We start from the raw sequence: 922746 nt of genomic DNA, 5'->3' as shown, positions 1-922746 counted from the left end.
TCGACCGTCAGCACCCCCTCCCGGCCCACGAGGCAGGCGAACTCCCCGGTGCTGCCGCCGTCCACGACCACCACGTCGCCGTGGAGCAGCGCCTGGAGCGTGAGCGAGCGCAGCAGGGTCGTGGTGCCGGCGGCGGGCCGGCCCAGGACCAGCAGATGCGGTTCGGTGGAGCGCTGGCCCGTGCGCCAGACCACCGGGGGCGCGTCCCTGGGCACGTCGCCGTCCAGCACCGGAAGGGTGCGCTGGACGGCCGTCGCGTCGGTGAAGCCGAGCACGGTCTCGCCGGGCGCGGTCACGAACGGCTGGGCCCAGATGCCGGTCGACAGCTCCGGCAGCGCGGTCAGGGTCAGGTGGTTGGTGGCCTCGTCCCAGTCGAACCGGTACTCGCGGCCCCGCCCGGCCTTCAGGTGCAGCAACTGCTCGATCCTGGCCCGCGATTCCGCCTCGCCGTCGGTGAAGTAGCCCGGGTAGCGCAGCCGGAGTCCGGTCAGCTGCCCGAGGTCGTCGAACTCGTGGTCCTCGAAGGCGTGCCGCCAGCTGCCGCCGTGCCCGTACAGGGGCCGGGGGTCCTGGGGGGCGGAGAAGTACGGCACGAGGGCCTCGTACAGCCCCTGGAGCCGGGCGCCCTGCTCGTCGCCGTCGATCCGCTCCACCACGTGCCCGGCGCGGGCCGGCCGGCCGCCGCGCTCGCGCCCCGCCCAGACGCCCGCGATCACCAGCGACACCGTGGCCAGCGTCGGTCCGTAGGGGATGAGGGCCACGATGACCAGGCACGAGACGACCAGCAGCACCGTGGGGCCGCGCCGGTCCTTGGGCATCCGCTCCCAGGAGCGCCGCGCGGAGGCGGCCAGGGCGCGCATCCCGCGGGCGATGATGATCAGCGGGTGGAACATGTCCCTGGCGTTGTCGGCGACCGCGTGCGCGAGATCCCGGCTGTGGGGGAGCTGGGTGCTGTCGGTCAGGGGACGGGGGAGACCTCGCCTGCCCACGTCGGCCTCCTCACGTCGGTGCGGCGGTGGGCCAGGCGGCTAGAACCTGATGCCGCCCAGCAGGCTGGCGAGGCTGGCGCCGCCCGCCCGGATGCTGGGGGCCACGGCAGTGCTGGAGAGGTAGAAGCCGAAGAGGGCGCACACCAGTCCGTGTGAGGGCTTCAGGCCGTCCTTGCGGAAGAACAGGAACACGACGACACCGAGCAGTACGACGCCCGAAATGGAGAGGATCATGGGAATCTCCTGGAACTGGGGGCGGTCACCACGAGCACCTCCAGCTTCACAGAAAGTATTGATCCGGCAACTGGGAACAACCCGTACGGAGGACCGCAGACCATGCCCGAGCAGACTCCCGAGACCGACGAGCCCGCACACGACCCCGAGGTGCTCCAGCTCGCGGCCAAGGTCTTCGACCTGGCGCGACACGGGGACACCGACACCCTCGCCGCTTATGTGGACGCGGGCGTTCCGGCCAATCTCACCAACGACAAGGGCGACTCGCTCGTCATGCTCGCCGCCTACCACGGCCACGACCGGGCGGTCCTCGCGCTGCTCGAGCGCGGTGCCGATCCCAATCGGCCCAACGACCGGGGCCAGACCCCGCTCGCGGGTGCCGTCTTCAAGGGCGAGAGCGAGGTCGTGCGCGTCCTGGTCGAGCACGGCGCCGACCCGGCCGCGGGAGTGCCCTCGGCGCTCGACACCGCGGCCATGTTCGCCCGCCAGGACCTGCTGGACCTGCTCCAGGGCGGCTGACCCGAGCGGGCCGGGGGCGCTGACACCCGTCACGAGCCGGTTGACATATCCTCTCAGCGCCCTTGGCACGGCGGCCGCCGCGGCACGTTCCTTAGAAGCCTCTTAAAGCGGTTCGTTATCAACTCCTCATGCACTTCACCAACTCCAGCCGCACCGCTCGTGCCGCCGCGGTCGCCCTCGCGGTGACCCTCCCCTGCGTCACGCTCGTCACCGGCGCGGCCGACGCCACCTCCCCGCCGGCCCAGGCGGTCCGCGTCCACGACCACCTCGTGGACGTCCCCGTGGCCGGCGGCACCGCCACGATCGACACCACCACCCTGCGCGTCACGGCCCGTACGGCCTCCGGCAGCGTCGAGCTGTCCGCGCCCGCCGCCGGTGCCCCCGGCACCCCCGGCCGCGTGACCACCACGGCCGACGGCGCCCGCTGGACGTACGGGAACACCGGACTGACCGTCACCGCCCGCGCCGAGAAGGGCCGCCTGCTGGTCTCCGTCCGGTCCACCGGCAGCGCCGACCACACCCTGAAGTGGCCCGTCACGGGCGGCGATCCGGCCGCCTCCGCCCTCCAGCTGCCGCGCGGGGAGGGCCTGTCCATCCCCGTCGGCGACACCTTCTGGAACTCGCCCGAGGCCGGCCTGGCCGGCAGCTCGACCGGCATGGACTCCGGGCTCACCCTGCCCCTGTGGGGCTACACCACCGGCCGCACCGGCGTCAGCTACCTCGTGCCCACCGACATCGGCACCACGCTGGACATCGCCTCCGAGAAGGGCAGGCTGCGCACCACCGCCGCCCACACGTTCTCCCGCGGTGACGGCACCACCGACTACACCGTCGCCTTCAGCCTCACCGACGGCTCCCCGGTCGCCCCCGCCGTCGACTACCGCGCCTGGATGAAGGAGCACGGCCAACTCGGCAGCCTCAAGCGCAAGATCGAGGCCGTCCCCGCCAACAAGAAGCTGCTCGGCGCCTTCCACGCCTACGTGTGGGGCAAGGCCCGTACGCCCGAAGGCATACGGAAGCTGCGGGCGCTCGGCGTCGACAGGATGTGGATCGGCTACGACTCCGGCCCCAACCCCATGAACGCCGCCGCCGTCAGCGCCGCCAAGGAGGCCGGCTACCTCGTCGGTCCCTACGACTCCTTCGCCAACGGCCAGGACCCCGCCACCTCCGACACCCCCACCTCCACCTGGCCGGACAAGGTCTACCCCGACTTCTGCGTCCAGCGGGCCGACAAGACCCCCGAGCCCGGCTTCCACGACCGCGGCTGCTACCTGAGCACCGAGGCGTTCGAGAAGGCCGAGCCCACCCGCCACTACCTCGCCGACCGCACCCGGCAGATGACCGCCAACGGCGCCGACAGCTACTTCCTCGACGTCGACGCGGCCGGTGAGCTGTGGCGCGACCACAGCCCGTCCCACCCCCAGACCAAGGCCCAGGACCGTGCGAACCGCCTCGCCCGCATGAAGCGCCTGGCCGACGGCGACAAGCTGGCCCTCGGCTCCGAGGCCGCCGGCGCCTGGTCCAACCAGGTCCTCTCCTACGACCACGGCTCGGGCACCCCCGTGCACGACGGCCTGTGGAAGGCCGAGCGGGACAAGCAGAAGTGGGGCGGCTACGCCCCCGAGAAGGCTCCCGACACCTTCTTCAAGCCCGCCGAACTGCCGGCGGACGTCGCCAAGGCCATGTACGACCCCACGTACCGCGTCCCGCTGTTCGAGACGGCCCTCCACGACTCCCTCGTCAACGTCGAGCGCTGGGAGCTGTCGTACGACAAGCTGCCGCGCCAGAAGACCGACCGGGCGCTGCTGGCGATGCTCTACAACACCCCCCTCAACTTCGTCATCAGCGGCGACTCCCTCGACAAGCAGGGCGGCGAACTGGCCGCTCTCCAGAAGTACTTCGCCCCCCTGCACCAGGCGGCGGGCACCGAGCCGATGACCGGCTTCCGCACCCTCACGCCGGACCGCACGGTCCAGCGCACGTCCTTCGGCGACGGCACGCTCACCGTGACCGCGAACTTCGGCCCGAAGACGTACGACGGACTGCCGGGCGGTTGTGTCGACGCGAGGCTGAAGGGCGACAAGGAGGCGCGCCGCCTCTGCCCGGCGGACGTCAACCGGTAGGGGCCGCCCGCCGCGTCGTCCCCGGGGCGGGTCAGGGGAGGAAACCCAGCACCGTCTCCACCGTGTCGGCCTCCTCGGCCCGCTTGTCCTCCCGGTACCCGAGCACCCGCGCGAACCGCAGCGTCACCCCCGCCGGGTACCGGGTGGACCGCTGGAGACCGTCGAACGCGACCTCCACCACCAGCTCGGGCCGCACCGTCACCACGAAGCCGTCGTCGTTCAGCGCCAGGCCCAGCAGCCGCTCCGTCTGCCAGGTCAGCATCGCGTCGGTCATGCCCTTGAACGTCTTGCCGAGCATCGCGAACGAGCCGTCCGGCCGGCGCGCCCCCAGGTGCAGGTTCGACAGCTTCCCCCGCCGCCGCCCGTGCCCCCACTCGGCCGCCAGCACCACCAGGTCCAGCGTGTGCACGGGCTTGACCTTCAGCCACGAGGCGCCCCGCCGGCCCGCGCTGTAGGGGGCGTCCAGCGCCTTGACCACCACGCCCTCGTGCCCGCGCCGCAGCACCTCCGCCGAGAACTCCCGCGCCGCCGCCCGGTCCCGCTGCTCCGCCGGGTCCGCGACGACCAGCCGCCGTACGCGCAGCGGCCCCGGCACCACCCGGGCCAGCACCGCGTGCCGCTCGGCGGCCGGCAGCTCCAGCAGCTCGCGGCCGTCCACGGCCAGCACGTCGAAGAAGACCGGCGAGAGCGGCAGCGCGGTGCCCGCCGCCGCCACGTCCAGCCGGGACCCGACCCGGCCGGCGGTCTCCTGGAACGGCCGGGGGCGGCCCTGCGGGTCCAGGGCGATGACCTCGCCGTCCAGCACCACCGAGGAGACCGGCAGGTCCAGGGCCGCGGCCGTCAGCTCCGGCAGCCGCTCGGTGATCTCGTCGAGGGTGCGGGTGTAGACCCGCACCGTGCCGCCGTCCCGGTGCACCTGCACCCGGATGCCGTCCAGCTTCTCCTCCACCGCGCACGGGCCCAGCCGGTCCAGCGCCTCGTCGACGTCCTTGGCGCTGTGCGCCAGCATCGGCAGCACCGGCCGCCCCACCTCCAGCCGGAACCCCGCCAGCGCCGCCGGGCCCGCGGCCAGCAGCGCCCGGGCCACCGCGCCGAGCGAGCCGCCGAGCATCACCGCCCGCCGCACCTCCTGCGGCGGCGCACCCACCGCGGCCGCCAGCCCCTCCACGGCCAGCGCGTCCAGGGCGCCCTGCCGCAGCTCGCCCCCGATCAGCCGGAGGAGGAAGTGCTGCTCCTCGGCCGTGGCCGCCGCCAGCAACGCGCCGACGAGCCGCTTGCGTTCGCCCTGCGCCCCCGGACCCGTCACGGCGGCGATCGCGCTGAGCGCCCGGTCGACCTCCCCCACGGTCAGGGTGGCCCGGCCGGCCGGAGCGGGGGCGTGCCGCAGGGTGCTCCAGCCCACGCCGATCCTGCGCTGCGGCAGCCGGCCCGCCAGGTACGGGATGACGACCGGCGCCTCGTCCGGCTCGGCGTCCCGGAACAGCCCGGCCAGCAGGGCCACCTTCTCCGACCGGGCGCTCGTGGCCGCGATGCGCCCCGACACCTGTGCGATCTCGGCCAGCAGCATGCCCTCATGGTGCTACGGGCCCGGCCCGACCGGCGGGATTTCACCTGTGCCGGATGCGAACGGCTGAACACCTGCTGGTGTCGCTGATGCGCGCGTGGTTGTCTGCGCGTGCTCGTACCGTTTCCTCAGGGGGAAGGAAAACCCATGAAGTCCCTTGCCCGTACCGCGGCCGCCGCCGCGGCCGCCGGGGCGCTGACGCTGCTCGCCGCGCCCGCCTCCCAGGCCGCGCCCTCCGCCGCCTCCGCCTGCGTCACCGCCGCCGACCAGCGGTCCTTCGGGCGTGGCGAGATATCGCTGTGCCCGCAGAGCGACGGCACCACCCGCGTCACCGGCTACGTCGAGGACCTGCTGCCCGGCAGCGGCTGGGGCGCGCCGGACGGCCGCTGCGCCGGCTGGTACCTCCACATGGGTCCGGACGACGGGATGATCGGGCCCATCGTCTGCCCGCACTTCAGCAGCGATCACCAGGCGAAGAAGACGTTCGACTACGCGTTCAAGCCCGCCTCGCCGGTGACGTCCGCCTCCCTCGGGGCGTTCTCCCTCTGACGACCCCACGGGAAGGGCCCCGGTCCAGGCCGCGACGGCCGGACCGGGGCCCCTTCCCGTGGTGGGACCAGCTGTTCCGTACGCATCTCGTATGAATGCTCCTATGAACATCCGCGCGTCACGGTGCGTGATGTCGGGCACACCTAGTGGAATTGTCGTAACCGGGTGGTGCGGTGCCGAGTTTGACGCACCGGCACCGCAGGACGACGACGCAGGACGGAGCAGTGGTTCAGCCATGAGCAAGCGCCAGAAGGGCCGCCGACACCGCAGGGTCAACCGCACCCCACGCCCGGTGGGGTCCTCCCGCCCGCGCACCCCGCGCCCCGAGAGCAGGCCGGAGGCGCGGTCCGAGCCGCGCCAGGTGCCCGACCTCGGCCGGCACGAGGCGCGGACCTGGGACGGGCTGCGCGAGGCCGGTGACGGCGGGGCGTCCGTGGACGACCTGTGCGCCACCGTCGGCTATCAGGCGCGCACGATCGTCAAGCACGTCACCGGCCTCGCCGGCCACGGCCTGGCGGAGCTGCGCGGCGACCGGTGGTACGCGACGGCCGAGGGGCGGCTCGTCTGCCGGTGACGGCGGCGGGCCGGGGGAGCGGGGTGCTCCCCCGGCCCGCCCTCAGCCGATGTTCCGGGCCGCGCCGCCCTCCCGCCGCCTGCGCGCGAGGGCGGCCAGCACCGCCTCGTGGGCGAGCAGGTCGTCCGCCGCGTGCTCCAGCGCCGCCGCCGCCGTCTCCGCGCGGTCCGCCTGGCCCGTGATCCGCCGGCGCACCGCCGCGCCCTCCGCGCCGGGCAGCGTCACCGCCGCGGCGGCCTCACGCAACCGCCCCGCCTGTTCCCGCAGCCGCAGGGCCTGGGCCCGCACCGCCTTTGACCAGGACGCGCGGGCCGGGGCCGTCACCGCGGCCCCGCCCACGGCGCGAAGGGGTTGCGCACGCCCTCCAGGGCGGGCGCCAGCTCCGGGTGGTGACGCAGCAGGACGTCGCGCATGCTCGTGCGGTCGATCCACTCCAGGCCCTCCGGCGTGTAGACCTCCGGCCGGTAGTCGCTGGTGAAGAAGCGGTCGCTCTTCAGCCGCCGGGACGCCATCAGGACGAACACCCGGAACGCCGTGTCGCTGAAGGCGAAGCCGCGCGGCTTGGGCTCCGCGTACATGCCGACCATCGTGTCCACCCGCTCCAGCCGCCCGTCGTAGACCTCGCGCAGCTCCGCGGCCAGCCGGACGTCCCCGCCGGTCAGTTCCTCGAAGGTCCGCACCGGCGGCCGGTGCAGCGCGGCGCGGAAGGCGGTGTAGCGGGGGACGCCGCGCTCGCGGTCGCGCAGGACGTCCACGGTGCCCAGGTCGACGCGCTCCCCGGACACCCGGGCCAGATCCCGTAGGCAGTCGGGATGGTTGTGCAGGGTGATGGCACCGGGGTGCATGGAGCCGAAGGAGTAGAACAGGTCGGCGAAGCCCCAGTGGTCCACCGCCTTGCGGGTGGCCAGCGCCTGTAGCGGCTCGAAGCCCGTACGCTCGATGAGGGCGCCCGTGCGGTGCGAGCGGATCTCGTACTCGTCGCGGATCAGCGGGTGCAGCCGGTAGGAGGTGACGAACTCCTCCGTCATCGAGTACGGGGCGGCGTGGTGCCGGGTGGGGGAGCCGGGGATGCCGAAGAGCGCCTCGCCGCGGCCGAAGCGCCGCATCCGGCGGCGCAGCCGGGCCGGCAGCACCCCGTACCAGTTGACGTGCATCGCCGCCCGGGTGACCGGCTGGTCGATGACGGCCGGCGTCCACTCCACGGTGTGGATCTTCGCCATGACGGCCGCGTTCACCAGCCGCGCGGTGTGGAAGAGCCGCTCGTCGTCCCAGGTCGGGTGGCAGGAGGCGATGCGGTCGCAGATCGCGTTGTGCTCCTTGGCGAAGAGTGTGTGCAGCAGCGACAGGCCCACCCAGTAGTTGTCGTTGAAGCCCGTGGCGTCGATGCCGGAGAGCCCCGCGCGCCTCTCGTCCGGCAGCCGGCCGTCCACGACGGCCAGCTTGCCGCCCTCACCCGTGCGCAGCGCCCGGCACCGCTCCTCGGTCGACCCGTAGACCTGCGAGCCGTCCCACCAGTGGGTGACCGTGTTCTCGTACGTCGGCGGCCGGCCGGTGCCGGTGTGCGCGAGGGGGTCGGGGCGGGTGCGGCGTACGAGCATGGGGCACTGCGGCCAGTCGTCGTCCGGGGCGAGGGGGACCTCCAGCGGCCGGTCGACCTCGTTGTCGCCGTGGCTGAACCAGCCGTGGTTCTGGAACTGGATCCAGGCCGCGGCCAGCAGGTTGAGGGTGCGAGCCGGCCGGAACCCGGCGTCCCGGCTCAGCAGGCGCCTGCTGACCTCGCGCGGGGCGGGCGCCAGCAGGCCGTCGCGCTCCGCCTCGGGAAAGGTCTGCGGCAGCGCGCAGTTGCGGTCGAAGCGGGTGCCCGCGCGGCCCATGTCGAGGTCGTCGGGGTCGTAGCCCGAGCCGTCGTAGCTGCGGTGGGGCAGCAGCTCGGGGCTCGGCCGGCGGGGGCGCTCGCCTCCGGCGCCGTGGGTGTCGTGCAGGTTGTGGGCGCGCAGCAGCTCCCGCTGCCGTCTGATCTCCCACAGCGCCAGGGGGAAGGGCAGGTCGTGCCACTCGCGGCGGGGCCGGGGTGCCGGGGTCATCTCGCTCCAGAGAGGGGGAACGGTCGGTTCGGTGGTGGTGGGAGGGGGGCGACGGCTTCCGCGCTCACCGGTCGTGGAGGCGGAGGACGACGGTCTCCTCCACCCGGCCGCGGTAGGGGGCCAGCAGGGCGTCCACCTGGTCGCGGGCGTGGGGCACCACCTCGTCGAGGCCCTGCGCGTACGCCTCGGCGCCGTGACACCGGGGGAAGTCGTGCGAGGGGTCGGCCCAGGTGATCTCCAGCCAGTCGGCGGGCACGGGGAAGACGGAGACCGGGCTGCGGCCCTCCAGGTTGGGCACCACGTCGTGCTCGTTGACGAGGCTGACCACCCGCGTCTTCGGGTCGTACGGGCGTTTGAAGTCGACCGGCGAGCCGACGGCGACCACGTGGGTGAGCCGCCACCGCTGGTTGACCTGCGGGATCTCGGTGAGGTTCATGGCCGCGATGCCGCCCAGGCTGTGGCCGACCAGCGCCACCGACGCCCCCTCCGGCACCGTCCGCACCAGGGCCTTGCGGACCGAGCGGGTGTACGGCGAGTCGTTGCGGCCCACGGCGGTCACCGCGCCGACCAGGTCCTGCGGAGTGGGGTTGCGGGGCCGCCCGAAGGCCATGCCGGGCAGCAGCACCACGTACCGCGTGACGTCGTCCGGGCCGGTCACCCGCTGGACCAGCATCCGGCCGTCGTTGCCCAGGACCGCCAGGTTCCGCAGATGGGCGCCGATGCCGCCGCCGGGATCGAGCCGGTCCAGGAAGCCGGCGTCCGGGGGCTGGACGACGGCCCTACCGGGGCCGCGGTCCCAGCGGGCCCACGCCCCGATCGACAGGCCCAGCAGCGGATCGCCGTCCGGGCGGGTGCCGGTGACGATGTGCCAGGCCGCCGCGTCGTTGAACGGGTTCTCGTCCACCAGCGCGTTCCACGCCATGACCTCGGTCAGCGACGGCGCCAGCCGGGACAGCACCCGGTCGGCGCCCTGCGCGCGGACGCCGTCGCGGAAGATCCGCAGCGCGAGCGTCTGCCGGTCCGCCTCGACGGCCTCCAGCAGCCGCCGCACCAAGCCGTCCTCGGCGAACTCCGGATGCCGCGCCGAACACAGCCGGATCCGCAGCTTGAGCGAGGTCACCGCCACGTCCACCGCCAGGTTCGCCCGGCCCGTCAGCAACCCGCCCAGCCGGGCCGCCCGGCCCAGCCGTCCGCCGTCCGGCGCGTAGCCCAGCCCGGAGGGGGCGGTCAGCGCCCCGCCCAGGGCCCGCAGCGCCCGCAGGCCGCTGCGGGGGGAGCGGCCCAGCGAGGCCGCCAGCGCCGGGTCGCAGGACACGGCCGTCACCACCCGGCCCGCCTCGCGGATCGCGCCCGCCACCTCGCCCAGCGTCCGGGCCACGGCGGCCAGGGCGGCCGCGTCCGTGCCGGCTCCGGCGCGGGTGCCGCTGTCGGTCGTCACCGCTCCTCCGGCGCCGGGCAGGGGCGGTAGCCGATCCGCAGCCGCGTGGCGTCGAAGCCGTGCGGCAGCGGCCGGCCGGGGTCGAGCCGCACGCCGGCCACCGCCAGTTCGCCGCCCCGCAGGAACTCGGCGACGAAGCCGGTGGCCAGCAGGATCCCCAGCTCCGTGCCGCTGCACCGCGCCTCGCCCCGGCTGAACGGGCTGACGGCCCAGTCCTCCCCGGCCGTGCCGTCCAGCCACTTCTGGGGAGCGAACCGGTGCGCGTAGTCGATGCGCTCCTCGTCGCGGGCGTGGAACGCGGCCGGCACCAGGACGTTCACCCCGCCCGGCGCCACGGCCGTCCGCCACCGGGTCTCCGCCGTCGTGCGCCGCATCAGGCTGGGTACCGGCGGCCACAGCCGCACCGCGTCCTGGACGCAGGCGCGTACGTAGTCCATGGCCTCGAACCCGGCCACCGTGTGGGCGCCGTGGCGCCGGTCCGCCTCCCTGACCTCGCGGACGGCCCGCGCGTGGTGGCGCGGGTGGGTGGCGAGCAGGGAGAGGGTCTGCACCACGGCGGCGTGCACCACGCCCAGCGCCATGAACCAGTGGGCCACCTGCCCCTCGGGCGCGGTCTCCGGGCCGCGGGGCGCCGTCCGGAACAGGCCGGTCAGGCTGCGCGGGTCGGCGTCGCACAGGTACCGGGCCTGGCGCTGCATCATCCGCCGGCGCAGCCGGCGGGTCCGGGCCGCCCTCCAGCGCCGGGCGCCCATCCAGTTGGCCTCCGCCAGCAGTTCCCCCAGCAGACGGGAGAACTCCTCGTCGTCGGCCGCCGCCTCGCCCAGGAAGCAGCGCCGCCCCACGCGTTCGACGCGCTCACGGATCTGCCCGGCGGTCAGCCCCGCCTCCGCCTCCGGGCCCAGCAGCGCCCTGGACTCCTCGCCCACGACCCGCAGGAAGTGCCCCGCGAGCCGGTGCACGGGCAGGCCGGCGTCCAGCACGGCGTCGTTGAACGCACGGCGCGCCGTGCGCTGCCGGCCGTGCGAGGCGACCAGCGCCTCGGGCTGCACCGCGGCGAAGCCGCTCACCTTCTCCCACGTGTCGACCGCGTACACCTCGACGGGCCCGGACAGCACCTGCCGGGCGTCCTCGGCGTCGAGCACCAGCAGCGTGGGCCCGGACGTGCCGCGCACCACGACCGGTCCGCGCCCGTGCCGGCGGCGCAGCCGCCGCATCGTCTCCGCGCCGTGCCGGCCGGGGTCCAGCCGGGCCACCAGCCGGCCCACGCGGGGCCGGGCCCGGAAGACGCCCTTGAGGTAGTTGGGCAGGAAGTAGAGGAGCGTCAGCCGGAGGTTCTCGCTCCGGGAGGCGGTGGGCAGGGCGGTCCGGATGGCCGCGTCCGTCCGCGCCTCGCCGCCGAAGGTCTGGCTGGTCCAGGTCATGCCAGCACCTTCCCGGGGTTGAGCAGCCCCTCGGGGTCGAGCAGGCGTTTGACGTCCCGGTGCAGGCGCAGGCTGCGGGGGGAGAGCTCCCGGGCGAGCCAGTCCCGCTTGAGGGTGCCCACGCCGTGCTCGCCGGTGATCGTGCCGCCCAGTTCGAGCGCCGCGGCCATGATGGCGTCGTACGCGTCCTTCGCCCGCCGCACCGCCGACGGGTCGGCGGGGTCGAAGACCACGGTCGGATGGAGGTTGCCGTCACCGGCGTGGCCGACGGTGGCGATGAACAGGTCGTGCTCCTGGGCGATCTGCTCGATCTGTTCGATGAGCACGGCGAGCCGGGCACGCGGCACGGCCACGTCCTCGATGAACGCCGTCACCTCGCGGTCGCCGGCCCCCGCGTGCGCGGCCAGCGCGGGCATCACCATCCGCCGGGCCCGCAGCACCTGCCCGGTTTGCTCCTCGTCCTCGGCCGCGGTGACGGACAGCGCCTTGGCGTCCCGGCACAGCTCCGTCATGGCGCGCACCCGCTCCCGTGCGTCGGGGGCGTCGCTGGCCACGATGAGCGTCGCCGCGGCCTCCGTGCGGTCGCCGCCCAGCAGGGGGTGGCCCAGCGCCGCGACCGCGCGCGTCGTCGCGCGGTCCAGCAGCTCCAGCGCGGACGGCACGTGGCCCTCCCGGATGATCGCCCCCACGGCCTCGCCCGCGTCGGCGGTGGACGCGAACCGGGCCAGCAGCGCGAGGGCCGGCGGCCGCGGCGGAACCAGCGCCAAGGTCGCCTCGACGATGACGCCCAGGGTGCCCTCCGACCCCACGAACAGCCGGGTGAGGTCGTAGCCGGCCACGCCCTTGACCGTGTTCCGGCCGACGCGCAGCACTTCGCCGTCCGCCAGGACCACCGTCAGCCCCAGGACGTAGTCGGCGGTCACCCCGTACTTCACACAGCACAGCCCGCCCGCGCCGGTGGCGATGTTCCCGCCGATCGTGCACGTCTCGAAGGACGCCGGATCCGGCGGGTAGCACAGCCCCTCCCCGGCGACGGCCGCCGCGAGGTCGGCGGTCACCACGCCCGGCTCGCAGCGCACCAGGCGGTTGCCGGTGTCGATCTCCAGGATGCGGTTCATCCGCGTCATGGACAGCACCACACACCCGGTCACGGCGTTCGCGGCCCCCGCGAGACCGGTGCGGGCGCCCTGCGGCACCACGGCGACGCCCCGGGCGCGGGCGGTGCGCACCACGTGCTGGACCTCCTCGACGGTCTCGGGACACACGACCACGGCGGGTCTCCCCGCCGCGCCGAAGGGGGCCGCGTCGCGGCTGTGGCGGGCGAGTTCGGCCTCGTCGGTCAGCAGGGCGTGCGGGGGCAGGACCTCGCCGAGGGCTGTGAGCAGGGGGTTCTCGACGGAGACGGTCATGGGCAGCTCCATGCGGTGGGGCCCGGAAAGGGCGTCAAGGAGTGGTCGCGGGCAGGCGGATGCCGCCGGGTGACGGAAGCGGGGCCGTGCGGAGGAGCGGTCAGAGCGTGGGCGGCACGGTCGTGACCGGTGCCTCGATGAGGACGGGCCCGTCGGAGCCGGCGGTGGCGGCACGGACCAGCTCGGCGAGGTGCGCCGGGCCCGTGGCGCGGTGTGCCGGCACGCCGTAGCCCTGGGCCAGCGCGCACAGGTCGAGGCCGGGCAGGTCCAGGCCCGGCACGCCGGGGGTGTTCTCGAAGCGGCCGAACCACTTGAGGATCGCGTACTCCCGGTTGGCGGGGACGACGAACGTCACCGGTACGTGGTAGGCGGCCGCCGTCCACAGGGCGCTGATCGCGTACTGCGCGGAGCCGTCGCCCACGACCGCCACGACCGGCCGTTCCGGCCGCCCGAGCCGGGCCCCCACGGCCGCCGCGAGCCCGAAGCCCAGGCCGCCGCCGGTGGTCATCAGGAAGGAGCCGGGCCGGTCGACGCGCACGTGGTCGCGGAAGACCTGGAGGTTGGAGGGCGACTCGTTCACCCACACCGTGTCCGCCGGTGCCGCGCTCGCGACGGCGGCCAGGGCCGTGGCCGCCGACATCGGCTCGCTCCCGTCCTCAGCGGGCGCCGGCGCGGGCTCTGGCCGCCGCCCGTCGGGTGTCCACGCCGTCTTCTCCACCAGCTCGGTGAGCAGTTCGAGGGTGGGCCGCAGCCCCGCGACCAGCGCGTCGCCGACGGGGGCACGCGCCGCCTCGCCGGGATCGCTGGTGAGCAGCACCAGCTCGGCGCCCTCGGGCAGCAACGGGCCCGGCACGTAGGGGTAGTAGCGGAAGACGGGCGCACCGACGACCAGCACGAGGTCGTGGCCCGCCAGAGCCTGGGACAGCGGCCCGATCGCCGGGGGCAGCACACCCCGGTAGAGGGGGTGGTTCTCGGGGAAGCCGACCCGGCCCTCCACCGGGGACGCCCAGACGGGCAGCCCCCGTCGCTCGGCCAGCGCCACGGCCGCGTCCCACGCGCCCTCCGCGTCCACCGAACCACCCGTCACCAGCACGGGGGAGGCGGCCCGCGCGAGCCGCCGGGCCAGTTCCTCGACGGCCCTCCCGTCCGCCGCCGTGACGTCGCCGACCCGGCGCCGCGCCGCCTGCCGCGCGGCCAGGGCGGCGGCCCCGTCCATCTCCGCGTCGAAGTCGTCCATGGGAAGCGAGAGGAACACCGGGCCGCGGGGGCGCTCTCGGCGATGTGGAAGGCCCGGGCGAGCGCGGCGGGCACGTCCTGCGGGCGGGGCGGTTCGTAGGCCCACTTCACGGCGGGACGGGGCAGGACGGTGGCGTCGACGTTCGTCAGCAGCGCCTCCATGGTCATCATGGCGCGCACCTGCTGGCCCGCCGTCACCACCATCGGGGTGTGGTTGGCGGCGGCGGTCACGATGGCGCCCATGGCGTTGCCCACGCCGGGGGCGGTGTGCAGGTTGACCAGTGCCGTGGTGCCGGTGGCCTGGGCGTACCCGTCGGCCATCCCGACGACGACGGCCTCCTGGAGGCCCAGCACGTAGCGGAAGTCCTCGGGGAAGTCCTGGAGGAAGGGGAGTTCGGTGGATCCGGGGTTGCCGAACACCGTCGTCGCTCCACGGGACCGCAACAGCTCACGCGTGGCTGCGCGTACGGTCGTCATGCCTGGCACCTCTCGGGTCGTGTGGGCCGATCGGGGGAGGGGAGCATTGCCACTTCCCGTCCGGCGAAGCACGAGCCCTGGAAGATCACCTGAGTATTCATCCGGGCGGGTGAATACCCGCTGGCCCGCGCCGCGTTGCGGAGCGACGGGTTCTACCGTCGCCCGCATGCCTGACATGGATAAGATCATCCGACGTATTCGCCGGGAGATGGACTCGGAGCTGCGCAAACGGGCGCGACGGGCGCTCGTCGGTCAGGACGGCTGGGCCGTCTCGGGAGAGGCCGCCGCGACCGACGGGGAGGGGCACCCCGCCGTGGACGGCCGGCTCACCACGGCGGGCAGCGGTGCCGCTTCCCCGGCCGGCGCCGCCCACCGGCCGCCGGGCGCGGACCGCGCCCCGGCCTCCGCGGCCGGCCAAGGCGGGGTGGCCCAGGGCGAGTAGCCGTACGCGGCACGCCCCGCCGCGCGGGCGGCGGGGCGTGCCGGACGGGGTTCCGGGGGGCGGGGACGCCCTCAGCGGACGGGTGGGCGGGTCACCGTCGTGCTCGGCGTCCGAAGCCCAGCCCTGCCAGGGCGAGGGCGACCACGCACGAGACGATGCCGACGACCACGTTGCTGACGTTGGCGGCGGTGATGAAGGCGTGGCCCGAGACGATCCACGGAGCCATGATCGTCCACGCGGCGAGGCACAGCGCCGCCCAGCTCATGGCGTGGGTGCGCTCATATGCCGAGCCGAAGCCGCCGACCAGGCAAGCGAAGGCGATACCGGTGATCAGGTTGTTGGCGGTCAGGGTGGAGAACCCGTTGAAGCCCACAATCCATGGTGAGGCGGCCAAGTACACGCCGCAAAGGACTGCGAGTGCCTCAAGGCCCTGGGCGGCGGGAGTCGCCGTCGTCTCCTCGGAGTGCGCACGAAGCGCCAAGATGTCCGGGTGCTGGTCGATCCGGGGCGACGTAGGGGCGGTCACGTCAGCCACCTTCTTTCCGTGTCAGTTCGGACCTGCTTGCATTTTAACTCAATTGGGTGTGGATTCACCCGAATGCCGATGGAAAGTGACGCCTGGTTCGGAGATGCGGCATATTGCGCGAGCGAGCCGGGAAGGCTTTCCCCTCAGGAACATCAGCGCGAGGGGGAGGAGGAACGCCATGGACGAATCAGAGGATCCGCGAGGGGCGCAGGAGTCCCTCCAGGGGTCGGCCGACACGTCGGACGGCTCGCCGAACACCGCCCGCCACCCGGCCGGCGGAGACCACCTGGGCGGGTGCGCCGCCGTCGACGAGGACGACCCCGAGTCGCACATCATCCGGGGCGTCGACTGACAACGGCGCCGACGGAGGGCGTGGGCTGACGCTCACGGGACGTTCCCCGGCCGGAAAGATCCACGTGGCCCGGGCCACGCGCGGACGGCCGACAACAGCCCTATGCGTGTCGTCATCGTCACCGAATCGTTTCCACCCGACGTCAACGGCGTCGCCCACTGCGCCTGGCAGACCGCCCGGCACCTCGTGCTGCGCGGCCACGAGCCGCTGGTCGTCGCACCGGCCGGCCCCCGCGGAGACGAGCCGGACACCGGTGCCCGGCAGCCCGGGGCGGACGGGCCGTGCCCCGTCGTGCGCGTGCCGTCGGTGCCGCTGCCCGGCCGCCCGCAGGTCCGTGTCGCCCTGCCCGGCCGGCGTCTGACCGACGCGCTCACCGCCCACCGGGCGCAGGTCGTCCACCTGGCGAGCCCCTTCGTGCTCGGGGCCCGCGCCATGACGGCCGCCACGCGGCTCGGTCTGCCCGCCGTCGCCGTCTACCCGACCGACCTCGGCGGCCATGCCCGTGCGTACCTGGGCGTGGGCGAAGGGCTCGCCCGGCGCCGGTTGCGGGCCGTCCACCGCGCCGCCGACCGTACGCTCGCCCCCTCCGCCGCGGCCGCCCGCGACCTGGCCGGGCACGGGGTGCCCCGGGTGTGGCTCTGGCCGCGCGGCGTCGACTCCGAGCGCTTCCACCCCGCCCGCCGGGACCCCGAGCTGCGCCGCGCCCTCGCGCCCGGCGGCGAGCTGATCGTCGGATATGTGGGCCGCCTCGCCCCCGAGAAGCACGTCGAGCTGCTGGCGCGGGTCTGCGCGCTGCCGGGTGTCCGCCTCCTCGTCGTGGGCGGGGGCCCGCGGGCGGCCCGGCTGCGCGCCGCGCTGCCCGGCGCCCGCTTCCTGGGCACCCGCACCGGCGACGAACTCGCCCGGATCTTCGCCTCGCTCGACGTCTTCGTCCACCCCGGCACCCAGGAGGCCTTCTGCCACACCGTGCAGGAGGCGCACGCCAGCGGGGTCCCGGTGATCGCACCCGCCGCGGGCGGCGCCCTCGACCTCGTCCGGCACGCCCGCACGGGCCTGCTCGTGCGCCCGCACGACGCCGAGGCCCTGCGGGAGGCGGTGCAGACGCTGGAGTCGGCCCCCAGGCTGCGCGCCGCCTACGGCAGCGCCGGACGGGCCTCGGTCCTCGGCCGCACCTGGGCGGTCGTCGGCGACCAGCTGCTCGGCCACTACGACGAGGTGCTGGACGAACGCGCCGCCCGGGGCTGCCCGGCCCGCCGGGCGACCGAGGGCGAGCGGCTGTGAGGAGGCGGCGCGGAAGGCCGGGCGCCGGCCGTGCCCCTCATCCCCGTACCGGCACGAACCGCACCGCCACTCCGGGCACCGCCTGGGCCGCCCCGGCCAGCGCCGGCGCGGGCACCACGCCCACGACGGGATAGCCGCCGGTCGTGGGGTGGTCGGCCAGGAAGACCACCGGCCGGCCGTCCGGGGGCACCTGCACGGCTCCCAGGACCACGCCCTCGCTCGGCAGTTCGCCCTCCCGGGCCCGTCGCAGGGCCGGGCCCTCGGTGCGCAGGCCGACGCGGTTGCTCGCCGGCGACACCCGGAAGCCGCCGCCCGCCAGCGTCCGCAGCGCGTCGCCCGTGAACCAGTCGTCGCGCGGACCCGGGACGAGCGGGAGGACGAGTTCGGCCGTGGGCGGCGCGGCACAGGGCACGGCGTCGGCCGCGCCCGGCGGGCCGCACACGGGCCCCAGCGGCAGTGAGGCACCGTCCACGAGCGGCTCGGGCCCGAGCCCCGACAGCAGGTCGCGGGAGCGGCTGCCCAGGACGGGCGGCACGGCGACGCCGCCCGCGAAGGCGAGGTAGCTGCGCAGCCCCGCGCTCGCCGGCCCCACCTCGACGACCGCCCCCGCCGGTGCCCGCACCGGCGCGCCCCACGCCCCCGGGCGCCCGTCGACGCGCACCGGACAGGGGGCGCCCGTCACGGCGAACGTGACGGCCGCACCGGTGCGCAGGGCGCAGCCGTTGACGGTGGTCTCCAGCGTGGCGCAGCGCGCGGCGTTGCCGACGAGGCGGTTGGCGAGCCGGTGCGCCGGTTCGTCGAGGGCCCCCGAGCGCGGGACGCCCAGATGCGCGTACCCGGGCCGGCCGAGGTCCTGCACGGTGGTCAGCGCCCCGGCCCGGACGACGGTGAGGGCGTTCACGGGCACGCCTCGAAGCGCACCCGGGTACCGGGCGAGAGCAGCGCGGCCGGCTCCCGGTCCGGGTCCCACAGCACCGTGTCCGTACGGCCGATGAGCTGCCAGCCGCCCGGCGAGGCGCTCGGGTAGACGCCTGTGTACGGGCCCGCGAGGGCCAGCGAACCGGCGGGCACGGCGGTGCGCGGGGTGGCCCGGCGCGGCACGTGCAGCCGCTCGGGCAGGCCGGTGAGATAGCCGAATCCCGGCGAGAAGCCGCAGAAGGCCACCCGGAACTCGCAGCCGGAGTGGATCCGCGCGACCGCGTCCTCGGCCACGCCCCACAGGGCCGCGACCTCCGCGAGGTCGGGGCCGTCGTAGTGGACGGGCAGGACGACCGGCGCGGAGCCCTCGGTGGTCAGGGGCGGCACCGCGCGGCGTGTGAGGTCGGCGGCGAGGGCGCGCGGGTCGGCCACCCCGTCCAGCAGGACGGTGCGGGCGGCGGGCACGATCTCGCGCACCGGCGGCAGGTCGCCCGCCGTCCGCCGGCGCAGCAGCTCGGCGTGCAGGGCCTGGGCCTCCTCCGGGCCGCCGACCTCCAGCAGCAGCGCGTCCCGCCCCACTGGCAGGGCGCGCGGTCTCCCGGGGCCGGGCGTCGTCATGTGAACGCCTCGACGCGCACCCCGGCGGCCACCAGGCCCTCCCGCACCCGCCGGGCGAGCTGGGCTGCCCCGGGCGTGTCGCCGTGCACGCACAGCGAACGCGCACGGACGGCGACCTCCTCGCCGGTGAGCGCGGTGACCCTCGCGGCCCGGGCGATGCGGACCGAGCGGGCGACGACGGCGTCGGGCCCGGGGATGACGGCCCCCGGCTGCCGGCGCGGTACCAGAGTGCCGAGCGCGGTGTAGGCGCGGTCCGCGAACGCCTCGGCGACCACGGGCAGTCCGGCGCTCGCGGCCGCCTCGTGCAGGCGCGAACCGGGCAGCCCCAGCACGGGCAGGCCGCCGCCCGCACGCAGCACGCCCGCCACCACGGCGGCCGCCTGCTCGGCGTCGCCGACCGCGCGGTTGTAGAGGGCGCCGTGCGGCTTCACGTACGTCACGTCCGAGCCGGCCGCCCGGGCGAACACGCGCAACGCGCCGATCTGGTAGGTGATCTCGTCGGCCAGCTCCTCCGGGGGCACGTCCATGGCACGCCGCCCGAAGCCCGCGAGGTCCCGGTAGGAGACCTGGGCGCCGATGCGCACGCCCCGCTCGGCGGCGCGCTCGCACACCCGGCGCATCGTCGAGGGGTCGCCGGCGTGGAAGCCGCAGGCGACGTTCGCGCTGGTGACGACCGACAGCAGGGCGTCGTCGTCCGTCAGCTGCCAGCGGCCGAAGCCCTCGCCGAGGTCGGCGTTGAGGTCGAGGACGGGCCCGGGCGGGGCGTTTGTGGCGGCCGGGGTCATCGCTCCTCCTCCCGCATGGTGTCCAGGATGAGCCGGCGGGCGTCGTCCAGATAGGCGGTCAGCTCCGCCTCGGCCCGTGCGTGCTCACCCTTCGCGAGCAGTCCGGCCAGGGCGCGGTTGCGGCCGACGAACGGCTCGTGGAAGTGCCGGGGCGAGGGCATCTCGTGGAAGGCCAGGCGCAGTTCGGCCATGAGCCGTTCCATCGCGGCGTCGATGCGGGCGCTGCCGGCCAGGGCGGCGAGCGCGCGGTGGAAGCGCAGGTCGGCCGTGCCCACCCGCTGCCAGTCGTCGGCGCCCGCGGCCTGTTCGGCCTCCTCCACCGCCGCCGTGACGGCGTCCCGCAGGGGGGCCGGGGCGGTGGCGGCGGCCCGGACGCCGGCGGTCTCCAGGGCCGCGCGGACGCGGTAGATGTCCGTGACGTCGGCGGGCTCCAGGACCCTGACGAACACCCCGCGGTTCAGCAGGTGCACCACGAGACCCTCGTGGACCAGCAGCCGGAAGGCCTCGCGCAGCGTGTTGCGGGACACCCCGAGCTCCCGGCCCAGGGCCTCCTCCGACAGCTGGGTGCCGGGCGGCAGGTCCCCGCCCTCGATGCGGTCGCGCAGCGCCGCGGCGACGCGTTGCGCGGTGGAACGGGCCATGGCCTCTCCCACGGGCTCGACGGGGTGGCTGCACCGGCCGGCACCGAATAGGACCGGACGTCTCAGCCTTCGACGGGTTCAGCATTGCCTATTGAGGATTGTTGAACAATATCTTAGCGTCCTGCGCAGTCGCCTCACCTCGTCGAGTGAGGTCCGAGAATGCGGAAGGCGTGACGCATGCTCGTACTCCTGGGCGTCCTCGTGGTGGTGGCCGGCTTCGCCACGAGACGCAACCCCCTTCTGGTCGTCGGCGCGGCCGGCATCGTCACCGGCCTGCTGGGCGGCCTGTCGCCGCGGGAGGTCCTGGCGGCCTTCGGCACGGGTTTCGCCGGCAGCCGCGCGGTGACCGTCTTCGCCATCACCCTCCCCGTCATCGGCCTCCTGGAGCGCCACGGGCTCCAGGAACAGGCCCGGAACCTGATCACCCGCTTCAGCGGCCTCACCACCGGCCGCTTCCTCGCCCTCTACCTCCTGCTGCGCCAGATCACGGCCGCCCTCGGCCTGGGCGGCGTGTTCGGCCACGCCCAGACCGTACGGCCGCTCGCGGCGCCCATGGCCGAGGGCGCGGCCCGGGGCCGCCACGCGCTGACCGACAAGGCCCGCGAGAAGGTGCGCTCCTACGCCGCCAGCGCCGACAACGTCGGCTTCTTCTTCGGGGAGGACGTCTTCCTCGCCGTCGGCTCGATCCTGCTGATCACCGGCTTCGTCAACACGACGTACCACACGCACCTGGAACCGCTCGACCTCGCGCTGTGGGCGATCCCGACGGCCCTGTGCGCCCTGGCCGTTCACGGCTGGCGGCTGCTGCGCCTGGACCGCACGCTGGAGCGCGCGCTCCCCGGCGCACCGCGATCCGCACCCGCTGACGAGGTGGCCAAATGATCAGAGCGGAGTGGTTCTTCTGGCTCGTCGGCGGCGTCTTCCTGGTGATGGCCGCCCAGATGCTCGCCGACCGCACGAACCCCAAGCGCCTGGGCACGGCGGCCTTCTGGGCGCTGCTGGGCCTCGGCTTCTGCTACAGCACCGGGGTGGCCGACAAGAGCGCGCCGGCCGAACCCCTGGGCGCCGCCGTCCTGGTCATGATCTGCCTCGCCGGCTTCGGCTTCACCGGGCGCGGCGCGGCCCGGACCACCACGGCGGAGGAACGCGCCGCCAGCGCCGCGCGGTACGGCAACAAGCTCTTCGTGCCCGCCCTGACCATCCCCGCCGTCGCGCTCGTCTGCGCGGTCGTCGTCAAGAAGGTCTCCGCCGGCGGCCAGCCGCTCCTGCAGAAGGGCAGCGAGACCGTCCTGGGGCTCGGCATCGGTGCGCTGATCGCGCTCGTCGTCGGCATGGTGATGCTGCGGGAACGGCGCCTGTCGATCCCCGTGCACGCCGGGAGGTCGACACTGGAGTCCGTGGGCCCGGTCATGCTGCTGCCCCAGCTGCTCGCCACCCTCGGGGCGATCTTCGCCCTGGCCGGAGTCGGCGACCAGGTCCGCCGCGGCACCACCGTGCTGCTGCCGGAGGGCTCGGTCCTCCTCGCGGTCGTCGTCTACTGCGTCGGCATGTTCCTCTTCACCGCCGTCATGGGCAACGCCTTCGCCGCCTTCCCCGTGATGACGGCCGCCGTCGGCTGGCCGGTCCTCGTGGAGCAGGCCCACGGCGACGCCCCCGCCGTCCTCGCCGTCGGCATGCTCGCCGGCTTCTGCGGCACCCTCGTGACCCCCATGGCCGCCAACTACAACATCGTCCCCGCCGCCCTGCTGGAGCTGACGGACCAGTACGGGCCCATCAAGGCCCAACTCCCGACGGCGTTCGTCCTACTCGGTTGCAATATAGCCATCATGTCCGTTTTCGCCTTCTGAGGCTCGGGTGCCCGCACGCCCACCCGGGGTGACGTCCTAGACTGGTGCGCCCCGGACGGGGCGAGCCCGTGCCGTTTCGTCCGTTGTCACTGCGACCGCCTAGTCTGTGCGACGTGACTTCTCCAGCCCCGGCGGCCGTTCCGCCCCAGCTCAACGGGCCCGCGCTCCCCGGAGCTCCCGGCTCCGCCCGAGCTGGGGGAACCCCCGTCGCCCCGGGCCCGGCCGCCGACGAGGGCCTGGCCCGCCGCCTGCGCGCGCTCGCCTGCACCGCGCCGCTGCACGACCTGGACGTGCGCAAGGCCAACCTCGCGGGGGAGTTCGGCGTCTACGCCATGGCCGAGGTCGCGCTGGCCGCCATCGACCTCGTCACGCTCAACATGGACTTCGACACCGGCGCCGACCACGAGCAGATAGTGGCCAGGCTCCTGCCGCGCGTCGCCGCCCAGGCCCCCGGACGCCCCCAGGCCGAGCACGAGCGCGTCGCCCGGTGGGTCCTGGAGAACCTCATCAACGTCGGCAGCGTCGACCGGGGCTTCCGCGCCGTCTACGGCACCTTCGGCGCCGACGGCGCCTACGTCCGCCGCGACTACGACTTCAAGCTCGTCGAGGAGGTCCCCGGCCCTGGCGGCACGGTCTTCCTGCGCACCACCGACGAGGCCGTCAACGTCCTGGTCGGCGCCCTCGACACGGACGTCACCAGCGCCCAGATCGCCGCCGAGGTCAAGCTCGAGGTCCTCATCAGGCGCGGCCGTCTCGCCGACGCCCAGCTCGCCGCCGAGCAGGCCCGCTACCGCACCGTGCAGTACGCGGAGACCCTGCGCAAGACCCTCGACGCCACCCGGCGCAACGTCCGCGCCGTCGACTGGCTGCGCACCGTCCCCGACATGATCGCCGAGGCGCTCGACCACGTCGCCGACCGCTACCGCCACGAGAACGCGATCCTCACCAACATCCGCAAGGCGCGCGACGAGGCGGAGGACCCGGAGAACAAGCGCCGCGCCGCCGAGCTGGTCGACATCGTCAAGGACTGCATCCGCCGCCACACCCAGCTGCAGTCCCGGCTCCTGGAGGCCGGGCCGCTGTTCCGCGCCGAGCAGGACCGCCAGGCCTTCTCGGCCCCGGCCGCCCGCTCCGGCCTCGACCTCTACGGCCAGCTGCTGGCCCCCGTGCTGCCGCTCCCCGTCGAGCAGGCCGGCCGGGTCACGGACGCCTTCTTCGCCCGCGGCACGGGGCTGCGCACCCCGGCCTCGGTGCGCGTCGGCGACCTCGTCGAGATGCTCCTGACGCCGCCGGCCGAGCGGGAGCACCTCGGCGCGGAGATGCCCGAGCCGGACCTGGTCGAGACGCCCGACGACAGCCGCTTCAGCGAGGAGCAGCTCGCGAGCGCCATGGAGCTGCTGACCCTGCCCCCGGACGCCCCCCGCCGGCTGTCCGGCCTGCTGGCCGAGGCCCGCCTCCGCGACCCCGAACTTCCCTACCTGGTCGCCCTGCTGGCCGTCCACGCCGCGAGCCCCTCGGTCGGCACCGCCTACCGTCAGGGCGAGCGGTCCCTGCTCTTCGCCGTCGACGACGGCACCCGGCTCGACGACGTCGAGTTCGGTGGCGCGGACCTGATCGTGGGCACCGCCCTCCTGGACGCGGCCGGTATGGCGGCGGACCGCGCGGAGGCGTCGTGAGCGCCGTCGCCCGCGGCCGGTCCCGCGCCGCCGGGCTCCCCGGTGGGGGCGGCCCGCCGTCGCGGTGGGCCGGGGGCCCCGGCCCCGCCCTCCCGCCGTCTCCCGGGGCTGACGCCCCGGACCCACGGCGCTCCCGGGCGGGGGCGAAGCCCCTCGCCCCACCCCACCGGGGACGCCGGGGCCCGGTCCCCGGTTCCGGGAAGGGGCCCGATGGGGGGCCCACCCCCGCCGCCACGGCGCTCTGCCCCCGGCCGCGTGCCCGGCGGTGCCGAACCGACCACACCCCATGGACTTCCAGCAGGAGCACCAACCGTGACTGAGTACGACGCCGAGGCCCCGGCCGACGAGCCCGGCACCGGCGAGACCGGCGAGATCCGCGCGGCGAGCGGCACCGTGACCCCCGCCGACGCCGCGGACGCCGCCCGGCTCATCGCCTTCGGGCTCCAGCCCAAGCTCCAGCCCGCCCGCGACGCCGAGTACGCCGAGCTGCTGCAGCGCCACCGCGACGACCCCGCCTTCGCGCGCCTGGCCGACGCCGTGGCCGCCGGCCTCGGCCTCGTCGTGCTGGAGGTGTCCACCCGCGCCGGCATGGCCGTCACCGCCGCCGAGGACTCCGTCTTCGCCGTCCGCATGGGCGACTACGCCCGCCGCGCCACCGTCGACTCCGGCGACCGCTTCCTCCACGGCCTCGCCCACCTCGCGGTGGCCGCCATGGCCTTCCCCCGCCCCGAGGACCTCGCCGACGACGGCTACATCGGCCGCGTCTCCGTCAACGGCGTCGACACGTTCGTCCGCCAGGCGTGCCGCCGCCTGGAGGAGAGGGCCGCGGAGCAGGGCGAGAACACCGACCCCGCCACCGGCGCCCCGGGCCTGGAGGCCGCCTGGCGCGTCTACGCCCGCCGCAGCGCGACCGGCGCCACCAAGGACGCCCGCCGCCTCGCCGGCTCCACCACCGGCATCATCGCCAAGGCCGTCGCCTTCCTGGTCGACTCCGGCTTCCTCCAGCGCACCGGCGACGACTCCGGCGGCACGTTCCGCACCACGGCCCGCTACCAGCTCCAGGTCCGTGACATGGGGGGCGGCGCCGCCATGACCGAGCTGCTGGAGCTGGGCGTGGTGCCGGTCGGCGACGGCAGCGCCACCCTCCTGCCGCCGGACGACGCCGACGTCCTCGACCTCGTCGCCGACGCCGGCCTGCCGTTCTTCGACAACCAGCACAGCCCCTCCGCCTGACCACCGTCCCCGCGCTACACGAGAGTCCGCCATGTACGAGCTGTCCCGGGTCCGTCTCTACTCCATCGGACCCGCCGGTGCGCGCTACGCCGACACCGTGCTGGACCTCCGGGGGGTGGGCGCGCCGGTGCCCAGCCCCGCGCCCGCGCAGGCGGAGTTCTTCGAGGAGGAGCCGGTCGGCCCGCCCCGCCGGCCGGCGCCCGCCGGCGTGCTCTTCCTGGAGAACGGCGGCGGCAAGTCCGTCCTGCTCAAGCTGATCTTCTCGGTCATGCTGCCGGGCCACCGCAACACCCTGGGCGGCGCCAGCTCCGGCGTGCTGCGCAAGTTCCTCCTCGCCGACGACTGCGGGCACGTCGCCCTGGAGTGGCAGCACGTCCTGACCGGCGAGTCCGTCGTCGTCGGCAAGGTCAGCGAGTGGCGCGGCCGCCAGGTCTCGGGCGACCCCCGCAAGTTCGCCGAGGCCTGGTACTCCTTCCGCCCCGGCCCGGGCCTCAGCCTCGACTCGCTGCCCGTCGCCGAGTCCACGGCCATGCGCCCCAGGGCCGACGGCGCCTCCGGCGCGCGCGGCCGCCGCCGCACCATGAAGGGCTTCCGCGACGCCCTCACCGAGGCCGGCAAGGCCTACCCCCACCTCGACGTGGTGTGGGAGGAGATCCACGAGCGGTGGAACGAGCACCTGGGCGAGCTGGGCCTGGACCCCGAACTCTTCCGCTACCAGCGCGAGATGAACGCCGACGAGGGCGAGGCCGCCGGCCTCTTCGCCGTCAAGAACGACTCCGACTTCACCGACCTGCTGCTGCGCGCGGTCACCGACACCCGTGACACCGACGGCCTCGCCGACCTCGTCCACGGCTTCGCCCACAAGCTGGGCCGCCGGGCCGAGCTGACCGCCGAGCGGGACTTCACCGCCGGCTCCCTCGACCTGCTCTCCCGCATCGCCGAGGCGGCCGTCCACCGCGAGCAGGCGCGCGGGGTGCACGCCGGTGCCGAGCGCCGCACCCGCCTCCTGGCCCACCGCCTCTCCGCGCGCGGCGCGGAGGAGCGCGGCCGTGCCCAGGAGCTGGCCGGCCAGGTCGCCGCCGCGGCCCACGCCGTCACCGACGCCGAGACGGCCCGCGGCCGCAGCTCCCTGGTGGCCGCCGAACTCGCCTACCGGCACGCCTCCCTCGCCCTCGCCGCGGCCGAGAAGGCCGCCGCCGCCCAGCGCCGCGAGCTCAACGACGCCCGCACCCTGCACTCCGCCTGGCAGGCCGCCGAGACCGTGCTGCGCCACCGCGCCGCCGCCGACCGCTCCGCCCGCGTGGCCGCCGCCATCCACGAGGCCGAGCGCGACGCCGCCCCGGCGCTGGCCGCCCGCGCCCAGGCCGCCGTCGAGCTCGTCCGCGCCCTCAACGCCGCCGCCGAGAAGGGCGAGCAGCTCGCCAACGAGCAGGAGGAGCGCTCCGCCGCCCTCCAGGAGACGAGCGAGGCCGCCCACCGCGACGCCACCGCCGCCGCCACCGAGGCGCAGCGCGCCCGCAGCGAGACGGGCCACCTGCGCCAGCGCCTGGCGGAGGTCGAGCAGGAGACCGCCGAGGCCGTCCGCGCCGGCTGGATCGACGACACCGGCCCCGACGCCGACCCCGCCCGCGCCGCCCTCGCCGCCAGCGACGCCGAGAAGCCCGCCGTCGCCGCGTACGAGACCGCCCGCGACGCCGCCCGCCAGGCCGCCGAGCGAGCCAAGGAGGCCGCCGCCGCCGAGTCCCGTGCCGAGCTGGCCGCCCACCGCGCCGCCGACGCCGCCTCTGCCGCCGGCTCGGCCTACGACGCGGAGCGCCGCGCGGCCGAGTCCATCGGCGCCGACCAACGCCTGGTGGAACTGCTGGGTCTGCCCCAGCCGGTGACCGCCGGCCAGGTGCCGGGCCAGCGCGCGCCCGGTGACGACGGCGCCGACGCCTCCGGCGCCGCCCTTCCGGCCACCGGCGGCCCGCTCACCGCCGAGGAGCTCGACCGCAACGCCGACGCGCTGCGCGCACTGCTCGACGAGAACGTCGCCGCGGCCGAGCGGCAGCTGTTCGACCTGCGCACCGCCGCCGCCGACGACTCCCGCATCCTGGGCGCGCTCGGCGACGGCGGCCTGCTGCCGCCCAGCCCCGACGTGCTGGCCGCCGTCGAGTACCTGGGCGAGCACGGCATCCCCGCCCTGCCCGGCTGGCGCTACCTCGCCCAGGCCGTCGACCCCGCCGACCACGCCGCCGTGCTCGCCGCCCGCCCCGAGCTCGTCGACGGCGTCGTCATCACCGACGCCGACTCCCACGCCCGCGCCCGCGAGGTACTGGGCGCGGCCTCGCTGCTGCCGCGCTCCGCCGTGGCCGTCGGCACGGCCGCCGCCCTGCTCGCCCCGGCGTCGGGCACCCACGCCCCCGACACCCCCGACGTCTTCCTCGTGCCGCCGAACCCCGCGATGCACGACGAGCGCGCCGCCGACGAGGAGCGCCACGCCCTGCGCGAGCGCGCCATGGCCCGCGACGAGGAGATCCGCGCCGTGGCGGCCCGGCTGGCCGGCGACCGCACCCTGGCCGCCCGGCTCTCCTCCTGGCGCTCGGGCTGCCCCCGGGGCCGGCTCGCCGAGCTGGCCGCCGAGGCCGAGCGGACCCGGTCCGCCGCCGACACCGCCCAGGAGGCGCTCGCCGAGGCCCGCACGGCCCGCGCCGAGGCCGAGGAGACGGCGGCCGAGACCGCCCGCGTCCGCGACGAGCGGCAGGAGACCGCCCAGCGCGCCCGCCGGGTCGCCGACGCCCTCGCCGGCCTGGCCTACCGGCTGCGGGAGCGCGCCACCTGGCAGACCCGCCTGCGCGAACTCGCCGAGGAGGCCGCCGAGGCCGAGGAGCAGGCCGCGACGTACGTCGACCGCGCCCGCGCCGCCGACGAGGACCGCCGCGCCGCCCAGCGCGCCGCCGACGACGCCCGCCGCACGGCCCGCGCCCTGCGCGCCGAGCGCGCCGAGATCGCCGGCGCCCCCGACGACGTCTTTGAGGGCACCGAGCCGCCCACCGCCTCCCTGCCCGCCCTGCGCGAGGCCTACCGCGCCGCCTCGCAGGTGTACGAGAAGGTCGGCGTCGGCGCCGACCTGCGCGCCGAGCAGGCCCGCGCCGAGAGCGACGAGAGCGCCGCCCGCGCCGAACTCGACCGCCTCACCAACAAGGTGCGCACCCGGGCGGCGCAGCTCCTGGAGGGCACCGACGGCGCCGACGGCCCGTCCCGGCAGGCCGCGGCGGCCCGCGCCGAGGCGCTCGTCCAGATGCTGGAGACCCGCGCCTCGACGGCCAGCGAGCAGCTCGGCCGGCTGCGCGGCGAGGCCGAGCGCCTCGCCCCGGACGACGCGGAGGCCCACACCGAGCTCCCGGACGAGCTGGTGCCCGCGGACGCCGACCGGGCCAAGGAGCTGCTGCGCACCGCCACGGCCGAGCTGGCCGCCCGCACCGACGCCCTGGAGAGCGCCCGCACCGGGCACGGCGACCTGCTGCGCGCCCACCGCTCGGCCGAGGACGCCGCGGCGGGCTTCGACGACACCGCCGCACTCCTGCGCGACCTGCTGCGCGACAACTCCCCCGAGGAGGACGCCGAGCAGCCCGAGCCGTACGCCGGGACCCTGGAGGAGGCCCGCCAGGCCGCGGCCGAGGCCCGGCGCTCCCTGCGCGGCTGCGCGGCCGAGCTGTCGGCCGCCGAGACGGCGGTCCGTGAGGCGAGCGACGTCCTCGTGCGGCACGCCAACTCCACCCGCTACGAACACGTCCGCACCCCGGCCCGCCAGCAGATCCGGGAACTGCCCGCCGCGGCCCTGCCCGAGCACGCGACGGCCTGGGCCGAGGCGTTCGCGCCCCGGCTGCGGGTGCTGACGGACGAGCTGGAGCAGCTGGAGCGCAACCGCGACAGCATCGTCGACCGGCTGCGCGGCCTGGTGGAGTCCTCGCTGGCCACCCTGCGTTCGGCGCAGCGCCTGTCCCGGCTGCCCGAGGGGCTGGGGGAGTGGTCCGGCCAGGAGTTCCTGCGCATCCGCTTCGACGAGCCGGACCAGAGCACGCTCACCGAGCGGCTCGGCGAGGTCATCGACGAGGCCACCCGGTCCGCCGTCAAGAAGAACTCCGACCTGCGCCGCGACGGCATGTCGCTGCTGCTGCGCGGCGTGGGGGCGGCGCTGCTGCCGCGCGGCGTGGCCGTGGAGATCCTCAAGCCGGACGCGGTGCTGCGCGCCGAGCGGGTGCCGGTCGGTCAGATGGGCGACGTCTTCTCCGGCGGCCAGCTGCTGACCGCGGCCATCGCGCTGTACTGCACCATGGCGGCGCTGCGCAGCAACGACCGTGGCCGCGACAAGCAGCGGCACGCGGGCACGCTGTTCCTCGACAACCCCATCGGCCGCGCCAACGCCACGTACCTGCTGGAGCTCCAGCGGGCCGTGGCCGACGCCCTGGGCGTGCAACTGCTCTACACCACCGGCCTGTTCGACACCACCGCACTGGCCGAGTTCCCGCTGGTCATCCGGTTGCGCAACGACGCCGACCTGCGGGCGGGCCTGAAGTACATCAGCGTCGAGGAGCACTTGCGGCCCGGTCTGCCGCAGCCGCAGGACCCTAAGGCAGAGAAGGTGCACGGCGAGATCACGGCCACGCGGATGTTCCGCCGTCCCGTGGAGGACGAGCGGCGCACGGAGGCGGACGCCGCGCGGAACGAGCCGCTGCCGGCCGGGCGGTAGCCGCCCCCTCGCCTCCCCCGGCCGCCGGGCCCCGCCGTCCGGGGGAGGGGGCTCCTCAGGCCCGCTGCCGCGGCAGCGGGCCGAAGCCCGGCCGCTGGGCCCGGTGCACCCTGCGGGCCGTGCTGCTGGGCACGGACACCACCCCGTGCCGCTGCCGCCACACCTGCCGGGTCACCCACACGTCGAGCACTCCCCAGGTGGCCGCCACCGTGCAGGCCACCGCGCAGAACACGGCGGGGAAGGCGAACCACGAGCCCGACAGCGCGAAGAGGAGCGTCACCACCGTCACCACGAGCGTCACCGAGACGATGAGGCCCGCGCGCACCGCGGCGTCCCGGACGGGATCGGGCATTCTCGGCCTCCTGGCCGGCTCCTCGACCCACAACGGCCTGCGGGCGCACGACGGATTGTCGCGATCCAGGTCCATGGCGGCTCACCTCCCCCAGCGGCTGCCCTGAACGGGCTCTTCCCAAAAACGCCCCAGATCAGTCCGGACGGTGGGACACCGGGCGCTGCGACGCCCCCCTTCCGTCCGTCCCCGTCCTCAAGAAGGAGCGAACCACGGGGTGCGAAGGTTCCCAAGGGAGGGGAAATCAGGCCAGACCCGCGCCCGTCGGCCGTACTGGCCTTCGAGTCGCGCAGCGCGCAGTAGTAGGCTCACGCCGCATTACTGTCGGAACACCACCCCCGTACGGCGGGGTTGACGTAGGGGAGGCCATGCGCTTTCGCGGGAAGTCGATCCGCCGGAAGATCGTGGCGCTGCTGCTGGTGCCGCTGGTGTCCCTGACCTCCCTGTGGGCCTTCGCCACGGCCATCACCGGCAGCGAGGCGCTCCAGCTGCTCGCGGTGGCCGACGCCACGCGCAAGGTCGGCTACCCCACCGAGAGCCTGGTCCGCGCCCTGCAGAAGGAGCGCCGGCAGACACTGGTCCTCCTCGCCGACACCCGCCGCGCGGACGTCCTGGCCGAACTGCGCGCCCAGCAGCGCAACACCGACAAGATGATCGCCGCCTTCCGCTCCCACGTGGACGGGGACGTGCGCGACGTGATGAGCGCCGACGCGACGCGGCGTTTCCACGCCATCGAGAAGGGCCTCGACGGCATCGAGGGCCTGCGGCGCCAGGTCGAGGACGGCACCATCGCCCGGCACGCCGCCTTCGCGGCGTACAACGACCTCGTCGATCCCCACTACGACTTCCTCGACAGCCTCAGCGTCGTCCGCGACAGCGACATCGACCGGCAGGGCCGCGCCCTGATCGGCATCGTGCGCGCCCGCGAGGCCGTCGCCCGCGAGGACGCCCTGCTCGCCGCGGCGTTCGCCGACGGCACCATGAGCCGGCAGGACCTGCGGGCGTTCTCCGACCGGGTCGCCGAGCGCAACGTCCTCTACAGCACCAACCTGGCGGTCCTGCCCGCCGGCGAACGCAAGATCATCAACGACTACTGGCGGACCGCCCACGCCCGCGCGCTCGTCGCCGCCGAGGACACGGTGATCCTCGCCGGGGCCCAGCGGGCGGCCCACTCGCTCGAACCCCAGCGCTGGCAGGCCACGGTCACCCCCGTCCTCGACGACCTCAGCCGGATGGCCACCGAGTCCGGCCAGCGCTACGGCGACCGGGTCGAGCCCGTGGCCCTGGGCATCCTCGGCAAGGCCGCCGTCGCGGGCGTCCTCGGCCTCGCCGCCCTCGTCGCCTCGCTCGTCATCTCCTTCCGCGTCGGCCGCGGCCTGGTGCGCGACCTGCGCCGGCTCCGCAAGGAGGCCCACGAGGTCTCCGGCGTCCGGCTGCCCAGCGTGATGCGCCGCCTCGCCGCCGGCGAGCAGATCGACGTCGAGGCCGAGGCCCCGCGGCTCGCGTACGGCCCCGACGAGCTCGGCCAGGTCGGCCAGGCCCTCAACACCCTCCAGCGGGCCGCCGTCGAAGCGGCCGTCAAACAGGCCGACATGCGCCGCGGCGTCTCCGATGTCTTCGTCAACCTCGCCCGCCGCGCCCAGGTCCTGCTGCACCGTCAGCTGAACCTCCTGGACACGATGGAGCGCCGCACCGAGGACACCGGTGAGCTCGCCGACCTCTTCCGCCTCGACCACCTGACCACGCGCATGCGCCGGCACGCCGAGGGCCTGGTCATCCTCTCCGGCGCCGCCCCCTCCCGTCAGTGGCGCAAACCGATCCGCCTCATGGACGTCGTGCGCGCCGCCGTCGCCGAGGTGGAGGACTACGAGCGCATCGAGGTGCGCCGGCTGCCGCGCCTGGCCCTCAGCGGCCCGGCCGTCTCCGACCTCACCCACCTCCTCGCCGAACTCCTGGAGAACGCCACCGTCTTCTCCCCGCCGCACACCGCCGTCCAGGTGCACGGCGAGCGCGTCTCCAACGGCTTCGCCCTCGAGATCGACGACCGCGGCCTCGGCATGACGCCCGAGGCCCTCCTCGAAGCCAACCTCCGGCTCGCCGAGACCCCCGAGTTCGAGCTGTCGGACACCGACCGCCTCGGCCTCTTCGTGGTCAGCCGGCTCGCCCAGCGCCAGGGCGTACGGGTCTCGCTGCAACCCTCCCCGTACGGCGGCACCACGGCCGTCGTGCTCATCCCCTCCGCCCTGCTCATCGAGGCCGGCCCGGGCGCGGCCGACGAGGACACCGGGAGCCAGGTCCTGCCGCCGCACGCGAGGCCGGCCGCCAAGGCGGTGGGCCCCGGCGCCCGGCAGGCCGCCCCCGACGGGCCGGCCGAACCCGCGTCCCCGCACCGCCGCTTCGTGGCGGACCCGGGCGACGGGGCCGGCGGCGAGGGCGTCAGGTCCCTGCGGGGCCTGCCCGCCCCGCCCGTGGCGGCCGGCGAGGAACACCACCAGGCGGCCGACACGGTCGCGCCCCTGCCCCGCCGCAGGCCGCCCGCGCTGGTCTCCGAGAACGGACGCACCGTCACCGGGCGCCCCGGACCGGCCGGTCCGCCGGCCGCCGGTCCCGAGGACGAGCGCACGCCGACCGGCGGACTGCCCCGCCGCGTGCGCCAGGCCAGCCTCGCCCCGCAGCTCAAGGACTCTGCGGCCGCCGGGGCCCGGACCGCCCCGCAGCCCGGCGGGCCGGCCGCCGAACGCGACGCCGAAGAGGTCCGGGCCCGCATGGCCGCCCTCCAGCAAGGATGGCGACGCGGGCGGGAGGACAATGGGACGACGAACTCACCGAGCACAGCAGCACCAGGAACAACAACTGAGGGGGACGGTCGATGACCGCACCGAAGGCCGTGATACGCAACGCCGAGCCGGGCCACCACGGGGCATCCGCCGGCTCCGGCGACCTGAACTGGCTCCTCGACGAACTCGTCGAGCGCGTCACCACCGTCCGCAAGGCGCTCGTCCTCTCCGGCGACGGCCTGGCCCGTGGCTCCTCGAAGGACCTCACCCGTGAGGACGGCGAGCACCTCGCCGCCGTCGCCTCCGGCTTCCACAGCCTCGCCAAGGGTGTGGGCCGGCACTTCGAGGCCGGCGAGGTACGCCAGACCGTGGTCGAACTGGACCAGGCGTTCCTGTTCGTCACCGCCGCCGGCGACGGCAGCTGCCTGGCCGTCCTCGCCGACGCCGACTCCGACATCGGGCTGGTGGCCTACGAGATGACGCTGCTCGTCAAGCGCGTGGGAGCCCACCTGGGCACGGCTCCGCGAACCGGCGTCGCCGACGAGTGACGGACGGCATGACCGGAGACCGGGGGCAGGCGGCCCACTGGTACGACGACGCGGCGGGCCCGGTGGTCCGCCCGTACGCCATGACCCGTGGCCGCACCCGCAGCCCCGCCGAGGACCGGCTCGACCTGATCGCGCTGGTCGTCGCCGAGGAGTTACTGGTCGCGCACCCCGGCGGTGCGCACGCCATCGCGGACCACACGCTCTCCCCGGAACACCTCGACATCGCCGACCTCGCCCGGCAGGGGCCCCAGTCCGTCGCCGAACTGGCCGCCGGGCTGGACCTCCCCGTGGGCGTGGTGCGCGTCCTCGTCGGCGACCTGATGGACGGCGGGTACGTCCGCGTCTCCCGCCCCGTCCCGCCGGCGGAGCTGCCCGACGAGGGCATCCTGCGCGAGGTGATCGACGGCCTGCGTGCCCTGTGAGGCACCACCCGGGCCGGCCACCCGGCCGGCCCCGGTGGGCCTCACAGGGCACCGGCCGGGGCTTGTCGGAGCGACCCTCGATGCGGAACGATCATCACCCCGGGGGAGGGCGATGCCGCACCCACCCCTATCGGAGGAGAAACACCCATGGTTTTCGGGCGCTCTGACCGCCGTGAACGGTCCGCGGTCGCCCCGGTGGCCCTCAAGCTCCTGGTCGCCGGCGGCTTCGGCGTGGGCAAGACCACCCTGGTCGGTGCCATCAGCGAGATCAAGCCGCTGCGCACCGAGGAACTGCTCACCGAGGCGGGCCGCCCGGTGGACGACACCTCGGGCGTCGAGGGCAAGCGCACCACCACCGTGGCCATGGACTTCGGACGGATCACCCTCCGCGACGACCTGGTCCTCTACCTCTTCGGCACGCCCGGCCAGGACCGCTTCTGGTTCCTGTGGGACGAGCTGGCGCAGGGCGCCCTCGGGGCGGTCGTGCTCGCCGACACCCGTCGGCTCGAGGACTGCTTCGCCGCCGTCGACTACTTCGAGCGGCGCGGCATCCCCTTCACCCTCGCGGTCAACTGCTTCGACGGCGCCGTCCGCTACCCCGAGGAGGCCGTGCGCGACGCGCTCGACCTCGACCCGGGCGTACCGGTCCTGCTGTGCGACGCCCGCGAGCGGGAGTCGGTGAAGGACGTCCTCGTCTCCGTCGTCGAGCACGCCATGGCCGGAGGCCTCACCGGCGCGCGGGCCGCGGCTGTCTGACGGGCCGGAGCCCGCCGGGCCGCGGCGCCCTCAGCGCACGGGGAAGTCGAAGTAGGTGGCGGGGTAGGGCTCGTCGCGGAGCGTGTAGTGCCACCACTCCTCGGCGAGGTTGGTGAAGCCCGCCTTCTCCATGGCGGACTTCAGCAGCAGCCGGTTGGCCCGCTGCCGGCCCTGGATCCTCGGGTCGAGCGTGTGGGACAGGGTGTCGAAGCAGTCGAATCCCGTGCCCATGTCGACGGAGTTGTCGGGGAAGCGCTCGGACCGGGGGGCGAAGCAGGGGGCGAGCCGCTCGCCCGGTACGTACGGCCGCGTCGGCAGGGCCGGCAGCCGCACGATCGTCAGGTCCATCGTGCTGCCCCTGCTGTGGCCCGACTTCTCCGCGATGTAGCCGTCCGCGAACAGCCGCGACTTGTCCACCCGCGGATAGAACTCCGTCTTCATCCGCGTGTCGTCCAGGTCCTTCGCCCATGCCACGAAGTCGTTCACCGCGCGCTGCGGCCGGTAGCAGTCGTAGACCTTGAGCGAAAGGCCCCGCCGCAGCATGGCCCGCTGCACCCGGTGCAGCGACTCGGCGGCGGGTCTGGTCAGCAGGCACGTGGGACGCCGATAGCCGTCGACGCGGTGACCGGTGAAGTTGTGCGGGGTGAAGTAACGCATCTCCTGAACGATCGTCGGGTCCACCTCGGCGAGGGAGACGAACCCCGGGGGCGCCTTCGGCGCCGGCCCCGCCTGCGCTGCCGGCGCGGACACCAGCGAGGCCAGCACGGCGAACGGTAAGGCGAGGGCACGGCACACAGCGGAAAGTTTCACCATGGCCCCTTCCCCTACCACCCGCGGCACCCCAGGAGGAAGAGCGGAGCCGACCCCGCCGGCTCACCCCCGCACCCGCACCGGATACCGCACCTCCGCCGCACCCTCCTGCTCCACCGTCACCGCCCCGCCCCGCAGCCGCGTCGTGAAGCGCACCGCCTCCGGGCTCGCCCAGCCCGGCCCCGCGTCCGGGACCAGCACCCCGCCGCCGCACCGCCCCGGAGCCGGCGTCCACACGTCCAGCTCCACCGCACCCCCGGCACCCGCCACCGGAATCACCGACCCCGCCCGCGCCAGCACCGGAACGCGCGACAACGGCGCGTCCAGCAGCACCTGCCCCGGCCCCTCGTACGCCCGGCCCGTCGCCGTGTCGTACCAGCGCCCCCACGGCAGCCGCACCGCCCGCTGGTCCGCCCCCCGCTCCAGCACCGGCGCCACCAGCAGCGAATCACCCAGCAGGAACTCGTCCTCACAGTCCCGCAGCGCCCGGTCCTCCGGCGACCGCCACCACACCGGCCGCACATAGGGCGCCCCCGTCCGCCGCGCCAGATGCGCCAGCGTCACGAAGTACGGCAACAACCGCATCCGCTCCCGCAGCGCCGCCCCCGCGCACTCCAGCGCCTGCGCCCCGAACTCCCACGGCTCCCGCCGCCCCGCCGAGATCGCCGCATGGGTGCGGAACAACGGCAGATACGCCCCCAGCTGGAACCAGCGCACATACAGCTCCGGCGACGGAGACCCCGTGAACCCCCCGATGTCGGGCCCCGAATACGGCACCCCGCACAGCCCCAGGCCCAGCACCAGCGCCAGCGACGCCCGCAGCCCCGGCCAGCCCGTCGCCACGTCCCCCGACCACGTGCCGCCGTAGCGCTGCATCCCGGCCCAGCCCGACCGCGAGAACAGGAACGGCCGCTCGTCCGGCCGCAGCGCGCAGAGCCCCTCGTACCCGGCCCGCGCCATCGCCAGCCCGTACACGTTGTGCGCCTCCCGGTGGTCACCGCCGCGGCCCTCCAGCGAGTGCCGCGCCGAGCGCGGCAGCGTCGGGTCGCCGAACGCCGCGAACGACACCGGCTCGTTCATGTCGTGCCACACCCCGGAGAAGCCCTGCACCAGCCGCTCCGCGTACAGCCCGCCCCACCACTCGCGCACCTTCGGATCCGTGAAGTCCGGAAACACCGACTCACCCGGCCACACCTCCCCCCGCACCCGCCGGCCCCGGGCGTCCCGCACGAAGACGTCCTCCTCGTCGCCGGCGTCGTACACCGCCAGCCCCGGCTCCACCTTCACCGCCGGGTCCACGATGGACACCAGCCGCACCCCCTCCCGCCGCAGGTCCGCCGCCAGCCCCGGCAGATCGGGGAACCGCTCCCGGTCCACCGTGAACACCCGGTGCCCCCGGTAGTGATCGATGTCCAGGTGCACCGCCGAGAGCGGCAGCCCCCGCTCCCGGTAACCGGCCACCACCCGCCGCACCTCGCCCTCGCTGCCGAACCCCCAGCGCGCGTGGTGATGCCCCAGCGCCCACGTCGGCGGCAGCGCCGCCCTGCCCGTCAACGCCGCCCAGCCGTGCAGCACCCGCGCCGGAGTGCCCGCCAGCACCCAGTACCGCAGCGGACCCCCGTCCATCCGCACCTCGCACCGGCCCGGCCTGTCGTGCCCCGACCCCGCACCCTCCTCGCCCTCCCACACCGTGACGTGGCCGTCCCAGGAGTTGTCGTGGAACGCCAGGTGAGTCCCCGCGTCCGCCACCACCAGCTGCACCGGCATCGTGATGTACAGCGGATCGTCCCCCGGCTCGAAGGCACCGCCCGGGTCCGTGTTCCACAGCCGGTACACCCCGTCCCGCAGCCGCGGACCGGCCGCCCGGCCGCCCAGGCCGAAGAAACGCGCGTCCGCCGCCACCTGGGACCGCTGTACCCAGCGCGCCCCGCCCCCGGCCCGCCCCACCGGCTCCCACCAGCGCGGCGGCAGGTCACGCCGCAACATCACCCCGCCCGGCGTGCGCACCTCCACCGTCCCGTGCCGCGAGACCGCCACCAGCACCCGCTCCGACACCACCCGCCAGCCGCCGTCCGTGTCCGGCTCCAGCACGGCCCGCTCGTCCCCCTCCGGACACCCGCCCGCCAGCGCGTACGACGGCTCGGGCTCCGCCCCGTCCCACCCGCAGAACACCGCACCCCCCTCCGCCACCCGCACCCGCAGCGACGACCGGGCGAACCGCACCACCCCGCCCCCCGGCCCCGGCTCCGCCCCCAGTGCCACCCCCGGCACCCGGGCCCGCTCCGTGCCCTGTCGCGGCAGCCCCACCGAGTCCGCGCGCCGCCGCCGCCACGCCGACCGCACGGACCGCAGCCCCTGCGTGCTCCCCGCCGCCCGCAACGAAGCCATCCACTTCACCGATCGCACAAGGTCACCCGCGTCCATGCCGCTCACCCTGCCACCGCCGCCCTCCCGTGCGCGCACCGTTCAACCGCCGTTCACCCCGCAGGGCCCCCTCGCCCACCGACCGGTGTGGCCTCGCCCCTGGTGCGGGAGTCGATCACATGGCATCGTCCTGCCCAGCCGCGTCACGGGGCCACCCCGCCCTGCCGCGGCGCCGCCCACGACGCGCACAGCCCGGGAGCAACCATGACCACCGCACCGCACCCCGCCGACCGGCCGGAGCCCCTCCGGCGCCCCGGCCAGGACCGCGTCGCCCGCGCGCAGGTCACCCGCTTCCACGCCTGGGCCGCCGACCGGCACGGCGCGCCCGCCCCCCTGCCCGGCGACCCCGCCGCGAGCTACGCCGCCCTGCACCGCTGGTCCGTCGACGAGCTCGAAACCTTCTGGCAGGCCGTCACCGAGTGGTGCGACGTGCGCTTCACCGCCCCCTACGAGCGCGTGCTCGCCGACCGCGCCATGCCCGGCGCCCGCTGGTTCCCCGGCGCCACCCTCAACTACGCCGAACACGCCCTGCGCACCGCCCAGGACCCCGCCAGAGCGCAGGAGCCGGCCCTCCTCCACGTCGACGAGACCCACGACCCCCGCCCCGTCACCTGGGGCGACCTGCGCCGGCAGGTCGGCTCCCTCGCCGCCGAGCTGCGCCGCCTCGGCGTACGCCCCGGCGACCGCGTCAGCGGATACCTGCCCAACATCCCCCACGCCGTCGTCGCCCTGCTCGCCAGCGCCGCCGTCGGCGCCGTCTGGACCTCCTGCGCCCCCGACTTCGGCGCCCGCAGCGTCTTGGACCGCTTCCAGCAGGTCGAACCCGTCGTGCTCTTCACCGTCGACGGCTACCGCTACGGCGGCAAGCGCCATGAGCGCGCCGACGTCGTCGCCGAACTGCGCGCCGAGCTGCCGACCCTCCGTGCCGTCGTCCACATCCCGCTGCTGGGCACCCCGGCTCCCCAGGGCGCGCTGGAGTGGGACGACCTGACGGCGGCGGACACCGAGCCCGTCTTCGAACAGATCCCCTTCGACCACCCGCTGTGGGTGCTCTACTCCTCCGGCACCACCGGCCTGCCCAAGGCCATCGTCCAGTCCCAGGGCGGCATCCTCCTCGAACACCTCAAGCAGCTCGCCCTGCACTGCGACCTCGGACCGCAGGACCGGTTCTTCTGGTACACCTCCACCGGCTGGATGATGTGGAACTTCCTCGTCTCCGGCCTCCTCGTCGGCTCCACCGTCGTCCTCTACGACGGCAGCCCCGGCCACCCCGACACCGCCGCCCAGTGGCGCGTCGCCGAACGCACCGGCGCCACCCTCTTCGGCACCTCCGCCGCCTACGTGATGGCCTGCCGCAAGGCCGGCGTCCACCCGGCGCGCGACTTCGACCTCTCCCGCGTCCACTGCGTCGCCACCACCGGCTCCCCGCTGCCCCCCGACGGGTTCCGCTGGATCCACGACGAGTTCCACCGGGAGGGCACCGAGGACATGTGGATCGCCTCGGTCAGCGGCGGCACGGACGTCTGCAGCTGCTTCGCCGGCGCGGTGCCCACCCTCCCCGTGCACATCGGCGAACTCCAGGCCCCCTGCCTGGGCACTGACCTCCAGGCGTGGGACGCCCACGGAAAGCCCGTCGTCGACGAGGTCGGCGAGCTGGTCGTCGCCAACCCCATGCCCTCCATGCCCCTGCGCTTCTGGAACGACCCCGACGGCTCCCGCTACCGAGAGAGCTACTTCGACATGTTCCCCGGGGTGTGGCGGCACGGCGACTGGATCACCCTCACCTCGCGCGGCACCGTCGTCATCCACGGCCGCTCCGACTCGACCCTCAACCGGCAGGGCGTCCGCATGGGCTCGGCCGACATCTACGAGGCCGTCGAACGCCTCCCCGAGATCCGCGAATCCCTCGTCATCGGCGTCGAACAAGCCGACGGCGGCTACTGGATGCCCCTCTTCGTCCATCTCGCACCGGACGCCACCCTGGACGACGAACTGCTCGACCGCATCAAGAGCACCATCCGCCGGCGGCTCTCCCCGCGCCACGTCCCCGACGAGGTCATCGAGGTTCCGGCCATCCCCCACACCCTCACCGGCAAGCGCATCGAGGTCCCCGTCAAACGCCTCCTCCAGGGCACCCCGCTCGAGAAGGCGGTCAACCCCGGCTCCGTCGACAACGTCGAACTGCTCGGCTTCTACGAGCGCCTGGCGCGCGAGCGGTCCTGAGAGGCGTTGTCAGTGGTCCCCGTTACTGTGAGTGAGCATCGATCACTCGCGCTGAGGGGGAGTTCATGGCGCACACCGACAACAGCCGGCGACTGACCGCGCGCCGCAGACTGCGCGGCGAAGCACCCAGCACCGTGGCCGTCCTGGCCGACGAGCGGGACTTCGCCGCCATGCGGCGGTACGACACCTTCACCTTCGACGATCACGCCATGTACCTGCGGCAGGTGGAGGGACTGCTGCGCGCCATGGCCGCCAAGGGCACCTACACCAGCGTCGCCCTCTTCGACCCCGACGCCTACGAGCAGTACTGCACCGAGCGGCGCCTCGACCCCGACACCCCGGCCAGCCGCACCCGCTACACCGCCGACATCGCCGCACAGGGCGTCAGGGTCCCCTACGAGGGACAGCCCATCGCCCGCCTGCTGCCCGACCTCGTCGACCAAGCCGGCCGGCAGACCACCTGGGAGCGGGCCTCCCGGCTGCTCGCCCGCGCCGGCGGCCCCGCCGCGCACGCCACGGACAGCGGCCAGGTCGCCTTCGCCCGTGCCTCAAGGACGCTCCGGCGCCTCATCGAAGCCGTGGGAACCGGCGCCCACCACCTGGTGTGCACCGTCCCCGCCGAAGGGACCACCCGCCTCGTCGCCGTCCTCCACGCCGAGCGTCACGAGGACGGCCACGTGCACATGGGCCACCCGGCGGCCACCGTCTTCTGCACGGTGCTGGCCGCCGGCTTCACCGCAGAACGTCCCGGCGGCCTCGCCCTGCGCAGCATGGTGCCCGGACGGCCGGCCGTCCTGCGGGCCTGGGGCATCAAGCACGGCACGCTGGTCCCCATGTCGGAGGCGGAGGTCTTCTCCGCCTACTGCACGGACGCCCTGAACGGCGATCCCGTACCGCCCGAGCACGGCGTGGAACACCGCGCGGGCATCGAGATCGACACGGAGCTCGACATGGACCTGGACGCGCACTTCATCAAAGACCTCGACCGGGACCTCGGCGTGGGCCTCGACAAGGGCCCCGACACGGGGGAGGACGACTGAAAGAAGAAGGGGTGCCCCGCCGGCAGGCGGGGCACCCCTTCACTTCACGCGCACGTCACCACGCACGCCTCGGCTCACTCGCCGGACAGCACCGCCTGCGCGGCCAGACGGGCCTCCTCGGCCGTGTCCGTGGCACGCGCCGCAGCCGCCGCACGCTCGCACTGGGCCAGCGTGTGCTTGGCCAGCGTGGCCCGCACGTACGGAATCGACGCGGCGCCCATCGACAGGCTCGTCACGCCCAGACCCGTCAGCACACAGGCCAGCAGCGGGTCGGACGCGGCCTCACCGCACACGCCACAGCTCTTGCCCTCGGCCTTGGCCGCCTCGGCCGACGCCGCGATCAGGTCGAGCAGCGCGGGCTGCCACGGGTCCTGAAGGCGGGAGACCGCACCGACCTGACGGTCGGCGGCGAAGGTGTACTGCGCCAGGTCGTTCGTACCCAGCGACAGGAACTCCACCTCCTGCAGGATCGAACGCGCCCGCAGCGCGGCGGAGGGAATCTCCACCATCGCACCGAACTTCGCCCGGAGCCCGGCCTCACGGCACGCGTCCGCGAACGCCTTGGCGTCCGTGCGGTCCGCCACCATCGGGGCCATGACCTCAAGGTAGACCGGCAGGCCCGCGGCCGCCTTCGCGAGCGCGGTGAGCTGCGTACGCAGCACCTCCGGGTGGTCCAGCAGCGTCCGCAGACCGCGCACGCCCAGCGCCGGGTTGGGCTCGTCGGCCGGCGTCAGGAAGTCCAGCGGCTTGTCCGCGCCCGCGTCCAGCACCCGCACGACCACGCGGCCCTCGGGGAACGCCTCCAGCACCTTGCGGTAGGCCTCGACCTGCTTGGCCTCCGACGGTGCCTTCGCGCTGTCGTCCAGGAACAGGAATTCGGTGCGGAACAGGCCCACGCCCTCCGCGCCCGCCTCCACCGCGGCCGGCACGTCGGCCGGACCGCCGACGTTGGCCAGCAGCGGCACCTTGTGCCCGTCGGACGTCGCACCCGGACCCGACGACGCGGCCAGCGCGGCCTTGCGCGCCTCGGCGGCCTTCGTCAGCTCGGCCCGCTTCTCCGCGCTGGGGTCGACGAAGATGTCACCGGTGCTGCCGTCCACGGCCACCACCGTGCCCTCGGCGAGTTCACCGGCGCCCGGCAGCGCCACCACGGCCGGCACGCCCAGGGCCCGCGCCAGGATGGCGCTGTGGCTGGTCGGCCCGCCCTCCTCGGTCACGAAACCGAGCACCAGCGTCGGGTCGAGCAGTGCCGTGTCGGCGGGCGCGAGGTCGCGCGCGATGAGCACGTAGGGCTCGTCGCTGTCCGGCACACCCGGCATCGGCACGCCCAGCAGGCGCGCGACGATGCGGTTGCGCACGTCGTCCAGGTCGGCCACCCGGCCGGCCAGGTACTCGCCGGCGTTGGCGAGCAGCGCACGATAGGCGGCGAAGGCGTCGTACACCGCGCGCTCCGCGGTGCTGCCGACGGTGATGCGCCGTTCGACGTCGGCCATCAGCTCGGGGTCCTGCGCCATCATGGCCTGGGCCTCGAGCACGTGCTGGGCCTCGCCACCGGCCAGGTTGCCGCGCGCGATGAGGTCGGCGGCGACGGCCTCGACGGCCTGGCGGGCGCGCCCCTGCTCGCGCGGCGCCTCGTCCGCCGGAATCTGCTTGGCCGGCGGCTCCAGAACCGCCGTGCCCATGTGCCGCACCTCGCCGATCGCCACACCGTGGCTCACGCCGACGCCTCGCAGCGTTGTCTCCATTTCACCCGTCTCCGGTTGGATGCGGCGGATCGTCGCCGCCGCGGTGGATGTCGTACCGCCGTCCCCGTGGGACGGCTCAAAGTCACCGAAGGTGAAACGTCACTGCCAAGAGAAGAGCTGGTCGCCGGCCTTGAGGTCGCCGTCCTCACGGAGGTCGGCGAGGGAGTCGGCGGTGGCCTCGAGCGCGACGATCGGGCAGACCGGCGACTTGCCGGCCTCTTCGACGGCGGCCGGGTTCCAGCGCACGACCTCCTGGCCGCGCGAGACGGTGTCGCCCTTGTTGACGAGCAGCTCGAAGCCCTCACCGTTGAGCTGGACGGTGTCGATGCCGAGGTGCGTCAGTACGCCGTGCCCCTCGGAGTCGACGACGACGAACGCGTGGGGGTGGAGCGAGACGATGACGCCGTCGACGGGGGAGACCGCGGCGTGGGGCTCACGGATCGGGTCGACAGCGGTACCGGGTCCCACCATCGCGCCGGAGAAGACCGGATCGGGCACTGCCGCGAGTCCGATGGCACGTCCGGCGATCGGGGACGTCACGGTGGTCATGGGAAGCCTCCCAGAGGTGGAGATTCATCACGCGCCGTCACTGCCTGTCCTGGACGGCGCACTGCTCGGAAGCCTAAGTCATAGGAACTGACGATTCCGCACGAGCGCGCGAGGGGGCGCCGTGTGCGGTGCGTAATCGATTTGCCTCGTGTGGGACAGGCATGTACTGTCAGATTCCTGCCCACGACCGAGGCCCGCAGAGATCTGCGAGCAAGGCGAGGGCGGCCTCCATCGGACGAGATCCAAACTTCCCGGATCTGCTCATGGATTCCGCATGTCTTCGTGCATGAGGGATAAACGAGCGGTAAGGGAGCGGGAAAACGCCTGATAGAGTGTGGAACAACGAAGGGAAGCGCCCGGAGGAAAGCCCGAGAGGGTAAGTACAAAGGAAGCGTCCGTTCCTTGAGAACTCAACAGCGTGCCAAAAGTCAACGCCAGATATGTTGACACCCCGTCCATCTCGATGGATGAGGTTCCTTTAAAAGTCCTGCCGGGTCCGTATGGATCGGGTAGGCACACACAGCGAGGACGCTGTGAACGACCGGGCTTATTCCGCCTGGTTGTTCCGCTCTCGTGGTGTCGACCCGATTACGGGTAAACATTCACGGAGAGTTTGATCCTGGCTCAGGACGAACGCTGGCGGCGTGCTTAACACATGCAAGTCGAACGATGAAGCCCTTCGGGGTGGATTAGTGGCGAACGGGTGAGTAACACGTGGGCAATCTGCCCTGCACTCTGGGACAAGCCCTGGAAACGGGGTCTAATACCGGATACGACCGCTGACCGCATGGTTGGTGGTGGAAAGCTCCGGCGGTGCAGGATGAGCCCGCGGCCTATCAGCTTGTTGGTGGGGTGATGGCCTACCAAGGCGACGACGGGTAGCCGGCCTGAGAGGGCGACCGGCCACACTGGGACTGAGACACGGCCCAGACTCCTACGGGAGGCAGCAGTGGGGAATATTGCACAATGGGCGAAAGCCTGATGCAGCGACGCCGCGTGAGGGATGACGGCCTTCGGGTTGTAAACCTCTTTCAGCAGGGAAGAAGCGAAAGTGACGGTACCTGCAGAAGAAGCGCCGGCTAACTACGTGCCAGCAGCCGCGGTAATACGTAGGGCGCAAGCGTTGTCCGGAATTATTGGGCGTAAAGAGCTCGTAGGCGGCTTGTTGCGTCGGATGTGAAAGCCCGGGGCTTAACCCCGGGTCTGCATTCGATACGGGCAGGCTAGAGTTCGGTAGGGGAGATCGGAATTCCTGGTGTAGCGGTGAAATGCGCAGATATCAGGAGGAACACCGGTGGCGAAGGCGGATCTCTGGGCCGATACTGACGCTGAGGAGCGAAAGCGTGGGGAGCCAACAGGATTAGATACCCTGGGAGCCCACGCCGTAAACGTTGCGAACTAGGTGTGGGCGACATGCCACGTCGTCCGTGCCGCAGCTAACGCATTAAGTTCCCCGCCTGGGGAGTACGGCCGCAAGGCTAAAACTCAAAGGAATTGACGGGGGCCCGCACAAGCAGCGGAGCATGTGGCTTAATTCGACGCAACGCGAAGAACCTTACCAAGGCTTGACATACACCGGAAACGGCCAGAGATGGTCGCCCCCTTGTGGTCGGTGTACAGGTGGTGCATGGCTGTCGTCAGCTCGTGTCGTGAGATGTTGGGTTAAGTCCCGCAACGAGCGCAACCCTTGTTCTGTGTTGCCAGCATGCCCTTCGGGGTGATGGGGACTCACAGGAGACTGCCGGGGTCAACTCGGAGGAAGGTGGGGACGACGTCAAGTCATCATGCCCCTTATGTCTTGGGCTGCACACGTGCTACAATGGCCGGTACAATGAGCTGCGATACCGCGAGGTGGAGCGAATCTCAAAAAGCCGGTCTCAGTTCGGATTGGGGTCTGCAACTCGACCCCATGAAGTTGGAGTTGCTAGTAATCGCAGATCAGCATTGCTGCGGTGAATACGTTCCCGGGCCTTGTACACACCGCCCGTCACGTCACGAAAGTCGGTAACACCCGAAGCCGGTGGCCCAACCCTTGTGGAGGGAGCCGTCGAAGGTGGGACTGGCGATTGGGACGAAGTCGTAACAAGGTAGCCGTACCGGAAGGTGCGGCTGGATCACCTCCTTTCTAAGGAGCACATAGCCGACTGCAAGCGAATGTCTTGCACGGTTGCTCATGGGTGGAACGTTGACTATTCGGCACAGTTCTTGAGGGTTCACTAGTACTGCTTCGGCGTGGAACGTGAAATTTCTGAGGGGCTGGGTCGGGCACGCTGTTGGGTATCTGAGGGTACGGAACGTAAGTTTCGAACCTTCGCGATGCCGGCCCCAGTGCACTCACTGCTTCGGTGGTGGGGTGATGGGTGGCTGGTCGTTGCTTGAGAACTGCACAGTGGACGCGAGCATCTGTGGCCAAGTTTTTAAGGGCGCACGGTGGATGCCTTGGCACCAGGAACCGATGAAGGACGTGGGAGGCCACGATAGGCCCCGGGGAGCTGTCAACCGAGCTTTGATCCGGGGGTGTCCGAATGGGGAAACCCGGCAGTCGTCATGGGCTGTCACCCGCTGCTGAACACATAGGCAGTGTGGAGGGAACGCGGGGAAGTGAAACATCTCAGTACCCGCAGGAAGAGAAAACAACCGTGATTCCGGGAGTAGTGGCGAGCGAAACCGGATGAGGCCAAACCGTATGTGTGTGATACCCGGCAGGGGTTGCGCATGCGGGGTTGTGGGATCTCTTTTTCATAGTCTGCCGGCTGTGAGACGAGTCAGAAACCGTTGATGTAGGCGAAGGACATGCGAAAGGTCCGGCGTAGAGGGTAAGACCCCCGTAGCTGAAACATTGACGGCTCGTTTAAGAGACACCCAAGTAGCACGGGGCCCGAGAAATCCCGTGTGAATCTGGCGGGACCACCCGCTAAGCCTAAATATTCCCTGGTGACCGATAGCGGATAGTACCGTGAGGGAATGGTGAAAAGTACCGCGGGAGCGGAGTGAAATAGTACCTGAAACCGTGTGCCTACAAGCCGTGGGAGCGTCGCGCATCGAGCTTGCTCGGTGCGTCGTGACTGCGTGCCTTTTGAAGAATGAGCCTGCGAGTTTGCGGTATGTTGCGAGGTTAACCCGTGTGGGGAAGCCGTAGCGAAAGCGAGTCCGAATAGGGCGTTTGAGTAGCGTGCCCAAGACCCGAAGCGGAGTGATCTAGCCATGGGCAGGTTGAAGCGGAGGTAAGACTTCGTGGAGGACCGAACCCACCAGGGTTGAAAACCTGGGGGATGACCTGTGGTTAGGGGTGAAAGGCCAATCAAACTCCGTGATAGCTGGTTCTCCCCGAAATGCATTTAGGTGCAGCGTCGTGTGTTTCTTGCCGGAGGTAGAGCACTGGATAGGCGATGGGCCCTACCGGGTTACTGACCTTAGCCAAACTCCGAATGCCGGTAAGTGAGAGCGCGGCAGTGAGACTGTGGGGGATAAGCTCCATGGTCGAGAGGGAAACAGCCCAGAGCATCGACTAAGGCCCCTAAGCGTACGCTAAGTGGGAAAGGATGTGGAGTCGCAGAGACAACCAGGAGGTTGGCTTAGAAGCAGCCACCCTTGAAAGAGTGCGTAATAGCTCACTGGTCAAGTGATTCCGCGCCGACAATGTAGCGGGGCTCAAGCGTACCGCCGAAGTCGTGTCATTGCAGTATGTACCCCCAACGGGGACTGTGATGGGTAGGGGAGCGTCGTGTGCCGGGTGAAGCAGCCGCGGAAGCGAGTTGTGGACGGTTCACGAGTGAGAATGCAGGCATGAGTAGCGATACACACGTGAGAAACGTGTGCGCCGATTGACTAAGGGTTCCTGGGTCAAGCTGATCTGCCCAGGGTAAGTCGGGACCTAAGGCGAGGCCGACAGGCGTAGTCGATGGACAACCGGTTGATATTCCGGTACCCGCTTTGAAACGCCCAATATCGAATCAGGCGATGCTAAGTCCGTGAAGCCGCCCTGGAGTCTTCGGACAAAGGGGAGTGGTGGAGCCGACGAACCAGACTTGTAGTAGGTAAGCGATGGGGTGACGCAGGAAGGTAGTCCAGCCCGGGCGGTGGTAGTCCCGGGGTAAGGGTGTAGGCCGTGTGATAGGCAAATCCGTCACACATTAAGGCTGAGACCTGATGCCGAGCCGATTGTGGTGAAGTGGATGATCCTATGCTGTCGAGAAAAGCCTCTAGCGAGTTTCATGGCGGCCCGTACCCTAAACCGACTCAGGTGGTCAGGTAGAGAATACCGAGGCGTTCGGGTGAACTATGGTTAAGGAACTCGGCAAAATGCCCCCGTAACTTCGGGAGAAGGGGGGCCATGTCTGGTGAGGGAACTTGCTTCCTGAGCTGGGTGTGGCCGCAGAGACCAGCGAGAAGCGACTGTTTACTAAAAACACAGGTCCGTGCGAAGCCGTAAGGCGATGTATACGGACTGACGCCTGCCCGGTGCTGGAACGTTAAGGGGACCGGTTAGCTCCATTTCGGTGGGGCGAAGCTGAGAACTTAAGCGCCAGTAAACGGCGGTGGTAACTATAACCATCCTAAGGTAGCGAAATTCCTTGTCGGGTAAGTTCCGACCTGCACGAATGGCGTAACGACTTCTCGACTGTCTCAACCATAGGCCCGGTGAAATTGCACTACGAGTAAAGATGCTCGTTTCGCGCAGCAGGACGGAAAGACCCCGGGACCTTTACTATAGCTTGATATTGGTGTTCGGTTCGGCTTGTGTAGGATAGGTGGGAGACTGTGAAGCATGCACGCCAGTGTGTGTGGAGTCGTCGTTGAAATACCACTCTGGTCGTGCTGGATGTCTAACCTCGGTCCGTGACCCGGATCAGGGACAGTGTCTGGTGGGTAGTTTAACTGGGGCGGTTGCCTCCTAAAGGGTAACGGAGGCGCCCAAAGGTTCCCTCAGCCTGGTTGGCAATCAGGTGTTGAGTGTAAGTGCACAAGGGAGCTTGACTGTGAGACCGACGGGTCGAGCAGGGACGAAAGTCGGGACTAGTGATCCGGCGGTGGCTTGTGGAAGCGCCGTCGCTCAACGGATAAAAGGTACCCCGGGGATAACAGGCTGATCTTCCCCAAGAGTCCATATCGACGGGATGGTTTGGCACCTCGATGTCGGCTCGTCGCATCCTGGGGCTGGAGTCGGTCCCAAGGGTTGGGCTGTTCGCCCATTAAAGCGGTACGCGAGCTGGGTTTAGAACGTCGTGAGACAGTTCGGTCCCTATCCGCTGTGCGCGTAGGAGTCTTGAGAAGGGCTGTCCCTAGTACGAGAGGACCGGGACGGACGAACCTCTGGTGTGCCAGTTGTCCTGCCAAGGGCATGGCTGGTTGGCTACGTTCGGGAGGGATAACCGCTGAAAGCATCTAAGCGGGAAGCCTGCTTCGAGATGAGGACTCCCACCCACTTGATGGGGTAAGGCTCCCAGTAGACGACTGGGTTGATAGGCCAGGTGTGGAAGACCGGTAACGGTTGGAGCTGACTGGTACTAATAGGCCGAGGGCTTGTCCTCAGTTGCTCGCGTCCACTGTGTAGGTTCTGAAGTAACGACCTGTGATTTTGCCGGGTTGGTTAACTTCATAGTGTTTCGGTGGTCATAGCGTTAGGGAAACGCCCGGTTACATTCCGAACCCGGAAGCTAAGCCTTTCAGCGCCGATGGTACTGCAGGGGGGACCCTGTGGGAGAGTAGGACGCCGCCGAACAATTATTCAGAAAGCCCTGGTGGGAACCATGTTCCCGCCAGGGCTTTCTTGCGTTTACGGGACATTGCCGGCCGTTGCGGTTCCCGCCAGGCGTCCCCCGGCCCTCCTCCCCTTGGCCCCTCCGCGCGACCGGGCGAGGGCTGCGGGTAAAGTCGTGGGCATCATTGGCACTTTCGGTACTTTCCCACAGGAGGCCCCCGGGTGGAGGTCCAGGAGACGCGCGTCCAGACCGACCGTGTGCTCACCATCCCGAACATCCTCAGCATGGCGCGCCTGGTCGGAGTGCCACTCTTCCTGTGGCTGATTCTCCAGAAGCACGACGGATGGGCCCTGGTCGTACTGGCCCTCAGCGGCATCAGTGACTACCTCGACGGAAAGCTCGCCCGGCGCTGGAACCAGATCAGCAACCTCGGCCGGCTGCTCGACCCGGCCGCCGACCGGCTCTACATCCTCTCCACCCTCTTCGGACTGACGTGGCGTGAGATCCTCCCGCTCTGGATGACCGCCGCCCTGCTCGCCCGCGAGGCGATGTTGCTGGTGATGGTGTGGATCCTGAGGCGCCACGGCTATCCGCCGCCGCAGGTGAACTTCCTGGGCAAGGCCGCGACGTTCAACCTGATGTATGCCTTCCCGTTGCTGCTTCTCAGTGACGGATCAGGCTGGTTGTCCTCACTCGCCGCGATTTTCGGATGGGCGTTCGCCGGATGGGGTACAACCCTGTATTGGTGGGCAGGGATCCTCTATGTGGTGCAGGTCCGCCGACTGGTCAGGGCGGACGCCACGGCCGACTGAGATCGCCGTAGTCCGGGCCTTACCGGACGTGACCGTACGGGCGCGAAGTCGGCATGACCGTCGTCTCTCAAGGAGGACGCTTCCGACATGAAGGCCGTCGTGATGGCCGGTGGCGAAGGGACCCGTCTTCGCCCCATGACCTCGAGCATGCCCAAGCCACTCCTGCCGGTAGCCAACCGGCCGATCATGGAACACGTGCTGCGCCTGCTCAAACGGCACGGGCTCACCGAGACCGTGGTGACCGTTCAGTTCCTCGCCTCACTCGTCAAGAACTACTTCGGTGACGGCGAAGAGCTGGGCATGGAGCTCACCTACGCCAACGAGGAAAAGCCACTCGGCACGGCGGGCAGCGTCAAGAACGCCGAAGAGGCGCTCAAGGACGATGCGTTCCTGGTGATTTCGGGCGACGCCCTCACCGATTTCGACCTCACCGATCTGATCCGGTTCCACAAGGAAAAGGGCGCCCTCGTCACCGTCTGCCTGACCCGTGTGCCCAATCCGCTGGAATTCGGCATCACGATCGTCGACGAGGGTGGAAAGGTCGAGCGTTTCCTGGAGAAGCCGACCTGGGGCCAGGTCTTCTCCGACACCGTGAACACCGGCATCTACGTGATGGAGCCGGAAGTCTTCGACTACGTCCAGCCGGACGTGCCCGTCGACTGGTCGGGAGACGTCTTCCCCCAGTTGATGAAGGAGGGCAAGCCCATCTTCGGCTACGTCGCCGAAGGCTACTGGGAGGACGTCGGCACGCACGAGAGCTACGTCAAGGCCCAGGCGGACGTCCTGGAAGGCAAGGTCGACGTCGACCTCGACGGATTCGAGATCTCACCCGGCGTCTGGGTGGCCGAAGGAGCCGAAGTCCATCCGGACGCGGTCCTGCGCGGACCGCTCTACATCGGTGACTACGCGAAAGTCGAAGCCGGCGCCGAAATCCGCGAACACACCGTCGTGGGATCCAACGTGGTCGTCAAGACCGGCGCCTTCCTCCATAAAGCCGTCGTCCACGACAACGTGTACGTCGGGCAGCAGAGCAACCTGCGCGGCTGTGTCGTCGGGAAGAACACCGACATCATGCGGGCCGCCCGGATCGAGGACGGCGCCGTCATCGGCGACGAGTGCCTCGTCGGCGAGGAATCGATCATCCAGGGAAACGTCCGGGTCTATCCCTTCAAGACCATCGAGGCGGGCGCGTTCGTCAACACCTCGGTCATCTGGGAGTCCCGCAGCCAGGCCCACCTCTTCGGTGCCCGCGGCGTCTCCGGCATCCTGAACGTGGAGATCACCCCGGAGCTCGCGGTGCGGCTCGCCGGTGCGTACGCCACGACCCTGAAGAAGGGCGCGACCGTCACGACGGCGCGTGACCACTCCCGCGGCGCCCGGGCGCTCAAGCGCGCGGTGATCTCCGCGCTCCAGGCCAGCGCCATCGACGTCCGGGACCTGGAGAACGTACCGCTGCCGGTGGCCCGCCAGCAGACGGCCCGGGGCAGCGCCGGCGGCATCATGATCCGTACGACGCCCGGCGTGCCGGACTCGGTGGACATCATGTTCCTCGACGAACGGGGCGCCGACCTGTCCCAGGCGGGACAGCGCAAGCTCGACCGGGTCTACGCCCGCCAGGAGTACCGCCGGGCGTTCCCGGGGGAGATCGGTGACCTGTCCTTCCCCTCCAGCGTCTACGACTCCTACACGGGCTCCCTGCTGCGGTCGGTGGACACGGCCGGGGTCGCCGAGGCCGGCCTGAAGGTCGTCGTCGACGCCTCGAACGGCAGCGCCGGGCTCGTGCTGCCCAGCCTCCTGGGCCGGCTCGGTGTGGACGCGCTGACGATCAATCCCGGCCTGGACGAGGCGCGGCCGACGGAGACCGCCGACGCCCGCCGCTCCGGGCTCGTGCGGCTGGGGGAGATCGTGTCGTCGGCGCGGGCGGCGTTCGGCGTGCGGTTCGACCCCGTGGGCGAGCGCATCTCGCTGGTGGACGAGCGGGGCCGCATCGTGGAGGACGACCGGGCGCTCCTGGTGCTGCTCGACCTCGTCGCCGCCGAGCGGCGCAGCGGCCGGGTGGCCCTGCCGGTGACCACGACGCGGATCGCCGAGCAGGTGGCCGCGTACCACGGGACGCAGGTGAAGTGGACGACCACCTCCCCGGACGACCTCACGCGTGTGTGCCGGCAGGAGTCGACCATCTTCGGCGGCGACGGGCGCGGGGGATTCATCGTCCCGGAGTCCAGCAGCGTCTTCGACGGAACGGCCGCGTTCGTCCGCCTGATCGGGCTGGTGGCCCGTACCCAGCTCACGCTCAGCCAGATAGACGCGCGCATTCCGCGGGCCCACGTCCTGCGCCGCGACCTGGCGACGCCCTGGGCGGTCAAGGGTCTGGTCATGCGGCACGTGGTCGAGGCGGCCGGTGACCGTTCGGTCGACACCACCGACGGAGTGCGGGTGGTGGAGGCCGACGGGCGCTGGGTGATGGTGCTGCCGGACCCGGCGGAGGCCGTGACGCACCTGTGGGCGGAAGGTCCTGACGACGCCTCCGCCCAGGCGTTGCTGGACGAGTGGTCGGCGGTCGTGGACGGCGCCGGGCGCTGACGCGTTCGATGCGGGGCGCGGCGGGCCGTGCCCCGGTCCGGCCACCGGCGTGCCGGATCCGTACCGGATCCGGCACGCCGGTGGGGCCATTGGGTGACGGCGGTCCCGACGTGCGACGATGTGCGGCATGTCGCAGCAGCCCCCCGTTCGGAGCACCTCGTCGCCGCCTCCGCGCCCCGACGCCTCGATGTCGCTGCTGACCAATGTGATGGATCACAGCCTCGACGACGGCTACGCGGAGGCCGCGGCCCGGCGTGCCGAGGGCGACAAGGGCCTGCCCGGGACGCTGCGGGCCAAGTTGGGAGTGGCCGGAGCCCTGCTGCTGGCCGCGGTGGTGGTGACCCTGGGGGCGGCTCAGGCGCGGATATCGGCACCGACGCTGGCCAAGGAGCGGCAGCAGCTGATCGGTCGGATCGAGGCGGAGACCTCGGCCGCGGACACGCTGCAGAAGAACGTCGACACCCTGCGGGACTCGGTCGGCAACAAGCAGCGCGACGCCCTGCGGAAACACGGCGGGGACAAGGCGGAGTTGGTGTCCCTGCTGGCCGGTGCGACGACTGTCCACGGCCCCGGGATCAAACTGGTCGTCGACGATGCGAAACAGGCCAAATCGGGTAGTGGCGGGCCGCGGGAGAACACCGGCTTCTCCGACACCGGGCGGGTACGCGACCGTGACATGCAGCGCATCGTGAACGGACTGTGGCAGTCGGGCGCGGAGGCGATCTCCGTGAACGGTCAGCGTCTGACGGCGCTGTCGGCGATCAGGGCCGCCGGGGACGCCATACTGGTGGACAACAAGCCGTTGGTGCCGCCGTACACGGTGCTGGCGATCGGGGACGGGCAGCGGCTGAGCACCGCGTTCCAGGACAGTGCCGACGGCCAGTACCTGCACGTGCTCCAGCAGAACTACGGGGTCCGCGCCAGCATTTCCGCCCAGGACGAGGTCCGGCTGCCGCCCGCGCCGAGTCTGATCGTACGTACCGCAAAGCCAGGGAAGGGCACATCGTGATCGCCGTATTGGGCCTCATCGTGGGAGTCGTGGTCGGACTGGTCGTCCGCCCCGTGGTGCCGACGGCGGTCGAGCCCTACCTGCCCATCGCCGTGGTGGCGGCGCTGGATGCGGTGTTCGGCGGTCTGCGGGCGATGCTGGACGGGATCTTCGACGACAAGGTGTTCGTCGTCTCCTTCCTGTCCAACGTGGTCGTGGCCGCCCTGATCGTCTTCCTCGGCGACAAGCTCGGGGTCGGCGCGCAGCTGTCCACCGGTGTGGTCGTCGTCCTCGGCATCCGCATCTTCTCCAACGCGGCCGCCATCCGGCGGCACATCTTCCGGGCGTGAGACCGATGAGCACAGACGACACCCCCGAGAACCCCGGTGGCGCCGACGGGCCCGAGGAGCCGGGGAAGAAGCCCGAGGGTCCCAAGCGGCCCGGGCCCGCCGACAAGGGGCCGGCGGAGGGAGCCGACCGCCCCGGCGAGCCGGAGCCCGCACCGGAGTCCCGGCGTGAAGCCCCGGAGCCCGAGCCCGGCCCCGAGCCGCAGGGCGAGCCGTCGCCCGCACCCGGGCCCCGGCCCGAGGGCGCGCCCGGGCCCGTACCGCCCGCCGGGGAGACTCCCGCGCCCGAGCCGTTGACGGGACGTCAACGGCTGAAGAAGGGGCTGTGGCCCCCCAGGCTGACGAGGGCCCAGCTCACCGTGGCCGTGCTGCTGTGCGTGCTCGGCCTCGGCCTCGCCATCCAGGTCCGGTCGACCAGCGACAACAGCGCCCTGCGGGGTGCCCGGCAGGAGGATCTCGTACGGATCCTGGACGAGCTGGACAACCGCACCAAGCGGCTTGAGGACGAGAAGCGGCGGCTGGAGAACCAGCGCACGGAGCTGGAGAGCAGCTCCAACCAGGCCGCGGAGGCCCGTAAGCAGACCGCGCAGAAGGAGGAGCAGCTCGGGGTGCTCGCGGGTACCGTGGCGGCTCAGGGGCCGGGCATCGAACTCACGGTGAGCGACCCCAAGGGGGCGGTCGAGGCGGACAAGCTGCTCGACGCGATCCAGGAACTGCGGGCCGCGGGTGCGGAGGCGATCCAGATCAACGACGTCCGGGTGGTCGCCGACACGTACCTCTCGGGCTCCGCGGGCAAGGTGGAGATCGATGGCAAGAAGGTCTCGCAGCCCTATAAGTTCAAGGTCATCGGCAAGCCCCAGGATCTGGAGCCGGCACTGAACATTCCCGGTGGTGTGGTGCAGACTCTGGAGAAGGGTCAGGCCGGAGTCAGTGTCTCCCGGTCTGAGAAGATCGTTGTCGACGCCTTGCGCCCGGCGAAGCGGCCTGACTACGCTCGGTCGTCATCGCAGTGAGACGGGCGCCGAGGCGGGGTCCGTGGGGAGGGCGGGAGGTTGCGGGGGGTCGGCGCACCAAGTTCGTGGTGCGTGATGGAAACTGTCTGTTGACCTCGGACGTTGTAGTGATGTCCAGGTCGGACGGTGTGTGCAGCAAGGGTTTGTCCTGCCCCACGGGCGGGTCTGTAGCGGTCAAGGGGAATCGCCCGTGAAGTTGTTTGCGAAGTTGTTCGGCAAGAGCGCACGCCAGGACGGCGGCACCGCCCGGCACCGGGCGTCCCGCCCGGTGGACGGCGGCGAGGGGGCCCAGGAGGGCCGCCCCCTCTTCCGGGATCAGGTCGGAGCCCCCGAAGGGGATGTTCCGGGCGGTTCGGGCGCGTCCTCTGTTGACCCTGCCCAGGCGGGGCGCATAGGTTTCGGGGCACCAGCGACCTCGAGTGCGGGTGGAGGGTTTGCCTTGCCGGTCTGTACGAGGTGTGGCCACCGGAACGCCGAGGCCAGCCGGTTCTGCTCCAACTGCGGTGCGCCGCTCCGGCCCGGTGCCGTGGCCGAGCGTGCCTCGGAGACGACGTCGACCATCTCCATCTCCGGTCTCGAGGCGTACGACTCCGAGGCCACCGGCCAGACGCCCATCCCGACGCTGTCCCCCGAGGCCCAGGCGGCCGTGGACGCGCTGCCGCTGGGTTCGGCGCTGCTGGTGGTCCGCAGGGGCCCGAACTCCGGCAGCCGCTTCCTTCTGGACGCGGACGTCACCACGGCCGGCCGTCACCCGCAGAGCGACATCTTCCTCGACGACGTCACGGTCTCGCGCCGGCACGTGGAGTTCCGCCGCGAGCAGGACGGCACGTTCACCGTCACCGACGTCGGCAGCCTCAACGGCACGTACGTCAACCGTGAGCAGATCGAGTCGGTCGCGCTCTCCAACGGCGACGAGGTACAGATCGGCAAGTACCGGCTGGTCTTCTTCGGCAGCCAGCGGGCCATCTGACCCTCCCCCGGACTCCGTCCGGGGGCACCTCCAGGGAAGGGCCATGCTTCGAACACCGTCGGGCGGTGCCGGTGCTCCCGGTGCCGCCGGTGCGGAAGGCCGGCTGGTGAGCATCGGCACGGTGCTCAACCTGCTGCGTGAGGAGTTTCCCGAGGTCACCATCTCCAAGATCCGGTTCCTGGAGGCGGAGGGCCTGGTCGAACCCCAGCGCACACCCTCCGGCTACCGCAAGTTCAGCACGGAGGACGTGGAGCGGCTGGGGTACGTGCTGCGGATGCAGCGCGACCACTACCTCCCGCTCAAGGTCATCCGGGAGCACCTGGACGCCCTGGCCCGGGGCGAGAGGATCCAGCTGCCGGCCCCGGCTCAGCACCGCGACGCGCTGGACCCCTGTGAGGGTCCTGAGGGGCCGGAGGGCGCCCCACCCGACGCTCTGGGCCCCGAGGCCCCCAGGGCCACCCGTATCGGCCGTGCGGAGCTGCTGGCGACGGCGGGGGCCACCGAGGGCGAGCTGGCCGAGTGGGAGTCCTACGGGCTGCTCAGCGCCCACCCGGACGGCGGATTCGACGTCGATTCCGTGACGATCGCCAAGCTGGTCGCCGACCTTGGCCGTTTTGGCCTGGAACCCCGCCATCTGAGGGCCATGAAGGCCGCGGCCGACCGGGACGCCGGCCTGGTCGAACAGGTGATCGCGCCTCTGCGGAGGCACCGCAATCCGCAGACCAGGGCCCACGCCGAGGCCACGGCCCGGGAGCTGGCCACCCTGTCCGTACGGCTGCACGCGGCCCTCGTACGGGCCGCCCTGCACCCCCGCCGGCCGTGACCGGCGGCTGCCCGACTACCCAAACCTGCCGGGCACGTCCTAGGGTTGCTGTGTGAACGAGCTCGATGTCGTGGGTGTCCGGGTGGAAATGCCCTCAAACCAGCCGATCGTGCTCCTGCGGGAAGTGGGAGGCGACCGCTACCTCCCCATCTGGATCGGACCGGGGGAGGCGACGGCGATCGCCTTCGCCCAGCAGGGGATGGCGCCGGCCCGCCCGCTGACCCACGACCTTTTCAAGGACGTGCTGGAGGCGGTCGGACAGCAGCTCGCGGAGGTGCGCATCACGGACCTGCGCGAAGGGGTCTTCTATGCGGAGCTCGTCTTCGCCAGTGGCGTGGAGGTCAGCGCGAGGCCCTCCGACGCCATAGCGCTTGCACTGCGCACCGGCACGCCGATCTACGGCAGTGACGGGGTGCTGGACGACGCGGGCATCGCCATTCCGGACGAGCAGGAGGACGAGGTGGAGAAGTTCCGCGAGTTCCTCGACCAGATCTCGCCCGAGGACTTCGGCAGCAGCAACCAATAAGGCCGGCCGGGCCTCGAACAGCCGGCGGGTCCGGCGGTCGGCGGGAGAAGGGCGGTCGACGACGCCCGACGAGGCGCACATCGGATCGCCACGGCGCATTCGAGTAGCCTTTCCCGCCACGCGGACACGTGAAACCACTCTCAGGGTGATTATCACTCGGCGTGCCGAGTGTGGCGATCGTTGACGCACCCCGAGTGACTGCCTACCGTCGAGAAGGCAGGTCAAGGACGGAGGTCGGCGTGAGAAGCACGGGCGACGGTACGGCGGTCGGCGGTCCGTATCCGCTGCATGGGGGAACGGTCGAACCAGTGCCCCGCTATTCCGCCACTGCGGCGGTGGCGACTCAGCGGGGGCGGGACGCCGGGGATTCCAGCGGTTCCGACGGATCCCGAGGTCCGGACGGCATCGGCTATCGGGGGCCGACGGCATGCGCCGCGGCGGGCATCACCTACCGGCAGCTCGACTACTGGGCGCGTACCGGGCTCGTGGAGCCCAGTGTGCGGCCGGCGTACGGCTCCGGCAGCCAGCGGCTCTACAGCTTCCGGGACGTGGTCGTCCTCAAGATCGTGAAGCGGCTGCTGGACACAGGGGTCTCCCTCCAGAACATCCGCACCGCCGTGCAGCACCTGCGCACGCGCGGCATGGACGATCTGGACCGGATGACGCTGATGAGCGACGGCGCGACGGTGTACGAGTGCACCTCGCCCGACGAGGTCGTCGATCTGCTCCAGGGCGGTCAGGGCGTCTTCGGCATCGCCGTGGGCGTCGTCTGGCGCGACGTGGAGAGCGCGCTGGCGCAGCTGCACGGCGAGCGGGTGGACACCGGCGAGACGCTCATCGGCCACAACCCCGCGGACGAGCTGGCACGCCGCCGCAACCGGGCGGTCTGAGGAACCCGCCCCGCCGCCGCTGGACGCGCGGCGGGGCGCTCCCACCGGCCACGGCGCCGTCCCCCCGGGGCGACGCCGTTGTCAGTGGCATGCGGCAGCATCTGACGTGTGAGAGGTGCGCCGACGATCCTGCATCTGGACATGGACGCTTTCTACGCTTCGGCGGAGCAGGCGGCCAAGCCCAGCCTGCGCGGAAAGCCCGTGGTGGTCGGCGGGATCGGCCCGCGCGGCGTGGTCGCGACCGCGTCGTACGAGGCGCGCGTCTTCGGCGTCCACTCGGCCATGGCCACGGCCCAGGCCCGCCGGCTGTGTCCCAACGCGGCTTACCTCACCCCGCGGTTCAGCCTCTACCGGCAGGTGAGCGACGCCGTCATGGGGCTGCTGGGCGAGCTGTCCCCGCTGGTCGAGCCGCTGAGCCTCGACGAGGCGTTCGTGGACCTCGAAGCCGGGGGCGTGGAGCCGTCGACGGAGGCCGCGCGGGCGGTGGGGGAGCGGCTGCGGCGCGACATCCGCACGGCCACCGGACTCACCGGATCCGTGGGACTGGCCGGATCCAAGATGCTCGCGAAGATCGCCTCCGAGCAGGCCAAGCCCGACGGGCTCGTGGTCATCGAGCCGGGCACCGAGCTGGAGGTCCTCGGCCCGATGCCCGCGCGGGCCATCCCGGGAGTCGGCCCCGCGACCGCTGAAACGTTGCGGCGGGCCGGCATCCTCACCGTCGCCGACACGGCGGAGGCGGGGGAGGACGAGCTGGTCCGACTGCTCGGCAGGGCCCACGGCGCCGGCCTCTACGCCCTGGCCACCGGGCGGGACGACCGTCCCGTCGTCGCCGAGCGCGACGCCAAGTCCGTGTCCGTGGAGGACACCTTCGAGGAGGACCTCACCGACCGGCTGCGGGTGCAGCTGGAACTCGCCCGCCTCGCCGACCGGTGCGTGCGGCGGCTGCGCGAGGCCGGCCGTTCCGGGCGCACGGTCGTCATCAAGGTGCGGCGCTACGACTTCTCGACGCTGACCCGCTCGGAGACGCTGCGCGGCCCGACCGACGACCCCACGGTGGTGCGCGAGGCCGCCGCCCGGCTGCTCGACGGGGTGGACACCACGGCGGGCGTGCGGCTGCTGGGCGTCGGCGTCTCGGGGCTCGCCGACTACACCCAGGAGGACCTGTTCGCCCAGGCCGCGAGCGAGGCGACACAGGCGGCGGAGGCCGCCGGGCCGAAGGAGAGCGAAGAGCCGGCCGAGGGGACCGACACGGCCCCGCGGCCGCGGCGCTGGCTGCCGGGCCTGGACGTGCGGCACGCCGAGCACGGCACGGGGTGGGTCCAGGGCAGCGGCGTCGGCAGGGTCACCGTCCGCTTCGAACAGCCCTGGTCGCCGCCGGGGCGGGTGCGGACCTTCGCCGTCGACGACCCGGCGCTGGAGCCGGGCGAGCCGCTTCCGCTGGTGCGGCCGCCCGCCGGGCCCGGGCGGGAGCGGTCCGGGGAGGCTCAGCCCGGGGAGCCCGGGGAGCCCGGGCCCGCGCCGGAGCCGGCCCCGGGAGCGGACCCCGTGCCCTCGCCGGAGGGCTCGCCGTCCCCGGATCCGGTGGACCCCGGCAGACGAAGACCGTAGTGGTGGTAGAGCTGGAGCTCCTGCGCCGGTGAGAGGTGGCGGCCCACCCCGAAGCCCGGCGCCTCCTTGATCAGCGCCCGTTCGTAGGGGACGCGCAGACCCTCGTCCTCGACCCGGCTCGGCTCCAGCGGGACGAAGGCGTCCCGGCCGAAGAAGCCCGTGCGCACGGCCGCCCACTCCGGCTCCCCGGTCGCGTCGTCGAGGTACACCTCGTCCACCGTGCCGATCTTGGCGCCGTCCCGGTCGAAGGCCTTGCGCCCGATCAGGCTCCGGGGATCGATGTCGGTCTGCACGGTTCCTCCTTTGCGTCGCACACGTCGCGCCTGCCCGGCCCGGCACCGGGGACACACCCGCCGCGAAGCCCCGGCGGCACCCCGGGGGCCCTCATGACAACCACGAAAAGGCACAAAGCAGGAACCGGCCACTCGGGAGATCCGCCCGGAAAGCCGCGCTGGTAGGCTGGCGATTGGCCGCAGACCCCGTGCGGGAGAGTCCTCCTCGAAGCCCCCGCAGGGCGGCGTGGAGGCGCCGAAGGAGCAAATCCTCCCCGGAATCTCTCAGGCACCCGGTACCGCACGGACGAGGTCACTCTGGAAAGCAGGACGGGCCCCGGTCAGGCACCACGCCGAGCGCTCCTCCTCACCGACGGTGAAAGCCGGGTCAGACGCATGGCCCGGTGAAGCTCTCAGGTTGAGATGACAGAGGGGGAGGCCGTCCGGGTACCCGCGCCGTGGTACCCCTCGCAGGTCGTAACGACCAGGAGGCCTCCGCAGATGACAGCCCACCGCAGCTCCCTCTCCGACCTGGAGCGTGGCACGCCCTTCGAGGACCGCCACATAGGACCCGATGGCGAAGCCAGGGCCAAGATGCTCGCCCAGGTCGGCTTCGGCTCGCTCGACGACCTCACCGCCGCCGCCGTGCCGGACGTCATCAAGAGCGCCGAGGCGCTCCAGCTGCCCGACGCCCGCACCGAGGCCGAGGTCCTCGCCGAGCTGCGCGCCCTCGCGGACCGCAACCAGGTCCTCACCCCCATGATCGGGCTCGGCTACCACGGCACGTTCACCCCGCCGGTCATCCTGCGCAACGTCATGGAGAACCCCGCCTGGTACACGGCCTACACGCCGTACCAGCCCGAGATCTCCCAGGGCCGCCTCGAGGCGCTCCTCAACTTCCAGACCGTCGTCGCCGACCTGACCGGGCTGCCCACCTCGGGCGCCTCGCTGCTCGACGAGGGCACCGCCGCGGCCGAGGCCATGGCGCTGTCCCGACGCGTCGGCAAGGTCAAGGACGGGGTCTTCCTCGTCGACGCCGACGCCCTGCCGCAGACCGTCGCCGTCATCGAGACGCGCGCCGAGCCCACCGGCGTCGAGGTCGTCGTCGCCGACCTCTCCGCGGGCATCCCCGACGAGGTCGCGGACCGCGGCGTCTTCGGCGTGCTGCTCCAGTACCCCGGCGCCTCCGGGGCCGTGCGCGACCTGCGCCCGGTCATCGAGCGTGCGCACGAGCTGGGGGCGGTCGTCACCGTCGCCGCCGACCTCCTCGCGCTGACGCTGCTCACCCCGCCCGGCGAGCTGGGCGCGGACATCGCGGTCGGCACCACCCAGCGCTTCGGCGTGCCCATGGGCTTCGGCGGCCCCCACGCCGGCTACATGGCCGTGCGCGAGAAGTTCGCCCGCAGCCTGCCCGGCCGTCTGGTCGGCGTCTCCGTCGACGCCGACGGCGACAAGGCCTACCGCCTGGCCCTGCAGACCCGCGAGCAGCACATCCGCCGCGAGAAGGCCACCAGCAACATCTGTACGGCCCAGGTGCTGCTCGCCGTCATGGCCGGCATGTACGCCGTCTACCACGGCCCCGACGGTCTGGCCGGGATCGCGCGCCGCACCCACCGTTACGCCACCCTGCTCGCCGAGGGCCTGCGCGCGGGCGGTGTCGAGATCGTGCACGACGCCTACTTCGACACCGTCACCGCACGCGTGCCCGGCCGGGCCGCCGAGGTCGTCGCGGCCGCCCGCGAGGACGGCGTCAACCTGCGCCTGACCGACGCCGACCACGTCGGCATCTCCTGCGACGAGACCACCACCCGCGCCCACCTGGCGTCGGTCTGGTCGGCGTTCGGCGTCGAGGCCGACGTCGAGGCGCTCGACGCGTCGGCGGCCGATGCGCTGCCCGAGGGCCTGCTGCGCAGCGACGACTACCTCACCCACCCGGTCTTCCACCAGCACCGCTCCGAGACCGCGATGCTGCGGTACCTCCGGCGCCTCGCCGACCGCGACTACGCCCTCGACCGGGGCATGATCCCGCTCGGCTCCTGCACGATGAAGCTGAACGCCACCACCGAGATGGAGCCGGTCACCTGGCCCGAGTTCGGGGCCCTGCACCCGTTCGCGCCGGCCGACCAGGCCGAGGGCTATCTGACGCTCATCACCGAGCTCGCGGAGCGGCTCGCGGAGGTCACCGGCTACGACGAGGTGTCCTTGCAGCCCAACGCCGGTTCGCAGGGCGAGCTGGCCGGCCTGCTGGCCGTCCGTGCCTACCACCGCGCCAACGGCGACGAGCAGCGCACCGTCTGCCTCATCCCCTCGTCGGCCCACGGCACCAACGCGGCCAGCGCGGTCATGGCCGGCATGAAGGTCGTCGTGGTGAAGACGGCCGACGACGGCGAGGTCGACGTCGAGGACCTGCGCGCCAAGATCGAGCAGTACCGCGACGAGCTGTCCGTGCTGATGATCACCTACCCGTCGACGCACGGCGTCTTCGAGGAGCACGTCGCCGACATCTGCGCGGCGGTGCACGAGGCGGGCGGCCAGGTCTACGTGGACGGCGCCAACCTCAACGCGCTGGTCGGCGTGGCCAGGCCCGGCAAGTTCGGCGGCGACGTCTCGCACCTGAACCTGCACAAGACCTTCTGCATCCCGCACGGCGGCGGCGGCCCCGGCGTCGGTCCGGTCGCCGTCCGCGCGCACCTCGCCCCGTACCTGCCCAACCACCCGCTCCAGCCCGGCGCGGGCCCGGCGACGGGCGTGGGCCCGATCTCGGCCGCGCCCTGGGGCTCCGCGGGCATCCTGCCGATCTCCTGGGCGTACGTCCGGCTGATGGGCGGCGAGGGGCTCAAGCGGGCCACCCAGGTCGCGGTGCTCGGCGCCAACTACATCGCCAAGCGCCTGGAGCCGCACTACCCGGTGCTCTACACCGGCCCCAACGGGCTGGTGGCGCACGAGTGCATCGTGGACCTGCGGCCGCTGACCAAGGCGACCGGGGTGAGCGTGGACGACGTCGCCAAGCGGCTCATCGACTACGGGTTCCACGCGCCCACCATGTCGTTCCCCGTCGCCGGCACGCTGATGATCGAGCCGACCGAGAGCGAGGACCTCGCGGAGCTGGATCGTTTCTGCGAGGCCATGATCGCCATTCGCGCCGAGATCGAGAAGGTCGGCTCGGGCGAGTGGGACAAGGACGACAACCCGCTGCGCAACGCCCCGCACACCGCGGCCTCGGTCGCCGGTGCGTGGGAGCACCCCTACACCCGTGAAGAGGCCGTCTTCCCGGCCGGGGTGTCGGCGGCCGACAAGTACTGGCCGCCGGTGCGCCGTGTCGACGGCGCCTTCGGTGACCGCAACCTCGTCTGCTCCTGCCCGCCGCTGGAGGAGTACGAGGGCTGATCCCTCACACGGGACGGGGCCGGTGCGGCGTTCTCGCCGGGCCGGCCCCTCTACGTTCGGTGATGTGTCATGTGCGGGCGCGGTGGGTAGAGGCTGCGCTAGGCAGCCGTCACCACGTGGTCGGTGCCGAGCGCCCGGTGCGGGGCGATGATCTGCCCGTCCGGCAGCAGCTCACCGGTGTCCTCGAAGCAGAGGACGCCGTTGCACAGCAGGCTCCACCCCTGCTCCGGGTAGGTGGCCACCAGATGGGCGGCCTCCCGGTCGGCGGATTCGGCTGACGGGCACATGGGCTGGTGCTGGCACATGGAAGGGATCTTTCGCTCTGATGCGGTCGCTGTCCTGCGGCTCGATGCGGTGGTCATGCCGCCCCCCGTTGTGAGTGTCTTCCGTCCCAGTGTTGCCCCACGGACGTCATTCCGCAGGCATTTCCTGGTGACGCTCCTCACAGGAGGATGACGCGTCACCCGTGCGGGCGGTTGCTTCCAACGAGCCGGTCTCTTCGGGTGGTTGGGCATGGCCTGAGCGGGCTAGCCCGGGGGAGTGAGGGTGGACAGCCGAGCGCCCCGCGGCTCCCGGTCCGGGGAGGGCGGGGCGCTGTGGCGTCCGGCTTCGTCAGGCCGACGCCTTGAGCGGCGGTGCGGGGGCGAGCCGGAGGGTGAGCACGGGCAGCAGGTCGGTGACGCGGTGCGGGCGGTGCGCGGCGATCCCCGGCGGTGCGGGGGCGAGCGGCACCAGCAGGTCGCCGGGGGCGAACAGCTCCGACGAGGCGCCGGCCGTGATGTCCGCGTGCAGCCAGAGGGTGAGCATGTACAGCTCGGGGACGGACAACAGGCGTGGCTGGTAAGGGGTGGTCAGCGCCTCGGCCTGACGCAGGGCCAGCTCCGTGGAGACCAGGTACGGCCCCTCGAAGAAGTGGGAGAACGCCCAGCCGTCCGGGGTCGGCACCGCCTCCCCGGCGGCCACCGCACGCTCGCCTCCCTTGATGAGGAAGCGCCAGCCGGCGAGGCGGGTGCGGGGCGTGCCGCCGCGGGGCGTCACGCGCTCCAGGACGTGGACGGGCAACGGGAGTTCGGGGCTGAGGGGGCCCTGGGCGGACTTCAGCGACGGGGTGCGGGCCTCACGGACGGCGGTGGGGGAACCGAGGGCCGTGCGGACGCAGCGGAGGGCAGGCGCGGGGGCAGGGGGAACATGCAGGGGCATGGCGGGTCGCCTCTCGCTTCGGAGACACGTTGAGCTGGGGCAGTGCGGACGACGCTGTCGCGTGCGGGGTCAGAGGGGGGCCGGACCGACTCCAGGACGCCTACTCTCTGCCTCATTCCGGAGTTTATACGACAGGTGTTCACGCAATGTTTCGGCTAGCTGTCGCGGGTATTTCCGGCAAGGGGAAATCAGGGCCCGTTCCCCGGGTGATTTCGGATATTTTGCGACCTGCTCGCGCGTCCGACCTCGGAGTCTGGTCCGGAACCGGTAGGCCGAATCTCGTCGGTGTTTATCACCAGCGCATTGAGCCGCACCCGGGGGTCACCGCTATGCCGACGGAATGTGCCGGAGTGCTCGGGGTAGAGCCTACCGGGTACGCGGTCGGCGCGAGGCGTTATGGATCGCGTCGCCTGGGCATCATCGACCGTGACCGAGGCGCCGGCGCCACGGGCGGACCGGCATGAGGAGGGGCGCTTGAATGGGTGAGAAGGTCGTGGCCCGGGGGTTCGACCTCGCCGACCGGCAGCGCCACCGGGACAAGCTCCGGCAGTGCCTGGAAGGGCTGGCGAGGCTGCTGGCGGAGAAGCGGTTCGACCGGCCGCGGAACCTCATGGGGCTGGAGATCGAGCTGAATCTGGCGGGCTCCGACGGCATGCCGAGCATGGCGAATGCGGAGGTGCTGAAGCGCATTGCCAGCGGGGATTTCCAGACCGAACTCGGGCAGTTCAACCTGGAAGTGAACATTGTCCCCCACCGCTTGTCGGGAAGGGTTCTCGACCAGCTGGCCGAGGAGTTGCGCACGGGGCTCTCCTACGCCGACCGGAGGGCGATGGAAGTCGATTCGGGAATCATGATGATCGGCATTCTCCCGACCCTCACGCCCGACCACCTCGTCTCCGCGAACCTCTCCGTGGCCGACCGGTACTTCCTGCTCAACGACCAGGTCGTCGCCGCGCGGGGCGAGGAATTCACCATCGACATCGCCGGCGTCGAACGGCTCACCTGCACCGCCCGCTCCATCGCCCCCGAGGCCGCCTGCACCTCCGTCCAGCTGCACCTCCAGGTCACCCCCGGACGGTTCGCCGCGGTCTGGAACGCCGCCCAGGCGATAGCCGCGGCGCAGATAGCGGTGGGGGCCAACTCCCCCTTCCTCTTCGGCCGGGAGCTGTGGCGTGAGTCCCGGCCGCCCCTCTTCGTCCAGTCCACCGACACCCGCCCGCCCGAGCTCCAGGTCCAGGGCGTTCGGCCCCGCACCTGGTTCGGGGAACGCTGGATCGGTTCCGCGTACGAGCTGTTCGAGGAGAACCTCCGCTATTTCCCGCCGCTGCTCCCCATCTCCAGCGAAGAGGATCCACTGCGCGTCCTGGACGAGGGCGGCATACCGCATCTGCATGAGCTGACCCTGCACAACGGCACCGTCTACCGCTGGAACCGCCCCGTCTACGGCATAGCCGACGGCGTGCCGCACCTGCGCGTGGAGAACCGGGTCCTGCCGGCGGGGCCCACCGTCACCGACGTCATCGCCAACACCGCCTTCTACTACGGCCTGGTCAGGGCCCTCGCGGAGGAGCCCCGTCCGGTGTGGAGCCGGTTGCCGTTCGCCGCCGCCGCCGAGAACTTCGACGTCGCCTGCCGCGACGGCATCGAGGCCCGGCTGCACTGGCCCCGTCCGGGTCGCAACGGCAACCCGGTGCGGGTGCCGGCGGTCCGGCTCGTACGGGAGGAGCTGCTGCCGCTCGCCGCCGCCGGGCTCGACGCGTGGGGCGTCGAACCGGCCGATCGCGACCACTACCTCGGCGTCATCGAGGAGCGCTGCCGGCGCGGGGTGAACGGGGCTTCCTGGCAGGCCGCCACCTACCGCCAGGCGAGGGAGCGGGGCCTGGGCCGGCAGGACGCCCTGGCCGCCACGACGCGGCGCTACTGCGAGCTGATGCGCACGGGGCTGCCGGTGCACAGCTGGCCGACGGACCTCATGGAGTGAGACCCGGCGGGCGGCCTCACGGACCGCCGTGGCCGCCGCGGTTTCCCCGTGCCCCGTCCCCGCCGGCACGGGCGCGTGGACGAGCTGTGACAGCATGGCTGATCGCTCGGCCGTCCGACCGCGATGACGAGCGGACGGGAGGCGACAGTGCGGCAGGACGCTCAGGGCATCGGCGGGGGCACCGAGACGGCGGCCGACGGGGGACCGCCGGCCGGCGACGGGCTCTCGCGGCGGACGCTGCGCACCGAGATGCTGCTGGTCCTGGCCCTGTCGCTGGGGGCCAGCGCGGTCTCGTCGCTCATCAGCTTCATCGGTTCCCTCACGCGTCCCGGCGGTCTCAAGCACCAGGCCGCCACGCTCAACGCCTCCCACGCCCCCGGCCGGCCCTGGCTCGACCTCGCCTGGCAGGTCTTCGGCATCGCGACGGCCCTGGTCCCCGTCCTCCTCGTGGCGCACCTGCTGACGCGGGAGGGCGCCGGGATGCGCTCCATCGGCTTCGACCGCACCCGGCCGGGACCGGACGTGGCCCGTGGCGCACTGGTCGCCGCCGCCATCGGGGGCACCGGGCTGCTGTTCTACCTCGCAGCCCGTGCGGCGGGCTTCAACCTGACCGTGGTGCCGGAGAACCTGCCCGACGTGTGGTGGAGGATCCCGGTGCTGATCGGCTCCGCCGTGCAGAACGCGGTGCTGGAGGAGGTCGTGGTCGTCGGCTATCTCCTGCGCCGGCTGGGGCAGCTGGGGTGGACGCCGACGGCCGCGCTGGCGGCGAGCGCGCTGCTGCGCGGCTCGTACCACCTCTACCAGGGCGTCGGCGGTCTGATCGGCAACATGGTGATGGGCGTGGTGTTCGTCCTGCTCTACCGGAGGTGGGGGCGGGTCGGGCCGCTGGTCGCCGCGCACGCGCTGATCGACACCGTGGCCTTCGTCGGCTACGCGCTCCTGGCCGGCAAGGTCGGCTGGCTGCCCACGGCCTGATCCGCCCCGCCCCCGTCAGGCCAGCAGCTCGCCGTCGATGACGGTCACGGCGGAACCGGTCAGCAGCGTGCGGTCACCGAGCAGCGTGGTGCGCACGAGGCCGGTACGGGCCGATGCCTGAAGGCCCGTCAGCTCTTGCTCGCCCAGGCGCGCCGACCAGAAGGGGGCCAGCGCGGTGTGCGCGCTGCCGGTGACGGGGTCCTCGTCGATGCCGACGTTCGGGAAGAAGCAGCGCGAGACGTAGTCGTAGCCGCGTGAGGGGTCCTCGGCCGGGGCGGTGGCGATGACGCCCCGGCGGGAGTGGCGGGCGAGCGCCCGGATGTCGGGTTCGAGGGCCCGCACGGTCTTCTCGTCGGCCAGTTCCACCACCAGGTCGCCGATGTGCTCGCTCGTGTCGTGCGTGCTGAGCGGGGTGGCGCCGAGGGCCGCAGCGACCCCGTCGGGGATGGTCACGGGGGTGAGCGGCGAGGTGGGGAAGTCCATCGTGATCGATCCGTCGTCGTGCGTGGTCGCCGACAGCAGGCCGCAGCGGGCCGCGAAGCGCACGGTGCCCGAGGCCAGGCCCGTGGTGTGCAGGACGTGCGCGGTGGCGAGCGTGGCGTGGCCGCACATGTCGACCTCGGCGGCGGGGGTGAACCAGCGCAGCGCCCAGTCGGCGTCCTGCGAACCGGCGGGCAGGGGATGGGCGAAGGCGGTCTCGGAGAGGTTGACCTCGGCGGCGATCTGCTGGAGGCGGTCGTCCTCGGGGAAGGCCGAGTCGAAGAGCACGACCCCGGCTGGGTTCCCGGCGAAGGGCCGGTCGGTGAAGGCGTCCACGATTCGAATGCGCATGACAGGACCGTAGATCGCCGAAGAGCCCCGGACCACGGCCAATTCTCAGAATGTGGCCCGGACGGGCCGGGGGCGCTGCTCACCGGCTGCACCGCCCACGGCCCGCCGTACCCCTGGCGTCCCGTCCTGTCCGGAAGGGCGCTGCCTGCTCACACTTGACCCGTCTCAGCGAAGATTCCGCGAATCTCAGCGAAGCTGAACGGACGGCCATTAGTCTCACCGAAGGTTGAGCGCTCTCGCTCAGCCTTCGGGCTGGGGGTGCGGTGGAAGCGCTGTCGCGCGCGTACGGCGATGAGGCGTTAACGGCGTTTGAACTGGACTTTCTCAGCGACGGAGAGCGGCGTCGGCTCCCGCTGGGAGCGAGTTGGCAGGTCTCGTTCGAGGCAGTCGAGCCTGTCCGGCCGTTCCGCTGGGACAAGGGCACGCCGGGGTTCGCCGGCTGGTACTACTCGGCGACGATGCGTGATCACGTGGGCTATGAGTCGTGGCTGGAGCGGGACCGGTTGATCCTGCTCGACAGAGATCCGCAGGTGAGGGCGATAGCGTCGCAGCCTTTCTGGCTGCACTGGCACGACGGCAGACGACAGCGACGCCACGCTCCCGACTACTTCGTTCGGTTGGCCGCGGGGCAAGCCCAGGTCGTGGACGTCCGCGCTGAGGAGGACATGGATCAGCGGACGCGGGAGGCGTTCGCGGCGACCGAGCGGGCCTGCGCGGCGGTGGGCTGGCAGTTTGAGTGGGTCGGCCGTCCGGATCCGGTGGTCATGGCCAACGTCCGTTGGCTGGCGCGGTATCGCCGGGCACGATCTGGTCGGCCGGTGGTGGTGGCTGAGCGTCTGCTGGAGGTGTTCAGCGAGCCGAAGGGCTTATGGGAGGGAGCTGAGCTGGTGGGCGACCGGATCCAGGTTCTGCCGGTGCTCTTCCACCTGCTGTGGTTGGGAAAGCTGGAGACCGACTTGTCCGGGGGACTGCTGGAGACCGGGAGCCTGGTCTGGGCGAAGGGACGGCGCCGATGGGCCAGTTGAGGCGCCCGCCAGCTGTGGCAGTTGGCGAGAGGGTCCGGTTCGACGGCCAGGTCCGGGGAGTGCTTGAGGTGACCGCGCAGGCTGCGGTCCTGGAGGACGCTGAGAGTCCGCACCGCGCGGTTGCCCTGATCGAGTTGTTCGAAGCGGAGGACTTCGAGGTCCTGTTCCGCCCGGAACGGCTGCCGTTGCCGGCCTTGTCCACCCTGGAGACGCTCCCGGCTACAGCGGTCCAGCAGGCGCTTTGGTGGGAGGGCCACATTCTGGAAGTGGTACATGGACTACCGCCGGACGCGGAGCCTGGCACGAAGCCGCGCGCAGAGTACGGGGCGGGCACATCACTGACCGCGAGGGAGAAGGCCAAGGCTGCTGAACTGTCCCGGTCCGGCCGCCCGGTGACCGCCAGCACGGTCGCCCGGCTGCGTCGCCGCTACCTCCAGGAGGGGGTTGTCGGGCTGGTGGATCGCCGAGCAGCCCGCAAACGGCCGGAGTTCGGGGCGGTGGACACCCGAGTGGTGGACGCGATGCGTCAGGCCATCAAGGAAGGTGTCGACACCTCCACCCGGACCGCGTCCTATCTGATCTGGAGGGCGAAGGAGATCCTCACTCAAACCGAGGCCGGGCAGGTGGAAGCTCTGTGGCCTTCCAGGGCCACCCTTTTTCGGCTGGTGGAGAAGCTGACGGCGGGCACTCACGCGACGGGCTCGGCGGTGACGCGCCGGTCGAAAGCCCACACGGCAGCGACACCGTTCGGAGAACTGACGGTGACCGCTCCGGGCGAGGTCATGCAGATCGACTCCACTCCGTTCGACGCGATGGTCCGCCTTGACAACGGGGTCGTCGGCAAGGTCGAGCTCACCGGCATGATCGACGTCGCTACCCGGACCGTGTCGGCAGTCGTGCTGCGGCCGTCGACGAAGTCGGTTGATGCCAGCGTGCTGCTGGCCAGGACCGTGACGCCGGAGCTGATGCGGCCGGGCTGGGTGGACGTGCTCAAGATGTCCCGTTCCGTGCTGCCGCACCGGCGGCTGTTGCCGTTGGACGAGCGGCTGAAGCATGCGGTCGCCCGACCTGTGATCGTCCCGGAAATGATCGTCTGCGATCACGGGAAGGTGTTCATCTCACACAACTTCCGGGCCTCCTGCCGGTTCTTGGAGATCGACTTCCAGCCCACGCACAAAGGCTCGCCCTTCGAGAAGGGCCACATCGAGAACATGCTGGGCTCGGTTGCCACGATGTTCGCGCAGTTCCTGCCCGGCTACACCGGCCGCAACACCGACCGTCGTGGCCGGTACCCGGAGAAGGAGAACGTGTGGTCGCTGCCCGAGCTGCAGGAACTGCTTGACGAGTGGGTGGTCGCGAAGTGGCAGAACCGTCCTCACGAAGGGCTGCGTGACCCCGACCATCCGGGCAGGCTGTTCACGCCGAACCAGAAATACGCTGCACTGGTCGAGTCCTGCGGCTATGTCCCGGTCGCACTGAGCGGCCAGGACTACATCGAGCTTCTGCCCGCGACCTGGCGGGCTGTCAACTCCTACGGCCTCCGGATCAATAACCGCACCTACGATGCCCCGGAACTCGGGCCGATGCGACGGCAGCACTCCGGAGTCGCCGCCAAGCGAGGCCTCTGGGAGGTTCACCGTGACCCCTACGACGTCTCCCGAGCCTGGGTACGCGACCATCGCGGAAAGGGTGAATGGGTCCAGGCGACCTGGAAATACCTGAACCGGGCGCCGGTCCCCTTCGGTGACCTTGCCTGGGACCACGTCAGCCACCAGCTACCCAAGGCCACCGAGGAAGAACTCGCCGAGGCCGTGGCTGCCTTGCTCACTCGTGCACACGCCGGCCCCGCCCCCGCTGACCAGGGCAAGAAGAGCAAGAAAGACAGACCTTCCAGGCGGGACCGGCAGGTGGCCGCGCGGACCAGAGCCACGGCTCCGGACGTCGCCTCTCCGCAGACCGAGCCGTCTGCGGAGGCCTCGGACGAGCCCGTTTCGGAAGAACAGCTGGAAGACGATGAGCCGATGGCTGAGGTGATCCCGCTGGGGCTCTTCGACCCGCTTGAGGACCCCTGGAGGCGCTCGTGAACAACCCGCTGGCCGACCGACCGGACGACTTCGGCCGCTACCTGACAGCTCTGCCCGGTTGGCGCGCGTTCGTCGCGGCCTCCCTCGGCAAGCCGATGGTGATGCTCAGCCAGGCTGAGTACGACGCGCTGGTCAAAGCCGCTCAAGCCGACGCTCTGGTCAAAGAGGAGAAGAACATCTACGACGAGGACCGCCTCGACCACCATGCCCGCTTGCAGGTGGTGGCAACCTCGACCGTCCGGCACACCGTCGCCTGCGGCCGCCGTCTGATCATTCTCAACCGCGGCGCCGTCAGCGCCCGTCGCGGCCTGATCGTCTCCGGGCCTGCCAACACTGGCAAGACGATCGCCCTGACCCAGCTCGGACTGGCACACGAACTCCAGGACCGCCGCCGGCATCCCGGTCAGGACGAGCGCATACCGGTCGTCTACATCACCATCCCACCCGCCGCGACACCTCGCATGATCGCCGCCGAGTTCGCCCGCTTCCTCGGCTTGCCGGTCCTGCGAAGGTCCAACATCACTGACCTTACCGAGGCCGTGGTCGGCGTCTGTACCAAGGCCCGCACCGGCCTCATCCTGGTGGACGAGATCCACAACATCTCCCTGCACACCCGCACGGGAGCCGAAGCGTCCGACACCCTCAAGTACTTCTCCGAGCGCATCCCCGCCACTTTCGCCTACGCGGGCATCGACATCGAGGCAGGCGGTTTGCTGTCCGGCACCCGCGGTGACCAAATCGCTGCCCGCTTCACTCCGGTCGACACCCACCCCTTCCCTTACAACGCGGAATGGAAGTCGCTCGTCGCTCAGATGGAGGCGAACCTGCTGCTGCACCAGCACAAACGCGGCACCCTGTCCCGGCTGGACCGCTTCCTTCACACCCGCACCAGCGGCATGATCGGCTCGCTGTCTCATCAGCTCCGCGGAGCCGCCGTTGACGCCATCCTCACCGGCACCGAGAAGATCACCAAGGCCGGTCTGCTGGCCGTCGACCTGGACGTCGCTTCCCGCCGCAGGCCTCCCGGCAGCCCGGACACGAGCACGTGACACAGCCCAGCACGAACGGCGAGTCGATCGTCAAGCTCCCTTTCCAAGTCCGGCCGATCGCTGGTGAAGGCTGCTATCCCTTCATCGCCCGCCTTGCCCACGCCAACTGCCTCCCACCCGCCTACCTGCGAGGTTTCCTCGCCGGACCGCCTGGATATCGAGGCAGGCCGTCCTGGGAACGGCTTGCTATGGTCACCGGTCGCGACGCCGGACGGCTGCGGAAGACGCTCGACACAGCCAAGTGCAAGGAGTGCGGCTCCGCCTTCCTGCTCGACCGCACCTTCGGCAATCGGCCCCGCTACTGCTCCGCCCGATGCCGCACCCGCCCATCCCCCAAACGCGAGGTCACCGAGCCCTGCCGGATCTGCAAGGAACCCATGAAGATCCAGTTCGGCCAACGCTACCGGCTTTGCTCCTCCGGCTGCCGCAGAGTGGCCTACATCGAACGTCAACTCCGCAACAAGGGCACCACCGGGCAGCACGAACCACACGCCTGCGCCGCTTGCGGCCGCCCCCTGCCGCCAACCACCCAGACTTCCGAACGCACCTGTTCTGAGAACTGCAGTCGGCAGGTCTCCCGCTGGAACTGGCTGATCGCGCGGCACGGGCTTCCTCTGCCCTCCAGGACATGTGCGTTCTGCGGAACCCCGATAGAAGCGAAGTCCCCCTCCGACCCCCATCGCCGCTGGTGCAGCCGCCGTTGTCGCACACGGACCCACCGCGGCCACAGCCCAGCCGTCTTCTTCAAACCGCTGACCTGCGAACAGTGCCGGAAGCCGTTCGACCGTCGCAGGGACGGCAGGGACCGGCGCTGGTGCTCACTCAAGTGCTACCGGCTATCCCGCGGCTGGCCTGAGCAGCCAAAGAAGCGCAAATAACCGAAATCGATCGCGGTCACGGGCGACCGGTGCCGCAATTGAGGCTAAGCGCTTCAGTTGGATTGTTTCGTCAAGTGGAACGCTCAATTGTCGCCTTCATTCAGATCGGCTTGTCCTGCCTCGGCAAAGGTTGACCGATCTCGTTGAACCTTGATCGGAGCATCGGCACGATAGACATCTTGGATATTTTGACTGTCAGCGCAGTAGGTATAGCGCTGATTGCAGTTGGTGACTCGGCCCTTTACGCGCATGGCGGGTTGAACGGCAGCCCTGGGAGACGCTCCTGCCATTGCTGGCGGTTGAGGGTCGTTTTGGTGACATCGCAGATTCGGGCGATGGTCCGGTTGATGTCGGTGTCCCACAGCCGTACCGTTCCGTCCATCCCAGTACTGAACAGCGTGCGCCCCGTCGGGCTGAACGCGACCAAAGAGACCTCGCCTGTATGGCTGGTGAGCGGCTGTCCGAACGCAACAGGCCGGGAGGGGGCGGACACATTCCACAGCCTGATCGCGCCGTCCGCGCCGCCTGTGGTCAGAGCGTGTCCGTCGGGGCTGAAGGCGATCGTGCCGACACTGCCGGTGCGGGCTGAGAAGGTGCTCGTGGCTGCGGGACGGCCTGGGTCGGCGATCTTCCACAGGCTTATGGTGCCGTCCTCTCCGCCAGTGGCGATGTAGTTGCCGTCCGGGCTGAACGCCATCGTTAAGCCACTCCGGACCGGGGCGTGGCCGAGCTGCTCAGGATGAGCGGGGTCCGTGATGCGCCACAGGCGCACCCCTCCTTCGTCGCCGTCTTGCAAGCCGGCGAGAAGATGTCCGTTGGGGCTGAAGGCCAGTTCCCGCACCCCGTATTCCCCGGCGCCGGCAATCTGCCGGTGGACCAGCGTGATATGTGCGGAGCCGGTGATTTCCCAGAGCCATGGGCCGGTCTGGTCGCTGGCGGCAAAGGTGTGCCCGTTCGGGCTGAACGCCATCCAGACGAAGAATAGTTTGGTGTCGCTGGTGCCTGGTGCGGCGCCGATCAGCTTCGGGCTGCGGAGGTCAGTGACGTTCCATAGCCGTATATCGCTGTGGTTGCTGTCAACGATGGCGACTGTGTGGGAATCCGGGCTGAGGGTGACGCGGTCTGGGTTGGCGCTGAGGCGAGCGCTGTCCAGCAGTGCTGGATGATTCGAGTCGGATATGTTCCAACGGCGGATCACCCCGTCCTGGCTCGCTGTGGTCATGGTCTGGCTGTCGGGGCTGAACGCCTGGGTGGTGATGGATGTGTCCCTGGTCAGGACGTTATGCCCGAGGTCCCACAGTTGGGCGGCCTTGTCGGTCCCGGCCGTGACCAGTGTGCTTCCGCTTGGAGCGAAGGCCACGGTGCGGACGTCGGTGACGTGGCCGGTCAGCCGCTCCTGCGGCTTCACTGCGGCCGGATCGGCCAGTTTCCACAGCCGTACGGTGTGATCCGTGCTCGCGCTGGCGAGCGTCTTTCCATCAGAGCTGAAGGCCACCGCGGTGACCTCCGAGAGATGGCCGATCAGAGGCCGTCCCAGAGATGTCGGGTGGAGCGCTTGGGATACGTCCCACATCTGCACGGTGCCGTCCGCCGAGCCAGCTGCCACTGTATGTCCGTCGGGGCTGAAGGCAACGACGTTACCGTTGTCGCCCGCGATGCCTCCAGCGGCATATCCCAAGGACACCGGGGCAGCCGGATTGCGGGTGTCCCACAGTTGGAGTCCCTCGTCTGTACGGCTTGCGAGGGTGTGGCCATTCGGGCTGAAGGCCACAGCGGTGACGAAGCCGCTCTGACTGCTGGCCGGTGTGCGGCCCCGTGCTGTGGGGCGACGCGGGTCTGAGATGTCCCACAGTTGGGCCCACTTGTTGTTGCTGGCGCTGGCCATCGTCTTGTCGTCCGGGCTGAAGGCCATGGAGAAGGCGGCCGGACCGGTGGCCGCGCTGGTGAGCGGCGTGTGACCGAGCAGCCTGGGATGTGTGGGGTCGCTGATGTCAAAGAGGCGGACCGCGCCGTCGTTGTTGGCCGTGGCGAGCAGACTCCCGTGATGGCTGAAGGCCACGCTGAAGACCGGGCCGCCCCGTGAGCTGCTGGTCACATGACCGACGGGCTCTGCGTGGGCGGCGTCACTGAACCTCCAGAGCTGGAGCGTTCCGTCATCGCGGCCACCGGCCAACAGCCGGCCGTCAGGGCTGAACACCATGGCGTTGAACGGCCCGGCGGCACCGGGGAGGGGCCTCGACAGTGGGCTGTTTGCGTCGTCGATGAGCCGGGTTCGCACGTCGGGGTCGTCGGGTCGCATGCGGTGGGCAGCGAGGTCGAGCTGTGCGGCGAGTGAGGACTGGCTGTCGCGCAGGCGGTCGGCCTGGGCTTTAACCTGGTTGAAGACGGCTGTGCCACGCTGCGCTGTGGCGGTGGCACGTTGCTGGAAGGCTATGACCGCGGCAGCGGAAGCAATTAGCGCCAGGGCAGCCAGGATGGCGATCACTGAGCGGCGTAGCCGGGCGGCACGGCGTTCATGGCGGGTGGACGCGGCGAGAAAAGCTCCTGTTGTGGTGGTGATGTCGTCTTGGTGTGCGCGGTCGGCCCAGGCGAGGGCCGTCTCCAGGCGGGTGCCCCGGTAGAGCAGGTCGGTGTCGCGGTGGGCATGTTCCCACTCGGTGGCGGCTTGTTCGAGGTTCTGGTGGGTGATGTGGCCGGCCCGGTCGGTGTTGATCCAACGGTGCAGCCTGGGCCATGCGTGCAGCAGTGCCTCGTGGCTGATCTCCACGGTGTCCTGCTGTCGGGTCAGCAGTCGGCCGCGGGTGAAAGTGTCGATGACCGCAGCGGTGGTCCTGGACTGACCGCCTGCGATGAACAGGTCCGTATAGGAGGCCGGGCGCCGGGTGTCCTCACAGCGGTCACCGACCATGACCATGCGCAGGAACAGCGTGCGGGCGGCCGCCTGCCCGGGCGCGTCGAGGGTGGTGAAGAGGCTCTCCGCAGTGGTGGCGATGGCATGGCGAATTCCGCCGGTGGCCTGGTAGCCGTCCACTGTGAGTGTGCTGCCGTGGCGTTGCTGCCAGGTGGCCCGCAGGGCGTGGGCCAGCAGCGGCAGCCGTCCTGCATCATAGGCCCCCGGCAGCTCTTGGCCGACCGGGGTGTTCGCCGTGGTGCGCTGGGCATGCGCACCGAGATCACGCAGCAGCAGCTCGACCAGGCCTGGCTCGACCTGCAGGCCGGCAGCTGCCGCCGGGAACAAGATCGCCTCCCTGAGGTCACCCTCCGTCATCGGGCCAACCACGATCTGCCCGTTCTGTAAGGCAGTTCGCAGTTGTGGGTAGTCGGCGCACGGCGCGTAGAAGTCCGCCCGTAGACCGAACACCACCAGCGCGACCGGAGCCGTGCCGTCCGGACACGGCTGGGCGAGGGCGGTCAGTACGTCGAGGAAGTCGCGGCGCTCCCGTGCGCTGTGGCAGAGGGTGAACGCCTCTTCCAATTGGTCGATGACCAGGACCATGCGGCGGACCGCCTGGGAACTGCCGCCCGATGGCCCGCGGGGCGGCCTCCTCAGCAGCGCCACGCATGCCTGCGGGCTGGTCGCCAATGCGCTGATCAGCTCCTGCGGTCCGACGCCGGTGGCCTCGGCGAGACTGGAAGCGAGAGCAGTCATCGGGTGCGCGGTGGGCGTGAACAGCACGCGCGGCCAGTCCGCCGATCCAGCGGCGGGCAGGGCGCCGCGTGCGAGGGCGGGCAGCAGACCGGCCCGCAGGAGCGAGGACTTGCCCGCCCCGGACGGTGCGACCACCATGAGCGGCCCGCCGCCGTTCAGCCGCTCGTCCAGCCGGATCAGCAGATCTGCGGTCATCGCGTCCCGGCCGAAGAACCAGCGTTCCTGATCGGCGGTGAAGGCAGCCAGGCCCGGATATGGACACTCCCCATGCCGTGTGCCCGGCGCGGTCCGGCGGGCCCGGCGTACCCCATCCTGATAATGCAGGTGAAGATCCCGTTCCGCGATGTGCTGGTCACGGCCAGCCTGGTAGATCCGTGCCGAGCCGGGGGCCGCGGCATGCTGACGCGCCTCCTCATCGCCGGACTGCGGATCCCCTGGCTCGCTCATCGCTCGGTGATGTGCTGGTCACGACCGGCCTGATAGACCCGTCCGCTACCGGAAGCCTCCGCCCGCATCACCGAAACCCCGCTCTGCACGCCCTCCTCCGAGGCCGACGCGCCCCCGAGCCGCGTATCCAGCAACTGCCTCAGTTCTACGGCCACCGCCGGATTCGCGTGCAACAGAGCCTGCAGGCGACTCTGCCAGGCGGCAGCCAGTACCTGCTCGGCATCCCCTTCTCCGGCCTGGCGTGCCGCCAGCACCTGTGCGCGGGCCTCGACGAGCTCCGCGTCGATTACGTCGGCCTGCTCCGGACTCGCCCGACGCCACAGCCCGACCAGCGTCTCTCGGACCTGCACCCACCCGTCGGTGGCTATCGCTCCCACCAGAGCCGTCCCGGCCGCCAAAGTGATCGGATCCATCACGCCCCCTACGCGCAAAACGAGATGAAATGCACTCCCGCTGCAAGTCGGTAAATCGGAACACTCACGCAGGTCAACGCCAGAGTGACGCGAACCCGGCATGCCGGGAAGGGGCGTGAACCGGCGTGGAACTGGGGCGCTCGAAGCGTTCACCGAAGGCCGCCAACGCATGCACCGAACAGCTATTTGCTCGTGGCCGCATGCACACCAAAGGTGCATATCCCATCACGGCTGCCTGGTGCGCTCGCGGCGCTGCGGAACATCTTCGATAGGACAGGACAGTCTCCGAGGCCTGAGGAGACACCCCGGGCGCACATTGCCGCAGGGAAGCTTGGTGTGTGAGCGAGCGCGGGGGTTGACCTGTGGGACTGGCCAGGCCAACTCAAGCGCTCACGGGCCATCTTTGCCGCTCGGTCTCGGCAATGACCTAAGGCGATCAATCTTCACTGAGACAAACCATCGGGTCTTCAAGCTTTGCTGAGACGAAACCGCATCGGTGCAGCTTGCCTGAGATCGCATCAACCTTCACTGAGACAGGTCAACACTCCACCGCGCCAAGGGATTGTCATTCGATAGTTTCCGATATATCGTCGAAGCATCGCGACCGATCAACGATTGGGGTACGTACATGCGTTTCCATGGACATGGTCATGAGCACCACGGCCCCGGCCCGTACGGGCCGCCCGGCTTCGGCGGCCGTCGTGCCTTCGGGCCCTTCGGGCCGCCTTTCGGGGGGCCGCCCTTCGGTGGCCGCGGGCGTGGTGGCCCCGGCGGCAGGGCGCGGCGCGGGGACGTGCGCGCGTCGATCCTCGCCCTGCTCAAGGACCGTCCGATGCACGGTTACGAGATGATCCGGGAGATCGCCGAACGCAGTGGCGGCGCGTGGAAGCCGAGCCCCGGCTCCGTCTATCCCACGCTCCAGCTGCTTGAGGACGAAGGGCTGATCGCCAGTGAGAGCGAGGGCGGCAAGAAGCTGTTCACGCTCACCGAGTCCGGCCGCGCCGAGGCCGACGCCGGCCCCGCCACCCCGTGGGAGGACGTCGGGCGCGGCGTCGACTGGGAGGCGATGCAGGAGATCCGCCAGGCGGGCTTCGGCCTGATGGAGGCCTTCGGGCAGGTCTGGAAGACCGGCAGCGCCGAGCAGCGGGAGAAGGCCCTGGCGGTCATCAACGAGACGCGCAAGAAGCTGTACCTGATCCTGGCCGACGAGGGCTGACGGCTGCCGAAGGCGCGACGGGGGACTTGCCCGGCTCACGGGCCGGCCGGACGGCTGGCCCGGGTCGGCTCGTGAGCCGGACGGGGCCCGGCCGGAAAGGGGGTGCCCGACGGGAAACCGCCGGGCACCCCCGCCGCGTTCCTTGACGGTTCGTCAGGGCGTGGTCAGACTCCGGTTCCGGATCCGACGAACGGAGTCCCCGCCATGGCCCTGCCCACGCGCTGGAGACATCCCTCCCCAGGCCGTGTCCGCAACGTCCCGCCTGCCCCGGAGATCCCCCAGCCACCGCTGGCAGGTGCCCCCGGCGCCAGACGCCCCGGGCCGCGCCCTGGCGGGCGCGCGGCGCCACTTCGCGGGCACGCCCTGGCACTCGCCGCGGCCGCCGCCGTCTGCGCGGCCTCCCTCGCCGCCGTTCCCGCCGGCGCCGGCGGCGAGACGCCGCGCCATCGTGACGCCCGGGCGTCGCCGGACGAGCGGGCCCACGATCTGCTGCGCCGCATGACGCTCGACGAAAAGATCGGGCAGATGGTCCAGATCGCCGTCGTCAGGCTCCAGGGCGACTGCCGCGACGGCGGCGGCGAGCTCGGCGAGGCCTGCATGAAGACCGTGCTCCACGACCACGCGGTCGGCTCCGTCCTCTCCGGCGGCGGCATGGGACCGCCCCGCAACACGCCGCGCGACTGGGCCCGCATGGTCAACGCGGTGCAGAAGTACGCCGTGGAGCACAGCCGGCTGCACGTCCCCGTCCTCTACGGAGCCGACGCCGTCCACGGTCACAACAACGTGCTCGGTGCCACCGTCTTCCCCCACCAGATCGGGCTCGCCGCCTCCTGGGACCCCTCACTCGTCCACGACACGGCCCGGGCGACGGCCCGCGCCGTCGCCGCCACCGGCATCGACTGGAACTTCGCGCCCGTCGCCGACCTCGCCCGGGACCGGCGCTGGGGGCGCTACTACGAGACATACGGCGAGGACCCGCTGCTCGCGGGCGCCCTGGCCGCGGCCGGCGTACGGGGCACCGAGGGCGCCGGAGGCGTGAAGGACGTCGCCTCCACGGTGAAGCACTTCGGCGGGTACTCCGAACCCGCCAACGGTCACGACCGCGTGCCCGCCGACGTCTCGCCCCGCTACCTCCAGGACACCCTCCTCGCGCCGTACCGCACGGCGGTCGAGGCGGGGGCGAAGACGGTGATGGTCAACTCCGGTGCCGTCAACGGCGTGCCGGTGACCGCCTCCCGCCACCTCCTGACCCAGGTGCTGCGCCGTCAGTGGGGGTTCACCGGGGTGACGGTCTCCGACTGGCAGGACGTCCGTGCCCTGTGGACGAGGTACAAGGTCGCGGCGGACTACCCGCACGCCGTCGCGCTGGCCGTCAACGCCGGCGTCGACATGGCGATGGAGCCGTACGAGGCGGGCGACTTCACCGGAGCCCTGCGCACGGCCGTACGACAGGGGTTGGTCTCCCGGGAGCGCGTCGACGAGGCGGCCGGACGCGTGCTGCGGCTCAAGTTCGGCCTCGGGCTCTTCGAGAGGCCGTACGTCGACGCCGAGCGCGCGGACGCCGACGTCGCGGGGGCCGCCCGGGACCTGGCCCGGCGTGCCGCAGCCGACTCGCAGGTGCTGCTGCGCAACGAGCGTCACACCCTGCCGGTGCGGGCGACGGCGAAGAAGGTCGTCGTCGCGGGCTCCTTCGCGGACGACATCGACGACCAGGCGGGCGGCTGGACCGTCGGCTGGCAACGGGTGCCCGGCGGAGTGCGGCTGCCCGGCACGACCGTGCTCGCGGGGATCGAACAGGCCGCGCCCGCGGGCACCCGCGTCGTCCATGCCCCGGACCCCGCCGACGCGGTGGCCGAGGCCCGGGACGCCGACGTGACCGTGGTGGTCGTCGGCGAGAGGGCCGCCGCCGAAGGCGAGGCGGACAGCCCGCGCCCCGAACTCTCCGCGGACCAGCAGTCCCTGGTCGGAGCGCTGAAGGCGACCGGCAGGCCCGTCGTCGTGGTGGTGCTCGCCGGGCGCCCGCTCGTCCTGGGCGACGCGGCGGGGACGGACGGCCTGCTGATGTCGTGGCTGCCCGGCACCGAAGGCGGCCACGCCGTGGCGGACGTGCTGTTCGGCCGGACCGACCCGAGCGGACGCCTGCCGGTGTCCTGGCCCCGCAGGACCGGCAACGAACCGCTCTACCACCAGCAGTTGCCCGGTACGAACTCCGGCGCCGAGTCGGCCCACGACGTGGCGTACGACTTCGGTGCCGGCCTGTCGTACACCACGTACCGCTTCGACGCGGTCACCCTGGCCGCCGCATCCGTCCCGGCGGGCGACGACGTGCGGATCGGCGTACGGGTCGCCAACACCGGGGGGCGCGACGGCGACCTGGTGGTTCCGGTGTACGCGTCACGGCCGGTGAGCGAGGTGCTGGCGCCGCCGCGCAGACTCGTGGCCTTCACCAAGGTGCGCCTGAGGGCGGGGGAGGAGAAGACCGTGCGGCTCACCGTGCCCGCGCGGGCTCTCGCGGTGACCCCGGGCGACGTCGACGGCGCCGGGTCCCCGCGCGTCGAGCGGGGGACGTACACGTTCACCGCGGGGTCGCGGACGGCCGCGCTGGAGGTCACCTAGGCGTGCGAGGGCCGTGCGCCCCTGAGACGGGCGCGGCACGTCTCCTCCTGGAGGATGAGGATTCGATCACCAGTCCCCAACCGGCGTCGGATGCGCGAATGCGACCTTCCGGGGATGCTCTCATCACATGGGACTGATGGGGTGGGAGGGTGCAAAGCCGTACACCTGACAGCGGATGGGCCGGGAGCGCGAACGACAGCCGGCTGAGCATGGAGCTCGCCTCGGCGGTCGCGGGCGCCCGCAGGCGTGCCGCGCGCGACGGCGACCGGCAGGTCGACACCGCCCACCTGCTCCACACGCTGCTCGAGGCCGACCCCGAGGCCCGCGCCGCCTTCGACGGCGGCCCCGCCCAGGTCGCCCGGCTGCTCGGCTACCTCGTCCAGCGCACCATCGGCTACGGGCTGCGCTGGAGCGGCACCGTCGAGGACTCGGGCGCCCTGCCCGTGCTGCCCGGCGACGGCGTACCCGGCTGGTCGCCGGCCGCGGCCGAGGCCATGCGTGAGGCGCATGTGCGGGCCCTGGCGCGCCGGTCGGGCCCGGTGCGGGGGACGGACCTGCTCGCCGCCCTGCTGCGCGACCGGCAGTGCCGCGCCGTCGACGTCCTGCACCGGGCCGGCGTCGACACCGCGCTGCTGGCCACGCGCCTGGCCCACGCCGCCTGTTCGGAGTGCTCCTGACCCGGGGCCGCGACGCGTGGGGGCGGTGGGAGCGTGCCCTCGGGCTCGGGCGGCGCGGGCGTGCCCCTGAGCCCGGTCGCCAGGAGTGTAAGGGATGACGGTGCTGACGTTTGCTGCCATCATGCAGCGATGCGGCAGACTGACAACAGGATTTCCGGACTGGGCCTCGCCCTGGTGTCCGCGCTGGCGTTCGGCGGATCGGGCGTCGCGGCCAAGCCCCTGATCGAGGCGGGCCTGGACCCCCTGCACGTGGTGTGGTTGCGCGTGACCGGCGCCGCGTTGGTCCTGCTGCCCGTCGCCTGGCGCCACCGCAACCTGCTCACGCGCCGCCCGGCGCTGCTCGCCGGCTTCGGCCTGCTGGCCGTCGCGGGCGTCCAGGCCTGCTACTTCGCCGCGATATCCCGCATTCCGGTCGGCGTGGCCCTGCTCGTCGAATACCTGGCCCCGGCGCTGGTGCTCGGCTGGGTGCGCTTCGTCCAGCGCCGGCCGGTCAGCCGGGCCGCCGCCCTCGGCGTGCTCCTCGCCGCCGGCGGGCTCGCCTGCGTCGTCCAGGTGTGGTCCGGCCTGAGCTTCGACGCGATCGGACTGCTCCTGGCCCTGGGCGCGGCCTGCTGCCAGGTGGGCTACTTCGTCCTCGCCGACCACGGCAGCGACGGCGACGAGCCGGCCGACCCGGTCGGTGTCATCGCCTACGGCCTCCTCTTCGGCGCCCTTCTGCTGACCGCCGTGGCACGCCCCTGGAACGTGGACTGGCCGGTGCTCGCCGGCAGCGCGTCCATGAACGGCACCCGCCTGCCGGCGCTGGCGCTGCTCGGCTGGATCGTCCTGGTCGCGACCGTGGCCGCCTACCTCACCGGCGTGGTGTCCGTGCGTCGCCTCTCCCCGCAGGTGGCCGGCGTGGTCGCCTGCCTGGAGGCGGTCATCGCCACCGTGCTGGCGTGGGTGCTGCTCGGGGAGCACCTCGCCGCGCCGCAGATCGCCGGCGGGCTCGTGGTGCTGCTGGGCGCGTTCATCGCGCAGAGTTCCACGCCCAAGGCGGCGTCCGGGGCGCCGGTGGCCGCGACGGAGGGCGTGCGGCCCGCGGCGGGTCCCGAGAGGGAGTTGTCCGGCGGCAACCACTGGGCCTAGGGTGTCGATCATGCCGATGACTGTTCTGCCGCCTCCCGCCGCCTAGCGCGGGCGGCCGCCCCCGGAGGACCGGGCCCGGGACGAGGTTCCCGGGCGGATCGCCGCTGCCCGCAGACGTGACCACGCGATCACTCATGTCTTCCGCGGGAGAACAGTCATGCACAACTCCTCTCTTCCGGCCTGCCCGTCTTCGGGCGGCCCCCGCACGGGCTCCGGCGTCTCCGTCGGCCGCGGGCTCGTCTACGTCACCGTCGCGGCCGTCGCCTGGGGCACGTCCGGGGCGACGGCGGCCCTCGTCTTCGACAGCAGCGGGCTCGGCCCGCTGGCGCTCACCTTCTGGCGCACGTTCGGCGGCTTCCTCCTGATGCTGGCGGTCCTGGCCGTGCGCCGCGCCCCCAGGCGGCAGGCCGCCCCGGGCCCGTACGAGCCGAAGGGCCGCAGGGTCGTCCGAGCCCTGGTCGTCGGCGCGGGGTTCACCGTCTTCCAGGCGGCGTACTTCGCGGCGGTCGACGGGACCGGCATAGCGGTCGGCACCGTCGTCACGCTCGGGGCCGCGCCCGTCATGGTGGCGCTCGGCAGCCGGCTGCTCATGGGCGAACGCCTCGGCGCGGGCGGCCGGGTGGCGGTCGCGGGCGCCCTCGCCGGGCTGGCCGTGCTGATGCTCGGAGGTGACGGCACGGGCGAGGTGCGCCCGGCCGGAGTGGCCATGGGGCTGCTGTCGGGCGCCGGCTACGCGCTGCTCACCGTCGCCACCCGGTACTTCGGCGGCCGGGGCCGGGGCACCGACCCCTTCACCACCACGTTGACCTCCCTCGGCGTGGGCACGGTCTGCGTCCTGCCCCTCGCGCTCGCCGAGGGCCTGTGGCCGCGCGCCCACGAACTGGGGCGCACCGTGGGGCTGCTGGCGTATCTGGTGACGGTGCCGACGGTGCTGGCCTACGGGCTGTTCTTCGCCGGGCTCGTGGCGGTGCGCGGCACGACGGTGACGGTGATCACCCTGCTGGAGCCCGTCACGGCGGCGGCCCTCGCGGTCGCCTTCCTCGGCGAGCACCTGACCACCGCGACGGCCGTGGGCACGGCCGTGCTGCTGAGCGCGGTGGTCGCGCTGGCCTGGGCGGAGACGCGCGGCACGGCGGCCTCCGTGCCGGTGGCGGGCGGAGGTCCCGTGACGCCTGAGCCTGCCGGGGCAACGGTGGCGACGGGGGTGGCGGAGCACGATGACGCCGGCGAGGTGAGGCCCGCCCAGAGCCCCGCCTCCGAGCCGCTGCCCCACCCGGCGTCCGGCTGACGGCGGTCCCCGCCGGCGACGAACGACGACGGACGGCGATGAAACGGCGTGGAGCCGGTCACGGACGCCATCGCGCCCGTGACCGGCTCCACGCGGCCGGGTCGTCAGGACGACTGCGCCTTCGCCGGCTCGGAACCCGCCGCGACGACCTTGGCGCCGGCGGCCTTGGTGCTCCCCTTGCCCTGGGTGAGCGCCGCGCCGGCGAGGACGATCACCGCACCGACGGGGGTGTTCCAGCTGAGCCCCTCGCCGAGGAGCGCCACGCCCGCCGTGGTCGACACGACCGGGATGAAGTAGGTCGTCAGCGTCGCGGTGGTCGGACCGACCTCGGCCACGAGGGCGTACTGGAGCAGGAACGCCAGACCGGTGCCGAGTGCGCCGAGGGCGAAGACCGCGAGCAGCGGCACGGTGGGGAAGGCGGTGGGCAGGGGGCTGAGCAGCGGGGCGACCACGCCGAGCTGCACCGCGCCGAGGAGCAGCTGGCTGCCGGACATCGCCAGGTGGGAGTCGCCGGTGCCGGAGAGCGTGCGCCGGACGTAGATCCAGCCGACGGCGTAGCTGGCGGCGGCGATCAGCGCCAGGCCGGTGCCCTTCGGGTCCTGCCCCGAGAAGCCCTGCCACACGCCCAGGACGATCAGCACGCCGACGAACCCGAGACCGAGGCCGGCGAACCGGCGGCGGGTCGGCCGGTCCTCGGAGAGCGCCACCAGGGAGAGCACCATGCCCCACAGCGGGGTGGTGGCGTTGCAGATGCCGGCCAGGGTGGTCGAGATCGTCAGCTCGGCGTAGGCGAAAAGCGTGAAGGGAAGGGCGTTGCACAGGAACGCCGCGACCGTCAGGTGCCCCCAGGTCCGGGCGGAGCGCGGCAGTCGCTGCCGCGTGACCAGCAGGGCGGCCATGAGCACCAGCGCGCCGAAGAACATGCGGCCGAAGGAGACGTACGGCGGGGCGAAGCCGTCGGTGCCGAGCTTGATGAAGACGAAGCTGAAGCCCCAGATCAGGGAGAGGACCCCGAACCGTATCCGCCAGTCGATCCTGCGCGGGCCCTGCTCCTGCCCCTTCCCGGGGGCCGGAGATGCCGGAGAGGCGGTGGGGGCCGAGGTGGATGGGGAGGAGGGGCTGGCGGATGGCGTGGGTGTGGCGACGGTGCTCATGACACCCACGATGCGGGTCTGCGATGTCTTAGAACAAGCAAATAATTGTGGAACCATCGCGTAGCATCGCTTACATGTTGAACCTCGAGCGCCTGCGGACCCTCCACGCCGTCGCCCGCCATGGCTCCGTCAGCGGCGCGGCGGACGGGCTGCACGTGACGACCTCCGCGGTGTCGCAGCAGCTGGCCAAGCTGGAGCGCGAGACCGGCCAGCAGCTGCTGGCGAAGAACGGCCGCGGCGTCCGCCTCACCGACGCGGGCCGGCTGCTGGCGGAGCACGCGTCGCGCATCCTCTCGCAGGTGGAGCTGGCCCAGGCCGACCTGGAGGCCCAACGCGGCCGGGCCGTCGGCGAACTGCTCATGGGTGCCTTCCCGACGGCGGCGCGCGGCCTCTTCCCCGCCGCCCTCGCCGGCCTGCGCGTCGAGCACCCGCAGCTGCGGGCCCGGCTGGAGGAGATGGAACCGGACGAGGCGGTGCCGCGCGTGGTGCGCGGGGACATCGACGTGGCCGTCGTCCTCGACTGGTACAACAAGCCGCTGCCCGTGCCGGACGGCCTGGCCAAGGCGCCCGTGCTCGACGACCTGGCCGACGTGGCGGTACCCGCCGGCCATCCGCTCGCCGACCGGGACGAGGTGGTGCTGGAGGACTTCGCGGAGGACGAGTGGATCTCCTGGCCGCGGGGCGAGTTCTGCCACGACTGGCTGCTGTTCACCCTGCGCGGCAAGGGGGTCGAGCCCCGCATCTCGCACATGGCGGAGGAACACCACACCCAGCTCGCCCTGGTCGCGGCGGGACTCGGCATCGCGGTCGCGCCGCGCCTGGGGCGGGGACCGGTGCCGGAAGGGGTGCGCGTGGTGCCGGTGCGGCACACGATGCGCCGGCACGTGTTCGCCATCTGGCGGGCGGACGCGGACCGCAGGCCCTCGATCCGGGCGGCGGTCGACGCCCTGCGCGCGGCCGGGACGGCGCTCGGCGGCGGCTGAGCGCCGCCCGGCCAGGGCGTGGCGTGTGGGTCAGCCCGGATCAGGCCGCGCGTCTGCCGGGGGCACCTCCCGGCGGTGGCCGGGGGAGTCCCGGGCCGGGCGCTGCTTTGTGGACACCCCCTAGCCCTCCGGCCGCGGCCGCTCCGCCCGGGCGCCCGGCGGCAGCGCCAGTTTGCGGAAGTCCCAGGACACCACCGACTCCGGGACCAGCCGCAGCCAGGCGTGCCGGCCGTCGTGCGGCAAGTCGCCGGCGCCGAAGTACTTCGCCGCAAAGAGCCGCTCCGGGGCGGCGAGCTCAGGGCACGGCTCCCCGGTCCGCGGGACCTCGCCGACGAACGCCACCGCGCCCGACAGCTCGGCCCCGCGCAGCTCCCCGTACGCCAGGCCGTCGTCGACCACCACCGCCAGGCGCGGGTCGTGCCGCAGGTCGGCCCAGCGCCGGCTGCGCGTGAGGGAGTACAGCCACAGCGCCCGTCCGTCCCACGCGAACCACAGCGCGCTGACGTGCGGACGCCCGTCCCGGCCGGTCGTCGCCGCCCGGCAGGTGCGCTGCCCGGTGAGGAAGGCGTCCAGCTCGGCCGGTGACATCATCGCCCCGCGCCCCCGCCGCTGTGTGCCGGTCATGCCCGCACCCCCTGCCCGCCACGGCCCAGTCTTCTGACTGGCCATCAGAAATCATCGGCCTCTTCCCCGCGCCGCGCAATGCCCGTTACCCTCGCGCCCCGGCCCCACCGCGCCGATCGCGCACACGGTCCGTACGCACGCCCCGACGAGGAGCACCATGGCGCCGCCGCAGGAACAGCTCGCCGAGGGGCTCGACCCGGCGACCACCGTGCTGCTGACCGTCGAGTGCCAGCGCGGCGTCGTCGGCCCCGGCAGCGCCCTGCCCGAGCTGGCCGCCGCCGCCCGCGCCTCCGGGGCGCTGGCCAACGTCGCCCGGCTGGTCGCCGGGGCGCACGAGGCGGGCGTGCAGGTCGTCCATGCCGTCGCCGAACGCCGCCCCGACGGGCGGGGCGCCAGTCGCAACGCCCGTCTCTTCCGCCTCGCCGAACGACTGCCCGTGCAGCAGCTCACCGGCAGCCTGGCCGTACGCGTCGCCGACCCGATCCCGGTCGGCGACGGTGATCTGGTCGTACGCCGGCTGCACGGGCTGTCGCCGCTGGCGGGCACGGGCGTGGACGCCCTGCTGCGCAACATCGGCTGCCGCACCCTGGTCGTCACGGGCGTGTCGGCCAACGTCGCGGTCCCCAACGCCGTCTTCGACGCCGTCAACCTCGGCTATACCGCCGTGGTGCCCTCCGACGCCATCGCCGGGGTGCCCGCCGACTACACCGCGGCCGTCGTGCGCCACACCCTGGCGCTCGTCGCGAGCGTCACCACCACCGAAGCGCTGCTGCACGGCTGGCGACGGCGCCCGCGCTGAGCGCCCCGGTCCGGCCCCGGTCGCGCCCCGGCCCGGCGCGGCTCACTCCAGGGTGAGCGAGTCGCCCTTCACCGACACGCGCACCGGCGGCAGCGGCTTGGTCGCGGGACCGTTGCGCACGCTGCCGTCGGCGACGGAGAACTTGCTGCCGTGGCACGGGCAGTCGATGGTCCCTTCGGCCACCTTGTTCACCAGGCAACCCTGATGGGTGCACACCGCGGAGAACGCCTTGAACTCGCCCTTCGCCGGCTGCGTGACCACGACCTTCCGGTCGGCGAAGACCTTCCCACCGCCCTCCGGGATGTCGGACGTCCGGGCCAGGCCACCGCTCTCGCCCGCCCCGGGCGCTCCGCTCTTGTGGCCGTCGTCCGAGTCGCCGCAGGCGGCGAGCAGCACCGCGAGGCCGGAGGCTCCGGCCGCCGCGACGACGGTACGGCGTGTGGCTCCGGCCGGTACGGGTGACGAATGCGTCATGATCGCTCCTTCGCTGATCGAGGAGTCGGCTGGGTCGAGGAGGCATACGGCTCGCGCGCTCCCGGTGTTCAACGGCCGAGTAGCCTGTGACGATGCTCCCCGAAGTCACAGCCGTCCGCTATGTGACGCCCTTGCGCGAGGGCGGCTCACTGCCGGGCATCGTCGAGGCCGACGATCTCGGTACGTACGTCATGAAATTCACCGGCGCCGGCCAGGGCCGCAAGACGCTGGTCGCCGAGGTCGTCTGCGGGCAGCTGGGCCGCCGGCTCGGGCTGCGTGTCCCGGACCTGGCGCGGATCCAGCTCGACCCGGTCATCGGCCGCGGCGAGCCCGACCAGGAGGTGCAGGCGCTGCTCAAGGCCAGCGGCGGCCTCAACCTCGGCATGGACTTCCTGCCGGGAGCCCTCGGCTTCGATCCGCTCGCCTTCGAGACCGACGCGGCCGAGGCCGGGCGCGTGGTGTGGTTCGACGCCCTGATCAACAACGTCGACCGCTCGTGGCGCAACCCCAACCTGCTGGTGTGGCACGGACGGCTGTGGCTCATCGACCACGGCGCGACCATGATCTGGCACCACAACTGGCCGGGCGCCCGGACCTCGGCCGCCAAGCCGTACGACGCCTCCGACCACGTCCTGGCCTCCTTCGGCCCGGACGTCGCCGCGGCCGCGGCCGAACTCGCGCCCCTGGTCACCGAGGAGCTGCTGACGGAGGTCGCCGCCGACGTCCCCGACGAGTGGCTCGCCGGCGAACCGGGCTTCGACAGCCCCGACGCGCTGCGCCGCGCGTACGTCGAGGTGCTGCTCGAACGCGCCCGCACCATCGGCGACCGGATCACCATCGGCGAGCGCACCGCCGACCAACCCTCGCAGGCCCCGGAGTGGGTGCGGGTCAGGCTCGACGGAAAGGCCGCGAAGTGACGGGCCGGAACAACGGACGCGAAGTCTTCGAATACGCGCTGCTGCGCGTCGTCCCGCGCGTCGAGCGCGGTGAGCAGATCAACGCCGGCGTCGTCGTCTACTGTCAGGCGCGGTCCTTCGTCGCCGCCCGCATCCACCTGGACGAGGCGCGGCTGCTGGCGCTCGACCCGACGGCGGACGTGGTGGGCGTGCGCGCCGCGCTGCACGCCGTCGAGGGTGTGTGTGCCGGTGGCGAACGGGCGGGCCAGGCGGCCTGCGACGCGCCCGGTCAGCGGTTCCGCTGGCTGATCGCGCCGCGCAGCACGATCGTCCAGCCCGGGCCGGTGCACACGGGGCTGACCGCGGACCCCGAGGGCGAACCGGAACGCCTGCTCGACCTGCTGGTGAGGTGAGGGCGCGTCGCCGATGAGGCGAGAGGCGCCCCCAGGTGAGGCGGGCGTGCCCCCGGTGGCGTGAAGGACCCGTGGTCCTGGTGGGGATGACGTCCCCCTCCTGGGCCCGGCGGTCGGCCGGGCCCCGGGGCGGGGTGCGGCCGGGTGGCGCGCGGAGGGCGTTGACAGCCGGTGGCGGGGCTTCTAGCGTCTTGATCGACCGAAGCTACTAAGCGGTTGCTCATCCGCTGCTCAGGGCGGGAGAGCCGCCCTCCGAGGTGAGGAGAACCCGCATGTCCACCACCGAGCAGCGCGTAGCCCTGGTCACGGGCGCCGCCCGTGGTATCGGCGCGGCGACCGCGGTCCGGCTGGCCGCCGAGGGCCGGGCGGTGGCCGTTCTCGACCTCGACGAGGCGGCCTGCGCGGACACCGTGGAGAAGATCGAGGCGGCGGGGGGCAAGGCCCTCGCCGTCGGCTGCGACGTCTCCGACTCCGCCCAGGTGGACACCGCCGTCGCCCGCGTGGCCGCGGAGCTCGGCGCGCCGGTCATCCTCGTCAACAACGCGGGCGTGCTCCGCGACAACCTGCTGTTCAAGATGAGCGACAGCGACTGGGACACCGTCATGAACGTGCATCTGCGCGGCGCGTTCCTGATGTCGCGCGCCTGCCAGAAGCACATGGTGGACGCGGGCTTCGGCCGGATCGTCAACCTCTCCAGCAGCTCCGCGCTCGGCAACCGCGGCCAGGCCAACTACGCCGCCGCCAAGGCCGGCATGCAGGGCTTCACCAAGACCCTGGCCAAGGAGCTGGGCAAGTTCGGCGTCACCGCCAACTCCGTCGCCCCCGGCTTCATCGCCACCGACATGACCGCCGAGACCGCCGCCCGCGTGGGCATGAGCTTCGACGACTTCCAGACCGCGGCCGCGTCCCAGATCCCGGTGCAGCGCGTCGGCGACCCCGAGGACATCGCCAACGCCATCGCCTTCTTCACGGACGAGCGGGCCGGCTTCGTCTCCGGCCAGGTGCTGTACGTGGCCGGCGGACCGCTCGACTGACCGAAGGGTACGGACAGATGACCACCGAGGAACGGGAGCCGACGGGCAAGGTCGCGCTCGTCACGGGCGCCAGCCGGGGCATCGGATACGGCATCGCCGAGGCCCTCGTGGCCCGTGGCGACCGCGTCGTGATCACCGGCCGCAACGAGGACGCCCTCAAGGAAGCCGTCGAGAAGCTGGGCGCCGGGTGGGCGGTCGGCGTGCCGGGCAAGGCCCATGACGAGGCCCACCAGGCCCAGGCCGTGGAGCGGGCCATGGAGGCGTTCGGCCGCGTCGACTACCTGGTCAACAACGCCGGGACGAACCCGGTGTTCGGGCCCATCGCCGACGTCGACCTGGCCGTCGCCCGCAAGGTCTTCGAGACCAACGTCGTCTCGGCGCTCGGCTTCGCCCAGCAGACCTGGAAGGCGTGGCAGAAGGACAACGGCGGGGCGATCGTCAACATCGCCTCCATCGCCGGGGTCACCGCCTCGCCCTTCGTCGGCGTGTACGGCGTGAGCAAGGCCGCCATGGCCAACCTCACGCTCCAGCTCGCGCACGAGTTCGCGCCGGTCGCACGGGTCAACACCATCGCCCCGGCCGTGGTGAAGACCAAGTTCGCCGCCGCCCTCTACGAGGGGCGCGAGGAGGAGGCCGCGGCCTCCTACCCGCTCGGCCGGCTCGGCGTGCCGGAGGACATCGGCGGGGCGGCCGCGTTCCTGCTGTCGGACGCCGCCGGCTGGATCACGGGGCAGACGCTGGTGGTGGACGGGGGGCTGTTCCTCAACGCGGGCGTCTGAGCCGGGTGCGGGCCTGGGGGCGGCGTCCGGGGACGGGGCCCGAGGGCGGGCTCCCGGAACCGTTCCCGGCGTCCGGGGCGTCTGGTCCGGCTGCGCCCGTCGGCGGTCTCCGGCCTCCCGGCGGGCGTTGTCAGTGGTCGCCGGTAAGTTCTCCAGCGAGAACGGAACGAACCCCGGAGGTTGTCGACGTGACCGTCACCGACGTGCTGCCCGAGTCCTGGCACGCTGTCCTCGGCGAGGAGCTGGAGAAGCCCTACTTCAAGGAGCTGACCGACTTCGTGGAGGAGGAGCGGACGAAGGCGCCGGTGTACCCGCCGCGCGGGGAGGTCTTCGCCGCGCTGGAGGCGACCCCGTACGAGCGGGTGAAGGTCCTCATCCTCGGCCAGGACCCGTACCACGGCGCGGGGCAGGGGCACGGCCTGTGCTTCTCCGTGCGCCCCGGCGTCAAGACGCCGCCCTCCCTGCGGAACATCTACAAGGAGATGCGCGAGGAGCTCGGCTACGACGTCCCGGACAACGGCTATCTGATGCCGTGGGCCGAGCAGGGCGTCCTGCTGCTCAACGCGGTCCTCACGGTGCGGGGCGGCGAGCCCAACTCCCACAAGGGCAAGGGCTGGGAGAAGTTCACCGACGCGGTCATCCGTGCCGTCGCCTCCCGGCCCGACCCGGCCGTCTTCGTGCTCTGGGGCAACTACGCCCAGAAGAAGCTCTCCCTGATCGACGAGGAGCGCCACGTCGTCGTCAAGGGCGCGCACCCCTCTCCGCTGTCGGCGAAGCGGTTCTTCGGCAGCCGTCCCTTCACGCAGATCAACGAGGCGGTGGCCGCCCAGGGCCACGAGCCCATCGACTGGCGCGTCCCGGACCTGGAGGTCTGACGGCCTCCGGCACGGTCCGGCCCGGGCCGTGACGACGGGGCCGGACCGTGGCGTGGCCGGACCAGTGGCCGGGCCGGTTCGCGGGCCGGACGTGTCGTGCTGCTTCGCCGCGGTGCGCGGGGGCTCGGGCCGCCGGTCCGAGGGGGATGAGGCGACCGGCGGTGTGGGGGATGCGACCCAGGGGCCTTCCCGCGGACCGGACCACAGCAGCCGGCCCGGAAGGGGTGTGAAGGCCGTGAGGGGTCAGTTGCCGTACACCTGGTGGCAGATGCGCGACGCGTCGCCTCCAGGCTGCCACTTCCCGTAGGTGTCGCCCATGGCGCAGACGCCCTTCCCCTGACGGCCGCGCGGGACCGGTGCCGGGGCCGGAGGGGCTTCCCGTGGCTCGGGGGCCGGCCGGGGCTCGGAGTGCCGGTGCTCCGGCGGGGGCGGCGCCTCGTGCCGCGGGGCAGGGGCGGCGGGGGCCGCCTCCCGGACCGGGCCGTCGGAGGCCGGGGCGGATACCGCTGGGGGAGCGGCGGGACGGGGCGAGCCCGGCGCGTGGTGGCCGGGGTGCGAACGGTCCGGGGAGCCGGGGAAGCCGGGCGGTCCGGCTGGGTTCCCGCCGTTCCGCGCAGAGCCCCCGGCGGCCCAGGCGCCCCACGGATCCCAGGACGGATCCACCAGCGGGCGGCCGTCCGGGTCCCGCGTCAGCGACAGGGCCGGCCCGGACGCATCGGGCGGGCGGCTGTCGTCCGGACCGTCCCCGACCCTGGCCAGGGACTCCCGGGCAGGATTCTGCCGCGCCCGCGGATCGGCCGCGCTGGACCGCGGGGGCGGCCCGGACGGGCCGGTGGACGGGGAGACGGAGACGCAGCCGACCGCGGCCGTCATCGCGACCGCCACCAGGGCCGCAGCTGTGGGAAATCGATGCACTCGCCCAACCCTGCTCACCCACGGGCCGCTTGAGAATTCCCCGCGCGAGTGATGTGGGTTCGCGCCGCCCTCCCGCGCGCCGCCCCACGCCGCAGTCGCTCCCCGGAAGGGCCGCCGCGCCCCCGTCCCCTCAGGCGCCTGGGCCCAGCATGCCGCGCAGCAGTTCGGTGAAGCCCGTACGCAACTGCGCACGGCTCGGCGTCTCGGCGTGGTACGACCCGGCGGCGCACGAGAACATCAGCCCCTCGCACCACGCGACCAGGGACAGCGCGTGCCGCTGCGGATCGGTCGAGCCCCCGGCGGTCATGAGGGCGACCAGGGGTTCACGGAAGGCCCTGCCCTCCTCGTCGTAGATCTTCCTCAGCTCCGGCCGCCGGGTCGCCTCCAGTGCCAACTCGTAGCGGGCGAGCAGCAGTTCGCGGTGCCCGGTGAGGGAGCGGTGCAGGACGATCGCCAGCGCCTCGGCCAGCGCGTCGAACCCGCCCGCCGGGTCGGGCATCTCGTCCGGCGTCAGCACCCGTGCCTCGCGCGCCGCGTGCCGCCGCACCGCCAGTTCCAGCAGCGCCGCGCGCGTCCGGGCGTGGTTCGAGGTCGATCCGGGCGGCAGGCCCGCGGCCTCGTCCACGGCGCGGTGGGTGAGACCCCGCATGCCGCGCTCGGCGAGCAGCGCGATGGCGGAGTCGGCGATCAGTTCGAGGCGGGAGGCGCGCGAGGCGCCGGAGGGGCCCGAGGCGTTGGCGGTGCTGCCGGGATGCTCAGCGGTCATGGCCCCAACCTAGCGCGTTCACTACATCCGTAGTAGCTTGGCGATTACTACAGATGTAGTGACGTCGAGGTGTGGCGTGACGAGGAGGAGTCATGGAGCAACCCCGTGCCGTGGTCGTCGGTGCCGGAATCGGTGGGCTCACCGCGGCGGTGGCCCTGCACCGCAGGGGCTGGCGGACCGTCGTGCTGGAGCGCGCCGCCTCCCTGGAACCCGTCGGAGCGGGCATCTCCCTCGCCCCCAACTCCCAGCGCGCCCTCGACGTCATAGGTCTCGGCGACGAGGTCCGCGCCCTGGCCGCCTGGCAGGGAGACGGCGGACTGCGCTCGCCCAGCGGCCGCTGGCTCTCCCGGACGGACAGCGCCGCCGCGGCCCGGCGCTTCGGCGGCCCGCTGGTCCTGCTGCACCGCGCCACCCTCGCCGGCCTGCTCGCCGGCGCCCTGCCGGACGGAACCGTCCGCACGGGCCGGCCCGCCACCCTGGCCGACCCCGGCGGACCCGACCGCCCGGCCAGGGTCACCACCCCCGACGGCGACCTCGAAGCCGACCTCGTCGTCGGCGCCGACGGCATCAACTCCCCGGCCCGCCGCATGCTCTTCCCCGCCCACCCCGGTCCCGTCCACACCGGCTTCACCACCTGGCGCGTCGTCACCCCCGCCCCCGAACGGCCCTTCGCGCCGCACGAGACCTGGGGCACGGCGGGACTCTGGGGCACCCACCCCCTGAAGGACGGCCGGGTCTACGCCTACGCCTCGGCCGCGGCCCCCGCCGGCAGCCGCGCGCACGACGACGAGAGGGCCGAACTGCTCCGCCGGTTCGGCACCTGGCACCACCCGGTCCCCGACGTCCTCGCGGCGGCCGACCCCGCGGGCATCCTCCGCAACGACGTCCACTTCATGGCCGAGCCGCTGCCGGCCTTCCACCGCGGGCGCACCGCCCTCCTCGGCGACGCCGCCCACGCCATGCCGCCCAACCTCGGCCAGGGCGGAAACCAGGCCGTCGAGGACGCGGTCGTCCTAGCCCACCACGCCGCCCCGGTCCCCGGCGGCGTCCCGGCCGCACTCGCCGCCTACACCCACGACCGTCTGCCCCGGACCGCGGAGGTCGTGCGCCGCTCGGCCCGGACGGCCCGCATGGCCCTGTTGTCGGGCGCCCCGGCCGTGGCCCTGCGCGACACCGCGATCGCCACCGTCAGCCGTCTCGCCCCCGGTCTCCTGCTGCGCGGCTTCGACGGCATCGCCGACTGGCGGCCGCCCGTACGCACGTATGCTGCATAGCCGGAACGGGTGAGTGGACGCACCCCCACGGACCAGGGAGGCCCAGTGAAGGTCGGCTGCATCGGACTCGGCGACATCGCCCAGAAGGCGTACTTGCCCGTACTCGCCGCCCAGCCCGGCGTGGAGCCGCACCTGCAGACCCGCACCCCGGCCACCCTGCACCGCGTCGCCGACACCCACCGCGTACCGGACGCCCACCGCCACACCGACCTCGACTCCCTGCTGGCGGCCGGCATCGACGCAGCCTTCGTCCACGCGCCCACGGTCACCCACCCGGAGATCGTCACGCGCCTGATCGAAGCGGGTATCCCGACGTACGTCGACAAGCCGCTCGCCTACGACCTCGGCGAGAGCGAGCGGCTCGTCCGCCTGGCCCAGGACCGGCGGGTCTCCCTCATGGTCGGCTTCAACCGCCGGTACGCGCCGGGGTACGCCCAGTGCCTCGACCACCCGCGCGACCTGATCCTCATGCAGAAGAACCGCGTGGGCCTCCCCGAGGACCCGCGCTCGCTCGTCTTCGACGACTTCATCCACGTCGTCGACACCCTGCGCTTCCTCGCCCCCGGCCCGGTCGACCACGTGGACGTCCGGGCGAGGGTCCGCGACGGACTCGCCCACCACGTGGTGCTCCACCTCTCCGGCGACGGCTTCACGGCCATAGGCACGATGAACCGCATGAGCGGCTCCACCGAGGAGATCCTGGACGTCTCGGGCCGGGACACCAAGCGCCAGGTCCTCAACCTCGCCGAGGTCGTCGACCACAAGGGCCAGCCGACCGTCCGCCGCCGGGGCGACTGGGTGCCGGTGGCCCGCCAGCGCGGCATCGAGCAGATCACGCAGACGTTCCTCGACGCGGTGCGGGCGGGCAGGACGCTGGACGCCGAGGACGCGCTGAGGACGCACGAGCTGTGCGAGCGCGTGGTCGGCCGCATCAGCGAACAGGCTTCCTGACCTCTCGGCGGCGTGCGGCGCGCAGCCGGGAGAGCCGTACGCCCTCCGCGGCGCAGAACACGATCAGGATCCCCACCGACCCGTACACGGTCCAGTCTCCGTAACGGACGTAGGGGCTGGTGCCCCGCGCCAGCGGCACGTCGTGAACGGCGAACGCGCTGCGGTCGGTGCCCAGCCACTCGCCCACCATGCGGCCGCGCGGACCGGCGACCGCGCTGACGCCGGTGAGCGTGGCGTGGACCACGGGCCGCCACGTCTCGGCGGCCCGCAGCGCGGCGAGCGACGCGTGCTGCTGCGGCGCCCAGCTGTGCTGGAAGGTCGATGTCGCCGACTGGGCGACGAGCACCTGTGCCCCGTCCCGCGCCAGTTGACGGCTTATGTCCGGGAAGGCCGACTCGAAGCACACCAGCGGACCGACGCGCAGCCCGTCGCCTCCCGGCAGCCGCATCACCACGGGGCCGGTCCCGCGCCTGCGGTCCTCGGTCGCCGCCTTGCCGACGGACGTGGCCCAGCCCAGGAGCGAACGGGCCGGGACGTACTCGCCGAACGGCACCAGCCGCATCTTGTCGTACCGGTCACCGGTCGGCCCCTGCGGACCGACGAGCACCGAGCTCTTGAAGATGCCGGGCCGGTCCGAGCGCCGCGCATCCACGTTGACCAGCAGATCGGCGCCGACCGCGCGCGACAGTGCGGCCAGCCGGTCCCGCAAGTCCGGACGGTCGCCCAGGTCTTCCCCAACGCTGCTCTCTCCCCAGACGACCAGGTCCACCCCCCGGCCCGCCAGCTGCCGGGTGAGCTGCTCCTCACGGTCGAAGCGCCGGGCCGGCCCCTCGATCACGCCCGGCTGGACGACCGCGATCCGCACCGACCCGGCGGGCCTGGGCACCGGTGCCCAGGCCCACACCCCCGCCACGACCGCCGAGCAGGCGGCGACGCCGGCCACCGCTGCCATCCTGGCGCGCGGAGCTGAGACAAGCGCGGCCAGAGCGGTGTTGAGAGCGACCAGGAGGAAGCCGACCAGCCAGACTCCCCCCACCGACGCCACCCGCAGAGCCGCGGGCACCTGCCACTGGCTGGCGCCGAGGAGGCCCCACGGTCCGCCCAAGTACTCCCAGGAGCGCACGAGTTCGGCCAGCAGCCAGCCGGCCGGCAGTACGACTAGTGCGGCCGCCACACGCCCGGGCCCCGGCGTCCCGCCCAGCAGCCGGCGTGTCAGCACCCCCCACGGCACCCACAACGACCCCAGCAGCCCGGCGAGTACGAGGATGAAGACGTGCAGGCTCGGCAGCAGCCAGTGGTGCACCGCCAGGAGGAAGCCCGCTCCGCCCAGCCACCCGTCGAGGGCGGCACGGCGCGCGGTCGTGGCCGAACGCAGCAGGAGCAACCAGGGAACCAGCGCCACGCCCGCCAGCCACCACAAGGAGGGCTCGGGGAAGGCCAGGGCGGGCAGCGCGCCCACGACGACGGCGGCGATCCCGCGCCACCAGGGGGAGGTGAGGAGACGCTCCCGCCGCTCCGCCGTCACCACCATGTCATCCTCCCTTGTTCCGGCAGGTCACCAGTGTGCGACAGCAGGGCCGGTGGATGCAGGGCCGCCCCCCGTGCGACACGCAGTGACACGGGATGGGGGGCGTGAACGACATATGCCTGACGCCCCGAACGATCGACTGCACCGCGTGCAGGGTCGACATCCGGCCATCTGCCGCGCGGCCGAATATCGGCTCGTGGAGAGGCCAAAACCCCGACAACAGTGCGCAATTTCAAGTCTTTCTGGTCATTGAGTAAAGCAAGAATGACTTGTTTCGATCTAAAGTAAACGGAAGTGGTCGCATCCTGGAGTGTCAGGACGGCCCGCGTCGGTAGGCGGCGTGGGTTATCGCAGATTCCGCCTGGGCAGGTACCGGGCAAAACTGGACAGGAACGCTGCTCGTTGGTCGTTGGGGGACGACGTGACACGTAAGCGTGATCGAATGGTGGTCTCGGCTCCAGGGGTCGACCCTTGCCATGCCGGATCCTCCTGTCTGTCCAATCGTCGAGAGTCGATGTCCCGGAGGGGAACCATGGACAATCTTGTTGCTGATGTGGCCGCTGCTTCTGCTGCGACCCGCGATGAGACCCAGGTGCCTTCGTACTACACGCGTAAGACCGCCGACATCCTGCACAAGTACGGGCCCGGCCCCCGGGTGCACTTCCACGTCGGCCTGTTCGACCCCGGCTCCACTCCCAACACCACGGTCTCCCAGCAGACGCTCAGGCGTCGCCTCCGGGAGTCCCAGGAAGCCGCCCTCGACCACGCGGCCCGCTCCTGGGGCGTCCCCGAGGACCCGCCGGCCCAGCTCTTCGACATCGGATGCGGCCTCGGCGGCGGATCCATCTACTGGGCGCAGGAGTACGGTTGCTCGGTCACCGCGATGACGGTGACCGCCAAGCACGTCCCCGTCGTCGCCGACCTGGTCCGGCAGGCGGGCGTCGAGGACCTGGTCACCCCGGTCCTCGGCGACATCCACGACCTGCGCGAGCAGCAGGCCTACGACGCGGCGGTGGCGATCGAGAGTTCCGGCTACATGGACCGCGAGCGGCTCTTCAACGTGGTGGCGAACGCCCTCAAGCCAGGCGGCTGGTTCGGCCTCCAGGAGCACTTCCTCTGCCGTCCCGAATGGACCTCGTTCATCGACGGCTACTACAAGACCCGGCTGGGCACGCTGGCCGAGTACATCACGGCGGCGCACCGGTTCGGCTTCACGCTGGAACAGGACGAGGACGTCACCGATCGCGTGGCGGAGTTCTGGGTGCAGTCCATGGCCTGGACGACGGCCGAGCTGGACCGCGTGGAACGCGCAGGCGCCGCCTCCCCGATCTCCGCCGAACGACTGCTGGAGTCGGCACTCACGCACAGCAAGCTCTTCCGGGTGTGGCGCGATCACGCGGTGGAGACCCGGATGCTGCTGTTCCGGCTCAAGGGGGGGAACTGAGATGGCGCGGGCCCTCCGCGAACCGGCCATCGGCTGGCGACTGCCGCCCTTCTACTGCCCCATCGAACCGGCGATCCATCCGCGGGCGGCCGAGCTGGAACGCCGGGCGGTCTCCTGGCTGGACTCGACCGGCCTCTTCCGCGACGAGAAGGACCGGGCCTGGAGCATCGCCACCCACAGCACGGACTTCAGCTGCCGCATGATCCCCTACGGACGGGACGAGCCGCTGCTGCTGTTCATCCAGTGGAACCACTGGGCCTTCGCCCTCGACGACATCTGCCACGACACCGGCTCGGCGGACATCCGCACCGCCGGGATCGTGGACCTCAACGCCCGGATCTCCCGCTGCCTGGAGGCTCCGGGGTCGGCCATGCTCGGGTCCACGCCCTTCGACGCCACCCTGGAGGACCTGGCGGCCCGTACCCGCGCGATGACGACCCCGACCCAGCTCCGCCGCGTGACCGAGGGCATGCGGGACTGGCTGTTCGGCGCGGCGTGGCAGGTCAGCAACATCGAGCGGCGCGTCATGCCCACGCTGTCCGACTACGTGGCCCTGCGGCCGTCCGTCAACGGAACCCGCTTCTCCCTCTCGTGGAGCGAGATCGCCGGCGGTATCGAGGTTCCGGACGGTGAGCTGTACTCCGCTCCCGTCCAGGCGCTCACCGAGGCGGCGGGATTCATCGTCAGCTGTGACAACGACCTGTTCTCCTACGCCAAGGAGGACAGTCAGGAGACCACCGACCAGAACATCGTCAACGTCCTGATTCACCACGACGGCAGTTCCCCCGCTCAGGCACTGGGCGACGCGGTCGCCATCAGGGACCGCGTCATGACGCTCTTCCTGGAACTCCGTGACCAGATCGCCCGGGATGCCGGTGCGGAACTCCGCCGCTACCTCCAAGCACTGGGGCACTACATCGCCGGCTGCATCCGGTGGATGAACGAGGCGCCGCGCTACGCCAGCCCCCGGAACCGCCACGACCTGCCGGTGCCGGGGGCGACGTACGGCATCACGTGGCGGGACACGCCCAGCGACCCCGGCACCGGCCCTCTGCCCATCGCGTCCGCGGCCTGGTGGTGGGATCAGCTCGACGCCTCCTCTCACCGCCTCCGCAACCACCGCGTGAGCGACCTCCACCACGACGTCCGGGTCCCGGAACCCAGGTGCGGTGACGAGTCGTTGGCGGCGGGGTGGTCCGCTGCGGGGAGGTGAGGTTCTGGGGAGCCGTGCGCCGGTCCTGCCTGAGGGGACGTCTCGGGCTGGACCACGGGGTTCGGCTCCTGCGGTGTGAACTGCACCGGCAGCGCGACCAGATGGCGTGACATCAGGGACGAGATCCAGGTCAGCTCGTCCTCGGCGACAGCCAGTCGTACGTCGGGAAGCCGGTTCAGCAGCGCCTCGATGCCGGTGTCCGCGATGGCGCGGCCGATGTCCTGCCCCGGGCATTCGTGGGCACCGCCGCTGAAGGCCAGGTGTGAACGGTTGCCGTGGACCGGGGCGGTGGGGTCGGGCCGGATCGCCGTGTCCACGTTGGCGGCGGCGAGGCCCAGCACGAGCACGTCCCCGGCCTTGATCTGCTGACCGGCCAGTTCGGTGTCCTGGGTCGCCCAGCGGCCGAGGATCGCGGTGAAGGGGGGTTCGTCCCAGAGGACCTGCTCGACCGCGTCGGGCAGGGTCATGTGGCCGCCCGCGAGGTTGGCGCGGCAGCGGGGGTCGGTCAGCAGCATCCGGACGGTGTTGGCGATCAGGTTGGCCGTGGTCTCGAACGCGGCGATGAGGACCAGGCGCAGGTGCTGCTGCACTTCGTCGTCGCTCAGCTGCGACGGGTGTTCCAGGAGCCAGCTGGTGAAGTCGGGGCCGGGGTCGGACCGCTTGCGCACCACCAGCTTGCGCAGGGTCTCCTGGACGTACTCGTTGCTGGCGACGGCGGTCTCGGTGCCCCTGATCATGTCGCGGGCGGCCTTGACCAGCCGTGGGCCGTAGTCCTCGGGCATGCCGAGGAGCTGCGTCATCACCAGCATGGGCAGGTGTTCGGCGAAGTCGTTGACCAGCTCGGCGGTCCCCTGGGCGCAGAATCCGTCGACCAGCTGGTCGGCGAAGCGCGTGATGTGGCGCCGGACGCCGCGGCGGTCGAAGCGGCCGAGGGAGTCGTTGATGGCCCCGCGCCAGCGTTCGTGGACGCTGCCGTCGGCGAAGGCGCAGATGGGCTGCCACATGGTGATCGGGGTCAGGGGGTGATCCGGCGGAACCTTGCCCTCGCGCAGGTCCCGCCAGTTCCGCGAGTCCCGGGAGAACCGCGACGGCGTGCGGGTGACGTCGAGGTTCTCCCGGTAGCCGAGCACCAGCCAGGCCGGCAGGTCGCCGTGGAGCAGTACGGGGGCCACGGCGCCGTGCCGGTCGCGGAGCTGCTCGTACAGGCCCATCGGGTCGTCCTCGGCCGTCGGCCCGTACAGCCGGGCGACGCCCCCCGGCCCGTACGCGTGGACGGGGCACTTCGAGGGGGAGGCGAGCAGGGGATCGGCGCTGTCCAGCTTGTCTGGTGGGGTCACTGTGGCTCCGAGGATTCGTTCGTGAGGAAGTACAGGTAGCGCATGAGCGTCATCAGGGTGTCGCGACAGGAGATGCGGTCGCGGGCGTCGCAGGTGAACAGCGGCACGGAGTCGGGAAGGTCCATGGCCGCCCGCAGTTCCTCCACCGGGTGGACGGGTGCGCCGGGGAAGGCGTTGACGGCGACCACGAAGGGCACGCCGCGTTCCTCCAGGAGGCCGACGACGTCGTAACTGACTTCCAGACGCCGGGTGTCGAGCAGGACCACCGCCCCGAGGGCGCCCTCGAAGAGGCCGTCCCACAGGAACCAGAAGCGCTCCTGGCCGGGGGTGCCGAACAGGTACAGCACCAGCTGTTCGTTGATGCTGATCCGTCCGAAGTCCATCGCGACGGTGGTCTCGATCTTGTGCTCGATGCCGGCGAGGTCGTCGACCCCGACGCCGGCCTGGGTCATCGTCTCCTCGGTGGTCAACGGCCTGATCTCGCTGACCGCCCCGACCAGGGTCGTCTTGCCGACGCCGAAGCCGCCGACGATCACCACTTTGACGGCGGCCGCCGCCGAGGACGGGAGGATGTCCTCCTTCCTGGGACCGGCGTACGAGTCAGAGGTTTTGTAGTCCATGCATCACCGCCTCAAGGAGCTGGACGTTGGGCAGCGTGGCGACCGGTACGGGGGGTCTGGCTTCCACCTGGTCTTCCTTGAGCAGGTCGGTGACCAGGACGGTCACGGTGCTGACAGGTAACGTGAGGTAGGCGGATATCTCGGCAATGGAGAGCGGGTAATCGCACATCTGGACGATGGCGCTGTGCTCGGGCTGCAGTCCCGGATCGGACTTGGACCGGGCGACGACGAGCGTCACCAGGTCGAGTCGGGCCCGCTCGCCCGCTTGGGCACGGCCACTGGTGACGATGTACAGCCGGTCGGGATTGCCGGGGTCCCACGCCTTTCCGGCTTTGCTCATGCCACCGGCCCGCTGACGCGCGGCGGACTCGTCAGGTGTTCGCCGATGCGAGCCACCAGGTCCCGCATCCGCTGACCCATGAGCCCGGCGTCGACGTCGTCATCCGCGAGGACCGCGAGATACGCCCCCGCACCGGCGGCCATCAGGTAGAAGAAGCCGCCGTCGACCTCGATCACCACCAGCCGCATCTTCCCGTCCCCGCCCGGGAACTCGGCGGCGATCGCCGTGGACAGGCTCTGGAGTCCGGCGCAGGCCGCGGCCAGGCGGTCGGCGGCGTCGGTGTCGGAACCGTGTTGAGCCATGCGCAGGCCGTCCGAGGACAGCACGATCACGTGGCGCGTCTGAGGGACGCTGGATGCCAGGTCCTTGAGCATCCAGTCCATGTTGAACCGCGGCTGCGTCACTTGGCTACTCTTCCTTGTCTGACGATTCGTCACTGATCTGTCCCCCGACGTCGCCCGGCCGTGCCTCGCCGTTGACGGCGTCCGTGAAGGCGGACAGCCACATGCCCGGCTGCGGGGGAGGTTCGGTGGAGGGGCGGCGGCGGGACCCGGAGGCCGGGGCGGTCGCCGTCGCGGGCGGGGCCCCCCGCGCGGCCAGGCCGGGCGCGCGCCGACGGCGCTGAGGCAGCCCGCCCGACGTGCGCGACGCCTCGGGGATCTCGAAGGGGAGGTCCGGCAGCGGCCGGCCCGGCTTCTTCCTGACCTTGGGGGGCGGCAGCGTGGCGGCGCGGGCGATCTCGCCGCCCGGTGTGGCGCTCGCCGTGACCAGATTCTCCGGCACGATCAGGACCGCGCGCACGCCGCCGTAGGCGGAGGGCCGCAGGGAGACGCGGAACGCGTACGTCTTGGCGAGCCGGCTGACCACCGCGAGGCCGAGGCGCGGGGTCTCGCCGAGGTCGTTGAGGTCGAGGCCGCGGTCGGCGACCTCCAGAACCGCCTCGGTGCGCCGACGGGCCTCGTCGGTGAGTCCGACTCCGGCGTCCTCGATCTCCACCGCCACACCCGACTGGACCTCCACGGCGGTCAGGTGGACCCGGGTCTGCGGCGGGGAGTAGCGGGTGGCGTTGTCGAGCAGCTCGGCCAGCGCGTGGATCAGGGGCTCCACGCCCGGGCCGACCACGGCGACGTCCGCCACCGAGTGCAGATCCACCCGTCGGTAGTCCATGATCCGGGACATGGCGCCGCGCAGGACGTTGTACAGCGGTACCGGGTTTTTCCACTGGCGGCCGGGCCGTGAGCCGCCGAGCACCGCGATGCTGTCGGCGAGGCGCCCGATCAGCGCGGTCTCGTGGTCGAGGTGGAGCAGGTCGCCGAAGACGTCGGGGTTGTTGCCGTGCCGGTCCTCCATCTCGCGGAGGTCGGTGGCCTGTTGGTGCACGATCGCCTGCACGCGGCGGGCGATGTTGACGAACGCCCGGTGGGCCGATTCGCGCAGGCCCTCCTCGGCCTGCACCGCCTCGACCACCGACCGCAGGACGGACCGGTGCGCTGCGGCGAACGAGGGGTCGAGCAGGTTCACGGGCGAGACCTCACGGAGCACTTCGTCCGTGGTCGTGCCGCTCTGCAGCATCTTGACCGCTGCGGGAAGGAGCTCACGGGCCAGCCGCTGGGTCTCGGCCTCCTGCTGGGCGAGACGGTGGTGCAGTGCGGCTTCCCGCTCGTTGTGCTGTCGGCGCATCAGCTGGATGAGGCGTCCCCTGCGTACGGCCTCCGACGAGGTGAGAGCCACCACGACGGTGGCGACCGTGCCGCACCAGATCGTGGGGGCGCGCGCCCCGGACGGTACGAGGTACGCGGCGGTCGCCGTGCAGAGCGCCAGCACGACAGGTGGCACCAGCCATATGAGGGAGGAGGCGGGCCGCCTGCCTTGGGGTGACGATCCAGTACCAGCCATCGAGATCCTCGGCTCTTGGGAAAATACGTGCGAGCGACGGGGGGAAATGTGGTGGGGTTGCCATGCGGCGAATGGCGCATTGCGGCTTCGCCGGCTGCGGCAGCCCAACAGTTGGCGGCAGCTGGGGCAGTCGCCGTACTCCGCTGCGCGACATGGAGCGTAGCCTGTCGCGCGCTGCCCGGCGGTGAAGTTGTCATATTCGCAGACGGGCTGACAGGGGAATTCGAAAGGGTGCACAATGGCCCGCGCCGCAATTGCCGAATAAAGCTTTGGCTTGCTGTATGCGCGTTCGAGTCGTCGCGGGGGTCGAACCCCCGGGTGGTTCCGCTGGCGGAACCCCGCCCCCAACCCCGGCCGACAGGTCTAGGCTCGCTCCACCACACTCATACGGGAGACACTGTTATGACGGGGCAGCAGCGTGAACGACGCCCGCACGGAGCCCTGTTCGAGCGCGAGCAGGAGATAGAGGCCGCGAAGCGGGCCGTGGACGACCTCGGTGCCCGCATCGCCGCGGGGGAGGCTGTGTCCGGCAGCCTGTTCCTGTACAGCGGCGAGGCGGGAGCGGGCAAGACGCCGTTTCTGGGCGAGCTGCGGAGCATCCTCGCCGAGTACGGCGGGTGCACCGTGCTCCAGGCCCGGGGCAGCGCCTCGGCGGAGACCGTGCCCTTCCACATCGTCCGGCAGCTGTTGCAGCCGGCCCTGGCGTCCATGTCGCCGGAGCGGCGTGAGGAACTGCTGGGCGGCTGGCAGGACATCGCCGGACCGGCCCTCGGCATCGCGCCGCCCCGCGGGACCCTGGGTGACCCGCAAGGCGTGCGCGACGGCCTCGACTGGCTGGTCACCCAAATCGCCGTGAACCAGCCGCCCTTGGCCGTCATCGTCGACGACGCGCACTGGGCGGACGCGGAGTCCCTCGCGTGGCTCGCCTCGTTCGTCACGCGGGTGACGGACCTTCCGATGCTGACGGCCATCGCCTATCGGGACGACGAGCTCGAGGAGAACGCCCCGGCCTTCCTCCAGCAGGTGACGAGCGGTGCCCACCGGCCGGTGGTGCTGCGCCCGCTCACGCCCGCCTCGGTGGCCCAGCTGGTGCGTACTTCCCTGGGCCCGCACGCCGACGACCCCTTCTGCCGTGAGGTCTGGGCCGTGACCGGAGGCAACCCCTACGAGACGACCGAACTGATCGCCAAGGCGAAGGAGCGCGGCCTCACACCCCTTGAGGAATCCGCGGACCTGCTGCGTGAGCTCGGTGCCGCCGCCCGGGGCAGCGGTCTCGTGACCCGCCTGGAGCGCCTGGGGTCCGCGACGACCCGGTTCGCCTGGGCGGCCGCCGCGCTGGCGACCGAGATCTCGCCCCGGCGTGCCGCCCTCCTCGCCGGCATGGGGCCGTCGGAGGGTGCCGAATGCGCGGACCGCCTGCGCCAGGCCCGCATCCTGACGGGCACCGACACCCTCGAATTCGTCCACCCCCTGATCGCCACGGCGGTCTACCAGGCGGTCCCGCCCGCCACGCGCACCGCCATGCACGGGCTCGCGGCCTGGGCGATGACTAACGCGGGTCTCGGTGCGGCCGCGGCGTCCCGGCACCTGCTGGAAGTCCACCCGGACGACGACCAGGACCTGGTGAACCAGCTGCGCGAAGCGGCCCGCGAGCACCTCGCCGTGGGCGCCCCGGAGGCCGCCAGCCGCTGCCTGGAACGGGCGCTGATGGAGCCGCCGTCGCAGGACGACCGCGCGGCCGTGCTCTTCGAGCTCGGCTGTTCCGCTCTCCTCACGTCGCCTCCGACCACCATCAGCCACCTGCGCGCCGCTCTCGCCCTGCCGGAGTTCCCGAAGGAGCTGCGCGTCGACGCGACGTACCGCCTCTCGCAGGCGTACGCGCACAACGGCCAGTTGGGAGAGGCCGCCCAGGTGGTGGCGGATCAGGTCAGCGCGACGCCGGACGGTTCGGGGCGCATGCGCCTGCAGGCCGCCCACTTCCTCTGGAAGGGCATCCAGCTGGAGGAGGAAGGCGCTCAGGAACGTTCGCGCCGCCTCGCGCAGCTGGTCCGCGGCCTGGAGGGCAGAGGCAACGCCGAGCGGGCCATGCTGGCCCTCCGGGCCTTCGACGGGATGATCCGGGGCGAGGACGCCCTGGAGGTCGCCGAGTTCAACGACCGCGTCCTCAAGGACGGTCATCTGCCTCCCGGCCTGGGCTGGACCAACACCGAGTGGGGTTTCGAGCTCCCGAGCATCGTCGGGATCACCTACGTCTACACCGACCGGCTCGACGACGCCGAGGAGATGTTCAACGAGGCCATACGGTCCTTCGAGATCTCCGGCTGGCGCGGTGCCCACCTCGCCTTCGCCCACGAGTTCCTGGGTCTGGTCCACTTCCGGCGCGGTCGGCTCCGCGAGGCCGAGAGTTTTCTGCGGGAGGGGCTGCGGCTGGCGGACCGCCTGGGTCCGGGGCTGCCGATCCAGTGGGACGGCACCTGCATGCTCATCGACACGCTGCTGGCCCAGGGCAGGCTGGACGAAGCGGGCGAGGTGGCGGAGAGGTACTCCTTCGGGCCGCCCTACCCGCCGGCGATGGTCATGCCCGACGCGGCCTGCGTGGCGGGCAGGCTCCTGCTCGCGCTCGGCAGGACGAAGGAGGCCGTGGCCGAGCTCGAAGCGGCGGGACGCCGGATGGAGGCCCGCGGCCGCAACAACACCCTCTGGGCCCCGTGGGCGCTGGACCTCGCCGCCGCGCTCGCGCCCGACGAGCCCGAGCGGGCGCGGCAGCTCGCCGACCAGGCCGTGCGGCACGCCGCGCGGTTCGGGACCGAGACCGCCATGGGTGAGGCGTTGCGGCGGGCCGCGCACGTCGCCGGGCACGAGGGCGACACCCTCGACAAGCTGGGGCGGGCGGTCGAGCACCTGCGCAAGTCGCCCTGCCGGTACGAGTACGCGGCCGCGCTCGTCGACCACGGTGTGGCCCTCCGGCGCGTCGGGCGGTCCAGTGAGGCGGCCGGGCGGCTGAAGGACGGGCTGGTGCTCGCCGAGGAGTGCGGGGCCGACGGACTCGTCGCGACCGCGCGGGGCGAGATCGGCGGCATGGACGGAGCGGGCTCGCCGTCTCCGTGAGACCGGCCGTGGAGGACCGGGCCGTCGTGCGGGTGTTCAGCCCGCGCGGCGGCTCGTTTTCTTCGCAGTCGTCTTCTTGGCGGCGGTCTTCGACCGGGTGCTCCCGGTCGCGCTCTTCTTCGTGACCGCCGTCGATTTCGAAGCTGTTTTCGAGGCGGCCTTCGCAGTGGTCTTCGCCGTCGTCTTCGCCGTGGTTTTCGAGGTGGCCGCCGTTTTCCTCCCCGCCGTGCCCGTTCTCGATTTGGCGGTTTTCTTCTCCGTGGCCGAATCCGTTCCCGCCGCGGTCTTTTTCGGCTCCTGTTCGCCCTTCTTGCCCGCCGTGTCGATGGACGCCTGGAGGGCGGCCATCAGGTCGATGACGTTGTCGGGCGCCGGCGCGGTCTCCTTCTTGGCCACGGGCCGGTGGTCCAGGTGCGCGCTGATGAGTTCGCCGAGCGCGCTCTCGTACTCGTCCTCCAGCTCGTCCAGGTCGAAGTCCTCGGAGAGCGTGTCCATCAGGCTCGTGGCCATCTTCAGTTCCTGGGGCCGCACCGTGACGGAGTCGGGCGGGGCGAGGCCGGCGGCGCTGCGGATCTCGTCGGGCCAGTACATGGTGTGCAGCGTGAGCAGGTCCTCGTGGACGCGGAGCAGCGCCAGGGACTCCCGGGTCCTCAGTGCGATCTTGGTGACGGCCACCCGGTCGGTCTGCTTCAGGGTCTCCCGCAGCAGGACGTAGGGCTTGTTCGCGGCGGCGCTCTCGGGGGCGAGGTAGTAGGCGCTCTGCAGTCGAAGGGGGTCGATGCGGTCGGAGTCGACGAAGGCGAGCACGTCGATGAGCTTCTTGCTCGGCAGGGGGAGGCCCGCCAGGTCGTTCTTGGTGAGGACGGCGGTGTGGCCCTCCTCGTCCTCGAAGCCCTTGGCGACGTGCTCGTAGTCGACCTCCTCGGCGCAGACGTCGCACACGCGCTTGAGGTGGATCCTGCCGCCGTCCTCGTCGTGGACCTGGTGCAGCCGGGTTCCGTGCTCCTGGATGGACGCGTACAGCCGTACGGGCACGGACACCAGGCCGAAGCCAATCGCACCTTTCCACATGGTCCGCATAGTTTTATCCCTCCACGGGGAATTCCTACCTTATGCCCGCTTCTTCGGACCGGCAGGTGGTGGAGGTCGAGGGCCACCGGCTCTCCCTGTCCCATCTCGACCGGGTCCTCTTCCCCGAGTCCGGGTACACCAAGGCGCAGGTCCTGCGGTACTACGCCCGGGTCGCCCCCGTGATGGTGCCGCACGTCCAGGGCCGGCCGGCCTCCTTCGTCCGGGCGCCCGAAGGGCCGAGGGGTGAGAGCTGGGTCGCCAAGAACCCGCCTCCGGGATCACCCACCTGGGTGTCGGTGGTGCCCGTGAAGCACCGGGAGGGGACCACCCAGCAGATCGTGGTCGACTCGACCGCGGCCCTCGTCGCCATGGCCAACCTCGGCGCGTACGAGGTGCACGTGCCGCAGTGGAAGGCGGACGCCGGCCCCGGCGCGCACGACCGGCTCGTCCTCGACCTCGACCCGGGCCCCGGCACCGACCTGGTCGTCTGCGCTCGCGTCGCCCAGCGGCTGCGGCAACTCCTCGACGACGACGGGCTCACCGCCCACCCGGTCGTCTCCGGATCCAAGGGCCTGCACCTCTACGCGCCCGTCCACCCCGCGTCCGGCCGGGCCGTCAGCGGCTACGCCAAGGAACTGGCCGCCCGCATGATGGGCGAGCACCCCGGCCTGGTGGTCGTCTCCATGGCGCGGATCGAGCGCCGCGGCAAGGTCCTCATCGACTGGTCCCAGAACGCCAGCGCCAAGACCACCGCCGCCCCCTACACCGTGCGGCTGCGGGAGACCCCGGGCGTCGCCGCCCCCGTCACCTGGGACGAGGTCGCCGCCTGCCGGGAGCCCGGGCAACTGGCCTTCGACCCCGAACAGGTCCTCGACCGCGTCGCCGAGTACGGCGACCTCCTCGCCCCCCTCACCACCGACGCCACCCGCGGGCACCTGCCGTGACCGCGTCCGGCACGCCCGGCTCCGCCGGGGTGCCCGTGGAGGTGCCCGTGCAGGTGATGCTCGCCCGCCGGGTCGAGGCGCTGCCGGAGGCCGACGCCCTGCCGGGCGGCTCGGTGTACGAGCCGAAGTTCGACGGCTGGCGCCTGGTCGTCCTGCGCACCGCGGACGAGGTCCTGCTCCAGACCCGCAACGGCCGCATGGTCACCGCCACCTTCCCCGAGATCGCCTCGGCCGCCGCCGCCCTGCCCGCCGGCACCGTGCTGGACGGCGAGGTCGTCGTCTTCACCGGCGGCCGCGTGGACTTCTCCGCCCTCCAGCACCGCGCCCTCGGCGCGGAGAGCCCGAGGCGCCGCCGCGCCCCCGGGCCGCCCGTCAACCTGGCCGCCTTCGACCTGCTCGCCGTGAGCGGCACCGATCTGCGCCCCCGGCCCTACGAGGACCGCCGCGCCCTGCTCGTCACGCTGCTCGCCCCCCTGGGGCCGGCCATCCAGGCGGTACCCGTCACGTACGACCGCGCCGAGGCGGCGGGCTGGTACGAGCACCTGGTGGAGACCGGCATCGAGGGGCTCGTCGTCAAGGGCCGCGCCCAGTCGTACCAGCCGGGCCGCCGCCGCTGGCTCAAGCTCCGCCATGCCGCCCCCCGCGACGCCCTCGCCGTCGGCTGGACGGGGCCCCGCACCCGGCCCCGGGCCCTGGTGGTCGACCTCGGGGAGGGGCCCGCGCTCTCCGCCCCGCTCAGCCCCACGGTGAGCCGGGACCTCGCCGCGTTCACCCGTACGGGCGAAGGGGCGGCGGGCGTGCTGGACGACGGCACCCGCTACCGGTCGCTCGACCGGCCGCTGCCCGTGGAGGTCCGCCAGGGGGCCGACCGGCACGCCCTGATCACCGTCACCCGGCTGCGCCCGGCCTGACGGTCACGTCGCGGTCGCCACCTGACCGATCGGCTCGTACCCACCCGCACGACCAGGCCCCCCGTCACTTCGACCGCGTCCACGCGAGCAACCGGTCCGCGGTCCACGTGGTGATGACGCGCTCGGCGGGCACCTTGCACTCCTCCGCCCGGGCGCAGCCGTGGATCTGCCAGTCGAGCTGGCCGGGGGCGTGGGCGTCGCTGTCGATGGAGAAGAGCACGTCCGCGTCGAGCGCCCGGCGCAGCAGACGGCGCGGCGGGTCGAGCCGCTCCGGCCGGCAGTTGATCTCCACGGCCGTGCCGAAGCGCGCGCAGGCGGCGAAGACCATCGCCGCGTCGAACTCCGACTCCGGCCTGCCCTTGCCGCCGTGCAGCCGTCCGGTGCAGTGGCCCAGGACGTCCACGAGCGGGTTGGCGACGGCCGCGACCATGCGGCGGGTCATGCTCTCGGCGTCCATGCGCAGCTTGGAGTGCACGGAGGCGACCACCACGTCGAGCCGCTCCAGCAACTCCGGCTCCTGGTCGAGGGCGCCGTCGGTGAGGATGTCGCACTCGATGCCCGTCAGCAGCCGGAAGCCGTCGCCGAGGTGTTCGTTCACCTCGGCGACCACGTCCAGCTGCTGGCGCAGCCGCTCCGGGGAGAGCCCGCGGGCGATGGTCAGCCGGGGGGAGTGGTCGGTGAGGACGGCCCACTCGTGGCCGAGGTCGCGGGCCGCACGCGCCATCTCCTCGATCGGGCTGCCGCCGTCCGACCAGTCCGAGTGCATGTGGCAGTCGCCGCGCAGGGCCGCCCGCAGGTCCAGCCCGCCCTCGGTGAGCGGCGCGCCGGCCTCCTCCTCCAGGCGCGCCAGGTAGTCCGGCACCTCGCCCGCCAGCGCGTCGGCCACCACGGCGGCGGTCTTGGGCCCGATGCCCTTCAGCTCCGTCAGCGAGCGGTTGGCGGCGCGCCGGCGCAGTTCCTCGTCCAGTGTCGCGGAGACGACGGAGGCGGCGGTGCGGAACGCCTTCACGCGGTAGGTGGGCGCCTGGGAGCGTTCCAGCAGGAACGCGATGCGCTCCAGGGCCTCCACCGGCTCCATCGCAGCCACCTCCTCACCACCACCGTGCGCCACGGCGCCGCGGCCCGCACGCGCGCGTGGACGCCGGCGGCGGTCAGGGCTACCGGACGAGACGGGCGGGCGGCAGGTACTCCCGCTCCAGGGTCCGGTGCCACCACGCGCCCGTCTCCCGCAGCTCCCGCCAGGTGGTGAAGCGGTAGCGGTAGAGCTGGGCGCGCACGTACGTGGGCGGGGCTTCGGGGAAGGGGTTGTGCCGCAGCAGGCGCAGCGTCGCCGGGTCGTTGGTCAGCAGCCGTTCCACCAGGGGTCCGAACCACTCCCGCGCGTAGCCCGGCGAGATCCCGGCGAACCACATCAGCCAGTCGAGCCGCAGGTGGTAGGGGGCGTACTGGCGCGGGAGCCGCCGCGGGTCGCCGGGCTTGCCCTTGAAGCCGTACTCGCGCCACGCGGTGTCGGGGCCGACGCTCTCCTCGTCGGTGCCCTCGACGACCACCTCGTAGCGGGTGCGGTTGACGCTGCCGAAGGCGCCGTAGGTGTTGACCAGGTGGAACGCGTTGAACGACATGTTCATCCGCTGTTGCGGGGAGATCAGGTTGCGGGCCGGCCACCAGCTGAGCACCAGCACCAGCGCGGTGGCCGCGCAGACCAGGCCCACGAACCAGTACGGGGCGGCGGGGAGCGGCGCGTGGCCGGGCAGCGAGAACAGCTCCGCGGCGGCCTCGCCGTCCACGGCGGCGAAGGCGAGCACGATGGTGATCCAGTTCAGCCAGGAGAAGTTGCCCGAGGCGATGAGCCAGAGCTGGGTGCAGATGATCAGGCCGGCGGCGACGCCGGCGACGGGCTGCGGGAGGAAGAGGCCGAACGGGACCACGAGCTGTGCGACGTGGTTGGCGGCCACCTCCACCCGGTGCAGCGGTCTGGGCAGCCGGTGGAAGAACCAGCTCAGCGGCCCCGGCATGGGCTGGGTCTCGTGGTGGTAGTACAGGCAGGTCAGGTCCCGCCAGCAGCTGTCACCGCGCAGTTTGATCAGGCCCGCGCCGAATTCGACGCGGAAGAGCAGCCAGCGCAGCAGCCACAGCACCAGGACCGGCGGATCCGTGCGGGCGTTGCCGAGGAAGACGGCCAGGAACCCGGTCTCCAGCAGCAGGGACTCCCAGCCGAAGCCGTACCAGGTCTGGCCCACGTTGACGATGGACAGGTACAGCGCCCACAGCGCCGCCCACATCACCATGGCCGCCCACAGCGGCACCGCGTCGGCGGCGCCGGCCAGCATCGCAGCCGACAGCAGCGCCCCGCCCCAGGACCAGGCCGCGAAGAAACGGTCCGAATAGTGGAAGTGGAAGACGCTGGGCGCCTTGCGCAGCGGTACGTACGCCACGAACCGGGGCACCGGGAGCATGCCCCGCTCGCCCATGAGCGCGCGGAACTGCAAGGCCGCCGAGAGGAAGCCGACCAGGTAGACCCCGGCCAGCGCCCGCTGGAGGACCAGCCGGCTCAGCCAGTAGCCGGACGCCGTGAACCACTCCATGGCGGTATCCGTACCACCGCCGGCCGCTCCGTCACCACGACCGCTCAGTCACATCGAAGAAACAGACAAAAGATGGCAGAGTGGCTCTATGGTTGATCGGGGAGCGGTTGATCGCGGAGTGACGCCCGCCGCCGTACCGTCACCGGACGACTGGCCCGCCCGCCCGGAGCTGATCCTCGCCCTCAACCAGACGGGAAGTTTCGACTGGGACCTCGACACCGGCCGGCTGCACCTGGACCCCGCGGCGCTGGAGATCCTCCAGATGCCCCCCGAGCGGTTCCACGGCAGCATCGCCGACCTCGCCGGCCGTGTCCCGCGCGACGACGCCGCGCGCCTCGACGCCCTGGTCTCCCAGCACCTGAAGAACGGCAGCGACACCTACGGCGCCTACTACCGCATCCGCACCGGGGACGGCGGGATGCGCTGGACGTACACCCAGGGCCGCATCCAGCGCGACGCGGAGGGCCGTCCCCTCCGCATCCTGGGCCTGGTCCGCGACGCCACCCAGGAACTGGGCCAGGCCGGACCGCGCGAGCCGGACGCCGAGCGCCGCCACCAGACCACCGTCGTCGAGACGATCACCGCCGCCCTCGCCCACGCCCGGACCGTCCAGGACGTCATCGACTTCTTCAAGGACTCCCGGGCCGTGGAACACCTCGGCTCCGACCTCCTCGTCCTCGGCCTCCTCGACTCCGGCCGCATCCACCTGGTCGCCGAGGGGCCCTCGGAGCACTTCATCCCGGGCACCCTCTACACCCGGGTCGACGACGACTTCCCCATGAGCGAGGTCATCCGCACCCTCGCCCCGCGCTTCATCGAGTCCCCCGAGGAGTTCGCCTCCGGCTACCCCTGGCTGTGGGAGCGCATCAAGGACATCGGCATCGCCTCCGCCGCCTACCTCCCGCTGATCGCCCAGGCCCGCCCCATCGGCGCCCTCGGCCTCCTCTACCGCGACGCCCGGGGCTTCACCCGGCAGGAGCGCAACCTCTTCATCGCCCTCAGCAGCAGCCTCTCGCAGGCCATCGCCCGCGCCATGCTCTTCGACCAGGAGCACGACCTCGCCGAGGGCCTGCAGCAGTCCATGCTGCCCCGGCGCATCCCCGAGGTCCCCGGCGCCCAGATCGCGGTCCGCTACCGCTCCGCCCGCATGGGCCGCGACATCGGCGGCGACTGGTACGACGCCATCCCCCTGCCGGGCGGCCGGGTCGGCGCCGTCATCGGCGACGTCCAGGGGCACGACACCCACGCCGCCGCCGTCATGGGCCAGCTGCGGATCGTCCTGCGCGCCTACGCCACCGAGGGCCACTCACCGGCCACCGTCATGGCCCGCGCCTCGTCGTTCCTCCACGAGCTCGAAACCGACCGCTTCGCCACCTGCACCTACGCCGAAGCCGACCTCACCACCGGCGTCGTCCAGCTCGTACGCGCCGGCCACATCGACCCGCTGCTGCGCCACACCGACGGCACCTGCCGCCGCCTGCCCGTCTCGGGCGGCCTGCCGCTGGGCCTCTCGGCGGAGTTCGGACGGATCGACTATCCGGTGACGACCGTCGAGCTCGACCCGGGGGAGACCCTGATGATGTTCACGGACGGCCTCGTCGAGCAGCCCGGCTCCGACCTCGACGAAGGCATGCGCAGGCTGTCCGGCCTCGTCCGCGAGGGCCCGTACGACCTCGACAAGCTCGCCGACCTGCTGTGCGACGTCGTCGGGGAGCGCGTCGGCGAGGACGACATGGCCGTCCTGCTGCTGCGCCGCCACGGCCCGGCCACCCGGGGCGGCGGCCGGCTCCAGCAGCACATCGCCCCCGCCGACCCCGACGGCCTGTCCGCCGGTCGGCACATGATCCGCGCGGCCGTACGGGCGTGGGGAGCCCGCGAGCGCTCCGACGAAGTCGAACTGGTCGCCGACGAGTTGGTCACCAACGCCCTCCTCCACACCGACGGCGCCGCCGTGGTGACGATCCGCATGATCACTGGCCCGGAACGCCGGGTACGGGTCGAGGTGGAGGACAAGTCGAGCGCCCTGCCGCGCCGGCGTGAGCCGGGCGAGTCGGGGGTGTCCGGCCGGGGCCTGCTGCTGGTGGACCGGCTGGCCGACGTCTGGGGCGTGGAGCCGCGCGGCACCGGCAAGAGCGTGTGGTGCGAATTCGTCGTGCCGGACCGTCACCACGTGGCCGACGACGCCGGCTGACATCCGTTCCGGCGGTGTTCGCGCCGGTCGGCGCCCCGAGCGGCCGGATGCGGAAGAGGCCAAGGTCACATTCGTTGCCCCTGCTGCCGGACGCGTCCGCTCGCCTAGCCTTCCCCCATGACGGTCCTGCCCGAGAACGGCTTTTCCCTGGCAGCCGAGTTCCCCGACGCGACCCGCGAGCAATGGCAGCGCCTCGTCGAAGGCGTGCTGAGCAAGGCGGGCACCGTGGCCGAGGGCCCGGCGGCCGAGGACGCGCTGGCCACCGCACTCCAGGACGGGCTCGCCACCCGTCCGCTCTACACGGCCGACGACGCCCCGGCCGTCCCCGGGTTCCCCGGCCTGCCGCCCTTCGTGCGCGGCGGACGCGCCGAGGGAACCGCCGTGACCGGCTGGGACGTGCGTCAGCGGCACGCCGGCCCCGACCCGCGCCGCGCCAACGAGGCCGTCCTCGCGGACCTGGAGAACGGCGTCACCTCCCTGTGGCTGACCGTCGGCGCCTCTGGCCTGCCCGTGGACGGCATCCCCCCCGCCCTGGACGGCGTCTACCTCGACCTCGCCCCCGTCGTCCTCGACGCGGGAGCCGACTTCGAGGCGGCGGCGCGACGGCTGCTGAGCCTGCACGACGAACGCGCCGTGCCCCGCACCGCGGCCCGCGGCAACCTCGGCGCCGACCCCCTGGGCACCTGGGCCCGCACCGGCGGCGACAGCGACCCCGCGGGCGCCCTGGACGCGGCGACCGGCCTCGCCGCCCTCTGCGCGCGCACCTACCCCGGCATCCGCGCCCTGACCGTCGACGCGCTCCCGTACCACGAGGCCGGCGGGTCGGCCGCCCAGGAACTGGGCTGCTCCCTCGCCACCGGCGTCGCCTACCTCCGCGCGCTCACCGCCGCCGGGCTCACCGTCGACGAGGCGTGCGCCCAGCTGGAATTCCGCTACGCGGCCACCGCCGACCAGTTCCTCACCATCGCCACCCTGCGGGCGGCGCGCCGGCTGTGGGCCCGCGTCGCCGAGGTGAGCGGCGCCACCCCCGCCGCCCGGGCGCAGCGTCAGCACGCCGTCACCTCCACGGTGATGATGACCCGTCGTGACCCGTGGGTGAACATACTGCGCACCACCATCGCCTGCCTCGGTGCCGGCGTGGGCGGTGCCGACGCCGTCACCGTCCTGCCGTTCGACGAGGCCCTCGGGCTGCCGGACGCCTTCGCCCGCCGCGTCGCCCGCAACACCTCCTCGATCCTCTTGGAGGAGTCCCACCTGGCCCGCGTCATCGACCCGGCAGGCGGCTCCTGGTACGTGGAGCGGCTCACCGACGAACTCGCCCACACCGCCTGGGCCTGGTTCCAGGAGATCGAACGCGCCGGGGGCCAGGCGGCCGCCCTGCGCTCCGGCCTCGTCGCCGAGCGGCTCGCGCGGACCTGGCAGGAGCGGTCGGCCCGACTCGCCACCCGCCGCGAACCCGTCACCGGCGTCAGCGAGTTCCCGCACCTCGGCGAGCAGGCCGTCAGCCGCGAGAGCGCACCCGCCGCGCCCGCTCCCGGCCCGGGCGCCCTGCCCAGGGTCCGCCGCGACGAGGCGTACGAGGCGCTGCGCGCCCGCTCCGACGCCCACCTCGCCGCCACCGGCGCCCGGCCCCGCGTCTTCCTCGCCGCCCTCGGCCCCGCCGCCGCCCACACCGGCCGCGTCACCTTCGCCGCCAACCTCTTCCAGGCGGGCGGTGTCGAGCCCGTCCACGAGCCGGGACCGGTCGACGCCGGGACGGTGGCCGAGGCGTTCGCCCGCAGCGGCGCCACGGTGGCCTGCCTGTGCTCCAGCGACAAGCTCTACGCCGAGCAGGCCGAGGCGGTCGCCGAGGCACTCGCCGCGGCCGGCGCCGCACGGATCTTCCTCGCCGGTAGGCCCGGCGGCGAACAGCGGGAAGCCTATCTACGGGCCGGAGTCGACGAGTTCGTCTTCGCGGGCGGCGACGCGGTCGCCGTCCTCTCCTCCGTCCTCGATTCTCTGGGAGTGGCGTGATGCAGGCCAGCGCGGGGCGGCCGGGGCCGATCCCCGATTTCTCCGACGTCGAACTCGGCCCGGCGGGCGGCACCCCCGCCGACGCCGGCCAGTGGCGGGCGGCCCTGAAGGAAGGCACCGGCCGCAGCGCCGAGGACCTGGTCTGGGAGACCCCGGAGGGCATCGGCGTCAAGCCCCTCTACACCTCTGAGGACCTCGACGGGCTGGACTTCCTGGGCACCTACCCGGGCATCGCGCCCTATCTGCGCGGCCCGTACCCCACCATGTACGTCAACCAGCCGTGGACCATCCGGCAGTACGCGGGCTTCTCCACCGCCGAGGAGTCCAACGCCTTCTACCGCCGCAACCTCGCGGCCGGACAGAAGGGCCTGTCGGTCGCCTTCGATCTGCCGACCCACCGCGGCTACGACAGCGACCACCCGCGCGTGACCGGCGACGTCGGCATGGCGGGCGTCGCCATCGACTCCATCTACGACATGCGGCAGCTCTTCGACGGCATCCCGCTGGACAAGATGAGCGTGTCGATGACGATGAACGGTGCCGTGCTGCCCGTCCTCGCCCTCTACATCGTCGCCGCCGAGGAACAGGGCGTACCGCCCGAGAAGCTGGCCGGGACCATCCAGAACGACATCCTCAAGGAGTTCATGGTCCGCAACACCTACATCTATCCGCCCCGGCCCTCGATGCGGATCATCTCCGACATCTTCGCGTACACCTCGCAGAAGATGCCGCGCTACAACTCCATCTCCATCTCCGGCTACCACATCCAGGAGGCCGGGGCCACGGCCGACCTGGAGCTGGCCTACACCCTGGCTGACGGCGTGGAGTACCTGCGCGCCGGGCTGGGCGCCGGGCTGGACGTCGACGCCTTCGCGCCGCGCCTGTCGTTCTTCTGGGCGATCGGCATGAACTTCTTCATGGAGATCGCCAAGCTGCGCGCCGCCCGCCTGCTGTGGGCCCGGCTCGTCAAGCAGTTCGACCCCAAGAACACCAAGTCGCTCTCGCTGCGCACGCATTCGCAGACGTCGGGCTGGTCGCTCACCGCTCAGGACGTCTTCAACAACGTGGCCCGCACCTGCGTGGAGGCCATGGCGGCGACGCAGGGCCACACCCAGTCGCTGCACACCAACGCCCTCGACGAGGCGCTGGCCCTGCCCACGGACTTCTCCGCCCGCATCGCGCGCAACACCCAGCTGCTGCTGCAGCAGGAGTCCGGAACCTGCCGGGTCATCGACCCGTGGGGTGGCAGCGCCTATGTCGAGAAGCTCACCCACGACCTCGCGCGCCGCGCCTGGCAGCACATCCAGGAGGTCGAGGCGGCCGGCGGCATGGCCCAGGCCATCGACGCCGGCATCCCCAAGCTGCGGGTCGAGGAGGCCGCCGCGCGCACCCAGGCCCGCATCGACTCCGGCCGGCAGCCGGTGATCGGCGTCAACAAGTACCGCGTGGACAGCGACGAGCAGATCGAGGTCCTCAAGGTCGACAACTCCGCCGTGCGGGCCCAGCAGATCGACAAGCTGCGGCGCCTGCGCGCCGAGCGCGACGAGACCGTCTGCCGGGCCGCGCTCGACGCGCTCACCAGGGCCGCCGGGTCCGGCCCCGGCCAGGGCCTCGACGGCAACCTCCTGGCCCTGGCGGTGGACGCGGCCCGCGCCAAGGCCACCGTCGGCGAGATCTCCGACGCCCTGGAGAAGGTCTACGGCCGGCACGCCGGGCAGATCCGTACGATCTCCGGTGTGTACCGAGAGGAAGCAGGACAGTCGTCCGGGGTGGGACGCACCCGCGCGCTGGTCGAGGCGTTCGAGCGGGAGGACGGCCGCCGTCCCCGCATCCTGGTCGCCAAGATGGGCCAGGACGGCCACGACCGCGGCCAGAAGGTGATCGCCACCGCCTTCGCCGACCTGGGCTTCGACGTGGACGTCGGCCCGCTGTTCCAGACCCCGGCCGAGGTCGCCCGGCAGGCGGTGGAGGCCGACGTGCACATCGTCGGCGTCTCCTCGCTGGCCGCCGGACACCTCACGCTCGTGCCCGCGCTGCGGGAGCAGCTGACCGAACAGGGCCGGGAGGACATCATGATCGTCGTCGGCGGCGTGATCCCGCCGCAGGACGTGCCCACGCTGCTGGAGATGGGCGCCGCCGCGGTCTTCCCGCCCGGCACCGTCATCCCGGACGCCGCCCACGACCTGCTGAAGACCCTCGCCGGGGTCCTCGGCCACGAGCTGTGAGCCCATGGCGTCCCCAGCGCGCAGGACGATCGACGTCGACGCCTACGTCAAGGGCGTCCTCGACGGCAAGCGGGCGGCCGTCGCCCGGGCCATCACCCTGGTCGAGTCGACCCGGGCCGACCACAAGGCGCTCGCCCAGCGGATGCTGACGGAGCTGCTGCCGCACGCGGGCGCGGCACGCCGGATCGGGATCACCGGCGTGCCCGGGGTGGGCAAATCCACCTTCATCGACGCGTTCGGCACGATGCTCACCGGGCTCGGCCACCGCGTCGCCGTGCTGGCCGTCGACCCCTCCTCCAGCCGCACCGGCGGCAGCATCCTGGGCGACAAGACCCGCATGGAGCGGCTCGCTGTCGACCCGGAGGCGTTCGTCCGCCCCTCGCCCACCGCGGGGACGCTCGGCGGGGTGGCCAAGGCCACCCGCGAGACCATCGTGGTGATGGAGGCCGCCGGTTACGACGTGGTGCTCGTGGAGACCGTCGGCGTCGGCCAGTCGGAGACGGCCGTCGCCAACATGGTCGACACGTTCCTGATGCTCACCCTCGCCCGCACCGGCGACCAGCTCCAGGGCATCAAGAAGGGCGTCCTGGAACTGGCCGACGTCGTCGCCGTCAACAAGGCGGACGGCCCGCACGAGCGCGACGCCCGGTCGGCCGCCCGCGAACTGGCCGGGGCCCTGCGCCTGATGCAGTCCCCGGACGCCGCCTGGAACCCACCCGTGCTCACGTGCAGCGCCCGCGAGGGCACCGGACTGGACACCCTGTGGGAGCGGGTGGAGGCCCACCGCCGGGTCCTGGACGCCACCGGCGAGCTGGCCGGCCGGCGCCGCGACCAGCAGGTCGACTGGACGTGGACCATGGTCCGCGAACAGCTCCTCGCCGAGCTGCGCGACCACCCCGAGGTGCGGCGCGTGGGACCCGCCCTGGAACAGCGGGTGCGCGAGGGCACGCTGACGGCGAGCCTGGCGGCCGAGCGGCTGCTGGAGGCCTTCCGCTCGCCCGGAGAGCGGTGACCGGCGCCGCGTACGGACCCCGCCGTCTCCCATGACATCCTGAGCCGTCACAGTTCCGCCGGGCGGGTTCGGCGGACGTACCGGATATCGAGGATGATGCAGCACATGAGACTCTGCTTCCTGGTGGAGGAGCAGTACCGGTACGACGGCATGCCGGTGGACGTGATCCGCCAACTCGCCTCCTGGGGCCACCGGGTCGACGTGCTGCGTCCGGGCAGTTCCCTCATCCGGCTCTCCGAGACCGTGCGCGCCGGTGACCACGACGCGTGGGTGCTCAAGACGGTGTCCGGCGGCCCGGGGCTGACCCTGCTGGAGGCCGCCGCGTCCGTCGGTCTGACCACGGTCAACGACGCCCGCTCGATCCGCGGGGTGCGGGACAAAGCGCTGGCCGCCGTGACCGCCGAGTCCCGTGGCCTGCCGGTGCCGCGGACCTGGGCGGCCGCCCGCGCCGTGGACTTCGCCGAGCTGCCCGCCAGCGCGTTCCCGCTGGTCGTCAAGCCCGCCGACGGCAGCTCCGGGCGGGCCGTACGACTGGTCGAGGACCCCGGGCAACTGCTGACCCCCGCGGACGGAATAACGACGGATGCCGACAGTCCCGGCGGAATGCTGATAGCTCAGCCCTATGTGCCCAATTCGGGCGTGGATCTCAAGGTCTACTGCGTCGACGGAGAGCTGTACGCCACCGAGCGCCGCAGCCCCCTCCACCCCGACCGGCCCGCCCGGGAACGTCAGGTGCCGCTGACGGCCGAGGTGGCCGCGATCGCCACGGAGGTCGGCTCCGCCTACGGCCTCGACCTGTACGGCGTGGACATCGTCTTCGGCCCGGACGGCCCCGTCGTCGTGGACGTCAACGACTTCCCCAGCTTCCGCCAGGTGCCCGACGCCGTCGCCCGCGTGGCCTGGGCCATCCTGCGGCTGGCCAGCACCGGCCCCGAGGCCCCGGCCCGGCCGCTCCCCGGCCCGCCCGCGCTGATCCCCGCGCCCGCCCCGGCCGCCGGGGGCCACGCATGAGGATCTGCCTGCTCACTCCCGCCCCCGACCACCCGCTCCTGGCCGACGCCACCGCCCTGCTGAAGCGACGTCATCAGGTCGAGTCCCTGGACCCGGCCACCGTGACCGACTTTCCGGCCCGCTTTCCCGGCCCGGCGGCACTCGCGGACGTCTACCTGCTCAAGACCCGCACCCCGCACGCCCTGGCCCTCGCCCGCTTCCTCGAGGAGCGCGGCGCCCCCGTGCTCAACTCGGCCGGCTCCACCGAGCTGTGCCAGGACCGCACGGCCATGGCCGCCCTGGCCCTGCGCGCCGGCCTGCCCTTCGTGGCCACCCGCACCGAACCGGCCCTCGCCCGGCTCGCCCTCGACGGCACGCCCGGGCCCGTGGTGGTCAAGAGCCGCCACAGCCGCCGCCACGACCTGGTGGCCCGCGTGGACGACGCCGGGCAGCTGCGGGCCCTGGCCGGACAGTGGCCCGACGAGCCGGTCGTCGTCCAGCGCTTCACCCCCAACGACGGCTGGGACCACAAGCTGTGGGTGGTCGCCGGCCGCGTCTTCGCCGGGCTCCGCCGCTCCGAGCTCGCCGCGCCCGTCCTCGACAAGGGCACCCGCTCGCTCGCCCTCCGTGAACTGCCCGACGGCTGGCTCGACGTGGTGCTCAGGGTCGGGGAGGTCTTCGCCCTCGACGTCTACGGCGTCGACCTGCTCGACGACGGGGGAGCGCCGCAGATCGTCGACATCAACGCCTTCCCCGGCATCCGCGGCCAGGCGGGCGCCCCCGAGGCCCTCGCGGACCTCGCCCTGCGCACGGCAGCCGGCAGTCACCGTCCGCGCGTGCTCCCCGGCACCGTCTAGAGCGGCCCGGCCCGCGCCCCGGGCGCGGTCCGCCGGGCTGTTCCCCGACGGGCGGACGCTCGACCAGCGGCGCCGAGAGGATGAAGCTCCACCCGGACGGCCGTGCCTCCACCCGCCCTGGGACGGCAGTTACGAAAGGTGTTTGTACATCGTGCAACCACTGTTGCGGCGCGCGAGGTTGTCCTAGATTCCTTGCGTGCGGCGTAACTACGGTGCGCCTTGGGGAAGTTGACTTGGAGGATTCCGTGAACGGAAAGCTTGTGACGGCCGGACTGGCCTCGGTCGCGGCGACCCTGTTGGCCGGAGTGGCGCTGGCCGGCCCGGCGTCGGCCGCCACCGCCGCGCCGGCCCGGGGGGTGGTGACGGCGGACCCGTCCATCTACTACGTCTACGTCACCGGGGTCAGCAGCTCGCTGGACGGTGCCCGGGCGAACGCGGACTACAAGCTCCCGCACAACTGCTACCCCGCGGGGGTGGTGGCCAGTGGCACCACCCCCGACAACGGCATTTGGGTGACCGTCCAGGGCGTCTGCTCCGGGGAGCAGTGACCAGGGGGCGGGCGCCGGGCGCGGATCGAGGTTGCTCGTGAGGGCGCTCTGGCCCGGGTGGGGGAGGACCGGTGCGTGCTGTCGTCGGGTCCTCAGCCGCCCAGGGCCCGCAGGCCCGGTACGAACGTCACCAGGACCGGCACGAACGGCACCAGCGCCGCCACCGCCGTCAGCCGCAGCCGCCGGGCCGCCGTCAGCCGCGGGGCCGGGGCCAGCAGGCGCTCCACGCGGTCCGGGACCTGTGAGAGGCCGGTGGGGCAGGGGCCGAAGACCCCTCGGTCCTCGTTGAGTTCCACCAGGGCGAGCGCGGTCGTGAGCCGGCCGAAGCGGCGCGAGGCCGCGTCGTCGGCCGCCAGTTCCACCAGGTGGTGCACCCGGTCGCGGAACGCCGCGAAGACCGGGACCTGCGGAAAGCCGTTCGCCAGCGCCGACGAGCAGTGCAGCAGCCAGTCGTGCCGGGCCCGGGCGTGCCCCTGCTCGTGCGCCAGCACGGCGTCCAGCTGACGGCCCCTGAGCCGCCGCAGGGCGCCCGTCGTGATCACCAGCTGCGGGGCGGTGCCGCCGCGCAGCAGCCGGGCTTCGGGCCGGTCGCCCTCCAGGACCACCAGCCGCTCCGAACCCTGCTCCTCACCGGGCAGCCGGGGCGAGCGCACGAGCAGCTCGGCGCGCTGCCGGCGGCGCCGGGCCCGGGTGTCGTGGATCTCGCGGGTGAGCATGGCCACCGTCCACACGGCACCGCACGCGAGGGTGAGGGCCATGGGGGCGGCCCAGCCGCCGTAGGCGGGAAGGGCATACGCCTCCACCACCCCGTGCGGGGCCGGGGCGAAGACGTTGCCCCGGACGGCCTTCCAGGCCGCGGCGGCGCTCAGCGCCATCGCGAGCGCACAGCACAGCAGCACGGCGGCGACCACGCACTGCCACACCCACAGGGCGAGGACGGGTTCGCGGTCGGGCCAGTCGGCACGGGTCAGCACGCGCGGCGCCAGCGCCGCGACCAACCCGCCGAGGACCAGCAGCGCGAGCGGGACCATCATGGCGATCAGCCTATGAGCGGGCCGCCGCGCCCGGTACGGTCCCGTGCCCGAAGTGACGCACGACACGCGAGCCCACGGCCGCTCACATGGTGACGAGCATCGCCAGCATCCCTATCCCCATCGACAGCCGGCAGGCGTTCGTCACCGCCGGCCGGCCGGGCCCTCCTGCCGCGACCGCCGGCACCGGGACGAGCCCGCGCACGGACCGGAGGACGTAGACCGCGAAGTAGAGGAGCAGCAGCCCGGTCAGCAGCGGGGCTCCCGCCGGCTGGTGGCCGGCTGTGGCGTGCCCGCCGTGGACCGGGGCCGGGGGCGCCGGTGAGCCGGCCATCGCCAGCGACATGTAGACCATCGCGAACGCGCCCACCGCGTGGTGCAGATGAGGGGACGAGACCCCCTCACCGCCCGGCGCCCGGGCCCCCGGATGCCGCCGGGCCCGCCCCAGCGACCGCAGCGCCGCCACCCCGAACACCACGGCGAGCGCCGCCGGCCCCCAGGGCCGGATGTCCAGCGCGGGGGCCGGCACGGCCATCACGGCCATGCCGAGCCCCATGAGCGCGTCCCCGCCCGCGGCCCGGCGCTCCCCCGCCGCGCCGGCCCGCGTCCCCCACAGGCAGTACGTCCCCACGGCCGCGGAGAGCGCCATGAGCAACCAGCCGGCCAGCGGCGGTCCGTGCATGACGCGCACCTCCCCGGACACCACGCCTACCCCCGGAGAATGCCCCTCCCGGCCGGTGCACACGGGAGCGCACGGGCGCACGAACAGAGCACGGACCTCTCACCCGTGCGCCGGATCAGTGCCGGCGCACCCGGGACGCGGGGAAGGGGACGGCCGCTCCCCACACGGGACCCGGAGGTGTCAGATGCCCGGGCGGTACCGCATCGGGTGCTCCTCCGGCACCTCGACCACCGCGATCCGCACCCCGTCGGGATCCGCGATCCACATCTCGATCAGGCCCCACGGCTTCTTCTCGGGCGGCTCCAGGACCCGCACCCCGCGCTCCAGCAGCTCCTCGTGCGCTCGCGCCGCGTCCGCGACCTGGATCCACAGCTCCAGACCGGGCTGCGGCGGGGCGTCGGAGCGGCCGGACACCTCCAGGAACCCGCCGCCCAGGAAGTAGACGACACCGCGCTCGGGGCCCGTGCCGAACTCGCGGTAGACCGCGAGCCCCAGTGCTCCGCCGTAGAAGGCCCGGGACCGCTCGGGGTCGGTCGGCCTCAGCAGGATCCGGCTGCTCAGTACGTGCACCATGCCCGCGACTGTACGCAAACGTGCTCCGTTAGGGTCGTACGTGCGCCGAAACAGCACGGAGAGGACCACGCGAGGCATGGAAGCGACCAGCAGCCGTACCGCAGAGCCCACCACCTTCCGGGCAGCGACCGTGGCCGACGTGCCCGCGCTGGTCGCCCTGGTGGAGTCGGCCTACCGGGGCGACGCGAGCCGCGCCGGGTGGACCACCGAGGCCGATCTGCTGGAGGGTCAGCGCACGGACTCCGAGGGCGTGCGGGCCGTGGTCACCGATGCCGCCAGCCGGGTGCTGGTCGCCGAGCGCGACGGCGAGACGGTCGCCTGCTGCCACCTCGAACACCGTGGCGACCACGTCTACTTCGGCATGTTCGCGGTCCGTCCGACCGCCCAGGGCGACGGTCTGGGCAAGCTCGTCATGGCGGAGGCCGAGCGGCTCGCCCGTGCCGAGTGGGACGCCCGCGCGATGCACATGACCGTGATCAGGCAGCGCGAGGAACTGATCGCCTGGTACGAGCGCCGGGGCTACCGGCGCACGGGCGAGATGAGCCCGTTCCCCTACGGCGACGAGCGCTTCGGCATACCGCAGCGCGACGACCTCGAGTTCGAGCTCCTCGTCAAGGACCTCGCCCAGCCCGCCTGAGGCTCGCGGCCGGTCGCGGCGGGGCCGCGTGGACGAGCCGCCTGAGGAGCCGCCTCGTGCGTTCCTCGTGCGGCGCGCCGCAGACCTCGTCCGGCGTGCCGCGCTCCAGCACCACCCGCGCAGCACCTGCCGGGGCCGGACCGCCAGGGCCCGTACGACCGCCACCCGCCGCGGCCCGCCGCTGGGCCGGTCCGGGTCGCTCACCCGCGCGATCAGCGCGGTGAACGTCTGAGGCGGGGCCGGCCCCGGGCGCAGGCCGTGTCCCGCCGGGCGCCCGAACGGCGGAAGACCGTCACGGGGTCACGAAGCCCTCACGCCCCGGGGCCGGAGAGTGGCTGAAAGTCGACTAGAGCGCCGCCCGGGGCGGCAGGTGCCCGTGTGGCGAAGTGCGCCCCCAGATCCCCCGAACGGTGGAGTCGCACAGGAAAAACGTCGGCTCAGGACGGGGTCGGCAGAATAATTTATGGCTGGCGCCCTTGAGGAGAAGAACCGCGCACAGATACGGTGTCTTAACGCCAGGTTCTCCAGAGGAGGGTTAGTCGTGACGGAAATTCTTGCGTCGCCAGCAGTGGAAGCCGACATTCTGACTGTGGATCGCGTAGTGGAGCATCCGGCCTGGGCCGCGCTCAAGACCGCGGTCGAGACGATCCGGCCCTGGCAGTCCGCAGACGGCTCCATCGACCTCACAGCGGAGGGCGCGCCACCGGGCGAGGCGGTCCGCTCCGAGGTGGCGGCGGTCATAGCCGCCGTCGAGCAGCTGTCGCCGCTCGTCCCGCACGACGCCGCGTACCACACGGCCCTCGTCGCCGACCTGCGCCGCTGGGCCGACACCGGCTTCGGCGTGCCGGACTTCCTCGACTCCCTGCTGGCCTTCCAGCCCGCCGCCCAGCGGGCCGACGGCCTCCAGCACCTGGTCCTCTTCCCGATGTACACCCAGAACGGCAACCCCGACCGCAACCTCGAAGCGGTCGTGCTGCGCACCGTCTGGCCCGAGTGGCTCGCCGAGCTGGAGCGCACCCGCTACGACAACCCCCTCTTCCTCGGCATCACCTTCGAGGACTTCACGGCCGGCTACGACACCAACTCCGCCGTGCTGTTCCCCGAGACCATCGCCGTCCGCGAGGCCCCCGAGCGCTTCACCTGGGGCGGCATCTTCTGCGACCGCGAAGCGGCCCGCTTCCGCGTGGTCACCGAGGCGGCCGTCAGCACCCTGGGCCTGGACCTGCCGGCCGACATCGTCACCATGCTCGGCGACCAGGAGCGCTGCCAGCAGGCATTCGTCCTGTGGGACATGGTCCACGACCGCACCCACAGCCACGGCGACCTGCCCTTCGACCCGTTCATGATCAAGCAGCGCCAGCCGTTCTGGATGTACGGCCTGGAGGAGCTGCGCTGCGACCTGACCGCCTTCAAGGAGGCCGTCCGCCTGGAGGCCGACGGCTACGCCCAGGCCCGTGACGTGCAGTTCGCCGTGCTCTTCGACCGGATGTTCCGCTTCCCGGTCACCGGGGACCGCGTGCGCAACTACGACGGCCTCGGCGGCCAGCTCCTCTTCGCGTACCTCCACAAGCACGACGTCGTACGCTGGACGGACAACACCCTGCACATCGACTGGGAGCGCGCCCCGCAGGTCACCAACCAGCTGTGCGGCGAGATCGAGAAGCTCTACCGCGACGGCATCGACCGCCCCAAGCTCGTGCACTGGTTCGCCGCCTACGAGCTCGTTTCCACCTACCTCGCCCCGCACCCCGGCTCGGTCTGGGCCAAGGGCCCCGAGGCCCTCGACCTCTCCCTGCCGCCGCGCAAGCTCGTGGACGACGTGCTTCCGGATGAGTTCCCGCTCAGCATGTTCTACGAGGCCCTTGCCAAGAAGCTGCGCGGCGTGATCGCCTCGACCAAGGGGATCACGGCGGAGCGCCTCGCGCAGGTGGCCGCGTGAGCAAGCACGAGTACGAGCAGGAGAGGGAGGCGACGACCATGAGCATTCCGAGCAACGGCAACGGCCCGCTGGAGGGCGCCGTCGTGGCGGTGGCGGGAGCGGCCGGTCCGGCGGGCCGGGCGACGCTGCTGCGGCTGGCGGAGGCCGGGGCGACCGTGGTCGCCTCCGACGCGGACGCGGCCCGCCTCGCGGAGGCCGTCGACGCCGCGCGCTACGCCCACGGCGGCGCCACCGTCACCGGCGACACCGTGGACCTCCTCGACCTGGACGCCGCCCGGGCATGGGCGGACCGCACCGAGAAGGAGTTCGGCCGCATCGACGGCCTGGTCCACCTGGTCGGCGGCTGGCGCGGCTCGGCGACCTTCGCCGAGACCGACCTGGCCGACTGGGACCTGCTGGAGAAGCTGCTCATCCGCACCGTCCAGCACACCTCGCTGGCCTTCGAGGGCCCCCTGGCCCGCAGCGGCAACGGCCGCTACCTGCTGATCAGCGCCGCGGGCGCCAGCCAGCCCACCGCCGGCAACGCCGCCTACGCCGCCTCCAAGGCCGCCGCCGAGGCGTGGACCCTGGCCCTCGCCGACTCCTTCCGCAAGGCGGGGGGCGAGGGCGCCCCGCCGGCCGCCGCCGCCGTCCTGGTGGTGAAGGCACTGGTGCACGACGCCATGCGCGCCGAACGACCCAACGCGAAATTCGCGGGCTTCACGGACGTCAAGGACCTGGCCGAGGCCATCACCGGCGTCTGGGAGAAGCCCGCCCAGGAAGTGAACGGAACCCGTCTGTGGCTCACCCCGCAACCGTGACCGACAGCCCCACCGCGGCGACCGACGCGATACGCCGCCACGACCCGGAGCTGCGCGGCTTCGCCAGCGACAACTACGCGGGCGTCCACCCCGAGATCCTGGCGGCGCTCGCCCTCGCCAACGGCGGCCACCAGGTCGCCTACGGCGAGGACGACTACACCGCCCATCTCCAGGACGTCATGCGCGCCCACTTCGGGCCGACCGCCGAGGTGTTCCCGGTCTTCAACGGCACCGGGGCCAACGTGGTGGCCCTCCAGGCCGCCACCGAGCGGTGGGGCGCGGTCATCTGCGCCGCCAGCGCGCACATCAACGTCGACGAGTGCGGTGCGCCCGAGCGCGTCGGTGGCCTGAAGCTGCTGACGGTGCCCACCGAGCACGGCAAGCTCACCCCCGAGCTGATCGACCGCGAGGCATGGGGCTGGGACGACGAGCACCGCGCCCAGCCGCAGGTCGTCTCGCTCACCCAGACCACCGAGCTGGGCACCTGCTACACGCCCGAGGAGATCCGGGAGATCTGCGACCACGCCCACGAGCGGGGCATGAAGGTCCACCTGGACGGCTCGCGCATCGCCAACGCCGCGGCCAGCCTCGGCGTCCCGCTGCGCGCCTTCACCACCGACGCCGGCGTGGACCTGCTGTCCTTCGGCGGCACCAAGAACGGCCTGCTCTTCGGCGAGTGCGTCGTCGTCCTCAACCCGGACGCGGTGCGGGCGATGAAGCACCTGCGCAAGATGTCGATGCAGCTCGCCTCCAAGATGCGCTTCGTCTCCGTCCAGTTCGAGGCGCTGCTCTCGGGCGACCTGTGGCTGCGCAGCGCCGCCCATGCCAACGCCATGGCCGCACGACTGTTCGAGGGTGTGCGGACGGTGGAGGGCGTGGAGGTGCTGCACCCCGTGCAGTCCAACGCCGTCTTCGCCCGGCTGCCGCGCGACGTCAGCGAGCGGCTGCAGAAGCGCTACCGCTTCTACTTCTGGGACGAGGCGGCCGGTGACGTCCGCTGGATGTGCTCCTTCGACACCACCGAGGCCGACGTGGACGCCTTCACGGCGGCCCTGGCCGAGGAGATGGCCAAGGGGTAGGACCGCCCGGCCCACGACAGGAGCCCCCGGCGGCGCGACGCGCCACCGGGGGCTCCTGCCGGGTTCCGGGGCCGGTCAGAGCCGGCCGCCCGCCTCCGCGGCGGCGGGGGCCGTGCCGCCCAGGTGGGCCGGGATCCACCAGCTGTCCTCCGGGCCCTCGGTCCGCACCGGATAGGCCCGCTGCGCCGCCTCCAGGAGCTCCTGGACGCGCGAGCGGACCCGCCCGGTCAGGGTGTCCGCGGACTCGTCCGCGGCCGCCGTGAGCGGCTCGCCCACCCGGATCGCGACGGGGATGTGGTTGCGGCCCAGATCCCGCTTGCGGCCCTTGGTCCACAGCCGCTGGGTGCCCCACAGGGCCATCGGCACCAGCGGCACCCCGGCCTCCTGGGCCAGCCGCGCCGCGCCCGACTTGAAGCCCTTCAGGGTGAACGACGTCGAGATCGTGGCCTCCGGGAACACCCCGATGATCTCGCCCGACCGCAGTGCGGACAACGCGTGCCTGTAGGCGTCGACGCCCGCCGAGCGGTCGACCGGGATGTGCTTCATGGCCCGCATGAGCGGCCCCGACACCTTGTGGCGGAAGACCGAGTCCTTGGCCATGAAGCGCACCAGGCGCTTGGCGGGGCGCGCGGCCAGGCCGCAGAAGACGAAGTCGAGGTACCCGATGTGGTTGCTCACCAGCACCGCCCCACCGCGCTGCGGGATGTGCTCAGCGCCCTGGATGTCGAAGCGCAGGTCAAGCGCCTTGAACATGCCCTGGGCCAAACCGATCACCGGGCGGTAGACAAGTTCTGCCATATCGGGAAGATCCTTTTGGGAGAAGTTACGCGGCCGTAGGGTCGGCTTCTCGCCAGATCGTGCCTGAATGCCCGGCCGTGGGCCAGCGGGGAAGTGGCCAACCACGGGAGATCCTCATCACGTCCGGAAATTTCCCCGGCACGGCGGGTGCTGGGGGAGGGGAGAGCCGGAGAGGGAACACAGGGAGGACGGGCGTGCCCGTGCGGGACGACCAGACCGGGCGGGAGCCCGCCACGCCGCGGCTCGGCCCTGCCGACCTCGGCGCCGCGCCGGGCGAGCGGGCCACACTCGTCCAGTTCTCCAGCGCCTTCTGCCAGCCGTGCCGGGCGACCCGGCGCGTGCTCGCCGACGTGGCCGCCATGGTGGACGGCGTCGCCCACGTCGAGATCGACGCGGAGGCCCGGCTGGACCTCGTACGCGCCCTCGGTGTCCGGGGCACGCCCACCACCCTCGTCCTCGACGCCGACGGCCGGGAGGTGCGCCGGGCGACGGGACAGCCGCGCCGGGCCGACGTCATCGCCGCGCTGGGCGCGGCGCTGTGCGGGCCCGGGGCGCGGTCTGACGGGCCGTGATGCGCCTCCCATGTGCCCGGCGCCCCTTGACGCTCCGTACCCTGAATCGTCAGGGTGACGCTATGTGGCCCGGGCTGCTTCTCCACGGACTTCTCCACGGACGCGCGCACGCCGACCCGCCGGGGACCGGGAGCGCGCGCGTCCCGAGCGCGTGAGCGACCGGTCGAACGGACCCGGACCGATGCCCCGGCGGAAGGACAAGAACACACCCATGACGGCCTCGCCCGAACTCGGCACGCCTCACCTCACCACCCCCGACCTGCTGCGCTCGGTCTTCCGCCGGCACGCCGCCGGCGTCGCGGTGATCACCGCGCACGGCACGCGCCCGGTCGGCTTCACCGCCACCTCCGTCACCTCCGTGGCCGCCGAGCCGCCGCTGCTGTCCTTCGGCGTCGGCACGGGCTCGTCGAGCTGGCCCGTGCTCTCCGAGGCCGAGCACGTGGGTGTGCACATACTCGGCGAGCACCAGCAGGAGCTGGCCGCGACCTTCGCGCGCAGCGGCGCCGACCGCTTCGCCCCGCCCACCCGCTGGCGCACCGGCCCGCACGGGGTGCCGGTGCTGGAGGGCGTGCTGGCGTGGACGGTGTGCCGTGTGGTGGCCCGCGTGCCCGCCGGCGACCACCGCGTCGTCCTCGCCGAGGTGGTCGCCGGGGACCCCACCGGGGCGGGCCGGCCGCTGCTGTACCACCAGGGGCGCTTCAACGGTCTGCGGGACTGAGGCGTCCCCGTCGCGCGCGTTGGGCAGATCACAGTCGACCGGCCTTGCTTTCGGGGAACACGCTCGATGTACTGACGAGTAACATTCTGGTCGGAGCGAGATCCGCACCCGACCGGGGTCCGCCCCCCAAGGCGCCTATGCTGCCTGCCAAGGCAGCTTTGATAGAGACGATGCAGTAGGAGAGCCGGCGTGAGCTTGAGGATCGTTGTCTGTGTGAAGTACGTGCCCGACGCCACCGGCGACCGGCACTTCGCCGAAGACCTGACCGTCGACCGTGACGACGTGGACGGCCTGCTCTCGGAGCTCGACGAGTACGCGGTCGAGCAGGCGCTGCAGATCGCCGAGGACGCGGACGACGCGGAGATCACCGTCCTGACGGTCGGCCCCGAGGACGCCAAGGACGCGCTGCGCAAGGCGCTGTCCATGGGCGCCGACAAGGCCGTCCACGTCGAGGACGACGACCTGCACGGCACCGACGCGCTGGGCACCTCCCTGGTCCTGGCCAAGGCCCTGGAGCACGTCGGCTACGACCTGGTCGTCTCCGGCATGGCCTCGACCGACGGCGGCATGGGCGTGGTCCCGGCGATGCTCGCCGAGCGCCTGGGCGTGCCGCAGGTCACCCTGCTCTCCGAGGTCAAGGTCGAGGACGGCAAGGTCACCGGCCGCCGCGACGGCGACGCCGCCAGCGAGCAGCTGGAGGCGGCCCTCCCGGCCGTCGTGTCCGTCACCGACCAGTCCGGTGAGGCGCGCTACCCCTCCTTCAAGGGCATCATGGCCGCCAAGAAGAAGCCGGTGCAGTCCCTGGACCTCTCCGACCTGGGCATCGAGGCCGACGAGGTCGGCCTGGAGGGCTCCTGGACCAAGGTCGACGAGGCCGCGGAGCGCCCGGCCCGCACGGCCGGCACGGTCGTCAAGGACGAGGGCGAGGGCGGCAAGCAGCTCGCCGAGTTCCTCGCGGGCCAGAAGTTCATCTGAGCCACGGCTCGCCGAACTCCGACGCCCGAACGCATCTCAACCGCCCTCGCATCTTCCGCAGGAGAGCAGATCCATGGCTGAAGTCCTCGTCTACGTCGACCACGTGGACGGTGCCGTCCGCAAGCCCACCCTCGAGCTGCTGACCCTCGCCCGCCGCATCGGCGAGCCGGTCGCCGTGCACCTCGGTGCCGGTGCGGACACCGCCGCCGCCACGCTCGCCGAGTACGGCGCGGTGAAGGTCCTCACGGCCGACGCCCCCGAGTTCGCCGACTACCTCGTCGTGCCCAAGGTGGACGCCCTGGAGGCCGCGTACAACGCCGTCTCCCCGGCCGCCGTGCTCGTACCGTCCTCCGCGGAGGGCAAGGAGATCGCGGCCCGCCTCGCCGTCCGCATCGGCTCCGGCATCATCACCGACGCCGTCGACCTCGAGGCCGGCGACGAGGGCCCGGTGGCCACGCAGTCCGTCTTCGCGGCCTCGTTCTCCACCAAGTCCCGCGTCACCAAGGGCACGCCGGTCATCACCGTCAAGCCCAACTCCGCCGCCCCCGAGGCCGCTCCGGCCGCTGGCGCGGTCGAGCAGCTCGCCGTCTCGTTCGGGAGCGCGTCCACCGGCACCAAGGTCGTCGCCCGCACCCCGCGCGAGTCCACCGGCCGTCCCGAGCTGACCGAGGCCGCGATCGTGGTCTCCGGCGGCCGCGGCGTCAACGGCGCCGAGAACTTCCCGGTCATCGAGGCCCTGGCCGACTCGCTCGGCGCTGCCGTCGGCGCCTCCCGCGCTGCGGTCGACGCCGGCTGGTACCCGCACACCAACCAGGTCGGCCAGACCGGCAAGTCGGTCTCCCCGCAGCTCTACATCGCGGCGGGCATCTCCGGTGCCATCCAGCACCGCGCCGGCATGCAGACGTCCAAGACGATCGTCGCGATCAACAAGGACGCCGAGGCCCCGATCTTCGAGCTCGTCGACTACGGCGTCGTCGGCGACCTCTTCGAGGTCGTCCCGCAGCTCACCGAGGAGATCAAGGTCCGCAAGGGCTGACGGCCCGGGCTGTCGTCTCCTTCGCACGGCTCCCCGCCCCGGCCCACCGGCCGGAGCGGGGAGCCGTCGTCGTTCCCGGCCTGTCGGCGGTGTTGACCCCCCTGACCGTCCCTGGCTAACTTCGCGGCACGGATGGTCGATTCCGCGCAGCGGAAACCCGGAGGAGCGCACATGGGGCAGCAGCAGCCGGTCGCGACCACGTTCGCGCCCTCGGTGTCCGAGCGCGTCGGCGCCTCGCTCGCCGGTGTCGACGCACAGCTCGCCCGGCGCTATCCCGGCGATCCCGGCACTCGGCAGCCCGTGCACACGGTCTACGTGCCGGCCGACGCCTTCGGGCCCGCGACCGTCCGCTCCTGGGGCGAGCAGGCCCTCGCGGCGCTCGACGAACACGCCCCCGACGCGAGCGCGTTCGCCCACGTGCTCGGCCTGCCCGACGGCCTCGCCGCACCGGTGTACGAGCGCGTGCGGGCCAAGCTCGGGCGCGAACCCGTGGAGGACCTGCGCGTCGACTTCGAAGACGGGTACGGCGCGCGACCGGACGCCGAGGAGGACGCGGCGGCGGCCCGCGCGGCCCGGGTGGTGGCGCGGGCGTACGCCGACGGCACCGCCGCCCCGTACACGGGCGTCCGCGTCAAGTGCATGGAGGCCGCCGTCCGCGACCGCGGCATCCGCACCCTCGACGTCTTCCTCACCGGGCTGATGGAGGCCGGCGGGCTGCCCGCGGGGCTGGTCCTCACCCTGCCCAAGGTCACCTATCCCGAGCAGGTGACCGCCATGGTGCGGCTCACCGAGGAGTTCGAGAAGGCCCACGGCCTGACGGCCGGCCGGCTCCGGTTCGAGGTGCAGATAGAGACCACCCAGTCCATCCTCGGCGCCGACGGACGGGCCACCGTCGCCCGGCTGATCGACGCGGGCGAGGGGCGCGTCACCTCCCTGCACTACGGCACCTTCGACTACAGCGCCGCCTGCGGGGTGAGCGCCGCCCACCAGTCCCCGGACCACCCGGCGGCCGACCACGCCAAGGCCGTCATGCAGACGGCCGCGGCCGGCACGGGAGTGCGGCTGTCGGACGGCTCCACGAACGTCCTGCCCGTCGGGCCCACCGAACACGTCCACGAGGCGTGGCGGCTGCACCACCGGCTCGTGCGCCGGTCACTGGCCCGCGCCTACTACCAGGGCTGGGACATGCACCCTGCGCACCTGCCGACCCGCTACGCCGCCGTCTACGCCTTCTACCGCGAGGGCCTGGACCAGGCGGCCGCCCGGCTCGTCGCCTACACCGGCCGGTCCGGGGGCGCGGTGCTGGACGAGCCGGCCACCGCCCGGGCCCTGAGCGGCCATCTGCTGCGCGGGCTGGACTGCGGGGCCCTGGACGCCGGCGAGGTGACCGGCCTGACGGGGCTCGGCCGCGGTGCGCTGGAGCGGCTGGCCGGCCGCCCGGGCCAGGACACCCCCTAGCCGGCCGGGAACATGGCGCGGACCAGTTCGAAGGTCCGGACCCGGAGGTCGAAGTCGGGACAGACGGTGGTGACCGCGAGTTCCTCGGGGGCGTAGGCGGCGACCAGGGCGGCGAGTCGTTCCGCCACCTCCGCGGGGACCCCGGAGAACAGGGCCGTGCCGTCCGTGCCCGTCTCCGGCGAGGGCGCGGCGGGCCTCAGGGCGTGGAGCTCCTCCCAGGACGGAAGGGTCCGGCGGCCCGTCGGGGCGGCGGCCAGGGCGAGGACGGAGCGCAGGCGCCGGACGTCCCCGGGGTCGTCCGCGCAGGCCACCCGGACGGCGACGCTGACGCGGGGGGCCGCCCCGAACGGCCCCGGGCGGAAGTTCTCCCGGTACAGCGCGACGATGTCCGGCCGCGGGGCGCCGTGGGCGAACTGCGCGAGGCAGAACGGAAGTCCGTGGCGGGCGGCGAGCTGCGCGCCGCCGGGGCCGGCACCGGTCAGCCACAGCTGGGGCGGGGACGACTCGGGCAGCAGGTCCGTCCCGGCGGTGACGTGGGCCAGCAGGTGCTCGATCTTCTCGTGGTACGGCGCCTCACCCGCCCGCGCGAGCAGCCGGGTGACCGTCTCCACCCCGCCGGGGCCGCGGCCGACACCGAGATCGATCCGCCCGGGGAAGAGCCGTTCCAGCAGGTTGAAGGTGGTCGCCACCTTCAAGGGCGCGTAGTGGGGCAGCAGGACCGAGGCGGTGCCGACCCGGATGGTCCCGGTCGCCGCGGCCGCCGCGGCGACCAGCACCTCGGGCGAGCCGCAGCCGCTGGTCGCCCCGTGGTGTTCGGCGACCCAGAACCGGTCGTAGCCCAGGCGCTCGGCCGCCACCGCGAGCCGGACCGACTCCCGGGCGGCCCCGGCCGGGCCGGTGGCGCCGTAGACCAGCACCTGGTCGAACGCGGTGAGTCTCATCATCGGGCTCCCGTCGCGGCTCCCGCCGCGGGTTCGTGGCCTGCGGTCTGCGCCTCGTACATCCGGGCGTACAGACCGCCGAGGCCCATCAGCTCCTGGTGGTCGCCGTCCTCGACGAGCCGGCCGCGGTCGAAGACCAGCACCCGGTCCGCGCGCAGCACGGACGAGAAGCGGTGGGCGATCAGCAGCGAGACCCGGCCGGCCGTGGCGGTGGTGAGGGTGTCGAGCAACTCGGCCTCGGTGATGGTGTCGAGCGCGGCGGTCGGCTCGTCCATGACCCGCACGCTGGCCGAGCGCACCATGCTCCGGGCGATGGCCAGCCGCTGCCACTGGCCGCCGGAGAACTCCACGCCGCCCGTGAACAGTTTTCCGGCCTGCGTCCCGTAACCCTGGGGCAGGGCCGCGATGTGCTCGTGCATCCCCACCTCGCGGGCCGCGGCCTCGACCCTCCCGGCTGCCCGGTCCGCCTCGTGCACCAGGCCGAGCGAGATGTTCTCACCGACCGAGAGCTGGTACTGGACGTAGTTCTGGAAGACGTAGGAGACGCGGTCGCGGAGGCTGTCCAGCCGGAAGTCGGCGAGGGGGACGCCGTCGACGACGATCGAGCCCCCGGTCGGCTCGTAGAGGCGGCCGAGAAGCTTGCCGAGGGTCGACTTCCCCGCGCCGTTCAGGCCGACGACCGCCGTCACCTGGCCCGGCTTCAGCGTGAACGAGACGTTCTCCAGGGCGTGCCGCCCGCTGCCGGGGTAGCTGAACGACACGTCGCGGAACTCGACGCCCGCGCTGATCTCCTCGGGGAACGCCAGCTCCCCTTCCGGAAGCGGCGTGTGCTCGATCGCGAGGAACTCGTTCACATTGCGCAGGAAGAGCTGGTTGACGTACATCCCCGACAGGGCGCCGTAGAGCATCTGGGCACTGCTCTGCAGCATGCCGATCGCCTGGATCACGGCGAGCAGTCCGGCCACGTGCCGCGCGTCGGTGCCGGCCAGGATCGCCGTGGCCTGCGCGGAGACGGTCAGCGCCGCGGTGAGGACCACCATCGGGATGGCGAGGCGGAAGTTCCGGTTCGCCAGCCGGAGGTCGGCGCCGACGATCCCGGCGAGCAGCTTCCGGTGGTGGGTGAGGACCACCGGGGCGAGCCGGAAGGCCAGCACCTCCTTCATCGAGTCCGGCTGTGAGGCCAGGTGCTGCCAGTAGGTGAGCCGGCGCCGTTCCTCCGAACGGCCGTGTTCCAGCGCGTGGGCGCGCTTGCCCTGGAGGATCTGCGCGACCACCGTCGGCACCGGGGCGAGCACGGCCAGCAGCGCCACCCGGTAGTCCAGGGTCCAGAGGATCGCGCCGACCGAGCCGAAGGCGACCACCTGGGTGACCGTCTGCACCAGCTGGGAGAGCAGCATGCCCGGCCGGAAACCCACCTCGCGCACGGCCCGCTGCAACGAGTCCTGGATCTTGGGATCCTCCACCTGGGAGAGCGTGAACCGTCCCGCCCGGCTGATGATCTCGTCGGACAGATGGGCCGACAGCCTGCTCTGACAGCGCTGCATGGCCCGGCTCTGCAGGAGGATCAGCACCTGCGAGCCGAGGCCCAGCAGGGCCAGGAGGCCCAGGTAGAACAGGATGTCGCCGGCCTGCGGGCGGGAGCTGCCGGCGGCGCGCAGCAGAGCCGTCGCGAAGGCCGCCGTGAGGGTGACCTGACAGGCCGGCAGGACACCGACGACCAGCGAGGTCACGATCACCTGCGCGGTTCCGGCGCGGTCACTGCGCCAGGACTGGCCGAGCACCTTCAGGCCCGGGCGCGGTGCCTGCGCCAGCCGCCGGAGCCGGGAGCGCGGGTTCACCGGGACCCTCCCGCCGCCGGCGCGTCCCCGGCCGCGGCGACCCGGTCGAGGAGCCGCCGCCACATGCCGTACGCGGCATCCTCCTGTTCGCGCCGCAGACCCATCCGGTTGCTGTGCATGTGGAACAGACTGCGCAGGATGTCCTCGCGGTCCGACCAGAGGGCGCCGGCCGCCGCGAGCTCGGCGACCCGGGCGGCGTACCCGGCCCCGGCGTCCCGCCAGGCCTCGCTCACCTGTCCGAGCACCGCGGCCTCGGCGCCGGGGGCGGTGTGGCCCTGCCAGAGCCGGCGCGCGACGGCCCGGTACTCCGCACCGCCGGCCCGCGGACCGGCCATGGACCGCACCAGGTCGTGCCGTTCGGCGAAGTCGGGGACCAGGGACCGGCCGACGGCTTCGAGGCTGAGCACGGTGAGGGCGGCCCGGTCCAGCGGGACCTCACCCGCCGGTGCGGGCGCCGCGAGGTGCCGCAGCAGGGCCAGGGTCGCGGCGCTGTCCGCGCGGAACAGCTCCTCGGCCGCGTCGATCAGCTCGGGCCCGCCGTAGCGTTCGACCTCGCGGCGGTACGTGGCGAAGGAGACGTCCACGATCCGGCCCCCGACCACCAGGCCGTGGCCCCACGTCGCCACCTCGCCCAGCAGCTCGGCGGCCCGCGCCGGGTCCGCGGCCGGGAAGCGCAGCCGCAGGTGCGGGGCGGGATCGCCGTACCGCAGGTAGAAGGGGTGGCCCGCGAGCCGCCGTTCGGCCAGCGAGCGCGTCAGCGCCGTCACCTCCTCGACGAGGAGGGCGTCCTGCGCGTCGTTCTCCACGTACAGCTTGGCGTACACCCACGGTCCGCCCACCGGCCGCAGCCGCTCGGCGTCGGTGACCGGTCGCCGGGCGGCGGCCACCGCCCGGGGCGCGGGCGCCGGCTGCCGGCGCAGCACGGGCACGACGACCTCCGCGGCGAAGGGGGCGCCGGCCTCGTCCCGCAGGAAGCCCTCCTCGGGTCCCGGCAGCGCCTCCTCGATCCGCAGCGTGAAGTCCGCGTCCCGGGCGGCGGCCAGCCGCAGTTCCTCCAGTGAGGGGGCGCTCTCCAGGTCGAGCAGGATCGTGTTGTCGCCCTGGGTGAGGACGGTGTGGCGCGGCACGTTCCACTGCGCGCGCCAGGCCGTGACGGCCGCGGTGAAGGCCGCCGGCGATCCCGTACAGCTGGCCGGCAGTCCGGAGGCGCTCAGCAGCCAGCGCGCGCGTCTGAGCACCAGGTCGCGCCAGACGACCCGGGGCAGGAACGGCATGCTGTTCGTCAGGGAGCCCCAGTCGAACGGCGACACGTCGCGGAAGGCGGCCGAGGAGACGTCGAGAAGGAAGCGGCCGACGTTCGGCGCCATCAGCGGGTTGAGCATGGTGTGCTGGGTGACGTGCAGGTCGCAGCCGAGGACCGGGCTGTGCAGGTACAGCCGTCCTTGGCGCACGCCCACGACCACGTCCTCGAGCGCGATCACCTGGTGGGCGGGCCGCCCCGGCGCCACGTTGAGCGGCAGTTCGAGCGTGCGCACCGCCGGCCGGACCGCGACGTTCGTGGCCCGGGCCTTCTCCGGCAGGTAGGTCAGCTCCACCACCGCCACCCCGGGCAGCAGCGCGGCCTCCGCCGCGGCCAGCTCCGCGAGATCCCGGCGGCCCTCCTCGCCCAGCACGTCGTGGAACCGGGCGAAGGTCCGGCCGCCGTACGCCACCGCCGTGACCACTCCGTGCCAGCCCGACCCCGGTGCCGTGGGCGGCGCCAGCTGGAGGTGGACGTCGATCGCGGGCCTCAGCGGCCGGTCGTCGTGCTGCCGCAGCTCGGCGGTCCACCGCTCGTCGAGGACCGCCTCCAGGCCGCCGCGGCTGATCGCGTCGGCGGCGAAGCGCTGCAGGACCGCGTCCCGGTCCTGTCTGCTCCGGTCGCTGGTGGTCGTCGGCTGCAGCTCGAAGGAACGCGGCGGGTTCAGGTAACCGGCCGGCGGGCCCAGTCCGGTCTCCTCGGAGAGCACCTCCAGGACCGGGACCTCGGCCTGCGCGCCGTAGCGTTCGGTGAACGCCGTCGCGTAGTCGCGGAGCCGCAACGGGTACTGGTAGACGTCGCCCACGGTGGTCAGGATCCCAGCGGCGTCCTCCGCCAGTGTCTGGACCTCGGCCGGCAGGACGGGCCGGGCGGGGACGTTCAGCCGGGCGTCGACCCGCAGCAGCGGCCCGCCGTAGTCGGCGCTCACCTGCCGTGCCGACGGGGCGATCTCCTCCTGGAGCGCCTCCAGGGCGGCCACGTCGCCGGCGGCGTTGAACGCGGCCACCGCGTCCTCGACGGATGCCAGCGCGGCGACCGCCTCGTCGTCGCAGGCGGTCGCCAACCGGGCCGACAGCGGCGGTTGTTCCGCCCCTTCCAGCAGGACCGGGCGGTGCGCGGTGATCAGGAAGGCCAGCTCGACCAGCTGGTCCAGGAGCGCGGTGACCTTCTCCGGCGGGACCGCCGGGTACCGCTGCGTCAGCTCGTCGCGCAACGCGCCGAAGGTCTTCGGCGTACGGGCCGACTCCAGCACCAGCCCGACCGCCGGCGACCAGCGGACGGAGACCGAGCGTCGCGACCCCTCGCCGTAGGCGTCGGCCGTGGACAGCCAGGCCCGGCCCCTGCTCCGGTGGATCAGGTCGTTGGTGCGGAGCTCCAGTTCGGGCCGGGCCCGCGGGGCGTCGATGACCGACTTGAACAGGTGCAGCACCCAGCCCATGTCCGGCCTGGCCACGGCGTCGACGATCGCCGGCACGCCGAGCAGGGTGCCGGCAGGGGTGTCGGGCCGGCCGGGCGGGGCGGCCGGGGCCGGTCCCGGGAAGGCGCCCACCGCCACACCCGCCACCGTGCTCAGCGGGGTCGGCCGCATGCTCATCCGGTTCAGGTACCGGCCGAGGCTCATCATCGCGCGGCGCCGGTCCCGGGCCGAGAGCGCGTCGACGCCCTCCACGGCGCGGGCCAGGTCCGGTGCCGCCAGCGAGATCGCCGAGCGGACCCCGGGCCTCGCCCACATCTCCAGCAGACCGCGCAGATAGCGGGCCTCCCACCCCGCCGGGTCCGCGCCCGGGGTCCTGGCCCCGGCGGCCAGCAGGTCCGTCATCCCCCGGGTCGGCAGGGCCGGCGCGCGGAGCAGGAAGAAGTCCCGTGCGACGTAGGTGCGGTCTCTCCCGGACTTCCGGTCGCTGGTCTCGGCGTTCCGACGGGTCACGCTCATTCCTTAGCTGTGCTGTGGGCGACGCTTGTACGGGGTGCGGCGGTGCGGGCGTACGGGGTGCGGCGGTCCGGGGTCCGCCTCCGGTCCGTCGCGGTCCCGGTCGGGTCAGGCCCGGGTTCGGGTCAGGCCCGGGTGAGGAAGAAGAGCTCGTCCCACTCCGCCGCCTGCGGTGCGAGAGCCCCGCAGAGCGCGAGCAGGACACCGGCCGCGCCGTTGAGCAGTCCCGGGTCGTCGGCGAACTCGCCACGCCTGGGCTCGTCCGTCACCACGTAGGGGCGGGCCTCGTCCGCCAGCGACAGAACGGCGGACAGCGAGTCCTCGGCCATGGCCCGGAAGGAGGCCGAGCCCGTGACCGCGTGGGCCCGCCGGTAGACCGCCAGCAGTCCGGCGTGGCCGTGGCAGAGGTTGGGGGAGAAGACGGTCCGCTCGTCCGGGGCCCAGTCCACCACCCGCTGGAGGGCCCCGGCCGCGGTCGCCTCAAGGGCGGTGTCCCCGAGCACCTTGGACGCGCTCAGCAGGGCGATGCCGATCCCCGGAGCGCCGTAGCACCAGGCGGCGCGCGCGGGGTGCTGGCCGAGCGGGGCGACGGGCAGGCCGGTCTCCTCGTCGGCCCGGAGGAGGTTCGGCCAGGCGGCGCCGGGCACCTCGTCCCTGAGCCGGTTCTCGACCAGCCAGGCCGTGGTCTGCGCGAGGCGTTCCGCCGGGCCAGGGCCGCCGATCCCCGCGGCGGCCGCGGCGCACAGCGCCGAGATGACGCCCGGCAGGCCGTGGGCGAAGCCCAGGTTGTACATCCCGTGCGGGGCCTGGTCCTCGTATCCCGGATAGGCCGGGTAGTAGTCGGGCGACGTGAACCAGCCGAACCGCCGCCGGTCGTCCGGCTCGGTCAGCCGCAGGAGGTACTCCGTCAGCCGCTCGGCCGCGACGCGGACCGGGTCGCCGGGTGAGGCGTCCAGGGCGGTGCTGAGCCGGACCGCCGCGGCCAGCTGGCCGGCCGCGCCCGAGATGACGTCGAAGTCGGAGACCGGCAGGCCCGCCCCGGGCTCCAGCCGCGGCGTGGCCGCGATCTGTTCGCCGAGCCGGTCGGCGATCCGGCGCAGGGACGGGAGGTAGCGACGGTCGTACACCGAGAAGTCGAGCAGGACGGAGGCGAAACCCGCGGTGCCGGCGTAGAGACCGGGGCCGGCCAGCGGCTCTTCGGCGGTGGCCTGGGCGGAACGGCGGAGCAGGGCCTGGGCCGCGTCGACGAGTCGCGGCTCGTCCAGCGTCCTTCCGGCGTGCAGCAGCGCCAGCGCGATCCCCGGGTAGCCGTCGGCCAGGCTCGACCCGTGCGCCGCGGACCCGTCGCCGGACGTCTCCACCGCCGCACCGGCGAAGGCCGCCAGCCGGCCGGCCACGGCCCGGGCCACTTCGGCGGCCCTCGCGTCGAATTCCAGCAGTGCCACCTCGGACTCCCCCCGATTCACCACAACACTCCGCATCGTTCTTCGAACGGTGGGCCGAGTCCGGCAGTCCACCGTTTTCCGGGAAGCCCCCGACTTCCCGGAAGCTCCCGGTGCCGTCCGGCACCGGGAGCTTCTCCACTGCGGGCACGTGCCCGTCAGGCGATCAGCAGACCGTCGGGTAGCCGATCGTGATCGGGCAGCCGCAGGAAGCGTTGTTGCAGGACCAGCAGGTGCTGCCGATGCTCGCGAAGCCCTGCGTCGTGTCCTGGGTCGGGGCCACGGCCACGCGGACGTCGAGATCGAAATCCTGCTCCATCTTTACCTCCACTGAGAATTCATGAATTCCCGCTCCCCCGGCCGGACTCCACTGAATTCCGTACAAGGGAGCGGCTGTAGGAGAGTTCTAGCACGCAGTTCGAACACGCTGGCCGATTTTGACGTCCCGTTCCGGCCACCAGCGGTGTGGCGCAGTTAACAAGATCACGGAACGCGCTGATCAACTCGTAGTGGAATGGTTCAATCCGGCCAAGAGGATGGCCAGATTCCATATCATTCAGTTGTCCATGAGCATCATGAGCTGTCCATATCGCCCAGATATGGGACTAGTTAGGGATTTTGATTGATTTGTAGATATCATCAGTGGAATGGGCTAGCTTGATCCGGGTGTGGTGGACCGCTCGTCCGACGGCGACCATGCCGGAACCAGCCATGTGATCGCCATGTGAACGGTGGAGGAATTCCGCAGCGAAGGGAATTGCCTGGCCCTTAAAGGGGATTGCCGCGGAGGAAACGGTCCGAGCGTCGGGGCGCGTTTCCGGGGGGGCGGGACGCCCCGGTGCGGGTCAGGCGGACGGAGGAGGGAGCTCTCCGGAGCCGCGCGGTACGAGCCGGGTCGGCAGCTCCACACGTCGAGGGGCGCCCTCCACGCCCTCCAGGCGCCGGAAGAGCAGCCGCGCCGCGGTGCGCCCGAGGCGGGCGGGGTCCTGGGCGACGACCGTGACGGCGGGGGAGAGCAGGTCGGCGAGCTCGAAGTCGTCGAAGCCCACGAGGGCCACCGGCCGGCCCAGTTCGGCGATGACGCGGACGGCCGTGACGGTCACCCGGTTGTTCCCGGTGAACAGCGCGGTCACCGGGTCCGGTCCGGTGAGCATGCGCTCGGCCTCCGCCCGTACGCGCCCGGGCGCGGTGGAGCCGGGCGACACCCAGGAGCCGTCCACGGGCAGGCCGGCCGTCTCCATCGCGGCGCGGTAGCCGCGCAACCGCTCGGCGGCGGTGTGGATGTGGGGCTGGTCGCCGATGAAGCCGATGCGGCGGTGGCCGTGCGCGACGAGGTGGGCGACGCCCTCCCGGGCGCCGCCGAAGTTGTCCGTGAGGACCGCGTCGGCGTCTATCAGGCCGGCCGGGCGGTCGACGAAGACCGTGGCCACGCCCGCCGCGATCTCGGGCTCCAGGTAACGGTGGTCGTGGCCCGCGGGGATGACGATCAGGCCGTCGACCCGCCGGGCGCAGAAGGCGAGGGCCAGCTCCTGCTCGCGGTCGGCGTCCTCGGCGCTGGAGCCGTTGATGAGCAGCGCGCCGTGGTCGCGGGCGACCTCCTCGACGGCGCGGTTGAGCGGGGCGTAGAAGGGGTCGGCGAGGTCCTCCAGGATCAGGCCGATGGAGGCGGTGCGTCCCTTGCGCAGGATGCGCGCGCTGTCGTTGCGGCGGAAGCCCAGGGCGGTGATGGCGTCCTGCACGCGGCGCTCGGTGTCCGGGGTGACCCCGGGCTCGCCGTTCACCACGCGGGAGACGGTCTTGAGGCCCACCCCGGCCCGCGAGGCGACGTCCTTCATGGTGGGCCGGGCGCCGTAGCGGGGACGACCGCTGCGGGGGGTGCCGGCCGGGCCGGAGGGCGGGGCGGTGTCGGCCATGGGCGCTCGTCCTTTGCACGAGGGGTGCTGTGCCTCCCGGACCTGCGGAGGTGACGTCGAGCATAGAGCCTGGACAACGTTGTCATGACTGGGGAGACTGACGGGCGCAGAGCCGTTTCGCCGCCGCCGACCAGGAGAGAACGCCACCGTGGACACCGACCCGGGCGACGCCGTCCGCCCCGACTCGGGCGACTGTGCCCGTCCGCCCTCGGGCGACCTCGTCGCCGCGCTCGACATCGGCGGCACCAAGATCGCCGGGGCGTTGGTGGCCGGGGACGGACGGCTGCTCGTCCGCGCCCGGCGGGCGACCCCCGCCCGGGAGGACGGCGCGACGGTCATGGGGGCGGTGGCCGCCGTCCTCGGCGAGCTGCTCCGCTCCCCGCTCTGGCCCCGCGTACGGGCCGTGGGCATCGGGAGCGCCGGGCCGGTGGACGCCGTGGCCGGCACCGTCAGTCCCGTCAACGTGCCCGGCTGGCGGGGGTTTCCCCTGGTCGCCGAGGTGGCCCGGCACACCGGCGGGCTGCCGGTGGTGCTGGTCGGCGACGGGGTGGCGATGACGGCGGCGGAGCACTGGCAGGGGGCGGCCCGGGGCCGGGACAACGCCCTGTGCATGGTCGTCTCCACCGGCGTCGGCGGCGGTCTGGTGCTCGGCGGCCGCCTGCATGCCGGACCCACGGGCAACGCGGGGCACATCGGGCACATCAGCGTCGACCTGGACGGCGCCCCCTGCCCCTGCGGTGCCCGGGGCTGCGTCGAACGCATCGCGAGCGGCCCCAACATCGCACGCCGGGCCGTGGCGGACGGCTGGCGCCCCGGCCCGGACGGTGACGCCAGCGCGGAGGCCGTCGCGGTGGCCGCGCGGGCGGGCGACCCGGTCGCCCTGGCCTCCTTCGCACGGGCCGCGCAGGCGCTGGCCGCCGGGATCGCCGCCACGGCGGCGCTGGTGGAGATCGAGGTGGCGGTCATAGGCGGGGGCGTCGCCGGTGCCGGGGACGTGCTGTTCGGCCCGTTGCGGTCACGACTGCGCGACTACGCGACCCTCTCCTTCGCCTCGGGCGTCGAGGTCCTCCCCGCCCGGCTCGGCTCCGACGCGGGCCTGGTCGGCGCGGCGGCCGCCGCGGCGGGGAGTGTGGAGTTGTGGGGGACCTCCGCCGCGGGGTGACGCGGTCGCGTCGGGTGCGCTGCGGTGCTGCTCAGCGGTGTGGTGCCGCTCAGTGCTGTGGTGCTGCTCGGCGGAGTGGCGCTGCCTGGTGCCGCGTTGTCCTTCGGCGTCGCGTTGTCTTGCGGGTCGCGGTGGTGGGGCCGGGCACGCTGCCGTGTGCGGTCGCGGTGGGGCCGGTCGTCGCCGTTCGGGGTGCTTCTCGTGTGCCGCTCCGTGTGACGCGTTCCCGTCAGGTCTCCGCCTTCCCCGCGCGGGGCCCCATGCCGCTCGCACACGTTTCCGTGGCAAGGTGTTGGCGGCCACGGTGTTCCGGGCGCGGAACGTCACAGGGGGCCTCGGAGAAGGGGGGAACCGTGATCGTCTGGCTGAACGGCGCGTTCAGTGGCGGGAAGACCAGCGCGGCCAGGGAACTGGCCGAACTCGTCCCGGACAGCAACCTCTACGACCCCGAGGTGACCGGCGGGGCGCTGCGGCACCTCCTACCGCCCAAGCGGAGGGGGGAGGTCGACGACTACCAGGACCTGCCCATCTGGCGGCGCATGGTTGTGGACACGGCGGCGGCACTCCTCGCGGAGCTCGGCGGGGTGCTCATCGTGCCGATGACGCTGCTGCGGCAGGAGTATCGCGACGAGGTCTTCGGCGGCCTGGCCGCCCGGCGGATCCGGGTCAGGCACATCCTGCTGAACACCGATGAAACGATCCTGCGCCAACGCATCGAGGGGCGGGTGGAGTTCGCGGACGACCCCGCGCGCAGCGAGTCCGTCCGGCAGTGGGCGCGCGACCACGTCCAGCCGTACCGCGAGGCGCTGCCCTGGCTGACCGCCGACGCCTTCGGCGTCGACAACAGCCGGCTCACGCCGCGGGAGACGGCCGAACGCGTCGCCGAGGCCATACGCACCGGCACCGCCGGTGTCTGCCCGATCGTCCAGACCCCCGAACCGACCGCGGAGACCCTCGCCTCCGGTGTGCTGCTCTTCGACGAGCACGACCGGGTGCTGCTCGTCGACCCGACCTACAAGCCCGGCTGGGAGTTCCCCGGCGGTGTCGTGGAGCCCGGTGAGGCACCCGCCCGTGCGGGCATGCGGGAGGTGGCCGAGGAGATCGGCATCGAACTCACCTCCGTGCCGCGGTTGCTGGTCGTCGACTGGGAGCCGCCCAAGCCGCCCGGCTTCGGCGGGCTGCGCTTCCTGTTCGACGGCGGCCGGCTGAACACGGCCGACGCGGAGCGGCTGCTGTTGCCGGGGGCCGAGCTGCGGGGGTGGCGGTTCGTCACCGAGGACGAGGCCTCGACGATGTTGCCGCCGGTGCGGCTGAACCGGCTGCGGTGGGCGCTGCGCGCCCGGGAGCGGGGGATGCCGCTCAACCTTGAGGGCGGCGTGCCGGTGGGGTGACCCCCCGGGTACCGCCCGCCGGGTGTGCGCCCTGCCGGCGCGGGGCCGGGGGCGGGGCGGGGAGGGCCCTTCTGAGGGCTGCGACTTCGCGGGTCTCGCCCCCCGTTTCCCCCGCACCCGGCACCGCCCGCGAAACCGCTTCACGCCCCCTGTCAGGGTCCTCCCCGCCCCGCCCCCTCACGTGGCCTTCCGCCGTCGCGGGCGCTTGCACGGTGGTTCAGCCGGGTGGGTTCAGTGCTTTCCCGCCGCGTACTTCGTCAGGAACAGCGCCTCCGCCAGGGACAGGCGCTCCAGCTCCTCCGGCGAGACGCTCTCGTTCACCGCGTGGATCTGGGCCTCCGGCTCGCTCAGACCGATCAGGAGGATCTCCGTCTCCGGGTACAGCGACGCCAGCGTGTTGCACAGCGGGATCGAGCCGCCCATGCCGGCGGTCTGCATCTCCTCGCCCGGGTAGGCGATGCGCATGGCCTCCGCCATCGACGCGTAGGCCGGGCTGCTGGTGTCGGCCTGGAACGGCTGGCCCTGGCCCACCTGGTCCACGGTGACGCGGGCGTTCCAGGGCGTGTGCGCCTGGAGGTGCGCCGTCAGGAGCTTCGTCGCCTCCGCTGCGTCCTGGCCCGGCGGGACGCGCAGGCTGATCAGGGCGCGGGCACCGGCCTGGACGGAGGGGGTGGCGCCGACGACCGGCGGGCAGTCGATGCCGATGACGGTGACGGCCGGGCGGGCCCAGATCCGGTCGGCCACCGTGCCGGAACCGATGAGAGAGACGCCGTCGAGGACCTTGGCGTCCTGGCGGAACGCGTCCTCGCCGTACTGCAGGCCCTCCCATTCCTGGGCGGCGGTCAGGCCGTCGACCGTCGTCGAGCCGTCCTCGGCCCGCAGCGAGTCGAGGACGCGGATCAGCGCGGCCAGCGCGTCGGGGGCCGCACCGCCGAACTGGCCGGAGTGCAGGTTGCCCTCCAGCGTGTCCACCTGGACGCGGACCATGGTCATGCCGCGCAGGGTCGCCGTCACGGTCGGCAGGCCCACGCGGAAGTTCCCGGCGTCGCCGATGACGATGGCGTCGGCGGCCAGCAGCTCGGGGTGCGCCTCGGCGTACCGCTCCAGGCCGCCCGTGCCCTGCTCCTCCGAGCCCTCGACGATGACCTTGACGCCGACCGGTACGCCGCCGTGCTCCTTGAGCGCCCGCAGGGCGGTCAGGTGCATGATGAAGCCGCCCTTGCAGTCGGCGGCGCCCCGCCCGTACCAGCGGCCGTCGCGCTCGGTCAGCTCGAAGGGCGGGGAGATCCAGGCGTCCTCGTTCAGGGGCGGCTGCACGTCGTAGTGCGCGTAGAGGAGGACCGTCGGGGCGCCGGCGGGGCCGGCGAGGTGGCCGTAGACGGACTGGGTGCCGTCGGGGGTGTCGAGCAGGGCCACGTCCTCGAAGCCCTCGGCGCGCAGCGCTCCGGCCACCCAGTCCGCGGCGGCCTCGCACTCGCTCCGGGGGAACTGCGCCTCGTCCGCGACCGACTTGAAGGCCACCAGCTCGGCCAGCTCGGCCAGGGCGCGGGGTTGCAGCGAGGCGACGGTCGTCGCGAGCGCGGCCGGATCCGGCTGCGTGGTCGAGGACGTGTCCATGGAACGCTCCTTGGGGGCGCGGCGTTATGTCCGTACGTACGGGCGATTGCCCGACGATCCTGTCATGGCCCGCGCGGGCGTGCGCCGGGTGGTCCGCTCGCGGTCTTCCCCCGGTCGGCCGCCGGACGGCGGGTCGTAGGATGCGGGCGGTAGCGACAGCCGGTGATCGAGCGGGAGTAGAAGCACAGGTGAGCAGCGACAACGCAGAAGCGGGCCGGGACGACGTGACCGAGCCTGTGTGGGACGTCGTGGTGGTGGGCGGCGGGCCCGCCGGGGCGTCCGCCGCCCACGCCGCGGCCGCCGGGGGCCGTCGGGTCCTGTTGCTGGAGAAGGCCGAGCTGCCACGCTACAAGACCTGTGGCGGCGGCATCATCGGCCCGTCCCGGGACGCGCTGCCGCCCGGTTTCCAACTGCCGTTGCGCGACCGGGTCCACGCCGTGACCTTCTCGCTCAACGGCAAGCTGACGCGCACCCGCCGTTCGAAGCGGATGCTCTTCGGTCTCATCAACCGCCCCGAGTTCGACGCGGGCCTGGTCGAGGCCGCCCGCGCCGCGGGCGCCGAGGTGCGCACCGGGGTGACCGTCTCCAAGGTGGAGCAGCACGGTCCGGCCGTGCCCGACCGGCGCACCGTCGCCGTCGTCCTCGGTGACGGCAGCACGGTGCTGGCCCGGGCCGTGGTGGGCGCCGACGGCAGCGCCGGCCGCATAGGGGCACACGTCGGGGTGAAGCTCGAACAGGTGGACCTCGGTCTGGAGGCGGAGATCCCGGTGCCGCCGACCGTCGCCGAGGACTGGGCCGGGCGGGTACTGATCGACTGGGGGCCCATTCCGGGGAGCTACGGGTGGGTCTTCCCCAAGGGCGACACGCTGACCGTCGGGGTCATCTCGGCGCGGGGCGACGGCGCCGGCACCAAGCGCTACCTGGAGGACTTCATCGCCCGGCTGGGGCTGGCGGGTTTCGAGCCGAGCATCTCCTCCGGGCACCTGACCCGCTGCCGCGCCGACGACTCCCCGCTCTCGCGCGGACGCGTGATCGTGTGCGGTGACGCGGCCGGTCTGCTGGAGCCGTGGACCCGCGAGGGCATCTCCTTCGCCCTGCGCTCGGGGCGCCTGGCGGGGGAGTGGGCCGTGCGGATCGCCGAGGCCCAGGACGCGGTGGACGCCCGCCGCCAGGCGCTCAACTACGCCTTCGCCATCAAGGCCGGGCTGGGCGTCGAGATGGGCGTCGGCCGCCGCATGCTCACCCTCTTCGAGCGCCGTCCCGGTCTCATCCACGCCGCCGTCACCGGGTTCAGGCCGGCCTGGCACGCGTTCGCCCGCGTCGTGCGGGGCTCGACGACGCTCGCCGAGATCGTGCGGACCCACCCGCTGGCCCGGCGCGCGCTGTCGGCCATGGACCGGTGATCCGTTTCTTCTGAGGGCCGGATCCGCCGGCCCTCAGAAGAGGGCCTCCGGCGGTTCCGCGCTCTCCGGGGTGTGCACCTCCGCGGTCGTCCCCGCGTCCGGCGCGGCCGCCGACAGGGACCAGCCCGCCAGTTGCCGGGCGTCGACGAGCAGCAGCTGGCCGTCCGGCGTGTCCAGATACACGTCGGGGCCGGCCACCGCCGCCACCCGGCCCGCCACCGTGCGCCCCGGGGCGAGCCGGACCACGCCGTAGCCGGGCCGGAGCCGGTCCAGGTGGAACACCCGGTCGTGGTGCACGGGGGCGAAGTCCCGCACGGCCAGGGACTCCGGCGCGAGCGCCCTCGCCCGCTCGTGCAGGGCGGCGAGCTCCGAGGTCCTGCGCTCCCGCGCCGGCAGGGGATGGCGGGCCGCCCGTTTGGCCGCGTAGGGGAAGCGGTCCGGCACCGCCAGCGCCGCACCCAGCACCGCCTCCGCCCGGCGGGCCGCCATCAGCGGCCCGCGGCCCAGCAACGCGGAGGACAGCGCCGCCTGTTCGAGCAACCGCGCCCCCTCCCGTTCGGCGGCGGTGATGCCGACCTTGATCAGGCCGGGGGCGAACCAGGCGAGGTAGACGTCGTAGGGGCGCGGGTCGTCGACGGCGGTGTCGGAGGCCACCGAGTACGAGCGGTCCAGACGGGCGCACTGCGGGCACTGCGAGGACACCGCCGTCGCCGGCACCTCCGCGTGGTCCGGGCAGGGCGTGTGACGGCCGTTCCTGCGCACTCCCGTGCAGCGGCGGCGGTCACCGGTGCTGAACGCCAGCGGCCGCCCCGGCGGGAGCGGGGAGAGGCGCTCACCGTGGCCGGGGTGCCGCCACAGCAGGGCCGGGTCCTCCCCGCTCCAGCGCAGGCCCGCGCACCACCACTGCTCGCGTCCGTCGTTCACCTCGGCCCGCACCCCCTTTCCCGCCCGTCCATGGTGTCACCGCCGGACCGCGCCCCGCGTCGCGTACGCGATCAGGGCCGCCGCCCCCGCGAGGCCCGCGACCGTGGTGAGCGCCACCGGCAGCGAGAACCAGTCCGCGAGGAAGCCGATGGCCGGCGGGCCCAGCAGCATGCCGCCGTAGCCGAAGGTGGAGGCGGCGGCCACGCCGGCCGGTCCCGTCAGCTCGCCGGCCCGGCCGACCGCGACGGGGAAGATGTTGGCCAGCCCGAGCCCGGTGACGGCGAAGCCGGCGAGCGCCGCCCACACCGTCGGGGCCAGCGAGCCGAGCAGCATGCCCAGCGCGGCGGTGAGGCCGCCCGCCACCAGCACGCGTGTCTGGCCGAGGCGTTCGAGGAGCGCGGTGCCGGTGAGCCGGCCGACGGTCATGGCGAGCGCGAAGACGGAGTAGCCGACCGCGGCGACACCCGCGTGGGCGGCCAGGTCCTGTTCGAGGTGGAGCGCGCCCCAGTCGGCGAGCGCCCCCTCTCCGTAGGCCGTGCACAGGGCGATCAGGCCGAAGACGGCCACCAGCCGGCGGTCGCGGCCGGAGGTCCGGGCCCCGTCCTCCGCCCGCCCGGGGGCGGCCGGTGCCCCGGGGAGGCGCGGCGCCGGGTGGGCGAGGAGCGTACGGCCCGCCGCCGCGGCCACGGCGAGCCCCACGGCGGTCAGGACCAGCAGGTGGCGGGTGGCGGACAGCTGGCCGGCCACGAGTCCGCCGAGCCCGGCGCCGAGCATCCCGCCGACGCTGAACGCGGCGTGGAAGCTGGGCATCACCGGTCGGCGCAGCGCCGCGACGAGGTCCACGGCGGCGCTGTTCATGGCCACGTTCAGGCCGCCGTACGCGGCCCCGAAGCAGAGCAGGACCAGGCCGAGGGCGAGGGCGGAGTGGGTGAGCGGCGGCAGGGCGATGGACAGGGACATCAGGGCACCCGCGGCGACCGTCACCGGGTGGGTGCCGAAGCGCCGGCACAGGCGTCCGGTCATCATCATGGTCGCGACGGCCCCGCCCGACACGCCGAGCAGGGCGAGCCCGAGCGCACCGGCCGAGGCGCCGGTCTGTTCCTTGATCGCGGGGATGCGGACCACCCAGCCGGCGAAGAGGAAGCCGTCGAGGGCGAAGAAGAGGGTCAGGGCGGTTCGGAGGCGGCGGAGCCCGGGATCGCCCGCGAGGGGACCTCGTTCCCGGGAAAGGGCCGTCCGTATTTTGTTTAGCGTCGGCACAAAGTCAGAATAGGGGTGTGACCCAGACTCGGACAACACGTTTGGAGCGGGGCCGCGGCGCCCTCGGCCCGGCCCTGGAGCTCGTGCACACCGGACGCGCCCCCACGCGCGCCGTGCTCACGGCGGAACTCGGGGTGACCCGGGCGACCGCCGGAGCCGTGGCCGCGGAGCTCGAAGCGCTCGGACTGATCCAGGTGGACGCCCGCCCGGGCGCGGCCGCCGGCTCCCAGGGACGGCCCTCCCACCGGCTCTCCATCGCGCCGAACGGTCCCGTCGTCCTCGCCGCGCAGATCCACGCCGACGGCTTCCGCGCCGCCCTCGTGGGCCTCGGCGGACGGATGGTCGCCACCGCTCCCGGGTGCATGACGGTTCCCGCCGACCCCTCGCACGTCATCGACGCCGTCGTCGAGGCCGGTGCCGGGCTGCTGCGCGAGACCGGGCGGCGCTGCCTCGGCGCGGGCCTCGCGGTGCCCTCGGCGGTCGCGGAGCCGGAGGGCACGGCCCTCAACCCGCTGCACCTGTCCTGGCCCGCCGGCGCCCCCGTCCGCGATCTGTTCCACCAGGCCCTGGCCAAGTGCGGGGTGGTGGACCCGGGAGGCGCTCCCCTCGGGGGCGTCGCCGGCAACGACGTCAACCTCGCCGCGCTGGCCGAGCACCGGCACGGCGCGGGCCGGGGCGCCCGTCACCTGCTGTGCGTGGCCACCGGGCACCGGGGCGTCGGCGGCGCGCTCGTCCTCGACGGGCGGCTGCACAGCGGCAGTTCGGGCCTCGCCCTGGAGGTCGGGCACCTGACCGTCAACCCCGCGGGCCTGCCCTGCCACTGCGGCAGCCGGGGCTGCCTCGACGTGGAGACCGACCCGCTGGCGTTCCTCACCGCCGCGGGCCGCGAACCCGGGCCCGCCGTCTCGCTCCTGCAGCAGTCGCGCGACCTGCTGCGCACCGAGTACGGCGACGCGTCCGTACGGGCCGCGGCCGAGCTGATCGTCGACCGGCTGGGCCTGGGCCTCGCGGGACTGGTCAACATCCTCAATCCGGACCGCATCGTCCTCGGCGGCCTGCACCGTGAACTCCTGGAGGCCGACCCCGAGCGGTTGCGGGCCGTCGTCGCCGACCGCAGCCTGTGGGGACGCAGCGGGAGCGTGCCGATCCTCTCCAGCACGCTCGACCACAACAGCCTCATCGGCGCCGCCGAGGCGGCCTGGCAGCCCGTGCTCGACGACCCGCTGACCGTGCTCGCCTGACCCGTGGTGCCGCCCGCCCGCCCGGTGCCGGTTCAGCCGGGGACGGCCGAGTACGCCCGGGCGGGGGAGCGCCCGCGCAGCGCCGTCGGGCCGAAGCCCAGCGCGGGCGCGGCGAGCGCGGGTTCCGCCCGGGCGGCCAGGCCCAGGGACGGCCGGTCGAAGGCCACGGCCGACTCGACGGCGCGGGTGAGCCGGGGAGCCGTCGCCGGGGCGGCGGACGGGACGGCCAGCGTGAACCAGACGACCTTTCCGCCGTCGTGCCGCTCCTGCACGCCCCAGCTGGAGCTCATCGCGGCGACCAGGGCGAGTCCGCGGCCATGGGTGCTGACGACGTCCGTGTCGCCGATGACGGGCATCCGCGGATCGTGGTCCCGCACCGACACGGTGAGCCGGTCCAGCAGCAGGTCGATCTCGACCGTGCAGCGCTTGTCCGGTTCGGCGTGCTGGTGGACGTTGGTGAGAAGCTCGGTGACGCCGAGCGCCGCGGGTTCGATGAGCGGATCGAGGTGCCAGTAGCGCAACTGCGCAGATACGATTCTGCGGACCTGCCGGATCCGTGGGGGCAGAGCCTGGAGCTCTACGGTGCAGTGCTTGTTCACTCGGCTGATCACGGCTGCGACTCCCTGGAAGAAGTAGGGCTAGCCTGATTCAGATAGGCGTGCGATACGCGCCTGCTTCCCGGTCCGCGGCGGTGACCGCGGCACCGCGGGGCGGCACACGGACCGAACCGGGCGCGTGTGCGGCCGCGATGGGCCGTCACCGTCAGTGATACCGGTACGAGTCAAGAGTCGGCGCTCCCGGCCGCCTTCGCAACTCCTGCACCCCTCAACCCTCGGCGCTGCCGGTGTGCGCCGAGCGCACGGCCTCCAGGAAGCGGCTCACCGTAGCCGCCCCGGCGTCCTCGGCGGCGGACCGTTCGCCCCCCAGCGTGAGGACGTACCGCGTGCCGTTGACCGTCGCGGTCGCCCGCGCGCGGTCCCGGGCGGCGAACCACGGCTTGCCGGCGCGGACGGCCTCCACGGGCGCGCTGTCGATCTCCCGGCCCCGGCTGTTCAACAGCTCCAGCCGGCCGTCCTTGATCTTCACCTGGCCGGCCCGGGTGAGGGAGCGGTGGGACCGATCGATCCGCACCCCTGTCGCGTTGAACTCCGGTTCCGCCACGGCGCACCGCCTCTCCGGCCGAATGGTCCTTCCGGTGCGCAGTCTGCCCGTGAGCGGGCCCCCGCACCAGTGCCCCCTTATGATCGGAACGTCCGAGTGATCCGCATCGGCCCCGGCGGCCGGCACGAGGAGCGGCGTGTGGACGGCACAGCGCATCCGGGGGCCGGCGGTGCGGCGCGCCCGCCCGCACCCCCCGTACGCACCATCGACGTGGACCGCAGCGACCCCGTCCACCGCGCCTGGCTCAAGGAGGCGGTGCGCAAGGTGCAGGCCGACGCCAACCGCTCCGCCGACACCCATCTGCTGCGCTTCCCGCTGCCCGAGGAATGGGGCATCGACCTCTACCTCAAAGACGAGTCCACCCACCCCACCGGCAGCCTCAAGCACCGGCTGGCCCGCTCGCTCTTCCTCTACGGGCTGTGCAACGGCTGGATCCGTCCCGAGGCACCCGTCATCGAGGCGTCCAGCGGCTCCACCGCCGTCTCCGAGGCCTACTTCGCGGCGCTCGTCGGCGTGCCCTTCATCGCCGTCATGCCACGCACGACCAGCCGCGAGAAGTGCCGCCTGATCGAGTTCCACGGCGGGCGGTGCCACTTCGTGGACGACCCCCGGACGATGTACGCAGAGGCGGCGGCCCTCGCCGAACGGTCCGGAGGCCACTACATCGACCAGTTCACCTACGCGGAACGGGCCACCGACTGGCGCGGCAACAACAACATCGCCGAGTCCGTCTACAGCCAGCTGCGGCTGGAGCGCCACCCCGAACCCGCCTGGATCGTGGCCACGGCCGGCACGGGCGGCACGTCCGCGACCATCGCCCGCTACACGCGCTACATGCAGTACGACACCCGGGTGTGCGTCGCCGACCCGGAGAACTCCTGTTTCTTCGAGGGCTGGCGCGACCACGATCCGGCCGCGAGCAGCGACCGGGCCTCGCGCATCGAGGGCATCGGCCGTCCGCGCATGGAACCCAGCTTCCTGCCCGGCGTGGTCGACCGGATGATGAAGGTCCCGGACGCCGCCAGCGTCGCGGCCGTGCGGGCCCTGGAGCAGGCCATCGGCCGCAAGGCCGGCGGCTCCACCGGCACCGGCCTGTGGAGCTCGCTGAAGATCGTCGCGGAGATGGTCGGCGAGGGGCGCGCGGGCAGCGTGGTCACCCTCATCTGCGACGCCGGCGACCGCTACCTGGACAAGTACTACTCCGACGCCTGGCTCGCCGAACAGGGCCTGGACATCCAGCCCTACGCCCTGGCCGTCAGCGGTTTCCTGGCCACCGGCCGCTGGCCGTCCTGACGCGGCCGCGCACCGGCAGCGCCCGCCGCCCGCGCTCACACCGCCGAGAGCCGCCGGTCCAGGGCCCGTACGGCGTCGCGGAAGGCCCGCCCGAACACCGGCCGGGCGAGCCGGAGCGCGAGCCGCCCCGGCACCGGGACGTCCGCCAGGAACCACCACTGGACGAGCGTGCCGCCACCGGCGGGCGCCAGCCGCCAGTCCTCCAGCAGCGCCCGCAGCCCGGGCACGTTCGCCGCGTCGACGCGGTAGGCGTAGCGCCGGCCCGGCTCCGCGGCCATGACCGTCTCGGTCAGGCGGACCAGCCCCGCCAGCTTGACCTCCCGCCCCCTGCACCCCCGCGTCTCCACCGGCCGGGCCAGCGTCACCGCCCGGAACCAGCGCGGCCACGCCTCCACCTCCTCGGCCAGGGCGCGGTAGACGTCCTCCGGCGGCGCGGCGGTCCTGGCCGTGAACACCAGCCGCACCGGCGCCGTTCCACAGAACTCGAGCCCCACCGGGCGAAGGCCGCGCCGTGCACGTGTCATCGGGGCACCCCCAGAAGGTCGGCAGGTCGACCGGGCCCCGGACAGGTTAGTGCGCGCCGGGCGGGATGTCTGCGCCCTCCCCGCCGGGACCGGCCACCACCAACTGCGGCAGCCGCTCGGCGATCTCCGCCCGCGCCCGGTCCGGCAGGCCCGCGTCCGTCACCAGCGCGTCCACCTCGTCCAGCGCGGCGAAGGAGCTCAGGCCGACCGTCCCCCACTTGGTGTGGTCCGCCAGCACCACCACGCGCCGCGCCGAGCGCACGAAGTGGCGGTTGGTCTCCGCCTCCGCGAGGTTGGGCGTCGACAGGCCGGCCTCCACGGATATGCCGTGGACGCCGATGAACAGCACGTCGAAGTGCAGGGAGCGGATCGCCGCGTCCGCGACCGGGCCGACCAGCGTGTCCGACGGTGTGCGCACCCCGCCCGTCAGGACCACCGTGGCCGCGCCCGGCCGGGCCGCGGGCCCCGACGCCGTCATCGTCCGCTGGGCGGTGTGGAACACGTCGGCGGCCCGGACGGAGTTGGTGACCACCGTCAGGTCCGGGATGTCGACCAGCGCCTGGGCCAGGGCGTACGCCGTCGTCCCGCCGGCGAGGGCTATGGCGCTGCCCCGCGCCGCCATCCGGGCCGCCGCCCGGGCGATGTCCTCCTTGGCGCTGAGCTCCAGGGCCGCCTTCGCCTCGAACCCCGGCTCGTGCGCCGTCGCCTCCGCGACCGGCACCGCACCGCCGTGCACCTTCTCGACCACGCCCTGCCGGGCCAGCGCGTCCAGATCGCGCCGGACGGTCATGTCCGAGACGTTGAGCCGGCGCGTCAGCTCGTTGACCCGCACTCCGCCGCGCCGCCTGACCTCGTCGAGGATCAGGGCGCGCCGCTGCTCCGCCAGGAGGTTCTGGTTGTCGCTCACCCGGCCCGTCCTTTCCGATCGGTCCCGCTCGCCGTGGGCGCACATCCTCCCACGGCCCTACGACAACGATCACGATCGTTCACGAGGCATAAAGGGCCGGTCAGCTCATGGCAGCTCGGGCAGGTCCTCGGGATAGAGCAGGGTCAGGTCGTCGGTGCTCGGCGCGGCCAGCTGCGCCACCCGTCCCGCGTGCCGCTCCACCATGGCCTCGAAGGTCTGCCGCGCGGTGCGGCCGTTGCCGAACGCGGGGCCCTTGGGAAGGGCCGTGAAGTACTCCAGAAGCGCCTCCCCGGCGCCCGCCCCGATCCGGTACTCGTGCTCCTCCGCCTGCTGCCGCACGATGCACAGCAGCTCGTCCGGCGCGTAGTCCCCGAAGGTGATGGTGCGTGAGAACCGCGAGGCCACACCGGGGTTGATGGTCAGGAAGCGCTCCATCTCCGCCGTGTACCCGGCGACGATCACGACGACCTCGTCCCGGTGGTCCTCCATCAGCTTCACCAGCGTGTCGATGGCCTCGCGGCCGAAGTCGCGCCCCGAGTCCTCCGGGCACAGCGCGTACGCCTCGTCGATGAACAGCACCCCGCCGCGCGCCCGGTCGAACGCCTCCTGTGTCCGGATGGCGGTGGACCCGATGTGCTCGCCCACCAGGTCCACCCGCGAGACCTCCACCAGGTGACCGCGCTCCAGCACGCCCAGGGCGGCGAGGATCTCGCCGTAGAGCCGGGCGACGGTGGTCTTGCCGGTGCCGGGGGAGCCGGTGAAGACCAGGTGCCGGCGCACGGAGGCGGCCTTGAGCCCGGCCTCCCGGCGGCGCCGCCCGACCTCGATCATGTCGGTGAGCGCCCGGACCTCCCGCTTGACGCTCTCCAGGCCCACCAGCGCGTCGAGTTCCCCCAGCACGGAGGCGGCGCCACGGGCGGCGGCACCGCCGCCGGCGCCCGCCGGGGGATCCGCCGCGACCGGGGAGCGCGGCTGCGGCACCCCGGACGCCGGCCGCACCGGCCGCGCGGCCGTCACCACCGCCGCGACCGCCCCGGCGCCGCTCCCCGCCGCCGCGCGCTCGTCGCTCGTACAGCCCTCGCTGACCGGCCCCTCCTCGGCGAACTCGTAGCCGCCGCGCGCGCACCGCTCCGTACGGCACCCGGTCAGGGTCGCCCGGCAGCCGTCGATCACGTGGAAGCCGTAGCCGCCGCTCCCCGTCACCCGGCAGCCGTCGAACGTGCCGCGGCCCTCGGCCGACACGTAGAACCCGGCCTCGGTGGGGGAGGTCACCGCGCAGCGCTCGAAGACCGGATCGGCGCCCTTGGTGACGATGACACCGGTCGACGTCGCGTCGATGGCGCAGCCCGCCAGCGTGCCGCCGCTGCCCTGGCCGCGGAACCACACCCCGGTGGTGGCCTCGCGGATCCGGCAGTCGTCGAGCCGCACCGTCGCCCCGCCGCTCACCGACACCGCGGTGCCCCGCACCCCGGACAGGTCGCTGTCGGCGACGTCCACGTGCGAGCCGCGGTCCAGGACGAACAGCGCGTCCGGCACGTCGTGCACCCGGCAGGAGCCGAGCAGGGCGCTCGCCCCGTCGCTCACCCACACCGCCGGATAGTCGCCCGTGCTCTCGTGGATCTCGCACTGGGCCGCCTCCGCCCGCGTGCCCGGGTCCCACACCGACAGGCCGTTGCGCCCGAAGCGGCGCACCGTCGAGCGCGCCATCGTCAGCACCGACCGCGAGCGCAGGTCGACCGCGTTCTCCGGGACGTCGTGGATGGCGCAGTCGGTCAGGGCCAGCACCGCGTCGGTGTCCAGGGTCACTCCGTCGGCCGACGTGCGGTGCACCCGGCAGTCGCTCAGCCGCCCGGCGGCCCGCGCCGCCACCTGCACCCCGGTGCCCTTGATCTCGTACACCTCGCAGCCGACGGCCTCCAGGGCACTGCCCTCGCCCGTCAGCGACAGCCCCGCGCCCCGGGCGTGGTGCACCCGGCAGCGCTCCAGCCGGGGCTCGGCCCCGCCGCGCACGACGACCCCGGACTGGCCGGCGGCCACCACCTCGCAGTCCTCGAAGACGCCGCTCGCGCCGTCCAGGACGCTGATGCCCACGCCGCCGGGGTTGTCGACCACGCAGCGGCGCACCGCCGGCCGCGCCGAGACGCCCCGCACCTCGATGCCCGCCGCCGAACGCGTCACGACGCGCAGCCCGTCCAGCTCGGGTGCCCCGCCCTCGACCAGCAGCGCCGGGGCGGCCGCGTCGTGCCCCTCGATCCGCAGGTCCAGCAGCGTCGCCGAGGCCCGGACCGTCACGGCGACGCCCTCCGTCGGGGCGATGCGCACCGAGCCGGGCGCGCCCTCGGCACCCCGCAGGGTGACGGCGCGGGTGAGGACCAGGTTCTCCCGGTAGGTGCCCGGCGCGAGGGACAGCACGTCCCCGTCCGCCGCCGCCTCCAGGGCCGCCGCGAGGGAGTCGTACTCTCCGGTGCGCCGCCGCCAGCGCGACGTGCCGGTGTGCGTCACCTGGACCGAGCCCTGTGCCATGGTGCTGACGTGCCCCCACCTCGTTGTCGCGTCCACCCGGGACGGATGAGTACCGGCGGGACCACCGTAGCGCGCGCGGGACACGGGAGTTGACCGCTCAGCTTCCCGCGCCCGCCCGGCCCCAGGTGTGCCCGGCCCGCTCCCAGGCGCGGTCCCACTCGGCGTACCGCCGCTGCGTGAGGCGCCATACGACCAGCCTGCGCGCTCCTTCCACCAGGCCGGCCGCGGCCGCCGCCGCCGCGATCCCGGCGAGCACCGCGTGGACGTGGGCCGTGGCCGGGTCCATGGGTCGGCCCGCCACCCGGCCGCCGTCGTCGGTCCACAGCGGGAACCGCTCCCCGCGCACGGCCTGCTGACGGACGGACACCGGGGCGGTGTGCTCCGTGCCGTCCGGGCCGGCCCAGCGGGCCAGCGCCCTGCGGTAGACGTCCCGTCCCGCGGAGCCGTCGTGGTCGCCCAGGGCGCCCCCGGGCAGGGGGCGCACGGTGACGGCGGTCACCAGGTGCCGGTGGCGCTGTTGTTCGTGGGCCGCCCGCTGCAACGCCCCGTGGGCGAGCGAACCCGTCAGCCAGCCGACGGCGGGCCCCACGAGCAGCATCAGCGCCACGGCGGCCACCCCCACCCAGGTCTGGAGCACATCGCTGCGGCGCCGCAGCGGATTGCGCCGCCTGCGCCGGAGACACCGTCGGAAAGAAAGCGTCGCGCCCACAGTGCTCACCCCCTCACCCGTCCGTAAATACCTCACACAGGGCATCGCATGCGGAGGAAGACGACGGAGAGAGGAAAATCACCCCCCGCGGATGCCGGGTGCGGCGGCACGTTGACGCCGGAGGTGACGGGAAGGGACAGCTGGCCCCTTCAGTCGAGGACCTCGAAGGCGTCCCCGACCCGCACCACACCCGTGTGCTCCGGTATCAGGTTCTGCCCGAACACGGCCTTCGCGCCGATCCGGTGGTGCCGTGCCAGGGTGCGCAGCGGCTCCTTGCCCCGGACGGCCGTGCGCTGGTCGGTCGTGGTGACGACGCACCGGCCGCTGGGTTTGGCGACCCGGAAGGTCACCTCTCCCAGGCGCACCCGCCGCCAGCCGTCCTCGGCCCAGGGCGGGGTGCCGTCCACCACCACGTTGGGCCGGAAGCGGTCCATGGGCAACGGCCCCTCGGCCGCCCGGTCGCCCTCGGCGATCAGGGAGTTGAGCGCCTCCAGGGAGGCGGTGGCGGTGATCAGCAGGGGGTAGCCGTCGGCGAAGCTCACGGTGTCGCCGGGGAGGGAGTGTTCGGGGTCGACGGGGCGCCGGCGCGCCGGGTCGTCCATGTACACGAGCCGGGCATCGGTCCCCAGGAAGGCGCTCAGCCACGCGTCGGCCGCGGCTCCCGCGGGCACCGTCTCCACCTTGTCACGGAACAGCTCCACGGTCAGCGTGCCGCCCTGCCCGTCGGCCGTGGGCACGCGGACGTCGAGCGGTGCGGCCCCCGGAGTCGTGAGCCGCACCCCGCCGCCCGGCAGCGGGCGCGCCGAGGCCAAGGTGAGACGGGGCTCCTGCCGTTGGGTGAGGACCCGGGCGTCGGGTCCGGCCAGCATCCACCGCCGGTCCCCGGCGAGACCCCACGGCTCCACGGCCGCCTCGCCCGGCGCGCACCCCGCCATCGACTTGACCGGATAGCAATGGACGGCGCTCACCACGGCCATGGTCATGCTGTGCTCGGACATGTGGTCATTTTGCCAGCAACCCATGACAGTTGACCGACCGGAACGACGGAACACCGCCGGAGTGGTCGAATGTCCCGAAGTGGCCCGGATCGCCGGAGTCCCCCCGCCGGCGATGCGGTCAGCGGCCGCCGGTGACGCGGGTCAGTAGCCTCCCTGGTCGTACGGGCGGTTGCCGTACGGGTCCTCGTACTGGCCCGAGGGGCGGGGCGCGGCCGGACGCATCGCGTCGTAGCCGGCCGGGCCCGCGGGGGCGGCGGCCGGTCGCTGCTGCTGCGGCGGCCCGGCGTAGCCGCGCGGCGCTCCCTGCTGCGGGATGTGGGGCGCGTGCGCCTGCTGGAGCCCCATGGGCTGGGCGGGGGCGGGCTGGCCGCCATACTGCTGGGCCTGCGCGGCGTAGCCGTGCTGCTGGGCCTGCGGCGCCGGGTGGGAGGAGGGGCCGGAGGGCAGGGCCGGCAGCGCGGGAAGGTTCCCGCCGCCCGGATTGCCGCCGCCACCGAGGTGGCCGCCACCGAAGTCGTACGGGGACGACACGCGGATCGGCGCGATCTGGGGGGTGCCCCGCTCGGCGACGAGGCTGTCGTAAATGGGGGTGTCCGGGAAAGACGACGAGGCGTAGTAGCCGCCGCCGTAGGTGCTGCGGGGGGAGGTCATAGCCCATAAGTTAAGCCCATGGTGTGTCGGTTGGGGAGCCCGGTATGGGGGTTGATTCCGGTGTCCGGAGGGGGCCTGGATCGCCAATCCGAGCGAACTCGGGAAAATCGGTCGCCAAGGTACGTTGAGATTGCGTAAAGACCGGCTCATTTCGACAGGGGTGGAGCATGGCGACGGAGGGGCGGAACATGGGAATGGCCAAAGGGTCGAATATCCGGATTCCTTCACCGGTGGTGCGAATTGAACTGGGCTGGCGAGCGGGCCCCGGGGTGCCCGACGTGGACGCCTCCGCACTGCTGCTCACCAGGGGAAAGGTCCGTTCCGACGCGGACTTCGTCTTCTACAACCAGCCGGTGCACGCCTCCGGTGCCGTCCGGCACGCCGGCAAGCAGCCGGCGGGGGGCACCGTGACCGACGCCCTCACCGTGGACCTCCGGGCCGTCGAGCCCGTCGTCGAGACCGTGGTCCTCGCGGCCTCCGCCGACGGCGGCAGTTTCGGACAGGTGCCCGACCTCCACATCCGTGTGCTGGACGCGGCGAACGGTGCGGAACTGGCACGCTTCGACAGCCGGGACGCCACCGTCGAGACCGCCTTCGTCCTCGGCGAGCTCTACCGGCGGCAGGGGGAATGGAAGTTCCGCGCCGTCGGCCAGGGCTACGGCAGCGGCCTCGCCGGCCTGGCCACCGACTACGGCATCACCGTCGACGACCCGCAGCCGGCGCCCGCCCCGGCCGCCGTCGTCCCCCCGCCCGCCCGCCCGGCCCACGTCCCCGAGCCCGTGCCCGTGCCCGTGGCCGCCCCGCCGGCACCGGCGCCCGCGCCCCAGCCCGTACGCCTGACGAAGGTGACGCTCACCAAGGAGACCCCGGCCGTCTCCCTGGCCAAACAGGGCGGCACCTCGGGCACCCTGCGCGTCAACCTCAACTGGCAGGTGCAGAAACAGTTCAAGGGATGGGGGCAGCGCCTGGGCAAGGCCATGGCCCTCCACTCCGACCTGGACCTCGACCTCGGCGCCCTGTTCGAGCTGAACGACGGCAGCAAGGGCGTGGTGCAGGCGCTGGGCAACTCCTTCGGATCGCTCCACCAGCCGCCCTACATCCACCTCGACGGCGACGACCGCACCGGCGCGGTGGAGAGCGGCGAGAACCTCACCGTCAACCTCGACCGCATCGCCGCGTTCCGCCGCATCCTCGTCTTCGTCACCATCTACGAGGGCGCCCGCAGCTTCGCCGGCCTGCACGCGACCGTCACCCTCCAGCCGCAGCACGGAGCGCCCGTCGAGTTCTTCCTCGACGAGTGCACCGTGCCCTCCCCGGTGTGCGCCCTGGCCCTCATCACCAACAACGGCGGCGATCTCGTCGTCCAGCGCGAGGCCCGCTACCTGGTCCCCGACCGCGGGGTCAGCATGCAGCGCACCCTCGACCGCGCCTACGGCTGGGGCCTGAACTGGACGCCCGGCCGCAAGTGACCCGGCGGTCCGCTCAGGGCGCGGCCTCGGGACGGGTGTACGTCCGCCCCTTCCAGGCCGCCCCCCGGCCCCGGTGGTGCTGCACCGCGGAGTCCACCGTCATCAGCAGGTACAGCAGCGCGGTGACCGGCAGCAGCGGCGCCCACCACACCGGCAGGCGGTAGTAGCGCAGCATCGGCGCGAACGTGCCGGCCATCACCGCCCACGCCGCCGCTCCGGCCACGAGCGCCCCTTCAGCCCCGCCCAGAGCACCTGCCACCACCGCCACCGGAGGCACCAGGTACACCACCGTCAGCCCGGCCACCGTCCCGGCCAGCAGCAGCGGACTGTGCAGCAGCTGCGCGTAGGCGCTGCGCGAGACCATCCGCCACAACGAGGCCAGGCCGGGATACGGCCGCACGCTCTCCACCCGGTCCGCCAGCCCCAGCCAGATCCGGCCGCCGGACCGCTGGACGGCCCGCGCCAGCGCCACGTCGTCGATCACCGCCTGCCGGATGCGCTCCGGCACCCCGGCCCGCTCCGCCGCCTCGCGCCGCAGCAGGACGCACCCACCGGCGGCGGCCGCCGTCCGCGCGCCCGGCCGGCCGACCCGGCGGAAGGGGTACAGCTGGGCGAAGAAGTACACGAACGCCGGGACGACCAGCCGCTCCCAGAAGGAGGCCACCCGCAGCCGCGCCATCTGCGAGACCAGGTCCAGCCCGTTCGAGCGGGCCGCCGCGACGAGCTCCCGCAGGCTGTCCGGGGCGTGCGCGATGTCCGCGTCCGTCAGCAGGAGGTACTCGGCGTCCGTCCGGGCCCGCGCCAGCGCCATGCCGTGCCGCACCGCCCACAGCTTTCCGGTCCAGCCGGGCCCGGGCTCCCCGGGCGAGTCCACGGTCAGCGGCAGGCCACCGTGCCGGGCCGCCAGCGCCCGGGCCAGCTCGCTCGTGCCGTCCGAGCTCCCGTCGTCGACGAGGAAGACCTCCGCCCGCCCCGGATAGTCCTGGGCCAGCAGCGACGGCAGGCTCGACGGCAGCACCCCCGCCTCGTCCCGGGCGGGCACCACGATCGCCACCGCCGGCCAGTCCGCCGGGGGCGTGCGGTCCGGCAGCCGCACGTCCGTACGCCAGAAGAAGCCCTGCCCCAGCAGCAGCCAGCCCCACGCGGCCAGGGAACCCACCGTGATCCACGTCAGCGCGCTCACCCGCCGCAGTCTGCCGCACCCGGGCCCGGCCGCGCGGGGAAACACGGCCATGCGGAAGGGACCGATCCGTCACCGGGCGAGAGCCGTCGCGACACGGACGGCGGCCGGGCGGAGGACCGGATCGATTAAAGTGACGGGATGAAGATCGCGCTCATGGACTCCGGCAACGGACTACTGGCGGCGGCCGCCGTCGTGCACCAGCTGCGGCCCGACGCCGATCTCGTCCTCTCCTCCGACCCCGAGAGCATGCCCTGGGGGCCCCGGACGCCCGAGGACGTCATCGAGCACGCCCTGGCCTGCGCCCGCGCCGCCGCGGAGCACCGCCCCGACGCGCTGATCATCGCCTGCAACACCGCCTCGGTGTACGCGCTGGCCGCCATACGGGCCGAGCTGGAACCCGGACTTCCGGTCATCGGCACCGTCCCGGCGATCAAGCCCGCAGCGGCTGACGGGGGCCCCTTCGCCATCTGGGCCACGCCCGCCACCACCGGCAGCCCCTACCAGCGAGGCCTCATCCGCGAGTTCGCCACCGGCGTCGACGTCACCGAGGTGCCCTGCCCGGGGCTGGCCGACGCCGTGCAGCGCGCGGACACCGACGCCGTCGCGGCGGCCGTCGAGGCGGCCGCAGCCCGGACGCCCCGGAACGTCCGCGGCGTCGTGCTGGGCTGCACCCACTACGAGCTCGTCGCCGAACGGATCCGCGCCGCCGTGCAGGACCCCGCGCAGCCGCCCGTCAAGCTGTACGGCTCCGCCAAGGCCGTCGTCGCCCAGGCCCTGCGCCGCATCGGTGCCGCGCCCGCCCCGGACGCCGCGCCGACGGGCGGCCTCACCGTGCTGTTCAAGGGCCGGGAGGCGGAGCTGGAGCCGGCCTCGCTGAGCTACCCGGAGGGCCGCTCGCTCCCCGCCGCCAGCCCCGTGCGCCTCTGACGCGCCGCGTTCGGGCCGCTCGGCGCAGCACACCTGCCAGGGCGCCGGAACGTGGGTAGGCTGCCCGGTATGAGGGACCACTCCCAGGGCCCGCACGACCACGAGGGCCCACAGGACCACGAGGACGACGACCCGCGGGGGGCGGCCCTGCCCGCCCTCTGGACGGGCCGCGCGACCAATCGCGTGCAGTGGCTGCTGGCCGCCGCGGGCGCCGCCTGCGTCGCACTCGGCGTCGAGCTGGCCGTCGACAGCGCGTGGACCTCGGGGCTGGCCCCCCTGGTGATGGCGGTCGTGGGATGCGTGGCCGCCGGGCTGCTGATGCTCTACGGCACCGTCGCCTTCGTCCACGTGGCCGTACGGGTCGACAAGGACAGCCTCGAAGTGCGCTGCGGCCACATCGGCGTCCCCCGCACCCGCATCCCCCTCGACCACGTCGTCGGCGCCGACTTCGCCCCCCGGGTCACCCCGCGCCAGTGGGGCGGCTGGGGCTACCGCTGGCGCCCGGAGCAGGGCACGGCCGTGGTGGTGCGGCGTGGCGAGGGGTTCGTGGTCCGGCTGGGCGACGGCCGCACGTTCACCGTGACCGTCGACGACGCCGAAGCCGCCGTCCGCGTCATCCGCGACCGGCTGCGCCGGCTCGGCGCCGGCCGCCCGGCATCCGCCTGACCACGCCTTTCGCCGCCCCCGCCCGTCCGGACCCACCCGCCGGCCCCATTAGGCTCTGCGCATGCCGATCCCCGATTACATCCGAGACCTCCGCGCCTTCGCCGGCCACCAGCTGCTGTGGACGCCGGGTGTGAGCGCGATCGTCCTCGACGACGAGGGCCGCGTGCTGCTCGGCCGTCGCGCCGACACCGGTCAGTGGTCGATCATCGGCGGCATCCCCGAGCCCGGGGAACAGCCCGCCGCCGCGATCGTGCGCGAGGTCCACGAGGAGACCGCCGTCCACTGCGTGCCGGAGAAGGTCCTGCTGGTGGAGGCCCTGAAGCCGATCACCTACCCCAACGGCGACGTCTGCCAGTTCATGGACATCTGCTTCCTGTGCCGCGCCGTGGGCGGCGAGGCGAAGGTCAACGACGACGAGTCGCTGGAGGTGGGCTGGTTCGACGCCGACGCGCTGCCGCCCATGGAGGACTTCGCCGTCACGCGCGTCAAGCAGGCGGCAGCGGGCGGACCCACCTGGTTCGAGGGCATCGGGCAGAGGTGAGACCCGCGGCGCCCGGCGGCACGCCGGACGCCGCGGGTCTCAGCGGTCGGAGGCGACGGGCTCGTCCGCCGCGCGGGGCTCCGCCGGCGGCCCGCCCCAGCTCCGGGGCGGCCCGAAGTGGCGCTCCACCCACTCGGGGTCGTAGACCGAGTCGAGGTAGCGTTCGCCCTGGTCGGGGGAGAGCGCCACGGCGGTGAGCCGCTCGCCGCCGGGCCGCCCGGCGAGCCAGCGCAGCGCGCCGCTGACGACCGTTCCCGTCGAACCTCCGAAGAGGAAACCCCGCCGGGCCATGGCGTGGCAGCTGTTGAGGGTGTCCCGCTCGGGCACCATCACGACGTCGTCCACCAGGCTCCGGTCCAGCAACTGCGGCCGGACGCCCGCGCCCAGCCCCGGGATCATCCGGGGCAGCGCCGGGCCGCCGAACGACACCGACCCCACGCTGTCCACGGCGACGATCGTCACGGGCCTCTCCCGCTCCCGGAAGTAGCGGGCGCACCCCATCAGGGTGCCGCTGGTGCCGGCCCCCACGAACAGCACGTCCAGGCCGGGGAACTGGGCCGCGACCGCCGGAGCCGTGCTCTTGTAGTGCGCCAGCCAGTTGTTCGGATTGGCGTACTGGTTGAGCCAGACGTACCGCGGGTCCTCCTCACACAGCCGGCGGACGTAGTCGATGCGTGCCCCCAGCAGCCCCCGCTCCTCGTCGGGGTGCGTGACGACGTGCACCCGGGCGCCGAACGACTCCATCAGGCGGCGGCTCGCCCGGTTGCAGCGGGAGTCGGTGACGCACAGGAAGCCGTATCCGCGATGGGCCGCGATCATGCTGAGTGCGATGCCGAGGTTGCCCGACGACGACTCGACGAGCACCGACCCGCGCGTGAGCGTGCCGTCGCGTTCGGCGGCGAGCACCATCTCCAGGGCGGCCTTCACCTTGATGGAGCCGGCGGCGTTGAACCCCTCGCACTTGAGGTAGAGGGGAACGTCGAAGACGGGCTTGAGGTCCACGAAGACGTCGTCGGCGTTGATCTCGTACGGAGCGGATACGACCGGCACTTCACCACCGTGTTTCGTTGGGGCGCCGACTAGGCACCGGTGCGTCCATAGCGGTCCAGCTCGTGGAAGAAGCCCTCGACGACGCCGAGCCGGCCCGACTCCCGCAGCCGGTCGTGGACGTGCCTGCCGAGCGCGATGTCGAGGACGCCCAGGCCGAAGGGCGAGAAGACCACCGGCCGGTCCGAGGGCAGCTCCACCCGGCCTTCCAGGACGTCGTACAGCGTGCCGTCGAGGAAGTCCCGGTCGCCCGTCAGCTGTTCCGTCAGGTGCGGGGAGGTGTCGGCCTTCAGGCAGTGCTCCACGTCGTCCACGATGTTGGCCGAGGCCAGCAGGACCTCGGGGGCCAGGTCGCGCAGGGAGACGTTCAGCACCAGCGGGTTGTGGGCGAACCAGGCCGGGTCGTGGACGTGCGGGGTGCCGGCCACGGTGGCGAAGACCACCAGGTCGCTCTCCCGGATCAGCTCCTCCGCGCTGTCGTGCACCACGACGGGCGCGTCACCGGGCCGGCTCCCGAGGTAGCCGGCGAAGGCGCGGGCGTGCTCGTCCGACAGGTCGTGGACGCCGAGGGCGTCGAAGGTCCAGTCGGTGGCCTCCAGGTAGCGGTGGATGTAGCGGGCGATCAGCCCCCCGCCGACGAAGCCGACGCGCCGCGGTCGGGCGCCCCGGCTGAGCCGGTCGGCGGCCAGCGCCGCCGAGGCGGCGGTCCGCGAGGCGCTGATGATCGAGCTCTCCAGGCAGGCGAACGGGTAGCCCGTGGCGTGGTCGTTGAGGATCAGGACCGCCGACGCCCGCGGGATGCCGGCGGCGACGTTCTCCGGGAAGCTGGAGATCCACTTCAGGCCGTCCGTCGGCTGGTCGCCGCCCACCGCCGCGGGCAGCGCGATGATGCGGGAGCTGGGCCGGTCGGGGAAGCGCAGGAAGTACGAGGGCGGATTGACCGAGTCGCCCCGGCCGTGCAGCCGGTAGACCTTCTCGACCAGGTCCACGACCTGCTTCTCGCCGCCCGTGAGGACGTCGGCCACCTGGGCGCCGGTGATCACGGCGAAGGGCGGCACGACGGGCTGCTGGGACATGGCTGGCTCCATCCGTAAGACGTAAGGGGGGTGGGGGTGGCGCGGTGCCGGGAGGGCCCGCTCAGGACAGGGCCGGGACCGTGACCGGGTCGCCGAGGACGACCGCGATCTCGCGGGCCCCCTCGTACGGCTCACGGCTGTGCGCCATCCGCAGGTTGTCGACGATCATCAGGTCCCCGGCCCGCCAGGGCTCGCGGAGCGTGTGCTTGTCGTAGACCGCGCCGATGGCCAGCACCGTGTCCTCGTCCAGGGCGGTGCCGTCGCCGTACGCGGTGTTGAACGGCAGCCCGTCCTCACCGAACTCGAACTTCAGGTACTCCCGCACCACCGGGTCGAGCGTCCACTCGTTGAGGAACGCGATCTGGTTGAACCAGCCCCGGCGCCCGGTCACGGGATGGCGCAGGACGGCGGCGGCACGCTGGCGGGTGCGCAGGTCGCCGTCGCCCCGCCACGTCGTCTCGATGCCCCGGGCCGCGCAGTACGCCTCGACGGCCGCCCGGTCACCGGTGCCGAAGGCCGTCGCGAGGCCGCCCCCGATCGTCTCGGTGTAGTTGCGGTCCAGCAGCCAGCCTTCGGCCTCGAAGCGCTCGACCAGTCCGGCGGGCAGGTCCCGCAGGACGTCCTGCGAGTCGGCGACGCCCGTGACGCCGCCCGAGGCGGGGGCGGTCAGACAGGCGAACAGCACGGTGCCCGGGACCTCGCGGGCGTAGCTCAGTTCGTGGTGCATGCACATCGGCTGGTCGGCGGGCCACTCCGACGACGAGTAGACCCCGTCCGCCAGCGGCTGCCGCGGGGCGAAGCCCTCCCGCTCGACGACCACCTCGTGGAGCAGCTCGCGGCCCACCCGTCCCACGGTCTCCGGGTCGCGCAGCCCCAGGCCCCGCACCAGCAGCGCCCCGTGCTCGGCCACGGCGGCGCACAGCCGCTCGCGGTGCTCGGCGACCCAGGCGGCGGGGTCGGCCGGGGCGGGGCCGTCGAGGCTCAGCACGGCCGGCCGGCCCTCGGTCCGCACGACCTCGAACGGATCGCCCTGGCCGGCGGGGGAGGGGGCGGGCTGCGACGTCGTCGGCATGGGGCGACCACTTCCTCGGTCTCGGTTCGCGGTGTCGGCGGCCGGGGCGTCCTCGCCGTCCGACGGGGCCAGGAGCCCGGCGAGCCGGGCGAGCGTCGGGTGCTCGTGCACGTCGCGCAGGGTGAAGGCACGCTCCATCCGCACGATGAGCCGCACGGCCGAGAGCGACGTACCGCCGAGGGCGAAGAAGTCGTCGTCGCGACCGATCCGCTCGACGGGCAGCTTCAGTTCGGCCGCCCACGCCTCGGCCAGCAGCCGCTCGGCGCCGGTCCGCGGCCGCTCCTGCGCCTCGCTCCCGCCACGGACGGCGAGTTCGCCCGCCAGGACGGTGAGGGCGCGCTTGTCGGTCTTGCCGTTGGGCGTCAGCGGCAGGGCGTCCAGGCGCTCGACCGTGCGCGGCACCATATAGGAGGGGAGCGCCTGCGTCAGTCCCTCACGGAGGGCCTCCTCGGACAGAGAGGAGCCGGACTGGAAGGCCATCAGGTGGCGGCCCTCGTCGGGGCTCTCCACCACCACGACGGCGCCGTCGCGCACGCCGGGGAGACGCAGCAGCTGGTTCTCGATCTCGCCGATCTCGATCCGGAAGCCCCGGATCTTGACCTGGGCGTCCCGGCGCCCGAGGAACTCCAGCGACCCGTCGGGCAGCCAGCGCCCGAAGTCGCCCGACCGGTAGAGCCGCCGGCCGGGCCGGTGCGGGTCCGCACCGAAGGCCAGGGCGGTGCGGTCGGGGTCGTTGACGTAGCCGCGCCCCACGCACACGCCGGAGAAGACGATCTCACCGGGCGCGCCCAGCGGCACCGGCCGCAGGTTCTCGTCGACGACGTAGACCGTGACGTTGCCGACCGGAGGGCCCAGGGGGACGGAGTCCCGCTCGGGCACCGCGGTCAGCACCGCGTGGTTGGTGTCGTCGGACGTCTCGGTGAGCCCGTAGGCGTTGACCAGGGCGATGTGCGGGAAGCGGGCGAACCACCGTACGGTCAGCTCCTTCTTCAACGCCTCGCCGGTGACCGACACGCAGCGCAGCCCCGACAGCCGGTCCGGGCCGTCCTCCAGCCGGGAGAGCAGCACCTCCAGGTAGGACGGGACCACCTGGAGCACCGAGACCCCGCCCTGTTCGACGGTGTCCAGGAAGCGGTCGACGTCGAGGACGGCCTCCTGCTCGACGATCAGCGTGCGGCCGCCCACCACGAGGGCCGCGACGAGCTGCCACAGGGAGATGTCGAAGGACTGCGGGGCGGTCTGGGCGACGACCTGGCCCTCGGTGACGCCCAGGTCGTCGATCTTGGCGTAGAGGTGGTTGACGAACCCGGCGTGCTCGCACATCGCGCCCTTGGGCTCTCCCGTCGAGCCCGACGTGAAGTACAGATAGGCGAGTTGGTCGGCCGAGACGGCCACACCGGGGTTGTGGGCGGGGTGGCCCTCGTCGTACGCGGCGGCGACGGTGAGCAGCTCCAGACCCCGCGGAGCGGCCTGCCGCACGTGTCCGGGGCCGCCGTCCTCGGTGAGCACGAGGCGGCAGCCGCTGCGTTCCAGCGTGCGGGCCATCCGGTCGGCCGGCGCGTGGGGCTCGATGGGCAGGTAGGCGGCACCGGCCTTGAAGACGCCGATGACCGCGGCCTGCCAGTCGAGGTGGCGTTCGGTGACCACGGCCACCACCGCCTCGGGGCCCAGGTCCCTGGCGAGCAGCGCGTGGGCGATCCGGTTGGCGCGTGCGTTGAGCTCCGCGTAGGTCCAGCTCGTGCCGGCGTGCACGGCGGCGACGTCGTCGGGCCGGGCGGCCGCCTGCTCCTCGAACAGCTCGTGGAACCGGCGGTCGGGCAACTCCCTTGCGGGGCCCGACATTCCGTGGATCTGGAGGTGTTCCTCGGCCTCGGACAACAGCCCCCGGTCGCGGCAGCCGCTGTCGGGCGCGGCCGTCATCCGCTCCAGCGCCGTGAGGTAGTAGCCGGCGATGCGGCCGGCGGCCTCGGCGTCGAGCACGTCGGTGCGGTAGCGCAGCACGATCAGCGGGCCCTCGGGGCCGTACCGCAGCGCGGTGGACAGCACGGTGTCCGGGTGCGGCACCGCGGGAGGGGCGTCGGCCGGGCCGTCCGGCCCGCTCAGGTCGAGGACGGTCTCGAAGGCGCCGTCGGCGCTCCGGCCGACGGCCCGTCCGGAGGCGGCCAGCAGCTCGCGCCACGTCTCGTCGTCCAGGGCCAGGGCGCACGGGCGCACCTCGGCGGGGGAGTCGTGGCCGGTGGCGTGCGGCAGGTATCCGGTCAGCACGGCGCGCTCACCGCCGAGAGCCGACAGGACAGCGGTGTGCGCGGCGACCGCCGCGGCCTCCCAGCCGGTGCCGGAGCGCCGGGCGAGCAGTCTGACGCGCGCGGCCAGCCGGCGCGGGACCGGCAGGGACAGTCCGGCGAGTCCGGTCCGGGCACTGGACGGCGGTACCCACCGTGGGATCAGCCGCTGTGGTGCTCCAGTGATGGTCATCGCTCTCTCCTGTCGGGCCGGACGGCCAGCGGCGGGGGGCGGTGAACGGGGCGTCGAGGTCACGTGGACGAACTGCTCGACGCCGCGTACGGCGGCCGCGAATGCCGAGACGTGCTCGGCTCCCCCCGGTTCTCTTCGCGGCCGTAGGCGATATGACGGTACCTCACGGAGGAAAGCTGGCAAGCTGCCCGGTACCGGTGTGCGGGCTCACGCGTCTGACGGTAAGTTGGATGTGGGGGCGGACAGAATTCTGTCTGAATTACGCCTGCGCGGTTCTCGATGCCGGCGGGCCGTCATCTCCCTGGCCAGGCCTTATGGTTGAGGGGCCGCATTGCAAGGTGATTGACGTCACAAGGTCATGGACTGAAACCGATTGGCGGGGGAGGATCCTCGTACAGTCGTCGGTGGAGGGCCGCGGCTATTGCGGACGGTGCGTCGTGGGGCGGCGGGGGGAGAACCGGCCGCCGGCGGAGGGTACCGTCGTGCGCGTGGGGTGAAGGACAAGGTTTGGGGGGAAGCCGGTGTTCGGACAGGTACGTCGACTCGATCGACCAACGAGCCGTATCGCCAGTCCTACTGCGGAAATTTCGGTGCATGTGTAAGAACCAGGGTGACGTGTCAGCCGACCGGTGGTTCCGGGCGGTAACCCAGCGATATCAGAACCCTCGTGTGCGTCTGGTCTGTTTCCCCCACGCGGGGGGAACGGCGAGCTACTTCCGCGGGTGGGGCCGGCTCGTTCCGTACGGCGTCGAGGTCCTCGCCGTGCGCTACCCGGGCCGGGAGGACCGGCTCCTGGAGCCGCTGGCACAGAGCATGGAAGAGCTGGCGGACGGCGTTCTGCAGGCGGTTCCCGGCCTCTTCGACGTGCCGGTGGCCTTCTTCGGGCACAGCATGGGCGCTTCGGTCGCCTACGAGGTCGCCCTGCGCCTGCGGGCCGGGGCCGGCCCCTCGCCCACGGCCCTCTTCCTGTCCGGGCGCTCCGGGCCCGGCCACGACCGGACGCGGGGCCTCGCCGCGGCCGGGGACGCGGAACTGATCGACGACGTGGTCGCCATGGGCGGCACCGACGCACAGGCCTTCGCCGACCCGGAGCTGCGCGAGCTGGTCCTGCCCGTCATCCGCGCCGACTACGCCCTGGTCGAGCGCTACCGTGCCCGGATCCCAGATCCGGAACTGGACGTTCCGGTGGTGGCGTACCACGGCGACGCGGACCCCGCCCTCGACGACGACTCCGTCGCCGCGTGGCAGGCGGTCACGCGGGGCCCCTTCGACGTACGCCGCTTCACCGGCGGGCACTTCTACCTCGCCGACCACGCGCGCGACCTCGTGGAGGACGTCGTCGCCCGCCTGGAGTCCGCCCCCAAGGAGCAGGCGGCCAGGCCGATCTGACGGCTCGTCGCCCGGCTACGGGCCGGGCCGGCACGCTCCGCGCACCCACGGGCCCGTCCACTGCGGACGCGACCCGCCCGCGCCCGTGCTCCGGCGACTCGCGACCTCTGCCCCATCCCGCGACCAACGAGCATCACGAACACAGGAGACAATGATGACCAACCCGTTCGAAGACGCCGACGCCCACTACCTCGTCCTGGTTAACGACGAGGGCCAGCACTCCCTCTGGCCGACCTTCGTCGAGGTGCCCGACGGCTGGACCAAGGTCTTCGGCGAGGCGCCCCGCCCCGAGTGCGTCGAATTCATCGAGAAGTCCTGGACCGACATGCGCCCCAAGAGCCTGGTGGCGGCCATGCAGGACGGTAAGGGCGCCGACGCCGGCGCATGAGCACCGGCTGAGCGTGCCGTAATTGCTCACAGGCCGGCGGACGGAATCGGCCCGGCTCCCCGGAGAACCGGGCCGATTCCCCGGCGAACCGCACCGGTTCCGATCCGCCGCCGCACGGCGCCGCCTTCATTCGAGGTGGTGCCTTTGCCGTATCGGGTGGAGTCACCCGCGGCCGCCCCCGGGAGCGGGGCCCGGGCCGCCGGTTTCCGGCCGAACGACTTTCAGCTTTCTGAGTAGATTGATCAAGGGGTGTGGGTGTGTCCGAATTCGACGGCGTCCTCCAGGAGCTGACGGCAGCTCAGCTGGGAATTTGGACCGCTCAGCAGCTCCACCCCGACAACCCGATCTACAACGTCGGCGAATACATGGAGATCAGCGGCGAGCTCGACATCGAGCTCTTCGAGCGGTCCCTGCGCCTGGCCCTGAGCGAAGCCGAGAGCCTCCACATCCATTTCGTGGGCGACGGCGACTCCCTGCGCCAGTACATCGACGTCTCCGACGACTGGCCCTTCCACGTCCTCGACCTCAGCGCCGAGCCCGACCCGCGGGCCGCCGCCGAGGCGTGGATGCGGGCCGACATGCGCCGCCCCGTCGACCTGCGCGAAGGCCCCCTCTTCACCCAGGCCGTCCTCCGGCTCGCCGAGGACCGGGTCTTCTGGTACCAGCGCTGCCACCACATCACCGGCGACGGGTTCTCCGGCCCCCTCGTCAACGCCCGCATCGCCCAGATCTACGCCGCCCTCCTCGACGGGCAGCCCGTCACCGAGGGCGCCCTGGCCCCGCTGTCCAACCTGCTGGAAGCCGACGCCTCCTACCGCGGCTCGGAGGACTTCGCGCAGGACCGCGTCTACTGGGGCGAGGTCTTCGCCGACCTCCCCGAAGCGGTCAGCCTCAGCGGACGAGTGGCCTCCGGAACCCCGCACTTCCTTGTGCGCAGCAAGGAGGAGGTCCAGCCCGAGGCCGCCGCCCAGCTCCGCGCCACGGCCCGCCGGCTGCGGACCAGCATCTCCGGGGTCTCCATCGCCGCGGCGGCCGCCTACCTGCACCGCAACACCGGTGCGGAGGACGTCGTCATCGGCCTCCCCGTCTTCGGCCGCGCCGGCGGCGCGCAGCGCAGGACCCCCGGCATGGCCACGAACGTCATCCCGATCCGGCTGTCGGTCCGCCCCTCCATGACCGTCCAGGAACTCGTCCGGCAGGTCTCCGCGAGCGTCCGCGGCGCCCTGCGGCACCAGCGCTACCGCTACGAGGACATCCTCCGGGACCAGCGGCTCATCGGCCGCGGCAACCTCATCAGCATGGTCGTCAACGTCGTCCCCTACGAGTACGACTTCACCTTCGGCGACTGCGAGGTCCGCGCGCACGCCCTCAGCAGCGGCCACTTCAACGACGTGGCCTTCTGCGTCTACGACCGGTCCTCCGACGGCCGCATCGAGATCGCCCTCGACGCCAGCCCGGACCTCTACGACCAGGACGCCACCGCACACCACACGCGCCGCCTCCGCGACGTGCTGACCTGGATCTCCACCGCCTCCCCCGAGGACCCGGTCGGCCGCATGGACCTCCTGGCCGACACCGAACGGCGACGCGTCCTCGACGAGTGGAACGACACGGCGCGCCAGGTCCCCGACACCACCCTGACCGCCCTGCTCCAGGAGCAGGCCGCCCGGACGCCGGCCGCCCCCGCGCTGCGCTCCGCCGGCACCGAGCTGACCTACGCCGAGCTGCACGCCCGGGCCAACCGCCTGGCGCGGCTCCTCGCGGACCGCGGCGTGGGCCCGGAGTCGCTCGTCGCGGTGTGCATGGAGCGGTCGCCCGAGCTGGTGGTCGCCCTGCTGGCCGTGCTGAAGGCCGGTGGTGCCTACGTACCGATCGACCCCGAATACCCCGCCGAGCGCATCGGCTACATGCTCGACGACGCCCGGCCCGTCCTGATGGTCACCAGCGAGACGGTGCAGAAGGACCTGCCGCCGGCCGCCGGCCCGGCACGGATCGTGCTCGACGACGAGCGCACCCTGACCGAACTGGCGGGCCTGTCCGCCGGCGAGCTGAGCGACACCGAGCGCGGTGACGCGCTGCTGCCCTCCCACCCGGCGTACGTGATCTACACCTCCGGCTCCACCGGCCGCCCCAAGGGCGTGGTGATCACACACGGCAACCTCGTCAACTACGTCACCCGGTGCGTGGAGGCGTACGACCTGGGCGGGACCACGCTCCTGCACGCCTCGATCTCCTTCGACGCCGGCGTGACGGGCCTGTACGGCGCACTGACCTGCGGCGGCCGCGTGATCGTCGAGCCCATGGACGAGCGCCTGCCGGCCACGCTCGGCGACGAGGAGCTGACCTTCCTCAAGGCCACGCCCAGCCACCTCGCCTATCTGGACGGCTTCACCGAGGACTGTGCCCCCGTCAGCCAGCTCATGGTCGGCGGAGAGGCCGTCAGCGGCACCCAGCTCCGCGAGTGGCGCCGACGCCACCCCGCCGTGGCCGTGGTGAACCACTACGGCCCCACCGAGGTGACCGTCGGCTGCACGGACTACCCGGTGACCGACCGGGACGACACCGAGAGCGGCGTCCTGCCCATCGGCCGCCCCATGTGGAACACGCGCGTCTTCGTCCTCGACGCCGCCCTGCAGCCCGTGCCGGTCGGTGCGACGGGTGAGCTGTACGTGGCGGGCGCCCAGCTGGCCCGCGGGTACCTGGGCCGTGCCGCGCTGTCGGCGGAACGGTTCGTGGCGTGCCCGTTCGGGGCTCCCGGCGAGCGGATGTACCGCACGGGCGACGTGGTGCGCTGGCGCGCCGACGGGAACCTGGAGTTCCTCGGACGCGCCGACGACCAGGTCAAGATCCGCGGCTACCGCATCGAGCTGGGCGAGATCGAGGCCGCCCTCGCGTCACACCCGCTGATCGCCCAGGCGACGGTGGTCGTACGCGAAGACGCGCCCGGCGACAAGCGCCTCGTAGGCTACGTCGTTCCCGCGGAGCCCGGTCCGGACGGGGCCGGTCCCGAAGGAGCCGGTCAGGACCGCGCGCTGGACCCGGCGCACGTGCGGACCCACGTCGGCGAAAGGGTGCCGGACTACATGGTCCCCGCCGCCGTCGTCGTCCTCGACGAACTGCCGCTGACCGTGAACGGCAAGCTCGACCGCCGCGCCCTGCCCGCCCCGGACTACGGGACGGCCGGCGCGGGCCGGGCCCCGTCGTCGGTGCAGGAGGAGATCCTCTGCGGCGTCTTCGCCGAGGTCCTCGGTCTGCCGCGCGTCGGCGTCGACGACCACTTCTTCGAACTGGGCGGCCACTCGCTGCTCGCGGTCAAGCTGGTCGAACGCCTGCGGGTCCTCGGTCTGCCCGTGAGCGTGCGGGACCTGTTCGACACGCCCACGGCGGCGGGGCTGGCCGCGGTGGCGGCGGCCGGCGGCCACGGGGGAGTCACCGCACCGGAGAACCTCATTCCGGCCGGGGCGGAGGCGATCACGCCGGAGATGCTGCCGCTGGTCGACCTGACCGCCGAGGAGATCGACCGCGTCGTCGGCCGGGTGCCCGGCGGTGCGGCCAACGTGGCGGACGTCTACCCGCTGGCCCCACTCCAGGAAGGCATCTTCTTCCACCACCTGATGGGTGACGAGGACGGCGGCGACGTGTACGTGCTGCCGACGGTGCTGGGCTTCGACTCGCGCCAGCGGCTCGACCAGTTCCTCGCCGCCCTGCAGAAGGTCGTGGACCGGCACGACATCCTGCGGACGGCCTTCGCGTGGGAGGGCCTGCGCGAGCCGGTGCAGGTGGTGGCGCGCCATGCCGAGATCCCCGTGGAGGAGATCGAGCTGGGTGCGTCGCCGAGCGGTGAGGGTGACGCGGTGGAGCGGCTGCTGGCCGCCTGCAGCCCCTCGATGGACATCCGCCGCGCCCCGCTGCTGCGGGCCTGCGTGGCGGGGCAACCGGGCACCGACCGCTGGCTGATGGCCCTGCAGAGCCACCACCTGGTCCGCGACCACACCACCCTGGAGGTCCTCCTGGGCGAGGTCCGGGCACATCTGCTCGGGCACGAGGGGCAGCTGCCGGAGCCGGTGCCGTTCCGGGAGTTCGTGGCGCAGGCGCGCCTCGGTGTGTCGCGTGAGGAGCACGAGAAGTTCTTCGCCGGGCTGCTGGGCGACGTCTCCGAGCCCACGGCCCCCTTCGGGCTCCTGGACGTGCACGGTGACGGGGCCGGCATCGCCGAGGCCCACCACATGCTCGACGCCGGGTTGGCGGTGCGGTTGCGGGAGCAGGCGCGTCGGCTGGGTGTGAGTGCGGCGACGTTGTTCCACGTGGTGTGGGCGCGGGTGGCGGGTGCCACGTCGGGTCGTGACGATGTGGTGTTCGGCAGTGTGATGTTCGGTCGTATGCAGGCGGGTGCCGCCGCGGACCGGACGCCGGGTCTGTTCATCAACACCCTTCCGGTGCGCGTACCGACCGGACACACGCCCGTCGAGGACGCGATACGGGCCATGCAGGGCCAGCTCGCCGACCTCTTGGTCCACGAGCACGCCTCGCTCGCGCTCGCCCAGCAGGCCAGCGCCCTTCCGGCCAGCACCCCGCTGTTCACCTCGCTGCTCAACTACCGCCACAGTGCCGACGCGGGCGAGGCCGGTGACACGGGCGTCGAACCGAACATCGGCCTTGAGGGCGTCGACCTCCTGTCGGTGCGTGAGCGGACGAACTATCCGTTGACGGTGTCGGTTGATGACACGGGTGTGGGTTTCGGTCTGACGGTTCAGGCTGCTGCGCCGATCGACGCGGCTGGTGTGTGCGGGCTGGTCCAGGCGGCTGCCGAGGGTGTGGTGGCTGCGTTGGAGGGGGCGGAGAAGGGTTCGTCTCTGCACCGGGTTCGGGTGTTGGGCGAGGCTGAGCGGGAGCAGGTTCTGGCGGGGTGGAACGATTCGGCGCTGGACGTGGCCGACGCGACCCTGCCCGAGCTGTTCGAGGGGCAGGCGGCCCGTACGCCGGAGGCCGTCGCCCTCGTCCACGAGGGCGCCCAGCTCACGTACGCGGAGCTTGATGCGCGGGCGAATCGTCTGGCGCGGTTGTTGGTGTCGCGTGGTGTGGGTGCTGAGTCGTTGGTCGCTGTGTGTATGGAGCGGTCGGCGGAGTTGGTGGTGGCGCTGCTGGCGGTGGTGAAGGCCGGTGGTGCGTATGTGCCGGTTGATCCGGAGTATCCGGTGGAGCGCATGGAGTATGTGCTCGGGGATTCTGCTCCGGTGCTGGTGGTGACCAGTCGTGCGGCCGCGGGGAAGTTGGCGTCGGTGGACGGTCTGGTGCGGGTGGTGGTCGACGATGCCGCTGTGGTGACTGAGTTGGCGGAGTTGTCCGGTGGTGAGCTGGGTGCCGTCGAGCGTGGTGGTGTGGTGCTGCCGTCGCATCCGGCGTATGTGCACTACGCGTCTGGTTCTACCGGTAGGCGCCACGGTCATGTTGTTCCGCATCAGACCGTGGTGCGGCTGTTCGGCGGCACTGACGGCTGGTTCGACTTCGGTGCGGATGACGTGTGGACGTGGTTCCACTCGTTCGCGTTCGACTTCTCGGTGTGGGAGCTGTGGGGCGCACTGCTCCACGGTGGACGTCTCGTTGTCGTTCCGCACGGTGTCTCCCGCTCTCCGGGTGATTTCCTGAGTCTTCTGGTGCGCGAGCGGGTGACGGTTTTGAACCAGACTCCGTCGGCGTTCTATCAGTTGATGCAGGCGGATGCGCGGGATCCGGAGTTGGGTGCGGGTCTGGCGTTGCGGTGTGTGGTGTTCGGTGGTGAGGCGCTGGATCTGGGGCGTCTGCGGGAGTGGTATGCCCGTCATGCCGAGGACGCGCCGGTGTTGGTGAACATGTATGGCATCACCGAGACCACGGTTCACGTCAGCTATGTGGCCCTTGATCAGTCCTCCGTGGGCGAAGGTCCGGTGGGCAGTCTGATCGGTCGGGGTATTCCGAACCTGCGGCTGTTCGTTCTGGACGAGGCGCTGGAGCCGGTGCCTGCGGGTGTCGCGGGTGAGCTCTATGTGGCGGGCGGGCAGTTGGCGCGCGGTTATCTGGGGCGTGCGGCGTTGTCGGCGGAGCGTTTCGTGGCGTGTCCGTTCGGTGTGGCTGGTGAGCGGATGTATCGCACGGGTGATGTGGTGCGGTGGCGTGCGGACGGTCAGTTGGAGTTCGTCGGGCGTGCGGACGATCAGGTGAAGATCCGTGGCTTCCGCATCGAGCTCGGTGAGATCGAGACCGCTCTGATCTCCCACTCGTCGGTGGGTCAGGCGACGGTTCTCGTCCGCGAGGACACGCCGGGTGACAAGCGCCTGGTGGCCTACGTCGTCCCGGCGACCACCGACGGCGTGGACACCGCTGCCGTGCGCGCCCACGCTGCCGGCTCACTGCCGGAGTACATGGTGCCGTCCGCACTGGTGGTGCTGGACGAACTGCCGCTGACGGTGAACGGCAAGCTGGACCGGCGCGCGCTGCCGGCGCCCGAATACGGGGTGTCGGTGTCGGGCCGTGGCCCGTCGTCGGTGCAGGAGGAGATCCTGTGCGGCGTCTTCGCCGAGGTCCTCGGTCTGCCGCACGTCGGCGTGGACGACAACTTCTTCGAGCTGGGCGGCCATTCGCTGCTCGCGGTGTCGCTCGTGGAGCGGCTGCGGGCACGCGGTATGTCGGTCAGTGTGCGCACGCTGTTCACGTCCCCGACGGTCGCCGGCCTGGCCGCCGCCTCCGCCGGTCGCGGTGAAGTGGTCGTACCGGAGAACCGCATTCCCACCGGTGCGGAAACGCTCTCCCCGGAGATGCTGCCGCTGGTGGAACTGACCGCCGAGGAGATCGAGCGGATCACCTCCCGCGTTCCCGGCGGCGCGGCGAACGTGGCGGACGTCTACCCGCTGGCCCCGCTGCAGGAAGGCATCTTCTTCCACCACCTGATGGGTGGCGAAGGCGGCGCCGACGTCTACGTCCTCCCGACGGTGTTGGGCTTCGCCTCGCGGGAGCGGCTCGACCAGTTCCTCACCGCTCTGCAGAAGGTCGTGGACCGCCACGACATCCTGCGGACGGCCTTCGCGTGGGAGGGCCTGCGCGAGCCCGTACAGGTCGTGGCGCGGCGAGCCGTGCTTCCTGTGGAGGAGATCGACCTCGGCACGTCCCCGAGCGGTGACGCGGTCGAACGGATGCTGGCCGCGTGCAGCCCGTCGATGGACATCGGCCGTGCCCCGATGCTGCGCGCCTACGCGGCCGCGGAGCCGGGCAGCGACCGGTGGCTCGTGGCCTTGCAGGTTCACCACCTGGTGCAGGACCACACCGCTCTGGCCGTGCTGCTCGGCGAGGTCCGGGCCCATCTGCTGGGGCAGGAGGAACATCTTCCCGTTCCGGTGCCGTTCCGGGAGTTCGTGGCGCAGGCGCGCCTCGGTGTGTCGCGTGAGGAGCACGAGAAGTTCTTCGCCGGCCTCCTGAAGGGCGTCGCCGAGCCGACCGCTCCGTACGGACTGCTCGACGTGCACGGTGACGGCACCGACGTCGACGAGGCGCGCCTCACGATGGACGCCGCGCTGGCTGAGAGGTTGCGGGAGCAGGCGCGGCGTCTGGGGGTGAGCCCGGCGACGCTCTTCCATGTCGTGTGGGCGCGGGTGGTGGCGGCCACCTCGGGCCGTGACGACGTCGTGTTCGGCAGCGTGATGTTCGGTCGCATGCAGGCGGGCAGCGGTGCCGACCGCACGCCGGGCCTGTTCATCAACACCCTCCCGGTGCGTGTGCCGACCGGTGGCACGTCCGTCATCGACGCCGTACGCGCCATGCAGGCGCAGCTCGCCGACCTGCTCGTCCACGAGCACGCACCCCTCACGCTGGCCCAGCAGGCGAGCGCTCTGGTAGCGGACACCCCTCTCTTCACCTCGCTGCTGAACTACCGGCACGCCGACGCCGACGGTGGTTCGGGCGACGAGCTGAGCCTCGGCCTCGACGGGGTCGAGCTGCTGTACACCCGTGAGCGCACCAACTACCCGCTCACGGTGTCGGTCGACGACTCGGGTACCGGATTCGGCCTGACGGTCCAGGCGGCCGCACCCATCGACTCCGCGTCGGTGTGCGCGCTGGTGCACGCGGCCGCCGACGGCCTGGTCTCGGCGCTCGAAGACGCTTCCCCTGCCGGTCTGGCCCAGGTGCAGGTCCTCGGCGCGGACGAGCGGGACCACATCTTGGAGGGGTGGAACGACACGGCGCGGGACGTGCCGGTCGCGACCCTGCCCGAGCTGCTCGCACGCCGGGTGGCGCGTACTCCCGACGCCGTGGCCCTCGTCTTCGAGGGTGTCGAGCTGACGTATGCCGAGCTTGATGCTCGTGTCAACCGTCTGGCGCGGCTGCTGATCTCGCGTGGTGTGGGTCCGGAGTCGTTGGTGGCGGTGTCCATGGAGCGTTCCGTGGAGCTGGTGGTGGCGTTGCTGGCGGTGCTCAAGGCCGGTGGCGCCTACGTGCCGGTGGACCCGGAGTATCCGGCGGAGCGCGTCGCGTACATGTTCCGTGACGCCGGTCCTGTCCTGGCCCTCACAAGCAGTGCCGTCCAGGACCGTCTGCCGGTCATCGAGGGGCTGGCCACCGTCGTGGTCGACGCCCCGGCGACCGTCACCGACCTCGCGGCCATGGCCGACGGCCCCGTCGACGACACCGAACGCCACACCGCCCTCCTGCCGTCGCACCCCGCCTACGTCATCTACACCTCTGGTTCGACTGGTCGTCCCAAGGGTGTGGTGGTGCCGCATGAGGGTGTGGTGAATCGTCTGGCGTGGATGCAGGGTGAGTTCGGTCTGGGTGCGTCGGACCGGGTGTTGCAGAAGACGCCGTTCGGGTTCGACGTCTCGGTGTGGGAGTTCTTCTGGCCGTTGGTCGAGGGCGCTGTTCTGGTGGTGGCCCGTCCGGGCGGTCATCGGGATCCGGCGTATCTGGCGGGGTTGGTCCAGGCGCAGGGTGTGACGGTTGTGCACTTTGTGCCGTCGATGTTGCAGATCTTCCTGCGGGAGCCTGCTGCGGCGTCGTGTGGGGGGCTGCGGGCGGTGTTCTGCAGTGGTGAGGCACTGTCCGCGGAGCTGCGGGATCAGTTCCTGGGCATGCTGGATGTGCCGTTGCACAACTTGTACGGGCCGACGGAGGCGTCGGTGGACGTCACTGCGTGGTCGTGCGCGGCGGGTGAGGGGCCGGTGGTGCCGATCGGGCGGCCGGTGTGGAACACGCGGGTGTTCGTGCTGGACGCGATGTTGCAGCCGGTCCCGGTGGGTTCGGTGGGCGAGCTGTACCTGGCGGGTGTCCAGCTGGCGCGGGGCTATCTGGGGCGTGCCGGTCTGTCGGCGGAGCGGTTTGTGGCGTGTCCGTTCGGGGCTCCTGGTGAGCGGATGTACCGCACGGGTGATGTGGTGCGTTGGCGTGCGGACGGCAGCCTTGAGTACCTCTCGCGTGCGGACGACCAGGTCAAGATCCGTGGCTTCCGCATCGAACTCGGCGAGATCGAGACCGCTCTCGTCTCCCACCCGTCGGTGGGTCAGGCGACGGTTCTGGTGCGTGAGGACACGCCGGGTGACAAGCGCCTGGTGGCCTACGTCGTCCCGGCGACCGCCGACAGCGTGGACGCGGGCGCGCTGCGCCAGCACGTGTCCGGCTCGCTGCCCGAGTACATGGTTCCGGCCGCCGTCGTCGCGCTCGACGCGCTTCCGGTGACGGTCAACGGCAAGCTCGACCGCCGTGCCCTGCCGGCGCCCGACTACGCGAGCACGGCCACCGGCCGTGGTCCGGCGTCGGTGCAGGAGGAGATCCTGTGTGGCGTCTTCGCCGAGGTCCTCGGTCTGCCGCACGTCGGCGTGGACGACAACTTCTTCGAACTCGGCGGTCACTCCCTCCTCGCCGTCCGCCTGGTCAGCCGGATCCGTTCGGTGCTGGACGCTGAGGTCGGCATCCGGACGGTCTTCGAAGCACCCACCGTCGCCGCGCTTGCCGACCGGCTGGCCGGCGCCGCCGGCGCGCGGCCGGCCCTGGCCACCCGGGTGCGCCCGGACGTGGTCCCGCTGTCGTCCGCACAGCAGCGCCTGTGGTTCCTCGGCGAGCTGGAGGGCCCGAGCGCCACGTACAACATCCCGGCGACCGTGCGGCTGACCGGCACCGTGGACCACGCCGCTCTGGGCGCGGCGCTGCGGGACGTGACCGCCCGGCACGAGGTCCTCCGTACGGTCTTCCCGGCCGTCGACGGGCAGCCGCGGCAGCACGTCCTCGCCCCGGAGGCGACCGGCCTCGAACTGTCCGTCGTGCGGGTCGGTCCGGACGACCTGGCGACGGCGATGGACCAGGCGGCGGCCCACGCCTTCGAGCTGTCCACCGAGATCCCGCTGCGCGCGTGGCTGTTCACCGTGAACCCCGGCGAGCACATCCTGCTGCTGGTGCTGCACCACATCGCCGGCGACGGTTGGTCGATGGCCCCCCTGGCGCGGGACGTCTCCACGGCCTACGCGGCACGCCTGCGCGGCGAGGCCCCGGCGTGGGACCCGCTGCCCGTCCAGTACGCGGACTACGCGCTCTGGCAGCGCGAGCTCCTCGGCGAGGAGAGCGACCCCGGCAGCGTCGTCTCGCAGCAGCTGGCCTACTGGCGCCAGGCCCTGGCCGACGTGCCGGAGGAACTGACCCTGCCTGCCGACCGGGAGCGGCCCGATGTGGCGACGTACCGCGGCGGCACCGTCGAGCTGGCGGCCCCGGCCGAGTTGCACGCCGGCCTGGTCGAGCTGGCGCGCGAGCACGGCGTCACGGTCTTCATGGTGCTGCAGGCCGCGATGGCCGTCCTGGTGAACCGCCTCGGCGCGGGTACCGACGTCCCCCTCGGCGTGCCCGTGGCCGGACGGTCCGACGAGGCCCTCGACGACCTCGTGGGCTTCTTCGTCAACACGCTCGTCATCCGTACCGACGTCAGCGGCGACCCCACCTTCACCGAGCTGCTGGCCCGGGTGCGGGAGGCGGGTCTGGGGGCCCTCGCCCACCAGGACGTCCCCTTCGAGCTGCTGGTCGAGGACCTCGCCCCGACGCGTTCCATGGCGCGGCACCCCCTCTTCCAGATCATGCTGGGGCTGGACAACCACGCCGACGCCGTCCTCGACCTGCCCGGCGTCGAGGCGCAGGTGGTCACCGGCGGGCAGGCGCTCGCCAAGTTCGACCTCGACATGAACCTCCGGGAGCGCTTCGGCGCCGGGAACGCGCCGGCGGGCCTGACCGGCACGGTCGTCTACGCCGAGGACCTCTTCGACCAGGCCACGGTCCAGGCGATGTGCGAGCGCTTCGTACGCGTCCTGGCCGCGGTGGCCGCCGACCCCGAGCAGCACGTGAGCACGGTGCCGATCCTCGGCGAGGCGGAGCGTGCGCTCGTCCTCAACGAGTGGAACGACGCCGCCCGCGTGATTCCGGCGGGCCACCTCCCGGAGCCGTTCCGGGACCGCGCCGAGGACGCGCCGGGTGCCGTCCTGCGTGTGTTCGTCCTGGACCCCGCCCTTCAGCCGGTGCCCGTGGGCGTCCCCGGTGAGCTGTACGTGTCCGGCGACGAGGCCCAGGCGCGCCCCGAGGACGCGACGGACCGGCTGGTGGCCTGCCCGTTCGAAGGGCCGGGCACGTGGATGTACCGCACGGGCGACGTCGTGCGCTGGCGCGCCGACGGCACCCTCGACTACCTGTCCCGAGCCGACGACACGGCCGCGGGCACGGGGTCCGTCCCGGACGATGCCGCTGTCGTCACGAAGCGGGGCCCGTCGTCGGTGCAGGAGGAGATCCTCTGCGGCGCCTTCGCCGAGATCCTGGACCTGCCGCTGGCACAGGTGGGCGTGGACGACAACTTCTTCGAGCTGGGCGGCCACTCGCTGCTCGCGGTGAAGCTCGTCGTGCGACTGCGGGCCCTGGGCCTGTCGGTGAGCGTGCGCAGCCTCTTCGCGACCCCGACCGTGGCCGGCCTGGCCGCCGCCACGGCCGGCCAGGGCGAGGTGACCGTACCCGAGAACCTGATTCCGGCCGGGGCGGAGGTGATCACGCCGGAGATGCTGACGCTGGTCGACCTGACCACCGAGGAGATCGACCGCGTCGTCTCCCAGGTCCCCGGGGGCGCGTCGAACATCGAGGACGTGTACCCGCTGGCCCCCCTCCAGGAAGGTCTCTTCTTCCACCACCTGGTGGGTGGCGAGGACGGCGGCGACGTGTACGTGCTGCCGACGGTGCTGGGCTTCGACGCGCGTGAGCGCGTCGACCGGTTCCTGGCCGTCCTGCAGAAGGTGGTCGACCGGCACGACACGCTCCGTACGACGTTCGCCTGGGAAGGTCTCCGCGAGCCGGTTCAGGTCGTCGTGCGCCGTGCCGAGATCCCCGTGGAGGAGGTCGACCTGGGTGCGTCGCCGAGCGGTGAGGGTGACGCGGTGGAGCGGCTGCTGGCCGCCTGCAGCCCCTCGATGGACATCCGCCGCGCCCCGCTGCTGCGCGCGTACGTGGCGGCGGAGCCGGGCAGCGGACGTTGGCTCGTGGCCCTGCAGAACCACCACCTCGTCCAGGACCACACGGGCATGGCGGTCCTCCTGGGTGAGGTACGCGCCCTGCTCGCCGGGCAGGGAGACGACCTCCCCGACCCGGTGCCGTTCCGGGAGTTCGTGGCGCAGGCGCGCCTCGGTGTGTCGCGTGAGGAGCACGAGAAGTTCTTCGCCGGGCTGCTGGGCGACGTCTCCGAACCGACGGCCCCCTTCGGCCTGCTCGACGTCCGCGGCGACGGCAGCGACGTCGAAGAGGCGCAGGCGGAACTGGACGCCGGGTTGGCGGTGCGGTTGCGGGAGCAGGCGCGTCGGCTGGGTGTGAGTGCGGCGACGTTGTTCCACGTGGTGTGGGCGCGGGTGGCGGGTGCCACGTCGGGTCGTGACGATGTGGTGTTCGGCAGTGTGATGTTCGGTCGTATGCAGGCGGGTGCCGCCGCGGACCGGACGCCGGGTCTGTTCATCAACACCCTTCCGGTGCGCGTACCGACCGGTCACACGCCCGTCGAGGACGCGATACGGGCCATGCAGAAGCAGCTGGCCGACCTGCTCGTCCACGAGCACGCTCCGCTCACGCTGGCGAAGCAGGCCAGCGCGCTTCCGGCCAGCACCCCGCTGTTCACCTCGCTGCTCAACTACCGCCACAGTGCCGACGCGGGCGAGGCCGGTGACACGGGCGGAACTGAACGTCGGCCTTGAGGGCGTCGAGCTGCTCTCGGCTCGTGAGCGGACGAACTATCCGTTGACGGTGTCGGTTGATGACACGGGTGTGGGTTTCGGTCTGACGGTTCAGGCTGCTGCGCCGATCGACGCGGCTGGTGTGTGCGGGCTGGTCCAGGCGGCTGCCGAGGGTGTGGTGGCTGCGTTGGAGGGGGCGGAGAAGGGTTCGTCTCTGCACCGGGTTCGGGTGTTGGGGGAGGCTGAGCGGGAGCGGGTCCTGGCGGGGTGGAACGATTCGGCGCTGGACGTGGCCGACGCGACCCTGCCCGAGCTGTTCGAGGGGCAGGCGGCCCGTACGCCGGAGGCCGTCGCCCTCGTCCACGAGGGCGCCCAGCTCACGTACGCGGAGCTTGATGCGCGGGCGAATCGTCTGGCGCGGTTGTTGGTGTCGCGTGGTGTGGGTGCTGAGTCGTTGGTCGCTGTGTGTATGGAGCGGTCGGCGGAGTTGGTGGTGGCGCTGCTGGCGGTGGTGAAGGCCGGTGGTGCGTATGTGCCGGTTGATCCGGAGTATCCGGTGGAGCGCATGGAGTATGTGCTCGGGGATGCTGCTCCGGTGCTGGTGGTGACCAGTGGTGCGGCCGCGGGGAAGTTGCCGTAGGTGGACGGTATGGTGCGGGTGGTGGTCGACGATGTCGCTGTGGTGGCTGAGTTGGCGGAGTTGTCCGGTGGTGAGCTGGGTGCCGTCGAGCGTGGTGGTGTGGTGCTGCCGTCGCATCCGGCGTATGTGATCTACACGTCTGGTTCGACCGGTCGGCCCAAGGGTGTTGTGGTTCCGCATCAGAACGTGGTGCGGCTGTTCGGCGGCACTGACGGTTGGTTCGACTTCGGTGCGGATGACGTGTGGACGTGGTTCCACTCGTTCGCGTTCGACTTCTCGGTGTGGGAGCTGTGGGGCGCACTGCTCCACGGTGGACGTCTCGTTGTCGTTCCGCACGGTGTCTCCCGCTCTCCGGGTGATTTCCTGAGTCTTCTGGTGCGCGAGCGGGTGACGGTTTTGAACCAGACTCCGTCGGCGTTCTATCAGTTGATGCAGGCGGATGCGCGGGATCCGGAGTTGGGTGCGGGTCTGGCGTTGCGGTGTGTGGTGTTCGGTGGTGAGGCACTGGATCTGGGGCGTCTGCGGGAGTGGTATGCCCGTCATGCCGAGGACGCGCCGGTGTTGGTGAACATGTATGGCATCACCGAGACCACGGTTCACGTCAGCTATGTGGCCCTTGATCAGTCCTCCGTGGGCGAAGGTCCGGTGGGCAGTCTGATCGGTCGGGGTATTCCGAACCTGCGGCTGTTCGTTCTGGATGAGGTGCTGGAGCCGGTGCCTGCGGGTGTCGCGGGTGAGCTCTATGTGGCGGGCAGGCAGTTGGCGCGCGGTTATCTGGGGCGTGCGGCGTTGTCGGCGGAGCGTTTCGTGGCGTGTCCGTTCGGTGTGGCTGGTGAGCGGATGTATCGCACGGGTGATGTGGTGCGGTGGCGTGCGGACGGTCAGTTGGAGTTCGTCGGGCGTGCGGACGATCAGGTGAAGATCCGTGGCTTCCGCATTGAGCTCGGTGAGATCGAGACCGCTCTGATATCCCACTCGTCGGTGGGTCAGGCGACGGTTCTCGTCCGCGAGGACACGCCCGGTGACAAGCGCCTCGTGGCCTACGTCGTCCCCGCGACCGCCGACGGCGTGGACGCGACCGACGTGCGTCAGCACGTGGCCGGTTCACTCCCCGACTACATGGTCCCGGCCGCCGTCCTCGTTCTCGACGAACTGCCGCTGACCGTGAACGGCAAGCTGGACCGGCGGGCCCTGCCCGCTCCGGACTTCGCCGCTGCGGTGTCGGGCCGTGGTCCGTCGTCGGTGCAGGAGGAGATCCTGTGCGGCGTCTTCGCCGAGGTCCTCGGTCTGCCGCACGTCGGCGTGGACGACAACTTCTTCGAGCTGGGCGGCCATTCGCTGCTCGCGGTGTCGCTCGTGGAGCGGCTGCGGGCACGCGGTATGTCGGTCAGTGTGCGCACGCTGTTCACGTCCCCGACGGTCGCCGGTCTGGCCGCCGCCTCCGCCGGTCGTGGTGAAGTGGCGGTTCCGGAGAACCTGATTCCGGCCGAGACCGACGTGATCACGCCGGAGATGCTGCCGCTGGTGGAACTGACCGCCGAGGAGATCGAGCGGATCACCTCCGGCGTTCCCGGTGGCGCGGCGAACGTGGCGGACGTCTACCCGCTGGCCCCGCTGCAGGAAGGTCTCTTCTTCCACCACCTGATGGGCAGCGAGACCGGCAAGGACGTCTACCTCCAGCAGACGGTCCTGACGTTCGACGCGCGGGAGCGGCTCGACCGGTTCCTCGCCGCCTTGCAGAAGGTCGTGGTCCGCCACGACATCCTGCGGACGGCCTTCGCGTGGGAGGGCCTGCGCGAGCCCGTACAGGTCGTGGCGCGCCATGCCGAGGTTCCCGTTCACGAGGTCGACCTCGGTCCGGACACGGGGGCCGAGGGCGCCGCGGAGCGTCTGCTGGCGGCGTGCAGCCCGTCGATGGACATCGGCCGTGCCCCGCTCCTGCGGGCGTACGTGGCCGCGGAGCCGGGCGACGGCACCCGCTGGCTGATGGTCCTTCAGAACCACCACCTGGTCGAGGACCACACGGCCCTGGAGCTGCTCCTGGGCGAGGTCCGGGCCCATCTGCTGGGGCAGGAGGAGCACCTTCCCGTTCCGGTGCCGTTCCGGGAGTTCGTGGCGCAGGCGCGCCTCGGTGTGTCGCGTGAGGAGCACGAGAAGTTCTTCGCCGGCCTCCTGGAGGGCGTCGCCGAGCCGACCGCTCCCTACGGGCTGCTCGACGTCCGCGGCGACGGCACCGACGTCGGCGAAGCGGTGACGGCAGTCGACACCGTCCTCGCCGAGCGGTTGCGGGAGCAGGCGCGGCGTCTGGGGGTGAGCCCGGCGACGCTCTTCCACGTCGTGTGGGCGCGCGTGGTGGCGGCCACCTCGGGCCGTGACGACGTCGTGTTCGGCAGCGTGATGTTCGGTCGCATGCAGGCGGGCAGCGGTGCCGACCGCACGCCGGGCCTGTTCATCAACACCCTCCCGGTGCGCGTGCCGACCGGTGGCACGTCCGTCACCGACGCCGTACGCGCCATGCAGGCGCAGCTCGCCGACCTGCTCGTCCACGAGCACGCACCCCTCACCCTGGCCCAGCAGGCCACCGCCCTGCCGGCTCAGACGCCTCTGTTCACCTCTCTGCTCAACTACCGTCACAACAACACGGCCCCTGACCGTGTCGGCGAGGACGTCAACGCCGGCCTTGAGGGCATAGAGCTGCTGTCCGCCCAGGAGCGCACCAACTATCCGCTCACGGTGTCGGTCGACGACTCCGGCACGGGCTTCAACGTCACGGTCCAGTCGGCCACCCCCATCGAACCCGAGTCGGTGTGCGCCCTGATCCTGACCGCAGCCGAGGGGGTGACCACGGCGCTCGAGGAGGCTTCCGTCGCGCCGCTGAGCCAGGTGCGGGTCCTGGGCGGCGCCGAGCAGGAGCTGGTCCTCACGCAGTGGAACGACACGGCGCGGGACGTGCCGGTCGCGACCCTGCCCGAGCTGCTCGCACGCCGGGTGGCGCGTACTCCCGACGCCGTGGCCCTCGTCTTCGAGGGTGTCGAGCTGACGTATGCCGAGCTTGATGCTCGTGTCAACCGTCTGGCGCGGTTGCTGATCTCGCGTGGTGTGGGTCCGGAGTCGTTGGTGGCGGTGTCCATGGAGCGTTCCGTGGAGCTGGTGGTGGCGTTGCTGGCGGTGCTCAAGGCCGGTGGCGCCTACGTGCCGGTCGATCCGGAGTATCCGGCGGAGCGCGTCGCGTACATGTTCCGTGACGCCGGTCCTGTCCTGGCCGTCACGAGCAGTGCCGTCCAGGACCGTCTGCCGGTCATCGAGGGACTGGCCACCGTCGTGGTCGACGCCCCGGCGACCGTCACCGACCTCGCGGCCATGGCCGACGGCCCCGTCGACGACACCGAACGCCACACCGCCCTCCTCCCGTCCCACCCCGCCTACGTCATCTACACCTCCGGCTCCACCGGCCGACCCAAGGGCGTCGCCGTGCCGCACCGCAACGTGGTGCAGCTGTTCGGGGCGGCCGAGGGCCGGTACGACTTCGGGCCGGACGACGTGTGGACGTGGTTCCACTCGTTCGCGTTCGACTTCTCCGTGTGGGAGCTGTGGGGCGCGCTGCTGCACGGCGGGCGACTCGTCGTCGTCCCGCACGCCGTCTCCCGTACCCCGGGCGAATTCCTGAAGCTCCTGGTACGAGAGGGAGTGACGGTCCTCAACCAGACGCCGTCGGCCTTCTACCAGCTCATCCAGGCGGAGACGCAGTCCCCCGACCTCGGCGCGCAGCTGGCGCTCCGGTTCGTCATCTTCGGTGGCGAGGCCCTCGACCACGGGCGGCTGGGGGAGTGGTACGCCAGGCACCCCGAGAACGTTCCGGTGCTGGTGAACATGTACGCGCCCACCGAGGCGACCGTGGTGTGCACCGGATACGGCGTCCACGCCGAGGAAGAGGGCCCCGCGGGCGTGCTGCCCATCGGCAGTCCCATGGCCAACACGCGGGCGTACGTCCTGGACGACGCCCTGCAACCGGTGCCCGTCGGCGTCGCCGGCGAGCTGTACCTGGCGGGCGCGCAGCTCGCCCGGGGCTACCTCCACCGCCCGGGCCTGTCGGCCGAGCGGTTCGTGGCCTGCCCGTTCGGCGCTCCCGGCGAGCGGATGTACCGCACGGGCGACGTGGTGCGCTGGCGGGCGGACGGCAACCTGGAGTTCGTGGGACGCGCCGACGACCAGGTCAAGGTACGGGGCTTCCGCATCGAGCTGGGCGAGGTCGAGGCCGTCCTGGCCGCGCATCCCCTCGTCGGCCAGGCCGCGGTCCTCGTCCGTGAGGACACGCCGGGCGACAAGCGCCTGGTGGGTTACGTCGCCCCCGAGGCGACGCCCGTGCACGACGGGGCGACGGGTGAGGGACTGGCGGCGGCCGTACGGGCCTTCGTCCAGGAGCGCGTGCCGGACTACATGGTGCCGTCCGCCGTGGTGGTGCTGGACGAACTGCCGTTGACGGTGAACGGCAAGCTGGACCGGCGGGCCCTGCCCGCCCCCGACTACCGCGCGGCCGTGACGGGCCGTGCTCCGGGCACGCCCCGCGAGAAGGCCCTGTGCGAGCTGTTCGCCGAGGTGCTGGGGCTCCCGCGGGTGGGCGTCGACGACTCCTTCTTCGACCTGGGCGGACACTCCCTCCTCGCCACGCGGCTGACGAGCAGGATCCGTTCGGTCCTGGGTGTGGAGCTGCCGATCAGGGCGCTGTTCGAGGCACCCACCGTGGCCGGGCTGGCGGGCTGGCTCGACGCGCAGCCGGACGCGGAGCCAGGGGGACAGCCGGCGGAACAGCCGGGAACGACGCCGGACGCCCCCACGGGTGCCCGGCCCGGTTCGCCGTCCGGTGCCGGTGCACCGTCCGGTGCGAAGAAGAAAGCCAGGCCTGCGTTGCGGCCGCGGCCGAGGCCGATGCAGGAGGAGATCTGATGATTCCGTTGTCGTTCGCGCAGCGGCGCCTGTGGTTCCTGGGAGAACTCGAGGGACCCAACCCGACGTACAACATCCCCGCCGCCCTCCGGCTCGCCGGTGAGCTGGACCGGCGGGCCCTGCACGACGCCCTGCGGGACGTGGTGGAACGGCACGAGGTGCTGCGCACGGTGTTCCCCGCCGTCGACGGCACCCCCCGGCAGCGGATCCTCCCCATGGACTCCGTGGCGCTCGAACTGCCGGTCGCCGAGGTGGCCGAGACCGACCTGGACGAGGCCCTCGCCCACGCCGCCGCCCTGCCCTTCGACCTGTCGTGCGACGTGCCGTTGCGCGCCCGGCTGTACGCGCTGGCCCCGGACGAGCACGTGCTGTTGCTGGTGATGCACCACATCGCCAGCGACGGCTGGTCCATGGGCCTGCTCGCCCGTGACGTGTCCGTCGCCTACGCGGCCCGCTGCCGGGGCGAGGCCCCGGCGTGGGAGCCGCTGCCCGTGCAGTACGCGGACTACACCCTCTGGCAGCTCGACCTCCTAGGCGACGAGAACGACCCCGAGAGCGTGCTCGCCGAACAGCTCGCCTACTGGCGTGCGGCCCTGGCCGGGCTGCCCGAGGACCTGGCCCTGCCTGCGGACCGGCCCCGGCCGGCCGCGGTCACGCACCGCGGCGACACCGTCGGCCTGCGGCTGGGCGCGGACCTGCACCGCCGGCTGACCGAGCTGGCCCGCACCCGGGGTGTCACGCCGTTCATGGTGCTCCAGGCGGGGCTCGCTGTTCTCCTGTCCCGTCTCGGAGCCGGTACCGACATCCCCCTCGGCACGCCCGTCGCGGGGCGCATGGACGACGCCCTCGACGACCTCGTGGGCTTCTTCGTCAACTCCCTCGTCCTGCGCACCGACGTGAGCGGCGACCCCGCCTTCACCGAGCTGCTGGCCCGGGTGCGGGAGACGGACCTGGGCGCCTTCGGCCACCAGGACGTGCCGTTCGAACGGCTCGTGGAGGACCTGGCCCCGACGCGCTCGATGGCCCGGCACCCGCTGTTCCAGGTGATGCTGGCCCTGCAGAACAACGCCGAGGCCGTGCTCGATCTGCCGGGGCTGAAGGTCACCGCGCTTCCCGGCGGCGACGCGCCCGCCAAGTTCGACCTGTCCTTCGCCCTGGCCGAGGAGTTCGACGCCCAGGGCTCGCCGGCCGGGCTGACCGGCTCGGTGACCTATGCGGCCGACCTCTTCGACCGGGCGTCGGTCGAGATGATCACCGAACGGTTCGTGCGGGTCCTGGAGACGGTGACGGCCGACCCGGCCGTCACCGTGAGCCAGGTCGACGTCCTGAGCGAGCCGGAACGGGCCCGGATCCTGGGTGAGTGGAACGCCACGGGGCGGGACGTCCCCGCCGGGACGCTGCCGGAGCTGTTCGAGGCGCAGGTCGCCCGGACACCCGAAGCCACCGCTCTGGTCTTCGACGACGTCGAGCTCACCTACGCCGAGCTGAACGCGCGGGCGAACCGTCTGGCGCGCGTCCTGGCCGAGCACGGTGTGGGTCCGGAGTCGTTGGTGGCGGTGTCCATGGAGCGTTCCGTGGAGCTGGTGGTGGCGTTGCTGGCGGTGCTCAAGGCCGGTGGCGCCTACGTGCCGGTCGACCCGGAGTACCCGGCGGAGCGCATCGCGTACGTGCTCGACGACGCCCGGCCGACGCTCGTGCTGGCGACCGGACGTCCCGGCGACGCGCTCTCCGTACCGTGCCTGCTCCTGGACGACCCGGAGTTCGTCGCGCACATGGCGTCGCGCCCCGCCGGCGACCTCTCGGCGTCCGAACGCCACACCGCCCTCCTGCCGTCGCACCCCGCCTACGTCATCTACACCTCTGGTTCGACTGGTCGTCCCAAGGGTGTGGTGGTGCCGCATGAGGGTGTGGTGAATCGTCTGGCGTGGATGCAGGGTGAGTTCGGTCTGGGTGCGTCGGACCGGGTGTTGCAGAAGACGCCGTTCGGGTTCGACGTCTCGGTGTGGGAGTTCTTCTGGCCGTTGGTCGAGGGCGCTGTTCTGGTGGTGGCCCGTCCGGGCGGTCATCGGGATCCGGCGTATCTGGCGGGGTTGGTCCAGGCGCAGGGTGTGACGGTTGTGCACTTTGTGCCGTCGATGTTGCAGATCTTCCTGCGGGAGCCTGCTGCGGCGTCGTGTGGGGGGCTGCGGGCGGTGTTCTGCAGTGGTGAGGCACTGTCCGCGGAGCTGCGGGATCAGTTCCTGGGCATGCTGGATGTGCCGTTGCACAACTTGTACGGGCCGACGGAGGCGTCGGTGGACGTCACTGCGTGGTCGTGCGCGGCGGGTGAGGGGCCGGTGGTGCCGATCGGGCGGCCGGTGTGGAACACGCGGGTGTTCGTGCTGGACGCGATGTTGCAGCCGGTCCCGGTGGGTTCGGTGGGCGAGCTGTACCTGGCGGGTGTCCAGCTGGCGCGGGGCTATCTGGGGCGTGCCGGTCTGTCGGCGGAGCGGTTTGTGGCGTGTCCGTTCGGGGCTCCTGGTGAGCGGATGTACCGCACGGGTGATGTGGTGCGTTGGCGTGCGGACGGCAGCCTTGAGTACCTCTCGCGTGCGGACGACCAGGTCAAGATCCGTGGCTTCCGCATCGAACTCGGCGAGATCGAGACCGTTTTGGCCGCGCACCCGATGGTCGACCACACGGCCGTAGTCGTGCGGGAGGACGCCCCCGGTGACAAGCGCCTGGTCGCCTACGTCGTCCCGGCGGCCCCCGACGGCGTGGACGCGGGCGTCCTGCGCGCCCACGTGGCGTCGTCCCTGCCCGAGTACATGGTTCCGGCCGCCGTCGTCGCGCTCGACGCGCTTCCGGTGACGGTCAACGGCAAGCTCGACCGCCGTGCCCTGCCGGCGCCCGACTACGCGAGCACGGCCACCGGCCGTGGTCCGGCGTCGGTGCAGGAGGAGATCCTGTGTGGCGTCTTCGCCGAGGTCCTCGGTCTGCCGCACGTCGGCGTGGACGACAACTTCTTCGAACTCGGCGGGCATTCCCTGCTCGCGGTGTCGCTCGTGGAGCGGCTGCGGGCCCGTGGCGTGCCGGTGAGCGTGCGGTCGCTGTTCACGGCGCCCACGGTCGCCGGTCTGGCCGCGGCCGCGGCGGGCCGGGGCGAGGTCGTCGTCCCGCGGAACCTGATTCCGGCGGACACCCCGGTGATCACGCCGGAGATGCTGCCGCTGGTCGACCTGACCGCTGCGGAGATCGAGCGGGTCACCGCGGGCGTTCCCGGCGGCGCGGCCAACGTGGCGGACGTCTACCCGCTGGCGCCACTCCAGGAAGGACTGTTCTTCCACCACCTGGTGGGCGGGGAGAACGGCAAGGACGTCTACCTCCAGCAGACGGTTCTCACGTTCGACTCGCGTGAGCGGCTCGACCGGTTCGTGGACGCCCTGCAGAAGGTCGTGGACCGGCACGACATCCTGCGCACGGCCTTCGCGTGGGAGGGGCTTCGCGAGCCGGTGCAGGTCGTCGCGCGGCGCGCCGCGCTTCCGGTCGAGGAGGTCGACCTGGGCCCGGACACCCCGGCGGACGCCGCCGGTCGTCTGCTGGGCGCGTGCAGCCCCGCGATGGACATCGGCCGGGCCCCGCTGCTGCGCGCGTACGTCGCCGCCGACCCCGGCAGCGGCGGCCGCTGGCTGATGGTTCTCCAGAACCACCACCTCATCCAGGACCACACCACCATCGACGTGCTCCTGGAGGAGGTCTGCGCCCTGCTCCTGGGACACGGGGACCGGCTGCCGGAGCCCGTGCCCTTCCGCGAGTTCGTGGCCCAGGCCCGGCTGGGTGTCTCCCGCGAGGAGCACGAGAGGTTCTTCACCCGGCTGCTGGGCGACGTCGACGAGCCCACGGCTCCCTTCGGCGTGCTCGACGTGCACGGTGACGGCGCCGACGTCCGCGAGTCCAGGGCGACCATGGACACCGTCCTCGCCGAGCGGCTGCGCACGCAGGCGCGGCGCCTGGGGGTGAGCCCGGCGACGCTCTTCCACGTCGTGTGGGCGCGGGTGGTGGCGGCCACCTCGGGCCGTGACGACGTCGTCTTCGGCAGCGTGATGTTCGGCCGCATGCAGGCCGGCAGCGGTGCCGACCGCACCCCCGGCCTGTTCATCAACACCCTCCCGGTGCGCGTCGCGACCGGTCGTACGTCCGTCACCGACGCCGTACGCGCCATGCAGGCGCAGCTAGCCGACCTGCTCGTCCACGAGCACGCGCCGCTCACCCTGGCCCAGCAGGCGAGCGCCCTCCCCGCCGACACGCCGCTGTTCACCTCCCTGCTCAACTACCGGCACGACGGCAGCGGCGGTGACGGAAGCCGAGAGGACCTCCAGACCGGCCTCGACGGCATCCGGCTGCTCTCCGCCCACGAGCGGACGAACTACCCCCTCGCGGTGTCGGTCGACGACATGGGCACGGGATTCGGCGTCGTCGCCCAGGCGACCGCGTCCATCGACGCGGAGACGGTGTGCGGGCTCGTGCTCGCCGTGGCCGAAGGCGTCGTCACCGCTCTCGAAGAGGGGGCCGCGGCGCCGCTCGACCAGGTGCGCGGCCTGGGAGAGGCCGAGCGGACGAAGATCCTCCACGAGTGGAACGACACCGCCTGCGAGGAGTCCGTCCGCACCCTGCCGGAGCTCTTCGAGACCCGGGCGGCCGACAGCCCGGACGCCGTCGCCCTCGTGCACGACGGCGAAGAGCTCACCTACGCCGAACTGGACGCGCGGGCGAACCGTCTCGCCGGGCTGCTCGCCGCACGCGGCGCCGGCCCCGAGCGGATCGTCGCCGTCGCGCTGCCCCGCTCGGCCGACATGGTCGTGGCCGTCCTGGCGGTGCTGAAGTCGGGTGCGGCGTACCTGCCGATCGACCCGGCACATCCGGCCGACCGGATCGCCTACGTGCTGGCCGACGCCCGGCCGGCCCTGCTGCTGACCACGAACGCCGTGGCGCGCGGGCTGCCGGCCGGTGAGGGCATCGAACGGCTGCTGCTGGACGAGGCCGGCGCCGCGGCGGAGACGCCGGGCGGCGCGCCGCTCCGGCCGTGTCCGCCGACGCACCCCGCCTACGTCATCTACACCTCCGGCTCCACCGGCCGGCCCAAGGGCGTCGTCGTCAGCCACCGTTCCGCCGGCGCCTTCGCCGCCCGCATCGCCTCGGCGTACGGCATCGGAGCGGGTGACCGCGTGCTGGGGCTCGCGGCCTTCACCTTCGACGTGTCGGTCTTCGAGCTGTTCGCCACCCTGGTGTCGGGTGCCGCCCTGGTCCTCGTCGGTGACGACGACCGGCTCAGCGCCGAGGGGCTCCAGGCCCTGATGGCCGAGCGTGCCGTGACCGTGGCGGAGATCCCGCCCGCCCTGCTGCCGCTGCTCAGCGCCGACGGGCTGCCCGCCCTGCGCCTGGTCTCCACGGGAGGTGACGCGCCCGTCGGCGCTCTCGTCGACCAGTGGGCCGTGGACGGCCGGGAGTTCTGGAACGGGTACGGCCCCACCGAGACGACCGTGGCCGTCACGCTGATGCGCTGCGTCCCGCCGTCGGGCGGCGTCGCGCCGCCGATCGGCCGCCCCCTGCCCGGCACCCGCGTCTACGTCCTGGACGCGGCCCTGCAGCCCGTTCCGGTGGGCGTCGTCGGTGAGCTGTACGTGGCCGGCGAACAGCTGGCGCGCGGCTACCTCCACCGCCCGGGGCTGTCCGCCGAACGCTTCGTCGCGTGCCCCTTCGGCGGCCCGGGCGAGCGGATGTACCGCACCGGCGACCTGGTGCGCTGGAACGCCGACGGCGACCTGGAGTTCGCGGGCCGCGCCGACGACCAGGTCAAGATCCGCGGCTTCCGCATCGAGCTGGGCGAGGTCGAGGCCGCTCTGCTCTCCCACTCCTCCGTCGGCCAGGCCGCGGTCGTGGCCCGTGAGGACGCCCCCGGGGACAAACGCCTGGTGGCCTACGTCGTACCGGCCGCCGAGGAGAGCGGCCCGGACGGCGGACCGGTCGGTACGGACACCGTGGTCCTGCGCGAGCACGTCGCCGCCTCGCTGCCGGAGTACATGGTCCCGTCGGCTGTGGTCGTCCTCGACGCCCTGCCGGTGACCACCAACGGAAAGCTCGACCGGCGGGCCCTGCCCGCCCCCGACCTCGCCGTGCAGCCCGCCGGACGCGCTCCGCGCACCCCGGTCGAAGAAGTCCTCGCCAGCCTGTTCGCCGAGGTCCTGGGCCTCCCACGGATCGGCGTGGACGACAACTTCTTCGCGCGGGGCGGACACTCCCTCCTCGGCGTCCGCCTCGTCAGCCGCATCCGTTCCGTCATGGGTGTGGAGACGGGCGTCCGGGCGCTGTTCGAGGCCCCGACGGTCGCCGCGCTCGCCGAGCGGCTGGCGGGCGCCGGAACGGCCCGGTCGGCGTTGACGCGCCGAGCGCGCCCGGAGGCCGTACCCCTGTCGTTCGCGCAGCGGCGGCTGTGGTTCCTGGGCGAGCTGGAGGGACCCAACGCGACCTACAACCTTCCCGTCGCGGTGCGGCTGACCGGCGCGCTCGACCACGTGGCCCTGCGGGCGGCCCTGGGGGACCTGATCGAGCGGCACGAGGCGCTGCGGACGGTCTTCCCGGTCGTCGACGGGCAGCCGAGGCAGCACGTCCTCGCCCCCGAGGCCGCCGTCTGCGAGCTGACCACCGTCCAGGTGGAGCCGGACGGCCTCCCGGAGGCCATGACCGGTGCCGCGGCGCACACCTTCGACCTGTCGACGGAAATCCCCGTGCGGGCCTGGCTGTTCACCGTGCGTCCCGACGAGCACGTCGTGCTCGTGGTGACGCACCACATCGCCAGCGACGGCTGGTCCATGGCGCCGCTGGCGAGGGACCTGTCCACCGCCTACGCCGCGCGCACCCGGTCCGAGGCCCCCGCCTGGGAGCCGCTGCCGGTGCAGTACGCGGACTACGCGCTGTGGCAGCGGGAGCTCCTGGGGGACGAGGACGACCCGGACAGCGTGCTGTCGCAGCAGCTGGCCTACTGGCGGCAGGCCCTGGCCGACGTGCCCGAGGAACTCACCCTGCCGTTCGACCGGCCGCGGCCGGCCGTCGCCACCCACCGGGGCGCCTCCGTCGACCTGGCCGTCCCCGCCGACCTCCACGCGCGTCTCGTCGAGCTGGCGCGCGCACACGGCGTGACGGTCTTCATGACGCTCCAGGCCGCGACGGCGGTCCTGGTCAGCCGCCTGGGCGCGGGCACCGACGTGCCCATCGGGTCGCCCGTCGCCGGGCGGACCGACGAGGCGCTCGACGACCTGGTGGGCTTCTTCGTCAACACCCTCGTCATCCGCACCGACCTGAGCGGTGACCCCTCCTTCGGCGAGCTCCTCGGCCGGGTGCGGGAGGCGGGGCTGGGCGCGTACGCGCACCAGGACGTTCCCTTCGACCGTCTGGTGGAGGACCTCGCCCCGACCCGCTCGATGGCCCGCCAGCCGCTCTTCCAGATCATGCTGGCGCTGCAGAACAACGCCGACGCCTCCCTGGACTTCGCCGGCCTCAGGGCCGAAGCGCTGTCCAGCGGCCACGTGTCGGCCAAGTTCGACCTGGAGATCGGTCTCAGCGAGCGGTTCGGCGCCGACGCCGAACCGGCCGGCCTGCACGGCGGCATCATCTACGCCACCGACCTGTTCGACCGGGCCACGGTCGAGGAGTTCGCGCGGCGTCTCCTGCGGGTCCTGGACACGGTCACCGCCGACCCGGGGCAGCACCTCAGCCAGGTGCGGATCCTCGGCGGGGCCGAGCGCGAGCAGATCCTGCACGGGTGGAACGACACCGGGCACGAGGTCCCCGCCGCCACCCTGCCGGACCTGCTCCGCGCACGGGCGGAGGAGTGCCCCGACGCCACCGCCGTGGTCTTCGAGGACACGGTGCTGACCTACGCGGAGCTGGAGGGCCGTGCCAACCGGCTGGCACGGCTGCTGCGCTCCCACGGCGCCGGTCCCGAGACGCTCGTCGCCGTCTGCATGGAACGCTCCGCGGAACTCGTGGTCGCGCTGCTGGCCGTCCTGAAGACCGGCGGGGCGTACGTGCCGCTCGACCCGGAGTACCCGGCGGAGCGCATCGCGTACGTCCTGGACGACGCCCGGCCCGCGGTGGTCCTCACCAGCCGGGCCGCCCGGGCCGGCCTGCCGGCCGAGGGGCCCCTCCCCGTGGTGCTGGACGAGCCGGACACCCTGGAGGAGCTCGCGGCACTGGACGGCACGCCGCCGTCCGGCGGCGAGCCGCTTCCCGCGCACCCGGCCTACGTCATCTACACCTCCGGGTCGACCGGGCGTCCCAAGGGCGTCGCCGTGCCCCACCAGGCCCTGACGAACTTCGTCGCCGCCATGGGGAGCCGGCTCGCGCTGGACGCCGCGGACCGGCTGCTGGCGGTCACCACCGTGGCCTTCGACATCCACGTCCTGGAGCTGTACGTGCCGCTGCTCGCCGGCGCGGGCGTCGTCGTGGCCGGACGCCCGGCGGTGCGGGACCCGCGGGCGCTGGCCGACCTCGTCGACCGCCACGGCGTGACGATCATGCAGGCGACCCCCACGCTGTGGCAGGCGCTGCTGGCCGAGCACGCCGAGGCCGTGCGGGGCCTGCGCGTCCTGGTGGGCGGGGAGGCGCTGCCCCCGGCGCTGGCCGCCCGGATGGCGGAGGCGGCCGGAGAGGTGACGAACCTCTACGGCCCGACCGAGGCGACGGTCTGGGCGACCGTGGCCGCCCTCGGCACGGACGGCGACGGGACGCCCCCGCACCCCGTACCGCCGATCGGCCGCCCCCTGTGGAACACCCGGACGTTCGTGCTGGACTCCGCCCTGCAACCGGTGCCCGTCGGCGTCGCCGGCGAGCTGTACCTGGCCGGCGTCCAGCTGGCCCGGGGCTACCTGGGGCGCCCGGCACTGTCGGCCGAGCGCTTCGTGGCGTGCCCCTTCGGCGCCCCGGGCGAGCGGATGTACCGCACCGGCGACCTGGTGCGCCGGCGTGCCGACGGCAGCCTGGAGTACCTCTCCCGCGTGGACGACCAGGTCAAGGTCCGCGGTTTCCGCATCGAGCTGGGCGAGATCGAGTCCCGCCTGGCCGCGCACGACGAGGTCGCCCAGGCGGCGGTGGTCGCCCGTGAGGACGGCCGCGGCGCGCAGCAACTCGTCGCCTACGTCGTCCCGGCCGGCAGGTCCGCGGCCGGACGGGACCAGGAGAGCGAGGGCCGGCAGGTCGAGGAGTGGCACACCGTCTACGACTCGCTCTACCGCGAGGTGGCGCAGGAGGACGACGCCGGGTTCGGCGAGAACTTCGCCGTCTGGACCAGCGCCTACGACGGCGGCCGCATCCCGCTCGCGCACATGCGTGAATGGCGGTCCACCACCGTCGAGCGCATCCGGGAGCACCACCCCCGGCGCGTCCTCGAACTGGGCGTCGGCAACGGCCTGATCCTCGCCCACCTCGCCCCGCACTGCGACGAGTACTGGGGCACCGACTTCTCGGCCGAGGCCGTCGACGCGCTTCGCGAAGGCGTCAGCCGGCGGCCCGAGCTGCGCGACAAGGTGCGCCTGCGCACCCAGGCCGCCGACGTCGTCGACGGCCTCCCGCAGGGGCACTTCGACACGGTCGTCGTCAACTCGGTCGTCCAGTACTTCCCGAACGCCGACTACCTGGCGGAGGTGCTGCGCAAGGCGGTCGCCCTGCTGGCGCCCGGCGGCAGGGTCTTCGTCGGCGACGTCCGCAACCTGCGGCTGCAGCGTTGCCTGGCCACCGCCGTCGAACTCCACCGCCACCAGCCCGGCAAGGGCCTGGACGCCGTCCGCAGGGCCGTCGAACAGGCGCTGGTCACGGAGAAGGAACTGCTCGTCGACCCCGAGTTCTTCACCGCCCTCAGCGCCGGCGATCCCGCCGTCGACGGTGTCGACGTCCTCGTCAAGCGGGGCCTGCACCACAACGAGCTGACCCGCCACCGCTACGACGTCGTCCTCCACAAGGCGCCTTCGGGCCGCGCCACCGCCGCCGAGGAGAGCGTGCTGCGCTGGGGTGCCGACGTGGCCGACACGGGTGCCCTCGCCGGGCTGCTCGCCGAGCGGCCCGCCGCGCTGCGCGTGACGGGCGTCCCGCACGCCGGCCTGGCCGGCGAGGTGGCCGCCCTGCGCGGGCTCGACGCCGGCGCGGACGAGGCCACCGTCCTCGCCGCCCTGCACGGCGGCGGCCCGGGCGTCGACGCCGAGGAGCTGTACCGGCTCGGCGAACGCCTGGGCTACCGGACGGCCGTCACCTGGAGCCGCGGCAGCGACGACGGAGCCATGGACGCGCTGTTCGTGGACCCGGCGGCGGCCGGCGCCGGGCGGGCCGCCCCCGCCCACCGCTCCGTCGGGGCCCCCACCGGTGACCTCGCCGCCTGGACCAGCAACCCGGTGGCGGGCCGGGCGGGCGCCACCCTGGCCGCCTCGCTCCGGGCCCACCTCCTGGAGCGGCTGCCCGACTACATGGTGCCGTCGGCGGTGGTGCTCCTCGACGCCCTGCCGCAGACGGCGAACGGCAAGCTGGACCGGCGGGCCCTGCCCGCCCCCGAGCACGCCGCGGCGGCCTCGGGGAGGGCACCCGCCACGGCGCAGGAGGAGATCCTGTGCGGTCTGTTCGCCGAGGTCCTGGGCCTGCCCAGGGTCGGCGTGGACGACAGCTTCTTCGAGCTGGGCGGCCACTCGCTGCTCGGCGTGCGGCTCGCCGGCCGGATCCGTTCCGTCCTGGGCGCCGAGGTCACCATCAGGACGCTGTTCGAGGCGCCGACCGTCGCCGCGCTGGCGGAGCGGCTGGCGGACGCCGGCCTGACGAAGGAGGCCCTCGGCGTGCTGCTCCCCCTCCGGACGCAGGGCGGCCGTGCCCCGTTCTTCTGCGTCCACCCGGCGGGCGGGGCGAGCTGGTGCTACGCGCCGCTGTCCCGCTACGTGCCGGCTGACCAGCCGCTCTACGGGATCCAGGCCCGCGGCCTGGACGGTGGCCAGGAGGCTCTTCCGTACTCGGTCCGGGACATGGCGGCGGACTACGTCGCGCAGATCCGCACCGTGCAGGAATCCGGCCCCTACCACCTGCTCGGCTGGTCCTTCGGCGGGATCGTCGCCCAGGAAATGGCCGTCCAGCTCCAGGCGGACGGCCACGAGGTGGCGGCGCTCGTCCTCATGGACGTGTACCCGACGGAGCCCGAGGAGGCGGCCTCCGAGGAAGGGACCGGACATCCGGACGTCTCGGACGTGGTGGTCCAGCGAGCCGGCCGGTTCGGCGTCGAGCTGTCCGAGGAGGAGGTCGGACGCTTCGGCCGGGTGATCCTCAACAACGCCCGGATCCAGCGCGCCCACACGCCCGGCGGCTTCGACGGGGACCTGCTGCTCATCACCGCGGAGGACGAGGAGCCGCAAGCCGGCGGCACCGCCGAGCGGTGGCGTCCCCACGTCTCCGGCGCGATAGCGGAATCCGGCCTGCCGTGCGTCCACGACGACATGGCGCAGCCCGACATGCTGAGCCGGGTCTGGTCGACCGTCTCGGAGTGGATGTCCTCGAACCGCAACAAATAGGCTCGGATCGCACACCCCCATCGTCTCGCACACCTTGAACGCCTGACTGACCGTCTTCCCGGAACAGCGCGTCGTCGCTGTTCGGGGAGGCGGTCAGTCTTGTGAACGGAGAAGAATGAAGAACCCGGAAGAGCGGCACTACCGCATCGTCTGTCCGCTGTGCGGGCGGCGGCAGGAGGACGACGGGCTCACGCTCACCTGCGCCAGCGACCACGAGCCGGCGCTGCTGCACACCGAATACCGGGAGAAGGAGTTCAGGCCGCGCCCGGAAGCCGACGGGATCTTCCGGTACGCCGACTGGCTCCCGGTCGTCCGCAGCTTCCCGCAGGCGGGGCGCACGGTGGTGTTCCGCAGCGAGAGCCTGTCCGCCTTCCTCGGCATGCCCGGTCTCAGGATCGCCTTCAACGGCTACTGGCCCGAGCGGGGTGCCTTCCTGGAGACCTGCACGTTCAAGGAACTGGAGGCCTACACGGTCCTCGGCCGGCTGCCGGAGGAACCGGTGGCGCTCGTCGTGGCGTCCGCCGGCAACACGGCCGCCGCGTTCGCCTCGGTCTGCTCCCGGTACGCCAAGCCGTGCCTGCTGATCGTCCCGGAGGGCGGTCTGGCGCGCCTGAAGCTGCGCGAGCCCCTGCACCCCGCGGTGCGGCTGGTCGTGATGGACGGCGCCGACTACTCCGACGCGATCGCGCTGTCCGAAGCGGTGGCCAAGCTGCCGGGCTTCCTCCTGGAGGGCGGCGTGCGCAACGTGGGGCGTCGCGACGGACTCGGCACGGTGATGTACGCGGCGATGGAGGAGGCGGGTGAACTGCCCGAGTACTACTTCCAAGCCGTCGGCAGCGCCGCCGGGGCCATCGCCGTGCACGAGGCGGCCAAGCGGATCCAGCGGGCGGTTCCGGCGGAGGGGGACCGGCCGCTGCCCAGGCTGATGCTCTCGCAGAACGCTTCGTTCGCGCCCTTGCAGCAGGCGTGGCACAGCGGCCGGCGCGCGCTCGTCCCCGCGGAGAGGGACAGGCAGGCGATCGAGAGCGCCTACGCCGACGAGCTCACGAACAGGTTCCCGCCCTACGCCGTGCACTCCGGGGTGCACGACGTGCTGACGGAGAGCCGCGGCGACGTGCTGACTGTCGATAAATCGTCAGCACTGGCGGCCCGGCAGAAGGTCCTGGACCTGGAGTCGATCGACCTGGAACCGGCCGCCGCGGTGGCGACCGCCTCCCTCTTCGCGGCGGTGAGCGAGGGGCGCGTCCCCCGCGACGCCTCCGTCCTGCTCAATCTCACGGGCGGCGGGCGCGGCCGGCTGGCCCGTGACCACGTGCTCCACCAGGCCGAACCGGACCTGCGGATCGCCGCCGGCGCCTCGCTCGACGACGCGCTGGAGCGGATACGGGAGCTGTTCGCCAGCGATCTGTGTCGACAAAGCGCCACGTAGGCCGGTCGGTAGACCTCACTGGTACGCCCGGGTGTACCCGGCCCCCGTGCCGGGGACGCCGCTCATGCGCGGGTCACCCTCTCTTCGGTCGCGGTCCGTCCGGGTCCGCGACCGAGGAGTGGTCGCATACGCGTCCCCGGAGTCGTCCGGAGCGCTCTCGCGTGGTGCTCCGTCCTGACGGCGGTGCTGGGCGGCACGGTCGTCGAGGCGCCCGGCGTCGCGGCCGAGTCGGAAAGGCCTGCCGGCCTCCCCGTCACCGGACGGGAGAGGGCCCCGCCTCACCCCTCCCCGGGGGCCACGACCACCGCCGCCAGCGGTACGGCCGCGAGCGCGCCCACCGCCACCGAGCCGTCGTCGGACCGGCCCGGCACCGCCTGCGGCAGGGCACGCAGCGCGAGCGTGCACACCAGCGGCCCGCTGTCCGCCGCGACGGTGTTGACGTGGGGGTTCGCGAGGACGACGAGGGTCCTGCCGCCGTCCTCCATCCGGAACGCCACCCGCTTGGTCACGGCCCCCTCGGGGGACTGCGGGTAGCGGTACCACGGGCGCCCGTCGAAGACGAAGCCCGTCGGGGCCGTGAAGCGCTGGGCGATCCGCCCGGGATTCGCCGGGGTGCCGACGGGTACGACGTACGCCACGTTGACCACGGCGGCCTCGCCGGGCGCGGCCTGCGGCACGTTCTCCTGCACGACGGTGAAGGCCCGCTCGTCGGTCACCGGCAGCGGAGCCGCCACCACCACCGACAGGACCCGCACCGTCCGCCGCGCCCCCGGACCGGTGCCCCGCCGCACCGTCAGGGCCGCCTCGTACCGGCCGGGCCGCGTGGTCTCCGGCGCCCGCACCCGGAACACCCCGTCCAGCGCACCCCCCGTGGCCTCCGGGCCCCCGCCCGGGTACGTGCGCCGCACGGGCCCCCGCGCACCCTCGTCGGAGACGACGAGGCCCTCGGGCAGCGCCAGTTCGAGGACCAGGTCGGTCTTCTCGGGGGCCCCGGCGCCGACCGCCCTGAGGCGTGCGCCCAGCCAGAAGTCCTGACCGCGGCGCACCGTGGCCGGCGCCACCGGCTCCACCGACAGGTCCGGCACGGCCCCGGGCCGGGCGGCGGCGCCGGGACTGCCGACGACCGTCGTGACCCGGCGCACCCGGTGGCTGTCGCACTCGGCGACGAGCAGGTCGCCGTTCGGCGCGGCGGCCACGGCGCGGGGGAAGTACAGCTCGGCGCCCAGGGCCGGCCCGCCGTCCTCGTCGTGGTCCGGCGCGCCGCCGCCGGCGACGGTGGCGATCCGGCCGTCCGGCGCCACCACGCGGATCCGCTGGTTGAGGGAGTCGGCGACGTACAGGTTGCCGGCGTCGTCGAAGTCGACGCCGCGCGGCTGGTCGAGGCGGGTGCGGGCGGCCGGCCCGCCGTCCCCGTCGAAGCCCGGCCGGCCCGTACCGGCGACGGTGGTGATGACGCCGTCGGGGGAGACCTTGCGCACGCGGTGCGTCCAGCAGTCGGCGATGTAGAGGTCGCCGGCGCGGTCGACCGCCACGTCGATGGGGTTGTGCAGGGCGGACGACGTGGCTGCGACGCCGTCGGCGCCGAACCCCGGCTCGCCCATGCCCGCGACGGTGGTGATGGTGCCGTCGGGGGCGATGCGCCGGACGCGGTGGCCCTTCCACTCCGCCACGTAGAGGTTCCCCCGGGCGTCCAGGGCGAGCCCGCGCGGCTCGTTGAAGCGGGCCGCGAGGGCGGGGCCGCCGTCGCCCCCGTGGCCGGGCCGGCCCGTGCCGGCGACGGTGACGATGAGGCCGTCGGGGGAGATCCGGCGGATGCGGTGGTTCCAGTAGTCGGCGACGTAGAGGTTGCCCTCGTCGTCGAGGGCCAGTCCGCCGGGTTCGTTGAGCAACGCGTCGACCGCGGGCCCGCCGTCGCCGCCGTAACCGGGGACGCCGGTGCCGGCGACGGTGGTGATGGTGCCGTCGGGGGCGATGCGCCGGACGCGGTGGCCCTTCCACTCCGCCACGAGCACGTGGCCGGTGCGTTCGACGGCGACCGCTCTCGGCTGGTCCAGCGTGGCACGGAGGGCGGGTGCCCCGTCACCCGAGGAGCCGGCCTCGCCCGTGCCCGCGAGGGTGGTGATCACGCGTTCGGCGCTGGGCGCGGTGTCCGCGTCCGGGTCCTCGATGGCCGTCATGATGGCTCCTCCCTGGAACGGGTGGTGCGGTCGCGGGGTACGCACGCCGGAATCCGGCCGGAACACCTCACGGTAGGGCCCTCACGTCCCGGGCGGACAGTGTGCTTCTCCGACGTGATGAAGTGTCAGCCACCGTCATCGGCTGACGAGTTCCCACCCATGACGCGAAACTGACGTGCTGTCACCATGGCGCTCGGGAGCGCCCCGACCCCACGCGATCCGGACCGAGGACGAGGAGCCGGCCATGACCGCATCCGAAGAGCGCGATCAGGCGACGCAGCGGCACCCCTGGCAGTGGGAGGAGGCGGAGTGGCGCGGCGTCGTCGAACGGGTGCGCGCCGGGCGGAGCTTGAAGCCCGACGTGTGGCCCCAAGGGGCGCGCGCCGCCGTCGCCCTGTCCTTCGACACCGACCACGAGACGATCCCGCTGCGCGACGGGCAGACCGGACCGGGCAAGCTCTCACAGGGCGAGTACGGCGCCCGCGTGGGCTCTCCCCGGGTCCTCGCGCTGCTGGAGCGCCGCTCCATCCCCGCCACCTTCTTCATGCCGGCCGTCTGCGCCCTGATGCGGCCTCAGGAAGCCCGGGAGTACAGCCTTCGAGGGCATGAGATCGGCATTCACGGCTGGATCCACGAGCGCAACATGGAGCTCGACCCGAAGAGCGAACGGGACCTGGCCTTCCGCTGCGCGGACACCCTGGAGCGCGTCAGCGGGCAGCGTCCGGTCGGCATCCGCACGCCCTCCTGGGACTTCAGCGACCACACCCTGGACATCAGCCGTGAACTCGGCCTGCTGTACGACTCGTCGCTCATGGCGGACGACGATCCGTACGAGATTCTCGCCGACGGTGAGCCGACGGGAATCGTGGAGCTGCCGCCCGAATGGATTCGTGACGACGACATCTACTTCGAGATGGACCGCTATTCCCCGCTGCGTCCGCACGGCATGCCGCGCCAAGTGGTCGGTGGAATATGGCGGGACGAGTTCGATGTCGCCTACGAGGAGGGCGGGCTCTTCCAGTTGACGATGCACCCCCATGTGATCGGCCATCGATCAAGGATCACCGTCCTCGAAGAGCTGCTGGCGCACATCGAAGGCCACGAGGGCATCTGGTACGCCACCCACGCGGAAATCGCCCGCTATGTAAAAGATCAGGCCAAACGGTCGACGGAGTCCAGTTCGTAAGCACGGCCGTTCCAGCGCTCGAAGAAAGAACCGGGAGCAAATTCCCTTCCGCCGCTTCGATACCGGGATGCGATACCGCCCCTCTCCCCGCACTGTTGGGAGAGGGGTTTGCTTTGCTAAAGTGTCCTCTGCTCATCTTCCGAGAGTAGTCGGGGGGCATTGAGGATGCACCGCAAAAGCATATGATCGACCGCCGACTCAACGTCAGCGAGTGCGGCCGTTCCTGTGAACGGAGAAGCGAGCCGACGAGCTGTACGCCGAGGCGCTCTGACCCTTGGTCAGGCTTCTGATCAGGAAGAATCCTGAGGACGCCGCGGCTGCCGTCCTGCCGCTTCGCGCACCGTCAAACCCTCCGAGTGTATGGCGCCCCCTTGGTTCAGGGTGGTTCTCGCCTACTCGGGCTGGATCCAGGAACGCGCATGAGAAACATTCGGGCGACGCGCGAGTTCCCACTCGCGTTGCGATTGCTACTGCTCAATCAGTTTGGCATCGACATCGGGTTCTATCTCCTCATGCCGTTTCTCGCGGCATATCTGGAGCAGGGTCTCGGGATGTCGGCCGCGCTCGTCGGACTGGTCCTCGGCGCGCGAAATCTCAGTCAGCAGGGGCTGTTCATCCTGGGCGGCTCCGCGGCCGACCGGCTGGGCCCCCGGGTCGTGATCATCGCCGGCTGTGCCCTGCGGACCGTGGGTTTCGCGCTCTTCGCCTTCGGCAGTTCCCTGTGGCTGCTGCTCTGCGCCTCCGTGCTCACGGGGCTGGCGGCGGCGCTGTTCTACCCGGCCGTCCGCACCTACGTGGCGCTGGAGTCGGGCGACCGCAAGGCCGAGGCGTTCGCGCTGCTGAACGTCTACGCCACCAGTGGTTCACTGATCGGACTGCTGCTGGGCAGCGTGCTGTTCCTCGCCGACTTCCGGCTGTGCGCCCTGGTGGCCGCCGCGGTCTTCGGGCTGCTGACCGTCGCCCAGGCGATGGTCCTGCCGACGCGCGGGGTCGTCGAGGCCGGCCGCTCCGCCACCGTCTTCGCGGACTGGCGGGAGGCGTTCTGCAACCGCCGGTTCCTGCTCTTCTCCTTCGCCACGACCGGCATGTTCACCATGGAGAACCAGCTCTACCTCCTCCTGCCGGAAGGCGCCCTGGCGGCCTCGGGCTGGAAGGGGTCGGCCGGGGTGCTGCTGGCGGCGGGTGCGCTGGCGAACATGGTGTTCCAACTGCGCATCACCAGAGCCCTGGAACGCAACGGCGGCGGCACCCGGTGGATCAGCTCGGGGCTCGTCGTGATGGGCCTGAGCTTCCTGCCGCCGCTGCTGATCTGCGGCACCGAGCCGCCGGCCGGCACCAAGGAGGCGGTCGCGCGCATGGTCGTGATGGTGCTCGGATCGGTGCTGCTCTTCTTCGGCATCATGGTCGCCCACCCGACCGCCATGGAGCTGATCCCCCAGTTCGGCCGGGAGAGCCTGACCGGCACGTACTTCGGCCTCTTCTACGTCTTCTCCGGGCTCGCGGCCACTGGCGGGAACGCGGTGGTGGGGCGGGCGATGGACCTCGGCCATCAGGTGGGGATGGAGTGGCTGCCCTGGGTGTGCTGCCTGTCCTTCGGCATGGCCTCCGCCGGCGCCGTGGCCCTGCTGTACCGGACCGGCATGCTTCCCGGCCGGACCGTGGTCGCCGCGGTGCCGGTGGCCGAAGGGGCGGGAGGCGGCGCGGCCGTGGTCCCGCGGTCGGGGGCACCGGTGGTCCCCATGACCCCCTCCCCAGTGAAGACGCCGAAGGGTCCGGCGTCCGCCCTCGACGCGGCGTCCGCGAACGGCGACGGCGGCAGGTCGCAGGACTCCGCCAGGCTGCCCCTGCCTGCGCGTCCCTCCGACGAGGCGACGGAACAGCCACCCCGCTGACCGTCGCGCGGCACACGTGCCGGGGTGCCCAGGGGGCGGCACCCCGGCACTTCGCGCGTCCGGCCGGGAATTCAGGCCACGGGAAATCACGGGGCGTGCCCGGCACCCGGCCGCCGGGGCGATCGGCGACCCCCTTCTGACGACCTCTCCAGGGCAGGGAATTATGCGGCTGTCATGAAGCCCGTCCTAAGGAACCTGGCGAGTTCACTACCTTGCAGTATGTGATGCTCCCCCATAAATTCGAAGATCCAGGGGCATGGTTCCCGCGCCGGCGAAGGGGCCGGTGCCGGGCAGTCTCGGGGAGGCGTCTTGGCGGGCCTTGCGGACGATCGCGCGAATCCGTCGAGGGAAGGCGGATCTCGGGTGCCGCTCACTCCGGTTGTCGCTCTGCAGCTTTCCGTCGAGGGTCGTCCCGGAACTCTCTGGCTCAAATTGGAGTCACACAATCCGCACGGCTCGGTGAAGGGCCGCACCGCCCTCGCCCTCTGGCAGGACGTCGCCGAGCGGGTGGACCCCGAATTCGGCATCATCGAGTCCACTTCCGGGAACCTGGGGCTCGCCCTCGCGGCCGTCGCCGCCTCACACCGGGTCCCCTTCACGGCCGTCGTGGACCCCCGCAGCAGCGCGTCCCTGGTGGACGCGGTGCGCGCCCTCCACGGGGACGTGGTCAGGATCGAGGAACCGGACGGCGCCGGAGGGTACCTCCTCAGCAGGCTCGCCTACATCCGCGAGAGACTCGTCCACCAGCCACGGCTCATCTGGCCCAACCAGTACGCCAACCCCGCCAGTCCCGCGGTGCACGCCCGTGAGACGGCGCCCGAGCTACGCGCGCAGACGCACGGCCGGCCGGCCCACGTCCTGATCGCCGTCTCCACCGGCGGAACCCTGGCGGGCTTCCGCGACTTCATGAGCGTGGCCCGCCCCGACTGGGAGCTCTACGGCGTCGACGTCGTGGGGTCGGCCGCCCTCGGCGGCCCCTCCGGCGCCCGGGTCCTCTCCGGCATAGGCGCCAGCCGCCCGTCGACGTTCCTCCCGGAAGGCCACCGGCCCACCGTCCGGGTCACCCCGCAGGAAGCGGTGAGCGCCTGCCTGTGGCTGGCGGAGAGCACCGGGGTCGGCGTCGGCGGCAGCTCGGGCGCGCTCATCGCCACGGCCCTGCGGATCCTGCGCGGCAACCCCCGCCGCACCGACGTCGCCTGCCTGTGCCCGGACGGCGCCGACCGCTACCTCGACACCGTCTACTGCGCCTCCTGGCGCGAACGCCGGGGCCTGGTCCCGGTGGACGTCGGCCGGGGCGTCGAGATCCTGTCCGTCGTCCACCCGCCGCGGGACCCGGACACCGGCAGCGCCGCCTGGTCCGCGGCCCGCCGGGCGCCGGTCCCCGGCGACGCCAGGGAGGGACGCCTGCCATGACGGCCACCGAACCACGACGCGAGTGGTACGACCGGGCCGGCGTCCGCACCGACCCCCGCCGCCTGCTGGCCGGCGAACTCCAAGAGGGCTGCCTGTACTTCCCGCCCGCCCTCGTCCCCTACCTCGGCCACCCGCTCGTACGGGCGCTGCCCGCACCCCGGCGCGACGCCCTCCTGGCCCGGCACCTGTTCCACTACCTGGGCTTCACCGCCCAGTTCGAGACCCGTGTGGTCAACCGCGCCACCGAGCGCATCGCCGGCGGGCGCTGCGACATCGAACTGCCCGTCGCCACCCGCCTCGACGCCTACCGGATCTACGTCGACGAGGGTTACCACTCCCTCTACAGCCTCGACGTCGTCGACCAGGTCTCCCGCGCCTCGGGCGTCGCCGTGGCCCCCTACGACTTCGCGCCCTTCCTCGCCCGGCTCGACGACGTGGGACACCGGGCCCTCCCGGACGAACCCGTGCTGGCCCAGCTGCTCCAGGTCGTCGTCTTCGAAACGCTGATCACGGCGATCCTCAACGACGTGCCGAAGGACCGGCGCGTCCTGACGGTCGTCCGCGACATCGTCCGCGACCACGCCCGCGACGAGGGCTGGCACCACGCCTTCTTCCTGGGCTTCTTCCGCGAGTTGTGGGCAGGTCAGCCGGCCGCCCGGCGCGGGCGGATCGCCCGCTGCCTGCCGGGGCTGATCCGCTCCAGCCTGCTGCCCGACCTCGGCCCCGTCCGGGCCTCCCTGGCCGCCGCCGGTCTGCCCCCGGCCGCCGTCGAGGAGGTCGTGCGCGACTCCTACCCGCCGCAGCGCGTGAACGCGGACGTCCGGTCGGCCTCCCGGCACGCGGTGCGGCTGTTCGAGGAGACCGGGGTGCTGGACGTGCCGGGCGGCCGGGCGGCCTTCGAGACGGCCGAGCTGGTGAGCCGGCCCTGACCACCGACGCCACTCCAGGAAGCGAGGTCCCATGGGCGACACCCCCCTGCGGCAGGGTCCCGGACCGGAACGGGGCCTGTTCTCACTGGCGGAGCTGCCCCCACCGCTGATCCAGGGCCTGACCGCCCGCTCGGTCGAGCTGTTCCACGACCCGCGGGCCCATGACCGGCCGCTGGCGGCCCAGGTGGTGGGGGTGCTCTTCACCAGGACCTCGACCCGCACGCGCACCGCCTTCACCGTCGCCACCCTGCGGCTGGGCGGTTCTCCCGTCGGCTTCGGTCCCGGCGACCTCCAGCTCAACACCGGGGAGACGGTGGGCGACACCGGCCGGGTGCTGGGCTCGATGCTCGACCTGCTGGTCGCCCGGACCGCCGGCCCGCTCGACGAGCTGCGCAACCTCTCCCGCAGCGGCCGGCTGCCGGTCGTCAACGCCATGGCCGCCCAGGAGCACCCCAGCCAGGGCCTGTGCGACCTCGCCACCCTCGCGCTGACCTTCGGCGACCTCACCGGCATCCAGGTCCTGTACGTGGGCGAGGGCAACAACACCGCGGTCGCCCTCGCCCACGGGCTCGCCGCGGTCCCCGGCGCCCGCGTCACCTTCGCCACCCCCGCCGGATACGGCCTGCCCGAGGACGAACTGCGCACCGCGGAACGCCGGGCCGGCACCGTCGGCGCGGCGGTCGAGCAGATCCACGAACTGGCCGCCGCCCCCGCGGACGTGGACGTCGTCTACACCACCCGCTGGCAGACCACGGGCACCGTCAAGCCCGACCCCGACTGGCGCGAGGCGTTCCGCCCCTTCCACGTCGACGAGCACCTGCTGGACCGCTGGCCCCGGGCGTCCTTCATGCACGACCTGCCCGCCCACCGGGGCGACGAGGTCTCCGGCCGCGTCCTCGACGGCCCCCGCTCACTGGCCTGGACCCAGGCGGCGATGAAGCTCTCCAGCGCCATGGCGGTCCTGGAGTGGGCGGCCGGCCCGCACGGCTGACCCGCCGCCCGCACCGCCGACCGCCCACGCCCGCCACCGACCGACAGGGGCCCCGATGCCGAACGTCTCCCGCGTCCAGACCTACGAGCACCTGACGGGGCAGGACTTCGTCCCGCCCGGCTCGCCCCAGGTGTTCTTCGAACCCGCCGACACCGAGATCGGCGTCTGGGTGGTCAAGGACCTCGTCACCGCAGGCTGTTCGGTCCTGGACCTCGGCTCGGGCAGCGGGGCCGCGGCCGCCGCCATGGCCCGGGCCGGCGCCACCCGGGTCCACGGCGTCGACTCGGGCGCGGAGACCGTCGCCTGGGCCGAGAAGCACTACGCCTCCCACGACGGCGACCGCCGGGTCACCTTCGCCCTCGGCGACTTCGCCGCCATGACCACCGAGCGGCTGCTGGCCACCGCCCCCACGCCCCTGCCCCGCCCCCTGATCGTCACCAGCAACCCGCCCTACGTCCCGCTGACCCTGCGGGCCGACGCCCAGCGCCGGTCCATCAGCGGCGGCACCGACGGACTGAAGTGGGCCCCCGCGATCATCGGGCACGGCCGGGAGCTGCGCAGCGACCTGGGACTGACGATCGGCAGCTACTCCACGCCCCGCAAGGCGGTGCGGCTGCTGGAGGACGCCGGTTACCGCGTGCACGCCGTGACCCTGTGCCCGCTCCCGCTCGGCGAGTTCACGCTCAGCAACATCGAGCAGGTGCTGGCCCTGGAGGAGGCGGAGGAAGCCGTCCTGTGGCGCACGGACGGCGGCACTCCCCGCTACTTCATCGTCGGCCTGGCCTGCCGCTGGACGGCCGGAGCCGGAGACGGCGAGGCCGGCCGGCTCAGCGGCGAGGGGCTGCTGGACCTGCTGCGGACCGCCGCCCGTTCGCACACCTCCCGGCTGGAGGCGCTCGACGGCGCGCGCCCCGACGGCTGGCAGGGACCCGTCCGCGTGCTGGACCTCCCCGTGGCCGAGGCCCGTCACCACTGGTGACCCGGGGCGACGGCGTGCGGGAGGAGCGACCGCGTGATGCGAGGAGAGGATCCGTGAGCACTGACAACGACGCGACCGCGCGGCGCCCCGCGCTCGTCTCACCCGTCAGCGTCACCGCCGGCGCCGTCCTGCACAGCGCCGACTTCATCCGGCCGCGGCTGTGGGACTCGGGGCGCACCCGTCTGGTGCTGCACGCGGGCGTGCAGATCAACGGCACGCCCCACCTGGGGACCAACGTCATGCAGACCGCGGCCTTCCTGCTCGCCCAGGAGGCGCGGGAACGTTTCGGCGTGCCGGTCCTCATCCGCTTCGGGGCACTCGACAACGCACCGTACGAGGTGCGCGCGTGCCCCGACTCCGGCAGCCTCTACGAGCGTTCGTTCCGCAACGCCCTCGGCGGGCCGACGGTCGAGGACCTGGCCGCGCGCTACTACGGCGGGCTCTTCGACGCACTGTCCGCCGCCACCGGCGTGCCCTACGCGCTCGAGACCTACACGAGCCAGCAGTCGGGACGGGCGTTCCGGGAGGAGTTCCTCGCCTCGCTGCGCCAGATGGACCGGCTGCGCTGGTACCTCGCGCCGTCCACCGGCACCGTGCCGGTGAGCTTCCCCTGCCCGCGCTGCGGCTGGTCGCAGAAGTACGGCGAGCACACCGAGGTGCTCACCGCCGACGCCCACGAGGCCCGCTTCGCGGCCGTGTGCCTCGACCACGGCAAGTACCTCGTCGACGTCACGGCGGACTCGGACGCGTTCGTCGGCCTGACCACCCTGCACCGCAATCTGGTGAAGGAGCGCGTGGCCTGCCGCGACGACGCCCTGCCGGTGATCGTCAAGGGTGCCGACTGGGCCCCGGGCTGCCGGCTGCTGGACGAGGCGCTGCAGTGCTGTCCGGACCCCGTCTCACCGGCGCGCCTGTTCACCCCGGTGGTGCTCTCCGACTCCGGGGCGAAGCTGTCGAAGACCCTGATACGCGAGGGCACGGCCGACCTCTCGGCCGAGACCGAGCCCTGGATGCTGGACGCGTCCCGCTGGGCGGGCACCGACGAGGAGTACGGGCGGATGCTGCTGGACCTCGTCACCCGCATGCTGTCCGAGCCGCGCCACTTCGAGCGCGGCTACACGACGCGGGAGATCGCCCGTCTCATCGGCCGGACGCCGGCGACCCGGTCCGCGGGACCGGCACGATGAGGCGGTTGGCCAGGTAGCGGGGCCGCGGCCGGGGGGCGGCGTAGGGCGAACCGAGGGGATTGCGCACGCTGTTGTAGACGACGAACAGGTTGCTGCGCGGGAACGGGGAGGCGTTGCCGCTGGAGGCGTGCAGACAGTTGCAGTCGAACATGACCGCCGAGCCGGGGGCCCCGGTGAACTGCCGGATCCCGTGCCGCTCGGCCAGGGCCGTGACGCCCGCCCGGTCCGCGGAGCCTGCGGGGAGGTCCTTTCCCAGCAGCGAGAGCTTGTGGTAGTTCTCGGGCGTCCGGCCGACCGACGGCACGAAGGTCCGGTGCGAGCCCGGAACGATCATCAAGGGGCCGTTGAACGGAAGGTTCTCGGTGAGGGCGACGGACAGGCTCAGCGCCCGGGGCGCCGGCATCCCGTCCTCGGAGTGCCAGGTCTCGAAGTCGGAGTGCCAGCCGAACCGGGAACCCCCGAAGGGCGCCTTGTAGTTCACCCTGCTCTGGTGGACGTACACCTCCGAGCCCAGGACCTGCCGGGCGAGGCCGGCCAGCGGTTCGGAGCGGATGACGGCGGCGAACACCTCGGAGAGCTCGTGCACCTCGAACACGGACCGGATGCCGTCGGACTCCGGCTCCATCACCAGGCGTTCGTCCGTGCGCAGCGACTCGTCCCGGGCGAAGCGGCCGATCTCCTCCTGGCACGCGCCCACTTGGTCGGCGGTCAGCAGCGAGTCGAGGGCGAGGAAGCCGTCGCGGTCGTAGGCCGCCAGCCGCTCCGCGTCCAGGGGGCCGTCCCCGGGGGCGCCCCAGACCACCGGATGGCTGCGGTCGACCGGGACCGACTCGGTCACGTAGCGGGTGGGATAGGGGTCGTGGAGGGCATCGGGCGCCGGTGAGGAGGAGGACATCACCGCAACTCCTGAAGCATCGGGGGTGCCGGACGGGCGACGGCGGGGACGTTTCGGATCCTGCGTGGTTCTTTCGTTCCACAGTCGCAGTCAGGGGGCGATTTGGCTGCGGGGCTTTTCGGTCAAGGTCGGGGTGAGCGAGCGGCTGCGGAGCACGGGACGCCACTGTCTGCCGCGCCGCGCGAGGCGTCTGGCGAACGTGGAGAGCGTCAGGCACATGCCGATGTACATCGGGCCGACCACGAGGAGCACCGGTATGTAGGGATAGCCGGAGGGAGTGGCGGTGTTCTGCGCCAGGAGCTTCCCGGCGTAGAGGAGTTCCTCGTAGGCGATGACGAAACCGAGTGACGTGTCCTTGAGCGTGACCACGATCTGACTGACGATGCTGGGCAGCATGGCCCGTACCGCCTGGGGCAGCACCACCTCCACGGTCACCTGGGTCTTGCGCATGCCCAGGGCGTACGCCGCCTCGCGCTGTCCCCGGGGCACGGCGCCGGCGCCGGCGCGCAGGATCTCCGCCTGCACCGAGCCGTTGTACAGCGCGATCCCGATGACCAGCGCCCAGAGGGTGGGACTGGCGAAGTTGTCCGCGAGCCAGGTGCCCGCACCGCCCAGCTCCGTACGGAGGAAGCGGGCCACGGTGGCCACGCACGACCGCAGCCAGCCGGTGTTGTACAGCGCGAAGATCATGATGAGCAGCGGCATGGCACGGAAGAACTCCACCAGCGCCGTGGCCGGCCAGCGCACCACGCGGTGGTCGGAGAGCCGGCCGGTGGCCAGGAGCAGGCCGAGCAGCAGGGAGAAGAACACTCCGAGCGCGAAGGCCTTGACCGTGTCCACGGCCCCGATGAAGATGCGGCGCTGCACGCCCTCGTAGGCGAACGCCTCCCACATCTCGGCGGTGAACTGCCCGGCGTCGACCAGCCGGACGATCACGTAGGCGGTCAGCGCGCCGACGCCGGCGGTCGCCACCACGCCGAGCAGCAGGTTGCGGCGGCGGGCGCGGGGCCCCGGGGTGTCGAAGAGGACGGAAGTCACGGCGCCACCGCCAGCCGGTGCTCGACGAGCCGGACGGCGCCGCTGATGGTGAGGATGAGCAGGAGGTAGGCGACGGAGACCCACGCGAAGACGGTGAGGATGGCGTAGCCCTGTTCGGCCAGGGTCTTCTCCACGCTGAACAGCTCGTAGACGCTGAAGCCCCCGGCCAGGGCGGAGTTCTTCGTCAGGGTGATCAGGATGCTGCCGACGGGCGGCACGGCCACGCGTCCGGCCTGCGGCAGCACGACCAGGAAGGCCGTCTGCGCGAAGGACATCCCGAGGCTGCGCGCCGCCTCCGCCTGCCCGACGTCGACGGTGTTGACGCCCGACCGCAGCGCCTCGCAGACGAACGCCGAGCTGTAGCCGCCCAGGGTCAGCACGGCGAGCGTGAAGTAGCCCATCCCGGACAGCCCGACCATCGGCAGTCCCAGGGTGACCCCGAAGAAGAGGAGCGTGAGCGGGGTGTTGCACAGGACGGTGACGCCGGCCGCCCCGAAGACCCGCAGCGGGGGCACCGGACAGACGCGGAAGACGGTGAGGACGGTGCCCAGGGTGAGGGCCAGGAACGTGCTGAGGCCGGTCAGGGCCAGGGTACCGAGGAACCCTCTGCGGAAGAGGTCGACGTTGTCCAGCAGTACGTGCACGTTCGCCTCCGTAGCCTTCGGGGCCCGCGTACCGGGCGGGAGGGGATGGGACGGCTCGGCGGGGCCGCGCACCCGGGTGCGCCGTCGCGGCCCGCGGGGTCAGTACCGGATCACCTCCGGAGGGGCGGGGGCGGGCACGCCGGACCGGCCGAGCGTGGCGCCGTAGGCGCGCAGCCAGTCGCCGTTGCGGCGGTGCCGGTCCAGGGCGTCGTTGATCGCGCCGCGCAGGACCTTGTCGCCCCGGACGAGGCCGACGCCGTAGGGTTCCTCGGAGAAGCGCCTGCCGACGACCCGCAGTCTGCCGCCGTTCTGTGCGGCGTAGCCCTTCAGTATCGTGTCGTCGCTGGTCACCGCGTCCGCCTCGCCGCTGATCAGGTCCTGTACGCACTGTGCGTAACTGTCGTGGGAACTGACGTGGGCGCCGTACACCGGGTTCGTGATGCGCTGGTAGGGCGTGGAGCCGGTGACCGAGCAGACCCGCTTGCCCTTGAGGTCCCCGGGGCCGTGGATCTCCTGGTCGCCCTGCTTGACCAGGAGGTCCTGCCCGGCGACGTAGTACGGGCCCGCGAAGGAGACGTGCTTCTTGCGCTCGTCGTTGATGGTGTACGCGGCGACGTAGAAGTCCACGTCCCCCTTCGAGATGGCCGTCTCCCGGCCCTGGGAGGAGACCGTCTTCCAGGTGATCCGTCCCGGCCCGAACCCCAGGTCCGCGGCGATCATCCGGGCGATCTCGATGTCGAAGCCGAAGCGGCGGCCGGTGACGGGGTCCTCGAAGCCCAGGAAGGGGTGGTCCGACTTCACCCCGATGACGATCCGGTGCGCGGCTCGCGCGCGCTTGAGCACGGGCGAGCCGGTGACGAGGACGTTCTCTTCGACCGGATAGGCCAAACGGCTCTCGTCCTCCCCGATCAGCGCGGCGACGCTGCCGGGCGGCACGCCCTCCCGGCCGCAGGAGACGAGCGAGGCGGAAGCCAGGACGAGCAGTGCGACGGGCGGTACCAGGGGACTCCTCGGCCTCATTCTGCTCCAGGTGAGAGAAAAAGGCGGATGATCCGGATCATCCAAGACGAAAATCAGCATACCGAGGCCGGGGCAGAGCGCTACCCGTGGTGCTCGTCCGGACACCATTTCGAGGCCGTGCCGTGCTGCGCCGTGCCGTCGCCCCGGGCCGTGTCCGCGGGGGTGGAGGACGGGGGGAAGGGCCGCGCGTGACGCGCCCACGTCTTGCGCGGCCGGACCGGGCCCCGCAGAGTCGAGACATGCCCATCGCTACGGTGAATCCCGCGAACGGCGAGACCCTCAAGACCTTCGACGAGCTGACGCCGGAGGAGCTCGAGCGCCGCCTGTCGAACGCCGAGGCGGCCTTCCGGCGGCACCGCACCACGAGCTTCACCGTGCGCTCGCGGCTGCTGACGCGCGCCGCGGACCTGCTGGAGGCCGACCAGGACGACATCGCCCGCACGATGACGACCGAGATGGGCAAGCCGCTGGCCGCTGCCCGGGCCGAGGCGGCCAAGTGCGTCAAGGCGATGCGCTGGTACGCCGGCAACGCCGAGGCGCTGCTGGCCGACGAGCGCCCGCCGGAGGCGGAGGTGAAGGACGCCGGGGCGACGCTCGCCCGGGTCCACTACCGTCCGCTGGGCGTGATCCTCGCGGTCATGCCGTGGAACTTCCCCCTGTGGCAGGTCGTCCGGTTCGCGGCCCCCGCCCTGATGGCGGGCAACGTCGGCCTGCTCAAGCACGCCTCGAACGTGCCGCAGACCGCGCTGTACCTGGAGGACCTCTTCCGGCGCGCCGGCTACCCCGAGGGCTGCTTCCAGACCCTGCTGATCGCCTCCCGCACCGTCGAGGGCGTCCTGCGCGACCCCCGCGTCGCGGCCGCCACGCTCACCGGCAGCGAGCCGGCCGGCCGTTCGGTCGCGGCGGTTGCCGGGGACGAGGTCAAGAAGACCGTCCTCGAACTGGGCGGCAGCGACCCGTACGTGGTGATGCCGTCGGCCGACCTCGAACGCGCCGCCAGGACGGCGGTGACCGCCCGCGTCCAGAACAACGGGCAGTCCTGCATCGCCGCCAAGCGCTTCATCGTCCACACCGACGTCTACGACGCCTTCAGCGAGCGCTTCACGGCCCTGATGGCCGCCCTGACCGTCGGCGACCCCATGGCCGCGACCACCGACGTCGGCCCCCTGGCGACGCGCCAGGGCCGCGCCGACCTGGAGGAGCTCGTCGACGACGCCGTCGACCAGGGCGCGACGGCCCTGTGCGGCGGGCGGCGCCCCGCCGAGCCCGCGGAGCTCACCCGGGGCTGGTACTACGAGCCGACGGTCCTCGCCGGCATCACCGCCGCCATGCGCATCCACCGCGAGGAGGCGTTCGGCCCGGTGGCCACGCTCTACCGGGTGCGCGACCTGGACGAGGCGGTGGCGGTCGCCAACGACTCGCCCTTCGGGCTCAGCTCCAACGTGTGGACCCGCGACGTGGAGGAACAGCGCCGCTTCGTACGGGACGTGGAGGCCGGCGGCGTCTTCTTCAACGGGATGACGGCCTCCCACCCCGCCCTGCCCTTCGGCGGCGTCAAACGCTCGGGGTACGGGCGTGAGCTGTCCGGCCACGGCATCCGGGAGTTCTGCAACGTGACGACCGTGTGGCACGGCGCCGAGCCGGACAGCTGACCGGGGTCCGCCCGCCCGGCGTCAGCGGCCCCAGCGCAGCCCCGGGGTCTGCACGGGCGCGTCCCACAGGCGCAGCAGCTCGTCGTCGACCTGGCACAGCGTCACCGACGCCCCGGCCATGTCGAGCGAGGTGACGTAGTTGCCGACGAGCGTCCGGGCCACCGCCACGCCGCGCTCCCGCAGCACGCGGTGCACCTCCGCCGCGTACCCGTACAGCTCCAGCAGCGGCGTGCCGCCCGCACCGTTGACCAGCACCAGGACGGGCCCGCTCGGCCGGAGGTCCTCCAGCACCGCGTGCACCGCGACGTCCGCGATCTCCCCCGACGTCATCATCGCCCGCCGCTCCCGGCCCGGCTCCCCGTGGATCCCCACCCCCAACTCCAGCTGCCCGGCCGGGAGGTCGAAGGTCGGGCCGCCCTTGGCGGGGGTCGTGCAGGAGGCGAGCGCCACCCCGAAGCTGCGGGACGACTCGTTGACCCGGCGCGCCAGCGCCTCCACCCGCCCCAGCGGCGCGCCCTCCTCGGCGGCGGCCCCCGCGATCTTCTCGACGAACAGCGTGGCCCCGGTCCCGCGGCGGCCTGCCGTGTAGAGGCTGTCGGTCACGGCGACGTCGTCGTTGACCAGCACGCTGGCGACCTGGATGCCCTCGTCCTCGGCCAGCTCGGCGGCCATGTTGAAGTTGAGGACGTCGCCCGTGTAGTTCTTCACGACGAAGAGCACGCCCTGCCCGCTGTCCACGGCAGCGGCCGCGCGGACCATCTGGTCGGGCACGGGGGAGGTGAACACCTCCCCGGGGCACGCCGCGTCCAGCATCCCCACCCCCACGAACCCGCCGTGCAAGGGCTCGTGACCGGAGCCGCCCCCGGACACCAGCCCCACCTTCCCGGCCACGGGAGCGTCCCGCCGCACCACGACGCGCCGTTCCACGTCGACGGTCAACTCGGGGTGGGCGGCCGCCATTCCGCGCAGGGCGTCGGAGACGACGGTTTCGGGGACGTTGATGAGCATGCGCATGCGGGGCTCCTTCGGGTGACGGCCGGCTGGGGCACTGACCCGGATCCCGGCACATCGGCTGTGATGAAGCGAGTACGTGGTCTGGGCGGGCGGTCTCGGGACCGAGGGCGGTCCGGTGCGGCCACCGGGACGTACCGACCCATCGGACCGCAAGTGGAACAGCACCGTCGCCCCCGGCGTAACCGCTGGTCAGCGGGCTCGCGGAGGGACGGTAGCCTGCACCGGTCGACCCACCCGTCGACCTTCGTACATGCAGTCAACCACGGGGTGTCCGAGCCATGTCCATACCGCCTCCGTCCTACCAGAACCAGCCCCACCATCCCTACCAGCAACCGCCGCACGGCCACCCGCAGGCGCCCCGGGGGCCGCAGCGCCCGCAGCCGGCGGGCCCGGTGCGGATGCTGATCACCGCTGTCGTCGTCCTCGCCGTCTTCGGCGGTGGAGCCTGGTACGTCTGGGACTACAACACCAACCCCGACGGCGGCAAGGCCAAGAAGGAAGCCGCACGGGTCGCGCAGTTCGAGGAGAACAAGAAGTACGACCCGAAGACCGGTGACTGCGTCAAGGTGCAGGACCCCGACGGCGAACCCCTCCCGGTGATCGTCGACTGCGGTTCCCCCGAAGCGCAGTACAAGACGGGCGAGAGGCTGTACGGCCCCGGCAAGAAGTGCCCCTCGACGTACGACTACGGCATCCAGTACTCGGCCAGCCGGGGTGCCGACTACACCCTCTGCTTCACCAAGGTCTGACCTTCCGCCCGCCTCCGTCCGCCGCGCCGCCGACGGTCTGCGGGGCCGCCGCCACGGGTGACGGAGAACAGCGGCACGGCCGGGACACGCCTCCCAAATACCGCCTCTAGCCATATGACCGTGTTCATATGAGGAAAAGGGGCTGTTCGGCGGGGTATGGGGGGCGTTCCGGGATGACGGTTTCACGACGTGGGATCCGTGTGCAGGTACTCGGCCCGGTGCGATGGGTTCCGTCGCACGGTCCCGCCCTCTCCCCGGGAGCCCCGGGGCCGCAGGCCCTGCTCGCCGCCCTGGCGCTGCGGGCCGGGCACCTCGTGTCCGTCGACCAGCTGATCGACGACCTCTACGACGACGAACCACCGGTCACCGCACGCCGGGTGATCGTCAACTACGTCCACCGCCTGCGGTCCCGGCTCGACGCCGCATCGTCCGCCGAGTCCGCCGAGTCCGCCGACTCCGGCGCAGCGGCGGCCGGCCGGTCCGGCAAGGTTCCGGCTCGCCGGCCCGGCGGCCGGGGGACGTCCGTCATCGAGTCGGTCGCCGGCGGTTACCGATTACGCCTGCCCAACGACTCCATCGACACCCTCCGGTTCACCGCGCTCGTCGAAGAGGCCCGGCTGGCCTCGTCGGGAGGAGACCCGGCGACGGCCGTGGCGCTCCTCGAAGAGGCGCTGGGCCTGTGGCAGGGGTCCCCGCTCGCCGGGGTGCCCGGCCCCTTCGCCGACGCCCAGCGGCGCGCCCTGGACGAGCAGCGGGCGTCGGCCACCGAATCCCACCTGGAACTCCTGCTCCAGTGCGGCCGGCACACCGCCGCCATCCCCGGCACCCTCGCCGCCCTGGAGGTCCACCCGTACCGGGAACGGCTCTACGGCACGCTGATGCTGGCCCTGTACCGGTCCGGCCGCAGCGTCGAGGCCCTCGCCACGTACGACCGGGCCCGCGCGGTCCTGGCGGACGAACTGGGCATCGACACCGGATCGGCACTCAAGGAACTCCACGCCGCGGTGCTCTCCGGGGACCCCGTCCTCCTGGAGGTGCCCGACCCGGCCCCGGCCACGGTCGACAAGACCGCCCCGCCGACCGACGACGGCCCCGTGCCCGGCCTCACCCTCCCTCGCCAGCTCCCCCCGCCTCCCGCGGACTTCGTCGGGCGCGCGGAGGAGGCCGCCCGCCTGGCCTCGGCACTCACCGACGGCGAGGACCACGCCGTGGTCACCGTGACCGGCATGGGAGGGGTCGGCAAGACCTCGCTGGCCCTGCGGGCCGCGCACACCGTCGCGCAGCACTTCCCCGACGGCCAGCTGTACGCGGAGCTGCGCGGAGCGGACGGCACGCCGGTCGATCCGGCGGACGTCCTGGAGCGCTTCCTGCTCGCGCTGTCGATTCCGCCCGGCCGCATACCGGTCCGGGCGGACGACAGGGCAGCCCTCTTCCGCACCCTCGCCTTCAACCGGGCGATGCTGATCGTCCTGGACAACGCGGCCGGCGCCGAGCAGGTCCGGCTCCTGCTGCCGGGCGGGTCACGCAGCGCCGTCCTCATCACGGCCCGCGCTCTCGCCTCGATGCCCGCCACGCTCCGCCTGCCGCTCGAAGGGCTCAGCGGAACGGACGCGTTCACCTTGCTGAGCCGGCTCGCCGGGCCCGGCCGGATGGAGCGGGAACCGCAGTCGGCCGCGGCGCTCGCGACCACGTGCGGCCGCCTGCCGCTCGCCCTGCGGGTCACGGCGGCCCGGCTGGCGGCCCGGCCGTCCTGGTCGGTCGCGGAGATGGTCACCCGGCTCTCGGACGAGGTCAGGCTGCTGCGCGAACTGCGCGTGCAGGACCTGTCCGTCGAGGCGGCCTTCGAGCTGTCGTTCGCCCAGCTCGACCCGGAGCAGAGCCGGGCGTTCATGATGCTGTCCCTGCCGCACAGCCTCGACTGGTGCGTCCCGTCGGCGGCGGCGGTCCTGTGCCTGCCGGAACTCGAGACCGAGACGGTCCTGGAGTCCCTCGTGGACGCCGCGCTGCTGGAGACCCCGGCTCCGGGCCGCTTCCGCTACCACGACCTGGTCGGCGTCTACGCCAGAGCCAAGGCGTGCGCCGGCCTGGCCGAGAGCGAGCGCCTCGACGCCGTCCTCCGGACGCTCGACTACGCGGCGGCCAGCGTCGTCAGCGCCGTGCGGGCCACCCATCCGCTGGGCGGTCCGCTGACGCGCGAAGCCCATCCGCGACGCTCCGCGGGCGCCGACCTGAGCGTCCCGTCCGAAGCCGTCGACTGGGTGCGCCGGAAGATGCCGACGCTCGCCGCCCTCGCCGAACAGGCCGCGACGACCGGGTCCCCGGACGGCATCGCCCACGGGGTGGACATCCTCGCCCTCCTCCCCGCGTTCGAGGGGATCCTGCCCCTCGCCGTGGCGGTACGGGCGGCCACCGAACTCGTGCCCGCGGCGGAACGCTGGTGCGACGAGGACACCACCGGCACCGCCTACTACGCGGCCGGAGTGCTCCACCGCAACCGGGCCTCCTCCTCCAAGGCCGAGCGCTATCTCACGCGGGTGCTCACGCTCTTCGGGGACGAGCCCTCCGTCACCGGGGGCATCCGGCGGTTCCTGTGCGTCCTGTTCGCCCTGTCGATGCTGTCCGATCTGCATCTGCAGTGCGGGGACTTCGACACCGCCCGCCACTACGGCCGCAGGGCGGTGTCCCTGGCCGGGACGACCGGTGACGACGGACTGGTGTCGCGGAGACGCACCATCCTGCTGCAGATCGAGGTGCGGGACCCCGGCCGCCGCACGCCCCTGTCCCGCCTCAGGGACGAATGCCGGGCCCTGGCGACCGCGTTCACCCACGACAACGACCGCGAGTCCTTGTTCGCTGTACGCCTGGCGGAGGCCGAGAGCTACCTCCAGGAGCGGTGGTACGTGCACGCGGCGAAGCTGTACGGCGAACTCCTGGACCGGATCCGGGTTGAAGGCGGGATCCGGACGGAGACCGAGTGCCGCTGCCGGCTGGCCGAGACGCTGCTGGCCACCGGCGACACCGCCGCCGCCCTGGAGCACGCCTCCCAAGCGCTCTCCGGAGCCCTGCTGGCGCAGGAGAACCTGCTCATGGCGCGCAGCCACCGGATCCTCGGCAGTGCCCTGCGCGCGGTGGGCGACACGGCGGCGACGGAACACCTCGCCGAGGCGGCGAGTCTGCAGTCCGAACTGGGGCTGGGGCTCCGCGCCCTGACCTGCCTGCCAGAAGAAGACCTCCGGGCGGACAGGGGGCGTCCGCTCAGGGGGCTGGAACACGCGCGGCTACGAGGTCAGCCGCCGGTCGGCTGACCTCGTAGCCACCGTCGGCCGTCCTACGGCCGTTCGCCGGCGCACCAGGCGGCGATGACCGGCCCCAGCCGGGCCAGGTGGCGGGGCTGGGTCAGTTCGCCGTGGAGCCCCGCGACCGGGTGCACACGCACCGTTCCCGTCACATGGGACCGCCACGCCTCGGGCCGCGGTGAGGCGTCCGTCTTCCCTTCGGTGGCCTCGATCAGGAGCACGCTCCCGTCGAACACGCCGGGTGTGAAGACGTCCAGCATCCGCGCGTTGTCGGTGAACACGCGCGTCACCGCCTCCAGCTTCCCCTCGCCGAGCAGCGCGAGCGGGCTGTCGGGCGCCGCGGCCGCGGCCGGGTCGTGCCCCAGCGACTCGAAGACCTCACGGACGGTGCCGGGGTCCCCGGGGCTCGCGTCCGCCTCGGTGGGAGACCCGGTGGGGACGCTCGGGTAGCCGTCCATCAGGACGAGGGCCGCCACGTCCTCCCCCTCCTCCTGGAGCCGGACGGCCAGGTGGTGCGCCACGACACCTCCGAAGGACCAGCCGAGCAGCGAGTACGGGCCGTGCGGCTGGACGGACCGGACCAGGGTCAGGTAGTCCTCCGCCATCTCCTCGACGCTCCGGGGCGCCGCCGTCTCGTCGCTGAGACCTCGGGCCTGGAGGCCGTAGACGGGCCGGTCGTGGTCCAGGTGGCGCAGCAGCCCGGAGTAGACCCAGCTGATGCCGGCGGCGGGGTGGACGCAGAACAGCGGTGCGGGTGCCGTGCCGCCGTCCATGCTGTCCTTGCCCTTGCGCAGGGGCAGCAGGGCGGAGAACGGGTCGTCACCGCCGCCGGTGGCCAGCCGCTCGGCCAGGCCCGCGACGGTCGGCGCGTCGAACAGGTCGCGGATGCCGATCTCCACGCCGAGAGCCGTACGGGCCCGGCCGACCAGCTGGGCGGCCTTGATGGAGTGCCCGCCCAGTTGGAAGAAGTCGTCGTCGACGCCGACTTGCGGGACGCCGAGGACCTCGGCGAAGACCGTGCACAGGACCTGCTCCTGGACGGAGCGCGGACCACGGCCGCCGCCCTCGCCCCGCGCCTCGGGGGCCGGCAGCGCGCGGTGGTCGAGCTTCCCGTGCGGGGTCATCGGCAACGCGTCCAGGACGACGACCGCAGCGGGGATCATGTGCCGCGGCAGCAGGCCGGTGAGATACCGGCGCAGTTCCGCCGGTTCGAGTGTCTCGTGCTCGTCGAGGACGGCGTAGGCGGTGAGGCGGATGTCGCCGGGCTGGTCCTCGCGTGCGATGACTGCGGCTTGGGCGACGGCTTGGTGGGTGGTGAGGGTGGCGGCGATCTCTCCGGGTTCGATGCGGAAGCCGCGGATTTTGATCTGGTCGTCGGCGCGGCCCACGTACTCCAGGACGCCGTCGCCCCGCCAGCGGGCGAGGTCGCCGGTGCGGTACATGCGTTCGCCGGGGGTGCCGAAGGGGCAGGCGACGAAGCGCTCGGCGGTCAGTCCGGGGCGGTTGACGTAGCCGCGGGCGAGCCCTGCACCGGCCACGTACAGCTCACCGACCACACCGGGGGGGACCAGGCCCAGCCCGGCGTCGAGCACGTAGGCACGGTGGTTGCCGAGCGGCCGGCCGATGACCGGGCGCCGGTGGCGGTCCACCCGTGCGTACGTCGTGTAGACCGTGCACTCCGTGGGGCCGTAGGTGTTGTACGTGACCGTGCCCTTGGCCGACGCCTCGCCGAGGTCCGCCCACAGTGCCTCGTCGACGGCCTCACCGCCGATCTCCAGGAAGGAGGGGCGGGAGGGCCGGTCGTCCGCGAGCAGCCCCAGCTCCAGCAGCTGCCGGCAGTACGTCGGGGACATCTCCATGTAGTCGACGCCCGCGGCGGCCGCGTAGTCGACCAGTGCCTCGGGTGAACGGCGCGTCTCGTCGTCCACGAGGTGCAGTTCGTGACCGGCCAGCAGCCAGATCAGCGGGCTCCACGCGGCGTCGAAGGTCGTCGCCCCCGTCAGCGCGGCCCGCAGGGGGCGCTCGCCCAGGGCGGCCGGCAGGTCGGCGTAGACCTCGCCGACGTGCTGGTGGAACAGGTTGGTCAGGGCCCGGTGCTCGACCAGGACGCCCTTGGGGCGGCCCGTCGACCCCGACGTGTAGACGATGTACGCCGGGTGCTCGGGGAGCGGCGGCGTGGCGAGGTCGGCCGGCGCGAGGTCGCTGTCCGACTGCTGTGCCGTCGCGGCGCGGACCGACGGGTCGTCGAGGGCCAGCACCGTGATCGGCGCCTCGGGATCCGGTGTCAGCCCCTCGGCCCCCCGCCGGTCGGTGAGCAGGACGGACGGCGCGGCGTCGGACAGGATGAGCCCGATCCGGTCGGCCGGGTACTCCGGGTCGACCGGGACGTAGCAGGCACCGGCCTTCATGACGGCCAGCAGGGCCACGACGAGCTCGGCCGACCGCGGCAGCAGGGCCGCCACACCACGGCCGGGACCCACCCCGCTGCGGGCCAGCAGCCGGGCCAGGCGGTTCGCCCGGGTGTTCAGTTCCGCGAAGGTGAGGGTCTCGTCGCCGGCCACCAGGGCGGTGGCCTCCGGCGTCCGCCGCACGTTGCCTTCGAACACCTCGGGCAGCAAGCGTGCGTCCGGCAGAGGGCGAGCCGTGTCGTTCCACTCGGTGACGATCCGGTCCCGCTCGTCGGCACCGAGCAGTTCGAGGGAACCGAGGGGTGCGTCCGGGCTCGTGGTCACGCCTTCGAGGAGCAGCCGCAGGCGGTCCGCCATCGACTGCGCGGACGCCCGGTCGAACAGGTGCGCCGCGTACTCCACGGACCCGGTGACGCCCGTCGGGGCCCCGGCGCTGTCATGCCCCTCGCCGAAGGTGAAGTCGAGGTCGAACTTGGGCGCACTCGCGGCGAACGGCTCGGCATCGACCGTCAGGCCCGGCAGGTCGACGGTGCCTTCGGCGTTGTTCTGGAGGACGAGCATGGTCTGGAAGAGGGGGTGCCGGGAGCTGGAACGGTCGGGGTTGATCTCTTCGACGAGTCGCTCGAAGGGGACGTCCTGGTGGGCGAAGGCGGCGAGGTCGGTTTCGCGGACCCGTCCCAGCAGTTCGCTGAACGAGGGGTCACCGGACACGTCCGTCCGCAGGACGAGGGTGTTGACGAAGAAGCCGACGAGGTCGTCGAGTGCTTCGTCGGAGCGGCCGGCGACGACGGTGCCGAGGGGGATGTCGGTTCCCGCGCCGAGGCGGGACAGCAACGCCGCCAGCGCTGCTTGCAGCACCATGAAGAGGGTCACACCGTGCTGCCGGGCAAGGCCCTCCAGCCGGGCGTGCAGGTCGGCGTCGAGGTGGAACTCCACCAGCCCGCCCCCGGAGGCCTCCGCCGAATCCTCCGCAGGAGTCGTCGGCAAGGTCAGTTCCCGGGGGGCGCCGGCCAGCGCCTGCCGCCAGTAGGCGAGCTGGTCGTCCAGCACCTCGTCCAGCAGGGTCCGCTGCCAGAGGGTGTAGTCGGCGTACTGCACCGGCAGGGGTACCCAGCTCGGCTCCGCCCCCGAGCGCCGGGCGCGGTAGGCCTCGGCCAGGTCCGTGAGGAGAGGGCGTTCGGACCAGCCGTCGCTGGCGATGTGGTGGAGGGCCAGGACGAGGACGGACTCGGCCTCGCCGAGGGTGAGGAGCGTGGCCCGGACGGGTATCGCGGTCTCCAGGTCGAAGGGCGCGCACACGGCGCCGGTGACGTGTTCGGTCAGCTGTTCTTCCGTGCATGCGACCACGGTGAAGTCGACCCGTACGTCCTCGGGGCGCAGGACGTGCTGCTGCGGCTGGCCGTCGACGGCGGGGAAGAGCGTACGGAGGGCCTCGTGCCGGCCGACCACGTCGTTGAGCGCTGAGTGCATGGCCTGTACGTCGAGGTGGCCGTGCAGCCGGAAGGCCAAGGGCGAGTTGTAGGTGCCTTGCCTTTCGAAGCGTTCCAGGAACCACAGACGCTGCTGAGCCGACGACAAGGGCAGCACGTCCGGCCGTTCGGCGACCCGTCGCAGTGCTGTCCGCGTGCTCGCGGCACCGTCGAGTCGCTCGACGAGACCCGCGACGGTCGGGGCGTCGAACAGGTCGCGGATACCGATCTCCGCGCCCAGCACCGACCGGACCCGGCTGATCAGCCGCGTCGCCAGCAGCGAATGGCCACCGAGGACGAAGAAGTCGTCGTCGATGCCGACAGCCGGGGTCGAGAGGACCTCGGCGAAGACACCGCAGAGGATCTCCTCCCGCGCGGAACGCGGGCCACGGCCCTCCCCGTCGCCGCGGGCCTCCGGGGCCGGAAGGGCACGGCGGTCGAGTTTGCCGTTCGGGGTGAGCGGCAGCGCGTCCAGCACCATGACGGTGGCCGGGACCATGTGCCGGGGGAGGAGCGCCGCCGCGTAACGCCGTAGGGCGGCCGGTTCGAGTGTCTCGTGCTCGTCGAGGACGGCGTAGGCGGTGAGGCGGATGTCGCCGGGCTGGTCCTCGCGTGCGATGACGGTGGCTTGGGCGACGGCTTGGTGGGTGGTGAGTACGGCGGCGATCTCTCCGGGTTCGATGCGGAAGCCGCGGATTTTGATCTGGTCGTCGGCGCGGCCCATGTATTCGAGTGTGCCGTCGGGGCGCCAGCGGGCGAGGTCGCCGGTGCGGTACATGCGTTCGCCGGGGGTGCCGAAGGGGCAGGCGACGAAGCGCTCGGCCGTGAGACCAGGGCGGTTCACATAACCGCGAGCCAATCCGGCGCCGGCGACGTACACCTCACCAATCACACCGGGGGGCACGAGCCGCAGGCTGTCGTCGACTACGTAGGTGCGTTTGTTGCCGATCGGGCGGCCGATGGGCAGTTGCGCTGTGGTGAGGTCGTCTGCGGTGACCGTGTGGCAGGTGGTGAAGCCCATGCTTTCGACGGGGCCGTAGCCGTTGCCGACGCGTAGATCGGGGTGGAGTTGGAGGACTTTGGCGACGTGGGCGACGGAGCCGACTTCGCCGCCGGTGAAGGCGACGCGTACGCCGTGGAAGGCCCCGGGGTGTTCGTCGACGAGGTGGTTGAAGAGGGTGGCGGAGAGCTGGAGCATCGTCACACGGTGCGCAGCGACCAGGCGTTCGATGGTTGCCGGCTCGGGGTTCTGGCCGGGTTGGAGGATGCAGGTGGCGCCGTGGAGCAGGGCTCCGAAGAGTTCGAGGGCGAAGCCGTCCCATGAGACCGGTGAGCACTGGAGAAACACTTCGTCGGGGCCAAACCGGCCGTAGTCCTGGCCCAGGTAGGTGCCCAGGAGGGCGCGGTGGGAGGTGGCCACGCCCTTGGGGCGTCCCGTCGAGCCGGACGTGAACATCACACACGCCACGTCGGTGGGGTGCGCTTCGCGGACCTCCGGTGTGCTCGCCGTACCCGTCAGGGCGTCGACGCACACCGTGGACACCCCGGGGCCGGTGACGGCGTCGCTCAGCCCGCTGCGCGTCACCACCAGGTCGACCCCGGCCTCGGCGAGGACACCGGCCACTCGTTCCGCCGGGAAGTCCGGGTCCAACAGGGTATATCCGGCCCCGGACTTCAGTACCGCCAGCAGCGCGACCACCATGTCCACGCCGCGCTCAAGATGGACACCCACCACTCCACCCCCGCCCGCAACCCACGGCGCGAGCAGGTCGGCTCGCTCGTTCAGCTGCCGGTAGGACACGTGCTCGTCCTCGAAGACCAGCGCGACAGCGTCAGGAGCCCGGCTTGCCTGCTCCTCGAACACTTCGTGCAGCGTGCGGTCCAGCACCTGCGCCGGCACCCGGTCCGTGTCGTTCCACACGGACACGATCCGGTCCTGCTCCTCGGCGCTGAGCAACTCGACCGAGGCCACCGGTGCTTCGGGCCCGGCCGCCGCACCCGCCAGCAGCCGCACCAGACGATCCGCCATCGACTGTGCCGACGCCTGCTCGAAGAGGTCCGCTGCGAACAGCAACTCCCCTCGGATCCCCGCTGGAATCCCGGAGCCGTCCCGCTCCTCCACGAACGCGAAGCTCAGGTCGAACTTCGCCGGGATCGAACCGGCCGACTCCGCGTCCACGGACAGGCCCTCAAGCTCGATGCGTCCTTCGGAATTGTTCTGGAGGACGAGCATGACCTGGAACAGCGGGTGGCGTGCCCCCGACCGGTCGGGGTTGAGCTCCTCGACCAGCCGCTCGAACGGCACGTCCTGGTGGGCGAACGCGGCGAGGTCGGTCTCCCGGACCCGGTCCAGCAGCTCACCGAACGACGGGTCACCCGACACGTCCGTCCGCAGGACGAGGGTGTTGACGAAGAAGCCGACGAGGTCGTCCAAGGCCTCGTCCGAGCGGCCCGCGACCACGGTGCCGAGCGGGATGTCCGTTCCGGCGCACAGCCGGGACAGCAGGGCGGCGAGCCCTGCCTGAAGCACCATGAACAGGGTCACGCCGTGCTGGCGGGCGAGGTCGTTGAGACGGGTGTGCAAGTCGGCGTCGAGGGCGAACTCGACCAGACCGCCGTCATGGCTGGCCACCGCCGGCCGGGGGCGGTCGGCCGGCAGGGCAAGCTCCTGTGGGGCGCCCTTCAGCGTCTCCGACCAGTAGGCGAGCTGGTCGTCGAGCACCTCGTCCAGCAGCTCCCGCTGCCACAGGGTGTAGTCGGCGTACTGTACCGGCAGCGGCTCCCACGCCGGAGGCGCACCCGCGCACCGCGCCCGGTAGGCCGCCGTGAGGTCCTCGAACAGCGGCCTCTCCGACCAGCCGTCGCTCGCTATGTGGTGCAGCGTGAGGACGAGCACGGACTCGTCCTCACCGAGGGTGAACAGCGCGAAACGTATCGGCATCGCCGTCGCCAGGTCGAACGGGGCGAACGCCGCCTCCGCGACGCGCTTCGCCAGCTGCTCCTCCGTGCACTCGGCGACCGTGAAGTCCACACGAAGGCCGTCAGGGCGCAGGACGTGCTGGTGGGGTTCGCCGTCGACGGCGGGGAAGACGGTGCGCAGCGCCTCGTGACGGCCGACCACGTCGTGGACCGCTTCCCGCAGAGCGGACACGTTCACCCGGCCCCGCAGCCGGAGCGCGAAGGGCGCGTTGTACGTGGCCTCCTGTTCGAAGCGTTCCAGGAACCACAGCCGGTGCTGCGCCGGCGAGAGGGGAAGCACGTCGGGACGTCGGCGCGACGTCAGTGCCGGACGGACCTCACCCGCCGCGACGTCCAGCCGTTCGGCCACGGCCGCGACGGTGGGGTTGCGGAACAGGTCGCGAATGCCCAGTTCCATGCCCAGCACGGAACGGACGCGGCTGATGAGGCGGGTCGCCAGCAGTGAATGACCGCCCAGAGCGAAGAAGTTGTCGTCGACGGCGACGACCGGGGTGCCCAGCACTTCGGCGAAGAGGCCACAAAGGATCTCTTCCCGCGCCGACCTCGGGCCCCGGCCACCGGACCGCCCGGCGCCCGTCGCGACCTCGGCCTCCGAAGCCGCCGCCTCCTTCGCGAACCCGGACCGCATCCGCTCGGTCCGCGCCAAGCACACCTGCTCCGACTCCACCGAATCGAAGACCGGCAACGATCCGATGCGGGCTTCCGGGGTGGCTGCCGCGCCCTCCAGGAGCAGTCGCAGGCAGTCCGCCATCTGCTGGGCGCTGGACCGGTCGAACAGGTCCGTGGCGAACAGCACCGACCCGCTGATGCCCGTCGGGGTTCCGGTGCCGTCCCGCCTCTCGGAGAAGGTGAAGTCGAGGTCGAACTTCGAGGGGACCGACCCATGGGACTCCTCTTCGACGGTCAGCCCGGGTAGTGCCAAGTCCCCTCCGGCGTTGTTCTGGAGGACGAGCATGGTCTGGAAGAGGGGGTGGCGGGAGCTGGACCGGTCGGGGTTGACCTCCTCGACCAGCCGGTCGAAGGGGACGTCCTGGTGGGCGAAGGCCGCGAGGTCGGTGCCCCGGACGCGTGCGAGCAGCTCACTGAACGTGGGGTCGCCGGTCAGGTCCGTCCGCAGGACGAGGGTGTTGACGAAGAAGCCGACGAGGTCGTCGAGTGCTTCGTCGGAGCGGCCGGCGACGACGGTGCCGAGCGGGATGTCGCCGCCCGCTCCCATACGGGAGAGAAGGGCTCCCACGCCGGCTTGCAACACCATGAACAGCGTCACACCGTGCTGACGGGCCAGGTCCTCGAGCCGGGAGTGCAGGTCGGCGTCGAGGGTGAACTCCAGCAGACCGCCTTCATGGCCGGCCACCGCCGGCCGGGGGCGGTCGGCCGGCAGGGCAAGCTCCTGCGGGGCACCCTTCAGGGTCTCCGACCAGTAGGTGAGCTGGTCGCCGAGGACCGCGTCCAGGAGCGCCTGGTGCCAGAGGGTGTAGTCGGCGTACTGCACCGGGAGGGGCGCCCAGGCCGGCTCCGCTCCGGAGCACCGGGCCTCGTAGGCCACGGCGAGGTCGTTGAGGAGGGGGCGTTCGGACCAGCCGTCGCTGGCGATGTGGTGGAGGGTGAGAACGAGGACGGACTCGGTCTCGTCGAGGGTGAAGAGAGCGGCCCGGAGGGGGATTCCCGTCTCCAGGTCGAACGGGGTGAACGCCGCCACCGACATCTGCTCTGCCAGCTCCTCGGCATCGCACGGCGTGACGGTGAAGTCCACCTGTACGTCCTCAGGGCGCAGGACGTGCTGCCGGGGGTGGCCGTCGACGGCGGGGAAGAGCGTACGGAGCGCTTCGTGGCGGCCGACCACGTCGCTGATCGCCGTGCGCAGGGCCGCCGTGTTGAGGTGGCCGTGCAACCGGAAGGCGAAGGGCGAGTTGTAGGTGGCCTGCTTCTCGAAGCGTTCCAGGAACCACAGCCGGTGCTGCGCCGACGACAGGGGCAGCACCTCCGGGCGTTCGGCCACCTGAAGTGCTGCACGGGCGCCGGCGGCGCCGTCGAGTCGCTGGGCGAGGTCGGCGACGGTCGGGGCGTCGAAGAGGTCACGGATGCCCATCTCCGCTCCGAGCACCGACCGGACGCGGCTGATGAGGCGGGTGGCCAGGAGGGAGTGGCCGCCGAGGTCGAAGAAGCTGTCGTCGATGGTGACGTGGTCGGTTCCGAGGATCTCCGCGTAGAGGTCGGTGAGTGTGCGTTCCCGGTCGGTGCGGGGTGTGCGTCCTTGGGTTGATGCGGTGAAGGTGGGGGTGGGGAGGGCGCGTCGGTCGAGTTTGCCGTTGGGGGTGAGGGGGAGTGCGTCGAGCAGCATGACGGCTGTGGGGACCATGTGCCGGGGAAGCGAACGGGCTGCGTAGCGGCGCAGTTCTGCCGCATCGATGGTCCCGTGGTCGTCCGGGACCGCGTAGGCGACGAGTCCCGTGCCGCCGGGCAGGTCGTCCCGTGCGATGACTGCGGCTTGGACGACGGCGTGGTGGCTGGTGAGTACGGCGGCGATCTCTCCGGGTTCGACGCGGAAGCCGCGGATCTTGATCTGGTCGTCGGCGCGGCCCATGTATTCGAGTGTGCCGTCGGGGCGCCAGCGGGCGAGGTCGCCGGTGCGGTACATGCGTTCGCCGGGGGTGCCGAAGGGGCAGGCGACGAAGCGCTCGGCCGTGAGACCAGGGCGGTTCACATAACCGCGAGCCAATCCGGCGCCGGCGACGTACACCTCACCGACCACGCCGGCGGGCACGAGCCGCAGGTTGCCGTCGACTACGTAGGCGCGTTTGTTGCCGATCGGGCGGCCGATGGGCAGTTGCGCTGTGGTGAGGTCGTCTGCGGTGACCGTGTGGCAGGTGGTGAAGCCCATGCTTTCGACGGGGCCGTAGCCGTTGCCGACGCGTAGATCGGGGTGGAGTTGGAGGACTTTGGCGACGTGGGCGACGGAGCCGACTTCGCCGCCGGTGAAGGCGACGCGTACGCCGTGGAAGGCCCCGGGGTGTTCGTCGACGAGGTGGTTGAAGAGGGTGGCGGAGAGCTGGAGCATCGTCACACGGTGCGCAGCGACCAGGCGTTCGATGGTTGCCGGCTCGGGGTTCTGGCCGGGTTGGAGGATGCAGGTGGCGCCGTGGAGCAGGGCTCCGAAGAGTTCGAGGGCGAAGCCGTCCCATGAGACCGGTGAGCACTGGAGAAACACTTCGTCGGGGCCAAACCGGCCGTAGTCCTGGCCCAGGTAGGTGCCCAGGAGGGCGCGGTGGGAGGTGGCCACGCCCTTGGGGCGTCCCGTCGAGCCGGACGTGAACATCACACACGCCACGTCGGTGGGGTGCGCTTCGCGGACCTCCGGTGTGCTCGCCGTACCCGTCAGGGCGTCGACGCACACCGTGGACACCCCGGGGCCGGTGACGGCGTCGCTCAGCCCGCTGCGCGTCACCACCAGGTCGACCCCGGCCTCGGCGAGGACACCGGCCACTCGTTCCGCCGGGAAGTCCGGGTCCAACAGGGTATATCCGGCCCCGGACTTCAGTACCGCCAGCAGCGCGACCACCATGTCCACGCCGCGCTCAAGATGGACACCCACCACTCCACCCCCGCCCGCAACCCACGGCGCGAGCAGGTCGGCTCGCTCGTTCAGCTGCCGGTAGGACACGTGCTCGTCCTCGAAGACCAGCGCGACAGCGTCCGGAGTCCGCCTCGCTTGCTCCTCGAACACTTCGTGCAGCGTGCGGTCCAGCACCTGCGCCGGCACCCGGTCCGTGTCGTTCCACACGGACGCGATGCGATGCCGTTCACCAGCGCTCAACAGGTCATGGGAACCGACCGGCGCCTCGGAGTCGAGGGCCGCACCCGTCAGCAGGCGCACCATGCGCTCCGCCATCGACTGGGCGGACGCCTCGTCGAAGAGGTCCGTGGCGAACAGCAGCTCTCCCCGGATGCCCGCCGGAACGCCGGTGTCGTCCCGTTCCTCCGTGAAGGTGAAGTTCAGGTCGAACTTGGCCGGAGACGCGTGCACCGGCTCCCGGGCCGATGTGAGGCCCGCCAGCTCCAGCTCGCCCTCGACGTTGTTCTGGAGGGTGAAAAGTACCTGGAAGAGGGGGTGGCGGGAGCTGGAACGGTCGGGGTTGATCTCTTCGACGAGTCGTTCGAAGGGGACGTCCTGGTGGGCGAAGGCGGCGAGGTCCGTCTCCCGGACGCGTGCGAGCAGTTCGCTGAACGTGGGGTCGCCGGTCAGGTCCGTCCGCAGGACGAGGGTGTTGACGAAGAAGCCGACGAGGTCGTCGAGTGCTTCGTCGGAGCGGCCGGCGACGACGGTGCCGAGGGGGATGTCGGTTCCCGCGCCGAGGCTGGAGAGGAGTGTGGCGAGTCCGGCTTGGAGGACCATGAAGAGCGTGGCGCCGTGTTGGCGGGCGAGGCTCTCCAGGCGGGCGTGGAGGGTGGCGTCGAGTGTGAACTCCACCTGGCCGCCTTCGTGGCTGGCGGTGGTGGGGCGGGGGTGGTCGGTGGGCAGCGCGAGCTCTTGCGGTGCGCCGGACAGGGTCGTGGTCCAGTACGCGAGCTGGCTGGCGAGGACCTCGTCGAGCAGGTCGTGCTGCCACAGGGTGTAGTCGGCGTACTGCACCGGCAACGGCTCCCACACCGGAGCGGCACCCGCGCACCGCGCCTGGTATGCCAACGCCAGGTCCGCGTAGAGCGGGCCTTCGGACCAGCCGTCCGTGGCGATGTGGTGCAGAGCCAGCAGCAGGACCGACTCCTCGTCCCCCACCACGAACAACGTTCCCCTCAGCGGGATCTCCCGTTCCAGGTCGAACGGGATGAGGGCCGCGTCAGTGAGTCGCCGGGCCAGTTCCTCTTGGTCCGTACACTCCAGCACGGTGAAGTCCACGGAAGCGTCCGCGGCGTCGAGCACATGCTGCTGCGGCTGGCCGTCGACGGCGGGAAACACCGTACGCAGCGTCTCGTGCCGGCCGGCTACATCGCCGATCGCCGTCCGCAGAGCATCGACGTCCACGGGGCCGCACAGCCGGAACGCCAGCGGAACCTGGTACGTGGCCTGCTTCTCGAAGCGTTCCAGGAACCACAGCCGGTGCTGCGCCGACGACAACGGCAGCACTTCGGGACGCGTCCGTACCGTCAGCGCCATACGCGCTTCCGATGCGGCGTCCAGCCGTTCGGCCACACCGGCGACCGTCGGGTCACGGAACAGGTCGTGGATGCTGAGCTCGGCGCCCAGCAGGGTCCGGACGCGGCTGATGAGGCGGGTGGCCAGGAGGGAGTGGCCGCCGAGGTCGAAGAAGCTGTCGTCGATGGTGACGTGGTCGGTTCCGAGGATCTCCGTGTAGAGGTCGGTGAGTGTGCGTTCCCGGTCGGTGCGGGGTGTGCGTCCTTGGGTTGATGCGGTGAAGGTGGGGGTGGGGAGGGCGCGTCGGTCGAGTTTGCCGTTGGGGGTGAGGGGGAGTGCGTCGAGCAGCATGACGGCTGTGGGGACCATGTGCCGGGGAAGCGAACGGGCTGCGTAGCGGCGCAGTTCTGCCGCATCGATGGTCCCGTGGTCGTCCGGGACCGCGTAGGCGACGAGTCCCGTGCCGCCGGGCAGGTCGTCCCGTGCGATGACTGCGGCTTGGACGACGGCGTGGTGGCTGGTGAGTACGGCGGCGATCTCTCCGGGTTCGATGCGGAAGCCGCGGATCTTGATCTGGTCGTCGGCGCGGCCCACGTACTCCAGGACGCCGTCGCCCCGCCAGCGGGCGAGGTCGCCGGTGCGGTACATGCGTTCGCCGGGGGTGCCGAAGGGGCAGGCGACGAAGCGCTCGGCGGTCAGTCCGGGGCGGTTGACGTAGCCGCGGGCGAGCCCGGCACCGGCCACGTACACCTCACCAATCACACCGGGGGGCACGAGCCGCAGGCTGTCATCGACTACGTAGGCGCGTTTGTTGCCGACCGGACGGCCGACGGGCAGCTGGCTCGCTGCGAGGTCTTCGGGTGTCACCGTGTGGCAGGTGGTGAAGCCCATGCTTTCGACGGGGCCGTAGCCGTTGCCGACGTGGAGGTCCGGAAAAAGGTCAAGGATCTTGGCGACGTGCGCGACCGATCCCACCTCGCCGCCGGTGAAGGCGACGCGTACGCCGTGGAAGGCCCCGGGGTGTTCGTCGACGAGGTGGTTGAAGAGGGTGGCGGAGAGCTGGAGCATCGTCACACGGTGCGCAGCGACCAGGCGTTCGATGGTCGCCGGCTCGGGGCTCTGGCCGGGTTGGAGGACGCAGGTGGCGCCGTGGAGCAGGGCTCCGAAGAGTTCGAGGGCGAAGCCGTCCCATGAGACCGGCGAGCACTGGAGAAACACTTCGTCGGGGCCGAACCGGCCGTAGTCCTGGCCCAGGTAGGTGCCCAGGAGGGCGCGGTGGGAGGTGGCCACGCCCTTGGGGCGTCCCGTCGAGCCGGACGTGAACATCACACACGCCACATCACCCGGGCGCGCGTCACGGACTGCGGGCTTGCTCGGCGCACCCGTCAGGGCGTCGACGCACACTGTCGACACCCCCGGGACGGAGACGGTGTCGCTCAGGCCGCTGCGGGTCACCACCAGGCGTACGTCGGCCTCGGCGAGAACCCCGGCGACCCGTTCCGCCGGGAAGTCCGGGTCCAACAGGGTGTATCCGGCACCGGACTTCAGCACCGCCAGCAACGCGACCACCATGTCCACGCCGCGCTCAAGATGGACACCCACCACGCCACCCCCGCCCGCAACCCACGGCGCGAGCAGGTCGGCTCGCTCGTTCAGCTGCCGGTAGGACACGTGCTCGTCCTCGAAGACCAGCGCGACAGCGTCCGGAGTCCGCCTCGCTTGCTCCTCGAACACTTCGTGCAGCGTGCGGTCCAGCACCTGCGCCGGCACCCGGTCCGTGTCGTTCCACACGGACACGATCCGGTCCTGTTCCTCGGCGCTCAACAGGTCATGGGAACCGACCGGCGCCGCGGGGTCGGCCGCCGCACCCGCCAGCAGCCGCACCAGACGATCCGCCATCAGCCGTGCCGACGCCTGCTCGAAGAGGTCCTTCGCGAACACCAGCTCGCCGCTGATGCCCGACGGAAGTCCGGCGTCGTCCCGTCCCTCCACGAAAGCGAAGTTCAGGTCGAACTTCGCCGGCGCCGCCTCGATCGCCTCCCGGGCCGTCGCCAGGCCGGGGAGTTCCAGTCGGCCTTCCGTGTTGTTCTGGAGGACGAGCATGACCTGGAACAGCGGGTGGCGTGCCCCTGACCGGTCGGGGTTGAGCTCCTCGACCAGCCGCTCGAACGGCACGTCCTGGTGGGCGAACGCGGCGAGGTCGGTCTCCCGGACCCGCTCCAGCAGCTCACCGAACGACGGGTCACCCGACACGTCCGTCCGCAGCACCAGCGTGTTGACGAAGAAGCCGACCAGATCGTCGAGTGCCTCGTCCGACCGGCCGGCGACGACCGCGCCCAGGGGGATGTCGGTGCCGGCGCCGAGGCGGGACAGCAGCGCGGTGAGTCCTGCTTGCAGCACCATGAACACGGTCACGCCGTGCTGCCGTGCCACTCCTTCCAGGCGCGCGTGCAGCCCCGCGTCCAGCTCGAACCCGACGACACCGCCTTCGTGGCTGGCCGTGGCGGGACGGGCGCGGTCCGTCGGGAGGGCCAGCTCCTGGGGTGCGCCGGCCAGTGTCTTCGACCAGTAGGCGAGTTGGTCGTCGAGCGCCTCGTCCAGCAGCTCCCGCTGCCACAGGGTGTAGTCCGCGTACTGCACCGGCAGCGGATCCCACACGGGAGCACCGTCCGCGCACCGCGCGCGGTACGCCGTCCCCAGGTCCGCGAAAAGAGGTTCCTCCGACCAGCCGTCACCCGCGATGTGGTGGAGCGTCAGCAGCAGGACCGACTCCTCGTCGCCCACCCTGAACAGGGTGACCCTGAGCGGCAGGTCACGCTCCAGGTCGAAGGCGGTGAACGCCGCGTCCGAGACCAGCCCCGCCAGCTCCTGTTCCCCGCACTCCACCACGGCGAAGTCGACCCGCGCGTCCTCCGCGCTCAGCACCACTTGCCGCGGCTCGCCGTCGACGCCGGGGAAGACCGTCCGCAGCGCCTCGTGGCGTCCCACCACGTCCGTCACCGCGGCCCGCAGCGCGACCGCGTCGACCTCGCCGCGCAGCCGGAAGGCCAGCGGCAGGTTGTAGGTCGCCTGCCTCTCGAAGCGTTCCAGGAACCACAACCGGTGCTGCGCCGACGACAGGGGCAGCACCTCGGGGCGTTCCCGGGACGTCAGTGCGGTCCGTGCCCCCTGTGCGTCCTCCAGCCGTCCGGCGAGCTCCGCCACCGTCGGTGCCTCGAACAGCGCCCGCACGGGGATCTCGACGCCGAGCACCGCCCGTGCCCTGCTGACGAGCCTGGTCGCCAGCAGGGAGTGGCCGCCGAGGTCGAAGAAGCTGTCGTCGATCGTGATCCCGTCGACGCCGAGCACGTCCGCGAACAGCCCGGTCAGGGCCCGTTCCCGCGCGGTGCGCGGCGTCCGCCCGCCGGTGGCCGCCCGGTAGCGCGGTGCCGGCAGGGCGCGGCGGTCGAGCTTGCTGTTCGGGGTGAGCGGCAGGGCGGCGAGCGTCACGATCGCCGACGGGATCATGTAGTCGGGCAGGGCGGCGGACGCCTGCTCGCGCAGCGCCGCCGGGTCCAAGGGGGCGTCTCCGGACGGTACGACGTAGGCGACCAGCCGTTGGTCGCCCGGCTGGTCCTCGCGGACCACGACCGCGGCCTGGGCCACGGCGGGGGACCTGAGGAGCGTCGTCTCGACCTCACCGAGCTCGATCCGGAAGCCGCGCAGCTTCACCTGGTCGTCGGTCCGGCCGAGGCACTCCAGGTCTCCGTCGCGGTTCCACCGGGCGAGGTCGCCCGTGCGGTACATGCGGGTGCCCGGAGCGCCGAACGGGTTCGCGACGAACCGTTCGGCGGTCGTGGCGTGCTTGTGCCAGTAGCCGTAGGCGACGCCGTCGCCGGCGATGTACAGCTCGCCGGCCGTCCCCGGGGGGACCGGCCGCAGTTCGCCGTCGAGGACGAACACCTGGGTGTTGGCGATCGGGCGGCCGATGACGACGTCGCCGGCCACCCTCGCCCGCGTCGAGTAGATCGTCGTCTCGGTCGGCCCGTAGAGGTTGGTCACCTCGGCCGCCGACTCCCCGAGGAGCGCCGCCAGGTCGGGCGGCAGGGCCTCGCCGCCCACGACGACCCGCAGGCCGCGTACGGCCTCGGGGGCCTGCGCCAGCAGCCCGCGCCACAAGGTGGGCGTGGCTTCCGCGATCGTGACGCCGCGGCCTGACAGGAGCGCGGCGAGGGCGTGCGGGTCCCGGGCGGCCTCCCGTTCGACGAGGACCACGGCGGCCCCCGAGATCAGCGGCAGGTAGAAGTCCAGCCCGGCCATGTCGAACGCCGCCGACGCCATCGCGCCCCAGCGGTCGTCCGTGCCCAGCCGGAACCAACCGGCCATGGAGGTCAGGAAGTTCACCAGTGCGGCCTGGCCGACGAGGACGCCCTTGGGGCGTCCCGTCGACCCCGACGTGTAGATCACGTACGCCGGCAGCCGGGTGTGGCCGGTGACCGCCGGCGGGGCCGCCGCCCGGCAGTCCGCCAGCTCGTCCACGGTGAGCACGGGGAGCGAGGGGAGGGCCGGCAGGGCCGCCGCCATGTCGCCGTGGGTGATGACGAACGCCGGGGCGGCGTCCTCGAGCATGTAGGCGATCCGGTCCGCCGGGTATTCCGGGTCGACCGGCACGTACGCCGCGCCGGACTTCTGCACGGCGAGCAGCGCCACCAGCAGGTCGGTCGTCCGCGGCAGCAGGACGCCCACGAAGCGGCCCGGGCCCGCGCCGCGTTCCACCAGCAGGTGGGCGAGGCCGTTCGCCCGCTCGTCGAGCTCGGCGTACGACAGGTTGCCGTCCGCGCAGACGACGGCGGTCGCGTCGGGGGTCCGGGCCGCCTGGGCCGCGAACAGCTCCGGCAGGGAGCACCCGGCCGGTTCGCACACGGGGCCGTGGGACCACTCCGTGAGCCGCTCCCACGCGTCGGGCGCCACGGCCTCGCCCCCGCCGCCCGGCAGGCCCCCCAGAGCCCTCCTCCAGTACGCCGACCGGCTCCTCAGCACGTCGTTCGCCTTGTCGTCGGGGTGAGTCATGACGCTCCTCGATACCAATCGTGATGTCGTACAGCTGGGAGGGGGCCCTGGAGGGGGGCGGGTTCAGCGGTGCGGTCAGCCGGCTGTGGCGGACCGCGGCATCAGGTCCGTCCAGTTCCGGTCGACGAAGGCGAGGCAGGCTTCCCGCGTGTCCTCGTCGTGGGCGACGGTCCAGCCCTCGGGCCCGGCGATCCGCGCCGGCCAAAGGGAGTGCTGGTTCTCGTCGTTGACCAGAACGACGTAGCAGGCCTCGGGGTCCTCGAACGGGTTGCTCATGGCCGGTGGTCCTTTCCTGGAAGGTGGGTCGCGTACGGGCGGGCGTACGCGTGGGGTGGTGGATCAGTGGGCGGGTGTCGTGCCGGTGCCGTCGGGGGCCCACACGTCCTCGGGGCCGAGGGCGCCGGGCGCGTACTTGCCCAGGGCACTGATCAGCAGCCGCAGTTCGAGGAGCAGGCAGGAGACGAGCCGGTCGAGGCCGTCGTCGGGGTTCTCGTCGACGGCCAGCAGCGCCGCTCGCCCGAGGCCGGCCGCGCGGGCGCCGAGCGCGAGGCTCCTGGCGACCCGGCCGCCCTCCCACATCCGGCCGGACACCAGCAGGCAGTGACGTTCCTCCCAAGCGCGCATCCGCTGGAGGCACTCGCCCAGGGGGAGGCCCACGTGGTCGAGGAAGGACAGCGGCGCCCAGCCGCTGCCGCCCTCCGCGCCGTCGACGGTGACGGCGTCGGCGCCGGCTTCCCAGGCGACGGCTGCCGCCCGGCGCACGTCGCGGCCGGGCGGCAGCTTCACCCAGACCCGGGCCCGCGGATAGTTGTTGCGCATCAGCCGGATCTGCTGCCGCAGGATCTCCTCGGTGAAGGTGCCGGGGCTGCTGGAGCGCAGGACGTGCCGGCCGTCGCCGTAGACGTCGTCCGTCGTGTAGTGCTCGGCGAGGCGGACGGCCGACGCCGTGTCGACGACGGTCATGCCGCCCAGCCCGGGCTTCGCGCCCTGCCCCACCTTGAGCTCGAAGGCCAGGCGGCCGGAGTCCAGCAGCTTCTGGGCCGACGGTGCGCTGTAGAGGAGGTTCCACACCTCGGCGTCCGCGTCCTCGGTGCTCTGCTGGAACGTGACGCCGCCGAAACCGTCGGGGACCTCGCTCTCGTAGGCGCTCAGCCGGGCGAGCATGCCGCTCTCGCCGTCCGAGCCCCGGTACCCGACGGTCGGGACGATGTTCTCGCCGACCACCATGGGGATGCCCAGCCTGCCGGCCTGCCGGCTGACGGCGGTGCCCAGCCCGGAGGCGGCCACCTGGGTGGAGCCGAACGCGGAGACGTACAACGGCGCGGTCGACCGGAAGCCGCCGACGGTGGTGGCCAGGTCGACGTCGCCGTAGTGCGGCTCCCGGGCCAGCTCGATCAGCTTCTCCAGCCGCTGCGGCACGAAGACCGGGGGCACCAGGCGCAGGCTCTCCAGGGCGTCCCCGGGCCGGCCGGCCCGCGGTGTGCCCTCGGCGCCGAAGAGCCGCCGGCCGTAGTCCTCGCGCCGGGGGAAGGCGGCGGCGGCGCCGTCGCGGGCGCGGGCCCGGACCTGCTCCTCCGCGAAGCCCCCGGCCGTCAGGACGCGCGTCACGCCGACACCACCCCGGGGGTCTTCGGGAAGGGGGTGGCCTGCCACACGGCGTCGAGCCCGGCGACGTAGCGGGTCAGCCGCTCGACGCCGATGCCGAAGCCGGCGCTGCCCGGGATGCCGGCACGGACCATGTCCAGGTACCAGGCGTACTTGGCCGGGTTCTCCCCGGTCTCCCGCATCCGGGCGATGATCCGGGCGTAGTCGTACTCGCGCTCGCTGCCGCTCATCAGCTCGCCGTAGCCCTCGGGGGCGATGAGGTCGTAGTTGCGCAGCACCCCCGGCCGGTCGGCGTCCTCACGGTCGTAGAAACCGCGGGAGCCCTTCGGGTAGTCGGTGATGAAGAACGGCCTGTCGGCCTGCGCGGAGAGCAGCGCCTCACCCTCCCAGTCGATCTCGGCGTCGGGATTCTGGTCGTGCCCGAGGCGTGCCAGGTGGGCCACGGCCTCCTCGTGGGTCGTCCGGTCGAACGGCGCGTCGTTCTTCAGGAGGGCGGCGAACGCCTGCGGGTCCCGGCCGAGCCGGGCGAGGTCGTCGGACATCTCCTCGACGACCGCGGTGACGGCCTGGACGACGATGTCCTGGGCGACGCCCATGGCGTCCTCCCGTGAGGCGCCGGCGATCTCGACGTCGAGCTGGCGGAACTCGACCAGGTGGCGGCTGGTGTTGGCCGTCTCCAACGGTTCGAGACGGACGTTCGGAGCCACGCAGAAGATCTTGTCGAAGGCCAGCAGCGACGCCTGCTTGTAGAGGATGGCGCTGGTCATCAGCTTGTAGCGGTGGCCGTAGAAGTCGATGTCGATCTGCTTGGAGCCGCGCCCGCCGGGGTCGGTGACCGGGCCGATGATCGGGGGCATCAGCTCGACGAAGCCCTGCCCGGTGAGGTGCTCGCGGGCCGCCTGGACGATGCGGTTCTGCACGCGCACCACGGTGCGGGTCACCGGGTCCTGCAGGTGGGCCGGGAGGGTGGGGCGAGGCTGGTCGGCTGTGGTGTCACTCATGGTTTGTCTTCCCCTGGTTTCACAGAATGAGGTGGACGCGCCGGCCGGGCTGCCGGGCGTGGCGGACGGCTGCGTGGTCGAAGGAACGCTGCACGCAGGACAGCGCGTCGAGGAGGTCGGAGGCCGTCATCCGGCCGGTCTCCGCGGTGCGCCCGGCGGTGCGGATGGGCAGCGCGCCGGTGTCGGACCAGCGCAGCCGCCCGTCGGGGGCGATGTAGCTCCTGGTGCGCCCCATGTTGTCGGCGTGAAGGCAGTACGGCACGTCCAGGAGGCCGCGGGCGAACGCCTCCTGGAGGGCCGCGCCGGGGTCCTCGTGGAGGCCGAGGATCGTGGTGACGATGCTCAGGGACTCGTCGAACACCTCCAGGGTGTCGGCGTCGTCCGCGGTCTCCGCGTCCGCGGCGGCCGCGAGACCTGCGGCGCGGGCCTGCCGGTCCGCGTCCGCCGCCGCTTCCAGCGCCTCGATGTTGTCGGCGACCGAGGCGATGCGGTGTGCCTCCGCCGCGGTCTTCACGATGAGCCGCTCCGCGCCGGTCCGTACGGCGATGTCCACGGACTGCTCCAGGAGCAGCCGCGCGCCGGACGCCGTGCGCGGGTAGACGCCCATGTAGGTGTAGACGACGACGTGCCAGTCGACGTCCGGCATGAACAGCCGGGCGAGGCGGCGCAGCGCCCGGACCGCTCCGCAGTCCTGCTCGGCGTTGGTCTGCTGCGCGTAGCTGAGCGAGATGCTCCGCACCCCGTGCCAGCGGAAGAACAGCCCTTCGAGCAGGCTGATCGCCACCAGCAGGCTCGGTGGGCACAACTGGCCGAGCATGCACCCGCCGAAGGTCTCCACGTGGGGTTCGCAGCCGGGTCCGCGGGAGTCGGTCATCAGCCGGCAGGACTCCTCCCAGTTGCGCACCGAGTCGCGCAGGGAGATGCGCCCGTAGGGGAGGCAGTAGGAGACCGGACCGCCCTCGGTGGCGTCGAGACCGGCCCTCAGCGACGACGCGATGATGTCCTGCGGGCGCGCCGAACCGTGCCGGACCTGGATCGGGAAGTCACGGCCGAGCAACCCCTCGACGACGGCCTTGTTGGTCGGCGTGCCGTGCACGACGATCGGGTAGCCGTTGAGGTCGGCACCCTCGGCCAGCGCCTGGCGGGCCGCGTCGAGTTCTCCGACGCGGGTGTAGCTGTCCAGGGTGATGGTGCCGATCGAGGTGGCGTCGGCACGGTGGACGTCGACGAGCCCCGCCCGCATCACGCCGGGGTCGCCGAACCCCATCCTGGGCTGGACCACCAGTCGGCCGGCGGCACTGGAGCGGGCGACGAAGTCCCCGAACAGGCTCCGCGGCACCTCCCCGGGGCCGGTCACCGCGCCGGGCTCGTCGCCAGGACCCCGCGGTTCGTACGGGCGCGGTGACCGGCCACCGCGCGGACGAAGTCCTGGAAGCCCTGGAGGTCGACGGGGTCGAGGAAGACGGCGGAGAAGCCGGCGGCGAGGAGCCGCCGCGTGACCTGCTCGGCACCGCCGCCGTGGGCACCGTCCGCGGTGACGCCGCGGGTGCCCAGCTTCCCGCCGATCACGATGGGTGTGGCGGCGAGTTCCGGTGCGGTGCGCAGGGCGGCGATGGCCCGCAGCCCGTCGCTCTCGCCGTGGCCGTTGACACTGCTGAGCACGAGCAGGTCGGGGGCCCGGTAGGCGTACCTCGTCACCAGGTCCGCGCCCCCGATGCAGGGGCCGGCGTTCTCCACGCGGTGGCCCCAGTCCTCCAGGAGCAGCTGGAGATAGACCAGGTTCCATGTGTGGGAGTCGGACTCGGTGCCGCTGACGACGACGTCGAGGCCGCCGGCCGGGGTCATGCCGCCACTCCGGCGGAGGCGTTGAGGGCCGCGATGTGGGTGGGGAGCCGGCGCCACGTCTCGGGGGTGTAGAAGTGGCCGCCGGGCAGCACGTCGTGGCGGAAATCGCCTTGTGCCACGCCGCGCCACTGCTCGCCGGCGTCGCTCTCGATGACGGGGTCGTCGGCGGCGGAGAGCATCTGGAGGGCGGCCCGGACCTTGGCGCCGGGCGTGTAGTGGAAGCTGTCCCGGACCTTGATGTCCGCGCGCATCAGCTCCAGGGCCATGCCCTCCAGGTCGGGATCGCCCACGACGTGCTCGGGCATGAGCCCGTGGCTCGTCATCCACGTCATCAGCTCGGTGTCCGACTGGTGCTGGGCCGGGAACATGTCACGCTCGGTGAGGCCGCGGTCGGGGGCGTTGCAGGAGGAGACGACCAGGGCCTCGGGTCCCTGGGCCCCGCCGCGCTCGATCCTCGTGGCGACCTCGAAGGCCATCCAGCCGCCCATGCTGTGGCCGAAGAGGACGTACGGCCGGTCGATGGCGGACAGCACGGTGGCGGTGGCGTCGTCGGCGAGTTCGTCCCAGTCGGTGGCGCAGTCCTCCAGGAAGCGGCCTTCACGGCCCGGGTAGCAGACGGCTGCCAGCGCGGTGCGCGGCGGCAGGGACTCGTTCCACTGGTGGTACGCCGCCGTTCCGCCGCCGCAGAAGCCGAGGCAGATGAGCGTCCGCTTGGCGTCCTGCGGGGTGTGGATGCGGATTACTTTGGTGTCTTGGTTGGCGTTCACGGTGGCCCTTTCGGCACTCTGAGTGCGGTGAGCATCGTGGGGGGCGGTGGGGGACAGGGCCCGGGCCGGGGTCCCGGGCGGCGGCCGTCAGCCGCTGAGGGCCGAGACGCGCTCGGCCAGGCTGCGCAGCCGGGGGTGCTGGTAGACCTCCTTGACGGGCATGACGAGGCCGAGCTGCTTCTTGAGCCGGGCGATGACCCGCAGGGCGAGGAGCGAGTGCCCGCCGAGGGCGAAGAAGTCGTCGTCGGCGCGGATGCGGTCGCGTCCGAGGACCTCGCCCCAGACCCCGGCGATGAGGATCTCCAGTTCGCCTTCCGGAGCGGCCCCCGCGTCCTGTCGTGCCTCGGCGGCCAGGGCCTCGGCGGGATCCGGCAGGGCCCGGGTGTCGGTCTTGCCGTTCACGGTGAGCGGCATGGCGGCGAGTTCGACGTAGGCCGAAGGGAGCATGTAGGGCGGCAGGGTGCCGGCCAGGTGGTCGCGCAGCCCGTCCTGTCCGGGAGCCGCTTCCTGGCCGGGGACGTAGTAGGCGATCAACTGGTCGCCGGACTCCGCGCCGTGGTGGAGGGTGACCGCGGCGGCACGGACGTCGGGGTGGCCGGTCAGGGCCGCTTCGATCTCGCCGAGCTCGACCCGGTGGCCGCGGATCTTGATCTGCCGGTCGGTGCGGCCGAGATAGGCGAGGGTGCCGTCGGGGAGGGCGCGTACCTTGTCGCCGGTGCGGTACATGCGCCGCCCCGTGGCGAAGGGGTCGGCGACGAACCGCTGGGCCGTCAGAGCGGGCTGGCCGACGTAGCCGTCGGCCAGCTGCGGGCCCGCCAGGTAGAGTTCGCCCGCTTCGCCGTCCGGCACGGGCCTGAGCGAGCCGTCGAGGACCTGGGCGACGACGCCCGGCAGGGGGCGGCCGATGTGCGGGGCCGGCCCGTCGATCCAGGCCGCCGTGGCGTCGACGGTGCATTCGGTGGGACCGTACAGGTTGACCGCTTCGAGGCCTCCCCGGGCGCGTGCCTCGCCCAGCTCCCGCCACATGGCGTCCGGTACGGGTTCGCCGCCCATGAAGAGGCGGAGCCTGCGCCCGTCGGCGGGGGGCGCGAGCAGGGTCTCGCGCAGCAGGTCCCAGTGCGAGGGGGTCAGGTCCAGGTCGTCCACCCGGTGTTCGTCCAGCAGCTCCCGCAACCGCGCGGGGTCCGTGCGCCGGCTCTCGCCGAGGGTGACGAGGGTGTCGCCCCGGCAGATCCGCGCCCACTGCTGGACCGAGGCGTCGAAGGACATGCTGGCGTTCCAGGCGACGGTGCGGGGCCGGTCGGCGTAGACGCCCGCCTCCTCCATGCCGGCCATCAGGGCGGCCACGCCGCCGCGGGTGGCCCGCACGCCCTTGGGGACCCCGGTCGAGCCGGACGTGAAGACGACGTAGGCGGGGTCGAGGGGGCCGGCCGTGACCTCCGCCGGTCCGTCGCCGCCGGCCGTGCCGGCTGCCTCGTCCAGCGCGAGGGCGTGGACGCCGGCGGGCCAGGTGACGTCGCTGCCGGCGTCGGTCAGCACGGTCGTGACGTTCGCGTGCCGCACCATGTGGACGAGCCGGTCCAGGGGGTACGCCGGGTCGAGCGGTACGTACGCGGCGCCGGCCCGCCAGACCGCCAGGAGCGCCACCAGGAGGTCCGCTCCCCGGGGCAGGCTGACGCCGACCAGGGCGCCGCGTCCCAGGCCGCGGGCGGTGAGCAGGGCGGCCGCGCGGGCGGTGCGCCGGTCGAGCTCGGCGAAGGTGAGGCGCCGGCTGTCGTCCAGGACGGCCACACGGTCCGGCGCGGCCGCCACCACCTGGTGGAAGCGGGCCATCGGGTCGCGCGGCGGCGCGGTGTCCGAGGCGGGGACCGGGGCGCTCATGCGGTCTGCTCCGTCCGGCCCGCGGGGGCCACCGTCGGGAGGCAGTCGATCAGTTCGACCGGGTCCCCCATGGCGACGACGATCTTCCGGTCGCCGCGGAAGGGGTCCCGGCCGTGGCTGGTGAGGATGTTGTCCACGAGCATCAGGTCGCCGACCTGCCAGGCCCGGCGGACCGTCGCCGCCTCGTAGGCCGCGTTGATGGAGTCGAGTTCCTGCCGGGTGAACGGCAGGTCGTCCCCGAAGCCGGTCTCGAAGGGCAGGCCGTCCGCCCCGAACTCGTCGACGAGGGTCTCGCGGAGCTCCTCGTCCAACGACCACGAGCTCCAGAACGCGAGGTGGTTGAACCACACTTCGGCTCCCGTCTTCGGGTGCCTGATGATGCCGGGGCGCAGCTGGCTGGTCTTGAGGTCGCCGTCGTCGGACCACTCCCATCCGATGAGGTTGTCGGCGCAGTACTTCTCGACGTCGGAGTGGCGCTCGGTGGCGAAGGCGTTCTGCCAGCTCACGGATATGTGCTCCGAGTAGTGCCGCTTCAGCACCCAGCCCATGGCGCGCATGCGGGCGACGAGCTCGGCGGGCACGCGGCGCAGCACCTCGCGGACGTCGGCGACCGGGGTGGCCCCGCCCTCCTCCGGGGCGGTCAGGCAGGCGAACATCAGCAGTCCGGGGAAGGTCAGGGTGTAGCTGTTCTCGTTGTGCATCCGGATCGCCTGGGCCGGCGGCAGGTCCGTGGAGGAGTAGACGTCGTTGCCGAAGCTGCTGCGCGGCGTGGCCTTCTCCCGGTAGGGCGTCCGACGGGGCAGCAGGACGTCCCGTACGCGGGCGAAGTCCTCGACGCCGGTCAGGGGCAGGCCCCGGAGGTAGACCGCGCCGTGTTCGTGGAGCGCGGACCGCAGTTCGGACTCCACCGAGGCGAGCCAGGCGCAGGCGTCGGTGATCGTGTCGAAGCGCGGGACGAGCATGGTCGCGGGCTTGCCTTCGGCAAGCTCCCATTCCGGCCGCGCGGTGCTGGGGGGTTCGGTGGGAGTTGTCATCGTTCAACGCCCCTTCCTGGGAGGTCGACGGCTTTCGGGCAGTGCGCGGCGCGGGCCCGGGGCGGTTCGCCCGGCCGTGGTCCGGCGCGTGTCGGTGTGGCGCCTCCCGGTCGGCGGGGGCGCGTGTGGGGTGGCGCCTCCGCGTCGGCGGGGACGTGTCGCCTTGCGGTCCGGGGACCGTCAGGCGGTCTGGAGGGCCCGTTCGGGCAGCTCGCGCTGGGCCCGGACGGGCGAGAAGAAGAGGATGAGCGTGCTCAGCGGCAGCAGGAGGGTGAGGGCCAGGAACGCGGGGCGGAGGCCGATGGCGGTGCCCAGGGCGCCGCCGAGCAGGGCGCCGAGCGGCATGGCCCCGAAGTTGAGGAACGCCGAACTCGCCGAGATCCGGCCGAGTGCGTGGGACGGGCAGTAGCGCTGTAGGAAACCGGCCTTGATGATGTTCCCCGCCACCACGCCCGTGCCCACGGCCGCGCTGCCGGCGACGTACAGCAGGAGTCCGGGTCCGGGGCTGGTGAACGCCATGAGGGGGGCGAAGAGGAGGAGGCCCATTTCGAAGAGGAGGAGGGCCCGGCCGGAGCCGAGCCGGTCGGCCGTGCGGCGCACCACGAGGGCGCCGAGGACGCTGCCGAGGCCACCGATCGTGCCCATGACGCCGATCATCCCGGAGGACACCCCGACGTCCTGGAAGAGGAACACGACGGCTATCGACTGGTAGGCGGTCAGCACGAGGTTGGCGGTGGCGCCGAACAGGGTGAACGAGCGCAGGTAGGGGTCGGACGCGACCATCCTGAGCCCTTCGCCGATCTCGCGGGCCAGTGCGCCGCGGGCGCGCTCGACGGGCTCGGGCGGGGGCTCGCGGTGTCTGATGCGCGCGACGCACACGAAGGAGACGAGGAACGTCGTGGTGTTGGCCAGCAGGCCGTTGGCGACTCCGAAGAGCTGCGCGACGAGGCCGCCCGAGCCGATTCCGACGAGTCCCGCGGCCGAGTCGCTGCCGTGGAGCTTCGCGTTGCCCTCGGCTTGGTCCTCCGGCGCCAGGAGCGTGGGGAGGTAGGCGACGTATGCGGTGTGGAAGAAGACGGCGGCGGTGCCGGTGAGCAGGGCGACGACCATCAGCTGGGCCGTGCTCAGCCACCCGGCCCAGGCCGCCAGGGGGATGCTCGCGAAGAGCACGCAGCACACCGCGTCGGAGGCCAGCATGACCGGTCTGCGCCGTATGCGGTCCACCCAGGCCCCCGCCGGGAGGCCGATGACCAGCCAGGGCACCCAGGTGGCCGCGTTGATGAGGCTCACGAGGAAGGTGTCGGCGTGCAGGGTGGACACGGCGACGAGGGGGAGCACGAGGCCCGTGACGGAGGCTCCGAACGCCCGGGCGGTCTCGCCGGCCCACAGCAGCCGGAAGTCGTGGTGGCGGCGTAACAGGCCGCCCGCTACGGTCCCCCCTCGTCGACGGGAGGGCTGGGAATCATCAGTCATGCGACGGTAACTCCTTGAGCAAGGCCACAGGGCTGAGGGGTGGTCACGGCCCCGGATCGGCACGGCTCATGCTGCATGAGGGCGGTCAACGGCCGGTCAACATCGCATCTACGGGCGTAGAGCCCGTCTTCCGGCTCCACCCGGAACGGGGGTGGGCCCTTCGGAACGGCCCCCCAAGGGGCCGGGCCCGGTCGCCGGCCTCCGGGCACGGCGTCGTACCGTGGCGAGCGGGGCAGGAGTTGTCGCGACGGCTCATCGCCGACTTCCTTCCAGGTCGTTGCGCCGGCTTGGGTGCTGGATCCGCTCACCCGTGTGTCACGGGACGTTCCGTGGATCCCTCGGCCCGAAGAGCGTCTCACCGGCCGCCAACGGGCTTCTAACGGCCGGCTAACGACGACTAACGGCGGCTTGCCGGTCCCGCTGGCGGAAACGCAAGGGGCCGCCGCCAGGGGTGCCGCTCCCGCGGGGCAACGGTCATGTCCCGGTATGGCCCGACGTATCCTCGGCCGAAGGCCGAACGTATGGACAGGGATGGGGCCCGCATGGAGTTCCGCGTGTTGGGAACGGTCGCCGTGGTGACGGAGCGCGGAGAAGCCCTCCCGCTCGGACCCGCCAAGCGCCGCAGCCTCCTTGCCATGTTGCTGCTGCACCCCAACGCGGCCGTGCCCGTCGACCGGCTGACCGAGGCGCTGTGGGACGAGGAGCCGCCCCGCCACTCCCGGACCGTGCTGCAGGGCCACGTCTCACGGCTGCGCGCGCTGTTCGCCGACCACGGGGCGCCGGCCCACGGCGTCGAACTCGTCACCCAGGGACCGGCCTACCTCCTGCGGCTGCCCGAGGCCCTGCTCGACGCCCACCGCTTCGAGGAGTTGCTCCAGCGCGCCCGGGTGCGGCACGAGCCGCGCGAGGCCGTGGCGACGCTCCAGGCCGCCCTCGGACTGTGGCGGGGGCCCGCGTTCGCCGGGACCGTGCAGAGCCCGCTGCTCGAGACCGCCGCCCACGGCCTGGAGGAACTGCGGCTCGCCGCCGTGGAGGAACTGGCCCGTGCCCACGGGCGGCTCGGCGAGGACGACGCGGCGGCGGCCGTCCTGCGCACCGAGGCCGTCGCCCACCCGCTGCGGGAGTCGCTGATCGCCGCGCTGATGCTGGCCCTGAGCAGGGCGGGCCGCCAGTCGGACGCGCTCGACTGGTTCCACCGCACCCGGCGGCTGCTCGCCGACCAGCTCGGCATCAACCCCGGCGCGGTGCTCACCGGCGCGTACACCGCTCTCCTGAGAGCCGACGCCCCCGAGGGGACCCCGGCGTCCTGCGAGCCCCGGGAGCGGAAGGAAGCGGTCGCACCGGCCGCGGCCGTCCCCGCCCGCCCCGCTCCGCAGCTCCTGCCGCGCCGCCCCCGGGGCTTCACGGGGCGCGAGGACGAGCTGGCGGCACTCGACCGGGCCACGTCGAGCGTCCCCGCGGCCCTCGCGGTGATCACCGGCAGCGCCGGTGTCGGGAAGACCGCGCTCGCCGTGCACTGGGCACACCGGCGCCACGCGGACTTCCCCGACGGCCGGCTGTTCGCCGACCTCTGCGGTTACAGCCCCGTCCCGGCCCGCGGGACCACCGCCGTGCTCCGGGAGTTCCTGCTGGCGCTCGGCGTCCCGGCCGAGGGGATGCCCGGTTCGCCCGAGGCGATGGGCGCCCGCTACCGCGAGCTGACCGCGGGACGCAGGATGCTGGTCGTCCTGGACAACGCCCGCGACTCCGAGCAGGTCCGCCCCCTGCTGCCCGACGGGGAGGACTGCGTCACGCTCGTCACCAGCCGCGACCGGCTGGGCGGACTGGTGGCCTCGGACGCCGCCCGTCCCGTGCCGCTCACCGAGCTGCCCACCGCCCAGTCCACCGTGCTGCTCACCGCCGTCCTCGGCGCGGACCTGGTCGAGGCCGAACCCGAGGCGGCCGCACGGCTCGCCGAGCTGTGCGACGGCCTGCCCCTCGCCCTGCGCGTCGCCGCCGCCCGTCTCGCCACCGGTCCGCACCGCGGACTGGCCGCCTTCGCGGGTGAGCTCGCCGACGAACAGAACAGGCTGGACCTGCTGAAGGCCGGGGACACCGGGGTCGCCGCCGCCCTCGGCCTCAGTGTCCAGCACCTGCCCGAGCAGGCGCGGCGGATGTTCCACCGTCTCGGGCCGCACACCGGTGCCGCACTCGACGTTTGCACGGCCGCCGCGCTCGCCGACTGCCCGCCCCGCCAGGCAGCCGTCGCGCTGGACCAGCTGGCCGACGCCCAGCTGGTCGTCGAGACCGGTCCGCAGTCCTACGTGCTGCACGACCTCGTACGCCTCTACGCCCGCACCCTGACCCCCGGGCACGACTCCGGCGGGCTGCTGCGGCTCCTCGACCACTGGATCCACACGCTCCTCGCGGCGAGCGCCGCCGCGGAGCCCGGCAGCCAGCCGTGCTGCACGGTGCCTCCGGGGGTCCGGCCTTCCGCCGCGATCCGGACGTTCACGGACCGTACGAGCGCCCTCGCCTGGTACTCCGCCGAGCGGAGCACGTTGGGCGGCGCGGTGGCGGCCGCCACCGCGGCGGGCCTGCACGACCGCGCCTGGCGCCTGGTCCTCCTCCAGTGGCCCCTGATCGTGTGGCAGGTCCGCGACGGCTGGGTGCCGCTGCTCGAGCAGGGCCTGGTCTCCGCCGAACACGACGGCGACCTCGGCGCCCAGTCCCGGGCACGGGCACTGCTGGGCTGGGTGCTGGCCGAGGAGGGCAGGCCCCGGGAAGCCCTCGTCCAGCTGGAGTGCGCCCCCGAGCTCGCCGCCCGGGCGGGGGACACGGGCGGGGAAGCCGTCGCCCGGATCAACCTCGCCGTCGCACTCGCCCGGCACGGCGAGCGGGAGCGCCCGCGCGACCTGCTGGTCCGGGCCCTCGCCCTGGCCGAGCGGGCCGGTCTCACCGAGACCGTGACCCTCGCCCACCAGCACCTCACGCACCACCTCCTGGCCGTCGGCGCCTCCGCCGAGGCCGCGGTCCACGCCGCGCGCGGCCTGGCGCTCGCCGCACCCCCCGCCGCGGCACCCCGGCGCGTGGTCCTGCGCACCCTGTACGGCGAGGTGCTGGCCGCCAGGGGCCGCACGGGCGACGCCGTACGTGAGCTCGACGACGCCATCAGGGAGGCACGGGCGCACGGGTACGAGGAGGGCGAGACCGTGGCGCGCTCCGTGCTGGCGACGCTGGGCGCGCATCGCGCCCCGGCCCGCGACGGCGCCGGGGCGGACGGCCTGCTGCCCGTCGGAGCCGCGGGGCCCCGGGGGAACGGGCGGCTGAACCGCTAGGGGGTGTCCGATGGGTCGGTGCGGGTCCTGCGGTGTCCGGTGCGGTAGATCGCAAGGCGGAGCATCTGCCTCGGACCGGGCGTCCTCGGCTGATGCGACAACGCAGCGAGGTGTCGTGCCGGGTGCCCGCAGGACCCGTGCCGCCCCATCGGACACCCCCTAGGTGAGGGCGTGACCGTACGACGCCGCCAGAAGCGTCAGCTCCGGTTCGCCGAACGTCTTGCGCAGCCCGGTGAACGCGTCGGCCTTGTCGTCGCCGAAGCGCTTGATGCGGGCGGCGTAGGTGTCGGCGGAGAGGAAGACCGGCGGCCTGGACTTGCTGTGGAACTTGTCCGCGTACATCACCAGCTGCTCCTCCCTCGTGACGGCCACGTAGTCGCCGACGGGAAGGGGGAGTTGCTGGGACACGATGTCGTGCCGCGTCAGACCCACCCCCGTGTGACAGGAGCAGAACCGGCAGACCTCCTCGGACAGGCCCTCGGCCTGGAGGATCTCGTGTCCGAGCAGACCGTGGCGGATGTAGTTCCCGTGGTCCAGCCGCCCGGTGGCGTCGAAGAGGCGGTAGACGCCGATGTCGTGCAGGAGGCAGCCCGCGCGCACCAGGTCCCTGTCGACGTCCTCGGCCATGCCGTCCAGGAGCTGCTCCGCGATCTTCCAGACGATCTCGCAGTGCGTGTAGACCAGCTCCAGCGCCTCGGGGGAGGGGGCGTGGCGCTCGTGGAGGGCCCGGATGGCTGCTGTGGACGGGATGCTCATTCCGGCAGCGTAGCCGTGGCGGAGAGCGCCGCCCGTCGCCGGGGGGCGGGGCGGTGCGCCCGTTCCGTCCGGCGACGGGGTCCGCTACACGGTCCGGGAGGCGGTCCTCGCCCCGCTCGTCAGGAGCTTGTCGGCCACGATGTATCCGGAGGCGCCGTTGACGCCGTGCCCCGGCCAGGTCGCGGCGCCGACCATGAAGAGGTTCGGCACGACGGTGCGGTGGGACGGCTGGCCGGGCAGGGGGCGCAGCAGATAGCTCTGGGCCAGTTCGTGGCTGCCGCCGTAGGGGTCGCCCGGTCCGCAGTTCGGGTTGAAGCGGGCCAGGTCGTCCGGGCCGATCACATGGCGGCCGACGATCGCCCCGGGCAGGTTCGGCGTGTGACGGGCGGCGAGGCCGATCACCCTGTCGGCGAAGGCGTTCTTCACGTCGTCCGTCCAGCCGGCACGGGTGTCGATCTCCCCGGCGGCGTCCCCCCGGAGCCGCAGGGGGACGTCGAGGATCTGCAGCCGCGCCACGGCCGCACCCGGCGGGCAGCGCGTCGGGTCGGCGGTGGAAGGAGTGTCGAAGGCGATGGTCGGTCGTGCGGGGAGCAGGCCGCGGGCCGCCTCGTTGACCGAACGGGACAGGGCGTCGAGGCCGCGGGTGAGGTGGACGAGCCCGGTGCGGGTCAGCCGTTCGTCCTCGAACCGGGGCGGCTCGGACAGTGCGAGGTGCAGCTGCACGCAGCCGCGCCCGTAGCGGTACTCGTCCGCCTGCTGCCGGATGACCGGGGGCACCACGCCGTCCTCGTGCGCGAGCAGCTTCAGGTACAGCTGGTCGGGGTTGACCGAGGCGACGACGGCCCGCGCGGCCGTCACGACCTCGCCGTCCGCCGTGCGCACGCCCGTGGCGAGGCCGTCCCGGACCAGGACGCGCTCCACCCACCGTCCCGTCTCCACGCGCCCTCCGTGCCGTTCGGTCAGGGTCGTGAGCGCCCGCGCGAGCTGTTCGCTGCCGCCTTCGGGGGTGGGCATGCCGGCCGTGGTCACGGCGACGAGCGTCAGCAGCGTCCAGAAGGCGCTGTTGGCCTCGTCGGGTCCGCGCCCCAGGTGCAGCGCCCACGGCGCGAGCAGCCCCCGGAGCACCGGCGACGAGAAGCGGTGCTCCAGGAGGTCCCGGGAGGTGCGCAGGAAACGCTGGGCGAACGTGGAGCAGTGCCCGTCGTCGCGCATCAGGCCGTGGACGATCCGTGTGGGTCCCGGGTCGGCGAGATCCGCCGCGAACAGCGCGAACACCGGTCCGGCGTACGGGGCGAAGTCCGCCAGCAGCGCGGCGAGCGCGGCACCGTCGCCCGGGGCGAGCCGGTCGGCCTCCGCCACGTTCGCCGCGGCGTCCGTCGAGAACACCGCGGACTCCGCGCCGGGCATCGACACCCCGATGCTGAAGGGCGAGTCGCGGTACGTCAGGCCGCACGCGGCCAGTTCGGGGCCGAGTTCGGCGTAGGCGGGGCCGGAGGTGAACAAGGGGTGTGCCGAGGAGTACACGTCGTGCCGGAACCCCGGCACGGTCACCTCGTCGGTGCGGACGAGGCCACCGGGACGGTCGTTGCCTTCGAGGACGACGACGCTCCAGCCCGCGCGGGCCAGATAAACCGCCGTGACCAGTGCGTTGTGACCACTGCCCACTACAACCGCGTCATATCGGTTCACAGTGGATGGTGGCATGGGGGCGGCGTGCTGGAAATCCGGCGAAATGCGCAGCCTGGCCGGAGACTTGTCCACGAGGCCCCACAGTGGCCGGATTTAGGCGGTCGCCTTCTCTGGGGCGCACCGATCCCGCCATGGCCGTGCGGGGCCGTTATGAGTGTTTCCGTAGGGGTGTCCCGGCCTGAGTGGAAGGGAGCCCTCGCCCTTCTTTGTGGCGTAGGGCACAAGAACTGCCAGGTCCAGACCATGATCACGCAGAGCAAGCGGCCTTAACGGAACCATCGGTAACACCGGCTCAGGGGGCATGGAGGGGGCGATAGGGGTTCTGTGAGGTGGTGGCCCATGAATATATTCACCGTACAGCCATGTGGCCCGTCGGCCATGTGTGGGCTGAGTGAGGCGTACACCACGCATGGCCGCCGCCCGCCTCGCCGGCGCCGCCCGGTTGCAACGAGGAGCGAAATGAGCGACACACCCGAGTCCGAGAACTGGCGGCGGGAGGTCGACCGCTCCTTCTCACCGCGTCGTGAGGCGGGTCCCATCGACCTTCGCCGCTACTACGTACAGCCGGCCTACTCGGGCATGCCGACCTTCATGGGCGTCCCGCTCGCCCTGAACCAGGACGACCTGCGCGCGGGGAAGGTCGACGCCGCCGTGGTCGGCTGTCCCGTCGACGTCTCCACCGGACATCGCGGGGCCGCCTACGGCCCGCGGGCGATCCGCTCGGACGAGCGCTACATGTACGCCACCCCCGAGGCGTACATCCACTCGGCCACCCGCGTCAACCCGTTCAACGTCCTCAAGGTCGTCGACTACGGGGACGCGGCCGTCGACCCGTTCGACATCACCCGGTCCATGGAGCCCATCCGCGGCCTCGTGCGTGAGATCGCCGAGGTGGGGGCCGCCCCGATCGTCCTCGGCGGCGACCACTCGCTGCTGTGGCCCAGCGTGGGCGCGCTCTCGGAGGTGCACGGGCGCGGCAGCATCGCCGTCGTCCACTTCGACGCCCACCCCGACTGCCACGACGAGCTGTTCGGCCACAAGGCCACCCACACCACCCCCATCCGCCGGCTGATGCACGACGAGATGGTGCCCGGCGCGAACATCATCCAGGTCGGACTGCGCACCGCGACCGGCCCGGACGACCAGCTGTTCAACTGGATGCGCCGGGCCGGCATGAAGTCGCACTTCATGGCCGAGATCGAGCGCGTCGGGCTCGCCGCCGTCGTGGACAAGGTGATCGAGGAGGCCAAGGCGGTCGCCGACCACGTCTACATCTCCCTGGACATCGACGTCCTCGACCCCGCCTTCGCGCCGGGCACGGGCACTCCCGAGCCCGCCGGGCTGAACACGCGTGAACTGTTCACGGCCCTGCGCCGGATCGCGCACGAGACGAACCTCGTCGGCATGGACGTGGTCGAGGTCGCCCCGCACCTGGACCCCGGCTACTCCACCGCCATGAACGCCCGCCGCGCGGTCTTCGAGGTCCTCACGGGCCTCGCCATGAACAAGGTCAAGATCTCCACGAAGAACTACACCAACCCGATCGTCGCCGGCGAGGTCCGCTTCTCCCTCTCCTAGGGGGCTCCGATGGGTCGGTGCGGGTCCTGCGGTGTCCGCTGGGGGCACCTCGCAGCGGTAGCCGGGGGGAGCGTCGCAAGGCGGAGCATCTGCCTCGGACCGGGCGTCCTCGGCTGATGCGACAACGCAGCGAGGTGCCGTGCCGGGCTCCGCAGGGCCCGTGCCGCCCCATCGGACACCTCTTGGCAGCTCACGCCGAATCCCGGCAGCCGGATCCATGGTCCGACTGCCGGGATTCGGCGTCTCGTTGGCGCGCCCTCCACCGTCGCGAGCCGGCTCGCCCGGTCGGGAGCGACTGATCGACTCGGGTAGTCTCGGCGCCGTCGCTGGAAACCCGGTACCCCAGGTTCCGGGAGCGGCATCCGCAGTTATGAAAGGCTTGACCCATGCCCCGTGACGTGGTCCGCGTGCTGGTCGTCGACGACGAACCGATGGTGTGCGCCCATCTGAACACGATCCTCGCCACCGCCGACGACATCGAGGTGGTCGGCCAGGCCGACGACGGAGCGGCCGCCGTGGAGGCGGTGATCCGGCACCGGCCCGACGTCGTGCTCATGGACCTGCGGATGCCCGGCGTCGACGGGCTCACCGCCATCGAACGGCTCAGCCAGATGCCGGACCCGCCGGTCATGGTCGCCCTCACCACCTTCGACGCCGACCAGTACGTCGTACGGGCGTTGCGCGCCGGCGCGGCGGGCTTCCTCGTCAAGTCCACGCCGCCGGAGGACCTCATCAGCCTGGTCCGGGTGGCCGCCGACGGGCACACCGTCCTCTCCGCCTCGGCCACCCGCCGCCTGATCGCCGCCTCAGCCGGCGAGCAGACCGCGCGGGCACGGGCCCAACGGCTCGTCAAGGGCCTCACCGGGCGGGAGGTCGAGGTGCTCACCGCGCTGGGGGAGGGGCTGTCCAACGCGCAGATCGCGGCGCGCCTGCGGCTTTCGGAGGGCACCGTCAAGGGGCACGTCTCCCGCATGCTGGTCAAGCTGGAGTGCACCAACCGGACCCAGATGAGCAGGCTGGCCTACGACGCGAGGCTGGTCGGCTGGTGACCGGCCCCGCGGCGTAGGCCCTCGGGGGAACGCGCGGATCAGTAAAGGTGGCCCATGTCCGGCCACATCTGCGACCACGGCTGCCGGTTGCCCTTGCAGATCCACACCTTCGTGCCCGCCACCGCGTTGCCCTTGCCCGCGGTCGTCGCGGCCTCGCGCACGTCGCTGAACCGCTTGAGCAGCTCCTCGCGGTCCGAGCCCACGAAGATCGTGGTGGTGGCGTCGTCCGACGGCCCGCCGAAGTACCAGTAACCGCGGTGGGCGCTGTAGACCTTCGGCAGGTCCTCGCCGCGGCCGAGGTGCTCCAGCGCGCCGGCCTCGGTGTAGTACTCGGTGACGATCGCGGCGTGCTCGCGCTCACCGGCCGGCACCGACTGCGTGGCCTTCTCCACCGCCGTCACCAGGTCGTCCCAGCCGACCGTCTCCGCGGCCTGCGGGTTGTTGTCCGTGCCGGCCACCGGGGGGTCGTCGTCCGAGCGCGGCAGGACCGGCAGCGAGGTCACGATCGACAGCGCGGCGACCAGCCCGAAGACCGGCCAGCTCACCGCCCAGCGCCACCACTTCGCGGGCGTTCCGCGCTGCATCCGCACCGCGCCCGCCGCCCACAGCAGGGGGAAGAGCCCCGCCACGTAGGTCGGCCGGCCGCCGGTCACGAGGAAGAAGACGAACAGGCCGACGAAGCTCCAGCCCAGGAACCGGTACGGCCGCAGGTCCGGCGACCGCAGCAGCTGCCACAGACCGTGGGCCGACAGCACCACCAGCAGCAGACCGGCCAGGAACAGCGCGACCCCCACGTACGCCACGGGACCCGCGCTCTCCCGCCGGAACACGTCGGCCATGTGCAGCTGCGGCCAGCCGTGGTCGGCCTGCCACAGCAGCCCCGGTATCACGGTCGCGAACACGACCGCCGCGCCCACCCACAGCATCGGGCGGCGCAGCAGCCGCCGCGGACCGACGGCCAGGGCGCTGATCCCGACCGCGACCCAGAGGAAGACGATCGAGTACTTGGCCTGCATGGACACCACGGAGACCAGGGCGATCCACAGCAGCAGCCTGTCGTCCTGCCGGCGGACCCAGGCCACCAGCAGCCAGGTCACCGCGGTCCACGCGAAGAGGTCGACGGTCGACGCCGACAGCGCATGGCCGACGATCATGACGAGCGGCACCGCCGCCCAGGCGACCGCGGTGCGCAGCTGCGCCTTCGTCTCGCCGCCGAGTTCACGGGCGATCAGCGCCGCGAACAGCGTGCCGGTGGCCGCGAGGATCGTCGAGGGCAGCCGCAGGCCCACCAGCGAGCCGCCGAACAGGCTGTCCATGGCGCCGGCCAGCAGCGGCAGCAGCGGCGGATTGTCGGCGTAGCCCCAGCTCAGGTGCTCACTGGCACCCAGGAAGTACAGCTCGTCGCCCTGGTAGCCCCAGCGGCCGCTGGTGGCCAGCAGCAGCAGGCCGAGCACCGCTGCGACGGCGGTCACGGGCTTCCACGCCAGGGGCGGCAGTCCCGACGCGGCCTCGGCCTGCGCGGGGTCGTCCGGCTGCCCCTCCGTGGGGAGCGACTTCCCCGTTGGTCGCGATGTCGTGGTCACGGACTCCTCCACCTGCAGCGGTTTGCGGTGAGCGCGCCGGCCGCCGGACGGGGCGTGCCGAGACATGGCCGAATCCGGAAGGGGCGCCCGGTACTTGAGCCCCGAGCGTAGGTCGTACCTTGTCCGGGAAGCGACCATCTCACCTGCAAAGACATCGGTTTAGGGGTGCGTAGGGGCGGGGGTGCGACCATGACGAAAGTCGTGCCCGACCGAACTTTGGTCGTCTTTGATCACGACCTTGGGGACTGGTGCGCCGCTCGGCGGCCGGGCGAGAATTTCATCAGATCCGGACAGCGATGCGAGCCGCAGCGCCTGTGGACACCGGGCGATCAGCAAGCCGGCGGGAGCGGTTTCCGTACGGCGGGCGGATCCCGGGGTTCAGATGGGCCTACGCCGCTCGGTGGCCCCAGGTCATCGTCCTCGACCGGATGACGAAAGAGGGGATGGCGCAAGGGTGGCCGGCCGGTTCGGCCCGATTGACGCGTCTACCGACCCACAGGCATGGAAGGCTTTTGGAATGAAGAAGAAGACTATCGATCTGCTGCAGTTCGCCACCCTCGTCATCGGCGCCTGGTTCGGGATCATCCCGGTCATCTTCAAGATCGTCGGCAACCACACCAAGGGTGCCTTCCTGCCGCTGTACCTGCCGGACCCGGCCTCGATGATCGTCGCCGGCGTGGTCTCGGTCGTCTCCCTGGTCATGATCTTCGCCTTGGACAAGACGAAGCGCAACGCCACCTGACCGGCCGGGCCGCCCAGGTTCCCCCGGCCTGGGGCGGCCCGGCCCAGCGCTGCACGCCATCGGACACGGTCCGACGGCGTGCAGCGCCGTTGTCGTGACACGGTGGGAAAGCCGGGTCACGACGCGCGAGGATCCGGGGAAGACGGGCATGGACGGAAAGGCCGGAACGATGCGGGAATCCGCGGTACACAACACAACAGGGCGGCACGGGCCCGCTCCGGACACGGCGGGCACGGCGCCCGCGGCCCCGCGGCTACGGCCGCCGGCCCACCCGGTCGACCCGCGCGCCATCACCTGGTGGACGTGGCAGGCGGTGCTCACCGTCCTGGGGTTCCTGGCCTGTGTGGCGGGCCTGGAGCTGTGGCTCTGGAAGAAGACGCCGCTGCCGCTGTCCGTGGGCGTCATCGCGCTGTCGCTGCTGCTGTCGGTGGCCTACGTACTGATCGTGCCCAGCTGGCGCTTCCGCGTGCACCGCTGGGAGACCACCGGCGAGGCGGTCTACACCGCCTCCGGCTGGCTGTGGCAGGTGTGGCGCGTCGCCCCCATGTCCCGCATCCAGACCGTCGACACCGCCCGCGGCCCCCTCCAGCAGATGCTCGGCCTCGCCACCGTCGTCGTCACCACCGCCTCCGCCGCGGGGCCCGTGCGCATCCACGGCCTCAGCCACGACCTCGCCAAGGAGGTCGTGGACCACCTCACCGCGACCACCCAGGCCACCCAGGGCGCCGACGGGGACGCGACGTGAACCGCCCCGCCGGCACCCACCGGCCCGACGCCCCCGCCACCGGCGAACAGCCCGCCGGCCCCGCCGCCCCCCGGGAGAGCGGCCCGCCCTGGCGCCGGCTCGACAACAGGCTCCTGCTCGTCCAGCTCAAGTGGCTGATCCCGCCCGCGCTGTCCACCGCCTTCTACGCGATGATCACCCTCGGCCGCCTCGACAGCGCCGCCTTCATCCGCCTCGGCCTGCTCACCGGCGTCTTCCTGATGCTCATGCTGTGGCGGCTCGTGCAACTGCTCACCACCCGCTACCGCGTCGCCGGCGACCTCCTGGAAGTGCACACCGGACTCGTCGGCCGCCGCCACCGCTCGATCCCCTGCGACCGGATACGCGGCGTCGACATCACCGCCGACCCCTTCCACCGCGTCTTCGGCCTGGTCGTCGTCAAGATCACCACCGCCCAGCGCGGCGGCGGCGACAACGGCGACACCCAGCTCGAAGCCCTGCGCAAGGACGAGGCCCACGAACTGCGCCGCGTCCTGCTGCGCCGCGCCGCCACCTCCGCCACCACCACGGCCGACGACGACGGGACCATCGCCCGGATGGACTGGGCGTGGGTGCGCTACATGCCCCTCACCTGCTGGGGCGTCCTCGGCATCGCCATCCTCTTCGGCATGGCCCTCCGCCTCCTCGACGGCTTCGGCGTCAAACCCGAGAAGGTGCTCCACACCCTCGTCCACCTCCTCGGCACGGACCTGCTGTGGCAGACCATCGTCGTCGGCACCGTCGCCGTCCTCGCCATCGGCACGCTCGCCGCCGTCGCCATGTCCGCGGAGGAATGGTGGGGTTACCGCTTCGAGCGCGACGACGACGGCAACCTGGCCGTCAACCGCGGTCTGCTGACCACCCGTTCCCTCTCCATCGACGCCTGCCGGATGCGCGGCATCGAGATCGCCGAACCCCTGCTGCTGCGCCTGGGCGGCGGCGCGCAGGTCGCGGCCGTGGCCACCGGCCTCGACAAGGCGGACGACTCGGAGGTCACCAAGCTCAAGACCCTCACCCCCGGAATCCCGCGCGCCCTGGCCGACGACATCGCCGCCACCGTCGCCGGTGAACAGCCGTCCCCCACCACCGTCCCGCTGACGGCCCACCCCCGCGCCGCCCTGCGCCGCCGCCACACCCGTGCGGCGCTCACCGTGCTCGGCACGTGCGCGGTGCCCGCGGTGCTCGGCCTCTTCCTCACCCCCGTGCTGTTGCACATCGCGTGGATCTCCGCGCTGGTCCTGCTGCCCCTGGGGGCGTGGCTGGCCACCGACGCCTACCGCGCGCTCGGGCACACCGTCCGCGGCCGCCACCTCATCACCCGGTACGGCACGTTCAAGCGGCGGACCGTGGCCCTGCAGCGCGACAGCGTGATCGGCTGGAAGATCGTCCGTTCGCCCACCCAGCGCTGGGCGGGCCTGGCCACGGTCATGGCGACCACGGCGGCCGGCAAGGAAGGCGCCTACCCCGTCTACGACGTCCAGCTCGGCGAGGGTCTGGCCTTCGCCGACGAGGCGGTGCCGCACCTCCTCGCCCCCTTCCTCGACCGGGGCTGACCGCCCGCCGCGCGGGAACACGCGAAGGCCCCCGGAACCCGAGTGGGTTCCGGGGGCCTTCGACGACCGGGGCGGCGGGCCGGCTCAGCTGCCCGAGAGCTTGCGGTAACGGCGGACGGTCAGCGGGACGAACACCGCCAGCAGCCCCAGGCACCACAGCGTGCAGTACAGCGCGGAGTTGTGCGCGGCCCAGCTCGAACCCTTGGGGAAGTCCTCCGGGTAGGGGTTGCCGAACAGGTCGCGGATCGTGTCGCACAGCGCGGTCAGCGGGCTCCACTCGGCGATGAACTTGAACGGCTGGAGCATGTACTGGCTGCCCACCAGCGCCGACGACATGAAGGTGAACGGGAACACCCAGATGATGCCGGCGCTCTGCGCCAGCTCGACGCGACGGCACAGCAGCCCGATGTAGGCGCCGGCCCAGGAGATCGCGAAGGCGAACAGCAGCAGCAGGCCGTAGGCGCCGATGGCCGAGAAGACGTCCGTCCGCACGCGCCAGCCGATGAGCAGCCCGCACAGCGACAGGATGGCGAGGTTCATCGCCGTGGCGAACAGGTCCGAACTCGTCCGCCCGAAGAGCACGGCCGCACGGGAGATGGGCAGGGACCGGAACCGGTCGACGATGCCCTTCTCCATGTCGTAGGCGAGGCCGACCGTGGTGTAGATGTTCACGAACACCGCGTTCTGGCCCAGCATGCCCGGGATGAGGTACTCGGGATAGGCCGCGCCCAGCCCACCGCCGATCACGAACGCGAACAGCACGACGAACATGATGGACGTGCACAAGTGGGATATCAGGGCGCCGGGTTCCCGCCAGATGTGCAGCAGGTTGCGCCTGGTGATGATCGTGCTGCTACGGACAGCCTCGGCTACGTTGCTCACAACACCTTCTCGGGAATTCGGGCCGGGACGGACAACTCAGACGGACCACTCAGGCGACGGGCTGCGGCGCACGCGACGCGTCCTGCTCGCTCTTGCCGGTCAGGGACAAGAAGACATCGTCCAGCGAGGGCCGCTGCAGACCGATGTCCACCAGCTCGATGCCCTCGGCCTCCAGCCGCTGGATGGCGGCCATCAGCGCCTTGACCCCGGTGGTCACGGTGACCGTCGCCGCACGGGAGGACTCCTCCACCGAGGGCGCGGCCGTACCGACCTCGGCGAGGACGGACTTCAGCCTGGGCAGATCCGCCGGATCGGCCACCACGGCCTTGATCTTGTCGGCGCCGATCTGCGTCTTGAGCCGGTCGGCGGTGTCGTGCGCGATGACCCTGCCGTGGTCGATCACGGCGATCGAGTCGGCCAAGTGGTCGGCCTCCTCCAGGTACTGGGTGGTCAGCAGCACGGACGTGCCGTCGCTGACCAGCTCGCCGACCTGCTCCCAGGTGTCCAGCCGGCCCCGCGGGTCGAGACCCGTCGTCGGCTCGTCCAGCACCACCACGGCGGGGTTGCCCACCAGTGCGCTCGCCAGGTCGAGACGGCGCCGCATGCCACCGGAGTACGTCTTCGGCGGCCGGCTCGCGGCGTGCCGCAGACCGAACCGGTCGACGAGCTGGTTGGCCCGCTCCACCGAGTCCGCCTTGGACAGTCCGCTCAGCCGCGCGAACATGACCACGTTCTCGTAGCCGGTCAGGCTCTCGTCGACCGCCGTGAACTGGCCGGACAGCCCGATCGACTGGCGAACCTTGTGGGGCTCGGCCAGCACGTCGTGGCCGTTGACCCAGGCGCGGCCGCCGTCGGGCCGCAACAGGGTCGCGAGGACCCGTACGCTCGTCGTCTTGCCCGCACCGTTGGGGCCGAGCAACCCGAGCACCTTGCCCGCGGGCAGCTCCAGATCGACGCCGTCGAGCGCGCGGACGGAGCCGAAGTTCTTGACGAGCCCCTCGGCCCGAAGGGCCGTACGTGACGTGGAAACGGTCATTTTCACCCCGGTAACCGGTGGAAGTTTCGGGCGCCGGGCATAATCGGCTCACACTCGCGCAGAATATTCAGCGAAATCCCCAAGCCCGGCCGCCTGGTTCGCGTTCCGGCGAAGCGTAGCGTACCGACCGGTGGCGACGGTGGAATTGCCTTCCCCCGGCACCCGGGCGACACTCGACGGCAGCACCGGCAATTCCGCTTCGCCGACCCGACCCGGCACACCATCACTGACCTGCTGCGCAGTCAAGTCCCCGGCCACCCACCGGCAGTCGTCCCACCGCGACGCGCACCCGCCACCCACACCATCGCGCAGGCTTTAGCGCAGAAAGATAGGGGGGTTTAGGGGGTTCGTTAGGGGGAAGTGCGGCTACCGCCGGAGGTGCGGCCCTCTATATCTTCTCGGTAAATCCCCGACCGAATTGCGTACGGATTCGGCCCGCTGGTTTCCCTGGCGCGGGCGGCCGCGGTATCCGCATACGGAAAGCCGGACCCGGAACATCCGGGCCCGGCCGCACCGGCGAGGGCGGATCCACGAATTGTCGAGTGAGCGGAGCGCAATGACACACGGCCCTGACGAGCTCTCCTCCGATGCCCCCCAGGTGCCGTGGAGCACGCGCCTGCGCGAGCTCGGCCCGGACGAGCGCGAGAGGCTCCTGCTCGACCTCGTACGCACCGCCGTCACCGACGTCCTCGGCCTGGCCGGCCCGGGCGCGGTCGCCGAGGGACAGGCCTTCCACGAGCTCGGCCTCGACTCCCTGGCCGCGGTCAACCTGCACGCCCGGCTGACCGCCGACACCGGCCTGCGGCTGCCCGTCACCCTCGCCTTCGACCACCCCTCGCCCCGCGCGCTCGCCGCCCACCTGCTCGCCGAACTGCTCGGCACGAAGCCCGGCGACGACACCCCCGTCGCGGCCCTCGCCAGCGACGAGCCCGTCGCGATCGTCGGCATGGCCTGCCGCTTCCCCGGCGGCATCGCCTCCCCCGAACAGCTCTGGGAGCTGCTCGCCGAAGGCGGCGAGACCCTCGGCCGGCTGCCCGCCGACCGCGGCTGGGACCTCGACAACCTCTACGACCCCCACTCCGGCCGGCCCGGCACCACCTACGTGGACAAGGGCGGCTTCCTCGACGCCGCCCGCTTCGACGCCGGATTCTTCGGCGTCTCCCCGCGTGAGGCCCTGGCGATGGACCCGCAGCAGCGGGTCCTCCTGGAGACCTCCTGGGAGGCGTTCGAGCGCGCCGGCATCGACCCCACCACCCTGCGCGGCACCCGCACCGCCGTCTACGTCGGCGCCGAGGCCCAGGAGTACGGCCCCCGCATCGCCGCCGCCCCGGACGGCATGGAGGGCCACCTCGTCACCGGCACCGCCGGCAGTGTCGCCTCCGGCCGCATCGCCTACACCTTCGGGCTCGAGGGAGCGGCGGTGACCGTGGACACCGCGTGCTCGGCGTCCCTGGTCGCCCTCCACCAGGCCGCACAGGCGCTCAGGCTCGGCGAAGCCACCCTGGCGCTGGCGGGCGGCGTCGCCGTCATGTCCAGCCCCGGCGGCTTCGTCTCGTTCAGCCGCCAGCAGGGCCTGGCCGCCGACGGCCGCTGCAAGGCGTTCGCCGCCACGGCCGACGGCACCGGCTGGTCGGAAGGCGTCGGCCTGCTCGTCCTGGAACGGCTCTCGGACGCACGCCGCAACGGCCACCACGTCCTCGCGGTCGTCCGTGGCTCGGCCGTCAACCAGGACGGCGCGTCCAACGGCCTGACCGCCCCGAACGGCCCCTCCCAGCAGCGCGTCATCCGCCAGGCCCTCGCCAACGCCGGCCTGAAGCCGACCGACGTCGACGCCGTCGAGGCACACGGCACGGGCACCAAGCTCGGCGACCCCATCGAGGCCCAGGCCCTGCTGACCACGTACGGCCAGGAGCGCGAGGCCGGCAAGCCGCTATGGCTGGGCTCGCTGAAGTCCAACATCGGGCACACGCAGGCCGCCGCCGGCGTCGCCGGCGTCATCAAGATGGTCATGGCCATGCGCGCGGGCGTCCTGCCCCGGACCCTGCACGTCGACGAGCCCACCCCGCACGTCGACTGGTCCGCCGGCGCGGTGGAACTCCTCGCCGACGCGCAGCCGTGGCCGGAGACCGGCAGGCCCCGCCGCGCCGGCGTCTCGTCCTTCGGCTTCAGCGGCACCAACGCCCACGCCATCATCGAAGAGCCCCCGGCGGCCCCGGCGGCCGAGGAGGAAGCGCCGCTGCCCGACGCGGGTGACGTCACCGCGGACGTGGCCCCCGTGGTGCTGTCCGCGGCGAGCGACCACGGTCTGCGGGCCCGCGCCCGCGACCTCCACACCCGGCTCGCCGGCCACACGGACCTGTCCGCCGTCGACGTCGCCCGCTCGCTGGCCCCGGCCACGACCCGGAACCGGGGCGCGGAACGCGCCGCCGTCGTCGCCGGGAACATGACCGACCTGCTCGACGCGCTCGACGCCCTCGCCGACGGCCGGCCCACCGGCCGGACCCTGCGCGGACGCGCCCACACCGGCGACACGACGTTCGTCCTCCCGGCGGGCGAGGGATGGCGGCCGGCGACGGGGCGCGAACTGCGCGCCGCCTTCCCGCTGTACGCCCGGGCCTTCGACGAGGCGTGCGCTCACCTCGACCCCTACCTCGAACAGCCCCTGCGCGAGGTCCTGGCCGGCGACGCCGCACTGCTGGAGCAGCCTCTCCCGGCGGACTGCGCGGCGTTCGCCCACGGGGTCGCGCTGTACAGGCTCCTGCAGTCCTGGGGCCTGACACCGGACCGCGTCACCGGTTACGGGGTCGGCGAGCTCGCCGCCGCCCACGTCGCGGGCGTGCTGAAGCCGGCGGACGCGGCCGCTCTGGTCGTCGCCCACGGCCGCGCCCTGCCGCAGCCCGACCTGGGCTGGCTCATGGAACTGTGCACGTTCGCGGAGCCCGGGGTCCCGGTCCTGTCCGCGAGCACCGGCGCGGTCGAGGACGTCACCGACGGCGCGTACTGGAACCGGCGCCTGAGCGAGGACGGCCGCCGCCCCCTGGGCCTGGACCGGCTGCGGGAGAAGGACGCGGGCGGGGAGGACGAGGACCGCTTCGTCGACCTCGCCGGGTTGGCCGGCTTCGTCGGCTTCACCGACCCGGGCTCCGAGGACGCGGGTTCGGGAAGCGAGGTCGAGGGCCTGGTACGTCTCGTCGCCGCGCTGGACACCGACGGGTTCTCCCCGCGCTGGGAGGCGTTCTTCACCGGCTGGAACGCCCAGCTGGTCGACCTCGGAGACGCGGCGGAGGAAACCTGTCCGGTGCCGTGGGTGCTGTCGGGCAGGACCGAGGCGGCGCTGCGGGAGCAGGCCGAGCGGTTGCGGGCCCATGTGGTGTCGGCGGCTGAGCTGTCCGTGGTGGACGTGGCGTTCTCGCTGGCGACGACGCGTGCGGCGCTGGAACACCGCGCGGTCGTCGTGGCTGACGACGGTCCCGGGTTCGTCCGGGGGCTGGGCGCGCTGGCAGCCGGGAAGCCTGCGGCCGGTGTGTACGCGAGTGGCGCTGCTGCTGAGGAGCGCGCGATCGCGGTGTTGTTCTCGGGTCAGGGTTCGCAGCGTGCGGGCATGGGGCGGGAGTTGTACGAGGCGTTCCCGGTGTTCGCCGAGGCGTTGGACGCGGTGTGTGCCGAGTTCGACCGGGTGCTGGAGCGGCCTCTGCGTGAGGTGATGTTCGAGCAGGGTGAGGCGCTGGATCAGACTGGTTTCACTCAGCCTGGGCTGTTTGCGCTTGAGGTGGCCCTGTATCGGCTGGTCGAGTCGTGGGGTGTGCGTCCGGACTACGTGACGGGCCATTCCATTGGTGAGTTGGCTGCGGCTCATGTGGCGGGTGTGCTGTCGCTGGCCGACGCTGTGGCGCTGGTCGCTGCTCGTGGGCGTCTGATGCAGGCGCTGCCCACGGGTGGTGCGATGCTGGCCGTCGGTGCGGATGAGGCGACTGTGGCCGCGCACTTGGAGGGCCGTGAGGCCCAGGTGTCGATCGCCGCGGTCAACGGTCCGTCGTCCGTCGTCATCGCCGGTGACGAGGACGTGGTCACGGAGCTGGGCGAGACGTTCGCTCAGGCCGGTCACAAGACGCGTCGTCTCCGCGTGAGTCATGCGTTCCACTCGCCGCACATGGACGCGATGCTGGACGACTTCCGCCGCGTCGCCGAGGGGCTCACCTACGAGCAGCCCCGCATCCCGGTCGTCTCCAATCTGACCGGTCAGGCTGAGGACGCCGCCTCCGCCGACTACTGGGTCCGTCACGTCCGTGGCGCCGTCCGCTTCGGCGAGGGCGTGCGCTGGCTGGAGGACCAGGGCGTCTCCGTCTTCCTCGAACTCGGCCCCGACGCCGTCCTGTCCGGCATGGCACCGGAGTCCCTGACCGGTACGCCCCAGCTGATCCCCGCCCTCCGCAAGGACCGTCCCGAGCCGGAGGCCCTGGTCGCCGCGCTCGGCCGGCTCCACGTCGCCGGGGTCACCCCCGACTGGGCCGCGTTCTTCGCAGGGCGCGACGCCCGTCGCGTCGACCTGCCCACCTACGCCTTCCAGCAGGAGCGGTACTGGCTGAACCCGTCCGGCTCCAGCGACGTCGCGGCCGCCGGCCTGACCCCCGCCGAGCACCCCTTGCTGGGAGCCGTGGTGGACGTGCCGGACACCGGTGGTCTGCTGGTGACGGGGCAGCTGTCGACGGGGACGTTCGCCTGGCTCCGCGACCACGCCATCGGCGGGTCGGTGCTGCTGCCCGGAACGGCGTTCGTCGACATGGCGATCTGGGCCGGTGACCTCGCTGGCTGTGGACGGCTTGAGGAACTGACCCTGGAGGCGCCCCTGGTGGTGCCCGAGCGGAACTCCGTCGCCGTCCGCGTCGTGGTGGGCCCCGACGACGGCGACGGCGGGCGCTCCGTCGCGGTGTACTCCCGACCTGCGGACGCCCTCGGTGAGGAGCCCTGGGTCCGGCACGCCGACGGCCTGCTGGGGCAGACGGCCGAGCACACCGGTGACGACGGCTTCGCCTGGCCTCCCGCCGACGCCGTCCCCGCCGACCTCACCGGTTTCTACGAACGTCTGGACGAGAACGGCTACGGCTACGGGCCCGCGTTCCAGGGCCTGCGTGCCGCGTGGACGCGGGGCGAGGACGTCTACGTCGAGGTGGCGCTGCCGGAGGGCACGGAGCCCGAGCGGTTCGGCCTCCATCCCGCCCTGCTCGACGCGGTGCTCCACGGAACGGACCTGGCCGGCGGCGGGGAGTCCGCCGGGCCGCGCGTGCCCTTCGCCTGGTCCGGGGTGACGCTGCATGCCGCGGGCGCCGGCGTCGTACGGGCGTGGCTGCGGCCGGCCGGTACGGACGCGGTGGCGCTGGCCGTCGTCGACACCTCGGGGCGCCCGGTGCTGTCGGTCGACTCCCTGGTCTCCCGCGAACTGACTGTCGCGGCGCCCTCGTCGCCGGGTGCCGACTCGCTGTACCGCCTCGACTGGTCGCCTCTGGCGGCTCCCGCCGAGTCGCCCGGCACGGCGGGCTGGGCGCAGCTCGCAGACGTGGGCGTCAAGGAGCTGTCGTCCTACCCGGACCTGGCCGCGCTGCCGGCCGAGTCGCCCGCGGTGGTGCTCGCCGCCGTGTCCGGGGGCGAGGACGGGCCGGCCGGTGCGACGCACCGCGCCCTCGGCCTCGTACAGCAGTGGCTGGCCGACCCGCGCCACGACGCGTCCCGGCTGGTGGTCCTCACGCGCGGTGCGGTGAGCACCGGTGTGGAGGAGGACGTCACCGACCTGCCGGCCGCCGCCGTGTGGGGTCTGGTCGGCTCGGCACAGGCGGAGAACCCCGACCGGTTCGTGCTCGTCGACCTCGACGCGCCCCCCGGCGACGCTCCGGAGCTGCTGGCCGCGGCCGTGGCGTCCGGAGAGCCGAAGGTCGCCGTGCGCGGCGGGCGGCTCCGGGTGCCCAGGCTGGCGCGGGCCTCGGCGGGCGTGGGCCTGCTGCCCCCCGCCGACGGCTCCGCCTGGCGCGTCGACTCGCGCGAGCGCGGCACGCTCGACGCCGTCGAGATCATTCCGGCGCCGGAGGGCACGGCGGACCTCGCACCGGACCAGGTGCGGGTGGCGGTGCGTGCGGCCGGTGTGAACTTCCGTGACGTCCTGATCGCGCTCGGCATGTACCCCGGCGAGGCGATCATGGGTACGGAGGCCGCGGGCGTCGTCGTCGAGGTCGGTGCCGGGGTGACGGACCTCGCCCCGGGCGACCGGGTGTTCGGCGTCATCGACCGCTCCTTCGGCCCGCTCGCCGTGGTCGACCGGCCCTTCGTCGCCCCGATGCCCGAGGGCTGGTCCTACGAGCAGGCCGCCTCCACCCCGCTGGTCTTCCTGACCGCCTACTTCGGGCTGAGCGACCTGGGCGGACTGCGCTCGGGCGAGTCCGTTCTGGTGCACAGCGGCGCGGGCGGCGTCGGCATGGCCGCCATCCAGCTGGCGCGGCACCTGGGCGCGGAGGTCTTCGCGACCGCGAGCGAGGGCAAGTGGGACGTCCTGCGCTCACTGGGCCTGGACGACGACCACATCGCGTCGTCGCGGTCACTGGACTTCGAGGCGAAGTTCGCCGCCTCCACCGGCGGCCGCGGAGTGGACGTCGTACTGAACTCGCTCGCCCGGGAGTTCGTGGACGCCTCGCTGCGGCTGCTGCCGCGCGGCGGCCGGTTCCTGGAGATGGGCAAGACCGACATCCGTGAGCCCGCCGACGTGACCGGCGCGCACCCCGGCGTCGCGTACACGGTCTTCGACCTCATCGACGCCGGCCCCCAGCGGATCCAGGGCATGCTCGTCGAGCTGCTGGCCCTCTTCGGAACGGGGGCGCTCGTGCCCCTGCCCGTGCGGACCTGGGACGTGCGCCGGGCGCAGGACGCCTTCCGCTTCGTCAGCCAGGCCAAGCACGTGGGCAAGGTCGTGCTGACGATGCCGCGGACGCTGGACGCCGAGGGCACGGTGCTGGTCACCGGCGGTACGGGGACGCTGGGCGGCGTGCTGGCACGCCACCTGGTGGCCGAGCACGGCGTGCGGCATCTGGTGCTGACGAGCCGCAGCGGACGGGACGCCCGGGGAGCCGCGGAGCTTGAGGCCGAGCTGACCGGCCTCGGCGCCGAGGTGACGATCGCGGCCTGCGACGCGGCGGACCGTGCGGCGCTGGCCGCCGTGCTCGACGCGATCCCGGCGACGCGTCCGCTGACCGGTGTGGTGCACACGGCGGGTGTCCTCGACGACGCCACCGTCGGCTCGCTCACCCCCGAGCGGATCGACTCGGTCTTCCGGCCCAAGGCGGACGCGGCTCTCGCCCTGCACGAGCTGACCCGCGACCGCGACCTGGCGATGTTCGTGATGTTCTCCTCGTCGGCGTCGGTCTTCGGCGACGCCGGCCAGGGCAACTACACCGCCGCCAACGGGCTCCTCAACGCCCTGGCCCAGCACCGCCGGGCGCACGGCCTGCCGGCCCAGGCCCTGGCGTGGGGCTTCTGGGAGCAGCGCAGCGCGCTCACCGCGCACCTGACCGACGCGGACGTGGACCGCATGGCACGTACGGGCACTGCCGCCCTGTCCACCGAGGACGGCCTGGCCCTGTTCGACGCCGCCGCGACCGTCGACGAGCCGCTGCTGGTGCCCATCAAGCTGAACACCCGGGCGCTGCGGGACCAGGGCCCGGCACTGCCCTCGGTCCTGCGCGGCCTCGTCCGCCCGGCCGTGCGCCGCGCGGCCGGCACGGGAGCGCAGGTCACCGGCGGCGGCCTCACCGAGCGGCTCGCCGGACTGAACCGCACCGAGCAGGACGAACTGCTGCTCGGCCTGGTGCGCGACACCGCGGCGGCCGTCCTCGGCCACGGCGGGGCGGAGTCGGTCGACGTCGGCCGCACCTTCCAGGAGCTGGGCTTCGACTCGCTCACCGCGGTCGAGTTCCGCAACCAGCTCTCCGCCGTCACCGGCGTGCGCCTGCCGAGCACCCTGATCTTCGACTACCCCAAGCCGGGAGCGCTGAGCGAGTACTTCGCGGCCCAGCTGCTGGGGGAGCGGGAGAAGGCGTCGGCCGCGGTGGCGGTGCTCGCCGACATCGACCGGCTCGACGCGGCGATCGGCGAGGTCGACCCGGAGGACGAGGCGGCGGCACAGATCGCCGTGCGCCTCCAGTCGGTTCTTTCACGGTGGAACACCCGGCACGGCACGGAAGCCGTGACGGACGCAGACGAACTGGAGTCGGCTTCCGCCGACGACCTGTTCGACATCATCCAGAACGAGTTCGGACGGTCTTGACATGAGGCCTGGGCAGATGGCGCAGATGGCGGATTCCGGAAAGCGAGTGGGGAACTGATGTCGAACGACGAGAAGCTCCTCGACAACCTCCGGTGGATGACCGCCGAGCTGCGGCGCACCCACCGTCGGGTGGCCGAGCTCGAGGAGGCGGAGCGCGAGCCCATCGCCATCGTCGGCATGAGCTGCCGCTACCCCGGTGGCATCAGCTCACCCGAGGACCTGTGGCGGGTCGTCGCCTCCGGCACGGACACGATCTCGCCGTTCCCGCTCGACCGCGGCTGGGACATCGACGGGATCTACGACTCCGTGCCCGACCTGCCCGGCTCCTCCCGGATGCGGGAGGGCGGCTTCGTCGAGGACGCCGACCGGTTCGACCCGGCGTTCTTCGGCATCTCCCCGCGCGAGGCCGTGGCCATGGACCCCCAGCAGCGCCTGCTGCTGGAGGTCGCCTGGGAGGCCGTGGAGCGTGCCGGCATCGACCCGGCCTCCCTGCACGGCAGCCGCACCGGCGTCTTCGCCGGCGCCATCCACGGTGACTACGGCACCTCCGTGCCCTCCGTGGCCGAGGACGTCAAGCCCTACCTGGTCAACGGCAACACCGACAGCGTCCTGTCGGGCCGTATCTCCTACTCGCTCGGCCTGGAAGGCCCCGCGGTCACCGTCGACACCGCCTGCTCGTCGTCCCTGGTCGCCCTGCACCTGGCCGCGCAGTCGCTGCGCCTGGGCGAGTGCACGCTGGCGCTCGCGGGCGGCGTGACCGTCATCTCCGTACCCGAGCTGTTCACCGAGTTCGCCCGGCAGCGCGGACTGGCGATGGACGGCCGCTGCAAGGCGTTCGCCGAGGCCGCGGACGGAACCAACTGGGGCGAGGGCGTCGGCCTCCTCGTCCTGGAGAAGCTCTCGGACGCCCAGCGCAACGGACACCGCGTGCTGGCCGTCGTGCGCGGCTCGGCCGTCAACCAGGACGGTGCGTCCAACGGCCTGACCGCCCCCAACGGACCGTCCCAGCAGCGTGTGATCCGCGCGGCCCTCGCTCAGGGCCGCCTGTCCACCGCCGACGTGGACGTGGTCGAGGCCCACGGCACAGGCACCAAGCTGGGCGACCCCATCGAGGCGCAGGCCCTGCTGGCCACCTACGGCCAGGACCGGCCGGAGGACCGGCCCCTGTGGCTCGGCTCCATCAAGTCCAACATCGGCCACACCCAGGCGGCGGCCGGTGTCGCGGGCGTCATCAAGATGGTCATGGCCATGCGGCACGGAACCCTGCCGCAGAGCCTCCACGTCGACGCCCCCTCGTCCCACGTCGACTGGTCGGCCGGTTCGGTCGAGCTGCTCACCGAGAACACCGCCTGGCCCGAGGCGGAGCGTCCGCGTCGTGCGGGCGTGTCGTCGTTCGGCATCAGCGGCACCAACGCGCACGTGATCCTGGAGCAGGCCCCGGAGCCGGAGCCCGCCGACGCCGCCCCGAGCGAACCCGCTGCGACGGTGGTGCCGTGGGTGCTGTCGGCGAAGTCCGACGAGGCCCTGCGCGCCCAGGCCGAGCGGCTGCTGGCCCACCTGGCCGAGCAGGACGGCACCGAGGCCGCGACGGCCGACGTGGGCCTGTCGCTGGCGACCTCCCGGGCGGCGCTGGAGCACCGCGCGGCGGTGGTCGGTGGTGACCTGGAGTCGCTGCGCGAGGGCCTGCACGCCCTCGCCACCGGAGCTGTGGCCACCAACGTCGTCAGCGGCGTCAGCCTCGGCGAAGGCGGCAAGGCCGCCTTCGTCTTCCCCGGTCAGGGTTCGCAGTGGGTCGGTATGGCTCGCGAGTTGATCGAGTCGTCGCCGGTGTTCGCGGAGCGGATGCGGGAGTGTGACGCGGCGCTGAGCGCGTTCGTCGACTGGTCGTTGTTCGACGTGCTGGGGGACGAGTCCGCCCTGGAGCGGGTGGACGTCGTCCAGCCGGTGTTGTTCGCGGTGATGGTGTCGCTGGCGGAGCTGTGGCGTTCGTTCGGTGTGAAGCCGGCTGCCGTGGTGGGTCATTCGCAGGGTGAGATCGCTGCGGCCTGTGTCGCGGGTGCGCTGTCGCTGGAGGACGCCGCGCGCGTTGTCGCTTTGCGGTCGAAGGCGATCCTGGCGCTGTCGGGTCTGGGTGGCATGGTGTCGGTGCCGTTGCCGGTGGAGCAGGTGCGGGAGCGGCTGACCGACGGCCTGTCGATCGCCGCTGTGAACGGACCCAAGTCCGTGGTGGTCTCCGGTGATGTGGCGGAGCTGGACGCTCTGCTTGCGGCGTGTGAGGCGGATGAGGTGCGTGCCCGCCGTATCCCGGTGGACTACGCTTCCCATTCGGCTCATGTCGAGGCGATTCGTGACGAGTTGCTGACGGTGCTGGCGGGGATCGCTCCGCGTGCGGCCGAGGTGCCGTTCTTCTCGACCGTCACCGCCGAGTGGTTGGACACCACCGGTCTGGACGCCGAGTACTGGTACACGAACCTGCGGCAGACCGTGCGCTTCGACGAGGCCACCCGCGCTCTCGCCGAGCAGGGCTTCCGTTTCTTCGTCGAGGCCAGCGCGCATCCCGTCCTGACGGTGGGCGTTCAGCAGACCCTCGACGACACCGGTGTCGACGCCGCCGTCCTGGGGACCCTGCGCCGCGACGACGGCGGACTCGACCGCTTCCTGCTGTCGCTGAGCGATGCCGACGTCCGGGGCGCCGCGATCGACCGGGCGGCCGTCTACCCTGGCGCCCGGACCGTCGACCTGCCCACCTACGCCTTCCAGCACCAGCGGTTCTGGATCGAGCCCGGTGCGGACGCCCCGGCCGCCGACGCGGTCGAGGCGCGCTTCTGGGACGCCGTCGAGCGCGGCGACCTCGACGCCGTCGCGGGCACCCTCGGCGTGTCCGGCGACAGCGGCCCGTCCCTGGGCGAACTGCTGCCCGTCCTGTCCTCGTGGCGGCGCCGCCGCCGTGACGAGGCCACCGTGGACGAATGGCGCTACCGGATCGGCTGGCAGCCGCTGCCCGACGCCCCGGCACCGTCGCTGTCCGGCACGACGTGGCTGCTGGTCGCACCCGCCGAACTCGCCGAGCACGCCGACCACGACGGCCGCGACGACTGGGCCGTAGGGGTCCGTGCCGCCCTCCAGCGCCACGGCGCCGACATCCGTACGCTCGTCGTGACCGACGCCGACCGTGCCGCGCTCGCCGAGGAGCTGCGCGGAACCGAGGCCGACCACGTCGTCTCGCTCCTCGGCCTCGACGGCCGTGCGCAGGCCGGACACGAGGGCGTGGCGCGACTGCTGGCCACCACCGCCCTGGTGCAGGCCCTCGGGGACGCGGGCGTCGACGCCCCGCTGCACGTCCTCACCCGCGGCGCGGTCTCGATCGGCCGTTCCGAGTCTCCGTCCGACCCGGCCCAGGCGCTGCTGTGGGGCTTCGGCAGGTCCGCCGCCCTGGAGCACCCCGAGCGCTGGGGCGGTCTCGTCGACCTGCCCGCCGGCGTGGACGAGCGGGCACAGAGCAGGCTCGTCGCCGTGCTCGCCGGTGCCGTACGCGACGACGAGGCCGCCGTGCGCGCCTCGGGCGTCCTCGGCCGGCGCCTCCAGCGCGCCGGCACGGACGGCGCGCCCCTCGCGGCGGGCTGGCAGCGGCGCGGCACCGTGCTCGTCACGGGAGGCACCGGCGCGCTCGGCGGCCACGCCGCCCACTGGCTCGCCGACCACGGAGCCGAGCACCTCCTGCTGATCAGCCGTCAGGGCATGGCGGCCGAGGGGGCGGCCGACCTGGCCGGCGAACTCGCCGCCAAGGGGACCGTCGTGACGGTCGCCGCCTGCGACGCCGCCGACCGGGAGGCGCTGCGGGACCTGCTGGCCGGCATCCCCGAGGAGTACCCCCTCACCGCCGTCGTCCACACCGCCGGCGTCGTCGACGACGGCGTCGTCACGGCACTGACCCCCGAGCGGTTCGCCTCCGTCCTGCGGCCCAAGCTGGACGCCGTGGAGAACCTGGACGAGCTGACGCGCGACCTCGACCTCACCGCGTTCGTGCTCTACTCGTCCTTCGCCGGCACGATCGGCAGCGCCGGACAGGCCAACTACGCCGCCGCGAACGCCTACCTCGACGCCGTCGCCGAGCGGCGCCGGCACGCGGGCCTGCCCGCCACCTCGCTCGCCTGGGGTGCCTGGGGCGGCATCGGCCTCGCGATGGAGACCACTGCCCGCCGTACGCTGCTCAGCAGCACCGGCATCCGGCCGATGGCGCCCGAGCGGGCCATGGCCGCCTTCGCCCGCGCCGTCGACCAGGCCGAGACGTTCCTCGCCGTGTCGGACGTGGACTGGTCCCGGTTCGCGGCCAACAACACCGGTGCGACGGAACGTCCGCTCTTCGCCGAGCTGATCGCCCCGGCGCCGGTGGAGACCGACGCCGCGTCCCAGGGCGGCGGCGACACGACACCGCTCGGACAGCGGCTGGCCGGCCTCACCGAGGCCGAACGCAAGCGGGAGGTCCTCGACCTCGTCCGCAACGCCGCGGCGGCCGTCCTCGGCCGCTCCTCGGCCGACACCATCGGCCGCGACCGCGCGTTCCGCGAGCTGGGCTTCGACTCGCTCACCGCGCTCGAGGTCCGCAACCGCATCGGCGCGCTCACCGGACTGCGCCTGCCCACCACCCTGGTCTTCGACCACCCCACGCCGGCAGCGCTCGCCGACCACCTCCTCGCCGGACTCGTCGACACCACCCCCACGGCACCCGTGCCGGCGACGACCGCGGCGGGTACCGACGAACCGATCGCGATCGTGGGCATGACCTGCCGCTTCCCCGGCGAGGTCCGCTCGCCGGAGGACCTCTGGCGGCTGGTGACCACCGGGACCGACGCCATGGGCGAGTTCCCGGCCGACCGCGGCTGGCGGCTCGACGCCCTCTTCGACACCGACCCCGACCAGGCAGGCAAGAGCTACATCTCCGAAGGCGCCTTCCTGCACGAGGCGACCAGGTTCGACCCGCTGTTCTTCGGCATCAGCCCGCGCGAAGCCGCGGCGATGGACCCGCAGCAGCGGCTCATGCTGGAGTCGGCCTGGGAGGTCTTCGAGCGGGCGGGCATCGACCCCACCTCGCTGCGCGGCCGCGACGTCGGCGTCTTCGCCGGCTCCAACGGCCAGGACTACCGCGAGAACATCGGTGACGCCCCCGAGGACAGCGAGGGCTACCTGCTCACCGGCAACTCGGCGAGCGTGCTCTCGGGCCGCATCTCGTACACCTTCGGTCTCGAAGGCCCGGCGGTCACCGTCGACACGGCCTGCTCGTCGTCCCTGGTGGCCCTGCACCTGGCCGTGCAGGCGCTGCGCAACGGCGAATGCTCGATGGCGCTGGCCGGCGGCGTGTCCATCATGTCGACGCCGGGCGCGTTCGTCGAGTTCAGCCGCCAGCGCGGCCTCGCCGCCGACGGCCGCTGCAAGCCCTTCGCCGAGGCGGCGGACGGCACCGGCTGGGGCGAGGGCGTCGGCCTGATCCTCGTCGAGCGCCTGTCCGACGCCCGTCGCAACGGTCACCAGGTGCTGGCGATCGTGCGCGGCTCCGCGGTCAACCAGGACGGCGTCTCGAACGGCCTGACGGCGCCGAACGGCCCGTCGCAGCAACGGGTGATCCGACAGGCGCTCGCCAACGCGCGGCTGACCACCTCCGACGTGGACGTCGTCGAGGCCCACGGCACGGGCACCACGCTGGGCGACCCGATCGAGGCGCAGGCGCTGCTGGCCACGTACGGGCAGGGCCGCGAGGCCGACCGGCCGCTGTGGCTGGGCTCGATCAAGTCGAACATCGGGCACACGCAGGCAGCCGCCGGCGTCGCGGGCATCATCAAGATGGTCATGGCGCTGCGCGAGGGCCTGCTCCCCGAGAGCCTCCACATCGACGCCCCGTCGTCCCACGTGGACTGGTCGGCCGGCGCCGTGGAACTGCTGACCGAGAACACGCCGTGGCCCCAGGTCGACCGGCCGCGGCGCGCGGGCGTGTCCTCCTTCGGCATCAGCGGCACCAACGCCCACATCATCGTGGAACAGGCCCCCGCCGAAGCGGCCGCTCCCGCGACGGTGGAACCGGCCGTGGGCCGGGGACCGGTGCCGTGGGTGCTGTCGGGCAGGACCGAGGCGGCGCTGCGGGAGCAGGCCGAGCGGTTGCGGGCCCATGTGGTGTCGGCGGCTGAGCTGTCCGTGGTGGACGTGGCGTTCTCGCTGGCGACGACGCGTGCGGCGCTGGAACACCGCGCGGTCGTCGTGGCTGACGACGGTCCCGGGTTCGTCCGGGGGCTGGGCGCGCTTGCGGCCGGGGCACCCGCGGCCGGTGTGCAGGCGGGCACCGCCGCGGACGAGCGTGCGGTGGCGGTGTTGTTCTCGGGTCAGGGTTCGCAGCGTGCGGGCATGGGGCGGGAGTTGTACGAGGCGTTCCCGGTGTTCGCCGAGGCGTTGGACGCGGTGTGTGCCGAGTTCGACCGGGTGCTGGAGCGGCCTCTGCGTGAGGTGATGTTCGAGCAGGGTGAGGCGCTGGATCAGACTGGTTTCACTCAGCCTGGGCTGTTTGCGCTTGAGGTGGCCCTGTATCGGCTGGTCGAGTCGTGGGGTGTGCGTCCGGACTACGTGACGGGCCATTCCATTGGTGAGTTGGCTGCGGCTCATGTGGCGGGTGTGCTGTCGCTGGCCGACGCTGTGGCGCTGGTCGCTGCTCGTGGGCGTCTGATGCAGGCGCTGCCCACGGGTGGTGCGATGCTGGCCGTCGGTGCGGATGAGGCGACTGTGGCCGCGCACTTGGAGGGCCGTGAGGCCCAGGTGTCGATCGCCGCGGTCAACGGTCCGTCGTCCGTCGTCATCGCCGGTGACGAGGACGTGGTCACGGAGCTGGGCGAGACGTTCGCTCAGGCCGGTCACAAGACGCGTCGTCTCCGCGTGAGTCATGCGTTCCACTCGCCGCACATGGACGCGATGCTGGACGACTTCCGCCGCGTCGCCGAGGGGCTCACCTACGAGCAGCCCCGCATCCCGGTCGTCTCCAATCTGACCGGTCAGGCTGAGGACGTCGCCTCCGCCGACTACTGGGTCCGTCACGTCCGTGGCGCCGTCCGCTTCGGCGAGGGCGTGCGCTGGCTGGAGGACCAGGGCGTCTCCGTCTTCCTCGAACTCGGCCCCGACGCCGTCCTGTCCGGCATGGCACCGGAGTCCCTGACCGGTACGCCCCAGCTGATCCCCGCCCTCCGCAAGGACCGTCCCGAGCCGGAGGCCCTGGTCGCCGCGCTCGGCCGGCTCCACGTCGCCGGGGTCACCCCCGACTGGGGCACCCTCTTCCCGGGTGCCAGGACCGTCGACCTGCCGACCTACGCCTTCCAGCACCAGCGCTACTGGCTCCAGGGCGCCCCGAAGCAGCAGTCGGCGGGTGCAGACCTCGGATTCGAGCAGGTCGGTCATCCGCTGCTCGCCACCGTCGTGCCGCTGGCCGGTGAGGACGGCTATCTGTTCAGCGGGCGGCTCTCGCTCGCCGAGCAGCCGTGGCTCGCCGGCGACGGCGACGCCGACACGGTGCTCGTTCCGGCGACCGCACTGCTCGACCTGGCCGTACGGGCCGCCGACCAGGCCGGCTGTGACCGGGTCGAGGAGCTGACGCTCGAAGCGCCGCTGGTGCTCTCCGGGGACGTCACCCTGCAACTCCAGCTCACCGTCGGCGCCCCCGACGAGTCCGGAGCCCGGCCACTGGCCGTCCACGCACGGGCCGACGGGCAGGAGTGGACGCGGCACGCGTCCGGCACCGTCATCCCCGCGCTCACCGGCGCCGGCCGGCAGGACCACGCCACGCCGTGGTCGTGGCTGCCCGAAGGAGCCGAGCCCGTGGATGCCGGGCTGCTCGCCGAGAAGCTCGGCGACCTGCCCGCCTACCCGCTGTCGACGTCCGTCTGGCGGTACGGGGACGAGCTCTACGCCGAGGTCGCCCTCGACGAGGACGAGACGGCCGCGGCCCGGCAGTTCGCCCTGCACCCGGCCTTGCTCGAAGGCGTGCTGCGCGCCGTGCACGTCGGCACCCTCGTCGACGCCGGCGAGGACGCCGAGGGCGAGGGTCTCGTACGGATGCCGTTCGCCTGGACGGGCGTGTCCGTGCGGGCCGTCGGCGCCACCGCGCTGCGGGCCCGGCTGACCCGGGCCCCCGGCGACGCCGTCTCGGTCGAGCTGAGGGACACCGCGGACGGCGCCGTCGCGTCCGTCGCGTCGCTGGCGTTCCGCCCGGTGCCCGCCGGGAAGCTGGTCGGCCGCACCGCCCACCACGACTCGCTGTTCCGGATCGACTGGGCGGGCGCGCCGTCGCCGGCGGCCGTGCCTTCCGGCCGGTGGGCCGTGCTCGGCGCGGACCCGCTCGGCATCGCCGGCCACCTGCGTGCGGGGGGCTTCGAGGCCGACGTCGTGCCCGACCTCGCCGCCCTGGCGAGCGGTGAGAGCCTGCCGGAAGCCGTGGTGCTCGACCTCTCCGGTTCCTCCTCCGGTGACCTGGCCGCCGCCGCGCACGGCGTGGCACGGCGGACTCTGGCCGCCCTTCAGGAGTGGACGGCCGACGACCGGTACGTCGGCACCCAGCTGGTGCTGCTGACCCGTGGAGCCGTCGCCGCCGGTGCGGACGACGAGGTCCACGACCCCGCGAGCGCTGTCGTGTGGGGGCTGGTCCGGTCGGCTCAGGTCGAGAACCCGGGCCGGTTCACGCTCGTCGACGTCGACGCGGCACAGGACTCGCTGCGGGCGGTGCCCGCGGCGGTCCTCTCCGGCGAACCGCAGGCGGCACTGCGCGCCGGCCGGCTGCTGCTGCCGAGGCTGGCCCGGGCCGTTCAGCCCGCGGCCGGCGAACGCCTCGGTCTCCGCCCGGAGGGCACCGTCCTCGTCACCGGCGGCACCGGCGGCATCGGCGCCGTGGTGGCACGCCACCTCGTCACCGAGCACGGCGTGCGGCACCTGCTGCTCGTCAGCCGGCGGGGCTCCGACGCCGACGGCGCGTCCAAGCTGTGCGAGGAACTGACCGGGCTGGGCGCGGACGTCACCGTGGCGGCCTGCGACGTGGCCGACCGCTCGGCGCTGGCCGACGTGCTCGGCGCCGTGCCGGACGAGCACCCGCTGACCGCGGTGGTGCACACCGCCGGCCTCCTCGCCGACGGCGTCGTCTCCTCGCTCACCCCGGAGCGGCTCGCCGAGGCACTGCGCCCCAAGGTCGACGGCGCGGTCCACCTCCACGAGCTGACCCGTGACGCGGATCTCACCGCCTTCGTGACGTTCTCCGCGGCCGCGGGGCTGCTCGGCAGCGCCGGGCAGGGCAACTACACCGCGGCCAACACCTTCCTCGACTCCTTCGCCCAGTACCGCCGCGCCCAGGGCCTGCCCGCCCAGTCACTGGCGTGGGGCCTGTGGGACCTGTCGGCCGGGATGGCCGGGGGCCTCACCGACGGCGACCGGCGTCGCATGCGCCGCGCGGGAGTCGTACCGATCTCCGCGGCGCAGGGCATGGCGCTGTTCGACGCGGCGACCGTCGCGGGCGCCGAGCCGGTGCTCGTGCCGGCCAGGCTCGACCTGGCGGCGCTGCGTGCCGTCGGGCCGGACGAGGAGGTGCCCGACCTGCTGCGCGGCCTGGTCCGCGTACCGGTGCGGCGAGCAGCCGCACCGGCCGCGACGGAGCAGCCCTCCGGCGCCGACCTGCGGTCGCGGCTCGCCGCGGCCCACGAGGGCGAGCGGCGGCACATCCTGTTGGACCTGGTCCGGGCCACCGCCGCGGCGGTCCTCGGCTTCGCGGACAAGAACGAGGTCGAGGCGCACCGGGGCTTCCTGGAACTGGGGCTGAACTCGCTGACCGCGGTCGAGCTGCGCAACAGGCTGGGGGCGGCTGCCGGACTGACCCTGCCCGTCACGGTCATGTTCGACCACCCGTCCGCCGGGGAGATGGCCGGATTCCTCGGTGAGCAACTGCTGCGCGACCAACGGCCGGAAGGCTCCCAGGCCACCGTCCACGGCGACCTCGACCGCATCGAGGCCTCGCTCGCGGGCGGTGTCCTCGACGAGCAGGAACGCGACGCCGTCACCGCGCGGCTGCAGGAGCTCCTGGCCAAGTTCGGGGACGGCAGTGGCGGCGGTGCGGGCCGCTCGGCCCTCGCCGACCAGCTCGCCGACGTCAGCGACGACGACCTGTTCGACATCATCGACAACGGCCTCGGCACCCTGGAATAAAGGAAAACCGTGGCACCCCGGCGTTGAATTGCAGGGGTAATCGCATCCGGCCCGTAGGGGGCTTCGCTACGGGGGACTAGGGGTTGTCCGGCAATTGGGACGATCAATACGCTCCCCAATTAGGGCCTGAGCTTGGGCTCTGAGTGCGACCACGTGAAGCACCTGCTCGCGGCAACCGCGGGACTTACGGAACGCGATTGCCGTGGTCGGGCCGGAAAAGCGGTCCATTGACCACGGGGCCTGGGGGGTGGCAGGTGATGAAAGCACGCAGCTCGCCATTGTGCACCGGGCGGCGGGGCCGTCAAGCACGCCGAATTCGACGTCCTTGACGGCCCCGCCGCGGCCCCTTTCAGGGAGGCCGCGACGGCGTACGGCCGGCTCCGGCGCCGGCCGACCCGCGGCCTCCTCCCGGGCTTCCACCGGCGGCCCGAACCCTCGCCGGATACCTGTGCTCTCTTTCTCCAAGGCGGCGCCGAATGACGACGAACGAGCAGAAGCTCCGGGACTACCTCAAGCGGGTCGTCACCGACCTCCACGACGCACGTCAGCAGCTCCACGACGTGCGGGCGGAGCAGCAGGAGCCGATCGCCATCGTCGGGATGAGCTGCCGGTTCCCCGGTGACGTCGACTCGCCCGAGAGCCTGTGGCGGATGGTCGCCGAGGGCACCGACGCGATGTCGGCGTTCCCGGCCGACCGCGGCTGGGACCTCGGCCGGCTCTACGACCCCGACCCCGACCGTCCCGGTACCGCCTACGTGCGCGAGGGCGGCTTCGTCCACGACGCCGCCCGCTTCGACCCCGCCTTCTTCGGCATCTCGCCGCGCGAGGCGCTGGCCATGGACGCCCAGCAGCGCCTGCTGCTCGAAGCCACCTGGGAAGTCTTCGAGCGCGCCGGCATCGACCCGACCTCGGTACGAGGCCGGGACATCGGTGTGTTCGCGGGCACCAACGGCCAGGACTACGCCTACGGCCTCCAGCAGGCCCCCGAAGGCGTCGAGGGCTACCTCGGCACCGGCACCGCCGCCGCGGTGGTGTCCGGCCGCGTCGCCTACACCTTCGGCCTCGAAGGCCCCGCGGTGACCATCGACACCGCCTGCTCGTCGTCGCTCGTCGCCCTGCACCTCGCGGCCCAGGCGCTCCGGCAGCGCGAGTGCTCGATGGCGCTGGCCGGCGGCGTCACCGTCATGTCGACCCCCGGGGTCTTCGTCGAGTTCAGCCGCCAGCGCGGCCTGTCGCCCGACGGCCGGTGCAAGTCGTTCGCGGACGGCGCGGACGGTACCGCGTGGGGCGAGGGCGTCGGCCTGCTGCTCGTGGAGCGCCTGTCCGACGCCAAGCGTCTCGGCCACCCGGTGCTCGCGGTCGTCCGCGGCACCGCGGTCAACCAGGACGGCGCGAGCAGCGGCCTCACCGCCCCCAACGGAACCGCCCAGCAACGCGTCATCCGCCAGGCGCTGGCCAACGCCCGTCTGTCCACGTCGGACGTGGACGCGGTGGAGGCGCACGGCACGGGAACGTCCCTCGGCGACCCGATCGAGGCGGAGGCGCTGCTGGCGACGTACGGCCAGGGCCGCCCCCAGGACCGTCCGCTGTGGCTCGGCTCGATCAAGTCGAACATCGGGCACACGCAGGCCGCCGCCGGCGTCGCGGGCATCATCAAGATGGTCATGGCGCTGCAGGAGGGCCTCCTCCCGCGGAGCCTGCACATCGACACGCCGTCGTCCCACGTGGACTGGTCGGCGGGCGCGGTGGAGCTGCTGACCCGGAACACCACCTGGCCGGAGGCCGAGCGGCCGCGGCGCGCGGGTGTGTCGTCGTTCGGCGTGAGCGGCACCAACGCCCACGTCATCCTCGAACAGGCCCCGACGGCCGAGCAGGAGCAGGACGAAGCGACGCAACCGGTGCCGGCGCCCGCTCCGGCGGTGCTGCCGTGGGTCCTCTCCGGCAAGTCCGAAGCCGCGCTCCAGGCCCAGGCCGCGCGGCTGCGCGACGCCCTCGCCACCGAAGGCGCCGAGCAGACCTCTCCGGTGGACGTGGGCTTCTCCCTGGCGACCTCGCGGGCGGTGCTGGAGCACCGCGCGGTGGTCGTGGGCGCCGAGCGCGAGGAACTGCTGCGCGGACTGACTGCCGTGGCGGAGGGTGCGCCTGCGGCGAGCGTGGTGCGAGGCACGGCCGCCGAAGGTATGTCGGCGGTGTTGTTCTCGGGTCAGGGTTCGCAGCGTGCGGGCATGGGACGGGAGTTGTATGAGGCGTTCCCGGTGTTCGCCGAGGCGTTGGACGCGGTGTGTGCCGAGTTCGACGGGGTGCTGGAGCGGCCTCTGCGTGAGGTGATGTTCGAGCAGGGTGAGCTGCTGGATCAGACCGGTTTCACTCAGCCTGGGCTGTTCGCGCTTGAGGTGGCGCTGTATCGGCTCGTCGAGTCGTGGGGCGTTCGGCCTGACTTCGTGACCGGTCACTCGATCGGTGAGCTTGCCGCTGCCCATGTGGCGGGTGTGCTGTCGCTGGCCGACGCTGTGGCGCTGGTCGCTGCTCGTGGGCGTCTGATGCAGGCGCTGCCTGCCGGTGGCGCGATGCTGGCCGTTGCGGCTGATGAGGCGACTGTGGCTGCGCACCTTGAGGGCCGTGAGGCCCAGGTGTCGATCGCCGCCGTGAACGGGCCGTCGTCCGTCGTCATCGCCGGTGACGAGGACGTGGTGACGGAGCTGGGTGAGGTCTTCGCTCAGGCCGGTCACAAGACGCGTCGTCTCCGGGTGAGCCATGCGTTCCACTCGCCGCACATGGACGCGATGCTGGACGACTTCCGCCGCGTCGCCGAGGGGCTCTCGTACGGGCAGCCCCGCATCCCGGTCGTGTCGAACCTGACCGGCCAGGTCGAGGACGTCGCCTTTGCCGATTACTGGGTGCGTCACGTCCGTGGCGCGGTTCGCTTCGGCGAAGGCGTGCGCTGGCTTGAGCAGCAGGGCGTCTCCGTCTTCCTGGAACTGGGCCCCGACGCCGTCCTGTCCGGCATGGCACCGGAGTCCCTGACCGGTTCGGCCCAGCTGATCCCCGTCCTCCGTAAGGACCGTCCCGAGCCCGAGGCGCTCGTCAGCGCGCTCGGCCGGCTGCACGTCGCCGGGGTGACCCCCGACTGGGCCGCGTTCTTCGCAGGCGCCCGGCGGGTCGACCTGCCGACGTACGCCTTCCAGCGTGAGCGGTACTGGCTTGAGGCCGCGCAGGAGGGGACCGTCCAGGAGAACGCCGCCGACGCGCGCTTCTGGGCCGCCGTGGAGAGCGAAGACCTCGAATCGGTGGCCGGCGTCCTGCGCCTCTCCGGCGACGAGCGGCTGAGCGAGGTGCTGCCCGCGCTCTCGGCTTGGCGCAGGCAGCAGCGTGAACACGCCCTCGTCGACAGCTGGCGCTACACCGCCCGCTGGACTCCGGTGTCCGAACCGGCTCTCACGCCGGAGGGCACCTGGTTGGTGATCGCGGACAACGCCACCGGGCACCGCGTCGCCACCGCCCTGCGTGACCACGGCGTCCGCATCCGCCTCCTGGAGCCGGCCGAGCAGGACCGGGACCGGCAGGCCCTCGCCGAGCGGATCGCCGCCGAGGGGCCCGTGGACGGCGTCGTGTGCGCCGCCGACCTGGTGACCTCCGTGAACGTGACCCAGGCTCTGGGCGACGCGGGTGTGGAAGCGCCGCTGTGGCTGGTGACGTCGGGTGCGGTGTCCACGGGTGCGGGTGACGTGCTGCGGGACGCGGCCGCGGCTGCCGTGTGGGGCTTCGGCCGAGTGGCCGGCCAAGAGCACCCTGAGCGGTGGGGCGGTCTGGTCGACGTTCCCGAGGAGTTGGACGAGCGTGCTGTGGCTCGGCTGGCGGGTGTGCTGGCCGGGTCCGGTGAGGACCAGGTAGCGGTTCGTGCGGCCGGGGTGTTCGGTCGTCGTCTGATGCGTGCTGCGCTCGCCGATACACCGGTGGCGGGGGAGGCGTGGAGCCCGTCGGGCGGCACGGTCCTGATCACCGGCGGCACTGGCGCGCTCGGCGGCCACGTCGCCCGCTGGGTCGTGCGTCAGGGCGCCGAGCATGTCGTGCTCACCAGCCGTCGGGGCCTGGACGCCCCGGGTGCTGCCGAGTTGAAGGCCGAGCTCGTGGAGCTCGGTGCCCGCGTCACGGTCGCCGCCTGCGACGTCGCCGACCGCGACGCCGTGGCGAGCCTGCTGGCCGAACACCCGGTGACCGCCGTGTTCCACGCCGCCGGAGTGGTGGACGACGGTGTGGTGGCTGGTTTGACCGTTGAGCGCGTCGAGTCGGTGATGCGGGCGAAGACGGATGCGGCGTGGGTGTTGCACGAGGCGACGCGGGAGCTTGATCTTTCGGCGTTCGTGTTGTTCTCGTCGTTCGCGGGGACGGTGGGTAGCCCGGGTCAGGCCAACTACGCGGCTGCGAACGCCGGTCTGGACGCGTTGGCCGTCGTCCGGCGGCAGGAGGGCCTGCCGGCCACCTCCATCGCCTGGGGCCCGTGGGCCGGAGACGGCATGGCGGCCGCGGGCGACGTGGCCGAACGTGCCCGTCGAGGCGGCATGCCCGTCCTGCCGGTGAACTCCGCCATCACCGCTCTTCAGCAGGTTCTCGACCGTGACGAGACCGAGATCGCCGTGGTCGACGTCGACTGGGCGCAGTTCGCGCCCGGCTTCGCCGGCCCCCGCGGCAGCGCGCTGATCGGCGACCTGCCCGAGGTGCAGGAGGCCCTGCGCAAGCAGGCCGCCGCCCCTGCCGCGGAGTCGGCGATCGCCGTGCGTCTGGCCGGGCGGTCGCGTGCGGAGCAGCTCGACGTGCTGCTGGAGCTGGTGCGCGGGCACGCGGCGGCGGTGCTGGGTTACGCCGATCCGGGTGCGCTGGACGTCGAGCGGGCCTTCCGTGAGCTTGGCTTCGACTCGCTGACCGCCCTCGAGTTCCGCAACCAGCTCGTGGCCGGGACGGGCCTCGCCCTGCCGGCGACGGTGGTCTTCGACTACCCCAGCTGCCTCGTGCTGGCCGAGCACCTGACGGAAGAGCTCGCCGGTGACACCGCCGCTTCGGCAGTCGTCGCGGCGGGTGTCTCCGACGAGCCGATCGCGATCGTCGGCATGGCGTGCCGCTTCCCCGGCGACGTGCGTTCACCGGAGGAGTTCTGGCAGCTCCTCACATCCGGCCGGGACGCCATGTCGGCGTTCCCCACGGACCGCGGCTGGGACCTGGCCAACCTGTTCGACCCGGACCCGGACCGGCCCCACACCTCCTACGCCTCCGAGGGCGGCTTCATCCACGACGCCGCCGGCTTCGACTCCGCCTTCTTCGGCATCTCCCCGCGCGAGGCCGTGGCGATGGACCCGCAGCAGCGTCTGCTGCTGGAGACCGCCTGGGAGGCCTTCGAACGGGCCGGCGTCGACCCGGCGTCGCTGCGCGGCAGCCAGGCCGGTGTGTTCGTCGGCAGCAACGGCCAGGACTACCTGGAGCTGCTGTCCGGCACCGACGAGGGCCTGCACGGTCACCTGGGCACCGGTAACGCGGCCAGTGTCGTGTCGGGTCGTATTGCGTACGCGTTCGGTCTTGAGGGTCCGGCGCTGACGGTGGACACGGCGTGCTCGTCGTCGTTGGTCGCCCTGCATCTGGCCATCCAGTCGCTGCGCAACGGTGAGTGCTCGATGGCGTTGGCCGGTGGTGTGACGGTGATGTCGACGCCGGGTACGTTCGTGGAGTTCAGTCGTCAGCGTGGGTTGTCCGCTGATGGGCGGTGCAAGGCGTTCGCGGAGGCTGCGGACGGTACTGGTTGGGGTGAGGGTGTCGGGCTGCTGTTGGTGGAGCGGCTGTCGGATGCGCGTCGTAATGGTCACCAGGTGTTGGCGGTGGTCAGTGGTTCGGCGATCAACCAGGATGGTGCGTCGAATGGTCTGACGGCGCCGAACGGTCCGTCGCAGCAGCGGGTGATCCGGCAGGCGCTGGCCAACGCGCGTCTGACGACGTCTGATGTGGATGCGGTGGAGGCGCACGGTACGGGCACGACGTTGGGTGACCCGATCGAGGCGCAGGCGCTGCTGGCGACCTATGGTCAGGACCGGCCTGAGGGTCGGCCGCTGTGGCTGGGTTCGGTGAAGTCCAACATCGGGCACACCCAGGCCGCCGCCGGCGTCGCCGGTGTCATCAAGATGGTCATGGCCCTGCGCGAGGGACTTCTCCCGCAGAGCCTCCACATCGACGCGCCCTCCTCGCACGTGGACTGGTCGGCCGGCTCGGTGGAGCTGCTGACGGAGAACACCGCGTGGCCCGAGGTGGACCGTCCCTGGCGTGCGGGCGTGTCGTCGTTCGGCATGAGCGGCACCAACGCCCATGTCATCATCGAGCAGGCCCCGGACGCCGAAGAGTCCCCCGTCGCCGAGCCGGTACCGGCTCCCGCGTGCGTTCCCTGGCTCCTCTCGGCGAAGTCGGACGACGCTCTGCGTGCCCAGGCGGAACGCCTGCGGCAGCACGTGGCGGCGCGGTCCGAGGTGTCGCCGCTGGACGTGAGCCTCTCGCTCGCAGCCTCTCGCGCGACACTGGACCACCGCGCGGTGGTCCTGGGCGGTGACCTGGAGACGCTGCAGGAGGGCCTGAAGGCGCTCGCCACCGGTGCTGCCGCACCGAACGTGATCAGCGGTGTCAGCCTCGGCGCGGGCGGCAAGGTCGCGTTCGTGTTCCCCGGTCAGGGATCCCAGTGGGTCGGCATGGCCACCGAACTCATCGAGACCTCACCGGTGTTCGCTGAGCGGATGCGCGAGTGCGCGACGGCGTTGTCGTCCTACGTCGACTGGTCGCTGTTCGACGTCCTGGATGACGCCGAGGCGCTTGAGCGCGTCGATGTCGTTCAGCCGGTGCTCTTCGCGGTGATGGTGTCGCTGGCGGAGCTGTGGCGTTCGCACGGCGTCAACCCGGCCGCTGTGGTGGGTCATTCGCAGGGTGAGATCGCTGCGGCCTGTGTCGCGGGTGCGCTGTCGCTGGAGGACGCCGCCAAGGTCGTGGCCCTCCGGTCGAAGGCGATCCTGGCCCTGTCGGGTCTCGGCGGCATGGTGTCCGTCGCGCTGCCGGTGGAGCAGGTCCGTGAGCGGCTGACCGACGGCCTGTCGATCGCCGCCGTGAACGGCCCCAAGTCCGTGGTGGTCTCCGGTGACGTGGCCGCCCTCGACGCCCTGCTGGCCGCCTGCGAGGCCGACGAGGTGCGCGCCCGTCGCATCCCCGTCGACTACGCCTCCCACTCCGCGCACGTCGAGGCCATCCGCGAGGAGCTGTTCACCAGCCTCGCCGGCATCGCGCCGCGCACGGCCGAGGTGCCGTTCTTCTCGACCGTCACCGCCGACTGGTGCGACACCACCGGTCTCGACGCCGAGTACTGGTACACCAACCTCCGCCAGACCGTCCGCTTCGACGAGGCCACCCGCGCTCTCGCCGAGCAGGGCTACCGCTTCTTCGTCGAGGCCAGCGCCCACCCCGTCCTGACCCTCGGCGTCCAGGAGACCGTCGACGCCACCGGCACCGACGCCGTCGTCCTGGGCTCCCTGCGCCGCGACGACGGTGGGCTGGACCGGTTCCTCACCTCGCTCGCCGAGGGACACGTCCAGGGACTGCCCGCCGACTGGCAGCCCCTGCTGTCCGGCGGCCGGGTCGTGGACCTGCCCACCTACGCGTTCCAGCACAAGCACTACTGGCCGGCTCCCGTCCAGCGCGAGGACGACCGGATCGCCGCCCTCTCCACCGACCCCGCCGAGGCCAGGTTCTGGGCCGCCGTCGAGGAGGAGGACCTGGCCGGACTGGCCGACACCCTCCAGGTGGACGGCGACCAGCCGCTCAGCTCGCTCATGCCGAAGCTGTCGGCCTGGCGGCGGGCGAACCGCGAACGCTCCACCCTGGACTCCTGGCGGTACCGCGTCACCTGGAAGCGGGTCACCGAACCGGCGGCGCCGGTGGTGTCCGGCACCTGGCTGGCGCTGCTGCCGGAGGCCCTCACCGAGGACGCCACCGTGACCGGCTCGCTCGACGCACTCGAGCGCAGCGGAGTGCGGGTCGTCCGGCGGACCGTCGATCCCCGCGGCCTCGACCGCGCCGCCGCCGGCGACCTGCTGCGGGACGCGGCCGACGTCACCGGCGTGTGGTCCCTGCTGGCGCTCGACGAGCAGCCGCACGCGACGCACCCCGCCGTCCCCGCGGGCACCGCGGCCACGCTGCTGGTGCTCCAGGCGCTGGGCGACCTCGGCATCGACGTACCGGTGTGGTGCGCGACTCGCGGCGCCGTGGCCACCGGCCACGACGACACCGTCACCCACCCGCTGCAGGCGCTGGTGTGGGGCATGGGCCGCATCGCCGGCCTGGAGGCCCCCCTGCGCTGGGGCGGTCTCGTCGACCTGCCGGCGACCGCCGACGAGCGGGCCTTCGACCGGCTCGGCCGGGTGCTGACCGCGGACGCCGGCGAGGACCAGCTCGCGCTGCGGGCCACCGGCGTCTTCGGCCGCCGCCTCGAACGCGCCCCCCTCGGCGACGAGCCGGCCGCGCAGCCCTGGAGCCCCCGCGGCACCGTCCTGGTGACCGGCGGCACCGGCGCGCTCGGCGGCCACATGGCCCGCTGGCTCGCCGCCGAGGGCGCCGAACACCTGCTGCTCACCAGCCGCCGCGGTGCCGACGCGCCGGGCGCCGAGCAGCTCGTCGCCGACATCACCGCCCTCGGCGCCCGGGTCACCCTCGCCGCCTGCGACGTGAGCGACCGCGACGCGCTGGCCGCCCTGCTGGCCGAGCACCCGGTCGACGCGGTCGTGCACACCGCCGCCGTCCTCGACGACACCGTCCTCGACCTCCTCGGCATGGAGCAGGTCGATCAGGTGCTGCGCGTCAAGGTGCAGGCCGCCCTGCACCTGCACGAGCTGACGCGGGACCGCGACCTGTCCGCCTTCGTGCTGTTCTCGTCGCTGTCGGGCACCCTGGGCGCCTCCGGCCAGGGCAACTACGCCCCCGGCAACGCCTTCCTCGACGCCCTCGCCCAGCACCGCCGGGCCCAGGGCCTCGCCGCCACCTCGGTGGCATGGGGCCCGTGGGCGGAGGGCGGCATGGCCGACGGCGGCGTCGGCGAGGTCGCCCGCCGGCACGGCGTCCCCGAGATGGCCCCCGACTCGGCCATCGCCGTCCTGCGCCAGGCCCTCGACCACGACGAGACGTTCCTGACCGTCGCCGACATCGACTGGCAGCGCTTCTTCACCGCTTTCACCGCGATCCGCCCCACCCGGATCTTCGACGAGATCGCCGACGTGCGCCGCATCGTCGCCGCCACCGGCCCGGCCACCGACGCCCCCGAGGCCGACGACTCGCCGACCGGCCTCGCCCGGCGCCTGTCCGGCCTGCCGCGCGCCGAACAGGACGCGCTCCTGCTCGACTTGGTGCGCGCCCACGTCGCCGTGGTCCTCGGCTACTCCGCGGACGAGACGGCCGACGAGCGCCGGCCCTTCCGCGACCTCGGCTTCGACTCCGTGACCGCGGTCCAGCTGCGCAACCGCCTCAACTCCGTCACCGGCCTCAAGCTGCCCGCCACGCTCGTGTTCGACCACCCCACGCCGACGGCGCTCGTCGAGCACCTGCGGACGGAGATCGTGGGCAGCACGCCGCAGGCGCTCGCGCCCGTCACCGTGGCCCAGGAGGACGAGCCCATCGCGATCGTCGCCATGAGCTGCCGCTTCCCGGGCGACGTGCGGTCGCCCGAGGACCTGTGGCGCATGCTCGTCGACGAGCGGGACGCCGTCACCGGGCTGCCCACCGACCGCGGCTGGGACCTCGACGGCCTCTACGACCCCGACCCCGACCACCCCGGCACCTCCTACACCACCTCCGGCTCCTTCCTCCACGACGCCGCACAGTTCGACCCGGTGCTCTTCGGCATCAGCCCGCGCGAGGCGCTGGCGATGGACCCGCAGCAGCGGCTCGTCCTGGAGTCCGCCTGGGAGCTCTTCGAACGGGCGGGCATCGACCCGACCTCGCTGCGCGGCACGCCCGCGGGCGTGTTCGTCGGCTCCTTCACCCAGGGCTACGGCGCCGTGGTCGAGAAGATGCCGGAAGGCGTCGAGGGCTACTTCGTCACCGGCGACGCGGCCAGCGTCATGTCCGGCCGCATCGCCTACACCTTCGGCCTCGAAGGCCCGGCGCTGACCGTCGACACGGCGTGCTCGTCGTCGCTGGTCGCCCTGCACCTGGCGATGCAGGCCCTCCGCAAGGGCGAGTGCTCGCTCGCCCTCGCCGGCGGCGTGACGGTCATGGCCACCCCCGCGACCTTCAGCGAGTTCAGCCGCCAGCGCGGGCTGGCCGTCGACGGCCGCTGCAAGCCCTTCGCCGAAGCCGCCGACGGCTTCGGCCAGGGCGAGGGCGTCGGCATGCTGCTCGTCGAGCGGCTGTCCGACGCGCGCCGCAACGGCCACCAGGTCCTCGCGGTCGTCCGCGGCTCGGCCGTCAACCAGGACGGCGCGTCCAACGGCCTGACCGCCCCGAACGGCCCGTCCCAGCAGCGCGTCATCCGCCAGGCACTCGCCGACGCCCGACTCACGCCGTCCGACGTGGACGCGGTCGAGGCCCACGGCACGGGCACCACCCTGGGCGACCCCATCGAGGCCCAGGCCATCCTCGCCACCTACGGCCAGGACCGGCCCCAGGACCGGCCGGTGTGGCTGGGCTCGGTGAAGTCCAACATCGGCCACGCCCAGGCCGCCGCCGGTGTCGCCGGCGTCATCAAGATGGTCCTGGCGATGCAGTACGGCCTGCTGCCACGCAGCCTGCACCTCGACGCGCCCTCGTCCCGCGTCGAATGGTCCGCCGGCGCGGTGGAGCTCCTGACCGGCGCCACGCCGTGGCCCGAGAACGACCGGCCACGTCGCGCGGGCGTGTCGTCCTTCGGCTTCAGCGGAACGAACGCGCACGTCGTCCTGGAACAGGCCCCGGAGCAGCCCGCACCCGAACCCGCCGAAGCCGACGGGGAGGGTGACCGGCCCGTTCCCCTGCTGCTCTCCGCCCAGACCGGCGCCGCGCTGCGTGCCCAGGCCCGGCGTCTCCACGCCCACCTGACGCAGCGCCCCGAGCTCGCCCCCACCGACATCGGCTGGTCGCTCCTGTCGACCAGGGCCGTGCTCGACCACCGTGCCGCCGTCGTCGGCACGGACCGCGCCACGCTGCTCGCCGGCCTCGACGCACTGGCCGAAGGACGCACCGACGCGACGGTCGCCGAGGGAGTCCTCGGCGCCGGCCGCGGCAAGGTGGCGTTCGTGTTCCCGGGTCAGGGTTCGCAGTGGGTCGGTATGGCTGCCGAACTCATTGAGACCTCGCCGGTGTTCGCTGAGCGGATGCGGGAGTGTGCGGCGGCGTTGTCGTCGTATGTGGACTGGTCGCTGTTCGATGTGCTGGATGACGCTGAGGCGCTTGAGCGCGTTGATGTGGTGCAGCCGGTGTTGTTCGCGGTGATGGTGTCGCTGGCGGAGCTGTGGCGCTCCTACGGTGTGAAGCCGGCCGCTGTGGTGGGTCATTCGCAGGGTGAGATCGCTGCCGCGTGTGTGGCGGGTGCGCTCTCGCTCGATGACGCCGCCAAGGTCGTGGCTCTCCGCTCGAAGGCGATCCTCGCCCTGTCGGGTCTGGGTGGCATGGTGTCGGTGGGGCTGCCGGTGGAGCAGGTGCGGGAGCGCCTGACCGGTGGTCTGTCGATTGCCGCGGTCAACGGGCCGCGCTCGGTGGTCGTCTCGGGTGATGTGGCGGAGCTGGATGCTCTGCTCGCTGCCTGTGAGGCGGATGAGGTGCGGGCGCGCCGGATTCCGGTGGACTATGCGTCGCACTCGGCGCACGTCGAGGCGATCCGTGACGAGTTGCTGACGGTGTTGGTGGGCCTTGCCCCGCGTGCGGCTGAGGTGCCGTTCTTCTCGACGGTCACGGCTGACTGGTTCGACACCATTGGTCTCGACGCCGAGTACTGGTACACGAACCTGCGGGAGACGGTGCGGTTCGAGGAGGCCACGACGGCCCTCGTCGAGCAGGGTCACCAGGTGTTCGTCGAGACGAGCGCCCACCCCGTGCTCACGCTCGGCGTCCGGGAGACGCTGGACGCGCTGGATTCCGCAGGCATCGCCCTGGGCACGCTGCGCCGGGACGAGGGCGGCCTGAACCGGTTCTTCCTTTCCCTCGGTGAGGCGCACACCCACGGCGTACGGGTCGACTGGTCCGGCGTCTTCACCGGCGCCCGCCAGGTCGACCTGCCGACCTACGCCTTCGACCACCAGCGGTTCTGGCTCACCGCCGACAAGGCCGACCACGCCGGCACGGCCGCTGCCACCGACCCCCTCGACGCCGACTTCTGGGCGGCGGTGGAGCGCGGTGACGTCACTGCCCTCGCCGAGACCCTCGATGTGGTGGAGCAGGAGTCGCTGAGTGCGGTGTTGCCGTTGCTGTCCTCGTGGCGGCGTCGGCGGGTGGAGCAGTCGCGGGTCGATGAGTGGCGTTACACGGTGTCGTGGAAGCCGCTGTCGCTTGACTCCACCGTCCTGTCGGGTCGTTGGCTGGTCGTTTCGGCTGGTGGCGACGTGGTGTCGGAGGTGCTGGAGCGGGCGGGTGCCGAGGTGGTGCGCCTGGCGGTGGATGCCGCCGAGGTGTCGCGTCCGGTGCTGGCCGAGCGTCTGGCGGGCGTCGAGGTCGACGGGGTGGTCTCCCTCCTCGGCCTCGACGACACCGCCGACGGCGAGGTCGTCTCGCCCGGCCTGGCCGCGAGCATCGCCCTTGTCCAGGCACTGGACGACGCGGCGGTTTCCGCACCGCTGTGGGTGCTGACCCGCGGTGCGGTGTCCGTCGGCCGCTCGGACCGGCTCGCGAACGTCACGCAAGCACAGCTCTGGGGCTTCGGCCGGGTGGTCGGTCTGGAGCACCCGGAGCGTTGGGGTGGTCTGGTCGACCTTCCCGAGGGCTTGGACGAGCGGGCTGCGGGGCGGTTGGTGGCTCTGCTGGCCGGTGGCGCCGGTGACGAGGACCAGATCGCGCTGCGTTCGTCCGGTGTGTTCGGTCGCCGGTTGGTGCGTTCTCCGCTGGGGGATGCGGCGCCGGTGCGTGCGTGGTCTCCGCGGGGCACGGTGCTGATCACTGGTGGTACGGGTGCTCTGGGTGGGCATGTGGCGCGTTGGGCGGCCGGCAAGGGTGCCGAGCACCTCGTGCTGACCAGCCGTCGTGGTCTGGAGGCTCCGGGTGCGGCGGAGCTGGTGGCGGAGCTCACCGAGCTCGGTGCCCGCGTGACCGTCGCCGCGTGTGATGTGGCCGACCGGGAGGCGGTGGCGGAGCTGCTGGCCGAGCACACGGTCAACGCCGTCGTCCACGCCGCCGGCACCGTGCACAACGGCACCATCGCGACCCTCACCCCCGAAGACACCGCAGCCGTCCTCGGCCCGAAGGTCGCCGGCGTGCGCAACCTCGACGAACTGCTGGGCGGCACCGAGCTGGACGCGTTCGTGCTGTTCTCGTCCAACGCCGGTGTCTGGGGCAGCGGTGGGCAGAGCACGTACGCCGCCGCCAACGCCTACCTCGACGCGCTCGCCGAGGACCGGCGGGCCCGGGGCCTGACCGCCACCTCCGTCGCCTGGGGCGCCTGGGGCGGAAGCGGTCTGGCCACCGAAGCCGCGGCCGAGGAGCAGCTGCGTCGACGCGGTGTCCTCGCCATGGCTCCCGAGCTCGCGATGTCGGCCCTCGTCCAGGCCGTCGAGCACGACGAGACGTTCGTGGCCGTGGCGGACGTGGACTGGGCCCGGTTCGTGCCCGGCTTCACCGCCGCCCGCCCGCGCCCCCTCATCAGCGACATCCCCGAAGTGAGCCAGGCCCTCGCCGCGGCCGGTCCGGCCGAGACGCCGGCCGACGGCGCGTCGGAGCTGGTGCGTACGCTGACCGCCGCGTCGGAGACCGAACGCACCCGCATCCTGCTCCAGCTCGTGCGCACCGAGGCCGCCGCCGTCCTGGGCTTCCCGGACGCCGAGGCCATCGAGCGGACCAAGGCCTTCCGCGAGCTCGGGTTCGACTCGCTGACCGCCGTGCAGATGCGCGACGGACTCAGCTCACGCACCGGAGTGAAGCTGCCGACCACGGTCGTCTTCGACCACCCGACGGCGGCCGCTCTCGCCGAGTACCTGCGTGACGAGCTGCTCGGCGCCACCGCGGCACCCGCCGCACCGGTGACCGGCCCCGTCGGCGTCGCCGACCCGGCCGAGCCGATCGCGATCGTCGGCATGGCCTGCCGCTATCCCGGCGACGTGCGGTCCCCGGAGGACCTGTGGCGGCTGGTCGACTCGTCCGGCGACGCGATCTCGGTCTTCCCGACCGACCGCGGCTGGAACGTCGAGGCGGGCTTCACTCCCGCAGGCGGGTTCGTCTACGACGCGGGCGAGTTCGACGCGGCGTTCTTCGGCATCAGCCCGCGTGAGGCGCTGGCGATGGACCCGCAGCAGCGCCTGCTGCTGGAGACGGCCTGGGAGCTGTTCGAGCGGGCGGGCATCGACCCGACCTCGCTGCGCGGCAGCCAGACCGGCGTCTTCGCCGGCGCTTCCTCGCAGGGCTACGGCGCCGGTCTGTCGTCGGAGGCGGCCGAGGGTTACCTGACCACCGGCGACGCGGGCAGCGTCGCCTCCGGCCGCATCTCCTACGTGTTCGGCCTGGAGGGTCCGGCGGTCACGGTCGACACGGCGTGTTCGTCGTCGCTGGTGGCCCTGCACCTGGCGGCGCAGTCGCTGCGCAACGGTGAGTGCTCGATGGCGGTCGCCGGTGGTGTCGCGGTGATGTCGACGCCGGGTGCCTTCCAGGAGTTCAGCCGCCAGGGCGGGCTGGCCGGTGACGGCCGCTGCAAGCCGTTCGCGGAGGCCGCGGACGGTACGGGCTGGGGTGAGGGCGTCGGTCTGCTGCTCGTCGAGCGGCTCTCCGACGCGATCCGCAACGGGCACGAAGTGCTCGCGGTCGTCAAGGGCTCGGCGGTGAACCAGGATGGTGCGTCGAATGGTCTGACGGCTCCGAACGGTCCGTCGCAGCAGCGGGTGATCCGGCAGGCGCTGGCCAATGCCGGGCTGTCGGCGTCCGAGGTGGACGTGGTGGAGGCGCACGGCACGGGTACGACGCTGGGTGACCCGATCGAGGCGCAGGCGCTGCTGGCGACCTACGGTCAGGAGCGTGCCGAGGACCGGCCCCTGCTGTTGGGTTCGGTGAAGTCGAACATCGGTCACACGCAGGCTGCTTCGGGTGCTGCGGGCATCATCAAGATGGTCATGGCGATGCAGAACGGGATGGTTCCGGAGAGCCTGCACGTCGACCGTCCGTCCACGCACGTGGACTGGACCGCGGGTGCGGTGGAGCTGGTCACGGAGAACACCGCCTGGCCCGAGACCGACCGGCCGCGGCGTGCGGGTGTCTCGTCGTTCGGCGTCAGTGGCACCAACGCCCACATCATCCTGGAGCAGCCGCCCGCCACGACCCCGGCGACGATCACGCCGGCACCCGAGGGCGCCGTCGCGCCGTGGCTGCTGTCGGCGAAGTCCGAGGCGGCCCTCAAGGCGCAGGCCGAGCGACTGCTCGCGGAGCTCACTGACGACGCGTCCCCGGTGGACGTCGGATATTCGCTCGCCACCACTCGCGCCGCACTGGACCACCGCGCGGTCGTGGTCGGCCTGAACCGCGAGGACCTTCTTGCCGGGCTGACCGCGGTCGCCGAGGGCGCGTCCGGTGCGGGTGTGGTGCGCGGAGTGACTCGTGACGCGGGCCTGACGGCGGTGTTGTTCTCGGGTCAGGGTTCGCAGCGTGCGGGCATGGGCCGGGAGTTGTACGAGACGTTCCCGGTGTTCGCCGAGGCGTTGGACGCGGTGTGTGCCGAGTTCGACCGGGTGCTGGAGCGGCCTCTGCGTGAGGTGATGTTCGAGCAGGGTGAGGCGCTGGATCAGACTGGTTTCACTCAGCCTGGGCTGTTTGCGCTTGAGGTGGCGCTGTATCGGCTGGTCGAGTCGTGGGGTGTGCGTCCGGACTTCGTGACGGGTCATTCGATTGGTGAGTTGGCTGCGGCTCATGTGGCGGGTGTGCTGTCGCTGGCCGATGCTGTGGCGCTGGTCGCGGCGCGTGGCCGGTTGATGCAGGCGCTGCCCACGGGTGGTGCGATGCTGGCCGTCGGTGCGGACGAGGCGACTGTGGCGGCCCAGCTTGAGGGCCGTGAGGCTCAGGTCTCCATCGCGGCGGTCAACGGTCCGTCGTCCGTCGTCATCGCCGGTGACGAGGACGTGGTGACGGAGCTGGGTGAGACGTTCGCTCAGGCCGGTCACAAGACGCGTCGCCTCCGCGTGAGTCACGCGTTCCACTCGCCGCACATGGACGCGATGCTGGAGGACTTCTGTCTGGTGGCGGAGGGCCTGTCGTACGAGCAGCCGTCGATCCCGGTCGTCTCCAACTTGACCGGTCAGGTCGAGGACGTCGCTTCCGCCGACTACTGGGTCCGTCACGTCCGTGGCGCCGTCCGCTTCGGTGAGGGTGTCCGCTGGCTTGAGGACCAGGGCGTCTCCGTGTTCCTCGAACTCGGCCCCGACGGTGTGCTCTCGGGCATGGCCCAGGAGTCCGTGACCGGCGAGCCCGCCCTCGTCGCGGCCCTGCGCAAGGACCGTTCCGAGCCGGAGGCCCTGGTCACCGCTCTCGGTCGGCTCCACGTGGCGGGTGTCGACCTCGACTGGGGCACCTTCTTCACCGGCGCCCGGCGCGTCGACCTGCCGACCTACGCCTTCCAGCACCAGCGCTACTGGCTGGAGCCGGCCGCACCCGCTGTGGCGGGCGAGGCCGGCGCGGCGGACGCGGAGTTCTGGTCGGCCGTCGAGCAGTTGGACGCCGACACGCTGGCCGGGACCCTGGAGGTCGACGGCGACGCCCTGCGGGCCGTCCTGCCGGCCCTGTCCACCTGGCGCGGCAAGCAGCGCGAGCAGTCCACCGTGGACAAGTGGCGCTATGCCGTCTCCTGGGAGCGCGTGACCGAACCCGCCGCCGCCGCGCTCGCCGGCACCTGGCTGCTGGTCACTTCGACTGCCGTGACCGATGAGGCGTGGCAGACCGCGGCGGCCGAAGCGCTGGCCGAGCGGGGCGCCGAGGTGGTCCGGCTCGACCTGGACGAAGCCGGTCTCGACCGGGCCGCCCTGGCCGAGCGGCTGCGCGCGGTCGAGACGCGCACCCCGCTGGTCGGCGTGCTCTCCCTGCTCGGCCTCGACGAGCGGGCCCACGCCCGGCACGAGGTCCTCCCGCTGGGTGCCGCGGGCACCGCGGTGCTCACCCAGGCCCTCGGTGACGCGGGCGTCGGAGCGCCGCTGTGGCTGGCGACCCGCGGCGCGGTGTCCGTCGGCGCAGCCGACCGCACCGGCGGCGGCACCACGCCCGCGCAAGCGCAGGTGTGGGGCCTGGGCCGGGTCATCGGCCTGGAGCACCCGGAGCGTTGGGGTGGTCTGGTCGACCTGCCCGGAACCGTCGACGACCGTGCGAAGGCGCGGCTGGCCGCGGTACTGGCCGGCTTCGACGAGGAGGACCAGGTCGCTCTGCGCTCGTCCGGCGTCCACGTGCGGCGCCTGGTGCGTTCGCCGCTGCCGACGGCCGTCGCGGCCGGCGGCTGGAAGCCGGCGGGCACGGTGCTCGTCACCGGCGGCACCGGTGCCCTCGGCGCCCACGTCGCGCGGTGGCTGCTCGTCTCCGGCGCCGACCACGTCGTCCTGACCAGCCGGCGGGGCCTGGAGGCGCCCGGCGCCGCCGAGCTGGAGGCCGAGCTGGTCGCGCTGGGCGGCGGCCGCGTGACGATCGCCGCCTGCGACGTCGCCGACCGCGACGCCGTGGAGGCGCTGGCCAAGCGGCTGGAAGCCGAGGACTCGCCGGTGCGGGCGGTCGTCCACGCCGCGGGCATCGGCCAGGACACCTCGATCGACGAGACCGGCCTGGACGACTTCGCCCGGATCCTCACGGCGAAGGTCGCGGGCGCGGTCAACCTCGACAGCGTCTTCGCCGACGCCGACCTGGACGCCTTCGTCCTGTTCTCGTCGATCGCGGGCGTGTGGGGCAGCGGAGTCCAGGGGGCCTACGCGGCGGGCAACGCCTTCCTCGACGCCCTCGCCGAGCGGCGCCGGGCCCGTGGGCTCACGGCGACCTCGCTGGCGTGGGGTCCGTGGGCCGAGGGCGGTCTCGCCGACGGTGAGGCGGGCGAGCAGCTGGCGCGCCGCGGCCTGCGCGCCCTCGCACCGTCGCTGGCGATCAGCGCCCTGCACTCCTCGCTGGAGCGGGACGAGACCTTCGTCGTCGTCGCCGACGTCGACTGGGAGCGCTTCGTCCCGGCCTACACCGCGCGGCGGCGCCGTCCGCTCCTGGACGGGGTGCCCGACGTGCGGCAGCTCCTGGCGGCCGAGCAGGAGGAGCCGACGGACGGCTCCGACGGCTCCCAGGACCTGCGGGACCGGCTCGGGGGGCTCTCCGCGGCCGAGCGCGAACGGTCCCTGCGGGAACTCGTGCGCACCACCGTCGCCGAGGTCCTGTCCTACCGCGACAAGACCGAGGTCGACACCGACAAGAGCTTCCTGGAGCTCGGGTTCGACTCGCTGACCTCGGTGGAGCTGCGCACGCAGCTCAACCGGGCGACCGCACTGCGGCTGCCGGCCACGGTGGTCTTCGACTACCCGACGCCCGCCGCGCTGGCAGCGCACCTGGCGGCGACCCTGTTCGCGGCCGCGGACGACACCGCGGGGGAGCCGGGCGAGGAAGAGATCCGGCGCGCGCTGGCGGCCGTGCCCATCAGCCGGTTCCGCGAGGCCGGGCTGCTGCCCGCCCTGCTGCGGCTGGCCGACACGGCCGAAGCCGGACCCGACGCACCCACCGACGACGAGACGAGCGAGCTCGACTCGATGGACATCGAAAACCTGATCGAGATCGCGCTCGACGGCAGCGACTCCTGAACTGGCCTGGAAATCGGAGCTGATGGTGACTAGCACGGACAAACGAGTCGTCGAAGCCCTGCGGGCCGCGCTGAAGGACGCTGAGCGGCTGCGCAAGCAGAACCAAGAACTGGCGGCCTCCGCCCGGGAACCGATCGCCATTGTCGGCATGAGCTGCCGCTACCCCGGCGGCGTCGGTTCGCCCGAGCAGCTCTGGCAGCTGGTGACCTCGGGCGGTGACGCGATCACCCCGTTCCCCACCGACCGCGGCTGGGACCTGAGCGCCCTCTTCGACGTCGACCCCGACAACCCGGGCACCAGCTACGCCCGCGAAGGCGGCTTCGTCGACGGGGCCGACCAGTTCGACACCGGACTGTTCGGCATCTCGCCCCGCGAGGCGCTGGCCATGGACCCGCAGCAGCGCCTGCTGCTGGAGAGCTCCTGGGAGCTGTTCGAGCGGGCCGGCATCGCCCCCTCCGCGCTGCGCGGCAGCCGGACCGGCGTGTTCGTCGGCGCCTCCTCGCAGCCGTACGGCGCCGACGTCGACGACCTGCCCGAAGGCGTCGAGGGTCACCTGCTCACCGGCAGCGTGACCAGCGTGGCCTCCGGCCGCATCTCCTACGTGTTCGGCCTCGAAGGCCCGGCCGTGACCGTGGACACCGCCTGCTCGTCGTCACTGGTCGCCCTGCACCTGGCCATCCAGTCGCTGCGCAAGGGCGAGTGCACGATGGCGCTCGCCGGCGGTGTGACCGTCATGGCGAGCCCGGCCGCGTTCGTCGAGTTCAGCAAGCAGCGCGGCCTGTCGCCCGACGGCCGCTGCAAGCCCTTCGCCGAAGGCGCCGACGGCACCGGCTGGTCGGAAGGCATCGGCCTGCTCCTCGTGGAGCGTCTCTCCGACGCCCGCCGCAACGGTCACCAGGTGCTGGCGGTCGTGCGCGGCAGCGCCGTCAACCAGGACGGCGCCTCCAACGGCCTCACCGCCCCCAACGGCCCCGCCCAGCAGCGCGTCATCCGCCAGGCCCTCGCCGAGGCCGGCCTGACCGGCGCCGACGTCGACGCCGTGGAGGCGCACGGCACGGGCACGACCCTGGGCGACCCCATCGAGGCGCAGGCCCTGCTGGCCACCTACGGCCAGGAGCACGAGACCGGCCGCCCGCTGTGGCTCGGATCGGTGAAGTCGAACATCGGCCACACCCAGGCCGCCTCCGGCGTCGCCGGCGTCATCAAGATGGTCGAGGCCATCCGGCACGGCGTGCTGCCGCAGAGCCTGCACATCGACGCCCCGTCGTCCCACGTGGACTGGTCGGCGGGCGCGGTCGAGCTGCTGACCGAGAACGTCACCTGGCCCGAGGCCGACCGGCCGCGCCGCGCCGCCGTGTCCTCGTTCGGCGTGAGCGGCACCAACGCGCACACCATCATCGAGCAGGCCCCCGACCTCGAAGCCGAGACCGCGGCCGACCGCGCCGAGGCGCCGCTCGTCCCGATCGCCCTGTCCGGCCGCAGCGCCGACGCCCTGCACGGACAGGCACGCCGCCTGCACGCGCACCTCCTCGCCAACCCCGACACCCACCTCGCCGACCTCGCCCACTCGCTCCTGACGACTCGCTCCGCGCTCGAGCACCGGGCCGTCGTCGTGGCCGACGGCGCCGACGGGCTGCTCGCCGACCTCGGCGCGCTCGCCGACGGCCGCCCGGCGGCCCGCGTGGTCACCGGCCACATCCGCAAGGACGCGCTGACGGCGGTGTTGTTCTCGGGTCAGGGTTCGCAGCGTGCGGGCATGGGACGGGAGCTGTATGAGGCGTTCCCGGTGTTCGCCGAGGCGTTGGACGCGGTGTGTGCCGAGTTCGACGGGGTGCTGGAGCGGCCTCTGCGTGAGGTGATGTTCGAGCAGGGTGAGCTGCTGGATCAGACCGGTTTCACTCAGCCTGGGCTGTTCGCGCTTGAGGTGGCGCTGTATCGGCTCGTCGAGTCGTGGGGCGTTCTGCCTGACTTCGTGACCGGTCACTCGATCGGTGAGCTTGCCGCTGCCCATGTGGCGGGTGTGCTGTCGCTGGCCGACGCTGTGGCGCTGGTCGCTGCTCGTGGGCGTCTGATGCAGGCGCTGCCTGCCGGTGGCGCGATGCTGGCCGTTGCGGCTGATGAGGCGACTGTGGCTGCGCACCTTGAGGGCCGTGAGGCCCAGGTGTCGATCGCCGCCGTGAACGGGCCGTCGTCCGTCGTCATCGCCGGTGACGAGGACGTGGTGACGGAGCTGGGTGAGGTCTTCGCTCAGGCCGGTCACAAGACGCGTCGTCTCCGGGTGAGCCATGCGTTCCACTCGCCGCACATGGACGCGATGCTGGAGGACTTCCGTCTGGTGGCGGAGGGGCTCACCTACGAGCGGCCGTCGATCCCGGTCGTGTCGAACCTGACCGGTCAGGTCGAGGACGTCGCCTCTGCCGATTACTGGGTGCGTCACGTTCGCGGCGCCGTCCGCTTCGGCGAGGGTGTCCGCTGGCTGGAGGACCAGGGCGTCTCCGTCTTCCTGGAGCTGGGCCCCGACGGTGTGCTCTCGGGCATGGCCCAGGAGTCCGTCACCCGCCGCCCCGAGCTGATCGCCGGGCTGCGCAAGGACCGCCCCGAGCCCGAGGCGCTCGTCGCCGCGCTCGGTCGCCTCCACGTCGCCGGCATCCCCCTGAACTGGGAGCCCTTCCTCACCGGCGCCCGGCGCGTCGACCTGCCGACCTACGCCTTCCAGCGCGAGCGCTTCTGGCTGGAGGCTTCGGAGCGGCCCGCCACGTCGGCAGGCGGCGCGATGGACCCGGTGGACGCGCGGTTCTGGGAGGCCGTCGAAGGCCAGGACGTGGACGCTGTGGCCTCCACGCTGCGCCTGGCCGGCGACGAGCCGCTGAGCGAGGTGCTCCCCGCCCTCTCGACCTGGCGCAAGCAGCAGCGCGAGCAGGCGACGCTCGCCAACTTGCGTTACACCGCCGGATGGACCACCGTCACCGAGCCGACCGCCGTGCTGTCGGGCTCGTGGCTGATCGTGGCCGAGGGCGAGCTGGGCCAGCGGATCGGTACGGCACTCAGCGGACGCGCCACCGACGTGCAGGTGTGGACCCCCGCCCAGTGGGACCGGCAGACCGTCGCCTCCGGCGTGGCCGCCTTCGGCGAGCTTGACGGCGTGGTGTGCGTCGCCGGGATGGCGGGCTCGCTGGCGGTCACGCAGGGTCTCGGCGATGCGGGTGTGGAAGCGCCGCTGTGGCTGGTGACGTCGGGTGCGGTGTCCACGGGCGCGGGTGACGTGCTGCGGGACGCGGCCGCGGCTGCCGTGTGGGGCTACGGCCGGGTCGTGGGGCTGGAGCATCCTGAGCGGTGGGGTGGTCTGGTCGACGTTCCCGAGGAGTTGGACGAGCGTGCTGTGGCTCGGCTGGCGGGTGTGCTGGCCGGGTCCGGTGAGGACCAGGTAGCGGTTCGTGCGGCCGGGGTGTTCGGTCGTCGTCTGATGCGTGCTGCGCTCGCCGATACACCGGTGGCGGGGGAGGCGTGGAGCCCGTCGGGCCGCACGGTCCTGATCACCGGCGGCACCGGTGCCCTCGGTGGGCACGTCGCCCGCTGGATGGCGCGTCACGGCGCCGAGCACCTCGTGCTCACCAGCCGTCGGGGCCCGGACGCACCGGGGGCCGCCGAGCTTGAGGCGGAGCTTGCCGAGCTGGGCACACGCGTCACGATCGCCGCGTGCGACGTCGCCGATCGCGATGCCGTGGCCGCTCTGCTGGCGGAGCACCCGGTGACCGCCGTCATCCACACGGCCGGCATCGTCGACGACGGTGTGGTGGCTGGTTTGACCGTTGAGCGCGTCGAGTCGGTGATGCGGGCGAAGACGGATGCGGCGTGGGTGTTGCACGAGGCGACGCGGGAGCTTGATCTTTCGGCGTTCGTGTTGTTCTCGTCGTTCGCGGGGACGGTGGGTAGTCCGGGTCAGGCGAACTACGCGGCTGCGAACGCCGGTCTGGACGCGTTGGCCGTCGTCCGGCGGCAGGAGGGCCTGCCGGCCACCTCCATCGCCTGGGGCCCCTGGTCCGGCGGGGGTATGGCCGCCGCCGGGGACATCGAGGAACGCGCCCGTCGCGGTGGCATGCCCGTGCTGCCCGTGGACCTGGCGCTCAGCGCCCTCCAGCAGGCCGTCGGCCACGCCGACACCACCATCGCCCTGGTCGACATCGACTGGGAGCGCTACGTCCCCGGCCTCACCTCGGCCCGTCCCAGCCCGCTGATCACCGGAGTGCCCGAGGCCCGACAGGTCCTCGAAGCGGCCGCACAGCAGGAACAGCCTGCCGCGGAGTCGGCGATCGCCGTGCGTCTGGCCGGGAGGTCGCGTGCGGAGCAGCTCGACGTGCTGCTGGAGCTGGTGCGCGGGCACGCGGCGGCGGTGCTGGGTTACGCCGATCCGGGTGCGCTGGACGTCGAGCGGGCCTTCCGTGAGCTTGGCTTCGACTCGCTGACCGCCCTCGAGTTCCGCAACCAGCTCGTCACCGAGACCGGTCTCGCCCTGCCGGCGACCGTGGTCTTCGACTACCCCAGCTGCCTCGTGCTCGCCGAGCACCTGACGGAAGAGCTCGCCGGCGACGCGGCTGCTTCGACGGTCGTGGCCGCGGGTGTCTCCGACGAGCCGATCGCCATCGTCGGCATGGCCTGCCGCTTCCCCGGCGGCGTCACCTCCCCCGAGGCGCTCTGGAACCTCGTCGCCTCCGGCGTGGACGCCCTGTCCGACTTCCCCGACGACCGCTCGTGGGACGACGAGGGCCTCTACGACCCCGACCGCGAGCGCTCCGGCAGCTCCTACGTCCGCCAGGGCGGCTTCCTCTACGACGCCGCCGACTTCGACCCCGGCCTCTTCGGCATCAGCCCGCGCGAGGCGCTGGCGATGGACCCGCAGCAGCGCCTGCTGCTGGAAACGGCCTGGGAGGTCTTCGAACGCGCCGGCATCCCGCCGCTGTCCGTGCGCGGCAGCGACACCGGCATCTTCGCCGGCACCAACGGCCAGGACTACGCCGCCGGGCTGCAGCACACCACCGAAGACGTCGAGGGCTACCTGGGCACTGGTAACGCGGCCAGTGTCGTGTCGGGTCGTATTGCGTACGCGTTCGGTCTTGAGGGTCCGGCGCTGACGGTGGACACGGCGTGCTCGTCGTCGTTGGTCGCCCTGCATCTGGCCATCCAGTCGCTGCGCAACGGTGAGTGCTCGATGGCGTTGGCCGGTGGTGTGACGGTGATGTCGACGCCGGGTACGTTCGTGGAGTTCAGTCGTCAGCGTGGGTTGTCCGCTGATGGGCGGTGCAAGGCGTTCGCGGAGGCTGCGGACGGTACTGGTTGGGGTGAGGGTGTCGGGCTGCTGTTGGTGGAGCGGCTGTCGGATGCGCGTCGTAATGGTCACCAGGTGTTGGCGGTGGTCAGTGGTTCGGCGATCAACCAGGATGGTGCGTCGAATGGTCTGACGGCGCCGAACGGTCCGTCGCAGCAGCGGGTGATCCGGCAGGCGCTGGCCAACGCGCGTCTGACGACGTCTGATGTGGATGCGGTGGAGGCGCACGGTACGGGCACGACGTTGGGTGACCCGATCGAGGCGCAGGCGCTGCTGGCGACCTATGGTCAGGACCGGCCTGAGGGTCGGCCGCTGTGGCTGGGTTCGGTGAAGTCCAACATCGGGCACACCCAGGCCGCCGCCGGCGTCGCCGGTGTCATCAAGATGGTCATGGCGATGCAGAACGCCGTGCTCCCGCAGAGCCTCCACATCGACGCGCCCTCCTCGCACGTGGACTGGTCGGCCGGCTCGGTGGAGCTGCTGACGGAGAACACCGCGTGGCCCGAGGTGGACCGTCCCTGGCGTGCGGGCGTGTCGTCGTTCGGCATGAGCGGCACCAACGCCCATGTCATCATCGAGCAGGCCCCGGAGCCCGAGCCGGTCGCCGCCATCGAGCCCGCCCCGGCCGCGACTGTCGTGCCGTGGGTCATGTCGGGCAAGACCGAGCAGGCCCTGCGCGCCCAGGCCGAGCGGCTCCACACCCACCTCGACCGCACACCGGGCCTGCGCCCGGTCGACGTCGCCTTCTCCCTGGCGGCGAGCCGGTCCCCGCTCACCCACCGCGCGGTGGTCGTGGGCACCGGCCTCGACGGCGTGACCGCGCTGGCCGACGGCACCACCGCCACCGGTGTCGTCGAAGGCGTCGCGGACGTGCGCGGCAAGGTCGCGTTCGTGTTCCCCGGTCAGGGATCCCAGTGGGTCGGCATGGCCACCGAACTCATCGAGACTTCACCGGTGTTCGCTGAGCGGATGCGCGAGTGCGCGACGGCGTTGTCGTCCTACGTCGACTGGTCGCTGTTCGACGTCCTCGATGACGCCGAGGCGCTTGAGCGCGTCGATGTCGTTCAGCCGGTGCTTTTCGCGGTGATGGTGTCGCTGGCGGAGCTGTGGCGTTCGCACGGCGTCAACCCGGCTGCCGTGGTGGGTCACTCGCAGGGTGAGATCGCTGCCGCGTGTGTCGCGGGTGCGCTCTCGCTGGAGGACGCCGCCAAGGTCGTGGCCCTCCGGTCGAAGGCGATCCTGGCGCTGTCGGGTCTGGGCGGCATGGTGTCCGTGGCGTTGCCGGTGGAGCAGGTCCGTGAGCGGCTGACCGACGGTCTGTCGATCGCCGCGGTCAACGGCCCCAAGTCCGTGGTCGTTTCCGGCGATGTGGCGGAGCTGGATGCTCTGCTGGCCGCCTGTGAGGCGGACGAGGTCCGCGCCCGCCGGATTCCGGTGGACTACGCCTCCCACTCCGCGCACGTCGAGGCCATCCGCGAGGAGCTGTTCACCAGCCTCGCCGGCATCGCGCCGCGCACGGCCGAGGTGCCGTTCTTCTCGACCGTCACCGCCGACTGGTTCGACACCACCGGTCTCGACGCCGAGTACTGGTACACGAACCTCCGCCAGACCGTCCGCTTCGAGGAAGCCACCCGGGCGCTCGTCGAGCAGGGCTACCGCTTCTTCGTCGAGGCCAGCGCCCACCCCGTCCTCACCGTCGGCGTCCAGGAGACGCTCGACACCACCCAGGCCGCCGTGGCATTGGGCACCCTGCGCCGCGACGAGGGCGGCCTCGACCGCTTCGTCACCTCGCTGGCCGAGGGCTGGGTCCGCGGTCTGCCCGTCGACTGGCAGCCGCTGCTCGCCGGCGGCCGTCACGTCGACCTGCCGACGTACGCCTTCCAACGCGAACGGTTCTGGCCGCAGGCCCCCGTCGGATTCGTCGGCGACGTCACGTCCGTCGGCCAGTCCCCGGCGGACCACCCGCTGCTCGGCGCCGCCGTCGAGCTGGTCGACTCCGACGGCTTCCTGCTCACCGGCAGGCTCTCCGTCCAGACCCACCCGTGGCTGGCCGACCACGTCGTGTCCGGCGCGGTCTTCCTGCCCGGTACCGCGTTCGTCGAGCTGGCCGTCCACGCGGGCGACCGGGTGGGCTGTGACACCGTCGAGGAACTGACGCTGGAAGCCCCGCTGGTGCTGCCCCGGACCGGGGGCGTGCACGTCCAGCTCGTCGTCGGAGCCCCCGACGAGTCGGGCCGCCGCTCGCTGACCGTCCACTCGCGGGAGGACGGCACGGCCCCCGACGAGCCGTGGACCCGGAACGCGACCGGCTGGCTGACCGCCACCCGTCCCACCGCCGGCTTCGACCTTTCGGCGTGGCCGCCGGCGGGTGCCGAGGCGGTCGAGCTGGAGGAGCTGTACCCGGGGCTGGCCGCGGTCGGTCTCGCCTACGGGCCCGTGTTCCAGGGCCTGCACGCGGCGTGGCTGCGCGACGACGAGGTGTTCGCCGAGGTCGCCCTGCCCGAGCAGCAGTCGGCCGCCGCGTCCGCGTTCGGCCTGCACCCGGCGCTGCTGGACGCCGCGCTGCACGCCATCGGCCTGGGCTCCTTCGTCGAGGAGACCGGCCAGGCCGGCCTGCCCTTCGAGTGGAGCGGCGTGTCCCTCCACGCCACCGGTGCGTCCGTGGTGCGGGTGCGTCTGACGTCGGCGGGTGTGAACGCGGTCGGCCTGGAGGTCGCCGACGAGACCGGCGCTCCCGTCGCCTCCGTCGAGTCCCTCGTGCTGCGCCAGGTGTCCGGCGACCTGCCCGCCGGCGGGCGCGCCGCTCACCACGACTCCCTCTTCCGCCTCGACTGGGCCGAACTGCCCGCCCCTGCCGGCCCGTCCGCCGCGCCGTCCGCCGGCTGGGCGCTGCTCGGCAACGCCGGCCCGGAGTGGGCCGGGCTGGGCGTCACCGCCCACGCGGACCTCGAGTCCGCGGCCGCGGCGGGGGCGGACACGCTGCTGTTCCCCTGCCTGGGCGAGAGCGGCGACGTGACGACCGCCGCCCGGACGGCGACGTACCGCGCGCTGGACGTGCTGCAGGCATGGCTGGAGGACGAGCGCTTCGCCGACGGCCGTCTGGTCGTGCTGACCCGGGGTGCCGTGGCGACCCGCCCGGGCGAGGACGTCACCGACCTCGCCGGCTCGGCCGTCTGGGGCCTGGTGCGCTCGGCGCAGTCGGAGAACCCCGACCGGATCGTGCTCGTCGACCTCGACGACCACTCCGCCGAGTCCCTGCGGACCCTGCCCGCCGCCCTCGGCCTGGACGAGCCGCAGCTCGCCCTGCGCGCCGGCACCGCCCACGCCCCGCGCCTGGCGCGTGCCGGCGCCGGCGGCGGCCTGGTGCCGCCCGTGGGCGCGGACGCCTGGGTCGTAGACTCGCGCGGCCGCGGCACGCTGGACAACCTCGAGCTCGTGGCGCGGCCGGAGGCGCTGGTGCCGCTGGCCGACGGCGAGGTGCGCATCGGTGTGCGCGCGGCGGGTGTCAACTTCCGCGACGTGCTGATCGCCCTGGGCATGTACCCGGGCGACGCCGTCATGGGCAGTGAGAGCGCCGGTGTCGTCACCGAGGTCGGACCCGGCGTGACCGAACTCGCCGTGGGCGACCACGTGTTCGGCATGGTGGGCCACAGCTTCGGTCCGGTCACCGTCGCCGACGCCCGCCTGGTGGCCCGCATCCCGGACCACTGGTCGTTCGAGCAGGCCGCGTCGACGCCGATCGTGTTCCTGACGGCGCTGTTCGGTCTGCGGGACCTGGCGGGTCTGGGCGCGGGGCAGCGGGTGCTGGTGCACGCCGGTGCCGGTGGTGTGGGCATGGCTGCCATTCAGCTGGCCCGTCACCTGGGCGCTGAGGTGTTCGCGACGGCGAGCGAGGGCAAGTGGGACGTGCTGCGTACCCTCGGCCTCGACGACGACCACATCGCCTCCTCCCGGACCCTGGAGTTCGAGGAGAAGTTCCTCGCCGTCACCGACGGCCAGGGTGTGGACGTGGTCCTGAACTCTCTCGCTGGTGAGTTCGTCGACGCCTCGCTGCGGCTCCTGCCCCACGGGGGCCGGTTCGTCGAGATGGGCAAGACCGACATCCGGGACGCGGCGCAGGTCGCCGACGCCCACCCCGGCGTGGTCTACGAGCCGTTCGACCTCGGCGTGGTCGACACCGAGCACACGCAGCGGCTGCTGGCAGAGCTGCTCGGCCTGTTCGAGCAGGGTGCGCTGGAGCCGTTGCCGGTGAAGGCGTGGGACGTGCGGCGGGCGCGTGAGGCGTTCCGCTTCGTCAGCCAGGCCAAGCACGTGGGCAAGGTGGTGCTGACGGTTCCGCGCGAACTGGACGCCGAGGGCACCGTCCTCATCACCGGCGCTACGGGAACGCTGGGCGGGCTGGTCGCCCGTCACCTGGTGGCCGAGCGCGGTGTGCGCAACCTGTTGCTGGTGTCGCGTCGTGGTGCGGACGCCGAGGGTGCGGCGGAGCTGGAGGCCGAGCTTGCCGAGCTGGGCGCGCAGGTGCGGTTTGCCGCGTGCGACGTGGCCGACCGTGAGGCGCTGGCGGGCGTGCTCGGCTCGCTGGAGCGGCCGTTGACGGGTGTGGTGCACACCGCGGGCGTCCTCGACGACGGCGTGATCTCCTCGTTGACCCCCGAGCGGATCGACGGGGTCTTCCGGCCCAAGGTCGACGCGGCGACGAACCTGCACGAGCTGACGCGGGACCTCGACCTGGCGATGTTCGTGGTGTTCTCGTCGGCCGCCGCCACGTTCGGCGGTCCGGGCCAGGGCAACTACGCGGCCGCCAACGCGTTCCTCGACGCCCTCGCCCAGCACCGCCGCGCCCAGGGCCTGCCCGGCCAGTCGCTGGCGTGGGGCCTGTGGGCCCAGCGCAGCGCCATGACCGGCGACCTGGACGACACCGACCTCGCCCGTATGGGCCGGGTGGGTGCGGGCGCCCTGTCGGCCGAGCACGGCATCGCGCTGTTCGAGACCTCGTCCACGATGGACGAGGCGCTGCTGGTGCCGATCCCGCTGGACGGCGCGGCGCTGCGCGGCGGCGGGGACGTCCCGCCGCTGCTGCGGGGCCTCGTCCGCACGACCGTGCGACGCACGGCGGCGTCCCGCGGCACGGCGGAGGTCTCCGGCCTCGCCGCCCGGCTGACCGGGCTCGCCGAGCCCGAGCAGCGCGAGGTGCTGCTCGACGTGATCCGCGGGCACGTGGCCGCGGTGCTCGGACACGCTTCGCCCGACATGGTCGACCCGGCCCGGCAGTTCCGTGAGCTGGGCTTCGACTCCCTCACCGCCGTCGAGCTGCGCAACCGCCTGTCCTCGGCCACCGGCCTGCGACTGACGGCGACGCTCGTCTTCGACCACCCCACCCCCTGGGTGCTCGTGGACCACCTGCGGTCCGAGCTCCTCGGCGACGCCGCCGAGATCGCCGCGCCCGTGGCGGCACCGGCGGCCGCGACCGACGACGACCCGGTGGTCATCGTCGGCATGGCCTGCCGCTACCCGGGCGGCGTGTCCTCCCCGGACGACCTGTGGCGGCTCGTGAGCACCGCCGGTGACGCGATATCCGCGTTCCCGCAGGACCGCGGCTGGGACATGGAGGGCCTCTACGACCCGGAGCTCGACCGCGCGGGCACCACGAACACGCAGGAAGGCGGCTTCCTCGAAGGCGTCGCCGACTTCGACCCGGCGTTCTTCGGCATCTCGCCGCGTGAGGCGCTGGCGATGGACCCGCAGCAGCGGCTGCTGCTGGAGACGGCCTGGGAGGTCTTCGAACGGGCCGGCATCGACCCCGCCTCCGTGCGCGGCAGCCTGACCGGCGTCTTCGCGGGCGCCTCGGCCTCCGGCTACGGAACCGGGGCGGCCGAGATCCCCGACGACATCGAGGGCTACCTCATGACCGGCACCACCACCAGCGTGGTGTCCGGCCGCATCGCCTACACCTTCGGCCTCGAAGGCCCGGCGGTCACGGTCGACACGGCCTGCTCGTCCTCGCTCGTCGCCCTGCACCTCGCGGCGCAGGCGATCGTCAACGGCGAGTGCACGATGGCCCTGGCGGGCGGCGTCACGGTCATGGGCACCACCGGAGTGATCACGGAGATCAGCAAGCAGGGCGGCGCCGCCGGCGACGGCCGCTGCAAGGCGTTCTCCGCCGCCGCCGACGGCATGGGCTCCGCCGAGGGCGCGGGCCTGATCCTTCTGGAGCGCCTGTCCGACGCCCGCCGCAACGGGCACGAGGTGCTCGCCGTCGTCAAGGGCTCGGCGATCAACCAGGACGGCGCCTCCAACGGCCTCACCGCCCCCAGCGGCCCCTCGCAGCAGCGGGTCATCCGGCAGGCGCTGGCGAACGCCCGCCTGTCCGGCGCCGAGGTGGACGTCGTGGAGGCCCACGGCACGGGCACCGCCCTGGGCGACCCGATCGAGGCCCAGGCCCTGCTCGCCACGTACGGGCAGGAGCGCGACGCCGACCAGCCGCTGTGGCTCGGCTCGGTGAAGTCCAACATCGGCCACACGCAGGCCGCGGCCGGTGTGGCGGGCATCATCAAGATGGTCCTGGCCCTGCGGGCGGGTGTCCTGCCGCAGAGCCTGCACATCGACGAGCCCACGCCCCACGTGGACTGGGCCTCGGGCGCCGTCGAACTCCTCACCGAGGCACGCGACTGGCCCGAGACGGGCCGGCCCCGTCGGGCGGCGGTGTCGTCCTTCGGCATCAGCGGCACCAACGCCCACGTGATCATGGAGCAGGCGCCGGCGGCCCCGCAGACCGCGCCCGTCGAGCAGGCGCCGACGACGGGTGTCGTCCCTTGGGTCCTGTCCGGCAAGTCCACCGCCGCGGTACGGGCCCAGGCGGCCCGCCTCGCGGAGCACGTGCGGACGCGGGGGGAGCTGTCGCCGCTGGACGTCGGCTTCTCGACGCTGACGACGCGCGCGGCGCTGGAGCACCGCGCCGTGGCCGTGGGACCGGACCACATGGCGGGTGTCGCCGCCCTGGCCGCCGGCGAGGCACTGCCGGGTGTGGTCGAGGGCGTCGCGGACGTGCGCGGCAAGGTGGCGTTCGTGTTCCCGGGTCAGGGTTCGCAGTGGGTCGGTATGGCTCGCGAGTTGATCGAGACGTCGCCGGTGTTCGCGGAGCGGATGCGGGAGTGCGCGACGGCACTGTCGGCCTACGTGGACTGGTCGCTGTTCGATGTGCTGGATGACGCTGAGGCGCTTGAGCGCGTTGATGTGGTGCAGCCGGTGTTGTTCGCGGTGATGGTGTCGCTGGCGGAGCTGTGGCGCTCCTACGGTGTGAAGCCGGCCGCTGTGGTGGGTCATTCGCAGGGTGAGATCGCTGCCGCGTGTGTGGCGGGTGCGCTCTCGCTCGATGACGCCGCCAAGGTCGTGGCTCTCCGCTCGAAGGCGATCCTCGCCCTGTCGGGTCTGGGTGGCATGGTGTCGGTGGGGCTGCCGGTGGAGCAGGTGCGGGAGCGCCTGACCGGTGGTCTGTCGATTGCCGCGGTCAACGGGCCGCGCTCGGTGGTCGTCTCGGGTGATGTGGCGGAGCTGGATGCTTTGCTCGCTGCCTGTGAGGCGGATGAGGTGCGGGCGCGCCGGATTCCGGTGGACTATGCGTCGCACTCGGCGCACGTCGAGGCGATCCGTGACGAGCTGCTGACGGTGTTGGTGGGCCTTGCCCCGCGTGCGGCTGAGGTGCCGTTCTTCTCGACGGTCACGGCTGACTGGTTCGACACCATTGGTCTCGACGCCGAGTACTGGTACACGAACCTGCGGGAGACGGTGCGGTTCGAGGAGGCCACGAAGGCCCTCGTCGAGCAGGGCTATCGCTTCTTCATCGAGAGCAGCGCCCACCCCGTGCTCACGTTCGGCGTCCAGGAGACGGTCGACGCCGCCGGTTCCGACGCCGTGACGCTCGGCTCGCTGCGCCGTGAGGAGGGCGGACTCGTCCGCTTCGCCACCTCGCTGGCTGAGGGCTGGGTCCGCGGCCTGGCCGTGGACTGGAGCCCGATGATCGCCGGCGGTCAGGCGGTCGACCTGCCCACCTACGCCTTCCAGCGTCAGCGGTACTGGCTGGAGACGGCCGCCGCGACGGCCGACGCGTCCGCTCCGGACGTCATCGAGGCCAAGTTCTGGGCGGCGGTGGAGCGCGGTGACGTCACTGCCCTCGCCGAGACCCTCGATGTGGTGGAGCAGGAGTCGCTGAGTGCGGTGTTGCCGTTGCTGTCCTCGTGGCGGCGTCGGCGGGTGGAGCAGTCGCGGGTCGATGAGTGGCGTTACACGGTGTCGTGGAAGCCGCTGTCGGTCGACTCCACCGTCCTGTCGGGTCGTTGGCTGGTCGTTTCGGCTGGTGGCGACGTGGTGTCGGAGGTGCTGGAGCGGGCGGGTACCGAGGTGGTGCGCCTGGCGGTGGATGCCGCCGAGGTGTCGCGTCCGGTGCTGGCCGAGCGTCTGGCGGGCGTCGAGGTCGACGGGGTGGTCTCCCTCCTCGGCCTCGACGACACCGCGCTCTCGGACCTCCCGGTGGTCTCGCGGGGTCTGTCCGCCACGGTGGCTCTGGTGCAGGCGCTGGGTGATGCGGGTGTTGCCGCGCCGCTGTGGCTGCTGACCCGCGGTGCGGTGTCCGTCGGTCGGTCCGACCGGCTCACGAGCACGGTTCAGGCGCAGGTGTGGGGACTTGGCCGGGTGGTCGGTCTGGAGCACTCGGAGCGTTGGGGTGGTCTGGTCGACCTTCCCGAGGGCTTGGACGAGCGGGCTGCGGGGCGGTTGGTGGCTCTGCTGGCCGGTGGTGCCGGTGACGAGGACCAGATCGCGCTGCGTTCGTCCGGTGTGTTCGGTCGCCGGTTGGTGCGTTCTCCGCTGGGGGATGCGGCGCCGGTGCGTGCGTGGTCTCCGCGGGGCACGGTGCTGATCACTGGTGGTACGGGTGCTCTGGGTGGGCATGTGGCGCGTTGGGCGGCCGGTAAGGGTGCCGAGCACCTCGTGCTGACCAGCCGTCGTGGTCTGGAGGCTCCGGGTGCGGCCGAGCTGGTGGCGGAGCTCACCGAGCTCGGTGCCCGCGTGACCGTCGCCGCGTGTGATGTGGCCGACCGGGAGGCGGTGGCGGAGCTGCTGGCCGAGCACACGGTCAACGCCGTCGTCCACGCCGCCGGGGTGGGCCAGTTCGCCGACCTGAGCGATCTCGACACGCGCGCCCTGGCGGACGTCCTGGCGGTCAAGGTGGCCGGTGCCCGGCACCTGGACGAGCTGCTGGACGACACCGAGCTGGACGCGTTCGTGCTGTTCTCGTCCAACGCCGGTGTGTGGGGCGGTGGCCGGCAGGGCGCCTACGCCGCCGCCAACGCCTACCTCGACGCGCTCGCCGAGGACCGGCGGGCCCGCGGCCGCACGGCGACCTCCGTCGCCTGGGGCGCCTGGGCCGGTGGCGGAATGCTCACCGCCGGCACGTCCGAGGAGGGCCTGCGCCGTCGCGGCGTGCTGCCGATGGCCCCGGAGCTGGCGGTGTCGGCCCTGGTGCAGGCCGTCGAGCACGACGAGACGTTCGTGGCCGTGGCGGACGTGGACTGGGCCCGGTTCGTGCCCGGCTTCACCTCCGCCCGCCCGCGCCCCCTCATCTCCGACATCCCCGAAGCCCGCGCCGCTCTGGACAGCACTGCCCCGGCGACCGGGGACGACGAGCCCGCGGACGACTCCCTGACACAGCGCCTCGCCGGCCTCTCCGCGGCCGAGCGGCTGCGCGTCGTCCTGGACCTCGTGCGCGGCGCTGCGGCGTCCGTCCTGGGCTACGCGTCGGCGGAGGACGTGGAGCGCAACCGCGCGTTCCGCGAGATGGGCTTCGACTCGCTGACCGCCGTGGAGGTGCGCAACCGTCTCGCGACGGCGACGGGTCTGAAGCTGCCGGCGACGGTGGTCTTCGACTATCCGAGCCCGGCGGTCCTCGCCGACTTCCTCCTCGGCCAGGTCGCCGGCACCGGCGTCACCGCCGCCACGTCCGCCACCCCGGCGGTCGTCGCGGTCGACGACGAACCCATCGCGATCGTCGGCATGGCCTGCCGCTTCCCCGGCGACGTCCGGTCCCCGCAGCAGCTGTGGGACCTCGTGGCCACGGGCACCGACGCGATGTCGCCGTTCCCGGCGGACCGCGGCTGGGACGTCGAGGGCCTGTTCGGCTCCGACTTCGCCCACCTCGGCGGGTTCGTCTACGACGCGGGCGAGTTCGACCCCGTGTTCTTCGGCATCAGCCCGCGTGAGGCGCTGGCGATGGACCCGCAGCAGCGGCTGCTGCTGGAGGCGGCCTGGGAGCTGTTCGAGCGGGCGGGCATCGACCCGACCTCGCTGCGCGGCAGCCAGACCGGCGTCTTCGCCGGCGCGTCGACCTCCGGCTACGGCTCCGGCCTGACCCAGCTGCCCGAGGGCGTCGAGGGTTACGCCCTCACCGGCAGCTCGGCCAGCGTGGTGTCCGGCCGCGTCGCCTACACCCTGGGCCTCGAAGGCCCGGCGGTCACGGTCGACACGGCCTGCTCGTCCTCGCTCGTCGCTCTCCACTGGGCAGCCCAGTCGCTGCGCAATGGTGAGTGCTCGATGGCGGTCGCCGGTGGTGTCGCGGTGATGTCGACGCCGGGTGCGTTCATGGAGTTCAGCCGCCAGGGCGGCCTCGCGGGCGACGGTCGTTGCAAGCCCTTCGCCGACGCCGCCGACGGCACCGGCTGGGGTGAGGGCGTCGGCCTGCTTCTCCTGGAGAAGCTGTCGGACGCCGAGCGCAACGGCCACCAGGTGCTGGCGGTGGTGCGGGGTTCGGCGGTGAACCAGGATGGTGCGTCGAACGGTCTGACGGCTCCGAACGGTCCGTCGCAGCAGCGGGTGATCCGGCAGGCGCTGGCGAACGCCGGGCTGTCGGCGTCCGAGGTGGACGTGGTGGAGGCGCACGGCACGGGTACGACGCTGGGTGACCCGATCGAGGCGCAGGCGCTGCTGGCGACCTACGGTCAGGAGCGTGCCGAGGACCGGCCCCTGCTGTTGGGTTCGGTGAAGTCGAACATCGGTCACACGCAGGCTGCTTCGGGTGCTGCGGGCATCATCAAGATGGTCATGGCGATGCAGAACGGGATGGTTCCGGAGAGCCTGCACGTCGACCGTCCGTCCACCCACGTGGACTGGACCGCCGGTGCGGTGGAGCTGGTCACGGAGAACACCGCCTGGCCCGAGACCGGTCAGCCGCGGCGCGCGGGTGTCTCGTCGTTCGGCGTCAGCGGTACCAACGCCCACATCATCCTGGAGCAGGCACCGGCGGTCGGCACGTCCGAGGCGGTCCGTACGCCCGCACCGGAGGGAGTGGTGCCGTGGCTGCTGTCGGCCAAGTCGGCCAACGCCCTCAAGGCGCAGGCCGAGCGGCTGCTCGCGGAGCTCACCGACGACGCGTCCCCGGTGGACACGGGCTTCTCCCTCGCGACCACCCGGGCCGCGCTGGAGCACCGCGCCGTAGTCGTCGGCAAGCACCGCGACGAACTGCTGCGTGGCCTCACGGCTGTGGCCGAGGGGACGCCCGGCGCCGGTGTGGCGCGCGGCGTGGTGCCCGAGCCGGGCCTGACGGCGGTGCTGTTCTCGGGTCAGGGTTCGCAGCGGGCCGGGATGGGGCGTGAGCTGTATGACGCCTTCCCGGTGTTCGCCGAGGCGTTGGACGCGGTGTGTGCCGAGTTCGACCGGGTGCTGGAGCGGCCTCTGCGTGAGGTGATGTTCGAGCAGGGTGAGGCGCTGGATCAGACTGGTTTCACTCAGCCTGGGCTGTTTGCGCTTGAGGTGGCGCTGTACCGGCTGGTCGAGTCGTGGGGTGTGCGTCCGGACTACGTGACCGGTCACTCGATTGGAGAGTTGGCTGCGGCTCATGTGGCGGGTGTGCTGACCCTGGAGGACGCGGTCACGCTCGTCGCGGCGCGCGGTCGTCTGATGCAGGCACTGCCTGCCGGTGGCGCGATGCTGGCCGTCGGTACGGACGAGGCGACTGTGGCGGCCCAGCTTGAGGGCCGTGAGGCTCAGGTCTCCATCGCGGCGGTCAACGGTCCGTCGTCCGTCGTCATCGCCGGTGACGAGGACGTGGTGACCGAGCTGGGTGAGGTCTTCGCTCAGGCCGGTCACAAGACGCGTCGTCTGCGTGTCAGTCATGCGTTCCACTCGCCGCACATGGACGCGATGCTGGAGAACTTCCGTCTGGTGGCGGAGGGGCTCACCTACGAGCAGCCGTCGATCCCGGTCGTCTCCAACTTGACCGGCCAGGCTGAGGACGTCGCTTCCGCCGACTACTGGGTGCGTCACGTTCGCGGTGCGGTGCGCTTCGGTGAGGGTGTCCGCTGGCTTGAGGACCAGGGCGTCTCCGTGTTCCTCGAACTCGGCCCCGACGGTGTGCTCTCCGGCATGGCCCAGGAGTCCGTCACCGGGGACCCCGCGCTCGTCGCCGCCCTACGCAAGGACCGTTCCGAGCCGGAGGCCCTGGTCACCGCCCTCGGCCGGCTCCACGTCGCCGGTGTCGACCTCGACTGGGGCACCTTCTTCACCGGCGCCCGACGCGTCGACCTGCCCACCTACGCCTTCCAGCACCAGCGCTACTGGCTGGAGTCCGGAGCCCCGACGGGTGACGTCGTGCCCGCCGGTCTCACCGCCGTCGAGCACCCGCTCCTGGGTGCGGCGGTGCCGCTGGCCGACGCTGACGGGTTCCTGCTCACCGGGCGCGTCTCGCTGAGCACGCACCCGTGGCTCGCGGGCCACGCCCTCTCCGGCACGGTGCTGGTTCCCGCCACCGCCTTCGTCGAACTCGCCATCCGCGCGGGTGACGAGGCCGGTTGCGACCAGCTGGAGGAGCTGACCCTCCAGGCGCCGCTCGTCCTCCCGCAGGATGGGGCCCTGCAGGTCCAGCTCGTCGTCGGAGCCGACGACGGCTCCGGGCGGCGACCGCTCACGCTCCACTCGCGTGCCGCGGACGCCGGGCGGGACGAACCGTGGACCCAGCACGCCGCCGGCATCCTCGCCGGTGGCGGTGCGCCGGAAGGCGAGCGCCTGGACGTGTGGCCGCCCGCCGGCGCCGTCGAGGTGTCCGTCGAGGAGCTCTACGCGGGGCTGGCCGACGTCGGCTTCGCCTACGGGTCGGCGTTCCTCGGCCTGCGGTCCGTGTGGCGGGCCGAGGACGGCGTGTACGCCGAAGTCGCCCTGCCCGACGAGCACCGGGACGCGGCGGGCGCCTTCGGGCTCCACCCCGCCCTGCTCGACGCCGCCCTCCACCCCCTCGGCCTCGGTGTCGACGGGGGAGCGGAGGAGACCGGCACCGGGCCCCAGGGCGCGGGCCTGCCCTTCGCCTGGACCGGGGTCCGTCTGCACGCCTCCGGCGCCACCGCCCTGCGGGTGCGTCTGACGCCGGCGGGTGACGACGGCGTGGCCGTGCTCGCCGTCGACGAGACCGGCGCCCCGGTGGCGTCGGTGGAGTCGCTCGTCCTGCGGCCGGTGTCCGACGACCAGCTGGCGGCCACCGACACGATCCGGCGCGACGCCCTGTTCGCCGTGGAGTGGGTGCCCGCCCCGGCCGCTCCGTCCGTCGCCTCCGCGACGTACGCCGTCCTCGGCGCCGACGAGCCCGAACTGGCCGCGGCGCTCACGGCCGGCGGCGGCACCGGCAGCGAAGAGCCGGACCTCGCCGCCCTAGTGAAGAGCGTCGCCGCGGGCGCGCCGGCCCCCGAGCTGGTCTTCGCTCCGGTGGCGTCCGGGCTCGACGCGAACGCCCCCGAGCCCGCGGGCAACGCGGCCGGGGTGCGCACGGTCACCGGCCAGGTGCTCGAACTCGTCCAGGCGTGGCTCGGCGAGGAGCGGTTCGAGTCCTCCCGGCTCGTGCTCGTGACCCGCGGCGCGGTGACCACGGACGAGACGACGGCCGGCGTGGCGGACCTCGCCGGTGCGGCCGTGTGGGGCCTGATCCGCTCCGCACAGTCCGAGAACCCCGGCCGCCTCGTCCTCGTCGACGTGGACGACACCCCGGAGTCCTTCTTCGCCCTGGCCGGCGTCGCCGCCTCCGGCGAGCCCCAGGTCGCGCTCCGCGAGGGCGACGCGCTGGTGCCCAGGCTGACGCGGGCGGCGGCCCCCGAGGCGGCGCCCGTGCCGCTGGACCCGGACGGCACGGTCCTCGTCACCGGCGCCACCGGCACGCTCGGCGGCCTGGTCGCCCGGCACCTCGTGACCGAGCACGGTGCGCGCCACCTGCTGCTGGTCTCCCGCCGCGGCGGTGACGCCGAGGGCGCGGAGGAGCTGGAGGCGGAGCTGACCGGGCTGGGCGCGGAGGTGCGCTTCGCGGCCTGCGACGTCGCCGACCGCGACGCATTCGCCGGACTGCTGGGCTCCCTGGAGCAGCCGCTGGTGGGCGTCGTGCACACCGCCGGCGTCATCGACGACGGCGTGCTGCCGGCGCTGACCCCGGAGCGTCTGGACCGGGTGTTCCGGCCCAAGGTCGACGCCGCCCTGAACCTGCACGAGCTGACCCGGGGCTACGACCTGGCGCTGTTCGTGCTGTTCTCCTCGGCGGCGGCGACGCTGGGCAGCGCGGGGCAGGCCAACTACGCCGCCGCGAACGCCTTCCTCGACGCCCTCGCCCAGCGGCGCAGGGCCGAGGGGCTGCCCGCCACCTCGGTGGCGTGGGGCATGTGGGCCGAGCGCAGCGGCATGACGGGCGACCTCGGTGAGGCCGACATCGCCCGCATGAGCCGCGGCGGGTTCGGCGCGCTGTCCTCCGCGCAGGGCCTGGCCCTGCTCGACGCGGCGGCGGCCACGGACACGGCGGCCCTGGTCGCGGTGCGCCTGGACCTGCCCGCCCTGCGGGCGTCGGCCGGCCCGGACGAGCTGCCCGCGCTGCTGCGCGGTCTGCTGCCCGCCTCCGGCAGGCGCACGGCGGCCGGCGGAACGGCCACGGCCAGCACGGGTGACGACCTCACCCGGCGGCTGTCCCTGCTGTCCGAGGCCGAACAGGAAGCGGAGCTGCTGGACCTGGTCCGCGCCCACGTGGCCGGCGTCCTCGGCTACGGCGGGCCGGAGGAGGTCGAGCCGGGCCGCACCTTCCAGGAGATCGGCTTCGACTCGCTCACCGCGGTCGAGTTCCGCAACCAGCTCACCGCGGCCACCGGGGTTCGCCTCGCCGCCACGGTGATCTTCAACTACCCCACCCCGACGGCGGTCGCGGGGCACCTCCGCAGCCGTCTCGGAACCACCGTCGCGGCCGGTGCGGGCACCTCGGAGCTGGACTCCCTGGAGCGACTCCTGTCCGAGGAGTCGCTCGGCGGACAGGCCCGGACCCGCATCACCGAACGGCTGCAGGCCCTGCTCACCAAGTGGGGCCCCGACGTCGAGCAGGAAGACCAGGTGGCGGACGAACTGGACGCCGCATCGGACGACGAGGTCTTCGACTTCATCAACAAAGAGTTCGGGATCTCCTGACGCGCGCAGGCTCGAGTTCCATCCACTAGGAGAGCTGACCTTAGATGGCGAACGAAGACAAACTCCGCTACTTCCTCAAGCAGGTCACGGCGGACCTGCACGCCACGCGCCGGCGCCTGCGCGAACTGGAGGCGCAGGAGCAGGAGCCCATCGCGATCGTCGGGATGGGCTGCCGCTACCCGGGCGGGATCGAATCCCCCGAGGACCTGTGGCGGCTCGTCGCCGACGGCGGCGACGGCATCACCCGGTTCCCGGTGAACCGCGGCTGGGACGTCGACGCCCTCTACCACCCCGACCCCGACCACGAGGGCACCTCGTACTGCCGTGAAGGCGGCTTCCTGCACGAGGCCGGTTCCTTCGACCCGTCGTTCTTCGGGATCAGCCCGCGCGAGGCCGTGGCCATGGACCCCCAGCAGCGCCTGCTGCTGGAGGTCGCGTGGGAGACGGTGGAGCGTGCCGGCATCGACCCGACCGCGTTGCGCGGCAGCCGCACCGGCGTCTTCGCCGGCGTGATGTACCACGACTACGCGGCCAGCGTCTCCGTGGTCCCGGAGGGTGTGGAGGGCTACCTCGGCACCGGCAACTCCGGCAGCGTGGTGTCCGGCCGCATCGCCTACGCGCTCGGCTTCGAAGGCCCCGCGGTCACCGTGGACACCGCGTGCTCCTCCTCGCTCGTCGCCCTGCACTGGGCGAGCCAGGCCCTGCGCGAGGGCGAGTGCACGCTCGCCCTCGCCGGCGGCGTCACGGTGATGTCGACGCCGAGCACGTTCGTCGACTTCAGCCGGCAGCGCGGCCTGTCGGCCGACGGGCGCTGCAAGTCGTTCGCCGACTCCGCCGACGGCACCGGCTGGGCGGAGGGCGCCGGCCTGCTGCTGCTGGAGAAGCTGTCCGACGCCCAGCGCAACGGCCACCGCGTCCTCGGTGTCATCCGCAGCTCCGCCGTCAACCAGGACGGCGCGTCGAACGGCCTGACCGCGCCGAACGGCCCCTCGCAGGAGCGCGTCATCCGCCAGGCGCTCGCGAGCGCCGGGCTGGCGTCCGCGGACGTCGACGCGGTGGAGGCGCACGGCACGGGTACGACGCTGGGCGACCCGATCGAGGCGGAGGCGCTGCTGGCGACGTACGGCCAGGACCGGCCGGAGGGCCGGCCGCTGTGGCTGGGCTCGATCAAGTCGAACATCGGGCACACGCAGGCCGCCGCCGGTGTCGCGGGCATCATCAAGATGGTCATGGCCATGCGGCACGGAGTGCTCCCGCAGAGCCTCCACATCGACGCCCCGTCGTCCCACGTGGACTGGTCGGCCGGCGCGGTCGAGCTCCTGAAGGAACCCACACCGTGGCCGGACGCCGGTCGCCCGCGCCGCGCGGGCGTGTCGTCCTTCGGTGTGAGCGGCACCAACGCGCACGTCATCATCGAGCAGCCTGCGGAGGCCGAAGAAGCCGCTTCGGAAGACGCGACGGCTCCGACGGCGGGCGTGGTGCCGTGGGTGCTGGCGGCGAAGTCGGAGGACGCTCTCAAGGCACAGGCCGAGCGGCTGCTGGCCGCGCTGACCGACGACGTGTCACTCGTGGACGCCGGCTTCTCGCTGGCCACCACCCGTGCGGCGCTCGAACACCGTGCCGTGGTCGTCGGCGCCGACCAGGAGGAGCTGCGGCGGGGCCTGACGGCTGTCGCCGAGGGCGCTCCCGCGGCGGGAGTGGTGCGCGGCTCGGCTCGCGGCAGCCGCCAGCTCGCGGTGTTGTTCTCGGGTCAGGGTTCGCAGCGTGCGGGCATGGGACGGGAGTTGTACGAGACGTTCCCGGTGTTCGCCGAGGCGTTGGACGCGGTGTGTGCCGAGTTCGACGGGGTGCTGGAGCGGCCGCTGCGTGAGGTGATGTTCGAGCAGGGTGAGCTGCTGGATCAGACCGGTTTCACTCAGCCTGGGCTGTTTGCGCTTGAGGTGGCGCTGTATCGGCTGGTCGAGTCGTGGGGCGTTCGGCCTGACTTCGTGACGGGTCATTCGATTGGTGAGTTGGCTGCGGCTCATGTGGCGGGTGTGCTGTCGCTGAGCGATGCTGTGACGCTGGTCGCGGCGCGCGGTCGTCTGATGCAGGCACTGCCTGCCGGTGGTGCGATGCTGGCCGTCGGTGCGGACGAGGCGACTGTGGCGGCCCAGCTGGAGGGCCGTGAGGCTCAGGTCTCCATCGCGGCGGTCAACGGTCCGTCGTCCGTCGTCATCGCCGGTGACGAGGACGTGGTGACGGAGCTGGGTGAGACGTTCGCTCAGGCCGGTCACAAGACGCGTCGTCTCCGGGTGAGTCATGCGTTCCACTCGCCGCACATGGACGCGATGCTGGAGGACTTCCGTCTGGTGGCGGAGGGCCTGTCGTACGAGCAGCCGTCGATCCCGGTCGTCTCCAACTTGACCGGTCAGGTCGAGGACGTCGCTTCCGCCGACTACTGGGTCCGTCACGTCCGTGGCGCCGTCCGCTTCGGTGAGGGTGTCCGCTGGCTTGAGGACCAGGGCGTCTCCGTGTTCCTCGAACTCGGCCCCGACGGTGTGCTCTCCGGCATGGCCCAGGAGTCCGTGACCGGCGAGCCCGCCCTCGTCGCGGCCCTGCGCAAGGACCGTTCCGAGCCGGAGGCCCTGGTCACCGCTCTCGGCCGGCTCCACGTCGCCGGGGTGACCCCGGACTGGAGCTCGTTCTTCACCGGTGGCAAGCCCGTCGACCTGCCGACCTACGCCTTCCAACACCAGTGGTTCTGGCTGGAGTCCCGCGATTTCGGTGAGGACGGGACGGTCTTCCGCGACCCGGTCGAGGCGAAGTTCTGGGAGGCCGTCGAGCGCGAGGACCTCGCTTCTCTCGCCGGGACGCTCCAGGTGGACGTGGAGCAGCCGCTGAGCGCGGTGCTGCCCGCGCTGTCGAACTGGCGCAGGCAGCGCCAGGAGCTGTCCGTCATAGACAACTGGCGCTACCACGTCGAGTGGGCGCCCCTCCCCGACGTGACCGGCCCGGTGCTGACCGGCACCTGGCTCGTCGTGTCCTCCGCCGCCCACGCCGACGACGCAGTCGTCGCCGCGCTCGCGGAGCACGGTGCGGACGTCCTCCGCGTCACGGTGACCGACCTCGACCGCGATGCGGTCGCCGAGCAGCTCCGCACGGCCGTCGGCGAGGAATCCGTCACGGGCGTGGTGTCGCTGCTGGGCCTCGACGACCAGGTGGACGCCGGGGTGCCGCTGGGCGTCACCGGCACGATGACGCTGGTGCAGGCACTGTCCGACGCCCGGATCGAGGTGCCCCTGTGGCTCCTCACCTCGGGTGCCGTCTCGGCCGGCGCGGACGCGCCGCGCAGCACGGTGCAGGCCCAGGTGTGGGGCCTGGGCCGGGTCGTCGCCCTGGAGTACCCGCGTGCCTGGGGCGGACTGATCGACCTGCCTGAGGCATGGGACGCGAAGACGGGCACCCGGCTCGCCGGGGTCCTCGCGGCCGCCGACGACGAGGACCAGGTCGCCGTCCGTCCGTCGGGCGTCCTCGGTCGCCGCCTGGTGCGCGCCCGCGTCGCGGACGCCCCGGTCGTACGCACCTGGGTGCCCTCGGGCACGGTGCTGGTGACCGGTGGTACGGGTGCTCTGGGTGGGCATGTGGCGCGTTGGGTTGCGCGGCATGGTGCTGAGCATGTGGTGTTGACCAGTCGGCGGGGTCTGGATGCTCCGGGTGCCGCCGAGTTGGAGGCCGAGCTCCGTGAGCTGGGTGTGGGTGTGACGGTCGCTGCGTGTGATGTGGCGGATCGGGAGGCGGTGGAGGCGCTGCTGGCGGGGGTGCCTGAGGAGGCTCCGCTTACGGCGGTGTTCCATGCGGCTGGTGTGGTGGATGACGGTGTGTTGGAGTCGTTGTCTGCTGAGCGTGTGGCGGGGGTGTTGCGTCCGAAGGCGGATGCGGCGCTGGTGTTGCATGAGGCGACGCGGGGTTTGAGTCTGTCGGCGTTTGTGGTGTTCTCGTCGTTTGCCGGTGTGGTCGGTGGTGCTGGTCAGGCTGGTTATGCGGCGGCGAACGCGTTCCTTGACGCGTTGGTTGAGGAGCGTCGTGGTGAGGGGCTGCCGGGTACGGCGGTGGCGTGGGGTCCGTGGGCCGGTGCGGGTATGGCGGCCGGTGAGATCGAGCAGCGCGCCCGCCGCGGCGGACTCACCGCCCTCACCCCCGAGCGGGCCATGGCCGCGCTCAAGCAGGCGGTCGACCACGACGACGCCGTGGTCGTCATCGCCGACATCGACTGGGACACCTTCACCGCCACCCGGCGCACCGCGCTGTTCGGCGACGTCCCCGAGGTGCGACGGCTCCACGAGGCCGCCGTCGCCGAAGCCGCCATGGTCGAGAACGTCTCGGCGCTGGCCCGATGGCTGGAGGAGGTGCCGGTAGGGGAGCAGGAGCAGGCCATCGTCGAGCTGGTGTGCACGCACGCAGCCGCCGTGCTCGGCTACTCGGGGGCCGCGGACATCGACCCCGAGCGGGCCTTCCGCGAACTGGGCTTCGACTCGCTGACCGCCCTGGAGTTCCGCAACCAGCTCAGCGCCGCCACCGGCCTGCCGCTGTCGGCCACCGTCGTCTTCGACTACCCGACCGCCGTCGCCCTCGCCGGATTCCTCCGCGAGGAGATCGTCGGAGCCGGCGCCGGCATCGCCGCGCTGATGCCGCACGTCACCCCGCAGGACGACGAGCCCATCGCGATCGTCGGCATGAGCTGCCGCTTCCCCGGAGGCGTCACTTCCCCCGAGGAGCTGTGGAAGCTCGTCGCCGGCGACGTGGACGCCATGTCGCCGTTCCCCACCGACCGCGGCTGGGACCTGGAGCGGCTCTACGACCCGGACCCCGACCAGCCCGGCACCGCCTACGTCCGCGAAGGCGGATTCGTCGGCGACGCCGCCAGTTTCGACGCCGCGTTCTTCGGCATCAGCCCGCGTGAGGCGCTGGCGATGGACCCGCAGCAGCGGCTGCTGCTGGAGACCGCCTGGGAGGCGTTCGAACAGGCCGGCATCGACCCGCTGTCGCTCCGCGGCACCCAGACCGGCGTGTTCGCCGGCACCAACGGCCAGGACTACGCCGCGGGCCTCACCTCCGTCCCCGAGGGCGTCGACGGCTACCTCGGCACCGGAAACGCGGCCAGCGTCGTCTCCGGCCGCGTCGCCTACGCCTTCGGCCTCGAAGGCCCCGCCGTGTCGGTCGACACGGCATGCTCCTCCTCCCTGGTCGCCCTGCACCTGGCCGCACAGGCCCTCCGCCAGGGCGAGTGCACACTGGCGCTCGCCGGCGGTGTCACGGTCATGTCCAGCCCGGCGGCGTTCATGGAGTTCAGCCGCCAGCGCGGCCTGGCCGCCGACGGCCGCTGCAAGGCCTTCGCAGCCGGTGCCGACGGCACCGCGTGGGGCGAGGGCGTCGGCCTGCTGCTGGTCGAGCGGCTTTCGGACGCGATCCGCAACGGGCACGAGGTGCTCGCGGTCGTCAAGGGCTCGGCGGTGAACCAGGACGGCGCGTCGAACGGTCTGACGGCTCCGAACGGTCCGTCGCAGCAACGCGTCATCCGGCAGGCACTCGCCAACGCGCAGCTGACACCGTCCGACGTGGACGCCGTCGAGGCCCACGGCACCGGCACCCAGCTGGGCGACCCGATCGAAGCCGACGCCCTGCTGGCCACGTACGGCCGGGACCGCGACGCCGACCAGCCCCTGTGGCTGGGTTCCGTGAAGTCCAACATAGGGCACACCCAGGCCGCCGCCGGCGTCGCCGGCGTCATCAAGATGGTCATGGCGATGCGGCACGGCATCCTCCCGACCACCCTGCACGTCGACGAGCCGACCCCGCACGTGGACTGGTCGGCGGGAGCCGTACGGCTGCTGACCGAGTCGCGGCCGTGGCCGGAGACCGGCCGGCCGCGCCGCGCCGCGATCTCGTCCTTCGGAGTGAGCGGCACCAACGCCCACACCGTCCTGGAACAGGCACCCGCCGTCGAGGCCGAGCCCGTCACCGAACCGGCCGCGCCGCAGCCGGCGGTGGTGCCCTGGCTGCTGTCCGGGCGCTCACAGACCGCGCTCACCGCACAGATCGAGCGGCTGGCCGAGCACGTCACCGAGCACCCGGAGCTGACCCGGCTCGACGTGGCCCACTCGCTGGTCACCACCCGCGCCATGCTGGAGCACCGCGCCGTGTTCACGGCCCCCGGTTTCGCCGACCCCGTCCAGGGGCTCGCGGACGTGCGGGGCAAGGTGGCGTTCGTGTTCCCGGGTCAGGGTTCGCAGTGGGTCGGTATGGCTGCCGAACTCATTGAGACCTCGCCGGTGTTCGCGGAGCGGATGCGGGAGTGTGCGGCGGCGTTGTCGTCGTATGTGGACTGGTCGCTGTTCGATGTGCTGGATGACGCTGAGGCGCTTGAGCGCGTTGATGTCGTTCAGCCGGTGCTCTTTGCGGTGATGGTGTCGCTGGCGGAGCTGTGGCGCTCGCACGGTGTGAAGCCGGCCGCTGTGGTCGGTCATTCGCAGGGTGAGATCGCCGCGGCGTGTGTTGCGGGTGCGCTTTCGCTCGACGACGCCGCGCGCGTGGTCGCTCTGCGCTCGAAGGCGATCCTGGCTCTGTCGGGTCTGGGTGGCATGGTGTCGGTGGGGCTGCCGGTGGAGCAGGTGCGGGAGCGCCTGACCGGTGGTCTGTCGATTGCCGCGGTCAACGGGCCGCGCTCGGTGGTCGTCTCGGGTGATGTGGCGGAGCTGGATGCTCTGCTGGCCGCCTGTGAGGCGGATGGGGTGCGGGCCCGCCGGATTCCGGTGGACTACGCGTCGCACTCGGCGCACGTCGAGGCGATCCGTGACGAGTTGCTGACTGTGCTGGCGGGCCTTGCCCCGCGTGCGGCCGAGGTGCCGTTCTTCTCGGCGGTGACCGCTGACTGGTTCGACACGTCTGGCCTGGATGCTGAGTACTGGTACACGAACCTGCGGGAGACCGTGCGGTTCGAGGAGGCCACGAAGGCGCTCGTCGAGCAGGGCTATCGCTTCTTCGTCGAGGCCAGTGCGCACCCTGTTCTCAATCTGGGCGTTCAGGAGACGATCGACGCTGTCGGCGCCGACGCCGTCGTCCTGGGCTCCCTGCGCCGTGAGGAGGGCGGGCTCGCCCGCTTCGCCACCTCGCTGGCCGAGGGCTGGGTCCGCGGCCTGGCCGTGGACTGGAGCCCGATGATCGCCGGTGGTCGGCGCGTCGACCTGCCGACCTACGCTTTCCAGGGCGAGCGGTACTGGCTGGACAAGACCACCGACGCGGACGAGGTCGCGGCCGGCGCCAAGGACGCTGCCGAGACGGCGTTCTGGGCGGCGGTCGAGCAGGAGGACACGAACGCGCTGGCCGGGACGCTTGGTCTCGACGACGAAGCGTTGAACGCGGTCCTGCCGGCCCTGTCGGCCTGGCGCCGTCGCCGTAATGCGCAGTCGCGGGTGGACGAGTGGCGTTATGCGGTGTCGTGGAAGCCGCTCTCGCTTGACTCTGCTGCTGTGTCGGGTCGTTGGCTGGTCGTTTCGACTGGTCAGGATGTGGTGTCGGAGGTGTTGGAGCGCGCCGGTGCTGAGGTCGTGCGGCTGGAGCTGGACGGTGTGGTGTCCAGGGCTGGGCTTGCCGAGCGGTTGTCCGGAGTCGAGGTCGACGGTGTGGTGTCGTTGCTGGGGCTGGAGGATGCCGCGCATCCCGAGTTCTCGGTGATGTCGCGTGGTCTGGCCGACACGGTGGCTCTGGTGCAGGCACTGGGCGATGCGGGTGTTGCCGCGCCGCTGTGGCTGCTCACCCGTGGTGCGGTGTCCGTCGGCCGGTCCGACCGGCTCACGAGCGTCGTCCAGGCACAGCTCTGGGGCTTCGGCCGGATCGTCGGCCTGGAACACCCCGACCGCTGGGGCGGCTTGGTCGACCTGCCGGAGTCGCTCGACGAGCGGGCTGCGGGCCGGCTGGTGGCCCTGCTGGCCGGCGGTGCCGGTGACGAGGACCAGGTGGCCCTCCGGTCCTCCGGCGTGTTCGGCCGTCGACTGGTGCCGGCCCCGCTGGGTGGGGCTGCCGCTCCGCGCACGTGGGAGCCGCGGGGCACGGTGCTGATCACCGGTGGTACGGGTGCTCTGGGTGGGCATGTGGCCCGTTGGGCGGCCGGTAACGGCGCCGAGCACCTCGTGCTCACCAGTCGTCGCGGCCGTGAGACGGCCGGGGCGGCCGAGCTGGAAGCCGAGCTGGTCGAGTTGGGTGCGCGCGTCACGATCGCCGCATGCGACGTGGCCGACCGCGACGCGGTTGCGGAGCTGCTCGCCGAGCACCCGGTGAACGCCGTCGTCCACGCGGCGGGTGTCAGCCACACCCGTGCGCTTCCGGACCTCGGCATCGCGGAGTTCGCCGACGCCGTCGCGGCGAAGGTGGCCGGTGCGCGTCATCTCGACGAGCTGCTGGGCGAGGCCGAGCTGGACGCGTTCGTGCTGTTCTCGTCCAACGCCGGTGTGTGGGGTGGTAGCGGCCAGGGTGCCTATGCCGCGGCGAACGCCTTCCTTGACGCGCTGGCTGCGGATCGGCGTGCTCGTGGTCTGACGGCCACGTCCATCGCGTGGGGTGCGTGGGCGGACAGTGGTATGGCGTCGTCGGAGGTCGCCGAGCAGCATCTGCGTCGTCGTGGTGTGCTGCCGATGGCGCCGGAGCTGGCGGTGTCGGCTCTGGTGCAGGCTGTCGAGCACGATGAGGCGTTCGTGGCGGTGGCGGATGTGGACTGGGCGCGGTTCGTGCCCGGGTTCACCGCCGCTCGTCCGCGGCCGTTGATCGCCGACATCCCCGAGGCGGCGAAGGCCCTGGCCGTGGCGGTCTCGGACGAGGTCACCGGTGTGTCGGAGCTGGCTGGGCGTCTGGCGGGTCTGACGGAGGCCGAGCAGGTTCGGCTGGTGTTGGATCTGGTGCGTTCTGAGGCTGCTGGGGTTCTTGGTTATGGTGCGGCTGAGGCGGTGGAGCCGAGCCGGGCGTTCCGGGAGATGGGCTTCGACTCGTTGACCGCGGTGGAGGTGCGTAACCGTCTCGCGGCGGCGACGGGTCTGAAGCTGCCGGCGACGCTGGTCTTCGACTACCCCAGCCCCACCGTCCTCGCCGAGTACCTCCGCGGGCAGATCGCCGGTACGGGCACGGAGCCCGGAACCGCTGTGGCCACGGCCGCCACGGTCTCCGGTGCCGTCGGCACCGACGAGCCGATCGCGATCGTCGGCATGGCCTGCCGCTTCCCCGGCGACGTGCGCTCGCCCGAGGAACTGTGGCAGCTCGTACGGTCGGGCGGCGACGCGCTGTCCACCTTCCCGGTCGACCGCGGCTGGGACCTGGGCGCGCTCGCCGGCTCCGGTTTCTCCCCCGCCGGCGGGTTCGTCTACGACGCCGCCGAGTTCGACCCGGCGTTCTTCGGCATCTCCCCGCGTGAGGCGCTGGCGATGGACCCGCAGCAGCGCCTGCTGCTGGAGACGGCCTGGGAGGTCTTCGAACGGGCCGGTATCGAGCCGTCGTCGGTGCGCGGCAGCCAGGCCGGAGTCTTCGTCGGGGCGTCGGCACAGGGGTACGGGGCCGGTCTGTTCCAGGCGTCCCAGGACGCCGCCGAGGGGTACCTGACGACCGGTGACGCCGGCAGCGTCGTCTCGGGCCGCATCTCCTACCTGTTCGGCCTGGAGGGCCCGGCGGTCACGGTCGACACGGCCTGCTCGTCCTCGCTGGTTGCCCTGCACCTGGCGGCGCAGTCGCTGCGCAACGGCGAGTGCTCGATGGCGCTCGCCGGAGGCACGGCGATCATGTCGACTCCCGCCGCGTTCATGGAGTTCAGCCGTCAGGGCGGGCTGGCCGGCGACGGCCGCTGCAAGCCGTTCGCGGAGGCCGCGGACGGCACGGGCTGGGGTGAGGGCGTCGGCCTGCTGCTCGTCGAGCGGCTCTCCGACGCGATCGCCAACGGGCACGAAGTGCTCGCGGTCGTACGGGGCTCCGCGGTGAACCAGGACGGCGCGTCCAACGGTCTGACCGCCCCCAACGGCCCGTCCCAGCAGCGCGTCATCCGCCAGGCCCTCGCCAACGCGCGTCTCACGCCGGCCGACGTGGACGCGGTCGAGGCCCACGGCACGGGCACCACCCTGGGCGACCCGATCGAGGCCCAGGCGCTGCTGGCCACCTACGGCCAGGAGCGGCTGGAGGACCGGCCGCTGCTGCTCGGCTCGGTGAAGTCCAACATCGGTCACACCCAGGCGGCGTCCGGCGTCGCCGGTGTGATCAAGATGGTCATGGCGATGCGCCACGGCGTGCTGCCCGAGAGCCTGCACATCGACCAGCCGTCGACCGAGGTGGACTGGTCGGAGGGCGCGGTCGAGCTGCTGACGGAGGCGGTGGCGTGGCCGGAGACGGGGCGTCCGCGCCGTGCGGGCGTGTCGTCGTTCGGTGTGAGCGGTACGAACGTCCACACCATCCTTGAGCAGGCTCCCGAGACCGCGCCGGTGGAGACCGTGCCCGCGGCCGTGGGCGTGGTGCCGTGGGTGCTGTCGGCGAAGTCCGAGACGGCTCTCAAGGCACAGGCCGAGCGCCTGCTGAGCGCGCTGGCCGACGACGCGTCGCCGGCCGACGTGGGCTTCTCGCTGGCCACCACGCGCACGGCCCTGGAACACCGTGCGGTGGTCGTGGGCGCCGACCGCGACGAACTGCTGCGGGGCGTGACCGCGTTCGCCGAGGGCACTCCGGCTGCCGGAGTGGTCAGCGGCCTGGCACGCGACGGCGGCCTGACGGCGGTGCTGTTCTCGGGTCAGGGTTCGCAGCGGGCCGGGATGGGCCGGGAGTTGTACGAGACGTTCCCGGTGTTCGCCGAGGCGTTGGACGCGGTGTGTGCCGAGTTCGACCGGGTGCTGGAGCGGCCGCTGCGTGAGGTGATGTTCGAGGCGGGGGAGGAGCTGGACCAGACCGGCTACACCCAGCCCGGGCTCTTCGCCCTTGAGGTGGCCCTGTACCGGCTGGTCGAGTCGTGGGGTGTGCGTCCGGACTACGTGACGGGCCATTCCATTGGTGAGTTGGCTGCGGCTCATGTGGCGGGTGTGCTGTCGCTGAGCGATGCTGTGACGCTGGTCGCGGCGCGTGGCCGGTTGATGCAGGCGCTGCCCACGGGTGGCGCGATGCTGGCCGTCGGTACGGATGAGGCCGTGGTGGCTGCGTACCTGGAGGGCCGTGAGGCTCAGGTCTCCATCGCGGCGGTCAACGGTCCGTCGTCTGTGGTGATCGCCGGTGACGAGGACGTGGTGACGGAGCTGGGTGAGACGTTCGCTGAGGCCGGTCACAAGACGCGTCGCCTCCGCGTGAGTCATGCGTTCCACTCGCCGCACATGGACGCGATGTTGGACGACTTCCGTCTGGTGGCGGAGGGGCTCACCTACGAGCAGCCGTCGATCCCGGTCGTCTCCAACTTGACCGGCCAGGCTGAGGACGTCGCTTCCGCCGACTACTGGGTGCGTCACGTTCGCGGCGCCGTCCGCTTCGGCGAGGGTGTCCGCTGGCTTGAGGACCAGGGCGTCTCCGTCTTCCTGGAGCTGGGCCCCGACGGTGTGCTCTCGGGCATGGCCCAGGAGTCCGTCACCGGGGCCCCCGCGCTCGTCGCGGCCCTGCGCAAGGACCGTTCCGAGCCGGAGGCCCTGGTCACCGCGCTCGGCCGGCTCCACGTCGCCGGCGTGGCCCTTGACTGGGGCACCTTCTTCACCGGCGCCCGACGCGTCGACCTGCCGACCTACGCCTTCCAGCGTCAGCACTTCTGGCCCCAGGCTGCTCCCGAGCGGGACCTGCCCGCTCGTGACGACGTCGAGGCGAAGTTCTGGGAGGCCGTCGAGCGCGAGGACCTCGCTTCTCTCGCCGGGACGCTCCAGGTGGACGTGGAGCAGCCGCTGAGCGCGGTGCTGCCCGCGCTGTCGAACTGGCGCAGGCAGCGCCAGGAGCTGTCCGTGATGGACGACTGGCGCTACCGCGTCAGCTGGGCTCCCCTCACCGACGCGCCGGCGGGCAGGCTCTCCGGCACCTGGCTCGTCATCGCGCCCGAAGCGCGTGCCGAGCAGGCCGCCTGGGCCGAGCAGGCCGCCTGGGCCGAGGAGGCCCTGCGGGCGCACGGCGCCGACGTGGCCGGGCTGGCGCTGGGCGAGAACGAGCTCGAGCGGGACGTCGTCGCCAAGCGGGTGCGCGAAGCCGTCGCCGGCCGTTCCGTGGCCGGTGTCGTGTCGCTGCTCGGCATCGTCGAGCGCGGCGACTCCGGCGTGCCGCTCGGGGTTCTCGGCACGCTGGTGCTGGCCCAGGCCCTGGGCGACGCCGCAGTGCACGCCCCGCTGTGGCTGCTGACCTCGGGTGCCGTGGCGGTGGACGCGGGTGACCGCGTCGTGCGGCCCGGGCAGGCGGAGGTCGCCGGGTTCGGACGGGTCGTCGGTCTGGAGTACCCCGACCGGTGGGGCGGCATGGTCGACCTGCCGGAGCTGCCCGACGAGCGGGCGGGTGCGCGGCTGGCGGGTGTGCTCGCGGCCGCCGGCGACGAGGACCAGGTCGCGGTCCGCTCCTCCGGTGTCTTCGGTCGCCGTCTGGTGCGGGCTCCTCTCGCGGAAGCGGGGGAGACGCCGGAGTGGCGGCCGTCGGGCACGGTGCTGATCACTGGTGGTACGGGTGCTCTGGGTGGGCATGTGGCGCGTTGGGTTGCGCGGCATGGTGCTGAGCATGTGGTGTTGACCAGTCGGCGGGGTCTGGATGCTCCGGGTGCCGCCGAGTTGGAGGCCGAGCTCCGTGAGCTGGGTGTGGGTGTGACGGTCGCTGTGTGTGATGTGGCGGATCGGGAGGCGGTGGAGGCGCTGCTGGCGGGGGTGCCTGAGGAGGCTCCGCTTACGGCGGTGTTCCATGCGGCTGGTGTGGTGGATGACGGTGTGTTGGAGTCGTTGTCTGCTGAGCGTGTGGCGGGGGTGTTGCGTCCGAAGGCGGATGCGGCGCTGGTGTTGCATGAGGCGACGCGGGGTTTGAGTCTGTCGGCGTTTGTGGTGTTCTCGTCGTTTGCCGGTGTGGTCGGTGGTGCTGGTCAGGCTGGTTATGCGGCGGCGAACGCGTTCCTTGACGCGTTGGTTGAGGAGCGTCGTGGTGAGGGGCTGCCGGGTACGGCGGTGGCGTGGGGTCCGTGGGCCGGTGCGGGTATGGCGGCCGGTGAGATCGAGCAGCGCGCCCGCCGCGGCGGACTCACCGCCCTCACCCCCGAGCCGGCCGTGGCCGCCCTGCACCGGGCGGTGACCCACGGCGACGTGGCCGTCGTCGTCGCCGACGTCGACTGGGAGAAGTTCGCCGCGGCCCGGCACACCGCCCTCCTCGGCGACATCCCCGAAGTCCGGCGCATGCGCGAGCAGGCCGCCCCCGTGGACGCCGCCCCTCAGGAGGACGCCTCCGCGCTGCTGCACCGCCTGGCGCAGCTGCCGGAAAGCGAGCGGTCCGCCGCCCTGGTGGAATTGGTCTGCGGCCACGCTGCGGCGGTGCTCGGATATGCGAATTCAGCCGCGATCGACCCCGGTCGTACCTTCGGTGAACTCGGCTGCGATTCGCTGACCGCCGTGGAACTGCGCAACCAGCTGACCGCCGCCACCGGTTTGCCGCTGTCGGCGAGCCTGGTGTTCGACTACCCGACACCCCTGGTGCTCGCCGAGGCGCTGGCCGCCGAGGTCGTCGGCGGCGCCGGGACCGACGGGGCCTCCGTGGGCTTCGCCGAGCTGGAGAAACTGGAAGGCGCACTGGTCGGCGGAGTGTCCGACGAGGTCGCCCGGAACCGGCTCGCCGAGCGGCTGCAGGCGCTGGTCGCCCGGCTCACCGGTGCGGACGAGGATCCGGCCGGCGAGAGCCGGGCGGCGAAGTTCGCCGAGGCCAGCGACGATGAACTGTTCGACTTCATTCATCGCGAGCTCGGCCGGTAGGGAGCGGTCCGGCACCCCCACGACATTAAAGATGTAGTGGTCGCAAGGGGGTGCACGGGCAAATTTCGGTAGGGGCGGGTAGGGGTTGTCCCTCCCGCCCCGCCGATCTTAGCGTTTCAGCAATGACAAATAGCATCGCGTGTTCGTGCCCTGAATAACTGGCAATCAATTCCGGGCCCGGCCACGCGATGCGCGGGTTTGTGGTTCGCGTCGACTCCTCCCGCGACCGCTTTAGGTGGGGCGTTGTCGATGACGGAAACGTGGGCACAGAGCAGGAACTCCGGCTCGGACGAGTCGCGAGCGGAAACGGGCCGTCTTGACAATTGAAGTCTTCGGTCGTCCGCGTACGCGTACGACTGGTTCGTGCAGCCGTGGACGACGGGACCGTCGTCAGCGGTACCGAGGCCGTCCGTGGCCAGTTCCCGCCACGCCGACCACGACCTCGGCAGGGCAATTCTCGTCGACGGCCGCGCAGACGCTGCCGGTTCCGGAGAGGTGGCGTTAGGTGGCGACCGAGGAGACACTTCGCAACTACCTCAAGTGGGTGACCGCTGACCTGCATGAGGCACGCCAGCGGTTGCGCGACATTGAGGCCGCGGAGCAGGAACCGATCGCGATTGTGGCGATGAGCTGCCGCTTCCCCGGCGGCGTCCGCTCACCCGAAGACCTGTGGCGCCTCGTCGCCGACGGCACGGACGCGATCGGTGACTTCCCCGACGACCGCGGCTGGGACCTCGAGGGCCTCTACGACGAGGACCCCGGCAGCTCCGGCACGAGCTACGTCCGCGGCGGCGGGTTCGTCGAGGGCGCGAGCTCCTTCGACCCGGCGTTCTTCGGCATCAGCCCCCGCGAGGCGCTGGCGATGGACCCGCAGCAGCGCCTGCTGCTGGAGGTGGCGTGGGAGACCTTCGAGCGCGGAGGCATCGACCCCTCGTCGCTCAAGGGCAGCCCCGTCGGTGTCTTCGCGGGCATCAACAGCCAGGACTACATCAACGTCCTCCTCGGCAGCGACGCCGACGGCGTCGAGGGCTACCTCAGCACCGGCAACGCCGCCGCCGTGGTCTCCGGCCGCGTGTCCTACACCCTGGGCCTCGAAGGCCCCGCGGTCACCATGGACACCGCGTGCTCGTCCTCCCTCGTCGCCCTGCACCTGGCGATCCAGGCGCTGCGCAACGGCGAGTGCACGCTCGCCCTCGCCGGCGGTGTGACCGTCATGTCCACCCCCGGTCTCTTCGTCGAGTTCAGCCGCCAGCGCGGCCTGGCCGGCGACGGCCGCTGCAAGCCCTTCGCGGCCGCCGCCGACGGCACCGGCTGGGGCGAGGGCGTCGGCCTGCTCCTAGTCGAGCGGCTGTCCGACGCCCGTCGCAACGGCCACCAGGTCCTGGCCGTGGTCCGTGGCTCCGCCGTCAACCAGGACGGCGCGTCCAACGGCCTGACCGCCCCCAACGGCCCCTCCCAGCAGCGCGTGATCCGTCAGGCGCTCACGAACGCCGGCCTCACCCCGGCCGAGATCGACGCGGTCGAGGCCCACGGCACCGGCACCAAGCTCGGCGACCCGATCGAGGCGCAGGCCCTGCTGGCCACCTACGGCAAGGGCCGTTCCGAGGAACGCCCGCTGTGGCTGGGCTCGATCAAGTCGAACATCGGGCACACGCAGGCCGCCGCCGGCGTCGCCGGCGTCATCAAGATGGTCATGGCCATGCGCGAGGGCGTCCTGCCGCAGAGCCTGCACATCGACGAGCCCACCCCGCACGTCGACTGGTCCGCCGGCGCGGTCGAGCTCCTCGCCGAGTCCCGGCCCTGGCCGGAGACCGGGCAGCCGCGTCGCGCCGCCGTCTCCTCCTTCGGTGTCAGCGGCACCAACGCCCACACCATCATCGAGCAGGCCCCGGCCGCCGAAGAGAACGCGGAGGAGCCCGCCGCCCCGCCGCGGCCGGCTCCCGCCGTGGTGCCGTGGGTGCTGTCCGGAACGTCCCCCGACGCCGTACGGGCCCAGGCCGAGCGCCTGCGCGAGCACCTGAGCGCGCACCCGGACCTCGCGTCCCTCGACGTCGGCTACTCGACCGTGACGACCCGTGCGGCGCTGGACCACCGCGCCGTCGTGGTCGCCCCGGACCCCGCCGCCGCGATCGCCGCACTCGCCGACGGTGACCTCACCCCCGGCATCGTCCAGGGCGCCGCCGACACGCGCGGCAAGGTCGCGTTCGTGTTCCCCGGTCAGGGTTCGCAGTGGGTCGGTATGGCCCGGGAGCTCGTGGATTCCTCGCCGGTGTTCGCGGAGCGGATGCGGGAGTGTGACGCGGCGCTGAGCGCCTTTGTCGACTGGTCGTTGTTCGACGTGCTGGGGGACGAGTCCGCCCTGGAGCGGGTGGACGTCGTTCAGCCGGTGTTGTTCGCGGTGATGGTGTCGTTGGCGGAGCTGTGGCGTTCGCACGGTGTCAACCCGGCTGCTGTGGTGGGTCATTCGCAGGGTGAGATCGCTGCCGCGTGTGTCGCGGGTGCGCTGTCGCTGGAGGACGCCGCCAAGGTCGTGGCCCTCCGGTCGAAGGCGATCCTGGCCCTGTCGGGTCTGGGTGGCATGGTGTCCGTGGCGCTGCCGGTGGAGCAGGTCCGTGAGCGGCTGACCGACGGTCTGTCGATCGCCGCGGTCAACGGCCCCAAGTCCGTGGTCGTTTCCGGCGATGTGGCGGAGCTGGATGCTCTGCTGGCCGCCTGTGAGGCGGACGAGGTCCGCGCCCGCCGGATTCCGGTGGACTACGCCTCCCACTCGGCTCACGTCGAGGCGATTCGCGACGAGTTGCTGACCGCGCTCGCTCAGATCGCGCCGCGTGCGGCCGAGGTGCCGTTCTTCTCGACCGTCACCGCCGACTGGTGCGACACCACCGGTCTCGACGCCGAGTACTGGTACACCAACCTCCGCCAGACCGTCCGCTTCGACGAGGCCACCCGCGCTCTCGCCGAGCAGGGCTACCGCTTCTTCGTCGAGGCCAGCGCCCACCCCGTCCTGACCCTCGGTGTCCAGGAGACCGTCGACGCCACCGGCACCGACGCCGTCGTCCTGGGCTCCCTGCGCCGCGACGAGGGCGGGCTCGCCCGCTTCGCCACCTCGCTGGCCGAGGGCTGGGTGCGCGGTCTGCCCGTCGACTGGCGACCGCTGCTCGCCGGCGGCCGTACGGTCGAGTTGCCGACGTATGCGTTCCAGCGTGAGCGTTTTTGGCCTGGGCGTGCGGTGGGTTTTGTGGGTGATGTGGCGTCTGCTGGTCTGGGTGCTGCGGATCATCCGTTGTTGGGTGCTGTGGTGTCGTTGGCTGATGCTGATGGGTTGTTGCTGACGGGTCGGTTGTCGGTGGCGACGCATGGGTGGTTGGCTGATCATGTGGTGTCGGGTGCGGTGTTCGTGCCGGGTACTGCGTTTGTTGAGCTTGCGGTGCGTGCTGGTGATCAGGTCGGGTGTGACCGGGTCGAGGAGTTGACGCTTGAGGCGCCGTTGGTGCTGCCTGAGCGTGGTGGTGTGCAGTTGCAGTTGGCGGTTGCCGCTGCGGACGAGGTGGGGCGTCGGGCGTTCACGGTGCACTCGCGTGCGGATGACGCGGGCGACGACGAGCCGTGGACCCGTCACGGCAGCGGCACCCTCGCCGAGAGCGGCCCCGTCACGACCGACGACCTGTCGGCCTGGCCGCCCGCCGAGGCGACCCCCCTCGACGTCGAGGACCTGTACCCGCGGCTCGCCGAGGTCGGCCTGGGCTACGGCCCGGTCTTCCAGGGCGTACGCGCTGCCTGGCGGCGCGGCGACGAGGTGTTCGCCGAGGTCGCCCTGCCCGAGGACCAGAGCGCCGAGGCCGCCCGCTTCGGCGTCCACCCGGCGCTGCTCGACGCCGCCCTCCACCCGGTCGGCCTCGGCGTTCTCGACGTCGGTGCCGACGGCGACCAGGCACTGCTGCCGTTCAGCTGGAGCGGTGTGTCGCTGCACGCGACCGGCGCCGCGTCCCTGCGCATCCGCCTGACGCCGGCCGGTTCGCGCGGCATCGCCGTGCTGGCGGCCGACGAGTCCGGCGCCCCCGTCGCCTCCGTCGACGTCCTCGCCCTGCGGCCCTTCACGGCCGGCGGGTCCGAGGAGCCGGCACGGGCCGACGACTCCCTCTTCGACCTGCGCTGGCGCCCCGTCGCCGGCGTCTCGGTCACCGACGCGCCCGCCGACGGCTGGGCCGTCCTCGGCGCCGACGCCCTCGGTCTCCAGACCGCCCTCGGCGCGCCCGCCTACCCGGACCTCGCCGCGATCGGCGACGACGTCCCCACCACCCTCGTGTGGTGCACGGACCGGACCGACGACGCCGACCTCGCCGCCGCGGCCCACACCGGTGCGCGCCGCGCGCTGGAGGTCGTACAGGCGTGGCTGGCCGACGACCGGTTCGCCGACTCCCGCCTCGTGGTCGTCACCCGGGGCGCCCTGGCCACCGAGGCCGGCGCCGAGGTCCCGGAGCTGTCCGACGCCCCCGTGTGGGGCCTCGTGCGCTCCGCCCAGTCCGAGAACCCCGGCCGCTTCGTCCTGCTCGACGCGGACGACGAGGCCTCCGCCGATCTGGTGCGCGCGGCCGTCGACTCCGGCGAACCGCAGCTCGCCGTCCGCGCCGACGTCGTCTCGGCGCCGCGCCTGGGCCGTCCCGAGGCGGCCGGCGAGCGCACGGACGCGGAGGTGCCCGCGCACGGCACGGTGCTGGTCACCGGCGCCACCGGCACCCTCGGCAGCCTCTTCGCCCGGCACCTCGTCACCGCACACGGCGTGCGGCACCTGATCCTGGCCAGCCGCCGGGGCGCCGACGCCGAGGGCGCGCGGGAGCTCGAAGCAGAGCTCACGGGCCTGGGCGCGGACGTCACCTTCGCCCGGTGCGACATCGCCGACCGGGCCGCACTGGCCGAGCTGCTCGCTGCCGTGCCCGCCGAGCACCCCCTGACCGGTGTCGTGCACACCGCGGGCGTCCTCGACGACGGCGTGGTCTCCTCCCTGACCCCCGAGCGCCTCGACGCGGTGCTGCGCCCCAAGGTCGACGCCGCCGTCAACCTCCACGAGCTGACCCGCGACCTCGACCTGTCGCTGTTCGCCCTGTTCTCCTCGGCCGCCTCCGTCTTCGGCGCCGCGGGCCAGGGCAACTACGCCGCCGCCAACGCGTTCCTCGACGCCCTCGCCCAGCACCGGCGGGCGCTCGGCCTGCCCGCGACCTCGCTGGCGTGGGGCCTGTGGGCCGAGCGCAGCACCATGACCGGGCACCTGAAGGACGCCGACCTGGCCCGCCGGGAGAGCTCCGGCGCCACGGCCCTGTCCTCCGAGGAGGGCCTCGCCCTCTTCGACGCCGCGCTCGCCGCCGACCGGGCCGTCCTCGTGCCCGTACGCGTCGACCTGGGCGTCCTGCGCACGCAGGCCCGCGCCGGCCGGGCCCAGGTGCCCACCGTGCTGCGCGACCTGGTGCGGGTGCCGGTCCGGCGCACCGCGGCCGCCGTGGCCGCCGGCGGTGCCTCCTCGCTGGCGCGCCGGCTGGCGGGGCTGTCCACGGCCGACCGCGAGCGCGAGGTCCGCGGCCTGGTCCGCGTGCACGTCGCCGGCGTGCTCGGCTACACCGGGCCCGAGGCCGTGGACGACGGCCGTGCCTTCCGCGACCTGGGCTTCGACTCGCTGACCGCGCTGGAGCTGCGCAACCAGCTCAACACGGCGACCGGTCTGCGGCTGCCGGCCACCCTGGTCTTCGACTACCCCACGCCGACCGCCCTGGCCCAGTTCCTGCTCACCGAACTGCTCGGCACCGGTCCGCAGGCCGAGGCACCCGCCCGCGTCACGCGGGCCGGGGCCGACGAGCCGATCGCCATCGTGGCGATGAGCTGCCGCTTCCCCGGCGGCGTCGCCTCCCCCGAGCAGCTGTGGCGCCTCGTCGCCGACGGCACCGACACGGTCGCCGAACTGCCCGCCGACCGGGGCTGGGACATCGAGGGCCTCTACGACCCCGACCCCGGCCACCACGGCACGTTCTACGCCCGGGCGGGCTCGTTCGTCTACGACGCCCACCACTTCGACCCGGCGTTCTTCGGCATCTCCCCGCGCGAGGCACTCGCGATGGACCCCCAGCAGCGCCTGCTGCTGGAGGCCGCCTGGGAGGCGTTCGAGCGGGCCGGCATCGACCCCGCCACCGTGCGCGGCAGCCGCACCGGCGTGTTCGCCGGCGTGATGTACCACGACTACGCCACCCGCGTCGTCGGCGTGCCCGAGGGGCTGGAGGAGGTGGAGGGCTACCTGGGCAACGGCAGCGCCGGCAGCGTCGCCTCCGGCCGCATCGCCTACACCTTCGGCCTCGAAGGCCCCGCCGTCACCGTCGACACCGCCTGTTCGTCGTCGCTTGTCGCCCTGCACCTGGCGATCCAGGCGCTGCGCAACGGCGAGTGCACGCTGGCGCTGGCGGGCGGTGTGACCGTCATGTCCACCCCCGGCACGTTCATCGAGTTCAGCCGCCAGCGCGGCCTGGCCGCCGACGGCCGCTGCAAGTCCTTCGCCGGCGCGGCGGACGGCACCGGCTGGGGCGAGGGCGTCGGCCTGCTGCTCGTCGAGCGGCTGTCGGACGCCCGCCGCAACGGCCACGAGGTGCTGGCCGTGGTCCGTGGCTCCGCCGTCAACCAGGACGGCGCGTCCAACGGTCTGACCGCCCCCAACGGCCCCTCCCAGCAGCGTGTGATCCGGCAGGCCCTCGCGTCCGCCGGCCTCACGCCCGCCGACGTGGACGCGGTCGAGGCCCACGGCACCGGCACGACCCTGGGCGACCCCATCGAGGCGCAGGCCCTGCTGGCCACCTACGGCCAGGACCGGCCCGAGGACCGGCCGCTGTGGCTGGGCTCCATCAAGTCGAACATCGGGCACACCCAGGCCGCCGCCGGCGTCGCCGGCGTCATCAAGATGGTCATGGCCATGCGCGCGGGCGTCCTGCCGCAGACCCTGCACGTCGACGAGCCCACCCCGCACGTCGACTGGTCCGCCGGCGCGGTCGAGCTCCTCGCCGAGGCCCGGCCCTGGCCGGAGACCGGCAGGCCCCGCCGCGCGGGTGTCTCGTCGTTCGGCGTCAGCGGCACCAACGCCCACACCATCATCGAGCAGGCCCCCGAGGTGCCCGAGGCCCCCGCCGCGGCCGCGCCGCCGGCCGAGGCGCCGCAGGTCCTGCCGTGGGTGCTGTCCGCCAAGACCGAGGAGGCGCTGCGCGCCCAGGCGCGCCGGCTGCGCACCTTCGTCGCCGAGGCCCGGCCGGCCGACGCCGACGTGGCGTTCTCCCTCACGACCACCCGTGCCCGGCTGGAGCACCGCGCCGTGGTGACCGGCCGGGACCACGACGCACTGCTGGCCGGCCTCGACGCCCTCGCGACCGGCACACCCGACGCGCGAGTGGTGGAGAACCTCAGCCCGGGCAGCCGCGACCGCGTCGTGTTCGTCTTCCCCGGCCAGGGCTCGCAGTGGGCCGGCATGGCCACCGAACTCCTCGAGACCTCGCCGGTGTTCGCCGAGCGGATGCGCGAGTGCGCCACCGCGCTGAGCGCCTTCGTCGACTGGTCGCTGTTCGACGTGCTCGGCGACGAGGACGCGCTGCGGCGCGTGGACGTCGTCCAGCCCGCCCTGTTCGCGGTGATGGTGTCCCTGGCCGAGCTGTGGCGCTCGCACGGGGTGGACCCCGCCGCCGTGGTCGGCCACTCCCAGGGCGAGATCGCCGCGGCCTGCGTCGCGGGCGCCCTGTCGCTGGAGGACGCCACCCGGGTCGTGGCCCTGCGGTCGAAGGCGATCCTCGCCCTCTCCGGCATGGGCGGCATGGTGTCCGTGCCGCTGCCGCTCGACCGGGTCGAGGAGCGCCTGACCGACGGCCTGTCGGTCGCGGCCGTCAACGGCCCGACGTCCGTCGTCGTGTCCGGCGACAACGACGCGCTCGACGCCCTCCTCGCCGCCTGCGAGGCCGACGGCGTCCAGGCCCGGCGCATCCCCGTGGACTACGCCTCCCACTCCGCCCACGTCGAGGCCATCCGCGAGGAACTGGCCGAGACCCTCGCCGGCGTCCGCCCCCGCCCGGCCGACGTGCCCCTGTACTCGGCCGTGACCGGCGACCTGATCGACACCACGGTCATGGACGCCGACTACTGGTACACCAACCTGCGGCACACCGTCCGCTTCGACGCCGCCGTGCGGGCCCTCGTCCAGGCGGGCCACCAGGCCTTCGTGGAGGTCAGCGCCCACCCGGTGCTCACCGTGCCCGTCGCCGAGACCGTCGAGGACCTCGCCGCGCAGGCCGCCGTCGTCGGCACGCTGCGCCGCGACCACGGGGGCCTGGAGCGGTTCGTCACCTCGCTCGCCGAGGCGGACACCCGCGGCCTGCCCGTCGACTGGCGCCCGCTGTTCCCCGGCGCCCGGGCCGTCGACCTGCCCACCTACGCCTTCCAGCGCGAGCGCTACTGGCTCGACCTGCCCGAGGTCCAGTGGGAGACGGCCGGCCAGGACGAGGGCGAGAGCGAGTTCTGGGCCGCCGTCGAACGCGGCGACCTCGCCTCGGTCGCCACGACGCTGCGCGTGGGCGAGGAGACCGTCGGCGACGTCCTGCCGGCCCTCTCCGCCTGGCGCCGCAACCGGCGCAGGCAGTCCACCGTGGACTCCTGGCGCTACAGCGTGTCCTGGCAGCCGCTGACCGACCCCGCGGACACCGTCCTGCACGGCACCTGGCTGGTCGTCACGCACACCGGCCTGGCCGGTGACGTGTGGACCGAAGCCGCCGCCACCGCGCTCACCGGGGCCGGCGCCGACGTCGTCCCGCTCGAACTGACCGGTGACGACATCGGCCGTGACCGGCTCGCCGAGCAGATCCGCGCCGTCCTCGGCGACCGGGTGCCCGCCGGCGTGCTGTCCCTGCTGCCGCTGGACGAGCGGCCGCACGCCGACCACCCCGTCCTGCCGCGCGGCGCGGCCGCCACCTTCGAACTCGTCCGCGCCCTGGGCGAGGTGGGGCTCACGGCACCGCTGTGGGCGGCCACCCGCGGCGCCGTCGCGCTCCCCTCCGACGGCGGCGGCGTCTCACCCGCCCAGGCCCACGTGTGGGGCTTCGGCCGGGTCGCCGCGCTGGAGCACCCCGAACGCTGGGGCGGCCTCGTCGACCTGCCCGCCGTCGCCGACGACCGGGCCCGCGCCCGGCTGGCCGCCGTACTGGCCGGCGTCGACGACGAGGACCAGATCGCGGTCCGCACCTCCGGCATGTTCGGCCGGCGGCTCGTACGGGCCCCCCTGGGCGAGGCCGCACCCGCCCGCCAGTGGCAGCCCCGCGGCACCGTCCTCGTGACCGGCGGCACCGGAGCGCTCGGCGGCCAGGTCGCCACCTGGCTGGCGCGCAACGGCGCCGAGCACCTGGTGCTCACCAGCCGCCGCGGCCGTGCGGCCGAGGGCGCGGCCGCGCTCGAGGCCGAACTCACGGAGCTGGGCGCGCAGGTCACCATCGCCGCCTGCGACGTGGCCGACCGCTCGGCCGTCGCCGAGCTGCTCGCCTCCCTCCCCGCGGACCGGCCGCTGAGCGCCGTCGTCCACGCCGCCGGCGTCGGACAGTCCAAGCTCTTCGCCGACATCGACCCCGCCGAGTACGCCCGCGTCGTCGACGCGAAGGTCTCGGGCGCCCAGCACCTCGACGAGCTGCTGGCGGACACCGAACTCGACGCCTTCGTGCTGTTCTCCTCGAACTCGGCCACCTGGGGCGGCGGCGGCCAGGGCGCCTACGCCGCCGGCAACGCCTTCCTGGACGCCCTCGCCCACCGCCGCCGCACCCGCGGCCGCACCGCCACCTCCGTCGCCTGGGGCGCGTGGGGCGGCGGCGGCATGGCCGCCGAGGGCGGCGCGGAGGAGCACCTGCGCCGGCGCGGCGTCGTGACCATGGAGCCCGAACTGGCCGTGGCCGCCCTCGTGCAGGCCGTCGAGCACGACGAGACGGCCGTGTCCGTCGCCGACGTGGACTGGGCGAAGTTCGTGCCCGGCTTCGTCTCCGCCCGGCCCAGCGCGCTGCTGCGCGGCCTGCCCGAGGCACAGCGGGCCGTCGAGGCCGACGCCGGCGACGACGGCGGCACCGAGGACTCCGAGCTCGTCCGCAAGCTCTCGGCCGCGTCCGAGGGCGACCGGGCGCGCATGCTCGTCGAACTGGTCCGCACGCACGCCGCCGCCGTGCTCGGCTACGCCGGGCCCGCGGCCGTGGAGGCCGACCGGGCCTTCCGCGAGCTGGGCTTCGACTCGCTCACGGCCGTGGAGCTGCGCAACCGCCTCAAGGCCGCGACCGGTCTCACCCTGCCGGCGACCCTCATCTTCGACTACCCGACCCCGGCGGTCCTGGCCGAGCACCTGCGCGGCGAACTACTCGGCACCCGTGCCGAGGTGGTCCAGCCGGACTCGGTGGTCCAGGTGAGCGACGACCCCATCGCCGTCGTGGCGATGAGCTGCCGCTACCCGGGCGGCATCGCCTCCCCGGAGGACCTGTGGCGGCTCCTGGCGGGCGAGGGCGACGCGGTCTCCGCGTTCCCCGAGGACCGCGGCTGGGACCTCGACGCCCTCTACGACCCCGACCCCGACAAGTCCGGCAAGAGCTACGTCCAGGGCGGGGGCTTCCTGGAGAACGCGGGCCACTTCGACGCCGAGTTCTTCGGCATCAGCCCCCGCGAGGCCATGGCCACCGACCCCCAGCAGCGCCTGCTGCTGGAGACGGCCTGGGAGTCGCTGGAGCGGGCGGGCATGGACCCGACCACCCTGCGCGGCAGCCGGACCGGTGTCTTCATCGGCTCCAACAGCCAGGACTACGGCGCCCGCATCTGGGGCTCCGACGAGGCCGTGGACGGCTACCTGGTGACAGGCAACGCCGCCGCGGTCATCTCCGGCCGCATCTCCTACTGCCTCGGCCTCGAAGGCCCGGCGGTCACCGTCGACACCGCCTGTTCCTCGTCCGCCACCGCCCTGCACCTCGCCTGGCAGTCGCTGCGCAACGGCGAGTGCTCGATGGCCCTCGCCGGCGGCGCGACGATCATGTCGACTCCGGTGGCCTTCATCGAGTTCAGCCGCCAGCGCGGCCTGTCGGCCGACGGCCGTTGCAAGGCGTTCTCCGACGACGCCGACGGGTTCGGCCCGGCCGAGGGCGTCGGCATGGTCCTCCTGGAGCGCCTGTCCGACGCCCGCCGCAACGGCCACGAGGTCCTCGCGGTCATCCGCAGCTCGGCGATCAACCAGGACGGCGCCTCCAACGGCCTCACCGCCCCCAACGGCCCCTCCCAGCAGCGGGTCATCCGGCAGGCCCTGGCCAACGGCGGGCTGTCCACCGCCGACGTCGACGTCGTCGAGGCCCACGGCACCGGCACCACCCTCGGCGACCCCATCGAAGCCCAGGCCCTGCTCGCCACCTACGGCCAGGACCGGCCCGAGGAGCAGCCGCTGTGGCTGGGCTCGGTGAAGTCCAACATCGGCCACACCCAGGCCGCCGCGGGCGTCGGCGGCGTGATCAAGATGGTCATGGCGCTGCGCCACGCGACGCTGCCCAAGACCCTGCACGTCAGCAAGCCCTCCACGCACGTGGACTGGACCGAGGGCGCCGTGCGGCTGCTCACCGAGTCCATGCCGTGGCCGGAGCTCGGGCGCCCGCGCCGGGGCGCCGTGTCGGCCTTCGGCGTCAGCGGCACCAACGTGCACACCATCATCGAGCAGGCACCCGAGCCGGCCGAGGAGCCCGAAGTCGGGGAGCCCCGCGACCTGCCCGCACCGGTGCCGGTGCTGCTGTCCGGCCGCAGCGACGAAGCGCTGCGGGACCAGGCCCAGCGACTGCTGGACCACCTGTCCGAGCACCCCGGCACCGCGCTGGCCGACCTCGGCCACACCCTCGCCACCGGCCGCACCCTCTTCGACCACCGGGCCGCCGTCCTCGCCGACGACCTGGACGCGCTCACCGCCGCACTGACCGCACTGGCCGCCGGGAACAGCGCGAACGCGCTGGTCCAGGGCGTCGCCCGCGGCGAGCGCCGGACCGCGTTCGTCTTCCCCGGCCAGGGCTCCCAGTGGGTCGGCATGGCCACCGAACTCCTCGACTCCTCGCCGGCGTTCGCCGGCCGGATGCGCGAGTGCGCCGCCGCCCTGTCGCCCTACGTCGACTGGTCGCTGTTCGACGTGCTCGGCGACGCCGAGGCACTGGAGCGCGTGGACGTCGTCCAGCCCGTGCTGTTCGCCGTCATGGTGTCCCTGGCGGAGGTGTGGCGCTCGCACGGCGTCAGCCCCGCCGCCGTCGTCGGCCACTCCCAGGGCGAGATCGCCGCGGCGTGCGTCGCGGGCGCCCTGTCCCTGGACGACGCGGCCCGCGTGGTCACGCTGCGCTCCAAGGCGATCCTGGCCCTGTCGGGCCTCGGCGGCATGGTCTCCGTCGCCCTGCCCGTCGAGCAGGTCCGCGAACGGCTGACCGACGGCCTGTCCGTCGCCGCCGTCAACGGCCCGCGCTCGGTGGTCGTCTCCGGCGACGTGGCCGAGCTCGACGCCCTGCTGGCCGCCTGCGAGGCCGACGAGGTGCGGGCCCGCCGGATCCCGGTGGACTACGCCTCCCACTCGGCCCACGTCGAAGCCATCCGTGACGAACTGCTCACCGTCCTCGCGCCCATCACCCCGCGCACGGCCGACGTCCCGCTGTACTCCACGGTCACCGGGGAACTCGTCGACACCGCGATCATGGACGCCGAGTACTGGTACACCAACCTCCGGCAGACCGTACGGTTCGACGAGGCCACCCGCGCCCTCGTGGAGCAGGGATACGGCGTCTTCATCGAGGTCAGCGCCCACCCGGTGCTCACCGTGGGCATCCAGGAGACGATCGACGACACCCGGGCCCAGGCGGCCGCCGTCGGCACCCTGCGCCGTGACGAGGGCGGTGCGCGCCGCTTCACCACCTCGCTCGCCGAAGCCCACACCCAGGGCGCACCCGTCGACTGGTCGGTCCTCTTCGCCGGCACCGGCGCCCGCAGGGTCGACCTGCCCACCTACCCGTTCCAGCGCCAGCGCTACTGGGTGGACGTACCGATCTCCGCCGTCGGTGACATCACCGCCGCCGGCCTCGGCGTCACCGAGCACCCGCTGCTCGGCGCCGCGGTCGACCTCGCGGGCGGCGACGGCGTCCTGTTCACCGGACTGCTGTCCACCCACACCCACCCCTGGCTGGCCGACCACGCCGTCGCCGGCGTGGCCATCCTGCCCGGCACCGCCTTCGTCGAACTCGCCTTGCGGGCCGGCGACCAGGTCGGCTGCGACCTCGTGGAGGAACTGACGCTGGAGGCACCGCTGGTGCTGCCCGAGCGCGGCGCCGTGCAGGTCCAGGTCGTCGTCGAGAGCGCCGACGACACGGGCCGCCGCGCCCTGTCGGTCCACGCCCGGCCGCACGACCCGGCCGCCGACGGCTGGTCCACCGACCCCTGGGTCCGGCACGCCAGCGGCGTCCTGGCCACCGCGGCCCCCACCGCCGCGCCCGACCTCACCGCCTGGCCGCCCGCCGGCGCCCAGCCGGTGGACGCGAGCGACCTGTACGAGCGGTTCGCCGCCAGCGGCTACGGCTACGGGCCCGCCTTCCAGGGCCTGCGCGCCGCATGGGTCCGCGACGACGAGGTGTTCGCCGAGGTCGTCCTGCCCGAGCACGTCACCGCCGACGCCGCCCGCTTCGGCCTCCACCCCGCCCTGCTCGACGCGGCCCTGCACGCCTCCGCGTTCGGCACGGTCCTGGAGGACACCGGTACGGCACGGCTCCCGTTCGCCTGGACGGGCCTGTCGCTGCGCGCCACCGGCGCCTCGGTGCTGCGGGTCCGCATGGCCCGGACCGGCCACGAGTCGATCTCGCTGACCGTCGCCGACGGCACCGGCGCCCCCGTGGCCACCGTGGACTCGCTGGCCTTCCGCCCCCTGACCGCCGAACAGCTCCAGAGCGCGGTCTCCGCCAGCGGAGCGTCCCTGTTCCGGATCGACTGGACGGCACTGCCGACGACCCCCGCCGACGCGCCGCACGGCGCCCAGTGGGCCGTCCTCGGCGAGGACGGAACCGAACTCGCCGGCACGCTCAAGCTGTCGGGAGCCGCACCCCGCACGTACGCCGACCTGGCCGCCCTGCGCGACGACGTCCTCGCCGGGGCCCCGGCCCCGGACGTGGTCTTCGTCGCCGTCGAGCACCAGCCGGCCCCGCCGGCCGAACTGCCCGGCGCGGTGCGCGGCGCGGTCACGGCCGGCCTCGAACTGCTCCAGACGTGGCTGGCCGAGGACTCCCTCGCCGACTCCCGGCTCGTGATCGTCACCCGCCACGCCGTCGCCCCCGAGCCCGGCACCCCGGTCCGGGACCTGGTCAGCGCCCCCGTGTGGGGCCTGGTCCGCTCGGCGCAGTCCGAGAACCCCGACCGCTTCGTCCTGCTCGACCACGACGGCGACGACCGCTCCCGGCGCCTGCTGGCCGCGGCGCTCGCCACCGGCGAACCCCAGCTCGCCCTGCACGCCGGCGAGGTCCTCGTGCCGCGCCTGGCCGCCGCCGGCGACAGCGCCGGGGAACCCCGCTTCGACGCCGACGGCACCGTGCTCGTCACCGGCGGCACCGGCACCCTCGGCAGCCTCGTCGCCCGCCACCTCGTCACCCGGCACGGCGTGCGGCACCTGCTGCTCGCCAGCCGCAGCGGCGCGGCGGCGGCCGGCGCGGCCGAACTCGAGGCGGCCCTGCGCGACCTCGGTGCGGACGTCACCATCGCCGCCTGCGACGCGGCCGACCGCGACGCGCTGGAGGGGCTGCTGGCGGGCATACCGGAGGCACACCCGCTGACCGCCGTGGTGCACACCTCCGGCACGGTGGACGACGGCATCATCCCCTCGCTCACCCCCGAACGGGTCGACCGCGTCCTGGCCCCCAAGCTCGACGCCGTGGTCAACCTGCACGAACTGACCGCCGGACTCGACCTGTCGGCCTTCGTGGTGTTCTCCTCCAGCTCCGGGGTCTTCGGCTCGCCGGGCCAGGGCAACTACGCCGCCGCCAACGTCGCCGTCGACGTCCTGACCGGTCACCTGCGCGCCGCCGGCCGGCCCGCGGTCTCGCTCGCCTGGGGCTTCTGGGCCGAGCGCAGCACTCTGACCGGCGAGCTGGACTCCACCGACGTCGGCAGGATGGCGCGCTCGGGCGTGGTCGGACTGTCCTCCGAGGAGGGACTGGCGCTCTTCGACGCCGGACTGGTCGCCACCGACGCCGTCGTGGTGCCCATCGGCCTCGACCTGCCCGCCCTGCGCACCCTCGCCGCCACCGGCGCCGTACCGCACGTCTTCCGCGGTCTGGTGCGGACACCCGCCCGCCGCCGAGCCGAGGCCGGAGCCGCCCCGCAGGACTCCTCGTCCCTCACCCAGCGCCTGGCCGGGCTCTCCGAGGACGAGCGCCGCGCCGCCCTCCTCGACCTGGTCTGCTCGCACGTGGCGGCCGTCCTCGGCCACCTCACCGCGAGCGCCATCGAGCCGGACCGGGCCTTCAAGGAACTGGGCTTCGACTCGCTGACGGCCGTCGAGCTGCGCAACCGCCTCAACGGAGCGACAGGCCTGCGCCTGCCCGCGACGCTCATCTTCGACTACCCGACCCCCGAGGCGCTGGTGGCGCAGCTGCTGGCCGAGCTGCCCGGCGGCGGCGCGGCCGACGCCGCACCGCTGCACGCCGAGATCGACAAACTCGAGTTCCTCCTCTCCTCGGCCATGTCGTCGGCACCCGCCGACGACGAGCAGGACCGCATCGGCGAACGCCTCCAGGCCCTGGTCGCCCGGTGGAACGCCGGCCGCGGCAGCGGGCCGGAGGCCGGGGTCGACGACGACCTCGACTCGGCCAGCGACGAAGAGCTGTTCGACCTGCTGGAAAACGAGCTGGGCTCCAACTGAGCCCCACCGCGCACCCGTCCCCACCGCTGTAAGGAGCCAATGTCACATGGAGAACGGAGATAAGCTCCGCGATTATCTCAAGCGGGCGACCACGGATCTCCGTCACGCCCGCCGCAGGGTGCGCGAGCTTGAGGACAAGGACCGGGAGCCCATCGCCATCGTGGCGATGAGCTGCCGGTACCCCGGCGGTGTCACCTCCCCCGAGGAGCTGTGGCAGCTGGTCGCCTCGGAGACCGACGCGGTGTCGGCCCCGCCGGTCAACCGCGGCTGGGGCCTGGAGCAGGCCGCCGACCCCGACTCGGCCGCGGCCGTTCAGGGCGGCTTCCTGCACGAAGCCGACCGGTTCGACCCGGCGTTCTTCGGCATCAGCCCCCGCGAGGCGCTGGCCATGGACCCCCAGCAGCGGCTGCTCCTGGAGACCGCCTGGGAGGCCTTCGAGCGGGCGGGCATCGACCCGACCTCGGTCCGCGGCGAGCGGATCGGCGTCTTCGCCGGCGTCATGTACCACGACTACGGCGCCCGGGTCATCAAGGTCCCCGAGGGCTTCGAGGACGTCGCCGGCTACCTCGGCAACGGCAGCGCCGGCAGCGTCGCCTCCGGCCGCGTCTCCTACACCCTGGGCCTGGAGGGCCCGGCGGTGACCGTCGACACGGCGTGCTCGTCGTCCCTGGTCGCGCTGCACCTGGCCGTCCAGGCGCTGCGGCGGGAAGAGTGCACGATGGCCCTCGCCGGCGGCGTCACGGTCATGGCCAGCCCCGGCATCTTCGGCGAGTTCAGCCGGCAGGGCGGCCTGGCCGGCGACGGCCGCTGCAAGGCCTTCGCCGACTCCGCCGACGGCATGGGCGCGGCGGAGGGCGTCGGCCTCCTGCTCGTCGAACGGCTCTCCGACGCCCGCCGCAACGGGCACGAGGTGCTCGCCGTCGTCCGCGGCTCCGCCATCAACCAGGACGGCGCCTCGAACGGTCTGACGGCGCCCAACGGCCCCTCCCAGCAGCGCGTCATCCGCCAGGCGCTGGCCGCCTCCGGGCTGTCGGCCGCCGAGGTCGACGCCGTGGAGGCCCACGGCACCGGCACCCCCCTGGGCGACCCCATCGAGGCCCAGGCCCTCCTGGCCACCTACGGCCGCAGCCGCCCGGCGGAGCAGCCGGTCTGGCTGGGCTCGGTCAAGTCCAACCTCGGCCACACCCAGGCCGCGGCCGGCGTCGCCGGCATCATCAAGATGGTCATGGCCATGCGCCACGGCACGCTCCCCAGGACCCTCCACGCGGAGACCCCGTCCTCCCACGTCGAGTGGGACTCCGGCGCCGTCCGGCTGCTCACCGAGGCCCGGCCGTGGCCGGAGACCGGCCAGCCGCGCCGGGTCGCGGTGTCGTCGTTCGGCATCAGCGGCACCAACGCCCACACCGTCCTGGAGCAGGCCCCGGCCGCCGAGGAGAGCGAGGAGGAGCCCGCCGCCGCGCCGCTCCCGGCCCCCGCCGTCGTGCCGTGGGTCCTCTCCGGCAAGTCCGACGCCGCCCTGCGGGCCCAGGCCGAGCGCCTGCGCGACCACCTCGCCGCCCGGCCGGAACTCTCCCCGGTCGACGTGGCCCACTCGCTCGTCACCGGGCGCGCCGCGCTGGAGCACCGCGCCGTCGTGGTCGGCGGCGACCTCCTCGAGGGCGTCACCGCCGTCGCCGAGGGCCGCCCGGCGGGTACGACCGTCCAGGGCACCGCTTACGTCACGCGCGGCAAGGTCGCGTTCGTGTTCCCTGGTCAGGGTTCGCAGTGGGTCGGTATGGCCCGGGAGCTCGTGGATTCCTCGCCGGTGTTCGCGGAGCGGATGCGGGAGTGTGACGCGGCGCTGAGCGTCTTTGTCGACTGGTCGTTGTTCGACGTGCTGGGGGACGAGTCCGCCCTGGAGCGGGTGGACGTCGTTCAGCCGGTGTTGTTCGCGGTGATGGTGTCGTTGGCGGAGCTGTGGCGTTCGCACGGTGTCAACCCGGCTGCTGTGGTGGGTCATTCGCAGGGTGAGATCGCTGCCGCGTGTGTCGCGGGTGCGCTGTCGCTGGAGGACGCCGCCAAGGTCGTGGCCCTCCGTTCGAAGGCGATCCTGGCCCTGTCGGGTCTGGGTGGCATGGTGTCCGTGGCGCTGCCGGTGGAGCAGGTCCGTGAGCGGCTGACCGACGGCCTGTCGATCGCCGCGGTCAACGGCCCCAAGTCCGTGGTCGTTTCCGGCGATGTGGCGGAGCTGGATGCTCTGCTGGCCGCCTGTGAGGCGGACGAGGTCCGCGCCCGTCGTATCCCGGTGGACTACGCCTCCCACTCCGCGCACGTCGAGGCCATCCGCGAGGAGCTGTTCACCAGCCTCGCCGGCATCGCGCCGCGTGCGGCCGAGGTGCCGTTCTTCTCGACCGTCACCGCCGACTGGTGCGACACCACCGGCCTGGACGCCGAGTACTGGTACACGAACCTGCGGGAGACCGTCCGCTTCGAGGAGGCCACCCGGGCGCTCGTCGAGCAGGGTTTCCGCTTCTTCGTCGAGGCCAGCGCCCATCCCGTCCTCACCGTCGGCGTCCAGGAGACCATCGAGGCCGTCAACGGCGACGCGGTGGTCGTGGGCTCCCTGCGCCGCGACGAGGGCGGTCTCAGCCGGTTCGTCACGTCCGCGGCCGAGGGCTGGACGCGCGGGCTGCCCGTCGACTGGAGCACCTTCGTCCCGGGCGGCCAGCGGGTCGAGCTGCCCACGTACGCCTTCCAGCGCGAGCGGTTCTGGCTCGACGCCGTCTCCACCGACGACCTGGCCGCCGCCACCGCCGACCCCGCCGACGCCGCCTTCTGGGCCGCCGTCGAGCGCGAGGACGCGACCGAACTGGCCGGAACGCTCGGTCTCGACGACGACGTGCTGAACGCGGTGCTGCCCGCGCTGTCCTCCTGGCGGCGCCACCGGGTGGACCGGGCACGCGTGGACGACTGGCGCTACACCGTGTCCTGGAAGCCGCTCGCCTTCGCGCCCTCCACCGCGGCGCCGGCCGGGCGGTGGCTGCTGGTCACCGCCGACGGCGAAGGCGGCGAGGACGACCTCCGCCGCCTCCTGACCGACCGCGGCGCGGAGGTCCTCAGCCTCACCGGCACCGGATGCGACCGCGAGGCGCTCGCCGAGCGGCTGACCGCGCTCCAGACGGACGCGGGGGAGGGCCTGAGCGGTGTGCTCTGCCTGCTGGGCACGGACGACACCCCGCACCCCGCCTTCCCCGTCCTCTCCCAGGGCCTCGCCGCGACCGTGGCACTGGTCCAGGCGCTCGGCGACGCCGGCGTTGAGGCGCCGCTGTGGCTCCTGACCCGCGGCGCGGTGTCCGTCGGCCGGTCCGACCGGCTCACGAGCACGGCCCAGTCGCAGGTGTGGGGCTTCGGCCGCGTCGTCGGCCTGGAACACCCCGACCGCTGGGGCGGCCTGGTCGACGTGCCCGAGACGCTGGACGAGCGGACCGGCGCCCGCCTGCTCGGCGTGCTGGCCGGGACCGCCGCCGACGAGGACCAGATCGCGGTCCGCGCCTCCGGCGTGTTCGTCCGGCGTCTGCTCCGGGCGCCCCTCGGCGACGCCCCGGTCGTCCGGCCGTGGACCCCGCGGGGCACCGTCCTGATCACCGGCGGTACGGGCGCCCTGGGCGGCCACGTCGCCCGCTGGGCCGCCCGGGGCGGCGCGGAACACCTCGTGCTGACCAGTCGTCGCGGCCGTGAGACGGCCGGGGCGGCCGAGCTGGAAGCCGAGCTGGTCGAGTTGGGTGCGCGCGTCACGATCGCCGCGTGCGACGTGGCCGACCGCGACGCGGTGGCCCGGCTGCTCGCCGAGCACCCGCCGACCGCCGTCGTCCACGCGGCCGGCGTCGGCCAGCTGCACCCGTTGATGGACACCGACCTGCCGGCCTTCGCCGGCATCCTCGACGCGAAGGTGGCCGGCGCCCGTCATCTCGACGAGCTGCTGGGCGAGACCGAGCTGGACGCGTTCGTGCTGTTCTCCTCCAACGCCGGTGTGTGGGGCGGCGGCGGTCAGGGCGCCTACGGTGCCGCGAACGCCTACCTGGACGCGCTGGCCGAGGACCGCCGGGCCCGTGGCCTCACGGCGACGTCGGTCGCATGGGGCGCCTGGGGCGGCGGCGGCATGGCCGCCCAGGGCGGTACCGAGGAGCACCTGAGCAAGCGCGGCATCGGCGTCATGGCGCCGGAGCTGGCGGTGTCGGCTCTGGTGCAGGCCGTCGAGCACGACGAGGCGTTCGTGGCGGTGGCGGATGTGGACTGGGCGCGGTTCGTGCCCGGGTTCACCGCCGCTCGTCCGCGGCCGTTGATCGCCGACATCCCCGAGGCGGCGAAGGCCCTGGCCGTGGCGGTCTCGGACGAGGTCACCGGTGTGTCGGAGCTGGCTGGGCGTCTGGCGGGTCTGACGGAGGCCGAGCAGGTTCGGCTGGTGTTGGATCTGGTGCGTTCTGAGGCTGCTGGGGTTCTTGGTTATGGTGCGGCTGAGGCGGTGGAGCCGAGCCGGGCGTTCCGGGAGATGGGCTTCGACTCGTTGACCGCGGTGGAGGTGCGTAACCGTCTCGCGGCGGCGACGGGTCTGAAGCTGCCGGCGACGCTGGTCTTCGACTACCCCAGCCCCACCGTCCTCGCGGACTTCCTTCGACGCGAAGTCACCGGCCAGACCGGTGCCGCAGGCTCCGCCGCCGTCTCCGCGGCAGGCGGCGCCGACGACGAGCCGATCGCCATCGTCGGCATGGCCTGCCGCTTCCCCGGCGACGTGCGCTCGCCCGAGCAGCTGTGGGACCTGGTGGCCTCCGGCACGGACGCGATGACGCCGTTCCCCGCCGGCCGCGGCTGGGACGTCGAGGCCCTGTTCGGGGCGGGAACCACCTTCACCCCCGAGGGCGGCTTCGTGCACGACGCCGCCGAGTTCGACGCCGAGTTCTTCGGCATCTCGCCGCGCGAGGCCATGGCCATGGACCCCCAGCAGCGGCTGCTGCTGGAATCCGCCTGGGAGGTCCTGGAGCGCGCGGGCATCGACCCCACCTCGCTGCGCGGCAGCCAGACCGGCGTCTTCGTCGGTACCGCCTCGCAGGGCTACGGCGCCGCCGTGGCCGGCGTCGAGGAGGGCGTCGAGGGCTACCTCGTCACCGGTGACGCCACGGCCGTCATGTCCGGCCGCCTGTCCTACACGCTGGGTCTCGAAGGCCCGGCCGTCACTGTGGACACGGCCTGTTCGTCGTCGCTGGTCGCCCTGCACCTGGCGGCGCAGTCCCTGCGCAACGGCGAGTGCACCATGGCGCTCGCGGGCGGCGTCACCGTCATGATCAACCCGATGGCGTTCCTGGAGTTCAGCCGCCAGCGCGGCCTGGCCGGCAACGGCCGCTGCAAGCCCTTCGCCGAGGCCGCGGACGGCACGGGCTGGGGCGAGGGCGTCGGCCTGCTGCTGGTGGAGCGCCTCTCGGACGCCCGCCGCAACGGCCACGAGGTCCTGGCGATCGTGCGCGGCTCGGCCGTCAACCAGGACGGCGCCTCGAACGGCCTGACCGCACCCAACGGCCCGTCGCAGCAGCGCGTCATCCGCCAGGCCCTGGCCAACGCCGGACTCCAACCGTCCGACGTGGACGCGGTCGAGGCCCACGGCACCGGCACCACCCTGGGCGACCCGATCGAGGCCCAGGCCCTGCTCGCCACCTACGGCCAGGACCGCACCGAACCCCTGCGCCTCGGATCGGTGAAGTCGAACATCGGTCACACGCAGTCGGCTTCCGGCGTCGCCGGCATCATCAAGATGGTCATGGCGATGCGCCACGGCGTGCTGCCCGAAAGCCTGCACATCGACCAGCCGTCCACCCAGGTGGACTGGTCCGCCGGCGCCGTGGAGCTGCTGACCGAGACGATCGCGTGGCCGGAGACGGGCCACCCGCGGCGCGCGGGCGTGTCGTCGTTCGGCGTCAGCGGCACCAACGTCCACACCATCCTCGAGCAGGCCCCCGAGGCCGCGCCCGTGGAGACCGCGCCCGCGATCGAGGGCGTGGTGCCGTGGGTGCTGTCGGCGAAGTCCGAGGCCGGACTCCGGGAGCAGGCCGAACGGCTGCGGGAGCGGCTCGACGCCGGCTTCTCGCCGCTCGACGTGGCCTACTCGCTGGCCACCACCCGTACCGCCCTGGAGCACCGGGCCGTCGTCGTCGGCACCGACCAGGCCGCCTTCCGGCGGGGCCTCGACCTCCTCGCCGAGGGCACGACCGGGGCCGGCGTGTTCACCGGCACCGCGCGCCGTGAGGGGCTCACCGCGATCCTCTTCTCGGGCCAGGGCTCGCAGCGGGCCGGAATGGGCCGGGAGCTCTACGGCGCCTTCCCCGTCTTCGCCGAGGCGTTGGACGCGGTGTGTGCCGAGTTCGACCGGGTGCTGGACCGTCCGCTGCGTGAGGTGCTGTTCGAGCACGGTGACGCGCTGGACCAGACCGGCTTCACCCAGCCCGGGCTGTTCGCGCTGGAGGTGGCGCTGTACCGGCTCGTCGAAGCCTGGGGTGTGCGTCCGGACTACGTGACGGGTCACTCCATCGGTGAGCTTGCTGCCGCGCACGTGGCGGGGGTGCTGACCCTGGAGGACGCGGTCACGCTCGTCGCCGCGCGTGGCCGTCTGATGCAGGCGCTGCCCACGGGTGGCGCGATGCTGGCCGTCGGTGCGGACGAGGCGACTGTGGCTGCGCACCTTGAGGGCCGCGAGGCCCAGGTGTCGATAGCCGCCGTCAACGGTCCGTCCTCCGTCGTCATCGCCGGTGACGAGGACGTGGTCACCGAACTCGGTGAGACGTTCGCCCAGCTCGGCCACAAGACGCGCCGCCTGCGCGTGAGCCATGCGTTCCACTCGCCGCACATGGACGCGATGCTGGACGACTTCCGCAAGGTGGCCGAGGGTCTGACCTACGAGCAGCCCCGCATCCCGGTCGTCTCCAACCTCACCGGCCAGGTCGAGGACGTCGCTTCCGCCGATTACTGGGTTCGGCACGTCCGTGGCGCGGTGCGCTTCGGCGAAGGCGTGCGCTGGCTTGAGGACCAGGGCGTCTCGGTCTTCCTGGAGCTGGGCCCCGACGGTGTCCTGTCGGGCATGGCCCAGGAGTCGCTCAGCGACGAGCCCGACCTGATCGCCGCCCTGCGCAAGGACCGCCCTGAGCCCGAGGCCCTGGTCACCGCGCTCGGCCGCCTCCACGTCGCCGGTGTGACCCCCGACTGGAACGCGTTCTTCGCCGGCCGCAACGCCCGTCGCGTCGACCTGCCGACCTACGCCTTCCAGCGCAAGGCCTACTGGCCGCGCGCCGCCGTCCTGACCGGCGACGTCTCGTCGATCGGCCAGACCGGTGCCGGGCACCCGCTGCTGGGCGCCGCCGTCGCGCTGGCCGACTCCGACGGCTACCTGCTCACCGGCCGCCTCTCACGGCAGACCCACCCGTGGATCACCGACCACTCCGTCGGCGGTGCGGTGCTGCTGCCCGGCACGGCCTTCGTCGAGCTCGCCATCCGCGCGGGTGACCAGGTCGGCTGCGACCGCGTGGCCGAACTGACGCTGGAGGCACCGCTGGTGCTGCCCGAGCGCGGCGGCGTGCACCTCCAGCTGGTCGTCGGCGCGGCCGACGACACCGGCAGCAGGACGCTGACCGTCCACTCGCGTGCCGAGGACGCCTCCGCGGACCACCCGTGGACCCGCCACGCCAGCGGCCTCCTCGCCCAGGACACCGGTGCGCAGCCTGAGCCGCTCGACGTGTGGCCGCCGGCCGACGCCGAGGCGCTCGACGTCGACGGCTTCTACGAGCGCCTCGCCGAGACCGGCTACGGCTACGGCCCGGCGTTCCAGGGCCTGCGGGCCGCCTGGCGGCGCGGCGACGAACTCTTCGCCGAGGCCGAGGTCGCCGAGACCGACCAGGCGGACGCCGCGCGCTTCGCCCTGCACCCCGCCCTGTTCGACTCCGCGCTCCACGCGCTCGGCCTGGCCTCCGCCACCGAGGCCGGCCAGGAGGGGACCTCCTCCGGAACCCGGCTGCCGTTCTCCTGGACCGGACTGCGCCTGCACGCCACCGGTGCGCCCGCCGTCCGGGTGCGGCTGGCGCGTGACGGCTCGGGTGCCGTCGCCGTGACCATGGCCGACGCCGCCGGTCACCCCGTCGCCTCCGTCGACGCCCTCGTCTTCCGTGAGGTGTCGGGCGACCAGCTCGCCGCCGCCCGCACCGCGGACAACGACGCGCTGTTCACCGTGGAATGGGTCACCGCCGAAGAGGCGCAGCCCGGCGACGTGCCGACCGGTGACGTCGCCGTCCTGGGCGGCTACGCCGGCGAGGCGGCCACCCGGTTCGCCGACGCCTTCGCCGGCTCCGGCCGCTCCGTCCGCACGTTCCCGGGCCTGGCGGAACTCGCCGCGGCGGACTCCGTGCCCGAGATCGTCGTCCTCCCCTGCGGAGACGGCTCCGAGCCGACCGCCGCCGCCGTCCACGAGCTGACGGTCCACGCCCTGGGCCTGCTGCGCGCCTGGGCCGACGACGAGCGCTTCGCCGGATCGCGCCTCGTCGTGCTCACCCGGGGTGCGATCGCCGCCCGGGAGGGCGAGGGCACGACCGACCCGGCCGCCGCGGCGGTGTGGGGCCTGGCGCGCTCGGCACAGTCGGAGAACCCCGGCCGCTTCGTGCTCGCCGACCTCGACGGCACGCCCGCCTCCCACGCGGCCCTTCCCGCGGCGCTGGCGGTGGACGAGCCGCAGGTGGCGGTGCGGGGCGCCGAGGTGCTGGTGCCGCGGCTGGCGCGGGCCGCCTCCGGCGACGCGCTGACCCCGGCCGACGGGCCCTGGCGGATCGACTGCCCCGAGCGCGGCACCCTCGCGAACGTCACCGTCGTGCCGTTCCCCGAGTACGCCGCCGAACTGGGCGTCGGCCAGGTCCGCATCGCGGTCCGTGCCGCGGGCGTGAACTTCCGCGACGTGCTGATCGCCCTGGGCATGTACCCCGGCGAGGCCGTCATGGGCGGCGAGGCGGCCGGCGTGGTCACCGAGGTCGCCCCCGACGTGACCGGCCTGGCCGTCGGCGACCGCGTGATGGGCATGGTGGAGAAGGCGTTCGGTCCGGTGGCCGTTGCCGACCGCCGCCTCGTCGCCCGCATGCCCGACGACTGGTCCTTCGAGCACGCCGCCTCGACCCCGGCGGTCTTCCTCACCGCCTACTACGCGCTGCGCGACCTCGCCGAGCTGCGGCCGGGACAGAAGATCCTGGTGCACGCCGGCGCCGGCGGTGTCGGCATGGCCGCCATCCAGCTGGCCCGCCACTTGGGCGCCGAGGTCTTCGCGACCGCGAGCCCGGCCAAGTGGGACGCGCTGCGCGAGCTCGGCCTGGACGACGACCACATCGCCTCGTCGCGGGACCTGGACTTCGAGGCCAAGTTCCTGATCTCCACGGACGGCGCCGGTGTGGACGTCGTGCTCGACTCGCTCGCCCGCGAGTTCGTCGACGCGTCGCTACGGCTCATGCCGCGCGGCGGCCGCTTCCTGGAGATGGGCAAGGCCGACGTGCGCGACCCCGAGCAGGTCGCGGCGGAGCACCCGGGCGTGGTCTACCGGTCGTTCGACCTCGGCGACGCCGGCCCCGACGGCATCCAGCGGATGCTGCTGGAGCTGCTCGGTCTCTTCGGACAGGGCGCCCTGACGCCGCTGCCGGTCCGCACCTGGGACGTGCGGCAGGCTCGAACGGCACTGCGGTACGTCAGCCAGGCCAAGCACGTCGGCAAGATCGTGCTGACCGTCCCGAGGCAGCTCGACCCCGAGGGCACCGTCCTGATCACCGGCGCCACCGGCACCCTGGGCGGCCTGCTGGCCCGCCACCTCGTGACCGAGCGCGGCGTCCGCCACCTCCTGCTGCTGTCCCGGCGTGGCCGGGACGCCGAGGGCGCGGCGGAGCTGGAAGCCGAACTGACCGGCCTGGGCGCCGAGGTGCGCTTCGCAGCCTGCGATGCCGCTGACCGCGACGCGCTGGCGGACGTGCTCGGCTCGCTGGAGCGCCCGCTCACGGGCGTGGTGCACACCGCCGGCGTGGTCGACGACGGCGTCCTGTCGTCACTGACGCCCGAGCGGGTGTCCGCGGTGCTCCGGCCGAAGGTCGACGCGGCGCTCAACCTGCACGAGCTGACCCGGGACCAGGACCTCGCGATGTTCGTCCTGTTCTCCTCCGCGGCCGCCACCTTCGGCGGCGCCGGCCAGGGCAACTACGCGGCGGCGAACGCGTTCCTCGACGCGCTCGCCCAGTACCGCCGGGCCCAGGGCCTGGCGGGGCAGTCGCTGGCCTGGGGCATGTGGGCCCAGCGCAGCGCGATGACCGGCGAGCTGGGCGAGGCCGACCTCGCCCGGATGAACCGCGGCGGCATCGGAGCCCTCTCCACCGAGCAGGGCATGAGCCTGTTCGACGACGCCACCGCGTCCGACCGGGCCCTGCTCGTACCGGTCCGGCTCGACCTCGCGCAGCTGCGCGAGCAGGGCCCCGCGCTGCCGCACCTGTTCCGCGGCCTCGTCCGCGTCCAGGCGCGCCGCACCGCGGCCGCGGCGGTGCGCGACGAGCGGAAGCAGGGACCGTCGCTGGCCGAGCAGCTCGCCGGACTGACCGAACAGCAGCGGCTGACCGTCCTGGCCGACCTCGTCGCCCAGCACGTCGCCTCCGTCCTCGGCTACCCCTCGGCGGCCTCCGTCGACCACAAGCGGCCGTTCCAGGAGATGGGCTTCGACTCGCTGACGTCGGTGGAACTGCGCAACCGCATGAACACCGCCACCGGCCTGCACCTGCCCCCGACCCTCGTCTTCGACAACCCCACCCCCGAGGCCCTCGCGGCGCACCTGCTCGACGAGATCCCGCTCGACGACGTGCACGCCGTCGCACCGCTGCACGCCGAGCTCGACAAGCTCGAATCGATGCTGTCCACGGTGACCCTGGAGGCCGACGACCGGGCCCAGGTCGAGGCACGGCTGCGGGCCTTCCTCGCCAAGTGCGCCGACGGAGCCGAGGCGGACGACGCCGTGGGCGACAACAGCGACCTGGCGGCCGCGACCGCGGACGAGATCTTCGACCTCATCGACAACGAGCTCGGGACGGTCTGAACAACCCGATGAACCCGATGAACCCGATGAACACGCCTTCTGTTTGTCTGCCGAGGAGCTGACTCCATGTCCAACGAAGAGAAGTTCCTCGAGTACCTCAAGCGGGTCACCGCGGACCTCCGCGAAGCCCGCAAGCGGCTGCGCGAGGTGGAGGACCAGGACTCCGAGCCCATCGCCCTGGTCGCCATGGGCTGCCGCTACCCCGGCGGCGTCGAAACCCCCGAGGACCTGTGGCGGCTGGTCGCCGACGGCGCCGACGGCATCTCGCCCTTCCCCGCCGACCGCGGCTGGGACCTGGAGGGCCTCTTCGACGCCGACCCGGAGAGCAGCGGCACCAGCTACGCCCGCGAGGGCGGGTTCATCGAAGGGGCCGCCGAGTTCGACCCCGGGTTCTTCGGCATCTCGCCCCGCGAGGCCATGGCCATGGACCCCCAGCAGCGACTGCTGCTGGAGACCTCGTGGGAGGTGTTCGAACGGGCCGGCATCGACCCGTCATCGCTGCGGGGCAGTCAGACCGGCGTGTTCGTCGGCGCCTACTCCCAGGGCTACGGCAACGCCCTGGAGGCCTCGGTGGAGGCCGCGAACGTCGAGGGTCACCTCGCCACCGGCGCCGCCACCAGCATCGTCTCCGGCCGCATCGCCTACACCCTCGGCCTCGAAGGCCCCGCGGTCACTCTCGACACCGCCTGCTCGTCCGCGCTGGTCGCCCTGCACCTGGCCTGCCAGAGCCTGCGCAAGGGCGAGTGCTCCATGGCCCTCGCCGGCGGTGTGGCCGTCATGGCCACCCCCGGCGCGTTCACGGAGTTCAGCCGCCAGCGCGGCCTGGCCTCCGACGGCCGCTGCAAGCCCTTCGCCGCGGACGCCGACGGCACCAGCTGGAGCGAGGGCGCCGGCCTGCTGCTGCTGGAGAAGCTGTCCGACGCCCAGCGCAACGGCCACCGCGTCCTCGCCGTCATCCGCGGCAGCGCCGTCAACCAGGACGGTGTCAGCAACGGCCTGACCGCCCCCAACGGCCGCTCGCAGCAGAAGGTGATCCGCCAGGCCCTCACCAACGCCCGGCTGTCCGCCGCCGAGGTCGACGCGGTCGAGGCCCACGGCACCGGCACCTCCCTGGGCGACCCGATCGAGGCCCAGGCACTGCTGGCGACCTACGGCCAGGGCCGGCCGGCCGACCAGCCGCTGTGGCTCGGCTCGGTGAAGTCCAACATCGGCCACTCCCAGGCGGCGGCGGGCGTCGCCGGCATCATCAAGATGGTCATGGCACTGCGCGTCGGCGTCCTGCCGCAGACCCTCCACGTCGGCGAGCCCACCCCGAACGTGGACTGGTCCGCCGGCGCCGTCGAGCTGCTCACCGAGGCCCGGCCCTGGCCGGAGACCGGCCGGCCCCGCCGCGCCGCGGTCTCGTCGTTCTCCTTCAGCGGCACCAACGCCCACGTGATCGTCGAGCAGGCCCCGGAGCCGGAGGAGACCGAGCCGGCCGCCGAGCAGGCCGGACCCTCGACCCTCCAGGTCGTGCCCTGGCTGCTGTCCGGCAAGACCGCCGGGGCGCTGCGGGACCAGGCGGCCCGGCTGCGCGACCACGTCGAGGCCCGCGCCGACCTGTCCCCGGCCGACCTCGGATTCTCGCTCGCCACCACCCGCGCCGCCCTCGACCACCGCGCCGTGGTCGTCGGCCGCGACCGCGACGAACTGCTGCGCGGCGTGACCGCGCTCGCCGAGGAGGCGCCGGGCGCCGGCGTGGTGACCGGCGTGGCCCGAGGCACCGGGCAGCTCGCGGTGCTGTTCTCGGGTCAGGGTTCGCAGCGTGCGGGGATGGGTCGGGGGCTGTATGAGGCGTTCCCGGTGTTCGCCGAGGCGTTGGACGCGGTGTGTGGTGCGTTTGACGGGGTGCTTGAGCGTCCGCTGCGTGAGGTGATGTTCGAGCAGGGTGAGGCGCTGGATCAGACCGGTTTCACTCAGCCTGGGCTTTTCGCCCTTGAGGTGGCGCTGTATCGGCTGGTTGAGTCGTGGGGTGTGCGGCCCGACTTTGTGACGGGTCACTCGATCGGTGAGTTGGCTGCGGCTCATGTGGCGGGTGTGCTGTCGCTGGGGGACGCCGTCACGCTGGTTGCTGCGCGTGGTCGTCTGATGCAGGCGCTTCCTGCGGGCGGTGCGATGCTGGCCGTTGGCGCTGATGAGGCGACGGTGGCGGCGTACCTGGAGGGCCGTGAGGCCCAGGTGTCGATCGCTGCCGTCAATGGTCCGTCGTCTGTCGTCATCGCTGGTGACGAGGACGTGGTCGTGGAGCTGGGGGAGACGTTCGCCCAGGCCGGTCACAAGACCCGCCGACTCCGGGTGAGTCATGCGTTCCACTCGCCGCACATGGACGCGATGCTGGAGGACTTCCGCCAGGTCGCCGAGGGCCTGACCTACGAGCAGCCGTCGATCCCGGTCGTCTCCAACCTGACCGGCCAGGCTGAGGACGTCGCTTCCGCCGACTACTGGGTGCGTCACGTCCGTGGAGCCGTGCGCTTCGGTGAGGGCGTGCGCTGGCTTGAGGACCAGGGCGTCACGACCTTCTTCGAGCTGGGCCCTGACGGAGTCCTCTCCGGTATGGCCCAGGAGTCCGTCGCAGGCGAGCCCGAGCTGGTCGCCGCCCTGCGCAAGGACCGCCCCGAGCCCGAGGCCCTGGTCACCGCCCTCGGCCGGCTCCACGTGGCCGGAGTCGCCCTCGACTGGGGATCCCTCTTCGCCGGTTCCTCGATCGTGGACCTGCCGACGTATGCGTTCCAGCGTGAGCGTTTTTGGCCTGGGCGTGCGGTGGGTTTTGTGGGTGATGTGGCGTCTGCTGGTCTGGGTGCTGCGGATCATCCGTTGTTGGGTGCTGTGGTGTCGTTGGCTGATGCTGATGGGTTGTTGCTGACGGGTCGGTTGTCGGTGGCGACGCATGGGTGGTTGGCTGATCATGTGGTGTCGGGTGCGGTGTTCGTGCCGGGTACTGCGTTTGTTGAGCTTGCGGTGCGTGCTGGTGATCAGGTCGGGTGTGACCGGGTCGAGGAGTTGACGCTTGAGGCGCCGTTGGTGCTGCCTGAGCGTGGTGGTGTGCAGTTGCAGTTGGCGGTGTCGGCGGCTGATGAGTCTGGTCGTCGTGCGTTCACTGTTCACTCGCGTGCGGATGATGCGGGTGATGACGAGCTGTGGACGCGTCACGGCAGCGGCACTCTCGCCGAGTCGGCCCGCCCGGCGGACTTCGACCTCTCCGCCTGGCCGCCGGCCGGTGCCGAGGCGGTCGAGGTGGAGGGGCTGTACGGAGGGCTCGCCGAGGCCGGACTGGCCTACGGCCCGGTCTTCCAGGGCCTGCGCGCGGCCTGGCGGCGCGGCGACGAGGTGTTCGCCGAGGTCGCCCTTCCCGAGCAGGAGGAGGCCGGTGCGGCGGCGTTCGGGCTGCACCCGGCGCTCCTGGACGCGGCGCTCCACGGCATCAGCCTCGGCAGCTTCGTCGAGGACACGGGCCGGGCGGGCCTGCCCTTCGAGTGGAGCGGCGTCTCGCTGTACGCCACGGGTGCGTCCGTGGTGCGGGTGCGCCTGACCTCCGCCGGTACGAACGCGGTGGCCGTGGAGGTCGCCGACGAGACGGGTGCCCCCGTGGCCGCCGTCGAGTCCCTCGTGCTCCGCGCAGCCTCGGCGCACCAACCGGAACGGCGCACCGCCTTCCGCGACTCCCTGTTCCGTACGGAGTGGACCACGCTGGCCGCAGCCGAGGCCACGCCCGCCCGATGGGCGGCGCTCGGCCCGTGGACGGCCGGCCTCGGCGTCCCCGTCGAGACGGCGGACTCCCTGGACGACCTCGCCGGGCTCGCCCCCGACTTCGTCCTGCTCGCCGCTACGGGCACGGGCGAGGCCGGCGACGTGGCGGCCGACGCCCGCACGGCGACGTACCGCGTCCTCGACGTGCTCCAGACCTGGCTGGCCGACGACCGGTTCGCCGACTCCCGCCTCGTGGTCGTCACGGGCGGTGCGGTCGCGGTCGGCCACGACGCGGACGTCACGGATCTGGCCGGTGCCGCGGTGTGGGGTCTGGTGCGTTCGGCGCAGTCGGAGAACCCCGGCCGCATCGTGCTGGCCGACCTGGACGCCGAGGCGGCCTCCGCCGAGGCCCTGCCCGCGGCCGTCACCTCGGGCGAGCCGCACGTCGCCCTGCGCGCGGGCGTCGCCCACGTGCCGCGGCTCGCCCGCGTCGGATCGGACGGCACGCTCGTGCCGCCGGTGGGGGAGCCCGGCTGGTACGTCGGCCCGCTCGGCGGCGGCACCCTGGACGGCCTGGACATCCAGGTGGACGACGAGGCGCTGGCACCGCTGGCCCCCGGCGACGTGCGCATCGCCGTCCGCGCCGCCGGCGTCAACTTCCGTGACGTCCTCATCGCCCTGGGCATGTACCCCGGCGCGGCCGTCATGGGCGGCGAGGTCGCCGGTGTCGTCACCGAGGTCGGCCCGGACGTGACCGACCTCGCGGCGGGCGACCACGTGATGGGCATGGTGGAGCGGGCGTTCGGCCCGGTCATGGTCGCCGACCGCCGCCGTGTCGCCCCCGTACCCGAGGGCTGGTCGTTCGAACAGGCGGCCTCCGCGCCGATCGTGTTCCTGACGGCGCTGTTCGGTCTGCGGGACCTGGCCGGTCTCCGGTCCGGCGAGAAGGTGCTGGTGCACGCCGGTGCCGGTGGTGTCGGCATGGCCGCCATCCAGCTGGCACGGCACTTCGGCGCCGAGGTGTTCGCGACGGCGAGCGAGGGCAAGTGGGACGTCCTGCGCTCCCTCGGCCTCGACGACGACCACATCGCCTCCTCCCGCGACCTGGAGTTCGAGGAGAAGTTCCTCGCCGTCACCGGCGGTGAGGGCGTCGACGTCGTACTCAACGCGCTGGCGGGCGAATTCATCGATGCCTCGCTGCGCTTGCTGCCCCGCGGCGGCCGCTTCCTGGAGATGGGCAAGACCGACATCCGGGTGCCGGACGTGATGGCGGCCGACTTCCCCGACGTCGAGTACCGGCCGTTCGACCTGGCCGAGGCCGGCCCGGACCACACGCAGACCCTGCTGACGGACCTCGTGGCGCTGGTCGAGCAGGGTGCGCTGGAGCCGCTGCCGGTCAAGGCGTGGGACGTGCGGCGGGCGCGTGAGGCGTTCCGTTTCATCAGCCAGGCCAAGCACGTCGGCAAGGTGGCCCTCACCATGCCGCGTGAGCTGGACCCCGAGGGCACGGTGCTGCTCACCGGCGCCACCGGCACCCTCGGTGGGCTGGTCGCCCGTCACCTGGTGGCCGAGCGCGGTGTGCGTCACCTGCTGCTGGTGTCGCGTCGTGGCGCGGAGGCCGAGGGTGCGGCGGAGCTGGAGGTCGAGCTGACCGGGCTGGGCGCGCAGGTGCGGTTCGCCGCGTGTGACGTGGCCGACCGTGAGGCGCTGGCGGGCGTGCTCGGCTCGCTGGAGCGGCCGCTGACCGGAGTCGTCCACACCGCGGGCGTCCTCGACGACGGCGTGATCTCCTCGCTGACCCCCGAGCGGATCGACGGGGTCTTCCGGCCCAAGGTCGACGCCGCCCTCAACCTGCACGAGCTGACGCGGGACCTCGACCTCGCCATGTTCGTGGTGTTCTCCTCGGCGTCGGCGACGCTGGGCAGCGCCGGTCAGGGCAACTACGCGGCCGCCAACGCGTTCCTCGACGCCCTCGCCCAGCACCGCCGGGCCCAGGGCCTGGCGGGGCAGTCGCTGGCCTGGGGCATGTGGGCCCAGCGCAGCGCCATGACCGGCGACCTCGACGAGGCCGACCTCGCCCGGATGAACCGCGGCGGCTTCGGCGTCCTGACCTCCGAGCACGGCCTGGCCCTGCTCGACGCGGCGTCCGCCGTCGACGAGGCACAACTGGTGCCGATCCCCCTGGACACCGCCGCCCTCGGCCGCGGCGGGGACGTCCCGCCGCTGCTGCGCGGCCTGGTCCGGACCTCCGCGCGGCGCGCGGCGGCCTCCCGGGCCGACGCGGAGGTCTCCGGCCTGGCCGCCCGCCTGGCCGGGCTCGACGAGAGCGAGCAGCGTGCCGCGCTGCTCGACCTCATCCAGGGCCAGGCCGCTGCCGTCCTCGGACACGCGACGGGCGACCTGGTCGACGCCGGCCGCCCGTTCCGCGAGCTCGGCTTCGACTCGCTGACCGCGGTGGAACTGCGGAACCGGCTCACCGCCGCCACGGGCCTGCGGCTCCCCGCGACGCTCGTGTTCGACTACCCGACGCCGCTGGTGCTCGTGGAACACCTGTGGTCCGAAGTGCTGGGCGACGTGGCCGAGACCGCCACGCCCCTCACCGCCGCGACCACGGTGGCCAAGGACGACGACCCGGTGGTCATCGTCGGCATGGCCTGCCGCTACCCCGGCGGCGTGTCCTCCCCGGACGACCTGTGGCGCGTGGTGCGCACCGCGACCGACGCGATATCCGAACTGCCCCGGGACCGCGGCTGGGACATCGACAACCTCTACGGCGCGGACGCCGACGGCGAGACCATCACCAACACCCACGAGGGCGGCTTCGTCTACGAGGTCCCGCAGTTCGACGCCGCGTTCTTCGGCATCAGCCCGCGTGAGGCGCTGGCGATGGACCCGCAGCAGCGGCTGCTGCTGGAGACGGCCTGGGAGGTCTTCGAGCGGGCCGGCATCGACCCGATGTCGGTGCGCGGCAGCCGGACCGGCGTGTTCGCGGGCGCTTCCTCGTCCCTCTACGCCACCAACGTCTCCGAGTTCCCCGAGGGCGTCGAGGGCTACCTGATGACGGGCACCACCACCAGCGTGGTGTCCGGCCGCGTGGCCTACACGTTCGGCCTCGAAGGCCCGGCGGTCACGGTCGACACGGCCTGCTCGTCCTCGCTCGTCGCCCTGCACCTGGCGGCGCAGGCGATCCGCAACGGCGAGTGCACGATGGCCCTCGCCGGCGGTGTCACCGTCATGTCCACGGCCGGCATCTTCCGGGAGTTCGACCGGCAGGGCGGCCTCTCGTACGACGGCCGCTGCAAGGCCTTCGGCGCGGACGCCGACGGCACCGGCTGGTCCGAAGGCGCGGGCCTGCTTCTGCTGGAGCGCCTGTCCGACGCCCGCCGCAACGGCCACGACGTGCTCGCGGTCGTCAAGGGCTCGGCGATCAACCAGGACGGCGCCTCCAACGGCCTCACCGCACCCAACGGCCCGTCCCAGCAGCGCGTCATCCGGCACGCACTGGCCAACGCCCGTCTGGCGACCGACGACGTGGACGTCGTGGAGGCCCACGGCACGGGTACGACGCTGGGCGACCCGATCGAGGCCCAGGCCCTGCTCGCGACCTACGGCCAGGACCGCGACAGCGACCGTCCGCTGTGGCTCGGCTCGGTGAAGTCCAACATCGGACACTCCCAGGCCGCGTCCGGTGTCGCCGGCGTCATCAAGATGGTCATGGCGATGCGCCACGGCGTGCTGCCGCAGACGCTCCATGCCGACGAGCCGACCCCGCACGTGGACTGGTCCGTCGGCGCGGTGTCGCTGCTGACCGACGCGAAGGCATGGCCGGACTTCGGCAGGCCGCGGCGCGCCGGTGTCTCCTCGTTCGGCGTCAGCGGCACCAACGCCCACGTCATCGTGGAGCAGGCGCCGCCGGCCCCGCCGGTCCCGGCAGCCGCCGAGCCGGAGCCGGTGGCCGCTCCGGCCGTCGTCCCGTGGCTGCTGTCCGGCAAGTCCGGAGCCGCCCTGCGTGCCCAGGCCGAGCGGCTGGGTGCGTACACCACCGCGAACGGCGACCTGTCGCCGCTCGACGTCGGCCACTCCCTGGCCACCACCCGCGCGATGCTCGACCACCGGGCCGTCGTCCTCGGCCCGGACCGCGCCGCCGGTACGGCGGCCGTCACGGCGGGCGCTGACGCGTCCGGTGTGGTCACGGGCGTCGCGGATGTGCGGGGCAAGGTGGCCTTTGTGTTCCCGGGTCAGGGTTCGCAGTGGGTCGGTATGGCTGCCGAACTTATCGAGACCTCGCCCGTGTTCGCTGAGCGGATGCGGGAGTGTGCGGCGGCGTTGTCGTCGTACGTGGACTGGTCGCTGTTCGATGTGCTGGATGACGCTGAGGCGCTTGAGCGCGTTGATGTGGTGCAGCCGGTGTTGTTCGCGGTGATGGTGTCGCTGGCGGAGCTGTGGCGTTCGCACGGTGTCAACCCGGCTGCTGTGGTGGGTCATTCGCAGGGTGAGATCGCCGCGGCGTGTGTTGCGGGTGCGCTCTCGCTGGAGGACGCCGCCAAGGTCGTGGCTCTCCGGTCGAAGGCGATCCTGGCTCTGTCGGGTCTGGGCGGCATGGTGTCCGTCGCGCTGCCGGTGGAGCAGGTGCGGGAGCGCCTGACCGGTGGTCTGTCTGTCGCCGCCGTGAACGGCCCCAAGTCCGTGGTCGTCTCTGGTGATGTGGCGGAGCTGGATGCTCTGCTGGCCGCCTGTGAGGCGGATGAGGTGCGGGCGCGCCGGATCCCGGTGGACTACGCGTCGCACTCCGCTCATGTCGAGGCCATTCGCAGTGAGTTGACGACCGTGCTGGCGGAGATCGCTCCGCGTGCGGCTGAGGTGCCGTTCTTCTCGACGGTGACCGCTGACTGGTTCGACACGTCTGGCCTGGATGCTGAGTACTGGTACACGAACCTGCGGGAGACCGTGCGGTTTGAGGAGGCCACGAAGGCGCTCGTCGAGCAGGGTTATCGCTTCTTCGTCGAGGCCAGTGCGCACCCTGTTCTCAATCTGGGCGTTCAGGAGACGATCGACGCTGTCGGCGCCGACGCCGTCGTCCTGGGCTCCCTGCGCCGTGAGGAGGGCGGGCTCGTCCGCTTCGCCACCTCGCTGGCCGAGGGTTGGACACGAGGGCTCACCGTCGACTGGGGGACGTTCCTCGCCGGCGGTCGGCGCGTCGACCTGCCGACCTACGCCTTCCAGCGCGAGCGCTACTGGCTCGAACAGCCCCCGGTGGACATCGACTTCGCCATCAAGGGCAGCGCCGAGGACGCGGAGTTCTGGGCCGCCGTCGAGCAGGAGGACCTGACCGCTCTGGCGCAGACGCTGGAGGTCGAAGACCAGGACAGGCTGAGCGCGGCACTGCCGCTGCTGTCGGCCTGGCGCCGTCGCCGCAACGTGCAGTCGCGGGTGGACGAGTGGCGTTATGCGGTGTCGTGGAAGCCGCTCTCGCTTGACTCTGCTGCTGTGTCGGGTCGTTGGCTGGTCGTTTCGGCTGGTGACGATGTGGTGTCGGAGGTGCTGGAGCGCGCCGGTGCCGAGGTGGTGCGTCTGGGCCTGGACGGTTCCGTGTCCAGGGCTGGGCTTGCCGAGCGGTTGGCCGGTGTCGAGGTCGACGGTGTGGTGTCGTTGCTGGGGCTGGAGGATGCCGCGCATCCCGAGTTCCCGGTGATGTCGCGTGGTCTGGCCGACACGGTGGCTCTGGTGCAGGCACTGGGCGATGCGGGCGTTGCCGCGCCGCTGTGGCTGCTCACCCGCGGTGCGGTGTCCGTCGGCCGGTCCGACCGGCTTACCAACGTCGCCCAGTCGCAGGTGTGGGGCTTCGGCCGGGTGGTCGGTCTGGAGCACTCGGAGCGTTGGGGCGGTCTCGTTGACCTTCCCGAGGGCTTGGACGAGCGGGCTGCGGGCCGGCTGGTGGCCCTGCTGGCCGGCGGTGCCGGTGACGAGGACCAGATCGCGCTGCGCTCGTCGGGTGCCTTTGGCCGTCGACTGATGCGGGCCCCGTTGGGTGGGGCTGCCGCTCCGCGCACGTGGGAGCCGCGGGGCACGGTGCTGATCACCGGTGGTACGGGTGCTCTGGGTGGGCATGTGGCCCGTTGGGCGGCCGGCAACGGCGCGGAGCACCTCCTCCTCACCAGCCGGCGCGGCCTGGAGGCCCCGGGCGCCGCCGAGCTGGAGGCGGAGCTCACCGCGCTCGGCGCCCGCGTGACGATCGCCGCGTGCGACGTTGCCGACCGCGACGCGCTCGCGCAGCTGCTGGCCGAGCACCCGGTCAACGCCGTGCTCCACGCAGCTGGTGTCGGCGAGTTCACGGCGGTGGCGGACATGACGGACCCGGCTCTCGCCGACGTCCTGACGGTCAAGGTGGCCGGCGCGCGTCATCTCGACGAGCTGCTGGGTGACTCCGAGCTGGACGCGTTCGTGCTGTTCTCCTCCAACGCCGGTGTCTGGGGCGGCAGCGGCCAGGGCGCGTACGCCGCGGCCAACGCCTACCTCGACGCGGTCGCCGCCGACCGGCGTGCCCGTGGGCTCACCGCAACCTCCATCGCGTGGGGTGCCTGGGCCGACAGCGGCATGGCTTCCTCGGAAGACGCCGAGCAGCACCTTCGTCGTCGTGGCGTCCTGCCGATGGCGCCGGAGCTGGCGGTGTCGGCTCTGGTGCAGGCCGTCGAGCACGATGAGACGTTCGTGGCGGTTGCGGATGTGGACTGGGCGCGGTTCGTGCCCGGCTTCACCGCCGCCCGCCCGCGTCCCCTCATCAGTGACATCCCCGAGGCCGCGAAGGCCCTGGCCGACGGCGGCTCCGGGGACACCGAAGCGGCGGAGACGTCCGGCATCGCGGCCCAGCTGGCCGGGCTGTCGGTCGCCGAGCAGCTGCGGGTCGTCCTCGACCTGGTGCGTTCCACCGCGGCGTCTGTGCTCGGCTATGCGTCCGCTGAGGATGTGGAGCGCACTCGGGCGTTCCGGGAGATGGGATTCGACTCGCTGACCGCGGTGGAGGTGCGCAACCGTCTTGCCACGGCCACCGGTCTGAAGCTGCCGGCGACGGTGGTGTTCGACTACCCGAGCCCGGCCGTTCTCGCCGACTTCCTCCTCGGCCAGGTCGCCGGGGCCGGAGCCGTCGCGGACGCCATCGTCGCCACGCCGACCGGCACGGACGAGCCGATCGCCATCGTCGGCATGGCCTGCCGCCTCCCCGGCGACGTGCGCTCCCCGGAGCAGCTGTGGCAGCTGATGCTGTCCGGCGGCGACGCGCTCGCCGGATTCCCGGACGACCGAGGCTGGGACGTCGAGGGCCTGTTCGGAGCGGGCGCGAACTTCGCGCCCGAGGGCGGTTTCGTCTACGACGCGGGTCAGTTCGACGCGGCGTTCTTCGGCATCTCGCCGCGTGAGGCGCTGGCGATGGATCCGCAGCAGCGCCTGCTGTTGGAGGCGGCCTGGGAGCTGTTCGAGCGGGCGGGCATCGACCCGACCTCGCTGCGCGGCAGCCAGACCGGCGTTTTCGCCGGCGCCGGTACCTCCGGCTACGGCCTCGGCCTGGGCGCCCTGCCCGAGGGCGTCGACGGCTACATGCTGACCGGTAGCTCGGCCAGCGTCGTCTCCGGCCGCATCGCCTACACCCTCGGCCTGGAAGGCCCGGCGGTGACTGTCGACACCGCGTGCTCGTCCTCCCTCGTCGCCCTGCACTTGGCGGCGCAGTCGCTGCGCAACGGCGAGTGCTCGATGGCGGTCGCGGGTGGTGTCGCCGTGATGTCGACGCCGGGTGCCTTCCAGGAGTTCAGCCGCCAGGGCGGCCTCGCCCGGGACGGGCGCTGCAAGCCGTTCGCGGAGGCCGCGGACGGTACGGGCTGGGGCGAGGGCGTGGGCCTGCTTCTCGTCGAGCGGTTGTCCGACGCGATCCGCAACGGCCACGAGGTGCTCGCGGTCGTCAAGGGCTCGGCCATCAACCAGGATGGTGCGTCGAACGGTCTGACGGCGCCGAACGGTCCCTCGCAGCAGCGGGTGATCCGCCAGGCGCTGGCGAACGCCGGTCTGTCCGCGTCCGACGTCGATGTGGTCGAGGCGCATGGCACCGGCACCACGCTGGGTGACCCGATCGAGGCGCAGGCCCTGCTGGCCACCTACGGCCAGGAGCGCGACGGCGACCGGCCGCTGCTGCTCGGCTCGGTGAAGTCGAACATCGGTCACACGCAGGCTGCTTCGGGTGCCGCCGGCATCATCAAGATGGTCATGGCGATGCATAACGGGATGGTTCCGGAGAGCCTGCACGTCGACCGTCCGTCCACGCACGTGGACTGGACGGCGGGTTCCGTCGAGCTGGTCACGGAGAACACCGCCTGGCCGGAGACCGGCCGTCCGCGTCGCGCGGGTGTGTCGTCCTTCGGCGTCAGCGGCACCAACGCCCACGTCGTTCTTGAGCAGGCTCCGGCGGGTGGCAAGCGCGCCGCTGCCGAGCCCGTCCCCGGCCTCGTGCCGTGGGTGCTGTCGGCGAAGTCCGAGAGCGCGCTCAAGGAACAGGCCGAGCGCCTGCGTGCGGCGGTCACCGACGGCGTCTCGCCGGTCGACGTCGCCTTCTCGCTCGCGACCACGCGGGCTGCTCTTGAGCACCGGGCAGTGGTCGTCGGCACCGAACACGAGGAGCTTCTCCGCGGCCTCGCTGCCCTCGCCGAGGGAACGTCCGCCGCGGGCGTCGTTCGCGGCACCGCGCGTGACGGTGGTCTGTCGGCGGTGCTGTTCTCGGGCCAGGGGTCGCAGCGTGCGGGTATGGGCCGGGAGCTGTACGAGGTGTTCCCGGTGTTCGCCGAGGCGTTGGACGCGGTGTGTGCCGAGTTCGACCGGGTGCTGGACCGTCCGCTGCGTGAGGTGCTGTTCGAGCACGGTGACGCGCTGGACCAGACCGGCTACACCCAGCCCGGGCTCTTCGCCCTTGAGGTGGCGCTCTATCGGCTGGTCGAGTCGTGGGGTGTGCGTCCGGACTACGTGACGGGTCACTCGATTGGTGAGCTTGCTGCCGCGCACGTGGCGGGTGTGCTGTCCCTGGAGGACGCGGTCACGCTGGTCGCCGCGCGTGGCCGGTTGATGCAGGCGCTCCCTGCCGGTGGCGCGATGCTGGCCATTGCGGCTGATGAGACGACTGTGGCTGCGCACTTGGAGGGCCGTGAGGCCCAGGTGTCGATCGCGGCGGTCAACGGTCCGTCGTCTGTGGTGATCGCTGGTGACGAGGATGTGGTGACGGAGCTGGGTGAGGTCTTCGCTCAGGCCGGTCACAAGACGCGTCGTCTCCGGGTGAGCCATGCGTTCCACTCGCCGCACATGGAGGCGATGCTGGACGACTTCCGCCGCGTCGCCGAGGGTCTGACCTACGAGCAGCCCCGCATCCCGGTCGTGTCGAACCTGACCGGTCAGGCTGAGGACGTCGCTTCCGCCGATTACTGGGTGCGTCACGTTCGCGGCGCGGTCCGCTTCGGCGAAGGTGTCCGCTGGCTTGAGGACCAGGGCGTCTCCGTCTTCCTGGAGCTGGGCCCCGACGGTGTGCTCTCGGGCATGGCCCAGGAGTCCGTCACCGGCGAGCCCGAACTCATCGCGGCTCTCCGCAAGGACCGCCCCGAGCCGGAGGCCCTGGTCACCGCGCTCGGCCGCCTCCACGTGGCCGGCGTGACTCCCGACTGGGCGGCGTTCTTCGCGGGCCGCAACGCCCGGCGCGTCGACCTGCCGACCTACGCCTTCCAGCGCCGTCACTACTGGCTGGAGTCGGCCGCGTCCGCTGAGGCGGGCGAGGCCGGCGCGGCGGACGCGCAGTTCTGGTCGGCGGTCGAGCGGCTCGACGCCGACTCGCTGGCCGGGACCCTGGAGGTCGACGGCGAGGCCCTGCGGGCCGTACTGCCGGCCCTGTCCACCTGGCGCGGCAAGCAGCGCGAACAGTCCACCGTGGACGACTGGCGCTACCGGGTCGAGTGGAAGCCGCTGGCTCAGCCCGCCGACTCCGTCCTCACGGGCACCTGGCTCCTGGTCACCGCGGAGTCCGGGACCGAGCAGCAGGGGCTGTCGGCGGACGTGGCCGCGTCGGTGGAGTCCCGGTCGGGTTCGGTGATCCGGCTCGAACTGGCCGAGGACGTCCTGCACCGCGACGGGGTCGCCGCACGGCTCCGCGAGGCGACCGGCGACAAGGCCCTGGCGGGCATCGTCTCCCTCCTGGCGGTGGACGACCGGCCGCACGCCGAGTACGCCGTCGTGCCGAGGGGCGTGTCGAACACCCTCCTGCTCGTGCAGGCCCTCGGCGACGCGGGCGTCGAGGCGCCCCTGTGGCTGCTCACGCGGGGCGCGGTCTCGGTCGGCCGCGCCGACCGGCTCACCAGCTCCGCGCAGGCGCAGGCCTGGGGGCTCGGCCGGGTCGTCTCGCTCGAACACCCCGGCCGCTGGGGCGGTCTCGTCGACCTGCCCGAGGCGCTGGACGAGCGGGCCCGCGGCCGGCTGTGCGCGGCGCTCGCCGGGATCGAGGACGAGGACCAGCTGGCGATCCGTACGTCCGGAGTGTTCGGCCGGAGGCTCGTCCGGGCGCCGCTGCGCGAGGCCGCTGCCGCCGCGCGGTGGCAGCCGCGGGGCACGGTCCTCGTCACGGGCGGCACGGGCGCGCTCGGCGGGCACGTCGCGCGCTGGGCGGCCCGCAACGGCGCCGAGCACGTCGTCCTGACCAGCCGGCGCGGACCGGACGCGGACGGCGCCCGGGACCTGGAGGCGGAGCTGACCGGGCTCGGCGCCAGGGTCACCCTCGCCGCCTGCGACATCGCCGACCGCGACGCGGTGGCGACCCTGGTCAAGGGCCTCGCGGCGGACGGCGACCCGGTACGGGCGGTCGTGCACGCGGCCGGCGTCGGCCAGGGCACCCCGCTCCCCGCGATGAGCCTGGCCGAGTTCGCCGACATCGTCGCGGCGAAGGCGGCGGGCGCCCTGCACCTCGACGAGGTGCTGTCCGACGTCGAACTCGACGCGTTCGTCTCGTTCTCCTCCATCTCCGCCACCTGGGGCAGCGGTCTGCAGGGTGCCTACGCGGCGGGCAACGCCTTCCTCGACGCCCTCGCCGAGCAGCGCCGGGAACGCGGCCTCGCCGCCACCTCGGTGGCGTGGGGGCCGTGGGCCGAGGGCGGCATGGCCGACGGCGAGGCCGGCGAGCAACTGCTGCGCCGCGGCCTGCGGGTGATGGCGCCCGACCTCGCGGTCACCGCCATGGAGCAGGCCATCGGGCACGGCGACACCGCCCTCACGGTCGCCGACGTCGACTGGGCGCGGTTCGTGCCCGGCTACACCGTCGCCCGGCCGCGCCCGCTGATCAACGGCGTGCCCGAGGTGCCCGCACTGCTGGAGGCCGCCGACGGCGGGCAGGGCGACACCGGGACCGAGGTCTCGGAGTTCGCCCAGCGGCTCGCCGGCCTCTCCGAGACCGAGCGCGACCGTGCCGCGCTGGACCTGGTCCGTACCGAGGCCGCGGCCGTCCTGGGCCTGGCCGGGCCGCACGAGGTCGAGCCCTCCCGGCCGTTCAGCGAGATCGGCTTCGACTCACTGACCGCCGTCGAGGTGCGCAACCGCCTCAACGCGGCCACCGGCCTGCGGCTGCCCGCGACCATGGTGTTCGACCACCCGACCCCGGTCGTGCTGGCCAAGCACCTGCTCACCGAAACCGTTCCGCACACCGGGGCCACCGGCGACCCGGTCCTGTCCGAGCTCGACCGGCTCGAGACCGCGATCAGCGCGGCCGAGCCGGACGAGCAGACCCGCAGCAGGGTGACCGCCCGGCTGCAGCTCCTCCTCGCGAAGTGGACGGAGGCCACCGGACCGGAAACCCCGGAGCCGACGGCCGCCGAACGCTTCGAAACGGCGACGCACGAAGACGTGTTCGCCTTCATCGACAACGAGCTCGGACTCTCCTGAGCACCGCCGAAAGGAGCTCGGGCGGCCCCGCCGCCCGAGCTCTGCCGAGCACCACAATCGCTAAGCACTAGACCGGTGGGGACTTCCATGGCCGACAACGCCGACAACGACAAGCTTTTCGATTACCTCAAGCGGGTCACCGCCGATCTTCAAAAGACCCGTCAGCGCCTGGCCGAGGTGCAGGACGCGGAGCAGGAGCCGATCGCCATCGTCGGCATGAGCTGCCGGTTCCCCGGCGGCATCGAGTCCCCGGAACAGCTGTGGCAGCTGGTCGCCGAGGGCGGCGACGCCATGACGCCCTTCCCCGCCGACCGCGGCTGGGGCATCGCGTCCGGCGGGGACGAGGACGCGTCGCCCGTCGGCGGATTCGTCCACGACGCCACCACGTTCGACGCCGGGTTCTTCGAGATCAGCCCCCGCGAGGCGCTGGCCATGGACCCGCAGCAGCGCATGCTGCTGGAGGCCGCCTGGGAAGGCCTCGAACGAGCCGGCATCGACCCGGCGTCGATGCGGGGCAGCCGCACCGGCGTCTTCGCCGGTGCCTCCTCCTCCGCTTACGGCCTCGGCCTCTCCGAACTGCCGGAGGGCGTCGAGGGTTACCTGATGACGGGCAGCTCGACGAGTGTGGTGTCCGGCCGCGTCTCCTACGCGCTGGGCCTGGAGGGCCCGGCGGTCACGGTCGACACGGCGTGCTCGTCGTCCCTGGTGGCCCTGCACCTCGCCGTGCAGGCGCTGCGCCGCGACGAGTGCTCGATGGCGCTGGCGGCCGGTGTCACCGTGATGGTGCTGCCGGGCGTCTTCGCCGAGTTCAGCCGCCAGGGCGGCCTGGCCGGCAACGGCCGCTGCAAGGCCTTCGCGGACTCCGCCGACGGCACCGGCTGGTCGGAGGGCGTCGGCCTGCTCGTCCTGGAGAAGCTGTCCGACGCCCGCCGCAACGGCCACAAGGTGCTGGCGGTCGTGCGCGGCTCCGCGGTCAACCAGGACGGCGCGTCGAACGGCCTCACGGCCCCCAACGGCCCGGCCCAGCAGCGCGTCATCCGTGACGCGCTCACCAGCGCCCGGCTCTCCCCGGCCGACGTGGACGCCGTGGAGGCCCACGGCACGGGCACAAAGCTCGGCGACCCCATCGAGGCGCAGGCGCTGATCGCCACCTACGGCCAGGACCGCCCCGAGGGCCGGCCCCTGTGGCTGGGTTCCGTGAAGTCGAACATCGGGCACAGCCAGCAGGCGGCCGGTGTCTCCGGCCTCATCAAGATGGTCATGGCGATGCAGCACGGCGTGCTGCCCCAGACCCTCCACATCGACCGGCCGACCTCGCAGGTCGACTGGTCGGCCGGTGAGGTGGAACTGCTCACCGAGGCGCGCCCGTGGCCCGAGAGCGGCCGTCCGCGCCGTGCGGGTGTCTCCTCGTTCGGCGTCAGCGGCACCAACGCCCACGTCATCATCGAGCAGGCCCCCGAGGCCGAGGAGCCCGCCCCCGCCACGGCGGCACCGGCCCGGCCGGCCGGCGTGGTGCCGTGGCTGCTTTCAGCGAAGTCCGCGGCGGCCCTCAAGGCGCAGGCCCAGCGCCTGCTGGACGCGCTCGCCGCCGACAGCTCCCCCCTGGACGTGGCTTTCTCCCTGGCCACGACGCGCACGGCGCTTGAGCACCGCGCGGTGGTCGTCGGCGACGACCGCGACGCCCTGCTGCGCGGCCTGGCAGCCGTCGCCGAGGGCACGCCGGCCTCCGGCGTGGTCAGCGGTCTGGCACGGGACACCGGCCAGCTCGCGGTGCTGTTCTCGGGTCAGGGTTCGCAGCGTGCGGGCATGGGCCGGGAGCTGTACGAGACCTTCCCGGTGTTCGCCGAGGCGTTGGACGCGGTGTGTGCCGAGTTCGACCGGGTGCTGGACCGTCCGCTGCGTGAGGTGATGTTCGAGGCGGGGGAGGAGCTGGACCAGACCGGCTACACGCAGCCCGGCCTGTTCGCCCTTGAAGTGGCGCTCTACCGGCTCGTCGAATCGTGGGGCGTGCGTCCGGACTATGTGACCGGTCACTCCATCGGTGAGCTTGCCGCCGCGCATGTGGCGGGTGTGCTGTCCCTGGCGGACGCGGCGACGCTGGTTGCCGCGCGCGGCCGCTTGATGCAGGCGCTGCCCACCGGTGGCGCCATGCTGGCCGTCGGCGCGGACGAAGCGACTGTCGCCGCCCATCTGGAGGGGCGCGAGGCCCAGGTCTCCATCGCCGCCGTCAACGGCCCGTCGTCCGTTGTCATCGCCGGTGACGAAGACGTGGTCGTGGAGCTGGGTGAGACGTTCGCCCAGGCCGGTCACAAGACCCGCCGCCTGCGCGTGAGCCACGCCTTCCACTCGCCGCACATGGACGCGATGCTCGACGACTTCCGCCGCGTCGCCGAGGGCCTGGCCTACGAGCAGCCCCGCATCCCCGTCGTCTCCAACCTCACCGGTCAGACCGAGGACGTCGCCTCCGCCGACTACTGGGTCCGTCACGTCCGCGGCGCCGTCCGCTTCAGCGAGGGCGTCCGGTGGCTGGAAGGCCAGGGCGTCTCCGCGTTCCTCGAACTCGGCCCCGACGGCGTCCTGTCCGGCATGGCCCAGGAGTCCCTCTCCGACGAGCCCGCCCTCATCGCCGCCCTCCGCAAGGACCGCCCCGAGCCCGAGGCCCTGGTCACCGCCCTCGGCCGCCTCCACACCACCGGGAGCCGGGTCGACTGGGCCGCGTTCTTCACCGGCCACGACGCCCAGCCCGTCGACCTCCCCACCTACGCCTTCCAGCGCGAGCGGTACTGGCTCGACCACGGCCGTCACCACGTCGGCGACGTCGCGTCGATCGGTCAGGGCACCACCGACCACCCCCTGCTGGGTGCCGCCGTGACGCTGGCCGACGGCGACGGCGTGCTCATGACCGGGCGCCTTTCCCTCCAGAGCCACCCCTGGCTCGCCGACCACCGCATCTCCGGCGCGGTGCTCGTCCCCGGCACCGCCTTCGTCGAGCTGGCCGTGCGCGCCGGCGACGAGGTCGGCTGCGACCGGGTCGAGGACCTCACCATCGAGGCACCGCTCGTGCTGTCCGAGACCGGCGGCGTCCACATCCAGCTCACCGTGGGCGCGGCCGACGCGTCCGGCCGGCGGACGCTGTCGGTCCACTCGCGCGCCGAGGACGCCCCGGCCGACCAGCCGTGGACCCGCAACGCCGGCGGCCTGCTCGCCGCCGACGGACGCCGGCCCGCGTTCGACCTGGCCCAGTGGCCGCCCGCGGACGCCGAGCCGCTGGACGCCGACGGGCTCTACGAGCGCCTCACCGACCTCGGCTACGGCTACGGCCCGGTCTTCCAGGGCCTGCGCGCGGCCTGGCGGCGCGGTGAGGAGATCTTCGCCGAGGTCGCCGTGCCCGAGGACCAGCACCGGGAGGCCGGCCGCTTCGCCCTGCACCCGGCCCTGCTCGACTCGGCCCTGCACGCCGTCGGCCTCGCCGAACTCGACCGCGGCGGCCTGCCCTTCGCGTGGAGCGGCGTCTCGCTGTACGCCACCGGCGCGTCCGCCCTGCGGGTCCGCCTGGCCGCCGCCGGCTCCGACGGCGTCGAGCTCTCCGTCGCCGACGCCTCCGGCGCACCCGTCGCCTCGATCGACTCGCTGGTCTTCCGCCGCGTCACCGCCGACCGGCTGACCCCGGTCGCCGGATCGCGCACCGACTCGCTGTACCGCATCGACTGGACCGCTCTGCCGGCCGCCGACGCTGCGGGCGTCACCGAGCGCCCGTGGGCCCTGGCCGGTACGGACGCGCTGGCCGTGCGCGGTGGCCTGGCCGCCGCCGGCGTCGACGTGTCGGTGCACGCCGACCTCGCCGGGCTGGCCGACGACACCGAGGTCGTCCTGCTGCCCGTGGCCGCCCCCGAGGCGGGCGTGCCCGCCGCCGAAGCCGCCCGCGCCGCGACCCACGGCGTGCTCGCCTTCCTCCGGGACTGGCTCGCCGACGAGCGGCTCGCCGACTCCCACCTGGTCGTCCTGACACGCGGCGCCGTCACCACCGACGCGGCCGCCGACGCCGACGTCACGGATCTGGCCGGTGCCGCGGTGTGGGGTCTGGTGCGTTCGGCGCAGTCGGAGAACCCCGGCCGCATCGTGCTGGCCGACCTGGACGCCGAGGCGGCCTCCGCCGAGGCCCTCCCCGCCGCCCTCGCCACCGGCGAACCCCAGCTGGCCCTGCGCGACGGCAAGGCCTACGCGCCGCGCCTGGCGCGCACCGCCACGGGCAGCGGTCTCGTTCCCCCGGCCGGTCCGTGGGTGCTCGACACCCTGGGCGGCGGCACCCTCGAAGGCCTCGTCCTGAGCGAGGCCGCCGAGCGGGCGCCGCTGGCCCCGGAGGAGGTGCGCGTCGCCGTCCGTGCGGCCGGCGTGAACTTCCGCGACGTCCTCATCGCCCTGGGCATGTACCCGGGGGCGACCGTGATGGGCGCCGAGGCCGCCGGTGTGGTCGTCGAGACCGGCACCGAGGTGACCGGACTCGCGGTCGGCGACCGCGTGATGGGCATGGCGGGCAAGACGTTCGCCACCGAGACCGTCACCGACCATCGCCACCTGATCCGCATGCCCGAGGGCTGGTCGTTCGAGCGGGCCGCGTCGACGCCGATCGTGTTCCTGACGGCGCTGTTCGGCCTGCGGGACCTGGCGGGCCTGGGCGCGGGGCAGCGGGTGCTGGTGCATGCCGGTGCCGGTGGTGTCGGCATGGCCGCCGTCCAGTTGGCCCGGCACCTGGGTGCCGAGGTGTTCGCGACGGCGAGCGAGGGCAAGTGGGACGTCCTGCGCTCCCTCGGCCTCGACGACGACCACATCGCCTCCTCACGAGACCTGGAGTTCGAGGAGAAGTTCCTCGCCGTCACCGGCGGTGAGGGCGTCGACGTCGTACTGAACTCGCTGGCCGGCGAATTCGTCGACGCCTCCCTGCGCCTCCTGCCCCGTGGCGGCTGGTTCCTGGAGATGGGCAAGACCGACATCCGCGACGCGGAAGCCGTCGCCGCGGCCGTGCCCGGCCTGCGCTACCGGGCGTTCGACCTCTACGAGGCAGGCCCCGAGCACACGCAGACGCTGCTCGTGGACCTCCTCGGGCTCTTCGAGCAGGGCGCGTTGACGGCCCTGCCCCTCAAGACGTGGGACGTGCGCCGAGCCCGCGAGGCGTTCCGTTTCATCAGCCAGGCCAAGCACGTCGGCAAGGTGGCCCTCACCATGCCGCGCGAACTGGACCCCGAGGGTACGGTGCTGCTCACCGGCGCCACCGGCACCCTGGGCGGCGTCATGGCCCGCCACCTCGTCGCGGAGCGCGGTGTGCGTCACCTGGTGCTGCTGTCGCGTCGTGGCGCGGACGCCGAGGGTGCGGCGGAGCTGGAGGCCGAGCTGACGGAGCTGGGCGCCGAGGTGCGGTTCGCCGCGTGCGACGTGGCCGACCGTGAGGCGCTGGCGGGCGTCCTGGGGTCGCTGGAGCGGCCGCTGACCGGAGTCGTCCACACCGCCGGTGTGCTCGACGACGGTGTCATCTCCTCGCTCACCCCCGAGCGGATCGACGGGGTGTTCCGGCCCAAGGTCGACGCTGCCCTCAACCTGCACGAGCTGACCCGCGACCTCGACCTGGCGATGTTTGTGCTGTTCTCCTCGGCCGCCGCCACCGTGGGCAGCGCGGGCCAGGGCAACTACGCGGCCGCCAACGCGTTCCTCGACGCGCTCGCCCAGCACCGCCGGGCGCTCGGCCTGCCCGGCCAGGCCCTGGCCTGGGGCATGTGGGCCCAGCGCAGCGCCATGACCGGCGACCTGGGCGAGGCCGACCTCGCCCGGATGAACCGCGGCGGCTTCGGCGCGCATACCTCCGCGGAGGGCGCCGCCCTGTTCGACACCGCCACCACCGTGGACGCGGCGGTGCTCGTGCCGATGAAGATCGACACCGCCGCGCTGCCCGCCGAGGGCCTGCCCGCCCTGCTGCGCGGCCTCGTGCGGACCCCGGCGCGGCGCACGGCCTCCAACGCGGCGGCCGGCGACGGCGCCTCGGAGCTGACGCGCAAGCTCGCCGGGCTCTCCGAGGACGACCAGCTCGAGGTCCTCGTCGGCCTCGTCCGCGGCCACGTGGCCACCGTGCTCGGCTACCCCTCGTCCGACGACGTCGCGCCGGAGCGCACCTTCCAGGAGCTGGGCTTCGACTCGCTCACCTCCGTCGAGCTGCGCAACCAGCTCAACGCCGTGACGGGGCTGCGGCTGCCCGCCACCCTGGTGTTCGACCACCCGACGCCGAACGTCCTCGCGCGCTTCCTGCGCGACGAGGCGCTCGGCGTGGTGGCGGCCGAGCCGTCCGCCGCGCACCCCGTCACCGGCCACGGCACGTCGGCGGCCGACGACCCGATCGTCATCGTGGGCATGAGCTGCCGCTACCCGGGCGGCGTCGAGTCGCCCGACGACCTGTGGCGGCTCGTGGCCGCGGGCGGCGACGCGGTGTCGGACTCCCCGGACGACCGTGGCTGGCCCGCCGCCGACGACGTGGCCGGGGGCCGCGGCGGCTACGTCCGCGACGTCTCCCACTTCGACGCCGGGTTCTTCGGCATCTCGCCGCGCGAGGCGCTGGCCATGGACCCGCAGCAGCGGCTCCTCCTGGAGGCCGCGTGGGAGGTGTTCGAGCGGGCCGGCATCGACCCGGCCGCCATGCGCGGCACCCTGACGGGCGTCTTCGCGGGCGCCTCGTCGTCCGGCTACGGCACCGGCCACCAGCAGCTCCCCGAGGGCGTCGAGGGCTATGTGATGACGGGCACCACCACCAGTGTGGTGTCCGGCCGCATCGCCTACACCTTCGGACTGGAGGGCCCGGCGGTCACGGTCGACACGGCCTGCTCCTCCTCGCTCGTGGCCCTCCATCTGGCGGCGCAGGCGATCCGCAACGGCGAGTGCACGATGGCCCTCGCCGGCGGTGTCACCGTCATGTCGTCGCCCGGCATCTTCACCGAGTTCGACCGCCAGGGCGGCCTCTCGCGGGACGGCCGCTGCAAGGCCTTCGGCGCGGGTGCCGACGGCACCGGCTGGGCCGAGGGCGTCGGTCTCGTCCTCGTCGAGCGGCTGTCGGACGCCCGCCGCAACGGCCACCAGGTCCTCGCGGTCTTCCGCGGCTCGGCCGTCAACCAGGACGGTGCCTCCAACGGTCTGACCGCTCCCAACGGGCCCTCCCAGCAGCGCGTCATCCGCCAGGCCCTGGCCAACGCCCGGCTGGTGCCCGGCGACGTCGACGTCGTCGAGGCCCACGGCACCGGCACCACCCTCGGCGACCCGATCGAGGCGCAGGCCCTGCTGGCCACCTACGGCCAGGACCGGCCCGAGGACCGGCCCCTGTGGCTCGGCTCGGTGAAGTCCAACATCGGCCACGCGCAGGCCGCCGCGGGCATCGCCGGCGTGATCAAGATGGTGATGGCGATGCGGCACGGCGTGCTGCCGCGCACCCTGCACGCCGACGAGCCGACCCCCGAGGTCGACTGGTCCTCCGGCGCCGTCTCGCTGCTGACCGCCCCCACCGCGTGGCCGCAGTCCGGCCGCCCGTACCGCGCCGCGGTGTCGGCCTTCGGCGTCAGCGGCACCAACGCCCACGCCATCCTCGAAGCCGCCCCGGCCGCCGAGGAGCCGGAGGGCCCCGCCGAGAGCGGGCCGGCCCTCGCGCCGGTGCCGTGGGTGCTGTCCGCCCGTACCCCGCAGGCCCTCGCGGCACAGGCCGAGCGGCTGCACCGGCACCTGGCCGCGCTGCCCGGCGCCGACGCCGCCGGCATCGGCCACGCCCTGGCGACCACCCGGTCCGTCCTGGAGCACCGTGCCGCCGTCGTCGGACACGACACCGAGGAACTCCTGAGCGGCCTGGCCGCCCTCGCCGAGGGCACGCAGGCACCCCACGCGGTGACGGCGGAACCGCGTACCGCGGGCAAGCTCGCCGTGCTGTTCACCGGCCAGGGCAGCCAGCGCGCCGCCATGGGCCGCGAGCTGCACGCCGCGTTCCCGGTGTTCGCCGACGCCCTCGACGCGGCCTGCGCCGAGCTCGACCAGCACCTCGAACGCCCCCTCAAGGAGGTCCTCTTCGCTGCGGACGGCACGGCCGAGGCCGAGCTGCTGCACCGCACCGACTTCACCCAGGCCGCCCTCTTCGCCGTCGAGGTCGCCCTGTTCCGGCTCGTCGAGGCCCACGGCGTCAAGCCGCACTACCTCATGGGCCACTCCATCGGCGAGCTGAGCGCCGCCCACGTGGCGGGAGTGCTCTCGCTCGCCGACGCGGCCGCACTCGTCGCCGCCCGTGGCCGCCTGATGCAGGCCCTCCCCACGGGCGGCGTGATGATCGCCCTCCAGGCATCCGAGGACGAGGTGCTGCCGACGCTCTTCGGGCGTGAGCACCAGCTGAGCGTCGCCGCCGTCAACGGCCCCACCTCCACGGTGATCGCCGGCGACGAGGCCGCGGCCGAGGAGGTGGCCGACCACTGGCGCGCCCAGGGCCGCAAGGTCAAGCGGCTGCGGGTCAGCCACGCCTTCCACTCGCCGCGCATGGAGCCGATGCTGGCCGACTTCGCCCGCGTGGCCGAGGGGCTCACTTTCAACGCCCCGCAGATCCCGGTCGTCTCCAACGTGACCGGCCGCGTCGAGGACGTCGCCTCCGCCGACTACTGGGTGCGCCACGTCCGCCAGGCCGTCCGCTTCCTCGACGGCATGCACCGGCTGGCCGAGCAGGGCGTGACCACCTACCTCGAACTCGGCCCCGACGGCGTGCTGACGGGCCTCGGCCAGGACTGCCTGCCCGACGCGGCCGACGCGCTGTTCGTGCCCGCCCTGCGCGCCGGCCGCGCCGAACCGCTGTCACTGGCCACCGCGGTCGCCCGCCTGCACGTCCACGGCGTGCCGGTCGACCTGACCGCGGCCTTCGCCGGCCGCCGGCACCGCCGGGTGGAGCTGCCGACCTACGCCTTCCAGCGCCGGTCGTTCTGGCTCGCCCCGGCGGGCCAGGGCGCGGGCGACGTCTCCTCGGCCGGCCTCGACGCCGCCCACCACCCGCTGCTCGCCGCGGCCACCGAGCTGCCCGACGGCGGGGGAGTGCTGTTCACCGGGCTGCTCTCGCGGCGCACCCACCCCTGGCTCGCCGACCACGTCGTCTCCGGCCTGGCCCTGGTGCCCGGCACCGCGTTCGTCGAGCTGGCCGTCCTGGCCGGCGACCGGGTGGGCTGCGACCGCATCGACGAACTGATGCTGGAAGCCCCCCTGGTCCTGCCCGAGAAGGGCGGCGTGCGGCTGCGCGTCGTCGTCGCCGAGGCCGACGACAGCGGCCGGCGGGCCCTGTCGGTCCACTCCCGGCCCGAGGACGCGGCCGGCGACGAGCCGTGGCTCCGCAACGCCAGCGGCCTGCTGGCCCCCGGCTCCGCCGAGCCCGCGTTCGCCTTCGAGGCGTGGCCGCCCGCCGACGCCACCGCCGTCGACACCACCGGCCTCTACACCGGCCTCGCCGAGGCCGGGCTCGCCTACGGGCCCGCCTTCCAGGGCCTGCGCGCCGCCTGGCGGCGCGGCGACGAGGTCTTCGCCGAGGTCGCCCTGCCCGAGGCCCAGCGGGAGTCCGCCGGCACCTTCGGCCTGCACCCCGCCCTGCTCGACGCGGCCCTGCACGCCGCCGGGCTGACCGGCGGCGAGGACGACGGCCAGGCCGGCCTGCCCTTCGCCTGGTCGGGGGTGTCCCTGCACGCCACCGGCGCCTCGACGCTGAGGGTGCGGGTCGCGCCCACCGGGGCCAACGGCGTGGAACTCTCCGTCGCCGACGGCACCGGCGCGCCGGTCGCCGTCGTGGAGTCCCTGGCCTTCCGCCCGTTCACCGCCGGCGCCGTCGCCGACGCGCGCCAGGACCGGGTCAACGCCTCGCTGTTCCTCGTCGACTGGACCCCCGTCCAGGCCCCCGACGCGCCCGGCGCCGTCGGCGACTGGGTCCTCCTGGGCGCCGACGACTTCGGCATCGGCGGTGCCCTGGCCGAGGCCGGCACCCTCGTGGAGACCCACGAGGACCTGCCCGCGCTGGCGGCGGCGGTCAAGTCCACGGGCACGGCGCCCGACGTGGTCCTGGTCTCCTGCCCGGCCGGGGCCACGCCCCGGGAGCAGACCCACCGGATGCTGGAACTGCTGCAGGGCTGGCTGGCCGACGAGAGCCTGGAGACCTCCCGGCTGCTCGTCGTGACCCGCGGCGCGGTCACGGCCGGTGCGGCCGGGCACGGCCCCGACCTCGGCGGCGCCGCCGTCTGGGGCCTGCTGCGCTCGGCCCAGTCGGAGAACCCCGACCGGATCCTGCTCCTCGACCTCGACCCGGGCACCGACCCCGGCACCCTCGCGGTGCCGCTGGTGACCGGCCTCGGCGAGCCGCAACTCGCCGTCCGCGCCGGCAAGCCCCTCGCACCCCGCCTGGCCCGGCTCGGCTCCCGTGCCGGACTCGTGCCGCCCGTGGGCGAGCAGGCATGGTGCGTGGACTCCGTCGGCAAGGGCACGCTGGAGAACCTGGGCCTCGTGGCACGGCCCGAGGCACTGGCACCGCTGGCCGACGGCGAGGTGCGCATCAGCGTGCGTGCGGCGGGCATCAACTTCCGTGACGTGCTGATCGCCCTGGGCATGTACCCGGGCGACGCGATCCTCGGCAGTGAGGCCGCGGGCGTCGTCACCGAGACCGGCCCCGGCGTGACGGACCTGGCCGTGGGCGACAAGGTCTTCGGCATGGCGGGCCACAGTTTCGGCCCGGTCGCCGTGGTGGACAGCCGCGTCCTGGCACGCGTACCGCAGGGCTGGTCGTTCGAGCAGGCGGCCGCCGCGCCGATCGTGTTCCTGACGGCGCTGTACGGCCTGCGGGACCTGGCGGGCCTGGGCGCGGGGCAGCGGGTGCTGGTGCACGCCGGTGCCGGTGGTGTCGGCATGGCCGCCATCCAGCTGGCCCGGCACTTCGGCGCCGAGGTCTTCGCGACCGCCAGCCACGGCAAGTGGGACGTCCTGCGCTCCCTCGGCCTCGACGACGACCACATCGCGTCCTCACGAGACGTGGAGTTCGAGGAGAAGTTCCTCGCCGTCACCGGCGGTGAGGGCGTGGACGTCGTACTGAACTCGCTGGCCGGCGAGTTCGTCGACGCCTCGCTGCGCCTGCTGCCGCGTGGCGGCTGGTTCCTGGAGATGGGCAAGACCGACATCCGCCAGGCGGGCGTGGTGGCCGCACAGCACGCGGGCGTCGAGTACCGTCCGTTCGACCTCGCCGAATCCGGACCGGAGCGCACCAAGGTGCTCCTGGCGGAACTGCTCGGCCTGTTCGAGCAGGGCGCGCTGGAGCCGCTGCCGGTCAAGGCGTGGGACGTGCGGCGGGCGCGTGAGGCGTTCCGTTTCATCAGCCAGGCCAAGCACGTCGGCAAGGTGGCCCTCACCATGCCGCGTGAGCTGGACCCCGAGGGCACGGTGCTGCTCACCGGCGCCACCGGCACCCTCGGTGGGCTGGTCGCCCGTCACCTGGTGGCCGAGCGCGGTGTGCGTCACCTGCTGCTGGTGTCGCGTCGTGGCGCGGAGGCCGAGGGTGCGGCGGAGCTGGAGGCCGAGCTGGCCGAGCTGGGCGCGCAGGTGCGGTTCGCGGCGTGCGACGTCGCCGACCGGGACGCCCTGGCGGGCGTACTGGGTTCCCTGGAGCGGCCGTTGACGGGTGTGGTGCACACCGCGGGCGTCCTCGACGACGGCGTGATCTCCTCGCTGACCCCCGAGCGGATCGACGGGGTCTTCCGGCCCAAGGTCGACGCGGCGACGAACCTGCACGAGCTGACGCGGGACCTCGACCTGGCGATGTTCGTGGTGTTCTCCTCGGCCGCCGCCACGTTCGGCGGCCCGGGCCAGGGCAACTACGCGGCCGCCAACGCGTTCCTCGACGCCCTCGCCCAGCACCGCCGCGCCCAGGGCCTGCCCGGCCAGTCGCTGGCGTGGGGCCTGTGGGCCCAGCGCAGCGCCATGACCGGACACCTGGACGACACCAACGTCCAGCGCATGAACAAGCTCGGCGCCGCCCTGTCGGCCGAGCACGGTCTGGCCCTGTTCGACGCGGCCACCGATGTCGACGAGCCCGTCCTCGTGCCCATCGACATCGACACCACCACGCCGAAGTCCGGCACCGTGCCCGCGCTGCTGCGCGGCCTGGTGCGGGCCCAGACGCGGCGCGCGGCGGACGGCTCCACGGGCGAGGCCGACGCCGCCGGTCTGCTGCGGCAGCTCGCCGGGCTGCCCGACGCCCAGCGCGTCGACCACCTGCTCGGCCTGGTGCGCAACCACGTCGCCATGGTGCTCGGCCACGCCGGACCGCAGGAGGTCGACCCCGAGCGGCCGTTCATGGAGTCCGGCTTCGACTCGCTCACCTCGGTGGAGCTGCGCAACCGGCTCACCGCGGCCACCGGCCTGCGGCTGCCCGCGACGCTCGTGTTCGACCACCCGACCCCGGTCGTGCTCGCCGGCCATCTGGCCGCGGAACTGACCGGAACCACGGAGGTCGCCCCCCAGGCCACCGCGACCGCCGCCGCGCCGAAGCAGACCACCGGCACGCTCAACGCGCTCTTCGAGCAGGCCGTGGCGGTCGGCAGGATCGACGACTTCATCAACGTCCTCGATTCGGCCGCCGACTTCCGCGAGACCTTCGACGAACCGTCCGAGGTGGAGCGGGTGCCGACCCCGGTGCGGCTGTGCCGAGGCGACGCCACGCCGAGCCTGATCTTCCTGCCCGCGTTCGTCGGCAAGTCGGGACCGTACGACTACGCCGCGCTCGCCGCGGGGTTCAGGGGCAAGCGCGACGTCTCCGCCGTGTTCCAGCCCGGCTTCCTCACCGGCGAACCGCTGCCGGCGAACCTGGAGGCCGCGGTGAAGATGCACGCCGAGAGCATCATGCGGCACACCGACGGAGCGCCGTTCGCACTGGCCGGACTGTCCTCCGGCGGTGCGGTGGCCTACTACGTCGGCCACTACCTGGAGAGCATCGGCGTCCCGCCCGCGGCGGTCGTCCTGCTCGACACGTACACGCGCAACGAGGCGATCTTCAAGCACTTCGGTCCGAAGATCCTGCACAGCGTCGTGGAGGACCAGACCAGCGCCTTCGGCGAGAGCGGCGACGACATCTGGGGCGAGGCCTGGCTCACCGCCATGGGCCGCTACTGCAAGATGAACTGGATGCCGCCGGGCGAGATCAGCGGCCGCACCCTGCTCGTGCGCGCCTCGGACCCGTTCGTGGAGTGGAACGAGGACTACGACTGGAAGACCGACTGGGAGTTCCGGCACGACAAGGTCGACGTGCCCGGTGACCACTGGACCATGACCCGGGAGCACGCCGCGACCACGGCGACGGCCATCGACGAGTGGCTGCGCGGCATCGGCTGATCCCGGCACGGACGGGCCGGTACCTCTAGGGGCGCCTAGGGGTACTGGCCCGCCGCCTTCCCGGAGTTCAATGAGCAGCAGGCAACAACGATCTCTGGGGAGCCGCCATGTCCACGGTGACAGGGTCGATGTTCGGGGACCTCCTGTTCGGCGCGCAGCTGAAGTTCGGCCGCCCGCTGATGAAGGCGCTCATGAAGGGCGACCCGTTCATCGACCTCCTGCTCGGTGTCGAGGATCCGCGTCCGATCTACGACGCCATCCGCGCGGGCGGCCCGCTCTACCAGAGCAAGGGCAACGCGCTGGTCATCACCAGCCACACCCTGGGCACCCAGGTCCTGCGCGACCGCCGGCTGCACATCTGCCACACCAACGGCAAGGCGCCGGGCATGGAGCTGATGGAGAAGGTCGGCTGGGACGGCTCCATCCTCAACCTCGACCCGCCGGACCACACGCGGCTGCGCCGGCTGGCCCAGCCGGCCTTCACGCCCAGGAAGATCGAGGCCTACCGGGTCGGGGTCGAGCGGGTGTGCAACGAGCTGCTCGATAAGGCCGAGGCGCGGGGCGAGTTCGACCTGATCCGCGACTACGCGGGCCCGTTGCCCCTCGCCGTCATCGGCGAGATGCTCGGCGTCCCCGAGAGCGAGTACGACCGCTTCTACCGGCACGGCCGGGTCATCGGCTCGATCATCGACGGGGTGAAGTCCCTGGAGATGGCCCGAGAGTTCAAGGACGCGCACGGTGCCTACCTGCAGCTGTTCGCCGAGCTGATCGAGGCGCGGCGGGCCGAGCCGGCCGACGACCTGGTCAGTGTGCTGGTCGCCGCGCACGGCGAGGACAAGGTCACCGAGCACGAGCTGCTGGCGCTGTGCGCGGTGCTCGCGGTGACCGGGTTCGAGACCACCACCAACCTCATCGGCAACGCCACCCTGGCCCTGCTCGAGCACCCCGAGCAGTGGGAGATGTTCCGCGAGAACCCCGAGCTCGGACCCAAGCTCGTGGAGGAGACCCTCCGCTACGACTCGCCGGCGCTCCAGGCCACCCGCATCCCGCACGAGGAGGTCGAGTTCGCCGGTCAGCAGATCAAGGCGGACCAGGCCCTGGTCGTGCTGGTCGGCGCCGCCAACCACGACCCCGAGGTCTACCGGGACCCGGACCGCTTCGACATCACGCGCGAGGGCGAGCCGGAGCACCTGTCCTTCTCCGGGGGCATCCACTACTGCATCGGCGCCCCCCTGGCGCGGATGGAGGGCGACGTGGCGATGCGCGTGCTGGCGGAGCGGATGCCGAAGCTCCGGGCCAACGGCCCCCAGCGCCGCCGCAGCTCCCCCGTCATCAGCGGCGTGCACACCTTCCCGGTCGCCGTGAGCTGACGTACGGGCCGAGGTGTGACGCCCGGGCCGGCTGTCCGGGGCGGCCGGAAGACCGGCGCCCCGGACGGTCGGCTACATGCTCTTCATCTTGTCCCACAGCTGGGGCCAGGGCAGCTTCGGCCGTTCGCAGACGTACACGCCCAGCTCGCTGTTGAGCACCGGGATGCCGTGCGGGTTGTGCACGGACGCGGCCGGCCGGACCTCGTCGAAGAACGCGCGCAGCCGTTCGGGGAACGCCGTCACGTGGAGAACCGTCGTGGTGTCCGCGGGCGGCGGCCCGAAGTACCAGTAGCCGCGGTTGGCGCTGTAGACCGGCGGCAGCTTGTACTGCCGCGCGTAGTGGTCGAGCGCTCCGCCCTGCCAGTAGGCCTCGCCCATGGCCACGGTGGTGCGCTGCTGGCCGGCGGGCAGCCGCCGGTAGGCGTCGGCGACCTTGCTCACCAGGTTCGGCCAGCCCACGCTGCCCGGGTTGCTCATCAGACCGTCGGTGGGGTCCACGGCGGAGACCGGCAGCACCGGCAGGGCGAGCGCCACCGACAGCAGACCGGTGACCACGAACGCGGGCGCCGTGGCCGCCCAGCGCCACCACTTCGCGGGCTCCCGCCGCTCCAGCTCGGCCGCGGCGGCCGCCCACAGCGGGGAGAACAGGCCCGCCACGTAGTACGGCCGCCCCGCCATGACCACGAAGACCAGCAGCACACCGAGCGCCGTCCACGCGACGAAGCGGTAGGGCCGCAGCCGCGGCACCCGCAGCAGGCACCACAGTCCGTAGCACAACAGCACGGCGCCGGTGAGGAGCCCGGCCAGCACCAGCACGTACGGCACGATCGCGAGCCTGCTCAGCAGCGCCCCGCTCTGCTGGTTGGCCGACGAGATGACCCCGCCCATCGCCAGCTGCGGCCAGCCGTGCCGCGCCTGCCACACCAGCGCCGGCACGGACACGGCGACGGCGACGGCGGCGCCCGCCCACAGCAGCGGCCGGGTCAGCAGCGCACGCGGACCGGTCAGCAGGACGCTGACCGCGAGCACCGCCCAGAACACGGGGATCAGGTACTTCACCTGAAGGTCGACGGCCGTGGCCAGGCCGGCGAGGAACAGCAGGCGGTCGGCCCGCACGCCCTCGTGGTGCAGCCGGACCCAGCGCACCACCAGCCAGCTGACCAGCATCCACAGGACCAGGTCGAAGGTGGACGTGGCCAGCAGATGACCCGTCCACAGGGTGTACAGCGAGACCGCGTACGCGGCGGAGGAGAGCACCTGGGCCCGCCGGGCCCCGCCGAACTCCCGGGCCAGGAGGGCGGCCGGCAGGGTGCCGAGGGCGACGGCCACCGTCGCGGGCAGCCGCAGCCCCATGACCTGGTTCGGGAAGAGTGCGTCCATGAGGTGGGCCATCGCCGGCAGCAGCGGCGGCTGGTCGGCGAAGCTCCAGTCGAGGTGCTTGCCGGCCCCCAGGAAGTACAGCTCGTCGCCGAAGTAGCCGTAGCGGCCGCTGGTCAGCAGGAGGACGACGCCCAGTGCGGCGGCGATCGTCAGGACCGGTTTGCGCGCCAACGGGGGCGGTGCGTCCGGCAGGCGCCCCGGGCGCTGCGTCGTGACGGAGATTGTGCTGGTCACCGGCTTCCTCTTTCTCGTCAAAGCCCGTGGACATGCGCACCCGCCGGCCGGGGTGGTCGGGCGGCCGGTGCGTGGATGGGGCTTCCGTCCAGCTACCACGGGGTGCCGGGCGTAAACGAGGGGTGATCGCGGGCCGGGCCCCACGGGGCCGTCACGGGGCTCGCGGGCCGGGCCGGGGCTGCGGACGGGTCCGGGGAGCCGTCGGCATCGTGCCTGCTCAGGGACGCCGACCCCTGTCCAAAGACAGGGGTGGCCCAAAACCATCGGCGGCGGGGCGATTCTTTGGGCCGGATTTCGGGGAAGGGCGGCGCCTTTGGTCGTACCGGCCGGTTCTCAGCGGCCCCGGCGCAGATCGCCGGCGGCCGGTACGAACACGGGGAGTTCGGCGTCGACCTCGAAGCCGCCGTCCGGGTGCGGGCCCGCCCGGAGTTCGCCCCCGACCAGCCCGACGCGCTGGCGCAGTCCCGTCAGCCCGACACCGGAACCGCTGCGGCTCAGCTCCAGGGCGGGGCCGTGCTCGGGCTCCTCGTTGCGGATCGTCAGGTGCAGCCGGTCCGAGGCGTAGCGGACGTGCACCCGGACCGGGGCGCCCGGGGCGTGCTTGATGGCGTTCGCCAACGCCTCCTGGACGACGCGGTAGGCGGTGCGGCCGATCACGGGGGAGGCCACCAGCCGGTTGCCGCTCTCGACGAGCTCGATGCGCATGCCGGCCGCCTCCGACTCGGCCACCAGCTGCGCCAGGTCGCGGGCCGGCGGCTCGCCGGAGGCCTCCTCGCCGTCGCCCCCGCCGACCAGCGGCAGGCCGTCCGGCGTCTCTTCGTCGTCACCGGCCTCCTCCTCGTCGGCCGGCGTGGACGGCGACCGCAGCACGCCGACGAACTCGCGCAGCTCCTCCAGCGCCTGACAGCCCGCCGCGCGCAGCTCCTCGGCCGCGGCCCGCGTCGAATCCTCGGCGGTGCTCAGCCGCAGCGCCCCGGCGTGCAGGACCATCAGGCTCACGCGGTGCGTGAGGATGTCGTGCATCTCCACCGCCAGGTTCGCCCGCTCCTCGGCCCTGGCCTGCTCGGCGAGCAGGTGCTGTTCCCGCTCGGCCCGCTCGGCGCGGTCCCTGAGCGCGTCGGTCAGCCGGCGCTGGGCCCGCACGTACATGCCGGCCAGCGCGGGCACCGCGGTCAGCAGGAGACCCGGGGCGATGATGGCGACCTCGGGTGACCACGGCCGGGTCGCGATGAGGGTGAGCACCGCGGTGAACGTCCAGGCGGGCACCAGCTCCGTGCCGTAGACCATGACGCTGTAGCAGGCGAACGGCGCCGCCAGCGGCACCCACACCCCGGCGCGGTCCACCTCGGGCAGCGTTCCGGGCAGCACGCCCTCGACGAACATCGGCATGGCGGCGAACAGCATCAGCACCAGGACGGGCAGCGGTGCCGTGCGGCGGAAGAGCAGCGACACCGCGGCGAGGGCCTGGAGCCCGGGCGCGACCCAGTCGATGGTGGACTCGGTCGACCTGAGGATCGCGACGAGCGCCGTCAGGACGACGAGGCAAAGCGTGAGGTCGACGGCGCGTGCGCGCCACAGGGTCCAGTCAGGCTGCTCCACCCTGGTCATGTTAGTCATGCGCCCCACCGGCCCCACCTCCGGCTCCGGCGCCCCGTGTTCAGCGGCGGGCCGCGACGGCGGTCTTCGGGCTGAGGGCGACGACCTCGAAGGCGCGCTTGGTGCGGTCCAGCCTGCGGAAGAGGTTGTCGGCCCCCGAGAACAGCAGCTTCTTCACTCCGAGGCCGTCGAGGGAGGTGACGATGGCGGGCCAGTCGATGGGCCGGTCGAAGGTGTCGAGCAGCATGGTGCGGACGCCCTCGGCGGAGTCCAGGACGGTGCCGTCCTGGTCGGCCACGAGGGGGATCCGCGGCGCGGCGACGGTGAACCGGCTCAGCACCTCGCGCTCCACCAGCTCCCGCAGCCCGGCGAAGGACTTGGCGTGCACCGGCGGGCGCATCGAGTACATGGAGTAGCCGCCCAGCTCGCTGATCCGCTTCTTGAACCAGTCGAGGCGTCCCTCCCGCAGGGACAGCAGGTGGAAGCCGTCGTCGAGGTAGCCGGAGAACTCGTACCACTCGCCCCGCTCGTCCAGTTCGGACAGGGCCTCGGCGAGGCGGTCCGCGGGGAGCCGGGTGAAAGAGTGGGTCACCACGTCCTGGTGGTGCTCGCGGAAGTACTCCTCCTCGCACCGCGCCATCGCGGCGGTCATCAGGAGCGTGTCCTCGTAGGACAGGGAGCCCGCGTAGGCGGTGGCCGCCTTCTGGCCGAAGCTGGGGCCGACGCACACGGAGGGTTCCTCGCCCTGCGCGTCGGCGGCCCAGTCGGCGAGTGCCAGACAGTTGACCAGGAAAGCCACCTGGGCGAACTCGGAGTAGTCGGCGCCGCTTTCGCGGAAGCGCTCGGCCACCCGGTAGCCGAGCACCTCGTCGGCCACGGCGAGCCGCTTCCTGGCGTAGGGGTTGAGCAGCATGAAGCGGCCCGCGTCGGCGAACCGTGACGGCCCCATGCCGGGGAAGACGATCGCGGTGGTCATGGCGGAAATGCTATTGACCGGCCGGGTGGGGAACATACCCCTAGCGTCCCCTGCCCGCCCCTGCCGTGCCGGCCCGCGCGCCGCGGGGGGTGGCTCACTCGGCCGCGAGCCGCTCCAGCTGGCGCTTGTCCGGCTTTCCGTTGCGGTTGAGCGGGAAGCGGTCGAGCACCAGCACCCGGTCCGGCCGCTCGTAGGCCGCGAGCATCTCGCGCAGCCGGTCGCGCCAGTGGGCCACCCCGAGTCCCTCGCCGTCCTCGACGAAGAACACCAGCTGGGCTCCGCGCCGCTCGTCGGGCAGGGCCACGATCCTGGCGGAACAGCCCTTGGCGGCCACCGACCGCTCGATCAGCTCCGGGTAGAGCGTGTACCCCATGCGGTGGACCGCGTACTTGCGGCCCAGCACGTAGAGGTTGCCGACCGCGTCGAGGTAGCCCAGGTCGCCGGTGCGCTGCCAGCCGGCCGGCGTGGGCACGAGGGAACCGTCCTCGGCCAGTTGCCCCTCCATGCCGTCGGGGGTGTCGACCTCCAGCTCACCCGCCTGGCCGGCGGCGACGTCCCGGCCCTCGTCGTCGACGACCCGCAGCCGGATGCCGTCCATCACCTGGCCGCAGGCCACCGGGTTGTCGAGCGTCGCGAACGCGATGTTGCCCAGCTCCGTGCTGCCGTAGCTGTCCAGCAGCGGCATGCCGAACTCCTGGATGTACTGGTCGACCAGCGGGGTGTCCAGGGGCGCCGCGCCGACGCAGAACATCCGCGCGTCCGCCAGGGCGGGACGCAGGCTCGGCTTGCGGGTGACGAGGTTGAGCATGCTGCGGTAGCTGGCGGGCGTCGCGTCGATGACGGTCGCGCCGGACTGGGCGGCCATCAGCAGGGAGTGGTCCAGGCGCCGGTACGGCGCGATGACCAGCGAGCACTGCCTGATCCAGGCGATGAGCACCATGGACAGGCCGTACTGGTGGGCGAACGGCAGCAGGGGCAACAGGACGTCGTCCTCGCGGTGCCCCACCTGGTCGGCGTTGCGTTCGAGGTTCTTGAGGAACTTCCCGCCGGACTTGACCACGCCCTTGGGCGAGCCGGTCGAGCCGGACGTCCACATGATCAGCCCGTCCGGGCGCTCGCGCCAGGCGTCGAAGGACAACCGCTCCTCGGTCGGGACGCGGCCGGCCGCGGCGACCAGGAGCTCGTAGACGTGGATGGCCTCCTGCTCGTCGTCGAGGGGTGCGTCCTCGTCGCACAGGACCAGCTTGGTGCCCGTGCGCAGGATGATCCGGCGGGTCTCCTCAAGGTGCTCCTGCTGGTCGACCAGCACGACCGACGCGCCTATGTGCATCAGTGCGAGCAACGAGGCCACCCATGCGGCGGAGTTGCCGGCCTTGAGCGTGACGCGGTCACCGGGGCCCACACCGCGCTCGCGGAGCACCTGCGCGACGAGAAGGGCGTCACGCTCGAATTCGGGCAGGGTCCGCACCGCGTCACGGGCAAAGATCTTCGCGCTCATTGGTCGCACGCTTCCTTCCTCGTGCCGGACGTGAGCGGTGCGCCGCGCAATCGATCCCATAAGGTGCGAAGGAGCGGTCTCACTCGGGGCGGGACCGCATAGGGAAAACCGGCGTCAACCGCCCAGGCGTCGGGTCAGGGCACGTCCCTCACCCGGAACGAGTGTGGAAGCCGGGGGGCGGGTATGGAACCCTTATCCGGCCCCCTATGATCCCTTGTCTTCTCCCGTCGCCCGGGCAGGGAGATGAGCTGGTCGTGGATGAGATTCACCAGCTGACGCCCGCCGGAGCGGAAATAGTCGGCCTCACCGGGGAAGACCTCCAGACCGAACCGGCCGTCGGTACACCGCTTCCACTCCTCGGCGCCGGCGGGCACCGGACGGCCGCCCCGGCTTCCGGCGAGCGCGACGACGGGGCAGCTCAGGGCGGGCCGGGCGGCGGCCTCCCCGGGGGCCCGCGGAGGAGGCTCCTGGCCCGATACGAACAGGGTGGTCGGTATGGTTCCGGCCTCGTGTTCCAGCCGCTGCGCCACGCGGTAGGCGATGTGGGCCCCGATCCGGTGACCGAAGAGCGCCAGGGGCCGGTCCGTGCACTTCACCAGCGTCTCGAAGGCGCTGTCGGCCAGGACCTCGGGATCGGCGATGCGCGGAACGGGGCAGTTCCCGCCCGTATCGGGATAGCGCAGCGCCACGACCTCGACCGTCGGCAGCAGAAGCTCCGACAGGAGCAGGAAGGGGGCGGACGAGCCGACGACGTGCGGGAAGCATGCCAGCCTGAACGTACTCGGCACGTGAAGCTGATTAATCCTGATAAACTCGACATCGACAGAGGCCGATGACATCGTCACGTCCTTTCGCTGGTGGCACCCGTCGGCTGAGTCTCAGGCGGAGAAAAAGACACCGGAACCGCTGTTTCGGATGGGAAATGTTCCGCCGCACCGAGGTCGGCAGTCGCCGATGAGGCGTACCGGATATGGCGGCTCCTGAAGTGAACACGCGGTTCCGCGGCGGGGTGAAGGTCCCGGGGCATGGCTAACCGAAGTGGTTGCGGATACTACCCCGGGCGGCTTCTCTACGGCTACTCCCGCGCAACACTCTCAGCCACCGCGCATATTTCTGCGCCAATTCCCGAAGTGATTGATTGTGGCGATCCGGATGCCGCGAGCGCAATCTTTTGTCCGGGATAAAGAAGAAGTCGGAAGACAAACCGCGCAGCTTTCGGGTCCCGTGCCGGCCGCGGGGAAAAGGGACAACGCGAACGAGCCCGCGTCCGCGGGGCCCCGGGGGCCGGCGGACGCGGGCACGGACGGCCGCCCGGCCGCCCGGGTCCGGGCAGCGGCGACCGGGGGAGGACCGGGGCACCTGTGGTGGCGGGAAAGGGGCGGAGACGGGTCAGGAATCGGGCAGTTCGACCGGAGCGAGCGCGTGGAACAGGTCGCCGGGGCCGGGGTTGTGCGGCGCCGACGCGCCGCCGAGGTGCCGGACCACGCCCCACACGGCGTTCAGCGCCGTGGACACCGCGCCCTCGGCGAAGCCGGCGGTCCAGGAGACGTCGTCGCCGCACAGGAACAGGCCCCGGTGCGAGGGATCCAGGTCGTCCTGCATGAAGTGCGTGAACAACCGCCGCTGGTAACGGTACTGGCCGGGAAGGTTCGACTTGAACGCGCCCATGAAATGGGGCTCGGTCTCCCAGGTGATGGTCACCGGGTCGCCGACGATGTGCGAGGCGATGTTCACGTCCGGATAGATCTCGCCCAGCCGCGCGAGCAGCACCTTCAGTCGCTCCTGCGCCGACAGGGTCGCCACCTTCAACGAGTCGTCGTTCCAGGTGTACGACAGGCACATCACCCCGGGCCGGTCCGGGCCGTCGTCGAAGAGGTACACCCCGCGCGCCAGCCGGTCGGTGAGGGTCATGCCCATCGCCTCCCGGCCGCTGCCCGGCTCCACGTCGCGCCAGAAGGGCCGGTCCGTCAGCACGAACAGCTTCGACGCGCCCATGTAGTGGGTGCGCTCGACGGCCGTCCAGAGCTTGACCGGCAGCAGGTCGGGGGAGCAGCTGACGCGGTTCAGCAGCGTCCACACGTGCGGCGTGTACACCACGGCCGGGTACGTGCGGACCTCGCCGTCGGCGTCCTCGACGGTGAAGCCCTCGCCGTCCCGCCGGATCGCGGTCACCGCCGGGCGGGGCGTCCCGCCGTGCAGCGAGGCCAGGGAGGTGCCCGCCGGCCAGTGGGCGAGGATGCCGGGCCGGTGCTCCCACAGTCCGCGCGGCAGCTGCTCGGCGCCGCCGACCAGGGACATCTGGTGGTCGTCCGCCTCGGTCGCCACCACCCGCAGGATCTCCAGCACCGAATTGGGGAAGTCGGTGTCCCAGCCGCCCGTACCGAAACCGACCTGGCCGAAGAGCTCCCGGTGCCGGAACGAACTGAATGCGGGGCTCGTCGCCAGAAAGCCGTAGAACGACTGGTCGTCGAAGATCTCGACCAGCCTGTTCCAGACCGCCTTGAGCGTCTTGACGTCCCGTTCCCGGATGGCGCCGCGCAGCGTCGCCAATTCGGCCCGCTCATGCAGGGTCTTGTCCCACGCCTCCGAAACCTCCTGGAACACCTCCGGAAGGTCCTCGGACGCCCGCGCCCACTCCCGCTGCCCGTTCAGATCGATGAGCGTGCCCGGCGTCGCGGGCGAGAGCGGGTTCGGGAACGGCCGGGTGGCGAGCCCCAGCATGTCGATGTAGTGGAACAACGCCCGTGCGGAGAGGGGAAAGCGCATCGCTCCCATATCGGCGACATAACCGGGGGCGCCGGGAAAGGGCTCCGAGCGCATCCGGCCGCCGAGCCGCTCGGCCTCGTACACCACCGGCCGCAGCCCCAGCCGCATCAGCTCGTACGCGGCCGTCACCCCGGCCATCCCGCCGCCGACGACGGCCACCGGCGTACCGGCCCGGCCTTCGGGCAGCATTCCCAGACCGGCCGGATGACTCAACCAGCGGTCATAGGCGAAGGGAAAGTCCGGTACAAGCATCGTCGTCGGAGCCGGGCTGACTGACGTCATCTGCAAAACCCCTAAGGCCGGGTAGGAGACGCTGGCACGGAATCCGACTGCGCAATACGTGCGTCGGCGAAAGCACGCTATTTCTGCGGGAAGAACGCGGACAACCCCTATCCACCCTGATTGCCCGACATACGGGTCGGCGCCCCGGCGGAGAATCCGCCACCGGTAAAGAGGGAAAGTAACGCGCTTCGGCGCCGGGGGAAAGCAGGGGCGCCGGCCCGCTGTTCGCGGGCCGGCGCCCTGAGGGGCCCGAGACGGCTCCGGGATTCCCGGCCGCCGTCTCAGGCCGTGTCGGCGACGTGGAAGTCCAAGTTGGTCGGCAGGTCCTTCCGGTGCCGAATGTTGATCTTCCGGTACACCCGGGTGAGGTGCTGCTCGACCGTGCTCACCGTGATGAACAGCTTCGCGGCGATGTCCCGGTTGGTGTAGCCGTGCGCCGCCAGCGAGGCGACCCGCCGCTCCGCCGCGGTGAGCGAGGCGCTCTCCGCCGTGGCCCTGCGCCGGTCCTGGCCGGACGGCGCCGGGGGAGCGCCGCGGCCCGGCGACGGCTGCAGGGACCGGTACAGCTCCTGCGCACCGCACTCGTCCGCCGCCCGCAGAGCCTGCCTCACCAGCAACCTGCCCTTCGCCGAGTCTTTCTGTTCCTTGTGGGCCCCTCCGAGGTCGGCGAGCACCCGGGCCGTCTCGTAGGCGTCACCCGCGTCGCGCGACGCCTCCAGGGCCCTCTCCAGCAGGCCCCGCCGTGCGGCCGGAGGACGGGTGGCGGCGAGGACCCGCAGTGCCGCGCCGCGCGCCCGGGTGGAGGCGCCCGCCGACCGTGAGAGCTGTTCGTCGACGTAACGGGCCGCCCGCGCGGTGTCGTTGAGCGCCAGCCAGGCTTCGGCGGCACCGGTGCGCCACGGCAGGAGGTCGGGCACGTCCATGTGCCAGCGGCGCATCCGCTCACCGCACTCCACGAAGTCGGCGAGCGCGGCGTGCGCACGGCCCGTGGCCAACTGGTGCCGCCCACGGGCGTACAGGTAGTGCAGCCCGTACCGGGTGTGGAACATCTCGCGCGGGACCGGCCGGTCGAGGAGCTCGGTGACCTCCTCGTGCCGGCCCATCGCGGTGCCGGTGTAGATGAGGACCGACAGCGGCAGACCGATGCCGACTCCCCAGCTCTGGTCCGGCATCCTGCGCAGCGCGGCCGTCGCGTGCTCGGCGGCGTCCAGGAGCCGGCCCCGGCGGGCGGCGATCAGCGCACGCAGGCCCATGAGGACGGCGGACGTGACGGGCGCCTTCAGCCGCTCCGCCTCGGAGAGCAGCCGCTCGCACCACGTGGCGGCCGTTTCGAGCCGGCCGGCGTGGACCAGCGCCAGCAGCGACGCCTCCTGGACCTCCAGGCTCTGCTGCGCCGACGGGACGCCGCTGAGGGTCTCCTCCGGGTCGCCCGGCGCGGGCGCGGCGTCGTGCGTCAGCAGCACGGAGGCCAGCGCCGCCTGGGACCGCCACCGGAACGCCGCCTGCCCCGCGCCGGGCGAGGGCCGGTCGCCGAAGTCGTACGGGTCGGGCAGCCCGGCCTTCTCCAGCACCCCCGGGTAGCTGAGGGCCACGTGCTGGTGGAACGCCGACAGCTCGGTGCGCAGCCGCGGGTCGGGAGTGGCCCTCGCGGTGGCCCCCGCCTTCCGGAACACCTCCGTGGCGTCGTCCATCCGCCCTTGCCACAGCAGTTGGGACGCCAGGCGCACCGAGGCGTCCGGCGCGAGCAGGCCCGCGCGGGCCGGGGCGACCAGGGCCCGCACCTGGCCGGCGGCGGCCGAAGGGGCGCGTCGCCAGGTGAGCTGGGCCTGCGCCGCCTGGAGTGCGAGCCGCTGCCGCTCGTCGCGGCAGTGCCTCTCGGCCGTGCGCAGACAGCGCCAGGCGAGGGCGGTCTCGCCGCGCGCGAGGGCCGCTCCGGCGGCGTCCGTCAGCGCCCCGTAGGCCCAGGTGCCCCGGCGCGGTCCGCTCGCGGCGGCCAGGAGGTGGGCGGCGACCTCGGTGGGCGGGGAGCCCGCGTGGTGCAGGAGCTCCGCGGCGTGACGGCTCAGCCGGGCCCGTTCCTCCTGCGGCAGGTCGTCCAGGACGGCGGTCCTGGCGGACTCGTGACGGAACGTCATGCCGTCGAGGACGCCGGCCTCCTGGAGCGCGGCGAGGGAGGCGCGCAGGGCGCCGTCGCCGACCCCGGTCAGGGCCGTGAGGAGCGGTGCCGTCGCGGTCCGTCCCAGGAGGGCGACGCCGCGGGCGACCTTCAGGCCCTGCCGGCCGGTGCGGTGCACACAGGCCAGGACGGCCTGCCGGAACTGCTCGCCCGGCTGCGGTTCACCGTCCTCGGCCGTCGGCTCCTTGGCCGCCCACCGGTCGCTCATCAGCGCGGCGAGCAGCAGGGGACTGCCGCCGGTCAGCCCGTGGACGGCGTGTGCGAACCGCGGCCCCCGGCCGGCACCGAGGTGGGGGGTGAGGAACTGCCCGACGCCCCGTACGCCCAGCGGCCGGGTGCGCAGCGCCAGGGTGCCGGGGAGGTCGTGGAGTTCGCCCAGGCCGGGGAGGCGGACGCGTACGCCCTGGCGGTGGGTGACCGCGACGACCAGCTGCCCCGGGCGGCCGTGCCGGAGGAGGTGCGCCAGGCACCTGAGCGACTGGGGGTCGGCGAACTCGACGTCGTCGACGGTGACCAACAGCGGTGCGTTCGGGGACGAGCGGTGGGCGAGGAGCGCGCGCCGCACGGCGAGCAGGCGTTGCAGGGGGGAGAGGGCGACCGGTCCCGCGTGCGCCGGCTGCGGGCGGAGGTGCCGTCCCCTGGCGGGCAGCGCGCACAGGAGCTGGTCGACCAGGGCGTAGGGGAGGTGGCGTTCCTCGGGGGCGGCCACGGCGTGGAGGGTCGTACCGCCGCGCGATGCCGCGTGGTCGGCGAGGTGGTGCAGCAGCTCGGACCTGCCGGAGCCGGGAGCCCCGCTGACGACCACGAGGACTCCGTACGGATCACAGGCCGGTATTCGGTCGTAGAACCGTTCCAACCGGGAGGTGTCCGCGTCCCGTTCGACGAGCGTCACCGGACGTCCTTCCCGGCGGTGCGGGCGAGCGGGACGTGCTGAGGCGGTGAGGTCGCCGCGAAGGGTGAAGAGTCGCGGGCGGGCATGCCAGGTGTACCCCCGTGTCCATGTGCGCTTGGCTGTGCCGGGCACTGACGTGGCGGCGGTGCCGCCGGCCGGGCCGGCACTGGTCGTCGTCACCGGTGGGACCGGACGGCGAGGGGTGTGCCTCGCCTCGGCACTCGCGTGGGCGCCGTGTTCCGGTCACAGACCGCGTGGTCGGTTGGAAAGCAGTTGTGGCATGAAGACATTACCGCAGCTTGAGCGTCGCTAGAGGTCTGCGGGGTGGACAGCCTCCCCTGCTGTGTGAGTGGCCTGGGGATATATGGGATTTAGGGCGAGCTTTCCTACTTCCGCCTCTCACGTAGGCGGGCAAGTGCAGCAAATGGAATTAGAGGTTCCGGTTTTTTTCGTCGAACGGCCTAAACATAGGGAAACGGATGGCGCTTGACGTCGGCCCGACATAGGGGGTACGGACCGATGGCGCGCGCGGCCGCCCCCGCGGAGCGCGGCCCCCCGCCAGCGCCCCTGGTCGCCAGGGCTTACCCACGGTCAACTTGCTTCCGTCGCTGGTCAGCAGGGTCCCGACGAGCTCGCGGAAGCACCTCGGTCACCGCCGGCGCCGCCCTTCGGCCCAAGTGGCCGAGGACAGGCGTCGCAGGGTCTCGCCGGACGAGTTAGGGGTACCCCCTACGTTCGACTCCCTGATTAGATGCAGACCAAGTGGACGGAAGTTCGGGCCGGACATATCCGAGCGATACGACCGCGCTCGCGAAGCGAGAGCAGAGCAGAGCAAGTGATACAACAGTCAACGACCAGTCCGTGGTTTCTCCGATTCCCCCAGGACCCAGCCTGTAGAACCCGACTCGTCTGCTTCCCGCACGCCGGTGGGGCGGCCTCGTACTACGTCCCCTACGCCCGAGCGCTGTCCCCGGAAGTCGACGTCCTGGCCGTCCAGTACCCCGGACGCCAGAACCGGTACTCCGAAGCGCACATCGAGGACATCGGAACGCTCGCAGACGAGATCGCCGCGGCACTGGAGCCGTGGCTGGACCTCCCGACCGCGCTTTTCGGTCACAGCATGGGAGCCGTTCTCGCCTTCGAGGTGACCCGGCGGCTGGAGCGACGCGGCGACTTCGACGCGGCACGCCTCTTCGTCTCGGGGTGTCCCGCCCCCTCCCGGCGCCGGGAGGAGACCTTCCGCAAGCTCGACGGCGACCTCGACGACAACGGTGTCATCGCGGAGCTGCGGGCGCTGAGCGGCACCAACGCCGCCGTCTTCGAGAACGAGGAGCTGTTGAGGCTGACGCTGCCCACCATCCGCAGCGACTACACCGCGGTGAGGAACTACCGGGCCGAGCCCGGGGCGGCCGTGCGCGCCCCGGTCACCGTGCTCGCGGGCGACTCCGACCACCGGACGACCCCGGACGAACTCCAGGCCTGGCAGACGCACACGACCGCCACGTGTGACGTCCACACCTTCACCGGTGGCCACTTCTTCATCAACGACCATGCGGGAGAAATTGTCGGGCTGATCACCGACCGTCTTCTCACCGTTTAGAACGCGGGGTCAACGCTGTGCCATGCATGCCCGGTTGACGGGGCGAAGGCGTGCTCTTCCACGCCCGGCGCACCGTTCGGTTCACGACCATCTCGGTCACTCTTGTCGCGGCGCGGCTTGCTGCACTCGGCTCTTTCACCGTATCGGGGGATGACTTGTTGACGCCCATCATTGAACGCGAGAACGAATCGGCCGCTCTCGCGGAACTGCGTACGGCCGCGGCCGCCGGCAACGGCCGGGTGGCCCTGCTGAACGGATCCGTGGCCGCCGGCAAGACGGAACTCCTGGTGCGGTTCACCGACCAGGCCGCCGCCGACGGCGCGCTGGTGCTCGACGCCACCGGTACGCACACCGAGCGAAGCTGGCCGTTCGCCCTCGCCAGGAAGCTCTTCGACAGCTCACCGCTGCCGCCCGAGGCGCGCGACGAGGCGGTCCGCTGGATGGACGAGGCCGCCGCGCAGACCTCGGCCGAAGCCCGGATGCGCGTCCTGCCCGCCCTCGCCGGGACCGTCCTGCGCCCGGCGGCCGACCGGCTCGTCGTCGTCGCGGTGGACGACGCCCACCTCGGCGACCCGCTGTCCCTCCAGTTCCTGCTGTGCCTGGCCCGGCGCGCCCGGCGCGCCCGCGTGCTCATCGTGCTGACCGCCTCCGAGCGCCTGTCCCAGGACCAGCTGGGCCTCCTGGCCGAACTGCTGCGCCAGCCGAACTGCCACCGCCTGCGCCTCAAGCCCCTCTCCGCGGAGGGCGCCGGGCGGATGCTGACGGAATACGCCGACGGCCCGGCGGACGACGGGCTCGCCGCCGCCCTGTACGAGAGGACGGGCGGCAACCCGCTGCTCGTGCGGGCCCTGCTGGAGGACTCCGCGGCCCCCGCCACCGGGGACGCGGGCCTGCCGCACGCGCTGCGGCCCGGCGAGGCGTACGCCGGTGCCGTCGCCGAGATCCTGCACCGGTGCGGGGCGGAGGTCACCGCGCTCGCCCGCGGCACCGCCGTCCTGGGCGAGGCGGCGGCACCGGAACTGCTCGGCCGGCTCCTCGGCCTCGCACCGACCGCCGTCGAGGGCGGCAACCGGGACCTGACCCTGGGCGGCCTCTTCCACGATGGACGGTTCCGCGACGCCACGGCCGCCGCCGCGGTCCTCGCCGGCACCCCCGAGCAGGAGCTCGCCGGGCTGCACCACCGGGCGGCGACGCTGCTGCGCGACGACGGCGCCTCCACCTACGAGGTGGCCCGCCACCTCGTCCGCACCACGGCGACCGAGCCCTGGGCCGTGCCCGTCCTGCGGGAGGCCGCCGAATACGCCCTCGTGGACGGGGATTTGAGGTTCGCCCGGCACTGCCTGGCGCTGGCCCAGGAGGTCTGCCCCGACGGCCCCGGGCGCGTCGCCCTGAAGCTGCGGCTCGCCAGCGTGCTGTGGCGGTCCAAGCCCGCGGCCCTGGGGGACCACCTCACCACGCTCGTACCGGAGATGCTCCGCGAACGGCTCGCCCCCGACGAGCTGGTCGTCTGCGTCGGCTATCTGGTCTGGGCGAAGCGCACCGACGAGGCGGCCGGCGTCCTCGACACCCTGGAGCGCTCCGCCACGTGGTCGAGCCAGGAGGAGCGGGCCGCCCTGACGACCGCCCGCCAGTGGCTGGCCCTGATCAGCCCGGCGCACCGCGGCACCCCGCACGGCACCCCGCCGGAGGTGTACGCCCCGGCCGAACCCCTCGGCGGCGCCGCGGACATCGCCCACGAACACGCCGTCCGCGCCATGACCGCCGCGCTCTCCCACGACACCCCCGACGGCGCGGTCGCTGAGGCCACCCGGGTGCTCCAGCGCTACCGGCTCGGCGACGGCTACGTCATGCCCCTGGTCTTCGCCCTGTGGGCCCTGACCTACGCGGGCAAGCCCGACCTCGCCCTGCCCTGGTGCGAGCGTCTCCTCGCCGAGTGCAAGGACCGCTACGGGCCCACCTGGCAAGCCCTGTTGACGGCCGTGCGGGGCGAGATCGCGCTGCGCCAGGGGGACCTGGTGAAGGCGGAGCGTCACGCGAGCGCGGCGCTGTCGCTGCTGCCGCGGCGGGACTGGGGCGGCTTCGTCGCCCTCCCGCTGTCCACGCTCATCCTCGCGTACACCGGCATGGGCCGCTACGACGACGCGATGGAACTGCTCAACCACACCGGCCCCGAGTCCGAGCTCGACACCCTGCCTGGACTGCACTTCCGGCGGGCCAGGGGCCGCTGGTACCTGGCGACGGGCCGCTTCCAGGCCGCGCTCGGCGACTTCCTCACCTGCGGCGAGCTCATGGACGCCTGGGGCGTGGACGTGCCCGAGCTCGCCCCCTGGCGCGTCGACGCCTCCGACGCCTGGCTGGCCCTCGGCGACCGGAAGAAGGCCGTGGAGATGGCCGAGGCGCAACTGCTGCGCGCCCCTGACCGCGAGCGCGGCAACGTCCTGCGCGCCCTCGGCTGCGCGGAGACCGGCCGGGACCGGCTGGAGCGGCTGGAGGAGGCGGTCCAGGCGCTGGAGAACGGCGGCAGCCGTCTGCAACTGGCCGAGGTCTTAGGTGAACTGGGCCGGGGCTACCAGGCCGTGGGCGATGTGAACCGGGCCCGTACGCTCGCCCACAAGGCGTGGCACATGGCCAGGTTCTGCGGGGCGGAGCCGCTGTGCCAGGGGCTGATGCCCGGGCACGCGGAGCCGGAGGGGGCGCCGGAGGAGCCGGAGCAGGAGGCGAGCACGCCGCGCGGCACCGAGGCGCTCAGCGAGGCCGAGGGCAGAGTGGCCGTGCTGGCCGCCCACGGCCACACCAACCGGGAGATCGCCGCCATGCTCTACGTGACCGTCAGCACGGTGGAGCAGCACCTCACCCGCATCTACCGCAAGCTGCGGGTGCAACGGCGCCGCGACCTGCCCACGACCCTGTCCAGCAGGGTGGGCGGCCTACGGGTCGACCTCTAGGGGGAGCCCGACGGGCCGGCACGGGCCGTCGGACACTCCTGGCGAGCGGCCGGGCACGCGCGCGTGCCCGGCCGCTGGTACCGCCCCGGTCGCCGGAGCTACGGTGAAACGGAAGGGACGGAGGCGTGCCGGACGGTGTCGATCACGGTGGCCCTGGCCGGTGACACGATGCTGGGGCGTTGCGTCGCCGAGCGGCTGGAGCAGGACCCCCGGCCGGCCACGGTCCTCAGCGCCGCGCTGAGGGGCCTCGTGGCCGGCGCGGACGCGTTCGTCCTCAACCTCGAGTGCTGCGTGTCCGACCGCGGCGAGCCCTGGCCGGCGCCGGGCAAGCCCTTCTTCTTCCGGGCCCCGCCGGCCGCCGCCACGGTCCTCGCGGACCTGGGCGCGGACTGTGTGACCCTCGCCAACAACCACGCCCTCGACTACGGCTTCGACGCCCTGGCGGACACCCGCGCGCTGCTGACCCGCGCGGGCGTCCGCAGCGTGGGGGCCGGGCCCGACCCCGCCGCCGCCCGGCGCTTCGCGCTGCTGGAGGCGGGCGCAACGCGGCTGGCGGTCGTCGGCGTCACCGATCACCCGGAGGACTTCGCCGCCGGCCCGGACCGGCCGGGCGTCGCCTACGCCGACCTGGCCCGGGGCGTGCCGGGCTGGCTCGCCGACCTGGTGGGCCGCGCCGCCGCCGAGGCCGACGCCGTCCTGGTCACCCCGCACTGGGGCCCCAACATGACGTCCGCGCCGCCCCCTCACGTACGGCACACGGCCGCGGCGTTGCTGGAGGCGGGGGCCACCCTGGTCGCCGGGCACTCCGCCCACGTCTTCCACGGCGTCGCGGACCGCTGCCTCTTCGACATGGGGGACTTCGTCGACGACTACGCGGTCGACCCCGTCCTCCGCAACGACCTGGGACTGCTCTTCCTGGTCACCCTGGACGGCACGGGCCCGGCACGTCCCCGGCCCGTCCGGGTGGAGGCGGTGCCGCTGCACCTGGACTTCTGCCGCACCACGCAGGCGAGCGGGGACGAGTGGGAGTGGATCCGCGACCGGTTCACCCGCGCCTGCGCGGAGTTCGGCACGACGGTCACGGTGCGCGGAGAGCGGCTCGTCGTCGACTGGGCCTGAACGGCCGCGGGCCCGGGACGTCGGCCACCACCCCCTGGCGGCCGCCGGAACGTATGGATAGGTTGACCGGATTCGGCGGCGGCGGGGGAGACGCGGTGGAGCGGAGCCGGACAGGCGCGGAAACGGGCGGTCACGCCCCCGGCGGCGGATCAGCCGGCGGCGGCGCGACGGCGCGGGCGGCGTGGCTGAGAACACCCCGGCCCCGCCCAGGCGCCGCGTGGCAGCTGTTCTGCCTGCCGTACGCGGGAGCGATCCTCACCCCCTACGGCGACTGGGGGCGGCGGCTCGGGCCCGGCGTCGAGGTGTCCTGCGTCGAGCTGCCCGGCCGCGGTGCCCGCTCGGCCGAGCCTCCGCAGCGCTCGGTGGACCGCATCGTGGCCGGGCTGGCCGGCCCGCTCCTCGACGCGGTGCGCGGACCCTACGCGCTGTTCGGCCACAGCTTCGGCGCGCTCCTCGCCTTCGAGCTCAGCCATGCGCTCACCGGCCTGGGCAGGCCGCCGGGCCGCCTCATCGTCTCCGGCTGCGTGCCGCCGTGCGTCCCGCGCGGGTCCCGGCGACTGCACGACCTGCCCGACGACCGCCTGCTGGAGTACGCCGTGGAGCTGGCCGGTGCGCCGACGCGGGCCCTGCGGGCGTTCATGCTGCCGACGCTGCCGCTGCTGCGGGCCGACCTGGAGGCGTTCGACACCTACGCGTACGCCGAGCGGCCCGCGCTCACGACGCCGCTCACCGCGGTCCGCGGGGAGGCGGACCGCTTCGTCCCGGCCGGGAGCCTGCCCCGCTGGGGCGAGCTGACCACCGGGCCGTTCCGGACCGGGACGCTGCCGGGCGGGCACATGTACCTGCGCGAGCAGACGGGGCCGCTGCTGTCGGTCGTCCGCGAGGACCTGGAGGGCGCCCCCGGACCGTCACGCTGACAGGGCCTGGCCGGCCTCCGGGTGCTCGCCGCAGGCCGCGGCGATGTCGTCCAGGGAGATGCCGAGCACGGAGGCCAGCGCGGCGACGGTGAAGAAGGCCGGGGTCGGCGCGCGGCCGGTCTCGATCTTCCGGAGGGTCTCCGGCGACAGTCCCGCGTCAGCCGCGACCGCGACCATGCTCCGCTTGCCGCGGGCCGCCCGCAGCAGGGCGCCGAGCCGCTCGCCGCGCTGCCTCTCCCACGGTGTGAGGGGTGTACGAACCATGGCGTGATGCTAGGGCACCCCGGGCCGGCTCAGGGTGCCGTGAGCATGAGGGGGCCGTCCTCGGTGACGGCCACCGTGTGCTCGGCGTGTGCCGCCCGGCTGCCGTCGAGGGTGCGCAGCGTCCAGCCGTCGCCCGCCACGCGGTAACCGTCCCGGCCGCCCGCCAGGAACATGGGCTCCAGGGCCAGCACCAGGCCGGGGCGCAGCCGCATGCCGCGGCCCGCGCGCCCCTCGTTGGGCACGAAGGGGTCCTGGTGCATCGCCCGCCCCACCCCGTGGCCGCCGTGGTTCTCCAGCAGGCCGTAGCCCGCCGCGCGGCCGATGACGCCGATGGCGTGGGAGACGTCGCCCATCCTCGCGCCCGGCTGGAGGGCGTCGATGCCCGCCCGCAGCGCCCTCTCGGTGGTGTCGACGAGCTCCAGGTCGTCGGGCCGGGCCTCGCCGACGACGAAGCTCACGGCGGAGTCACCGTGCAGGCCGTCGACGCTGGCCCCGCAGTCGATGCTGACGAGGTCGCCGTCCTGGAGCCGGTAGCCGTTCGGGATGCCGTGGACCACGGCGTCGTTGACCGAGGAGCAGATCACCCCCGGGTAGGGGGTGGGGGCGTGGCCCGGGTGGTAGCCGCGGAACGAGGACGTCGCCCCCGCGTCGTCGATCACCGCGGCGGCGATCTCGTCGAGTTCGAGCAGTGAGACGCCGACGGCGGCCTTCTGGCGCACGGTGTCGAGGGCCTTGGCCACGACACGGCCCGCCTCGCGCATGGTCTCCAGTTCCGTCGAGGACATCAAAGTGATCATTCCGGCCCCTCCCGCAGGTGCTTCCGCTGGCACCGGTATAACTATCACGGTTTTCCCGGGTCGGGGGAGGGGGCTCCGGGCCCACCGCCTCGCGCGCTCCCGCCCCGCCACGGCGTGCGCCCTTCGAGGTGACCCCTGTCACACAGTGCCCCCACGGGGTCCGCACAGCCTCCGGTTCACGGGCCCGCATCCGGCGGGTCCCGCACCCCGGGCGCGCTCCGGCCGCCCCCGGCGGCTCCCGGGCGGGGGTCGCCACGCGTGTAGCTTTTGATGTACAGCCGCGCCCACTCCGTGCGGCGTGTACCCGTCATTCATCCGTACGCCGACGTGCTGCCACCCCGGCGCCGCGATACCGATCCGAAGGACCCCGTGCCGATGCCCTACGTGCGCCACTGGTTGCGCAACTCCCTCCTGCTGTTCGCTCTCGCGATCTCGCTCGGGCTGGTTGCCGCGCACACCCGTCTGATCCAGCCGCACGACCTGGACCTGGACCGCACGATCCAGACCAACACCCGCACCGGCTGGCTGAACACCCTCATGGAGCTGGTCAGCTACTGTGCGTCGCCCGTCGCCGGCGTGCTGATCCTCGGGGCGTGGTGCGGATGGCTGCTGTTCGCGCGGCGCCGGCCCGTCACGGCGGTCTCGACGTTCCTCGTGGTCGCGGTCGGCTGGAACAGCACCCAGATCGCCAAGGCCATCGTGGCCCGTGACCGGCCGCCGCGGCAGTTCTCCCTCGACCCGGAGATCGGCTCCAACAGCTTCCCCAGCGGTCACACCGCCTTCACCGTCGCGGCCGCCGTCGCCACCTACTTCCTCTTCCGCAACTCCCGCCACCGCAACACCGTCGCCGTCTGCGGTGTCCTCGCGGTGCTGGTCGTCGCCTTCTCCCGGATGTACATCGGGGCCCACTACCCGACCGACACCTTCGGCTCGGTCCTGGTCGCGGCCTCCGCCATCCTCTTCGTCACCGGCGTCTGGCACGCCTGGCTGCTGCCGCGGCTGGACCGCCTGCCGCTGCTGAACCGCTTCGGGCTCGACGAGGAACTGGCCGAGATGGAGGCCGCCCAGGGCGGGTACGCCGCCGGCGCCGTCCCCGGCCCCCACGGCGGCCGCCGCCGCGCCGGCGGGGCCCCGGTCTCCGGCGGCAGGCACCGCAAGCACGCGGGACGCTGACGGCGCCCGCACGCCGCCGCCCTCCGCACCCGGAAACGGACCCGCGCCCCATGGCGCGGGTCCGTTCCGTTTCCTCCCGCGTTCCTCCCTGGCGACGGCGTGGGGGCGTCCCGGCCCTTCCTCATTCCTGGAACGCGTTCTACCGTGACGCGACACGGCGGACCGGCCGACGACCACAGGGAGGGGCCGTGGATCTCCAGTACACCCCCGCGCAAGCGCGGTTTCGGGCCGAACTGCGCGAGTACTTCGCGGAACTGGTGCCCGACGACGCCTACGCCCGGCACGCCGACCCGGCCGAGCGGAAGCGGTTCTACCGCCGCACCGTCCGCCGCCTCGGCGCGGACGGCCGGCTCGGCGTCGGCTGGCCCGTGGAGTACGGGGGCAGCGGCATGACCCCCGTGGAACAGTTCATCTTCTTCGACGAGGCCGCCCAGGCCGGCGTGCCCCTGCCGCTCATGGCCCTCAACACGGTCGGCCCGACGCTCATGCAGTACGGCACCGAGGAACAGAAGGCGGCCTTCCTCCCGGGCATCCTCTCCGGCGAGCTGGACTTCGCCATCGGCTACAGCGAGCCCGGCGCGGGCACGGACCTGGCCTCCCTCACCACCCGGGCGGTGCGCGAGGGCGACCGGGATACCGGCCACTACACGGTCAACGGCCAGAAGATCTGGACCACCAACGGCGACACGGCCGACTGGGTCTGGCTCGCCGTACGCACCAGGCCCGTCGAGGACGGCGTCCCCCCGCACAAGGGCATCAGCATCCTCCTGGTCCCCACCAGCGCCCCCGGATACTCCTGCACGCTGATCAACACCCTGGCGTCCCACGACACCACGGCGAGCCACTACGACGACGTCCGCGTCCCCGCCACCCACCGCGTCGGCGAGGAGAACCAGGGCTGGCGGCTGATCACCACCCAGCTCAACCACGAGCGCGTCACCCTGGCGGCCCACGGCACGACCGCCATCAAGGCCCTGCGGGACGTCCGCCACTGGGCGGCCACCACCAAGATGCCCGACGGCCGCCGCGTCGTCGACCTCGGCTGGGTACGCGGCCGGCTCGCCCGCACCCACATCCGGCTCGACGCCATGAAGCTGCTCAACTGGCGGATGGTGGACGCCCTCCAACGCGGCACCCTCACCCCGCAGGACGCCTCGGCCGTGAAGGTCTACGGCTCCGAGGCGCGCCGCGACGCCTACGCGTGGCTCATGGAGGTCCTCGCCGCGGCAGGCCCCCTCAAGGAGGGCTCCGCGGGCGCGGTCCTCCACGGCGAGCTGGAACGCGGCTACCGCAGCGCGGTCATCTTCACCTTCGGGGGCGGCAACAACGAGATCCAGCGCGAGATCATCTCCTGGATCGGCCTGGGGATGCCACGGGTGCGCCGCTGACGCGGGGCGCCGTGCTGCCGGAGGCCCCCTAGGACCGGCGGCGCGGCTTGCCGCGCTTGGCGCCCTTGGGGGTGCCGCCCGAACCGCCGCGCGGGTTCCTGCCGCCGCCCGGCTTGCCCGCCGTCTTGCCGGCCGCCGGCTTCCGCCGGGCCCCGCCCGCCTCGGGACGCTTGTCCTTCGGCTGGTCGGGGGCGGGCTTCCGGCCCCGGGTGCTGTTGACCGTGCGCCCGCGGACGATCCCGATGAAGTCCTCCACCAGGTCGGTGGTCTGCTCCTGCGGCCACGACAGTGCGACGCGCGAGACGGGCGCGTCGGAGACCGGCCGGTACGTGAGGTCCTTGCGGTGGTGCAGGCGCGCGAGCGACTGCGGCACGACGAGGACCCCCACCCCCGCCGCCACCAGCTCGACGGCGTCGGCCGTCGTGGCGGGGCGCTCCAGCGCGGGGCGTCCCGGAAGCCGCTCCCACTCCAGGGTGTCGTCGAGCGGGTGCAGCACGATGTCGTCCGCGAGGTCCTCGGCGGACACCTCCTCGACCGCCGCCACGGCGTGGTCCTTCGGGACCACGACCACCGTCGTCTCGGTGTAGAGCGGGATCGCGCTGAGGTCCGTGCGGTCGACCGGCAGCCGTACGAAACCGGCGTCGGCGTCGCCGCCGCGCAGCGTGCCGAAGGCCTCCGCGGCGGACACCGCGACGAGGGTCAAGGGGACGTCGGGCAGCCGCTCGTTCCAGATCCGCACCCATTTGCTGGGCGTCACTCCCGGGACATATGCGAGCCGGAACGAAGGGGATACATCCGAGCCTGTCACTCCGCCAGGTTACCGGTCGTGGTCAGAGGTAGCGCACATGCTCGATACCCTTGACATCATGACGTCGCACAAGAGCACCCAGACGATGAAGCCCGCGACCGCGGCGAAGAAGCTGGGTGTGTACCTCGAGGCCACCCCCACGGAATTCCAGGAGGGTGTCGTCTCGCGCAACGAACTGAACGCGCTGCAGGCCGATCCGCCCGAGTGGCTGCAGGAGCTGCGACGCAACGGCCCGCACCCCCGGCCGGTGGTCGCGGCGAAGCTGGGCGTTTCCATCGCGGGCCTCGCCCGGGGCGGAATCACCGAGGCCCTCACCACGGAGCAGATCGAGGCGCTGAAGACGGAACTGCCCGAGTGGCTGCAGAAGGAACGCGCCATCCAGGCCGAGGTCCGCAAGGAAGCGGTGCGGATCAAGGAGAAGAACGCCCAGCGCGCCGAGGACCAGACGGGCCAGAAGCGCTCCTGACCCCTGTCCCGCGATCTCCAGGAGACGGGTGAAAACCCGGACGTCCTGGAATTGCGGGAATTCCTCCCGCCGCGCTGACTCCCACCCCGCGAAGAGCCGGCGAACCGAGGCGGGGCGCCCGGCCCAACCGCGCTCTTCCGGGCGCCGGGGGCACCGGCGGTCGCCGCCGAGCGCCGGCCGCCGCCCCGGCGGGCCGCGCTGTGCCGAGCCCCCGTGGGCGTCCCGACGGCCACCCGTAACCGGCCGTGTACGCCCCGTCACACCCGACCGGTCCCGGCCGGCCCGGCCCATGAGCGCGCCGGCGCTCGCTGGCGGGCGTGCGACCCCGCACGGGGGCGTGTGGCCGCGCCCGGGTAAGCCCTCCTGCCTCCCTGCGCTCTTCACCTGTTCGGGCGGGCGCCCCGAGACATCCCGAGGACGGGGGCCCGTCCGGGCCCCGCGGCTGTTCGTCGGCCTACAAGCTGCACAGACGGACGGCCATACTTGAGGGGCCGGGGGAGGCGCAGCGAATCGACGGGGGCGGCGGCACGGGATGGCGGACACCAGGCTGATCCAGGGCCGGTACCAGCTGCTCGACCTGATCGGTCGGGGCGGGATGGGCGAGGTGTGGCGGGCCCGCGACGACGCCCTCGGGCGCCACGTGGCCGTCAAGTGCCTCAAACCCATGGGCCGCCAGCACGAGCAGTCGTACCTGCGGGTCCTGCGGGAGCGGTTCCGGCGCGAGGCGCGCGTCGCGGCGTCGCTTCAGCACCGGGGCATCACCGTCGTCCACGACTTCGGCGAATCGGAGGGCGTCCTCTACCTGGTCATGGAGCTGCTGGACGGCCGCAACCTCAGCCAGTTGCTGGAGGACAACAAGCAGCACCCGCTGCCCGTGCCCGAGGTCATCGAGATCGCCGAACAGGTCGGCGCGGCCCTCGCGTACACCCATCGGCAGGGCATCGTGCACCGCGACCTCAAGCCCGCCAACATCGTCCGCCTCGGCGACGGCACCGTGAAGATATGCGACTTCGGCATCGCGCGCCTCGGTCACGACATCGGTTTCTCCGCCCGCCTCACCGGCACCGGCATCGCCATGGGCACCCCGCACTACATGTCCCCCGAGCAGATCGGCGCCGGCAACGTCGACCACCGCAGCGACCTGTACTCGCTGGGCTGCGTGCTGTACGAGATCGCCACCGGCGCCCCGCCCTTCGACATGGACGACGCCTGGGCCGTCCTCGTCGGTCACCGCGACACCCCGCCGCGGCCGCCCCGGGAGCTGCGGCCCGAGCTCCCCGAGGGCTTCGAGCGCGTCGTGCTGGACCTGCTGGCCAAGGACCCCGGGGACCGGCCGGAGGACGCCGCCGACCTGGTGCGCCGCGTCGCCGAACTGCCTCCGCCCCGTGCCCACTCCGCGCTCCGGCCGCCGGCCGCCGGCACGCTCCCCGAGGGCCGGCCCCGGCCAGTACGGGCCTACGTGCGCCTGCCGGAGCCGCCCCGGCTGCCCGGCTGGGCGCGGGACATGACCACCGGCTCCAAGGCGGCCGGCGCGGCCCCCCTCCAGCCCTCGCCCGACCCCGCGGCCGCCCTCACCGGCGCCTGGACCGGGCCGGGCGAGGAGGGCCGGGCCACGCCGGCCCCCACCGGAACGCCCCGCGTCGCCGCCGCCGAACGCCCGCCTCCCCCCGACGTCCTGGCCGAACTCGCCGGACGGCACAGCGAGGGGCTGCGCCTCGCCCGCCTCGACCGCTGGGCCGAGGCCGGCGAGGTGCAGCGGGCCCTGGTCGCCGAACGCGAGCGCCTGCTCGGGTCCGACCACCCCGACACCCTCGCCAGCCGCTACGAGGTCGGCTTCGCCCTCAGCCGGCTGGGCCGGCCCGGCGACGCGCTGCGCGAGTTCACGCTGACCGCGGCCGGCCGGGAGCGGACGCTGGGCCCCGAGCACCCCGAGACGCTCGCCGCCCGCCAGGAGACGGCCTACGTCCTCGGCCAGCTCGGCCGGCACGTCGAGGCGCACCAGGTGTACGTCGCCGTGCTCGCCTCCCGCGAGCGCGCCATGGGCACCGACCACCCCGACACCCTGCGCTGCCGCCACAACCTGGCCTTCAACCTGAGCAGACTCGGACGGCTGGAGGAGTCCTACGGCATGGCGTGTGAGGTGGCCGCCGCGCGCGGCCGCGTGCTCGGCCCCGAGCACCCCGACACCCTCGTCACCCGCTACGAGGTCGGCTACGCGCTCGGCCAGCTCGGCCGCTGGACCGAGGCGCTGCGCACGTACCAGGACGTGGCCGCGGTCCGCGCCCGGGTGCTCGGCCCGGACGACCCCGACACGCTGGCCGCCCGGTACGAGGCCGGCATCTGCCTCGGCCGGCTCGGGCGCAGCACCGAGGCCCTGGAGCTCTACCGCGAACTCGTCGAGGACCGCACGCGCGCCCAGGGCCCCGCGCACCCCGACACCCTGCGCGCCCGGCACGGGCTGGGCGTCAACCTCGGCCGCCTCGGCCGGTGGGAGGAGGCCCTGGCGGAAGCGCGCGACGTCTGCGCCATCCGCGCCCGCGTCCTGGGCGCCGACCACCCGGACACCCTGGTGAGCCGGCGCGAGGTGGCGGTCGGCCTGGGCTGGCTCGGCCGCTGGAGCGACGCCCTGGCCGTCTACCGGGACGTCGCCCAGGCCCGTCAGCGGGTCCTGGGCGCGGACCACCCCGACGCCCTGGCCAGCCGGCACGACGAGGCGCACTGCCTGGAGCAGCTGGGCCGCAGCGCCGAGGCCGTGGAGCTCTACCGCCAGGTCGCCGCCCTGCGCCGCACCCGCGCCACACGGGGCCGGCAGCTGCGCGGATCGGAGCCGCCGGGTCGTCCAGTGAGCTGACGTAGCGTCAGAAAAGGTCTTCCCTCGGTCGCCTCCCTGCGGCATCCTGCCGCCCATGCGGACCGAGTTGAGCGAACGGCTGGGCATCGAGCACGCGCTCTTCGGCTTCACCCCCTTCCCCGCGGTCGCCGCCGCCATCACCCGCGCCGGAGGTCTCGGAGTCCTCGGCGCCGTGCGCTACCGCACCCCCGGCGAGCTGGAACGCGACCTGGACTGGCTGGCGGCGCACACCGACGGCGGGCCGTACGGGCTCGACGTCGTCATGCCCGCCCGGAAGGTCGAGGGGGTCACCGAGGCCGACGTCGAGGCGATGATCCCCGCCGGACACCGCCGCTTCGTCCGGGACACGCTCGCCGCACACGGCGTGCCCGGCCTCGCCGAGGGGGACGAGGGCGGCTGGCGCATCACCGGCTGGATGGAGGAGGTGGCCCGCGCCCAGCTCGACGCCGCCTTCGCGTACCCGCTCACGCTGCTCGCCAACGCCCTGGGCCCGCCCCCCGCCGACGTCGTCGACCGCGCCCACCGCCACGGCACCCTGGTCGCCGCCCTCGCCGGGAGCGCCCGGCACGCCGTCCGCCACGCCGAGGCCGGGGTCGACGTCGTCGTGGCCCAGGGCTACGAGGCCGGCGGACACACCGGCGAGATCGCCACCATGGTGCTCACCCCCGAGGTCGTACGGGCCGTCGACCCGCTGCCCGTGCTGGCCGCCGGCGGCATCGGCAGCGGCGAACAGATCGCCGCCGGCCTCGCGCTCGGCGCGCAGGGCGTCTGGCTCGGCTCCCTCTGGCTCACCACGAAGGAGGCGGGCACCGGCTCCACCGCCCTGACCGCCAAGCTCCTCGCCGCCGGGTCGGGCGACACCGTGCGCTCCCGCGCCCTCACCGGCAAGCCCGCCCGTCAGCTGCGCACCGCGTGGACGGACGCCTGGGACGACCCGGCCGGCCCCGGCACCCTGCCCATGCCGCTCCAGGGCCTGCTCGTCGCCGAGGCGCTCTCCCGCATCCAGAGGCACGAGGTCGTGCCGCTGCTCGGCACCCCCGTCGGGCAGATCGTCGGCCGCATGGACTCGGTCCGCGGCGTCCAGGCCGTCGTCGACGACCTCACGCGGGGCTTCGAGCGGGCCGTCGAGCGCCTCTCCCGCGTCGCCGGCCGCGCCGCACCCCCGGACACCCGCGGATAACCCCCGGCTCCACCGCCCCGCCGACGCCCAGCCCGGCCCCGACCCGAGGAGGAGCACCCATGCCGCAACCGCCCAACGGCTTCTGGGCCCAGGCCACCGCCGACCCGGGGCGCGTCGTCCTGGTCGCGCCCGACGGCGAGGGATGGACCGCCCACCGGCTGCACGCCGCCGCCAACCGGCTCGTCCACGGCCTGCGCGCCGCCGGCCTGCGCCGGGGCGACGCCTTCGCCGTCGTCCTGCCCAACGGACCCGAATTCCTCACCGCCCACCTCGCCGCCACCCAGGCCGGCCTCTACCTCGTCCCCGTCAACCACCACCTCGTGGCGCCCGAGATCGCCTGGATCGTCGCCGACTCCGGCGCCAAGGCGCTCATCGCCCACGCACGCTGGGCCGCGACCGTGACGGCCGCCGCCGACGAGGCGGGCCTGCCCGCCGACCACCGCTACGCCGTCGGGGACATCGCGGGCTTCCGCCCGTACGCCGCGCTCCTGGACGGCCGGCCGGACACCCCGCCCGAGGGCCGCACCCTCGGCTGGGTCATGAACTACACCTCCGGCACGACCGGCCGCCCGCGCGGCATCCGCCGGCCCCTGCCCGGCAAGCCGCCGGAGGAGGCCCACCTGGGCGGATTCCTCGGCATCTTCGGCATCAAGCCGTTCGACGGCAACGTCCACCTGGTCTGCTCACCGCTCTACCACACGGCCGTGCTCCAGTTCGCGGCCGCGTCGCTGCACATCGGGCACCGCCTGGTGCTGATGGACAAGTGGACGCCCGAGGAGATGCTGCGCCTGATCGAGACCCACCGCTGCACCCACACGCACATGGTCCCCACCCAGTTCCGGCGGCTCCTGACCCTGTCGCCCGACGTCCGCGAGGCCTACGACGTGTCCTCCATGCGGCACGCCGTCCATGGCGCCGCACCCTGCCCGGACCACGTCAAGCGGGCGATGATCCGCTGGTGGGGCACCTGTGTCGAGGAGTACTACGCGGCCAGCGAGGGCGGAGGCGCCTTCGCCACCGCCCAGGACTGGCTGCGCAAGCCCGGCACGGTCGGCAAGGCCTGGCCCATCAGCGAGCTCGCCGTCCTCGACGACGACGGCAAGCCGCTGCCCGCCGGCCAGACCGGCACGGTCTACATGCGGATGACCACCGGCGGCTTCGCCTACCACAAGGACGCGGACAAGACGGAGAGCAGCCGCGTGGGGGACTTCTTCACCGTCGGCGACCTCGGCTATCTGGACGAGGACGGCTATCTGTTCCTGCGCGACCGCAAGATCGACCTGATCATCTCCGGGGGCGTCAACATCTACCCCGCCGAGATCGAGGCCGTGCTCCTGGCCCACCCCGCCGTCGCCGACGCCGCCGTCCTCGGCGTTCCGCACGAGGACTGGGGGGAGGAGGTCAGGGCGGTGGTGGAGCCGGCCGAGGGCCACGAGCCGGGCGCCGGCCTCGCCGCGGACGTCCTCGCCCACTGCGCCCGGCACCTGGCCGGTTACAAGCGCCCGAAGTCCCTGGACTTCGTCGCCACGATGCCCCGCGACCCCAACGGCAAGCTCTACAAACGCCTCCTGCGCGAACCGCACCGGGACCAGGGGCCGGACGCGGCGGCCCGCTAGTCACATCCCCCGCTGGTCACGTGCCCCGCCGTCGCCCCGTTCGTCGACGACCCGCCGGAGCTTGCCCGAAGAGCGTTCGAGCGTTCCGGGGGCGACGATCTCGACCGCCGCCGACACCCCGACGCTGTCCCGGATCCGCCCTGCTATCTCCCCGGCCGCCGCCGCTCTTCCCTCCGCCGTCGTCGCCGGGCGCGCCTCGGCCCGTACGGTGAGCCGGTCCAGCCGGCCCTCGTGGGTCAGGCGCAGCTGGAAGTGGGGCGCGACGCCGGGGGTGCGCAGCACGATCTCCTCGATCTGGGAGGGGAACAGGTTGACCCCCCTGAGGATGATCATGTCGTCGCCGCGGCCGGTGACCTTCTCCATCCGCCGGAACACCCGTGCGGTGCCCGGCAGCAGCCGCGTGAGGTCGCGGGTGCGGTAGCGGACGACGGGCATGGCCTCCTTGGTGAGCGAGGTGAGCACCAGCTCGCCGAACGCCCCGTCCGGCAGCGGCTCGCCGGTGACGGGGTCGACGACCTCCGGGTAGAAGTGGTCCTCCCAGATGTGCGGCCCGTCCTTGGTCTCCACGCACTCCTGGGCGACGCCGGGGCCGATGACCTCGGAGAGCCCGTAGATGTCGACGGCGTCGATGCCGAAGCGCTCCTCGATCTCCCGGCGCATCTCCTCGGTCCACGGCTCGGCGCCGAACACGCCGACGCGCAGGGAGGTGCCGCGGGGGTCGACGCCCTGGCGCTCGAACTCGTCCAGCAGGGTGAGCATGTACGAGGGCGTGGCCATGATGACCCGGGGGTGGAGGTCCAGGATGAGCCGCACCTGGCGGGCGGTCATGCCGCCGGAGGCGGGGACGACGGTGCAACCGAGCCGCTCGGCGCCGTAGTGCGCGCCGAGGCCGCCGGTGAACAGGCCGTAGCCGTAGGCGATGTGCACGACGTCCCCGGGCCGCCCGCCCGCGGCCCGGATCGACCGGGCCACGACGTCCGCCCAGGTGTCCAGGTCCCGCCGGGTGTAGCCGACGACGGTCGGCGTGCCCGTCGTGCCGCTGGAGGCGTGCAGGCGCCGCACGCGCGAGCGGTCGACCGCGAACATGCCGAACGGGTGGTTGGCACGCAGGTCCGCCTTGGTGGTGAACGGGAACCGGGCGAGGTCGGCGAGCGACCGGCAGTCCTCGGGGCGCACCCCGGCGGCCTCGAAAGCCGCCCTGGAGAAGGGGACGTTGTCGTGGACGTGCCGCAGCGTGGCCCGCAGCCGCTCGAGTTGGAGCGCGGCCAGCTCCCCGCGCGACATGCGCTCGGCCGCGTCCAGCAGCCTCCCCCGTTCGGTCATCGCACCCACCCCCCGATCACCCGACCGATCGTTCGGTCTGTGGCATGGGTGTCACGTAATCAGGCGAACGCCGCCCACGTCAAGGGCGCGGAGGAGCCTCTCGTCCGCCGGCGCCGGGCGCGTCACGCCGGCGCGCCCTCTGCCACCGCCCGGGCCCAGCGGTAGTCCGCCTTGCCGCTCGGGGAGCGCTGGACGCGGTCCGTGAGGACCAGGGTGCGCGGCACCTTGTAGCCCGCGAGCCTCGCGCGGCAGTGGGCCTGCAGGGCGGTCAGGGACGGCGGGTCGGCGCCCTCGCGGGGCTGGACGACCGCCGCGACGCGCTGGCCCCACCGAGGGTCGGGGACGCCCGTGACCAGTGCGTCGTAGACCGACGGATGTGCCTTGAGGACCTGTTCCACCTCCTCCGGGAACACCTTCTCGCCGCCCGTGTTGATGCACTGCGAGCCCCGTCCGAGCACCGTGACCACGCCCTCGGAGTCCACCGTCGCCATGTCGCCGAGCAGCACCCACCGCTCGCCGCCGGCCGTGAAGAACGTCTCCGCCGTCTTCTCGGGGTCGTTGTAGTAGCCCAGCGGGACGTGGCCGCGCTGGGCCAGCCGGCCCGGTACACCCGAAGGCGCCGGCCGGTGGGTGACCGGGTCGACCACCGCCGTACGGTCGTTGACCCGCAGCCGGAAGCCCCGCTCCAGCCCGGCGTCGTCGGTGGCGGTGCCGTTGAAGCCCGACTCCGAGGAGCCGAAGTTGTTGATCAGCAGTACTCCCGGCAGCAGTTCGGCGAACTGGGCGCGCACCGTCTCCGACAGGACGGCCCCCGAACTGCTGACGCTCAGCAGGGACGAGCAGTCGGCGCCCCGCGAGGGCCCGGCCAGGGCGTCCAGCAGCGGGCGCAGCATCGCGTCGCCGACCAGCGACGAACTGGTGACCCGCTCCCGGGCGACCGTGCGCAGCGCCCGTCCGGGGTCGTAACGCCGCTGCAGCACCACCTTCTGGCCGAGGCAGAAGGCGACGAGCGCGGTGAGCGTGGCCGTGCCGTGCATCAGCGGGGCCATCGGAAAGAAGACGAGCCCCTCGCCGCCGGCCGCGACGCGCTCGGCGACCTCCTGCGGCCGCTTCGCCGGCTCGCCCCTCGGCGCTCCGCCGGCCAGCCCGGAGAAGAAGAGGTCCTCCTGCCGCCAGACCACGCCCTTGGGCATGCCGGTGGTACCGCCCGTGTAGATGATGAAGCGGTCGTCGCCCGAACGCGGTGCGAAGTCGCGCCCGGGGGAGCCGGCGGCCTCGGCGTCGGCGAAGGGCACGGGGGTGATGCCCGGTTCCGCCGTGGCGCCGGGCGGTGGCCCCACCCGGATCAGGTGGCGCATCCGGTCGCCCGACCGCGGCAACGCCGCCGCCACCCGTCCCGTGAACTCCGCGTCGAAGACCAGCGCCACGAGGTCGGCGTCACGGTAGAGGTGGGCCAGCTCCTCCTCCACGTAGCGGTAGTTGACGTTGACCGGCACTGCCCGGATCTTCAGGCAGGCGAAGAGCGTCTGGAGGTATTCGACGCCGTTGTAGAGGTGGAGGCCCACGTGCTCGCCCGGCCGGACGCCGGCGTCCAGGAGGTGGTGCGCGAGCCGGCCGGCCGCCGCGTCGAGCTCCGCGTACGTCAGCCGGCGCTCCGCACCGCCGTCCGCGCGGCCGGCGTGGACGAGGGCCTCCCGGGCGGGGACCGTGGCCGCGACCGACTCGAAGAGATCCGCGAGGTTGAAGTCCACGGCCGTCATTAGAGCGCCGCCGCGCCGCGGAGGGAAGGGCCGTCGGTCAAATATCTGACGGTTAGTCAGAAAGCTATTGAACCGCGCCCCCGCCTCCTGCACCCTGTTCTGGTCTCACGACGGGAGGACTGCCATGCCCGGGACCGAACACCTGACCGTGGACCGCGTCGGCGCGACCCTCGTGCTCACCCTCAACCGGCCGGAGGCGAGGAACGCCCTCTCGCTGCCCATGCTGGCCGGCCTCCACGACGGCTGGCTGGCGGCGGACGCCGACGACGACATCCGCTCCGTCGTCCTCACCGGCGCCGGCGGCTGCTTCTGCTCCGGCATGGACCTCAAGGCACTCGCCGGCCGTGGCACGCGGGACGAAGCCGCCAGGGCCCGCTTCAAGGCCGACCCCGACCTGCACTGGAAGGCCATGCTCCGCCACCACCGGCCGCGCAAGCCCGTGATCGCCGCGGTCGAGGGCCCCTGCGTCGCCGGCGGCACCGAGATCCTCCAGGGCACCGACATCCGCGTCGCCGGCCGCGGCGCCACCTTCGGCCTCTTCGAGGTCAGGCGCGGCCTCTTCCCCATCGGCGGCTCGACCGTCCGCCTGCCCCGCCAGATCCCCCGCACCCACGCCCTCGAAATGCTGCTCACCGGACGCCCGTACACCGCCGACGAAGCCGGGCGCATCGGCCTCGTCGGCCACGTCGTCCCCGACGGCACCGCCCTCGACAAGGCACTGGAGATCGCCGAACTCGTCAACGGCAACGCGCCCTTGGCCGTCGAGGCCGTCAAGGCCTGCGTCCTCGACGCCGAAGGGCTCAGCGAGCGCGACGGCCTCGCCCTCGAACTCGAACGCGGCCGGCCCGTCCTCGGCACCGCCGACGCCCGGGAAGGCGCCCGCGCCTTCGCCGAGAAGCGCCCCGCCGTCTACCGCCGCGCCTGAGCCCGAAGGAGACCCCCGCCGATGCCCGAACCCCTCAGCGCACCGATGGTCGTCGCCTTCCCCTTCACCCGCTCCCTCGGCCCCGTCCAGAGCGCCTTCCTCACCGGCCTGCGCGAACGCACCGTCCTGGGCGTACGCACCCACGACGACCGGGTGCTCGTACCCCCCGTCGAATACGACCCCCGAACGGCCGAGGAGATCCGCGACCTCGTCGAGGTGGACCCCACCGGAACCGTCACCACCTGGGCCTGGAACCCCGCCCCGCGCCGCGGACAGCCCCTGACGCACCCGTTCGCCTGGGCGCTCGTACGGCTCGACGGGGCCGACACCGCCCTCCTCCACGCCCTCGACGCCCCCGGACCCGACGCCGTGCGCACCGGCCTGCGCGTCCGGGTGCGCTGGGCGGAACGACGCGAGGGCGCCATCACCGACATCGCCTGCTTCGAGCCGTACGAACACCCCACCGCCGTCCGGCCCGCCCGCCCGCACGACGGCGTCTTCCCCGACCCCGTCACCGGCATCATCGCCCCCGCCCGCCTCGACTACACCTACAGCCCCGGACGCGCCCAGACCCGGCACCTCCGGGCCCTCGCCGCGCACCGCGTCCTCGGCGAACGCTGCCCCTCCTGCCACAAGGTCTGCGTACCGCCCCGCGGAGCCTGTCCCACCTGCGGCGTCGCCACCACCGAACCAGCCGAGGTCGGACCCCGGGGCACCGTCACCACCTTCTGCGTCGTCAACATCAAGGCCAAGAACACCGGGCACGCCGAGGGCACCGCCGTCGACGTCCCCTACGTCTACGCCCACATCGCCCTCGACGGCGCCGACCTCGCCCTCCACGGACGCATCGCCGGCATCCCCTACGACCAGGTCCGCATGGGCCTGCGCGTGGAACCCGTCTGGACCGACGGCGGCCGCTACCCCGACCACTACCGGCCCACCGGCGAGCCCGACGCCGACTACGACACCTACAAGGGACTCCTGTAGATGGACACCACCAGGGACGTCGCGATCGTCGCCTTCGCCCAGAGCGACCACCGCCGCTCCACGGCCGAGGTGTCGGAGGCCGAGATGCTGCTGCCCGTCCTGCGCGACGCGCTCGACCAGGCAGGACTCGCGCCCGGCGAGGCCGACTTCACCTGCTCGGGATCCAGCGACTACCTCGCCGGCCGGCCCTTCTCCTTCACCATGGCCCTCGACAGCGTCGGCGCCTGGCCGCCCATCGCCGAGTCCCACGTCGAGACCGACGGCGCCTGGGCCCTCCACGAGGCCTGGGTGAAGATCCTCACCGGCGACGCCGACACCGCCCTCGTCTACGCCCACGGCAAGTCCTCCGCGGGCGAGGTCCGCGACGTCCTCAGCCGCCAGCTCGACCCCTACTACGCGGCCCCCCTGTGGCCCGACGCCGTCGCGCTCGCCGCCCTCCAGGCCCAGGCGCTCATCGACGCCGGCGAGACCGACGAACACGCCCTCGCCGCGATCGCCGACCGCAACCGCACCGCCGCCGGCGGCAACCCCCACGCCCAACTGCGCGCACCGGTGCCCGCCGGCGACTACGTCGTACGTCCCCTGCGTACCGGCGACTGCCCACCCGTCGGCGACGGCGCCGCCGCCGTCGTCCTGGCCGCCGGCGACACCGCACGCCGGATGTGCCGCCGCCCGGCCTGGATCCGCGGCATCGACCACCGCGTCGAACCCCACGCCCTCGGCGTCCGCGACCTCACCGACTCCCCCTCCACCCGGCTCGCCGCCGAACACGCCGGAGCCTTCGACGCCCCCCTCGACCTCGCCGAGATCCACGCCCCCTTCACCTCCCAGGAAGTGATCCTGCGCAAGGTCCTGCGCCTCGGCGACGACGTACCGGTCTGCCCCTCCGGCGGCGCCCTGGCCGCCAACCCCGTCATGGCCACCGGCCTGATCCGCCTCGGCGAGGCCGCCGCCCGCATCCACCGCGGCGAGGCCCACCGGGCCCTCGCGCACGCCACCTCCGGACCCTGCCTGCAACACAACCTCGTCGCCGTGCTGGAAGGGGACCGGCCGTGAGCAAGGAACCCGTGGCCGTCGTCGGCATCGGCCAGACCCACCACGCCGCCGCCCGCCGCGACGTCTCCCTCGCCGGACTCGTCCGCGAAGCCGCCCGGCGCGCCCTGGCCGACGCCGAGCTGACCTGGTCCGACATCGAAGCCGTCGTCCTCGGCAAGGCACCCGACTTCTTCGAGGGCGTCATGATGCCGGAGCTGTACCTCGCCGACGCGCTCGGCGCGGCCGGCAAGCCCGTGCTGCGCGTCCACACCGCCGGCTCCGTCGGCGGCTCCACCGCCCTCGTCGCCGCGAACCTCGTCGCGGCCCGCGTCCACCGGACCGTCCTCACCCTCGCCTTCGAGAAACAGTCCGAGTCCAACGCCATGTGGGGCCTGTCCCTGCCCGTCCCCTTCCAGCAGCCCCTCCTCGCCGGCGCCGGCGGCTTCTTCGCCCCGCACGTACGCGCCTACATCCGCCGCAGCGGAGCCCCCGGCGGCGTCGGCGCCCTCGTCGCCCTCAAGGACCGCCGCAACGCCCTGAACAACCCCTACGCCCACCTCCACGAACACGACATCACCCTGGAGAAGGTGCGCTCCTCGCCCATGCTGTGGGATCCCATCCGCTACTCCGAGACCTGCCCCTCCTCCGACGGCGCCTGCGCCATGGTCCTCACCGACCGCGCGGGTGCGGCCCGCGCGCCCCATCCGCCCGCCTGGCTCCACGGCGGCGCCATGCGCAGCGAACCGACGCTCTTCCCCGGAAAGGACTTCGTCTCGCCGCGCGCCGGCCGCGACTGCGCCGCCGACGTCTACCGCCAGGCCGGCATCACCGACCCCCGCCGCGAGATCGACGTCGTCGAGATGTACGTGCCCTTCAGCTGGTACGAGCCGATGTGGCTGGAGAACCTGGGCTTCGCCGCCGAGGGCGAGGGCTGGAGGCTCACCGAGTCCGGAGCGACCGGCCCCGGCGGGGACCTGCCCGTCAACCCCTCCGGCGGGGTGCTGTCCACCAACCCCATCGGCGCCTCCGGCATGCTCCGCTTCGCCGAGGCCGCCCTCCAGGTCCGGGGCGCGGCGGGGGAGCACCAGGTCCCCGGCGCCCGCCGCGCCCTCGGCCACGCCTACGGCGGCGGCGCCCAGTTCTTCTCCATGTGGCTCGTCGCCGCGCAACCGCCGACCCGTTGAGGCGACTTCACACGCGGCCTGTGCGGCCCTCGCGCCGCTCGCTAGTGTGGGCGGGGACCGACGAGCCGGGAGGAGCGCGGACGTGTTGGACAGCACGACTGAACAACTGGCAGGCGACGCGAAGCCGGACCTCGACCTCGCCAACGCCACCTGGCAGTCGAGCGGCCAGGGACGGCGGGGCAACGTCCAGATCGCCTTCGTCGAGGGCTACATCGCCATGCGGGACCGGCGCGACCCGGACGTCCCGGCAGTGATCTTCTCCCCCGGGGAGTGGCGGGCCTTCGTCCTCAGCGCACGGGACGGCGCGTTCGACCTGACCTAGGGCGCGCCCGACGGGGCAGCCCGCCGCGCCCTCCCGCGTCCGGCTGACGCCCGCAGGAAGCGGCCGGGGCCCCTGCGGGCGCCGGGCGGGCGGACGGGCACACGCCGCCCACACGGGTTCCCCGGCGCCACAGCGTGGGAGCGGGCACGTACGATGTGTGCATGTCCTTCCTCCGCCGCCGCAGCGCCGCCACCCCCACCGGGCCGGACTTCGACGTCCTCGCCATGGACCCGGGGGACTGGCCCGGTGACCTCGGGGCCGGGCTGCTGCCCGCGCCCGATGGCAGTTGCCAGGGGGTCTTCCTCCGCTACGACCTCTTCGGCGGGCGCGGCCCGGCGATGATCATCGGGAACCTGCCCGAGGGCTCCCCGGCCCGGGAGCTCGCCGAGGGCCAGGTGCCCTTCGAGGTGGCACAGCTCCTCGCGGCGCTCGGCAACGACGAGCCCGTGGAGGTCGTCGGCACCGAGGACGTACCGGTCATGCACGAGGACAACCTCCTCATCGTGCGGCGCCTGAAGTGCTCCGAGAGCCGGATCTCCTGCACCCAGTTCGACCGCAGCGACGGCGTCCTGGTCACCATCGCCAGCTGGGACCGCCCCATCACGGACGACCTGTACCAGCTGCTCAAGCCGCTGCCCGCGGAGATGTTCCGGGCGGGCTAGCCCCCAGGACCACCGGAGCCCGGCCCGCCCGAAGGCACGCCGGGCTCCGGGGCGTCCGCGCTACCAGTTCGTGTCGCGCACGCTCACGTCGGAGGCCCTCACGAAGGCCACCCGGTGCCCGAACTGGATCTCGTAGTAGACCTCCTTGCCGCGCACCACCCGGTGCCCCGCCGGCTCGAAGGTCGCCGCCCACAGGTATTCGCCCGGCGAGGTCTGCCCCAGGACGTACGCCTGCCCGGCCTGCAGCTTGTACGGCAGCGGCGTCACGGCCTGCACCGGCACGCCCTCCGGGTAGGCCTCCTGCTCCGGATAGGCGCGCCCGTACACCGGGATCTCGCCCAGGCCCTCCTTGGGCGTGACGAGCCGGCCGTGCGCGCCCACCGCCGTCGGGTCCCACCACGGGTTACGGAACCAGGCCTTCTGCCCCAGGTACCAGATCGCCGTCCAGCCGCCCTCCCGGCCCGCCACGGCGAACTGCTGACCGGTGGAGGCGCGGGCGCCCGTGTCGTTGACGTCGACGGTCGAGGGGCTGCCGTCCGGGCGCAGGCCCACGTCCCGGACCAGGGGGGCGTCGTCCCGCGGCGCGACGTGCAGCCGCACCGCCCCCGAGCCGTGCGCGGCGCACTGCTCACCGGGCTTGGCGCAGCCGGTGTAGACGGGCGTGTGGTCGTCGTAGTCGGGGCTGATGGTGACCATGCCGCTGAACGGGCTGCCCACGCCCCGGAAGGGGCGGCCCAGCAGCTCGAAGTAGTGGGCCCAGTCCCAGTACGGGCCCGGGTCGGTGTGCATGCCCTTGATCGTCGCCGGGGTGGTGCCGGGGACGTTGTCGTGCCCGAGGATGTGCTGCCGGTCCAGCGGCACGTCGAGCTTCTGCGCCAGGTACCGCACCAGCCGCGCGGACGTGCGGTACATCTCCTCCGTGTACCAGGCGTCGGGCTGCGCCAGGAACCCCTCGTGCTCGATGCCGACCGACTTGGAGTTCACGTACCAGTTGCCCGCGTGCCAGGCGACGTCCTTGGCCTGCACGTGCTGGGCGACGTGGCCGTCCCCGGAGCGGATCGTGTAGTTCCAGGAGACGTACGCCGGATCCTTGATCAGCTTGATCGTGGTCTCCCAGGTCCCCTCGGTGTCATGGATGACGATGAAGTCGACCTTCTGGGAGGCGGGCCGGTTCTCGACGTCGTGGTTGCCGTAGTCCTTGCCCTCCAGCTGCTGGTACGGGGCGGGGATGGACTCGCAGGCCACCGTGGGCGGGCACTCGACGCCCGCGGCCGCCACGGTGCCCAGCCCCAGCCGGTCCACCTGCTCGGTGCGGGGGGCCAGCCCCGGGCTGCCCGGCAGGGCGACGTCCTGGCCCGCGTCGGTCCTGCGCCGCTGGCCGGAGCGGATCACCTCGTACACGTCGTCGGCGAACGTCCTGGCGGTCGCGCGGTCCGTGGCGCCCGCATAGGCGGCCACCGCCCCGTACCAGTCGGCGGCGTCGTCGCTCAGCGGCAGCCCCAGTCGTTTCTGCTCCGCGGCGAGCAGGGCGGCACCCCCCTGGAGGTTGGCGGCGGGGTCCCGGCGCAGCCGCTCGGGGGACATGCCGGTGAGCTCGGCGGCGCGGTCCAGGGTGCGCAGCCGGGCGGGGAGGGCGCCGCGCTCCGGGGCGGGCGCGGCCACACGGACGGCCGGGCGCGGGCGGGCGGCGTCGCCGCGGGCGTCCTCGGTGGCGTCGCTGTGGTGCGGGGCGGAGGCCAGGGCGGTCGCGGCGTCGGTGAGGTGCATGGGCCCGTAGCCCCCGCCGACGCTGGGGGAGCCGCTGTGGCCGTCCCAGCGGGACTCCAGATACGCGACGCCGAGCAGCACGCTGCTCGGCACGTGGTACCGGTTCGCGGCATCGGTGACCTGGCGCTGGAACACACCGGGGGCCCGCTGCCCCGCGGTCGCGGCCGGCCCGGCCGTGACCACCGGCAGCAGCAGGGCGGCCGACGCGAGCGCGCCGGCCGCCCGCAGCGCTCGACGGCTCCTTCGTGGAGTTCTTCGTGCGTTTCTTCGGGATGGCGTGTGTGGGGACTCCGGGGCGGATCCTCGCAATGCGGCCTCCTCAGGACGGGCCGTGCCGAGCGCCGGCAGTGATGGGGTGCGCGATCAGGCCTGCGGACCGAACCTACCAAGAGGCATCGGCCTGGCCGACGAACCGTCAATCCGACTGGAGCGGTGCTCATCAGACTGGAGTGACGCCGTCCCACACGTCAACGCCCGCGTCGGGGAGTTTCCCGGCGCGGGCGTCGAGGAGCTGCGGAAGTGGTGATCGCCCGTATGAGTGAGCGTCGACACGCCGCCGAGCGACTGTCCCACGCCACAAGTCGGCGGTGCGCCGTGTGGACAGTCGTCGGAATCAGCGGGTGCCCACCGCCGCCCGGACGGCGCGCCGGGCCATGGCGCAGTCGTCGTGCAGCCTCCGCAGCAGCAGCCGCTGCTCCTCTCCGGAGTCGGCCGCGCCGGGCGTCGCGGGCTCCTGCATCGCACGCTGCACGGCCGTCTCGTACGTCCTGATCTCGCGTGTCAGCACCAGCATCAGATTCACCAGGAAGGCGTCGCGGGACGTGGGTCCCGCGGCCTGGGCGTGCTGGCTGATCTGCCGGCGCGCCACCGGGGCGTCGCCCAGGACGGCCCACAGGGTGGCCAGGTCGTACCCGGGCAGATACCAGCCGGCGTGGTCCCAGTCGACCAGCACCGGGCCGGCCGGTGAGAGCAGGACGTTGGAGAGCAGCGCGTCGCCGTGGCAGAACTGCCCCTGGACGTGCGCCAGACCGTGCAACAGCTTCTGGAGATCGCCCATGTCACGGTCGGTGAGCAGCCCCAACTCGTGATACCGGGCGATCCGCTTGCCGTAGTCCAGCGGCATGTCGAACATGCCGGCCGGCGGCCGCCAGAGGTTGACCCGGCAGACGGCGCCGAGCGCCGCCCGGATGTCCGCACGGGGCACGGTGTCCACCGGATGCCGCTGGACGGCGGCGGGCCGGCCGGGCATCCGCTCGATGACCAGCGTGCCGTTGTCCGGATCCGCGGCGATCAGGCGGGGCACCCGCACCGGCGGGCGGTGCCGCACAAACGCCCGGTATGTGGCTATTTCATGCCGGAACCGTTCGGTCCATGCCGGGGAATGGTCCAGTAAACACTTGGCCACGGCCGTACTGCGTCCCGTGGTGCCGACCAGGAGGACCGAGCGCCCTCCGCGGCGGAGCACCTGGACGGGGTTGAACTCCGGACAGATGCGATGGACCGAAGAGATGACCGTGCGCAGCTGTGCGCCCTGGGGCCCGGACAAGTCGATTCTCCCGCTGAGCGGTTGGGCACCGAGCCCCGGGGCCCTCCGCGCCCGCCCGCCTCCGAACGCTGCCCCCACGGCGTGGGAGGGGTCCAGATACGGCCCGCCGCCGCTCTGCTGGGGGCGGAGCGGACGGGGCGGAGCGGACACGGAGGTCGATGCTGCATACATGGGCGGAACAGATCCCTTCGTGTCGGCGAATTGCGACGCTCCCCGGCCCCGGGCCTTCGGTCACCCTGGGGGAATGCTGTCGGGCTGCCGGGTGGCCGGGGGTGCGCGTTCCTACATCACACCCGACCGCGGGTGGCACACCATGTGGCGCACCCTGGCGAACCCTGGCGAATACTCGCTTGGCCCATGACGGCCCGAGTACCTTCAAGTCAGCCGAGGAACCTGGGGGCTTGACGTGACGAGGGAACCCAACACCCGCCTCGCGGACCTGTTCGGCCTGGCCGGATGGTCCAAGGGCGAGCTCGCGAGACTTGTGAACCGGCAGGCGGCGGTCATGGGCCATCCGCAGCTGGCGACCGACACCTCGCGGGTGCGGCGCTGGATCGAGACGGGGGAGTCCCCCCGTGATCCCGTGCCCAAGGTGCTTGCCGCCCTCTTCACCGAGCGACTCGGCCGTGTCGTGACCATCGAGGACCTCGGGTTCGGTCGGCGCGGGCGCACTGCCAAGGGACAGTCCCCGGACGGGCTGCCGTGGCCGCCCGAGCGGACCGCCGCGGTCCTCACCGAATTCACGGGAATGGACCTCATGCTCAACCGACGCGGCTTGGTGGGCGCGGGCGCAGCGCTCGCCGCAGGCTCAGCAATCAGCGGTGCCATGCACGACTGGCTGCACTCCGACCCGGTGCTCGCCTCAGAAGCGCCCCGCATCGACGACCCCCTGCGCGCCATGTCCGCGCAGGCCGACCCGGCATCCTTCGACCGCTACGAGGCGGCCCCCGTGGGCTCGCAGGAGATCGACGCGCTGGAGCGCTCGGTCGAGGTCTTCCGGCTCTGGGACGCCTCCCGGGGCGGCGGCCTCCAGCGCAAGGCGGTCGTGGGCCAGCTCAACGAGGTGGGGGGCATGCTCTCCTACCGCCACCCCGATCACCTCCAGCGCAGGCTGTGGGGGGTCGCCGCGAACCTGGCGGTCCTCGCGGGCTGGATGTCCCACGACGTGGGCCTGGAGCCCACCGCCCAGAAGTACTTCATCATCGCCGCCCACGCGGCCCGCGAGGGCGGTGACCGGCCGCGGGCGAGCGAGGCGCTCTCCCGCTGCGCCCGGCAGATGGTGCACCTGGGCCGGCCCCAGGACGCGCTCGACCTGATGAAGCTGGCCAAGTCCGGTGCCGGGGAGGAGACCCTGCCACGCACCCGCGCCATGTTCGCCACCATCGAGGCCTGGGCCCAGGCGTCCATGGGCCGCGGCCAGGCGGTGCGGCGCACCCTGGGCGAGGCGGAGGAGATGTTCGTCTCCGACAAGACCGACGTACCGCCGCCGAGCTGGATGCAGCTGTTCAACGAGGCGGACCTCCACGGCATGCAAGGCCTGGTCTACCGCACGCTGGCCGAGCACGAACCGTCGGCGGCCGCCATCGCCCAGCGCCACGCCAAGGCGGCGCTGGACATGCGCGAGAACGGCCGTCAGCGGTCGACGATCTTCGACCACATCTCGATCGCCTCCGCGTGCTTCATCGACGACGACCCCGAGCAGGCCGACCGGTACGCCCGGATGGCGCTGCTCACCATCGGGGACACCTCCTCGCACCGCACCTGGGACCGGCTGCGTGAGATGTACCGCCTCACGGCGAAGTACTCGGGCTATCCCAGGATCGAGGAGCTGCGGGAGGACATCCAGCGGGCCCTGCCGAAGGGCCCTGCCGGCAAGAAGAGGACCGCGTCCGCATGAGGGCGGGAGCATGACGGGCCGGATCGGGGAGGAGGCCGGCAGGAGCGGCGAGAAGCCGGCAGGGATGACGGACGGGAGCGCTCCGAGCGGTCGGCGGTGGGCTACGAGCCGACGCGGGCGATCAGCACGCAGGCGTCGTCCTCGCGGTCCTTGTCGCCGAACTCCTCCAGCACCGCCCGCAGGCAGTCCTGGGCGCTTTCCGCGCACGCGAAGCGGGGAGCCAGGTCCAGCAGCCGTTCGGCGGCCGGCCTGCCCACGGGCACGGCCCCGTGCAGGGCCTCGGTGTGCAGCACCAGCACGTCGCCGGGGAACAGCTGTTCCTGCGCCTGGGTGTACACGGCGTCGCCGACCGCTCCCAGCAGCACGCCCTCCGGGGGGCGCAGGGCCCGGCCGCCGCCGTCGCGGAAGAGCAGCGGGGCGGGGTGGTCTGCCTGCGCCCACAGCAGGGAGCGGCTCCCGGCCTCGTAGCGGCAGCAGAGCGCGTTGCCCAGGGCGGGCTGAGCGGAGGCGTCCAGCAGGTGGTTGAGCCGGCTCATCAGCTGGGCCGGCTCGGCCCCGGACAGCGCCATGCCCCGCACCGCGCCGAGCAGCATGGCCATGGTGGAGGCGGCGGCCACCCCGTGTCCGGTGAGGCCGCCGACGCTCAGGAGCGTCTGCCCGCCGGGCAGCTCCATGGCGTCGAACCAGTCGCCGCCGACCAGGCTGCCGGTGGCGGCGGGGAGGTAGTGGCCCGCCAGGTCGAGAGCCCCGGCGGCACCCGGCGTACCGGTGGCGGCGCCCTTCTCCTGGTGCGGGAGCCGCAGGGAGCCGCGCCACGGGGGCAGCACGGCTTCCTGGAGCTCGACCGCGAGCCGGTGTTCCGTCTGCGCGACGTGTCGCTGGTGGTGCACGGAGTCACGGGTCTCGTGCACCTCCTCCCGGCAGCGCCGCAGCTCGGTGACGTCCCGGAGCACGGCCCACATGGAGGCCGTGCAGCCGTCGGCGTCGAGCACCGGCTCGCCCATCATGTGCACCGTGCGCCGCGCGCCGTCGCCGCGCACGATGCGGAACTCGCCGTCGATCGGCTTGCCGTCGACCAGGCAGTCGGTGACCATCGCGGTCAGCACCTCGGTGTCCTCCTCGGCCAGCCAGGACGGCAGCTCGTCGAGGGTCAGGGCGCCGTCCGCGGGGTCGCGGCCGAAGAGCTGGAAGAGCTCGTCGGACCAGGTGACCTCGTCGGTGAGGAAGTTCCACTCGGCGCTGCCCACCCGGCCGGCCGGCCGGGTGGCCTCGCTCTCCCCGGGGCCGCCGGCGGCGGGATCCCCCGGCCGCTCGGCGGTCAGGGTGATCGCGCGCCCCTCGACGGCCTCCGCGGCCGCGAGGTCACCGGTCAGGCCGTCACGCAGCTGACCCAGGTGTTCACCCAGATTGTCGACGTGGTGGACGACCAGCTCGCACAGGGCGCGCTGCCAGCGGGTCCGGGCGTCGTCCGACCGCTCGGCGTCCGCCGCCGCCTCGCGGCGCACGGCGTCGATGCCGCCCCTGAGCCGCCGGGCCTGGGAAATGAGCGCGTCGACCGTGTCGTGCTGCTCAAGCGGCTCGGCGGGGGAACGGTCCGCGGACGGTGGGGACGGCATCAGGAACTCCGATACAGGCGCGGCCCGGCCGGCTCCGGGGGTCCGCCGGAACGGCCGGATGGACTGCTGTAACGACTGTTGCACAGGGAGCGAGGACCTGTATGCGCTTTGGCAATACCCGATACGGTGGTGCTGTGGGCATATGCCCCAGGCAATATGCGACATACGCGACACCGCTCGGCGGAATGGGCCGCTCCGGGTAGGCTGCGGGCGCTCGGGAAACCCCGAGTTCCCACAGTTCACCAGGCATGGCGCCGGTGGACACCGGCAAGAATGCCGTCCGTAAGGAAATCCCGTTGCCAGCCGACTCCCCGCACCGGATGCTGACCCCATGTTCGATCCAGACATAGCGCCCAGCGGCACCCTGCTCGGCCTCCTTCAGCGAGGCCGCGGCGACGGGACCCTGCACGCCCTCGCGGCGCCGCGCGCCGAGGCGCTCGCGGCGCTGAACCACTGCGTGCTCCGGGACCCCCGGCGGGACTGGCAGGTGGAGAACCGCTCCCTCTACTACGCGCGCCTGTATCTGGACCTCGACGGCGGTCTCGACGAGATCGAGCGGCACCTCTTCCACCCGGACGACCTGTTCGACACCGCCGAGGAGCGCACCGGCCTCGCCCTCGCCGTCCTCGGCCACCTCGCCTCCTACGGGCGCGACGACGCCCTCGCGCTCCTGCGCCGCTACGCCGCCACCGGCGGCAACTGGGCCTGGGCCCTGGACGAGCTGGCCCTGCGCGACGACGACGCCGGCCTGCTGGCCCTCGGCGCCCCGGTGCTGGCCCGCTTCCCGCACACCCCCGAGGGCGAGGCCGCCCTCGCGACGGCCGTCCGGGACGCCTTCGAGCCGCGCCCCTGGCGGCTCTGGGCGGAGGACCGGCGGGCCCCGGAGACCGCCGCCCGGGTGCGCGCCGCCCAGGAGCAGGGCTCCTTCGACCGGTGGCAGCGCCAGCTGCGGCCCTCCGGCCCCCGCCCGGGCTGGAGCGTGCGCGAGGTGCTCGACTGGGCCCAGGAGGGGCTCCTCCTGCACCCCGCCCAGCACCGCCACGTGCCCGCGACGCGCTGCCTCACCGCCGTCGCCGGCCCCGAGGACCGTGGAGAGATCATCGAGGCGGCCGCCTTCGGCGCCGACGCCGCCCGCGCCACGGCCCTGCGCTACCTCGCCGAGCACCACGACCCCCAGGCCCTGGACCTCATCGAGACGGCCGCCGCCGACCCGGCCCGCCTCGTGGCGGACGCCGCCGTCACCGCGTTCGAGCGGATGCGCAGCACCGCCGCCCTGGACCGGGCCCGCGTCTGGGTCCACCGCACCGACGCGCTCGGCGGCGCCGCCGCCGGCATGCTCGCCTGCCGGGGCGCCGCCTACGACTCCTCGCTCGTCCTCGGCGCCCTGCGCAGGACGGTGCGGGCCGAGGGCTGTGACGCCCCCGTGCTGTGGGACCTCGTGGACGGAGCCGGCCGGCTGTCGATCGGCTGCGCCGCGCCCGTACTGCGCCACGTCTACCGCGAGACCTCCTCGTCCCACCTGCGCGGCCGCGCCGCCAGGGCGCTCGCCGCGACGGACCCGGCCTTCGCGACCGGCTTCGCGGTCGAGTGCCTGTGGGACTGCGAGGAGTCCACGCGGGAGCTCGCCGCCCGGCACGCCACCACGGCCGACGCGCGGGTGGTGGACCAGCTGCGCAGGCTCGCCGCCGACCCGGCCGAGGAGGCGGAGGTGCAGACGGCGGTCCGCAGCCGCTTCGAGCCGGAGACGCCCACGGTGTGAGCCGGCGCCGGTGATCTTTAGGATGTCGGGGTCCCTTTCCCGCTCACCCAGGAGCACCGTGGCCGTCCAGCGCCGATTCCCCCGTCCCGCCGTCACCGGCGGGCTGTTGCTCACCCTCACGACCGCGCTCGTCGCCCAACTCGGGCCCGCGGCCGCCGTCGCGGAGGCCCAGCAGGTCTCCGCCACGGCCGGTTCCACGCGACCCGTGGGCACCGTGCGCATCACCGAGGGGCAGGTGGCCGAGGCCGCACCCGGCGGCACCATCCTCTATCCCTCCGTGACCAGTTGTCTGACCGTCACCGTCCGTCTGCGCGGCGGCGCGAAGGTGGGCGCCCACGCCAGCCTGTTCCAAGTGCCCGGCGCCTACAGGTCGGACGAGATCCTCGCCGCCGTCAAGCGCCGGGTGGGCGCGCGTGCGGTCACCGCCGTGGAGGTCCGCGGTGCCGTCGGCGCCTGGCACCCCGGCTACTTCACCCGGGCCGTCGAGAGCTACCCCGAGGGCGAGCCCGTCCCCGTGCCCACGGAGGCCGACCCCCAGGGCCTGGCGCGAGCGGTGGCCGAGGGCCTCGGCCTGCCGCCGAGCGTGCGGGTGAGCGTCGAGGACGTGCCCGACGGCGACCAGACCGTCAACTGAAACACGTTCTGCGGGAGCAACTCCCGCCCCCCGTCGCGCTGGAGCACCGCCCGGTCCGTAACTCGGAGGCCGGGCCTGCCCGGTCTGTGCGAAGCTGGCGGGAACACCCCTATGACCAGGAGGTTTCCATGGCGGAAGACACGGCCGGGCCGGGCACGCCCGAGGACGCGGCACACCAGGAGGACGACGCCAAGCGCAAGTTCCGCGAGGCACTGGACCGCAAACGCGGCAAAGCCGCCGAGGGTGCTCAGAGCGCGCGCAACCGGGACGGTTCCAAGATTCACGGCGCACACGGCAAAGCCGGTGGTCAGCGCTCGTTCCGACGCAAGAGCGGCTGAACCCGCACCCCGCCACGTGCGCCGTCCCCGTGGCGGGGTACGCGCCCTGCTGAGCACTCCGTGCCTGTGTTGATAATGGGTGCGCCCCGCGCCCTGCGGGGCACACCGAACCACCAGAGCACCGATACAGGGGGCGTGGATGAAGAGCGATCAGCAACACGAAGGACGGCACCGAGGACGTCTGGCCCGTAGGGTCTCGGCCCTCATCGCCCTGGCGCTGTGCGCCGCCCTGCTGGCCACCCCGGTGGCGGCCGCCGCGCCGGCCGCCACCGGCGCCCACCCGGTCGTGGCCGAGGCCCGGTCCACCGTGACCACGGACGACGGCGCCGCGTCGGCGGTCACCGCCGCGCACCGTTCCCCGGGCGCCGCGGCCGCGCACCACGCCGGCAGCGACCACCAGGTCCTGGCCAAGGACCACAAGACCCTGGCCAAGGACAAGGACAAGAAGAAGAAAAAGAAGAAGAAGGGCTTCTTCAAGCGGCTGGGCACGACCCTGCTGGTGATCGTGATCCTCGGCATCCTGCTCGTCGTGGTGTTCGTCGTGCTGGCGATCTTCCTGCTGCGCCGGGCCTTCAAGCGCCGTCGTTCCTGAGCCCCGGTTCCCCCCGGGTGCCCCCGCCCGGCCTCCCCGGCCGGGCGGGACCCCGCGCTCAGCTCGTCCGCGCGACCCAGACGAGGGCGAGCCAGGGGCTGGCGGCCGACGCGACCGCCAGGCACCAGCCCGTGGCCGTGGCGGGGAAGCCCAGGAGCAGCGGGAGCACGAGCCCCGCACCGCACGCGAGGATCGCCAGGGCGGGCAGGTGCACCCACGGCTCGAAGCGACGCGCGTAGCGCACCGAGGTCTCCCGCCGGTAGAGGGCCAGGCCCGTGACCGAGCCGGCCGCGAGGGCGAGGATCCAGATGGCCGGCAGGACGAGGATGCGCCCCGCGACCGAGCCGATGTCGGTGTCCGGCGCCTGACGCACCCCCAGGTCCGGGCGGTCCGGCACGTACCGCAACAGGACCGTGCGGCCCTCCTCGGGCATCCCGCTGGTGAGCACGTCGTCGACGGTGACCTGCTGCGGGCCGGATGTGAAGGGGACGGTGACGACGACCGTGGACGCGTACTGGTCGGTGTCGTTGGCCTCCACGCCCGTGGACCGCGGCTCACCCACGATCTTCTCGACGCGCACGTCGAAGTTGCCCGCACCGGCACGGCTGACCTCGGCCAGCCACGCCCCCTCGGCACCGTCGTGTCCCACGCCCTGGCACAGCGCGGCGGCGCTGGTGAGGGCGACGCCGAAGCCCAGCACCCAGGCGAGGGCGCGTGAGCGCCGGGGCTCGGGCCAGGGCTCGTAGCGCCTGCGCCACGCCTTGCGGCGTAAGGTCGCCCGTCTGCGGGCGCGCACGAGCAAGGAGGCCAGGATCCAGCACAGGGCGCCGACGGCGGTCGCACCGAGCAACAGCAGTTGCTGGCGCTTGGGCGGCAGTTCGCGGAGCGGCACCAGGCCGAGCAGCACGGTCGCGTAGCCCACGAGCAGGGTCGCCCACCCCGTGAGCCGCGTCAGTGTCCTCATGCCCCGCATCCCCCGCATCCCCCGCCCACCGGATTGATCTTGACGGGGACAGCGTAAAGGGTGCAATCACCCAGGAAGGCGGCAGGTGGCGGACGGTGGGTCCGGCGCGGGGCCCGTCACTCGAAGGGGACGAGGAACCTCTCCGGCTCGCAGGCGTCGCAGGGGCGGACGTCGAGTGTGGCGACCTTGACCCGGGCCTCCGCCGTGGTCAGGGTGTCCTCCCCGCCCCTCGGCACCCAGCAGCCCGCGTGGTGCAGCTCCTGGAGGTTGCCGCCGGAGCGGCGGTGCACGGTGACCGGCCAGAGCGCGTCCTCGAGATCGTGCCGCCACTCGCCGGTCACCCGCTGGAGAACGATCTCGCGCACCCAGTCGCGAGAGGTTCGGCCGGCTTCTTGCGCAGCGGCCTCAATGCGGACGATTTCGTCAGGGGTGAAGAGCTGCTCCATGTCGCGGGACAGTAGCAGCGCCAAGCCGCGCGCGACCTGGGTTCCCGGCAATGGGGCCCAGTGCTGACCTGCGGGTTGACAGAGAGGAAGGGCTAATTCCGCGTACGGTGGAACAGCCCCCGGTAAACGACGCGCAGCTCCGGCCGCCTGTGGCGTGACTGGCATAGGACGCGGGTCTATACCGGCTGCTTCGGCCCTATACAACGAATCCCCGGCCCTTGGCCATTCCGTTATCACCTGTCCTCGTGAATGCCCCGCATTCCCGACCGGTCTCCGGCGATCACCGGGGGCTCTCGCCCCCGGTGGTGGCGTCGCCCGTCAGGTCGCGGGTGGGGACGCCGTGCGCGTGGGCCAGCCGGAGGGCGTCGTCCAGTTCGTCCTCCGCGACCGCGGCCGCGTAGACGTCACCGGCCGCGAGGGCGGCCGTCAGGGCGGCACGGGCGTCGCGCACCCTCTTCCGCATCGCTTCGGCGAACGCGCTCACGACGGCCCCCTGTGTCGATCGTCTGACTGTGCACGTCTGGTGAATTGAAGAATTCTGCAATTTTAGAGCACCGGAACCGCCGCCGGGTGGGTGATGAGGGTCGGTCTTCGGTGTGTTTGTCACATGATCGCAGGGATGTTTCGTTAACTTTTCTCCAATGTTGTCCCTGCGCTCTGCGCAGCGGTACCCAGGCGGGTGCCCTAATCCCGTGTCCTTACGTGACTGGGGGTGTGTGGTGGCGATTCCGACGAGTGCGGCCCGGCTGGCGGCGGCCCGCGAGTGCCCCGACGCGAACCCGGCCGGCGAGGCCATCCCCTCCCCTGACGGGCCGGCGTCCGACAAGGGGACCGTCGGAGGCCGTCTCGACGCGGGGCCCCCGGGTGCCGTACCCGGCCCCGGAGGCGGCGTGGGCGGGGTGGGGCCGGGCGGACCGGGGGCGCCGGGCTCGGGAGGGCGCGGCGGCAACGGGCCGGGCGGCTCCGACGGCGGGGGCGGCCCCGGGGTGGCCGAACCCACCGCGACGGACGGGCCGGGGGGCTACGACTACGCCGGATTCAGCCGGCTCGCGGGGGAGTTGACCGAACCGCCCCGGGGTGTCTACCGGGTGCGCTACCGGCACCTGCTGAGCCAGGCCCACGGCGGCGGGGTGGGCGTGATGCTGCTGGTCGCGGCGGCACCCCTGGCCTCCGTGACGCTCCTGCTCTGGCTGATGTCGCCGGAGCACTGGCTCCACCGCGAGTACGTCAGCGACCTCGAACGCGGCGCCGACACCGTCATGCTCGTCGCGATCGGGCTCATCGAGCTGTTCCGCGTGGTCAACGTCGCCTCCAACGCCCACGCCACCTGGGTCGCGAGGGACCCCGTGCCGGTGCGCGCGCAGCCGGGGACGCGCGTGGCGTTCCTCACCAGCTTCGTGCCGGGCAAGGAGCCGCTGTCCATGGTGCGGGCGACGCTGGAGGGCGCCGTGCGCATCGAGCACGACGGCCACCTCGACGTGTGGCTGCTGGACGAGGGCGACGACCCCGAGGCCAGACGGCTGTGCGACCAGCTGGGCGTACGGCACTTCTCCCGCAAGGGCGTCGCCCGCTGGAACCAGCCCTCCGGCTGCTTCCGGACCCGGACGAAGCACGGCAACTACAACTCCTGGCTCGACGCCCACGGCGACGAGTACGAATTCATGGCCGTCGTGGACACCGACCACGTGCCGCTGCCCAACTTCCTCGAACGCATGCTGGGCTACTTCCGCGACCCCGACGTCGCGTTCGTCGTCGGACCCCAGGTCTACGGCAACTACACGTCTGCGGTCACCAAGGCCGCCGAGAGCCAGCAGTTCCTCTTCCACGCGCTGATCCAGCGGGCCGGCAACGCCTACGGCTCCCCGATGTTCGTCGGCACCAGCAACTGCGTCCGCGTCAGCGTGCTGCGCCAGATCGGCGGGCTGTACGACTCGATCACCGAGGACATGGCGACCGGCCTGGAGATCCACCGGCGCCGCAACCCCGCCACCGGCCGGCGCTGGAAGTCGGTCTACACCCCCGACGTCCTGGCCGTGGGGGAGGGCCCCTCGACGTGGACGGACTACTTCTCGCAGCAACTGCGCTGGTCGCGCGGTACGTACGACACGCTGCTGCGGCAGTTCTGGCGGGTGGGGTGGAGCCTGTCGCCCGGGCGGCTCCTCAACTACCTGTTCATGGTCACCTATTACCCGATGGCCGCCGTGAACTGGCTGCTGGGCGCCCTGACCTGCGCGCTGTTCCTCGGACTCGGCGCGTCGGGCGTCGCGGTGGAGTCGCAGCTGTGGCTGATGCTCTACTGCGACGCGGCGGCCCTCCAGGTCGGGCTCTACGTCTGGAACCGGCGCCACAACGTGAGCCCCCACGAGCCGGCCGGCTCCTCCGGCGCGGCGGGCATGGTGATGTCCGCCCTGTCCGCCCCGCTGTACGCGCGTTCCCTCGGCGAGGCACTGCTGCGGCGTCGTTCGCGGTTCGTGGTGACGCCCAAGGGCGACTCCGCCAGCCCCGACTGCGCGGCGACCTTCCGCACCCACCTGGTGTGGGCGGGGGCGTTCGCCCTCGCGCTGGCCGCCTCCTGGCTGCTGGACCACGCCCACACGGCGATGCGGGTCTGGGCGCTGCTGGCGATGCTCACCGCGCTCGGCCCGGTGGCGGTGTGGCGGACCGGCCTGTGGCAGGAGCGGCGGGCGCGGGGGGCCGTCCCGGCGGTCGCGACCGCCGGCGGGAAGCAGGAGCCGGGGGCCTCGCGCCCGGTGGGGCAGCGCCGGCGCAGGTGAGGTGCGAGGCCCGCGGCGACGGGCGGTGACGGCACGCGTGCGAATGACGGGATGTGAGTGCGGTGAAGTTCCCCCCGAGTGCGAAGGCCCGCCGGGCGGCCCTGGGCGGCGCGGCCGCGCTGCTGCTGGTGGCGGCCAACGGCCCCGCGGCCGCGGATTTCGCCGGCCGGGCCTGGCACGAGTACACGATCAACCAGGAGTCGTACAAGGAGCGGTACGGGCACTGGGACGTCGTCGACGTCCCGGAGGAGTTCCGGATCAACGCCATCCACGCCGCCCTCCTGCACACCGGCAAGGTGCTGCTGATCGCGGGGTCCGGCAACGACGAGAAGAACTTCAGGGCCGGCACCTTCCAGAGCGTGCTGTGGGATCCCGAGCGCAACACCTTCAAGCAGGTGCCCACCCCCAAGGACATGTTCTGCGCCGGCCACGCCCAGCTGCCCGACGGCCGGCTGCTGGTGGCCGGCGGCACGGCGCGCTACGAGAAGCTGACCGGCGACGTCAAGCGGGCCGGCGGGGCCATGCTCGTGAAGAACGAGAACCCCGACGCCCCCCGGATGCTGCCCGCCGGCACCACGTTCGTCGGTGGCTCCGGCAAGGAGTACCGCTCCCAGTTCCCCGTCCTGGTGCCGCGCGCCGAGAAGGGCGGCGACGGCGGTGGGGCAGGGGGGAAGAAGGTCATGGTGACCGCCTCCCAGGCGCGGGTCTACGTCGAGTCGGTCGTCGAGGGCGAGCAGGGCATCACCCAGACCGCCGACCAGTACCGCGTCAAGGGGCTGACCGGCGACGACGCCCGGGACGTCTACGGGCTCGCGGCCAAGCTGGGCCTGGACAAGAAGGACTTCCAGGGTCTCCGGGAGGCCTACGAGTTCGACCCCGTCGCCGAGCGCTACGTGCCCGTCGACCCCATGGCCGAGGCGCGCTGGTACCCCACGCTCGTCACCCTGCGGGACGGGCGGGTGCTGACGGTGTCGGGCCTGGACGACATGGGCGAGATCATCTACGGCAAGAACGAGATCTACGACCCCCGCACCCGCACCTGGTCCCCGGGCCCGAACCGCTACTTCCCCACCTACCCCGCCCTCTTCCTCACCGGCGGCGGCAAGCTGTTCTACTCCGGTTCCAACGCGGGCTACGGCCCCGCCGACAAGGGCCGCACACCCGGGCTGTGGGACGTGGACGCCAACACGTTCGTGCCCGTGCCCGGGCTGGCGGACCAGGAGATGACCGAGACCTCCGCCTCGGTGCTGCTGCCGCCCGCGCAGGAGCAGAAGGTGATGATCATGGGCGGCGGGGGAGTGGGCGAGGCCCACGAGTCCAGCAGGCGCACCGCCATCGCCGACCTCTCCGACTCCGCCCCCCGCTACGTCCCCGGGCCCGACCTGCCGCGCGCCACCCGCTACCTCAACGCCGTCCTCACGCCCGACGACCAGGTCTTCACCACCGGCGGTTCGGCCGACTACCGGGGCAAGCGGGGCTCGGACATCCTGCGCGCCCAGTACTACGACCCCAGGAACCGAGTCTTCCGCCCCGCCGCCGACCCCACCGTCGGCCGCGACTACCACTCGGAGGCACTGCTGCTGCCCGACGGGCGCATCGCGGTGTTCGGCTCCAACCCCCTCTTCGCCGACAAGGACGACACGCGGACGGGCGTCTTCGAGAAGCGCATCGAGGTCTTCACCCCGCCCTCCCTCTTCCGCGGCCACCGCCCCGCCGCCGTCACCGGCCCCCTGGAGGCGGAGCGCGGCGAGACCGTCGCGCTCCCGGGGGCGGACCCCCGCGACGTCGCCACCGTCCGGCTGATGCGGCCGAGCGCGGTCACCCACGCGACCGACGTGGAACAGCGCTCCATCGCGCTGCGGCCCGCCAGCGGGGACGGCGCGCTCTCCGTGACGGTTCCGGACGACCCCTCGCTGGTGCCGGACGGCTGGTACATGCTCTTCGTCACCGACCGGGAGGGCACTCCGTCCCGGGCCGCCTGGGTGCACGTCCGCTGACCGGCCGGCCCCGCCGTCAGGTCTGCGGCGAGGGCGGCGCGGCGGCCGGGGGCACGGCGGCGGGGGGCGCGGCGGCCGGAGGGGGCGCCGGAGCCGGCCCCGGAGCGGCGGGCACCGGGGCGGGCGGCGCGGGTGCCGGAGCCGGCTCGGGGGCCGGCGGGACCGCCGGCGGCCCGGCGGCCGCGGCCCGGGACAGGTCCAGCGCGTACTCCGACCACCACTGGCCGGCCGGCGGGGCGCCGCGGCAGGCGCCGTCCGACTCCCCGGGCCGCTTGATCCAGACGAACGCGTCGATGCGCCCGTCGCCGGTGGCGGTGGTCGGCGGCGCCCCCAGCGCCCGGCCCGGCGGATTGCACCACGCCTCCTCCCCGTGGGCCTCCACCCCGGAGGGCGGCAGCGGACCGTTGCCGTTGCGGCTGGTGTCGACGATGTAGTGGGCGCCGCCCAGCCGGTCCGAGAGCCGGTCGCCGTACTCGCGCGTGACCGGCGTGGTGTGGAAGTTGGACACGTTGAGCGCGAACCCGTCGGCCTCCCCGACGCCCGCCTCCTTGAGGGCGCCGGCGAGCAGCGCCTGGTCGGAGACCCAGCCCGCGTTGCCCGCGTCGACGTACACCGACGTCCCGCGCTGCGCCTTGAAGGTGCGCACCGCCTCCGCCAGCAGGGCGAGCCGCTCCTGCGCGGCCTCCTTGGGCACGCAGCCCGAGGCCCACTGGGCGATCGCGTCGGGCTCCAGCACCACCCACGCCCGGTGCTCGCCGATCCCCGCCGCCGCCCGCGCCACCCACTCCCGGTAGGCGGCGGCGTCCCGCGCGCCCCCGGAGGAGTACTGGCCGCAGTCGCGGTGCGGGATGTTGTAGGCCACCAGGACGGGGATCCGCCCGGCACGTTCGGCCTCCTCGGCGATCTGCTCGACCTGCCGCCGCGGGTCCTCGGCGTTCATCCACACGGCCGTCGGCTGCTCGGCGATGCGCCGCACCGCCGCCGCGTCCGGCTCCCGCCCGCGCTCCTCCCACACCCGCACCTGGCGGGCCGCGCGCCCGGCGGGCTGCACCCAGAACGGCGAGTCGGGGCCGTCCCCGCCGCCCGACGCCACGGCCCGCCCCGCGCCCTGCGGCAGGCACACGGTGCTCGCGCACAGCAGGACGGCGGCGCCGCGCCGGGCACCGGTGGCGAGGCGGGTCGTTCGGACCCTGGGCATGAGCGCACCTCTTCCGTCACGGAATCCTGCGTTCATACCAGCTTGAAATATGTCGGGGCGTCAGCCCGTGATTTGGTCCGCGGTACGGGGAGTCGTTGCTCCGGACGACTCATCCGGTGCCGAGCACCCGCGCCAGGTCGTAGCTCACCGGCTCCTCCAGCTGGGCGTACGTGCACTGGCGGGGCTCCCGGTCGGGACGCCAGCGGCGGAACTGGGCGGTGTGCCGGAAGCGGTCGCCCTGCATGTGGTCGTAGGCCACCTCCAGCACCCGCTCGGGGCGCAGCGGGAGCCAGGACAGGTCCTTCTTGCCCGTCCAGCGGCTCGGCCCGCCGGGCAGCCGGTCCGCCGCCTGGGCGTCCGCGCTGGCCCACTCCTGCCAGGGGTGCCCGCCGACGTCCGCCATGCGCAGCGGCTCCAGCTCGGCCATCAGCTCCTGGCGGCGCCGCATGGGGAAGGACGCGCAGACCCCCACGTGCTGCAGCCGCCCGGCGTCGTCGTACAGGCCCAGCAGCAGCGAGCCGACGACCGGGCCGCTCTTGTGCAGCCGCAGGCCGGCCACGACGCAGTCGGCCGTCCGCTCGTGCTTGACCTTGACCATGACGCGTTCCCCGGGCCGGTACGGCAGCCCGGGCGGTTTGGCGATCACCCCGTCCAGGCCCGCGCCTTCGAACTGCTCGAACCAGCCGCGCGCCACCTCCAGGTCGTGGGTGACGGGGGCGGTGAAGACCGGGTCGTGGGCGCCCCGCAGGGCGTCCGTCAGGGCCTCGCGGCGCTCGCGCTGCGGGGTGTCCATCAGGGACCGGTCGCCCAGCGCCAGCAGGTCGAAGGCGATCAGGCCGGCCGGGGTCACCTCGGCCAGGTGGCGCACCCGGGAGTCGGCCGGGTGGATCCGCTCCAGCAGGGCGTCGAAGTCCAGGCGTCCGCCGCGGGCGACGACGATCTCGCCGTCCAGGACGCAGCGCCCGGGCAGCTGCCGCAGCAGGGCGTCGACCAGCTCGGGGAAGTAGCGGGTGAGCGGTTTGCCCGAGCGGCTGCCCACCTCGATCTCGGGGCCGTCCCGGAAGACGATTGCCCGGAAGCCGTCCCACTTGGCCTCGTACTGCATCCCCGGTGGGATGACCGACGCGCTCTTGGCCAGCATCGGCAGCACCGGGGGCATCACCGGAAGGTCCATGATCTTGATTGTGGGGGCAGGCCCGCCGCCGTGCCCGCCGACAGGCGCCGCCCTCCCGTTCGGCCTAACGTGAGGCGCATGGCAGAGACCATGGAGCTGACGGTCGGCGAACGCACCGTCCGGCTGTCCAACCCCGGCAAGGTCTACTTCCCACGGCGCGGCTTCACCAAGTACGACCTCGCCCACTACTACCTCAGCGTCGGCGACGGCATCCTGCGCGCCCTCAGGGACCGGCCCACCACGCTCGAGCGCTACCCCGACGGGGTGGAGGGGGAGTCCTTCTTCCAGAAGAGGGCCCCCAAGAACCTCCCCGAGTGGATCCCCACCGGCCGGATCGCCTTCCCCAGCGGCCGCTACGCCGACGAGATCTGCCCCACCGAGGTCGCGGCCGTCCTGTGGGCCGCCAACCTGGGCTGCGTCACCTTCCACCCCTGGCCCGTCCGGCGCGCCGACACCGACCACCCCGACGAGCTGCGCATCGACCTCGACCCCCAGCCCGGCACGGGCTACGCCGACGCGGTGCGGGCCGCGCTGGAGCTGCGCGAGGTGCTGGACGGGCTCGGCCTGACCGGCTGGCCCAAGACCTCCGGCGGCCGCGGGCTGCACGTCTTCGTACCCATCAGGCCCGAGTGGACCTTCGTCCAGGTGCGGCGGGCCGCCATCGCCGTCGCCCGGGAGCTGGAGCGGCGGGCGCCGGAGCGGATCACCACCGCCTGGTGGAAGGAGGAACGCGGAGAAAAGATCTTTGTCGACTACAACCAGACCGCCCGTGACCGCACCATCGCCAGCGCCTACTCCGTCCGGCCGCGTCCGAACGCCACCGTCTCCGCCCCGCTGCACTGGAGGGAGGTGGCCGACGCCGTGCCCGAGGACTTCGACCTGGCGACCATGCCCGCCCGCTTCGCCGAGGTGGGCGATCCGCACGCCGGAATGGACGCGCGGCCCTGTGGTCTGGAGGCGGCGCTCGACCTCGCCGCCCGTGACGAGCGCGAGCACGACCTGGGTGACCTGCCCTACCCGCCCGAGCACCCGAAGATGAAGGGCGAGCCGAAGCGGGTGCAGCCCAGCAGGGCGCGTAAGGGTGACGCCTGACGGACCGTAGGCCATCCGGGGTCGCGACTGGATTTGTGTTTATGGCGACATTTCATGTGGAACTTGGGCATTGCGTGATCAACTTCGCATCAAGGGAGTTCCCATGTTCAGGACATTCGCGCTCCGCGGCAGGAAGGTCCCGGCCGCCGTCCTCGCCGCCACCGTGCTCGGCGGGTCGCTGCTCGTCACCGGCCCGGCGCAGGCTGTCCCGCCGACCAGGCCGTACGGCACCTCCACCGCGGTCAAGGGCCTCAACGAGCGCTCGTACCCGAGCACCGACGCCTCCGTGCGCGGGGTCATCAAGTTCCACAGCCAGGTCGGGGTGCGCTGCAAGGTCCACGCTCAGGAGGTGGCCGGCAACAGCGTCTGGTACCTCCTGCGGGACCGGGCCACCTGGGTGGCGGCGAAGTACGTCGAGAACACCGGGGACGTGCCCCTGTGCAAAGCCGTCAACCGCAACGCCATGGACGACAGTCCGGAGTCCCACAACGCCGTGGGATGACGAGGCCCGGCCCGCGGGGCGTCACCGGGTGGCACGGGCGGCGCCGGACCGCCCGGCGCCGTGCGCGGCCGGCTCGCCCGTCATGACGAGGCCGTCCTTGCCGGCGCCCCGCGACAGCACGGCCTCGCGGATCCGGTCGCGGGCGGCCGACAGGCGCTCGCGGCCCGGCTGCTCCCCGGCCGCACGGCTCAGGTCGAGCACCCTGAACCCCCTTGCCAGGTCGGTCAGCTGGGGCACGAACTCCGCCTTCGTCACCGTCCAGCGGCCGCCACGCCGTGCGGGCGGCGCGAAGGAGAAGCGGGCGAGGGAACTCTGGTTCCCCCGCTCGTCGGGCGCCCCCTCGGGGTTGAACATCCTCCCCGCCAGCTGGTCGCCCATGCCGTAGACGACCCACGTGCCGTTGACCTTCTCGTAGGCCTGCGGCACGTGGTTGTGCGTACCGATGATCAGGTCGACGTCGGGGCGGCCCCCCGTGGCCGCGGCCGTGAGCCGCCGGGCGAGCGTCAGCTGCTGCTCGTCCGGCTCCGGCTGCCACTCGGTGCCCCAGTGCAGGCTCACCACGACGACGTCGGCCCCGGCCTTCCGGGCCGCCCGCGCGTCGGCGACGATGCGGCCGCGGTCGATGAGGTTGACCGTCCACGGCCGGCCCTCGGGCAGGGGGACGTCGTTGGTCCCGTAGGTGTACGCGAGGTGGGCGACCCTCGCCGGGCCGGCCCGCAGGAGGTTCACCCGGGCCGCCTCCGCGGCCGACCGGGCCGAACCGGAGTGCCGCAGCCGTACGGCGTCCATGGCGTCCAGCGTGCGCCGCACCCCCTTGGCGCCGGCGTCCAGCGTGTGGTTGGAGGCGGTGGAACAGGAGTCGTACCCCGTCTCCTTGAGCGCCCGCGCCACGTGCGGCGGTGAGACGAACGCCGGATAGCCGCGGAACGGGCCCTTCTCCTCGCCGTACACGGTCTCCATGTGACAGATCGCCACATCGGCGGCGGAGACGACCGGCTGGACGCCGGCGAGCATGGGCCGGAAGTCGTAGCCGGTGCCGGACCGCCGGCCGTCCTGCCGCGCCTGCCGGATCACCTCGGCGTGCGGAAGCACGTCACCGGTGGCCACGAGCGTGAACCCGCCCCGCCCGGCCGCGCGCGAGGGCGCGGGGACGCTCGCCCGGGGCTCCGCGCCCGGCGAACAGCCCGCCGCCGCGCCGCCGAGAAGGCCGAGCGCGGCCAACAACACCCTGCCCGCGTGCTTCCTCACCGCCCGGACTCCGCCTCTCCCTCGAAAACCCCACGCCTTATATGACTTATAAGGGAGCCTCTGCCGGATTTCACGGCGACGGGGGCCGTCAGTGGAGGGGAAAGCCGGCCGCGACCTCGGAGCAGGCGCCTAGAGTTGCGTCACGCTCTCGTATCGGCCGGAAGGAAAACGTGTTGGACCACCCGACCCACGGCTGTGTCCTGCTGCTGGACGGCACCCCCGACCGGCGGCGCGGCGCGCTGCCCAATCCGACGGCGCACGCCATCGCCGGCGCCAGCCCGCGCGGGTTCCTCGCCGCCGCCTCCGCCGACGTCGTCCAGCTGCCCGCCATGGCCGGCCCCCAGAGCGTGCTGGCCTACCTCCAGGACGCGGCGCGGGTCCCGGGCCCCCTCCTGGTGTGGGTCACCGGCCACGTGATGGTCCCCGCCCGGCGCAGCACCGAGCTGCACCTGGCCCTGCGCGAGAGCACCGCCTCGACCGTCCGCTACACCGGCCTGCCATGGGAGTGGCTCACCAGGACCCTGCGCGAGCACGCCGGCCCCACCCTGCTCCTCGTCGACGCCGAGGCCGACGCCCACGCCTGGCCCCACGTGAGCGCCGCCGCCCACGACGGAAGCCTGGCCGCGGGCCTCGCGGTGTGCGGGGTCCTCACCCCGGCCGCGGCCAAGCCCTCTCCGGAGGCGGGGCCCTACACCCGCGCCTTCCTCACCGCCCTGTCCGTCGGCCACCCCGCGGCGGGGCCCACGCTCGACCCCGTGCTGCCGCACCAGCTGGCGCTCACTCAGGCCACCCTCCCCGAAGGCTTCCTCGCCCTCCAGTACGGCGCCACGGGACCCGTCCTCGCCAACCGCGCCGCACCCGGACCGGCCGCGGGCCCGCCCGCCGTCACCGCGCCCCCGGCGGCCGCCCCCGAGCCCCCGCAGCCCGAGGAGGACCCCCTGCCGCGCATCCTCGCCGCGGCCCGGGCCGGCCGGCACAACGAGGCCGCGGCCATGGCCGCCGCCTGGGAGCAGCAGACGCTGCGCCGGCACGGCCCGCACAGCGCCGAGGCGGGACTGTGGGTCGAGGTGCGCGCCGACCTCGCCCGGCTCGCGGGCGACCACCCCCGCGCCGCCGAACTGTGGATGTCCGCCGCCTCCCACCGCCTGGCCCGGGGCGGCCCCGCCGACACCGAGGCCCTCGCCGCGCTGAAACGCGCCCACTACTGCTGGCAGCACAGCGGCGACCGGGCCCGCCGGCTGGCGCCCGCCCTGCTCGCGCTGTGGGAGCAGCTCCCGGACGGGAGCGAGGCCGCCGCCGACGTCCGGACACGCCTGGAGGAGACACCGCCGACGCTGTCCCGCTAGCGGACGCCCGGCGGGTCGGCACGCGCCCGTCGGGCACCCCCGGGGCACGTCCCGCGCGCGCGTGCCGTACGCCCGACGGCGCGGGCCCGGCGGGTCAGCCCCGCGCGGTCGTCCACCACCGGGCCTTGTAGATGCCGCCCCGCAACAGCGTCCGGGCGCCGTCGGGCTGGTAGAGGACCAGGGTCGTGGTGCACCAGGAGCAGGCGTGGCCCGGCTCGGGCCGGGTCACCAGCACCTGCCCCGTACGGGGGTCGTCGCCGACGCTCTTGATCCCCGGAGCGCTGACGCGGGACTGCAGGGCGTACGGCACGAACGCCTGCTCAGCCGTCGAGTACTGGTACACCGCCGAGCCTGTCGTCACCCACAGCCGGCCCGGACTGGCGAGCACCGGCGCGAGGTCGTGACCGTTCCGGGTGGGCAGGGTGACACGCCGGACGACGGTCAGCGTCGGGTCGTCCTCCTCGCCGCCCGCCTCCAACGCCACCAACTGCCGGCTGCCCACCGCCCACAGCAGCCGCGTCCGGGGATCCCAGTGCACCCCGTGCGCCCCGGCCAGCGGCACCTGGGCGTGCCGGGTGGCCCGCGAACCGGTGGCGGCGGCGTAGAGCCGCACGAAGCCGCCGGTGCTCGCGGCCACCGCCACGTTGCCGTCGGGCAGCAGCTCGATGCTGTGCGCGTTGCCCCTGCCGGTGTCGGTCGCCCAGTACACCTCCCGGCCCGGGTACCCGACCACGGCCGCCAGCCCGCCGGAGGCCGTGGCCAGCAGATAGCGCTTGCCGCCCAGGCTGCGGAACTTGACCTCGCTCGGATTCGACCACGAGGTCCCCGGATCCAGGTCGGCGAGGCCCGCCCGCCGGTCCGCGCTCCACGACCACAGCACCCCCGGGTCGTCGTCGTCCTCCGCGTCCCAGCGCGACCTCGACGAGTCGAGGACCAGCACCGACCGCGTCGTCTGGTCGGCGGCCACGATCGGTGAGGACGACGGTGCCCGCGGTGCCCCGCGCTCCCGTGCCTGTGCCGCGCCGGTCGCCGCCAGTATCAACAGAACCGCGAGCACAGCGGCCACCGGCCGTCTCGCCCCCGCCACCCGTGTGGGCTTCCCGCACCCGTACTCCACCCCGGCTCCCTCCCTGTGGCGCGCTCCGCGCCGGGAGGACCGGCGGGACGCGCGCGCCGACAGCATCGGGCCGGGGCAGCGGGGGCGTGCCGCCGCCACGCCCGTGACTCACGCAAACGGGTAAGTCTTCATACCGGTGGGCGGACCCGCTGGGCCGGACGGGTGATTTTCCCCCGCCGCCTCGCTGCCCCTGCGTCATTTCGGGGAGCGTGGGCAGTGGACGGATGTGCTCGATGCAGAACGGGTGGAGAGCCGATGACCACGAGCGAAAGAGCGCCGGACCGATACCCCGTTCGCTTCTGGGACGTGGGGGACCTCAAGGGCCTGGACTTCGATCCATTCATGGCCGACCGACTGCGCGACGATCCGGTGTCCCGGGTCAAGCTGCCCCACGGCGAGGGGCACGCCTGGCTCGTGACCCGCTACGAGGACGTCAAGTTCGTCACGTCCGACCCGCGCTTCAGCCGGCAGGCCGTGCTCGGCCGCCCGATCACCCGGCTCGCCCCGCACTTCATCCCGCTGGACGAGGCGGTGGGCTTCGCCGACCCGCCCGAGCACACCCGGCTGCGCAAGTCCGTGGCCAAGGCCTTCACCGCCCGCAGCCTCGACCGGCTGCGCCCCGGAGCCCAGCGCGCCGCCGACGAACTGCTCGACGCCATGGAGCGGCAGGGCCCGCCCGCCGACCTGATGGAACACCTCAACGGACCGCTGCCGCTGGCCGTGATCAGCGACCTGATGGGCGTCCCCGAGGAGGACCGGCCGCGGATGGCCGAGTGGACGAACGTCCAGCTGTCGGCCGGACACGGACGGAAGGCCAGCGAGCAGGCCAAGGAGAACATGGCGGCCTACTTCACGGAGCTGCTCGGGCACCGCTGTGCCGAGCCGCGCGACGACCTCGCCGGGGACCTCGCCCAGGCCACCACGCAGGGCGAGCTCAGCATGGCGGAGGCCGTGGCCGTCGCGCTGCTCATCCAGGCCAGCGCCGCCCACGCCGTGCGCAACAACAGCGGCAACATGGTCTACGCCCTGCTCACCCACCCGCAGCACACGGCGCGGCTGCGCTCCGAACCCGGCCTGCTGCCGCAGGCGATCGAGGAGCTGCTGCGCTTCATCCCCCACCGCAACGCCGTGGGCCTCGCCCGCGTCGCCACCGAGGACGTCGAGGTGGGCGGCGTCCTCATCCGGGCCGGCGAGGTCGTCCACTCGTCCTACCTCACGGCCAACCGCGATCCGGCCGTCTTCGACCGCCCGGACGAGCTGGACTTCGACCGCGAGCACAACCCGCACCTGTCCTTCGGGCACGGACCCCACTTCTGCCTGGGGTCGATGCTGGCCCGGCTGGAGTCGGAGATCATCCTCGCCACCCTGCTGCGGCGGTTCCCCCGTCTCCGGCTCGCGGAGCCCGTGGAGAGTGTCCCCTGGCAGCGGGACGCGCTCATCCGGGGCCCGGAGCGCCTGCCCGTCACCTGGTAGGCGCCCCCGCACACGAAAGGCTTCGCACGATGACGCTCATCACCGCGCCCGACGGCCTGGTCGTGCCCCCTGGGGAAGGCCGCACCCTCGTCACCCCGGCCCAGCAGGTGACCTTCAAGGTCACCGGGGAGCACTCGAAGGCCGCCTCCAGCTTCGAGGTCGTCGTCCCGCCCGGCTTCGACGTCGGCGCCCACCTGCACACCCGCAGCGAGGAACTCTTCTACGTCCTGGAGGGCGAGCTCGACGTCCTCGCCTTCGAGCCCCGCATCCGCACCCGGGACAACTGGCGGGAGTGGGAGTCCCCGAGCGGTCAGCGGTGCGTGCGCGCGACCGCCGGCACGGTGATCGTCGTGCCGGCGGGCTGTCCCCACGCGTTCGCCAACCCCACGGGGGACCCGGCCCGCATGTTCTTCCAGGCCTCGCCCCCGCCGGACCACGAGCGCTACTTCGAGGAACTCTTCGAGATCCTCAACTCCGGTCCGCCCGTGGACGAGGAGGCCGTGGCCAAGCTGCGCGTGCGCTACGACATCGAGCAGCTCACGCCCCTGCGGATGACCCCGCGGGGGGAAGGACGCGCCGCTCCCGCTCCGTGATGGCCAGGTCGTTGACGCTGGCGAAGCGGCGCCGCATCAGCCCGTTCGCGTCGAACTCCCAGTTCTCGTTGCCGTAACTGCGGTACCACTGGCCGGCGGCGTCGTGCCACTCGTACTCGAAGCGCACGGCGATGCGGTCGCCGGTGAAGGCCCACAGCTCCTTGCGCAGCCGGTAGTCCAGCTCGCGCTCCCACTTCGCGCGCAGGAACGCCACGATCTCCGTCCGGCCGGTGAGGAACACGTCGCGGTTGCGCCACTCGGAGTCCTCGGTGTAGGCGAGGGCGACCCGTTCGGGGTCGCGGGTGTTCCACGCGTCCTCGGCGGCCCTGACCTTCCGCAGAGCGGTCTCGGCGGTGAACGGCGGGCACGGCGGCCTGGTGTCGGGCATGGGTCTCCTCTTTCCGGGCAACTCTTTCCGGGCAACGCGGAGAACGACCGTTCTCCGCCGTGTGCGGTAGCGTAGGAGAACGATGGTTCTCATGCAAGGGGAGACGACGATGGGCGGCACGACGCCGACGGCGGCGGAGGTGATCGAGGCGCGGGTCCTCGACGCCGCCGAAGAACTCTTCTACGGCCAGGGCCTCCAGTCCGTGGGCATGGACGCGATCCGTGCCGCCTCCGGCGTCTCCCTCAAGCGCCTCTACCAGCTCTTCCCCTCCAAGGAAGCGCTCGTGGAGGCCTATCTGCGCCGTCGCGACGAGCGCTGGCGCGAGGCGCTGGAAGCCCACGTCCACGGGGCCTCCGCCGGTCGCGACCGCGTCCTCGCGGTCTTCGACTGGCTCGGGCTCTGGTTCGCCGAACCGGACTTCAGGGGCTGCGCGTTCGTCAACTCCTTCGGCGAACTGGGCGCCGTCTCCCCGGGCGTCGCGGCCGCGGCCCGCGCGCACAAGGACGCCTTCCGCCGGTACCTCGCGACCCTCGTGTCCGAGGCGGACGCGCCGCCGCGACTGGCGGACCAGTTCCTGCTGCTCGCGGAGGGCGCGATGACGACGGCCGCGCTCTGCGGCGACCCCCGACCGGCCCGCCACGCACGCGAGGCGGCGTCGGTGCTTCTGGACGCGGCCTAGGGGGTGTCCGATGGGTCAGCACGGGCCCTGCGGCGCCCGGCACGGCACCTCGCTGCGTTGTCGCATCAGCCGAGGACGCCCGGTCCGAGGCAGATGCTCCGCCTTGCGATGCACCGCACCGGACACCGCAGGACCCGCACCGACCCATCGGACACCCCCTAGGCGCGGTTGGGAGGGGCGTGGCAGGGAAAGGGCGGGGTTGTGCAAGATCCACTTATGTTTCATCGTCCGCGCCGGAACACCCACCCCTCCCAAGGAGCACGCGTGCACCGCCTCACCTACGACGACGTCAAGCGGGCCGCCGACCGGGTCGCCGGGCACGTGCGGCCCGTGACCGTCACCGCCGCGGCGCCCGGCCTGTGGCTGGCGCTGGAGCACATGCAGCACACCGGTTCCTTCAAGGCCCGGGGCGCCCGCAACTTCCTCGCCGCCCACCAGGAGGACGGCACGTTGCCGGCCGCGGGCGTGACCATCGCCTCGGGTGGCAACGCCGGGCTCGCCTGCGCCTGGGCCGCGCGGGCCCAAGGGGTGCGGGCGACCGTCTTCCTCCCCGAGAACGCCCCGCACGTCAAGGTCGCCAAGCTCCGCTCGTACGGCGCCGACGTCCGTCTGGTCGGCACCGAGTACGCCCAGGCTCTCGCCGCCTGCGAGGAGTTCGCCCGCACCACCGGCGCCCTGCCCAGCCACGCCTACGACCACCCGCTGATCGCCGCCGGCGCCGGCACGCTCCTCGACGAGGTCCGCGAGCGCGTCCCCGGCCTCGACACCGTCGTCGTCGCCGTGGGCGGCGGCGGGCTGTTCGCCGGGGTCGCCACCGCCGCCCGCCACCACGGCGTCCGGACCGTCGCCGTCGAGCCCGAGAACTGCCGGGCGCTCAACGCCGCCCTGGACGCCGGACGCGTGGTCGACGTGACCGTGGACTCGGTCGCGGCGGACGCGCTCGGTGCCCGGCGGGTGTCCGCGGACGCCCTGGCCCTCGCGCGGGACGGGGGCGTGCGGTCCGTCCTCGTGCCGGACGACGAGATCGTGCGTACCCGCCAGACCCTCTGGGACGACCGCCGGCTCGCCGTGGAGCACGCGGCGGCCACCGCTCTCGCCGCCCTCGCCGGCGGGGAGCGGGCCGCCTACGTGCCCGCCGCCGGCGAACGCGTCGCCGTGGTGGTCTGCGGCGCCAACACCGACCCCAGCGACCTCGTGCAGCGCTAGGACCTCACCCGGGCCGCCGTTGCAACACCCCGCCGGGCGAAGGGGGTTCAGCACCCTTCCGCACATTGCGGACTCTCCGCTAGAAATGCGGCAGACGCAGCCGACGGGGGGAGTTCGCATGGATCCGCACGACCCGGTACCGCCGCCCGAATGCCCGGGCTTCGTCGACGTGAGCGTCCGCCTCACCGGCTTCGACGAGTTCACACTGCGGGGCACCGGCCTGGTCCGCCTCTACCACGACACCACCGTCGAACAGGTGGGCCGGGCGGCGGTGGGCCGCTTCCTCGACGACCTGGCCGCCGCCGGGGGAGACCCCGGCGGCCTCACCGACGAGGTGTCCCGCGACATCGCCCGCGCCATCACCCACCTGTGGTACCTGGGCGTCTGGCCCCAGCTCTCCCGCTCCGTGCACGCGGCCCTGGGCCGCGAGAAGCCCAACACCGCCTTCACCGTCTCACCCGAGGCGTACACCGAGGGACTGGTCTGGCAGACCTTCCACGGCCACCCGCCCGGCGCCAAGGCCCCGGGCTTCGGCACCTGGGCGGACCCGCCGCCCGGCGCCCCCGCCCCAGCCCGGCGCACGGGGGAGGACGCCCGGTGACCGCCGGACCGGCGCGGCCCGCCACGCCGCGGTACGACGTCGTCGTGGTGGGCGCCGGGCTGGCCGGCTCGCTGGTCGCCAAGCGGCTGGGTGACCGCGGCTGGCGGGTCCTCGTCCTGGAGGCCGGCACCCGCACCCTCGACAGCTGGCCCGGCCACCTCGACGCCCTCGACACCGCCCACGCGGCCCTGGCGAAGGTCCCCAACGCGCCCTACCGCCGCAATCCGGCGGCCCCCTTCCCCGACGTCCTCGACCTGACCGGCCTGCCGGACGGCGGCTACCGCGCCGACGGCTACTTCCTGCAGAACGGCCCCCTGCCCTACGGCAGCGACCACCTCCGGGCCACCGGCGGCACCGCCCTGCACTGGATGGGCCTCGCGCCCCGCATGCACCCCGACGACTTCCACGTCCGGCGCGCCTACGGCTACGGCCGGGACTGGCCCCTGGCCTACGACGACCTGGAGCCCCACTACCGCGCCGCCGAACGCGAACTGGGCGTCGCCGGCGACGCCGACGAGCAACGCGACGCCATCGGCCTGCCCTTCCCGCCCGGCTACGGCTACCCCATGCACAAGATCCCCCGCAGCTACCTCGACTCCGTGATCGCCGCCCGCCTCGACGGCGTCCGGCTCCGGGAGGCACCGGACGCTCCCGAGACCACCCTGCGCGTCGTCACCACCCCCCACGCCCGCAACAGCACCCCCAACCCCGGCTACGACAGCGGCCGCGGCCACCGCCCCCGGGGCGCGGTCGGTACGCCCAACTACGGCGAGCGCTGCGTCGGCCACGCCTTCTGCGTGCCCATCTGTCCCGTCCAGGCCAAGTACACCCCCCTCAAGACCCAGGCCACATGGAGCGACGACGTCACCCTCGTCGCCCACGCCGTGGTCTCCCGGGTCCTCACCGCCGGGAACGGCCGCGTCCTCGGCGTCGAGTACCAGCGCTACGACGACCCCGCCAGCCCCGCGCACACCACCCGCACCGCGGAGGCGGACCTCGTCGTCCTGGCCGCCCACGCCGTCGAGAACGCCAAGCTGCTCCTGCTCTCCGGGCTCGCGGACGCCAGCGGGCAGGTCGGGCGCAACCTCATGGACCACCCCGTGCTGCTCACCTGGGGACTGCTGGACCACCCCGCGGGGCCGTTCCGCGGGCCCGGATCCACCTCGGGTCTGGAGTGCTTCCGCACCGGCCCCGCCCGGCGAGACCGCGCACCCTTCCGCGTCGAGATCGGCAACTGGGGCTGGTCCTGGCCGGCCGGCTCCCCGTCCGGCGACGTCTCCCGGCTGCTCGGCATCACCGGCGACCCGTCACAGCCGCGCGGCAAGGGCCTGTTCGGCGCACGGCTGCGCCGGGAACTGGGGCACTTCGTCGGCCGCCAGTTCAGCTTCCAGTTCGCCTTCGAACAGGACGCCGAGAGCCGCAACCGCGTGACCGTCGACCCCCGGCACCGCGACCGGCTCGGCATCCCCCGGCCCGTCCTCACCTACGACCTCTCCGACCACGTCAAGCGCGGCATCGCGTCGGCCAAGGCCGTCTCCGACCAGCTGTTCCGGCTGCTGGGGGCCGAGGACCACACCGCTTACGCCCCCGGGACGTCCGCACCCGGCTGGTTCCGCCACGGTGACGGCGCGTTCGAGTTCAAGGGCGCCGGTCACGCCGCCGGCACCCACGTCATGGGAGCCTCCCGCGCCGACTCCGTGGTCGACCCGTGGCAGCGCTGCTGGGACCACCCCAACCTCTACGCCGTCGGCTGCGGCAGCATGCCCTCGGTCGGCACCTCCAACCCCTCCCTCACGATGGCCGCCCTCACCTTGCGCAGCTGCGAGCGGATGCACCGCGACCTGACGGAGCTGCACCGGCCGGCGGCCCTCCGGCTCCCGGAAGGACGGCCATGACCGAGCCCGCGGTTCTCGCGGAACCGCCGTTCCGGGTGCCGCGCGACCGCGCGGACCTCCAGCTCTTCCTCCAGGCCGCGTTGACGCTCGAACACCTCACCATCCCGCCCTACCTGACGGCGATGTACTCCCTGCGCCCGGGCCGCAACCGGCCCGCCTCCCACATCATCCGGAGCGTCGTGCTGGAGGAGATGCTGCACATGACGCTCGTCGCCAACCTCCTGAGCGCGGTCGGCGGCGAGGCGCTCGTGGCCGACTCCCGCTTCGTCAGCTCCTATCCGGCCGTGCTGCCGTTCAGCAAGGAGAAGGTCCCCGTCGCCCTGCGCCACTTCGGGCCCGAGGCGCTGGAGACCTTCCTGTACATCGAACGCCCCGCGTACGTGGCGGAGCCGCCCGGCCACCCCTCGGTGGGCGAGGACGACGGCTGGACGTCCGTAGGGCAGTTCTACGCGACCCTTCGCGCGGGTGTGCTGCGCCTGTCGGCCGAGCTCGGCGAACGGGAGCTCTTCTGCGGCGACCCGGCCCGCCAGGTCGGCCCGGCGGACTTCTACGACTCCGGCGGCGAGGTCTTCGCGGTCACCGACCTGGCCTCCGCCCTGAAGGCCCTACGGGTCGTCACCGAGCAGGGCGAGGGCGCCGACGGGACCGTCTTCGACTCGGACGAGGAGCTGTTCGGGGAGACACGGCAGCCCGCCCACTACTTCCGGTTCGACGAGATCCGCCGGGAGCGCGCGTACGGCCCGTACGACACCCCCGCCGGCGGACCGTCCGGCCCGGACATCGCCGTCGCGTGGCAGGACGCCTATCCCCTCGACCCCGGGGCCAAGGTCGCCCACTACCCGCCCGGCAGCGCCGTACGGCGGGCGGCGGACCGTTTCAACGAGGTCTACGCCCGCCTGCTGTGCGTCCTGCAAGCCGCCTTCACCGGCACCCCCGCCGTGCTGCGGGCCGCGGTGCCCACCATGCTGGAGCTGCGGGCGCTCTCCGAGCGGCTCCACCGCAACCCGCACCCCGATCCCGCCAGGCGCGCCGCGGGGCTCCACGCGAGCCCGACCTACGAGGTCACGGAACGGCACTTCGAGCGGGCCCGGGCGGAGCTTGCCCTCCGGGAGTGACGGCGTCCGGGGGCGCGACGGTCCTGGACGGCACGGGAGCGGCGGTCGTCCGCAAGGGCGGTGCCGCGGCCGTGGTGCGGGCCGGGGGCGCGGCTCCGGTGGTGTGGGCGGGCGGTGCCGCCGCGGTGGTGTGAACCGGGGGCGCGGCGGCCGTCGTCCGTGCGGCGGTCGGCTGCACCGCGGCGGCCGAATGGCTGGCGACCGGCGGCTTGCCGGTGGCGGGCGGCCTGGACGACGCCGGGGAACCCGTCCTGGGGGGACCGGCCGACGTCGCCGGCGGCTTGCCGCTGGGCGGCTTCGACGTGACCGGCCCGCCCGTGGACGGCCTCCCGGAGGACGGGCCCGGGACCGACGGCCCGCCGGATCCGGACGGCGTCCCCGACGTGGACGGCGACCCGGACCCGGACGGCTCGCCCGGCCCGGACGGGGAGCCCGTGCCCGGCGCCGAGCCGGACGGCGTCGGCACGGTGGACGGCGGCGGGGTGACGGGGTAGGGCTTGCTGTCGGTCGAACCGTCGCTGCCGGCCGGCCGGTTGAACCCCCTGTCGGGATGCTGGACGTCGATGACCGGGAGGGTCTCGCGCGGCCCCTCTTCGGGGCTCCGCACGATGATGACCGTGACCTGCGTGCTCTGGAAGCTCTCCCACCGCTTTCCGGTGTACGTGGACGCCTCGCGGTCGATGCCGTTCTCCGGCTGCCGCAGGGGGTTGCCGCAGTTGCACTTGACCGCGGGGTTGTCGTACGGGTCGAGGAGCACGGCGGTGCCGACCTGGAGGACGGACAGGTACGCGACCGTCTTGCCGTCGCCCTCGTAGTTGTGGTTCTTGACCAGGGTGTCCTCCGGGACGATCTCCTCGGTCAGTGACCTGATGTGCTCCGCGATCTTGTCCGCGGGGATGCCGCGCGCCTTCGCCCAGGCGTCCGCCTTGACCTTGTCGGCCGTGATCTGCTGGATCAGCGTCGCCTTGTCGCAGCGGGTCCTGCCCGGCGTCCCGCCGAACGCGCCGCGGCTGCGGGCTCCCGTGACGGCCTTGACCCCCCGGAGGTCGGAGTCCGGGGCCTCCATGAACGGCTTCGGGGCGATGACGCCCGCCGCCTCCAGGGAGATCCTGGCGGCCTTCCTCTCCGTGTCGTTGCCGCAGCCCGCCACACCCGCGCCGCCGAGCAGCGCAGCCGCGGCGAGCAACGAGACGAGACACTTCCGTTTCCGCTGCACAGCCCACCCCCGAGGTGCCGATCCGTCTCTTCCGCCGTTCCCGTTCAGTGGTTCTGGCACGTGACCCATCCCCCGCCACAGGTCGGGCCGGGGCTCTTCCACGGCGTCGCGGACGGGGTGGGGGAGGGTTCCGGCTCGGTGGCCTCGGTGGCGGACGGCGTGGGGTCCTGCGCGTTGGAGGCGTCGTCCCCCGTCTGCCCGGCCGTCGCCGTCGCCACGGGGCCCCCGTCCGAGGTGCCCGGCGACGTGCCGTTGCCGCTGTCGCGCAGCGCGGCCAGCGCCGCGACGCCACCGGCGACGAGCACCAGGGTCACCACGGCCGCCACGATCCACGCCACCTTGCGCTGACCGGCCTCTCCGGTGCCGGGCCGTGCCGCGGGCCCGGGGAAGACGGGGTTCCCGGGAGCCGGCCCGACGAGCGGCGTCGCGAGGCCGCCCTGCTGGAGCCCGGCCGGCACGCCGACGGGCGCCGGGCCGTAGCCGGCGGGCGGGCCCGGCCGGGTGAGGGCCGCCGAGGACACCGGCGTCGGCGGACCCGGCGCCCCGCCCCGCACCGTGCTCCCCGCCGTTCCGCCCGGCTCCCGCACCGACCGCCGGTCGAAGGTCGTGGGCGTGTATCCCGGAGCCTGGGTCAGCTGCCCGCTCGCGACCGCGTCGAGCAGCCGCTCCGCCTCCGCCGAGCCCATGCGGGCGTCCGGGTCCTTGCGCATCAGCCCTTCCAGCAGCGGCGTCAGCGGACCAGCGCGCCGCGGCGGGGAGGGCTCGTCGTCGACCACGGCCCGCAGGGTGCCGAGCGGGTCGCCGCGCCGGAACGGGGACACCCCCTCGACCGCGACGTACAGCAGGGTGCCCAGCGACCACAGGTCCGAGGGGATGCCCGGCCGCCGGCCCTGCGCCCGCTCCGGGGCGAGGTACTCGGCGGAGCCGACCAGATCACCGGTGCGCGTCAGGGTGCCGGCCCCCTCGACGAGGGCGATCCCGAAGTCGGTGAGCACCACGCGGCCCCCCGGCTCCAGCAGCACGTTCGCCGGCTTGACGTCGCGGTGCAGCACACCGACGGCATGGGCGGCGCGCAGCGCCTGCAACAGCGCCGCACCGATCCGGGCGGCCTCCTTGGGTTCGAGCACTCCTTCCTGACGGAGCACCTGGTCGAGGGACTGGCCGCGCACCAGCTCCATCACGATCCAGGGGCGTCCCTGCTGCTCGACCACGTCGTGCACGGTGATGACGCCCGGGTGCGTGATGCGCGCGGCGGCGCGGGCCTCCTGTTTCAGCCGCGCGTAGAGCACCCGCACCTCGTCGTCGCCGAGGTGCTCCGGCGCCCGGACCTCCTTCGCCGCCACCTCGCGGTCCAGTACCTCGTCGAGCGCGAGCCAGACCACCCCCATCCCGCCGTGCCCCAGCTGCTCCAGGAGCCGGTAGCGCCCGGCCACCAGCGGATGGTTCCGTCCTGTCTCCATGCCGTACGCCCCCTCCCCCTGCGTACGGCGTACCGAGCCGTGCGCGTTCGGGCCACACCGGCTGGGACGTGGCGGTGGCTCGAACCGTTCCCCTCGCAAGTGAAGGGCGTGTGAGGTTACGACTGACGGCACTGAGGGGTTTCCCGCTGTGGGGGCCCTTTCAGCTCACGGCTGTCCGGTGGTGGGCTCCTCCGGCGTCGCCGCACCGGTCAGGGGCCGGCCGCAGCGCAGGTTCCACCGGCCCGCCCGGCCGGTGAGCTCGGTCGCGGTCAACGGGGGGACGTCCAGGCGCCAGAAGGCCGCGGGCGGCAGGCCGAGCGCGTGGACGAGCACCGCGCGGACCACCGCCGGCTCGGCCACGGCCAGCACCCGGCCGGCGTCGCCGGACCGCTCGTCCAGCCAGGCGCCGGCGCGGCCCACCAGCTCCGTCACGGACTCACCGCCGTGCGGCGCCGCGCCGGGATCGGCCAGCCAGGCCGCCACCGCCTCCGGCTCGGCGGCGAACACCTCGTCCAGGGTGCGGCCGCGCCAGCTCCCGGCGTCCAGGTCCCGCAGCTCCGGTGCGACCCGCGGGTCCAGGCCGAGGGCGGAGGCGGTCAGACGGCAGCGGGTGGACGGAGCCGTGAGGACGAGGGAGGCGCGCGGCAGCGTGCCGGCGACGGCACGGGCGCCGCGCAGACCCGCCTCCTCCAGCGGGCCGTCGTCGTCGAAGCGGACCTCGCGCAGGGCGGAGCCGCTGGCGGGCGAGATCAAGATCACACGCAGGGTCATGGGGTGTCCTCCTCCCGTGCTTCCGGGGGCGCTTGGGTCCCGGCGCCCGGTGGGCCACCGCATCGGGCGGCGTGTGCGCCGGGTGTGCGCGCCCGCACGCCGTAGCGCGGTGATTCACCAGGCGGTACGGTCGCGTGTACATGACGACGGTGCGCTCGGAAGCCGGTGCGAATCCGGCACGGTCGCGCCACTGTAATCCCGACAGGGCCCCGGCGATCACCGGGGCGGGGGCGGGGGAGTCAGACCCGACACCGTCGTCCGCACCAACGATCGGGACGCGTGTTCCCCAGGAGGTTCTGTCATGGCCCAGTCCGCCGCCCCTGTCTCCGGCAGCCCCGCCATACCCGAGATCGCCCCGATCTCCCTGAAGGCGATCGCCCCGTGGGCCGCCTTCGTCGGCGTCCTCATGCTGGTCCTGCTCTACTTCGTCGGCGCGGAGCAGGGCGCCACCGCGCTCATCTCCGGCGAGGGCGTGCACGAGTGGGTCCACGACGGCCGTCATCTGCTCGGCTTCCCCTGCCACTGAGACCAGGGGTACGAACTCGTGAACTCCGTATCCGTCCGGACCCTGCTGGTCCGCGGCATGCTGGCCGGTCTCGCCACCGGGGTGCTGGCCCTGATCACCGCCTATCTGCTGGGCGAGCCCCATGTGGACTCGGCCATCGCCTTCGAGGAGGCGCACAGCCACGACCACGGCGACGGCGTGGAACTGGTCAGCCGCACCCTTCAGTCCACCGGTGGGCTGGCCACGGGCATCCTGGTCTACGGCGTCGCCCTGGGCGGCATCGCCGCCCTGGCGTTCTGCGTGGCGCTGGGCCGTGTCGGCCGGTTCGGCCCGCGGGCCACGGCGGCCCTGGTCGCGCTGGGCGCCTTCGTCGCGGTCTTCCTGGTGCCGTTCCTGAAGTACCCGGCCAACCCGCCGGCGGTGGGCGACCCCGACACCCTGGACAAGCGCACGGCACTGTTCTTCCTGATGATCGCGCTCAGCGTGCTGCTGACGGTGGCGACGGTCATCCTGGGCCGGCGGCTGGCGCCCCGCCTGGGCAATTGGTACGCGACGGTCGTCGCGGGCCTCGCCCTCGTGGTCGTGCTGGGCCTCGCCTTCGCGTTCCTGCCGTCGGGGGACAACGTGCCGGAGGGCTTCCCGGCCACGCTGCTGTGGGAGTTCCGGCTCTCCTCCCTCGCCACGGAACTGGTCCTGTGGACCGGCTTCGGGCTCATCTTCGGTGAGCTGGCGGAGCGGGCGCTGGTGCCGAAGGCCGGCCGGGCCGCGCCCGAGCGCGACACCGAGCCCGCAGCCGTCTGACGGGCGAACGCACGAACGCCGGGCCGGTCACGGCGCCCTCGGGGCATCGTGACCGGCCCTGTCGTTTCACCGGCGCCGGCTGCGCGGCGAGTCCGGCCGTACGTCCGCTCACGGCGCGGTGGGGGGTTCGGCCTCGTAGGCCCGGTGGAGCAGCTCCAGGAAGGCCGGTGCCTGGGGCAGGGCCACCGAGCCGATCCGCTTCACCGCCACGCCCGGCGACCAGGAGTTCATGACGACGCCACCGGACAGCGCCGGCAGGTCGGCGAGCGTGACCTCCTGGAGGCGCTGGGGGACACCGAGCCGGTCCAGCTGCCGGCGGACGACGCCCATCATGGTCCCCGTCAGCATCTCGGCCTCGGGCCACACCACCGCCTCGCCGTCCCAGAACGCCAGGTTCCAGATCGACGCCTCACTCAGCCGGCCCCGGCGGTCGACGAACGCGGCGTCGTCGAAGCCCTGTCCGACGGCCTGACGGGGCGTGTACACCTTCGCCACCTCACCGACGTGCTTCACGGCGGGCAGGAACCGCTCGTACTCCACCGCCGCCAGCGCCAGCGGGCACTCGGGCGCGGACGCGGCCGGCCGGGTGCGGACCAGCACGTCGGGCTCCACGGCCGCCCCGGCGGCGACGGACTCGTGGGCGGGCGCGTACATCGTGGCCGTCAGCGAGACGTCCCCCGGACCGGCCTCCAGCGCCGTCCTGAGGTGGGCCCGCACCCGCTCGTCGGGCACCGCCCGCCCGAACATCTCCAGGGAGGCGAACCGCAGCCGCTCCAGGTGGAGGTCGAGACCCCGGACCCGGCCGTCCCGCACCTGCATGGCGGTGAAGTGGGCGTAGCCCGCGAAGGCGAGAGGCGCCAACTCCTCGGCGGTCGCCGCCCGGCCGTTACGTTGGGCAACAAAGGTGGTCATGCGGCACTCCAGCAGTACGGGATCGAGCGGACGGGGAAGCGGCCTTCGCCCGGGAGCGACCTTAGACGTTGACATCGATGAGAAGGTCAACCCCCTGCGCGGGCAGGTCGCGCGCATCGTCAGCCGCGTGGAGGCGAGTCGGGCACGGACATGTCGCCCTTCGGCCCGATGCCTTTGAGCCGGGCCGGTGTTCCGGCCGGATCGAACGAGTGGTGGAAGGTGAAGGCGTGCGGTGCGTAGCCGTGGTCGTGGAGGTGTTCCAGCCTGGTGACCCCGTCCTGCCAGGTGGGTATCGCGCCGTCGGCGACCCACCAGGACACGTGACTCGGGTGTCCCGTCCTCTCGAACCAGTCGTGACGCCTGTTGAGCGCCACGCGGTGCAGACCGGTGTAGACGGCGTCGATGGCGGATCCCAGGTCGGTCCAGAGTGAGAGGGTCGCGGCCAGGGCGGTGGTTTCCGCAGTGCGGCCCTTCCCGTACCAGGCCGGAACAGCGAACTCTCCCCATGCACCCCAGTCCGAGCCGAAAAGTGCGCCTCGGCTGTGCTCTGCCGGTTCAGCATGAGCGATGTATCCGGGGTGCTGGCCGATCTCCCGGTAGACGGCCTCACCGCTTTCGTAGAACTCCTGCGTAAGACGTGCGGGATCGGCGAGGGGTGACTTCAGGACGCCGAACGTGTACAGAGCAAGATGGGGCATGCGTATCTCCCTGGCTGAGGGGGCCTGGTGGGGAAGTCCCTGACGGTCTCGCTGTCCGGGAGCGGACTCGATTCGGCGCCTGGCGCGTGGGGGGCGGGGAGCCGTGGCGGTGGTCGGCTCGTCCCCTTGCTGGTGACTCAGGCTGATGGAACCCCTGTGCGGCTGTGGGCGGCGCCGAATGTGAGGAGAACATAGCCCCCCGCCGCAGGCCCTGTCTAAGTTGCCTTTTCCCTGTCCGAATGCCCTCTTGCGGACGCCCTCAAGGGAGCTGGGGTGGCGAGGCGTTGCCTGGACAAGGCCGCCCGCCGCGATGACCTGCCGGGGTGCGAAGGGGCGGCGCCTGGCCCGCCAGATCCTCCCCGTCCGCGCAAGCGGATGAACGGGGCTCGCGACTGTCCCCTCACGTCGGCCGGTTGCCCTGTACGCCCCCGCTGGACGCGCCGGGAGCGGCAGGTACCGTGGTGCCAGGGAACGCAGTTGGCACGGGGGGAACGCGTCATGTCGTACAGCTTTGCCGTGGGATCCGGCGACGGAACGGCGGCCGGAGGAGCGTCAGGGCAGCCCGCGCCCTTCACCCACCACACGCCCGCGCTGCTCACGGCGGCACTCGGGCGCATACCCCCGGACTCCGTGGCCGAGTTCACCGGATCCTGGAACGACCTGCCCGCGGACACCCACGTCGCCGCGGACCCGCCCTACCGCTTCCGCCGCTACGGCAGGTTCCGCGTCGGCGACGGTCTCCTGGAGCCGCTGCCGCACGTTCCGTTCTTCCAGGACCGGGCCGTGAACAAGGTGCACGGCGGCGTGGCGCGGATGTTCGCACCGCTGGACGGCGGCGTGGCACAGGGCGCCGCGCTGCGCACGGTGGTCCGTACGCTGTGGGAGCACCTCCCCGGCCCGCGCACCGGCATCGACACCTGCGGCATCCACCAGATCCGTGTCACCGCCACCCCGGACGCCGAGGGCCTCCCCGCCCCGGAGGGCGTCCACCAGGACGGACACTGCTACGTCGCCCAGGTGCTGATCGGCCGGGCGGACGTCCGGGGCGCGGAGTCCTGCCTCTACGACCTCGACCGCACGCCGGTGTACCGGGCGTCGCTGGAGTCCCCCTGGGAGACGATCGTCCTCGACGACCGGCGGGTGTTGCACGGGGTCTCACCGCTCACGCCCACGCCGGGCGCGCGGACGGGCGTACGCGACATGCTGCTCGTCGACTTCTTCGGCGGCGACGTCCGAAGGTGAGCCGCGGGCGCGCGGACGGGGCCGGTAGGGGTGACGAACGGCCCGGGAGACCCCTTTGACTACGGACCGAGTAGTCGCCGACGACTCGGTACTCGAAACGAACAGCCCAGCAGTCAGGAGATCACATGCGGTACGCAGACGGCCCGAGCGTTCACGAGGAGGTCCACATCGACGCTGCCCCCGGCCGGGTGTGGCACCTGGTGACCGACATCGGCCTGCCCGCCCGGCTCAGCCCCGAGCTCCAGCGCACGGGGTGGCTGGACGGCGCCACGGCACCGGAGCCCGGTGCCCGCTTCGAGGGGTACAACCGCCATCCGCTCGTGGGGGAGTGGCGGACGATCTCCCGCGTGGTGGAGCTGGAGCCGGAGAGACGGTTCTGCTGGGAGGTCACGGACCCCGACGGCCGGTACGGGGGTGACCCCGACGAGCCGCTGGCGACCTGGATGTTCGAACTCAAGCCCGAGGGTGACGGCGTCCTGCTGCGGCAGTCCGTCCGTGTCGGCCCCGGCCGGTCCGGGGCCAGCCTCGCGATCGACCGGGCGCCGGAGAAGGAGGAGGCGATCGTGGAGATGCGCCTCGGTGAGCTCCGCACCGGCATCCAGGCCACCCTGCGGGGCGTCCGGGAGATCGCCGAAGCGGGGGAGTGACGACTTCCGGGGCACGTGCGAGCCCCGTCCGATGCGGAGGACGGGCAGTGATTGCGAGGCGAAGCGGCACGCCTGGTACGGAATCGGCGGTTCTTCGCTCATGGTGATGCCATGACCAAGATCAAGGCCGTCGCCTTCAGCGACTACGGCCCCGCCGACGTGCTCCGGCTCGTCGACGTCGACATGCCCGTGGCCGGCCCGGGCCAGGTCCGCATCGCCGTGCGCGCGGCCGGCGTCAACCCGCTCGACCACAAGCTCCGCGGCGGCGGCCTGGCCGAGGTCTTCCCCCTCGCCCTCCCGCACATCCCGGGCGTGGAGGCGGCTGGGGTCGTCGAGGCCGTCGGCGAGGGCGTCGCCGGGGTGCAGGCGGGGGACACGGTCCTCGGCCGCACCCTCACCGGCGCCTACGCCGAGCAGGCCCTGGCCAGGGCCGACGAGCTGGTCGTCAAACCGGTCTCGCTGTGCTGGGAGCGGGCGGCCGCCCTGCCGGTGGCCGCGGAGACGGCCTGGCGCACGCTTGCGGAGCTGGGCGTCGGCGAGGGCGAGACGCTGCTGATCCACGGCGCGGCCGGCGGGGTCGGCACCCTGGCGGTGCAGCTGGCCCGCTCGCGAGGAGTGCGGGTCATCGGCACGGCGAGCCGGTTCAACCACGAGTACCTGCGCGGGCTGGGCGCCATCCCCGTCGAGTACGGGGAGGGGCTGGCGGACCGGGTGCGCGAGGCGGCCCCGGAAGGGGTGGCGGCGGCGCTGGACGCCGTCGGCAAGGGCGACGCGGTCGGGGTGTCGGTCGAGCTGACCGGCGACCCCGGCCGCGTGGTGACCATCGCCGACGCCGGGGGAGCCGCCCGCCACGGCGTGCGCTTCAGCTCCGGCGCCCCGGCCGCGCCGGACGGCGCGAGCACGACGGCCGTACCGGCCCTCACGGCCGCGCTGGCGCTGCACGACGCGGGCATCCTGCAACTGCCCATCCACCGGAAGTACCCGCTGGCCGAGGCGGCCGAGGCCCACCGCGCCAGCGAGCACGGCCATCTGACCGGGAAGATCGTGCTGACGGTGCCCTGACCGCCACCGGCCGGCCGGACCTGGGATCGCCGACGTGAACGCGTTCAGCGGAGGTGAGTTCCTCCTGGAGACGACCACCCGAGGACGGGGCGGCGACGGCCTCGTGCGTCGGACCGGGTGCCGACCCCGCTGCCGCACGGGGACGCCTGCGTCTTCCGCACGGCGCAACGCCCCCGACGGCGGCGCGACCGGTCCCGGTCGCATACGGGCACCCGCGCGCGCACGATGGAAGGAGGAGCTTCCTCAAGCCGGGAGGTGGTGGGCGATGGCCAAGTTCATGGACGTCCATCGCGACATGCAAGGCATCACCAAGGAACAACTGGCGGCGGCGCACCGGGCCGACCAGGCGATCGAGCGCGAGGAGGGCGTGCGCTTCGAGCGCGCCTGGGCGGACCCGAAGGCAGGCGTCGTTCTACTGCCTGTCGGAGGCGCCCTCGGCGGACGCCGTCAAGCGGATCCACGAGCGGGCGGGGCATCCGCCCACGGAAGTGCACCCGGTGACGATGGAGGTCTCCTGACGCCCCGGTCCGGCGGGCCCCGCGCGATGGCGGGGCCCGCCGGGTGACGGGAGGCCGAAGTGCCCGCGCGTCAGCCCACCCGCTCCGCGCCGCCCCCGGCGAGCGCCTCGTCGACCAGGGCGCCCGCCGCGCCCGTGTAGGCGGCCGGGTCGAGGAGGGCCCTCAGCTCTTCCGGAGGCAGCAGATCGAGGAGCTCCGGGTCGCTGTCGAGCGGGCGGCCGGTCCGCGCGGTCCGGGCGGTGGCCTCGTCGAGGAGGCGGCGCGCCGCGGACTTGCCCAGGCGGGGGGTCAGGTGCGCGCTCAGGCGTTCCGAGGCGATCCGGCCGCCCGTCAGCGTCAGGTTCCCGCGCATCCGGTCGGCCCGGACCTGGAGGCCCTCGGTGAGTTCCGCCGCCGTGTGGGCCGCGCCGCCGGCCAGTCGCAGGCACTGGCGCAGCGGTTCCCACTCGGCGTGCCAGGCCCCCGCCGAGCGCTCGTCCTCCGAGAGCAGGCTCGCACCCAGCACGGAGGCCAGCGCCGGGGTCTGCAGCGCGGCGCTGCGGATGAGCGTGGCCAGCACGGGATTGCGCTTGTGCGGCATCGCGGAGGAGGCACCGCGCCCCGCCACGGCCGGCTCCGCCAGCTCGGCGATCTCGTCCCGGCACAGCGTCTGCACGTCGACGGCCATCTTGCCCAGCGCCCCGGTGGTCAGCGCCAGGGCCGCGCCCAGCGTGGCGACCGGGGTGCGCAGCACGTGCCACGGCAGGGCGGGGCGGGCCAGGCCCGTCTCGTCGGCAAAGGTGGCGGTCAGCCGGGCCAGATAGGCCGGCGCGTCCCAGCCCGGCCCCTGGTGGGCTTCCGCCGCGTGCTCCAGGTAGCCAGCCAGCGTGCCGGCCGCGCCGCCGAGGGACACCGGCAGGCCGGTGTCCAGCAGGGCGGCGAGCCGCTCGTCGGCCTCGCGGACGAGCTGGAGCCAGCCGGCCGCCTTGAGTCCGAACGTGATCGGCACCGCCTGGAGGGCGAGGGTGCGTCCGGCCATCGGGGTGTCCCGGTGCTCGGCGGCCAGCCGGGCCAGCGCGGCGGTGACCCGTGCCAGGTCCGTGCGGATCAGCCGCAGTGCCCGCGCGGCCACCAGCATCATCCCGGTGTCGAGGATGTCCTGGCTGGTGGAGCCGCGGTGCACGTAGGGGGCCGCCGCCGGGTCCTCGGCCGCCACCACGTCGGTGAAGGCGGCTATCAGCCCGACCACGGGGTTGGCCGTCTCCCGGCAGGCCAGCGCCAGTTCCCGGGCGTCGAGCAGGTCCGCCCGCGCCGCCGCCGTGATGGCCGCGGCGGCGGAGGCGGGCACCGTGCCCAGGCGGGCCTGGGTGCGGGCCAGCGCGGCCTCGGCGTCCAGCATCGCCTGGATCCAGGCGGCGTCGCTGACGGCCGCCTCGACGGGGGTGCCGGCCCGTACGGGGGACAGCAGCCCGGAGTCGAGCAGGTGCGGCAGGGCGTTGGTCCGGGGGCCGTCGGCCGTCGTGTCGTCCACCGTCGTCTCCTCCGTCTTCGGGGTCCTGCTGAGGGGCGCTGCCGGCTGGAGGTCCAGCACGGCGCGCGCGATGGCGTCGGAGTCGCCGAGCGTGACCGAGTTGACGCCCGGCCGGATGCCCGCGGCGGTGACCCAGTGCACGGCCTCCGTCGGCACGCCGTAAGCGAACCGCCGCGGGTGCGGCCGGCCCCGGGCGTCCACCACGTGGTACGGCCGCTCGGTGACGGCCAGCCCCCCGGTCTCGTAGGGGGCGCCGCCGGAGGCCGCGACGGCGTACGGGCGGGCCGAGCCGCCCTCCAGCAGGCCGCGCAGCAGCGGGTCGGCGGTGCGGCGCAGATCGGGCTGGTGCAGCCGGGCTTCGACGAGCACCCGGGCGCGGATCGGCTCGCCGGGGACCACGGGGGAGTCGGCGACGAAGGCGGAGCCGTCCGGGGCGAGACCCATGCGGCTGGCCGGCCCCGTCATCTCCAGCAGCCCGGCGTCCATGACCGCCACCAGCTCCTCGATGCGGCTGGCCGGCGGGCCGATGGACAGGTAGGCGTTGAGCGGGGTGTACCACTTCTCCAGCGCGTCCCGGTGGGAGTCGCCCTCCAGCCCGCCGTGGTCCACGGCCGTGCGGATCTCGTTGCGCAGGTCCCGCAGGACGTCCAGCGCCGCCTTCAGGGGACCGCTGACGTTGCCGGCCTCGGCGTGGGCCACGTCGGCGGCCAGGTGCTCCAGCAGCCAGGCACGGAAGTCCGCACGGCCGGTGAACCGCCGGGCGCCGTAGGGGCGTTCGATCAGGTCCCAGTCCCAGCGCTCGCCGCCGGTGAGCGCGTACCGCGTCAGGAGGTCCTCCCGCTGCCGGGCGCCGGCCGTGCCGAGGTACTGCTCCGCGAAGTGCTCCGCCTCCCCGTCCGGGAGCCGGTCTGCCAGCAGGGTCCGGTAGTAGACGGCCTCCACCTCGCGGCTGATCAGTGGCCACAGGTCGGCCTCGAAGCGCTGCCGGCCCGTCCCGCCGCGGACGCCGCGCAGCCGCAGGGCCTCGGCGAGGGTGAGCAGCCGGGGTTCGTACCGCCCGTGGGCGCCCTTCTCGTTCCGGCCGCGCGCGTGGTACGGGACGCCGCGCCGCGACCCGGCGTACAGGAGCGGTTCGCGGCCCGACGGCCGGTACACCAGCCGGCCCCCGGCGCCGCGTTCGAACGAGCCGCCGCGGCCGAGGGTGAACAGGGCGAGGTGGTCGAAGAAGTTCAGGCCCAGGCCCCGCAGCAGCACCGGCTCGCCGGGCTGGACAGCCGACAGGTCCGCGTCGGCGGGGTTGCCCGGGGGGACGAGCAGCAGCCCCCGCGAGCGCGCCTGCCGGGCGGTGTGGACCGCCCGGGCGTCGGGGAGTTCCGGGACGTGGCCCTGGGCCAGCACCACCGCGTCCAGGCCGGACAGGCGCGAGCCGTCCGCCAGCAGCACCGTCTGCGCGTCGCCGTCGCCCTCCAGCCCCACCGCGCGCCGGCGGTGGACGACCACCGAGACGTGCGGCGGCGCCTGGGCGACCACCTGGTCGAAGACGTCCTCCAGGTACCGGCCGTAGAGGGCCCGGGTGGGATAGGAGTCGGGCGTCAGCCGCCGTGTCTCGGCCAGCAGTTCCGCATCGATCGCGCCGGGCCGCACGTCGCCGTCCGGGCCCGGCGGGCCGCCGGCCGCCGCGACGGCGGCGGCCCACTCGTACAGGGACGGGCCCGTCTCGACCGGGCCCTCGATCTCCACGCTGTCGTCGGTGAACACTGTGACCTGCGAGGCCACGGTGTTCATCAGCAGGTGTCGGGACTGTCCGGTGCGCCAGACCTGGCCGGCGCCGGGCCGGGCGGGGTCGACGACGTGGACGGTGACGGCGGTGTGCAGGGCGCTCTTGCGCTCGTTGGCGCACAGTCGTTCAAGGACCGACAGACCACGGGGGCCGGCGCCCACCAGGCACACCCGTAACGCGTCACTCTCCATGCCGCACATCGGTCATGTAGGCCTTGAGCGGCTGGGGCCGCATCCCGTAGCGGACCTTGAACTCGCCGTTGCGACGGCCCCCTTCGAGCGTGGGCACACCGGCCCGCAGCCCGAGCTTGATGATGGCCGACATCAGCACGTAGTAGGAGCTGAACGGGCGGCCGCTCGCCACGTCGGCGTTGCGGTCGTACCCGCCCGCCCAGGCGTGGATCTTCTTCGTCTCCAGGAAGACCACCGCCTTGGCGATGATCTCGCCGTCCATGGTGACCTCGATGATGCGGGCGCCCTTGCGGGTGTAGCGCAGGAACGCGGCGATGCGCTCCTTGCTGTAGTAGCCGGCCGACCCGACGTTGGCCATCAGCACTTCGAAGATCTGCAGGCTCTGCGGGTCCTCCTCGCCGTCCGGCACCCGCTCGGTGACCTTCACGCCGCAGTCGTCGGCACGGCGCAGCTGCCGGGCGTACTCGCGACGGGCGTTGTAGCGCAGTGTGGACAGGTAGCCCTCCCAGCTGCCCGCGGCGGCCAGGTCGACGGTGTAGCGCGTGTCCAGATCGGTCCCGGTCAGCCCGGCGCCCTCCAGCGCCAGCGCGGAGGGCGAGCCGGTGGCCACGTTGATGAAGCCGCAGCGCGCGAGGCCGGCGGAGGCCGCGATCTCCCGCATGCGCGCCACGATCGCCCCCGCGACCCGGGAGTCGGTGCGGGTGCTGGCCAGCTGGGTGTCGCTGCAGTGCCAGACGTGGCTGAGCAGCGCCTTCTCGTCGGGACCCATCCCCAGGGCCCGCAGCGGGTCGCCCTGCACGTAGCAGGGCGTCAGCGCGATGACGCGGTCGTCCTCGTCGAGCACCTCGATGTAGTACACCGCGTGCACCGGCTGGATGGGCTCGCGTTCGTAGGCGCGCAGGAACTCGTGGCCGTAGTAGAACTCCGAGGCGCCGGCGGCAGCGGCGAGCTCGGTGGTCTCCGGGGCCAGGTCCTCGACGGTGCGGACGACGCGCGTGCGGTAGGTCTCAGTACGTCGCAAAGTACTCACGGTGCTCCCATTCGGATACATGTGCATCGTCCGCCGCGGCGCCGGCCTGCCACGCCGTGTACCGCCGCAGTTCGCTGGTCTTCAGCCGAAGCAGACACTCTGTCAGGGGCGCGCCGAGCACCTGCCGGTAGAAGTCACTGGCGGCAAGGGCGTCGAGCGCCTCCCGCAGGCTGCGCGGCAGGGGTGGCAGCGCGGTGTCGTGGGGGTCGGCGGCCGGCCCGTCGGGGACGAGCTTGTGCTCCATGCCGTCCAGCCCGGCCGCGAGCTGGCCCGCCAGGTAGAGGTACGGGTTGGCGCAGGGCTCGCCCATGCGGTTCTCGATGTGGGCCGCGGGGTCGCCGTGGGCGCCGAGCACCCGCAGGAACGCGCTGCGGCTCTCGACCGACCAGGCGGCGCGGCTGGGCGCCAGCGAGAACCGGTCGTTCATCCGGCGGTAGCCGTTGACGGTCGGCACGCAGAGCAGGGCCGCGTCCGCCGCGTGCGCGAGCAGCCCGGCCAGGAACCGGTCACCGGTCTCCGACAGGGCACTGCGGTCGTCGGGCGCGGTGAACAGGTTCTCGCCCGTGGCGGCACAGGCCAGGGACTGGTGCAGGTGCCAGCCGCTGGCGTCCAGTCCGGGGAGACCGGGCAGCGCCATGAACGAGGCGTGGTGTCCCAGCCGGGCGCAGACCTGCTTGGTCGTGGTGCGGAACAGCAGCATGGCGTCGGCCGCGTCCAGCGCGCTCTGCGGCGCGAAGGTGAACTCCAGCTGGCCGGGGCCCGATTCGTGCTCGACCGACCGCAGGGGCAGGCCCAGGTCGGTCAGCGCCCGGGTCAGCGGCGCGAGGACCGGCTCCAGCGCGTCGGTGAGGCCGTCCAGGTTGAACTGGTACCCCCCGTTGACCGGCTGGACGGCGGGCGGCAGGCCCTGCACGCCGAACCCGCCGGGCTGGCCGGAGTAGTGCTCGTCCACGAGCCGGGTCAGGTACCACTCGACCTCCAGCCCCACGACGTAGTCCAGCCCCTTGCCGCGCAGCTCCCCGCAGAGCCGGCGCAGCAGCGCGCGGCTGGACAGCGGGTGCGGGGCGCCGGACCGCAGGTACTCGTCACCGATCACCCAGCCGGTCCGCGGCCCGGTGTAGGGCAGCTCGCGGAAGGTCAGGGGGTCGGGCACCAGGACGAAGTCGCCGGCGCCCAGGAGCTCGTCGACGCCGATGCCGCCTCCGGCGACGGTGAAGTCGACCGCCGTGGCGTGCCCGGTGTCGAAGACGAACGGCCCGGGGCTGTAGTCCATGCCGTTGCGCAGGACGGTGCGGAACGCCTCGGCCGTCAGCGTCTTGGAGCGTGCCAGGCCGTGCGGGTCGGCGAACACCAGCCGTACGAAGTCCAGCGACTCCAGGGCCGCCTCGAGTTCGGCTGCGGCCGTGCGCTGGCGGTCGTCCCACAGGTGGTGGCGCGCGATGAAGTCCCGGCTGCCGGTGCTCACGTCGCCGTAGGCGCGGCGGGCCGCCGGGTGGGGGGTGTCGGTCACGTCAGGTCCCGGTCCTTTCCAGGGTGTGCGTCGCGCCAGGGGTTCGCACGTTCGACTTCTTTGGCGACGCGCAGCACGAGCGCGTCGTGGTGACGGGCGGCGGCCAGCTGGAGCCCCACCGGCAGCCCCTCCGGTCCGAAGCCGGCCGGCACGGAGACGGCCGGCAGGCCCGCCATGTTGAAGGGGAAGGCGGCGGGTGCCCAGGACAGCCACGCCAGGGGGTCGTCGTAGGCGGGCGCGTCGGGGTGCCAGGCGTCCACGGCGAACGGCGGCACCGGCACGGTGGGCATGGCGAGCACGTCGAACCGTTCCAGGCAGGACGCCAGCTTCCCCGTCAGCTCGGCCCGTTCGGCCTCGGCGCGCACCAACTGGACCGCGCTCAGCGTCCTGCCGTGCCGGACGACGGCCAGCCGCGCGGGGTCGGCCAGCGCCTCGTCCGCCGCGGGGGAGGCGGCCGCCTCGGCGGCGGCCAGGAGGGTGACCAGCGCCGGGTAGGCGTCGCCGAACGGCGGCGGGATCTCCTCCACGTGGTGTCCGGCCGCCGCGAGCCGTTCGACCGCCGCGCGCTGCCGGTCCGCCGGCCCGGTGGAGCCGGGGGCCGTGAGCCCCTCGATCCAGGCGATGCGCAGCGGCCCGTCCCCGGCGGGCGGGTCGTGGGGCGGGAGGAGGGAGTCCGGGTCGCGCGCGTCGGGCCCGGCCATCACGCGCAGCAGCAGCTCCGCGTCGTCCACCGTGCGGGCCAGGGGGCCCAGATGTGCCAGCCGGTCCGGGCAGTGCGGTACGTAGGGGACGCGGCCGTGGGTGGGTTTGAAGCCGACCACGCCGCAGAACGCGGCGGGGATGCGGATCGACCCGGCGCCGTCGGTGCCGGTCCCCGCGATCCCCAGCCCGGCGGCCACGGCGGCGCCCGCGCCGCCGCTGGACCCCCCGGCGCTGCGCGAGAGGTCCCACGGGTTGGCCGCCGCGGGCCCGAGACGGTTGACGGTGCCGGCGCTCCAGCCGCCCTCGGACGTGGTGGTCTTGCCCAGGACGACCGCGCCGGCCCGGCGCAGCCGGGCCACGGCGGGCGCGTCCTGGCCGGGCACCGCGTCGCGCAGGGCCAGCGAGCCGCGTGTGGTGCGGATGCCCTCGGTCGCGGTCAGGTCCTTCACGCTCAGCGGCACGCCCAGCAGCGGCCGGCCCTCCCAGGCCGCCTCGCCGAGGCGCAGGACGCGTTCCTCGGCGCGCGCGGCCTCCGCCAGGGCCCGGTCGGCCGCCACGGTGACGAACGCGCCCAGGGCCGGGTCGAGGTCCGCGATCAGTGCCAGGGTGTCCTCGGTGAACTCGACCGGGGACAGCTGCCGGGCCGCGTACAGGCGGCGCAGCCCGGCGGTGTCGAGGTAACGGAGTGCGTCATCCATAGAGGGCGCGGAACCATTCGTTGCCGAAGTCGCGGACGGTCGCGCGGTGCCGGCTCATCGCCTGGTGCAGCACGGCGAGGACCCTGCCGGAGGCGACGGCCGCCCGCAGGTCGTCCGTCGTGTACTGCTCGCCGGCGGCGCGCATCAGCCGCAGGTCGTACAGCCCCGGCAGGTGGCGGCCGGCGTAGTCGATGCCGAGGGGGACCCGGATGGCATAGCGCACGCTGAAGGTGACGTGTCCGGTGTGGTGCTGGTCGGAGTGGTGCGTGACGTCCGGCATGGTCGGGGCGAAGAACCAGTCGTCGCGCCCCGGTTCGCGGTCGGTGATGCCGAGGGTGTGCGGCAGGTAGTGCCAGGTGTTGAAGCGCATGCGGGCGCTGTAGGCGCTGAGGGTCTTCACCAGGAGAGTGCGGTCTTCCCCGAAAGAGCCGGCGAAGGCGGGACTGGGCGCGACGCAGCAGAAGAAGTCGTTGGTCTTCAGCGTGAGCGGATCGTCCTTCCCCGTGCTGCCGGGCTCCAGGGGCGCGAAGGAGCGGGGCCCGCGGCCCATGGCGACGTCCGAGGCGGTCGCCTCGGCGAGGGTCGTCATGAAGCGGGTGAGCAGGGCTTCGTACGCGCTGCTGAACCCCTCGGGGGCGGGGGCCGTGTGGAGCGCGTCGCCCAGCTCCTCGAAGGCGGCCGTGGTCTCCTCGACGGTCGCGGTGTCCGCCGCGATGCCCGCCTCCCGTTCCAGGAGGGCGCGCAGCGGGGCGGGAACGTCGGCGTAGCCGACGGCCGGCCGCAGCATGTGCTCCGTCTTGTTGAGGTTGGCCCCGTGGATGAGCCGGTAGAAGACGGTCCCGTTTCCGAGGTGGGCCAGCCGTTCGGCCGCGCAGTGGCGGGCGAGGGCTTCGAGCCGGGCGACGGTGGAGGTGTCGCCGGTGGGGGGCGGTTCGGCGCCGTATCCCCGGATGCGCTCGGTCATCAATGCCGCCACACCGGCGGACGTGAGGTGGGTGCCGTTGACTTCTTCGAGCCGGGCCTGGGTGCCGCTGCCGAGGAGGAAGGTCGCCAGCGCGACAAAGGCTGCTTCCTCGCCGGACCATTCTCCGACCGGAGTGTCCCCGAGCCGGGCGAGGATATTTCCGGCGGCCGTGGGGGCCATGGATTTTCCGGGAAGATTGCCGGACCGGCTGAGATTCGAAAAGGATTTGTCGCCCACGTAGACCTGGACGGGCGCCATATGCAGCAGTACGTGGCCGATGCGATCCAGGTCCTCCTGGACCTCCTCGGGGGAGCGGCCCATCACATGTTTATGGAGTTCGGCGCGGTCCGCCTCCTCCGCCGCCTTGCGGGCCTGATATTGGCGGTGTAACTCCGTGCGCGTCGGCTCGTCGGTCACGAGGGAACCCACGATGTGGGATCCGGTCGGCGCGCCGGCTGCGTCCCATAAGAAACGCATGCGACCGGTGTGGTCGAGGATCAGCAGGTCAACGCCTGGGGCTGCCGGGTCCAGGCGTAATTCCCTGGCGGTTATCTCGTCGGCGAGAAAATGGTCGGCCGCGGTGAGGGCCGCTCGGCCGACTTCTTCGGGAAGGCGTCCGTCCAGAGTGAGGACGAGGCGTAAGGACTGCTGCGTGCTGCCGCACTGCTGGGCGCGCGTGGCGGTCGATTCAAGTAAATGAGGAAAACCCTCGGATCGAATTGAAATCACCCACCCCTGTTGGGCGCTGCCCATTACAGCGCGCTGAGGTTGTTGCCACTTCAAATTCCACTAAATCCAGACGTTAGCACCGTGAACGACGGGTAGACCAGGGGTTAACAATGTGACCAAGATCACACCATCGAACGGTTGGCTGACTCCCCGGTAAAGGGAAAGCTTTGGCGCGTCGGCCGCGTAATCAAAAGCGATGGCGGCCAGCCCGGCCAAGCCGCGGCGCCTATCGCCGGAACGTTGTGATAGGAATACGCTCAGCCGCCCCTCGCACGGAGCCAATGGTGAAAGACGGCGCCGTCCTCCGGCTGTGTCAATCCCGGCCCGTGAGCCGGGTCATTTCACGGGTAAGGTATATCTAGACGTGAGCGAATTACTTACCGAGTTAGCGCGGCCCGCCACCGCGGCCGAGCTGGCGAATCTCTATTCCGCTCTCGACGGTCAGGGTCTCGTACCGGACACCGTGGTCCCCTCCGTCGTGGTCGTCGAAGCGCCGGGCTCCCCCACCCTGGTGCCCGGGCTGACCGAGCGACTAGGGCCGTTCGGGGTCAAGGTGATCGCCCTCCCGGCACCCGCTTCCAGCACGCCGGCGCGCACCACCTTCCTCCTCGGCGGCGAACTCCACGGCTGGTGCCTGGAGTCCCCGGCGGGCGACGACCCCGCGCGGGACGAGGAGAGCGACGAGGCCGAGCTCATCGGCTCCGCGGTCGTCGCCGCCCGGCTGCGCGCCTGGGCCGCGGCCACCCGCCCGGTCCCCACCGTCACCCGCTTCCACCGGCCGGGCTCCGACTCCATCGGCGTGGTCCAGTTCGACGCCGGAGCCGAGACCGAACTCGTCGCCAAGATCGGCGAGGCGGGGATGATCCGCTCCGAGACGGGCTTCACCTCCCGCACCAACGACGACCTCGCCCGCATCGGCCGCGACCCGCTCTTCCCCCGCCTGCACGGCGTGCACATCGAAGGCCACCAGGGCGTCAGCATCATGGAGGCCGCCGAGGCGGCCGACCTGGAGCAGCGGCTCTTCAGCGACGAGGACCGGACGGAACCCGCCCCCGACGCGGCCGACGTCCTCGCCCCCTACCTCGACCAACTGGGCCGCTGGTACCGGCTGACCGCCGGCGGGACGCGCCCCACCAGCGCCGACTACCTCTACCGCGAGCGCTTCCACGCCCTGCGCGAGCAGCCCGCCTTCCGCTCCACCTTCCGGCTCTGCTTCGGCGACCGGGACCTCGACGAGCACCTCGCCGCCGACCTCGTCCTGCCGGACGGCAGCCGCATCCCCGGCTACACGGCCGCGACCGCCTGGCTCGACGAACACGCCCCCGCCCTGCTCCCGCGCACCGGCAGCCAGGTGCACGGCGACATCTACCCGACCAACATGCTCCGGCGCTCCGGCGGCGGCCCGGTCTTCATCGACCCGCGCACCGTCTGGGAGCAGCGGCAGCGCCCCGACGTCGGCTACGGCGACCCGGTCTTCGACCTCGCCACGCTGCTGCACGGCCTGCTGCCGATGCCCGCCATCCTCCACGCCGCCCGGCAGGGCAAGCCCGAGGCGCTCTTCGGCGACGCCTTCGACCCGGCCCGGCCGCACGACGTCTCCGCCCTCCGGCTGCCCCTGCGCTTCTCCGACCGGCTGCGGTCGATGGAGCACCGGCTGATCGAGACCGCCCCCGGCGACGAGCCGGCGCACACCGTGCGCTGCCGCCTCTACATCGGCGCGGCCTGCTCGCTGGCCGGGTGGCTGAAGTACGAGAACACCCTGCGCACCCCCCAGGTGTGGACGGCGACCTACGCCTACACCGCCTGGTACCTGTGGCAGGCCCGCACCGTCCACGAGCAGCACACCACCAAGGAGCTTGCGTGACCGCGTTGGACTACAACCAGCTCGCCGCCGAGTACGCCCGGCACCGCCGCCCCTACCCCGGGCTGGTGGAGTTCCTGGCGGAGTTCGCCGGCGTCACCGGTGACTCGGCCGTCCTCGAGATGGGGTGCGGCACCGCCAACCACCTCGCCTCGCTCCAGCGGCTGACCGGCGCCTGCGCCCTGGGCGTGGACCCCTTCCCGGAGATGCTCAAGGCCGCCGGCACCCACGAAGCCGAGCTCGAACTGCGCACCGGGCGCGCCGAGGAGATAGCCGCCCTCGACCTGCCCGAGGCGTCCTTCGACCTGATCTTCTCGGTCGACATGATCCACTACGTCCGTGAGCCCGGCCGCTACTTCGAGGGCGCGTTCCGCGCGCTCAAGCCGGGCGGCGTGCTGTGCACCGCCACGGACTCGGAGGAGATCATCCGCACCCGCGTCCCCGTCGCGCAGTACTTCCCCTCCACCGTCGAGGTCGAGCTCGGCCGCCACCACGCCATCGACGACCTGCTGGCCGAGCTGCGGTTCGCCGGGTTCACCGACGGGCAGCAGCGCGTCTTCGAGAGCACCTACGAGCTGACCGACGCCACCAAGTACCGCGAGAAGGCGTTCTCCTCCCTCCACCTCATCCCTGACGAGGAGTTCGAGACGGGCGTCGCCGCGCTCACCGCCGAGCTCGCCAAGGGCCCCCTCAAGGCCAACAACCGCACCTGCGCCGTCTTGGCGCGGAGGCCCGAGTGATCCCGCGCTACTCGCGTCCGGAGATGGCCGGACTGTGGACCGACGAGGCGAAGTACGCCTCGTGGGTCCGCGTCGAGGTCCTCGCCTGCGAGGCGCAGGCACGGCTGGGCACGATCTCCGAGGCCGACCTCGCCGCCATCCGGGCCGGCCGCGTGCCCACCCCCGAGGAGGTGCGCGAGCAGGAACGCACCCGTGACCACGAGATCCTCGCCTTCCTCGCCGCGTACACCGCCTCCCTCCCCGACGACGCGGCACGCTGGGTCCACTACGGCATGACCAGCTACGACCTGGTCGACACCGCGCTGGGCCACACCCTCGCCGCCTCCAGCGACCTGCTGCTGGCCGCGGCGCAACGGCTCCTGCGCGCCCTGACCGAGCGGGCCGTCGAGCACTGGGACACCGTCTGCGTGGCGCGCACCCACGGCATCCACGCCGAGCCCACCACCTTCGGCCAGAAGATGGCCGGCTTCGCCTTCGCCGTCCACCGGTCAATCGTCCGGCTGCGGGCGGCCCGCGCCGCGGTGGCCGTCGGCACCATCTCCGGTCCGGTGGGCACCTACGGGAGCGTGGACCCGTTCGTCGAGACCTACGTGTGCGAGGCCCTCGGGCTGGGCGTCGAGCCGGTGCCCACACAGGTCGTGGCGCGCGACCGCCACGCCGAACTGCTCGGCGCCGTGGCCGTCCTGGGCGCCGTCGTCGAGCAGATCGGCCTGGAGATGCGGCTGTTGCAGCGCACCGAGGTCCGCGAGGTGGAGGAGCCGCGCTCCAGCGCGTACCAGGGCTCCAGCGCCATGCCGCACAAGCGCAACCCCACCACCAGCGAGCGGCTGTGCGGACTGGCACGGGTGCTGCGCGCCAACCTCGGCGCCGCCCTGGAGGACGTCGCGCTGTGGCACGAGCGGGACCTCGCCCACTCCTCCGTCGAGCGCGTCGTGCTGCCCGACAGCCTCATCGCCGCCCACTACCAGGTGACCAGCGCCGCCGAGCTCATCGAGGGGCTGCGCGTCTTCCCCGACCGGATGCGTGCCAACCTGGAGCAGACCGACGGCCTGATCTACAGCTCGACCGTGATGCTGCACCTGATGGCCGCCGGCTCCGAACGCGAGAAGGCGTACCGCACGGTCCAGGACGCGGCCACCGAGACGTGGGAGACCGGCCGGCACCTGCGCGAGACCCTGCGCGAGCGCGGGATCGACACCGGCGACGACGTCTACGATCCGACCCGCTTCCTGCGCTCGCGGGACGCCATGCGGCAACGACTGGAGGAACTGCTCCATGTGGAAATGTGAAGTCATCGACGCGGCCGACCTCGACGTGGCCGAGGTCGCCGAGCTCTACCGCGCCTCCGGCCTGGCCGAGCGCCGCCCGGTGGAGGACACCGAGCGGTTCACCGCGATGGTCCGCAACGCCAACCTGGTCGTCGTCGCCCGCGTCGACGACCGCCTGGCCGGCATCGCGCGCTGCGTGAGCGACCGCTCCTACGTCACCTACCTCAGCGACATCGCGGTCGACCGCGCCCACCAGCGGCGCGGCATCGGGGTGGACCTCATCCGGCACGTCCAGCAGGCCGCCCCCCAGGCGAAGATCGTCCTGCTCTCCGCGCCGGCCGCCACGGAGTACTACCCGCACATCGGGTTCACCCAGCACGGCTCCGCCTGGGTCCTGGACGCGGCGAAGTGAAGGGGAAGACCATCGACAAGCCGACGGTGGGCATCACCACCTACCAGGAGGACGCCTCCTGGCGCGGGTGGCACCGGCACGCCTCCCTCGTCCCGACCGACTTCGTCGCCGCGGTCACCGCGGCCGGCGGCGTCCCCGTCCTGTTACCGCCCTCCGGCGCCGAGCCCGAGGCCGCCTCCGTCATGGCCGGCCTCGACGGACTGCTGCTGGTCGGCGGCGCCGACATCGACCCCGCCCTCTACCGGGCCGAACCCGGCCCGCACACCGGCACGCTGGCCCCCGAGCGCGACACCTGGGAGAGCGCCCTGCTGCGCCTGGCCCTGGAGGGCGACCGGGCGGTCCTCGGGGTGTGCCGCGGCATGCAGCTGATGAACGTGCTGCGCGGCGGCACCCTCCTGCCCCACCTGCCCGACCTGGTCGGCAACGACGACCACATGCCCGCCGAACCGGTGTTCGCCTCCAGTCGGATCACCCTGCGCACCGACGCCCTGCCGGGCTCGCTCCTCGGCGCCGAGAGCGACCTGCCCTGCTTCCACCACCAGGCCGTCGACACCCTCGGCACCGGCGTCGTCGCCACCGGCTGGAGCGCCGACGACGTCGTCGAGACGATCAGCCTGACCGGCCACCGCTTCGCCCTCGGCATCCAGGGACACCCCGAAGTGGGCCCCTCCCGACCGGTGTTCGAGGCGTTCGTGGCGGCCGCCGCCGCCCACCGGGCCGCCCGCGAGCAGGGCGGTGTCACCGCCGCATGACCGCACCCGACCCCGGCCCCCTCACCGGCCTGCTGCGGCGGAGCGCCTTCGCCGAGCGGGTGGAGCACGCCCGCCGCCGCTCCGCACTGCCGTGGGAGCCCTGGCCCCCCGCGGCCGCCGCCCCCGGCGACGACACCGGCTCCGCCCTGTGGAACCTGCTCCACCTCGGTCGGCGACCGGACCGCCGCCTCGCGCCCGCCCTCGCCGAACGGCTCACCGCGCTCGGCCTGGCCGACGACGCGGGCGGCCCGGGCCGCTGGGAGGTCACCGCCTTCCGCGGCCTGCTCGCCGCCCGCGACCGGCCGGCCGAGGGCGGCGAGCCGGGCACCGGCAACGTCTACGTCGGCGAGGACTCGCTGCGGTTCGTCGACACGATCCTGCGGGCCCGCCCCACCGGACGCGCCCTGGACGTGGGCTGCGGCTCCGGCATCACCACCTGCGCCCTCGCCCTGGGGTGCGCCGAGGTGACCGGCGCCGACCTCCAGCAGGACTGCCTGGACGCCACCGCCCTGACGGCCGCCCTCAACGGCCTCGACGACCGTGTCCACACCTGGCACGGCGACTTCTTCCGCGATCACACCCCCGACGCCCCCTTCAACTGCGTCGTCGCCAACCTCCCCTACGCGCCTGTGCCGCCCGCCCTGCGGTACTCCGCGGCCGGCGACGGAGGGCCCGACGGCCTGGACCTCAACCGCCGGCTGCTGCGCCGCGCGGCCGGTCTGCTCGACCCCCGGGACGGGCTGCTGATCACCCGGTTCCAGAGCCTCGGCGACGCCTCGGGGCCCCTGCTGCTGCCGGACATCGAGGCCTTCGCCAAGGAAGCCGGCCACGACGTCACCGTCGTCGCCGACGGCCGTACGGTCCCGGAGGTGCGGGCGGCCCTGACTGCCCTGCACGCGCGGCGGCACAACCCCGAGCTGACGTCGGCGCAGGTGCTGGACATCGTCGACGACCACATGCGCCGCTTCGAGCAGCCGCACTACTTCGCCTGCGGGATGATCAGCCGCTCCGGCGGCACGGGCGAGGTCACCTTCACCGACCTCTCCGCACCCCTCACGCTCGACGACACGCTCACCGCCGTGGGCGGCGCCCCGGACGACGCGGCGCCCGCCGCCGTGCGGCTGTACCGGGGCCGGGCGCTGGACCTGCCCGACGGCTTCTGGGAACTGGGGACCGCCGACGACGTGGCGGTGACCGAGCAGCGGCTCCCGGCCCTGCTGGCCGCCCTGCGCGGCGCGGGCCCGGCCGGCGCCACCGGCCGCGACCTGGCCGCCGAGGTCTTCGCGGACCGCTTCGGGGCCGACCCGCTCCGCTCGCGCGCCCTGCTCGTCACCACCGAGCTGATGGCGGGCTGCCTGGCCGACGAGGGCCTCGTGGAAGGCGGCACCGCTCGGTGAGTCGGCAGCACGATGAGGGACGGGCCGGCATGTCGCACCGGTCGGCGGTCCTGGTCCTCGCCCTCGGCGCCTTCGCCGTCGGCACGGACGGGTACGTCACGACCGGCATCCTCCAGTCGATCGCGGACGACTTCCACGTCTCCGTCTCGGTGGCGGGCCAGCTGGTCACCGTCTTCGCCCTCAGCTACGCCGTCAGCGCCCCGGTGCTGATGACGTTGACCGCGAACGTCAGCCGGCGCGTCATGCTCTACGGCTCACTCGGCCTCTTCCTGCTGGCCAACCTGCTGGGCGCCCTCGCCCCCGACTATCCGACGCTGCTCGCGGCCCGGGTCCTGGCGGGTGCGGCCGCCGCGGTGTACATGAACACCGCGGTGGCCGCGGCCACGGCCATGACCGACGAGCGCCACCGCGGCCGCGCGGTGTCCCTGGTCGTGGGCGGCCTGTCGCTGGCCACGGCGCTCGGGGTGCCGATCGGCACCCTGGTCGGCGCCCTGGGCAGCTGGCGCGCCACGCTGGGGGTGATCGCCGGGCTCGCCGGCGTGGGCATCGCCGGACTGGCCGCCACGCTGCCCGCCACGCCGTCGCCGCCCCCGATCACGATGGGGGCGCGGCTGAGGGTCGCCGCCGAGCCGGCCGTACTGCTCGTCGTGCTGGCCAACACCTGCGCGGTGGCCGGCAGCTTCACCGTCTACACCTACCTCGCCGTGTTCGCCCGCGACGTGACGGGGCTCAGCGCGGCGGGCGTCAGCGCGGTGCTGTTCGCCTGGGGTGTCGCCGCCGCGGCCGGCACGGCGCTGGGCGGCCGGATGAGCGACCGGCGGGGGCCGGACCGCGCCTACCTGACCGGGGTGCTCGGCGTCATCGCGGCGTTCGCCGCCCTGGCGCTGGCCGCCCTCGTCACCCGGGTCGCCGAGGGCCCGGCCACGGTGGTCTTCCTGGCGGCGACCGTCGCCTGGGGCGTCCTGTACTGGATCGTGCCGGGTGCCCAGATCCAGCGCGTCATGGACCGCGCGCCGGCCGCCCCCACCATCGCCGTCTCCGTCAGCAGCGCGTCCTCCTACCTCGGCGTCGCGCTCGGCGGCGGCATCGGCGGGGCCACGCTCTCCCTGACCTCCTCCTGGGCGCTCCCGCTGGCGGGTGCCGCGCTCCTCGCCGTCGCCGCGGCCCTGACCGCCCGCCAGGCCGCCGGTTCGGCGGTGCCGTCCGGGAGCCCGGGCCCCCGCGGCTGACAAAGGCCGGCCCCCGTACCGCCCGGACCGTGCCCGGTCCGGGCGGTACGAGCGCGCCCGGGGCCCACGCGTACGTCCCGTCCGGATCCTGGGCCGTGTCCGCGAAGCAGCGCCGTGCGCTCGCCGGACGTGGTCCGGGGCGTCGGGTGCCGGGGCACCCCCCAGCGGTAGCCGGGGGAGTCCGGGCCTTCGCGGACACGGCCTACGGCCCCACGCTCAGCTCCGCGTTCGGCGCGACCTTCGGCAGCCGGGCGTTGGTCACCAGGGTGAGCTCGTGGCCCCGGCGCCGGCCGGAGCGCCACTGCCCGCCGATCAGCGGCACCAGGGCGATGTTGGGGGTGGGGCCGGCCGTGAAGTCCAGCAGGCCGGCGACCGTCGCCAGCCGGGTGCGGCCCAGCGCGGCGGCCACCGCGTGCCGGTCCATGGGGTCGTCGGCGGTCGCCAGCGCGTGCGCGGCCACCTCCAGCAGGGCGTGCGCGAGCCCCAGGGGCTGGAGCCAGGGCCGGCCCGTCGTGCGCTGGTACTCCTCGGCGAGCCCGGCCGTGGTGGTGCCGTCCAGCGAGGAGCGGAAGGGGTGGCGCGGCGTCCAGTAGACGAGCGTCGCGACGTCGGCCTCCGCCAGGCCGTCCGGCACGCCCCCCTCGCCCGGGTGGGTCAGCCAGCGGGAGCAGGTGATCAGCCGGGGGCGCAGGCCGGCCTCGCGGGCCTGCCGGTGGAACAGCGCCATGTCCCCGGCCGTGGCCGCGCCGGTGACGACCTCCACCCCCGCCTCCTTGAACCGGTGGACGTGGCCCTCGAAGCAGGTGGCCGGTTCCCGGTACCCGCCCGGGTCCACCAGGGTGTGGCCCCGCGCGGCCGCCACCGGAGCGAAGCCGTGCCGCGGGTCGCGCAGCAGCTGGCCCTGCGGGCCGGTGTTCCACAGGCAGCCCACCGTCCGGCCCGGCCCGAGGTGCTCCCACAGCTCCGCGAACACCGTCGCGATGTCGTCCAGTCCCCACGCGAAGTGGTACGTCCAGCGGAACGGCCGCGCCGGGTCGCCGCCCCGGCCGAACACGTACGCCTGCCACGGAAAGCCCGTGGACAGGCACGGGATGCCGAGGACCTCGCAGGCGTCCGCCACGGCGGGCAGCACCCGGGTGCCGCCCAGGGTGACCACCATCCGCGCGCCCTCGTCGCGCACCAGTTCGGCGACGGCCCGGCGGGCCCCGTCAGGGTCGGACTGGCTGTCGCGCCAGGCCAGCCGGAACGTGCGGCGCCGGTTGCCGCGGCCGGGGCGGGCGAGCCGGGGCGCCAGCCGTTCCAGCGCGAAGGCCAGGGGGTCCCCCAGCCGGGCCAGCCGGCCGGTCCGGGGGACGACGGCGCCGATGCACAGGTCGTCCGTCCGCCGCAAAGTCACCGCGATCTCCTCCGCTCCCCGCCCGACGACGTCCGGGAACAAAGTCCCCTCGCGGCGCCCTTGTTGACACGCGACACCCCGGACCCGGAAGGGTGATTCCCGGCGCGCCCCCCGCCGGCGGCGGATGACCGGAAGCGTGTCCTTCCGCAGGCCGCGGAAGATGACGGACGCGCGGGCCGAATGCATTGCGCAACCGGCATATCCGACAGCCGTCATCAGGCCGATCTCAAGACTGCGGAGGCGTCCGGGGCCCGGGTGTGCCGCCGCCCGGGGAGAGCGAGCCGTGGGGCGCCGTATACAGAAGTTGACACAGGTCACCCACGTGGTGGCCCCGCGGGTGTCCCGCCCGGCCCGTCCGGCAGCCGTCCCGGCACGGCGGCGGCTTTCGGCCAGAGAGCCCGGAAGGGCCGCGGCCTACTCCTCCGTGGGCCCAGCGCGCCGTTCGGGCATGGCGCACTATATGGCTGAGCGGTCGAGGGGTGGGAACGCCTTTCGAGGCCGTGGCACTCCCGTGCCCGGAGCCCGCGTGGTTGTCGTGCGTCCCCGGCTCCGGGCGCACGGCTCGGAACCGGACATCGGCGGTCCGTTCCGTGGCAGGGGAGGAGCGTGAACGGCCGTAATGGGGATTCCGGCCGTGTGGCGGAGCCGATGGCAGAACATTCGAGGTGCCGCGCGCCGTGAACGGCGCCGCGCGCACGTGTCTTGTACGGACGGCCGCGCGAGCGAGCGTCGCCGTCCGTCCCTGGGGGGAGAAGCGAATGGGGCGTACAACACGTCTGGTCGCGGCGTGGGCCACGACCGTCTTCCTGGCGATGGCGCTGCCGTCGGCCGAGGCCGGAGCCGCCGACGCGGCACCGCGGATCGACCTGCGCCTGCTGGTCGTCGACGACGGCGGCCCCGCCGTCGAGGCGATACGTGCCGAGCTGGACGGCGACGGCACGCCGTACACGAGGGTCGACCTGGACGCCGCGGGCCGCCCCCGCATCGACGAGGCGTTCCTGAGCGACACCGTGGAGGGCAGGCCCCGGGCCAAGTTCCAGGGCGTGATCCTGCCCAACGACAACCCCTTCGGCTCCGCGGCGGAGTCGGAAGCCCTGGCCGGATACGAGAAACGATTCGGCATCCGCCAGGTGGACGCGTACACCTATGCCCGTCCGGCCGTCGGACTGAACGTCCCGGCCGACGGCGGCTACGCGGGCCCGCTGGACGGCCAGACCGCCCAGGTGACCCAGGCCGGAGCCGCCGGGCCCTTCGGGTACCTGAGAAGAAACGTTCCTTTCGAGGACAACGACGGCACCGTCAACGAGAGTTACGGCTACGTCGCCGTGCCACTCGAACGGCAGGCGGACGGGGCCTCGTACACCAGCTTCGTCGACGCCCCCGTGCCCGGCCGCTCCGGCCGCGGCTCGCTGATCGGCCAGTACACCCACGACGGCCGCAGCGAACTGGTGGTCACCTTCGTCGCCAACCAGTACCAGACGCAGTTCCGGCTGGTGGCCAGGGGCATCGTGGAATGGGTGACCCAGGGGGTCCACCTCGGTGCCGCCCGCAACTACTTCGGCGTGCACGCGGACGACGTCTTCGCCTCCGACGACCGGTGGGACACCAAGCGCAAGTGCACCCCCGGCGACGTGGACTGCCCCGGCAACCCCAGCCCCGACAGCCCGCCGATCCGCATGACGGCCGCCGACGCCCAGTACGCCAAGGAGTGGTCCCGCAGCCACGGCCTGACTCTCGACCTCGCCTACAACGGCGTCGGCAGCGAGGAGTACCGCTCCGAGCACGGCGGGCTGCCCGACCCGCTCCTCCAGCAGCTCCTCGCCGACCAGAAGTCCTACCGGTGGATCAACCACACCTACACCCACGCCTTCCTGGGCTGTGAGCAGAACACCACCGTCGTGCCCTGGAAGTGCGCCACCGACCTCTTCGGCAGGACCCGCTGGGTCAGCGGCCCGACCATCGGCTACCAGGTCGACGAGAACCTGCGCTGGGCCGCCCGCCAGGGTCTGGCCCTCGACAAGGACGAGCTGGTCACCGGTGAGCACTCCGGCCTGAAGACCCTGCCGCAGCAGACCGTCGACAACCCCGAACTCGCCCCCGTCCTCAGCCGCTCGGGCGTCTCCTGGATCGCCAGCGACACCTCCCGCGAGCGGCAGCAGCGCCCGGTCGGCACCGCGCTCACCGTGCCCCGCTACCCCATGAACGTCTATTACAACGTCGGCAGGGCCGCCGAGCAGACCGACGAATACAACTGGCTCTACACCAAGAAGGCCGACGGCGGCAGCGGCGTCTGCGAGAAGTACCCCGAGACGACCACCTGCCTGAAGGCCCCGCTGGACGTCAGGACCGGCTTCGCCTCCTACATCGCCCCGCTCGAGTCCCGCATCGCCCTGGGGCATGCCCTGGCCAACGACCCGCGGCCGCACTTCATGCACCAGTCCAACCTCTCCGAGGAGCGGATCGGCTACACCGTCCTGGAGAAGGTCCTCGCCGACTACTCCGGGCTGTTCGCCGACAACACCCCGCTGGTCAACCTGCGGATGAGGGACATCGGCGCGGAACTGGCCAAGCGGGCCTCCTGGACCTCGGCCCTCGCCGCGGGCAAGGTCACCGCCTACCGCATCGGCAACGCCGTCACCGTCACCACCCCCGCCGGCGTCCAGGCCGGCCTGACCCTGCCCGACGGAACCGTGGAACAGGGCACCGGCACCGCCTTCGGATCCCCCTACGCCGGAGCGCGCTCCGGCTGGGCCGCCCCCGGCGCCGGCCAGGCACAGCTCGCCCTGACCCTGCCCGCCGCCGCCCCCGCCGCCCCCGTCCTCACCGGCAAGGCCGCCCGGGTGCAGGCCCCGGCCGCCGCCCTCCCCGTGCCCCGTGGCGTGACCCACCGGGTGCCCTACGGGCCCAGCGACACCACCCGGCGCTGATACCGGCAGTACCTCCGTGCTGAACCGCCCCGTCCCACTGTCTCCTGGAGAGAACCGACTTTCATGCACGGACCGTCAGCCCAACCGGTGTCCGCCGCCCCCTCGGTCACCCTGCTCACCGAGGGCACCTACCCGCACAGCCACGGCGGGGTCAGCGTCTGGTGCGACCAGCTCGTCCAGGGCATGCCCGACATCGACTTCCGCGTCATCGCCGTCACGGGCACCGGCCGGGAGCAGCTCGCCTGGCAACTCCCCGGACACGTACGGCAGGTGGACAGCGTGCCGCTGTGGGGACCGCCGGCGCCCGGCCGCGCCCCGCGCGGCAGGCGGCTACGCCGCTTCCTGACCTGCTACGAGCAGTTCCTCGAAGCCCTGCTCGACCCGGCCCGCGAGCCGCACTTCGCCCGCGGCCTCTACCGCCTGTCCGACCACGCGGCCGACGGCACCCTGTCCGCCGCCCTGCGCGACGAGCCGGCCGCCCGGCTGCTGGCCCGTCTCTGGAACCGGCCCCACCTCGCCACGGCCGCCGCACGCCCCACCCTGCGCGACGCCCTGACCGCCACCGACCTGCTCGAGCACGCGCTGCGCCCGCTCGCCGCTCGGGTCCCCGCCGAGGGGATCACCCACGCGGTGAGCGGGGGCCTGGCCACCTTGCCCGGGCTCGTCGCCCACCACCGCCACGGCACCCCCTTCCTCCTCACCGAGCACGGCATCTACCTCCGGGAGCGCTACCTCAGCTTCCGCGCCGAGCCCTACCGCTGGCCCGTCAAAGCCCTGATGCTGGGCCTCTTCCGGCTGCTCGCCCTGGAGAGCTACCGCCGGGCCGCCCTCGTCACCCCCGGCAACCGCTACAACCGCCGCTGGGAGGAGCACGGCGGCACCCCGCCCGAGCGCATCCGCACCGTCTACAACGGCGTCGACCCGGCGGCGTTCCCGCCCGCCGGGCCCGAACCCGACGTCCCCACGCTCAGCTGGGCCGGCCGGGTCGACCCCATCAAGGGCCTGGAGACCCTCATCCGCGCCTTCGCGCTCGTACGGAAGGAGATACCCGACGCCCGGCTGCGCCTGTTCGGCGGCACCCCGCGCGGCGGCGAAGGCTACCGCACCGCCTGCGAGGCCCTCGCCGCCGAGCTGGGCGCGGCCGACGCGGTCACCTTCGAAGGGCGCGTCGAGGACATCCGCGACGCCTACGCGGCCGGCAACGTGGTGATGCTCTCCAGCATCAGCGAAGGGTTCCCCTTCACCCTGATCGAGGCCATGTCCTGCGGGCGGGCCACCGTCTCCACGGACGTGGGCGGGGTGCGCGAGGCCGTCGGCGACAGCGGGCTGGTCGTGCCGCCCCGCGACCCGCAGAGCATGGCCCGGGCCGCGCTGCGGCTGCTGAGGGACCCGGGGCTGAGGGCCACCATGGGCGAATCGGCCCGGCTGCGCGTCGTGGAGCAGTTCACCCTCCGTCAGACCATCAGCGCCTTCCGCGACATCTACCACGACCTCGCCCGGCGGCGGCAGCCCGTACCCCTGTCCGTCACCGTGCCGCAGCCCGTCCCCGTCATGGCCCTGGCCGCCGGCGGTGCCGGATGAGCGGACTCCTGCGGCTCGTGCCGGACGAGCCGGAACCGTGCCACGACCTCGCGGCGGCCCCCGCGGGCCGTCCCCGCTCCACGCCGCGGTGGGCGGCGGACCCGCTCGACGACCTCGCCCAGGAACTGGCCGAGGTGTGCGCGGCCGCCGTCCACCCCGACGAGATAGCCGCGGTCCTCGAAGCCGACGGGCTCACCGGCGAACAGATAGCCGAACGCTACGGACGTTCCGACGCCTTCGAACTCGCCGCCGAGCTCTTCGCCCGTGTACCGCGCGGCCACCCCGAGCCCGGCCCCCGCCCCGACCCCTGGCGGACCGGGGCCGGCACCTGCCTGCTCCGCTCCCTGGTCTTCACCCTCCCGGGCCTCGGCTACCCGCTCGGGGCGCCCCTGCTGGCCGGCCCCCACGACCGGTTCGGCCTGCCCGCCGGCACGACGGCACTGGTGGCCGCCGGGCTCGCGGCCTGGGCCTGGAACCAGGGGCTCGCCCACCGCGCCTACCTCCGCCTGGCCGCCGGCGGCCGCGCGGCGGCCGGACGGTGCCTCGCCGTGGGCGCCCCGCTCGGGGCCCTGCTCGCCACGGCCGCCGCGCCGGCCTTGCGGGCCGCCCCGGGGGCGCTCGCCCTCGCGGCCGGCCAGGCGCTCTACCTCGCGGCGGCCACCGTCCTGCTGGTGCTCGGCAGGGAACGCCTCCTGCTGCTCACCCTCGTCCCCACGGCCACGGGAGGGGTCGTGATCCTCCTCACCCAGCCGCCGCCCGTCGTCGGTGTCACCCTGCTGTTCGCCACCACGGGCGGCGCCCTGCTGGCGGCCGCGTACGAGACCGCGCGCGCCCTGCGCGAAGGCGAGCCGCCGGCCGGGGCGGCGCCCCCGAGCCTGCTCGCCTCGGTCCCCTACGGCCTGTTCGGCCTCGGCTGCGGGGTGCTCACCACCGTCGCCGCGCTCGGCGACCTGCTCGTCGGCCGCCGCGCCGGAGCCGGCGGACCCGAGGTCATCGCCCTGACCCTCAGCATGGGGGCCGCCGAATGGCTGCTCTACCGCTGTCGCAGCCGCGGCCTCGCGGCGCTCGGCGCCTCGGTCACCACCGCCGGCCTGCTCCTTCGGGCCGCCCGGGTGTTGGTCACCTGCGTCGCCGCGTACCTGGCGGTGCTCTCCGTCCTCGTCCTCGCCGCCGAAGTCCTGTGGCACGGCGGTCCACCGCCCTTCCCCCTGCGCCTCGCCGCCCTGCCGGCGCTCGGCGCGGTGCTGTGGACCGGACTACTGCTCCAGGCCTACGGCACGGCCTGGACACCGGCGCTGCTCTGCCTGGGCGCCGCCGGCGCCGAGACCGCCGCGCTCACCCTGCGCGTCTCCACGCCCGCCACCTTCCAGCTCGTGATCTGTACGGGCACGGCGATTGCCCTGCTGGCCGTCGCCACCGCTCTGCTCGGACGGATCACCACCCACAGGTGATCACCGCCCCACGGTGATGACCGACGCGTCACCCGCTCCTCACGCACCGCCGCACCACCGTCCCTTGTCCGTCGTCCCGTCGTCCCCGAGGGAGACCCACATGTCCGCACCGTCGCTCGTCGCCGTCACCGGCGCCGAAGGCTTCATCGGCTCGCACCTGGTCGAGGCGCTCGTCGCCGACGGCCACCGGGTCCGCGCCATGGTCCAGTACAACTCCTTCTCGTCCTTCGGCTGGCTGGAGGACCTGCCCGAAGACGTGATGGCGCAGGTGGAGGTGGTGCTCGGGGACGTCCGCGACCCCGGCTCCGTCCAGGGCCTGGTGACCGGCGCCGAGACCGTCTACCACCTGGCGGCCCTGATCGCGATCCCGTACTCCTACCGGGCTCCGCACAGCTACGTCGAGACCAACGTGATGGGAACCCTCAACGTCCTGGAGGCGGTGCGGCACCTGGGCGTCCCGCGCCTGGTCCACACCTCCACCAGCGAGACCTACGGCACCGCGCAGACCGTGCCGATCAGCGAGGACCACCCCATCAACACCCAGTCCCCGTACGCCGCCTCCAAGGCGGGTGGCGACCGCCTCGCCGACAGCTACCACGCGAGCTTCGAGCTTCCCGTGGTCACCCTGCGGCCCTTCAACACCTACGGCCCCCGTCAGTCCATGCGCGCCGTGATCCCGACCGTCGTCGCCCAGGTGGCCGCCGGAGAACGCACCATCACCCTCGGCGACCTGCGCCCCACCCGGGACTTCAGCTACGTCAAGGACACCGTGGCCGCCTTCCGCGCCGTCGGCACCGCCCCCGCCGACGACGTCGTCGGCCGCACCTTCAACGCCGGCACCGGCGAGGAGATCTCCGTCGGCGACCTGGTGACCCTCGTCGGCAAGCTCATGGACACCGACCTCACCGTGCGGGAGGACCCCCGGCGCCTGCGCCCCGCCGGCTCCGAGGTGATGCGGCTGGTCTGCGACTCCTCCCGACTGCGGGCCGCCACGGGCTGGGCGCCCGCCCACACCCTCGAAGAGGGCCTCCGCGAAACCGTCGCCTTCTTCCGCGACCCGGTGAACCTCGGCCGGTACAAGACCGGCACGTACCACGTCTGAGCCGCTCTCCCCGCGCACGGAACTCACCGAGAGACCACCCACCGCAGAGAGGAACGGCACCCCATGCACGTAGTCATCCTGGCCGGAGGCAAGGGCGTCCGGCTGCGCCCCTACACCACCGCCCTGCCCAAGCCGCTGGTGCCCATAGGCGACCAGCACGCCATCCTCGAGATCGTCATGCGCCAGCTGGCCCGCACCGGTTTCACCAGCTGCACCCTGGCCATCGGCCACCTCGGCCACATCATCCGTGCCTACGTCGGCGACGGCTCCCAGTGGGGCATCAGAGTCGACTACACCACGGAGGAGAGTCCCCTGGGCACCATGGGCCCGCTCCTCACCATGGTCGACCGGCTGCCCGAGCACTTCCTGGTGATGAACGGCGACGTCCTCACCGACCTGGACTTCGGCGACGTCCTGCGCCGGCACACCGGGTCCGGGGCCCAGCTGACCATCGCCACCTACGCCCGCCGGGTCAGCATCGACTTCGGCGTGCTGACCACCGAATCCGGCCGCGTCGTCGGCTTCGCCGAGAAGCCCAGCATGGACTACCGCGTCTCCATGGGGGTGTACGGCGTCTCCCGCGGGGCCCTCGCCCGCTACACCCCGGGCCTGCCGCTGGGCTTCGACGAGCTGGTGCTCGACCTGCTGGACGCCGGGACACCGCCCGACGCCTACGAGTTCGACGGCTACTGGCTCGACATCGGGCGGCCCGACGACTACGACCGTGCCAACGCGGAGTTCTCCGTCCGCCGTGACCTGCTGATCAAGGGAGCGTGACCGGCACCGATGCGCATCCTCGTTCTGGGCGCCACCGGATTCCTGGGCCGGCACGCCGCCGAGCGCCTGCGCGCCCTTCCGGGCGCGCGGGTGCTCGACGCGGGCCGCTCGCCCGGCGCCGCGCTGCCCGTCGACCTCGCCACGGCCGACCCCGACCGGCTGGCCGCCGCGCTGCGCGGGGCGGCGCCCCACGCGGTCGTCAACTGCGCCGGCGCGGTGGGCGGTGACGCGGTGACCCTCACCGGAGTCAACGCCCGCGGCCCCGCGGTGCTGTGCGCGGCCCTCGCGGCGGCGGCACCGCAGGCCCGCCTGGTCCACCTGGGGTCCGCCGCGGAGTACGGGCCGGGCGACCGGCCCCGCACCGAGGGCGACCCCGCCCGCCCCCTCGGCCTCTACGGCGCCGCCAAGCTGGCCGGCACCCTCGCCGTCACCGGCTCCGGGCTCGACGCGGTGGTCCTGCGCGTCTTCAACCCCGTCGGTCCGGGCGCCCCCCTCTCCTCGCTCGCCGGCCGGCTCGCCGCCGGGCTCCGGGAGGCGGGCCCCGGCGGCGAGGTCCGGGTCGGCGACCTCTCCGCGCACCGCGACTTCGTCGACGCCCGGGACGTGGCCGAGGCCGTCGCCCTCGCCGTCACCGCGCCCGGCCCCCTTCCCCCCGTCCTCAACATCGGCAGCGGAACGGCCCGCCCCGCCCGGGAACTCGCCGCGGGCCTGGCCCGGGCGGCCGGCTTCCGCGGTCGGCTGACCGAGGACGGGGACGGATCCCCCCGCTCGGCCGCCGTCCCCTGGCAGCAGGCCGACATCGCCCTCGCCCGCGACGCCCTGGGCTGGGCGCCGCACCGCGAACTCGCCCGGTCCCTCGCCGACCTGTGGGCCGAGAGCCCCGACCGGACCGAGGAGCGCGCCCGGTGAGGGCCGCCGACGCGTCACCGGACGGACAGCGGCTGCTCGTTCCGCTGTACGTGCACCCCGCGACCGACCCGGCGGCCTGGCAGGACCTGGTGGCGGCCGCGCCCCGGCTGCACGGCGTGGTGCTCAACGTCGCCGACGGGCCCGGCCACCGCCCCGACCCCGCCTTCTCCGCCGCGGCCGAACGCCTGCGCGGCGCCGGGGTGCGGCTGCTCGGCTACGCCGACACCGGTTACGGCCGCCGCCCGCCCCGGTCCGTCGTCGCCGACATCCGCCGGCACCGCAGGTGGTACGGCGTGGACGGGGTCTTCCTCGACCAGGTCCCGGTGCAGGCCGCGCTCGTGCCCCGCTACCGCAGGCTGGTGCGGGTCGCCAGGGCGCTGGGCGCACGCACCGCCGTGCTCAACCCGGGCACGCATCCCGATCCCGGCTACGCCCGGATCGCCGATCTCCTCGTCACCTTCGAGGGCTCCTGGGAGGACTACCGTCGCGCCGGGGTGCCGGACTGGACCGCCGACCATCCGCCGGGACGCTTCTGCCACCTGGTCCACGGGGTGCCCGACGGGCGGGCGGAGCAGGTGGCGCGCACCGCCGGCCGCCGGGGCGCCGGCGTGCACTGCGCGGTGCCGGGGACCGGGGCCAACCCCTGGCGGAGCGTGCCCCTCACGGGCTCCGGGCTGCCGGGGGCGGCGCGGTGACGCGGCGGTGGGGGAGGGCCGGGGCGCTGGCCGTGGCACTGGCGCTGCTGGCCGGGTGTTCCTCGTCGTCCTCGGAGCCCGGGGACGAGGCGCCGGAGGCGGGAGCGGAGCGCACGGCGCGGCCGGGTGCGACGGGGACGCCGGACGCGTCCGGCACGGCGGACACCCCCTCGGCTTCGCCCGGGAGCCCGTCGGCCTCCCCGGGAGCCCCTTCGGCCTCGCCCGGAACCCCCTCCGGTGCCCCGGCCCGCTGGCGGCCCCGGCCGGGCACCCGCTGGCAGTGGCAGCTCGACGGCACGGTGGACACGTCCGTCGACGTGCCCGTCTACGACATCGACGGTTTCGAGAATTCCGCGGACACCGTCGCCGAACTCCACGCCCGCGGCCGGAAAGTGATCTGTTACGTCAACGCCGGGGCGTGGGAGGACTTCCGGCCCGACCAGGCGAAGTTCCCCTCGGCGCTGCGCGGCAGGAAGAACAAGGGGTGGAACGGCGAGAAATGGCTGGACATCCGCCGGCTCGACGTTCTGCGGCCCCTCATGGCGGGCCGCATGGAGATGTGCCGGCAGAAGGGATTCGACGCCGTCGAACCGGATCTGACGGAGGGATTTCGCAATGACACCGGTTTTCCCCTGACCGCCGGTCATCAGCTGGCATTCAACCGGATGCTGGTGGAACTGGCCCATGAGCGTGGCCTGGCCATCGGTTTGAAGAACGACCTCGACCAGATTCCGGAACTGGTCCGCGACTTCGATTTCGCGGTCAACGAGCAGTGTGCCCAGTACAAGGAGTGCGAGAAGCTGGCGCCGTTCGTCCAGGGGGACAAAGCGGTCTTCCACGTCGAATACGACCTGGAGCCGGGGGCGTTCTGTGGGACCGCGAAGCGGTTGGGGCTGAGTTCCATGCAGAAGAAGCTCGATCTGGACGCCTGGCGCCGCCCCTGCTGAATCGCGCCTTCCGGTTGTTCCGCCAAGGCCGGAAATCCCCTCCGTCGCCTGGGAGAACGGCCTTCCAGGGGCGTTCCGGAAAGGGCCGGTTCCCGCGCTGGGCGCGAAGTGAAGAAGTTCACAGAAGCCCGTTTCGGGGCGGATCCGGAGCGGTCGATGATGCAGGATCTGTGCTCGAACACAAGATCCCGTCACCGAGGCGGGCGACCCGGGCGGACGCCGAGTCCTGCCGCCGCACCGGGTGCGGAAACGAATTGACGGATCGGCAGGAGCGGGAGACCCAAGCGGTACGGACCACGAAAGCGGTGGTCCTTGGGGTGAAGCCACACGATGGCCGGGCAACTTCGCAGCCCGAACCCGACAGGTCACCTTTCGCAGGCGGATGTCGAAGGGCTTTGGCATGTCTGCGTTGCCTCGCATACCCGTGCTCGTTTCCCGCGCCGGCGCCGCGTCGGCCATCACCGCGGCCACGCTCGCGGCTTCGGTGCTCGTCCCCGGCCTCGCCACCGAGGCCTCCGCGGCCACCGCGGGGGAGCAGGCTCTGAAGGCGGCGGCCTCCAAGCAGGGCTCGCCCTACCAGTACGGCGCCGCGGGCCCGAACCGGTTCGACTGCTCGGGTCTGACGCTCTACTCGTTCAAGAGGGTCGGCAAGTCCCTCCCGCGCACCGCGGCGAGCCAGTACAACTCCACCCGGCATGTCTCCGGTGGCTCCCGCCAGGTCGGCGACCTGGTGTTCTTCCACTCGGGCAGCAACGTCTACCACGTCGGCATCTACGCGGGTAGCAACAAGATCTGGCACGCCCCCAAGCCGGGCACCTCCGTGCGCCTGGAGAAGATCTGGTCCAACAGCGTCTGGTACGGCCGGGTCAAGTAGGTCCGCGACCGGCGCGTCCGCTCCCCGTCCGAAGGGCGGGGAGCTTTCGTCGTCGCGCGGCCGTCATCGCGCCGGGGTGCCGCCGAACAGCCGGTCCAGGTGGTGGCGCAGGACGGCCGTGGCGGCCTCCGCGCTGCGCTGCCCGACCAGCACGCTCGTGCCGAGCCCGGCCGACATGGCCAGCAGGCCGATCGCCTCGGTCCGCGCGTCCAGGCCGGGCACGGCGGCGCCCTCCTCGCGGGCCGCCTCCAGCTGGCGCGTCAGCAGGTCCTCGGCGGCGCGCGGCCCGTCGATGAACGGCTGGGCGGCCAGCGCCTCGTCCGTCACGGCGAGCACCGCGTAGGCGGTGTAGACGAGATGGAAGACGCGGCTCTCCTCGTCGGTCGGCAGCGACTCCAGCAGCACCGCCTCCACGACCGACCGCGGCCCGCCCTCGCCTCCCGCGGCCGCCACCCGGGCGCCGACGCGCGCACCGAGGCCCTCGGCGAGGTGGTGCAGCCCGTAGAGCAGCAGGTTCTCCTTGGTCTGGAAGTAGTACTGCACCAGGCGCAGGGAGACGCCCGCCTCCGCCGCCACGTCGCGCATCCCGACGGCGTGCAGGCCCCGTTCCCCGGCAACCCGGAGCAGCGCCTCGGCGATCTGTGCGCGCCGCTGTTCGTGGTCGACCCGTTTCGGCATCCGCCGCGCCTCCGCCCGTTTCCGTCCACCAGTCCGGTCGTGCCGGCTGCGCTCCATGATACAGCCGTATCACCATGGTGATACGGTGGTATCACCAAAAGGACGAGGCGGAGGTGCACGACCGTGTCCGAGAACATGACCCGTGACCGCGGGGGCGACGACCGTTCCGTCGGGCGTTATGTGAGCGAAGAGCTGCGCGACCGCTACTTCGAGGCGTGCGAGGCGGTCATGGGGCTCGGCCCGATGCCACGTGAGGAGGTCGACGTGGAGACCGACTTCGGCACCACGCACGTGTACCTGCACGGTCCCCGCGTCGGACCCGACGCGCGGACGCCGGTCGTGCTCGTGCACGGCGCCGGCGGCAACTCCGCCCAGTGGTACCCGAACGTGGCGGCCCTCGCCGGGCGCCGGCCCGTCTACGCCGTCGACACGCTCGGCGACCCGGGCCGCAGCGTGCAGCGCGCGCCCATCCACGAGCCGGAGGACGCCGCCCGGTGGCTGGAGCAGGTGCTCGACGGCCTCGGCCTCGACCGGGTCCACCTGGTGGGGCACTCCTACGGCGGGTGGCTCGCGCTGAACCAGGCGCATCGCGCCCCCGGCCGGCTGGCGTCCGTCACCCTGCTGGACCCGGGCGGGCTGGAGAAGACCGGCCTGCGCTTCTACGCCTGGATCTTCGTCAGCGCCCTGGGGATGGTCGCGCCCGTGGCGATCCGCCGGAGGCTGGCGGCGTGGCTGGACCAGCCCGTCCTCGTGGTCCCGGAGCTGCGCGCCATGATCTGGTCGAGCCTCCGGGCGTTCCGCATCCGCCGCCCCTCACCGCTCCCACTGACCGAGGCCGAGCTGCGGACGATCCGCACCCCGCTCTGTCTGCTCCTCGGCGAGCGGAGCCTGTTGGTCCATCCGGCCCGGCAGGCGGAACGGCTGCCACGGCTGGTCCCCACCGCGCGCGCCGAGATCATCGCCGACACCGGGCACGGGCCCAATCTCGATCATGCCGGGCAGGTCAACGCCCGCATGGTCGCCTTCATGGACGCGGTGGACTGACGACGGGCGGTGTGCGCCGGAGGTCCTCCGGCGCACCGCCCGTGGGGTCGGCGGTGGCGTCAGCGGGTGGCGGCGCCGAACGCGGCCAGGCCGTGGTCCACCTGGTCGGCGGTGGCGTGCCCGACCGCGAGGACCGCTGCCCGGTCACCGTCGACGGCCAGCAGGGTGGGGAAGCCCTGGACTCCGAAGCCGGCCGCGCGGCGGAAGTCGGCGCGGGCGGCGGTCTGCGCCGCCGGGGCGCCGAACGCGGCGGTCACGGCGTCCGCGTCCAGGCCGGCGCCCGAGGCGATCCGGCGGTAGGTGGCCGCGTCGGAGAGGCTCAGCCCGGCCGCGTAGAACGCCTCCTGCATCGCCGCGGCGAGCTCCGCGGCCCGGTCCGGGGCGGCCTGGCGGAGGGCCGCCATGCCGCGCGCCGCGGCCTCGGAGTCCATGACGAAGGAGCCGTCCGCGATCAGCCGGTCGTAGGGCTGCCCGAACGTCACCCCCGTCAGTTCGCTGATCTTGGCGTTGGCGCCCTGGACGTAGCCGAATTCGCGGATCGGCACCCTCCGGGCCCCGGTGAAGAGCCCGCCCGAGACGACCTCCACCGCGAGCTCCGGGTGGCGGCGGGTGACCTCGGCCAGCACCGGCGAGAAGCCGTAGGACCAGCCGCAGTAGGCGTCGAAGACGTAGACGAGCTTCATGGGGGAGTCTCCAGGGTGCGGAGCCCGCCGGACGCGGGCGATTCGCCTGAAGCAACAGTATCTGATGTGTCAGGTATTCCGGGGGGTGCGGTGTGGGCGAGCGCACCCCCGCAGAGCGCCGTAGCCGGTCACAGGCCCGGTATCTCGCGCAGGCGGCGCAGGGGCGAGCAGGCGATCGGCACCCAGGTCAGCGCCAGACTGAGGGCGCCGGCCCACAGCGCGGCGCGGACCGAGAGCAGCTCCCCGAGGAGGCCGGCCAGGGCCGCACCCGCGGCGAGGGAGCCGGTCAGGACCAGGCGCATGGTGGCGTTCACCCGGCCGAGCAGCCGGTCAGGGGTCACGCTCTGGCGGAAGCTGACCGCCAGGACGTTGTCCACGCCGACCTTGAAGGTGGTGACCAGCCAGCCGCCGGCGGCCAGCCAGAGCGCCGGGCCCCGGTCGATCACGGCCAGGGCCATGCCGAACGGCGTGACGACCAGGCCCAGCAGCCAGAGAACCCGCCCGGCGCCGAGCCGGCGCGCCAAAACGCGGGCCGACAGGGAACCGCACAGAACGCCGACTCCGCCCGTGGCGAAGAAGAGACCGATGACGAAGCCGGGCAGGGCGAGTTCCCGGGCGAGCAGGAGGGGCAGGACGGTCTGGCAGAGCTGGATCGACAGGTTGGTGCAGGCACCCGCGACGGCGACCGCCCTCAAGGAGGGGTGGCCGAAGACGAAACGCACGCCCTCGCGGATGTCCGCGAGCAGATGACCGCGGCCGGTCGCCTCGGGCGCCGGTTCCGGTCGCCGGATCCGCGCGAGGCAGAGGGCCGACCAGAGGTAGCTGGCCGCGTCGATCACGATCGCCGCGGGGGCGGACACCAGCGCGATGAGGAATCCGCCCGCGCTGCGGCCCCCGATCAGGGCGGCGGCGTCGACCGTCACCAGCAGGGAGTTGGCCTGGGCGATCCGGTCGCGGCCGACCAGCTGCGGCAGATGGCTCTGCGCCGCCACGTCGTGGAAGACGGTGGCCGCGCCCGCCAGCAGGACGACGGCGTACAGCTGTCCGATGGTCAGGGCGCCGAGCGCCCAGGCGGCCGGCACGGAGAGCAGGAGAGCCGCTCTGGTCAGGTCCGCGGCGATCATCACCGGCCGCCGGCGCATCCGGTCGACCCAGGCGCCGGACGGCAGCCCGATCAGCAGGACCGCCAGAGTGCCCAGGGTCGCCAGCAGGCCGACCTGGCCGACGGTGCTCCGCAGAGCCACCACGGCGACCAGGGGGATCGCCAGGTAGCTGACCGAGCTGCCGAGCTTGCTCACCACCGTCGCGGTGACGAGCAGCCGGTAGCCGGGATCGTGGAGCAGGGGGCGGGGGGTCGTGGTCGGGCGGGCGCCGAGTTCGGTCGTGGTCATGGCGCGAGCCTGTCCGCCGTCCCGGGGCCTCGGCCATGAATTTAGGCTGTACTGAATCCGCAGGACCACGGGGACGGGCGAGGAGAGGGACAAGGCGTGCTGGAGCTGGAGTTCACGGCCCGGGACCTGGCGCGGACCAGGTTCGCCCTGTCCCTTCTGTGGGAGGTCGTGGCCAGCGTCCGGATCCTGAAGAACGACCACGAGGAGCACGGGCTGTTCCGGCCCTGGACCGGGCAGGCGCGGCGACGACTGGCAGCCGCCGGGCTCGACTGGGCCCTGCTGGCCGATCTGGTCCCCGCCCCGCCCCGGACCGTCCCCCTCTTCGTCGCGCCGCCTCCCACGACCCCGCTGGCCGACCTCGGGGTGGAACTGGCCGTGCTCCGCGCCACCCCCGTGGAGCAGGTCCGCTCCGGCCTCGACGGGCGGTGGGCGCCGCGCTCCGCCCGCGTCGAGGCACTGCGCGACGATCCGCGGCGCGGCCTCGCGGAGCTCGCCGAACTCGTCGAGGCCTACTGGGAGGTCGCGCTCGCACCGTACTGGCCGAGGATGCGCTCGCTGCTGGAGGGCGACGTGCTCCACCGGGCGCGGCTCCTGGCCGAGGGCGGCACCGACAGACTGCTCAACGACCTGGACCCCGCCGTCGGCTGGGACAGCGACACCTTGCGCGTCCGGCACCTCTACGTCCGGGGCGCCCGGCGGCTCGACGGGCGCGGTCTGCTGCTCGTGCCGTCGGTGTTCGCGTGGCCGCGCGTCTTCTCGATCACCGCCCCCGGCTGGCAGCCCACGCTCCGCTACCCGCCGCGCGGCGTGGCCACGCTGTGGGAGCGGCGCACAGCGGTCGCCGAGCCGCTGGCCGCGGTGATCGGACGGGGCAGGGCCCGGCTGCTGGCCGAACTCGACACCCCCGCCGCCACCGCCGAACTGGCCCGCCGCACCGGGATGACGCCGGGCGGGGTCTCCCAGCACCTGACCGCGCTCCGCGCGGCCGGCCTGGTCGACGGCCACCGGACCGGCCGCTACGTGCTCTACACCCGTACCGAGGCCGCCGAGGTCCTGCTGGCCGCCGCGGACCGCCGGTGACACCTGCCGGGCCCGCGCAGGGGTGACCGCCTTCGGCAGCGACGCCCGCCCCCGCCGAAGGCACGCTCAGGGGCCGGTCACGGCCCTCGGCGGCCTCACCGCAGCCGGGGCAGCGCGTCCCGCGCCGCGTGGCTGAGGGTCCGCAGGTCCTCGGCGAAGCGCTCGCGGTGCTCCGGCGGCAGCGGCTCCAGGAAGAAGCGCCGGATGTTCTCCCGGTGGACCCGGGCGGCGCGCACCACCGTCTCCTCGCCCACGGCGGTCAGCCGCACCAGCCGGCCCCGCCGGTCGTCCGGATCGGTGTCCCGCACCACCAGCCCGGCCGCCTCCATCCGGTCCACCAGCCGGGTCACCCCGCCGGTGCTCAGGACGCGCTCCTGCGCGATGGACCGCATCGGAAGGCCGGCCTCGCCGGCACGGCCCAGGATCAGCAGTACCTCGAACATCAGGTGGCTGATGCCGCACTCCTCCTCGATGGCCCGGCCGAGGATGTACTCCAGCCGGTTCGCGGCCCCCTGGAGCCGCCCGAAGGCCAGTACGAGGCCGTCGTTCGCCGCCTGCTCGGCCGTCGCGATCCCCGCTCCGCCGGCCGTTCCGTCGCCTCCTCCGGCGTCCGTTTCGTGTGCCACCTGGCCCCTCTCACCGCGTCCGACCGCACCTCATGGCGCCCACGCACCACACCGGAGCCTACGAGGAGAAGCACCGCCCCGGTCGCACACGGTACGCACGCGGTCTTGCCGAAAAGCCGTCCCCCCGCCAGATTCCCTTCAGCAGTGTCGATGTGCGTGACGGCCGTCACGCGGGAGGGGGAAGTCGTGGACGTGAGCCGAAGACTGAGCCGAAGAGGGCTGTTACGCGCGGGACTGGGGGTGGGCGGCGCCGTCGCCTGGGCGGGAGCGCCGGCGGCGGCCCGGGCGTCGACGCCCCTGCCGCTGGACCGGGCGGCCTGGGCCGCGCCGGCGGCGCGGGCGGGACTCTTCCCGGAGTGGAGCAGGTTCGCCCGGCTGGCGGACGGCACCTTCGACGAGGACGCGGACCCGGCCAGGGACATGAAGCCGGTGGTCGACGCCCTCAAGGCACAGAACGTCAGCGTCATCGAGCTCGACACGATCCTGTCGAACTGGCTGACCGGGGAGGAGTTCACCCAGCACCTGGACAAGGTGCGGAGCTTCGTGACGCTGGCGCACACCGCCGGCATCCGGGTCGTCATGTACTACCCGTCGCTCGAAGTGATCAGCGTCGGCGGGGAGAAGGGCCGGTCCTTCTACAAGGACGGCGGCGGCAAGGCATGGGTGCAGCGTTCGCTCGACGGCAAGCCCAACGTCTTCTACGGCAGCCTGGTGGTCTGGGTGGACCCCGGCGACGAGAGCTGCTGGGTCAGCCCCAACTCGCCCTGGCGGGACTTCTACCTGGGCCGGATCAAGGCCCTCGCCGGCACCGGCCTCGACGCCGTCTGGCCGGACGTCCCCATCTACTTCGACGGGGCGCTGACCTGGTGCGACGCCTCGTCCTGGGCGGCGGACGCGTTCAAGGCGGACACCGGCCTCGCCCTGCCGGCCAAGGCCGACTTCTCCGCCCTCCCCTTCCGCCGCTACGTCGAATGGCGGCACCGCGACCTGCTCCAGTGGCAGCTCGACATCGCCGCCGCCGGCCGCTCGGTCAACCCCGAACTGGTCACCTTCGTGGAGACCGTGAGCATGGACTACCAGTACGCCACGCTCGTCGGCCTGGACGGCGCCTACCTGCGCAAGGCCGAGGGAGTCAGCCAGATGTGGGAGGTGGACGTCCTCGCCAACTACGACGGGATGCGCCACGCCACCGCCACCGACTGGACCTGCCTGATCTCGATGTACAAGTACGCGCGGGCCGCCAGCGGCACCAAGCCGGCCTGGGCGTTCTCCTACGGCTGGAAGGCCGACGACGCGTCCTTGGTCATGGCCGAGCTGCTGGCCGCGGGCTGCAACCCGTACGAGGTCAAGAGCCCGTTCAAGAACGAGACCACCGACAAGGCGATGCGCACCCGGATGTACGCCTTCGTCGCGGCCAACCAGGACAAGCTCTTCGACGCCACGCGCGTCGCCGAGGTCGGTGTCTACCACTCCTCGGCCTCCCGCGACTTCGTCAGCCCCACCGCCGGCACGGGCATGTACGCCAACACCAAGGCGCCGTCCGGGGTCAAGGACTGGTGGAGCTCGGGCAGCGCGGAGGAGAGCTGCACCCGGCAGGCGTGGCTGGGCGAGTTCCGCGGCACGGTGAAGGCCCTGGTGTACGCGCACGTCCCCTTCACCACCGTCACCAGCCCCTTCCTGGCCGCCGAGGACCTGGCGGGCCTGAAGGTGCTGATGCTGCCGAACCTCCAGGCGGTCTCGGACGCCGAGGCCGCGGTGCTGCGCGGCTTCGTGGCCGGCGGCGGCACCGTCGTCGTCACCGGCCCCGCCCCCACCGCACTGGACGAGCTGGGCACGGCCCGCGGGGAGTACGCCCTCGCCGACGTGCTCGGCTTCCGCAAGGGCGACCCCCTGCCGGCCACTCTGCAGAACCGATTCGGCTCCGGCGTGTGCTGGTACGTCAAGGACCGGCCCGGCCACAGCTACCTGGCGAAGACCGACAGCGCGGCAGCCGACCGGATCCTCGCCCCGGTCCGCGCCGCCGCGCCGCCGGCCGTGACCCTGACCGGGGACAGCCGCATCCACCTGGAGCTGAGCCGCCGGGGCGACGACACCGTCGTCCAGCTGGTCAACTTCACGTGCTTCGGGGACACCCCGGCGGCGTTCCGCACGACACCGGCCACCTGCACGGTCGCGCTGACCCTGCCGGAGGGCAGGCGGGTGCTGTCCGCGACCGTCAGCTCGCCGGACACAGCGTCGCCCGCGCCGCAGCCGGTGCCCTTCACGGCCACCGGCACGACGGTGGACGTCACGCTGACGGTGGCGCAGTACTCCCTGCTGACGGTCACCACGGGCTGAACGGTCTCACCCGGTGCCGGGGGCGGGGATCCGCCACAGCGAGGACGGCCGGTCCTCGTCCCCGGCGTGGGACTCGAAGGCGATCCACCGCCCGTCCGGCGACCAGCTCGGGGCCCCGTCGTAGCGGCCGTCGTCCCTGGTCACCCGGACCGGGCGGCCCCCGCCGTCCGCGGGCGTGACGAAGATCTGCGGCAGGTCCAGGCCGCCCTCGGTGGAGGAGAACACCACCCACCGGCCGTCGGGCGACCAACTGGGATCGGTGTGCTCGCCCCGGCCCCGCGTGAGCCGGCGCAGCCCCGAACCGTCGGCGTTCACGGTGTACAGCGCCCAGTCGCCGTCGCCCTCGCGCCGCTGGAAGACCAGCTTGTCCCCCTTGGGCGACCAGTTGGGCTGGCGGTTGTCGCTGCGGGTGGCGGGCCCGTCCAGCAGCCGGACCGCTCCAGTGCCGTCGCGGCGCACCTTCCACAGCGAGCCGCTGCCGGCGTGGTCGCCGGAGCCCTCCCGCTCGACGCTCTCCTGGAAGACGATCCACGCGCCGTCCGGCGAGAAGCTGGGCTCCAGATAGCCCGACGCCCCCTCGTGCGCGGTGACCCGGGCGGGTTCCCCGCCGGGCCTGAGCACCCAGACCTCGTCCCGGCCGGCCCGGTCCGAGGCGAAGGCCACCTCACCGGACGGACTCCAGCTGGAACCCGGCAGGTTCACCGCGGCCCGGTCGGCCTCGTCGAGGAGGGTCGTGGGCTTCGCGCGCGCCGTGCCGCGCGCACCGAGCGGCAGGACGCGCAGGGCGGCGGCGCCCTCGTTGTAGCCCTCCCGGAAGAGGGTGAACACCACGGACGCGCCGTCGGGCGAGAACGCCGGGTTCTGGGCACTGGCCCGCCCGCCCCCGCGGAACAGCAGCTCGGCTCCGTCGGCGCGTGCGGCGTGCGGGGACTCCGCGTCCGGCCCGGGGTCCGTGCCGCCACCGCCGCACGCGGTCAGCAGGGCGACGGCGGTGAACGCTGCGACGAACAGACGACTGCGCACCGGGCCGACCGTAGCGGAGCCGGCCGCCGCGCGACAGGGGCGCGACCGGGTGGGGTCCCTAGAGCGGCAACGGGACCGGCAGCGGTGCCGCGTTCGTCAGGAGCTTCGGCACCGAGGTGAGGAGGGCCTGGAGGTCCGCGACGACGGTGTTGACGAGCGTCGTGACCTTGGCGACGTCCTTGGCCTGGACGGCCGCGAGGAGATCGGTGACGTCCTTGACCAGCTTGTCCAGCTGTCCCTTGACGTCCGACACCGGGTCGGCGGCCCTGGCCGGGGTCTGGGCCCGCACGGCCGTGTGCAGCCGGTCGGCCGACTCCCGCAGCCGCTGGCGCAGTTCCTGGAGGCGCTGGAGGTCGACGGTGCGCGAACGGGCCTCCGTACCGATCCTGGAACCCAGCGAGAGGGTGTCCCCCAGACCGCCGATGGGATCGAGCCGGTCCGCGGCGGAACCCGGCGCGGACTCCACGACGGCGGGCTCGGACGCCAGACCGTCGGCGAGGGCGGGCCCGGCTATGCCCAGGGCGAGCGAGCCGCACACGGCGGCCGCGGCGGCGGTGGTGAACTTGGTGACGCGCATGCGGGAGAACTCCCTTCGAAACGCCTGTGGGATGCGACCACCGTCCGCTGACCCACCCGGGGGCGCAACCGCTCACCCGAGCGGCCGCGGAGTGGGGCGCGGGCCGGGACGACCCCCCTGAGCTGTGCTTTCGCACCGGAGGGCAGCGGATTTCAGCCCCGGGCGGCCGTGCAGCCGAAAGGGTTCGCGCACGGCGCTCACCCGGGCGGCCGCCCCGGACCGGCAGCGGGCACAATCGAGGCGTGTCCAGAAGAAACGCACGCCGGGAGCCGGCGATCACCACCACCTCGCCCTGCCCCTGCGGGCGCGCCGCGACCTACGGGGACTGCTGCGGCAGCTTCCACAGCGGGCGGGCCGCCGCCCCGACGGCGGAGCGCCTGATGCGCTCGCGCTACAGCGCCTTCGCCGTCCGGGACACCGCCTATCTGCTGCGCACCTGGCACTCGACGACGCGGCCGCCCGCCCTGGACCTCGACGAGGACGTCCGGTGGACCGGCCTCGACATCCTCGCCACGACCGGCGGCAGCGCCTTCCACACCGAGGGGACGGTCGAGTTCCGCGCCCACTGCGTCGTCCACGGCCACGCCGACTCCCAAGCCGAACGCAGCCGTTTCGTGCGCGAGGACGGGAACTGGGTGTACCTGGACGCCGCAGGCTGAGCGCGGCGTCGTCAGCCGAGCGCGCCCAGGAGGGCCAGCTCGCGGCTGGACGCCTCGACCATCGCCCTGATCCTGTCGTCCGGCGCCCCGGCCCCTGCCGGGGCGAGGGCGTTGAGGCTGTACCCGTCGGGGGCCAGCCGCAGCAGCGTCGCCGCGGCCAGCCGGCGGACGTCCCAGAACGGGCGGGTGCGCAGCGCGGCGCTGAGGCCGCCGAGCTCCTCCCACGCCCCCGCCCCGGCGAGCACGACCCGCACGACCGTGAACTCGGCCCGCGCCAGGCGGGCGAGGGGCGCCGCCAGGTCGCGGGCGGCCGGGCCGTGCTCGACCCGCCGGGCCTCCCGCACGTAGCGGTGCAGGAGCAGGCGCAGGACGCAGCCGGGCGGCGGGGCGGGGGACAGGGTGTCGAGCAGCGCCCCCAGCCGCTCCACCAGCCGCCGCCCGGCCGGCTCCAGGTCCGGTGCGCGCCCGCTCGTCAGGCGTTCCCTGAGGTAGTGGGCGCGTTCGCACGCCGGTGCCCGCTGGCCCGGGGAACAGCACAGCGCGAGGCGCACGTACGCCTGGAAGGCCGCCACGGCGCGGTCGACGTCCCCCGTGTTCGCCGCGCCGAGCCCCGGCGAGTTCCAGGGGAAGACGATCGTGCGGCGCTCGAGTCCGGTCCCGGCATCGCTCAAGGAGATCGGCCCCCACGTCAGGGCGCCGCCCTGCCCCTGGGGAGACACGGCGACGCTGTCGGTGTGCCTGTCGGGATACGAGGTTCCGCCGGTAACGGTGGCACCGCCCGGTGCGGGGGTCAACCGGCCGTGTGCTCCCGGAATCAGCCATACCGACGGGCCGGGCCGCGCCGCCGTGACGCCGCGCGCGGCGGCTTCGGCATCGCCTCCGTCGTCGCGTCTCGGCGGGCATCGTCGTCGCCGTGACCCTGCTGACCGTGTTCATGGTGCCGCGCGGCTTCAAGGTGACGGGCGGCCACTGACGGCCGCCCCGTCCCCCCGCCCACCGTCCGGGCGCAGGAACGGAAGTGACGCCGCCGAGTCCCGCCGCACCGCCGCGTGCACCGCCAGCAGCACCCCCGCCGTACCCGTCCCCAGGTCCATCGACAGCCTCAGCAGCCCCTCCGTGGGGAACGCCAGCTCGCCCTGGAAGCGCACCGCGTGCAGCCCGAGCCCGCGCAACTGGGTCCGCACCGGTGCCCCGCGGCCGCCCAGGTGCGTCAGGGCGTACAGCAGCCCGGCGTGCCCGTCCAGCAGGCCGGACGACAGGAGCAGCTCCGTGCCGAGGCTGTCGCGGACGCGGTCCCGCAGCCGCGCGAGACGCGGGTCCTCCCGGTGCCGGAGGTATTCGTGCAGGACGACGCCGACGCCCGCGCCGCCCCCGCCGAGCGTGGGGAGCCACCGCTGTCCGTCCCGCACCCCCACGTACCGTTCCCCGCTCACCCCGCACCGGGCGACGTCGCGCGCCAGCGCGCGTTCCGCGTGGCGCAGCAGCGCGCTCTCGCCGGTCGCGGCGAAGAGGCGCACGAACAACAGCGCCGGTCCCGACCAGCCCCGCAGCAGGCCCACGCCGCCGGCCGGCGCCGGGCCGTCGTCGTCGAGCGCCGTGGCCAGGGCGCCGCCGAGCCGGGCCGCGGCCTCCACGTCACCGAAGCGCAGCAGGACCAGGGCGATGCCGGCGAGCCCCCCGAAAAGCCCCGGCCCGCAGCCCTTGAGGTCGAAGGAGGCCAGCCGGCCGAGGGTCTCGCGCGCCACCTCGGGGCGCCCCAGCTCGTCGAGCACGTACGCCACCCCCGCCAGCCCGTCGTAGAGCCCCGGCCGTGGCCAGCGGGTGCGCTCCACCGCGCGGGCGAGCCAGTCGACGTACCCCTCGAAACACGGACCGCCGTCCTGCCCGGTGCGCCGGAGGGCGTACAGCACCCCGGCCGCGCCGAACGCCAGGGCCGTCCCCTGGCCGTCGAACTGCCGCACGTCGCCCGGGAACAGGCGGTCGGCGCGCTCCGGCGTGGCGCTGCGCCGGATCGCCTCGCCCAGCGAGTCCAGCACCGCGTCCCAGCGGCAGGGCCCCGCGCCCGGCCCGTCCGGGCCGCCGTCCGGCCAGCCCGCCGCCGGCGGCGGGGGAGCGGCGACCGGCGGCGCCAGGCCCTTCCGCAGCCGGTCGCCGTAGCCCGGCGGCACCGGGAAGCGGTTCTCCACCAGCCGGATCAGCTGCTCGTGCTTGTGCGGATCGAAGCGCGTCAGCTCCGTCAGGGGGCAGAACACCGCCAGCCGCAGGCAGTCCAGGGCGTACGCGTCGACGGCCCGGCCCGAACGCGCCCACGGAGCCACGAAGCCCGCCGTGCCCAGCACGGGCGTGAAGCCCTCCCCCTCCTCGAAGGCCGTCTCGAAGTCGACGAGACAGACGCCGCCGTCCGGCCGCACCAGCACGTTGCCGGGGTGGAGGTCCCCGAAGACCACCCCCCGGCCGTGCAGCGACGCGACGGCCGCCTCGATCCGCTCCAGGACGGCGCACGCCCACCGGGCGTACTCGGCCGCCTCCCCCTCCCCGGCGCCGGGCCGGAACAGCGGATGGCGCCGGGCGATCGCCTCGTGCAGCCGTTCCCCCTCCACGAACTCCTCGACCAGGAAGTGGTGCTCCCAGTGCCGGGTGCGGGCGATCACCTCCGGCACGCAGCGCAGCCCCCGGAGCCGTTCGAGCACGGCGTGTTCACGGGTCAGCCGCGCCACCGCGTCCATGCCGTTGTCGTCCACACCGGCGTACGGGCGGGCCTCGCGGAGCACCACCCGCCGGCCGGTGCGGCGGTCCGTCGCCCGGTAGACGCCCCCGCCGTTGGAGAAGTGCAGCGCCTTCTCCACGGTGAAGGGCAGCCCGCCGGAGCCGTCCGCCCGGGCGGCCCGGATCCGCTGGTCGACGAAGCCCGGCACCCGCGCCCACGGCGGCACCCTGAAGACCGGTCCGCGCACGTCGGGCACCGGCTCGCCGTCAGGGCGCACGACGGCGGGCACGTACTCGCCGTCGCGCGCGAAGCAGTACCGCGGCGAGAACCCGCCGTACCGCAGGTACAACGGGCCCTCGTCCCAGCGCAGATCGCTGAGGATGTAGGGCCCCTTGACTCCGCGCAGCAGCGACGACAGCTCCTTGAGCGTGCGCTCCAGCGCCTCCTCGCCGCGCGGGTAGATCGTCACGAGCTTGCCGCCGGCCGACCGGGGCGCCCGCTTGCTGTTGACCAGGGCCAGCAGGGCGCGGCTGCGCAGGAACTTGAAGCTGACGCCCCGCTCGACGCAGTACTCCCACACGGTGTCGACCACCCGGGCGGCCTCCTCGGCCGTGGCCGACGCGTGGACCTTCCAGCCCTGGGCGGGCAGCCGCACGCCCCGCCGCCGCAGCGCCACCCAGCCGCCGCGCTCCGCCCGCCGCCAGCCCGGCGGTGCCGGCTGGCCGCTCCGGGCGAACCGGCTCGCCGTGTCCTCGATCCGGTCCGGCGCGTCCACGAAGAGGGGGTCGGCGACGAGGTGGCCTTGAGCGAGCACTGTCTCTCCTTCGCGTTGCCGCCCGTGCGGTCGACGGCGCGGCTCAGACCTGCCCGAGGGTGCTGTGGTAGCTGTTGCTACACGGCCACTGGGCGGGGGGCTCCTCCTCCAACTCCTGCAGTTCCAGGATCTCCGACACGTCGCTCACCTCCCCTCCGGGGCGGGACGGCGACCGGCCGCGCCTTGTCGAGGAAGGGAAGGACCGGTCCGGTCCGCTCGAACGCGGCACCGAGCGCGAGCAGCACGCCCGCCGCCCCGGTCGCCAGGTCCGAGGAGAGCCGCAACATGCGGAAGCCGGGGAAGACGAGATGCCCCCGGTAGGTCTGGGCGTACCAGCCCAGGCGGCGGACCTGCCGCAGCACAGCCGGCCCGTCCGGCCCCTCGCCGAGCGCCGCGAGGACGGCGACGGCTCCGGCGCGGCCCCGCAGCAGGCCCGCGTTGCGCACGTACACCGGATCGCAGGAGCGCCGCAGTGCGGCCAGCAGCTTCGTGCGGGCCGGGTCGGGGCGGTGGACGAGGAGTTCCCGCAGGACGAGCGCGCACCCCGCGCCGCCGCCCTGGAGATAGGGCTGGTGGGTGGTGCCGTCGAACAGGGCGACGGTCTGGTCCGGGAGCGTGACGAGCCGGGCGAGGTCGTGGGCCAGCGCACGGTCGGCCCGCTCCAGCCAGCGGGCCTCACCGGTCCGTTCGTACCACCGCAGGAAGAGCAGGGCGACGCCGGTGGCGCCGTGCAGCAGGCCGTACGGCGCCGGGTCGCCGGGCCCGGCCGCCGGCGGGCCGTCCTCCAGGAGGCGGACCAGGGCGCCGGTCAGCCGCAGCGCGCGGTCGTACAGGCCCGTGTCCCGGGTCAGGGACGCGAAGCGCAGCAGGGTCAGGGCCACGCCAGCCGCACCCCCGTACAGGTCGGCGCGGACCAGCCGGTCCTCCTGCGCCCGGCAGCGGTCCAGGAGGGCCAGGGCCTCCTGGCGCCGGCCGAGTTCGTCGAGGACGAGCGCGACCCCGTGCAGGCCGTCGTAGAGGCCCGGCCGCGGCCCGGGGTCCGCGGTGGCCGCCGTCACCAGCCAGGTCACGTAGGGCGCGGGGACCGGTGCGCCCACCCGGTGCAGGGCGTGGAGGACCCCGGCCGCGCCGTGGGCGAACGCGGGGCCGCCGAGGGCCCGCCGGCCAAAGGGCGTGCCGGGGAAGAGCCGGTCCGGACGGTCCGGCGTGGCGCAGGCGTGGATGCCGCGCACCAGCGCGTCGCGGAGGGCGGGCCAGTGGGGCCGCTCCGCCGCGAACAGGGCGCCGCCTCCGTCCTCCTCGGCCACCCGGCCGGGCGGCCGCAGCCCCCGCAGCAGGGCGGCGCCGAAGCCGGGGGGCAGCGGGTAGTGCCGCTGCACCTCCGCGGTGAGGGTGCGCAGCTGCGCCGGGCCGCGGTGGGGGACGGGCAGGAAGAGCCACAGGCGCAGCCGGTCGAGGAGCCACCGCGTGGCGTCCGCGCCCGTGCGGCCCGCCGGCACGGTGAAGCCGGCCTCGCCGACCGGTGACGGACGGTCGTCGGCCCGGTGCGTCGCCGAGTCGAGCCCGGTCAGGACGACCCGGCCGTCGGGCCGCAGCAGGACGCGCTCGGGGTGGAGTTCCCCCAGGCGCAGCCCCTCGCGCCAGAGGGCGATCAGGGCCTGCTCGACCCGGCGCAGGACGCCCAGCGCCCAGTGCGCGTACGCGCCCGACTCGCGCGCGGCCCGCCCGGGGGACGTCAGAGGGAAGGCGAGGGCCGCGGCGGCCTGCAAGGAGGTGCCCTCGACGTACTCCCGGGCGAGGTAGTGGTGTTCGCCGTACCTGCGGTGATCGGTGAGCCGGGGGACGCAGTCCAGGCCCGCCAGCCGTTCCAGCGCCCCGCGCTCCCGCGCCAGCCGGGCCACGGCGTCCTCGCCCCAGCGGTCGACGCCGGCGTGCGGCCGGGCCTCCCGGAGCACCACGCGTCCTGCGCCGCGCGGACCGGCCGCGAGGTAGGTGCCGCCCCCGGGGCGCAGCCGCAGGGCCCGCTCGACGCGGTAGGGGAAGTGCCCGGCCGGCTTCGCGTGGAGCGCCCGGAGGTCGGGGCGCAGGGCGTGGGGGAGGGGCAGCCAGTCCGGCACGGTGAACACCGCTCGTCGCCCGTGGGGTTCGGCCGTGCCGTCCGGCCGCCTCAGGGGGCGCCCGCCGGTGGCGGCGTACTCCGTGTACAGCGGGCCGTCGCCGTGGCGCAGGGCGCCCAGGACGTACGGCCCGGGCAGCCCCGCGAGCAGCGCGCCCAGTCCGCGCAGGGCCTGGACCAGTGCCGCCTCGTCGGCGGGCCGGACCGTGATGAGCCGGCCGGCGGCCAGCCGGTCGCCGTGTTCGCCGGCGGTTTCACGGGCCGTGCCGGGGCTGCGGACGAAGTCGAAGGCGAGGCCGTGCCCGGTGCAGTGGTCCCAGACGGTTTCGACGGCCCGGGCCAGGTGCGGCAGCGTGACGGAGACGTGGACCCGCCAGCCCTGCGCGGGAGGCGCGGCGCCGGCCGGCCGCAGGGCGACCCGCCAGCCGGACTCGTCGCGCTCCCAGCCCCGAGGGGGCCGCCGGAGCGCGGCGGGGAACCTGTCGTGGTCGTCCGGGTAGCGCTCGGGGAGCTCGTAGAAGTCGGGATCGGCCAGGCAGAAGCGGTCGTAGTCCTTGAGCGTCAGCACGGCGCGTCCCTTTCGGGGCGAGGACTCGGCGGTGAGCGGGGCGGCAACCGGGAGGCGGCGGCGCGGCGGGGGCGGTCACAGGGCCAGTGCGGTGAATTCCGGTGGATTCGTGCGGACCGAACGGCGCTCGATGCGCGAGCGGACTTCCTGGGAGCCGAAGTGATAATCCATGCGGCGCACGGCTTCCGCCCAGTCCTGCATCGTCCGCACCGCTGAAAGCGTCTCGACGACGAACGGGTCCCGTAGCCGGGAAACGCCCCGGTACCAGAGGTCCAGGGGCGACTCCTGAAGGATGTTCCCCACCGTTCCTTCGTAGACGGGCAGCGCCCGGACGTCACCATCCGGTTCGATCTGCATCACCAGTGTGTCGACGCCACTGGCGAACCGGTCCGGTCGCATGACGAGATTCTGGTTGTCGGTGGTGAAGACCCGTACGCCCGCCGGGGCCAGCTCCTGGAGCCGGGCGCGTCGGTGCTCACTCGTGAGGTCGGCCACCTGCTCGTCGTCGAGGAGCTCGAAGCGGCCGAATTCCGGGCGGCTGGCCAGTCCTTCGGGCACGGCGGCGTTGAACGTGAGGGTGCGCAATTCCGGAAACCGGGGGGCGATCGCCGTGCAGAATTCCTCCAACTGGGGGAAATTGCTGCGGATGACCACGCAGTCGATGCCGAACCACAGCGGCGAGCGCTTCTGGTGACGGCGCTCCCGGGCGACGCCGTCGAGCAGCGTGAGGGCGCTCAGCGCCCGGTCGAAGGCGCCCCGCCGGCCCCGGATCCGGTCGTGGACCTGCGCCGTCGCCCCGTCGAGGCTGACGATGACCTCGTCGAACACCGTGGCGAGTCCGGTGGCCATCCACGGTTCCATGACCCAGCCGCTGGTGTAGACGGCCGTCTTCACCCCGGCCCGCGAGAGCCGCCCGGCCACCTCGAAAATCCCCTTGACGACCAGGGGTTCGCCGCCCGAAAGCGCGACCACCCGCGGATTCAGCGTGATCAGCGCGTCGGCGACCCGCAGCATGTCCTCGTGGCTCAATTGCCGCGGCGCCCGCCGGCCCGATTCCGAATAGCAGTGCGAGCAGCGCAACGGACAGGCGTAGGTGGTGTCCCAGACGACCACCTCGGGACCGGAAGACGCACTCATGGTTCCCTTTCGGCTTTCCTTGGATCGCACAGTCGACCGTCACGCGGCGGAGTGGGGCGGGGCAAATGGCGGACAATCCCGAGTCTGCCGGGCCCGGGCCGCCGCGAACACCCCGGAATCCTCCGATCGGTTTGGGGGTTTTCCGCTATACCGGCCCGTCCGGCATCATCTGGACTGCTGCCGGGGAAGCCCCCGATAATGTCGCGCGTGAGGGCTAGTGGCCGGCCGATACTGATCGCTGCGTTCTTCGGCGGGCTGTGCCTGCTCTGGGCGGCGACCACCGGAGCGTTTCTGCTGCGGAACAACACCGTGACCCTGCCGTGGATCCTCGGCTCGGTCCTGCCCTGTTACTGCGCCGGCCTGTTCGCCTGGTGGCACGCACCGGCCAGCCCCGTCGCCCGCCGGCTGCTGCTGATCGGCGTCGCCCTGGCGGTGAGCATCGGCATCCGCTACACCTCGGCGCTGCTGACCGCGCGCTACGGCTGGGACCTGGACGTCCCCGAGGACGGCCTGCCGTCGCTGGAGGCGTCCCTCGTCGTCCTCCCGGCCGAGTGGGACAACCTGACGGTCAGCGTCCTCGTCGCCCACCTGCTGGCCCTGCTGCCCGACGGCCGGTACCGATTCCCCGGCGAACGCCTCGCCCTGCGCTCCCTGTGGGCCCTGCTGGCCCTGCCGCTCGCGCTTCCGATGGCGGGCGTGCCCACCCGGATCGTGGAGTACGCGGTCTTCTACTACCCGGAGGCGTGGCTGCCGGGGCTGGGTGCCACGCTGCTGGTCGTCCGCTGCCTGCGGGCCCGGGCGGCCGGCCGGCGGGACGTCGCCGCCCTGCTGCCGGTCGCGGTCGCGGCGGCCGTGCTCTTCCTGGGCCGGGCCTCCTCCCGGCTGTTCCGCACCTGGCACGGCGAGCACGGCGTCCTCTACCTCATCGGTTCGGTCCTCGGAGCGCTGCCGTACGTCCTGATCTCGCTGTCCGTCGTCTACGCCGCCTTCCGCTACCGTCTCCTGGGCGTCGACATCGTCATCCGCCGCTCGGTGGTCTACGGCACGCTGTGGCTGATCATCAGCGGCTGGTACCTGGGCATGGCGATGACCCTGGGGCTGACGGCCGGTCAGTACTTCCCCATCGGGCTGTCCGTGCTCGTCACGGTCACCGCCACGGTCCTGTTCCAGCCGCTGCGGGCCCGGCTCAACCTGCTCGCCGAGCGCCACGTCTTCGGCAGACGCCTCAGCAGCTTCGAGCTGATCGTCCAGTTCGGCAGCGCCCTGGAGCACGCCTACGACCTCGACCGGCTCGCCCCCCAGCTGGCCGCGGGCCTCCAGGAGGGCCTGGGCCTGAGCTGGGTGCGGGTGAGGCTGGGCGGCGCCGGCGACCTGCCCGTCCACCTCGGCACGGCCGGCGGGACGCCCCCCGGCGGACGGCCGCACGGCACCGCGGGCGGCATCCCGCTCTGGTACGGCAACGACATCCTCGGCCTCATCGAGTACGGCCCCAAGGCCGGCGGCCGCTTCACCCCGGAGGACCACGACGTGGTGGAGACCCTCGCCCGGCAGGCCGCGCTCGCCGTGCACAACGCCCGCCTCGCCGCCGAGCTGTCCACACGGGTCGACGAGGTGCAGCGTCAGGCCGGGGAGCTCGACGCCTCGCGCGCCCGCATCGTGCACGCCCAGGACAGCGAGCGGCGCCGCATCGAACGGCGCCTCCACGACGGCATCCAGCAGGACCTCGTCGCCCTGGTCGCCAAGCTCAGGCTCGCCCGCAACCGGCTCAGCCGCGGCGGTGACGTCGACTCCGTCCTCTCCGAGGTCCAGGACGACGCCTACCGCGTCATCGACGAGCTGCGCGAGGTCGCCCACGGCATCCACCCCCCGGTCCTCACCGACCAGGGCCTGGTGGCCGCCGTCACCTCGCGGGCCCGCCGGATGCCGATCCCCGTGACCGTGCACATCGAGGAGTCCCTGGACCGGGTGCGCTTCGCCCTCGACATCGAGGAGTCGGCCTTCTACCTGATCTCCGAGGCGCTGACCAACGTCCTCAAGCACGCCGACGCCACGCACGTGACGATCCGCATATCGCGCGCCCACGGCTGGCTGCTGGTGGAGGTCGGCGACGACGGCGTCGGCTTCCCCACCGACACCACCCGCGGGTCGGGACTGACCGGGATGCGCGACAGGATCGAGGCGGTCGGCGGGGACCTGCTGATCACCAGCCGGGCGGGTGCCGGCACCGTCATCCGTTCCAGACTGGCCGAGCGTGTGCGGGAGGAGATCAGTGACTGAACGACCGATGCGCGTCGTCATCGCCGAGGACCACTATCTGGTGCGCGAGGGCACCCGCCGGCTGCTGGAGGACACCGGACACGTCACCGTCGTCGCGGCCGTGGGCGACGCCACCGAGCTCCTCGAAGCCGTCGGGGAACTGCGTCCCGAAGCCGTCATCGCGGACATCCGCATGCCGCCCAGTCACCACACCGAGGGGATCGCCGCGGCCCACGCCATCCGGGTGGGCCACCCGGGCATCGGCGTCGTGATGCTCTCCCAGCACGCCGACGAGAACTACGCCTTCGACCTCTTCCAGCGCGGCACCGACGGCCTGGCCTACCTGCTCAAGGAACGCATCGGCGAGCTCGACGAGCTGCTGCGGGCCCTGCGCGAGGTCGCCGCCGGGCGCTCCGTCGTCGACCCGCGCATCGTCGAGGTGCTGATGGGCAGCCACACCCGCGCCGCGGACGCGCCCCTGGCCGGGCTGACGCGCCGGGAGCTGGACGTGCTGCGGCACATGGCGGAGGGGAAGACGAACCGGGCGATCGCGGCGGAGCTCGTCCTGTCGGAGTCCACGATCGAGAAGCACGTCAACTCGACGTTCGCGAAGCTGGGCCTCGCCGAGGAACCGCAGCTGCACCGGCGCGTGAGCGCGGTGCTCGCGTACCTGCGGCACGCGCCGCGCGGGGCGGGGTGAGGGGCCCGCCCTACTCCCGCACGTCCTCCCACGTGATCACCGGGCTTCCGGCCCGCAGACTGAAGTCCATCGCAGGGTCCCGCACCGGCCACTTCAGCCGCAGCCAGCTGGGGATCGTGGCCGGAATTCCATCGTCCGCCGCCAGGTGCCAGAACGTGTTCGAGTCCTGCCGGGCGAAGTACGGGCAGAAGAACGAGATCACCAGGGTCACCCGGCGGCCCCTGGTGACCGGCGTCACCGCGTGGAAGATCCGGCTGCCGTGCAGGAACAGCGCCGTGCCCCGCTCCCCGCACGGAGCCTCGCGGATCCGGGGGTCGTCCTCCCGGACGCCCGGGAACTCGTCCGTACGGCCCTGGAAGTACAGGAAGCGGCCGCCGTCGTAGTCCTCGTAGCCGTTGAGCTGGATCGTCAGCACGTAGTCCATGCCGTCGCGGTGCCAGCGCACGATCTCGGGGCGGCCCCGGCCCTCGAAGTAGTTGATCTGGGCGGTGGGGATGCGCAGCGGGTGCGGGATGAGCGGGACGCCGGCCAGCCGGGAGCAGGCCAGGAGGAAGTCCCGGTCGCGGATCATGTTGTTGATGAACGCCGACATCAGATCGGCGCTGCGCAGCCGCCTGGTCGCGATGAACCGGCTGCTGCCGGCGGACGGTTCGAGCCGGTCGCAGACCTCGGCGAGGCAGTCCAGCCCCTCCGGCGTCAGGATCCGCAGCGGGCCCACGAGCGCGGTGTCGTCGACGGTGCCGTGGGCGTGGTTGAGCTCGTGGGAGCCGTAGCCGAACTCCTCCAGGGAGGTCCGCGGCCCGGCCGCGTCGCGCCGCACGAACTCGCGGCGCCAGCGCGGCTCGCCGGGCAGCCCGGTGGCGCGCCGCGGCTTCCTGCCGCGCAGGGCGTGGAGGACCTGGTCGAATCCGGTGGCCGTCCTCGGGAGGTTGAGGACGGGGGATCTGCCGCGTGTGGTGCGGGCCGTCGTCATGCGCTCATTGCAACGCCGGGCACCCGGTCCGGCAAGAGAGCGTTCGCGCCATGGCCGCTCACCGGGCCGGCCGGGGCACGGGCCAGGGGTAGCGCACACCGGTCAGGTCCTCGGACAGCTCCCACAGGCCGCGGGCCAGAGCGGAGTCGGCGGTGAGCAGGGGCGGCTCCACCGGCCCGGGGGCGCCGCGCTCCTCGAAGCGGCCGGTGGGCCCGTAGAACCCGCCCGGTACGACGCCGGGGGCGGTGGCGGCGTACAGGGGCGTCCAGGCTGCCCGCTCCACGGGCTGGCCGACGAAGCGTTCCAGCGTCAGCCTGGCCAGGGTCCGCACGGGCCGGGAGGCGTACCGCTGCAGCCCGGTCAGACTGCTGCCCGGGTGGACGGCCACGCTGGTCAGGGCGGCGCCCACGACGTCGGCACGGCGCTGGAGCTCCCGGGCGAACAGCACGTTGGCGAGCTTGGACTTGGCGTAGGCGGCCATGGGCCGGTACTTGTGGGTGCTCTGGGGGTCGGACAGCTCGGCGATCGGGCTGCGGGAGAGGGCGGCGCTGACGGTGACCACCCGGGGGGCCGGGGCCCGCAGGAGCAGGGGCAGCAGGCGGCCCGTGAGGGCGTAGTGGCCCAGGTGGTTGACGCCGAAGGTCAGCTCGAAGCCGTCCTCGGTGGTGCGGCGCTCCGGGACGCCCATGACCCCCGCGTTGTTGACCAGCAGGTCGACGGGGTGCCCCGCGTCCGCCAGGCGCCGGGCGAAGCCGGCGACGGACTCCAGGTCGGCCAGGTCCAGCACCTCGGGGCGCACCCGGGCGCCGGGCACCTCGCCGGTCAGCCGTACGGCGGCGGCCCGGACCCGCTCCGCGTCCCGGCCGGTCAGCAGGACCTCGGCCCCGGCCGCGGCCAGCGCCCGTACGGTGGCGTAGCCGATGCCGCCGTTGGCGCCGGTGACGACGGCGGACCGGCCGTCCTGGCCCGGCATGTCCTCGGGTGTCCAGCTGGCGTGCACATGGCTCCTCGGCGGCCGGTCGGCGGCGGGCGTCCGTATTGTGCGACGCCCGACGGGCCGTCACGGGTGAGGCGCGCCCGTGGGCGGCTCGCGCACCCCCCGGCCCGCGTCCGCCACGTCGTGCGCGACCTGCCGGGCCTGCCGGACGACGTTGCGCAGGTGGTTGGAGAAGGGGACGCGCGGGTGCGTGCCGACGCCGGCCACCCAGACGGGCTCGGGCGGGGCCCCCGGCCACTGCCGTACCCGCAGGTCGGCCTCCAGCCGGTCCACCGCCGTGGCCCCCTCGGGCGGCCCGGTCAGGTGGAGCGTACGGCCGTCGGGGGAGTGGTGGAGGACGGGCAGCTCGAAGCCGGTGGCGTTGACGACGTGGTCGAAGCGGTCCGGGGCCCCCGAGCCCGGCCAGGACACCCGCCACGCGCCGTCCGCGAAGGCGACCGTGTGCGGGTAGGAGCCGGCCAGGGCGAGCGCCCCGGTGGCGAAGTGGGCGAGCAGCCGGCGGGCGTTGACGACCGTCATCGCCGTCACGTAGCGGGCGGTGAACCAGTCGAAGCGTGCCAGCAGGCCGGCGCGACGCTCGGCCGTGAGGCCGGGGCCGAGCGCGATGGCGGCCTCCATGACCGCCATGACGACGCCGCTCCACGCGCAGGCGCCCGCCTCCACCAGCGCCGTCTCCTCCCGCAGCCGCCGCACGGGGTCGGTCGCCCGGGAGGTCTGCCGGCGCAGCGGCCGGTCGTCCAGGAGCCGGACCGCCTCCACGACGCGGCGCGTCAGCCGCTCCGCCAGCAGGGGGTCGGCCGGGTCGAGCGCGGCGACGGCGCGGACGGGCGGCAGGTCGCCCGCGGGCGCCCCCAGCGACACCCGCACCGCGGGCAGCCGGCCGGAGGGCGAGGTCATCGTGGCCCGGTGGCCGTCGCGGCACAGCAGCAGCGCCGCGTCGACGGCGGACTGCCGCGTGCCGAGGACCAGCACCCGGCTGTCCGGCCGCACCTCCCGGCGGAGCCGCGCGGCCGGATAGGGACCGTCGAGGTACCGGGGGTGGCGCGTGAACTCCGCGAAGCCGGCCGGCACGCGCGGCCGGTGGACCCCGGTGCAGAGCACGACGTCGTCGGCCGGCAGCTCCCGGCCGGTGCTCAGCCGCAGCAGCCGGCGGCCGTCGCCGGCGGTGCCGACGGACTCGGCCGTGGCCCGAGCGTGCCGCACCTCGACGCCCAGCGCCGTGGCGGCCGCGCGGGCCTCGGCGTAGCGGTCGTGGCAGTACTCGGCCATGCGGGCCCGGGGGACGCAGTCGCGCGGATCGCCCGCCCAGCCGCGTCCGCGCAGATAGCCGACGAAGTCCGCGGGCCGGTCGGCCAGGAGGGAGTTGACCTCGGCGGCGCTGTTGCACAGCAGCAGAGTGTCGCTGTCCCCGAACGCCAGTCCCCAGCCGACCGGGTGCGGGTCGACCAGCGTGACCGCCCGGACCGGACGGTCCCTGAGGCGCCCGAGCGCCTGGATCAGGTGCAGGAACACGCTGGTGCCGGCGACGCCCGCCCCGACGACGGCCACCTCCCGCCCCGGCCTGCGCATGGGCTCGGCGAACTCCATGGGCGCCTCCCTTCCGTACCCCACTCTGCCCAGCGGCCCGCGCCCCGACGCGCCGCCCGGTTCAGCGCTCGGCGATTCCGCTGAGAGCGTGCGGCGCTCCCCGAAACGGCCGTCGGCGTGCAAGGTCGAGGCATGAGACTGCTGATTCTCGGTGGAACGGAATTCGTCGGACGGGCCGTCACGGAAGAGGCCCTGGCCAGGGACTGGGACGTGACGGTCTTCCATCGCGGCCGGCACGGGGCGCCGCCGGGCGCGGCCGAGCTGCTGGGGGACCGCACGGCCGAGGGCGGCCTCGCCGCCCTCGCGCGGGGCGAGTGGGACGTCGTCGTCGACACCTGGTCGGCCGCCCCCACGGCCGTACGGGACACGGCCCGGCTGCTGGCCGGACGGGCCGGGCACTACGCCTACGTCTCCACCGCCTCGGTGTACGCCTATCCGCCCCCAGAGCGGCTCTCCGAGGCGAGCCCGGTGGTCGACGGCTCACCCGACGCGGAGGCGCGTGACTACGCCCGGGACAAGCGGGGCGGCGAACTGGCCGCGCTCGACGCCTTCGGCGACCGGGCGCTGCTGTTGCGCGCCGGACTGATCCTCGGGCCGTACGAGAACATCGGGCGGCTGCCGTGGTGGCTGCTGCGCATCGCCCGCGGCGGCCCGGTCCTCGCGCCCGGCCCGCGTGACCTGGCCCTTCAGTACATCGACGCCCGCGACCTCGCCGCCTGGACGCTGAGCGCCGCCGAACGCGGGCTCGGCGGCCCGTACAACCTCGTCAGTCCCTCCGGTCACGCGACCATGGGCGGCCTGCTGGAGGCGTGCCGCCGCGCCACCGGCTCGGACGCGGAGCTGCGCTGGACGGACCCCGGGCGCATCATCGCGGCCGGGGTCGAGCCGTGGACCCAGCTGCCGGTGTGGATGCCACCGGGGGAGATGCACGACGCGTTCCACCGCGGCGACGTCGCGAAGGCGGTCTCCGCGGGCCTGCGCTGCCGGCCCGTCGAGGACACGGTGACCGACACCTGGAACTGGCTGTGCGACCTGGGCGGGGTGGCCCCGCAGCGCCCGGACCGGCCCCCGGTCGGCCTGGACGCGGAGACGGAGGCGAAGCTGCTGCGGGGTGAATGAGCCCCTCGGGGCCCCGGACGGGCCGGCCTGAGGTCAGCCCGTCCGCCAGGGGCCGCGCACCCATCCCGTCGTGTCGTAGTCGGCCATGCACTCGTGCGCGAACGCCTCGTACGACGAGACCGCCCCGCGCCGCGTGGCCCACTTCAGCGCGTCCAGCCGCACCTGCTCGCCGTTGCCCGAGTAGTTGCGCTCGTACAGCTCGTGCCGGCCGCCGAACTCCGTGCCGATCGCGTCCCAGATCAGTTTGAACAGCTTGATCCGGTCCAGCGCGGTGACGTCCGACCCCCGGTAGAAGCGGTCGATCAGCGGACGCAGCTCGGGGTGGTCGAGGTCCCGGGCGCTGGAGGGCACCACCAGGGGCGCGCCCCCGAGGGTGGTCTCGAAGATCTCGTGCACCCGGTTCCAGACCTGGGCGTTGTACATCCGCATGGCCGAGGCGTACTCCAGCTTCGGCAGCACGATGCCGTCGGTGCCCGGCTCGGGGTCGGTGGCCATGGCGGTGGTGAGCCCCCACACCATGTCGCGCAGGGTGACCAGCTCGCCGACCGCCGCCTGCACGCCCCGGAAGGCGTCGGTGCCGTTGGCGCGGGTGCCCAGCGACAGCAGCCCGGCCATCAGCTCCAGCTTCACGCTCAGGCGGACGCCCGACTGGAAGTTGTAGAGGTTGGCGAAGCCGGAGCGGGCGTAGAAGCCGGTGGACCGCTCGACGTCCCGGTGGACGAGGACGTCCTCCCAGGGGATCAGGGCCCGGTCCAGCACCAGCACGGCGTCGTTCTCGTCGAAGCGCCCGGACAGCGGCGCGTCGAAGGGGGCGCGGTCCGGCCGTGCGTAGGGGGTGCGGCAGATCAGCTTCACGCCCGGGTTGTCCATCCGGGCGAAGAACACCACGGCGAAGTCCTCTCCCCGGCCGGGAGTGAGCGCCGCGGAGGCCACGGGTGCGACGAAGCTCGCGTTGGTGATGGCCGAGCCGGTGGCGAGCATCTTCGCGCCGGAGACCACGATGCCCGCGTCGGTCTCCTTCTCGACGTGCACGAAGACATCGCGCATGTCGTGGACGGCCTGTTTGCGGTCGGTCGGCGGGTTGATGATCACATGGTTGAGGTAGAGCCCCCGGCCGGCGAACTCCTTGTACCAGCGCACGGCGTTGGGCGCGAACTCGCCGTAGAAGCCGGCGTTCGCCGCCAGCCCCGACATGAAGGCGGCCTTGTAGTCGGGGGTGCGTCCCAGGAAGCCGTATCCCATCCGGGACCAGGCGGCGACGGCCTCGCGCGCCGCCAGCAGGTCGCCGGACGAGCGGGCGGGCTTGAAGAAGTGGTGGGTGCGCAGGCCGAAGTCGTCGGTGCCGGTGAGCACGTCACGGGTCTCCGGCGCGTGCAGGGCGTCGTAGAGCCGTGCGACCGACAGCGCGGAGTTGGCGAACGCCGGGTGCTCGGTGACGTCCTTGACGCGCTCGCCGTCGACGTACACCGCGCGGCCGTCGCGCAGGCTCTCCAGGTACTCCTCGCCCGTCATGAGCGACGGGGAGCCGGTGCGCCCGCTCATCGGACCAGCGCCGTGTTCTTCAGCGGCGGGGTGCCGAGCACGTGGACGCGCCGCAGGTGGCGCGGGGAGCGGCTGGTGAACGCCTCCCGCCCGTGCAGCAGCGTGTAGTTGTCGGCGACCACCATGTCCCCGGTCCGCCACTCGTGGGCGTACAGGTGGCGCGGGTCGTACAGCGCCGCCCGGAGGGTGCTGTGGAACTCGGGCAGCAGTTCCTCGGGCACGCCCGTGAACTCCAGGTCGGGGTGGTTGAGGAACTCCTCGTCCGGCGGCACCGGCTCGTTGTAGCGGATGACCGGGAAGCCGTCGGGGTGGGTGGTCACCACAGGGGAGACGCACTCGCCGGCGTACACCTGCGCGACCTCGCGCCGGTACCGGCCGGTGACCCGCTCCCACAGCGCCCGCTGTGCCGGGTCGGCCTCCCGGAGCACGGCGGCGGTCTGCGAGAAGGTGGTCCGCCCGCCGTCGCCCTCACCGGGCGCGCTGACGCAGTGGAACACCTGGAACTGGGCTATCTGCTCCCGGTACATGCTGTCCCAGTGCAGGGGGACGTAGCGGTGGTCGAAGATGTGGTCGTCGGGCTCGTCGTGCTCGACCAGCTCCAGCACGGCCCCGTACGGCCACATGCCGAGCTCTCCCCAGCGGGCGCTGTACTCGGCCAGCTCCTCGGCGCCGCCGGGGCTGGCGAAGCCGCGCAGCAGCAGGAGGTGGTGGCTGCGGACCAGTTCGCGCAGGCCCTCGACGGGCAGTTCGGTGACGGGGGCGCCCGGCGTGGCGGCGTCGACGCGGACGCCGAACGGCTCCATCGGGGTGCAGGGATGGCCGGCTGTGCGGGCGTCGTCCTGGGTCGTGCTCATGGGAGGCGGGGTCCTTCGGTGAGGTGGGTCGCGGATCTCGTCCGGGTGCGCGGGGCGGCGGGTCAGGCGGCGAGCGCGGCGCGCAGCGCGTAGTGGCTCGGGCGGCCGCCCTCGCGGACCAGTTCGGCGCCGCGCGCCTCGGCCTCCTCGCGCTTGACGAGGACGAAGCCGCCGGCCCCGGTGTCCAGCGCCACGCTGTGCCAGGGCGTCAGCCAGTTGTCGGCCGTCTCCACCAGGTGGATGCCGAGCTTGTCCGCCCCGCAGGGCTGCGGGTGGATCGACAGCCGTACGGCGCCGGGGAACTGGTCGGCCAGCAGGTCGCCCCACGCCTTGCTGCGCTGGATGACGATGTAGGCGCGGGCGCGGGCGTCCCGCTGGAGGGCGGCCCGGCTGCCGGTGTAGCCGGGGGTGTTCCCGTCCTCGAACAGGAACCGGGTGATCGCCCGGTACAGCGCGGTCTCCTCGCCCGCCCGGACCCGCTTGCGCAGCTGTTCGAGGGGCTCGGCGTACCGCTCGGTCAGCACCTCCCGCATGCGGTCGTGGCCGAGACCGGCCAGTTCGGGCAGGTCCTCCAGGTTGAACAGGCCCAGGCCCGAGGGGCGCGGCAGCGCGTCGATCAGCGTCTGCATCTCGCGCTGGTACGCCGTGATGTGCTCGTCGGGGATGCCGACGGCGTCGCTGAAGACGCGCCCGTCGGAGCAGATGAGGATCTCGGCGCCCGGCGCGTACACCTCCCGGATGCGGCCGGTCAGGCCGCTGAGGAAGTCGAGCGCGAGGCGCTCCGCCATGTCGGGCAGCACGCCCAGCACCTTGGCGGTGTTGGGGGACTTGCCGGGGAACGCCGGCAGCACCATGCGGACGGGCTCGCCCGCGGCGACGTACCGCTCGACCCGGTGGAGGTGGGCGTCCCGGCAGGCGGGGCAGGGCGTGTGCGCGCAGTCGCCCGTCCGCTGCCCCTTGCGCTGGTGACGCAGGATCAGCTCCATGACTCGACGTGCGATGCGCGGGACGTCGGAGTCCGCCATCGGTGCCCTCCCCGGTCGTGCTGTTCGACGATGTGCTCGCCGCCGACCCTCACACTTATTGGAAGTTTCAAGTAATCCCATTCGATCATAGGATCGACCTATGGACCTGGAAGTTCGCCACCTGAAAGTGGTCTGTGCGATCGCCGACGCCGGCAGCATCACCAAGGCGGCCGCCGCGCTGGGCGCCTCGCAGCCCACCTTGACCGCCCAGCTGCGGCGGATCGAACGACTGCTGGGCGGGGCCCTGTTCGTCCGGTCCCGCAAGGGCGCCTCGCCCACGGCGCTGGGCGAGTTCGTGCTCGCCCGGGCGCGCTCGGTGCTGCCGTCGATCGAGTCGATCCAGCGCGAGTCCGCGCTGCACACCGGCTCCACGCAGGCCCGCCGCCCGCTGCGCTACGTGGCCACCCCCGGCCCGCTCGCCGTCGGCCTGGTGCGGGAGCTCCAGGAGCTCTTCCCCGGCGCGCTGCCCACGCTGCGCACCGAGGCGAACATGTCCACCGCCGCCGGCCTCGTGGCCAGCGGCCAGCAGGACCTGGCGGCGGTGGTGGAGTACGTGCGCTCCTTCGCGCCGGGGCTGCCCTCCGGGCTGCGGTCGGCGACGGTCGCGGTCGAGCCGGTCTTCGTCCTCCTGCCCGCCACCCATCCGCTGGCCGGGCGGGCGGCCGTGGGTCTGGCGGAGCTGGCCGACGTCGAGTGGACGCTCCCGGCCAGCCTGGGGAACGGACTGTTCGAGTCCTTCAGCGCGGCGTGCGCCGAGGCCGGCTTCACGGCGACGGTGCGGCACGAGGCGGAGGCGGCGGCGGCCCGCGAACTCATCGCGGACGGGCAGGCGGTGGGGCTGGGCCAGGCCACGTTCCGCGGCACCCCCGGGGTCGTCCCGCGCCCGCTGGAGGGCATGCCGTTGCGCGTGCGGCACCTGCTGCTGTGGCACGGCGAGGGCGCGCTCGCCGCCCACGCGCCGGCCGTCGCCGCGCGTGCCGAACGCGTCTACGCGGCCGCGGTGCGGCGCAGCCCGCACTACCTCGACTGGCTGGCCGACCACCCGGTACCCGCGGCGTGACGGGGTGAACGGCGGCCCCGGCGCGGCGTTCGGCGGGCCCCTCCGGCCGCCGTGAGCGGGACCCGGCCGGGCCCGCCCTGCCCCCGGGCGGCTCTCAGCGCTCCCGGCGGACCACCAGCAGGGCCGCGTCGTCCGCCAGCCCGCCACCCGTGTACGCCCGCAGGTCGGCCACGATCCGGGCGGCCAGGGGGTCGGGGGCCAGGTCCGGCATCCCGGCCAGCCGCTCGGCCAGCGGGTAGAAGCGTCCGGACGCGTCCCGCGCCTCCGTCACGCCGTCCGTGTAGAGGACGAGCTGATCGCCCGGCGCGAAGGAGAAGCGCCGGCGGTGGTACGGGCCGCCGACCAGGCACCGCAGGGCCAGCGGAGGGTCGGGTACCGGCGATTCCAGTTCGGTGACCTCCCCGCGCCGCCTCAGCAGGGGCGGTAGGTGGCCGCAGTTGACCAGCTCGCCGGCGTCGCCGGCCCCCGGCATCGCGACCACGACCGCCGTCACGAACTCCTCGCGCACCCGGCGCCGCGCCACCGTGGCGTCGAGGCGGCGGGCCACCGCCGTCAGGTCGGACTCCACCTGGGCGGCCTCCCGGAAGGTGCCCAGCACGTCGGAGGCGGTCTCGATCGCGGACAGGCCCTTGCCCCGTACGTCGCCCATGAGCAGGCGGACCCCGAACGGTGTCGCCAGCACCTCGTACAGGTCGCCGCCCACCCGTGCCTCGGCGGCGGCCGCCTGGTAGCGGACGGCGACCCGGAAGCCGTTGATCCGTTCGGACAGGGGGCGCAGCAGCGTGCGCTGGGCCGCTTCGGCGACCGAGCGCGACTGCAGCAGCTCGCGCTCGCGGGTCGCGACGAGGATGACGTTGGCGGTGCTGACGCAGGTGATGGCCAGGACGGTGGCTCCGGCCGTCAGGTGGACGGGGAGGGCCACGTCCGGGTCGGCGAGGGCCAGCGGGGCGACGATCGCGAGGGCCAGCAGGCCGGCCAGCAGCGGGACGCGGGCGCGCCGCGTGCCGATGCTGGCCAGGACGGGGGTCGTGGCGAGGACGGGGGAGAAGGTCAGGGTGGGGTTCGTCGCCAGGTCCGTCACGACCGCGACGCCCAGCAGCGCGTAGGCGGCCACGACGAGCGAGCGGGCCGCGCGGGGGAGCGGGGGCGTGCCGGGCGGGGCGCCGGGGCCGGGGTCGCGCTTCATGATTGCTCCCCACCCTAGGGGCGGGGGTCCGGGCCGCAAGCGGGCCGGCCGCGCGGCGTCGGCCGCGTCACCGGCGCGGAGGCGGCAGGCTTGACTCAAGGGTCCTGCGCGCCGCGATCTGGCATGGCATAACCTGTCGTATGCCCCTAAAAAAGGACATTACTCCATAAAGGTGATCGCCGTCGCCTTCGGCGGTGCCGTCGCCGCCCCCGAACCATCATGGCCACTGTGAGCGGCAAGGTGGAGACGCGCGACGTCCTGATCGTCGTGTACGACGGAGTGCAATTGCTGGACGTCGCGGGGCCTTTGGACGTCTTCGACCGGGCCGGGCGCGAGGCGGACGCCGGATACCGGGTGCGGCTGGCCTCGGTCGGCGGCTGGGACGTGGCGACCTCCGCCGGGGCGGCCCTGGGCGTCTCGGCCGATCTGGCCCGGGTCCGCAAGCCCCCGGACACCCTCGTGGTGGCCGGCGGTCACGGCTACGCCGCCGCGGCCGGCGACCCCGACCTGGTCCGGCACGTGCGCCGGCTGTCGGCGGGTGCCCGGCGCACCGGGTCGGTGTGCACCGGGGCCTTCGTCCTGGCCGAGGCGGGACTGCTCGACGGACGCCGGGCCACCACCCACTGGGCGTACTGCACCGAACTGGCCGCCGGCTACCCCGCCGTCTCCGTGGAGCCGGACGCCATCTTCGTCCGCGACGGCACCGTGGTGACCTCCGCGGGGGTGACCGCCGGCATCGACCTGACGCTGTCCCTGCTGGAGGACGACTGCGGCCCGGAGGTCGCCCGGGCCGTGGCCAAGTTCCTGGTCGTCTTCATGAAGCGGCCCGGCGGCCAGTCCCAGTTCGGCAGCCGGGCCAGGAACGAGACGCTGCGCGGCGGCGCCCTGCGCGACCTCGTCGACGCCATCGACGGCGACCCCTCGGGCGACCTGTCGGTCCCCGCGCTGGCGGCGCGCCTGGGCATGAGCAGGCGGCACTTCAGCCGGCTGTTCACCCAGGAGGTGGGCGTGAGCCCGGGGGCCTACGTCGAACGGGCGCGGGTGGCCGTGGCCCGCTCGCTGCTGGAGGGCTCCGCCGACGGGGTCGACGCGATCGCCGCGCGGTGCGGCTTCAACACCGTCGAGACCATGAGGCGCGCGTTCGTACGGGAGACCGGGGTCTCGCCGGCCGCCTACCGCGACCGGTTCCGCAGGGACTGACCGCCCGCCGCGGCGGGGCGGCGCCCCGTCACTCCGTGCCGGGGACCTTCCTCGTGGTGACGGCGATCCGGTTCCAGGCGTTGATCGTGAAGATCAGCGCGATCAGGTGGGCCAGCTCCTCCTCCCCGAAGTGCCGGGCGGCCCGCTCGTACACCTCGTCGGGAACGAAACCGTCGGTCAGGACGGTCACGGCCTCGGTCAGCGCGAGCGCCGCCTGCTCCTTCTCCGTGTAGAGCCCGGCCTCCCGCCAGGCGCCGAGCAGGTGTATCCGCTCCTCCCGCTCACCGGCCTCGCGGGCGTCCCGGGTGTGCATGTCCAGGCAGTACGCACAGTGGTTGATCTGCGAGGCGCGGATCTGGACGAGCCCGACGAGGACCGGGTCGAGGGCGGCTGTCGCGGCCGCGTCCAGGGCGATCATGGCCTTGAAGACCTTGGGGGCGGACTTCGTGAAGTTCATGCGCGGGGCGCGTTCAGTCGTGGTCACGAGGAAGACCCTAGGTGCCGAAAAGCCCACCCCCATGGTGCAATTCCCCGATGGAACCGATGGTCAATCAGGGGGACGGGCCGCACGGCGGCATACGGGGCGGGGGCGCCGCCGAGGGGCTGGGCGGCGACCTCCACCTGGAGCTGTCCGACGGCCCCGGCGGCCGTCGCGGCGCGCTGATCCGGGCCCTGCGCGACGCCGTCCGCACCGGCCGGCTGGCCCCCGGCACCCGGCTGCCGCCCTACCGTTCGCTCGCCGCCGACCTGGGGCTCGCCCGCAACACCGTCGCCGAGGCCTACGCCGAACTCGTCGCCGAGGGGTGGCTCACGGCCCGTCAGGGCTCCGGAACCCGCGTCGCCGCACGCGCCGAACCCCCGCGCCCCGTCCGCCCGCCCGGCACCCTCACCCCGCCCCTGCCCCGGCGACCCCGCTACGACCTGGTGCAGGGCGCCCCGGACGCCGCCTCCTTCCCCCGCGCCGCCTGGCTCGCCTCCACCCGCCGGGCCCTGACCGCGGCGCCCAACGAGGCCTTCGGCCCCGGCGACCCGCGCGGCCGCCCCGAACTGCGCCGCGCCGTCGCCGACTACCTGACCCGCGCCCGCGGCGTGCGGGCCGAACCGGACCGCGTCGTCATCTGCCCCGGGTTCGCAGGCGCCCTGCGCCTGCTGGGCCGCGTCCTCAGCGGAACGATCGCCGTGGAGTCCTACGGACTGGGCTTCCACCGCTCCCTCCTGGCCGACGCCGGGCTCGGCACCGTCGTCCTGCCGATCGACGAACACGGGGCGCGGGTGGAGGAGCTGGCGGCGACCGGGGCCGGCGCGGTGCTGCTGACGCCCGCCCACCAGTTCCCCACGGGCGGGTCGCTGCACGCCGAGCGCCGCGCCGCCGTCGTCGACTGGGCCCGCGCCACCGGAGGGCTGGTCCTGGAGGACGACTACGACGGCGAGTTCCGTTACGACCGCCAGCCCGTGGGCGCCGTCCAGGGCCTCGACCCGGAACGCGTCGTCTATGTGGGTTCCGTCAGCAAGAGCCTCTCGCCGGCGCTGCGCGTGGGCTGGATGGTCCTGCCGGCCCACCTGGTCGACGCCGTCCTCGCCGCCAAGGGCGAGCGCGAGTCCTGGACGAGCGCCCTGGACCAGCTCGCGCTCGCCGACTTCATCGCCTGCGGCTCGTACGACCGTCACGTGCGCCGGATGCGCCGCCACTACCGGCGCCGGCGCGACCGGCTGCTCACCGTCCTCGCCGAGCGCGCGCCGCACGTGAGGGTCACCGGCATCGCGGCGGGTCTGCACGCGGTGCTCGAACTGCCGCCCGGCACCGAGCGGACCGTGGTGCAGGGCGCGGCCTGGCAGGGGCTCGCGGTCGAGGCGCTCGGTCCCTACCGGCACGGGGAGGCCACCGGGGTGCCGGGCGACGGCCTGGTCGTGGGGTACGGAACCCCGCCCGAGCACGCCTTCTCCGGGGCGCTCGACGCCCTCTGCCAGGCGCTGCCACCGGCGCGTTAGCCGGCTGCGGGACCGGAACGCGCCCGGACCGGGATCTCCCTCGACGAGTACCGGACGGCCGTCTCCGTCCTGGAGCGCATGACCGACAACCTGGAACCCGCGATCGGCGCCGCCCGTTGACGGGCCGCCGCCGCTTGGTACAGTCGATAGGACTGCTCAGTCCATCACAATGACCTCCATGGCTGAGTCGACGACCCGAGGAGAGGCGCATGGCGACCGGCACCGCCGACATCAAGGCCTGGCTCGACACCGTGACCATCGACCCCGCCGTGCGCGACCTGCGGCCCGACTACCGCGCCCTCGTCGTCGTCGCGGAGGGGCTGCGTCCCGGCCCCAGCGACGAGGCGAGCGGGCGGCTGCTGGCCGCCGCCGAGGAGAGCGCCCGGCGGTGGGCCGCCGGAACCGCCGTGGAGGACCACCCGCACCTGGCCGCCTGGCGCGAGGCGTTCCGGGCCTTCGGGGCCAAGCCGCAGCGCACCCGCCCCAGCGCGGAGGCCCTGATCCGGCGCGCCGACGCGGGGCTGCCCCGGGTGGACCGGCTCACGGACGTCTACAACGCGGTCTCCGTCGCGCACGTCCTGCCGCTGGGCGGCGAGGACCTGGACCACTACGCCGGTTCCGCGCGCCTGGTCCGGGCCACGGGCGAGGAGCCCTTCGAGACCACGGCCGGCGGCGAGGCGGTGACGGAGCACTGCCCGCCGGGCGAGGTGGTCTGGCGCGACGACGCCGGCGTCACCTGCCGCCGCTGGAACTGGCGCCAGTGCACTCGCACGCGCCTCACGCTCGCGACCACCCGCGCGGTGTTCATCCTCGACGCCCTGGGCCCGATGGACGACACCGCGCTGGCCGCCGCCGGGGACGCGCTCACCGAGGCGCTGGCCGACGGCAGCCCCGGCGCCTCCATGGCCTCGCGCCTGGTCGTCTGACCCCCGCACCGTGCCGGGCGGGCCGGGGGGACGACGAGGGGCCCGGCCGGACGAACCGGCGGGGCCCCTCGTCGCGGCTCGCCGCCGGGCTCCGCTCAGCTCTCGCGCGGCGAGAGCTCCGCCATGGCCGACCAGCCCTGGCCCGGCACCTCCACGTTGATGATCTCCGGGGTCCGGGCGATGACGTCCGGCATCCAGGCCATGGCCGTCTTGAAGTGCTCCGAGTTCACGTGCGCCTCGCCCGCCTCGGGGCCGGCGAACGCCTCGACCAGCACGAACTGGTGGGGCTCGTCCACGCTGCGGGACCACTCGTAGAAGATGTTGCCGGGCTCCTGCCGGGTGGCCTCGGTGAAGTCCTGGACGAGGTCGAGCCACTCCTCGCTCCGCTCGGGGCGGACGGTGAACTTGACGACGATGAAGATCATGGCCTGTGCTCCTCGGTTTCCGGGACGAACGCGCACCATCGTGCAGGCCCCCGCCCCGGACCGCGAGCGGGGATCCCGCGGATTCCGGCTCCGCCGGAAAACGGGACCCCGGTGAACGTGCCGCCGGGCCCCCGACGGGCGTCCCGTAAGACTTTCGTCATCGAATGCGCGGATCCCCGGGGCCCCGCCTCGCGTTTTCCCAGGTGACAGTGGCGAACGGCTTCAGGAGGCGGAAATGGGACGCGTACGACGGGTGCTGGGCAGGCCGATCGTCATCGGGCTGCTGGCCGTGGGGATCATGGCGGGGGCCGCCGGGCTGTACTGGTTCCAGCCGTGGAAGCTGTGGGTGGACGACACCGTCCGGGAAGCCGCCCCGGCGGCCGCGGCCGGCGACGCGCGCGGCGGCGGGCCGCGCACCCTGGCCACCGGGAAGCTGATCAGCCACGAACACGAGACCAGCGGCTCGGTGCGGATCCTGGAGCTGCCCGACGGGACCCGCACCCTGCGCCTGGAGAACCTCGACACCAGCAACGGCCCGGACCTGAGGGTCCTCGTCAGCGACGCGCCGGTGAAGGAGGGCCGGGCCGGCTGGTACGTCTTCGACGACGGCGCCCACGTCAGCCTCGGCAAGCTCAAGGGCAACAAGGGCGACCAGAACTACGCCCTTCCCGCGGACCTCGACCTCGGCCGGTACCGCAGCGTCAGCATCTGGTGCGACCGGTTCGACGTCTCCTTCGGCGCCGCCGCCCTCTCCCGCGGCTGACCGGGGGCCCGGCCGCTACGAGGCCGTGACCTCGGTCGTCGCGGCGACCGGCGCGGTGCCGGAGACCGTGCAGTTCACCGTCACCCCGAAGACGTGCACCGCCGCGTCACCGGGCGAGAAGGTGGCCGTGCCGGCGGTGTCGAGCCGGACGGACGCCGTGCCGCCGGTGAGGGTGACGGCCGAGCCGCCGGGGATCGCCGAGGTGTTGGTGAAGCCGCCGGCCGTCACGCGGCCGGAGCCCGCGCCGCCCAGCTGGAGGTCCAGCTCGCCCGTCACGCTCTGCGCCGGGATGCCGAACGGCACCTTCAGCTCCGTGGCGACCTCCAGGGTCAGCTCCGCGGTGCCGCCCTGCGCGACCGTGGCGGGGGCCGTCACGGTGACCTGCAAGGACTGGACGCCGTCGGGGGCTCCCGGGCCGGTGCAGGTGTAGCCCACGGACACGGGGTCGGCCGTGGCCGAGGGGGCCCACAGGCCGACGCCGGCGATCGCGAGCGCCAGGGCGAGGGCCGCGTTCGCGGGCGTCCGCCGGTGTCTCTTCAGGAGGGTGGGGGTGTTCATCGTCGTGCTCCCTTCCGTGCCGGACGGCCGGGCCGGGCGGCCCGCGGCCGGTCACGAAGAGCGGGGTCTGATGTGAACGCGTCATCCATTGCAAGGGGTGGCCGAGAAGTCAACACGGGTCCGCCCCCGGGGCCCGCCGCGCCGCCCGTAATCGGCCACGGCCCGGCCGCCCGCCGCCAGACGCCTTCGCGGTCCCCGGCGGCGCTGGCCTACAGTGCGGGCATGGAGACAGAGCAGGGAACGGTGCGGATCGACAGCTGGATCTGGTCGGTCCGGCTCACCAAGACGCGTGCGCTGGCGGCCACCGCCTGCCGCGGCGGCCACGTCCGCCTCAACGGAGAGCGCGCCAAGGCCGCCCAGCCCGTCAAGCCGGGCGACGAGGTCCGGCTGCGGCAGGCCGGGCGCGAGCGGATCGTGGTCGTCAAGCGCCTCGTCCGCAAGCGGGTGGGCGCGCCCGTCGCCGCGGAGTGCTACGTCGACAACAGCCCGCCGCCGCCCGCCCGCGAGGAGGTCGTGGTGGCCGGGGTGCGCGACCGCGGCACCGGCCGGCCGACCAAGCGCGACCGGCGCGAGCTGGACCAGCTGCGCGGACACTGAGCCGCCGCGTGACGGGGCCCGCCGGCCTGCGGGCCCCGCCCATGACGCCCCGTCAGGCCGGTGCCCCTCCGCGATGCTCCGTTGGGTGGACTGGACGGCCGCGACCGGCGGTCGCCCGTCCCGCCCGGGGCATTCATCTGCTCCGTGAGGGACGCCGACTGGTGCGTCCTCGTCGGCCCTCGCCACGGCGAACGCCTCGAACGCCGGCGGCCGAGGAGAAACGGAGCAGCGAAGATGCGAATGCCACACCGGGCCACGACAGCGGTGGCGGTCCTCGTCCTGGCCGGAGTGACGGCCCCCGGCACGGCGCTCGCCGGCCCCGCCGGCGGCCGTGCGGCCGACAAGGACGACGCCGTGCTCACCAAGCTCCACCAGGGCGGCATGGCGGAGGTCGCCGGGGGCCGGGACGCCCGGCGCCACGCGGTCGCCCGGTGCGTCAAGGACGCCGGACGCGTGCTCGTACGCGACCACACCCGCATGGACGAGCAGGTCAGAAAGGTGGCGAGCCGGCTGCGGGTGTCACTGCCGACGACGACGACCGCGGAACAGCGCAAACAGCTCAAGGACCTCAGGGCCAAGGCCCGGACCGCCGACTACGACCGGCTCTGGGTGAAGACCTACGGGACCGCGCACGTCAAGACGCTGGCCCTGCTGGACGACGAGATCGCCCACGGCAAGAACAACGACGTCCGCGAACTGGCCCGCAAACTGAGACCGGTGGTCCAGTCGCACCTGAAGATGCTGTTCCAGTGCGGCGCGGGCGGCCACGGCGGCCGTAAGGACCAGGGCGACCAACAGGGCGGGGACAACGGGCGCGAGCACGGTCAGGGGAACGGTCAGGGCCAGGGCCGGGACACCGGGCGTGACAACGGACGGGACCAGGGCCGCGACAGGACGCACGCGAGCAGCCGCGACCACGGGCGCACGCACGACCGTCACCACCGCGATCGCCACGACGGCCACCACCGCGACTAGCCGCACCCCCTTCCTGCCCGGGCACCGCGGGCCCGGGCAGGAGCCCCCGCGTGACCGGTGCCACGGGTGCGGCGACACCCCATGACGGCTCACCGACGGGAACCACGGGAATTCCGTTCCCGTTTGGGAACCGCCAGCTGTGGAAGGCCCTCTCTCAGGCAGAGACGTACGGTCACGGGACAACCCACCTGTGGGGGCGGTAAATGACGCGGAAAGTCGTACAGCAGCGGTCGTCGGCGGCGCGGAAGGCCGCTCTGAGAACCGCGGCGGCGCTGACGGCCGGCCTTGCCCTGGTCGCCGGCGCGGCCGGGACCGGACAGGCCGCCGGGGCCGCACCGGCCGGCGGCGGCGCCCAGGCGGGAGCGAGCTGCGGGGAAGCCGCCCCGCAGGCCGCCCCGGCGGCACCCGCCAAGGCGGCCGCGCCCGAGGCCGCGCCGGCGCCCGCGGCGACGGGCACCGCCTCGCAGAAGATCTCCTACGGTGTGGACTCCCAACTGCCCATCGGCCTCTGGTCGTCCGCGGGCGTGACCCTGCGTACGCCCGTCTCCCAGGGCAAGGTCCGGCTGGACGTCAAGACCGCCGGGTTCAGCACGGCGTCCCTCGTGGTGCAGCGCTACGAGCCGCGCACCCACCGCTGGATCGACCTGGACGCGAGCACGGGCGGCGGCAGCTGGCCCGACCGGGGCGTCTACACCTTCCCCGTGACCGCCGCGGACGCGAGCCCCCGGCACCCCAGGACCGTGGCCCTGCGCCTGCAGGACCTCGACCGGCCGGGCACCGTCACGGTCGCCGCCTCCGTCTCCGACGGGCGCGGCCACACCTACCGCGCCCCGGCCCGCACCACCACCGCCACCCGCCCCCAGGTCACCGTCGACGGCTGGCGGCGCGGCACCACGCTGGAGCGCGGCGGCGCCCCCCGCCCTCTCACGGTCACCGTGAAGAACACCACCAACCGGGCCTACCCGGCGCTCACCGCCTCGTACTACGCCTACGGCGCCGGCAAGAGCCGGGCCCTGGTGCCCAAGGACGTGACACTGCGCCAGTACCGGCCCGGCAAGGGCTGGGTGAGGGTGCCCCTGCTCGCCGGCGGCTGCGACCCGGGCATGAGCACCACCCTGCCGCCCGTGGCCAAGGGGCCGCTCGCCCCCGGCGCCACCGCCGTCTACCGGCTCGACCTGGCCGTCGCCGGATCCGCCCCGCGCGACGTGACCAGCGCGGACGCGGGCGTCACGGTGGCCAACGGCGACCAGTCCTTCTTCTCGGCCCAGCTGCCGTTCGCCATCCGCGGCGGCGCCCGGCAGGACCACAAGCCCAAGGCCGAGCAGGAGCGGTAGGAACCGAGCAGGGACGCAAGGAGAAGCCGGCCGCGTGAGCGCGGCCGGCGGCATGAGGGTGTAATCCTCCGGTGCGGGGCGGGCGGCGAGCGGCCCCCGCCCCCTTCGTCTGTCACCGTGGTGCCCCACAGCCCCGAGCCGGAGGGACCCGCCCGTGACCGCCGTGCTGACCGTGGCGTGCGCCCTCCTGTCCTCCCTGGCCAACGCCGCCGGCACCGTCCTCCAGCGCAAGGCGGGGCGCGCCGTGCCCGAGTCCCACGCCTTCAGCGCCCGGCTGATGGGGGATCTGCTGCGCAGCCCGGCCTGGCTCGCCGGGATGGCGGCGGAGATCTGCGGGGCGGCGCTCCAGGGGCTGGCGCTGTCGCTGGGCTCCCTGGCGCTCGTCCAGCCGATCTTCGTCAGCGAGCTGCCGTTCGCCCTCGTCATCGGCTGTCTGGTCTTCCACCGGACGCTGCCCGTCGCCGGCTGGGCGGCGGTCGTCTCGATCGCCGCCGGCCTCGCCCTGGGGCTCGCGGCCGCGGCCCCCTCGGGCGGGCACACCGACGTGGAGCCGGGGCTGTGGGCGCTGGCCCTGACGGTGGGCGGCGGGGCGAGCGCGCTGTGCGTCCTCGGTGCCCTGCGGCACCCCCGGGGCAAGGCGCGGGCGTTCCTCTTCGGGGCGTCCGCCGCGATCGCCTACGCGCTGACGGCCGTGCTGATGAAGGCGGCGGCCACCACCTTCAGCCTGCACGGCGCCGGCGCGTTCTTCACCAGTTGGCAGACGTACGCCTTCGCGGTGGCGGGGGCCTGTTCCCTGTTCCTGGTCTCCAACGCCATGGAGTCGGGCCCGATCGTCGCCTCGCAGCCCGCGCTCACCCTGGGGGACGCGCTGGTGAGTCTGTTCTTCGGGGTGCTGCTGTACGAGGAGCACCTCCGGACGGGCTGGTGGCTGCTGCCCGAGGCCGTGGGAGCCGTGCTGGTGATCGGGGGCACGCTGGTGCTGCCCCGGGTCGGCGCGGACACGGCCTAGGTGCGTTGTTCGGCGAGGTTGGTTCCGCGGCTGGCGGGTGTGTGGCCGCCGATGCCGGTGTGGGGTCGGTGGTAGTTGTACCAGTGCAGCCAGTCGGCAAACGCTTCCATCCGCTCACCGTCTGAGGTGTAGGGCCGGTGGTAGGCCCACTCCTCGAGCAGGGTGCGGTGGAAGCGTTCGACTTTGCCGTTGGTCTGTGGCCGCCAGGGGCGGGTCCACCGGGGGCTGATGCCCAGATCGTGGCAGGTCTGGCGCCAGGTGTTCTTGCTGTAGGCCCAGGCATTGTCGGTCAGCACACGTTCGACGGTGATGCCCTGTCCGGCGAACCAGGCGGTGGCCCGGATGAGGAAGCCGGCGCAGGTCGGAGCGGTCTCGTCGGGCAGGTCTTCGGTGTAGGCCGGGCGGGAGTGGTCGTCGAGCGCGGTGTGGAGGTAGGCGTATCCGGCACCGTTGAGCCGGTCTTTGTTCGGACTGCCGGCCGCCCGGCCGAGGGCCTTGTGGCCGCCGCCGTCGGGGATCCGGCCGAGCTTCTTGACATCGATGTGGACCAGTTCGCCCGGGCGGGCGCGTTCGTAGCGGCGGACGGGCTCGCCGGTGGCACGGTCCAGGCAGGCAAGGGGCGGCTGGCCGTGCCGCTGGAGGATGCGGTGGACGGTCGAGGGTGCGATGTGGCAGAGGACGGCGAGCCTTAGCGGGCCGATGCGGTGTTCGCGCCGCAGCCGAAGTATCTCCGCTTCCACCACGGCCGGCGTCCGGGCGGGCTGGTGGTGGGGGCGGCTGGATCGGTCACTCATTCCGGCGACCCCGAGCGTCCGGTAGCGGCCGGCCCAGCGGGCAGCAGTGGTGTGGCTGACCTGGAAGCGTTCCGCGGCTCGGCGAAGTGGCCAGCCGTCGTCCACGACACAGCGGGCCAGGCGAAGACGCCCGGTCTCGGTGAGCGGGGCGTTACGGTGGGGCACGAGGGCCTCCTGTAGTCGGTTGAGATGTCGCAATCCCCACCGAGCCAGAAGGCCCTCACCCGTTCAAGCATCCAGCACGCGTGTCACCAACGTCCCGGGACAACACACCTAGGGGGTGTGCTCAGAACCCCTGGCAGGTGGCCGTGGCGTACGCGCCCCGCGCGCTGTCCACCACCGGCTTGCCGTCGTCGACGGTGACCTTGCAGGTCACCGTGCCGCCCCCGGCGCCGGTGCTGGCGGCCAGGACGCCGCCCTTGGCGAAGCCCTTGGTCGTGATCACCTTGCGCCAGGGCAGCGAGGGGAGCGGACCCGCCTTGGTGGCCTTGATGGCTCCGTTGTCCCACGTGCTGTAGGAGACCGACGCGTCCTTGGCGTCGCCGGTGACCTCGTACCGGACCGTGACCGTCTTGTCGTACTCCTTGGAGACGATCAGGAACAGCGCCGCGCAGCCTCCGACGATGAGCAGCGCCAGGACCAGCAGCACCCAGGGCCACTTCCGGCGCTTGCTGGCATGCGGCGGCATCGGGTGGGACATGAGGGCACCTCGTTCTCTGGGCAGTGGCCGCCCTCGGGTCCCGCCGGCCGTACCGGGCCGGGGAGAGGTCGGCCACTTTGTCCCAGAGAATCCCATGAAAGGCGTGGGGTTCGGCGTCCGACACGAGAGGCCGCGCCGTTCCCCACGCCTGGGGGACGCTAGCCCTTGGGGGCCGGGGTGTTCGCCTGGGTGACGTTCACCGCGGCCCACGCCGCGTCCACCGTCTTGTACTCGGTGCTTCCGGCGCCGTAGACGTCCGCGGCGGCCTGGAGCGTGGCGGTGCGGGCCTCGTGGAAGTCGGTGGTGGAGACCATGTAGCGGGTGAGCGCCCGGTAGAAGATCTGCTCCGCCTTCGCCCGGCCGATGCCGGTCACGGACTGCCCGTCGTGGGTGGGGGAGTCGTAGGTGACGCCGCCGACGGTCTTCCGTCCGCTGCCCTCGGCCAGGAGGTAGAAGGCGTGGGAGGAGACGCCGGAGCCGGCGTGGACCTCGCGGTCGTACGAGCCCTCGTCCCAGTAGTCGACGGTGCCCTCCAGCTTGTCCAGGGACGGCTTGTCGAGGCGGCGCAGGAACTTCTGCTCCAGGCCCAGCTTCTCGCCCAGCAGGTAGTTCGGCGGGTTGACGGCGTTGTTCGTGCCGAACTCGACGCCCGTGCCGAAGATGTCCGCGAGGGACTCGTTGAGGCTGCCCGCCTCGCCGTACTGGTTGCCCTGGCCGTCCACGCGCGTCGGCTGGAAGTTGGCGGTGGCCTCGATGACGCCGTGGCTCAGCTCGTGGCCCGTCACGTCGAGGGCCACCAGCGGCTGCTTAAACGTTTCTCCATCGCCGTCGCCGTAGAGCATGCAGGCGCAGTCGGGGGACCAGAAGGCGTTGCCCACGTTGTTGCCGAAGTGCACGAGCGCGTGGGGGCCGACGCCGTCGTTGGCGATGCCGTTGCGGCCGAAGGTCTTCTTGTAGTAGTCGAAGGTGCTGGTGATGCCGTACTGGGCGTCCACGGCGGCGCTGGCGGCGTCCTTGCTGGTGCCGTTGCCCCACTTGTTGTCCGCGTCGGTGAACTGCTTGCCGCTCGCGAAGGTCTCGAGCTCCTGGCGGCCGGCGTTGCGGGTCTCGCCGTTGCCGCGGCTGGGGTCCTTGAGGACGAAGGTGCTCTTCGCGGTCTGGGTGGTGATCAGGGGCACGCCGCCGGCGAAGATCGAGGCGCCGGTGCCGTTCGCCGGTGCGGGGAAGGCGCCGGTGGCCGGCTTGGCCGGGGCGGGCGTGCCGGGCTTCGCGGCGGTGCCGGGGGCCGCGGTCTGGCCCAGGCCGCGCAGGGTGCTCTTGAGCTTCGGCGAGATGAACGCGTCGCTGAGCGGGGTGCTGCTGATGACCTTGCCGGACGTGGCGTCGACGACGACGGAGTGCGCGGCGCCGGTCTCGGTGCCGGCACCGCCGGTGACGGTCACCTGGTAGGCGAGGACGCCGTCGCCGGTGCGGGCGTCCACCACCAGCTGAGTCTTGTTCGCCGTGCCCTTGGCCGACTCGGCTGCCTTGTCCGCGGCCTGGCCCGCGGTCAGCTTGGGCGTGACGGTGGGGACGGTGACCTGGTGGCCGATGGCGCGGGTCACGCCCAGGTACGTGTTCTCGGCGTCGAGGTGGACGACGAGGTCGCCGCCGATGACGGCGACGCCCTGGTGGCTCCGCTCGAAGCGCACGTGGCGCTTGCCCTCGGGGTCGACGAGGGTGTCCCGGACCTTCAGCGTGTCGGAGGAGCCGACGCCGGTGTCCTTGGCGTGGGCGAGGGCGGCGGCGCGGGCCGCCTTGACGACGTCGGCGCCGGCGGGGGAGGAGGCCGTGGTCCGCGCCGCGGGGGACGGCGCCGCGGCTGCCGTGCCGACCATGGTCGCCGCCGCGGCGACCGCGACGGCGACGGTGACCACGCGTCTCTTGGACGAGGCCGATATGGAGGATGTGGGGGATGTACGCACTTGTCAGCGCCCTTTGTCATGAGGGCGGTTCGGGCATGCCCGGCCGCCTGCGTGCACGCGGCGCCCGCCTTGCCGGCACCGCGGGAACCTGCGGTCCCGTGCAAGACCATGCATGTATTGGCATGCTCATGAAAAGGGAAATTTCCCCATCCGTCGAACAGTTGATCAGGAGTTAACAAAGCGTCAACACTCAGTGATCAGGAGGCGACTTCCCGTCCATCCACCCAGCAGGACGGGACAACCGCGCCCGAGGTTGCCGGGTTTGGGCCTCCGCTCACCATGTGAGACGGGTTCACCCGGTCCAGTCGCCGCCCACGACGCGCGTACCGGACGCCCGCAGCCGCAGCGCCGTCGCCTCCGCCGCGAGGTAGACCCAGGCGCGGACCGTGCCGGCCCCCTCGACGAGGACCTCGCGCTCGACGCGTTCGTAGAGGTTGCGCGGGTCGCCCGGCCGGTAGCCCTCCAGCTCGTCGAGAGCCGCCAGCACGGGCCTGTACCACCGGGGAGCGACGGCGATCAGCTCGCCGTGGACCTCGCCGCCCCGCTCGGCCACCGCGAACGGATAGCCGGGCCCCTCGTACAGCACCGCGTCCCGCATCCGCGCGGGCCGCTCCGCCACCGTCCGCCCGCGCAGCAGACGGTCGTGGTTGCGCAGACCGGGACGCAGCGTCCCGTAGACGAAGACGGGCAGGCGCCCGGCGTCCTCCCCCAGCACGTGGGCTCCTCATCTCACCGGCGCCGGAAGGCGCGCTCGGCCGGACAGCCGTAAAATTACCCGTATGGGAGAGCGGTCGGTCGTGCCCTCCGCCCCCTCCGCCCCCGAACTCGTCGTCGAAGCCGATGGCGGCTCGCAGGTGATGAGTCCGAGCCGGATCTACCACGTGGGGCGCGACCCAACGAGCGACATCGTGCTGCAGGACCCGCGCGTCTCGTGGCACCACGCCGTCCTGCGCCCCGTGCGGGACCACTGGAGGCTGGAGGACACGGGCAGCACCAACGGCACCTACGCCGAAGGCCGGCGCGTGCGGTCGCTGGACGTGGGCCCCGGCAGCGTCGTCCGCTTCGGCAACCCCGCCGACGGCCCGGCGGCCAGGGTCACCGACGCGCCGCCGCACCCCACGGGCCGGCCCTCCGTCGTGTCCCACCCCTCGGGCACCACGACCTTCCGCCAGCCCACGTCCGTACGCCCCCTGCCCGCCCGCACCGTGCGCATCGGCCGCAGCCCCGACAACGACCTGGTCGTCGACGACCTCGTCGTCTCCCGGCACCACGCCGAACTGCGCACCCTGCCGGACGGCGGTTACGAGATCGCGGACCTCGGCAGCCACAACGGCACCTACCTCAACGGAAGTGCCGTGCAAGCCGCCCCCGTGGCGCCCGGTGACATCATCGGCGTCGGACACTCCGCCTTCTGCCTCGTCGGCGACGAACTCCAGGAGTTCGTCGACAACGGAGAGGTGTCGCTGGAGGTCCAGGACCTGACCGTGCAGGTCGACCGGGGCCGCAAGACGCTGCTGGAGGACGTCTCCTTCCCCGTGAGTGCCAAACGCCTGCTCGCCGTCGTCGGGCCCAGCGGAGCGGGCAAGTCCACCCTGCTCAACGCGCTGACCGGGCTGCGCCCGGCCGACCGCGGGACCGTGCTCTACGACGGCCGCGACCTCTACCACGACTACGCGGAGCTGCGCTCCCGCATCGGGCTCGTCCCGCAGGACGACATCCTGCACACCCAGCTGTCCGTGCGCCGCGCCCTGCGCTACGCCGCCGAGCTGCGCTTCCCCGACGACACGGCCAAGGCCGAACGGGAGGCCCGGGTCGAGGAGGTCATCGGCGAACTGGGCCTCCAGCAACGCACCGACCAGGCCATCCACAGCCTCTCGGGCGGTCAGCGCAAACGCGTCAGCGTGGCGCTGGAACTGCTGACCAAACCCTCGCTGCTGTTCCTGGACGAGCCGACCTCCGGCCTCGACCCGGGCATGGACCGCTCGGTGATGAACATGCTGCGCGGCCTGGCCGACGACGGGCGCACCGTCATCGTCGTCACGCACAGCGTCCTCAGCCTGGAGGTGTGCGACCGGCTCCTGGTGCTCGCCCCGGGCGGGCGCACCGCCTACTACGGACCGCCAGGGGAGTCGCTGGCGTTCTTCGGCTTCCGCCAGTGGCCGGAGGCCTTCGAGGCGTTCGAGAACGAGACCGGACGGGACTGGGCCGGGCAGTACCGCGCCTCTCCCGAGCACAACCGCTACGTCACCGCCGCCATGGAGCAGCCCCGGCTCGGCGGCAGGGCGGCCCCGGCCCCCACCCCCGAGCCGGTCAAGGCGCAGAGCTGGGGCGGTCAGCTGTGGACGCTGATGCGCCGCTACGCCATGGCCCTCACCGCCGACCGCACCTTCATGGTCATCATGGTCGCGCTGCCGTTCGTGATGGGCGCGATGACCCGGGTGCTCGCCGGGAGCCGGCTCGGCGCGCAGATGACCATGAACGTCCTGCTGCTGCTGTGCGTGGGAGGCGTGCTGACGGGCGCGGCCAACGCCGTGCGCGAGCTGGTCAAGGAACGGGTGATCTACCAGCGGGAACGGGCGGTCGGGCTGTCCAGATCCGCCTACGTGATGTCGAAGGTCCTGGTCCTGGGCCTGATCACCGTGGCCCAGGCGGTCGTGCTGACCCTGGTCGGCCTGGCGGGGGTGGACACCCGCGCGCCCGGCGGCAAGGGCGTCCTCCTGGCACCGCTGCCCGAGATCACCCTGGCCGTCGCCCTGCTGTCCTTCAGCGCCATGATGCTGGGCCTGCTGGTGTCCGCCCTGGTGCGCAAGGAAGAGGTGACCATGCCGCTGCTGGTCTTCATCGCCATCGTGCAGGTCGTCTTCTGCGGCGCGATGATCGACCTGGCCGGCAAGCCGGGCATGGAACAGCTGGCCTGGCTGGTGCCCTCCCGCTGGGGCCTGGCCGCCATGGGCGGGACGATCGACGTGGCGCGCATCGCACCGCAGAACACCGACCCGCTGTTCCACCACACCGTCGGCACCTGGCTGCTCAACATGGGCATGCTGGCGGTGCTGTCGGTCGTCTTCGGCCTCCTCGTCGCGCGCCTGCTGCGCCGCCACGAGCCCGCCGTCATGCGGAAGTGAAAGGGAGGCCGCAAGTGAACCAGGCAGGCGGGAGTCCCCGGTGACCGCATCCGCGACCTCCTCCGGCGCGACCGGCTTCTCACCGACCCACGTGGTCCCGGGCGGCGGCCTGGCCACGTGGGCGGTTCCCGACGCGAGCGTGCCGAGCGACCCCCTGGACCCGCTGCTGCCCGTACGGCTGCTGAACCGGCACGGCGACTGGGGCCAGGTGCTGTGTTCCAACGGCTGGTCGGCGTGGGTGGACGCCCGGCTGCTGGTGGCCCTGCCGCAGCGCCCGCCCGCCGCGGGCGGACCCCTGGTCCGCACGGCCGACGCCCGCAAGCTGCTGGCCCGGGTGGAGACGGCGATCGAACGCTACCGGCAGGCGGTGGAGGAACTCGCGGCCGGGCGCATGGACGGGGAGACCTTCCGCGCGACCACCCGTGGGCTGCGGATCGGAGCCGTCGTCGAAGGGGAGGCGGTCTGGCTCTACGACGCCCAGCGGGACCACTGGTGCTACTGCGACGGCACCGCCATGACCGTGTTCGCGCCGTCCAGCGGGCCCCAGTCGGCGCCGGGGCCGGTGCCGCGGTCCTCCGCGGCCGAGGAGACCCGGCTGGACTCGCCGCCCTCGGGCCCGCCCCCCGCGCCGGGCGGGTGAGGCCCGATGGCAGCCGGCGACGACCGCCTCGCCCACCCGGACGCCACGCTCGGCGGCGGCCCGTCCGGGCTCATCGGCCGCCGGATCGCCGGCTACCAGGTGGAGAGCGAGATCGGCCGCGGCGGCATGGCCGTCGTCTACCGGGCCACCGACCTGCGCCTGGACCGCACCGTCGCCCTCAAGCTGCTGGCCCCCGAACTCGCCCGCAACGACACCTTCCGGCAGCGCTTCGCGCACGAGTCCCGGGTGGCGGCCGCCATCGACCACCCGCACATCGTCCCGGTCTTCGAGGCGGGCGAGGTCGAGGGCGTCCTCTACATCGCCATGCGCTACGTGCCCGGGCAGGACCTCAGGGCACTGCTCGACCGGGGCGGCCCGCTGGAGCTGCCCGCCGCCTGCCGGATCGCCGGCCAGGTCGCCTCGGCGCTGGACGCCGCCCACGCCCACGACCTCGTCCACCGGGACGTCAAACCCGGCAACATCCTCGTGGCCGAGGGCACCGACAGCGACCACCCCGAACACGTCTACCTGACCGACTTCGGGCTCACCAAGAAGTCGCTGTCGCTGACCGGGTACACCCGGGTGGGCCAGTTCGTGGGCACCCTGGACTACGTGGCACCCGAACAGATCTCGGGCAAGCCGGTCGACGGTCGCTGTGACGTCTACAGCCTGGCCTGCGTCGTCTTCGAGACGCTCGTGGGCCACCCGCCGTTCCGGCGCGACGACGACATGGCCCTGCTCTGGGCGCACCAGTACGATCCCCCGCCGAAGCTGTCGGACCACGTCCCCGATGTCGTGCCCGGCGTCGACGAGGTCCTCGTGAAGGCGCTGGCGAAGTCTCCGGACGACCGGTACGACGGGTGCCTGGAGTTCGTGACCGCCCTGCGCCTGGCCGGGCGGGGCGGCCCCCCGCCGCCCCCGGAACCGGAGCCGACGGGGCACGCGTCCACGCAGGTGGACATGCGCCTGGACGACCTGCCGCCCGAGCCGCCACCCCCGCCCACGCCCCCTGCCTGGGCCAGGCCCGTCTTCCCGGAGCTCAGTCCCTAGGGTTCCGCCGGCCCGCCGGGCTCCGCCCCCGCGGGCTGCGGGGCCTCGCCCCGGCGCCGGACGCGCCGGGCGAGCAGGCCGCCCAGGAAGCCGGCGACCAGGCCGGACAGCAGCCCCACGCCCACCAGTCGCGGCAGCTGCGCGCGCAGGGACACCGTCCCGCCGAAGTCGTCGCCCAGGTCGCCGATGCCCAGCAGGGACAGGCCGTAGCGCGCCGACACCCGGGTCAGCAGCCCGACCACGAGCAGGGTGAGGGCCGTGGCCACCCCGAGCCGGACCGCGTGGTGCCACGACCGCGTCCCGGCGGGCGACCGCACGGCCGCCACGAAGCCCGCCGCCAGCAGCGCGAGCGCCGCCAGCGGCACCAGGAGCCAGGCCCGCCCGTCCTGTTCGGCGAGCGAGGAGACGGTCACCGTGGCCGGGCCGCCGTCACGAGGGCGCAGCACCGCAGCGAGCGCGTGGGGCATGGGCAGTCCGATGGCGTGCGGGGCCTGGCCCTCCCAGGCGCCGCCCAGACCCACCCCGAAGGCGATCCAGGCGAGGTTGGGCAGCCCCAGCAGCAGCACCGCGGCCGTCCGCGCCGGCTCCCCGTGGGTGCAGGCGACGACCACCCCGAGCACCAGGCCCAGCACCACATAGGCCAGCAGCACCACGAGCAGCGCGAACGCCGCCGGCCGGACCGAGTCCTGGAAGCGCAGCAGCCGTGAGGGGAGCGGCGTCTTGCGCGAGACGGCCACGGCCACGGCGAGCAGCACCAGCAGCCACAGCAGGCCGTACCCCAGCGTGGGGCCCACGGCGGCGCGGAAGCCCACGGTGGGCGTCGCGCCGAGCGCCGCGCCCAGTTCGTCGAGGAACTCCTCGCCCACGCTGAAGCGGAAGGTGTGCCGGGCGGCGAGGGCGACGAACAACAGCGCGAGCAGCCACAGCACGGCCGTACGGGCGACCCGGGCGAGGAGCCCGGCCCCGCCCGCCACCGCGTGGTGGCGCAGCGGCAACAGGAAGACCACCGCGAGCGCCAGCGCCCCGGCCAGGGTCACCGACAGCGGCACGACGTCGAGGTCCGCACCCGTACGGCCGAGGAAGCCCGCACCGCCCGCCAGGTCCACGGTGCCGCCCACGGCCGTCACCACCGTGGCGGCCACCACGGACGGGAACGCGCCGCCGGGCAGGTCGCCGGCCCCCGCCGCCCACAGGCCCAGGGCGGCCACCACGACCATCGCGGCCAGCCCCGCCACCACGGCCGCGAGGGCGTCCCACCAGGCCCGCAGCTCGCTCATGCAGCCAACGTAAGGCAGGGTCCGGCGCGCCACCTGTTCGCGCGGGCGGCCGGGGGACGCGCGGCGCACGTGATGCGTACGCCCGCTTGCGAGGCGCCCGGGTCTGGTACACACAATGAGCGCGGAGGCGGTGAAAAGGCGTAAAACCTCTGTACCCCTCAAATGATGTGGAACCAGGAGAAAATACTCCGAGTGTAGGAGAAGGGCCGTGTCGTCCCAACCCCCGTCAGGAAACCGCCCCACGGGCCCGCCGTCCGGCCCGCTGTCCGGACGGGGACCGGAGCCGCCGGCCGAGCCCGGGGCAGCCGAACCGACCAGACCCGACTGGACGGCCAGGCCGTCCACCCCGTCCGGCGGCGGACCCGTCGGACCGGAACAGCCACCCGGCCCACCCGGCCCGCCCGTCCCGCCGACGGGCGGTGGCGGCGGGGACGAGGGCGGTGGTGCCCCGCGCAGGGGCCCGGCAGGCGGTGGCCGGCCCTGGTGGCGGTCCCTCAAGGGGGCCCTCCTCGCGGGCGCCGTGCTCGTCGCCGCCGGCCTCGCCGTGTTCTTCCTCCGCCAGGGCAAGGGCCCCGGTGAGGTCTTCCTCCAGGCCGCCTCCTCCCACGGCAGGGACCCCTTCACCGCCTCGACCGCGTTGAGCGGCGGCGGTGCCGAGGCCGCCTCGCCGGCCCACGCCGGCGGCACCAGCGACAGCGCCCGCAGCATCCAGGGCGGCACGGAAGGGCTCTTCGGCGGCACGCGCAACGTCTCCAGCTGCGACGTCGACCGGCAGATCAACTTCCTGACGAAGGACCAGGCCAAGCTCCGCGGTTTCGCCGGAGTGGTGGGCCGCGACCCCGGTGACGTCCCCGCCTACCTGCGGAGCCTGACGCCGGTACAGCTGCGGGCCGACACCCGCGTCACCAACCACGGCTGGCGGAACGGGTCCGTCACCAGCTTCCAGTCCGTCCTCCAGGCGGGCACGGCCGTCCTGGCCGACGAGCGCGGCATGCCCAAGGTGCGCTGCGCGTGCGGCAACCCGCTGACCGAGCCCGTCGCCGTCCAGGGCGCCCCGAAGCCCCAGGGCGACACCTGGCCCGCGTACCGCCCCGCCGACGTCGTGGTCGTCACCGAGGCCGAGTCGGACCTCAAGTTCTTCGTGCTCTACGACGCCGCGACCCGCGAATGGTTCAAACGGCCCGTGGGCACCCGCGGTGACGAGGACGAGCTGATGGGCGAACCGCCCAAGGGCGGTGGCCTGCCCACCAGTCCGCCCAAGCCCACCGCGCCGGCGCCCGGCCCGGCGACCTCCAAGGCCGCCACCACGCCGGAGAAGAAGACCACGCCTCCGACGACGGCACCCCCGACGACGAAACCCCCGACGACGACCACACCGCCCACGGAGCACCCGACCACGTCCCCGCCCACTTAGGGCCCTCTGACCCCGAACTGAGAATCATGCCCGATCCGTACACCGCCGCCCGCCGGGCCGCCGCCGTGACCGAGCGGCGGCCCCGGCGGCGGCGGACGGCCCCGCCGAGCGCGTGGGCCCCGCTGCTGCTGGTGGCGGCGGCCGCGGTCTACAACGACTGGCTGCTGGAGTTCGTCCTGCCCACGGGCCTGGACGCCCGCCACTCCTACGTGAGCGAGCTCTACGCCGCCGACCAGCCCTTCCACCGGCTGTTCGGCGGGATCGAGGTCGTCGCCGCGACCCTCGTCATCAGCGGGGCGCTGCTGGCCCGCCGCCGGACCCCCGGCGGCCCGGCGACGGCCGGATGGTGGGCGCTGGTCGCCTTCGGCGTCTTCTCCGTGGCCGACGTCGTCGTGCCCATGCACTGCGCGCCCTCGGTGGAGAGCCCCTGTGAGGCCGTCAACCCCTGGCACACGACCACCAGCGCGCTGGTCCACGCCGCACTGTTCGCCTCGATGGCCCTGCTCATCATCGCCGCGAGGCCCGGCCGGCCCCTGTGGCCGGAGGTCGGCCGCCGGGGCCCCTGGGTGCTGGCCAGCGCCCTGACGACGGCGCTCGCCACGGTCGGGCCGCTGTTCGGGCGGCCCGGCTGGCACGGCGTCCCCCAGCGGGCCCATCTGGTGCTCGTCGGCGTCTGGTTCCTGCTGCTCGCCACCGCGCTGCGCGCCGAGGCACGGCGGGACGGAAACCGGGCCGTCGGCGTGGGGAGCGGCGGCCGGCCGGCCGGCGAGGTCGCGCGCCCCGCGTCCGGCTGAGCGCCGGGCCGCGCGGCGTGCGCTCCCTGCCGTGGTGCGTGCCGGTGACAGCCCCGGCGGCCTATCCGTCGCCCTGTTCCGGACCCCGGGCGCGGGGAGCGCGAGCCGGTTCGATCAGGCGCCGTTCGGCCAGCCGGGCGAGGAAGGACCGCACGTCCTGGGCCACCACGGGCTCGTACGTCCGGGACAGCCGCTTGACGATGCCGCTCACGTCCGTGTGGCCGTCGCAGAGCGCGACGACGGCGGCGCCGGTGGCGTTGAGCAGCAGGACGCCCTCCGGGTGGAGCAGCACCTTCACGTCCCGTACGGGGTCGTGGCCGAGCCGGACGCCGCCGCTCAGCCGCCAGCGCACCCCGTCCGCCCCCATGGCCGCTCACCCCGCCCGGCCTGTGGGCCCGACGGGGGAGCGGGCGTACGACGTCATGGTCCCCCCTCATCCGAGCGCGGCCGGCACCCGGGTTCACTCGTCCTGGTTACAGGGTCCGCAACGCGCGGGCTCGTCCACAATCGCCGGATCGGGTGAAGCGCGCACCAGGCGGCCTTCCGGCGGGGCGCCACCCGTCCGGCGGACGGCCCGCGACGGTTTTTGTTTGCGGCCGCCGGGCCCGGGTACCCGGCGGCGGTGACGAAGAGAAAGAAGCCGTCGGTCGTCGTCGTGACCGGCGCCAGCGGCGGCGTGGGCCGGGCCACCGCCCGGGCCTTCGCCGAGCGCGGCGCGAGCGTCGCCCTGCTGGCCCGGGGCCGCGCCGGACTCGACGCGGCCGCCGCGGAGGTCCGCGGCTGCGGCGCCGAGGCCCTGCCGCTGCCCGTCGACGTGGCCGACCACCGGGCCGTCACCGAGGCGGCCGACACCGTCGAGGAGAAGTTCGGGCCCGTGGACGTCTGGGTCAACAACGCCTTCACCGGCGTGTTCGCGCCCTTCGTCGAGATCGAGCCCGACGAGTTCCGGCGGGTCACCGAGGTCACCTACCTGGGCTACGTCTACGGCACCCACGCCGCCCTGTCCCGCATGCTGCCGCGCGACCACGGCACCATCGTCCAGGTCGGCTCGGCCCTGGCCTACCGCGGCATCCCCCTGCAATCCGCCTACTGCGGCGCCAAGCACGCCATCCAGGGCTGGAACGAGTCGCTGCGCTGCGAGCTCCTCCACCAGGGCAGCAAGGTCCGTACGACCATGGTCCAGCTGCCCGCCCTCAACACGCCGCAGTTCGACTGGGTGCTCTCCCGGATGCCGCTGCGCCCCCGGCCCGTGGCGCCCGTCTACGAGCCCGAGGTCGCCGCCCGCGCCATCGTCCACGCCGCCGCCCATCCGCGCCGGCGGGAGTACTGGGTGGGCGGCAGCACGGTCGCCACACTCCTCGCCAACGCCGTCGTCCCCGGCCTGCTCGACCACTACCTCGCCCGCACCGCCTACCGCGCGCAACAGCGTCCGGGACCCGTGGCCGGCCTGCCCCCGGTCAACCTGTGGCACCCCGTCGACGGCGCCCGCGACCACGGCGCCCACGGCGACTTCGGCGCGGGCGCCCGCGCCCGGCCGCCCCAGCTGTGGCTCTCCGAGCACCGGGGCGCCCTGGCCGCCGGCACGGCGTTCGCCGCCGCCGCGTTCGCCGCGCTGCGCACCCGCATGGACCATGGGCGTCATGACCGGTGACACGCACCTGACCGACTCCCGGCGCCGCACCCTGCTCGCCCGGCACGGCGAGGCACTCGACCTGTTCACCGACCGGGTCCACGCCGTCGGCCCCGCCCAGTGGGGCAAGCCCACACCCTGCACCGAATGGACCGTGCGGGACCTCGTCAACCACCTGGCCGTCGAACAGATGTGGGTGCCGCTCCTGCTGGACGGCGCGGCCGTCGAGGACGTGGGCGACGCGCTCGACGGCGACAAGCTCGGCGAGGACCCCGTCGACACCTGGGACCGGGCGGCGGCCGACGCCCGCGAGGCGTTCCACGCCCGCGGCGCCCTCCAGCGGACCGTCCAGCTCTCCTACGGGGCGTCCGCAGCCCACGCCTACTGCGCCCAGATGATCGCCGACCTGGTCGTGCACGCCTGGGACCTCTCCCGCGCGATCGGGGCCCCCGAACGGCCCCCGAACGCGCTCGTCGAGTTCACCCGGCACGAGGTCGAGCCGTACGCCGACGGACTCGCCGGATCCGGCCTGTTCGCGCGCCCGGTGCAGCCGCCGCCCGAGGCGGACTCCTGGGAGAGACTCCTGGCCCAGCTCGGGCGGCAGCCCTGAGCCTCAGCTCCCGCCGCCGGCCTTGCCGAACTCCTCGACGAACGCCTCGCAGAACGCCTTCAGATCGTCCGGCTTACGGCTGGTGATCAGGGTGTTGGGCCCGCTCGCGCACACCTTGACCTGCTCGTCGACCCAGGAGCCGCCCGCGTTCTGGACGTCGGTCCGCAGGCTCGGCCACGACGTCAGCGTCCGCCCGCGCAGCACGTCGGCCTCCACGAGCGTCCAGGGCGCGTGACAGATCGCCGCCACCGGCTTCCCCGAGGTGAAGAAGTCCCGGACGAACGCCACCGCCCGCTCGTCCATGCGCAGGAAGTCCGGATTGGCCACCCCGCCGGGCAGCACCAGCGCGTCGTAGTCCGGCGCGCCCACCTCGCCGACCACCGTGTCGACGGGGAACGCGTCGCCCCGGTCCAGGTGGTGGAACGCCTGCACCTTCCCTGGCTTGGTCGACACCAGGTGCGCGGTGCCGCCCGCGTCCTGGACCGCCTTCCAGGGGCTGGTCAGTTCGATCTGCTCGACGCCCTCGGGCGCCACAAGGAACGCGACCTTCATCATGACTTCCTTTCCGTGAACTGCTCGTCCGTCGACCGCCCGGACCTCTTCCGGGCCTTCCGGCGCCCGCGGGCCCCGCGCACGCACCGCACGAACTCCTCCGCGTACGGCAGTGCCACGCACGCCGCGACCCCCAGGCCGATCCCCGCCAGGTAGGAGCGGGGGAGCGGATCGCGGCGCGGCACCAGACGCCACGCCTTCGCGTCGCCCCGGCCGCCGCGCAGCAGCGAGCGGACCTGCCCGGGGTGCAGGCACATCAGCGAGGCGAGGGCGGCGAAGGGCAGGGTCTCCAGGAAGCTGTGGATGTGCTGTTCGACCGGCTTCACCTCGCGGTCGCTGCGCACGGCCGTCCGCACGTCCCACAGCGCGGTGGCCTCGTGCGCGGCCGTCGCCCCCAGCTGCACCGTCATCAGCAGGGGATTGACCTCGCACAGCAGCGTCAGCACGATGGGCACGCCGACCTCGGCCATCATCAGGGAGTGGATGGCCGACTCCTTGGTGCCCGAGGTGTCCTCGATGCGGGTGCGCCGGTGCATGACCCAGTCGGCGAGACCGGGCACGAACCACCCGGGCAGCACCCCGTACATCAGGTAGCGGGTGGTGGCGTCCTGGACGTCGTTCATGTCGACTCCTTGCCTGCGTGGACACATGGGTTGTCGGCGCGGTGGTTCACAGCACGCGGTGGGCGGCGGCCTCCTCGCGCCGGAAGCGCATCCCGTGGCCCGGCTCCCCGCCGGCCCCGGGCCGTACCGACCCGCCGGACGGGTCGAGGGCGCCGGTGAAGAACGCGGACTCGATGCGCACGTGGTCGTGGAACCATTCGAGGTGCCGCAGGTTCGGCACGCACGCCGCCGCGTGGGCGTGCACGTGCGGGGCGCAGTGCCCCGAGACCTCCAGGCCGTGGGCCTCGGCGACGGCCGCCGCCCGCAGCCAGGCGGTCAGCCCGCCGCAGCGCGTGGCGTCGGCCTGGAGACAGTCGACCACGGGGGCCATCCGGGCGAAGTAGGGCAGGTCGTAGCCGTACTCGCCGGCCGCCACGTCGCAGGCGCACAGGTCGCGGACCACGCGCAGGCCCGCCAGGTCGTCGGACGAGACGGGCTCCTCGAACCAGCCCACGCCCAGATCGGCCAGCGCCTGCCCGACGCGCACCGCCTGCTTGCGGGTGTACGCGCCGTTGGCGTCGACGTACAGCGAGGCACCGGGGCCGATGGTCTGCCGGGCGTGGCGCACGCGGTCGAGGTCGCGCGGCACGGCCCGGCCCCAGGACTCACCGATCTTGATCTTGACGCGCTCGATCCCGTGCCCGTGCACCCAGCTGTTCAACTGCGCCGCCAGATGGGTGTCGTGGTACGTCGTGAAGCCGCCGGAGCCGTAGACGGGCACCTCTTCCGTCACCGCCCCGATCAGCCGGACCAGCGGCACCCCGAGCAGCCGGGCCTTGAGGTCCCACAGCGCGACGTCCACCGCCGACAGCGCGCACGCCACCAGCCCCTGGCGGCCGGCGTTGCGCACGGCCCGGCCCATCGCCTCGTTGGCACCGGCGACGTCCAGCGCGCAGCGGCCCACCACCGCGCCGGCGAGCAGCCCGGAGACCGCCGACGCCGCCGCGGCGGGCGCGTACGTCCAGCCCAGCCCCGTCTCGCCGCCGCACCGCGCCTCCACCACCACGACGGTCGTGCTGTCCCAGGCCAGCGTGCCGTCGGCCTCGGGAACCTCGGTGGGGAAGGTGTAGGCCGACGCCTCGACGGCCTCGACCGCGGGATCCGTGCTCATGCCCCGCCCCTCGCGATCAGCCGGGTGGCGGCCCGGTCGGCGAGGGCCATGATCGTCAGCGCCGGATTGGCGCTGCCCTGCGTGGGCAGCACACTGCCGTCCGTGACGAAGAGGTTGGGGATCGCGAACGACCGCAGATCACCGTCCACCACGCCCTCCTGGGGCGTGCGGCCCATCCGGCAGCCGCCCACCAGGTGCGCGTAGCGCTCCACCGTCATCAGCTCCGTCGCCCCCGCGGCCTTGAGGATCCGCTCCATCACCTCGCGTGCCGCCTCCAGCAGCAGGCCGTCGTTGGGACAGTGGCTGTGGTCGAAACGGGCGACGGGCAGCCCGTGCCGGTCGGTCTCGTCCGCCAGGGTGACGCGGTTGTCCGCCTGGGGCAGGAACTCGCACAGCGCACCGAGCGTCGCCCAGTGCGTGTAGTCGGCCATCCGCCGGCGCAGGTCCGCGCCCCAGTGGCCCTGGGCCGCCACGTGCTCGGCCCACATGATGGGCAGCGGGGAGACGGTCTGCACGGAGAAGCCCCGCCGGTAGGGCTTCGCCGGGTCCGTCTCGTAGAAGTCCTCACTGCTCACCTCCGGCGGCGGGCCCTTGTACATCCGGATCTCCTCGGCGAAGCGGCCGGCGGTCTGGGGCGCGCCCTGCACCATGACGTACCGGCCCACCAGGTCGTGGTCGTTGCACAAGCCCTCCGGGAAACGGGCGTTCGCGGAGTTCAGCAGCAGCCGGGGCGTCTCGATGGAGTAGCCGGCGACGGCGACGGCCGCGGCCCGCTGGAAGCGCTCCCGCCCACCCCGCACGTACCGCACGCCGGTCACACGACGGCCCTCGCGGTCGGTCTCCACGCGGGTGACCATCGAGTCGGGACGGATCTCCGCGCCGTGCACGATCGCGTCGGGCACATGGGTGATCAACGGCGAGGCCTTGGCGTTCACCTTGCACCCCTGGAGGCAGAAGCCGCGGTAGATGCAGTGGGGGCGGTCACCGAAGCGGCCGTTGGCGATGGCGACCGGCCCCACCCGCGCCTCGATGCCGAGCGCCGCGCAGCCCGCCAGCATCACCTCGCCGTTGCCGCTGACCGGATGCGGCGGATGGGGATGCGGATGCGGGTCGCCCCACGGCCAGAACTGCCCGGCCACCGGCAGCTCGCGCTCCAGCCGCTCGTAGAACGGCTTCAGCTCGCCGTACTCCAGTGGCCAGTCGGCGCCGACGCCGTCGAGCGAACGCGTACGGAAATCGGAGGGGTGCAGACGCGGCGCGAAGCCCGCGAAGTGCACCATCGAACCGCCCACGCCCCGGCCGGAGTTGTTCGAGCCGAGCGGCACGGGGTGGGAGCCGCCGACGACCCGGGGCTCGTTCCAGTACAGGTGGTGCGAGCCCCACTCGTCACTGACCCAGTCCTTCTCCGGATCCCAGAACGGGCCGGCCTCCAGGCACACCACCCGCCAGCCCGCGTGGGCGAGCCGCTGGGCGAAGGTCGCCCCGCCGGCTCCGCAGCCCACCACGGCCATGTCGACCTCGTCACCGTCGTCGTAGCGGCGCATGGTCTCCCGCAGCGTGGTGACGTGCGGCAGCCAGGCGGAGGCGTTACGCCGCCGCACGTCACCCTGCGGACGCGCGGACTCCCTCAGAGTCCGCCACCACGCGCCGGTGGCCGCGCGCGCGTCGCTCGCTGCGTTTTCTTGTTCGCTTCTCCGCCCGCGCGGCGCCGGTGCGGCTTTCGCCGTCGTCTGCGCGCCGGTGGCCGCGCGCGCGTCGCTCGCTGTGCTCACCGGGGGTCCTCCCACGGCTCCCGCAGCCCCCGGCCCAGCCTCATGTAGCCCCGCGGGTAGGCGGGGCCCCCGAAGCCGATCTCGTCCCAGGCGTAGGGGTGTGCGTAATACGCCTCGCAGGCGTAGCGCGTCCACAGCGACCACACGTGCGACGCCGGCATCCCGTACCAGTCCCGGCCGCTCAGCTGCACGACGTACCGCAGCAGCCGGTCGCGGTCGCCGTAACCGATCCGGGCGAACTCCCTTCCGCCGTGCCGCGTCCGCGCGTCCTCGTCCAGACCGGCCAGCGAACGCCGCCACGCCTCGGCGTCCTCCGGGAGGTCCGCGTAGCGCCAGCCGTCGCTCTCGCCGGTGGCCAGCCGGGCGTCGATGACCGGCAGCACGGGAATGGGCGGATCCTTCGGGGAGCGGGCCAGCAGATGGTCCATCAGCGCCTCGGCCGCCGCCTCCTCCGCGGGCGTGAAGAAGCGCAGCGGCGGCTCCCGCCGCGGCCCGAGCCGGGCCAGCACCACACCCGCCGTCACGGTGTCCCAGGTCCCCGCCCGGCCCACCGCCCCGGCGTCGTCGCCGAGTCGTGTGCCCGTCATCGCATCGACCGCCTCACCGCTCCCGCCGCAAGGCGCTGGCCAGCAGGCCCATGCCGCCCACCATGCTCATCAGCAAAGGCGCGAAAAGCGGCGGGCCCAGCTCGATGTTGTAGCGCGCCATGCGCCAGCCACCCGGCTTCTGCGCGATGCCGCGCACGTGCAGATACGTGCCCTGGAGGCCGTTCGCGACGATCGCCGCCGACGCCAGCGGCAGCGCCGTGCGCGCCGCCCGCGCGTCGGCGAAACCCGCCAGACCCGCGACCACGCCGACCGGCCCCAGGGCCACCGGCCACCACATGACCCGGTTGCCGAAGCCCGCCCGGTCGTGCTCCAGGAAGATCTCCGCGGCCGTCACCGCCGAACCGGCCGCCGTCAGCAGGGACATCGAGCGCTGCAGCCGCCCGTGCCGCACGTCGTACGCGGCCCGCCGGGCGCCGGCCCGGCCGCGGGCGTGCCTCCCGGGACTCACGATCCCTGCCCCTCCGACGGGCCGGCACCGGGCTTCTTGTGACCGCCCGGCAGGAACTCCTGGATCTTCGCCTTGAACCCCTGCCGGATCATGGCCTTCCGGTCCGTGTCGCCCTTGACGATCGCCGCGGCCGTGGCCTCGATCTGGTCCCAGTCCGCGTGCGGCGGGATCGGCGGCACCGCCGGGTCCGTCACGAACTCCACCACCGCCGGACCCTTCGCCGCGAGCGCCTCGCGCCAGGCGTCCACCACGTCGTCCGGCTTCTCCACCCGGACGCCCGTCAGCCCGAGCGAGCGGGCGAACTCCGCGTAGGAGACGTCGGGCAGCTCCTGCGAGGGCAGGAACTGCGGGGAACCGCTCATCGCGCGCATCTCCCACGTGACCTGGTTGAGGTCCCGGTTGTTCCACACGCCGACGACCAGCCGCGGGTCCTCCCACTGGTGCTGGTACTTGGCCACCGTGATCAGCTCCGCCATGCCGTTCATCTGCATGGCCCCGTCCCCGACCAGCGCCACCACCGGCCGGTTCGGATGGGCGAACTTCGCCCCGATCGCGTACGGCACCCCGGCGCCCATCGTCGCGAGGGTCCCCGACAGCGAGCCGCGCATCGTCCCGCGCATCCTGATGTGGCGGGCGTACCAGTTGGCGACGGAGCCGGAGTCGGACGTGAGGATCGTGTCGTCCGGGAGCAGCGGCGACAGTGCCCGCGCCACGAGTTCCGGGTTCACCGGATCGGCGCTCACCTCGGCCCTGCGCTGGAGCATCTCCTCCCACTGCTCGACCCCGGCGATGATCCGGCTCTGCCAGCCGCGCTTGTCCTTGCGCTCCAGCAGCGGGACGAGCCGCAGCAGCGTGGCGCGCGCGTCACCGATCAGGTTGACCTCGTAGGGGTAGCGCAGCCCCGCCCGGTGGGGGTCGATCTCGATCTGCACCGCCCGGGCCTTGCCGAAGTCCGGCAGGAACTGCGAGTAGGGGAAGTTGGACCCGATCGTCAGCAGCGTGTCGCAGTCCCGCATCATCTCGTACGAGGGCCGTGTGCCCAGCAGGCCGATCGAACCGGTGACGTAGGGCAGCTCGTCGCTGAGCACATCCATGCCCAGCAGGGCCTTCGCCACCCCCGCGCCGAGGATCTCGGCCACCTGCTCGACCTCGTGCCGCGCCCCGGCCGCACCCTGGCCGGCGAGGATCGCCACCTTCTCGCCGGCGTTGAGGATCTCCGCCGCCCGGCTCAGGGCGTCGTCGGACGGCACCGCCTGCCAGCCGCTGCGGTCCAGGCTGGAGGGAACCATCTTGAACGCGTGCGTCGGCGGGGTGTAGTCCAGCTCCTGCACGTCGGCGTGGACGATGACGGCGGTGGGCGCGCGCCGCGCGTACGCGGTGCGCACCGCCCGGTCGAGCACGTTCGGCAACTGCTCCGGCACGGTCACCGTCTCGACGAAGTCGGAGGCCACGTCCTTGAACAGGCTGTGCAGGTCGACCTCCTGCTGGTACGAGCCGCCCATCGCCGACCGGGCGGTCTGGCCGACGATCGCCAGCACCGGCACGTGGTCGAGCTTGGCGTCGTACAGGCCGTTGAGCAGGTGGATCGCGCCGGGCCCCGAGGTGGCGGCGCACACCCCCAGCCGGCCGCTGAACTTCGCGTACCCCACGGCTTCGAACGCCGCCATCTCCTCGTGCCGCGCCTGGATGAAGCGCGGCTGGTCACCGGCCCGCGCCCAGGCCGCCAGCAGCCCGTTGATCCCGTCACCCGGATAGCCGAAGACCCGCTCGACACCCCATTCGCGCAGCCGCGCGAGGATGTAGTCCGAAACCTGGTCAGTCATGCCGTTCCTTCCACACTGTCGCTCGTGCCGCGGGCGGGATCGGCACACCCGGGCCGTCGCCGGCCGGCACGGTCCGCCGGGGTGCTCAGACCGGACGGGTAACCCCATGCCGCGGAGTCGAAACCTCCCGCCGGCCGCCGCCACGGCGTCCGGGACACGCGAGCGCGCACCTCGCCGCATCCCCGTCGGCCATGGCCGATACTCGGGATGTTCCAGGCGTTCAGTGGACCGAACGGACACGGGTGCGGAGGTGGACGACGGTGCTGCGCGGTGCGGCCGCTGCCGCGGAGGTCCTTGGCTGGTGGGCCGGGCTCACCGCCTGCTGGGCCGTGCTCATCAGCACGCTCGAACCGCTGGACCTCCAGATCGGGGCCGGCGCCGCGCTCCTGGCGGCCCTGGCCGCCCGCGGCGCACGACGGGCGGCCGCCCGGTGAACTGGTGGCTGGCGGCCGCCGCCGCGCTGATCGCCGGCGGGCTCGGGCCCAGCCTCTGGGCCGCCGTCCGGGGCACCCCCGGCCGCCGGGTGGTCGCCCAGAACATGGCCACCCTGCTGCTCTGCCTGGTCTTCTTGCTGCTGGCGCAGGGCTACGGACGGCCCTCGTACACCGACCTCGCCCTGGTCGTCTCCGTCCTCGGCCCGGCCGGCACCCTGATCTTCGCCCGCCTGCTGGGCGAGGAGATGGAGAAGGACCCGCCCGGCGCGCGGCTGCTGACCCCGGCCGTGGCGGCCCTGGCCCCCGCCACCGTCGTGCCCCTGTGCGTGGCCACCGGCCCCGGCCGGGCCATGCTCAAGCTCCTGCTCGTCGGCGTGCTGCTGGTGGCGGGGGGCGTCGTGACGACCAAGGCCGTGCGCCGTGCGTGAGGCCCTCGACGACCTGCTCCTCGCCCTCGCCCTGCTGCTCGTCGCGACCGCCGCCACGGCCGCCGTCCTCAACCGTGAGCCGGCGCGCCAAGCCGTCGTCCTGTCCCTGCTGGGCCTGTGCCTCGCCCTGCTGTTCACCGTCCTCCAGGCCCCCGACGTCGCACTGTCCCAGCTGGGCGTCGGCTCGGCGGTGACCCCGCTGATGATCCTGCTGACGGTACGGAAGGTCCGGCGCCGGAAGCGCCGCGAGTGAGGCGCCGGGCCCGTCTGTGGACGCTGGCCGCGGGTCTGGCGGTCGTGGCCGCGCTGCTGGTGGCCGCCTGCCTGAGGCTGCCGCGCTTCGGCGGCGAGAGCCATCCCTACGGCGACCGGGCCGTGGCGGCCGCCCTGCGGCAGCACACCGCGAACACGGTCTCCTCCGTCAACTTCGACCAGCGCGCCTTCGACACCCTCGGCGAGGAGTCCATCCTCTTCGCCTCCGTCCTCGCCACGGTCGTCCTCCTGCGCCGCGCCCGCGACGAGCACCGGGTGCCGCCGCAGCCCGCGCCCGTGCCCTCCGCCCTGCGCCGCTACGGCACCCTGCTGCTGCCCGGCGCCCTGCTCATCGGTCTCTACGTCATCGCCCACGGCCAGCTCAGCCCGGGCGGCGGCTTCCAGGGCGGAGTCGTCGTCGCCACCGCCCTGCACCTGCTCTACATCGGCGTCGACTACCGCGCGCTGGAACGCCTGCGCCCCGTGGGCCTCTACGAACTGGCCGACGGCGCCGGGGAGGCCGCCTACGTCCTGCTCGGCGGGGCGGGCCTGCTCGCCGGCTCGGCCTACCTGGCTAACACCCTGCCGCACGGCACCTTCAACACCATGGCGTCCGGCGGCACCGTGCCCCTGCTCAACGCCGCCGTCGGAGTGGAGGTCGCCGCCGGCGTCGTCGTCCTGCTGGCCCACTTCCTCACCCAGGCCATCGAGATCACCGAGGACGAGGAGGCCGGAGGGTGAACGTCCTGCCCTACCTGACCGCCGCGTGGGTGTTCCTCGTCGGCGTCTACGGCATGGCCACCAGCCGCAACCTCGTGCACGCCGTCGGCTGCCTGTCCGTGACCCAGTCCGCTACCTACGTCCTGCTGCTGGCCGTCGGCTACCGCCGCGGCGGCACCGCACCGGTGTTCTCCGACATTCCCGTCGGCACCCGCGTCGTCGACCCGGTCGTCCAGGCCCTCGCCCTCACCGACGTCGTCGTCGGCGCGACCGTGACCGCGCTGCTGCTGTCCCTCGTGGTCCAGGTCGAGAAGCGCCACGGGACCGTCGACCCCGACGAGCTGTCCGAGCTGAAGGGCTGACCGGATGGACCGGCTGATTCCGCTGATCGTGGCCGTGCCGCTGCTCGGCGCCGCCGTCCTGGTCGGGGCCGGGCGCAGGGTGCCGCGGCCGGTCGCGGAGACGGCGGGCCTGCTGTGCGCGGCGGTCTCCGCCGCGCTCGCGCTGGTCGCCCTCACCCGGGGCACCGCCGTGGTCTGGGCCGGCGACTGGCGGCCGGTGGGCGGACAGGGCGTCGGCATCGTGCTCGTGGGCGACCGGGCGGGCCTGGGCCTCGTCGTCCTCGCCTCGCTGCTCGTCCTCGCCGTGCAGGTCTACTCCTGGCACTACTTCGACGAGCCGCCGCGCGGCCACGCGGGCGCCTACCCGGCCCTGATCCTGCTCTTCCAGGCGGGCCTGTGCGCCTTCGCGCTCAACGGCGACCTCTTCGACGCCTTCGTCTACTTCGAGCTGATGGGCGTCGTCGGCTACGCGCTGACCGGCTACCGCGTGGAGGACGCGCGGGCCGTGCAGGGTGCCGTGAACTTCGCGTTCGTCAACTCCCTCGGCGGCTACGCCATGCTGACGGGCATCGCCCTGCTCTACGCCCGCACGGGGGAGCTGGGCATGGCCCAGACCGGGCGGGCCCTGGACGCGTCCCCCGGGCCGGACGCCCTGGTGGTCGCCGCGTTCGTCCTGACCCTCACCGGGCTCCTGGTCAAGGCGGCGGCCGTGCCCTTCCACTTCTGGCTGCCCGACGCCCACGCCGTGGCGCCCACACCGGTGTGCCTGCTGTTGTCGGGCGTCATGGTGGAGACGGGCGTCTACGGAGTCGCGCGCGTCCACACGGCCGTGTTCGCCGGTCCCGGCGGGGTCCCGGCGGCGACGGTCCGGGGGGCGCTGCTCGTCCTGGGCGTGACGACCGCGCTGGTGGGGGCGGTGATGTGCTGGCAGCAGCGGCACGTGAAGCGGCTGCTCGCCTTCTCCACGGTGGCCCACACCGGGCTCTTCCTGACGGGCGTCGCCCTGCTGACCCCGGAGGGCACCGCGGGCACCTGCGTGTACGTGCTGGGGCACGCGGGCGCCAAGGCCGCCCTCTTCGGCTGCGCCGGGATCCTGCTGGACCGGTGCGGCAGCGTCGACGAGTGGGAACTGCACGGGCGGGGGCGGGACATACGGGGCGTCGGGCTGCTGTTCGCCGCCGGGGGGCTGGCGCTGGCGGGCCTTCCGCCCTTCGGCACGGGCCTGGGCAAGGCGCTCGTCGAGGAGCAGTCCCCGTGGCTGCCGGCGCTGTTCGTGCTGGTGTCGGCCGTGACCGGCGGGGCGGTGCTGCGGGTCGCGGCGCGGGTCTTCCTCGGCGCGGGGGACGGCGGAGGTGAGGAGGCGGGCTCCGCGGAGCCGGAGACCACGGGCGACGACGAGGAGCCCGAGACCGGCCGCCGGCTCCGGCTGCCGCCCCCGCCGATGGTCGCGGTGCCCGCCCTGCTGCTGGCCGGCGCGCTCGCCGTGGGCACGGTGCCGGCTCTCGCCCGGGGCGCGGCCGCCGCCGCGCGGGGCCTGACCGATCACGCCGCCTATGCCGCCACGGTGCTCGGCGGCCCGGCCGGAGGACCGACGGCCGAGGCCCACGCCTGGTGGACGGTGTCCGGCGTGGGCCTCGGCCTGCTCTCCGCGGCGCTGGCGTGCGCGCTCGCGCTGGCCGCCGTGCGCCGGTGGGTCCCGGCCGGCGGGTGGAGCGCGCCGCTGCGGCGGCTGCACTCCGGTCACGTCGGCGACTACGTGGCCTGGACGGTGGCGGGCGTCGGCCTGCTGTCCCTGCTGACCTGGTGGCCGGCGTGGTGAACGGCCGTCGGCGTCGTCACCCGGCGGCGCGCTCGCGGGGCCGGGTCAGCAGGGCGGCGGCGAGGGCGGCGGCGAGGACCAGCAGGACCGCGACCCAGCCCAGGGAGGTGGTGAAGCCGTGCACGGTGGCCTCGGCACGGGCGCCCGGGTGGCCGGCGAGGTAGGCGGCCGTCTCGCCGGCCGCCAGGGTGTTGAGGACCGACGTGCCGATGGCCGCGCCCGTCTGCTGGGCCGTGCTGACCATCGCCGAGGTGACCCCGGCGTCGCGGGGCGGCGCGCCCGCCGTGGCGGTGGCCATGACCGTCATCATCGTGGCGCCCATGCCCAGGCCGGTGAGCACCAGCCCCGGCAGCACGTGGGCGGCGTACGACGAGCCGGCCTCGACGTGGCTGAGCACGAGCATCCCCGAGGCGCCCAGCAGCAGGCCCGGCACCACGACCAGGCGGGGAGCCACGAAGGGCACCAGCCGGGCGGCTATCTGCGTGGAACCCACGACGACGGAAGCCGTCAGGGGCAGGAACGCAAGCCCCGTTCGCACGGCGGAGTACCCCTGGACGACCTGGAAGTAGTAGGTCATGAACAGGAACATCCCGAACGTGGCCACCGGTGAGAGGCCCGCGAGCAGGAAGGCGCCCGCCCGCCGCCGGTCACGCACCACGCGCAGCGGCAGCAGCGGGTGCGGGGAGCGGGCCTGCCACAGGACGAACAGGGCCAGGAGCAGCGCGCCGCCGGCCAGCAGCGACGGCACCACCGTGCCGCCCCACCCGCGCGACTCGGCCTCGGCGCAGCCGTAGACGATCGCGACCAGACCGCCCGAGCCCAAGGCGGCCCCCATGAGGTCCAGCCGGCCCCCGGCGCGCCCGGCGGGGTCGTCCAGGAGGAGGACCGCACCGACGAGGACGACGACCTCGACGGGCACGGCCACGTACATGCACCAGCGCCAGTCGAGGTACTGGGTGAGCACCCCGCCCAGGATCAGTCCGGCTGCGGCCCCGGCCCCGGCGATGGCCCCGAAGATCCCGAACGCCTTGCCGCGCTCCCTGGGGTCGGTGAACGTGGTCGTCAGCAGGGACATGGCGGACGGCGCGAGCAGTGCCCCGAACGCCCCCTGCAGGGCCCGCCCGGCGAACAGCACGCCCGGCGAGGGCGCGGCCCCCGCGAGCGCGGAGGCCGCGCCGAAGCCGGCCACGCCGATGAGGAAGGCCCGCTTGCGGCCCACCAGGTCCGCGATCCGGCCGCCCAGCAGCAGGAGGCCGCCGAACGCGAGGGCGTAGGAGGTGACGACCCACTGCCGGGCGCCGTCGTCCATGCCCAGGTCGGCCTGCGCGGAGGGCAGGGCGATGTTCACGACCGTGCTGTCCAGCAGGACGATCAGCTGGGAGAGGCCGAGGACGGCCAGGCCCCACCAGCGCCGGGAGTCCGCCTTCGCCGGGGACGGCGCCTTGCCGGAAACGGGCCGAAGGCCCCGGACGGGTGTCGAACGGTCCGCTTCGGCAGCGGATGCGAGAGTCATGGCGGCGGTCCCCCTGGTGTGCGGTGTGCCTCGGTGAAGAACGTATGACCTCAAGTTGACTTGAGGTCAAGGGGCGTCGTGGGTGGCTGGAAAGCCCGTGCGAGGAGGGTGGGAACGCAACCAAAGGAAGCCGGGCGCTGTCATATCGTTCATGACAAGTTCACCGAGCAAGACGGCACGCCGGCTCGGCGTGCTTCTCGGGGCGGCGTGCCTGACCGTCCCCCTGACGGTGGCGCTGGGGGGAACCGCGCAGGCGGCCCCCTCCTCGTGCACCGCCGGAACCGGCCCCTTCCAGAAGAACGCGGAACGGTTCCTGGGCAGAACGGTGGACGGCCGGCAGTCGGCCGCCGACTGCCGGGCCATCCGGGCCTTCCAGCTCGACCACGGCATCAGCCCGGCGATCGGCTACGCCGGACCGGTGACCTGGTCCGTGATGGACCTCGTCGGCAAGCAGCGGAGTGCCGGCGACCGTCCCAACGCCGCCGGCAAGTGCCCCGTCGACAAGGGGCGCGTCGCCTGCGTCGACCTGACCCGCCAGCTGAGCTGGATACAGGACGGGTCCAGGCTGAAGTTCGGCCCCGTGCCGATACGGTCCGGGCGTGACGGCTACGAGACGCGCACCGGGCTCAAGCGGGTCTACTGGCGGAGCGTCGACCACTGGTCGACGCTCTACAAGGTCCGCATGCCGTACAGCCAGTTCTTCGACGGCGGGCAGGCCTTCCACGCCATCGACGGCAGCGTCTGGTCGGCCCCCGGCTCGCACGGCTGCGTGAACATGCGGCGGGCCGACGCCAAGAAGTACTGGTCGCTGCTGAAGAACGGCGACGACGTGTACGTCTACGGCAGCAAGCCCGGCACCTGATGGAACGTCACATCGGTGGCGGGCCGTCGTCCGCCACCAGGACGGCGGCCCCGGTGACGCGACCGGTCGCCAGGTCCGCCAGCGCGTCGCCGGCCCGGCTCATCGGATAGGGCCGCACATGGACGACGGGCCGGTGCCGGGCCGCCTCGGCGAGGTAGGCCCGGCCGTCGGCCCGGGTGTTGGCGGTGACACTGCGCAGGGTGCGCTCCTGGAACAGATGGCGCCGGTAGGTCAGCGCCGGGATGTCGGTCAGGTGGATGCCGGCAACCGCGAGGGTGCCCCCGCGGTCGAGCGCCTCCAGGGCCACCGGCACCAGGTCGCCCACGGGCGCGAAGAGGATCGCCGAGTCGAGCGGCTCCGGGGGAGCGTCCCGGGCGTCGCCCGCCGACGCCGCCCCCAGGTCCAAAGCCAGCCGCCGGGCCGCCTCGCCCCGGGTCAGCACGTGGACGACGGCACCCCGGGCGATCGCCAGCTGCGCCGTCAGGTGTGCCGAGGCGCCGAACCCGTACACGCCGAGCCGTCCACCGGGCGGCAGGGCCGCCCGCTCCAGCGCGCGGTAGCCGATGATGCCCGCGCACAACAGCGGCGCCAGCTCCTCGTCGGCGGGGCCCTCGGGCAGCGCGTAGGCGAAGCGCGCGTCGGCCACCGCGTGGGCCGCGTAGCCGCCGTGCACGTCCCAGCCCGTGTAGCGCGAGCGCGGGCACAGGTTCTCCCGGCCCGCCCGGCAGTACCGGCAGCCGCCGCAGGTGCCCGCCAGCCAGGCGGCGCCGGCCCGGCCGCCGGGCGCGAAACCGCGGACCTCGGGCCCCACCGCCAGCACCCGGCCGACGATCTCGTGGCCCGGCGTGCAGCGGGGCACGCGCGGCGCCAGGTCCCCCTCGGCCAGGTGCAGGTCCGTGCGGCACACCCCGCAAGCCCGCACCGCGAGCAGCAGGTCGTGCGGCCCGAGGGGCCCGATCGGGCGCTCCACGCGGCGCAGGGGCCGCTCCGCGGCGGGCGCGGTCCGCTCGACCACCCACCCCCACGTCACCGGAGGCACGTCCATCGCCCTCACCTCCGCTCGTCGCTTCCACGGTGCGCCGTCGCACGCCGCGCGGCAAGGCCGCAGGGCACACCCCCTAGTGGTGGAACGCCGTGGCCACCGTCTCCGGCCGTCCCAGCGGTCCCGGCTGGCGTCGCAGTTCCGGCAGCAGCGCCTCCAGGTCGGACAGGAACAGCTCGGCGAGGTCCAGCGAGAAGCCGTTGCGGCAGACGATCCGCAGCACGGCAAGGTCCTCACGGTGCGGTGGCATGGTGTACGCCGGGACGAGCCACCCGCGCTCCCGCAGCCGCCGCGAGACGTCGAAGACGTCGTACGCGTCGACGCCTCCGGCCGTCGTGAAGGCGAAGACCGGCAGCTGGTCGCCCCGCGTGAGCAGGCGGAAGTCGCCGAAATCCGCGATCCGGGAGGACAGCGTGCACGCCACGTCCCGGGCGTTCTGCTGCACCGCGCGGTAGCCCTCGCGGCCCAGCCGCAGGAAGGTGTAGTACTGCGCCGCCACCTGAGCGCCCGGACGGGAGAAGTTCAGGGCGAAGGTCGGCATGTCGCCGCCCAGGTAGTTGACCCGGAAGACCAGCTCCTCGGGAAGCGCCCGCTGGTCGCGCCACAGCGCCCAGCCCACCCCCGGGTACACCAGCCCGTACTTGTGCCCCGAGGCGTTGACCGACGCCACGCGCGGCAGCCGGAAGTCCCACGCCAGGTCCTCGTCGAGGAACGGGGCGACCATCGCCCCCGACGCGCCGTCGACGTGGACGGGGACGTCCAGGCCCGTCCGCTCCTGGAGCGCGTCCAGGGCGGCGCAGAGCTCGGCGACGGGCTCGTACGACCCGTCGAAGGTCGAGCCGAGGACGGCCACGACGCCGATCGTGTTCTCGTCGCACAGCCGCGCGGCGGCCTCGGGGTCGAGGTGGAACCGGTCACCCTCCAGCGGCACCTGACGCGCCTCCACCTCCCAGAAGTTGCAGAACTTCTCCCAGCACACCTGGACGTTGGCGCCCATCACCAGATTCGGCCGGGCGTCGGCCGACGGGTAGCGGCCGGCGTTGGCGAGCGCCCAGCGGCGCTTGAAGGCCAGGCCGGCGAGCATGCAGGCCTCGCTCGACCCGGTGGTCGAACAGCCCACCGCCGAGGCGGGGTCGGGAGCCCGCCACAGGTCGGCGAGCATCGCCACGCACCGCCGCTCCAGCTCGGCCGTGCGCGGGTACTCGTCCTTGTCGATCATGTTCTTGTCGCGGCACTCGGACATCAGCACCCCGGCCTGCGGCTCCATCCACGTGGTGACGAAGGTCGCCAGGTTCTGCCGGGCGTTGCCGTCCAGCATCAGCTCGTCGTGGACGAACTGGTAGGCGGCGTCCGACGGCATCGGCCCCGAGGGCAGCCGCCACCGCGGCGGCTCGCTGGTCATCGCCGCACCCAGCGGGTCGGCCTCCCCGTAGAACGGGTTGAGCGCCCAGCCGCGCCTGCCGGTGCGGTTGTCCTTGCCCGGGTGCAGTGCCATCGTGCGCCGCCTACCCCTCGCTGTGCGCCGCGTGCGGCTCGTCGGATCCTCGCGAACGCGACGATACGGACTGAGGGCGGGCCGGGCACCCGGACGCACCGGGGCGCGCCGGCCCGGGTGGGGCTGACCCCACCACCGCCCCTGCGGGACGCCGGATGGTGCCCCGGCCGCCCGGCGCGCGACCATCGGGTCATGTCACCCACAGGACCCCGGCGCCGGCGCTCGGCGCTGTTCCTCACACTGCTGCTGTCCCTCGGGACGTTCACCGCCGCCGCCGGGCCCGCCCAGGCGGGGCCCCGCGCGGACGACCCGGCCGAGGCCCTCGCCCGCGCCGCCAGCCCGCTGCGTACCACCGAACCCCTGGGCGACCTCGGGGACCTGAGGCCACTGGGCCGCATGGTCGGCGACGCGTCGGTCGTCGGCATGGGCGAGGCCACCCACAGTTCGCACGAGTTCTTCACCGACAAGCACCGGGTCTTCCGCTACCTCGTCGAGGAGAAGGGCTTCACCGCCTTCGCCCTGGAGGCCCCCTGGAGCACCGGGCTGCGGCTCAACGACTACGTCCTCCACGGCAAGGGCGACGCGCGCCAGATCATGAAGGAGGAGTTCCAGCGCGACTACACCTTCTGGAACACCCGCGAGTACCTCGACCTCATCGAGTGGATGCGCGCCTACAACACGCGCCACGACCGCAAGGTCCAGTTCGTGGGCGACGACATCGGCTACACCGGCCCCCAGGTCTTCGACGAGATCACCCGCTACGTCGCGGCGCACCACCGCGCACTCCTGCCGCGCTTCACCGAGCTCTACCGCGCCCAGCGTCCCGCGCCCGGCACGAGCGTGGGCGATGCCATGCGCGCCTACCTCCAGCGGCCGCTGGCCGAGCGGCGCGACATGGCCGAGCGGGCCCACCGGGCCCTGGACCTGCTGAGCCGGCAGCAGCCGGGCCCTGACCGCGCCGCGTTCGACCTGGCCGTCCAGCACGCCCGGGTCGTCGCGCAGACCGCCGACGAGTACGCCTACGACCTGGAGGACGCCCAGGACGTCGCCCGCGCGATGCGGCACCGCGACGAGTCGATGGCCGCCAACGTCGCCTGGTGGCACGAGCGGACCGGCTCCAAGGTCCTGCTGTCCGCGCACAACGCCCATGTGGCGTACGAGAGCGAGGACCCCGGGCACTACCCGAGGATGCAGGGGGCGTTCCTGCGGGAGAAGCTCGGGAAGGGCTACCTCGCCGTCCGCCAGTCCTTCGGCCAGGGGTCGTTCAACGCCACGACCGACCCGGACGAGTCGAAGATCGAGGTCTGCACGGTCGGCCCGGCCGAACCCGGCGGCAACGAACACACCCTGGACCGGGTGTCCCGCGAGGACTACCTGCTCGACCTGCGCACCGCCCCCGCCGGTGCCCGGTCCTGGCTGGCCACCGCCCGCCCCAGCCGTGACATCGGCACGGCCTACCCGGAGCCGCTCCACCCGGTCGCGCTCGGCTCCTCCTACGACGTCCTCATCCACCTCCACCGCGTCACGGCGGCCCGGCGCCTGGGCTGACGGCGCGCACCGGACACGGACCGGCCCCGGCCACACCCCCCGGCGGGGAGCGGCCGGGGCCGGCGGCGCTCAGCCCTCGGTGCCCTCCTCGGCCGGAGCCGCCGCTTCTTCGGCCGCCGCCTCCGCCCCGGCACCCTCCTCGGCCTCCGCCTCCTCCTCGGCGGGCGGCTCGGTCTGCGCCGCCACCACCTGGAGCACGGCCGACTCCCCGTCGATCGCCAGGGAGCTGCCGCGCGGCAGCTCGATGTCCTGGGCGTGAATGGTGTGACCGGCCTCCAGGCCCTCGATGGAGACGGTGACCGACTCCGGAATGTGGGTGGCCTCCGCCTCGACCGGCAGGGCGTTGAGAACGTGTTCCAGGAGGTTCCCGCCCGCGGCAAGTTCACCCTCGGTGTGAATGGGGATTTCGACGGTGACCTTCTCCCCGCGCTTCACCGCCAGGAAATCCACATGGATCAGGAATCCCTTGAGCGGGTCGCGCTGCACCGCCTTGGGAATGACCAGCTCGCGCTTTCCCGAGATGTCCAGGCTGATCAGTACGTTCGGTGTCTTCAGGGCCATCATCAGGGAGTGGCCCTCAAGCGACACGTGCTTCGGGTCGGCGCCGTGACCGTAGATGACGGCCGGGACCTTGTTCTCGCGCCGGGTGCGACGGGCGGCGCCCTTGCCGAAGTCGGTGCGCTTTTCGGCGGTCAGCTTTACCTCGGCCATGACGGCACTCCTCGTGTTCAGACTGTCAGCGGCCGTTACCCGGACCCCGACGGACCTGTACGAAGCGCGGCCAACAAGAAAGAGCCGCACCCCGTCAGTACGGCCTCCCTCGCCGAGCAACTCCGGGAGTGTATCCAGCCCGGGAAGCCGTAAAGCCTCACCTTGCGCCATTCGGCCGAACCGTGGATTTCCCGAAGGCCCCGCGCGGCCACCGGAGTTCCCGGAGCGCCACCGACGGGCGCGGGCCGCCGGCCGTGTGCGCCCTCGACGCGCGCCGGGGCACGGACACGCCGGCCGCACCCCAGCTCGCCGGTCACTATTGGTGACGATATGAACACGAGCTGAAATCATCGGAAGGCGCGCGCCACCGCGGCCGGAGCCCCGGCGCTCCGCGAGCAAAGGGGGGTCTCCCTTGCCAGAATTCCGCCTCGAACCACCGCCGGAACGGTCCGGGCTCGCCGAGTTCCCGGCCGTCGTCGAGCCGCCGATCAGCGACATCCCCGCCCCCGCCGCCCCGCCCGGCCCCGCCGAGCCCGTCACCTGGGAACGCACCGTCACCCCGTCGAGCGAGGAACTGCTGGACCGCGCGGTGCCCCTGCTGCTGGCCGACGCCCGCGTCCGGACCGCCCTCGACGGACACCGGTACGTCTTCCTCGGCGCGAGCCTGCTCGCCGACGACAAGGACCGCACGACCCCCGCGACACTCGTCCTGGTCCACGACTACACCGACGGACGCACCCTGGAGATCACCCTCGACGCGGACGAGCACCCCGCCGTCCTCGCCCTCGCCGAGAGCGCCGCACAGCCGGGCCTGTCCGACGCCGAGATCGCCCGCGCCGTGGCCGTCGCCCGGACCCACTCCGAGGCCGTGCGCCGGCTCCCGGCCTACCACGTGCCCATGGTGCTGCTCACGAGCGACGTCCACGAGGGCGACGAACACCACGGCCACCGCCGCGCCTATGTGGGATTCGGGCAGCCCGACAGGCGGCTGCCCCGGCTGCGGGTCGTCGTGGACCTCGGCGAGGAGCGGGTGCTGGGCCCGGGAGGAGGCGGCGATGAGTGAGTCCGGGCGGATCTCCTGGCCCCCCGACCAGCCCGTGTGGACGTTCGACTGGCGGCTGGCGGACGCCCCCGACGAGGAGGGCATCGTGATCCTCGGGGCTGCCTACCGCGGTCACCAGGTCTTCGCCAAGGCCAGCCTGCCCTCGCTGCGGGTGCAGTACAGCGGCCCCTGCGGCCCGTACAAGGACCCGCTCAACTACAACAACTCCCACCCCACGAGCAGGTGCCCCGGAACCCGGGTGTGCGTCTACTCCTACACCAGCGGCGGACAGCGGGCCCTGAGCCTGGAGTCGTACCACACCATCGGCGCCTACCGGCTGACGCACCGCTGGGTCTTCTGGGAGAGCGGCGTGGTGATGCCCCGGCTCTTCAGCGCCGGCCTCCAGTGCCCCTACGACCACCGCCACCACACCTACTGGCGGCTCGACCTCGACATCGACGGCGCCGGGCGCGACCTGCTGCTGGAGTACAACACCTACACCGCCGACGAGGGGTGGGGGCAGGGATGGCACCCCTTCCGCAGCGAGGTCCGCCGGGTCAAGAACCCCGCGTCCCGCCGCAGCTGGGCCGTGCTCGACCTGGACAGCGGCCGCGGCTACCACCTGCTGCCCGGGCCGAACGACGGCACGGCCGACTCCTTCTCCTCCGCCGACCTGTGGCTGCTGCGCTACCGCAGCGGCGAGGACCGCTACGGCAGGCAGGGCAGCGCGGCCGCCGACGGGCTCGACGCCTATCTGGACGACGAGAACACCGACGGCCAGGACCTGGTCCTGTGGTACTGCGGGCACCTCTTCCACCGGGTCGGCGAAGGCGGTGACGACTGGCACAGCGTCGGCCCCGACCTGATCCCCTTCGGGCCCTGGTGACACGACGCCGGACGCCGGGCCCCGGCGACGGGGCCCGGCGCTCAGACCTCCAGGTCCGCCTCTATGCGCTTGAGCTGGTGGCGGGCCATCGCCAGGTTGGCCCGCTTGACGTCGAGCACCAGGTACAGGAAGAGCCCGTGGCCACTGCGCCCGGTGAGCAGCCTGATCAGGTGGTACTGGCTCCCGAGGGTGATGAGGATGTCCTCGATGGTGTCCTGGAGGTTGAGCATCTCCATGGCGCGCAGCTTCGCCCGTACGACGTCGGTGTTGGCCGCCGCCGCGACGTTGAGGTCGAGCGACGAGGACCCGCCGAGGGTGCCGAGCGCCATGCCGCTGCCGTAGTCGACGAGCGCCACGCCCACGGCCCCCTCGATCGAGGCCATCGCGTCCTTGAGTGCCATCTCTGTATTCGCCATGGGAATCCGTTCCTCGTGATGACGGGTTGTCGGGGGAAAGGGGAAGCTGAGGGGGAGGGGCCGGCCGGGCGGCTAGCCCTGGCGCTGGCGCTCCAGCGAGGACTCGGCCAGCGCGGCGATGCGCGCGCCCGCCCTGCGGGCCTCCAGGTTGAGCCGGCCGACGTTGGCGTCGGAGGAGGCCAGCAGCGTCAGGACGCAGGCCGAGCCGGCCGCGTACGTGGCCACGTAGCCCTGGTCACCGCAGACCAGCAGCTCACGGAAGCCGCCGTGACCCACCGCCGCCGCCAGCCGGGAGCCCACGCCGAGCGCCGCGGCGGTCAGGGCGGCCACCCCGTCCGGTTCCATGCCGGTGACGAGGTGCGCGATCACCAGGCCGTCCGTGCTCGCCACCATCGCACCGGTCAGATGCGGGACGCGCACGCGCAATCCCTGGAGTTCGGCCAGCACCTCGGGTGCGGCGGTCATCGGCTGTCTCCTTCCGGCGAGCTGTCTCAGGGCACGCCTCATCATGAGATCGGCAGGGCCCGGCTCGTGCGCGGCACGTTCACAGGGCGGGTCACAGGGCCTCCAGGGCGTCGCGGATCCGGTACAGCAGGGAGATCTCCGGCAGGGGGGAGACACCAGGCCGCGGGTCGCCGGGCGGCGGGGCGGCCGCCGAGGGAGCCCGGACCAGCCCCTCCGCGGTCAGCCGCCGGACGTCGAGGAGGGTGGCGAAGACGGAGCGCCCCAGCACCCGGGCGATCCGGGCCGGCGTGCGCACCCCGTCGGCCGCGCCCAGCACCGCCAGGCGGCCGCACGTCGGCCGGGTGGCACCCGGTCCGGGGGCCGCGGCGCCGGGGACGGGGACCACGGGGGCGGAGTCCACGTCCGCCCACGGCCAGGCCTGTTCCAGCAGCGTCCGCCGCCGGCGCACCTCCGCCTCCAGCATCGCCACCGGCACCGGGCGGACCGGGCCGAGCCAGTGCCGGGCCTCCTTGAGGAACCGCTCCGGCGCCCGCTGCGACCCGTCGAGCGGGGACAGCAGGACGTAGGCGGCGTCGAAGAGCGCCGAGAGGTGGCACAGCTCCAGCTCGCCCCGGCTCAGCCGGCCGTGCTCGACGAGGAAGCTGCCCGCCCGGTAGCCGGGGCCGCCCTCCGCGACGGCCTCCTCCCACACCTCCGGGGACAGCCGTCCCCCGGCCGTCAGCCGCCAGCCCACGTCCGGCACCACCGGGCTCTCGGCGTGCACCACGGCGCCGTCGGCGAGATAGAGCGCTCCGGCGCCGCCGTGCAGCGCCCCCGTGGCGCCTTCGGCGGCCAGCCGGCTCAGGACGGTGATCTCGTGGGTGCCCGCGGCGGCCGTCGTCACGGCAGCACCAGACGGGCGGTCAGGTCCTTGAGCCGGAACAGCGCCACCGCGAGGTTGGCCTCGGTGCGGTCCAGCCACAGGTAGAGGAAGACGCTGCTGTCGAAGGACGTCTCCACGAAGCGCATGAGGTGGTAGCTGCCGCGCGCGGTGACGACGAGGTCCTCGACGGGCCCGGAATCCGGCGTGGCCCCGGTGAAGGCGCCGTTCTCGAAGGCCAGCCGGGCCAGTTCGGCCGCGCCGGCCGCCGCGGTCTCGTGATCGCTGTCCGGCCCGTGGCCCGCCGCCCCCAGGGCGAGCCCGCTCGACCAGTCCACCAGGCTCGCGCCCCGGGCTCCGGGCACGGTCATGGCCTCGGCTAAGCACCCGTCGATACCGGTCACACGATCCTCTCCAGTCACGCGGTGACGACGTGCCGCCGCGACTATGTGCGAGTGACGACTACCTGTGGCGTGGTCGCCGCAACGGAAGGTAATCGATAATGACTCCCTCCGGTAAGACTTTTGGCATTTTCATGCGGCACATGTGTGGGTGTGCCCCCGGCCGGGGGACGGGCTCCCCGCCGAGGGCACACACGGGGACACCCCCTAGACCGCCGCCGGTTCGGCGACCCCCTCGGCCGACCGGTGGGCGAGGCTCCGCCCGTAGCGCCGCAGCAGCAGGACCGCCGTCGTTGCGAGCCCCGCCAGCAGGGCGAGCCAGACACCGAGCGTCTTCAGGTCCAGCGCGTAGCCGAGCAGGCCCGCGGCCGGCAGGCCGACCAGCCAGTAGCCCACGAGGGTGATGCGGAACCCGCTCCTGGTGTCGTCCAGGCCGCGCAGCAGGCCCACCCCGATGTTCTGCGCGCAGTCGAAGAACTGGAGGACGGCGACGACGAGGAGCAGCCGGGTCGCGATCCGCACCGCCTCCGCGTCCGCCCCCGCGCCCGTGTCGAGGAACGGGCGCAGCACCAGCGAGGGAAGGGCGAGGTAGACGACCGCGACGACGGCCATCACGGCGGCGGCACAGGCCAGGGCGGTGTTCCTGATGCGCCGGGCGGCGTCGAAGCGGCCCAGCGCCAGCTCCCGGCTGACGTTGATGGAGGCCGCGTGGGACAGGCCCACCGCCACCTGGAAGACGATGTAGACGAGCTGGTTGACGGCCGTGTGCGCGGCCAGCGCGGCGGGCCCGAACGAGCCGGCCATCAGGGCCGTGACGGAGAAGAACCCCGCCTCGGAACCGTAGGTCGCGGCGATGGGCACGCCCAGCCCCAGCAGCCGCCGCACGGTCGCCCGGTCCGCCCGGGCGGGATTGAGGGCCAGCAACGGGGCGAGGACGGGGTCCCGCCGCGCACAGGCATACAGGGCCAGGAAGGACAGCGCGTGGACGAGGGTGGTGGCCAGCCCGACGCCGGGCAGCCCCAGGCGCGGCAGCCCCCAGGAGCCGTGGAGGAACGCCCAGTCGAGGCCCGCGTTGACCGCGACCGACGCGATGGTGATCCGCAGCAGCGCCTGGGGCCGCCGCATGCCCACCGTGAACTGCCGCACGGCCTGGAACCACAGGCACGGCAGCAGCCCCGGCGCGAGGGCGAACAACATGGTGCGCGCGCGGTCGGCCACCTCCGGATCCTGCCCCGCCAGCCCCAGCACCTGGCCCGCGCCGGCCATCAGCAGGGCTCCGGCGAGCCCCGCGAGGGTGGCGACCGCCATGCCGGCCCGGACCACGCGCCGCACCTCCGCGTCGCTCCCGCCCGTGCCGGGGCCCGTGCCGTCCGGCGCGGCCTCGGCACGGGCGTGGGCCGCGGCGATCCGGTTGCCGACGGACGTGACCAGGCCCACCCCCATGGTGCGCAGCTGGTTGAAGATGACGATAGCCAGGCCGCCCGCGGCCAGGTCGGTCGCGCCGAGCAGCCCCATCATCACGGTGTCGGTCGTGGTCAGGGCCACCTGGGCGAGCTGGGTGAGGACCAGCGGCACCGCCAGGGCGGCCAGGGCGCGGCCGTCGCGCAGGAGAAGGGTCGTCTTCGTCATCGGTGCCGGTCCCCGCGCCACCCGGTGACGATGCCGTGGATCTCGTGTTCGAGGACGGGGTCGAGCAGGTCGCGCTCCTTCATCCACTCGTCGTGGAAGACAGTGTCCAGGTACTTCTCGCCCCCGTCGTTGACGAGGGCGACCACGGTGGTGCCCGGCGGCAGCGCCGGCAGCCGGCGCAGCGCCTCGTACACCACGCCGCCGGCGGAACCGCCGACGAGCAGACCGGTGCGGGCGACGGCGCGGGCGGTGGCGAAGGCCTCCACGTCACCGACCTTGACGCCCTCGTCGATGAGGTCGAAGTCCACCAGCGCGCCGATCTCCGCGCCCTCGGGGGTGCCGGTACCCGACTGGTAGTAGTCGTGGGCGGGACCCCCGAAGGCGATGGACCCCTTGGGCTCGACCCCCACGGTTCGTACGTCCGGGAGCAGTCCGCGCAGCTCGCGGGCCGTGCCGCACAGCCCGCCGCCGGTGCCCACGGCGCCGATGAGCACGTCGACGCGGCCGTCGAGGGCCTGGTGCAGCTCGTGGGCCACCGGGTGGTAACCGACGGCGTTGGCGGGGTTGTTGTGCTGTTCGGTGAAGACGGCGTTGTCCTGGCCGCGGGCCAGCTCCTCGGCGAGCTCCTCGCGGGCCGCGGTGGCGAGCTCCCCGGTGCCGTCGCCGGTGACGTAGACCAGCTCCGCGCCCAGCGCCCGCATGGTGCGCAGCTTGTCGGAACAGGCGTGGTGGTCGACGACGGCGGTGAAGGAGTAGCCGCGTTCGGCGGCGACGACCGCGAGTCCCAGGCCGGTGTTGCCCGAGGTGGACTCGATGATGCGGCCGCCGGGCCGCAGGGCGCCGCGCTCCTCGGCGTCCAGCACCATCTGACGGGCCATCCGGATCTTCGCGGTACCCGTCGGGTTGTACATCTCCAGCTTGAGCAGCAGCCGGCTGCCCTCGGGGGTCCGGCAGAGTTCGAAGAGGGGGGTGTGTCCGATGAGTTCGGAGACGCGGGAGACCACGGCGGGGCGTATGAGTGCCTCGTTCACGGCAGGGTTCTCCAGGGGCCTTGGGGTGGGGGTGGTCACAGGGGAGGGCGGCGGTCGAGCCGCCAGCGGGGCCGTCCGCCCGCGGCGGCGGGTTCGAGGACGGCCTTGGGCGGCAGCGGCAGGTCGTGGAAGGGCGACTCGTTGGAGTCCATCTGGTACCCGGCGGTGTTGGGGTAGACCAGGAGGTCCCCGGGAGCGGGCCGGGCCGGGAAGGGGATCTTCCGCCAGCTGAGCATGTCGGACTCCAGACAGGTCGCCGCCCCCACGCTCGCCGGGTGCACCTCCCCGGCTCCGGCCTGCCGGCCGCCGGAGCGGTCCGGGGCCCGGACGAGGCGGGGTTCGGGCAGGTACTCGCTGGCGAACCACTGCTCGGACAGGCTCAGGCTGGTGCCGTCCACGGTCACCAGCGCGTAGCCGGCGCGGTCCTTGACGCCCTGGACGCGGAAGACGGAGTGCCCCGCACCGTCGAGCAGGGCCCGCCCGGGCTCCAGGAGCAGCTCCGTCCCCGTCTCCCGCAGCCGCGCGGCCAGAGTGACCCCGCCGCCGTCGGGGCGGGTGGCCAGGACGGCACGCAGCGCCGCTGCCCCGGCGACGGGGGAGTGGTACGGGTAGAAGTCGCCCGCCGTGAAGGTCTTGCCGGCGTGGTAGTGGGCCGGCCGCTGGGTGGCGAGGAAGGTGTGCCAGTCGTCGGCCGCCGCGTAGTCCACGGCGAAGCCCCCGCCGATGCTCACCCGGTCCGCGGGCAGGCCCATCGTGCGGGCCCGCAGGCACTGTTCGACCAGCTGTCCGGCCAGGTCGGCGCGCGGCTGCACGGCGTAGCCGGACAGATGGAAGCTGAAGCCCTCCATCCGCACCAGCGGTCCCGCTTCGGCGCAGCGCGCCAGGGCCTTGTCGAGCTCGGCCTCGTCCAGGCCGAAGCGGCTGTGCGGCTGGGTGGGCGGCAGGCGCCGCAGCAGCACCCGGGCGGGCCGGGCGGGGCCCGCCCGTGCCACCTCGACGATCCGGTCGAGCTCGTCGAGGGCGTCGACCGCGATCAGCGCGCCCTGGAGGACGGCGACGCGCAGGAGGGCGGGGTCCTTGGCGGGGCCGGTCACCACCAGGTCCTCGCCGCGCACCCCGTGGCCGAGGGCTTCCCGGAGCTCGCCGGCGGAGGCCACGTCGACGCCGGTGCCGGTGGCCGCGCACCGTTCGACGAAGGCGGCGGCCTTGTTGGCCTTCTTCGCGTAGTACACCCGGCCCGTCACGCCGGCTTCGGCGAGCGCCGCGCGGAAGGCGGCGGCGTTCGCGTCGAGGCGCTCGGGCACGAGGAGGTGGAAGGGACCGCCGAAGGCGTGCGCGAGCTCGTGGAGCAGTCCGCTGGCGGCGGCCTCGTCGAGCCGCGGGTCGGGGTGCGCCGGCAGGGAGGGTAGCGAGGCGCCGGCCGGGAGCGCTATCGCCACAGCGGCACCCGCGTTCCCCGGCCCTCGGCGATGGCCAGCTGGGCGAGCCGGTGGCCGAGCGCGATGTCGGTGACGACCAGGCCGCTGTTGTAGGCGAAGACGTGTTCGTCGGGGGAGCGGCGGCCCTGGGCCAGCCCGGCGAGGACGGCCGGGAACTCGGCGTCCACGGCGGGCAGCCGGCCCTCGGCGTCCGCCATGTCGGTGCCGGTGACCCGCATCTGCGCCTCGCTGGTGGCCACGACCCGGTCCGCCCGGTGCAGGGTGGAGGGCGCCAGGCCGTGGCCGACGAGGATCGAGAGGCTGCCGGGCGCGAGCCAGGAGGCGTCGACGGCGGCGGGGGTGTGGGGACCGGCGGTGGCGACGACGACGTCGGCGGCCCCGGCGGCGGCCCGCAGGTCGGTGACGACCTCCGCCTCCCGGCCGGGGAAGTGCCGCCGCAGTTCGGCGCGGACGGCCTCGACGCCCTCGGGGCGGGTGCCGAAGAGCATCAGCCGGTCGAGCGCGGGGAGCGTGGTGAGCAGGAACGGCAGGGCGAGGCGGCCCTGGGTGCCGGTGCCGACGACCAGGGCGCTGCGGGCCCCGGGGCGGGCGCACTCGCGGGCGAGGAGGGCGGAGGCGGCCGGGGTGCGCAGGGCGCCGATGCGGCCGCAGTCCATCATCGCCACCGGCAGGCCGGTGACATCGTCGTAGAGGGTCAGCGCGGTGTAGTAGTGCTGCCCGTCACGCTCCCGGTCCAGGCCGTGCTTGTACGAGGTCTTGATCGCGACGACCTCGCGGGAGCCGTCGCGGCCGAGCATGGCGTAGGAGACGGAGTGGCCGTCCGGGGGCTTGACGGTGAGCTTGCGCGGATTGTCGGACCGTCCCGCCGCGAGGGTGCGGTAGGCGTTCTCCACGGTGGCCACGACGTCCGCGAGGGATATGTCGATCTGCGCGAGGTCGCTGGTGGACAGGACGCGCAAGGTTTTGTCGTCGCCGGGGGCGTCCGGTGTGCGGGGGCCGGGTGCGGGGCTGCTGGTGGTCATGGGGGTCCTCCGTCCGGAAGGGGGCCGCGCACCGGGTGCGGGTGCGCGGCGTCCGCTGGCTGGGGTGCCGGTCGGCCCGGCGGTCAGGCGGCGGCGTGGGCTTCGAGGGCGGCCTGGCCGTAGCCGTGCTCCAGGGCCTCGGCCTCCGGGCGGCTGCGGCGGCCGGGCACGCGCACGGAGGCCCGCTTGAGCCAGCGGTCGGTGCCGTCGTAGCGGGCCGTGAAGGGCACCCGCCCGTGGACGACGAGGTCGTTGTCGACGACCAGCACCTCGCCCGGGCGGAGGCTCACCGCCCGGGAGACGCGGCTCAGTTCGCCCTCCAGACGGTGGTAGGCGGCCCGGTACGCGGCCGGTGCCTCGCCGAGCGGGGTGTAGGCGGGGTCGAAGCGCAGGGTGGGCCCGTCCTCGGACCGCCACACGGTGGGCACCTTCGGGGGCTCGCCCGCGAAGCCCTGCGCCTCCACGTAGGCGTCGTCGGGAAGGATCGGCAGCACGGGGCGCGAGAGGCAGTCCATGTCCTCGTCCGTCAGCCGCACTTCGCGTACCGAGGCGGCGGTGGTCGCGATGTCGTCGGGGTTGCGCATGCAGCACAGCATCAGCAGATGGGCGCGGCCGGGGTGGAAGGCGTCCTCGGTGTGGGGGCTGAGCAGCACGTCGCTGCTCGCACCGGTCTGTTCCTGCTCGCGGCCGGCGGTCGGGACGATGTTGTGGACGAACCGGCCTTCCTGCTGGCCCTCCCAGGCGATCGGGTTGCCCATCGCGGTGGCGAGGAGCAGGAGTACGACGTCCCATTCGGCCGCGGCGTCACCGGCGACCGCCCAACTGGCGGGAGTCGGGCCGATCCCGGCGTCGTCGACTTCGAGGCCGCGCAGCACGAACAGGCCGTGGGCGGTGTCGACGGGGCGGCACTGGTGGCGGACGGCCGGGCTCAGCGCGGCCGCCTCCCGGGCGATCCGGGCCAGCAGGCCGGGGTGGGTGGCGGAGCTGCCGAAGGCGTCGAGGACGCGTGCGGCGGAGCGGCGGAGTTCGGCTACCGAGGCGGGGTCCAGCTGGCGTACGGGCGCGGCCGTGCTCATGGCGAAATCATCCGTTTCCGTGGAGGAGGTGGAGACAGGTGAGGTCGAGACGTAGGCGGAGAGAAGTGGCGGAAAAGCGTCGGTGAGGGAGCGCCGGGCAGGACGGGGGCGATCACGGGACCCATGGGTCCCGGGCCAGGGTGCGGCGGTCGGCGACTCCGGATGGCAAGGAACTTACCACCGAAGTTAGGTAAGGCAAACCTAACTTGCAGCTCGTCCGTTTTGTTGTTCAAGGGAAGCCTGATGCCTATTGACGTGCATTGATTGCCCTCTGTGTGGGGGCGGGAACCGGAAGGCTTGCGAACGCAGCGCAAGTTAGGGTAGGCAACCCTTATCAGCTGTACGGGCAAGGGAACGAGGACCGACGTGAACCTGAACAGGCGCCAATTGCTGTGGGCGGGCGGGGGAATGGGCGTTGCCGCGCTGCTCACCGCCTGCGGAGGCGACAAGGAATCGGCCACCTCACCCGCCGGCGACGGGGGCGAGCCCCGGCGAGGCGGCACCTTGCGGGTCGGGGCGCTGGGGCGGGCTTCGGCCATCACCCGGGACCCGCACGGCACCCAGGGAAACGAGAGCGACTACCTCATCATCTCCCTCGTTCACGACACGCTCGCCGCGCCGGGGGCCAAGAGCAACACCGTGCCCCGGCTCGCCTCCGGCTGGACCTCCTCCCCGGACCTGACGACCTGGCGCCTCACCCTCGCCAAGGGGGCGGCCTTCCACGACGGCACCCCGGTCACCGCCGCCGACGTCGTCTGGTCGCTGCGCAGACTGCGGCGCACCCCCGCCGGCTCCGCCCGCCTCCCCGGCATCCAGGAGGACAACATCAACGCCGACGGCGAGGACGCCGTCGTCCTGGTCTCCGACTACCCCAACGCCGAACTCCCCCTGCTCACACGGCTGACCACCTTCGTGCTCAAGAAGGACACCCCCGACAAGGAGGTCGCCAAGGCCCCCGGCACCGGTCCCTTCGTCCTCGACTGGTTCCGCGGCGGCAACGCCCGGCTGGTCCGCAACGACCGCTGGCACGGCGGACGCGTCCACCTCGACGCCATCGAGGTGACCATGTTCGAAAGCCCCCAGGCCATGACGAACGCACTGCTGTCGGGGCAGATCGACCTCGCCTCCAACGCCGGTGCCGTCGCGGCCCGCACCGCCGCCGCCCGCAAGGACCTCCAGGTCGTCCGCCGCCCCGACGACATGGCGATGCCCCTCGTCATGCGCACCGACCAAGGCCCCTTCGCCGACCCCCGGGTCCGCGAGGCGATGAAGCTCGTCGTCGACCGCGAGGCCATGGTCAAGCAGGTCCTCTCCGGCTACGGGACCGTCGCCAACGACGTCCTCGGCACCGCCGACCCCCGCTACGCCAAGGACATCCCCCAGCGCACACGGGACCTGGAGCGGGCCGGACGGCTGCTGAAGGAGGCGGGCTTCGACTTCGGCAGGACCTACGAACTCGTCACCACCGAGGACGTCCCCGGCCTCGCCGACTCCGCGACGCTCTTCGCCCACCAGGCCCGCGAGGCAGGTGTCAAGGTCGAGGTCGTCAAGCAGGAGTCCGGCGCCTTCTACGAGAAGACCTGGCTCAAGGGCGACTTCTACACCAACTACTGGGGCACCAACGACTCCGTGGTCTTCTTCGCCTCCAAGACCATGGTCACCGGCGCCGGGCAGAACGAGGCCCAGTGGTCCGACAAGGACTTCGACGCGGCCTACCGCAAGGCGACCGCCGCCGCCGACGACACCGAGCGGGCCACCGCCCTCCACGACCTCCAGAAGCTCGAGTTCGAGCGCTCCGGCTACCTCCTGTGGGGCATGGCAGACGGCATCGACCTGGCCGCCGCCAAGGTCCACGGCCTGCCCCGGCTGCCCGGCTACGGGCGGGTGCAGCTCGAAGGCGTCTGGCTGTCGCGTTGAACGGGACCACCGCGAACGAGACCACCGGGCAGCCCGGCGCAGCGACCGCACACTCCTCGGCCGCTCCGCCGGGCCGGCACGCCGCACGCGCCGTCGCGGCACGCGCCGTCGCGGCACGCGCCGTCGCGGCCCGCGCCCTGGGACTCCTCGCCCGCCGCGCCGCCCTGCTCGTCGTCCTCCTGGCCGTGGTCTTCGCCGCCGTCCGGCTCCTGCCCGGAGACGCCGCGTCCGCGACCTCCGAACGGGGGGAGGGCGCGGCGGGCGTGGCCGCGCGCCGTCACCTCCTCGGCCTGGACCGGCCGGTGTGGGAGCAGTTCGCCGACTGGATGACCGCCCTGCCCTCCGGCGACCTCGGCACCTCGGCCCGCGGCGAACGCGTCGACGACCTGCTCGCCGCCCCCTTCCCCAACACCCTGCTCCTCGGCGGCACCGCCTTCCTCCTCACCGTCGCCGCGGCACTCGCCCTCGGCTGCTGGGCGTCCCTGCGCCCGGGCGGCGCGGTGGACCGCCTCGTCACCCTGACCTCCACCGCGGCCTTCGCCCTGCCCGAATTCGTGGTGTCCGTAGGGCTGTTGCTGGTCCTGTCCCTGTGGACCGACTGGCTGCCCGCGGCCACCGTCACCGGCGCCGACGGCACCCCCGCCTCCTGGACCATGCTCGTCATGCCGGTCCTCGCGCTGACCATCCCGCAGACCGGCTGGAACGCCCTGGTGGTCCGCGCCGCCCTGGCCGACCAGGCCGCAGCCCCGCACGTGGAGGCCGCCGTCCTCGACGGCCTGCCCCCCGCCCGCGTCCTGCTGCGCCACGCCCTGCCCGGCGCCCTGCCCGTCATGGCCACCGGCTTCGCCACCTCCACCGGAATGCTCCTGGGCGGCGCCGTCGTCGTGGAGACCCTCTTCAACTACCCCGGCACGGGAACCGTGCTGGCCGGAGCCGTCGCCGACCGCGACACCCCCGTCATCGCCGGCGTCGTCGCCTGCGCGGGCGCCGCCGTCAGCCTCGTCCTGCTCCTCGCCGACCTCATCCGCGCCCGGACGACAGGGGCCCGCCCATGACCGCGGCCGCAGCATCGCCCCCCGGCTCCCCCCACCCGCCCCGCCCGGACCCGCGCCGCGCCCTGCGCGCCCTGCCCGCCCTCCTGCTGACCACCCTCGCGCTGGCCGGACCGCTCCTGGCGCCGCACTCCGTCGACACCCCCGTCACCGCCCCCTACGCCCCGCCCGGCGGTGCAGCACTCCTGGGCGGCGACCAGTTGGGCCGCGACGTGCTCAGCCGGCTGCTGCACGGCGGGAGCGCGCTGGCCGCCAGCGCCCTCCTCGTCGCCGTGGTCGTCACCGCCGTCGCCGCCGTCATCGGCTGCTTCGCCGTCCTCAGCCGCCGCCTCGGCGGCCTCGTCGAACGCACCGCGGACGTCGCCATCCTGCTGCCGGCCGTCCTGGGCGTGATGCTGCTGGCCATGGCCTGGCCCGGCGGCGGCCGCTGGACCGTCGTCCTCGCCGCCGTCGTCCTGGGCGTGCCCTACGCCGTCCGCGTCGTCGCCGGCGCCGCCGCCCCCCTCGCCACGGCCGGATTCGTCGAGGCCGCCGCGGCGGGCGGCGAACACCTGACCCACCTGGCCCTGCGCGAGATCCTGCCCAACCTGCGCGCCGTCGTCGCGGTCCTCTTCGGACTGCGCTTCGTGGAGGCGGTCTACGTCGTCTCCATGGCAGGGTTCCTCCAGATCGGCCCCCAGCCGCCCGCCGCCGACTGGGCCCTGATGATCCGGGAGAACGCCGGCGGCATCCTCCTCAACCCCTGGGCCGTCGTCGCCCCCAGCATCACCATCGGCCTCCTCGCCATCAGCGTCAACCTCGCCACCACGGCCCGGCCGGCAGCCGGTGCCCGTCGCGGCCGCCCGGACGTGAGCACACCATGACCCCCGAGGACGTACCCCTCCCCATGACCGAGCCCACCACCCCCCTCGCCGAGGCCCGGGGCCTCGCGATCCGTCTCCCCGGGGGGCCCGTGCTGCTCCCGCCCACCGACCTCACTCTCGCCCCCGGCACGGTCACCGCCCTCACCGGCCCCTCCGGCTCCGGCAAGACCACCCTCCTGCGCGCCCTCGCCGGCGCCCTGCCGCCCCGCGCCGAAGTGGCGGCCGGCACCCTGACCGTGCTCGGCCACGACGTCCTCCGCCTGCCCGCCGCCGAACTGCGCGCGCTGCGCCGCCACCGCATCGCCCATGTGGGACAGGACCCCGCCTCGGCCCTCAACCCCCGCATGCGCGTGCGCCGCATCGTCACCGAACTGGCCGGCACGGCCGACGCCGGCACCGCCGCCCGCCTGCTCGCCGAATGCCGGCTGGACCCCCGGGACGGCCTGCTCGAACGCCGCCCCGGCGCCCTATCCGGCGGCCAGCAACGCCGGGTCGCGCTCGCCCGCGCCCTCGCCCGGGCCCCCGAGGTCCTCCTCCTCGACGAGCCCACCGCCGGCCTCGACCACCGCCTGCGTGACGAGATCGCCGACCTGCTGCGGGAGCTCGCCACCGCACGGCATATCGGCGTCCTGCTCACCTGCCACGACCCCGGACTCGTCGACCGCTGCGCCGACCACGCCGTCGCCCTGACGTCCCCTCACCATCCGGCGCCCCGGGCCGCCACGCCCGAACCGGCCGCCCCTGCGATACGGGCAGCCACGGCCCCTTCTTCCACGGCCCCGCGCTCCGGGGGGCTCACCGCACGCGGCCTCCGCGTCACCTTCGACCGCCGCCGCACCGGGCGTCCCGCCCTGGCGGATGTCGACTTCACCGCGCCGGCCGGCACCACCACGGCCCTCATCGGTGCCTCGGGCTCAGGCAAGACCACCCTGCTGCGCGTCCTGGCCGGACTCCGCCGGCCCGACGGCGGCACCCTCACCCTCGCCGGCGCCCCGCTGCCCACCGTGAACCGCAAGCGCACCGGGGAGCAGCGCCGCGGCATCCAGCTCGTACCGCAGAACCCCCTCGGCTGCCTCAACCCGGCCCGCACCGTGGGCGCGATCGTGGCCCGGCCCCTGACCCTGCACCGCACCGTGCCCGCCGCCGCCGTGCCCGGCCGGGTGGCCCGGCTGCTGGAGGACGTCGGGCTGTCGGCCGACCACGCCCACCGCCGTCCCGCCGAGCTCTCGGGAGGCCAGCGTCAGCGCGTGGCCCTCGCCCGGGCCCTTGCGCCCGGGCCGGAGGTCCTGCTGTGCGACGAGATCACCTCCGCCCTGGACCCGGACACCGCGCACTCCGTGATGCGCCTGCTGGCCCGGATCCAGGCCGCGCACGGGCTGACCGTCGTCCTGGTCAGCCACGAACTGCACCTCGTCGCCGCCTACGCCGACACCGTCCACCTGCTCGACGGGGGCCGCGTCACCCACCACGGCCCCACGGCCGACGTCCTCGACGCCGCGCTCCCGGGCCGCCGATGACGGCCCGTCACCGCAAGCTGAGCAGCTCCGCGATCCGGACCCCCGAGGTCCCGAGGCCGGTGGGCCCGCCCGGCACCGGCGCGGCGGCCGGGGCGGGCACCGCCGGCACCGTGTGGTGCCGCAGCAGGTCCTCCTCCCGGTAGCGGCGGCAGCCGTCGTGCCAGGTGAGGATGGCGGGCATCCAGTGCTTCAGCTCCTGGGCGTAGCCGTCCAGGGTGGCCCGGGCCTCCGCGTCCAGGCCGAACTCCGCGCACAACGCGGGCAGCTGCACGGCCAGCACGTGCTCGAACTCCCTCATCCGCGACGTCATCAGGTCGTTGACGATCTTCAGGGCCTGGTCGCGGCCGCAGTCGAAGAAGTTCTGGACGACAAGGACGGCGTTGTGGACCTCGCCCTCGAACTGGATCTCCTTCTGGTAGGAGAAGACGTCGTTCATGAGCATGGCGTAGTCCGAGGCCGCGTGCTCCATGGCCTGGACCGGCCGGGAGCGCAGCACCTCGGGCGGAAGCGACTTGCCGTGCCGCAGCCGGGCGAGGGACATGGTGAGGTCCGAGCCGAAGGTCTTGCGCCGCATCTCGATGTAGTCGACGGGCTCGGGGATCCGGTTGAGCGCCTGGTTGTCCAGCTCCCACAGCCAGCTGTCCAGCATGTCCTCGATCGACTGCCGCAGGGCACGGCGCGCCTCGGGGGGCATCGGCGCCACCGTGCGCGACCAGACGTCGGCGAGCCCGCGCTCCATGCAGTTCAGCGCGGGGACGCCGGGCTCGCCCTCCAGGGGCATGAACAGCCGCAGCCGTTCGTTGCACGCCTTGGCCGAGGCCAGGTCGCGGGCCCGGCCGAAGAGCGCGGGGTAGACGTCGTCGCCGTAGGTGCCCCAGGTGAGCCAGTCCGTCCCCAGGTCCAGTTCCGCCACGGTCGCGTCGGGGTTGATGCCGGCGGCGCACAGCCCGAGGTCGTAGTCCCTGAGTTTCTCCTCGTTCCAGAACCCGGCGAGCGGGTCGGCGGGCGAGGGAGTCAGGATGCCCGTCCGCTGCGACCAGTCGACGTTGTGCCGCCGGGTCGCGGCCAGGTGGGGGTTGAGCCGGGTCTCGTACGGCATGTGGAAGTCGGGCAGGGGCAGGTGCCCCACCCGCTGGAACGGGACGTGGGTGAAGCTGCGCGCCCGTGCGGGCAGGGAGGCCAGGATCGAGGGCACGAGACGGGCCGCCGAGGTGCCGAGCCCGAGGGGACCGCCCAGCAGCGCGCCGGCGACCGGCGAGGAGGCGTGGCCGGAGGACTCCTTCATGTACCGGCTGGAGCGCATGTGCCATTCGTGGCCGCCGGACTGCCAGTCCTGGAGTCCCTTGACGTAGGCGAAGACGTCGGCGTACGCCGTGGGGTCCAGACCGTGCTCCTGGAGCAGGGGCCCCACCTCGGTGAGGGCGGTGTGCTCGAACTGCTGGAGCCGGGTGGTGAGCAGGTCGTTGACGGCGTCCGCGGCCTGCTGGGTGTCGCAGTCCAGGAAGCGTTCGAAGACGAGGACGGCGTTGGACAGCTCGCCCTCCGCCTCGATCTCCCGCTGGTACGAGAAGAGGTCGTTGCGCAGGTGCACGCCGTCGGCGAAGGTGTCCCTCAGCACGCACAGGGGCCGGCTGGCCGCCACGGCGTCGGGGACCTCGGCGCCCGCGGCGTGCTCGATCAGGTTGGCCGACCAGGGGGCGCCGCCCACCTTGCGGCGCATCTCGATGTATTCGACGGGGTTGGCGACCCTGCCCTCGTTGATGTTGGACAGCTCCCACATCGATTCCTCGAGCAGGTTCCAGGTGCTCTCGCGGAAGCGCCGGCGCCACCCCTCGGACATCCCCGGGACCGTACGGGCCCACAGGTCGGCGAGGCCCGCCTCCACCTGGTTGGCCGGCTCGGGGGAGGGCTCGCCGGCGTCCAGCGGCATGAAGGCGTAGAGCCTGTCGAGGTACTCCCGCGCGCCCCGGGTGTCCCCGGTGCGCTTGAACTTCTCCAGGAAGTCGTCGTCGAAGAAGAACACCCACACGTACCAGTCGGTGACCAGGTCCAGCTCGGGACCGGAGGCGTCGGGGTGGGTGTAGGCGCACAGCAGGGCGTAGTCGTGCGAGTCGAAGTCGGACTCGTCCCAGATGCCCGAACCCTCCACCATCCGCATGTCCCGGGCCCACGCCTTGGAATGCGTCCGGGCACGTTCCAGATGGGGGTTCAGGCGGGCCGGGTACGGCATGTAGAAGCGGGGCAGCTCGAACGGGTTCGCCATCGCGTGCGCGGCCTTTCGGGGCGGGGCCGGGGTCCTGACCGCCGGATACCCGGCGATCAGGAGGCACGCTAGGGCCGGACGGCCGGAGCGGGGGTCCGAAAGTAATCTTTCCCCTCAATGTGGTGAACAGCGGGGCGATTCCGGTTAAGGATCTTGCTGGGGGAACGGGGCGGGCGAGGGGGTGGCCCCCTCAGGTCGTTCTGTCGCTCCAGGCCAGTTGTATCGATTCGAGGATGCGCGCGTTGCACCGCGTGGGGTCGTCGGTGAAGCCGCTCAGTGCCGCGACGCGGTCGCGGACGTCCGTGAGGGTGACGGCGAGGGGGTCGGTGCCCGGGTGCTTGCGCGCGAGCCCCGCCGCGATCTGCTCGATGTCGGTCCATCCCATGGGCCCGAGTGTGTCCCACGGGGTGCGCGGGGTCCAGAGCGCCGGCTCGCCACGCCCCCCTGTTCTGCCTAATCCTCACGGGACCGGCGATTAGCCGGCCGGCGCGCGGGTTACCCATCAGCCGCGGTGCGGCCGCCGCGACGTCGAGGCACCCGGCTGGGCAGGGAGCGTACCGAATGCTGTTCCGGAGACGGAAGGAGCGGACCCGGCAGCGGGTCCGCGCGGCGGCCCTGGCCGGCTTCACGGCGCTGGACCGCCGGTTCCCCGCCGCCGCCCTGGGCAGACAGCTGCTGCGCAAGGCCTTCCCCGACCACTGGTCGTACCTGCTTGGCGAGCTCGCCCTCTACAGCCTCGTCGTGCTCGTCCTCACCGGCTGCTACCTCGTGCTGTTCTTCGACCCCAGCATGGTCGAGACCGTCTACTCCGGGGCGTACGCCCCGCTGCGCGGGCAGCGGATGACGCAGGCGTACGCGTCGACCCTCGACATCAGCTTCGACGTGCGCGGCGGGTTGCTCATCCGGCAGGTGCACCACTGGGCGGCACTGGTGTTCGTCGCGGCCATCGGCGCCCACATGCTGCGGATCTTCTTCACGGGCGCCTTCCGCAGGCCCCGGGAGCTCAACTGGGCCGTGGGGGTGACGCTGTTCCTCCTCGCCCTGCTGGAGGGCTTCTGCGGCTACTCGCTGCCGGACGACCTGCTGTCGGGGACCGGGCTGCGCACGGCGAACACCATCGTGATGTCCATCCCCGTCGTCGGCACCTATCTGAGCTTCCTCGTCTGGCGCGGCTCCTTCCCCGGCACGGCGGTCATCCCGCGGCTGTACGTCGTGCACGTGATGTTCGTCCCCGGCGTGCTGCTCGCCCTCGTGGCCCTGCACCTCTTCCTGGTCGTCTACCTCAAGCACACCCAGTGGAGCGGGCGGGGCAGGACGAACCGCAACGTCGTCGGGCAGCCGATGTTCCCGCAGTTCACCATGAAGTCCACCGGCCTGGCCCTGATGGTCTCCGGCGCGCTCGTGGTGCTCGGCGCCGTGGCGCAGGTCAACCCGGTGTGGGCCTACGGGCCCTACCGCGCCGACCTGGTGGCCACCGGCTCGCAGCCCGACTGGTACGTGGGCTTCCTCGAAGGAGCCCTGCGGGTGATGCCGCCCTGGCAGAACGCCGTCGCCGGGCACACGCTGATGTGGAACGTGCTGCTGCCGGCCGTCGTGCTGCCGGGCCTGCTGTTCATGATCCTTTACACCTACCCGGTCTTCGAGAAGTGGGTGACCGGCGACCGTACGGAACACCACCTGTGCGACCGGCCGCGCGACCGGCCCACCCGCACCGGCCTGGGCGTCGCAGCCGTCGTCTGCTACGGCCTGCTGCTCCTGGCCGGCGGGAACGACGTGATCGCCTACTCGTTCCGGCTGTCGGTCGACGGCCTCACCCGGGTCCTGCGGGCGCTGGTCCTCCTCGGCCCCGTGGTGGCGTTCTGGGTCACCAAGCGGCTGTGCCTGGCCCTCCAGGCCCGCGACCGCAGACGCCTGACGGAGGGCGAGGAGGACGGACAGGTGGAGCAGAGCGTCTACGGCGGCTTCGGTGAGGGCCACCAGGCGCTCTCCCCCGAGGAGAGCTACCGCCTGATGGTGCGGGAGGCGCCCGCACCGCTGCCGGCCCCCGAGGGCCCGGCGCCCCGCCGTGTCCGGCTCCGGACGGCGCTGAGCTCCTGGTACTACCGCGACCGGCTGGAGATGCCCGTCACGCCCGAGCAGCGGGACCAGATCGCGGGCCGGCTGGCCGCCCCGGCGGTCGAGCCCGCGGAGCCCGCCACGGAGACCGAGGGGACGTGAGCCCCCGCCTCACTCCGCGCGCTGGACGTACTGGAACACCAGGCCGAGGACGCCGGCGAGGAGCACCCCCGCGGCCGTCAGGAACAGCCACAGGCCGTACACGACGCCCAGCGCGACGAGGGCGATGCCGGCCGCGGTGAGCACGGGGTAGGGGCTGTGCGGCGGGAAGAAGTCCAGCCGTCCCGCGCGCTCGGCCACCAGGGCGTCCTTGCGGTCCTCCGGGCGCGGCCCGCGGCGACGGTGGTTCACCCCGCAGAAGAACGAGATGACCGAGGCCATCAGGAACGACACCGTCAGGGCCGCCGTGCCGGCCGGCTCCACCGTGAGCCCGGCATAGACGGCGTCGGTGACCAGGAAGAAGCCGGCGACCCCCGCGAACAGCCATGCCTCGGTTTTCATGAACGCCCCTCCTCTCGCGGGCCGGCGGCGGGCCCGGGCTCCGCCCCGCCCGGCGCGGCGGGCAGGGGCTGGGGTGCCGCCTCCGGGTGGTGCAGGTCGAAGGCGGGGGAGTCGGACCGCACCTGGGGCAGCGTGACGAAGTTGTGGCGGGGCGGCGGGCAGGACGTCGCCCACTCCAGCGACCGGCCGAACCCCCACGGATCGTCGCGGTCCACCTTCGGCGCGTGGCGCGCGGTGTGCCAGACGTTGTACAGGAACGGCAGCGTGGAGAGCCCGAGGAGGAACGCCCCGATGGAGGAGACGGTGTTCAGCGTGGTGAAGCCGTCGGCGGCGAGGTAGTCGGCGTACCGCCGGGGCATGCCCGACTCGCCCAGCCAGTGCTGCACCAGGAAGGTGATCTGGAAACCGGCGAACAGCGTCGCGAAGTGCACCTTGCCCAGCCGCTCGTCCAGCATGCGCCCCGTCCACTTCGGCCACCAGAAATAGAAGCCGCCGAACATCGCGAAGACGACCGTCCCGAAGAGCACGTAGTGCAGGTGAGCCACGACGAAGTACGAGTCGGTGACCTGGAAGTCCAGCGGGGGCGAGGCGATGAGCACGCCGCTGAGGCCGCCCAGCAGGAAGGTGACGAGAAAGCCGACGGCCCACAGCATGGGGGTCTCGAAGGAGATGCTCCCCCGCGACATGGTGCCGATCCAGTTGAAGAACTTCACCCCTGTGGGCACCGCGATCAGGAAGGACATCAGGGAGAAGAACGGCAGCAGCACCGCGCCGGTGGCGAACATGTGGTGCGCCCACACGCTGGCCGACAGCATGGTGATGGCGATGGTCGCGCCCACCATCCCGGCGTAGCCGAAGACCGGCTTGCGGCTGAAGACCGGAATGATCTCCGTGATCACGCCGAAGAAGGGCAGCGCGACGATGTAGACCTCGGGGTGGCCGAAGAACCAGAACAGGTGCTGCCAGAGCACCGCCCCGCCGTTGGCCGCGTCGAAGACGTGGGCGCCGAACTTCCGGTCCGCCTCCAGGGCGAGCAGTGCGGCGGTCAGCACCGGGAAGGCCAGCAGCGCGAGGATCGACGTGAAGAGGATGTTCCACGTGAAGACCGGCATGCGGAACATCGTCATTCCGGGCGCGCGCAGGGTGACGATGGTGGCGATGAAGTTCACCGACCCCAGCGTGGTGCTGAGGCCGGCGACGACCAGTCCCATCGCCCAGAGGTCACCGCCCGCGCCGGGCGTGCGGACCGCGCTGTTGAGCGGGGCGTAGGCGAACCAGCCGAAGGACGCCGCGCCGCCGGGGGTGAGGAAGCCCGAGACCACGATCAGGCCGCCGAAGAGGAACAGCCAGTACGTCAGGGCGTTGAGGCGGGGGAAGGCGACGTCGGGGGCCCCGATCTGCAGGGGCATGACGGCGTTGGCGAACCCCGCGAACATCGGGGTGGCGAACAGCAGCATCATGACGGTGCCGTGAATGGTGACCAACTGGTTGTACTGGTCGGCCGAGACGATCTGGAGCCCCGGCCGCGCCAGCTCCGCGCGCATGACCATCGCCAGCAGACCGCCCAGCAGGAAGAAACCGAATGCGGTCACCAGGTACATGTTGCCGATCGTCTTGTGATCGGTGGTGGTCAGGTACGTCAGGAGCCTGCCGCCCAGGGCCGTCGGACGGTTCTCCGTGCTCCCGGCCGGCTGGACGCGGGGCCGGTGCTCCAACTGCGGCATCGCCTCTCCCAGGGCCGGACGTGGCCCTGCGACCGCACCGTTGCGAGTCCTGCCGGCGGTCGGCGGGGCGCCTGGTGTCCTAGCCGCGATCACGTGGGGGCAAACACCGCCTGCGCCATCCGGCCGTACCCCGTCGGCCGGGTGTTACGGGAACCCGTCCGGCCGGGTGACCGCTCCGGGTGACCCTTCGGGAGCCCTAGGGAGGAGGAGACCTAGGGGTGTCGTCAGGAGACCAGCCGGGGCAGCACCTCGGCGCGGTAGAAGTCGAAGAAGCCCCGCTGGTCGGGGCCGATCTGGCTCACGTGGACGCGGTCGAAGCCGGCGTCGGCGAACTCCCGCAGGGTCGCCACGTGGGCGTCCACGTCGTCCCCGCACGTCACGTTCCGGGCCACCGTCTCGCGCGGCACCAGCTGCGCGGCCTGCTCGAAGTGGGCCGGCGTCGGCAGCACCTGGTTCAGTTCGCCCGGCAGCTGTTCCACCGCCCACCTCCGGTGCGCCAGGTCGATGGCGGCCTCGCGGTCCCGGCCCCAGCACACCTTCACCCCGCCGAAGACCGGCTTCCCGGCGCCGCCGTGGGAGCGGAAGCCGTCCACGGCCTGCTTCTCCGGCTTGATCGCCACCAGCCCGTCGCCGATCCTGCCGGCCAGCTCCAGGGCCGCCGGGCCGAAGGCCGAGACGTCGACGGGCACCGGTTCGCCGGGCAGCGTGTACAGCCGGGCGTTCTCGACGGTGTAGTGCCTGCCCCGGTGGTCGACCCGGCCGCCCTCGAAGAGCCGGCGCATCACGTGGACGGCCTCTTCGAGCATCTCCAGCCGCACGGCCGCCGGGGGCCAGCGGTCGCCGAGGACGTGCTCGTTGAGCGCTTCGCCGCTGCCCACCCCGAGCCGGAAGCGGCCCTCGCCCAGCAGCGCCGCGCTGGTCGCGGCGGCCTGCGCCGTGATCACCGGGTGCATGCGCAGGGTCGGGCAGGTCACAGCCGTCTGGACCGGCAGCGAGGTGGCCCGCGCCAACGCGCCGATCACCGACCACACGAACGGGCTCTGGCCCTGCGCCTCGCACCACGGATGGAAGTGGTCGGAGATCCACAGCGAGGTGAACCCGGCGTCCTCCGCCATCCTCGCCTGCTCGACGAGGTCCTTCGGGGTGTTCTCCTCACAGGACAGGAAGTAGCCGTACTCGGTCATGGCGGTGACGCCTCCTCGTCCGCGTGCGGCGTGTGCCGGCACCGGACGGGTAACCACCCCGGCCGGGGGCAAACCCGGCCGTCCGGGCGGCCGGCGGACCCCTCGCCCGGTTTTGCGGCCCGGGGCCCGGGTACCCGGGACGCGGCGTCTCCCGGGGCCGGATGGAGTACGCGTGCCGGGCGGCGGCCGGGCGGTCGTGCCAGCGTGGCAGGGCGCGGACCGTGCCGCCCCCGCCGCCCGCCGCCGGCCCCGCGAAGGACCGCCGGCCGGCCGGAACGGCCGGTCCCGCACCGACTCACGAGGATGGGGATGCACCAGCTGACGACTCCACCCGACCCGGTACCTCCCGAGCCCACCCCGGCGCCCGGTCCCGGCGGCCCCGACCCGGTGCCGCCCGCGCCCCCGCAGCCCGGTCCGGACCGTCCGCCGCCGCCCCCGCCGCCCGGCCCCGACCCGCTGCCGCCGCCGGGCCCCCTGCCCGGTCCCGGGCCCACCCCGTCCCCCGCGACCCGTGCCGGAAGGAGAGCGGTGTGCGAGCCCTGACCTGGCACGGAAGGCGGGACGTCCGCGTGGAGACCGTGCCCGACCCGAAGCTGGAGCTGCCCACGGACGTGATCGTCCGCGTCACGTCCACCGGCGTCTGCGGCTCGGACCTCCACCTCTACGAGCTGCTCGGCCCCTACCTCGACCCCGGTGACGTCCTCGGTCACGAACCGATGGGGATCGTCGAGGAGGTGGGCCCGGAGGTGACCTCCCTCGTCCCCGGCGACCGGGTCGTCGTGCCGTTCAACGTCTCCTGCGGCACCTGCTTCATGTGCGGCCAGGGTCTGCACTCGCAGTGCGAGACCACGCAGGTCCGCGAGCGCGGCAAGGGCGCCGCGCTGTTCGGGTACAGCAAGCTCTACGGGCAGGTGCCCGGCGGCCAGGCCCAGTTCCTGCGGGTGCCCTTCGGGGACACCCTCCCGGTCAAGGTGCCCCACGGGCCGCCCGACGAGCGGTTCGTCTACCTCTCGGACGTCCTGCCGACCGCCTGGCAGGCCGTCGAGTACGCCGCGGTACCGGCGGGCGGCAGCCTGACCGTCCTCGGCCTCGGGCCGATCGGCGACATGGCCGCGCGCGTCGCCCTCCACCGCGGGGCCGGGCAGGTCATCGGCGTGGACCTGGTCCCCGAGCGGCTGGAGCGCGCCCGAGCCAGGGGCGTGACCACGCTGGACCTGCGGGAGCACGGCAAGGACCTCGTCGCCGCCGTCCGGGAGCTGACCGGCGGCAGGGGGACGGACGCCGTCGTCGACGCGGTCGGCATGGAGGCGCACGGGGCACCGCTCGCCCAGGCGGCCCACCAGTTCGTCGGACTGCTGCCGGACGCGCTCGCGCAGAAGCTCATGGACCACGCCGGCGTCGACCGCATGGCCGCCCTCTACACCGCGATCGAGGCGGTGCGCCGGGGTGGCACGGTCTCCCTCGCCGGCGTCTACGGCGGCATGGCCGACCCGCTGCCGATGATGACCCTGTTCGACAAGCAGATCCAGCTCCGGATGGGACAGGCCAACGTGCGCCGCTGGGTCGACGACATCCTCCCGCTGCTCGACGACGCCGACCCCCTCGGCGTGCAGGGCTTCGCCACGCACATCCTGCCGCTGGAGGAGGGCCCGAAGGCCTACAAGGCCTTCCAGGCCAAGGAGGACGGCATGATCAAGACCCTACTGACCCCGTGAGGCACACCCCGTGACGGCGTACGACGACATGAGCACCCCGGCCCGGCCCGCCCGCCCGCGGGCGGCCGTCTTCGACGTGGACGGCACGCTCGTGGACACCAACTACCTCCACGCCGTCAGCTGGTGGGAGGCGTTCCACCAGGCCGGCCACCGCGTCACCATGACCGACATCCACCACACCGTCGGCATGGGGTCGGGCCGTCTGATCGACCGGCTGCTCGGTGAGGACCGCGACCGCTCCGGGGACGAGGCCGTCAGCGCGGCCCACAAGGCCGTCTACGCCACCTACTTCGACCGCCTGCCGGCGCTGGAGGGCGCGGCCGAGCTGCTGCGCGCGCTCGCCGACCGGGGCTGGCGCGTCGTCCTGGCCACCTCGGCCCAGGGCGTCGAGCTGGAGGCGCTGCGCCGGGCGATCGGCGCCGACGACGCGATCCACGCCGCCACGAGCGCCGACGACGTGGACGCGAGCAAACCCGCGCCCGACGCCGTGGTCCAGGCACTCGAACAAGCCGAAGCGCCGCCGGAGCGCGCGCTGTTCGTCGGCGACACGGTGTGGGACGTGCAGGCCGCCCGCGCCGCGGGCGTCGACTGCGTCGCGCTGCTCTCCGGCGGCATCGGCAGAGCCGAACTAGAGAGCGCGGGCGCGGTCGCCGTCTACCGCGACCCCGCCGCGCTCCTGGCCGACCTGGACGCCAGCCCGTTCGCCCGCGTGGAATGAGGTCCGCCCGCACGGGGCGAACAGGCCGGCCCGGTCGTCTCAGGTCCTGGAACGGGCCATTCCACCACCTCCGAACCGACGCCCGGCTCACGGTCCGGGCGGCGGGCTACCAGCGGTACCAACGGCCTCCGCCCGAACGGGCGACGAACCCGATCAGCCACAGGACCAGCACGACGAGGGCGATCCACCAAAGGATCTTCACTGCGAAACCCGCGCCGAAAAGAATCACCACGAGAAGCAGGACCAGGAGCAGCGGCAACATGGTCATCACCTCCAGCCAGCGCCTGCCCACATCGAATACGGCCTAGCGCTTACAGTGTCCTCCCTTCCGGCCCGTCGCGCTCGCCGCACCGCATACCGCCGCACCCAGGGGGTACTCGGCGCACCGGAGGAGACACCATGAACGCGGAGCGCCACGGACGGGACGAGTCACAGGAGGAGCGGGCCGACCGCCGCTGGGCCGAGCTGCTCCAGGAGGTGCGGGTGGCCCAGACGGGGGTGCAGGTCCTCTTCGGCTTCCTGCTGACCGTCGCCTTCACCCCGCGCTTCGCCACCCTCGGGGACACCGACCGGATCATCTACGTGATCACCGTCGTGCTGGGCGCCGCGACCACCGGCGCCCTCATCGGCCCCGTCTCCTTCCACCGCATCGTCACGGGACGGCGGCTCAAACCCGAGACCGTCGTCTGGGTCTCCCGGCTGACCCTGGCCGGCGTCGTCCTGCTCCTGGCCACGGTCGTCTCGGCCCTGCTGCTCATCCTGCGCGTGACCCTGCACAACGCCGCCGTGCCCTGGGTGGTCGTGGGCCTGCTCGTGTGGTTCCTGCTGTGCTGGTTCGCCCTGCCGGGCTGGGCGCGGATGCGCTACGGCAAGGACTGACCCCCGCCGTCCACGCCGTCAGTCGGGCAGGCGGTAGACCACCAGCGCCTCGTTCTCCTTCTCCAGCGTCAGCGAGCGCGGCGCCGGGGCCACTTCGCCGTCGTAGGCCATGTGCGTGCCGGCCGGGACGTCCTCCACGCGCAGCCGCCGCACCCGTGCCGTCCGCAGCACCGGCGAATGCCGGAGCCCGCCGGTGAGCGCCGCCGTCAGCAGGCGCGTCCGGGCCAGCCGACCGCCGCGGATCATGCGGACGTCCAGCACCCCGTCCGCCAGGTCGTGCCGGCGCACCGGGGCGACCCCCAGCCCCCGGTAGACGCAGTTGCCGGCGAAGAGCATCCACAGCCGCCGCTTGCGGCCGTCGACCCGCACGGGTACGGGCTGCGCGGTGCGCAGGACGTGCACGGCGGCCAGCACGCCGGCCGGCCAGGCGCCGATCCGGTGGGCCCACCGCTCCCGCACCCGGACCAGGTCGGGGTAGGCGCCGATGCTGAAGGTGTTGAGGAAACGGAGGCCGTCGACGCGCACCAGGTCGACGGCCACGGCCTCGCCCGTCTCCACGGCACGCGCCGTGTCGGCGACCGACTCGATGCCGAGGTCGTGGGCGAAGTGGTTGTAGGTGCCGCCCGGCAGCACGGCCAGCGGCAGCCCGTGCCGCCGGGCGACGGCCGCCGCCGCGTTGACGGTGCCGTCGCCGCCGAACACGCCGAGCGCCCCGCCGCCGGCAGCGGCGGCGGCCCGCTCCAGCACGTCCGCCGGCGAGTCGCCCTCGGAGCACTCGACGATCTTCGCGTCGGGCAGGACCGCGCGGATTCCCGGGACCGGGTCGGGCCGGGACGCCGCCCGCTGCCCCGAACCCCGGCTCACGACCACCACCAGGCCCCTGCCGCCCGGCAGCGCCGGGGCCTCCGCGCGCGGCCTCGCCGGGGGAGCGAGCTGGGAGCGGGTCGGTGCCACCCCGCGCACCGCGAACGCCGCGCCCACCCCGAGCAGCGCCCCCGCCACGACGTCCCCGGGGTAGTGCACACCGGTGTAGACGCGGGAGAAGCACACGGAGGCGGCGAGCGGCACCAGGGCCAGGCCCCAGGCCGGGTTCTCCAGCGCGACGCCCGTGGTGAACGCGGCGGCCGAGGCGGCGTGCCCCGACGGGAAGGAGGTGGTGAACGGCTGCCGGGCCAGGTGCCGGATCGTCGGTACGACGTCCAGCACCGGCCTGACGCGCCGCACGGACCGCTTGCCCAGCGTGTTGACCGTCGCCGAGGCGACCGCCAGCGACGCCACGCCGCGCAGCGCGGCCCGCCGCGCGGACCGCCCGCCCAGCAGCGCCGCCCCCGTGGCCACGCCGAACCACAGCACCCCGTGGTCGGCACCGCGTGACAGCTTCGGCAGCACCCGGTCACCCCCCGGCCAGTGCCGCGCCGCGACCTGCTGGAAGAGGGACCGGTCCCAGGAACTCACCATGGTGCGCATGCGCGACGTGTACCCGCTGCCGTGCGGCGCACGCAGGGATGGGGACCCGCCTGCGGCCGTACGGGCGAGTGCCGGACACGGCCTGGCGCCCCCGGCTGAGGACGGGTCAGCCCGCCTTCTCCAGGGGCACGACGCCCAGTGAGGACTCCACCAGGCTCCCCAGGTACAGCCCGCCGGCGTGTTCGCACACGCTGGTCACCATGTGGTAGCCGCGCCCCGGCCGCTGGAGGTCCCGCACCACCCGCCCGTCGGCGTCCAGGGCGATCGCCCAGGCGGTGCGGCGCGGCCCGGGGAGCAGCGCGGACGGCAGGGCCCACAGGGCGCGGCGCAGGCCCGGACGCGTACGGTGCAGCAGATCGAGCACGGGATCCCTGGGCGCGGCCATCGCCACCCAGATCAGGCCGCCGGGACCGGTCGACAGGTTGTCCGGGAATCCGGGCAGGTTCGCGGCGAAGACGTCGTCGGCCCCCGCCTTCGGACCCGTCAGCCACAGGCGGCGCAGCCGGTAGGCACCGGTCTCGGCGACCACGACGAACGAGCCGTCGGACGCCAGGGCGACCCCGTTGGCGAAGTGCAGCCCGTCGAGCACCACTTGGGCGTCGCCGGTGGCGGGCTCCCAGCGGACGAGGCGGCCGGTGCCGGAGTGCTCCAGCAGGTCGCCCATCCAGTGGGCGAGCGGGAAACGCCGGCTGGCGTCACTGACGTACACGGTGCCGTCGGCCGTCGTCACGGCGTTGCTGCACACTCCCAGCGGCGTTCCGGCCACCTCCCGCAGCAGCCGTTCGACCCGTCCGGACCCCGGCTCGACCCGCAGCAGCCCGCGCTCCGCGTCACACACCAGCAGCCGCCCGTCGGGCAGCGGGCACAGGCCCAGCGGCCGTCCCCCGGTGTCGGCGACCGTACGCACCCGGCCCCCCACCGGGTCCACGCCGAGCACCCGCCCGTCCGACACACCGGTCAGCACCCTTCCCTCCGCGTCGACGCGGACGTCCTCGGGGCCGCTCGCGCCGAGCGGCAGCCGGCGCACCGGCGGCAGCGGGTCCGGTCCGTAGCGGGCGCGGGCCCGGGCGGGGCGGGGCGGCGGCTGCCAGACGACCGGACGCAGGGCGGGTTTGCGCTGGGACATCGCAGGACCTTTCGTCGCCGGATGAGTCGGAGAACGTACCCGGGGAACCTCCCCCGAAACGCCGCCCCGCAGCAGCCGGCGACGACCGCGCACCCACCGTGACGGCCGGGCGCCGGCCCCGCCCCGAGCGGCGGCGGCCGCCCGCCCGGGTGACACTGACTCCAGAGCTAGGAGGTGGGCCCATGCCCCGCTCGTCCCACGACGGCCTGACCGGCCGTGCCGCGCTCGTGACCGGGTCCTCCCGCGGCCTCGGCCTGCTCATCGCCCGGGAGCTGACCCGTCGGGGGTGCCGCGTCATGCTCTGCGCCCGCGACGACGACGAGCTCGCCCGCGCCGAGCGGATGCTGCGCGAGGAGGGAGCGGACGTCCGCTCCCTGGCCTGCGACATCACCGACGAGCAGGCACCCGGGCGGCTCGTGGAGGCGACCGAGGCCGCGTTCGGCTCCCTGGACGTCCTGGTGAACAACGCGGGCGAGATCCAGGTGGGGCCCCTCTCCGCGATGGCCGAGGCGGACTTCCGCAGCGCCATGGAGACCATGTACTTCGCCCCCCTGCGCCTCGTGATGGCCGCGCTGCCGGCCATGCGGGCCCGCGGCGAGGGGCGGATCGTCACCATCAGCTCCCTCGGCGGCCGCGTCGCCGCCCCCCATCTGCTGCCCTACGCCGGCGCCAAGTTCGCGGCCGCCGGACTGTCCGAGGGGCTGCGTGCCGAGCTGGCGGCCGACGGCATCAGCGTCACGACCGTCCTGCCGGGCCTGATGCGCACCGGCTCGCACACCGCCGCCCGGTTCAGCGGCCAGCCCGGCAGGGAGTACGCCTGGTTCGCCGCGGCGGCGGGACTCCCGGTGCTGTCCATGGACGCCGAGCGGGCGGCCCGCGCCGTCGTCACGGCCGCCGAGCGGCGCCGGCCGGAGGCCGTGCTCAGCCCCGTCGCCAAGGCGGCGGTGCGGTTCCACGGCGTCGCCCCCGCCACCACGGCCCGGCTCCTGGCCCTGGGCGCCCGGCTGCTGCCCGGCGGCGGGACCGCGCCCGAGCACGACGTGCCCGGCCGCGTCGCCGCCCGCAGGATCGACTCCGCCGTGCTGAACCGGCTCACCCGGCTGAACGACCGCGCCGCCCACCGGTTCAACCAGCAGCCCGGCTGAGCCGCCGGGCCGTGTGACCCACCCCACCACTCCGCCCCCGCCGCCCGTACCGGCAAGGAGCGGCGGGGGAGGGTGACCGACCGCACAGCGCGCGAACTTCTCAACGCCGGGAAGCGCTTGTGACGATGACATGGACGCCGGAAGCGACCCCCGCCCAGGGGCGTCGCGTCCCGGTGTTCTTCCCGGCCCCCGCCCTGGGTGACGCACCCGGCGGGGTTCTCGACGCCAGGACCCGCGGACCGCCCCCGGCCCGCCCGAGGCGCGACGTGCCGGCCCAGCCGCTTCCCCTACCCCCGGACCGGATCCTTGCGCCCTTCCTCCGTCGCCCCTGCCACGCCCGACTCCGCCGCCGCGCCCGCCGCGCGGCCGGTGCGCGGTCTGCTCGGCCGCCGCAAGAACGCCGCGGCTGAGGACCGGTCCCCCTGGCGCTGCCTGCGCAGCCGCAGCATGCGCTGGTGGTCCGCGGCCAACCTCGTGTCGAACCTCGGCACCTGGATGCAGCTCACGGTGCAGAACCTACTGGTCCTCCAGCTCACCGGCTCGGCCGCGACCACGGGCCTGTCCCTGTCGGTCCAGGCCGCTCCCGGCCTGCTCTTCGGACTGCTCGGCGGCGCCGTCGTGGACCGCTGGCCCCGCAAGGTCACCGCGGCCGTGAGCCAGGCCCTGCTGGCCGCCGTGGCCTTCGCCACCGCCCTGCTCGTGGCCTTCGGCGCGCTCAATGTGCCGGTGCTGATGGTCCTCGCCGGCATCACCGGCCTGATCGCCACCGTGGACGGCCCGGCGACGGCGCTGCTCGGCAACGACCTCGTCCCCGAGAAGGACGTGCCCTCGGCGATCGCCCTGGGGTCCGTCGTGCACAGCGCCGGACGTCTGGCCGGCACCGCCCTGGCCGCGGTGGGCATCGCCACCGTCGGCACGGCCGGCGCCTACGCGGTCAACGGCGTCTCGTTCCTGTTCGTGACCGCTGTGATCCCGTTCCTGCGCCTCCAGCCGCACGCTCGCGAGGAGGCCCTGGCCGCGGCGGCCCGCCCGCGCGGCGCCGCCGCCGAGGACGGGCGCGGTGGCCTGGCGTTCTTCCTCAGCCGCCGCAGCCTCGTGGCGCTCGCGGTGATCGCCGCGGTCAGCGCCGTCCTGGGCCGCAACTACCAGCTCACCCTGGCCACCCTGGTCACCGGCCCGCTGCACGGCGGCGCCGGCGCCTACGGCCTGGTCTCGGCCCTCCTCGCCGTCGGCGGCATCGCGGGAGCCGTCGTGGCGGGCCGGCTGCGCAGGCCGACCGTCCGGCTGGTGGCCCTGCTGGCCGCGGCGGGGGCCCTGCTCCAGATCGTGGCGGGCCTCAGCCCCGTCCTGCTGATGCTGCTGGTCATGGTCGTGCCGATGGCCATCGTGGAGTCGGTCTCCGACACCGCGACGACGACCGTGCTCCAGACCGACCCGCCCGCCCACATGCGCGGCCGCGTCCTCGGCGTCTGGCGCAGCGTCAGCACGGCCTGGGGCCTCGCCGGCCCGCCGCTGCTGGGCCTGCTGGTCCAGGGCGCGGGCGAGCGCGGCGCACTGGTCCTCGGCGGCGCCCTCATCGTGGGCGTGATCGGCGCGGGCGCCCTCGCCCACCGCCGCCGGCGCACCGCGGCCCGGCGCCCCGCGCCGGTCCTCGCGCCCGAGGCGGCCTTCCAGACCGCAGCCTGAGCCGGCCGGCCGCGGGCCCGGGCCCGCGGCCGGAGCCCGGTCACATGGCGACGAGCGCGGCCCAGATGATGACGGTCACGGCGAACACCACGACGAGGGCGCCGATCGCGATGACCGGCCCCTTCGCCCAGCCGCGCGTCGGGTTGTACGTCTCCCGGGGGCCCGCGCCGGCGGTGCTGTCCTCGCCAGGCGGGGTCTCGGTCGGCGGTACGCCGCCCTCCTGGCCCGGAGTGCGCGGCGTATCGGGTTCGGGGCTCGCGGTGGTCATGGGGAACACCTTCCTTCTGTCTCTTCTTCCACGGTGGCACCGCCCGGCGGGCGGGCCCGCGCGCTCACCCGGCCGGGGCCTCCCCTCGGGCCAGGGCCGCGAGGACCTCCTCGGGCCGGATGCGCAGCAGCAACGGATCGGGCCGCCGCCCGTGCGGGTTCCCCGGCGGCCCCGGATGCCACAGCGCCGTGTGGCGCGGCGACGGCGGCGGGCCCCACAGCGCGGGCGGCACCGGGCCGAAGAGGGTGACGCTCCGGGTGCCGTGGGCCACCGCCAGGTGGGCCACGCCCGTGTCGCCGCTGACCACGGCCCCCGCCCCGGCCACCAGCGCGGACAGGACCCCGAAGGGAAGGCCCCCCGGGAAGGCGGCGGCCCCCGGCACCGCCACCCGGGCCACCAGGGCGTCCTCGCCCGGCCCGCCGGTGACGGCCACCCGGTGCCCCCGCTCCAGCAGTCCCCGCGCCACCGCCGCGTACCGGTCGGCCGGCCAGCGGCGCGCCGCCGAGGCCGCACCCGGGTGCAGGACCACCGCGCCCGGCGCCGGCGACGTGCCGGCGGGACGGGGCAGGGCCAGGTCGGTGGGGTCGGCCGCGATGCCGTAGGACCGCAGCAGTCGGCACCAGCGCTCCCGCTCGTGCTCGTGCGGACACCACGCGGGACCGGCCACCGAGGGCGTGCCGGGGTGGGCGAAGGCCAGCAGCCGGCCCGGCCGCAGCGCCAGCAGCAGCCGGTGGCTGGGCGGTCCGTTGCCGTGCAGGTCGACGGCGACCTCCGGCGGCGGGCCGCGCCACGCCAGCGCGCGGGGCACCGCGCGGCCGGGGGCGCAGGCGGGCAGCAGCCGGTCCACGGCCCCCGTGGCCGCGGCCGCCGGGGCCAGCTCCGGGGGCGCGGCGAGCACCAGCTCGTGCCCGGGGAACGCCCCGCGCAGCGCCCGCAGCGCGGGCACGGCGGCGAGCAGGTCGCCCAGGCCCAGGGCCCGCAGGACGAGCAGCCGGGGCCGGCCGTCCGGCGCGGTCACCGCCGCTCCACCGGTGGGGAGGCGCCGGCCGGGGCGGTGGTGCGCCGCGCCGCGGCCAGGCCCGCCGCCGCCCGCGTGGCCAGCAGCGTGCTGGAGCGGCCGTCGAGATAGGGCAGGAGCACGGCCTGGCCGCCCCAGGACGCGAGCTGAGCGGCCTCCGGAAGCTGCTCCACGGCGTAGTCGCCGCCCTTGACCCAGACGTGCGGGCGCAGCCGCGAGAGCAGCCCCTCGGGGGTGTCCTCCTCGAACACGGCGACGGCGTCGACGCACTGGAGTGCCTGGAGCACCCGGATCCGGTCGCGCAAGGGGGTGAACGGCCGCCCCTCGCCCTTGCGCCGGCGCACCGAGGCGTCGGAGTTCAGGCACACGATCAGGCAGTCGCCGAGGCCCCGGGCCTGCTGGAGCAGGCTCACGTGCCCGGCGTGCAGCAGGTCGAAGCAGCCGCCCGCGGCGACCACCGTGCCCGAGGCGGCCCGCACCCGCCGCGCCAGGTGCAGGGCGTCGGCCTCCGGGACCGGGACGCCGGGCACGGCGGTGGAGGAGGGACCCGTGGTGGCGGTCCGCGCACCGCCCTCGGCCACGTACCGGGTCGCCGCCGCCACCGCCCCCTGGACGGCCTCGGCCGGCAGGGCGCCGTCGCCGAGCAGCCCGGCCGCCGTGGCGGCGAAGCAGTCCCCGGCGCCGCACGCGTCCCCCGAGTGCTGGGAGGCGGCAGGCACCACCAGGGGACCGTCCCCCTGGCACAGCAGCGCCCCGCGCCGGCCCAGGGTCACCGCCACGGACACCGCCCGCCAGCGCCGCACCAGCTCCGCCGCCGTGCGGGCCACCGCGCCGAGCGAGTCGCCGTCGGCCGCCCCGTCGCCCGCGAACCGCCGGGCCTCCTCCCCGGTGGGCGTCACCAGCCGGGCCCCCGGCACCGGGGGCCCGCCGCGCGGATGCGGGTCCCAGACCAGCGCCGTGTGCGGGGCGCACGCGGCCAGCACCTCCCGCAGGACCTCGGCCGCGCCCCGCGCGTAGTCGGCCACCAGCACGGCGGGCGCCTCGGCCACGGCCCGCAGGGCCCTCTCGCAGGGGCCCGCCGCCCGGCCCGTGCCCTGGTCGAGCCGCACCACCGGCCGTCCGCCGGCCATCACCCGGGTCTTCTCCGGCAGCGGACCGTCCAGGGGCAGCGTCACCAGCGTCACCAGCGGTTCGAGCAACGCCCGCACCTGCCGGCTCGCCGCGTCCGTGCCCAGGGGGGCGACGAGCGTGACGGACCGGCCCGCGCGGGCGGCCAGCAGGGCGGCCAGCGCCGCGCCGCCGGGGCGCAGCAGCTCCCGGCAGCCGTCCAGCACGGGCACGGGCGCGTCGGGGGCCAGGCGTTCCGCCGTGCCGACCAGGTCGCGGTCGAGGAGGGCGTCGCCGACGACCAGCAGCGGTGTCCCGGTACTCATGAGGTCCCCTTTCCTGCCCGGGCTTCGCGGGTCACGGCCCGGTGCCGAGCGCCGAGTCGAAGGCGTCGCACATCATGTGCACCGCCACCAGGTGCAGTTCCTGGACGGTCGCGGTCGTGGCGGCCTCCACGCACAGCCGCTCGTCGCCGAGGTCGGCCAGCGGGTTGGGCGCGGGCCCGGTCAGCGACCACACCTCCGCGGCCGCCGCGCGGCCCGCCGCGGCCGCGCACAGCAGGTTCGGGCTGGCCCCGCTCGTCGAGAGCAGGATCAGCACGTCCCCGGGACGGGCGTGGGCGCGCACCTGACGGGCGAACAGCTCGTCGGCCCCGTAGTCGTTGACGATGGCGGTGCAGCTGGAGGTGTCGGTGTGCAGGGCGAGGGCCGAGAACGGCGGCCGGTCCTCGCGGTAGCGGCCGACCAGCTCGGCCGTCAGGTGCTGGGCCTGCGCGGCGCTGCCGCCGTTGCCCGCGGCGAGCAGCCGGCCGCCCGAGGCGAGGGTGGCCGCCAGGTGCGCCCCCCAGCGCTGGGCGACGGCCGCCTCCTGCGCGCGGAACCGTTCCAGGGCCGCCAGCAGCCGGCCGCAGTGGTCGCCGCCGGCCAGGGCGGCGTCGTGGGTGGTGGTGCGGGTGACGGTCATCGCGGCACTCCTGACGGGACGGGGCCGGCGACCCGGTCGTAGACGCGCTCCACGCCGTCCGCCACCTGATCCCAGGTGAAACGGGCGATCACCCGCGTCCGGCCGGCCCGGCCGAAGGACTCCAGGCGCTCGGGGTGGCCCAGCAGCTCGCGCACCGCGCCGGCGAGCCCGTCCGGCTCGCCCGGCGGCACCAGCAGCCCGGTCACGCCGTGCGCCACGGTGTCGCGGTGCCCGCCGACGTCCGTGGCGACCACCGGCACGCCGCACGCCATCGCCTCCAGGGGCACGATGCCGAACGGCTCGTAGACCGGGGTGCACAGCACCACGTCCGCGCTGCGGATCAGCGCGGGCATCTCCTCGTGCGGCACGCACCCCAGCAGCACCAGGCGGTCGGCCACGCGCAGCCGGCGGGCGAGCGCCAGCAGCCGCATCGCCTCCGGGTCGTGCACCAGCCCGTCCCTGGGCGGACCCCCGGCCACCAGCAGCTCGGCGTCCGGTATCCGGGCCAGGGCGCGCACGGCCAGGTCCACGCCCTTGCGGGGGACGAGGCGCCCCACGCACAGCAGCCGGTGCCGGGCCCGCCGGCCCGGGGCCAGGGCTATCCGGCCGCGGGCCGCGAAGTGTTCGGTGTCCACCCCGCAAGGCACCACCGAGCAGCGGTCGGGGGCGACGCCCATCCGGCCCAGCTCGCGCACCTCGTCGGAGCAGGTGGCCAGCACCCGGGCGCAGGAGGCGGCGATCCGCCGCTCGGCGTCCAGGCGTTCGGCCGGGCTGGTGTCCGCCGTGCCCTGGTGGCGCCGCTTGACGGTGCCCAGCGCGTGGAAGGTCTGCACGACGGGCGTCCCCAGCCCCCGGCAGCCCAGCAGCGAGGCCATGCCGGACATCCAGAAGTGGGCGTGCACGACGTCGGGCCGCTCACGGTCCCACACCCGCGCGAGGTGGTTGCCGAACTCGGTCATGTGACCGAGGAGTTCGTCCTTGGGCAGCACCCGGGCCGGGCCGGCCGGTACGTGCTCGACGACCACCCCGCAGGGCAGCGGCACCCGGTCGGGCAGCGCCGCGTCGTCCCTGCGGGTGTGGACGGTCACCTCGTGACCGCGGCGGGCCAGGAGCTCGGCCAGCCGGGCCACGTACACGTTCTGACCGCCCGCGTCGGGGCCGCCGAGCGCGGCGAGCGGGCTCGCGTGCTCGGACACCATGGCGATCCTCATCGGGTCACCTCCTTGATCAGCCGGTCCCAGTCGTCCAGGAACCGGGGCAGCCCGTAGCGGGCGAGAGCCGCCGCGCGCGCCGCCCGCCCGGTCTCCCGGGCGCGCTCGGGCTCGGCGAGGAAGCCGCGGACGGCGTCGTGCAGCACCTCCAGCCGGTTGGAGACCACGCCGGCGCCCGCCGGCACGGCCTCGGTCACCTCGGTGGTGGCCAGCGCCACCACGGGCATGCCCAGGTGCATGGCCTCCAGCAGGGACAGTCCCAGCGACGTCCACCGCACCGGGTGCAGGTACACCCGGCGCCGGGCCAGCGCGCCGTGGAGGTCGCGCTGGACGAGTTCCCCGGCCCGGCAGCGGTCGGCCGCCAGGCCGAGCCGCTCGGCCAGGCCGTCGGTGCCCATGCCGAAGACGTCGAGCGGTGCGGCCCGCGAGAAGTACTCCAGCAGGTCGGTGCCGGTCGTACGGCCCCGCCGCAGCGGCTCGTTGACGACGACGGCGGCCCGCTCCAGAGTGCCGGTCCACAGCGGGCCCGGGTCGACGACGCCGTGCTCGACGACGGTGGTGGGCGTGGCGCCGCAGTCCCACATCAGCCGGTTGAAGTGGGTGACGTGCACGACGGTCAGCCCGGGCCGGCCGGCGGCCGGGTGCCGGGTGTCCGGCACGGGACCGCCGGGCGCGTTGTGCTCCAGGTACACGGTGGGCACGTCCAGGCCCGGCCGCCGGCCCAGCCACCGCCGGGCCAGGTCGAACTCGTGGGGCCGCTGGAGGACCAGCAGGTCGACGTCGGCGTCGCGCAGGCGCTCCGGCGGCAGTTCGACCACGGACTCAGGCCAGTCGAAGGTGCGGGCGCGGCCGAGGCCGTCGGGCCCCCGCTCCGGGGTCACCGGCACCAGATAGGTGTGCGGGCCCTGGACGAACGCCGTCGTCCACGAACCGTGCACGTGCCACAGCAGGATCCTCATGGCGTCCGCTCCAGACAGGGGTCGAGACCGGGCGTCCGCCCGGTCAGCTTCTCCACGGCGGCCAGCACGTCCTCGGGCGACACCCCGCTCAGGCAGGGGTGCCCGGCGACGGGGCAGACCCGGGCCCGGCTGCTGGCGCAGGGGGCCCGCTCGTCGCCGAGGAGCACATGGGGCACGCCGTACGGGGCCCACCGCTCGGCCGGCACCACGGGGGCGAACAGCGACACCACGGGCGTGCCCACGGCGGCCGCCAGGTGGGCGGGCCCGGTGTTGCCGACCACCACCGCGGCCGCCCGGGACAGCACCCCGGCCAGCTCGGCGGGGCCGGTGCGCCCGCCCAGGTCGAGGGCGCCCCCGGCGGCCACGGCCGCCGTCAGCCCGCGCTCCCCGCGGCCGCCGGTGACCACGACCCGGTAGCCGGCGCGCACCAGCAGCCGCACCGCGGCCGCGCACCGCTCCCGCCCCCACCGCCGGGCGGGCACCGCCGCGCCCGGGTGCACGACCACGTACCCGGCCCCGCCCACCAGGGCGTCGGGGGCCGGCGGCCGGCGCACGGCCAGCCGCCCGTCGTCCCCCTCCGGCAGCGGGAAACCCGCCGCCGCGGCCACGTCCAGGGCCGCGAGCACCTCGTGCCGGTGCGGCGCACGGCGGTGCCGCACGTCCAGCAGCGAACCCGGATAGTCCTCGCAGTCGGCCGCCAGGCGCCCGGCCCCCGCCATCCGCAGCAGCAACGCCGTGGGCAGCGGGCTCTGGTGGAACGACGTCAGCACCACGGCGACGTCCGGGGCCCGCCGCGCGACCCGCTCGACGAGGCGGCCGACGTCGCCGCGGTCGACGGCCGGAGGGTCGAGGCCCACCCAGGGCGCGTCCCACACGATCACCTCGTCGACCCCCGGCAGCATGCGCGCGGCCGGGGCGCCGCGCGGGCCGCACAGCAGCGTCGTGTGCCGGGCGCGCGCGGCCACGGCGCGCACCGCCGGCCCGGCGAGCAGCACGTCGCCGAAGCTGTCCAGGCGTGCCACCAGCGCCTTCACCGCGGACTCCGTTCCGCCGGCCGGCCGGCGCCCAGCAGGCCACGCACCGCGGCCAGGAGGTCCGGCGCCCGGTGCGCGGCCCGCCGCACCTCCTCGGGGCGCGTCACCGAGGTCGGCACCAGCACGCCCAGGGCCCCGGCGGCCGCGGCCGCCGCCATGTCGCTGCCGATGTCGCCCACGACCGCGCACCGGGCGGGGGAGAGCCCCAGGTCGCCCGCGGCGGCCAGGACCAGGCCCGGTGCCGGCTTGCGGCACCGGCAGCCGTCGTCCGGTCCGTGCGGGCACACCGCCCACACGTCGAACGGCCCCAGCAGCCGCTCGACCCGCTCGTTCACCCGACGCACCTGATCCATCGTCAGCAGACCGCGGGCCACGCCCGACTGGTTGGTGACCACACCGGTGCGCACGCCGTGCCGCCGCAGCAGGGCCAGGGCGGCCCGGGCCCCGGGCACCGGGGTCACCCGGCCCGGGTCGCCGTTGTAGGGGACGTCCTCGACCAGCGTGCCGTCCCGGTCGAACAGCACGGCGGCGGGCGGCCGGCCGCCGGTCACGGCACCGGTCCTTCCCGGAGCGCCGACCGTACGGGGACCTCGACGACCGGCGGCGGCACCGACGGCTCGCGCAGGGGCCGGGCGGCGCGGTACCGCCACGTCCCGCGCAGCCGGTGGTAGACGGCCAGCGGCGGGATGGCGGCGCTGGTGGCCAGCATGGTCGCGACCTCCCGCGCGGTGCGCGGCCCCGGCGCGATCCGCGACCGGGCGAACTCGGCCGTCCCCAGCGCCCAGCCCGCCGCGGCGGCCGCGCCCGCGCTCCGGCGCCCGCTCAGGGCGAGGGCCGCGGCCGCCACCCCCGCGGCGGTGACCGCCGCGTGCCCGCGCAGCCTTCCGCGCGGCGCCCCGGCCCGCCGCCACCAGCCGGCGCCGTGCAACCGCACCATGAGCGCGTCGTCGGCGTTGCCCGCCTGGGTGCGCAGCGACACCCAGCGGTCCGCCGGCCGCACCGGATGCCGGGTCGTCCGGGCACCCGGCTCCAGCCTCCAGCCGGCGGCCATGACCCGCAGTGCGAGGTCGGCGTCCTCCCGGAACGCCCGGGGGAACCGCTCGTCGAAGCCGCCCACGGCCGTCAGGGCGGCCAGCCGGTAGGCCATGTCCGCGGTCGCCCAGCGGGCCCCGGCCAGACCGGCGGTGTTGCGCTCCCAGTCCGTGGGCCGCCGCCCGTCCGGCAGCGGCACCTCGATGATCCCCTGCACCCCGCCCACGTCGGCCGCCGCACGGGCCAGTTCGCAGGCGAGCTCCGCCCGCCACGCGGCGCCGACCCGCACGTCGTCGTCGAGGAAGACCACCCACGGGGCGCCCACCGTCCGCCAGCCCGCGTTGCGCGCCGCGGCCGGGCCGCGCCCGCCGCTGCGGAGCGTCCGGGCGCGGCCGCGCAGAGCCCCCAGCTCCTCCAGGGGCAGCGGTGCCCGCGTGTGCCGGGCCCCCGGCCGGTCGTCGACGACGACCACCTCGACCGGTGGCGGCCCGGCGGCCGCCGCCAGCGCCCGGAAGCAGTCCACGAGGCACGGACGGCCGATGGTGGGTACGACGACCGCGTACGGCAGCGACTCCGCGGTGCTCATGACGTCTCCTCCCCGCCCCCGTAGGCCCGCCCGCGCCGGACCGCGTACGGGCCGATGGCCAGCAGGTCCACCGGCGCGGAGCCGAAGCACTCCAGGGCGTCCCGGGGATCGTCGACCATGGGCCGGCCCGCCGTGTTGAGGCTGGTGTTGACGACGACCGGCAGCCCGGTCCGCCGCTCGAACGCGGCCAGCGTCCGGGCCACCAGCGGCTCCCGCGCGGGGTCCACGGTCTGGATCCGGGCGGTGCCGTCCACGTGGACGACGGCCGGGATGCGCTCGCGCCACGGCTTGGCCACGTCGTGCACGAAGAGCATGTACGGACTCGGCAGCGGACCCTCGAAGATCTCCGCCGCACGGTCGGCGAGCACCATCGGCGCCACCGGCCGGAACTCCTCCCGCCCCTTGACGTGGTTGAGCCGTTCCAGGTTCTCCGCCCGCCCCGGATGGGCCATCAGCGACCGGTGGCCCAGCGCCCGGGGCCCGTACTCGCTGCGGCCCTGGAACCAGGCGACGACGCCGTCGCGGGCCAGCTCCGCGGCCACCGCCTCGGCGATGTCCGGCGGCCGCTCATAGGGCACCCGCGCCCGCTCCAGCCAGCCCCGCAGCTCCTCGTCCGACCAGCCCCGGCCCAGGTCCGCGCCCTCCATCGGGGCGGCCGGCTCACCCCGCTCCGCCGCCAGGTGCAGGGCCGCGCCCAGCGCCGTGCCCGCGTCACCGGCGGCCGGCTGCACCCACACGTGGCGGAACGGGCCCTCGGCCGCGATCCGCGAGTTGGCCACGCAGTTGAGCGCCACCCCGCCGGCCATGGCCAGCGCCCGGGCACCCGTACGGCCGTGCAGCCACCGCGCCAGGTCCAGCAGCAGCTCCTCCAGGCACGCCTGGGTGCTCGCGGCCAGGTCCGCGTGGTCCTGGGTCCACTCCTGGCCCGGCGGCCGCGGCTCGGTGAGCGCCGTCCACGGCACCGCGTGCGCGTGGAAGCCGCCGTCCCCGGTCGCGTGCATGTGCTCCCGCAGCTCGGTCAGGAAACGCGGTTTGCCGTAGGCCGCCAGCGCCATCACCTTGTACTCGTCGCTGCTGCGCAGGAAGCCCAGGTGCTCGGTCAGCTCCTCGTAGACCAGCCCCAGCGACTGGGGCAGGACCTGCGTGGTGAGCACCTCCAGCGTCCCCGCGCGGTAGCGCCCCGCCAGGTGCGAGGCGCACTCCCCCCGCCCGTCGAGCACCAGCACCGCGCTGTCGGGGTGCGGGGCGGCGAGCCCCGCGGACGCGGCGTGCGCCACGTGGTGGGGGACGAAGCGCACCCGCTCGGCGTCCAGGCCCGGCAACGCGTCGGCGAGGAAGGAGGGAGCCTCCCGGGCGTAGGTCTGCCGCAGGTGGTCCCACGGGTCGTCGAGGCCCATGGCCCCGGCCGGCCGGGCCAGGTCCGGGTCGTAGGAGTACCCGACGGCGTCCAGGTCGCGGGGCGTGAGGCCCGCGTGCTCAAGACACCAGGCGGCCGCCTGCCGGGGCAGCTCCCAGGCCGCGAACGGTACGGGGCGCTTGCCGTGCTTCCGCCGGGAGAACCGCTCCTCTTCCGCGGCCGCGACGATCCGCCCGTCGACGACCAGCGCGGCCGCAGGGTCGTGGAAGAGGGCGTTGATTCCGAGGATGCGCATGCCGTGCTCCGTGTCTCGTCGGGGATCCAACGGGCGTACGTACGCGGCCGGGGGGCCGGGCCGGCGGTTCAGCCGGGCGTGCGGTCGTCGAGCGCTCTCGCGCCGTTCACAGGAGGGCGGATCGCGCGAACCACTCCACGGTCCGCTTGAGCCCCTCCTCGCCGTCCACACGGGGCGACCAGCCCAGCTCGCGCCGGGCCAGGGTCGTGTCGGGGCGGCGCTTCGCCGGGTCGTCGGCGGGCCGGTCCACGAAGCGGATGACGGACGCCGAGCCGGTGAGGTCGACGATGCGCCGGGCGAGGTCCAGCACCGACGTCTCCTCGCCGCCGCCGATGTTCACCGGGCCCGGGTGGCCGCTGGCGGCCAGGGCCACGATGCCGTCCACCGTGTCGTCGACGTAGGTCAGGGAACGGGTCTGACTGCCGTCGCCCGCCACCGTCAGCGGCTCGCCGTCCAGGGCCTGCCGGATGAACGTGGGCACGGCGCGGCCGTCACCGGCGCGCATCCGCGGGCCGTAGGTGTTGAAGATCCGCACGATCGACGTGTCGGTGCCGTGGGTGCGCCGGTAGGCCGTCACCAGCGCCTCGGCGAACCTCTTGGACTCGTCGTAGACGCTGCGCGGCCCGATCGGGTTGACGTTGCCCCAGTACTGCTCCCGCTGCGGGTGCTCCAACGGGTCCCCGTAGACCTCCGAGGTGGAGGCCAGCAGGAAGCGCGCGGCGTCGCGGCGGGCCAGGTCCAGGGCGGCGCGGGTGCCGTTGCTGCCCACGTCCAGGGTCTGGAGGGGCAGGCGCAGGTAGTCGGCGGGCGAGGCGGGGCACGCCAGGTGCAGCACGAGGTCCACCGGAGCGGACACCGCCGCCAGGCCGTCCGGCCGCGAGACGTCGGCCTCGACGAAACGGAAGCCCGGATGGGGGAGGAGGCGGGCGACGTTGGCCCGGGAGCCCGTGACCAGGTTGTCGACGCAGCACACCTCGCAACCCTCGGCCAGCAGCCGCTCGCAGACGTGGGATCCGACGAACCCGGCCCCTCCGGTGACCACCACGCGGTTCCAGCGTCGTTCGTCCATGATCACGCTCCTTCGCGTACGCGGGCCGGATGAGGAGTTCGCCGGCCGCCACGACGGATGCCCTTCGCGCGCCGGGCGTTCGGCGCGGGCCTGCCGGCTCTGGGGAACGGGATGCCGCCGGCGGGGGCGGCGCCGCCCACTGCGGGGCGGCCGCTCGACGCGCGGCCGGTGCGGCGGCTTCGTCCGCCGTGCCGGGTGGCCGGTCCTCGTGATTCCCCGGAACCTCCGGTCCGGGGTGCCCGCGATCCGCGGGCCCACACCATGACCACCCGTAGTCGAAACGACTCAAGCAGCAGCGTCGCACAGAGCCGCCGGTGCTTCCACTCGAAGCGGTCCGGACGCGGCACCCGCCCCGGTCCCGCCCGGTTTCGGCTTGCCCGCCCGGGGAACGCGGGTGAGCCTGAGGCGAGCGGCGCCTGCCGACGGACGCCGTCCCTCCACCGAGTGCCCCCCGAGGGAAGGAAGTGCCCGCGTGTCCGCCCACCACCAGTCAGCAGGCCGGGGAGACCCGCCCGCGCAGGACGCCAAGGACCAGCAGCTCGCACGCTTCCGTGCCGCTCCCGAACACGACGCGCTCACCACCGACCAGGGCGTGCGGGTGGACGATACCGACAACGCGCTCCGCGCCGGAACGCGCGGACCGACGCTGCTGGAGGACTTCCACAACCGGGAGAAGCTCACCCACTTCGACCACGAGCGGATCCCCGAACGCGTCGTCCACGCCCGGGGCGCGGGAGCCTACGGCTACTTCGAGGCCTACGAGCCGCTCACCGAGTACACCTGCGCCGACTTCCTCGCCGAGGCCGGCCGCCGCACGCCCGTCTTCGTCCGCTTCTCCACCGTGCAGGGCCCGCGCGGCTCCGCCGACACGGTGCGCGACGTGCGGGGCTTCGCCACGAAGTTCTATACGCGGGAGGGCAACTACGACCTGGTCGGCAACAACATGCCGGTGTTCTTCATCCAGGACGCCATCAAGTTCCCCGACTTCGTCCACGCGGTGAAGATGGAGCCGGACAACGAGATGCCCACCGGCGGTACCGCGCACGACACCTTCTGGGACTTCGCCTCCCTGCAGCCGGAGACCACCCACATGCTCATGTGGGCGATGTCCGACCGGGCCATCCCGCGCAGCTTCCGGATGATGCAGGGCTTCGGCGTGCACACCTTCCGCTTCGTCACCGCCGACGGGCGCGGCACGTTCGTGAAGTTCCACTGGAAGCCGAAGCTCGGCGTGCACTCCCAGGTCTGGGACGAGGCGCAGATCACCGCCGGACGGGACCCCGACTACCACCGGCGGGATTTGTGGGAGGCCATCGAGTCCGGCGAGTACCCCGAGTGGGAGCTCGGCGTGCAACTGGTCCCCGAGGAGGACGAGTTCTCCTTCGACTTCGACCTGCTCGACGCCACGAAGATCATCCCCGAGGAGCAGGTGCCGGTGCGTCCCATCGGCCGGCTCGTCCTCGACCGCAACCCGCAGAACTTCTTCGCCGAGACCGAGCAGGTGGCCTTCCACACCGCGAACGTCGTGCCCGGCATCGACTTCACCAACGACCCGCTGCTCCAGGGCCGCAACTTCTCCTACCTGGACACCCAGCTGATCCGCCTCGGCGGACCCAACTTCAGCCAGCTCCCGGTCAACCGCCCCCTCGCGGACGTCAACCACAACCACCGGGACGGCTTCGGCCAGCAGGTGATCCACCCCGGCACCAACTACTTCCCCAACTCCCTGGGCGGCGGCTGCCCGGCCCACGCCGGGGCCGGCGGCGGCGCCGGCGTCTTCCGGCACTACGCCCAGCGCGTCGACGGGGAGAAGATCCGGGTGCGCAGCGACAGCTTCCAGGACCACTACAGCCAGGCGGCCCTGTTCTGGAACAGCATGGCGGACTGGGAACGCCGCCACATCGTCGAGGCCTTCCGCTTCGAGCTCGGCAAGGTCGGCTCCACGCAGGTGCGCGAGCGCATGGTCGGCAACCTGGCCAACGTCAACGCCCAGCTCGCCGAGATGGTCGCCGACGGCGTCGGCGTGGCCGCCCCGCAACCGGTCTCCGGGGTCAGCACCGCCTCCTCGCCCGCCCTCAGCCAGGAGAACCTGCTCGGCGAGGGCATCCGCACCCGCAAGGTCGCCGTCCTCGCCGCCGACGGCACGGACGCCGGCCAGGTCACCGCCGTCCGCGAGCGGCTGACCGCCCAGGGGGCGATCGTCGAGGTCCTCGCCGCCAAGGACGGCAGCGTCCGCGGCTCCGACGGCGGCGGCCTCGACGTCGACCGCGCGCTGCCCACCATGGCCTCCGTCCTCTACGACGCCGTCCTCGTCCCGGACGGCAAGGAGGCCGTCGCCGCGCTGGCGGCCGACCCCGCCGCCGTGCGGTTCGTCGAGGAGGCGTACCGGCACGGCAAGCCGATCGCCGTCCTCGGTGAGGGCACCCGGCTGCTGACCGAGGCCAAGCTCCCCGAGGAGGTCGTCCTCGGTGAGTCGGCGCCGGACTTCGGCGTCCTCACCGGCAACGGCACCACCGCCCCGGGCGACCTCGCCGACGCCCTCGCGACCGCCCTCGGCCGGCACCGCTTCCCCCGCCGGCCGGGCCTGCTCAACTGACGGGCGGCGCGCGCCATGGGGACCACGGCCAGGGACCGGGAGACGGTCCGGGCCCTGCTGCGGACGCACGGGCGGACGTACGCCGAGGAGGCCGGGATCCGGCTGCGGGACACCCCCCAGCCGCTCTACCGGCTGCTCGTCCTGGCCTGCCTGCTCAGCGCCCGCATCCGGGCCTCCGTCGCCGTGGCCACCGCGCGCAGCCTGGCGGAAGCCGGTCTGAAGGACCCGCGCCGGATGGCGGAGGCCGGCTGGCAGCGCCGTGTGGACGCCCTGGGCGAGGGGGGCTACCGGCGCTACGACGAGCGCACCGCCACCCAGCTGGGCGACGGCGCGCGGTTGCTGCTCGACGACTACGGCGGTGACGTGCGGCGCATGCGGAAGAAGGCGGACGGCGATCCGGGCGCCCTCCGGTCGGTGCTCCAGGAGATCCCGGGGCTGGGCCCGGCGGGCGCCGACATCTTCCTGCGCGAGGTGCAGGGCGTCTGGCCCGAGGTGTTCCCCCGCTTCGACGGCAAGGCCCTGCAGGGCGCCGGGCGTCTCGGGCTGCCGACCGAGCCCGCCGGGCTGGCGCGGCTGGTGGAGCGCGAGGAGGCCCCCGCGCTCGCCGCCGCGCTCGTCCGGGCGGCCCTGGACGAGGCGGTGGCCGACGACGTGCGGCGTTGACCGAGCCGGTGGGACGTGCGGGGCCGACCGGCCTCGCGGGCTGACGCCGGCGGAGTGCGCCTGCTCGTCGCCGCCGGGCGCGCGGCCCGCCCCCGCTGCGCGGCCGGCGTGAACCGGCCGCACCCTGGGCTGCGTACGGGCCGGTGACTCAGAGTTCGCGCAGGGCGGGGAGCAGCTCGGCGGCCGCCCAGTCCAGATAGCCCTCCTGGTGGGCACCGCCGATCTGCACCAGGGCGATCTCGGTGAACCCCGCCTCCACGTAGGGCCGCACGGCCTCGACGAAGTTCTCGGTCTTGTCCCCGCAGGGGATCGACTCCGCGACGTCGTCCTTGCCGACGAACTGCGTCGCCGAGGCGAAGGCGCCGTCGTGGGGCAGCTCGGAGTTGACCGGCCAGCCCAGCCCGAACCAGCGGAACTGGTCGTGGGCCCGCTCGATCGCCGCGTCACGGTCGGTGTCGTAGCAGACGGGCAGCTGGCCGATCCGGGGCTTGCCGGCCCCGCCGTGCCGGTCGAAGGAGTCCAGCAGCTCCTTCTTCGGCTCGGTGGCGACGACCACGTCCGCCAGATGGCCGGCGAGCCGGCAGGACCGTTCGCCGGAGACGGCGATCCCGATGGGCGGGGCCGTCTCGGGCACGTCCCACAGCTTGGCGTGCTCGACGTCGTAGTGGGGGCCGTGGTGGTCGAGGGTCCGGCCCTCGAACAGGGCCCGGATGATCCCCACCGCCTCCTCCAGCATCTCGTGCCGCACGTCGACGCCGGGCCACCCGCCGCCCACGACGTGCTCGTTGAGCCGCTCGCCGGATCCCAGCCCGAGCCGGAAGCGCCCCTGGGACAGCAGCTGGACGGTGGCGGCCTGCTGGGCGACCAGGACCGGGTGGTAGCGGACGGTCGGGCAGGTCACGAACGTCATCAGCGGCAGCCGGGTCGTGGCCTGCGCCGCGGCGCCCAGGACCGTCCACGCGTTGGGGGAGTGGCCCTGGGAGGCCAGCCAGGGGAAGTAGTGGTCCGAGATGACGGAGAAGTCGAAGCCCGCCTTCTCGGCGCCCACGGCATGGGCGACCAGCTCCCGGGGGCCGGCCTGCTCGGTCATCATCGTGTAGCCGAATTGCACCATAAGTTTCGGGTTTCCACGGACTCCGGCGGGAAACCCGGCCGGTGCCCCACGACAGCCCGTTCGGCCGAACGCCGAAGTGCGCTCCGGCCGGCGGCGGACGACACTCGACGACGGAGGGGACCGAGCATCAGCCCGCCGTGACAGGGAGTGCCGCACCATGAGCGCCAAGGACAAGGCCAAGGCGAAGGCCGAGAAGATGAAGGGCCGGGCCAAGCAGACCACGGGCCGTGCCACCGGTGACAAGCACACGCAGGACGTGGGCCGCCTGGAGCGGGCCAAGGGAGAGGTCCGCGACGCCGTGGAGAAGGTGCGCCACAGCACCAAGGGCAAGCACGGGCGCTGACCGGGCCCGCGGCCCCCGGCCGGGAGCCGTTCCCCCAGCGGGTCACGGCAGGTCGCGCACCACCCGTTCCGCCGCCTCGCTCGCCCCGGCCGCGGGGGACAGCTCGTCCAGCGCGTCCAGGTCCGTGTCGTCGCGGAGTTCGGTCCGCCAGGCCGCCGCCAGCTGGTCCTGCCGCTCCTGCGGAAGCTGCTGGACCTTCTCCCGGCTCGCGGGGCTGAGCGCGGCGAGGAACCGCTTCAGATCGTCGTTCGGCATGGTTCTTCCTCCCGGTGGGCCACTGGTACCTCTTCCAGGGCGGGACCCGGAATTGTCGGCCGGTCCGCCGACCTCACCTGAAAGACGGACGGCCATGGACCTGGAGAGCGTCGTCGACGAGCTCTTCCGGCTGCGGCCGGAGGAGTTCACGGCCGTCCGCGACCGGCGGGCGGCCGAGGCCCTGCGGGCCGGCGACCGCGAGCTCGCCCGCTACGTCAAGGCCCTGCGCCGCCCCACGCTGGCGGCGTGGGCGAGCAACCTGCTGGTGCGCGAGCGGCCCGACGAGGCCGAGGCGCTGACCGCGCTGGGCGAGGGCCTGCGCGAGGCCCACCGGAAACTGGACGGACGGCAGCTGCGCGAGCTCGGCCGCCGGCAGCGCGTCCTGGTCGCCGCCCTCTCCCGGCAGGCGGGCGAGCTGGCGGCCGAGGCGGGCCACCCCGTCGGCGAGGACGTGCGACGGGAGGTCGAGGACACGCTGCACGCCGCGCTGGCGGACGCCGCGGCCGCCCGTGAGTGGGCCGCCGGCCGGCTGGCCCGGCCGCTCGCCGCAGCGGCCGGCTTCCCGGGGCTGGCCCCCGACGCCGCCGCACGCCTCGCGGCGCCACCCGCCCCCGCCCCGCCCGGGCCCGCCCACGACGGCGCGGCCGGCGTCACCGACCTCGCCCAGGCGCGCGAGACGCGCCGCGCGGCACAACGGCACGAGGAACGCGACCGCGCCCAGCGGCAGGCCGAGCGAGCCACCCGGGACCTGCGGGCCTGCGAAGAGGATCTGGCCCGGCTCCACGACGAGGCCGGGCGGGCGGAGCGCGACGTGCGTGACGCCCAGCGGCGACTGGACGAACTGACCACCGTGCTCCAGGCGGCGCGGGACAGCGAACGAGACGTCCAAAGACGTCTGCGGGAGGCGGAGGAGGTCGTACGGGCGGCCCGGCAGGCGGCCCGGGAGGCGGAGACGAAGGCGGACCGCCTGACGTGAGGCACGGGTTGCGGCTGCGCAGCACGACGCGGTGTACGTGCGAGCCGGCTGACCCGCCCCGTCGGTCCGCGCCCGGTGACGGCCCCCGCCGCTACGCCGCCCCCGGCACCGCCTTCCGCAGGGCCGCCATGGCCGCGGTCAGAGCCTCGACCGTCGGCTCGTCGGTGACGCGGTCGGCCGTACCGTCGAGCTTCGCCGCGACGAGGCCCACGCACAGGCACGCCTCGGCGACGACCTCCGCCGTCATCATGGCCAGCGTGCCGCACAGCTGGGTGTTGGCCTGGTCCCCTCCGGCCGGCATGGGCGAAGCGGTGATCACCGCGACCGGCTTGCCGACGAACTCGCCGCTGCTCACCAGCCAGTCGAGGGCGTTCTTCAGGACGCCGGGCACGCCCCGGGCGTACTCCGGGCTGACGATCAGCACCGCGTCGGCGTCGGCGACGGCACTCCGCAGGGCCGCGACGGGCGGGGGAGGGACGGCGCCCTCGCCGTCGTCGTCCGGGTTGAAGTGGGGGAGCGCGCCGATCTCGGCCGCCCGTGCCGGAGCCCCCGACACATCCAGCGCGGTGCGCAGCACCGCGGCATTGGCCGACCGGGCGCGCAGGCTGCCCGAGAGAGTGACGATCTTCATGACGGGACGGTAAGGGACGGGGCGCCGGGCCCCGTCACCGGGGGGAGCGCTGCCGGATTCCCTCCCTACGCAGCCGCACCATCCACCACTTCCTGGCCAACCTGTCCGCCTGCTCCGGCGGGGCATCAGGCACTCCACCAGCAACGCGAGTGAGGTGGAGGGGGCACTGCGTGGCCGGTCCTGTGCGGGCGGTGCTGCCAGACGGCGGCCGCCTCCCTACGCTCCTCGGCCATGCGACCGACCACACTCAGACGTTTCGGCCTGTCCACCCTCCTCGCCTGCGCCGTCGGCCTGACCGGCCTGGCCCAGCCCGCCTCCGCGGCCGCCCCGGCGATGGCCATCACCACCGACAGGGCGACGGCCACGCCCGGCTCCACGGTCACCATCACCATGACCTTCACCAACGACCAGAGCACGAACACGCAGTTCGTGTACCAGTCCATACAGCCCACGTGGAACACCTCGCAGGACCCGGGGCTCAAGTACACGTTCAAGTCCTGCACCGGGGACGCCGTCCAGTGCGACGTCTCCGCACAGAGCGGCACGGTGCGCTACAACGTCCCCGTCGTGCCGGGCGCCAGCCGTACGGTCAAGCTGACGTACGCCGTCGCCGCGGACTCGGCCTGCGGCCCCAGCCGGCGCATCGAGTTCTACTCCTACCTGTACTACGAGTACCAGGGTGGCCAGGCCAAGAAGGACGGGATCTACCCCGTGGGCACCGACATCACGTGCGCGACCACGCCGGGCGCGACGGCGTCCACGCACAAGTAGCGAACACCACTCGGATCCCGCCCGGCCAGGAACACCCTCCTGGCCGGGCCTCTCCGCGTTTCGTTCAGCTCCTTCCGCTCCCCGTTCCGGTGTACTCGACTCGACGCGCCACGCGTCGGCCCCCGTTCCGTCGTTCCCGCCCGCAGCGAGGAGACCTCCGTGCAGAAGATCACGCCCTTCCTGTGGTACGACGGCCAGGCCGAGGAGGCCGTGGAGCACTACACGTCCGTCTTCGACGATTCCCGGATCGTGGACGTGCAGCGGTACGGCGAGGAGGGGCCCGGCGAGCCGGGCACCGTCATGACCGTCACGTTCGAGCTCGCCGGACAGCGTTTCGTCGCCCTGAACGGAGGGCCGGAGTTCACGTTCACCGAGGCCGTCTCGTTCTCCGTCGACTGCGCCACGCAGGACGAGGTCGACGAGCTGTGGGCCCGGCTCGGCGAGGACGGGCAGGAGGGGCCGTGCGGATGGCTGAAGGACAAGTTCGGACTGTCGTGGCAGATCACCCCGAGGGTGCTGACCGATCTGCTCAGTGATCCGGACCCGGTCAGGTCGGGCCGGGTCATGAAGGCCATGATGGGCATGACGAAGATCGACATCCAGGGCCTGCTGGACGCCTACGACCGGTGATCCAGCCCGCCCCGGGGGTCACCGGGCCGGACGCGCACCGCCGGTGCGCGGGGCGGAAGGGGTCGGGAGCATGGGCAGGACGTACGCCGGGGCGCGGCTGCGCCGGCTGCGCGAGGAACGGGGACTGAGCCAGGCCGCCCTGGCCCGGCTGCTCGCCATCTCGCCCAGCTACCTCAACCAGATGGAACACGACTCCAGGCCGCTGACCGTGCCCGTCCTGCTGCGGCTGACCGAGGAGTTCGGCGTCGACCCCGGCTTCTTCTCCGAGCGCGACACCGGCAGGATGCTCGCCGACCTGCGGGAGGCCCTGGCCGACGAGCTGGCCGCCGCCCGGGTCACCCCCTCCGAGCTGTCCGAACTCTCCTCCCGGCTCCCGTCCGTCGCAGCCGTCCTGCTCGACCTCGGCCGGCGCACCCAGGTGCTGACCGAGCAGCTCGCCCTGGCCTCCGAGGGCCGCGCCGACGCCCCCGCGGCGCCGGGCGCCCGTTCACCGCACGAGGAGATCCGCGAGTTCTTCTACCGCCGGCGCAACTACCTGCACGACACGGACACCGCCGCCGAGGCGCTGGCCCGGGAGCTGGGGATCCGACCCGGCGAGGTCCGCAGGGCCCTCGCCGCCCGGCTCTCCGAACGCCACGGCGTGCGCGTCGCCGACGGCTCCGACCGGCTGCACCGCTTCGACGCCGCCGAACGGACCCTGCACCTGTCGCCCCGGCTGCGCCCGGGCCAGCAGGCCTTCCGGATGGCCACCCAGCTGGCCCTGCTGGAGCACGGCGCGGAGATTTCCCGGCTGGCCGCGGAGGACTACGAGGAGGGCTCCGACACCTGGTCGCTGACCCGCATAGGCGTCGCCAACTACTTCGCCGCGGCCCTCGTCCTGCCGTACGGCGACTTCCACGCCGCGGCCGAGGAGCTGCGCTACGACATCGAGCGGCTCACCGACCGGTTCGGGCTCGGCTACGAGACGGTGTGCCACCGCCTGAGCACGCTCCAGCGCCCGAGCACGCGCGGCGTCCCCTTCTCGTTCGTCCGGGTGGACCGCGCCGGCAACATGTCCAAACGGCAGTCCGCGACCGGCTTCCACTTCTCCCGCGCCGGCGGCACGTGCCCCCTGTGGAACGTCTACGAGGCGTTCGCCGCACCCGGCCGCATCCACGTCCAGGTGGCCGCCATGCCCGACGGCGGCCGCCACCTGTGGACCGCCCGCACCGTCACCCGGCACCGGGGCGGCTGGGGGGAGCCCGGCAAGACCTTCGCCATCGGGCTGGGCTGCGAGGTCCGGCACGCCTCCCGGCTCGTCTACTCCGACGGCCTCGACCTGGGCAACGCCGCGGCCGCGACCCCCATCGGCATGGGCTGCCGCATCTGCGAGCGCCTGGACTGCCCGCAACGAGCCGTCCCCCCGCTCGGACAACCCCTCGCCATCGACGAGAACAGCAGCACCTTCGTGCCGTACCCGGTGCGCCCCCGCGAATCCCGCTGAGCCACGCGACCGCCCCGCTCCAAGCCGGCTTCGGGCGGACGCCAACTGAACATTAGTCACATCGAGCGAGTGCTCAAGAGCAAGGCGAGACACCGGATACGCGTGTGTCGCCGCTCCCCTCCGTCGGGCCCGCCCGCCCGGCACATCACCCGTGTACCGCCTTTTCAGGCCACCTCCAGCCGGGCAGGCATCGGGGATGACCTTCGGCTCACCGCTCGCACCGGCCCCGTTCACCCCCGGAGGCTTCGCCCCATGACCAGGACGTCCGCCGTTCCGCTGCGTCTCGTGCCGGGCCCGCGCGGTCTGCCGCTGCTCGGCAACCTCCCCGCGTTCGGCAGGGACCCCCTCGGCTTCCTCGTCCGGCTGCGCGACGGCTACGGGGACGCGGTCCGCTGGTCCCTGGGCCCCCGGCCGAGCGTCTTCATCTTCCATCCCGAGCACATCGCCGAGATGCTCGGAGGCGTCGAGCGGACCTATGAGATCCTGGACATCGGCTGGGCGTTCCGGCAGGTGACCGGCGACAGTGTCATCCTCAGCAAGGGAGCGGCGTGGCGCCGCAAGCGGGCGCTGGTCCAGCCGACCGTCCGCCCGCGCCAGGTGCGCGGGTACGCCGAGACCATGGTCGACTGCGCCCGCGCGGTCGCCGACGGCTGGCGGGACGGCGGGCGCGTCGAGGTCTTCCGGGAGATGGCCCTGCTCACCCAGCGGGTCGTGCTCCGCACCCTGTTCGGCAACGACCTGGGTGAGCGCAGGCACGTGCTCGGTGACGCGATGGCCGTGGCCGAGCGCGAGGTCGGCGCCGAACTCCACGGCGTCAGCCTCTTCCTGCCCGGCTGGATCCGCACGCCCTCGCGGCGGCGGCTGCTCGCCGCCCTCGCCACGGTCGACGCCGAGGTCGGGCGGCTGATCGGCGACCGGCTGGCCGCCGGGGACACGGGCGGCGAGCGGGACGACCTGCTCGGCAGGCTGCTCGCGGCCCGCGACGACGAAGGCCGCCCGCTGACGCCCAAGGAGGTCCGGGACGAGGCCGTGACCCTGTGGGCGGCCGGGCACGAGACCACGTCCACCGCCCTGACCTGGGCGTGGTACCTGCTGTCGGAGTCCCCGCCCGCGCGCGCCAGGCTCACCGAGGAACTGGACCGCGTGCTCGGCGGACGGCCCCCCGGCATCGATGACTACGAGCAGCTCGTGTGGACCCAGCAGGTCGTCAAGGAGGCCCTGCGCGTCTACCCGCCCGCCTGGCTCATCCCCTCCGTGGCCTGCGAGGGCGCCACGCTGGGCGGCCAGCCGATGCCGGCGGGGACCATCGTGTGGTGCAGCCAGTGGGCCACGCACCGCGACCCCCGCTGGTTCCCCGACCCGGCGGTCTTCCGCCCCGAACGCTGGGGCGCCGACGCGCCGGACGCGGTGCCCGACCACGCCTGGTTCCCCTTCGGCGGGGGCCAGCGCACCTGCCTGGGCGCCCGGTTCGCCCTGGTCGAGGCGGTCCTGGTGCTCGCCACGCTGGCACAGCGCTTCGAGGTGCACGTCGACCGGTGCGAGGTCGGCCCGGCCCCCGGTCTGCTGCTCCAGCCGGCGACGCCGCTGCGGGCCACACTGCGCGCCGTGGACCGCGCCGGGCAGGCCTGACGAGTCGTCGGAGCGGTGGCGTGAGCGGGCGTCCGCCGGGGCAAGAGCATCGAACGGGACAGGACGGGTGGCGTTCCGGACACTTGCCGTCCGGTTCCCGTAAAGAACCGCGCGGTTCACCGGGAAGTGGGTTCATATTCACTCAGCGTTTTCCACGGCCGGGAGCCCGCCGTCGCCTCCCGGCCGTCCCCCTTCCCGACGTCCGAGAGCGGAGCCATGGACTCGCTACGCCACCTTGTCGCCCACCTGGGTCTCGATCTGGCCGCCATCAGCCTGCTGACCTTCGCGATCTACTACCCCCGGCACCGTCGCCGCGATCTCGTACCGGCCTATCTGGCCCTCAACGTCGCCCTCTTCACCGTCGTCGCGGCCCTCGCCGAGATGAACGGCAACGGTGGCGCGGCGCTCGGCTTCGGGCTCTTCGGCGTGCTGTCCATCATCAGGCTCCGCTCCGACGCCGTCCAGCACGAGGAGGTCGCCTACTACTTCGTCACCCTCGTCCTCGGCCTCCTGTGCGGCCTGCCGCACCTGCCCATCGGTCTCGCCGCGGCCCTGAGCGGAGTCCTGCTCCTCGTGGTCTACACGGCCGACCACCCCCGGCTGCTGGCCCGGGTCCGCCGCACCGTCGTCACCCTCGACACCGTCCACGGCGACCCCGCCGCCCTCCGCGCCGACCTCGCCCGGCGGCTGGGCGAGCCCCTGCGCTGGACGGTCATGGAAATCGACTACGTCCGCGACCTGACGGTCGTCGACGTGCGCTACCGCGAGCCCGAGCCGGGCACCGCGCCCGGGTACGGGACCGCGAACGCGGAGCCCGTCCAGCGCACCGCGCCCGCCTGGGAGTCCGTGTGACCACCGAGGTCCCCGCGCCGCTCGCCGCCCCGGCCGCGACGGCCCTCGGCGAGGCGGTGCGCGCCGCCGCCCCCGTCTCGCTGGACGAGGTCAACCAGCGGGCCGCACTCCTCGCCCGCTTCGACCACAGCTACCTGGTACCGGCCGACGTCTTCCTCCGGCTCGCCGGCCGGCTCACCGACCCGGGCCGGCCCGGCGGCCCGTTCCGGGCCCTCACCATCGACGGCCGCCGCACTTTCCGCTACCACTCGGTCTACTACGACACCCCGGGGCTGCGCTCCTTCCACGACCACCGCCAGGGCCGCCGCCTCCGCTTCAAGATCCGTGAGCGGCTCTACGAGGACTCGGGCGAGCGGCAGTTCGAGATCAAGCTCAAGGGCCGCCGCGGCGAGACGGTCAAGCACCGCCGCCCCCTCACGGGCCCCGGCACCCCGCTCGACCCCTGCCACCAGGCGTTCCTCGCCGAGACCCTGCGACACGCCTACGGCATCGAACCGCCCGCCGCGCTGCACCCCTCCCTCAGCACCGACTACCTCCGCGCCACCCTCGTGGCCGACGGCGCGCGCATCACCTGCGACGCCGGGCTGACCTGTGAGGACCTGCGCGCCGGCCCGAGCGTGCACTGCGCCGGGGACCTCGTGCTCGTCGAGACGAAGACGACGGGTCACCTCACCGAGGCCGACCGCCTGCTGCACGCCTACGGCGTCCGGCCGGCCGTCTTCACCAAGTACTGCGCCGCCCTGGCCGCGCTGCACCCCGCCCTGCCCGCCAACCGCTGGCACCGCGCGGCCCGCCGGGCGTTCGGGGCCCACGGCCGTTGAGGGGCGGTCGGTTTCGCCGCGGCTCTCGGTCATGGTGCCGGGAGCCGCTCGCGCGTGCGGGCAGCCCCGTGGCCTGGGACCGGCCTCCTGCGGCAGGGCGCCGACGGGGCGTCACGACCGGCGCGAAAGCATCGGAACCGGGTCGGTTTTGCCTTCGGAATATTGCTCCATGACCAAACCTTGACTAACGTCCGTTCGCAGCCGGCCGGCATCACCACCACGCGTACGCGCCCCCGGGGCGGGGTAGTCAGGGCCAGCGACCCCGCACGGCCCACACCTGTACGACCGATTCCCCCTACACGTGCACGGACTGCCGGTACGTCAGGCAGACCGGACACGCAAAAGAACCCGGGGGCACGTCGCGCCTGACCGCGCGACGACCCCCGGGCTTCCTTCTACCAAACCGTGACGCCGGCCAAGTGACCGCGAGCTGTAGCGGGCAGCGGTCACCATCACGCGCCGGCGCAAACCAGTTCTCGGAGGGTACCGTGAACCACCCGGATCGGCTACGTGCCGCGGTAGCGGCAGAGGGCACCACACCTCTCATCGGTGTCTTCGACATGTTCTCCGCGTCCGTCTCGGCCCAGCACTACGACGGCATGTTCATCTCCGGATTCGGCTTCGCCGCGTCCCATTACGGGCTGCCGGACATCGGGTTCATCGCCTGGCCGGACATCGTCGCCTTCGTCCAGCGGCTGCGGCTGGCCTTCCCGGAGCAGCACCTCCTCGTCGACATCGACGACGGATACGTCGACCCCGAGACCGCCTGCCACACCGTCCAGCACCTGGAGGCGATCGGCGCCTCGGGCGTGATCCTCGAGGACCAGAAGCGCCCCCGCCGCTGCGGGCACGTCAACGGCAAGCAGATCCTGCCGCTGGAGGAGTACCTGGAGAAGCTGAACCTCGTCCTCGCCGCCCGCCGCGACCTCGTCGTGGTGGCTCGTACGGACGCCACCGAGGAGTCCGAGATCCTGCGCCGCGCCAAGGCCCTGGCGGCGACCGACGCCGACGTGGTGCTGGTCGACGGCGTGCGCAGCGTGGAGTGGATCCGCAAGGTGCGCGATGTCATCGGCGACAAGCCGCTGCTGTTCAACCAGATCGCCGGGGGCAAGTCGCCCCGCCTGAGCCTGCCCGAACTCAGCGACCTGGGCGTGGACGTGGCCATCTACAGCACGCCGTGCCTCTTCGCCGCCCAGACCGCGATGGACACGGCCCTGAGGCGGCTGAAGGAGGACGACGGCCGCCTGCCCGAGGTCACGCCCTCCGGCGTGGGCGTCGCCGAGTGCCTGGCGCTGCTGGAGAAGAACATCAGCCGCCACCACCGCCGGGAGGCGACGGTCGCGCGCTGAGGGACGCGCGGACGGTCCGGTGGCCGGGCGGCGGGAGCCCGCCCGGCCGTTGGCCGTCCGCGACCGTCTACGGCACGTCCACCGTGCGGGCGAAGGCCGTGACGGACAGGTCGCCGTTGGTGACCGTCTTGTCGAACGGGACGGTCAGGTGGTCACGGGACGCGGGCGGGGTGATCTCCAGGTAGCGGGCCTGGACCATCGTCGGCGCGTCGGCGTGGGCCCAGGCCAGGCCGGCCTCGGCGGACTCGCCCGGCCGCAGGCGGAGGGTCTGCTTCCCGGGGTCGGGTATGAAGTAGGTGCTGCCCCAGGAGGTGTGGGTCTCCAGCGGCCCGTGGCGGGCGTCCTCCAGGCCCAGGCCCGGGTAGCCGCGCAGGGCGCACGTGTGGTCCGAGGTGTTGGTGAGGGTCAGGACGGTGCCCTCGTGGGACATCCCCGACTGGCCCCCGGGGCTCTTGTCGGCCAGTGAGGCGCGCAGGCCGGACGTGCCGCAGGTGGCGGCGGCCTCGGCCGGCGCGGCCGAGGCCGCCCCGGCTCCCGTGACGAGGGTGGCGGCGGCCAGCGCCATCGCCGCGCCGGCGCCTGCGGCCTTCCGAGCCGTGGTCCGCATGATCGGACGCTCCTTCCTTGCGATGCGGTCCCTGGCTGCTCCAGGGCCGCACGCGTCGCCTTACCACCGCTTCACCCCTCAAACAGTGAAGGCCCTGTTTTTCAGGCCACTTTGGAGAGACGGGGGCGTGAAAACGGCGCGCGGCCGGCGAACGCCCCTGAGGGCGGTTCGCCGGCCGGGCCGGGTGGGAAGGAAGGGACGTGCCGCGGTGACGTACGAGGCGTCAGTGGTCCCCGTCGCGGTTCCCGGAGCCGTTGCCGCTGACCACCGGGATCTCGTCGAGGAGGTGCGAGAGCGGGTCGTCGCCGTCGACGATCGTGGAGTTGTCCGTGCACTGCTGCTGTTGCTGCGAGGTGAGGACGGGAATGTCCTGCACGCCGATGTTGATCAGCAGGAGCAACGACTGGAGGCCGAGCTTCCCGACGCCGACGCACAGCTTGTCCAAGGACCCCTGGACGGCGGTCATCTGCGGGCTGCGGTGGCCGCCGGTCACGGTGTTCCCGTGCGCGGTCACCGAGTCGTTGCCGTTGGCGACGTGCCGTCCGTCCCGCTCAAGGGCCGCGGTGGGAACGGCGGCGGCGCCGACCGCCGTGGCCGTGAGGGCAACCGTCGTGAGCACCTTCTTGAACACGTCCCTGCCTTTCGATCGCTGGGCGTTCCCGAGAGGGAAGCGATCTGAGTAACTCGGGTGCGGAAGGGAGGTTCCGATTGCTCACCCGTTCGGCCCGGCGGGAAATACAAAAACACCCCGGCCGCATTGCGGACGAGGTATTTCCCTGCGTATATTGAAGGTTTCCATGCCCGCTGCAACACAGGGTATGGGGAAGCTTTATGAGGCCATAATATCCGGGCGGGAGTCGAATTGTCAAACGCGGAATTGCGTCACGAGCAGGATTTCATCGATCTGCTTCACGAGCGTCTGGCCGAGCTGCGTGCGGCGACCGAGGCGGCGCTCAAGGACGCCCTCGCGCCGGCCGGGAACACCCTCCAGGCACGGCTGGAGCGCGACGTGCTGGTGGCCGAGCGGTCCGGGCTGCTGGCAGCCTTCAACGCGGGGGAGAACGGGCTCTGCTTCGGCAGGCTGGTCCACCGCGACGGCCGCGACCACCACATCGGTCGCATAGGCATGCGCCGGGACGACGCGGAGCGCACCCCGCTGGTCGTCGACTGGCGCGCCGAGGTGGCGCGCCCGTTCTACCTGGCCACCGGGCACACCCCCATGGGCCTCCGCCGCAGGCGCCACATCACCACCCGGGGACGCGAGGTCACCGGCCTGCACGACGAGATCCTCGACCTCACCGACGAGGAGCGCACCGGGCACGAGGGCACCGACGCCGACGCCGTCCTCCTCGCCGCCCTGGACGCGGCGCGCACCGGCCGCATGCACGACATCGTGCAGACCATCCAGGCCGAACAGGACCGGATCATCCGCGCCCCGCACCGCGGGGTCCTGGTCGTCGAGGGCGGTCCCGGCACGGGGAAGACCGTGGTCGCCCTGCACCGCGCCGCCTACCTGCTCTACGCCCACCGCGAGCAGCTGGCCCGCCGCGCCGTGCTGATCGTCGGCCCGAACCCGGCGTTCCTCGGCTACATCGGCGAGGTGCTGCCCTCACTCGGCGAGACCGGCGTCCTGCTCGCCACGCCGGGCGAGCTGTTCCCCGGCGTGACCGCCACCGGCGCCGACACCCCCGAGGCGGCCCGCGTCAAGGGCGCCGCCTCGATGGCCGACGCCCTCGCGCACCACGTGCGCGACCGACAGACCCTGCCCGGCCCCGGCACCGTGATCCCCCACCAGGACGGCGAGCTGCGGCTGGACGCGGACCTCGTGGCCGAGGCCCGCCGCCGGGCACGGGAGACCCGGCTGCCGCACAACCTCGCCCGTCCGTACTTCGCCTTCCACGTCATCGACGCCCTCACCGCCCAGCTGGCCGACCGACTCGGAGCGGACCCCTACGGCGGGCCGAACTTCCTCGGCCCGGACGACATCGCCCAGCTCGGCAAGGGCGTCGCGGCCAGCGCCGACGTCCACGCCGCCATCGACGGGCTGTGGCCCGTGCTCACGCCGCAGCAGCTGGTCGCGGACTTCCTCGCCGACCCCGTCCACCTCCCGGAAGCCGACGCGGACGCGATCCGCCGCGAGGGCGGCGAGTGGACCCCCGCCGACGTCGCGCTGCTCGACGAGGCCGCCGAACTCCTCGGCGAGGACGACTCGGCGGCCCGCGCGGCGGCCGATGCCGAGCGGCAGGAGCGGATCGCCTACGCGCAGGGCGTGCTCGACCTGTCCTACGGCTCCCGCACCCAGGAGTTCGAGGACCGCGACGACGAGGATTCGGAGGTGCTGGCCGCCCACGACCTGGTCGACGCCGAACGGCTCGCGGAGCGGCACGAGGAGGCCGACCACCGCAGCGCCGCCGAACGCGCCGCGGCCGACCGCACGTGGGCCTTCGGCCACGTCATCGTGGACGAGGCCCAGGAGCTGTCGGCCATGACCTGGCGGCTGCTCATGCGGCGTTGCCCGACCCGTTCCCTGACGCTGGTCGGGGACCCGGCGCAGACCGCGGAGCCCGGCGGCTGCGGTTCCTGGCGGACGATCCTCGCGCCGTACGTCGGCGAGCGGTGGGAGCACATCAGGCTCGGCGTCAACTACCGCACCCCGTCCGAGATCATGGACGTGGCCGCGCGGGTGATCCGCTCCGTGGACCCCTCCTTCGCGCCGCCCCGCTCCATCCGTTCCACGGGCGTACGGCCGTGGGCGCGGCACACCGGCGACCTGCCGGGCGCCGTCGCCGACGCCGTGCGCGCCGCCCGGCGGGACCACGTCGAGGGCCGGCTCGCGGTGATCGCCCCGCGTGACCGTCATCCGGCGGTGGCCGCGGCCCTGCCCACCGCCTCCCACGGCGCCTCGCCGGACCTGACGGAGCCCGTCGTGCTGCTGGACCCCCGGCAGGCCAAGGGCCTGGAGTTCGACACGGTGATCGTGGCGGAACCGGCGGAGTTCGGCGTGAGCGACCTGTACGTCGCGCTCACCCGGGCCACCCAGCGGCTGGGCGTCGTGCACACCGGCGCGCTTCCGCCGGCCCTGGAGGCGCTGGCGGCGGCGGAGTGAGAGGCGGCGAAGGGGACCGTCACGCATGAGGGGGGAATGAGAAGCGAGTGGCGGGGCAGGCGCGTGCTGGACACCGTGTGACCTTCAAGGAGGCATTCATGCTGCTGGCTCACCCCGCCGTTCTCCACGACCTCGTCGAGCGCTACACGGCACTCGAGCGTGCGGTGACCTCGGGGAGCGCGGACCCGGTGACCAGGCAGAGGCTGGCCGACACGGCCTACACCCTGTGCGTGTCGACCGGGACCCGCGACATCGACGCCGCCCTGATCGCCGCACGCCACCGGCTGCCGGGTGCCCGCGTCGAGGACGACAGCGTGCTGAGCCCGCGGACCCCGGTCCGCGCGGGCGCACGTACGGACGGGCCAGCCCCCGTACCGGTGAACTGACCCGATCCGCAGGGGAGTTGGGAGGCTCTTGGGGCAAGCTTTGAGGTGGACGCCCGCGGTGACAAGAGGACGGTCGTGTTCCTGGGGTTGTCGTACGACGTTAATCGTTCTGACGCTCGACCCCTCACGCCCGTGTTGCTAGGTTCTCCGCACATCCGCCGCATCGGAGGGAGCCTCTCCCGTGGAGCGCACCGTTATCGGCGTCACCCCCTTCGGAGAGCCCGGCGCACGACTCGCCGCCGCCGTGAGCAGGGCGGGCGGGCTCGGCGTCCTCGACCTCGGCGCGGGCGGGCGCGCCGCACGGGACGCCCTTGAACAGCTGAGCGAGTGGGCCCCCGGCACCTTCGGCGTCCGCGTGCCCGCGGGCTGCGCCCTGCGCCCGGAGGAGTTGCCCGCCCCGGACGCCACCGGCCCGCACACCGTGCTCCTCGCCCCCGGCGCACCGTGGCGACCCGGCCGGGCCGGCCCCCGCACGGTCCTCGCCGAGGTGTGCTCCCTGAGCGAGGCCCGCGCGGCCGTACGGGCCGGGGCCGCCGGGATCGTCGCACGCGGCAGCGAGTGCGGCGGCCCCGCCGGCCGGCTCTCCACCTACGTCCTGCTCCAGCAACTGCTGGCCGACGCCCGGGTGACCGTGCCCGTGTGGGCCTGCGGGGGCATCGGAGCGCACACGGCCGCGGCCGCGGTGCTCGGGGGCGCGGCCGGAGTCGTCCTCGACGTCCAGCTCGCCCTGCTCGACGAGGCGTGCGCCCCGCCCGCCCTCGCGGAGCTCCTGCGCACCCTGGACGGCAGCGAGACCGTCGTCGTGGACGGGCGGCGGATCCTCGATCCCCGGCGGCCCGGCCTGCCGCCCCTCCTGCGCGAGCAGCCGCTGCCGCTGGGCCAGGACGCCTTCCTGGCCCGGAGGTTCGCCGAACGCCACCGCACCGCGGCCGCCGCGGTGCGGGCGGTCCGCGAGAGCGTCGACCGGGCCGTCCGGGCCGCTCACGCCCCCCGGGCCCTGAGACCCGGCTCCCCGATGAGCCGCTCCCTGGGCACCGCGCTGCCCGTCGCGCAGGGGCCGATGACCCGGGTCAGCGACCAGGCGGGGTTCGCCGCGGCCGTCGCCGGCGCCGGTGGGCTGCCGTTCATCGCCCTCGCCCTCGCCGGCCCCGCCGACACCCGGGCCGTGCTCGCCGAGACCCGCGCCGCCCTGGGGGAGCGGCCCTGGGGCGTGGGCATCCTGGGTTTCGTGCCCGAGGACGTCCGCACCGCCCAGCTCGCGGCCGTCCGCGACGCGCGCCCCAGCCACGTGATCATCGCCGGGGGCCGGCCGTCCCAGGCCGCCGAGCTGGAGGCCGACGGCATCCCCGCCTTCCTGCACGTGCCCTCACCCGGCCTGCTCGCGCAGTTCCTCGCGGCGGGCGCCCGCCGCTTCGTCTTCGAAGGAGCCGAGTGCGGCGGCCACATCGGGCCCCGCAACAGCTTCCCCCTCTGGGAGGCCCAACTGGCCGTGCTCGACGACTTCCTGGACGCCCGGGACGGCCGCGCCGCCCCGGACCCGGTCGAGGTCCTCTTCGCCGGGGGCGTCCACGACGAGCGCTCCGCCGCCATGGTCGCCGCCCTCGCGGCCGGCGCCGGCGGCCGCGGCGTCCTCACCGGCCTCCTCATGGGCACGGCCTACCTCTTCACGGAGGAGGCCGTGGAGTGCGGCGCCATCCGGCCGGTGTACCAGCGGCAGGTCCTCGCCGCCGAGGACACCACCGTCCTGCACAACGGCCCCGGGCACGCGATCCGTTGCGTACCCAGCCCCTTCGGCGACACCTACCGGGCGCTCAAGGCCGAGCTCGTCGAGCGGGGCGTACCGGAGAGCCGGGCGCGTGAGGAGCTGGAACGCCTCAGCCTGGGCCGGCTGCGGATAGCCGGCAAGGGCATCGAGCGGGTGGGGGAGGAACTGGTCCACGTCGACGAGCGACGGCAGCTCGACGAGGGCATGTTCATGGCCGGCGAAGTGGCCGTGCTGCGCGGCGCGACCACCACCGTCGCCGCCCTGCACCACCAGGTCGGCGAGGCGGCCGCCGCCTTCTACGAGCGTCGCGCCGCCGTACTGGCCGAGGCCGCGGGAGCGCCGTCCACCACGGACGGCCACGCCCGGGCACCCGAGCCGCTCGACATCGCTGTCATCGGCATGGCCTGCATGTTCCCCCAGGCCCCCGATCTGGCCGCCTTCTGGGCCAACGTGCTCGCCGGGACCGACGCCGTCACCGAGGTCCCCGCCGACCGCTGGGACCCGGCCCTCTACCACGGCGAGGCGGCCGCCGCCCACGACGTCACCACCTCGAAGTGGGGCGGTTTCCTGCCCCGCATCCCCTTCGACCCGCTGCGCTACGGCATCCCGCCGGCGTCCCTCGCCGCCATCGAGCCGGTCCAGTTGCTGTCGCTGGAGGCGGCACGCAGAGCCCTCGCCGACGCGGGCTACGACCGCCGGGACTTCCCCCGTGACCGCACGTGCGTGGTCTTCGGCGCCGAGGCCGGCAGCGACACGGCGAACGCGACGACCCTGCGGGCCGTCCTGCCCTCCTACCTGGGCCGGCTCCCCGAGGAGCTCGCCGCCCAACTGCCCGTCCTCACCGAGGACTCGTTCCCCGGCATGCTCGCCAACGTCATCTCGGGCCGCATCGCCAACCGCCTCGACCTCGGCGGTGCCAACTACACCGTCGACGCGGCCTGCGCCTCCTCCCTGGCGGCGCTCGACGCGGCCTGCAAGGAACTGGCCACCGGAGCCGCCGACCTCGCCCTGTGCGGGGGAGCCGACCTGCACAACGGCATCAACGACTACCTCCTCTTCTCCTCCGTGCACGCCCTCTCGCCCACCGGCCGCTGCCGCCCCTTCGACGCCGGCGCCGACGGCATCGCGCTCGGCGAGGGCGTCGCCTGCGTCGTCCTCAAACGCCTCGCCGACGCCGAGCGGGACGGCGACCGCGTCTACGCCGTCGTCAAGAGCGTCGGCAGCGCCGGCGACGGACGCTCCCTCGGGCTCACCGCGCCCCGGCCCGAGGGCCAGCGCGCCGCCCTGGAGCGGGCCTACCGCCAGGCCCGGACGTCACCCGCCGACGTCGGGCTCGTCGAGGCCCACGGCACGGGCACCGTCGTCGGCGACCGGACCGAACTCGCCACGCTCACCGAGGTGTTCGAGGAGGCGGGCGCCGCGCCGGGCGGCTGCGTCGTGGGCTCGGTCAAGTCCCAGATCGGGCACACCAAATGCGCGGCCGGCCTGGCCGGACTGATCAAGACCGCGCTCGCCCTCCGCACCGGCGTCCGCCCGCCGACCCTCCACGTCCGGCGGCCCAACCCCGCGTGGCGGGCCGAGGACAGCCCCTTCGTCTTCCACGACCGGGCGCTGCCGTGGCCCGGGCCCGCCGGACGGCGCGTCGCCGGCGTGAGCGCGTTCGGCTTCGGCGGCACCAACTTCCACGCCGTCCTCGGCGCCCACGCCGGCGCCGCACCGCCCCGGCACGGCCACCACGACTGGCCCGCCGAGCTCCTCGTCCTGCGGTCCCCCGACGACGCCCGGGAGCTGCTGCGGCTGACCGGGCTCAACGACCGCGCCGGCCGCCCCTGGCGCCTGCGCGACCTCGCCCTGACCGCCGCCCGGCGCAGCGGGACGCAGCCGCCCCGCGCCGCCGTGGTCGCCGACTCCCTGGACGCCCTGCCCGGCCTGCTGCGCGCGGTCCTCGACGCCGAGCCGGCCCCCGGCGTCCTCCTCGCCGGCGCCCCGCCGGCGGACCCGGCGCGGACACCGGCGGGGAAGGTCGCGTTCCTCTTCCCCGGGCAGGGCAGCCAGCGCCCCGGCATGCTCGCCGACCTCTTCACCGCCTTCCCCGAGACCCAGCGCCGGCTGCGCGGGGCCCCGGCCGGCGACCTCTTCCCGCCCGCCGCCTTCGACCCCGGGGCCGCCGAGGCCGCGCGGGCCCGGCTGGCCGACACACGCCGCGCCCAGCCCGCCCTCGGTGCGGTCTGCCTGGCCGTCCAGGACGTCCTGCGGACGGCCGGAGTGCGGCCCGACATGGCCGCCGGGCACTCCTACGGCGAACTGGTCGCCCTCTGTGCCGCGGGCGCCCTGTCGCCCGGCTCGCTGATGACCCTGAGCATCGAGCGCGGCGAGGCCATCGTCGCGGCGGCGGGGGACGATCCGGGCGCGATGGCCGCCGTCGCGGCCGCCCCGGACAAGGCCGACGCCCTGCTCGCGGAGGCCGGGCTCGCCGGCCGCGTGGTGGTGGCCAACCACAACGCGCCCGCCCAGAGCGTCGTCTCCGGCCCCACCGCCGACGTCGAACGGGCGGTCGCGGTGCTGCGGGACACGGGGGTGACGGCCCGGCGCCTCCCCGTCTCCTGCGCCTTCCACAGCCCCGTCGTCGCCGGCGCCGTCGACCGGTTCGGACGGGCGCTGGCGACCCACGAGGTGCGCGCCCCCGAGATCCCGGTGTGGTCCAACGTGACCGCCGCCCGCTACCCCCTCGGCTCCCCGGACATCCGGCGCACCCTCGCCGCGCAGATCGCCTCGCCCGTGCGCTTCGCCGAGCAGATCGAGGCGATGTACGAGGCCGGCGCCCGGGTCTTCGTCGAAGCGGGCCCCGGCACCGTGCTCACCGGGCTGGTCCGGCAGGTCCTCGACGACCGGCCGCACGTCGCCGTCCCCTTCGAACCGCGGGCCGACGCCGGACTGCGCGGCCACCTGGAGGCGCTGGCCCGGCTCGCCGTCAGCGGCGTCCCGGTCGCCGCGGCGCGGCTGCTCGCCGGGCGCGGCGCGGTCGTCGCCGACCCGGAGGCGGTGCCCGCCCGTCCGGGCTGGACGGTCGACGGCCACCTCGTGCGCACCGCGGACGGCGAGCCGCTGCCCGGCGCGCTGCGGCCGGCGCGGCGGCTGGCCCCGGCCGCCTCGCCCGGGCCGGCCGTCGACACGCCGGTGCCCGTCGACGAGTCCGCTCTGGTCAGCGAATTCCTGCGCACGAGCCGCGAGATGGTCGCGGCCCAGAAGGACGTGCTGCTGACGTACCTCGGGGCGCGCGCCGGCGGCCGTGCCACGCCGGACACGCCGGCGACCGCACCCCTGCCGCCGTCCACGCCGCCGCCTGCGCCGCCCGGCACCGCAACTCCTCCAAAACCGGCCCCCGAGCCGCCTCACGCCCCCTCCGCCGCCCCCGACGTCCTCGCCACGGTCCTCGCCGTGATCAGCGAACGCACCGGCTATCCCGTCGAGATCGTCGAACCGGACCTGGACCTGGAAGCCGACCTGAGCGTCGACTCCATCAAACGCACCGAGATCGTGGGCGAACTGGGCCGCCGGCTGGGCGCGGCGACCGGCCGCGGCCTGGACGTGCGCGCGATGCCGGACGCCGAACTGGAGGACCTGCTGCGGTGCCGCACCGCCGCGGCGATCGCCGACTGGCTCACCACGCGCCTGGACACCGGCCCGCCCCCCGACACCGGCCGGCAGGACAGCGAGCCGGCGGCACCCGCGAACGCGCCGCCGGGACGGTATCTGCTGCGGCGCGTACCCCTCGCCCCCGCACCCGCCGAAGGATCCCTGCACGGCCAGGTGTTCGCCGTGCCCGGCCAGGACACCCCCGTGGCCCGGGCGCTCGTCGACCGGCTCCGGGCCCTCGGAGCCGTCGCCACCCGCGGCGACGCGGACCCCGAAGCGCACCCCGGCCCCCTCGACGGCGCCATCCACCTCGACGCCCTCGCCCCCGGCGCGGAACCCGTACTCCCCGCCGCCTTCCCCCTGTTCAAGGCCCTGCTCGGCAAGAAGCCACGCCGGCTGTTGTGCGCCCGGCCCACCGGTGACCCCGCCCACGCGGCGGGACTGGGCGGATTCTTCCGCACCGTCGCCCGCGAACACCCCGGCACCCTCGCCCGGGTCGTCGCCCTGGACCCCGCGAGCCCCGCCGAGGCCCTCGCCGACGCCCTCGTCGGCGAACTCCTGGCCACCGACCCGGACCCCGTCGTCCTCCGCACGCCCGACGGCGCCCGGTACGGCACCGAGCCGTGCGAGGCCCCGCTCGCGCGGCCCGCCGCAGCCGTCCCCGAGGACGCGGACCCGCTCCTGGCGGAGGCGGCGGCCGCCGGGCTCGGGCCCGGCTCCGTCGTGCTGCTCGCGGGCGGCGCCCGCGGCATCGCGGCCCACCTGACGACCGCGCTCGCCGCCGCCGGCTGCCACCTCGAACTCCTCGGCCGCACCGTCCTGCCGGCCGACCCCGAGGACCCCGCGCTCGCCGCCGCCTCCGACGAGGCCGCGCTGCGCGCCGCCCTCGCCGCCCGCGGCGGCCTGCGGCCCGCCCTGATCGGGCAGGAGACCCGCCGGATCCTCGCGCGCCGCGAAGTGGCCGCCACCCTCGCCGAGGCCGAGGCCCTCGGCTCCCGGCCGCACTACCGCGCGGTGGACCTGAGGGACGCGGCGGCCGTGCGCGAGGCGGTGGAGGACGTCCACGCCCGCCACGGCCGGATCGACGCCGTCGTCCACGCGGCCGGGGTCATCGAGGACCGGCTGCTGGCCGACAAGACCCCGGAGTCCTTCGAGCGGGTCCACGGCACGAAGACCGAGGGCGCCCGCGCCCTGCTCGCCGCCCTGCGCGCCCTCCCCGAAGTGCCGGGCCTCCTCGTCCTGTTCGGCTCCGTGGCCGCCGTCACCGGCAACCGGGGCCAGGCCGACTACGCCGCCGCCAACGACGCCCTCGCCACCCTCGGCCGGCAGTGGCGCGAGACCACCGGGGGCCGCGCGCTGACCGTCCACTGGGGGCCGTGGGCACCGACCGCCGCCCACACCGGCATGGTCACCCCGGAACTCGGACGGGAGTACGCGCGGCGCGGCGTCGGCCTGATCGACCCGCGTGAGGGCGTCCTTGCGCTGTTGCGCGAGATCGCCGGGGGCGACGCGGCCACCGACGAGGTCGTCCACACCGCCTCCGGCTGGTGAGCCGTGACCGCTGACACCCCGGGGCCCACCGGCCCCGTCGCCGTCGTCGGCATGGCCGTCACGCTGCCGGGAGCCGGTGACCTCGACACGTACTGGCGCAACATCGTGCGCGGGACCGACGCCATCAGCGACGTCCCGCCGGGCCGCCTGGACCCCGACGAGGTGGAAGGGATCCACTGCCGGCGCGGCGGCTTCGTCGACGACGTCGCCGGCATCGACCCCGCCGCCTTCGGGATCATGCCGGACTCGGTGGCCACCACCGAACCCGACCAGCTCATCGCCCTGCGCACCGCCGCCGCGGCCATCGCCGACGCGGGCGGCGCCCTGCCGCGCGACCGCTCCCGGGCCGGCGTGGTCCTGGGGCGCGGCGGCTACCTCACCGCGGGACTCGCCCGCCTCGACCAGCGGGTCCGCACCTGCGGCCAGCTCCTGCGCACCCTGCGCGAGGTGATGCCCGAACTCGACGGCGAGCGGCTCGCGCAGCTGCGCACGGCCTTCCTCGACGCGCTCGGCCCGCGGGGCGGCGAACACGGCATCGGCCTCGTGCCCAACTTCGCCGCGTCCCGCGTGGCCAACCGGCTCGACCTGCGCGGCCCCGCCTACACCGTCGACGCGGCCTGCGCGTCGTCGCTGGTCGCCGTGGACCAGGCGGCCGGCGAGCTCAGGGCGGGACGGTGCGACGTGATGCTCGCGGGCGGAGTGCACCACTGCCACGACATCACGTTGTGGAGCGTCTTCGCCCAGCTGCGCGCCCTGTCGCCCACGCAGCGGATCCGTCCCTTCCACAGGGAGGCGGACGGGGTGCTCATGGGAGAGGGCACGGGCGTCGTCGTGCTCAAGCGGCTCCGCGACGCCCAGCGCGACGGGGACCGGGTGTACGCGGTCGTACGGGGTGTGGGTGTCGCCAGCGACGGCCGTACCGCCTCCCTGGTCAACCCGGACCCGAGCGGTCAGGCCCGCGCGGTGCGGCTCGCCTGGGCGGCGGCCGGGCTGGATCCCGCCCTGCCCGGCGCGCTCGGCCTGCTGGAGGCCCACGGCACGGGCACACCCCACGGCGACCGGGCCGAAATGGCCATGATGGCGGAGGTGTTCGGCGGCGGGGACGGTCCGGCGGACGCCGTCGTCGGCTCGGTGAAGTCGATGATCGGGCACACCATGCCCGCCGCGGGCGCCGCCGGGCTGATCAAGGCGGCGCTGGCCGTCCACCACGGCGTCCTGCCGCCGACCCTGCACTGCGACGACCCGCATCCCGCGCTGCTGGCCACCCGCTTCCGCCCGCTCGCCGAGGCCCGTCCCTGGGAGGCGGACGTGCGGCGGGCGGGCGTGGACGCGTTCGGCTTCGGCGGCATCAACGCCCACGTGGTGCTGGAGGAGCCGCCGGCACCCGCCGCGCGGCGCCCCGCCCGCCCGGCGGCCCTGGACGTGGCCGAACCCGAACCGCTGCTGCGGCTGGCCGCCGCCGACCAGCCGGCCCTCGCCGTGCTGCTGGACGCCGACGACGCGGCCCTGCGCCACTCGGGGGAGCCCGGCCCCGGCCCCGCCCGGCTGGCCGTCGCCGGGCCCACCGCCAAGCGGCTGGCCCTCGCCCGCAAGGCCGTGGCGCGGGGACGGCCCTGGGGCGGCCGCGGCGACGTGTGGTTCGCCCCGGGCCCGCTGCTGGGGGCGGCCGGAGGGAAGACGGCGTTCCTCTTCCCCGGGCTGGAGGCCGATTTCGTCCCCCGCGTCGACGACGTCGCCCGCCGCTTCGGGCTGCCCAGGCCGGGCCGGCAGGACGCCCGCGTCGGCGACGTGGCCCGGCACGGTGCCGCCGTCGTCGGCGTCGGCAGGCTCCTGACGCACGCCCTGCGCCGCGTCGGCGTCACCCCCGACGCCGTGGCGGGACACAGCGTGGGGGAGTGGACCGCGATGGTCGCCGGCGGGATGTTCGCGGACGACGAAGTGGACGCCTTCCTGCGCGACTTCGACCCCCACGCCCTGGAGGTCCCCGGCCTCGCCTTCGCGGCCTTCGGGGCGCCCGCGGCCCAGGTCCGCGCGGCGCTGACGGACCTCGACGGCGTCGTGCTCTCCCACGACAACGCCCCGCACCAGTCGGTGGCCTGCGGCCCCGACGCCCGGGTGCGGGCGCTGGCGGCCCGGCTGCGCGGCGAAGGGGTGCTCGGCCAGGTGCTGCCCTTCGAGTCGGGCTTCCACACCCCCATGCTCGCCCCCCACCTCGGGCCCATCCGCGAGCAGAGCCTGCGCTTCACCCTGCGCCCGGCGACGGTCCCGGTGTGGTCGTGCACCACCGCGGAACCCTTCCCGGCCGACGAGTCCGCCGTCCGCGAACTGTTCGTGCGCCACCTGCTGGAGCCGGTGCGCTTCCGGCAGCTCACCGAGGCGATGTACGCGGCGGGCTTCCGGGCCTTCGTCCAGCTCGGCACCGGCCGGTTGCCCTCCCTGGTCGGCGACACCCTGGCGGACCGCGACCACCTCGCCGTCGCCGCCAACTCCCCCCGCCGCAGCGGCCTGGCCCAGCTCGCGCACGTCGCGGCGGCCCTGTGGACGGCCGGCGCGGAACCGGACTTCGCGGCACTCCTGGGGCCCCGCCCGGGCACGCGGATCGACCTGGGGGCGGGCCCCGTCTCCCTCGCCCCGGCGGACCGCGACCGGCTGCGCCGGACCCTGCGCGGCCCCGGCGGCGGCGCGAGCCCCCTCGCCGCCTGGGCCCCCGGCGTCCCCGCGGCCGCCGAGCTGGACGCCCTGCTGACGGAGACGGCCTCGGCGGCGGCCGACGTCCTGGCCGCCGCGGCGACCGCCGCGCCACCGGTGGTGTCCCCGGCCGCCCCCGGCCCCGCCGTGGCGCCCCCGCTCCGGACCCGCGTACGGGTGGGGGTGGAGACCATGCCCTACCTCCTCGACCACTGCTTCTTCCCGCAGCGCCCCGGCTGGCCCGACCTCACCGACCGCTGGCCCGTGGTGCCCGCGACGACGATCGCGCAGCACATGACGGACGCCGTCGCCGCGGCCGGAACGCCCGTCGCGCTGCGCGGCGCCCGCTTCCTGGAGTGGGCCGTCGCCGCGCCGCCCGTCGACGTGGACGTCACGGCCACGGCCGGGAGCGACGGCTGGTACGACGTCGCGTTCGGCCGCTACGCCCGCGCCGAGGTGCGGGTGGCCGACGCCTATCCGGCGCCGCCCGCGCCCTGGCCGGACCCCGGCCCGGGGATCCGTCCCCCGCTCACCGCACGGGAGATGTACGACGAGCGGTGGATGTTCCACGGCCCCCTCTTCCGGGGGGTCACCGCCGTCACCGCGCTCGGCGAACGCCATGTCCGCGGCGTCCTCACCGCCCCGCCCGCCCCCGGCGCGCTCCTGGACAACGTCGGCCAGCTCCTGGGCTACTGGCTGATGGCGACCCACCGGGAGCGCACGGTCGTCTTCCCGGTCGGCTTCCGGGAGGCGGTCTTCCACGGTCCCCACCCCGGCCCCGGCACCGCCCTCGACTGCCACATCCGCATCACCACACTCACCGACACCACCCTGGAGGCGGACGCGGAACTCGCCCGCGGCCACCGCGTCTGGGCGCGGATCCTCGGCTGGCAGGACCGCCGCTTCGACTCGACCCCCGGCACGGACGCCGTGCACCGCCGGCCGGACCGCCGCACCCTCTCCACCGAGCAGCCCGGCGGCTGGCAGCTGCTCTTCGACCGCTGGCCCGACCCGGCCTCCCGCGAACTGACGATGCGCAACCAGCTCGCCGGCGAGGAGAGGACCGCCTACGCGGCCCACCCGCCGCGCGGCAGACGGCAGTGGCTCCTCGGCCGGATCGCCGCCAAGGACGCGGTGCGCCGTCACCTGTGGGACCACGGCGGCGGCCCCGTCTTCCCCGGCGAGATCCGGATCCACGACGACGCGGCGGGACGGCCCCGCGCCGGGGGGAGGCACGGACGCCGGCTGCCGCCGCTGGCCCTGTCCCTCGCCCACAGCCGGGAGGCGGCCGTCGCGCTCGTCCGCCCGGCGGGCACCCCCGCCGGCATCGGCATCGAGGAGGTCCCCGAAGGGGAGCCGGCCGACCCCGGGAACACACCGCTCCACCGGGCGGCCGCCAGGGCGGCGGCCGCGGCCGAGGGCACCGCGCTCCCGGCCGACCCCCGCGGGACCGCCCTGGCGAGGACCGGCCCGGACCGCCTCACGGCCCGCACGCCCTCCGGCCGGACGTACACCGTCCGCCTCACCCGGACCGGCAACCCGCCCGGTCTGCCGCCCAGGACCTACGTCGTCGCCTGGACCGAGGAGAACGAGGAGCAGCACCCATGACCGAACCGACCACCGTCGACGAAGCCGGCGTACTGGCCGAGATCACCGACGTCCTGCGGCGCGTCCTCGACGACCTCGAACTCGAGGACATCCCCGTCACCCCCGACACGCGCTTCGTCGAGGACCTGGACCTGGAGTCCATCGACCTGGTCACCCTCACCGCCGAACTGCGCGCCCGCTACGGCGAACGCGTCGACTTCCCCGCCTTCTTCGCCTCCCTGGAACTGTCGGAGATCATCGGCCTCACCGTCGGCCGGCTCGTGCGCCACATCGTCGGAAGCCTGCGGTGAGCGCGGTCCAGGCGGGCCCGACCCGTCTGAACGTCGAACGGCTCGGCACCCCCGGCGGGGGCGAGACCGTCGTCCTCGTCCACGGCATCGCCACCGACAACCTCACCAGCTACTACTTCACCCTCGGCCCCCGGCTGGCGGCCGCCGGACACAGCGTCGTCATGTACGACCAGCGGGGCCACGGCCGCAGCGAACGTCCCGCCAGCGGCTACCGCCTGGAGCGGTTCACCGCCGACCTCGCCGCCCTCCTGGACACGCTCGGCCTCCACCACCCCGTCCACCTCGTCGGCAACTCCTTCGGCGGCACCGTCGCCCTCGACTACGCCCTCCACCACCCCGGGCGCGTCGCCGGCGTCGTCCTCGTCGAGTCCGAACCGCCCACCGCCGCCTGGGCGCGGAAGATGGGCGGACTGCTCGCCGGCTCGGCCTACTGGCTGCGCGACGCGCGCACGCTCCCGTGGATCGAGGAGACGTACGGCCGCCACGAGGCCCGCCTCGCCCGCTGGTCCTGCCGGCTGCTGCACGACACCACCCTCGCCGCCGACATCGCGGCCAGCCGCATCCCGGACGCGGACCGCTGGCGCTCCCTCGACGTCCCCGTCCTGGCCGTCTACGGAGCGGACTCCGACCTCGCCCCGCAAGGGGCCCGCCTCGCGGCCCTGCTGCCCCGCTGCCGCACCGTCACGGTGCCCGGCCACGGGCACTCCGTCCTGGTCGGCAGCCCCGGCACGGTCGCGGCCCTGCTCCTCGACCGGCTCGGCGCGGGCCACCGCGAGCAGCCGACGGCGCCGGCACGATGAGCCGCTTCCTCTTCGTCGTGCCCCCGCTGACCGGGCACATCAACCCGGCGGCGGCGACCGCCGCCGAGCTGACCGCCCGCGGCCACCGCGTCGCCTGGGCCGGATGGCCGGACCTCGTCGCCCGCCTGGCGGGCGCCGGCGCGACGACGTACGCCTGCGCGCTCCCCGCCGGCGTGCGGCGGCCGCCCGAGCTGCGCGGCGTCGCCGCACTGCGCTTCCTCTGGCAGGACTTCCTCGCCCCGCTCGCCGAGGCCATGGCCCCGGCCACCGAGCGGGCCGCCGCCGACTTCCGCCCTGACGTCCTCGTCGCCGACCAGCAGGCCCTCGCCGGAGCCCTGGTCGCCGAACGGCTCGGCGTCCGCTGGGCGACCTCCGCCACCACCTCCGCCGAGTTCACCGGGGCCGTGGCCGGCCTGCCCAAGGTGGAGGAGTGGATCCACGGACTCCTCACCGGCCTGCGGCAGCGCCTCGGCGACCCGGCCGCCACCCACGACCCCCGCTTCTCCCCCCACCTGACCCTGGCCTTCACCGTCGCCGAACTGGCCGGCGCCCCCGCCCTGCCCGAGGTCCGGTACGTGGGGCCCGCCGTGCCGCCGCACCCCGCGGCGGCGGAGGACTTTCCCCGGGAGTGGCTCGACCCCGGCCGGTCCGCGGTGCTGGTCACCCTCGGCACCGTCAACGCCGACACCGGCGCCCGCTTCCTAGCGGAGTGCGCCGCGGCGGTACGGGAGCGGGCGCACCGCCTCCAGGCGGTGATCGCCGACCCGGGCGATACCCTGGGCGGCGTCCGGGACGGGGACGTCGTCGCCCTGCGGCACGTCCCGCAACTGGCCCTGCTGCCCCGGATGTCGGCGGTCGTCTGCCACGCCGGGCACAACACCGTCACCGAGTCGCTGTGGCACGGCCTACCGCTGGTCGTCGCCCCGATCCGCGACGACCAGCCCGTCGTCGCGGGCCAGGTCACCGCGGCCGGCGCGGGGGTGCGGGTCCGCTTCGGGCGAGCCGACCGGACCCGGCTGGGGGCGGCGCTCGACGCCGTCCTGGGGGAGCGTCACCACCGCGACGCGGCCCTGCGCCTGCGGGCCGCGCTGCGCTCGGCGGGCGGGGCCGCGACGGCCGCCGGTCACCTGGAGGACCTTGCGGCCCGGCCGTGACGGCGTCACCGCCGGCGCCCCCGCCGTGCCCCGGCCGGCGTCACCCGGCCCGCGGCGCGGGCTCCTTGGGGCCCGGGCTCCCCGTCCGCTCGCCCGGTCAGGCGGCGCCGGATGGGTCAGGCGTCGTCGAGCACGGCCCGGGGCAGCGTCTCGACGGAGTCGGCGAGGGCGCGGACCGCGGGTGACCAGGGGCGCCCTTCCGGGCCGCACAGGACCAGGCGCCTGCAGTAGCGGGGTTCGACCGGGACGAGGACGAGGTCGGTCGGCAGCAGGGGGCGCGAGACGCGCGGCAGGATCGATATGCCCATGCCGGCCTGGACCATGCTGATGAGCGTTCCGAGGTCCCGGACCCGGTGCGCGGGGGAGAAAGGGGTGCCGGCCGCCCGGTGGATCCTGTGGACGTGGCGTTCGCAGCCGTTCGGCGACAGGATCAGCGGATCGTCCTCCAGGTCCGACACATGGACGGCGTTCTCGCGCGCCAGGGGGTGGTCCTGCGGCAGCAGCGCGAGGAACGGGTCGGTCACCAGGGGCGTGCCGGCGCCGGACGGGGGGTCGGCCACGATGACGGCGTCCGCGGCCCCGTTCTCCAGCCAGGTCACCGCTTCGTCGCTGCTGCCCTCGAAGACCCGCACCCGGACGCCCGGCAGGTGTGCGGACCAGTGCCGCTGGAGGGCCGGCAGCAGCCCCTGGCAGACCGTGGGCGTGGAGGCGAGGCGCACGGTTCCGCTGACCTCGCTGCCGTGCCGGGCGGCCGCGTCGCGGAGCGCGTCCGTCGCGGACACGGCCGCGCGGGCATGCGGAAGGACGCGTTCCCCCAGGGCCGTGGTGCGTACCGGAGTGGAGCGGACCAGCAGGGGACCGGCCAGGATCCGCTCCAGCGAGGCGACGGCGTGGGAGACCGCCGACTGGCTCAGCCCCAGGTCCGTCGCCGCCGTGCCGAAGCCCCCGGCGTCGACCACCGCGACGAAGGCCCGCAGCTGGGGCAGGTTCAAGGGCATGTGTCCCCCTCATGAGTCCATCGATCACATCGGTTGGACTCACTATCGCTGACCGGGAACGCTTCAGGAGTGTCCTCACGGCGGGGCCGCGGCCACCGCGGCCGCCCCTCCTCGGGCTTCGCCGTGCCACCTGTCCTCAAGGAAGTGATCACCCATGCCGTTCATCCGCGTCACCGTCTCCGACCCCGGCCTGGTGCCGGCGACCCAGCAGGCCCTCGCGGACGGCCTGACCGCGCTGGCCGTGTCCGCTCTGGGCAAGTCCGCCGGTCGCACCACGGTCCACGTCCTCCTGACCCCGCCCGGTCGCTTCTTCGTGGCCGGCCGGCCCATGGCGGAGTGCACCGGTGCCCACGTGGAGGCGAGCATCACCGCCGGCACCAACAGCGCGGACGAGAAGGGCCGTTTCATCACCGGGGCCTACGAACTGCTGCGCGAGACCCTGGGCGTGCTGCCCCCCGTCGCCGGCGTGGCGCTGTACGAACTCCACCCCGAGAGCTACGGCTACAACGGCATCACCCAGCTGGAGCACTACCGCCGGAGCCGGTGACCGGAAGGACGTGCGCAGGCGGGCGTCGACGCGCCTCAGTCCCGCCGGGCGACCAGCCGGTAGGCGTTGGACAGGCCCGCGCGCCGGGCCACGGGCGCCACGAGCCGGTCGAGCCCGTACGCCGCCGCGACGGCCGGCAGCGCGGCCGCGAGCACGGCCGTCCGCAGGGAGCGGGCCAGCGCGGTCGGCGGCCCGGGGTGCCAGGGGGCGTCGCCCCTGGGCATCAGGTCGAACATCCGCAGGGCCACGGCGGCCGCGAGGTCCACCGGCTGGTGGGCCGCGCCCCGCTCGGTGGTGACCACGGTGAAGCCGAGTTCGCAGACCGCCCCGCGGAGGTTGCGCGACGGGATGAGGTGCAGGTGCTGGGGCTGGAACCACGGCAGCCACCAGCGGCCGAGCAGCGTGGCGTACGCGGATTCGGGGTTGGGCACCTCGACGAGGAGGAGACCGCCGGGGCGCAGCGCGGTGCGGGCGGCCGTCAGCTGCCGGCGCGGGTCGGGGGTGTGCTCCAGGTAGTGGTGCATGCTCACCACGTCGTAGTGCCCCGCCATGCCGTCGGCCAGTTCGGTGAACGAACCGCGGTGGGCCTCCTCGATCCGGCCCTCCCGCGCGGCGGTCTCCACCCCCTCGCCGAGGTCCAGCCCGTCGAAGGCGGTACGGGGGAAGACCTCCTTGGCCACCTTGGGGAAGTGCCCGTGCCCCGTGCCCACGTCGAGCCAGCGCCGCGGATCGGTGAAGGGCGCGACCGACCGCGCGACCGCGCGGTGGCGGGCCTCGCTGCCGGGGGAACGGAAGATCAGGTCGGCGGTCCGCGCGCCGAGGCCGTCGTAGAAGTCGCGGTAGTAGAAGTCCAGGCCCTCCGGGGTCAGCCGGGGGTTCTGGAAGCGGTGGCCGCAGGCACGGCACTCCTCGACGACGAAGGTGCCGGGCTTGTGCTGGATCAGGTCGGTGGTGCGCAGCCGTTCGCGCAGCCGGTCCGACGAGCACCAGGGGCAGGTGACCCTCCGGGGCTCGAAGAACCGCTCCACGCCCGGGGCGAGGTCGCGCCGGTAGCGGTGCCGGAGTTCGGCGACCGTCTCGGCTTGCGCGGTCATGACGACGCCCGCAGGGCGGTCAGCGTTTCCCGTGCCATGGCTTGTTCCCCCAGGTGGTTGGGATGGAAGGGCGCGGTGGGCCGGGTGGGCACCAGGGCCTCGCTCCAGCGGACGCCGTCGCGGGCGCAGAAGTCGTGCCCGGCGCTCGCCGGGTGGAGGCCGACGAAGACGGCGTGGTGGGCGCGTGCGGTGCGGGACAGCGTGGCGTCGAGCCGGTTCTCCACGGCGTCGAGGTGGGCGAGGTCGCCGTCGGCGAAGGTCTCGCGCGGCCGGCAGCCGTGCGGGGGAGCGGGGAAGACGTCCAGGTAGCCGACGAGCAGCACGAGGGCCGAGGGGGCCCGCCGGTGGACGGCGTCGAGGGCCGCCCCGACCTGGGGGCCGGCGGCGTCGGCGCGCTGTTCGAGCCCGTCGCGGCCGTCGTGCCGGTAGGTGTCCCGGCAGGGGTGGCCGTGGGGGCGGGCGGCGCCGAGGAGGCTGCAGAGCGCCAGGGCCTGGACGATGCCCACGTCGTTGGCACCGATGGTGAGGGTGACCAGGGTGGTCTCCGGCGACAGCGCGGCCAGCTGCGGCCCGAGCGTGGTCGTTCTCGCGCCGCTGCAGGTGACGTCGGCGAACGAGGCCAGGTGGAGCTCGCGGGCGACGAGGTGGGGGTAGTTCTCGCCGGAGCGCAGACAGCTCAGGCTGGTCTGCGGGGGGACGAGGGCCGCCGCCGCGGCGGAGTCGCCCATCGCCACGTACCGGACGGCCGGTGGCTCGGCGGCGGTCGCGAGTGCCGGTCCGGTGGCGCAGGCGAACAACAGGAGCGCGGCCGCCAGACCGCCGCGGCGGTGGCGGCGCTCGGGGCGCGCGGCGGGACGGGTTCGTCCGGGGCGGCGGTACACGGCGGACACGGGCGGCTCCCCGGGGGCTGTGGCCGGATAGGGATGGACAGCTCTTGTCGTACCGCACCCCTCGCGACGCAGGGGCGTCTCCGTTCCGGGCCACCTTAACGGGCGACCCGCGTACGAAAGGAGAAGGAGGCGCAAGAACCTTTTCCTGACGTCTGGTTGACGTGGCGTCAGTGCTTCACCGGTGCGACGAGCGCGGCCGTGGCAGGGCGTCCCGGCTCCTGGTGAGGGGGCTCCCGGCGGGTGGCGGGCCACCAGTTGGCGCGGCCGACCAGGCACATGACGGCGGGGACCAGCAGGGCCCGCACCACGGTGCAGTCGAGGACGACGGCCACGGCGAGCCCGAAGCCGATGACGCGCAGCATCACGATGTCGCAGGCGGCGAGGGAGGCCATCACCACCGCGAAGACCAGGGCGGCGGAGGTGAACAGCCGTCCGGTGCGCTGCAGGCCCACGGCGACCGCGCGGGTGGTCGGCGTCCCGCCGCGCTGCTCCTCGACGATGCGGGAGAGCAGGAAGACCTCGTAGTCCATGGACAGGCCGAAGGCGGTGCAGAACATCACGGCGGGGATGATGACGTCGGTGGTGCCGGGGCTGTTCAGCGGCCCGGTCAGCGCCTCCAGGCTGCCCTGCTGGAAGATGGCGACGATGATCCCGAAGGTCGCCGCCAGGCTCAGCGCGTTCAGCAGCACCGCCTTGACGGGGACGAGCACGCTGCGTGTGTAGAAGAAAAGCAGCACGAGCGTGGCCGCCACGGTGAGCAGCACGGCCAGCGGCAGCGGGTCGGTCAGCGCGTCCTCGGTGTCGGTCAGCCGTGCCCCCGAGCCGCCGACCAGCGCCGCCGCGGGGGCGGGCTCCTCGCGCAGCCGTTCGGTCAGCTGCCGGCCGTCCGGGGAGAGGGGCGAGTCGGTGGAGGGGGTGACGCTGAGCCAGGTGCCGGCCGGCCCGGCGTACGCGGCCGCCCACGGTCCGGCGGGGGCGGTGCGGTGCCCCGCCCGGTAGACGCCCGTCGCCGCCCGCACCTGCCGCACGCCTGGCAGTCCGGACAGCCGCGCGGCGTAGTCGGCGACGGCGGCGGCCTGGGACGCGGACCGCAGGCCCGGCCCCGCCGCCGGCTGCCCCGCCCCGGGCGGGGCCTGCCCGGCCGGCGCCGGAACCGTGACGTGGACGTCCGGCAGGACCACCGTGGCCGCGTCGTCCATCCCGGCCGTGAAGTCGTCGCGCAGGTGGCGCGAGGCCTGGGCCACCGGCGAGGAAGCCGGCAGGACGCGGTCGTCGTACATCCCGAACCGCGCCCCGGCCCCCGGTGCGGCGAGCAGGCCGAGCAGCAGCAGGGCGCCGACGGCGACAGCCGCCGGACGCCGCGTCACCCACATCGCCAGCCGGTACCAGCGTCCCTCGTCCACCGGCCGGCCGGCACCGCGGCGCCAGCGCGCGAAGAGGTCGTAGCGGTTGACGCGCGTTCCCAGCAGCACCAGCAGCGCGGGCAGGACGAGCAGGGCCCCGGCCGCCGAGCACAGCGCGACGGCGGCTCCGCCCAGCGCCAGCGAGCGCGTGAGCGGCAGGGGGAAGACCATCAGGGCGCCCAGGGCCGCCGCGACGGTCGTCGCGGAGAAGACCACTGCCCGGCCCGCCGTGCGCATCGTCCGCTCGGCCGCCCGCACCGGTGGCGCGCCGTCGGCGAGTTCCTCGCGGAAGCGGCTGACCATCAGCAGGCAGTAGTCGACGGCGAGCCCGAAGCCGAGCGCGGTGGCGATGTTCAGGACGAACACCGACACCGTCATCATCTCGCTCAACACCCGCAGCAGAGCGGTCGTGGTGAGCACGGCGAAGGCGCCGACCGCCACGGGCAGCAGGGCCGCCACCAGACTGCCGAAGATCCACAGGAGGATGAGCAGGACCAGCGGGGCCACGATGAGCTCGGCCACCATGGCGCCCTCGGTGCTGAGCCGCTCCATCTCGGTGAACAGCGGGCCCTCGCCCGCGACCGAGACCGTGAGCGGTCCCGCCCGCCCTGCCACCCGCCCGGCCATGGCCTTGCTGGCGGCGAGCACGGCCCGTTCGTCACCGCTGAAGCGCACGGCGATGACGGCGCTGCGGCCGTCGCGACCGCGCAGTTCGGGCGCCCGGTCCGGCCAGTAGCCGTGCACCCAGGCCGTGTGCCGGTCGGCGGCCAGGCGGTCGGTGAGCGCGCGTCCCGCGCTCTCGGCGGCGGGCGAGTCGACCGGGCCCTTCGCCGAGACGAGCAGCATCAGATGGGGCTCGCCGGCCCCGAAGCGCTCGGCCAGGAAGTCGTCGGCCCGGGCCGACTGGGCGTCGGCCGGGATCCAGCCGCCCGGAGCGAGGCGTTCGCCCACGCCGTGCCCACCCACGGCGGCCGCCAGGGCCATCGTGCACAGCAACAGCAGCATGCTCAGGGCGCGGCGGGACGAACCGAAGGCCACGGTCGTCCAAAAGGGCCGTCGGGGTTTGCGGAGCAGCATCACGAGGGCGTCCTTCACAGGGGCGGACCGGGCGAGGTGGACACGGCGCGGGCCGGTCGTCGTCAGTCGCGTGCGCCACTGCCCATGTGCGCATTCATAGACTAATCGGGCAAAGAGGAAATGCGAGGATGCTGTTGCCCGGGCGCGGCGAAACCGCCCTCCGCGGGGGTGCCGCCCCTCCCGGCCGGCTCCGGCGGGGGCCTGCTCCAAGGCCCCCGCCGTCGTCGGCGCACCGCCCCCGGTTCAGTCGGCGACCGAGAGGACGATCTTGCCGGTCACCCTGTTGGTCTCTCCGAGCTCATGGGCCCTGGCCGCCTCCGCCAGCGGTACGACGGCGTCCACCCGCACCCGCAGCCGGCCCGAGGCCACCAGGTCGCCGATCGCCTCCAGCCCCGCGCGGTCCGGCTCGACGAGCATGAACACCGCCCGTACGCCCGCCGCGCGGGCCTCCTCGGCGGGGAAGGTGTCGTCGGGCGGCAGGATCGCCACCAGCGTGCCGCCGGGGCGCAGGGTGCGCAGCGAACGGGCCCCGTACTCCCCGCCGATGGGGTCGAGGACGACGTCGACGTCGGAGAGGACCTCGGCGAAGTCCTGCCGGGTGTAGTCGACGAGTTCGTCCGCGCCCAGGGACCGCAGGAAGTCGTGCTTGGCCTCGCGGGCCGTGCCGATGACGTACGCGCCGCGGGCCTTGGCGATCTGTACGGCCAGGTGGCCGACGCCACCGGCTGCCGCGTGCACCAGCACGCGCTGGCCCGGCCGCACGTCGGCCGTGTCCACCAGCGCCTGCCAGGCCGTCAGCGCGGCCAGCGGGAGGGCGGCGCCCTGGATGTGGTCCAGTCCCTCCGGCAGGCGGGCGAAGTGACGTGCCGGCGCGGTGACGTACTCGGCGTAGGCGCTCGCCGGGTGCGGGAAGCGCGGCATGCCGTGCACGGCGTCGCCCGGCTGGAGGACGGTCACACCGGCGCCCACCTCCTCGACCACCCCGGAGACGTCGAAGCCCAGGACGAAGGGAGGCGTGACGCCGCCGGCGAACGCGCCCCTGGCGCGGATCTTCCAGTCGGCCGGGTTGACGCCCGCGGCGTGCACCTTCACCAGCACCTCCGTCGGCCCCGGCACGGGACGGTCGGTGGTGATCAGCCCGAGCACCTCCGGGCCACCCGCGGCGTCCTGGCTGACGGCGCGCATCCGGGGAACCTGCGGGGCGTCGGACGTGGTCATGCGCTTCCTGCCTTCTGTGGGATTCGTCAGGGGGTTTGGCTCCGGCTTCTTCCGGCGCGCCTCCAGCCTGCCGCCGTCGAGCCCCCCGGGACATGGCCTGATGGCCAACGTCTGAAAGAATCGGGCCATGCACCGCATCGGAGTCCTGGCCCTCGACGGCGTCCTTCCCTTCGAGCTGGGCATTCCGGCGCGCATCTTCGGCGCCGCCCGCAGCGACCGCGGAGACCCGCTCTACTCCGTCACCACGTGCAGCCTGGACGGCCGCCCGGTGCGCACCCAGGCCGACTTCGACATCGTGGTCTCCGAGGACGCCTCCCTGCTCGCCGCCGTGGACACCGTGGTCGTCCCGCCCTCCCACGCGCTGGGCGCCGTCCGGGAGGAGGGGCGGCTCTCCGACGGACTGCGCAGGGCGTTCGAGGGCGTCCGGCCGGGCACCCGGATGGTGGGCCTGTGCACCGGCACCTTCGTCCTGGGCGCCGCGGGCCTGCTCGAGAACCGCCCGGTCACCACGCACTGGATGGAGGCCGGGCTGCTGCAACGCCTCTTCGCGACCACCCGCGTCGATCCCGACGTCCTGTTCGTCGACGACGGCGACGTCCTCACCTCGGCGGGAGTGGCCGCCGGAGTGGACCTGTGCCTGCACATCGTGCGCCGCGACCACGGCAGCGCCGTCGCCAACGAGGTGGCGCGCGCCTGCGTGGTACCACCCTGGCGCGACGGCGGGCAGGCCCAGTTCATCCGGCAGCCCGTGCCCGGGCCCTCGGCCGGCAGCACCGCCCCCGTGCGCGCCTGGGCCCTCGAACACCTCGGCGAACCCCTCACCCTGGCCGGTCTCGCGTCCCGGGCGGGCATGAGCGTGCGGACCCTCACCCGCCGCTTCCGCGACGAAGTCGGCATGAGCCCCGGCCAGTGGCTGGCAGGCCAGCGCGTGGAGCGGGCCAGGCACCTGCTGGAGACCACCGACTGGCCCGTCGACCGGATCGCCCACCACTGCGGCTTCGGCACGGGCACGTCCCTGCGCCAGCACCTGCACAGCGCCGTCGGAGTGGCGCCGCAGGCCTACCGGAAGACCTTCCGGACGGCGCCGGCGGCGGTCTGATCCCGCCCGGCCCGCCCCCGGGGCCGTCCGCCGTCGCCGCGCTGGAGCGCCTCGCACGCCGGGGCGTCTGAGCGAGGTCCGCGCCGCGCCCGGCCGCAGCCGGTCGGGTGAACCCGCCGGGTCCACCGGACGGGCGCGGGCGGACGGGTGTCGAATCGTCGGGAACGCAACCACAGGCACCCCCGTGCCGTGACGAGGAGTGAGGGCGGACTGCGATGAAGCGACTTGCCGCACGAACGCGCCGGGCCCTGTGCGCCGGTCTGGTCGCCCTGGGCGCCGTGGCCCTGCTGCCGGCCACGGGCACGGCGGACGCCGCGCGCTGCGGGGGCGCCACGTGCGTCATCGTCGAGGGGGCCGGCCGCTACGTCGCGAAGGTGTCGGTCCAGCCCGCGCAGGACGGCGACTTCTTCGGGCACTTCCACCTGCGCGGCGCCGGCCTCGACGGCGACAGCGCCCTGCGGCACTGGCGCCACGGCCAGTTCTACACCGTGGCACTGGGCCGCAAGGTACCCCAGCACACGGTGATCTGCGCCGAAGGATGGGAGCACGTAGAGGAGAAGGTCCAGCCCCACGGGCGGGTCTGTGTGGACGTCCGGGAGTAGCGACGGCGCCCACGGAACGCGCCGTACCACCCACCGCCCCCGGGCGCGGCGGGGTTGCGCGCGGTGATCGGAGGCGTATGGACATGGTGGACGTCTCCGGCAGAGAATCCTTCCATGACGACGTCCCCTGACTTCCGCACCCGAGTGGCACGGCCGTCGGAGGCCGAGCGGAACCAGGCGCTGGAGATCCTCAGGGACGGCGCCGGGGACGGCCGGCTCTCCCACGACACGTTCATACGGCGTATGAACATCGTGCTGACGGCCCGTAACCGCGCCGAGATCGACCAGGTCATGGCCGACCTGCCCGCCCGGGGGCGGCTCTCGGACGTCGTCCTGCGCGCCGTGGCCCGCGTGGCGATGCTTCCCGTGCGCGTGCGCAGGGCCTGGAACACCGCGCGCCTGCCCGGCCTGCGCCTTCCCGAACCCGGCACCGGTCCCTTGCACATCGGCCGGTCCCCGCTGGCCGATCTGCGCTTCGAGGACGACACGGTCTCCCGGCGCCACGCCGAGCTGCGCTTTCTGGACGACGACTGGCGGCTGTCCGACCTGGGATCGCGCAACGGCACCTATGTCAACGGCCTGCGCATCGCCGGCACCGTGCGCGTGCGCCCAGGTGACCACGTCGCCTTCGGAAGCCTCGGCTTCCGTCTCTCCGCGTGAACGCCCTCGCCCGGCCGGCGCGCGCGGCACGCGCACCGGCCGGGCGAGTGGGCACGTCAGTGCGGGTTGAACATCACGCTGGCGAAGGACCTGTCACGCGGCGCGTGCTCACCCGGTGAGAGGCGCAGCTGCTTGCCCTTGCACCCCTTGTTCGCGTAGACGGCCAGCGGCTTCTGCGTTTCGTTGCGCGCCGCGTGGGCTTCCTGGCCCATGGAGAAGCACTTGCCCTCGGGCGGATTCTTGACGAAGTAGATCTTCCCCTTTGGGCCTTCCCAGATGAACTGGCCGTTCGCGGCCGCCGCGGTGGCGGCGGGCAGCGAGACGGCGAGCAGGAGCCCTCCGAGGGCGGTGGCTGCGGTGCGGAACAGGCGCATCACAAATCCTTGGTCTCGACGGTGGAACACACGGGCAAACAGCCCACAAGCGGACAACGATGCTCGTCGCCCCACGACACGCGGACCTGCCCGGTGAATGACGGCCCTGTCGACCTCGGTGCCTCGTTCGGCCCCGGGCGGCGTGCGGAGGCCCACAGCGGGCAGAAGGATGGTCCCGCACCGCGAATCCCCCCGCCGGGTGCGAGTGCCGGGCCGCGCCCCCGGACGGTACGGCAGGCCGCGAGAAGGAGAGGGTGGTGATGAGCGGACCGGTGAGGCTCTTCAGCGAGAGCCCCGAGGACCCGTTCTCGGTCAGCCGCGCGGCCTCGGCGGTGCTGGACCAGCGGGGGACCGTCGTCGGCTGGGGGAAGCGTGCCGAGAAGCTGCTCGGCCACCGGGCCGACGAGATCATCGGGCGGCCCGCGGCCGACGTCCTGGTGGCCCCCGCGGACCGGGCCGACGTCGGCGAGGCGGTGGCGGCGTGCGTCGGGGCCCCCGGCTGGTTCGGAGTGGTGCCCGTGGTGTGCCGCGACGGCACCCGCTTGCGTCTGGGCGTCCGCGCGCGCCGGGTGGCGCGGAGCGGTGGCGACTGCGAGTGGTTCCTGGTCGGCGCGCTGGCGGAGGACGTGGTCCAGTGGGAGACCGACCGCTCGGTCCTGGACGGGCTCTTCCGGCGTTCGCCCATCGGTCTCGCCGTCATGGCGCCCGACCTGGGCGTCCTGCGGGTCAACCGGGCGATCGCAGGCATCGCCGGCCTCCCGGCCGAGCAGATCCGCGGACACCGCACCGGGGACTTCCTGGTGAGCCAGGACGCGGAGACGGTGGAGCGGCGTCTGCGGCACGTGCTGGAGACGGGCCGGCCCATGATCTTCACGGAGCAGCCCTGCCGGCTGCGCGCCGACCCCTCCCAGCAGCGCTACGTCTCCGTCTCCGCGTTCCGCATGGAGGACTCCGAGGGAAAGACCCTGGGCGTCACCCAGTTGGTCGAGGACGTCACCGAACGCCACCGGGCCCAGCTGCGGCTGGCCCTCCTCAACGAGGCCGGCGCCCGCATCGGCACCACCCTCGACGTGCCGGAGACCGCCCGCGAGCTGGCCGCCGTGCTCGTCCCCGAACTCGCCGACTGCGCCACCGTGGACCTGCTGGAGCCCGTCAGCCGCGGCGAGGAACCCTCCCCCGACGGCGCCGGGGAGCTGCGCAGGGCCGCGGCCGAGTGCGTCGTGGAGGGGGCCGACGAGGTCCTCTACCCGGTGGGAGGGCTGATCACCTTCCCCAAGGAGACCCCGCAGGGCCGTTGCCTGGCCGAGCAGCGCCCCATCCTGATCCCGCACGTGCAGGGCCCCACCGGTCTCGCGGCCGTGGCGCAGGAACGCGCCGACCGGGCCAGCGAGCTGGGCGTCCACTCCGTGATGATGGTCCCGCTCGCCGCCCGCGGGCTGGTCCTGGGCTTCGTCACCCTGTGGCGGGCGCGCTGCCCCGACGCGTTTGTGAGCGACGACCTGACCCTCGCCGGGGAGTTCGCCGCCCGCGCGGCCGTCTGCATCGACAACGCCCGCCGCTACACCCGGGAGCACGAGGCCGCGCTGACCCTCCAGTGCCGTCTGCTGCCGGGCGAAGTGCCCGACCTCCCGGCCGTCGAGGTCTCCCACCAGTACACGCCCGCCGGGGCCGTGGAAGGCGTCGGCGGGGACTGGTTCGACGTCATCCCGCTGTCCGGGGCGCGCGTGGCCCTCGTCGTCGGCGACGTCATCGGCCACGGCATCGACGCGGCGGCCACGATGGGCCGGCTGCGCACCGCCGTCCACACCCTGGCCGACCTCGACCTGGAGCCCGAGGAGGTGCTCTCCCACCTGGACGACCTCGTCCACCGCCTGGCCGAGGAGCAGGAGGCCAGCAGCCGCGCCTTCTCCAACGACCAGGTCACGGGCGCCAGCTGTCTGTACGCCGTGTACGACCCCGTCTCCCGGTGCTGCACCATGGCGCGCGCTGGCCATCCGCTGCCCGCCGTCGTGACGCCCGGGGGCGGGGTGAGCTTCCCCGAACTGCCCGCCGGGCCGCCGCTGGGTCTCGGCGGCCTGCCGTTCGAGTCCATGGACCTGGAGCTGCCCGAGGGCAGCCTGCTGGTGCTCTACACCAACGGGCTCATCCAGACGCGCGGCAACGACATCGACGTCGCGCTCGCGCGTCTGTCGGCGGAGCTGTCCGCACGCGAGCGGCCGCTGCCGGAGCTGTCGAAGGCCGTCGTCAAGGCCCTGCTGCCGGCCCGCCCCACCGACGACGTGGCCCTGCTGCTCGCCCGGACCCGCACGCTGGGGGAGGAGCGGGTGGCGACGTGGACGCTGCCCGCGGAGGCGAGCGCCGCCTCGCGCGCCAGGGCGCTGATGGCCGAGCAGCTGAGCGCGTGGCAGCTGGACGAGATGGTCTTCACCACCGAACTGATCGTCAGCGAGCTGGTCACCAACGCCTACCGCTACGGAGGCGGCCCGGTGACGCTGCGGCTCATCCGCGGCCCCCGCCTCATCTGCGAGGTCTCCGACGCCAGCAGCACCGCGCCCCACCTGCGCCGGGCCCGCAGCACCGACGAGGGGGGCCGCGGGCTGTTCCTCGTGGCCCAGCTCACCGAGCGCTGGGGCACCCGCTACGGCCGCGACGGCAAGACGGTCTGGACCGAGCAGGCGATCCGCACCGGACCGGGGGCCGCGGCCGACCTCCTCCAGGCCGACGTCTGGGGCCTGTCCGACATGTGAGGCCCGTGCGGCGGCAGCCGACGGGAGCCGAGCGTCACCACGAGTACCGCCCGCCTTCACGCTGGCGAAACCGCGCCTTCCCCGGCGCTCCATGCTCTTGGAACACTCTGCGAACTCCCGTCCTCACACCTCAAGGGGTCCCCGAACCCATGGCTGAACTCAACCGCCGGCGCTTCCTCCAGATAGCCGGCGCGACCGCGGGCTTCGCCGCACTGTCGAACAGCATCGACCGTGCCGCGGCCATTCCCGCCCGGCGCAGTTCCGGAACGCTCAAGGACGTCGAGCACATCGTCGTGCTCATGCAGGAGAACCGCTCCTTCGACCACTACTTCGGCTCGCTCAAGGGTGTCCGCGGCTTCGGCGACCCGCGACCGGTGACCCTGGCCGGCGGCAAGTCGGTCTGGCACCAGTCCGACGGCACCAAGGACGTCCTGCCCTACCGCCCGGACGCCGAGGACCTCGGCATGCAGTTCATCGCGGGCCTCAACCACGACTGGGCGGGCGGCCACCGGGCCTGGAACCAGGGGAAGTACGACCAGTGGGTCCCGGCCAAGTCGGCCGGGACCATGGCGTACCTGACGCGCGAGGACATACCGTTCCACTACGCGCTCGCCGACGCGTTCACCGTGTGCGACGCCTACCACTGCTCGTTCATGGGAGCCACCGACCCCAACCGCTACTACCTGTGGACGGGACACACCGGCAACGACGGCAAGGGCGGCGGCCCCGTCCTCGGCAACGAGGAGGCGGGCTACGACTGGACGACGTACCCGGAGCGCCTGGAGCGGGCCGGCGTGTCCTGGAAGGTCTACCAGGACCGGGGCGACGGCCTGGACGCGGCCGGGTCCTGGGGCTGGATCAAAGACGCCTACCGCGGCAACTACGGCGACAACTCCCTGCTCTACTTCAACCGTTACCGCGACGCCAAGCCCGGCGACCCGCTCTACGACAAGGCGCGCACCGGCACCGACGTCAAGAACGGCGACGGCTACTTCGACATCCTCAAGGCCGACGTCAAGGCGGGAAGGCTGCCGCAGGTCTCCTGGATCGCCGCCCCCGAGGCGTTCTCGGAGCACCCCAACTGGCCCGCCAACTACGGAGCCTGGTACATCTCCCAGGTGCTGGACGCGCTGACGTCGCATCCCGAGGTGTGGAGCAAGACGGCCCTGTTCATCACCTACGACGAGAACGACGGCTACTTCGACCACGTCGTCCCGCCCTTCCCGCCGGCTTCGGCCGACCAGGGTCTGTCCACGGTCGACACGGCGCTCGACCACTTCGCGGGCAACGGCCGTTACGGCGCCGGCCCCTACGGCCTCGGCCAGCGCGTCCCCATGATCGTGGTCTCCCCCTGGAGCACCGGCGGTTACGTCTGCTCCGAGGTCTTCGACCACACGTCCGTCATCCGCTTCATGGAACGCCGCTTCGGCGTGCGCGAGCCCAACATCTCGCCCTGGCGGCGCGCGATCTGCGGCGACCTCACCTCGGCCTTCGACTTCCGGCTCGGCCGCACGGAGCCCGCCTCGCTTCCGGACACCGCAGCCTACGCGCCCAAGGACCGCGAGCGGCACCCCGACTACGTGCCCAAGCCGCCCGCCCACCCCGCGCTGCCGAAGCAGGAGCGGGGAGCGCGCCCCACCCGCCCGCTGCCCTACGCACCGCTGACCGACGGGTCCGCGAACGCGTCCACCGGGCGCTTCACCCTCACCTTCAGCGGCGGCGAGAAGGCGGGGGCCTGCTTCACCGTGACGTCCGCCAACCGCTCGGACGGCCCCTGGACGTACACCGCCGAAGCCGGCAAGAAGCTCTCCGACACCTGGAACACCGCCTACTCGAAGGGCGTCTACGACCTCTCGGTGTACGGCCCGAACGGGTTCCTGCGCGCCTTCCGGGGATCCGGCACCACCGCCGGCCCGGAGGTGACCGCGCGCCATGACGCCCGTACCGGGCGCGTCGAACTGACCATGGCCAACGCGGGCGGTACCGCCTGTCACCTCACCGTCACCTGTGCTTACGGCGGCCGCGCGCGGACCTTCACGGTCCCGGCCGGGGGACGCGTGGTGCACGCGGTGGAGCTGCGGAGCAGCAAGCGCTGGTACGACCTGTCCGTGGTGTCCGACACGGACGGCACCTTCCTGCGCCGCTTCGCCGGACACGTCGAGAACGGCGAGGCGGGGGTGAGCGATCCGGCCATCGTCACGGCCTGACCGGCACTCCCGGAAACACGGGGCACCGCCACCCGCCGCGCGGGGGCGGTGCCCCCGCCGTGTGTCGGCTTTGTTTCACCAGGTGTCCAACTTGCCGTCGTTCAAGGGGGTTTGCAGTTACGAAAGAGCGTTGCGTATGTCACACCTCGGTGCGGGAGTTGAACTGGGCGCGTCAAACCTGACAGGGTTTTGGACCACCCGGAGGCGGATCTTCCATCGCCGCCGGGTGTGTTGCGACGACTCGCAACGCCCCCCCACAACCGCACGAGGAGGAACCCTCGTTATGGCAACTCACAGGCGCACGACGCGCAAGAGGCGTCTCGCGATAGCGATATCCGCCGCGACGGCCGCCACGGCCGGTGCCGCCACCCTGTTAACGCTTCCCGCAGGCGCCGCGGCGCCCGCGGAGGGCACCGTCCACGGCGCCGACGTCAAGGGCGCCGTCGACGGCAGCTACATCGTCATGCTGAAGGACGGCAAGAACGGCGTCGCGGCCCGGTCCGTCTCCGCGGAGAGCAAGGACCTCGCCGAACGCTACGGAGGCAAGCTCAACCGCACGTACACCTCGGCCGTCCACGGTTTCTCCGCCAGCGGACTCGACCGTGACGAGGCCAAGCGGCTCGCCGCCGACCCGTCGGTCGCCATGGTCGTCCAGAACCACCGCTTCAGCGTCAACGCCACCCAGGAGGCCCCACCCTCCTGGGGGCTGGACCGCATCGACCAGGCCGAGACCAAGGGTGACGGGAAGTACGCGTACCCCGACGGCGCCGGCGAGGGCGTCACGGCGTACGTCATCGACACCGGAGTCCGCATCAGCCACAAGGACTTCGGCGGCCGCGCCTCCTACGGCTTCGACGCCATCGACAACGACGACAAGGCCGAGGACGGCAACGGTCACGGCACGCACGTCGCGGGCACCATCGCCGGCACCACCCACGGCGTCGCCAAGAAGGCCAAGGTCGTGGCCGTCCGGGTGCTGGACAACCAGGGCTCCGGCACCACCGAGCAGGTCGTCGCCGGCATCGACTGGGTCACCAAGAACCACAAGGGTCCCTCCGTCGCCAACCTGAGCCTCGGCGGCGGGGTCGACGAGGCGCTCGACGCGGCTGTGCAGAAGGCCATCAGCTCGGGCGTCACCTTCGCCGTCGCGGCGGGCAACGAGTCCTCCGACGCGGGCAAGAGCTCGCCGGCGCGGGTGAAGGAGGCGATCACCGTCGCCTCCACCACCAAGGACGACCAGCAGTCCGACTTCTCCAACTTCGGCAGCGTCGTCGACCTGTACGCCCCCGGCTCGGACATCACGTCCGACTGGAACGACAGCGACTCCGGCACCAAGACCATCTCGGGCACGTCCATGGCCACCCCGCACGTCGCGGGTGCCGCCGCCCTCTACCTCGGCGGTCACAAGGACGCGACCCCGGAGCAGGTCGCGGGCGCGCTGACCCAGGGCGCCACGGCCGACAAGGTCACGGGCCCCGGCGCGGGCACGCCGAACAAGCTGCTCAAGGTCGTCCCGTAGCCGTCCGTCGCGCGGCGGGCCCCTGACAGGCGTCCCGGCCGGTCGTCGTTCCCCACCCCCACGGGGCACGACGGCCGGCCGTCCGGCGTGGGCCCGCCCCGCCGGTGCCCGTCCTCAGCCCTTGCCCGGGGCGGTGCCGGCGTGGCCGGACGGCTGGGGGGCGGCCCGGGGCGGCGGGGGCTCGGGGGCCCGGCGGCGGAGGCGGCGGGCCAGGGGTTCGGTCCAGCGCGCCGTGAGGGGGCCGAGCGTGACCATGATGACGACGTAGGCGGTGGCCAGGGGGGCGAGGCCCGGCGCGACGCCCGCCGACAGGCCCGCGATCACGATCGAGAACTCGCCGCGCGCCACGAGTGCACCGCCCGCCCGCCAGCGGCCCGCGGGCGGGGCTCCGGCGCGTCGCGCGGCGTACCAGCCGGTGGCGATCTTCGTGACGACGGTGACGGCGGCGAGCAGCAGCGCCGGGGCGAGAACCGGCGGGATGGCGGCCGGAGCCGTGCTCAGGCCGAAGAAGACGAAGAAGACGGCGGCGAACAGGTCGCGCAGCGGGGACAGCAGGTCGCGGGCGCCCTCGGCGACCTCGTCGGACAGCGCGATGCCGATGAGGAAGGCGCCCACCGCTGCGGAGACGTGCAGCCGCTGGGTGACGCCGGCGACGAAGAGCGTCATGCCCAGGACGACGAGCAGCAGCATCTCGGGGTTGTCGCAGGAGACGGCGCGGCTGATGAGGTGGCCGTGGCGCAGGGCCACGTAGAGCGCGAAGGCGACCGTGCCCAGGGACGTCACCAGGGCTAGGCCGCCCGCGGCCGGGCTCAGGCCGGCCAGCAGGGTCGTGAGCAGGGGGAGGTAGACGGCCATGGCGAGGTCCTCGATGACCAGGACGCCGAGCACGGCCGAGGTCTCCCGGTCGCCGACGCGGCCGAAGTCGCTCAGCACCTTGGCGATGACGCCGGACGAGGAGACCCAGGTGACGCCGGCCAGGGCGACCGCGGCCACCGCCCCCCAGCCCAGCAGCCAGGCGGCCACGGCGCCCGGCACGGCGTTGAGGACGAGGTCGACGGCGCCGGAGGGGTACTGGGTCAGCAGGTCGGTGACCAGCTCGGAGGCGCTGTACTCCAGGCCCAGGAGCAGCAGCAGGAGGATGACGCCGATGTCGGCGCCGGCGGAGACGAACCCCGCGCTGGCGCTGAGCGGGCGGACGCCGCCGTTCCCGAAGGCCAGGCCGGCGAGCAGGTAGAGGGGTATGGGGGAGAAGCCCATGCGTCCGGCGAGGCGGCCGAGGAGTCCCAGGCCGAGGATGATGACGCCGAGTTCGATGAGCAGAGCGGTGGTGTGGTCCATGGGCGGCTGTCCTCCGGCGGTCGGTTTTCCAACGGCTCACCGTGAGATGGCCGTCCGGTCGCGGGGGTGTGGCGCTCGCTTCGTCAGGGGGGAGTGGGGGCCGGGCCCGAGCGGTGGTTCAGCGGGTGGGGCGCGTATCGGGCACGGCGTCGCGGGCGTGAGCGACGGCGCGCGAGGTGCGGGGGAGGGGCCCGGCGGCAAACGCGCCGGCGGTGACGGCGAGGGGCGGCCTCACGGCACGGTTGCCCGGCTCCATCACTGGCCCCCCATCACGCCGGCCCGCCTCGGCCTCGCGGGGACGCCGGCGATTCCTCCCCCAAACAGGATGACGAGCTGACGAACGCTCAATCCGCTCATCGGACCAGCGTCGGTGCTCGTTGGAGCATCGTAGCGGAGGGGCAGTCCGCCCGGGGCGGGGTTGGTGCCGCTTCGGCGCACCGGGCCCAACGCATCAGGGCGCCGCCGTTGAGGTCGTACGGGGCGCCGGTGAAGTGCGCACCGGCGGAGGCCGGCAAGGCGGCCGGGCGGCCGCCCCGAGGCGGGCGACGGGGCGGCGGGGCCCCCGCGGGCGGGCCGGCCCACGCCGGCGGAAGCGGGTGCGAACGGCGTATACCGCCGTGCCGCGGAGATATCGAAACGTTCTTTCCGGGGCCTTCGGCGCCCGGTTGGCGGCGGCCTGGGGGAGGATCTTCCATTGATTGGCTGATTTGCCCCTCTGACCTGCAAAGCTTGCCATTTCACCGAGAGAGTGTTCTGGTTTATCGGGTGCTATGCCGTTTTGCTCTCGCCGATGTCGGGGCCCAAGGCCGGGTCGTGCGGACGGAAAGCGCCGGGTCGATATCCCGCCTTTTGTGGAATGTGTGATTTCGACCCGACAGCGAGCTGGTCACATTTTGGCTCCGGGGTTGAGAACAATGGTCTCAGTCGTCGAATATGACCGGCTATCGGGCAAGCCTTGGCCTTAGGTAAGCCTTGCCTTTGTAGCCTGCGTCTGGAGAATCACTTGTCCGCCATGCCATCCGAGTCGTCCCTGTCCGTCGTGCCCACGCCCCTGCCGTCCCGTGCGACGAGCCCCGGCGCCCGGCACGCCCGGCCCCTGGGGCTGTACGACTCGTGGTGGACGCTCGCCGGCGGCGGGCTCGCGGTGTGCGCGGCCTGGGCGGTCTCCGTATGGATCTCCGTACACCTGCAGGCGGACGCGACCCTGCACACCGCCGCTCTCTTCATCCACCTGGCCTCGCTGGTGCTGGGCTTCGGCGCCGTGCTCGTGGCCGACTACTACGGGCTGCTGTGGATCACGGGCCGCTGTACGCTCCGTGAGGCCCTCGACGCAGCGGGCCGCCTCCACCTGCCCATCTGGGTCGGCCTGGCGGGCCTCGTCGCCAGCGGCATGATGCTCCACCCCAACCCCTCCGCCACCCTCACCTCCGTCAAGCTGGTGATGGTCCTCGCCCTCAGCCTCAACGGCCTCCAGGCGGGGATGCTCAACAAGCGCATGGCCTCGCAGACCTCCGGCGCCCCCACGACGGGCCTGCTGGCCTGGGGCGGCGCCACCGCCCTGGTGTCCCAGGTCGGCTGGTGGGTCGCGGTGGTCGTCGGCTTCCTCAACAGCCAGCACTGAGCCGTGGGGGCCGGGGCCGTCCCCCCGTGCGCCGAGAGGCCCCCGACCGCGGGGCCTCTCACGCGTTCCAGGGCCCGGATCAGCCGGCCGGAGCGGCCGTGACCTTCGCGCCCTTGTCGTCGACGGCGAACCACAGTCCCTGCTTGCCCTGGCCGTTGACGTCCCCCGGCTTGCCGTCACCGGTGAACCAGTACACCGGCCAGCAGTCGATGGCGAGCTGCTTGGTGCCGTCGGGCCGCGTCACGGTCGTGACGAGCTTCTCCGCCACGCCCTTGACGCTGGCCTTGTCCACGGGCTTGGCGGGCTTCCACGTCTCCAGGCAGGCGTCCGTGCAGGCGAACTTCATGGGCCAGGCGCTGTCCTTGTTGAAGCGGTAGAGCGTCCGGCCCTGACCGTCCACCAGGATCTTGCCGAGCTTGGCGTTGTCGGAGACCGAGACGCCCTCGGGAGCGGGCTGCTCCTTCTTCTCGCCCTTTCCGCCCGCCTTCTTGCCGTCGGGGGCGAGCGCGTTCCAGGTGCCGCCGACGCCCTGGCCCTTGGCGTCCCCGGGCGCCGTGTCCTTGGCGTAGCGGTAGACCGGCCAGCCGCCCAGGGTCAGCTGCTTGCTGCCGTCGGACCGGGCCACCTCGCCGAGGGCGCCGGCGTCGATCCCCACGGAGACCGACACCTCGCCCGCGGGGACCGGAGGCCAGGCCTTGGCGCAGTCACCGTCGCACCGGGAGGCCGGCGGTTTCGCCGAGTCCTTGTCGAAGCGGTAGAGGGTGAAGCCCTTTCCGTCGGTGACGAACTGACCGAGGTCCGGTGTCTCACGGACGGCCAGTTTGCCGCCGGGTTCACCCGGGGCCGCCGCCCCCTGGGCATCGCCCGCGCCGTAGCCGCCGGCGGCCCCCGCCCCGGCTCCGTAGCCGTAGCCCTTGGCCGCCTCCGAGCTGTTCGCCGCGGGCTTGACGTCGTCACCCTGCCGCTCCTTCGCCGACGGGCTGCCGCCGCACGCGGCCGTCAGCATCATCAGGGTGATCGCGCCGGCCGCGAGGGCCGCCTGTCGCTGGTTGACCATGTCGGTGTTCCTTCCTGGGGGGCCGGCTCGGGAGTCCGCCGGCGAAGGGGGGTACGCACCGGGCGCCGCACGTGCTCAGCGGGGCCCGGAAGTTGTCACAGGACGTCAAAAACGCTTATTCGGCGGTCTCCAGGCGCAGCGCCAGGGCCGGGCAGCGCCGCACCGCGCGCAGCGCGCGCTGCCTCATCCGCGCCGGCACGGGGATGGCGGCCCGTTCCGGATAGCCGTCCGGGCCCAGCCGCAGCAGGCCGGGCAGCAGGTCCGCGCACAGCCCGTGCCCGCCGCACAGCGTCCAGTCCACCAGGAGCCGTTCGCGCGGCGAGGGCCGCACCGCCCGGGCGGCGGTGACCGCCGCGGCGCCGCGCGCCCCCGGGGGCAGGGGCAGCGCACCGAGGACGGGCCGCCCGCAACCGCCGCTCACCGCGTGCGCCTCGAAGTCCTCGGCGAAGACGGCGAGCGAGGAGGCGACGAAGCGGGCGGTGCCGTCCGGGTGCGCGCAGGCGCCGCGCCGCTCCACCGCCCGCATCCGGGCCCGTACGCCCTCCAGGGCGCGCCGGCCGCCACCCTGCGCGGCCTCCAGGAGCTGCTCGGCGAGCGCGGGGAGTCCCTGGAAGCAGGGCCCGCACTGCCCGGCCGTCTCCGCCGCCAGCCAGCGCGCCACCCGTGTCGTCTCCCCCACGGGGCAGGTGGCTTCGGGCAGGGGCAGCAGCGCGCCCGCCCCGAACGCGGCGCCTGCCGCGGCGACGGACTCACGGGAGACCGTCGCCGCGCGGGCCCGGTCGGCGGACAGCCAGGCGCCGTGGTAGCCGCCCACCAGCACGCCCTGTCCCGGGCCGGTGCCGCACAGTTCGAGGGCGTACGGCAGGGGCAGCCCGGTGGGCGTCTCCACCACGTGTGCCCCGGCGACGGTCAGCAGGACGGTGCCGGGCTCCTCCGGCAGGCCCAGCTCGCGGTATCCGGGAACGCCCAGCCGGGCCGCGACGGCGAGCTGCGCGAACGTCTCGGTGTTCGACACCAGCGTCGGCAGGCCGCCCAGGCCGCTCTCACTGGAGCGGACCTTGCGCCCCGACGGCAGCGCCGGGCCGCCGCCCACGCCCCGCACCAGGGCGGTGCCCTCGCCGGTGACGAACCGCTCCGGCAGCCGCACCACCCGGACCCCCACCTCGTCCGGGCCCCGTTCGGCCGCCGCACGGCTCACCGACTGCTCGACGTCCGCCCGGGTCACCCCGACGGCCACCTCCTCCGCGCCGAGCGCCGTGGCCGCCAGCAGCGCCCCGTCGAGCACGAGGTGCGGCACGTGCAGCAGCAGCGCCGTGTCCTTGAGGCAACCGGGCTCGCCTTCGGTGCCGTTGACCACGACCGCCGCCGCACCGCCGGTGCGCCGCAACGCGTCGGTGACGGCCCCGAGCTTGCGGGCGAAGGGGAACCCCGCGCCGCCGCGGCCGCGCAGTCCGACGTTCTTCGCCAGCTCCGTCAGCTCGCCGGCGGACAGCGCCGGTTGCGCGCCGTGCAGGGCCAGGTGCGCCGCGCGGTCCAGCCAGGGCCGCTGGTCGAGCCCGGCCAGCAGCCGGGGCGGGCCGACGGCCGCCAGGGTCGGTACGGGGCCGGTCACGAGCCGCCTCCCTCACTGCCGCGGGCCCGGCGCAGCCTCAGCACCAGGGCCGCGGCGACCCCCGCCAGGCACAGGGCGTACGCCGCCGTCACCCAGCCGCTGGCCGGGCGGCCCGAGTGCAGTCCGTGCACCAGCGCGCCGCCCCAGGCGGGGTACGCGCTCATGTGCAGGGCCCGCCAGGCGCGGGAGCGGCCGACGGAGGCGAAGGTGCTGCGGACGGCGCCGGTCACGGCGACGGTGACGAAGAGGTAGCCGGCGAGGGTGCCCAGCCCGATGAGCAGCGGACTGGCCGGGTCGGTGAACGGCACGGCCACGGCCGCCCCGCTCGTGTGCCCCTCGGCCACCTTGACCCAGACGTGCAGGGCGAGGAAGCCGAGGCCCGCCACGGCCAGGCCCCGGTGGACGCCCTGGGCGAGCAGCCGGTGGGCGGAGCCGAGCAGCATCCGGTCGGTGGCGGCGAGCCCCCACAGCACGGTCGCGGTGAGCGAGACGAGCGCGAGCACGCCCGCGCCGAAGTCCAGGAACGCCTCGGTCCGTTCCGCCACGCCGGAGCGGGCGGCGGCGGCCAGCAGCAGCAGGATCGCCGCGGGCAGGGCGGGCCTTGCCGACGGCCGGTTCGCCGGCCGGGAGCGGGCCCGGCGACGGTGGGGGGCGAGGGGCGAACGCGCCCTGGGCGGTGCCGGCGCGGCGAGGGGAGGCGCCGGCGGTGGCGCGGGGGACAGGGGTGACGGGGACATGTGGGGGCCTTTCGCGGCCGACCCGCCGCGATGCCGGGCGAGAAGCCGTGTTCCTGAGAAGTCCGGAAATCCCGCGCATCGGGGCAATTTCGCCGCGCGGTCGAATGAACAGCAGCATCCTCGGATTTTGCAAGTCCTCCATAAGCTTTATCGCTCTGTGACAAATTCGCGCATGGCCCTCCCCAAGCCGGTGGACGGCTGTTTGATGATGCCCACTCACGCGAGAGGGTCCGACTGCACGTTCGATCCCCTTGTCCGGTGCAGAGGTCCGGAGGTAGATGATGTGTGAAATGTTGAACCGCATCTGGTCACGGCCACGTGGTGAATGGACTCGCGTCCTCAGAAAGGAACTTCCCGCCGTCGCCGCACGGCTCGTCGAGGAACTGCTCCGCAGCACACCGGCGTTCGCCGAGGCCACGGAACGGGTCGGGAAGGACGCGGCGCGGGCGGCGGTCGAGCAGGCCCTGCTGCTGGCCCTCGGCCTGCCCGGCAGGGCGGCCGCCGACCGCCGGCCACCGCGGCCGCCGGGCCCCGGCGCCCTCACCGGACGGGGCCGCGAGGCCGTGGTCACCCCCATGCCGGGCGGCCGGGCGCGCCAGGCGCTGTTCGCCGCGCTCGCCGAGGACCGCTGCCTGCCCGAGGAGGTCCTCGCGCAGCTCGCGCACCGGGCCGGCTGGCCCCTGCCCGGCCGCGCCCGGGCCGTCGTCCTCGCCGGCACCTCCTCCACCGAGGCCTCCCACCTGGCCCTCCAGCTGTCGGACGCGCTCGGCCAGGGACTCCTCGGCACCGTCGACACGGACGTCTGCCTGCTGGTGCCCGAGCGCGGCCCCGGCCCCGAGTCCCGCTCCGTCCTGACGGCCGTGCTCGGCGGCCGCGCCGCCGCCGTCGGACACGCCGTGCCCCTGGCCGACGCCTGCTCCTCCCTGCGCTGGGCACGCCGGCTGCTGGCCCTGAACCCGGCCGGTGCCGACTCGGGGGAACGGCTCGTGTTCGTCGACGACCACCTCTCGGACCTGCTGCTCCTCCAGGACGAAACCCTCGCCCGCGCCCTGGCGGCCCGCTGGCTCGGCCCCCTCGAAGGGCTCACGCCCCGGCAGAGCGAGCGGCTCGAAGTGACGCTGCTGGCCTGGCTGGAGAGCGGCGGCGCGCCGGAGGCGGCCCGGACGCTCCAGGTCCACCCGCAGACCGTGCGGTACCGCCTCCGCCAGATCGAGAAGCTCTTCGGCCCCGCCCTGCGCGAGCCCCGCACCCGCTTCGAGCTGGAACTGGCGCTGCGCAGCCGGCGGCTGCTGGCCCGGTCCCGGCGGCTGCGCTCGCGGGCCCAGTCCCGCGCCCGCGTCATCGGCGCCACCGTCCACCCGCTGGGCCTCGCCCGCCAGGCCCGGGTCAACGGCCTGTGAACCCCTCCGCACGTCGTGCGGCGGCCCCCGGACCCTTCGCAGGTACCGGGGGCCGCCGCGTTCCCGGCGCCGGGCGGCAGGGCGTCGACGGGGAGCACCCGGCGCCGGGGGACCTCAGCAGCGGCGCCCGCTGTTGACGCAGGCCACCGCCTTGGCCATGAGGGCGTCCGGCATGACGTTGATGAAGTCGCCGTGGTCCGTGACCGGCTTGTGCAGCTGCTCGGGGAAGCTGTCCACGGCGAACGGGGTGCCCGACGGCACCTGGTAGGTGATGCGCTGCACGAGCTGTGGCACGGCCCGGAAGCCGCGCGGGCACGACCCGTCCTGACGGGCGAAGGCGACGTGGGTGCGGTGGTTGGCGCTGTCCGTCGACCTGCCGTCCCAGCAGCTCTGGAAGGCGAGCGTGCGGACCACCTCCGCGCCCCGCGGGCAGATGGGGTACTTGTCCTTGAACTGGCGCTCCTCGAAGCCGACGCAGCTCCACGAGGCGTTGGCGTTGGCGGGTCCGCTGGTGAATGCCTTCGCGTCCCCGGTGATCACCCGGAGGAACCGCGGCATCGCGGAGACCTTCGCCACCGGGCTGCCCCGGAACTGGAGCGTCACGGAGGAGGGCCGCAGCACCTTGCCCATGTTCCCGTCGTGGCCGCCGCCCGGCTTGTCGGCGTCCGGTGCGGCCTTGCCGTCCAGGAGCCGCAGGACCGGCCAGTAGTGGGTGGACAGGTCACCGTTGGTGCACGTGGTGCCCGCGGCGGCCAGGCTCGCGTCGGTGGAGAAGGCGTTCGTCGAGAGGTTGCCCACGTAGTCGTGCGTGTGGTGGGCGCCGTTGCTCACGCCCGGGGTGACGATGACGTTGTCGGAGTTGAAGTGGCCGTTCTCGTTGCGCCCGCACGCCGAGGTGAACGTGCCGGCCGAGCCGCCGGCGCGCGTGGCCGGCCGGGGCCTCGCGGGCGCGGTGCGGATGTCGGCGAAGTCGGCGGGCGAGGGGCCACCGGGCATGGGCCGCCCCAGCACCGGGGCGCCGGAGGCGCCGCGGGCGGCGTCGGTGCGGACCTGCTGGGTCCGGCAGGCGCTCAGCTCCGTCAGCTCGGCGGGCCGTGCGGACTTCTCGCCTATGGCGTCGGCCATGCGCCCGATCGTCGTCGAACGCTGCTGTTTGAGCTCGCCCAGCACGGCGCCGCTGTCGCCGCCGGGCGCGGCGGCCTTCTCGTAGGCCCGCGCGATCTGGGCGTCGAGCTCCGCCAGGCCGGCGGAGACCTGCTGCCGCGCGGGAGCGGGCACGTCCTGCAGGCGGTCGCCGACGTCGGGACACGCGATGGTCGTCGCTGTGGCCGCCGCCTGCTCCTGCGCACCGCCCGCGGCCGGCCGGTGGGTTCCGCCGGCCGAGGCGTCGGCGGCGACCAGCGCCGTACCGCCGCCGCCCAGCAGCAGGGCCGCGGTCGCGAGCAGCGCGCGCACCTTCACCGGTACGCGGCGTTTGTGGCCGTGTCGTGTCGTGGGGGTCATCGGATCACTTCACTTCCTCGTAGCTGTGCTGCCGCGCCGGTGCCTGCGGGGAAGCAGGATCCTGCGACGGGGCGGGATCGTGCGGCGAGGCGGGTGCCTGGGGCATGGCGGGGGTCCCGGCCGGGGAGGCCGGCCGGGGATCGGTGTGGGGGACGCCGGCCTGTCCGGTGTTCTCCAGGACGGTGATGTGGTCGAGGACGACCGTGTTGGCGCGCGTCGCCAGCTCCCGGACCAGGGAGTTGCCGGTGCGGTCCCGTACGAGCGCGACCAGGCCGAACACCTTGCCGTGCGCCGCGCGCACCAGCTGGGCGAAGGCCCGGTCGAAGGCGGTGCCGCGGGCGGCGTCCATCTGGTCCAGCCAGCCCTGCTGCTGCGCGGACGGCCGGTCCGGCAGGCTGATGCCCAGCACCCGCCCGGCGTCGAGGGAACGGCGGTCCAACTCCGTGTGACCGCCGATGAGATGTTCCCCCGCGACGCGGACGTCCTCGGTGGTGCCGCGCTCCTGGGCCAGCCGGCCCGCGGGTTTCTCCCACAGCCCGGCGAGGCGCACCTTGCGCACGAAGTCCCGGTCCAGGGCCGACAGCGGCCCGAACGCGGTGTTCTGCACGCCGGCGCCGTCGTCGCTCCAGGCGGGGCCGGCGGCGGCCGCCGGCCGGGCGCTGCCGAACAGGGACACCGGCACGAGCAGCGCCACGAGCGTCGCGGCGAGCGCTCCGACCACCAGCCAGGTGCCCACCGCCCGGCCGGCGGCGGGCCTTCCGCCCTCCGGACGGGTCCACCGGGCCAAAGTCCTGATCAGGCCCGCTGTCGTGGCATGGGTCGGGCGTACGGAACGCATGCGCCGCCTCCCTCGTGGCTCGGCTGTCCGTCGAATGCGCAGCGACGCTAACCGCTGGGACGGCCGGGCGAACAAGGGTTCTTCGGCAGATGACAAAGCGAGGGCCACCGGCCTCCGGGGCTGTTACCGTGCGCCCGGGTGCCGGTGGACCGTGGGGGGAGCCCCCCCTGCCGGGGGCTGTGCGCCGTGCTCCGGGAACGTCCCGCCGGCGCCCCCGGCCCGGGCGGTGACCTCTCGCCCCGCGCTACGGCTGGAGGGCTGGGATCACCGGGGTCCGGGCCGGTGGCGGAAGGGGGACGGGCCGTTCAGGCGGCTTTCGAGAGGGCCCCCAGGGTGGCCCCGTGGCGTTCGGCCCAGGTCTCGAGCGCGGTGCGGCAGGCGTGGTCGAGATGCCGCAGCTGGGAGAGGTCGAGCTCGACGACCCGGCCCTGCGGCAGCGCTTCGAGGGTCTCCAGCATGCGGGGCAGGCGGAGGAAGGTGGCGTTGCCCGTCACGGAGACGACGAGGCGGTTCTCGGCGGGCTCGTGGACCTCCAGGTGGATGTGCGAGGTCTCCCAGGCCGTCTTGATCACGGCGAGGAGCAGGCCGAGGAGGACGCCCTCGAACATGTTGGTGGTGACGATGGCGATGGCGGTCACGGCCAGCACCACGGCCTCACCACGATGCTCGCGCCACAGCGGCCCCAGTTCCTTGACGGGAATGAGCTTGCAGCCGGAGTGGACCAGGACACCGGCCAGCGCGGCCAGCGGGATGACGCCGATCGCGGCCGGGAGGAGGGCGGCGAAGAGCAGCAGCCACAGCCCGTGCAGGATGCGGGAGAGCGAAGTCTTCGCGCCCGCCTGGACGTTGGCGGCGCTGCGCACGATGACGGCGGTCATGGGCAGCGCGCCGAGCACGCCGCAGACGGTGTTGCCCAGGCCCTGGGCCATGAGCTCCTTGTTGTAGTCGGTGCGCGGGCCGTCGTGCATCCGGTCGACGGCGGCGGCGCTGAACAGGCTCTCGGCCGAGGCGATGAGGGCGAAGGCGACCACGGTGCTCAGGGCGGCGAAGCTCGCCAGCGAGGAGAAGTCGCCCGTGCCCGGCGGCTGGACGGCCGACAGCAGTCCCTTGACCTCGACATGGGGGACGGACAGGCCGGCCAGCGCGGTCACCGCCGTGGCCAGGGCGACCGCGGCCAGGGCGGCGGGCACCATCTGCGCCCGGGAGGGGAGCTTCTTCCAGAGCATCAGGACGACGATGGTGCCGGCTCCGACGGCGAAGGCGGTCAGCGCGTCCCCGTCGGTGGCGATCTCCGAGACGAGACGGGGCAGCCCCGTGATCTTGTCGATGCCGGAGCGGGGCTGCTTGACGCCGGCCATGGTGTAGAGCTGGCCGAAGAGCAGGACCAGTCCGATACCGGCGAGCATGCCCTGGACGACGGCCACCGAGATGGCACGGAAGAGACGCCCGAACTTCAGGGCGCCCAGGCCGAGTTGGACCAGCCCCGTGGCCAGCACGATGGCGCCGAGCGCACCGAGGCCGAACTCCTGCACGGCCTCGTAGACCAGGACGGTCAGGCCCGCGGCCGGTCCGCTGACCTGGAGGGAACTGCCGGGCATGGCGCCGACGACGAGACCGCCGACTATGCCGGTGATCAGGCCGAGTTCGGCGGGCACTCCGGAGGCGACGGCCACGCCCACGCACAAGGGCAGGGCCACCAGGAAGACGACGAGGGAGGCCAGGACGTCACGCCGCAGGCCTACGGGATCTTTGAGGGTGGAGAGCATGGGTGAGGTTCCTCGCACTGCGGAAGGGGAGAGGGTCGGGGCGGCCCGTGGGGCGGGCGTATGTGGTTCACAGCGGCCGGAACCACTCGTGTTCGGACGCGTCCGCCCGGTGCACCTTGACCGCGCCGGTGTGCACCTCGTAGTACCAGGCGTGCACCGACAGCGAACCTTCTTCGACCCGCTCGGCGATGAAGGGGTGGGCGAGGAGCCGCTCCAGCTGGGCGACGGCGTGGCGCTGCACCGCGTCGGCCAGGTCGGGGGAGTCGGCGGCCGCCGGCTCCGCCCGTGGCGCCGCGCGCTCCAGCCAGCCCCGCACGGCCGGCGCCCCGGAGAGGTCGTCGCCCCGCACCAGAGCGCTGACGGCACCGCAGTGGGAGTGCCCGCACACGATGACGTCGCGGACGCCCAGCACGCGCACCGCGTACTCGATGGTGGCCGTCTCCCCGGTGGGGTGGTCGCTGCTGTACTCGGGGACGATGTTGCCCGCCGTGCGCAGCTCGAACAGCTCACCCGGCTTGGCGCCCGTGATCAGTGACGGCACCACGCGGGAGTCGGAGCAGGTGATGAAGAGGACTTCCGGGGCCTGGCCTTCCGCGAAGGCGCGGAACGTGTCGGCCCGTTCGGCCACGTGCGTCGCGAAGGATCGGGCGTTGTCTACCAGGGACTTCATGGTGGCCTTTCTCCTGCGCCCCCGAAGATGCGGAGGGCGCGGTGTGTTCAAGGTCAGCATTGGATGTCGGGGTGGGGGCGGCGGGGCGGACGGCATGCCGGCCCGCCGCGTGCCACGTCGTCGTTGACGCGGGGCAGCGGTCCGGACCGGACGCCGGCCACGGCTACGACGGGGGGTGTGTCACCACGGCGTCGTGGTAAAGGAGGGAACGCGTACGGCCCGGAACCAACCGTCCCGGCCGGCGTCGTGAGCCGAGTGGCGACCGTCGTCGTTCCATCAGCACATACTCCCCCGAGTAACGCGGCCGGCGGCCATGCGTCGCCGCCGGCCACACGTCGTGCGTGCCACTGCGTTCGGAACGGACGGCGGCCGCGTCAACGGGACGGAGCCGCCGCTCCTTTGCACACACATTACCTTACAGGCTCTGGGTCAAGCGACGCTCAAATAATGTTCTCAGATGGCTAATTGGCGCGCCATGGACTGCGAACAACAGGGGCGCGCGCCTCAGCGGTCCGGCGTCGGAGTGCGCCCCCTTGAGTGCTCGTGATCGCTTCTGTGCTGACCTGTTCGCGACGGAGGTGAACTCGCCACGATTCGCAGCACATTCCGTATGCAAAGCTTTCGGCGCGTCGTCATGCGCGTCGTCCGCCCATGGCGTCCTCCGCCGGTACGGCACGCGGCCGGGCGGCGGCCAGCGCGAGCGGGGGCACCAGCAGGAGGGCCAGGACGCCCCCGCCGGCGGCCAGGACGGCATAGCTCCCCGAGGCGACGACCACGCCCGACGCCATCCCGCCGGTGGAGCCGGCGATGGCGACGCCCACGTCCACCATGCCCTGGGTCGAGGCCCGGGTCTCCGGCGGCGCCGCCTCGGTGACGATCGTGGTGCCGCTGACCAGGCCGAAGTTCCAGCCCAGGCCCAGCAGGACGAGCGCCGCCGCCAGAGCGGCCACGGAGTGCGGGGGCGCCAGCGCGGCCAGGGCGCCGGCCGCGAGGAGGGTGAGGCCGGACGCGACGGCGATCCGCGGCGGCCCGAAGCGGTCGACCAGCCGGCCCGTGAGCGGGGACGGGAGGAACATCGCCCCCACATGGAGGGCGATGACGAGCCCCGCGGCCTGGGTGCCGTGCCCGTGCGCGGTCATGTGGACGGGCGTCATCGTCATGATCGCGATCATGACGAGCTGCGTGAGCACCATCACCGCCGTGCCCGCGACGAGCGCCCGGGAGGGCGCACGCCCCGCACGGGTCTCCCCGCCGGGGCCGGGGGGAGGCGGCGCCGGACGGCCGGGCCCCCCGGCTGCCGCCATGGTGCGTGCCAGCAGCAAGGGATCGGGCCGCAGGAGAGTGCCCAGGGCCACCGCCGCGGCCCCGAAGGCGACCGTGGCCAGCAGGAACGGCCCCGCGAGCCGGGGCACCCCCCAGGCGTGCGCGAGGTCGCCGGTGACGTCCACCAGGTTGGGGCCCACGACCGCGCCCAGCGTGGTGGCGAACAGCACGCTGCTCACCGCGCGCCCACGGCGTGCGGGCGACGCCAGGTCCGCACCGGCGTACCGGGCGAGCAGATTGGTGGCGGTCCCGGCTCCGTAGACGACCAGGGAGACGAAGACCAGCGGCACACTGCCGGCGGCCGCCGCCACCACGACCCCGAGGCTGCCGACGGCACCGGTGGCGTACCCCAGGGCCAGGCCGGGCCGCCGGCCCCGGCGCTGGCAGAGCCGGCCGATGGCCACGGCGCCGAGTGAGGACCCGGCGGTGAACAGCGCGGTGGGGACGCCCGCGAGGCCGGTCGAGCCGAGCATCTCCTCGGCCAGCAGCGCGCCCACGGTGATGCCCGCGGCGAGCCCCAGGCCGCTGAGGATCTGGGCGATCGCCAGGACGCGCAAGGTCCGCGCCTGCTCCGGGGGTTCGCAAGGTGGCGCGGCCGGTTCGCCGTCGCCCCCGGCCGTGGCGCTGTCCTTGCCGGCGTTCCCCGAGCGTTTCAAGGCGTCTCCATGGGTGTCCACGCGGGCCCGCGCGGGATCACGGGGACCGTCGGTCGTCGGGCCGGGCGGTGCGGCGCGCCGCACCTACGCCGCGGACTCCAGCGGTTCGAGTGCCGAGATCTCCTCCAGCGACATGTCCATCCGCTGGTGCAGGAAGCGCACGATGGTCCAGTGCGGCAGGGCGCCCTCGTCGAAGGGACCGAACTCCCGGCAGTACAGGGGGATCCACCGCAGGGCCTCCTCCAGCGCCTGCTCACGGCCCGGTTCCTGCTGGTAGGCCTCGTAGGCGATGCTGCGGTGGTGAATGAGGAAACGTCCCGGCAGACGCTCCTCGCACAGGGCGGCGTACTCGCGGGTCTGGAGGATGAGGTAGTGCCAGATCTCGTCGATCTCCTGCTCGACGGGAAGGAAGAGGCCGCTGAGCCGCTCCCGGTGGCGCGAGACGAGGTAGAGGTACCGCAGGCACTCGGTCACCTGGCGCTCGACGAAGTCGGGCGCCGCACCGGTCTTCTCCAGGAAGTGCGCCACCACTTCGGCGTGGAGCGCGTCGCCGAGGAGGGCCTTGAGGTCGTCGGTCGACACGTACGGCTGTGGGGTCATGGTTCCTTGTCCGTGGTCTTGGTCAGCGGTCCTGTACGAGCCAGGCGTACTTGCCGGACTTGCCGACAGGGATGTGCTCACGGTGCTCGATCCGGCTGCGCAGGCCGGTCAGTCCGCGCAGCTCCCGCTCCAGCACGGCACAGGCACGCGGATCGAGGGGCTCGCCGTCGAACGTCGTGTGGTGGAGGACCGCCTCGCCCGCGGTGACGTGCAGCTGGTGGAGGAAGACCCGGGGTGAGGCGTCGGCGATGCGGTCGTCCAGGTCGGCCTGGGCCACCGGGCCGTGCGGCGTGGCGAGCAACTCCTTCTCGCGCCCGCAGAACCGGGAGATCTTCTCCGGGTCGGGGCTCCCGTCCAGGGTGCGGGCGCAGTCTCCCGAGCGGTAGCGGATCAGGGGCATGTACGGGTTCCGCACGCTCGACACGATCAGGCTGTGGATCCGGCTGCCCGGTGCGACCGGGACCAGCTCGACGCTCATCTCGTCGAGGTAGGGCCGGTAGTGCCCGTGACGGTCGCTGTAGTACAGGTAGCCGAGTTCGGTGCTGCCGAAGAGGTCGACGACCGGGCAGGTGAAGTGCTCGCGCAGGTGGCGCCGGACGTTCAGCGGGGTGTACTCGTAGGCGTGGATGATGCTCGCCGGCTGGGGAAAGTCCTCCCACAGGCCCCAGGCTCGGGCCTTCTGCACCAGGTGCGCCAGGTGGTAGCCGGAGCAGTCGAGGTGGTACCAGCCCCGCGGGTGTGCCTGCTGGGCCGTGCGGATCTCGGCGAGCATGCGGACGACGTCGTCGCGCTCCCACAGCGCCGGGTCGAGCCGCAGGTTGAGGTAGAGGGTGCGCGCGTCGAGTCGCCTGTCGTCGAGCGGCGGCACCGCTTCCGGTTCGCCGCCGCGCTTCTTGGCGTTGACGCGGGCCACGTGCTCGGTCGCCAACACGGTTGTGAGGGAGACGCGTTGGCATCCCGCTTCCCAGGTGGCGGAGATGTCGGGGTGCTCGCTCCAGAGCTTGTAGTACGAGTTCAGCAGGAAGTACGGGGGGCGGATGATCTGCATGCGGGCGTGGTTGGTGCCCGTCGAGAGCACGAACTCCGCCTCGCCCGCCGCCAGGGCCGCGGCGAGCCGGGGCGTCATCCAGTTGTCCGGGAAGCCGTCCGCTATCTCGGGCTTCTCCAGGATGGGGAAGTGGCCGCGCTCGACCGACGTGCGGTAGATCGGAATGTCCTTGACCTGGTCGACGACGTCGGCAGTCGGCTGACCGTCCATTGCCACCCTCTGTGCGCTAGGAGGAAGGGGGCCCGGCAGGGCCCGGGGCCGCGCGGCTGAAGAGCCCGGAGGGGGCCGGAACCCGCGGGGCGCGCGCCCCGGCCCCCGGGGGCCTCAGCTCACGAGGCTTCAGGAGATACAGCCGGCCTTGGGCGCCGTGCTGATGCAACCGGCCTTGGGGGCGGCGCTGATGCACCCGTCCTTGGCGGCCTGCGCGGAGTTGGCGGCCACCCAGCCCTGCCAGACCTGGTCCTGGGCCATCTTCTTGATCAGCTTTTCCATTGCGAACCTCCATAAGGCGGTGACGTATGGGTGGTGATCACGCGCTGCAGTCGCGTTGTCAGACAGTAAAGGCATGGCCAAGGAAGTGTCAATGGGAGGCAATATAGCCGTGCGGTGAACGGGAGGTGACGGCTTGTCGGGTGGGACGCGGAGGGCTCATGGAGGGTTCAGTGGGGGTGGTGTGATGTGCGTCCCTCCAGTGCCGGCCTCGCGTATCCGTCCGAAGTGCCTGCGCTGGAGTAAGAGTTGACTGAGGCGACTTTTTCTTGTTTATCCCGCAACCACATCGGCGGTGTGCGGCGAGGGGGTCGAGTGGATATATGAACCCCGAACAATTAACCGCCGCTTTACCCGGCTGCTGACCCCGGGTGGAATCCAGGCGATTCCGGGCGTGAAGGAGTCAATTCCCGCTCACTCCCGGCGAGCAGGCGGCCGGACGGTGGTGGCGGCACGGCACGGCAGCTCTCAGCCCACCGGGGCGGCTGTGACTCATTGGAGCGCATGGACCGCCGCGGAGAACAGCCGGGGCAGACGGCAGGCCGCAGGAACGATCAACCCCGCCGCACGCGGATGCTCACAAGCGCGCACCAGACACTCCGTCAACACCCGGTGCCGTCGCGTCAGCCGGTACCACGCCGCCTCGTACGCGTCCGGACGCCCGGCGGTCAGGCAGTGCACCGCCGCCCCGGCCGTCGCCAGTGCCAGCGCGATGCCCTCGCCCGTCAGCGCGTCCACGTAGCCGGCCGCGTCACCGACCAGCAGCACCCGCCCGGCCACCTTGCGCCGTGTCCGCCGGCGCAGCGGACCGGCACCGCGCACCGCGCCGGCCGGGACCCCGGACAGCAGGTGGGCCAGCGCGGGGAAGGCCGCCATCCGTTCCTCGTACCCACCGCCGCGACCGTGGCCGAGCAGGGCCACGCCCACCAACTCCTCGCCCACGGGCGTCACATACGCCTCTCCCCGCCGGGACCAGTGGACCTCGACGAAGTCCGTCCAGGGACGGATGCGGTAGTGCCGGCGCAAGCCGTACCGGACCGGCCGCGCACCCCCGGCCACATCCAGGCCCAGCGACCGGCACACGGGGGAGTGGAGCCCGTCGGCGGCGACCAGCCAGCGCGCGGTGCGGCCGCCCACCGTCACCCCGTCGGCGTGCTGCCGGACCTCGCCGGCCCTCTCCGGCACGATCCGCACCCCCAGCTCCCGCGCGCGCCGGTGCAGCGCCGCGTGGAGCTCGGTCCGGCGCACCCCGAGCCCGGCCTGGTGGCGGAACGACGCCTCGACCCGGCGGGCGCCCTCCACATAGCGGATGCCGCGCAGCTCACGCCCGGACACCTCGACGCCGAGCCCGGCCAACGCCGTCACACCGCCCGGCATGATGCCCTCGCCGCAGGCCTTGTCGACCGGTGCGCCGCGCGGTTCGACGACCACCGTCTCCATTCCGGCGCGAGCCGCGTGGATCGCGGCCGCCAGACCCGCCGGCCCGCCCCCGGCCACCAGGAGGTCGATCACGGCCGCACCTCCGCCGGCGGAGCGGCGGCGCCCGCCCGGACACCGGCCGTCGTGCGCAACGCCGCGTCCTCGCAACGGATCCGCACGGTCAGCAGCAGCGCGTTGAGCGCGGTGAAGACCACGGCCGTGAGCCACGCGCCGTGCACCAGCGGCAGCGCCACGCCCTCCACCACGACGGCGACGTAGTTGGGGTGGCGGCAGAGGCGGTACGGTCCGGTGGTGGTGAGCGGCAGGCCCGGCACGACGATCACCCGCGTGTTCCACCGCCGTCCCAGGGTGTGGACGCACCACCAGCGCAGGGCCTGCGCCGCGGCGACGGCGGCCAGCATCGTCCATCCCAGCGGCGGGACGAACGCCCGCCGCCCCAAGGCGACTTCGAGCAGGCACCCGGCCAGCAGACCGGTGTGCAGGGCGACCATCACCGGGTAGTGGCCGGCGCCGTACTCCACCCCGCCGCGGGCCGTGCTCCAGCGCGCGTTGCGCAGGGCGACGGCCACTTCCGCGCAGCGCTCGGCCGCCACCGCGAGGACGAGGATCACGTACCAGGTCATGGGCCCTCCGCCCTACCAGCGCAGCAGCACGAGTTCGGAGCAGAAGCCCGGCCCCATCGCCAGGAGCAGGCCCGGCGTGCCGGGCGGAGGCGGCCGCTCCGCCAGGGTGTCGCGCAGGACGTGCAGCACGGAGGCGGACGAGAGGTTGCCCACCTCCGCCAGCGAGCGCCAGGTGACGTCGAGCGCGCCGTCGGGCAGGTCCAGGACGTCGGCCACGGTGTCCAGGACCCTGGGCCCGCCGGGATGGCAGACCCAGGCCGTGACGTCCTGGGGCTTGAGCCCGTGCTCGTGGAGGAACCCGTGCACGTCGTCCGCGAGGTGGCGGCGGACCACGTCGGGCACGCTCCGGTCGAGGACCACCTGGAAGCCCGAGTCCCCGACGTCCCAGCCCATGGTCCGCTCGGTGCCCGGGTAGAGGTGGCTGCGCGTCGCCACGACCCACGGACCCGACGCGGCGGGCGTGGCCGGCGTGGCCGGCGCGGGGTCCGCGGGGCCGCGCCACCGGGCGCCGCAGGCGACGACGGCCGCCGCCCCGTCGCCGAACAGTCCCGTGGCGACGAGGTTGGCCGTGGACGCGTCGCCGCGCTGGAAGGTGAGCGTGCACAGCTCGACCGACACCAGGACGGCCACGTGCTCGGGCCAGCCGCGCAGATAGTCGTGGAGGCGCGCGATCCCCGCCGCGCCCGCGACGCAGCCGAGACCGAAGACCGGAAGTCGTTTGACGTCCGGCCGCAGTCCCAGCCGCCCGACGATCCGGGCGTCGATCGACGGCGTGGCGACGCCCGTGACCGAGGCGAACATCAGCATGTCGACGTCCTCGGGCCCGAGCCCCGCGCCCCGCAGCGCCCCGCGCAGCGCCCGCGCGCCCAGTTCGGTGGCGGCCTCGACGAAGACGTCGTTGGCCGCGCCGAAGCCGTTCAGCCGCGCGTACCGGTCCAGGGGCACCACCAGGTGACGCGCGCGGACGCCGACGCTGCGGTGCAGCCGGTCGAGAACGCCGCGGTCGGCGCCGGCGGGCAGACACAGACCGGCGATGACGTCCGTGATCTCCTGCTGGGCATGGCGATGGGGCGCCAGGGTGCCGTGCACGGCCGCGATGCGGGTCGTCATGCGTCTGCCACCTCAGAAGTTTGCCTTCTTCACGTGTGCCCCAGGAGAGCTCTTTGATACCGCCAATCGCCCGTCCGGCGGCCCGCGGAGCACGGTCCGCCTGCCTACGATCGTCCGGTGGAGAGCTGTGAACCGCGCCCGGACGGCAGCCTGGCCCCCCGCTGGACCGGCCCCGCCGCGGCCCTGCCCCAAGCGTGCCATCCCGGGCCCGTGGTCGCCGTCACCGCCCTGGCGACGGCGCTGGCCGTCGCCGCCGGACAGAGCGGCCAGCGGTGCGCGTGGGCGAGCGGCGCGGTGCTCGCCGGGCAGCTCTCGGTGGGCTGGTGCAACGACGCCTTCGACGCGCGCCGCGACACCGGCGCCGGGCGCCGCGGCAAACCCGTCGCCGCGGGCCGGGTGAGCGTGCCCGTGGTGTGGGGCGCCGCGATCACCGCGCTGCTGCTGTGCGTGCCCCTGTCGCTCGCCTACGGGCCGCTCGCCGGCGCCGTCCACCTGACGGGCGTCGCGGCGGGGTGGACGTACAACCTCCGGCTGAAGGCCACGACCTTCTCCTGGCTCCCCTACGCCGTGGGCTTCGCGAGCCTGCCCGCCTTCGTCGCCCTCGGCCTGCCCGGCCGGCCGTGGCCGGCCTGGTGGGCCCTCGTGGCCGGGGCTCTCCTGGGCGTCGGCGCGCACCTGGCCGACGCGCTCCCCGACATCCCCCGCGACCTGGAGGCCGGAGTGCGGGGCCTGCCCCAGCGGCTGGGCCCCCGCCTCACCCGGCTCACGCTGCCCCTCCCGCTCCTCGCGGCCACAGCGGTCCTGGCCCTCGGCCCCGGCGGCGCCCCCGACGCCGCCGGGCTGACGGCCCTGGCCCTCGCGGCGGCGACCGCGCTGACGGGAGCCGGCCTCGGCAGACGGCGGGAGGGGGCCCCCTTCGCGGCGGCGGTCCTCGTCGCGGCGGTGGACGTGGCGCTGTTGCTCGTACGGGGCTCCACCTTCGTGTGAGCGAGTGGTCCTCCTGGGGTGCCATGGCGCTTCCGCCGCACGGCGGAGGGGCACCGGCCCCCAGTGCGATGTCCGGGACCGTCCGGCGGCGGCATCGTGGTCACCGGCCCGGAGGACACCGGGCAGCGTCGACCCGGCCGGTGCCGCACCGCACCGCCCGTACAGGAGGAACCCATGCCTCGCGCCCGTCACGCCCTCGCCGCCGCCACGGCCCTGACCCTCTGCGCCTCCGCCGCGCTGACCCTGGGCGCGACCACGCCGGCCACGGCGGGACCGGCACACGTCGCCGGAAAGGCCGCCGACGAGCCCTCGCTCACCGGCTTCGGCAAGCTCAAGCGCGAGCCCGGCGACAACCCCTACTTCGCCGTCGACGCCCGTGGCTTCGGCGACAAGGCACACGGCGACTTCTACGTCAGCCACCACGTCGGCAAGGAATGGGGCGGCCACTTCAAAGGCCGCGTCGACTGCCTGCTGACCGGCGGCCCGGTCGCCGTCGTGACCGGAGTGGTGACGGAGTCGGAGTTCAAGGGCGCACCCGGCATGCCGGACGTGGGCGACCTCAAGGGCAAGCGGTTCGGCTTCACGGTCATGGACGACGGCAAGCACGACCGAGTGGGCTACAGCTGGGCCATGGACGGCATGCCCAAGAACAGCGTCGGCAAGTGCGTGAGCAGCGCCCCCTTCGAGACGCTGGAGAAGGGCGACTACAGCGTCCACCACTGGATGCCGCCGCGGCAGTCCGCGAAGCCCTGAGCCGCACTGGACGAACCCGGCCCTGGAGGAAGGACGGCGCCGCATGGGCGTGTACAACGTGCACGAGCGTCTGCTGGCCGCGCGGAAGAGCGAAGTGGGCGCGCTGATCGACACCCTGGCGGGCGACGGCGACGAACTGTGGCCCCACGGGGACTGGCCACCGATGAGGTTCGACCGCCCGCTGGCCGTGGGGGCGGCCGGCGGACACGGCCCGGTCCGCTACACCGTCACCGCCCACGTCCCGGCCACCTGGGTGCGCTTCACCTTCCGGGCACCGCGCGGCTTCCACGGATTCCACGAATACGCCGCCCTGGCCGTCGACGAGCAGCACACGCTGCTGCGCCACACGCTCGCCATGAACGCGCGAGGCCCGGCCCGCCTCACCTGGCCGCTGCTCTGGGGCCCCCTCCACGACGCGTGCCTGGAGGACAGCCTCGACCGCGCCGAACTGGCCGTCACGGGCACGGTGGCGCGCCCGGCCCGCCGGAGCCCGTACGTCCGTCTGCTGCGCGCCCTCGCGCGCTGACCCACCGGACCGCGCGCTCGCGTTCACGCCGCATCGCAGGGGAGTGCGGCGCGGACGCGAGCGCGCACGTGTACGAGAATGGGCGGATGACCACCCTTTCGATCGTCCGCGGCGACATCACCGAGCAGCAGGCCGACGCCATCGTGAACGCGGCCAACTCCTCCCTCCTCGGGGGCGGCGGGGTGGACGGCGCCATCCACCGTGCGGGCGGCTCGGAAATCCTCGAAGCCTGCCGCGCCCTGCGGGCCTCGCACTACGGGAAGGGCCTGCGCACGGGAGCGGCGGTGGCCACGCCGGCGGGCAGACTCCAGGCGGACTGGGTGATCCACACCGTGGGTCCGGTGTACGGCGCGGACGAGGACCGTTCGGAACTGCTGGCGTCCTGCTACCGGGAGTCCCTGCGGGTCGCGGACGAGCTGGGCGCGAAGACGGTGGCCTTCCCGGCCATCTCGACGGGCGTCTACCGCTGGCCGATGGAGGACGCGGCGCGCATCGCGATCGAGACGGTACGGCAGACGCCGACCTCGGTGGAGGAGGTCCGCTTCGTCCTCTTCGACGAGAGGGCCTACGAGGCGTTCGCCGCGCGGGCGAGCTGACTCAAGCCGCTGCTGCCGCCGTTGTGCTCTCGGGTGCACGCGCTGCGTCGACACCACCGTCGCTCAGGACCGCGGCCGTTGCGCGACCGGCCGCTGTCGAGCTGGACGATGAGGGCGACAGCGGCGAGGACGCGGTCGCGCTGATGCCGCTGCTCACCGTCGTCCGGCACGCCGTGCGCCGTGGGTCACGGGCAGGAGACGGCGGCCGGGGCGTGCGGCTCTCTAGCGACCTGCGCCGTTGCCGGAAGGCGGGCGGTGATGGTGCAGGTGGGCGGGTGCGGGTTCGCCGCGGCGGATGGCGCCGGGGGCGCGGCGGGCGGGGTGGTCGGCGCGGGAGGAGGAGGTGAGCTGCCAGGGGACGCTGGTGACCATGACACCGGGGGTGAACAGCAGCCGGCTCTTGAGCCACAGCGCGGACTGGTTGTGCAGCAGGTGCTCCCACCAGTGGCCGACCACGTACTCGGGGATGAAGACGCTCACCACGTCCCGCGGGCCGGCGCGCCGGATGGAGCGCACGTACTCGACCACGGGGCGCGTGATCTCGCGGTACGGCGAGGCGACCACGCGGAGCGGCACGTCCACGTCGAGCTCCTCCCACTGCCGCTCAAGTGCCTTGGTCTCGTCCCGGTCCACGGCGACGGTCAGCGCTTCCAGGAGGTCGGGCCGGAGGGCGCGGGCGTAGGCGAGGGCGCGCAGGGTGGGTTTGTGGATGGTGGAGACCAGGAGGACGGCCACCACGCGCGAGGGGCGGACGAGTTCGGCGCGCGGGTCGGTGACGGCCAGTTCGGCGGAGACGGAGTCGTAGTGCCGGCGGATGCCGCGCATCGTCGTCCACAGCACGACCGCGGCCACGACGGCCAGCCACGCGCCCTCAAGGAACTTGGTGGCCAGCACGATCACCAGGACGAGCCCGGTGACGACGGCGCCGGTGGCGTTGATGACCCGGGCGGTCAGCCCTCGCCGCCGCACTGCCGGGTCGCTCTCGCCGCGCAGTGCGCGGTTCCAGTGCCGGACCATGCCGGTCTGGGAGAGGGTGAAGGAGGTGAAGACGCCGAGGATGTAGAGGTGGATGAGGCTGGTGACGTCCGCCTTGTAGAACCACAGCAGCAGGCCTGCGGCCAGGGCCAGGGCGATGATGCCGTTGGAGAAGGCCAGCCGGTCGCCGCGGTTGTGCAGCTGCCGGGGCAGGTAGCGGTGCTGGGCGAGGATCGAGGCCAGCAGGGGGAAGCCGTTGAAGGCGGTGTTCGCCGCCAGGACCAGCACCAGGGCGGTGGCCGCCTGCACGAAGTAGAAGCCGAAGCTGTGCTCCCCGCCGAAGACCGCGGACGCGAGCTGGGCGATGACGGTCCGCTGCGTGTACGCGGCGCAGTCGCCCGGCAGGCCGGTGAGCCGGCAGGAATCCCCGGCGATGTGCACCTTGGCGACCAGCGCGAGAGTCGTCACTCCGACGAACATGGTCACCGCGATGACGCCCATGACGCTCATCGTGGCAGCGGCGTTCTTCGACTTGGGCTTGCGGAAGGCCGGCACGCCGTTGGAGATCGCCTCCACGCCCGTCAGGGCCGTGCAGCCGCTGGAGAAGGCGCGCAGACCGAGCATGACCAGGGCGAGGCCCGCCAGGTCCGCGTCCGCGGGGTCGGCCGCGATGCCCAACCCGGCGCTCTCCGAGACGGGCGGGTGGCCGAGCAGATACCGCAGCAGCCCGGTGGCGACCATGATCAGCACGCCGGCGATGAAGAGGTACGTCGGGGCGGCGAAGGCCTGGCCGGACTCGCGCACCCCGCGCAGGTTCGCACCGGTGAGGAGCACGACGAAGCCGATCGCCATCACCACCCGGTAACCGGACAGCTCCGGTACCGCCGAGATGATGTTGTCCACGCCCGAGGCGACGGACACCGCCACCGTCATCACGTAGTCGACCAGCAAGGAGGCCGCGACCACCAGGCCGGCCGACGCGCCCAGGTTCGTCGAGGCGACCTCGTACGAGCCACCGCCACTCGGATAGGCGTGCACCACTTGGCGGTACGAGAGGACGACCACGGTCATCAGCGCCACGACCGCGGCCGCGATCCACGGCGTGAAATGCAGGTACGCCATTCCGCCCAGGGTCAGGACGAGCAGGATCTCCTGCGTGGCGTACGCGACCGAGGACAGCGGGTCGGAGGCGAAGATCGGCAGGGCCAGCCGCTTGGGCAGCAGCGTCTCGTTCAGCTCCTCGCTGCGCATCGCCCGCCCGAGCGCCAGCCGCTTGAGAAACCCCGTCACATCGATCACGGCACGAGCGTAAATTGCCCATACCGGATGTCCGGTGCAACGCGTTCCGCGGTGCGGCGTCTGTGGCGGCGTGTCAGAAGCGCGTCAGGGAAGCGGCGCGCAGCTTGTGCCGGGCAACCCGGATGCCTTGGATGGTGAGCGTGAACAGCCACCTGCGCCACGACGACCGGCCGCCTCATACGGCGCTGTCCGGCACCGCGCGCTGCTCACGTTCCGCGCGCTGAGGGCGTTTTCCTTCCGCGACTCTGCGACACCGCGACCGTGCCCGGCGCACCGTCGCGTTGTCTTCGCACCCCAACCGGTCCGTCGGCACGCACATTCCCGTGCGCCACCGCTGACGTCGCCTTCTGTTCGCACGGCAGTCCGCCACGGGGCGGATCCAGCTGCCGCTTTGCTCGAATTCCCGGAGTGGATTCCCATGTCTTCTGCTGTCTCGCCCGCTCCCAGGACCGTTCTGGTCACCGGTGCCACCTCCGGCATCGGCTGGGAGACCGCCCGGCTGCTCGCCGGCCGGGGGGACACGGTCATCGTGCACGCCCCCGACCAGGCCTCCGGCGACGACGCCGTCACCCGCCTGGCCGCGGCCGGCGCGGACCCCCTGTGTCTGCGTCTGGTCGTCGCCGACTTCTCCCGGCTGGACGAGGTACGGGCCATGGCCGCGCGCGTCGCCGAGGAGCACCCCGCCGGCTGTGCAAGCTCGCCGACCAACTGGTCGCACAGACGGCCTGAACGTCGTAACGCCGCAGCATCCCGCTATCGAAAGAAGAAAGAAGGACGACACCTGATGTCCAAGCGCGCCCGTAAGAAGCGAGCCCGCCGCAAGAAGGCCAACCACGGCAGCAGGGCCTGCGCCTGATCAGGCCATCACCACTGGGGCGGGCGGTGCGGCACCGCCCGCCCCGCGGGTTCTCCGGAGCCGTCATGCCGAACGACGAACCGCAGTCCTTCCACCGACGCCGGGTGGGCCGGCGTCGGTGGACGGTTGCTCAGCCGACGTGGACGCGGGGGCGGCGGTCGCGGTCCGGTTCGGCCTCGCGCAGGATCTCGCGGGTGACCGGAGCGACCTCGCCCTGGCCGAAGAGGAAGAAGCGGACGAAGTTGGTGAAGGGGTTGCCCTCGGTCCACTCGAAGAAGACGTGGGGGCGGGTGCCCGTGAGGTCGCGGGCGTGGAGGAGGAAGGCCGCGAGGGCGTTGGGGACGGAGGAGCTCTCCATCGTCAGGACGCGGTAGCGGTCGTGCATGATCTCGCCGCGGACCGTCAGGCCGGCCTCGAACTCGGAGGGGTCGGTGACCGTGACCTCGACGAAGACGAAGTCCTCGGTGGTGGGGATGTCGTTGTCGGCGCGGATCTGTTCGATCTTCTCGCGGTATTCGGTGACGTCGCGCTCGTCGGGTTCGTTGGCTATGAAGCGCGGCGTGCGCTGGGAGATGTCGCGGATGAACCGCTCGGCCATCTCGTCGAGTTCCACATGCGTGACGCGGAGTTCGAAGGCGCGGCCGAGGCGGGAGAGGAGGGAGACGAGGAGGATGCCGGCGGTGAAGCAGGCACCGATCTTCACGCCGTCCGGGCGCTCGATGACGTTGACGACGGTGGTGTAGAGGAAGACGGCCGAGATGACGCCGAAGCCGATGGTCCAGCCCCGCTGGCCGGCCTTGCGGGCGGCGATGGTGACCGCGATGGCGGCGGAGCAGATGAGGACGAGGACGCCGGTGGCGTAGGCGCCGCCCTGGGCTTCGACGTCGGCGTCGAAGATCCAGGTGACGAGGAAGGCGACGAGGGTGAAGACGATCACCATGGGGCGCACGGCGCGGGCCCAGTGCGGGGCCATGCCGTACTTGGGCAGATAGCGCGGCATCAGGTTGAGCAGACCGGCCATGGCGGAGGCACCCGCGAACCACAGGATGAGGATGGTCGAGACGTCGTAGACCGTGCCGAAGGCGTTGCCCAGGTACTCGTGCGCCAGGTAGGCGAGCGCGCGGCCGCTGGCGTCGCCGCCGGACTCGAACTCCTGGTGCGGGATGAGCACGGTGGTGATGAAGCTGGTCAGGATCAGGAAGACGCTCATGATGAGCGCGGCGGTCGTGAGCAGCTTCTTGGTGCCGCGGGTCCGCCCGGCAGGCCTGTCCTCGGTGTCGTCCGGGGCGCCCTTGACGTGCGGCATCACGGCCACGCCGGTCTCGAAGCCGGACAGGCCGAGCGCCAGCTTCGGGAAGACGATCAGGGCGACGCCGACCATGACGAAGACGTTGCCGTGCTCGGCGGTGAGGGCGGCGGTCCAGTCGGTGACGACGTGGCCTTCGGTCAGGACGTGCCACAGGCCGGTGACCACGACCACCGCGTTGAGCGCGAGGTAGACCGTGACCAGGACGACGGCGACGCCGATCGCCTCCAGGAAGCCCTTGAGGAACACCGCGCCGAGCAGCGCGATGAGGATCAAGGTGATCAGCACCTGCTTGTCGTGCAGGGCTCCTTCCAGATTGGGGTTCTCCACCAGGTGGGTGGAGGCGTCCGCGGCCGACAGCGTGATCGTGATCAGGAAGTCGGTCGCGGCGAAGCCCAGCAGCGTGAGGACGAACAGCTTGCCCTTCCAGAAGGACAGCAGCCGCGACAGCATCGCGATCGAACCCTCGCCGTGCGGGCTCTCCTCGGCCACGCGCCGGTAGACGGGCAGCGCGCCGGCCAGGGTCACGATCACCAGCACGATCGTCGCGACGGGGGAGAGCAGACCGGCGGCCAGGGCGGCGATGCCGGGCTGGTAGCCCAGTGTCGAGAAATAGTCGACACCGGTCAGGCACATCACCCGGTACCAGGGCTGGCCCTTGTGCTCGGGCGCCGGCGCGGCCTGCGAGGGACGGCCCCTGCCCATGTCGGAGAGCCCCTCCAGCATCCACCCCCGAAGACGACTCGTGGGCGTGTCGGTCGGGGTGGCCATGGAGGTGCTCCTGGTGTTCTGCCGGGGTCGGAATTCGGCCATCCTGCGGACAGCCGAGCCAGCGTAAGCAATGGACTCTCCGCCCCGGCCGGGGAGGGGCGTCAGGAAAGCGTCAAGATCTGCTTGCCGGGCGCGGCCGGGCCCCGGAGCGCAGGTGAACCGGCCGGCGGCGGGCGTGTGCGGGGGGCCTTCTACCCTCGTACAGTCGGGTCGTCCCACGTCTTACGGAGCACGATGGATTCTCATACCGCCTCGCCCGGTGGGGCCGCCGGCCTGCTGCTCGAGGACTTCTCCCTCGAAATGACCGGCAAGGACGGCCCGGCCCTCGAAGAGGCCGGACACCTCCTCCCCGCGGGTACGCGTGTCAACGTGACCTTCCTGGGCAACGAGGAGATGTCGACGCGGCTCACCGCCGCCCGTGCGGTGAAAGCCCTCGGCTTCGAGCCCGTCCCGCACCTGTCGGCCCGCCGGATGCCCTCACGCGCGGCGTTCGAGGAGTTCCTCTGCCGGCTCCGGGCGGACGGGACGTCCGGACAGGTGTTCGCGGTGGGCGGCGACCCGGCCGTGCCGGAGGGGCCGTATGAGGACTCCCTGGCACTGATCCGGTCGGGGCTGCTGGAGCGGTACGGCGTCCAGCAGGTCGGTCTCTGCGGTTACCCGGAGGGGCACCCGGCCATCACCGGCCCGCGCCTGTGGTCGGCGCTGGAGCAGAAGGCCGCCGCGCTCTCCGAGCGCGGCATGTCCGGTCACGTCGTCACGCAGTTCGGCTTCGACCCCGACCCGGTCCTCAGATGGATCGAGGAGGCGCGTGACCGCGGTGTCCACCTGCCCGTCAGGGTCGGTGTGCCCGGGCCCGCGGGGGTGCGCAGGCTGCTGGGGTACGCGGCCCGGTTCGGCGTCGGGACCAGCGCGGGCATCGCCCGGAAGTACGGCCTCTCCCTCACCCACCTCATGGGGACGGCCGGCCCGGACCGGTTCCTCCGCGCCCTCTCCGAGGGCTACGATCCGCAGCGGCACGGCACCGTCAAGCTGCACTTCTACACCTTCGGTGGCCTGCGGGCCACCGCGGAGTGGGCGGCGGGCTTCCGTGAGGCGAGCCCGTCGGCCTCATAGCGCGCGGCGGCCTCCCGTCCGGTGCGGGCCGTGACGGACGGCGCCGGCCGCCGCCGGGGCCCTGACGGGCGGGATCCGGAGAGGACCGCCGCGCCGGCCCCCGAGGCCCGCCCGGCGCCCCGCTGACCTCGGCGTGCGATCCGCCCGATTTCCCAGCACAGCCGACAATCACCGCGACCAGCGATGAACCCCCCCTTAAGGGCGGCTACCGATCCTGTGCACCAACCTCAACTGATGTTCCTTGAGTTGGCTGGTTATGATCGGCACCCACTCCGAAACGGCCGGCTGTGTTACGAGGACTGATGACTCCCACAGGATCCGAAGGCCCGGGCGAGCCGGTACGCAGAAGCCGACGAGGGGCCGTGCGCCTGCGTACCCTGCTCGTCTGGCTCGCGGTGGTGCCCACCGTGGCGATGGGCGCCCAGGTTCTCATCAGCTCCGACCGGTCGGTGCAGGAGTCCCGGCACCTGCGCAAGGACGTGATGGCCGGCCGGCAGACCGGCGTACCCCTGTACCGGCTCATGACCACGCTGCAGTCCGAGCGCGCGGTCACCGCCGCGTGGTGGTCGGGCATGCCCGTGTCCAGTGCCGAACTGCGGGACCGCCGGGCCGACACCGACCGGGCCGTGGCCGTGTTCCTGAAGTCGTCGGACGCCGATCAGCTCCACTCCGACCGGGCGAAGGACCGCCTCCGCGACGTCGCGCGGCGACTGGCCGACCTGGGCGCTCTGCGCGAACGCGCCAACGCGCGCCACGGCAGCCCGGACGACGCCGTCGACTACTACACCGACGTGATCGGCGGAACGATCCGTTGCTTCGGAGACTTCAACCACGTCGACGACGGCGGGCTCACGCAGGAGGCGACCTCACTCGTGGCCCTGTTCTCGGCGGCGGAGGTGGTGGCCCGCGAGGACGCCATCCTCGCGCTGTCGGGCCCCTCCGGAAAGCTGACGTCCGCCAGGTTCCGCGAATTCGTCGAAGCGGTGGGCGCGAGCGACTACCTGTACGACACGGTCGCCCTCGATCTGCCCCTCGACGACCAGGACGCCCTCCAGCGGATCCTCACCTCGAACGCCTGGCAGACCAAGTCCCGCATCGAGAACGCGATCGTCTCCGAGCACCGGGACGTCTCTTCCGGCGTCGTGCTGCCGCCGGACGTCCGGGACTGGCGGGCGGCCTACGGCACCTTCTCCGGCCAGTTGGACACCCTCGACGAGAGCGAGCTGAAGGAACTGCTCGCCCACGCCGACGAACGGGCGGCGCAACTGGAGGACCAGGTCGTCCTGCTGGTGGCCGCAAGTGGCGCCGCCCTCCTGCTGGTCGTCGCCGTCGTGGCCTTCACCACGCGTACGGTCCTGCGCCGCCTGCGCTCTCTCCACGACCGCACGGTGGCGGTCGCCGAGGAGACCCTCCCGGACGTCCTGGACCGCCTCCAGCGCGGAGAGGCCGTCGGCAGCGACGCACTGCCGCGGCCGGAGGGCGAGCAGGACGAGGTCGGACGGATCAGCGACGCCTTCGCCCGCGTCGTCGCAGTCTCCGTCGAGGGACACCGGAAGCTCGCCGACGAGCGGCAGGGCTTCAGCGTGTTCGCCTCCGGCATCGCCGCACGGACCGGGAACCTGGTCAGCCGGCAGCTCGCCCTCACCGAGCACATCCAGGACACCTACGGTCAGGACGAGGCGCTCCTCGCCGACCTCATGAGGTCCGACCAGCTCACGGTGGGCATGCGGCGGCAGATCGAGAACCTGCTCATCCTGGCGGGTGGCGAGATCTCCGACCCGCACATGGAGCCCATGCGCATCGCCGACCTGCTGCGGGAGGCGGCCGCCGAGGTCGAGGACTTCCGGCGCATCGACCGGCACGCCATGGACGAGACCAGTGTGGAGGCCGGCGTGATCAGCCAGCTCAGCCACCTCCTGGCGGAGCTGCTGGACAACGCCACGCGCTTCTCCCCGCCGACGGCGAGGGTCGCCATCCGGTCCGAACTGGTCGGCGACGGCCTCTGCATCGAGATCGAGGACCGCGGCCCGCGGGTGACCGCCGAGAGGTACGAGGAGATGAACGGCCGGCTGCACTCGGCCCCGCCGTACTCCGAACTGGCCAGCAACGCGCACCGGCTCGGCCTCTTCGTGGTCGGCCACCTCGCCGACCAGCTCGGGGCGACGGTCACGCTGCGCCGGTCGGCGTTCGGCGGCACGTCCGCCGTCGTGATCGTCCCGAGTGAGCACCTCGTACCGGCCCGCGAGGGCACCGCGGTGCCCGAGCCGGCGAAGGAGCCCGCGCCCGTACCGCGGCCCGCACAGCCCACCGAGGAACGGCGGCCGAAGCTCGTCGCGCGGCAGCAGACCGGTGACCCGGCGGGCGATCCCGCGCCCGGCGCGCCGGAACTGCCGCGCCGCCCGCGGAAGGAGCGGGTGCGGCAGGCCGGGAACACGGCGCCGGAGACACCGCCCCGGTCCGGCTCCGGGGACGTCCCCGGCCGGCCGGCTCTCCCCGAGCGCGTCCCCCAGACCCACATCGCCCAGCGGCTCCGCGAGCCGCGCGCGGACGAACCGGTGGGCCGGGACGCCGCCACGCCCGAAGAGGTGGCCGACGCCTGGGCGGACTACGAAGACAGCACCAGGCAAGTGGAACTCGAGCTCCGAGGGGACCAGTCATGACGACGACACAGAACGATGCGATCTACAGCATCCTGGACAACAACCTGAGCAGGATCGCGGGGATCCAGGGAGCCGTTCTCCTCTCCAACGACGGGCTCAAACTCAGCGCCTACATGCTGGAACGGGACCAGGCCGAACGGGTGGCCGCGGCGGCCTCCGGCATCGCGTCCACCATGAAGGCCATCTCGCGGGAGATCGACGGCGGCGGAGTGATCCGCCAACTCGTCGAGATGGACGACCGGTACCTGTGCATCGTCGGGTGCGGAGCGGGCAGCACGCTGATCGTGGTGGCCTCCCGCAAGGCACGGCTCGGAGAGCTGGGCGGCGAGACGGTCCGCGCCGCGCAGGCGCTCGGCGAGTGGCTGGACACCCCCGAACGCTCACAGGCGCCCACGTCGTAATGGCGGCCGACCCCCAGCCCGTACGGCGCCGCCGGACGCGGTTGTACGCCCTCACCGACGGGCGTACCACCGCATCCCGGCATGGTCTGACGATGGACACCGTGATCACAGCGGTCGCCGACCCCGGCCACGGTCACGGAAGCCTGCCCACGGAGTGGCAGGAGATCCTCGCCATGTGCCCGTCGCCGAACGGACGGGCGGTCGCCGAGCTCGCCGCCCGGATGCGGATGCGCCTGACCCCCATGACGGTTCTGCTCGGCGAGCTGCTGGAACGCGGTCTGATCCGCCACCGGCCGCCGCTGGACGCCTCCGAGACCTCCAACGTCCACCTGCTCATGAAAATCAGGGACAACCTTGCCCGCCTATGACACCGCCGCACCGGAAGCGTCGCCCGTCAAGATCCTCATAGCCGGGGGCTTCGGAGTCGGCAAGACGACTCTGGTCGAAGCGGTCTCCGAGATCGATCCGCTGCGCACCGAGGAGCGGCTGACGTCCGCGGGCGTCGGGGTCGACGACCTCGACGGCATCGAGAGCAAGACGGCGACCACGGTCGCGATGGACTTCGGCCGCATCACCCTCACCGACGCCGGGGTGGTCCTGTACCTCTTCGGCACACCGGGGCAGGAACGCTTCTGGTTCATGTGGGACGACCTGCTGTACGGGGCGCTCGGGGCGATCGTCCTGGTCGACACCCGGAGGCTGGACCGCAGCTTCGCCGCCGTCGACTTCTTCGAGAACCGCGGACTGCCGTTCATCGTCGGCGCGAACTGCTTCGACGGCGAGCAGCCGTACACCACCGAGGAGATCAGGGCCGCCCTGCACCTGAGGGACCCGGACACCCCCGTCCTCCTGCTCGACGCCCGTTCCCGGGAGGACGTGCGCGGCTGCTTGCTCTCGCTGCTGGACCGGCTCATCACTCAGGCGCACGTCACCGCATCCATCTGAGGGCGTCCTGGGTGGATACCGCGCCGCCCGGGGGCGCCGTGCTGCTGCTCGTCGCAGGCTTCCGCGTCGTGCGCCTGACGTACTCCGGACCGGGACGAAAGGATGCTGCCCTCGGTACGCGGTGGCTTCACGGGAGGGGCGGGCGGACATGGGCGGACGGTTCCCATGGGGCAGGAGGCTCGGGTGCGTGGTGGCGGCGTCGCTGGCCGCGCTGGTGCACGCGGCGCCTGATACGTCGGCGCACGCTTCGCACGCTGCCGCCGCCGTGAGCTGTGCGGGGAACAACACCGTCTCGTTCTCGCCCGGTCTGTCGCTGGCGGCGCGGCGGACCCGGATCGGCGGCAGCGGTGCGTACAGCTGTCTTTCCACGGACCCGGCGCTGCGGTCGGGGACGTCCTCGATCAGTGGTGGCGGGCGGAACGGCTGCTTCTTCTCCGATGCGACCACCGTCGAGCGGATCACCTGGAACACCGGGGAGCGGACGACGGTCGCCTACCACGGGGGGAACGTCCAGCAGGTGGCCGGACAGGCGGTCGTCCTCGTCGTGGGCCGCGTGGTGAAGGGGAGGTTCAAGGGCCGGGCGGTGGCCTCGCCGGGGCCTCAGGTCACGGTCGATCCGCTGAGGCGCGCGTCGAAGGGCGGGGTTCAGCTGATCACCGGGCCGTCGACGCTGGTGATCGTCTGACGGGGAGGCCGGTCAGGGGCGGCGGATGTCGCGCCAGGCGTCGCGGCCGTGACGGGTGACCAGGTCCAGCACGTACGCGACGTCGGCACGGGTGCTGGTGGGGTTGATGGTGCACATGCGTAGCACGGTGGCTCCTCGCACCGTGGTGGTGAGGAGGACGGCCCCGCCGTCGGCGCACACCCTTCGGCTGATGTGTGCCTGCGCCGCGTCGGCGTCCCATGGCGCGGACGCGTCCCGAGCCGGTAGCGGAAGGTGAGGATGGCGAGACTGGGCGGCGTGACCAGCTCCAGCTCGGGGTGGGTCTCGACGAGTCCGGCGGCGTACTCGGCGAGGGCCGCACCCTGCTCGACGGCTCGACGGAAGGCTCCGGCGCCGAAGGTCTTCAGGGAGAGCCAGAGCTTCAGGGCGCGCAGGCCGCGGCTCTGCTGCGGGCCGTAGGCGGAGAGGTTGACCTCCTCGCGTGCCGGGGCGGCCGGATGGGCCGGCCGGAGATACCCCTGGTCCAGGGCGTGGCGCGCCACGCCGAAGGTCTCCGGGAGCAGTTCGGGGCGCCGTAGCAGGACACAGCCGATCTCGTAGGGCTGGAACAGCCATTTGTGCGGGTCGACGGTGAGGGAGTCGGCCCGGCCGAGGGCGTTCCGCAGATGGTGACCGCGTGAGGTGCCGGCGACGGCCGCGCCGTGGGCGCCGTCGACGTGCAGCCACAGGCCTTCTTCCTGGCACACGTCGGCCAGGTGGTCGAGCGGGTCGACGGTCCCGGTGCCGGTCGTGCCGGTCGTGCCGGTCGTGCCGGTCGTGCCGAGCGTGGCGACGACGGCGAAGGGGAGGGGCTCGTCGAGGGCGCTCCGGAGCGCGCCGGGTGAGGGGGCGTGGCAGGGCGGCCGGGAGCCGGGGGTGGTCATCCGGTCGATGACGAGATCGATGGCGTGCCGTCCGGCCTCGCGCATCGCCCGCTCGTTCATCCGCAGGAGCGGCGTCTCCTCCTCCCCCGACGGACGCCCGGGGGCTCGCGCCGCCCCGGGGCGTCCGTCGGGGACCGGCCCCGTGGTGGTCCTACTCCCTGCGGGGCGGGCGCGCGGCCGCCCGTCGGCGGAGGGCGCGTCCCGCGTAGTGGCCGATCGCCATGAGGGCGATGCCGGGAAGAAGCAGCCAGCGGGCCCACCAGACGCGGTGGTCGTCCATCCAGCCCATCACGCCGTTGCCGGTGCACACGATGCCGACGGCGTAGCAGAGCGCGGTGGCCAGACCCTGGATGCGCAAGGGCAGGGGAAGCCCTCGCGGGTCGATCGGCGTCGTCGGCGGCGCCACCACCAACGGCTGCGGCCCGAGGGCCGGCGAGGCCGGCTGTGGGCGCGGCCTCCGCCTGAGCACCACGGCCACGGCGATCAGGGCACCCAGGACGCCCCAGCGCAGCGGCACCACATCCCACGCATCCGACCAGGTGAAGCCCCCGTCTGCGGCCCTCCGCGCCTCGGCCGGTGACGGGCCGCCGCCCAGCAGGAGGGTGCGCGCGCTTCCGTCACCGCCCGGCACGGGCCGGTCCCACGACCGTTCGGCGCTCTTCGCCGCGTCGGGCCACTCGGCCTTGAACCGGCCGTCGTCCACCTTCCGGAGGGGGACGTTCGACAGGTCGACGCCACCGAACACGTACGTCTTCTCGTAGATCGCGTCGCCCTCCGTCGTGCGGCGCGTGACCTTGAACTCGCCCTTCTTGAAGGAGTCGACGTAGGCGTCGAACGTGTCGCGCGGCTTCCAGCCGCTCCGGGTGGTCCACTGGCTGACGTCGCCCCGGTCGATGAGCTTCGCGTACGTGGCGTTCTTGCGGCGGCTGACGTCGCGGTACCACTCGGCCGCGACCCGGCTCAGGTAGACGCGGCGCAGGTCGGCGTATTCCGGTGCGGTGTTCACCGCCTCCTCCACCTTCGGCAGGATCATGCTGCGGAAGAGGGACTCGTTGCGCTCCTCCGCGGCCTTCCCCTGCCGCGTGCACGCCGCGCTGCCTCCGGCGCCACGCCCCTGGAAGTACTGGGTCTCCATCTTCACCTTGAGCGGGGCGTCCAGGATGTACAGCTCGTCCGGTGTCGCACGGACCTCGGCCTCGCCGGGAACGATCCAGGTGCGCATGGACATGCACGTGCCCTGGAGCCGGCTCCAGTAGTCGGAGCCGAGTCCGGTGTCCGGATGGATCAGCTGCGCGACCGTCTTCTTCATGCGCAAGTCGGCCTGCAGCAGGATGCGTCCGGCGTCGGTGCGCCCGAACGCGGAGTCGACGATGCGGTCGGGCTCGTTGGGGTTGAGGTTGACCCAGAACGCGGAGGGACGCAGTGACAGCCAGACGAAGAACGCGTCCGACGTCTCCTTCAGCGCCTTCACCCCGTCGGAACGCCGGTTCTGACCGCTGCTCCCGACGGGCGCCGCGCCCATGGAATAGCGCAGGCCGGTCTTCGCCGAACCGGTGTCGGCCATGTAGCGCAGGTTCAGCGAGGAGAAGTCGATGCCGCCGGGGTCGGATTCGGGCATCGTGAGGATCTTGGCGAGGGCGGACGGCTGCTTGGCCTTGGCGTCGCTCTCCGAACCGCCCTCGCCGCAGGGGTGGTCAGCGGTGACGACGGAACGGGCGAGCGGAGAGTGCGCCGCCGTCAGGGCGAGCGACGGACCGGACTTCAGCCGGCCCGCGCCGGAGGTCTGGCAGTCGTCGGCCGTGTGGGGGGCGAAGGCGGAACCGACCGTGGCCTGCGCTTGCGGGTCGGGCGCGGACTTCTGCTTCGCCCTGCGCTCGCGCTCGGCTTCGAGGCCCTTCCGGATGTCTTCGGCGTTCTGCTTCGCGCTTCCGTCCCCCCAGTCCTTGTGCGTGGTGGAATCGAAGACCTTCACGTGCGGCGCGTACGTCTGGAGGAGCCGGAAGCAGGACGTGTCGCCTGCCGCGCACGGTGAACGCTCGGTCCACAGGGCCAGAAGCCGCTCCCAGGAGATGTTCTTCTTCTTCAGCGTCCAGAGGAGCTCCATCTCGGCATGGCGTTTACCCGGGTTGAACTTGCCGTTCGCGTCGCGCGACGGGTTGTTGAGCCGGGGGACCACCATCAGTGCCGTGACTTTGGGGTCCAGCCCCAGGGACGCGAACAGGTCCGGCTGGTCGGCCGCCTCCACGATCTTGAAGTTGCCGTACTTCTCGCTGAGCCGCGCCGACGCCTGCCCGTGGTCACCGGAATCCCGTTCCTCGGTGAGCTCGGACGTCATGTCGACGAAGCCGACCACCGCATTGCTGTACAGGTTGGCCTCGTCGTAGGGATTCGCCTTGCGGGCCGCCACCCGCAGCTCGTAACCGAACTGGCTGATCGGGTGGTCGTAGAGCGGTATCCGTGTCCAGTCACCGGGTACCGGCGGCTTCGGTTTCGGCTTGGCGGCCACGGGCAGGGCATGCGCCGCGGGCAGCGCTTCCCCCGGCAGTGAGGCGAACACCGCCGCCACCGCGACGACGGCAGTCACGAGCCGGAGCACCCATATGCGCCGGAGACGGGGTGCGGGTGTCACGGGCGCCCGCCCTCCTCCGGGCACTTGCGCAGCGCGAACACGCCTCGGGCGATCTCGATGGCCCCCCAGATCGCGGGCCCGTACCAGATCACGTAGAAGCCGCCCTCGGAACGCAGGTACGTGTACAGCGAGAAGAACACGCCCAGCAGGATCCACGCCGCACCGAAGAAGATGTGGCGTTGCGCCTGCCTCCGCTGCACGACGCGCTGCTGGTCGGCCGTGAGGTGGGCAGGGGTCCGAGTGCCGAATATGGGCATGATGACTCCGGTTGGCTGTCTGCATTGGTGCCCCAACTCTCCCTGGAGTCGCTGAAATACCGGTGAAACGCCATGTCCGCGCGAGGTGCGTCGCCCGGGGCGGCTGGGCACCTGTCGCGCGACGACAGGGTGGCCGGGTGCCGTGGCAGGGGTCCGTCGCGCCGTGAGCTCGCCCTCGGCCTGTGTCGTCCCGTCCCTCCCTCGCCGACTCGTGCGATGCGGGTCCGGCCGGGATCATGGCAGTGTGGACGGGAACGCGGTGTTCGGCGGGGCCGAGCCGTGGGGTGCGTCCGGGGTGGCGCCCACGGCTCGGACGGCGGTGGCGTGGCTGCCGCCGCCGGAGCTGTGGCCTGCGATCCAGGACATCCGCTGGGAGCACGATCCGCAGGTCCGGCGGTGGCCGCCGCATGTGAACCTGCTGTTCGGCTTCGTGCCGGAGGAGGAGTTCGCGGGCGCCCTGTCGCTGCTCTCCGCCGCAGCGGCCGAATGCGCGGCGTTCACGGCGCGTCTGGCCGGTGTGCGGTACTTCCGGCACCGGCACTACTCGACGGTGTGGCTCGATCCGGCCGCGGCGGGCCCGGCACCGTGGGCCCGTCTCCACCAGGCGCTGGAGCTGCGGTTCTCGCTCTGCCACGGGCGAGGCGGGCGCTTCACCCCGCATCTGTCCCTCGGCCGGACGCAGGACCCGAAGGGGCTGGCCGCCGAGTGCGCCGCCCGGCTCGGGACGCTGTCGGCCGTGGTCGGAGAGGTGGTCCTGCTCTCCCGGCGCGGCGAGGAGCCCATGCGGCCCCGGGCCGGGATCGCCCTGGGCACGGGTGAGGTCCGCCGAACGCCGGAGTCCCTGCCGGGGTACTGACGGCGGACTCAGGCGAAGACGCCGACCAGCAGCTGTACGCCGAACATGAACAGCATGCAGAAGCCGGCTGCCGCCAGAAGCCACTGTGCCGCGCCGCGGGGAGTGTCGAACTGGACGAAATATCCGCCGACGCCCGCGGTTCCCAGCAAGGCACCGCCCCAGAAAGCAGCGCCCTCGTGCCACCGCGCCAGTACGGCTATGCCGGCGAGCAGCAACGCCAAAGCCGTCAGCTGGCCGCGTGTGGCGAACCGTCGTGTCTCGTCCCCCGTGTGTGTCATGCGCCGGATCCTAGCCGCTTCTTCCGGCTCACCGGTCATCGGTTGCAGCACGCCGAACAGCTGGCGAGTCCGGAGGGAATTCCGGGGAAAGTCCGGCGATTCGGCGGCCGTTGTGGAAGCTCAGTCACGTGAGTTACCGAAGAGAATGCGGTAGGCGATGAGCAGAACCAGCGATCCCGCGATGGCGGAGCCCCACGTTGCCGCGTCGAAGAAATGATTGCTGATGGACCGGTGCAGGAACTTGGCGGAGAGCCAGCCGCCGATGAACGCCCCGGCTATGCCGATCAGCGTGGTGCCGACGAGGCCGCCCGGGTCGCGGCCGGGCAGCAGGATCTTGGCGATCGCCCCGGCCAGGAGGCCCAGCACGATCCAGCCGATGATGCCCATTTCCACTCGTCCTCTCCACGGCGGCCGGCTCGCGAGGAGCCTGGTTGTGTTGTGGAGGACGCAAGCCAAAGGGGTGCGGTTTCAGTGATGGGACGGTTTCCGGTCTGACCGGAAGAGAACGCCCACGACGACGCCGTCGCCGGGTGCCCGCTGGTTTCCGTATCCGCGCCAACGGTAAAGTGCGGGCGGAAACAGGGCGCTTCAGGCGGGGTGCCGGCCGCTTGGTTGGCCGAGATGCCGCCGTTCTTACAGGGTTCGCGGTACGGAAAGGGGGAGCGGTGGCGCTTCGGCATGGACGTTCCGGTGTTTTTGTCGCGGGTGTTTGTGTGATCGGTGTCGTGCTGTCCGGCTGCGGCAAAAAGGGCAGCACTTCCCAGCCGCCCTCTTCCGCCGCGCCGTCGAGCACCGTGACCTCGCCGGGTGACGGCAAAGGAGGCGGCAGCGCCCCGTGGCCGGGGCTGACGTCGGCGGCGGAGGCCCGGAAGCAGCTGGTGGCGCTGACGGAGGCGAAGCCGCGGTCGATGTCCGGCTACAGCCGGGCGAAGTTCCCGCACTGGGCGCAGCAGGGCGGCAAGTGCGACACCCGGGAGACCGTGCTCGCCCGCGACGGCAAGAACGTCAAGAAGGACGACCAGTGCCGGGCCGTCTCCGGCACGTGGCACAGCCTGTACGACGGGAAGACGGCGACCAAGGCGTCCGAGGTGGACATCGACCACATCGTGCCGCTGGCCAACGCCTGGCGTTCGGGCGCCGACCAGTGGGACAACGACCGGCGCAAGGCGTTCGCCAACGACCTGACCCACCCGCAGCTGCTCACCGTCTCCGCCGGGTCGAACCGTTCCAAGGGCGACCAGTCGCCCGACCAGTGGCAGCCGCCGGACCACGCCGCCTGGTGCGTGTACGGGCGGGCCTGGATCTCGGTGAAGTCGACGTACAAGCTGACCGTCACCGGCGAGGAGCGCGGCATGCTCACCAAGATGCTGGACACTTGCTCTTCATGAAGGAACACGAGCCCGAGTGCTGCAGCAGGGAAGTGACCGCCGGTCCTGGCGGGGCCATGACCGACGAGGTCGGCGTCGTCACCGGGGACCTCACCCTCAAGGTCATGCGCCGCCCCGACGGCCTCACCGACGTCCGCGTCCAGTACACCGGTGCGGAGGAGTGGTACACGCTCACCGGCGGCCCGGTCCGTGTCCCGCCCGGGGGTCTCGAAGGCCTGTGTGAGGCGACCGCCGCGGCCGTACGGGCGGGAGGCGCCGCCGAAGTGCCTCGTTGAGGCGGCCGTCGTCGCAGCCGCGTCGTCACGGGCGCCCGCTGCCCGGCCGGAAGCGCTCGACGAGTGTCCAGAAGACGAAGAGGTTCGGGACCTCGGACACCGCGCAGGCGAACCCGTGGCTCGTCCCGGCGATGACGACCTCGACGAGCCCGTTGCGGATCTCGGTCCGCCGCACCAGCGGCCACCGCGCGGCCACCTCCCCGGATCCGATCTCCTCCCCGGACAGCCAGATGTCCCCGAAGACGAGCCGCCGGCCCTCGTCGAGGGCGTCCAGGGCACGGGGCAGCTGGGCCTGGGCGACGGCCCGCTGGATCTCGCTTCCCCACGCCGGCGCCCCGCCGCGCTCCGGCCGTCCCCCCAGCACGACCCGTTCCCCGTGCACATCGGTGAGCGTGTAGGCGGTGGCGACCCGCCCCGCCTCGTCCTGACACGGCACGATCTCCTGGAACACGGCGGTGGTGTCGTAGCGGACGACATGGATCCGGTCCTTGACGGCCACCGTCATGCCGCGCTCGTACAGGTCCAGGCGCGCGTCCCGGCCCGCCTTCGGCGCGGCGGACCGGAGGTACCGGGTGCGGGCCAGCAGGCCGTGGATGCCACGGGGCGGCTCGGCCCGCTCACGGGCCGTGTGCGCGGAAGCGGAGTAGGTGGCGCGCCGCTTGCCGACGCGCTCGCGGCCGGCCGCCGCCGAGATCCTCGCCAGCAGGAGTTCCTCACTGCGCGTGCGCGATGCCGGCCAGCTCACGACGTCGACCCGATGGCGCCGGGGCCGGCGGCGTTCCCGCGCAGGATCATCTGCCGCGTCCGCAGCAGGACCGGACCCGGCGGCACGCCCAGGTCCTCGGCCAGCCGGCGGCGGGCGCGGTCGAACACGGTCAGTGCGTCGGCCTGCCGGCCGTCGCGGTACAGCGCGCTCATCAGCATGGCGGCGACCGGTTCGTTCAGGGGCTGCGCCGCGGCCAGGGCCCACAGCTCGGCGATCGCCTCGGTGTGTTCGCCCAGCCTCAGCTGCCAGTCGAGTTTCCGCTGCGCGAGGACGCCCCTGCGCTCGGTCAGCCGCAGCCGCTCCAGCTCGGCGAACGGCCCGGGCAGGCCGGCCAGCGGCTCCCCGCGGAAGAGCTCCAGCGCCCGGGAGCAGAGGCGGACCGCCTCGGCCAGCTCGCCCGCCCGCTCGGCCTGTCCGGCGGCGGAGACCAGGTCCTCCATGCGCGTCACGTCCACCGTGACCGCTGCGGAGAGCAGTCGGTAGCCGCACCGGTCGCGCTCGATCACCGCGTCCGAACCGTCTCCGGTGTGCAGGGCCTTGCGCAGCCGGTAGACGTACACCGGTACGACCTTCGTGGCCGGCGGCTCCATCCCCCACACGCCGTCGAGGAGTTCCTGCTGGCTGACCGTCCGGCCCGGGCACAGCACCAGGTTCGCCAGTACGGCTTGCTGGCGCAGGTGCCCCAGGTCCACGGGCCGGCCGTCGCGGCACGCCCGCAGCGGTCCGAGGACGGAGATCCGCAAGCGCGGTCCGGACGGCCGGCGGACGGCGGTCCGCGGCACCGGGCCCGCCGTGCGCCGGCGGGGGCCGTGGCCGGGGGCGACCAGGCCGCAGTCGAAGGCGTGGACGATGGCGGCGGCCCGGTCGGGCAGCCCGAGTTTGGTGAGGATCCGCGTGAGGTGCCCGGCCACGGTGCCCTCGGGGATGGCGAGGGCGGCGGCGATCTCTTCGTCTCTCAGGCCACACCCGACCGCGTAGAGCACCTTGCGCTCCTGCTGTCCGAGCGGGGTGACGGTCGGTTGGCCGGTGGTCGCGGTCGTCGGCATCACGGCTCTCCGTGCTCCTGGTGGTCGGTCCGGGGGATGCCGCCGACGGTGGCCCCGAAGCCCGGGCCACGGACAGGCCACAAGACCGGCCGTATGCGGCCGGTGGTCGCGCTAGAGTCGCCCACCTGGAGAAACGACATGTTCCGGGGGGGAGAACGTGACCTGTGGCCAGTGAGTTCAGCACGCTGTTACGGCGGCTGCGGCGCGAGGCGGGGATGACCCAGGAGGCCCTGGCGGAGCGCGCCGGCGTGGGCGTGCGCACCGTCCGCGGACTGGAGACCGGTGAACGCGCCGACCCGAGGGTGACCACGGTGCGCCTGCTGGCCGACGCGCTGGGGCTCGCCCCGGAGGAACGCGAGGAGTTGCTGGCGGCCGTCGTCCGCAGGACCGGGCCCGGCGACGAACCGGACACGCCGGATGACGCGGCTGAACGCGTCGCGCCGGTGGCCGGACGTCCGGGGCCGGCCGATCGCGTCGCACCGAGTGCCGGGCACCAGGGTGAGGGGCCGGCCGATGGGGCCGAGCCCGTCGGCGGGTATCCGCATGACGGGTCGGCCGAACGCGTCGCGCCCGTCGCCGCACACCCGGGTGACGGCTCCGCCGCCCGCGCCGCGCCGGTCACGGAGCCGCGGGGTCCGGTGTCGCACGGCACCCTGGCCGACGTCGCCGAGCAGCTCGCGCAGGCAGTGGCCGCCCGCTGGCAGCGCGAGGAGGAACAGCGGCAGGTCCACGACCCGTACCCGCTGCCGGTGCGCTGGCGGCCGGCCCTGGAGGAGCTGACCGACCACTGGGCCAACATCCGGCGCCTGCCCGCCGGGGCGGTGCCCGGCCCGCTGGACCTGAGCGGGCGACTGGACGCCATCGTGGAGGTGTACCGGCGGGTTCCGTCGGGGCGGCTGGTGGTGCTGGGCCGGCCCGGCTCCGGGAAGACGGTGCTCGCCGTGCGGTTCGTCCTGGAACAGGTGAAGTCGAGGGGCCGCACCGGGACCGTACCGGTGATCTTCAGCATCGGCTCATGGGATCCCACCGCCATCACGCTGCGGGACTGGCTGATCGCCCAGCTGACGCGCGACCACCCCGGCCTCGCCGCCCCGGGCCCCGGCGGGTCGAGCCTCGCCGCCGCACTGGTCGAGACCGGCCGGGTGCTGCCCGTCCTGGACGGTTTCGACGAGATAGCCGGCGGTCTGCGTCGCCCCGCCCTGGAGGCGCTCAACTCCACCGTCCTCCCCTTGCTGCTGACGAGCCGTCCGTCCGAGTACGCCGCCGCCGTGGCGGAGACCGACGTGCTCACCTCCGCCGCCGCCGTGCAGCTGACCGATCTCACCCCGGGTGACCTGGCCGACTACCTGCCGCGCACCACGCGCAAGGCGGGGGGCGGGGACCCGGCGGCGACCGCCTGGGACCCCGTGCTGCGCGAACTGCGCGACCGGCCGGACAGCCGGGCCGGCGCGAACCTCGCCGCGGTGCTGACCACGCCGCTGATGGTCATGCTCGCCCGTGCCGTCTACAGCGACACCTCCGGCCACGACCCGGCCGCCCTCCTGGACACCCGGCGGTTCGGCAGCGCCGAGGAGTTGGAGGAGCACCTCCTCGACAAGTTCACCACCACCGTCTACCGGCCCCGGCCGGAGCACCGCCCCGGCGGCGGACCGCGCCGCAGCTTCGACCCGGAACGCGCCCGGCAATGGCTGGGCCACCTCGCCCACCACCTCACCCGGCTCGACACCCCCAACCTGGAGTGGTGGCGGCTCGGTTCGGGGACCCGCCGCTCCACGCGCACGCTGGTGACCGCGGTGGCGGTCGCCCTGACGGTCGGACTGGTCGACGCCGTCGTCGGCACCCTCTTCGACCCCGTCGGGTTCCAGCTGGCGGACGGGCTGGTGGCGGGCCTGCTGGCCGGGCTCATGTTCGGGATCACGTACTGGTTCCTGATCGCGTCCCGAGGCGCCGCGGTGGCGCCGTCCGGGGTGCGCCTGAAGATGTTCGGCCGGGCCGGGGGGACGGGGCGGAGAACCGCGCACCGGCTCGCGGTCGGGTTGCTGTGCGGGGTCGTCTTCGGGTCCGGCTACGGATTCGTGCGGGGGGTGCTCAACGGCGTCGTCCGCCACTGCGGCCTCCTGGTCACGCTGCGCGTCGGCCTGGACGACGGCGTCGTCTACGGCCTGGTGTTCGCCCTGGCGACCGGCCCCACCTTCGGCGTCCTGAGCCTCCTGGAAACCCCTCTCGACGTCCGCTCCGCCGTCAACCCGGTGGGCCTGCTGCGCACCAACTGCCGAACGGTCGTCGCCCAGCTCCTCATCTGGGCCCCCACCTTCGGGCTGCTGGTCGCGCTGGGGGCCTGGGGGGCGATGCGGATCCTGCCGGCGCTTCTGGGCCCGCTCGTCTGGAACACCACGGCCACGCTCAAACTCGGCCTCATCAGCGGACTCGGCGGCGCCCTCGCCTACGCGCTCGCCCTGACCGGGTGGGGCCAGTGGCTGGTCTTCGGCCGGTTCTGGCTGCCGCTGACCGGGCGGCTTCCCTGGTCCGTCGTCACCTTCCTGGAGGACGCCTACGAGCGAGGCGTGCTGCGACAGGCCGGCGCGGTCTACCAGTTCCGCCACGCCCGCCTCCAGGACCACCTCGCCCGGGCCCACCGCACGTCCCGGGGCTCCCAGCGGCCGGCCGGGCCGGGCGGGGCCGAGCCCACGGAATGACGGTGCGTCCCCGGCCGCCGGCCCCCGCCGGCGGCCGCCACGCCTACGGATGCATCTGTCCGGCCATACGTAACCAAGAACCGACCGTCACGTTAGTCCCCGGCGAGGGCGACTGGATCTTCAGCGTCGCCGCACCACCGGTGCTCGACGCGATCCGTGGTCCCCACCGGCCGGTCCCTCTCGCGCTGACGCCCGGCACGGCGGTCGCACTCGACGGTGGCGTCGCCAGCGACCCACGGCGCCCGGACGACAGACAAGGAGCAGGCATGCCCGTGCCGCCGCAGCGTGATCCGTCCCGCGCCCGCGAGGTGATCACGCGATGGCTGACCGACCGGTTCCCCGCTGACGGGACCCCGACGGTCGGCTCCCTGAGCACCCCCGCCGAGACGGGGTTCAGCGGGGAGACCCTCCTGTGCGACGCGACGTGGGACCACCGGGGCCGGAGCCTGGTCCGGCCCCTCGCCGTCAGGGTGGCTCCGGCCGGCCACCGCCTGCTGCCGGAGTCCCCGTGGCACCGTCAGGTCAGGCTTCAGGAACTCCTGGCCGGAACGGACGTGCCCGTGGCCAGGATCCACGGCAGCGAACCCTCCGGCGACCTCCTGGGCGCCCCCTTCGTCGTCATGGAACGGATCGAGGGGCGGGTACCGGGGGACATCCCCTCGTACCACCGGTCGGGCTGGCTGGCGGAACTCCCCCCGGCCGACCGCGCGCAGGTCTGGAACGGCGGTCTGCGGGTGATGGCGAGGCTCCACCGCCTGGACCCGGACGCCCTGGACCTGTCCTTCCTGGACGACCCGGCCCACGGCGCCGCCGGCATCGGCCGCCAGTTCGGCGAGTGCCTGGCCCACCTCGAGTTCTACGGGGTCCAGGACGATCCCGTCGTGGCGCGCGCCGCCGACTGGCTGCGGAAGCACCGCCCGGAGGAGCCCGACCCGCCGCGCCTGCTGTGGGGCGACGCCCGCATCGGCAACATCATCTACTCGGGCCACACGCCGGTCGCCCTCCTGGACTGGGAGATGGCCACGCTCGGCGCACCCGAGAGCGACCTGGCCTGGTACCTGTTCACCGACCGCTACCTGAGCGAGGGCCTCGGCCTGCCCCGGCTCCCCGGCCTGCCGAGCCGGCAGGAGACCGTCGCGGCCTACGCGTCCCTCCTCGGCCGTCCGCTGCGGGACCTCACCTTCTACGAGGTCTTCTCCGCCTTCCGGTTCAGCCTGATCACGTCCCGGGTCACCCGTCTGATGACGGGCACGGGCATCCACTGGCCGGGCGGGCGGACTCCCTACGTGCAGAGTGCGGCCCTGCTCGTCAGGGCGCTGGACGAGGCCGACGAAGGGGCCTCCTGACCGTTCTCCCCACCCTGATCACCTGTACGGGTGAACGAGGACGAGGCGCGGCCGTGGACGACTCCCGCGCGGCCGCGTCGGGGCTTGCGGTGCGGCCGGCGGGAAGGGGGCTCCGGGGCGGGTGGCCGGGCCCGGCCGCCGGAGCGCTGCGTCTGGTTTGTATGGATATGCTATGAGCTGTGATCAAGCCTGGACGGCCGCGGCTCCGGCGTCGCCCCGACCGGGGGCCGCTCACCCTGCTGTCGCCGGTGATCCTGACCGTCGTCATCGCCACCCTGGCGTACACCACCCCCAGGGAGGTGGCCTTCAGCCGTCTGCTGCCCGCGGCGCCGGCCCTCGCCGCCGCCATGTGGCCCGTGCTCCCCACCGTCCTGCTGGGGACGGTCTGCCTGTTCCTCATGATCGGCCTCGGCGTCGTGTTCCCCGGCCTGGGGACGTGGTGGACGGCGTCGGGGATCGTCGCGGTCACCGTGGCGGCCGCCTACGGAAGCCACGTCCGGTTGCAGCGGGAACGGACCCTCTTCCAGGTGCGGCTCGTCGCCGACGCGGCGCAGCAGGTGGTCCTCAGCCCGATGCCGCGCCGCTTCGGGGGCGTCGAGATCGAGGCGCTGTACCTCGCGGCCGCGGCGGAGGCCCGCATCGGCGGCGACTTCTACGAGGTGGTCGACACGCGGTACGGGGTCCGCCTGCTCATCGGCGACGTCCGGGGCAAGGGGCTGCCGGCGGTGGGACAGGCCGCGGCGATGGTCAACTGCTTCCGGGAAGCGGCCTACGACGAGGCCGACCTGGGCAGCGTCGCCCGTCGTCTGGACGCCAGCAGCACCCGCTACAGCGCCGCGTTCCCCCCTCAGGACCTGATGGAACGCTTCGCCACCGCCCTTCTCGTCGAGATCCCGCACGGGGGCAGCCGCATCGGGATCCTCAACTGCGGACACCCCCCGCCGCTGCTCCTCAGCCGGGGAGAACTGCGCACCCTGGAACCCACCGCCCCCTCGCCGCTCCTCAACCTCGCGGAGCTGACCGGCGACCACTACAGCATCGACTCCTTCGGCGTCGTCCCCGGCGACCTGCTGCTCCTCTACACCGACGGGGTCACCGAGGCCCGCGACCGCGACGGCGAGTTCTTCCCGCTGGCGGCCTGGATGCGCCGGCAGGCCCCGCCGGGCCCCCGGGAACTGCTCGGCGCCCTGCACCGCGACCTCCTCCACTACAGCGGGGGAGGGCTCGACGACGACATCGCCGCCCTGGCCGTGCGGTTGCGCGAAGTCCCCGAGCCGCTGGAGACCCCGGGGGACCCGGCCGGCTGAGCGACGGTGTGATGGGGAACGTCGCCGGACTCCTCGTCGAGCCGGTCGACGAGCACCATGGCCACGTCGTCCGCCAAGGAGCCCTCGGTGTGACGGATCAACGCCTGGTGCAGCTGTTCCAGGAACTCCGACGGGGCGCAGTCGTGCACGCTCGCCATGGCCTGGGGCAGCGCGAAGAAGTCGTTGTCGCGGTTGCGGGCCTCGATCACGCCGTCGGTGTGCAGCAGCAGGCGGTCGCCCGACGTGAAGGGGTAGTTCTCCGGTTCCGACCGAAGGCCGGTGACGAACTCCTCTAGGCCCAGGGGCGGAAGGGGAGAGGCGGGCGTCAGGGCCCGCACCTCACCCTCGCGCAGCATCAGGGGAGGAGGGTGGCCACGGTTCACCACCTGGACCGTGGCCAGGTCGGGCACCTGGGCCACGAGCGCGGTGACGAAGTCCTCCACCTGGTCCGCCCCCACGCTCCCCGCGCCGCGGTCGGAGAGGGCCGACACGGCGCGCTCCCGTTGCAGCGCCGCCGCGCAGTGGTTCATCACCTCCACCAGATCGGCCTCGTAGTGCACCGCCTCCCGGAACGCGCCCAGCACCGCCGCCGCCAGGCGCACGGCCGGCAGCCCCTTGCCGCGCACGTCCCCCACGATCATCCGGACCCCGTACCGCGTCTGCACGGCCTCGTACAGGTCGCCCCCGATCTGAGCCCCCGTCTCCGCCGCGAGGTACATGCTGGCCATGCGCACCGGCCCCAGGCGGGCGGGAACGGGCCGCAGGAGGACCCTCTGCGCCGCCGCGGCGATGCGGCGGACCTGGTCCAGCTCGCTCTGCCGCCGCGTGTGCGCGGCGCTGCTCGTCATGACGCTGGCGAGGGAGACCAGGAGGATCGCCGTGAGGTTGGTGTAGACCTGCTGGGTGCCCCACGCCTGGTTGTGGGTGGCGGTGGCCACGCTGATGGCCAGGGCCAGCCCCGCTGCCGCAAGGGTGCCCTTGGGGCCCATGGTCACCGCGGCCAGAGCCGGCGTCGCGGTGAGGAGGGGGCCGGTGTACAGGAAGTGTGCGGGCGAGAACTCGATCCCCACCACGATCAGCGCCAGAGCGAACGGCACGCACTGCGCGAGTGCGAAGAGGAACCGGCTGTGACCGCTCGCTCCCCGGCGGGGGAGAGGGCGGCGGAGTGACCGCATGGGTCCAGCCTGCCTCGCCGGAGTGCGGTCTTCCACTCATCGCACGGGCGCCGGTTCCCGCGGCGTGCGCGCGGCCCGGACCGGCCGAGCCGCGCGCCGGGACGGCACCGGAACCGCCACGCCGCCGCTCCGGGCGCCCGGAGCGGCGGCGTGGCGGTTCCGGGCGGGGTGAGCCGGGTCTCACAGGGGCCGGGCCCTCTTGCCTATGAAACGAGTTGCATAGATGATCCAGGGCATGGCGCTCGAGCACGCGATCCTCGTCTCCCTGCTGGAGAAGCCGGGCTCCGGCTATGAGCTGGCCCGGCGGTTCGAACGGTCCATCGGTTACTTCTGGACCGCCACCCACCAGCAGATCTACCGCGTCCTGAAGCGGATGGTCGGCGACGGCTGGATCGACGTCCACGAGGTGGCCCAGCAGGGCCGGCCGGACAAGAAGGAGTACTCCGTCGCGGCCCCCGGGCGGGAGGCCCTCTCCCAGTGGCTGCACGAGCCGGTCGAACCGGAGAGCATCCGGCACGACCTGGCCGTGAAGATCCGCGGTGCGGCCTTCGACGACCCGGCCGTGCTGATCCGCGAGGTCGAGCGGCACCACCGGGTGCACAGCGAGCGCCTCGCCCACTACCTGGCGGGCGAACGGCGCGACTTCACCGGGCCCGGTGCCGCCGGCACGCTCGACGCCGGGCGGGAGCTGCAGCACGTCGTCCTGCGCGGCGGCATCGCCTACGAGCGGATGACGCTCGACTGGCTCGACGACGTCCTCGCCACCCTCCACCGCATCCACGGGCCGGAGGCGGGCGGCTGACCCGAGCGCCCCCCGTTCCCCACCCGAGCGCCACCCCCGTTCCCCCCTTTGACCCGCCCTCGACCGGAAAGGCGAACAGCCATGGCCGACCCGCTTCTCTTCAACCCCCGCACCTACGACCCGGCGCACTTCGACCCCGAGACCCGCCGGCTGCTGCGCGCCACCGTCGACTGGTTCGAGGAGCGCGGCAAGCGCAAGCTGATCGAGGACTACCGCTCCCGTGCCTGGCTGGCGGACTTCCTGGCCTTCTCCGCCAAGGAGGGCCTGTTCGCGACCTTCCTCACCCCGGCCGCGGCCGCCGACGGGCAGCAGGACAAGCGCTGGGACACCGCCCGCATCGCGGCCCTCAACGAGATCTTCGGCTTCTACGGGCTCGACTACTGGTACGCGTGGCAGGTCACCATCCTCGGCCTCGGCCCGGTCTGGCAGAGCGACAACGCCGCCGCACGCGCGCGTGCCGCGGAACTGCTCGCGCAGGGCGAGGTGTTCGCCTTCGGCCTGTCCGAGAAGACGCACGGCGCCGACATCTACTCCACCGACATGCTGCTGGAGCCCGACGGCGACGGCGGCTTCCGGGCCAGCGGCTCCAAGTACTACATAGGCAACGGCAACGCCGCCGGCCTCGTCTCCGTCTTCGGCCGCCGCACCGACGTCGAGGGGCCCGACGGCTACGTCTTCTTCGCCGCCGACAGCCGCCACGAGGCGTACCATCTCGTCAAGAACGTCGTCGACTCGTCGAAGTACGTCAGCGAGTTCCGCCTCGAGAACTACCCGGTCGCGGCCGAGGACGTCCTGCACACCGGCCGCGCCGCCTTCGACGCCGCCCTCAACACCGTCAACGTCGGCAAGTTCAACCTCTGCACCGGCGCGATCGGCATCTGCGAGCACGCGATGTACGAGGCCGTCACCCACGCGCACAACCGCATCCTCTACGGCCGTCCCGTCACCGCCTTCCCCCACGTGCGCCGCGAGCTGACCGACGCCTACGTCCGCCTCGTCGGGATGAAGCTGTTCAGCGACCGCGCCGTCGACTACTTCCGCTCCGCCGGTCCCGACGACCGCCGTTACCTGCTCTTCAACCCCATGACGAAGATGAAGGTGACCACCGAGGGCGAGAAGGTCATCGACCTGATGTGGGACGTCATCGCGGCCAAGGGCTTCGAGAAGGACACCTACTTCGCCCAGGCCGCCACCGAGATCCGGGGCCTGCCGAAGCTGGAGGGCACCGTCCACGTCAACCTCGCGCTGATCCTCAAGTTCATGGGCAACCACCTGCTGAACCCGGCCGAGTACGCGCCCGTGCCGACCCGCCTCGACGCGGCCGACGACGCGTTCCTCTTCCGCCAGGGACCGGCCCGCGGCCTCGGCGCCGTCCGCTTCCACGACTGGCGCACCGCCTACGACGCCTACGCCGACGTGCCCAACGTCGGCCGTTTCCGGGAGCAGGCGGACGCCCTGTGCGCGTTCGTCACCACCGCCGCCCCCGACGAGGAGCAGAGCCGCGACCTCGACCTCCTCCTCGCCATCGGCCAGCTCTTCGCCCTCGTCGTGCACGGCCAGCTGATCCTGGAGCAGGCCCGCCTGACCGGCCTCGACCAGGACGTGCTCGACGAGCTGTTCGCCGTCCTCGTCCGCGACTTCTCCGCGCACGCCGTCGAGCTGCACGGCAAGGACTCCGCCACGGAGGACCAGCAGCGCTGGGCGCTCGGCGCGGTGCGCCGCCCCGTCGTCGACGAGGCCCGCTCGGCACGCGTCTGGGAGCGCGTCGAGGCCCTGGCCGGGGCGTACGAGATGGCCCCGTAACCCCACGGAACGGAAATCCGGGCCCCGCTTCGGCGGGGCCCGGATTCCGGCGGTGCGCGCGAAGCGCACCCTTGCGCCGGAATCTCGGCGTGTAGTCCGCTACCCCCATGACGACAAGAAGCACCACCACGCTGATCGTCGCTCTGGTCGCGGGGGCCCTTCTGGCGGGCGCACCGGGCCCGCTGGCGAGCGCCGCCGAACCCGGCGCCGGCCGTGCGCGTCCGCCGGCCGGCGCGTCCCCGGCCCTGGGGATCGACCTCGACACGGTGACGATCCCGGAGCTGCAGGCCCGCATGTCGGACGGTTCCCTGACCTCGTCGGCCCTGACCACCGCCTACCTGCGGCGCGTCAAGTCCCTCAACCCCAGGCTCAACGCGGTCCTGCGGACCGACCCGACGGCCCTTCGCCAGGCGGCCGCCAGCGACGCCAGACACCGGCAGGGCGCCACCCGGAGCCCGCTCGACGGCATACCCGTCCTGCTCAAGGACAACGTGAACACCCGCAATATGCTGACCACGGCCGGGTCGCTGGCGCTGGCCGGGAGCCCGCCGGACACCGACGCCGCCCTGGTGACCCGGCTGCGGGAGGCCGGCGCGGTGATCCTCGGCAAGACGAACCTGTCCGAGTGGGCGAACTTCCGCGCGGAGAAGCCGACGTCGGGGTGGTCGGCGGTGGGCGGGCAGACCCACAACCCGTACGTGCTGGACCGGAACCCGTGCGGCTCGTCCTCCGGTTCGGCCGCCGCACTCGCCGCCTCGCTGGCGCAGGTGGCGGTCGGCACCGAGACCGACGGGTCCATCGTCTGCCCCGCCGGAATGAACGGGGTGGTCGGCCACAAGCCCAGTCTCGGGCTGGTCAGCCGGGACGGAGTGGTGCCGATCTCCGCCGAGCAGGACACCGCCGGGCCCATGGCGCGCAACGTGACCGACGCGGCGCTCACCCTGTCGGTACTGAGCGGCGGCGCCGGCTCGCGGATCGGCAGCCCCCTCGCCCCGCCCGGCCGGCTGCCGCGTTCCGGCGGCCTGCGGGGCAGACGCATCGGCCTGTGGCGGCTGCCCTCGCTCGGCTCGGCGGTGGACGCCGTGATGACCCGTACGGCGAACAGGCTCCGGGCAGCGGGGGCCGAGGTCGTCGAAGTGACGCCGCCGTACCAGCAGCGCATCGCCGAGCTCGAGTTCCCCGCGCTGCTGAGCGAGTTCCGCCGGGACGTCAACGCCTATCTCGCCACACGCCACGGACCGCACGACCTCGCCGCACTGGTCGAGTTCAACCGGAGCCACCCCGCGGAGCGGACCTGCTTCGCCGGTCAGGAACTCTTCGAGCGGGCCCTCGCCGCGCCCCCCACCACCGACCCGGACTACCGTGCCGTACGCGCCGAGCTGAAGACCCTCTCCCGGCGTTCCATCGACGAGACCCTGGCCACCCACCGCCTGGACGCCCTCGCCGCGCCGACGAACCCGCCCGCCTGGACCACCGACTGCGCGCGGGGGGACAACGACATCATCCCGTCCTCGACGCCCGCGGCCGTCGCCGGCTACCCCTCGCTGTCCGTGCCCGCCGGATCCGTGAACGAGCTGCCTGTCGGAGTGCTGCTGATGGCGGGCGACCACCAGGACGCCGCGTTGCTGTCGCTGGGGGCCGCGGTGGAGCACCGCCTGAACGCCTGGAGGGCGCCGCGCTATCTGCCGTCGGTGGGACCTGACAGCTCCCGTCGAACGGCCCGGCCGGCCGGTGACGGCCCCGGACCGGCGCGGTGACGAGGGCGGCGGCTGCGTGCTACCGGGAGAGGAAGGCCGTGCCCGTGCGCTGGATAGCCTTCTCGGATGACCGACCATCGATTCGTACCGGACGACTTCGTCGTTCCCTCGGGCCTCACCGGCCGGGGATTCCGTCTGGAGCCCCTGGGGCCGGAGCACAACGCGGCGGACCACGCCGCCTGGACGTCGAGCATCGGGCACATCCGCGGCACCGCGGGCTTCGAGCAGCGCGGCTGGCCCCCGGCCGCCGGCATGAGCCTGGCCGAGAACCTGCGTGACCTGGAACGTCATGCCGGTGACTTCGCGCGGCGAGCCGGGTTCACGTACACGGTGCTCGACGACGACGGGACCGTCGTCGGGTGCCTGTACATCTACCCCTCGCACGCGGATCCGCAGGTGACGGAGGTGCGCTCGTGGGTGTGCGCGGACCGCGCCGAGCTCGACGAGCCGCTGTTCGAGGCCGTCAAGCGGTGGCTCGCCTCCGACTGGCCGTTCCGCGACGTCCGCTACCGCCCCGTCGCGTGACCCCCTTCGGCGAGGCTTCCGACGGCATGGGCCGGGGAACAGCTCTGTGCATCAGGGATCCAGTGAGCAACGCCATGCATGGCGTGACGGAAGGGGCCTGCGATGTCAGAGATGTCAGATGAGCGGCTGTTGGTCGTCTCGGACGAGGTGCGTGAGGCGCTCGACCGCGGCCGGCCGGTGGTCGCCCTCGAGTCGACGATCATCGCGCACGGGCTGCCCCGGCCGCGGAACCTGGAGGTCGCGGAGGAACTGGAGGCGGTCGTGCGCGCCGGCGGCGCCGTGCCCGCGACGATCGCCGTGCTGGACGGACGACCCCATGTCGGCCTCGACAAGGAACAATTGACGCGGGTGGCCTGCGAGGACGGCCTCCGCAAGCTGGGGCACCGGGACCTGGCGCCGGCGATCGCCGCCGGGGCCGGCGGGGCGACGACGGTGTCCGCGACCGCCTTTCTGGCCGCACGCGCCGGGATCAGGGTCTTCGCGACGGGCGGCCTCGGCGGCGTCCACCGTCAGTGGACCCGGAGCCAGGACGAGTCGGCGGACCTGCACCTGCTCGCGAAAGTGCGGATCGCGGTGGTCTGCGCGGGGGTGAAGTCGGTCCTCGACGTGCCGGCGACGCTACAGCGCCTGGAGACGCTGGGCGTCGGTGTGCTGGGCTTCCGGACGACGGAGTTCCCGGGCTTCTACCTCAGCGGTTCCGGCGAGCCGGTCGACTGGACGGCCGGCTCCGCGGCGGAGGTGGCCGGCGTGCTGCGCGCCCAGGACGCGCTCGGCGGTCCGCCGTCGGCTCTGGTCGTCGCGAACCCCGTGCCCGTCGCGGAACAACTGGACCCGGCTCTGCACGACCGGGTGCTGGCCGAGGCGCTGGCAGCGTGCGCGCGGGACGGGGTCACCGGCCAGGCGGTCACCCCCTTCCTCCTCGACCACCTCGTGCGGCACACGGACGGCGCCTCCCTGGAGGCGAACGTGGCCGCGGTGCGGGGCAACGCGCGCCTGGCCGCCGAGATCGCAGGGGCGTACGCCGCATGACCGGCGCCGGGCCCGGGGCCCTGCTCGTCGTCGGCGACGTGGTGACCGACGTCGTCGCCCGCCACCGCGCACCGCTCGCCCCCGCCACCGACACGGCGGCCCGCATCACCGTGCTCCCCGGCGGCGCGGGCGCCAACGTGGCCTGCTGGGCCGCCCGTTGCGGTGTTTGGGACGTACGGCTCCTGGCCCGGGTGGGCGCGGACGCGGTGGACCGGCACGAGCACGCGCTGCGCGCAGCCGGCGTCCGCCCCCACCTGGTGACCGACCCCGAGGCCTCCACCGGCACGGTGATCTCCTTGGTCGGCGCGGACGGCGAACGGACCTTCCTCACCGACAGCGGAGCGGTGCTGCGCCTGTCGGCCGCCGACTGGAGCGACGACCTCCTGGCCGGAGCCGGTCATCTGCACGTGTCCGGGTACCTCTTCTTCGACGGTACGAGCCGCACGGCCGTCCGGCGGGCGGTGGAGGCGGCCCGCGCCCGGTCCGTGCCCGTGAGCGTCGACCCGGCCTCCGCGGGCTTCATCGCCCGGTTCGGAGTGGACCGTTTCCTCGCCGCCGTCGCGGGGGCGGACGTCCTCCTGCCCAACCACGACGAGGCCGCACTGCTCACCGGCCTGCCCGAGCCGGCCGACGCGGCGGCCGAACTGAGCCGCCTCTTCCCCCTCGTGGTCTCCACAGTCGGCTCACGGGGCGCACTGGTGGCCGCTTCCGGCACGGTCGTCGCCCGGGTCCCGGCCGAGCCCGCCACCGCCGTGGACACCACGGGCGCGGGCGACGCCTTCACCGGGGCCTTCCTCGCGGCGCGTCTGGCCGGCCGCGACCCGGCCACCGCCGCCCGCCAGGGCTGTCGTGCCGGCGCCCAGGCGGTCGCAGTCGTCGGCGCCCGCCCACCCGTTCCCGCGTGACGGCCCCGGCGGGCGCCGGCCGCCCGCCGCGGTCAGCCCGTCTGGAAGACCGTCGTGCAGAGCAACGTGTCGCCGCCGTCGACCAGCCAGGCCCAGTACCTCCTCCGGTCGTTCGGCCCCTGCACGCAGTCGCGGGCACCGGCACCCGCCGGGGCGCGGTAGACCCCGGTGACGTACATGACCTGGTTGTAGGCGGCGGGGACCCGTTGGGCCCGGCAGTCCACGGCGGTCATCGGGCCGATCGTGACCCTGTCGCCGGACTTCCTGCCGAGCAGGCAGTAGTGCTTGAGGTAGACGCGGGTGACGCAGAGCTTCGTCGTCCTGCCCGAGGCGGGCGACGCGTACGTCCACGACGCCTTGCCCGTGCCGCCGGGGCAGACGCTGTCCGTGGTGCTGGTGACGCGGACGACGCCCGCCGACTGGCTTCCGCAGGACACGGGTTTCGGCGGCAGGCCGGCGCTCCAGTCGATGGTGGTGCCGCGGCGGCCGGTGTCGTAGACGGCCAGGCAGTCACCGACCGAGACGGCTGCGAACGCCTTTTCCGTGGGGTCGGGGGCGGGGGACGTGGCCCTGGGCACGGGCTCGGCGCCGCTGCGGTCCGAGGAGTCCGTCCGAGCCGTCGGGCGCGCCCCGGTGCCGGTGTCCGGACCGGTGTCGCGGGTGGTACCCCGGGGGGCGCTGGGGGAGGCGCCGTTCTTGCCCGTCAGGAGCGGGCTCGACGACGAGCGAGGTGACGCCTCGCCCTTGGAGCCAGAGGTGTCGTCGTGCTTCCAGGGCTGCCAGATCGCCAGCGCGAGCACGAGCAGGACCGCCAGGGCCCAGCCGCCGCCCGACGAGTCCCCCTTGCCCGCCGTGCCCCGTCGGCCGGCCGCGCCCGGTGCGGGGCGCGGTGTGCCCTGCTGCTTCTTCCTCGCCTCCTCTTTCCGCTTCTCCGCGGCCCGCGCGTCTTGCGCGGCCCTCGCGCGCGCGGCGGCCGCTGCCAGGTCGCGCAGCTCCCGCTCCCTGCGCTCGCGGGCCTCCCGTGCCTCCCGCTCCCGTTCCCGGCGGGCCGCCCGTTCCCGGGTGTCGAGGAGGGTGGGCGCCGGCGGCGGCACCGGGCGGGTGTGCTCGTCGTCCATCGCGGCCGCGGCACCCCGGTCCGCGCCCAACGCCCGCCCGTGCGCCTCGTACGCGTTGATCAATGCCGTCCAGCGCACCGGCATCCAGCGCCGTTCCGACCGGCGCGCGGGCGCCCGGTCGGCCTTCTCCAGGAAGCGCACCAAGAGGTCCTTGAGGGCGGGGCGCCGATCGGGGTCGGGATCCAGGCAGGGGCGGACCAGGGGGGCCAGCTCCGCCGGCAGCCCGGTCAGGTCGAGCCTGCCGGCCTGCACCCGCGCCAGCCGCTGGAGAGGGCCGTCGTCGGTCTCGGGGTACGGTGCGCGGCCCACGACGAGGTGGAAGAGCGTCGCGCCCAGCGAGAACACGTCGGACGCCTGGGTGGAGCGCCTGCCGAGCGCCTGCTCCGGCGACGTGTAGTCGATGGTGCCCAGCGTCAGCGACGTGGTGGTCTTGTCGATGGCGTGCGAGATGCCGAAGTCGATGACCAGGGGCCCGGTCAGGGGCAGCAGGATGTTCTGGGGCTTGACGTCACGGTGCACGACGCCCTTGTCGTGCAGGGCGAGCAGGGCCTGTACGGTGCCCGCGGCGACCCAGGGCAGGGCCGGCGGCGGCAGCGGCCCCGCCGCGCGGACCAGGTCGCCGAGGGAGGGCGCCGGAACGTACTCGATGGCCATCCACGGGGGCTCGGCCCGCGCGTCGGCGTCGAGCACGCGCGCCGTGTAGGCGCTGTCGACCCGCCGGGCCAGCTCCACCTCGCGAGCGAACCGTTTCCGGTCGGGTTCGCTGACGACGCCTTCCGCGAGCAGCGTCTTGACCGCCACGAGCGGGCCGTCCGCCGTGGACCGCGCCAGGTAGATCCGCCCCATGCCGCCCGTGGTCAGCCGCCACAGCAGCCGGTAGGGACCGAGCCGCTTGGGGTCGTCCTCGCCGAGCGGCCTGATGCCGATGCCGGCCATCCCCCGTCACCCCCCTTGGTCCCGCCGGTCGCCGGTGCCGGCCGATGACCGGATCAAAGAGCGGCGGCGCAGCGGGAGTTGAGTGTCCAACACCTGGGGGTGACGCGACAACCGCACACGGCACGGCCGCACTGGCCGCATCCGTTCTCGCCGCCGCCGGGCTCGCGGCCACCGCGCCGCCCCGGCTTCAGGAGCCGTCCGGTCCCCGCGTCCCGGACCGTCGAAGAGCGAGGCGGCGCCTGCGGCAGTCACCCGGCGGGCTCCCGTAGGCGGCCTTGAACGCACGGCTGAACGCCGCCGGGTCCGTGAAGCCCCACCGGGCGCCGACGGCGGCGACCGGCAGGTGGGCGAGGCCCGGCTCGCCCAGGTCGGCGAGGCAGCGCTCCAGGCGCGAGGACCTCACCGGGGCGCTGACGGACCGGTCCTCCTCGCGGAACAACTGGTGCAGGTGACGCACCGAGATGCCGTGGGCGTCGGCGATGGCCCGCGGCGTGAGCCCCGGGGAGCCCAGGTTCTCCCGGATGAACGCCTTCACCCGCAGCCGCAGGACCGACTGCCGTGACTCCGGGGCGAGCAGTCCGTCCGCCCGGGCCAGGCCGCCGAGCAGGACCGTCGCGAGGTCCAGGGCGGCCGAGCCGAGCCTGGCCGCGTCCGCCTCGGGCCAGTCCTCGCCCGTCTGCTCCGCGAGCTGCTCCAGATAGCGGCCGAGCAGCGCCCCCGCCCCGGCCCGGGTGGGGACCGGCCGGGCGGCCAGGGCGCGTACGGCCCGTTCCGGCAGGGGAGCCCAGCGCCGGGGCAGGCAGGTCCTGGGTGCGCCCCGCCCGCACACCGGACGTGAGGCGCTGAGCCGGAGGCCGCCCCGGATGCCGGCACCGGGGCGGCCTCGCTCCGCCCTCGAGTCAGCCGCCCCGGCCCGGGCCGGGCGTCGTGGCGGCGGGCCGTGGCGTCACCGGCCGCCCGCTCCCTCCCGGTGCCGGGTCACCGCGCGGCGCAGGGCCGTGTCGACGGCGGGCAGGGCGCCGGCGATGTCGCTGTGGACGACGTACTCGACCGTCGCCACCGTGTGCAGGCCCTGGACGAGAAAGGTGTAGTCGCGGTCCCTCTCCAGGAGCAGGACGATCGGCTTGTCGAAGGCACTGGCCCAGCCGATCTCGATGTGGGTGCCGGGCGAGGCGGGAGAACCCGGCAGGGCGACGAACGCGTCGGCCTTGCGGATCTCCTCCTGGTCGATACGGGTGCATTCCTCCGGGCGCATCAGCTCCGCCCCCCACGCCTCCCGGCGGTGCGCGTTGTGGACGGACAGGCGCTGGGCCTCGAAGTGCTTGATCAGGGTGTCGAAGGGGTTGCGGGCGCTCTCGGGCATCTCCCCGGTGGCCGGGTCCAGGAGCTGGAGGAACGGGCCGGCGAGGAAGACCGAGCGGATGTCCGGGTGGTGGCCGGGAGCTGCGGTGGTGGATCCGGGTGTCACGGAGACCTCCAGGGCGGCGGGCGTCACGGGCCCGCCGGACGGTGATGGCGGCGTCGCGGTCGGGGTCGGGGTGGTGCGGGCGGTGCGGGCCGGTCAGTCCTTGCGGAAGCACTGCACGTAGGCGTCGCCCCTGGTGCCGTGCGTGTACTCGGTCGTGTCGTACGCCACGTACGGGTGGCGCTCGACGCGGATGGTGCGGAAGTGCGGCAGGTACTGCCAGCGGAGTTCCGGCTTGGTGCTGAAGAACGGGATGAACACCCCGCCGGGGCGCAGCACCCGGACCACCTCCGGCATGGTCCTGGCCCACAGGTCCGCGTTCGTCCAGACGTCCATGTCGAGGGCGGGGTCGAAGAACATCCCGTCGACGCTCTCCGAGGGCAGCTCGAAGACGCGCCGGAAGAAGTCGCCGCGTTCGATGGTCAGGTTGTCCGGCAGGTGCGGGTGGCGGGCCCGGAAGAGGTCCTCGACCTCGTCGAAGAGCTCCAGGACGGTGTGGCTGCGGGTGGCCGGGTTGTTCGCGATGCGCAGGGCGGACAGGCCCAGGCCGAGGCCCACCTCGTAGAAGTCCTGGCCGTACTCGCACAGCATGTCGGCGCTCGCCCACATCAGGTCGCGCTCCCATGCCTGCATGGCCTGCTCGCCGCCGATGCTCAGGGTCACTTCGCCGTCGCGTTCGACGAGCTCGATGGTGGGCGTGGTCGGGTGGTCCATGGCAACCGTCCTTCGTCCGTCGGGTTCCGCCGGGTCCGCGAGAGGGGCGGCCGGCGGCTGTGTCACGTCGGTGCGGGGGTCTCAGCTGCGGCGCGGCACGACGCCGAAGTGGCGCCGGGCGGTGGAGACGGCGAGGTCCTGCACGGCGAAGACCGTGAAGTAGTAGGCCTGCGGCGCGGTGGCGTCGGCGAACCGCACCCGGAACAGCACGTCCCTGGGCTGCTCGGCGGAGCCCCGCACCTTGACCGTGACCGGTTCGACGGTGGTGTCCTCGCGCAGGTACGTCGGGACGAACAGGCCGAGCCGTACGGGCCCGGGCCGGGACGCCGTGAGCTCGGCGCGCACCTCCAGCACCCCGCCCTGCTCCACCTCGTCGTCGGCGTGCGCCAGCAGCGCCGGCGCGTCGGGCACCCGGAAGGTGACGTCTCCGCAGCGCATGCAGACCGCGCAGGTGGTGTCGAGTACGTGCGGGAGCAGACCGCGCCGGGTGAACTCCTGGGCGGGCCGCCCGCAGTGGCAGGTCACCTCCCGTACGTGCGGGTCCAGGGAGCTGCGGTCCCCGAAGTGCGCCGGGTAGTTCATGAGGTCGTTCTCGGGGTTCGCCGCGACCTGCTCGGCGATCACGTGGTCAAGCGACTGGAGGTCGGCGGCGAGCGAGGAGCGGATCTCCCGCGGCGACTGGTCGGCGGCGTGGGTGGGGCGGGCCACCCACTGGTCCACCTTGCGGGCGAGCTTGTCCAGCCGGGGGCGCAGCGGGTGGTTGTGCGGCAGCAGCCCGGAGGCCAGCAGGGCGGTGAGCCGGCGCCCGGTGGTGAGGAGCAGGGGGTCGGGGCTGTGGTCGGAGGGCCGCGGCGCGGCGGGTGTCCCGTCCGGCTCGCCCGGCATGCCGAAGCGCATGAACGCCGGGTAGGGGTGCGAGCCCGCCAGGCTGGCGTTGAGGGTGTCGACCGAGTCCGCGCCGGAGAGGGCGGCGCGCATCCACGCCACGTTCTCGGGCCGGTCCGAATCGTGGACGGACACGGCGGACACCACGGTGCGGGCCGGGCCGTCGAGGGCGTTGAGCAGCAGCTGGTACTTGGGGTCGTAGAGCGCGAGGTCCGCCAGGGGGCCGCTGTTGCAGGCGCTGAGCACCAGCTCCACCGCCTCGACCCGGTGGAGGGGGACGAGCTTGTCCTCCGGCTTGTAGCACGGCAGCCCGTAGGCGCACCGCGGGCCCAGCAGGCCGGGCACGGCGGCGACGGCCGGGTTCAGGCCGCAGATGGTGAACTCGCCGAGGTTGACGCTGTCGTCCTTGCCGTGGCCCTGGAAGACGACCCGGCGCCACCGGGTGCCGAGGATCTCCGCCTGGATGTCGGCGCGTTCGAAGTCGCGGTCGTCGAAGACCCGGACGCCCGGCAGGTGCGGGGGCCGGTCGGTGTCGGTGAACAGGCCCAGCGCCTCGACGTCCGCGGCCGGACGGGCGTACTGCTTGGCCACGTTCCAGGCCACCGAGACGCCGTCACGGCCGCTCAGCAGCGTCAGCGCGCGCTCCGCACCCCGGTAGGTGGCCAGGAGCAGGGCCCGGACGGGGGAGAGGTTCAGCCGGTCGTAGGAGCCGACGAGCAGCAGGGTGCCCGGGTGCCGGTGGTGGAAGCCGTCGTCGGCGAGTTCCTTCTCGTCCAGCCACTGACGAGCGAGCGGGCCGGCCAGCTCCGGCAGGCCGTCGGGCAGCTCCTCCGCGCCGAGCACCACACCGAAGTCCAGGGGCGCCGGCGTGTGGACCGCGCCGTACAGGCCGTTCGCCGCCGCCACCCCCCGTACCAGATCGGCGCGCCCGTCGACCGGCACGGGCACGGGCGTCCGGCCGGGTGCCGCCAGGAACTCCCCGACGGCCGAGGGGAACCGGTCGAGGGCGACGGTGCGGAAGAGGCCGCTGTCCGGTGCGGCGGGCGGCTGCTCGGGCCGCGGTCCGGTGACGGCAGGGTTCATGGGGGGATACCTCGTGTTCGTGGCTGACCGGGAGAAGGGGGACGACGGCGGGGCGGGGGGAGGGGGCCGGGCGGCGGCCGGGCGGCCCCGGGCCCCCTCACGCGGCGCACTCCGCGGGAACGGCCACGCGGCGGCCGAGCAGCCCCCGGCAGGCGAACGCCAGGGCGGCCCCGGCCAGGGCCACGCCCGAAGCCACCGAGAACACCCCGTGCGGCCCCACCGGTTCCATCAGCAGCCCGCCGGCCTGCTGGCCCACCGCGTCCCCCACGACGGTCGCCAGGGACGCCCACGTGAACGCCTCCGTCAGCAGACGGCCGTCCGCGACCGTGCTCACCAGCTTCATCTCGCTGGCCGACACCAGGGCGATGGGAGCGCTGCCCACCGCCAGGGCCATCCCCAGCGTCAGCTCCGAAACGGCCAGCAACGGCAGGGCCGTGCCGACGGCGTACGCGAGGACCAGGCGCGGGAACCGCCGGTGCACCGCCACCTCGGACTGGGAACGCCCCAGCCACAGCGCCCCGACCGCGCTGCCGACGCCCCAGCACGCGTACACCACGCCCGTGCTGCCCGGCGATCCGTGCGCGTCGACGAAGGCCGGGATCGCGAGCGTCATCAGCCCGATGGGCACCGCGCACACGGCCATGACGGCCGTGAGCGCCAGCATCGCCGGCTCCCTGAGCGGCCCCAGCAGCCCGGGCGCCGCCTCCCGGCGCGGATCCGCCCGCTCGGTGCCGGCGGGCAGCGGGGTGAGGGCCAGCCCCAGCGCCCCCACGCCGCCGATCGTGGCCACCGTCGTCAGCGCCAGACCGGCGGACGCCGGGAGCATCAGCGCGGCCAGCATCAGCGGCGCGCCGATGACCAGGACCTCGGTGAGCAGCGCCTCCCACAGATAGGCGATCTCCCGTTCGCTGTCCTTGAGCGGAAGCCGCGCCCACAGCGAGCGCATACAGGCGTTGGCGGGCGGCAGCGCCACGCCGGCGACGACCGCCACGACGGGCTGCGCCCAGTCGCCCGGCACGGTGGCCCACACCAGCACGGCGAGCGCCGACGGATAGACCACGCCGGTCGCCACGAGCACCGCCCGCCGGCCCCTGCGGTCGGCGTACCGGGCGACGAGGGGACCGCCCACCGCCATGCCGGCGGTGTAGAGGGCGGCCACCAGGCCGGCCCGCGCGTAACTTCCGCCCTGTTCGCGCACCACCAGCACCATGGCCAGCGACATCAGATACACCGGCATCCTGGAGACCACGCTCCACCAGGCCGGTCCCGCCACATGGCGGCGCGTCAGCAGATCGAGGAACCGGCGGGGCAACCCGTTCGTCACTGTCTCGGACTCCGTTCGGTGGCCGCGCCGAGCGGCCGGGCCAGGGCCGGTGTCGCCGGGCGCGCCCCGCGTACGGGCGGGCGCGCCCCGGAACCGGCCGGGATCAGCGGTGCGCGGCGCCGGCCTCCCGCGCCCCGGCGGCGGGAGCCACGTCGATCGTGAAGGTGTCCAGGACCTCGCGCATACGCCGCTCCACCTCGCCGATCGATGTGCCTGTCACATGGACGTACCCGGACGCGTTGTGCGAGGCACGGCGTGCCGCCACCACGTCCCCGACGCCCACCTTGAGAACGGCGTCGACGACCCCGGGGATGCGCAACAGCTCCTCCCTGGGGGTGACGGCGCGCACGACGCCCGAGCCCGGCAGCGGCAGCAACAGGTCGCCTGCGCACCGCCGCAGGCCGTACCGGAGTGGGGGACGCCGGCCCAGGTACACGTCCAGCGTGGCACCGAAGACGTCGAAACCGTATGCCAGTCCGTGGTTGGCGGTGATCTCGCAGCCCGCCAGCCGCACCCCGATCTCACCGGCGTGCACCTGCCCGTCCACCAGGAAGAACTCCATGTGGACGTAGCCGTGGTCGAGGCCCATGCCGGTGGCGATCCGCTGGAGGAGCGCCCGCAGGTCCACGCCCGGTCCCTCGCCGGTGGCGACGCTGATGTTGGCGTTCAAGGCGCCGTCGACGATGTCCAGCGGCCGGCACGGCATCGCGCTGGGCCAGGCGTCCAGCACCCGCCCGTCGTGGATCAGGGCGCACACCTCCCACTCGGTGCCGCCGAGGTGCTCCTCGACCATCCACTCCCGTGCGCCGAAGTCGGTCCCGGCGAGGCAGGAGGGGCCGTCCAGGCGGAAGGTGTCCACGCAGGCGAAGGAGTCGGTGGGCTTGAGCACCAGCGGCCAGCCGCACCGGGCCGCGAACCGTTCGACATCCGCCGCGCACGCCACGCGCGCGTACCGTGCGGTGCGCAGCCCCAGTTCCCGGAACCTGTCCTTCATGGCGGCCTTGTCGCGCACCCACGTCACCTGGCGTTCCGTCAGGTGGGGCAGGCCGGCGAGCCGGGCGAACCGCTGCGCCACCGCCTGCCGGGGCTCCGACGGGTTGCAGAAGCGGCTGGGCCGCACGGGCAGGCCGTCGGCCCACCGGGCGTAGCGCCGCACCTCCTCCTCCAACGGCACCCCCTCCCGCACCCAGAACGCCGGCAGGTGCGCCGTCTCGCGCAGGTAGTCCTCCGACAGATCCCGGCGGACCTCCGCGAAGCGCAGCAGCACCAGCCGTCCCGCCAGGTGCCGCGCCGCGTACCGGGTGAAGGAGCCCGCCCGGTCGTCCGCCATCAGCAGCACCGGGCCGCCCCCGCTCACACGGCCTCCAGGACCTGGCGCAGGGTCTTGACCGCGAGGACCTGGTCGGGCTCGGACAGCTCCGGCGACAACGGCACGCACAGGGTGCGGTCGAGCAGGTCGCGGGTGCGGGCGAAACCGTCGCGGCTGAGCATCAGCGGCCGGTCGGGGGCCAGGCTCCAGGGGAAGCCGTCGCTGTAGAGGGAGCGCCGGCCGGTGATCACCGGGTGTTCCGGCAGCAAGTACTTGTCGAGGGTCCAGTTGGCGATGCCGCGCCGGGTGAGCGCGGCCACCGCCGCGTCGCGCAGTTCCCGGCTCTCCCACCGGAACCGCAGACTGATCTTCACGTCCCCCGTGGCCCGCGGCAGGACGCGCAGGTCGCCACGGTCGGGGAGCGCGTCCATGGCGATGGCGTGCTGGCGTTCGAGCCCGGCCAGGAGCTCGTCGAGGTGGCGGAACTGCTGGAACTGGACGGCGGCCACCCCCTCGCTGGTGACGAAGTTCTCGCCGTAGTGGGCGTCCGGGTTCCACGTCGGGTAGCGGCCGGGCACCCGGGCCGAGCCGTGGTCGTGGTAGCAGCGCATGGTCGCCCAGGCGGCCGGGTCGCCGGTGACGACCAGTCCGCCCTCACCGGAGGTGAGCACCTTGTTGTGGTGGAAGCTGAACGTCCCCGCGTACCCGGCGGTCCCGGCGTGCCGCCCGTCGGGGAAGGTGGCGCCGAGCGCCTGGGCGCAGTCCTCGACGACGTAGGGCACGCCCTGGGGCAGCGGGGCCACCGTTCCCTCCATGTGGGCGACGATGACCCGTTCGGTGCCCGGCGGCAGCAGTGCGGCGTCCAGGGAGAGCGATTCGTCGACGTCGACGAGCACGGGGACCAGCCCGCTGGAGAGCACCGCGCCCGCGACGGCCACGAACGTGACCGCGGGAATGTGGACGAGGTCGCCGGTGCGCGGCCGGGTGGAGATCAGGGCGAGCCGGAGGGCCTCGGTGCAGTTGTGCACGGCCAGGACGTGGCCGGCGCCCAGCCGTTCGGCGACGCGGCGCTCCAGCCGGGAGGCGACGGACTCCCCGTCCGTCTGGTAGCGGAAGAGCACGCCCTGCTCGATGGCCTCGCGCAGTTCACGCATGTCCGACCAGTCGAGGTAGTTGGCCCCGTAGGGCAGGAAACGCTGTCCGAGCCGCTTGTCGAGGGTCATCGCGCATCAGGCTCCGTGATCGGGTGGACGGCGGTGCCGACGACCATCTCCTCGCCCCGGTAATTACGGAGCAGCAGGCCGTCGGCGGTGGGGGTGAAGTACGGCCGGGCGATGGGGATCTTGCCGATCCGGGTGGTCAGCACGTACTGCGGCACCGCGAAGCCGGTGATGTGGCCCTGGAGGCCCTCCATGATCTCCCAGCCCTTCTCCACGGAGGTCATGAAGTGGGCGACGCCGGTGACGTTGTCGCAGTGGTAGAGGTAGTAGGGGCGGACGCGGATGCGCAGCAGCTCCGTCATGAGCGTGCGCATCGTGGTGACGTCGTCGTTGATCCCGCGCAGCAGGACGGTCTGGTTGCCGACCGGAACGCCGTGGCGCAGCAGCCGGTCGACGGCGGCGGCGGACTCCGGCGTGATCTCCTTGGGGTGGTTGAAGTGCGTGTTGAGCCACACCGGGTGGTGGCGCGCGAGCATGGCGCACAGGTCGTCGGTGATGCGCTGCGGCAGCAGCACCGGGAAGCGGCTGCCGATGCGGATGATCTCCACGCTCGGGATGGCCCGCAGCCCGGAGACGATCTCCTCCAGCTTGCCGTCCTGGTACGACAGCGGGTCGCCGCCCGTCAGCAGCACGTCGCGGATCTCGGGGTGGTCGGCGATGTAGCGCAGGTCCTCGTCGAACGAGCCGCCCTCGTCGTCGCGGAAGTAGGTGCCGGTCACGTCGGTGGTGTGGAACTTGCGGGTGCAGTGCCGGCAGTAGACCGGGCAGGCCTCGGTGACCAGCATGATCACCCGGTCCGGGTACTTGTGCACCACCCGGTTGGTCTTGCGGTAGTAGGTGTCGCCGACCGGGTCGACGTCGGTGCCCGGGAACCGTTCCAGCTCGCCGGGCGCGGGCACCGCCTGCAGCCGGACCGGGCAGGCGGGGTCGTCGGGGTCCATCAACGACGCGTAGTACGGGGTGATGCTCCAGCGGTACTTGCCCGCCGAGGCGGCGATGGCCTTCTCCTCGTCGGCGGTCAGGCGCAGCCACCGCCGGGCCTTGTCGGTGGTGTTGATGCGCTTGCGCATGTGCCAGCGCCAGTCGTTCCACTCGGCGGCGGGGACGCGGGGACGGAAGCCGGCGGGGTCTGTGGTCGTGTCGTGCTCGCCGGGCGTGCCGGACATGGCGGCTCCAGGGTCGACGGGCGATCGGTGACTCGAAGGGGGCTTGCGGTGGCCGCGTCGCCGCGGAGCGCGGTTCACGGGGGCGCGAGCGAGAGCTGCCGGAGTCCGCGGGCGACGCGCTGCGCTCCCCGCAGGTCGTCCGGCGCCGGGTCGAGCGCGGCCCACGGCGTCCCGGTCTCCGGGGGCACCCACAGGGACGGGTCGCCGGGGTCGTCGGCCACGGGCACGGCGGCCGCGCGGGCCACGCGCCCGGCCAGGTCCCGTTGGACGGCGCCCAGCGGGGGGAGCAGGACCAGCGGCGCACGCCGGGCCTGGGCCAGCACCAGGGCGCCCAGGGTCGGCGAGGCCACGAACACGGCGGCGGCGGCGTGCAGCGCGTCGACGTCCACCTCGGCGGCACGGCTGAGCCGCATCCCCGGCCCGCCGGTGTCCGCGAGGGCGGAACGGACGTGGCCGAGACGGGTGTCGCAGACCACCTCGCACCGCCTGCCGTCGGCGGTGGCGCCCCGGACCAGTGTCCGCAGCGGCCCGTGGACGAACGCCTCCGCCTCACCGTCCGGGACGCCCCAGAGGGAGAGCAGGAGCAAGGCCCCCGACCGTGTCCTGTCCCTGGCGGTGCGGGCCGGAGCGAGACTTCCCGTCGGCCGGGCGCCGTCCTCCGACGGCCAGGGGCCGGGCAGCCACTCGGGCCGGTGCGCGCGTGGCAGCGCCCCGTGGGGGGCACGCCCGGCGGCCGTCCCCCGGTGCCCCGAGTGCAGGTGGATGACCGGTACGCCCCGCCGGAGCAACCGGTGCGTGGCCGTCCGGTCGTCGCAGACCAGCGCCGCGTCCGGCGGCGCGTCGCCGGCGACCCGCCGCGTGGTGGTGAGCCCGCCGAGGTGCGCGGCGATCCGGCGGCACGCCAGCAGCGAGTCGAGTTCGTCGTCCCGGGACACCAGCAGCACGCGGTGGTGGGGCACGGCGACGGGCGCCGGCCGCGCGTCGCGGCCGGAGGGGGACGGTGCCCCGCCCGGGTTCAGTACCGCCATGGCGGCACCGTCCCGAGCCGGGCGACGTCGTCGCTGTACCCGGCGGCCGTGGTGGAGCAGCCTCCGCACAGGTCGGGGCCGTTCTCGCGGAAGAAGTCCATGTGCGTCCGGAAGGCGGGCGTGTCCAGCAGGACGGCCCCGTTCTCGCGCACGGGGGCGCCACCGGCCGGGCCGTCCCCGTCCTCGCGGTGCGGCAGGCAACTGCACGCGTACATCCGCCCGTACCTCCCGTCGATGTAGATGACGTCGTCCACCACGTGGCACAGGGGCCGGGAGGCGCGCGGGGTCAGCGATCGGGTGAAGTACCGGTCCTGTTCCTCCGGGGTGTCGCCGTAGAACCGCTTCCCCAGGGGAACGAGCAGGGCGCCCGGGTCGGCCTCGTAGAGCGGGTCGCAGACCTCGCGCACGTGCCCGGGGTCGGGGTAGGTGATGGCGCGGTCCAGCTTCAGCGCGGACAGTTCCCACTGCCGCACGCCGGCCTCGGTGAGGACCTCCTGCAGGCGCGGCATCTCGGTGTAGTTGTGCGGCCCGACGACGGTGTTGACCCTCGTCAGCACACCGAGTGCCGCGGCGGCGCGCAACCCGCGCAGCCCGTTGTCGAACATGCCGGGGGAGCGGCGGTAGACGTCGTGGGTCGCGGCCGACCCGCCGTCGAGGCTGACGATCACCTGGGCCAGCCCCGCCCCGGCGAGCGGCTCGGCCATCCTGGGCAGCAGCATCCCGTTGGTGATGAGGGACATCCGCATGCCCGCCCGCGTCCCCGCCCGCACCAGCTCCACGACGTCCCGGTGCATCAGGGGCTCGCCGCCGGTGAAGCGCACGTAGGACACGCCGGCGGCGCGGGCCTTGGGCAGCAGGTCGTCGAAGTCGGCCCGGGAGAAGCGGTAGGTGTCGCGGGAGAGGGCGAACTCGCACATGAAACAGTCGGCGTTGCAGGCTTCCAGGATCCTGACGAAGAGGTAGCGCTCACGCTCGGGCATCGAGACGAGGCCTTTCGGGGCCGTTCGCGGGACAACACAGGACGCAGACGGGACGTACCCGACGGGGGTGTGCGGAGGAGAGGGCGGGGGCGGCTCAGGCGCCCGGGGGTGGCGCTCCCACCGTCCCCAGCACCGCGTCGGCCACCTGGGCCGCACCGCCGGTGCCGACCGCCTCGGTGAGGGCGCCCCAGTCGGCGGGGCCGGCGGCCCGGCGCAGGGCGGCCAGGATGCCGTCCGTCAGCGCCGCCATCACGCGCTCCTCGTCCGTTGCGGCGGCGGCTTTGCCGATCGCCTCGTAGATCAGTTCCAGCGCGTGGTCCTCGCCCTTCACGCGCAGGGCCAGCGCCTCCTCCTCGCGGAGGACGTCCTCGGGCCACGTGACCCGTACGTCGGCGCCGACCGCCCGGCCGTGGGAGCGGCCGTTGAAGATCTGGCTGAGGTTCTGCGGGGGCAGGCACACCACGGGCACCCCCAGGCTGCCGGCCTCCAGCAGCGTCGTCAGCCCCGGGGAGGCCAGGAGCACGTCGCATCCGGCGAGTTCGGCGAGGAACGCACGGTGGGGGAGCGCCCCGGCTGTCACGCGCAGGGGCATCGGGGCTTGCTCGACGAACCGGGCGAGCAGCCCCGCGGGGAGGTTGCCCGCCAGGCACACGTCCCGCACGCCGTGCGCGGCGAGTGCTTCGAGGGCCGCGGGGACGACCACGCGCGGATAGCAGCTCCAGTCGGCCAGCCGGGGAGCGCGCAGCCCGCCGAGGCTGACGACGGCCTTGCGGCAGCGCCGCCCCGGGCGTTCCCCGGCCCGTGGTACGGGAGACGTCCCGATGACGGCCTCGACCCAGCGCAGCCCGGCGGCGGACGCCAGCACGTCCTGGGACTCGGGCGGCAGTTCGAGGCACCGCTGGGCGCAGTAGACCGTCGCGTCGAGCGGCAGCGCGCCGCGGTCGCCCTCGGTCCACAGGAACGGCAGGCTGTCCACGAACACCGTCGGCACGCCGGCGGCCTCCAGCGCCTTCGCCACCGGTCCGTCCAGGACGACCACCGCCGCGCGCACCCCGTGGGACCGCACGACCTCCTCGATCACGCCCGCCACGCCCGGCGCGGAGTCCGGGAGGTCGTACCAGCGCTCGACGGGATGCTCGGCGAGCAGGGGCCGGCCGAGGCCCGAGTCGAGCCCGACGAACCTCAGCGGCACCGGTGACCTGGCGCGCAGCGCGGACAGCACCGCGCTGAGCTTCCCCGAACTGCCCCAGCCGAACTCGGCCCCCGACAGGGCGACGGTCACGGGCTCCCGGCGGGGTGGGGAGCCGGGAGGGCGGGTGCTTGCGGAAGGGTGGGGCGGACGGACATCGGGAACACGGCGCATCAGTGGTCTTCCGGCTTCCTCGGGCGGGCCACGGGCCCGTCGGACGAGCGTGGACGGAGGCGGCCGCCGGGGCGGACGACCTCGCGGTCGAAAAAGGTGCCGGGGCCAACGTTCACGTATGCCCGAGGGCGACACAAGGGTGTCATCGGAAGATTTCGGTCAGGAGATGGTGTGTCAGGTGACAGGGGATAAGTAGGCTAAATCCACTTTTCTCTGCCTCTGGGTCCGAAGCTGTGGGGTCCGGGGCCACCGTGGCACATGGGGTGGACACGGCGGGGTCCTGACCCGCCGGCAAGGGGCGTACGCCCGGAGGCGTGCCGCCGGACGGATGCCAACGGCCTGGCCGTAATGAACCGGAGCCGGAGCGGGACCGGGGCTAGGCTTTCGCGCATGGGCTACCTTGAGGCCGGCGCGCTCGCCCACACCCTGGCCGACGGGCGCGAACTGTTCCGCGACGTGTCGTTCCGTCTCCCCGGGGGCGAGACCGTCGCCCTGATCGGTGACAACGGCGCCGGCAAGACCACCCTGCTGCGGATGCTCGCCGGGGCGCTGCCGGTACGGGAGGGGACGGTGCGCCGCCAGGGAACCGTCGCCGTGATGCCGCAGTTCATCGGCAGCGTCCGCGACGGCCGTACCGTCCGCGACCTCCTTCTCTCCGTCGCGCCCCCGCGCCAGCGCACCGCCGCGGCCGCCGTCGACGCCGCCGAACTCGCCCTCATGGAGAACGACGACGAGGCCGCCCAGCTGCGCTACGCCGAAGCCCTCACCGCCTGGGGCGAGGCCGGCGGCTACGAGTGCGAGGTCCTCTGGGACACCGTCACGGTCGCCGCCCTGGGACTGCCCTTCACGACCGCCCAGTTCCGCGACGTCGCCACGCTCTCGGGAGGCGAGCAGAAGCGCCTGGTCCTGGAGGCGCTCCTGCGCGGCCCCGCGGACCTGCTCCTGCTCGACGAGCCGGACAACTACCTCGACGTGCCCGGCAAGCGCTGGCTGGAGGAACAGCTCCTGCGCACCCGCAAGGGCGTCCTCCTGGTCACCCACGACCGCGAGGTGCTGAGCCGGACCGCCACCCAGGTGGTCACCCTGGAGGGCGGCTCCGCCTGGACGCACGGAGGCGGCTTCGCCACCTGGCACACCGCCCGCGAGGCCCGCTGGGAGCGCGTGGCGGAACTGCGCCGGCGGTGGAGCGAGAAGCACGAGCAGCTCAAGGAGCTCGTACGGACCCTGCGTCAGCAGGCCTCCGTCAGCGACGAGATGGCCTCGCGCTACCACGCCGCCCAGACGCGGCTCGCGAAGTACGAGGCGGCCGGCCCGCCGCCGGCCCCGCCCCGGGCGCAGCGCGTCGCCCCCGCCCTGCGCGGCGGCCGCACCGCGGTCAGGGCGATCACCTGCCGCGCCCTCGAACTGGAGGGCCTGATGCGGCCCTTCGACCTCGAGGTCTTCTTCGGCGACCGGGTCTGCGTCCTGGGCTCGAACGGCTCGGGCAAGAGCCACTTCCTGCGCCTGCTGGACGAGGCCGGCGGCGACGCCCCGCCCACCGTCGCCCACGTCGGGGAATGCCGTCTCGGCGCGCGGGTACGGCCGGGACTGTTCGCCCAGACCCACCGGCACCCCGAATGGGCGGGCCGCACCCCGGTGGACATCCTCGGCCGCGGCGAGGGCGACCGGCAGGGGGTCGACCTCCAGGACGCCATGTCCGCCCTGAGCCGCTACGGCCTCGCCGGCGCCGGCCGGCAGGCCTTCGAGACGCTCTCCGGCGGGCAGCAGGCTCGGTTCCAGATCCTCCTGCTGGAACTCGCCGGAGCCACGCTGCTGCTCCTCGACGAGCCCACCGACAACCTCGACCTCATCTCCGCGGAGGCCCTGGAACAGGCTCTGAACGCGTTCACCGGCACCGTGGTCGCGGTCACCCACGACCGCTGGTTCGCCCGTGCCTTCGGCCGCTTCCTGGTCTTCCGCGAGGACGGCCGGGTCGTGGAGAGCGACGAACCGGTCTGGGACGAGGGGCGCGTCGCCCGCGTGCGGGGGTGACCGGGCCGCCGGTCAGCGCGGCCCCGGACCGGTGGCGCGGACACGCCGTGGCGGGTGTCCCGCCCCGGAGCCGTCGACGGCCGGCAGCCCGGCCCGGACGGGCCGGCCGGGGGACGGGTCGCGGTGGATGGGGGCGCACAGTCCGGTGAGGGGGCGGCCGGTGCCGCCGTGGCGTTCGGCCACGATCTCGCTCGCGATGGACAGGGCGGTCTCCTCGGGCGTCCGGGCGCCCAGGTCGAGGCCGATGGGCGAGCGCAACCGCGCCAGTTCCGCCTCGGTCAGGCCCGCCTCGCGCAGCCGCCGCAGGCGCTCGTGGTGGGTGCGGCGCGAGCCCATGGCGCCCACGTAGGCGACGGGCAGGCGCAGCGCCCTCTCCAGCAGCGGCACGTCGAACCTGGCGTCGTGGGTGAGCACGCACAGGGCGGCACGCCCGTCGAGCCGCTGGGAGTCGAGGTAGCGGTGGGGCCAGTCGACGACGACCTCGTCGGCCCGTGGGAAACGTTCCCGGGTGGCGAAGACGGCACGGGCGTCGCACACGGTCACGTGGAAGCCGAGGAACTCGCCGACGCGCACGAGCGCCGAGGCGAAGTCGACCGCGCCGAAGACGACCAGGCGGGGCGGTGGCGCCGCCGTCTCGATCAGCAGCGTCGTCGTCTCGCCGCACCGCGAGCCGTCGTGGCCGAGGCGCACCGTGGACGTGCGGCCGGCGCCCAGCAGCGCACGTGCCTCCTCGGCGGCCGCACCGTCCAGCCGCGCGTCACCGCCCAGCGAGCCGCGCCCGGTACCGTCCGGCCGGACGAGCAGGACGCGGCCGAGGAGCCCGGCCGGACTGTCGAGACCGCGCACGAGCGCCACCGCCTCGCCCCGGGCGGCCGCCGTCAGCGCGTCGGCGAGCGTGTCCGCGTCCGGGGTGCCGGCGGGCACGGGGGTGACGAGGACGTCGATCGCACCGCCGCAGGAGAGGCCGGCGGCGAAGGGGTCGTCCGCGTCGTGCCCGAAGCGTTCGAGCACGGACGTGCCGGAGGTCAGCGCCTGGCGGCACAGCTCGTACACCGCGGCCTCGACGCATCCGCCGGAGACGGAACCGGTCACCGTGCCGTCGGCGTCGACGGCGAGGGCGGCGCCGGGCCGGCGTGGCGCGCTGCCCTGGGTGGCCACCACGGTGGCCACGGCGAAGTCGCGTCCCTGCGCGCACCACCGGCTCAGCTCGGGGGCGATGTCCAGCACGGTTCACGCTCCTGGTGCCGTTGCTCGTGACGTCGGGGCCGTCCGGTGGGTCCGGCGACGCTAGAGCACGTCCTCGATGGTGATGGGCAGATGGCGCACCCGGGTGCCCGTGGCGTGGAACACCGCGTTCGCGATGGCGGCCGGTGTGCCGGGAATGCCGAGTTCACCGCACCCTTTGGTGCCGGTGGGGTTGGTGGGGTCGGGGCCGCCGACGAAGTGGACGTCCAGCTCGGGGATGTCGGCGTTGACGGCGATCAGGTAGTCGCCGAAGGTGCCGTTGGCGATGCGTCCGGTGTGGGGTTCGGTCACGGTCTCCTCCAGCAGGGCCATGCCGATGCCGCCGACGGTGCCGCCGACGAGCTGGCTGCGGGCGGTCTTCTCGTTGAGGATCCGTCCGCAGTGCGCGGCGGTCACGAGGCGGGCCACCCGGATCACCCCCAGGTCCGGGTCCACGTGCACCTCGGCGAACTTCGCGGCGTACGGACCGGTGGGAACCACCGGCTGGTCCTCGCCGGGCGCCTCGGCGGACCCTTCGGCGGTCAGCTCGTCCAGCCGGTGCCGGGTGAGGATCTCCTCGTAGCTCTCGCCCCGGCCGTCGTCCTCGCGCACGATGCGGCCGTCCTCCACCCGCACGTCACCCGTTCCGGCGCCGCGCAAGGGCGATCCGGGGTCGTCGCGGACCAGGTCCAGGAAGGAGCGGATCAGGTGCCGGGAGGCGGCGTGGATCGCCGACCCCATGGCACCGGTGAGTCCGGAGCCGCCGGCCGAGGGTGCCTGGGGGAGGGAGCTGTCGCCCATCACCATGCGCACCCGCCCGAGCGGCAGGGCCAGCAACTCCGAGGCCAGCTGGGTCATCACGGTGTACGTGCCGGTGCCCAGGTCCATGCCCGCGCTCGCCACCACCGCGCCGCCGTCGCGGTTGACGGTGATCCGGGCCGCGCACGACGACTGGTAGAAGAAGAACGACGTCCCGGCCATGCCGTAGCCCACCAGTGTCCGGCCCCGGCGCATGGAGCGCGGTGCGGGGTCGCGGCGTGACCAGCCGAACTTCTCCGCACCGACGCGGTAGCACTCGCGCAGGTCGTTGCTCGACCACCGCTGACCGGTCACCGGGTGTTCCCCGGCGTAGTTGCGCAGCCGCAGTTCGAGGGGGTCCATGCCCAGTTCGTGGGCGAGTTCGTCCAGGGCGCACTCCAGCGCGAAGTTGCCCTGGCCGTCACCGGGGGCACGCATCGAGCCGGGCGAGGGGACGTTCACGCGCACCTGGACGTCCCGGGCGGAGACGGCGGGGCTGGCGTAGCCCGACAGGGAGACCCTGGCGACCGTCTCGGTGTTGACGTCGCCCATCGAGAGGGTCTGCCACGCCTCGTGGTCGAGGGCCGTGATCCGCCCGTCGCGGGTGGCGCCGATCTTGAGCGTCTGCCGGGTGTCGGGGCGGTGGCCGACCGAGGTGAACATCTGCTTGCGGGTCAGCACCAGTTTCACGGGGCGTCCCACGCGGCGCGCGGCGACCGCGGCCAGCACCGTGTGCGACCAGGTGCGCAGCCCCGAACCGAAGCCCCCTCCGAGGTAGGGGGCCAGGACCCGGATCGTGTCCTGCGGCGCCTTGAGCGTCGCCGCGAGGTCGGCACGGGTGCGGGAGGGGCCCTGGGTGCAGTCGTGGACGGTCAGCTGGTCACCGTCCCAGGAGGCGACGGTCGCGAACGGGCCCATCGGATTGTTGGTGTTCACGGCTGTGCGGTAGGTCTGCTCGACGCGTACGGGCGCCGCGGCCAGGGCCGCCGCGACGTCGCCCGTTCCGTCGTCGCTGCCGAACGGGTCGCGGACGTGCTCGGCCCCCGGGTGGTCGATGTCCACGACGGGGTCGGTCCGCTCGTACGCGGCCCTCACCAGCCGGGCGCCCTCCGTGGCCTGTTCGAACGTCTCGGCCACCACCACCGCGACGGTCTGGCCGTGGTGGACGATCCGGTCGCCCCGCAGCGGGGGCGGCGGCAGGGTCGCCCTCCGGTCGGGTGCCTCGTGCAGCTCGGGGGCGTTCTCGTGAGTGATCACCGCCAGTACGCCCGGTGCGGCCTCGGCCGCCGCGGTGTCGAGGGCGGTGACGCGTCCGGCGGCGACGGTGCTCTGCACCAGGACGGCGTGCGCGAGGTCCGGGTGGTCCTGGTCCGTGGGATAGGCGGCACGGCCGCTCACCTTGACCCGCGCGTCGACGCGGTCGATCCCCTCACCGATGTCGGGGTGGGCCATGGTCCTACGCCTCCTCCGCCAGGGTGCTCAGCATCCGTACCACGGCTCTCCCGCCGAGCTCGATCTTGAAGCCGTTGCCGGACTGCGCCACCGCCCCGCTCAGGGCCGCCTCCGCCGCCGCCGTGAAGACGTCCCGATCCGGCGGGGCGTCCCGCAGCAGCTCCTCGGCACGCGGCACCCGCCAGGGAACGGTGCCGACACCGCCCAGGGCGAGGTGCGCCGCGCGGATCCTCCCGCCGTCGATCACGAGGGCCGCCGCGACGGAGGCGAGCGCGAACTCGTAGCTGGCGCGGTCGCGGACCTTCAGGTATCCCGAGCGGGCCTCGCGGGGCAGCAGGGGGATCTCCAGATGGGTGATCAGTTCCCCGTGTCGCAGGGCGTTCTCCACGTGCGGCGTGGAGCCGGGCAGGCGGTAGAACTCCGTCAGCGGCACCACGCGTTCCCCGTCGGTTCCCCGGACGCGCACCGAGGCGCCCAGGGCGAGCAGCGCCACGGCGGCGTCCGAGGCGTGGGTGGCGATGCACTGCGGGCTGGTGCCCAGGACGGCGTGCATCCGGTTGAAGCCGCCGACGGCGCCGCACCCGGTGCCCGGTTCACGTTTGTTGCAGGCCACGCTCGGGTCGCGGAAGTAGCGGCAGCGCGTGCGCTGCAGGAGGTTTCCCCCCATGGTCGCCATGTGCCGCAGCTGCGGTGAGGCACCCGACAGGAGCGCCTCGCGCACCAGGGGCAGCCGGTCGGCCACGACCTCGTGCGCGGCCAGCTCCTCCATGGTGGTCAGCGACCCGACGACGAGCGCGTCGCCCTCGCGGTCGACTCCGCGCAGGGGCAGCCGGGTGATGTCCACCAGCCGGCCGGGCCGGAACACCTCGTCCTTCATCAGGTCCACCTGGGTGGTCCCCCCGGCGAGGTAGGCGGCGTCCGGGTCCGCCGTGACCTCGGCGACCGCGTCGTCGACGGTGGCGGCCCGGACATAGGCGAAGCTACGCATGGTCACCCCGGCCGGCGGCTTGGCGGATCGCGGCCACGATGTTCGGATAGGCGCCGCAACGGCAGAGGTTGCCGCTCATGAACTCCCGGATGTCGTCGTCGGACCCCGCCCGGCCCTCCTGGATCAGGGCGACGGCCGACATGATCTGCCCCGGGGTGCAGTAGCCGCACTGCAGGCCGTCGTGGCGGACGAAGGCCTCCTGCACGGGATGCGGCGCGCCGTCCCGCCCGAGCCCCTCGATGGTCAGCACCTCGCGGCCGTCGGCACTCGCGGCGAGGGTCAGGCACGACAGCACCCGTCTGCCGTCGACGTGCACGGTGCACGCCCCGCACTGTCCCTGGTCGCAGCCCTTCTTCGTGCCCGTCAGCTTCAGCCCGTCCCGCAGGGCGTCCAGCAGCGTGGTGCGGGTGTCCACCTCAAGGCGCCGCTCGGTGCCGTTCACCCGGAGGGCGACCGGCACCCGGACGACCGGCCGCACGTCGGAGCCGGGCGCCACAGGCGCTTGTGGTGCAGATCGATCCATGGCCACCGCCAACCCCCGCGCGTCCGGGCGCGCGTGCCTCGTAGCGAACTGTGCATAGCGGCATATGGGATGAAATGCGGCTATGGGGACAGCGTGATGGTACGCGCGCCGCCCTTGTGGGCGGCGGTGACACGGCTGACCCGGCCCTCCGATCCGTAGGAGCGACTCTCGCGGGGTGATCTGGGCGAATCGAAGCCGTTCAGCAGCGATCGGTGCGCTTTTGAAAGCCAAGTAGCCGTTTTGCCTTGTAATGGTGAGATGTGATGGTCTAACACCCGACCACCTTCCCGCCAGAGAAAGGTTCTTCAGGGATGCCCCTCGCGCTGCTGCGCCGTTTCAAGAGCTCTCCGCGGCAGGGAGGTGCCCCGATCCCTCAGGGGGCGGGTGTCGTCGACTGTCTCGTCCTCGACCCGTTGCGGCTGCCGATGCACCGTGCGGAGGTCTCCGTCCGGGACGCGGCCGGCAGGGAGGTCGTCCACGGGCAGAGCGACCCCCACGGCAGGTTCGCCGCCACCGTGCCGCCCGGCGAGTACGGCCTCGTCGTGACGGCCGAGGGCTTCCAGCCCGTACGCCGGTCCTTCGTGTGCGTCGAGCAGACGCGCACCACCCTCGACGCGATCGGCATGGAGACGGCGCCCACGCCCGCCACGCCGGCGGCGGGGGTCTGGCGCGTCGACCCCGACCACACGGCGGTGCGCTTCATCGCCCGGCACATCGGCCTGGCCGAAGTGCACGGCAGGTTCAACCGGTTCCAGGGGACCCTGTGGGTGGGCGAGCGCATGGAGCACTCGCGGCTGGACGTGGTGATCGAGACCGCCAGCATCGACACGGGGGTCGAGCGCCGGGACGAACACCTGTGCTCGCCGGAGTTCCTGGACGTCGCGACGTACCCGTACATGCGGTTCACCAGCGAGCGCTTCGTGCACCGCGGCGGCTCGCGCTGGTCCGTCGAGGGCGTGCTGAACCTGCACGGCATCAGCCGGAACGTCGCGCTCGACACGCGCTACCTGGGCATCGGCACCGGCATCGCGGGCGAGACCCGTGCCGCCTGTTCGGCCGGCACCGAGCTGCACCGCGAGGACTTCACCCTGAACTGGCGTTCGATGCTCCAGCGGGGCATCGTCATGATCGGCACCACCATCAGGGTCGAGCTGGACATCCAGGCCGTACCGGAGACGTGAGCCGCCCCGGCGGGGGCGCGGACCACGAGGCGCGGTCCGGACCATCCCCGCCCGGCGCGAGGACATCCGCAGACCCTCTCCTGGAATCGCACACTCCGTGACACCATGCCGAGTTATGGCGCGAGGAGAGGACGGGTTACGGCACCACGTGCGTATCTCCGTGTCCGGACACGTGGAGGAAAGGGACGTCAAGTCCCTTGAGACGTGGCTCAAGGACGAACCGGAACTGAAAGGCCGAGTGCAGGTCAAGCGGGGTGCCCGACGCGGGGAAGCCGGCGTCCCGATGGGCCCTCAGCTCGACATCGTGCTCCACGTGATCGACTGGGGCGGCGCCGCGGCGTCCGCCGAGATCGTCCGGCGGGTCGCGGAGTCCGTCAAGGAATGGCGGACGAGCCGGCGAGCCCTGGGCGATCCGGACCCGCCGGACTTCCGGGCGGAGCGGGACGACGAGCAGGACTAGCGCGATGGCCGGACCTGAGCGGCACGAGGGAACCAGCCGCGCCCTGCTCGTCGGGGTGGCGCACTACGCCAACAAGAGGCCCCTGCGGTTCGCCGCCGGCCTCGGGGACATCGCCGCGGTCCAGCAGAACCTGGACGAGCTGAGGGACGTCCTGGGCACCGGCGGGGTCTTCGACGAGGACCGCATAGAGGCGCTCTCCTCGCCCGGCGTCGAGCAGTTCGAGAACCGGCTGGGACACGCACGGGACCACACGGACCAGCTGCTCCTCGTCTACTTCGCCGGGCACGGCATCGTCGACACGCGCACCGGCGGCCACGGCCGCCTGCTGCTGGGACTGCGTGACGCCAAGGTCGAGCACGGCCCCGGTTTCCCCGGGTGGATCCGCTGGGACGACGTGCTCAACCGGCTGTGTTCCGGGGAGAACCGGCCCCGGCACACCGTGGTGGTCCTCGACTGCTGCTACGCGGGCAACGCCTCGGCGGCCTGGGAGGAACTCGACGAGCAGGACCAGCAGCGCGTCTCCCTGCTGCTCGCGGTGCAGAAGAACCAGCGGATCGACGCGGGGAACGCGCGGACGCCGACCCCGTACACGGCACACCTGATACGCCACCTCGGACGGGGCGCCCGCCCGGCCGGCGGCCCCGTGACCCTGGGCGGCCTGCACAAGCGCGTGTCGGACGACCTGAAGGCCCTGAAGACCGTGGGCGGCCGGGAGTGGAACCCCCAGGCGTGCCGGAAGGACTCCGCGGACGACGAGGTCCTGGCCCGCCCGCCCGGGGGCGGCCCCCTCCCCCCGGCGACCGGCGGATCGCAGGGGACCGGCGAGGAGCACCCCGGCCCCCGCCCCCGCCCCGCCCGGCTGATCACCGCGGCGCTGCTGGCCGTGACGGCCGCGCTCACCGCCGCCTTCTGGTGGATCACCTCCGGCGACTCGGACGGCGACGGACCGTCCGCCTCGTGCGCGCACCACGCGCCGCTCGAACTGCGCGTGCTCACCGACCCGGATCTCGCTCCGGTCATCCGCAAGGCCGCGGACGGGTTCGTCGCGTCGGACGCGAACAGGGACGGGGACAACTGCCGCCGCACCGGCGTCACCGTCTACAGCGCCGGTGCCGCCGACACCGTGGAGGCGTTCCGCACCCAGTACGGGGAGTGGGCCCACGTCGGCCGGTCCGGGTTCAACCCGATGAGCACGGTGGGACCCCAGCCCGACGTGTGGATACCGGCGTCCTCCGCGAGCGCGCGCAGGGCACAGGACGAGGGGGGCAACCAGTCGTCGGTCCTCACCCTGGACTTCGACGGCGAACGGCCGCTCGCCTACGCGCCCATGGTCCTGTTGCTGCCCGAACGGCTCGCCGAGCCCGAAGGCGCGCGCGCGGGCCGCAAGCTCGCCGACCTGCTCACCGCGATGAAGGGGAAGGGCGAGCAGACGGAGGTCCGGCGGGCCGACCCGCGGAACACCGACGCCGCACTCGCCGCGGCCCGCGGCCTGTACCAGACGGACGCCCCGCGGAACGTCGAGCTGGGGCAGCGCCGCCAGGGGCGGACCGCGCCGACGGGCAAGGACCTCGTGTGCGGGCTGGCCGGGGGCAGTTCCGCCGAGGCCAGGGCGGTGGACCGGCGCACCGCGGTCCTGGTGGCCGAGCCCACCCTCGGCGCGTACCAGCACTGCGTCGGTGAGACCGGAGTGACCCGTGTGGCCGAGTACCCCACCGACGTACCCGGCCTCGCCCCCGTGTTCGTACACGTCCGCTGGAACGACGCCCGCCTGGACGAGGGGGAGCGCGACCAGGCCGTCCAGCGGTTCCGGGACTGGCTGACGTCGGAGGACGGCCGGAAGGCCTTCCAGGACCAGGCGTTCCGGCAGGGCTCCCGGGCCCCCTTCTCCTCCGCGTCGCCCGGGGTGCTGACGAGCCCCGGCCCGGTGCCCCGCGCCCTCTCCGCCGACGAGGCATCGGACACCCTGGAGAAGTACCGGCAGGCCAACGCCGCGAGCCGGGTCCGCTTCCTGCTGGACAGCTCGGGGTCGATGAGCCGGTGGTGGGACGGGGCCAACAGCACGCGGGAGATCCTCAAGCAGTCACTGAGCCGATTCGGCTCCGAGGACATCTTCGGCGTGTGGAGCGTCGCCTCGGCGGGGTCCGGCGCCCCGTACCGCGAACTGCTCCCCTTCGGCACCCACGGCTCGTGGTCCAGGGCCGCCGACAAGAGCGAGCAGGACAAGGCCGCCGAGGCGGGCAGGAAAGTGGACGACGCCGTACCGGAACCGTCCCAGGAGGCCGACATCGGCGGTGCGCTGCGCGAGGCGCTGAACCAGATGCCCCGCGGTGACGAGGACGACGGGCACCCCCAGCTCATCGTCCTGCTCACCGACGACGAGGACAACGACCGCATGAACGCGGCCCGGCAGGACGACCTGGTGACGTTCGTACGCGGCCGGAACGTGCCGGTGGTGATGGTGTCGTTCGACTCCGGTGGCTGTCTGAAGGACCGACTGGACCTGCGTCTGGCCGAGGCGAGCGGCGGTAGGTGCCTGGACGCCCGGGGCGACCTGGCCAGGGATCTCGCCGCCGAGATCTCCCAGGTCGCGCAGGGCCACCAATAGCGCGACGGGGGCAAGACGCATGAAACGCTCGACAATCGTCCAGGTGCTCGTCTGGTGTGCCGCCCTCGTGCTGGGCGCGAGCGCCTGCTCAGGGCACGGCGAGCCGGGAGGGCACTCCGGTACGGCGTCCGCGCGACCGCTGACCGGCACGCAGCTCGTGATAGCCACCGGCGTGGACGTCACCGGCAAGAACGGGATCCGCAAGCGCCTGGTCGACGCCTGGAACGAACTGCAGGAGAAGGAGAACTCGCCCTACCGCGCCCGCGCCGTCATCCTGCCCGGGTCCGCGGACCTGCAACGGAGCCAGCTCCTCGCGGCGCTGCAGTCCGGCAGCTCCGGCTACGACATCGTGAACCTCGACGTCACGTGGGTCGCCGAGTTCGCCGCCGCGGGCCTCATCCGGGAACTGCCCGAGGAGTACGCCGACGACGGCGACGTCCTCGCCAAGGCGGCCGCCACCGCGCGCTGGAAGGGCGAGGTCTATGCGGCGCCCTACAACAGCGACGTCGGCCTGCTGTACTACCGCCGCGACTACCTGGTCGGTGGCGCGGGGATCGACGAGAAGAAGTCCGGGGCGCTCACGACCGGGCACACGATGTGGGGCGGCGTGGCCTCGCTGATGGACGCGGTGGACGCCTGGGCCCGCACCGACAAGACCGACAAGTCGAAGAGCTACCGGAGCGCCTGGACCAGCCAGCTCAGCCCCTACGAAGGGCTGACCGTCAACGGCACCGAGGCGTTCGCTTCCGCGGGCGTGCGGCTGACCGGCGAGGACGGCGCCTACGCCGCCTCGCCGGACGAGCTGGAGAAGGGCGTGGCGGAGTTCCGGCGGCGGACTGAGAACCCGCACACGCTCGACGACGCCTTCGAGTCGGACGAGGCCGCCACCCTCAAGGACTTCGCGGAGGGCCGTACGGCCTTCCTCCGCCACTGGCCCTACGCGTACCGGACGCTCCACGCGGCCCTCGGCGACGACAAGCTGGGCGTCGCCCCCCTCCCCGGCGCCGCCGTGCTGGGCGGCCAGGACCTCGCGGTGGCCGCCAACCCGGCCATGCCCGAGGCGCGGGTGAGGAAGGCCCGGGAACTGGTCAGGTTCCTCACCGACAAGACCAGCGAACGCTGTCTGCTGGACGCGGGCTTCGCGGCGACGCGCACGTCGGCCTACACGGACCCGGGCGTCACGTGCGACGACCACCGCGCGGCGCCCAGCGCGGCCGCCTCGTCGGAAGGGAGCGGCGGCGACATGCCACGCGACAGGTTCCAACGCCCGCTGTACGCGAAGGACACGCTTCTGCCGGCCCTGCAAGCGGCGGTCCTGCGGCCGCACACACCGTTCTACGGCGCGTTCACGCACGCGTTCACCACGGAGCTGAGCAGACTGCACACCTCCGCGAAGACCCGGTCGATGTCCGACGCGGACGTGGCGAAGGAGCTGGACACGGCGCTCCGCAAGGTCCTGCCGAGCGGCTGAGGGGCCGTCCCCCAGGCGTCAGAAGGCCCGCCAGCGCGCCATGGTGAACGAGAACAGTCCGAACAGCGCCAGCCCCACCGCCACCGCCGCCAGCAGCCACGGCCCCGCCGGGGACCCGGCGAAGGTGCGGAGGGTGTCGTCCAGGCCCTTGGCCTGCCCCGGGTCGTACGTCACGGCCGCCCGGACCGCGAAGGTGCCCGCGGCGGCGAACACCAGCCCCCGGCTGATCCCGCCCACGACCCCGAGGACGTCGACGACCCTGCGTGTCACCGGGGTCATCATGGCCATCCTCAACTCCCGGCGGTACGCGCGCGTGGCCGCCCGGACGACCATCCAGACGCCCACGGCCGCGACCACGACGCCCGCCGCGGCCACGAGCCACTGACCGGCCGGCCAGTCCAGCGCCCGGGCGGTGACGTCCCGTGACTTCTCGTCGGTCGACCCGGCGCCACTGCCGCGCTCCCCGGCCGCGAAGCCGATCACCGACCCCGCGACGACGCAGAAGAAGACGGAACGCACGGCTGACGCCGACCGCTTGCGCACCTTCCGCCCGTCGGGCCCCGCCGCCCCGAAGACCGCTTCCGACAGCTGCCACAGAGCCATGCCGACCAGCCCGACGCCCACGGCCCAGACGAGTACGTGCCCGAAGGGCTTGTGGGCCAGCTCCTGCACCGCCCCGCCCCGGTCGGCCTGCTCGCCGCCGTCGGCGACGGCGATCCGCAGGGCCAGGGTCCCGACGAGGAAGTAGAGGACCCCGCGGGCGACGAGACCGGCACGTGCCGCGACGGCCGTTCCCGTCCGCCGGGCCTCCCGCACGTCACCCTCGTCCCGCCACCGTCCCATCACGCCGCCTCCCGGGTCGTGCCCCGCCTGCACGCGGGGGAAGAACCGGCTGCCCCCGCACCCCGGGCGGAAACGGGCGGCGGACGGGGAGCGAGACATGGAGCGGTCGCGGACGCCGGGGTGCGGCGTCCGCGCCGGCGGGCGGTGTCCCTCACCCCGTCATGGTCAGCGTGCGGCCGGCTCCCGGCCGGGTTCCGGCGCCGGGGTCACCGCGGTGGCTGTACGCCGTCGGCTCCGGAGGACGGCGGTGGCGAGCACCCCGGCGAGCAGCCCCCAGAACGTGGACCCGATGCCGAAGAGCGTCATGCCCGACGCGGTGGCCAGGAAAGTGACGACGGCGGGCTCGCGCATGCCCTCGTCCGCCAGGGCGGCCGACAGGGAACCGCCGATGGTGCCGAGGAGCCCCAGCCCCGCGATGCCCATGATGAGGGCGGTGGGCATGGCGGTGAGCAGCCAGCCCACGACCCCGGCGAACAGGCCGACCGTCACATAGAACAGGCCCGCCCACACGGCCGCCAGGTACCGCCGGCGGGGGTCCTCGTGCGCCTCCTCGCCCATGCAGATCGCCGCCGTGATGGCGGCCAGGTTCAGCCCGAAGCAGCCGAACGGGGCGAGCAGCGCCGTGACCACCCCTGTCCAGGTGAGCAGGGGGGAGACGGGGGTGCGGTAGCCGGCGTTGCGCATCACCGCGACGCCCGGCAGGTTCTGCGAGGCCATGGTGACCACGTACAGCGGCAGACCGACCCCCACGAGCACCTGCCAGGAGAACTCGGGGCGCACGAACACCGGCTCGGCCAGGCCCAGGTGCAGCCCGCCCAGCCGCCACGAGCCCTGGCACGCGCTCGCGGCGATCCCGATGGCGAGGGCCCCGATGACCGCGTAGCGGGGAAGCCACCGGCGGCACAGCAGGTAGACGGCGAACATCGGGAACACGACGGCGAAGTTCTGCTGCATCTTGGTGAACAGGCCGGTGCCGAACTGGACGAGCACCCCGGCCAGCAGCGCCGACGCCAGCGGCACCGGGATCTTGTCCATGACGCGCTCGAACCAGCCGGTCACACCGCTGACGACGACCAGGACCGCCGAGAGGATGAACGCGCCGACGGCCTGCGGCATCGACACCCCGTGCAGGCCGGTCGCGAGCAGGGCGGCGCCCGGTGTGGACCACGCGGTGACCACGGGGGCGCGGTAGCGCAGGGAGAGCCCTACGCAGGTCACACCCATGCCGATGCCCAAGGCGAAGATCCATGACGTCAGTTGAGCGGACGTGGCGCCCGCGGTCTCCGCGGCGGTGATGACGATGGCCACGGAGCTGGTGAAGCCGATGAGCACCGCGAGGAAGCCGGCTGTCACCGCGCTGGGCGGTGCGACCGCGCGTATGTGACGGATGAGGGGCACGGTCGAGAACTTGATCACGTGGGTTCGATCTGCGTCAACGGCTTTTCCGTGGACGAACAGATGAACGGCCGTCAGATGAACGGCCGTGATCGGAACAGTCGTCGCCCGAACAGCCGTCGCCGCCAGGCTGGTTGGTCCGCACCGCCGGCCTGGCTGGTGCGCCTTGCGTGCCGCTTCCGTCCGGAATGGAAGATCGTTTGTACCTACTAGTATGTACACTGCTTGGGTGAACACGTCGGAACGCCTCATCGAGAGCACCCGTGAACTCCTCTGGGAGCGCGGATATGTCGGCACCAGCCCCAAGGCCATCCAGCAGCGCGCCGGTGCCGGGCAGGGCAGCATGTACCACCACTTCGCCGGCAAGCACGAGCTGGCGCTGACGGCGATCCGGCGCACCGCGGACGACATGCGGGCCCGGGCGGAGGAGCAACTGTCCGCCCCGGGCACCGCGCTGGAGCGCCTCACCGCGTACCTGCTGCGCGAGCGCGACGTCCTCAAGGGCTGCCCGATCGGCCGCCTGACCCAGGACCCGGACGTGATGGCCGATCCGGTGCTGCGCGCCCCGGTCGACGAGACGTTCGTCTGGCTGCGGGGCCGGCTCGCGGACATCCTCGCGGAAGGCCGCGACCGCGGCGAGCTGGACGCCGCACTGGACCCGGCCGGCACCGCGTCGGCCGTGGTCGCCGTGCTCCAGGGCGGCTACGTCCTGGCCAGGGCGGCGGACTCGGCGGAGCTGTTCCACACGGCCGTCACCGGGGTGCTCGCACTGCTGTCCTCACGCACCACGCCCTGACGTCCCCACCGAACCGAACACAGAAAGGCAGTGACACCACCGTGTACGCCAAGCAGTACGAAGTCACCCTGCCCGCCGACTACGACATGCGGATCATCCGCAAGCGGGTGGCCGACTTCGGCCACATCCTCGACGACCGCGCCGGGCTCGGCCTGAAGGCCTACGTCATCCGCGAGCGCGGGGTCGAGGGCTCGCCGGTCAACCAGTACGCCCCCTTCTACCTGTGGGCCGACACCGCCGCGATGAGCGAGTTCCTCGTCGGCGGAGGCGGCTTCCAGGGCATCATCCGGGACTTCGGCCGCCCGGTCGTCCACCACTGGACGGGCATCTCCAGCGAAGCCGGCCCCGCCCGGAACACCACCCCCAAGGCCGCGTCCCGCCGCGTGACCCGGCTCCCCGCCGACTCCGGCACCGCCGGCACGGGACTCGCCGACCTGATCCGGCGTGAGGCCGACGCCCTGCACGCCCTGGCCCAGCGTGACGGCGTCCACACCGCCGCCCTCGCCGTGGACCCCCACCACTGGGAGCTGATGCGCTTCGTCCTGTGGGAGGACGCCGTTCCCGAGACGGAGGACGCCACCGAACGGTACGAGGTGCTGCACCTGTCCGCTCCGCACCTGGCCGACCTCCCCGAGGGCCGCCTCTGGTAGCCGGTCCCGCCCGCCCGCTTGCGTATCGTGGCGCCATGACGCCGCTGAGCTTCGAACGCTACTGCGCCGAAATCCTCACGCAGACGGACTTGTTGCGGTCGCACGCCCAGGGCGCGGACCCGCAGCTGCCCGTGCCCACCTGCCCGGGCTGGAACCTGAGCCAACTGCTGTGGCACGTGGGCGGAGCGCACCGCTGGGTCGAGACGATCGTCAGGACCCGGGCGCAAGGACCCGTCCCGGACGACCTGGTCAACGACCAGGGCCACACGGACGAGGACCCGGACGCCCTGGACACCTGGCTCGCCGAGGGCTCGGCGGCGCTGGCACGGGCCCTGCGGGCCGCCGGGCCCGGCACGGCGGTGTGGACCGTGGTGCCGGACGAGCCCCTGCTGTTCTGGGCCCGCCGGATGACGCACGAGACGGTCGTCCACCGGGCCGACGCGGCCCTCACCGTCGGAGCGGAGTACGCCGTCGAAGGGGACGTCGCCTCCGACGCCCTCGACGAGTGGATGAGGTTCAGCACGATGCCGGAGGCGTACGCACCGAGGCCGGGAGAGCCCGCACTGCTCGGCCCCGGCCGCACCCTCCACTTCCGGGCCACCGACACCCCGCCGGAGGCCCGCGGGGACTGGCTGGTCGACCTCACGGGCGAGGCTCCCGCCTGGCACCGGGCCCCCGGCGAGGCCGCCGTCACGCTGCGCGGGCCGCTCACCGACCTGCTCCTGCACGTCTACGGGCGGCCCCCGGCCACCGGAAGCCTCGACATCGACGGCGACGGCGGGCTGCTCGACCTCTGGCGGAGGCGAGCCGGGTTCTGGCTTGAGGAGTGAGCGTCCTTCCGGCACCGTGGTCACCCCGTTCCGCGTTCGGCAACCCCGACGATCGTCAGGGGCGCGGTCCTGCCGTTCGGGCGATGCGCGGGCCGGAGGAGGTCCGTAGGTTCGGGCCGCATGAGACGCACTGCGCAACACAGAACCGCACCGGGCCCCGCGACGCGCACCCCGGTGTCCCGGGGCCGGCTGCTGGCCGCACCGGCCCTGCTGGCCGTGGCGGCCGGGGTAGTGGCCTGGGCGGCCCCGGCCACAACAGGCGACTTCGGCGCGGTGGAGGTCACCGGCGGGCCCTCGGCGTCGCTGTACCGGACCATCGCCGGGACGTCGGCGGACGCGCCGGGCTGGCTGGGCTCGCTGTTCGGCGTGGCCACCGAGGCGACGCTCGTGGCGCTCGGCCTGCTGCTCGTATGGACCGCCTGGACGGGGCTGCGCCGCCGCGACCTGGGGACGTCCGCGGCCGTACTGGTGGCGGGCTTCGGCACCGTGGCCGCCTACGCCGTCAGCGAGCTTGTCAAGACGATGGTGGACGAGGAACGGCCCTGCCGCGCCCTGCACGGCGTCACCACCGTCAAGGAATGCCCGCCGGTCGGTGACTGGTCCTTCCCCAGCAACCACTCCACCCTCGCCGCCGCGCTCGCCGTCGGCGTGGCCATGGTGCGGCCGAGGCTCGCCGTCGTGACCCTGCCGCTGGCCCTGGCCGCGGCGCTGCTGCGCGTCGCCGTGGGCGTGCACTATCCCCACGACGTGCTGGCTGGCGCGGTGCTCGGCGGCGCCGTGGCGGCGGCCGCGATGCTCCTGCTGCCCCCGCTCGCCGTCAGGGCGCTGTCACTGTTCGGTCTGGACCGGTGGGGGAAGGACGCCGGCCTCGTGCGCCACGACGGCGGCCGCGGCCCGGTTGTCCACGCCCAGCCGCGACAGGATGGAGCTCACGTGCGCCTTGACGGTTCCTTCCACCAGGTGCAGACGCCGCGCGATCTGACCGTTCGACAGCCCGGCGCCCAGGTGGGACAGCACGTCCCGTTCCCGGGGAGTGAGGGAGGCGATCCGTTCACGGGCGGCGGCGCGGCGGGCGGTGGCGGAGCCGGCGCCGGTCGCGGACAGGTGGGCGACCACCCGGGCGGCGACCTTCGGTGACAGGTAGGCGGCGCCCTCGGCCACCGCGCGCACGCCCGCGAGCAGTTCCTCGGGAGCGCCGGACTTGACGAGGAACCCGGCGGCGCCGCCGGACAGTGCCTGGAGGATGTAGTCGTCCTCGCCGAACGTCGTGAGCATCACGACACCGGTCCCGGGGACGGCGGCGCGGATCCGCGCCGCCGCCTCGATCCCGTTCACCCGTGGCATCCGGATGTCGAGCACGGCCACGTCGGGGCGGTGACGGCGCACCAGCTCCACCGCCTCGTGCCCGTCGCCGGCCTCGGCGACGACCTCCAGGCCGGGGTCGGTGGACAGCACGGCGCGGATGCCGACGCGGATCATCGGCTCGTCGTCGGCGAGCAGGACGCGGATCACCGGGCGCTCAGCCGCGCAGCACGTCGAGGCCGATCAGCCGCCCGTCCCGGAAGCACAGCTGGTACGAGTCGCCCGAGTTGTCCACGAAGCGGTCGGCCGTCACGGCGTAGTACTCGCACTTCACTCCCGGCTTCTTTGACGCGGCACCCTTCGGCCGGTACGGCAACTGACGGCCCGGCAGGAGTCCGGCCACCTCCCGGCGATTCTGCCCCACGCGCAGCTTGGCGTAGTCGTCGGGGTCGAGCACCGCCTCCGACAGGATCAGCGAGCCCCACACCACCAGCACGGTGGTCAGGCAGGTCAGGGCCAGCACCGGCACGGCGACCGCGGCGGCCAGCGTGTACCGGGCGCGCCGCCGGGCCTTGCGGTGCTCCGGCGGCAGGACCGAAGCGACGGCGGCGGGATCCGGGCGCGGTGGTGAGGGCCGCCGGGGCTCGTGCGGCAGCCGGGCGGTGACCACGAAGCCGGCGGCGCGCGGGCCGTGGGTGAAGGAGCCGCCCGCCAGCCGTACCCGCTCGTCCAGACCGACCAGGCCCCGCCCGCCACCGGGCGTTCCCTCCCGGGCCGGCGGAGCACCGCCGGCGCTCCGGGTGTTCTCCACCGTGACCACCGTCTCGGTGGCCGTGTGTGCGACACGGACCACCGCCGACGCCCCCGGCGCGTGCTTGACGACGTTGGTCAGCGCCTCCTGCACCACACGGTGCGCCGCACGCTCCACCACCCCGGGCACCTCATGCCGTTCACCGGTGAGCCGCAGCACCACGTCCAGCCCGGAAGCGGCCGCCCCGTCGACGAGCCGCGCGATGTCGAAGTCCGCCGGGCCCGTCGGCGCCCCGTCCGCCCCCGCGCCCTCGCGCAGGATGCCGATCACCTCGCCCAGGCGGTCCACCGCGGCCTCAGCCCGGACCCGTACGTCCTCGGCCGCCGCCCGGTGCTGCTCCGCCAGGCCGGGCGCGAGCTTGAGGGCCCCGGCCGAGAGGGCGATCAGGCTCAGGTCGTGACCGAGCGCGTCGTGCATGTCCTGCGCGATGCGGGCCCGCTCGCGCAGCCGGGCCTGCTCGGCCACCAGCTGCTGCTCGCGCTCCAGTTGCCCCGCACGCGCCCACCCGGCCCGCACCAGCTCCTGGTACTGCCGCCGGATCCGTCCGGCGAACCAGGGCAGCAGCGCCGCCCCGACCAGCACCGCGACGAAGTCGCTCGCCCTGGCGAGCAGCTGTGGCGCCGCCGGGATCGCGACCGCCGCCACCAGCAGCAGCCCGCTGACCGCCACGACCATCGGCCGGGTCCGCCCCGAGCGGTGCCCGGCGAGGAACGCGGCGACGGTGCCGGGCAGGGCCCACCACAGACTCGTCACACTCAGCCCCACCGCCGTCACCGCGGCGACCGCGTACGCGGCACCGGGATCACGTCCGGTGGTGGGCGCGCCGGCCGGAGCCCCTGTCGTCTCATACATGGGGAGCACGGTACGGAGGGGGTGCCGGCGCGGGCCGGGTGGGGCCGAAAGGCGGACCGGCCCCGGAGCGAACGGGTGGTACCGCGCCGCCCAGGGCCCCCGCGCGGGCAGGCGGGTCATGGAAGGTCCCCGATTCCCGGAGTGAGGACTGAGGATGGACAGGGCATGAGCGAATACGAGAGTTCCCGCACGATGCCGGCGCTGCCCGAGCATGTTTTCGACCAGGTCAACAGCGTCGAGAGGCTGAGCGGCTGGCTGCCGGAAGACCTCCACGTCCGGGCGGAGGAACTCCCGGCCGTCACCGTCCACGAGGACCGCACCGGCGAGGACGAACCCGGGCTCTTCCGGGCCCAGGCCGACCAGATGCGCGTGGAGTGGGGGACGAGGGAGAGCGGCAACTACGCCGGCTGGCTCCAGGTGGCCGGCATGGACGGCGGAGCGAGCGAGGTGACGATCCACCTGTCCTTTTTCGACGAGGGCGACGACCCGGGCGAGGAGATCGTGAACACCGCCCTCGCGCACAGCCTGGAGCGCCTGGAGGAGCAGGTCAGACTGCGGGTGGACGAAGGCGGGTGAGGGCCGACCGGGTGCGGGTCGGAGCGGGCGCTCGGCGGGGGCCGGAGCAGGCGCCTGATCTGCCCCGCACGCGGCAGGAGCCACCCGAGGCGGGGGAGAGGGCCTCGACGACGTAGCGGCGCCCGGCCGCCGCCTTCCTCCGGCACTGCTGACCCTCACTCACGCTGAGCAGCGCACGGTCGCGCAGAGGTGACCCGCGGGGGCGTGTCCTGTGAGGCCGCTCATGCGACCTGGGTCACCTACCGGGCTCTTTAGTGAAAGGACGTCTCCGACAGGGCCCGTGAACAGGGGGCCGGTGAGGGAAACGCGGGGGCGGTGAACGAGTGGGGGTAGTAGGTCACATCGTTGCGGGGGGTTTTCGCTGCCGCTAACAATTGCGGGGTCGCACGGCGCCGTTGACAGAGAAACGGCGCTTTTTTCGCGCCGTTACGGGCCACTGCGACTTCGCGATGGGAAGAGGTTCAGCTCAGTTATGCGTTCCACTCACTCCGGCTATACCCGTCTGTCCAAGGTTCACAAGTTCTCCGCCGCCGGTCTGACCGCGGCCGCTGCCGCCACGGTGGTGTTCGCCGCGGTGTCCGGTGGTACTGCTTCTGCCGCTGAGGCTCATGCGGTGAAGCCGGTGGCGTGGAGTGCCGGGTCTTTTGGTGAGACGCAGCAGGACGAGCTGGCCAAGCAGGTCGACGCGGCTGCGAAGCAGGCCAAGGCCGACGCCGCCGCGAAGAAGGCCGATGCTGGTGTGAAGGCGAAGGCTGAGCAGGAGCGCGCGAGCCGTTCCGAGGCCCGCAAGCCCATGAAGCCTGCCGCGGCCAAGCCCGCCGCGAAGCCGGCCGCCCCGGCGAAGAAGGCGTACGCCGACAATCTGGACGGCTGGATCCGTCAGTCGCTGGACATCCTGCACGCCAAGGGCGTTCCGGCCTCTTATGAGGGCATCAAGCGGAACATTATGCGTGAGTCGACCGGTAACCCCCGTGCGATCAACGACTGGGATGTCAACGCCGTCAATGGTGTGCCGTCGAAGGGTCTGCTGCAGATCATCGATCCGACGTTCAAGGCGTATCACGTCGAGGGCACCTCGTGGGACATCTGGGACCCGGTCGCCAACATCACCGCGTCCTGCAACTACGCGGCCGACAAGTACGGCTCGATGGACAACGTCAACTCCGCCTACTGATCACCGGTCATCGATCACTGATCAGAGGCGGAAGCGCCGCGAAGGGCGGCGGCACCCCCACCGGGTGCCGCCGCCCTTCGCCGTGTCCTGGCGCTGACGTCAGAGAGCCGGCGTACCGGGGCGCCTGCCTGCGGCGTGATCGAGGACGGCCCGGGTGAGCGGCGCGAGGACCTCGCGGGGGAGCGCGTGGCCCATGCCGGGGATCTCCACGACGCGTGCGCCACGGATCGCCTGAGCGAGGTGCTGGGGGTGCGGCGGGGGGAAGACCGGTTCGGCGGGGGCGGAGACGACCAGGGTGGGCACGTCGGTGCGGGCCAGTTCGTCCGTGCGGAGCAGGCCGGAGTCGTCGGCGCGGCCGTGCGCGGTGGTGGTGGCGTAGTGCCCGGTGTGCTCGATGATCCGTCGCTCGAGGCCGCGGAAGTAGTCCGCGTCGAAGGGGAGCTGGCCGCCGGACAACGCCCGCCAGTGCTCGACGCGCCGGTCCAGTTCGGCCTCCAGGCCATGGTCCTCGACCGGCCGGGACCACATCTCCAGGACGTGCGGGGCGATGCCGGGCAGCTCCGTGGGCGGGATCCGGGTCCCGTCGGGTGCGGTGTAGGGGGCGGTGCTCAGCGCGCACGTCCCCATCAGGGTGGCGCTGAGCAGACGGTCGGGGTGATCGGCGATCAGCAGCTGGGCGAGCATGCCGCCCAGCGACAGGCCCACGATGTGGGCGCGGTCGACGCCGAGCCCGTCCAGGACGGCGACCGCGTCGTGGGCGAGATCGGTGATCGCGTACGGCTGCCGGTCGAAGGGCCAGGTGGAGCGGCCGGTGTCGCGGTGGTCGTAGCGGATCACGCGGTGGTGGACGGCGAGGGCGTCCACGAGCTCGTCGGGCCAGCCCATGCCGGAGGCCTGCGCGCCCATGATCAGCAGGAGCGGGGGCGCGTCGGCCGCGCCGCGCTCCTCCACCCACAGGCGTATGCCCGGCGCGGCGTCGACGAAGTGGTGCATGGGGGGGCTCCTCCCGCGAGGTCTACGGTGATGAGCTAGATAATACGATACGGTCCGTCTCGCGATCAAGAGTGAAGGGTGCCCGACGTCATCCCCGAGGCGCGGCCCCCTCGGCTTTCCGGCGGAGCGGCTTCAGCCCGCCGAGCGATTCGCGACGGCCCCGTTGGCTGCGATCTTCATGACCGAACGGCCGACCGAGCCCACCGCGACCAAGGACCGCCCATGAAACTGCTCCCGCCCGCTGACGTACCCGCCGCCACCCGCTTCGGACGGGCCCGTGCCGCGTGGCGGGCGGCTCACGAGCCCGTGGCCGGAGTGTCCCGGCGGGTGCGGCGCGTGGCCTGCGCTATACCGCTGACCGTCCTGCCGTCGAGCCTGTGGCGGCTCCCGGCGGCGTTCGACCGCGGGATCGGGTTCGGTGAGCGGGCGTACGTCGTCTTCCTGTCGGTGCTGTCCGAGGTGCTGGCGTTCACCGCGTTCGGCCTGGTCGCCCGCTGGGGCGAGGTGTTTCCGCGCTGGATCCCGTTCCTGGGCGGCCGCCGGGTTCCGGCGAGGGCGGCGGTCGTCCCCGCGGCGCTCGGGGCCGGGCTCCTCACGGGCATGTGGACCGTCCTGACCGTCGCCACGCAGATCGCCGGCAAGACGATCCGGGGCGATGACCTTCCCGGCGACTTCCCCAGCGAGGCCGGCGGCTGGGAGGCCGCCTCGTTCTACGTCTGCTACGCGCCGCTGACTCTCTGGGGGCCGCTGCTGGCCGTGCTGACCGTCGCGTACGGGAAACGCCGTCGCGCGGCCGGGAGCGCGGTCGCGGGGGCCTGACGCGGCGGAGGCCCGCTGCTGATCACGACCAGAACTCGTCCTCTGCCTGCTGATCCCCCTGGAACTCGCGGAACGCGACAGCCCTGCCGTCGGCGATCTCCCATACGTGCACTTCCGGCGAGGACCAGGACCGGCCGTCGCGCTCCGCGCTCACCGTGCACAGGACCACGACCCGCGACGCGTCCGTGAGCACGTCGTCGACGCGGATGCGGAACGAGCCCCCGGACAGTTCCATGACCCGTCCGAAGAATCCGACGAGTTCCTGGTGTCCTCGGTAGTCGCCGGACAGCGGGCCGCGTCCCGGAACGTGCCAGGTGATGTCCTCGGCGAAGGCCTGAAGCACCGCGGGGACGTCACCGGCTCCGAAGGCGTCGTACGCCCCCGTGATCAGTTGCCGGTTGTCGGTGACCATCGTCGCCTCTCCCGCCCTTCCGGAGCCGGTCAGGTCTGCGCCTTCTCCTTTCCATGCTCCTGCGCTGAGCCGTCAGCCGCACCCGGGGCGGGCGGGGCCAGGGCGCGGACGAGAGCGGTGGTGACCGGAACCGCGTGGTCGGGCAGGTGCCGGGCCGCCCAAGCGTCGACCAGGCGAAGGAAGTCCGTCAGGTCACGTTCCACACCGGCAAGCAGAGGCCGCAGCCCGGTGACGGTTGTCTCGATCACCGGGCTGTCGTCCTGCTCTGCGTCCACGGTCAACCGGACGGTGCCGCCGAGGCGTTCCGCGACGGGGCTGGGGTCGTGACCGAAGGAAGCCCAGCCGTCGCCGTCGAGGACTTCACCCCAGTCGCCCCGCTCTTCCAGGCCGTTGCAGCAGCCCGGCAGGAGGGTGACGCCAGTGGCGGTGTCGGTCATGCGCAGGCCACCGGACGCGAAGAGCGGGTCCATGGTGAGCAGCCCGTGCAGGAAGGCCCCGAGCGGATCGGTGGCCCGTTGCGACAGCGGACCGTCGTCGCCCTCGGGATCCATGTCGTTGCACGCGGCGATGGACATCACCGCCGTACCGACCTCCGCCTGGCTGAGAGCACCGCTCAACGGCAGGAAGGTGTACGGCTCCAGCGCGGCCACCGGCCAGAGAGCGAAGCCGTCACGGGACTGGATCTCCAGAACGGGTTGCAGAACGATCACCTGGCCAGTGTGAACCAGGCGCGATCCACGTGCTGGGGGAGTCCGGTTCGGCGTGCTCATCCGTCGTGGTCGTGCTCCGCGAGGAAGTCCAGCACCAGCGGACCCGCGGTGGCGCGGAACTCCTCGAAGTAGGCGTGCCGTGCTCCGGGGATGAGGTGCAGCCGGGCGCCCGGGATGCGGTCCGCGAGGAGGTGCGCGTTGGCCGTGGGGTTGAGGAGGTCGTCGGTGCCGTGCACCACCAGCGTGGGCGCCGAGATGTCCGGCAGCACGTCCCACGCGTCGTGCGCGTTGCTGGCGGCCAGGTGCCGGCGGCGCGCGTAGGCGGGCATGGCGGGGTCGCCGAGCGTGTTGCGGGGACCCGTGCCGGTCGCGAGCCAGGCCGGCGTGTACATCAGTTCGCGCAGGGCCCGGCCGGCCGCGGGGCCGGGCCGGGCCAGTGCCCTGCGGACGTCGTCGCCGCGCTCGACGGCGTGCCGGCCGCCCGGCGACGTACAGCCGAGCACCAGGGCGCGGACCCGGTGCGGGTAGCGGGCGGCCAGCCGCTGGGCGACTCGTCCGCCCATGGACGTGCCGTAGACGTGGGCGCGGTCGACGCCGAGGTCGTCCAGCACCGCGACGACGTCCTGCGCGAACCCCTCGATGCTGTACGGTTCGTCGGGTTTGTCGCTCTCGCCGGTGCCCCGGTAGTCGAGGGTGACGGTGCGGTGGGCGGCTTGGAAGTCGTCACGGACGTGATCCCACCAGTGGTGGGTGTTGGCCTGGCCTGCCAGCAGGACGAGCGGGGTGCCGTCCCCCCGGGGCTGGTAGGCGATGCGGACCCCATCCGTACTCTTCGCGTGCGGCACGACGTTTCCCTTCGGCACGTGGCGGCTGCTCACTCTCCCGCCGCCCACTGGATCTTGAGGGGTCCAGCCTGTCAGGACGGGGTCGCGTGACCGCCACCGGATGAGGGTTGGGAGGCCAGCGCGGCCAGGTAGTCGTCCAGAAGCTCGACCTGGCGGTCCGGCGGGAATGCCGCGGGAGCGAAAAGGGCCTGCACGACCAGGCCCAGGACGAACGACTGGGCGCCGGCCGCGACGCGTCCCGGGTCTCCGGCGGGCAGTTCGCCGCGCTCCTGCGCCACGGCGACCAGGTCGCGCAGCTTGTCGCGGCTACGCCCGTACTTGCGGGCGTAGTCGTCACTCAGCCCGGGGTCGGCGAGCGCGGTGTCCCAGGAGGACACCCAGATCCGGTTGCTGGCGGTGGCCTCGGCCGTCAGCGGCAGGATGTCGAGCAGGGCGGCCCTCACGGCGGACAGGCCCCTCCCGGCCGTGCGCCGGGGGCGGGAGGCGCTGCGGGTGTCGAGCAGGTCGAGGGCATGCGCGACCAGGTCGCGCTTGGTGGGGAAGTAGTGGGTGAGCAGGCCGGTGGTCGCCCCGAGCTCGGTGGCGACGGCCCGCAGGGTCAGCCCGCCGAATCCGTGCGCGGCCAACACCCGCCAGACCGCCTCCGAGACGTCGCGGCGACGGGCTTCGTGATCTCCCTTGGTGCGTGGCATGCTGCTACGGTACATAACCATAACGCTTGTTGTGTGAATGCGAGGTCTTCATGTTTTCCCTTCCTCTGCGGGACGACGCCCGCCTCCGTCCGCTGGAGACATGGCATGCCGAAGAGTTCGCCGCCCACCTGGACCGGGCCCGCGAGCACATCCGGCCCTGGGTCGGGCCGGCGTTCGTCACCGACGACGTCGACGGGGCGCGGGCCACGATCCGCCGGTACGCCGAGCGCCAGGCCACGGACGGCGCCCGCCTCTACGGCATCTGGCTCGACGACGTCCTGGTCGGCGGCGTGATGTTCACGGACTTCGACGCCGCGTGGGGATCGTGCGAGGTCGGTTGCTGGCTGGAGCCCGCGGCCGAGGGCCGCGGCCTGATCACGGAGGCGTGCCGCGCCCTGCTGGACTGGGCGTTCACCACCCGGGGGCTGCACCGCGCCGAATGGCACTGCCGGGCCGACAACGACCGCAGCTACGCCGTGGCCGAGCGGCTCGGCATGGTGCTCGAGGGAGTGCGACGCGAGGCATGGCCCTTCGAGGGCGCCCGTTATGACAAGCAGATCTGGGGAGTCCTCGCCTCCGAATGGCGGGCCCACCGCCCCTGACCGAGGCCCGGAGCCGGAAAGCCCGGTTCCCGCGTTCCCGGCCGCCCCCGTCGAGGGGCGGGGCGGCCGGGCGGCCGGATCCTGTACCGCGCCGGGCGGTGCCCGGCGGGACGGCGGCCCTCAACACGCCTCCGACCGGGACGCTTTCGCAACTGCGATCGAGCAGTCCGCGCCGTAGTCGACTTGGCGGCATCCGGACCTTTGCGCTGCCCGGGCGGGCAGGGATCGTTGTCCCGTGCACCGGTGACGTCACGCCACCGGCCCGAGTGAACCGTGAGAGAGGGAGTCCCCGCATGCCTCCGATCCCGGTAAAGCCCGGCATCTACAAGATCCACGCGCACATCATCGGCCCGTCGGCCCTGGTGACGGCCACCGAGCACGCCATCAAGCACGGCGCTCCCGTCATCACCGACCGGCTGAACCCCCTGCCGATCGAGCAGGAATGGCTGATCGAGCCGGCCGAGCCCGTGCCCGGCTCGCCCTACGTGATCCGCCTCGCCCAGCACGAGGAAGTCGGCCTCGTGATCGTGGACGACAAGCTGTACGTGAACGGCGTGCAGCGGCCCGAGCTGGCCACGTTCACGTTCGAACGGGTCATCGGCGGCGTCAAGATCATCTCGGACAAGGGGCTCGCTCTGCGCGCCGGGCACCGCGGCGCGCAGCTCGAAGTGGTGCCGCCCAAGCCCGAGTTCCAGGAGACGTGGACCCTGGAGTTCACCAGCCCGGTCCACGACGACTGACCCGGGGAACGCGAAGGGCGGGCCGGGCCGGACGGCGGCCCCGGGCCGCCCTTCGCGCCTGTGCGGTGCTCACACGGCGGTCTCGAACAGCCTCTCCGCATCGGCGATCGCCTGCGTCAGGGAGTCGGGCTCCGGCCTCAGTCCGGCCATGATGGCGTCGGTGCCGCGCAGGCCCGCCCGCAGCAGGAGCCGCTTCTCGTTGGTGACCCACTCGCCGCGAGCGGCCAGCACCGCGTGTGCCGTCTGCGCGGCGGCGGTGGCCAACGCCCCCGCGACCTCGGTGGCCTGGCCGCCCCGCACGTAGGCGCCCCTGGCGTAGTGGAGGGTCGTGGCCGCCCGCCCGCGCCACACCGGCGGGGCCGCTTCGCGCAGTGCCCTCGGGTATGCGGGACGGGGCAGGGTGCCCCGGAGCACCTGGTTGACGGCGAGTTCAGCGACCACCAGGTAGCTGGGGATGCCCGCCAGGTGGAACATCAGGGGCTCCCAGTGGAAGCGGCCCTGCCGGGCCTCGGCGAGTTCGTGCTCGACGACGTCGAGGTCACGGTAGTGGACGTCCACGGGCCGGCCGTCGATCGTGAGCCACGCCCCGCCGTTGAAGACGCCCCCGCCCCAGGCGCCGATCTCGGAAACCTCCCCGTCCCAGCCGACGGCGCGCAGGTCGGCCGGGTCGAAGCCCCCGCGGTAGTACACGGCCAGATCCCAGTCGCTGTCAGGAGTGTGCGTGCCCTGGGCCCGTGAGCCACCCAGTGTGACGGCGTGCACGGCGGGCAGGGCAGCGAGCCGGTCGGCGACGTGGTCGAGGAAGAGGTCGTCGGTCATGGGGATCCTCGGTCGAAGGGGCAACGGGCGGTGCGCGCCCCGGCGTGAACGCCGGAGCGCGGTCACCAGGGTCGCAGGAGTGCTCACCGATCCCAAGCCCCCAGGGCCACCGGTGATCAGCCGGCCGTGCGGGCCCCGGACGGCGGGGCCGAGAGCCGGCGTTCGAGAGGGGTGCGGTAGCAGGGGGTGACCCGGACGCCGCCGAGGAAGGCCGTCAGCCGCTCGATCTCGGTCGCGACGGCGGCGCGCCCTTCACGGCCGGGGTCGGTGAGGAAGTGGTGGTTGATGTGGCCGTGCGGCTGCTGCGCCCACGCGCCGACGATGCGGCCGTTCCACCAGATGGTGGGGCCGATGTTGCCGTTGCGGTCGAAGAGGGCCTTGGTGTGGTCACCGTCCAGGTACCAACCGCGGTGACGCCAGCCCATGGGCGTGGGGTCCAGGCCGGGGAGGAGGGCGGCGGAGGGTTCCGGCGCGTCGTCGGGAACGTCGAGATGCTCGGGCAGCGAGTAGCCCGTACCCTCGTCCAGTTCGACGGCCTGGGCGCCGGTGGCGGCCAGGGCCTTGCGCGTGTCGGTGAGGGTCCAGCCGGTCCACCACCTCACGTCGTCCACGGTGACCGGCCCGAACGCCGCCACGTAGCGACGGGCCAGTTCGGTCTTCGCCTCGGCGACGGGCACCTCCGGCAGCGGGCGTGCCGGCGCCCAACGGAACTGCGCCGAGGTCCACGAACCGGCCGGGCGGGCACGCCGGATGCGTCCCTCGGCGGCGAGCACGCCCAGGACGGGGGTGCTCGCGCGCTGCCGCGACTCGTACGGCTTGCCCGGGAAGGTGATGATCTGCTCGCGCAAGTCCGGTATGGCGGCGGCGAGTTGGACGGCGGTGGCCGCGCCGTGTGCCGTGAGCGCCTGGAGGGTCGCGTGCTCCACGGCGGCGTAGCGCCGTGCGTCCCAGCCCAGCGCGTCGTGCAGTCTCGCCATGGCGTCGGTGCGGTGACGGTGCGCATGGCCTCCGGCGGTCGCGGCGTGGACGGCCGGGGCGAGCGGGGCCGGGACGACGAACATGGTGCGACGCATGCACCGGATGCGGGCCAGCGCGGGGGCCCCTGCCGGCTGACCACCGGCCGGTCGCCCGGCGGGCGTGCCGTAGAGCGCCGCCTCGACGGCGCCGGCGGTGGGCGCGTGCATCCGGGCGGCCGCGGCGAGGAAGACGGTCGCGGGATCGGTGGCGTGCAGGCCGACCAGGGCGTCGGCCGCCGCCTCCGGCGCCTTCTCCCGGACGGAGGGCGCCAGGAGGTGGCGCCGCACGAGGCGGGCGCGGCGCTGGGCGGCGGTGATGTGGGGCAGGGCGGTCATGTGCGGCTCTTGGTGTGTCGGCGCCACGATGGGCGTGCCAGTGGGGGCGTCGGGGTCAGGGGGCGTGGATGCAGAAGGGCTGACCGGAGGGGCGGGCAGGGCCGCCCGCGGCGAGGCGGTTCCTTCGCGGTGGCGCGGCGCCCGTGCTCCGGGACGGGCGGGGGCGGGACGCGAGCGGCCGCCCGGTGCCGGGGGCCACGCCTGGCCGGTGCCGTGGCGCCGGTGACGGCGGTCCGTCCGGCCTCAGCGCACGACCTTGATGCCGAAACGGCCGCCGAACTGCTGGCCGAGGCCGAACCCGATGGCCGAGTGCATGTGGGCGTACATCTCCATGCCGCGGGCGCACACGAGGGGGCCGAGATCGAGGACGTCGGTCCAGCCGTAGTCCTTCAGCAGCTCCGTGACCTGCCGCTTGGCGTCGTCGTGGTCACCGGCGACGAACATGGTGTGGTCGCCGCCCCCGACGATCGCGGGGTTGACGACGGTCTCCTGCTCCTGGGTGACGAAGGACTTGACGACCTTGGTCCGGGGAAGGGCGCGCTGGATCCGCTCGCCGAGACTGTCCACGTCACAGGGGTCGAGCTTCGGCATGATCCCCCACGGGGTCGGCCAGGGGTGCTCGACCTGGGGGTTGTAGACGTACGGCACGGCGTAGTCGACGAGCGTCTTGCCCGCGAGCTGGTCGGCAACGGAGGACAGGGCGGCGACGGCGTTGTGGCCGTCGATGCCGCCCACGACCAGCGAGTCCGCGGCGGCCGCGGCCTCGCCGAAGGTGCGCAGCTGAATGCCGGGGTGGTCGGCGAGCCACCGGCCGTAGGGCGGGTTGCCCATCATGTCGGGCTCCGTGCGGGCCAGCGTGGCCTCGGGGTCGCGGGTGCCGACGTAGACGTCGTGGCCGAGCCCAAGGAGCTTGGCGGCGTGGGCGCGACCACCGCCACCGGTACCAAGAACCGTGATTTTCATGGGAAACCTCCTGCTTTATTACTGCGGACAGATCCACACTAGGAGGCTTTCAGGACAGGCTGTGTCCTTTGACCCGTGCATAGTGGACGTCATGACGAGCGACATGACCGCCCGCATGCTGCGGCTGCTGTCCCTGCTGCAGACCCGGCGGGAATGGTCCGGCTCCGACTTGGCCGAACGGCTCGGCGTGACCGTCCGCACCGTCCGCCGCGACATCGACCGGCTGCGCGAACTGGGCTACCCCGTCGACAGCGCCCGCGGCCACGCCGGCGGCTACCGGCTGGCCGCCGGCGCCGATCTGCCGCCCCTCCTCGTGGACGACGACGAGGCCGTGGCCATCGCCGTCGCCCTGCGGACGGCCGCGGGCGGCCTCACCGGCATCGAGGAGACCACCCTCAGGGCCCTGGCCAAGCTCGAACAGGTCCTGCCTCGCCGCCTGCGCGGACAGGTCACCGCCCTCCAGACCTCCCTCGCCGGCATCACCTGGGAACCCCGGGGCCCGCGCGCCGACCCGGCCGTCCTGGCCACCCTCGCCGTGGCCTGCCGCGACCACGAAGTCCTCACCTTCGGCTACACCACCCGCCACGGCACCGCCGCGTCCCGCCGGGCCGAGCCCTGCCACCTGGTCGTGTCCGGCGGCCTGTGGTACCTCCTCGCCCACGACACCGACAAGGACGACTGGCGTCTCTTCCGCCTCGACCGGATCACCCAGCCCACCCCCACCGGCCGACGGGTCCCGCGCCGCCGGGTACCGGGGGACGACCCGGCCGCCTTCGTCGCCGGCCGCCTGTCGGCCGCCCCCACCCGTCATCGGGCCGTCGCCACCGTCCATGCCTCCGCCGACCACGTCCGCGCCCGCACCCGCGGCCTGGGCACCCGCGTCCAGCCCCTCGACGAGGGCACCTGCCGCGTCGACGCCTCGGACGACGTGCTGCCACGCATCGCCCAGACCCTCGCCGGCCTCGACACCGACTACACCCTCGACGCCGACGCGGACGTCCTCGAACACCTCCGCGCCACCGCCCGCCGCACCCTGCGCGCCACGGGCTGACCGCCTCCCGGTCACGGGCCGGCCGGGCCGCCACCCTCGCCGGCGTCCGGTCGGCGGGCCGCCGCCCCCGCACGCGGCGGTCCTGGCGCCCGGCGAAGCCGACAAGGCCCTTCACCTGCACGGGCGAAACAGGGAGGCCCCGGCTGCCTGCCGGGAACACCACCACCCCACACTCCCGGCCCGGCCGCCGTCGCCGGATGCCACGGGAGAGCCGACACCGTCGGTCACCCCGCCGGCGGTCACGGGGGCGGCACGGGCTCGCAGGAGAAGACCTCTCGTTCCGGTCCGGTCACCCGGCGGTGACGTACAGCGGAAGCGACTTCACCCCGTTGATGAAGTTCGACACGAGCCGCCGCGGCGGCCCTGCGAGCGTCAGGGACGGCAGGAGCCGCCGCGTCTCCTCGTAGAGCACCCGTAGCTGCAGCCGGGCGAAGTGCGCGCCCAGGCACACGTGCGGTCCGTCGCCGAAGGAGACGTGCGGGTTGGGGGTGCGGGACAGGTCCAGCCGGTGCGGCGCCGCGAAGACCCGCTCGTCGTAGTTGGCGGACCCGTGGAAGACGACCACCTTGTCGCCCGCGCGCAGGCGCCGGCCGGCCAGTTCGGTGTCGTGGGCCGCGGTACGGCGGAAGCTGAGCACCGGCGGGTGCCAGCGCAGCAGCTCCTCCACGCTCGACGCCGTCCCCACGTCCCCCGCGCGCAACCGGCGGTATTCGTCAGGATGCCGTGCCAGGGCCCACAGCCCGCCGGGGGCGGCGCTGCGGACCGTGTCGTTGCCCGCGATGGTCAGCAGGAAGAAGGACATCTCCAGCTCGGCCGTCTCCAGCTCCGCCCACGCGCATGCGGCCGTCTCCGGCTTCACCTGCGACGGCTCCCTCTGCCCCGGCCTCGTCCGCGACGCGAGCACGGTCATCACGTCGTCGCCGGGGTGCCGGCGCTTGTGGGCGGCCAGCTCCCGGGCGTAGCCGAACATGTCGCTCAGCATGGCGGGGGAGCGCGGGTCCACGGGCCGCCCGCCCGGGCCGGGCGCGGGTGCTCCGGACTCATCCGGGTCCTGGTAGCCGATGACGCGCCGGGTCCAGTCCAGCAGCAGCTCCCGGTCGGCGGCCGGCACACCGAGCAGGTCGGCGAGGTTGAGCAGGGCGAAGTCGTCCGTGACGGCGGCGACGACGTCGCAGACCCCGTCCCCGGCGCGAGCCGCGTCGACGGCTCCTGTCAGCAGGCCGCGCGCCCGTTCCCGGGCGGCGGCCGCGAAGCGGTCGATGCGACGGGGGGTGAAGGCGTGGCTGATCAGCCGGCGCAGCCGCCCGTGCTCCGGCGGGTCCTGATTGAGCATCATGCGCCGGACGAACGGCAGGTCGGCGGGATCGGGGTCCCGGATCTGCGTCGCCCCGAGACGGGAGGAGTACGTACGCCCGTCCTTGAGGACGCGCACGACGTCGTTGTGGCGGGTGACCGCCCAGAAACCAGGTCCGGCGGGCCAGCCGAGCACCCCGTGCTCCTCCTGCCAGACCACCGGGTGGCGGTCGCGGAGGGTCCGGTACGCCGCGTGCGGCAGGCCGTCGGCGTAGATCCGGGGGTCGAAGACGTCCGGCACCCCGGCCTCCGCGGCGCCGGTCACCGGGCCGGTCACGCGGGCCGCGGTCCGTTCCCCGGCGCCTGCCCCCGCCCGTCGCCGTCGGCCCGCAGGAAGTCCTCCATGGCCCGGATCAGCTCCAGCGGCGTCTCGTCCATGGCGTAGTGCCCCGCCGACGGCAGCTCGAGGAGCCGGCTGTCGGCGTACCAGCGCAGCCACGTCCCCCGCATCAGATCGGCCGTCAGCGCGGGATCGAGCGTCCCCACGACCGCCAGTGCCGGAACCGTCGAGTCCGCGACCTCGGCGTGGAAGTCCTCCCCGGCCCAGGAGTCGAGCCAGGCACGGAACGCCTTGGCCTCGCTGCGCTCCAGCGAGCGTGACACCATCCGGTCCAGCCAGCCGGCAGGACGCTTCCCGCCCGTCGTGAAGTCGATGATCACACGCCGGTTCTGGGGGGCGTGCGCGGCGGAGGAGAACAGTTCCCACTGTTCCGGCGGCAGCGGAAGCCCCGAGGCGGGGACGGGGGAGATCCCCACGAGCCTGCGCACCCGGTCCGGCGCCAGGGCCAGCAGCCGCTGCGCCACGCTGCCGCCCATCGAGTGCCCGACCACCGAGAACCGCTCCCAGCCCAGCCGGTCGGCGACGGCCAGGACGTCGGCGGCCCCCTCGGCGGTGGTGTACGCGCCCGGCGCGTCCTTGGCCTCGCCGTAGCCGCGCAGATCGACCAGGGCGTACTGGAACGCGCTCCGGTCGACGTCCGGCAGGATCGGGTCGAAGGCGGACCTGTCGGCGAACCACCCGTGTACGGCGACGACTTTGTGCGGGCCGTCACCGTGCACGGTGTGGGGCAGGACGAAGGACTCCACGCTGACTCCTCACGCGGGGGACGGGCCGGCCGGCGCCCGACGGTCACGCCCCCACAGTGACCGCGATCCGCCGCCCCGGCAAGGGCGTCGGCCGCCGCCCGGCAGCCGTAGCCGGTGGGGTCGCCCCCGGAAGACGCGACGGCGCGCGGCCGATCCCCGGGGCAGGCCCTACGGTTCGTCGTACGGCTCGGGGGTGGCGAGCCCCGTCTTCCAGGCCCACGCCGCGATGCCGACGCGGTTGCCGGTCTTCAACTTGGTCTGGATGTTGGCGATGTGGGTCTTCGCCGTCCCCGGCGAGATGAAGAGCTCGGCGGCGATCCGGGCGTTGGTGTGGCCGCGCGCGATGAGGCGGACGATCTCGCGTTCCCGGTCGGTGAGCGGGTCCGGGGGCGTCCCTCCCGGCGGGCCGGCGGCGGGGCGGGGCGACGGCGTCGCGGTGAGCCGGCGCAGGAGCCGGACGGTGATCTGGGGGCTGATGAGCGCGTCGCCGGCCATCGCGGCCCTGACGCCCTCGATCAGCAGGGCCGGCCCGGAGCGCTTGAGGAGGAATCCGCTGGCGCCGTTGTGCAACGCGGTGTGCACGTAGTCGTCCAGGTCGAAGGTCGTCACGACGATCACGCGGGTGGGGCACGCGGACCCGGGTCCGGCGAGACGCCGGGTGAGTTCCAGGCCGTCGAGGTGCGGCATCCGGATGTCGGCCAGGACGACGTCCGGCCGGAGCCGCGACGCCAGATCGAGCGCGGTGGCTCCGTCGGCGGCCTCACCGACGACGGTCATGTCGGGCTGCGAGTCGAGTACGAGGCGGAATCCGCTGCGGACGTCGTCCTGGTCGTCGGCCAGCAGGATGCGGGTGGGCGCGTTGGTCACGACGGCTGCTCGGTCAGGGCCGGCGACGTCGTCCGCTTCGGCCCGGAGGGCAGCGGCTCCGGCGCCGGTGGTTCCGGCGTCGGAGGTTCCTGCGACAGGGGTTCCGGCGTCAGCGGCAGGACGGCGGTCACGCGCCAGCCGTCACCGTGCGGCCCGTAGACCAGTGTGCCGCCGGCGGCCCGTACGCGCTCGCGCAGGCCGTTCAGACCGCGCCCGCCGTGCCCCTCCCGCTCCCGGCGGAGGGCCGTACGGGTGCCGGCCCGCTTCCCGGCCCCACCATCGTCGACGACCGAGACCTCCAGGGCTGACGCACCGTCGGTGGTACGGACACGGGTGAGGGCCACGTCGACGCGTGAGGCGCCGGGGGCGTGACGGCGGACGTTGGTGAGGGCCTCGACGACCGTCCGGTAGGCCGTCGAACCGGCCGTCCGTGAGAGGCCGTCGGTGGCGCCCGCCGCGACGCCGAGGCGAGCCGTCTGCGAGAGGTCGGCCGAGGAGAACCGTGCGACGAGGCCGGGGAGCTGGTCCACACCGGGCAGGGGTTCGACGCCGCCCGTGCCCACCGGCCGGGCATCGGCGCCGTCCGCCTCGTGAAGGGTCTTCACCATGCGGTCCATGGACGCCAACGCGTTGAGCCCCGCCGCCTCGATGCGCTCCAGCGCCGGCAACGCCCGCGCGGGGTCGGTCTCGGCCACGAAACGAGCGGCCTGTGCCTGCGCCACGATCCCACTGACGTCGTGGGCAACGAAGTCGTGCAGGTCACGGGCGAGTTCGAGCTGCTGCGAGCGCCGGGTCTCGACGACCAGACGGCGCCTGCGGTGCTCCATCAGACGGGGGTAGCCCCCGACCACCACCGCACCCAGCACGGGCAGGGACCAGAACGCCGCCGCGCCCGCCAGCGTCAACACGGACGGCGCCGGCATCAACGGCAGCGACCACGTCGCCACCGCCGTGGCCGCCGGTGCGCCCGCCGCCACCGCGCGGGGCGGCGGCACCCAGCGGGCCGCGACCACCAGGAGCACCAGCAGGACGGCGACTTCCACGAGCCGCACCCACGACTCCCCGGTCGTCGTGGGCGGCTCAGCCCCCACGGTGACGGCCAGGGACAGGACTCCGGCGAGCGCGAGCGGCCCGCCGAGGCGTTCGGTTGAGCGCGGCCAGCCTGCCAGGACCCACAGCAGCACGGTGGCGGCGGCGATCGCGGACAGGGCCCCGTAGGGCTGCGTCACGCCACCACGCGTCACGGCGACGGCGCCGACGGCCGCACATCCCGTCAAAGCGGCGGCCACGGCCGGGATCGCTTCCCGGCGTCCGAAGTTCTTGATCGTCCCCACTCCTTGATCCTACGGGCGGGACGCCGCGCCCTTCCTCTGCCGAACGGCAGAGGCGAGCGGATCACGACGGCCGGAGATCCGCTGATCGGCAGATGGTCCGGACCGGGCCCGCGCAACGAGAGTGGAGCACGTCACCGGGACAACGGCCGCCGACAGCGGCCCGTCCGATCGATCGAAGGAGCTCGCCATGCCCGGCATCCTCTCCACTCCGCGTCGCCGGATCACCGTCGGGGCGGTGGCCGCGACGACGGCGTTCGCCGCCCTGACCGGCCTGTCCCACGTCGCCTCGGCGTCCGCCTCGTCGTCCTCCGCCTCCCCACACGCTGCGGGAACGGATGCGGCACCGGCGGCCGGGACGGCCGCCAAGGAGAAGCAGACCGGTCCCGCCAAGGTCAGCGGAGAGGGGCGCATCTTCTACGCCTACTCGCCCGACGACGACATCCGCTTCTCCGTCGACGCGACAGCGGCGCCCTTCAGTCGCCCCGTCGACCAACTGCCGAAGGGAATGCCCAGCGATGCCCGCGGCACGGTCGCCTTCTCCCACTGGGTGGCCAAGACGAAGGAGACCCGCAGAGCGGAGGCCGCGGTCGACTGCCTGGTCACCGCGGGTGACACGGCGACGCTCACCGCTGTCATCACGAAGTCCGCCGACCCCCGGGAGATCGGGACCCGGTACGGCTTCAGCGTCAAGAACGGCGGCCCCGGCAAGGGCCGGTTCGGCTTCCACTGGGGCGTCAGCAACGTCGACATCGTCGACGGCAAGACCACGGCTCCCAGGGTCGGGACGTGCATGGCACCGGCTCCGTTCGCACCGGTGACCCAGGGCGGCCTCAAGGTCACGCACGGGGAGCTCCCTCCGCTGCCGGAGGGATGGCAGCCCGGCCGGTGACCGCGCCGAGCCCGGGGCCGGCGCCCACGCCAAGGACAGCCCTCTGACAGCACTCCGAGGGAAACGACTGAAGACGAAGGAAGAAGACGTCGTGTCACATACGATGACGGCCCGCTCGCAGTCCGCCACGGAACCGCAGGGGCCGGCCGTTCCCCGGTCGATCCGATGGGCGGCGCATGCCGCCGCCTGGTCCCTGCTGCCGTCGGGCCTGTGGCGCTGCGCCATCGCCTTCGGCATGCCGTCCGGATTCGGCGAGGGCACACCACTGCACGAGAGCAACTTTCCCGGCTGGACGTCACTCAACCTGATAGCGCTGAGCGTCTTCGCCGAGTGCCTGGGACTGCTCACGCTCGGCCTGGTCCAGCCCTGGGGCGAGAGAGTGCCGCCCTGGGTGCCGCTCCTCGGAGGCCGGAAGGTCCCCGTCCTCGCGGCGGTCGTCCCCGCGGCACTGGGGGCGGCGGCGGTCACCGTGATCACGTCCATGGCGGCCTGCGGGGGATGGTCGGGAGAGATGGCGGCGGACGACGCCCCCAAGGGCGGATCGGCCTGGCTCATGACCGCCTGCTACGTGCCCCTGCTGGCCTGGGGCCCGCTCCTGGCAGTTGTCACGGTCGCCTATTACCGGCGTCGTCGGGCTACCGGAAGCTGACTACGGGGCGCGAGGCAGCACTTCTGTAAGTGAGTGAACGGCCCGCGCGATGTGAGGCCGCTCATGGGACCCGGATCACTGAGGGGCCTCTTTAGTAGGGAGGCGGTTCCCCACGGGGGTGGGAATCGGGGTGGGCGGGGATCGGTCCCGGGGCGGTGAACGAGTGGGGGTAGTAGGTCACAGCGTTGCGGGGGGTTTTCGCTGCCGCTAGCAATTGCGGGGTCGCACGGCGCCGTCGACAGAGAAACGGCGCTTTTTTCGCGCCGTTACGGGCCACTGCGACTTCGCGATGGGAAGAGGTTCAGCTCAGTTATGCGTTCCACTCACTCCGGCTATACCCGTCTGTCCAAGGTTCACAAGGTCTCCGCCGCCGGTCTGACCGCGGCCGCTGCCGCCACGGTGGTGTTCGCCGCGGTGTCCGGTGGTACGGCTTCTGCCGCTGAGGCTCATGCGGTGAAGCCGGTGGCGTGGAGTGCCGGGTCTTTTGGTGAGACGCAGCAGGACGAGCTGAGCACGTACGCCGATGCCGCCGCGGCGAAGGCCAAGGCTGAGGCCGCCGCCAAGGTGAAGGCTGCCGCGAAGGCCGATGCTGCCGCGAAGGCCAAGGCCGACCAGGAGCGCGCCAGCCGTTCCGAGGCCCGCAAGCCCATGAAGCCTGCCGCGGCCAAGCCCGCCGCGAAGCCGGCCGCTCCCGCCAAGAAGGCGTACGCCGACAATCTGGACGGCTGGATCCGTCAGTCGCTGGACATCCTGCACGCCAAGGGCGTTCCGGCCTCTTACGAGGGCATCAAGCGCAATGTCATGCGTGAGTCGACCGGTAACCCCCGTGCGATCAACGACTGGGATGTCAATGCTGTGAACGGTGTGCCGTCGAAGGGTCTGCTGCAGATCATCGATCCGACGTTCAAGGCGTATCACGTCGAGGGCACCTCGTGGGACATCTGGGACCCGGTCGCCAACATCACCGCGTCCTGCAACTACGCGGCCGACAAGTACGGCTCGATGGACAACGTCAACTCCGCCTACTGATCAGTCACCACTGATCGACCCTGGCAGCCGCGAAGGGTGGCGGCACCCCCGCCCGGGGTGCCGCCGCCCTTTCGCGCCGCCCTCAAGCCGGCAACATGAGCTGCCGTGCGCCCTGCCGCTCGAAGCCGAGCAGCCGCTGCTTGCGGTCCAGCCCACCGCCGTAGCCGGTGAGGTCGCCCGTGGACCCCAGGACCCGGTGGCAGGGGACGATGATGCCGACGGGGTTACGGCCGTTGGCCAGCCCCACGGCCCGGGCGGCGGCGGGCCGCCCGATCGTCGCGGCGAGTTGTCCGTAGGAGACGGTGCTCCCGAACGGGATGCCCAGTAGCGCTTCCCATACGGTGCGTTGGAACGGCGTGCCGCGCAGGCGCAGCGGGAGATCGAACTCGGTGCGGCGTCCGCTGAAGTACTCCTCCAGCTGTGCCTCCACCTCGCCGAACGGCCGCGAGTCCCGCTCGTCGAAGCTCTCCTCCGGCGGCCGGTGGCGCTGCTGCTCCATGTAGAGGCCGGCGAGCCCGCCGTCCTCGGCGACGAGCGTCAGGGCGCCGTAGGGACTGTCGATCACCGTGTGCACGCGGTGTGACGCCGGGATGTGGGTGGTCATGTCCCCAGTCTTCCGTGTGCCTCGCGCCCCGGCTGGCGGAGATCGGACATGGTCGTGGCCTGCCGCGTGCGCACGCTCACACGGCGCGAGCGTACGGGGCCTGCGGTGTGAGGCCGCTCATGCGACCCACATCACTTATAGGGCCTCTTTAGTGATGAGGCGATTCCCTTGTGCCCTGCCTGCCGGGGAACGCTTGGGTGAGTTCATGCCTTATGAACGGCGTGGGGTAGTAGGTCACACCTTTGCCAACGGGTTTTTCCGCCGCTAACAATTGCGGGGTCGCACGGCGCCGTCGACAGAGAAACGGCGCTTTTTTCGCGCCGTTACGGGCCACTGCGACTTCGCGATGGGAAGAGGTTCAGCTCAGTTATGCGTTCCACTCACTCCGGCTATACCCGTCTGTCCAAGGTTCACAAGGTCTCCGCCGCCGGTCTGACCGCGGCCGCTGCCGCCACGGTGGTGTTCGCCGCGGTGTCCGGTGGTACTGCTTCTGCCGCTGATGCTCATGCGGTGAAGCCGGTGGCGTGGAGTGCGGAGTCTTTTGGAGAGACGCAGCAGGACGAGCTGAGCACGTACGCCGATGCCGCCGCGGCGAAGGCCAAGGCTGAGGCCGCCGCCAAGGTGAAGGCTGCCGCGAAGGCCGAGGCCGACGCGAAGGCCAAGGCCGACCAGGAGCGCGCGAGCCGTTCCGAGGCCCGCAAGCCCATGAAGCCTGCCGCGGCCAAGCCCGCCGCGAAGCCGGCCGCTCCCGCCAAGAAGGCGTACGCCGACAACCTGGACGGCTGGATCCGCCAGTCGCTGGACATCCTGCACGCCAAGGGCGTTCCGGCCTCTTACGAGGGCATCAAGCGCAACGTCATGCGTGAGTCGACCGGTAACCCCCGTGCGATCAACGACTGGGACGTCAATGCTGTGAACGGTGTGCCGTCGAAGGGTCTGCTGCAGATCATCGATCCGACGTTCAAGGCGTATCACGTCGAGGGCACCTCGTGGGACATCTGGGACCCGGTCGCCAACATCACCGCGTCCTGCAACTACGCGGCCGACAAGTACGGCTCGATGGACAACGTCAACTCCGCCTACTGATCAGTCACCACTGATCGCCGAGTAGAGCCGGCAGCTGCGAAGGGCGGCGGCACCCCACCCGGGTGCCGCCGCCCTCGCGCTCGTCCAGGGGTCCTCCCGCCGTTGGTGTGACGCGGACGCCGAAAAGGCGCCGGGGAGGGTTCCGCGGCGGCCCGGGCGGTTACCTGCCAGGACATGGCACCGACACCGAAGCCCGGGCCGGGGGGCGATCCCGGCCGTGACCCCCGTCAGAGCCGTCGCGGTGGAGGCGGAGGCGACCCCGTCCCGAAGGCGGCGGGGGACGCGCCGCGCGAGCCGACCGACATGCCCACGAAGTCGTGGCGGGCGGTGCTGCGCCGCACTCTGGGGGAGTTCCGGGACGACGAGCTCACCGACCGGGCCGCGGCGCTCACGTACTACGCCGTGCTCTCGCTGTTCCCGGCCCTGCTGGTCCTCGTCGCCCTCCTGGGCGTCGCGGGGGAGTCGGCCGTCAACGGGCTCTCGGACAACCTCCGGCGCCTCGCGCCCGGGCCGGCGCGGGACGTGCTCACCAACGCGGTGGGCCAGCTGCGCGGGGGCTCCGGCACCGGTTCCCTGCTCGCGGTCGTGGCCCTGCTGGCGGCCGTGTGGTCGGCGTCCGGGTACGTCGCGGCGTTCATCCGCGCTTCCAACGCCGTCTACGACGTCGCCGAGGGCCGTCCGGTGTGGAAGGTCACGCCCCTGCGGCTGGCCCTGACGGTGCTGCTGATACTGATGGCCTGCGCCAGCGCGCTCATCGTCGTCTTCACCGGGGGGCTCGCCCGGCAGGCCGGCGCCGCGCTCGGCCTCGGGGACACGGCCGTGACCGTGTGGTCGATCGCCAAGTGGCCCGTGCTGGTCCTCCTGGTCAGCATCATGATCACAACCCTCTACTGGGCCTCGCCGAACGTCAGGGTGCACGGATTCCGGTGGATCACCCCCGGCAGCTTCCTGGCCCTGGTGATCTGGCTGGGCGCCTCCGCGGGTTTCGCGGTGTACGTGGCCAACTTCGCCTCGTACAACAAGACCTACGGCACCCTCGCCGGTGTGATCGTCTTCCTGGTGTGGATCTGGGTCACCAACCTGGCGATCCTGCTGGGCCTGGAGTTCGACGCGGAGATGGCGCGCGAGCGCGCCGTCATCCGCGGCCACCCCGAGTGGAAGGAGCCGTACGTCGAGCCTCGCGACACCCGCGAATGGACGGAGAAGGACCGGCGCCGCGCCGACTGACGCGCCGGGGCTGCGGGGCGTACCCCCGGAATACCGCCGCCCCGTTCGCGGCGCCCTGTGAGGATCATCATGACGGCGTCACCTTTTTCCTCGCGGATATGCCCGATGGAGTGATGTCGCCTGCGATGATGAGTGACGATCAAGTAGGTTGCTCTGCGCCGCATTTGACCGTGCCACCCGTGGTGGCATCGCAGGTGGCGCGCAGCCGGGCCGGCAGTCGGATCGATGCGGAGACGTTGAATCGACGTGGTGAAGCCGAAAGAGTGGAGCGGGGTCTTCCTGAGCATCCGTCCTTTCCGGGTCTGTGCGGTCCTCCGGTGATCCCTGTGACGTCCGAGCGGAACGAGGTTGGACATGGCTGGCACGACGGTCGACGGCTCGAAGCCCGCGTCCCGCAGGAGGGCGGGGGCCGGCGGGGGCAAGGCGGGGGAGCCGGAACTGCGGCGGCTGCTGGCCGGTCTCACAGCCGTGCGCGACGGGGACTTCGGCACCCGTTTACCAGACGACGCCGATGGTCTGCTCGGCGAGATCGCCCTGGTCTTCAACGGCATGGTCGACCAGCTGGCGCTGTTCACGTCCGAAGTGACCCGCGTCGCCCGCGAGGTGGGTACCGAGGGCACGCTGGGCGGCCAGGCCGAGGTGCCCGGGGTGTCGGGCACCTGGGCCGACCTCACCGACTCGGTCAACGCCATGGCCGGCAACCTCACCTCCCAGGTCCGGGACATCGCCCAGGTGGCCACCGCCGTGGCCCGGGGCGACCTCTCCCAGAAGATCGACGTCGATGCCCACGGCGAGATCCTGGAGCTGAAGGAGACCGTCAACACGATGGTCGACCAGCTCTCGTCGTTCGCGGCGGAGGTCACGCGCGTGGCCCGCGAGGTCGGCAGCGAGGGCCGGCTGGGCGGTCAGGCCGAGGTGCCCGGCGTCGGCGGGGTCTGGCGCGACCTGACCGACTCGGTCAACTTCATGGCGGGCAACCTCACCGCCCAGGTCCGCAACATCGCCCAGGTCACCACGGCCGTGGCCCGGGGTGACCTGTCGCAGAAGATCACGGTGACGGCGCGGGGCGAGATCCTGGATCTGAAGGAGACCATCAACACGATGGTCGACCAGTTGTCCGCCTTCGCCGACGAGGTCACCCGCATGGCGCGCGAGGTCGGCACGGAGGGGCGACTCGGCGGCCAGGCCGACGTCAAGGGCGTCCTGGGCACCTGGCGCGACCTGACCGACTCGGTGAACTCCATGGCGGGCAACCTCACCGCCCAGGTCCGCTCCATCGCCCAGGTCGCCACCGCGGTGGCCCGGGGTGACCTGTCGCAGAAGATCACGGTGACGGCGCGGGGCGAGATCCTGGATCTGAAGGAGACCATCAACACGATGGTCGACCAGTTGTCCGCCTTCGCCGACGAGGTCACCCGTGTCGCCCGCGAGGTCGGCACGGAGGGCAAGCTCGGCGGTCAGGCGACCGTACGGGGCGTGTCGGGGACGTGGAAGGACCTCACCGACAACGTCAACGTCATGGCCTCCAACCTCACCGGCCAGGTGCGCTCCATCGCGCAGGTCGCCACCGCCGTCGCGCGGGGTGACCTCTCGCAGAAGATCACCGTGGAGGCCAAGGGCGAGATCGCGGCGCTCACCGCCGTCATCAACACGATGGTCGACACGCTCTCCGCCTTCGCCGACGAGGTCACCCGCGTGGCCCGCGAGGTCGGCACCGAGGGCATGCTCGGCGGTCAGGCCAGGGTGCCCAACGTGGCCGGCACCTGGAAGGACCTCACCGACAACGTCAACTCGATGGCGAACAACCTGACGGGCCAGGTGCGCAACATCGCCCAGGTCACCACCGCCGTCGCCAACGGCGACCTGTCGAAGAAGATCGACGTGGCCGCGCGCGGCGAGATCCTGGAACTGAAGACGACCATCAACACGATGGTCGACCAGCTCTCGTCGTTCGCCGCGGAGGTCACGCGCGTGGCCCGCGAGGTCGGCAGCGAGGGCCGGCTGGGCGGCCAGGCCGAGGTGGAGGGCGTGTCCGGCACCTGGAAGCGCCTGACGGAGAACGTCAACGAACTGGCCGGCAACCTCACCCGGCAGGTCCGGGCCATCGCGGAGGTCGCCAGCGCGGTGGCCGAGGGCGACCTCACCCGCTCCATCACCGTCAACGCCTCCGGGGAGGTCGCCGAGCTCAAGGACAACATCAACGCGATGGTGGAGTCCCTGCGCGAGACGACCCGGGCCAACCAGGAGCAGGACTGGCTCAAGTCCAACCTGGCCCGCATCTCGGGCCTCATGCAGGGGCACCGCGACCTGGCGCTGGTCGCCGAGCTCGTCATGGACGAGCTGACCCCCCTGGTCTCCGCCCAGTACGGCGCGTTCTACCTGGCCGAGGAGACCGCCGGCGGCACCGAGCTCGCCCTCGTCGGCTCCTACGGCTACCCCGACGACCCGGCGCGGCCCACCCGCATACCGCTGGGGCGCTCCCTGGTCGGCCAGGCGGCCAGAAACCGCCGCACCATCGCCGTGGACGACCTGCCGGGCGGCTACGTCACCATCTCGTCGGGGCTGGGGCACACGACGCCGGCCAGCCTGATCGTGCTGCCCATCGTGGCCGAGGAGCAGGTGCTCGGCGTGATCGAGCTGGCGTCGGTCACGCGCTTCACCCAGGTGCACCGGGACTTCCTGGACCAGCTGATGGAGACCATCGGCGTCAACGTCAACACCATCGTCGCCAACGCGCGCACCGACGAGCTGCTGGAGGAGTCCCAGCGGCTGGCCGGTGAGCTCCAGGCCCGTTCCGAACAGCTCCAGGTGCAAAGAGAGGAACTCCAGCGCTCCAACCAGGAGCTGGAGGAGAAGGCCGCCCTGCTCGCCTCGCAGAACCGCGACATCGAAGCCAAGAACCTCCAGATCGAGCAGGGCCGGCAGGAGCTGGAGGACCGGGCGCAGCAGCTCGCCCTGGCATCGAAGTACAAGTCCGAGTTCCTGGCCAACATGAGCCACGAGCTGCGCACCCCGCTCAACAGCCTGCTCATCCTCGCGCAGCTGCTCGAACAGAACACCACCCGGAACCTGACCCCGAAGCAGGTGGAGTACGCGGGCATCATCCACTCCGCCGGATCGGACCTGCTCCAGCTCATCAACGACATCCTCGACCTGTCGAAGGTCGAGGCGGGCAAGATGGACATCAACCCCGAACGGGTCTCGCTGCGGCACCTGCTCGACTACGTCGAGACGACGTTCCGGCCGATGACGACCCAGAAGAGCCTCGACTTCACGATCAGCACGGCCCCCGGCATCCCCGACGAACTGCTCACCGACGACTCGCGGCTGCGCCAGGTGCTGAGCAACCTGCTGTCGAACGCGGTGAAGTTCACCGAACGCGGCGCCGTCGAGCTGCGCATCGAGGCCGCCTCCGACAAGGAGGTCCCCGAGTCCGTCCTGCCCGGAGGCACCATCGTGGCCTTCCGGGTGAAGGACACCGGCATCGGCATCGCCGAACAGCAACTGGAGACGATCTTCGGCGCCTTCCAGCAGGCGGACGGCACCACCAACCGCGCGTACGGCGGGACGGGGCTGGGGCTGTCCATCAGCAGGGAGATCGCCTACCTGCTCGGCGGAGCGGTCACCGCGCAGAGCACCCCGGGCAAGGGCAGCACCTTCACCCTCTACCTGCCGGTGGCGCGCGCCGACTTCGAGGAACCGGCCGGCACCCCGCCCGCGGAAGCGGCCCTCCCGGGCAAGGACCGCAACGCGTCCCACGCCGGTGGCCCGCCGGTCCCGCTGCCGCGGCAGAAGCGCCGCCTCATGGTCATCGAGGAGCGCCCGCGCGGCCTGCTCTCCCTCGTCGCCGAGAGCGCCGTGGCCGACCTGGTCGGCAGCCCCGAGTCCCCGCCCCAGGAGGTCCCCGAGGTCGTCACCGTCGCCGGTGCCCGGGAGGCGGCGGCCGCCCTCGCCGCCCAGCCCTGCCACTGCGTGGTCCTCGAACTCGACATGCCCGACGGGGAGGCGCTGCGCTTCCTCGAAGCGATGGACGGCGACTCCGCCCTGACCCAGGTGCCCGTCCTGGCCCACAACAGCAGACGCCTGCCCACCGCGCACGAGCGGACGCTCCGGGCGCGCGCCGACGCGAGCCCGCTGGAACTCCTCTCCAGCCTCGACGAACTGCGCGAGCGCATCGCCCTGCACCTCACCGCGGAGCAGCCCGGCGACGTGCTCCCGCTCGCCTGCGCGGGGCAACACGACCGGACGGCCCCCCAGCCCGCCGACGACAGCCTGGCCGGCCGTACGGTGCTCGTCGTGGACGACGACGCCCGCAACCTCTACGCCCTCAGCGGCATCCTCGAACTCCAGGGCATCCAGGTGCTGCATGCGGAGAACGGCCGCAAGGGCATCGAGACGCTCACCGCACACCCGGACATCGACCTGGTGCTCATGGACGTGATGATGCCGGAGATGGACGGCTACGCCGCCACCGCCGAGATCCGGCGCATGCCGGCGTACGCGCGGCTGCCCATCGTCGCCGTCACGGCCAAGGCCATGCCGGGGGACAGGGAGAAGAGCCTCGCCTCGGGCGCCAGCGACTACGTCACCAAGCCCGTGGACTCCGCCGACCTGATCGCCTGCGTCCGCCGCTGGCTGAACGACCGGTGACGCCGGCGACGCCCTGGCCGTAGGCGCCGTCACCTGCCCTTCACCGAGGAGTCAGCAACACCGTGAGCACTCGTGAGCAGCCTTCCCCGTCGGACCCGGACGACGACCGGCCGAGACCCGGCAAGGCCGCCGGCCGCCCGCGCGGCGGCACCGTCCCCCCGCAGTCGCGGACGGGTGAGGACGGCAGGACGGCGGACGGCGACGGCGATCCCCCCTCCTCGGTCGGCCGGCTGGCCGCCACGGTGGAGCGGCTGCGCCGGCAGGTGACGGCCGCCCACGCGGCGGCCGACGGCCGTGCCCTGGTCGAGCTGGCCAAGGGCGTCCTCGTGGAGCGCCTCAAGTGCAGCCCCGCCGAGGCGGCGCGGCAGCTCTCGGCCCTGGCCGGCCAGGCCGGACTGTCCCAGCTGGAACTGGCCGCCGACATCGTCAACGAAGCCGCCCGCGACCGCCTGACCGAGGCCGCCTGCGACTTCGTCGAACGAGCCGCCTCCCCCGCGCGGGAAGAGGTCTCCGGCACCTCCCTCGCGGTCCGGTTGCGCACGGCGGAGAGCGCCAGCCTGGCCGCCGACGACACCCAGGCCGTCGCCGAGTCCCTGCTGGAACACGCGCTGGCGCCCCTGGGCGCCACGGCCGTGGCCGTCTGGACCGTCGGCCCCGACGGCTCGCTCACCCTCGCCGGCCACGCCGGGTTCGCCACCGGGGAGGCCGGGCGCTGGCGGTACGTACCGCCCGGGGTGGCCACCGCCGCCCGGCAGGCCCTCGCCGAACGCAGGACCGTGTGGTTCCCCTCCTTCCCGCGGGCCGGTGTCCCCTCCATCGGCCACCAGCACACGCGGGGCGGCCGGGTGGTCGTTCCCGCGGGGACCGGCGGACGCATCCACGGCGTCCTGGAGATCTGCTGGCCGCACGCCCTGGCGCCGCAGCCGCCCCGGATCGAGCGGCAGGTCGAGGCCCTGGCCGAGCTGTGCGCCCACACTCTGGAGACCTGCTCCCCGAACGGGACGGGGCACGCCACGGCCGGGAGCGCGCCGCCGTCCAGCCTCGGCGAACTGGTGGACCTGGCCGACGGCCTCTACGACCCCGCCCTGGTCCTGCTGCCCTGCGTCGACGCCGAAGGCGTCCTCACCGACTTCCGGATCTACCACACCAACAGCTGCTTCGTGGATCCGGCCGGGCGGCCCCGCAGCGCCGTCGAAGGGGTGCTGCTGCTGGAGGCATACCCCATGGCCGCCGGCGACAGCGACCTCTTCGAGAAGGTCGAACGCGTCCACGCCACCGGCGAGCCGTTCCGCGCCCGGCGCATGCCCCTGACCGCGCTGGTCGACCAGGTGCCGCTGAAGGCCGTCGCCGACGTGAGCATCAGCCGCCACGGCGGCAGCGTGCTGCTCATCTGGCGCATCGAGGACGAGATGGCGCGGCTCGCGAGCCTGTTGCAGCACGCGCAGCGCCTCGGACGCATCGGCGGTTTCGAAGAGAACACCGTCACCGGGGACATCACCTGGAACAGCCAGCTCTTCACGCTCTACGGTCTGCCGCCCGCCGCCGCCCCCATCCCGCTGCGCGAACTGGCCGGCCACGCCCACCCCGACGACTCCGTCGCCATCGGCCGCTTCCTGCGGACCCTGACGCACCACCGCCGCCCCGCCTCCAGCTCGTTCCGGCTGCAACGCCCGGACGGCGTCACCCGGCACATCCGCGTCGTGGCCGAGCCCGTTCTCGACGCCGAGGACCGCCTCCTCGCGGTGCGCGGCGCGTACCAGGACATCTCCGCCCAGCACTGGACCGAGGTCGCCCTGGCCGCGACCCGGGACCAGCTCGCGCACACCGAGCAGCAGTCCGCCGAACGCGACCGGCTGGCCCTCCAGCTGCAACACGCCATCATGCCGCCGACACGGGCGCCGATCGACGTCCCCGGCCTCCAGGTCGCTGTCCGCTACCGGCCGGCGGAGTCGGACTCCCTCGTCGGAGGGGACTGGTACGACGCGGTCGTCCTGCCGTCCCGTCAGGTCCTGCTGTGCGTCGGCGACGTCGCGGGCCACGGCATCCAGGCGGCGACGAGCATGGTCGTGCTGCGCAACGCCCTGCGCGGTCTCGCCGTCACCGGTGCGAGCCCCGCACAGCTGCTGTCCTGGCTCAACACCGTCGCCCACCACCTCACCGAGCACGTCACCGCGACGGCCGTCTGCGGACTGTACGACCCGGCGACCCGCGTCCTGCGCTGGGCCCGGGCCGGCCACCTGCCGCCCGTCCTGGTCCGCGGCCGGCAGGCCACCGCCCTGCCCCTGCTCGGCGGGCTGCTCCTGGGCGCCGTCGGGGAAGCGATGTGTGAGGAGGGGGAGCTGCTGCTGCGCGAGGGCGACGTGCTGCTGATGTACACGGACGGTCTGGTCGAGCGGAGGGACCGTTCCGTCCACGAGTCGCTGGCGCACCTCCTGACGACCGCCCGGGTGTCGGCCCCGAGCGTGGAACAGCTGCTGGAGCACGTCCTCACCCACAGCAGGGCCGACACGGACGACGACACCTGCGTCATCGGTATCCAGGTGGTGTGAACCGGCCAGGGGAGCGCCGGTACGGCGGTCACCGGATCCTGCACCACGCGCGCGCGTGCTGGCCGCCGGCGCACGGCGGAGCGTTCACGCCGGCCGTGGCATCGAAGCGGGAACGGCGGGCATACGGGGTGTCACGGACCGGGCCGGAGCGGCCGGCACCGGGCCGGTGACGGACCAGGAGGTGGACGATGGTCTGGTGGGGGTGGTTGGTCATCGTGGTCGCGAGCCTGCTCGCGGCGGCCGTCGTGGTGGCAGGCATACAAGCCCGCAGGCGGGCCGGCACGGTGATCGCGGTGCAGCGCGGACGACGGTTCGGCAAGGGGGGAACGCGGTGAACGCCCTCGTGCTGGCCACGGAGTTGGCCAAACGGCCGGTCGTCACCCTCGGCGGGGAGGCCGTCGCCCAGATCAAGGACACCGTCTTCGACAGCCCCGCCGGGCGGATCGCCGGCTTCACCCTCAGCGGCCGCGGCCTGCTGGCGGGCCCCCTCAAGCAGAGCCTGCCCTGGTCCTCGGTGCACGCGCTGGGCCGGCAGGCCGTGATGATCCCCGGCCGGGAGGCGCTCGCGGCCGCCGGTGTGGTCGTCGCCTCGGGCGAGGCCGCACAGGGTGACGTCCTGGGCGTGCGGGTGGTGACGGACGCGGGTGCCGAGGCGGGCACCGTCCTCGACGTGGTCGTCGAACGCGGCGGGCGGATGGCCGGCTTCCGGATCGCCGCGGCGGAGCCCCTCGACCCCCGCCGGCGCAGCGTGTTCGTGCCCCGCGAAGAGGTTCTGGCCGTCTCCGGACAGGCGCTGGTGATCCCCGCCGCCCCCCGCCACCTCGTCGCCGACGAACTGCCCAGCTTCACCACCCAGGTCGAGATGTACCTCGCCCGGCAGGCCGCCCCCCGGCCCGGGGCGGTACGGGAGGGAGGGGAACGGACATGGTGATGCTGCTCTCCCAGGCCCGGGGCCTGAAGGTGATCACCGTCGGCGAGGCCGCCGAGGTGGGCACCGTCGAGGCCCTGACGATCGACGCCTCCACGGCGGGCGTCAGCCACGTGCGCCTTTCGGGCCGGACCGCGGGCGGCCATGACGTCCTGCCCTGGAGCACGATCCACGCCGTCGGGCCCGACGCGGTCATGGTCCGCTCCCTCCCGGCGGCCGAAACCGCCGACGCCGCGGCCCCGCCGCACCGGGAGGCCCTGGGCAGCCGCGTCCTGACCGAGCTCGGTGACGACCACGGGACGGTCGAGGACATCGCCTTCGACCCCACGACCGGGCGCGTCCGGACCGTCCACACCACCCTGGGAGCCGTCCCGGGGCAGCGCCTGCTCGGTCTGGGCGACTACGCCCTGGTGATCAGCGCCGAGTGAACGGCGTCCGGACGGCGTCCGGCAAACCTGGCCCAAGGTGACCTGTACATGTCCTGAAGCCGGTGGTGGCATGGACCGCGAAACAGTCCCCAGAGCTGTGGGAGGTCCCATGTTCCGGCCGGTGCTGATCGGTAGTGCCTCGGTGGCCCTCCTGGCCACCTCCTTCGCGCCGTCGGCCGCTGCGGCGGGCGTTCCGCCACCGGACAGAGTCGTGATCGACGTGGTGGCGGTCAACGGATCGGGCTGCCCCGCCGGAACGGCCGCCGTGGCGGTCGCGGCGGACAACCGGGCGTTCACCGTGTCGTACAGCAGCTACCTCGCCCAGGTGGGCGTCGGCGCGAAGCCCACCGACTTCCGCAAGAACTGCCAGCTCGGCCTGAACATCCACGTCCCCCAGGGCTACACCTACGCCATCGCCCGGGCGGACTACCGCGGCTTCGCGCACCTGGAACAAGGCGCCGCCGGCCTGGAGAAGGCCAGCTACTACTTCCAGGGCGTGTCCCAGACCACCTCGGTGTCCCACCGCTTCTCCGGCCCGGCCAGCGACAACTGGCAGACCTCCGACGTCACGGACGTCGAATCGCTGGTCTACGCCCCGTGCGGCGTACAGCGGATCCTCAACGTCAACACCGAACTGCGGGTGGGCGCCGGCACCTCCGACCCGTCGACCACCAACAGCTTCATGGCGATGGACTCGACGGACGGCAGCGTCAACACCCTTTACCACTTCGCCTGGAAGGAATGCCCCTGACCGGGGCCGGGGCACGGCGCGAACGGTCGCGAGAACTCGTGAGCTGGGGGAGGACATCCATGTTCAGACCGGTGGTGATCGGTGGGGCGGCCGGCGTGTTGCTGGCCGTTTCCTTTTCCACGGAGGCGGTTGCCGCGCAGGGGGTTCCACCGCCCGACAAGATCGTGATCGACGTGGTGTCGGTGAACGGGTCCGGTTGCCCGGCCGGCACCGCGCACGTCTCGGTGTCGCCCGACAACACCGCCTTCACCGTCACCTACAGCAACTACGTCGCCCAGGTGGGCGTGGGCGCGAAGCCCACCGACTTCCGCAAGAACTGCCAGCTGGGCCTGAACGTCCACGTTCCCCCGGGCTTCACCTACGCGGTCGCCCAGGCGGACTACCGCGGCTTCGCCCACCTGCAACAGGGGGCCACGGGTCTGCAGAGGGCCAACTACTACTTCCAGGGCATGCAGCAGACCACTTACGCCAACCACTACTTCACCGGCCCGGCCAACGACGACTGGCAGACGTCGGACACGACCGACATCGAAGCGCTGGTCTACGCGCCCTGCGGGGCCATGCGGAACTTCAACATCAACACCGAGCTGCGCGTGGACGCCGGAACCTCCGACCCCACGAAGACGACAAGCCTCCTGGCGATGGACTCGACCGACGGGAACATCAACACCCTTTACCACTTCGCCTGGAAGGAATGCCCCAAGTAGCCGGAGGGCGGGGAGCGTTCAGGCGCGGACCTCCGTTCGAGCAGTCGATCGGGTTGTGGAACCCGTTCCCCCCTGACGGGTGATTCGGCCGCCCGTGGGCCATCGAGGCGCGACGGCGCCGCGAGACTGGCCCAGGACGTTCCGATGATCTCAAAAACGGGGGGAATGGGCATGGGCGGCGGCACTGTCCTGTTCGCGCTGAGCCAGGACCCGCTCGGAGAGGACTCCGAGAGCGGGCAACTGCGCAGGATCCGCGAGGCGGTGGAGTCCCAGGGACTGGAGGTCCGCTGGGCCCGCACCGGCACCGACGCCCGGGCGGTGCTGCGGACCGAGGCCGGCCTGGCCGCCGCGGTGGTCGCCTGGGACCTCCCCCACGGCGAGCGGCCCGACGGCGGGAAGGACGGCACGGAACCGGGCGGTGCCGCCGTCCTGCGCCAGATCGCCCGGCGCTTCAAGGACCTGCCCGTCCTCCTCGTCATGACCGACGGGGCGGACGACGACCTCGACCACCTGCCCCTGTGGGTGTCGGAAACCGTGGCCGGCTACGTATGGCCGCTGGAGGACACCCCCGGCTTCATCGCCGGCCGGATCGCCGGCGCCGCGCGCGGCTACCGCGAGGCCGTCCTGCCGCCGTTCTTCAAAGCGCTGCGCCGCTTCGACGGCTCCCACGAGTACTCCTGGCACACCCCGGCCCACGCGGGCGGCGTCGCCTTCCTGAAGTCCCCGGTGGGACGCGCCTTCTTCGACTACTACGGCGAACGGCTCTTCCGCAGCGACCTGTCCATCTCCGTCGAGGAACTCGGCTCCCTCTTCGAGCACACGGGCCCGGTCGGAGAGGCGGAACGCAACGCCGCGCGGATCTTCGGCGCCGACCGCACCTACTTCGTGCTGCACGGCAACTCCACCGCGGACCGCATGGTCGGGCACTTCTGCGTCTCCCAGGACGAGATCGCGCTCGTGGACCGCAACTGCCACAAGTCCGTCCTGCACGGCCTGATCCTCTCCGGCGCGCGCCCGGTCTACCTCGTCCCCACCCGCAACGGCTACGGCCTCGCCGGACCGCTGCCGCCCGCCGAGATCGAGGCGGCAGGGGTCGGGCACCGCATCGCCCGCAACGCCCTGGCCGGGGAAGCCACGACCCGGCAGGCCGAGTACGCCGTCGTCACCAACTCCACCTACGACGGGCTCTGTTACGACGCCGTGCGGGTCGCCCGCGCCTTCGCCCCGAGCACGCCGCGACTGCACTTCGACGAGGCGTGGTTCGCCTACGCGCGCTTCCACCCCCTCTACGAGGGCCGCTACGGCATGTCCGTCGGACCCGACACCTTCAGCGGGCCCGACCGCCCCACCGTCTTCTCCACCCAGTCCACCCACAAGCTGCTGGCCGCGCTGTCACAGAGCGCCATGGTCCACGTCAAGCCCTCACCCCGGGCGCCCGTGGACCACGAGCGCTTCAACGAGGCCTTCATGATGCACGGCACCACCTCACCGCTGTATCCGGCCATCGCCTCCCTCGACGTGGCCGCCGGCATGATGGACGGCCCCCAGGGACACTGGCTGATCGACGAGGCGGTCACGGAGGCCGTCCGCTTCCGCCAGGCCGTGGTCCGCACCGGGCGACGCGTCGCGGCCGCGGGCGACCGCCCCGCCTGGTTCTTCGGCGTCTGGCAGCCGGACTCCGTCACCGACCCCGCCACCGGGGAGCGGTACGCCTTCCCCGACGCCCCCGCCGACCTGCTGCGCACGCAGAGCTCCTGCTGGCAGCTGGTCCCGGACGCCGACTGGCACGGATTCCCCGGCCTCGGCGAGGGCTACTGCCTGCTGGACCCGGTCAAGGTGACGCTGACCTGCCCCGGCATCGACGCCGCCGGCGTCTGGGCCGACCAGGGGATCCCCGCCCGCGTGCTGACGGCCTACCTGGCCACCCGGAACATCGTCGTGGAGAAGACCGACAGCTACACCACGCTCATCCTCTTCTCCATGGGCATCACCAAGGGCAAGTGGGGCACTCTGCTGGACGCCCTGATGGACTTCAAGGCGCTCTACGACGACGACGCACCCCTCGACCGCGTCCTTCCCGGCCTGCTCGCGGAGCATCCACGGCGCTACGCCGGCATGACCCTGGCCGGGCTGTGCCAGTCGATGCACGACCACCTGCGCCGGGCCGACCTCGTCAGCCTTCTCGACACGGCCTTCCAGGAACTGCCCGAGCCCGTGGCCCCGCCCCAGTGGTGCTACCAGCGACTCATCCGCCAGGGCACCGAGCGCGTACGGATCGCGGACGCCGCGGACCGCGTGGCCGCCGCCATGGTCACCGTGACGCCGCCCGGCATCCCGGTGCTGATGCCGGGCGAGTCCGTGGGCGGCGACGACGGGCCGTTGCTGCGCTACCTCGGCGCCCTGGAGGCGTTCGACCGGGAGTTCCCCGGTTTCCACAGCGAGACGCACGGCGTGACCCGCGATCCCGACACCGGGGACTACCAGATCGAGTGCGTTCGCCAGGATGCCGGTCCCGCCTGACCCCATGGCATGGGAAGGAAGGCGAAGGCGCCGGGGTCCGGGGGCTTCCCCCACGGGCCCGCCGCCACACCCCCCGCCCGTAGGCTCAGGCAATTTTCCGTCCATCGGAGGAATCCGGACATGAACACAGCCGGTCGCCCGTGCGGATCTGCAAGCTGTACCGAATGAGGGGACTCCTGAGAAGAGGGTGTGCCGTCGCACTGACCGCGGCCGCCGCCGTGCTGGCACTGGCAGGTGAGGGGGTCGCGGACGAGGCGGGGGCGCATGCCGTGATCGGCAACACGTCGGCGACGGCTGTTCTTCATCGTCTGCCCAGACTGCTGCCCGACCATCCGCCCTCGCACGTCGGCGTGACCGCGCTCGGGGGTGCCGTGAGCGCGGATGTGATCGACACCGGTAGGGGGTGTGTGAACGCCGTCGCGCACGTGCTGGCCGCGGACGCGGAGGCATGGCTGAACTGCCGTAGGGCGGCACCCCCGGCACCCGCGCCCCCCGCCCCGGCACCCCCGGCGCCCGCGCCGCCCGCACCGGCACCCCCCGCCCCGGCACCCCCGGCGCCCGCTCCTCCGGCCGCCGGTGGGGGCGGGGGCGGTGGGGGCGCGGGAGGCGCACCGGCCCCGGGCGGTGGTGCGGCGGGTGGTGGCGCTGGTGGGGGAGACGCCGGTGCGGGCGCCGGTGGCGGTGGTGCCGGTGCCGGCGGTGGCGGAGGTGCCGTGGGCGGTGGCGCGGGCGCCGGAGGCGCCGGTGCGGGCGGTGGAGGAGCCGGCGGCGCAGGAGGTGCGGGCGGCGCGGGCGGCTCGGGTGCCGGCGGTGCGGGTGCGGGCGGTGCGGGCGGGGGTGGTGCGGGGGCCGGCGGAGCCGCCCCCGCGGCCCCCGGACAGCCGGGTCCCGTCCCGGCCGTACCGCCCGGCGAGACCCCCGGCGGCCCGGCGGTGCCCTCACCGTCCCCGTCGACGCCCGCCCCGAGCACGCCCGGGCACCCACGGGTGCCAGGACGCCACCCCTACCACCATTCCCTGGAGTCCCTGAGCAAGGAGCCGGTCCACGGCACGTCCTTGGTCACGACCACCTTGCTCCTGACCGCACCGGCCGTGCTGGCCGCCGCCCTGCTGCGACCGCGCTCGTCCAGCAGGCGGGGGCGTACCTGACCCGAGACCGTGAGGCCGTGAGAGCCCCGGGCGCCGTCACACACCCAGGGCTCTCCCCTCCATCCCAGCACTCGGGACGGCGCCCCGCACGGGAGACCGGGTACGCGTACGTCACCGACTCCAGACGGCTCGTCTCCGGGCACACCGGGGTCACGGTCCCGCCCCGCTGGGGCGAGAGGGCGCGCGCGTGCTGTTCCACGTCAGGGGCGGGCGCGGCGGTGTACGGGCAGGGGAGCGGGCTACCGGGTGCGCCGCCTCCACCAGAAGGCCCCGGCTCCGGCAAGGAGGGCGAGGGCGGCGCCCGCCGCGGCGATCCACCATCCGCCGCCCTCGTGCCCCGGCTCCGCCTGGGGCCGGGTGGCGGGCTTCTCCGGGGAGGTCTTGCGCTCGGGCACGGGGGGCCCGGCGGCGGTGGGGGACGAAAGGGGCGCGGGCTCGGCCGCGGGGTCGACGGTGAGTTCCTTCTCTCCGCGGCCGAGGGCGGGGAAGCCCACCTCCACGGTGACCTTCCACTGGCCGGCCGGGAGGGTCTCGGCCGTGGTGTAGCGGCCGGCCTTGGCGGGGTCGCGCTGGAGCTTCCAGGGGCCGACGGTCCGGTCTCCGTCGGGGCTGACGGCGTTCACGGTGGCTGCGACGTTCTCGTCGACGGGGTCGTTGTCGTTCTCCCACGTCACGTCGGTCGTCACATGGCCTTGGACCTGTCCGGTGACCTCCACCTTCAAGGTGTCGCCGTGGGCGTGCGCGGCGGGGGCGGCGGTCAGGGCCAGAGCCAGGGCCGTCAGGGCGGTGACGGCCGGGAGGGCGGCGCGGTGGCGCATGGTCGGATGCCTCCGGTGGGGTGGGGCCGCCGGGGCGGCGGCGTACGGCGGGGGAGGGTGAGGAGACGGCCGGGCCCGGCGGGCAGCGTCGTGCTGCCCGCCGGGCCCGGGGGAGCCGGGAGGGCCGGTCAGGCCTTCTGGACCGCCCAGACCTGCGCGGCGCGTCCGTCCGGGCTCTGGAGCTCGAGCAGCCAGGAGCCGTAGTACGGGCGGTTGCTCACACCCAGGACGTAGTTGCCGCTCTTGGCGGCCACCGTCACTCCGCTGCCCTTGGGGGACAGCCGCCACTTCTGGGAGTCGGCGTTCCCGCAGGGCTGCTGGGCGACCCAGGTGCCCGCCCCGGCGGGGCCGCCGAGCTGGAGGCACTTGCCGGAGACGGCGGACCGGATGCGCTGGTAGCCGCTGCCCGCGTCGTCGAAGTACCACTGCTGGCCGGCGTAGCCGTTGGTGCGTGACCCGACGAGGACCGTGCCGTCGGCGGTGCGGCCGCCCCAGATCTCCGCGGCGTTGCCGGTGCCGCCGTTGTTCAGCAGGTAACGGGTGTTGGGGGCGGTGGTGCCGCCGCCCGAACCCGTGGTGCGGAACGACGACGCCTTGCCGGGCTTGGTGTCGTGCCCGGCGCGGTCGCGGACGGCGACGGCGACGGTGTACTGGGTGCCGGGCTGGAGGTTGTAGATCCGGACCACGCTCGGCTGGACCCACGCCATGTGCTTGCCGTTGAGCACGATCTGGTACCACGCGGCGTTGCTGACGGGCTTCCAGCTGACCACGGCCGAGTCGGCCGACACCTGACCGACCGTCACCTCAGGCCCGGTGGTTCCGCTCGGGCCGGGGTCGGCCGTCGGACGGGTCGTCGGCGTGGGGCTCGGGTTGGGGTTGGGCTGGGTGCCGTTGCCGTTGGCCTTCATCAGGAACTGGTTGTCGGCGATGTTCCAGTGGGTCGCCAGATAGCTGCCGGGCCGTGGGTTGGTGTGGAAGTAGTCGTCGTGGTTGCAGTCCAGGACGTTCTCGGCCTCGCGGTCCGTGCACACGGTGCGCATCTGGGGGTAGTACGGCGAGTCCGAGTAGCACATGACGTCCCACTCGTCGGTGCAGTGTGCTCCACGGCTGGTGTTGGGAGCGCTGTTGTTGACCGCCCCCAGGTTGTGGCCGAGTTCGTGGGCGGCGGTGTGGCCGCCCCAGCAGCCGTTGTCCGTACGGCCGTAGGAGGGGCCGAAGTTGCTGAGGTTGTCCTGGCCCGGTCGCTCGTCGCCGTTGAAGGTGCCGATGCCGCAGTACACCTGGGCGTCGGCGAAGACCATGTACTTGCGGTCGCGGCGGTCGAGACCCTTGGCCGCGAGCGCCCGGTTGGTGGCGCTGAACTCGGAGAGCGCGGAGTCCGGGAGCTCGATGTCGAGCACGGAGGGCGTGCAGTCCGCCGACGTCACGTAGCGGATGTGGCGGATGCCGCCGGTCTCCTTGGCGCTCGTCGAATAGATGAGGTCGGCGTCGGCCGCCCACTTCTTGAAGGAGGCGGCGTACTCGGCGTACCGGTCGCGGCCGGGGCCGTGGGCGTACACGACCTGGACGCGGTTGCCGGTGCTGCCGTCGCCGTCGCACTGCACGGTCTGTCCGGCCGGACCGTCCGCCGGGGTGGACGGCGTCGTCGGCGTCGCCGGCGTTCCCCCGGCGGCGGCACCCGGATCGGTGGCCTTGCCGGTGGCCGCGTCGAGGGCGGCGGGGGCGTCCTGGGGGCGCTTGCCGGGGGCCGGCTCGGCGGCCTCCGGCCGCTCCGGGTCGGACGCGGCGGCCTTGGCCTTGACCGCCGGGGCGGTGTCCTTCGCGATGTCGACGCCCTTGGGCGGGGCGTCGGGACCGTGGGTGCACAGTCCGCTGTCGGTGCGGTAGACCCCCGCACACTTGTCGCCCTTGGGGGCTGTCTTCAGGCCGTCGTAGACCATGCCCCGACGGGGTTCGTTCTCCGGGCTCTTCTTGAGCGGCTCGGGCTCCTTGTCCCGGGTCGGCTCGGCTGCCGGCTCCGGCGTCGCCGCCGCCGCCTCGGCCTGCGCGAGCGGCGCGGGCCGGCTGTCGGACTGCGTGACCTGGTAGGCCACGCCTCCCCCGATCACCGCCGCCGCCACGGCGGCGGTGATGAATATGTGCCGACGAGGTCTTCGCTGCCGGGATTTGAGCCTTCTGCGTCCGGACATGTCGCACCCTCTCTTCCTTGGTCAGGGGACTGGGTGCTGCGGAAGCCTGCCAGACAAGATCGACGGAGAATTCCGGCAAAGAGGGCCAGCAGGCGAAATCGCCTCCGTCACCGGACGGTTGGAATTTGATGATCAGTCAAGCGACCGTTGCGGCCCGGGAGTTGTGGTGACCGTGTGACGGTGGTCTAGCCCTCCGTGAGGGCGTCGTAATCAAATCGAAATCATGCGGTGGATTTCGTTTGACGAGCCATCAATTTGGAAATTACGCAACGGCTTCGACGTGATCACCAACCGTGAGGGAATGGTTTTCTGTCGAACAATCAGGTCTATGCCAATGGGGGGTGACGCGCGTCGCCATGGCTCGTTCCCGGACGCGCGGCGCCATGGCTCGTTCCCGGACGCGCGGCGCGTGTACGGGGCGGCCGGTCCGGACACCGGTCGGCCTCGCGCTGGTGCCCGAAGGGCACCGGGTGGCCGCGCGCAGGGGTTCGTACGGTCATGGGACACCGGTGGTTTGGTCACCCTGGGCGACGCGGCTTCCGCAGTGCCGTGCCCCAGTCGTCGCTTTCCCGCCACATTCGCGCGTCCGCGGCGCCGTCGGGCGCCCCGGCTGGGCGCGCGGGATCGAAACCCCCGTCCGCCGGGACGGAGCGGGCGGGGGAGGGCGAGGCCCGAGGTCAGACGGCGGTCGCCGCTCGGCCCGGGCCTTCGGGTGCCGGTCGCGGCCGCTCGGGGACGCGTGGCGGCGGCACGTCCCGAGGAAAGCGGAACATATGACACCGGTTTGATTCGGAGATGTGTCGGTCGCACTGCTGAACGGGGGTGCCGGACAGAAGGCCCGATCGATGATCTTCGGCAGGAAACCTCCCATAAGTGATGGATGATCTCCATCCGGTTTGCTTCGGGAGGGCATGGTGAAATCTGGGCCCTGCGGTGACAAGACCTCTTGTCGGCCGGACTGCGATGGCCAAAGGTTTGCCGTGGCATCGCCGGACATGCCGGTTGTGTGCGGCCGGGCCGGGTCGAAGCCGGACTTCGGCGACCGGTCGCCCGCCGGCCCTGGCTTCCGGCAACGATCCTGAGTGAGGTGAAGATCATCGTGCGTACGTCCATCCCGGACGACGAGGAGGTCGTCGTCCGGACCCCGGAGGAATTCCTGGCGATGCCGGAGGAATACCGGGAGATCGCGGTGCGGCAGATGATGGTCAACACCGAGGGGGAACTCTCCGGAGGCGACGACTACATCCAGGTGTTCCTGCCCCTCGCGCCCAACGCCGAGGAACGACAGGTCTGTGCCGAGCGCGCGGTCGAGGAATACGACCACTACAAAATCGGCAAGGCCGTGCTGGCCGGCGTCGGCGTCGACACCGGATACATGGAGAAGCAGACCCTGGCCGAGCGGAACCTGTTCGCCGACCAGACGCTGCACACCTGCACCACCTGGGCCGAGCGCGGCATCTTCTCGTACATCGGCGAGGAGACGGCCATGGTGATGATCTCGGAGTTCGCGCACAGCAGCTACAAGCCCTGGGCCGAGGCCGTGCGCACCATCATCCTCGACGAGAAGATCCACATCGCCCACGGCGCCCGGGTGTGCCGCAACCTCGCCCGGACCGAGGAGGGCCACCACGAGCTGCAACAGGCCCTGGACCGGCTATGGCCCACCTTCGTGAAGATCTTCGGCAGTCCCCGCTCCGAACGGTCCCGGCTCGCTGTGCGGTTCGGACTGCGCCGGACGACCAACGGCCAGGCGTGCGACGTCTGGCGCGAGAAGGTGCTGCCGCGCGTCGAGCGGCTCGGGCTGCGCAACCCCGACCAGTAGACCTCCGGCGCCCCGGACACCGGCCCCCCACGACACGCGAGGAGCACCGCCCGATGGCAATACCGGTCACGATCACGCAGCGCCCTCCCAGCCGGAGGGAGGTCAAGGAACGCACCGCGGCCCTGCTCGCGGACCGGCCCGATCTCGCCGAGCGCCTGCACCGCGTCCGCCGCCAGGGCCGCACGGTCCGCTCCTGCGAGGTCCACCTCACCAACGCGTGCAACATCCGCTGCAAGGGCTGCTGGTACTTCGAGGGCGGCTTCGACACCGCCGTGAAGGAACTGTCCGACCTGGGCAGGATCCGGGCCTTCGCGCGCCGGCTGCGCGACGAGGGCGTCAACCAGGCCACGCTGATCGGCGGCGAGCCGACCCTGGTGCCGCGCAGGGTCGAGGCGTTCATGGAGGAGCTGCCCTACATCACCATCTCCACCAACGGGCTGCGCCCCATGCCCAAGGAGGGCTTCGAGGACATCGCGATCGCCGTGAGCATCTTCGGCGGCGGCCCCCTGGACGACGACCTGCGCGCCATCCGCGTCAACGGCTCCACCTTCACCGGCCTGTTCGACACCGCGCTCGGCCACTACCGGGACGATCCCCGGGTGATGTTCATCTTCGCGCTCGCCGAGGCCGGCGTCCCCCATCTGGAGCCCACGGTCCGGAAGATCGCCGAGAACGGCAACATCGTCACGTTCAACTTCTACAGCGAGCACGGCAGCGACAACCCGATCCGGATCGAGAACGAGCGGCGCGTCCTCGACGAGGCCCTGCGCGTCAAGGAGCTCTACCCCGAGACGGTGGTCAGCCACCCCTACTTCATCCGGACGCTGATCACCGGGGCCAGCCACTGGGGCGGCCGCTTCGGCTACGACGTCTGTCCCAGCCTCAGCGTGGACCACCCCGCACACGCCGACCGCGTGGCCAACGGCAATCCGGTGATCCCCGGCTTCGCCGCCTGGGGCGCCGACTACGAGACGCTGCAGTTCTGCTGCACCTCCGGCGACTGCAACGGCTGCCGGGACAGCCAGGCCGTCTACAGCTGGCTGGTGGTCAGCGCCTCCCGCTTCCTCGACAGCGCCGAGCGGCTGGAGGAGTGGCTGGACATCGCGGAGAGCTACTGGCGGCAGTGGTACTGGTCCCCGTACCACGCGAGCAGGGCGGGCGCCGCCGCGGTCTGACGACGGGCCGGACACCCGTCCCGCGTCCCCGACAAGCCCCAGACGTCTTCCACCAGAGGAGCCCCATGTCCGACACGCTCGACCGCGAGGCCGTCGAAACCTACGTCACCGACGCCCTCGTGGAGCTCGGGGTCGACCGCTCCGCCATCGTCCCCGACGCCTCGATCGACGACCTGGAAGTGGACTCGCTCGACATGGTCGAACTGAGCCAGTCCCTCCGCAAGGACCTGCGGATACCCGTCAAGCCCAAGGACTTCGACGAGGTCGAGACCCTGGGGCAGCTGCTGAAGGTCTGCTGCGAAAAAGCCGGGCTCGCGTGACCGCAGGAGTCATCACCGGCTTCGGGGCGGTCACCCCCCTCGGAGTCGGTGCCGACGTGCTGCACGACCGGGCGGTGGCGGGGGAGAGCGGCCTGGCCGGCGGAGTCGGCCGGTGCGCCGGCTTCAAGCCCGGGGACCACCTCTCCCGCCAGCAGGTCCGCCGCACGGACCGCTTCACCCAGCTCGCGCTCGTGGCGGCCGCCGAGGCCCTGGACCGCGCCGGCTGGCAGACGGACGATCCCCCCTACCCCCCCGAGCGGATCGCCTGCGTCATCGGCTGCGGACTGGCCGGCACGTCCAGCTTCGAAGCCCAGCGCGAGGTCCTCGCCGGGCAGGGCGCGGAGTACGTCTCCCCCCTGATGGTGCCCATGATGATGGGCAACGCCGCCGCCGCGCACCTGTCGCTGCGCTACGGCTTCCAGGGCGAGTCCCTCTGCGTCGCCTCCGCGTGCGCCAGCGGTGCCCAGGCCGTCGGCACGGGGCTGCGCCTGCTGGCGGCCGGGGCGGCGGACGCGGTCCTGGTCGGCGGCGCGGAGTCCGCCACCTCGGACCTGATCGCCGCCTCCTTCCGCAACGCCGGGGCCCTCTCACCCTCCGGCACCTCCGTGCCGTTCGACCGGGACCGGGACGGATTCCTGCTGGGCGAGGGGGCAGGTGTCCTGCTGCTGGAGACCGCCACCGGAGCCGCCGCCCGCGGAGCCCCCGCGCTCGGCACCGTACTCGGCTACGGAGCCAGCTCCGACGCCCACCACCTGACCGCGCCGGAACCCGGCGGGCGCCGCGCGGCGGCGGCCGTCACCCGCGCGCTGGCCGACGCCGCCGTCACGCCGAGGGACATCGCCTACGTCAACGCGCACGGCACCGGCACCGTCCTCAACGATCAGCTCGAGTGCGACGCGCTGCGACTGGCGCTGGGGGAGGCGCTGACCACCGTCCCCCTGTCCTCCAGCAAGTCGAGCCTGGGCCACCTGCTGGGGGCCGCCGGGGCGGTGGAGGCCGTCGCCACCCTCCAGGCCCTGCGCCGGGCCACCGCGCCGCCGACCGTCGGGCTGCGCCGCCCGGACGAGCGGCTCGGCCCGCTGGACCTGGTCCGCACCGCCCGGCCGCTGCCCCCGCCGCAGCCCGGCCGGCCCCTGATCGGGCTCTCCACCTCGTTCGGCTTCGGCGGCCACAACGCGGCACTCGTCCTGGCCTCCCCGGGAACCCCTCCGCCCGCGAAAGGCCCACGCTGATGCTCTCCTTCGCTCGACGGCGCTACCTGGTCACGGGCGTGCTCAACCAGGACTCCATCGCCTGGCACACCGCCCGCGCCCTGCAAGAGGCCGGCGCCGAGATCCTGCTCACCGGCTTCGGCCGGTCCCGGCGCATCACCGAGGCCGCGGCCGCGGGCCTCCCCGACCCGCCCGACGTGCTGGAGCTCGACGTCACCCGGCCCGGCGACTTCCCCCTCCTCGCCCGGGAACTGGACAAGCGCTGGGGCGGCGTGGACGGCGTGCTGCACGCCGTCGCCTCCGCGCCGAAGGACGCCGTCAGCGGCAACTTCCTGACCACCGGCCCGGACAGCGCCACGCACGCCTTCCGCACGGCGGCGTACTCCCTGCACGCGCTGACCACCACCCTCGCCCCCCTGCTGGGCGGCCCCGGACGCGGCGGCAGCGTGGTCGGCCTCGACTTCGACTCCTCCGCCGCCTGGCCGGGATACGACTGGATGGGCGTCGGCAAGGCCGCCCTCGGCGCCGTCTGCCGCTACCTCGCCCTCTACCTCGGCCCGTCCGGCATCCGCGTCAACCTGGTCGCGGCCGGACCGGTGGAGACCGTGGCGGGACGCGGCATCAGCACCTTCGACCGGATCGCGGACCGCTGGGAGGAGCAGGCGCCGCTCGGCTGGGACCGGGCCGACGTCGCCCGGCTCACCGGACCGGTGCTCTTCCTGCTCTCGGACCTCGCCGCCACCGTCACCGGCGAGATCGTGCACGCCGACGGCGGCATGCACGCCGTGCACATGGAGGGCGGCGGGCAGGTGCTCCACGAAGCCGGCCGACGGGCGGCACAAGCCGGGCGCCCGCCCAGGGAAGGCGGCCGCCGGCCGCCGGCGAAGGAGACCACGCGATGACAGCGGCGATCGTCGGCATCGGCGCCGAACTGCCCCCACGGACCGTCCCCAACAGCGACTTCACCCACCTCGACACCTCCGACGAGTGGATCACCAAACGCACCGGCATCAGGGAACGCCGCTTCCTGGCGCCGGACGGTCACCTCGCGGACCTCGCCCTCGCCGCCTGCCGGCAGGCGCTGTCCGCCGCCGGGTGCGCCGCCCGGGACGTGCGCCACATCGTCGTCGCGACCACCACGCCCGACCGGGTCACCCCCGGCCTGGCCGTCGAAGTGGCCACCCGCCTCGGCATGCCGCAGGCCGCCGCCTTCGACCTGCACGCCGCCTGCGCCGGCTTCGTCTACGCCCTGGACCACGCCGCGGCCCTCATCGAATCCGGACGGGCGGAGGCGGTGCTGGTCTGCGGGGCCGAGGCGCTCACCCGGATCACCGACCGCGACGACCGCTCCACCGCCGTCCTGCTGGGCGACGGCGCCGGCGCGGTCCTGCTCGCCGACGTGCCCGACGCCCCCCGCCCCCGCTTCTTCCTGGCCTCCGACGGCGAGGGGATACCGCTGCTCTACGCCGACCGCCACGAGCGGGTGCTGCGCATGGACGGCCGGGAGATCTTCGTGCACGCCGTGGAGAAGATGACCGCGGCGACCCGCCGAGTGCTCGAACACCAGGCCCTGAAGAGCGACGACTTGGACCTCTTCGTCGCCCACCAGGCCAACGCCCGCATCGTCCGCGCCGTCGGCAAGGAGCTCGGCCTGTCCGACGACCGGCTCTTCCTCAACGTGGACCGGGTGGCCAACACCTCCTCCGCGTCCATCCCCGTGGCCCTGGCCCAGGCCCGCCACGAGGGTCGTCTGGGAGGGGCGGGCCTGCTGGGACTCGCGGCCTTCGGCGCGGGCGTCACCTGGGGCGCCGGCGTCGTGGGCTGGCGGCTGGGGGACCGGTGAGGCCGCCCCGCTTCCCGGTGCTCGCCGGGATCACCGCCCCCGACGGCGCCCGCCTGACGGTCCGCGCCCTGGCCCACGAGGACCCCACCACGCCGGTGGTGGTGCTGCTGCCCGCCATGGGCATGGCCGCCCGCCACTACACCCCGCTGGTCAGGACGCTGCACCGACGGGGGATGACCGTCGTCACCACCGATCTGCGCGGCCACGGGGAGAGCCGGCCGCTGCCCGGGCGCGGCGTCGGCTTCGGCTACCGGGAGATCGTCGAACACGACGTGGGCGCGGTGCTGCGCCGGGTGCGCGAGGCCTTTCCGCACGCCCCCGTGCTGCTGCTCGGGCACAGCCTCGGCGGCCAGTTGGGGCTCGTGCACTGCGGCCTGTACCAGCCGGACGTCGCCGGCGTCGTCCTGGTGGCCACCGGCTCCGCCTGGTACCGGTGCTTCGGGCCGCTGGCCGGCCCCAGGTGGCTGCTGCTCAGCCAGCTCTACGCCGCCGGCGCGGCGCTGCTCGGCTACTGGCCGGGGGAGCGGCTCGGCTTCGCCGGACGCGAGTCCGCGCGCCTGATCCGCGACTGGGCCCGCCAGGTGCGCACCGGCCGTTACGAGGTGCCGGGCGCGCACGGGGACTACGAGGCGGCGCTGCGGCAGGTCCGGCTGCCGGTGCTGGCGGTGGACGTCGAGAGCGACGACCTGGCGCCGCCCCGCGCCGTCGCCCACCTCTGCGGCAAGATGCCGGCGGCCCGCGTCGACCGCTGGCACTACGCCCGGTCCGCGGCGGGCGGCCGGCCGCTGGACCACTTCCGCTGGATACGGCACCACCGTGGACTGGTCGAGAGGATCACCACATGGGCGTCCGAGGTCGTCCCCGAAACCGCGGGCCGGGCCGCACGGAGCCCGGCGAACTGAGGCGGCGACGGGGCCCGTTCGCGACCGTTCCCGCCCCCCACGAACCACCGCGCCCACCGCGCGCCGACGGCAGGAGAGACCGTGACCGCCGCACACATGAACGACCTGATCGGCAAGGAGTTCCCCTGGCTCGCGGCCAGCCACGTGGTCACGGCGGTCGAGGACGACCGGCTCACGCTCCAGGCCGACACCCGCTTCCTGGAAGCGGGCCCTCCAGGCGGCACGATCTCGGGGCCCGACCAGATGCGGCTCGCCGACCTGGCCGGCTACCTCCTGATCAAGCACCGCGTCGGGCACGAGAGTTCGATCCGGCTGCGCACCATGAGCATGAGCTTCCTCCAGGCCCCCGTCCCCGGGGCCCTCACGGCGCAGGTCGTCCTCCTCAGACAGAGCAAACGGAACACCGAAGTCCGAGCGGATGTGGTCGACGCGACCGCCGGCACGGTCTGCGCCGGCTCGCTCCTCTTCTCCGTCCGCTGACCGCTCCCGCCCCGACCGGACCCGCCGAAGGAGAGACCACCATGACCGCCTGCGCCCCCGTCCCCGCCCCGCGCCGGCTCCCCGAGCTCCTGTCCCGCACGGCCGCCCGGCACCCGGACCGCCCGGCCCTCCGGGCGGACGACGAGGAAATGACCTTCGCCCGGCTCGACGACCTCACCTCGCGCGCCGCCGCCTGGCTGCACTCCCTGAACATCGCTCCGGGGGACCGGGTGGCCCTGCTCCTGCCCAACGTCCCGGCCTTCGCCGTCCTCTACTACGGCGTCCTGCGGGCGGGCGCCGTCGTCGTGCCCGTCAACCCGGCTCTCAAAGCGCGCGAAGTGGCGCACTGTCTGGCGGACGCCGGGGCGTCCCTGCTGCTCACCTGGCACGAGGGCGCCGACGAGGCGGCACGGGGCGCCCGCTGGGCCGGCACCCGGCACCACGCGGTGGAGCCGGCCTCCCTCACCGCGGCGCTCCAGGGCCACGACCCCGCCGGGCCGGCGCCCGGGACGTCGTCCGACGACACGGCCGTCATCCTCTACACCTCCGGCACCACCGGGAAACCCAAGGGCGCCGAACTCACCCACGCCAACCTCGTGGCCAACGTCGCGGCGGCCGTGGACCTCATGCGCCTCGGTCCCGACGACGTGGTCTTCGGCGCCCTGCCGCTCTTCCACTCCTTCGGCCAGGTGATCGGGCTCAACTGCGCCGTGGCGACGGGCGCCTGCCTGACGCTGCTGCGACGCTTCGACGCCGCCCGCGCCCTCTCGCTGATCGAACGGGAACGGGTCACCGTCTTCCTCGGAGTGCCGACGATGTACACCTTGCTGCTGGGCCGGGAGGACACCGCCGACCACGACGTGTCCTCGCTGCGCCTGTGCGCCTGCGGAGGATCCCCTCTGCCCGTCGAGGTGCTGCGCGGCTTCGAGGAACGCTTCGGATGCGCCGTCCTGGAGGGCTACGGGCTGTCCGAGTCCTCACCACTGGCCTGCATCAACCGGATCGACCGTGAGCGGATCGCCGGCACCGTCGGCACCCCCATCGACGGCGTGGAGATGCGGATCGTGGACCGGTGGGGAAAGGAGGTGCCGGACGGGGAGACCGGCGAGATCGTGATCCGCGGACACAACGTCATGAAGGGCTACTGGCGCCGCCCCGAGGCCACCGCCGAGGCGGTCCGCGACGGCTGGCTCCACACCGGGGACCTGGGCACCCGGGACGCCACCGGCGTCTTCCGGGTCGTCGACCGCATCAAGGACGTCATCATCCGCGGCGGCTTCAACGTCTACCCCCGCGAGGTCGAAGAGGCGCTGTACCGGCACCCGGCCGTCGCGGAGGCGTCCGTGCTGGGCGTCCCGCACCCCGTCCACGGCGAGGAGGTCGCCGCGGCCGTCGTCCTCAGGGCCGGCGCCGAGGCGACACCGGAGCAGATCCGCGACTTCGTGCGCGACGAGGTGGCGGGGTTCAAGTACCCGCGCGTCGTGTGGATCGCCGACCGCCTTCCGAAGGGCCCCACGGGAAAGATCCTCAGGCGTGAGATCGTCCTCCCCCCGGAGCTCACCGCCTTCACCGAGGGGCCAGGACCCCGCTGACGAGCCCTGGCCGCGGTGGAGGACCCGCTTCAGCTGACCCGGGTCAGCCACTTCTCACTGAGGGGGCTCCGCCCGTGGACGACGTCGTCGAAGAGCCCCATGAGCTGACGGGTGATCGGCCCCGGCTCGCCCACCTCCCGGTGGTCGATCGACCGCACGGGCGTCAGCTCCGCCGCGGTGCCGGACAGGAACACCTCGTCGGCGGTGTAGAGGTCGGACCGCACCAGATTGTCCACGCGCACCGGCAGACCGAGCTCGGCGGCCAGCGTGAAGACCGTGCTCTGGGTGATGCCCTGGAGAGCTCCGGCGTTGACCGGCGGCGTGATGAGCGTCCCGTCGACGACCACGAAGATGTTCTCGCCGCTGCACTCGCTGACCATTCCGGTGCCGGACAGCAGGACCGCCTCGTCGAAGCCGGCTTCCAGCGCCTCCAGCTTGGCCAGGACCGAGTTCAGGTAGGGACCGGTGGCTTTGGCGACGGGAGGGACGACGTTGGCGTCGTTCCGCCGCCAGCTGCTCACCATCAGGCGCACGCCCCGCTGGACCGCCTCCTCGCCCAGGTAGGCGCCCCACTCCCAGCTCGCCACCATCACGTCGATGGGGTTGGCCCGCGGGTCGATGCCCATGGCGCCGTAGCCGACGTTCGCCAGGTGGCGCAGGTAGCAGGCCTGGTGGCCGTTGGAGCGCACCAGCTCCAGCGAGGCCTGCCGCAGCTGCTCCTTGCCGTAGGGCAGGCGCATGCGCATGATGTGGGCGCTGCGGTAGAGCCTGTCGATGTGGTCGTCGAGCCGGAACACCGCCGGACCGTCCGGCGTCGCGTACACCCGGGTGCCTTCGAGCACGCCGGTGCCGTAGTGCAGTCCGTGCGTCAGGACGTGGACGCGGGCGTCGCCCCAGGGCACCAGTTCGCCGTTCATCCAGATGTACTCGGCTTCGGTTAATGCCACGATGTCTCCTTGACGGTCGGCCGATTCCGCCCCGAAGGAGCGGGCGTGCAGGGGCTGTTGACTGATGACAACAATAGTCAGGACGACTCGGATGTCCCAGGTCTCGGGGCGGGTGTCGGCGTACGTACGGTCGAGCGGAGCCGCCGGTGAGAGGTCCGGGACGGTGCCGGGAGTGGGGGCTGCGCATGGAGTCGACCGAAGGGGACGACGCGGCGGCACCCGACCTCTGTTCGAGGGGTCGGGTGTTCGTCTGGGTCGCCCGTCTGCCGGGCCGGACGCCGCACCCGGCGTCCCGGGACGCGGCGCGGGTCTGGGCGCGTGCGGCGGTGGCACGGCACTTCGGGACCGGAGCCGAGGACGTGCGCTGGACGCACGGCCGCCGGGGCCGGCCCCGGCTGGTGGCCCCGGAGCGCCGGTTCATGAGCCTGAGCCACTCCGGCGACGTGGCCGCGGTGGCCCTGACCACGGCCGGCCCGGTGGGGGTGGACGTCCAGGTGATGCGCCGCCTCGCCGACCCGGCGGGACTGGTGGGGGACGTCCTCACCCCGGAGGAGGCGGCGCACTGGCGGAGGCTGCCGGCTGAACGCCGGGCGGACGGCTTCTTCACGCACTGGGCCCGGAAGGAAGCGGTGATCAAGGTGCGCGGGCGCGGCTTCCCGGGCGACCTCCCCCTGATCTCCACGTCGCCGGCGGCCGCGCGGACGGGGGAGGTGCACGTCAGGAGGCTGCCGGGCGGCTACGGACCGCTTGCGGAGTGGTCGGTGCTGGACCTCCCGGCGGGCGGCGACTTCCGCGGTTGCGTCGCCTGCCGGGCGCCGGGGCCCGTCGGCTTCGTCGTCGAGGCGGCGTGCGGGCGGGAGTAGGCCGGCCGGGGGGAGAGAGTCCGGCCGCGCCGCGTGCGGCCTGCGGCCGGATTCCCCCACCCCCTCGTCACTCCTCGACGGCTCCGCCCACCGACCGCAGGTGCGCGCGGAAGGTCAGGGAAGGCGTCCGCCGGCGGTCGGCGAGATAGGTGCCGAAACGCACCTGCTCGCGCAGCGAGACCCCCGCGCGGATCCGCTCGGCCTGCCGGTGCTCGGTGTCCCGGATGGTCTCCGCGAGGTCGAACAGCTCTCCGACCTGCCCGAGGGGGACGAAGAGCACGCCGTCGTCGTCGGCCAGGACCACGTCGTCGCGCCCCACCGTCCAGTCGCCCACCGTGGCGGCGGTCAGGGCGTCGTGGGGCCGCTCGTCGAGGCGCCGGGGCCCGGGCGGGGTCGCCCCCATGCTGAAGACGGGCAGCCCGATCGCCCGGATCTCGGCCGTATCGCGGTGCAGCCCCCACACGACGATCCCCTCCAGCCCCGCGGCCTGAGCCTCCAGGGCCGCGAGATCGCCCACGCACGCCTCGTCGAGGCGCCCGCCGTTGTCGACGACGAGCACGTCACCGGGCGCCGTGCTCTCGAAGGCTTCGAGGAAGACGTCGACACTGCCGGTGTGCCGGGCCGGGGCCACCCGCCCCGCGAGCCGGCCACCGGGGACGGCGGTGCGCACGGAGGGCGGCGCACAGCGCACCTCGGCCCCGGCCCGGACGCACGCGTCCGCGACATGAGCGGTGGTCAGTGCGGCGAACCGCTTCCGAAGCTCTTGCCGATCCATACTCGTTTCCTCTCTGCCCGCCTGGGTGGGAACAGCTTGACCAACGTCCGGGACGGCGCTTTTCTGCCCGGGCCGCCTCACCGCGCGGGAAGAACGCCGCTCACCCGCCGCGGGGCCGGGTGAGCACAGCCCGCCCTCAGGCCGTGCCCGCCTCCTCCTGGTCGAGGGCCAGGAGAGCGGCGCCGATCCAGCCCGCCTCCGGCCCGAGCCGGGCCGGCCTGATGTCCGGAAGCTCGCGATGGCCCGCGGCGGTGACGAACCGGGCGAAGTGCGAACGGATGGGCGCCAACAGCGGATCACCGACCTCCGCGACCCCGCCGCCGACGACCACCAGCTCGACGTCGAAGAGGTTGACGAGCGTGGCGACTCCGATGCCGAGCCAGCCACCGAGGCGCTCCAGCTGGGCGAGCGCCCCCGGATCCCCGGCGAGCGCGGCCGCGGAGACCGTCTCCCCGGTGACCTTGGCCGGGTCCCCGGCGAGGGTGGCGAGCATCCCGCCGGGTTCGGCCGCGGCCGCCGCGCTGCCGTAGCGCCCCAGCGCCGGTCCCGACGCCAGGGGTTCGAGGCAGCCCGTGTTGCCACATCCGCAGCGCTCGCCGCCGTGCGGATCGACGATCATGTGCCCGATCTCCATGGCGATGCCGGTCCGGCCCCGGAAGAGCCGGTCGGCGAGGACGACACCGCCGCCGACACCGGTGCCCACGGTGATGAAAGCCATGTAAGAGGCGCTGTGACCCTTGCGGTACTCCGCCCAGCAGGCGGCGTTGGCGTCGTTGTCGACGACCGTCGGCAGTCCGGTGGAATCCTGGAGGACATGTCGGAGGGGCAGGTCGCGGTAAGTATTGTTGGGGGCGGTCCGGATGCGGCCCTCGGGCCAGTGGACGAGGCCCGCGGCTCCCACGCCGATGGCGACGACGCCGGGATGGCGGGTCCGTAGCTCCTCGACGACGGCCGAGAGGGTGCGCAGCATGGCCGCCTGGTCGGTGGCGGAGCTGGGCAAGGGCGGTACGCGCTCGACGACTTCGCCGTCGGCGTCGACCACTCCGGCCGCGATCTTCGTTCCTCCGACGTCGAGTCCGATCGACAGCCGGCCCTGCTGTGGGGGTTGCAGGCGCATACGGATACTCCTAGGGATGGTGGTGCCGGTCGCCTTGGTCGTGGTGCCGGCCGTCGAAGCAGCTCTGCTGGGCGATCAGCGCGGCGCCGTGCGCACCGCGGACGGCGTCCAGCGGTTTGGTGACGAGTTGACAGTCCCTGCTGATCTGGAAGGTGTGCGCGGGGAACTTCCGCATCGCGTGGAGGAACGCGTTCGCCGCCCGGCGTCCGGGCCCGCCGTCGATGAGGCCCCCCGCGGCGTAGATCACCACGTGCGACGGCCCGAACGTGGTGAGGAGGGTGGCGATGCCGCGGGAGAGCGAGGTCCCCGCCTTGCGGAAGGCCGTCGCAGCCTCACGGGCCTGCGGGTCGTCGCCGTCGGCGAGGGCGATCGCCGCCTCCAGCCCGTCCAGCGCCCGTCCGGTCCGTTCCCTGACCACGGCGGTCAGCGCCCGGTTCCCGACCTGGCTCTCGATGCACCCCCGCATGCCGCAGTCGCACACCCGTCCCCGGTGCCACACCTGAATGTGCCCGAACTCCAACGGCACGGAGAGGCGTTCGCCGCGGACGACCATGCCGGCGCCCACGCCGTCGCGGACGAGGATGACGCCGAACGTCTTGCTCCTGCGCCCCACGCCCATGCTCTGCTCGTACGCCGCGAAGGCGTGCGCGTCGTTCTCCACGGACGTCCGGTAGCCGGTCGCGGCCATGAGTTCCTCAGCGAGCGGGAAGTCCACCCATTCGTACGGGGGAGGCTTCTCATGACTGTGGTCGTCCGGGCCGTTGATGAGGTGGAGGACCGTGCCGGTGTCCGGGTCGACGGGCCCGCCGACCTGCACCCCCAGGCAGACCCTGCTCCGGGGGAAGGCGCAGCCCAGTCTGTCGTCGACCAGGGTCCCCACCATTTCGGCCACGTGCCTCACCACCTCCGCCGACTCCATGACGGTGAGGTGCCGACGGGACCGTGCGATCACCGCTCCGTCGGAACCGACAACGACGCCTGCGAGCTTGTACGGCTGGATCTCGATGCCGACCGCGAAGCGGCCGCGGTCGAGTTCGCACGCACGCCGCAGAATCTGCTGCACCTTCATGTCGTGCACGTTCATGTGCCACCTTGCGTCCGGTGGTGCGCTCGGGGAGGGCGGATCAGCCTATCGACGCGGGATCGACGGCCTCCGGGTACCGGAGGGCGGCGGCGCGGATGGCGAGGGGGGTCAGAGCGACGACCTCGTCGGTGTCGACGTCCTCGTCCTGCCCGCACGCCACGTGACGCAGCGCTTCCGCCTGGTCGGTGGTCGCGCGGCCCCACAGCATGCCGACGAGATCGGCTTCGTCCGTGTTCTCGAACTCGACGAAGGGGACGTGCTCGGCCGTGTGAAGACGATTGCGATGGGCGTAGGGAAGGTGCCGCACGCATTCCGTCAGGAACGCGGTCTTCAGCTCCGGTGCCGCCGCCCGCGGCTCGGCGATCGGCTGCCGTGCCTGGTCACGGAAGCTGTTGAGCGCTCGCGCTGTCGTCTCGACCGCGAGTTCGTCGATCTCGTCCGCGCTCAGGTGCGCGCGGTGACGCCCCGTCGCCACGGCGGAGAGCCAGCGGCGGACGACGTGGTAGCCGTAAGCGGCCCACTGCGCCTGGGAGCCGAAGCTGGGCATGACGGGCTCCGCGGGCCGGTCCGGCGCCGGTACGGGCGTCGCGGTGCCCAGCACCCGCCGCAGCCGGCTCTCGACCTCCTGGGGCGTCAGCCGGCTCTCCACCTCGGCCTGGACGGCCCGGAGAAACCGCTCGAACGCCGGGGGCGGGTAGAGGGTGTCTTCTCTGGGGGTATTCTGCCTGGCCCGGCGCGTGGCGAGACCCTGCTCATCCCTTGCGGACATGCGAACCTCCTTCTTCTTCGTGGTTGTCCAGCGAACTCCGCAGCGTGGTGAGCGCGTGCCGCAGGTTGCTGCGGACGGTGCTCGCCTTCAGCCCGAGAAGCCCGGCGATCTCCGGTGCCGAATAGTCGTCCAGGTGCAGGGCCAGGACCTGGCCCTGCCGGGGAGGGAGGCCGCGCAGGATCCGCAGCACTCTCTCGTGCTCGTCCGGCTCGGTGTGGTCGGGCGGAAGGGGATGCGCCAGGCGTGCGTTCTGCGATTCCAGAGCCAGCCGTTTGCGGTTGCGTTCGGCCCTCTTGCAGTAGGAGTGCCACGCGACCTTCCGGACCCACCCTGCCGGGCTCTTGCACGCCGGCCACTGGTCCAGGAGCGCCTGCATGGCGTCCTGGGCCGAGTCCTCGGCCTCCTCGTAGGTTGCCCCAGCTCTCATCAGGCTGTGCACGACCCGCGGGTACTCCGCTTCGAAGAAGGCGATGTAGCCCGGCAGTCCGGCGGGGACGGCCCCGTGATCTCCTTGGGGGCTCACGCAGCCACCTCCTGAAGTTCGGTCACCCCTATAGGTCTCCGGGAGCGTGGTTGTGTGCAAGCCGTCGGGGACGGGTTTCGGTGGGCCGGTCCGCGCGCCGGCGACCCGTGGTCAGCGGATCCGGGTGCGTGAGCGGAGCGCCATCTTGCCCCAGAAGGCGATGAGTTCGTTACGGGTCATGTCCTGCCACGGCGCCGTCCGGTGCCGGATGGGCGCCTGGATCCACCAGCCGACCGACAGCAGACGGCCCCAGCCGCGGCGGTACGGGCGCAGCAGCGCCTGCTGCTGCCGGCAGAAGGGCTCCTGCAGCTCCGCCCGCGGCTGCTGGCCCTTGGCCGGGTAGGGGCACAGCTCGAAGGGGCAGTCCCGCAGGCAGGTGCTGCCCGCCGGGGCGGTGCCGGCCATGCCCACGGTGCGTTCGGGGCGCAGCGGTGAGCGGTCCTTGGTGAAGCACGGCGGGAGATCGGTGCGGTTGGCCCGTTCCAGGCGTGCGTCGATCTCGTCCGGGTCGCCCTCACGTTCGGCGAGGTTGAGCAACAGGAGCACGTCGGCCAGCAGTTGCTGTGCTCTGGGATGGAGGGTGCTCCAGCCGACTGACGGGGGAATCCAGAGGTTGTGCTTGCGATGGTCGGCGGGGTTGACGGGCGTGGAGCCGACGCTGTCCATCGCGCCCTTCTCGTCGACCCACATGTACCGCTCCGGGTGACCGGTCTCCAGCGCGAGGGCGCAGAGTTCGGCGGCCTCCGCCACGAAGGGGTGCAGACGCTCCTTCCCTCCGGGAGTGACGTCACCGGGCTTCCGGCTCCTGGGGTCGCGTCTGCTGCCCGCCATCGACAGCCATCGGCTGACGGCCTGCGAGGCGTCGTACGGGGGAGTGCTCCCGGATTCGGCGGGGAGCCTGCCGGCGTCGTCCGGGATCTCCCACAGGCACAGTGCGTGGATCAGGGTCAGCTGGGAGTACCAGCTGCGCGAGCGGGCGAGCAGCGTCTCGGCCTGCTGCACCAGGAACTCCCGCGTCTCCTGTGTGGTGCCGCGGTGGCGCCGCCGCCGGTTGGCCGCGCTCTTGAAGCCCTGGGCGAGGGCGATCTCCAGAATGAGGGGAAGCTCCGCGCGGTTGCTTCCCAGCCGCTCGCAGTCCAGGTGCTGGAGCCACAGCTCCACTCTTTCCCTGGCCTGTCTGCGGTGCTTGTCGGTGACCGAGCCGACCATCATGGGCACGAGCCACGCCCGGGTGACGTACTCCCGGCGGATGACGTTCTTCTCCTCTCGGTGCCGGTGCTCCAGCTCGTGGTACTTCTCGGACTCCCGGTAGCTCATGGTGGGGTTCTCACGGTTGAACCGCTCGAAGGTCTCACGCTCCTCGTCCTTCTTCGCCTCGTACCGCTCGGTGTACTGCCGCCAGGGGTCGTACGTCGAGGGCGGCGGCCCGTCGGCGGGCAGGGGGAACAGTTCGCGCAGCATCTCGAACGCGGCGTCGCCGCAGGCGCCGAGTTCCTGGGCGATCGCCAGCCGGACGGGGTACTGGGGCTCCTTGAAGGCGATCTTGAGGAACTGCTGGAGCGCCGGGCTCTTGCCGGAGGCCGAGCCGCCCTTGTCGCGCGAGCCGCTGATCGTTTTGAGCGTCTCGCCGAACTGGTGGACCAGGGCTTCCTTCGCGGTGCTGATCGAGCGCTGATCGCCGAGAGTGATCTCGTTCCAGCGGTCGAGGACGGAATCGGCGATCGCCGTGTGCAAGTCGCCGGACTCCGGGTCCATCTGGTCGATCTGCAGTGCGGCGGCGTAGAGGTCGAACGCCTTGACGTCGCAGCGGTCCTCGGCGGCGCCCAGGAGCAGCTTCGCCGGGGCCTCACGCCGGTCGGACTCGGCCATGCGCGAGTTGAGGACGAGGGCGACGAGCAGTTCCTTGCCCGGTCCGGGCTCCTGCAGCGCCGCCTTGAGGTGATCGTCGCCCACGTCGCGCAGGAAACGCGAACCGAGGTACGCCTGGAGGATGCTGTGGGGGAAGCGGACCTTGTCGCCGACCGTCTCGACCAGGCCCAGGCGCTCGCCCTGCGCGGCGTACAGGGACAGGCGGCTGTGGCAGCGGGCGGCCTCGCCCTTGTCCGGCAGGCGCGGGGGGCTGTGGTTCGCGACGATGGTGACCCGCTGCTGGAGCTGGTTCCAGATCTGGGCCCGTGCGCCGCCGGCGTGCCTGTGCTGCTGCCAGCTCCGGAGCCGGCGCTCCACGGCACCCTTGACGCCGTGTGAGAGGGCCGGCCGGTCGGCCGGGCCGATCAGCTGGTCAAAGCGGACTTCGAGGCTGTCCTCCAGCAACCCCACGCACGCGAGGGCGGAGACGACCTCGATCGTTTCGGCGCGGTCCTTGGCGGGGAGCGCGTAGTTCTCGTGGAGATGCCCTTTGACCAGGGCCCGTCTCCACGTGTCGAGGAGGCGCAGACGAAGGGTCGACCGGTCGGCGTGGCGGGTGTCCAGGTCCTCCCAGTCCTTGCACTTGGTCAGGTACTCCAGCCAGTGGTGCTGCCGCAACTCCCGGGTGATCTGGAGGTACAGCGGTGCCTCCGCGACCCCCGCGGTCTCCACGATCCAGTCCAGCCGGAGCTCGTCGGAGTTCTCGTGGCCTTCCGACAGGTACTCCAGCGCCGCCTCCTCGCTGAGCGGTTCGAGGTCGATGATGGCCGCGTCCGACTCCTCCAGGGGAGGGTGCGGCCGGGAGGCGATCACCAGGGGGAGCTGTTCCTCCTCGGCCTTCCGGATGGCGCGGCGGATGGCGATGTCGCGCTCCTTCTGCTGGCTTCCCTCGGCGAACATCTCCTCCAGGCCGTCGGCGATGACGACGACTCTGCCCTCCGCCACCAGCTGCCTCCACACCCGGTCACCGTGCCCTCCGGAGGAGAGGTCGGAGTCGACCATCTCGCAGAACCGCCGGTGTCCCGCCTTCGCGAAGTCCAGCTCGGCATCGTCCTCGGTGACGCAGCGGAGACGGATCGGCACGGGCACGGCGTGCTTGCGCGCCAGCATCTGGGTGAGCTGCACGAGCACCGCGGTCTTGCCCGTCCCCACGCTGCCCACCAGCAGGCAGGGGCGGCGGATGGCACGGTCGTGGAGGGTCCGCGTCAGGACCTGGCACAGCTCCTTGCGGCCGACGACGCGCTGGAGGACCGTCCCCGCCGTGGGGACCAGGCTTCTCGGATCCTTCCTCGCGGTCCTGCTGACCCTTCTCGTCACCTGTGGGTAGGGGAGGAGGAGGAACACGGACGTCGCGAGGCCGAGGCTGAGGAACGGGCCCAGGGAACCGCTGACGATGCCGCAGGACATTCCCTTGTGCTCACACATCTGGTTCAGCAGGCTGTGGGGGTAGTCGACGAGCGCGTCGATCCCTATCGCGAACCAGCACAGGAAGACCAGTGCCCCGGCGTACGCGAGGTACCGCCACAGGGCCCGGCCCAGGCGCTCGCGCCGCCATCTCCTGGGCACCGGGACCTGGAACTGGGCGACGCAGCGCATGCGGGTCACATGGAACAGGCGCACCGCCGCCTGCCACGCCCGGTGCACGTGCCGGCGGACGAAGAGCGGGGTCCGCGAGCGGTGTCGCCAGTCCTTCCCCTGTGGCTGCCTGACTATCCGGGGCATGACGAGACCCTTCTGCTGGAAGGGCGGCGCGGTGGGCCCGGGCGCAGGAGCGCGATCCTGGGCTCATTTATCAGCCTAGGCAGCGCACAGTGAGCGGGCAACTCTCTTTGGTTGCGGGTGATAACGATGCCGGGCCCCACCCGGGGCGTGAGGGAAACCATCGAGCCGGGGCCGGGCACCCCCATACGGTCGCCCCCGTCCCGCGCAGGCGGCGGGGAGGCCGCTACGTCTGAGGTGGCACACCGTCAGACCACAGGGGTACGCCCGGTGGCTACCCCGGGCGGATGTGAGGGTGGGGGAGCGTTGCCTAGCGTCAAAGGGGTGAAGAGACTTCCTCGCCCCCTCGTCGTCACCGCGCTCATGGTCCTGCTCCCGGCCACCACCGCCCTCACCGCGGCGGCGGCCCCCGGACCGGCCGCCTCCGTGTCCGCATCCTCCGGCCACGGCCGGGCCGACCGGAGCGCCCCGAGTCCGCGCCTGCCCGAGCCGACCGGCGCCCACGCGGTGGGGCGCTCGACCCTGCACCTCGTGGACCGCGACCGCCCGGACCCGTGGGTTCCGGAGGCGGGCCCCCGGGAACTGATGGTCGACGTGTACTACCCCGCGCGTGCGCACACCGGCCGGCAGGCCCCGTACGCGACCACCGAGGAGATCCGGCTGTTCCTGAAGGACCGGGGCCTGACGGGCGCCGTGGACCCCGGGGTCCTCAGTTCCACCCGCACCAACAGCCGTACCGACGCCCGCCCCGAGGGCGGCAGGCACCCGCTGGTGGTGCTCTCCCCCGGCTTCTCCGTCTCCCGTTACACACAGACGGTGCTCGCGGAGGAACTCGCCAGCCGCGGCTACGTGGTCGCCACGGTGGACCACGCCTACGAGTCGGCGGGCACGGCGTTTCCCGGCGGCCGGGTCTTGACCTGCGTCGCGTGCGAGAAGGCGCAGACCCCCGCCGATTTCCGGGCGGCCGCCAGGGGCCGGGCCGAGGACATCTCCTTCGTGGTCGACCGGCTGACCGGTCCGCGTCCCGCCTGGCGGTACGCCGGCCTGATCGACGACAGGCGCATCGGGGTCGCCGGCCATTCGATGGGCGGCGCGAGCGCCGCCTCCGCCATGGCGCGTGACGACCGGCTCAAGGCGGGGCTCAACATGGACGGCGGCTTCCGCGACCCCGTTCCGGCCGGGGGCCTGGACGGCCGGCCCTTCCTGCTGCTCGGCACGGACGACGCGACGCACCGGCCGCACGGCACCGACACGACCTGGGACGAGGCGTGGCAGCGCCTGGACGGCTGGAAGCGCTGGCTGACCGTGAGCGGCTCCGTCCACTTCAGCTTCTGCGACATGGCGTGGCTCACCGGACAACTCGGCCTGCCGCTTGCGGACCCCCCGCCGCCGTTGTCCGGGAGCCGCGCGACCGACATCGTCCGTGCCTACGCGGGCGCGTTCTTCGACCAGCACCTGCGGGGCGTCCCGCAGCCCCTGCTGGACGGCCCCGACCCCGCCCACCCGGAAGTGCGCTTCCAGGACCCGGCCGCCGAGCGGCCCCGCGGCTGACCGGCGGAGGGCGGTCAGGTGCCGGCGACGACGGGATCCGTGACGCCCCCGGGGCAGGCCAGCCCCTCGACGTCCCAGCCGGCGCGCCGGGCCGCGGCCCGGTAGACGCTCTCGTAGAAGTCGAGCACCCGGCGCGGGGCGTCCTCGCCGCCCCGGACGTCGTCGTAGTCCAGTACGGCCAGACGACCGCCGCGGAAGTCGACCCACCGCGCCGCCTCGGGGAGCAGCGGCTCGTCCGCCAGCCCCTCGGGTTCCGGAGCGGCGTACGAGTAGAAGGTCGGCCGGGGGAAGGCGTCGTCCCCGAACCAGAAGCCCGCGCTGATGACTTCCCGGGAGTACGCCTCGCGGGTCACGGGGTCGGTGTCCGGCCCCTGCTCGACCTTCCGGTCGGAGAACCGCGTGACCGCGATGTCGAAGGTGTGCCAGAAGTGGTGGACGGGACTGACCTTGCCGGAGTATCCGGCGGAGAACGCCTCCAGGACCAGACCGACCTGGCTCAGCACCTGCCAGTAGCGGTTGACCCAGAACGGATCGTAGGCGGCGTGCTCCGTGTCCTCGGCGAACGGCCGTCTCCCGTCCGGGAGGTCGAAGGGGTGGGGGTGCTCCATGGTCACCTCCACCCCGATCGCGTGGAGCGCCGCCAGCGTCCGGCGGTGGAAGGAGGACACGGACTGCCCGAGCAGCGAGAAGGAGCTCTCGCTGCCGTCGAGGCCGCGCACGACCAGCCGGTGACCGACGAAGTCGAAGTCGATCGTGAAGACCGGGTTGCCGTCCGTCAGCCCCATGGGGCGCGTCGTGATGCCGGACCCCGTGACGTGGTACGGAACGTTCCACCAGTGGTTGCGGCGCACGCTGCCGGCCAGCCGGATCTTGCCGACGACCTGGGCGAAGCGGTGCAGCGTCTCCTTGGAAGCCTTCCATTCCGCCAGCGGGACCGGGGGAAAGATCTCCATCACGCCTCACTCCCGCGGGGGACAGTCGTGTGTCGAGGCTAGGCCACCGGCACGGCCCCCGCATCCGGACGGGCGTCCCGCCCGGGCCCGTGGCGTCCCGGGAGCGGCCCGCTTTCGGCCGCGGGCCGCACACGGCCTGCGGCGGCGGTCCGGGGCGGGCCATCATGGGAGCGCCGTGCGGTCAGGGGGGACCGCCCCCCGCGAGCCGGCCGCCCGCGGCCGGGTCGTGGCGGACCGCCCACCGGGAGGGGAAGCCCATGCGTGACGAGATCCACGACTACATCGTGGTCGGGGCGGGATCGGCCGGCTGTGTGCTGGCCGCCCGGCTGAGCGAGGACCCGGGCGTCCGCGTCCTGCTCGTGGAGGCCGGACCCGTGGACGACGCACCGGAAATCCACATTCCGGCGGCGTTCGCGAAGCTGTTCCGGACGAAGTACGACTGGGACTACAGCACGGAGCCCGAACCGGGGCTGGGCGGACGGCGCCGCTACCTCCCGCGCGGCCGGACGCTCGGCGGCTCGTCGTCCATGAACGCCATGATCTACATCCGCGGCAACCGCAGGGACTACGACGCCTGGTCCGACGCCGGGGCCAAGGGATGGAGCTGGGACGAGGTCCTCCCCTACTTCCTGCGCGCCGAGGACCACCACGGCGGGCCGTCCCAGTGGCACGCGGTCGGCGGCCCGCTGCCCGTCAGCGAGGGCCGTTCGCTGAGCCCGCTCATGGCCGCCTACGTGGAAGCCGCCCAGCAGGCGGGCCACCCGTTCAACCCCGACTTCAACGGGCCCGAGCAGGACGGCGTCGGCTTCTACGAGCTCACGCAGCGGAACGGACTGCGGTGCAGCACCGCCGACGCGTACCTGCGTCCCGCCATGGAACGGCCGAACCTCACCGTGCTGCCGGACACCCAGTGCACCCGGCTGCTGTTCTCCGGGGACAGGGCCGTCGGCGTCGCGGCCGAACGGCACGGGGAAGCGCTGCACCTGCGGGCCGGGCGGGAGGTCGTCCTCGCGGCCGGCGCCTACAACTCCCCGCAGCTGCTGATGCTTTCCGGCATCGGGATCGCCGCGGAGCTCGCGGCCCTCGGCATCACCTCCCGCGTGGACCTCCCCGTCGGGGAGAACCTCCAGGACCACGGGCACATCCCCCTCATCCACCTCACCGACACCGAGTCGCTGATGGCCGCGGAGTCCCCGGAGAACATCGCGCTGCTGGAGTCGGAGGGCCGGGGGCCGCTCACCTCCAACGCCGGGGAGGCGGGCGGCTTCGTCCGTACGCGCGACGACCTGGACGCACCGGACGTGCAGCTCCACGCCGTGCCCGCGATGTTCCACGAGGAGGGCCTCGCGGCCCCGGTCGCCCACGGCTTCCACCACGGCGCGGTGCTGCTGGACGCCACCAGCCGCGGCAAGGTCTCCCTCCGGTCCGCGCTGCCCAGCGCCAAGCCCCGCATCCTGCACCGCTACCTGTCCACGGAGGAGGACCGCGCGGCGGCGGTACGGGCCCTGCGGGTCCTGCTCGCCATCGCGGACGCGCCCGCCCTGCGCGCGCACCGGCGCTCCGACCACCTGGTGCCGCGCTCGGACGGCGACGCGGACCTCCTCGACTTCGCCCGGCGCGAGCTGCACACCCTCTACCACCCCGCCGGCACCTGCGCGATGGGCCCGGTCGTCGACTACGAACTGAGGGTGCACGGAGTGCGCGGACTGCGCGTGGCCGACGCCTCCGTGATGCCGACGCTCGTCCGGGGGAACACCAACGCGCCCACGATCATGATCGCCGAGAAGGCCGCCGACCTGATCCGCGGCGTCGAGTCGGTCCCCGCTCGCTGACCCCCCGCTCCGCTCCGGCGGCCCCACCAGGACGAACACCAGGCTGGTCAGTTCATATGCTTCCGCGGGGGAGGGTGGCGGTATCCGAACAGGACACACCCGAGCAGGTGACATATTGATGTCGACCCGTGGTCACGACGGCTTCCGTCTGCGCGGCGCGCGACGATGGCAGGGCCGGGGCGAACCGTGTGCCCCGAGCGTGAACCGCTTCCTCATGGAGGACCTCATGTACGCCGCAGAGTTGGCCGCCAGGGTGCTTGATCCGACAGACCAGGAGGAGCGTCTGGCCGAGGATTACACCACCGTCCTCGAGGCCCTCTCCGCCATGGACCATGCCCTGCGCGAAGGCGCCTGGCACCGCATGCGCGAAGAGGCCGACCGGCTGATGAGCGCGGCCGAGGAAGTATGGTCGACCCTTTCCGCGACCGGGTCCGAACTGGACGACGTGGACGGCACCGACGACGTCTGCGCGTCGGCGGACAGCGCGAAGGTGCGCCAGCTGGTCGCCGTCTACGCCGGGCAGCACTCGGTCGGCAGCGCCCTCCACCCGGCCTCCGTGATCGAGGACGTCCACCTGCGGCAGGCGGTCGAGGACGAAGCCAGGCTCATCGACCCCCAGCCCGTCGCCGTCGGCTGACACCACCCGCGAACGGCCCTGCCCACCGGAGGCTAGAGCACCTCTTTGGGCAGGGCCGTTCCGCATGCCCGGCCGCCGGACGCGACCACGGACGGCGGCCCGTACGCCCCTCTGCCTCACGAAACATGACGTTCGTTCCGCTGTGAGCTTCCCGGTATGGACTTCATGAACGCGACTCCTCGGTCCACCATGATCAAGTAAGGCTGGACACGCTGCGGCGGGCGGCCCGGAAGGGAAGCCCCGCCCGGTACGAAGCATCGGTGCCCGCGGTCTCGACGCCGCCGGCCCGCGCGACGGCCCGTGGTGCGCCCCGGCACCCACCGACCGAGAACGAAAGAGAGCAGAGAACGATGTGCGGCATCACCGGATGGGTCGACTTCTCCCGCGACCTCACCACCGGCTCCTCGGCGCCGGTCCTCGACGCCATGACCGACACGCTGGCTGCCAGAGGGCCCGACGCCCGCGGCACCTGGCTGGACACCCACGCCGCACTGGGGCACCGGCGGCTGGCGATCATCGACCTCGAGCACGGCGCCCAGCCGATGTGCACGCCGGAGCACGGCCCCGGCGGCCTGCCGCGCGCGGTCATCTCCTACGGCGGCGAGATATACAACTTCCGCGAACTGCGTGAGGAACTGGTCCTCCTCGGGCACCGGTTCACCACCCGCAGCGACACGGAGGTCGCGCTGCGCGCCTACCTCCAGTGGGGCGACGACTTCGCGCGCCGGCTCAACGGCATGTACTCCATAGCCGTCTGGGACACCGCCCGCGAGGAACTGCTGCTCGTACGGGACCGGCTGGGCGTCAAGCCGCTCTTCTACCACCCCACGGCGGACGGCGTCCTCTTCGGCTCCGAGCCCAAGGCGATCCTCGCGAACCCCCTGGCCCGGGCGGAGGCCGGCGCGGAGGAACTCTGCGACGCCCTCCTCTTCCTGCGCAGCCCCGGCCGCGTCCCCTTCCGCGGCATGAGCGAGCTCAAGCCCGGCCACCTGCTCAAGGTCCGCCGCGACGGCATCACCGAGGAGCGCTACTGGACGCTGGAGTCCCGCCCGCACACCGACGACCTCAAGACCACCGTCGCCACCGTCCGCGAACTGCTGGACGACATCGTCCCGCGGCAGATGGTCGCCGACGTGCCGCTGGTCTCCCTGCTGTCGGGCGGCCTGGACTCCAGCACGGTGACCGCCCTGGCGGCCCGGGCCCGCGCCGCCGACGGCGGCTCGCTCTCCACCTTCTCCGTCGACTTCACCGGCCACACCGAGAACTTCCGGGCAGACGCGATCCGTCCCACGCCCGACGGGCCGTACGCCCTGGAGGTCGCCCGGCACGTCGGCAGCGACCACCACCCGATCGTCCTCGACCGTGCCGGGCTCCTCGACCCGGCCGTACGGCGAACCGTCCTCGGCGCCTGGGACCTGCCGTTCAACTTCGCGGACCTGGACGTCTCCCTCTACCTGCTCTTCGCCGCCGTCCGCGAGCACGCGACCGTGGCCCTGTCCGGGGAGGGGGCCGACGAGGTGTTCGGCGGCTACCTGTGGTTCTCCGACCCCGGCGCGCGCAGCGCGGAGACCTTCCCCTGGCTCAAGCTGGGCGCCCACCGGGGCCTCGACCCGCGGTCGCTCTTCCACCCCTGGTTCGTCGACGGCATCGACCTCGGCGAGTACGAGGCCGACCTCTACCGCACCGCGCTCGCCGAGGTCCCGCTGCTCGACGGCGAGGGCGCCGAGGACCGGCGCACCCGCGAACTGGGCTACCTGACCCTGACCCGGTGGCTGCCGATCCTGCTCGACAAGAAGGACCGGATGGGCATGGCCAGCGGCCTGGAGGGCCGGGTGCCGTTCTGCGACCACCGCCTGGTCGAGTACGTGTTCAACATCCCCTGGGACATGAAGACCTACACGGGCCAGGAGAAGGCCCTGCTGCGCGCGGCCGCCGCCGACCTGCTGCCGGAGTCGGTGCTGCGCCGCACGAAGGCCGCCTACCCCTCCATCCAGGACCCGGCCTACGACCAGGCCCTGATCACCGGCCTCACCGCGGCGGCGGGCGACGGCGACGCGCCCCTGAGCCCCTTCCTCGACGCGGACGCCGTACGGCGGATGACGGACAAGACCGCCACGGGCAGCCTGTCCGAATTCGAGCGGATCCTCGTGGAGTCCACCGTCCGGCTGGACGACTGGACGCGCACCTACCAGGTCGCCCTGACCGGAGTGAAGGGAGCGGCCTGACGCCCGGCCGGCCCGGCCGGCCCCGGCGCGGGGGCGGCGGCGGGCCGGCACCGGGGACACCCGGCGGCCCGCGGCGGGGCCGCCCCGGCTCCGCGCCGTGGTCCCCACCGGGCCCCGGGAGAGCGGCCCGGTCCGGAACCGCCCCGGCCCGTGGTGCGTTCCTCCTCCTGGAGGGGAGCGGCGAGATGAGTGAGCTGGTGGCCGGTGGGAACCGGGCGCTGCCCGCGGGCGCGCTGTCGATCCGGGTGCCCGGTCCGTTCGACCTGTCGGTGCTCATCACCGGCGCGGAGGGCAGGGCGTCGGGAGACGAGGACTTCGTGTTCTTCAACCAGCCGTCGGCGCCCGGCGCGCGGCTGGACGGGGACACCGTCACCGTCGACCCGGCACGGCTGCGCCCCGGTGCCGCCCGCGTCACGCTGGTCCTCAGCCCGGCCGACGCCCGTACGCCGCTGGCGTCGCTGCCCGCACCGGTCATGACTGTCACCGGCCGGGAAGGCCGGGTGCTGGCCCGGTTCAGCCCGCCGCGGCCCACCAGCGAGACCGTCCTGCTGCTCGCCGAGCTCTACCGGCGCGACGCCGGCTGGAAGGTACGGGCCCTGGGGCAGGGGTACGCGGAGGGACTGGCCGGGGTGGCCCGCGACTTCGGCATCGAGGTCCAGGACGACGCGGACGCGTCCCCGGCGCCGCCTCCGCTCCCCGCGCGGGCCCCCGGCCCGGCACCGGGGAGCGACGTCGACGGCTTCCTGGGCCTGGTCAACGCCGAGCGGTCACGGGCGGGCGTACGGCCGATGACGGTGGACGCGCGGCTGGTGGCCGCCGCCCACGCCCATGCCGTGGACATGGCCGCGCACGGCCGTCTCTCCGTCGACGGCCCCGCGGGCGTCTCGCTCTTCCAGCGCGTGACCGGCGCCGGCTACGCCTACGTCCTCCTGACCGAGCACCTGGTCTCGGGGCCGCGCACGGCGGCGGAGTTCGTCGACTACTGCCTGGCGGGCCGGGACCGCCGGGGCCCGTTCACCGACGGGGCGCTGACGCACGTCGGACCGGGCCGCGCGGTGGACCGCGGGTCCGGGCAGACGTACTGGACGGTGCTGTGGGCCCAGCCGTACTCGGTGGCCGGCGTCGAGTGGGCGGTGGCGGAGGTCCTCGCCCTCACCAACGCGGAACGCGCCGCGGCGGCCTTGCCCCCGCTGACCGCCGACCGGCGTCTGGCCGTGGCCGCGCAGGCGCACAGCGCCGACATGGTGGGCCGCGACTTCTACGCCCACACCACCCCCGAAGGGCGCGAGCCCTGGGACCGCGCGCGGTCCGCGGGCGCTCCGCACCGGGCGATCGGTGAGAACATCGCCTGCGGTCAGCGCACGCCGGCCGAGGTCGTCCGGGGCTGGATGAACAGCCCCGGCCACCGCGCCAACATCCTCACGCCGGGCTTCACCCACCTGGGCGTGGGCTACGCCACGGGGGGCCGCGCCGGCACGTACTGGACCCAGGTCTTCGGCGGGTCCGGCTGAGAGGCGGCGGGCCCGCTCAGCCCGGCGGCGCCCCGGCCGCCCGCACAGCCTCCGTGAGGTGGAGCGGCGCCCTCACCACTCGACCAGCAGCCGGGCCGGGGCCACGACGTTGATGCTCGGCTCGTACACCCGCTCCTGGCCGGGGACCAGACGCAGGCGGGGGTGGCGCCGCATGAGCGCGCTGACGCCGGCTCGCGCCACGATCCGGGCCAGGTTGGCTCCCAGGCAGTAGTGCAGCCCTTGGGAGAAGTGCAGGCTGCCGGCCATCCGCGGGCGGTGCGGATCGAAGGCGTCGGGCTCGGGGAAGCGCCTTTCGTCGCGGTTCGCCGAGGCCGTCATGACCCACAGGACCGAGCCCGCCGGGACGGGCACGCCACCCACCTCGGTGTCGGCCGCGGTCATCCGGAACACCCCCAGGGCCGGCCCCGAGCGGCGGAGCGCCTCACTGAACAGACCGTCGAAGCAGCCGGGGTCCTCCCGCAGCGACTGCCAGCGGCGCGGATCCTCCAGCAGTTCGTCGAACAGGGTGACCAGGGCGAAACTGGTCGGGCGGAAACCGGCGGTGACGACGTCGAAGCTGAGGAAGCTGATCAGCTCCTGCTCGGTGTAGTCGGCCTCGCCCCGGGCCACCTTGCGGGTGAGCAGGCTGATCAGGTCGTCCCGGGGGTCCCGGCGCCGCGCGGCGAGGAGAGCGGACAGGTACTGCTCCCATTCCAGCAGGTCGTGGGCGTAGTCGAGTTGGAGGTGCGCGGGAGGCCGGCCGAAGAAGAACTCGTTGACCGCGCGGTGGTAGCGCAGGATGCGGTCGTGGTCCTCGGCGGGGAACCCGGCCAGGGCGATGACGACGCTGTTCGCCAGCGGACGGGCGTACGCCTGCACGAGGTCGACGGGCGGCTCGGCCGGCACCTCCTCCGCCCGCAGGCCGGCTATCTCCTCGATCCGGGGCTCCAGGAGCCGGGCGCCCTTCGCCGAGAAGTACGGCACGACCGGCTTGCGCAGCCGCTCGTGCGCCGGGGACCCGTCGAAGCCCATGTTGGGCGCGGTGAACGTGCTGGTGCTCGCGAGGACCTCGCGGACTTCCGGCGGGTAGCTCGACATGATGATGGACCGGGTCGAGGCGGGGAAGAGCTCCGCGTTCTTGAGGATCTCCGTCACGTCGTCGTAGCGGGACACGATCCACATGTGCAGGTCCTCGCTGAAGAAAACCGGCGCCTCGTCCCGGAGGCTCTTCATCACCGGGTGCAGGTCGGCCGAACCGTGCGAGAGGAAGGTGGCCGCCACCGACTCGGACGAGAGCAACGGGCAGCCTTCCGCCCCGGCATCCGTCCGGGTCTCGGAACTGATGGACTCTGGCAACGTCGAACCTCACTCACGATCGTCCCCGTAAGGCCGGTGGCGGAGGATGCCGGCACCGATCCCTCTTTCAGGGGGCTTGACGCCGTGACGGGACCCTTCAGATGCGCCCCTCTTGACGAGCGGGCTGGTCCCTGTCCGTGTGAGCAAAGTCCTCTTGACGCGGGCTCGTCGGAGGAAAGGGCGGGTGAGGGGGAGCCGGGAACGGTGTTTTCCCTCACCGGGCGGTCACGGCAGTCGAGGACCTTCACAGGGACATCTGCCGCCGCACCCGCGGCGGACGCATGGAACGGCGGTTCACCTGACGCGGCCGGTGGACGTCCCCCTCAACCTCCGTAGGCCAGTAGACGCGCCACGGGCGGCAGATACGTCCTTCCGGGGTGAACCACGGCCTGCCCAGGGCGGGTTCACGGACGGTGGGCGCGTCTGCTCGGAGCTGGCCGTTCCGGTGGGGCGTCTGCCGCCGCGGCCGTACCGCGGGGGAGACAGCAGGGGAGGGCCGGGGGCGTGGTGGCCCGGGACTCTTCGCCCATGCGGGACACTGGGTAAGGGATGGCTATTCAGGGGGAGTTGTCGGCTTTCTCGTCAGAGTTCTGTCAAACGGGGGAAACATGGATACGAACGTGAGCGTGCTCGGTCTCGGGCGGATGGGCGCGGCACTGGCCGGGGCGTTCCTGGCGGCCGGCCACCGGACCACCGTCTGGAACCGCACGGCGGGCACGGCGGACACCCTGGTGGAGAAGGGCGCGGTGAAGGCCGGCTCGGCCGCCGAAGCCGTCGCCGCGAGCCCCGTCACCGTCGTGTGCCTGGCGTCGTACGAGGCCGTCCTCGAGGTCCTCGACCCGCTGGCCGGCGAACTCGCCGGCCGCAGCCTGGTCAACCTCACCTCGGGCTCCCCGCCGCACGCGCGGGAGAGGGCCGCCTGGGCGCGGCGGTACGCCGCCGAGTACCTCGACGGCGTGGTCATGACGACGTCGTCCAGCGTGGGGAACGGGGACCACCTGGTGCTGTACAGCGGTTCGCGCGCCGCCTTCGACGACCACCGCGACGTGCTCGCCGCCCTGGCCGAGCCGGTGCACCTGGGCACCGACGCCGCCCTGGCGTCCGTGTACGACACGGCGCTGCTCGGCCTGATGTGCTCCACGCTGACCGGCTGGCTGCACGGCGTGGCGCTCGTCGGCGCCGACGGCCCCGGGGGGAACGAGACGGCGACCGCGTACACCGACGTGGCCACGCGGTGGATGCGGAGCGTCGGCGGCCTGATGACCGCCTACGCCCGCCAGATCGACGCGGGGCGGTACCCGGGCGGGGACCTGACGTTGGACCTGCACCGCTCGACGACGGACCTCCTTGTCCACGCGAGCGAGCTGCGAGGCGTGGAGACCGGGCTGCCCCGGCTGTTGCGGGACCTGACCGGGCGGGCGACGGCGGCCGGACACGGCGATGACAGCTACGCCCGTCTGATCGAGTTCATGCGGACGGACGACCAGGGGTGAACGCCCTCGGGACGGGCTCGCCCGAGCCCGTCCCGAGCCGGCGCTGAGACCGTGGGCCCCGGCCCGGCCCGGCCGGGACGCGGGCTGGCTGCCGCCGGACCACTGACACAGCCGGTGCCCCCGCGCCTCCCCTCAGCCGTCGGGGTCGCGGTCCGGCAGGTCCGGCAGCCGCTTCTCGAAGAGCCAGGGACGCAGCAACGGCCCGAGCTCACGTCCCGTCACCCGCTCGGCGTGCGCGAGGAACGCGCACGTGTCCGCGTTGCCACCCCGATGGGCCGCGTGCCAGGTGCGCAGCACCGTGAAGAAGCGGTCGTCGCCCACCGCCGTCCGCAAGGCGTGCAGGGTGCACGCGCCGCGCACGTAGACGCGGTCGTCGAAGAGGTGACCGCTGCCGGGGTCGGCGATGCGCAGGTTCTGCCTGCCGGCGGACAGGCCGTGCCACGCCTGCCGGGCCAGCGCGTGGGCGTCGTCCTCGCCCAGGTGCTCGGACCACAGCCATTCGGCGTAGGTCGCGAACCCCTCGTTCAGCCAGATGTGCTGCCAGTCGGCGAGGGTGACGCTGTTGCCGTACCACTGGTGGGCGATCTCGTGGGCCACGAGCGTCTCCCAGCCGCGCCGCCCGTCGATGTGGTTGCTGCCGAAGACGGACAGCGTCTGGTTCTCCACCGGCGCCCCCAGTTCGGCGTCGACGACGACCGCGCCGTACGAATCGAACGGGTACGGCCCGAACAGTCCGGCGAAGGCGCGCAGCATCTCCGGCTGGCGCGCCAGGTCGTGGCGGGCCCGGTCCGCCAGGTGCGCGGGGTAGGCGTTGCGCACCCCGTCCCGCTCCTCGTGGGTGAACCGGCCGGTGTAGACGGCCGCGAGGTAGGTGGCCATCGGCCCCGGGTGGTGGTAGGTCCAGCGCACCCGGTCACCCTCGGACACGCGCCGCAGGAGTGTGCCGTTGGCCAGCGCGTGGTGCCCCCGCGGCACGGTGACGGCGAAGGTGTAGGCGGCCTTGTCGTCGGGACGGTCGTTGCAGGGGAACCACGACGGGGCGCCCACCGGCTGGGAGGCGACGAGCGTGCCGTCGTGCGCGTCCCCCGTGCGGTCCCAGCCGACGCCGCCGAACGGCGAGGCGACCGGTGCGGGCCGGCCCGCGTAACGGATGTCGAGGACGAAGGGCTGCTCCCCGGCGAGCGGGCGCGGGGCCCTGAGCACCAGCTTGCCACTGCGGCGACGCACCTCCACGGGCCGGCCGTCGAAGTGAGCGGAGCGCACCTTCAGGCGCGCCAGGTCGAGTTCGACCTCGCGCGCGGGTTCCAGCGCCACGGCCTGGACGCGGGCGTGCCCCTCCAGCCAGGCCCGCCCGGGGTCGTAGTCGAGCCGCAGGTCGTAGGAGACGGTCCGGTGCCCGTACGAGCCGTGCCGGGGGAAGTAGCGGCGTCCGTCGGGCGGGCGCGGGGCCTCGTCGCCGGCGAGGGCCCCGGCGGCCGCGGTCAGCGGGAGGGCCGCCGCGGCCGTGAGCAGGCCGCGGCGGCTGCAACGGAACCGGCCGCGGGCCCTCATGCCCCGCACTGGCCCGCGCCCACCGGCGCCGCCCCGGCTATCGGGTTGCCCGCCCAGTGGGTTCCGGCCGGCACGCTCTCGCCGCGCATGACCAGGGACGCGGGGTCGATGGCGGCGTGTTCGCCGACCGTCGTGCCCGGCAGCACGATGCCGTGCGGGCCGAGGGAGGCGCCGGCGGCGAGGTGCACGGTGTCCATGCGCATGATCCGGTCGTGGAAGAGGTGGGTCTGCAGGACGCACCCGCGGTTGACGGTGGCCCCGTCGCCGAGGGTGACGAGGTCGGTCTCCGGCAGCCAGTGGGTGTCGCACCACACCCCGCGCCCGATGCGCGCCCCGAGGCTGCGCAGCCACCAGTTGAGGACGGGCGTGCCCGTGAAGGGTCCCGCCAGCCAGGGCACGGCCAGGGTCTCCACGAAGGTGTCGTAGAGCTCGTTGCGCCACACGAAGGAGCTCCACAGCGGGTGTTCGCCGACCTTGAAGCGTCCCACCAGCACCCACTTCGCCGCGGTCGCCGTCAGGGCGGCGGCCACTCCGGCCGTCAGCAGCAGGGGCGCGCCGACGAGCGCGGCGAACCCGGGGCCGCCCGTGTCGAGCGCGCCCTGCTCGCCGAGCAGGACGGCCTCCGCGAGCGCGAGAGCGCACATCAACGGCAGGACACGGCACACCTCGACCGCCGCGCGGGCCAGGACGAGGCGCCGGGGCGGCTCGAAGGTGCGCCCCGCGTCGACGGCCGAGGCGACGCGCGGCAGCGGCATCGCGGGCCGGCCGAGCCAGGAACCTCCGGGCTCGCCGTGTTCCGGGGCGTCGGAGAGCACACCGACGAGTCCGTCGTCCGGGACGGTGCGGCCGGGCCCGACGATGCCGGAGTTGCCCACGAAGGCGCGCCTGCCGATGCGTACGCGACCCAGTCGCATCCGGCCGGCCTTGAGTTCGAAGGGTGCGACCAGCGTGTCGTCGGCGAGGAACGCCCCGTCCTCGACGGTGAGCAGCGACGGCAGCGGCAGGACCGTGGAGATCTCGGTGCGGCGGCCGACGCGTGCGCCGAGCATGCGCAGCCACACGGGCGTGGCCAGGCTCGCGTACAGGGGGAACAGGCTGGTGCGGCTGCCGTCGAGGAGCCGGGTCACCAGCCAGACCCGCCAGGCCACACCGCCGTCGACGGGGTGGTCGCCGGGGGTGATGCCGCGGCCGAGGGCCCGGACGACGAGGGCGACGAGCAGGACCCAGCAGACGGTGGTGGCGAAGGCGAACGGAGGCACGGCGGCGAGCAGCCACAGCGCGGCCGAGGTGAGCGTCGTGCAGTCCTTGACCAGGTAGTAGGTGCCGGCGAGGGCGGGCGCGGCGGCGACGAGCGGCAGCAGCGGCAGCACGGCGAGGGAGAGGGCGTAGGCCGGGTTCCAGCGCCGGGAGTGGCGGTGGGGGGAACGGGCCCGGCCGCCGCCTTCCCGCTCCCGGCGGGGGGCACCGGGCACGGGCGTGTGACGGGCGGCCTGCGCGGGAACGAACGCCGGAGCGCTCCCCGTGGCGGCCGGCCGGGCCGGCGAACCGGCCCACGTCCGGCCGGCCGGGACGTGACCGTCCAGGCAGCCGCCCGCGGCGAGTTCGGCTCCCGGGCCGAGGGAGGCACCCGGCATCAGCATGCTGCGGTGGCCGACGCGGGCGTTCGCGCCGATCTGCACGGCGCCGACGTGCAGCGTCGAACCGTCCAGCCACCAGCCCGAGATGTCGGCTTCCGGTTCCACAGCGCTTCCCGCACCGAACTCGGCGAGACCGGTGACCGGCGGCATGGCGTGCAGGGAGACGTTCCGGCCGGTCACGCAGCCCAGGGAGCGGGCGTACCACGTGGCCCAGGGCGTGCCGAGCAGCGCGGGGACGCCGAAGGAGGCCACGGTGCGTTCGGCGGCCCACAGCCGCAGGTGGACCCGGCCGCCGCGCGGGTAGGAGCCGGGGGCGACGCCCCGCGTGAGCAGACGGGCCGCGGCCGCGCCCAGCAGGAACCGGGAGGGGGCGCTCAACAGCACGAGCCATCCCGTCAGCACCAGCCACCAGGACGTGTGGGGCGCCCACGCCCGGGGCGTCAGCAGTCCCAGGACGTTGTCGGCGGCGGCCAGGCCCACCAGGCCGCGCAGTCCGGCGACGCCGAACAGGGCCGTCTGCACCAGGATCTGCGCCGCGCCCGTGCGGCGGCGCAGGGGCCGGACCGCGCGCCGGACCTCGGCCTGGGGGGTGAGCGAGTCGAGGTGCGCGGCCATGTCGCGCAGGACGGGGTGGCGGTAGAGGGCGGCGACGGACACGCCGGGATGGTGCTCGCGCAGGGCGGAGGCCATGCGGGCGGCGGCCAGGCTGGTGCCGCCGAGGGCGACGAAGTCGGAGCCGGCGGTGGGCCGGGTACCGAGCAACTCCTCCCAGAGGCGGGCCAGCCGGGCGGCGGTGCCGTGCAGCGGTTCGGCGTCGTCCTCGTCGGGCCGAGCCGCGGAAAGGGGCCACGGCAGGGCGTCCCGGTCGACCTTGCCGGAGGTGCGGGTGGGCAGGTCGTCGACCTCCGCCAGGACGGGGACCAGGGCCGCGGGCAGCCGCTCGGTCAGCAGCCGTCTGGCGTGTTCCCGGTCGTACTCCGGACCCGGCACCACATAGCCGGCCAGCAGCCGGCCGCCGGCCGGCGTGGTGCGTACGGCCGCGGCGGCGCCCAGCACGCCCGGCAGGGCGCTCAACGCCGCGTCGATCTCCCCGAGTTCGAGCCGGCGCCCACCGATCTTGATCTGGTCGTCCGCGCGCCCGGCGAAGACCAGCCCCTCGGGGTCGGCCCGCACCAGGTCACCGGTGCGGTAGGCGCGGTCGGTGTCGAGAGCCACACAGGCACGGTAGCGCTCGGCGTCCTTGACGGGGTCGAGGTAGCGGGCCACCCCGACGCCGGCGACGACCAGCTCGCCCTCGGCCCCGTGGGCGACGAGCTCCCCCGCCTCGTCGACGACGGCCAGCTCCCAGCCGGTCAGGGGCAGTCCGATGCGCACGGGCTGGCCGGGGTGCAGCCGGGCCGCGCACGCGACGACGGTGGTCTCGGTGGGACCGTAGGTGTTCCACATCTCCCGGCCGGGCACGGCGAAGCGGTCGACGAGTTCGGCGGGACACGCCTCGCCGCCGACGATGAGCAGCCGCACTCCCTCCAGGCACTCCACCGGCCACAGCGCAGCCAGCGTGGGCACGGTGGAGACGACGGTGATGCCGCGTTCGACGAGCCAGGGCCCCAGTTCGTGGCCGGCGCGCACGAGTGAACGCGGGGCGGGCACGAGGCAGGCCCCGTGCCGCCAGGCGAGCCACATCTCCTCGCATGAGGCGTCGAAGGCCACGGAGAGGCCGGCCAGCACGCGGTCGCCCGGGCGCAGGGGCGCGTCCCGCAGGAAGAGGCCGGCCTCCGCGTCGGCGAAGGCCGCGGCGGCGCGGTGGCTGACGGCGACGCCCTTGGGGGCGCCGGTGGAGCCGGAGGTGAAGATGATCCAGGCGTCGTCGTCCGGGACCGGCGGCCGCCCCGCGCCGCCCGACGGGGCGGCGGTGCCGGGCGCGAGCGCGCCGCCGGCACCGAGGACGGCGCAGACGCCGGCCTCGCGGAAGACCGTGGCGGCGCGCTCGTCGGGGTCGTCGGCGTCGACGGGCACGTAGGCGGCGCCGCACCGCAGCACGGCGAGCACCGACAGGTACAGCTCGGCGGTGCCGGAGGGGATCCGCACCCCCACCCGGTCACCCGGCCCCGCGCCGGCCCGGCGGAGCCGCTCCGCCCGGGAGGCGACTTCGGCGGCCAACGCCCGGTAGGTGAACCGTTCCGCCCCGGTGTCGAGGGCGAGGGCCTCGGGATGCGCGGCGGCGGTGGCGTCGAGCACGTCGAGCAGGGTGCGCGGCGGCGGGGGAGGGGCGCTGCGGTAGCGCGCCCGCCCCGTGTGGGGCTCCGGTGGTGCCGGCAGGAGTCCGGGGAGGGGGGATGCCATCGGGTGTGTGCGCCTCTTTTTCAACGTCTGCGGTGCGGACGCCGTCCTGACGTCCGCACCCACAGACGCTGGCCCCCGGGGCGCGGTTCGTAAGCGGTGCCCCACGTTCCGTAAATCGAACACCGGGTGGAGGGCCCCATCAACTCTTTAAAAACCCCTACCGCGCCCGGCTCGTGGCCACCGAATCCATGGCCGAAGCGGCTGTCGCCCTGGCCTGCGCTTGGCAAAGTATTGGCCATCACATGGGGCTGTTTTCGGACAGGAGATTCACAGGATCGACAGGAGGTCCACAGGTTCGACAGATGGTTCACAGGATGGCCGTGGCGGCGGGCCTGGCCCCGCGGGTCAGAGGCTTTCCACGAGCACCGCCAGACCCGCGATCAGGCCACCGACGGCCAGGGCGATCACCACGGTCACCAGGATGACGAGCCAGCCCACGACGATCCCCAGCAGGGCCATGCCCCGCCCGTCACCGTCCAGCCTGCGGCCCCGGAACCGCCCGATGTGCCCCGCGACGATCGCGATCAGGGCGCACAGGACGGCCATCATGATGAAGACGCCCGGGTTGAGCCAGGCGATGCCGGTGGCGAAGTTCCCGTAGGCGGCGACGCCGCAGCCCGCGAACCACAGGCTCACCTTGGCGGGCCCGTTCTTGCTCGGCGTGGTGCGCACGCTCCCGGTCGTACCGCTGCTCATGACACGTCCCCGTCTTCCTCAAAAGGGGCAGCCTACGGTGTGGTGCGGAGCGGGCACGCCCCGGCCGGTCCCGCGGCACGGGACGGTCGCCCGTCGACCGGCCACGGGACCGGCACGGTTCCCGGCCACGGACGCGCCGGGGCACCGGACCGGGCAGACGAGGACGTCCGGGCCTACGGCACGGGCCGCCGCTCGCGCAGCCTCTTCACACCCTTCTTGACGCCCCATCCGCCGATGGTGAGCACGATGCCGGAGCCGAGGCTGGCGAGGAACCCGGGCAGGAACGCGTCCAGCAGCCCGTCCGCGGGCGGCGTCACGGGCTGGAGGACCACCGGGACCGGATACGCACTGTTCGCCGGTGGCGCGCTCGTCGACGCCGGGGCGGCGGGAGTCGCCGGGGCCGCGCCGGCCGGGGACACGGGCGCCACGGCCACGAGCAGGGCCAACAAGAGGGAACTGCGGCGCGGACGGTACAGCATGGGCGTCGTGGTGCGCCGGATTTTCCCGGGAAAGACGTGCTCGGTGTGTGGTTCTTTAGGATGCAACGGAGCCCCTTGGTGGGTGGGAACCGGGCCGCCGTCCCTGCGGCCCTGCCGGTGTCGGCGGCCCGGTCATGTGGAGGCCGGCGGCGGACGAGCCAGCCGGCCTCTTCCAGTCGACACCCCGCGGAAGAGCGGATGACACACTCTGACGAGTGAATGGTTGTCACATAATCGCCAGCCGGGGCGGTCGCGATGGGAGCATCGACTTCTCTGACACGATCTGACACCAGGGAGCCCTCGCCATGCCCGATCAGGAGTCGGGTGAGCCGAGGCCGGACGGCGCCGCGCTCCGGCTGCTCAACGCGATGCGCGAGCTGCACGAGGCGGCGGGTGCACCCCCGTCGCGTGACGTCTCGAAAGCCATCGACGCCCTCGCCTCCAAGCGGGACGACAAGTTGACCACGGCCTCCCACACGACCGTTCGCGACATCCTGAACGGCACGCGGCTGACGCGGCCTGACACCCTCTTCGCCGTCGTCGTGGCGCTGCTGGACATGGCCGCGAACCCGCGCCCGGAGGACGAGGCCTGGGCCGGCATCAAGGAGCTCTGGGCCGAGGCGGACCGGGAGAAGAAGCGCAAGTCCCTCCCCGCCGAGGCGCGGGCGTTCGCCGAGGGGATGCGCCGCCGGGTCCTCGACCCCCTGGGCGGCGACCTGGACGACATCAGCCGCCGGGCGGCGGCCTGCCTGCCGCCCGGCACGGTCGGGGGTCTCACCCCGGACGGGCTGAGGGGCGTCGTGAGCGGCTCCCACGTGCCGGCACGGCACGAGACCGAAGCCCTTCTCGGCCTGCTGGCGCAGGAGGGCCGGGCCCTGTCCGCCCGGGACCGCCAGGACCTGATGGTCTCCTTCTACGCCACGCTCCGCCGCTGCTTCCCCGAGCGGTACGAGGACTGCATGGTCCAGGAGGAACGCGACGCCTGCCGCGAGCGCGTCGTGGCACTCGAGGACGAGCTGCTCGCCCGGGACCGCGCGGCCGCGGAGCACGTGCGCCAGCAGCTGGAGTGGGCCGAACAGCGCGTCGCCGACGAAGCCGCGTCCGCCGCCCACCGGCAGGTCGACGCCCAGCTCATCGCGTGGCTGGAGAACGAACGCATCAAGGACCGCCGGCAGAAGCGCGCCGCCCGGGCGGAGATCGACGCCGTGCGCGAGCGCATGGAGGGACTGGAGGGCGAGCTGGCCGTCGCCCGGGAGGACCTCGCACGGGCCCGCGGCGCAGCCGAGGCGGCCGAGAGCCTCGTGCTGGACCTCCGCCACGAGCGCGACGAGCTCAGCCGCAAGTGCGCCGAGCAGGCGGCGCTCAAGGAGGCGGAAGCCACCCTGACGTCCGCGGTCAGGCAGATGCGGCCTCCCGGGAGTGCGGCCCTTCCCCCGGCCGGCGCCTGGCAGCCCCTTCCGCCAGAGGTCTCCTACGGCTTCGAAACCTCGTACGACCCGTTCGTCGCCTACGACCCTTATGCCTCTTACAGCAGCGGCGGCTACGGCTACCACGACGGCTACGACTACGGCTCCGCAGGACACGCCGACCCCTACGGTGGCGTCGACCTCCTGTGCTCGCCGACGACGTTGTCACTGCCGACGACCACCGTCGTCGGGACCTGGACGTGGAGGCCTCCCCGGCATGACCACCGGGCCGGGGAGGAAGCCCTCGGCCTCCCGCTCCAGGCTTCCGTGGAGACCGCGCCGAGCCCGTCGCCCGGCCCCGAGGCCGTGGTGGCGGTCACCCCCGCCGGGGCGTCAGACGTCCACACCGGCACGTGCCCGACAGCGACGCCTCCCCGGGAAGACGCGGGCGACGCCCCTCTTACGCGCATGCGCCGGCGGGTCCGCTCCTGGTTCCGGCCGGGGTCCGGCCGTCACGCGCGAAGCCGCCGCGACTGACGCGCCGGCCGCCCGTGCGGCGGTGAGGCGCAGTGGAACCTGAAGCGGCCACGCCGGTAGGGGCGGTGAGGGCGGCGGAGATGCCGGCACGCCCCCAGGGCGCAGGTCTCACGCGTGGCGGCCGGCCGGCCGCCTCAGCCACGCGGCGACGTTCCCGGACAGCGAGCCGGCCCACCACAGCAGCATGAAGAGGACCGACAGGTAGGACGGCCACGTCAGCCACACCACGGCGTAGGCCGAGGCGAACGTCACGAGCACGGACAAGAGCACCCCGGCCACACGCGGCAGGCCACGCGTCAGCCAGGTCACCAGGCGCCCGAAGGCGAAGGCCGTGGTGAAGGCGACGGCGAGGGCGGCGAGGGCGAGTACGACCACGACCCTACGCCCCCGCTCGGCCCCCTGCTGCCGGGCGGCCGCCAGGCATCGTCCCGAGGAAGTACCCATCAATGGATTGACTATGTCGACAGGGAGATAAGTGATTGGACTGTACGTCAAATGTCCATGGTCTTACGGGAGAAGCCAACTGCTGGCGTGACGGGGATCACGGAAGGCTGTAGCAGCCATAGCCGTTACGGTTATGTCATCAGCGTGACGTACTGAGCAGAGGATCGAAGACATCATGGCGACGACCACACCCGCGACCTCCGGTGACGCGCTCCCCTCCCGCGCCGCCCGCCTCCTGGGCCGGCCCCTCACCCTCGGCGACCTGACCCTGAAGAACCGGATCGCGATGGCGGCGGTGACCCGGCGCCACTCGCCCGGCGGGGTGCCCGGCGAGGACGTCGCCGCGTACTACGCGCGGCGGGCGGCCGGCGGCGCGGGCCTGATCGTCACGGAGGGCACCTACGTGGGCCGCGAGGCGGCCGCCGCGTACGACAGGGTGCCGCACTTCCACGGCGAGCAGGCCCTGGCGGGCTGGGCGCGCGTGGTGGAGAGGGTCCATGAGGCCGGGGGCCGGATCATGCCCCAGCTGTGGCACACCGGAGTGGCCCGCACCGACGAGTTCGCGGCCGAGGGGGCGCCGGCGGAGACGCCGTCCGGGATCGGCCTCGACGGCCGCCCGCACGGCAAGGCCATGACGCAGGCCGACATCGACGGCGTCGTCGAGGCCTTCGCCCGGGCCGCCGCGGACGCCGAGCGCATCGGTTTCGACGGCGTCGAGCTGCACGGCGCCCACGGCTATCTGATCGACGACTTCCTGTGGCAGGGCACCAACCGGCGCTCGGACGCCTACGGAGGCGACGCCGCCTCCCGCGCCCGCTTCGCCACCGAGGTGGTCGCGGCGGTGCGCGCCGCGGTCTCGCCCGGCTTCCCGATCCTCTTCCGCTTCTCGCAGTGGAAGGTCGACCACTACGACACCCGGATAGCGCAGACCCCGCAGGAGCTGGAACTGATGCTCTCCCCGCTCGCGGAGGCCGGGGTCGACGCCTTCCACGCCTCCACCCGCCGCTACTGGCTGCCCGAGTTCGAAGGCAGTGACCTCAACCTCGCGGGCTGGACGAAGAAGCTCACCGGGAAGCCCTCCGTCACGGTGGGATCGGTCGGTCTGGACCAGCAGTTCATCGGCCCGCGGGGCGGTTCCGGGCCGGCCGGCGTCACCGGCATCGCCCCGCTCCTGGACCGCCTGGAGCGGGACGAGTTCGACGTCGTGGCCGTGGCCCGGGCCATCGTCGCCGACCCGCAGTGGCCCACGAAGGCGCTGGAGGACCGGCTGGAGGAGGCCCTCCCGTACGACGTGTCGCGGCTCGGCGATCTGGTCTGACCCGCTGCCGCCCCGCCCCGGTGCCCGGGGGCGGCGTGAAAGACTGAGGCGTTCAGCACGACGCCGGAAGGACGACCCACGATGACCTGGCCCGCGACCGCCCGGTACGGCCTGGAGGCTGCCCCCGGTGGTCTCGGTCTCGTCCAGGACCTGCTCAACACGGTGGCCGCGGGCGCACACCGGGACCTGGACCTCCTCGCGGACCTCGGCGACGCGCAGCGGTGGGCGGACGGGGCCGCCGCCGGGTGGACGGCCGTCACGGGGCAGCCCGTGCCGAGGGTGGTCCTCGACGCCGACGGCCTCGAAGAGCTGCGGGCCTTCCGCGGCGACCTGCACGAGGTGACCGCCGGGGGGCAGCGGGAGGAGGCCGGGCCGCCCGCCCTGGTCCTGCACTGCACCGCCGCCTCGCTGCAACTGGGCGAGGACGGCGCCGTACGCCTGGAGCCGCGCGGCGCGGGCTGGCGGCGTCTGGCCTCCCTCGTCCTGGTGGCCGCCTTCGAGGCACAGCTGGCCGACACCCGGCGCCGCCTCAAGACGTGCCGCAACCCGTGCTGCCGCGTCGCCTTCTACGACCGTTCCCGCAACAACAGCGGTGTCTGGCACGACGTGAGGACGTGCGGCAACGCCGCCAATCTGCGGGCCTACCGGGCGCGGCAGCGGGCCCGGGAGTGCTGACGGCTCCGCCCGGCACGGCCCGCGGTGCGTCTCAGCGGCCCTGGAGCGCCTTGGCGTTGTCCCCGAACGTCCAGCCCCGCGATCCGTCCCAGTTGACGGACCAGGTCATCAGGCCCTTCAGGCGGTCGCCGTAGGTGTTCCAGGCTTGCGCCACCAGGCCCGGCGACATGTAGCCGCCCCCGGCGCCCGGCTGTGCCGGCAGCCCCGGCACCTGCTTGTCGTACGGAACCCTGATCGTGGTGCCCTGGACGACGAGGCCCTTGTTGAGGCAGTCCGTCTGTGCGGTGAAGCCCTGCACCGTCCCGGCGGAGTACGAATCCCCAGAGCAGCCGTACATGCTGCCGTTGTAGTACTGCATGTTCAGCCACCAGAGCCGGCCGTTGTCCGCGTACTTCTTCACGATCGGCAGATAGGCGCCCCAGATCGAGCCGTACGTCACGCTGCCGCCGGTGACGTAGGCCGTCTCGGGTGCCATCGTCAGGCCGAAGCCGGACGGCATGTGGGCGAGCACGCCGTCGATGATGCGGATGAGGTTGGCCTGCGAGGTGGACGGCCTGGTGATGTCGCCGCTGCCGACCAGTCCCGTCTCGATGTCGATGTCGATGCCGTCGAAGTTGTACGCCTTGAGGATCGGGACCACCGTCTGGACGAAACGGTCGGCGACCGCGCTGGAGCTGAGGTCGATGCCGGCCGCCGCGCCGCCGATGGACAGCAGGATCGTGGCGCCGGCCGCCTTGGCCCGGCACATCTCGGCCGGAGTGGCGACCTTCACCGAGGCGTCCATCCCGTCCTCCCACAGCACGGTGCCGTCGGAGCGGATGACGGGGAACGCCGCGTCGACCACGTTGTAACCGTGGGCACCGATGCGGGAGTCGGTGATCGGGGTCCATCCGAACGGCGGGTGGACGCCGTTCGCGGCCCCGTCCCAGTTCTCCCAGTACCCCTGGAGGACCTTGCCGGCCGGCTTCGGCTTCACCGCGCACGTGTCCTCACGCGGCGGGCCGGACGCCGCGCCCGCCGGCGCCTGCACGGCGAGGACCAGGGCCAAGGCAGCCACGACACCAGGGAAAGGTGACATCCGACGCGACATGAGCGGCCTCCTCCCGGCCAGGGTGGAATCACCTGGCGCGGACTGAGTTGACGGAGGCCCCCGGTCGACTTTCCACGAACGTAGGGTGGCCGTGACCCGCCGTCAATACGTACGGACCAGGAGCGGGGTGTCGCGTGCGCGACCGGTGGCGCCCCGGCCTGGTGACGCGGCCCCGAGGGGGAGCCGCGTCACCGGCCGCCGCGCGGTGCCGTGCCGCCGCCGGCCCGGTGACGCCCGGCCCGGCGGCCTGCTCCGGCGCCCCCGGTCAGGCGAGGGACACCAGGTCCCGGTAGTCCTCGCTCCACAGGTCCTCGTCCGCGTCCGGCAGGAGCAGGACGCGGTCGGGGCGCAGGGCGTCGACGGCGCCCTCGTCGTGGGTGACCATGACGATCGCGCCGGGGTACGAGCCGACCGCCGCGAGGACCTCGTCGCGGGACGCGGGGTCGAGGTTGTTGGTCGGCTCGTCCAGCAGCAGCACGTTCGCCCCGGAATGCACCAGCCCGGCGAGTGCCAGGCGGGTCTTCTCCCCTCCGGAGAGAACCCCGGCAGGCTTTTCGGCGTCGTCACCGGTGAACAGGAACGCCCCCAGCACCTGCCGCACCTCACCGTCCGTCAGGTGCGGGGCGGCGGCGGTCATGTTCTGTCGGACCGTGCGTTCCCGGGCGAGGGTGTCGTGCTCCTGGGCGAAGTAGCCCAGTCGCAGCCCGTGCCCGTGCACCACCCGCCCGGCGTCCGGCCGCTCCTCGCCGGCCAGGAGGCGCAGCAGGGTGGTCTTGCCCGCGCCGTTGAGCCCCAGCACCACCAGCCGGCTTCCCCGGTCCACGGCCAGGTCCACGCCGCTCAGGACCTGACGGCCGCCGTAGGCCTTGGCCAGGCTGACGGCGCCGAGCGGTATCCGGCCGCACGGCGCGGGTTCGGGCAGCCGGATCTTCGCGACCTTGTCCGTGCGCCGGGCGGGTTCCAGGGCGGCGAGCATGCGGTCGGCCCGCCGCGCCATGCTCCTGGCCGTCACGGCGGTGGCCGCCCGCGCCTTCATCTTGTCCGCCTGCGCGTGGAGGGCGGCGGCCTTGCGCTCGGCGTTCGCCCGCTCCCGTGCGCGGCGGCGCTCGTCGGCCTCCCGCTGGGCGAGGTACGCGTGCCAGCCGGTGTGGTGGACGTCGATCGTGGCGCGCTGCGGATCGAGGTGGAAGACGCCGCCCACCACGTCGGAGAGGAGGGCGGTGTCGTGGCTGATCACCACGAAGCCGCCCTGGTGCCCCCGCAGGAAGGTGCGCAGCCAGGAGACCGCGTCCGCGTCGAGGTGGTTGGTCGGCTCGTCCAGCAGCAGGGTGCCGTCGTGCCCGGCGAACAGGATCCGCGCCAGCTCCACCCGGCGCCGCTGTCCGCCTGACAGGGAGCCGACCGGTTCGCCCAGCGCGCGGTCGGGCAGCCCGAGCCCCGCCGCCACGCGGGCCGCCTCGGCTTCGGCGGCGTATCCACCGCCCGCCTGGAAGGCCGCTTCGGCGCGGGAGTAGGCGTTCATCGCCCGAGCCAGCGCGGCCGGGCCGTCGGCATCGGCCATCGCGGCCTCGGCCGTGCGCAGCCGGTTCAGGGCACGGTCCAGACCGCGGGCCGACAGGATCCGGTCGGTGACGGTGACGGCGGGGTCGGCCGGGCGGGAGTCCTGCGCCAGGAAACCGACGGGCCCGGTGCGGGTGATCGTCCCGGCGGCCGGCCGGGACCGCCCGGCGAGGGCGGTCAGGAGGGTGGTCTTGCCGGCGCCGTTGCGGCCGACGAGGCCGATGCGGTCGCCGGGGGAGACGGTGAAGGAGACGCCGGACAGCAGCAGGCGGGCGCCCGCGCGCAGCTCGACGTCACGAACGGTGATCATGATATGACGCTCCGAAAAAGCAAAAGGACACACTTCTGGCGGGGAAGCGGGTCCTCAGCTAGGAGATTCGGGGCGTCGACATGCTCCTTACGGTAGCGAACGCTCCTGGAGCGGGGCATCCGGATTTCCGCCGGACGGCCCGGGCCGGTCAGGGAGGCCGGCGTCGTGGGACTGGAAGAAGTCCAGTGTGTTCCGCGCGCCGTCGCGTGATATGACGATGTCCATGACGGCTGCCGACGCCCGCGCGGCGGTGGCGGCGCGTTCGAACATGGCGGTCTCGTAGGCGCGGACGGCGGCGAAGGGGTCCGTGCGGTCGGCGGCGAGGGCGAGGGCGAGCTCGGCGGCGTCGAGCATGGCCATGTTGGCGCCCATGCCGACCGGTGGCATCAGGTGGGCGGCGTCCCCGAGCAGGGTGACGCCCGCAGTGGGCGGCCACGTCAGGCCGACGGGCAGGACGGTGAGCGTGCGGGGTGTGAAGGGGCCGTCGCAGGCGTCGATCAGCGCGGTGAGCTGCGGGGCCCAGTCGGCGTACATGCCCTTGAGGGCCTCGCGGGCCCGGGCGGCGTCCGAGAAGGGGATGCCGCAGGTGTCGAGCCAGTTCTCCGGGGTGCGGATGGAGAAGTAGACGCAGACGCGGCCGTCGCCGTTGCGCTGGGCGGCCAGGGACTGGTTGTGGCCGATGGCCCTCGCGGCGGCCGGCCGGACCTGGCGACCGGCCGCTACCCCACCCTGGCCGAGGCCGTCGAGGACGGCACGCATCTCGACGCGACCGCCACCTTCGACGCCGGCCTCGCATGCGTGCTCGACGGCATCGCCGCCCGGCTCGCCTGCTGATCAGCGACGAGGACGGAGGAACCCCGGCCGGCGGTCCGCCTCCCGGGCCCGGCGAACCCCCGGGGCGTCGACGAGCGCTTCGGCGGCCTCCGGGCCGGGATGGTTCCCGCCGTCGGGGCATGAGGGAACGCGCGTCGGCTGCTGTAGGCGTCTACTGGTCCATCGGCGTAGGGTCAGCGGACCGGCCGTAGCGGAACTCTGCGCTCCGGCGAGTGATCCGCATGATGATCACCTCCGTACTCCTCGGTAGCGGGACATGTATGCGGATCATTCGATATCAGCAATGCCTGAACGTCACAGTGGACGCACGCTCCTCAGAAAGCCGCACATGGCAGTCACTGCATAATCGGATGAGCATGTAGAACGACTTCCATACGTCCCCCCTGGAATGCCTTGTGGAACCCTCACTGCTCGTTGCTACGTTGGGCGTACTCCCCACGCCCCCCTCTCCTAGATGCAACTGCCCTTGGGAACGGGTGAGTTGGGGTACCAACGAGTAGGAGACGTCATGAAGAAGACGTACGAGGCACCCGCAGCTGTCCGTCGCGGCGCGTTCCGCACCAGGACCGGTCTGCTCGGAGCCCACGGCAACGACCGTATTCTGCTCAGCAAGAACTGAGGCCGGCCGGGTCACTGATCCGACATGCCGAACTCGCATGAGAATGCGGGCACGTGCCGCGGTGACGCGCACTTCGCGGTCCTTCCGGACTGCGAAGCCGCGCGCGCCGCGGCACGGTGCCTCGCCTTCCCCGGAACCCGTGTCCTCGAACACGCCTCAGGCCGGCCCTGGCTCGTCGGCCGCTGGTGCGACGAGGAGATCGTCACCGCGCGCTGCCGGCGGACGGCCATCGCCGTCGTCGGTTGCTGCCCGGTGACTCCCGCCGAACTCCTGCGTCACGTCGAGAGGACGCGCGACCTCGCAGACCTCGACGACCTCGTCCGGACGCTTCCCGGGAGCTTTCACCTGGTGGCGACGGTCGACGGGAGGCTCAAGGCCTACGGCACCGCCTCAGGGCTCCGTCTGCTGTTCCACACGGACGTCGAGGGTGTGCGGGTGGCCGCCACCACCGCCGATGTACTGGCCCGTGCCACCGGGGCCGGAGTGGACGAGGAAGCGCTGGCCACCCGGCTGCTGTGGCCCCTGCCCTACCCCCTGTTCGAAACGCCGGCATGGCGCGGAGTCGCGGCCGTGCCGCCCGAGAACGCGCTGATCGTCACGCCGGACGGCCGCACGGCCCGGCAGACGAGGTGGTGGACGCCGCCCGAGCCCACCCGTTCCCTCGCCGAGGGCGCCCCGGCCGTACGCGAAGCGCTGGCACAAGCGGTCGACGCCCGTACGCGGCACGGCGGCACGGTCAGCTGCGACCTCTCCGGCGGCCTGGACTCCACGTCCGTGTGCTTCCTGGCCGCCCGGTCACCGGCGCACGTGGTGGCCGGGACCTGGCCGGCCGGGACCCCGCGGACACCGACCTGCACTGGGCGAAGAAGGCGGCGGGCCACCTCCCCGACCTGGAACACGTCGTCTGGGACGCCGACGCCTCCCCGCTCGTGTACTCCGACCTCCTCGACATCGACGACCCGATGGACGAACCCACCATCGGCGTGATGGACCGGTCCCGGGTGCTGCACCACCTGCCCGCCCTGCGGGAACGGGGGAGCCGGGTCCACCTCACGGGGATCGGCGGCGACCACGTCGCCTGGTGTTCCGAGGCGTACTACCACCGGCTGCTGCGCGTCCGGCCGCTGTACGCCCTGCGTCAGATCCGCGGGTTCAGGGTGCTCTTCCACTGGCCCCTCTCCGAGGTGGCCCGGGCACTGACCGACACGCGCCCGTACGGCACGTGGCTCGCGGACGCGGCCTCGCGGCTGCGCGACCCCGTGGCCACACCCGCCACCGGGGCCCTGAGCTGGGGGACGCCACCCCGCTTGTTCGACTGGGTCGCCCCCGACGCGGCGCGGACCGTCCAGCACGCCCTGTCCGAGGCCGCCGCGCGCGCCGAACCCCTGCACCGCGACCGCGGCATGCACAACGACCTCGCCGAGATCCGCTCCTGCACCCGCATCGTCCGGCAGTGGGACCGCATGGCCGCCCGGGCCGGGCTGCCCATGGCCTCGCCGTTCTTCGACGACCGCGTCATCGAGGCGTGCCTCGCCGTCGACGGCGCCGAGCGGGTCACGCCCTGGGCCTACAAACCGCTTATGACCACGGCCATGCGGGGAGTCGTGCCGGAGGAGTGCCTGCGGCGCTCCGACAAGGCCCAGGCGTCGATGGACGCCTCCAACGGACTGCGGGAACACCGCGGCGACCTCCTCGCCCTGTGGCAGGACTCGCGGCTGGCCCGGCTCGGGCTCGTCGACGCCGACGCCCTGCGGTCACTGGCACGGCGCCCCGCCACCCCGGGGCTCGAGAACGCCGTCCTGTACTCCACGATCGCCTGCGAAGTGTGGCTACGGAACCTGCCCCGGGCCGGGAAGGCCACCCCCGCCCCCCGGTAGCACCGCCGTCCCGCTCAGCGAAAGGAACCCCCCATGGCGCTACGGCTCGGCACCGACGTGTGCACCGCGCTCACCGACTACGGCACTGTGCTGCTCGACCAGCGCAGCGGTGAGTACTGGGAACTCAACCCCACCGGAACCATCGTCGTCCAGACCCTGCTCGAAGGCGGCGAACAGGGCGACGCCGTCGACGCCCTCGTCACGGAATTCGACGTCGAGCGGAGCCAGGCCGTGCGGGACGTGACCGCGCTGATCGCCCAACTGCGGGCCACAGGGCTGGTCGTATGACGACGCCCAGCGCTCTGGAGCGCCCCACGGGCGTGCCCCTCACCCGGCGGACGGCGGCCCGGCTCGTGCTGCTCCTCGCCGTCCCCCTCGCGTTCCTGCCGCCCCACCGGATCCGGACCGTCCTCACGGTGGCGCGACGCGGTGCCGCACCCGCCGACGCGGCCCAGACCCTGGCCGCCCGGAACGCGGTGTGCGCCGTCAGCCTCTTCTGCGCCGGGCCGCGCGGCTGCCTTCCGCGCTCCCTGGCCACGGCCCTGCTGTGCCGGCTCGGCGGGACATGGCCGACGTGGTGCACGGGAGTGCGCGTGGTGCCCCCGTTCACCGCCCACGCCTGGGTGGAGGTCGAGGGGCACCTCGTGGGGGAGCACGTTCCCGACGACTACTTCAGCCGGCTGATAACCGTCGCACCGGTCCGCCGGCCGCTCACATGACCGGCGGGCAGGCCCCGGCGCCGCACCCCGGGGCACGGCACTCCGCACGGGGAGCCGTCGCCGTCATGTACCGGCTGACCGCCGGACACCGGCCGGCCATCGCCGTCGCCACGGTGTTCTCCGTCGGGGCCTCCGCCCTGGGGCTGGCGCAGCCCCTGCTGGCCCAGAAGATCGTGGACGCGAGCGGGCACGGCCGCGCGCTGTGGCCGCTGCTCGCGCTCCTGGCGGCCCTCTTCCTGGCCGAGGCCGCGACGAGCGCCCTCGGGCGCTTCCTCCTGGAGCGCATGGGGGAGCGGGTGGTGCGCGGCCTGCGCCTGAGCCTGGTGTCCCGGCTGCTGCGGCTGGAGATGAGGGAGATGGGCAGGCACCGCAGTGCCGACCTGATTTCCCGGGTCACCGCGGACACCACCTTGCTGCGGGAAGCGGTCGCGCAGTCGCTGGTGGACCTCGTGACCGGAGCGGCCGTCGCGACGGGAGCGGTCGTGATGATGGTCCTCATCGACCCGCTGCTGCTGGGCCTGGTCATCCTCACGGTCGCCGTCGCCGCCGCGATCGTGGCCTCCCTCCTGACCGGCATCCGCACCGCCGCCGAACGCATGCAGGCGGCCGTCGGCGAGATCGCCGCCGATCTCGAACGGGCCCTCGGCGCCCTGCCCATGGTGCGGACCCACTGCGCCGAGGAACGGGAGGAGCGCTGCATCGGGAGCCGCGTGGAGGGCTCGTACGAGGCGGGGGTGCGGACCGCGAAGCTCGCGTCGGTGATGAGCCCGGTGGTGGAAGTCGCCGTCCAGGGCTCCTTCCTGCTGGTCCTCGTCATCGGAGGCATGCGGGTGGGCCGTTCCGATTCGCTCGGCGACGTGGTGGCCTTCCTGCTGTACGCCTCCTACCTCGTTGTACCGCTCTCCTCGGTCTTCCGGACCATCGGTCAGATCCAGCGGGGCATGGGGGCGTACCAGCGCGTCGACGAGGTGCTGCACCTTCCGGTCGAACCCGCCGGACCGGGGTTCGCCCAGGAGGCGCCGGGAGAGACCGGGGAGTGCCGGAAGCCGGCGTCTCCGTCTCCGTCTCCCGCCGTGCCGGAGCCGGGTGAAGAGCCCGCACCCGTCCTCGCCCTGAGCGACGTCTGGTTCGGCTACGGACCCGACAGGCCCGTCCTCCGCGGAGTCTCCCTGACCGTGCCGCACCACCGGATGGTGGCCCTGGTGGGGCGGTCGGGTGCGGGGAAGTCCACGGTCTTCTCGCTCGTGTCGCGGTTCTACGAACCCGACGGCGGCGCCGTGTTGTTCGACGGACGGAAGGCATCGTCCATGGGCCGCAGGGAATGCCGCTCCCGCGTCGCCGTCGTCGACCAGAGCACACACGTCGTCCACGGTTCCCTGTGGGACAACATCACGTACGGGGCCCCCGACGCCTCCTTGCCGGAAGTGGAGGAGGCCGTCGACCGTGCGAACCTGCGGCCCGTGGTGGACCGCCTTCCCGGCGGCCTGGCCTGCGTCCTGGGAGAGCGCGGCGGAGCCCTCTCCGCGGGAGAACGCCAGCGCGTCGCGCTCGCCCGCGCCCTGCTGGGGGAGCCGTCCCTGCTCCTGCTGGACGAGCCGACCTCCCACCTCGACGCCCTCAACGAGGCGGCCCTGAGCCAGGTGATGCAGGACATCACCAAGCGGTGCGCGGTCCTGGTCATCGCCCACCGGCTGTCCACCGTGCAGAACGCCGACCACATCTACGTGCTCGACGCGGGCCGCGTCATCGCGTCCGGACGGCACGACGAACTCCTCGTCCGCAGCGACACCTACCGGGAGCTGGCACGGGCCCAGAGCCTGCGCGTCAGCGGCGCCGAGGGGGACGCCGCCGCACCGTCGCCGGTGAACTGACCGCCCGGGGCGGCGGTGGCAGCAGTAGCAAATGAGACAAGAGCGATCTAAGCGGAACCAGTTGATCATCGAGGAGCGTGTTACCCCATGTCATAGTCGCAAGTGAAAGGAAGACGAACCTTGGGGACCGAAGGCGCACACCTTTCCCGCCGCGCAGTACTCGCTCTCGGCGCCGGGACGGCGATGGCCGCGGCCGTCTCCCCGCAGACGGCACACGCCGCGACGCCCGGCGGCGGGATCTCCCGCCGGCTGAGCTCGCTCGAGCGGGAGCACTCAGCCCGCCTCGGCGTCTTCGCGCGCAACCTGAAGACCGGCAGAACCGTGCTGCACCGGGCCGACGAACGCTTCCCGATGTGCTCGGTGTTCAAGACGCTCGCGGTCGCGGCTGTCCTGCGCGACCTCGACCGCGACGGCGAGTTCCTCGCCAAGCGCGTCCACTACACCGAGAAGGAGACCAAGGACTCGGGGTACGCCCCGAGGACGGGCCTGCCGGAGAACCTCGCGCACGGCATGACCGTGGAGGAACTGTGCGGCGCCGCGATCTCCTTCAGCGACAACGCCGCGGCGAACCTGCTGATGCGCGAGCTGGGCGGCCCGACGGCCGTCACCCGGTTCTGCCGCTCGGCCGGTGACACGACGACCCGGCTGGACCGGTGGGAGCCCGCGCTGAACACGGCCGAGCCGTGGCGCACCACCGACACCACCACTCCCCGCGCCATCGGGCACACCTATGCCCGGCTCGTTCTCGGCGACGTGCTCGCGCCCCGGGACCGCGAACGCCTCACCGGCTGGCTGCTGGCCAACACCACCAGCGCCAAGCGCTTCCGCCTCGGCCTGCCCGCCGAGTGGACCGTCGCCGACAAGACCGGCGGCGGGGACTACGGAACCAACAACGACGTGGGGCTCGCCTGGACCCCGGACGGGACCCCGATCGTGCTGGCCGTCCTGACGACCAAGCACGAACCCAAGCCGCCGGCCGACGACCCCCTGGTCGCCAGGGCCGCGGAACTGCTGGCGACGGCCCTGGTCTGACGGACCGGCGCCCCAGGCGTCCCTGCTACCGCTCGCTGACCCGGCGCGCGACGCCGCCGTCAGCCGAGCGCGTCGAGGGGACGCGCCGACCGGGCACCGGAACGGCTCTTCACCGGGCTGCGCCTGCCCCGCCTGCGGACGGACACGAGCGACTACGGTCTAAAGTGATCTGATTCCCGCGGACGGAGGCGTCGTGAACAGACAGGACGGTCCCGAACGGCCTTATGACGTCGTGCTCTTCGGAGCGACGGGCTATGTCGGAGAGCTCACCGCCGAGTATCTGCTGGCCCACGCCCCACAGGGCTGCCGGCTGGCGCTCGCCGGGCGCAGCCGGGACAAGCTGGAGGGGCTGCGTGAGCGCCTGGCCGCGCTCGATCCCGAACGGGCCGCCGGCCTGGCGGTCGTCGCGGCGGACGCGAGCGACCCGGTCGCGATGCGGGCGCTGGCCGAGTCCACGCACGTCGTGGCCTCCACCGTGGGCCCGTACATCTGGTACGGGGAGGCGCTGGTGGCCGCGTGCGCGGAGGCCGGCACCGACTACACCGACCTCACCGGCGAGCCGGAGTTCGTGGACCTGATGTTCGTGCGGTACGGGGCGCGGGCCCGTGCGACCGGCGCGCGGATCGTGCACGCCTGCGGCTTCGACTCGTTGCCGCACGACCTGGGGGTCTACTTCACCGTGCAGCGGTTGCCCGAGGGCGTGCCGCTGACGGTCGACGGCTTCGTCCGGGCGCGGGGGATGGTCTCGGGCGGAACGCTGACCTCGGCTCTGACCATCGTCGGGCGCCGGTCGCAGGCGCTGGCCGCCGCCCGTGAGCGGCGGCGGTACGAGGAGCGGCCCGTCGGGCGCCGGGTCCGGGCGCCGATGGGCGCGCCGCGGTTCAGCAAGGAGACCGGCACGTGGGCACTGCCGCTCCCCACCCTCGACCCGATGGTCGTGCGGCGTTCGGCCGCCGCGCTGGAGCGGTACGGCCCCGATTTCCGCTACCGGCACTACGCCTCGGTGAAGACGTTGCCCGTGGCGCTGGCCGCGCCGGCCGGGGTGGGCGTCCTCGCCGCGGCCGCCCAGGTGCCGTCCGTCAGGTCCTGGCTGGCGGGCCGGTACGCGCCGGGACGCGGGCCGAGCGCGCGGCAGCGGGCCCGCGGCTGGTTCCGGCTCCGGTACGTCGGCGCGGGGGGCGGCCGGCGCGTGTTCACCGAGGTCACGGGAGGCGACCCGGGCTACGGCGAGACGGCCAAGATGCTCGCCGAGTCCTCCCTGTGCCTCGCGCTGGACGAGCTGCCCACGACGTCGGGGCAGGTCACGCCGGCGACGGCGATGGGTGACGCGCTCATCGAACGGCTGGAGACGGCCGGCGTCCCGTTCCGCGTGCGCGACGCACGCTGAGCGGGCGGGCGGCCTTCAGCACTGGGGCCGTCTGCCGTGGTTCGCCGCGTGCTTGCGACGGCTCTTCTTCTTGCGGCGCCGCTTCGAGGACATACCGGCTCCTCCCAGAGGGAACTTTTGGGCAAATTTACACCGCTTGCGCCTGATGTGCCCGGCGGCTTGCGGGGACACCGGGGCCGTCCGGGGCCACCTGGGCGTCCAGAGCGGCGCGGAGCCAGTCGTGGGCGGCGCCGGGGGTCGGCCGGGACGAGCCGGTGACTTCGGCGGTCAGGTCCCAGTAGTGGTCGATGCGGGGGTCCGCAGCGAGCTGGCCGCTGAGCCGGCGGCGGAACGCGGGAGTGTCCCGTGTGCCGCGTGAGAGGGCGTACGCGGAGACGAAGCAGTCGAGCGCCTCGCCGTCGCCCGGTGCCCGCCGGGCCCGCATCTGCGTCGATGCCAGCGCGTAGGCCTCGCTGAGACCGTCGTAGAGCACGGCCGGGCGGTAGCCCTCCTCGGCCCGGTGCGCCGCCGGCTGGCCGCGGTCGCCGCCCGGACAGGGCCCGGACACGAAGGCGTGGAGCCGGGCGAAGGCGAGGACCTGAGCCGGCGTCGGATCCGCGGGAGGCTGCGGAACGGCCTGGTCGACGACCGCGGAGACCACCCGTGCCGGGAGCCGCGCGGGCAGCCAGCCCCGCCAGAAGCGCGCCAGGGCCGCCGTGCTGGGCGGGGCGGACACGGCGCCGACCAGACGCAGCCGGTCGACGCGGTCCTCCGGGGCGCAGTCCTGGAGCAGCTGGAGGGCGGCCTCGCGCCAGCGCAGGGCGGCCAGTTGCGAGCCGAGTTCCCGCAGTTGCCCCGCGATGACGTCCTCCATCGTGTCCTCGCGGTCGAGGATCCGGCCCACGTCGGGGACCGGCAGGTCGAGGGTGCGCAGCGAACGGATCAGGCGGAGCCGGTCGAGCGCCTCGGGGCCGTAGCGGCGGTGACCGCCGGAGCTGCGCGTGGCCTCGGGCAGCAGGCCGCGGTCGGAGTAGAAGCGGACGGTCTTGACCGTGACGCCCGCGTGCTCGGCGAGTTCTCCGATGCTCCACATGCCGTCAGGGGACACGGCTTGAACCTCCAGCAGGGGGAGTTCCTACCGTACCCGGGAGCGCGGGCGGCCCAAGCGGCCGGTCCCGCGGAGAACGGTGTGCGAGGAGGCGTTCATGACGACGTTCGTGTTGGTGCCGGGACCCCACTGCGGAGGCTGGGTGTGGGAGGGGGTGACCGCCCGGCTGAGGGAGGCGGGGGCCGAGGTGCACCCGGTGACGCTCACGGGCCTGGGGGACCGCCGCGACCTGGCCGGCCCCGGGACGGACCTGGAGACGCACATCGAGGAGCTGGCGCGGCTGCTCGACCGCATCGACGCCCCGCAGGTCGTGATCGCCGGACACGGCGCCGGCATCCACCCGGTCCTGGGCGTCGCCGACCGGCGCCCGGACCGCGTCGGCAGGATCGTGCACGTCGACGCCGGCATGCCCCGGGACGGCGAGTCGGTGCTCGACCTGATGCCCGACCCGGCGGCGCGCGAGCGGCTGCTGGACCGGGCCGAGGACGGCTGGCGCGTCCCCCCGCCGACCGCCGCCGAGTGGCCGGCCCGGGGGAGTACGGCCGGTGTCCCCGACGACGAGCTGGCACGGCTGGTCCGCCTCGCCGCACCGCAGCCCGTGCGCACGCTCGACCAGCCGCTCCGGCTGTCGGGGCGGGCCGACGGAGTGCCGACGACCGGCGTGCTGTGCACCGCCAACGGGTCGAGCATCGCCATGGTCGAACTCGTGATGAGCATGGGGGACCCGCGCTACCGGAAACTGACCGACCCCCGGGTGACCTTCTTCGAACTCGACACCGGACACTGGCCGATGCTCTCCACCCCCGACGAGCTGGCCGGCGTACTGCTGCGCGCCGCCGCGGGAGAAGGCCGGCGAGTGACGGTGACGCCGTGCGAGCGGCCCGTTCACCCCCGGCCGTTCCTCCTGGACGTACCGGAGCGGCCTCGCGAGCGGACGGGGCGGATCGACCTCTACCCCCCGGACGCCGACGAGCCCCGCCCCGCGGTGGTGTTCGTCCACGGCGGCCCGGTGCCCGAAAGCGCGCAGCCGACGCCGCGCGACTGGCCGTCCTTCGTCGGCTACGGCCGCTACGCGGCGAGCCTCGGCGCGGTCGGCGTGACGCTGGACCACCGGCTGCACGGCCTGGGCGACTACGGGCGCGCGGCGCAGGACGTCGCCGAAGCGGTGGAGCTGGTACGGGCCGATCCCCGCGTCGACGGGCAACGCGTCGCGCTGTGGTTCTTCTCGGCCGGCGGACTGCTGTCGGCGGACTGGCTCGCGGCGCCCCCGCCGTGGCTGCGCTGCGTCGCGGCGACCTACCCCGTGCTCGCCCCGCTGCCGGGCTGGGGCCTCGCCGACTCCCGGTTCCGTCCCGCGGTCGCGGTGAGGGCGGCGGAGAGGCCGCCGATCGTGCTGACGCGGGTGGGGCTGGAGAACGCGCAGATCGCCGGGACGGTGGAGGAGTTCCTGAGGGCGGCAGAGGACTGCGACGCCGAGGTCGAGGTGATCGACGTGCCGCTCGGCCACCACGGTTTCGAGACGATCGACCACACGGCGCAGACGCGCCACGCGGTGGAGCGGGCGATGGGGTCCGTGCTGCGGCACCTGCGGCAGTGATGCCCGAGGGGGCCGCGGCCTCACGGCGGCGGCCCCCGAAGGGCGGCCTCCAGGACTGGAGCGCCAGGGCGACCACTAAGCGGTCATGACGGGGGTGAACTCGCGGCTCACACCGAGCCGGGCAGCTGCGTCAGGAAGTCGACGAGTGCCGCGTTGACCTCCGCGGGCCGCTCCTGCTGGGTCCAGTGCCCGCAGCCGGGCAGCCGCACGCTGCGGTGCAGCTTCGGCGCCACGCGGTCCAGACCCGCGATCAGCTGGTCCATGCCGGCCATCGAAGTGACCATGTCGCGGTCGCCGTACACGTACAGCGCCGGCACCTCGATGCCGCGCCCGCGGAACGGCGCGAGCAGCTCCTGGTTGCGCTCGATGTTGCGGTACCAGTTCAGCGGGCCGGTGAAGGCGTGCTCGCCGTGCCCGGCGTAGTCCTCGGCGAAGGCCTGGACGTCCTCCTCGGTGAGCCAGCCGGGGAGTTCCTTCGGCTCGGGGACGGTGTCCAGCAGCGAGAGGCCCTCCGGAATCGTCCAGGGACGGGGCCGCTCGACGTTCGGGTTGTCCCCCGAACCGCTGAACAGAATGCGCCGGAACGAGGAGGCGGGGTCCTGCGCCAGCTCGGCGTCCGCGACGCCCGGGCGCTGGAAGTAGAGCTGGTAGAAGCCGTCGCCGTAGAGACGTCGGGTCACCGAGGGCGGCGCCATGCCGCCCGGCAGGACGGGAGGCACGCTCAGACCGGCGACCGCGCGCACCACGTCGGGGCGCAGCAGCGCACTCGTCCAGGCCACCGGCGCTCCCCAGTCGTGGCCGACCACCACCGCCTGTTCCTCACCCAGCGCGTGCACCAGCCCGACCACGTCGCCGACCAGGTGCAGCAGGCTGTACGCCGAAGGGTCGGCCGGCTGCTCGCTGCGCGCGTAGCCCCGCTGGTCCGGTGCCACCACCCGGAAGCCGGCCCGGGCCAGCGGCTCGAACTGGTGCCGCCACGAGTACCAGCTCTCGGGGAACCCGTGCAGCAACAGGACCAGTGGCCCCTCACCCTGCTCGGCGACGTGCAGCCGAACCCCGTTGACCTCGATGAACCGGTGCTTGATCGTGTCAGTCACTCTTCCCCACCACTCGTTCGCGTTGTCGGCGTCGAGCCCGACGGGCCCGGCTGCGGGCCGCGGGCGGCACACAAGACGTCGACTGCCGGCGGTCGCCGCAGTCGTCGGGGCCAACAAGCCGGCGGGCGGCGCCATTCCGCCGCGACGGGACCCGGGCCCCCAGGCCCCGCCCCCTGCTCGGCCACGGCGAGCTCCCGTACGGCCGGTGGGGGCGGGGGACGCTCCGTCCGTCAGGTGAGGTCCTTCATGAAGTGGAACGCCGTGATGGACATCCGCTCCCGCAGGTAGAAGCGGTGGGCGTCGGTGCGGTGGGTGGCGGAGTCCAGGGTGAACCAGTGACAGCCGAGGTCTCGGGCGCGCTGCTCCAGGTGACCGAGCAGTTCCCGGCCGACACCGGTCGAGCGCGCGGCGGCGGCGGTCACCAGGTCGTCGACGTACACCGAGCGCAGCGTGCTCGTGTTGACGACCAGCCGCCAGCCGGCGGCCCCCCGGCACACGCCGTCGTCGTCGTACGCGGCGGTGAAGCGCAGCCCCTGGCCGTGGCCCTCGGCGTACACGTCGCGGAACACGTCCTCGGTGAGGTGCGGGCGCAGCTCCCGCAGGACGGGGAGCAGGTCGGTTATGAGGCGTTCGTCGCCGGGGGCGAGGTCGATGATCTTCATGGGGTCACCATAGACCCCGATCGCCGGGGAGGGGACGGGCGCCGTGAGGCGCCGGACACCGAGGTGCTTCCCCCGGGTGCCACCGGTGCGGACGTGCCCTTTAGGGTGCGGTGATGGACTCGCAGACGTACCTCTCCGAACTGTTCGCGCTGGACGGCAGGGTCGCGCTGGTGACCGGGGGCAGCTCCGGCATCGGCCGGGCCGTCGCCGGCGCCCTCGCCCGTGCCGGGGCGGGCGTCGTGATCGTGGCGCGCGGGGAGGAGAAGCTGGCCGCCACCGTGGACGAGCTGACGGCGCAGGGCTGCCGGGCGGCCTGGGTGAGCGCCGACCTGAGCACCCGCGAGGGTGTGCGGGCGGCGGCCGAGGAGGCGGCCGGTGTCTTCGGGGAGCCCGACATCCTCGTCAACAGCGCCGGGATCAACCTCCGGCCGCCCCTGGGTGAACTCGGCGACGACGTGTGGGACGCCACGATGGCGGTGAACCTGGAGGCGCCCCACCTTCTGGGGCAGCGGTTCGGGCCGGGGATGGCCGAACGGGGCTTCGGAAGGATCATCCACATCACCTCCCAGCAGGCGCACCGCGCGTTCGTGCAGAGCGGCGCCTACGGCGTCTCCAAGGGCGCGCTGGAGTCGCTGGCCCGTTCCCAGGCCGAGGCGTGGTCGCCGTTCGGCGTCACCTGCAACACGCTCGTTCCCGGTTTCGTGATGACGCCGCTCAACGCGCGCCTGTCGTCCGACCCCGAGAAGGTGGCGGCGCTGGCCGCACGCACGCTGGTCGGACGCAACGGCCTGGCCGAGGACTTCGCGGGAGCCGCGGTGTTCCTGGCGAGCCGGGCCTCCGCGTACGTCACCGGGCAGGCGGTCTTCGTCGACGGCGGGTTCTCCGTGCACTGAGCCGGGCTCCGGCGCCTCCGTAGCCCGGCCGGTGACGGGGGCGCGGCCGGGCCCCGCGATCCGGCCGCGCCCGGCGGCGGCCTCCCTGCGCCGACGCCGCCTCATACCACGTCCGCCCCCGGCCCGTTGCCGGTCGCCGTCTGTGACGTCCTTCTCACATCGCGCGTGCGCGGGGGTGACTTTTGCTCCGATGTCGGTGACCTTAGCCGTCGACAGCAGTGAAATGAGCATGACTTGAGGACGGGTGTGCATTGGACAGACACTTACGCCAGCTGTGGACCGGTGCGACGATGTCGGTCGTCCGCAGCAGGCTCGCCGCGGTCATCGGCACCATCGCGCTCATCACGGCGGCCCTGACCGGCGCCGCCACCGGCACGGCCAGCGCCGCGGCCGACACGGCGAACGCCTCCGGAAGGTGGTCCTGCTCGGGAGCGCCCGTTCCCGACGGCTACGTCATCACCGCCTACGACCGCAACGGATGCAACGGCGCGGGTGCCTGGTACCAGCAGCCCGTACGTGACGGGATCTGGACCTGCTCCGGTTCGCCGATCGTGACCGGCTACGTCATCAGCAACTACGACCGCAACGGATGCAGCGGCATCGGCGCCTGGTACCACCAGCTCGTCCGCGACGGCATCTGGACCTGCGCGGGCTCGCCGATCGTGTCCGGCTACGTCGTCACCAACTACAACCGCAGCGGATGCAACGGCATTGGCTCGTGGTACCACCAGCTCGTCCGCAACGGCATCTGGACCTGCCCCGGGTCGCCCATTCCGCCCGGCTACCGCAGCACCACCTACAACGCGGGTGGATGCGGCGGCATCGGCGCCTGGTACACCGTGCGCGCCTGACCGCGCCCCGCACGCCGAAGGCACCGCGACCCCGCGGTGCCTTTCCGCAGGTCGCCCCCCGCCGGCGGTGAGGGCACCGAAGAGCCGCGCCGGCCAGTACGTTATAACCAGTCACATGGCACTGCACTGGAAACTGGTCATCGACAGCACCGACGCCCCCGCCCTCGCGGACTTCTGGGCCGCCGCGCTGGAGTACGAGGTCGAGGACCCCAGCAAGCTGATCGACGCGCTGCTGGCCGCCGGCCACATCGGCGAGGACGCGGTCACCGAACACGGCGGGCGCCGCGTCTTCCGCGGCTACGCCGCGATCCGGCACCCCGAGGACCCGTACGACGAGACGAGCGGCATCGGCCACGGCCGCCGGCTTCTCTTCCAGGACGTGCCCGAGGGCAAGACCACGAAGAACCGCCTCCACCTCGACGTCCACGGCGAACGCGGCGGACTCGACGACCTGGTGACCCGCCTCGAAGCCCTGGGCGCCACCCGGGTGCACGAGGTGAACAAGGGCCCCGCCGGACACTGGTGGGTCATGCGCGACCCGGAGGGCAACGAGTTCTGCGCCTGCTGACACCGGCCGCAGCGACCCCGCACCGGCCGGCCTGAGATCATCTGCTGGTGATACCGAGCACCACGACGCCACCCCTCTTCCGCGGCGACTTCGAGGCACACGTGACCGTCCACGCCTCCCAGGACGACGACGTCCGGCGCCTCGAACGGCACGCCGCCGACCACGGCCTGAAGTTCACCCACATCCTGCTCGACCGCGGGCGGACCCCCAGCCAGCCCATGCTCACCCTGCGCCGCTCCGGGCCGCTGCCCCAGGTGGCGGCGGCCGTGGAGGACACGGTCCAAGACCTCACGGCCGCCGGGTTCACCGTCGTGCGGACGAAGATCGAAGCGGCACCGTGGGCGGAAGGCGTGCCCGGGACCGACGAAGCGGCCAAGGCCCTGGGCGGCCGCTACTACTTCGAGCACCACGTCAAGCTGCTGCTGGACCCCGGCACGGACACCACCGCGACGACGGCCCTCGCCGCCGCCCACAGCGCACACCTCTCACGCAACGCCCGCCGGGTACGCCCCGACGGCCGGACCGAGCGGTTCGTCACCCAGCGCTGCCGGCTCGTCGGCGCGCGGACGGCGGGGGCACGACTGGACGCGCTGGTGACGGCCCTGCGATCCGGCGGCCACACGACGGAATCCGTGGAGAGGGAGTTCGTCGTGCACGACAGCGACGAATCGCTCGACGCGGGATGGATCGACGAGAAAGACGGCGAGGCATGACGGCGACACCGTGGGAGAAGTTCCCGTACGGCCCCTGGGACGCGACAGCGGTCGTCCCCCAGCTCCCCCCGGACGAGGCGACGCGGGCTGAGAAGGACCTGCCGCACACGCTGCGCCCCGTCCCCGGCGAGGGCGTGGTGCAGCGCCCGGTCTACGACCCCGCCGTCAACCACCGGCGCCTGGGCATGCGGCTGAGCGAACCGCACTTCTCGGACGAGAGCGCGGCCGGGACGTGGTTCGCCGCCCGGCGGCAGGCCCTCGACCACGCCCTCGCGGCCGTGGCGGGCTCGCCGTGGGCGGAGCACCTCGTGCTGCGCGGGAGCGTGCTGCTCACGGCGTGGTTCGGGGAGGCGGCCCGCGAGCCCGGTGACCTCGACTTCGTCGTCGTCCCCGACACCTGGCGGCTCGACGACGCGCGCACCGACACCATGCTGGACGACCTCGCCCGGGCCACCGGCGAACTGTCACGGCAGGCCGGCAGCCTCGTCCGCGTCGACGCCGCGGGGGCGGTGAGCGACGAGATATGGACCTACGACCGCGTGCCGGGCCGCCGCCTGGTCCTGCCCTGGACGGCCGGTGAGGCCCGGGGCACGGTCCAGCTGGACTTCGTCTTCAACGAGACCCTGCCCGCCCCGCCCGTACGGACGGAAGTCCCCCGGCACGACGAGGGCGCCCCGGCCGTCGTCACGGCGGCGAGCCCGGAACTGTCCCTCGTGTGGAAGATCCTGTGGCTGGTCACGGACGTGCACCCCGAGGGCAAGGACCTCTACGACGCGGCCCTGCTGGCCGAGCACGTCCAGGTGCCGTACGAGCTGCTGGAGCGTGTTCTGACGGCGGCCGGGGAGCCCACCAGCCTCGCTTACGTCCTCAACCAGGCGTCGCAAGCCGACTGGTTCGAGTTCCGCAAGGACCGCCCTGACCTCCGATTCGAGGGCGACACCTGCGTGATGCGCCTGATCTGCGCGCTCGCCCCCGCCTTCCATCCCGGCGAGGACGGGCTCCACGCCCAGCTCGCCGCGGCCTTCGGCCACATCACCGACGCGCTCCGCGACGAACGGGAGGCGGGCGGCATGGAAGCCGTCGCAACGTGGTTCGCCACGCGTCACGTGCACGCCCTCCCGGCGCTCGTGAGCGTCCGCGAACTTCTCGGGCGGCAGGACCACACCCTGCGGGACGCCGCCGAAGTGATCGCCTCCTTCCGCGACACGCGCCACGACAGCGACGAGCTGATCTACGTCCGGGCCTGGCGCGGCGACGCGTACGAGACGGCCGCCTGGCTGGAGACGGCGGAGTCCACCGGGCGGTGACACCGTCGGTCTCCACGGCGTACGGGCGACGGCCCGCACCGGCGGTGAGCGGATCGAGCGCGGCGCTCTCCCCTTCGGACGCGCGGTGACGCGACCGGGGCCCGTGCGGGCCGGCCAACGGTGCGGAGAGCCGGCCGGCCCCGCCGGTGGCCCGGCTGAGACGTCCCTCAGCCGGGCGGCCCCTCCAGCAGCGCGACGGCCCGTGTGACGAGTTCGGTGTCCGTGCTCTCCCGGCGGTGCCCCGCGATGCCCGACCGGAACAGCGCCGCGCCTTCCACCAGCATGACGAAGACGTCGGCGCGGACCCGGCGGACGTCCTCCGGCAGGCCGGGCTGCCGGCTGCCGACGTAGTCGGCGACGTGCGAGCGGTAGCCGTCGTAGAAGTCGCGCACGACCGTCGCGACGGCCTCGTCCCGGGCCGCCAGGGCCCACACCTCGGCGTACAGCCGGACCACGAGCGGGTCGTCCTGCTCGGCCAGGAGCCGGCGGACGAGCACGTCGGGCGCCGTCCGCCCGCCGGGACCGGACCCGGTGAGCAGGGGGGCCAGGCGCTCCAAGGAGGCGTCGAGGCATCGCCGCAGGACGGCGGCGACCAGGTCCGCCCGGGTGGGGAAGTAGTGCTGGAGGTGTCCGAGGCGCACCTCGGCGGCGGTGGCGACCGCCCGCATGGTCAGCGCCCCGTGCCCCGATTCGGTGAGGATCCTCTCCGCCACGTCGAGGAGCAGGACACGCCGCTCGGTGCCCTTCCCCGTGGCGGCCGGACCCCGCCCGGGGCCCGTCGGCTTCGCCGTCACGCGGCCCTCCCCTCAACATCCCCGGAAGCGCGCACCGGGCCCGTGGAGACCCGCAGGGTGACGCCGAGGGCATCCAAATCCCCCGGCAGACGGTCCGGATGAGGCGTCTGTTCCGGGAAGGCGACACCCCGGGGAGCCGGGGCGCCGTCCGTGCCGAGCACGCGGCGGAGCGCCAGCAGCGCACCCACGGCGGTGAGATGGGCCTGACCGGCCGGGTCGGTGACGGTCGCGCTGCTCGTACGCCCGTCGTGCGTGACGTCGACGCGGAACCGGGCGGTGCCTCCCCGACCCGGTGCGTACAGCAACGCGCGGCGCGCGGGGGTGAAGCGGTCCCCACGGCCCCAGCGGAAGAACCCGAGCCGCTTGACGGCCAGCAGCGCCGCGGTGGAGGCGGCCGAGCTGAAGCCGATGCGGGTCGTCGCGGTGGTGGTGCCGAGCGTGAGGGGGAGGGTGAACTGCTCGGGCGTGTCGATCCGGGCGACGCGGGTGACGTCATCGCCGATCCGGACCCGCCGGACCTCACTGAGCGGCGCGACGGTGTGCCGCCGTCCGTCCCGCACGACTTCGTAGTCCAGGCCGAGACGGTCCATGAACTCCACCGAATCCACGCCGGCCCGGTCTCCGACGTCCCAGCGGATCGCCACCTCGACCACGTCCGCGCCCCCGACGCCCGCGGCGAGATGGGCGGCGACCAGGCTGCTGACACCACCCATCCAGGCCGAGGACAGCAGCACGGGGGAGTGCGGGGCGCGCATCGCCCCGAGCGTGGCCGCGCGCTGCATCCGCGCGGTCCACCGGGTGACGTCGGCGAACGGCACCCCGCCCGCCATCGCGGCCCTGAGCACCCGGTCGTCCGGGTCGTTGACGACACCGACGACGGCACGCACCCGTGCCCGGAAGGGCGTCGGATCGGCCAGGTCCCAGGTGCGCAGCCGCGCCCCCGTCTCCGCGGCGAGCGCCTCGCCGCGCTCGACGGTGCGACCGGTCAGTGTCAGCGGCCACGACGGGGCGGCCAGGCGGGCGAGTTCGGTGCCGACCGTGCCGTAGCCGCCCACGAGCAGCACGGGACCGTCGGCGTCTAAGCCGAGTTCATCGTTCATGCGCACCATAATAGGTCGGGTGACCTAGAACGGCACGCGCCCCGACGCCGCCCGGCGACGATCGCCGGGCGGCGGGGCGGATCGCTCAGACGCAGGAGGTGAACGTCGGGCTGGTGTTCGCGATGTAGAGGGTCGCGCCACCGCTGGGGTCGTCCTTGAGGGGGACGGTGATCGTGTCGTCCGCCTTCCACGGGAAGCCCTGCGTGTCGAACGTCCAGGTGCCGGTCACCTTCTTCGCCAGCACCGACAGGGTCACCCAGCCGTACTGCCCGGCGGGGACGGGCACGGTGACGGCGTTGTCGACGCTCGACGAGCCGGTCCAGGTGTTGGTGAAGTCCAGGCTCGAGTTGACCATCGCCATGAGGGGCTCCATGCCGCCGGTGCCGAACTGCGCCGTGAGGTGGTTGCCGATGCTGTTCGACCAGCCGGTGGTCTTGTTCACGGAGAACGTCTGGGAGATGGGGCCGCCGGTGTTGTTGTACCAGACCGACGAGGCGCAGACCTTCGGCAGGGGAGCCGCACCGGCTATGTTCCTGACCGCCCAGGAACAGGTGGAGGTGTTCCTCTGGCACCGGTAGGCGGCGTGGTCCACGGCCAGGGCCCGGGCCTCCGCGGTGGTGGTCCACCGCTGGTTGGTCCCGCCGTGGCACGCGGACTTCCCGGTCCAGGCGTCGTCGTACTGGGCGCCCGCCACGAGGTCGAGGCACGAGTTGTCGCTCTCGTTGCGGATCATGAACGCGTCGCTGGCGCCCGTGACCGGCTGGAAGTACCACTTCTGGGTCTTCTGGCCCCGGCAGGTCTGCTGCCGCAGGGCCGGCCAGCTGAGGTCGACGCACTTGCCCGTCGTGTTGTTCACGATGGTGAAGGACGAGTCCGTCGCATCGACGTTCAGCTGCCAGGACTGGTGGTGGCCCGGCGCCGAGTTGGTGACGATGATGGCTCCGTCACCGAGCGAGCCGTTCTGCACGTCCAGCTTGCGACCGTTGTGCACGGACGTGAAGTCCACGCACTGCAGCGGGGTGTCGCACTTCCCCGCGGCGTGGGCGGTCGCCGTCGTGGCGGGGGACGCCATGAGCCCGAGGGCGACGCAGCAGGTCGCCAGGGCTGCGGCGATCACCCGCAGGAAGGAGACCGGACGTCTCGGGGGGTGGGCCGTGTCCGGTGTCATGGGTGGATTCCTTGTCTCTGTGAGGGAGGGGTTGTCTCGAAGAGGCGGGGGCCTTGAGCGGGCGGGGCCGGGGAACTGACGGGTCAGTCGGACGCGAAGGCGGCTTCCAGCCGCGGCACGTAGTCCACGAGGTCCTGCGCCCAGCAGCCGTACGTGTGGCCGCCCTTGCAGTCGCTGCCCCAGCCGGCGCCGTTGCCGTAGTCCACGTAGTGGTACGGGAACTTCAGGGCGTCCAGACGGTCCTTGACGTGTCGTGCCGCCGACTCGACCCAGAACTCCGGCTCCGCGGCCGCGCCGTTGCCGTCACCGGTGTAGAGCGCGATGCCCATGCCGGCCAGCGCGCTCACGTTCGCGTGCGAGGACGGGTCCACCGCGTTCCACCGCCAGTCGGCGTTGAACACCGGGTACGGCGAGCCGAAGACCGCGTCGCTGGACACCGTAGGTCCGAAGTTCAGCGAGCAGGTGGGAGCGCTCGAACCGCACAGCGGAGCCCCGACGTTGGTCAGCGTGGCGACGACCGCGCCACGCATGACGAGGTGGTTCACCGAGAAGTCGGTGGCGCCGGAGAGCGAGACGACCTGGCTGAACAGCCCGGGGTGGGACTGGGCGTAGTGCATGGCGCCGAATCCGCCCATCGACAGGCCGCCCACCGCCCGGTCCTTCTTGTCCGCGAGGGTGCGGAGGTTGGCGTCGATGAAGGGGATCACCTGGTTGATGTGGAAGTTCTCCCAGTTCTGCGCGCCGGCGGCGGTCTTCTGGTCGAGCCAGTTGGTGTACCAGCCTCTCCGCCCCCCGTCCGGGATCACCGTGATCATCGACTGGGCCGCGGTGAGCGCGGGATAGGCCAGGGCGGGGTTGCCCGGGTTGTCGGAGGCGCCGTGCAGGAAGTAGAACACCGGGTACCGCTTGGTGGGATCGGCCGCGTAGTCCTTGGGCAGCAGGACCCTGATGCGGTGCTCTCCGGCGACCTGGGGCGTGGAGACGGTGATCACGAAGTTGGTGGCGGTGCCCGTGGGGGCGCCGACCTGGGTCAGGCCGAAGCCGTCGGCCATCGGCGGCGGGACCGGGGCGTCGGCGTGCGCGGGGGGCGCGCCCAGCATCAGCACGGCCGCGGCCAGCGCGGCGAGCGCGGCCTTCGCGCGCAGAAGCCGGGCCGGCGGGGGTGACTTCGTCAGGTGTCGTCGGAGGTGGCTGAGTGCCATGGGACCGGTTCCGTTCACGTGTCCTGGGTGACGGGGGGAAGGCACGTCTCGGCCTTCGGGCCACGACACGGAGGTGCTCGCAGGTCAGATCCCCTGGTCGCCCCCGCGTCCGGCCGTGGGGTCGAGTGTGGACCAGTCAGCACGCGTTGTAGAGACAGTTTTTAGAAAATCTCTCTAATTCCGACCTATGCTGGACGGCATGGCGGACGCGGGCGCGACAGGCATGGCAAGGGGTCGTCACGGCCGACCGGAGGCCGGGTGATGTCCCCCAAGCAGCAACGGGGCGAGGCGACCGCCGACCTGCTCCTGACCAGCGCGTTGGACGTGTACGCCACGTCGGGCCAGCAGGGCTTCACCGTCAACGCCGTCACGGCGGCCAGCGGCGTCAGCCTCGGCAGCCTCTACCACCACTTCGGCAGTTTCGACGGCCTCGCCGGCGCCTTGTACACGCGGTGCACGGAGCAACTGTTCGACGAGATGATCGCCGCCCTGCACCGCAGTCGCACCGCCCGCAGCGGTCTGCGTGCCCTCGTCCAGGCGTACCTGCGCTTCACCGTGGAGCACCGCGACGCCGCGCTCTTCCTCCACGCCTCCGCCTACTCCGGCTACCTGGCCGCCCGCGCCGAGGAGATCCGGGCCGTGAAGGCCGCGAAGCTGGCGGTCGTCGCGGACTGGATGCGGGCCCGGATCGAGAAGGGCGAGATCGTCCCCCTGCCCGGTCCTCTGATCGAGGTCCTGGTCATGGGCCCGGTCGCCGAGGCGGCGCGCCGCTGGCTGTCCAGCACGTACGACCTCGACCTGGACCAGGCCGCGCGCCTCCTGCCCGACGCCATCTGGCGGTCGCTGCGACCGGCATAGGGGAGCGGCGGCGGCGCTCGGCACGCGCAAGGTGGCCGAGACCGGTGTTGCGTCGCGCACGGGAGCCTGCGACGTTCACATCGGCACCGCGGGGCCCGCCCGACCCCGGGGCCCGTATCGCGAGCATCTGGAGGCGCCATGGCAACCGTCCCGGACACCCGGATCACGACCGTCTCCCGCGACGTCCTGCCGGCGGGCGGCTCCCTCGCCGCGTCGGCCCGGATCTCCGTGACCCTCGACGCTCCGGAAGCCGTCGTCGACCTGACCGGCGAACTCAGGCGTCTCGTCGCCGAATCCGCGGTGACCGAGGGCACGCTCCACGTGTACTGCGGCCACACCACCTGCGGTCTGGTCGTCAACGAGAACGACGCCGGTCTGAACACCGACATGAACGCCGTCCTCGAACGCCTCGCCCCGCACAGCGACCACCACCCCTACGCCCACGACAAGGACCGCACCCCCGCCGAGCGGGCCGTCCACGGCGAGCGCGACAACGGCCACTCCCACGCCCGCGCGATGCTCGCCACCCACCCCGAGCTGAGCATCCCCGTCACGGCGGGCGCGCTGTACCTGGGCCGGTGGCAGGCGGTCATGCTCGCCGAGTACGACGGCCCGCGCACGCGTGAGCTGCTGGTCCGCGTCCTCAGGGCGTAGAGCACCGGGGACGACGGAGAGGGCCGGCAGCGGCGTTCGCCACTGCCGGCCCTCTCCGTCGTCCCCGGTGCCACCGACGAGCAGCAGCTCACGCCCGGGTGCCGTAAGTCGGCCGAAACCGCTCTTCCCGGCAATTGAACGGGTCACCGCTGCTCGGCGGCTCCGGCCGGCCGTCCGCCTGACGGCCGGCCCTCCGGGCGCCGCCCGGGATCAGGCCGCCGGGGCGGGGAAGGTCGGGTACTCCACTCCGGAGACGTACTGGACGACACGGATGACCTGGCAGGAGTAGCCGAACTCGTTGTCGTACCAGAGGTAGAGGATGGCGTTGTCGCCGTCGACCTTGGTGGCGCCGGCGTCGACGATCGAGGCGTGGCGCGAGCCGATGAAGTCGCTGGAGACCGCGTCGGGGGCGGTGGTGAAGTCGATCTGGCGCTTCAGCGGGGAGGTCAGCGAGACGTTGCGGAGGTAGTCGAGGACCTCCTCGCGGGTGGTCTCGCGCCCCAGTCGCAGGCTGAGGATCGCGATCGAGACGTCCGGCACGGGGACGCGGATCGAGCTGCCGGTGATCGGCGCCTTGAGGTCGGGCAGCGCCTTGGCGACGGCCGAGGCGGCACCCGTCTCGGTGATGACCATGTTGAGCGGCGCCGAGCGGCCGCGACGGTCGGCCTTGTGGTAGTTGTCCAGCAGGTTCTGGTCGTTGGTGAACGAGTGGACGGTCTCCACGTGGCCGCGCAGGACGCCGTACTCGTCGTCCATCGCCTTCAGCGGCGGGACGATCGCGTTGGTGGTGCAGGACGCGCAGGAGATGACCTGCTCGTCCGGCTTGATCATGTCGTGGTTGACACCGTGCACGATGTTGGGCACGTCGCCCTTGCCGGGCGCGGTCAGCACGACCTTGTCGATGCCGGGCCGCAGGTGCTTCGACAGGCCCTCGCGGTCGCGCCACTTGCCGGTGTTGTCGATGAGGATGGCGTTCTTGATGCCGTACGCCGTGTAGTCGACCTCGGAGGGGTCGCCGGCGTAGATCACCTTGATGGCGTTGCCGTTGGCGATGATCGTGTCGTTCGCCTCGTCGACGGTGATCGTGCCCTGGAACTGGCCGTGGATGGAGTCGCGCCGCAGCAGCGAGGCGCGCTTGACGATGTCCTGGTCGCCACCCTGCCGGACGACGATGGCACGCAGCCGCAGACCGTTGCCCGAGCCGGACTTCTCGATGAGCAGACGGGCGACGAGGCGGCCGATGCGGCCGAAGCCGTAGAGGACGACGTCGCGCCCCTCGCGGCACTCGATCTTGTTCTCGCCCGTGGCGCCGGCGACGGCCTGGGCGGTGAACGCCTCGACGCTGAGACCGCGGTCGTCGGCCTTGTACGTCGCGGCGAGCATGCCGATGTCGATCTGGGAAGGACCGAGGTCGAGGCCGGTGAGGGCCTGGAGGAACGGCAGCGTCTCGGTGACCGAGAGCTCCTCGCCGGCTATCTGCCGGGCGAACCGGTGGGTCTTGAGGATGCTGACCACCGACTTGTTCACCAAGGAGCGGCTGTGCAGCAGGACGGTGACGTCCTGCTCCCGGTGCAGCTTCCCGATGATCGGGATCATCGACTCCGCGATCTCCTCGCGGGTCTTCCAGTCAGTGAACGAGTCGTCGTTGACAGTCACAAGTTTATCTTTCGAGCTAGGCGGCGCTCATATGCTAACCCCCTACTGGTTTGATCCTTCAAGGGGTGCGGACTGAGGCGCTCGGCACAATCGACCAAGGGTCGCGCCGAGGTGGGGAATGGGCGGCTATGGAGGGGGTTGGGGGTGTTGGGGTATGGAGTGCCGTGCCCGGATATGCCTCGAATGTGGTGAGGGTGGCCGCCCCCGGAGTGATCTACGTCAACCGCCCCCCTAGGGGGTGTCCGATGGGTCGGTGCGGGTCCTGCGGTGTCCGGTGCGGTAGATCGCAAGGCGGAGCATCTGCCTCGGACCGGGCGTCCTCGGCTGATGTGACAACGCAGCGAGGTGCCGTGCCGGGCGCCGCAGGGCCTGTGCTGACCCATCGGACACCCCCTAGGAACCCTGAGGAACCCGGGGCAAGGCACAGACCTCCGCCGCCTGCCGCCACGGCCGGGCCCGCGGAGGCCCGGCCGCCCTGCGGCACGGCGCGTTACTTGTTCAGAGCCGCGACGCCGGCCTGGGCGAACTTCTCGTCGAGGTCGCCGCTGGGCGCGCCCGCCACGCCCACGCCCGCTATCGGGGCGCCCTTGGCCTGGACGGGGGCGCCGCCCGGCAGGAACAGGGTGCCGGGGATGTCCTTCAGGTTCGGGGTCTGGGCGAGGCGGCCCACCAGGACGGAGGTCGGCGCGTTCCAGGACACGGCGGTGAAGGCCTTCTTCTCGGCGGACGCGTACGACTGCGGGCCCGCACCGTCGCCCCGCAGGGTGACGATCGTGTTCCCGTCGCGGTCGACGACGGCGACGGAGACCTTCTGGCCCTCCTTGGCGGCCGCGTCGAGACCGGCCTGCGCGGCCCTGGTGGCCGCGGCGACCGTCAGGTGCGTCGAGTGGGTGAGGTTCCCGTCGGCGGCGTCGGCCTTCACCGTGGACTTGGCCTCGGCCGCCGGGGAGGCGGCGCTCGCGGAGAAGGCGCCGACGGCCCCGGCGGCGAGGACGGCGGCGGTCGTGGTCAGGAGCTTCTTGGTGTTGGTCATGATCCGATCCTCCGGCCGGAACCGGGCTCCGGACCTCGGCCCGCCGGCTGCATCCGGCGGGCGTGACGGTTGACGCCCCTGTCGTCCGATCGGTTGATGCGAGGATGGTGCCACCGGGTGACGATGAGTGCGTGTGCACGGAACGACCTGCGCACGGGACGACGCACATACGGAATCACGTACGCACCGAATCACGTAAGCGCACGGAACGAGGAGAGCTGAGTGCGGCACGCAGCGCCGGCGGACGAGGCGGCGTACGGCCCCACGGGCGGAACAGGGCCGGAGACCGGCCCCGGAGCACCCGGCGCCCCGGCCCCCGCCCTCGCCGACGCCACCGCTCCGGGGGAGCGCCGGCTGGCGCTCGTCATGCACGCCGCGTTCTTCCTCCTCCTCGCCGCGTCGCTGGCCCGCTTCCTGATCCGGCACCCCGGCGAGCCCCGCACTCCGTGGATCATCGGGCTCTCCGCCGGGCTGGCCCTGCTGTACCCCCTCGGGCCCGCACCGCCGTCGCGGCCCGCTCCCCGGCGCCTCGCCTGGCTGGGAGCGGTGGTGGCGGTCTGGATGGTGCTCGTGGTCCTCGCGCCCAGCTTCGCCTGGTGCGCGGTGCCGCTGTTCTTCACGGGGCTGCGCACCTTGCCGTCGCGGGCGGCGCTCGCCCTCGTCGGAGTGCTCACCGCCTTCGTGGTCGCCGCCCAGCTGAAGCTGTCGGCCGGCGGCTTCGACCCCAACCTGGTCCTCGCGCCGCCCGCCGTCGCGGCCATCGCCGCCGCCGTCTTCGTCCACATGCAGCGCCAGGCCGACCGGCAGCGGCACCTGATCGACGACCTCATCCGCACGCGCCGCGAGCTGGCCGCCACCGAGCGCCGCGAAGGCACCCTCGCCGAGCGACAGCGACTGTCGATGGAGATCCACGACACCCTCGCCCAGGGACTGTCCAGCCAGCAGATGCTGTTGCAGGCGGCCGACCGGGTGTGGGCGGCGGACCCCGGCGCCGCCCGTCGCCACGTCCGCACCGCCGCCTCCGTCGCCGAGCGGAACCTGGCCGAGGCACGCCGCTTCGTCCACGACCTCGCCCCCGCCGGCCTCGCCGACGGCGGCGGCCTCGTGGAGGCGCTGCGCACCCTGGCGGACCACGCGTCCCAGGAGTCCGCCGGCCTGACGGTCCGCTGCCACGTCGAGGGCACCGCGCTCCTCCCGCTGCCGGACCGCGTCACCTCCGCGCTCCTGCGCATCGCCCAGGGCGCCCTGGCGAACGTGCGCGAGCACGCCGGAGCCACGACGGCCACGCTCACCCTCACCTGCCTGGGGGACCAGGTCGTCCTGGACATCGCCGACGACGGCAGCGGTTTCGACGCCCCGGCCGCCGTCGCACCCGCGGGCCCCGGCGGGCGGGGCCACGGGCTTCCCGCCATGCACGCCCGGGTCCGGCAGCTGGGCGGCACCCTGACCATCGAGTCGGCGCCCGGCGAGGGCACGGTCGTATCCGCCGCGATCCCCCTGGAACCCCTGTCATGACGAGAGTCCCCGTCCGCATCCTGCTCTGCGATGACCACGCGGTGGTACGCGCCGGGCTGCTCGCCCTGCTCGGCAGCGAACCCGACATCGACGTCGTGGGCGAGGCCGGCAGCGGTGAGGAAGCGGTGGCCGCGGCCGCGAAGCTCCGGCCGGACGTCGTGCTGATGGACCTCCAGCTCGGCCCCGGCGTCGACGGGGTGGAGGCCACCCGCCGCATCGCCGCCACCGGTGTGCACGTGCTGGTCCTCACCACGTACGACACCGACGCCGACGTCACCCGCGCGATCGCGGCGGGCGCCACCGGCTACCTGCTGAAGGCCGAACGCCCCGAGGAGCTCTTCGCGGCGATCCACTCCGCGGCCCAGGGCCGCACCATCTTGTCCCCGCCCGTCGCCAGCCGCGTCATGAGCCACCTGCGGGGCGCCGCCCGCCCCTCTCTGACCGCCCGCGAACTCGACATCCTCGGGCAGCTCGCCCAGGGCCTCGGCAACCGCGAGATCGCCCGGGCGCTGTTCATCAGCCAGGCCACCGTGAAGACCCACCTGGGCCGGATCTACGACAAGCTCGGCGTCGACACACGGGCCGGCGCGGTGGCGGTGGCGAAGGAGCAGCGGCTGCTGCCCTGACAGACCCCACGCCCCACGTCGCACGCGAGCGGCCGTGCTCACGCCCGCACGAAACCGGGGCGACCGGCTGGGCAGACCAGGCTGACGGCGGTGGAGGCGGGGGCGCCGGGGCGGGTGACGTACGGCAGGATCCGGTAGTCGGCCTGCGCCTGGGACGGGGTGAGGGTGACCACCACGTAGCCGCGGCGTTTGGCGTAGTACGCCATGTGCGGATTGGCCCGGAGCAGGCTCTCCCAGTCCTCCGGCTTCTCCATCCCGTCGGCTCCGCTGGAGACGGACGTGCCGAGGACCTCCACGCCGCGCGTGGCCGAGGACGGGTTGTCGAAGTCGTCCTTGATGTCCATGGCGAGATGGATGTGGGAGTCGCCCGAGAGCACCATGAGGTTGGTGACGCCCGCGGTGCGGGCCGCGTCGAGAAGCCGTCTGCGGGCCGCCGGATAGCCGTCCCAGGCGTCCATCGACAGCGGGGAACGCTCGGGGGTGAGCCTGCGCCGGCAGAAGGCCACTTGCTGGGGGACGACGTTCCAGGTCGCCGTGGACGCGCGGAAGCCACTGGCGAGCCATGCCTCCTGCTCGGGGCCCAGGAGGGTGCGGGCCGGGTCCTCGGACTCGGGTCCGGGCTGTTTCCAGCCGTCGCCGTAGGCCTGGTCCGAGCGGTACTGGCGGGTGTCGAGGACGTCGAACTGGGCCAGCCGCCCGTGCTGGAAGCGCCGGTGGAGCCGCATGCCGGGGCCCGTGGGGCGCTGGGCGGGGCGGAGCGGCATGTTCTCCCAGTACGCGCGGTAAGCCGCGGCGCGGCGCAGCAGGAACTGGTCGACCGGGTCGTTGTGCTGGGAGACGCCTCCCGCGTAGTTGTTCGCGACCTCGTGGTCGTCCCAGGTCACGCACCAGGGGTGAGCGGCGTGGGCGGCTTGCAGGTCGGGATCGGTCTTCTCCAGGGCGTAGCGCAGGCGGTAGTCCGCCAGGGTGACCGTCTCGTGGTGGAAGACGTCCGGGAGCCGGCGGCCCTCGGGGAGTTGCCGGCTGCCGCCCCGGGAGTCGATGGCGTTCTCGTAGATGTAGTCGCCCAGGAAGAAGACGACGTCGAGGTCCTCGCGCGCCAGGTGGGCCAGGGCGGTGTAGTAGCCGTCGTCGTACTGCTGGCACGACGCCACGCCCAGCCGCAGCCGGCTGGGCGTGGCGTCGGCGGCGGGAGCGGTACGGGTCCGGCCGGCGGGGCTCAGCCAGGAGCCCGCGCGGAACCGGTACCAGTAGGTCCGGGCGGGCTCCAGGCCGGTGGCGTCGACGTGGACGCTGTAGCCGTCGGCGGCTTCGGCGTTCGCCGTCCCCCGGCGGGTGACCCGCGAGAACGCCTCGTCCTCCGCGATCTCCCAGGTGACGGGGACCGTGCCGGCCGGGGGCAGGCCGCTGTCCGGTTCGAGCGGGCGCGGCGCCAGCCGGGTCCACAGCACCACCGAGTCCGGCAGCGGGTCCCCCGAGGCGACTCCCAGGGTGAAGGGGTTCTCGGCGAGTTCCCGGCCACGCAGTTCCCCGGCACGCACGCGTGGTGACCCGGCGGTGAACGCCAGTGCCGTGGCCGCGGCCGTCAGGGTGAGGAATCTGCGCCGGAGGTACACGGCTTCCGGGAGAAACCAGCAAGAACCCGGTCCCTCCGCCATCTGTCCTCTCCTTCCCCGTCTTCTCCGGCACGGCATCGCAACCGATCAATACCCGCGTGGTGGCACGTTCCCTCCCCGCCAGACGGGCACATGGCCAGGGCGGTCAGCCGGCGGGACGCCGGGCACCTCCTAGCCGGTCGAGGCGTCAGCCGGCGCGTCGTAGCGGCGGAGCGGGCCGCCACGACGCCCCTGCGCGACGCGGCGCGGGCACGCCGCCGGCGTGGCAAGGGGGCCTGGGCGGGGCGGCTGGTCCTCACTTCCCGAAGGGCGAGGGGTGAAGGAGGGTGCCCCGAGGGGCCGTCGGTGGAGCTGGCGGACACCCGCGAAGTGTCAATGAGGGTTGACACGCCCCGGGTTTGTCAATGTAAGTTGACAGCCATGACCGAGGCAACCGATCTGGCCCAGCGAGCCGGCGACCGCGACCCGCGGGTCGGGCTGCGGGCCGTCGCCGCGCTGCGGCGACTGCTGGAGCAGCTTGAGGCCGTACAAGTCAGAAGCGCCCGGATCCAGGGCTGGTCGTGGCAGGAGATCGCCAACGAACTGGGCGTCAGCAGGCAGGCCGTGCACAAGAAGTACGGGAGGCGTTGACGATGTTGGAGAGGTTCACCAAGAGCGCACGCGAGGTCGTGGAGGGCGCGGCCGGGCGTGCCGAGCGGGCCGGAGCCGTCACCGAGGAACACCTGCTGCTGGCGCTGCTCGACCTGGAGGGGACCAGGGCCGCCTTCGCCCTCGCCGCGCTCGGCGTGCACCGGCGTCGCGAGGCGTTGGAGGGGGCGCTCGACGAGATCCGCCGGCGCGGCGGGATCTCGCGGGCGGAAGCCGAGGCGCTGGCCGGTCTCGGCATCGACGTGGCCGAGATCGTCGCCCGCGTCGAGGACGCCCACGGGCGGGGCGCCCTGGCCACCGGACGAACGCCCCGGCGCCGGTGGTCCGCCGGACGCCAGCCCTTCACCCGCGAGGCGAAGGCCGTACTGGAGCGCTCCTTGCGTGCCGCCCTGGCCCGGGGCGACCGTCACATCGGCGACGAACACATCCTGTTGGCGCTCGCCGCCGGCCCCGGCGTGGTGGCGGACGTCCTCACCGAGTACGGAGCCTCGCAGGCCGACGTCGAGCGCGTCCTCGGGAACGGCGGCGAGGGACGGGCCAGGACGGGCTGACTGCTTCGCGGTCCCCTCGGAGGCAGGGGCGCCTCGGTGCTCAGGCCCCCGCGGGGGGCGGGACCTCCCGGGCGACCGCCGTGCCGGCCGCGGACCGGTCCTCGTGCATCGTGACCACCTGACCGGGCCGGACGTGCCGCCACCGCGTGGGGTCGAGAGGCCGGAGCCGTACCGTCGACCGCCCGCCGGGAGCCGGCTCGGGCAGGAACTCCACCCCAGCCGGGCGGTGTCCACGGCAGGTCCCCCTCCGGCCCTACTCCGCGTCGCGTGCGGCGGCGCGCGCGACGTTGCGCGCCATCCCGCCGAAGACCAGGGCGTGGAAGGGCGAGACACCCCACCAGTAGGCGTGCCCGGCGAGCCCCCGCGGGTGGAACAGGGCCCGTTGCCGGTAACGGGTGCGGCCGTCGGCGTCGGACTCGGCGTACATCTCCAACCAGGCCAGCCCGGGGAGCCGCATCTCCGCGCGGAGCCGGAGGAGGTGGCCGGGTTCGATCTCCTCCACGCGCCAGAAGTCGAGCGAGTCACCGACCCGGAGCCGCGCGGGATCACGGCGGCCCCGGCGCAGCCCGACGCCGCCCGTCAGCCGGTCGAGCCAGCCGCGCACGGCCCAGGCCAGAGGGAAGGAGTACCAGCCGTTCTCGCCGCCGATGCCCTCCACGACCCGCCACAGGGCCTCCCGTGAGGCGGGCACGCACACCTCCCGGTGGTCGGTGTAGAGACTGCCGCCCGCCCAGTCGGGATCCGTGGGCAGCGGGTCGCTGGGCGCCCCGGGCACGGACGCCGAGGACCAACGCGTGGCGACCTGGGCCTCCTGGACGCGTTCCAGCGCCAGGGAGACCGCGGTGTCGAACGGAAGCGGCGTCCCCGGCGGGTCGGGCACATGGTGCGCGACGTCGTGCTCGTGGCACACCACCTCGTGCCGCAACGACTCCAGCAGGGGACGGGCGATCGACGGCGGCACCGGCGTCACCAGCCCGATCCACTGACTGGACAGCCGGGGGGTCAGCACCGGCACGGGCACGATCAGGCGCCGGGGAAGCCCGGCGGCCACCGCGTACCGGCGCATCATGTCGCCGTAGGTGAGGACGTCCGGGCCGCCGACGTCGAAGGCCCGGTTCAGGTCCTGCGGCATGCGCGCGCTGCCGACGAGGTAGCGCAGCACGTCCCGTACGGCGATCGGCTGGGTGCGCGTGTGCACCCAGCGCGGCGTGACCATCGCGGGCAGACGCTCGGTCAGGTACCGGAGCATCTCGAACGAGGCCGAACCGGAACCGATGATGACGGCGGCGCGCAACACCGTGGCGGGCACCCGGGACTCCAGAAGGATCCGCCCGACCTCGGCCCGGGAGCGCAGGTGGGGGGACAGCGTCTCCTCGGGCACCCCGGCGGGTGTGAGCCCGCCCAGGTAGACGACGCGCCGCACGCCGGCGGCGCTCGCCTGCTCGGCGAAGATCCGCGCGGATCTCCGGTCGGTCTCCTCGAAGGTCTCCCCGGTGCCGAGGGCGTGCACGAGGTAGTAGGCGACGTCGATCCCGCGCAGGGCGGCACCCACCGAGGCGGCATCGGTGACGTCTCCGCGGACCACCTCGACGTCGCCCGCCCAGGGATGGTCCCGCAGCTTGGCGGGGGAACGGGCCAGGGCGCGCACCCGGTACCCGGCGGCCAGCAGTTCCGGGACCAGGCGGCCGCCGATGTAACCCGTGGCGCCGGTCACCAGGCAGGTCAGGCCGGGTGCGGCGTCGCCCTTGGGCATGGCGGTCTCCTTCCCGCAGCGCCGTCCCGTGGGTTGTCTGCGCTGTCCGGTTCCGTCGGGGGAGGGGACGGGGGCGGGTGCTCGCGTCTCCCATGCCCAGCTTTCCCCATGGGCCGGGCGGCTCGTCGACGACGCGGCCGGGCGGGAGCGTTCTCCTGCGGACCGGGGTGAAGAGCCGGGGCGGGGCCTGAGCGCCCCTGGTCGCCCCCGGTACAGTGCAGGAGGGAAGGTACGTTTCTTCGCCTCGATCACCAGCGCTGCTCCGCGTGGACGCCCTCGGGCCAGCCGGAGGTCCACGACCACCGGATTCCTCACCGTCCCCTCCAGGAGACCGTCATGAAGGACGTCGCGTTACCGGCCGGTGTCATCGAGTACGACGAAACGGGGTCGGGGCCTCCGGTCGTCCTGCTCCACGGGCTGATGATGGACCACAGGCTGTGGGACCGCGTACTGCCGCTCCTCCCGAAGGGGTTCAGATACGTGTGCCCCGTGCTGCCGCTCGGATCCCACCGCCGGCCGATGAGGCCGGACGCGGACCTCACGCTCCCCGGGCAGGTCCGCCTGGTCGCCGACTTCCTCGACGCCCTCGACCTGGACGACGTCACCCTGGTGCACACCGACTGGGGCGGCGGGCTGTTCCTCACCGCCCACGGCCTGGACCGGCGCGTCGCCCGCCAGGTGATCCTCCCGTGCGAGGCCTTCGACAACTTCCCGCCGGGCCTGCCCGGCAAGACGGTGACCCTCGCGTCCCGCCTGCCCGGCGGCCTCCGGCTCGGCGCCCGCCAACTCCGCGTGCGGCGGCTCCGCCAGTCGCCCATGATGCTCGGGCAGATGGCCCGGCGGCCGATTCCGGACGAACTGATCCACCGCTGGACCGAGCCGCTCCTGCGCCATCCCGGCATCCGCCGCGACCTCAGCGCGTACTGCCGAGGGAGGTTCGACAAGAAGGAACTCGTCCGCGACACCGAGGCGCTGCGCCGGTTCACCGGGGAGGCGCTCGTCCTGTGGTCGCCCGACAACCGTGTGATGCCACCCGAGCACGGCCACCGCCTGGCCGAGCTGCTGCCGGCGGGCCGGTACGCCGAAGTGCCCGGCGCGTACGTGCTGTCCATGCTGGACGAGCCCGAGACGGTGGCGCGTGAGATCGGCCGCTTCCTCACCGGATCCGCCGACCGGCAGCGGTAGCCGGCGTTCCGGCCGGAGCGCGCCGCTCTCGGGTGCCGCGCGGAGGTCAGGCCGCCGACGGCTGTGGCCAGCAGCCCGCCTCGGCGACGCCCTGCCCGACGTCCAGTCTCCGCAGAATGCCGTGGATCCGGCCGGTGGAACCCGCCGACCAGGGCCACCGCACACTGCGGAGGATCTTCGCATAGGGCGGTGACACGCGCGTTCTCATCGCTGGGCCCATGCCGGCGTCCAGGTCTCGGCGCCCGCGTGGTCCGGCTGCCCGGCGGCGAGGTGGTCGCGGAGGGCGGCGAGCGCGGGATGCGGGTTGTCGCGGTGCCAGATCAGTGAGTGCGGGTAGACCGGAGTCGGGCGGTGCACGGTGACGCGCCGCAGGTCGTAGTCGACGGGCCAGACGATGCGGCTGTGCGCGCCGAGGAAGGTCGCGAGCTCCGGGGAGTCCGCGATGGCGTCGAGGAGGGGTTCGACCCCGAAGTCGGGGCCGATCGCGTCGATGGTGAGCCCGAACGCGGCGGCGAGGTCGTCGTAGTAGGCCGCCCACTCGGTGCCCGGGACGACGCCGGGCATCCAGATCCGGTGTCCGGCGAGCTCGGCGGGCGTGACCGCGCGGGCGGCGGCGAAGGCGTGGCCCGGTCCCGTGAGGAGCTGGAGGGGCTCGTCGAGGACCCGGGCGGTCTCGATGCCGTCGGGCAGGCTCCGGCCGGGCATGGTGACGGCGCGGAAGGACGCGTCGATCGTGCCGGACCGGACCGCGGCGACGGCCGCGTCGGCGTCGAAGAGCGTCACGACGTCGAGTTCGAGCTCGGGACGTGCGCGGTGGAAGTCGCGCAGCAGGGCCGCCGTCGCGAGCCGCCGGCCGATCACGTCGACCCGCAGCGCCCGGCGGCCGGGCCGCACCGAGGCGGCCGCCCGCTCCGCGACCCGGAGGAGGTCCCGGGCGTGGGGCAGGAGCGCCTGCCCGTCGATGGTGAGCCGGACCCCGCTCGCGGTGCGGGTGAACAGCCGCACGCCGAGGTCCTTCTCCAGCCCGGCGACGCGCTTGGAGACAGCCTGCTGGGTGATCGACAGATCGGTGGCGGCCTGCTGGAACTGCCCCGCGTCCGCGGCGGCGACGAAGGTGCGTACGGCGTTGAGATCCACAGCGACCGACCTTAAGGGCACAACGTCCGGTTGTGCCGGCCGGAAGGAAGGTTGTTTGCTCCCCAAGCCGCCGCTCGCTTTGATGGCGCTGGTCGATGCGCGGTTGTTCGAGGAAGGCGGCGGGGGCGTGCTGGGCGTGAGGGGTGGGCGGTCGCTGGGGCGCCGGTTCGCGTGGCTGAGGGCGGCGTACACCGTCAGCGCGTACGGCACGGGGCTCGGATTCGGTGCGTTCTCCCTGATCGCGATCTTTGTGCTGCACGCCGGGCCGACCGAGGTGTCGGTGCTGGCGGCCGCCGGGCTGGCGGTGGGGGCGGTCGTGGCGGTGCCGCTCGGTCCGTGGGTGGAGTTCCGCCGCAAGCGGCCGGTGATGGTGGCCATGGACCTCGCCCGGTTCGCGGCCTTGATGAGCGTTCCCGTCGCCTTCGCGCTCGGCCGGCTCACCTTCACCCAGCTCCTCGTCGTGTCGGTCGTCGTCGCCGCGGCCAAGATCGCCTTCACGGCGGCCAGCGGCGCGTATCTGAAGGCCCTCGTGCGGCCTGAGGACCTGATCGTCGCGAACGGGCGGTTCGAGGCCACGACCTGGACGGCCACCATGCTCGGGCCACCGCTGGGCGGTGCCGCGATCGGGTTGTTCGGCCCCGTGACGACCGTGGTGGCCGACGCGGTGAGCTACCTGCTCTCGGCAGCGGGGATCTGCGCCATCGGCGGCAGGGAACCGCGCCCGGCGCGAGCCGGCGCACCCGCGCGGCTGCGCCCCGGCGACCTGCTCGACGGGTGGCGGCACATCCTGGCCCACCCGACGCTGCGCCCGCTGTTCTTCAACACGATCCTGGTCAACGGCCTGATCATGGCGACCGCGCCGTTGGCAGCCGTCCTCATGGTCGGCCGGCTCGGGTTCGCGCCCTGGCAGTACAGCCTCGCCTTCGCCGCTCCCTGCGTCGGCGGACTGATCGGCTCACGGCTGGCACCCCGGCTCGCCGCGCGGTTCGGGCGGCCCAAGGTCCTGCTCGCCGCCGGGACGCTCCGAGCGTGCTGGCCCGTCGGGCTGGCCTTCATCTGCCCCGGGACCGCCGGGCTCGTGCTCGTCATGGCCGTTCAGCTCGGCCTGGTGACCTGCGTGGGCGTGTTCAACCCGGTGTTCGCCACCCAGCGGCTCGCGCAGACCGGCCAGGACCGGGTGGCCCGCACCCTGTCCGCCTGGTCGATCGCCGGCAACGCCACCACCGCGGTCATGACCGCGCTGTGGGGTCTGCTGGCCGGCGTCACCGGCGCCCGTGCCGCCATCGCCCTCGCCGGGCTCCTCATGCTGGCCACCCCGCTCCTGCTGCCCCGGCACGACCGCTCAACGCGCCACGGGCGGACACCAATTACAGCCCCAGCCCTCAGGGGCGTCCGGCGCGGCTCGCGGGGGCCTCGGTGAGCGCCGTGCCGGCGGCTTCGAGGATCTTGCCGAAGACGTGGGCGATGACGGGTTTGGCGAACCTGCGGGTGATGGCCGCCCCGAAGGGGAGGCGGACCTGGAAGGTGGTCGTCCAGACGACGAGGGTGCCCTCGTCGACCGCGGTGAAGGTCATGCGGCCGAGCTCGTGCCGGGCCGGCGGGAAGCTGCGCTCGACGTCGTAGTCGAAGGCGTGCGGCCGGTTGTAGGCGGTGACCCGTTCGCGGAACCAGCCGATCAGCCACGTGTGCAGCCGGACGGCGCCCACCCCGTAGGGCGCCCCCGCGCCCGGCCGGGCCAGTCGTGCCTTGAGGACGAACGGGGTACGGGTGTAGTTGGTGGTGGTGGCGCACCAGTCGAACACGTCGTCGATCGGCGCCGCGATGACACGTCGTACGGTCAGAGTCTCCATGGGTCGTCCTTCCTCCTCGCCAGCGGGCGCGGCACGACGGCCGTGCTCAGTTTGTCGGGGTTGCGCACGGCGTACATTCCGTGGATCAGACCGTCGGCGATCTCGAAGAGCAGCACGTAGTCGACCCGGTCGCCCGAGCGGAACTGCACTGCGGGCAAAGCGTTGTAGTTCGCGAACTCGAGCAGGGTGACGGGCCCGCTGGTCCTGGAGACCCCGGCGACGAACCGCGCCACCTTCTCGCGTCCCCTGACCGGGCGGCGGGCGGCGGAGACCCGGCCCCCGCCGTCGGAGATGTGGACCACGCCCGGCGCCATCATGCTCATGAGGGCCGCGACGTCGCCGGTGCCGGCCGCGTGCAGGAACCGGCCGACGACCTCCTCCGCCGTGCGCGGGTCGTGGTGGAAGCGCCTGCGCCGTGCCCGCACGTGCTCGCGTGCCCGGTGCGCGATCTGACGTGCCGTGGCTTCGGTCTTGCCGACCATGTCGGCGACTTCGCGATGCGAGTAGCCGAACACCTCGCGCAGGACGAACACCGCGCGTTCGTCCGGGCTCAGCGTCTCCAGGACCAGCAGCATCGCCATGGACACCGACTCCGCGAGGACGGCGTCCTCGCCCACGTCCGGCCCGGTGCGGACCGGCTCCGGAAGCCAGGGACCGACGTAGTCCTCCCGTCGCCGCCGCGTCGTGCGCAGGTGGTTCAGCGCCTGCCGGGTGACGGTGCGCACCAGATAGGCGCGCGGATGCTCGACGTCCTCCCGGCTGACGCCGTGCCACCGGAGGTAGCTGTCCTGCACGACGTCCTCGGCGTCGGCCGCGCTGCCGAGGATCTCGTAGGCGATCGTGAACAGCAACGGCCGGCATTCGGCGAAGTCCTGTCCCTCGCTCAACGCCCACCCCACATACCCGTCACCCTCCTCTGCGAACCTGGTCGACCGTGTAGACACCGCGCGGCCGGAAACCGTGACGCCCTGACGGGTGACGTGCGTCACATCGGTCCCGAGGTGTCGCATCCGGGTTCACGCCCGCCGCCGCAGGGTGACTCCCTAGCAGTGGACCGAGGGTCCGTTCTGGCGCGTGAGGTTGTCGTTGGACATCCAGCCCGACGTGCTTGTTCCCTCCACGCGCACATAGGTCCACTTGTTGCCGTGCGCGTTGACGACGTAGCAGTGGTACCAGAGCTTCGTGCCGGTCTTGGCCAGGGACACCGCGGGGCACGTCTCGTACGGTCCGGTCTGCAGGTGGAAGCTGCCGGACATGTAGCCGTAGGTGCCCGGTTTCGGGTCCTGGTGGCTCCAGCCGCCGCAGCTCTTCGACACGGAGCTGGGCGTGGCGGCCGGAGAGGCCGACGCGGACGGGGCCGTGGTGCCGGCGCCGTGGTGCTTGCCGTCGTCCGCTGTCCGGCTCGGCCGCTGCGACGGGGTGCCGGACTGCTTCCCGTGGGCGCCGGCGGAGGGCGTGGTGCCCGCGGCGTCCCCCGGCCGGCCGCTGCCCGCGGGGGAGTCGACCCCGGGTGCCGCCGCCTGTGCCCGGCCGCCGCCCGTACCGCCGTCCTTCCCCACCAGGGCGTAGGTGACGCCGCCCCCGGCGAGCACCACGGCGGCAGCCGTCGTCGCGATGACGGCACGGCCGCGCCGCCGTCCGCCGGCGGCTCCGGAACGGCTGCCGCCGGGAGCGTGGCCCGCGTCCGCCGCGCCGGGCCGGGTGACGGCGTGCGGCTGGCCGGGCGGCGGCCAGCCGGCGTGGGGAGGCTGTGACTGTGGCTGGTGGGCAGGCTGGTGAAACGGTACGGCGCCAGCTCCGGGCGGGGGCGGCGTGACGGCGACGGTGGGGGTGCGGGGCTGAGCCGGGGCCGGGGGTGCAGGAGGCGTCGTCCCGCCCGCGGCGACCGCCTCCAGCATCTGCCGCGCCTGCGCCGCGGCGGGCCGGTTCTCCGGCTCCTTCGCCATCAGGGCCCGCAGCACCGGCGTGAGCGGCCCGGCCCTGCGGGGCTCCGGCAGGGGTTCGTTGACGATGGCCGTCATCGTGGACCACACGGACGTGCGGCGGAACGGTGAAGCACCCTCCACGGCCGCGTACAGCGTCATGCCGAGCGACCAGATGTCGGACGCGGGGCCGGGCTCCCTGCCCTGCGCCCGCTCCGGCGGCAGGTAGTCGATGGAGCCGATGATCTGGCCGCTCTGGGTCAGCTTCGTCACGGCGTCGTCGCCGGCGGCTTCCATGCTGGCGATGCCGAAATCGGTCAGCACGACCCGGCCGCCGTGCTCCAGCAGCACGTTTCCCGGCTTGACGTCCCGGTGCAGTACGCCGACCCGGTGCGCCGCGTCGAGCGCGTCCATCAACTTGGCGCCGATGGCCGCGGCCTCGTGCGGCTCCAGCGTGCCGCGCTCCGTCAGCACGTCGTCGAGCGAGGGTCCGTCGACCAGCTCCATGACGATGACCGGAAGGCCCTGGTCCTCGGTCACGTCGTGCACGGTGACCACGCCGCTGTGCCGGATGCGCGCGGCGGCCTGCGCCTCACGCTGCATCCGGGCCCGCAGGTCGGCCAGGTCGGGCGCGGAGGCGTCGGTGTAGGCCCGCAGGATCTTGACGGCGACCTCACGGCCCAGCAGTTCGTCCACCGCCCGGGCGACCACTCCCATGCCGCCGCGACCGATCGTGGCGGTCACCCGGTATCGCCCGCCGAGCACCTTTCCGACCAGCTCCGCGCCGTTCGCCTCCCCCGCTGTCACCGCACGCTCCATTCCTTCATGTCCATCACAACAACCTGGCGGGCCTAAGCGTAGAGGTACGTCAGCGGTGGTCGGTTCCGGCGTCAGAACCGTTCAACACCTTGACCCCTGCCCGGAATCGGGCAGGAATCGGTGACATCTTCGCCGGGGTCCTCGTAAGGTGCGTCCATGATCAAACCGATTGAGCTCGTGATCTTCGACTGCGACGGCGTCCTGGTCGACAGTGAGCCCATAGCCGTGCGCATCGAGGCCGAGGTTCTGGCCGAGCTCGGATGGAGGCTCACCGAATCCGAGATCGTCGACCGGTTCGTCGGCCGGACGACGGAATCGATGAGGAAGGAGATAGAGGCCCATCTCGGGCGCGGCCTTCCCGCCGGCTGGGAGGACGAGATGGAGGCCCGCTACCGCGCGGCCCTCCTGGCCGAACTGGCGCCCGTGGACGGCGTCGTCGCGGCGCTGGACGCCCTTGCCCACCTGCCCGCTTGCATCGCCTCCAGCGGCAGCCACGACAAGATGCGCCTCACCCTCGGGCACACCGGTCTCTTCTCGCGCTTCGAGGGCCGCATCTTCAGCGCCAGCGAGGTCGGCCGGGGCAAGCCGGCCCCGGACCTGTTCCTTCACGCCGCGGAGCGGATGGGTGTCGCCCCCGACCGTTGCGTGGTGGTGGAGGACAGCCAGTACGGCGTGCAGGCGGCCCGCGCGGCGGGCATGCGCGCCTTCGGCTACGCCGGCGGTCTGACCCCCGCACGGTGGCTTGAAGGGCCTGACACGATCGTCTTCGACGACATGCTCAGACTTCCGGCACTTCTCGCAGCGGGCTGAACGGGCATGCCGGCCGCCGTCCTGGGCGCCGGCGAGGCCACGCAGGCGCGCTGAAAGAGTGCGAGGCCAAGGCCGCGGCGGTGGCCTTTCCCGACCGCCGCCTGCTGCGGCCCACGACGTCCGAAGGCCCTCTTCGTAAGAGGGCCTTCGGTGCTCGGTGGAGGGCTGGATCGAAGGCTCCTAGGCCACGGTGAGGGCCTTGACGCCCGACAGCAGGCCGATTGGGTTGTAGTTGCCGTCGCCCGCTCCGCAGGACACCTGCGTGTCCGCGGTGCCGGACACCTTCGTCCCCGTCGCGAACCGTCCGTCACTGCTCGGCACCACCGTCGTGAAGTGGTTGGTGGCCGAGCCGGAGTAGTACACGCACTGGTGCAGGTTCACATAGCGTCCTGAGGTCAGGTCCAGCGCCTTGACGCCCGACAGCAGGGGGACGAGCGTGTAGTTGCCGTCGCCCGCTCCGCAGGAGACTTGCGTGTCCGCGGTGGTGGAGACGTTCGTGCCGGTCGCGAACCGTCCGTCGCTGCTCGGCACCACGGTCGTGAAGTGGTTGGTGGCCGAGCTGGAGTAGTACACGCACTGGTGCACGTTCAGGTAGCGCCCCGAGGCGAGATTGAGGGCTTTGACGCCCGACAGCAGGGGGACGAGTGTGTAGTTTCCGTCGCCCGCTCCGCAGGAGACTTGTGTGTCCGCGGTGGTGGAGACGTTCGTGCCGGTCGCGAACCGTCCGTCGCTGCTCGGCACCGCCGTCGTGAAGTGGTCGGTGGCCGAGCCGGAGTAGTACACGCACTGGTGCAGGTTCACGTAGCCCGAGGCGGCGACCTTGGCCTCCTGGGCCTGTGGGGCGGCAGGGGCGGATACCGCCAGCCCGAAGAAGGCGCAGACACCCACCGCCGCCGCGGCCACCGGCCTCCACGCGCGTCTCATCACCGATCGCATCATTTCCAGCTCCTCCCCAACGTCCATACGGCGCGGCACAGGACACCCAGCCCGCGACGGAACAACTCCAGGAGACCACTGACATCAGCTGGGGGTAACGGGGAGAACGCGGCAACCATCCCATTAAGTGATGGGTCGGCCAATTCCCCGTACGATGTCCGGCCTGTTGACCGAATCTCCACGGGGCCCCGAGCGGACGGCTGGAGGACCGCCGGGCCAGAGGACGTCACGACGACCCGGTCCCGGGACGCACGGGAGAAGACGTGCCGCCGCGGGGCGGCCCTTCACTCCCGCGCCGGCGGTGTGACCTCCGCCCCCAGCAGTTCCCGGAACGCCTCGGCCCCTTCCGGCGTCACCTTCACCGCGCGCCCGGAGCCGACCCGCCTCACCCACCGCCGTTCCAGCGCCGTCTCGCACAGGGCCGCACCCAGGGTTCCGGCGAGATGGGGACGGCGCTCCGTCCAGTCCAGGCAGCTGCGCACCAGAGGGCGCCGGGTGCCGGGCGGCCGCTCGAAGCCCAGCGCGTCGGCGAGCCACGCCCGGCCCGCGGGGGTGACAGCGAGCCCGCCGTCCGTGGAGACCAGGCCCCGGGCGATCGTCGCGTCCGCGAGGGTCACACCCAGCCGCCCCGCCAGATGGTCGTAGCAGGTGCGGGCCCGTGCCTCGGCACTGAGCCGTCCCGACGCGCGCAGACTCCCCGGACGCGGGGTGGCCGAGCCGTACGAGGCGAGGGCTTCGATCAGGGCGGCCGCGTCCGGGCCGGCCAGCCGGACGTAGCGGTGCCGCCCTTGGCGTTCCTCGGCCAACAGCCCGCTCTCGACGAGGCGGGAGAGCTGCTCGCTCGCGGTGGAAGGCCGCACCCCCGCGTGGCGGGCGAGCTCGCCCGCGGTCCAGGCGCGTCCGTCGAGCAGGGCCAGACAGAAGGCGGCCCGGGTGCGGTCGGCGAACAAGGCGGCGGTCTCGGCGAGGGGGGACATGGGGCCATGATGCCGTGGGGACGGTTCGGGCGGTGCCGAACTGTCCCGGTCCTAACCTCAGGGCCATGACGCACACGACGCATGAATACGACCGCCACGAGGACGTGCTGGCGACGCTCGCCGACCCGGCCCTCATCCCGGACCTGCCGGCCGGAGACGGCGGCCCGGCAGGGGAGAGCGTCGCGTGGCTGCGTGCCACCGTGGCCCGGTTCAGCTCCGGTGAGCCGCATCGGCGCCGGCGGGCCTTGGCGGAGGCCGAACTGGCCCGGCTGGAGCCCGCCGCGCTCCGGCAGGCGGCGGTGACGGCCGGGCCCGGAGGAGACGTCCGCCTCCGGGTGGTGCGCACCCTCGCCGAGGCCCTGGGGATGCCGGAGGCCGAGGCGGTCGCGGAGGCGGTGGCCGTGGTGGCGGGGGCCTACTTCGCAGGGGCGGACCCGGCCGCGGACGCGGCGGTGGCCTGGCTGGTGGCGCGGTTGGCGCCGGCGCAGGCGGAGAGGGCGGACGAAGCGGACGAAGCCGGCCTGGAGGATGCCGCCAACCGCATCGGGCTGCTGGTCCAGGCGTGCGCGGCGACAGCCGCGCTGGTGGAGGCCGCCGCCGACGGCGACGTCCCCCTGGCGCGGGTGCTCAGGGAGGCGTCGCCGGTACGGACCATGCGCCGGGTCGCCGCCCGTCCAACCCGGGTCGCCGGCCGGGAGGTCGCCGAGGGCGACGTGGTGCTCCTGGACCTCGCGGCCGCCCACCGCTCCCACCCCGTGCCCCTCTCCTTCGGCGCTCCGCCGCGGGTGTGCCCCGGCCGTGCGCACGCCCTCGCCCTGGCCGAGGGCCTGCTCCAGCGCCCGCTGACCGACTTCGCCCGCCTGCACCACCAGGCCACGCCGCTGCTGCTGCCCAACGCCTGGGACCACGCCTCCGCGGCCGCTCTGGCGGAGCAGGGCTTCCCGGCGATAGGCACCACGAGCCTGGGCGTGGCTGCGGCCGCCGGCCTGCCGGACGGGGCGGCCGCGACCGCCGAAGCGACCGTGGCGCTGGCCCGCCGGCTCGGACGGGGCTCCTTCCTGTTCTCCGTCGATGTCGAAGGGGGCTTCAGCGACGACCCGGAGGAAGTGGCCGGGCTGGCCCGGCAGCTGTACGACGTGGGCGCCGCGGGGATCAACCTCGAAGACGGCCGCCCGGACGGCACCCTCGCGCCCGTGGAACTGCACGCCGCGAAGATCGCCGCCGTCAAGGCCGCTGCTCCCGCGCTGTTCGTCAACGCCCGCACCGACACCCACTGGCTCGGACGCCAGGAGGAAGAGACGGCGGCGCGCCTCGCGGTCTACGAACAGGCCGGTGCGGACGGGGTGTTCGTACCAGGGCTGTCCGCCCCGGACGGGATCGCCGCCCTGACGGCCACCCTCGTCGTCCCGCTGAACGTCCTGTACGCGCCGACCGGTCCCACCCTCACCGAGCTGGCCGCGCTGGGCGTGCGCAGGGTCAGCCTCGGCTCGCTGCTCTACCGCAGCGCCCTGGCGGCGGCCGTGACGACGGCGACCGCTGTCCGCGACGGCCGGCCGACGGACCTCACGGCCCTGTCCTACGCCGCAGTGCAGGCGCTGGGGGCGGCTGACGGCACACCCCCTAGGGGGACCTTCCTCAGCCGTTGAGCAGCCGCCACAGGGTGAGGGCGATCCTTGCCCGTATCAGGCCGGTGGGCTCGGTGATTTCGACGCCTATGGTCTTCCCGAGCTGCTCGAGCCGGCGGGCGACGCTGCTGTGGTGGAGGTGGAGACGGTCAGCCGCCCGGCGCAGGGAGCCGGTGGCGCAGTAGGCGTCCAGCGTCTCCAGATCTTCCGCGTTGCCGGCGATTCGGGCGATCGCGGCCACGTCGGTGTTGTCGCTCGCGGCGGCCTCGGGCACCTGGGCGAGCAGCGCCAACGCCCCCAGTTCGTCGTGGTGGACGACCGGCTGGCGTGCGGTGGCGAAGCGGAGGGCCGTGCGGGCCTCCCGCCAGGAACGGTCGGGGCTTTCGGCGGCGCCGATGCCCGCGCGTACGCCTGCCGGGAACCGGGCCGGGTCCACCGTGGTGGCCAGGAGGACGCCCACATCGGCGAGGGGCGCCGCCTTCACCGGGCGGCTCGGGCAGATCCGACCACCGATCTGGTCGAGCGGAAGCCGGGACCGTACGGCGACGACGCGGACCGGCAGTCCGGGGGCGAAGCCCAGGAGCCGGAGCGCCCGGGCTCTGGCCGCCTCGTCGCTGTCGGAGCTGACGACCAGTTCGACGAGGGCGGGGTCGGCCATGGTGGTGCGGGCCGGGCCGTACCGTTCGACGACCGCCGCGACGGCGATGGCGAGCCGGTCCAGCAGCAAGTCGTCGAGCGGACCGGGCGGGCCGGGGCGTTCCAGCCACACCGCGCCGATCTCCTCCTCGTCGAGGGTGACCGCCGTCGTGGTGGACGCGGGTGGCGGCGGCGTGGACGCCTCCCTGCCGTCGGGCGACATGCGGATCGCCCGCCCCGTGCCGTGGAGGAGGATTCCGGCCACGCACTCGGCCAGGCCCGCCGAGGCCCGGGCGAGCGCCGGGAGGTCCACCCGCCGGCGCATCAGCGTGTCGTAGAACATGACGACGCGGATCGCGCCCTCGGCTTGCGAATCCAGCTGTGACAGCCGTACGGCCAGTGCCTCCATGGCAGGAGGATAAGCGCCGATCGCCGCGCCGTCCGCACGCGAAGCGCGACGGATGGCGGACGACCCCGGGCGGTGGCGCCGGTGAGGATGGGCGCCATGGATCCCGAACTCGAAGCATTCATCCCCCTGTTTCCCAAGGCCGACCTGACCGACCCGGTCGAGGAGCGGAAGAAGTTCGCAGAACTGGCCGCCTCGGTCCCGGCGCCGGACACCTCGCAACTGGACATCGAGGACCGCACGGTGCCCGCCGATCCGGATGTGCCGGTGCGCGTCTACCGCCCGCGACAGGCGCAGGGCGCCGTCGTCTGGCTCCACGGCGGGGGATACGTCATGGGCGACCTCGACACCGAGCATCCGTGGGCCGCCCGGATCGCGGACAGCTCCGGCGCGGTGGTGATCTCGGTGGGCTACCGCGTGGCCCCCGAGGACCGGTTCCCGGCCGCACTGGACGACGCCTACGCCGTACTGGCCTGGGCCGCCGAGCACGCAGCCGAGCTCGGCGTCGACCCCGAGCGGATCGCGGTCGGAGGACACAGTGCCGGCGCGGGACTCGCGGCCGCCGTGGCGTTGCGGGCGCGTGACCAGCAGGGGCCGCCGATCCGGTTCCAACTGCTCAACCAGCCCGGGCTCGACGACCGGCAGGAGACGTGGTCGGCGCGGAACTTCACCGAAACACCCTGGATGAACCGCGACAAGGTCACCGCGATATGGCGGCACTACCTGGGCTCCGCCCCCGCCTCGCCGTACGCCGCCCCGGCGAGGGCCGCGGATCTGTCCGGACTGCCGCCCGCCTACGTCACCACCGCGGAGTTCTGCCCCAACCGCGACGAAGGCATCGACTACGCGCTGCGCCTGCTCCAGGCCGGCGTGCCGGTCGAACTGCACCAGTGGTCCGGCACGTTCCACGGGTCGCAGGCGATCCTGTCCGCCGAGGTGTCCCAGCGGCAGATCGCCGAACTCTCCGCAGCCCTGCACCGCGCGCTGGCCGAGTGAAGCGGCGGCGACGGGGCGGACCACCCGGCGCCCCGGCCGCTTCCCACCCGACGAACGACCACCTCAGGAAAGGACATCCCGGCATGACCGCCACCCCGATCGACCTCTTCGCCTCCTTCGTCCACCTTCGCCCCGACGGCCGGGCCCAAGCCGAGCAGCCGGCCTTCGACGTCGAGAGGGACGGCTGGCAGCTGATGACCTTCCACGGGGAGACCGACGCCGACGTCCACGCCGACCACTGGGAGGTCCACCCGGAAGCGGAAGAAGTCGTGTGCTGCCTCACCGGCGGGATACGCCTCTGCCTCCGCCCGGAACAGCCGGGAGAAGAGGAGGAGGAGATCAAGCTGGCGGCCGGGACCGCGGTCGTCGTGCCGCGCGGGCGATGGCACCGCATCGCACTGGACGTCCCCAGCGACATCATGTCCGTCACCGTGGCGCGAGGCAGCCGCCTTGAGGAGCGCACCGCAGCCTAGGGAGTGACCCCCGCGTCGTGTCACCGGCGGCATCGCGTGGTGCGCATGCTGCCGGTGTTCTACGACGTCGGCCTGATGTTGTTCTCGGCGGCGGGCGGACCTGCGGCCACCCGCCGCGGAGTGACCGGGGCCGCGCCCCCTGGCGCGGCCCCGCCGTCGCACGCGCGCGCGAGCGCTTCGTTCAAGACCGGGTGGCACCGGCCGGTCGACACTGCCCCCATGACCGAGCGAACGTTCACTCCCGCGCTGGGCCGGTGTGCCCCCACTCCTGTGTACGCCCCCGTGGCCGCCCTCACACGGGAACGCCTGTGGCGCGCCCTGCACGCCCTTCACGTGGCTCCACAGCCCGGTGACGTGATCGTCGACGTGGGCTACGGCACCGGCTCACCGGCCTTGTTGCTCAAGCACGCCGAACCACGGGCACGGATCACCGGGGTCGATCCCGGCCACACGGCGCTGACGACCACGCGGCGCAAGGCCGGAGCCGCCGGCGTGAAGCGCGAAAGGCGCGTCGGGACGGGCGACGTGCTCATCGATCAGCGGATCCGTCTCCGCCCATGCCGCGCGCCGCCCCTGACGGGCCCTCTGCCGGACGGCGCGGCCCTGGCAGCAGAAACGACGGGGCGAGCCCCAGCATCTCGCGCATCTGCCGGTTGAAGTGCGCCTGGTCGGCGAAGCCCGCCGTCGTCGCCGCGTCGGCGAGCGACCGGCCTTCGCGCAGCGCCTCGGTGGCCCGTGCCAACCGCTGCCAGATGCGCCAGCGCGGCAGAGGCATGCCCAACTGCTGCCGGGCCAGGGCGCGGAGGCGCTGGGGGGAGAGCCCGACCTGCGCGGACAGGACCGGCATCGGCACCCTCTGGTCGGCCAGCGCGTTCATCGCCGCCAACAGACGCCCGTCGAGCCCCTCCGCGGGGCGCCCGGTGGCCGAGCGGACGTCCTCCTCCCGGAGGTCACGCAGCTCCGGGTCCGCGGTCACGCCGGGCCCGCAACGCTCGCGCAGCCGGTCCGCGAACGCGCACTGCGGCTCGACGAAGAAGGTGAGCAGATGGGGGACGGCCAGCATGCGATGCCGCACCATCGGCGGGACGATCAGTGCCACAGCCTGATGCCGGGTTCCCGAGGCATCCACCATGAGCACCTCGCCCCGCACCGCGATGGCGACCTGGAAGGCCGCGTGCATGTGGAAGGAACTGTCCGTCGCCGGCCCTTCATAGACCGCGTACCCCTCATGGACGGCGAAGTGCGGCACCGTTCCCCCCCTGGCGTTGAGACCCGTGTTCCCTCCCGCAAGGACGACACCGGCGAGAGCCGATTCACCATGACGGTCAGGGCGATCCCTCACCTGGGACTTCCGGAGCGTCATGGCGGCGCGGAAGCAACCGTCATAACCAATATAAGTTGAGGAACGAGGAGACCGAGTGTACGCCGCAGGCGACAACAGAGGCCGAGTCCAGAGTCCGCACGAGACGCGCGCGAGCGTGGAGCCGCCCGCCCTGCGGCGCGCCGCATGGGAGCGCGCCGCCGCCTCCCGTGCCGAGGGCGCCGCCGAGCACATCGCCACGATGATCGCGCGGGCGGAACCGGGCGAACGGCTGGGCACGAAGGACGAACTGCGTGCCGCGTGCGGGGTGTCCGTCGGCACGTTCAACGAGACCCTGCGGCTGCTGCAGTCCCGTGGGCTGGTCACGGTGCGCCCCGGCCCCGGCGGCGGTCTCTTCGCCGCCGAACAGTCACTCATGCGCCGCCTGGGCAACTCCGTCCTGGCTCTGGACGCGCACTCGGCGGACGGCGTGCGCGCCGAGGAGGTCCGGCGCATCCGCGACGCCCTCAGCCCGCTCCTGGTCGAGGACGCGCTGTGGCACGCCTCACCAGCCGACATCGCCGCACTGCGACGGGAACTGGCCGAACTGGCCACCGCGGTACGCACATCGGACCCGGTCGCCTTCGCCGCCGCCGACCACCGTTTGCACAGCCGGCTGTTGGCCGTCAGCCCCGACGGGCTGCTGCGCTCGCTGTACGCGACGCTCCTGCCCCTGGCCGGCCCCGAAGCCGACGACCGGCTGCAGGAGCGCTACGAACACCACGTGGCCCTCATCGACGCCCTGGAAGCCCACGACCGGACCAGGGCACTGGGATTGACCCGCCCCGCCTGACGTCGCCGGCAGGCGCCAGAGCACCTCGGGCGCGGGAGCACCGCGAATCCACGTCTTTCGAAGGCGGTTGACCTCCGGGCGCCATTCCGGTGGGGCGTGCCACGGGAACGCACAAGCCCGACAACAGGAAGTGACGCGCGCCACATCGGTGATCGTTCTCCCTCGGTCACATTCCTCTGTCCGGGTCCGTCATAGGGGTGACAGCGACACAGCAGCAACCTGGAAGGGAAATGATGATGGAAGCACGTTCGATCGTTGACGAGGTCACGGCGGGTCCGCGGATGTCCGACCCCGTGGAGCTCGTGCCCGAGATGGCAGAGGTGTCGGCGGCGCTGTTCAAGGCCGTCGGCAACCACACGGTGGCGCGTACCACGATCAGCCTTGTCCACCTGCGGGCCGGCCAGATCGTCGGCAACACCTATCTGACCGTCCTGCACACCGGTTTCCTGCGCAAGGCCGGCGAGTCGGAGGAGCGGATCACCGCGGTGTCGTCCTGGCGGGACGCGCCTTGTTTCACCCCTGCCGAGCGGGCCGCGCTCGCCCTGGTGGAGGCCGTGCTCCTGCCGTCCGCACACGGCGATAGGGTCTCCGACGAGCTGTACGCGAAGGTGGCCGAGCATTACGACGAGAAGGCGCTCGCCACCCTGATCGTCGCGATAGGGCAGGTCAACTTCTTCATTCCCGTGGCCCTCATCGCCAAGCCCATTCCCGGCCGGTCGTTCTCCGACCCGTGGAACTGAGAACCGGCGGGGGAGGGGGCCGGCGACGGAGGTGACGTGGGCGTGATGCCGGATCATGTCGCACCCGTGCGTGACCCTGCGCGCGGCGCCTGATCTCTCGGGCCCCCGGCAGGCGGCCGCGGCGCATGCGGCCGCCTGCCGGGGGACGGGAGCAAGGTCACGTCGTGGGCTGTCGCCGGCGACGACGCGTCCCCGCCGGTCGGGGTCCCTGCGTCCGGCAGCCGGTCCTATCCGTGCCGGCTCGCAAGGAGCGCGGCGATGACGGAGGCTGCGGGCGGGCCGTCCAGGACGTGCCGCAGCTCCGCCGCCCCGTTCCGCCGCTGTTCCGGTGTGAGGTGGAGGTAGCGCTCAAGGCGTTCGTTGAACGTGGCGCGGAACTTCGCGTAAAGGCCGTCGTCCTCCCGGATCCGGCTGGCGACGGCCACCAGGGCCTCCGTGCCCGCGTAGTCGTCCTCGGGCAGCGCATGACCGGGCAGGACGTCCGTGAACCGTCCGGCCTGGTCGCCGAAGAGGGTGCCGGCGAGGTGCCGCAGCGTGAACACGTGCGCGTAGTGCTGTTCGGGGAGCCCCAACGGCAACCGGCCCAGGAACGTGGCCTCATGGAGCGCCGACAGACCGGGAGCGAGCAGGTAGTGCGGTGTCCTCGCCACCTGCCGCAGCAGCTCGCGCTGCGGCAGGCACCGGCGGTCGACGCGGCGTCCGGCCGTGCGGAGGGTGGTTCCCCGCTCCCCGGCGTACGGGCCGCCGCAGAGCAGCACACGGGTGAACCGCGGCCAGTCGCGGAGCAGGTCCGGGAGCCAGCGGTCGATCAGCCGCAAGTAGTCGTTGTGGACGTCGTAGTCCAGGAGGAAGTTCTTGAAGCCACCGGTGTTGATCAGCAGGTCGTAGTCCGGCCCGCTGCCAGCCGGTCCTTCGGCCCGTGCCTCGCGCAGGCCGTCCAGGTCCACGACCGCGCCCGTCAGACGCATGGCGCAGTCCGCGCCGGCGTCGGCGAGCGCCGCCATGCGCCGGGCGACACCGGGGAAGTTCTGCACCACGCTGTGGTCGGCCAGCAGGTGGGCGGCCAGGACATGTTCGTGCGGCGAGAGACCGCTCAGATGCCGGCGGGCCGCCGACAAGCACGTGCGCGGCATGGTCGCGCACAGCTCACGGAGCCGCGCAAGGGAGTGCCGGTGGCGCCAGAAGCTGAACAGGCAGTCCACCAGGACCACCGGACGGCCCGCCACGACCGCGCGCAGGACGAGATCGGCGTCCATGGCGGAGACGACCTGGTCGCTGTCCTCCAATACCCGGTCGAGCAGAGTACCTTGCCCTCCCTCAGGACCGGTGAGCGCGTGGACGCTGTCGAAGGCGGCGGCATTGCGCCGTGCGAACGCCGCCGCGACGCCGTCGCCCACGAACACCCGCTCGTGCCCAGGGAGCAGACGGGATACGGCGACCAGCACGGATGCCGGACCGAACCCACAGTTCTGGGCACCCAACAGGACGCGCATGACGTCAGAGGCGCGTAGCGGTGGGGGAGGGCCGTATGCCGTCCAGGAGCTCGACGAGACGTGCGGCGAAGCGGGCCGGCTGCTTGGCGTAGCCGACGTGCCCGCCGGGGAACTCCACCAGTTCCCGCCGCAGCCGCTGAGCGAGGACGGCCGTCGGCCGGCTCACGTCGTGGGTACGCGACGTGCGGCCGGCGGCCATCACGACCCGGTCCGCCACAGCCGTCAGCGCACGGACATCGGGAAGGCAGCGGGTGGAGGGCAGCATCACGTGGGAGAGGAAGAACGCGCTGTTGTCGGTCGCCTCCGGCAGCACCGGAGCGGGCCGCCCGCCGAAGACGACCCGGAGCCGGTCCAGGGCCGCCGGGACGCCCTCCCGGCGGAACGTCGCGTACACCTCCTCGAAGAAGGCGGCGTGACGCTCCGCGTCCGGCAACAGCCCCATGGCGGGCGGTTCGTGGACGACGGCCCACAGGATCCGGTGCGGGATGCGGGCCATGAGCTCCAGGGCGACCAGCCCGCCCGCACAGCTGCCGAACACCCTCCCCGTCCCGTCGGGTCCGGCGAGGTGGCCGAGCAGCCGTGAGGCGTCGTCGGCCTGGACGTCGAGCCACGGCTCCGGCGGCGGCCCGTCGAGCACGCTGCGCGAGATGCCGCGCGGATCGTAGGAGACGACGCGGTAGTGGGCGGCGAGCTCGTCGGCCAGCGGACCGAAGACCTCCGCGTCGGAGGCGCCGCCCGGGACGAGCAACAACAGGGGGCCCGTCCCGCGCACTTCGAAGTACAGCCTCGCGCCCGGCACCGGCAGCAAGCCGTTCTCCAGCGTGTCCATCTCTCTCCAGCTCACTGCGGCGAAGGCCCTGTCGCGAGGTCGAGGGGGTGGGGGCACGAGATTACGCGCGGAGGGCCCGCGCGGGTAGGTGCACCCACTCGGCCGCGCGCGGCCCGGTGACACCGTGCGCTCGTGTCCTGAGCGCACTGCCGGGGCATGGACAGCCCCATGCTGCCAAGAGTGAGGAAAACGGTCGTGACCGTCGGCGTCGAACGCGTGCGGGCGGTCGCCCTGGCGGCCGCCGTGGTGCTCGGTGTGGCCGCACCGGTACCGGCGACCGCCAGCCCCCACGGGCCGGGGCACGCCCGGGAGCCGGGCCTGTTGCAGTGCCAGGGCACCGAGTCCGTCACCTACCGCCCGGGTGTCACCTTCCGGGCGCGGCGCGTCGAGGTCACGGTGGACGGACGGTTCGCCTCATGCGTCGGTGGCGGGGGCGAGGTGAAAAGCGGCTCCTACCACGAGAGGTTCACCCTCTTCGCAGGCTGTAACGACCTTCTCGAAGGGTTCCGGTCCCGCCGGACCTACTCCTGGGACACCGGTGACGCCAGCACCGCCGAGATCACCGGCAGCAGCACGGCCGTGGCCGGCCAGGTGGTCACCCCGGCCACCGGCACCGTCACCCATGGGCGCTTCCACGGCCGGAAGCTGCTCCAGGTCATCCCCCTGCCCCAGCCGAGCGCCCCGCAGTGCCTCTCGGGCGGTGTCACCGGCGCGACCGGAGTGACGACCTTGACGATCCTCTAGGTGCTCGCCGTGGTGCCGGGGTGGGGCGAGGGCTCCAGGGCCGCCCGGCGCCCCGCGCCCGCCCGGGCGGCTCCCCGCGCTCAGCGTGAACCGGCCCTTCACGGGTGCGCCGTGGCGCCCCTGATCGCGTCCTTCGTACGGTCCACCAAGGAAGCGACGGGGCCGACGCTCCACTGCGCGAGAGGGGAACCGGCCGCCGTCGGATGCGGATGGGTGGGCGCCACCCTCTCGGCTGCCCGGACCATGGTGCCCATGCGCTTGAGCTGGGCCTCGTCCCGGCCCGCGCGGAGCGTCGGGAACTCCTCCCGCTCCTCGTGCTCGGCGTGGTCCTCGACGGCCTTCTGGAACGCGCGCAGCTGGGCGTCGAACTCCGGGCTCTCGACGTCCATCTTCTCCAGCCTGGCGAGGACCTTGTTCGCCTCGGCCTCCTCCTGGTTGCGGGCCGCCGCCTCCTTCTTGCCCGCGGTGTCGCGGGCCACCGGCCGGACGACCATCTCCTCGGCCGTCTCGTGCACGGCGAGCAGGGCCCTCAGCTCGTCGAACGCCTGCTTCTTGTGCTCTCCCTCAGCCGTCTTGACGTCGGCGAAGAGTTCCCGGATCCTCGCGTGCTGGTTCAGCAGGATGGCGACGACGTCCTCGTCCGGCAGACGGGCGGTCTTCTCACGGTCGGTCTTCGCGTCACTCATGTGCGTGTTCCCCTCGTCTCAGTCGTTGCGGGTCACGAGTCAGCGATCACTTCGGTTCGTGCGTTGATCACTCGTCTCTGCGCGTTTCCTGATACGCGGCGGGGAAACGTCATGGATTTCCCCTCTTCGCCAGCCTGGCGGGGCACGCCAGAGCGACACGGCGGGAGAACGGACTGCCGCCGCGTACGTTCAGTGACCCAGGCCGGCCTTGGCCGCCACGATGACGAGTCCGAACAGAAGGTTGACGAGCGACTCGACGGCAGCCTGCCGACGCGACGCACTGGCGTGGACAGCGCCGAGATAGGCCCACGTGACCTGCTGCGCCACGGCCACCGCCAGGGCGAACCACGCGGTGTCGGTCAAGCCCAGTCCGAGAAGCGGACTGAACGCGACGGCAGCGGCCGGCAGCACGGCCGCCTCGACGATCGACCACTCGCTGCGCCCGACCCGGCGTACCTCGGCCCGGTCGACAGGCCGGCCGATCGACCTCTCACCGACAAGGCGCGCGTAGACGTGGGCGGCCCAGAACACCAGGCCCGTCACGAGCAGCAGCACGACGGTCTCGACGCGGGCGAACTCGCCGACCGCGCTCGTGGCCGCGATCACGGAGGCCGCCAGCAGGGATCCGTAGATGGCTCCCGCGTAATCAGTCCGGGAAGGCGGCCTGTCGACCCGGTCGAGACGGCGCCGCCACGGGAGAAGACGAGTCACGGGCACACCCTACGAGCCGCCGGCCCGTGCGGTCGGCCGTGCCACACCACGGCGCGGCAGGGGAGCGGAAGCGCGCCGCCGGCCCCTCCGGTGGGTCACGGGCCCAAGGGCCGGCCGGCGACGAGGCGATCCGGCTTCCCGCACGTCAGAGCCCGGCTGCGCGCTGGTAGGGCCCTCCCATGTCCCACGCCTGGTGCATCGCGGTCGCGAAGGCCTCCGCGATCCGGTGCTCACCCTCGGCATTCGGGTGCGTGCCGTCGTAGGTGTGCCGGTCCAGGTCCCACCCCGGCGGCTCCGAGGCCAGCAGCAGCTCGGACCCCGGTGCGTCGAGTTCGGCGACGGCTTTGGCGAGCAGCTCGTTGAAGCACTCGACCTCGGCGGCGAAGGCCGGTTCCTCACGGGCCCGGATGTTGGGGATCACGGGCAGGAGCACGGCACTGACGTGGGGGGACGCGTCCCTGGCGGCGGCGACGAAGCGGCGCACGTTCTCGGCGGTCTGCCCGGCGTCGGTGTAGAAGCCGAGGTCTATGAGCCCGAGGGAGATCAGGAGGGTGTCCACCCGGTGGGCGCGTACGGCCTCACCGATGACCGGCGCCATGTGGTGCCAGCCCTCTCCCCAGCCGGCGAGGTGCGCCTGGGCCCGCTCGGGGAAGTCGGCGGCGGCGTAGTCCAGCGACACGGGCGCACCGGCAGCCGGGTCGTACAGCTCACGGCGAGGGCCGACGATCCGGAAGGGGCCGCCGTGGGAGGCGCACAGGTGCTGCCACATGCGGTAGCGCCAGGTGAGGTCACCCGCGCTACCGATGGTCATCGAGTCGCCAACGAACATGATCCGCATCACCCCATCATTCCGGATGCCCGGCCCGGTTCTTCGCGCAGGGCCGCCTCCCCCGGGGTGCCGGCCGGTCGGTCGGTCGACGACTCGACAAACTCAAAGGTGTCTGTACCGGGACTAACCATCTGAAACAAACCCCACTCGTTCCCGCGGCCCGCCGGTTCCTCGGCCGGGGGCCGTGACGATCCGAGGCTCCGCCCAGTTGAGCACCGGGTGCCTTTGACACGGCGCCTTTCGCCGAGGGGAGGGAGGAGTCGATCGTGGATGCTGTCGGAGGTGAACAGACCGGGCGGGGCCGGCCGCCGATGCCGGAACCAGCGGTGATCACCTACAAGGGGACAAGCAGCCGCAACGCCCTGGAAGAGAGTGGCTTCTTCCGGTTGTGCACGAAGATCCCACGTCTGCTCGCCCAAGTCGCGCGGCTCGCCTGGGGCATCGACCGCAACGCCGCCGTGGTCCTCGTGCTCGCCCAGGTCGTCGCCGGCGCCGGCGCCGCCGTGGTGCTGGCCATGACGGCGAAGGCCATGGTGCCGCTGGTCGGGACCGGCAGCGTGGGCCACCGCGTCCACCAGGCGCTCCCGTGGTTCGTCCTCGGCGGCATCGCGGCGGCCGTCTCGCGGGGTGCTCACGCCTTCGGGCAGTGGGCGGAGCAGCGGCTGCGGCCCAGACTGTTCATGGCCGCCGACGACGCCCTCGTGAACGCGGTGCTGACGGTGAAGCTCGCCTCGTTCCAGGACCCGCAGTTCAAGCAGGACCACGAGCGGGCCGAGTCCGGGGCGGTGCGGTGCGACCGCGCGGTCGCCGACACGCAGATGTTCCTCGGTTCGCTGGTGCGACTGGTCGCGGCCGGCGGGGTGCTGGCCGGGCTGCACCCGTTGATGCTCGCCGTCCTGGTGATCGCGGTGTTGCCGTCCGGCGTGGGCACCGTTGTACGGGCCAAGATCGAGTACCGGACCCATGTGGCGACCGGGGCGGGCCGCACGGTGCGGTCGATGATGCGCGGCTACGCCACCAACACCTTCTTCGGCGACGAGATCCGTGGCAACGCGATGGTGCCCTACCTGCGGTTCTGGTACGAGCGCATGGGCCAGGTCATCACCGCGCGGATGCTCGCCGACGTGCCCCGGCAGCTGCGGGTCAGCCTCGTCTCGTACGCCGCCAGCGGGGTGTGCCTGGTCGGTGCCTACGGCGTGCTGCTGTGGCTCACGGTCTCGGGCCGCGTCTCCCTCGCCGTCTCGGCCACCGTCGTCGTCGCGGTGCGCACGGCGCTGGCGAACATGCGGGACCTGCTCCAGTACACCGTCGGCCTGTTCCAGAACAGCCTCTACCTCGGGGACTGGACCCGGTTCCTCGACGACGCCCGGCGCCTCGCCCCGCGCACCGGTGGCCGGCCGGTGCCGCCGGTGGTCGAGACGGTCCGCGTGGAGAAGGTGACCTTCTCCTATCCGAACAAGACGTCGCCCGCGGTGGACGACCTGTCGCTGACGCTGCGGCGCGGCGAGGTCGTGGCGCTCGTCGGGGAGAACGGGTCCGGCAAGTCCACGCTGGTGCGCCTCCTGCTCGGCTTGACGACCGCGGACAAAGGCCGGGTGCTGTGGGACGGCATCGACCTCGCCGACGCCGATCCGGTCAGCGTGGCGGACCGCACCGGCATGGTGCCGCAGGCCTTCGCGTGCTGGCCGCTGTCGGTCCGCGAGAACGTCACCCTCGGCCAGCCCCGTACGTGGGACGACGACGCGGTCTGGGCGACGCTCGAACAGGTCGGCATGGTCGGGGTCGTCCAGGAGCTGCCCCAGCGGCTCGACACCCTGCTGGCCCGCGAGCTGTGGGGCGGGGTGACGCTCTCGGGCGGCCAGTGGCAGCGACTGGCGTGCGCACGGGCGCTGTACCGGCAGCCGGCCGTGCTGGTGCTGGACGAGCCGACGTCCGAGATGGACGCCCGCGGTGAGCACCAGATCTTCACCGAGCTGAAGAAGATGGCGGCCCACCGCATCACCGTGGTGGTGACCCACCGGCTCGACAACACCCGGATCGCGGACCGGATCGTGGTGATGCAGGACGGGCGGATCACCGAGCAGGGCACCTTCGACCAGCTCGTCCACAGCGGCGGGTTGTTCCAGGAGCTGTACGAGCTCAGCGAGGACCGGTAGAAGGGGCCCCGGGGAAAGGGACCGATCCGGGGCGCCGTCAGTGAGGCACCGTGACGAGCCCCATCTCGTAGGCGGTGATCACGAGCTGGACCCGGTCCCGGGCGCCCAGCTTGGTGAGCAGCCGTGACACGTGCGACTTGGCGGTGGCCACGGTGATGAAGAGGTCCTCCGCGATCTCGGTGTTCGACCGGCCGCGTCCGACCAGGGTCAGTACCTCCCGTTCCCGCTCGGTGATGCCCTCGACCGGCCGTGGGGCGCCCTCCGGGGCGGCGTCCGGGCGCCCGACGAAGTCCGCGATCAGACGGCGCGTCACACTCGGTGCGATCAGGGCGTCGCCGGCGGCGACCACGCGGATCGCCGAGAGGATGTCGTCCAGCGCCATGTCCTTGACCACGAAGCCGCTCGCGCCGGCGCGGAGTGCGCCGTAGACGTGGTCGTCCTCGTCGAAGGTCGTCAGGACGAGGACGCGGGTCGTCGCCGGGCCGGCTGTAATCAGGCGGGTGGCCTCGATGCCGTCCATGCCGGGCATCCGGATGTCCATCACCACCACGTCGGGGCCGAGGTCGCCGACGAGCCGGACCGCTTCGGAGCCGGTGGCGGCCTCACCGACGACCTCCAGGTCGGGGTGGTCGGCCATGATCACGCGCAGTCCGGACCGCACCAGCGGCTGGTCGTCGGCGAGCAGGATCCGGACGGTCATCGGGCCTCCACCGGAACTCCGAGGGGTGCGGGCAGTGGCAGCCGGGCCGCCACCCGGAAGCCGCCTTCAGGGCGCGGCCCGGCGCTGAGGTGTCCGTGCAGCAGGCCGACCCGCTCGCGCATGCCGATGATGCCGAAGCCGTGGGCCGGGCCGTTCCCGGTGGCGCCACGCCCGTCGTCGACGACCTCCACGGACAGTTCCTCGTCCCCGTAGTCGACGGCCACCCGGCAACGCCCGGTGCCGGCGTGGCGGACCACGTTGGTCAGCGCCTCCTGCACGATGCGGTAGGCGGACAGGTCGATGTCGGCGGGCAGCGGGCGCTGTTCCCCACTGCGGCGCACGTCGACGCGTACCCCCGCGTCCGCGGTCGCCGCCGCCAGCCGTTCGAGGTCCGCCAGCCCCGGCGCGGGTGCGAGCGGTGACCGCTCCGAGGCGGTCACGCCGCGTTCGGCCTGGCGGAGCGAGACCACCGTGCGGCGTAGGCCCGACAGGGTCTCTCTGCTGGTGGTCTCGATGGTGCGCAGGGCTTCGCGGGCCTGCGCCGGCTGGGTCTGGATGACCCGGCTGCCCACACCGGCCTGGATGGCGATGACGCCGATGCTGTGCGCGACCATGTCGTGCAGCTCCCGTGCGATCCGCAGCCGTTCGGCGGTCACGGCCTCGGCCACCTCCTGCGAACGCAGCGCCACCGCGTGCTCGCGGCGCTCGCGACGGAGCAGACCGGCCATGCAGGACGCGGCCATGGCCAAGAGGGCGATCACGCCGGTGACGCTCAGGTCGTCCCCGTGTGCGAAGACGCCGATCATCAGGAGCTGTACGACGAAGGACACGGCGACGGCGACGGTCGAAGCCCGCCGCGCGCAGGTGGCGACGACGAAGCCCAGGACGAGGTCCACCGCCAGATACGACAGGAACTGGCCCTGGTACGAGGCTGCCGGGCTCTCGGGGGCGGAGCTCGGTGTGCCCACCACCACGGCAGTGGACCCGAAGAGTGCCACGGCCAGGGCCAGTAGCGGCATCCGTCGCACCACGCCGGCGAGCAGGCTCACGGCCAGCAGTGCCCCGACGCCGTGAACCGTGCCCGACGCCCGCGTCGCGCCCCCCACCAGCAGGCCCACCACGAGGAGGTAGGCGGCACCCCCCGCCCAGGCCACGGCCTTCGTGCTCGTCATCGGCGGCGTTCCCTCGTGGGAACAAGGCCGTGGCGCGCGACGCGCACGGGCAAAGCAATGATCGTTTCTGGTTTCACGCCGCGAGACTAACCGGCCACCGCCCGCGCGGCATCAGCCCGGGGACGTACGCCCACGGGCCAAGGCCGGCCGCGCGATTGCCGCCCACGGCCCCATGCCCGGGCCAGGGTCCTCCCGGCAGGGTGGGTGCCGTGATCGAAGTCAGCGAACTCACCAAGCGTTACGGCGGCAAGACGGCCGTCGACCACCTCTCCTTCACCGTGCGGCCGGGTCAGGTCACCGGATTCCTGGGCCCCAACGGAGCCGGCAAATCCACGACGTTGCGGATGATCCTCGGCCTGGACGCGCCCACCACCGGCGCCGCCACCGTCAACGGCGTCCCCTTCCACCACCACCCGCGCGGACTGCGACACGTCGGTGCCCTCCTCGACGCCGGACAGGTCCACGGCGGTCGCAGCGCCGCGGCCCACCTGTCCGCCCTGGCCCGCAGCAACGGCATCCCGCGCCGCCGGGTGGACGAGGTGCTCCAGGAAGTGGGGCTGGCCGAGGTGGCGAAGCGCCGCATCGGCGGATTCTCCCTCGGCATGAAGCAGCGGCTGGGGATCGCCACCGCCCTGCTCGGCGACCCACCCGTGCTCATGTTCGACGAGCCGGTCAACGGCATGGATCCGGAGGGCGTGCTCTGGGTACGCCGCCTGTTCCGGCGCCTCGCCGCCGAGGGGCGCACGGTCTTCCTCTCCAGCCATCTGATGTCGGAGATGGAGAACACCGCCGACCAACTGGTCGTGATCGGCCGGGGCCGTCTCATCGCCGCCGAGTCGGTACGGGACTTCGCGGCCCGTGGCACCCGGAGCAGCGTCGTGGTGGGGACGCCGCAGGCCGCCGAACTGGCAGCCGTGCTGACCGCGGCGGGCGCCTCGGTCGAGCCGGAAGGTTCGGCCGGCGCCGAGAAGCTCGCCGTGACGGGACTCCCGGCGGACCGGATCGGAGCGCTCGCCTTCGCGAACGGCGTCCGGCTGGACGAGCTGACCACCCGCACCGCCTCGCTGGAGGCGGCCTTCATGGAACTGACCGCCGACAGCGTCGAATATCTGGCAGGACCCCGATGACCACCCTCGCCTCCGTCCCTCCGGCCACCCCCGTCGCCGGGCCGCCCGCTCGTTTCCGCGACCTGCTCTCCGCCGAGTGGATCAAGATGCGGTCCCTGCGCTCCACCCCGTGGACGATCGCTCTCACCGTCCTGTTCGTCATGGGGGCCGCCGCCGTGGCCACGCTGACGGACCACGCCCCGCGCTCCGGACCCGCCGACTTCCTGCCCTACGACGCCTTCCCGCAGGCCGGCTCCTGGACGTTGATGCTCGTCGCCGGCAGCGCCGGCGCCCTCACCGTCGTGAGCGAGTACAGCAGTGGACTGATCCGCACCACCACCGTGGCCGTCCCCGCCCGCGGCTCCCTGGTGCTGGCCAAGGCGGCCGTCGTCGCCGGGCTGTGGACCGCGGTCGGCGCGGTCGTCTCCACCGGTTCGTTCCTGGTCTCCCAGGCCGTCCTGCACGGGCGGCACGCCGCCGTTCCGCTCACGCACCCCGGCGTGTTCCGGGCGCTGGCGGCCACCGCGTTGCTGGCCCCGGTCAGCGCACTGGTCGGTCTGGGCCTCGGCGTTCTGCTCCGGCACGCCGCCGCCACCATGGTCGTCAGCGTCTTCGCCCAGCTGATGCTGCCCACCATGTTCTCGGAGAGCAACTGCTGGTCGGCGGACGTCAAACACGCCATGGTGGCGGCCGCCTGGAGGCGCCTGGTCCAGAACTGGGAGCCGGATCCCGGATCCCTGGGCTACAGCGCCACGGTCTCCGGCTCCTGGACCGTGTTCGCCCTCTGGCCGCTGATCGCGGTCGCGCTCGCCGTGCTCGCCGTGAGGCGCCGCGACGTGTGAACGTGCGGGGCCGGCGAGCCGGCCGAGGGGAGGGAGGCCTTCCGCGAGGCGCTCGGCGGCGACCTGGAGCCGCGGCCGGGGGCGCCGCTCTCCCAGGCGCTGTTCGCGCTGCCGTCCTACCGGAAGACCAACCCGGCCATGGCCCACAACGCCCGGCACGTGATCCGGGCGGTGCTGGAGGAGCGCTGACGCCCCCGACCGTCGCCCGCCGAAGTCCTGTCCGTCACCGCTGGCCCCGGGGACCCCGTCGGGTCTGGGCCGTCCACTCCGGCGCGGGTTCGGCGTCGCCGTACGCGTCATGCCAGTTCCACCATTCGTACGGCGGGGTCTGGGGGTAGCCCTCGGGGGAGTCCTCCCACGTCTCCTGCCGTCCGAGTGCGGTCATGTCGAGGTAGCTCCAGGTGTTTCCCAGCGCCTCGTCGCCGCGGGCGTTGACGAAGTAGGTGCGGAACACCTTGTCGCCGTCGCGGATGAACGCGTTGGTGCCGTGCCACTCGTCCACACCGAAGTCGGCGTCGAAGCCGTCGGTCATCGTGTACCAGGGCATCGTCCAGCCCATCCGCGCCTTCACGCGCTCGATGTCCGGTTGCGGCGCGCGGGAGGCGAAGACGAGAGTGGTGTCGCGTGCCCGGAGGTGGGCGAGGTGGCCGACGTGGTCGGCCACCATGGAGCAGCCGCGGCAGGCGTGGTCGGGCCACCCGAACACGCCGGGCTCGAAGAAGGCACGGTAGACGATCAGCTGGCGGTGTCCTCCGAACAGGTCCAGCAGACTCGCCCCGCCCTCGGGCCCCTCGAACGCGTACTCCTTGTCCACCGCCGTCCAGGGCATCCGCCGACGCTTGGCGGCCAGCGCGTCACGGGCGCGGGTCAGCTCCTTCTCCTCGCCCAGCAGCCGCTCGCGCGCGGCCTCCCACTCCTGCGGTGAAACGATCGGGGGTGTCTTCATGGCGCTGTCCGCCTTCCAGGTCGGTCCGCTCGGCAGGCCCCCGTTCCAGGGTCGGGCGGTACCGGTGGGAGCGCACGCCGGTGCGCGTGCGACCGAACGCGGCCTCTGGCGTGTGCGCGGCATGAGGGGCTCCGAGCGGGCCGGTGTCCGACGGGCCGTCGCCCGTCGGACCCGGCCGGCGGTGAGGCGTCACGCCCGGTCGTTGTAGCGCAGCAGATAGCCGGCGAAGCGCGCCAGGTCCTCCGCGGTCCAGTCGGCCAGCCGCTCCTGGAAGGCGGCGCGCCGGTGGTCGCTGACCTGGCCGAGGGCGGCGCGGCCGCCGGCGGTCAGGTGCAGGATGTGCGCGCGCTGGTCGCCGGGGTCGGTGCGGCGCTCGACCAGGCCCAGTTCCTCGAGGGTGGTGACCTGGCGGCTGATCGTCGACTTGTTCAGCAGGAACTGCTCCGCGAGGGCGGAGGGCCGGCATCCGTCGCTGTCCTCCAGGTGTGCCAGCAGGGCGTAGGACACCAGGGAGAGCTCCGGGTGCAGCCGGGCGGCGGCCGCCCGCGCCCGGCGGGCGAAGGCCGTGAGCTCGCGCTGGATGATCTCCAGGGATTCGTCGCGATCGGGCACCAGTGGCTTCCTTTCCCAGCTTGGTTGTATAGTACAACTTAAATGAAGTAGTTGTAAAAGCCAACCACCTCCCGATGTGCGGGAGCAGAGGATCGCCCATGAAGTCCCCCACCGGCGGCGCCCTGCGCCACGTCCTGACCCACCTGCTCACCCCCCTGCTGATGTGCGTCGGCATGGGCCTGGCCTACCTCGGCGCCTTCGCCGAACCCCACCCCCACGACCTGCCCGTCGCCGTCGTCGGCTCGGGCCCCCAGGCCCACGCCCTCACCCGCACCCTGGCCGACCGGGCGGGGGACGAGCTCGACGTCCGCACCGTCGCCACCCGCGCCGAGGCGGAGGAGCAGCTGCGCCACCGGGACGTCTTCGGCGCGTACGTGCCCGACGAGCGCACCCCCGAGCTGCTCGTCGCCACGGCCGGCTCCGACACCACCGCCGCCGTGGTCCAGAAGGTCTTCACGCCGGTCGCCGCGCACCAGCACGCGCCGCTGAAGGTCACCGACGTCGTCCCGCCGTCCCGGCACGACCCGACCGGGCAGGGCCTCTTCTTCCTGCTGGTCGCCCTCAGCATCGGCTCGTACGCCTCGGTCGCCGTCATCGGCGGCGCCGGAGGCGTCCTGCCCCTGCGGACAAGGGCCCTGCTCGCCGCGGGCACCTCGCTCGTGGTCAGCGTCGTCGGCGCCGCCCTCGCCGGTCCTGTCTTCCACCTCGTCGACCACGACCTGGCCGGACTGTGGGCACTGGGCTGGCTCTACTCGGCCGGTGTGCTGCTGACCGGAACCGGACTGCACACGTTCCTCAAGCGGTGGACCACGCTCGGCGTGATGGTGCTGTTCGTCATGCTGAACTTCACCAGCTCCGGCGGCGTCTTCCGCCCCGAACTGCAGAACGGCCTCTTCGCCACGCTGCACGACGTCTGGAACGGCGCCGCCTTCGTCGAGGGCGCCCGCAGCCTCGTCTACTTCGACCGCACCGGCCTGGGCGGCCACGTCCTGACCCTCGCGGTGTGGCTCGTCATCGGCGCGGCCGTCGTCGCCCTGGCCTGGGCCGTCGAGCGGCGCGGGACGAAGGCGCAGGTCGCGGCTGCCGAGGCGGAGGAGGAGATGGAGGAGGCGGTGGCGGTGTGACCCCGGCGCGCCCGGGGCACCTCCGGGCACCGCAGCCGTGGTGAGGGAGGCGCTCCCGCAGGGCGCACCGTTCCGGTGCGCCCGTCACGCGTGCGGCTCCGCCCCGGCGCCGAGTTGGGAGAGGAACGCCGCCGCGGCCGGGGAGGGCCCGAGCGTGCTCCACACCAGCAGTTCCACCCGGGAGGGCGCGTCCCGCACCCGCAGGGCGTGCACGCCGTGCAGTGTCGTGGCGATGGCCTTGGGGACCATGCCGACGCCGAGGTTCGCGCGCACGAGCTTCACCAGGGACTCGACGTCGGTCACCTCGAAGGGCGAGTCCGTCACCAGGCCGGCCGCCTCGAACGCCGCGGCGCGCTGCTGTCGCGCCGCCGATCCCTTGGGGAAGTCGACGAACGACTCACCCGCCAGTCGTTGCAGGTCCGTGCGCCGGCGCCCGGCGAGCGGGTGCTCCGGCGCCACCACGGCGACCAGCTCGTCGTGGGCCAGCTCCTTGTGGTGCAGGCCGCGCGGGCGCGTGCCGGGGACCAGGCCGATGAAGGCGACGTCGAGGGTGCCCTGACGCACCCCCTCGATGAGCGCCTCGCTCATGTCCATGCGCAGACTGATGCGCACCTTCGGGTAGCGGCCGCGGAAGAGCCCCAGTTCGTGGGCGAGGTCCACCGCGGCGACGGTGGAGATGGCGCCGATCGCCAGCCGGCCCCGGACTTCGCCCGTCACCGCGTCGACCTCGGCGCGTGCCCGGTCGGCCGCCTCCAGCGCCTGCCGCGCGACCGGCACGAACGCCGCGCCCGCCGCCGTGAGCCGCACACTGCGGCTCGTACGGTCGAACAAGCGCGCCCCGAGCTCCTTCTCCAGGCGGGCGATCTGGTGGCTGAGTGCGGACTGGACGACGTGGCAACGCTCGGCGGCGCGGGTGAAGCCGCCGGTCTCGGCGACGGCGACGACGTAGCGCATCTGCTGGAGCTCCATCTCATCAACCGTAATCCGCGATCGATGAGATGAAAATTATGTATTGGACTCATGGATCTGCCCCGGGCGACACTCCCTGCATGTCACACGCACCTCACACGTCACTCGCGCCCGAGAACACGGGCGAGAACACACGTGAGAACCCAGGCGAGAACGCGGAACCCACCCAAGCGGGACCGGGGGGAGGGCTGGGCCGCGGAACCCTCCTGCTGATGGCCGTGGCCTGCGGTCTCTCCGTCGCGGGCAACTACTTCGCGCAGCCGTTGCTGGACGTCATCGGCCGGGACCTGCACATGAGCTCCGCCGTGTCGGCGCTGGTGGTCACCGTCGCCCAGGTCGGGTACGCGCTCGGGCTCATACTCCTCGTCCCCCTCGGGGACCTCCTGGAGCGCCGCCGGCTGGCGGTCGTCCTGTGTGCCGCGACCGCCGTCTTCCTCGCCGTGACGGCGAGCGCGGTCAACGCCGCCGGTCTGCTGATCGGCACCGCCCTCACCGGCCTCACGTCCGTCGCCGCCCAGGTCGTCGTCCCGTACGCGGCCACCCTCGCCGCGCCGGAGAAGCGCGGTCGCACGGTCGGCACGGTGATGGCGGGCCTGCTGCTGGGCATCCTGCTGGCCCGCACCGCCGCGGGACTCCTCTCGGACCTCGGCGGCTGGCGCACCGCCTACTGGGTCAACGCCGCGCTCATGGCCGTCATGGCGCTCCTGCTGCGGCTCGCCCTGCCCCGCCTGCGCACCCGCGCCGGGCTGACGTACCCGAAGCTGCTGGGCTCGACCATGGCGCTCTTCGCCCACGAGCCGGTGCTGCGCCGCAAGGCCACCCTGGGCGCCCTGTCCTTCGCCGCGTTCAGCGTGCTGTGGACGGCGCTCACCTTCCTGCTGTCCGGCCCCGCCTATGGCTGGTCCGAGTCCGCGATCGGAATGCTGGGCCTGCTCGGCGCCGCGGGCTCCCTCTCCGCCTCCGTGGCCGGGCGACTCGTCGACCGGGGGCTGGCCCACCGGGTCACCGGCATCGCGGCATGTCTGCTGCTCGCGTCCTGGGCGCTTCTCGGACTCGGCGGCCCGGGCGGCGCCTTGGCCCTCACCGCGCTGCTCGCGGGCGTCGTCGTGCTCGACGCCGCCGTCCAGGGCGTGCACATCAGCAGCCAGAACCTCGTCTACGCGCTCCGTCCCGAAGCCCGCAACCGCCTCAACTCCGCCTACATGACCTCCTACTTCGTCGGCGGCGCCGTGGGATCGGCCCTCACGTCCGCCGTCTGGAACGCGGCGGCGTGGCACGGGGTGTGCGCCCTGGGCGGCACGATCTCCGCCGCCCTGGTGACGGTGTGGCTGACCGAACACCGTGCCGCCGGCCGTACGTCGTCACAGGGCACCGTCGGTGTCTGACCGGCCCGCGACGCGGGGCCTGCCGGCTGGTGTCAGCCCTGATGTCAGGTCTGGGCGGTGGGACGGATCACGATCTCGTTCACATCGACGGTGGGCGGCTGCTCGATCGCGAACGCGACCGCCTGGGCGACGGCCTCCGGCGGGATCGCGATCCGGTCCCGGGTCCGCGTGATCTCCTCTCTGACCCGCTGGTTGGTGGAAGCGCCGGCGAACTCGGTCCCGACGATGCCGGGCGAGACGGTGGTCACCCGCAGGCTGTCGCCGGCTTCCTGGCGCAGCCCTTCGCACAGGGCGCGGACCGCGAACTTCGTAGCGGCGTAGACCGCCATGGACGGCACGACCCGGAACGCGGCCGTGGAGGCGACCGTGACGAAGTGCCCACCGCCCCGCGCCCGGAAGACCGGCAGTGCGGCGCCGATGCCGTGCAGGACCCCCTTGAGGTTGACGTCCACCATCTGATCCCACTCGTCCACGCGCAGATCGTCCAGGGGCGAGATGACCCCGGCACCGGCGTTGGAGACCAGCACGTCCAGCCGCCCGAAACGCTCCTCGGCCAGCCCGACGAGCGCGAGCAGATCCTCCCGCCGCGTCACGTCCGTGCGCTGGTACACGGCCGAGCCGCCCGCCGCCTCGATCCGGGCGGCCACGTCCGCGAGCCGTCGGGTCCGGCGCGCGCCCAGGACGAGGCGCGCGCCCCGCCCGGCGAGCAGCAGCGCGGTCGCCTCTCCGATGCCGCTGCCGGCCCCTGTGACCACCACGACCTTGCCATCGATTCCCGACACGACGCCTTCACGCTTCCTTCCGACAGGGGCCCGGGCCGCTCCCACGCCCCGTCCGCGGGCCAGGGTCTCCCGGCCGCGGCGCGGGCCGGGGCACCGGCCCTGGAAGAGGGCCGCCACCCGGCTCGGGCACCAGCCTGCCAAGGGTCCAGCCTGGTATACAGAGCCTGTCTATTCTGGAACCAGGAGTGCCATCCGCCGTGCCGAAGAACCCTCACCAACGCCGTGAGCTGGGTGCTTTCCTCCGCAGCCGCAGAGAACGGACCACTCCCGAGCAGGTCGGCCTGCCCCGGAGCTCCCGGCGCCGCACCCCCGGCCTCCGCCGGGAGGAGCTGGCGCTGCTCGCCGGCATCAGCGCCACCTGGTACACGTACCTGGAGCAGGGCCGGGACATCCGCGCCTCGGACCAGGTCCTCGACGCCCTCGCGTCGACGCTGCGGCTCGACCGGAACGAGCGCGCGCATCTGCGCCAACTCGCCGGCCACGCACCGGCCGTGGAGATCGAAGAACCCGAACAGCTCACGGCCGCGGTCGCCGCGGTCCCGCTCCTGCTCCAGCCGAATCCGGCGTACGTCATCGACGGCACCTACGACGTGCTCAGCCTCAACCCGGCGGCCGACGAGCTGTTCCCCCACCTCACCTCGGCGGGGGACCGGCGGGCGAACATGGCCCGCTGGGTGTTCCTCGAACCGGCGGCCCGGGAGGTCCTGGCCGACTGGGAGGCGGAAGCACGCGGCCTGCTCGCCCGGCTGCGGACACTGGCCGGTCGCCACCACGACGACACCCGCTACACCACGCTGATCGACGAGCTCACGGCAGCGAGCCCGGAGGCCCGTACGTGGTGGCCGCGCCACGACGTACAGGCCCGGCACAGCGGCCGCAAGCGGTTGCGACGCCCCGGGCACGGCGTGACCACCTTCGCGTACACGGCTTTCCACGTGGCCGAACGACCGGAACACACATTGGTGATCTACACCAGCGAACAGGAAGCGACCCCCACCGGCGGACGGGCCGCAGACCGCGCCTGAACCGCTGCCACAGGCACCCAGCGGCCCGAACAGCGTGCTCCACGGCCCGACCCGGCACTCCGGGGGCGGGCCCCGCGGGCAGTGCCACCACCTCTTCCGCTCGGGGGCGGGGCGGGGCCGGTGTCCCTCGGCCAGATGGCGACGGTCACGAACAGACACCCTTCGCCGCAGCGTGCGGAACGATCCGCGCCCAGCCTTGCGCCTTGCTCTCCTGGCAGACGTGCTGGACGACGTCGTTCACGTCGATCTCCCACAGAAGCGCGGTACCGGTCGCACTCCCGGTGGCGAGAGTGTGGCCGTCCGGGCTGAAGGAGGGGGCTCGGACGTCGGCTTGTGAGGTGAGGGAGGCGCTGCGCCGCCGTGACGCCACGTCCCACAGGAAGGTGGTGCGGTCAGGGCTCGTCGTGGCCAGGGTCCTGCCGTCAGGGCTGAACGCCACACCGACGACCGCACGCGAATGTCCGGTGAGTCGCGCTGTCTGCTGGTGCGTGGTGGCATCCCACAGGAGGGTCGTACGGCCGTAGTCGCCCGTGGCGACGGTACGGCCGTCGGGGCTGAAGGCCACGCAGAGAACCTGCCAGCCATGGGCGAGCACGGCGTTCTGCCGACCGCTGCGTGTGTCCCACAGCCGCGCGGTGCGGTCGAGGCTGCCGGTCGCGAGTGTGCGGCCGTCGGGGCTGAACGCCACGTCGAGCACGGAGGCCGTGTGCCCGGCGAGCGTGGCTGTCACCCGCTGGGTCCTCGCGCCCCAGAGCTTCACCGTGTTGTCGTCCCCAGCCGTGGCTATGGTCCGGCCGTCGGGTGAGAAGGCCCCGGCGTTGAGCCCGCCTTGCTGAGTGGCGACGGTGCCGCGCTCCCTCTTGCCCGCCACGTCCCACAGTTCCATCGAGCCGCCGGCCCCCACGACGGCGAGCGTGCCGCCGTCAGGGGAGAAAGCCAGGGCCGCGACTTCCCCGAGGTGGGTGGTGAGGGTGGCGACTGGTTTCACGGGCTCGGCCGCGTACGCCGCGTACAGGGCGACGGCGGCGTCGCGGCCGGAGACAGCGAGGAGGTTCCCGCGTCGGCTGAAGGCCGTGGCCGTAGCAGGAGCGACTTCGCCGCCGAAGCCGGCGATCTGCCGGCCTGTGGAGGTCTCCCACACACGCATGTCGGGCTTGTCGCCTTCGGTGTTGCCGGTGGTGGCGAGGAACCGGCCGTCCGGGGAGAAAGCCGCCCCGAGCAGTTTGTGCTTGCCGTCCATGCTGCGGGTCTGCCGCTGTCCGGCCACGTCCCACAGCCGCGCGGTGGCATCGAAGCCGACCGTCGCCAAGGTGTGGCCGTCGGGAGAGAACGCCACTTGGTAGACGGAGTCGGTATGACCGCTGAGCACGGCCGTCAGCTGGCGTGAGCGCGGATCCCACAACCGGGTCGTCCGGTCCGTACCACCGCTGGCCAGGGTTCTGCCGTCCGGGGAGAAGGCCACGGAGATGACGGTGCCGGTGTGACCGCCCAGGGTTGCGGTCCCGCGTGGCTCGGCTGTGTCCCACAGCCGCACGGTGCGATCGGAGCCGGCGCTGGCCAGCGTGTGACCGTCCGGGGAGAAGGCCACGCTCACCACGTCGTCCGTGTGACCGGTGAAAGACGCGATCTCGCGGTGGGATCGTGTGTCCCACAGCCGCACGGCGCGGTCGTTTCCAGCTGTCGCCAGCATGCGGCCGTCCGGGCTGAAGGAGACTGCATTCACGTTGTTGTTGTGCCCGGTGAGCGTGGCTGTCACTTTACGGGTCATCAGGTCCCATAACTTCACACTTTGATCGTCGCTCGCGGTGGCCAGTATGCGGCCGTCCGGCGAGAAGGCGACGTCTTCCACGGCATCCGTGTGCCCTGTCAGCGTCGCCGTCATCTGCCGCGTGGCCGCGTCCCAGAGCTTGACCGCCCGGTCGGCGCCGGCTGTGGCTATCAGGTGTCCGTCCGGGCTGAAGGCCATCCTGTTGACGAACGAGCGGTGTGCTTTGAGGTCGGCGGACCGGTAGCCCGCGTAGGCGCTGAGGAGAGTGCTGCGCGCTTCAGCGGTGTGGGCTTGGCGGAAGGCTCTCACGGCCAGGAGAGCCGCGGCTTGCGGATGGTCGGTCCTCACTGCGTCGGCTTGTGCGGCGAGTTCACGGGAAACGGCGAGGTGGCGCTGGTGCTCGGCCGCTCGGCTCTGCTGGAAGGCGACGCCGCCGGCCACGAGAGAAAGGACGAGCAGGGCCGTGAGACCGGAGGTCAGGACGCGGAGGCGGCGCAGACGCCGCTTCTCCTTGAGTTCCTCGGCTGTCTCAAGTGCGCGGCTTGCCTCCAGGAACCTCCGGGAGGCCGGGGCGAGGTCCGCCTCGTCCTGGGGGTTGGCGAGGGCTTCGAGGGCTGCGGCCAGGCGGGGGCCGCGGTAGAGCAGACTGGGGTCGTGGCCTTCGTCCTGCCACGCGGCGGCGGCTTCAGCGAGGCTCTGACGGGTGCGCAGGCCCGCCCGGTCGTCGTCGATCCACCGGCGAAGACGCGGCCAGGCGTGCAGCAGGACTTCGTGGGCGATCTCGACGTGCTCGGCGTCCACGATGAGCAGGCGTGCCCGGGTGAACGCCTCGATGACGGCCTCGGGGTCGCCGGGCCGGAAGGTGCCGGCTTCCAGGAGATCCTGCCGCCGGCAGGGCCGGCTCGTCTCCCTGTCCTCGCCGACCTGGATCAGCTGCAACAGGACACGCCGGGCGGCGGCCTGCTGCCGCGCCGAGAGGGAGGTGTGGGCCCGCTCGGCGGTGGCGGCCACGGCGCCGGAGACGCCTCCGGTCAGCCGGTAGCCGTCGACGGTCAGGGTGGCGTTCTCACGGTGCTGCCACGTGCTGAGCAGGGCGTGGGACAACAAGGGGAGCGCTCCGCCTGGGGCCGCACCGGCATGTGCCACCTGGCCGGGCATCAGGCCGATGTCGCGGAGCAGGATCTCGACCAGGCCTGGTTCGACCTCCAAGCCGGCCGCGCGGGCCGGTCTCGTGACGGCCACACGCACATGGGCGTCGTCCATCGGCCCCACCGTGACGTGGCCGCGCTGAAGGGACGCGGCCAGCCCGGGGAAGGCCAGGCAGCGGTCGTAGAAATCGGCCCGGACCCCGAGGACGACGAGTGCCGACGGAAGTCCCGCTCCGTCATCTTCGCGTCGTGCCGTCAGGGACAGCAAGGCCTGGACGAAGGCCGCCCGTTCCCCGTCGTCGGAGCAGAGCATGAAGGCTTCTTCGAACTGGTCCACCACGAGGACCAGGGCAGCTGCCTCACCGGTGGCGGAACCATACGCAGCCTTGCCGTGGGCGGTGGTCGGACCGGCCGCCCGCCGCATCCCCTCCACCGCAGCGCACACCGCGGTGGCCAGAGCGCCCCCTCCTTCTTCGTGTGCCTTGGCGAGCAGTCGGCGGGACGCCCCGGTCGCGACGGCTATCCGGTTCAACAGTTCCTCAAGAGGATGCTCACCCGGGGTGAGCAGTGCCACGGGCCAGGCCTGCGATCCGGTGACGGGCAGCACTCCACGCGCCAGGGCAGGCAGCAGTCCCGCCCTCAGCAACGAGGACTTTCCCGCCCCCGACGGGGCCATCACCAGCAAAGGCCCTGGCGTCCGAAGCCGCTCCGCCAACTGCGAGACCACTTCCGCGACGGCCTCGTCACGCCCGAAGAACCACTGCGCGTCCCCCGCTCCGAACGGGGACAGTCCCCGATACGGACACCTCTCCGCTCCCCGGGCTCTGCGCCCGTTGCCTTTGACGGCCGGCAGGACCAGCTGTGCCAGCTCCCCACCTGTCTCCAGCACCTGATCGCAGCCACGGGCCAGTTCCACGGTCAACGGCTTCTCGCCGTTTTCCACCTTGCTCAGATACCCCTTGCTGTAGAACGCGAGCCGGGCCAGCTTGGCCAACGACACGCCGCGTTCGAGTCGCCTCCGGCGTAACCGCTCACCTGCCTGAGCCGGTCCCGAAGGCAGAGCCTCTGCTGGGGAATCGCCAGGGGCCTGGCCTCTGTCGTTCACTGACGGGTCCCCTCCTCGCACGTCTGGCCCGGGACTCACCTCACCGGGAAAGCCCCGTCCCACCGCCGACGCTGATGCCACGCCTTCAAGGACGTCGGTCAACGCCCCCCAGAAGATCGTTTCAGCGCGGAGCGCACGGGAGCAATGGCTCTTCAGGCCGCCGTGCGGCGGCCTGAAGGGCGGCCACGGAAGGCGGCGCGACGCGCGGGAACCCGTCGGCAGGCACGGTGCGGAAGCGGTCCCACAAGGGGTGACGAGGGTCCGCACGTGGTCCGTACGCGCTCCGTATGTGGCCCGTACATGCCCGAGGCCTCAGTGGGGCCGAGCGGGGTGTGGGGTGGTGGTCGCCGTCGGGGCCGCCCAAGCCAGCAGCATCTTCAGGGCGTCGTGCGAGGGGGTGCCGGGTGCCGCGGCGTACGTGATCAGCGCCTGGTCCGGATCGTCCGCGGCGCGCAGGGTGTCGTAGGTGAGGGCCAGGTCGCCGACGACGGGGTGGTGGAACCTCTTGGTCCCCGAGGTCTTGTCCTGCACGGGATGCTCGGCCCACCAGCGGCGGAAGTCCTCACTCCTCGCCGACAGCTCGCCGATCAGACGCGCCAACTGCGGGTCGTCGGGATACCGGCCGGCCTCCCACCGCAGGTAAGCGACGTTCTCCCGGGCGCAGGCCCTCCAGTCCGTGAAGAGCTGGCGGGAGGCGGGGTCGAGGAAGGTGATGCGGGGGATGTTGCGCTCGGAGGGTTCGAGGGACGCGTAGTCGCCGAGGAGGGCGGAGGCGGCCGCGTTCCAGGCGAGAACGTCCATGCGCCGCCCCATCACCACGGCCGGGACGTCCCGCAGCTCCTCCAGCAGCCGCAGCAGCATGGGGCGTGGCTGCTGCTGTCCGGGCCGGGCCCGGGGAGCGGGCCGCGTCACGGCGCGGGGCTGCGCGAGGCGGTGCAGGTGCCGGGTCTCGTCCTCGTCCAGGCGCAGGGCGCGGGCGAGGGCGTTCAGGACGTCCGACGAGGGGTTGGCCGCGCGGCCCTGCTCTATGCGGATGTAGTAGTCGACACTGACGCCGGCGAGTTGGGCGATCTCCTCACGGCGCAGTCCGGCGACCCGGCGCCGGCCGCCGAGATCGGGCAGGGCGACGTCTTCGGGGCGCAGACGGGCACGGCGGGTCCGCAGGAACGCGCCCAGGTCGATGACAGGACTCATAGGGCGATTGTGCCTGGTCGCACGGGTGGTGAGCCTGGCTCTGCCAGGACCAGGCTCACCCAGCGCGCCACGCCGAAGGTGCCTCCCGGGCGACCGGCCGGGCGCGGTGGGCCGCCGGGGAGAGGCGTCAGGCCTGGCGGGTCGGCAGGACGACCGACTGACGCAGGTTGACGTGCCGGGGACGGCTGACGGTGTACGCGATGAGGTCGGCGACGTCCTCGGAGGTGAGGGCGGGGATCGCGGTGAACATCCCGCCGAGCTGCTCGCGCAGGGCCGGGTTGTCGATGTGCCCACCGAGTTCGGTGTCGGTCAGGCCCGGCTCGACGGCGCTGACCCGGACGTCGCGCGGGCCCAGCTCGGTGCGCAGCGCGGCGGACAGCTGGGTCACGGCGGCCTTGGTGGCCCCGTACACGGCGTAGTCGGGGAAGAGGACATGGGACGCGATGGAGGAGACGTTGACCAGGTCGGCGGTGCGGCCGTCGGCGGCGGCCGCGGTGAGGTCGGGCGTGAAGGCGTGGACGACGCGCAGGACACCGGTGAGGTTGGTGTCGATCATGCGGGTCCACTCGTCGAGCCGGCCGTCGGCGAGGGGGTTGGCCAGCATCACGCCGGCGTTGTTGACCACCAGGTCGACCCGCCCGTAGGCGTCGTGCACGGCCTTGGCGGCGGCGTCGACGGAGGCCTGGTCGGTGACGTCGGCGGTGACCGCGAGGGCCTGGCCCCCGGCGGCGTTGATGTCCGCGGCCAGCGCGTCCAGCCGGTCGGCGCGCCGGGCGAGCAGGGCGACGCGGGCGCCGCCCGCCGCGAGCTGACGGGCGGTGGCCGCGCCGATGCCGCTGGCGGCTCCGGTGACGACGGCGGTGCGGGCGGCGAGGGCGGGGTAGGACATGGGGTGCTCCTGGGGTGTGCTGTGTGGGCCGGCCCGGTGGATCGCGGCCTGGTGGGGCGGCGGGTGCCCCGGGCGGACCGGTGCGGTGGGCCGCTGCGCACTACTCTCCGCCCGGACTGGGGCAGCGATCCAGAGCTCTGTGGTTCCTGGGAAAGCCAGTACCACCCTTGCCGAGGTGGTGGCGCCCGTAGACCGCCCATGAGTGTTCGTTCACGGTCGTGTCGGCCGTATCGGCGGTTTCCTCCACAGCGTCTTCCCTCCCAGAAGTCGTCACGGCAGTCTCCTTCGACAGGGGCAGTTGCGAACGGCGCTTCCGGCAGTGCTTCCGGCACCGTTGCGGTGCGGCCCTGGTCAGGCGGTGGTGGGCGGGGCCGCAGGGGTCTGGTGCAGGGTGCGCGGGGAGGAGCAGAGGAGCACCAGGAAGGGCGCGGCCAGGGCGGCGGTGCCCAGGGCGAGGGAGTTCCACAGGCCCAGCCAGGTTCCTGTGGCTCCGGCGAGGAGGGCGGCGAGGGGGCGGGTGCCGTAGGTGATCCACTGGCCGGTGGCGAGCATGCGGCCCTGCATGCCGGGCTCGCACACGGCTTGGCGGATGCTGCGCTGGGTGGACCCCTGGGCGGTGGCGCATGCCAGTTGGACGAACAGGCCCGCAGCGATCGCCACCTGCCCCGGACGGCCGGGCCCCACGAGCAGCAGCGGCACCTCGGTGAAGGGGGTGATGGCCAGCGCGGAGAGCATGACCCGGGCCGACCCGTACCGGTCCACGAGCCGGCGCACGGTCAGTGCGCCGGCCACCCCACCGAGCGCGGCCACGCTCAACAACGTGCCCAGGGTCGTGGCGGAGTAGTGGAGGTCGCGCAGCAGGTACACCGACCACAGGGTGGTCAGGAAGGCGAAGACACCGGTGTAGGCGGTGCCGGTGAGCAGCAGCGGCCGGATGGTGGGGTGCCGCACCACGTACCGCACCCCCTCCTTCATCTCACCGAGCAGCGAGCCCGCTCGTGCCGACCGGCTCGGTGCCGGTTCGGGCGTGCGAATGCCGCCCAGGAGGAGAGCGCAGACGAGGTAGGAGGCGACGTCGAGGCAGACGGCACGGGCGGCGCCGCAACCAGCCACCACGACACCGCCGAGCTGGGCGCCGGCGCTGTCGGCCAGGGAGGCGACGGCCCCGACCTTCGCGTTCGCCTCCAGCAGTCGTTCGCCGGGCAGGAGGGACGGCAGGTAGCTGATGCGGGTGGTGGAGGCGAAGAGACTGGCGGTCGAACCCGCCAACGCCACCGCGTAGAGCAGGGGAAACGACAGGTGATCTGCGGCATCGGCCAACGGGACCGCCGCGAACACCGCGCCGCAGACCAGTACGGCCCCGATCATCACGGGCCGTTTGCGGTGCCGGTCGGCCAGCGCCCCGGCGGGAAGCGCCACCAGCAGTGGCGGCAGTCTCTCGGCGAACGACAGCAGTGAGACCTCCCACACGGAGGCGTGCAGGGAGACCACGGCGATCAGCGGTAGCGCCACGGAGGTGACGCCGCTGCCCACGATGTCGACCGCGCAAGCGGACCAGTAACGGACGAAGTCCCCGTGCCGCCACAGACTGCCCGTTCCCGCCGGGGTGCTTTTCACCGCGCGTCGCTCCTCTCCGCCGCGTCGGCCGGCCGGCCCTGGCCCGGGAGGGCGACGTCCTGGAACTGGGCGCGCTGCATCAGCGCCATGGCCCACAGGGACATCGCGAAGAACGCCTGGTGGTGGTCCGCCCACCGCGCGTTGTACAGCAGCGGGCCGCCGAACAGCAGCTTCTCGGACTCCGAGCCTTCGCCCGTCTCCGGGGACGCACCGGACGCGCCGAGCTTGCTCTTCACGCCGTGCTGCACACAGTGCTTCAGGCCACGCGCACTCATGCCGACCACCCCGCCGAGGACGTACTGAGACCGGCGCGAGGCAGCGTCAGGGGTTGGTCTTCGAACGGCAAGGGCGCCTCCGTAGTGATCGGGTGACGTTCGTTGCGGTGATGCACTGCGCCTCCTCATTGACGAGCCAGGTCGGACGGGTGCTCGGAAAAACGACCCCCGATCGGGTCCGTCACGGCCCCGGGAGGGCGTTGAGTCGCACAGGAATTCGAGCGAACGTCAACTGGCCCGCCGCCGCTGGGCGAGCAGGCCGGAGGCCGGTGTGCGATTCACCCTGGCGTGGCCTCTCACCCGATCCGGGACTTGTGTTGCGTACGGAAACGGCAGGGTGCCGCCCCGCGCCCGCGTGGCCACTGGCGGGCGGAGGTTACGGCTTTGCAGGTGGCCGGGTGACGCTCTGGGTCCGGCCCCGCGTCACGGGCTGCCCAGGCCCGGCAGCGCTCCGGAGCCGGCACCACCGGCTGAGCGGCAAGCCGCGTCCGGACATGCGCGAGCCCGGCCCGGATCGAACGATCCTGGGCCGGGCCGGATTCCTCCGCGGATCAGTTGAGCGCGGCGGCGAACATGCCGGCCTCGTAGGAACCACCCCGCTGGTGCACGATCACGGCGAGCCGGTTCGCCGCGTTGACCAGGGCGACCAGGGAGACCAGCGCGGCGGTCTGGTCGTCGTCGTAGTGCTTGCGCACCTCGGCCCATGTCCCGTCGGACACACCCTCGTGGGCGTCCGCGAGCCGGGTGCCCTCTTCGGCGAGCGCCAGCGCGGCCCGCTCGGCCTCGGTGAACACCGTGGACTCGCGCCAGGCGACGACCAGACTGAGGCGGACCGCGGTCTCACCGGCGGCCGCCGCCTCCTTGACGTGCAGGTCGATGCACCAACCGCAGCCGTTGATCTGGCTGACGCGCAGTGCCACCAGCTCCTGTGTGGAGCGCGGCAGCGGCGACTGGTGGATCACCATGCTGGCGTTGGCGAACCGCTTGGAGAACTTGGCGGCGAGCTCGTTGTCGAACAGGTTGAATCGGGCGTCCATGACGTCGTCCTCACTCGTGGTGCTTACTGAACGAACACGAGATGCCGGCGACCCGCTCCTTGTGACGGGGCGGCGATGTGACGTGTGCCACCGCCCACGGGTGTCACAAAGCCGCGGGGGCCGGCGTCTTGTGCGCGTGGCACCGTGGAGAGAGAACAGGCAGGAGCGATCAGTGAAGAGCGAGCACAGCGAGCGCACAGAGGAGACGGCCGGGCGGCTCGCCGAGGACAGCTGCGCGGACCCCGCCACCGAGACGTTCGTCGCCCACCGCAACCTGTTGTTCACCGTCGCCTACGAGATGCTCGGCTCGGCCGCCGACACGGAGGACGTCCTGCAGGAGACCTGGTTGCGGTGGGCCGGGGTCGATCTCGGCACGGTGCGGGACCAGCGCGCGTACCTGGTCCGGATCACCACGCGCCAGGCGCTGAGCCGGCTGCGTACGCTCGGCCGCCGCAGGGAGTCCTACGTCGGTCCCTGGCTGCCCGAGCCGTTGCTGACCGCCCCGGACGTGGCTGAGGACGTCGAGCTGGCCGACAGCGTCTCGATGGCGATGTTGCTGGTGCTGGAGACGCTCGCGCCCACCGAACGGGCGGTGTTCGTCCTGCGCGAGGTGTTCGACCTCGGATACGACGAGATCGCCGAAGCCGTCGAGAAGAGCCCGGCCGCGGTCCGCCAGATCGCGCACCGCGCACGGGCACACGTCGCGGCGCGCCGGCCGCGCGGCGTCGTCTCCCCGGCCGAGACCCGGGACGCGCTCGACGCGTTCCGACGGGCCACCGAGACGGGCGACCTGCAGAGCCTGCTCGACATCCTCGCGCCGGATGTCGTCTTCCTGGGTGACGGTGGCGGAGTCAAGCAGGCCGTCCTGCGGCCCGTCGTGGGAGCGGACAAGGTGGGCCGTCTGCTGGCCGCCGGCTTGGGCAGGATCACCGCGGAGTCGCTGCGGCCGGCACAGGTCAACGGCTACCCGGCGCTGATCCTCCGGCAGGACGGCGAGATCGACACCGTCGTGGCGGTGCGCATCGACGACGGCCTGATCACCGGGTTCTACGCCGTGCGCAACCCTGAGAAACTGTCACACATGGAGGGGGAGAACGCCCTGTGCCGCTGAGCGCGGGGCGCAGCTCTCAGGACTGACTCCGGGCGGAAGGCGGGGGTTTCCCCGCCCCATCCACGGTGAGGACACAGCGAAACCGGCTCTGACCTGCGGAGGGGACCGAAGGAGGCAGGGGGAGGGCGGCGCTGTAAGTTAACGGGAATGTCCCTGAATTCCAACAGTCGGTTTCGCCCGTCCCGGCGGACGTTCCTCCTCACCGCGACAGCGGGCGCCCTGGGCGTCGGCGGTTACACAGGGTGGGAACTCCTCCGGGACAAGGACGTCGCCGTCCCGCCAACGCGGGCGCCGCTGTGGGACTTCGAGGCGCGGCAGACCGGTGGAAGGCTGAACTTCAGCCTGGCCGTCGACGGCGGCGGCGTCTTCGCCGCCACGAGCTCTCCCGGCATCCTCGCGCTGGACGCCACCACCGGGCGCAAGCGCTGGAGCGCACGGCTCGGTGAGGGATCGTGGGAGAGCGGTTCCGTGACGGTCGCCGACGGTTCGGCGTATCTCGTCACCGCCACCGGAGCCGTGCAGGCGTACCGCGCGGACGACGGAGAGCTTCTGTGGTCCGCCCGGGAGCTCGGCAGTGGATACTCCGGCGCGGCGGCGGTGCTCGG

The 922746-nt window shown here is 73.2% G+C and carries 646 protein-coding genes, 3 rRNA genes, 11 pseudogenes and 2 riboswitches (2 of these 662 cut by a window edge); of the genes and pseudogenes, 350 read left to right on the top strand and 310 right to left on the bottom strand.

All coding sequences use genetic code 11. From position 1 onward, the window contains the following. Both CYQ11_RS04475 and CYQ11_RS04470 read right to left on the bottom strand, forming a co-directional pair. Nucleotides 1-989, bottom strand: partial view of a hypothetical protein gene (locus CYQ11_RS04475; protein WP_099197563.1) — the 5' portion only. It extends 613 nt beyond the left edge of the window; the window shows 989 of its 1602 coding nt (coding positions 1-989); the start codon lies at nt 987-989; its stop codon lies off the left edge, out of view. 39 nt (nt 990-1028) lie between these two features. After that, nucleotides 1029-1223, bottom strand: coding sequence for a hypothetical protein (locus tag CYQ11_RS04470; RefSeq protein ID WP_099197562.1), 195 nt, complete (start codon nt 1221-1223; stop codon nt 1029-1031). Nucleotides 1224-1325: 102 nt separating this feature from the next. Here CYQ11_RS04470 and CYQ11_RS04465 point away from each other — a divergent pair, with 102 nt between their 5' ends. Together CYQ11_RS04465 and CYQ11_RS04460 are read left to right on the top strand one after the other, a co-directional pair. After that, on the top strand, nt 1326-1742 hold the full coding sequence (locus CYQ11_RS04465) for an ankyrin repeat domain-containing protein (protein WP_099197561.1): 417 nt from the start codon (nt 1326-1328) through the stop codon (nt 1740-1742). A gap of 128 nt (nt 1743-1870) precedes the next feature. Continuing rightward, a complete protein-coding gene (locus tag CYQ11_RS04460; protein WP_099197560.1) occupies nt 1871-3865 on the top strand; it encodes a glycoside hydrolase in 1995 nt (664 codons plus the stop codon). A gap of 31 nt (nt 3866-3896) precedes the next feature. Here the strand turns inward: CYQ11_RS04460 and CYQ11_RS04455 are convergent, their stop codons facing one another. Continuing rightward, nucleotides 3897-5432, bottom strand: a complete 1536-nt coding sequence (locus CYQ11_RS04455; RefSeq protein WP_099197559.1) for an ATP-dependent DNA ligase — start codon at nt 5430-5432, stop codon at nt 3897-3899. Nucleotides 5433-5576: 144 nt separating this feature from the next. Here CYQ11_RS04455 and CYQ11_RS04450 point away from each other — a divergent pair, with 144 nt between their 5' ends. Next, nucleotides 5577-5978 carry a hypothetical protein gene (locus tag CYQ11_RS04450; RefSeq protein WP_099197558.1) on the top strand — a complete coding sequence of 134 codons (402 nt, stop codon included), beginning with the start codon at nt 5577-5579 and terminating at the stop codon, nt 5976-5978. Nucleotides 5979-6213: 235 nt separating this feature from the next. After that, nucleotides 6214-6552, top strand: coding sequence for a hypothetical protein (locus CYQ11_RS04445; RefSeq protein ID WP_099197557.1), 339 nt, complete (start codon nt 6214-6216; stop codon nt 6550-6552). A 42-nt stretch (nt 6553-6594) separates the two neighbouring features. Here the strand turns inward: CYQ11_RS04445 and CYQ11_RS04440 are convergent, their stop codons facing one another. The 7 genes from CYQ11_RS04440 to CYQ11_RS30175 form a co-directional block, all read right to left on the bottom strand. Then, a complete protein-coding gene (locus CYQ11_RS04440; RefSeq protein ID WP_099197556.1) occupies nt 6595-6891 on the bottom strand; it encodes a hypothetical protein in 297 nt (98 codons plus the stop codon). Next, entirely contained in the window at nt 6873-8636 is a 1764-nt protein-coding gene (locus CYQ11_RS04435) for a peroxidase family protein (protein ID WP_099197555.1), read from the bottom strand. Before CYQ11_RS04435 ends, CYQ11_RS04440 begins: the two co-directional genes overlap by 19 nt. A 64-nt stretch (nt 8637-8700) precedes the next feature. Further along, a complete protein-coding gene (locus CYQ11_RS04430) occupies nt 8701-10074 on the bottom strand; it encodes a lipase family protein (RefSeq protein ID WP_099197554.1) in 1374 nt (457 codons plus the stop codon). Further along, the gene (locus CYQ11_RS04425) at nt 10071-11495 is read right to left on the bottom strand and encodes a cytochrome P450 (RefSeq protein WP_099197553.1); all 1425 of its coding nucleotides are present in this window, start codon (nt 11493-11495) and stop codon (nt 10071-10073) included. The genes CYQ11_RS04430 and CYQ11_RS04425 overlap by 4 nt, the downstream gene beginning before the upstream one ends. Beyond that, complete coding sequence (locus tag CYQ11_RS04420; protein WP_181143578.1) at nt 11492-12904, bottom strand: FAD-binding oxidoreductase; 1413 nt, start codon at nt 12902-12904, stop codon at nt 11492-11494. Before CYQ11_RS04420 ends, CYQ11_RS04425 begins: the two co-directional genes overlap by 4 nt. 100 nt (nt 12905-13004) lie before the next feature. Next, complete coding sequence (locus CYQ11_RS04415; protein ID WP_240003145.1) at nt 13005-13991, bottom strand: thiamine pyrophosphate-dependent enzyme; 987 nt, start codon at nt 13989-13991, stop codon at nt 13005-13007. Further along, a complete protein-coding gene (locus CYQ11_RS30175; protein WP_240003128.1) occupies nt 13988-14617 on the bottom strand; it encodes a thiamine pyrophosphate-binding protein in 630 nt (209 codons plus the stop codon). The genes CYQ11_RS04415 and CYQ11_RS30175 overlap by 4 nt, the downstream gene beginning before the upstream one ends. 166 nt (nt 14618-14783) lie before the next feature. Between CYQ11_RS30175 and CYQ11_RS29385 the strand changes: the two genes are divergently transcribed. Further along, nucleotides 14784-15059 (top strand): hypothetical protein, encoded by a 276-nt coding sequence (locus CYQ11_RS29385; RefSeq protein ID WP_181143577.1) that lies wholly within the window; start codon nt 14784-14786, stop codon nt 15057-15059. 91 nt (nt 15060-15150) lie between these two features. Here the strand turns inward: CYQ11_RS29385 and CYQ11_RS04405 are convergent, their stop codons facing one another. Beyond that, nucleotides 15151-15585, bottom strand: a complete 435-nt coding sequence (locus tag CYQ11_RS04405) for an SPW repeat protein (protein ID WP_099197726.1) — start codon at nt 15583-15585, stop codon at nt 15151-15153. Nucleotides 15586-15763: 178 nt separating this feature from the next. Here CYQ11_RS04405 and CYQ11_RS29380 point away from each other — a divergent pair, with 178 nt between their 5' ends. Together CYQ11_RS29380 and CYQ11_RS04400 are read left to right on the top strand one after the other, a co-directional pair. Continuing rightward, nucleotides 15764-15937, top strand: a complete 174-nt coding sequence (locus CYQ11_RS29380) for a hypothetical protein (RefSeq protein ID WP_181143576.1) — start codon at nt 15764-15766, stop codon at nt 15935-15937. A 102-nt stretch (nt 15938-16039) separates the two neighbouring features. Beyond that, nucleotides 16040-17218 (top strand): glycosyltransferase family 4 protein, encoded by a 1179-nt coding sequence (locus tag CYQ11_RS04400; RefSeq protein WP_099197551.1) that lies wholly within the window; start codon nt 16040-16042, stop codon nt 17216-17218. Nucleotides 17219-17255: 37 nt separating this feature from the next. Here CYQ11_RS04400 and CYQ11_RS04395 read toward each other — a convergent pair whose 3' ends face one another. From CYQ11_RS04395 to CYQ11_RS04380, 4 genes are read right to left on the bottom strand one after another with little or no spacing between them, the layout of a single operon-like run. Then, entirely contained in the window at nt 17256-18125 is an 870-nt protein-coding gene (locus tag CYQ11_RS04395) for a 5-oxoprolinase subunit C family protein (protein ID WP_099197550.1), read from the bottom strand. Continuing rightward, on the bottom strand, nt 18116-18754 hold the full coding sequence (locus CYQ11_RS04390) for a 5-oxoprolinase subunit B family protein (RefSeq protein WP_099197549.1): 639 nt from the start codon (nt 18752-18754) through the stop codon (nt 18116-18118). Before CYQ11_RS04390 ends, CYQ11_RS04395 begins: the two co-directional genes overlap by 10 nt. After that, nucleotides 18751-19539: a LamB/YcsF family protein gene (locus CYQ11_RS04385; protein WP_099197548.1), complete on the bottom strand. Its 789-nt coding sequence runs from the start codon at nt 19537-19539 to the stop codon at nt 18751-18753. Before CYQ11_RS04385 ends, CYQ11_RS04390 begins: the two co-directional genes overlap by 4 nt. After that, nucleotides 19536-20180 carry a GntR family transcriptional regulator gene (locus tag CYQ11_RS04380; RefSeq protein WP_099197547.1) on the bottom strand — a complete coding sequence of 215 codons (645 nt, stop codon included), beginning with the start codon at nt 20178-20180 and terminating at the stop codon, nt 19536-19538. The genes CYQ11_RS04385 and CYQ11_RS04380 overlap by 4 nt, the downstream gene beginning before the upstream one ends. A 177-nt stretch (nt 20181-20357) precedes the next feature. Between CYQ11_RS04380 and CYQ11_RS04375 the strand changes: the two genes are divergently transcribed. The 5 genes from CYQ11_RS04375 (at nt 20358) to CYQ11_RS04355 (ending at nt 29668) form a co-directional block, all read left to right on the top strand. Beyond that, nucleotides 20358-21062 carry a DUF969 domain-containing protein gene (locus CYQ11_RS04375; RefSeq protein ID WP_099197546.1) on the top strand — a complete coding sequence of 235 codons (705 nt, stop codon included), beginning with the start codon at nt 20358-20360 and terminating at the stop codon, nt 21060-21062. Beyond that, complete coding sequence (locus CYQ11_RS04370; RefSeq protein ID WP_099197545.1) at nt 21059-22027, top strand: DUF979 domain-containing protein; 969 nt, start codon at nt 21059-21061, stop codon at nt 22025-22027. Before CYQ11_RS04375 ends, CYQ11_RS04370 begins: the two co-directional genes overlap by 4 nt. 113 nt (nt 22028-22140) lie before the next feature. After that, the gene (locus CYQ11_RS04365; RefSeq protein ID WP_099197544.1) at nt 22141-23703 is read left to right on the top strand and encodes a hypothetical protein; all 1563 of its coding nucleotides are present in this window, start codon (nt 22141-22143) and stop codon (nt 23701-23703) included. A gap of 312 nt (nt 23704-24015) precedes the next feature. Continuing rightward, nucleotides 24016-24936, top strand: coding sequence for a hypothetical protein (locus tag CYQ11_RS04360; protein ID WP_240003127.1), 921 nt, complete (start codon nt 24016-24018; stop codon nt 24934-24936). A gap of 31 nt (nt 24937-24967) precedes the next feature. Further along, entirely contained in the window at nt 24968-29668 is a 4701-nt protein-coding gene (locus tag CYQ11_RS04355; RefSeq protein WP_240003126.1) for a coiled-coil domain-containing protein, read from the top strand. Between the two features lie 55 nt (nt 29669-29723). Here CYQ11_RS04355 and CYQ11_RS04350 read toward each other — a convergent pair whose 3' ends face one another. Beyond that, nucleotides 29724-30020 (bottom strand): hypothetical protein, encoded by a 297-nt coding sequence (locus CYQ11_RS04350; protein ID WP_338105361.1) that lies wholly within the window; start codon nt 30018-30020, stop codon nt 29724-29726. A 365-nt stretch (nt 30021-30385) separates the two neighbouring features. Here CYQ11_RS04350 and CYQ11_RS04345 point away from each other — a divergent pair, with 365 nt between their 5' ends. The 4 genes from CYQ11_RS04345 to CYQ11_RS04330 all read left to right on the top strand — a co-directional run bounded on the left by CYQ11_RS04345 (nt 30386) and on the right by CYQ11_RS04330 (nt 34520). After that, nucleotides 30386-32890 carry a sensor histidine kinase gene (locus CYQ11_RS04345; protein ID WP_099197542.1) on the top strand — a complete coding sequence of 835 codons (2505 nt, stop codon included), beginning with the start codon at nt 30386-30388 and terminating at the stop codon, nt 32888-32890. Continuing rightward, complete coding sequence (locus CYQ11_RS04340) at nt 32887-33342, top strand: roadblock/LC7 domain-containing protein (RefSeq protein ID WP_099197541.1); 456 nt, start codon at nt 32887-32889, stop codon at nt 33340-33342. Before CYQ11_RS04345 ends, CYQ11_RS04340 begins: the two co-directional genes overlap by 4 nt. Nucleotides 33343-33350: 8 nt before the next feature. Beyond that, nucleotides 33351-33764 (top strand): DUF742 domain-containing protein, encoded by a 414-nt coding sequence (locus CYQ11_RS04335; protein WP_099197540.1) that lies wholly within the window; start codon nt 33351-33353, stop codon nt 33762-33764. Between the two features lie 147 nt (nt 33765-33911). Beyond that, complete coding sequence (locus tag CYQ11_RS04330) at nt 33912-34520, top strand: GTP-binding protein (RefSeq protein WP_099197539.1); 609 nt, start codon at nt 33912-33914, stop codon at nt 34518-34520. Between the two features lie 30 nt (nt 34521-34550). Here CYQ11_RS04330 and CYQ11_RS04325 read toward each other — a convergent pair whose 3' ends face one another. Together CYQ11_RS04325 and CYQ11_RS04320 are read right to left on the bottom strand one after the other, a co-directional pair. Continuing rightward, nucleotides 34551-35333, bottom strand: a complete 783-nt coding sequence (locus CYQ11_RS04325) for a M15 family metallopeptidase (RefSeq protein ID WP_099197538.1) — start codon at nt 35331-35333, stop codon at nt 34551-34553. 60 nt (nt 35334-35393) lie between these two features. Further along, nucleotides 35394-37754 (bottom strand): glycoside hydrolase family 31 protein, encoded by a 2361-nt coding sequence (locus tag CYQ11_RS04320; protein ID WP_104650960.1) that lies wholly within the window; start codon nt 37752-37754, stop codon nt 35394-35396. Nucleotides 37755-37958: 204 nt separating this feature from the next. On the opposite strand from CYQ11_RS04320, the gene CYQ11_RS04315 reads away from it, so the two are divergent. Beyond that, nucleotides 37959-39977, top strand: coding sequence for an acetoacetate--CoA ligase (locus CYQ11_RS04315; RefSeq protein WP_099199062.1), 2019 nt, complete (start codon nt 37959-37961; stop codon nt 39975-39977). Nucleotides 39978-40042: 65 nt separating this feature from the next. Then, nucleotides 40043-41017, top strand: a complete 975-nt coding sequence (locus CYQ11_RS04310) for a DUF8829 domain-containing protein (protein WP_240003378.1) — start codon at nt 40043-40045, stop codon at nt 41015-41017. A 74-nt stretch (nt 41018-41091) separates the two neighbouring features. Here the strand turns inward: CYQ11_RS04310 and ptsP are convergent, their stop codons facing one another. Together ptsP and CYQ11_RS04300 are read right to left on the bottom strand one after the other, a co-directional pair. Further along, on the bottom strand, nt 41092-42762 hold the full coding sequence (ptsP, locus tag CYQ11_RS04305; protein ID WP_099199063.1) for a phosphoenolpyruvate--protein phosphotransferase: 1671 nt from the start codon (nt 42760-42762) through the stop codon (nt 41092-41094). A 99-nt stretch (nt 42763-42861) separates the two neighbouring features. Further along, nucleotides 42862-43311, bottom strand: a complete 450-nt coding sequence (locus tag CYQ11_RS04300) for a PTS sugar transporter subunit IIA (RefSeq protein ID WP_099198186.1) — start codon at nt 43309-43311, stop codon at nt 42862-42864. Between the two features lie 601 nt (nt 43312-43912). Between CYQ11_RS04300 and CYQ11_RS04290 the strand changes: the two genes are divergently transcribed. The 13 genes from CYQ11_RS04290 (at nt 43913) to CYQ11_RS04230 (ending at nt 59573) form a co-directional block, all read left to right on the top strand. Further along, a 16S ribosomal RNA gene (locus tag CYQ11_RS04290) occupies nt 43913-45436 on the top strand. Between the two features lie 282 nt (nt 45437-45718). Next, nucleotides 45719-48842, top strand: a 23S ribosomal RNA gene (locus CYQ11_RS04285). 74 nt (nt 48843-48916) lie between these two features. Beyond that, nucleotides 48917-49033 (top strand): 5S ribosomal RNA (gene rrf / locus CYQ11_RS04280). The 16S, 23S and 5S rRNA genes sit together here, the layout of an rRNA operon. Before the next feature lie 201 nt (nt 49034-49234). Further along, nucleotides 49235-49825: a cardiolipin synthase ClsA gene (clsA, locus tag CYQ11_RS04275; RefSeq protein WP_099198750.1), complete on the top strand. Its 591-nt coding sequence runs from the start codon at nt 49235-49237 to the stop codon at nt 49823-49825. Nucleotides 49826-49912: 87 nt separating this feature from the next. After that, nucleotides 49913-52408, top strand: a complete 2496-nt coding sequence (locus CYQ11_RS04270) for a mannose-1-phosphate guanyltransferase (RefSeq protein ID WP_099198751.1) — start codon at nt 49913-49915, stop codon at nt 52406-52408. Between the two features lie 118 nt (nt 52409-52526). Beyond that, nucleotides 52527-53417, top strand: coding sequence for a DUF881 domain-containing protein (locus tag CYQ11_RS04265; protein ID WP_181143575.1), 891 nt, complete (start codon nt 52527-52529; stop codon nt 53415-53417). Continuing rightward, nucleotides 53414-53746, top strand: coding sequence for a small basic family protein (locus CYQ11_RS04260; RefSeq protein WP_071964751.1), 333 nt, complete (start codon nt 53414-53416; stop codon nt 53744-53746). Before CYQ11_RS04265 ends, CYQ11_RS04260 begins: the two co-directional genes overlap by 4 nt. A gap of 5 nt (nt 53747-53751) precedes the next feature. Further along, nucleotides 53752-54756, top strand: a complete 1005-nt coding sequence (locus tag CYQ11_RS04255) for a DUF881 domain-containing protein (protein ID WP_240003318.1) — start codon at nt 53752-53754, stop codon at nt 54754-54756. A gap of 130 nt (nt 54757-54886) precedes the next feature. Continuing rightward, on the top strand, nt 54887-55726 hold the full coding sequence (locus CYQ11_RS30870; protein WP_398781019.1) for an FHA domain-containing protein: 840 nt from the start codon (nt 54887-54889) through the stop codon (nt 55724-55726). A 43-nt stretch (nt 55727-55769) separates the two neighbouring features. After that, nucleotides 55770-56549 (top strand): transcriptional regulator FtsR, encoded by a 780-nt coding sequence (gene ftsR / locus CYQ11_RS04245; RefSeq protein ID WP_099198754.1) that lies wholly within the window; start codon nt 55770-55772, stop codon nt 56547-56549. A 52-nt stretch (nt 56550-56601) separates the two neighbouring features. After that, entirely contained in the window at nt 56602-57075 is a 474-nt protein-coding gene (locus CYQ11_RS04240; RefSeq protein ID WP_099198755.1) for a bifunctional nuclease family protein, read from the top strand. 239 nt (nt 57076-57314) lie between these two features. Then, nucleotides 57315-57965 carry a MerR family transcriptional regulator gene (locus CYQ11_RS04235; RefSeq protein ID WP_099198756.1) on the top strand — a complete coding sequence of 217 codons (651 nt, stop codon included), beginning with the start codon at nt 57315-57317 and terminating at the stop codon, nt 57963-57965. Between the two features lie 108 nt (nt 57966-58073). Beyond that, complete coding sequence (locus CYQ11_RS04230) at nt 58074-59573, top strand: DNA polymerase IV (RefSeq protein WP_099198757.1); 1500 nt, start codon at nt 58074-58076, stop codon at nt 59571-59573. On the opposite strand, the pseudogene CYQ11_RS30160 reads toward CYQ11_RS04230, so the two are convergent. Beyond that, nucleotides 59555-59866 (bottom strand): annotated as a pseudogene (locus tag CYQ11_RS30160) (PRC-barrel domain-containing protein); the annotation flags it as partial. The gene CYQ11_RS04230 and the pseudogene CYQ11_RS30160 overlap by 19 nt on opposite strands. A 181-nt stretch (nt 59867-60047) precedes the next feature. Then, nucleotides 60048-60157: riboswitch (glycine riboswitch) on the top strand. A 189-nt stretch (nt 60158-60346) separates the two neighbouring features. On the opposite strand from CYQ11_RS30160, the gene gcvP reads away from it, so the two are divergent. Next, nucleotides 60347-63232 carry an aminomethyl-transferring glycine dehydrogenase gene (gene gcvP / locus CYQ11_RS04220; RefSeq protein ID WP_099198759.1) on the top strand — a complete coding sequence of 962 codons (2886 nt, stop codon included), beginning with the start codon at nt 60347-60349 and terminating at the stop codon, nt 63230-63232. A 98-nt stretch (nt 63233-63330) separates the two neighbouring features. Here gcvP and CYQ11_RS04215 read toward each other — a convergent pair whose 3' ends face one another. Then, a complete protein-coding gene (locus CYQ11_RS04215; protein ID WP_181143574.1) occupies nt 63331-63537 on the bottom strand; it encodes a DUF5999 family protein in 207 nt (68 codons plus the stop codon). Between the two features lie 307 nt (nt 63538-63844). Beyond that, on the bottom strand, nt 63845-64432 hold the full coding sequence (locus tag CYQ11_RS04210) for a hypothetical protein (protein ID WP_099198761.1): 588 nt from the start codon (nt 64430-64432) through the stop codon (nt 63845-63847). Between the two features lie 478 nt (nt 64433-64910). Here CYQ11_RS04210 and CYQ11_RS04205 point away from each other — a divergent pair, with 478 nt between their 5' ends. Both CYQ11_RS04205 and CYQ11_RS04200 read left to right on the top strand, forming a co-directional pair. Beyond that, entirely contained in the window at nt 64911-66413 is a 1503-nt protein-coding gene (locus CYQ11_RS04205) for a glutamate-cysteine ligase family protein (protein WP_104650959.1), read from the top strand. A gap of 249 nt (nt 66414-66662) precedes the next feature. After that, entirely contained in the window at nt 66663-67388 is a 726-nt protein-coding gene (locus CYQ11_RS04200) for a CPBP family intramembrane glutamic endopeptidase (RefSeq protein WP_099198605.1), read from the top strand. Nucleotides 67389-67403: 15 nt separating this feature from the next. Here the strand turns inward: CYQ11_RS04200 and CYQ11_RS04195 are convergent, their stop codons facing one another. Then, the gene (locus CYQ11_RS04195) at nt 67404-68219 is read right to left on the bottom strand and encodes a PhzF family phenazine biosynthesis protein (protein WP_099198603.1); all 816 of its coding nucleotides are present in this window, start codon (nt 68217-68219) and stop codon (nt 67404-67406) included. A 263-nt stretch (nt 68220-68482) separates the two neighbouring features. Here CYQ11_RS04195 and CYQ11_RS04190 point away from each other — a divergent pair, with 263 nt between their 5' ends. The 3 genes from CYQ11_RS04190 (at nt 68483) to CYQ11_RS04180 (ending at nt 72377) form a co-directional block, all read left to right on the top strand. Beyond that, nucleotides 68483-69244 (top strand): TnsA-like heteromeric transposase endonuclease subunit, encoded by a 762-nt coding sequence (locus CYQ11_RS04190; protein ID WP_099198602.1) that lies wholly within the window; start codon nt 68483-68485, stop codon nt 69242-69244. Beyond that, on the top strand, nt 69232-71328 hold the full coding sequence (locus CYQ11_RS04185; protein ID WP_099198601.1) for a TnsB C-terminal domain-containing protein: 2097 nt from the start codon (nt 69232-69234) through the stop codon (nt 71326-71328). The genes CYQ11_RS04190 and CYQ11_RS04185 overlap by 13 nt, the downstream gene beginning before the upstream one ends. A gap of 95 nt (nt 71329-71423) precedes the next feature. Beyond that, nucleotides 71424-72377, top strand: a complete 954-nt coding sequence (locus tag CYQ11_RS04180; RefSeq protein WP_420894493.1) for a TniB family NTP-binding protein — start codon at nt 71424-71426, stop codon at nt 72375-72377. Nucleotides 72378-73496: 1119 nt separating this feature from the next. On the opposite strand, the gene CYQ11_RS04175 is transcribed toward CYQ11_RS04180, so the two are convergent. Beyond that, on the bottom strand, nt 73497-77351 hold the full coding sequence (locus CYQ11_RS04175) for an NACHT and WD repeat domain-containing protein (protein WP_099198599.1): 3855 nt from the start codon (nt 77349-77351) through the stop codon (nt 73497-73499). Continuing rightward, the gene (locus CYQ11_RS04170; RefSeq protein WP_099198618.1) at nt 77348-77764 is read right to left on the bottom strand and encodes a hypothetical protein; all 417 of its coding nucleotides are present in this window, start codon (nt 77762-77764) and stop codon (nt 77348-77350) included. Before CYQ11_RS04170 ends, CYQ11_RS04175 begins: the two co-directional genes overlap by 4 nt. Nucleotides 77765-78392: 628 nt before the next feature. Between CYQ11_RS04170 and CYQ11_RS04165 the strand changes: the two genes are divergently transcribed. From CYQ11_RS04165 to CYQ11_RS04145, 5 genes are all read left to right on the top strand, one after another. Next, nucleotides 78393-78980, top strand: coding sequence for a PadR family transcriptional regulator (locus CYQ11_RS04165; RefSeq protein ID WP_099198598.1), 588 nt, complete (start codon nt 78393-78395; stop codon nt 78978-78980). A gap of 498 nt (nt 78981-79478) precedes the next feature. Beyond that, nucleotides 79479-81596: a glycoside hydrolase family 3 N-terminal domain-containing protein gene (locus tag CYQ11_RS04160; RefSeq protein WP_181143573.1), complete on the top strand. Its 2118-nt coding sequence runs from the start codon at nt 79479-79481 to the stop codon at nt 81594-81596. A 209-nt stretch (nt 81597-81805) separates the two neighbouring features. Further along, complete coding sequence (locus CYQ11_RS04155; protein WP_107489247.1) at nt 81806-82273, top strand: Clp protease N-terminal domain-containing protein; 468 nt, start codon at nt 81806-81808, stop codon at nt 82271-82273. 129 nt (nt 82274-82402) lie between these two features. Further along, the gene (locus tag CYQ11_RS04150) at nt 82403-83401 is read left to right on the top strand and encodes an EamA family transporter (protein WP_099198595.1); all 999 of its coding nucleotides are present in this window, start codon (nt 82403-82405) and stop codon (nt 83399-83401) included. A gap of 157 nt (nt 83402-83558) precedes the next feature. Further along, entirely contained in the window at nt 83559-84689 is a 1131-nt protein-coding gene (locus CYQ11_RS04145; protein WP_099198594.1) for a DMT family transporter, read from the top strand. Between the two features lie 104 nt (nt 84690-84793). Here the strand turns inward: CYQ11_RS04145 and CYQ11_RS04140 are convergent, their stop codons facing one another. Continuing rightward, nucleotides 84794-85843: a DMT family transporter gene (locus CYQ11_RS04140; protein ID WP_099198593.1), complete on the bottom strand. Its 1050-nt coding sequence runs from the start codon at nt 85841-85843 to the stop codon at nt 84794-84796. Between the two features lie 74 nt (nt 85844-85917). Here CYQ11_RS04140 and CYQ11_RS04135 point away from each other — a divergent pair, with 74 nt between their 5' ends. Further along, a complete protein-coding gene (locus tag CYQ11_RS04135; protein WP_099198592.1) occupies nt 85918-86826 on the top strand; it encodes a LysR family transcriptional regulator in 909 nt (302 codons plus the stop codon). 120 nt (nt 86827-86946) lie between these two features. On the opposite strand, the gene CYQ11_RS04130 is transcribed toward CYQ11_RS04135, so the two are convergent. Then, a complete protein-coding gene (locus CYQ11_RS04130) occupies nt 86947-87450 on the bottom strand; it encodes a pyridoxamine 5'-phosphate oxidase family protein (protein WP_099198591.1) in 504 nt (167 codons plus the stop codon). A 157-nt stretch (nt 87451-87607) separates the two neighbouring features. On the opposite strand from CYQ11_RS04130, the gene CYQ11_RS04125 reads away from it, so the two are divergent. Next, nucleotides 87608-88249 (top strand): cysteine hydrolase family protein, encoded by a 642-nt coding sequence (locus CYQ11_RS04125; RefSeq protein WP_099198590.1) that lies wholly within the window; start codon nt 87608-87610, stop codon nt 88247-88249. A 42-nt stretch (nt 88250-88291) separates the two neighbouring features. Here CYQ11_RS04125 and CYQ11_RS04120 read toward each other — a convergent pair whose 3' ends face one another. Next, nucleotides 88292-88723: a Rieske (2Fe-2S) protein gene (locus CYQ11_RS04120; RefSeq protein ID WP_099198589.1), complete on the bottom strand. Its 432-nt coding sequence runs from the start codon at nt 88721-88723 to the stop codon at nt 88292-88294. A gap of 92 nt (nt 88724-88815) precedes the next feature. On the opposite strand from CYQ11_RS04120, the gene CYQ11_RS04115 reads away from it, so the two are divergent. The 5 genes from CYQ11_RS04115 (at nt 88816) to CYQ11_RS04095 (ending at nt 92720) form a co-directional block, all read left to right on the top strand. Then, on the top strand, nt 88816-89640 hold the full coding sequence (locus CYQ11_RS04115) for a HipA family kinase (protein WP_099198617.1): 825 nt from the start codon (nt 88816-88818) through the stop codon (nt 89638-89640). Then, nucleotides 89637-90032, top strand: coding sequence for a DUF3037 domain-containing protein (locus CYQ11_RS04110; protein ID WP_099198588.1), 396 nt, complete (start codon nt 89637-89639; stop codon nt 90030-90032). Before CYQ11_RS04115 ends, CYQ11_RS04110 begins: the two co-directional genes overlap by 4 nt. Before the next feature lie 272 nt (nt 90033-90304). Further along, on the top strand, nt 90305-91066 hold the full coding sequence (gene fabG / locus CYQ11_RS04105; RefSeq protein ID WP_099198587.1) for a 3-oxoacyl-ACP reductase FabG: 762 nt from the start codon (nt 90305-90307) through the stop codon (nt 91064-91066). A gap of 17 nt (nt 91067-91083) precedes the next feature. Further along, the gene (locus CYQ11_RS04100; protein ID WP_099198586.1) at nt 91084-91845 is read left to right on the top strand and encodes an SDR family oxidoreductase; all 762 of its coding nucleotides are present in this window, start codon (nt 91084-91086) and stop codon (nt 91843-91845) included. A 188-nt stretch (nt 91846-92033) separates the two neighbouring features. Continuing rightward, nucleotides 92034-92720: a uracil-DNA glycosylase gene (locus CYQ11_RS04095; protein ID WP_099198585.1), complete on the top strand. Its 687-nt coding sequence runs from the start codon at nt 92034-92036 to the stop codon at nt 92718-92720. 1045 nt (nt 92721-93765) lie between these two features. On the opposite strand, the gene CYQ11_RS04090 is transcribed toward CYQ11_RS04095, so the two are convergent. Then, the gene (locus CYQ11_RS04090) at nt 93766-94401 is read right to left on the bottom strand and encodes a TetR/AcrR family transcriptional regulator (RefSeq protein WP_099198583.1); all 636 of its coding nucleotides are present in this window, start codon (nt 94399-94401) and stop codon (nt 93766-93768) included. 92 nt (nt 94402-94493) lie between these two features. On the opposite strand from CYQ11_RS04090, the gene CYQ11_RS04085 reads away from it, so the two are divergent. Then, on the top strand, nt 94494-95675 hold the full coding sequence (locus tag CYQ11_RS04085) for an FAD-dependent monooxygenase (protein WP_099198582.1): 1182 nt from the start codon (nt 94494-94496) through the stop codon (nt 95673-95675). A gap of 45 nt (nt 95676-95720) precedes the next feature. Next, nucleotides 95721-96626, top strand: a complete 906-nt coding sequence (locus CYQ11_RS04080; protein WP_181143572.1) for a Gfo/Idh/MocA family protein — start codon at nt 95721-95723, stop codon at nt 96624-96626. On the opposite strand, the gene lnt is transcribed toward CYQ11_RS04080, so the two are convergent. Then, the gene (lnt, locus tag CYQ11_RS04075) at nt 96607-98157 is read right to left on the bottom strand and encodes an apolipoprotein N-acyltransferase (RefSeq protein WP_181143571.1); all 1551 of its coding nucleotides are present in this window, start codon (nt 98155-98157) and stop codon (nt 96607-96609) included. The two genes, CYQ11_RS04080 and lnt, sit on opposite strands and share 20 nt — an antisense overlap. A 529-nt stretch (nt 98158-98686) precedes the next feature. On the opposite strand from lnt, the gene CYQ11_RS04070 reads away from it, so the two are divergent. Further along, entirely contained in the window at nt 98687-99598 is a 912-nt protein-coding gene (locus tag CYQ11_RS04070; RefSeq protein WP_099198580.1) for an SAM-dependent methyltransferase, read from the top strand. 1 nt (nt 99599) lies between these two features. Next, nucleotides 99600-100811 (top strand): terpene synthase family protein, encoded by a 1212-nt coding sequence (locus CYQ11_RS04065; protein WP_181143570.1) that lies wholly within the window; start codon nt 99600-99602, stop codon nt 100809-100811. Here the strand turns inward: CYQ11_RS04065 and CYQ11_RS04060 are convergent. The 5 genes from CYQ11_RS04060 to CYQ11_RS04040 are packed head-to-tail and all read right to left on the bottom strand — an operon-like array spanning nt 100700 to nt 105004. Beyond that, nucleotides 100700-102148 carry a cytochrome P450 gene (locus CYQ11_RS04060; protein ID WP_398781014.1) on the bottom strand — a complete coding sequence of 483 codons (1449 nt, stop codon included), beginning with the start codon at nt 102146-102148 and terminating at the stop codon, nt 100700-100702. The genes CYQ11_RS04065 and CYQ11_RS04060 overlap by 112 nt on opposite strands. Continuing rightward, nucleotides 102145-102768, bottom strand: coding sequence for a GTP-binding protein (locus CYQ11_RS04055; RefSeq protein ID WP_099198579.1), 624 nt, complete (start codon nt 102766-102768; stop codon nt 102145-102147). The genes CYQ11_RS04060 and CYQ11_RS04055 overlap by 4 nt, the downstream gene beginning before the upstream one ends. Then, a complete protein-coding gene (locus tag CYQ11_RS04050; protein ID WP_099198578.1) occupies nt 102749-103108 on the bottom strand; it encodes a DUF742 domain-containing protein in 360 nt (119 codons plus the stop codon). The genes CYQ11_RS04055 and CYQ11_RS04050 overlap by 20 nt, the downstream gene beginning before the upstream one ends. Continuing rightward, nucleotides 103105-103491, bottom strand: coding sequence for a roadblock/LC7 domain-containing protein (locus CYQ11_RS04045; protein WP_099198616.1), 387 nt, complete (start codon nt 103489-103491; stop codon nt 103105-103107). The genes CYQ11_RS04050 and CYQ11_RS04045 overlap by 4 nt, the downstream gene beginning before the upstream one ends. Nucleotides 103492-103516: 25 nt before the next feature. Further along, nucleotides 103517-105004, bottom strand: coding sequence for an ATP-binding protein (locus CYQ11_RS04040; protein ID WP_099198577.1), 1488 nt, complete (start codon nt 105002-105004; stop codon nt 103517-103519). 402 nt (nt 105005-105406) lie between these two features. On the opposite strand from CYQ11_RS04040, the gene CYQ11_RS04035 reads away from it, so the two are divergent. Beyond that, a complete protein-coding gene (locus CYQ11_RS04035) occupies nt 105407-108112 on the top strand; it encodes an ATP-binding protein (RefSeq protein ID WP_104650958.1) in 2706 nt (901 codons plus the stop codon). Nucleotides 108113-108148: 36 nt separating this feature from the next. Here the strand turns inward: CYQ11_RS04035 and ku are convergent, their stop codons facing one another. Further along, nucleotides 108149-109183: a non-homologous end joining protein Ku gene (gene ku, locus CYQ11_RS04030; protein ID WP_240003293.1), complete on the bottom strand. Its 1035-nt coding sequence runs from the start codon at nt 109181-109183 to the stop codon at nt 108149-108151. Between the two features lie 41 nt (nt 109184-109224). On the opposite strand from ku, the gene ligD (CYQ11_RS04025) reads away from it, so the two are divergent. Next, nucleotides 109225-110127 (top strand): non-homologous end-joining DNA ligase, encoded by a 903-nt coding sequence (gene ligD / locus CYQ11_RS04025; protein ID WP_099198574.1) that lies wholly within the window; start codon nt 109225-109227, stop codon nt 110125-110127. Beyond that, on the top strand, nt 110124-111038 hold the full coding sequence (locus tag CYQ11_RS04020; protein ID WP_240003292.1) for an ATP-dependent DNA ligase: 915 nt from the start codon (nt 110124-110126) through the stop codon (nt 111036-111038). The genes ligD (CYQ11_RS04025) and CYQ11_RS04020 overlap by 4 nt, the downstream gene beginning before the upstream one ends. Before the next feature lie 64 nt (nt 111039-111102). On the opposite strand, the gene CYQ11_RS04015 is transcribed toward CYQ11_RS04020, so the two are convergent. Both CYQ11_RS04015 and CYQ11_RS04010 read right to left on the bottom strand, forming a co-directional pair. Then, nucleotides 111103-112116, bottom strand: coding sequence for a PHP domain-containing protein (locus CYQ11_RS04015; RefSeq protein WP_099198573.1), 1014 nt, complete (start codon nt 112114-112116; stop codon nt 111103-111105). A 79-nt stretch (nt 112117-112195) separates the two neighbouring features. Further along, on the bottom strand, nt 112196-113623 hold the full coding sequence (locus CYQ11_RS04010) for a lipase maturation factor family protein (RefSeq protein ID WP_099198572.1): 1428 nt from the start codon (nt 113621-113623) through the stop codon (nt 112196-112198). An 88-nt stretch (nt 113624-113711) separates the two neighbouring features. Here CYQ11_RS04010 and CYQ11_RS04005 point away from each other — a divergent pair, with 88 nt between their 5' ends. The 7 genes from CYQ11_RS04005 (at nt 113712) to CYQ11_RS03975 (ending at nt 123459) form a co-directional block, all read left to right on the top strand. Continuing rightward, complete coding sequence (locus tag CYQ11_RS04005) at nt 113712-115814, top strand: SpoIIE family protein phosphatase (RefSeq protein ID WP_099198571.1); 2103 nt, start codon at nt 113712-113714, stop codon at nt 115812-115814. Between the two features lie 117 nt (nt 115815-115931). Then, the gene (mutA, locus tag CYQ11_RS04000) at nt 115932-117827 is read left to right on the top strand and encodes a methylmalonyl-CoA mutase small subunit (protein ID WP_099198570.1); all 1896 of its coding nucleotides are present in this window, start codon (nt 115932-115934) and stop codon (nt 117825-117827) included. Further along, entirely contained in the window at nt 117827-120052 is a 2226-nt protein-coding gene (gene scpA / locus CYQ11_RS03995; protein WP_099198569.1) for a methylmalonyl-CoA mutase, read from the top strand. The genes mutA and scpA overlap by 1 nt, the downstream gene beginning before the upstream one ends. A 4-nt stretch (nt 120053-120056) precedes the next feature. Then, nucleotides 120057-121064 carry a methylmalonyl Co-A mutase-associated GTPase MeaB gene (meaB, locus tag CYQ11_RS03990; RefSeq protein ID WP_099198568.1) on the top strand — a complete coding sequence of 336 codons (1008 nt, stop codon included), beginning with the start codon at nt 120057-120059 and terminating at the stop codon, nt 121062-121064. A 105-nt stretch (nt 121065-121169) separates the two neighbouring features. Continuing rightward, nucleotides 121170-122075, top strand: coding sequence for an ATP-grasp domain-containing protein (locus CYQ11_RS03985; RefSeq protein ID WP_099198613.1), 906 nt, complete (start codon nt 121170-121172; stop codon nt 122073-122075). Then, a complete protein-coding gene (locus CYQ11_RS03980; RefSeq protein WP_099198567.1) occupies nt 122072-122911 on the top strand; it encodes an ATP-grasp domain-containing protein in 840 nt (279 codons plus the stop codon). Before CYQ11_RS03985 ends, CYQ11_RS03980 begins: the two co-directional genes overlap by 4 nt. Nucleotides 122912-123156: 245 nt before the next feature. Then, entirely contained in the window at nt 123157-123459 is a 303-nt protein-coding gene (locus CYQ11_RS03975; protein WP_099198566.1) for a hypothetical protein, read from the top strand. A gap of 92 nt (nt 123460-123551) precedes the next feature. Here CYQ11_RS03975 and CYQ11_RS03970 read toward each other — a convergent pair whose 3' ends face one another. From CYQ11_RS03970 to CYQ11_RS03960, 3 genes are all read right to left on the bottom strand, one after another. Next, nucleotides 123552-124493, bottom strand: a complete 942-nt coding sequence (locus CYQ11_RS03970; RefSeq protein WP_099198565.1) for a M56 family metallopeptidase — start codon at nt 124491-124493, stop codon at nt 123552-123554. 82 nt (nt 124494-124575) lie between these two features. Then, the gene (locus CYQ11_RS03965; RefSeq protein ID WP_099198612.1) at nt 124576-125172 is read right to left on the bottom strand and encodes a DUF5134 domain-containing protein; all 597 of its coding nucleotides are present in this window, start codon (nt 125170-125172) and stop codon (nt 124576-124578) included. Between the two features lie 180 nt (nt 125173-125352). Next, nucleotides 125353-125745: a VOC family protein gene (locus tag CYQ11_RS03960; protein WP_099198564.1), complete on the bottom strand. Its 393-nt coding sequence runs from the start codon at nt 125743-125745 to the stop codon at nt 125353-125355. Between the two features lie 76 nt (nt 125746-125821). Here CYQ11_RS03960 and CYQ11_RS03955 point away from each other — a divergent pair, with 76 nt between their 5' ends. The 5 genes from CYQ11_RS03955 (at nt 125822) to CYQ11_RS03935 (ending at nt 130200) form a co-directional block, all read left to right on the top strand. Continuing rightward, nucleotides 125822-126382 (top strand): GNAT family N-acetyltransferase, encoded by a 561-nt coding sequence (locus CYQ11_RS03955; protein ID WP_099198563.1) that lies wholly within the window; start codon nt 125822-125824, stop codon nt 126380-126382. Nucleotides 126383-126410: 28 nt separating this feature from the next. Further along, entirely contained in the window at nt 126411-126614 is a 204-nt protein-coding gene (locus tag CYQ11_RS30865) for a hypothetical protein (RefSeq protein ID WP_181143569.1), read from the top strand. 309 nt (nt 126615-126923) lie between these two features. Next, nucleotides 126924-128321, top strand: a complete 1398-nt coding sequence (locus CYQ11_RS03945) for a DUF6421 family protein (protein ID WP_099198562.1) — start codon at nt 126924-126926, stop codon at nt 128319-128321. 38 nt (nt 128322-128359) lie between these two features. After that, complete coding sequence (locus tag CYQ11_RS03940) at nt 128360-129121, top strand: SDR family NAD(P)-dependent oxidoreductase (RefSeq protein ID WP_099198611.1); 762 nt, start codon at nt 128360-128362, stop codon at nt 129119-129121. Further along, the gene (locus tag CYQ11_RS03935) at nt 129118-130200 is read left to right on the top strand and encodes a threonine aldolase family protein (RefSeq protein WP_099198561.1); all 1083 of its coding nucleotides are present in this window, start codon (nt 129118-129120) and stop codon (nt 130198-130200) included. Before CYQ11_RS03940 ends, CYQ11_RS03935 begins: the two co-directional genes overlap by 4 nt. Nucleotides 130201-130275: 75 nt before the next feature. Here the strand turns inward: CYQ11_RS03935 and CYQ11_RS03930 are convergent, their stop codons facing one another. After that, nucleotides 130276-130998: a lysophospholipid acyltransferase family protein gene (locus tag CYQ11_RS03930; protein ID WP_099198560.1), complete on the bottom strand. Its 723-nt coding sequence runs from the start codon at nt 130996-130998 to the stop codon at nt 130276-130278. A gap of 194 nt (nt 130999-131192) precedes the next feature. Here CYQ11_RS03930 and CYQ11_RS03925 point away from each other — a divergent pair, with 194 nt between their 5' ends. The 5 genes from CYQ11_RS03925 (at nt 131193) to CYQ11_RS03905 (ending at nt 135757) form a co-directional block, all read left to right on the top strand. Beyond that, nucleotides 131193-131570 (top strand): TlpA family protein disulfide reductase, encoded by a 378-nt coding sequence (locus CYQ11_RS03925; RefSeq protein ID WP_099198559.1) that lies wholly within the window; start codon nt 131193-131195, stop codon nt 131568-131570. Between the two features lie 211 nt (nt 131571-131781). Further along, on the top strand, nt 131782-132288 hold the full coding sequence (locus CYQ11_RS03920) for a flavin reductase family protein (RefSeq protein ID WP_099198610.1): 507 nt from the start codon (nt 131782-131784) through the stop codon (nt 132286-132288). Between the two features lie 189 nt (nt 132289-132477). Continuing rightward, nucleotides 132478-133263 carry an electron transfer flavoprotein subunit beta/FixA family protein gene (locus tag CYQ11_RS03915; RefSeq protein WP_099198558.1) on the top strand — a complete coding sequence of 262 codons (786 nt, stop codon included), beginning with the start codon at nt 132478-132480 and terminating at the stop codon, nt 133261-133263. Between the two features lie 73 nt (nt 133264-133336). Continuing rightward, nucleotides 133337-134299, top strand: a complete 963-nt coding sequence (locus CYQ11_RS03910) for an electron transfer flavoprotein subunit alpha/FixB family protein (RefSeq protein WP_099198557.1) — start codon at nt 133337-133339, stop codon at nt 134297-134299. 171 nt (nt 134300-134470) lie between these two features. Further along, complete coding sequence (locus tag CYQ11_RS03905; protein WP_099198556.1) at nt 134471-135757, top strand: DUF6986 family protein; 1287 nt, start codon at nt 134471-134473, stop codon at nt 135755-135757. Here CYQ11_RS03905 and CYQ11_RS03900 read toward each other — a convergent pair. From CYQ11_RS03900 to CYQ11_RS03880, 6 genes are all read right to left on the bottom strand, one after another. Next, complete coding sequence (locus tag CYQ11_RS03900) at nt 135754-136698, bottom strand: MsnO8 family LLM class oxidoreductase (protein ID WP_181143568.1); 945 nt, start codon at nt 136696-136698, stop codon at nt 135754-135756. The genes CYQ11_RS03905 and CYQ11_RS03900 overlap by 4 nt on opposite strands. Next, nucleotides 136698-138536, bottom strand: coding sequence for an ABC transporter ATP-binding protein (locus tag CYQ11_RS03895; RefSeq protein ID WP_146104646.1), 1839 nt, complete (start codon nt 138534-138536; stop codon nt 136698-136700). Before CYQ11_RS03895 ends, CYQ11_RS03900 begins: the two co-directional genes overlap by 1 nt. Beyond that, entirely contained in the window at nt 138533-141763 is a 3231-nt protein-coding gene (locus tag CYQ11_RS03890; RefSeq protein WP_181143567.1) for a lantibiotic dehydratase, read from the bottom strand. Before CYQ11_RS03890 ends, CYQ11_RS03895 begins: the two co-directional genes overlap by 4 nt. Before the next feature lie 128 nt (nt 141764-141891). After that, nucleotides 141892-143211 (bottom strand): lanthionine synthetase C family protein, encoded by a 1320-nt coding sequence (locus CYQ11_RS03885; protein WP_181143566.1) that lies wholly within the window; start codon nt 143209-143211, stop codon nt 141892-141894. Nucleotides 143212-143374: 163 nt separating this feature from the next. Continuing rightward, nucleotides 143375-143527: an FDLD family class I lanthipeptide gene (locus CYQ11_RS29370; RefSeq protein ID WP_181143565.1), complete on the bottom strand. Its 153-nt coding sequence runs from the start codon at nt 143525-143527 to the stop codon at nt 143375-143377. Between the two features lie 526 nt (nt 143528-144053). Beyond that, entirely contained in the window at nt 144054-145121 is a 1068-nt protein-coding gene (locus CYQ11_RS03880; protein ID WP_099198551.1) for a LacI family DNA-binding transcriptional regulator, read from the bottom strand. 235 nt (nt 145122-145356) lie between these two features. Here CYQ11_RS03880 and CYQ11_RS03875 point away from each other — a divergent pair, with 235 nt between their 5' ends. Both CYQ11_RS03875 and CYQ11_RS03870 read left to right on the top strand, forming a co-directional pair. Continuing rightward, nucleotides 145357-146283 carry an ROK family protein gene (locus CYQ11_RS03875; protein ID WP_240003298.1) on the top strand — a complete coding sequence of 309 codons (927 nt, stop codon included), beginning with the start codon at nt 145357-145359 and terminating at the stop codon, nt 146281-146283. A 353-nt stretch (nt 146284-146636) separates the two neighbouring features. Further along, nucleotides 146637-147674: an NUDIX hydrolase gene (locus CYQ11_RS03870; RefSeq protein ID WP_099198549.1), complete on the top strand. Its 1038-nt coding sequence runs from the start codon at nt 146637-146639 to the stop codon at nt 147672-147674. 231 nt (nt 147675-147905) lie between these two features. Here the strand turns inward: CYQ11_RS03870 and CYQ11_RS03865 are convergent, their stop codons facing one another. Continuing rightward, nucleotides 147906-149291, bottom strand: coding sequence for a dipeptidase (locus tag CYQ11_RS03865; protein WP_099198548.1), 1386 nt, complete (start codon nt 149289-149291; stop codon nt 147906-147908). A gap of 188 nt (nt 149292-149479) precedes the next feature. Between CYQ11_RS03865 and CYQ11_RS03860 the strand changes: the two genes are divergently transcribed. After that, nucleotides 149480-150694 (top strand): geranylgeranyl reductase family protein, encoded by a 1215-nt coding sequence (locus tag CYQ11_RS03860; protein ID WP_240003291.1) that lies wholly within the window; start codon nt 149480-149482, stop codon nt 150692-150694. A 33-nt stretch (nt 150695-150727) separates the two neighbouring features. Here the strand turns inward: CYQ11_RS03860 and CYQ11_RS03855 are convergent, their stop codons facing one another. Together CYQ11_RS03855 and CYQ11_RS03850 are read right to left on the bottom strand one after the other, a co-directional pair. Further along, nucleotides 150728-151618 (bottom strand): DUF2797 domain-containing protein, encoded by an 891-nt coding sequence (locus CYQ11_RS03855; protein ID WP_099198609.1) that lies wholly within the window; start codon nt 151616-151618, stop codon nt 150728-150730. Between the two features lie 36 nt (nt 151619-151654). Further along, nucleotides 151655-152878 (bottom strand): MFS transporter, encoded by a 1224-nt coding sequence (locus CYQ11_RS03850; protein ID WP_099198546.1) that lies wholly within the window; start codon nt 152876-152878, stop codon nt 151655-151657. 17 nt (nt 152879-152895) lie between these two features. On the opposite strand from CYQ11_RS03850, the gene CYQ11_RS03845 reads away from it, so the two are divergent. Continuing rightward, nucleotides 152896-154119 carry an ROK family protein gene (locus tag CYQ11_RS03845; RefSeq protein WP_099198545.1) on the top strand — a complete coding sequence of 408 codons (1224 nt, stop codon included), beginning with the start codon at nt 152896-152898 and terminating at the stop codon, nt 154117-154119. Nucleotides 154120-154151: 32 nt separating this feature from the next. Here CYQ11_RS03845 and CYQ11_RS03840 read toward each other — a convergent pair whose 3' ends face one another. Continuing rightward, nucleotides 154152-154730, bottom strand: coding sequence for an ATP-binding protein (locus CYQ11_RS03840; protein WP_099198544.1), 579 nt, complete (start codon nt 154728-154730; stop codon nt 154152-154154). A gap of 214 nt (nt 154731-154944) precedes the next feature. Continuing rightward, a complete protein-coding gene (locus tag CYQ11_RS03835) occupies nt 154945-155280 on the bottom strand; it encodes a hypothetical protein (RefSeq protein ID WP_099198543.1) in 336 nt (111 codons plus the stop codon). Nucleotides 155281-155418: 138 nt separating this feature from the next. On the opposite strand from CYQ11_RS03835, the gene cds1 reads away from it, so the two are divergent. Next, nucleotides 155419-156573, top strand: coding sequence for an L-cysteine desulfhydrase Cds1 (gene cds1 / locus CYQ11_RS03830; protein ID WP_099198608.1), 1155 nt, complete (start codon nt 155419-155421; stop codon nt 156571-156573). Between the two features lie 35 nt (nt 156574-156608). On the opposite strand, the gene CYQ11_RS03825 is transcribed toward cds1, so the two are convergent. From CYQ11_RS03825 to CYQ11_RS03800, 6 genes are all read right to left on the bottom strand, one after another. Continuing rightward, the gene (locus CYQ11_RS03825; protein ID WP_099198542.1) at nt 156609-157097 is read right to left on the bottom strand and encodes an SRPBCC family protein; all 489 of its coding nucleotides are present in this window, start codon (nt 157095-157097) and stop codon (nt 156609-156611) included. Nucleotides 157098-157143: 46 nt separating this feature from the next. After that, nucleotides 157144-158004 (bottom strand): DeoR/GlpR family DNA-binding transcription regulator, encoded by an 861-nt coding sequence (locus tag CYQ11_RS03820; protein ID WP_099198541.1) that lies wholly within the window; start codon nt 158002-158004, stop codon nt 157144-157146. Between the two features lie 105 nt (nt 158005-158109). After that, entirely contained in the window at nt 158110-160527 is a 2418-nt protein-coding gene (locus CYQ11_RS03815) for a right-handed parallel beta-helix repeat-containing protein (RefSeq protein WP_099198540.1), read from the bottom strand. A gap of 97 nt (nt 160528-160624) precedes the next feature. Then, nucleotides 160625-161281: an Rv1733c family protein gene (locus CYQ11_RS03810; RefSeq protein ID WP_240003290.1), complete on the bottom strand. Its 657-nt coding sequence runs from the start codon at nt 161279-161281 to the stop codon at nt 160625-160627. A gap of 104 nt (nt 161282-161385) precedes the next feature. Then, on the bottom strand, nt 161386-162219 hold the full coding sequence (locus tag CYQ11_RS03805; protein WP_099198607.1) for an MOSC domain-containing protein: 834 nt from the start codon (nt 162217-162219) through the stop codon (nt 161386-161388). 156 nt (nt 162220-162375) lie between these two features. Continuing rightward, nucleotides 162376-162885 carry a DUF6643 family protein gene (locus CYQ11_RS03800; RefSeq protein ID WP_099198538.1) on the bottom strand — a complete coding sequence of 170 codons (510 nt, stop codon included), beginning with the start codon at nt 162883-162885 and terminating at the stop codon, nt 162376-162378. A 188-nt stretch (nt 162886-163073) separates the two neighbouring features. Here CYQ11_RS03800 and CYQ11_RS03795 point away from each other — a divergent pair, with 188 nt between their 5' ends. Then, entirely contained in the window at nt 163074-164354 is a 1281-nt protein-coding gene (locus CYQ11_RS03795; protein WP_099198537.1) for a TerD family protein, read from the top strand. Nucleotides 164355-164367: 13 nt separating this feature from the next. On the opposite strand, the gene CYQ11_RS03790 is transcribed toward CYQ11_RS03795, so the two are convergent. Then, a complete protein-coding gene (locus CYQ11_RS03790; protein WP_398781020.1) occupies nt 164368-165528 on the bottom strand; it encodes a glycosyltransferase in 1161 nt (386 codons plus the stop codon). 147 nt (nt 165529-165675) lie between these two features. Between CYQ11_RS03790 and CYQ11_RS03785 the strand changes: the two genes are divergently transcribed. The 3 genes from CYQ11_RS03785 (at nt 165676) to CYQ11_RS03775 (ending at nt 167671) form a co-directional block, all read left to right on the top strand. Then, nucleotides 165676-166464 carry a glutamate racemase gene (locus tag CYQ11_RS03785; RefSeq protein ID WP_099198535.1) on the top strand — a complete coding sequence of 263 codons (789 nt, stop codon included), beginning with the start codon at nt 165676-165678 and terminating at the stop codon, nt 166462-166464. Between the two features lie 69 nt (nt 166465-166533). Further along, nucleotides 166534-167130, top strand: a complete 597-nt coding sequence (locus CYQ11_RS03780) for a hypothetical protein (RefSeq protein ID WP_240003289.1) — start codon at nt 166534-166536, stop codon at nt 167128-167130. Between the two features lie 61 nt (nt 167131-167191). After that, the gene (locus CYQ11_RS03775; protein ID WP_099198534.1) at nt 167192-167671 is read left to right on the top strand and encodes an NUDIX hydrolase; all 480 of its coding nucleotides are present in this window, start codon (nt 167192-167194) and stop codon (nt 167669-167671) included. A gap of 39 nt (nt 167672-167710) precedes the next feature. Here CYQ11_RS03775 and sbnA read toward each other — a convergent pair whose 3' ends face one another. The 3 genes from sbnA to CYQ11_RS03760 all read right to left on the bottom strand — a co-directional run bounded on the left by sbnA (nt 167711) and on the right by CYQ11_RS03760 (nt 173341). Then, on the bottom strand, nt 167711-168721 hold the full coding sequence (sbnA, locus tag CYQ11_RS03770) for a 2,3-diaminopropionate biosynthesis protein SbnA (RefSeq protein ID WP_099198533.1): 1011 nt from the start codon (nt 168719-168721) through the stop codon (nt 167711-167713). 29 nt (nt 168722-168750) lie between these two features. Continuing rightward, a complete protein-coding gene (gene sbnB / locus CYQ11_RS03765; RefSeq protein ID WP_045934401.1) occupies nt 168751-169794 on the bottom strand; it encodes a 2,3-diaminopropionate biosynthesis protein SbnB in 1044 nt (347 codons plus the stop codon). A 61-nt stretch (nt 169795-169855) separates the two neighbouring features. Next, entirely contained in the window at nt 169856-173341 is a 3486-nt protein-coding gene (locus CYQ11_RS03760; protein WP_099198532.1) for an amino acid adenylation domain-containing protein, read from the bottom strand. A 669-nt stretch (nt 173342-174010) separates the two neighbouring features. On the opposite strand from CYQ11_RS03760, the gene CYQ11_RS03755 reads away from it, so the two are divergent. The 7 genes and pseudogenes from CYQ11_RS03755 to CYQ11_RS03725 all read left to right on the top strand — a co-directional run bounded on the left by CYQ11_RS03755 (nt 174011) and on the right by CYQ11_RS03725 (nt 206903). Continuing rightward, on the top strand, nt 174011-174730 hold the full coding sequence (locus tag CYQ11_RS03755) for a thioesterase II family protein (RefSeq protein ID WP_240003288.1): 720 nt from the start codon (nt 174011-174013) through the stop codon (nt 174728-174730). Nucleotides 174731-174884: 154 nt separating this feature from the next. Beyond that, entirely contained in the window at nt 174885-175118 is a 234-nt protein-coding gene (locus tag CYQ11_RS03750) for an MbtH family protein (RefSeq protein WP_045934404.1), read from the top strand. A gap of 296 nt (nt 175119-175414) precedes the next feature. Continuing rightward, nucleotides 175415-188269: pseudogene (locus tag CYQ11_RS03745) on the top strand (amino acid adenylation domain-containing protein); the annotation flags it as partial. 37 nt (nt 188270-188306) lie between these two features. After that, a complete protein-coding gene (locus tag CYQ11_RS03740) occupies nt 188307-188957 on the top strand; it encodes an AMP-binding protein (RefSeq protein ID WP_104650956.1) in 651 nt (216 codons plus the stop codon). Between the two features lie 108 nt (nt 188958-189065). Then, nucleotides 189066-193901 (top strand): annotated as a pseudogene (locus CYQ11_RS03735) (amino acid adenylation domain-containing protein); the annotation flags it as partial. Next, complete coding sequence (locus CYQ11_RS03730) at nt 193901-205474, top strand: non-ribosomal peptide synthetase (protein ID WP_099198176.1); 11574 nt, start codon at nt 193901-193903, stop codon at nt 205472-205474. The pseudogene CYQ11_RS03735 and the gene CYQ11_RS03730, both read left to right, overlap by 1 nt. Nucleotides 205475-205589: 115 nt before the next feature. Next, on the top strand, nt 205590-206903 hold the full coding sequence (locus CYQ11_RS03725; RefSeq protein WP_099198175.1) for a cysteate synthase: 1314 nt from the start codon (nt 205590-205592) through the stop codon (nt 206901-206903). A gap of 278 nt (nt 206904-207181) precedes the next feature. Here CYQ11_RS03725 and CYQ11_RS03720 read toward each other — a convergent pair whose 3' ends face one another. Next, on the bottom strand, nt 207182-209080 hold the full coding sequence (locus tag CYQ11_RS03720; RefSeq protein ID WP_099198174.1) for an NHL repeat-containing protein: 1899 nt from the start codon (nt 209078-209080) through the stop codon (nt 207182-207184). 244 nt (nt 209081-209324) lie between these two features. Here CYQ11_RS03720 and CYQ11_RS03715 point away from each other — a divergent pair, with 244 nt between their 5' ends. The 7 genes from CYQ11_RS03715 to CYQ11_RS03685 all read left to right on the top strand — a co-directional run bounded on the left by CYQ11_RS03715 (nt 209325) and on the right by CYQ11_RS03685 (nt 217657). After that, nucleotides 209325-210266 (top strand): polysaccharide deacetylase family protein, encoded by a 942-nt coding sequence (locus tag CYQ11_RS03715; protein ID WP_099198173.1) that lies wholly within the window; start codon nt 209325-209327, stop codon nt 210264-210266. A 419-nt stretch (nt 210267-210685) separates the two neighbouring features. Continuing rightward, the gene (locus CYQ11_RS03710; RefSeq protein WP_104650954.1) at nt 210686-212158 is read left to right on the top strand and encodes an MFS transporter; all 1473 of its coding nucleotides are present in this window, start codon (nt 210686-210688) and stop codon (nt 212156-212158) included. 363 nt (nt 212159-212521) lie between these two features. Further along, entirely contained in the window at nt 212522-213571 is a 1050-nt protein-coding gene (locus CYQ11_RS03705; protein ID WP_181143562.1) for a pyridoxal-phosphate dependent enzyme, read from the top strand. Then, on the top strand, nt 213568-214500 hold the full coding sequence (locus CYQ11_RS03700) for a diiron oxygenase (protein WP_099198170.1): 933 nt from the start codon (nt 213568-213570) through the stop codon (nt 214498-214500). The genes CYQ11_RS03705 and CYQ11_RS03700 overlap by 4 nt, the downstream gene beginning before the upstream one ends. A 31-nt stretch (nt 214501-214531) precedes the next feature. Further along, nucleotides 214532-215491, top strand: coding sequence for an ornithine carbamoyltransferase (locus tag CYQ11_RS03695; RefSeq protein ID WP_099198169.1), 960 nt, complete (start codon nt 214532-214534; stop codon nt 215489-215491). A gap of 55 nt (nt 215492-215546) precedes the next feature. Next, a complete protein-coding gene (locus tag CYQ11_RS30620; protein ID WP_099198168.1) occupies nt 215547-216470 on the top strand; it encodes a methyltransferase domain-containing protein in 924 nt (307 codons plus the stop codon). A 53-nt stretch (nt 216471-216523) separates the two neighbouring features. Continuing rightward, nucleotides 216524-217657 (top strand): hypothetical protein, encoded by a 1134-nt coding sequence (locus tag CYQ11_RS03685; RefSeq protein ID WP_099198167.1) that lies wholly within the window; start codon nt 216524-216526, stop codon nt 217655-217657. Here CYQ11_RS03685 and thpD read toward each other — a convergent pair. The 4 genes from thpD to CYQ11_RS03665 form a co-directional block, all read right to left on the bottom strand. Beyond that, the gene (thpD, locus tag CYQ11_RS03680) at nt 217611-218552 is read right to left on the bottom strand and encodes an ectoine hydroxylase (protein WP_099198166.1); all 942 of its coding nucleotides are present in this window, start codon (nt 218550-218552) and stop codon (nt 217611-217613) included. The genes CYQ11_RS03685 and thpD overlap by 47 nt on opposite strands. A 90-nt stretch (nt 218553-218642) precedes the next feature. Next, the gene (locus tag CYQ11_RS03675) at nt 218643-219590 is read right to left on the bottom strand and encodes an amino acid ABC transporter permease (RefSeq protein WP_099198165.1); all 948 of its coding nucleotides are present in this window, start codon (nt 219588-219590) and stop codon (nt 218643-218645) included. After that, nucleotides 219587-220234: an amino acid ABC transporter permease gene (locus tag CYQ11_RS03670; RefSeq protein ID WP_099198164.1), complete on the bottom strand. Its 648-nt coding sequence runs from the start codon at nt 220232-220234 to the stop codon at nt 219587-219589. Before CYQ11_RS03670 ends, CYQ11_RS03675 begins: the two co-directional genes overlap by 4 nt. 99 nt (nt 220235-220333) lie before the next feature. Next, nucleotides 220334-221254, bottom strand: coding sequence for a glutamate ABC transporter substrate-binding protein (locus tag CYQ11_RS03665; protein ID WP_099198163.1), 921 nt, complete (start codon nt 221252-221254; stop codon nt 220334-220336). Between the two features lie 239 nt (nt 221255-221493). Between CYQ11_RS03665 and CYQ11_RS03660 the strand changes: the two genes are divergently transcribed. Then, a complete protein-coding gene (locus CYQ11_RS03660) occupies nt 221494-222906 on the top strand; it encodes an NADP-dependent succinic semialdehyde dehydrogenase (protein WP_099198162.1) in 1413 nt (470 codons plus the stop codon). A 21-nt stretch (nt 222907-222927) separates the two neighbouring features. Here CYQ11_RS03660 and dhaK read toward each other — a convergent pair whose 3' ends face one another. Continuing rightward, nucleotides 222928-223920 carry a dihydroxyacetone kinase subunit DhaK gene (gene dhaK / locus CYQ11_RS03655; RefSeq protein ID WP_099198161.1) on the bottom strand — a complete coding sequence of 331 codons (993 nt, stop codon included), beginning with the start codon at nt 223918-223920 and terminating at the stop codon, nt 222928-222930. A gap of 278 nt (nt 223921-224198) precedes the next feature. Between dhaK and CYQ11_RS03650 the strand changes: the two genes are divergently transcribed. Together CYQ11_RS03650 and CYQ11_RS03645 are read left to right on the top strand one after the other, a co-directional pair. Then, a complete protein-coding gene (locus CYQ11_RS03650; RefSeq protein WP_099198160.1) occupies nt 224199-224669 on the top strand; it encodes an LppU/SCO3897 family protein in 471 nt (156 codons plus the stop codon). Nucleotides 224670-224887: 218 nt separating this feature from the next. Next, nucleotides 224888-227974: an AfsR/SARP family transcriptional regulator gene (locus CYQ11_RS03645; RefSeq protein WP_240003232.1), complete on the top strand. Its 3087-nt coding sequence runs from the start codon at nt 224888-224890 to the stop codon at nt 227972-227974. Between the two features lie 23 nt (nt 227975-227997). Here CYQ11_RS03645 and CYQ11_RS03640 read toward each other — a convergent pair whose 3' ends face one another. From CYQ11_RS03640 to CYQ11_RS03595, 10 genes are all read right to left on the bottom strand, one after another. Further along, nucleotides 227998-245001, bottom strand: coding sequence for a non-ribosomal peptide synthetase (locus CYQ11_RS03640; protein WP_099198158.1), 17004 nt, complete (start codon nt 244999-245001; stop codon nt 227998-228000). A gap of 75 nt (nt 245002-245076) precedes the next feature. Then, entirely contained in the window at nt 245077-245277 is a 201-nt protein-coding gene (locus CYQ11_RS03635) for an MbtH family protein (RefSeq protein ID WP_099198157.1), read from the bottom strand. A gap of 63 nt (nt 245278-245340) precedes the next feature. Beyond that, complete coding sequence (locus CYQ11_RS03630; RefSeq protein ID WP_099198156.1) at nt 245341-246609, bottom strand: glutamate synthase-related protein; 1269 nt, start codon at nt 246607-246609, stop codon at nt 245341-245343. Further along, nucleotides 246606-247607: an asparagine synthetase A gene (locus CYQ11_RS03625; RefSeq protein WP_099198155.1), complete on the bottom strand. Its 1002-nt coding sequence runs from the start codon at nt 247605-247607 to the stop codon at nt 246606-246608. Before CYQ11_RS03625 ends, CYQ11_RS03630 begins: the two co-directional genes overlap by 4 nt. Nucleotides 247608-247626: 19 nt before the next feature. Next, nucleotides 247627-248964, bottom strand: a complete 1338-nt coding sequence (locus CYQ11_RS03620) for a methylaspartate mutase (RefSeq protein ID WP_240003231.1) — start codon at nt 248962-248964, stop codon at nt 247627-247629. Further along, nucleotides 248961-249452 carry a response regulator gene (locus CYQ11_RS03615; protein WP_099198154.1) on the bottom strand — a complete coding sequence of 164 codons (492 nt, stop codon included), beginning with the start codon at nt 249450-249452 and terminating at the stop codon, nt 248961-248963. The genes CYQ11_RS03620 and CYQ11_RS03615 overlap by 4 nt, the downstream gene beginning before the upstream one ends. Next, nucleotides 249449-250219 carry a thioesterase II family protein gene (locus tag CYQ11_RS03610; protein WP_099198153.1) on the bottom strand — a complete coding sequence of 257 codons (771 nt, stop codon included), beginning with the start codon at nt 250217-250219 and terminating at the stop codon, nt 249449-249451. Before CYQ11_RS03610 ends, CYQ11_RS03615 begins: the two co-directional genes overlap by 4 nt. Before the next feature lie 87 nt (nt 250220-250306). Beyond that, nucleotides 250307-252100, bottom strand: a complete 1794-nt coding sequence (locus CYQ11_RS03605; RefSeq protein ID WP_099198152.1) for a non-ribosomal peptide synthetase — start codon at nt 252098-252100, stop codon at nt 250307-250309. Beyond that, complete coding sequence (locus CYQ11_RS03600; RefSeq protein ID WP_099198151.1) at nt 252097-253134, bottom strand: TauD/TfdA family dioxygenase; 1038 nt, start codon at nt 253132-253134, stop codon at nt 252097-252099. Before CYQ11_RS03600 ends, CYQ11_RS03605 begins: the two co-directional genes overlap by 4 nt. A gap of 180 nt (nt 253135-253314) precedes the next feature. After that, a complete protein-coding gene (locus CYQ11_RS03595) occupies nt 253315-254607 on the bottom strand; it encodes an MFS transporter (RefSeq protein WP_099198150.1) in 1293 nt (430 codons plus the stop codon). Between the two features lie 542 nt (nt 254608-255149). Here CYQ11_RS03595 and CYQ11_RS03590 point away from each other — a divergent pair. Beyond that, a complete protein-coding gene (locus CYQ11_RS03590) occupies nt 255150-257924 on the top strand; it encodes an AfsR/SARP family transcriptional regulator (protein ID WP_099198149.1) in 2775 nt (924 codons plus the stop codon). 159 nt (nt 257925-258083) lie between these two features. Here CYQ11_RS03590 and CYQ11_RS03585 read toward each other — a convergent pair whose 3' ends face one another. Both CYQ11_RS03585 and CYQ11_RS03580 read right to left on the bottom strand, forming a co-directional pair. After that, nucleotides 258084-258680 (bottom strand): HD domain-containing protein, encoded by a 597-nt coding sequence (locus CYQ11_RS03585; RefSeq protein ID WP_099198148.1) that lies wholly within the window; start codon nt 258678-258680, stop codon nt 258084-258086. A gap of 84 nt (nt 258681-258764) precedes the next feature. Continuing rightward, nucleotides 258765-260369 (bottom strand): phytoene desaturase family protein, encoded by a 1605-nt coding sequence (locus CYQ11_RS03580; RefSeq protein WP_099198147.1) that lies wholly within the window; start codon nt 260367-260369, stop codon nt 258765-258767. A 459-nt stretch (nt 260370-260828) separates the two neighbouring features. Between CYQ11_RS03580 and CYQ11_RS03575 the strand changes: the two genes are divergently transcribed. Then, nucleotides 260829-261947, top strand: a complete 1119-nt coding sequence (locus CYQ11_RS03575; RefSeq protein ID WP_099198146.1) for an agmatinase family protein — start codon at nt 260829-260831, stop codon at nt 261945-261947. Between the two features lie 386 nt (nt 261948-262333). After that, nucleotides 262334-262996 carry a response regulator gene (locus CYQ11_RS03570; RefSeq protein ID WP_099198145.1) on the top strand — a complete coding sequence of 221 codons (663 nt, stop codon included), beginning with the start codon at nt 262334-262336 and terminating at the stop codon, nt 262994-262996. A gap of 38 nt (nt 262997-263034) precedes the next feature. Here the strand turns inward: CYQ11_RS03570 and CYQ11_RS03565 are convergent, their stop codons facing one another. Next, entirely contained in the window at nt 263035-264579 is a 1545-nt protein-coding gene (locus CYQ11_RS03565) for a glycosyltransferase family 39 protein (RefSeq protein WP_146104644.1), read from the bottom strand. Between the two features lie 517 nt (nt 264580-265096). On the opposite strand from CYQ11_RS03565, the gene CYQ11_RS03560 reads away from it, so the two are divergent. The 3 genes from CYQ11_RS03560 to CYQ11_RS03550 all read left to right on the top strand — a co-directional run bounded on the left by CYQ11_RS03560 (nt 265097) and on the right by CYQ11_RS03550 (nt 267637). Then, complete coding sequence (locus CYQ11_RS03560) at nt 265097-265321, top strand: hypothetical protein (protein WP_099198143.1); 225 nt, start codon at nt 265097-265099, stop codon at nt 265319-265321. 148 nt (nt 265322-265469) lie between these two features. After that, nucleotides 265470-266066 (top strand): PH domain-containing protein, encoded by a 597-nt coding sequence (locus CYQ11_RS03555; protein ID WP_240003229.1) that lies wholly within the window; start codon nt 265470-265472, stop codon nt 266064-266066. Next, complete coding sequence (locus tag CYQ11_RS03550; RefSeq protein WP_099198142.1) at nt 266063-267637, top strand: PH domain-containing protein; 1575 nt, start codon at nt 266063-266065, stop codon at nt 267635-267637. The genes CYQ11_RS03555 and CYQ11_RS03550 overlap by 4 nt, the downstream gene beginning before the upstream one ends. Nucleotides 267638-267721: 84 nt before the next feature. On the opposite strand, the gene CYQ11_RS03545 is transcribed toward CYQ11_RS03550, so the two are convergent. Beyond that, nucleotides 267722-268519, bottom strand: a complete 798-nt coding sequence (locus CYQ11_RS03545; RefSeq protein ID WP_099198141.1) for an ABC transporter permease — start codon at nt 268517-268519, stop codon at nt 267722-267724. Between the two features lie 49 nt (nt 268520-268568). Then, nucleotides 268569-269555 carry an ATP-binding cassette domain-containing protein gene (locus tag CYQ11_RS03540; RefSeq protein ID WP_099198140.1) on the bottom strand — a complete coding sequence of 329 codons (987 nt, stop codon included), beginning with the start codon at nt 269553-269555 and terminating at the stop codon, nt 268569-268571. A gap of 613 nt (nt 269556-270168) precedes the next feature. Between CYQ11_RS03540 and CYQ11_RS30855 the strand changes: the two are divergent. The 11 genes and pseudogenes from CYQ11_RS30855 to CYQ11_RS03465 form a co-directional block, all read left to right on the top strand. Next, nucleotides 270169-277860 (top strand): annotated as a pseudogene (locus CYQ11_RS30855) (SDR family NAD(P)-dependent oxidoreductase); the annotation flags it as partial. A 57-nt stretch (nt 277861-277917) separates the two neighbouring features. Continuing rightward, nucleotides 277918-288075: a type I polyketide synthase gene (locus CYQ11_RS03530; protein WP_104650953.1), complete on the top strand. Its 10158-nt coding sequence runs from the start codon at nt 277918-277920 to the stop codon at nt 288073-288075. Nucleotides 288076-288521: 446 nt separating this feature from the next. After that, complete coding sequence (locus CYQ11_RS29930) at nt 288522-307049, top strand: type I polyketide synthase (RefSeq protein ID WP_481135918.1); 18528 nt, start codon at nt 288522-288524, stop codon at nt 307047-307049. Between the two features lie 25 nt (nt 307050-307074). Next, nucleotides 307075-327840 carry a type I polyketide synthase gene (locus tag CYQ11_RS29120; protein ID WP_481135917.1) on the top strand — a complete coding sequence of 6922 codons (20766 nt, stop codon included), beginning with the start codon at nt 307075-307077 and terminating at the stop codon, nt 327838-327840. 44 nt (nt 327841-327884) lie between these two features. Continuing rightward, nucleotides 327885-341795 (top strand): type I polyketide synthase, encoded by a 13911-nt coding sequence (locus CYQ11_RS03490; protein WP_099199035.1) that lies wholly within the window; start codon nt 327885-327887, stop codon nt 341793-341795. A 505-nt stretch (nt 341796-342300) separates the two neighbouring features. Further along, complete coding sequence (locus CYQ11_RS03485) at nt 342301-357732, top strand: type I polyketide synthase (RefSeq protein WP_099199034.1); 15432 nt, start codon at nt 342301-342303, stop codon at nt 357730-357732. Nucleotides 357733-357778: 46 nt separating this feature from the next. Beyond that, the gene (locus tag CYQ11_RS03480; RefSeq protein WP_099199033.1) at nt 357779-368848 is read left to right on the top strand and encodes a type I polyketide synthase; all 11070 of its coding nucleotides are present in this window, start codon (nt 357779-357781) and stop codon (nt 368846-368848) included. A gap of 66 nt (nt 368849-368914) precedes the next feature. Continuing rightward, nucleotides 368915-384520, top strand: a complete 15606-nt coding sequence (locus CYQ11_RS03475) for a type I polyketide synthase (protein ID WP_099199032.1) — start codon at nt 368915-368917, stop codon at nt 384518-384520. A gap of 75 nt (nt 384521-384595) precedes the next feature. Next, a pseudogene (locus tag CYQ11_RS03470) lies at nt 384596-397033 on the top strand (SDR family NAD(P)-dependent oxidoreductase); the annotation flags it as partial. A gap of 93 nt (nt 397034-397126) precedes the next feature. After that, nucleotides 397127-397927, top strand: a complete 801-nt coding sequence (locus tag CYQ11_RS30960; RefSeq protein WP_450246463.1) for a thioesterase domain-containing protein — start codon at nt 397127-397129, stop codon at nt 397925-397927. Between the two features lie 107 nt (nt 397928-398034). Beyond that, nucleotides 398035-399297, top strand: a complete 1263-nt coding sequence (locus CYQ11_RS03465; protein ID WP_099199030.1) for a cytochrome P450 — start codon at nt 398035-398037, stop codon at nt 399295-399297. Nucleotides 399298-399369: 72 nt separating this feature from the next. Here the strand turns inward: CYQ11_RS03465 and CYQ11_RS03460 are convergent, their stop codons facing one another. The 7 genes from CYQ11_RS03460 to CYQ11_RS03430 all read right to left on the bottom strand — a co-directional run bounded on the left by CYQ11_RS03460 (nt 399370) and on the right by CYQ11_RS03430 (nt 411097). Further along, nucleotides 399370-400911 (bottom strand): glycosyltransferase family 39 protein, encoded by a 1542-nt coding sequence (locus tag CYQ11_RS03460; protein WP_181143561.1) that lies wholly within the window; start codon nt 400909-400911, stop codon nt 399370-399372. 333 nt (nt 400912-401244) lie between these two features. Beyond that, complete coding sequence (locus CYQ11_RS03455) at nt 401245-402510, bottom strand: sensor histidine kinase (protein ID WP_181143560.1); 1266 nt, start codon at nt 402508-402510, stop codon at nt 401245-401247. Nucleotides 402511-402568: 58 nt separating this feature from the next. Next, nucleotides 402569-403483, bottom strand: coding sequence for an ACP S-malonyltransferase (locus CYQ11_RS03450; RefSeq protein ID WP_099199027.1), 915 nt, complete (start codon nt 403481-403483; stop codon nt 402569-402571). Nucleotides 403484-403577: 94 nt separating this feature from the next. Then, nucleotides 403578-404981, bottom strand: coding sequence for a class I adenylate-forming enzyme family protein (locus CYQ11_RS03445; RefSeq protein ID WP_099199026.1), 1404 nt, complete (start codon nt 404979-404981; stop codon nt 403578-403580). 134 nt (nt 404982-405115) lie between these two features. Beyond that, nucleotides 405116-405769, bottom strand: a complete 654-nt coding sequence (locus CYQ11_RS03440; RefSeq protein WP_240003373.1) for a thioesterase II family protein — start codon at nt 405767-405769, stop codon at nt 405116-405118. Nucleotides 405770-406370: 601 nt separating this feature from the next. Then, nucleotides 406371-407999: a flavin monoamine oxidase family protein gene (locus tag CYQ11_RS03435; RefSeq protein WP_448323619.1), complete on the bottom strand. Its 1629-nt coding sequence runs from the start codon at nt 407997-407999 to the stop codon at nt 406371-406373. A 311-nt stretch (nt 408000-408310) separates the two neighbouring features. After that, nucleotides 408311-411097, bottom strand: a complete 2787-nt coding sequence (locus CYQ11_RS03430) for a helix-turn-helix transcriptional regulator (protein ID WP_181143559.1) — start codon at nt 411095-411097, stop codon at nt 408311-408313. An 835-nt stretch (nt 411098-411932) separates the two neighbouring features. Here CYQ11_RS03430 and CYQ11_RS03425 point away from each other — a divergent pair. The 4 genes from CYQ11_RS03425 to CYQ11_RS03410 all read left to right on the top strand — a co-directional run bounded on the left by CYQ11_RS03425 (nt 411933) and on the right by CYQ11_RS03410 (nt 417678). Then, entirely contained in the window at nt 411933-412697 is a 765-nt protein-coding gene (locus tag CYQ11_RS03425; RefSeq protein WP_243469263.1) for a thioesterase II family protein, read from the top strand. A gap of 158 nt (nt 412698-412855) precedes the next feature. After that, nucleotides 412856-415642 carry an AAA family ATPase gene (locus CYQ11_RS03420; protein WP_240003372.1) on the top strand — a complete coding sequence of 929 codons (2787 nt, stop codon included), beginning with the start codon at nt 412856-412858 and terminating at the stop codon, nt 415640-415642. A gap of 135 nt (nt 415643-415777) precedes the next feature. Continuing rightward, the gene (locus CYQ11_RS03415; RefSeq protein WP_099199022.1) at nt 415778-416761 is read left to right on the top strand and encodes a CapA family protein; all 984 of its coding nucleotides are present in this window, start codon (nt 415778-415780) and stop codon (nt 416759-416761) included. Nucleotides 416762-416856: 95 nt separating this feature from the next. Further along, nucleotides 416857-417678: a thioesterase II family protein gene (locus tag CYQ11_RS03410; RefSeq protein ID WP_192939080.1), complete on the top strand. Its 822-nt coding sequence runs from the start codon at nt 416857-416859 to the stop codon at nt 417676-417678. On the opposite strand, the gene CYQ11_RS03405 is transcribed toward CYQ11_RS03410, so the two are convergent. Continuing rightward, nucleotides 417670-417942 (bottom strand): helix-turn-helix domain-containing protein, encoded by a 273-nt coding sequence (locus CYQ11_RS03405; RefSeq protein ID WP_099199020.1) that lies wholly within the window; start codon nt 417940-417942, stop codon nt 417670-417672. The two genes, CYQ11_RS03410 and CYQ11_RS03405, sit on opposite strands and share 9 nt — an antisense overlap. Nucleotides 417943-417971: 29 nt before the next feature. Then, nucleotides 417972-418727, bottom strand: coding sequence for a type I methionyl aminopeptidase (gene map, locus CYQ11_RS03400; protein WP_420894505.1), 756 nt, complete (start codon nt 418725-418727; stop codon nt 417972-417974). 387 nt (nt 418728-419114) lie between these two features. On the opposite strand from map, the gene CYQ11_RS03395 reads away from it, so the two are divergent. Together CYQ11_RS03395 and CYQ11_RS03390 are read left to right on the top strand one after the other, a co-directional pair. Then, nucleotides 419115-419912, top strand: coding sequence for a phosphatase PAP2 family protein (locus tag CYQ11_RS03395; protein ID WP_099199018.1), 798 nt, complete (start codon nt 419115-419117; stop codon nt 419910-419912). 188 nt (nt 419913-420100) lie between these two features. Continuing rightward, nucleotides 420101-421300: an acyl-CoA dehydrogenase family protein gene (locus CYQ11_RS03390; RefSeq protein ID WP_099199017.1), complete on the top strand. Its 1200-nt coding sequence runs from the start codon at nt 420101-420103 to the stop codon at nt 421298-421300. 28 nt (nt 421301-421328) lie between these two features. Here the strand turns inward: CYQ11_RS03390 and CYQ11_RS03385 are convergent, their stop codons facing one another. Next, nucleotides 421329-422108: a LysR family transcriptional regulator substrate-binding protein gene (locus CYQ11_RS03385; protein WP_099199016.1), complete on the bottom strand. Its 780-nt coding sequence runs from the start codon at nt 422106-422108 to the stop codon at nt 421329-421331. A gap of 58 nt (nt 422109-422166) precedes the next feature. On the opposite strand from CYQ11_RS03385, the gene CYQ11_RS03380 reads away from it, so the two are divergent. The 4 genes from CYQ11_RS03380 to CYQ11_RS03360 all read left to right on the top strand — a co-directional run bounded on the left by CYQ11_RS03380 (nt 422167) and on the right by CYQ11_RS03360 (nt 428221). Beyond that, a complete protein-coding gene (locus CYQ11_RS03380) occupies nt 422167-422574 on the top strand; it encodes a DUF5997 family protein (protein ID WP_181143557.1) in 408 nt (135 codons plus the stop codon). A 532-nt stretch (nt 422575-423106) separates the two neighbouring features. Then, a complete protein-coding gene (locus tag CYQ11_RS03370; protein WP_099199013.1) occupies nt 423107-425425 on the top strand; it encodes a serine/threonine-protein kinase in 2319 nt (772 codons plus the stop codon). Between the two features lie 55 nt (nt 425426-425480). Beyond that, the gene (locus tag CYQ11_RS03365; protein WP_099199012.1) at nt 425481-426605 is read left to right on the top strand and encodes an NAD(P)H-dependent flavin oxidoreductase; all 1125 of its coding nucleotides are present in this window, start codon (nt 425481-425483) and stop codon (nt 426603-426605) included. A gap of 59 nt (nt 426606-426664) precedes the next feature. After that, entirely contained in the window at nt 426665-428221 is a 1557-nt protein-coding gene (locus CYQ11_RS03360) for an acyl-CoA synthetase (protein WP_099199011.1), read from the top strand. Here the strand turns inward: CYQ11_RS03360 and paaK are convergent, their stop codons facing one another. After that, nucleotides 428222-429544, bottom strand: a complete 1323-nt coding sequence (paaK, locus tag CYQ11_RS03355) for a phenylacetate--CoA ligase PaaK (protein ID WP_099199010.1) — start codon at nt 429542-429544, stop codon at nt 428222-428224. It abuts the gene before it with no gap. A gap of 122 nt (nt 429545-429666) precedes the next feature. Continuing rightward, entirely contained in the window at nt 429667-431295 is a 1629-nt protein-coding gene (locus CYQ11_RS03350) for an acyl-CoA synthetase (RefSeq protein ID WP_099199054.1), read from the bottom strand. Nucleotides 431296-431428: 133 nt separating this feature from the next. Here CYQ11_RS03350 and CYQ11_RS03345 point away from each other — a divergent pair, with 133 nt between their 5' ends. The 6 genes from CYQ11_RS03345 (at nt 431429) to CYQ11_RS03320 (ending at nt 436419) form a co-directional block, all read left to right on the top strand. Then, nucleotides 431429-432229, top strand: a complete 801-nt coding sequence (locus CYQ11_RS03345) for a crotonase/enoyl-CoA hydratase family protein (protein ID WP_099199009.1) — start codon at nt 431429-431431, stop codon at nt 432227-432229. Nucleotides 432230-432250: 21 nt separating this feature from the next. Continuing rightward, nucleotides 432251-433216: a Zn-ribbon domain-containing OB-fold protein gene (locus tag CYQ11_RS03340; protein WP_099199008.1), complete on the top strand. Its 966-nt coding sequence runs from the start codon at nt 432251-432253 to the stop codon at nt 433214-433216. After that, nucleotides 433217-434272 (top strand): thiolase family protein, encoded by a 1056-nt coding sequence (locus CYQ11_RS03335; RefSeq protein WP_104650951.1) that lies wholly within the window; start codon nt 433217-433219, stop codon nt 434270-434272. Continuing rightward, nucleotides 434269-435435 (top strand): thiolase family protein, encoded by a 1167-nt coding sequence (locus tag CYQ11_RS03330; RefSeq protein ID WP_099199007.1) that lies wholly within the window; start codon nt 434269-434271, stop codon nt 435433-435435. The genes CYQ11_RS03335 and CYQ11_RS03330 overlap by 4 nt, the downstream gene beginning before the upstream one ends. 82 nt (nt 435436-435517) lie before the next feature. Continuing rightward, nucleotides 435518-435757, top strand: coding sequence for a DUF397 domain-containing protein (locus CYQ11_RS03325; RefSeq protein WP_099199006.1), 240 nt, complete (start codon nt 435518-435520; stop codon nt 435755-435757). Nucleotides 435758-435918: 161 nt separating this feature from the next. After that, nucleotides 435919-436419: a hypothetical protein gene (locus CYQ11_RS03320; protein ID WP_099199005.1), complete on the top strand. Its 501-nt coding sequence runs from the start codon at nt 435919-435921 to the stop codon at nt 436417-436419. Nucleotides 436420-436479: 60 nt separating this feature from the next. On the opposite strand, the gene CYQ11_RS03315 is transcribed toward CYQ11_RS03320, so the two are convergent. Both CYQ11_RS03315 and CYQ11_RS03310 read right to left on the bottom strand, forming a co-directional pair. Next, entirely contained in the window at nt 436480-438495 is a 2016-nt protein-coding gene (locus CYQ11_RS03315) for an N-acetylmuramoyl-L-alanine amidase (RefSeq protein ID WP_398779767.1), read from the bottom strand. Nucleotides 438496-438799: 304 nt separating this feature from the next. Then, entirely contained in the window at nt 438800-439903 is a 1104-nt protein-coding gene (locus CYQ11_RS03310; protein WP_099199004.1) for an aminoglycoside phosphotransferase family protein, read from the bottom strand. Nucleotides 439904-440138: 235 nt separating this feature from the next. On the opposite strand from CYQ11_RS03310, the gene CYQ11_RS03305 reads away from it, so the two are divergent. Further along, on the top strand, nt 440139-441629 hold the full coding sequence (locus tag CYQ11_RS03305; protein WP_099199003.1) for a DNA-binding protein NsdB: 1491 nt from the start codon (nt 440139-440141) through the stop codon (nt 441627-441629). A 101-nt stretch (nt 441630-441730) separates the two neighbouring features. On the opposite strand, the gene CYQ11_RS03300 is transcribed toward CYQ11_RS03305, so the two are convergent. After that, the gene (locus CYQ11_RS03300; protein ID WP_099199002.1) at nt 441731-443245 is read right to left on the bottom strand and encodes a PP2C family protein-serine/threonine phosphatase; all 1515 of its coding nucleotides are present in this window, start codon (nt 443243-443245) and stop codon (nt 441731-441733) included. 331 nt (nt 443246-443576) lie between these two features. Here CYQ11_RS03300 and CYQ11_RS03295 point away from each other — a divergent pair, with 331 nt between their 5' ends. The 4 genes from CYQ11_RS03295 (at nt 443577) to CYQ11_RS03280 (ending at nt 446568) form a co-directional block, all read left to right on the top strand. Next, nucleotides 443577-445004, top strand: a complete 1428-nt coding sequence (locus CYQ11_RS03295) for a hypothetical protein (protein ID WP_099199001.1) — start codon at nt 443577-443579, stop codon at nt 445002-445004. A 58-nt stretch (nt 445005-445062) separates the two neighbouring features. Beyond that, nucleotides 445063-445638: a hypothetical protein gene (locus CYQ11_RS03290; RefSeq protein ID WP_240003371.1), complete on the top strand. Its 576-nt coding sequence runs from the start codon at nt 445063-445065 to the stop codon at nt 445636-445638. A gap of 128 nt (nt 445639-445766) precedes the next feature. Further along, nucleotides 445767-445976, top strand: coding sequence for a DUF5302 domain-containing protein (locus tag CYQ11_RS03285; protein WP_099199000.1), 210 nt, complete (start codon nt 445767-445769; stop codon nt 445974-445976). A gap of 139 nt (nt 445977-446115) precedes the next feature. Beyond that, nucleotides 446116-446568, top strand: coding sequence for a hypothetical protein (locus CYQ11_RS03280; protein ID WP_099198999.1), 453 nt, complete (start codon nt 446116-446118; stop codon nt 446566-446568). 58 nt (nt 446569-446626) lie between these two features. Here CYQ11_RS03280 and CYQ11_RS03275 read toward each other — a convergent pair whose 3' ends face one another. The 3 genes from CYQ11_RS03275 to CYQ11_RS03265 form a co-directional block, all read right to left on the bottom strand. Beyond that, nucleotides 446627-447532, bottom strand: a complete 906-nt coding sequence (locus CYQ11_RS03275; protein WP_146104642.1) for a hypothetical protein — start codon at nt 447530-447532, stop codon at nt 446627-446629. Between the two features lie 116 nt (nt 447533-447648). Beyond that, nucleotides 447649-448002: a DUF6233 domain-containing protein gene (locus tag CYQ11_RS03270; RefSeq protein WP_104650950.1), complete on the bottom strand. Its 354-nt coding sequence runs from the start codon at nt 448000-448002 to the stop codon at nt 447649-447651. A gap of 256 nt (nt 448003-448258) precedes the next feature. After that, a complete protein-coding gene (locus CYQ11_RS03265) occupies nt 448259-448462 on the bottom strand; it encodes a hypothetical protein (protein ID WP_099198996.1) in 204 nt (67 codons plus the stop codon). Nucleotides 448463-448964: 502 nt separating this feature from the next. Here CYQ11_RS03265 and CYQ11_RS03260 point away from each other — a divergent pair. Further along, a complete protein-coding gene (locus tag CYQ11_RS03260) occupies nt 448965-450752 on the top strand; it encodes a glycosyltransferase family 2 protein (RefSeq protein ID WP_240003376.1) in 1788 nt (595 codons plus the stop codon). Nucleotides 450753-450814: 62 nt separating this feature from the next. Beyond that, entirely contained in the window at nt 450815-452749 is a 1935-nt protein-coding gene (glxA, locus tag CYQ11_RS03255) for a radical copper oxidase GlxA (protein WP_099198994.1), read from the top strand. 16 nt (nt 452750-452765) lie between these two features. Here glxA and CYQ11_RS03250 read toward each other — a convergent pair whose 3' ends face one another. Next, nucleotides 452766-453947, bottom strand: a complete 1182-nt coding sequence (locus tag CYQ11_RS03250) for a glycoside hydrolase family 6 protein (RefSeq protein ID WP_099198993.1) — start codon at nt 453945-453947, stop codon at nt 452766-452768. A gap of 109 nt (nt 453948-454056) precedes the next feature. Beyond that, nucleotides 454057-455121 (bottom strand): ATP-dependent DNA ligase, encoded by a 1065-nt coding sequence (locus CYQ11_RS03245; RefSeq protein ID WP_099198992.1) that lies wholly within the window; start codon nt 455119-455121, stop codon nt 454057-454059. 78 nt (nt 455122-455199) lie between these two features. On the opposite strand from CYQ11_RS03245, the gene ligD (CYQ11_RS03240) reads away from it, so the two are divergent. Together ligD (CYQ11_RS03240) and CYQ11_RS03235 are read left to right on the top strand one after the other, a co-directional pair. Then, nucleotides 455200-456213: a non-homologous end-joining DNA ligase gene (gene ligD / locus CYQ11_RS03240; protein WP_099198991.1), complete on the top strand. Its 1014-nt coding sequence runs from the start codon at nt 455200-455202 to the stop codon at nt 456211-456213. Between the two features lie 103 nt (nt 456214-456316). Next, complete coding sequence (locus CYQ11_RS03235; RefSeq protein WP_099198990.1) at nt 456317-456715, top strand: SH3 domain-containing protein; 399 nt, start codon at nt 456317-456319, stop codon at nt 456713-456715. Between the two features lie 21 nt (nt 456716-456736). On the opposite strand, the gene CYQ11_RS03230 is transcribed toward CYQ11_RS03235, so the two are convergent. Continuing rightward, nucleotides 456737-457963, bottom strand: coding sequence for a CapA family protein (locus tag CYQ11_RS03230; protein ID WP_240003370.1), 1227 nt, complete (start codon nt 457961-457963; stop codon nt 456737-456739). Between the two features lie 173 nt (nt 457964-458136). Between CYQ11_RS03230 and CYQ11_RS03225 the strand changes: the two genes are divergently transcribed. Further along, nucleotides 458137-459309, top strand: coding sequence for a hypothetical protein (locus CYQ11_RS03225; RefSeq protein WP_099198988.1), 1173 nt, complete (start codon nt 458137-458139; stop codon nt 459307-459309). Between the two features lie 94 nt (nt 459310-459403). On the opposite strand, the gene CYQ11_RS03220 is transcribed toward CYQ11_RS03225, so the two are convergent. Beyond that, nucleotides 459404-460492, bottom strand: coding sequence for a DUF6528 family protein (locus tag CYQ11_RS03220; protein ID WP_243469296.1), 1089 nt, complete (start codon nt 460490-460492; stop codon nt 459404-459406). 189 nt (nt 460493-460681) lie between these two features. Here CYQ11_RS03220 and CYQ11_RS03215 point away from each other — a divergent pair, with 189 nt between their 5' ends. Further along, a complete protein-coding gene (locus CYQ11_RS03215; protein ID WP_099198986.1) occupies nt 460682-461899 on the top strand; it encodes a cytochrome P450 in 1218 nt (405 codons plus the stop codon). A gap of 29 nt (nt 461900-461928) precedes the next feature. Then, nucleotides 461929-462492: a cupin domain-containing protein gene (locus CYQ11_RS03210; protein WP_099198985.1), complete on the top strand. Its 564-nt coding sequence runs from the start codon at nt 461929-461931 to the stop codon at nt 462490-462492. Here the strand turns inward: CYQ11_RS03210 and CYQ11_RS03205 are convergent. After that, nucleotides 462437-462880, bottom strand: coding sequence for a nuclear transport factor 2 family protein (locus CYQ11_RS03205; RefSeq protein ID WP_099198984.1), 444 nt, complete (start codon nt 462878-462880; stop codon nt 462437-462439). The genes CYQ11_RS03210 and CYQ11_RS03205 overlap by 56 nt on opposite strands. Nucleotides 462881-462971: 91 nt before the next feature. On the opposite strand from CYQ11_RS03205, the gene CYQ11_RS03200 reads away from it, so the two are divergent. The 5 genes from CYQ11_RS03200 (at nt 462972) to CYQ11_RS03185 (ending at nt 468376) form a co-directional block, all read left to right on the top strand. Beyond that, complete coding sequence (locus CYQ11_RS03200; RefSeq protein WP_240003369.1) at nt 462972-463559, top strand: TetR/AcrR family transcriptional regulator; 588 nt, start codon at nt 462972-462974, stop codon at nt 463557-463559. Nucleotides 463560-463823: 264 nt separating this feature from the next. Beyond that, entirely contained in the window at nt 463824-464765 is a 942-nt protein-coding gene (locus CYQ11_RS03195; RefSeq protein WP_099198982.1) for a threonine/serine dehydratase, read from the top strand. A gap of 118 nt (nt 464766-464883) precedes the next feature. Continuing rightward, nucleotides 464884-465366: a hypothetical protein gene (locus CYQ11_RS30135; protein WP_240003368.1), complete on the top strand. Its 483-nt coding sequence runs from the start codon at nt 464884-464886 to the stop codon at nt 465364-465366. Further along, nucleotides 465363-467261, top strand: coding sequence for a GMC family oxidoreductase (locus tag CYQ11_RS03190; protein WP_240003367.1), 1899 nt, complete (start codon nt 465363-465365; stop codon nt 467259-467261). Before CYQ11_RS30135 ends, CYQ11_RS03190 begins: the two co-directional genes overlap by 4 nt. Next, nucleotides 467258-468376, top strand: coding sequence for a ferritin-like domain-containing protein (locus tag CYQ11_RS03185; RefSeq protein WP_099198980.1), 1119 nt, complete (start codon nt 467258-467260; stop codon nt 468374-468376). Before CYQ11_RS03190 ends, CYQ11_RS03185 begins: the two co-directional genes overlap by 4 nt. Here the strand turns inward: CYQ11_RS03185 and CYQ11_RS03180 are convergent. The 3 genes from CYQ11_RS03180 to CYQ11_RS03170 all read right to left on the bottom strand — a co-directional run bounded on the left by CYQ11_RS03180 (nt 468324) and on the right by CYQ11_RS03170 (nt 471823). Beyond that, a complete protein-coding gene (locus CYQ11_RS03180; protein ID WP_099198979.1) occupies nt 468324-469562 on the bottom strand; it encodes a DUF6777 domain-containing protein in 1239 nt (412 codons plus the stop codon). The genes CYQ11_RS03185 and CYQ11_RS03180 overlap by 53 nt on opposite strands. A gap of 74 nt (nt 469563-469636) precedes the next feature. Next, the gene (locus CYQ11_RS03175; protein WP_205041797.1) at nt 469637-471052 is read right to left on the bottom strand and encodes a serine/threonine-protein kinase; all 1416 of its coding nucleotides are present in this window, start codon (nt 471050-471052) and stop codon (nt 469637-469639) included. A gap of 165 nt (nt 471053-471217) precedes the next feature. Further along, nucleotides 471218-471823 carry a histidine phosphatase family protein gene (locus CYQ11_RS03170; RefSeq protein WP_099198978.1) on the bottom strand — a complete coding sequence of 202 codons (606 nt, stop codon included), beginning with the start codon at nt 471821-471823 and terminating at the stop codon, nt 471218-471220. 301 nt (nt 471824-472124) lie between these two features. Between CYQ11_RS03170 and CYQ11_RS03165 the strand changes: the two genes are divergently transcribed. Together CYQ11_RS03165 and CYQ11_RS03160 are read left to right on the top strand one after the other, a co-directional pair. Then, nucleotides 472125-472349 carry a CbtB domain-containing protein gene (locus CYQ11_RS03165; protein WP_099198977.1) on the top strand — a complete coding sequence of 75 codons (225 nt, stop codon included), beginning with the start codon at nt 472125-472127 and terminating at the stop codon, nt 472347-472349. Between the two features lie 18 nt (nt 472350-472367). Then, nucleotides 472368-473129 (top strand): CbtA family protein, encoded by a 762-nt coding sequence (locus tag CYQ11_RS03160; RefSeq protein ID WP_099198976.1) that lies wholly within the window; start codon nt 472368-472370, stop codon nt 473127-473129. Nucleotides 473130-473237: 108 nt separating this feature from the next. Here the strand turns inward: CYQ11_RS03160 and CYQ11_RS03155 are convergent, their stop codons facing one another. Together CYQ11_RS03155 and CYQ11_RS03150 are read right to left on the bottom strand one after the other, a co-directional pair. Next, a complete protein-coding gene (locus CYQ11_RS03155; RefSeq protein ID WP_099198200.1) occupies nt 473238-474041 on the bottom strand; it encodes an aminotransferase class IV family protein in 804 nt (267 codons plus the stop codon). Nucleotides 474042-474160: 119 nt separating this feature from the next. Beyond that, the gene (locus tag CYQ11_RS03150) at nt 474161-474739 is read right to left on the bottom strand and encodes a DUF3291 domain-containing protein (protein ID WP_099198975.1); all 579 of its coding nucleotides are present in this window, start codon (nt 474737-474739) and stop codon (nt 474161-474163) included. Nucleotides 474740-475237: 498 nt separating this feature from the next. Between CYQ11_RS03150 and CYQ11_RS03145 the strand changes: the two genes are divergently transcribed. The 4 genes and pseudogenes from CYQ11_RS03145 (at nt 475238) to CYQ11_RS03130 (ending at nt 478208) form a co-directional block, all read left to right on the top strand. Next, the gene (locus CYQ11_RS03145) at nt 475238-475981 is read left to right on the top strand and encodes a 2OG-Fe dioxygenase family protein (RefSeq protein ID WP_181143556.1); all 744 of its coding nucleotides are present in this window, start codon (nt 475238-475240) and stop codon (nt 475979-475981) included. A gap of 125 nt (nt 475982-476106) precedes the next feature. Beyond that, complete coding sequence (locus CYQ11_RS03140; RefSeq protein ID WP_099198973.1) at nt 476107-476628, top strand: SRPBCC family protein; 522 nt, start codon at nt 476107-476109, stop codon at nt 476626-476628. A 120-nt stretch (nt 476629-476748) separates the two neighbouring features. After that, on the top strand, nt 476749-477690 hold the full coding sequence (locus CYQ11_RS03135) for an NADP-dependent oxidoreductase (protein ID WP_420894508.1): 942 nt from the start codon (nt 476749-476751) through the stop codon (nt 477688-477690). Nucleotides 477691-477955: 265 nt separating this feature from the next. Continuing rightward, nucleotides 477956-478208, top strand: a pseudogene (locus CYQ11_RS03130) (SCO4226 family nickel-binding protein). 70 nt (nt 478209-478278) lie between these two features. Here CYQ11_RS03130 and CYQ11_RS30955 read toward each other — a convergent pair. From CYQ11_RS30955 to CYQ11_RS03105, 6 genes and pseudogenes are all read right to left on the bottom strand, one after another. Continuing rightward, nucleotides 478279-479613, bottom strand: a pseudogene (locus tag CYQ11_RS30955) (nitrosuccinate lyase); the annotation flags it as partial. Nucleotides 479614-479718: 105 nt separating this feature from the next. Next, a pseudogene (locus CYQ11_RS29920) lies at nt 479719-481689 on the bottom strand (FAD/NAD(P)-binding protein); the annotation flags it as partial. Continuing rightward, nucleotides 481679-482710 carry a GNAT family N-acetyltransferase gene (locus tag CYQ11_RS03120; RefSeq protein ID WP_099198970.1) on the bottom strand — a complete coding sequence of 344 codons (1032 nt, stop codon included), beginning with the start codon at nt 482708-482710 and terminating at the stop codon, nt 481679-481681. The pseudogene CYQ11_RS29920 and the gene CYQ11_RS03120, both read right to left, overlap by 11 nt. Next, a complete protein-coding gene (locus CYQ11_RS03115; protein ID WP_240003365.1) occupies nt 482697-484229 on the bottom strand; it encodes a glutamine synthetase family protein in 1533 nt (510 codons plus the stop codon). The genes CYQ11_RS03120 and CYQ11_RS03115 overlap by 14 nt, the downstream gene beginning before the upstream one ends. Then, nucleotides 484226-485629, bottom strand: coding sequence for an amidase (locus CYQ11_RS03110; RefSeq protein ID WP_099198969.1), 1404 nt, complete (start codon nt 485627-485629; stop codon nt 484226-484228). Before CYQ11_RS03110 ends, CYQ11_RS03115 begins: the two co-directional genes overlap by 4 nt. Continuing rightward, on the bottom strand, nt 485622-487070 hold the full coding sequence (locus CYQ11_RS03105) for a hypothetical protein (RefSeq protein WP_146104640.1): 1449 nt from the start codon (nt 487068-487070) through the stop codon (nt 485622-485624). Before CYQ11_RS03105 ends, CYQ11_RS03110 begins: the two co-directional genes overlap by 8 nt. A gap of 616 nt (nt 487071-487686) precedes the next feature. On the opposite strand from CYQ11_RS03105, the gene CYQ11_RS03100 reads away from it, so the two are divergent. From CYQ11_RS03100 to CYQ11_RS03070, 7 genes are read left to right on the top strand one after another with little or no spacing between them, the layout of a single operon-like run. Next, nucleotides 487687-489186: a phosphotransferase family protein gene (locus tag CYQ11_RS03100; protein WP_181143555.1), complete on the top strand. Its 1500-nt coding sequence runs from the start codon at nt 487687-487689 to the stop codon at nt 489184-489186. Continuing rightward, nucleotides 489183-489923 carry a class I SAM-dependent methyltransferase gene (locus CYQ11_RS29360; RefSeq protein ID WP_181143554.1) on the top strand — a complete coding sequence of 247 codons (741 nt, stop codon included), beginning with the start codon at nt 489183-489185 and terminating at the stop codon, nt 489921-489923. The genes CYQ11_RS03100 and CYQ11_RS29360 overlap by 4 nt, the downstream gene beginning before the upstream one ends. Beyond that, on the top strand, nt 489920-491212 hold the full coding sequence (purB, locus tag CYQ11_RS03090) for an adenylosuccinate lyase (protein ID WP_099198966.1): 1293 nt from the start codon (nt 489920-489922) through the stop codon (nt 491210-491212). Before CYQ11_RS29360 ends, purB begins: the two co-directional genes overlap by 4 nt. Then, on the top strand, nt 491199-491603 hold the full coding sequence (locus CYQ11_RS03085) for a GNAT family N-acetyltransferase (RefSeq protein ID WP_099198965.1): 405 nt from the start codon (nt 491199-491201) through the stop codon (nt 491601-491603). The genes purB and CYQ11_RS03085 overlap by 14 nt, the downstream gene beginning before the upstream one ends. Continuing rightward, nucleotides 491600-492355 carry a gamma-glutamyl-gamma-aminobutyrate hydrolase family protein gene (locus tag CYQ11_RS03080; protein ID WP_181143553.1) on the top strand — a complete coding sequence of 252 codons (756 nt, stop codon included), beginning with the start codon at nt 491600-491602 and terminating at the stop codon, nt 492353-492355. Before CYQ11_RS03085 ends, CYQ11_RS03080 begins: the two co-directional genes overlap by 4 nt. Next, on the top strand, nt 492352-493752 hold the full coding sequence (locus CYQ11_RS03075; protein ID WP_099198963.1) for a methyltransferase domain-containing protein: 1401 nt from the start codon (nt 492352-492354) through the stop codon (nt 493750-493752). The genes CYQ11_RS03080 and CYQ11_RS03075 overlap by 4 nt, the downstream gene beginning before the upstream one ends. Before the next feature lie 29 nt (nt 493753-493781). Continuing rightward, nucleotides 493782-494981, top strand: a complete 1200-nt coding sequence (locus CYQ11_RS03070) for an MFS transporter (protein ID WP_099198962.1) — start codon at nt 493782-493784, stop codon at nt 494979-494981. A 202-nt stretch (nt 494982-495183) separates the two neighbouring features. Here the strand turns inward: CYQ11_RS03070 and CYQ11_RS03065 are convergent, their stop codons facing one another. Next, complete coding sequence (locus CYQ11_RS03065) at nt 495184-496377, bottom strand: ABC transporter substrate-binding protein (protein ID WP_240003364.1); 1194 nt, start codon at nt 496375-496377, stop codon at nt 495184-495186. Between the two features lie 758 nt (nt 496378-497135). Here CYQ11_RS03065 and CYQ11_RS03060 point away from each other — a divergent pair. From CYQ11_RS03060 to CYQ11_RS03020, 9 genes are all read left to right on the top strand, one after another. Continuing rightward, a complete protein-coding gene (locus tag CYQ11_RS03060; RefSeq protein WP_099198960.1) occupies nt 497136-499304 on the top strand; it encodes a hypothetical protein in 2169 nt (722 codons plus the stop codon). Between the two features lie 63 nt (nt 499305-499367). Then, nucleotides 499368-500885: a GT4 family glycosyltransferase PelF gene (gene pelF / locus CYQ11_RS03055; RefSeq protein ID WP_099198959.1), complete on the top strand. Its 1518-nt coding sequence runs from the start codon at nt 499368-499370 to the stop codon at nt 500883-500885. Further along, complete coding sequence (locus tag CYQ11_RS29115) at nt 500882-502336, top strand: hypothetical protein (protein WP_146104639.1); 1455 nt, start codon at nt 500882-500884, stop codon at nt 502334-502336. Before pelF ends, CYQ11_RS29115 begins: the two co-directional genes overlap by 4 nt. A gap of 100 nt (nt 502337-502436) precedes the next feature. Continuing rightward, a complete protein-coding gene (locus tag CYQ11_RS03045; protein ID WP_099198958.1) occupies nt 502437-503438 on the top strand; it encodes an SDR family NAD(P)-dependent oxidoreductase in 1002 nt (333 codons plus the stop codon). 63 nt (nt 503439-503501) lie between these two features. Then, nucleotides 503502-504215 carry a sugar phosphate nucleotidyltransferase gene (locus CYQ11_RS03040; protein WP_099198957.1) on the top strand — a complete coding sequence of 238 codons (714 nt, stop codon included), beginning with the start codon at nt 503502-503504 and terminating at the stop codon, nt 504213-504215. A gap of 9 nt (nt 504216-504224) precedes the next feature. Then, entirely contained in the window at nt 504225-505124 is a 900-nt protein-coding gene (locus CYQ11_RS03035; RefSeq protein ID WP_099198956.1) for an NAD-dependent epimerase/dehydratase family protein, read from the top strand. Beyond that, nucleotides 505121-505819 (top strand): spherulation-specific family 4 protein, encoded by a 699-nt coding sequence (locus tag CYQ11_RS03030; protein WP_099198955.1) that lies wholly within the window; start codon nt 505121-505123, stop codon nt 505817-505819. Before CYQ11_RS03035 ends, CYQ11_RS03030 begins: the two co-directional genes overlap by 4 nt. After that, the gene (locus CYQ11_RS03025; RefSeq protein WP_398779753.1) at nt 505816-506766 is read left to right on the top strand and encodes an endo alpha-1,4 polygalactosaminidase; all 951 of its coding nucleotides are present in this window, start codon (nt 505816-505818) and stop codon (nt 506764-506766) included. The genes CYQ11_RS03030 and CYQ11_RS03025 overlap by 4 nt, the downstream gene beginning before the upstream one ends. 245 nt (nt 506767-507011) lie before the next feature. Beyond that, a riboswitch (cyclic di-AMP (ydaO/yuaA leader) is annotated at nt 507012-507162 on the top strand. Between the two features lie 4 nt (nt 507163-507166). After that, nucleotides 507167-507640: a C40 family peptidase gene (locus CYQ11_RS03020; protein WP_099198954.1), complete on the top strand. Its 474-nt coding sequence runs from the start codon at nt 507167-507169 to the stop codon at nt 507638-507640. Nucleotides 507641-507703: 63 nt separating this feature from the next. On the opposite strand, the gene CYQ11_RS03015 is transcribed toward CYQ11_RS03020, so the two are convergent. Beyond that, nucleotides 507704-508318 carry a TetR/AcrR family transcriptional regulator gene (locus CYQ11_RS03015; protein WP_099198953.1) on the bottom strand — a complete coding sequence of 205 codons (615 nt, stop codon included), beginning with the start codon at nt 508316-508318 and terminating at the stop codon, nt 507704-507706. A gap of 135 nt (nt 508319-508453) precedes the next feature. On the opposite strand from CYQ11_RS03015, the gene CYQ11_RS03010 reads away from it, so the two are divergent. Continuing rightward, nucleotides 508454-509362, top strand: a complete 909-nt coding sequence (locus CYQ11_RS03010; RefSeq protein WP_099199048.1) for an alpha/beta fold hydrolase — start codon at nt 508454-508456, stop codon at nt 509360-509362. Between the two features lie 59 nt (nt 509363-509421). On the opposite strand, the gene CYQ11_RS03005 is transcribed toward CYQ11_RS03010, so the two are convergent. Both CYQ11_RS03005 and CYQ11_RS03000 read right to left on the bottom strand, forming a co-directional pair. Next, on the bottom strand, nt 509422-510045 hold the full coding sequence (locus tag CYQ11_RS03005; protein WP_099198952.1) for a DsbA family protein: 624 nt from the start codon (nt 510043-510045) through the stop codon (nt 509422-509424). 128 nt (nt 510046-510173) lie between these two features. Next, on the bottom strand, nt 510174-511436 hold the full coding sequence (locus CYQ11_RS03000) for an MFS transporter (RefSeq protein ID WP_099198951.1): 1263 nt from the start codon (nt 511434-511436) through the stop codon (nt 510174-510176). Between the two features lie 96 nt (nt 511437-511532). Here CYQ11_RS03000 and CYQ11_RS02995 point away from each other — a divergent pair, with 96 nt between their 5' ends. Then, entirely contained in the window at nt 511533-512516 is a 984-nt protein-coding gene (locus CYQ11_RS02995; RefSeq protein ID WP_099198950.1) for an ArsR/SmtB family transcription factor, read from the top strand. A 95-nt stretch (nt 512517-512611) separates the two neighbouring features. Here the strand turns inward: CYQ11_RS02995 and CYQ11_RS02990 are convergent, their stop codons facing one another. After that, a complete protein-coding gene (locus tag CYQ11_RS02990; RefSeq protein ID WP_099198949.1) occupies nt 512612-513142 on the bottom strand; it encodes a MarR family winged helix-turn-helix transcriptional regulator in 531 nt (176 codons plus the stop codon). Between the two features lie 192 nt (nt 513143-513334). On the opposite strand from CYQ11_RS02990, the gene CYQ11_RS02985 reads away from it, so the two are divergent. Then, the gene (locus CYQ11_RS02985) at nt 513335-515479 is read left to right on the top strand and encodes a type 1 glutamine amidotransferase family protein (RefSeq protein WP_240003363.1); all 2145 of its coding nucleotides are present in this window, start codon (nt 513335-513337) and stop codon (nt 515477-515479) included. Between the two features lie 6 nt (nt 515480-515485). On the opposite strand, the gene CYQ11_RS02980 is transcribed toward CYQ11_RS02985, so the two are convergent. Both CYQ11_RS02980 and CYQ11_RS02975 read right to left on the bottom strand, forming a co-directional pair. Continuing rightward, nucleotides 515486-516502 carry a TolB-like translocation protein gene (locus CYQ11_RS02980; protein ID WP_099198948.1) on the bottom strand — a complete coding sequence of 339 codons (1017 nt, stop codon included), beginning with the start codon at nt 516500-516502 and terminating at the stop codon, nt 515486-515488. Between the two features lie 58 nt (nt 516503-516560). Further along, nucleotides 516561-517079, bottom strand: a complete 519-nt coding sequence (locus CYQ11_RS02975; RefSeq protein WP_099198947.1) for a hypothetical protein — start codon at nt 517077-517079, stop codon at nt 516561-516563. A 242-nt stretch (nt 517080-517321) separates the two neighbouring features. Between CYQ11_RS02975 and CYQ11_RS02970 the strand changes: the two genes are divergently transcribed. Continuing rightward, nucleotides 517322-517738, top strand: a complete 417-nt coding sequence (locus CYQ11_RS02970) for a YchJ family protein (protein ID WP_099198946.1) — start codon at nt 517322-517324, stop codon at nt 517736-517738. 11 nt (nt 517739-517749) lie between these two features. Here the strand turns inward: CYQ11_RS02970 and CYQ11_RS02965 are convergent, their stop codons facing one another. From CYQ11_RS02965 to CYQ11_RS02950, 4 genes are all read right to left on the bottom strand, one after another. Then, nucleotides 517750-518409 (bottom strand): hypothetical protein, encoded by a 660-nt coding sequence (locus CYQ11_RS02965; RefSeq protein WP_146104638.1) that lies wholly within the window; start codon nt 518407-518409, stop codon nt 517750-517752. Nucleotides 518410-518688: 279 nt separating this feature from the next. Continuing rightward, nucleotides 518689-521259, bottom strand: coding sequence for a class III lanthionine synthetase LanKC (gene lanKC / locus CYQ11_RS02960; protein ID WP_099198944.1), 2571 nt, complete (start codon nt 521257-521259; stop codon nt 518689-518691). Between the two features lie 77 nt (nt 521260-521336). Then, on the bottom strand, nt 521337-523943 hold the full coding sequence (lanKC, locus tag CYQ11_RS02955) for a class III lanthionine synthetase LanKC (protein ID WP_099198943.1): 2607 nt from the start codon (nt 523941-523943) through the stop codon (nt 521337-521339). Nucleotides 523944-524018: 75 nt separating this feature from the next. Beyond that, on the bottom strand, nt 524019-525080 hold the full coding sequence (locus CYQ11_RS02950; RefSeq protein ID WP_099198942.1) for a radical SAM protein: 1062 nt from the start codon (nt 525078-525080) through the stop codon (nt 524019-524021). Nucleotides 525081-525287: 207 nt separating this feature from the next. Here CYQ11_RS02950 and CYQ11_RS02945 point away from each other — a divergent pair, with 207 nt between their 5' ends. Together CYQ11_RS02945 and CYQ11_RS02940 are read left to right on the top strand one after the other, a co-directional pair. Next, nucleotides 525288-527357, top strand: a complete 2070-nt coding sequence (locus CYQ11_RS02945; RefSeq protein WP_146104637.1) for a sensor histidine kinase — start codon at nt 525288-525290, stop codon at nt 527355-527357. A gap of 7 nt (nt 527358-527364) precedes the next feature. Next, the gene (locus tag CYQ11_RS02940; RefSeq protein ID WP_099198940.1) at nt 527365-528036 is read left to right on the top strand and encodes a response regulator; all 672 of its coding nucleotides are present in this window, start codon (nt 527365-527367) and stop codon (nt 528034-528036) included. A 10-nt stretch (nt 528037-528046) separates the two neighbouring features. Here the strand turns inward: CYQ11_RS02940 and CYQ11_RS02935 are convergent, their stop codons facing one another. The 3 genes from CYQ11_RS02935 to CYQ11_RS02925 are packed head-to-tail and all read right to left on the bottom strand — an operon-like array spanning nt 528047 to nt 531593. Next, nucleotides 528047-529009, bottom strand: a complete 963-nt coding sequence (locus tag CYQ11_RS02935) for a 2OG-Fe(II) oxygenase (RefSeq protein WP_099198939.1) — start codon at nt 529007-529009, stop codon at nt 528047-528049. Nucleotides 529010-529067: 58 nt separating this feature from the next. After that, nucleotides 529068-530009 (bottom strand): oxidoreductase, encoded by a 942-nt coding sequence (locus tag CYQ11_RS02930; protein ID WP_240003361.1) that lies wholly within the window; start codon nt 530007-530009, stop codon nt 529068-529070. A gap of 60 nt (nt 530010-530069) precedes the next feature. Further along, entirely contained in the window at nt 530070-531593 is a 1524-nt protein-coding gene (locus tag CYQ11_RS02925; RefSeq protein WP_181143552.1) for an FAD/NAD(P)-binding protein, read from the bottom strand. Between the two features lie 132 nt (nt 531594-531725). On the opposite strand from CYQ11_RS02925, the gene CYQ11_RS02920 reads away from it, so the two are divergent. Beyond that, the gene (locus CYQ11_RS02920; RefSeq protein WP_099199045.1) at nt 531726-532712 is read left to right on the top strand and encodes an NAD-dependent epimerase/dehydratase family protein; all 987 of its coding nucleotides are present in this window, start codon (nt 531726-531728) and stop codon (nt 532710-532712) included. Between the two features lie 33 nt (nt 532713-532745). Here the strand turns inward: CYQ11_RS02920 and CYQ11_RS02915 are convergent, their stop codons facing one another. The 3 genes from CYQ11_RS02915 to CYQ11_RS02905 form a co-directional block, all read right to left on the bottom strand. Further along, the gene (locus tag CYQ11_RS02915) at nt 532746-534254 is read right to left on the bottom strand and encodes a 4-hydroxyphenylacetate 3-hydroxylase family protein (RefSeq protein ID WP_099198937.1); all 1509 of its coding nucleotides are present in this window, start codon (nt 534252-534254) and stop codon (nt 532746-532748) included. Continuing rightward, entirely contained in the window at nt 534251-535108 is an 858-nt protein-coding gene (locus CYQ11_RS02910; protein WP_205041796.1) for a TauD/TfdA dioxygenase family protein, read from the bottom strand. Before CYQ11_RS02910 ends, CYQ11_RS02915 begins: the two co-directional genes overlap by 4 nt. A gap of 62 nt (nt 535109-535170) precedes the next feature. Further along, a complete protein-coding gene (locus tag CYQ11_RS02905; protein ID WP_099198936.1) occupies nt 535171-536133 on the bottom strand; it encodes an L-tyrosine/L-tryptophan isonitrile synthase family protein in 963 nt (320 codons plus the stop codon). 100 nt (nt 536134-536233) lie between these two features. Between CYQ11_RS02905 and CYQ11_RS02900 the strand changes: the two genes are divergently transcribed. Continuing rightward, entirely contained in the window at nt 536234-537193 is a 960-nt protein-coding gene (locus tag CYQ11_RS02900; protein WP_099198935.1) for a LysR family transcriptional regulator, read from the top strand. Nucleotides 537194-537287: 94 nt separating this feature from the next. Here CYQ11_RS02900 and CYQ11_RS02895 read toward each other — a convergent pair whose 3' ends face one another. Next, on the bottom strand, nt 537288-538379 hold the full coding sequence (locus CYQ11_RS02895) for a PP2C family protein-serine/threonine phosphatase (RefSeq protein ID WP_099198934.1): 1092 nt from the start codon (nt 538377-538379) through the stop codon (nt 537288-537290). A gap of 240 nt (nt 538380-538619) precedes the next feature. Between CYQ11_RS02895 and CYQ11_RS02890 the strand changes: the two genes are divergently transcribed. Continuing rightward, a complete protein-coding gene (locus CYQ11_RS02890) occupies nt 538620-539579 on the top strand; it encodes a GlxA family transcriptional regulator (RefSeq protein WP_420894507.1) in 960 nt (319 codons plus the stop codon). Between the two features lie 28 nt (nt 539580-539607). Here CYQ11_RS02890 and CYQ11_RS02885 read toward each other — a convergent pair whose 3' ends face one another. Further along, nucleotides 539608-540099 (bottom strand): carboxymuconolactone decarboxylase family protein, encoded by a 492-nt coding sequence (locus CYQ11_RS02885; protein ID WP_240003359.1) that lies wholly within the window; start codon nt 540097-540099, stop codon nt 539608-539610. A 23-nt stretch (nt 540100-540122) separates the two neighbouring features. Between CYQ11_RS02885 and pdxR the strand changes: the two genes are divergently transcribed. Both pdxR and CYQ11_RS02875 read left to right on the top strand, forming a co-directional pair. Then, nucleotides 540123-541568: a MocR-like pyridoxine biosynthesis transcription factor PdxR gene (pdxR, locus tag CYQ11_RS02880; protein WP_099198931.1), complete on the top strand. Its 1446-nt coding sequence runs from the start codon at nt 540123-540125 to the stop codon at nt 541566-541568. A 209-nt stretch (nt 541569-541777) separates the two neighbouring features. Next, complete coding sequence (locus CYQ11_RS02875; RefSeq protein ID WP_099198930.1) at nt 541778-542494, top strand: B3/B4 domain-containing protein; 717 nt, start codon at nt 541778-541780, stop codon at nt 542492-542494. A 95-nt stretch (nt 542495-542589) separates the two neighbouring features. On the opposite strand, the gene CYQ11_RS02870 is transcribed toward CYQ11_RS02875, so the two are convergent. After that, nucleotides 542590-542919: a putative quinol monooxygenase gene (locus CYQ11_RS02870; RefSeq protein WP_099198929.1), complete on the bottom strand. Its 330-nt coding sequence runs from the start codon at nt 542917-542919 to the stop codon at nt 542590-542592. A 235-nt stretch (nt 542920-543154) separates the two neighbouring features. Here CYQ11_RS02870 and CYQ11_RS02865 point away from each other — a divergent pair, with 235 nt between their 5' ends. After that, nucleotides 543155-543682: a DM13 domain-containing protein gene (locus CYQ11_RS02865; protein WP_099198928.1), complete on the top strand. Its 528-nt coding sequence runs from the start codon at nt 543155-543157 to the stop codon at nt 543680-543682. Nucleotides 543683-543697: 15 nt separating this feature from the next. On the opposite strand, the gene CYQ11_RS02860 is transcribed toward CYQ11_RS02865, so the two are convergent. Then, nucleotides 543698-544240: a hypothetical protein gene (locus CYQ11_RS02860; protein WP_099198927.1), complete on the bottom strand. Its 543-nt coding sequence runs from the start codon at nt 544238-544240 to the stop codon at nt 543698-543700. A gap of 150 nt (nt 544241-544390) precedes the next feature. Between CYQ11_RS02860 and CYQ11_RS02855 the strand changes: the two genes are divergently transcribed. From CYQ11_RS02855 to CYQ11_RS02835, 4 genes are all read left to right on the top strand, one after another. After that, entirely contained in the window at nt 544391-544837 is a 447-nt protein-coding gene (locus CYQ11_RS02855; RefSeq protein ID WP_240003302.1) for an RNA-binding S4 domain-containing protein, read from the top strand. 234 nt (nt 544838-545071) lie between these two features. Beyond that, complete coding sequence (locus tag CYQ11_RS02850; protein WP_099198926.1) at nt 545072-545812, top strand: DUF4142 domain-containing protein; 741 nt, start codon at nt 545072-545074, stop codon at nt 545810-545812. 203 nt (nt 545813-546015) lie between these two features. Then, nucleotides 546016-547146, top strand: a complete 1131-nt coding sequence (locus CYQ11_RS02840; protein ID WP_146104635.1) for a hypothetical protein — start codon at nt 546016-546018, stop codon at nt 547144-547146. 154 nt (nt 547147-547300) lie between these two features. Then, entirely contained in the window at nt 547301-548155 is an 855-nt protein-coding gene (locus CYQ11_RS02835; RefSeq protein WP_099198924.1) for a DMT family transporter, read from the top strand. Here the strand turns inward: CYQ11_RS02835 and CYQ11_RS02830 are convergent. The 4 genes from CYQ11_RS02830 to CYQ11_RS02815 form a co-directional block, all read right to left on the bottom strand. After that, the gene (locus CYQ11_RS02830) at nt 548152-549114 is read right to left on the bottom strand and encodes an IS481 family transposase (RefSeq protein ID WP_181143551.1); all 963 of its coding nucleotides are present in this window, start codon (nt 549112-549114) and stop codon (nt 548152-548154) included. The two genes, CYQ11_RS02835 and CYQ11_RS02830, sit on opposite strands and share 4 nt — an antisense overlap. Nucleotides 549115-549235: 121 nt before the next feature. Continuing rightward, nucleotides 549236-549649, bottom strand: a complete 414-nt coding sequence (locus CYQ11_RS02825; protein ID WP_099198922.1) for a hypothetical protein — start codon at nt 549647-549649, stop codon at nt 549236-549238. Between the two features lie 158 nt (nt 549650-549807). After that, a complete protein-coding gene (locus tag CYQ11_RS02820) occupies nt 549808-551526 on the bottom strand; it encodes a M4 family metallopeptidase (RefSeq protein ID WP_099199043.1) in 1719 nt (572 codons plus the stop codon). Between the two features lie 379 nt (nt 551527-551905). Beyond that, nucleotides 551906-552328: a gamma-glutamylcyclotransferase family protein gene (locus CYQ11_RS02815; RefSeq protein WP_099198921.1), complete on the bottom strand. Its 423-nt coding sequence runs from the start codon at nt 552326-552328 to the stop codon at nt 551906-551908. Nucleotides 552329-552392: 64 nt separating this feature from the next. On the opposite strand from CYQ11_RS02815, the gene CYQ11_RS02810 reads away from it, so the two are divergent. The 3 genes from CYQ11_RS02810 to CYQ11_RS02800 are packed head-to-tail and all read left to right on the top strand — an operon-like array spanning nt 552393 to nt 556428. After that, nucleotides 552393-554738 carry an FHA domain-containing protein gene (locus tag CYQ11_RS02810; RefSeq protein ID WP_099198920.1) on the top strand — a complete coding sequence of 782 codons (2346 nt, stop codon included), beginning with the start codon at nt 552393-552395 and terminating at the stop codon, nt 554736-554738. Between the two features lie 40 nt (nt 554739-554778). Beyond that, nucleotides 554779-555378, top strand: coding sequence for an SH3 domain-containing protein (locus CYQ11_RS02805; protein WP_099198919.1), 600 nt, complete (start codon nt 554779-554781; stop codon nt 555376-555378). 6 nt (nt 555379-555384) lie between these two features. Beyond that, complete coding sequence (locus CYQ11_RS02800) at nt 555385-556428, top strand: serine/threonine-protein kinase (protein WP_099198918.1); 1044 nt, start codon at nt 555385-555387, stop codon at nt 556426-556428. Here the strand turns inward: CYQ11_RS02800 and CYQ11_RS02795 are convergent. After that, nucleotides 556425-557705, bottom strand: a complete 1281-nt coding sequence (locus tag CYQ11_RS02795; protein ID WP_099198917.1) for a streptophobe family protein — start codon at nt 557703-557705, stop codon at nt 556425-556427. The two genes, CYQ11_RS02800 and CYQ11_RS02795, sit on opposite strands and share 4 nt — an antisense overlap. Nucleotides 557706-557913: 208 nt before the next feature. On the opposite strand from CYQ11_RS02795, the gene CYQ11_RS29355 reads away from it, so the two are divergent. Next, entirely contained in the window at nt 557914-559119 is a 1206-nt protein-coding gene (locus CYQ11_RS29355) for a DUF6777 domain-containing protein (RefSeq protein ID WP_181143550.1), read from the top strand. 26 nt (nt 559120-559145) lie between these two features. Next, nucleotides 559146-559913: a DUF998 domain-containing protein gene (locus CYQ11_RS02785; RefSeq protein ID WP_099198916.1), complete on the top strand. Its 768-nt coding sequence runs from the start codon at nt 559146-559148 to the stop codon at nt 559911-559913. A gap of 61 nt (nt 559914-559974) precedes the next feature. Here the strand turns inward: CYQ11_RS02785 and pqqD are convergent, their stop codons facing one another. Continuing rightward, nucleotides 559975-560280, bottom strand: a complete 306-nt coding sequence (gene pqqD, locus CYQ11_RS02780) for a pyrroloquinoline quinone biosynthesis peptide chaperone PqqD (protein ID WP_099198915.1) — start codon at nt 560278-560280, stop codon at nt 559975-559977. Nucleotides 560281-560535: 255 nt separating this feature from the next. Here pqqD and CYQ11_RS02775 point away from each other — a divergent pair, with 255 nt between their 5' ends. Together CYQ11_RS02775 and CYQ11_RS02770 are read left to right on the top strand one after the other, a co-directional pair. Continuing rightward, a complete protein-coding gene (locus CYQ11_RS02775) occupies nt 560536-561564 on the top strand; it encodes an SDR family oxidoreductase (protein WP_099198914.1) in 1029 nt (342 codons plus the stop codon). Next, the gene (locus CYQ11_RS02770) at nt 561554-562153 is read left to right on the top strand and encodes a TIGR03086 family metal-binding protein (protein ID WP_099199042.1); all 600 of its coding nucleotides are present in this window, start codon (nt 561554-561556) and stop codon (nt 562151-562153) included. Before CYQ11_RS02775 ends, CYQ11_RS02770 begins: the two co-directional genes overlap by 11 nt. A 3-nt stretch (nt 562154-562156) precedes the next feature. On the opposite strand, the gene CYQ11_RS02765 is transcribed toward CYQ11_RS02770, so the two are convergent. From CYQ11_RS02765 to CYQ11_RS02735, 7 genes are all read right to left on the bottom strand, one after another. Then, nucleotides 562157-562705: a type 1 glutamine amidotransferase domain-containing protein gene (locus CYQ11_RS02765; RefSeq protein WP_099198913.1), complete on the bottom strand. Its 549-nt coding sequence runs from the start codon at nt 562703-562705 to the stop codon at nt 562157-562159. Beyond that, nucleotides 562705-563328 (bottom strand): diguanylate cyclase, encoded by a 624-nt coding sequence (locus CYQ11_RS02760; RefSeq protein WP_181143549.1) that lies wholly within the window; start codon nt 563326-563328, stop codon nt 562705-562707. Before CYQ11_RS02760 ends, CYQ11_RS02765 begins: the two co-directional genes overlap by 1 nt. Before the next feature lie 46 nt (nt 563329-563374). Continuing rightward, on the bottom strand, nt 563375-564478 hold the full coding sequence (locus CYQ11_RS02755; protein WP_099198911.1) for an enolase C-terminal domain-like protein: 1104 nt from the start codon (nt 564476-564478) through the stop codon (nt 563375-563377). Further along, nucleotides 564475-566079: a GMC family oxidoreductase gene (locus CYQ11_RS02750; protein ID WP_205041795.1), complete on the bottom strand. Its 1605-nt coding sequence runs from the start codon at nt 566077-566079 to the stop codon at nt 564475-564477. Before CYQ11_RS02750 ends, CYQ11_RS02755 begins: the two co-directional genes overlap by 4 nt. A gap of 167 nt (nt 566080-566246) precedes the next feature. Then, nucleotides 566247-566837 (bottom strand): gluconate 2-dehydrogenase subunit 3 family protein, encoded by a 591-nt coding sequence (locus CYQ11_RS02745; protein ID WP_099198910.1) that lies wholly within the window; start codon nt 566835-566837, stop codon nt 566247-566249. Nucleotides 566838-566850: 13 nt separating this feature from the next. Continuing rightward, nucleotides 566851-567306 (bottom strand): hypothetical protein, encoded by a 456-nt coding sequence (locus tag CYQ11_RS02740; RefSeq protein ID WP_099198909.1) that lies wholly within the window; start codon nt 567304-567306, stop codon nt 566851-566853. After that, the gene (locus CYQ11_RS02735; protein ID WP_099198908.1) at nt 567303-569129 is read right to left on the bottom strand and encodes a thiamine pyrophosphate-requiring protein; all 1827 of its coding nucleotides are present in this window, start codon (nt 569127-569129) and stop codon (nt 567303-567305) included. Before CYQ11_RS02735 ends, CYQ11_RS02740 begins: the two co-directional genes overlap by 4 nt. Before the next feature lie 260 nt (nt 569130-569389). On the opposite strand from CYQ11_RS02735, the gene CYQ11_RS02730 reads away from it, so the two are divergent. The 6 genes from CYQ11_RS02730 to CYQ11_RS02705 are packed head-to-tail and all read left to right on the top strand — an operon-like array spanning nt 569390 to nt 573123. Next, on the top strand, nt 569390-569563 hold the full coding sequence (locus CYQ11_RS02730) for a hypothetical protein (RefSeq protein ID WP_240003358.1): 174 nt from the start codon (nt 569390-569392) through the stop codon (nt 569561-569563). Next, the gene (locus CYQ11_RS02725; protein WP_099198906.1) at nt 569560-569991 is read left to right on the top strand and encodes an MrpF/PhaF family protein; all 432 of its coding nucleotides are present in this window, start codon (nt 569560-569562) and stop codon (nt 569989-569991) included. Before CYQ11_RS02730 ends, CYQ11_RS02725 begins: the two co-directional genes overlap by 4 nt. Beyond that, nucleotides 569984-570244: a DUF4040 domain-containing protein gene (locus CYQ11_RS02720; protein WP_099198905.1), complete on the top strand. Its 261-nt coding sequence runs from the start codon at nt 569984-569986 to the stop codon at nt 570242-570244. Before CYQ11_RS02725 ends, CYQ11_RS02720 begins: the two co-directional genes overlap by 8 nt. Next, the gene (locus CYQ11_RS02715) at nt 570241-570984 is read left to right on the top strand and encodes an MnhB domain-containing protein (RefSeq protein ID WP_099198904.1); all 744 of its coding nucleotides are present in this window, start codon (nt 570241-570243) and stop codon (nt 570982-570984) included. Before CYQ11_RS02720 ends, CYQ11_RS02715 begins: the two co-directional genes overlap by 4 nt. Next, the gene (locus tag CYQ11_RS02710; RefSeq protein WP_099198903.1) at nt 570981-571325 is read left to right on the top strand and encodes a sodium:proton antiporter; all 345 of its coding nucleotides are present in this window, start codon (nt 570981-570983) and stop codon (nt 571323-571325) included. Before CYQ11_RS02715 ends, CYQ11_RS02710 begins: the two co-directional genes overlap by 4 nt. Nucleotides 571326-571329: 4 nt before the next feature. Next, the gene (locus tag CYQ11_RS02705; protein ID WP_099198902.1) at nt 571330-573123 is read left to right on the top strand and encodes a complex I subunit 5 family protein; all 1794 of its coding nucleotides are present in this window, start codon (nt 571330-571332) and stop codon (nt 573121-573123) included. Nucleotides 573124-573139: 16 nt separating this feature from the next. Here the strand turns inward: CYQ11_RS02705 and CYQ11_RS02700 are convergent, their stop codons facing one another. Further along, a complete protein-coding gene (locus CYQ11_RS02700; protein WP_099198901.1) occupies nt 573140-574636 on the bottom strand; it encodes an MFS transporter in 1497 nt (498 codons plus the stop codon). A gap of 151 nt (nt 574637-574787) precedes the next feature. Between CYQ11_RS02700 and CYQ11_RS02695 the strand changes: the two genes are divergently transcribed. Then, on the top strand, nt 574788-575498 hold the full coding sequence (locus CYQ11_RS02695) for a L,D-transpeptidase family protein (RefSeq protein ID WP_099198900.1): 711 nt from the start codon (nt 574788-574790) through the stop codon (nt 575496-575498). A gap of 7 nt (nt 575499-575505) precedes the next feature. Here CYQ11_RS02695 and CYQ11_RS02690 read toward each other — a convergent pair whose 3' ends face one another. Both CYQ11_RS02690 and gad read right to left on the bottom strand, forming a co-directional pair. Further along, nucleotides 575506-576543, bottom strand: coding sequence for a zinc-dependent alcohol dehydrogenase family protein (locus CYQ11_RS02690; RefSeq protein WP_099198899.1), 1038 nt, complete (start codon nt 576541-576543; stop codon nt 575506-575508). 73 nt (nt 576544-576616) lie between these two features. Further along, nucleotides 576617-578035, bottom strand: a complete 1419-nt coding sequence (gad, locus tag CYQ11_RS02685) for a glutamate decarboxylase (protein WP_099198898.1) — start codon at nt 578033-578035, stop codon at nt 576617-576619. A 192-nt stretch (nt 578036-578227) separates the two neighbouring features. Here gad and CYQ11_RS02680 point away from each other — a divergent pair, with 192 nt between their 5' ends. Then, complete coding sequence (locus tag CYQ11_RS02680) at nt 578228-579583, top strand: erythromycin esterase family protein (protein ID WP_099198897.1); 1356 nt, start codon at nt 578228-578230, stop codon at nt 579581-579583. A 69-nt stretch (nt 579584-579652) separates the two neighbouring features. On the opposite strand, the gene CYQ11_RS02675 is transcribed toward CYQ11_RS02680, so the two are convergent. Then, nucleotides 579653-580294: a 50S ribosomal protein L25/general stress protein Ctc gene (locus CYQ11_RS02675; protein ID WP_099198896.1), complete on the bottom strand. Its 642-nt coding sequence runs from the start codon at nt 580292-580294 to the stop codon at nt 579653-579655. 412 nt (nt 580295-580706) lie between these two features. Between CYQ11_RS02675 and CYQ11_RS02670 the strand changes: the two genes are divergently transcribed. Further along, nucleotides 580707-581357 (top strand): hypothetical protein, encoded by a 651-nt coding sequence (locus CYQ11_RS02670; RefSeq protein ID WP_099198895.1) that lies wholly within the window; start codon nt 580707-580709, stop codon nt 581355-581357. Then, a complete protein-coding gene (locus CYQ11_RS02665) occupies nt 581350-582222 on the top strand; it encodes a hypothetical protein (RefSeq protein ID WP_099198894.1) in 873 nt (290 codons plus the stop codon). The genes CYQ11_RS02670 and CYQ11_RS02665 overlap by 8 nt, the downstream gene beginning before the upstream one ends. 41 nt (nt 582223-582263) lie before the next feature. Here CYQ11_RS02665 and CYQ11_RS02660 read toward each other — a convergent pair whose 3' ends face one another. The 9 genes from CYQ11_RS02660 to CYQ11_RS02620 all read right to left on the bottom strand — a co-directional run bounded on the left by CYQ11_RS02660 (nt 582264) and on the right by CYQ11_RS02620 (nt 590560). Continuing rightward, nucleotides 582264-582638: a hypothetical protein gene (locus CYQ11_RS02660; protein WP_099198893.1), complete on the bottom strand. Its 375-nt coding sequence runs from the start codon at nt 582636-582638 to the stop codon at nt 582264-582266. Nucleotides 582639-582710: 72 nt separating this feature from the next. After that, a complete protein-coding gene (locus CYQ11_RS02655; protein ID WP_398779736.1) occupies nt 582711-583103 on the bottom strand; it encodes a roadblock/LC7 domain-containing protein in 393 nt (130 codons plus the stop codon). Nucleotides 583104-583194: 91 nt separating this feature from the next. Further along, nucleotides 583195-583986, bottom strand: coding sequence for a hypothetical protein (locus tag CYQ11_RS02650; RefSeq protein ID WP_099198892.1), 792 nt, complete (start codon nt 583984-583986; stop codon nt 583195-583197). Next, a complete protein-coding gene (locus CYQ11_RS02645) occupies nt 583983-584366 on the bottom strand; it encodes a hypothetical protein (RefSeq protein WP_099198891.1) in 384 nt (127 codons plus the stop codon). Before CYQ11_RS02645 ends, CYQ11_RS02650 begins: the two co-directional genes overlap by 4 nt. 204 nt (nt 584367-584570) lie before the next feature. Further along, complete coding sequence (locus CYQ11_RS02640) at nt 584571-585992, bottom strand: MATE family efflux transporter (RefSeq protein WP_099199039.1); 1422 nt, start codon at nt 585990-585992, stop codon at nt 584571-584573. Further along, the gene (locus CYQ11_RS02635; RefSeq protein WP_099198890.1) at nt 585989-587023 is read right to left on the bottom strand and encodes a cysteine synthase family protein; all 1035 of its coding nucleotides are present in this window, start codon (nt 587021-587023) and stop codon (nt 585989-585991) included. Before CYQ11_RS02635 ends, CYQ11_RS02640 begins: the two co-directional genes overlap by 4 nt. Nucleotides 587024-587058: 35 nt before the next feature. Beyond that, the gene (locus CYQ11_RS02630) at nt 587059-588456 is read right to left on the bottom strand and encodes a type III PLP-dependent enzyme domain-containing protein (protein ID WP_099199038.1); all 1398 of its coding nucleotides are present in this window, start codon (nt 588454-588456) and stop codon (nt 587059-587061) included. After that, nucleotides 588453-589484, bottom strand: coding sequence for an ornithine cyclodeaminase (locus tag CYQ11_RS02625; protein WP_099198889.1), 1032 nt, complete (start codon nt 589482-589484; stop codon nt 588453-588455). The genes CYQ11_RS02630 and CYQ11_RS02625 overlap by 4 nt, the downstream gene beginning before the upstream one ends. Before the next feature lie 83 nt (nt 589485-589567). Further along, nucleotides 589568-590560: a TauD/TfdA family dioxygenase gene (locus tag CYQ11_RS02620; protein ID WP_099198888.1), complete on the bottom strand. Its 993-nt coding sequence runs from the start codon at nt 590558-590560 to the stop codon at nt 589568-589570. A 366-nt stretch (nt 590561-590926) separates the two neighbouring features. Between CYQ11_RS02620 and CYQ11_RS02615 the strand changes: the two genes are divergently transcribed. From CYQ11_RS02615 to CYQ11_RS30850, 4 genes are all read left to right on the top strand, one after another. Continuing rightward, nucleotides 590927-592477 (top strand): ABC transporter substrate-binding protein, encoded by a 1551-nt coding sequence (locus CYQ11_RS02615; RefSeq protein ID WP_099198887.1) that lies wholly within the window; start codon nt 590927-590929, stop codon nt 592475-592477. Nucleotides 592478-592641: 164 nt separating this feature from the next. Beyond that, nucleotides 592642-593532 (top strand): ABC transporter permease, encoded by an 891-nt coding sequence (locus CYQ11_RS02610; protein ID WP_104651112.1) that lies wholly within the window; start codon nt 592642-592644, stop codon nt 593530-593532. Continuing rightward, nucleotides 593529-594392: an ABC transporter permease gene (locus CYQ11_RS02605; protein ID WP_104650949.1), complete on the top strand. Its 864-nt coding sequence runs from the start codon at nt 593529-593531 to the stop codon at nt 594390-594392. Before CYQ11_RS02610 ends, CYQ11_RS02605 begins: the two co-directional genes overlap by 4 nt. A 23-nt stretch (nt 594393-594415) precedes the next feature. Then, nucleotides 594416-595909, top strand: a complete 1494-nt coding sequence (locus tag CYQ11_RS30850) for an ABC transporter ATP-binding protein (RefSeq protein WP_398779734.1) — start codon at nt 594416-594418, stop codon at nt 595907-595909. 7 nt (nt 595910-595916) lie between these two features. Here the strand turns inward: CYQ11_RS30850 and CYQ11_RS02595 are convergent, their stop codons facing one another. Together CYQ11_RS02595 and iscX are read right to left on the bottom strand one after the other, a co-directional pair. Further along, the gene (locus CYQ11_RS02595) at nt 595917-598172 is read right to left on the bottom strand and encodes a terpene synthase family protein (protein ID WP_099198884.1); all 2256 of its coding nucleotides are present in this window, start codon (nt 598170-598172) and stop codon (nt 595917-595919) included. A 190-nt stretch (nt 598173-598362) separates the two neighbouring features. Further along, a complete protein-coding gene (gene iscX / locus CYQ11_RS02590; RefSeq protein ID WP_099198883.1) occupies nt 598363-598557 on the bottom strand; it encodes a Fe-S cluster assembly protein IscX in 195 nt (64 codons plus the stop codon). Between the two features lie 176 nt (nt 598558-598733). Here iscX and qcrB point away from each other — a divergent pair, with 176 nt between their 5' ends. Beyond that, a complete protein-coding gene (gene qcrB / locus CYQ11_RS02585; RefSeq protein ID WP_099198882.1) occupies nt 598734-600389 on the top strand; it encodes a cytochrome bc1 complex cytochrome b subunit in 1656 nt (551 codons plus the stop codon). 9 nt (nt 600390-600398) lie between these two features. Here the strand turns inward: qcrB and CYQ11_RS02580 are convergent, their stop codons facing one another. The 3 genes from CYQ11_RS02580 to CYQ11_RS02570 form a co-directional block, all read right to left on the bottom strand. After that, nucleotides 600399-600788: a cytochrome c oxidase subunit 4 gene (locus CYQ11_RS02580; protein ID WP_099198881.1), complete on the bottom strand. Its 390-nt coding sequence runs from the start codon at nt 600786-600788 to the stop codon at nt 600399-600401. Further along, nucleotides 600785-602512 (bottom strand): aa3-type cytochrome oxidase subunit I, encoded by a 1728-nt coding sequence (ctaD, locus tag CYQ11_RS02575; RefSeq protein WP_099198880.1) that lies wholly within the window; start codon nt 602510-602512, stop codon nt 600785-600787. The genes CYQ11_RS02580 and ctaD overlap by 4 nt, the downstream gene beginning before the upstream one ends. Before the next feature lie 224 nt (nt 602513-602736). After that, on the bottom strand, nt 602737-603696 hold the full coding sequence (locus CYQ11_RS02570) for a TIGR03557 family F420-dependent LLM class oxidoreductase (RefSeq protein WP_099198879.1): 960 nt from the start codon (nt 603694-603696) through the stop codon (nt 602737-602739). A gap of 530 nt (nt 603697-604226) precedes the next feature. Here CYQ11_RS02570 and CYQ11_RS02560 point away from each other — a divergent pair. Beyond that, nucleotides 604227-605411, top strand: coding sequence for a zinc-dependent alcohol dehydrogenase (locus CYQ11_RS02560; protein ID WP_099198877.1), 1185 nt, complete (start codon nt 604227-604229; stop codon nt 605409-605411). Nucleotides 605412-605439: 28 nt separating this feature from the next. Continuing rightward, complete coding sequence (locus CYQ11_RS02555; RefSeq protein WP_099199037.1) at nt 605440-606129, top strand: HAD family hydrolase; 690 nt, start codon at nt 605440-605442, stop codon at nt 606127-606129. Nucleotides 606130-606235: 106 nt separating this feature from the next. Here CYQ11_RS02555 and CYQ11_RS02550 read toward each other — a convergent pair whose 3' ends face one another. Next, the gene (locus CYQ11_RS02550) at nt 606236-606391 is read right to left on the bottom strand and encodes a DUF5670 family protein (RefSeq protein ID WP_099199036.1); all 156 of its coding nucleotides are present in this window, start codon (nt 606389-606391) and stop codon (nt 606236-606238) included. 137 nt (nt 606392-606528) lie between these two features. On the opposite strand from CYQ11_RS02550, the gene CYQ11_RS02545 reads away from it, so the two are divergent. Then, nucleotides 606529-607008 (top strand): DUF6328 family protein, encoded by a 480-nt coding sequence (locus tag CYQ11_RS02545; protein WP_099198876.1) that lies wholly within the window; start codon nt 606529-606531, stop codon nt 607006-607008. A gap of 18 nt (nt 607009-607026) precedes the next feature. On the opposite strand, the gene CYQ11_RS02540 is transcribed toward CYQ11_RS02545, so the two are convergent. Beyond that, complete coding sequence (locus tag CYQ11_RS02540) at nt 607027-608475, bottom strand: bifunctional phosphatase PAP2/diacylglycerol kinase family protein (RefSeq protein WP_099198875.1); 1449 nt, start codon at nt 608473-608475, stop codon at nt 607027-607029. 106 nt (nt 608476-608581) lie between these two features. Beyond that, nucleotides 608582-609601 carry an SMP-30/gluconolactonase/LRE family protein gene (locus tag CYQ11_RS02535; protein ID WP_099198874.1) on the bottom strand — a complete coding sequence of 340 codons (1020 nt, stop codon included), beginning with the start codon at nt 609599-609601 and terminating at the stop codon, nt 608582-608584. A 182-nt stretch (nt 609602-609783) separates the two neighbouring features. On the opposite strand from CYQ11_RS02535, the gene CYQ11_RS02530 reads away from it, so the two are divergent. Together CYQ11_RS02530 and CYQ11_RS02525 are read left to right on the top strand one after the other, a co-directional pair. Next, nucleotides 609784-610746, top strand: a complete 963-nt coding sequence (locus CYQ11_RS02530) for an SDR family NAD(P)-dependent oxidoreductase (protein WP_099198873.1) — start codon at nt 609784-609786, stop codon at nt 610744-610746. Between the two features lie 306 nt (nt 610747-611052). Next, on the top strand, nt 611053-612432 hold the full coding sequence (locus tag CYQ11_RS02525) for an MFS transporter (protein ID WP_104650948.1): 1380 nt from the start codon (nt 611053-611055) through the stop codon (nt 612430-612432). Between the two features lie 40 nt (nt 612433-612472). Here CYQ11_RS02525 and CYQ11_RS02520 read toward each other — a convergent pair whose 3' ends face one another. The 11 genes from CYQ11_RS02520 to CYQ11_RS02470 form a co-directional block, all read right to left on the bottom strand. After that, the gene (locus CYQ11_RS02520; RefSeq protein WP_099198776.1) at nt 612473-612700 is read right to left on the bottom strand and encodes a DUF6480 family protein; all 228 of its coding nucleotides are present in this window, start codon (nt 612698-612700) and stop codon (nt 612473-612475) included. A 64-nt stretch (nt 612701-612764) separates the two neighbouring features. Then, complete coding sequence (locus CYQ11_RS02515; protein WP_099198775.1) at nt 612765-613718, bottom strand: glycosyltransferase family 9 protein; 954 nt, start codon at nt 613716-613718, stop codon at nt 612765-612767. Then, the gene (locus CYQ11_RS02510) at nt 613715-615151 is read right to left on the bottom strand and encodes a PfkB family carbohydrate kinase (protein WP_099198774.1); all 1437 of its coding nucleotides are present in this window, start codon (nt 615149-615151) and stop codon (nt 613715-613717) included. Before CYQ11_RS02510 ends, CYQ11_RS02515 begins: the two co-directional genes overlap by 4 nt. 31 nt (nt 615152-615182) lie before the next feature. Further along, nucleotides 615183-615788 (bottom strand): D-sedoheptulose-7-phosphate isomerase, encoded by a 606-nt coding sequence (locus CYQ11_RS02505; RefSeq protein ID WP_099198773.1) that lies wholly within the window; start codon nt 615786-615788, stop codon nt 615183-615185. Beyond that, on the bottom strand, nt 615785-616999 hold the full coding sequence (locus CYQ11_RS02500; RefSeq protein ID WP_099198772.1) for a glycosyltransferase: 1215 nt from the start codon (nt 616997-616999) through the stop codon (nt 615785-615787). Before CYQ11_RS02500 ends, CYQ11_RS02505 begins: the two co-directional genes overlap by 4 nt. Then, complete coding sequence (locus CYQ11_RS02495; RefSeq protein WP_099198771.1) at nt 616996-617958, bottom strand: glycosyltransferase; 963 nt, start codon at nt 617956-617958, stop codon at nt 616996-616998. Before CYQ11_RS02495 ends, CYQ11_RS02500 begins: the two co-directional genes overlap by 4 nt. Next, entirely contained in the window at nt 617955-618992 is a 1038-nt protein-coding gene (locus CYQ11_RS02490; RefSeq protein ID WP_099198770.1) for a glycosyltransferase family 9 protein, read from the bottom strand. The genes CYQ11_RS02495 and CYQ11_RS02490 overlap by 4 nt, the downstream gene beginning before the upstream one ends. Then, the gene (locus CYQ11_RS02485; protein ID WP_099198769.1) at nt 618989-619543 is read right to left on the bottom strand and encodes an HAD family hydrolase; all 555 of its coding nucleotides are present in this window, start codon (nt 619541-619543) and stop codon (nt 618989-618991) included. Before CYQ11_RS02485 ends, CYQ11_RS02490 begins: the two co-directional genes overlap by 4 nt. Continuing rightward, complete coding sequence (locus CYQ11_RS02480; RefSeq protein ID WP_104650947.1) at nt 619540-620610, bottom strand: glycosyltransferase family 2 protein; 1071 nt, start codon at nt 620608-620610, stop codon at nt 619540-619542. The genes CYQ11_RS02485 and CYQ11_RS02480 overlap by 4 nt, the downstream gene beginning before the upstream one ends. Beyond that, the gene (locus CYQ11_RS02475; protein ID WP_099198119.1) at nt 620607-622262 is read right to left on the bottom strand and encodes a carbamoyltransferase family protein; all 1656 of its coding nucleotides are present in this window, start codon (nt 622260-622262) and stop codon (nt 620607-620609) included. Before CYQ11_RS02475 ends, CYQ11_RS02480 begins: the two co-directional genes overlap by 4 nt. 106 nt (nt 622263-622368) lie before the next feature. Next, a complete protein-coding gene (locus tag CYQ11_RS02470) occupies nt 622369-623331 on the bottom strand; it encodes a UDP-glucuronic acid decarboxylase family protein (protein WP_099198118.1) in 963 nt (320 codons plus the stop codon). 472 nt (nt 623332-623803) lie between these two features. On the opposite strand from CYQ11_RS02470, the gene CYQ11_RS02465 reads away from it, so the two are divergent. Next, entirely contained in the window at nt 623804-625927 is a 2124-nt protein-coding gene (locus tag CYQ11_RS02465; protein ID WP_099198117.1) for a catalase, read from the top strand. Between the two features lie 15 nt (nt 625928-625942). Then, a complete protein-coding gene (locus CYQ11_RS02460; RefSeq protein ID WP_099198116.1) occupies nt 625943-626590 on the top strand; it encodes an HhH-GDP family DNA glycosylase in 648 nt (215 codons plus the stop codon). Nucleotides 626591-626738: 148 nt separating this feature from the next. Here CYQ11_RS02460 and CYQ11_RS02455 read toward each other — a convergent pair whose 3' ends face one another. Continuing rightward, nucleotides 626739-627704 (bottom strand): LLM class F420-dependent oxidoreductase, encoded by a 966-nt coding sequence (locus tag CYQ11_RS02455; RefSeq protein ID WP_099198115.1) that lies wholly within the window; start codon nt 627702-627704, stop codon nt 626739-626741. 157 nt (nt 627705-627861) lie between these two features. Here CYQ11_RS02455 and CYQ11_RS02450 point away from each other — a divergent pair, with 157 nt between their 5' ends. Further along, nucleotides 627862-628047 (top strand): CsbD family protein, encoded by a 186-nt coding sequence (locus CYQ11_RS02450; protein ID WP_099198114.1) that lies wholly within the window; start codon nt 627862-627864, stop codon nt 628045-628047. A gap of 42 nt (nt 628048-628089) precedes the next feature. Here CYQ11_RS02450 and CYQ11_RS02445 read toward each other — a convergent pair whose 3' ends face one another. Further along, nucleotides 628090-628302 (bottom strand): hypothetical protein, encoded by a 213-nt coding sequence (locus tag CYQ11_RS02445; RefSeq protein WP_099198113.1) that lies wholly within the window; start codon nt 628300-628302, stop codon nt 628090-628092. Between the two features lie 94 nt (nt 628303-628396). Here CYQ11_RS02445 and CYQ11_RS02440 point away from each other — a divergent pair, with 94 nt between their 5' ends. Then, the gene (locus tag CYQ11_RS02440; protein WP_099198112.1) at nt 628397-629278 is read left to right on the top strand and encodes a coiled-coil domain-containing protein; all 882 of its coding nucleotides are present in this window, start codon (nt 628397-628399) and stop codon (nt 629276-629278) included. A 91-nt stretch (nt 629279-629369) separates the two neighbouring features. On the opposite strand, the gene CYQ11_RS02435 is transcribed toward CYQ11_RS02440, so the two are convergent. Next, on the bottom strand, nt 629370-629909 hold the full coding sequence (locus CYQ11_RS02435; RefSeq protein ID WP_099198111.1) for an NADPH-dependent FMN reductase: 540 nt from the start codon (nt 629907-629909) through the stop codon (nt 629370-629372). Between the two features lie 231 nt (nt 629910-630140). Here CYQ11_RS02435 and CYQ11_RS02430 point away from each other — a divergent pair, with 231 nt between their 5' ends. The 7 genes from CYQ11_RS02430 to CYQ11_RS02400 all read left to right on the top strand — a co-directional run bounded on the left by CYQ11_RS02430 (nt 630141) and on the right by CYQ11_RS02400 (nt 637444). Next, nucleotides 630141-630680, top strand: a complete 540-nt coding sequence (locus tag CYQ11_RS02430; RefSeq protein WP_099198110.1) for a hypothetical protein — start codon at nt 630141-630143, stop codon at nt 630678-630680. A gap of 159 nt (nt 630681-630839) precedes the next feature. Next, the gene (locus CYQ11_RS02425) at nt 630840-631310 is read left to right on the top strand and encodes a VOC family protein (protein WP_099198109.1); all 471 of its coding nucleotides are present in this window, start codon (nt 630840-630842) and stop codon (nt 631308-631310) included. Nucleotides 631311-631380: 70 nt separating this feature from the next. Then, entirely contained in the window at nt 631381-632793 is a 1413-nt protein-coding gene (locus CYQ11_RS02420) for a short-chain fatty acyl-CoA regulator family protein (protein WP_099198108.1), read from the top strand. Nucleotides 632794-633045: 252 nt separating this feature from the next. Continuing rightward, nucleotides 633046-634422, top strand: a complete 1377-nt coding sequence (locus tag CYQ11_RS02415) for a cytochrome P450 (protein WP_099198107.1) — start codon at nt 633046-633048, stop codon at nt 634420-634422. A gap of 216 nt (nt 634423-634638) precedes the next feature. Further along, on the top strand, nt 634639-635274 hold the full coding sequence (locus CYQ11_RS02410; protein ID WP_099198106.1) for a DUF4956 domain-containing protein: 636 nt from the start codon (nt 634639-634641) through the stop codon (nt 635272-635274). Continuing rightward, entirely contained in the window at nt 635271-636095 is an 825-nt protein-coding gene (locus tag CYQ11_RS02405; protein ID WP_107489245.1) for a polyphosphate polymerase domain-containing protein, read from the top strand. Before CYQ11_RS02410 ends, CYQ11_RS02405 begins: the two co-directional genes overlap by 4 nt. A gap of 560 nt (nt 636096-636655) precedes the next feature. Beyond that, nucleotides 636656-637444 carry an isocitrate lyase/PEP mutase family protein gene (locus tag CYQ11_RS02400; RefSeq protein WP_243469262.1) on the top strand — a complete coding sequence of 263 codons (789 nt, stop codon included), beginning with the start codon at nt 636656-636658 and terminating at the stop codon, nt 637442-637444. A gap of 67 nt (nt 637445-637511) precedes the next feature. Here the strand turns inward: CYQ11_RS02400 and CYQ11_RS02395 are convergent, their stop codons facing one another. Both CYQ11_RS02395 and CYQ11_RS02390 read right to left on the bottom strand, forming a co-directional pair. After that, entirely contained in the window at nt 637512-638051 is a 540-nt protein-coding gene (locus tag CYQ11_RS02395; RefSeq protein ID WP_099198104.1) for a DUF4232 domain-containing protein, read from the bottom strand. Nucleotides 638052-638274: 223 nt separating this feature from the next. Continuing rightward, the gene (locus CYQ11_RS02390) at nt 638275-638682 is read right to left on the bottom strand and encodes a rodlin (protein WP_099198103.1); all 408 of its coding nucleotides are present in this window, start codon (nt 638680-638682) and stop codon (nt 638275-638277) included. A gap of 231 nt (nt 638683-638913) precedes the next feature. Here CYQ11_RS02390 and CYQ11_RS02385 point away from each other — a divergent pair, with 231 nt between their 5' ends. The 7 genes from CYQ11_RS02385 (at nt 638914) to CYQ11_RS02355 (ending at nt 655035) form a co-directional block, all read left to right on the top strand. Next, nucleotides 638914-641157 carry a HelD family protein gene (locus CYQ11_RS02385; RefSeq protein ID WP_240003226.1) on the top strand — a complete coding sequence of 748 codons (2244 nt, stop codon included), beginning with the start codon at nt 638914-638916 and terminating at the stop codon, nt 641155-641157. 98 nt (nt 641158-641255) lie between these two features. Continuing rightward, nucleotides 641256-641543 carry a DUF5133 domain-containing protein gene (locus CYQ11_RS02380; protein ID WP_099198137.1) on the top strand — a complete coding sequence of 96 codons (288 nt, stop codon included), beginning with the start codon at nt 641256-641258 and terminating at the stop codon, nt 641541-641543. A 181-nt stretch (nt 641544-641724) separates the two neighbouring features. Then, complete coding sequence (locus tag CYQ11_RS02375; protein ID WP_099198101.1) at nt 641725-648495, top strand: type I polyketide synthase; 6771 nt, start codon at nt 641725-641727, stop codon at nt 648493-648495. A 3-nt stretch (nt 648496-648498) separates the two neighbouring features. Further along, nucleotides 648499-652791 carry a beta-ketoacyl synthase N-terminal-like domain-containing protein gene (locus CYQ11_RS02370; RefSeq protein ID WP_275666327.1) on the top strand — a complete coding sequence of 1431 codons (4293 nt, stop codon included), beginning with the start codon at nt 648499-648501 and terminating at the stop codon, nt 652789-652791. Then, a complete protein-coding gene (locus CYQ11_RS02365; RefSeq protein WP_099198100.1) occupies nt 652788-653081 on the top strand; it encodes an acyl carrier protein in 294 nt (97 codons plus the stop codon). Before CYQ11_RS02370 ends, CYQ11_RS02365 begins: the two co-directional genes overlap by 4 nt. Beyond that, nucleotides 653078-653881, top strand: coding sequence for an alpha/beta fold hydrolase (locus CYQ11_RS02360; protein ID WP_099198099.1), 804 nt, complete (start codon nt 653078-653080; stop codon nt 653879-653881). The genes CYQ11_RS02365 and CYQ11_RS02360 overlap by 4 nt, the downstream gene beginning before the upstream one ends. After that, the gene (locus CYQ11_RS02355) at nt 653878-655035 is read left to right on the top strand and encodes a glycosyltransferase (RefSeq protein ID WP_099198098.1); all 1158 of its coding nucleotides are present in this window, start codon (nt 653878-653880) and stop codon (nt 655033-655035) included. The genes CYQ11_RS02360 and CYQ11_RS02355 overlap by 4 nt, the downstream gene beginning before the upstream one ends. Nucleotides 655036-655151: 116 nt before the next feature. Here the strand turns inward: CYQ11_RS02355 and CYQ11_RS02350 are convergent, their stop codons facing one another. Beyond that, complete coding sequence (locus CYQ11_RS02350; protein ID WP_099198097.1) at nt 655152-656033, bottom strand: LysR family transcriptional regulator; 882 nt, start codon at nt 656031-656033, stop codon at nt 655152-655154. Between the two features lie 154 nt (nt 656034-656187). On the opposite strand from CYQ11_RS02350, the gene CYQ11_RS02345 reads away from it, so the two are divergent. Continuing rightward, complete coding sequence (locus tag CYQ11_RS02345) at nt 656188-656580, top strand: tautomerase family protein (RefSeq protein WP_099198096.1); 393 nt, start codon at nt 656188-656190, stop codon at nt 656578-656580. A 35-nt stretch (nt 656581-656615) separates the two neighbouring features. Here the strand turns inward: CYQ11_RS02345 and CYQ11_RS02340 are convergent, their stop codons facing one another. From CYQ11_RS02340 to CYQ11_RS02325, 4 genes are all read right to left on the bottom strand, one after another. Further along, entirely contained in the window at nt 656616-657674 is a 1059-nt protein-coding gene (locus tag CYQ11_RS02340) for a class I SAM-dependent methyltransferase (protein ID WP_099198095.1), read from the bottom strand. Next, the gene (locus CYQ11_RS02335) at nt 657671-658564 is read right to left on the bottom strand and encodes an SGNH/GDSL hydrolase family protein (protein ID WP_205041781.1); all 894 of its coding nucleotides are present in this window, start codon (nt 658562-658564) and stop codon (nt 657671-657673) included. The genes CYQ11_RS02340 and CYQ11_RS02335 overlap by 4 nt, the downstream gene beginning before the upstream one ends. Nucleotides 658565-658731: 167 nt before the next feature. Continuing rightward, the gene (locus tag CYQ11_RS02330) at nt 658732-661044 is read right to left on the bottom strand and encodes an MMPL family transporter (RefSeq protein ID WP_104650946.1); all 2313 of its coding nucleotides are present in this window, start codon (nt 661042-661044) and stop codon (nt 658732-658734) included. 243 nt (nt 661045-661287) lie between these two features. Beyond that, on the bottom strand, nt 661288-662262 hold the full coding sequence (locus CYQ11_RS02325; protein ID WP_099198093.1) for an NADP-dependent oxidoreductase: 975 nt from the start codon (nt 662260-662262) through the stop codon (nt 661288-661290). Between the two features lie 127 nt (nt 662263-662389). Here CYQ11_RS02325 and CYQ11_RS02320 point away from each other — a divergent pair, with 127 nt between their 5' ends. The 3 genes from CYQ11_RS02320 (at nt 662390) to CYQ11_RS02310 (ending at nt 664623) form a co-directional block, all read left to right on the top strand. Next, on the top strand, nt 662390-663361 hold the full coding sequence (locus tag CYQ11_RS02320; RefSeq protein ID WP_099198092.1) for a GlxA family transcriptional regulator: 972 nt from the start codon (nt 662390-662392) through the stop codon (nt 663359-663361). 215 nt (nt 663362-663576) lie between these two features. After that, nucleotides 663577-663963 carry a hypothetical protein gene (locus CYQ11_RS02315; protein ID WP_099198091.1) on the top strand — a complete coding sequence of 129 codons (387 nt, stop codon included), beginning with the start codon at nt 663577-663579 and terminating at the stop codon, nt 663961-663963. Nucleotides 663964-664077: 114 nt separating this feature from the next. Then, nucleotides 664078-664623 (top strand): FHA domain-containing protein, encoded by a 546-nt coding sequence (locus CYQ11_RS02310; RefSeq protein ID WP_099198090.1) that lies wholly within the window; start codon nt 664078-664080, stop codon nt 664621-664623. Between the two features lie 56 nt (nt 664624-664679). Here CYQ11_RS02310 and CYQ11_RS02305 read toward each other — a convergent pair whose 3' ends face one another. After that, complete coding sequence (locus CYQ11_RS02305; protein ID WP_099198089.1) at nt 664680-664997, bottom strand: hypothetical protein; 318 nt, start codon at nt 664995-664997, stop codon at nt 664680-664682. A gap of 260 nt (nt 664998-665257) precedes the next feature. On the opposite strand from CYQ11_RS02305, the gene CYQ11_RS02300 reads away from it, so the two are divergent. From CYQ11_RS02300 to CYQ11_RS02290, 3 genes are all read left to right on the top strand, one after another. Further along, on the top strand, nt 665258-667744 hold the full coding sequence (locus CYQ11_RS02300; protein WP_099198088.1) for a SpoIIE family protein phosphatase: 2487 nt from the start codon (nt 665258-665260) through the stop codon (nt 667742-667744). Nucleotides 667745-667893: 149 nt separating this feature from the next. Further along, nucleotides 667894-669951 (top strand): phosphocholine-specific phospholipase C, encoded by a 2058-nt coding sequence (locus CYQ11_RS02295; protein WP_099198087.1) that lies wholly within the window; start codon nt 667894-667896, stop codon nt 669949-669951. A 283-nt stretch (nt 669952-670234) separates the two neighbouring features. Next, nucleotides 670235-671470, top strand: a complete 1236-nt coding sequence (locus CYQ11_RS02290) for a S8 family peptidase (protein ID WP_099198086.1) — start codon at nt 670235-670237, stop codon at nt 671468-671470. 114 nt (nt 671471-671584) lie between these two features. On the opposite strand, the gene CYQ11_RS02285 is transcribed toward CYQ11_RS02290, so the two are convergent. Continuing rightward, nucleotides 671585-672808, bottom strand: coding sequence for a cation:proton antiporter (locus tag CYQ11_RS02285; protein ID WP_104650945.1), 1224 nt, complete (start codon nt 672806-672808; stop codon nt 671585-671587). Nucleotides 672809-673820: 1012 nt separating this feature from the next. Between CYQ11_RS02285 and CYQ11_RS02280 the strand changes: the two genes are divergently transcribed. Then, the gene (locus CYQ11_RS02280; protein WP_205041780.1) at nt 673821-674429 is read left to right on the top strand and encodes a hypothetical protein; all 609 of its coding nucleotides are present in this window, start codon (nt 673821-673823) and stop codon (nt 674427-674429) included. A gap of 79 nt (nt 674430-674508) precedes the next feature. On the opposite strand, the gene CYQ11_RS02275 is transcribed toward CYQ11_RS02280, so the two are convergent. The 3 genes from CYQ11_RS02275 to CYQ11_RS02265 all read right to left on the bottom strand — a co-directional run bounded on the left by CYQ11_RS02275 (nt 674509) and on the right by CYQ11_RS02265 (nt 677835). After that, complete coding sequence (locus tag CYQ11_RS02275; RefSeq protein ID WP_099198084.1) at nt 674509-675486, bottom strand: SCO0930 family lipoprotein; 978 nt, start codon at nt 675484-675486, stop codon at nt 674509-674511. Between the two features lie 115 nt (nt 675487-675601). Next, on the bottom strand, nt 675602-677098 hold the full coding sequence (locus CYQ11_RS02270) for an NADH-quinone oxidoreductase subunit NuoF family protein (RefSeq protein WP_099198083.1): 1497 nt from the start codon (nt 677096-677098) through the stop codon (nt 675602-675604). Further along, nucleotides 677095-677835: a hypothetical protein gene (locus CYQ11_RS02265; protein ID WP_240003225.1), complete on the bottom strand. Its 741-nt coding sequence runs from the start codon at nt 677833-677835 to the stop codon at nt 677095-677097. Before CYQ11_RS02265 ends, CYQ11_RS02270 begins: the two co-directional genes overlap by 4 nt. Before the next feature lie 290 nt (nt 677836-678125). Here CYQ11_RS02265 and CYQ11_RS02260 point away from each other — a divergent pair, with 290 nt between their 5' ends. Then, nucleotides 678126-679235 carry a PucR family transcriptional regulator gene (locus CYQ11_RS02260; protein WP_338105412.1) on the top strand — a complete coding sequence of 370 codons (1110 nt, stop codon included), beginning with the start codon at nt 678126-678128 and terminating at the stop codon, nt 679233-679235. 114 nt (nt 679236-679349) lie between these two features. Here the strand turns inward: CYQ11_RS02260 and CYQ11_RS02255 are convergent, their stop codons facing one another. The 11 genes from CYQ11_RS02255 to CYQ11_RS02210 all read right to left on the bottom strand — a co-directional run bounded on the left by CYQ11_RS02255 (nt 679350) and on the right by CYQ11_RS02210 (nt 691301). Continuing rightward, nucleotides 679350-680738: a DUF1996 domain-containing protein gene (locus tag CYQ11_RS02255; protein ID WP_099198082.1), complete on the bottom strand. Its 1389-nt coding sequence runs from the start codon at nt 680736-680738 to the stop codon at nt 679350-679352. Nucleotides 680739-680742: 4 nt separating this feature from the next. Next, nucleotides 680743-681576: a DUF4142 domain-containing protein gene (locus CYQ11_RS02250; RefSeq protein ID WP_099198081.1), complete on the bottom strand. Its 834-nt coding sequence runs from the start codon at nt 681574-681576 to the stop codon at nt 680743-680745. 305 nt (nt 681577-681881) lie between these two features. Then, nucleotides 681882-683342, bottom strand: a complete 1461-nt coding sequence (locus CYQ11_RS02245) for a SulP family inorganic anion transporter (RefSeq protein ID WP_099198080.1) — start codon at nt 683340-683342, stop codon at nt 681882-681884. Nucleotides 683343-683409: 67 nt separating this feature from the next. Beyond that, entirely contained in the window at nt 683410-684012 is a 603-nt protein-coding gene (locus CYQ11_RS02240; RefSeq protein WP_099198079.1) for a carbonic anhydrase, read from the bottom strand. Nucleotides 684013-684644: 632 nt separating this feature from the next. Further along, nucleotides 684645-685892, bottom strand: coding sequence for an MFS transporter (locus tag CYQ11_RS02235; RefSeq protein ID WP_240003227.1), 1248 nt, complete (start codon nt 685890-685892; stop codon nt 684645-684647). A 183-nt stretch (nt 685893-686075) separates the two neighbouring features. Beyond that, complete coding sequence (locus tag CYQ11_RS02230) at nt 686076-686591, bottom strand: glycine-rich domain-containing protein (RefSeq protein ID WP_099198078.1); 516 nt, start codon at nt 686589-686591, stop codon at nt 686076-686078. A gap of 22 nt (nt 686592-686613) precedes the next feature. Beyond that, nucleotides 686614-687849, bottom strand: a complete 1236-nt coding sequence (locus CYQ11_RS02225) for a phenylacetate--CoA ligase family protein (RefSeq protein ID WP_099198077.1) — start codon at nt 687847-687849, stop codon at nt 686614-686616. A gap of 129 nt (nt 687850-687978) precedes the next feature. Next, complete coding sequence (locus CYQ11_RS29350) at nt 687979-688131, bottom strand: hypothetical protein (RefSeq protein WP_181143547.1); 153 nt, start codon at nt 688129-688131, stop codon at nt 687979-687981. Nucleotides 688132-688620: 489 nt separating this feature from the next. Continuing rightward, entirely contained in the window at nt 688621-689640 is a 1020-nt protein-coding gene (locus CYQ11_RS02220) for an NAD(P)/FAD-dependent oxidoreductase (RefSeq protein WP_099198076.1), read from the bottom strand. Further along, complete coding sequence (locus CYQ11_RS02215) at nt 689637-690191, bottom strand: isoprenylcysteine carboxyl methyltransferase family protein (RefSeq protein WP_099198075.1); 555 nt, start codon at nt 690189-690191, stop codon at nt 689637-689639. The genes CYQ11_RS02220 and CYQ11_RS02215 overlap by 4 nt, the downstream gene beginning before the upstream one ends. 12 nt (nt 690192-690203) lie before the next feature. Then, entirely contained in the window at nt 690204-691301 is a 1098-nt protein-coding gene (locus CYQ11_RS02210) for a type III polyketide synthase (protein WP_099198074.1), read from the bottom strand. A gap of 117 nt (nt 691302-691418) precedes the next feature. On the opposite strand from CYQ11_RS02210, the gene CYQ11_RS02205 reads away from it, so the two are divergent. The 4 genes from CYQ11_RS02205 (at nt 691419) to CYQ11_RS02190 (ending at nt 694163) form a co-directional block, all read left to right on the top strand. After that, nucleotides 691419-692288: a UbiA family prenyltransferase gene (locus CYQ11_RS02205; RefSeq protein ID WP_099198073.1), complete on the top strand. Its 870-nt coding sequence runs from the start codon at nt 691419-691421 to the stop codon at nt 692286-692288. 174 nt (nt 692289-692462) lie between these two features. Further along, the gene (locus CYQ11_RS02200) at nt 692463-693041 is read left to right on the top strand and encodes a hypothetical protein (RefSeq protein WP_099198072.1); all 579 of its coding nucleotides are present in this window, start codon (nt 692463-692465) and stop codon (nt 693039-693041) included. 43 nt (nt 693042-693084) lie between these two features. Beyond that, nucleotides 693085-693567: a hypothetical protein gene (locus CYQ11_RS02195; RefSeq protein WP_099198071.1), complete on the top strand. Its 483-nt coding sequence runs from the start codon at nt 693085-693087 to the stop codon at nt 693565-693567. Between the two features lie 86 nt (nt 693568-693653). Beyond that, nucleotides 693654-694163: an O-acetyl-ADP-ribose deacetylase gene (locus CYQ11_RS02190; RefSeq protein ID WP_099198070.1), complete on the top strand. Its 510-nt coding sequence runs from the start codon at nt 693654-693656 to the stop codon at nt 694161-694163. A 222-nt stretch (nt 694164-694385) separates the two neighbouring features. Here the strand turns inward: CYQ11_RS02190 and CYQ11_RS02185 are convergent, their stop codons facing one another. Further along, nucleotides 694386-696389: an APC family permease gene (locus tag CYQ11_RS02185; RefSeq protein ID WP_181143822.1), complete on the bottom strand. Its 2004-nt coding sequence runs from the start codon at nt 696387-696389 to the stop codon at nt 694386-694388. A gap of 466 nt (nt 696390-696855) precedes the next feature. On the opposite strand from CYQ11_RS02185, the pseudogene CYQ11_RS30845 reads away from it, so the two are divergent. Then, nucleotides 696856-697107, top strand: a pseudogene (locus CYQ11_RS30845) (SDR family NAD(P)-dependent oxidoreductase); the annotation flags it as partial. Between the two features lie 316 nt (nt 697108-697423). Here CYQ11_RS30845 and CYQ11_RS02175 read toward each other — a convergent pair. Continuing rightward, nucleotides 697424-699370, bottom strand: coding sequence for an APC family permease (locus CYQ11_RS02175; RefSeq protein WP_099198068.1), 1947 nt, complete (start codon nt 699368-699370; stop codon nt 697424-697426). Nucleotides 699371-699604: 234 nt separating this feature from the next. On the opposite strand from CYQ11_RS02175, the gene CYQ11_RS02170 reads away from it, so the two are divergent. The 6 genes from CYQ11_RS02170 (at nt 699605) to CYQ11_RS02145 (ending at nt 705174) form a co-directional block, all read left to right on the top strand. Then, nucleotides 699605-700483 carry a methylenetetrahydrofolate reductase gene (locus CYQ11_RS02170; protein ID WP_099198067.1) on the top strand — a complete coding sequence of 293 codons (879 nt, stop codon included), beginning with the start codon at nt 699605-699607 and terminating at the stop codon, nt 700481-700483. Between the two features lie 362 nt (nt 700484-700845). Next, nucleotides 700846-703143 (top strand): sensor histidine kinase, encoded by a 2298-nt coding sequence (locus tag CYQ11_RS02165; protein WP_243469261.1) that lies wholly within the window; start codon nt 700846-700848, stop codon nt 703141-703143. Next, the gene (locus CYQ11_RS02160; RefSeq protein WP_104650943.1) at nt 703140-703544 is read left to right on the top strand and encodes a roadblock/LC7 domain-containing protein; all 405 of its coding nucleotides are present in this window, start codon (nt 703140-703142) and stop codon (nt 703542-703544) included. Before CYQ11_RS02165 ends, CYQ11_RS02160 begins: the two co-directional genes overlap by 4 nt. Continuing rightward, nucleotides 703544-703912 carry a DUF742 domain-containing protein gene (locus CYQ11_RS02155; RefSeq protein WP_099198747.1) on the top strand — a complete coding sequence of 123 codons (369 nt, stop codon included), beginning with the start codon at nt 703544-703546 and terminating at the stop codon, nt 703910-703912. The genes CYQ11_RS02160 and CYQ11_RS02155 overlap by 1 nt, the downstream gene beginning before the upstream one ends. After that, the gene (locus CYQ11_RS02150; protein ID WP_099198065.1) at nt 703899-704489 is read left to right on the top strand and encodes a GTP-binding protein; all 591 of its coding nucleotides are present in this window, start codon (nt 703899-703901) and stop codon (nt 704487-704489) included. Before CYQ11_RS02155 ends, CYQ11_RS02150 begins: the two co-directional genes overlap by 14 nt. A 187-nt stretch (nt 704490-704676) precedes the next feature. Then, the gene (locus tag CYQ11_RS02145) at nt 704677-705174 is read left to right on the top strand and encodes a hypothetical protein (protein ID WP_099198064.1); all 498 of its coding nucleotides are present in this window, start codon (nt 704677-704679) and stop codon (nt 705172-705174) included. Here CYQ11_RS02145 and CYQ11_RS02140 read toward each other — a convergent pair. The 3 genes from CYQ11_RS02140 to CYQ11_RS29345 form a co-directional block, all read right to left on the bottom strand. Further along, nucleotides 705135-706136 carry a pyridoxal phosphate-dependent decarboxylase family protein gene (locus CYQ11_RS02140; RefSeq protein WP_099198063.1) on the bottom strand — a complete coding sequence of 334 codons (1002 nt, stop codon included), beginning with the start codon at nt 706134-706136 and terminating at the stop codon, nt 705135-705137. The two genes, CYQ11_RS02145 and CYQ11_RS02140, sit on opposite strands and share 40 nt — an antisense overlap. Nucleotides 706137-706227: 91 nt before the next feature. Beyond that, a complete protein-coding gene (locus tag CYQ11_RS02135) occupies nt 706228-708705 on the bottom strand; it encodes a nucleic acid/nucleotide deaminase domain-containing protein (protein WP_099198062.1) in 2478 nt (825 codons plus the stop codon). Beyond that, nucleotides 708702-708962, bottom strand: coding sequence for a hypothetical protein (locus CYQ11_RS29345; RefSeq protein WP_099198061.1), 261 nt, complete (start codon nt 708960-708962; stop codon nt 708702-708704). The genes CYQ11_RS02135 and CYQ11_RS29345 overlap by 4 nt, the downstream gene beginning before the upstream one ends. Before the next feature lie 244 nt (nt 708963-709206). On the opposite strand from CYQ11_RS29345, the gene CYQ11_RS02125 reads away from it, so the two are divergent. Then, complete coding sequence (locus CYQ11_RS02125; protein WP_099198060.1) at nt 709207-709818, top strand: 2'-5' RNA ligase family protein; 612 nt, start codon at nt 709207-709209, stop codon at nt 709816-709818. A gap of 8 nt (nt 709819-709826) precedes the next feature. On the opposite strand, the gene CYQ11_RS02120 is transcribed toward CYQ11_RS02125, so the two are convergent. Beyond that, nucleotides 709827-710096, bottom strand: coding sequence for a hypothetical protein (locus CYQ11_RS02120; RefSeq protein ID WP_146104633.1), 270 nt, complete (start codon nt 710094-710096; stop codon nt 709827-709829). A gap of 120 nt (nt 710097-710216) precedes the next feature. Beyond that, nucleotides 710217-710483, bottom strand: coding sequence for a GlsB/YeaQ/YmgE family stress response membrane protein (locus tag CYQ11_RS02115; protein WP_099198058.1), 267 nt, complete (start codon nt 710481-710483; stop codon nt 710217-710219). Between the two features lie 326 nt (nt 710484-710809). On the opposite strand from CYQ11_RS02115, the gene CYQ11_RS02110 reads away from it, so the two are divergent. Beyond that, nucleotides 710810-711484 carry an HNH endonuclease family protein gene (locus tag CYQ11_RS02110; protein ID WP_240003223.1) on the top strand — a complete coding sequence of 225 codons (675 nt, stop codon included), beginning with the start codon at nt 710810-710812 and terminating at the stop codon, nt 711482-711484. Next, nucleotides 711481-711759 (top strand): hypothetical protein, encoded by a 279-nt coding sequence (locus tag CYQ11_RS02105; RefSeq protein WP_099198057.1) that lies wholly within the window; start codon nt 711481-711483, stop codon nt 711757-711759. Before CYQ11_RS02110 ends, CYQ11_RS02105 begins: the two co-directional genes overlap by 4 nt. 25 nt (nt 711760-711784) lie before the next feature. On the opposite strand, the gene CYQ11_RS02100 is transcribed toward CYQ11_RS02105, so the two are convergent. Continuing rightward, the gene (locus CYQ11_RS02100) at nt 711785-712504 is read right to left on the bottom strand and encodes a DUF6585 family protein (RefSeq protein WP_240003222.1); all 720 of its coding nucleotides are present in this window, start codon (nt 712502-712504) and stop codon (nt 711785-711787) included. After that, on the bottom strand, nt 712501-713571 hold the full coding sequence (locus CYQ11_RS02095; RefSeq protein ID WP_099198128.1) for an AfsR/SARP family transcriptional regulator: 1071 nt from the start codon (nt 713569-713571) through the stop codon (nt 712501-712503). Before CYQ11_RS02095 ends, CYQ11_RS02100 begins: the two co-directional genes overlap by 4 nt. Nucleotides 713572-713735: 164 nt before the next feature. Here CYQ11_RS02095 and CYQ11_RS02090 point away from each other — a divergent pair, with 164 nt between their 5' ends. The 3 genes from CYQ11_RS02090 (at nt 713736) to CYQ11_RS02080 (ending at nt 718920) form a co-directional block, all read left to right on the top strand. Next, a complete protein-coding gene (locus CYQ11_RS02090) occupies nt 713736-716267 on the top strand; it encodes a helix-turn-helix domain-containing protein (RefSeq protein ID WP_099198056.1) in 2532 nt (843 codons plus the stop codon). A gap of 266 nt (nt 716268-716533) precedes the next feature. Further along, on the top strand, nt 716534-717613 hold the full coding sequence (locus CYQ11_RS02085; protein ID WP_181143546.1) for a phosphotransferase family protein: 1080 nt from the start codon (nt 716534-716536) through the stop codon (nt 717611-717613). Nucleotides 717614-717792: 179 nt separating this feature from the next. Then, nucleotides 717793-718920 (top strand): PP2C family protein-serine/threonine phosphatase, encoded by a 1128-nt coding sequence (locus tag CYQ11_RS02080; RefSeq protein WP_099198054.1) that lies wholly within the window; start codon nt 717793-717795, stop codon nt 718918-718920. Here CYQ11_RS02080 and CYQ11_RS02075 read toward each other — a convergent pair. Beyond that, on the bottom strand, nt 718821-720095 hold the full coding sequence (locus CYQ11_RS02075) for a PP2C family protein-serine/threonine phosphatase (RefSeq protein ID WP_099198053.1): 1275 nt from the start codon (nt 720093-720095) through the stop codon (nt 718821-718823). The genes CYQ11_RS02080 and CYQ11_RS02075 overlap by 100 nt on opposite strands. Before the next feature lie 235 nt (nt 720096-720330). On the opposite strand from CYQ11_RS02075, the gene CYQ11_RS02070 reads away from it, so the two are divergent. The 6 genes from CYQ11_RS02070 to CYQ11_RS02045 all read left to right on the top strand — a co-directional run bounded on the left by CYQ11_RS02070 (nt 720331) and on the right by CYQ11_RS02045 (nt 726916). Next, nucleotides 720331-720897 carry a PadR family transcriptional regulator gene (locus tag CYQ11_RS02070; protein WP_099198127.1) on the top strand — a complete coding sequence of 189 codons (567 nt, stop codon included), beginning with the start codon at nt 720331-720333 and terminating at the stop codon, nt 720895-720897. Nucleotides 720898-720978: 81 nt separating this feature from the next. Then, nucleotides 720979-722700 (top strand): acyl-CoA dehydrogenase family protein, encoded by a 1722-nt coding sequence (locus CYQ11_RS02065; RefSeq protein WP_099198052.1) that lies wholly within the window; start codon nt 720979-720981, stop codon nt 722698-722700. Nucleotides 722701-722807: 107 nt separating this feature from the next. Continuing rightward, nucleotides 722808-724457, top strand: a complete 1650-nt coding sequence (locus CYQ11_RS02060; protein ID WP_104650942.1) for an amidase — start codon at nt 722808-722810, stop codon at nt 724455-724457. A gap of 66 nt (nt 724458-724523) precedes the next feature. Then, nucleotides 724524-724982 (top strand): GNAT family N-acetyltransferase, encoded by a 459-nt coding sequence (locus tag CYQ11_RS02055; RefSeq protein WP_099198051.1) that lies wholly within the window; start codon nt 724524-724526, stop codon nt 724980-724982. A gap of 102 nt (nt 724983-725084) precedes the next feature. Further along, the gene (locus CYQ11_RS02050) at nt 725085-726011 is read left to right on the top strand and encodes a pseudouridine-5'-phosphate glycosidase (protein WP_240003221.1); all 927 of its coding nucleotides are present in this window, start codon (nt 725085-725087) and stop codon (nt 726009-726011) included. Beyond that, nucleotides 726008-726916, top strand: a complete 909-nt coding sequence (locus tag CYQ11_RS02045) for a carbohydrate kinase family protein (RefSeq protein WP_099198049.1) — start codon at nt 726008-726010, stop codon at nt 726914-726916. Before CYQ11_RS02050 ends, CYQ11_RS02045 begins: the two co-directional genes overlap by 4 nt. A 32-nt stretch (nt 726917-726948) precedes the next feature. On the opposite strand, the gene CYQ11_RS02040 is transcribed toward CYQ11_RS02045, so the two are convergent. The 12 genes from CYQ11_RS02040 to CYQ11_RS01985 all read right to left on the bottom strand — a co-directional run bounded on the left by CYQ11_RS02040 (nt 726949) and on the right by CYQ11_RS01985 (nt 741426). Then, nucleotides 726949-728970 (bottom strand): serine/threonine-protein kinase, encoded by a 2022-nt coding sequence (locus tag CYQ11_RS02040; RefSeq protein WP_099198048.1) that lies wholly within the window; start codon nt 728968-728970, stop codon nt 726949-726951. A 187-nt stretch (nt 728971-729157) separates the two neighbouring features. Continuing rightward, a complete protein-coding gene (locus CYQ11_RS02035; protein ID WP_099198047.1) occupies nt 729158-729799 on the bottom strand; it encodes a helix-turn-helix domain-containing protein in 642 nt (213 codons plus the stop codon). Between the two features lie 117 nt (nt 729800-729916). Then, the gene (locus CYQ11_RS02030; RefSeq protein ID WP_205041782.1) at nt 729917-730438 is read right to left on the bottom strand and encodes a nucleoside 2-deoxyribosyltransferase; all 522 of its coding nucleotides are present in this window, start codon (nt 730436-730438) and stop codon (nt 729917-729919) included. Between the two features lie 93 nt (nt 730439-730531). Beyond that, nucleotides 730532-731149, bottom strand: a complete 618-nt coding sequence (locus tag CYQ11_RS02025; RefSeq protein WP_099198046.1) for a class I SAM-dependent methyltransferase — start codon at nt 731147-731149, stop codon at nt 730532-730534. Between the two features lie 81 nt (nt 731150-731230). Beyond that, nucleotides 731231-733117 carry a hypothetical protein gene (locus CYQ11_RS02020; RefSeq protein WP_099198045.1) on the bottom strand — a complete coding sequence of 629 codons (1887 nt, stop codon included), beginning with the start codon at nt 733115-733117 and terminating at the stop codon, nt 731231-731233. Nucleotides 733118-733214: 97 nt separating this feature from the next. Further along, nucleotides 733215-734441 (bottom strand): MFS transporter, encoded by a 1227-nt coding sequence (locus CYQ11_RS02015; RefSeq protein WP_240003219.1) that lies wholly within the window; start codon nt 734439-734441, stop codon nt 733215-733217. Nucleotides 734442-734544: 103 nt separating this feature from the next. Then, nucleotides 734545-735798, bottom strand: coding sequence for an ATP-grasp domain-containing protein (locus CYQ11_RS02010; protein ID WP_240003218.1), 1254 nt, complete (start codon nt 735796-735798; stop codon nt 734545-734547). Continuing rightward, nucleotides 735795-736973: a DegT/DnrJ/EryC1/StrS family aminotransferase gene (locus CYQ11_RS02005; protein WP_099198044.1), complete on the bottom strand. Its 1179-nt coding sequence runs from the start codon at nt 736971-736973 to the stop codon at nt 735795-735797. Before CYQ11_RS02005 ends, CYQ11_RS02010 begins: the two co-directional genes overlap by 4 nt. Beyond that, entirely contained in the window at nt 736970-738136 is a 1167-nt protein-coding gene (gene blsG, locus CYQ11_RS02000; protein WP_099198043.1) for an arginine 2,3-aminomutase, read from the bottom strand. The genes CYQ11_RS02005 and blsG overlap by 4 nt, the downstream gene beginning before the upstream one ends. Nucleotides 738137-738210: 74 nt before the next feature. After that, entirely contained in the window at nt 738211-739164 is a 954-nt protein-coding gene (gene blsF / locus CYQ11_RS01995) for a CGA synthase-related protein (RefSeq protein ID WP_099198042.1), read from the bottom strand. Next, nucleotides 739152-740144, bottom strand: coding sequence for a cytosylglucuronate decarboxylase (blsE, locus tag CYQ11_RS01990; protein ID WP_099198041.1), 993 nt, complete (start codon nt 740142-740144; stop codon nt 739152-739154). Before blsE ends, blsF begins: the two co-directional genes overlap by 13 nt. A 94-nt stretch (nt 740145-740238) precedes the next feature. Then, complete coding sequence (locus tag CYQ11_RS01985) at nt 740239-741426, bottom strand: hydroxymethylcytosylglucuronate/cytosylglucuronate synthase (protein ID WP_240003217.1); 1188 nt, start codon at nt 741424-741426, stop codon at nt 740239-740241. Nucleotides 741427-741897: 471 nt separating this feature from the next. Here CYQ11_RS01985 and CYQ11_RS01980 point away from each other — a divergent pair, with 471 nt between their 5' ends. Beyond that, nucleotides 741898-743538 carry an ABC-F family ATP-binding cassette domain-containing protein gene (locus tag CYQ11_RS01980; RefSeq protein WP_099198039.1) on the top strand — a complete coding sequence of 547 codons (1641 nt, stop codon included), beginning with the start codon at nt 741898-741900 and terminating at the stop codon, nt 743536-743538. Between the two features lie 12 nt (nt 743539-743550). On the opposite strand, the gene CYQ11_RS01975 is transcribed toward CYQ11_RS01980, so the two are convergent. Genes CYQ11_RS01975 through CYQ11_RS01960 form a run of 4 tightly spaced genes read right to left on the bottom strand, consistent with a single transcriptional unit; the run spans nt 743551 to nt 748523 of the window. Then, on the bottom strand, nt 743551-744765 hold the full coding sequence (locus CYQ11_RS01975; RefSeq protein ID WP_099198038.1) for an XdhC family protein: 1215 nt from the start codon (nt 744763-744765) through the stop codon (nt 743551-743553). 60 nt (nt 744766-744825) lie between these two features. Next, nucleotides 744826-747012, bottom strand: coding sequence for a xanthine dehydrogenase family protein molybdopterin-binding subunit (locus CYQ11_RS01970; protein ID WP_099198037.1), 2187 nt, complete (start codon nt 747010-747012; stop codon nt 744826-744828). 4 nt (nt 747013-747016) lie between these two features. Continuing rightward, nucleotides 747017-748000 carry an FAD binding domain-containing protein gene (locus CYQ11_RS01965; protein ID WP_099198036.1) on the bottom strand — a complete coding sequence of 328 codons (984 nt, stop codon included), beginning with the start codon at nt 747998-748000 and terminating at the stop codon, nt 747017-747019. After that, nucleotides 747993-748523 carry a (2Fe-2S)-binding protein gene (locus CYQ11_RS01960; RefSeq protein WP_099198123.1) on the bottom strand — a complete coding sequence of 177 codons (531 nt, stop codon included), beginning with the start codon at nt 748521-748523 and terminating at the stop codon, nt 747993-747995. Before CYQ11_RS01960 ends, CYQ11_RS01965 begins: the two co-directional genes overlap by 8 nt. A 311-nt stretch (nt 748524-748834) precedes the next feature. Here CYQ11_RS01960 and CYQ11_RS01955 point away from each other — a divergent pair, with 311 nt between their 5' ends. From CYQ11_RS01955 to CYQ11_RS01940, 4 genes are all read left to right on the top strand, one after another. Continuing rightward, on the top strand, nt 748835-749704 hold the full coding sequence (locus CYQ11_RS01955; protein ID WP_099198035.1) for a YceI family protein: 870 nt from the start codon (nt 748835-748837) through the stop codon (nt 749702-749704). A 115-nt stretch (nt 749705-749819) separates the two neighbouring features. Further along, the gene (locus tag CYQ11_RS30115; RefSeq protein WP_240003215.1) at nt 749820-750164 is read left to right on the top strand and encodes an effector-associated constant component EACC1; all 345 of its coding nucleotides are present in this window, start codon (nt 749820-749822) and stop codon (nt 750162-750164) included. Nucleotides 750165-750168: 4 nt separating this feature from the next. Further along, the gene (locus CYQ11_RS01945; RefSeq protein ID WP_099198033.1) at nt 750169-752769 is read left to right on the top strand and encodes a VWA domain-containing protein; all 2601 of its coding nucleotides are present in this window, start codon (nt 750169-750171) and stop codon (nt 752767-752769) included. A gap of 19 nt (nt 752770-752788) precedes the next feature. Further along, nucleotides 752789-754240, top strand: coding sequence for an extracellular solute-binding protein (locus tag CYQ11_RS01940; RefSeq protein ID WP_099198032.1), 1452 nt, complete (start codon nt 752789-752791; stop codon nt 754238-754240). An 18-nt stretch (nt 754241-754258) separates the two neighbouring features. On the opposite strand, the gene CYQ11_RS01935 is transcribed toward CYQ11_RS01940, so the two are convergent. Beyond that, a complete protein-coding gene (locus CYQ11_RS01935; protein ID WP_099198031.1) occupies nt 754259-755083 on the bottom strand; it encodes a DUF1206 domain-containing protein in 825 nt (274 codons plus the stop codon). A gap of 165 nt (nt 755084-755248) precedes the next feature. Further along, on the bottom strand, nt 755249-756499 hold the full coding sequence (locus CYQ11_RS01930) for a benzoate/H(+) symporter BenE family transporter (RefSeq protein WP_240003214.1): 1251 nt from the start codon (nt 756497-756499) through the stop codon (nt 755249-755251). Nucleotides 756500-756707: 208 nt separating this feature from the next. On the opposite strand from CYQ11_RS01930, the gene CYQ11_RS01925 reads away from it, so the two are divergent. The 4 genes and pseudogenes from CYQ11_RS01925 to CYQ11_RS30605 form a co-directional block, all read left to right on the top strand. Then, entirely contained in the window at nt 756708-757274 is a 567-nt protein-coding gene (locus CYQ11_RS01925) for a TetR family transcriptional regulator C-terminal domain-containing protein (protein ID WP_181143544.1), read from the top strand. A gap of 41 nt (nt 757275-757315) precedes the next feature. Next, nucleotides 757316-757924, top strand: coding sequence for a DUF4865 family protein (locus tag CYQ11_RS01920; RefSeq protein WP_099198028.1), 609 nt, complete (start codon nt 757316-757318; stop codon nt 757922-757924). Nucleotides 757925-757959: 35 nt separating this feature from the next. Beyond that, nucleotides 757960-758754, top strand: coding sequence for a maleylpyruvate isomerase family mycothiol-dependent enzyme (locus tag CYQ11_RS01915; RefSeq protein WP_099198027.1), 795 nt, complete (start codon nt 757960-757962; stop codon nt 758752-758754). A gap of 120 nt (nt 758755-758874) precedes the next feature. After that, a pseudogene (locus CYQ11_RS30605) lies at nt 758875-759585 on the top strand (phosphatase PAP2 family protein); the annotation flags it as partial. Here the strand turns inward: CYQ11_RS30605 and CYQ11_RS01905 are convergent. Then, entirely contained in the window at nt 759583-760233 is a 651-nt protein-coding gene (locus CYQ11_RS01905; RefSeq protein ID WP_420894478.1) for a response regulator, read from the bottom strand. The pseudogene CYQ11_RS30605 and the gene CYQ11_RS01905 sit on opposite strands and share 3 nt — an antisense overlap. A 40-nt stretch (nt 760234-760273) precedes the next feature. Continuing rightward, nucleotides 760274-761719 (bottom strand): sensor histidine kinase, encoded by a 1446-nt coding sequence (locus CYQ11_RS01900; protein WP_099198025.1) that lies wholly within the window; start codon nt 761717-761719, stop codon nt 760274-760276. A 165-nt stretch (nt 761720-761884) separates the two neighbouring features. On the opposite strand from CYQ11_RS01900, the gene CYQ11_RS01895 reads away from it, so the two are divergent. Continuing rightward, the gene (locus CYQ11_RS01895; RefSeq protein WP_099198024.1) at nt 761885-762295 is read left to right on the top strand and encodes a hypothetical protein; all 411 of its coding nucleotides are present in this window, start codon (nt 761885-761887) and stop codon (nt 762293-762295) included. 472 nt (nt 762296-762767) lie between these two features. Beyond that, nucleotides 762768-763469 carry a transglycosylase SLT domain-containing protein gene (locus CYQ11_RS01890; RefSeq protein ID WP_099198023.1) on the top strand — a complete coding sequence of 234 codons (702 nt, stop codon included), beginning with the start codon at nt 762768-762770 and terminating at the stop codon, nt 763467-763469. Between the two features lie 99 nt (nt 763470-763568). Here CYQ11_RS01890 and CYQ11_RS01885 read toward each other — a convergent pair whose 3' ends face one another. Further along, entirely contained in the window at nt 763569-764462 is an 894-nt protein-coding gene (locus CYQ11_RS01885; RefSeq protein ID WP_099198022.1) for an alpha/beta fold hydrolase, read from the bottom strand. Between the two features lie 222 nt (nt 764463-764684). Between CYQ11_RS01885 and CYQ11_RS01880 the strand changes: the two genes are divergently transcribed. After that, complete coding sequence (locus tag CYQ11_RS01880) at nt 764685-765281, top strand: hypothetical protein (RefSeq protein WP_099198021.1); 597 nt, start codon at nt 764685-764687, stop codon at nt 765279-765281. Between the two features lie 22 nt (nt 765282-765303). Here the strand turns inward: CYQ11_RS01880 and CYQ11_RS01875 are convergent, their stop codons facing one another. From CYQ11_RS01875 to CYQ11_RS01860, 4 genes are all read right to left on the bottom strand, one after another. Further along, nucleotides 765304-765693 (bottom strand): nuclear transport factor 2 family protein, encoded by a 390-nt coding sequence (locus tag CYQ11_RS01875; protein WP_099198020.1) that lies wholly within the window; start codon nt 765691-765693, stop codon nt 765304-765306. Nucleotides 765694-765722: 29 nt separating this feature from the next. Further along, nucleotides 765723-766403: a hypothetical protein gene (locus tag CYQ11_RS01870; RefSeq protein WP_099198019.1), complete on the bottom strand. Its 681-nt coding sequence runs from the start codon at nt 766401-766403 to the stop codon at nt 765723-765725. 56 nt (nt 766404-766459) lie between these two features. Then, nucleotides 766460-767248: an alpha/beta fold hydrolase gene (locus tag CYQ11_RS01865; protein WP_099198122.1), complete on the bottom strand. Its 789-nt coding sequence runs from the start codon at nt 767246-767248 to the stop codon at nt 766460-766462. Between the two features lie 71 nt (nt 767249-767319). After that, complete coding sequence (locus CYQ11_RS01860) at nt 767320-767940, bottom strand: TetR/AcrR family transcriptional regulator (RefSeq protein ID WP_181143543.1); 621 nt, start codon at nt 767938-767940, stop codon at nt 767320-767322. Between the two features lie 50 nt (nt 767941-767990). Between CYQ11_RS01860 and CYQ11_RS01855 the strand changes: the two genes are divergently transcribed. Both CYQ11_RS01855 and CYQ11_RS01850 read left to right on the top strand, forming a co-directional pair. After that, a complete protein-coding gene (locus CYQ11_RS01855; protein WP_099198017.1) occupies nt 767991-768542 on the top strand; it encodes a GNAT family N-acetyltransferase in 552 nt (183 codons plus the stop codon). Between the two features lie 293 nt (nt 768543-768835). Beyond that, a complete protein-coding gene (locus CYQ11_RS01850) occupies nt 768836-769282 on the top strand; it encodes a hypothetical protein (RefSeq protein WP_099198016.1) in 447 nt (148 codons plus the stop codon). Nucleotides 769283-769351: 69 nt separating this feature from the next. On the opposite strand, the gene CYQ11_RS01845 is transcribed toward CYQ11_RS01850, so the two are convergent. The 3 genes from CYQ11_RS01845 to CYQ11_RS01835 all read right to left on the bottom strand — a co-directional run bounded on the left by CYQ11_RS01845 (nt 769352) and on the right by CYQ11_RS01835 (nt 772416). Continuing rightward, nucleotides 769352-770101, bottom strand: a complete 750-nt coding sequence (locus CYQ11_RS01845) for a nucleotidyltransferase domain-containing protein (RefSeq protein ID WP_099198015.1) — start codon at nt 770099-770101, stop codon at nt 769352-769354. A gap of 116 nt (nt 770102-770217) precedes the next feature. Next, entirely contained in the window at nt 770218-771453 is a 1236-nt protein-coding gene (locus tag CYQ11_RS01840; protein ID WP_099198014.1) for a winged helix DNA-binding domain-containing protein, read from the bottom strand. 243 nt (nt 771454-771696) lie between these two features. Continuing rightward, nucleotides 771697-772416, bottom strand: coding sequence for an NADPH-dependent F420 reductase (locus CYQ11_RS01835; RefSeq protein ID WP_099198013.1), 720 nt, complete (start codon nt 772414-772416; stop codon nt 771697-771699). A 91-nt stretch (nt 772417-772507) separates the two neighbouring features. On the opposite strand from CYQ11_RS01835, the gene CYQ11_RS01830 reads away from it, so the two are divergent. Beyond that, nucleotides 772508-773467, top strand: coding sequence for a helix-turn-helix transcriptional regulator (locus CYQ11_RS01830; protein ID WP_099198121.1), 960 nt, complete (start codon nt 772508-772510; stop codon nt 773465-773467). A 289-nt stretch (nt 773468-773756) separates the two neighbouring features. Here CYQ11_RS01830 and CYQ11_RS01825 read toward each other — a convergent pair whose 3' ends face one another. The 4 genes from CYQ11_RS01825 to CYQ11_RS01810 form a co-directional block, all read right to left on the bottom strand. Next, nucleotides 773757-775097, bottom strand: a complete 1341-nt coding sequence (locus CYQ11_RS01825; RefSeq protein ID WP_104650941.1) for a cytochrome P450 — start codon at nt 775095-775097, stop codon at nt 773757-773759. Next, nucleotides 775094-775906, bottom strand: a complete 813-nt coding sequence (locus CYQ11_RS01820; RefSeq protein WP_099198012.1) for an alpha/beta fold hydrolase — start codon at nt 775904-775906, stop codon at nt 775094-775096. The genes CYQ11_RS01825 and CYQ11_RS01820 overlap by 4 nt, the downstream gene beginning before the upstream one ends. Nucleotides 775907-776074: 168 nt before the next feature. Then, nucleotides 776075-776773: a response regulator gene (locus CYQ11_RS01815; protein ID WP_099198011.1), complete on the bottom strand. Its 699-nt coding sequence runs from the start codon at nt 776771-776773 to the stop codon at nt 776075-776077. Further along, nucleotides 776770-778107, bottom strand: a complete 1338-nt coding sequence (locus tag CYQ11_RS01810) for a sensor histidine kinase (protein WP_240003213.1) — start codon at nt 778105-778107, stop codon at nt 776770-776772. The genes CYQ11_RS01815 and CYQ11_RS01810 overlap by 4 nt, the downstream gene beginning before the upstream one ends. A gap of 187 nt (nt 778108-778294) precedes the next feature. On the opposite strand from CYQ11_RS01810, the gene CYQ11_RS01805 reads away from it, so the two are divergent. From CYQ11_RS01805 to CYQ11_RS01795, 3 genes are all read left to right on the top strand, one after another. Beyond that, entirely contained in the window at nt 778295-778996 is a 702-nt protein-coding gene (locus tag CYQ11_RS01805) for a hypothetical protein (protein WP_099198010.1), read from the top strand. A gap of 91 nt (nt 778997-779087) precedes the next feature. Next, on the top strand, nt 779088-779645 hold the full coding sequence (locus CYQ11_RS01800; protein ID WP_240003212.1) for a hypothetical protein: 558 nt from the start codon (nt 779088-779090) through the stop codon (nt 779643-779645). Nucleotides 779646-779957: 312 nt separating this feature from the next. Then, a complete protein-coding gene (locus CYQ11_RS01795; RefSeq protein WP_099198008.1) occupies nt 779958-780674 on the top strand; it encodes a transglycosylase SLT domain-containing protein in 717 nt (238 codons plus the stop codon). A gap of 82 nt (nt 780675-780756) precedes the next feature. On the opposite strand, the gene CYQ11_RS01790 is transcribed toward CYQ11_RS01795, so the two are convergent. Beyond that, nucleotides 780757-781278, bottom strand: a complete 522-nt coding sequence (locus CYQ11_RS01790) for a methylated-DNA--[protein]-cysteine S-methyltransferase (RefSeq protein ID WP_099198007.1) — start codon at nt 781276-781278, stop codon at nt 780757-780759. Between the two features lie 369 nt (nt 781279-781647). Here CYQ11_RS01790 and CYQ11_RS01785 point away from each other — a divergent pair, with 369 nt between their 5' ends. From CYQ11_RS01785 to CYQ11_RS01745, 10 genes are all read left to right on the top strand, one after another. Continuing rightward, nucleotides 781648-782364: a transglycosylase SLT domain-containing protein gene (locus CYQ11_RS01785; RefSeq protein ID WP_099197862.1), complete on the top strand. Its 717-nt coding sequence runs from the start codon at nt 781648-781650 to the stop codon at nt 782362-782364. Nucleotides 782365-782538: 174 nt separating this feature from the next. Further along, entirely contained in the window at nt 782539-783591 is a 1053-nt protein-coding gene (locus tag CYQ11_RS01780) for a YihY/virulence factor BrkB family protein (protein ID WP_099197861.1), read from the top strand. Between the two features lie 354 nt (nt 783592-783945). Further along, nucleotides 783946-788241, top strand: coding sequence for a HAMP domain-containing protein (locus CYQ11_RS01775; RefSeq protein ID WP_099197860.1), 4296 nt, complete (start codon nt 783946-783948; stop codon nt 788239-788241). Between the two features lie 62 nt (nt 788242-788303). Further along, the gene (locus CYQ11_RS01770; RefSeq protein ID WP_099197859.1) at nt 788304-790790 is read left to right on the top strand and encodes a SpoIIE family protein phosphatase; all 2487 of its coding nucleotides are present in this window, start codon (nt 788304-788306) and stop codon (nt 790788-790790) included. Between the two features lie 188 nt (nt 790791-790978). After that, a complete protein-coding gene (locus CYQ11_RS29335) occupies nt 790979-791125 on the top strand; it encodes a hypothetical protein (protein WP_181143542.1) in 147 nt (48 codons plus the stop codon). Next, complete coding sequence (locus CYQ11_RS01765; RefSeq protein ID WP_099197858.1) at nt 791122-791721, top strand: PRC-barrel domain-containing protein; 600 nt, start codon at nt 791122-791124, stop codon at nt 791719-791721. The genes CYQ11_RS29335 and CYQ11_RS01765 overlap by 4 nt, the downstream gene beginning before the upstream one ends. Beyond that, nucleotides 791715-792146, top strand: a complete 432-nt coding sequence (locus CYQ11_RS01760; RefSeq protein ID WP_338105396.1) for a hypothetical protein — start codon at nt 791715-791717, stop codon at nt 792144-792146. Before CYQ11_RS01765 ends, CYQ11_RS01760 begins: the two co-directional genes overlap by 7 nt. 109 nt (nt 792147-792255) lie before the next feature. Next, complete coding sequence (locus tag CYQ11_RS01755; protein WP_099197857.1) at nt 792256-792897, top strand: DUF4360 domain-containing protein; 642 nt, start codon at nt 792256-792258, stop codon at nt 792895-792897. A gap of 59 nt (nt 792898-792956) precedes the next feature. Beyond that, nucleotides 792957-793604: a DUF4360 domain-containing protein gene (locus tag CYQ11_RS01750; RefSeq protein ID WP_099197856.1), complete on the top strand. Its 648-nt coding sequence runs from the start codon at nt 792957-792959 to the stop codon at nt 793602-793604. A 171-nt stretch (nt 793605-793775) separates the two neighbouring features. Beyond that, on the top strand, nt 793776-796124 hold the full coding sequence (locus CYQ11_RS01745) for an Orn/Lys/Arg family decarboxylase (RefSeq protein WP_099197983.1): 2349 nt from the start codon (nt 793776-793778) through the stop codon (nt 796122-796124). 1387 nt (nt 796125-797511) lie between these two features. Here the strand turns inward: CYQ11_RS01745 and CYQ11_RS01735 are convergent. After that, nucleotides 797512-798090 carry a hypothetical protein gene (locus CYQ11_RS01735; RefSeq protein WP_099197855.1) on the bottom strand — a complete coding sequence of 193 codons (579 nt, stop codon included), beginning with the start codon at nt 798088-798090 and terminating at the stop codon, nt 797512-797514. Nucleotides 798091-798218: 128 nt separating this feature from the next. Then, on the bottom strand, nt 798219-800279 hold the full coding sequence (locus CYQ11_RS01730; RefSeq protein ID WP_240003191.1) for an RICIN domain-containing protein: 2061 nt from the start codon (nt 800277-800279) through the stop codon (nt 798219-798221). A gap of 1087 nt (nt 800280-801366) precedes the next feature. Here CYQ11_RS01730 and CYQ11_RS01725 point away from each other — a divergent pair. From CYQ11_RS01725 to CYQ11_RS01685, 9 genes are all read left to right on the top strand, one after another. Further along, a complete protein-coding gene (locus CYQ11_RS01725) occupies nt 801367-802101 on the top strand; it encodes a Phenylacetic acid catabolic protein (RefSeq protein ID WP_240003190.1) in 735 nt (244 codons plus the stop codon). A gap of 53 nt (nt 802102-802154) precedes the next feature. After that, nucleotides 802155-803276 carry a radical SAM protein gene (locus tag CYQ11_RS01720; RefSeq protein ID WP_099197854.1) on the top strand — a complete coding sequence of 374 codons (1122 nt, stop codon included), beginning with the start codon at nt 802155-802157 and terminating at the stop codon, nt 803274-803276. A gap of 65 nt (nt 803277-803341) precedes the next feature. Further along, nucleotides 803342-803596, top strand: coding sequence for an acyl carrier protein (locus tag CYQ11_RS01715; RefSeq protein ID WP_099197853.1), 255 nt, complete (start codon nt 803342-803344; stop codon nt 803594-803596). Further along, nucleotides 803593-804828: a beta-ketoacyl-[acyl-carrier-protein] synthase family protein gene (locus CYQ11_RS01710; protein WP_099199309.1), complete on the top strand. Its 1236-nt coding sequence runs from the start codon at nt 803593-803595 to the stop codon at nt 804826-804828. Before CYQ11_RS01715 ends, CYQ11_RS01710 begins: the two co-directional genes overlap by 4 nt. Further along, entirely contained in the window at nt 804828-805709 is an 882-nt protein-coding gene (locus CYQ11_RS01705; protein ID WP_181143541.1) for an SDR family oxidoreductase, read from the top strand. The genes CYQ11_RS01710 and CYQ11_RS01705 overlap by 1 nt, the downstream gene beginning before the upstream one ends. Further along, a complete protein-coding gene (locus CYQ11_RS01700) occupies nt 805706-806650 on the top strand; it encodes a 3-oxoacyl-ACP synthase III family protein (protein ID WP_099199308.1) in 945 nt (314 codons plus the stop codon). The genes CYQ11_RS01705 and CYQ11_RS01700 overlap by 4 nt, the downstream gene beginning before the upstream one ends. Further along, on the top strand, nt 806647-807552 hold the full coding sequence (locus CYQ11_RS01695; RefSeq protein WP_099199307.1) for an alpha/beta hydrolase family protein: 906 nt from the start codon (nt 806647-806649) through the stop codon (nt 807550-807552). Before CYQ11_RS01700 ends, CYQ11_RS01695 begins: the two co-directional genes overlap by 4 nt. 81 nt (nt 807553-807633) lie before the next feature. After that, entirely contained in the window at nt 807634-808032 is a 399-nt protein-coding gene (locus CYQ11_RS01690) for a hotdog domain-containing protein (RefSeq protein WP_099199306.1), read from the top strand. Between the two features lie 41 nt (nt 808033-808073). Further along, nucleotides 808074-809624, top strand: a complete 1551-nt coding sequence (locus CYQ11_RS01685) for a long-chain-fatty-acid--CoA ligase (protein WP_099199305.1) — start codon at nt 808074-808076, stop codon at nt 809622-809624. Between the two features lie 29 nt (nt 809625-809653). Here CYQ11_RS01685 and CYQ11_RS01680 read toward each other — a convergent pair whose 3' ends face one another. Next, complete coding sequence (locus CYQ11_RS01680; protein ID WP_099199304.1) at nt 809654-810571, bottom strand: branched-chain amino acid transaminase; 918 nt, start codon at nt 810569-810571, stop codon at nt 809654-809656. Nucleotides 810572-810756: 185 nt separating this feature from the next. Here CYQ11_RS01680 and CYQ11_RS01675 point away from each other — a divergent pair, with 185 nt between their 5' ends. Then, the gene (locus tag CYQ11_RS01675) at nt 810757-811434 is read left to right on the top strand and encodes a 4'-phosphopantetheinyl transferase family protein (RefSeq protein ID WP_099199303.1); all 678 of its coding nucleotides are present in this window, start codon (nt 810757-810759) and stop codon (nt 811432-811434) included. 67 nt (nt 811435-811501) lie between these two features. Here CYQ11_RS01675 and CYQ11_RS01670 read toward each other — a convergent pair whose 3' ends face one another. The 6 genes from CYQ11_RS01670 to CYQ11_RS01645 all read right to left on the bottom strand — a co-directional run bounded on the left by CYQ11_RS01670 (nt 811502) and on the right by CYQ11_RS01645 (nt 819332). Continuing rightward, a complete protein-coding gene (locus tag CYQ11_RS01670; protein WP_099199302.1) occupies nt 811502-812209 on the bottom strand; it encodes an RraA family protein in 708 nt (235 codons plus the stop codon). 136 nt (nt 812210-812345) lie between these two features. Next, a complete protein-coding gene (locus CYQ11_RS01665; RefSeq protein WP_099199301.1) occupies nt 812346-813326 on the bottom strand; it encodes an ROK family protein in 981 nt (326 codons plus the stop codon). Nucleotides 813327-813336: 10 nt separating this feature from the next. After that, complete coding sequence (locus CYQ11_RS01660) at nt 813337-814410, bottom strand: ROK family protein (RefSeq protein ID WP_099199300.1); 1074 nt, start codon at nt 814408-814410, stop codon at nt 813337-813339. 40 nt (nt 814411-814450) lie between these two features. Next, nucleotides 814451-815179, bottom strand: coding sequence for a hypothetical protein (locus CYQ11_RS01655; RefSeq protein WP_104650940.1), 729 nt, complete (start codon nt 815177-815179; stop codon nt 814451-814453). Continuing rightward, complete coding sequence (locus CYQ11_RS01650) at nt 815163-815702, bottom strand: RNA polymerase sigma factor (protein ID WP_099199298.1); 540 nt, start codon at nt 815700-815702, stop codon at nt 815163-815165. Before CYQ11_RS01650 ends, CYQ11_RS01655 begins: the two co-directional genes overlap by 17 nt. A 111-nt stretch (nt 815703-815813) precedes the next feature. Further along, nucleotides 815814-819332: an NACHT domain-containing protein gene (locus CYQ11_RS01645; RefSeq protein WP_146104631.1), complete on the bottom strand. Its 3519-nt coding sequence runs from the start codon at nt 819330-819332 to the stop codon at nt 815814-815816. A gap of 321 nt (nt 819333-819653) precedes the next feature. Here CYQ11_RS01645 and CYQ11_RS01640 point away from each other — a divergent pair, with 321 nt between their 5' ends. Further along, on the top strand, nt 819654-820880 hold the full coding sequence (locus CYQ11_RS01640; RefSeq protein WP_240003405.1) for an alpha/beta hydrolase family protein: 1227 nt from the start codon (nt 819654-819656) through the stop codon (nt 820878-820880). Nucleotides 820881-820894: 14 nt separating this feature from the next. On the opposite strand, the gene CYQ11_RS01635 is transcribed toward CYQ11_RS01640, so the two are convergent. Further along, complete coding sequence (locus CYQ11_RS01635) at nt 820895-821833, bottom strand: DUF5996 family protein (protein WP_099199295.1); 939 nt, start codon at nt 821831-821833, stop codon at nt 820895-820897. 257 nt (nt 821834-822090) lie between these two features. Between CYQ11_RS01635 and CYQ11_RS01630 the strand changes: the two genes are divergently transcribed. The 4 genes from CYQ11_RS01630 to CYQ11_RS01615 all read left to right on the top strand — a co-directional run bounded on the left by CYQ11_RS01630 (nt 822091) and on the right by CYQ11_RS01615 (nt 828038). After that, nucleotides 822091-823665 (top strand): GMC family oxidoreductase, encoded by a 1575-nt coding sequence (locus tag CYQ11_RS01630; RefSeq protein ID WP_099199294.1) that lies wholly within the window; start codon nt 822091-822093, stop codon nt 823663-823665. 118 nt (nt 823666-823783) lie between these two features. Beyond that, nucleotides 823784-824302: a hypothetical protein gene (locus tag CYQ11_RS01625; RefSeq protein ID WP_146104630.1), complete on the top strand. Its 519-nt coding sequence runs from the start codon at nt 823784-823786 to the stop codon at nt 824300-824302. 350 nt (nt 824303-824652) lie between these two features. Beyond that, entirely contained in the window at nt 824653-826527 is a 1875-nt protein-coding gene (asnB, locus tag CYQ11_RS01620; RefSeq protein ID WP_099199292.1) for an asparagine synthase (glutamine-hydrolyzing), read from the top strand. Nucleotides 826528-826712: 185 nt separating this feature from the next. Continuing rightward, nucleotides 826713-828038 carry a CAP domain-containing protein gene (locus CYQ11_RS01615; protein ID WP_099198183.1) on the top strand — a complete coding sequence of 442 codons (1326 nt, stop codon included), beginning with the start codon at nt 826713-826715 and terminating at the stop codon, nt 828036-828038. 72 nt (nt 828039-828110) lie between these two features. On the opposite strand, the gene CYQ11_RS01610 is transcribed toward CYQ11_RS01615, so the two are convergent. Further along, the gene (locus CYQ11_RS01610) at nt 828111-829337 is read right to left on the bottom strand and encodes a cytochrome P450 (RefSeq protein ID WP_099199291.1); all 1227 of its coding nucleotides are present in this window, start codon (nt 829335-829337) and stop codon (nt 828111-828113) included. A gap of 665 nt (nt 829338-830002) precedes the next feature. On the opposite strand from CYQ11_RS01610, the gene CYQ11_RS01605 reads away from it, so the two are divergent. Continuing rightward, complete coding sequence (locus CYQ11_RS01605; RefSeq protein WP_099198802.1) at nt 830003-830887, top strand: imine reductase family protein; 885 nt, start codon at nt 830003-830005, stop codon at nt 830885-830887. Nucleotides 830888-831019: 132 nt separating this feature from the next. On the opposite strand, the gene CYQ11_RS01600 is transcribed toward CYQ11_RS01605, so the two are convergent. The 4 genes from CYQ11_RS01600 to CYQ11_RS01585 all read right to left on the bottom strand — a co-directional run bounded on the left by CYQ11_RS01600 (nt 831020) and on the right by CYQ11_RS01585 (nt 837593). Further along, the gene (locus tag CYQ11_RS01600) at nt 831020-832438 is read right to left on the bottom strand and encodes a M1 family metallopeptidase (RefSeq protein WP_099199318.1); all 1419 of its coding nucleotides are present in this window, start codon (nt 832436-832438) and stop codon (nt 831020-831022) included. Beyond that, nucleotides 832435-836418, bottom strand: a complete 3984-nt coding sequence (locus tag CYQ11_RS01595) for a Pls/PosA family non-ribosomal peptide synthetase (protein ID WP_099199290.1) — start codon at nt 836416-836418, stop codon at nt 832435-832437. Before CYQ11_RS01595 ends, CYQ11_RS01600 begins: the two co-directional genes overlap by 4 nt. A gap of 345 nt (nt 836419-836763) precedes the next feature. Further along, nucleotides 836764-837114, bottom strand: coding sequence for a DUF4190 domain-containing protein (locus tag CYQ11_RS01590; protein WP_099199289.1), 351 nt, complete (start codon nt 837112-837114; stop codon nt 836764-836766). Nucleotides 837115-837287: 173 nt separating this feature from the next. Beyond that, nucleotides 837288-837593, bottom strand: a complete 306-nt coding sequence (locus CYQ11_RS01585) for a hypothetical protein (protein WP_099199288.1) — start codon at nt 837591-837593, stop codon at nt 837288-837290. Between the two features lie 305 nt (nt 837594-837898). On the opposite strand from CYQ11_RS01585, the gene CYQ11_RS01580 reads away from it, so the two are divergent. Next, nucleotides 837899-839536 carry a hypothetical protein gene (locus tag CYQ11_RS01580; protein ID WP_099199287.1) on the top strand — a complete coding sequence of 546 codons (1638 nt, stop codon included), beginning with the start codon at nt 837899-837901 and terminating at the stop codon, nt 839534-839536. A 108-nt stretch (nt 839537-839644) separates the two neighbouring features. Here the strand turns inward: CYQ11_RS01580 and CYQ11_RS01575 are convergent, their stop codons facing one another. Next, a complete protein-coding gene (locus CYQ11_RS01575) occupies nt 839645-839980 on the bottom strand; it encodes a hypothetical protein (RefSeq protein WP_146104629.1) in 336 nt (111 codons plus the stop codon). Nucleotides 839981-840155: 175 nt separating this feature from the next. On the opposite strand from CYQ11_RS01575, the gene CYQ11_RS01570 reads away from it, so the two are divergent. Together CYQ11_RS01570 and CYQ11_RS01565 are read left to right on the top strand one after the other, a co-directional pair. Continuing rightward, nucleotides 840156-841298 (top strand): oxidoreductase, encoded by a 1143-nt coding sequence (locus CYQ11_RS01570; RefSeq protein WP_099199285.1) that lies wholly within the window; start codon nt 840156-840158, stop codon nt 841296-841298. Between the two features lie 81 nt (nt 841299-841379). After that, nucleotides 841380-841973 carry a CGNR zinc finger domain-containing protein gene (locus tag CYQ11_RS01565; protein ID WP_099199284.1) on the top strand — a complete coding sequence of 198 codons (594 nt, stop codon included), beginning with the start codon at nt 841380-841382 and terminating at the stop codon, nt 841971-841973. Nucleotides 841974-842004: 31 nt separating this feature from the next. On the opposite strand, the gene CYQ11_RS01560 is transcribed toward CYQ11_RS01565, so the two are convergent. The 3 genes from CYQ11_RS01560 to CYQ11_RS30600 form a co-directional block, all read right to left on the bottom strand. After that, nucleotides 842005-843051: a chitinase gene (locus tag CYQ11_RS01560; protein ID WP_099199283.1), complete on the bottom strand. Its 1047-nt coding sequence runs from the start codon at nt 843049-843051 to the stop codon at nt 842005-842007. Between the two features lie 277 nt (nt 843052-843328). After that, complete coding sequence (locus tag CYQ11_RS01555) at nt 843329-844933, bottom strand: ABC-F family ATP-binding cassette domain-containing protein (RefSeq protein ID WP_181143540.1); 1605 nt, start codon at nt 844931-844933, stop codon at nt 843329-843331. Between the two features lie 87 nt (nt 844934-845020). Further along, on the bottom strand, nt 845021-845692 hold the full coding sequence (locus tag CYQ11_RS30600) for an FAD-dependent monooxygenase (protein WP_107489252.1): 672 nt from the start codon (nt 845690-845692) through the stop codon (nt 845021-845023). Here CYQ11_RS30600 and CYQ11_RS30100 point away from each other — a divergent pair. The 9 genes from CYQ11_RS30100 to CYQ11_RS01510 all read left to right on the top strand — a co-directional run bounded on the left by CYQ11_RS30100 (nt 845639) and on the right by CYQ11_RS01510 (nt 853272). Next, nucleotides 845639-845767: a TetR/AcrR family transcriptional regulator C-terminal domain-containing protein gene (locus CYQ11_RS30100; protein ID WP_275666396.1), complete on the top strand. Its 129-nt coding sequence runs from the start codon at nt 845639-845641 to the stop codon at nt 845765-845767. The genes CYQ11_RS30600 and CYQ11_RS30100 overlap by 54 nt on opposite strands. 508 nt (nt 845768-846275) lie before the next feature. Next, nucleotides 846276-846386: a keywimysin-related RiPP gene (locus CYQ11_RS01540; protein WP_104650939.1), complete on the top strand. Its 111-nt coding sequence runs from the start codon at nt 846276-846278 to the stop codon at nt 846384-846386. A 24-nt stretch (nt 846387-846410) separates the two neighbouring features. Further along, entirely contained in the window at nt 846411-847373 is a 963-nt protein-coding gene (locus CYQ11_RS30595; RefSeq protein ID WP_275666394.1) for an asparagine synthase-related protein, read from the top strand. Further along, complete coding sequence (locus tag CYQ11_RS30590) at nt 847277-848263, top strand: asparagine synthase-related protein (protein ID WP_275666395.1); 987 nt, start codon at nt 847277-847279, stop codon at nt 848261-848263. The genes CYQ11_RS30595 and CYQ11_RS30590 overlap by 97 nt, the downstream gene beginning before the upstream one ends. Nucleotides 848264-848296: 33 nt before the next feature. Next, nucleotides 848297-848551 (top strand): lasso peptide biosynthesis PqqD family chaperone, encoded by a 255-nt coding sequence (locus CYQ11_RS01530; protein WP_099199281.1) that lies wholly within the window; start codon nt 848297-848299, stop codon nt 848549-848551. Further along, nucleotides 848548-848982, top strand: coding sequence for a lasso peptide biosynthesis B2 protein (locus CYQ11_RS01525; RefSeq protein ID WP_099199280.1), 435 nt, complete (start codon nt 848548-848550; stop codon nt 848980-848982). Before CYQ11_RS01530 ends, CYQ11_RS01525 begins: the two co-directional genes overlap by 4 nt. A gap of 65 nt (nt 848983-849047) precedes the next feature. Then, nucleotides 849048-850853, top strand: coding sequence for an ABC transporter ATP-binding protein (locus CYQ11_RS01520; RefSeq protein WP_338105525.1), 1806 nt, complete (start codon nt 849048-849050; stop codon nt 850851-850853). Between the two features lie 183 nt (nt 850854-851036). Continuing rightward, complete coding sequence (gene bla, locus CYQ11_RS01515) at nt 851037-851885, top strand: class A beta-lactamase (RefSeq protein ID WP_099199278.1); 849 nt, start codon at nt 851037-851039, stop codon at nt 851883-851885. Between the two features lie 193 nt (nt 851886-852078). After that, a complete protein-coding gene (locus CYQ11_RS01510) occupies nt 852079-853272 on the top strand; it encodes a saccharopine dehydrogenase family protein (protein WP_099199277.1) in 1194 nt (397 codons plus the stop codon). 15 nt (nt 853273-853287) lie between these two features. Here the strand turns inward: CYQ11_RS01510 and CYQ11_RS30950 are convergent, their stop codons facing one another. Both CYQ11_RS30950 and CYQ11_RS01505 read right to left on the bottom strand, forming a co-directional pair. Further along, complete coding sequence (locus CYQ11_RS30950; protein ID WP_466330927.1) at nt 853288-853365, bottom strand: hypothetical protein; 78 nt, start codon at nt 853363-853365, stop codon at nt 853288-853290. Nucleotides 853366-853399: 34 nt separating this feature from the next. After that, the gene (locus CYQ11_RS01505; RefSeq protein WP_099199276.1) at nt 853400-854344 is read right to left on the bottom strand and encodes a helix-turn-helix domain-containing protein; all 945 of its coding nucleotides are present in this window, start codon (nt 854342-854344) and stop codon (nt 853400-853402) included. Between the two features lie 112 nt (nt 854345-854456). Between CYQ11_RS01505 and CYQ11_RS01500 the strand changes: the two genes are divergently transcribed. Further along, complete coding sequence (locus tag CYQ11_RS01500) at nt 854457-855956, top strand: alpha/beta hydrolase (RefSeq protein ID WP_099199316.1); 1500 nt, start codon at nt 854457-854459, stop codon at nt 855954-855956. A 107-nt stretch (nt 855957-856063) separates the two neighbouring features. Here the strand turns inward: CYQ11_RS01500 and CYQ11_RS01495 are convergent, their stop codons facing one another. Continuing rightward, on the bottom strand, nt 856064-857053 hold the full coding sequence (locus tag CYQ11_RS01495; RefSeq protein ID WP_240003402.1) for an alpha/beta fold hydrolase: 990 nt from the start codon (nt 857051-857053) through the stop codon (nt 856064-856066). A 230-nt stretch (nt 857054-857283) separates the two neighbouring features. Next, nucleotides 857284-857715: a GNAT family N-acetyltransferase gene (locus CYQ11_RS01490; RefSeq protein WP_099199274.1), complete on the bottom strand. Its 432-nt coding sequence runs from the start codon at nt 857713-857715 to the stop codon at nt 857284-857286. Nucleotides 857716-857828: 113 nt separating this feature from the next. Between CYQ11_RS01490 and CYQ11_RS01485 the strand changes: the two genes are divergently transcribed. The 5 genes from CYQ11_RS01485 to CYQ11_RS01465 all read left to right on the top strand — a co-directional run bounded on the left by CYQ11_RS01485 (nt 857829) and on the right by CYQ11_RS01465 (nt 862047). Next, nucleotides 857829-858608: an SDR family NAD(P)-dependent oxidoreductase gene (locus CYQ11_RS01485; RefSeq protein ID WP_099199273.1), complete on the top strand. Its 780-nt coding sequence runs from the start codon at nt 857829-857831 to the stop codon at nt 858606-858608. A 251-nt stretch (nt 858609-858859) separates the two neighbouring features. Then, a complete protein-coding gene (locus CYQ11_RS01480) occupies nt 858860-859459 on the top strand; it encodes a hypothetical protein (RefSeq protein WP_240003401.1) in 600 nt (199 codons plus the stop codon). Nucleotides 859460-859574: 115 nt separating this feature from the next. After that, nucleotides 859575-860027, top strand: coding sequence for a VOC family protein (locus CYQ11_RS01475; RefSeq protein WP_099199271.1), 453 nt, complete (start codon nt 859575-859577; stop codon nt 860025-860027). Nucleotides 860028-860074: 47 nt separating this feature from the next. Then, a complete protein-coding gene (locus CYQ11_RS01470; protein WP_240003400.1) occupies nt 860075-860740 on the top strand; it encodes a hypothetical protein in 666 nt (221 codons plus the stop codon). Further along, nucleotides 860737-862047, top strand: coding sequence for a nucleotidyl transferase AbiEii/AbiGii toxin family protein (locus tag CYQ11_RS01465; RefSeq protein WP_099199270.1), 1311 nt, complete (start codon nt 860737-860739; stop codon nt 862045-862047). The genes CYQ11_RS01470 and CYQ11_RS01465 overlap by 4 nt, the downstream gene beginning before the upstream one ends. A gap of 167 nt (nt 862048-862214) precedes the next feature. Here the strand turns inward: CYQ11_RS01465 and CYQ11_RS01460 are convergent, their stop codons facing one another. The 4 genes from CYQ11_RS01460 to CYQ11_RS01445 form a co-directional block, all read right to left on the bottom strand. Further along, nucleotides 862215-862841, bottom strand: a complete 627-nt coding sequence (locus CYQ11_RS01460) for a TetR/AcrR family transcriptional regulator (protein WP_099199269.1) — start codon at nt 862839-862841, stop codon at nt 862215-862217. After that, nucleotides 862838-863941 carry a saccharopine dehydrogenase family protein gene (locus CYQ11_RS01455; RefSeq protein WP_099199314.1) on the bottom strand — a complete coding sequence of 368 codons (1104 nt, stop codon included), beginning with the start codon at nt 863939-863941 and terminating at the stop codon, nt 862838-862840. The genes CYQ11_RS01460 and CYQ11_RS01455 overlap by 4 nt, the downstream gene beginning before the upstream one ends. 85 nt (nt 863942-864026) lie before the next feature. Then, nucleotides 864027-865109, bottom strand: a complete 1083-nt coding sequence (locus CYQ11_RS01450) for an RICIN domain-containing protein (protein WP_099199268.1) — start codon at nt 865107-865109, stop codon at nt 864027-864029. An 83-nt stretch (nt 865110-865192) separates the two neighbouring features. Beyond that, the gene (locus CYQ11_RS01445) at nt 865193-866209 is read right to left on the bottom strand and encodes an alpha/beta hydrolase (protein ID WP_099199313.1); all 1017 of its coding nucleotides are present in this window, start codon (nt 866207-866209) and stop codon (nt 865193-865195) included. 363 nt (nt 866210-866572) lie between these two features. Here CYQ11_RS01445 and CYQ11_RS01440 point away from each other — a divergent pair, with 363 nt between their 5' ends. Next, nucleotides 866573-867169, top strand: a complete 597-nt coding sequence (locus CYQ11_RS01440; protein WP_099199267.1) for a TetR/AcrR family transcriptional regulator — start codon at nt 866573-866575, stop codon at nt 867167-867169. Between the two features lie 138 nt (nt 867170-867307). After that, nucleotides 867308-867823: a secondary thiamine-phosphate synthase enzyme YjbQ gene (locus CYQ11_RS01435; RefSeq protein ID WP_099199266.1), complete on the top strand. Its 516-nt coding sequence runs from the start codon at nt 867308-867310 to the stop codon at nt 867821-867823. Between the two features lie 210 nt (nt 867824-868033). Here CYQ11_RS01435 and CYQ11_RS01430 read toward each other — a convergent pair whose 3' ends face one another. Both CYQ11_RS01430 and CYQ11_RS01425 read right to left on the bottom strand, forming a co-directional pair. Continuing rightward, nucleotides 868034-869479 carry a glyceraldehyde-3-phosphate dehydrogenase gene (locus tag CYQ11_RS01430; RefSeq protein WP_099199265.1) on the bottom strand — a complete coding sequence of 482 codons (1446 nt, stop codon included), beginning with the start codon at nt 869477-869479 and terminating at the stop codon, nt 868034-868036. Nucleotides 869480-869969: 490 nt separating this feature from the next. Beyond that, nucleotides 869970-870512 carry a GlcG/HbpS family heme-binding protein gene (locus CYQ11_RS01425; protein ID WP_099199264.1) on the bottom strand — a complete coding sequence of 181 codons (543 nt, stop codon included), beginning with the start codon at nt 870510-870512 and terminating at the stop codon, nt 869970-869972. A 222-nt stretch (nt 870513-870734) separates the two neighbouring features. On the opposite strand from CYQ11_RS01425, the gene CYQ11_RS01420 reads away from it, so the two are divergent. Together CYQ11_RS01420 and CYQ11_RS01415 are read left to right on the top strand one after the other, a co-directional pair. Next, on the top strand, nt 870735-872027 hold the full coding sequence (locus CYQ11_RS01420; protein ID WP_398779684.1) for a sensor histidine kinase: 1293 nt from the start codon (nt 870735-870737) through the stop codon (nt 872025-872027). Beyond that, nucleotides 872024-872653 (top strand): response regulator, encoded by a 630-nt coding sequence (locus tag CYQ11_RS01415; protein ID WP_099199263.1) that lies wholly within the window; start codon nt 872024-872026, stop codon nt 872651-872653. The genes CYQ11_RS01420 and CYQ11_RS01415 overlap by 4 nt, the downstream gene beginning before the upstream one ends. A gap of 38 nt (nt 872654-872691) precedes the next feature. Here CYQ11_RS01415 and CYQ11_RS01410 read toward each other — a convergent pair whose 3' ends face one another. Continuing rightward, a complete protein-coding gene (locus tag CYQ11_RS01410; RefSeq protein ID WP_099199262.1) occupies nt 872692-874311 on the bottom strand; it encodes an alkaline phosphatase D family protein in 1620 nt (539 codons plus the stop codon). Nucleotides 874312-874689: 378 nt separating this feature from the next. Between CYQ11_RS01410 and CYQ11_RS01405 the strand changes: the two genes are divergently transcribed. Both CYQ11_RS01405 and CYQ11_RS01400 read left to right on the top strand, forming a co-directional pair. Next, a complete protein-coding gene (locus tag CYQ11_RS01405) occupies nt 874690-874899 on the top strand; it encodes an RNA polymerase sigma factor sigma-70 region 4 domain-containing protein (protein ID WP_099199311.1) in 210 nt (69 codons plus the stop codon). A 2-nt stretch (nt 874900-874901) separates the two neighbouring features. Next, the gene (locus CYQ11_RS01400) at nt 874902-875468 is read left to right on the top strand and encodes a Clp protease N-terminal domain-containing protein (RefSeq protein ID WP_099199261.1); all 567 of its coding nucleotides are present in this window, start codon (nt 874902-874904) and stop codon (nt 875466-875468) included. Nucleotides 875469-875721: 253 nt separating this feature from the next. On the opposite strand, the gene CYQ11_RS01395 is transcribed toward CYQ11_RS01400, so the two are convergent. Next, nucleotides 875722-877221, bottom strand: a complete 1500-nt coding sequence (locus CYQ11_RS01395; RefSeq protein ID WP_099199260.1) for an SDR family oxidoreductase — start codon at nt 877219-877221, stop codon at nt 875722-875724. 336 nt (nt 877222-877557) lie between these two features. Here CYQ11_RS01395 and CYQ11_RS01390 point away from each other — a divergent pair, with 336 nt between their 5' ends. Then, nucleotides 877558-878406: an alpha/beta fold hydrolase gene (locus tag CYQ11_RS01390; protein ID WP_099199259.1), complete on the top strand. Its 849-nt coding sequence runs from the start codon at nt 877558-877560 to the stop codon at nt 878404-878406. Nucleotides 878407-878610: 204 nt separating this feature from the next. Here the strand turns inward: CYQ11_RS01390 and CYQ11_RS01385 are convergent, their stop codons facing one another. Continuing rightward, nucleotides 878611-879543 carry a LysR family transcriptional regulator gene (locus tag CYQ11_RS01385; RefSeq protein WP_099199258.1) on the bottom strand — a complete coding sequence of 311 codons (933 nt, stop codon included), beginning with the start codon at nt 879541-879543 and terminating at the stop codon, nt 878611-878613. An 82-nt stretch (nt 879544-879625) separates the two neighbouring features. Here CYQ11_RS01385 and CYQ11_RS01380 point away from each other — a divergent pair, with 82 nt between their 5' ends. Next, nucleotides 879626-880963, top strand: a complete 1338-nt coding sequence (locus CYQ11_RS01380) for an MFS transporter (RefSeq protein ID WP_181143539.1) — start codon at nt 879626-879628, stop codon at nt 880961-880963. On the opposite strand, the gene CYQ11_RS01375 is transcribed toward CYQ11_RS01380, so the two are convergent. The 3 genes from CYQ11_RS01375 to CYQ11_RS01365 all read right to left on the bottom strand — a co-directional run bounded on the left by CYQ11_RS01375 (nt 880926) and on the right by CYQ11_RS01365 (nt 884122). After that, entirely contained in the window at nt 880926-881393 is a 468-nt protein-coding gene (locus CYQ11_RS01375; RefSeq protein WP_099199257.1) for an SRPBCC family protein, read from the bottom strand. The two genes, CYQ11_RS01380 and CYQ11_RS01375, sit on opposite strands and share 38 nt — an antisense overlap. Next, nucleotides 881381-882280: an RNA polymerase sigma-70 factor gene (locus tag CYQ11_RS01370; protein WP_240003399.1), complete on the bottom strand. Its 900-nt coding sequence runs from the start codon at nt 882278-882280 to the stop codon at nt 881381-881383. Before CYQ11_RS01370 ends, CYQ11_RS01375 begins: the two co-directional genes overlap by 13 nt. Before the next feature lie 156 nt (nt 882281-882436). Beyond that, nucleotides 882437-884122: a serine/threonine-protein kinase gene (locus tag CYQ11_RS01365; protein WP_398779679.1), complete on the bottom strand. Its 1686-nt coding sequence runs from the start codon at nt 884120-884122 to the stop codon at nt 882437-882439. Between the two features lie 168 nt (nt 884123-884290). On the opposite strand from CYQ11_RS01365, the gene CYQ11_RS01360 reads away from it, so the two are divergent. Next, the gene (locus CYQ11_RS01360; RefSeq protein ID WP_099199254.1) at nt 884291-884944 is read left to right on the top strand and encodes an HAD family hydrolase; all 654 of its coding nucleotides are present in this window, start codon (nt 884291-884293) and stop codon (nt 884942-884944) included. A gap of 180 nt (nt 884945-885124) precedes the next feature. Here CYQ11_RS01360 and CYQ11_RS01355 read toward each other — a convergent pair whose 3' ends face one another. Continuing rightward, nucleotides 885125-885868 carry a hypothetical protein gene (locus tag CYQ11_RS01355; RefSeq protein WP_146104628.1) on the bottom strand — a complete coding sequence of 248 codons (744 nt, stop codon included), beginning with the start codon at nt 885866-885868 and terminating at the stop codon, nt 885125-885127. 296 nt (nt 885869-886164) lie between these two features. Further along, nucleotides 886165-886857 carry an ArsR/SmtB family transcription factor gene (locus tag CYQ11_RS01350; RefSeq protein WP_099198523.1) on the bottom strand — a complete coding sequence of 231 codons (693 nt, stop codon included), beginning with the start codon at nt 886855-886857 and terminating at the stop codon, nt 886165-886167. Nucleotides 886858-886922: 65 nt separating this feature from the next. Between CYQ11_RS01350 and CYQ11_RS01345 the strand changes: the two genes are divergently transcribed. After that, nucleotides 886923-888503, top strand: coding sequence for an isocitrate lyase/PEP mutase family protein (locus CYQ11_RS01345; protein WP_099198524.1), 1581 nt, complete (start codon nt 886923-886925; stop codon nt 888501-888503). Here CYQ11_RS01345 and CYQ11_RS01340 read toward each other — a convergent pair. Then, nucleotides 888493-889527, bottom strand: a complete 1035-nt coding sequence (locus CYQ11_RS01340; protein WP_099198525.1) for a helix-turn-helix domain-containing protein — start codon at nt 889525-889527, stop codon at nt 888493-888495. The genes CYQ11_RS01345 and CYQ11_RS01340 overlap by 11 nt on opposite strands. 96 nt (nt 889528-889623) lie before the next feature. On the opposite strand from CYQ11_RS01340, the gene CYQ11_RS01335 reads away from it, so the two are divergent. Both CYQ11_RS01335 and CYQ11_RS01330 read left to right on the top strand, forming a co-directional pair. Continuing rightward, nucleotides 889624-890520: an alpha/beta hydrolase gene (locus CYQ11_RS01335; RefSeq protein ID WP_099199244.1), complete on the top strand. Its 897-nt coding sequence runs from the start codon at nt 889624-889626 to the stop codon at nt 890518-890520. Nucleotides 890521-890603: 83 nt separating this feature from the next. Next, nucleotides 890604-890993, top strand: coding sequence for a cupin domain-containing protein (locus CYQ11_RS01330; RefSeq protein WP_099198526.1), 390 nt, complete (start codon nt 890604-890606; stop codon nt 890991-890993). 529 nt (nt 890994-891522) lie between these two features. Here the strand turns inward: CYQ11_RS01330 and CYQ11_RS01325 are convergent. Further along, complete coding sequence (locus CYQ11_RS01325) at nt 891523-892242, bottom strand: AraC family transcriptional regulator (RefSeq protein ID WP_205041807.1); 720 nt, start codon at nt 892240-892242, stop codon at nt 891523-891525. Nucleotides 892243-892411: 169 nt separating this feature from the next. Here CYQ11_RS01325 and CYQ11_RS01320 point away from each other — a divergent pair, with 169 nt between their 5' ends. Both CYQ11_RS01320 and CYQ11_RS01315 read left to right on the top strand, forming a co-directional pair. Further along, nucleotides 892412-893146, top strand: a complete 735-nt coding sequence (locus CYQ11_RS01320; protein ID WP_099198192.1) for a FadR/GntR family transcriptional regulator — start codon at nt 892412-892414, stop codon at nt 893144-893146. 236 nt (nt 893147-893382) lie between these two features. Further along, nucleotides 893383-893886, top strand: a complete 504-nt coding sequence (locus CYQ11_RS01315) for a carboxymuconolactone decarboxylase family protein (RefSeq protein WP_099198194.1) — start codon at nt 893383-893385, stop codon at nt 893884-893886. 227 nt (nt 893887-894113) lie between these two features. On the opposite strand, the gene CYQ11_RS01310 is transcribed toward CYQ11_RS01315, so the two are convergent. Beyond that, nucleotides 894114-895379 (bottom strand): hypothetical protein, encoded by a 1266-nt coding sequence (locus tag CYQ11_RS01310; RefSeq protein WP_099199242.1) that lies wholly within the window; start codon nt 895377-895379, stop codon nt 894114-894116. Nucleotides 895380-895383: 4 nt separating this feature from the next. After that, a complete protein-coding gene (locus CYQ11_RS01305) occupies nt 895384-896208 on the bottom strand; it encodes an alpha/beta fold hydrolase (protein ID WP_099199241.1) in 825 nt (274 codons plus the stop codon). Nucleotides 896209-896388: 180 nt separating this feature from the next. Between CYQ11_RS01305 and CYQ11_RS01300 the strand changes: the two genes are divergently transcribed. After that, the gene (locus CYQ11_RS01300; protein WP_146104627.1) at nt 896389-896952 is read left to right on the top strand and encodes a hypothetical protein; all 564 of its coding nucleotides are present in this window, start codon (nt 896389-896391) and stop codon (nt 896950-896952) included. 98 nt (nt 896953-897050) lie between these two features. On the opposite strand, the gene CYQ11_RS01295 is transcribed toward CYQ11_RS01300, so the two are convergent. The 3 genes from CYQ11_RS01295 to CYQ11_RS01285 all read right to left on the bottom strand — a co-directional run bounded on the left by CYQ11_RS01295 (nt 897051) and on the right by CYQ11_RS01285 (nt 899187). Beyond that, complete coding sequence (locus CYQ11_RS01295) at nt 897051-897638, bottom strand: hemerythrin domain-containing protein (RefSeq protein ID WP_099199239.1); 588 nt, start codon at nt 897636-897638, stop codon at nt 897051-897053. A 189-nt stretch (nt 897639-897827) separates the two neighbouring features. Then, on the bottom strand, nt 897828-898349 hold the full coding sequence (locus tag CYQ11_RS01290) for a hypothetical protein (RefSeq protein WP_099199238.1): 522 nt from the start codon (nt 898347-898349) through the stop codon (nt 897828-897830). 145 nt (nt 898350-898494) lie between these two features. After that, nucleotides 898495-899187: a GDSL-type esterase/lipase family protein gene (locus CYQ11_RS01285; RefSeq protein ID WP_181143538.1), complete on the bottom strand. Its 693-nt coding sequence runs from the start codon at nt 899185-899187 to the stop codon at nt 898495-898497. A 257-nt stretch (nt 899188-899444) separates the two neighbouring features. Here CYQ11_RS01285 and CYQ11_RS01280 point away from each other — a divergent pair, with 257 nt between their 5' ends. Beyond that, nucleotides 899445-901334 carry an ABC transporter ATP-binding protein gene (locus CYQ11_RS01280; RefSeq protein WP_424154027.1) on the top strand — a complete coding sequence of 630 codons (1890 nt, stop codon included), beginning with the start codon at nt 899445-899447 and terminating at the stop codon, nt 901332-901334. Between the two features lie 37 nt (nt 901335-901371). Here CYQ11_RS01280 and CYQ11_RS01275 read toward each other — a convergent pair whose 3' ends face one another. Then, nucleotides 901372-902034: a response regulator gene (locus CYQ11_RS01275; protein ID WP_099199235.1), complete on the bottom strand. Its 663-nt coding sequence runs from the start codon at nt 902032-902034 to the stop codon at nt 901372-901374. After that, nucleotides 902031-903206, bottom strand: coding sequence for a sensor histidine kinase (locus CYQ11_RS01270; RefSeq protein WP_099199234.1), 1176 nt, complete (start codon nt 903204-903206; stop codon nt 902031-902033). Before CYQ11_RS01270 ends, CYQ11_RS01275 begins: the two co-directional genes overlap by 4 nt. Before the next feature lie 209 nt (nt 903207-903415). Here CYQ11_RS01270 and CYQ11_RS01265 point away from each other — a divergent pair, with 209 nt between their 5' ends. The 3 genes and pseudogenes from CYQ11_RS01265 to CYQ11_RS30095 form a co-directional block, all read left to right on the top strand. After that, complete coding sequence (locus CYQ11_RS01265; protein ID WP_181143537.1) at nt 903416-904333, top strand: ATP-binding cassette domain-containing protein; 918 nt, start codon at nt 903416-903418, stop codon at nt 904331-904333. Further along, nucleotides 904330-905154 (top strand): ABC transporter permease, encoded by an 825-nt coding sequence (locus CYQ11_RS01260; protein WP_099199232.1) that lies wholly within the window; start codon nt 904330-904332, stop codon nt 905152-905154. The genes CYQ11_RS01265 and CYQ11_RS01260 overlap by 4 nt, the downstream gene beginning before the upstream one ends. An 18-nt stretch (nt 905155-905172) precedes the next feature. Further along, nucleotides 905173-905343 (top strand): annotated as a pseudogene (locus CYQ11_RS30095) (phosphotransferase); the annotation flags it as partial. Nucleotides 905344-905377: 34 nt separating this feature from the next. Here the strand turns inward: CYQ11_RS30095 and CYQ11_RS01250 are convergent. Both CYQ11_RS01250 and CYQ11_RS01245 read right to left on the bottom strand, forming a co-directional pair. After that, the gene (locus CYQ11_RS01250; RefSeq protein ID WP_099199231.1) at nt 905378-906100 is read right to left on the bottom strand and encodes a DUF899 domain-containing protein; all 723 of its coding nucleotides are present in this window, start codon (nt 906098-906100) and stop codon (nt 905378-905380) included. A gap of 189 nt (nt 906101-906289) precedes the next feature. Continuing rightward, nucleotides 906290-906712: a MarR family winged helix-turn-helix transcriptional regulator gene (locus CYQ11_RS01245; protein WP_099199230.1), complete on the bottom strand. Its 423-nt coding sequence runs from the start codon at nt 906710-906712 to the stop codon at nt 906290-906292. A gap of 98 nt (nt 906713-906810) precedes the next feature. Between CYQ11_RS01245 and CYQ11_RS01240 the strand changes: the two genes are divergently transcribed. Continuing rightward, entirely contained in the window at nt 906811-907836 is a 1026-nt protein-coding gene (locus CYQ11_RS01240; protein ID WP_243469260.1) for a YhgE/Pip domain-containing protein, read from the top strand. Between the two features lie 84 nt (nt 907837-907920). Here CYQ11_RS01240 and CYQ11_RS01235 read toward each other — a convergent pair whose 3' ends face one another. Further along, on the bottom strand, nt 907921-908805 hold the full coding sequence (locus CYQ11_RS01235) for a LysR family transcriptional regulator (protein ID WP_099199229.1): 885 nt from the start codon (nt 908803-908805) through the stop codon (nt 907921-907923). 212 nt (nt 908806-909017) lie between these two features. On the opposite strand from CYQ11_RS01235, the gene CYQ11_RS01230 reads away from it, so the two are divergent. Next, the gene (locus CYQ11_RS01230; protein ID WP_205041806.1) at nt 909018-910190 is read left to right on the top strand and encodes an MFS transporter; all 1173 of its coding nucleotides are present in this window, start codon (nt 909018-909020) and stop codon (nt 910188-910190) included. Between the two features lie 44 nt (nt 910191-910234). On the opposite strand, the gene CYQ11_RS01225 is transcribed toward CYQ11_RS01230, so the two are convergent. Beyond that, nucleotides 910235-910972 (bottom strand): SDR family oxidoreductase, encoded by a 738-nt coding sequence (locus tag CYQ11_RS01225; RefSeq protein WP_099199228.1) that lies wholly within the window; start codon nt 910970-910972, stop codon nt 910235-910237. A gap of 197 nt (nt 910973-911169) precedes the next feature. On the opposite strand from CYQ11_RS01225, the gene CYQ11_RS01220 reads away from it, so the two are divergent. Beyond that, nucleotides 911170-911997, top strand: coding sequence for a helix-turn-helix transcriptional regulator (locus CYQ11_RS01220; RefSeq protein WP_099199227.1), 828 nt, complete (start codon nt 911170-911172; stop codon nt 911995-911997). 145 nt (nt 911998-912142) lie between these two features. On the opposite strand, the gene CYQ11_RS01215 is transcribed toward CYQ11_RS01220, so the two are convergent. The 6 genes from CYQ11_RS01215 to CYQ11_RS01195 all read right to left on the bottom strand — a co-directional run bounded on the left by CYQ11_RS01215 (nt 912143) and on the right by CYQ11_RS01195 (nt 921030). Next, the gene (locus CYQ11_RS01215; RefSeq protein ID WP_275666393.1) at nt 912143-916018 is read right to left on the bottom strand and encodes an nSTAND1 domain-containing NTPase; all 3876 of its coding nucleotides are present in this window, start codon (nt 916016-916018) and stop codon (nt 912143-912145) included. Nucleotides 916019-916330: 312 nt separating this feature from the next. Continuing rightward, entirely contained in the window at nt 916331-917212 is an 882-nt protein-coding gene (locus CYQ11_RS01210; protein ID WP_099199225.1) for a helix-turn-helix transcriptional regulator, read from the bottom strand. Between the two features lie 127 nt (nt 917213-917339). Further along, nucleotides 917340-918101 (bottom strand): SDR family oxidoreductase, encoded by a 762-nt coding sequence (locus tag CYQ11_RS01205; RefSeq protein WP_099199224.1) that lies wholly within the window; start codon nt 918099-918101, stop codon nt 917340-917342. 351 nt (nt 918102-918452) lie between these two features. Further along, on the bottom strand, nt 918453-919718 hold the full coding sequence (locus CYQ11_RS01200) for an MFS transporter (RefSeq protein ID WP_181143534.1): 1266 nt from the start codon (nt 919716-919718) through the stop codon (nt 918453-918455). Beyond that, nucleotides 919715-919993, bottom strand: coding sequence for a hypothetical protein (locus CYQ11_RS29330; protein WP_181143533.1), 279 nt, complete (start codon nt 919991-919993; stop codon nt 919715-919717). Before CYQ11_RS29330 ends, CYQ11_RS01200 begins: the two co-directional genes overlap by 4 nt. Nucleotides 919994-920544: 551 nt before the next feature. After that, nucleotides 920545-921030 carry a carboxymuconolactone decarboxylase family protein gene (locus CYQ11_RS01195; protein WP_099199222.1) on the bottom strand — a complete coding sequence of 162 codons (486 nt, stop codon included), beginning with the start codon at nt 921028-921030 and terminating at the stop codon, nt 920545-920547. Between the two features lie 172 nt (nt 921031-921202). On the opposite strand from CYQ11_RS01195, the gene CYQ11_RS01190 reads away from it, so the two are divergent. Together CYQ11_RS01190 and CYQ11_RS01185 are read left to right on the top strand one after the other, a co-directional pair. After that, entirely contained in the window at nt 921203-922141 is a 939-nt protein-coding gene (locus CYQ11_RS01190; RefSeq protein WP_099199221.1) for an RNA polymerase sigma-70 factor, read from the top strand. A gap of 147 nt (nt 922142-922288) precedes the next feature. After that, a protein-coding gene (locus CYQ11_RS01185) for an outer membrane protein assembly factor BamB family protein (protein ID WP_099199220.1) crosses the window boundary here: on the top strand, nt 922289-922746 show its start. 862 nt of this gene lie beyond the right edge of the window; only the first 458 of its 1320 coding nucleotides appear in the window; its start codon is at nt 922289-922291; its stop codon lies beyond the right edge, outside the window.

This window comes from Streptomyces cinnamoneus (genome assembly GCF_002939475.1).
Lineage (GTDB): Bacteria > Actinomycetota > Actinomycetes > Streptomycetales > Streptomycetaceae > Streptomyces > Streptomyces cinnamoneus_A.
The sequence above is the reverse complement of the archived record's forward strand: the minus strand, read 5'-3'. Positions and strand labels throughout refer to the sequence as shown.

Excerpts from the sequence above, each read along its gene's own strand:
- CYQ11_RS04470 (WP_099197562.1), bottom strand. The coding sequence starts at position 1,223 with ATGATCCTCTCCATTTCGGGCGTCGTACTGCTCGGTGTCGTCGTGTTC.
- CYQ11_RS04465 (WP_099197561.1), top strand. The coding sequence starts at position 1,326 with ATGCCCGAGCAGACTCCCGAGACCGACGAGCCCGCACACGACCCCGAG.
- CYQ11_RS04460 (WP_099197560.1), top strand. The coding sequence starts at position 1,871 with ATGCACTTCACCAACTCCAGCCGCACCGCTCGTGCCGCCGCGGTCGCC.
- CYQ11_RS04455 (WP_099197559.1), bottom strand. The coding sequence starts at position 5,432 with ATGCTGCTGGCCGAGATCGCACAGGTGTCGGGGCGCATCGCGGCCACG.
- CYQ11_RS04450 (WP_099197558.1), top strand. The coding sequence starts at position 5,577 with ATGAAGTCCCTTGCCCGTACCGCGGCCGCCGCCGCGGCCGCCGGGGCG.
- CYQ11_RS04445 (WP_099197557.1), top strand. The coding sequence starts at position 6,214 with ATGAGCAAGCGCCAGAAGGGCCGCCGACACCGCAGGGTCAACCGCACC.
- CYQ11_RS04435 (WP_099197555.1), bottom strand. The coding sequence starts at position 8,636 with ATGACCCCGGCACCCCGGCCCCGCCGCGAGTGGCACGACCTGCCCTTC.
- CYQ11_RS04425 (WP_099197553.1), bottom strand. The coding sequence starts at position 11,495 with ATGACCTGGACCAGCCAGACCTTCGGCGGCGAGGCGCGGACGGACGCG.
- CYQ11_RS04420 (WP_181143578.1), bottom strand. The coding sequence starts at position 12,904 with ATGACCGTCTCCGTCGAGAACCCCCTGCTCACAGCCCTCGGCGAGGTC.
- CYQ11_RS30175 (WP_240003128.1), bottom strand. The coding sequence starts at position 14,617 with ATGACGACCGTACGCGCAGCCACGCGTGAGCTGTTGCGGTCCCGTGGA.
- CYQ11_RS29385 (WP_181143577.1), top strand. The coding sequence starts at position 14,784 with ATGCCTGACATGGATAAGATCATCCGACGTATTCGCCGGGAGATGGAC.
- CYQ11_RS29380 (WP_181143576.1), top strand. The coding sequence starts at position 15,764 with ATGGACGAATCAGAGGATCCGCGAGGGGCGCAGGAGTCCCTCCAGGGG.
- CYQ11_RS04400 (WP_099197551.1), top strand. The coding sequence starts at position 16,040 with ATGCGTGTCGTCATCGTCACCGAATCGTTTCCACCCGACGTCAACGGC.
- CYQ11_RS04390 (WP_099197549.1), bottom strand. The coding sequence starts at position 18,754 with ATGACGACGCCCGGCCCCGGGAGACCGCGCGCCCTGCCAGTGGGGCGG.
- CYQ11_RS04385 (WP_099197548.1), bottom strand. The coding sequence starts at position 19,539 with ATGACCCCGGCCGCCACAAACGCCCCGCCCGGGCCCGTCCTCGACCTC.
- CYQ11_RS04380 (WP_099197547.1), bottom strand. The coding sequence starts at position 20,180 with ATGGCCCGTTCCACCGCGCAACGCGTCGCCGCGGCGCTGCGCGACCGC.
- CYQ11_RS04375 (WP_099197546.1), top strand. The coding sequence starts at position 20,358 with ATGCTCGTACTCCTGGGCGTCCTCGTGGTGGTGGCCGGCTTCGCCACG.
- CYQ11_RS04370 (WP_099197545.1), top strand. The coding sequence starts at position 21,059 with ATGATCAGAGCGGAGTGGTTCTTCTGGCTCGTCGGCGGCGTCTTCCTG.
- CYQ11_RS04355 (WP_240003126.1), top strand. The coding sequence starts at position 24,968 with ATGTACGAGCTGTCCCGGGTCCGTCTCTACTCCATCGGACCCGCCGGT.
- CYQ11_RS04350 (WP_338105361.1), bottom strand. The coding sequence starts at position 30,020 with ATGCCCGATCCCGTCCGGGACGCCGCGGTGCGCGCGGGCCTCATCGTC.
- CYQ11_RS04345 (WP_099197542.1), top strand. The coding sequence starts at position 30,386 with ATGCGCTTTCGCGGGAAGTCGATCCGCCGGAAGATCGTGGCGCTGCTG.
- CYQ11_RS04340 (WP_099197541.1), top strand. The coding sequence starts at position 32,887 with ATGACCGCACCGAAGGCCGTGATACGCAACGCCGAGCCGGGCCACCAC.
- CYQ11_RS04335 (WP_099197540.1), top strand. The coding sequence starts at position 33,351 with ATGACCGGAGACCGGGGGCAGGCGGCCCACTGGTACGACGACGCGGCG.
- CYQ11_RS04330 (WP_099197539.1), top strand. The coding sequence starts at position 33,912 with ATGGTTTTCGGGCGCTCTGACCGCCGTGAACGGTCCGCGGTCGCCCCG.
- CYQ11_RS04325 (WP_099197538.1), bottom strand. The coding sequence starts at position 35,333 with ATGGTGAAACTTTCCGCTGTGTGCCGTGCCCTCGCCTTACCGTTCGCC.
- CYQ11_RS04320 (WP_104650960.1), bottom strand. The coding sequence starts at position 37,754 with ATGGACGCGGGTGACCTTGTGCGATCGGTGAAGTGGATGGCTTCGTTG.
- CYQ11_RS04315 (WP_099199062.1), top strand. The coding sequence starts at position 37,959 with ATGACCACCGCACCGCACCCCGCCGACCGGCCGGAGCCCCTCCGGCGC.
- CYQ11_RS04310 (WP_240003378.1), top strand. The coding sequence starts at position 40,043 with ATGGCGCACACCGACAACAGCCGGCGACTGACCGCGCGCCGCAGACTG.
- ptsP (WP_099199063.1), bottom strand. The coding sequence starts at position 42,762 with ATGGAGACAACGCTGCGAGGCGTCGGCGTGAGCCACGGTGTGGCGATC.
- CYQ11_RS04300 (WP_099198186.1), bottom strand. The coding sequence starts at position 43,311 with ATGACCACCGTGACGTCCCCGATCGCCGGACGTGCCATCGGACTCGCG.
- CYQ11_RS04270 (WP_099198751.1), top strand. The coding sequence starts at position 49,913 with ATGAAGGCCGTCGTGATGGCCGGTGGCGAAGGGACCCGTCTTCGCCCC.
- CYQ11_RS04265 (WP_181143575.1), top strand. The coding sequence starts at position 52,527 with ATGTGCGGCATGTCGCAGCAGCCCCCCGTTCGGAGCACCTCGTCGCCG.
- CYQ11_RS04255 (WP_240003318.1), top strand. The coding sequence starts at position 53,752 with ATGAGCACAGACGACACCCCCGAGAACCCCGGTGGCGCCGACGGGCCC.
- ftsR (WP_099198754.1), top strand. The coding sequence starts at position 55,770 with ATGCTTCGAACACCGTCGGGCGGTGCCGGTGCTCCCGGTGCCGCCGGT.
- gcvP (WP_099198759.1), top strand. The coding sequence starts at position 60,347 with ATGACAGCCCACCGCAGCTCCCTCTCCGACCTGGAGCGTGGCACGCCC.
- CYQ11_RS04215 (WP_181143574.1), bottom strand. The coding sequence starts at position 63,537 with ATGTGCCAGCACCAGCCCATGTGCCCGTCAGCCGAATCCGCCGACCGG.
- CYQ11_RS04210 (WP_099198761.1), bottom strand. The coding sequence starts at position 64,432 with ATGCCCCTGCATGTTCCCCCTGCCCCCGCGCCTGCCCTCCGCTGCGTC.
- CYQ11_RS04205 (WP_104650959.1), top strand. The coding sequence starts at position 64,911 with ATGGGTGAGAAGGTCGTGGCCCGGGGGTTCGACCTCGCCGACCGGCAG.
- CYQ11_RS04200 (WP_099198605.1), top strand. The coding sequence starts at position 66,663 with ATGCTGCTGGTCCTGGCCCTGTCGCTGGGGGCCAGCGCGGTCTCGTCG.
- CYQ11_RS04195 (WP_099198603.1), bottom strand. The coding sequence starts at position 68,219 with ATGCGCATTCGAATCGTGGACGCCTTCACCGACCGGCCCTTCGCCGGG.
- CYQ11_RS04185 (WP_099198601.1), top strand. The coding sequence starts at position 69,232 with ATGGGCCAGTTGAGGCGCCCGCCAGCTGTGGCAGTTGGCGAGAGGGTC.
- CYQ11_RS04180 (WP_420894493.1), top strand. The coding sequence starts at position 71,424 with ATGGTGATGCTCAGCCAGGCTGAGTACGACGCGCTGGTCAAAGCCGCT.
- CYQ11_RS04175 (WP_099198599.1), bottom strand. The coding sequence starts at position 77,351 with ATGAGCGAGCCAGGGGATCCGCAGTCCGGCGATGAGGAGGCGCGTCAG.
- CYQ11_RS04170 (WP_099198618.1), bottom strand. The coding sequence starts at position 77,764 with ATGGATCCGATCACTTTGGCGGCCGGGACGGCTCTGGTGGGAGCGATA.
- CYQ11_RS04165 (WP_099198598.1), top strand. The coding sequence starts at position 78,393 with ATGCGTTTCCATGGACATGGTCATGAGCACCACGGCCCCGGCCCGTAC.
- CYQ11_RS04160 (WP_181143573.1), top strand. The coding sequence starts at position 79,479 with ATGACGCTCGACGAAAAGATCGGGCAGATGGTCCAGATCGCCGTCGTC.
- CYQ11_RS04155 (WP_107489247.1), top strand. The coding sequence starts at position 81,806 with ATGGAGCTCGCCTCGGCGGTCGCGGGCGCCCGCAGGCGTGCCGCGCGC.
- CYQ11_RS04150 (WP_099198595.1), top strand. The coding sequence starts at position 82,403 with ATGCGGCAGACTGACAACAGGATTTCCGGACTGGGCCTCGCCCTGGTG.
- CYQ11_RS04145 (WP_099198594.1), top strand. The coding sequence starts at position 83,559 with ATGCACAACTCCTCTCTTCCGGCCTGCCCGTCTTCGGGCGGCCCCCGC.
- CYQ11_RS04140 (WP_099198593.1), bottom strand. The coding sequence starts at position 85,843 with ATGAGCACCGTCGCCACACCCACGCCATCCGCCAGCCCCTCCTCCCCA.
- CYQ11_RS04135 (WP_099198592.1), top strand. The coding sequence starts at position 85,918 with ATGTTGAACCTCGAGCGCCTGCGGACCCTCCACGCCGTCGCCCGCCAT.
- CYQ11_RS04130 (WP_099198591.1), bottom strand. The coding sequence starts at position 87,450 with ATGACCGGCACACAGCGGCGGGGGCGCGGGGCGATGATGTCACCGGCC.
- CYQ11_RS04125 (WP_099198590.1), top strand. The coding sequence starts at position 87,608 with ATGGCGCCGCCGCAGGAACAGCTCGCCGAGGGGCTCGACCCGGCGACC.
- CYQ11_RS04120 (WP_099198589.1), bottom strand. The coding sequence starts at position 88,723 with ATGACGCATTCGTCACCCGTACCGGCCGGAGCCACACGCCGTACCGTC.
- CYQ11_RS04115 (WP_099198617.1), top strand. The coding sequence starts at position 88,816 with ATGCTCCCCGAAGTCACAGCCGTCCGCTATGTGACGCCCTTGCGCGAG.
- fabG (WP_099198587.1), top strand. The coding sequence starts at position 90,305 with ATGTCCACCACCGAGCAGCGCGTAGCCCTGGTCACGGGCGCCGCCCGT.
- CYQ11_RS04100 (WP_099198586.1), top strand. The coding sequence starts at position 91,084 with ATGACCACCGAGGAACGGGAGCCGACGGGCAAGGTCGCGCTCGTCACG.
- CYQ11_RS04090 (WP_099198583.1), bottom strand. The coding sequence starts at position 94,401 with ATGACCGCTGAGCATCCCGGCAGCACCGCCAACGCCTCGGGCCCCTCC.
- CYQ11_RS04085 (WP_099198582.1), top strand. The coding sequence starts at position 94,494 with ATGGAGCAACCCCGTGCCGTGGTCGTCGGTGCCGGAATCGGTGGGCTC.
- lnt (WP_181143571.1), bottom strand. The coding sequence starts at position 98,157 with ATGGTGGTGACGGCGGAGCGGCGGGAGCGTCTCCTCACCTCCCCCTGG.
- CYQ11_RS04070 (WP_099198580.1), top strand. The coding sequence starts at position 98,687 with ATGGACAATCTTGTTGCTGATGTGGCCGCTGCTTCTGCTGCGACCCGC.
- CYQ11_RS04065 (WP_181143570.1), top strand. The coding sequence starts at position 99,600 with ATGGCGCGGGCCCTCCGCGAACCGGCCATCGGCTGGCGACTGCCGCCC.
- CYQ11_RS04055 (WP_099198579.1), bottom strand. The coding sequence starts at position 102,768 with ATGGACTACAAAACCTCTGACTCGTACGCCGGTCCCAGGAAGGAGGAC.
- CYQ11_RS04050 (WP_099198578.1), bottom strand. The coding sequence starts at position 103,108 with ATGAGCAAAGCCGGAAAGGCGTGGGACCCCGGCAATCCCGACCGGCTG.
- CYQ11_RS04045 (WP_099198616.1), bottom strand. The coding sequence starts at position 103,491 with ATGGACTGGATGCTCAAGGACCTGGCATCCAGCGTCCCTCAGACGCGC.
- CYQ11_RS04040 (WP_099198577.1), bottom strand. The coding sequence starts at position 105,004 with ATGGCTGGTACTGGATCGTCACCCCAAGGCAGGCGGCCCGCCTCCTCC.
- CYQ11_RS04035 (WP_104650958.1), top strand. The coding sequence starts at position 105,407 with ATGACGGGGCAGCAGCGTGAACGACGCCCGCACGGAGCCCTGTTCGAG.
- ku (WP_240003293.1), bottom strand. The coding sequence starts at position 109,183 with ATGTGGAAAGGTGCGATTGGCTTCGGCCTGGTGTCCGTGCCCGTACGG.
- ligD (WP_099198574.1), top strand. The coding sequence starts at position 109,225 with ATGCCCGCTTCTTCGGACCGGCAGGTGGTGGAGGTCGAGGGCCACCGG.
- CYQ11_RS04015 (WP_099198573.1), bottom strand. The coding sequence starts at position 112,116 with ATGGAGCCGGTGGAGGCCCTGGAGCGCATCGCGTTCCTGCTGGAACGC.
- CYQ11_RS04010 (WP_099198572.1), bottom strand. The coding sequence starts at position 113,623 with ATGGAGTGGTTCACGGCGTCCGGCTACTGGCTGAGCCGGCTGGTCCTC.
- CYQ11_RS04005 (WP_099198571.1), top strand. The coding sequence starts at position 113,712 with ATGGTTGATCGGGGAGCGGTTGATCGCGGAGTGACGCCCGCCGCCGTA.
- mutA (WP_099198570.1), top strand. The coding sequence starts at position 115,932 with ATGACGGTCCTGCCCGAGAACGGCTTTTCCCTGGCAGCCGAGTTCCCC.
- scpA (WP_099198569.1), top strand. The coding sequence starts at position 117,827 with ATGCAGGCCAGCGCGGGGCGGCCGGGGCCGATCCCCGATTTCTCCGAC.
- meaB (WP_099198568.1), top strand. The coding sequence starts at position 120,057 with ATGGCGTCCCCAGCGCGCAGGACGATCGACGTCGACGCCTACGTCAAG.
- CYQ11_RS03985 (WP_099198613.1), top strand. The coding sequence starts at position 121,170 with ATGAGACTCTGCTTCCTGGTGGAGGAGCAGTACCGGTACGACGGCATG.
- CYQ11_RS03980 (WP_099198567.1), top strand. The coding sequence starts at position 122,072 with ATGAGGATCTGCCTGCTCACTCCCGCCCCCGACCACCCGCTCCTGGCC.
- CYQ11_RS03970 (WP_099198565.1), bottom strand. The coding sequence starts at position 124,493 with ATGATGGTCCCGCTCGCGCTGCTGGTCCTCGGCGGGTTGGTCGCGGCG.
- CYQ11_RS03965 (WP_099198612.1), bottom strand. The coding sequence starts at position 125,172 with ATGCACGGACCGCCGCTGGCCGGCTGGTTGCTCATGGCGCTCTCCGCG.
- CYQ11_RS03960 (WP_099198564.1), bottom strand. The coding sequence starts at position 125,745 with ATGGTGCACGTACTGAGCAGCCGGATCCTGCTGAGGCCGACCGACCCC.
- CYQ11_RS03955 (WP_099198563.1), top strand. The coding sequence starts at position 125,822 with ATGGAAGCGACCAGCAGCCGTACCGCAGAGCCCACCACCTTCCGGGCA.
- CYQ11_RS03940 (WP_099198611.1), top strand. The coding sequence starts at position 128,360 with ATGAGCATTCCGAGCAACGGCAACGGCCCGCTGGAGGGCGCCGTCGTG.
- CYQ11_RS03930 (WP_099198560.1), bottom strand. The coding sequence starts at position 130,998 with ATGGCAGAACTTGTCTACCGCCCGGTGATCGGTTTGGCCCAGGGCATG.
- CYQ11_RS03920 (WP_099198610.1), top strand. The coding sequence starts at position 131,782 with ATGACGGCCTCGCCCGAACTCGGCACGCCTCACCTCACCACCCCCGAC.
- CYQ11_RS03910 (WP_099198557.1), top strand. The coding sequence starts at position 133,337 with ATGGCTGAAGTCCTCGTCTACGTCGACCACGTGGACGGTGCCGTCCGC.
- CYQ11_RS03905 (WP_099198556.1), top strand. The coding sequence starts at position 134,471 with ATGGGGCAGCAGCAGCCGGTCGCGACCACGTTCGCGCCCTCGGTGTCC.
- CYQ11_RS03900 (WP_181143568.1), bottom strand. The coding sequence starts at position 136,698 with ATGAGACTCACCGCGTTCGACCAGGTGCTGGTCTACGGCGCCACCGGC.
- CYQ11_RS29370 (WP_181143565.1), bottom strand. The coding sequence starts at position 143,527 with ATGGAGCAGGATTTCGATCTCGACGTCCGCGTGGCCGTGGCCCCGACC.
- CYQ11_RS03880 (WP_099198551.1), bottom strand. The coding sequence starts at position 145,121 with ATGGCCGACACCGCCCCGCCCTCCGGCCCGGCCGGCACCCCCCGCAGC.
- CYQ11_RS03865 (WP_099198548.1), bottom strand. The coding sequence starts at position 149,291 with ATGGACACGTCCTCGACCACGCAGCCGGATCCGGCCGCGCTCGCGACG.
- CYQ11_RS03825 (WP_099198542.1), bottom strand. The coding sequence starts at position 157,097 with ATGACACGTGCACGGCGCGGCCTTCGCCCGGTGGGGCTCGAGTTCTGT.
- CYQ11_RS03815 (WP_099198540.1), bottom strand. The coding sequence starts at position 160,527 with ATGGCACAGGGCTCGGTCCAGGTGACGCACACCGGCACGTCGCGCTGG.
- CYQ11_RS03810 (WP_240003290.1), bottom strand. The coding sequence starts at position 161,281 with ATGCCCTGTGTGAGGTATTTACGGACGGGTGAGGGGGTGAGCACTGTG.
- CYQ11_RS03805 (WP_099198607.1), bottom strand. The coding sequence starts at position 162,219 with ATGACCATGGCCGTGGTGAGCGCCGTCCATTGCTATCCGGTCAAGTCG.
- CYQ11_RS03800 (WP_099198538.1), bottom strand. The coding sequence starts at position 162,885 with ATGACCTCCCCCCGCAGCACCTACGGCGGCGGCTACTACGCCTCGTCG.
- CYQ11_RS03795 (WP_099198537.1), top strand. The coding sequence starts at position 163,074 with ATGGGAATGGCCAAAGGGTCGAATATCCGGATTCCTTCACCGGTGGTG.
- CYQ11_RS03785 (WP_099198535.1), top strand. The coding sequence starts at position 165,676 with ATGAAGATCGCGCTCATGGACTCCGGCAACGGACTACTGGCGGCGGCC.
- CYQ11_RS03780 (WP_240003289.1), top strand. The coding sequence starts at position 166,534 with ATGAGGGACCACTCCCAGGGCCCGCACGACCACGAGGGCCCACAGGAC.
- CYQ11_RS03775 (WP_099198534.1), top strand. The coding sequence starts at position 167,192 with ATGCCGATCCCCGATTACATCCGAGACCTCCGCGCCTTCGCCGGCCAC.
- sbnB (WP_045934401.1), bottom strand. The coding sequence starts at position 169,794 with ATGTCCCAGCAGCCCGTCGTGCCGCCCTTCGCCGTGATCACCGGCGCC.
- CYQ11_RS03760 (WP_099198532.1), bottom strand. The coding sequence starts at position 173,341 with ATGACCATCACTGGAGCACCACAGCGGCTGATCCCACGGTGGGTACCG.
- CYQ11_RS03750 (WP_045934404.1), top strand. The coding sequence starts at position 174,885 with ATGACCAACCCGTTCGAAGACGCCGACGCCCACTACCTCGTCCTGGTT.
- CYQ11_RS03730 (WP_099198176.1), top strand. The coding sequence starts at position 193,901 with ATGATTCCGTTGTCGTTCGCGCAGCGGCGCCTGTGGTTCCTGGGAGAA.
- CYQ11_RS03725 (WP_099198175.1), top strand. The coding sequence starts at position 205,590 with ATGAAGAACCCGGAAGAGCGGCACTACCGCATCGTCTGTCCGCTGTGC.
- CYQ11_RS03720 (WP_099198174.1), bottom strand. The coding sequence starts at position 209,080 with ATGACGGCCATCGAGGACCCGGACGCGGACACCGCGCCCAGCGCCGAA.
- CYQ11_RS03715 (WP_099198173.1), top strand. The coding sequence starts at position 209,325 with ATGACCGCATCCGAAGAGCGCGATCAGGCGACGCAGCGGCACCCCTGG.
- CYQ11_RS03710 (WP_104650954.1), top strand. The coding sequence starts at position 210,686 with ATGAGAAACATTCGGGCGACGCGCGAGTTCCCACTCGCGTTGCGATTG.
- CYQ11_RS03700 (WP_099198170.1), top strand. The coding sequence starts at position 213,568 with ATGACGGCCACCGAACCACGACGCGAGTGGTACGACCGGGCCGGCGTC.
- CYQ11_RS03695 (WP_099198169.1), top strand. The coding sequence starts at position 214,532 with ATGGGCGACACCCCCCTGCGGCAGGGTCCCGGACCGGAACGGGGCCTG.
- CYQ11_RS30620 (WP_099198168.1), top strand. The coding sequence starts at position 215,547 with ATGCCGAACGTCTCCCGCGTCCAGACCTACGAGCACCTGACGGGGCAG.
- thpD (WP_099198166.1), bottom strand. The coding sequence starts at position 218,552 with ATGTCCTCCTCCTCACCGGCGCCCGATGCCCTCCACGACCCCTATCCC.
- CYQ11_RS03665 (WP_099198163.1), bottom strand. The coding sequence starts at position 221,254 with ATGAGGCCGAGGAGTCCCCTGGTACCGCCCGTCGCACTGCTCGTCCTG.
- CYQ11_RS03660 (WP_099198162.1), top strand. The coding sequence starts at position 221,494 with ATGCCCATCGCTACGGTGAATCCCGCGAACGGCGAGACCCTCAAGACC.
- dhaK (WP_099198161.1), bottom strand. The coding sequence starts at position 223,920 with ATGCGCATGCTCATCAACGTCCCCGAAACCGTCGTCTCCGACGCCCTG.
- CYQ11_RS03650 (WP_099198160.1), top strand. The coding sequence starts at position 224,199 with ATGTCCATACCGCCTCCGTCCTACCAGAACCAGCCCCACCATCCCTAC.
- CYQ11_RS03640 (WP_099198158.1), bottom strand. The coding sequence starts at position 245,001 with ATGACTCACCCCGACGACAAGGCGAACGACGTGCTGAGGAGCCGGTCG.
- CYQ11_RS03635 (WP_099198157.1), bottom strand. The coding sequence starts at position 245,277 with ATGAGCAACCCGTTCGAGGACCCCGAGGCCTGCTACGTCGTTCTGGTC.
- CYQ11_RS03625 (WP_099198155.1), bottom strand. The coding sequence starts at position 247,607 with ATGAGTGACACCACAGCCGACCAGCCTCGCCCCACCCTCCCGGCCCAC.
- CYQ11_RS03615 (WP_099198154.1), bottom strand. The coding sequence starts at position 249,452 with ATGACCCCGGCCGGCGGCCTCGACGTCGTCGTCAGCGGCACCGAGTCC.
- CYQ11_RS03605 (WP_099198152.1), bottom strand. The coding sequence starts at position 252,100 with ATGAGCGCCCCGGTCCCCGCCTCGGACACCGCGCCGCCGCGCGACCCG.
- CYQ11_RS03600 (WP_099198151.1), bottom strand. The coding sequence starts at position 253,134 with ATGACAACTCCCACCGAACCCCCCAGCACCGCGCGGCCGGAATGGGAG.
- CYQ11_RS03595 (WP_099198150.1), bottom strand. The coding sequence starts at position 254,607 with ATGACTGATGATTCCCAGCCCTCCCGTCGACGAGGGGGGACCGTAGCG.
- CYQ11_RS03590 (WP_099198149.1), top strand. The coding sequence starts at position 255,150 with ATGGAGTTCCGCGTGTTGGGAACGGTCGCCGTGGTGACGGAGCGCGGA.
- CYQ11_RS03585 (WP_099198148.1), bottom strand. The coding sequence starts at position 258,680 with ATGAGCATCCCGTCCACAGCAGCCATCCGGGCCCTCCACGAGCGCCAC.
- CYQ11_RS03575 (WP_099198146.1), top strand. The coding sequence starts at position 260,829 with ATGAGCGACACACCCGAGTCCGAGAACTGGCGGCGGGAGGTCGACCGC.
- CYQ11_RS03570 (WP_099198145.1), top strand. The coding sequence starts at position 262,334 with ATGCCCCGTGACGTGGTCCGCGTGCTGGTCGTCGACGACGAACCGATG.
- CYQ11_RS03560 (WP_099198143.1), top strand. The coding sequence starts at position 265,097 with ATGAAGAAGAAGACTATCGATCTGCTGCAGTTCGCCACCCTCGTCATC.
- CYQ11_RS03555 (WP_240003229.1), top strand. The coding sequence starts at position 265,470 with ATGGACGGAAAGGCCGGAACGATGCGGGAATCCGCGGTACACAACACA.
- CYQ11_RS03540 (WP_099198140.1), bottom strand. The coding sequence starts at position 269,555 with ATGACCGTTTCCACGTCACGTACGGCCCTTCGGGCCGAGGGGCTCGTC.
- CYQ11_RS03530 (WP_104650953.1), top strand. The coding sequence starts at position 277,918 with ATGTCGAACGACGAGAAGCTCCTCGACAACCTCCGGTGGATGACCGCC.
- CYQ11_RS03490 (WP_099199035.1), top strand. The coding sequence starts at position 327,885 with ATGGCGAACGAAGACAAACTCCGCTACTTCCTCAAGCAGGTCACGGCG.
- CYQ11_RS03480 (WP_099199033.1), top strand. The coding sequence starts at position 357,779 with ATGGAGAACGGAGATAAGCTCCGCGATTATCTCAAGCGGGCGACCACG.
- CYQ11_RS03475 (WP_099199032.1), top strand. The coding sequence starts at position 368,915 with ATGTCCAACGAAGAGAAGTTCCTCGAGTACCTCAAGCGGGTCACCGCG.
- CYQ11_RS03465 (WP_099199030.1), top strand. The coding sequence starts at position 398,035 with ATGTCCACGGTGACAGGGTCGATGTTCGGGGACCTCCTGTTCGGCGCG.
- CYQ11_RS03450 (WP_099199027.1), bottom strand. The coding sequence starts at position 403,483 with ATGACCACCGCGATCGTCTTCCCCGGCATGGGGCCGTCACGGTTCGCC.
- CYQ11_RS03445 (WP_099199026.1), bottom strand. The coding sequence starts at position 404,981 with ATGAGCGCGAAGATCTTTGCCCGTGACGCGGTGCGGACCCTGCCCGAA.
- CYQ11_RS03435 (WP_448323619.1), bottom strand. The coding sequence starts at position 407,999 with ATGCTTGTACCGGACTTTCCCTTCGCCTATGACCGCTGGTTGAGTCAT.
- CYQ11_RS03405 (WP_099199020.1), bottom strand. The coding sequence starts at position 417,942 with ATGGTTCGTACACCCCTCACACCGTGGGAGAGGCAGCGCGGCGAGCGG.
- map (WP_420894505.1), bottom strand. The coding sequence starts at position 418,727 with ATGTCCTCGACGGAACTGGAGACCATGCGCGAGGCGGGCCGTGTCGTG.
- CYQ11_RS03395 (WP_099199018.1), top strand. The coding sequence starts at position 419,115 with ATGCCCTACGTGCGCCACTGGTTGCGCAACTCCCTCCTGCTGTTCGCT.
- CYQ11_RS03380 (WP_181143557.1), top strand. The coding sequence starts at position 422,167 with ATGACGTCGCACAAGAGCACCCAGACGATGAAGCCCGCGACCGCGGCG.
- CYQ11_RS03370 (WP_099199013.1), top strand. The coding sequence starts at position 423,107 with ATGGCGGACACCAGGCTGATCCAGGGCCGGTACCAGCTGCTCGACCTG.
- CYQ11_RS03365 (WP_099199012.1), top strand. The coding sequence starts at position 425,481 with ATGCGGACCGAGTTGAGCGAACGGCTGGGCATCGAGCACGCGCTCTTC.
- CYQ11_RS03360 (WP_099199011.1), top strand. The coding sequence starts at position 426,665 with ATGCCGCAACCGCCCAACGGCTTCTGGGCCCAGGCCACCGCCGACCCG.
- paaK (WP_099199010.1), bottom strand. The coding sequence starts at position 429,544 with ATGACCGAACGGGGGAGGCTGCTGGACGCGGCCGAGCGCATGTCGCGC.
- CYQ11_RS03345 (WP_099199009.1), top strand. The coding sequence starts at position 431,429 with ATGCCCGGGACCGAACACCTGACCGTGGACCGCGTCGGCGCGACCCTC.
- CYQ11_RS03340 (WP_099199008.1), top strand. The coding sequence starts at position 432,251 with ATGCCCGAACCCCTCAGCGCACCGATGGTCGTCGCCTTCCCCTTCACC.
- CYQ11_RS03335 (WP_104650951.1), top strand. The coding sequence starts at position 433,217 with ATGGACACCACCAGGGACGTCGCGATCGTCGCCTTCGCCCAGAGCGAC.
- CYQ11_RS03320 (WP_099199005.1), top strand. The coding sequence starts at position 435,919 with ATGTCCTTCCTCCGCCGCCGCAGCGCCGCCACCCCCACCGGGCCGGAC.
- CYQ11_RS03310 (WP_099199004.1), bottom strand. The coding sequence starts at position 439,903 with ATGTATGCAGCATCGACCTCCGTGTCCGCTCCGCCCCGTCCGCTCCGC.
- CYQ11_RS03300 (WP_099199002.1), bottom strand. The coding sequence starts at position 443,245 with ATGCCGTCCCCACCGTCCGCGGACCGTTCCCCCGCCGAGCCGCTTGAG.
- CYQ11_RS03295 (WP_099199001.1), top strand. The coding sequence starts at position 443,577 with ATGTTCGATCCAGACATAGCGCCCAGCGGCACCCTGCTCGGCCTCCTT.
- CYQ11_RS03285 (WP_099199000.1), top strand. The coding sequence starts at position 445,767 with ATGGCGGAAGACACGGCCGGGCCGGGCACGCCCGAGGACGCGGCACAC.
- CYQ11_RS03280 (WP_099198999.1), top strand. The coding sequence starts at position 446,116 with ATGAAGAGCGATCAGCAACACGAAGGACGGCACCGAGGACGTCTGGCC.
- CYQ11_RS03275 (WP_146104642.1), bottom strand. The coding sequence starts at position 447,532 with ATGAGGACACTGACGCGGCTCACGGGGTGGGCGACCCTGCTCGTGGGC.
- CYQ11_RS03250 (WP_099198993.1), bottom strand. The coding sequence starts at position 453,947 with ATGCCCAGGGTCCGAACGACCCGCCTCGCCACCGGTGCCCGGCGCGGC.
- CYQ11_RS03245 (WP_099198992.1), bottom strand. The coding sequence starts at position 455,121 with ATGGACCTTCCGGTGATGCCCCCGGTGCTGCCGATGCTGGCCAAGAGC.
- ligD (WP_099198991.1), top strand. The coding sequence starts at position 455,200 with ATGGCAGAGACCATGGAGCTGACGGTCGGCGAACGCACCGTCCGGCTG.
- CYQ11_RS03235 (WP_099198990.1), top strand. The coding sequence starts at position 456,317 with ATGTTCAGGACATTCGCGCTCCGCGGCAGGAAGGTCCCGGCCGCCGTC.
- CYQ11_RS03220 (WP_243469296.1), bottom strand. The coding sequence starts at position 460,492 with ATGCTGTCGGCGCGCGCGTCCCGCCGGTCCTCCCGGCGCGGAGCGCGC.
- CYQ11_RS03215 (WP_099198986.1), top strand. The coding sequence starts at position 460,682 with ATGACCACGAGCGAAAGAGCGCCGGACCGATACCCCGTTCGCTTCTGG.
- CYQ11_RS03210 (WP_099198985.1), top strand. The coding sequence starts at position 461,929 with ATGACGCTCATCACCGCGCCCGACGGCCTGGTCGTGCCCCCTGGGGAA.
- CYQ11_RS03205 (WP_099198984.1), bottom strand. The coding sequence starts at position 462,880 with ATGCCCGACACCAGGCCGCCGTGCCCGCCGTTCACCGCCGAGACCGCT.
- CYQ11_RS03200 (WP_240003369.1), top strand. The coding sequence starts at position 462,972 with ATGCAAGGGGAGACGACGATGGGCGGCACGACGCCGACGGCGGCGGAG.
- CYQ11_RS30135 (WP_240003368.1), top strand. The coding sequence starts at position 464,884 with ATGGATCCGCACGACCCGGTACCGCCGCCCGAATGCCCGGGCTTCGTC.
- CYQ11_RS03185 (WP_099198980.1), top strand. The coding sequence starts at position 467,258 with ATGACCGAGCCCGCGGTTCTCGCGGAACCGCCGTTCCGGGTGCCGCGC.
- CYQ11_RS03175 (WP_205041797.1), bottom strand. The coding sequence starts at position 471,052 with ATGGAGACAGGACGGAACCATCCGCTGGTGGCCGGGCGCTACCGGCTC.
- CYQ11_RS03170 (WP_099198978.1), bottom strand. The coding sequence starts at position 471,823 with ATGACCCTGCGTGTGATCTTGATCTCGCCCGCCAGCGGCTCCGCCCTG.
- CYQ11_RS03165 (WP_099198977.1), top strand. The coding sequence starts at position 472,125 with ATGGCCCAGTCCGCCGCCCCTGTCTCCGGCAGCCCCGCCATACCCGAG.
- CYQ11_RS03155 (WP_099198200.1), bottom strand. The coding sequence starts at position 474,041 with ATGACCACCTTTGTTGCCCAACGTAACGGCCGGGCGGCGACCGCCGAG.
- CYQ11_RS03150 (WP_099198975.1), bottom strand. The coding sequence starts at position 474,739 with ATGCCCCATCTTGCTCTGTACACGTTCGGCGTCCTGAAGTCACCCCTC.
- CYQ11_RS03145 (WP_181143556.1), top strand. The coding sequence starts at position 475,238 with ATGTCGTACAGCTTTGCCGTGGGATCCGGCGACGGAACGGCGGCCGGA.
- CYQ11_RS03140 (WP_099198973.1), top strand. The coding sequence starts at position 476,107 with ATGCGGTACGCAGACGGCCCGAGCGTTCACGAGGAGGTCCACATCGAC.
- CYQ11_RS03110 (WP_099198969.1), bottom strand. The coding sequence starts at position 485,629 with ATGGATGACGCACTCCGTTACCTCGACACCGCCGGGCTGCGCCGCCTG.
- CYQ11_RS03105 (WP_146104640.1), bottom strand. The coding sequence starts at position 487,070 with ATGCGTTTCTTATGGGACGCAGCCGGCGCGCCGACCGGATCCCACATC.
- CYQ11_RS03085 (WP_099198965.1), top strand. The coding sequence starts at position 491,199 with ATGTGGAAATGTGAAGTCATCGACGCGGCCGACCTCGACGTGGCCGAG.
- CYQ11_RS03075 (WP_099198963.1), top strand. The coding sequence starts at position 492,352 with ATGACCGCACCCGACCCCGGCCCCCTCACCGGCCTGCTGCGGCGGAGC.
- CYQ11_RS03070 (WP_099198962.1), top strand. The coding sequence starts at position 493,782 with ATGTCGCACCGGTCGGCGGTCCTGGTCCTCGCCCTCGGCGCCTTCGCC.
- CYQ11_RS03060 (WP_099198960.1), top strand. The coding sequence starts at position 497,136 with ATGGGGCGTACAACACGTCTGGTCGCGGCGTGGGCCACGACCGTCTTC.
- pelF (WP_099198959.1), top strand. The coding sequence starts at position 499,368 with ATGCACGGACCGTCAGCCCAACCGGTGTCCGCCGCCCCCTCGGTCACC.
- CYQ11_RS29115 (WP_146104639.1), top strand. The coding sequence starts at position 500,882 with ATGAGCGGACTCCTGCGGCTCGTGCCGGACGAGCCGGAACCGTGCCAC.
- CYQ11_RS03045 (WP_099198958.1), top strand. The coding sequence starts at position 502,437 with ATGTCCGCACCGTCGCTCGTCGCCGTCACCGGCGCCGAAGGCTTCATC.
- CYQ11_RS03040 (WP_099198957.1), top strand. The coding sequence starts at position 503,502 with ATGCACGTAGTCATCCTGGCCGGAGGCAAGGGCGTCCGGCTGCGCCCC.
- CYQ11_RS03035 (WP_099198956.1), top strand. The coding sequence starts at position 504,225 with ATGCGCATCCTCGTTCTGGGCGCCACCGGATTCCTGGGCCGGCACGCC.
- CYQ11_RS03020 (WP_099198954.1), top strand. The coding sequence starts at position 507,167 with ATGTCTGCGTTGCCTCGCATACCCGTGCTCGTTTCCCGCGCCGGCGCC.
- CYQ11_RS03015 (WP_099198953.1), bottom strand. The coding sequence starts at position 508,318 with ATGCCGAAACGGGTCGACCACGAACAGCGGCGCGCACAGATCGCCGAG.
- CYQ11_RS03010 (WP_099199048.1), top strand. The coding sequence starts at position 508,454 with ATGACCCGTGACCGCGGGGGCGACGACCGTTCCGTCGGGCGTTATGTG.
- CYQ11_RS03005 (WP_099198952.1), bottom strand. The coding sequence starts at position 510,045 with ATGAAGCTCGTCTACGTCTTCGACGCCTACTGCGGCTGGTCCTACGGC.
- CYQ11_RS03000 (WP_099198951.1), bottom strand. The coding sequence starts at position 511,436 with ATGACCACGACCGAACTCGGCGCCCGCCCGACCACGACCCCCCGCCCC.
- CYQ11_RS02975 (WP_099198947.1), bottom strand. The coding sequence starts at position 517,079 with ATGCGCGTCACCAAGTTCACCACCGCCGCCGCGGCCGCCGTGTGCGGC.
- CYQ11_RS02950 (WP_099198942.1), bottom strand. The coding sequence starts at position 525,080 with ATGAGTGCGTCTTCCGGTCCCGAGGTGGTCGTCTGGGACACCACCTAC.
- CYQ11_RS02940 (WP_099198940.1), top strand. The coding sequence starts at position 527,365 with ATGCGCGTCGTCATCGCCGAGGACCACTATCTGGTGCGCGAGGGCACC.
- CYQ11_RS02935 (WP_099198939.1), bottom strand. The coding sequence starts at position 529,009 with ATGACGACGGCCCGCACCACACGCGGCAGATCCCCCGTCCTCAACCTC.
- CYQ11_RS02925 (WP_181143552.1), bottom strand. The coding sequence starts at position 531,593 with ATGGAGTTCGCCGAGCCCATGCGCAGGCCGGGGCGGGAGGTGGCCGTC.
- CYQ11_RS02920 (WP_099199045.1), top strand. The coding sequence starts at position 531,726 with ATGAGACTGCTGATTCTCGGTGGAACGGAATTCGTCGGACGGGCCGTC.
- CYQ11_RS02915 (WP_099198937.1), bottom strand. The coding sequence starts at position 534,254 with ATGAGCGGGCGCACCGGCTCCCCGTCGCTCATGACGGGCGAGGAGTAC.
- CYQ11_RS02910 (WP_205041796.1), bottom strand. The coding sequence starts at position 535,108 with ATGAGCACGACCCAGGACGACGCCCGCACAGCCGGCCATCCCTGCACC.
- CYQ11_RS02905 (WP_099198936.1), bottom strand. The coding sequence starts at position 536,133 with ATGGCGGACTCCGACGTCCCGCGCATCGCACGTCGAGTCATGGAGCTG.
- CYQ11_RS02900 (WP_099198935.1), top strand. The coding sequence starts at position 536,234 with ATGGACCTGGAAGTTCGCCACCTGAAAGTGGTCTGTGCGATCGCCGAC.
- CYQ11_RS02895 (WP_099198934.1), bottom strand. The coding sequence starts at position 538,379 with ATGAAGCGCGACCCCGGCCCCGGCGCCCCGCCCGGCACGCCCCCGCTC.
- CYQ11_RS02885 (WP_240003359.1), bottom strand. The coding sequence starts at position 540,099 with ATGGGGGTGGGCTTTTCGGCACCTAGGGTCTTCCTCGTGACCACGACT.
- pdxR (WP_099198931.1), top strand. The coding sequence starts at position 540,123 with ATGGTCAATCAGGGGGACGGGCCGCACGGCGGCATACGGGGCGGGGGC.
- CYQ11_RS02875 (WP_099198930.1), top strand. The coding sequence starts at position 541,778 with ATGGCGACCGGCACCGCCGACATCAAGGCCTGGCTCGACACCGTGACC.
- CYQ11_RS02870 (WP_099198929.1), bottom strand. The coding sequence starts at position 542,919 with ATGATCTTCATCGTCGTCAAGTTCACCGTCCGCCCCGAGCGGAGCGAG.
- CYQ11_RS02865 (WP_099198928.1), top strand. The coding sequence starts at position 543,155 with ATGGGACGCGTACGACGGGTGCTGGGCAGGCCGATCGTCATCGGGCTG.
- CYQ11_RS02860 (WP_099198927.1), bottom strand. The coding sequence starts at position 544,240 with ATGAACACCCCCACCCTCCTGAAGAGACACCGGCGGACGCCCGCGAAC.
- CYQ11_RS02850 (WP_099198926.1), top strand. The coding sequence starts at position 545,072 with ATGCGAATGCCACACCGGGCCACGACAGCGGTGGCGGTCCTCGTCCTG.
- CYQ11_RS02840 (WP_146104635.1), top strand. The coding sequence starts at position 546,016 with ATGACGCGGAAAGTCGTACAGCAGCGGTCGTCGGCGGCGCGGAAGGCC.
- CYQ11_RS02825 (WP_099198922.1), bottom strand. The coding sequence starts at position 549,649 with ATGTCCCACCCGATGCCGCCGCATGCCAGCAAGCGCCGGAAGTGGCCC.
- CYQ11_RS02820 (WP_099199043.1), bottom strand. The coding sequence starts at position 551,526 with ATGGTCGGCACGGCAGCCGCGGCGCCGTCCCCCGCGGCGCGGACCACG.
- CYQ11_RS02810 (WP_099198920.1), top strand. The coding sequence starts at position 552,393 with ATGGGAGAGCGGTCGGTCGTGCCCTCCGCCCCCTCCGCCCCCGAACTC.
- CYQ11_RS02800 (WP_099198918.1), top strand. The coding sequence starts at position 555,385 with ATGGCAGCCGGCGACGACCGCCTCGCCCACCCGGACGCCACGCTCGGC.
- CYQ11_RS02795 (WP_099198917.1), bottom strand. The coding sequence starts at position 557,705 with ATGAGCGAGCTGCGGGCCTGGTGGGACGCCCTCGCGGCCGTGGTGGCG.
- CYQ11_RS02785 (WP_099198916.1), top strand. The coding sequence starts at position 559,146 with ATGCCCGATCCGTACACCGCCGCCCGCCGGGCCGCCGCCGTGACCGAG.
- pqqD (WP_099198915.1), bottom strand. The coding sequence starts at position 560,280 with ATGGGGGCGGACGGGGTGCGCTGGCGGCTGAGCGGCGGCGTCCGGCTC.
- CYQ11_RS02770 (WP_099199042.1), top strand. The coding sequence starts at position 561,554 with ATGACCGGTGACACGCACCTGACCGACTCCCGGCGCCGCACCCTGCTC.
- CYQ11_RS02765 (WP_099198913.1), bottom strand. The coding sequence starts at position 562,705 with ATGAAGGTCGCGTTCCTTGTGGCGCCCGAGGGCGTCGAGCAGATCGAA.
- CYQ11_RS02760 (WP_181143549.1), bottom strand. The coding sequence starts at position 563,328 with ATGAACGACGTCCAGGACGCCACCACCCGCTACCTGATGTACGGGGTG.
- CYQ11_RS02755 (WP_099198911.1), bottom strand. The coding sequence starts at position 564,478 with ATGAGCACGGATCCCGCGGTCGAGGCCGTCGAGGCGTCGGCCTACACC.
- CYQ11_RS02745 (WP_099198910.1), bottom strand. The coding sequence starts at position 566,837 with ATGACGGGCACACGACTCGGCGACGACGCCGGGGCGGTGGGCCGGGCG.
- CYQ11_RS02735 (WP_099198908.1), bottom strand. The coding sequence starts at position 569,129 with ATGACTGACCAGGTTTCGGACTACATCCTCGCGCGGCTGCGCGAATGG.
- CYQ11_RS02705 (WP_099198902.1), top strand. The coding sequence starts at position 571,330 with ATGGACCGGCTGATTCCGCTGATCGTGGCCGTGCCGCTGCTCGGCGCC.
- CYQ11_RS02700 (WP_099198901.1), bottom strand. The coding sequence starts at position 574,636 with ATGACTCTCGCATCCGCTGCCGAAGCGGACCGTTCGACACCCGTCCGG.
- CYQ11_RS02695 (WP_099198900.1), top strand. The coding sequence starts at position 574,788 with ATGACAAGTTCACCGAGCAAGACGGCACGCCGGCTCGGCGTGCTTCTC.
- CYQ11_RS02690 (WP_099198899.1), bottom strand. The coding sequence starts at position 576,543 with ATGGACGTGCCTCCGGTGACGTGGGGGTGGGTGGTCGAGCGGACCGCG.
- gad (WP_099198898.1), bottom strand. The coding sequence starts at position 578,035 with ATGGCACTGCACCCGGGCAAGGACAACCGCACCGGCAGGCGCGGCTGG.
- CYQ11_RS02680 (WP_099198897.1), top strand. The coding sequence starts at position 578,228 with ATGTCACCCACAGGACCCCGGCGCCGGCGCTCGGCGCTGTTCCTCACA.
- CYQ11_RS02675 (WP_099198896.1), bottom strand. The coding sequence starts at position 580,294 with ATGGCCGAGGTAAAGCTGACCGCCGAAAAGCGCACCGACTTCGGCAAG.
- CYQ11_RS02665 (WP_099198894.1), top strand. The coding sequence starts at position 581,350 with ATGAGTGAGTCCGGGCGGATCTCCTGGCCCCCCGACCAGCCCGTGTGG.
- CYQ11_RS02660 (WP_099198893.1), bottom strand. The coding sequence starts at position 582,638 with ATGGCGAATACAGAGATGGCACTCAAGGACGCGATGGCCTCGATCGAG.
- CYQ11_RS02655 (WP_398779736.1), bottom strand. The coding sequence starts at position 583,103 with ATGACCGCCGCACCCGAGGTGCTGGCCGAACTCCAGGGATTGCGCGTG.
- CYQ11_RS02640 (WP_099199039.1), bottom strand. The coding sequence starts at position 585,992 with ATGACGAAGACGACCCTTCTCCTGCGCGACGGCCGCGCCCTGGCCGCC.
- CYQ11_RS02625 (WP_099198889.1), bottom strand. The coding sequence starts at position 589,484 with ATGACCACCAGCAGCCCCGCACCCGGCCCCCGCACACCGGACGCCCCC.
- CYQ11_RS02620 (WP_099198888.1), bottom strand. The coding sequence starts at position 590,560 with ATGAGCACGGCCGCGCCCGTACGCCAGCTGGACCCCGCCTCGGTAGCC.
- CYQ11_RS02605 (WP_104650949.1), top strand. The coding sequence starts at position 593,529 with ATGACCGCGGCCGCAGCATCGCCCCCCGGCTCCCCCCACCCGCCCCGC.
- CYQ11_RS30850 (WP_398779734.1), top strand. The coding sequence starts at position 594,416 with ATGACCGAGCCCACCACCCCCCTCGCCGAGGCCCGGGGCCTCGCGATC.
- CYQ11_RS02595 (WP_099198884.1), bottom strand. The coding sequence starts at position 598,172 with ATGGCGAACCCGTTCGAGCTGCCCCGCTTCTACATGCCGTACCCGGCC.
- iscX (WP_099198883.1), bottom strand. The coding sequence starts at position 598,557 with ATGGGATGGACCGACATCGAGCAGATCGCGGCGGGGCTCGCGCGCAAG.
- qcrB (WP_099198882.1), top strand. The coding sequence starts at position 598,734 with ATGCTGTTCCGGAGACGGAAGGAGCGGACCCGGCAGCGGGTCCGCGCG.
- CYQ11_RS02580 (WP_099198881.1), bottom strand. The coding sequence starts at position 600,788 with ATGAAAACCGAGGCATGGCTGTTCGCGGGGGTCGCCGGCTTCTTCCTG.
- ctaD (WP_099198880.1), bottom strand. The coding sequence starts at position 602,512 with ATGCCGCAGTTGGAGCACCGGCCCCGCGTCCAGCCGGCCGGGAGCACG.
- CYQ11_RS02570 (WP_099198879.1), bottom strand. The coding sequence starts at position 603,696 with ATGACCGAGTACGGCTACTTCCTGTCCTGTGAGGAGAACACCCCGAAG.
- CYQ11_RS02555 (WP_099199037.1), top strand. The coding sequence starts at position 605,440 with ATGAGCACCCCGGCCCGGCCCGCCCGCCCGCGGGCGGCCGTCTTCGAC.
- CYQ11_RS02550 (WP_099199036.1), bottom strand. The coding sequence starts at position 606,391 with ATGTTGCCGCTGCTCCTGGTCCTGCTTCTCGTGGTGATTCTTTTCGGC.
- CYQ11_RS02545 (WP_099198876.1), top strand. The coding sequence starts at position 606,529 with ATGAACGCGGAGCGCCACGGACGGGACGAGTCACAGGAGGAGCGGGCC.
- CYQ11_RS02540 (WP_099198875.1), bottom strand. The coding sequence starts at position 608,475 with ATGCGCACCATGGTGAGTTCCTGGGACCGGTCCCTCTTCCAGCAGGTC.
- CYQ11_RS02535 (WP_099198874.1), bottom strand. The coding sequence starts at position 609,601 with ATGTCCCAGCGCAAACCCGCCCTGCGTCCGGTCGTCTGGCAGCCGCCG.
- CYQ11_RS02530 (WP_099198873.1), top strand. The coding sequence starts at position 609,784 with ATGCCCCGCTCGTCCCACGACGGCCTGACCGGCCGTGCCGCGCTCGTG.
- CYQ11_RS02520 (WP_099198776.1), bottom strand. The coding sequence starts at position 612,700 with ATGACCACCGCGAGCCCCGAACCCGATACGCCGCGCACTCCGGGCCAG.
- CYQ11_RS02510 (WP_099198774.1), bottom strand. The coding sequence starts at position 615,151 with ATGAGTACCGGGACACCGCTGCTGGTCGTCGGCGACGCCCTCCTCGAC.
- CYQ11_RS02505 (WP_099198773.1), bottom strand. The coding sequence starts at position 615,788 with ATGACCGTCACCCGCACCACCACCCACGACGCCGCCCTGGCCGGCGGC.
- CYQ11_RS02500 (WP_099198772.1), bottom strand. The coding sequence starts at position 616,999 with ATGAGGATCGCCATGGTGTCCGAGCACGCGAGCCCGCTCGCCGCGCTC.
- CYQ11_RS02495 (WP_099198771.1), bottom strand. The coding sequence starts at position 617,958 with ATGAGGATCCTGCTGTGGCACGTGCACGGTTCGTGGACGACGGCGTTC.
- CYQ11_RS02480 (WP_104650947.1), bottom strand. The coding sequence starts at position 620,610 with ATGAGCACCGCGGAGTCGCTGCCGTACGCGGTCGTCGTACCCACCATC.
- CYQ11_RS02475 (WP_099198119.1), bottom strand. The coding sequence starts at position 622,262 with ATGCGCATCCTCGGAATCAACGCCCTCTTCCACGACCCTGCGGCCGCG.
- CYQ11_RS02470 (WP_099198118.1), bottom strand. The coding sequence starts at position 623,331 with ATGGACGAACGACGCTGGAACCGCGTGGTGGTCACCGGAGGGGCCGGG.
- CYQ11_RS02460 (WP_099198116.1), top strand. The coding sequence starts at position 625,943 with ATGGGGACCACGGCCAGGGACCGGGAGACGGTCCGGGCCCTGCTGCGG.
- CYQ11_RS02455 (WP_099198115.1), bottom strand. The coding sequence starts at position 627,704 with ATGGTGCAATTCGGCTACACGATGATGACCGAGCAGGCCGGCCCCCGG.
- CYQ11_RS02450 (WP_099198114.1), top strand. The coding sequence starts at position 627,862 with ATGAGCGCCAAGGACAAGGCCAAGGCGAAGGCCGAGAAGATGAAGGGC.
- CYQ11_RS02445 (WP_099198113.1), bottom strand. The coding sequence starts at position 628,302 with ATGCCGAACGACGATCTGAAGCGGTTCCTCGCCGCGCTCAGCCCCGCG.
- CYQ11_RS02440 (WP_099198112.1), top strand. The coding sequence starts at position 628,397 with ATGGACCTGGAGAGCGTCGTCGACGAGCTCTTCCGGCTGCGGCCGGAG.
- CYQ11_RS02435 (WP_099198111.1), bottom strand. The coding sequence starts at position 629,909 with ATGAAGATCGTCACTCTCTCGGGCAGCCTGCGCGCCCGGTCGGCCAAT.
- CYQ11_RS02430 (WP_099198110.1), top strand. The coding sequence starts at position 630,141 with ATGCGACCGACCACACTCAGACGTTTCGGCCTGTCCACCCTCCTCGCC.
- CYQ11_RS02420 (WP_099198108.1), top strand. The coding sequence starts at position 631,381 with ATGGGCAGGACGTACGCCGGGGCGCGGCTGCGCCGGCTGCGCGAGGAA.
- CYQ11_RS02415 (WP_099198107.1), top strand. The coding sequence starts at position 633,046 with ATGACCAGGACGTCCGCCGTTCCGCTGCGTCTCGTGCCGGGCCCGCGC.
- CYQ11_RS02410 (WP_099198106.1), top strand. The coding sequence starts at position 634,639 with ATGGACTCGCTACGCCACCTTGTCGCCCACCTGGGTCTCGATCTGGCC.
- CYQ11_RS02400 (WP_243469262.1), top strand. The coding sequence starts at position 636,656 with ATGTTCTCCGCGTCCGTCTCGGCCCAGCACTACGACGGCATGTTCATC.
- CYQ11_RS02395 (WP_099198104.1), bottom strand. The coding sequence starts at position 638,051 with ATGCGGACCACGGCTCGGAAGGCCGCAGGCGCCGGCGCGGCGATGGCG.
- CYQ11_RS02380 (WP_099198137.1), top strand. The coding sequence starts at position 641,256 with ATGCTGCTGGCTCACCCCGCCGTTCTCCACGACCTCGTCGAGCGCTAC.
- CYQ11_RS02365 (WP_099198100.1), top strand. The coding sequence starts at position 652,788 with ATGACCGAACCGACCACCGTCGACGAAGCCGGCGTACTGGCCGAGATC.
- CYQ11_RS02355 (WP_099198098.1), top strand. The coding sequence starts at position 653,878 with ATGAGCCGCTTCCTCTTCGTCGTGCCCCCGCTGACCGGGCACATCAAC.
- CYQ11_RS02350 (WP_099198097.1), bottom strand. The coding sequence starts at position 656,033 with ATGCCCTTGAACCTGCCCCAGCTGCGGGCCTTCGTCGCGGTGGTCGAC.
- CYQ11_RS02345 (WP_099198096.1), top strand. The coding sequence starts at position 656,188 with ATGCCGTTCATCCGCGTCACCGTCTCCGACCCCGGCCTGGTGCCGGCG.
- CYQ11_RS02340 (WP_099198095.1), bottom strand. The coding sequence starts at position 657,674 with ATGACCGCGCAAGCCGAGACGGTCGCCGAACTCCGGCACCGCTACCGG.
- CYQ11_RS02330 (WP_104650946.1), bottom strand. The coding sequence starts at position 661,044 with ATGCTGCTCCGCAAACCCCGACGGCCCTTTTGGACGACCGTGGCCTTC.
- CYQ11_RS02325 (WP_099198093.1), bottom strand. The coding sequence starts at position 662,262 with ATGACCACGTCCGACGCCCCGCAGGTTCCCCGGATGCGCGCCGTCAGC.
- CYQ11_RS02320 (WP_099198092.1), top strand. The coding sequence starts at position 662,390 with ATGCACCGCATCGGAGTCCTGGCCCTCGACGGCGTCCTTCCCTTCGAG.
- CYQ11_RS02315 (WP_099198091.1), top strand. The coding sequence starts at position 663,577 with ATGAAGCGACTTGCCGCACGAACGCGCCGGGCCCTGTGCGCCGGTCTG.
- CYQ11_RS02310 (WP_099198090.1), top strand. The coding sequence starts at position 664,078 with ATGACGACGTCCCCTGACTTCCGCACCCGAGTGGCACGGCCGTCGGAG.
- CYQ11_RS02305 (WP_099198089.1), bottom strand. The coding sequence starts at position 664,997 with ATGCGCCTGTTCCGCACCGCAGCCACCGCCCTCGGAGGGCTCCTGCTC.
- CYQ11_RS02300 (WP_099198088.1), top strand. The coding sequence starts at position 665,258 with ATGAGCGGACCGGTGAGGCTCTTCAGCGAGAGCCCCGAGGACCCGTTC.
- CYQ11_RS02295 (WP_099198087.1), top strand. The coding sequence starts at position 667,894 with ATGGCTGAACTCAACCGCCGGCGCTTCCTCCAGATAGCCGGCGCGACC.
- CYQ11_RS02290 (WP_099198086.1), top strand. The coding sequence starts at position 670,235 with ATGGCAACTCACAGGCGCACGACGCGCAAGAGGCGTCTCGCGATAGCG.
- CYQ11_RS02285 (WP_104650945.1), bottom strand. The coding sequence starts at position 672,808 with ATGGACCACACCACCGCTCTGCTCATCGAACTCGGCGTCATCATCCTC.
- CYQ11_RS02280 (WP_205041780.1), top strand. The coding sequence starts at position 673,821 with ATGCCATCCGAGTCGTCCCTGTCCGTCGTGCCCACGCCCCTGCCGTCC.
- CYQ11_RS02275 (WP_099198084.1), bottom strand. The coding sequence starts at position 675,486 with ATGGTCAACCAGCGACAGGCGGCCCTCGCGGCCGGCGCGATCACCCTG.
- CYQ11_RS02265 (WP_240003225.1), bottom strand. The coding sequence starts at position 677,835 with ATGTCCCCGTCACCCCTGTCCCCCGCGCCACCGCCGGCGCCTCCCCTC.
- CYQ11_RS02260 (WP_338105412.1), top strand. The coding sequence starts at position 678,126 with ATGTTGAACCGCATCTGGTCACGGCCACGTGGTGAATGGACTCGCGTC.
- CYQ11_RS02255 (WP_099198082.1), bottom strand. The coding sequence starts at position 680,738 with ATGACCCCCACGACACGACACGGCCACAAACGCCGCGTACCGGTGAAG.
- CYQ11_RS02250 (WP_099198081.1), bottom strand. The coding sequence starts at position 681,576 with ATGCGTTCCGTACGCCCGACCCATGCCACGACAGCGGGCCTGATCAGG.
- CYQ11_RS02245 (WP_099198080.1), bottom strand. The coding sequence starts at position 683,342 with ATGCTCTCCACCCTCAAAGATCCCGTAGGCCTGCGGCGTGACGTCCTG.
- CYQ11_RS02240 (WP_099198079.1), bottom strand. The coding sequence starts at position 684,012 with ATGAAGTCCCTGGTAGACAACGCCCGATCCTTCGCGACGCACGTGGCC.
- CYQ11_RS02230 (WP_099198078.1), bottom strand. The coding sequence starts at position 686,591 with ATGACCCCACAGCCGTACGTGTCGACCGACGACCTCAAGGCCCTCCTC.
- CYQ11_RS02225 (WP_099198077.1), bottom strand. The coding sequence starts at position 687,849 with ATGGACGGTCAGCCGACTGCCGACGTCGTCGACCAGGTCAAGGACATT.
- CYQ11_RS29350 (WP_181143547.1), bottom strand. The coding sequence starts at position 688,131 with ATGGAAAAGCTGATCAAGAAGATGGCCCAGGACCAGGTCTGGCAGGGC.
- CYQ11_RS02215 (WP_099198075.1), bottom strand. The coding sequence starts at position 690,191 with ATGACCTGGTACGTGATCCTCGTCCTCGCGGTGGCGGCCGAGCGCTGC.
- CYQ11_RS02210 (WP_099198074.1), bottom strand. The coding sequence starts at position 691,301 with ATGACGACCCGCATCGCGGCCGTGCACGGCACCCTGGCGCCCCATCGC.
- CYQ11_RS02200 (WP_099198072.1), top strand. The coding sequence starts at position 692,463 with ATGCCTCGCGCCCGTCACGCCCTCGCCGCCGCCACGGCCCTGACCCTC.
- CYQ11_RS02195 (WP_099198071.1), top strand. The coding sequence starts at position 693,085 with ATGGGCGTGTACAACGTGCACGAGCGTCTGCTGGCCGCGCGGAAGAGC.
- CYQ11_RS02190 (WP_099198070.1), top strand. The coding sequence starts at position 693,654 with ATGACCACCCTTTCGATCGTCCGCGGCGACATCACCGAGCAGCAGGCC.
- CYQ11_RS02185 (WP_181143822.1), bottom strand. The coding sequence starts at position 696,389 with ATGCGCAGCGAGGAGCTGAACGAGACGCTGCTGCCCAAGCGGCTGGCC.
- CYQ11_RS02175 (WP_099198068.1), bottom strand. The coding sequence starts at position 699,370 with ATGGCCACCCCGACCGACACGCCCACGAGTCGTCTTCGGGGGTGGATG.
- CYQ11_RS02170 (WP_099198067.1), top strand. The coding sequence starts at position 699,605 with ATGGATTCTCATACCGCCTCGCCCGGTGGGGCCGCCGGCCTGCTGCTC.
- CYQ11_RS02160 (WP_104650943.1), top strand. The coding sequence starts at position 703,140 with ATGACGACGACACAGAACGATGCGATCTACAGCATCCTGGACAACAAC.
- CYQ11_RS02155 (WP_099198747.1), top strand. The coding sequence starts at position 703,544 with ATGGCGGCCGACCCCCAGCCCGTACGGCGCCGCCGGACGCGGTTGTAC.
- CYQ11_RS02140 (WP_099198063.1), bottom strand. The coding sequence starts at position 706,136 with ATGAACGAGCGGGCGATGCGCGAGGCCGGACGGCACGCCATCGATCTC.
- CYQ11_RS29345 (WP_099198061.1), bottom strand. The coding sequence starts at position 708,962 with ATGCCCATATTCGGCACTCGGACCCCTGCCCACCTCACGGCCGACCAG.
- CYQ11_RS02120 (WP_146104633.1), bottom strand. The coding sequence starts at position 710,096 with ATGACACACACGGGGGACGAGACACGACGGTTCGCCACACGCGGCCAG.
- CYQ11_RS02115 (WP_099198058.1), bottom strand. The coding sequence starts at position 710,483 with ATGGGCATCATCGGCTGGATCGTGCTGGGCCTCCTGGCCGGGGCGATC.
- CYQ11_RS02105 (WP_099198057.1), top strand. The coding sequence starts at position 711,481 with ATGAAGGAACACGAGCCCGAGTGCTGCAGCAGGGAAGTGACCGCCGGT.
- CYQ11_RS02095 (WP_099198128.1), bottom strand. The coding sequence starts at position 713,571 with ATGCCGACGACCGCGACCACCGGCCAACCGACCGTCACCCCGCTCGGA.
- CYQ11_RS02085 (WP_181143546.1), top strand. The coding sequence starts at position 716,534 with ATGCCCGTGCCGCCGCAGCGTGATCCGTCCCGCGCCCGCGAGGTGATC.
- CYQ11_RS02075 (WP_099198053.1), bottom strand. The coding sequence starts at position 720,095 with ATGCGGTCACTCCGCCGCCCTCTCCCCCGCCGGGGAGCGAGCGGTCAC.
- CYQ11_RS02070 (WP_099198127.1), top strand. The coding sequence starts at position 720,331 with ATGGCGCTCGAGCACGCGATCCTCGTCTCCCTGCTGGAGAAGCCGGGC.
- CYQ11_RS02065 (WP_099198052.1), top strand. The coding sequence starts at position 720,979 with ATGGCCGACCCGCTTCTCTTCAACCCCCGCACCTACGACCCGGCGCAC.
- CYQ11_RS02060 (WP_104650942.1), top strand. The coding sequence starts at position 722,808 with ATGACGACAAGAAGCACCACCACGCTGATCGTCGCTCTGGTCGCGGGG.
- CYQ11_RS02055 (WP_099198051.1), top strand. The coding sequence starts at position 724,524 with ATGACCGACCATCGATTCGTACCGGACGACTTCGTCGTTCCCTCGGGC.
- CYQ11_RS02050 (WP_240003221.1), top strand. The coding sequence starts at position 725,085 with ATGTCAGAGATGTCAGATGAGCGGCTGTTGGTCGTCTCGGACGAGGTG.
- CYQ11_RS02045 (WP_099198049.1), top strand. The coding sequence starts at position 726,008 with ATGACCGGCGCCGGGCCCGGGGCCCTGCTCGTCGTCGGCGACGTGGTG.
- CYQ11_RS02040 (WP_099198048.1), bottom strand. The coding sequence starts at position 728,970 with ATGGCCGGCATCGGCATCAGGCCGCTCGGCGAGGACGACCCCAAGCGG.
- CYQ11_RS02025 (WP_099198046.1), bottom strand. The coding sequence starts at position 731,149 with ATGGACCACCCGACCACGCCCACCATCGAGCTCGTCGAACGCGACGGC.
- CYQ11_RS02020 (WP_099198045.1), bottom strand. The coding sequence starts at position 733,117 with ATGAACCCTGCCGTCACCGGACCGCGGCCCGAGCAGCCGCCCGCCGCA.
- CYQ11_RS02005 (WP_099198044.1), bottom strand. The coding sequence starts at position 736,973 with ATGACCCTCGACAAGCGGCTCGGACAGCGTTTCCTGCCCTACGGGGCC.
- blsG (WP_099198043.1), bottom strand. The coding sequence starts at position 738,136 with ATGTCCGGCACGCCCGGCGAGCACGACACGACCACAGACCCCGCCGGC.
- blsF (WP_099198042.1), bottom strand. The coding sequence starts at position 739,164 with ATGGCGGTACTGAACCCGGGCGGGGCACCGTCCCCCTCCGGCCGCGAC.
- blsE (WP_099198041.1), bottom strand. The coding sequence starts at position 740,144 with ATGCCCGAGCGTGAGCGCTACCTCTTCGTCAGGATCCTGGAAGCCTGC.
- CYQ11_RS01980 (WP_099198039.1), top strand. The coding sequence starts at position 741,898 with ATGGGCTACCTTGAGGCCGGCGCGCTCGCCCACACCCTGGCCGACGGG.
- CYQ11_RS01970 (WP_099198037.1), bottom strand. The coding sequence starts at position 747,012 with ATGGCCCACCCCGACATCGGTGAGGGGATCGACCGCGTCGACGCGCGG.
- CYQ11_RS01965 (WP_099198036.1), bottom strand. The coding sequence starts at position 748,000 with ATGCGTAGCTTCGCCTATGTCCGGGCCGCCACCGTCGACGACGCGGTC.
- CYQ11_RS01960 (WP_099198123.1), bottom strand. The coding sequence starts at position 748,523 with ATGGATCGATCTGCACCACAAGCGCCTGTGGCGCCCGGCTCCGACGTG.
- CYQ11_RS01955 (WP_099198035.1), top strand. The coding sequence starts at position 748,835 with ATGCCCCTCGCGCTGCTGCGCCGTTTCAAGAGCTCTCCGCGGCAGGGA.
- CYQ11_RS30115 (WP_240003215.1), top strand. The coding sequence starts at position 749,820 with ATGGCGCGAGGAGAGGACGGGTTACGGCACCACGTGCGTATCTCCGTG.
- CYQ11_RS01945 (WP_099198033.1), top strand. The coding sequence starts at position 750,169 with ATGGCCGGACCTGAGCGGCACGAGGGAACCAGCCGCGCCCTGCTCGTC.
- CYQ11_RS01940 (WP_099198032.1), top strand. The coding sequence starts at position 752,789 with ATGAAACGCTCGACAATCGTCCAGGTGCTCGTCTGGTGTGCCGCCCTC.
- CYQ11_RS01935 (WP_099198031.1), bottom strand. The coding sequence starts at position 755,083 with ATGGGACGGTGGCGGGACGAGGGTGACGTGCGGGAGGCCCGGCGGACG.
- CYQ11_RS01915 (WP_099198027.1), top strand. The coding sequence starts at position 757,960 with ATGACGCCGCTGAGCTTCGAACGCTACTGCGCCGAAATCCTCACGCAG.
- CYQ11_RS01905 (WP_420894478.1), bottom strand. The coding sequence starts at position 760,233 with ATGATCCGCGTCGGCATCCGCGCCGTGCTGTCCACCGACCCCGGCCTG.
- CYQ11_RS01900 (WP_099198025.1), bottom strand. The coding sequence starts at position 761,719 with ATGTATGAGACGACAGGGGCTCCGGCCGGCGCGCCCACCACCGGACGT.
- CYQ11_RS01895 (WP_099198024.1), top strand. The coding sequence starts at position 761,885 with ATGAGCGAATACGAGAGTTCCCGCACGATGCCGGCGCTGCCCGAGCAT.
- CYQ11_RS01890 (WP_099198023.1), top strand. The coding sequence starts at position 762,768 with ATGCGTTCCACTCACTCCGGCTATACCCGTCTGTCCAAGGTTCACAAG.
- CYQ11_RS01885 (WP_099198022.1), bottom strand. The coding sequence starts at position 764,462 with ATGCACCACTTCGTCGACGCCGCGCCGGGCATACGCCTGTGGGTGGAG.
- CYQ11_RS01880 (WP_099198021.1), top strand. The coding sequence starts at position 764,685 with ATGAAACTGCTCCCGCCCGCTGACGTACCCGCCGCCACCCGCTTCGGA.
- CYQ11_RS01875 (WP_099198020.1), bottom strand. The coding sequence starts at position 765,693 with ATGGTCACCGACAACCGGCAACTGATCACGGGGGCGTACGACGCCTTC.
- CYQ11_RS01860 (WP_181143543.1), bottom strand. The coding sequence starts at position 767,940 with ATGCCACGCACCAAGGGAGATCACGAAGCCCGTCGCCGCGACGTCTCG.
- CYQ11_RS01855 (WP_099198017.1), top strand. The coding sequence starts at position 767,991 with ATGTTTTCCCTTCCTCTGCGGGACGACGCCCGCCTCCGTCCGCTGGAG.
- CYQ11_RS01850 (WP_099198016.1), top strand. The coding sequence starts at position 768,836 with ATGCCTCCGATCCCGGTAAAGCCCGGCATCTACAAGATCCACGCGCAC.
- CYQ11_RS01845 (WP_099198015.1), bottom strand. The coding sequence starts at position 770,101 with ATGACCGACGACCTCTTCCTCGACCACGTCGCCGACCGGCTCGCTGCC.
- CYQ11_RS01840 (WP_099198014.1), bottom strand. The coding sequence starts at position 771,453 with ATGACCGCCCTGCCCCACATCACCGCCGCCCAGCGCCGCGCCCGCCTC.
- CYQ11_RS01835 (WP_099198013.1), bottom strand. The coding sequence starts at position 772,416 with ATGAAAATCACGGTTCTTGGTACCGGTGGCGGTGGTCGCGCCCACGCC.
- CYQ11_RS01830 (WP_099198121.1), top strand. The coding sequence starts at position 772,508 with ATGACGAGCGACATGACCGCCCGCATGCTGCGGCTGCTGTCCCTGCTG.
- CYQ11_RS01805 (WP_099198010.1), top strand. The coding sequence starts at position 778,295 with ATGCCCGGCATCCTCTCCACTCCGCGTCGCCGGATCACCGTCGGGGCG.
- CYQ11_RS01795 (WP_099198008.1), top strand. The coding sequence starts at position 779,958 with ATGCGTTCCACTCACTCCGGCTATACCCGTCTGTCCAAGGTTCACAAG.
- CYQ11_RS01790 (WP_099198007.1), bottom strand. The coding sequence starts at position 781,278 with ATGACCACCCACATCCCGGCGTCACACCGCGTGCACACGGTGATCGAC.
- CYQ11_RS01785 (WP_099197862.1), top strand. The coding sequence starts at position 781,648 with ATGCGTTCCACTCACTCCGGCTATACCCGTCTGTCCAAGGTTCACAAG.
- CYQ11_RS01780 (WP_099197861.1), top strand. The coding sequence starts at position 782,539 with ATGGCACCGACACCGAAGCCCGGGCCGGGGGGCGATCCCGGCCGTGAC.
- CYQ11_RS01775 (WP_099197860.1), top strand. The coding sequence starts at position 783,946 with ATGGCTGGCACGACGGTCGACGGCTCGAAGCCCGCGTCCCGCAGGAGG.
- CYQ11_RS29335 (WP_181143542.1), top strand. The coding sequence starts at position 790,979 with ATGGTCTGGTGGGGGTGGTTGGTCATCGTGGTCGCGAGCCTGCTCGCG.
- CYQ11_RS01760 (WP_338105396.1), top strand. The coding sequence starts at position 791,715 with ATGGTGATGCTGCTCTCCCAGGCCCGGGGCCTGAAGGTGATCACCGTC.
- CYQ11_RS01755 (WP_099197857.1), top strand. The coding sequence starts at position 792,256 with ATGTTCCGGCCGGTGCTGATCGGTAGTGCCTCGGTGGCCCTCCTGGCC.
- CYQ11_RS01750 (WP_099197856.1), top strand. The coding sequence starts at position 792,957 with ATGTTCAGACCGGTGGTGATCGGTGGGGCGGCCGGCGTGTTGCTGGCC.
- CYQ11_RS01745 (WP_099197983.1), top strand. The coding sequence starts at position 793,776 with ATGGGCGGCGGCACTGTCCTGTTCGCGCTGAGCCAGGACCCGCTCGGA.
- CYQ11_RS01735 (WP_099197855.1), bottom strand. The coding sequence starts at position 798,090 with ATGCGCCACCGCGCCGCCCTCCCGGCCGTCACCGCCCTGACGGCCCTG.
- CYQ11_RS01730 (WP_240003191.1), bottom strand. The coding sequence starts at position 800,279 with ATGTCCGGACGCAGAAGGCTCAAATCCCGGCAGCGAAGACCTCGTCGG.
- CYQ11_RS01720 (WP_099197854.1), top strand. The coding sequence starts at position 802,155 with ATGGCAATACCGGTCACGATCACGCAGCGCCCTCCCAGCCGGAGGGAG.
- CYQ11_RS01715 (WP_099197853.1), top strand. The coding sequence starts at position 803,342 with ATGTCCGACACGCTCGACCGCGAGGCCGTCGAAACCTACGTCACCGAC.
- CYQ11_RS01705 (WP_181143541.1), top strand. The coding sequence starts at position 804,828 with ATGCTCTCCTTCGCTCGACGGCGCTACCTGGTCACGGGCGTGCTCAAC.
- CYQ11_RS01700 (WP_099199308.1), top strand. The coding sequence starts at position 805,706 with ATGACAGCGGCGATCGTCGGCATCGGCGCCGAACTGCCCCCACGGACC.
- CYQ11_RS01685 (WP_099199305.1), top strand. The coding sequence starts at position 808,074 with ATGACCGCCTGCGCCCCCGTCCCCGCCCCGCGCCGGCTCCCCGAGCTC.
- CYQ11_RS01675 (WP_099199303.1), top strand. The coding sequence starts at position 810,757 with ATGGAGTCGACCGAAGGGGACGACGCGGCGGCACCCGACCTCTGTTCG.
- CYQ11_RS01670 (WP_099199302.1), bottom strand. The coding sequence starts at position 812,209 with ATGGATCGGCAAGAGCTTCGGAAGCGGTTCGCCGCACTGACCACCGCT.
- CYQ11_RS01665 (WP_099199301.1), bottom strand. The coding sequence starts at position 813,326 with ATGCGCCTGCAACCCCCACAGCAGGGCCGGCTGTCGATCGGACTCGAC.
- CYQ11_RS01660 (WP_099199300.1), bottom strand. The coding sequence starts at position 814,410 with ATGAACGTGCACGACATGAAGGTGCAGCAGATTCTGCGGCGTGCGTGC.
- CYQ11_RS01655 (WP_104650940.1), bottom strand. The coding sequence starts at position 815,179 with ATGTCCGCAAGGGATGAGCAGGGTCTCGCCACGCGCCGGGCCAGGCAG.
- CYQ11_RS01645 (WP_146104631.1), bottom strand. The coding sequence starts at position 819,332 with ATGCCCCGGATAGTCAGGCAGCCACAGGGGAAGGACTGGCGACACCGC.
- CYQ11_RS01635 (WP_099199295.1), bottom strand. The coding sequence starts at position 821,833 with ATGGAGATCTTTCCCCCGGTCCCGCTGGCGGAATGGAAGGCTTCCAAG.
- CYQ11_RS01630 (WP_099199294.1), top strand. The coding sequence starts at position 822,091 with ATGCGTGACGAGATCCACGACTACATCGTGGTCGGGGCGGGATCGGCC.
- CYQ11_RS01625 (WP_146104630.1), top strand. The coding sequence starts at position 823,784 with ATGTCGACCCGTGGTCACGACGGCTTCCGTCTGCGCGGCGCGCGACGA.
- asnB (WP_099199292.1), top strand. The coding sequence starts at position 824,653 with ATGTGCGGCATCACCGGATGGGTCGACTTCTCCCGCGACCTCACCACC.
- CYQ11_RS01615 (WP_099198183.1), top strand. The coding sequence starts at position 826,713 with ATGAGTGAGCTGGTGGCCGGTGGGAACCGGGCGCTGCCCGCGGGCGCG.
- CYQ11_RS01605 (WP_099198802.1), top strand. The coding sequence starts at position 830,003 with ATGGATACGAACGTGAGCGTGCTCGGTCTCGGGCGGATGGGCGCGGCA.
- CYQ11_RS01600 (WP_099199318.1), bottom strand. The coding sequence starts at position 832,438 with ATGAGGGCCCGCGGCCGGTTCCGTTGCAGCCGCCGCGGCCTGCTCACG.
- CYQ11_RS01595 (WP_099199290.1), bottom strand. The coding sequence starts at position 836,418 with ATGGCATCCCCCCTCCCCGGACTCCTGCCGGCACCACCGGAGCCCCAC.
- CYQ11_RS01590 (WP_099199289.1), bottom strand. The coding sequence starts at position 837,114 with ATGAGCAGCGGTACGACCGGGAGCGTGCGCACCACGCCGAGCAAGAAC.
- CYQ11_RS01585 (WP_099199288.1), bottom strand. The coding sequence starts at position 837,593 with ATGCTGTACCGTCCGCGCCGCAGTTCCCTCTTGTTGGCCCTGCTCGTG.
- CYQ11_RS01580 (WP_099199287.1), top strand. The coding sequence starts at position 837,899 with ATGCCCGATCAGGAGTCGGGTGAGCCGAGGCCGGACGGCGCCGCGCTC.
- CYQ11_RS01575 (WP_146104629.1), bottom strand. The coding sequence starts at position 839,980 with ATGGGTACTTCCTCGGGACGATGCCTGGCGGCCGCCCGGCAGCAGGGG.
- CYQ11_RS01570 (WP_099199285.1), top strand. The coding sequence starts at position 840,156 with ATGGCGACGACCACACCCGCGACCTCCGGTGACGCGCTCCCCTCCCGC.
- CYQ11_RS01565 (WP_099199284.1), top strand. The coding sequence starts at position 841,380 with ATGACCTGGCCCGCGACCGCCCGGTACGGCCTGGAGGCTGCCCCCGGT.
- CYQ11_RS01560 (WP_099199283.1), bottom strand. The coding sequence starts at position 843,051 with ATGTCACCTTTCCCTGGTGTCGTGGCTGCCTTGGCCCTGGTCCTCGCC.
- CYQ11_RS01555 (WP_181143540.1), bottom strand. The coding sequence starts at position 844,933 with ATGATCACCGTTCGTGACGTCGAGCTGCGCGCGGGCGCCCGCCTGCTG.
- CYQ11_RS30600 (WP_107489252.1), bottom strand. The coding sequence starts at position 845,692 with ATGCGTGCCGTCCTCGACGGCCTCGGCCAGGGTGGGGTAGCGGCCGGT.
- CYQ11_RS01540 (WP_104650939.1), top strand. The coding sequence starts at position 846,276 with ATGAAGAAGACGTACGAGGCACCCGCAGCTGTCCGTCGCGGCGCGTTC.
- CYQ11_RS30595 (WP_275666394.1), top strand. The coding sequence starts at position 846,411 with ATGCCGAACTCGCATGAGAATGCGGGCACGTGCCGCGGTGACGCGCAC.
- CYQ11_RS01530 (WP_099199281.1), top strand. The coding sequence starts at position 848,297 with ATGGCGCTACGGCTCGGCACCGACGTGTGCACCGCGCTCACCGACTAC.
- CYQ11_RS01525 (WP_099199280.1), top strand. The coding sequence starts at position 848,548 with ATGACGACGCCCAGCGCTCTGGAGCGCCCCACGGGCGTGCCCCTCACC.
- CYQ11_RS01520 (WP_338105525.1), top strand. The coding sequence starts at position 849,048 with ATGTACCGGCTGACCGCCGGACACCGGCCGGCCATCGCCGTCGCCACG.
- bla (WP_099199278.1), top strand. The coding sequence starts at position 851,037 with ATGGCCGCGGCCGTCTCCCCGCAGACGGCACACGCCGCGACGCCCGGC.
- CYQ11_RS30950 (WP_466330927.1), bottom strand. The coding sequence starts at position 853,365 with ATGTCCTCGAAGCGGCGCCGCAAGAAGAAGAGCCGTCGCAAGCACGCG.
- CYQ11_RS01505 (WP_099199276.1), bottom strand. The coding sequence starts at position 854,344 with ATGTGGAGCATCGGAGAACTCGCCGAGCACGCGGGCGTCACGGTCAAG.
- CYQ11_RS01500 (WP_099199316.1), top strand. The coding sequence starts at position 854,457 with ATGACGACGTTCGTGTTGGTGCCGGGACCCCACTGCGGAGGCTGGGTG.
- CYQ11_RS01490 (WP_099199274.1), bottom strand. The coding sequence starts at position 857,715 with ATGAAGATCATCGACCTCGCCCCCGGCGACGAACGCCTCATAACCGAC.
- CYQ11_RS01485 (WP_099199273.1), top strand. The coding sequence starts at position 857,829 with ATGGACTCGCAGACGTACCTCTCCGAACTGTTCGCGCTGGACGGCAGG.
- CYQ11_RS01475 (WP_099199271.1), top strand. The coding sequence starts at position 859,575 with ATGGCACTGCACTGGAAACTGGTCATCGACAGCACCGACGCCCCCGCC.
- CYQ11_RS01465 (WP_099199270.1), top strand. The coding sequence starts at position 860,737 with ATGACGGCGACACCGTGGGAGAAGTTCCCGTACGGCCCCTGGGACGCG.
- CYQ11_RS01455 (WP_099199314.1), bottom strand. The coding sequence starts at position 863,941 with ATGAACGATGAACTCGGCTTAGACGCCGACGGTCCCGTGCTGCTCGTG.
- CYQ11_RS01450 (WP_099199268.1), bottom strand. The coding sequence starts at position 865,109 with ATGACACCGGACACGGCCCACCCCCCGAGACGTCCGGTCTCCTTCCTG.
- CYQ11_RS01445 (WP_099199313.1), bottom strand. The coding sequence starts at position 866,209 with ATGCTGGGCGCGCCCCCCGCGCACGCCGACGCCCCGGTCCCGCCGCCG.
- CYQ11_RS01440 (WP_099199267.1), top strand. The coding sequence starts at position 866,573 with ATGTCCCCCAAGCAGCAACGGGGCGAGGCGACCGCCGACCTGCTCCTG.
- CYQ11_RS01435 (WP_099199266.1), top strand. The coding sequence starts at position 867,308 with ATGGCAACCGTCCCGGACACCCGGATCACGACCGTCTCCCGCGACGTC.
- CYQ11_RS01425 (WP_099199264.1), bottom strand. The coding sequence starts at position 870,512 with ATGACCAACACCAAGAAGCTCCTGACCACGACCGCCGCCGTCCTCGCC.
- CYQ11_RS01415 (WP_099199263.1), top strand. The coding sequence starts at position 872,024 with ATGACGAGAGTCCCCGTCCGCATCCTGCTCTGCGATGACCACGCGGTG.
- CYQ11_RS01410 (WP_099199262.1), bottom strand. The coding sequence starts at position 874,311 with ATGGCGGAGGGACCGGGTTCTTGCTGGTTTCTCCCGGAAGCCGTGTAC.
- CYQ11_RS01405 (WP_099199311.1), top strand. The coding sequence starts at position 874,690 with ATGACCGAGGCAACCGATCTGGCCCAGCGAGCCGGCGACCGCGACCCG.
- CYQ11_RS01400 (WP_099199261.1), top strand. The coding sequence starts at position 874,902 with ATGTTGGAGAGGTTCACCAAGAGCGCACGCGAGGTCGTGGAGGGCGCG.
- CYQ11_RS01395 (WP_099199260.1), bottom strand. The coding sequence starts at position 877,221 with ATGCCCAAGGGCGACGCCGCACCCGGCCTGACCTGCCTGGTGACCGGC.
- CYQ11_RS01390 (WP_099199259.1), top strand. The coding sequence starts at position 877,558 with ATGAAGGACGTCGCGTTACCGGCCGGTGTCATCGAGTACGACGAAACG.
- CYQ11_RS01380 (WP_181143539.1), top strand. The coding sequence starts at position 879,626 with ATGGCGCTGGTCGATGCGCGGTTGTTCGAGGAAGGCGGCGGGGGCGTG.
- CYQ11_RS01375 (WP_099199257.1), bottom strand. The coding sequence starts at position 881,393 with ATGGAGACTCTGACCGTACGACGTGTCATCGCGGCGCCGATCGACGAC.
- CYQ11_RS01360 (WP_099199254.1), top strand. The coding sequence starts at position 884,291 with ATGATCAAACCGATTGAGCTCGTGATCTTCGACTGCGACGGCGTCCTG.
- CYQ11_RS01355 (WP_146104628.1), bottom strand. The coding sequence starts at position 885,868 with ATGAGACGCGCGTGGAGGCCGGTGGCCGCGGCGGCGGTGGGTGTCTGC.
- CYQ11_RS01350 (WP_099198523.1), bottom strand. The coding sequence starts at position 886,857 with ATGTCCCCCCTCGCCGAGACCGCCGCCTTGTTCGCCGACCGCACCCGG.
- CYQ11_RS01345 (WP_099198524.1), top strand. The coding sequence starts at position 886,923 with ATGACGCACACGACGCATGAATACGACCGCCACGAGGACGTGCTGGCG.
- CYQ11_RS01340 (WP_099198525.1), bottom strand. The coding sequence starts at position 889,527 with ATGGAGGCACTGGCCGTACGGCTGTCACAGCTGGATTCGCAAGCCGAG.
- CYQ11_RS01335 (WP_099199244.1), top strand. The coding sequence starts at position 889,624 with ATGGATCCCGAACTCGAAGCATTCATCCCCCTGTTTCCCAAGGCCGAC.
- CYQ11_RS01330 (WP_099198526.1), top strand. The coding sequence starts at position 890,604 with ATGACCGCCACCCCGATCGACCTCTTCGCCTCCTTCGTCCACCTTCGC.
- CYQ11_RS01315 (WP_099198194.1), top strand. The coding sequence starts at position 893,383 with ATGGAAGCACGTTCGATCGTTGACGAGGTCACGGCGGGTCCGCGGATG.
- CYQ11_RS01310 (WP_099199242.1), bottom strand. The coding sequence starts at position 895,379 with ATGCGCGTCCTGTTGGGTGCCCAGAACTGTGGGTTCGGTCCGGCATCC.
- CYQ11_RS01305 (WP_099199241.1), bottom strand. The coding sequence starts at position 896,208 with ATGGACACGCTGGAGAACGGCTTGCTGCCGGTGCCGGGCGCGAGGCTG.
- CYQ11_RS01295 (WP_099199239.1), bottom strand. The coding sequence starts at position 897,638 with ATGAGTGACGCGAAGACCGACCGTGAGAAGACCGCCCGTCTGCCGGAC.
- CYQ11_RS01285 (WP_181143538.1), bottom strand. The coding sequence starts at position 899,187 with ATGCGGATCATGTTCGTTGGCGACTCGATGACCATCGGTAGCGCGGGT.
- CYQ11_RS01275 (WP_099199235.1), bottom strand. The coding sequence starts at position 902,034 with ATGACCGTCCGGATCCTGCTCGCCGACGACCAGCCGCTGGTGCGGTCC.
- CYQ11_RS01270 (WP_099199234.1), bottom strand. The coding sequence starts at position 903,206 with ATGACGAGCACGAAGGCCGTGGCCTGGGCGGGGGGTGCCGCCTACCTC.
- CYQ11_RS01260 (WP_099199232.1), top strand. The coding sequence starts at position 904,330 with ATGACCACCCTCGCCTCCGTCCCTCCGGCCACCCCCGTCGCCGGGCCG.
- CYQ11_RS01250 (WP_099199231.1), bottom strand. The coding sequence starts at position 906,100 with ATGAAGACACCCCCGATCGTTTCACCGCAGGAGTGGGAGGCCGCGCGC.
- CYQ11_RS01240 (WP_243469260.1), top strand. The coding sequence starts at position 906,811 with ATGAAGTCCCCCACCGGCGGCGCCCTGCGCCACGTCCTGACCCACCTG.
- CYQ11_RS01235 (WP_099199229.1), bottom strand. The coding sequence starts at position 908,805 with ATGGAGCTCCAGCAGATGCGCTACGTCGTCGCCGTCGCCGAGACCGGC.
- CYQ11_RS01230 (WP_205041806.1), top strand. The coding sequence starts at position 909,018 with ATGGCCGTGGCCTGCGGTCTCTCCGTCGCGGGCAACTACTTCGCGCAG.
- CYQ11_RS01210 (WP_099199225.1), bottom strand. The coding sequence starts at position 917,212 with ATGAGTCCTGTCATCGACCTGGGCGCGTTCCTGCGGACCCGCCGTGCC.
- CYQ11_RS01205 (WP_099199224.1), bottom strand. The coding sequence starts at position 918,101 with ATGTCCTACCCCGCCCTCGCCGCCCGCACCGCCGTCGTCACCGGAGCC.
- CYQ11_RS29330 (WP_181143533.1), bottom strand. The coding sequence starts at position 919,993 with ATGAGTGCGCGTGGCCTGAAGCACTGTGTGCAGCACGGCGTGAAGAGC.
- CYQ11_RS01195 (WP_099199222.1), bottom strand. The coding sequence starts at position 921,030 with ATGGACGCCCGATTCAACCTGTTCGACAACGAGCTCGCCGCCAAGTTC.